This window comes from Pseudomonas sp. p21 (assembly GCF_001642705.1).
Classification (GTDB): domain Bacteria; phylum Pseudomonadota; class Gammaproteobacteria; order Pseudomonadales; family Pseudomonadaceae; genus Aquipseudomonas.
Map to the genome: position 1 here is coordinate 107,489 of NZ_LWBV01000003.1, position 787,927 is coordinate 895,415.

Annotated in this window: 720 protein-coding genes, 11 tRNA genes, 1 other RNA gene and 7 pseudogenes (1 of these 739 only partly in view); 315 read left to right on the forward strand and 424 right to left on the reverse strand. The window is 63.3% G+C overall.

The window, feature by feature from the left end; translation table 11 throughout:
* From A4C63_RS09835 to A4C63_RS09860, 7 genes are all read right to left on the reverse strand, one after another.
* Positions 1–176: the 5' portion of a terminase large subunit domain-containing protein gene (locus A4C63_RS09835; protein ID WP_063912506.1), read on the reverse strand. 1,126 nt of this gene lie to the left of the window's left edge; 176 of the gene's 1,302 nt are visible here — the first part of the coding sequence; it begins with the start codon at positions 174–176; the stop codon falls past the left edge of the window.
* On the reverse strand, positions 163–624 hold the full coding sequence (locus A4C63_RS09840) for a DUF2280 domain-containing protein (RefSeq protein ID WP_063912507.1): 462 nt from the start codon (positions 622–624) through the stop codon (positions 163–165). Before A4C63_RS09840 ends, A4C63_RS09835 begins: the two co-directional genes overlap by 14 nt.
* Before the next feature lie 31 nt (positions 625–655).
* Positions 656–1,264 (reverse strand): putative metallopeptidase, encoded by a 609-nt coding sequence (locus A4C63_RS09845; RefSeq protein ID WP_172827504.1) that lies wholly within the window; start codon positions 1,262–1,264, stop codon positions 656–658.
* 308 nt (positions 1,265–1,572) lie between these two features.
* Positions 1,573–1,764 carry a hypothetical protein gene (locus A4C63_RS09850; protein ID WP_063912508.1) on the reverse strand — a complete coding sequence of 64 codons (192 nt, stop codon included), beginning with the start codon at positions 1,762–1,764 and terminating at the stop codon, positions 1,573–1,575.
* Positions 1,761–1,886: a hypothetical protein gene (locus tag A4C63_RS26735; RefSeq protein WP_256202918.1), complete on the reverse strand. Its 126-nt coding sequence runs from the start codon at positions 1,884–1,886 to the stop codon at positions 1,761–1,763. Before A4C63_RS26735 ends, A4C63_RS09850 begins: the two co-directional genes overlap by 4 nt.
* Positions 1,887–1,941: 55 nt before the next feature.
* Entirely contained in the window at positions 1,942–2,253 is a 312-nt protein-coding gene (locus tag A4C63_RS09855; protein WP_063912509.1) for a hypothetical protein, read from the reverse strand.
* On the reverse strand, positions 2,250–2,576 hold the full coding sequence (locus tag A4C63_RS09860; protein ID WP_063912510.1) for a hypothetical protein: 327 nt from the start codon (positions 2,574–2,576) through the stop codon (positions 2,250–2,252). The genes A4C63_RS09855 and A4C63_RS09860 overlap by 4 nt, the downstream gene beginning before the upstream one ends.
* A 98-nt stretch (positions 2,577–2,674) precedes the next feature.
* Between A4C63_RS09860 and A4C63_RS09865 the strand changes: the two genes are divergently transcribed.
* On the forward strand, positions 2,675–2,857 hold the full coding sequence (locus A4C63_RS09865) for a type II toxin-antitoxin system HicA family toxin (RefSeq protein ID WP_063912511.1): 183 nt from the start codon (positions 2,675–2,677) through the stop codon (positions 2,855–2,857).
* 79 nt (positions 2,858–2,936) lie between these two features.
* Complete coding sequence (locus A4C63_RS09870; protein ID WP_063912512.1) at positions 2,937–3,362, forward strand: type II toxin-antitoxin system HicB family antitoxin; 426 nt, start codon at positions 2,937–2,939, stop codon at positions 3,360–3,362.
* Between the two features lie 628 nt (positions 3,363–3,990).
* On the opposite strand, the gene A4C63_RS09880 is transcribed toward A4C63_RS09870, so the two are convergent.
* From A4C63_RS09880 to A4C63_RS09970, 21 genes and pseudogenes are all read right to left on the reverse strand, one after another.
* On the reverse strand, positions 3,991–4,212 hold the full coding sequence (locus A4C63_RS09880) for a hypothetical protein (protein WP_063912514.1): 222 nt from the start codon (positions 4,210–4,212) through the stop codon (positions 3,991–3,993).
* A gap of 390 nt (positions 4,213–4,602) precedes the next feature.
* Positions 4,603–5,151, reverse strand: coding sequence for a hypothetical protein (locus A4C63_RS09885; protein WP_063912515.1), 549 nt, complete (start codon positions 5,149–5,151; stop codon positions 4,603–4,605).
* A gap of 8 nt (positions 5,152–5,159) precedes the next feature.
* Positions 5,160–5,861 (reverse strand): hypothetical protein, encoded by a 702-nt coding sequence (locus tag A4C63_RS09890; RefSeq protein WP_063912516.1) that lies wholly within the window; start codon positions 5,859–5,861, stop codon positions 5,160–5,162.
* Positions 5,858–6,004, reverse strand: coding sequence for a hypothetical protein (locus A4C63_RS26535; protein WP_172827505.1), 147 nt, complete (start codon positions 6,002–6,004; stop codon positions 5,858–5,860). The genes A4C63_RS09890 and A4C63_RS26535 overlap by 4 nt, the downstream gene beginning before the upstream one ends.
* A pseudogene (locus A4C63_RS26740) lies at positions 6,001–6,081 on the reverse strand (ninG protein); the annotation flags it as partial. The gene A4C63_RS26535 and the pseudogene A4C63_RS26740, both read right to left, overlap by 4 nt.
* Before the next feature lie 16 nt (positions 6,082–6,097).
* Positions 6,098–6,730, reverse strand: coding sequence for a hypothetical protein (locus A4C63_RS09895; RefSeq protein WP_063912517.1), 633 nt, complete (start codon positions 6,728–6,730; stop codon positions 6,098–6,100).
* On the reverse strand, positions 6,723–7,328 hold the full coding sequence (locus A4C63_RS09900; RefSeq protein ID WP_063912518.1) for a recombination protein NinG: 606 nt from the start codon (positions 7,326–7,328) through the stop codon (positions 6,723–6,725). The genes A4C63_RS09895 and A4C63_RS09900 overlap by 8 nt, the downstream gene beginning before the upstream one ends.
* Positions 7,328–7,576 (reverse strand): hypothetical protein, encoded by a 249-nt coding sequence (locus A4C63_RS09905; RefSeq protein WP_039615284.1) that lies wholly within the window; start codon positions 7,574–7,576, stop codon positions 7,328–7,330. Before A4C63_RS09905 ends, A4C63_RS09900 begins: the two co-directional genes overlap by 1 nt.
* Positions 7,573–8,043 (reverse strand): hypothetical protein, encoded by a 471-nt coding sequence (locus A4C63_RS09910; protein ID WP_063912519.1) that lies wholly within the window; start codon positions 8,041–8,043, stop codon positions 7,573–7,575. The genes A4C63_RS09905 and A4C63_RS09910 overlap by 4 nt, the downstream gene beginning before the upstream one ends.
* The gene (locus tag A4C63_RS09915; protein ID WP_063912520.1) at positions 8,036–8,245 is read right to left on the reverse strand and encodes a hypothetical protein; all 210 of its coding nucleotides are present in this window, start codon (positions 8,243–8,245) and stop codon (positions 8,036–8,038) included. Before A4C63_RS09915 ends, A4C63_RS09910 begins: the two co-directional genes overlap by 8 nt.
* Positions 8,242–8,562, reverse strand: coding sequence for a hypothetical protein (locus A4C63_RS09920; RefSeq protein WP_156510869.1), 321 nt, complete (start codon positions 8,560–8,562; stop codon positions 8,242–8,244). Before A4C63_RS09920 ends, A4C63_RS09915 begins: the two co-directional genes overlap by 4 nt.
* Positions 8,562–8,771, reverse strand: a complete 210-nt coding sequence (locus A4C63_RS09925; protein ID WP_156510870.1) for a hypothetical protein — start codon at positions 8,769–8,771, stop codon at positions 8,562–8,564. Before A4C63_RS09925 ends, A4C63_RS09920 begins: the two co-directional genes overlap by 1 nt.
* Positions 8,771–9,532 (reverse strand): replication protein P, encoded by a 762-nt coding sequence (locus A4C63_RS09930; RefSeq protein WP_063912522.1) that lies wholly within the window; start codon positions 9,530–9,532, stop codon positions 8,771–8,773. The genes A4C63_RS09925 and A4C63_RS09930 overlap by 1 nt, the downstream gene beginning before the upstream one ends.
* Positions 9,529–10,272 (reverse strand): helix-turn-helix domain-containing protein, encoded by a 744-nt coding sequence (locus A4C63_RS26650; RefSeq protein ID WP_218186506.1) that lies wholly within the window; start codon positions 10,270–10,272, stop codon positions 9,529–9,531. The genes A4C63_RS09930 and A4C63_RS26650 overlap by 4 nt, the downstream gene beginning before the upstream one ends.
* Positions 10,269–10,724 carry a hypothetical protein gene (locus tag A4C63_RS09940; protein ID WP_063912523.1) on the reverse strand — a complete coding sequence of 152 codons (456 nt, stop codon included), beginning with the start codon at positions 10,722–10,724 and terminating at the stop codon, positions 10,269–10,271. Before A4C63_RS09940 ends, A4C63_RS26650 begins: the two co-directional genes overlap by 4 nt.
* Positions 10,721–11,449 carry a Rha family transcriptional regulator gene (locus A4C63_RS09945; RefSeq protein ID WP_082888329.1) on the reverse strand — a complete coding sequence of 243 codons (729 nt, stop codon included), beginning with the start codon at positions 11,447–11,449 and terminating at the stop codon, positions 10,721–10,723. Before A4C63_RS09945 ends, A4C63_RS09940 begins: the two co-directional genes overlap by 4 nt.
* Positions 11,450–11,652: 203 nt before the next feature.
* The gene (locus A4C63_RS09950; protein ID WP_027907142.1) at positions 11,653–11,865 is read right to left on the reverse strand and encodes a hypothetical protein; all 213 of its coding nucleotides are present in this window, start codon (positions 11,863–11,865) and stop codon (positions 11,653–11,655) included.
* Between the two features lie 19 nt (positions 11,866–11,884).
* The gene (locus A4C63_RS09955) at positions 11,885–12,091 is read right to left on the reverse strand and encodes a hypothetical protein (protein WP_027907143.1); all 207 of its coding nucleotides are present in this window, start codon (positions 12,089–12,091) and stop codon (positions 11,885–11,887) included.
* Positions 12,092–12,160: 69 nt separating this feature from the next.
* Positions 12,161–12,340, reverse strand: a complete 180-nt coding sequence (locus A4C63_RS09960; RefSeq protein WP_039615331.1) for a hypothetical protein — start codon at positions 12,338–12,340, stop codon at positions 12,161–12,163.
* Positions 12,341–12,358: 18 nt separating this feature from the next.
* Positions 12,359–12,547: a hypothetical protein gene (locus tag A4C63_RS09965; RefSeq protein WP_039615332.1), complete on the reverse strand. Its 189-nt coding sequence runs from the start codon at positions 12,545–12,547 to the stop codon at positions 12,359–12,361.
* A gap of 30 nt (positions 12,548–12,577) precedes the next feature.
* Positions 12,578–12,793: a helix-turn-helix transcriptional regulator gene (locus tag A4C63_RS09970; protein ID WP_009397152.1), complete on the reverse strand. Its 216-nt coding sequence runs from the start codon at positions 12,791–12,793 to the stop codon at positions 12,578–12,580.
* A 103-nt stretch (positions 12,794–12,896) separates the two neighbouring features.
* On the opposite strand from A4C63_RS09970, the gene A4C63_RS09975 reads away from it, so the two are divergent.
* Positions 12,897–13,703 carry a LexA family transcriptional regulator gene (locus tag A4C63_RS09975; protein WP_063912525.1) on the forward strand — a complete coding sequence of 269 codons (807 nt, stop codon included), beginning with the start codon at positions 12,897–12,899 and terminating at the stop codon, positions 13,701–13,703.
* A 109-nt stretch (positions 13,704–13,812) separates the two neighbouring features.
* A complete protein-coding gene (locus A4C63_RS09980; protein ID WP_063912526.1) occupies positions 13,813–15,105 on the forward strand; it encodes an STAS-like domain-containing protein in 1,293 nt (430 codons plus the stop codon).
* 122 nt (positions 15,106–15,227) lie between these two features.
* On the opposite strand, the gene A4C63_RS09985 is transcribed toward A4C63_RS09980, so the two are convergent.
* Complete coding sequence (locus A4C63_RS09985; protein WP_063913063.1) at positions 15,228–15,554, reverse strand: DUF1654 domain-containing protein; 327 nt, start codon at positions 15,552–15,554, stop codon at positions 15,228–15,230.
* A 649-nt stretch (positions 15,555–16,203) separates the two neighbouring features.
* Between A4C63_RS09985 and A4C63_RS26745 the strand changes: the two genes are divergently transcribed.
* From A4C63_RS26745 to A4C63_RS26540, 3 genes are all read left to right on the forward strand, one after another.
* Positions 16,204–16,506 (forward strand): hypothetical protein, encoded by a 303-nt coding sequence (locus A4C63_RS26745; RefSeq protein WP_256202919.1) that lies wholly within the window; start codon positions 16,204–16,206, stop codon positions 16,504–16,506.
* Between the two features lie 167 nt (positions 16,507–16,673).
* Positions 16,674–16,898 carry a hypothetical protein gene (locus A4C63_RS09995; protein WP_063912528.1) on the forward strand — a complete coding sequence of 75 codons (225 nt, stop codon included), beginning with the start codon at positions 16,674–16,676 and terminating at the stop codon, positions 16,896–16,898.
* 92 nt (positions 16,899–16,990) lie between these two features.
* Complete coding sequence (locus tag A4C63_RS26540) at positions 16,991–17,287, forward strand: hypothetical protein (protein WP_172827502.1); 297 nt, start codon at positions 16,991–16,993, stop codon at positions 17,285–17,287.
* Here the strand turns inward: A4C63_RS26540 and A4C63_RS27020 are convergent.
* Complete coding sequence (locus A4C63_RS27020) at positions 17,229–17,405, reverse strand: hypothetical protein (RefSeq protein ID WP_082888295.1); 177 nt, start codon at positions 17,403–17,405, stop codon at positions 17,229–17,231. The genes A4C63_RS26540 and A4C63_RS27020 overlap by 59 nt on opposite strands.
* Here A4C63_RS27020 and A4C63_RS26750 point away from each other — a divergent pair.
* From A4C63_RS26750 to A4C63_RS10045, 10 genes are all read left to right on the forward strand, one after another.
* The gene (locus tag A4C63_RS26750) at positions 17,338–17,589 is read left to right on the forward strand and encodes a hypothetical protein (protein ID WP_371106065.1); all 252 of its coding nucleotides are present in this window, start codon (positions 17,338–17,340) and stop codon (positions 17,587–17,589) included. The two genes, A4C63_RS27020 and A4C63_RS26750, sit on opposite strands and share 68 nt — an antisense overlap.
* Positions 17,586–18,020, forward strand: coding sequence for a hypothetical protein (locus A4C63_RS10010; protein WP_063912531.1), 435 nt, complete (start codon positions 17,586–17,588; stop codon positions 18,018–18,020). Before A4C63_RS26750 ends, A4C63_RS10010 begins: the two co-directional genes overlap by 4 nt.
* 21 nt (positions 18,021–18,041) lie before the next feature.
* Positions 18,042–18,461: a hypothetical protein gene (locus tag A4C63_RS10015; protein ID WP_063912532.1), complete on the forward strand. Its 420-nt coding sequence runs from the start codon at positions 18,042–18,044 to the stop codon at positions 18,459–18,461.
* Entirely contained in the window at positions 18,458–18,661 is a 204-nt protein-coding gene (locus tag A4C63_RS10020; RefSeq protein ID WP_063912533.1) for a hypothetical protein, read from the forward strand. The genes A4C63_RS10015 and A4C63_RS10020 overlap by 4 nt, the downstream gene beginning before the upstream one ends.
* Positions 18,658–18,828: a hypothetical protein gene (locus A4C63_RS26545; RefSeq protein ID WP_172827507.1), complete on the forward strand. Its 171-nt coding sequence runs from the start codon at positions 18,658–18,660 to the stop codon at positions 18,826–18,828. The genes A4C63_RS10020 and A4C63_RS26545 overlap by 4 nt, the downstream gene beginning before the upstream one ends.
* Positions 18,829–19,114: 286 nt before the next feature.
* Complete coding sequence (locus tag A4C63_RS10025; RefSeq protein ID WP_038409484.1) at positions 19,115–19,846, forward strand: hypothetical protein; 732 nt, start codon at positions 19,115–19,117, stop codon at positions 19,844–19,846.
* Positions 19,843–20,406: a siphovirus Gp157 family protein gene (locus tag A4C63_RS10030; RefSeq protein WP_063912534.1), complete on the forward strand. Its 564-nt coding sequence runs from the start codon at positions 19,843–19,845 to the stop codon at positions 20,404–20,406. The genes A4C63_RS10025 and A4C63_RS10030 overlap by 4 nt, the downstream gene beginning before the upstream one ends.
* Positions 20,407–20,413: 7 nt before the next feature.
* On the forward strand, positions 20,414–20,926 hold the full coding sequence (locus tag A4C63_RS10035; protein ID WP_063912535.1) for a hypothetical protein: 513 nt from the start codon (positions 20,414–20,416) through the stop codon (positions 20,924–20,926).
* Between the two features lie 3 nt (positions 20,927–20,929).
* Positions 20,930–21,124, forward strand: a complete 195-nt coding sequence (locus A4C63_RS10040) for a hypothetical protein (protein ID WP_063912536.1) — start codon at positions 20,930–20,932, stop codon at positions 21,122–21,124.
* A gap of 41 nt (positions 21,125–21,165) precedes the next feature.
* Entirely contained in the window at positions 21,166–21,696 is a 531-nt protein-coding gene (locus A4C63_RS10045) for a hypothetical protein (RefSeq protein ID WP_063912537.1), read from the forward strand.
* On the opposite strand, the gene A4C63_RS10050 is transcribed toward A4C63_RS10045, so the two are convergent.
* The gene (locus A4C63_RS10050) at positions 21,685–22,131 is read right to left on the reverse strand and encodes a hypothetical protein (RefSeq protein ID WP_063912538.1); all 447 of its coding nucleotides are present in this window, start codon (positions 22,129–22,131) and stop codon (positions 21,685–21,687) included. The genes A4C63_RS10045 and A4C63_RS10050 overlap by 12 nt on opposite strands.
* A 112-nt stretch (positions 22,132–22,243) precedes the next feature.
* On the opposite strand from A4C63_RS10050, the gene A4C63_RS10055 reads away from it, so the two are divergent.
* Both A4C63_RS10055 and A4C63_RS10060 read left to right on the forward strand, forming a co-directional pair.
* Entirely contained in the window at positions 22,244–22,984 is a 741-nt protein-coding gene (locus tag A4C63_RS10055; protein ID WP_063912539.1) for a class I SAM-dependent methyltransferase, read from the forward strand.
* 380 nt (positions 22,985–23,364) lie between these two features.
* On the forward strand, positions 23,365–24,288 hold the full coding sequence (locus tag A4C63_RS10060) for a DNA cytosine methyltransferase (protein WP_063912540.1): 924 nt from the start codon (positions 23,365–23,367) through the stop codon (positions 24,286–24,288).
* Between the two features lie 7 nt (positions 24,289–24,295).
* Here A4C63_RS10060 and A4C63_RS10065 read toward each other — a convergent pair whose 3' ends face one another.
* Positions 24,296–24,544 (reverse strand): hypothetical protein, encoded by a 249-nt coding sequence (locus tag A4C63_RS10065; protein WP_063912541.1) that lies wholly within the window; start codon positions 24,542–24,544, stop codon positions 24,296–24,298.
* A 55-nt stretch (positions 24,545–24,599) separates the two neighbouring features.
* Between A4C63_RS10065 and A4C63_RS26305 the strand changes: the two genes are divergently transcribed.
* From A4C63_RS26305 to A4C63_RS10120, 11 genes are all read left to right on the forward strand, one after another.
* A complete protein-coding gene (locus A4C63_RS26305; RefSeq protein WP_063912542.1) occupies positions 24,600–25,154 on the forward strand; it encodes a hypothetical protein in 555 nt (184 codons plus the stop codon).
* The gene (locus A4C63_RS10075; protein ID WP_063912543.1) at positions 25,151–25,348 is read left to right on the forward strand and encodes a hypothetical protein; all 198 of its coding nucleotides are present in this window, start codon (positions 25,151–25,153) and stop codon (positions 25,346–25,348) included. The genes A4C63_RS26305 and A4C63_RS10075 overlap by 4 nt, the downstream gene beginning before the upstream one ends.
* Positions 25,349–25,418: 70 nt before the next feature.
* Positions 25,419–25,772, forward strand: a complete 354-nt coding sequence (locus A4C63_RS10080; RefSeq protein WP_063913064.1) for a hypothetical protein — start codon at positions 25,419–25,421, stop codon at positions 25,770–25,772.
* Entirely contained in the window at positions 25,772–26,041 is a 270-nt protein-coding gene (locus A4C63_RS10085) for a hypothetical protein (protein ID WP_063912544.1), read from the forward strand. Before A4C63_RS10080 ends, A4C63_RS10085 begins: the two co-directional genes overlap by 1 nt.
* On the forward strand, positions 26,038–26,283 hold the full coding sequence (locus A4C63_RS10090; RefSeq protein ID WP_063912545.1) for a DUF551 domain-containing protein: 246 nt from the start codon (positions 26,038–26,040) through the stop codon (positions 26,281–26,283). The genes A4C63_RS10085 and A4C63_RS10090 overlap by 4 nt, the downstream gene beginning before the upstream one ends.
* Positions 26,280–26,744 (forward strand): phage protein NinX family protein, encoded by a 465-nt coding sequence (locus tag A4C63_RS10095; RefSeq protein ID WP_063912546.1) that lies wholly within the window; start codon positions 26,280–26,282, stop codon positions 26,742–26,744. Before A4C63_RS10090 ends, A4C63_RS10095 begins: the two co-directional genes overlap by 4 nt.
* Positions 26,732–27,064, forward strand: a complete 333-nt coding sequence (locus A4C63_RS10100) for a hypothetical protein (protein WP_063912547.1) — start codon at positions 26,732–26,734, stop codon at positions 27,062–27,064. Before A4C63_RS10095 ends, A4C63_RS10100 begins: the two co-directional genes overlap by 13 nt.
* A gap of 46 nt (positions 27,065–27,110) precedes the next feature.
* On the forward strand, positions 27,111–27,329 hold the full coding sequence (locus tag A4C63_RS10105; RefSeq protein WP_063912548.1) for a hypothetical protein: 219 nt from the start codon (positions 27,111–27,113) through the stop codon (positions 27,327–27,329).
* A 56-nt stretch (positions 27,330–27,385) separates the two neighbouring features.
* Positions 27,386–27,763 (forward strand): hypothetical protein, encoded by a 378-nt coding sequence (locus tag A4C63_RS10110; RefSeq protein WP_063912549.1) that lies wholly within the window; start codon positions 27,386–27,388, stop codon positions 27,761–27,763.
* A 37-nt stretch (positions 27,764–27,800) separates the two neighbouring features.
* Positions 27,801–28,043, forward strand: a complete 243-nt coding sequence (locus A4C63_RS10115; RefSeq protein ID WP_063912550.1) for a hypothetical protein — start codon at positions 27,801–27,803, stop codon at positions 28,041–28,043.
* A gap of 27 nt (positions 28,044–28,070) precedes the next feature.
* A complete protein-coding gene (locus tag A4C63_RS10120; protein ID WP_063912551.1) occupies positions 28,071–28,316 on the forward strand; it encodes an AlpA family transcriptional regulator in 246 nt (81 codons plus the stop codon).
* On the opposite strand, the gene A4C63_RS10125 is transcribed toward A4C63_RS10120, so the two are convergent.
* The 11 genes from A4C63_RS10125 to A4C63_RS10175 form a co-directional block, all read right to left on the reverse strand.
* Positions 28,313–29,290 carry a site-specific integrase gene (locus A4C63_RS10125; RefSeq protein WP_063912552.1) on the reverse strand — a complete coding sequence of 326 codons (978 nt, stop codon included), beginning with the start codon at positions 29,288–29,290 and terminating at the stop codon, positions 28,313–28,315. The genes A4C63_RS10120 and A4C63_RS10125 overlap by 4 nt on opposite strands.
* Positions 29,291–29,429: 139 nt before the next feature.
* A tRNA-Cys gene (locus A4C63_RS10130) sits at positions 29,430–29,503 on the reverse strand.
* Positions 29,504–29,658: 155 nt separating this feature from the next.
* Positions 29,659–30,678, reverse strand: coding sequence for a protease SohB (gene sohB / locus A4C63_RS10135; RefSeq protein WP_063912553.1), 1,020 nt, complete (start codon positions 30,676–30,678; stop codon positions 29,659–29,661).
* A 384-nt stretch (positions 30,679–31,062) separates the two neighbouring features.
* Entirely contained in the window at positions 31,063–31,794 is a 732-nt protein-coding gene (locus tag A4C63_RS10140; RefSeq protein ID WP_063912554.1) for a Rha family transcriptional regulator, read from the reverse strand.
* A gap of 246 nt (positions 31,795–32,040) precedes the next feature.
* On the reverse strand, positions 32,041–33,054 hold the full coding sequence (locus A4C63_RS10145) for a hypothetical protein (RefSeq protein WP_063912555.1): 1,014 nt from the start codon (positions 33,052–33,054) through the stop codon (positions 32,041–32,043).
* Positions 33,055–33,106: 52 nt separating this feature from the next.
* Positions 33,107–33,508: a hypothetical protein gene (locus A4C63_RS10150; RefSeq protein WP_063912556.1), complete on the reverse strand. Its 402-nt coding sequence runs from the start codon at positions 33,506–33,508 to the stop codon at positions 33,107–33,109.
* Between the two features lie 216 nt (positions 33,509–33,724).
* A complete protein-coding gene (locus tag A4C63_RS10155) occupies positions 33,725–34,015 on the reverse strand; it encodes a hypothetical protein (protein WP_063912557.1) in 291 nt (96 codons plus the stop codon).
* A gap of 505 nt (positions 34,016–34,520) precedes the next feature.
* Positions 34,521–35,027, reverse strand: coding sequence for an HNH endonuclease (locus A4C63_RS10160; protein WP_063912558.1), 507 nt, complete (start codon positions 35,025–35,027; stop codon positions 34,521–34,523).
* Positions 35,028–35,094: 67 nt separating this feature from the next.
* A complete protein-coding gene (locus A4C63_RS10165) occupies positions 35,095–35,457 on the reverse strand; it encodes a BRO family protein (RefSeq protein ID WP_172827508.1) in 363 nt (120 codons plus the stop codon).
* Positions 35,458–35,481: 24 nt separating this feature from the next.
* Positions 35,482–35,832 carry a hypothetical protein gene (locus A4C63_RS10170; RefSeq protein ID WP_063912560.1) on the reverse strand — a complete coding sequence of 117 codons (351 nt, stop codon included), beginning with the start codon at positions 35,830–35,832 and terminating at the stop codon, positions 35,482–35,484.
* Between the two features lie 54 nt (positions 35,833–35,886).
* Entirely contained in the window at positions 35,887–37,170 is a 1,284-nt protein-coding gene (locus tag A4C63_RS10175; RefSeq protein WP_082888298.1) for a tyrosine-type recombinase/integrase, read from the reverse strand.
* A gap of 434 nt (positions 37,171–37,604) precedes the next feature.
* Between A4C63_RS10175 and A4C63_RS10180 the strand changes: the two genes are divergently transcribed.
* The 4 genes from A4C63_RS10180 to A4C63_RS10195 all read left to right on the forward strand — a co-directional run bounded on the left by A4C63_RS10180 (position 37,605) and on the right by A4C63_RS10195 (position 40,773).
* Positions 37,605–38,315 carry a histidine phosphatase family protein gene (locus A4C63_RS10180; protein ID WP_063912561.1) on the forward strand — a complete coding sequence of 237 codons (711 nt, stop codon included), beginning with the start codon at positions 37,605–37,607 and terminating at the stop codon, positions 38,313–38,315.
* A gap of 56 nt (positions 38,316–38,371) precedes the next feature.
* Complete coding sequence (locus A4C63_RS10185; RefSeq protein WP_046614879.1) at positions 38,372–38,689, forward strand: SCP2 sterol-binding domain-containing protein; 318 nt, start codon at positions 38,372–38,374, stop codon at positions 38,687–38,689.
* A gap of 212 nt (positions 38,690–38,901) precedes the next feature.
* Positions 38,902–39,969 carry a phosphotransferase family protein gene (locus A4C63_RS10190; RefSeq protein ID WP_063912562.1) on the forward strand — a complete coding sequence of 356 codons (1,068 nt, stop codon included), beginning with the start codon at positions 38,902–38,904 and terminating at the stop codon, positions 39,967–39,969.
* A 36-nt stretch (positions 39,970–40,005) separates the two neighbouring features.
* On the forward strand, positions 40,006–40,773 hold the full coding sequence (locus tag A4C63_RS10195; protein ID WP_063912563.1) for an SDR family oxidoreductase: 768 nt from the start codon (positions 40,006–40,008) through the stop codon (positions 40,771–40,773).
* Here the strand turns inward: A4C63_RS10195 and A4C63_RS10200 are convergent, their stop codons facing one another.
* Entirely contained in the window at positions 40,774–41,595 is an 822-nt protein-coding gene (locus A4C63_RS10200; protein ID WP_063912564.1) for a bifunctional 2-polyprenyl-6-hydroxyphenol methylase/3-demethylubiquinol 3-O-methyltransferase UbiG, read from the reverse strand.
* Positions 41,596–41,825: 230 nt separating this feature from the next.
* Entirely contained in the window at positions 41,826–42,176 is a 351-nt protein-coding gene (locus A4C63_RS10205; protein ID WP_016498900.1) for a hypothetical protein, read from the reverse strand.
* Positions 42,177–42,382: 206 nt separating this feature from the next.
* On the opposite strand from A4C63_RS10205, the gene A4C63_RS25530 reads away from it, so the two are divergent.
* The 4 genes from A4C63_RS25530 (at position 42,383) to A4C63_RS10220 (ending at position 46,575) form a co-directional block, all read left to right on the forward strand.
* The gene (locus A4C63_RS25530; protein WP_082888299.1) at positions 42,383–42,586 is read left to right on the forward strand and encodes a hypothetical protein; all 204 of its coding nucleotides are present in this window, start codon (positions 42,383–42,385) and stop codon (positions 42,584–42,586) included.
* 73 nt (positions 42,587–42,659) lie between these two features.
* Positions 42,660–43,043 (forward strand): glycine zipper domain-containing protein, encoded by a 384-nt coding sequence (locus tag A4C63_RS10210; protein WP_025339704.1) that lies wholly within the window; start codon positions 42,660–42,662, stop codon positions 43,041–43,043.
* Positions 43,044–43,181: 138 nt separating this feature from the next.
* Positions 43,182–45,011, forward strand: a complete 1,830-nt coding sequence (locus A4C63_RS10215) for an SLC13 family permease (protein ID WP_063912565.1) — start codon at positions 43,182–43,184, stop codon at positions 45,009–45,011.
* Between the two features lie 139 nt (positions 45,012–45,150).
* The gene (locus tag A4C63_RS10220) at positions 45,151–46,575 is read left to right on the forward strand and encodes a GGDEF domain-containing protein (protein WP_063912566.1); all 1,425 of its coding nucleotides are present in this window, start codon (positions 45,151–45,153) and stop codon (positions 46,573–46,575) included.
* A 1-nt stretch (position 46,576) separates the two neighbouring features.
* Here A4C63_RS10220 and A4C63_RS10225 read toward each other — a convergent pair whose 3' ends face one another.
* Entirely contained in the window at positions 46,577–47,338 is a 762-nt protein-coding gene (locus tag A4C63_RS10225) for a TSUP family transporter (protein ID WP_063912567.1), read from the reverse strand.
* Positions 47,339–47,436: 98 nt separating this feature from the next.
* Between A4C63_RS10225 and A4C63_RS10230 the strand changes: the two genes are divergently transcribed.
* Both A4C63_RS10230 and A4C63_RS10235 read left to right on the forward strand, forming a co-directional pair.
* On the forward strand, positions 47,437–48,342 hold the full coding sequence (locus tag A4C63_RS10230) for a LysR family transcriptional regulator (RefSeq protein ID WP_063912568.1): 906 nt from the start codon (positions 47,437–47,439) through the stop codon (positions 48,340–48,342).
* Between the two features lie 700 nt (positions 48,343–49,042).
* Positions 49,043–49,621 carry a cysteine hydrolase family protein gene (locus tag A4C63_RS10235; RefSeq protein ID WP_063912569.1) on the forward strand — a complete coding sequence of 193 codons (579 nt, stop codon included), beginning with the start codon at positions 49,043–49,045 and terminating at the stop codon, positions 49,619–49,621.
* On the opposite strand, the gene A4C63_RS10240 is transcribed toward A4C63_RS10235, so the two are convergent.
* Positions 49,606–49,959: an SH3 domain-containing protein gene (locus A4C63_RS10240; RefSeq protein WP_063912570.1), complete on the reverse strand. Its 354-nt coding sequence runs from the start codon at positions 49,957–49,959 to the stop codon at positions 49,606–49,608. The two genes, A4C63_RS10235 and A4C63_RS10240, sit on opposite strands and share 16 nt — an antisense overlap.
* A 207-nt stretch (positions 49,960–50,166) precedes the next feature.
* On the opposite strand from A4C63_RS10240, the gene A4C63_RS10245 reads away from it, so the two are divergent.
* From A4C63_RS10245 to A4C63_RS10255, 3 genes are all read left to right on the forward strand, one after another.
* Positions 50,167–51,210, forward strand: coding sequence for an alpha/beta fold hydrolase (locus tag A4C63_RS10245; protein WP_063912571.1), 1,044 nt, complete (start codon positions 50,167–50,169; stop codon positions 51,208–51,210).
* Between the two features lie 293 nt (positions 51,211–51,503).
* A complete protein-coding gene (locus tag A4C63_RS10250; RefSeq protein ID WP_063912572.1) occupies positions 51,504–51,689 on the forward strand; it encodes a hypothetical protein in 186 nt (61 codons plus the stop codon).
* Positions 51,690–52,025: 336 nt separating this feature from the next.
* Positions 52,026–52,409 carry a hypothetical protein gene (locus A4C63_RS10255; protein WP_063912573.1) on the forward strand — a complete coding sequence of 128 codons (384 nt, stop codon included), beginning with the start codon at positions 52,026–52,028 and terminating at the stop codon, positions 52,407–52,409.
* 213 nt (positions 52,410–52,622) lie between these two features.
* Here the strand turns inward: A4C63_RS10255 and A4C63_RS10260 are convergent.
* Positions 52,623–52,710, reverse strand: a tRNA-Ser gene (locus A4C63_RS10260).
* Positions 52,711–52,844: 134 nt separating this feature from the next.
* Between A4C63_RS10260 and A4C63_RS10265 the strand changes: the two genes are divergently transcribed.
* The 8 genes from A4C63_RS10265 (at position 52,845) to A4C63_RS10300 (ending at position 58,740) form a co-directional block, all read left to right on the forward strand.
* Positions 52,845–53,516, forward strand: coding sequence for a Bax inhibitor-1/YccA family protein (locus A4C63_RS10265; protein ID WP_003251184.1), 672 nt, complete (start codon positions 52,845–52,847; stop codon positions 53,514–53,516).
* Between the two features lie 225 nt (positions 53,517–53,741).
* Entirely contained in the window at positions 53,742–55,121 is a 1,380-nt protein-coding gene (locus A4C63_RS10270; protein WP_063912574.1) for a nucleobase:cation symporter-2 family protein, read from the forward strand.
* Between the two features lie 184 nt (positions 55,122–55,305).
* Positions 55,306–55,698 (forward strand): sulfurtransferase complex subunit TusD, encoded by a 393-nt coding sequence (tusD, locus tag A4C63_RS10275; protein WP_063912575.1) that lies wholly within the window; start codon positions 55,306–55,308, stop codon positions 55,696–55,698.
* 1 nt (position 55,699) lies between these two features.
* Positions 55,700–56,059 carry a sulfurtransferase complex subunit TusC gene (gene tusC, locus A4C63_RS10280; RefSeq protein ID WP_063912576.1) on the forward strand — a complete coding sequence of 120 codons (360 nt, stop codon included), beginning with the start codon at positions 55,700–55,702 and terminating at the stop codon, positions 56,057–56,059.
* Entirely contained in the window at positions 56,059–56,355 is a 297-nt protein-coding gene (gene tusB, locus A4C63_RS10285; protein ID WP_063912577.1) for a sulfurtransferase complex subunit TusB, read from the forward strand. The genes tusC and tusB overlap by 1 nt, the downstream gene beginning before the upstream one ends.
* Positions 56,352–56,687 (forward strand): TusE/DsrC/DsvC family sulfur relay protein, encoded by a 336-nt coding sequence (locus tag A4C63_RS10290; RefSeq protein WP_025339766.1) that lies wholly within the window; start codon positions 56,352–56,354, stop codon positions 56,685–56,687. The genes tusB and A4C63_RS10290 overlap by 4 nt, the downstream gene beginning before the upstream one ends.
* A complete protein-coding gene (locus A4C63_RS10295; protein ID WP_063912578.1) occupies positions 56,684–57,688 on the forward strand; it encodes a glycosyl transferase family protein in 1,005 nt (334 codons plus the stop codon). Before A4C63_RS10290 ends, A4C63_RS10295 begins: the two co-directional genes overlap by 4 nt.
* 92 nt (positions 57,689–57,780) lie before the next feature.
* Positions 57,781–58,740: a glutathione S-transferase family protein gene (locus tag A4C63_RS10300; protein ID WP_063912579.1), complete on the forward strand. Its 960-nt coding sequence runs from the start codon at positions 57,781–57,783 to the stop codon at positions 58,738–58,740.
* Positions 58,741–58,858: 118 nt separating this feature from the next.
* On the opposite strand, the gene cysG is transcribed toward A4C63_RS10300, so the two are convergent.
* The 6 genes from cysG to A4C63_RS10330 form a co-directional block, all read right to left on the reverse strand.
* Entirely contained in the window at positions 58,859–60,250 is a 1,392-nt protein-coding gene (cysG, locus tag A4C63_RS10305; protein ID WP_063912580.1) for a siroheme synthase CysG, read from the reverse strand.
* Positions 60,251–61,531, reverse strand: a complete 1,281-nt coding sequence (gene serS, locus A4C63_RS10310; RefSeq protein WP_025339770.1) for a serine--tRNA ligase — start codon at positions 61,529–61,531, stop codon at positions 60,251–60,253.
* Between the two features lie 30 nt (positions 61,532–61,561).
* Positions 61,562–61,936, reverse strand: coding sequence for a fluoride efflux transporter CrcB (gene crcB, locus A4C63_RS10315; RefSeq protein WP_063912581.1), 375 nt, complete (start codon positions 61,934–61,936; stop codon positions 61,562–61,564).
* Positions 61,933–63,258 carry a replication-associated recombination protein A gene (locus A4C63_RS10320; protein WP_013973284.1) on the reverse strand — a complete coding sequence of 442 codons (1,326 nt, stop codon included), beginning with the start codon at positions 63,256–63,258 and terminating at the stop codon, positions 61,933–61,935. The genes crcB and A4C63_RS10320 overlap by 4 nt, the downstream gene beginning before the upstream one ends.
* 12 nt (positions 63,259–63,270) lie before the next feature.
* Entirely contained in the window at positions 63,271–63,906 is a 636-nt protein-coding gene (gene lolA / locus A4C63_RS10325) for an outer membrane lipoprotein chaperone LolA (RefSeq protein WP_063912582.1), read from the reverse strand.
* 62 nt (positions 63,907–63,968) lie between these two features.
* A complete protein-coding gene (locus A4C63_RS10330; protein WP_370464222.1) occupies positions 63,969–66,521 on the reverse strand; it encodes a DNA translocase FtsK in 2,553 nt (850 codons plus the stop codon).
* Positions 66,522–66,905: 384 nt separating this feature from the next.
* Between A4C63_RS10330 and aat the strand changes: the two genes are divergently transcribed.
* From aat to infA, 3 genes are all read left to right on the forward strand, one after another.
* Positions 66,906–67,586: a leucyl/phenylalanyl-tRNA--protein transferase gene (gene aat, locus A4C63_RS10335; protein WP_063912584.1), complete on the forward strand. Its 681-nt coding sequence runs from the start codon at positions 66,906–66,908 to the stop codon at positions 67,584–67,586.
* Between the two features lie 58 nt (positions 67,587–67,644).
* A complete protein-coding gene (locus A4C63_RS10340; RefSeq protein WP_063913066.1) occupies positions 67,645–68,352 on the forward strand; it encodes an arginyltransferase in 708 nt (235 codons plus the stop codon).
* Positions 68,353–68,454: 102 nt separating this feature from the next.
* The gene (gene infA / locus A4C63_RS10345) at positions 68,455–68,673 is read left to right on the forward strand and encodes a translation initiation factor IF-1 (protein ID WP_002553999.1); all 219 of its coding nucleotides are present in this window, start codon (positions 68,455–68,457) and stop codon (positions 68,671–68,673) included.
* 171 nt (positions 68,674–68,844) lie between these two features.
* On the opposite strand, the gene clpA is transcribed toward infA, so the two are convergent.
* Positions 68,845–71,115, reverse strand: coding sequence for an ATP-dependent Clp protease ATP-binding subunit ClpA (gene clpA, locus A4C63_RS10350; protein ID WP_013973289.1), 2,271 nt, complete (start codon positions 71,113–71,115; stop codon positions 68,845–68,847).
* 30 nt (positions 71,116–71,145) lie between these two features.
* Positions 71,146–71,508 (reverse strand): ATP-dependent Clp protease adapter ClpS, encoded by a 363-nt coding sequence (clpS, locus tag A4C63_RS10355; RefSeq protein ID WP_013973290.1) that lies wholly within the window; start codon positions 71,506–71,508, stop codon positions 71,146–71,148.
* A 230-nt stretch (positions 71,509–71,738) separates the two neighbouring features.
* Between clpS and cspD the strand changes: the two genes are divergently transcribed.
* Complete coding sequence (gene cspD, locus A4C63_RS10360) at positions 71,739–71,993, forward strand: cold shock domain-containing protein CspD (protein ID WP_063912585.1); 255 nt, start codon at positions 71,739–71,741, stop codon at positions 71,991–71,993.
* Positions 71,994–72,066: 73 nt separating this feature from the next.
* Here the strand turns inward: cspD and icd are convergent, their stop codons facing one another.
* Positions 72,067–73,323: an NADP-dependent isocitrate dehydrogenase gene (icd, locus tag A4C63_RS10365; RefSeq protein ID WP_063912586.1), complete on the reverse strand. Its 1,257-nt coding sequence runs from the start codon at positions 73,321–73,323 to the stop codon at positions 72,067–72,069.
* A gap of 505 nt (positions 73,324–73,828) precedes the next feature.
* On the opposite strand from icd, the gene A4C63_RS10370 reads away from it, so the two are divergent.
* From A4C63_RS10370 to A4C63_RS10420, 11 genes are all read left to right on the forward strand, one after another.
* Positions 73,829–76,054, forward strand: coding sequence for an NADP-dependent isocitrate dehydrogenase (locus A4C63_RS10370; RefSeq protein WP_063912587.1), 2,226 nt, complete (start codon positions 73,829–73,831; stop codon positions 76,052–76,054).
* 191 nt (positions 76,055–76,245) lie between these two features.
* Positions 76,246–76,686: an NUDIX hydrolase gene (locus A4C63_RS10375; protein WP_063912588.1), complete on the forward strand. Its 441-nt coding sequence runs from the start codon at positions 76,246–76,248 to the stop codon at positions 76,684–76,686.
* 59 nt (positions 76,687–76,745) lie between these two features.
* On the forward strand, positions 76,746–77,870 hold the full coding sequence (gene mnmA, locus A4C63_RS10380) for a tRNA 2-thiouridine(34) synthase MnmA (RefSeq protein ID WP_063912589.1): 1,125 nt from the start codon (positions 76,746–76,748) through the stop codon (positions 77,868–77,870).
* Positions 77,867–78,493, forward strand: coding sequence for a high frequency lysogenization protein HflD (gene hflD / locus A4C63_RS10385; RefSeq protein WP_015270973.1), 627 nt, complete (start codon positions 77,867–77,869; stop codon positions 78,491–78,493). The genes mnmA and hflD overlap by 4 nt, the downstream gene beginning before the upstream one ends.
* A gap of 249 nt (positions 78,494–78,742) precedes the next feature.
* A complete protein-coding gene (gene purB, locus A4C63_RS10390; protein WP_063912590.1) occupies positions 78,743–80,113 on the forward strand; it encodes an adenylosuccinate lyase in 1,371 nt (456 codons plus the stop codon).
* Positions 80,114–80,194: 81 nt separating this feature from the next.
* Complete coding sequence (locus tag A4C63_RS10395) at positions 80,195–81,361, forward strand: cupin domain-containing protein (protein WP_063912591.1); 1,167 nt, start codon at positions 80,195–80,197, stop codon at positions 81,359–81,361.
* On the forward strand, positions 81,354–81,782 hold the full coding sequence (locus A4C63_RS10400) for a GNAT family N-acetyltransferase (protein ID WP_003258855.1): 429 nt from the start codon (positions 81,354–81,356) through the stop codon (positions 81,780–81,782). The genes A4C63_RS10395 and A4C63_RS10400 overlap by 8 nt, the downstream gene beginning before the upstream one ends.
* A 223-nt stretch (positions 81,783–82,005) precedes the next feature.
* A complete protein-coding gene (locus tag A4C63_RS10405; protein ID WP_063912592.1) occupies positions 82,006–83,949 on the forward strand; it encodes a DNA topoisomerase III in 1,944 nt (647 codons plus the stop codon).
* A gap of 234 nt (positions 83,950–84,183) precedes the next feature.
* Positions 84,184–85,473, forward strand: coding sequence for an FAD-binding oxidoreductase (locus A4C63_RS10410; RefSeq protein ID WP_063912593.1), 1,290 nt, complete (start codon positions 84,184–84,186; stop codon positions 85,471–85,473).
* Between the two features lie 173 nt (positions 85,474–85,646).
* Positions 85,647–86,477: an alpha/beta fold hydrolase gene (locus A4C63_RS10415; RefSeq protein WP_063912594.1), complete on the forward strand. Its 831-nt coding sequence runs from the start codon at positions 85,647–85,649 to the stop codon at positions 86,475–86,477.
* A gap of 203 nt (positions 86,478–86,680) precedes the next feature.
* Positions 86,681–87,460 (forward strand): TSUP family transporter, encoded by a 780-nt coding sequence (locus tag A4C63_RS10420; protein ID WP_063912595.1) that lies wholly within the window; start codon positions 86,681–86,683, stop codon positions 87,458–87,460.
* Here A4C63_RS10420 and nudC read toward each other — a convergent pair.
* Entirely contained in the window at positions 87,428–88,258 is an 831-nt protein-coding gene (nudC, locus tag A4C63_RS10425) for an NAD(+) diphosphatase (protein ID WP_063912596.1), read from the reverse strand. The genes A4C63_RS10420 and nudC overlap by 33 nt on opposite strands.
* 36 nt (positions 88,259–88,294) lie before the next feature.
* Positions 88,295–89,107: a crotonase/enoyl-CoA hydratase family protein gene (locus A4C63_RS10430; RefSeq protein WP_063912597.1), complete on the reverse strand. Its 813-nt coding sequence runs from the start codon at positions 89,105–89,107 to the stop codon at positions 88,295–88,297.
* 150 nt (positions 89,108–89,257) lie between these two features.
* Between A4C63_RS10430 and nhaB the strand changes: the two genes are divergently transcribed.
* From nhaB to A4C63_RS10460, 6 genes are all read left to right on the forward strand, one after another.
* Complete coding sequence (gene nhaB, locus A4C63_RS10435; protein ID WP_063912598.1) at positions 89,258–90,760, forward strand: sodium/proton antiporter NhaB; 1,503 nt, start codon at positions 89,258–89,260, stop codon at positions 90,758–90,760.
* Positions 90,761–90,955: 195 nt separating this feature from the next.
* A complete protein-coding gene (locus tag A4C63_RS10440) occupies positions 90,956–91,570 on the forward strand; it encodes a dihydrofolate reductase family protein (RefSeq protein WP_063912599.1) in 615 nt (204 codons plus the stop codon).
* Positions 91,571–91,650: 80 nt separating this feature from the next.
* Complete coding sequence (locus tag A4C63_RS10445; protein WP_063912600.1) at positions 91,651–92,196, forward strand: lipocalin family protein; 546 nt, start codon at positions 91,651–91,653, stop codon at positions 92,194–92,196.
* 80 nt (positions 92,197–92,276) lie between these two features.
* Complete coding sequence (locus A4C63_RS10450) at positions 92,277–92,738, forward strand: NUDIX hydrolase (protein ID WP_063912601.1); 462 nt, start codon at positions 92,277–92,279, stop codon at positions 92,736–92,738.
* Between the two features lie 16 nt (positions 92,739–92,754).
* Positions 92,755–93,714, forward strand: coding sequence for a ribonuclease Z (locus tag A4C63_RS10455; protein WP_063912602.1), 960 nt, complete (start codon positions 92,755–92,757; stop codon positions 93,712–93,714).
* Between the two features lie 35 nt (positions 93,715–93,749).
* Positions 93,750–94,277 (forward strand): hypothetical protein, encoded by a 528-nt coding sequence (locus A4C63_RS10460; protein WP_063912603.1) that lies wholly within the window; start codon positions 93,750–93,752, stop codon positions 94,275–94,277.
* Here A4C63_RS10460 and A4C63_RS10465 read toward each other — a convergent pair.
* Both A4C63_RS10465 and A4C63_RS10470 read right to left on the reverse strand, forming a co-directional pair.
* Positions 94,257–95,549: a Zn-dependent hydrolase gene (locus A4C63_RS10465; RefSeq protein WP_063912604.1), complete on the reverse strand. Its 1,293-nt coding sequence runs from the start codon at positions 95,547–95,549 to the stop codon at positions 94,257–94,259. The genes A4C63_RS10460 and A4C63_RS10465 overlap by 21 nt on opposite strands.
* Positions 95,550–95,687: 138 nt before the next feature.
* Entirely contained in the window at positions 95,688–97,178 is a 1,491-nt protein-coding gene (locus A4C63_RS10470) for an NCS1 family nucleobase:cation symporter-1 (protein ID WP_063912605.1), read from the reverse strand.
* Positions 97,179–97,519: 341 nt separating this feature from the next.
* Between A4C63_RS10470 and hydA the strand changes: the two genes are divergently transcribed.
* From hydA to preA, 3 genes are all read left to right on the forward strand, one after another.
* Complete coding sequence (gene hydA / locus A4C63_RS10475) at positions 97,520–98,959, forward strand: dihydropyrimidinase (protein WP_063912606.1); 1,440 nt, start codon at positions 97,520–97,522, stop codon at positions 98,957–98,959.
* A 97-nt stretch (positions 98,960–99,056) separates the two neighbouring features.
* A complete protein-coding gene (locus tag A4C63_RS10480; RefSeq protein ID WP_063912607.1) occupies positions 99,057–100,424 on the forward strand; it encodes an NAD(P)-dependent oxidoreductase in 1,368 nt (455 codons plus the stop codon).
* Positions 100,425–101,699, forward strand: a complete 1,275-nt coding sequence (preA, locus tag A4C63_RS10485) for an NAD-dependent dihydropyrimidine dehydrogenase subunit PreA (RefSeq protein ID WP_063912608.1) — start codon at positions 100,425–100,427, stop codon at positions 101,697–101,699.
* A gap of 130 nt (positions 101,700–101,829) precedes the next feature.
* Here the strand turns inward: preA and A4C63_RS10490 are convergent, their stop codons facing one another.
* From A4C63_RS10490 to gnd, 4 genes are all read right to left on the reverse strand, one after another.
* Positions 101,830–102,450, reverse strand: a complete 621-nt coding sequence (locus A4C63_RS10490) for a TetR/AcrR family transcriptional regulator (protein WP_063913067.1) — start codon at positions 102,448–102,450, stop codon at positions 101,830–101,832.
* The gene (locus tag A4C63_RS10495) at positions 102,450–102,806 is read right to left on the reverse strand and encodes a VOC family protein (protein ID WP_063912609.1); all 357 of its coding nucleotides are present in this window, start codon (positions 102,804–102,806) and stop codon (positions 102,450–102,452) included. Before A4C63_RS10495 ends, A4C63_RS10490 begins: the two co-directional genes overlap by 1 nt.
* A gap of 260 nt (positions 102,807–103,066) precedes the next feature.
* Positions 103,067–104,572, reverse strand: a complete 1,506-nt coding sequence (zwf, locus tag A4C63_RS10500; RefSeq protein WP_063912610.1) for a glucose-6-phosphate dehydrogenase — start codon at positions 104,570–104,572, stop codon at positions 103,067–103,069.
* Positions 104,569–105,738: a phosphogluconate dehydrogenase (NAD(+)-dependent, decarboxylating) gene (gnd, locus tag A4C63_RS10505; protein ID WP_256202921.1), complete on the reverse strand. Its 1,170-nt coding sequence runs from the start codon at positions 105,736–105,738 to the stop codon at positions 104,569–104,571. The genes zwf and gnd overlap by 4 nt, the downstream gene beginning before the upstream one ends.
* A 17-nt stretch (positions 105,739–105,755) precedes the next feature.
* On the opposite strand from gnd, the gene A4C63_RS26550 reads away from it, so the two are divergent.
* Positions 105,756–105,923, forward strand: a complete 168-nt coding sequence (locus A4C63_RS26550) for a DUF6026 family protein (RefSeq protein ID WP_016488155.1) — start codon at positions 105,756–105,758, stop codon at positions 105,921–105,923.
* A gap of 9 nt (positions 105,924–105,932) precedes the next feature.
* Here the strand turns inward: A4C63_RS26550 and A4C63_RS26755 are convergent, their stop codons facing one another.
* Positions 105,933–106,682, reverse strand: coding sequence for an RHS repeat-associated core domain-containing protein (locus tag A4C63_RS26755; RefSeq protein WP_082888302.1), 750 nt, complete (start codon positions 106,680–106,682; stop codon positions 105,933–105,935).
* Positions 106,683–107,303: 621 nt separating this feature from the next.
* On the opposite strand from A4C63_RS26755, the gene glgA reads away from it, so the two are divergent.
* The 6 genes from glgA to A4C63_RS10535 all read left to right on the forward strand — a co-directional run bounded on the left by glgA (position 107,304) and on the right by A4C63_RS10535 (position 118,810).
* Positions 107,304–108,863, forward strand: a complete 1,560-nt coding sequence (gene glgA, locus A4C63_RS10510; RefSeq protein WP_063912612.1) for a glycogen synthase GlgA — start codon at positions 107,304–107,306, stop codon at positions 108,861–108,863.
* Between the two features lie 14 nt (positions 108,864–108,877).
* Positions 108,878–110,620 carry a malto-oligosyltrehalose trehalohydrolase gene (treZ, locus tag A4C63_RS10515; RefSeq protein ID WP_063912613.1) on the forward strand — a complete coding sequence of 581 codons (1,743 nt, stop codon included), beginning with the start codon at positions 108,878–108,880 and terminating at the stop codon, positions 110,618–110,620.
* Positions 110,617–112,686, forward strand: coding sequence for a 4-alpha-glucanotransferase (malQ, locus tag A4C63_RS10520; protein ID WP_063912614.1), 2,070 nt, complete (start codon positions 110,617–110,619; stop codon positions 112,684–112,686). Before treZ ends, malQ begins: the two co-directional genes overlap by 4 nt.
* A complete protein-coding gene (locus A4C63_RS10525; protein WP_063912615.1) occupies positions 112,683–115,457 on the forward strand; it encodes a malto-oligosyltrehalose synthase in 2,775 nt (924 codons plus the stop codon). Before malQ ends, A4C63_RS10525 begins: the two co-directional genes overlap by 4 nt.
* Before the next feature lie 17 nt (positions 115,458–115,474).
* The gene (gene glgX, locus A4C63_RS10530; RefSeq protein WP_177340737.1) at positions 115,475–117,862 is read left to right on the forward strand and encodes a glycogen debranching protein GlgX; all 2,388 of its coding nucleotides are present in this window, start codon (positions 115,475–115,477) and stop codon (positions 117,860–117,862) included.
* Positions 117,863–118,015: 153 nt separating this feature from the next.
* Positions 118,016–118,810 carry an endonuclease/exonuclease/phosphatase family protein gene (locus tag A4C63_RS10535; RefSeq protein WP_063912616.1) on the forward strand — a complete coding sequence of 265 codons (795 nt, stop codon included), beginning with the start codon at positions 118,016–118,018 and terminating at the stop codon, positions 118,808–118,810.
* A gap of 3 nt (positions 118,811–118,813) precedes the next feature.
* Here the strand turns inward: A4C63_RS10535 and A4C63_RS26760 are convergent, their stop codons facing one another.
* Positions 118,814–118,939: a hypothetical protein gene (locus A4C63_RS26760; RefSeq protein ID WP_256202922.1), complete on the reverse strand. Its 126-nt coding sequence runs from the start codon at positions 118,937–118,939 to the stop codon at positions 118,814–118,816.
* A 187-nt stretch (positions 118,940–119,126) separates the two neighbouring features.
* Here A4C63_RS26760 and A4C63_RS10540 point away from each other — a divergent pair, with 187 nt between their 5' ends.
* Positions 119,127–120,203, forward strand: coding sequence for an autotransporter outer membrane beta-barrel domain-containing protein (locus A4C63_RS10540; RefSeq protein WP_063912617.1), 1,077 nt, complete (start codon positions 119,127–119,129; stop codon positions 120,201–120,203).
* A gap of 117 nt (positions 120,204–120,320) precedes the next feature.
* On the opposite strand, the gene glgB is transcribed toward A4C63_RS10540, so the two are convergent.
* From glgB to A4C63_RS10555, 3 genes are all read right to left on the reverse strand, one after another.
* Positions 120,321–122,531, reverse strand: coding sequence for a 1,4-alpha-glucan branching protein GlgB (glgB, locus tag A4C63_RS10545; RefSeq protein ID WP_063912618.1), 2,211 nt, complete (start codon positions 122,529–122,531; stop codon positions 120,321–120,323).
* The gene (gene treS, locus A4C63_RS10550; protein WP_063912619.1) at positions 122,532–125,849 is read right to left on the reverse strand and encodes a maltose alpha-D-glucosyltransferase; all 3,318 of its coding nucleotides are present in this window, start codon (positions 125,847–125,849) and stop codon (positions 122,532–122,534) included.
* 171 nt (positions 125,850–126,020) lie between these two features.
* On the reverse strand, positions 126,021–128,039 hold the full coding sequence (locus A4C63_RS10555) for an alpha-1,4-glucan--maltose-1-phosphate maltosyltransferase (protein WP_063912620.1): 2,019 nt from the start codon (positions 128,037–128,039) through the stop codon (positions 126,021–126,023).
* A 140-nt stretch (positions 128,040–128,179) separates the two neighbouring features.
* On the opposite strand from A4C63_RS10555, the gene A4C63_RS26560 reads away from it, so the two are divergent.
* A complete protein-coding gene (locus tag A4C63_RS26560) occupies positions 128,180–128,341 on the forward strand; it encodes a hypothetical protein (protein ID WP_172827510.1) in 162 nt (53 codons plus the stop codon).
* 140 nt (positions 128,342–128,481) lie between these two features.
* Here the strand turns inward: A4C63_RS26560 and A4C63_RS10560 are convergent, their stop codons facing one another.
* Complete coding sequence (locus tag A4C63_RS10560) at positions 128,482–130,164, reverse strand: AMP-binding protein (RefSeq protein ID WP_063912621.1); 1,683 nt, start codon at positions 130,162–130,164, stop codon at positions 128,482–128,484.
* A 323-nt stretch (positions 130,165–130,487) separates the two neighbouring features.
* Between A4C63_RS10560 and A4C63_RS10565 the strand changes: the two genes are divergently transcribed.
* Genes A4C63_RS10565 through A4C63_RS10580 form a run of 4 tightly spaced genes read left to right on the forward strand, consistent with a single transcriptional unit; the run spans position 130,488 to position 136,045 of the window.
* A complete protein-coding gene (locus A4C63_RS10565; RefSeq protein ID WP_025339821.1) occupies positions 130,488–131,651 on the forward strand; it encodes an isovaleryl-CoA dehydrogenase in 1,164 nt (387 codons plus the stop codon).
* Between the two features lie 19 nt (positions 131,652–131,670).
* Positions 131,671–133,278, forward strand: a complete 1,608-nt coding sequence (locus A4C63_RS10570) for a carboxyl transferase domain-containing protein (RefSeq protein ID WP_013973340.1) — start codon at positions 131,671–131,673, stop codon at positions 133,276–133,278.
* Positions 133,279–133,280: 2 nt separating this feature from the next.
* Positions 133,281–134,096, forward strand: coding sequence for a gamma-carboxygeranoyl-CoA hydratase (locus A4C63_RS10575; RefSeq protein ID WP_063912622.1), 816 nt, complete (start codon positions 133,281–133,283; stop codon positions 134,094–134,096).
* Positions 134,093–136,045: an acetyl/propionyl/methylcrotonyl-CoA carboxylase subunit alpha gene (locus A4C63_RS10580; protein WP_063912623.1), complete on the forward strand. Its 1,953-nt coding sequence runs from the start codon at positions 134,093–134,095 to the stop codon at positions 136,043–136,045. The genes A4C63_RS10575 and A4C63_RS10580 overlap by 4 nt, the downstream gene beginning before the upstream one ends.
* A 136-nt stretch (positions 136,046–136,181) precedes the next feature.
* Here A4C63_RS10580 and A4C63_RS10585 read toward each other — a convergent pair whose 3' ends face one another.
* Together A4C63_RS10585 and A4C63_RS10590 are read right to left on the reverse strand one after the other, a co-directional pair.
* Entirely contained in the window at positions 136,182–136,844 is a 663-nt protein-coding gene (locus tag A4C63_RS10585; RefSeq protein WP_172827520.1) for a S24 family peptidase, read from the reverse strand.
* Between the two features lie 107 nt (positions 136,845–136,951).
* Complete coding sequence (locus A4C63_RS10590; protein WP_063912625.1) at positions 136,952–137,605, reverse strand: LexA family transcriptional regulator; 654 nt, start codon at positions 137,603–137,605, stop codon at positions 136,952–136,954.
* 130 nt (positions 137,606–137,735) lie between these two features.
* Between A4C63_RS10590 and A4C63_RS10595 the strand changes: the two genes are divergently transcribed.
* Together A4C63_RS10595 and A4C63_RS10600 are read left to right on the forward strand one after the other, a co-directional pair.
* Positions 137,736–138,047 (forward strand): DUF6124 family protein, encoded by a 312-nt coding sequence (locus A4C63_RS10595; RefSeq protein ID WP_063912626.1) that lies wholly within the window; start codon positions 137,736–137,738, stop codon positions 138,045–138,047.
* A 439-nt stretch (positions 138,048–138,486) separates the two neighbouring features.
* Entirely contained in the window at positions 138,487–139,002 is a 516-nt protein-coding gene (locus A4C63_RS10600; protein WP_063912627.1) for a DUF4880 domain-containing protein, read from the forward strand.
* Positions 139,003–139,055: 53 nt separating this feature from the next.
* Here the strand turns inward: A4C63_RS10600 and A4C63_RS10605 are convergent, their stop codons facing one another.
* The 4 genes from A4C63_RS10605 to A4C63_RS10620 form a co-directional block, all read right to left on the reverse strand.
* Entirely contained in the window at positions 139,056–140,246 is a 1,191-nt protein-coding gene (locus tag A4C63_RS10605; RefSeq protein ID WP_063912628.1) for a Bcr/CflA family efflux MFS transporter, read from the reverse strand.
* Between the two features lie 272 nt (positions 140,247–140,518).
* Positions 140,519–140,929, reverse strand: a complete 411-nt coding sequence (locus tag A4C63_RS10610) for an SRPBCC family protein (protein WP_063912629.1) — start codon at positions 140,927–140,929, stop codon at positions 140,519–140,521.
* A gap of 73 nt (positions 140,930–141,002) precedes the next feature.
* Entirely contained in the window at positions 141,003–142,013 is a 1,011-nt protein-coding gene (locus tag A4C63_RS10615) for an aldo/keto reductase (protein ID WP_063912630.1), read from the reverse strand.
* Between the two features lie 215 nt (positions 142,014–142,228).
* On the reverse strand, positions 142,229–143,149 hold the full coding sequence (locus tag A4C63_RS10620; RefSeq protein WP_063912631.1) for a LysR substrate-binding domain-containing protein: 921 nt from the start codon (positions 143,147–143,149) through the stop codon (positions 142,229–142,231).
* Between the two features lie 196 nt (positions 143,150–143,345).
* On the opposite strand from A4C63_RS10620, the gene A4C63_RS10625 reads away from it, so the two are divergent.
* The 4 genes from A4C63_RS10625 (at position 143,346) to A4C63_RS10640 (ending at position 147,333) form a co-directional block, all read left to right on the forward strand.
* Positions 143,346–144,095 (forward strand): SDR family NAD(P)-dependent oxidoreductase, encoded by a 750-nt coding sequence (locus A4C63_RS10625; protein WP_063912632.1) that lies wholly within the window; start codon positions 143,346–143,348, stop codon positions 144,093–144,095.
* 74 nt (positions 144,096–144,169) lie between these two features.
* Positions 144,170–145,468: an MFS transporter gene (locus A4C63_RS10630; protein ID WP_063912633.1), complete on the forward strand. Its 1,299-nt coding sequence runs from the start codon at positions 144,170–144,172 to the stop codon at positions 145,466–145,468.
* A 21-nt stretch (positions 145,469–145,489) separates the two neighbouring features.
* Positions 145,490–146,338 carry a transketolase gene (locus tag A4C63_RS10635; protein ID WP_063912634.1) on the forward strand — a complete coding sequence of 283 codons (849 nt, stop codon included), beginning with the start codon at positions 145,490–145,492 and terminating at the stop codon, positions 146,336–146,338.
* Complete coding sequence (locus tag A4C63_RS10640) at positions 146,335–147,333, forward strand: transketolase family protein (protein WP_063912635.1); 999 nt, start codon at positions 146,335–146,337, stop codon at positions 147,331–147,333. Before A4C63_RS10635 ends, A4C63_RS10640 begins: the two co-directional genes overlap by 4 nt.
* Positions 147,334–147,542: 209 nt before the next feature.
* On the opposite strand, the gene mdeB is transcribed toward A4C63_RS10640, so the two are convergent.
* Positions 147,543–150,203 (reverse strand): alpha-ketoglutarate dehydrogenase, encoded by a 2,661-nt coding sequence (gene mdeB / locus A4C63_RS10645; protein WP_063912636.1) that lies wholly within the window; start codon positions 150,201–150,203, stop codon positions 147,543–147,545.
* A 103-nt stretch (positions 150,204–150,306) separates the two neighbouring features.
* On the reverse strand, positions 150,307–151,338 hold the full coding sequence (locus tag A4C63_RS10650) for a D-cysteine desulfhydrase family protein (RefSeq protein WP_156510872.1): 1,032 nt from the start codon (positions 151,336–151,338) through the stop codon (positions 150,307–150,309).
* Between the two features lie 102 nt (positions 151,339–151,440).
* Between A4C63_RS10650 and A4C63_RS10655 the strand changes: the two genes are divergently transcribed.
* A complete protein-coding gene (locus A4C63_RS10655; protein WP_063912637.1) occupies positions 151,441–152,322 on the forward strand; it encodes a LysR substrate-binding domain-containing protein in 882 nt (293 codons plus the stop codon).
* Positions 152,323–152,373: 51 nt separating this feature from the next.
* Here the strand turns inward: A4C63_RS10655 and A4C63_RS10660 are convergent, their stop codons facing one another.
* From A4C63_RS10660 to A4C63_RS10675, 4 genes are read right to left on the reverse strand one after another with little or no spacing between them, the layout of a single operon-like run.
* Positions 152,374–153,108: an amino acid ABC transporter ATP-binding protein gene (locus tag A4C63_RS10660; RefSeq protein WP_046615618.1), complete on the reverse strand. Its 735-nt coding sequence runs from the start codon at positions 153,106–153,108 to the stop codon at positions 152,374–152,376.
* Positions 153,095–153,742 (reverse strand): amino acid ABC transporter permease, encoded by a 648-nt coding sequence (locus A4C63_RS10665; RefSeq protein WP_063912638.1) that lies wholly within the window; start codon positions 153,740–153,742, stop codon positions 153,095–153,097. Before A4C63_RS10665 ends, A4C63_RS10660 begins: the two co-directional genes overlap by 14 nt.
* Positions 153,743–154,408, reverse strand: coding sequence for an amino acid ABC transporter permease (locus A4C63_RS10670; RefSeq protein WP_063912639.1), 666 nt, complete (start codon positions 154,406–154,408; stop codon positions 153,743–153,745).
* A 22-nt stretch (positions 154,409–154,430) separates the two neighbouring features.
* A complete protein-coding gene (locus tag A4C63_RS10675) occupies positions 154,431–155,216 on the reverse strand; it encodes a transporter substrate-binding domain-containing protein (RefSeq protein WP_063912640.1) in 786 nt (261 codons plus the stop codon).
* A 262-nt stretch (positions 155,217–155,478) separates the two neighbouring features.
* Here A4C63_RS10675 and A4C63_RS10680 point away from each other — a divergent pair, with 262 nt between their 5' ends.
* The gene (locus A4C63_RS10680) at positions 155,479–156,165 is read left to right on the forward strand and encodes a FadR/GntR family transcriptional regulator (protein ID WP_063912641.1); all 687 of its coding nucleotides are present in this window, start codon (positions 155,479–155,481) and stop codon (positions 156,163–156,165) included.
* Here A4C63_RS10680 and A4C63_RS10685 read toward each other — a convergent pair whose 3' ends face one another.
* The 13 genes from A4C63_RS10685 to A4C63_RS10745 all read right to left on the reverse strand — a co-directional run bounded on the left by A4C63_RS10685 (position 156,166) and on the right by A4C63_RS10745 (position 173,368).
* Complete coding sequence (locus tag A4C63_RS10685) at positions 156,166–157,548, reverse strand: MFS transporter (protein ID WP_063912642.1); 1,383 nt, start codon at positions 157,546–157,548, stop codon at positions 156,166–156,168.
* A complete protein-coding gene (locus tag A4C63_RS10690; protein ID WP_063912643.1) occupies positions 157,545–158,756 on the reverse strand; it encodes an acyl-CoA dehydrogenase family protein in 1,212 nt (403 codons plus the stop codon). The genes A4C63_RS10685 and A4C63_RS10690 overlap by 4 nt, the downstream gene beginning before the upstream one ends.
* Before the next feature lie 129 nt (positions 158,757–158,885).
* Positions 158,886–160,598: an ABC transporter ATP-binding protein gene (locus A4C63_RS10695; RefSeq protein WP_063912644.1), complete on the reverse strand. Its 1,713-nt coding sequence runs from the start codon at positions 160,596–160,598 to the stop codon at positions 158,886–158,888.
* The gene (locus A4C63_RS10700; protein ID WP_063912645.1) at positions 160,595–161,458 is read right to left on the reverse strand and encodes an ABC transporter permease; all 864 of its coding nucleotides are present in this window, start codon (positions 161,456–161,458) and stop codon (positions 160,595–160,597) included. Before A4C63_RS10700 ends, A4C63_RS10695 begins: the two co-directional genes overlap by 4 nt.
* Positions 161,455–162,441 (reverse strand): ABC transporter permease, encoded by a 987-nt coding sequence (locus A4C63_RS10705; protein WP_063913070.1) that lies wholly within the window; start codon positions 162,439–162,441, stop codon positions 161,455–161,457. The genes A4C63_RS10700 and A4C63_RS10705 overlap by 4 nt, the downstream gene beginning before the upstream one ends.
* On the reverse strand, positions 162,438–164,033 hold the full coding sequence (locus tag A4C63_RS10710; RefSeq protein WP_370464227.1) for an ABC transporter substrate-binding protein: 1,596 nt from the start codon (positions 164,031–164,033) through the stop codon (positions 162,438–162,440). Before A4C63_RS10710 ends, A4C63_RS10705 begins: the two co-directional genes overlap by 4 nt.
* 456 nt (positions 164,034–164,489) lie before the next feature.
* Positions 164,490–166,139, reverse strand: coding sequence for an ABC transporter ATP-binding protein (locus A4C63_RS10715; RefSeq protein WP_063912647.1), 1,650 nt, complete (start codon positions 166,137–166,139; stop codon positions 164,490–164,492).
* A complete protein-coding gene (locus A4C63_RS10720; RefSeq protein ID WP_063912648.1) occupies positions 166,136–166,984 on the reverse strand; it encodes an ABC transporter permease in 849 nt (282 codons plus the stop codon). Before A4C63_RS10720 ends, A4C63_RS10715 begins: the two co-directional genes overlap by 4 nt.
* Before the next feature lie 140 nt (positions 166,985–167,124).
* A complete protein-coding gene (locus tag A4C63_RS10725) occupies positions 167,125–168,180 on the reverse strand; it encodes an NADP(H)-dependent aldo-keto reductase (RefSeq protein WP_063912649.1) in 1,056 nt (351 codons plus the stop codon).
* A 45-nt stretch (positions 168,181–168,225) separates the two neighbouring features.
* On the reverse strand, positions 168,226–169,575 hold the full coding sequence (locus tag A4C63_RS10730) for an LLM class flavin-dependent oxidoreductase (RefSeq protein WP_063912650.1): 1,350 nt from the start codon (positions 169,573–169,575) through the stop codon (positions 168,226–168,228).
* Between the two features lie 14 nt (positions 169,576–169,589).
* Positions 169,590–170,834 carry an acyl-CoA dehydrogenase family protein gene (locus A4C63_RS10735; protein ID WP_063912651.1) on the reverse strand — a complete coding sequence of 415 codons (1,245 nt, stop codon included), beginning with the start codon at positions 170,832–170,834 and terminating at the stop codon, positions 169,590–169,592.
* A 21-nt stretch (positions 170,835–170,855) separates the two neighbouring features.
* Entirely contained in the window at positions 170,856–171,788 is a 933-nt protein-coding gene (locus tag A4C63_RS10740; protein ID WP_063912652.1) for an ABC transporter permease, read from the reverse strand.
* On the reverse strand, positions 171,785–173,368 hold the full coding sequence (locus A4C63_RS10745; protein WP_156510877.1) for an ABC transporter substrate-binding protein: 1,584 nt from the start codon (positions 173,366–173,368) through the stop codon (positions 171,785–171,787). Before A4C63_RS10745 ends, A4C63_RS10740 begins: the two co-directional genes overlap by 4 nt.
* Before the next feature lie 617 nt (positions 173,369–173,985).
* Here A4C63_RS10745 and A4C63_RS10750 point away from each other — a divergent pair.
* A complete protein-coding gene (locus A4C63_RS10750) occupies positions 173,986–176,097 on the forward strand; it encodes a TonB-dependent receptor domain-containing protein (protein ID WP_063912653.1) in 2,112 nt (703 codons plus the stop codon).
* 146 nt (positions 176,098–176,243) lie between these two features.
* Here A4C63_RS10750 and A4C63_RS10755 read toward each other — a convergent pair whose 3' ends face one another.
* The 8 genes from A4C63_RS10755 to A4C63_RS10790 form a co-directional block, all read right to left on the reverse strand.
* Complete coding sequence (locus tag A4C63_RS10755; protein ID WP_063912654.1) at positions 176,244–176,729, reverse strand: adenosine-specific kinase; 486 nt, start codon at positions 176,727–176,729, stop codon at positions 176,244–176,246.
* Positions 176,730–176,975: 246 nt separating this feature from the next.
* Positions 176,976–177,051 (reverse strand) — tRNA-Gly (locus tag A4C63_RS10760).
* Positions 177,052–177,115: 64 nt separating this feature from the next.
* Positions 177,116–177,676, reverse strand: coding sequence for a CDP-diacylglycerol--glycerol-3-phosphate 3-phosphatidyltransferase (gene pgsA / locus A4C63_RS10765; protein ID WP_025339908.1), 561 nt, complete (start codon positions 177,674–177,676; stop codon positions 177,116–177,118).
* 32 nt (positions 177,677–177,708) lie between these two features.
* Positions 177,709–179,532 (reverse strand): excinuclease ABC subunit UvrC, encoded by a 1,824-nt coding sequence (uvrC, locus tag A4C63_RS10770; protein ID WP_063912655.1) that lies wholly within the window; start codon positions 179,530–179,532, stop codon positions 177,709–177,711.
* A 6-nt stretch (positions 179,533–179,538) separates the two neighbouring features.
* Positions 179,539–180,177: a UvrY/SirA/GacA family response regulator transcription factor gene (gene uvrY / locus A4C63_RS10775; RefSeq protein ID WP_003251380.1), complete on the reverse strand. Its 639-nt coding sequence runs from the start codon at positions 180,175–180,177 to the stop codon at positions 179,539–179,541.
* A gap of 63 nt (positions 180,178–180,240) precedes the next feature.
* On the reverse strand, positions 180,241–180,630 hold the full coding sequence (locus A4C63_RS10780) for a helix-turn-helix domain-containing protein (RefSeq protein WP_063912656.1): 390 nt from the start codon (positions 180,628–180,630) through the stop codon (positions 180,241–180,243).
* 117 nt (positions 180,631–180,747) lie between these two features.
* Entirely contained in the window at positions 180,748–181,179 is a 432-nt protein-coding gene (locus A4C63_RS10785; protein WP_063912657.1) for a GNAT family N-acetyltransferase, read from the reverse strand.
* Positions 181,180–181,233: 54 nt separating this feature from the next.
* Positions 181,234–181,620, reverse strand: a complete 387-nt coding sequence (locus tag A4C63_RS10790) for a DUF488 domain-containing protein (protein ID WP_063912658.1) — start codon at positions 181,618–181,620, stop codon at positions 181,234–181,236.
* Between the two features lie 128 nt (positions 181,621–181,748).
* Between A4C63_RS10790 and A4C63_RS10795 the strand changes: the two genes are divergently transcribed.
* The gene (locus A4C63_RS10795; protein ID WP_063912659.1) at positions 181,749–183,365 is read left to right on the forward strand and encodes an inorganic phosphate transporter; all 1,617 of its coding nucleotides are present in this window, start codon (positions 181,749–181,751) and stop codon (positions 183,363–183,365) included.
* A 133-nt stretch (positions 183,366–183,498) separates the two neighbouring features.
* Here the strand turns inward: A4C63_RS10795 and A4C63_RS10800 are convergent, their stop codons facing one another.
* The 3 genes from A4C63_RS10800 to A4C63_RS10810 form a co-directional block, all read right to left on the reverse strand.
* Positions 183,499–184,194, reverse strand: a complete 696-nt coding sequence (locus tag A4C63_RS10800; RefSeq protein WP_063912660.1) for a glutathione S-transferase N-terminal domain-containing protein — start codon at positions 184,192–184,194, stop codon at positions 183,499–183,501.
* 87 nt (positions 184,195–184,281) lie between these two features.
* Positions 184,282–184,779 (reverse strand): PaaI family thioesterase, encoded by a 498-nt coding sequence (locus A4C63_RS10805; RefSeq protein ID WP_063912661.1) that lies wholly within the window; start codon positions 184,777–184,779, stop codon positions 184,282–184,284.
* A 57-nt stretch (positions 184,780–184,836) separates the two neighbouring features.
* Entirely contained in the window at positions 184,837–186,219 is a 1,383-nt protein-coding gene (locus A4C63_RS10810; RefSeq protein ID WP_063912662.1) for an amino acid permease, read from the reverse strand.
* 255 nt (positions 186,220–186,474) lie between these two features.
* Here A4C63_RS10810 and gcvA point away from each other — a divergent pair, with 255 nt between their 5' ends.
* The gene (gene gcvA / locus A4C63_RS10815; protein WP_015271044.1) at positions 186,475–187,371 is read left to right on the forward strand and encodes a transcriptional regulator GcvA; all 897 of its coding nucleotides are present in this window, start codon (positions 186,475–186,477) and stop codon (positions 187,369–187,371) included.
* 232 nt (positions 187,372–187,603) lie between these two features.
* Entirely contained in the window at positions 187,604–188,854 is a 1,251-nt protein-coding gene (locus A4C63_RS10820) for an aspartate aminotransferase family protein (protein ID WP_063912663.1), read from the forward strand.
* Positions 188,855–188,857: 3 nt separating this feature from the next.
* Here A4C63_RS10820 and A4C63_RS10825 read toward each other — a convergent pair whose 3' ends face one another.
* Positions 188,858–189,160, reverse strand: a complete 303-nt coding sequence (locus tag A4C63_RS10825) for a hypothetical protein (RefSeq protein WP_063912664.1) — start codon at positions 189,158–189,160, stop codon at positions 188,858–188,860.
* A gap of 246 nt (positions 189,161–189,406) precedes the next feature.
* On the opposite strand from A4C63_RS10825, the gene A4C63_RS10830 reads away from it, so the two are divergent.
* Positions 189,407–189,832: a hypothetical protein gene (locus A4C63_RS10830; protein ID WP_063912665.1), complete on the forward strand. Its 426-nt coding sequence runs from the start codon at positions 189,407–189,409 to the stop codon at positions 189,830–189,832.
* 73 nt (positions 189,833–189,905) lie between these two features.
* Positions 189,906–192,017, forward strand: a complete 2,112-nt coding sequence (gene fusA, locus A4C63_RS10835) for an elongation factor G (protein ID WP_063912666.1) — start codon at positions 189,906–189,908, stop codon at positions 192,015–192,017.
* A gap of 112 nt (positions 192,018–192,129) precedes the next feature.
* On the opposite strand, the gene A4C63_RS10840 is transcribed toward fusA, so the two are convergent.
* The gene (locus A4C63_RS10840) at positions 192,130–193,572 is read right to left on the reverse strand and encodes a SulP family inorganic anion transporter (RefSeq protein WP_063912667.1); all 1,443 of its coding nucleotides are present in this window, start codon (positions 193,570–193,572) and stop codon (positions 192,130–192,132) included.
* Positions 193,573–193,706: 134 nt separating this feature from the next.
* Between A4C63_RS10840 and A4C63_RS10845 the strand changes: the two genes are divergently transcribed.
* Both A4C63_RS10845 and aceA read left to right on the forward strand, forming a co-directional pair.
* Complete coding sequence (locus A4C63_RS10845) at positions 193,707–194,471, forward strand: secretin N-terminal domain-containing protein (protein ID WP_172827511.1); 765 nt, start codon at positions 193,707–193,709, stop codon at positions 194,469–194,471.
* Positions 194,472–194,959: 488 nt separating this feature from the next.
* Positions 194,960–196,285, forward strand: a complete 1,326-nt coding sequence (gene aceA / locus A4C63_RS10850; RefSeq protein WP_013973380.1) for an isocitrate lyase — start codon at positions 194,960–194,962, stop codon at positions 196,283–196,285.
* Positions 196,286–196,377: 92 nt separating this feature from the next.
* Here the strand turns inward: aceA and A4C63_RS10855 are convergent, their stop codons facing one another.
* Positions 196,378–196,641: a DUF3077 domain-containing protein gene (locus tag A4C63_RS10855; RefSeq protein ID WP_023660664.1), complete on the reverse strand. Its 264-nt coding sequence runs from the start codon at positions 196,639–196,641 to the stop codon at positions 196,378–196,380.
* Positions 196,642–197,422: 781 nt separating this feature from the next.
* Here A4C63_RS10855 and A4C63_RS10860 point away from each other — a divergent pair.
* From A4C63_RS10860 to nuoN, 14 genes are all read left to right on the forward strand, one after another.
* Positions 197,423–198,085, forward strand: coding sequence for a lysoplasmalogenase (locus A4C63_RS10860; protein ID WP_063912668.1), 663 nt, complete (start codon positions 197,423–197,425; stop codon positions 198,083–198,085).
* Between the two features lie 383 nt (positions 198,086–198,468).
* Positions 198,469–198,882, forward strand: a complete 414-nt coding sequence (locus tag A4C63_RS10865; protein ID WP_003251427.1) for an NADH-quinone oxidoreductase subunit A — start codon at positions 198,469–198,471, stop codon at positions 198,880–198,882.
* 9 nt (positions 198,883–198,891) lie between these two features.
* Positions 198,892–199,569, forward strand: coding sequence for an NADH-quinone oxidoreductase subunit B family protein (locus A4C63_RS10870; RefSeq protein WP_003251429.1), 678 nt, complete (start codon positions 198,892–198,894; stop codon positions 199,567–199,569).
* A gap of 78 nt (positions 199,570–199,647) precedes the next feature.
* Positions 199,648–201,429 carry an NADH-quinone oxidoreductase subunit C/D gene (nuoC, locus tag A4C63_RS10875; protein WP_013973384.1) on the forward strand — a complete coding sequence of 594 codons (1,782 nt, stop codon included), beginning with the start codon at positions 199,648–199,650 and terminating at the stop codon, positions 201,427–201,429.
* A gap of 2 nt (positions 201,430–201,431) precedes the next feature.
* Positions 201,432–201,929 carry an NADH-quinone oxidoreductase subunit NuoE gene (nuoE, locus tag A4C63_RS10880; RefSeq protein WP_003251433.1) on the forward strand — a complete coding sequence of 166 codons (498 nt, stop codon included), beginning with the start codon at positions 201,432–201,434 and terminating at the stop codon, positions 201,927–201,929.
* Positions 201,926–203,290 carry an NADH-quinone oxidoreductase subunit NuoF gene (gene nuoF / locus A4C63_RS10885; protein WP_063912669.1) on the forward strand — a complete coding sequence of 455 codons (1,365 nt, stop codon included), beginning with the start codon at positions 201,926–201,928 and terminating at the stop codon, positions 203,288–203,290. Before nuoE ends, nuoF begins: the two co-directional genes overlap by 4 nt.
* A gap of 133 nt (positions 203,291–203,423) precedes the next feature.
* A complete protein-coding gene (nuoG, locus tag A4C63_RS10890; protein ID WP_063912670.1) occupies positions 203,424–206,138 on the forward strand; it encodes an NADH-quinone oxidoreductase subunit NuoG in 2,715 nt (904 codons plus the stop codon).
* A complete protein-coding gene (nuoH, locus tag A4C63_RS10895) occupies positions 206,135–207,142 on the forward strand; it encodes an NADH-quinone oxidoreductase subunit NuoH (protein WP_063912671.1) in 1,008 nt (335 codons plus the stop codon). The genes nuoG and nuoH overlap by 4 nt, the downstream gene beginning before the upstream one ends.
* 11 nt (positions 207,143–207,153) lie before the next feature.
* Complete coding sequence (nuoI, locus tag A4C63_RS10900; RefSeq protein ID WP_003251442.1) at positions 207,154–207,702, forward strand: NADH-quinone oxidoreductase subunit NuoI; 549 nt, start codon at positions 207,154–207,156, stop codon at positions 207,700–207,702.
* Positions 207,703–207,712: 10 nt separating this feature from the next.
* On the forward strand, positions 207,713–208,213 hold the full coding sequence (gene nuoJ, locus A4C63_RS10905) for an NADH-quinone oxidoreductase subunit J (RefSeq protein WP_063912672.1): 501 nt from the start codon (positions 207,713–207,715) through the stop codon (positions 208,211–208,213).
* A gap of 3 nt (positions 208,214–208,216) precedes the next feature.
* Positions 208,217–208,525, forward strand: coding sequence for an NADH-quinone oxidoreductase subunit NuoK (gene nuoK / locus A4C63_RS10910; protein ID WP_003251446.1), 309 nt, complete (start codon positions 208,217–208,219; stop codon positions 208,523–208,525).
* Positions 208,522–210,375 (forward strand): NADH-quinone oxidoreductase subunit L, encoded by a 1,854-nt coding sequence (nuoL, locus tag A4C63_RS10915; RefSeq protein WP_063912673.1) that lies wholly within the window; start codon positions 208,522–208,524, stop codon positions 210,373–210,375. Before nuoK ends, nuoL begins: the two co-directional genes overlap by 4 nt.
* A gap of 49 nt (positions 210,376–210,424) precedes the next feature.
* Positions 210,425–211,957 (forward strand): NADH-quinone oxidoreductase subunit M, encoded by a 1,533-nt coding sequence (gene nuoM / locus A4C63_RS10920; RefSeq protein ID WP_063912674.1) that lies wholly within the window; start codon positions 210,425–210,427, stop codon positions 211,955–211,957.
* Positions 211,958–211,964: 7 nt separating this feature from the next.
* Entirely contained in the window at positions 211,965–213,434 is a 1,470-nt protein-coding gene (gene nuoN, locus A4C63_RS10925; protein WP_025339926.1) for an NADH-quinone oxidoreductase subunit NuoN, read from the forward strand.
* 79 nt (positions 213,435–213,513) lie between these two features.
* Here the strand turns inward: nuoN and A4C63_RS10930 are convergent, their stop codons facing one another.
* Positions 213,514–213,777, reverse strand: coding sequence for an ogr/Delta-like zinc finger family protein (locus A4C63_RS10930; RefSeq protein WP_063912675.1), 264 nt, complete (start codon positions 213,775–213,777; stop codon positions 213,514–213,516).
* A gap of 200 nt (positions 213,778–213,977) precedes the next feature.
* On the opposite strand from A4C63_RS10930, the gene A4C63_RS10935 reads away from it, so the two are divergent.
* Entirely contained in the window at positions 213,978–214,370 is a 393-nt protein-coding gene (locus A4C63_RS10935) for a helix-turn-helix domain-containing protein (protein WP_063912676.1), read from the forward strand.
* Here A4C63_RS10935 and A4C63_RS10940 read toward each other — a convergent pair.
* Genes A4C63_RS10940 through A4C63_RS10950 form a run of 3 tightly spaced genes read right to left on the reverse strand, consistent with a single transcriptional unit; the run spans position 214,367 to position 215,329 of the window.
* Complete coding sequence (locus A4C63_RS10940) at positions 214,367–214,729, reverse strand: hypothetical protein (RefSeq protein WP_063912677.1); 363 nt, start codon at positions 214,727–214,729, stop codon at positions 214,367–214,369. The two genes, A4C63_RS10935 and A4C63_RS10940, sit on opposite strands and share 4 nt — an antisense overlap.
* Complete coding sequence (locus A4C63_RS10945) at positions 214,722–215,069, reverse strand: head completion/stabilization protein (protein WP_063912678.1); 348 nt, start codon at positions 215,067–215,069, stop codon at positions 214,722–214,724. Before A4C63_RS10945 ends, A4C63_RS10940 begins: the two co-directional genes overlap by 8 nt.
* Positions 215,070–215,080: 11 nt before the next feature.
* Entirely contained in the window at positions 215,081–215,329 is a 249-nt protein-coding gene (locus A4C63_RS10950; protein ID WP_063912679.1) for a response regulator transcription factor, read from the reverse strand.
* 220 nt (positions 215,330–215,549) lie between these two features.
* Here A4C63_RS10950 and A4C63_RS10955 point away from each other — a divergent pair, with 220 nt between their 5' ends.
* Complete coding sequence (locus tag A4C63_RS10955; RefSeq protein WP_063912680.1) at positions 215,550–217,616, forward strand: TonB-dependent receptor domain-containing protein; 2,067 nt, start codon at positions 215,550–215,552, stop codon at positions 217,614–217,616.
* A gap of 56 nt (positions 217,617–217,672) precedes the next feature.
* Here A4C63_RS10955 and chrR read toward each other — a convergent pair whose 3' ends face one another.
* Positions 217,673–218,230 carry a class I chromate reductase ChrR gene (chrR, locus tag A4C63_RS10960; protein ID WP_063912681.1) on the reverse strand — a complete coding sequence of 186 codons (558 nt, stop codon included), beginning with the start codon at positions 218,228–218,230 and terminating at the stop codon, positions 217,673–217,675.
* A 157-nt stretch (positions 218,231–218,387) separates the two neighbouring features.
* On the opposite strand from chrR, the gene A4C63_RS10965 reads away from it, so the two are divergent.
* Positions 218,388–218,606, forward strand: coding sequence for a hypothetical protein (locus A4C63_RS10965; RefSeq protein ID WP_063912682.1), 219 nt, complete (start codon positions 218,388–218,390; stop codon positions 218,604–218,606).
* Here A4C63_RS10965 and A4C63_RS10970 read toward each other — a convergent pair.
* From A4C63_RS10970 to A4C63_RS10985, 4 genes are all read right to left on the reverse strand, one after another.
* Positions 218,590–220,839, reverse strand: a complete 2,250-nt coding sequence (locus A4C63_RS10970) for an Orn/Lys/Arg decarboxylase N-terminal domain-containing protein (protein WP_063913073.1) — start codon at positions 220,837–220,839, stop codon at positions 218,590–218,592. The two genes, A4C63_RS10965 and A4C63_RS10970, sit on opposite strands and share 17 nt — an antisense overlap.
* 160 nt (positions 220,840–220,999) lie before the next feature.
* On the reverse strand, positions 221,000–221,758 hold the full coding sequence (dnaQ, locus tag A4C63_RS10975) for a DNA polymerase III subunit epsilon (protein WP_063912683.1): 759 nt from the start codon (positions 221,756–221,758) through the stop codon (positions 221,000–221,002).
* 51 nt (positions 221,759–221,809) lie between these two features.
* Complete coding sequence (rnhA, locus tag A4C63_RS10980) at positions 221,810–222,256, reverse strand: ribonuclease HI (protein WP_016711609.1); 447 nt, start codon at positions 222,254–222,256, stop codon at positions 221,810–221,812.
* Between the two features lie 13 nt (positions 222,257–222,269).
* Complete coding sequence (locus A4C63_RS10985) at positions 222,270–223,043, reverse strand: class I SAM-dependent methyltransferase (protein ID WP_063912684.1); 774 nt, start codon at positions 223,041–223,043, stop codon at positions 222,270–222,272.
* 85 nt (positions 223,044–223,128) lie between these two features.
* Between A4C63_RS10985 and gloB the strand changes: the two genes are divergently transcribed.
* From gloB to A4C63_RS11030, 10 genes are all read left to right on the forward strand, one after another.
* The gene (gloB, locus tag A4C63_RS10990; protein WP_063912685.1) at positions 223,129–223,908 is read left to right on the forward strand and encodes a hydroxyacylglutathione hydrolase; all 780 of its coding nucleotides are present in this window, start codon (positions 223,129–223,131) and stop codon (positions 223,906–223,908) included.
* 100 nt (positions 223,909–224,008) lie between these two features.
* On the forward strand, positions 224,009–225,439 hold the full coding sequence (locus A4C63_RS10995) for a lytic transglycosylase domain-containing protein (RefSeq protein ID WP_063912686.1): 1,431 nt from the start codon (positions 224,009–224,011) through the stop codon (positions 225,437–225,439).
* 137 nt (positions 225,440–225,576) lie between these two features.
* Positions 225,577–226,113: a hypothetical protein gene (locus A4C63_RS26315; RefSeq protein ID WP_156510873.1), complete on the forward strand. Its 537-nt coding sequence runs from the start codon at positions 225,577–225,579 to the stop codon at positions 226,111–226,113.
* A gap of 98 nt (positions 226,114–226,211) precedes the next feature.
* On the forward strand, positions 226,212–228,041 hold the full coding sequence (locus tag A4C63_RS11000; protein WP_218186507.1) for an extracellular solute-binding protein: 1,830 nt from the start codon (positions 226,212–226,214) through the stop codon (positions 228,039–228,041).
* Complete coding sequence (locus A4C63_RS11005; RefSeq protein ID WP_063912688.1) at positions 228,038–229,873, forward strand: extracellular solute-binding protein; 1,836 nt, start codon at positions 228,038–228,040, stop codon at positions 229,871–229,873. Before A4C63_RS11000 ends, A4C63_RS11005 begins: the two co-directional genes overlap by 4 nt.
* 1 nt (position 229,874) lies before the next feature.
* Complete coding sequence (locus A4C63_RS11010) at positions 229,875–230,948, forward strand: microcin C ABC transporter permease YejB (RefSeq protein WP_009686399.1); 1,074 nt, start codon at positions 229,875–229,877, stop codon at positions 230,946–230,948.
* A 1-nt stretch (position 230,949) separates the two neighbouring features.
* Positions 230,950–231,969 carry an ABC transporter permease gene (locus A4C63_RS11015; RefSeq protein ID WP_063912689.1) on the forward strand — a complete coding sequence of 340 codons (1,020 nt, stop codon included), beginning with the start codon at positions 230,950–230,952 and terminating at the stop codon, positions 231,967–231,969.
* Between the two features lies 1 nt (position 231,970).
* The gene (locus A4C63_RS11020; protein ID WP_063912690.1) at positions 231,971–233,581 is read left to right on the forward strand and encodes an ABC transporter ATP-binding protein; all 1,611 of its coding nucleotides are present in this window, start codon (positions 231,971–231,973) and stop codon (positions 233,579–233,581) included.
* Positions 233,582–233,807: 226 nt separating this feature from the next.
* Entirely contained in the window at positions 233,808–234,377 is a 570-nt protein-coding gene (locus A4C63_RS11025) for a helix-turn-helix transcriptional regulator (RefSeq protein ID WP_063912691.1), read from the forward strand.
* 28 nt (positions 234,378–234,405) lie between these two features.
* Entirely contained in the window at positions 234,406–235,008 is a 603-nt protein-coding gene (locus tag A4C63_RS11030) for an HD domain-containing protein (RefSeq protein WP_063912692.1), read from the forward strand.
* On the opposite strand, the gene A4C63_RS11035 is transcribed toward A4C63_RS11030, so the two are convergent.
* Positions 235,005–235,463 carry a hypothetical protein gene (locus A4C63_RS11035; RefSeq protein WP_063913074.1) on the reverse strand — a complete coding sequence of 153 codons (459 nt, stop codon included), beginning with the start codon at positions 235,461–235,463 and terminating at the stop codon, positions 235,005–235,007. The genes A4C63_RS11030 and A4C63_RS11035 overlap by 4 nt on opposite strands.
* 208 nt (positions 235,464–235,671) lie before the next feature.
* On the opposite strand from A4C63_RS11035, the gene A4C63_RS11040 reads away from it, so the two are divergent.
* Together A4C63_RS11040 and A4C63_RS11045 are read left to right on the forward strand one after the other, a co-directional pair.
* Positions 235,672–238,602 carry an aminotransferase gene (locus tag A4C63_RS11040; RefSeq protein ID WP_063912693.1) on the forward strand — a complete coding sequence of 977 codons (2,931 nt, stop codon included), beginning with the start codon at positions 235,672–235,674 and terminating at the stop codon, positions 238,600–238,602.
* 74 nt (positions 238,603–238,676) lie between these two features.
* Positions 238,677–239,582, forward strand: a complete 906-nt coding sequence (locus A4C63_RS11045; RefSeq protein ID WP_063912694.1) for a LysR family transcriptional regulator — start codon at positions 238,677–238,679, stop codon at positions 239,580–239,582.
* A 75-nt stretch (positions 239,583–239,657) separates the two neighbouring features.
* On the opposite strand, the gene A4C63_RS11050 is transcribed toward A4C63_RS11045, so the two are convergent.
* The 13 genes from A4C63_RS11050 to A4C63_RS11110 all read right to left on the reverse strand — a co-directional run bounded on the left by A4C63_RS11050 (position 239,658) and on the right by A4C63_RS11110 (position 253,463).
* A complete protein-coding gene (locus A4C63_RS11050; RefSeq protein WP_063912695.1) occupies positions 239,658–240,353 on the reverse strand; it encodes a response regulator in 696 nt (231 codons plus the stop codon).
* Positions 240,350–243,004, reverse strand: a complete 2,655-nt coding sequence (locus tag A4C63_RS11055) for a sensor histidine kinase KdpD (RefSeq protein ID WP_063912696.1) — start codon at positions 243,002–243,004, stop codon at positions 240,350–240,352. Before A4C63_RS11055 ends, A4C63_RS11050 begins: the two co-directional genes overlap by 4 nt.
* An 85-nt stretch (positions 243,005–243,089) precedes the next feature.
* Positions 243,090–243,641, reverse strand: a complete 552-nt coding sequence (gene kdpC, locus A4C63_RS11060) for a potassium-transporting ATPase subunit KdpC (protein ID WP_063912697.1) — start codon at positions 243,639–243,641, stop codon at positions 243,090–243,092.
* Between the two features lie 10 nt (positions 243,642–243,651).
* On the reverse strand, positions 243,652–245,706 hold the full coding sequence (gene kdpB / locus A4C63_RS11065; RefSeq protein ID WP_063912698.1) for a potassium-transporting ATPase subunit KdpB: 2,055 nt from the start codon (positions 245,704–245,706) through the stop codon (positions 243,652–243,654).
* A gap of 9 nt (positions 245,707–245,715) precedes the next feature.
* Positions 245,716–247,410, reverse strand: coding sequence for a potassium-transporting ATPase subunit KdpA (gene kdpA / locus A4C63_RS11070; protein WP_063912699.1), 1,695 nt, complete (start codon positions 247,408–247,410; stop codon positions 245,716–245,718).
* A gap of 9 nt (positions 247,411–247,419) precedes the next feature.
* Positions 247,420–247,509, reverse strand: a complete 90-nt coding sequence (kdpF, locus tag A4C63_RS11075; RefSeq protein ID WP_003251485.1) for a K(+)-transporting ATPase subunit F — start codon at positions 247,507–247,509, stop codon at positions 247,420–247,422.
* Between the two features lie 179 nt (positions 247,510–247,688).
* Complete coding sequence (locus tag A4C63_RS11080) at positions 247,689–248,741, reverse strand: AI-2E family transporter (RefSeq protein WP_063912700.1); 1,053 nt, start codon at positions 248,739–248,741, stop codon at positions 247,689–247,691.
* 12 nt (positions 248,742–248,753) lie between these two features.
* Positions 248,754–249,548 (reverse strand): DUF4892 domain-containing protein, encoded by a 795-nt coding sequence (locus tag A4C63_RS11085; protein ID WP_063912701.1) that lies wholly within the window; start codon positions 249,546–249,548, stop codon positions 248,754–248,756.
* Between the two features lie 109 nt (positions 249,549–249,657).
* Positions 249,658–250,512 carry an alpha/beta hydrolase gene (locus A4C63_RS11090; RefSeq protein ID WP_063912702.1) on the reverse strand — a complete coding sequence of 285 codons (855 nt, stop codon included), beginning with the start codon at positions 250,510–250,512 and terminating at the stop codon, positions 249,658–249,660.
* Complete coding sequence (locus A4C63_RS11095; protein WP_063912703.1) at positions 250,509–251,297, reverse strand: alpha/beta fold hydrolase; 789 nt, start codon at positions 251,295–251,297, stop codon at positions 250,509–250,511. The genes A4C63_RS11090 and A4C63_RS11095 overlap by 4 nt, the downstream gene beginning before the upstream one ends.
* Positions 251,298–251,598: 301 nt before the next feature.
* Positions 251,599–252,057, reverse strand: a complete 459-nt coding sequence (gene sixA, locus A4C63_RS11100; protein WP_063912704.1) for a phosphohistidine phosphatase SixA — start codon at positions 252,055–252,057, stop codon at positions 251,599–251,601.
* The gene (locus A4C63_RS11105; protein WP_027592856.1) at positions 252,054–252,401 is read right to left on the reverse strand and encodes a DUF4389 domain-containing protein; all 348 of its coding nucleotides are present in this window, start codon (positions 252,399–252,401) and stop codon (positions 252,054–252,056) included. Before A4C63_RS11105 ends, sixA begins: the two co-directional genes overlap by 4 nt.
* A gap of 36 nt (positions 252,402–252,437) precedes the next feature.
* Positions 252,438–253,463 carry an NAD(P)H-dependent glycerol-3-phosphate dehydrogenase gene (locus A4C63_RS11110; protein WP_063912705.1) on the reverse strand — a complete coding sequence of 342 codons (1,026 nt, stop codon included), beginning with the start codon at positions 253,461–253,463 and terminating at the stop codon, positions 252,438–252,440.
* 221 nt (positions 253,464–253,684) lie between these two features.
* Between A4C63_RS11110 and A4C63_RS11115 the strand changes: the two genes are divergently transcribed.
* The 5 genes from A4C63_RS11115 (at position 253,685) to fabB (ending at position 260,605) form a co-directional block, all read left to right on the forward strand.
* Positions 253,685–255,832, forward strand: coding sequence for a TonB-dependent siderophore receptor (locus tag A4C63_RS11115; protein ID WP_172827512.1), 2,148 nt, complete (start codon positions 253,685–253,687; stop codon positions 255,830–255,832).
* Entirely contained in the window at positions 255,832–256,722 is an 891-nt protein-coding gene (locus tag A4C63_RS11120; RefSeq protein ID WP_063912707.1) for an ABC transporter substrate-binding protein, read from the forward strand. Before A4C63_RS11115 ends, A4C63_RS11120 begins: the two co-directional genes overlap by 1 nt.
* Complete coding sequence (locus tag A4C63_RS11125) at positions 256,719–258,650, forward strand: ATP-binding protein (RefSeq protein WP_063912708.1); 1,932 nt, start codon at positions 256,719–256,721, stop codon at positions 258,648–258,650. Before A4C63_RS11120 ends, A4C63_RS11125 begins: the two co-directional genes overlap by 4 nt.
* 207 nt (positions 258,651–258,857) lie before the next feature.
* Positions 258,858–259,373, forward strand: a complete 516-nt coding sequence (fabA, locus tag A4C63_RS11130; RefSeq protein WP_003251509.1) for a 3-hydroxyacyl-[acyl-carrier-protein] dehydratase FabA — start codon at positions 258,858–258,860, stop codon at positions 259,371–259,373.
* 11 nt (positions 259,374–259,384) lie between these two features.
* Positions 259,385–260,605, forward strand: a complete 1,221-nt coding sequence (gene fabB, locus A4C63_RS11135; RefSeq protein WP_013973429.1) for a beta-ketoacyl-ACP synthase I — start codon at positions 259,385–259,387, stop codon at positions 260,603–260,605.
* A 176-nt stretch (positions 260,606–260,781) separates the two neighbouring features.
* On the opposite strand, the gene A4C63_RS11140 is transcribed toward fabB, so the two are convergent.
* Positions 260,782–261,780: an amidohydrolase family protein gene (locus tag A4C63_RS11140; RefSeq protein WP_063912709.1), complete on the reverse strand. Its 999-nt coding sequence runs from the start codon at positions 261,778–261,780 to the stop codon at positions 260,782–260,784.
* 117 nt (positions 261,781–261,897) lie between these two features.
* Between A4C63_RS11140 and A4C63_RS11145 the strand changes: the two genes are divergently transcribed.
* Positions 261,898–262,761 carry a pirin family protein gene (locus tag A4C63_RS11145; RefSeq protein ID WP_063912710.1) on the forward strand — a complete coding sequence of 288 codons (864 nt, stop codon included), beginning with the start codon at positions 261,898–261,900 and terminating at the stop codon, positions 262,759–262,761.
* Between the two features lie 119 nt (positions 262,762–262,880).
* Here the strand turns inward: A4C63_RS11145 and A4C63_RS11150 are convergent, their stop codons facing one another.
* The 4 genes from A4C63_RS11150 to A4C63_RS11165 form a co-directional block, all read right to left on the reverse strand.
* Entirely contained in the window at positions 262,881–263,606 is a 726-nt protein-coding gene (locus A4C63_RS11150; RefSeq protein ID WP_063912711.1) for a dienelactone hydrolase family protein, read from the reverse strand.
* Positions 263,607–263,684: 78 nt separating this feature from the next.
* Positions 263,685–265,589 (reverse strand): molecular chaperone HtpG, encoded by a 1,905-nt coding sequence (gene htpG / locus A4C63_RS11155; RefSeq protein ID WP_025339964.1) that lies wholly within the window; start codon positions 265,587–265,589, stop codon positions 263,685–263,687.
* A gap of 70 nt (positions 265,590–265,659) precedes the next feature.
* A complete protein-coding gene (locus tag A4C63_RS11160) occupies positions 265,660–266,142 on the reverse strand; it encodes a PaaI family thioesterase (RefSeq protein ID WP_063912712.1) in 483 nt (160 codons plus the stop codon).
* Positions 266,139–266,615 carry a PaaI family thioesterase gene (locus A4C63_RS11165; protein WP_063912713.1) on the reverse strand — a complete coding sequence of 159 codons (477 nt, stop codon included), beginning with the start codon at positions 266,613–266,615 and terminating at the stop codon, positions 266,139–266,141. The genes A4C63_RS11160 and A4C63_RS11165 overlap by 4 nt, the downstream gene beginning before the upstream one ends.
* Positions 266,616–266,768: 153 nt before the next feature.
* On the opposite strand from A4C63_RS11165, the gene A4C63_RS11170 reads away from it, so the two are divergent.
* Positions 266,769–267,080 carry a hypothetical protein gene (locus A4C63_RS11170; RefSeq protein WP_063912714.1) on the forward strand — a complete coding sequence of 104 codons (312 nt, stop codon included), beginning with the start codon at positions 266,769–266,771 and terminating at the stop codon, positions 267,078–267,080.
* Positions 267,081–267,148: 68 nt separating this feature from the next.
* On the opposite strand, the gene A4C63_RS11175 is transcribed toward A4C63_RS11170, so the two are convergent.
* From A4C63_RS11175 to sdhC, 11 genes are all read right to left on the reverse strand, one after another.
* Complete coding sequence (locus A4C63_RS11175) at positions 267,149–267,898, reverse strand: DUF599 domain-containing protein (protein ID WP_063912715.1); 750 nt, start codon at positions 267,896–267,898, stop codon at positions 267,149–267,151.
* Between the two features lie 311 nt (positions 267,899–268,209).
* Positions 268,210–269,523, reverse strand: coding sequence for a branched-chain amino acid transport system II carrier protein (gene brnQ / locus A4C63_RS11180; RefSeq protein ID WP_015271095.1), 1,314 nt, complete (start codon positions 269,521–269,523; stop codon positions 268,210–268,212).
* 387 nt (positions 269,524–269,910) lie between these two features.
* Positions 269,911–270,795: a succinate--CoA ligase subunit alpha gene (gene sucD / locus A4C63_RS11185; protein ID WP_004376004.1), complete on the reverse strand. Its 885-nt coding sequence runs from the start codon at positions 270,793–270,795 to the stop codon at positions 269,911–269,913.
* Positions 270,795–271,961, reverse strand: a complete 1,167-nt coding sequence (sucC, locus tag A4C63_RS11190; RefSeq protein ID WP_003254205.1) for an ADP-forming succinate--CoA ligase subunit beta — start codon at positions 271,959–271,961, stop codon at positions 270,795–270,797. Before sucC ends, sucD begins: the two co-directional genes overlap by 1 nt.
* Positions 271,962–272,133: 172 nt before the next feature.
* Positions 272,134–273,570, reverse strand: a complete 1,437-nt coding sequence (gene lpdA / locus A4C63_RS11195; protein ID WP_013973439.1) for a dihydrolipoyl dehydrogenase — start codon at positions 273,568–273,570, stop codon at positions 272,134–272,136.
* 93 nt (positions 273,571–273,663) lie between these two features.
* Positions 273,664–274,884 carry a 2-oxoglutarate dehydrogenase complex dihydrolipoyllysine-residue succinyltransferase gene (odhB, locus tag A4C63_RS11200; RefSeq protein WP_063912716.1) on the reverse strand — a complete coding sequence of 407 codons (1,221 nt, stop codon included), beginning with the start codon at positions 274,882–274,884 and terminating at the stop codon, positions 273,664–273,666.
* A gap of 42 nt (positions 274,885–274,926) precedes the next feature.
* The gene (locus tag A4C63_RS11205) at positions 274,927–277,758 is read right to left on the reverse strand and encodes a 2-oxoglutarate dehydrogenase E1 component (protein WP_063912717.1); all 2,832 of its coding nucleotides are present in this window, start codon (positions 277,756–277,758) and stop codon (positions 274,927–274,929) included.
* Between the two features lie 245 nt (positions 277,759–278,003).
* The gene (locus A4C63_RS11210; RefSeq protein WP_063912718.1) at positions 278,004–278,708 is read right to left on the reverse strand and encodes a succinate dehydrogenase iron-sulfur subunit; all 705 of its coding nucleotides are present in this window, start codon (positions 278,706–278,708) and stop codon (positions 278,004–278,006) included.
* 11 nt (positions 278,709–278,719) lie between these two features.
* A complete protein-coding gene (gene sdhA, locus A4C63_RS11215; protein WP_063912719.1) occupies positions 278,720–280,492 on the reverse strand; it encodes a succinate dehydrogenase flavoprotein subunit in 1,773 nt (590 codons plus the stop codon).
* Positions 280,493–280,495: 3 nt separating this feature from the next.
* Complete coding sequence (sdhD, locus tag A4C63_RS11220; RefSeq protein WP_003254214.1) at positions 280,496–280,864, reverse strand: succinate dehydrogenase, hydrophobic membrane anchor protein; 369 nt, start codon at positions 280,862–280,864, stop codon at positions 280,496–280,498.
* Positions 280,858–281,244 (reverse strand): succinate dehydrogenase, cytochrome b556 subunit, encoded by a 387-nt coding sequence (sdhC, locus tag A4C63_RS11225; protein WP_012315350.1) that lies wholly within the window; start codon positions 281,242–281,244, stop codon positions 280,858–280,860. The genes sdhD and sdhC overlap by 7 nt, the downstream gene beginning before the upstream one ends.
* A 352-nt stretch (positions 281,245–281,596) precedes the next feature.
* Here sdhC and gltA point away from each other — a divergent pair, with 352 nt between their 5' ends.
* Entirely contained in the window at positions 281,597–282,886 is a 1,290-nt protein-coding gene (gene gltA / locus A4C63_RS11230) for a citrate synthase (RefSeq protein WP_013973445.1), read from the forward strand.
* Positions 282,887–283,000: 114 nt separating this feature from the next.
* On the opposite strand, the gene A4C63_RS11235 is transcribed toward gltA, so the two are convergent.
* From A4C63_RS11235 to A4C63_RS11275, 9 genes are all read right to left on the reverse strand, one after another.
* On the reverse strand, positions 283,001–283,606 hold the full coding sequence (locus A4C63_RS11235) for an START domain-containing protein (protein WP_063912720.1): 606 nt from the start codon (positions 283,604–283,606) through the stop codon (positions 283,001–283,003).
* Positions 283,607–283,639: 33 nt separating this feature from the next.
* Positions 283,640–283,894 (reverse strand): YkgJ family cysteine cluster protein, encoded by a 255-nt coding sequence (locus tag A4C63_RS11240; RefSeq protein ID WP_046615097.1) that lies wholly within the window; start codon positions 283,892–283,894, stop codon positions 283,640–283,642.
* A gap of 130 nt (positions 283,895–284,024) precedes the next feature.
* Positions 284,025–284,516 (reverse strand): hypothetical protein, encoded by a 492-nt coding sequence (locus A4C63_RS11245; protein ID WP_063912721.1) that lies wholly within the window; start codon positions 284,514–284,516, stop codon positions 284,025–284,027.
* Positions 284,517–284,579: 63 nt separating this feature from the next.
* The gene (locus tag A4C63_RS11250) at positions 284,580–286,022 is read right to left on the reverse strand and encodes a PLP-dependent aminotransferase family protein (RefSeq protein WP_063912722.1); all 1,443 of its coding nucleotides are present in this window, start codon (positions 286,020–286,022) and stop codon (positions 284,580–284,582) included.
* Positions 286,023–286,225: 203 nt separating this feature from the next.
* Positions 286,226–287,038, reverse strand: a complete 813-nt coding sequence (locus tag A4C63_RS11255; RefSeq protein WP_063912723.1) for an OmpA family protein — start codon at positions 287,036–287,038, stop codon at positions 286,226–286,228.
* Positions 287,035–287,388, reverse strand: coding sequence for a DUF4398 domain-containing protein (locus A4C63_RS11260; protein WP_063912724.1), 354 nt, complete (start codon positions 287,386–287,388; stop codon positions 287,035–287,037). The genes A4C63_RS11255 and A4C63_RS11260 overlap by 4 nt, the downstream gene beginning before the upstream one ends.
* 9 nt (positions 287,389–287,397) lie before the next feature.
* On the reverse strand, positions 287,398–288,219 hold the full coding sequence (locus A4C63_RS11265) for an ABC transporter substrate-binding protein (protein WP_063912725.1): 822 nt from the start codon (positions 288,217–288,219) through the stop codon (positions 287,398–287,400).
* Between the two features lie 188 nt (positions 288,220–288,407).
* Positions 288,408–289,337 carry an electron transfer flavoprotein subunit alpha/FixB family protein gene (locus A4C63_RS11270; protein ID WP_013973453.1) on the reverse strand — a complete coding sequence of 310 codons (930 nt, stop codon included), beginning with the start codon at positions 289,335–289,337 and terminating at the stop codon, positions 288,408–288,410.
* A complete protein-coding gene (locus tag A4C63_RS11275; protein WP_063912726.1) occupies positions 289,338–290,087 on the reverse strand; it encodes an electron transfer flavoprotein subunit beta/FixA family protein in 750 nt (249 codons plus the stop codon).
* A 537-nt stretch (positions 290,088–290,624) separates the two neighbouring features.
* On the opposite strand from A4C63_RS11275, the gene A4C63_RS11280 reads away from it, so the two are divergent.
* Positions 290,625–292,307, forward strand: coding sequence for an electron transfer flavoprotein-ubiquinone oxidoreductase (locus A4C63_RS11280; RefSeq protein WP_082888305.1), 1,683 nt, complete (start codon positions 290,625–290,627; stop codon positions 292,305–292,307).
* Positions 292,308–292,378: 71 nt separating this feature from the next.
* Here A4C63_RS11280 and A4C63_RS11285 read toward each other — a convergent pair whose 3' ends face one another.
* The 5 genes from A4C63_RS11285 to A4C63_RS11305 all read right to left on the reverse strand — a co-directional run bounded on the left by A4C63_RS11285 (position 292,379) and on the right by A4C63_RS11305 (position 295,695).
* Positions 292,379–292,780, reverse strand: a complete 402-nt coding sequence (locus A4C63_RS11285) for a type II TA system antitoxin MqsA family protein (protein WP_063912728.1) — start codon at positions 292,778–292,780, stop codon at positions 292,379–292,381.
* Between the two features lies 1 nt (position 292,781).
* On the reverse strand, positions 292,782–293,078 hold the full coding sequence (locus tag A4C63_RS11290) for a type II toxin-antitoxin system MqsR family toxin (RefSeq protein ID WP_063912729.1): 297 nt from the start codon (positions 293,076–293,078) through the stop codon (positions 292,782–292,784).
* 94 nt (positions 293,079–293,172) lie between these two features.
* Entirely contained in the window at positions 293,173–294,498 is a 1,326-nt protein-coding gene (locus A4C63_RS11295) for an MFS transporter (RefSeq protein WP_063912730.1), read from the reverse strand.
* A gap of 72 nt (positions 294,499–294,570) precedes the next feature.
* Positions 294,571–295,050, reverse strand: coding sequence for a response regulator (locus A4C63_RS11300; protein WP_063912731.1), 480 nt, complete (start codon positions 295,048–295,050; stop codon positions 294,571–294,573).
* Positions 295,051–295,218: 168 nt separating this feature from the next.
* Positions 295,219–295,695 carry a sigma-70 family RNA polymerase sigma factor gene (locus A4C63_RS11305; protein ID WP_063912732.1) on the reverse strand — a complete coding sequence of 159 codons (477 nt, stop codon included), beginning with the start codon at positions 295,693–295,695 and terminating at the stop codon, positions 295,219–295,221.
* 289 nt (positions 295,696–295,984) lie between these two features.
* On the opposite strand from A4C63_RS11305, the gene A4C63_RS11310 reads away from it, so the two are divergent.
* The 3 genes from A4C63_RS11310 to A4C63_RS11320 are packed head-to-tail and all read left to right on the forward strand — an operon-like array spanning position 295,985 to position 300,529.
* Positions 295,985–297,157 (forward strand): efflux RND transporter periplasmic adaptor subunit, encoded by a 1,173-nt coding sequence (locus tag A4C63_RS11310; RefSeq protein ID WP_063912733.1) that lies wholly within the window; start codon positions 295,985–295,987, stop codon positions 297,155–297,157.
* Positions 297,158–299,122 (forward strand): MacB family efflux pump subunit, encoded by a 1,965-nt coding sequence (locus tag A4C63_RS11315; protein ID WP_063912734.1) that lies wholly within the window; start codon positions 297,158–297,160, stop codon positions 299,120–299,122.
* A 3-nt stretch (positions 299,123–299,125) separates the two neighbouring features.
* Entirely contained in the window at positions 299,126–300,529 is a 1,404-nt protein-coding gene (locus tag A4C63_RS11320; protein WP_063912735.1) for an efflux transporter outer membrane subunit, read from the forward strand.
* Positions 300,530–300,653: 124 nt separating this feature from the next.
* Here A4C63_RS11320 and A4C63_RS11325 read toward each other — a convergent pair whose 3' ends face one another.
* Entirely contained in the window at positions 300,654–302,273 is a 1,620-nt protein-coding gene (locus tag A4C63_RS11325; protein WP_063912736.1) for a hypothetical protein, read from the reverse strand.
* Positions 302,274–302,484: 211 nt separating this feature from the next.
* Here A4C63_RS11325 and pvdM point away from each other — a divergent pair, with 211 nt between their 5' ends.
* On the forward strand, positions 302,485–303,831 hold the full coding sequence (pvdM, locus tag A4C63_RS11330; protein WP_063912737.1) for a pyoverdine-tailoring dipeptidase-like protein PvdM: 1,347 nt from the start codon (positions 302,485–302,487) through the stop codon (positions 303,829–303,831).
* A gap of 17 nt (positions 303,832–303,848) precedes the next feature.
* Complete coding sequence (locus tag A4C63_RS11335) at positions 303,849–305,135, forward strand: aminotransferase class V-fold PLP-dependent enzyme (protein ID WP_063912738.1); 1,287 nt, start codon at positions 303,849–303,851, stop codon at positions 305,133–305,135.
* 37 nt (positions 305,136–305,172) lie between these two features.
* Here the strand turns inward: A4C63_RS11335 and A4C63_RS11340 are convergent, their stop codons facing one another.
* Positions 305,173–306,141 (reverse strand): alpha/beta hydrolase, encoded by a 969-nt coding sequence (locus tag A4C63_RS11340; RefSeq protein ID WP_063912739.1) that lies wholly within the window; start codon positions 306,139–306,141, stop codon positions 305,173–305,175.
* A 142-nt stretch (positions 306,142–306,283) separates the two neighbouring features.
* Between A4C63_RS11340 and A4C63_RS11345 the strand changes: the two genes are divergently transcribed.
* Positions 306,284–307,405 carry a cupin-like domain-containing protein gene (locus A4C63_RS11345; protein ID WP_063912740.1) on the forward strand — a complete coding sequence of 374 codons (1,122 nt, stop codon included), beginning with the start codon at positions 306,284–306,286 and terminating at the stop codon, positions 307,403–307,405.
* A gap of 255 nt (positions 307,406–307,660) precedes the next feature.
* Here A4C63_RS11345 and A4C63_RS11350 read toward each other — a convergent pair whose 3' ends face one another.
* The 8 genes from A4C63_RS11350 to A4C63_RS11385 form a co-directional block, all read right to left on the reverse strand.
* Positions 307,661–309,052: an aspartate aminotransferase family protein gene (locus A4C63_RS11350; RefSeq protein ID WP_063912741.1), complete on the reverse strand. Its 1,392-nt coding sequence runs from the start codon at positions 309,050–309,052 to the stop codon at positions 307,661–307,663.
* Positions 309,053–309,269: 217 nt separating this feature from the next.
* The gene (locus A4C63_RS11355) at positions 309,270–310,592 is read right to left on the reverse strand and encodes an ATP-binding protein (RefSeq protein ID WP_063912742.1); all 1,323 of its coding nucleotides are present in this window, start codon (positions 310,590–310,592) and stop codon (positions 309,270–309,272) included.
* Complete coding sequence (locus tag A4C63_RS11360) at positions 310,589–311,272, reverse strand: response regulator transcription factor (RefSeq protein WP_063912743.1); 684 nt, start codon at positions 311,270–311,272, stop codon at positions 310,589–310,591. The genes A4C63_RS11355 and A4C63_RS11360 overlap by 4 nt, the downstream gene beginning before the upstream one ends.
* A gap of 120 nt (positions 311,273–311,392) precedes the next feature.
* Positions 311,393–311,956, reverse strand: a complete 564-nt coding sequence (locus A4C63_RS11365) for an NTP transferase domain-containing protein (RefSeq protein ID WP_063912744.1) — start codon at positions 311,954–311,956, stop codon at positions 311,393–311,395.
* Complete coding sequence (locus A4C63_RS11370) at positions 311,953–312,924, reverse strand: XdhC family protein (RefSeq protein WP_063912745.1); 972 nt, start codon at positions 312,922–312,924, stop codon at positions 311,953–311,955. Before A4C63_RS11370 ends, A4C63_RS11365 begins: the two co-directional genes overlap by 4 nt.
* Before the next feature lie 3 nt (positions 312,925–312,927).
* On the reverse strand, positions 312,928–314,139 hold the full coding sequence (locus tag A4C63_RS11375) for a cytochrome c (RefSeq protein WP_063912746.1): 1,212 nt from the start codon (positions 314,137–314,139) through the stop codon (positions 312,928–312,930).
* A 2-nt stretch (positions 314,140–314,141) separates the two neighbouring features.
* The gene (locus A4C63_RS11380; protein WP_063912747.1) at positions 314,142–314,678 is read right to left on the reverse strand and encodes a (2Fe-2S)-binding protein; all 537 of its coding nucleotides are present in this window, start codon (positions 314,676–314,678) and stop codon (positions 314,142–314,144) included.
* Positions 314,671–317,502, reverse strand: a complete 2,832-nt coding sequence (locus tag A4C63_RS11385) for a xanthine dehydrogenase family protein molybdopterin-binding subunit (RefSeq protein ID WP_063912748.1) — start codon at positions 317,500–317,502, stop codon at positions 314,671–314,673. Before A4C63_RS11385 ends, A4C63_RS11380 begins: the two co-directional genes overlap by 8 nt.
* A 368-nt stretch (positions 317,503–317,870) precedes the next feature.
* On the opposite strand from A4C63_RS11385, the gene dsbD reads away from it, so the two are divergent.
* The 3 genes from dsbD to dsbG are packed head-to-tail and all read left to right on the forward strand — an operon-like array spanning position 317,871 to position 321,182.
* Positions 317,871–319,586, forward strand: a complete 1,716-nt coding sequence (gene dsbD / locus A4C63_RS11390; RefSeq protein WP_063913075.1) for a protein-disulfide reductase DsbD — start codon at positions 317,871–317,873, stop codon at positions 319,584–319,586.
* Positions 319,586–320,422, forward strand: a complete 837-nt coding sequence (locus tag A4C63_RS11395; RefSeq protein WP_063912749.1) for a TlpA disulfide reductase family protein — start codon at positions 319,586–319,588, stop codon at positions 320,420–320,422. Before dsbD ends, A4C63_RS11395 begins: the two co-directional genes overlap by 1 nt.
* Before the next feature lies 1 nt (position 320,423).
* On the forward strand, positions 320,424–321,182 hold the full coding sequence (dsbG, locus tag A4C63_RS11400) for a thiol:disulfide interchange protein DsbG (protein WP_063912750.1): 759 nt from the start codon (positions 320,424–320,426) through the stop codon (positions 321,180–321,182).
* 286 nt (positions 321,183–321,468) lie between these two features.
* Here the strand turns inward: dsbG and A4C63_RS11405 are convergent, their stop codons facing one another.
* Positions 321,469–334,422: a non-ribosomal peptide synthetase gene (locus tag A4C63_RS11405; RefSeq protein ID WP_063912751.1), complete on the reverse strand. Its 12,954-nt coding sequence runs from the start codon at positions 334,420–334,422 to the stop codon at positions 321,469–321,471.
* Positions 334,423–334,778: 356 nt separating this feature from the next.
* Here A4C63_RS11405 and A4C63_RS11410 point away from each other — a divergent pair, with 356 nt between their 5' ends.
* On the forward strand, positions 334,779–335,309 hold the full coding sequence (locus A4C63_RS11410; protein WP_015271130.1) for an RNA polymerase factor sigma-70: 531 nt from the start codon (positions 334,779–334,781) through the stop codon (positions 335,307–335,309).
* A 53-nt stretch (positions 335,310–335,362) separates the two neighbouring features.
* Here the strand turns inward: A4C63_RS11410 and A4C63_RS11415 are convergent, their stop codons facing one another.
* Together A4C63_RS11415 and A4C63_RS11420 are read right to left on the reverse strand one after the other, a co-directional pair.
* Entirely contained in the window at positions 335,363–336,388 is a 1,026-nt protein-coding gene (locus tag A4C63_RS11415) for a GNAT family N-acetyltransferase (protein WP_063912752.1), read from the reverse strand.
* A 63-nt stretch (positions 336,389–336,451) separates the two neighbouring features.
* The gene (locus A4C63_RS11420; protein ID WP_063912753.1) at positions 336,452–337,252 is read right to left on the reverse strand and encodes an ABC transporter substrate-binding protein; all 801 of its coding nucleotides are present in this window, start codon (positions 337,250–337,252) and stop codon (positions 336,452–336,454) included.
* Between the two features lie 173 nt (positions 337,253–337,425).
* Here A4C63_RS11420 and A4C63_RS11425 point away from each other — a divergent pair, with 173 nt between their 5' ends.
* Positions 337,426–337,977, forward strand: coding sequence for an exonuclease domain-containing protein (locus A4C63_RS11425; protein ID WP_063912754.1), 552 nt, complete (start codon positions 337,426–337,428; stop codon positions 337,975–337,977).
* Positions 337,978–338,053: 76 nt separating this feature from the next.
* Positions 338,054–338,338: a pyrimidine/purine nucleoside phosphorylase gene (locus A4C63_RS11430; RefSeq protein ID WP_003259920.1), complete on the forward strand. Its 285-nt coding sequence runs from the start codon at positions 338,054–338,056 to the stop codon at positions 338,336–338,338.
* Positions 338,339–338,451: 113 nt separating this feature from the next.
* Here the strand turns inward: A4C63_RS11430 and A4C63_RS11435 are convergent, their stop codons facing one another.
* Positions 338,452–339,144 (reverse strand): alpha/beta family hydrolase, encoded by a 693-nt coding sequence (locus A4C63_RS11435; protein WP_063912755.1) that lies wholly within the window; start codon positions 339,142–339,144, stop codon positions 338,452–338,454.
* Positions 339,145–339,194: 50 nt separating this feature from the next.
* Between A4C63_RS11435 and ccoN (A4C63_RS11440) the strand changes: the two genes are divergently transcribed.
* The 16 genes from ccoN (A4C63_RS11440) (at position 339,195) to A4C63_RS11515 (ending at position 354,842) form a co-directional block, all read left to right on the forward strand.
* Positions 339,195–340,619, forward strand: coding sequence for a cytochrome-c oxidase, cbb3-type subunit I (gene ccoN, locus A4C63_RS11440; RefSeq protein ID WP_013973491.1), 1,425 nt, complete (start codon positions 339,195–339,197; stop codon positions 340,617–340,619).
* Between the two features lie 13 nt (positions 340,620–340,632).
* On the forward strand, positions 340,633–341,241 hold the full coding sequence (ccoO, locus tag A4C63_RS11445; RefSeq protein WP_013973492.1) for a cytochrome-c oxidase, cbb3-type subunit II: 609 nt from the start codon (positions 340,633–340,635) through the stop codon (positions 341,239–341,241).
* A 5-nt stretch (positions 341,242–341,246) separates the two neighbouring features.
* Positions 341,247–341,441, forward strand: a complete 195-nt coding sequence (locus tag A4C63_RS11450) for a CcoQ/FixQ family Cbb3-type cytochrome c oxidase assembly chaperone (RefSeq protein ID WP_063912756.1) — start codon at positions 341,247–341,249, stop codon at positions 341,439–341,441.
* On the forward strand, positions 341,438–342,379 hold the full coding sequence (gene ccoP, locus A4C63_RS11455; protein ID WP_063912757.1) for a cytochrome-c oxidase, cbb3-type subunit III: 942 nt from the start codon (positions 341,438–341,440) through the stop codon (positions 342,377–342,379). Before A4C63_RS11450 ends, ccoP (A4C63_RS11455) begins: the two co-directional genes overlap by 4 nt.
* A 458-nt stretch (positions 342,380–342,837) precedes the next feature.
* Positions 342,838–344,280: a cytochrome-c oxidase, cbb3-type subunit I gene (ccoN, locus tag A4C63_RS11460; RefSeq protein ID WP_063912758.1), complete on the forward strand. Its 1,443-nt coding sequence runs from the start codon at positions 342,838–342,840 to the stop codon at positions 344,278–344,280.
* The gene (gene ccoO / locus A4C63_RS11465) at positions 344,280–344,888 is read left to right on the forward strand and encodes a cytochrome-c oxidase, cbb3-type subunit II (RefSeq protein WP_013973496.1); all 609 of its coding nucleotides are present in this window, start codon (positions 344,280–344,282) and stop codon (positions 344,886–344,888) included. Before ccoN (A4C63_RS11460) ends, ccoO (A4C63_RS11465) begins: the two co-directional genes overlap by 1 nt.
* A gap of 5 nt (positions 344,889–344,893) precedes the next feature.
* A complete protein-coding gene (locus A4C63_RS11470) occupies positions 344,894–345,085 on the forward strand; it encodes a CcoQ/FixQ family Cbb3-type cytochrome c oxidase assembly chaperone (protein ID WP_003259925.1) in 192 nt (63 codons plus the stop codon).
* Positions 345,082–346,059 carry a cytochrome-c oxidase, cbb3-type subunit III gene (ccoP, locus tag A4C63_RS11475; protein ID WP_063912759.1) on the forward strand — a complete coding sequence of 326 codons (978 nt, stop codon included), beginning with the start codon at positions 345,082–345,084 and terminating at the stop codon, positions 346,057–346,059. Before A4C63_RS11470 ends, ccoP (A4C63_RS11475) begins: the two co-directional genes overlap by 4 nt.
* A gap of 320 nt (positions 346,060–346,379) precedes the next feature.
* A complete protein-coding gene (ccoG, locus tag A4C63_RS11480; RefSeq protein WP_063912760.1) occupies positions 346,380–347,795 on the forward strand; it encodes a cytochrome c oxidase accessory protein CcoG in 1,416 nt (471 codons plus the stop codon).
* A gap of 15 nt (positions 347,796–347,810) precedes the next feature.
* Positions 347,811–348,335, forward strand: coding sequence for a FixH family protein (locus A4C63_RS11485; RefSeq protein WP_063912761.1), 525 nt, complete (start codon positions 347,811–347,813; stop codon positions 348,333–348,335).
* A gap of 150 nt (positions 348,336–348,485) precedes the next feature.
* A complete protein-coding gene (locus A4C63_RS11490; RefSeq protein ID WP_063912762.1) occupies positions 348,486–350,960 on the forward strand; it encodes a heavy metal translocating P-type ATPase in 2,475 nt (824 codons plus the stop codon).
* Positions 350,939–351,154 carry a cbb3-type cytochrome oxidase assembly protein CcoS gene (gene ccoS / locus A4C63_RS11495; RefSeq protein ID WP_063912763.1) on the forward strand — a complete coding sequence of 72 codons (216 nt, stop codon included), beginning with the start codon at positions 350,939–350,941 and terminating at the stop codon, positions 351,152–351,154. Before A4C63_RS11490 ends, ccoS begins: the two co-directional genes overlap by 22 nt.
* Positions 351,147–351,830, forward strand: coding sequence for a sulfite exporter TauE/SafE family protein (locus tag A4C63_RS11500; RefSeq protein ID WP_063912764.1), 684 nt, complete (start codon positions 351,147–351,149; stop codon positions 351,828–351,830). The genes ccoS and A4C63_RS11500 overlap by 8 nt, the downstream gene beginning before the upstream one ends.
* A 105-nt stretch (positions 351,831–351,935) precedes the next feature.
* Positions 351,936–353,318: an oxygen-independent coproporphyrinogen III oxidase gene (gene hemN / locus A4C63_RS11505; RefSeq protein ID WP_063912765.1), complete on the forward strand. Its 1,383-nt coding sequence runs from the start codon at positions 351,936–351,938 to the stop codon at positions 353,316–353,318.
* A gap of 185 nt (positions 353,319–353,503) precedes the next feature.
* Complete coding sequence (fnrA, locus tag A4C63_RS11510) at positions 353,504–354,238, forward strand: Crp/Fnr family transcriptional regulator FnrA (RefSeq protein ID WP_016711709.1); 735 nt, start codon at positions 353,504–353,506, stop codon at positions 354,236–354,238.
* A 55-nt stretch (positions 354,239–354,293) separates the two neighbouring features.
* Positions 354,294–354,842, forward strand: a complete 549-nt coding sequence (locus A4C63_RS11515) for an adenine phosphoribosyltransferase (RefSeq protein ID WP_009683910.1) — start codon at positions 354,294–354,296, stop codon at positions 354,840–354,842.
* Positions 354,843–354,986: 144 nt separating this feature from the next.
* Here the strand turns inward: A4C63_RS11515 and recR are convergent, their stop codons facing one another.
* The 3 genes from recR to dnaX form a co-directional block, all read right to left on the reverse strand.
* Positions 354,987–355,589 (reverse strand): recombination mediator RecR, encoded by a 603-nt coding sequence (recR, locus tag A4C63_RS11520; protein WP_003259670.1) that lies wholly within the window; start codon positions 355,587–355,589, stop codon positions 354,987–354,989.
* A gap of 297 nt (positions 355,590–355,886) precedes the next feature.
* Entirely contained in the window at positions 355,887–356,222 is a 336-nt protein-coding gene (locus A4C63_RS11525) for a YbaB/EbfC family nucleoid-associated protein (protein ID WP_003259671.1), read from the reverse strand.
* A 64-nt stretch (positions 356,223–356,286) separates the two neighbouring features.
* Complete coding sequence (gene dnaX / locus A4C63_RS11530) at positions 356,287–358,356, reverse strand: DNA polymerase III subunit gamma/tau (protein WP_063912766.1); 2,070 nt, start codon at positions 358,354–358,356, stop codon at positions 356,287–356,289.
* Between the two features lie 123 nt (positions 358,357–358,479).
* On the opposite strand from dnaX, the pseudogene A4C63_RS11535 reads away from it, so the two are divergent.
* Positions 358,480–359,246, forward strand: a pseudogene (locus A4C63_RS11535) (substrate-binding periplasmic protein).
* 170 nt (positions 359,247–359,416) lie between these two features.
* Here the strand turns inward: A4C63_RS11535 and A4C63_RS11540 are convergent.
* A complete protein-coding gene (locus A4C63_RS11540; RefSeq protein WP_013973508.1) occupies positions 359,417–359,692 on the reverse strand; it encodes a hypothetical protein in 276 nt (91 codons plus the stop codon).
* A 388-nt stretch (positions 359,693–360,080) separates the two neighbouring features.
* Entirely contained in the window at positions 360,081–360,569 is a 489-nt protein-coding gene (locus tag A4C63_RS11545; protein WP_063912767.1) for a DUF2938 domain-containing protein, read from the reverse strand.
* 82 nt (positions 360,570–360,651) lie between these two features.
* Here A4C63_RS11545 and A4C63_RS11550 point away from each other — a divergent pair, with 82 nt between their 5' ends.
* The 3 genes from A4C63_RS11550 to A4C63_RS11560 all read left to right on the forward strand — a co-directional run bounded on the left by A4C63_RS11550 (position 360,652) and on the right by A4C63_RS11560 (position 362,340).
* On the forward strand, positions 360,652–361,074 hold the full coding sequence (locus tag A4C63_RS11550; protein WP_063912768.1) for a helix-turn-helix domain-containing protein: 423 nt from the start codon (positions 360,652–360,654) through the stop codon (positions 361,072–361,074).
* 137 nt (positions 361,075–361,211) lie between these two features.
* Positions 361,212–361,637: a hypothetical protein gene (locus A4C63_RS11555; protein WP_063912769.1), complete on the forward strand. Its 426-nt coding sequence runs from the start codon at positions 361,212–361,214 to the stop codon at positions 361,635–361,637.
* Positions 361,638–361,782: 145 nt separating this feature from the next.
* A complete protein-coding gene (locus A4C63_RS11560) occupies positions 361,783–362,340 on the forward strand; it encodes a hypothetical protein (RefSeq protein WP_256202933.1) in 558 nt (185 codons plus the stop codon).
* Positions 362,341–362,734: 394 nt separating this feature from the next.
* Here the strand turns inward: A4C63_RS11560 and A4C63_RS11565 are convergent, their stop codons facing one another.
* Positions 362,735–363,130: a hypothetical protein gene (locus tag A4C63_RS11565; protein WP_063912771.1), complete on the reverse strand. Its 396-nt coding sequence runs from the start codon at positions 363,128–363,130 to the stop codon at positions 362,735–362,737.
* A gap of 72 nt (positions 363,131–363,202) precedes the next feature.
* Here A4C63_RS11565 and A4C63_RS11570 point away from each other — a divergent pair, with 72 nt between their 5' ends.
* Positions 363,203–363,571: a Rap1a/Tai family immunity protein gene (locus A4C63_RS11570; RefSeq protein ID WP_063912772.1), complete on the forward strand. Its 369-nt coding sequence runs from the start codon at positions 363,203–363,205 to the stop codon at positions 363,569–363,571.
* A gap of 749 nt (positions 363,572–364,320) precedes the next feature.
* Here the strand turns inward: A4C63_RS11570 and A4C63_RS11575 are convergent.
* From A4C63_RS11575 to A4C63_RS11600, 6 genes are all read right to left on the reverse strand, one after another.
* Positions 364,321–364,797, reverse strand: coding sequence for a hypothetical protein (locus A4C63_RS11575; RefSeq protein ID WP_063912773.1), 477 nt, complete (start codon positions 364,795–364,797; stop codon positions 364,321–364,323).
* Between the two features lie 218 nt (positions 364,798–365,015).
* Positions 365,016–365,112, reverse strand: an RNA gene (ffs, locus tag A4C63_RS11580) — signal recognition particle sRNA small type.
* A gap of 279 nt (positions 365,113–365,391) precedes the next feature.
* Entirely contained in the window at positions 365,392–367,722 is a 2,331-nt protein-coding gene (ligA, locus tag A4C63_RS11585) for an NAD-dependent DNA ligase LigA (protein ID WP_063912774.1), read from the reverse strand.
* A gap of 238 nt (positions 367,723–367,960) precedes the next feature.
* Entirely contained in the window at positions 367,961–368,851 is an 891-nt protein-coding gene (gene zipA / locus A4C63_RS11590) for a cell division protein ZipA (protein WP_063912775.1), read from the reverse strand.
* 206 nt (positions 368,852–369,057) lie between these two features.
* Complete coding sequence (gene smc, locus A4C63_RS11595; protein WP_063912776.1) at positions 369,058–372,546, reverse strand: chromosome segregation protein SMC; 3,489 nt, start codon at positions 372,544–372,546, stop codon at positions 369,058–369,060.
* A 3-nt stretch (positions 372,547–372,549) separates the two neighbouring features.
* Positions 372,550–373,209: a GntR family transcriptional regulator gene (locus A4C63_RS11600; RefSeq protein WP_063912777.1), complete on the reverse strand. Its 660-nt coding sequence runs from the start codon at positions 373,207–373,209 to the stop codon at positions 372,550–372,552.
* Between the two features lie 267 nt (positions 373,210–373,476).
* Here A4C63_RS11600 and xdhA point away from each other — a divergent pair, with 267 nt between their 5' ends.
* From xdhA to guaD, 4 genes are all read left to right on the forward strand, one after another.
* The gene (gene xdhA / locus A4C63_RS11605) at positions 373,477–374,931 is read left to right on the forward strand and encodes a xanthine dehydrogenase small subunit (protein ID WP_063912778.1); all 1,455 of its coding nucleotides are present in this window, start codon (positions 373,477–373,479) and stop codon (positions 374,929–374,931) included.
* Positions 374,924–377,323 (forward strand): xanthine dehydrogenase molybdopterin binding subunit, encoded by a 2,400-nt coding sequence (gene xdhB / locus A4C63_RS11610; protein ID WP_063912779.1) that lies wholly within the window; start codon positions 374,924–374,926, stop codon positions 377,321–377,323. Before xdhA ends, xdhB begins: the two co-directional genes overlap by 8 nt.
* Positions 377,324–377,441: 118 nt before the next feature.
* Positions 377,442–378,287: a xanthine dehydrogenase accessory protein XdhC gene (xdhC, locus tag A4C63_RS11615; RefSeq protein ID WP_063912780.1), complete on the forward strand. Its 846-nt coding sequence runs from the start codon at positions 377,442–377,444 to the stop codon at positions 378,285–378,287.
* 10 nt (positions 378,288–378,297) lie between these two features.
* Positions 378,298–379,602, forward strand: a complete 1,305-nt coding sequence (guaD, locus tag A4C63_RS11620) for a guanine deaminase (RefSeq protein WP_063912781.1) — start codon at positions 378,298–378,300, stop codon at positions 379,600–379,602.
* Here the strand turns inward: guaD and aqpZ are convergent.
* Positions 379,599–380,297, reverse strand: coding sequence for an aquaporin Z (aqpZ, locus tag A4C63_RS11625; RefSeq protein WP_063912782.1), 699 nt, complete (start codon positions 380,295–380,297; stop codon positions 379,599–379,601). The two genes, guaD and aqpZ, sit on opposite strands and share 4 nt — an antisense overlap.
* 236 nt (positions 380,298–380,533) lie before the next feature.
* Positions 380,534–381,289: a GntR family transcriptional regulator gene (locus A4C63_RS11630; protein ID WP_063912783.1), complete on the reverse strand. Its 756-nt coding sequence runs from the start codon at positions 381,287–381,289 to the stop codon at positions 380,534–380,536.
* A gap of 282 nt (positions 381,290–381,571) precedes the next feature.
* Between A4C63_RS11630 and A4C63_RS11635 the strand changes: the two genes are divergently transcribed.
* Both A4C63_RS11635 and A4C63_RS11640 read left to right on the forward strand, forming a co-directional pair.
* Positions 381,572–382,921 (forward strand): NCS2 family permease, encoded by a 1,350-nt coding sequence (locus tag A4C63_RS11635; protein ID WP_063912784.1) that lies wholly within the window; start codon positions 381,572–381,574, stop codon positions 382,919–382,921.
* A gap of 199 nt (positions 382,922–383,120) precedes the next feature.
* Positions 383,121–383,888, forward strand: coding sequence for an RHS repeat-associated core domain-containing protein (locus tag A4C63_RS11640; protein ID WP_063912785.1), 768 nt, complete (start codon positions 383,121–383,123; stop codon positions 383,886–383,888).
* 60 nt (positions 383,889–383,948) lie between these two features.
* Here A4C63_RS11640 and uraH read toward each other — a convergent pair whose 3' ends face one another.
* Positions 383,949–384,302, reverse strand: coding sequence for a hydroxyisourate hydrolase (gene uraH, locus A4C63_RS11645; RefSeq protein ID WP_003259496.1), 354 nt, complete (start codon positions 384,300–384,302; stop codon positions 383,949–383,951).
* Positions 384,303–384,699: 397 nt separating this feature from the next.
* On the opposite strand from uraH, the gene puuE reads away from it, so the two are divergent.
* The 7 genes from puuE (at position 384,700) to A4C63_RS11680 (ending at position 391,708) form a co-directional block, all read left to right on the forward strand.
* Positions 384,700–385,626 (forward strand): allantoinase PuuE, encoded by a 927-nt coding sequence (puuE, locus tag A4C63_RS11650; RefSeq protein WP_063912786.1) that lies wholly within the window; start codon positions 384,700–384,702, stop codon positions 385,624–385,626.
* Positions 385,626–386,141 (forward strand): 2-oxo-4-hydroxy-4-carboxy-5-ureidoimidazoline decarboxylase, encoded by a 516-nt coding sequence (gene uraD / locus A4C63_RS11655; protein ID WP_025340030.1) that lies wholly within the window; start codon positions 385,626–385,628, stop codon positions 386,139–386,141. The genes puuE and uraD overlap by 1 nt, the downstream gene beginning before the upstream one ends.
* A gap of 52 nt (positions 386,142–386,193) precedes the next feature.
* A complete protein-coding gene (locus A4C63_RS11660) occupies positions 386,194–386,697 on the forward strand; it encodes an ureidoglycolate lyase (protein ID WP_027921248.1) in 504 nt (167 codons plus the stop codon).
* Between the two features lie 59 nt (positions 386,698–386,756).
* Positions 386,757–388,085, forward strand: coding sequence for a urate hydroxylase PuuD (locus A4C63_RS11665; protein ID WP_063912787.1), 1,329 nt, complete (start codon positions 386,757–386,759; stop codon positions 388,083–388,085).
* A gap of 210 nt (positions 388,086–388,295) precedes the next feature.
* Positions 388,296–389,651, forward strand: a complete 1,356-nt coding sequence (locus A4C63_RS11670) for a nucleobase:cation symporter-2 family protein (RefSeq protein WP_063912788.1) — start codon at positions 388,296–388,298, stop codon at positions 389,649–389,651.
* 137 nt (positions 389,652–389,788) lie between these two features.
* The gene (locus A4C63_RS11675) at positions 389,789–390,574 is read left to right on the forward strand and encodes an outer membrane protein OmpK (protein ID WP_063912789.1); all 786 of its coding nucleotides are present in this window, start codon (positions 389,789–389,791) and stop codon (positions 390,572–390,574) included.
* A 351-nt stretch (positions 390,575–390,925) separates the two neighbouring features.
* Positions 390,926–391,708 carry an outer membrane protein OmpK gene (locus tag A4C63_RS11680; RefSeq protein ID WP_063912790.1) on the forward strand — a complete coding sequence of 261 codons (783 nt, stop codon included), beginning with the start codon at positions 390,926–390,928 and terminating at the stop codon, positions 391,706–391,708.
* A 67-nt stretch (positions 391,709–391,775) separates the two neighbouring features.
* Here the strand turns inward: A4C63_RS11680 and A4C63_RS11685 are convergent, their stop codons facing one another.
* Entirely contained in the window at positions 391,776–392,090 is a 315-nt protein-coding gene (locus A4C63_RS11685) for a hypothetical protein (RefSeq protein ID WP_063912791.1), read from the reverse strand.
* A gap of 152 nt (positions 392,091–392,242) precedes the next feature.
* Between A4C63_RS11685 and A4C63_RS11690 the strand changes: the two genes are divergently transcribed.
* Positions 392,243–394,186 (forward strand): LTA synthase family protein, encoded by a 1,944-nt coding sequence (locus A4C63_RS11690; RefSeq protein ID WP_063912792.1) that lies wholly within the window; start codon positions 392,243–392,245, stop codon positions 394,184–394,186.
* 156 nt (positions 394,187–394,342) lie between these two features.
* Here A4C63_RS11690 and A4C63_RS11695 read toward each other — a convergent pair whose 3' ends face one another.
* Entirely contained in the window at positions 394,343–395,257 is a 915-nt protein-coding gene (locus tag A4C63_RS11695) for a DUF808 domain-containing protein (RefSeq protein WP_063912793.1), read from the reverse strand.
* Between the two features lie 132 nt (positions 395,258–395,389).
* Here A4C63_RS11695 and A4C63_RS11700 point away from each other — a divergent pair, with 132 nt between their 5' ends.
* Positions 395,390–396,001, forward strand: a complete 612-nt coding sequence (locus A4C63_RS11700) for a TetR/AcrR family transcriptional regulator (RefSeq protein ID WP_063912794.1) — start codon at positions 395,390–395,392, stop codon at positions 395,999–396,001.
* Between the two features lie 122 nt (positions 396,002–396,123).
* Here the strand turns inward: A4C63_RS11700 and A4C63_RS11705 are convergent, their stop codons facing one another.
* Positions 396,124–396,564 (reverse strand): heme-binding protein, encoded by a 441-nt coding sequence (locus A4C63_RS11705; RefSeq protein WP_013973539.1) that lies wholly within the window; start codon positions 396,562–396,564, stop codon positions 396,124–396,126.
* A 257-nt stretch (positions 396,565–396,821) separates the two neighbouring features.
* On the opposite strand from A4C63_RS11705, the gene gcl reads away from it, so the two are divergent.
* From gcl to A4C63_RS11745, 8 genes and pseudogenes are all read left to right on the forward strand, one after another.
* Complete coding sequence (gene gcl, locus A4C63_RS11710) at positions 396,822–398,597, forward strand: glyoxylate carboligase (protein ID WP_063912795.1); 1,776 nt, start codon at positions 396,822–396,824, stop codon at positions 398,595–398,597.
* A gap of 54 nt (positions 398,598–398,651) precedes the next feature.
* On the forward strand, positions 398,652–399,434 hold the full coding sequence (gene hyi / locus A4C63_RS11715; RefSeq protein WP_063912796.1) for a hydroxypyruvate isomerase: 783 nt from the start codon (positions 398,652–398,654) through the stop codon (positions 399,432–399,434).
* Between the two features lie 177 nt (positions 399,435–399,611).
* Positions 399,612–400,502 (forward strand): 2-hydroxy-3-oxopropionate reductase, encoded by an 891-nt coding sequence (locus A4C63_RS11720; protein WP_063912797.1) that lies wholly within the window; start codon positions 399,612–399,614, stop codon positions 400,500–400,502.
* A 154-nt stretch (positions 400,503–400,656) separates the two neighbouring features.
* Positions 400,657–401,931 carry a glycerate kinase gene (locus A4C63_RS11725; RefSeq protein ID WP_063912798.1) on the forward strand — a complete coding sequence of 425 codons (1,275 nt, stop codon included), beginning with the start codon at positions 400,657–400,659 and terminating at the stop codon, positions 401,929–401,931.
* On the forward strand, positions 401,928–403,343 hold the full coding sequence (pyk, locus tag A4C63_RS11730) for a pyruvate kinase (RefSeq protein ID WP_063912799.1): 1,416 nt from the start codon (positions 401,928–401,930) through the stop codon (positions 403,341–403,343). The genes A4C63_RS11725 and pyk overlap by 4 nt, the downstream gene beginning before the upstream one ends.
* Before the next feature lie 187 nt (positions 403,344–403,530).
* Positions 403,531–404,403 (forward strand): urea transporter, encoded by an 873-nt coding sequence (locus A4C63_RS11735; RefSeq protein ID WP_063912800.1) that lies wholly within the window; start codon positions 403,531–403,533, stop codon positions 404,401–404,403.
* Between the two features lie 45 nt (positions 404,404–404,448).
* Positions 404,449–405,271: pseudogene (locus tag A4C63_RS11740) on the forward strand (ion transporter).
* Between the two features lie 155 nt (positions 405,272–405,426).
* Positions 405,427–406,425, forward strand: a complete 999-nt coding sequence (locus A4C63_RS11745) for a sulfate ABC transporter substrate-binding protein (RefSeq protein WP_063912801.1) — start codon at positions 405,427–405,429, stop codon at positions 406,423–406,425.
* A gap of 123 nt (positions 406,426–406,548) precedes the next feature.
* On the opposite strand, the gene A4C63_RS11750 is transcribed toward A4C63_RS11745, so the two are convergent.
* Together A4C63_RS11750 and A4C63_RS11755 are read right to left on the reverse strand one after the other, a co-directional pair.
* Complete coding sequence (locus A4C63_RS11750; protein WP_063913076.1) at positions 406,549–407,475, reverse strand: class I SAM-dependent methyltransferase; 927 nt, start codon at positions 407,473–407,475, stop codon at positions 406,549–406,551.
* A gap of 145 nt (positions 407,476–407,620) precedes the next feature.
* On the reverse strand, positions 407,621–408,517 hold the full coding sequence (locus A4C63_RS11755; protein ID WP_063912802.1) for a DMT family transporter: 897 nt from the start codon (positions 408,515–408,517) through the stop codon (positions 407,621–407,623).
* 134 nt (positions 408,518–408,651) lie between these two features.
* On the opposite strand from A4C63_RS11755, the gene A4C63_RS11760 reads away from it, so the two are divergent.
* The 3 genes from A4C63_RS11760 to A4C63_RS11770 all read left to right on the forward strand — a co-directional run bounded on the left by A4C63_RS11760 (position 408,652) and on the right by A4C63_RS11770 (position 411,925).
* On the forward strand, positions 408,652–409,089 hold the full coding sequence (locus tag A4C63_RS11760; protein ID WP_063913077.1) for an Lrp/AsnC family transcriptional regulator: 438 nt from the start codon (positions 408,652–408,654) through the stop codon (positions 409,087–409,089).
* A gap of 558 nt (positions 409,090–409,647) precedes the next feature.
* The gene (locus A4C63_RS11765; RefSeq protein WP_063912803.1) at positions 409,648–411,180 is read left to right on the forward strand and encodes an NCS1 family nucleobase:cation symporter-1; all 1,533 of its coding nucleotides are present in this window, start codon (positions 409,648–409,650) and stop codon (positions 411,178–411,180) included.
* 16 nt (positions 411,181–411,196) lie between these two features.
* Positions 411,197–411,925: an aspartate/glutamate racemase family protein gene (locus A4C63_RS11770; protein ID WP_063912804.1), complete on the forward strand. Its 729-nt coding sequence runs from the start codon at positions 411,197–411,199 to the stop codon at positions 411,923–411,925.
* Between the two features lie 165 nt (positions 411,926–412,090).
* Here the strand turns inward: A4C63_RS11770 and A4C63_RS11775 are convergent, their stop codons facing one another.
* From A4C63_RS11775 to ccmA, 16 genes are all read right to left on the reverse strand, one after another.
* Positions 412,091–412,753, reverse strand: a complete 663-nt coding sequence (locus A4C63_RS11775; RefSeq protein ID WP_063913078.1) for a hypothetical protein — start codon at positions 412,751–412,753, stop codon at positions 412,091–412,093.
* 237 nt (positions 412,754–412,990) lie between these two features.
* Complete coding sequence (locus A4C63_RS11780; RefSeq protein ID WP_003254365.1) at positions 412,991–413,329, reverse strand: FKBP-type peptidyl-prolyl cis-trans isomerase; 339 nt, start codon at positions 413,327–413,329, stop codon at positions 412,991–412,993.
* 75 nt (positions 413,330–413,404) lie between these two features.
* Positions 413,405–413,812 (reverse strand): GFA family protein, encoded by a 408-nt coding sequence (locus tag A4C63_RS11785; protein WP_063912805.1) that lies wholly within the window; start codon positions 413,810–413,812, stop codon positions 413,405–413,407.
* 93 nt (positions 413,813–413,905) lie between these two features.
* Positions 413,906–414,694: a PhzF family phenazine biosynthesis protein gene (locus A4C63_RS11790; RefSeq protein WP_063912806.1), complete on the reverse strand. Its 789-nt coding sequence runs from the start codon at positions 414,692–414,694 to the stop codon at positions 413,906–413,908.
* 51 nt (positions 414,695–414,745) lie between these two features.
* Positions 414,746–415,684 carry a 2-hydroxyacid dehydrogenase gene (locus A4C63_RS11795; protein ID WP_063912807.1) on the reverse strand — a complete coding sequence of 313 codons (939 nt, stop codon included), beginning with the start codon at positions 415,682–415,684 and terminating at the stop codon, positions 414,746–414,748.
* A gap of 51 nt (positions 415,685–415,735) precedes the next feature.
* Positions 415,736–415,921, reverse strand: coding sequence for a hypothetical protein (locus A4C63_RS11800; RefSeq protein ID WP_063912808.1), 186 nt, complete (start codon positions 415,919–415,921; stop codon positions 415,736–415,738).
* A gap of 597 nt (positions 415,922–416,518) precedes the next feature.
* Positions 416,519–416,932 carry a hypothetical protein gene (locus tag A4C63_RS11805; protein WP_063912809.1) on the reverse strand — a complete coding sequence of 138 codons (414 nt, stop codon included), beginning with the start codon at positions 416,930–416,932 and terminating at the stop codon, positions 416,519–416,521.
* Positions 416,933–416,944: 12 nt separating this feature from the next.
* On the reverse strand, positions 416,945–418,135 hold the full coding sequence (gene ccmI / locus A4C63_RS11810; protein WP_063912810.1) for a c-type cytochrome biogenesis protein CcmI: 1,191 nt from the start codon (positions 418,133–418,135) through the stop codon (positions 416,945–416,947).
* The gene (locus tag A4C63_RS11815) at positions 418,128–418,616 is read right to left on the reverse strand and encodes a cytochrome c-type biogenesis protein (RefSeq protein WP_063912811.1); all 489 of its coding nucleotides are present in this window, start codon (positions 418,614–418,616) and stop codon (positions 418,128–418,130) included. The genes ccmI and A4C63_RS11815 overlap by 8 nt, the downstream gene beginning before the upstream one ends.
* Positions 418,613–419,149, reverse strand: a complete 537-nt coding sequence (locus A4C63_RS11820; protein ID WP_063912812.1) for a DsbE family thiol:disulfide interchange protein — start codon at positions 419,147–419,149, stop codon at positions 418,613–418,615. The genes A4C63_RS11815 and A4C63_RS11820 overlap by 4 nt, the downstream gene beginning before the upstream one ends.
* The gene (locus tag A4C63_RS11825; RefSeq protein ID WP_015271186.1) at positions 419,146–421,119 is read right to left on the reverse strand and encodes a heme lyase CcmF/NrfE family subunit; all 1,974 of its coding nucleotides are present in this window, start codon (positions 421,117–421,119) and stop codon (positions 419,146–419,148) included. The genes A4C63_RS11820 and A4C63_RS11825 overlap by 4 nt, the downstream gene beginning before the upstream one ends.
* Before the next feature lie 11 nt (positions 421,120–421,130).
* On the reverse strand, positions 421,131–421,586 hold the full coding sequence (ccmE, locus tag A4C63_RS11830) for a cytochrome c maturation protein CcmE (protein ID WP_019096399.1): 456 nt from the start codon (positions 421,584–421,586) through the stop codon (positions 421,131–421,133).
* On the reverse strand, positions 421,583–421,759 hold the full coding sequence (gene ccmD, locus A4C63_RS11835; protein WP_003257324.1) for a heme exporter protein CcmD: 177 nt from the start codon (positions 421,757–421,759) through the stop codon (positions 421,583–421,585). Before ccmD ends, ccmE begins: the two co-directional genes overlap by 4 nt.
* Positions 421,756–422,523: a heme ABC transporter permease gene (locus tag A4C63_RS11840; RefSeq protein WP_063912813.1), complete on the reverse strand. Its 768-nt coding sequence runs from the start codon at positions 422,521–422,523 to the stop codon at positions 421,756–421,758. Before A4C63_RS11840 ends, ccmD begins: the two co-directional genes overlap by 4 nt.
* A gap of 46 nt (positions 422,524–422,569) precedes the next feature.
* Positions 422,570–423,247, reverse strand: coding sequence for a heme exporter protein CcmB (gene ccmB, locus A4C63_RS11845; RefSeq protein WP_013973563.1), 678 nt, complete (start codon positions 423,245–423,247; stop codon positions 422,570–422,572).
* Positions 423,235–423,867 carry a cytochrome c biogenesis heme-transporting ATPase CcmA gene (gene ccmA, locus A4C63_RS11850; protein ID WP_063912814.1) on the reverse strand — a complete coding sequence of 211 codons (633 nt, stop codon included), beginning with the start codon at positions 423,865–423,867 and terminating at the stop codon, positions 423,235–423,237. Before ccmA ends, ccmB begins: the two co-directional genes overlap by 13 nt.
* Positions 423,868–424,134: 267 nt before the next feature.
* Between ccmA and A4C63_RS11855 the strand changes: the two genes are divergently transcribed.
* The 3 genes from A4C63_RS11855 (at position 424,135) to A4C63_RS11865 (ending at position 428,849) form a co-directional block, all read left to right on the forward strand.
* A complete protein-coding gene (locus tag A4C63_RS11855) occupies positions 424,135–425,691 on the forward strand; it encodes a flagellar hook-length control protein FliK (protein WP_063912815.1) in 1,557 nt (518 codons plus the stop codon).
* Positions 425,688–426,026, forward strand: coding sequence for an EscU/YscU/HrcU family type III secretion system export apparatus switch protein (locus A4C63_RS11860; protein ID WP_063912816.1), 339 nt, complete (start codon positions 425,688–425,690; stop codon positions 426,024–426,026). The genes A4C63_RS11855 and A4C63_RS11860 overlap by 4 nt, the downstream gene beginning before the upstream one ends.
* Positions 426,027–426,095: 69 nt before the next feature.
* The gene (locus tag A4C63_RS11865) at positions 426,096–428,849 is read left to right on the forward strand and encodes a dermonecrotic toxin domain-containing protein (protein WP_063912817.1); all 2,754 of its coding nucleotides are present in this window, start codon (positions 426,096–426,098) and stop codon (positions 428,847–428,849) included.
* 93 nt (positions 428,850–428,942) lie between these two features.
* Here the strand turns inward: A4C63_RS11865 and A4C63_RS11870 are convergent, their stop codons facing one another.
* From A4C63_RS11870 to A4C63_RS12145, 56 genes are all read right to left on the reverse strand, one after another.
* Positions 428,943–429,338, reverse strand: coding sequence for a DUF2802 domain-containing protein (locus tag A4C63_RS11870; protein WP_063912818.1), 396 nt, complete (start codon positions 429,336–429,338; stop codon positions 428,943–428,945).
* 1 nt (position 429,339) lies between these two features.
* Positions 429,340–429,819, reverse strand: coding sequence for a chemotaxis protein CheW (locus A4C63_RS11875; RefSeq protein ID WP_003254393.1), 480 nt, complete (start codon positions 429,817–429,819; stop codon positions 429,340–429,342).
* Positions 429,820–429,860: 41 nt separating this feature from the next.
* Positions 429,861–430,754, reverse strand: coding sequence for a CheW domain-containing protein (locus tag A4C63_RS11880; RefSeq protein WP_063912819.1), 894 nt, complete (start codon positions 430,752–430,754; stop codon positions 429,861–429,863).
* The gene (locus tag A4C63_RS11885) at positions 430,754–431,542 is read right to left on the reverse strand and encodes a ParA family protein (protein WP_063912820.1); all 789 of its coding nucleotides are present in this window, start codon (positions 431,540–431,542) and stop codon (positions 430,754–430,756) included. The genes A4C63_RS11880 and A4C63_RS11885 overlap by 1 nt, the downstream gene beginning before the upstream one ends.
* Positions 431,543–431,752: 210 nt before the next feature.
* The gene (gene motD / locus A4C63_RS11890) at positions 431,753–432,610 is read right to left on the reverse strand and encodes a flagellar motor protein MotD (protein WP_063912821.1); all 858 of its coding nucleotides are present in this window, start codon (positions 432,608–432,610) and stop codon (positions 431,753–431,755) included.
* Between the two features lie 3 nt (positions 432,611–432,613).
* The gene (locus A4C63_RS11895) at positions 432,614–433,354 is read right to left on the reverse strand and encodes a flagellar motor protein (RefSeq protein WP_063912822.1); all 741 of its coding nucleotides are present in this window, start codon (positions 433,352–433,354) and stop codon (positions 432,614–432,616) included.
* Positions 433,354–434,487 carry a chemotaxis response regulator protein-glutamate methylesterase gene (locus A4C63_RS11900; RefSeq protein ID WP_063912823.1) on the reverse strand — a complete coding sequence of 378 codons (1,134 nt, stop codon included), beginning with the start codon at positions 434,485–434,487 and terminating at the stop codon, positions 433,354–433,356. The genes A4C63_RS11895 and A4C63_RS11900 overlap by 1 nt, the downstream gene beginning before the upstream one ends.
* Positions 434,488–434,533: 46 nt before the next feature.
* Entirely contained in the window at positions 434,534–436,762 is a 2,229-nt protein-coding gene (locus tag A4C63_RS11905; RefSeq protein ID WP_063912824.1) for a chemotaxis protein CheA, read from the reverse strand.
* Positions 436,763–436,774: 12 nt separating this feature from the next.
* The gene (locus A4C63_RS11910) at positions 436,775–437,563 is read right to left on the reverse strand and encodes a protein phosphatase CheZ (RefSeq protein ID WP_063912825.1); all 789 of its coding nucleotides are present in this window, start codon (positions 437,561–437,563) and stop codon (positions 436,775–436,777) included.
* 20 nt (positions 437,564–437,583) lie between these two features.
* Entirely contained in the window at positions 437,584–437,958 is a 375-nt protein-coding gene (locus A4C63_RS11915) for a chemotaxis response regulator CheY (protein WP_172827513.1), read from the reverse strand.
* A 118-nt stretch (positions 437,959–438,076) separates the two neighbouring features.
* Positions 438,077–438,817 carry an RNA polymerase sigma factor FliA gene (gene fliA, locus A4C63_RS11920; RefSeq protein WP_063912826.1) on the reverse strand — a complete coding sequence of 247 codons (741 nt, stop codon included), beginning with the start codon at positions 438,815–438,817 and terminating at the stop codon, positions 438,077–438,079.
* Positions 438,814–439,656, reverse strand: coding sequence for a flagellar synthesis regulator FleN (gene fleN / locus A4C63_RS11925; RefSeq protein WP_172827521.1), 843 nt, complete (start codon positions 439,654–439,656; stop codon positions 438,814–438,816). The genes fliA and fleN overlap by 4 nt, the downstream gene beginning before the upstream one ends.
* Before the next feature lie 84 nt (positions 439,657–439,740).
* Complete coding sequence (gene flhF, locus A4C63_RS11930; RefSeq protein WP_063912828.1) at positions 439,741–441,051, reverse strand: flagellar biosynthesis protein FlhF; 1,311 nt, start codon at positions 441,049–441,051, stop codon at positions 439,741–439,743.
* Between the two features lie 11 nt (positions 441,052–441,062).
* On the reverse strand, positions 441,063–443,192 hold the full coding sequence (flhA, locus tag A4C63_RS11935) for a flagellar biosynthesis protein FlhA (RefSeq protein WP_063912829.1): 2,130 nt from the start codon (positions 443,190–443,192) through the stop codon (positions 441,063–441,065).
* Positions 443,193–443,492: 300 nt separating this feature from the next.
* Positions 443,493–444,437 carry an RHS repeat-associated core domain-containing protein gene (locus A4C63_RS25585; protein WP_082888308.1) on the reverse strand — a complete coding sequence of 315 codons (945 nt, stop codon included), beginning with the start codon at positions 444,435–444,437 and terminating at the stop codon, positions 443,493–443,495.
* A gap of 183 nt (positions 444,438–444,620) precedes the next feature.
* Positions 444,621–445,763, reverse strand: coding sequence for a flagellar biosynthesis protein FlhB (gene flhB, locus A4C63_RS11945; protein ID WP_063912831.1), 1,143 nt, complete (start codon positions 445,761–445,763; stop codon positions 444,621–444,623).
* Positions 445,764–445,765: 2 nt separating this feature from the next.
* The gene (fliR, locus tag A4C63_RS11950) at positions 445,766–446,542 is read right to left on the reverse strand and encodes a flagellar biosynthetic protein FliR (protein ID WP_063912832.1); all 777 of its coding nucleotides are present in this window, start codon (positions 446,540–446,542) and stop codon (positions 445,766–445,768) included.
* 7 nt (positions 446,543–446,549) lie between these two features.
* Entirely contained in the window at positions 446,550–446,819 is a 270-nt protein-coding gene (gene fliQ / locus A4C63_RS11955; RefSeq protein ID WP_063912833.1) for a flagellar biosynthesis protein FliQ, read from the reverse strand.
* Positions 446,820–446,840: 21 nt separating this feature from the next.
* The gene (gene fliP / locus A4C63_RS11960) at positions 446,841–447,596 is read right to left on the reverse strand and encodes a flagellar type III secretion system pore protein FliP (protein WP_063912834.1); all 756 of its coding nucleotides are present in this window, start codon (positions 447,594–447,596) and stop codon (positions 446,841–446,843) included.
* Positions 447,596–448,030 carry a flagellar biosynthetic protein FliO gene (gene fliO / locus A4C63_RS11965; protein WP_063913080.1) on the reverse strand — a complete coding sequence of 145 codons (435 nt, stop codon included), beginning with the start codon at positions 448,028–448,030 and terminating at the stop codon, positions 447,596–447,598. The genes fliP and fliO overlap by 1 nt, the downstream gene beginning before the upstream one ends.
* A 12-nt stretch (positions 448,031–448,042) precedes the next feature.
* Entirely contained in the window at positions 448,043–448,513 is a 471-nt protein-coding gene (fliN, locus tag A4C63_RS11970) for a flagellar motor switch protein FliN (RefSeq protein WP_063913081.1), read from the reverse strand.
* Between the two features lie 47 nt (positions 448,514–448,560).
* A complete protein-coding gene (fliM, locus tag A4C63_RS11975; RefSeq protein WP_063912835.1) occupies positions 448,561–449,529 on the reverse strand; it encodes a flagellar motor switch protein FliM in 969 nt (322 codons plus the stop codon).
* 9 nt (positions 449,530–449,538) lie between these two features.
* Positions 449,539–450,036: a flagellar basal body-associated protein FliL gene (gene fliL, locus A4C63_RS11980; RefSeq protein WP_063912836.1), complete on the reverse strand. Its 498-nt coding sequence runs from the start codon at positions 450,034–450,036 to the stop codon at positions 449,539–449,541.
* Positions 450,037–450,456: 420 nt separating this feature from the next.
* Positions 450,457–451,728 carry a flagellar hook-length control protein FliK gene (locus A4C63_RS11985; RefSeq protein ID WP_063912837.1) on the reverse strand — a complete coding sequence of 424 codons (1,272 nt, stop codon included), beginning with the start codon at positions 451,726–451,728 and terminating at the stop codon, positions 450,457–450,459.
* A 72-nt stretch (positions 451,729–451,800) separates the two neighbouring features.
* Positions 451,801–452,148, reverse strand: coding sequence for an Hpt domain-containing protein (locus A4C63_RS11990; protein WP_063912838.1), 348 nt, complete (start codon positions 452,146–452,148; stop codon positions 451,801–451,803).
* Positions 452,149–452,196: 48 nt separating this feature from the next.
* Positions 452,197–453,888, reverse strand: coding sequence for a fused response regulator/phosphatase (locus A4C63_RS11995; protein ID WP_063912839.1), 1,692 nt, complete (start codon positions 453,886–453,888; stop codon positions 452,197–452,199).
* Positions 453,889–453,896: 8 nt separating this feature from the next.
* A complete protein-coding gene (locus A4C63_RS12000; protein WP_013973600.1) occupies positions 453,897–454,202 on the reverse strand; it encodes an STAS domain-containing protein in 306 nt (101 codons plus the stop codon).
* A gap of 106 nt (positions 454,203–454,308) precedes the next feature.
* Positions 454,309–454,761, reverse strand: coding sequence for a flagellar export protein FliJ (fliJ, locus tag A4C63_RS12005; RefSeq protein WP_063912840.1), 453 nt, complete (start codon positions 454,759–454,761; stop codon positions 454,309–454,311).
* 6 nt (positions 454,762–454,767) lie between these two features.
* Entirely contained in the window at positions 454,768–456,123 is a 1,356-nt protein-coding gene (gene fliI / locus A4C63_RS12010; protein ID WP_063912841.1) for a flagellar protein export ATPase FliI, read from the reverse strand.
* Entirely contained in the window at positions 456,113–456,913 is an 801-nt protein-coding gene (gene fliH / locus A4C63_RS12015) for a flagellar assembly protein FliH (protein WP_063912842.1), read from the reverse strand. Before fliH ends, fliI begins: the two co-directional genes overlap by 11 nt.
* 153 nt (positions 456,914–457,066) lie before the next feature.
* On the reverse strand, positions 457,067–458,086 hold the full coding sequence (gene fliG / locus A4C63_RS12020) for a flagellar motor switch protein FliG (RefSeq protein WP_003257289.1): 1,020 nt from the start codon (positions 458,084–458,086) through the stop codon (positions 457,067–457,069).
* Complete coding sequence (gene fliF, locus A4C63_RS12025) at positions 458,079–459,857, reverse strand: flagellar basal-body MS-ring/collar protein FliF (protein ID WP_063912843.1); 1,779 nt, start codon at positions 459,855–459,857, stop codon at positions 458,079–458,081. Before fliF ends, fliG begins: the two co-directional genes overlap by 8 nt.
* A 15-nt stretch (positions 459,858–459,872) precedes the next feature.
* Positions 459,873–460,205 carry a flagellar hook-basal body complex protein FliE gene (gene fliE / locus A4C63_RS12030; RefSeq protein ID WP_013973606.1) on the reverse strand — a complete coding sequence of 111 codons (333 nt, stop codon included), beginning with the start codon at positions 460,203–460,205 and terminating at the stop codon, positions 459,873–459,875.
* 221 nt (positions 460,206–460,426) lie between these two features.
* A complete protein-coding gene (locus tag A4C63_RS12035) occupies positions 460,427–461,782 on the reverse strand; it encodes a sigma-54 dependent transcriptional regulator (RefSeq protein ID WP_063912844.1) in 1,356 nt (451 codons plus the stop codon).
* On the reverse strand, positions 461,782–462,999 hold the full coding sequence (locus A4C63_RS12040) for a PAS domain-containing sensor histidine kinase (RefSeq protein WP_063912845.1): 1,218 nt from the start codon (positions 462,997–462,999) through the stop codon (positions 461,782–461,784). Before A4C63_RS12040 ends, A4C63_RS12035 begins: the two co-directional genes overlap by 1 nt.
* A 298-nt stretch (positions 463,000–463,297) precedes the next feature.
* Positions 463,298–464,773, reverse strand: a complete 1,476-nt coding sequence (fleQ, locus tag A4C63_RS12045; RefSeq protein WP_063912846.1) for a transcriptional regulator FleQ — start codon at positions 464,771–464,773, stop codon at positions 463,298–463,300.
* Between the two features lie 165 nt (positions 464,774–464,938).
* The gene (locus A4C63_RS12050; protein WP_063912847.1) at positions 464,939–465,232 is read right to left on the reverse strand and encodes a hypothetical protein; all 294 of its coding nucleotides are present in this window, start codon (positions 465,230–465,232) and stop codon (positions 464,939–464,941) included.
* A gap of 16 nt (positions 465,233–465,248) precedes the next feature.
* Entirely contained in the window at positions 465,249–465,650 is a 402-nt protein-coding gene (gene fliS, locus A4C63_RS12055; protein WP_063912848.1) for a flagellar export chaperone FliS, read from the reverse strand.
* Between the two features lie 127 nt (positions 465,651–465,777).
* A complete protein-coding gene (gene fliD, locus A4C63_RS12060) occupies positions 465,778–467,166 on the reverse strand; it encodes a flagellar filament capping protein FliD (RefSeq protein ID WP_063912849.1) in 1,389 nt (462 codons plus the stop codon).
* An 83-nt stretch (positions 467,167–467,249) separates the two neighbouring features.
* On the reverse strand, positions 467,250–467,603 hold the full coding sequence (locus A4C63_RS12065) for a flagellar protein FlaG (RefSeq protein ID WP_063912850.1): 354 nt from the start codon (positions 467,601–467,603) through the stop codon (positions 467,250–467,252).
* A gap of 76 nt (positions 467,604–467,679) precedes the next feature.
* Entirely contained in the window at positions 467,680–469,104 is a 1,425-nt protein-coding gene (locus tag A4C63_RS12070; RefSeq protein WP_063912851.1) for a flagellin, read from the reverse strand.
* A gap of 405 nt (positions 469,105–469,509) precedes the next feature.
* Positions 469,510–470,439, reverse strand: coding sequence for a ketoacyl-ACP synthase III (locus A4C63_RS12075; RefSeq protein WP_025340093.1), 930 nt, complete (start codon positions 470,437–470,439; stop codon positions 469,510–469,512).
* Positions 470,440–470,816: 377 nt separating this feature from the next.
* A complete protein-coding gene (locus A4C63_RS12080) occupies positions 470,817–472,379 on the reverse strand; it encodes a flagellar hook-associated protein 3 (protein ID WP_063912852.1) in 1,563 nt (520 codons plus the stop codon).
* Between the two features lie 13 nt (positions 472,380–472,392).
* Entirely contained in the window at positions 472,393–474,435 is a 2,043-nt protein-coding gene (flgK, locus tag A4C63_RS12085; protein ID WP_063912853.1) for a flagellar hook-associated protein FlgK, read from the reverse strand.
* Between the two features lie 12 nt (positions 474,436–474,447).
* Positions 474,448–475,602 (reverse strand): flagellar assembly peptidoglycan hydrolase FlgJ, encoded by a 1,155-nt coding sequence (gene flgJ / locus A4C63_RS12090; protein WP_063912854.1) that lies wholly within the window; start codon positions 475,600–475,602, stop codon positions 474,448–474,450.
* Between the two features lie 11 nt (positions 475,603–475,613).
* Positions 475,614–476,723 carry a flagellar basal body P-ring protein FlgI gene (locus A4C63_RS12095; protein WP_063913082.1) on the reverse strand — a complete coding sequence of 370 codons (1,110 nt, stop codon included), beginning with the start codon at positions 476,721–476,723 and terminating at the stop codon, positions 475,614–475,616.
* A 12-nt stretch (positions 476,724–476,735) separates the two neighbouring features.
* Positions 476,736–477,431 (reverse strand): flagellar basal body L-ring protein FlgH, encoded by a 696-nt coding sequence (flgH, locus tag A4C63_RS12100; RefSeq protein WP_013973620.1) that lies wholly within the window; start codon positions 477,429–477,431, stop codon positions 476,736–476,738.
* Between the two features lie 35 nt (positions 477,432–477,466).
* Positions 477,467–478,252 (reverse strand): flagellar basal-body rod protein FlgG, encoded by a 786-nt coding sequence (gene flgG / locus A4C63_RS12105; protein WP_013973621.1) that lies wholly within the window; start codon positions 478,250–478,252, stop codon positions 477,467–477,469.
* Positions 478,253–478,299: 47 nt separating this feature from the next.
* A complete protein-coding gene (gene flgF / locus A4C63_RS12110) occupies positions 478,300–479,040 on the reverse strand; it encodes a flagellar basal-body rod protein FlgF (protein ID WP_063912855.1) in 741 nt (246 codons plus the stop codon).
* 160 nt (positions 479,041–479,200) lie between these two features.
* A complete protein-coding gene (locus tag A4C63_RS12115; RefSeq protein WP_371106056.1) occupies positions 479,201–479,371 on the reverse strand; it encodes a hypothetical protein in 171 nt (56 codons plus the stop codon).
* A 142-nt stretch (positions 479,372–479,513) separates the two neighbouring features.
* The gene (flgE, locus tag A4C63_RS12120) at positions 479,514–480,836 is read right to left on the reverse strand and encodes a flagellar hook protein FlgE (RefSeq protein ID WP_063912856.1); all 1,323 of its coding nucleotides are present in this window, start codon (positions 480,834–480,836) and stop codon (positions 479,514–479,516) included.
* Positions 480,837–480,864: 28 nt separating this feature from the next.
* Positions 480,865–481,566, reverse strand: a complete 702-nt coding sequence (gene flgD / locus A4C63_RS12125) for a flagellar hook assembly protein FlgD (RefSeq protein ID WP_063912857.1) — start codon at positions 481,564–481,566, stop codon at positions 480,865–480,867.
* A 12-nt stretch (positions 481,567–481,578) separates the two neighbouring features.
* Positions 481,579–482,022 (reverse strand): flagellar basal body rod protein FlgC, encoded by a 444-nt coding sequence (flgC, locus tag A4C63_RS12130; protein WP_063912858.1) that lies wholly within the window; start codon positions 482,020–482,022, stop codon positions 481,579–481,581.
* Between the two features lie 2 nt (positions 482,023–482,024).
* On the reverse strand, positions 482,025–482,435 hold the full coding sequence (gene flgB, locus A4C63_RS12135) for a flagellar basal body rod protein FlgB (RefSeq protein ID WP_063912859.1): 411 nt from the start codon (positions 482,433–482,435) through the stop codon (positions 482,025–482,027).
* Positions 482,436–482,801: 366 nt separating this feature from the next.
* Positions 482,802–483,629: a protein-glutamate O-methyltransferase CheR gene (gene cheR, locus A4C63_RS12140; RefSeq protein ID WP_063912860.1), complete on the reverse strand. Its 828-nt coding sequence runs from the start codon at positions 483,627–483,629 to the stop codon at positions 482,802–482,804.
* A gap of 51 nt (positions 483,630–483,680) precedes the next feature.
* Positions 483,681–484,610, reverse strand: coding sequence for a chemotaxis protein CheV (locus A4C63_RS12145; protein ID WP_063912861.1), 930 nt, complete (start codon positions 484,608–484,610; stop codon positions 483,681–483,683).
* A gap of 77 nt (positions 484,611–484,687) precedes the next feature.
* Here A4C63_RS12145 and flgA point away from each other — a divergent pair, with 77 nt between their 5' ends.
* From flgA to A4C63_RS12175, 6 genes are all read left to right on the forward strand, one after another.
* On the forward strand, positions 484,688–485,440 hold the full coding sequence (gene flgA, locus A4C63_RS12150; RefSeq protein ID WP_063912862.1) for a flagellar basal body P-ring formation chaperone FlgA: 753 nt from the start codon (positions 484,688–484,690) through the stop codon (positions 485,438–485,440).
* Positions 485,441–485,604: 164 nt separating this feature from the next.
* Positions 485,605–485,919 carry a flagellar biosynthesis anti-sigma factor FlgM gene (gene flgM / locus A4C63_RS12155; protein ID WP_063912863.1) on the forward strand — a complete coding sequence of 105 codons (315 nt, stop codon included), beginning with the start codon at positions 485,605–485,607 and terminating at the stop codon, positions 485,917–485,919.
* 49 nt (positions 485,920–485,968) lie between these two features.
* Positions 485,969–486,436: a flagella synthesis protein FlgN gene (locus A4C63_RS12160; protein WP_061304389.1), complete on the forward strand. Its 468-nt coding sequence runs from the start codon at positions 485,969–485,971 to the stop codon at positions 486,434–486,436.
* Positions 486,437–486,516: 80 nt separating this feature from the next.
* A complete protein-coding gene (locus A4C63_RS12165; protein WP_063912864.1) occupies positions 486,517–487,260 on the forward strand; it encodes a flagellar brake protein in 744 nt (247 codons plus the stop codon).
* Positions 487,261–487,409: 149 nt separating this feature from the next.
* On the forward strand, positions 487,410–487,979 hold the full coding sequence (locus tag A4C63_RS12170) for a hypothetical protein (RefSeq protein ID WP_063912865.1): 570 nt from the start codon (positions 487,410–487,412) through the stop codon (positions 487,977–487,979).
* A gap of 88 nt (positions 487,980–488,067) precedes the next feature.
* Positions 488,068–488,640: a hypothetical protein gene (locus tag A4C63_RS12175; protein ID WP_063912866.1), complete on the forward strand. Its 573-nt coding sequence runs from the start codon at positions 488,068–488,070 to the stop codon at positions 488,638–488,640.
* A 226-nt stretch (positions 488,641–488,866) separates the two neighbouring features.
* On the opposite strand, the gene A4C63_RS12180 is transcribed toward A4C63_RS12175, so the two are convergent.
* The 3 genes from A4C63_RS12180 to bkdR all read right to left on the reverse strand — a co-directional run bounded on the left by A4C63_RS12180 (position 488,867) and on the right by bkdR (position 492,334).
* Positions 488,867–490,207: an MFS transporter gene (locus A4C63_RS12180; protein ID WP_063912867.1), complete on the reverse strand. Its 1,341-nt coding sequence runs from the start codon at positions 490,205–490,207 to the stop codon at positions 488,867–488,869.
* A gap of 126 nt (positions 490,208–490,333) precedes the next feature.
* Positions 490,334–491,575 (reverse strand): glutamine synthetase family protein, encoded by a 1,242-nt coding sequence (locus tag A4C63_RS12185; protein WP_172827522.1) that lies wholly within the window; start codon positions 491,573–491,575, stop codon positions 490,334–490,336.
* A gap of 273 nt (positions 491,576–491,848) precedes the next feature.
* On the reverse strand, positions 491,849–492,334 hold the full coding sequence (bkdR, locus tag A4C63_RS12190; RefSeq protein WP_063912869.1) for a Bkd operon transcriptional regulator BkdR: 486 nt from the start codon (positions 492,332–492,334) through the stop codon (positions 491,849–491,851).
* A gap of 198 nt (positions 492,335–492,532) precedes the next feature.
* Between bkdR and A4C63_RS12195 the strand changes: the two genes are divergently transcribed.
* From A4C63_RS12195 to lpdA (A4C63_RS12210), 4 genes are read left to right on the forward strand one after another with little or no spacing between them, the layout of a single operon-like run.
* Positions 492,533–493,765 (forward strand): 3-methyl-2-oxobutanoate dehydrogenase (2-methylpropanoyl-transferring) subunit alpha, encoded by a 1,233-nt coding sequence (locus tag A4C63_RS12195; RefSeq protein WP_063912870.1) that lies wholly within the window; start codon positions 492,533–492,535, stop codon positions 493,763–493,765.
* Position 493,766: 1 nt separating this feature from the next.
* On the forward strand, positions 493,767–494,825 hold the full coding sequence (locus tag A4C63_RS12200; protein WP_063912871.1) for an alpha-ketoacid dehydrogenase subunit beta: 1,059 nt from the start codon (positions 493,767–493,769) through the stop codon (positions 494,823–494,825).
* Positions 494,826–496,097 carry a dihydrolipoamide acetyltransferase family protein gene (locus A4C63_RS12205; protein WP_063912872.1) on the forward strand — a complete coding sequence of 424 codons (1,272 nt, stop codon included), beginning with the start codon at positions 494,826–494,828 and terminating at the stop codon, positions 496,095–496,097.
* A 2-nt stretch (positions 496,098–496,099) separates the two neighbouring features.
* Positions 496,100–497,479, forward strand: a complete 1,380-nt coding sequence (gene lpdA / locus A4C63_RS12210; protein ID WP_063912873.1) for a dihydrolipoyl dehydrogenase — start codon at positions 496,100–496,102, stop codon at positions 497,477–497,479.
* Between the two features lie 200 nt (positions 497,480–497,679).
* Here lpdA (A4C63_RS12210) and A4C63_RS12215 read toward each other — a convergent pair whose 3' ends face one another.
* Positions 497,680–498,678, reverse strand: coding sequence for a diguanylate cyclase (locus tag A4C63_RS12215; RefSeq protein ID WP_063912874.1), 999 nt, complete (start codon positions 498,676–498,678; stop codon positions 497,680–497,682).
* A gap of 215 nt (positions 498,679–498,893) precedes the next feature.
* Between A4C63_RS12215 and A4C63_RS12220 the strand changes: the two genes are divergently transcribed.
* The 3 genes from A4C63_RS12220 to A4C63_RS12230 all read left to right on the forward strand — a co-directional run bounded on the left by A4C63_RS12220 (position 498,894) and on the right by A4C63_RS12230 (position 500,878).
* On the forward strand, positions 498,894–499,427 hold the full coding sequence (locus A4C63_RS12220) for a hypothetical protein (protein WP_063912875.1): 534 nt from the start codon (positions 498,894–498,896) through the stop codon (positions 499,425–499,427).
* A 393-nt stretch (positions 499,428–499,820) separates the two neighbouring features.
* Entirely contained in the window at positions 499,821–500,555 is a 735-nt protein-coding gene (locus A4C63_RS12225) for an AzlC family ABC transporter permease (protein ID WP_063912876.1), read from the forward strand.
* Positions 500,552–500,878 (forward strand): AzlD domain-containing protein, encoded by a 327-nt coding sequence (locus A4C63_RS12230; RefSeq protein ID WP_063912877.1) that lies wholly within the window; start codon positions 500,552–500,554, stop codon positions 500,876–500,878. Before A4C63_RS12225 ends, A4C63_RS12230 begins: the two co-directional genes overlap by 4 nt.
* A gap of 17 nt (positions 500,879–500,895) precedes the next feature.
* Here the strand turns inward: A4C63_RS12230 and A4C63_RS12235 are convergent.
* Both A4C63_RS12235 and phnN read right to left on the reverse strand, forming a co-directional pair.
* A tRNA-Arg gene (locus tag A4C63_RS12235) sits at positions 500,896–500,972 on the reverse strand.
* A 111-nt stretch (positions 500,973–501,083) separates the two neighbouring features.
* Entirely contained in the window at positions 501,084–501,677 is a 594-nt protein-coding gene (phnN, locus tag A4C63_RS12240) for a phosphonate metabolism protein/1,5-bisphosphokinase (PRPP-forming) PhnN (protein ID WP_063912878.1), read from the reverse strand.
* Positions 501,678–502,023: 346 nt separating this feature from the next.
* Between phnN and A4C63_RS12245 the strand changes: the two genes are divergently transcribed.
* On the forward strand, positions 502,024–502,350 hold the full coding sequence (locus A4C63_RS12245) for an Arc family DNA-binding protein (protein WP_012273554.1): 327 nt from the start codon (positions 502,024–502,026) through the stop codon (positions 502,348–502,350).
* 207 nt (positions 502,351–502,557) lie between these two features.
* On the opposite strand, the gene mgtE is transcribed toward A4C63_RS12245, so the two are convergent.
* From mgtE to alaS, 7 genes are all read right to left on the reverse strand, one after another.
* On the reverse strand, positions 502,558–504,000 hold the full coding sequence (mgtE, locus tag A4C63_RS12250) for a magnesium transporter (RefSeq protein WP_025340118.1): 1,443 nt from the start codon (positions 503,998–504,000) through the stop codon (positions 502,558–502,560).
* A gap of 516 nt (positions 504,001–504,516) precedes the next feature.
* Positions 504,517–504,593: transfer RNA gene (locus tag A4C63_RS12255), tRNA-Arg, on the reverse strand.
* Positions 504,594–504,666: 73 nt separating this feature from the next.
* Positions 504,667–504,743 (reverse strand) — tRNA-Arg (locus A4C63_RS12260).
* Between the two features lie 106 nt (positions 504,744–504,849).
* Positions 504,850–504,940: transfer RNA gene (locus A4C63_RS12265), tRNA-Ser, on the reverse strand.
* 72 nt (positions 504,941–505,012) lie between these two features.
* Positions 505,013–505,201 (reverse strand): carbon storage regulator CsrA, encoded by a 189-nt coding sequence (gene csrA, locus A4C63_RS12270; RefSeq protein ID WP_003254503.1) that lies wholly within the window; start codon positions 505,199–505,201, stop codon positions 505,013–505,015.
* A gap of 165 nt (positions 505,202–505,366) precedes the next feature.
* Positions 505,367–506,602, reverse strand: a complete 1,236-nt coding sequence (locus A4C63_RS12275; RefSeq protein WP_013973645.1) for an aspartate kinase — start codon at positions 506,600–506,602, stop codon at positions 505,367–505,369.
* 147 nt (positions 506,603–506,749) lie between these two features.
* Positions 506,750–509,374, reverse strand: coding sequence for an alanine--tRNA ligase (gene alaS / locus A4C63_RS12280; RefSeq protein WP_063912879.1), 2,625 nt, complete (start codon positions 509,372–509,374; stop codon positions 506,750–506,752).
* A 323-nt stretch (positions 509,375–509,697) separates the two neighbouring features.
* On the opposite strand from alaS, the gene A4C63_RS12285 reads away from it, so the two are divergent.
* The gene (locus A4C63_RS12285) at positions 509,698–510,870 is read left to right on the forward strand and encodes a M91 family zinc metallopeptidase (RefSeq protein WP_063912880.1); all 1,173 of its coding nucleotides are present in this window, start codon (positions 509,698–509,700) and stop codon (positions 510,868–510,870) included.
* Positions 510,871–510,918: 48 nt separating this feature from the next.
* Here the strand turns inward: A4C63_RS12285 and astE are convergent, their stop codons facing one another.
* From astE to acs, 13 genes are all read right to left on the reverse strand, one after another.
* The gene (astE, locus tag A4C63_RS12290; protein WP_063912881.1) at positions 510,919–511,926 is read right to left on the reverse strand and encodes a succinylglutamate desuccinylase; all 1,008 of its coding nucleotides are present in this window, start codon (positions 511,924–511,926) and stop codon (positions 510,919–510,921) included.
* Positions 511,927–511,936: 10 nt separating this feature from the next.
* A complete protein-coding gene (locus A4C63_RS12295; protein WP_063912882.1) occupies positions 511,937–512,227 on the reverse strand; it encodes a hypothetical protein in 291 nt (96 codons plus the stop codon).
* Between the two features lie 14 nt (positions 512,228–512,241).
* The gene (gene astB, locus A4C63_RS12300) at positions 512,242–513,591 is read right to left on the reverse strand and encodes an N-succinylarginine dihydrolase (RefSeq protein ID WP_063912883.1); all 1,350 of its coding nucleotides are present in this window, start codon (positions 513,589–513,591) and stop codon (positions 512,242–512,244) included.
* Positions 513,592–513,614: 23 nt separating this feature from the next.
* A complete protein-coding gene (astD, locus tag A4C63_RS12305) occupies positions 513,615–515,078 on the reverse strand; it encodes a succinylglutamate-semialdehyde dehydrogenase (RefSeq protein WP_063912884.1) in 1,464 nt (487 codons plus the stop codon).
* Complete coding sequence (gene astA / locus A4C63_RS12310) at positions 515,079–516,107, reverse strand: arginine N-succinyltransferase (RefSeq protein ID WP_063912885.1); 1,029 nt, start codon at positions 516,105–516,107, stop codon at positions 515,079–515,081.
* Between the two features lie 78 nt (positions 516,108–516,185).
* The gene (gene aruF / locus A4C63_RS12315; protein ID WP_063912886.1) at positions 516,186–517,205 is read right to left on the reverse strand and encodes an arginine/ornithine succinyltransferase subunit alpha; all 1,020 of its coding nucleotides are present in this window, start codon (positions 517,203–517,205) and stop codon (positions 516,186–516,188) included.
* 142 nt (positions 517,206–517,347) lie between these two features.
* The gene (locus A4C63_RS12320) at positions 517,348–518,568 is read right to left on the reverse strand and encodes an aspartate aminotransferase family protein (protein WP_063912887.1); all 1,221 of its coding nucleotides are present in this window, start codon (positions 518,566–518,568) and stop codon (positions 517,348–517,350) included.
* A 548-nt stretch (positions 518,569–519,116) separates the two neighbouring features.
* Positions 519,117–520,097 carry a transcriptional regulator ArgR gene (gene argR, locus A4C63_RS12325; RefSeq protein WP_063912888.1) on the reverse strand — a complete coding sequence of 327 codons (981 nt, stop codon included), beginning with the start codon at positions 520,095–520,097 and terminating at the stop codon, positions 519,117–519,119.
* 98 nt (positions 520,098–520,195) lie between these two features.
* A complete protein-coding gene (locus tag A4C63_RS12330) occupies positions 520,196–520,960 on the reverse strand; it encodes an ABC transporter ATP-binding protein (protein ID WP_025340127.1) in 765 nt (254 codons plus the stop codon).
* A 22-nt stretch (positions 520,961–520,982) separates the two neighbouring features.
* A complete protein-coding gene (locus tag A4C63_RS12335; protein WP_063912889.1) occupies positions 520,983–521,681 on the reverse strand; it encodes an ABC transporter permease in 699 nt (232 codons plus the stop codon).
* Positions 521,678–522,367, reverse strand: a complete 690-nt coding sequence (locus A4C63_RS12340) for an ABC transporter permease (protein ID WP_003260113.1) — start codon at positions 522,365–522,367, stop codon at positions 521,678–521,680. Before A4C63_RS12340 ends, A4C63_RS12335 begins: the two co-directional genes overlap by 4 nt.
* An 88-nt stretch (positions 522,368–522,455) precedes the next feature.
* The gene (locus A4C63_RS12345) at positions 522,456–523,241 is read right to left on the reverse strand and encodes an ABC transporter substrate-binding protein (RefSeq protein WP_046614631.1); all 786 of its coding nucleotides are present in this window, start codon (positions 523,239–523,241) and stop codon (positions 522,456–522,458) included.
* A 629-nt stretch (positions 523,242–523,870) separates the two neighbouring features.
* The gene (gene acs, locus A4C63_RS12350; protein WP_063912890.1) at positions 523,871–525,832 is read right to left on the reverse strand and encodes an acetate--CoA ligase; all 1,962 of its coding nucleotides are present in this window, start codon (positions 525,830–525,832) and stop codon (positions 523,871–523,873) included.
* Between the two features lie 397 nt (positions 525,833–526,229).
* Between acs and A4C63_RS12355 the strand changes: the two genes are divergently transcribed.
* A complete protein-coding gene (locus tag A4C63_RS12355; RefSeq protein ID WP_003260110.1) occupies positions 526,230–526,484 on the forward strand; it encodes a DUF2790 domain-containing protein in 255 nt (84 codons plus the stop codon).
* A gap of 90 nt (positions 526,485–526,574) precedes the next feature.
* Here A4C63_RS12355 and A4C63_RS12360 read toward each other — a convergent pair whose 3' ends face one another.
* Positions 526,575–528,134, reverse strand: a complete 1,560-nt coding sequence (locus A4C63_RS12360) for a sigma-54-dependent transcriptional regulator (RefSeq protein ID WP_063912891.1) — start codon at positions 528,132–528,134, stop codon at positions 526,575–526,577.
* A gap of 256 nt (positions 528,135–528,390) precedes the next feature.
* Between A4C63_RS12360 and phhA the strand changes: the two genes are divergently transcribed.
* The 4 genes from phhA (at position 528,391) to A4C63_RS12380 (ending at position 531,182) form a co-directional block, all read left to right on the forward strand.
* Complete coding sequence (gene phhA / locus A4C63_RS12365; protein ID WP_003260109.1) at positions 528,391–529,179, forward strand: phenylalanine 4-monooxygenase; 789 nt, start codon at positions 528,391–528,393, stop codon at positions 529,177–529,179.
* A 39-nt stretch (positions 529,180–529,218) separates the two neighbouring features.
* Entirely contained in the window at positions 529,219–529,575 is a 357-nt protein-coding gene (locus A4C63_RS12370; RefSeq protein WP_003254532.1) for a 4a-hydroxytetrahydrobiopterin dehydratase, read from the forward strand.
* 190 nt (positions 529,576–529,765) lie between these two features.
* Positions 529,766–529,894: a hypothetical protein gene (locus tag A4C63_RS26765; RefSeq protein ID WP_256202935.1), complete on the forward strand. Its 129-nt coding sequence runs from the start codon at positions 529,766–529,768 to the stop codon at positions 529,892–529,894.
* A gap of 91 nt (positions 529,895–529,985) precedes the next feature.
* The gene (locus tag A4C63_RS12380; RefSeq protein ID WP_063912892.1) at positions 529,986–531,182 is read left to right on the forward strand and encodes an MFS transporter; all 1,197 of its coding nucleotides are present in this window, start codon (positions 529,986–529,988) and stop codon (positions 531,180–531,182) included.
* A 140-nt stretch (positions 531,183–531,322) separates the two neighbouring features.
* Here A4C63_RS12380 and A4C63_RS12385 read toward each other — a convergent pair whose 3' ends face one another.
* Entirely contained in the window at positions 531,323–534,343 is a 3,021-nt protein-coding gene (locus A4C63_RS12385) for an FAD-binding and (Fe-S)-binding domain-containing protein (RefSeq protein ID WP_063912893.1), read from the reverse strand.
* A gap of 152 nt (positions 534,344–534,495) precedes the next feature.
* Here A4C63_RS12385 and A4C63_RS12390 point away from each other — a divergent pair, with 152 nt between their 5' ends.
* Positions 534,496–535,380 carry a LysR substrate-binding domain-containing protein gene (locus tag A4C63_RS12390; RefSeq protein ID WP_063912894.1) on the forward strand — a complete coding sequence of 295 codons (885 nt, stop codon included), beginning with the start codon at positions 534,496–534,498 and terminating at the stop codon, positions 535,378–535,380.
* 181 nt (positions 535,381–535,561) lie between these two features.
* Here A4C63_RS12390 and A4C63_RS12395 read toward each other — a convergent pair whose 3' ends face one another.
* The 6 genes from A4C63_RS12395 to A4C63_RS12420 form a co-directional block, all read right to left on the reverse strand.
* Entirely contained in the window at positions 535,562–536,980 is a 1,419-nt protein-coding gene (locus A4C63_RS12395) for an amino acid permease (protein WP_172827514.1), read from the reverse strand.
* 643 nt (positions 536,981–537,623) lie between these two features.
* Complete coding sequence (rluB, locus tag A4C63_RS12400; RefSeq protein ID WP_063912896.1) at positions 537,624–538,691, reverse strand: 23S rRNA pseudouridine(2605) synthase RluB; 1,068 nt, start codon at positions 538,689–538,691, stop codon at positions 537,624–537,626.
* Between the two features lie 274 nt (positions 538,692–538,965).
* Positions 538,966–539,736 carry an SMC-Scp complex subunit ScpB gene (gene scpB / locus A4C63_RS12405; protein ID WP_063912897.1) on the reverse strand — a complete coding sequence of 257 codons (771 nt, stop codon included), beginning with the start codon at positions 539,734–539,736 and terminating at the stop codon, positions 538,966–538,968.
* The gene (locus tag A4C63_RS12410; RefSeq protein WP_162276787.1) at positions 539,723–540,448 is read right to left on the reverse strand and encodes a ScpA family protein; all 726 of its coding nucleotides are present in this window, start codon (positions 540,446–540,448) and stop codon (positions 539,723–539,725) included. Before A4C63_RS12410 ends, scpB begins: the two co-directional genes overlap by 14 nt.
* 125 nt (positions 540,449–540,573) lie before the next feature.
* Positions 540,574–541,203: an L-threonylcarbamoyladenylate synthase gene (locus A4C63_RS12415; RefSeq protein WP_063913083.1), complete on the reverse strand. Its 630-nt coding sequence runs from the start codon at positions 541,201–541,203 to the stop codon at positions 540,574–540,576.
* A gap of 13 nt (positions 541,204–541,216) precedes the next feature.
* On the reverse strand, positions 541,217–542,077 hold the full coding sequence (locus A4C63_RS12420) for a PHP domain-containing protein (RefSeq protein ID WP_063912899.1): 861 nt from the start codon (positions 542,075–542,077) through the stop codon (positions 541,217–541,219).
* A 67-nt stretch (positions 542,078–542,144) separates the two neighbouring features.
* Between A4C63_RS12420 and A4C63_RS12425 the strand changes: the two genes are divergently transcribed.
* The 5 genes from A4C63_RS12425 to A4C63_RS12445 all read left to right on the forward strand — a co-directional run bounded on the left by A4C63_RS12425 (position 542,145) and on the right by A4C63_RS12445 (position 545,840).
* A complete protein-coding gene (locus A4C63_RS12425; RefSeq protein WP_063912900.1) occupies positions 542,145–542,738 on the forward strand; it encodes a septation protein A in 594 nt (197 codons plus the stop codon).
* 1 nt (position 542,739) lies between these two features.
* Positions 542,740–543,039: a YciI family protein gene (locus A4C63_RS12430; RefSeq protein WP_012273585.1), complete on the forward strand. Its 300-nt coding sequence runs from the start codon at positions 542,740–542,742 to the stop codon at positions 543,037–543,039.
* A gap of 204 nt (positions 543,040–543,243) precedes the next feature.
* A complete protein-coding gene (locus A4C63_RS12435) occupies positions 543,244–543,921 on the forward strand; it encodes a response regulator transcription factor (protein ID WP_025340136.1) in 678 nt (225 codons plus the stop codon).
* A gap of 101 nt (positions 543,922–544,022) precedes the next feature.
* A complete protein-coding gene (locus A4C63_RS12440; RefSeq protein WP_025340137.1) occupies positions 544,023–544,439 on the forward strand; it encodes a Spy/CpxP family protein refolding chaperone in 417 nt (138 codons plus the stop codon).
* Between the two features lie 60 nt (positions 544,440–544,499).
* Positions 544,500–545,840 carry a HAMP domain-containing sensor histidine kinase gene (locus A4C63_RS12445; RefSeq protein ID WP_063912901.1) on the forward strand — a complete coding sequence of 447 codons (1,341 nt, stop codon included), beginning with the start codon at positions 544,500–544,502 and terminating at the stop codon, positions 545,838–545,840.
* A 145-nt stretch (positions 545,841–545,985) separates the two neighbouring features.
* Here A4C63_RS12445 and A4C63_RS12450 read toward each other — a convergent pair whose 3' ends face one another.
* Positions 545,986–546,543 (reverse strand): nitroreductase family protein, encoded by a 558-nt coding sequence (locus tag A4C63_RS12450; protein WP_063912902.1) that lies wholly within the window; start codon positions 546,541–546,543, stop codon positions 545,986–545,988.
* Positions 546,544–546,645: 102 nt separating this feature from the next.
* On the opposite strand from A4C63_RS12450, the gene A4C63_RS12455 reads away from it, so the two are divergent.
* Positions 546,646–548,100, forward strand: coding sequence for a TrkH family potassium uptake protein (locus tag A4C63_RS12455; RefSeq protein WP_063912903.1), 1,455 nt, complete (start codon positions 546,646–546,648; stop codon positions 548,098–548,100).
* Here the strand turns inward: A4C63_RS12455 and A4C63_RS12460 are convergent.
* Positions 548,057–549,118, reverse strand: coding sequence for an AraC family transcriptional regulator (locus tag A4C63_RS12460; RefSeq protein ID WP_063912904.1), 1,062 nt, complete (start codon positions 549,116–549,118; stop codon positions 548,057–548,059). The two genes, A4C63_RS12455 and A4C63_RS12460, sit on opposite strands and share 44 nt — an antisense overlap.
* 153 nt (positions 549,119–549,271) lie before the next feature.
* On the opposite strand from A4C63_RS12460, the gene A4C63_RS12465 reads away from it, so the two are divergent.
* On the forward strand, positions 549,272–549,583 hold the full coding sequence (locus A4C63_RS12465; protein ID WP_015271286.1) for a DUF962 domain-containing protein: 312 nt from the start codon (positions 549,272–549,274) through the stop codon (positions 549,581–549,583).
* Positions 549,584–549,624: 41 nt separating this feature from the next.
* On the opposite strand, the gene A4C63_RS12470 is transcribed toward A4C63_RS12465, so the two are convergent.
* Positions 549,625–550,422, reverse strand: coding sequence for a UDP-2,3-diacylglucosamine diphosphatase (locus A4C63_RS12470; protein WP_063912905.1), 798 nt, complete (start codon positions 550,420–550,422; stop codon positions 549,625–549,627).
* 131 nt (positions 550,423–550,553) lie between these two features.
* On the opposite strand from A4C63_RS12470, the gene A4C63_RS12475 reads away from it, so the two are divergent.
* Positions 550,554–551,321 carry an AraC family transcriptional regulator gene (locus A4C63_RS12475; RefSeq protein ID WP_063912906.1) on the forward strand — a complete coding sequence of 256 codons (768 nt, stop codon included), beginning with the start codon at positions 550,554–550,556 and terminating at the stop codon, positions 551,319–551,321.
* Positions 551,322–551,505: 184 nt separating this feature from the next.
* Positions 551,506–552,396: a DMT family transporter gene (locus A4C63_RS12480; protein WP_063912907.1), complete on the forward strand. Its 891-nt coding sequence runs from the start codon at positions 551,506–551,508 to the stop codon at positions 552,394–552,396.
* Between the two features lies 1 nt (position 552,397).
* Here A4C63_RS12480 and A4C63_RS12485 read toward each other — a convergent pair whose 3' ends face one another.
* Complete coding sequence (locus tag A4C63_RS12485; RefSeq protein ID WP_003259082.1) at positions 552,398–552,679, reverse strand: SelT/SelW/SelH family protein; 282 nt, start codon at positions 552,677–552,679, stop codon at positions 552,398–552,400.
* Between the two features lie 67 nt (positions 552,680–552,746).
* Here A4C63_RS12485 and A4C63_RS12490 point away from each other — a divergent pair, with 67 nt between their 5' ends.
* On the forward strand, positions 552,747–554,933 hold the full coding sequence (locus tag A4C63_RS12490) for a patatin-like phospholipase family protein (protein ID WP_063912908.1): 2,187 nt from the start codon (positions 552,747–552,749) through the stop codon (positions 554,931–554,933).
* Positions 554,934–555,062: 129 nt separating this feature from the next.
* Here the strand turns inward: A4C63_RS12490 and A4C63_RS12495 are convergent, their stop codons facing one another.
* Positions 555,063–555,500, reverse strand: coding sequence for a MarR family transcriptional regulator (locus tag A4C63_RS12495; protein ID WP_046614656.1), 438 nt, complete (start codon positions 555,498–555,500; stop codon positions 555,063–555,065).
* Positions 555,501–555,650: 150 nt separating this feature from the next.
* Positions 555,651–557,798 carry a DNA helicase RecQ gene (gene recQ / locus A4C63_RS12500; RefSeq protein ID WP_063912909.1) on the reverse strand — a complete coding sequence of 716 codons (2,148 nt, stop codon included), beginning with the start codon at positions 557,796–557,798 and terminating at the stop codon, positions 555,651–555,653.
* A 246-nt stretch (positions 557,799–558,044) separates the two neighbouring features.
* Here recQ and A4C63_RS12505 point away from each other — a divergent pair, with 246 nt between their 5' ends.
* The 3 genes from A4C63_RS12505 to A4C63_RS12515 all read left to right on the forward strand — a co-directional run bounded on the left by A4C63_RS12505 (position 558,045) and on the right by A4C63_RS12515 (position 560,676).
* The gene (locus A4C63_RS12505; protein WP_025340148.1) at positions 558,045–558,632 is read left to right on the forward strand and encodes a YecA family protein; all 588 of its coding nucleotides are present in this window, start codon (positions 558,045–558,047) and stop codon (positions 558,630–558,632) included.
* 7 nt (positions 558,633–558,639) lie between these two features.
* On the forward strand, positions 558,640–559,005 hold the full coding sequence (locus A4C63_RS12510; protein WP_063913084.1) for a YbaN family protein: 366 nt from the start codon (positions 558,640–558,642) through the stop codon (positions 559,003–559,005).
* Between the two features lie 312 nt (positions 559,006–559,317).
* The gene (locus tag A4C63_RS12515) at positions 559,318–560,676 is read left to right on the forward strand and encodes a TolC family outer membrane protein (RefSeq protein WP_063912910.1); all 1,359 of its coding nucleotides are present in this window, start codon (positions 559,318–559,320) and stop codon (positions 560,674–560,676) included.
* 128 nt (positions 560,677–560,804) lie between these two features.
* Here the strand turns inward: A4C63_RS12515 and A4C63_RS12520 are convergent, their stop codons facing one another.
* From A4C63_RS12520 to A4C63_RS12530, 3 genes are all read right to left on the reverse strand, one after another.
* On the reverse strand, positions 560,805–561,404 hold the full coding sequence (locus tag A4C63_RS12520; protein WP_063912911.1) for a tRNA-uridine aminocarboxypropyltransferase: 600 nt from the start codon (positions 561,402–561,404) through the stop codon (positions 560,805–560,807).
* Between the two features lie 170 nt (positions 561,405–561,574).
* Positions 561,575–563,140: a PAS domain-containing methyl-accepting chemotaxis protein gene (locus tag A4C63_RS12525; RefSeq protein WP_063912912.1), complete on the reverse strand. Its 1,566-nt coding sequence runs from the start codon at positions 563,138–563,140 to the stop codon at positions 561,575–561,577.
* Positions 563,141–563,281: 141 nt separating this feature from the next.
* Positions 563,282–564,175, reverse strand: a complete 894-nt coding sequence (locus A4C63_RS12530; protein ID WP_063912913.1) for a LysR family transcriptional regulator — start codon at positions 564,173–564,175, stop codon at positions 563,282–563,284.
* Between the two features lie 224 nt (positions 564,176–564,399).
* Between A4C63_RS12530 and speB the strand changes: the two genes are divergently transcribed.
* Both speB and A4C63_RS12540 read left to right on the forward strand, forming a co-directional pair.
* Positions 564,400–565,350 carry an agmatinase gene (gene speB / locus A4C63_RS12535; protein WP_063912914.1) on the forward strand — a complete coding sequence of 317 codons (951 nt, stop codon included), beginning with the start codon at positions 564,400–564,402 and terminating at the stop codon, positions 565,348–565,350.
* A gap of 265 nt (positions 565,351–565,615) precedes the next feature.
* Complete coding sequence (locus A4C63_RS12540) at positions 565,616–566,995, forward strand: sodium:solute symporter (protein ID WP_063912915.1); 1,380 nt, start codon at positions 565,616–565,618, stop codon at positions 566,993–566,995.
* A gap of 183 nt (positions 566,996–567,178) precedes the next feature.
* On the opposite strand, the gene A4C63_RS26770 is transcribed toward A4C63_RS12540, so the two are convergent.
* On the reverse strand, positions 567,179–567,307 hold the full coding sequence (locus A4C63_RS26770; RefSeq protein ID WP_009683677.1) for a PA1414 family protein: 129 nt from the start codon (positions 567,305–567,307) through the stop codon (positions 567,179–567,181).
* 124 nt (positions 567,308–567,431) lie between these two features.
* Positions 567,432–568,325, reverse strand: a complete 894-nt coding sequence (locus A4C63_RS12545) for a LysR family transcriptional regulator (protein WP_063912916.1) — start codon at positions 568,323–568,325, stop codon at positions 567,432–567,434.
* 106 nt (positions 568,326–568,431) lie between these two features.
* On the opposite strand from A4C63_RS12545, the gene A4C63_RS12550 reads away from it, so the two are divergent.
* Positions 568,432–569,604, forward strand: a complete 1,173-nt coding sequence (locus A4C63_RS12550; protein ID WP_063912917.1) for an MFS transporter — start codon at positions 568,432–568,434, stop codon at positions 569,602–569,604.
* Between the two features lie 127 nt (positions 569,605–569,731).
* Here the strand turns inward: A4C63_RS12550 and A4C63_RS12555 are convergent, their stop codons facing one another.
* The 4 genes from A4C63_RS12555 to A4C63_RS12570 all read right to left on the reverse strand — a co-directional run bounded on the left by A4C63_RS12555 (position 569,732) and on the right by A4C63_RS12570 (position 571,748).
* Positions 569,732–570,658, reverse strand: coding sequence for a DMT family transporter (locus A4C63_RS12555; protein ID WP_063912918.1), 927 nt, complete (start codon positions 570,656–570,658; stop codon positions 569,732–569,734).
* Positions 570,659–570,764: 106 nt separating this feature from the next.
* Positions 570,765–571,160, reverse strand: coding sequence for a hypothetical protein (locus A4C63_RS12560; protein ID WP_063912919.1), 396 nt, complete (start codon positions 571,158–571,160; stop codon positions 570,765–570,767).
* Positions 571,161–571,237: 77 nt separating this feature from the next.
* Positions 571,238–571,492 carry a BrnA antitoxin family protein gene (locus A4C63_RS12565; protein WP_063912920.1) on the reverse strand — a complete coding sequence of 85 codons (255 nt, stop codon included), beginning with the start codon at positions 571,490–571,492 and terminating at the stop codon, positions 571,238–571,240.
* Positions 571,470–571,748 (reverse strand): BrnT family toxin, encoded by a 279-nt coding sequence (locus A4C63_RS12570; protein WP_063912921.1) that lies wholly within the window; start codon positions 571,746–571,748, stop codon positions 571,470–571,472. The genes A4C63_RS12565 and A4C63_RS12570 overlap by 23 nt, the downstream gene beginning before the upstream one ends.
* Positions 571,749–572,016: 268 nt before the next feature.
* Between A4C63_RS12570 and A4C63_RS12575 the strand changes: the two genes are divergently transcribed.
* Positions 572,017–572,289, forward strand: a complete 273-nt coding sequence (locus A4C63_RS12575; RefSeq protein ID WP_025340165.1) for a hypothetical protein — start codon at positions 572,017–572,019, stop codon at positions 572,287–572,289.
* Positions 572,290–572,414: 125 nt separating this feature from the next.
* On the opposite strand, the gene A4C63_RS12580 is transcribed toward A4C63_RS12575, so the two are convergent.
* Complete coding sequence (locus tag A4C63_RS12580; protein WP_063912922.1) at positions 572,415–573,776, reverse strand: DEAD/DEAH box helicase; 1,362 nt, start codon at positions 573,774–573,776, stop codon at positions 572,415–572,417.
* 103 nt (positions 573,777–573,879) lie between these two features.
* Here A4C63_RS12580 and A4C63_RS12585 point away from each other — a divergent pair, with 103 nt between their 5' ends.
* Complete coding sequence (locus tag A4C63_RS12585; RefSeq protein ID WP_063912923.1) at positions 573,880–575,181, forward strand: mechanosensitive ion channel family protein; 1,302 nt, start codon at positions 573,880–573,882, stop codon at positions 575,179–575,181.
* 400 nt (positions 575,182–575,581) lie between these two features.
* Here the strand turns inward: A4C63_RS12585 and A4C63_RS12590 are convergent, their stop codons facing one another.
* From A4C63_RS12590 to A4C63_RS12605, 4 genes are all read right to left on the reverse strand, one after another.
* Positions 575,582–575,851 carry a DUF3077 domain-containing protein gene (locus A4C63_RS12590; protein ID WP_019471426.1) on the reverse strand — a complete coding sequence of 90 codons (270 nt, stop codon included), beginning with the start codon at positions 575,849–575,851 and terminating at the stop codon, positions 575,582–575,584.
* 97 nt (positions 575,852–575,948) lie between these two features.
* Entirely contained in the window at positions 575,949–576,191 is a 243-nt protein-coding gene (locus tag A4C63_RS26775; protein ID WP_063912924.1) for a hypothetical protein, read from the reverse strand.
* Positions 576,192–576,541: 350 nt separating this feature from the next.
* Positions 576,542–579,874 carry a UvrD-helicase domain-containing protein gene (locus A4C63_RS12600; RefSeq protein WP_063912925.1) on the reverse strand — a complete coding sequence of 1,111 codons (3,333 nt, stop codon included), beginning with the start codon at positions 579,872–579,874 and terminating at the stop codon, positions 576,542–576,544.
* A gap of 1 nt (position 579,875) precedes the next feature.
* Positions 579,876–581,030, reverse strand: a complete 1,155-nt coding sequence (locus A4C63_RS12605; protein ID WP_156510875.1) for a hypothetical protein — start codon at positions 581,028–581,030, stop codon at positions 579,876–579,878.
* A 141-nt stretch (positions 581,031–581,171) separates the two neighbouring features.
* Between A4C63_RS12605 and A4C63_RS12610 the strand changes: the two genes are divergently transcribed.
* Both A4C63_RS12610 and A4C63_RS12615 read left to right on the forward strand, forming a co-directional pair.
* Positions 581,172–582,161 carry a TauD/TfdA family dioxygenase gene (locus A4C63_RS12610; RefSeq protein ID WP_082888315.1) on the forward strand — a complete coding sequence of 330 codons (990 nt, stop codon included), beginning with the start codon at positions 581,172–581,174 and terminating at the stop codon, positions 582,159–582,161.
* Positions 582,162–582,187: 26 nt separating this feature from the next.
* A pseudogene (locus A4C63_RS12615) lies at positions 582,188–582,454 on the forward strand (mechanosensitive ion channel family protein); the annotation flags it as partial.
* A 325-nt stretch (positions 582,455–582,779) separates the two neighbouring features.
* Here the strand turns inward: A4C63_RS12615 and A4C63_RS12620 are convergent.
* The 4 genes from A4C63_RS12620 to A4C63_RS12635 form a co-directional block, all read right to left on the reverse strand.
* A complete protein-coding gene (locus tag A4C63_RS12620; RefSeq protein ID WP_063912928.1) occupies positions 582,780–584,156 on the reverse strand; it encodes a cytosine permease in 1,377 nt (458 codons plus the stop codon).
* A gap of 72 nt (positions 584,157–584,228) precedes the next feature.
* Positions 584,229–585,110, reverse strand: coding sequence for a carboxylate/amino acid/amine transporter (locus A4C63_RS12625; RefSeq protein ID WP_063912929.1), 882 nt, complete (start codon positions 585,108–585,110; stop codon positions 584,229–584,231).
* A 285-nt stretch (positions 585,111–585,395) separates the two neighbouring features.
* A complete protein-coding gene (locus A4C63_RS12630) occupies positions 585,396–585,995 on the reverse strand; it encodes an FMN-dependent NADH-azoreductase (protein WP_063912930.1) in 600 nt (199 codons plus the stop codon).
* Positions 585,996–586,104: 109 nt separating this feature from the next.
* Positions 586,105–586,419 (reverse strand): hypothetical protein, encoded by a 315-nt coding sequence (locus A4C63_RS12635; protein WP_063912931.1) that lies wholly within the window; start codon positions 586,417–586,419, stop codon positions 586,105–586,107.
* A 48-nt stretch (positions 586,420–586,467) separates the two neighbouring features.
* Here A4C63_RS12635 and A4C63_RS12640 point away from each other — a divergent pair, with 48 nt between their 5' ends.
* The 4 genes from A4C63_RS12640 (at position 586,468) to A4C63_RS12655 (ending at position 590,664) form a co-directional block, all read left to right on the forward strand.
* On the forward strand, positions 586,468–587,391 hold the full coding sequence (locus tag A4C63_RS12640) for a LysR family transcriptional regulator (protein ID WP_012273620.1): 924 nt from the start codon (positions 586,468–586,470) through the stop codon (positions 587,389–587,391).
* Positions 587,392–587,404: 13 nt separating this feature from the next.
* Positions 587,405–588,217 carry an alpha/beta fold hydrolase gene (locus tag A4C63_RS12645; protein ID WP_063912932.1) on the forward strand — a complete coding sequence of 271 codons (813 nt, stop codon included), beginning with the start codon at positions 587,405–587,407 and terminating at the stop codon, positions 588,215–588,217.
* The gene (locus A4C63_RS12650) at positions 588,211–588,768 is read left to right on the forward strand and encodes a peptidylprolyl isomerase (RefSeq protein ID WP_063912933.1); all 558 of its coding nucleotides are present in this window, start codon (positions 588,211–588,213) and stop codon (positions 588,766–588,768) included. Before A4C63_RS12645 ends, A4C63_RS12650 begins: the two co-directional genes overlap by 7 nt.
* A 63-nt stretch (positions 588,769–588,831) precedes the next feature.
* Positions 588,832–590,664 (forward strand): ABC transporter ATP-binding protein, encoded by a 1,833-nt coding sequence (locus tag A4C63_RS12655; protein WP_063912934.1) that lies wholly within the window; start codon positions 588,832–588,834, stop codon positions 590,662–590,664.
* 63 nt (positions 590,665–590,727) lie between these two features.
* Here A4C63_RS12655 and A4C63_RS12660 read toward each other — a convergent pair whose 3' ends face one another.
* A complete protein-coding gene (locus A4C63_RS12660; RefSeq protein ID WP_063912935.1) occupies positions 590,728–591,855 on the reverse strand; it encodes a GNAT family N-acetyltransferase in 1,128 nt (375 codons plus the stop codon).
* A 262-nt stretch (positions 591,856–592,117) separates the two neighbouring features.
* On the opposite strand from A4C63_RS12660, the gene A4C63_RS12665 reads away from it, so the two are divergent.
* A complete protein-coding gene (locus tag A4C63_RS12665) occupies positions 592,118–593,362 on the forward strand; it encodes a putative porin (protein ID WP_025340175.1) in 1,245 nt (414 codons plus the stop codon).
* A gap of 223 nt (positions 593,363–593,585) precedes the next feature.
* Here the strand turns inward: A4C63_RS12665 and A4C63_RS12670 are convergent, their stop codons facing one another.
* Both A4C63_RS12670 and hrpA read right to left on the reverse strand, forming a co-directional pair.
* Positions 593,586–594,707 (reverse strand): beta-ketoacyl-ACP synthase III, encoded by a 1,122-nt coding sequence (locus A4C63_RS12670; RefSeq protein WP_063912936.1) that lies wholly within the window; start codon positions 594,705–594,707, stop codon positions 593,586–593,588.
* 237 nt (positions 594,708–594,944) lie between these two features.
* Positions 594,945–598,850 (reverse strand): ATP-dependent RNA helicase HrpA, encoded by a 3,906-nt coding sequence (hrpA, locus tag A4C63_RS12675; protein WP_063912937.1) that lies wholly within the window; start codon positions 598,848–598,850, stop codon positions 594,945–594,947.
* 534 nt (positions 598,851–599,384) lie between these two features.
* Here hrpA and A4C63_RS12680 point away from each other — a divergent pair.
* The gene (locus A4C63_RS12680) at positions 599,385–600,749 is read left to right on the forward strand and encodes a glutamine synthetase family protein (protein ID WP_063912938.1); all 1,365 of its coding nucleotides are present in this window, start codon (positions 599,385–599,387) and stop codon (positions 600,747–600,749) included.
* A gap of 24 nt (positions 600,750–600,773) precedes the next feature.
* Positions 600,774–602,081 (forward strand): FAD-binding oxidoreductase, encoded by a 1,308-nt coding sequence (locus A4C63_RS12685; protein WP_063912939.1) that lies wholly within the window; start codon positions 600,774–600,776, stop codon positions 602,079–602,081.
* A gap of 103 nt (positions 602,082–602,184) precedes the next feature.
* On the opposite strand, the gene fadD1 is transcribed toward A4C63_RS12685, so the two are convergent.
* Together fadD1 and fadD2 are read right to left on the reverse strand one after the other, a co-directional pair.
* Positions 602,185–603,882: a long-chain-fatty-acid--CoA ligase FadD1 gene (fadD1, locus tag A4C63_RS12690; RefSeq protein WP_063912940.1), complete on the reverse strand. Its 1,698-nt coding sequence runs from the start codon at positions 603,880–603,882 to the stop codon at positions 602,185–602,187.
* A gap of 358 nt (positions 603,883–604,240) precedes the next feature.
* Positions 604,241–605,929, reverse strand: coding sequence for a long-chain-fatty-acid--CoA ligase FadD2 (gene fadD2 / locus A4C63_RS12695; protein ID WP_063912941.1), 1,689 nt, complete (start codon positions 605,927–605,929; stop codon positions 604,241–604,243).
* Positions 605,930–606,148: 219 nt separating this feature from the next.
* On the opposite strand from fadD2, the gene A4C63_RS12700 reads away from it, so the two are divergent.
* Positions 606,149–607,093 (forward strand): alpha/beta hydrolase, encoded by a 945-nt coding sequence (locus A4C63_RS12700; protein ID WP_063912942.1) that lies wholly within the window; start codon positions 606,149–606,151, stop codon positions 607,091–607,093.
* A 34-nt stretch (positions 607,094–607,127) separates the two neighbouring features.
* Positions 607,128–607,598 carry a MaoC family dehydratase gene (locus A4C63_RS12705; RefSeq protein WP_012273633.1) on the forward strand — a complete coding sequence of 157 codons (471 nt, stop codon included), beginning with the start codon at positions 607,128–607,130 and terminating at the stop codon, positions 607,596–607,598.
* 126 nt (positions 607,599–607,724) lie between these two features.
* Here the strand turns inward: A4C63_RS12705 and A4C63_RS12710 are convergent, their stop codons facing one another.
* From A4C63_RS12710 to A4C63_RS12730, 5 genes are all read right to left on the reverse strand, one after another.
* Positions 607,725–608,963, reverse strand: coding sequence for an RNA polymerase sigma factor (locus A4C63_RS12710; RefSeq protein ID WP_063912943.1), 1,239 nt, complete (start codon positions 608,961–608,963; stop codon positions 607,725–607,727).
* Positions 608,963–609,448 carry an SRPBCC family protein gene (locus A4C63_RS12715; RefSeq protein ID WP_063912944.1) on the reverse strand — a complete coding sequence of 162 codons (486 nt, stop codon included), beginning with the start codon at positions 609,446–609,448 and terminating at the stop codon, positions 608,963–608,965. The genes A4C63_RS12710 and A4C63_RS12715 overlap by 1 nt, the downstream gene beginning before the upstream one ends.
* Before the next feature lie 21 nt (positions 609,449–609,469).
* Positions 609,470–609,814 carry a YciI family protein gene (locus A4C63_RS12720; RefSeq protein ID WP_013973721.1) on the reverse strand — a complete coding sequence of 115 codons (345 nt, stop codon included), beginning with the start codon at positions 609,812–609,814 and terminating at the stop codon, positions 609,470–609,472.
* A gap of 44 nt (positions 609,815–609,858) precedes the next feature.
* Positions 609,859–610,284, reverse strand: a complete 426-nt coding sequence (locus A4C63_RS12725; RefSeq protein WP_063912945.1) for a nuclear transport factor 2 family protein — start codon at positions 610,282–610,284, stop codon at positions 609,859–609,861.
* 452 nt (positions 610,285–610,736) lie between these two features.
* On the reverse strand, positions 610,737–610,994 hold the full coding sequence (locus tag A4C63_RS12730) for a DUF2790 domain-containing protein (RefSeq protein ID WP_003254632.1): 258 nt from the start codon (positions 610,992–610,994) through the stop codon (positions 610,737–610,739).
* A 354-nt stretch (positions 610,995–611,348) separates the two neighbouring features.
* Between A4C63_RS12730 and A4C63_RS12735 the strand changes: the two genes are divergently transcribed.
* Entirely contained in the window at positions 611,349–611,717 is a 369-nt protein-coding gene (locus A4C63_RS12735) for a GNAT family N-acetyltransferase (protein ID WP_063912946.1), read from the forward strand.
* Here the strand turns inward: A4C63_RS12735 and def are convergent.
* The gene (gene def, locus A4C63_RS12740; RefSeq protein WP_063912947.1) at positions 611,672–612,208 is read right to left on the reverse strand and encodes a peptide deformylase; all 537 of its coding nucleotides are present in this window, start codon (positions 612,206–612,208) and stop codon (positions 611,672–611,674) included. The genes A4C63_RS12735 and def overlap by 46 nt on opposite strands.
* The gene (locus tag A4C63_RS12745) at positions 612,205–613,164 is read right to left on the reverse strand and encodes a YihY/virulence factor BrkB family protein (RefSeq protein WP_063912948.1); all 960 of its coding nucleotides are present in this window, start codon (positions 613,162–613,164) and stop codon (positions 612,205–612,207) included. Before A4C63_RS12745 ends, def begins: the two co-directional genes overlap by 4 nt.
* Positions 613,165–613,458: 294 nt before the next feature.
* On the opposite strand from A4C63_RS12745, the gene A4C63_RS12750 reads away from it, so the two are divergent.
* Positions 613,459–613,839: a hypothetical protein gene (locus A4C63_RS12750; protein WP_013973727.1), complete on the forward strand. Its 381-nt coding sequence runs from the start codon at positions 613,459–613,461 to the stop codon at positions 613,837–613,839.
* Here A4C63_RS12750 and A4C63_RS12755 read toward each other — a convergent pair whose 3' ends face one another.
* Positions 613,840–614,676, reverse strand: a complete 837-nt coding sequence (locus A4C63_RS12755; RefSeq protein WP_013973728.1) for a S1 RNA-binding domain-containing protein — start codon at positions 614,674–614,676, stop codon at positions 613,840–613,842. It lies immediately after the preceding gene.
* A gap of 131 nt (positions 614,677–614,807) precedes the next feature.
* Here A4C63_RS12755 and A4C63_RS12760 point away from each other — a divergent pair, with 131 nt between their 5' ends.
* A complete protein-coding gene (locus A4C63_RS12760; protein ID WP_063912949.1) occupies positions 614,808–615,668 on the forward strand; it encodes a DUF6279 family lipoprotein in 861 nt (286 codons plus the stop codon).
* 129 nt (positions 615,669–615,797) lie between these two features.
* Here A4C63_RS12760 and aceK read toward each other — a convergent pair whose 3' ends face one another.
* A complete protein-coding gene (gene aceK, locus A4C63_RS12765) occupies positions 615,798–617,513 on the reverse strand; it encodes a bifunctional isocitrate dehydrogenase kinase/phosphatase (protein ID WP_063912950.1) in 1,716 nt (571 codons plus the stop codon).
* 248 nt (positions 617,514–617,761) lie between these two features.
* Here aceK and A4C63_RS12770 point away from each other — a divergent pair, with 248 nt between their 5' ends.
* Positions 617,762–618,637: a DMT family transporter gene (locus tag A4C63_RS12770; protein ID WP_063912951.1), complete on the forward strand. Its 876-nt coding sequence runs from the start codon at positions 617,762–617,764 to the stop codon at positions 618,635–618,637.
* A gap of 14 nt (positions 618,638–618,651) precedes the next feature.
* Positions 618,652–619,110, forward strand: a complete 459-nt coding sequence (locus A4C63_RS12775; RefSeq protein ID WP_063912952.1) for a DUF4265 domain-containing protein — start codon at positions 618,652–618,654, stop codon at positions 619,108–619,110.
* 3 nt (positions 619,111–619,113) lie between these two features.
* On the opposite strand, the gene A4C63_RS12780 is transcribed toward A4C63_RS12775, so the two are convergent.
* Complete coding sequence (locus A4C63_RS12780; protein WP_063912953.1) at positions 619,114–619,995, reverse strand: DMT family transporter; 882 nt, start codon at positions 619,993–619,995, stop codon at positions 619,114–619,116.
* Positions 619,996–620,641: 646 nt separating this feature from the next.
* Here A4C63_RS12780 and A4C63_RS12785 point away from each other — a divergent pair.
* Together A4C63_RS12785 and A4C63_RS12790 are read left to right on the forward strand one after the other, a co-directional pair.
* Positions 620,642–621,502, forward strand: a complete 861-nt coding sequence (locus A4C63_RS12785) for a formylglycine-generating enzyme family protein (protein WP_172827518.1) — start codon at positions 620,642–620,644, stop codon at positions 621,500–621,502.
* A 127-nt stretch (positions 621,503–621,629) separates the two neighbouring features.
* Positions 621,630–624,083 carry a TonB-dependent siderophore receptor gene (locus A4C63_RS12790; protein WP_063912954.1) on the forward strand — a complete coding sequence of 818 codons (2,454 nt, stop codon included), beginning with the start codon at positions 621,630–621,632 and terminating at the stop codon, positions 624,081–624,083.
* A gap of 268 nt (positions 624,084–624,351) precedes the next feature.
* On the opposite strand, the gene A4C63_RS12795 is transcribed toward A4C63_RS12790, so the two are convergent.
* The 4 genes from A4C63_RS12795 to A4C63_RS12810 are packed head-to-tail and all read right to left on the reverse strand — an operon-like array spanning position 624,352 to position 653,834.
* Positions 624,352–636,183, reverse strand: a complete 11,832-nt coding sequence (locus A4C63_RS12795; RefSeq protein WP_063912955.1) for an amino acid adenylation domain-containing protein — start codon at positions 636,181–636,183, stop codon at positions 624,352–624,354.
* Positions 636,184–636,195: 12 nt separating this feature from the next.
* The gene (locus tag A4C63_RS12800; protein WP_063912956.1) at positions 636,196–639,540 is read right to left on the reverse strand and encodes a non-ribosomal peptide synthetase; all 3,345 of its coding nucleotides are present in this window, start codon (positions 639,538–639,540) and stop codon (positions 636,196–636,198) included.
* Between the two features lies 1 nt (position 639,541).
* The gene (locus A4C63_RS12805) at positions 639,542–647,365 is read right to left on the reverse strand and encodes a non-ribosomal peptide synthetase (protein WP_063912957.1); all 7,824 of its coding nucleotides are present in this window, start codon (positions 647,363–647,365) and stop codon (positions 639,542–639,544) included.
* A 1-nt stretch (position 647,366) separates the two neighbouring features.
* Complete coding sequence (locus tag A4C63_RS12810) at positions 647,367–653,834, reverse strand: non-ribosomal peptide synthetase (RefSeq protein WP_063912958.1); 6,468 nt, start codon at positions 653,832–653,834, stop codon at positions 647,367–647,369.
* Between the two features lie 321 nt (positions 653,835–654,155).
* On the opposite strand from A4C63_RS12810, the gene A4C63_RS12815 reads away from it, so the two are divergent.
* The 3 genes from A4C63_RS12815 (at position 654,156) to A4C63_RS12820 (ending at position 656,958) form a co-directional block, all read left to right on the forward strand.
* Complete coding sequence (locus A4C63_RS12815; protein WP_082888318.1) at positions 654,156–655,562, forward strand: PAAR domain-containing protein; 1,407 nt, start codon at positions 654,156–654,158, stop codon at positions 655,560–655,562.
* Positions 655,563–655,959: 397 nt separating this feature from the next.
* Positions 655,960–656,346, forward strand: coding sequence for a hypothetical protein (locus tag A4C63_RS25645; RefSeq protein WP_082888320.1), 387 nt, complete (start codon positions 655,960–655,962; stop codon positions 656,344–656,346).
* Between the two features lie 243 nt (positions 656,347–656,589).
* Entirely contained in the window at positions 656,590–656,958 is a 369-nt protein-coding gene (locus tag A4C63_RS12820) for a hypothetical protein (RefSeq protein WP_015271331.1), read from the forward strand.
* Between the two features lie 178 nt (positions 656,959–657,136).
* On the opposite strand, the gene A4C63_RS12825 is transcribed toward A4C63_RS12820, so the two are convergent.
* Entirely contained in the window at positions 657,137–657,397 is a 261-nt protein-coding gene (locus A4C63_RS12825; protein ID WP_015271332.1) for a DUF3077 domain-containing protein, read from the reverse strand.
* 644 nt (positions 657,398–658,041) lie between these two features.
* On the reverse strand, positions 658,042–659,025 hold the full coding sequence (locus A4C63_RS12830; RefSeq protein ID WP_015271333.1) for a TauD/TfdA family dioxygenase: 984 nt from the start codon (positions 659,023–659,025) through the stop codon (positions 658,042–658,044).
* 181 nt (positions 659,026–659,206) lie between these two features.
* Here A4C63_RS12830 and azu point away from each other — a divergent pair, with 181 nt between their 5' ends.
* Both azu and A4C63_RS12840 read left to right on the forward strand, forming a co-directional pair.
* Complete coding sequence (gene azu, locus A4C63_RS12835; protein ID WP_063912959.1) at positions 659,207–659,656, forward strand: azurin; 450 nt, start codon at positions 659,207–659,209, stop codon at positions 659,654–659,656.
* A gap of 32 nt (positions 659,657–659,688) precedes the next feature.
* Positions 659,689–661,341, forward strand: a complete 1,653-nt coding sequence (locus A4C63_RS12840; RefSeq protein WP_063912960.1) for a cyclic peptide export ABC transporter — start codon at positions 659,689–659,691, stop codon at positions 661,339–661,341.
* A 246-nt stretch (positions 661,342–661,587) separates the two neighbouring features.
* Here A4C63_RS12840 and A4C63_RS12845 read toward each other — a convergent pair whose 3' ends face one another.
* Both A4C63_RS12845 and cysK read right to left on the reverse strand, forming a co-directional pair.
* On the reverse strand, positions 661,588–662,523 hold the full coding sequence (locus A4C63_RS12845; RefSeq protein WP_063912961.1) for an aspartyl/asparaginyl beta-hydroxylase domain-containing protein: 936 nt from the start codon (positions 662,521–662,523) through the stop codon (positions 661,588–661,590).
* A gap of 173 nt (positions 662,524–662,696) precedes the next feature.
* Positions 662,697–663,671 (reverse strand): cysteine synthase A, encoded by a 975-nt coding sequence (gene cysK / locus A4C63_RS12850; RefSeq protein ID WP_063912962.1) that lies wholly within the window; start codon positions 663,669–663,671, stop codon positions 662,697–662,699.
* A 134-nt stretch (positions 663,672–663,805) separates the two neighbouring features.
* Between cysK and A4C63_RS12855 the strand changes: the two genes are divergently transcribed.
* From A4C63_RS12855 to A4C63_RS12865, 3 genes are all read left to right on the forward strand, one after another.
* Positions 663,806–664,879, forward strand: coding sequence for a DUF748 domain-containing protein (locus A4C63_RS12855; RefSeq protein ID WP_063912963.1), 1,074 nt, complete (start codon positions 663,806–663,808; stop codon positions 664,877–664,879).
* Between the two features lie 228 nt (positions 664,880–665,107).
* Positions 665,108–665,953 carry a MoxR family ATPase gene (locus tag A4C63_RS12860; RefSeq protein ID WP_013973748.1) on the forward strand — a complete coding sequence of 282 codons (846 nt, stop codon included), beginning with the start codon at positions 665,108–665,110 and terminating at the stop codon, positions 665,951–665,953.
* Between the two features lie 13 nt (positions 665,954–665,966).
* On the forward strand, positions 665,967–667,145 hold the full coding sequence (locus A4C63_RS12865) for a VWA domain-containing protein (RefSeq protein ID WP_063912964.1): 1,179 nt from the start codon (positions 665,967–665,969) through the stop codon (positions 667,143–667,145).
* Positions 667,146–667,259: 114 nt separating this feature from the next.
* On the opposite strand, the gene A4C63_RS12870 is transcribed toward A4C63_RS12865, so the two are convergent.
* The 4 genes from A4C63_RS12870 to A4C63_RS12885 are packed head-to-tail and all read right to left on the reverse strand — an operon-like array spanning position 667,260 to position 670,932.
* Positions 667,260–668,177, reverse strand: coding sequence for a biotin-dependent carboxyltransferase family protein (locus A4C63_RS12870; RefSeq protein ID WP_063912965.1), 918 nt, complete (start codon positions 668,175–668,177; stop codon positions 667,260–667,262).
* Entirely contained in the window at positions 668,174–668,860 is a 687-nt protein-coding gene (gene pxpB, locus A4C63_RS12875; protein WP_063912966.1) for a 5-oxoprolinase subunit PxpB, read from the reverse strand. The genes A4C63_RS12870 and pxpB overlap by 4 nt, the downstream gene beginning before the upstream one ends.
* Positions 668,857–669,636, reverse strand: a complete 780-nt coding sequence (locus A4C63_RS12880; RefSeq protein WP_063912967.1) for a 5-oxoprolinase subunit PxpA — start codon at positions 669,634–669,636, stop codon at positions 668,857–668,859. Before A4C63_RS12880 ends, pxpB begins: the two co-directional genes overlap by 4 nt.
* 9 nt (positions 669,637–669,645) lie before the next feature.
* The gene (locus tag A4C63_RS12885) at positions 669,646–670,932 is read right to left on the reverse strand and encodes an MFS transporter (protein ID WP_063912968.1); all 1,287 of its coding nucleotides are present in this window, start codon (positions 670,930–670,932) and stop codon (positions 669,646–669,648) included.
* Between the two features lie 128 nt (positions 670,933–671,060).
* Between A4C63_RS12885 and A4C63_RS12890 the strand changes: the two genes are divergently transcribed.
* Positions 671,061–671,972 carry a LysR family transcriptional regulator gene (locus A4C63_RS12890; RefSeq protein ID WP_063912969.1) on the forward strand — a complete coding sequence of 304 codons (912 nt, stop codon included), beginning with the start codon at positions 671,061–671,063 and terminating at the stop codon, positions 671,970–671,972.
* A gap of 134 nt (positions 671,973–672,106) precedes the next feature.
* Here the strand turns inward: A4C63_RS12890 and A4C63_RS12895 are convergent, their stop codons facing one another.
* The 3 genes from A4C63_RS12895 to A4C63_RS12905 are packed head-to-tail and all read right to left on the reverse strand — an operon-like array spanning position 672,107 to position 673,932.
* Complete coding sequence (locus tag A4C63_RS12895; protein WP_063912970.1) at positions 672,107–672,628, reverse strand: DUF2937 family protein; 522 nt, start codon at positions 672,626–672,628, stop codon at positions 672,107–672,109.
* A 9-nt stretch (positions 672,629–672,637) separates the two neighbouring features.
* Positions 672,638–673,411: a class II glutamine amidotransferase gene (locus A4C63_RS12900; protein ID WP_063912971.1), complete on the reverse strand. Its 774-nt coding sequence runs from the start codon at positions 673,409–673,411 to the stop codon at positions 672,638–672,640.
* Between the two features lie 14 nt (positions 673,412–673,425).
* Positions 673,426–673,932: a hypothetical protein gene (locus A4C63_RS12905; protein ID WP_063912972.1), complete on the reverse strand. Its 507-nt coding sequence runs from the start codon at positions 673,930–673,932 to the stop codon at positions 673,426–673,428.
* 200 nt (positions 673,933–674,132) lie between these two features.
* On the opposite strand from A4C63_RS12905, the gene A4C63_RS12910 reads away from it, so the two are divergent.
* The gene (locus tag A4C63_RS12910; protein WP_063912973.1) at positions 674,133–676,175 is read left to right on the forward strand and encodes a S9 family peptidase; all 2,043 of its coding nucleotides are present in this window, start codon (positions 674,133–674,135) and stop codon (positions 676,173–676,175) included.
* Positions 676,176–676,333: 158 nt separating this feature from the next.
* Here A4C63_RS12910 and A4C63_RS12915 read toward each other — a convergent pair whose 3' ends face one another.
* Positions 676,334–676,612: a hypothetical protein gene (locus A4C63_RS12915; RefSeq protein WP_063912974.1), complete on the reverse strand. Its 279-nt coding sequence runs from the start codon at positions 676,610–676,612 to the stop codon at positions 676,334–676,336.
* A 132-nt stretch (positions 676,613–676,744) separates the two neighbouring features.
* On the opposite strand from A4C63_RS12915, the gene A4C63_RS12920 reads away from it, so the two are divergent.
* From A4C63_RS12920 to A4C63_RS12930, 3 genes are all read left to right on the forward strand, one after another.
* On the forward strand, positions 676,745–677,116 hold the full coding sequence (locus A4C63_RS12920) for a YajD family HNH nuclease (RefSeq protein WP_003259546.1): 372 nt from the start codon (positions 676,745–676,747) through the stop codon (positions 677,114–677,116).
* Between the two features lie 71 nt (positions 677,117–677,187).
* Complete coding sequence (locus A4C63_RS12925; protein WP_015271348.1) at positions 677,188–677,658, forward strand: RNA methyltransferase; 471 nt, start codon at positions 677,188–677,190, stop codon at positions 677,656–677,658.
* 62 nt (positions 677,659–677,720) lie between these two features.
* Positions 677,721–678,059, forward strand: coding sequence for a DUF2892 domain-containing protein (locus A4C63_RS12930; RefSeq protein ID WP_063912975.1), 339 nt, complete (start codon positions 677,721–677,723; stop codon positions 678,057–678,059).
* A 131-nt stretch (positions 678,060–678,190) separates the two neighbouring features.
* On the opposite strand, the gene A4C63_RS12935 is transcribed toward A4C63_RS12930, so the two are convergent.
* Together A4C63_RS12935 and A4C63_RS12940 are read right to left on the reverse strand one after the other, a co-directional pair.
* A complete protein-coding gene (locus A4C63_RS12935) occupies positions 678,191–679,399 on the reverse strand; it encodes a hypothetical protein (RefSeq protein ID WP_063912976.1) in 1,209 nt (402 codons plus the stop codon).
* A 41-nt stretch (positions 679,400–679,440) separates the two neighbouring features.
* Positions 679,441–679,890, reverse strand: a complete 450-nt coding sequence (locus tag A4C63_RS12940) for a YcgN family cysteine cluster protein (RefSeq protein WP_063912977.1) — start codon at positions 679,888–679,890, stop codon at positions 679,441–679,443.
* A gap of 144 nt (positions 679,891–680,034) precedes the next feature.
* On the opposite strand from A4C63_RS12940, the gene A4C63_RS12945 reads away from it, so the two are divergent.
* Complete coding sequence (locus A4C63_RS12945; RefSeq protein WP_063912978.1) at positions 680,035–680,628, forward strand: nitroreductase family protein; 594 nt, start codon at positions 680,035–680,037, stop codon at positions 680,626–680,628.
* 114 nt (positions 680,629–680,742) lie between these two features.
* On the opposite strand, the gene A4C63_RS12950 is transcribed toward A4C63_RS12945, so the two are convergent.
* The 5 genes from A4C63_RS12950 to A4C63_RS12970 all read right to left on the reverse strand — a co-directional run bounded on the left by A4C63_RS12950 (position 680,743) and on the right by A4C63_RS12970 (position 685,469).
* On the reverse strand, positions 680,743–681,675 hold the full coding sequence (locus A4C63_RS12950) for a D-2-hydroxyacid dehydrogenase (protein WP_063912979.1): 933 nt from the start codon (positions 681,673–681,675) through the stop codon (positions 680,743–680,745).
* 2 nt (positions 681,676–681,677) lie between these two features.
* Positions 681,678–681,971, reverse strand: coding sequence for a YcgL domain-containing protein (locus A4C63_RS12955; protein WP_063912980.1), 294 nt, complete (start codon positions 681,969–681,971; stop codon positions 681,678–681,680).
* On the reverse strand, positions 681,968–683,101 hold the full coding sequence (gene rnd / locus A4C63_RS12960; protein ID WP_063912981.1) for a ribonuclease D: 1,134 nt from the start codon (positions 683,099–683,101) through the stop codon (positions 681,968–681,970). Before rnd ends, A4C63_RS12955 begins: the two co-directional genes overlap by 4 nt.
* A gap of 200 nt (positions 683,102–683,301) precedes the next feature.
* Positions 683,302–684,939: a phosphoethanolamine transferase gene (locus A4C63_RS12965; protein WP_063912982.1), complete on the reverse strand. Its 1,638-nt coding sequence runs from the start codon at positions 684,937–684,939 to the stop codon at positions 683,302–683,304.
* A 164-nt stretch (positions 684,940–685,103) separates the two neighbouring features.
* Positions 685,104–685,469 carry a 5-carboxymethyl-2-hydroxymuconate Delta-isomerase gene (locus A4C63_RS12970; protein WP_063912983.1) on the reverse strand — a complete coding sequence of 122 codons (366 nt, stop codon included), beginning with the start codon at positions 685,467–685,469 and terminating at the stop codon, positions 685,104–685,106.
* A gap of 117 nt (positions 685,470–685,586) precedes the next feature.
* Between A4C63_RS12970 and A4C63_RS12975 the strand changes: the two genes are divergently transcribed.
* Complete coding sequence (locus A4C63_RS12975; RefSeq protein ID WP_063912984.1) at positions 685,587–685,823, forward strand: YdcH family protein; 237 nt, start codon at positions 685,587–685,589, stop codon at positions 685,821–685,823.
* Between the two features lie 123 nt (positions 685,824–685,946).
* Here the strand turns inward: A4C63_RS12975 and A4C63_RS12980 are convergent, their stop codons facing one another.
* Positions 685,947–687,128: a PLP-dependent aspartate aminotransferase family protein gene (locus tag A4C63_RS12980; protein ID WP_063912985.1), complete on the reverse strand. Its 1,182-nt coding sequence runs from the start codon at positions 687,126–687,128 to the stop codon at positions 685,947–685,949.
* 92 nt (positions 687,129–687,220) lie between these two features.
* Between A4C63_RS12980 and A4C63_RS12985 the strand changes: the two genes are divergently transcribed.
* The gene (locus A4C63_RS12985; protein WP_063912986.1) at positions 687,221–687,682 is read left to right on the forward strand and encodes an Lrp/AsnC family transcriptional regulator; all 462 of its coding nucleotides are present in this window, start codon (positions 687,221–687,223) and stop codon (positions 687,680–687,682) included.
* 115 nt (positions 687,683–687,797) lie between these two features.
* Here the strand turns inward: A4C63_RS12985 and A4C63_RS12990 are convergent, their stop codons facing one another.
* Positions 687,798–690,128: an FdhF/YdeP family oxidoreductase gene (locus tag A4C63_RS12990; protein ID WP_063912987.1), complete on the reverse strand. Its 2,331-nt coding sequence runs from the start codon at positions 690,126–690,128 to the stop codon at positions 687,798–687,800.
* Between the two features lie 340 nt (positions 690,129–690,468).
* Between A4C63_RS12990 and moaA the strand changes: the two genes are divergently transcribed.
* Both moaA and A4C63_RS13000 read left to right on the forward strand, forming a co-directional pair.
* Positions 690,469–691,473, forward strand: a complete 1,005-nt coding sequence (moaA, locus tag A4C63_RS12995; RefSeq protein WP_082888321.1) for a GTP 3',8-cyclase MoaA — start codon at positions 690,469–690,471, stop codon at positions 691,471–691,473.
* A gap of 20 nt (positions 691,474–691,493) precedes the next feature.
* Positions 691,494–692,393: a bestrophin family protein gene (locus tag A4C63_RS13000; protein WP_063912988.1), complete on the forward strand. Its 900-nt coding sequence runs from the start codon at positions 691,494–691,496 to the stop codon at positions 692,391–692,393.
* 130 nt (positions 692,394–692,523) lie between these two features.
* On the opposite strand, the gene moaB is transcribed toward A4C63_RS13000, so the two are convergent.
* A complete protein-coding gene (gene moaB, locus A4C63_RS13005; RefSeq protein ID WP_003259533.1) occupies positions 692,524–693,063 on the reverse strand; it encodes a molybdenum cofactor biosynthesis protein B in 540 nt (179 codons plus the stop codon).
* A 140-nt stretch (positions 693,064–693,203) separates the two neighbouring features.
* Here moaB and A4C63_RS13010 point away from each other — a divergent pair, with 140 nt between their 5' ends.
* Entirely contained in the window at positions 693,204–694,091 is an 888-nt protein-coding gene (locus A4C63_RS13010) for a LysR family transcriptional regulator (RefSeq protein ID WP_063912989.1), read from the forward strand.
* Here the strand turns inward: A4C63_RS13010 and A4C63_RS13015 are convergent.
* On the reverse strand, positions 694,079–694,861 hold the full coding sequence (locus A4C63_RS13015) for an AraC family transcriptional regulator (RefSeq protein WP_063912990.1): 783 nt from the start codon (positions 694,859–694,861) through the stop codon (positions 694,079–694,081). The genes A4C63_RS13010 and A4C63_RS13015 overlap by 13 nt on opposite strands.
* 380 nt (positions 694,862–695,241) lie before the next feature.
* On the opposite strand from A4C63_RS13015, the gene A4C63_RS13020 reads away from it, so the two are divergent.
* From A4C63_RS13020 to A4C63_RS13040, 5 genes are all read left to right on the forward strand, one after another.
* The gene (locus A4C63_RS13020) at positions 695,242–696,858 is read left to right on the forward strand and encodes an APC family permease (protein ID WP_063912991.1); all 1,617 of its coding nucleotides are present in this window, start codon (positions 695,242–695,244) and stop codon (positions 696,856–696,858) included.
* 23 nt (positions 696,859–696,881) lie between these two features.
* Positions 696,882–697,808: a 4-hydroxyproline epimerase gene (locus A4C63_RS13025; protein WP_063912992.1), complete on the forward strand. Its 927-nt coding sequence runs from the start codon at positions 696,882–696,884 to the stop codon at positions 697,806–697,808.
* A 45-nt stretch (positions 697,809–697,853) separates the two neighbouring features.
* A complete protein-coding gene (locus tag A4C63_RS13030) occupies positions 697,854–698,801 on the forward strand; it encodes a dihydrodipicolinate synthase family protein (RefSeq protein WP_063912993.1) in 948 nt (315 codons plus the stop codon).
* Between the two features lie 156 nt (positions 698,802–698,957).
* Complete coding sequence (locus tag A4C63_RS13035) at positions 698,958–700,535, forward strand: aldehyde dehydrogenase (NADP(+)) (protein ID WP_063912994.1); 1,578 nt, start codon at positions 698,958–698,960, stop codon at positions 700,533–700,535.
* Positions 700,536–700,537: 2 nt separating this feature from the next.
* A complete protein-coding gene (locus A4C63_RS13040) occupies positions 700,538–701,785 on the forward strand; it encodes an FAD-binding oxidoreductase (protein WP_063912995.1) in 1,248 nt (415 codons plus the stop codon).
* 123 nt (positions 701,786–701,908) lie between these two features.
* Here the strand turns inward: A4C63_RS13040 and xenA are convergent, their stop codons facing one another.
* The gene (xenA, locus tag A4C63_RS13045) at positions 701,909–703,000 is read right to left on the reverse strand and encodes a xenobiotic reductase XenA (RefSeq protein WP_063912996.1); all 1,092 of its coding nucleotides are present in this window, start codon (positions 702,998–703,000) and stop codon (positions 701,909–701,911) included.
* A 50-nt stretch (positions 703,001–703,050) separates the two neighbouring features.
* On the opposite strand from xenA, the gene A4C63_RS13050 reads away from it, so the two are divergent.
* Positions 703,051–703,386 (forward strand): helix-turn-helix transcriptional regulator, encoded by a 336-nt coding sequence (locus A4C63_RS13050; RefSeq protein WP_063912997.1) that lies wholly within the window; start codon positions 703,051–703,053, stop codon positions 703,384–703,386.
* A gap of 117 nt (positions 703,387–703,503) precedes the next feature.
* Here the strand turns inward: A4C63_RS13050 and A4C63_RS13055 are convergent, their stop codons facing one another.
* The 4 genes from A4C63_RS13055 to A4C63_RS13070 all read right to left on the reverse strand — a co-directional run bounded on the left by A4C63_RS13055 (position 703,504) and on the right by A4C63_RS13070 (position 707,174).
* Positions 703,504–704,121 carry a metalloregulator ArsR/SmtB family transcription factor gene (locus A4C63_RS13055; RefSeq protein WP_063912998.1) on the reverse strand — a complete coding sequence of 206 codons (618 nt, stop codon included), beginning with the start codon at positions 704,119–704,121 and terminating at the stop codon, positions 703,504–703,506.
* Complete coding sequence (locus A4C63_RS13060) at positions 704,121–704,765, reverse strand: hypothetical protein (RefSeq protein WP_063912999.1); 645 nt, start codon at positions 704,763–704,765, stop codon at positions 704,121–704,123. Before A4C63_RS13060 ends, A4C63_RS13055 begins: the two co-directional genes overlap by 1 nt.
* 249 nt (positions 704,766–705,014) lie before the next feature.
* Positions 705,015–706,652, reverse strand: a complete 1,638-nt coding sequence (gene mqo / locus A4C63_RS13065; protein WP_063913000.1) for a malate dehydrogenase (quinone) — start codon at positions 706,650–706,652, stop codon at positions 705,015–705,017.
* Positions 706,653–706,982: 330 nt separating this feature from the next.
* A complete protein-coding gene (locus tag A4C63_RS13070; protein ID WP_003254720.1) occupies positions 706,983–707,174 on the reverse strand; it encodes a YhfL family protein in 192 nt (63 codons plus the stop codon).
* Positions 707,175–707,428: 254 nt separating this feature from the next.
* On the opposite strand from A4C63_RS13070, the gene A4C63_RS13075 reads away from it, so the two are divergent.
* The 4 genes and pseudogenes from A4C63_RS13075 to A4C63_RS26780 form a co-directional block, all read left to right on the forward strand.
* Positions 707,429–708,046, forward strand: a complete 618-nt coding sequence (locus A4C63_RS13075) for a LysE family transporter (protein WP_063913001.1) — start codon at positions 707,429–707,431, stop codon at positions 708,044–708,046.
* Positions 708,047–708,473: 427 nt separating this feature from the next.
* A complete protein-coding gene (locus A4C63_RS13080; RefSeq protein WP_063913002.1) occupies positions 708,474–708,737 on the forward strand; it encodes a hypothetical protein in 264 nt (87 codons plus the stop codon).
* 138 nt (positions 708,738–708,875) lie between these two features.
* Entirely contained in the window at positions 708,876–709,148 is a 273-nt protein-coding gene (locus tag A4C63_RS13085) for a DUF3077 domain-containing protein (RefSeq protein WP_025340252.1), read from the forward strand.
* A pseudogene (locus A4C63_RS26780) lies at positions 709,145–709,321 on the forward strand (putative addiction module antidote protein); the annotation flags it as partial. The gene A4C63_RS13085 and the pseudogene A4C63_RS26780, both read left to right, overlap by 4 nt.
* Positions 709,322–709,670: 349 nt before the next feature.
* On the opposite strand, the gene A4C63_RS13095 reads toward A4C63_RS26780, so the two are convergent.
* The 7 genes from A4C63_RS13095 to dapA all read right to left on the reverse strand — a co-directional run bounded on the left by A4C63_RS13095 (position 709,671) and on the right by dapA (position 715,371).
* Positions 709,671–710,741: a macro domain-containing protein gene (locus A4C63_RS13095; protein ID WP_063913003.1), complete on the reverse strand. Its 1,071-nt coding sequence runs from the start codon at positions 710,739–710,741 to the stop codon at positions 709,671–709,673.
* Between the two features lies 1 nt (position 710,742).
* On the reverse strand, positions 710,743–711,540 hold the full coding sequence (locus tag A4C63_RS13100) for a DUF4433 domain-containing protein (RefSeq protein WP_082888325.1): 798 nt from the start codon (positions 711,538–711,540) through the stop codon (positions 710,743–710,745).
* A 125-nt stretch (positions 711,541–711,665) separates the two neighbouring features.
* A tRNA-Ser gene (locus A4C63_RS13105) sits at positions 711,666–711,755 on the reverse strand.
* A gap of 91 nt (positions 711,756–711,846) precedes the next feature.
* Complete coding sequence (gene purC, locus A4C63_RS13110; RefSeq protein ID WP_004375217.1) at positions 711,847–712,557, reverse strand: phosphoribosylaminoimidazolesuccinocarboxamide synthase; 711 nt, start codon at positions 712,555–712,557, stop codon at positions 711,847–711,849.
* A gap of 30 nt (positions 712,558–712,587) precedes the next feature.
* Complete coding sequence (locus tag A4C63_RS13115; protein ID WP_063913004.1) at positions 712,588–713,346, reverse strand: MBL fold metallo-hydrolase; 759 nt, start codon at positions 713,344–713,346, stop codon at positions 712,588–712,590.
* Positions 713,347–714,468: an outer membrane protein assembly factor BamC gene (bamC, locus tag A4C63_RS13120; RefSeq protein WP_063913005.1), complete on the reverse strand. Its 1,122-nt coding sequence runs from the start codon at positions 714,466–714,468 to the stop codon at positions 713,347–713,349.
* 15 nt (positions 714,469–714,483) lie between these two features.
* Positions 714,484–715,371 (reverse strand): 4-hydroxy-tetrahydrodipicolinate synthase, encoded by an 888-nt coding sequence (gene dapA / locus A4C63_RS13125; protein WP_063913006.1) that lies wholly within the window; start codon positions 715,369–715,371, stop codon positions 714,484–714,486.
* A 259-nt stretch (positions 715,372–715,630) separates the two neighbouring features.
* Between dapA and A4C63_RS13130 the strand changes: the two genes are divergently transcribed.
* Together A4C63_RS13130 and A4C63_RS13135 are read left to right on the forward strand one after the other, a co-directional pair.
* Positions 715,631–716,191 (forward strand): glycine cleavage system protein R, encoded by a 561-nt coding sequence (locus A4C63_RS13130; protein ID WP_013973793.1) that lies wholly within the window; start codon positions 715,631–715,633, stop codon positions 716,189–716,191.
* 11 nt (positions 716,192–716,202) lie between these two features.
* Entirely contained in the window at positions 716,203–716,676 is a 474-nt protein-coding gene (locus A4C63_RS13135) for a peroxiredoxin (RefSeq protein WP_063913007.1), read from the forward strand.
* A gap of 120 nt (positions 716,677–716,796) precedes the next feature.
* Here the strand turns inward: A4C63_RS13135 and A4C63_RS13140 are convergent, their stop codons facing one another.
* Complete coding sequence (locus A4C63_RS13140) at positions 716,797–717,867, reverse strand: AI-2E family transporter (protein WP_063913008.1); 1,071 nt, start codon at positions 717,865–717,867, stop codon at positions 716,797–716,799.
* A gap of 19 nt (positions 717,868–717,886) precedes the next feature.
* Positions 717,887–718,126, reverse strand: coding sequence for a sulfurtransferase TusA family protein (locus A4C63_RS13145; protein ID WP_008097503.1), 240 nt, complete (start codon positions 718,124–718,126; stop codon positions 717,887–717,889).
* 122 nt (positions 718,127–718,248) lie between these two features.
* Here A4C63_RS13145 and A4C63_RS13150 point away from each other — a divergent pair, with 122 nt between their 5' ends.
* Positions 718,249–719,685, forward strand: a complete 1,437-nt coding sequence (locus A4C63_RS13150; protein ID WP_063913009.1) for a M48 family metalloprotease — start codon at positions 718,249–718,251, stop codon at positions 719,683–719,685.
* Between the two features lie 118 nt (positions 719,686–719,803).
* Here A4C63_RS13150 and nadA read toward each other — a convergent pair whose 3' ends face one another.
* Together nadA and A4C63_RS13160 are read right to left on the reverse strand one after the other, a co-directional pair.
* Positions 719,804–720,862, reverse strand: coding sequence for a quinolinate synthase NadA (gene nadA / locus A4C63_RS13155; RefSeq protein ID WP_019472564.1), 1,059 nt, complete (start codon positions 720,860–720,862; stop codon positions 719,804–719,806).
* Between the two features lie 277 nt (positions 720,863–721,139).
* Positions 721,140–722,648, reverse strand: coding sequence for a YdgA family protein (locus A4C63_RS13160; RefSeq protein ID WP_063913010.1), 1,509 nt, complete (start codon positions 722,646–722,648; stop codon positions 721,140–721,142).
* Positions 722,649–723,093: 445 nt separating this feature from the next.
* Between A4C63_RS13160 and A4C63_RS13165 the strand changes: the two genes are divergently transcribed.
* From A4C63_RS13165 to A4C63_RS13175, 4 genes and pseudogenes are all read left to right on the forward strand, one after another.
* Positions 723,094–724,446 carry an APC family permease gene (locus A4C63_RS13165; RefSeq protein ID WP_063913011.1) on the forward strand — a complete coding sequence of 451 codons (1,353 nt, stop codon included), beginning with the start codon at positions 723,094–723,096 and terminating at the stop codon, positions 724,444–724,446.
* A 285-nt stretch (positions 724,447–724,731) separates the two neighbouring features.
* A pseudogene (locus tag A4C63_RS27025) lies at positions 724,732–725,718 on the forward strand (HAMP domain-containing protein); the annotation flags it as partial.
* 102 nt (positions 725,719–725,820) lie between these two features.
* Positions 725,821–726,576, forward strand: a complete 756-nt coding sequence (locus A4C63_RS27030; protein ID WP_371106068.1) for a methyl-accepting chemotaxis protein — start codon at positions 725,821–725,823, stop codon at positions 726,574–726,576.
* Between the two features lie 135 nt (positions 726,577–726,711).
* Complete coding sequence (locus tag A4C63_RS13175) at positions 726,712–727,671, forward strand: cation diffusion facilitator family transporter (protein WP_063913013.1); 960 nt, start codon at positions 726,712–726,714, stop codon at positions 727,669–727,671.
* 386 nt (positions 727,672–728,057) lie between these two features.
* Here the strand turns inward: A4C63_RS13175 and A4C63_RS13180 are convergent.
* The 17 genes from A4C63_RS13180 to A4C63_RS13260 form a co-directional block, all read right to left on the reverse strand.
* Positions 728,058–728,133: transfer RNA gene (locus tag A4C63_RS13180), tRNA-Lys, on the reverse strand.
* A gap of 60 nt (positions 728,134–728,193) precedes the next feature.
* The gene (gene queC, locus A4C63_RS13185) at positions 728,194–728,868 is read right to left on the reverse strand and encodes a 7-cyano-7-deazaguanine synthase QueC (protein ID WP_063913014.1); all 675 of its coding nucleotides are present in this window, start codon (positions 728,866–728,868) and stop codon (positions 728,194–728,196) included.
* 17 nt (positions 728,869–728,885) lie between these two features.
* Positions 728,886–729,533, reverse strand: a complete 648-nt coding sequence (queE, locus tag A4C63_RS13190; RefSeq protein ID WP_063913015.1) for a 7-carboxy-7-deazaguanine synthase QueE — start codon at positions 729,531–729,533, stop codon at positions 728,886–728,888.
* A 160-nt stretch (positions 729,534–729,693) separates the two neighbouring features.
* Positions 729,694–730,500 (reverse strand): tol-pal system protein YbgF, encoded by an 807-nt coding sequence (ybgF, locus tag A4C63_RS13195; RefSeq protein WP_063913016.1) that lies wholly within the window; start codon positions 730,498–730,500, stop codon positions 729,694–729,696.
* A 6-nt stretch (positions 730,501–730,506) separates the two neighbouring features.
* The gene (gene pal, locus A4C63_RS13200; protein ID WP_015271469.1) at positions 730,507–731,007 is read right to left on the reverse strand and encodes a peptidoglycan-associated lipoprotein Pal; all 501 of its coding nucleotides are present in this window, start codon (positions 731,005–731,007) and stop codon (positions 730,507–730,509) included.
* Between the two features lie 54 nt (positions 731,008–731,061).
* Positions 731,062–732,333, reverse strand: a complete 1,272-nt coding sequence (gene tolB / locus A4C63_RS13205) for a Tol-Pal system beta propeller repeat protein TolB (RefSeq protein WP_063913017.1) — start codon at positions 732,331–732,333, stop codon at positions 731,062–731,064.
* A gap of 26 nt (positions 732,334–732,359) precedes the next feature.
* Entirely contained in the window at positions 732,360–733,469 is a 1,110-nt protein-coding gene (gene tolA, locus A4C63_RS13210) for a cell envelope integrity protein TolA (protein WP_063913018.1), read from the reverse strand.
* Entirely contained in the window at positions 733,469–733,921 is a 453-nt protein-coding gene (gene tolR, locus A4C63_RS13215; RefSeq protein WP_003254760.1) for a protein TolR, read from the reverse strand. Before tolR ends, tolA begins: the two co-directional genes overlap by 1 nt.
* Positions 733,922–733,935: 14 nt before the next feature.
* Positions 733,936–734,631 carry a protein TolQ gene (gene tolQ / locus A4C63_RS13220; protein ID WP_063913019.1) on the reverse strand — a complete coding sequence of 232 codons (696 nt, stop codon included), beginning with the start codon at positions 734,629–734,631 and terminating at the stop codon, positions 733,936–733,938.
* Between the two features lie 2 nt (positions 734,632–734,633).
* Positions 734,634–735,086, reverse strand: coding sequence for a tol-pal system-associated acyl-CoA thioesterase (gene ybgC / locus A4C63_RS13225; RefSeq protein ID WP_015271472.1), 453 nt, complete (start codon positions 735,084–735,086; stop codon positions 734,634–734,636).
* 125 nt (positions 735,087–735,211) lie between these two features.
* The gene (gene ruvB / locus A4C63_RS13230) at positions 735,212–736,258 is read right to left on the reverse strand and encodes a Holliday junction branch migration DNA helicase RuvB (protein WP_063913020.1); all 1,047 of its coding nucleotides are present in this window, start codon (positions 736,256–736,258) and stop codon (positions 735,212–735,214) included.
* Positions 736,255–736,872 (reverse strand): Holliday junction branch migration protein RuvA, encoded by a 618-nt coding sequence (gene ruvA, locus A4C63_RS13235; protein WP_015271473.1) that lies wholly within the window; start codon positions 736,870–736,872, stop codon positions 736,255–736,257. The genes ruvB and ruvA overlap by 4 nt, the downstream gene beginning before the upstream one ends.
* A gap of 109 nt (positions 736,873–736,981) precedes the next feature.
* Entirely contained in the window at positions 736,982–737,506 is a 525-nt protein-coding gene (ruvC, locus tag A4C63_RS13240; RefSeq protein WP_004375291.1) for a crossover junction endodeoxyribonuclease RuvC, read from the reverse strand.
* Between the two features lie 185 nt (positions 737,507–737,691).
* Complete coding sequence (locus tag A4C63_RS13245; RefSeq protein ID WP_013973810.1) at positions 737,692–738,438, reverse strand: YebC/PmpR family DNA-binding transcriptional regulator; 747 nt, start codon at positions 738,436–738,438, stop codon at positions 737,692–737,694.
* 114 nt (positions 738,439–738,552) lie between these two features.
* Positions 738,553–740,328 (reverse strand): aspartate--tRNA ligase, encoded by a 1,776-nt coding sequence (gene aspS / locus A4C63_RS13250; RefSeq protein ID WP_063913021.1) that lies wholly within the window; start codon positions 740,326–740,328, stop codon positions 738,553–738,555.
* A 93-nt stretch (positions 740,329–740,421) separates the two neighbouring features.
* The gene (locus A4C63_RS13255; protein ID WP_003254776.1) at positions 740,422–740,643 is read right to left on the reverse strand and encodes an FmdB family zinc ribbon protein; all 222 of its coding nucleotides are present in this window, start codon (positions 740,641–740,643) and stop codon (positions 740,422–740,424) included.
* A gap of 92 nt (positions 740,644–740,735) precedes the next feature.
* Positions 740,736–741,065 carry a ribbon-helix-helix domain-containing protein gene (locus A4C63_RS13260; RefSeq protein ID WP_063913022.1) on the reverse strand — a complete coding sequence of 110 codons (330 nt, stop codon included), beginning with the start codon at positions 741,063–741,065 and terminating at the stop codon, positions 740,736–740,738.
* A 281-nt stretch (positions 741,066–741,346) separates the two neighbouring features.
* Between A4C63_RS13260 and A4C63_RS26925 the strand changes: the two genes are divergently transcribed.
* A complete protein-coding gene (locus tag A4C63_RS26925) occupies positions 741,347–741,940 on the forward strand; it encodes a cold shock domain-containing protein (protein WP_063913023.1) in 594 nt (197 codons plus the stop codon).
* A 211-nt stretch (positions 741,941–742,151) separates the two neighbouring features.
* Here the strand turns inward: A4C63_RS26925 and A4C63_RS13270 are convergent, their stop codons facing one another.
* Positions 742,152–742,358 (reverse strand): SlyX family protein, encoded by a 207-nt coding sequence (locus A4C63_RS13270; protein ID WP_063913024.1) that lies wholly within the window; start codon positions 742,356–742,358, stop codon positions 742,152–742,154.
* Between the two features lies 1 nt (position 742,359).
* Positions 742,360–742,779 carry an HIT domain-containing protein gene (locus A4C63_RS13275; RefSeq protein WP_063913025.1) on the reverse strand — a complete coding sequence of 140 codons (420 nt, stop codon included), beginning with the start codon at positions 742,777–742,779 and terminating at the stop codon, positions 742,360–742,362.
* Between the two features lie 691 nt (positions 742,780–743,470).
* Here A4C63_RS13275 and A4C63_RS13280 point away from each other — a divergent pair.
* The 3 genes from A4C63_RS13280 to A4C63_RS13290 all read left to right on the forward strand — a co-directional run bounded on the left by A4C63_RS13280 (position 743,471) and on the right by A4C63_RS13290 (position 747,586).
* Entirely contained in the window at positions 743,471–744,736 is a 1,266-nt protein-coding gene (locus A4C63_RS13280; protein WP_063913026.1) for an OprD family porin, read from the forward strand.
* Between the two features lie 160 nt (positions 744,737–744,896).
* Complete coding sequence (locus A4C63_RS13285) at positions 744,897–746,612, forward strand: proline--tRNA ligase (protein ID WP_063913027.1); 1,716 nt, start codon at positions 744,897–744,899, stop codon at positions 746,610–746,612.
* Between the two features lie 20 nt (positions 746,613–746,632).
* Positions 746,633–747,586, forward strand: a complete 954-nt coding sequence (locus A4C63_RS13290) for a hypothetical protein (protein ID WP_063913028.1) — start codon at positions 746,633–746,635, stop codon at positions 747,584–747,586.
* Positions 747,587–747,756: 170 nt separating this feature from the next.
* Here A4C63_RS13290 and dinB read toward each other — a convergent pair whose 3' ends face one another.
* Positions 747,757–748,815 carry a DNA polymerase IV gene (gene dinB, locus A4C63_RS13295; protein WP_172827523.1) on the reverse strand — a complete coding sequence of 353 codons (1,059 nt, stop codon included), beginning with the start codon at positions 748,813–748,815 and terminating at the stop codon, positions 747,757–747,759.
* 220 nt (positions 748,816–749,035) lie between these two features.
* Between dinB and A4C63_RS13300 the strand changes: the two genes are divergently transcribed.
* From A4C63_RS13300 to A4C63_RS13315, 4 genes are all read left to right on the forward strand, one after another.
* Positions 749,036–749,112, forward strand: a tRNA-Met gene (locus A4C63_RS13300).
* 134 nt (positions 749,113–749,246) lie between these two features.
* Positions 749,247–749,323 (forward strand) — tRNA-Met (locus tag A4C63_RS13305).
* Positions 749,324–749,582: 259 nt separating this feature from the next.
* Positions 749,583–752,225: a bifunctional lysylphosphatidylglycerol flippase/synthetase MprF gene (mprF, locus tag A4C63_RS13310; RefSeq protein ID WP_063913030.1), complete on the forward strand. Its 2,643-nt coding sequence runs from the start codon at positions 749,583–749,585 to the stop codon at positions 752,223–752,225.
* The gene (locus A4C63_RS13315; protein WP_063913031.1) at positions 752,225–753,517 is read left to right on the forward strand and encodes a virulence factor family protein; all 1,293 of its coding nucleotides are present in this window, start codon (positions 752,225–752,227) and stop codon (positions 753,515–753,517) included. Before mprF ends, A4C63_RS13315 begins: the two co-directional genes overlap by 1 nt.
* 369 nt (positions 753,518–753,886) lie before the next feature.
* On the opposite strand, the gene A4C63_RS13320 is transcribed toward A4C63_RS13315, so the two are convergent.
* Positions 753,887–755,797, reverse strand: coding sequence for a potassium transporter Kup (locus A4C63_RS13320; RefSeq protein ID WP_063913032.1), 1,911 nt, complete (start codon positions 755,795–755,797; stop codon positions 753,887–753,889).
* 236 nt (positions 755,798–756,033) lie between these two features.
* Here A4C63_RS13320 and rimO point away from each other — a divergent pair, with 236 nt between their 5' ends.
* Positions 756,034–757,365, forward strand: coding sequence for a 30S ribosomal protein S12 methylthiotransferase RimO (gene rimO, locus A4C63_RS13325; RefSeq protein WP_063913033.1), 1,332 nt, complete (start codon positions 756,034–756,036; stop codon positions 757,363–757,365).
* Between the two features lie 71 nt (positions 757,366–757,436).
* Here the strand turns inward: rimO and A4C63_RS13330 are convergent, their stop codons facing one another.
* The 4 genes from A4C63_RS13330 to A4C63_RS26790 all read right to left on the reverse strand — a co-directional run bounded on the left by A4C63_RS13330 (position 757,437) and on the right by A4C63_RS26790 (position 761,676).
* Positions 757,437–758,186, reverse strand: a complete 750-nt coding sequence (locus A4C63_RS13330) for a hypothetical protein (RefSeq protein WP_063913034.1) — start codon at positions 758,184–758,186, stop codon at positions 757,437–757,439.
* Positions 758,187–758,240: 54 nt separating this feature from the next.
* Entirely contained in the window at positions 758,241–759,896 is a 1,656-nt protein-coding gene (locus A4C63_RS13335) for a DUF5666 domain-containing protein (RefSeq protein ID WP_063913035.1), read from the reverse strand.
* The gene (locus A4C63_RS13340; RefSeq protein WP_063913036.1) at positions 759,893–760,738 is read right to left on the reverse strand and encodes a DUF6502 family protein; all 846 of its coding nucleotides are present in this window, start codon (positions 760,736–760,738) and stop codon (positions 759,893–759,895) included. Before A4C63_RS13340 ends, A4C63_RS13335 begins: the two co-directional genes overlap by 4 nt.
* A gap of 197 nt (positions 760,739–760,935) precedes the next feature.
* Positions 760,936–761,676: a hypothetical protein gene (locus A4C63_RS26790; RefSeq protein WP_082888328.1), complete on the reverse strand. Its 741-nt coding sequence runs from the start codon at positions 761,674–761,676 to the stop codon at positions 760,936–760,938.
* 202 nt (positions 761,677–761,878) lie between these two features.
* Here A4C63_RS26790 and A4C63_RS13355 point away from each other — a divergent pair, with 202 nt between their 5' ends.
* The 4 genes from A4C63_RS13355 (at position 761,879) to tsaA (ending at position 764,329) form a co-directional block, all read left to right on the forward strand.
* A complete protein-coding gene (locus tag A4C63_RS13355) occupies positions 761,879–762,331 on the forward strand; it encodes a GNAT family N-acetyltransferase (protein ID WP_063913038.1) in 453 nt (150 codons plus the stop codon).
* Between the two features lie 77 nt (positions 762,332–762,408).
* Positions 762,409–763,119, forward strand: a complete 711-nt coding sequence (locus A4C63_RS13360; RefSeq protein ID WP_063913039.1) for an rRNA pseudouridine synthase — start codon at positions 762,409–762,411, stop codon at positions 763,117–763,119.
* 49 nt (positions 763,120–763,168) lie between these two features.
* The gene (locus tag A4C63_RS13365) at positions 763,169–763,630 is read left to right on the forward strand and encodes a DUF1456 family protein (RefSeq protein WP_013973832.1); all 462 of its coding nucleotides are present in this window, start codon (positions 763,169–763,171) and stop codon (positions 763,628–763,630) included.
* A gap of 6 nt (positions 763,631–763,636) precedes the next feature.
* Entirely contained in the window at positions 763,637–764,329 is a 693-nt protein-coding gene (gene tsaA, locus A4C63_RS13370; protein WP_063913040.1) for a tRNA (N6-threonylcarbamoyladenosine(37)-N6)-methyltransferase TrmO, read from the forward strand.
* A 204-nt stretch (positions 764,330–764,533) separates the two neighbouring features.
* Here the strand turns inward: tsaA and A4C63_RS13375 are convergent, their stop codons facing one another.
* The 4 genes from A4C63_RS13375 to A4C63_RS13390 all read right to left on the reverse strand — a co-directional run bounded on the left by A4C63_RS13375 (position 764,534) and on the right by A4C63_RS13390 (position 769,044).
* A complete protein-coding gene (locus A4C63_RS13375; protein WP_025340279.1) occupies positions 764,534–765,856 on the reverse strand; it encodes a dicarboxylate/amino acid:cation symporter in 1,323 nt (440 codons plus the stop codon).
* Between the two features lie 411 nt (positions 765,857–766,267).
* Positions 766,268–767,614, reverse strand: coding sequence for an ATP-binding protein (locus A4C63_RS13380; RefSeq protein ID WP_063913041.1), 1,347 nt, complete (start codon positions 767,612–767,614; stop codon positions 766,268–766,270).
* A complete protein-coding gene (locus A4C63_RS13385; protein WP_063913042.1) occupies positions 767,611–768,288 on the reverse strand; it encodes a response regulator in 678 nt (225 codons plus the stop codon). Before A4C63_RS13385 ends, A4C63_RS13380 begins: the two co-directional genes overlap by 4 nt.
* Before the next feature lie 150 nt (positions 768,289–768,438).
* On the reverse strand, positions 768,439–769,044 hold the full coding sequence (locus A4C63_RS13390; protein ID WP_013973837.1) for an outer membrane beta-barrel protein: 606 nt from the start codon (positions 769,042–769,044) through the stop codon (positions 768,439–768,441).
* A gap of 129 nt (positions 769,045–769,173) precedes the next feature.
* On the opposite strand from A4C63_RS13390, the gene A4C63_RS13395 reads away from it, so the two are divergent.
* Both A4C63_RS13395 and A4C63_RS13400 read left to right on the forward strand, forming a co-directional pair.
* Entirely contained in the window at positions 769,174–769,965 is a 792-nt protein-coding gene (locus tag A4C63_RS13395; protein ID WP_063913043.1) for a dienelactone hydrolase family protein, read from the forward strand.
* Positions 769,966–770,040: 75 nt separating this feature from the next.
* Positions 770,041–770,742: a 4'-phosphopantetheinyl transferase gene (locus A4C63_RS13400; RefSeq protein WP_063913044.1), complete on the forward strand. Its 702-nt coding sequence runs from the start codon at positions 770,041–770,043 to the stop codon at positions 770,740–770,742.
* A gap of 3 nt (positions 770,743–770,745) precedes the next feature.
* Here the strand turns inward: A4C63_RS13400 and A4C63_RS13405 are convergent, their stop codons facing one another.
* Positions 770,746–772,353 carry an ATP-binding protein gene (locus A4C63_RS13405; RefSeq protein ID WP_063913045.1) on the reverse strand — a complete coding sequence of 536 codons (1,608 nt, stop codon included), beginning with the start codon at positions 772,351–772,353 and terminating at the stop codon, positions 770,746–770,748.
* Positions 772,350–773,048 (reverse strand): response regulator transcription factor, encoded by a 699-nt coding sequence (locus A4C63_RS13410; RefSeq protein ID WP_063913046.1) that lies wholly within the window; start codon positions 773,046–773,048, stop codon positions 772,350–772,352. Before A4C63_RS13410 ends, A4C63_RS13405 begins: the two co-directional genes overlap by 4 nt.
* A 766-nt stretch (positions 773,049–773,814) precedes the next feature.
* Between A4C63_RS13410 and A4C63_RS13415 the strand changes: the two genes are divergently transcribed.
* From A4C63_RS13415 to A4C63_RS13425, 3 genes are all read left to right on the forward strand, one after another.
* On the forward strand, positions 773,815–776,694 hold the full coding sequence (locus A4C63_RS13415) for a ribonucleoside-diphosphate reductase subunit alpha (protein WP_063913047.1): 2,880 nt from the start codon (positions 773,815–773,817) through the stop codon (positions 776,692–776,694).
* A 262-nt stretch (positions 776,695–776,956) separates the two neighbouring features.
* Positions 776,957–778,207: a ribonucleotide-diphosphate reductase subunit beta gene (locus A4C63_RS13420; protein ID WP_063913048.1), complete on the forward strand. Its 1,251-nt coding sequence runs from the start codon at positions 776,957–776,959 to the stop codon at positions 778,205–778,207.
* Positions 778,208–778,252: 45 nt separating this feature from the next.
* Positions 778,253–778,816 (forward strand): Bro-N domain-containing protein, encoded by a 564-nt coding sequence (locus tag A4C63_RS13425; protein WP_256202936.1) that lies wholly within the window; start codon positions 778,253–778,255, stop codon positions 778,814–778,816.
* Between the two features lie 299 nt (positions 778,817–779,115).
* Here the strand turns inward: A4C63_RS13425 and A4C63_RS13430 are convergent.
* The 8 genes and pseudogenes from A4C63_RS13430 to A4C63_RS13470 all read right to left on the reverse strand — a co-directional run bounded on the left by A4C63_RS13430 (position 779,116) and on the right by A4C63_RS13470 (position 787,619).
* Positions 779,116–779,402: pseudogene (locus A4C63_RS13430) on the reverse strand (type II toxin-antitoxin system RelE/ParE family toxin).
* Between the two features lie 518 nt (positions 779,403–779,920).
* Positions 779,921–780,817 (reverse strand): LysR family transcriptional regulator, encoded by an 897-nt coding sequence (locus A4C63_RS13440; protein WP_063913050.1) that lies wholly within the window; start codon positions 780,815–780,817, stop codon positions 779,921–779,923.
* A 173-nt stretch (positions 780,818–780,990) separates the two neighbouring features.
* On the reverse strand, positions 780,991–783,027 hold the full coding sequence (locus A4C63_RS13445; RefSeq protein ID WP_063913051.1) for a pyridoxamine 5'-phosphate oxidase family protein: 2,037 nt from the start codon (positions 783,025–783,027) through the stop codon (positions 780,991–780,993).
* Between the two features lie 27 nt (positions 783,028–783,054).
* On the reverse strand, positions 783,055–783,684 hold the full coding sequence (locus tag A4C63_RS13450) for a glutathione S-transferase family protein (protein ID WP_063913052.1): 630 nt from the start codon (positions 783,682–783,684) through the stop codon (positions 783,055–783,057).
* 245 nt (positions 783,685–783,929) lie between these two features.
* The gene (locus A4C63_RS13455) at positions 783,930–784,481 is read right to left on the reverse strand and encodes a UPF0149 family protein (RefSeq protein ID WP_063913053.1); all 552 of its coding nucleotides are present in this window, start codon (positions 784,479–784,481) and stop codon (positions 783,930–783,932) included.
* Positions 784,482–784,571: 90 nt separating this feature from the next.
* Positions 784,572–785,561 carry an asparaginase gene (locus tag A4C63_RS13460; RefSeq protein ID WP_063913054.1) on the reverse strand — a complete coding sequence of 330 codons (990 nt, stop codon included), beginning with the start codon at positions 785,559–785,561 and terminating at the stop codon, positions 784,572–784,574.
* Positions 785,558–786,712 carry a hypothetical protein gene (locus A4C63_RS13465; RefSeq protein WP_063913055.1) on the reverse strand — a complete coding sequence of 385 codons (1,155 nt, stop codon included), beginning with the start codon at positions 786,710–786,712 and terminating at the stop codon, positions 785,558–785,560. Before A4C63_RS13465 ends, A4C63_RS13460 begins: the two co-directional genes overlap by 4 nt.
* Positions 786,713–786,722: 10 nt before the next feature.
* Positions 786,723–787,619, reverse strand: a complete 897-nt coding sequence (locus tag A4C63_RS13470; RefSeq protein WP_063913056.1) for a nitrilase family protein — start codon at positions 787,617–787,619, stop codon at positions 786,723–786,725.
* Positions 787,620–787,927: the final 308 nt, after the last annotated feature.

Below are 787,927 nucleotides of genomic sequence, written 5' to 3' on the forward strand. Positions count from 1 at the left end.
ATCTGCGGGTAGGTCGGGGCGAAGTAGCCGGAGTCGATTCGGGGCCACTCCCACACGTGCTTGCACAGCGCCGCGCAGCCTACCCAGGTCTTGCCCGAGCCGAACCCGGCGACGAAGCCGCGGAACTTGTTCTCCATCCGAAGGAAGCTGGCCTGGGGCACGTTAAGTGACGGCATCAGGCTTCCTCGCATCCACCACATCAACCTGCACCCGGGTGGGCGGCACGTTGTCGTGGGGATTCTCGTTCTTGGTCTGGCGGTTCACGTAGACATCGCCGACCTCTTTGGCCGCCTGCTCCAGCAGCTGAGCCGTCAGGGCCATGTTCTTCATGTTCTCGGCCTTCTCAGCCATCCGCCCCAGCACACGAAGCCGAAACGCTCGGTTGGCGATCGGTATCTCAGCCGTCTCCTCGCGGAAGCGCTTACGAGTGTCTTCGAACAGAGTTACCCAGCGCTTGGCCAGGTCACGCCCAGCACGCTTGGTCGGGTCGTGCGCCTCACACTTCTGCCGGGTAACCTCAAGGCCGAATTCTTCTCGGACGGCTGCCGCGACTTGCGAGGGGGTATCGAAACAGGCCAGGGCCTGAACGATGAAGGCTTTCACCTCGTTGCTCAGGGCCGCCATAGGTTTTCATCCGTCGTGGGTCTGTCAGGGGTCAGGCAGACTTGAGCAGACAGGTTCCGCAGGCCCTCGAAATGTTGATCTTGGCCACCTCTGGCGGCCGGCTTGCAGCGTCGATCAGCTGCTGTACGTCATGCCCGGCACCGTAGCGGCGAACCACGCCGACGAACTCTTCGACGTCATGGCCGCGCAGGTACAGCTTGGGTAGCCCGTCCTGTGTGAACTTGGGTGCGCCGTACTCATCAGTCGCCTGGGCGATGTGGTACAGCTCGTGTTCTATCAAAGCGCAGAACTCGGCGTCGGTGCACTGGGCACAGTAGTCGGCAGCCAGGGTGATGAGGTAGTCCGGCTCCTCACCGAACCATTCCCGCATCTGCTGCTCTTGCCGAGCTTTCTGCCATCCACCGGCGCGGAACACCAGCTGCTCGGCTTGGCCAAGGACGACCCGGCCCTGCTTGGCGAATCCGCTGGACGCCCAGAGCACGCCGATGTTGGCGTCCATCAGGTGGGCATGCTCTGGGTTATGGATGCTGCCGGTGTCGGCGAGGAATTCGCTCTGTACCCAGTCCCACACACCGATGGCCGGGCGCAGGGTCAACCAGAGCGATTCGAGTAGGTCGGCTGGTGGGATTGGTCTGCTCATGAACCCTCACCTGAACCATCCGGTCGCTTCTACACCACAGTTACGGCAGTGAACCGCGCCACTGGCTTGGCCTGTCTTGCGCATGATGAAGAATGTTTCGCTACCGCAGTTGCAGTGGAATGCCTCGTCACCTGGTTGCGGGCCGAATGGATACTTGAACGCGCCACAATGGGTGCCGCACTTCGGACACTCCAGCTGAGTGACTCCTACCGGGGCAGCCGCCACCCATTCATGCCGACAGTTCGCGCAGATGCATTCGCCGGAGGCGTGCGGCTCTTCGCAACCTCGCGGCTTCAGCTCAATCACGTTCATTCGGCCACCATCTTGTGGGTTTCGGCATGCGCGTGACCATGCAGCAAGCCGACCAGCAGCCCCTGAGGAAGGCCGGCTGCCTTGGCGAAATCAATCGCCTTCACCAGGGCAGCATCGAACTCGGCCACCGCGTGGACGATATCCATGCTGACCGGAAGCTCATGGCGTATGCGGGTGACCTTGCTCATGCAAGCACCACGCGGAAGTGCGAGAAGACCCAGATCAGGCCCTCAATGAATGCCCATCCTGCAACGGCACACATCAGGCCCAGCATGATGAACGCACCGGTCATGTCAGGAAGCTGGCCCATCTGGAAATCTCCATAGTCGCGCCACGAAACGGCGCATCTCTGTTTTGTGGCGCGGTCAACTAGACCGCTTGCACATGTCGCAATCCAGTCGCTGGCAGATCCAGCGCTTTACCTTGGGCCAGTAGGTGACCACGAACATGTGGCGCAGGCCTGCCATGGCCAGGGCGACGTGCATCGTTACCCCAGCTGTGTTTGGGTTGAAGAACATGCGGTCCGACCTGGCCAGGATGGCGTAGCCGCTCAGCGCGATGATCGAGTACAGGATCTTGCCAATCACACCGTCTCGAACCTTGCCACTCAGCACGGCCCAGGATGCCCACAGGGCGATCACCCCAGCCGCCAGAGCGTTGATGTATTCGAAAATCATCCGTTAGGCCCTCCGAACTTGGACCTGATGACAGACCAGAGATCAGCGGCCTTGATAGCGCGGGTGACTGCGGCGATGAGCGACCCGCCGAACGTTCCAAGCAGAAACCCTACCCCCGCCACGCTGCGAGGCTCCACGATGCCGAAGTAGGCGCTGACCATTCCGGTCAGGTAGTGGGCGCAGGCCATGCCGGTCAGCAGGAAGAGGATCCAAGCCTTGCGGTCCGTCAGGTCGTCCTTGTGCCACCGGGTGGCAACCAAGGCCCCCAATAGGCCCGCTATAGCCCAGTCGAGCTTTTCGAGCAGGCGGTGAAAAAGCTCCATGCGCTCGGCTCCCGCTGGAATGAAAATAATAACTCAAATTTGCTGTACGCAAAGCAAATTTGCTGTATACTGAGCTCACACAACAACGAGGCGAGGTGATGAGTTACAACGAGTTCAAACGGTGGCTGAAAGCCAGAGGAGTAAGGTTCGAATCGTTAAACGGAACGAGCCATTTCAAACTCTACTTCGAAGGCAAACAAACGATCTTTCCGGATCACGGTGCAAAAGAAATGAAAGAAGGAACCCGGAAAGGAATCATCAAGCAACTGGGGCTCAAATGAGCCCCTACCACCGTTTGAGTCGAATCATCACCTCGCCTCGCGAACATCACTCAGAGAGCCGCCCAAGGGAGGGCTAGAAATGTTTGACTACCCGGTAACTGTGCATACCGAAGACAGCCCAGGTGTTGCGCTCACCTGCGACACCATTCCCGAGTTCAACGCCGCCGGGGATGACTTGGAGGAAGCCTTGGCCGAAGCCAGCATCCTGATGCCTGCCGCACTTTCGATTTACGTTGACCAACGTCGAGCGATCCCCAAAGCACCGGCACCTGAAGAGGGCCAGCCCGTAGTAACGCTGACCGCACTCACCGTGGCGAAGATCGAATTGTGGAACTCGATGGTTGAAAAAGGCATGCGCAAAGCTGATCTGTGCCGCCTGCTCGGCGTAAGTCAGAGCCAGGGCGACCGGCTAGTGGACTTCATGCACGGCACGAAGCTGGAGGCTCTCGAGAATGCACTGGCCGCGCTCGGTAAGCGCCTGGTGGTATCTGTCGAGCCGGCCTGAATCTGTGTGGGTCTCTCCCCACCTGTCCGCCGAAGACCATTGCAGCGCTGGCACCCCAATGCACCAGTCTCGCCGATCCGGTCACGCGCCACCCTGAAAGCATGTGAGGTCAGAGTGCGCGGGCTGCCGGTGTTTTTTCCGTACACCACACTACCGGCTAGCAGTGTCCAGGCTGTCCCGTTAGGGCCTGCCCTGGCTGCAGTTGCGTTTCTTGCTGGAACAAAAATCCCGGCGCTTGGCCGGGACTCTTGAGGCCCTATGGGGGCTTGGACAAGGCCGAGGAGAAGAGAAAGCATGGCCCCATGCTATCGTCGCAATCCCTACAACCGCGACACAGGATGGAACTATGGCAAGCTTTATCGTCACCTTTAAATTCAAGTCTGATGACACTCGCAGCGAGCGGTATGACTCGTTCGTAAGGAAAATCAACGAGCTAACTAGCTATAGGCACTGGGACGAAACGACATCGTTTTACTGCTTCGAGCTTGACATGACTGCAGATGCACTTTGTTCAGCCCTGTATGTCGGCACCGACTTCAATTCAACCAAAGACATCATGGTTGTAATCGATATCACTAACAAACAGAAGGCTACAAAGGGCGCCTTAGAATGGCCTTCGGTGCTCGACTCATACCTTGGGTTCTGACTGCTGGGCCGGTGGTTGCAATATCTGCGATTCCAGCTCGGTCACGCGCGCCTCGTAGCGCTCAAGCGTCTCTTGGTTGGATCGCAGCGCAGCCGCGAGCTGCTTCTCTCGGTCAACTGCTTCGGCATGCAGCCTGACCACCTCCGCCAGCTTTGCCTCTTGAGCAATAACTGACTCAACAGCTTGGCGGTATGAGCTCTTCATGCTGATCTCCAAAAACGAAAAAGCCCAGCAAATGCTGGGCTATCGGCGACTATTCTGCAATCTGCAAGTCTGCGCGCCTCTCCTGCATGGTCAGGCATCCCAGTCTGCGTGGATTGCCACACATCCAGCAGGAGCAGACTTTCCCGTGATTGGCGAACAGGCCGGCGTTGCGAGCATCAGTAGCCCAGCATTCCTGGGCTCGTTGCTTGAGGTAAAAGCGGGCCTTGATTCGGCGTGTATCGTGTCGGCGTTTTGCTCTGGACATTTGATTCTCCTAAGCCAAAGCCGACAAAGCCCCGGCAGATTTCTCTGGCGGGGCTTTTGTGGTCACTCCTCAACATGCGCAGGAATGACAGGATGGAGAAATAATGCGACACAGCGACAACTAAGTCAATCGTCCAAATGCGCGAGCTCCGATTTTTCGTAAGCTCTCAAAACCTCTCCTAGTCGTTCATTCACGTTATGGAAGAAATATCCTGATTCCATCCATTCAAGCTCTGATTCCTGTTCTGATTTAGCCCTCGTCACTTTTGAGCAGAGAGAGGTCAGATCAGAGATCTGCTGCCTCAGATTGTCGTCGAGCACCCTCACGCGCAAAAGATTGGCCTGGCGAAACGCCTCCATGGTTGCGGCGCTCACTTCTTCAGAAAGCTTCTCCTTCGCCCACTCGCCAGAAGCCCGGTAATTGCTAACGTCTTCCAGATGTTGGCGAGAGACGGACCTCATGAGCTTGGCCAGCACCTCCTGAATCTCAATCAAAAGCTTTCGCTGATTTTCTAATCGCTGCTGCTGAATAAGCTCTTTCCGCTTCTCGACCCTTATTTTTCTCTCTTTTTCTTCCACTCGCCTTTCAGTTAGAAGATCAAAAGCCGCTTTCAAGACTAGCCCCAGAACGAGGGTGACCACAGGAAACCAAACAACAGGGGTTAACGCTTCCATACAATTCCTTAAGCAGCACCAGCCATTTCGGTTGCGACCAACACACCCTCGCTCGCGAGAATTGTCTCGGCTGATTCAAGTGCCTCGTCAACCATTTCCGTTAGTGTATCGAAAATTTTTTTTCGCCACCGCTGCCTCGTCCGTTCGCTATTCGCATTAAGGTCCCAGGTGTTTATGTCGTAGAACTCGGCCGGGAGCACGATCATGTCGGTGGAGCGCTTCACATACTGCTCGCGGCGCGCCTGCCCGGCGTCCTCTGGCATCTCTCCGCCAGCCAGATGCTTGCCCACGCCAGCGGTGAGGGAATCGAACTCTGCGCGCTCTCGGGCCGACCGGCTGGCCACCTCATGCCCCGAGTGCGCCTGCACGCCCTTCACCGGTGGAATTGCCCAGGCGGTGACCGCCTTGTACCGAAACAGGTTCGGCGCCTGCGTGGCGATCAGCGGTACCAGCTTGCCGATCGCATCCACCTTCTTGGCCTTGTGGGTCGAGAACCTGGCCGTCAGCGCATTCCAGTGCCGCGGGATCAGCTTGCTGTGCAGGCGGGCGTGCACCCAGCAGTCGACCAGCATCGCCGCATCCTTCCCGGAGATCTCCCCCTTCAGCTTCGAGGCCTGGACCTTCGGCTCGAAGTCGCCGCCGCCCACCCCGCTCATGGTTTCTGCCGCGAGGGCACGCACTACTGCCGCCAAAACGCTCTGATACTTCATTGCTTGCCCCCTGCCTGCTTGGCCTTGCTCAAGATGAATTCTTCGTAGCTGCGCTTGCGGCGCACGGCGCCTGCCCATGACAGCGCCACACCGGCCACCACCATGAGGGCAGCCATAATCAAAAACCCCCACGCTGGCGTCATGCCGCTGCCCTCCTCAGGTCTTTTAGTTTTTGCCGGTACAGAGCCTTGATGGCCTGCAGGTCTTCGATGGTTGCTCGGCTTATCCTCATCGCTTCAGGACCTCTTGTGGGGCAGAGCATGAAGATCCAGGTATTCGTTCCTGGTTTTGATCGCTTGATCGATATCGTCAAACCTGCCGAGACGAATCTGTCTACGCTGCCACTGGACTTTCGCCACCCACTTACCCCTGTCCCACGAGACTCCGACATGACCACTGGTGTTCTTGTCCGTGATCCTCCGATTCGCCGCCTGGACGTTGTAATCGACGTATCTGCAGTTCTCAGGGCAATACCCTTTGCTCGACTCAATACGGTCCAAGGTCAGTTGGTCGGTGTAGCCATTCGCCAGGGACCACTCCATGAACGGCTCGAAGTTCATCCACTCATCACAGAGGGTGACGCCGGCGTACTTTTCCACCTCCGAACCCCGAGGATTGAGGCAGCGGCGCTTCATGTTTGCCCAGGTGACGTGGAGTCGACTGTTGGCGTTGTTGAGGCCGTGCGTGGAGCGCGTGCGCCCTCCCCGCTTGTTGGCGCAGGGCGGACAGCACCCAGTCATGGACTTCAAGCGATCCATGCGCGACGAGAACTCGACGCTGCATGTGCAGCACTGGAATACACCCATCGACCGGTTTGTCCCTGAGCGTTGCTCCACAAAGGTCCTGAGCGGAATTACCTCGCTACCCATAGCAAACCTCCTCCTGCCGTTTTTCGAGGCGCCGCGCTTTCTTGCTGAACACCGCCTTGACCCGCCTCAGATATGGGATGTCGTGACGAGCGACGTCGCTGTTGCACTCCAGCCAATCAACCTTGGCCTGGCCGATCTTCTCGATGAGCGCCGGCCTGTAAGCCATGATGTTTCCGCTCAGGAAGTTGTTGCAGGCGCTGCAGGACTTGTTCATGTTCCAGAGGTTGAAGCGCAGGTGCGGGGCGGCGCCGACGCTACGGAAGTGGGAGCAGTGCCATTGCCCCTGCCATGAGGCCGGCTTGCTGCAACTGATGCAGCCAAGGTGAGCGTCCCGCAAGCGAACGTAGCGATTAATCGCTGCCTGGGCTTCCTTGGCGTACTCGGCCCGGCTCTTCAGCTTCTCCCGGCGTGCCTTGAGGTCTTCCCGGGCCTGCCGGGTGATGGCCTTGGCTGCCACCTTCTGCACCTTCGAATCCTTCGACATGGCCAGCGCACAGGCGATGCTGCACACCTTCTGTGTGGTCATGGTCGGCTTGAAGGGCTTGCCGCAACCTGGTGCCTTGCACTTCTTGAGCTTGATCTCCTTGATCGCAGTCATCAGCGATCCTCCCGTTTCTGCCGCTGGTAGAAGCTCGTGACTACCTCGGCCAGGAACCGGCAGCCCATCTCACTTAGCCCGCTGGCGAAGTCCGCCGCGGCACCGGCGCGCCCGGCGTACTCTTGATCCAGTCGCTGAGCCACTGCGGAACAGAAGGAGCCAATATCCTCGGCGTCCATCTCTTTCACGACCTTCTCGGCCGAGAGGAACACAGTGGTTTGCGTTGTGATTCCAAGTCCGTCGCTCATGCCGCCTCCTCGCTGAGCAAGTCGCTGAACACCACGCCCTGCGGCGCGAACTCGGCCACGATGCGGTCGGTGTACTGGCAGCCCTGGGCCCGATCGAACAGTCGGGTAACCGGGAAGCCATCCGGCCCGAACATCGCGCACGGCCCCATCAGGCGAAGCTTCACCTCATACGGCAGGTGGATGAACGACTCGGCCCAGCCGGTGCGGAACTCTGCGCAGCCGGCCCGCATGATCGGCACGCCGAAATGCAGCTTGCAGTACCGGCGCACATCCTCGATGTCGCCCATCTCGGTGCTCTTGGCGATTCGGTCGTACATGGCGAACCACAGCGCGTTCTGGTCCAGTGTGCGGTCCTTACCCGGGCGCATGCTGACCACGACGAACTTCTTGTCGCGGAACATGCGGGTGAGCATGGTCACGGCCTCGGAGAGCTTGGACTGACTGTTCACGCTGATCTTTTCAGCCATGGGCGCGGCCCTCCAGTTCAGCCATCGACCGGATAAGCTCGCGGTCATGTTCGACCAGGCCCTTGGCTTTGTCGTGCAGCCCTCTTCCGCGCACGCCTGGAAACGGCATGGCCCTGTACAGGTCCCAACCGAGGTACCACCTCGACAGGGTCATCTGCGCGTCCATTACTCGCATCCGGATCAATAGGCTTCTCATGCTCATGGCGCCACCTTCAGGCCCTGGACCTCGATCGCAGAACGCAGCGACTCACGCATGTCACGCTCAATGCTGGCCGGGTAGTCGTCGAACTTCGGCAACTCCACCACCACAGCCTCGCGCGAGGCCTGCCAGGCCCACCATGCCGCAGCAACCCCAGCCTGCGAATACGAGTCGCCCACTCGAGCTTCCTGGATGGCCTGCAGAAGCTCGTCACGCATGAACTCTTTCATTCGCTCAGAGGCGCCATTCTTTTCGCCCTGAAGGGCAGTTGCTTGAGCGAACGCAACTTCGAACTGCTCGCGCATCTTGTTGGTGTCCATCAGTGCTTCTCCTCAAGCTTGTTCAGCAGCCAGGCGGTAGGAATGGCAGCCAGCAGGATCGCCGGGCCTGCCATGAGGACCAGCTTCGCGGGCAACCAAAGATCCAGCCCTACGGCGAACTTGACCCACAGGGTGAAGGCAGCAGATGCCGCGATGATCACGGTCGGAGCCAGGACGATCATCAGGACTGCCTTGAGGTAATTTCGCATCACACCCCTTCCCCGGCCGGCTGCCCGGCGCGCTTGATGTTCAACTTGGCCAGCAGGTGTGCACGGCACGCGGCGGCGCTGGTTGGGATCTGCTGAATCTCCAGCAGGCGGACCTGCTTCTGGCTGGCGTACTCGTCGGCCAGCTCGACCATGCTCTTCTGGCTGTCGTGACCGATGCCGGTGGCGATGTCGCCCAGTGGCTCGCCGGCGACCAGCATGCGGATGGTGATGTCGTAGGCCCGGGCGAACACCTTCTCGGCGCGCTCCACCTCCATCGAACCCAGGTTGTGCGCCTCGCACTGCAGGGCCGCGTGGCGCACCGCTGCATGCGACCAAACACGGGAACCTGCCCTGCTGGGGTGGAAGTTCTCCAGCGCCTCTGCCAGGGCCCGCGCAAGCGGCGGAATACCCATCTCTTCCGGGGTCGGCTGGCACAGCTTGATGAACTTGCCGCTGCTCGGGGCGAAGTCGGTACCCAGCACCCGGCACTTCTGGATGCCGAAGCGGATCTGCTCGAGCGTGTTGATGCCCGCGGCTACGAAGGACTTGATCCAGCTGCGCTTGGCAGCTTTCAGGGCCTCGTCATCCGGCCAGGCCTGCTTCCACGCCGGGAAGATGGCCTGCAGTTCCTTGAACAGGGCGTTGACCACTTCGGTGGTGCCTGGGTCCAGTTGCTTCGCCGGGGCCTGCACCTCGGCTGGCAGGTTGCGGGCCGTGGCCATGATCTGCGTCACGCTGCGCAGTTTCGGTTGTGCGGTCATAAGCCCCCCAGGTCATCAGCCCAGCTGATGTCGTTGAAGTCGGGACCGCTGCGGCGCTGGCCCTGCTGGGCACCTGGCAGCACCCTCTCCGGGAACAGGCCGGTCCAGCCGTTGCTGATCGACTGGTTGATCACCGCGTCGGGTGCGTGGTGGCCGGCCAGGGTCTTGGCCTGCTTCGCGCAGGTGGTGGCGGTCAGCGGCTTGCGGATCTCTTTACGGTGCTGACACCAGTCGGCCCATACGGCGGTGTTGACGTTGGACGGGCAGGCGGTCAGAGGGTCAAACTTCGAGGCCTTGCGCGAAGCGGTCGGGGACGCCTTGGCGGCCGCGCGCTCACCCTCAGTTGTACTGTTGCTCTTTGTATTACTCTCCTCCGCCTTTTCCGAAGAGGGGTCACCGTGTTTTCCGAATAGGGTCGTCGTGTTTTCCGAATAGGTATTCGACTTTCCGAATAGGTTCGTGAGACGCACACGACGCTCTACGACCTGCCGACCATCACGGATCAGTTCGACCCGCAAAAGACCCTTGGCCGACAAAGCACTGATGATCTCGGACACGCGAGAGCTCGACAGGCCAAAGAACCTGGCGAAATGGCTGTTGCTGGCGTAGCAGCCGCGGACAGGGTCTTGCAGGCTACCAATCTCCACCATCATCACCTTCTCGGTGATCGACAGGGAGTGGTCGAGCCAGACCTCGGCAGGGATCCATACGCCCTTGAATTGACGCGGGATGTCGGTCATTGGCCGTGCTCCTTGGCCATGCAGGCAAGAAGCTCCGCGTCATCGGCCATCGCCTTATCGATGGCCTGGTCGGCAGCTTCGGACTCAAGCCAGAAATGGCGCCCATCGGTAATCCCTACCGCCCGGGCGCAGTTGTTGTAGGGGAAGTCGCGCATGTAGCGATACCGCTTAGCGTCTTCTCGCAGTGCGTCGTTCTCGGAATGGATCTGATCGCCCTCATCATCGAGGCTGGTGATCAGATCGCGGACAGCCTTCGCAGCAACCTCGAGCGACTCGTGACGCGGATGAACGCCGTTCTCGATCAGCAAAACGAGTTCCTTGGCTGCCTCCATGAGCTCGCAATACAACGAGTAGTCACCGATTCCGGCAGCGGTGACACGTCCGCCCGCCAGCTGCATGCCCAGGTGAATCGGCTCGACAGGGGCTTCAACAACAAGAGTCACGACTTTCATGGGCGACCCTTCCCTGCCAGTTCAACCAGTTCAGGGAAGCGATCCACGTACCAGTGGGGCTGCGTTTCGCGTGGGCATTGAGGGCTGGTCAAGTTCTTGCCATAGCGAAGCCCTTTGTCGGTGATTGCCCAGAACGTGACCGTCTCCTGCTTGGAGTTCTTGCGCTGCATGACCTTGAGCAGGCCGGCCTGCTGCAGCGCCTTGTTGAACGAAGCTGGCGACATGCGAATGCCGTTGTCCTTGAGCAAGGCGGTCAGGGCCTTGGTCGGCAACGAACTGCCGCCAGCTGCGTCAGCCGGCGCATCCACGGCATAGCTGGGCAGGAACTTAGGATCGAGGCCGTTGTTCTCGGCGATCTTGGTCAGCATCTGCATCTGGCAAGACGCGGCTGGCTTCAGGAGGCGCGTGAAGCACTCCATGATGGCGATCTCGCCTATCACCTTGGTGCCGTTGGCCATGACCGCCTGGCGTGCTTCGGACTGGCCTTCCAGTTCACGCCAGCGGCGAATCACCTTCATGCGCAGCCCAGCGCTATAGCCGGTCAGCAAGCAGTCGGTGTGCTCGCGATCAAGCAGATACTCGACCTGCTCGCGGTTCTGCCCGTCCAAGTAGATGTGCTCAAAACTGAGTACATCTGCTTTCAGTTCGGCCAGCATGGCCACAATGTCACGCTTAACGTTGGCGTGACGCTTGCCAGTCAAGCTGGCGATCTCTCGCGACGACATCGTGCGCGCCACGAAATCGTGGTTCGCATTTTGTGGCGCGGGCCTGGACAGGGCCTGTACACTTTGGGTCTGCATAGGTAAAATTCCTGAACAGAGTTTTTGTTATGCAGAGAGCCGGGCCGCAATCCCGGCTTTTTTGTCTCTGCGTTTTGGCGTCCCTTATCAGGGACTGGCGCCCGGGTCCCTAATTAGGGATCGGACGGTTACCTCGGCGCCGCGAACGGCACCACGTTGTTGCTCTTGGGCTTCCCCCGCTGCGCGAGGAAGTGCGTGGCCTTCTTCAGGATCTGCGCGGCAAGCTCGTCGGTGCTGACACCAACCTCCTCCGCCCAGGCCTCCAGGTCCGCGAAGTCATTCCGGCGGAACCGGGCGACCTCTACGTCGTGCTGCTGTACCGCTTCGTTTGCAGGCGACATTCGTCCTCCCTTGACCTATTCAGGCCCTGGCCTTCTTCTCGTTGATCAGCGGCAGGTGGCCGTGCTCTTTCTTGAACGCCAGCGCGGCCAGGATGATTTCCCGGGCCAACACGCTGTGCTGAGCCTTGAGCTCCAGGGCGTATCCCTTCAGCTCGTTGAAGTCCTCGTCATCCAAGCGGACCTTGACCTGGTGGTCGTGTCGGTGTGCTTTGTCGTCGTAGGCCATCAAGTGATCCCCTGCTCGCTGCTGCTTCAGTAGGTCGGTCGGGCTTATCAGTTACGCGTCAGGGCCTATTCAGGCCTTTCGGTGGAACGGCATTACTGCCCCCCGCGGACTGCGGGGCTTGGTTCGGTTGGCCAGTTCTCGACGGATCAGGTCGGCTGCGAGCGCTTCAGGGCTGATGCCCCGTCTCGTCGCCTCTCGCTCCAGTTGCTCCATCAGTCCCTGGTCCAATCCGATGTCTTCAATCGGCATGGGGCCTCCTACGGGCCTTCAGGCCACGTTCTGATCGCCGGTATTCTCCGAAGCCAGGGCGGCCAATTGAGCTTCGAGCAGCTCACGACAGAGCACGGCGCGCTGGGTGCGGTGAAACTTGGCCAGCGCCTGAATCAGTTCGAACGTGTCCTCATCGACCCGGACCTTGATCTCGCGGTCATGCAGGTGATTGCGGTTGGCGTACATGCGGGAGTAGCTCCTTGCAGTTGGAATTGGTTAGGCGGCGACTTGTGCCGGCGGGAAGGCATCATCAAGGGCGCAACTGGCGCCCAGGACGTTCAGCGCTTCCACGATTTGGCGCGCCTCTTGAAGGCCCGGATTCCTGAGGCCTGATTCGTAATTCGCCAGGCGGGACTGATTCCAGCCGAGCTGACGGCGCAGCGCTGCCTGGGTAACGCCAGCCCTTTCGCGGATCGTTCGGACTTGGTTCATACGGTCTTCCTCCATTGATGACCGAAGGATAAACACGCATCGTGTTAATTGCAATCACAATAAGTGAAAGCCGGGTATTTCGTTTCGTGATGAAATTCCGCGCATGAACGAATCATTGAGCCAGCGCATCAAGCGCCTGAGAAAAGCCAAAGGGATGTCCCAGGCCCAACTTGCTGAGGCCTGCGGCTGGAAATCGCAATCCCGGGTTGGTAACTATGAGGTCGGCACTCGCGAGCCTACCTTGGCGGATATCGCCTCGATGGCAGCAGCCTTGGGCGTGGACCAGTCCGAGCTGCTCCTGAATTCGCCGGCGCCTGAACCAACTGCCGCGCCTGAGCGGAGCATGGCCGATCTTGTGAAGCAGATGCTCGCAAAGAGCGGAAAAGGCTTTTCCGAAGAGGCGCGCCGCCGGCTTCTCGCAGCAGCTGAGGAGCCGCAACCGTCAAACGTGATTGAGGCTGACTTCTCCCGCCCAGGCCTGGTAGGTGATGAGGTGTGGATTGCCCACTACGATGTCCGGGCATCGATGGGCGGAGGTCAGAGCGCGCACGACTTTCCAGAGCTGCTCAAGGACATCCGCGTCAGCCCGAGCCATCTCCGTGAGCTGGGCGTCGAGTTCGAAGAGCACTTCCACCTGAAGGTGGTCACCGGATGGGGCCAGTCGATGGAGCCCACCATCAAGCACCGCGACCCGCTGATCGTGAACATCAACGTCCGCGAGTTCGTGGGCGACGGGATCTACCTCTTCGTCTGGGATGACCTGCTCTACATCAAGCGCCTGCAGGTGGCTGATGAGGAGCACTTCGAGATGATTTCGGACAACCCGAGGCACAAGGATCGGCTGATCCGCCGGGATATGACCTACATCCAGGCCAGGGTGCTGCTGGTGTGGAATGCTCATCTAGTGTGAAATTACTCGCAGCCGGACAGGCCCAAACCCGGTTTCTTTTAGCAACGCGCGTGACTGTAATTCCATTAGCTACGCCTATCTCGCTGAACATACTCAGAAGGAAGGAATGATGTACCACGAAGGATTTGAAGAGCTTAAAAGAGCGCTTGAGAAGCAAAGAGCCGAGCGGCTAACTTTGCCCCCGAGATTCTCTTTTAAAGAACATGATGTCTATAACTTTGACAGACTCATGGACTTCTTCAATTGGGACATTCATAACACCCCGGTAGAGATTGATCTAACCCAATGCCACACAGCCAATTACCAAGCTTTATCTCTGTTAGCTATTTATGGATGGCAGCTTAAGGCTCAAGGGTGCAGAGTCACATTCATTGAAAATGACAGGGGCACTGGAGCAAGCGAAATGTGGCGAAGCATGGGTGCTCGCGGCCTATTTCCTGTTCTGTTCAATGACGAGCAACAATTCAAAGGCCACCAGTTCAAACCGCTATTTGCCCTCCGAAATGCGGCCGATTTCGGTTCAATCATCCAATCTGCGGAGAGTTACACAAAGGGGTTCAACGTTGAGTATGAAAGCACTCTACGATATGTACTCAGCGAACTCCTATACAACACCATGGAGCATGGAACGTGTTACCAAGGCAACACTCGAATACCCTCCCTTGTCCAGTTTACGTGGTACAAGAGCAGGAATGAGATCCAATTCATTATCGCAGACCTCGGAATCGGGATCAAAAAACACATAGAACAGGCTTTCCCTCCCCTAGAGAGTGACGAGGAGGCTATTGAGTTTGCCCTCCGTCCTAAAGTTTCCGGTACGTTTGGACGATCCGACCCATACAGAACGAAAAATAATGCCGGCATGGGCCTATACATTTCGTCAAACATCATTCGCCGCCTGAATGCCGATATGCACGTTTTGTCTCGCAACGGCCTCGTACATATTTCACCCAGAGATGTAACCCAGAGAAAATTAATCAACCCATGGCCGGGAACTCTTGTACTCGTCTCCCTACGACTTGAGCAAAATACCACTTTCCTTCTGCATAAGATGATGCAGGAATTTCGTGATGCAGCAGATAAAGAACAGAAGCTAGGCGATAGTAATGAGGAAAATTCACGGTTCGTGATTGGAATCTTTAATTTCTTTGGTAAATATGCAGAAGACAAAGAGGCTGCCATACGATTCCGCGACAAGCGAGTATTCCCAGCAATTGAAGAAGGGAAGTCCATTGTTATAGATTTTGACAATGTCGTTAGCTCTCCACATAGTTTTCTGAGCGCCCTACTCGCCTCACCAATAAAGATTCTAGGGATGAGTGCTTATAAGAAAATTAAAGTCGTGAACGCCGCCCCCGAAATCAGGGAAACCATCGACTTCATCCTTGACGACAACACTTGACAAAATCCATCCCCCCGGCCATAAAGAGATTGTCGATGCGAAAGGAGTCGCGCTTCCATCGATCTCCGGCGTAATGCCTACCCGAAAAGCCCTTCCTTCCAGGAAGGGCTTTTCTTTTCTCTTCAGATAGTTAGCTGTTCCTCCACCCTCTCCTCCTGCCAATCCCTCTCCGCGACCAGGTCGTCTCGATCGTCTGCGCTCTGCGGCTCCCACCGAACCGTCACGCTCTCGTCGTCATTGAACGTCAGGTCCAGCTCCGGCGTTTCGGCCAGCAGCCCCATCACCTCCTCCCACTCCCTGTCTCCATCCGTGTCCAGGCGATGGATCGTCACCCAGCGCTGAGTCTGCGCGATCGGGTGATTGATCATCGATGAAACCCGCAGGCCAAGGCGTTCCAGCCCGGTCATTTCCTGGCGCGCCTGCGGCGCCGACTTCTTCTGCGTGGCCATTCCTTCCTCCGCTAACTGTACATCCATCCAGTATTGAGCAGAGCATACATCACGCCTTGTGAAAGGTGAACACGCTTCGCTTGGAAGAATTTCAAAACGGCCTCGAAAAAATAAATCACATTTCGTGTTGACATAAAAAACACATTGCGTGATATTTGCCTCAACACAGCAGTCACTCACGAGGGACTGCAGAGGCCCTCAAGCCTCACCGCTCTTTAACAACCTGCGCCATGCCCGACTACCCGGCCCAGCCGGTTAGGTCACTCCCGGCTCCATCGGTGGGAGGTCAGTAAACCGATGAACAAAACCGCACTTGCCTCTACCGGCGACCGGCGATCCGACAGGCCCGAAAGCCTGCCCACGCGCAGCCCACTGCGACGGCGGACGAGGTGTTGACCGAACTGAGTGGATGACCTGGTAAGCGGGTGCGGAGAAACACCACGAGATTCACTGAAGCACCTGGGCGACCGGGTGCTTTGGGAATCCACTGGAGGAACGCCGATATGAGTTCGTGGCGAGGCTGGGAACGAAACAATGGGAGGCCGCGCCATGCAAGCGGTCGTGTTGATGTTCGATATGCCGACGGCAAGGAGTTCCATGACCGTCGCGCAGAGGACTGCTACTGGGGCAAGGACAGTCTGATCGAGTCATGGCGGCCGACCCCGACCAACCAAATCAAATGAGCGACAGGCAATTTCACTGGCTGGCCTTGGCGACAGGGCCAGACGGGAAATCAACCGCCCTGGAGGGCAAGACGATGAACCTGAATGACAGAAAGCAGGACGACCGAATCCGATCGGCCCTGCGCAATGCGGATCGTCGCGGTCAGCTGCAAGTGGTTGCAGCGGTAACCGGCATTGCCGGTGGCGTCGATAAGCTGCGCGAGATCATGAACAGCACCGACGAGTTGCACATCATGGACCGCGGCATGCTAGCCCTGCACCTGGGCTGAATACCTTGACGGCCGGAAAGACTGGCCCGATGCCCTGCTCCCCATCGCAGGCTGCATCGGTGGACCAATTGGTGAAGGACAACCCAGCCTCTCACACCCCGGGCGAAGCTGGTCGAGCTATGAAGCCAGTTGCTCCACCGATGCATCCCGCATCCGTAGGAGACGAAATGAAAAGAACCCATCTCATCGATTCCGTGTCGGTTACCGATCCGTCGGGCTACAGCCATACAGTGAACGTATACGAGGATGAAATCCTCACCCAAACCCTGCAGGGAACTCGCAGCACCAAGGGCCTGAAGTCATACGCCCTGGCCAACGGAAACCCTGTCAACTTCATCTCAGAAGGCAAGTTTTACGACGTTTTCGGCGAGCGCACCCTGACCGCCGCGTAATCCCCTCAAGCGATAGCGGGCCGCGTTGTAGCCCGCACTACCCCTCTCACTTCACATCGACCGCATTGGCAGGCGCCAGGCCACCTTTCACGGTGGGTTTGGTCACCCGCGCCTGGCTCCTGGCCAATGCGGTCCAGAGGATTTTCCATATGTGCGATTGCAGGCAGAAATTCGAAAAGGCTGCAGCAGAGCGGCACCCTGAAATCATCGGTGCCGAGGCTACCTTGCAGGGTTACATGCTCATTCCAGCCGGCCGCCAGTACGCGAAATGCGAGGTCGTCGGAACCCGCACCACAGCCAAAGGCAAAGAAGTTAAGGCCAAGGCAACCATCAACGTGCTTGGCAACTACTGCATGTTCTGCGGTGAGAAGCACCCGGAGGCAGCATGAGCAAAGTAACAGGCGGCCCTGCCTTCCCAACGCAGATCAACAACAGCGGAATCACGCCGATCAAGGGTTTCAATGGCGAAGAAATCAAGCCGCAAACCTTCAGCGCATACCCGGGCATGAACCTGCGTGATTACTTCGCCGCCAAGTTCGCAGCTGCTCAGGCAACTGCGACCAGTGCAGACAGCAATTTCATAAACCCTGGCTACGTTGATCCGCGCGATGGTAGGCCGGTCGCACAGAAGATTGCGGAAACCTCCTACGAACTAGCCGACGCCATGCTCGCCGCCCGGTTGAAGCCATGAGCAAGCTCGGTTACTGCGAGGGTGAAACCTGCGCCCGCGATGGCTGCGAGGGCTCCATCGAAATAGAGTCAGTAAAGGATTGCAGCTGCCACATCGCTGCGCCCTGCTGGAATCACGAGAACGCCGACATGCACTGCCCCGATTGCGGGTGGCGCGCAGCCGATGACCCTCTCTGCGTTCGTGAGATCGAATCCATCAGCTTGGGCGCCCCTCTTCCCTTCATCCAGACAAAACCGCGCGTGCTCGACCCTACCAAGATCGACTGGGTGGCAAAGCTTCACACAGCCAGCTCGATGATCAAGGAAGGCGTTTTCCCTGTTGGCACCACCGCCAAGGAAGTTGAGGAAAAGGTGCGCGGCACCTTTGGCGGCCGCTTCGAGCGATTCGACGCGGAAAAAGGCCTCTTCAAGTACATCGCATACCCCGACTGAACCCACCACCTGGAGGCGACCATGGGCGCACTTCGAGCAGCACAATGGCAGTACGACAACCAGTTGCCTCCGGCGGTGAGCGAAAGCGCGGCTGAGCAGGCGGAGGCACGCTGGATCGACGACGGTATCGCAGAGCTGATGGCGCGCCGTGACGTAGTGTTCCAGCGCAACTTCCGCCAGCGTGGCGTGACCTACGAACGCTTCGCTCAGGCGGTGGATGAGTTCGTGATGGGCCAGCTTGGGCTGTCTGGCATCAGCAATTCGGTGCTTGGCCGTCTGGTCCTGTCTGCGCGCTGCAAGGTCACCAGCGATGCCGCGGCAGCTGCCGACGAAATCATGAGCATGGCGAGCCCTGAGGCAGCACTACAGGAGATCGCCCGCCAGCTGCTCACGCCCTTCGCCAAGGAAGCAGTGCTGGCCCAGGCCGAGGACGCGGAATGAATCCTCACAGCGTGGCGGTTCGCGCCATCGAGGCCGCAATCGAGACGATGCTTCTGCCGGGCTCAGGCCCGGTGGAGGATGCGAAGGCCGAATCCATGGTGGTCGCATGCTTCTCTCTTCTGGCCATCGACTCCAACGAGTTTAAACACTACTGCGAGCGCATTCGGCGTATTGCCGTTCGGCGCAAGGAGGCTGCATGAGCACCGCACCTGTCAAATCCCTGATTGACGAACAGCTTGAGCAGATCGAACGCAGCCTGGCGATCATCGGCGTGGGTCTTCCCCGCGAACTCCCGGTGCAGAAGCTGCCGCCGGAGATCGTCGCGGCGCTCAAGGCCGGCCAGATCGCTGTGAGGCCCCGGCCATGACCAGCTACCAGCGCGCCCGGCGCCTGGTCATCTGGCGCGGCTCCTTCTCCATGCTCTTCGCCTGCACCTTCTTCATGCTCGCCAGTGCACTGGCCGGCAGCATCACTTCCTGAACACACACCCGGCGCACGGCGGGCCTTCGGGATAACCGTACCCCTTCGGGAGCGTAAGCGGCGAGAGCGCGCAACCATCCACCGCAGCCAGGGCCTGGAGCGTACCTCCGTGCCTGGGTGACCTGGCATTTCCCCTTTCAACTGACGGCGCCGGCCTGGCGCGAGGTTTTCCAATGTCCACTACCAACATGCGCATCTGGGAGAAGGTCCAGACGACCGACACCCGATTTACCAAGGACGCCAAGGTCGGCGGCCAGCAGATCACCAGCCTGAACGGCACCGCCATGATCATGAAGGCCACTGAGGTCTTCGGGCCGGCCGGCATCGGCTTCGGCTGGAACGTGGTTGAGGAGCGCTTCGACAAGGGCGCCGAGATGTTCAGCGGCGAAGGCGACAAGCGCGTCAGCCTGGGCTTCGAGCTAAACCACACAATCAAAATCACCTTCTGGTTTGTGCTCGACGGCCAGCGCGGCGAGATCGAGCAATACGGGTGCACCCAGTACCTCTACAAGTCGAAGTACGGCACCACCACCGATGGCGAGGCACCGAAAAAGTCGCTGACCGACGCCATCAAGAAGGCTCTTTCCATGCTGGGCTTCAGCGCCGATGTGTTCCTGGGCATGTTCGACGATGTGAATTACGTGCAGCAGCTGCAGGCCGAGCAGGCCATCGAGCAGGCCGAAGACCGCCAGGCCGAGATAGAGCGCCAACAGCAGGAGCGCCTGGACTTTATCAAGGACACGATCGAGACCATGCAGAAGGCGGTGACGCCGCATGAGCGCAAGAAGATCCACGACCACGCAGTACGCAAGCTCATCGGCCGCAAAGATGAGAAAGGAGCTGCGCGAATCTCGCTCGAACTGAAGAACCTTGAGGCCGGGAAACCACAGGAGGCTGCAGCATGACCCAGCTCTACGCACTCACCGGCCAGATGGCCGAACTGGCCGCCATGTGTGACACCGACGACGAAGGCCTCAAGCAGGCCATTCAGGACACCATGGCCGGCATCCAGGGCGAGTTCGAGGTGAAGGCCGACAACATCGTCATGCTGCGCCGGAACATCGAGGGCGACATCAGCGCGATCGACGCGGAAATCGACCGCCTCAACGAACTCAAGCGCATCAAGACCAACAGCGTGACGGCCATTACCGACTACCTGCGCCGCAACATGGACGCAGCGAATATCAAGTCGATCAAGCGCCCGCTGTTCACCATCAGCCTGGTCATCGGCAAGGAGAAGGTGATTGTCGACAACGAGGACGCGGTACCAGACGACCTCACTTCGGTGGCTACCAAAATCACGCCGGACAAGAACGCCATCGCCGCCAAGCTCAAGGAGTACCGCGAGCACAACGAGTCGGTACGCAAGCGAATGGCCGCCGGCGAAGACTGCGAAGACGAACTCATCCCCGAGCCAAGCTGGGCGCATCTGGAGCGCGGCGAGAGCTCGATCCGAATCAAGTGAGGTTGGCATGAACCAATCAATCGACCTGGAGGCCGCAAAAGCGGCCTTCTTCGCGTCTGGCGGCCAGCTCGTCGTGCTGGAGGGCTTCACCTACCGGCCGCTGCCGCAGCGCAAGCACCCTGAGCCCAAGCCGAAGCGGGCCAAGCCTGCTGCGCATAAGTCGGAACACCCGCAACAAAGCCGGGCCAGGACTCGCGCCGCACAGATCGCCGAGCTTGCCAAGACCATGACCTGTGGCGAGGTCGCGAAGCTCCTGGGCGAGACCAAGGGAGCGCTTTGGGGCGTAGCCGCTCGCGAAGGATTTAGGTTCTGCAAGCCGCCGCGCCAGGCGCAGCCAGTGAGAGACGCGGCCGCTCAAGAGGCTGCCGATCGGGAATTGGCAGACCGGATCATTGCCTTGCGCGATGAGGGTATGTCCCGCTGCCGGGCAACTGCAGCACTCGGAATCGGCAATCGCAAGCTGGAGCGGATCTTGGCTGCATACAAGATCAACTTCCCGCTTCAGCGGCATAGGGGATAGGCCATGAGCGACCACGGCGAGCACCCCAGCGTCTACTACCTTGGCCGGGAATGCCGCCGCAACGGTGGCGGCAAGATGGCCAACCCATTCGCCTCTCACACGTTCCACGGCTCCTGGTTTTTGGCGGGCTGGAACGACATGGATCTTGAGATTGGACAGAAAAATCCGAAGCGCGCTGCAAAGAACAAGGCGGCGTGAGCAGTTCAACCTACCGCCCAGCGGATTGAAGGAGGTGCCGTATGGCGATGTCTCAGCAGGCCCGCGACGAGAAGCGCCGCGCCAAGGCCGCCAAGTTGCAGGAAGAAGACCTGCGCTTGAAGGTTCGACCAGGGACTAAACAGGCCCTGCTGGAGCTGATGGAGTGGGCCGGGATCGAGGAACAGGGCGAGGCGATGACGCTGATGATTCATCACATCGAAGCGCTCGGGCATCACGCACTGCTCAGGATCTCGCGCCACGAAATCGATGCCTACCGAACTGTGGCGCGGACTGAGCCGCTGCGGTTGTCAGCCAGGAAGCGAACCGGCCAACACCTGCGAGCGATCTGCGGCTGGGCTGATGCCACCTACAGCCAGATGATCGAAGCGCTGATTCACGGAATCCACGCACTGGGCAGGCTGCACGCGGTGAAGTTTCTCACCCCGCCGCGGCATGAGATCAGCATCTCGCCCCGCCTGGCCATGGCCTTCGACCGGAAGAGCATGCTGATGATTCAGCAGGATCCAGGGGATGAGGTGATCACTCCCGTCGGCCTAGTATCAGGATACTGATCTGGCGTTGAGCACTCGTCTAACAATCGCAACTAGGGTTCTATAACTCCATTCTGGGTGCTCGCGCGCCATCAATACGTCGCCGGCTGCAGACAAGATGGAACCATCGGATTTCATCAAGAACCTGCTTACCTCCATGGGTTCGCCCGATACCAGGTCGTTGATGACGACCACAGCCTCGATAACGCCGTTACCTTCATAGCCCAAAGGCTCATATCGGATGACGAACTTTTTACCAACAATTTCGCCATTGATGCAGCCATTCACGGGATCAGCCGAAACTACAAGCGATCGCCCCCAGTGGTGGCTTCCTACCTCGCTCCAATGCTCAACCATACCTAACAGCTTTTCAGCGGCGCCTTTGACGGCGAACTTGGTAACGCCCAATTGCTTCTGAAACAGGTCTACATCGTAATCGAAATCGGTGTTGTCCATAGCAACCGCTCCTTGGGCCGGCCCCATGCCGGCCACCCGTAATACCCCATCCCAAACCAAATTGCCACTATGCCGCGACCCAGGAAGGGCCTCGCGCACCCAGGAGAAACACATGAAGGTCGACACCGAAGTCATGTCGCTGCTCAGCGCTGCACGAACCGAAGGCAACAAACTGTTCATCACAGGCGGCCAGCTGGAGCGCGGCCTGTATGCCCGCTTGGACAAGACGCTGAAGGCTGCCGGAGGCAAGTGGAACACCAAGGCCAAGGCCCACCTGTTCGCCGATGACGCTGCCGAAGCGATCGAGAACATCATCCTCACTGGGGAGGTCGCGGTACCGCAGGACTTCGGTTTCTTCCCAACCCCTGGCCCTGTTGTTGATAGGCTGCTGGAGTTCGCTCAGCTGGACAAGGGTATGTCAGCCCTGGAGCCTTCGGCGGGACGAGGCGCCATTGCCAGCGCCTTGGCCATTGCTGGCTTGGAGGTGGATTGCGTCGAGCTGTTGCCGGACAACGCCAAGCACCTAGAGCAACTGCCTTTCCGCTCCGTGCGCTGTGCTGACTTCCTCAGCATCGAGCCTGAGCCGATCTATGACCGCGTCGTGATGAATCCGCCATTCGACAAGAAACGCAGCGACATTCACCACGTGCTGCACGCGCTGAAATTCCTTAAGCCGCGCGGCCTGCTGGTGGCGATCATGCCGACCGGGGTGATCTTCCGCGAAGACGCCTTGTCCCGTGACTTCCGCGGCATCGTATCAGCACGCAGCGGCAGCATCGTCAACCTGCCGGAAGCCTCGTTCAAGACCTCAGGCACCATGGTCAACACCTGCATCGCGATCATCCCCGCCTGACGGCACTGACCGCCAGGACTGCTATCTGGTTGATGGCCAAAAGGCCGGATTTACTTCCGGTGAGTAGCCTGGCACAAACCCCTCGCAATACTTGCGTATCAACCCCAGGGCCTGCTGCGTGGTCTTGGCTCCTGAATTCTCCGGTTTGATCGCTTTCCCTCTTCGCTCGCACCGGCAGAAATGGCTTATCTCCCAGTGGAGATCGTCGTCATCAGTAAGCCCTTTGGTAATCCTAGCTTGGACCGGGTAGCCGAAAACAACGATCGAGTACGTCGCAACAACCTCTCTAATAACCAGCTGCATATTCCCCCCATAGATGTCAACAGTTTTCCAATTCTACCTCATTTTCTAGATGCCGTTTTTAGGGGGCAGGAACCACCATGACCACAGCAATCGACCTTTTCGCCGGCCTCGGCGGATGGAGCACCGGCGCGCGCGCCGCAGGCGTCCAGGTTCTCTGGGCGGCGAACCACTGGCCGGTGGCCATTGAATGGCACAGCGCCAATCACCCCGACACGCAGCATGTTTGCCAGGACCTGCACCAGGCACGCTGGGAGCAGGTGCCGGCACACGACATCCTGCTGGCCTCGCCCTGCTGCCAAGGGCACGCAAAGGCCCGCGGGAAGAAGTCAGGCAACCCAGAGCACGACGCATCGCGTTCGACGGCATGGGCGCCAGTATCGGCCCTTGAGTTCCACCGGCCGCAGGCGGCGGTGATCGAGAACGTTCCGGAGTTCACCGACTGGCTGCTCTACCCGGCTTGGCTGCAGGCCATCCAAGCGATGGGCTACCAGTGTGCGCCGCACATCGTGGACTGCGCCGACCTCGGCGTGCCACAGCACCGCGTGCGGCTATTCATGGTGCTGACGCGCAGCAAGGCGCCGCTGATGCTGCATTTACCGCAGGAGCGGCATGTACCGGCGGCCAGTTTCCTCGACTTCGACGGCGGGCGGTGGTCGCCCATCGAGAAGCCAGGCCGTGCCCAGGCCACACTCGACCGGGTGCGAAACGGCCGCCAGCGCTTCGGCGATCGGTTCATCATGCCCTACTACGGCAAAGGATCCGGTACCACGGGCCGCGACATCAATCGGCCGATCGGCACCATCACCACCCTGGACCGCTGGGCACTGGTCGACGGTGACCGCATGAGGATGCTCAGCGCCAGCGAGGCCCTGGCCGCGATGTCGTTCCCCGCTGACACCCTGCGCCCTGACAACCACCGGCTGACCATGCATATGGCCGGCAACGCGGTACCGCCTTTGGCCGGTCAGCGTGTGATCGAAGCGTTGCTGAAAGCCGCCTAGACAGACGTCAATTAGCCCAGATCGCTGTCGTCATGTTGATCTCTGGGTACGGATTGGCGTCCCAGTCGTACACCGAAGCGATCCACTTCTTCATCATCGGGCCATGTAGGCGACGCCCCTGATCCATGAGCCGAAGAACCTGCTTATCGATCCGGTACGGACCGCAATCAGCGCACACCGCTTTGTAGGAATCAGTGCGCGGGTCCAGCACCTGGAAGGTATCGACCCTGCACACCACACAAGTCATATGGTCCATGGCGCCTGCTCCTGAAAACCAAATTTGAAATGTAGCCTAGTGCGAAGGTATCCCCATGCCCACAGAAAACCGATCCAGCAACACTGAGATGGTCAGCGTGCCGCGCCAGACGCTCGAGAACGTCCTGCGAGATGGCAGCTCCACGCGCGAGGTTCATGCAGCTTTCCTCCAGGCTCAGCAAAGCATCCGGACATTGCTGGACCAACCAGCCCCGCAGCCCCACCCCGAGCCTATAGCCTGGATGGTTGGTACTGCCTTCTGGTGGACCAAAGAAGAGGCAGAGAGGGACGCGGCGGCGACTGGACTTCCTATTGTCCCCATTGGGCCGTTGGTATCCATCCCCGACGAGTACTGCCTGATGCCCAAGCGGCTCACGGCCGAGAACGGCGCCAAGGCACTGCTGCTCGGTGAGTTCAAGCTGGAGTTCACCCAGGAATGCCCGGAATGCCGCGAACTGGATGAGCCGGTAGAAGGCTGCGAGATATGCGATGGCGAGGGTGAGTACGGACAGCGCCACACGCTCCCATGGGACATGATCAAGTTCATCTACAGCACGGCCGTGAAGGGCCTTACGTCCAAGCCGAGCGCAGCCCTGGAGCGCCAGCCATGAAAATCCACTGGGCAGCCCACATCGACTACGACCACGACGGCAACGACGACGAGCACTTCTCAGCCTGCGGCGTTGGCCGTGGCCACCGTGACGGCGAAGAGTGGGAGTCGGCCAGGTTCAAGTCCGAAGTCACCTGCAAGACCTGCCTGAAGGTCATAGCCAAGCAAGAGAACATCTGTACTCCACCGCTGTAACCCCTCTCCCCTCTATTCACTGCCGCGATATGGCGGCCAAGGAAGCGCTATGCCCAAGAAAAGGGTGGCCATGAAAGCCCGCATCGAAAAGAAGCTCAGCAAGCGCCTGGTCGAGCTTTTGCCCTCGCTCTATCGCAAGGCCTGGCGTGATCAGGAGCCGTCAGACCTGGCGTATGACCAGGGCTCCAGTGTTCGTCACGTTCTGAGCGTGGGCGGCGGACTGGATTATTGGGGTGAAGGTCAGGATGCCTACACCGTCTGGGAGGACTGGCAGATGAACTGGTGCTGGCACGGTCCGTTCGAGGCCTATCCGAACGGACACCGCCTGGAGGGGTACCCCGACATTGATGGATTCCGCCCAACAACAATCAACCTGCTGAAGCTGGCCGCCCAATGCGAGCGGACCAGTAAGGAGTGGCCATGATGACCCGCCTCGCCCTCTGCCTCCTGCTGCTGGCCACCGGCGCCATCGCATCCGAACTGCCATCGGGCGTCTGGTCCTTCGAGGACAAGCCCCGCGGCGTCGTCTGCTACGTCATGAACTCGCTGGGCAACAACGCCATCAGCTGCGTGAAGGTCTCGCTGCCGCAAGTCGCAGGCAACGAGCGCCAGCTCTCCCCGCACGAAACCCAACCCGAACCTACACCCGCACTGGCGCCTGGACGCTGGATTGATGAGAGGTATGAGCTGTGAGCGAATGGATCAAATGCAGCGACAAGCTGCCAGAACTGGATACGCCCGTCTGGCTGCGCATGGATGGGGACCTGATGATCATAGGGGAGCGTGCTTCGAGCACTGATGGCTGGATGTGGTCCGCGTGCTATGGGCACTACTTCGACAAGGGCAAGTGGGAGGTAGTGGAAAGCGACGCCAGCGACGAGCACGAGCCTACCCACTGGCAGCCCCTCCCTTCTCCGCCGAGTGCTCAGCCATGACCGGCCTGATCGAAGTGAAGACGGCCAATCTGGCCGGCGAGGCCTTGGGCTGGGCGGTAGGCAAGGCGGAAGGCCTGGACCTGCAGCTGGCCCCGCCCAGCTATAACGGCGTGCCGTGGCGTGTGTTCGCGCGGTACCAGGGCCAGGCGATCGAGCACACCAAGCGCTACAACCCTTGGGAGGACTGGGCGCTGGGCGGGCCGCTGGTCGACAAGTACAAAGTCTCGCTCTCTCCGCCGACAAGCGCTGTGCACCGCAATTTCGGCTACATGGACAAGCGCAACGGCTACTACGAGGCCGGCGTCTGGAGTAGCACCATATTCGGCAAAGAGCGCAAGCACCGCCGCACGGCATTCCACCACCCCGACAACCCTTTGACTGTCGCCATGCAGGCGATCGCCCAGTTTGAGCTCGGCGATACCATCCAGGTGCCCAAGGAGTTGGTGCAATGCAAGACCTGATCAAGGTGCAAACCTGCGACCTAGCCGGCAAGGCGCTGCTCTGGGCCGTCGAGAGCGTGGACGGACCGATGCCGGCGGCAGCCGGACAACTGCAGCTGCCACTGGGCGGCCAGGCCCTCGACGACGCGACCGGCGAGTATCTGATCCAGAAGCACAGCATCTGGATCGATCGCGGCTACAGCTGGCCATGGTTGGCCTGTGTGTCAGGTCACCCGCTGGACCGCCAGCCCGGCGACACCCGGGCAGAAGCTGCAGCCCGCGCTGTAGTGCACCACGCCCGCGGCGAAACCATCAACGTGCCGAAGGAGCTCTTCCAGTGATCCTGCCCCTGATGTTCGTGGCCCTCCACCTCTACCGGTGGCCGCGATGACCTGCATCCGCATCGAGCACGGCTTTGTCTGCCTGTCGCCTTTCTACCGCCTGCCGCTTGCGGACGGCACCCGGGTGTTCATGGCCTGGCACAACTACCTCGGCCCCACCTTCTTCCGCGACCGCAATGAGCAACGCGAGATGGAGACCTGGTACGAAAGCCCGCTGATCTGCGACGCGCTCGACTGGTTTTGCAAGCGCGGCCACCGCGCCTAATCCCTCCTCCTACTACTAAAGCCCGCCGACATGCGCGGGCATGGAGAGCTATTGCCATGACGAAATACAAACACACCCCCGGCCCCTGGGAAGTCCTGAACGAAACAGAGGTTTTCACCGGCCTCGGTGCGGACAGCGGCGATGGCGTGAAAGCGCTGCCCTCCGATGGCTGGATGATCGCGGATTGCGGCGGCTGCGTGACCTTCAGCGAGGTCGGGCCGGCAGAGCTCAGCCTAGGCCTGCGCCGGGCGAACGCCAAGTTGATTGCCGCAACACCGGCGATGCTGGCCGATCTGGTAGACGCCGCCGCCCAGCTGCGCAAGTACGAAACCCTGCACCGGGCCAAGGGCACCGCTGACAGCCTGGCCAAGGCCGAAGCCAACGCCGAACTCGCCTCACGCTTCGAGCGGACGATCGCAGCGGCCACGACCTGACCACCAACCTGCCGCCACAGGCGGCGTGGAGACCTGCATGACCACCCCATTCAAGGCCTACACCCTGGGCGAGGACTTCGCCGTCAGGGAGGTCACCATCGTGCGCAAAGGCCTGTTCTGCGTGGACAGCAAAGGCGTGAAGCACCCGAGGCCGAAGCTGTTCACCAGCGCCAAGGCCGCGCAGGACAAAGCCAGGAAGTGGCTGGCCGACCGTGAGGCTCAGCTGGCCAGAGAGAACGAGCTGCATGAGCAGCGCAAAAAGATAGTCGCATCCTACTGATGCCGCCGGGTGCGGCAGGAGCCCTACATGGAACCAGAAATCATCCACATCCCCGAACTGGCCAAGCTCCTTGGCCGATCCGAATCCGCCATCCGCAGCGCCCGGCAGGCCGGGGCATCCTGGCTGCCGCCGTTCTTCAAGCAAGGCGCCAGGATCTGCTGGCGGGTCAGCACGGTGCGTCAGTTTTTGCAGGAGTGCGAGAGCGGACTGCACACGCCGGCGAAGCCAGGTCGGAAGCGCCAGGCGCCCCCGACGCTCGCCAGCGTGCGTTAACCGAGCTTGTCAGCCAGGGTGTCGGGGCACAGATGCGTATAGCGCTTGAGCATGCTCAATGACTTGTGCCCCGTGATTGTGCTGACTTCCATCATGGACAGACCTTTTTCGAACAGCCTCGACGTACCTTCATGGCGAAGGTCGTGGAAGTGCAGGTCTTCAACGTTGGCCGCCCGGCAGGCCCGGGTGAAGTACTGGCTAACGGAGTGCGGAACCAGTGAAAAGACTTTGCCATCCAGGCGCGCCGGCAGCGACTCGAGCAGGTTGCGCGCGCGAACAGACAGCGGGACCAGTCGGCGGGTACCGTTCTTTGTGTCTTCCAGAATCACGTGCTTCGCTTTGACGTTCTCGCGACGGAGCGTCAGCAGTTCGCTACGGCGCATCGCCGTCTCTACCGCAATACCGATGATCGCCGGCATCTCAGCGTGGATATCGCCAGCCGCCTTGATCACATCCTTCAGTTCCTGGGCAGTCGGCCGCCGATCGCGCGACTTCGCCCCCTTCGGCATCCTCAGCCGAGCCACCGGGTTGCTCAGCCCCTCAATCCCCCAGTCCTTGATGGCCACTGTATAAAGGTGGCTGATCACCGCTAGGTCGAGCTTGACCGTCGCGGTGGACTTCCCTTCCTTGAGCTCATCATCCCTGTATGCAGCCATATCGCTTGACCGGATCGCGGCCAGGCCCTTCTTCGCCAGCTTGTGCTTCTTCCACTTGGCGATGCGGGTCATTTCCTGCTTTGCCCCTTTCTTCGCCGCGGTGACTTCGCGGGAGTAGCGATCGAGGGCCTCTTCCAGGGTGGTGCTCTCAGCCTCGCGCATGTCGACGAACCTGGCGCGCGACATGTCGCCTTCGATTTCGGCAGCCCAGCGCTGGGCCTCGGCCTTGGTGTCGAAGGTCGCGGAGAGGGTCGGATATCCTTTTCGGCGGATCTTGGTCCGCCATGCCCCGTTGGGGCGCTGCTCGATAGTGGCCATGCACCGGATTTTGCCGGGGACACGTGGGACATGCAATTTCTTCGAGTGTCCCAGGATTGTCCCAAATGGCCGGGGCCAGCAAAATCCGCAGGCATGAAAAAAGCCCCGCAACCTCAATGGCTGCGGGGCTTTCGAATGGTGGAGGCCGAGGTCGGAATCGAACCGGCGTAGACGGATTTGCAATCCGGAGCATAACCACTTTGCTACTCGGCCTCAAAGGTCGGATCTAGCAGCTTGCGCTTCGCTATCTCCTTGAAACGCTGAACCTTTTTTCAAAGTTTGCTGCGTTTCGATGGGCGCCATTATGTCTTCATTCCTTTAACCTTGCAACCCCCTGAACGAAAAAAAATTTCAACGGGTTCAAGGTGTTAGCGCAGGCGGCCGAGTTTACTCCACAAGCCCACCACGGTGTTCTCCACCGTGCCACTGGCAGCCATGCCGATTCGCTCCTGCAGGCTCTTGCGTTCGGCGTAGTGCAGGTGGAACAGGTTGGCGTTGCGCGCGCGCTCGCTGAGGTACTCGTCACTGGTCTGCAGCTGGTCCACCAGCTTGCGGTTGAGTGCCGCGACGCCCAGCCAGACTTCGCCAGTGGCCACTTCGTCGATGTGCAGCTGTGGACGATAGCGGGCAACGAAGTCCTTGAACAGCTGGTGGGTGATGTCCAGGTCTTCCTGGAACTTCTCCCGGCCCTTCTCGGTGTTCTCGCCGAACACGGTCAGGGTGCGCTTGTACTCACCGGCGGTCAGCACTTCGAAATCGATGTCGTGCTTCTTCAACAGGCGGTTGACGTTGGGCAACTGCGCCACCACGCCGATGGAACCCAGCACGGCGAACGGTGCGCTGACGATCTTCTCGCCGATGCAGGCCATCATGTAACCACCGCTGGCGGCCACCTTGTCGATGCACACGGTCAACGGGATGCCGGCCTGGCGAATGCGCGCCAGTTGCGATGCGGCCAGGCCGTAGCTGTGCACCAGGCCACCACCGCTTTCAAGGCGCAGCACCACTTCGTCACGCGGGGTGGCGAGGGTCAGCAGCGCGGTGATTTCGTTGCGCAGGCTTTCGGTGGCAGAGGCTTTGATGTCACCATCGAAGTCCAGCACGAAGACCCGGTCCTTTTCCTCGGCCTTGCCCTTCTTCTGCTGTTTTTCCGCCTTGGCCTGCTGCTTGCGCAAGGCCTTGAGCTGGGCCTTGTCGAGCAGGCCGGACTCCAGGCGCTCGCGCAGGTCCTTGTAGAACTCGTTCAGGCGGGTGACCTGCAATTGCCCACCCGATTTGCGCCGCCCCTTGCCGCGCAGCCCGGCGATGGCCGACAGCACTATCAGGATGGCGATGACCAGGGTGGCGGTTTTGGCGAGAAAGCTTGCGTATTCAGCAAGAAACTCCACAGTAGTCCTCAATGCCCGGAATTAAAGGGCTACGCTACCATGGCTTGTGACAGTTTGGTACGGTCTTGTGACATTCCGAAGCACTTGAGGCAGGCTCAGCGGCGCACCTTTCGGGCTTCCTTCTGGGTCCTTATCGCCTGCCCGTGAGGGTCCCTATCGCGCTCACAGGCACCCACGCGAGGGCCTACGGGGGAACCTGCGCGGGATGTCTTGTAATGGTGACCTTTCAGATTTTTCTGTCAGATTCTCGAAGGGCCTGCTGTGAGCTGACGAGCAGCGAACTACCGGCGACTACGCGACCATAGCCAGAGGGCTACACGGACGACCAGACAGGCCCAGAGGATGGCCTGTAAGTAGTCCATGGGGTTCTCCTTAGGTTGATGGTTATTTGATGGCCCTGCCCCACTGGTCGATGCCCACAAAGGCAGCTTCACGATTCATGGCATCAGCATTAGCTTTGAGCCATTCATTGAGGCCCTTGAGGGTGATCTTGAACAGGTGCCCACCATTTTTCGCTGTGACCAGATTGGAAGGCTTGAGGGCCGTGATGTAGCCCTCGCGCAGATAGTCCGGGTGTAGCTCGGTGAAAACCTGTGAGGGCGTCTCAAGGCTGACCTTACCGGAACTGATAGAGCGCTTACGGGCACGCCCACGGGAGACCAATAAGGCCAGTAGTTTGTCAGGATGGTTGATACCAGCGAGACGGCAGGCTTCACGCCAGCTATAGCCTACTGAGCGCCCCTTACGGACGTGCTCATTGAAAGCAGGTGCCATTGCATTGACCCGTGCCTGGAGGTCGTTGAGAGTGGCGCTGATGGCCTGAGCGGCAAAGGCCGGGTCAGCGGCTTGCTCCAGTTCGATCCAACGACCTACCACGTTGTGGCGAAGACCCGTGTCATAGCCAGTGATGAGGGTGAAGGTAAGGTGCTTATCGAGGACCAGCATCGGCTTTTCACGGCCACGGCCATCGGTGTAGACCGCTTCAATGGCCTCAGATTTGAGGGCATTAACTTGAGAGAGAACCGCTCGGGCATCTCGGAGAACGTTGTCGTGGCGCTTGCCAGTCAGCTCAGCGATCTCAACGGAGGTCATGGTCACGTTGTTATTCATGTTCATTGTCGATTTCCTTTTGTTCGCCCTCTGAGTCGCACCCACGGACCAGCCCACAGACCCCGACAAGGGTGCTGGCGTGGCCTCAAAGGGCGAACAGAAGAACTGTGGATTGAATGCCCGTGCGTGGGCAGAAATGGTTTGCACATCCAGAAAATGGACGCACAAAGGGGAAGCTATGCAGAATTTGCACAGGTGACGCGGTGCCCCTGCCGGTCCCTCATTAGGTCCGGCCTTACGGGTTCTCTACGATCAGCTCAGGACAATGCGAGTGACCAGCGGGAACGGTACTTGAACAGTCTGTAGACCATCGGTAGTCAGTTTCACCTTGACCATGCCGTTGGCGATGATGTCCACCATAGCCATGATCTCAAGGTCCCAGCCTTGGGCGTTCGGGTTGCGGGTCGCTTCGATGCGCCAGATGTTGCCGTCTTGGCGCTCACGGTAGCTCAGCGAGGTGAACAGCTTGGGCAACATGAAAATGCCACGGTCGGTGCCGGTGTAGGGCTGAACGCCAGCGCCTATGAGGTCCTCGATAGAGTCCTGACCAGCACGTTGAGCAGCACGCTCAAGGACAGCCACCAGTGACACTGGCAGCAGGATCACGAAGTCACTCAGCGAGGTGCCCACAGTCTGGTTAACGTGGGTTGTCATAAGATCAATGAGTTCCTCAGCGATCTCGGTAGGCTTACCCGTAGGCATGGCCACGGAGCGACTCTCGGTGCTTGGGGCAGTCGCCAAGATGGTAGCGACCTTACCGGCTGCGCTGTACTCGATGTCCCGCATCATCTTGTCAGCGGTCTGTTCCATGGACTGGACAGTGAAGCCCGCTTGAATATTGTGGTCGAGAATGGTGACACGATGGCTGATGACCAATGCTGTGTCGGTGGCCTCGGTGAAGATCACGGAACCAGCCAGGACTTCACCCTTCTCGACGGTCTGGTTATCCCAGTTCTTGCGAGGGTCAAAGGTGACGGAGCGGTCGGCCATGGTGATGATCTGTTGCCCAGTGGCCTCAGAGCCAGCCGGACGGAACTCGCAAGGAGTCGCCTCCATGGCAGCCTTTCGCCACTCATCGCCGTTCAAGTACTCCTCAGCGGCCTCCACAAGGGCCTCCACATAGACGGACACATCGGTGGCCGCTTGGGTCTCGGGGCGGACATCAGCAGTGTTGAATCGAATCGACCCGCTTAGGTGGCCGTTACCATCGTGGTAGGTGGCAGTGGTGTAGGTCGAAGGCTTGGTGTACTGGAATGGCTTAGTCATGATTATTGTCTCCTGAAGTGATTGAATGAAGTACGTGTCGAGGGCGGTGCTGTTACCAGCCACCACTATTGGCACGAGAGGCTGCTCGGATGCGTTCACTCTGCTCACGAATGGCAGCGGCTCGGGCCTCCCGATCAGCCTTCGCTTGGGCGATCTCTCGGGGCGACCATTCACGGCACCGCTCAGCATGGGCATTGGCCTCAGCCTGCAAGCGAGCACGCTGCTGAGCCTTCTGGTACTGGTCTTGGCGGTAATCTCGGGCGACATCGGGAATCGCTTGGAGCGACAGACCGGCCTCATCGAAGGTCTTAACGATTTCGAATTGACGGCCCTTCAGGGTGCCGCACTGGGCGACCAGCATCGGCAGCATGATGTTCTCGGCGTACTCTCGGTTCAGGGTTTGGCCGCAGATGGTGACTTCGTTCTTCAGGACCTTAGTGATAGTGATTTTCATGGGTTGGGTTCTCCTATTGGGGACCCTTTGATTCGTCCTTGCGCCATAGACGCGCACGACCAGACGGCCAAGGAGAAAGCCTTCGCGGGCATCTTCAAGGACGATCAAAAGGTTCTGGGTTTCAAGTGGTGCCAGTTGGCTGGCGGTGTTGATGACGCTGATTCAGGACATGGCAAGCCTGAAGGGCATCGAAGGGATCAACCGTGGCGACGGTCGTCAGGGGCGAGCGGTGAGGACCACAGGTACTGCATTGACAGCATGGTAGAAACGAATCAAATCGAGGCCGGTGGCCTTTAAGGTTTCCTCAAGGGGAACCAAGAGGAACGCGCCCAGTTTGCCTGACACATACTCAAGGCATCGCTCAGGGCCATTGCTGGTCCGAAGGTTTAGGATCTTGAAGTTAAAGACAGCCAGACGATGGCGACCGGTGGGCATGGCTGCCTCAATAGACAACAGGGTCTCTTGGCGTCCTTGTGGAATGCCGTCAAGTACAAAGTGGTAATTCATTGAGACCTCCTTGAAGGCGACTGATCGAATAGGGGGATTATGGTCGCAAGACCGACCCCTAACTTAGAGGGGTCAGTTAGATTATCTTTTAGATCTTATTTTCAGGTTGATATAAAGATAATAATGATGGAGTTGCTCAAGGGGAATCTTTAAGTTAAGGCCCCCGAACAACTTGAGCGATACACGGTGGCCCCAATCCCGTGCATGGTCTACCCAACGGTGCCCTTCGTGGGCATCGGTTCATGGATCAAGACAATATCAAGCTGTGCTCCTTCCTACTGGAGCCAGACACTGAGGTCTGCTTATCGGGGACTGTTGGCGCTGGCTCGCATCATCGTAATGGTGGCTGGTCTCTTATCGCTTGGTCGTCGCTGATCGGGAATCGCATGGATGCCCGGTAGGATTGCCCAGGATATCCTGTGGCCATAGTGAGTGGATCTGGACGCCTTGAATTACGGGACCTCCAGAGGCTCCCCCCATAGGGGTTCACCTCACTAATAGCCCATCATGCCCGTGCAAACTCCTTGTGGTTCCGCTCACGGATCGCCCGTATACAGTTGGTCGCCGCCTTGAAGTTCTTCAGGTCCGACTCAAAGAGGCGTCCGCCTGCCATGACCGTGACTCGATAATCGCCATTCTTTAACTTTGTGATTCCTTTTGGAAGCCCAGAGCGCTTCGATTTTCCTTTGGCATTCCAAGTATTCTCCTGAACGGTGCAGGCGCGTAGGTTCTCAACCTTGTTATTCAACTGGTCGCCGTCGATGTGGTCGACAACAAGTTCGGCAGGGTCGATACCGGTGTGCATAAAGAAGATGACTCGATGGGTCCGGTAGAATTGGCCGTCAAACTTCATTCGATAGTAGCCGTCGCTGCCCATGCTCACGACTGGGCCGACTCGACCGTTTCGACCACGGGTGGCTTTGATGCGGGAGAGGCCCGAGGGGCTCGCCGGGTCGATCTTGTAGATTTCTTGAAGGGATTCGAGGGATGGCATTGGGGTAAAGCTGGACATGGTTGTGGTCCTCCTATGGTTGGTTGTGGTGTCCTGGCCATAGTGAGGGGAACTGGGTAGTGACGTGCTACAAAACACCCACGGCAATCGGGTCGCTCGACTCAGCAGCGTTGTATTGGCCGGTCTTGCGGATGGTCGGAAGGACTTCCTCGGTGACCCAGCGGCGGAATGGTTCGGACTGAGGCGCCCGTCCACTGAGCAACATGGTGTAAACCTCGGACTCACTAAACATGACCGTGGTGTTACGCATCCGCCTGCCCTTGGAGTCAAGTGGGAGACTGGTATCGGTTTCCTGTACCAGTGCCATTACTTGGCAACCAGCTTTGCGCCACTGGCGATTGTTATGGACCGCCGCCTTTGGGTTACCCAGACCTGCTGCCGCTGCTACCTGAGTCGCCACGAACAGCAGGTCATGCTCAGGGTGGCCCACGAGGACATCCAACTCGATACCGAATCAGATCAAGTTCGGCTTACTATCTTTCTCTTTCATGAAATGGAGGTAAATATCCGTTCTTATCAAGCTCTGCCTGTACCATTGATAGAAAGTGTGCTCGACATTAGCTCGATGAGCTTCATCGCTAATCAAGCCCACAAAGCCGATAACCATCATCGCCGCGCACTCATGTTCATTAAGGCTCATAGCGCGCGCCATCTGACGAAAGTTTTGTCTCCACTCTCTGGCCATGTCTGTCGGCATCTGACTCACAAGAGCTTTAGGGTTCATTGCGAACGCTTCTTGAGCGAGAGAGAATGATTTCTCGATTTGAAAATTCCCTTTAAATATAGCTGCAATGCCCTTAAACATTTATGAATTCCTTAGCATGAAATTTCAGCACTGCTAAAATCGTATCAGATATAGCTAACAGCTCAAGCGCACCAACCTCAGCGCCTCGACCATAAGGCCCCTCGAAGCAGCCGCATTGCCGCCGTAGAGATCGAACGCAAGCGACCCGGAGCTGTGCCCCAAGATGGCCTGGGCGATCCCCACAGACACGCCAGCGGCCTTTAGATCGGACGAGAGCGAATGCCTCAGTGAGTGGAACGACAGCCCTTCCCCGGTCTTAGTGCCCAGCAGGTCTCGGATCATCTGATTGGTGAGTTGATCGAAGCCACTCTTGGACTGTGTGAACAACTGCCCTTGGGTCTGCGAGAGCTTCTCAAGGTGGTCCTCAGGGATGCCCAGCAAGGGCACCACGCGACGACTGAATTTGTTCTTCAAGGTCTTGCCGTCCCGGTCATTGATGTCCACGACCCATTGACCCTCGACCTTGTAGATATCGCTGCCAGTGAGCTGGTGAACCTCCCCAATGCGTGCCCCAGTGGCGACCCCAAGGGCAATGACAGAGGCTCGCCAGTCTTCCCCGAAGTTGCTCACGGCCCAGCCCTGTAGAACCTTGAGGTGATCCTGAGAGAACGCTATGCGGTCGCTCTCGGCACCTTTGGTGATGGTCAGCTTCTTGGAAAAGTCCCGTTCAATGAGACCCGTGGCCACAGCCCAGCCGATGACAGAGGAAGCGTGGGTCATGACCTTTTTGGCCGACGATGGCTTACGGCCTTTCAGGAGAGCATCACGAAGGCCCACGAAGGTTGCCCGAGAGTGCTTCGCCATATCGGCGTCCTTGAGGTGCGCAACGATGGTGCTGGTGCTGCTATTCCAGTTCTTCAGCGTAGCGGCTGACTTGTCCCCGCCCCGTTCGGCCTTGAAGGCGTCGTAGAGGGCCTGGAAGGTGGTGTTACTGGAGGTGGTCGTTGAGGACGAATTACAGATAGAAGCAGGCACAGGCTCACGACTATCGGAGTCGACATCCTGATTAGCATTACCTATCGAAGCCTTCAGGTCCCCATTGAGCAGCTCGACCAGCCCTCTCAGGTCCCCGCTGTGCCGCCCTTGAGCAGCCGTCAGAACCCTCTGAGCCATCAAAACGGCCTGCGCTTGAGGCAAGCTCATGGGCATCGTTTCGGCGATCTCAGCGAGGTTCTCGGAGACATCCGACAGTACCAGCCCATAGGCTTCCCCTTGTGGGTTGCCCAAGGCTTCCTCAGCGATGCCCCGAAGGTTATCCCGTAGTTCCTCCCAAGATGCCTCTGGGTTGTCGAGGTGGAACGCTTTGAGGGTCTGAAGCAGGTGCTTAGCGGTGGTCATGGCAGCAGGTCGATTGGCGGTCTTGAGCGAAAGCGTACACGAGGTGTGGCAGCCCTTGAGGCGGACTCGAAGGTGATACCGACCCGAGGCTCTACGGTAGACGTAGGGCACAGCGATTTGTGACACGTTGGGACGATTTGTGACACTGGATTCAGGGGTGAGGATGGTCATTTTGGGTGTAAGCCCCATGCTGCTTGGCTTTACCCGAGATCAAGGACAGTTAGCAAGAAACTCCACGTTGACTCCTTAAAGACCTGCGCCACGACGGCGCGTAACTGTAGCAAGCATACCGTTGCGCCTGAGGTGCTGCCAGCCGCTGTAAACGCCGGCAACACCTTTCAAACAACCTTTTCAAACGCTTGTATGTTTTTTCGTTGACAGCCCGTGTGCCGCATCCTAACCTCGCAGCAACCTCCAACAGGCCGGAACCTTTCGTGGGCAACCTCTACCTGATCCGACATGGCCAAGCCTCCTTCGGCGCCGATGACTACGATGTCCTCTCGCCCGTGGGCGAGCGCCAGAGCCAGGCCCTGGGTGAGCACCTGGCCCAGCTCGGGGTACGGTTGGACCGCTGCGTGGCAGGCGACCTGCGCCGCCAGCAGGATACCGCGCGGCTGGCCCTGGCAGCATTGCACGCCAATGGCAGCCCGGTGCCGGCTGTCGAGACCGATGCTGCGTTCAATGAGTTCGATGCCGATGGTGTGATCCGTGCGCTGTTGCCCGGGCTGCTGCCGCAAGAGCCCGACGCCCTGCACATCCTGCGCAACGGCGCGCAGCACCGCAGCGAGTTCCAGCGTCTGTTCGCACTGATGGTGCAGCGCTGGCACGATGGCGAACATGCCGACGATGGCCTGGAGACCTGGCAGGCGTTCACCGCCCGCGTGCAAGGCGGCCTGCAGCGCGTACTTGATGCCGCCGGTAGCGGTGACAATATTGCCATCTTCACCTCGGGCGGCACCATTGCCGCCCTGCTCCACCTGGTTACCCGTATTACCCCCAGCCAGGCGTTCGCGCTGAACTGGCAGATCATCAACACGTCGCTCAGCCAGCTGAAGTTCCGCGGCCGCGACGTGGCACTGGCTTCCTTCAACAGCCAGGCCCATGTGCAACTGTTGAGGGCGCCGGAGCTTGTCACCTATCGATGAGCCCGGCTTGTTGTGTCCCTGCGGGGACGTGTAAATCAATCTATAAGGAATGCGCCATGACCTCCGTAGCTGATGCCGTTAAAAAGATGCAAGAGAAGTTCAACCCATCCGCTGCCGCCGGCCTGGACCTGGTGTTCGGCTTCAACATCACCGACGAAGGCAAGCACTACGCACTGATCGTCAAGGACGGCACCTGCGACCTGCAGGAAGGCGAAAACCCGGATGCCAACTGCACCCTGGTAATGGACAGCGAAACCCTGAAGGGTATCGTCAGCGGCGAAACTGACGGCATGCAAGCGTTCATGGGCGGCAAGCTGCGCGTTGAAGGCGACATGATGCTGTCGATGAAGCTCAGCGAGCTGTTCCCGTCCTGAGGGCTGGAGATCGCGGATGATCGAAAAACCGAAGCCTGACCGGCTTCGGTTTTTTTTTGCCCGCCTGTTCGGGCCCTATCGCCAGTCGCTTCATCAAGGCAGTTGATCAGGCAGCAACACCCTTACCTATATGGCACCTGGCACGCTTGTCCCAACCCCGATGCACCATTAGATTAGCCAATAGTCCTTGCGATCGAGAATAAGGAAAACGCATGACGCTCACCGACCAGTCCACCCAGGTACGCCCCGGCGAAGAACTCGACGCGGCTGTCATCGACCCTTACCTCAAGGCCAACATCCCCGGCCTGGTTGGCCTGCCGAGCATCAGCCAGTTCCCTGGCGGTGCCTCCAACCTTACCTACCTGGTCAGCTACCCGGACCGTGACTTCGTGCTGCGCCGCCCGCCGTTCGGGCAGAAGGCCAAATCGGCCCACGACATGGGCCGCGAGTTTCGCATCCTCAACCAGCTGAACAGCGGCTTCCCCTACTGCCCCAAGGCCTACGTGCACTGCACCGACAACAGCCTGATCGGCGGCGAGTTCTACGTGATGGAGCGGGTCAAGGGCATCATCCTGCGCTCGGACATCCCGGCCGAACTGGACCTCGACGCCAGCCGCACCGAGGCCCTGTGCAAGAGCTTCATCGACCGCCTGGTGGAGCTGCACCAGGTGGACTACAACGCCTGCGGCCTGGCCGACCTGGGCAAACCGGAAGGCTATGTGCAGCGCCAGATCGAGGGCTGGACCAGCCGCTATGAAAAGGCCCTGACCCCGGACGCCCCGCGCTGGGAACAGGTGACCGCCTGGCTGCACGAGAAAATGCCCGCCGACTACCCGCGGCCCGGCATCGTGCACAACGACTACCGTTTCGACAACGTGATCCTCGATGCCGACAACCCCATGCGCATCATCGGTGTGCTGGACTGGGAAATGGCCACCCTCGGCGACCCGCTGATGGACCTGGGCAACAGCCTGGCCTACTGGATCCAGGCCGACGACCCGGCACCGGTGCAGTTGATGCGCCGCCAGCCGAGCAACGCCCCGGGCATGCTCAGTCGCCGCCAGTTCGTCGATTACTACGCCGAGCGCGCCGGCATCCGCCTGGACAACTTCGATTACTACTATTGCTATGGCCTGTTCCGCCTGGCCGGCATCGTCCAGCAGATTTACTACCGCTATTACCACGGCCAGACCCAGGACAAGCGCTTTGCCCAGTTCATCCACATGAACCGCTTGCTGGAGCAGATGACCTTGCAGGTCATCGCCAAGTCCAGCCTCTGAGCCCCGACCTCGACGACGGATAACAAGGAAAACAGCATGTCCAAGACCCACCTGTTCGACCTCGACGGCAAGATTGCCTTCGTTTCCGGCGCCAGCCGTGGCATCGGCGAGGCCATCGCCCACCTGTTGGCCCAGCAAGGTGCCCATGTGATCGTGTCCAGCCGCAAGCTCGACGGTTGCCAGCAGGTGGCCGACGCCATCATCGCCGCCGGCGGCAAGGCAACGGCGGTAGCCTGCCACATCGGTGAACTGGAGCAGATCCAGCAGGTGTTCGCCGGCATCCGCGAGCAATTCGGGCGGCTGGACATCCTGGTCAACAACGCCGCCACCAACCCGCAGTTCTGCAACGTGCTGGATACCGACCCGGGTGCTTTCCAGAAGACCGTGGACGTGAACATCCGTGGCTACTTCTTCATGTCGGTAGAGGCCGGCAAGCTGATGCGTGAACAGGGTGGCGGCAGCATCATCAACGTGGCGTCGATCAACGGGGTTTCGCCCGGCCTGTTCCAGGGTATCTATTCGGTGACCAAGGCGGCGGTCATCAACATGACCAAGGTCTTCGCCAAGGAATGCGCGCCGTTCGGGATCCGCTGCAATGCCCTGCTGCCGGGCCTGACCGATACCAAGTTCGCCTCGGCACTGGTGAAGAACGACGCCATCCTCAACGCCGCGCTGCAGCATATCCCGCTCAAGCGCGTGGCCGACCCCAAGGAAATGGCCGGCGCCGTGTTGTACCTGGCCAGCGATGCCTCCAGCTACACCACCGGTACCGCGCTCAATGTCGATGGCGGCTACCTGTCCTGATCAGGCTTTTACTGCCACCAGGGTGTAACTCAGGGGCAGGCGTGCGGGCTGCTCGCGCAGGCGATATTCACCGTCGTCGCCCTTGACCATCTGCCCCGGCAGCGCCTCCCAGGGGATGCTCTGGTGCTCGACCAGCACGGTCAACTGCAGGCCGTGGGCCAGCAAGGCACTGATCACCTCGCCCAGGCCGTGGTTCCACTCGTGGGTTTCGGTGTGGGAAAGGCGCTGCTCGGTTTCGACGTAGGTCTGGTCGTTGTGCCACACCGTCGGCTCTTCGTGCTCGAAATACGGGTATTCGAGTTGCAGGCGGTCCTGGTGGTCTTCGTTGACCGCCATCAGCATCGGGTGCCCGTCACGCAGGAACAACCGCCCGCCCGGCTTCAGCAGGGCTGCGACAGTACGCGCCCACGGCTCGATGCGGGGCAGCCAGCAGAGCGCGCCGATGCCGGTGTAGACCAGGTCGAACGTGCCGGCCGGCAGCACCTTGTCAGCGGCGTAGACGTCGGCCTCGACATACGCGATGGGTGCCGTACAGCGCTCGGCCAGCATCCGCGCCTCGGCCAGCGAGGCCGCGGAATAGTCCAGGCCACAGACCTTGGCGCCAAGGCGCGCCAGCGAGAGGGTATCAGTGCCGATGTGGCACTGCAGGTGGACAGCGTTGAGCCCGTCGATATTGCCGAGCAATGGCAGGTCGAAGCGTACGGTTTCGGAAAGGTGTTCAGGATGTCGGACGAACCTTTCGACTTCGTAGTCTTTGGAAGCAGCGTGCAGCGGGGCACGTTCATCCCAGCTGGCGCGGTTGAGTTGCAGTGAGCGGTCCATGGTGTCTTCCTTGATTCAGTAGGGCTCATGCTAGCCCCCACCCATCTTCCCGCGACAGAACTGCCTTGCTAAAAATTGTAAAGCTTGCACCCCCTGTGGGAGCGGGCGTGCCCGCGAAGAATCAACGCGGTGGCTGGCACCGGCTACGCCGGTGTTCGCGGGCGCGCCCGCTTCCACCCGATCCCCCAGCGCCCCTGCCAAGTCAACCAGCCATGTGCAGTCGCCAGCCGTTACAGGCAAGTCGCCGCCGCCGCCCGGCGCTGCAGGGCCACGCCGTCGTTCTTCTGCGCGTAGTAATCCACCCGCGCCCCACCAGCCTGCGGGTACACGTCCACGAACGCCTCGGCCTCACGGGTATACACCGTGAACCCACCCTGTTTGCGTGGTTCCAGGTAGCCACTGGCATCGTCGCCGAACACCTTCTCTTCCTGCCAGCTGAACTGGATGCACTGGGCCACCAGCTCCGGCGCCTTGTGCGAGTCGAGCTGCGCAGTCGGCTTGCCGCCGCGGGCCGTTTCCATGGTCGCAGAAGCACAACCGACCAGCATCAGCGCCGCGGCCATCGGCAGAATCGCACGCATGTTCCATCCTCAGGGTAAAAAAGAACGCGACTCTAGCACTGGCAAGCCTCGCGAGTGAATTGCCGCGCGCAGGTGGCAGTCGCAGACAAGGCATGCCGCTCATCGCTGGTCCGACAAATTTTTTGCCTGACAGCGAAACCAAATGGATCCTTCCCAGTCTCAGAAGGTGTGCCGTAAACCTTTGCGGATCAAGGACCTATATCGTGATGACCCGTCTTGCAAGCCTTTCGCTAATTGCCGTTGTCCTGCTGACCGCAGGGTGCCATAGCCATCGCTACCATGACGACGACGATGGCTGGCGTGACCGTGATCGTGATCGTGATCGTGACCATCGCCACCACCATCGGCATGACCGTGACGACGACGATGATGACTATCGTCGATACCGTGGTGACCGCTACTACCGCTGAAGCGTCTTTTCAACCCTGACCCGTCGCCCGTTGCGCGGCAACTTAACCTGATGATTCCTTTGAGGTTCGTATCATGCGTCTGACTCTGCCTTCCCTTGCCCTCGGCCTGCTGCTGTGCCAGGGCGCTTTCGCCGGTGACGGTACCGCCGCCATTGGCGGTGGCCTGGGTGGTGTTCTGGGTAACGTTGTCGGTCAACAGATCGGCGGCAAAACGGGGGCGGCCATCGGTGCCGGCCTCGGCGGCGCAGCCGGCAGTGCGGTAGGTGCACGCAAGGGCAACCGTACCGAAGCCGCCATCGGCGGTGGCCTGGGTTCGGCCGGCGGCTCGCTGCTGGGCGGCGCAGTGGGCGGCAAGACCGGCTCCACCGTAGGTGCCGGCCTGGGTGGCGCGGCCGGTGGTGCCATCGGCAACCACCTGGGCGACAACAACGGCAAGCACCGTCGTCACCGTCACTGATCCCGGTGACCAAGGGGCCGCAATGCGGCCCCTTTTGTTTTGCAAACCCTGCAGTACATCAACACCCCCTTCACCACGTTCCGGCACACTGGCTGCTACTGTCTATCGTGCCCCCGTGTGAAGGAACACCCCCTCCCCATGAACCAAGAGCTGCTCTGGGTCCTCGGCCTGCTGGCCATCGTCATCGTCCTGTTCGTCATCAACCGCCCACGCATGGACGTGGTCGCGCTGCTGGTGATCCTCGCCCTGCCGCTGTCGGGTATCCTCACCGTGGAGCAGGCGCTGGCCGGCTTCAGCGACCCCAACGTGGTGCTGATCGCCGCCCTGTTCGTGATCGGTGAAGGCCTGGTGCGCACCGGCATTGCCTACCGCATCGGCGAATGGATGAGCGAGCGGGCCGGCAACAGCGAGGCCCGCCTGCTGGTGCTGCTGATGGTGGCCGTGGCGGGGCTGGGTTCGATGATGAGCTCCACCGGTGTGGTGGCCATTTTCATTCCGGTGGTGCTGAGCATCGCCGCGCGCCTGCAGATTTCGCCCAGCCGCCTGATGATGCCACTGGCTTTCGCCGGCCTGATCAGCGGTATGCTAAGCCTGGTGGCCACACCACCCAACGTGGTGGTGCACAGCGAACTGGTGCGCCATGGCGAAGCGGGCTTCAGCTTCTTCAGCTTCACCCCGTTTGGCCTGGTGGTGCTGGTGCTGGGCATCGGCTACATGCTGCTGACCCGGCACTGGTTGAACGGCGAAGTGCGCAAGGACGGCCGCGTGGAAAGCCGCCGCACCCTGCTGGACCTGGTGCTGGACTACAAGCTCAATGGCCGTGAGCGGCGCCTGCGCATCCGCCCCCACTCCCCGCTGATCGGCCACACCCTGGGCGAGCTGGAGCTACGCACCCGCCATGGCGCCAACGTGATCGGCATCGAGCGCCAGCACAAGTTCACCACGCGGGTGATCGCCGCCGACTCCAGCACCGTGCTGCACCAGGGCGACGTGCTGCTGCTCGACCTGTTCGCCAACCACGACGACCTGCGCAGCCTGTGTCAGACCATGCAGCTGGAGCCTCTGCACTTCAAGGCCGCCTACTTCATCGACCAGTCCCAGGAACTGGGCATGGCCGAGGTCTCGCTGCCACCTGGCTCGAAACTGATCGGCAAGAGCATCCTCGAACTGGCCTTCCGCACTCGCTTCGACCTCAACGTGGTCGGCTTGCGCCGCGAGCAGGCAGCGATCGAAGAACAACTGGTGGAAGAAAAGCTGCGCCTGGGCGACACCCTGCTGGTAGTCGGCCCATGGAAAGCCGTGCGCCAGTTGCAAAGCAAGCCCAAGGACTTCCTGGTACTGAGCCTGCCCGCGGAAATCGACCTGGTCGCGCCCGCCCGCACCCGCGCACCACAGGCGTTGCTGAGCCTGGCGGTGATGGTCGGGCTGATGGTCAGCGGCGTGGTACCCAACGTCATTGCCGCACTGATCGGCTGCCTGCTGATGGGCGCAGGCCGCTGCATCGACATGAACAGCGCCTACCGGGCCATCCACTGGCAAAGCCTGGTGCTGATCGTCGGCATGCTGCCCTTTGCCCAGGCACTGCAGAAAACCGGTGGCATCGACCTGGCAGTGGGCGGCCTGGTCAGCGTGCTGGGCGGTGCCGGCCCAAGTGCCATTCTTGCCTGCCTGTTCGCGGTCACGGCAGTGATCGGCCTGTTCATCTCCAACACGGCCACCGCGGTACTGATGGCACCCGTGGCCGTCAGCACCGCCACGCAGCTGGGCATGTCGCCCTACCCGTTCGCCATGACCGTGGCGCTGGCTGCCTCGGCGGCGTTCATGACGCCGGTGTCATCGCCGGTCAACACGCTGGTACTGGGCCCGGGGCAGTACCGCTTCGCCGACTTCGTCAAAGTCGGCGTGCCGTTTACCGTGCTGGTGATGCTGGTGACCGTGTTGATGGTGCCGTGGTTCTTCGGGCTGTGAGGTGATTGGCAGCAGATGGAGGCAATTTGGCATTATCTCGACCAATCGCGGCAGATTGACATCAAGTCCTCTGACGAAACAAACTTGTGCGCAATTGCCCCAGGTGCTTCAAGCCGTTGTCCTGGATTTCGTTTCCGCTTTGCCGGTCGAGCCCATGGTTTTTCCAGCCCAATCGCGCGTGCTGCACTACGTCGTTCTGCTCGGCCTGACCTTTGCCCTCACCCTGGGCGGCATCCTGGCCCGTCCGATCGAATCCCTGTCGCTATTCTGGCCGGTCAATGCGGTACTGGCCGGCGTGCTGCTGCGTTATCCCCGGCAGGCCACGCTGACGGGCTTTACCCTGGTCTGGCTGGCCATGGTCGGCGCCGACCTGCTGTGCGGCAGCGCCTGGGTACCGGCCCTGTGGTTCAACCTGTGCAACCTGGGCGTGGTGGCCACCCTCTGGCTGCTGCTCTCGCGCTTGCCGCGCCTGCACCGGCGCATGCGCACCCCCCACGGCGTGCTCAGCGTGTTTGGCGCCTCTGCCGCCGCGGCGATAGTGGCGGCCAGCATGGCGGCGGTAATGGCCGCGCCGTGGTTCGAACAGTCCTTGCGCGCCACCTGGCTGGCCTGGTTCAGTGAACAGTTCTCCACCAGCGTACTGGTGCTGCCAGTGCTGCTGACGGCGCCCTCGGCGAAAGCCCTGGTACGCGGCGGCGCCCAGGCCATCCGCCTGGCGCCGTTGCTGGTGCTGCTGGCCTCGCTGGCGTTCAGCATTGCCTTCGGCGGCCCCGGGGCCATTGCCTTCCCGATTGCCGCGCTGCTGTGGTGTGCCTGGACCTACTCACCGTTCCTGGTTTCACTGCTGACACTCACCGCCGGCAGCACGCTGATCGTGGCGGTGGCACAAAACCTCATGCACTTCAGCCTGCCGCAGAGCGAGCCCGGGGTGACCACGCTGATGTCGGCGCGCCTGGGCATCGCGATGCTGGTGCTCGGGCCGCTGGTGGTGGCCTGCGTCAGCCAGGCCAACCGCAGCCTGATGGCCCGCCTGGCGCATCAGGCCACCATCGACCACCTCACCGGCGTGCTCACCCGCAGCGCCTTCACCCGCCGCGCCAACGCGCTGCTGGACAGCCGCCAGCAACACGCCCAGGCGCTGCCGCTGACCCTGATGATGCTGGACATCGACCACTTCAAGTCAATCAATGACGCCCACGGCCATGCGGTAGGTGACCAGGTGCTGCGCCAGTTCGCCGGCACCCTGCAGGACCAGTTGCACGATGGCGAACTGTTCGCCCGCCTGGGCGGTGAGGAATTCGTCGTGGTCCTCCCGGGCCTGGCGCCAGACCGGGCCAAGTTCACGGCAGAACGCCTGCGCCGTGCCGTGCAGGACCTGCATGTGGTGCAGGCCGAGCAGCCCCTGCAGATTACCGTCAGTATCGGCCTGGCCGGTTGCGCCGCGGACATGCCGGCCCCTACCCTCGACGAACTGCTGGCGCGCGCCGACCAGGCGCTGTACCGGGCCAAGGCCCATGGCCGCAACCGCGTCGAGCAGGCCGAACCGCAACGCCAGGTGATGTGAACTAGCCGGCCAGCAAGTCCCACGTCAACTTGGCGATCAGCACGCACAGCAGCACCAGGAACAACCCGCGGACAAAGCTCGCACCCTTGCGCACCGCCAGCCAGGCACCGGTCAGCGCGCCGAGGATGTTGCACACCGCCATGGGCAAGGCGATGGCGTACAGCACGTTGCCCGATGGCACGAAGAACACCAGCGCCGCCAGGTTGGTGGCGATGTTGACCACCTTGGCCGATGCCGAGGCGTGCAGGAAGTCCAGGGCAAAGAAGCGGATGAACAGGAAGATCAGGAAGCTGCCGGTACCCGGCCCGAACAGGCCATCGTAAAAGCCGATCGCACCACCGATCAGCACCGCCAGGCACTGCTCCTTGCGGCCGATCCTTGCGGGTTTGTGCAGCGTGCCAAAGTCCTTCTTGCAGAAGGTGTAGATGGCCATCAACACGATCAGCACCAGCACCGCCGGGCGCATCACGCTGGGCGGCACCAGCGACACCGTGGCGGCGCCGGCGAACGACATGACGAAGGCACTGAGCGCCGCCGGCACGATCAACCCCCAGTCCAGCGTCACCCTGCGGATGAACGAGCGCGCAGCGAAGGCTGTGCCGCACACCGACGCCAACTTGTTGCTACCAAGCAATGCCGCCGGTTGCGCGGCGGGCAGCACGTTGAACAAGGCAGGGATCTGGATCAGCCCGCCGCCACCCACGGCGGCGTCGATCAGCCCAGCGGCGAAGGCGAACACGGAAAGCACAGCGATATCCATCATGACGCGGTTCCAGGCAGTGGAGACGCCTGCAAGGCTAATCAAAGTGCCGCGCTTGTGTTGAAATGCCATATTGCGAAAACTGCAACGAGGAGCAGGCAATGGCATTGGACATGCTGCGGGAAATCCAGGCGTTCGTCAGCGTGGCGCACAAGCGCAGCTTCGTTGCCGCCGCCCGCGCCCTGGGGCGCTCCCCCAGCGCAGTAACCCGCGCGGTACAAACCCTGGAAGACAACGCCGGGAGCAAACTGCTCAACCGCAACGCCAACGCCGTGACCCTGACCGAAGCCGGCGAGCGCCTGCTGCCCCATGCCGAACGCTTGCTGGATGTGCAACGTGATGCCGCCGACGAACTGGCCGCGCTCAGCGGCAGTGCACAAGGCTGGATCCGCTTCGCCGTACCGCAGGTGCTGGGTGAGCATGTGCTGCCCCAGGTGCTTGCCGAGTTTTCCCGCTGCCACCCCCAGGTAACCCTGGACGTGCAATACAGCGACGGGGCCCTGGACCCGTTGCAGGGCAAGTTCGATTTCGTGGTGCGCGGCGCCTTTCCGCAGTCGAGCGAGCTGATCGGCTACCCGCTGTGGGATTACCGGCGCCACCTGTATGCGAGCCCTGAATACCTGGCCCTGGCCGGCACGCCACAACAACCGGAGGACCTCGAAGGCCACGCGCTGATCCTGCACACCGCCCCGCGCATCCTCAAGGCCTGGCATTTCTGCCGCGACGGCCAGATCACCAGCCTGCGCCCCAGGCCCAGGCTGCGCCTGGACTCAGGCGACGCGGTGTACCACAGCACCCTGGCCGGTGCCGGCATCGCCCGCCTGGCCGCCTGGGTTGGCGAAGCGCAGGTCAAGGCCGGGCGGCTGGTGCGGGTTTGCCCGCAATACCGCCTGACCTCCAGCAACGGCCAGGACCCGCAGATGCATGCCGTGTACCCCGCCGGCGAGCTGCCGGCGCGGGTGCGCGACCTGCTGGCGGCCCTACGCCGCGCCGGCCTGGCCTACTGAAACAACCCCCTGAAACGGCTGTTCAAATTCTGCTCAATTTAACAGAGCCCGCCGTGGGCCTGGCTTGCAGCACTTTATCCACAGACCTACCCACGTTTTTTGTGGACAGATTTCCCAGTGCAAAGAATGACTTATCGTACAAATCGGTAGGGTGAATCGGCCAACAATGAAGAGGAATGGGCCCGCCCGCAGGACAGGCAGGCCGCGGGGAATTTGGATGATGAACGTCAGCTTGGCGGAATGGTGCCAAGAATACCAATCAGAATGGTCAGCAGCAGAAAACCACCCAGGAATAGCGCAAGCTTGCCCATTGGAACCTCTACAAGTGTGATGCGGGAATGGACATATTGTCGGGCGTGGGCTGATACGGTTACAGATTCAGGTTTGTGGAAAAAAAGCGGATCAGATGCAGCGGCGCCGATTTTTTGTGGGAGCGGGCGTGTCGAGGCGTCGAACCGCCGCGAACACCGGCGGAGCCGGTGCCAGGCACCGCGTTGGATGCTTCGCGGGCACGCCCGCTCCCACACGGCACGCGGACCGCTTGCGCACTGAGTTCTCTGCGCGACAGCGCGGCCCAAAGGGCTGGGCCATCTCCCACAAGAGCAACGCACCAGCCCCTTACGCGTGACAGTAATTTTTGCAGTCATCCACGCTGTGCTAGGGTCAAGCGCCCGAACCTGCCAAGGAGTGCCATCCCGTCATGACCGCGTTCACGACCAACGCTGCCCTGTTGTTGATTGACCTTCAGGTTGGCATCCACCACCCGCGTCTAGGCCGGCGCAACAACCCCGAGGCCGAACTGCGTATAGCCGAGCTGCTGGCTGCGTGGCGTCAGTCAGGGCGCCCGGTGATCCATGTGCGCCACCTGTCCCGCTCGGTGGACTCGGTGTTCTGGCCGGGCCAGTCCGGTTGCGAATTCCAGCCCGCATTCACCCCGCTGGCCAGCGAAACCGTGTTCGACAAACATGTGCCCGATGCCTTCGCCAACTCCGGCCTGGAGCGCTGGTTGCACGCGCGCAGCATCAACGAGCTGGTCATCACCGGAGTAATTACCAACAATTCCGTGGAATCCAGCGCACGCTCGGCGGGCAATCTCGGTTTCGATGTGGTGGTAGTAGAGGATGCCTGCTTCACCTTTGACCAGCACGACCTGCAAGGCCGGCTTTGGCCCGCGGAGGATGTACATGCGCTGTCATTGAGCAACCTGGCTCTGGATTACGCGCGCATCCTGCGCACGGAGCAGGTACTGGCCGGAGGCGCGCTTCAGGACAGCCGCTGAAGCTTCTGCGCAGGCAACCAGCCAAACTCGTCATCGCCATGGCGCCGACACCAGACCCAGCCATTGAGCGGGCGCACCATCTGCACCAACTGCCCTGGGTCGGCATCCAGTTCATGCGCCGAATAGTGGTCCAGCGCCCTGCCCTTGCACACGCTGAGGCGCTCGATCAATTGGGCCGGCACCCAGCCCGGCTCCTGGCCGGCGCAGGTGCACAGGTACCAGTCCTGCCAGCCTGGCTCGCCCTCGTAGCGCGGGCCGATGTCCAGCAGAGTGCCCTTGGCGAAGCGGATGGGCCGCGGGTACTCACTGCGATGAGGTGCTATCACGACGTAATGCATGGGCCTCTCCCTGCCCAGGAAACCTATCGATCGTAGCAGAAGCGGCAAAACCCGCTGCCACCCGGTATTTGTATCTTCATGTGTACAAATTGAGACCTGATACACAACAACGTTTCCTGCAGGCTGCGCGGACACATCCTCGATACAGCCGTCATCTTTACTGGCCCCCATCAACCCGTACCGATGGCCTCGCCAAGGAGATGCCCGATGTCTGCCCGCCACTCGACCACCACCCTGCCACACCGCTTCAGCCGTACACTGCTCGTCTGTGCCCTGCTGCCACTTGGCCTGCTGGCGGCGAACATCGCCACGGCTGCACCACAGCAGCTCCAGCCAGCCGCCACAGCGGCAGATGACTTCGGCCCGCTGAAACACGTCAACGCTGGCGTGCTCGATGTGGCCTACGTAGAGCAAGGCCCGGCCGACGGCCCGGTGGTGATCCTGCTGCATGGCTGGCCGTACGACATTCACAGTTTCGAACAAGTTGCACCCGCCCTGGCAGCAAAAGGCTACCGGGTGCTAGTGCCCTACGTACGTGGTTACGGCCAAACCCGCTTCCTGTCTGCAGCAACCCCACGCAACGCCCAGCCCGCGGCGCTGGCCAGCGATGTGATCGCCTTCATGGACGCGCTGCATATCCAGCGCGCCGTGCTCGCCGGCTTCGACTGGGGCGCACGCACCGCCGACATCGTCTCGGCACTGTGGCCGGAGCGGGTGAAGGCACTGGTGTCGGTCAGCGGCTACCTGATCAGCAGCCAGGAAGCCGCCAAGGCCCCCCTGCCCCCCAGCGCCGAGTTGCAGTGGTGGTACCAGTACTACTTCGCCACCGCGCGCGGCCAGGCCGGCTATGACAAGAACCGCCATGCCTTCGCCAAGCTGATCTGGCAAACCGCCTCGCCCAAGTGGGCCTTCGACGACGCCACCTTCGAGCGTAGCGCCAAGGCCCTGGACAACCCCGACCAGGTGGCGATTACCGTGCACAACTACCGCTGGCGGCTGGGCCTGGCCCAGGGCGAAACACGCTACGACCCGCTCGAGGCCAAGCTGGCCAGTTTCCCCAGCATCGGCGTACCGACCATCACCCTGGAAGGCGACGCCAACGGCGCCCCGCACCCGCCGGCCGAAGCCTATGCGCAGCGCTTTACCGGCAAGTACGAGTACCGGCTGATCAGCGGCGGCGTCGGCCACAACCTGCCGCAGGAAGCGCCGCAAGCGTTCACCCAGGCAGTGGTGGATGCGGATCACCTTTAGTTTTCGGGGCAGCAATTGCTACATAAGATTTCGAAAAGCACGACACGCCTTCGATTGAGCCGCGTTGAAGGTGGGCATTGCCGAAACTGCTTGTTCCCAGCTACTACGCGGTGTTGAGCCCGGTTTGAAAGACATGTCTTGAAACGTAGCTTGTAGGATCTTTTACCGCGCAATGTAGGAAGAATCGATGCAGTGGGCTTTGCCTGTATGAAACATCAGTTTCTCCAGCAAATTCCAGCTGCTACGGTCCAGTTTTCCTACAACGGCACGGAGGCCTACAGCATGAGAAAAGCATGGACCCGTTCAATGCCTCGGCCCTGAAACTGCAGAAAAATTTGCTTAACCTGCGCCTTGAGCGCGATCGCCTGAGAAGGGAGGGCAAGGACAAGGAAGCGGACGAACTCGCGGCACCGATCGAGCGGATAGAGGCGGCTATTCGGCAATTACCGGATGACATGAAGCCAGTGACCCTGCAATAGAACCTGTGGGAGCGGGCATGCCCGCGAAGAATGCAACACGGTGCATGACACCGGCTGCGCCGGTGTTCGCGGCTGAAGCCGCTCCCACAGGTACAGGGCAGACCTCAAGCTTTACGCAGCTCCTGCAGAACATTACCCACCTCCGCGCTGGGTCACTGATCGTGAACATCAACGTCCGCGGTTTTGTGGGTGACGGGATCTACCTCTTCTACTAGGATGCCCACGTCTGCATCATCCCGGAGAACACCAGGCACAAGGATCGGCTCATCCGCCTGGACGTAACCTGTATCCAGGCCCTGCAGCAGTATTCACCCATTACATCTATCGGGATCACCAGTGTCACGTATCAAAAAGCTTGGTGTTTTTATCATTCTGCTCGTTGGTTTCGGCTATGCAGCTGTCGAATGGAAGAGGCACGCAGACTTTGAAAAGACCGGGGAGGACCTGGTCCGCCAGCTGGGCTCACAAATCGTTACCAATCTTGGGCAGATGAACGCCACTTGCAGGTCCGTGGCCAGGATTGGCTCGGTCGCCCTTGATTCTGAAGGGCTGCTTGGCATGAAGGGATCGGCCGTTCTGTACATTACCGGGAAGAACGACAGCGCTATTTCCATTAACTACCGCATGGAAACGGTGGGAGACAAGGTTTGGGTCCGGCCTACGGATCAGATTTCCGCGCAGTTGTCAGTGATGCAATTTGGCTTGAGAGGCTGCGGCTAGCGCTCAGTAGCAAGCGAGGAGCCCGCTTCGGCGGGCTTTTTCGTGCCTGTCAGAATGGGATGACGCCAAGGAGGAAGTTGGAGCCTTGGCGAAACCGACCAAGCAAGAAGTATCGGAAGCGCTTGCGAAACAATCCATTCCCACGGACGTTCCCAAGGATGGTTTCTATGCCCCAAAAACGCAAAAAGCCCTGAATAATCAGGGCTTTGAATATGGCGGAAGCGTAGAGATTCGAACTCTAGGATAGTTGCCCATCGACGGTTTTCAAGACCGTTGCCTTAAACCACTCGGCCACGCTTCCAGCTCGTTTTGCGGCCGCCATCATACCGTAATGAAACAAGCTGTCAAACTCTCTGTGTCGCGGGTTGTGGGAGCTCTGATAGACTCCTAGCATCTGAACGTTTTAAAACCACAGGTTTACCAAGGAGTGTCGCCATGCGCGAACAGGATTACGCCGTACACCACGGCCAGCAGGTCGAGCAGCAGGAGATCAGCAAGGTCCTGCGCAACACGTACAGCCTGCTGGCACTTACCCTTGCCTTCAGCGGTGTCATGGCCTTCGTGGCCCAGCAGATGCGCGTCGGCTACCCGAACGTGTTCGTGGTGCTGATCGGCTTCTACGGGCTGTTCTTCCTTACCAACAAACTGCGTGACTCGGCCTGGGGCCTGGTCTCTACCTTCGCCCTAACCGGCTTCATGGGCTTCATCCTCGGCCCTATCCTCAACCGTTACCTGGGCATGGCCGGTGGCGCCGAGGTGGTCAGCTCGGCGTTTGCCATGACTGCGCTGGTGTTCGGTGGTCTGTCGGCCTATGTGCTGATCACCCGCAAGGACATGAGCTTCCTCAGCGGCTTCATCACTGCGGGCTTCTTTGTCCTGCTGGGTGCTGTCGTGGCCAGCTTCTTCTTCCAGATTAGCGGCCTGCAACTGGCGATCAGCGCTGGCTTCGTACTGTTCTCGTCGGTCTGCATCCTGTTCCAGACCAGCGCGATCATTCATGGTGGCGAGCGTAACTACATCATGGCGACCATCAGCCTGTATGTGTCGATCTACAACCTGTTTGTCAGCCTGCTGCAACTGTTTGGCATCATGGGTCGTGATGACTGATTGATTGCTGCGTGAGAAAGCCCGCTTCGGCGGGCTTTTTTGTGGGAGCGGGCATGCCCGCTCCCACAGGTGGGTTTCTTGGCAGGCAGCACTCAATAACTGACCATAAGGTCAGATAACAAGGCGAATGGTCGTCGATCATGCCGCCATCGTGCTTTGCTCTACCCCAATCCGCCATCACCCCGTAGAATGCGCTCCTTTTTTCTTCCGGGGCAGCTTTCTGCAATGAGCTCACATGAACACAGCCCAGGCGCGGCGGCGCCTGCCAATGAACTGGTGCTGGGTCTGGAGGACAAGCCAAGGCTGTTGATCGGCCTGCTGGCTGCCCTGCAGCACCTGCTGGCGATCATCGTGCCGATCGTCACCCCTGGACTGCTGATTTGCCAGGCGCTAGGTGTTTCCGCACGTGATACCAACCTGATCGTTTCCATGTCGCTGGTCATCTCGGGGATCGCCACCTTCGTCCAGTGCAAACGCTTCGGGCCGTTCGGCGCCGGGCTGCTGATCGTCCAGGGCACCAGCTTCAACTTCGTCGGCCCGCTGATTGCCGGCGGGGCGCTGATGGTCAAGCAAGGTACGCCGGTAGAGGGCGTGATGGCAGCCATCTTTGGTGTGGTAATCGCCGGCTCGTTCGTCGAAATGGGCGTGTCGCGCATCCTGCCCTTCGTCAAACGCCTGATTACCCCGCTGGTAACCGGCATCGTGGTGCTGATGATCGGCCTGACCCTGATCAAGGTCGGCCTGATCAGCATGGGTGGTGGCTTCGGCGCCATGGCCAATGGCACCTTCGCCAATGGCGAGAACCTGCTGCTGTCGGGCGTGGTGCTGGCGATCATCGTCATCCTCAACCGCATCCCGGTGGTGTGGATGCGCAGCTGCGCCATCGTTATCGCCCTGGCAGTCGGCTATGCGCTGGCCGGCTACCTGGGCCGCCTGGACTTTACCGGCATGCACGAAGCCGCGCTGTTCCAGGTGCCGACGCCGCTGCACTTTGGTCTGGGCTTCTCCTGGGCGCTGTTCATTCCGATGCTGGTGATCTACCTGGTGACTTCGCTGGAAGCCATTGGTGACGTTACCGCCACCAGCAAGGTGTCGCGCCAGCCGGTCGAAGGACCGGTGTGGATGCAGCGGATCAAGGGCGGTGTGCTGGTCAACGGGGCCAACTCGCTGTTGGCCGGTTTGTTCAACACCTTCCCGAGCTCGATCTTTGCCCAGAACAACGGGGTGATTCAGTTGACCGGGATCGCCAGCCGCCATATCGGCCTGTGGATAGCCTTGATGCTGGTGCTGCTGGGCCTGTTCCCGAGCGTTGCCGGGGTGATCCAGGCAGTGCCGGAACCCGTGCTGGGTGGTGCGGCCATGGTCATGTTCGGTGCAGTTGCGGCGTCAGGGATCAATATCCTGGCCAGCACGCGGCTGGACCGTCGCGCCCTACTGATTATCGCTGTGTCCCTGGCCTTGGGCCTGGGTGTGGCGCAGGTGCCGGAGTTCCTGGCGCACATGCCGGCGGCGATTCGCAATGTGCTGGAGTCGGGCGTGGCTACCGGGGGTATCTGTGCCCTGGTGTTGAACTGGTTCTTGCCGGAGGGCAAGGAACAGGCTTGAGCCTGGAGTCCTTCTGTCAGGGCCATGGGGCTGCTTTGCAGCCCGTCGCGACACAAGGCCGCACCTACACGAGGCCGCGTAGACCTGAAGATTGGTGCAAGACAGAAAGCCCGCCCCGCCATGCACAAGCGGGCGCGGGCTTTTTTGCTTTATCATGGCACCATTCCTTTTGCATGAGTTATCCATGAAATTCGCTATCGCGGTGTTCTCCCCGGCCCATGCGCCCTCCTCGCGGCGCGCCTTGCGCTACGCCGAGGCGGTGCTGGCTGGCGGGCATGAGATTGCCCGACTGTTCTTCTATCAGGACGGGGTACACAGTGCCTCGGCCAACGTGGTCGCCCCCCAGGATGAGCTGGATGTGGCCGGACAATGGCGCGCCTTCATCGAGACCAACCAGCTGGACGCAGTGGTATGCATCGCCGCCGCCCTGCGCCGTGGCGTGCTCGACGAGGCCGAGGCCAATCGCTACCAGCGCCCGGCCGTGAACCTGCCCAAGCCTTGGGAGCTGTCGGGGCTTGGCCAGTTGCATGAGGCAGCGCAGGTTGCCGATCGCCTTGTCTGCTTTGGAGGCGACTGAAATGGCCAAATCCTTGTTAATCATCAGCCGCCAGGCACCCTGGAACGGCCCATCGGCCCGTGAGGCGCTGGACATCGCCCTGGCTGGCGGCGCGTTCGATTTGCCGCTGGGCATGCTGTTCCTCGATGACGGCGTATTCCAGCTCGCTGCGGACCAGCAGCCCACCGCCGTGCAACAGAAGAACCTGGCCGCCAACCTGCAAGCGCTGCCAATGTTCGGCGTCGAAGACCTGTTCGCTTGCAGCCACAGCCTCGCACGGCGCGGCCTGGCAGCCGACACCCTGGCGCTGCCGGTGCAAGTGCTGGACGACGCGGCCCTGGCCGCACTGATCGCCCGTTTCGACCAGGTGGTAACGCTCTGATGACGACCCTGCATGTAATTGCCCATTCCCCGTTTGGCGACGAGCGCCTGGCCAGCTGCCTGCGCCTGCTCGGTACCGACGACGCCCTGCTGCTGTGCGGCGATGCGGTGTATGCCCTGCGCAGCGGCAGCGAGCCGCACCGCCAGTTGCAAGCCGCCGGCCTGGCTCAGCGCCTGTTCGCCCTGGAAGAAGACGTGCAGGCCCGCGCGGTCGGCAACGAACTGGCCAAGGCCTTGGACTACGCCGGGTTCGTCGAACTGTCGCTGCATTACGACAAGGTCAACAGCTGGCTATGAATACCCTCAACGTTGGCGATCAGGCGATCGCCCTGGACAAGGACGGCTTCCTGGTCGACCTGCAAGACTGGTCCCATGCCGCCGCCGAGGCCTTGGCCGCACGCGAGGGCATCCCGCTGACGGCGGACCACTGGGAAATCCTTGAACTGCTGCGCCAGTTCTACCAGGAATACCAGCTGTCCCCGGCCACGCGCCCGCTGATCAAGTACACGGCCCTCAAGCTGGGCCCGGACAAGGGCAACAGCCCGCACCTTAACCGCCTGTTCAACGGCACTCCCGCCAAACTGGCCGCCAAGCTGGCGGGCCTGCCCAAGCCGACCAACTGCATATGACAGCACCTCGCCCGCTTACCCTGGAAACCCCCGCCGAACATCCGTTCGCCGAATTTGTGCGCATTCTCGGCAAAGGCAAGCGCGGCGCGCGCGGCCTGACCCGTGAAGAAGCCCGCGTGGCCATGACCCTGCTGCTGGAAGACAAGGTCGAAGACACCCAACTCGGTGCCTTCCTCATGCTGCTGCGGCACAAGGAAGAAAGCGCCGAAGAACTGGCCGGCTTCACCGAAGCCCTGCGCGCGCATCTGCAGGCACCGCGCATCGCCGTGGACCTGGACTGGCCCACTTACGCCGGCAAGAAGCGCCACCTGCCCTGGTACCTGCTGGCTGCCAAATGCCTGGCCAACAATGGCGTGCGCATCCTGATGCACGGTGGCGGTGCACACACCGCCGGGCGCCTGTACACCGAGCAGTTGCTGTCCTTGCTGGACATCCCGCTGTGCCGTGACTGGGCTGCCGTCAGCCAGGCCCTGGACCAGCAGCGCCTGGCCTTCTTCCCGCTGCAGGACTGGGCGCCGCAGTTGCAGCGCATGATCGACCTGCGCAACACCCTGGGCCTGCGGTCGCCCATCCATTCGCTGGCCCGGGTGCTCAACCCGCTGGCTGCGCGCTGTGGCCTGCAGAGCATCTTCCACCCCGGTTACCAGGCGGTGCACCGTGAGGCCAGCCGCCTGCTGGGCGACCATGCCGTGGTGATCAAGGGTGATGGCGGCGAGATCGAGGTCAACCCCGATGTCATCAGCCACCTGTACGGCACCACTGCCGGCGAAGCCTGGGACGAGGAATGGCCAGCACTGAGCGAACGCCGCCACGTGAAGCCGCCAAGCCTGCAGCCCGAGCAATTGCTGGCGGCCTGGCGCGGCGAGGCCGAGGACAGCTACGGTGAAATGGCCGTGGTCGCGACCATGGCGTTGGCCCTGCGCGGGCTGGGCCAGGACCGTGAGCAGGCTTTCGCCACGGCGCGTGGTTACTGGAGCGCACGGAACCAATCGAATAACTAGATACTAAGGGGGCATTCTTTGCGCTAGTTATTCGAACGATTTCCCCTAGACTGGGCTCCAACGACAAACAACTTTGTTCCGAGGAGCTCACCATGGGCCTTTTGATCGACGGCCGCTGGCATGACCAGTGGTATGAAAACGGCAAGGACGGCACGTTCAAGCGCGAAAATGCCCAACGCCGCAATCAGCTGCCCGCTCCCGAAGCCGGCCGTTACCATCTGTACGTCTCGCTGGCTTGCCCATGGGCGCACCGCACCCTGATCTTCCGTGCCCTCAAGGGCCTGGAGCCCCTGATCGACGTATCTGTGGTCAGCTGGCTGATGCAGGACCATGGCTGGACTTTCGACCAGCAGCAAGGCTCCAGCGGCGACCACCTCGATGCACTGCAGTACCTGCACCAGCGCTATACCCAGGATGACCCGCACTACACCGGCCGCGTGACTGTACCCGTGCTGTGGGACAAGAAAGAGAAACGCATCGTCAACAACGAGTCGTCGGAGATCATCCGCATCTTCAACAGCGCGTTCAATGAACTGACCGGCAATACGCTGGACCTGTACCCAGAGCCGCTGCGCCCGACCATCGATGCGCTGAACGAGCGCATCTACCCGGCGGTGAACAACGGTGTGTATCGCGCAGGCTTTGCCACTACGCAGGAAGCCTACGAGGCTGCCTTTGATGAAGTGTTCAACGAACTGGACTACCTGGAAGACTTGCTCAGCCGCAATCGCTACCTGGCCGGGGAATACCTGACCGAGGCCGATGTGCGCCTGTTCACCACCTTGGTGCGCTTCGATGCGGTGTACCATGGGCACTTCAAGTGCAACCTGCGCCGCCTGAGCGATTATCACAACCTGTCGAACTGGCTGCGCGAGCTGTACCAGTGGCCGGGGGTGGCGGGTACGGTGGACATGGAGCATATCCAGAAGCACTACTACATGAGCCACAAGACCATCAACCCGAACGGGATCGTGCCCAAGGGGCCGCTGCAGGACTTCAACCTGGCGCATGATCGGGAGCGGTTGGCAGGCAAGGGAATCTGGCAGGCTTGAGATTGTCGGGGCTGCTTTGCAGCCCATTCGCAGCACAAGGCTGCTCCTACAGGAAACAGCGATCTCCTGTAGGAGCAGCCTTGTGCTGCGAATGGGTCGCAAAGCGGCCCTAATGATTTCAGCTGTTCTGCGAGCCTTCGAACCACGCCAGCTTGTCACGCAACTGCACCACTTCCCCAACAATCACCAGGGTCGGCGCATGCACTTCATGCTGGGCCACCAGGTCCGGCAAATCCGCCAGGGTGCCGGTGAACACCCGCTGATTACGCGTAGTCCCCTGCTGCACCAGCGCCGCCGGGGTACTGGCCGCACGGCCGTGGCGAATCAGCTCGGCACAGATGGTCGGCAAACCCACCAAGCCCATGTAGAACACCAGGGTCTGCGCTGGCGCCACCAGATCATTCCAAGGCAGGTTGCTGGTGCCATCCTTCAGGTGCCCGGTCACGAAACGCACCGACTGGGCATAGTCGCGGTGAGTCAGCGGAATGCCACCATAGGCGGAGCACCCACTGGCCGCGGTAATGCCCGGTACCACCTGGAACGGGATGCCATGCTCGGCCAGCTCTTCGATCTCTTCGCCACCCCGGCCGAAGATGAACGGGTCGCCGCCCTTCAGGCGCAGCACACGCTTGCCCTGCCGGGCCAGATCGACCAGCAGGCGGTTGATCTGGTCCTGCGGCACGGCATGGTCGGCACGGCGCTTGCCCACGTAGATACGCTCGGCATCGCGCCGGCACATCTCGATGATCGCCGGTGCCACCAAACGGTCGTACAGCACCACATCGGCCTGCTGCATCAGGCGCAAGGCGCGGAAGGTCAGCAAGTCCGGATCGCCCGGGCCCGCACCCACCAGGTACACCTCACCCCCCTGCTGCACCGGTGCACCGTCGACCATCGCCTGCAACAGGCGCTCGGCCTCGGCGCCCTGCCCGGCCAGCTGGCGCTCGGCAATCGGCCCCTGGAACACGGTTTCCCAGAAGCCGCGGCGCTGGTTGACGTCCGGGTACAAGGCCTTGACCTTGTCGCGGAAGCGCGCGGCCAGGCCGGCCAGTTCGCCGTAAGCGGACGGGATCCAGGCCTCCAGCTTGGCGCGAATCAAGCGCGCCAGCACCGGGGCATCGCCGCCACTGGACACCGCCACCACCAACGGTGAACGGTCGACGATCGCCGGGAAGATCACCGTGCACAGGGCCGGCGCATCCACCACATTGACCGGCAGGCTCAGCGCCTGCGCATCCGCCGACACCTGGGCATTGAGCCCAGGGTCGTCGGTGGCCGCGATCACCAGCCGGCAACCGACCAGGTCGGCCGCCTGATAACCACGCACCAGCACCTCGCCGCCACCTTCCCGGGCAAGCGTTGCCAATTGGCCGTCGACATCCGGTGCCACCACCCGCAGCGCGGCGCCGGCATCGGCCAGCAGGCGCGCCTTGCGCAAGGCGATCTCACCGCCGCCAACGACCAGCACGCGGCCGCCCTGCAGCTTGTGGAACAGCGGCAGGTAATCCATTTAGCGGATGACCTCGACGCCGCCCATGTATGGTTTGAGCACTTCCGGCACACGGATCGAACCGTCGGCCTGCTGGTAGTTTTCCAGCACGGCTACCAGGGTACGGCCTACGGCCAGGCCGGAGCCGTTGAGGGTGTGCACCAGCTCTGGCTTGCCGGTTTCCGGGTTACGCCAGCGGGCCTGCATGCGGCGCGCCTGGAAGTCGCCGCAGTTGGAGCACGAGCTGATTTCGCGGTACTTGTCCTGGCTGGGTACCCATACTTCCAGGTCGTAGGTCTTCACCGCGCCAAAGCCCATGTCGCCGGTGCACAGGGCCAGCACGCGGTACGGCAGCTCCAGCAGCTGCAGCACGCGCTCGGCGTTGGCGGTCAGGCCTTCCAGCGCTTCCATCGACTTGGACGGCTCGACGACCTGCACCATCTCGACCTTGTCGAACTGGTGCTGGCGGATCATGCCGCGGGTGTCTCGGCCCGAAGCACCGGCTTCACTGCGGAAGCACGGGGTGTGGGCGACCAGCTTCAGTGGCAGCTGCTTGGCGTCGAGGATTTCACCGGCCACCAGGTTGGTCAGCGACACTTCGGCGGTCGGGATCAGGTAGAAGTCGGCCTCGCCTTCGCGGCTGATCTTGAACAGGTCTTCCTCGAACTTCGGCAGCTGGCCGGTACCCTGCAGGGCCGGAGCCTGCACCAGGTACGGGGTGTAGTGCTCCTCGTAGCCGTGCTCGCCGGTGTGCAGGTTGATCATGAACTGCGCCAGGGCGCGGTGCAGGCGGGCGATCGGGCCACGCAGTACGGCAAAGCGCGCACCAGACAGCTTGGCGGCGGCTTCGAAGTCCAGGCCACCGCTGACTTCGCCGAGGGCGACGTGGTCCTTGATTTCGAAGTCGAAGGCCTTCGGTGTGCCCCAACGGCGCACTTCGACGTTGTCGTCTTCACTGGCACCGACCGGTACGCTGGCGTCCGGCAGGTTGGGGATGGTCAGCAGGATGCCGTCCAGTTCGGCCTGGATGCCGTCCAGTTCGGTCTTGCCGGCAGCCAGTTCATTGGCCATGCGCTCGACGTCGGCCATCAGCGGCGCAATGTCTTCGCCCTTGGCCTTGGCCTGGCCGATGGACTTGGAACGGGCGTTACGCTCGGCCTGCAGCTGCTCGGTGCGGGTCTGCACCGCCTTGCGGCGCTCTTCCAGTGATTCGATGCGCGCGACATCCAGGCTGAAGCCACGGGAGGCCAGGCGATCCGCCACTTCCTGAAGTTGGCCGCGTAACAGTTTGGAATCGAGCATATCGTTCTCTCGTTATGTGTAGGTGTTGGTTCAGAATCGGGTCAGGGACAGGCCGGCCCAGGTCGCGAGCAGCCCGCCCACCACGCTGATACCGGTATAACCCAAAGCCAGGGGCACTTGCCCGCTTTCCAGCAGGCGTACGGTATCCAGCGAAAAGGAGGAAAAAGTCGTCAGGCCGCCGAGGAAGCCGACGATCAGCCCGGCGCGCAGCTCGACCGGCACGATCGGCTTGTGCAGGAACAGGCCATAGAGCAGGCCGATCAGCAGGCAGCCAACCAGGTTGACCACCAGCGTACCGAGATAGAAGTGCCGTGGCCAGTGGGCAGCCACCCAGTTGGTGGTAGCAAAGCGCAACAAAGTACCGGCAATACCGCCCGCACTGACGGCGGCAATCAGTGCAATCACGGTTTTCTCCGCTGGCGGGGGCTGTTGCGGTCAAGGTCGGCCAGGTGGCGCAGCTTCTCGCCAATCTTCAGTTCCAGGCCACGGGGCACCGGCTGGTAGTACTGGCGCGGCTCGAGCTCCTCGGGGAAGTAATCTTCACCAGCGGCATAGGCGTCGGGCTCGTCGTGGGCATAGCGGTATTCGTCGCCATAGCCCAGCTGCTTCATCAGCTTGGTCGGGGCGTTGCGCAGGTGCAGCGGCACCTCCAGCGAGCCATGCTCGGCGGCCTCGCGCAGGGCGGTCTTGAAGCCCATGTACACCGCGTTGCTCTTCGGTGCACAAGCGAGGTAGGTGATGGCCTGGGCCACCGCCAGCTCACCCTCGGGGCTGCCCAGACGCTCTTGCACATCCCAGGCCGCCAGGCACAGGCTGAGCGCGCGCGGGTCGGCATTGCCGATGTCTTCGCTGGCCATGCGCACCACGCGGCGGGCGATGTACAGCGGGTCGCAGCCGCCGTCGAGCATGCGCGCGAACCAGTACAGGGCGCCATCGGGGTTGGAGCCGCGCACCGACTTGTGCAGCGCGGAAATCTGGTCGTAGAACGCCTCGCCGCCCTTGTCGAAGCGGCGGCGGCTGTCACCGAGCAGGCTCTGCAGCATCTCGACGTCGATCTCGCTGCCGTCTTCAGCCAGGTCCGAGGCGTTCTCGAGGAAGTTGAGCATGCGCCGGCCATCGCCATCGGCGGCAGCCATCAGCATCTTGAAAGCGTCATCGCCGACCCGCAGGTTGCGCTTGCCCAGGCCGCGCTCTTCAGTCAGCGCGCGGTTGACCAGCTTGCGCAACGCCGCCTCGTCCAGGCTCTTGAGCACATACACTCGCGCCCGCGACAGCAGTGCATTGTTCAGCTCGAACGACGGGTTTTCGGTGGTGGCGCCAATGAACAGCAGGGTGCCGTCTTCCACATAGGGCAGGAAGGCATCCTGCTGCGACTTGTTGAAGCGGTGCACTTCGTCGACGAACAGGATGGTACGCCGGCCGTACTGGCCAGCCTGCTGCTTGGCCACCTCGACCGCCTGGCGAATTTCCTTCACCCCGGCCAGCACCGCCGACACCGTTTCGAAGTGCGCATCGCAGAACTGCGCCAGCAACCGCGCAAGGGTGGTCTTGCCCACCCCCGGCGGCCCCCAGAAGATCATCGAGTGCAGCGCACCCTGCTCCAGCGCCTCGCGCAGCGGTTTGCCGCGCGCCAGCAGGTGCTCCTGGCCAACGTACTCGTCCAGGTTGGACGGGCGCAGACGGGCGGCCAGGGGCTGGGCGACGGGTTCGCTTCGAAACAGGTCCATGGCGAGCTCTGGTTACTCCTTGATGACGTCCGCGCCTTTGGGGATGTCGAACTTGAACTTGCTGTCCGGCACCGCCTGGTTGGCCTTCACGCCATTGAACAGGATGTTGGTGCGCTGGCCGACGCTGTCGATCAGTTGCATGTCGTTGATCAGGCCCTTGCGGAACGACACGCGCAGCGAATCGAACAGGGTGTCCTTGGTTTTCGGCTTGAGGGTGAAGTCCATCACTTCGCCCTGCTCCTTCGAGCTGATGTCGAAGCTCTGGCTGATCTTCGACACGTCACCGGACAGCAGCAGCGCCGGGGTCTGGTTCAGGCGCACGTCGAGCTTCTTGATGGTGGCCTGCTCCAGGTCCGGATCCCACAGGGTGACGTTCTTGCCGTCGGACACCACCACCTGCTCCTGCGGCGCATCGGTGTGCCAGTAGAACAGGCCCGGGCGCTTGACGGTCATCTTGCCGGAAGTTTCCTGCAGGCTGGTGCCGCCGGCGTCCAGGGTCAGCTGGGAGAAGTTCGCCTCGATGGTCTGCGACTTTTCCAGCAATTGGGTCAGGCGTTGTACGTCTTGCTCACCGGCATAAGCCGATACGGTGGCCGACACAGAAGCCGCGGCCAGGGCAGAAACCAACAGCATGCGAATCGCGCGCATGGGAATCCTCATCGAGCATTGAAAAGGCCGGACGCCACCGTTGGCGCCCGGCAAGGTGTTCATCAGTCGCGCGGGCCACCCGGGGCAATCACTTCCCGCGAGCCGTTGCTGTTCATGGGGGTGACCACGCCGGCCATTTCCATGGCTTCGATCATGCGGGCGGCGCGGTTGTAGCCGATCTTCAGTTTGCGCTGCACGGCCGAAATGGACGCGCGGCGGCTTTCCAGCACGAACTGCACGGCCTCATCATACAGGGCGTCGCTTTCCGAATCTTCGCCATCGCCACCGCCGCCGCCGCCTTCGAAGCCGCTGCCGGCCTCTTCGACGCCGTTGAGGATGTCGTCGTTGTAGTCCGGGGCGCCGCGCAGCTTCCACGCTTCCACCACGCGGTGTACCTCGTCGTCGGAGACGAACGCGCCGTGCACACGAATCGGCAGGCTGGTGCCCGGCGGCATGTACAGCATGTCACCGTGGCCCAGCAGCTGCTCGGCACCACCCTGGTCGATGATGGTCCGCGAGTCGATCTTGCTCGACACCTGGAACGCCATGCGGGTCGGGATGTTGGCCTTGATCAGGCCGGTAATCACGTCCACCGACGGGCGCTGGGTGGCGAGGATCAGGTGGATACCGGCCGCCCGTGCCTTCTGGGCGATACGGGCGATCAGCTCTTCGACCTTCTTGCCGACGATCATCATCATGTCGGCAAATTCGTCGACCACCACCACGATGGTCGGCAGGGTTTTCAGCGCAGGCGGCTCGTCGTCCATGCTCTCGCGGCGGTACAGCGGGTCATGGATGATCTCGCCGGCTTCCTGGGCGTCCTTGATCTTGCGGTTGAAGCCGGCCAGGTTACGCACGCCCATGGCCGCCATCAGCTTGTAGCGCCGCTCCATTTCGGCCACGCTCCAGCGCAGGGCGTTGGCGGCGTCCTTCATGTCGGTGACCACCGGGCACAGCAAGTGCGGGATGCCTTCGTAGATCGACAGTTCGAGCATTTTCGGGTCGATCATGATCAGCCGCGCGTCTTCCGGGCTGGACTTGAACAGGATCGACAGGATCATCGCGTTCACACCCACCGACTTACCGGAACCGGTGGTACCGGCCACCAGCAGGTGCGGCATCTTGGCCAGGTCGGTGATCACCGGCTTGCCGCCGATGTCGTGGCCCAGGGCCAGGGTGACCGGCGACTTCTGCTCGTCGTACTGCGGCGTGGCCAGCACTTCGGAGAAGCGCACCATCTGCCGGTTTTCGTTGGGGATCTCGATACCCACGGTGGTTTTGCCGGGGATGACCTCGACCACACGCACACTGGTCACTGCCAGCGAACGCGCCAGGTCCTTGGCCAGGTTGGCGATGCGGCTGACCTTCACGCCGGCGGCCGGCTGGATTTCGTAACGGGTAATCACCGGGCCCGGGTGGATCGAGTCCACCGCCACTTCAACGCCAAATTCCTTGAGCTTGATTTCCAGCAGTTGGCCGACACCGGCCAGGGACTCTGGCGAGTACTCGATTTTTTTCTGTTCGGCCGGGTCGAGGATGGAGATCGACGGCAAGGTGCCTTCCACCGCACTGTCGACGAACAGCGGCGCCTGCTTCTCCTTCATTACCCGCTTGCTTGGCTCCGGCGCCTTGGCGGGTGCAGGCGGCACGATCATCGGGGCCGCGGCAGGTTGTTCGCGGGAGATTATCGGCTCACGTGGTGCCAGCGACTCGCGTGGTACCACAGGCTCGCGTGACAGGGTGGGCTCACGTGGCTCGGCTGGCTGGACCGGTGCCTCTTCGCGCTTGAAGATGCGCTCGCGCAGCGCCGGTTTGGCCGGTTCACGCTTGTCGGCAGCCATCGGCGCGGCCTTGACCACCACCGGTTCATCCTCGCGCAGCTGCGCCTCCAGGCGCTTGCGCTCGTTGCGTGCTTCCCACCAACGGTTGGCGGCACCCTGCACCAGCTCGAACAGGTCGAGGGTGATCTTGCCGGTCAGGTCCATCACCTTGAACCACGACAGGTCGGTGAATACGGTCAGGCCGAACAGGAACAAGGCAATGAACATCAGCGTGCTGCCCTGCACGTTCAGCAGGTTGCGCGCCAGGTCACCCAGGCTTTCGCCCAGTGCGCCCCCGGCGGAGAACGGCATGCTCGCCGGCGGGTGGAAATGGATATGCGCCAGCGCAGCACCAGACAGCACCAGGAACACCAGGCCGATCAGCCGCCAGGAGAACAGCCAGCCGCTCCAGTCCCAGGGCTGGTGGCGTTCGCGGAAGATCTGCCAGGTCTTTATCGCCAGCAGCAGCGGGAAGATGTAGGCGAAGTAACCCAGCACCATGAACAGAATGTCGGCGAAGTAGGCACCGGCACGCCCGGCAGCGTTCTGCACCTGGTCGACGTTGCTGGTGTGGCTGAAGCCCGGGTCCGACGTGTCGTAGGTCAGCAGCGCCATCCACAGGTACAGGCACAGGGCGCCGACAGCGATCAACGCACCTTCCTTGAGGCGATAATGCAGCTGCTGCCGCCACAGGGGGACGGGCAAGGGAGCTGGAGTTGCGGTGGATTTCTTCAAAACGCGTCTATTCCTGCGCGTGCTGCGCGTCCAATAGTGATCGGCCGACGGTGCGGCCAATGAACCACTACTTTTAACATTACTGCCCGCCCACTGCCATGACGGCGCGCCGTAAGGCGCTTGAGTGGGGGCGACTTTCGTATGACTGCAATTTGAGCACGCATTGTCTTCTGTGACAAAGGCTTATGCTGTGTTTTTGCACAGGTGTGACAGCAAATGTAGCGGATGGTGCCTGCGGTTTCATGAATGTGTAGGAAATTGCCTATTTTCATCGCCTGTGCTGGCCTCTTCGCCGGCGCACCCGCGCCCACAGGTCATGTGCACACCCTGAAGCCTGCGGGGAACCTGTGGGAGCGGGCATGCCCGCGAAGCAGCCAAAGAGATTGACCCTGCTTTTCACCCGCGCCATGCTGCCCTCTCCCCTCCCCCACCGCACGATAGACCATGCTCACCTGGCTGACCCGCGACTCGCTTGCCTTCCCGCCCCTGGAAAAGGCCCTGCACGACCCCAACGGCCTGCTCGCCGCCGGCGGCGACCTGAGCCCCGAGCGCCTGGTTCAGGCCTATCGCCACGGCTGCTTCCCGTGGTATCAGGACGGCCAGCCGATCCTCTGGTGGTCACCCGACCCGCGCACGGTTCTGCTCCCGGACCAACTGCACGTGTCTCGCTCGTTGGCCAAGCTGATGCGCCAGGGCCGTTACCAGGTCAGCTTCGACACCGACTTCGCCGCCGTCATCGCCGCCTGCGCCGCGCCACGCGACTACGCCGACGGCACCTGGATCACCGACACCATGCGCGCTGCCTATTGCGAGCTGCACCGGCGCGGCATCGCCCATTCGGTGGAGGTACGCCAGGACGACGAGCTGGTCGGCGGCCTGTACGGCCTGGCCATGGGCCAACTGTTCTTCGGCGAATCGATGTTCAGCCGCGCCGACAACGCCTCCAAGGTCGGCTTCGTGACCCTGGTCAACCACCTGCGCCAGGCCGGTTTCGTCCTCATCGACTGCCAGATGCCGACCAACCACCTGCACAGCCTGGGTGCCCACGCCATCAGCCGCGCCGAGTTCGCCGGCTACCTGGCTCGCCACCTCGACCAGCCCAACAGCGCCACATGGGTTCCCTAGGCGAGTTCCCATAGCTGGCTTACACTTAAAGCAAAGTCTCACCGAGGGGGGGTTGATCATGACAGAGTTGGCGCGGTTGAAGTTCTATGCCACTCAGCCCCACTCCTGCAGCTACCTGCCCGACGAACAGGCAACCACGCTGTTCCTCGACCCCAGCCAGCCGATGGACGTGCACGTGTACGCCGACTTGTCGGAAATGGGCTTTCGCCGCAGTGGCGACCACCTGTACCGCCCGCACTGCCAGAACTGCAATGCCTGCGTGCCGGCGCGCATCCCGGCGGCGCGCTTCATCCCCAACCGCCAGCAGCGGCGCATCCTCAAGCGCAACGCCGACCTGACCGTGACCGCGGCACGCCCGGCGTTCAAGGAAGAATACTTCGAGCTGTACCGGCGCTATATCGAAACGCGCCACGCCGACGGTGACATGTACCCGCCCAGCCGCGACCAGTTTTCCACCTTCCTGGTGCGCGACCTGCCGTTCTGCTGGTTCTACGAGTTCCGCCTGGAAGGCCGCTTGATGGCGGTAGCGGTGTGCGACCTGCTGCCCAACGGCCTGTCGGCTGTGTACACCTTCTACGAGCCGGACGAAGAACGCCGCAGCCTGGGCCGCTTCGCCATCCTCTGGCAGATCACCGAAGCCCTGCGCCAGAACCTGGAGGCGGTTTACCTGGGTTACTGGATCAAGAACTGCAAGAAAATGAACTACAAGACGCAGTATCGGCCCATCGAACTGTTGATAAATCAGCGCTGGGTCACCCTCAACTGAAAGGCATTGGCTTGACACACAGTTTTCGGGCATAATCCACGCCACTTTTTTGCCCGGTGCGGTTATGCGTCGGGCCAACACTGGATCCGAGGGCTCTACTGCATGTCGAAAGAAGACAGCTTCGAAATGGAAGGTACTGTCGTCGACACCCTGCCCAACACCATGTTCCGCGTGGAGTTGGAAAACGGGCACGTCGTAACCGCGCACATCTCCGGAAAGATGCGCAAGAACTACATCCGTATTCTCACTGGCGACAAGGTCCGCGTCGAGCTGACGCCCTACGACCTGAGCAAGGGCCGCATCACCTACCGTGCGCGCTAAGCTCAAGCCATGAAAAAGCCCGGCCATGTGCCGGGCTTTTTTGTGCCTGTCAGATTGCAGGGGGCTGCTTTGCAGCACATTCGCAGCACAAGGCTGCTCCTACAAGGGCAACGCGCATTCCCTGTAGGAGCAGCCTTGTGCTGCGAATGGGCCGCAACGCGGCCCCCGCTGTCACGCAACCTCAGCCGTGGTCTCGAAGTCGAACACCAGCTCGCCATCGCGCAGGTCGACGTGCACCACGCCACCATGCTCGGCCAGCTCGCCAAACAAGATCTCCTCGGCCAGTGGCCGCTTGATCTTGTCCTGGATCAGCCGCGCCATCGGCCGTGCACCCATCTGCACGTCGTAGCCCGAGGCCGCCAGCCAGCCGCGTGCATCATCGCTGACTTCCAGCAGCACACGTTTGTCTTCCAGCTGCGCCTGCAGTTCGATAAGGAACTTGTCGACGATGCTCTTGATCGTCTCGTGGCTCAGGCGGCCGAACTGGATGATGGTATCCAGGCGGTTGCGGAACTCCGGCGTGAAGCTCTTGCGGATGACTTCCATCGCATCGGACGCATGGTCCTGATGGGTGAAGCCGATCGAGGCCCGCGCGGCGGTTTCTGCGCCAGCGTTGGTGGTCATGATCAGGATCACGTTACGGAAGTCGGCCTTGCGCCCGTTGTTGTCGGTCAGGGTGCCGTGGTCCATCACCTGCAGCAGCAGGTTGAAGACTTCCGGGTGAGCCTTCTCGATTTCGTCGAGCAGCAGTACGCAATGCGGTTGCTTGGTAATCGCCTCGGTCAGCAAACCACCCTGGTCGAAACCAACATAACCAGGAGGCGCACCGATCAGGCGCGACACGGTGTGGCGCTCCATGTACTCGGACATGTCGAAGCGCACCAGCTCCACACCCAGCGCCTTGGCCAGCTGCCGTGCCGCTTCGGTCTTGCCGACGCCGGTCGGGCCGGCAAACAGGAACGAACCGACCGGTTTGTCTGGCGACTTGAGGCCGGCACGGGACAGCTTGATGGCAGTGGCCAGCGAATCGATCGCCTGGTCCTGACCAAATACGGTCAGCTTCAGGTCACGCTCGAGGTTACGCAGCAGTTCCTTGTCGGAGCTGGTGACGTGCTTCGGCGGAATCCGCGCGATTTTGGCGACGATGTCTTCGACCTGCGGCACGTCGATGCGCTTGACGCGGTTGGCCTCCGGCTGCAGGCGCTGGTAGGCACCGGCTTCGTCAATCACGTCAATGGCCTTGTCCGGCATGTGCCGGTCGTTGATGTAGCGCGAGGCCAATTCAGCGGCGGCGCGCAAGGCTTCGTCGCTGTACTCGATGTTGTGGTGGCTTTCGAAGCGCCCTTTCAGGCCACGCAGGATGCCCACGGTATCTTCGACCGACGGCTCGCTGACATCGACCTTCTGGAAGCGCCGTGCCAGGGCACGGTCCTTCTCGAAGATGCCGCGGAACTCCTGGAAGGTGGTCGAGCCGATGCAACGGATTTCACCGGACGACAGCAGTGGCTTGAGCAGGTTGGACGCATCCATCACCCCGCCCGACGCCGCACCGGCACCGATGATGGTGTGGATTTCGTCGATGAACAGGATTGCCTGCGGGCGCTTGCGCAGCTCGCCCAGCAGCGCCTTGAAGCGCTTCTCGAAGTCACCACGGTATTTGGTACCGGCCAGCAGGGCGCCAAGGTCAAGGGAATACACCACGCTCTGCGCCAGCAGGTCGGGCACCTGGCCATCGACGATGCGTTTGGCCAGGCCTTCGGCGATGGCGGTCTTGCCCACGCCAGCCTCGCCCACCAGCAATGGGTTGTTCTTGCGCCGACGGGCAAGGATTTGCGCCACGCGCTCCACTTCCTGCTCGCGGCCTACCAGCGGGTCGATACGGCCGGCACGGGCCAGCTCGTTCAGGTTGCTGGCATAGGCATCCAGCGGGTTGCTCGAAGAGGCGGTATCGCCGCCCTCTTCGTCCTGCATTTCCTGGTCGCTTTCGGAATGCGAACCATGGCCCGGCACCTTGGAGATGCCATGGGCGATGTAGTTGACCACGTCGATGCGGGCCACGCTCTGCTGCTTGAGCAGGAACACGGCCTGGCTTTCCTGTTCGCTGAAGATCGCCACCAGCACATTGGCGCCGGTGACTTCACGCTTGCCGGAGCTTTGCACGTGGAACACGGCACGCTGCAGTACACGCTGGAAACCCAGGGTCGGCTGGGTTTCGCGATCTTCGTCGTTGACCGGGATCAGGGGTGTGGTGGAATCGATGAACTCTTGCAGGTCGTGCTTGAGTTTGTCGAGATTGGCGCCACAGGCGCGCAGAACGGTCGCGGCAGCCTCATTGTCAAGGAGTGCCAGCAGCAGATGTTCGACGGTCATGAACTCATGACGCTTCGAACGGGCCTCCTTGAAGGCAAGATTGAGGGTGACTTCGAGCTCGCGGTTTAACATAGCTTCACCTCATACCCAAGTGGTCGGCGATTAACCGTCCTTCTCGATTTCACAGAGTAGCGGATGCTGGCTTTCCCTGGCGTATTGGTTGACCTGCATAGCCTTTGTTTCGGCGATGTCACGGGTAAACAATCCGCACACTGCCCGCCCTTCGGTATGGACGGTCAGCATGATCTTGGTCGCCAGCTCGCGGTTCAGATTGAAGAACGTCTCGAGCACTTCGACGACGAAATCCATCGGCGTGTAGTCATCGTTGAACAAAACCACCTTGTACATCGGTGGTGCCTGCAGGATCGGCTTGGCTTCCTGAACTGCAAGACCTGAGCCGTCGTCCTCATTCGATTGCGGGCGATCCTGATTGAATGTTAGTCGAATCTCACTAGGTGCATGCATGGAAAGAATTTCATCATGAGCGACAGGTTAAGGTTGTGGGTTGACTGCGAAGGCAGCCACGGGCGCAGGCGCCGGGCGACCTTGACTATCGGCAAAACGGTGTTACAACCAATAAGAACCCACCGTGGTCGATAAAGATCCGCGCAGTCAACCAGATTTTTCGCATGGTTCGTATGCGGATGAAGTGGATGATACTCCAGTGATGGAGTCCTTTGCAGAGGGACATAGGGATGGCAAGCGGTAAAGTCAAGTGGTTCAACAATGCCAAGGGCTATGGATTCATCAATGAAGAGGGCAAGGACGAAGACTTGTTCGCTCATTATTCAGCCATCCAGATGGACGGGTACAAGACGCTCAAGGCCGGCCAGGCCGTGAGCTTCGAAATCGTCCAGGGCCCCAAAGGCCTGCACGCGGTGAATATCAGCAGCGCCACTGCCGCCACTGCCGCCAGCGCACAGCAAACCGGCAGCACTGCCGACGCCTGACTTGCCGCGCCGTCTGCCGGTATACGAAAAAACCGGCCGCTTCTTTACTGGAAGCGGCCGGTTTTCCATTGCCTTACATGTGCTTGATCATTTCATCGCCAAAGCCTGAACTGCTCACCAGCCTGGCGCCATCCATCAGGCGCTCGAAGTCATAGGTCACGGTCTTGGCGGCAATCGCGCCGTTGGTGCCCTTGATGATCAGGTCGGCCGCTTCGGTCCAGCCCATGTGCCGCAGCATCATCTCCGCCGACAGGATCACCGAGCCCGGGTTGACCTTGTCCTGCCCGGCATATTTGGGTGCGGTGCCGTGGGTGGCCTCGAACATGGCCACGGTGTCGGACAGGTTGGCACCCGGCGCGATGCCGATGCCGCCCACTTCCGCCGCCAGGGCATCGGACAGGTAGTCACCGTTGAGGTTGAGGGTGGCGATCACGTCGTACTCGGCCGGACGTAGCAGGATCTGCTGCAGCATGGCGTCGGCGATAGCGTCCTTGACGATGACCTCGCGGCCGCTCTTGGGGTTCTTGAACTTCATCCACGGGCCACCGTCGAGCAGCTCGGCACCGAACTCGTCACGCGCCACTTCATAGCCCCAATCCTTGAAGGCACCCTCGGTAAATTTCATGATGTTACCCTTGTGCACCAGGGTCAGCGACTCGCGGTCGTTGTCCACCACGTATTGCAGGGCCTTGCGTACCAGGCGCTTGGTGCCCTCGCGGGACACCGGCTTGACGCCAATGCCGCAGTCCTGGTCGAAGCGGATCTTGGTGACGCCCATTTCCTCCTTGAGGAACTTGATCACTTTGTTCGCCTCGGGCGAGCCGGCCTTCCACTCGATGCCGGCATAGATGTCCTCGGAGTTCTCGCGGAAAATCACCATGTCCACATCGCCAGGCTTTTTCACCGGGCTCGGCACGCCCTGGAACCACAGTACCGGGCGCAGGCACACGTACAGGTCGAGTTGCTGGCGCAAGGCCACGTTGAGCGAACGGATGCCACCGCCCACCGGGGTGGTCAGCGGCCCCTTGATCGACACCACGTAATCACGCACGGCATCGAGGGTTTCCTGGGGTAGCCAGGTGTCCTGGTCGTACACCTGGGTGGCTTTTTCGCCGGCGTACACCTCCATCCAGGCGATCTTGCGCTTGCCGCCGTAGGCCTTCTGCACGGCGGCGTCGACCACCTTGATCATTACCGGCGAGACATCGACGCCAATCCCGTCGCCTTCGATATAAGGAATGATCGGGTTGTCTGGAACGTTGAGCGAATGGTCGGCATTGACGGTGATCTTGGTGCCGTCAGTCGGAACCTTGATTTTCTGGTATCCCATGCTTGCACTACTCCGCTGTCGGGTGTGATTGGACATCATGCGATCCACTGAGCCTAAACCACATCTGCCGACGCGCAAGCATGGGAGTTTTGCATTGACTTCACCGGCCCTATCGCCGGCAAGCCAGCTCCTGCAAAAGCAGCTCACCCGCCCCCAGGCCTGCGACAACCCGCCACATTGCCGCTTAGTCTTTGGTCTTATAAATGGGCCGATATCACTTGGCCTTGCTGATTAGCCCGAATGGTTTGGTATACTGCGCCGCGACCGAAGGGTCATCGGGGCGATCCCTAGGAAAAATGCGGACCGCCCTTGGCCATGAATGGACACAAAGCCTGGCCACGAAGCCTGGGTTGTTACCGCAGCTCAGCACTTGACGCTCGACTGATGCATCCACCATCACCGCTCGCAGCCTCTCGACTTTCCGCTCATGGTGCTGCCAGGGCGATGCGCCTATCCTGCGCACCACGAGACTCGAGCACGCTCAGCACACAGAGAGTTAACCCGCATGCCCACCCGTTCCAAGATCATCTATACCTTCACCGACGAAGCCCCCGCACTCGCCACTTACTCGCTGCTGCCGATCATCGAAGCCTTCACCGCTTCGGCTGACATCGCCGTCGAAACCCGCGACATCTCCCTGGCTGGCCGCATCCTCGCCGCCTTCCCGGAGCAACTGGGCGCAGAGAAGCAAGTAGGCGATCACCTGGCGGAACTGGGCCAGCTGGCTACCACCCCTGAAGCCAACATCATCAAGCTGCCGAACATCAGCGCCTCGGTACCGCAGCTGAAAGCCGCGATCAAGGAACTGCAAGGCAAGGGCTTCAACATCCCTGACTACGCCGACGAGCCGGCCACCGCGCAAGAGAAAGAATCCCGCGCCCGCTACGACCGCATCAAGGGTTCCGCCGTGAACCCGGTGCTGCGCGAAGGCAACTCTGACCGCCGCGCGCCGCTGTCGGTCAAGAACTACGCCCGCAAGCACCCGCACAAGATGGGCGCCTGGGCTGCCGACTCCAAGTCGCACGTTGCCCACATGACCCAGGGCGACTTCTACGGCAGCGAGAAAGCCGCACTGATCGAAGCTGACGACAGCCTGCGCATCGAACTGGTCGGCAAAGACGGCAGCACCACCGTGCTGAAAGAAAAGACCGCAGTAAAAGCCGCCGAAGTCATCGACTGCGCCACCATGAGCCGCAAGGCCCTGAAAGCCTTCATCGCCGGGCAGATCGCCGATGCCAAGGCCTCCGGCGTGCTGCTGTCGGTGCACCTGAAAGCCACCATGATGAAGGTCTCCGACCCGATCATGTTCGGCGTCATCGTCGAAGAGTTCTACAACGACGTGCTGGCCAAGCACGCCGCCGCCCTGGCTGAAGTAGGCTTCAACGCCAACAACGGTATCGGCGACCTGTACGCCCGCATCAAGGACCTGCCAGCCGAGAAGCAGGCCGAGATCGAAGCCGACATCCAGGCCCTGTACGCCCAGCGCCCGGCCCTGGCCATGGTCAACTCCGACAAAGGCATCACCAACCTGCACGTGCCGAGCGACGTCATCGTCGACGCCTCGATGCCGGCCATGATCCGTGACTCGGGCAAGATGTGGAACGCCGCGGGCGAACTGCAAGATGCCAAGGCGATCATCCCGGACCGCTGCTACGCCGGCATCTACCAGGCCACCATCGAAGACTGCAAGGCCAACGGTGCCTTCGACCCGACCACCATGGGCAGCGTGCCGAACGTTGGCCTGATGGCACAGAAGGCCGAAGAATACGGCTCCCACGACAAGACCTTCCAGATCAAGGCCGACGGCGTCGTGCGCGTGGTCGACAGCAAAGGCAAGGTCGTTCTCGAGCAGAACGTCGAAGCCGGTGACATCTTCCGCATGTGCCAGGTCAAGGACGCGCCGATCCAGGACTGGGTCAAGCTGGCCGTCAACCGTGCCCGCCTGAGCAACACGCCGGCAGTGTTCTGGCTGGACCCGGCCCGCGCCCACGACGGCGTGATGATCGAGAAGGTGCAGAAGTACCTGAAGGATCACGACACCAGTGGCCTGGACATCCGCATCCTGGCACCGGTCGACGCCATCAAGTTCTCCCTGGCCCGCATCCGCGAAGGCAAGGACACCATCTCGGTGACCGGCAACGTGCTGCGTGACTACCTGACCGACCTGTTCCCGATCATGGAGCTGGGCACCAGCGCCAAGATGCTGTCGATCGTACCGCTGATGAGCGGCGGCGGCCTGTTCGAAACCGGCGCCGGCGGTTCGGCACCGAAGCACGTGCAGCAGCTGGTGGAAGAGAACTTCCTGCGTTGGGACTCGCTGGGTGAATTCCTGGCCCTGGCCGCCTCCCTGGAGCACCTGGGCAACACCTACGACAACCCGCGCGCCAAAGTGCTGGCCAACACCCTGGACCAGGCCACTGGCAAGTTCCTCGACACCAACAAGTCGCCGTCGCGCAAAGTCGGTGGTATCGACAACCGTGGCAGCCACTTCTACCTGACCCTGTACTGGGCCCAGGCCCTGGCTGCGCAAAACGACGACGCTGCCCTGCAGGCACGCTTCGCGCCACTGGCCAAGACCCTGACCGAGAACGAGGAGACCATCGTCGCCGAGCTCAACGCCGTCCAGGGCAAGCCGGCCGACATCGGTGGCTACTACGCCCCGGATGCCGAGCTGACCGCCAAGGTGATGCGCCCAAGCCAGACCCTGAACAGCGCCATTGCCGCCCTGTAAGGTTCGCTTGAAGTAACAGCACAAACCCCGGCCACGCACCGGGGTTTGTGCTTTCTGGATAAACGATTTCTGGCCGCCAGCGCGGACCCTGTGGGAGCGGGTTTACCCGCGAATGCGATGGCGAATCCACTGACGCATTCGCGGGCAAACCCGCTCCCACAAGGGCTGTGCAGGCCTCTAAGGAGCTGTTCATGACCTGGCAACCGCACATCACCGTCGCCACCATCGTCGAACACGAAGGCAAGTTCCTCTTCGTCGAAGAATTCAAGGCAGGCCAACACGTCTTCAACCAACCCGCCGGCCACCTCGAACCCAACGAGACCCTGCCCCAGGCCGCCCTGCGCGAAACCCTCGAAGAAACCGCCTGGGAAGTCCAACTCACCGGCGTGGTCGGCATCTACCTGTACACCGCCCCAAGCAACGGCGTGACCTACCAGCGCATCTGCTTCGCCGCCCGCCCTGTACGCCATCATGCCGACCTGGCGTTGGACAGCGATATTGTCCGCGCCGTGTGGCTGACCCGCGACGAACTGCTGGCCGACCCCGCCCGCTGGCGCAGCGAGCTGGTGCCACGCTGCCTCGACGACTACCTCAAAGGCCCCTTGCACAGCCTCGACCTGCTGCGCGACTGACGCGCCGCTACAGGTTTGATAGAATCGGCGTTTTTCCCCCTTGATACACACCGGTAACCATGACCAGCCCAGCACTCAAAGACCCCGCCAAGACCCGCGTCATCGTCGGCATGTCCGGCGGCGTGGACTCTTCCGTCTCCGCCCTTCTGCTCATGGAGCAGGGCTACCAGGTGGAAGGGCTGTTCATGAAGAACTGGGAAGAAGACGACGGCACCGAATACTGCACCGCCCGTGAAGACCTGGCCGACGCCCAGGCCGTGTGCGACCGCATCGGTATCAAGCTGCACACCGCCAACTTCGCCGCCGAATACTGGGACAACGTGTTCGAGCATTTCCTCGAAGAGTACAAGGCCGGCCGTACGCCCAACCCGGACATCCTCTGCAACCGCGAAATCAAGTTCAAGGCGTTCCTCGACTACGCCCTGTCACTGGGTGCCGACCTGATCGCCACCGGCCACTACGTACGCCGCCGCGACACCGGTGAACTCACCGAACTGCTCAAGGGTCTGGACCCGAACAAGGACCAGAGCTACTTCCTGCACGCCGTCGGCGGCAAGGAAATTGCCCGCACCCTGTTCCCGGTCGGCGAGCTGGAAAAGCCCGAAGTCCGCGCCATTGCCGAAAAGCACGGCCTGGCCACCGCCAAGAAGAAGGACTCCACCGGCATCTGCTTCATCGGCGAGCGCCGCTTCAGCGACTTCCTCAAGCAGTACCTGCCGGCACAGCCTGGCGACATCGAAACCACCGACGGTGAAGTGATCGGCCGCCACCACGGCCTGATGTACCACACCATCGGCCAGCGCCAGGGCCTGGGCATTGGCGGCCTGAAGGACGCCGGCGACGAGCCGTGGTACGTGCTGCACAAGGACCTGACCCGCAACGTGCTGGTGGTCGGCCAGGGCAACGAACACCCATGGTTGTTCTCCCGCGCCCTGCTGGCTTCGGAAATTTTCTGGGTCAACCCCGTCGACCTCAGCAGCCCGCGCCAGCTGACCGCCAAGGTACGCTACCGCCAGAGCGACCAACAGTGCACCCTGGCGCTGACCGAAAGCGGTTACCGCGCGGTCTTCGACGAGCCACAGCGCGCCGTTACCCCGGGCCAATCGGTGGTGTTCTACGACGGCGAAGTGTGCCTGGGTGGCGGCGTGATCGAAGCCGCCGAGCCCTGGAGCCCGCGCGCATGAGCAACCTGCAGGAGCAGCTGATTGCATTGGGCGGGGTGTTCCAGGCCGCGGTATTGGTCGACCGCATCGCCCGCACCGGCCAGGCCAGCGAGGCCAACATCGGCTGCATGCTGGGTAGCCTGCTGGTTCGTGACCCCAAGGACACCCTGGAGGTGTTTGGCGGTGACGACCTGAACCTGCGCGACGGCTACCGCGCGCTGGTCGGCGCGCTGGAGCGCGACCCCAGCAGCCTGCAGCGCGAGCCGCTGCGCTACGCCCTTTCGATGCTGGGTCTGGAGCGCCAGCTGAACAAGCGCGGCGACCTGCTCGACACCATCGGCAATCGCCTGCCGCAAATCCAGTCCCAGGCCGAGCATTTCGGCCTGGTTCACGAAAACGTCATCGCTTCCAGTGGAGCCTTGTACCAGGACACCCTGAGCACCTTGCGCCAGCGCATCCAGGTGCATGGCGACATGCGCTTCCTGCAGCAGGCCAGCAACGCCTCGAAGATCCGCGCCCTGCTGTTGGCCGGCATCCGCGCCGCGCGCCTGTGGCGGCAGCTGGGCGGGCACCGCTGGCAGCTGGTGTTCAGCCGGCGCAAGCTGCTGAACGAACTGTACGACATGATGCGTTCGCCTTCCTGAAAAAGCGACGCCGAACCCAATGTAGGAGCAGCCTTGTGCTGCGAATGGGCTGCGCAGCAGCCCCTGGATTTGGGCTCTTGCACAGATTGCCAGGGCTGCTGCGCAGCCCATTCGCAGCACAAGGCTGCTCCTACACAGAGCCTGTGACATATTTTTATAGGCCCGACCTTTGGTCAGCCACCCGACCTGAGCGCATTTTTCATGTATGATATGCGCCCTTCCAAAAGCCTGACTGTCCGAGAACACCCCATGCAGCTCTCTTCGCTCACTGCGGTTTCCCCTGTAGACGGCCGTTATGCCGGCAAAACCCAGGCCTTGCGCCCTATTTTCAGCGAATTCGGCCTGATCCGTTTCCGCGCCCTGGTCGAAGTGCGCTGGCTGCAGCGCCTGGCCGCCCACCCGCAGATCGGCGAAGTGCCGGCATTCTCCGCCGAAGCCAACGCCCTGCTGGACAGCCTGGCCACCGACTTCAAGCTCGAGCACGCCGAACGCGTCAAGGAAATCGAGCGCACCACCAACCACGACGTCAAGGCGATCGAATACCTCCTGAAGGAGCAGGCTGCCAAGCTGCCTGAGCTGGCCAAGGTCAGCGAGTTCATCCACTTCGCCTGCACCAGCGAGGACATCAACAACCTGTCCCACGCCCTGATGCTGCGCGCCGGCCGTGACGAAGTGCTGCTGCCGCTGATGCGCCAGATCGCCGATGCCATCCGCGCCCTGGCCCACGCCCACGCCGACGTGCCGATGCTGTCGCGCACCCACGGCCAGCCGGCTTCGCCGACTACCCTGGGTAAAGAGTTGGCCAACGTCGTGTACCGCCTGGAGCGCCAGATCGCCCAGGTTGCCGCCGTGCCGCTGCTGGGCAAGATCAACGGCGCCGTGGGCAACTACAACGCCCACCTGTCGGCCTACTCGCAGATCGACTGGGAGCAGAACGCCCGCGCCTTCATCGAAGACGAGCTGGGCCTGCAGTTCAACCCCTACACCACCCAGATCGAGCCGCACGACTACATCGCCGAGCTGTTCGACGCCATCGCCCGCTTCAACACCATCCTGATCGACTTTGATCGCGATGTATGGGGCTACATCTCGCTGGGCTACTTCAAGCAGAAGACCGTTGCCGGCGAAATCGGTTCGTCGACCATGCCGCACAAGGTCAACCCGATCGACTTCGAAAACTCCGAAGGCAACCTGGGTATCGCCAACGCGCTGTTCCAGCACCTGGCCAGCAAGCTGCCGATCTCGCGCTGGCAGCGTGACCTGACCGACTCCACCGTGCTGCGCAACCTGGGCGTGGGCTTTGCCCACAGCGTCATCGCCTACGAAGCCAGCCTGAAAGGCATCGGCAAGCTGGAAGTCAACGAAGCCCGCATCGCCGCCGACCTGGACGCCTGCTGGGAAGTGCTGGCCGAGCCGATCCAGACCGTGATGCGCCGCTTCAACATCGAAAACCCCTACGAGAAGCTCAAAGAGCTGACCCGTGGCAAGGGCATTACTCCGGAAGCGCTGCTGACCTTCATCGACGGCCTGGACATGCCAGCCGACGCCAAGGCCGAGCTCAAGCAGCTGACCCCTGCTACCTACATCGGCAACGCGGCAGCACAGGCCAAACGCATCTAAGCTGACCGTCGCGTTCAACGCCCGGCCTGGCCGGGCGTTTTTATTCCCGGACGAAAATTACATTTTTTCAATAGGTTGAACATGAATCCTGATACTCCACTGCAGCTGCTCGGCGGCATCTCGGCCCGCGAATTCATGCGCGACTACTGGCAGAAGAAGCCGCTGCTGGTGCGCCAGGCCTTCCCGGACTTCATCAGCCCGATCGACCCCGACGAGCTGGCCGGCCTGGCTCTGGAAGAGGAAGTAGAGTCGCGTATCGTGCTCGAGCACGGCGCGCACCCGTGGGAGCTTCGTCGCGGCCCGTTCACCGAAGAGACCTTCGCCGAGTTGCCGGAAAAGGACTGGACCCTGCTGGTGCAGGCCGTCGACCAGTTCGTCCCGGAAGTGGCCGAACTGCTGGAAAACTTCCGTTTCCTGCCTAGCTGGCGCATCGATGACGTGATGATCAGCTTCGCCGCCCCCGGTGGCAGCGTTGGCCCGCACTTCGACAACTACGACGTGTTCCTGCTGCAGGGCCACGGCCAGCGCAACTGGAAAATCGGCCAGATGTGCAGTAGCGACAGCTCGCTGCTGGAGCACGCCGACCTGCGCATCCTCGCCGAATTCGAGCAGAGCGATGAGTGGACCCTGGAGCCGGGCGACATGCTCTACCTGCCACCGCGCCTGGCCCACTACGGCGTGGCCGTGGACGACTGCCTGACCTACTCGGTCGGCTTCCGCGCGCCAAGCGCCGCCGAAGTGCTGACCCACTTCACCGATTTCCTCGGCCAGTTCCTGCCCGACGAAGAACGCTACAGCGACGCCGACGCCCAGCCGGTCAGCGACCCGCACCAGATCCAGCACGACGCCCTCGACCGCCTGAAGGCGCTGCTCGACAAGCACATGGGCGACAAGGACCTGCTGCTGACCTGGTTCGGCCAGTTCATGACCGAGCCGCGCTACCCCGAGCAGATCGTCGGTGAGGAGCTGTCCGAGGAAGAGCTGATCGACGCCCTGGAACAGGGCGCCATCCTGATCCGCAACCCGAGCGCGCGCCTGGCCTGGTCGGAATTCGAAGAAGACCTGCTGCTGTTCGCCAGCGGCCGCAGCTGCCCGCTGCCGGGCAAACTGCGCGAGCTGCTGAAGCTGGTTTGCGCGGCCGACGCCCTGCACATCGATAACCTGGGCGAATGGCTGCAGGATGAAGATGGCCTTATGCTGGTACAGCAGCTGGTCAAACAAGGAAGCCTGGGATTCGCCAATGAATAAGATTCGTGTGCGCCTTGCCGACTGGCACAAGGACAACGCCGACATCCGCCGCATCCGCGAAGCGGTGTTCATTGCCGAACAGCACGTGCCGCCGGAGCTGGAGTGGGACTCGGACGACCCGACCGCCGCGCACTTCCTGGCCCTGGAAGGCGACTACCCGATCGGCACCGCCCGCCTGCTGCCTGACGGCACCATCGGCCGGGTCTCGGTGCTGAAGGACTGGCGCGGGCTTAAGGTGGGTGACGCGCTGATGAACGCGGTGATTGTCGAAGCACAGAACCGCGACCTGAAGCAGCAGATGCTCAGCGCCCAGGTGCACGCCACGCCGTTCTACGAGCGGCTGGGCTTTCGCGTAGTCAGCGAGGAGTTCCTCGAAGCCGGCATCCCGCACGTGGACATGGTGCGCGACTCGCGCGCCTGATCCCTGTACCGGCCTCTTCGCGGGCTTGCCCGCTCCCACAAGGACCCCACAGATATTGAATGCTGTGCAATACCTGTGGGAGCGGGCAAGCCCGCGAAGAGGCCGGCACAGCAAAATACATCTTCCCTGACAAAAACCTGTACATCCATCCAGATAAAACTTGCCTCCGCGCCCTCGCTTGCGCATCCTATCGCCTATCACCCCCGATGAAGCGTCCCCGGCCATGCGCCTGTTCCTCTGCGAAAAACCCTCCCAGGCAAAAGACATCGCCAAAGTGCTCGGCGCCAACCGCAAGGGCGATGGCTGCTGGCAAGGCACCGACGTCTGCGTGACCTGGTGCATCGGCCACCTGCTGGAAACCGCCCCGCCCGACAGCTACGACGAACGCTACAAGCGCTGGAACCTGGCCGACCTGCCGATCATCCCGGAAAAGTGGAAGATGCTGGTCAAGCCCAAGACCGCCAGCCAGTTCAAGGCGGTCAAGCGCCTGCTCGGCGAAGCGCGCGAATTGGTGATCGCCACCGACGCCGACCGCGAAGGCGAAATGATCGCCCGCGAACTGGTCGAGCATTGTCGCTACCGTGGCCCGGTGCAGCGCCTGTGGCTGTCGGCACTGGACGACGCCTCCATCCGCAAGGCCCTGGCACGCCTGCTGCCGGGCCACGAAACCTTCAACCTGTACCACTCGGCGCTGGGCCGCTCCCGCGCCGACTGGCTGATCGGCATGAACATGAGCCGGCTGTTCACCCTGCTGGGCCGGCAGTCCGGCTACCAGGGCGTGCTGCCGGTGGGCCGGGTGCAAACGCCCACCTTGCGCCTGGTGGTCGACCGCGACCGCAGCATCGCCGACTTCGTGCCGGTGCCGTTCTGGGCCCTTGACGTGCAACTCGAACACGCAGGCTTTGCCTTCAACGCCCAGTGGCGCGCCCCCGAGGGCGCCTGCGATGACCAGGGCCGCTGCCTGAACCAGGCCCTGGCGCAGCGGGCGGCCGCCGACATCGGCAATGCGGGTATTGCCCGGGCCATCAAGGTGACCACCGAGCGCGTGCGTGAGGCGGCCCCCCTGCCCTTCGATCTGGGCACGCTGCAGGAGCTGTGCTCGAAAAAGTTCGGCCTCGGCGCCCAGGAAACCCTCGACATCGCCCAGGCCCTGTACGAAACCCACAAGCTGATCACCTACCCGCGCAGCGACTGCGGCTACCTGCCGCAAAGCCAGCACGCCGAAGCGCCCGCCATCCTCGCTGCCTTGCAACGTGCCGATGCCAGCCTGGCGCCGCTGCAGCCCTACCTGGAGCCGCAGCGCCGTTCACGGGCGTGGAACGACGCCAAGGTCAGTGCCCACCACGGCATCATCCCCACTGCCGCCGCCAGCGACCCGTCGCGCCTGCCGGCCAAGCACAAGGCGGTGTACACCCTGATCCGCGCCCGCTACCTGGCGCAGTTCCTGCCCAACCACGAGTACGACCGCACCCAGGCCGACTTCGACTGCGCCGGGCATGCCTTGCGTGCGGTGGGCAAGCAGATCGTCGAGCCGGGCTGGCGCCGTGCGCTGCCCGAAGCGCTGACCCCGGCCAAGGGCCGCGAGGCACCACCGGCCCAGGTACTGCCCGCGCTGCACGAAGGCCAGGACTGCAGCGTGCAGGGCCTGCAACTGAAAGACCTGTGGACTCAGCCACCCAAGCCGTTTACCGAAGGCGACCTGATCAAGGCGATGAAGAACGTCGCCAAGCTGGTGGATGACCCACGACTGAAGCAGAAGCTCAAGGAAACCACCGGCATCGGCACCGAAGCCACCCGCGCCAGCATCATCCAGGGCCTGCTTGACCGTGGTTACCTGGTCAAGAACGGCAAGGCCCTGTCCGCCACACCTGCGGCCTTCAGCCTGATCGATGCCGTACCGCGCGCCATTGCCGACCCGGGCACCACGGCAATCTGGGAGCAGGCGCTGGACATGGTGCAGAGTGGCGAGATGACGCTGGAAGAGTTCGTCGCCCGGCAGTCGGCGTGGATGGGCAAGCTGGTGGAGCGGTGCAGCGGTATGCGCATGACCATCAGCGGGCCGGCGGCCGGGGCGGCGCCGCCGTGGAAGAAGAAGCGCAGGGGCGGCGGGAAAGGAAAAGCGGCCGCAGGCAAACCAAGGCAGCCTCGAAAAAAGGCGACAACCTGAAGATTTTGCCCTCCCAGGTCAGGCCCCTTCGCGGGTAAACCCGCTCCCACAGGAACAGCGCCGACCTCAAGACCTGTGATGACTCTGTGGGAGCGGGTTTACCCGCGAAAGGGCCAGGACAGGCAACACAACAACCCCAGGTAAACCACAAAGGCGGCCAATGCATTGGCGCCATGAAATTTACCTGCTAAATTTTCATGAAAATAATCAAAATAAATTTCATGAGACCCCTGCATGTTCAAACAATCCGCCCAGCACGTCGCCAGCTACTACGCCCAGACCTACCCCACCAGCATTCCCCTGCGCCCCACCCTGCAAGGCAACCACGACACCGATGTGCTGATCATTGGTGCCGGTTTCAGCGGCCTGCACACCGCCCTGCGCCTGACCCAGGCCGGCAAACGCGTAACGCTGCTGGAAGCCAGCCGCGTGGCCTGGGCCGCGTCCGGTCGCAACGGCGGCCAGGCACTGCTCGGCTGGTCGTGCGACATGCCGCCGCTGGAAAAGGCCCTGGGGGGCGAACGCACCCGACGCCTGTGGGCCAGCATGTGCTGGGCCGCCGACGAAATGCGCGAACTCCCCATGCGCCATGGCTTCGACATTGACTACCGGCTGGGCAGCCTGTGGACTGCCGTGCTGCCGCGCCGGGTGAAGCTGCTGGAAGAAGCCCTGCGCGAGGCCGAACACAAATGGGGCTACGACGCCCTGCGCCTGATAGGCCGTGACGAGCTGCCCCAATGGATCGACAGCCCGCGCTACCAGGCTGCGCTATATGACGCCAAAGGCGCCCACCTCAATCCGCTGAAGCTGGCCCAGGGCCTGGCCAATACCATCGAAGCTGCCGGCGGGCGTATCTTCGAACAAAGCCAGGTGCTCGACTATCAACAGACCGGCAGCGGCTACATCGCCCGCACCGAGCGTGGCGAAGTGCGCAGCGACGTGTTGGTACTGGCCTGCAACGCCTACATCGACCGCCTCGACCGCAGCCTGTCACGCCGCCTGCTGCCCGTCGGCTCCTACCAGGTGGCCACCGCGCCACTGGACGCCGACTTTGCCCGCTCGCTGCTGCCGCGCAATAGCTGCGTGATCGATAACCAGTTCGTGCCCGACTACTTCCGCCTCACCCCGGACCATCGCCTGTTGTTCGGCGGCGGCTGCACCTACCTGGGTGGCATTCCCAAGGACGTTGCCAGCGCCACCCGCCCCTACCTGGAGCGGGTTTTCCCGCAGCTGGCCGGGGTAGCCATCGACTACGCCTGGGGCGGCCATATCGATTGCAGCATCCAACGTACCCCGGACGTCGGCCGCGAGGGCCAGCGCTACTGGCTGCAGGGCTTCTCCGGCCATGGCGTACTGCCGACCCTGGCCGCAGCCAGGGCCGTGAGCGATGCCATTCTTGGCGACGATGACCTGCTGGCGCTGTACCAAGGCATCGACAACGGGCACTTCCCCGGCGGCGACCTGCTGGCGGCACCGCTGGAAGCCGCCGCCAAGGCCTGGTACCGCATGCGCGACCGCGTCTGATTGCTTGGCACCTCCCTGTAGGAGCGGCCTTGTGTCGCGCCTACAGGGGGCCGGGCAGGCCGGAAGCATGGTGCAAGCCCGCTACAGTGCAGTCACCACAAATTCCAGCGCCAAGCAAAATCCCTCCTATTCTCAATAGCTCACTTCGCTTCCTGCACACAGGAGACCCGACCATGAGTCATGTAACCACGAAGGACGGCGTACAGATCTTCTATAAGGACTGGGGCCCGCGCGATGCGCCGGTCATCCACTTCCACCACGGCTGGCCGCTCAGTGCCGACGACTGGGACGCCCAGATGCTGTTCTTCCTCGCCCACGGTTACCGCGTGGTCGCCCACGACCGCCGCGGCCATGGCCGCTCCAGCCAGGTATGGGACGGCCACGACATGGACCACTACGCCGACGATGTGGCCGCCGTGGTGGCCCACCTGGGGATCCAGGGCGCCGTGCATGTCGGCCATTCGACCGGCGGAGGCGAAGTGGTGCGCTACATGGCCCGCCATCCCGGGGACAAGGTAGCCAAGGCAGTGCTCATCGCCGCCGTGCCCCCTCTGATGGTGCAGACCCCCGGCAACCCGGGCGGCCTGCCCAAATCGGTGTTCGATGGCTTCCAGGCCCAGGTCGCCAGCAACCGCGCGCAGTTCTACCGGGATGTGCCGGCAGGGCCGTTCTACGGCTACAACCGCCCCGGTGTCGAAGCCAGCGAAGGCATCATCGGCAACTGGTGGCGCCAGGGCATGATCGGCAGCGCCAAGGCCCATTACGACGGCATCGTGGCGTTTTCCCAGACTGACTTTACCGAGGACCTGAAGGGCATCCAGCAGCCGGTGCTGGTGATGCATGGCGACGACGACCAGATCGTGCCGTATGAGAACTCCGGGGTGCTGTCGGCCAAGCTGCTGCCCAATGGCACGCTGAAGACCTACAAGGGCTACCCGCATGGCATGCCGACTACCCATGCCGATGTGATCAACGCGGATTTGCTGGCGTTTATCCGTAGCTGATGTGATCAGCCTGTACCGGCCTCTTCGCGGGCACGCCCGCTCCTACAGGTACTGCACAGGTCTTGAATTGTGTAGGTAACCTGTGGGAGCGGGCGTGCCCGCGAAGGGGCCAGCACTGGCAACACACCTCCCCCAGGATTACCATGTCACGCTTCTAGTGCGGCCCTTTGCCGCCCCTTGCCTCCCCTGCCTGCCAAAACCCCATGCCCTTCGAACTCACCGTAGAACCCCTCACCCTGCTGATCCTGGCCCTGGTCGCCTTCGTAGCCGGCTTCATCGATGCCATCGCCGGCGGTGGCGGCCTGCTCACCACCCCGGCGCTACTCACCGCCGGCATGCCACCGCACCTGGTACTGGGCACCAACAAGCTCAGCTCCACCTTCGGCTCGGCCACCGCCGGTTTCACCTACTACAGGCGCAAGCTGTTCCACCCGGCACAATGGCGCCCCGCCTTGTTCGCCACCTTGACCGGGGCGTTGCTCGGCGCGGTCATCGCCCACTACATGCCAGCCGAATGGCTGAACAAGATGCTGCCGGTGATCGTCTTCGCCTGTGGCGTCTACCTGCTGTTCGGCGGCACGCCCAAGGCGCCGCTGGATGCCGATGCGCCGATCAGGAAAAAGTGGCAAGTACCGCAAGGCTTCACCCTGGGCTTCTATGACGGCGTGGCCGGCCCGGGTACCGGGGCGTTCTGGACGGTCAGCACCCTGCTGCTCTACCCCATCGACCTGGTCCGTGCCAGCGGCGTAGCGCGCAGCATGAACTTCGTCAGCAACATCGCAGCGCTGACGGTGTTCATCATTTCCGGGCAGGTGGACTACATCGTCGGCCTCTGCATGGGCCTGTCGGTGATGGTCGGCGCGTTCTTCGGCGCACGCACGGCGATCAGTGGCGGCAGCAAGTTCATCCGCCCGGTGTTCATCACCGTGGTGCTGGCATTGACCGTGCGCCTAGCGTGGCAGCACTGGTTCGGGCAAGCCTAAGCGTCTGGCTACATAAAGGTCGATCAGGTACCGGGCAATCGAACGCCCGGCCGGCAGCGGCGGCAGGTCGTGGACGCTGAACCACTTGGCGTCCTCGATCTCGTCCGGCTGCATGACGATATCGCCGCCGGCATACTCGGCATGGAAGCCCAGCATCATCGAATGCGGGAACGGCCAGCACTGGCTGCCGACGTACTGGATGTTCTGCACCTCCACCGCCACTTCTTCACGCACTTCGCGCACCAGGCAGTCCTCGGCCGACTCGCCCGGTTCGGCGAAGCCTGCCAAAGTGCTGTACACCCCGGTGACGAAACGCGGCGAGCGCGCCAGCAGGATTTCGTCGCCACGGGTCACCAGCACGATCATGCTGGGTGAAATACGCGGGTAGCTGCGCAGGTCGCAGGGCTGGCAGTACATCGCCCGCTCCCAGCGAATCTGCGTCATCGCCTGGCCGCAGCTGCCGCAGAAACGGTGCTCGCGAGCCCAGGTACCGATCTGCGCGGCATAGCCCAGCACTTTGTAGGTGTCGAAGTCACCTTCGAGCATGAACGCGCGCAACCCTCGCCAGGCACAGCCGGGCACGTCGGTGGCGCTGCGCAGCTCCAGCAGGAACACCGGCTGGCCGTCGAAGTGGCCAATGCCGTGCTCGCACAACACATCGAGGTCCTGGCGCTTGAGCCAGTCGCGGGGGAACAGCGCGCCGTTGTCGTCCACCAGGAACCCTTCCGGGCTGCGGGCCACGGCCAGCCCCCCGGTGATCTGCGGGTCGAGTACTGCGGTAGTCCAGCGTGCTGACATGTCGGGGGTTCCTTTACTGCGCGTCCCCCGGCCTGATCAGTCGGCGAACGTCGGTTTCTGTTTGCTCATGTGCGCCGCCACTGCCACGCGCAGGTCTTCGGACTGCAGCATCGCGGCGTTCCAGGTGGCGATGTACTCCAGGCCATCGTCAATGCGATGGTCACGCATGTAGCTGAGCATTTCCTTGGTGCCGGCCACGGCGATCGGCGATTTTGCGGCAATCTCGCGGGCGATGGCAAAGACCCCGTCCATCAGCGCGGCCTGATCATCATAGACCCGGTTGACCAGGCCAATGCGCAGCGCCTCTTCGGCCTCGACATTGCGCCCGGTGAAGGCCAGCTCACGCATCATGCCGTCACCGATGATACGAGGCAAACGTTGCAGTGTGCCGACATCGGCGGCCATGCCCATGTCGATTTCCTTGATTGAGAACTGCGCGTCGCTGCTGCAGTAGCGCATGTCGCAGGCCGAGATGAGGTCGATGGCACCGCCAATGCAGTAACCCTGCACCGCGGCCAGTACTGGCTTGCGGCACTTGTCCACGGCATTGAAGGACGCCTGCAGGCGCAGGATGGTGCTGCGCAGGAAGCGCGCATTACGGCCCACGTCCTTGCCCATCTGCCCGGCCAGCGAAGCCAGCATCATCAGGTCGATACCGGCGGAAAAATGCTTGCCGGCACCGCTGATCACCACCGCCCGCACCGCGTCGGTGTCGTCGACCCACTGGAAGATGTCGATGATCTCCTCCCAGAAGGCCGCGTTCATCGCGTTGACCTTTTCCGGGCGATTGATCTGAACGTGGGCAATGCTGTCGGTCAGTTCGACCTTGAATGCGCTGTACTCGGTCACGGGCGGCACTCCTGCGGGTGAAGGGTTCATGGCACGGATGGTAACCCAGCCCGATGACCGCACTTGTGCCAAAAACGGGACTGTACGCCTTGCCTAAGACGCGCTGATCCGGCACCGTGCGCCATCGCCGAATCATAAGGATACAAATTCATGTCGCGCTCCCTGACCGGCGCCCTGGCCCACAGCTTTCTGGGCCAGTCGCCGCTTTGGTACAAGGCAGTCATTTGCCTGTTCCTGGTGCTCAACCCGCTGCTGCTGATGACCGTCGGCCCGGTCGCGGCCGGCTGGGCACTGGTGCTCGAATTCATCTTCACCCTGGGCATGGCCCTGAAGTGCTACCCGCTGATGCCCGGTGGCCTGCTGTTGGTCGAAGCCCTGCTGTTGCAGATGACCACCCCGCAAGCCCTGTACGAAGAGTTGCAGCACAATTTCCCGGTGATCCTGCTGCTGATGTTCATGGTGGCGGGCATCCACTTCATGAAGGAACTGCTGTTGTTCCTGTTCTCGCGCATTTTGCTGGGGGTGCGTTCGAAGGCGACCCTGGCGTTGCTGTTCTGCGTGCTGTCAGCGTTCCTCTCGGCGTTTCTCGATGCGCTGACCGTCACCGCCGTGATCATCAGCGCCGCGGTCGGCTTCTATGCGGTCTACCACCGCGTCGCCTCCGGGGCCAACCCGCGCGAAGACAGTGCGCTGGACAGCGACCAGCAGATCGCACAGTTGCACCGTGAAGACCTCGACCAGTTCCGCGCCTTCCTGCGTAGCCTGCTGATGCATGGTGCGGTAGGTACCGCCCTGGGGGGCGTGTGCACGCTGGTGGGCGAACCACAGAACCTGCTGATCGGCCATGAGATGGGCTGGCACTTTGCCGATTTCTTCCTGAAGGTGGCGCCGGTGTCACTGCCGGTGCTGGGCGCCGGCCTGCTGACCTGCGTGCTGCTGGAGAAGCTGCGCCTGTTCGGTTACGGCACGCTGATGCCCGAACCGGTGCGCCAGGTGCTGTCCGCCTATGCCGCCGAGGACGATGCTGCGCGTACCCCGGCCCAGCGCATCGCGCTGTGGGTGCAAGGGTTCGCTGCACTGATCCTGATCGTCTGCCTGGGGCTGCACGTTGCCGAGGTCGGCCTGATCGGCCTGATGGTAATCGTGCTGATCACGGCCTTTACCGGCATCACTGACGAACACCGCCTGGGCCGTGCCTTCCAGGACGCCATGCCGTTCACCGCGTTGCTGGTGGTGTTCTTCGCCGTGGTGGCGGTGATTCATCAGCAGCAGCTGTTCAGCCCGCTGATTGCCTGGGTACTGGCGCTGCCGGCCGAGCAGCAGCCGGGCATGCTGTACCTGGCCAACGGCCTGCTGTCGGCGATCAGCGACAACGTATTCGTCGCCACTATCTACATCACCGAGGTGAAGCAGGCGTTCCTCAATGGCGGCATGAGCCGTGAGCATTTCGAGACGCTGGCGGTGGCGATCAACACCGGTACCAACCTGCCCAGTGTGGCGACACCGAATGGGCAGGCGGCGTTCCTGTTCCTGCTGACTTCGGCGATTGCACCGCTGATCCGGCTGTCGTATGGGCGGATGGTGTGGATGGCCTTGCCCTATACCGTAGTGATGGGTGGGCTGGGGTGGTGGGCGGTGACCTACTGGCTTTGAGGTAGCCTGCACCGGCCTCTTCGCAGCTCAAGGCTGCTCCTACAGGCACAGCACCGCTTTCTGGAGCTGTGGTGAGCCTGTGGGAGCGGGCATGCCCGCGAAAGCGCCGGCACAGGTTTACACTATCGATTCTGCTGCCTGCCATTCGACTATCCCATGCCCACAGTCACCCCGGCTGCCAACAGGAGAGTCCCCATGCGCAAACTCATCGTAGCCGCCTTCATCAGCCTCGACGGTGTCATGCAGGCCCCCGGCGGCCCGCAGGAAGACACCAGCGGCGGCTTCTCCTACGGCGGCTGGATCGTGCCCTATGCCGAGGAAGTCTTCGGCCAGGCCATGCAGGCCCTGTTCAGCGAGCCCTTCGAACTGCTACTGGGCCGGCGCACCTACGACATCTTCGCCGGCTACTGGCCTGACATCAAAGACAGCTCGGAAGACTTCTCCATCGCCAACCTGTTCAACAGCGTGCCCAAGCACGTGGCCACCCACACCCCCACAACCCTCGACTGGCACAACAGCCATGCCCTGGGCGCGGACATCACCGCAGCGGTTCGCACACTGAAACAACAGGACGGCGCCAACCTGCTTACCCAGGGCAGCAGCGAACTGGTACAGCAACTGCTGGCGGCAGGCCTGGTCGATGAACTGCAACTGCTGATCCACCCGCTGCTGCTCGGCCACGGCAAACGCCTGTTCGGCGACGATGCGGCAGCGGCGGCCTTCACCCTGCAGCACTCGCAGGTTTCGCCCAAGGGCGTGGTCATCGCTCGCTACGTGCGCGCAGGCGAAGTGCAGACCGGTTCGTTCTGAAAGCTACAATCCCGTACAACTTTTGCCTCTCGCCCGCATCGAAACACAGGTAAGCCCCGTCCGTATCAAGGAGGTTCACCATGGCGCTACGCACCACGTTGCTGCTTTCCTGCATGACCCTGGCCCTGCTCGGCTGCGCCGGCAACGACCACCCGGCGCCGCCGCGTACCCAGCAGGTCGACCTGCAACGTTACCAGGGCACCTGGTACGAACTCGCGCGGCTGCCGATGTTCTTCCAGCGCAACTGCGTGCAGTCCGAGGCGCACTATGGCCTGCGAGTGGACGGCCGTCTCGACGTGACCAACCGCTGCCAGGAAAAGGACGGCCAGTGGAACCAGGCCAAGGGCATCGCCGAAGCCCAGCAACCGGGTAGCACCGACAAGCTCTGGGTGCGCTTCGACAACTGGTTCAGCCGCCTTGCGCCCGGCCTGGCCAAGGGCGAGTACTGGGTGCTGTACCACGATCAGGACTACCGCGTAGCCCTGGTCGGCCACCCGAACCGCGAATACCTGTGGCTGCTTTCGCGCACGCCCGCGGTCACCGACCAACTGCGCGAGCAACTGCTGATGATCGCCCGTGAGCAAGGCTATGACACCAGCAAGCTCATCTGGCGACAGGCCGAGTAGGCAAACCTGGCGGGCCATCGACGACATGCGGCAATCCGGCTAAGGTGTGCGCCCCGTATCACCTCGAAGGAACGAGCCCGTTGAGTACCAAGCCGCAACCAGCACCCCGTATCCGTTTTCTCGCCCTGTGCGTGTTCCACCACCAGGGCAGGATCCTGGTCAACGTGTTCGACGACCCGGCTACCGGCCAGACCCTGTGCCGGCCGCTGGGTGGCGGCATCGAGTTCGGTGAACTGGGCCGCGATGCCATCGCCCGGGAAATCGACGAAGAACTGCGCCAGCCGATCAGCGACGTGCGCCTGCTCGGCACCCTGGAGAGCCTGTTCACCTATGCCGGCAAGCCAGGGCATGAGATTGTGCAGGTGTACGATGCGCGCTTCGACGACGCCAACCTGTACCAGCAAGCCTGGCTGGACGGCCAAGAGTCCGACAGCAGCCCGTTCCGCGCCCGCTGGTGCGACAGCGCCGACCTGGCGCGCATCGGCCCACTGGTACCACAAGGGCTGCAGGCGTTGCTGCGCGACCTGTCGCTGCTGGGCTGAAACAAGGAGCCAGACCATGGATTTGCTGTTCCTGGGCACCTCCGCCGGCGTGCCGACCAAGGCACGCAACGTCAGCGCCACCGCTGTGATCGAAGCCAGTGGCAGCCACTGGTACCTGGTCGACTGTGGCGAAGGCACCCAGCACCGGCTGTTGCACACGCCGCTGTCGATCCGCGACCTGCGCGCCATCTTCATCACCCACGTGCACGGCGACCATTGCTTCGGCCTGCCGGGCCTGCTGGCCAGTGCCGGCATGAGCGGGCGCACCCAGCCGCTGGACCTTGTCCTGCCCGCCGCCCTGCACGACTGGGTACGCCAGGGGCTGGTGGCCAGCGATACCTTCCTGCCGTTCGAACTGCGCCTGCTGGCCGTGGAAGACCTGGTGGAGTGGCGCAGTGACGCCGTGCAGGTGTCCAGCGTGCAACTGTCGCACCGGGTGCCAAGCGTGGGCTTCGTGTTCACCGAACTCAACCCCGAACCGCGCCTGGACATCCCACGCCTGGAAGCCGAAGGCATACCCCGCGGCCCGCTGTGGGGCGACCTGGCCAAGGGTCTGACGGTGCAGCATGGCGGGCAGCTGCTGCACGGCAGTGATTACTTGCGCCCTTCGCGCCCGCCACGGCGGGTGATCGTGTGCGGCGACAACGACACCCCCGCGCTATTGGCCGACGCCGCCAGGGGTGCTGACGTGCTGGTACACGAAGCCACGTTCACCCAGGCGGTGGTCGAACGCACGGGGGTCACCTTCGGCCACAGCACCGCGGCTGCGGTGGCGCACTTTGCCGAAGCTGCAGGCGTGCGCAACCTGGTACTGACGCACTTCAGCGCCCGCTACCAGAACGACCCACGGCGCAGCCCGAGCATCGACAACCTGCGCGACGAAGCCCTCGCCCACTACAGCGGGCAGTTGACCCTGGCGCAGGACCTGCAGCGCTACCATATCGGGCGCGATGGCTGTCTCGAACCGGCCGGATGATTTAGCATTGCCGGTTTTTCCAAAAGGACTTGGCCATGCAACGCATCGTGATTCTGGGCAACTCCGGCAGTGGTAAATCGACCCTGGCCCGGCAGATTGGCATACGTTTGGGCGTGCCGGTGGTCCACCTCGACACGTTGTTCTGGGAGACCGGCTGGGTTGAGCCGGACGCCGAGACCTTCCGCACCCGCGTGCGCGATGCGGTGGCTGGGGAGGCCTGGGTGTGTGAGGGCAACTATGCCCGCCGCACGTTCGACCTTCGCCTGCCGCGGGCCGACCTGGTCATCTGGCTGGATACGCCGAGGCTTACCTGCCTGAAGCGGGTAATCCTGCGCAGTGTGCTGAACAAACCCCGGCCGGACCTGCCGGCGGGATGTACAGAGCGGCTGGACCGGGAGTTTCTGACTTTCCTGAAGTTCGTGTGGACGTTCGACGGGGGGTATCGACCGGGGATCGAAGCGAACCGCCAGGCCATAGGGCCGCAGGTGCCGGTGGTGCATTTGCGGGGTGGGCGGCAGATTGCGGCGTATCTGGCGAGCCTCTCATTGCCTGTTCCGGCCTAATCGCCCGCTGGCAATCGCCTCCGACGCCGCCAGCATCGCGCGCAGCAACACCGCGCAGCCCGCCGCCAGGTCCTCGGGCGTGGCGTTCTCGATCTCGTTATGGCTGATACCGTTCTCGCACGGCACGAAAATCATCCCCGCCGGCCCCAGCTCGGCCAGGAAGATCGCGTCGTGCCCCGCCCCGCTGACGATGTCCATGTGCGGCAGTCCCAGCGCCTGCGCCGACTCGCGCACGGCATCGACACACCCTTGGTCGAAGTACAGCGCCGGGAAATCGGCCGTGGGTACCAGTTCGTAGCTCAGGCCATGCCTGGCACAGGTCGCCTCGATCACCGCGCGCACATCGGCAATCATCGCATCCAGTTGCTCACCCTCCAGATGACGGAAGTCCAGGGTCATGCGCACTTCGCCCGGGATCACGTTGCGCGAGCCCGGGTAGGCCTGCAGGCAACCCACCGTGCCACAGGCATGGGGCTGGTGACCGAGGGCAGTGTGGTTGACTGCCTCCACCACCGCCGCCGCACCGACCAAGGCGTCCTTGCGCAGGTGCATCGGCGTCGGGCCGGCATGGGCCTCGACACCGCGCAGGGTCAGGTCGAACCACTTCTGGCCCAATGCGCCCAGCACCACGCCGATGGTCCTGGCCTGGTCTTCGAGGATCGGGCCCTGCTCGATGTGCGCTTCGAAATAGGCCCCCACCGGGTGGCCTGATACAGCGCGCGGGCCGGCGTAGCCGATGGCGTTCAACGCCTCGCCAACGCTGACACCCTGGGCGTCACGCTTGGCCAGGGTTTCCTCCAGGGTGAACTTGCCGGCGAACACCCCCGAACCCATCATGCACGGTGCAAAGCGCGAACCTTCCTCGTTGGTCCACACCACCACTTCCAGCGGCGCTTCGGTTTCCACGCCCAGGTCGTTGAGGGTGCGGATCACCTCCAGCCCGGCCATCACCCCGAAGCAGCCGTCGAACTTGCCACCGGTGGGTTGGGTGTCGATATGGCTGCCGGTCATCACCGGGGGCAGCTTGGGGTTACGCCCCGGGCGACGGGCGAAGATGTTGCCGACGGCGTCGATGCTGACCGTGCAACCGGCGGCCTCGCACCACTGCACGAACAGGTCGCGGGCCTGGCGGTCGAGGTCGGTCAGGGCCAGGCGGCATACGCCGCCCTTGGCGGTGGCACCGAGTCGGGCCAGGTCCATCAGGGATTGCCACAGGCGGGTGCTGTCGATGTGGTGGGCGGTGGTCTTCAGGATCTCTTTGACTGGGGTCACGGGTTTCTCCTTCAGGCTTTTTTGTTGTCTGTTATGGCTTCTTCGCGGGCATGCCCGCTCCCACAGGATCACCACAGGTCTGGAAAACCGTGCAGTACCTGTGGGAGCGGGCGAGCCCGCGAAGAAGCCAGCTCGGTCTCACGGCAAAGGCTTGGCCACCCGCGCCGGGCTGCGCGCCAGCACGCCGGCAAAGAGGTAATACAGCGCCCCGCCCAGCAGCGAACCGGTGAACCAGCCGTAGTCGTAGAACCAGCTGAAACTGCTGTTGCCAATGGCCATCATGGTCAACGCCACCGGCAGCGCAAAGGCGGCAAACCCGGCCCAGTTCCACGCCGGGTACACGTCGTCGCGGTACAACCCGGCCAGGTCCAGCTTCTGCTGGCGGATCAGGAAGTAGTCCACCACCATGATCCCGGCGATCGGCCCCAGCAGGCTGGAATAGCCCAACAGCCAGTTGGAGTACACGCTCTCCAGGCTCAGGTCGGAGACGATCCAGCCCAGCTTCTTCAGCAACTCATGGCCCATCAGCGCCAGGCCGATGAAGCCGGTCAGCCACACCGCGCGGCTGCGCCCGATCAGGCGTGGGGCGATGTTCTGGAAGTCGTTGGTCGGCGACACGATGTTCGCCGCGGTGTTGGTCGACAGCGTGGCGATCACGATCAGCGCCATGGCCAAAGCCACCCAGAACGGGCTGTGGATCTTGCCGATCAGGCTGACCGGGTCGGACACGGTCTCGCCTACCAACGACGCCGAGGCTGCGGTCAGCACCACGCCCAGCGCGGCGAACAGGAACATGGTCAGCGGCAAGCCGAAGATCTGCCCGAGAATCTGGTCCTTCTGGCTGCGGGCGTAGCGGCTGAAGTCGGGGATGTTCAGCGATAGCGTGGCCCAGAAACCGACCATGGCGGTAAGCCCGGCGCAGAAGTAGCCGAGCATGCTCGCCCCTTCCGGGCGCTTGGGCGGTTGGGCCAGCAGTTCGGTCATCGACATGTGCGGCAAGGCCCAGAACAGCAGGCCGACGCCCACGGCCACCAGCAGCGGCGCCGACAGCGTTTCGAGCCACTTGATCGACTCGGCGCCGCGCAGCACCACCCACAGGTTCAGGCACCAGAAGATCATGAAGCCGATCACCTCGCCGGTGCCGCCCAAGGCCTTCCAACCGTCGAACACCGAGCCGAGGAACAGGTGGATGGCCAGGCCGCCGAACATGGTCTGGATGCCGAACCAGCCACAGGCAACCACCGCGCGGATCAGGCATGGCACGTTGGAGCCGATAATGCCGAACGACGATCGCAGCAGCACCGGGAACGGGATGCCGTACTTGGTACCGGGGAAGGCGTTGAGGGTGAGCGGGATCAGCACGATCAGGTTGGCCAGCAGAATCGCCAGCAAGGCCTCGCCCACGCTGAGGCCGAAGTAGGCGGTGAGCACGCCGCCGAGAGTGTAGGTGGGCACACAGATGGACATGCCCACCCACAGGGCGGTGATGTGCCATTTGTTCCAGGTGCGCTGGTGCACCTTGGTCGGGGCGATGTCGTGGTTGTAGCGCGGGCTGTCGAGGACATCGCTGCCCTCGGACAGCTCGAACAGGCCATCCTGCTCGACCACTTCCGATCTGCTCTGCTGCATGGGGCTTTCTCCAGATTTTCTTGTAGTTGTTTGCCCATCGGGCGATTGCGATGGCCGGAGTACACACGCTTTATGTGCTTGAAAATCTTGACCAGATTTTCATCTTGTCAAGTCAGTCAAAGTTTGCAAAAGCCCCATAGCCAGCGCTATCAAATAAATTAACCCTTTGATTTCAAATACTTAAAAACCACAAAATTAATGGGAAAATTTTCTTGATGAATCCATGATCAGCATCTAGCCTCCAATCTTGTCAGGCCTGACAGGATTAACCGCCCTGCCCGCCCTGTACCAAGACAATTCCAAGAACCGGCCCAGACCGGTCAGCCTGCGAGGAAAACGGCATGTCCCTGTTGATCCGTGGCGCCACCGTGGTCACCCACGAAGAGAGTTACCCCGCCGATGTCCTGTGTGCCGATGGCCTGATCCGCGCCATCGGGCAAAACCTCGAACCACCCACCGACTGCGAGATCCTCGACGGCAGCGGCCAGTACCTGATGCCCGGGGGCATCGACCCGCACACCCATATGCAACTGCCGTTCATGGGCACGGTGGCCAGCGAGGACTTCTTCAGCGGCACCGCCGCGGGCCTGGCCGGTGGCACCACCTCGATCATCGACTTCGTCATCCCCAACCCGCAGCAGTCGTTGCTGGAGGCGTTCCACACCTGGCGCGGCTGGGCGCAGAAAAGCGCCAGCGACTATGGCTTCCATGTCGCCATCACCTGGTGGAGCGAGCAGGTGGCCGAAGAAATGGGCGAACTGGTGGCCAAGCATGGGGTGAACAGCTTCAAGCACTTCATGGCCTACAAGAATGCGATCATGGCCGCCGACGACACCCTGGTGGCCAGTTTCGAGCGCTGCCTGCAACTGGGTGCGGTGCCCACCGTGCATGCCGAGAACGGCGAACTGGTGTACCACCTGCAGAAAAAATTGCTGGCCCAGGGCCTGACCGGGCCGGAAGCACACCCGCTGTCACGCCCATCCCAAGTCGAGGGCGAGGCGGCCAGCCGCGCCATCCGCATTGCCGAAACGCTGGGCACGCCGCTGTACCTGGTGCACGTTTCCAGCCGCGAAGCGCTGGATGAAATCGCCTATGCCAGGGGCAAGGGTCAGCCGGTGTACGGCGAGGTCCTGCCCGGCCATCTGCTGCTGGATGACAGCGTCTACCGTGACCCGGACTGGGCCACCGCCGCAGGCTACGTGATGAGCCCACCGTTCCGCCCGCGCGAACACCAGGAGGCGCTGTGGCGCGGGCTACAGTCGGGCAACCTGCACACCACCGCCACTGACCATTGCTGCTTCTGCGCCGAGCAGAAAGCCATGGGCCGCGACGACTTCAGCCGTATCCCCAACGGCACTGCCGGCATCGAGGACCGCATGGCGGTGCTGTGGGATGCCGGGGTGAACAGCGGGCGCCTGTCGATGCATGAGTTCGTCGCGCTGACCTCCACCAACACCGCGAAAATCTTCAACCTGTTCCCGCGCAAGGGTGCCATTCGCGTTGGTGCCGACGCCGACCTGGTGCTGTGGGACCCGCAAGGCACCCGCACCATCTCGGCCAAGACCCACCACCAGCAGGTGGACTTCAACATCTTCGAAGGCCGTACCGTGCGCGGCATCCCCAGCCACACCATCAGCCAGGGCAAGGTGCTCTGGGCCGACGGCGATCTGCGCGCGGAAAAGGGCGCGGGGCGGTATGTGGAGCGGCCGGCGTACCCGTCGGTGTATGAGGTGCTGGGGCGCAGGGCCGAAGTGCAGCGGCCGACGCCCGTGCAGCGCTGAAGCCATTGGGGCTGCTGCGCAGCCCATCGCGCAGCGGCCCCAGAAACCACCGCAATGCTTGTCGCCTGCATCCATAAAAAATAGAGAGGCTACAACCGTGATCGACGCCCTGAACCACTTGCCGCGCCCCCGGGCCGGCGCCGACCAGTTGGCCGAGCGCTTCAGCGACCTGGCCCCACCCCTCACCGCCCGCCAGGCCGCCGTCGAAAGCGCACGCTGCCTGTATTGCTATGACGCCCCCTGCGTCAACGCCTGCCCCAGCGACATCGACATCCCATCGTTCATCCACCGTATCAGCGACGAAAACCTGCAAGGCGCCGCCGAACGCATCCTCTCGGCCAACATTCTCGGCGGCAGTTGCGCCCGCGTCTGCCCCACCGAAATCCTGTGCCAGCAAGCCTGCGTGCGCAACAACGCGCAGGAATGCGCACCGGTGCTGATCGGCCAGCTGCAGCGCTATGCCCTGGACAACGCCCACTTCACCGAGCACCCGTTCCAGCGCTCGCCGGCCACTGGCAAGCGCGTCGCCGTGGTCGGTGCCGGCCCTGCCGGGCTGTCCTGCGCCCATCGCCTGGCCATGCACGGGCATGATGTGGTGGTGTTCGAGGCCTGCGACAAGGCCGGTGGCCTCAACGAGTACGGCATCGCCCGCTACAAGCTGGTGGACGACTATGCCCAGCGTGAAGTGGAGTTCCTGCTCGGTATCGGTGGCATCGAGATCCGCCCTGGCCAACGCCTGGGTGGCAACCTCAGCCTGGGCGAGCTGCGCGACCAGTACGCTGCGGTGTTCCTCGGCCTCGGCCTGAATGCCGTGCGCCAGCTGGGCCTGCCGGATGAAGAAGCCCCCGGCCTGCTCGCCGCCACCAAATACATCCGCGAGCTGCGTCAGGCCGACGACCTCAGCCAGCTGCCCCTGGCCGACCGCTGCCTGGTAATCGGCGCCGGCAACACCGCCATCGACATGGCCGTGCAGATGAGCCGCCTGGGTGCCCGCGACGTCAACCTGGTGTACCGCCGTGGCCATGCCGACATGGGTGCCACCGGCCACGAGCAGGACATCGCCAAGGCCAACCAGGTGCGCCTGCACACCTGGGCCCGCCCCGATGCCGTGCTGCTGGACGACACCGGCAAGGTGCGCGGCATGCGCTTTGCCCGCACCGAGCTGGCAGACGGCCACCTGCGCGACACCGGCGAAACCTTCGAGCTGGCCGCCGATGCCATCTTCAAGGCCATCGGCCAACGCTTCGACGACGCCAGCCTCGGCGACCCGGTGGCCGCACAACTGGCGCGCGACGGCGAGCGCATCCGCGTCGACGAAACGATGCAAACCAGCCTGCCGGGGGTATATGCCGGCGGCGACTGCACCGCCCTGGGCCAGGACCTTACCGTCCAGGCCGTGCAACACGGCAAGCTGGCCGCCGAAGCCATCCATGCCCAACTCATGCTCAACGTGGAGGCTGCGTAAATGGCCGACCTGTCCATCGAATTTGCCGGCATCAAGGCACCCAACCCCTTCTGGCTGGCCTCCGCACCGCCAACCGACAAGGCCTACAACGTGGTCCGCGCCTTCGAGGCCGGCTGGGGTGGCGTGGTGTGGAAGACCCTGGGCGAAGACCCGGCGGCGGTCAACGTGTCGTCGCGCTATTCGGCGCACTACGGCCCCAACCGCCAGGTGCAGGGCATCAACAACATCGAGCTCATCACCGACCGCTCCCTGGACATCAACCTGCGCGAAATCACCCAGGTGAAGAAGGACTGGCCCGACCGCGCACTGATCGTGTCACTGATGGTGCCGTGCGAGGAGCAGTCCTGGAAGTTCATCCTGCCGCTGGTGGAAGCCACCGGGGCCGATGGCATCGAACTGAACTTCGGCTGCCCGCACGGCATGCCGGAGCGCGGCATGGGTGCGGCAGTCGGCCAGGTGCCGGAGTACGTGGAAATGGTCACCCGCTGGTGCAAGACGTACTGCTCGCTCCCGGTGATCGTCAAGCTCACGCCGAACATCACCGACATCCGCCAGTCGGCCCGCGCCGCGCACCGTGGCGGGGCCGATGCGGTGTCGTTGATCAATACCATCAACTCGATCACCAGCGTCGACCTCGATCGCATGGTCGCCCACCCCATCGTCGGCGACCAGAGCACCCATGGCGGCTACTGCGGTTCGGCGGTAAAGCCCATTGCCCTGAACATGGTGGCGGAAATCGCCCGCGACCCGCAAACGCGCGGCTTGCCGATCTGCGGCATTGGCGGCATCGGCAGTTGGCGTGACGCAGCCGAGTTCATGGCCCTGGGCAGTGGTGCCGTGCAGGTGTGCACGGCGGCCATGCTGCATGGCTTCCGCATTGTCGAGGACATGAAGGACGGCCTGGCGCGCTGGATGGATCAGCACGGGCACCGCAATATCGAGGCGTTCCGCGGCCAGGCGGTGGGGCATACCACCGACTGGAAGTACCTGGACATGAACTACAAGTCGGTGGCGCACATCGACCAGCAGGCATGCATTGGCTGCGGGCGCTGCCACATTGCCTGTGAGGATACCTCGCACCAGGCGATTGCCAGCACGCTGAAGGCGGATGGCACGCATGCCTACAGCGTGATCGAGGAGGAATGCGTGGGCTGCAACCTGTGCCAGATTACCTGCCCGGTGGAGAGCTGCATCGAGATGGTGGCACAGGATACCGGCAAGCCGTACCTGAACTGGACGCAGGACCCGCGTAACCCCTACCGCGAGGCCAGTTGAGACAATTGGGGCTGCCTTGCAGCCCTTCGCGGGCGCGCCCGCTCCCACAGGTGTTTCGCTGCCCTCTGTGGGAGCGGGCGTGCCCGCGAAGGGCCGCAAAGCGGCCCCAATCGCTCAGCGCTTACCGCCCTCAAGGCTCCAGCCCGATCCCCCGCAAGATCACACTGGTCACCGTCTGCACGGCATTTTCAAAGGCCATGTCCGACAACGCCTCCCCGCCATTGAGCAATGCCACCTGGTAACCAAAGTCGGCATAGTGCTGGGTCGAAGCCCAGATCATGTACAACAGCGCCGACGGCTCCACCGGCAGGATGCGCCCCTCCTCCACCCAGCGGCGGATCTTGGCTTCCTTCAGCTTGGCCCAGGGCACCAGGCTTTCATCCAGGCTCACCCCCAGTACCGGCGCCCCGTGCAGCATCTCTTCGGCCCAAATCTTCGAACCCAGCGGCCGCGAGCGCGAATGGCCCATCTTCGCCCGAATGTAACTGGTCAGCACCACACGCGGGTCGTCGAAGTTCTCGAAGCACAGCGCGTCCTGCTTCCATACATCAAGCAAATCCTGCAGCACCGCGCGGAACAGGTCGTCCTTGGTGCTGAAGTAATAATGCAGGTTGGAACGCGGCAACTCGGCCTGCTCGGCGATATCACCCATCGAGGTGGCGCCGTAGCCTTTCTCGGCAAACACCTTTTCCGCCGCCTGCAGGATCTTTTCGATATTGCGCCGGCGGATTTCGATCTTGTGATTGGCCATCAGGCTTGGGCCGTCCACACCGCCAGCTCATAACCATCCGGGTCGATGAAGTGGAAGCGCCGCCCGCCAGGGAAAGCAAAGGTGGCCCGGCTGATTTTCGCCCCGGCTGCTTCGATCCGCTGCTGCGTAGCCTCCAGATCGTCGGCGTACAAGATGACCAGCGGCCCGCCCGGGCGCACCGGCTCCCCCGTGGTGAAACCACCGGTCAGCCGGCCATCACTGAACTCGGTGTAGGAAGGCCCATAGTCGGTGAACGCCCAGCCGAACACACTGCCATAGAAGGCCTTGCTCCGTGCGATGTCGCTGACATTGAACTCGATGTTGTCAATCTGCCGGTCAGTACCGCGAATGCCCATGTGTGCTCCGTGCCGAAGGGGTTTACCCTAGTCTACTCCGGTCGTTTCACACTTTTATATCAGGCAGCCTGAAACAACCGGGTAATCAGGGCATAGTCTTCGATGTGGGCGGACATTGAGACGTCTTTGTGTGGTTGCCTGTGCTGGCCTCTTCGCGGGTAAACCCGCTCCCCCAGGTACATCACAGGCCTTGAAACCATCGATATCCCTGTGGGAGCGGGCTTGCCCGCGAAAGGGTCGGCACAGGCTTTACAAAAACCTCACCCCAACCGATGCCACTCGCGCTTGTCCCGCGCCAGCAATTCATTGCCGGCCTCGGGCCCGTCTTCACCGGCCGGGTATTCATGCACCTCGCCGCCCTGGGCCCAGGCATCGAGGAACGGCTGCACCGCGCGCCAGCCGTTCTCGATGTTGTCAGCCCGCTGGAACAGGGTCTGGTCACCGGTCAGGCAGTCGTAGATCAGCGTCTCGTAGCCGGTCGCCGGGGTCATCTTGAAGAAGTCCTTGTAGGCAAAGCCCAGTTCGACATTCTCCATTACCAGCTCCGGCCCGGGGCGCTTGGCCTGCAGGTCGAACCACATGCCTTCGTTGGGCTGGATCTGGATTTTCAGGTAGTTGGGCTTGGGCCGTTCCAGCTCCGACTTACGGAACTGCGCATAGGGCGCGGGCTTGAAGCAGATGGCGATTTCGGTGTCACGCACGCTCATGCGCTTGCCGGTACGCAGGTAGAACGGCACCCCGGCCCAGCGCCAGTTGTCGATCATCACCTTCAGCGCCACATAGGTCTCGGTCTGGCTATCGGCCGCAACGTTGGCCTCGTGACGGTAGCCGGGCAACTGCTTGCGCCCCTGCTTGCCGGCGCTGTACTGGCCGCGCACGGAGTTTTTCAGGGCCATCTTCGCCGACCATGGGCGGATGGCACCGATCACCTTGGCCTTTTCGCTGCGCACGGCATCAGCGGCGAACGCGGCCGGGGGCTCCATGGCCACCATCGCCAGCAACTGGAACAAGTGGTTGGGCACCATATCGCGCAGCGCCCCGGTGCTGTCATAGAACGCACCACGGGTCTCGACACCGACGGTTTCCGCGGCGGTGATCTGCACATGGTCGATGTAGTGGTTGTTCCAGAACGATTCGAACAAACCGTTGGAGAAGCGGCTGACCAGGATGTTTTGCACCGTTTCCTTGCCCAGGTAATGGTCGATGCGGTAGATCTGCCGCTCGCCCATCACCTTCAGCAGGCAGGCGTTGAGCGCTTCGGCGCTGGCCAGGTCGGTGCCGAAGGGCTTTTCGACCACGACGCGACGAAAGCCGCCGGCCGATTCGTCGAGCAGCCCGGCCTGCCCCAGGCGCTGCGCCACCTCGGGGAAGAAGCGCGGCGAGGTCGCCAGGTAGAAGATGGCGTTGCCATGGCGGGTTGTGTCGATGCGCCTGGCAAGGGCCTGGTAGGTGGCCGGGTCGAGGAAATCGCCGGTCTGGTAATCCAGGCACTTGGCCAGGCGTGCCCAGAGTTTCTCGTCCAGGCACTTGGCCGTGCCCTCGCCACCTTTGTCACGCTCGACCATGAAGGCATGCAGGCGCCCGGCGAACTCCTCGGCAGTGGCCGGGTTGTGGTCGACCCCGACGATGCGCAGGTTGCGGTCCAGCAAGCCGTCACGGCTGAGGTTGTACAGCGCCGGCATCAGCAGGCGCTTGACCAGGTCGCCATTGGCGCCGAACAGGAACAGGGTGCATGGCGGTGCGGCCGGAATGCGCTGTTTGGTCATTCGCCTTTCTTCTCGACATGGCCGCCGAAGCCAAGACGCATGGCCGAGAGAATCTTGTCGCCATAGGTGCCCTGCTGCTGACGCGAACGGAAGCGGGCGAACAATGCGCTGGACAGCACCGGTACCGGCACCGCCTGCTCGACGGCGGCGTCGATGGTCCAGCGGCCTTCGCCACTGTCAGACACCGAGCCACTGAACTGCGACAGCTGCGGGTCGGCCACCAGTGCATCGGCGGTGAGGTCGAGCAGCCACGAGGTGACCACGCTGCCACGCCGCCACACTTCGGCAATTTCGGCCACATTCAGGTCGAAACGCTGGTCTTCCGGCAGTTCGTTGCCGCCCTTGCTGCGCAGCAGGTCGAAACCTTCGGCATAGGCCTGCATCAGGCCGTATTCGATGCCGTTGTGCACCATTTTCACGTAGTGCCCGGCACCGGGTGGGCCGGCGTGGATGTAGCCGTGTTCGGCACGCTGGTGCTCACCGCTGCGGCCATGGGTACGCGGGATGTCACCCACCCCCGGCGCCAGCGCCTTGAACAGCGGCTCCAGGCGCTCGAACACATCCTTTTCGCCACCGATCATCATGCAGTAACCACGGTCCAGGCCCCACACGCCACCGGAGGTGCCGACGTCCAGGTAATGCAGCCCGCGCTTGGCCAGCTCGGCGGCGCGGCGCACGTCGTCCTTGTAGAAGGTGTTACCGCCATCGATGATCGCATCGCCCGGTTCCAGCAGTTCGGCCAGTTGGGCGATGGTCTGCTCGGTGGGCTCGCCGGCCGGCAGCATTACCCACACCGCACGCGGTGCTTTCAGCTTCTGTACCAGCGCACCGAGGTCGTGCGCGCCCTGGGCGCCTTCGCTCTCCAGGCCGTCGATGGCCTCACGGTTGCGGTCATGCACCACAGTACGGTGGCCGGCGCGCATCAGGCGCCTTGCGATATTGCCGCCCATGCGGCCCAGCCCGATGATTCCCAGTTGCATGAGCCGATGCTCCCCTTTCGAAATAAATGACAACACAATCCAGTTTTTCAGATTAGTCCAGCGAACCGCTCGAGGGTTCAGCGACGAACGGCGAGACCACGATAAACAAAAAAGTTCCCAAGGCCTGAGAAAGAATTCAGAATGCGCCCGCGTGAAGCGTCTACGCTTTGACTTGTCACTAGCCAAAACCGCGAGGTGTGCTCATGGGTACCTTGATGCCTGCAACCCCAACCCAGACCCTCTATGTCTCCGTGCGCCGTGATGAGCTGCGTAAATTGAAAGACGAACGTGACCAGTTGCGCCAACAGGTCGCCCAGTTGAACCTGCTGCTGGCGCAACAACGTGATGGCGAAAAGGCTGTAAGCCTCTGATCGATTTCTTCAAATCAGGCTTCTGGTAATGCGGAATCGCAACTCACTGTGGCTGTGCCTGCTGGCTGAATCTGAGACGGATAATCCGTGATTTTTTGTTTCACGAATCCTTTCCCCTAGCTGCAAGGCTAGCCATACCTGATCGTTCGGTTCAATCCGCTTGTGGGCATCAGCAAGTCGATGCTGCAAAACAGATAGGGTTTCGAGCTGAGCATTGACCTCACGAGGATTTTGCGGCGAAAAATCCCTCACACCCATAATGTCGCGTTCAAGACGCTGAATTTCCTCGAACGTTGTTTGAACGTGACTCGCACCGCTACCTCCCGAAGGCGCCCCAAAAGAGAGATCTGAACTCCGCTCAACTGAACCGGGTTCGCTTAGGGTAGTAGCGGTGATTGAATCTGTTCGTCGTCCTGGCGACCTGCCGGAGTTGCCAAAAATGCTGGCTACACCCCGTTTCAACCATTTGAAGAAATGGCCTGATGGGTCCAGGCGATTCACCGGGTCGTTAGCGCAGTAGGCGTATGCGTTCGCCCCCCCTTTGCCGAACGGACTGAGCGTATCTGGTGAGTTAAACCGCATAAGTTCGGGCTTATATCCCCGATACCCGTTACCGAGCAGGTAAAATTTTGAGTGCAAATCCCTGTGTTGAGCGTTGAAGCTCAGAGATGAGTCGAGCCATACAGAGTATCCGTAAGGTGCATAAGGGATGCCTGAAGAGTGCTTATGCACTGAGGTCAGCTGATCAATTTTTTCCATGACCTTCGTCCTAGGGGAGATCCGGCACAATGGTGGTGCCCTAGCCCTGAATGACACAACTGTCAGAAATGCCAGCCAAGGGATTCACTGCGCGTTGAGAATCCAATGCCATGATGACCGGGTTGTCCACGATGAAGAAGTGACTTGCTGCTAGCACCATCATGGTGCGTTACCCCACCCTAGCCACAATTTGGCGCATCCTCCAAACACCCCGCACTGCCTTCGCCCACCCCTTTTCACATCCGGTCACATACGCCAACGTTTGCGTCTATTCCGCGCATGGCAATAGTGACCAGTGGGTCACCTTTTTATCTTTTTCTCTCCTACACTCGGGTTTCGGCCCGCCATTTGCTCAACGGAAGAGCGACGAAAAAAAGTCGAACTTTCGGAAACACCGGCAGGTCAGGAACTAAGTAGGCCAAACGCAAGGGACATTCCCTGGCTCGGCCCGCCCATCCCAACCAGTCCAATCGCCTTCGGCCGGAGTGCTGATCGCGTTGTGCCTGCGCGCACGAACCTGGGGCATGGAACGCACTACGCAGAATCCAGAAACAGAGAGAACCAACACGAAACATCGCCACGGGTGCCAGCACCCGGCCAAGCATAGGGACGGAGAGAAGTATGATCAGTGCCGCTGTCGAGCCTCACGTAGATTCATTCAACCCGGACAACCGCGAACCGCTCACCCCGGACTTCGCCGCGACAGGCAAGGCACCCGGCGCCCAGCGCCAGCACAACCGCAACAAGCGCAAGATATTGTTCGTGACCTCGGAAATCGCCGACCTGGTGAAGACCGGCGGCCTGGGCGACGTGTCTGCCGCCCTGCCCCGCGCCCTGGCGCACCTGCACGATGTGCGGGTGCTGATCCCCGGCTACCGCCAGGTGATGGAAAGCGACAACCCCATCCATATCGTCGGTGAACTGGGCGGCCACGCCGCCCTGCCGCCGTGCAAGATCGGGCGCATGGACATGGCCGACGGCCTGGTCATCTATGTGCTCATCTGCCCCGAACTGTATCAGCGCGACGGCACCCCCTATGGCGCCAACAACGGCCGCGACTGGCCCGACAACCACATCCGCTTCGCCCGCCTGGGCCTGGCCGCCGCCGAAATCGCCGCCGGCGAAGGCAGGATCCACTGGAAGCCCGAAGTGGTGCACGCCCACGACTGGCCCGCCGGCCTGGCGCCGGCCTACATGCACTGGCGCGGGCTGAGCACGCCCACCCTGTTCACCATCCACAACCTGGCCTACCAGGGGGTGTACAGCCGCGGCTGCAGCCCGGAGCTGGCAATCCCCGAACATGCCATGCAGCAGGAAGGCATGGAGTTCTACGGCAAGCTGTCGTTCCTCAAGGCCGGCCTGGCCTATTCCAGCCACATCACCACGGTCAGCGCCACCTATGCCCGGGAAATCACCACCCCGGAATTCGGCTGCGGCCTGGACGGCTTCCTCGCCAGCAAGGCGCAGCAAGGCCTGCTCGGCGGCATTCCCAACGGCATCGACGAAAGCTGGGACTCGGCTACCGACAAGCACCTGCAGCACAACTTCAGCATCAATGACTGGGAGGGCAAGGCGCGCAATGCCCAGGCAGTGCGCGAGCTGTTCAAACTGCAGCCCTCCGCAGGCCCACTGTTCGCCGTGGTTTCGCGCCTGGTCTACCAGAAAGGCCTGGACCTTACCCTCGGTGTCGCCGACTACATCGTCGAGCAAGGCGGGCAGATCGCGATCATCGGCCGTGGCGAGCCCGAAGAAGAACAGGCCATGCGCGAGCTGGCGCTACGCCACCCGGGCCGCATCGGCGTGCGCATCGGCTTCAACGAAACCGACGCCCGGCGCATGTTCGCCGGCAGCGACTTCCTGCTGATGCCGTCACGCTACGAGCCGTGCGGCCTCAGCCAGATGTACGCGCAGCGCTTCGGTTCGTTGCCGGTGGCGCGCAACACCGGCGGCCTGGCCGACACCATCGAGTCCGGGGTCACCGGTTTCCTGTTCAATGAGTCCACTGTCGAGAGCTATCGCCAGGCCCTCAGCCGCGCCTTCTATGTCTATGGCAAGAAGGACCTGCTGAATGCCATGCGCTGCCTGTCGATGACCCAACCGTTCAACTGGTGCCAGGCCGTGGAGCCCTACGCACGCCTGTACGAAGACCTGGTCAAGCAGGCGCAGCACAGCCACTACTGAGCGGGGAGCAGAAGATGCACAGGCATGGCGCACACCTGCTGGACGCCACGTCGGCGCGCTTCGCCCTCTGGGCCCCGGATGCGCGCAGCGTGAGCGTGGAACTGGAGCAACAGCCGGCCATCGAGCTGTTGCCCGATGATGATGGCTGGTACACCGGCGTGGCCCCGTGCCAGGCCGGCGACCGTTACCACTACCGTATCGACGGTGCACTGCAGGTGCCCGACCCGGCCTCGCGCTACCAGCCTGAGGGCGTACAGGGCCCAAGCCAGGTGGTGGATGTGGCCGGCTATGCCTGGCAACACCCCTGGCAAGGCCGGCCCTGGCACGAGGCGGTCATCCAGGAGCTGCATGTCGGCCTGCTCGATGGCTACGCCGGGGTCGCCCGGCAACTGCCGCGCCTGGCCGAGCTGGGCATCAGCGCCATCGAACTGATGCCGCTGGGGCAGTTCCCCGGCGAGCGCAACTGGGGCTACGACGGCGTGCTGCCCTATGCGCCGCAAAATACCTACGGCAGCCCCGAGCAGTTGTGTGCGCTGGTCGACCAGGCCCACGGCCAGGGGCTGATGGTGCTGGTCGACGTGGTGTACAACCACTTCGGCCCCGACGGCAATTACCTGCACCGGTACGCCAGCCCGTTCTTCCGCGACGACCGGCAGACGCCTTGGGGCGCAGCCATCGACTTCCGTCGCCCGCAGGTGCGCGAGTACTTCATCCAGAACGCCCTGATGTGGCTGTGCGACTACCGCTTCGATGGCCTGCGCCTGGATGCCGTGCACGCCATCGACCAGCCCGACTTCCTGGTCGAGCTGGCGCAAAGGGTACGCGCTGCAGTGGAGCCGGGCCGCCAGGTGTGGCTGGTACTGGAGAACGAGCACAACCAGACCTTCCTGCTGGAACAAGGCTTCGACGCCCAGTGGAACGACGACGGCCACAATGCCCTGCACGTGCTGCTGACCGGCGAAACCGAAGGCTACTACGCCGACTACCAGCATCGCCCCATCGACCAGTTGGCCCGCTGCCTTGGCGAAGGCTTCGTGTTCCAGGGCCAGGCCAACCGCCATGGTACGCCCCGCGGCGAGCCCAGCGGGCACCTGCCGCCCAGCGCCTTCGTGCTGTTCCTGCAGAACCACGACCAGGTCGGCAACCGCGCCCTCGGCGAGCGCCTGACCCGCCTGTGCCCGCCGCCGGCGCTGCGGGCGGCCACCGGCCTGTTGCTGCTGGCGCCGATGATCCCGCTGCTGTTCATGGGCGACGAAGACGGCAGCTGCCGGCCGTTCCTGTTCTTCACTGACTTCCATGACCAGCTGGCTGATGCCGTGCGTGAAGGCCGGCGCGGCGAGTTCGCCCATTTCGCCGCTTTCGCCGACGCCGAGCAGCGCCAACGCATCCCCGACCCCAACGCCGAACAGACCTTCGAGGCCTCCCGCCCCCGGGCCGGGGAAGTGGTCGCCGGCTGGCACGGCCTGTACCAGCACCTGCTCGACCTGCGCCGCCGCCATGTGATCCCGCACCTGCCTGGCAGCCGCGCGCTGGGTGCCGAGGTGCTCGGCGACAAGGCACTGACCGCACGCTGGCGCCTGGGCGATGGCCACACCCTGCGCATCGACCTGAACCTGGCCGCCACCCCACAGGCGGTCGAACTGCCCGCGCCAGCCACCCGGCTGTTCGACAGCAGCAACACCCGGCATCCCGATACCCATCTGGCCGCGTACAGCTGCGTGGTCAGCCTGCTTCCACCTGCCCAGGAGCGCCCATGAGCGAAACCGCCCTGCACCGCCTGGCAACCCGCGTCGGTCTGTGCCGCGACTGGATCGACGCCAATGCCCGGCCCCAGCGTGTCAGCGACGAGGTGCTGCGCAACATCCTTGAAGGCCTTGGCCACCCGGCCGCCGATGACGCCGCCATTGCTGCCAGCCTGCGCGCCATGGACGCTGCCCAAGACAGCGAGCACCTGCCGCCGCTGCTGACCGCCGACCTCGGCCAGCCACTGGCACTGGCGCGCTACTTCAGCGCCGCCAGCGTCGCGCACTGCACCCTGGAGGACCACACTTCCCTCACCCTCAGCCTCGACGACCAGGCCCGCCTGCCCGGTGCGCTGCCCATCGGCTACCACCAGGTGGAGATCGACAACCGCCGCTTCACCGTGGCCGTGGCCCCGCCACGCTGCCACAGCCTTGAAGACCGGGTGCAGCAGCCGCCCCCGCGCTGCTGGGGTCTGGCGGTGCAGCTGTACAGCCTGCGCCGCCCCGGCGATGGCGGCTACGGCGACTGCCTGGCCCTGGAACAACTGGCCCGCGCGGCCGCCGAGCGCGGTGCCGATGCCCTGGCGATCAGCCCGATTCACGCCCTGTCGGCGATCGACCAGACGCACTACAGTCCCTACTCGCCCTCCAGCCGCCTGCTGCTCAATACCCTGTACGCCAGCCCGGCCGCGCTGCTGGGCGAGCGGGAGGTGCGCGTGGCCATCGAAGCCTGCGGCCTGGAGCAACAGCTGGAAGACCTGGAGCAATGCCCGCTGGTCGACTGGCCGCGTGCCGCCAGCGCCCGCCAGCGCCTGCTCGAAGCCCTGTATCAGGGCTTCAGCCAGGGCGACCACCCGCTGCGCAAGGATTTCGACAGCTTCCGCGAAGCCGGCGGCCAGGCCCTGGAGCACCACTGCCGCTTCGAGGTGCTGCAGGCCCAAGCCGTGGAGCACGGCCTGGGTGCCGACTGGCGCCACTGGCCCAAGGCCTGGCACGACCCGTACCACCCGGAAGTGGAGGCCTTCGCCAACGCCTACCCGGCCAAGGTCGAGTTCCATGCCTTCTGCCAATGGCTGACCGAACGGGGCCTGCAACGCGCCCAGGAAGCGGCACGCGGCAACGGCATGGCGGTTGGCCTGATCGCTGACCTGGCGGTGGGCGCCGACGGTGCCGGCAGCCAGGCCTGGAGCCGCCAGGACGAGCTGCTGGCGGCCCTGAAGGTGGGCGCACCACCCGACATCCTCAACCGTGCCGGCCAGGACTGGGGCATCTGCGCCTTCTCGCCCGAAGGCCTCAAGCGCAACGGCTACCGCGCCTTCATCGAAATGCTGCGGGCCAACCTCGCCCATGCTGGCGGCCTGCGCATCGACCATGTGATGGGCCTGCGCCGGTTGTGGCTGATCCCGCAGGGAGCCAAACCCAGCGAAGGCGCCTACCTCAACTACCCGCTGGACGACCTGCTGCGCCTGCTGGCGCTGGAGTCGGTGCGCCACCAGGCAATCATCCTCGGCGAAGACCTGGGCACCGTACCCGACGGCCTGCGCGAGCAACTGGCGGCCAAGGCTGTGCTGGGCATGCGCGTGCTGCCCTTCGAGCAGACCCAGCCCGGCCATTTCAAGCCGATTCTCGACTGGCCGGACAACGCCCTGGCCACCACCGGCACCCATGACCTGGCGCCGCTCGCCGGCTGGCTGGAAAACCGCGACATCGACTGGAACCACCGCCTGCAACTGATCGACGCCGCCACCGAACTGCACTGGCGCCACGAACGGCAGAAGGAGCACGACGGCCTGCGCCGTACCCTGGAGGCCAACTACGGCTCGCTGCCGGACAACGACGCGCTGATCGACGCGGCCATCCGCTACGTCGGCCACACCCGCGCACCGTTGGTACTGGTGCCGCTGGAAGACCTGCTAGGCTGCGACGAGCAACCCAACCTGCCGGGCACCACCGCTGGCCACCCCAACTGGCGCCGACGCTTTGCCCGGCCGGTACGTGAGTTGCTCGACGACGAAGATGCCGCACGGCGCCTGGAACTGCTGGCCCAGGCCCGCGAACAGGCCTGGGAGCGTGACCGATGAAACCGCTGACCGCGACCCTGCGCCTGCAGTTTCACAGTGACTTCACCCTCGATCACGCCGTGCCGCTGGTGCCGTACTTTGCCCAGCTGGGCATCAGTCATCTGTATGCCTCGCCTATCCTCAAGGCCCGTGCCGGCTCGCGCCACGGCTACGATGTGGTCGACCCGACCTGCGTCAACCCCGAACTGGGCGGCGAGGCGGCGCTGGAAAGGCTGGTTACCGCCCTGCGCCAGCACGGCATGGGGCTGATCCTCGATACGGTGTCCAATCACATGGCCGTGGGCGGTGCCGACAACCCCTGGTGGCAGAGCCTGCTGGCCTGGGGCCGACGCAGCCCGTATGCGGAATTCTTCGACATCCAGTGGCACTCCAGCGACCCGCTGCTGGCCGGCCAGCTGCTGCTGCCGTTCCTCGCCAGCGACTATGGCGTGGCGCTGAAAAATGGCGAGATACCGCTTGAGTTCGACAAGCACCATGGGCGGCTGCAAATCGCCCATTACCAACACCGCTTCCCGATCTGCCCGGTCGACTATGGCTGGATTCTCGCCCTCAGCCCGGAGCCGGCGCTCAAGGCCCTGGCCGAACGCTTCACCGCGTTGAACGCATCTGCCACGCCGCTGGCCGATGCCCTGCCCCTGCAAGCCGAGCTGGCGCACCTGGTATGCGAAGGCGCCGACCTCGAATCGGCGCTGGCGGCGTTCGACAGCCGCAGCGAGAACGGTTTCAAGCGCCTGCACCTGCTGCTGGAGCGCCAGACCTACCGCCTGGCCAGCTGGCGCACCGCTGCCGACGACATCAACTGGCGGCGCTTCTTCGACATCAACGAACTGGGCGGCCTGCGGGTTGAACGCGCGGTGGTGTTCGAGGCTACCCACGCCAAGCTGTTCGAACTGATCGAGCGTGGCCTGGTGGACGGCCTGCGCATCGACCATATCGACGGCCTGGCCGACCCGCGCGGTTATTGCCGCAAACTGCGCCGACGGGTCGATGGCCTGCTGGCGCAGCGGCCGTTGCATGCCGCCCTGGAGCATTTCCCGATCTACGTGGAGAAGATCCTCGGTGCCAACGAGCACCTGCACCGCGACTGGCTTACCGATGGCACTACCGGCTATGAGTTCATGAACCAGGTCTCGCTGTTACAGCACGACCCGGCGGGTGAAGCAGCGCTGACCGAGCTGTGGGCCAATGTAAGCGAACGCCCGGACTTCCCCGAGGAGGTGCGCCAGGCCCGCCACTTGGTGCTCAATGCCAGCCTGGCCGGCGACTGTGAGTCGGTGGCCCAGGCGCTGTTGCAGGTAGCGCGCAACGACCTGATGACCCGCGACCTGACCTTGGGCGCGATCCGCCGCGCCTTGCAGGCGCTGGTAGCGCATTACCCGGTGTACCGCACCTACTTCAATGCCTGCGGGCGCCCGGCAGAAGACGAAGGGTTTTTCCAGCAGGCCCTGGCCAATGCCCGCCAGGACCTCGGCGAAGCCGACTGGCCGCTGCTCGAGCAGCTTGAACAATGGCTGGGGGGGCAAGCCTGGCGCAACCTGCCAGCGGGCCGGGCGCGCAAGCAGCTGCGCCACGCCTGCGTACGCTTCCAGCAACTGACCGCACCCAGCGCCGCCAAAGCCGTGGAAGACACCGCGTTCTACCGCAGCGCGCGGCTGCTGTCGCGCAACGATGTAGGCTTCGAGGCCGCGTGTTTCAGCGCCCCGCTCGAGCACTTCCACAACGAGGCCCAGCGGCGCCTGCGCGACTTCCCCGACAACCTGCTGGCCAGCGCCACCCATGACCACAAGCGCGGCGAAGACACCCGCGCGCGCCTGGCCGTGCTCAGTGAGCGCGGCCCGTGGCTGGCCAGCCGAATGGAACACTGGCGCGAACTGGCGACACCGTTGCGCACGCAACTGGACGACGGCCTGGCGCCCAGCCCCGGCGATGAGCTGATGCTGCTGCAGACCTTGCTGGGCAGCTGGCCACTGGACCTCGACCTGCACGAGGACAACGCCCTGCGCCAGTACGCCGAACGCATTCGCCACTGGCAGCAGAAGGCCCTGCGCGAGGCCAAGCTGCGCAGTAGCTGGAGCGCACCGAACGAGGCATACGAAAGCGCCTGCGCCCGCTACCTCGACGGGCTGCTGCTGGACAGCGAGAACCAGCAGTTGCGCAAATCCGTGGCGGATGCCGCGCAACTGCTCGCTTGCCCCGGCGCCCTCAATGGCCTTGTACAGGCCCTGTTGCGCATGACCACGCCGGGTGTGCCTGACCTGTACCAGGGCACCGAGTACTGGGACTTCAGCCTGGTCGACCCGGACAACCGCCGCGCCGTGGACTACGCTTGCCGGCGTCGCACCCTGGACGATGCAACGCCGGTAGCCGATCTGCTGGCGCACTGGCGCGACGGCCGCCTCAAGCAGGCGCTGATCGCCCGGGTGCTGGACTGCCGCCAGGCCCACGCCGAGTTGTTCCGCCGTGGTGCCTACCTGCCGCTGAGCGTGCACGGCCGGCATGCCGACAAGGTGGTGGCCTTTGCCCGCCTGGGCGAAGGCGAGCGGGCCGTCATCATCGCGCCACGCCTGGCCAGTACCCTGCTGGCGGGTGCACCGATACCCCTGATCCCGGCACAGAACTGGGACGACACCCGAGTAAGCCTGCCGTTTGCCTTGTCGCCTGCCAACTCGACGGGACTTTTCCCCAGTGCTGCGGTCAGCTCTTCCAGGGAGCTGCTGTTGAGCGCCGTGCTGGCGGAGTTTCCGGTCAACCTGCTGATACAACAATCTTGAGCATCAGGAGCGTCATGATGAGTGTTGATGAAAAACGTATCCGCGAATTTGCCTACCAGATCTGGGAATCCGAGGGTAAGCCCGTCGGCCAGGAAGACCGCCATTGGGACATGGCCCGCAAGCTGGCCGAAGCCGAGGCCCTGGCTCCCAAGGCGGCGCCGCGCAAGCGGGCGCCGGCCAAGCCCAAGGTAGCGGCTGAGCCGGTTGAGAAAGCCGTAGCGGTGAAGAAGCCCCGGGCGGTGAGGACCGCCATGAGCCCCCGCCCCCCGAAGAAAACCCGCTCGGTCGCCCCATCGCGCATCCGTGAAGGCCTGCCCTTCCCCCTCGGTGCCACCTGGGATGGCCTAGGGGTCAACTTTGCCCTGTTCTCGGCCAACGCCACCAAGGTCGAGCTGTGCCTGTTCGACTCCACTGGCGAACACGAAATCGAGCGCATCGAGCTGCCCGAATACACCGACGAGATCTACCACGGCTACCTGCCCGACGCGCACCCCGGGCTGATCTATGGCTACCGCGTGCACGGCCCCTACGAGCCAGAGAACGGCCACCGCTTCAACCCCAACAAACTGCTGATCGACCCGTATGCCAAGCAACTGGTCGGCAGCCTGCAATGGTCCGAAGCACTGTTCGGCTACACCATCGGCCACCCCGACGGCGACCTGTCGTTCGACGAACGCGACAGCGCGCCCTTCGTACCTAAGTGCAAGGTGATCGACCCTGCCTTCACCTGGGGCCGCGACCAGCGTGTGCTGATACCCTGGGAACGCACGATCGTCTACGAGGCGCACACCCGTGGCATCAGCATGTGCCACCCGGCAGTACCGGAGAACCTGCGCGGCACCTTCGCCGGCCTGGCCAATGACGAGCTGCTCAAGCACATCAAGGAGCTGGGCGTTTCCAGCATCGAGCTGCTGCCGGTTCACGCCTTCGTCAACGACCAGCACCTGCTGGACAAGGGCCTGAACAACTACTGGGGCTACAACAGCATCGCCTTCTTCGCCCCACACCCGCGCTACCTGGCCAGCGGCAAGATCGCCGAATTCAAGGAAATGGTCGCGCACCTGCACGACGCCGGTCTGGAGGTAATCCTCGACGTGGTCTACAACCACACCGCCGAAGGCAACGAGCGCGGGCCAACGCTGTCGATGCGCGGCATCGACAACGCCTCGTACTACCGCCTGATGCCGGACGACAAGCGCTATTACATCAACGATTCCGGCACCGGCAACACCCTGGACCTGAGCCACCCCTGCGTGCTGCAGCTGGTCACCGACTCGCTGCGCTATTGGGCCGGCGAAATGCACGTGGACGGCTTCCGCTTCGACCTGGCGACCATTCTTGGCCGCTACCACGACGGCTACAGCGAACGCCACGGTTTCCTCGTCGCCTGCCGCCAGGACCCGATGCTGAGCCAGGTGAAGCTGATTGCCGAGCCCTGGGACTGCGGCCCGGGCGGCTACCAGGTGGGCAACTTTGCCCCGGGCTGGGCAGAGTGGAACGACCGCTTCCGTGACACCGTGCGCGCCTTCTGGAAAGGTGACGAAGGCCAACTGGCCGACTTTGCCTCGCGCATGACCGCCTCGGGGGACATGTTCAACAACCGTGGCCGGCGCCCTTATGCCTCGGTCAATTTCGTCACCGCCCACGACGGTTTCACCTTGCGCGACCTGGTGTCCTATAACCACAAGCACAACGAAGACAACGACGAGAACAACCAGGACGGCACCGACAACAACCTGTCGTGGAACTGCGGTGTCGAGGGACCAACCGACGACCCGGGCGTGAATGCCCTGCGCATGCGCCAGATGCGCAACTTCTTCGCTACCCTGCTGCTGGCCCAGGGCACACCGATGATCGTCGCCGGTGACGAGTTCAGCCGTACCCAGCACGGCAACAACAATGCCTATTGCCAGGACAGCGAGATCGGCTGGGTGAACTGGGACCTGGACCAGGAGGGTGAAGAGCTGCTGGCCTTCGTCAAACGCCTGACCCGCCTGCGCCTGGCCTACCCGATACTGCGCCGCTCGCGCTTTCTGGTGGGCGACTACAATGAGGCAATCGGGGTCAAGGACGTGACCTGGCTGGCACCGGATGGCAACGAGATGAGCGTGGAGCAATGGGAAGACCCGCACGGGCGATGCCTGGGCATGCTGATCGATGGCCGCGCGCAAGTCAGCGGAATTGCCCGGCCAGGCGCTGAGGCCACCGTGCTGCTGATCGTCAATGCCCACCATGACATCGTACCGTTCGAGTTGCCGACGGTGCCCGATGGGGATTACTGGAGCTGCCTGGTCGACACCGACCGGCCGGAGCTGCGCAAGGGGCAGCATCTGCAGTTCGACAGCACCTTCGAGGTCAAGGGGCGGTCGTTGCTGCTGATGGTGTTGCAGCGTGATGAGGAGTGAACCTGACAGTCTGGTACCTGTCCCTTGTAGGAGCAGCCTTGTGCTGCGAAGAGGCCTTTACCGGCACAGCAAATGGTTTGCCTTATCGGCCCTTTCGCAGCACAAGGCTGCTCCTACAAGGAGCGGCGCAAACCCGTTGACCGAGGAGTAACCGTGAACCCCGAAGCCGGCAGTAAAGGTTTCGCCAGCGACAACCAGGCCCCGGCCGTGAAGCGGCTGCGGGTGCTGACGGTGAATACTCACAAGGGCTTCACCGCCTTCAACCGGCGCTTCATCCTGCCGGAACTGCGCGAGGCGGTGCGCAGCACCCAGGCCGACATCGTCTTCCTCCAGGAGGTGCTCGGCAGCCACGACCGCCACGCCGCGCGCTACCCCGGCTGGCCGCAGACCTCGCAGTACGAGTTCCTCGCCGACAGCATGTGGAGCGACTTCGCCTACGGCCGCAACGCGGTCTACCCCGACGGCCACCACGGCAACGCGCTGCTGTCCAGATACCCGATCATCGAACACCGCAACCTCGACGTGTCGATCACCGGCCCCGAACGTCGTGGCCTGCTGCACTGCATCCTCGACGTCCCCGGCCAGCGCCAGGTACATGCCATCTGCGTGCACCTGTCGTTACTGGAAAGCCACCGCCAGAAGCAGCTGCAACTGCTGCGCAAGCTGCTCGAGTCCTTGCCCGCCGATGCCCCGGTGATCATCGCCGGCGATTTCAACGACTGGAAATCCCACGGCAACCGCACCCTGGGCCTGCAGCAAGACCTGCACGAGGCCTTCGAGCGCCACCACGGCCACCTGGCCCGCACCTACCCTGCGCGCCTGCCGCTGCTGCGCCTGGACCGCGTCTACCTGCGCAACGCCGAAAGCCATGGGCCGCGGATTCTGGGGCACAAACCTTGGTCGCACCTGTCGGACCACCTTCCGTTGGCGGTCGAGGTCAGGCTCTAGCAATCATTTTTCATAGACACCACACGGCAAATAGCGAACCCCGCTATAGCCCTCTGTTTTACCCGTAAAATCAATTGGTTGAGCCACGCCACGGAACATGAACACTTCCTTCACGCTTTCTTGACGCAAGCGGCGCCCTCTCCTTAGCTGAACATATCAAGCAGTAATGATCTCGCGCCGGGCCTCTAGCTCGCGCCTTCGTGCGCGCTGGCGAAAGCCGGGCGTGCTGGTTTGGGTCGCCCACTGTTTTTGCCGTACAGCTCGTGACAACAGGCCAGGTCCTAGGGCTGTAACACAAAAACAAAGGAGATCCGCCATGAAAAGCACCTCGAATCCCTTGCGCTTCGACAGCATTTTCTACGCGGTTTCCACGTCGCTGCTTCTGGCAACCCCGGTGGAAACTATCGCGTATGAACTGCAGGACGACCCGGCCTCGCCCGGCTTTCTGCAACAACCGGCAGTACCACAGCTGTCGCTCGACCCGGTCAACGCCAGTGGCTTGAGTATCGGTACCTTGAATGCATTTTCGCAGAAGATGAGCGAGCGCCACGGGCAGGCTGCACCGGACCTGGTCGCCAGCCAGTGGGCGCAGTTCTTTCCGACCGCCCCGCGCAAGGGCGCGCAGCCGCCGGACCAGCTTGAAGCCCCCAGCCAGCAACTGATGATCGGCCCGGACCTGTTCGTGCGTGAAACTGCAGCGGGCAATGTGCACCGCGCGGGAATTTTCGTGGGGCACAACAACCTGCAAAGCAGCTTCAACGGCATGCGCCCACTGTTGGGCGACAAGCAGCGCAGCGCGGTGAACCTGAGCGGGGAAAGCCTGGGGGTATACTGGAGCATGACCCATGAGCAGGGCTGGCACCTGGATGCCGTGGCCATGGGTTCGCGCATCGACGTCAATGGTCGTGGCGAGAACGGCCAGCGGCTGGACGACAGCGGCCACGCGATGACCTTCTCGTTGGAGGGGGGCATCCCCATCGGCCTGGGTGGCGGCTGGGTAATCGAGCCGCAGGCGCAATTGATCAACCAGCAGTTCTTCCCCGGCAGCCGGGTGCAGGAAGAGACCTTGCAGGCCTTCGACAGCCAGCCGAGCTGGAGCGGCCGGGTGGGTGCCAGGCTGTCCGGACGCTATGAGGTACGCGGCATGCCGATCGAGCCCTATGTGCGGACCAACGTGTGGTATGACTTCAGCAATGCCGAGGAAGTGAAGCTGGACCAGGTCGACAAGATCTCCAGCTCGCGCTACTCGACCACGGTGGAACTGGGGTTGGGGCTGGTGGCGCGGGTGACGCCCACGGTGGCGCTGTTTGTCAGTGCCGATTACAGCAGTGACGTGGACGACAATGACCTGAACGGGTTGATTGGCAGCCTTGGGGTGCGGATGCGGTGGTAGGCAGGTTCGGCCCTTTCGCGGGTGAACCCGCTCCCACAAGGACCGCACAGGGTCTGAAGCTTGTGCAATTCCTGTGGGAGCGGGTTTACCCGCGAAGAGGCCAGTACTGGCAACACATCAGGCTGGCTTCATTATCAGAACCCCAAGCGGCGGCAGGTTCAGGGCCAGCGACTGTGGCTGGCCATGGCTGGCTATCTCGTCACTCTCCACCACCCCCAGGTTGCCGACATTGGACCCGGCATACAGCTCGGCATCGCTGTTCAACAGCTCCTGCCAGCGCTCGCCGAACGGCACGCCAATGCGATAGCCCTCGCGCGGCACCGGCGTGAAGTTGGCCACCACCAGCACCGGCTCGCCACTGCTGCTCCAGCGCAACCAGGCATACACGCTGTTCTGCGCATCGTCACCAATCAACCACTGGAAACCCTGCGGTTGGCAATCCTGCTCGTGCAGCGCCGGCACTTCTCGGTACAGGCGGTTGAGGTCGCCCACCAGGCGCTGTACCCCCTGGTGCTCAGGGTACTGCAGCAAGTACCAGTCCAGCTCGCCATCGTGGTCCCACTCACGCCATTGGCCGAACTCGCAGCCCATGAACAGCAGCTTCTTGCCCGGATGCGCCCACATGAAGGTGAGGTAGGCACGCAGGTTGGCGAACTTCTGCCAGCGGTCGCCGGGCATCTTGTCGATCAGCGAGTGCTTGCCGTGCACCACTTCGTCGTGGGAGATGGGCAGGATGAAGTGCTCGGAATAGGCATAGATCAGTCCGAAGCTCATCTCGTTGTGGTGGTAGGTGCGGTGCACCGGGTCGTTCTGGATGTAATGCAAGGTGTCGTGCATCCAGCCCATGTTCCACTTGTAGGCAAAGCCCAGGCCGCCCTGCTGGGTCGGCTGGCTGACGCCAGGCCAGGCGGTGGACTCCTCGGCGATGATCAGCGCGCCCGGGGCCTCGTGGGCCGCCACGCCGTTGAGGTGGCGGATGAAGTCGATGGCCTCCAGGTTCTCGCGCCCGCCGTGGCGGTTGGGCACCCATTCGCCGGCCTTGCGTGAATAGTCGCGGTACAGCATCGAGGCCACCGCATCGACGCGCAGGCCATCGATGTGGAAATGCTTCAGCCAGTGCAGCGCCGAGGCCATCATGAAGCCGCGCACTTCGTTGCGGCCAAGGTTGTAGATCAGCGTGTTCCAATCCTGGTGGTAGCCCTCCAGGGGGTTGTCGTATTCGTACAGGGCGGTGCCGTCGAAACGCGCCAGGCCGTGTTCGTCAGTGGGGAAATGCGCCGGCACCCAGTCGAGCAGCACGCCAATGCCGCCCTGGTGGCAGGCGTCGACAAAGGCGGCAAAGTCCTCGGCGCTGCCGTAGCGCGAGGTGGGCGCGAACAGCGACAGTGGCTGGTAACCCCAGGAGCCGCCGAACGGGTGCTCCATGATCGGCAGCAGTTCGATGTGGGTGAAGCCCAGCTCCTGAACGTACGGCACCAGGCGCTCGGCCAGCTCGCGCCAGTTGTAATAGCGCCCGACTTCGCCCGCCTCATCCAGCTCGCAGCGCCAGGAACCGGGGTGCAGCTCGTAGATCGACAGCGGCGCGTTGTAGGCATGGAGCTGCGCGCGTTGCGCCATCCAGGCGTGGTCTTGCCAACCGTGGCTGAGCGCCCCGGCAACCTTGGAGGCGGTGCTCGGCGGCAGTTCGGTGGCGCGCGCCAACGGGTCGGCCTTCAGGGGCAGTATGCCGTCCTTGCCCAGCACTTCGAACTTGTAGGTTTCGCCCACGCCCAGGCGCGGCACGAACAACTCCCACACCCCGGCGCTATGGCGCAGGCGCATGGGGTGGCGGCGGCCGTCCCAGTTGTTGAAATCGCCCACCACCGACACCCGACGCGCGTTCGGCGCCCACACCGAAAAGCACACGCCGTCGATACCATCGACCTGGATCGGCTGGGCACCAAAGCGCCCCGACAGGTCGCGGTGGTTGCCTTCGGCGAACAGGTACAGGTCCATGTCGCCCAGTTGCGGGCCGAAGCTGTAGGGGTCTTCGGTGACCTGCTCGCCGCCGGCCCAGCCGATCTGCAGCAGGTACGGGTGTGCCTCGTCGAGGTGCGCGGTGAACAACCCGGGCAGGCTGCCCTGCTCCATTTCGGTGAGGATGCGCCCGTCATGCCGGGCCAGCATGCGCACATTCAGGGCATTGGGCAGGAAGACGCGGACCACCTGCCCGCCCGCACCGTCGCCGTGGGGGCCTAGTACCGCAAATGGATCGGCGTGCTCGGCGCGGGCCAGGGCGTCCAGGTCCCGTTGCCGAAGGCCGCCGTTTTCACGCGTGGTTGCATTCATCTATGACTCTCCCCAGGTACTGATCAGTCCATGCAGGCCATGCAAGGGCACGGCCAACCAACTCGGACGGTTCTCGGCTTCGTATGTGATTTCGTAGGCGGCTTTCTCCAGGCAGAACAGCTCCAGTGCGACACGCTCGCCCTCGGCCTGCTGCCAGGCGTGGGGCATGGCTGCGGTGGCCAGGCCATAGGCTTCGACAAAGGCATGCCGCGACTGGTGCAGGTACTGCCGGGCAACACGTTGCCGGGCCTGGCGGGCTGGGCCGGAAAGGTCGACCGCAGACGCATTGCGCAAGATCATGGCAGCAGCATAGTCGAAGGATCGCAGCACGCCGCTGACATCCTTGTACGGGCTGTGTTTTGCCCGGCGCTCTTGCAGCGGTCGGGCCGGCTCACCTTCGAAATCGATGAGGTAGGCATCGCCCTGCACCACCAGCACCTGGCCCAGGTGCAGGTCGCCGTGCACGCGCATCAGCAGGCCGCCCTGGGCCTGGCGGGCCAGGTTGGCAATGTGCTGGGCCAGGCCGTCGCGCTGTTGCTGCAAGTCGTCGACCAGCGCCTGGCTGTCGCTGTCGAGGCTGTCGCGGTGCTGGGCCAGCAGGTCGAGGGCATGGGTAAGCTCGGCACTGATCTGCGTACTCCAGCGTTCGCTGTCGTCGGCATCGCTTGGGCGCGGCTGGAAGGCCTCGTCATTGGTCGGTGCGGCCAGCAACAGGTGCATCTCGCCCAGGCGTTGGCCGAGCAAGGCGGCAAAGCCGGTGAGTTCGGCCAATGCGTCGGTGTGTGCCTCGGCGTCGAGGCTGGAGGGCTCCATCTGGTCGCGGATGGCCCGCTCCAGGGTGTTCTGGGTCCAGGCCCAGGCATCACCCTGGTTGCTCAGGTAGCCCTGGGCGATCATCAGCAGGTGTGGCGCGCCCTGCTCGTCCACCCGGCTGACCCAGGCCAGCAACGGCGAAATATTGGCAAAGCCTGCGGCGGTCAGGTAGGCACTCATTTCCAGCTCCGGGTGCACGCCCGGGCTGACCCGGCGGATCAGCTTGAGCACCACATGGTCGCCAACCACCACCGAGCTGTTGGACTGCTCGGCGCTGAGGTAGCGCACGCTGCTTTCGTCGTTCAACGCCAGGTCCGCCAACTGCAGCGTGCTTTCGAAACACAGCTCGCCCTCGCCGTTGCCACAAGGCAGATGCATGCCCTCCTCACAGGCACGCAGCACTGCGCGGATGAACGGCTCGAGAACAAAGGCGTCGGTGATCAGGCCAACCTGATGGGTACGGCGTACCCGCGCCAGGGCGAGCTGTTGCGGCAGCGCGGTGTTGATCTGTTCCTCGGGCAGCAACCCGAACGGCAGTTGGTAGCGGTTGGCCACACCGTCGCTGAGCACTTCGATTTCACCGAGCAACACCGGCGTGGTGGCCGTGCCGAAGCGCACGCCGTAGCACAGGCGCACGGCGTCGATCGGCCCTTCCTTGCCGGCGAACCAGCGCCGCTTGGGCAGGTACTGCGGCAGGATGGCGCTTTGCAGGGTATCGCTGGCGGGGGCTTCCAGCAGTTCTTCCATGCGTTTGCGCAGTACCAATGTGGTCAATTCGGGTAACCCCTCGGTGGCCTGGATGTGCCAGCTGGGCATGCGGTCGTGGGACGCCAGCAGGAACCAGTAGAAGGCGTAGGGTGGCAAGGTCAGCAGGAACGGCAGTTGGCCGATCGGCGGGAAGGCGCTGCCGCCGAGCATCTCCACCGGTACTTTGTCGGCGTATTGTGACAATTCCAGTTCAGCCGCCTGGGCGGCGCGGGAAACGTTGGCCACGCACAGGATGACCTCGGTGTTGCCCGCGGCGTCGGTGTACTCGCGCAGGTAGGCGAGGATGCGCCGGTTGTTCGGCGTGAGGGTGCGCAGGCTGCCGCGGCCAAAGGCCTTTTGCTGCTTGCGCACCGCCAGCATGCGCCGGGTCCAGTTCAGCAATGAGTGCGGGTCGTTGGCCTGGGCCTCGACATTGACGGTCTGATAGCCGTACAACGGGTCCATGATCGGCGGCAGCACCAGCCGCTGCGGGTCGGCACGGGAGAAACCGCCGTTGCGGTCCGGTGACCACTGCATGGGTGTGCGCACGCCGTCGCGGTCGCCCAGGTAGATGTTGTCGCCCATGCCCAATTCGTCGCCGTAGTAGAGGGTGGGCGTGCCGGGCATCGACAGCAGCAGGCTGGTGAGCAGTTCGATGCGCCGGCGGTCACGCTGCAGCAACGGCGCCAGGCGACGGCGGATGCCCAGGTTGATGCGCGCGCGGCGGTCTTCGGCGTAATAGTTCCACAGGTAATCGCGCTCGCGGTCGGTGACCATTTCCAGGGTCAGCTCATCGTGGTTGCGCAGGAAGATCGCCCATTGGCAGTTGGCGGGGATTTCCGGGGTCTGGCGCAGGATGTCGGTGATCGGAAAGCGGTCTTCCATGGCCAGGGCCATGTACATGCGCGGCATCAACGGGAAGTGGAAGGCCATGTGGCATTCGTCGCCCTCGCCCTCGCCGAAGTACGGGCGGGTGTCCTCGGGCCACTGGTTGGCCTCGGCCAGCAGCATGCGGTCGGGGTAGTTGGCATCGATTTCGGCGCGTATCGCCTTGAGCACGTCGTGGGTTTCGGCGAGGTTCTCGTTGTTGGTGCCGTCGCGCTCGATCAGGTAGGGGATGGCATCCAGTCGCAGGCCATCGACACCCAGGTCGAGCCAGAAGCGCATCACCCCGATCACGGCCTTGAGCACTTGCGGGTTGTCGAAGTTGAGGTCGGGCTGGTGCGAGTAGAAGCGGTGCCAGAAGTATTGGCCGGCGACCGGGTCCCAGGTCCAGTTGGACTTCTCGGTGTCGAGGAAGATGATACGCGTGCCGTCGTACTTCTGGTCGTCATCCGACCACACGTAGAAGTCCCGCGCCTTGCTGCCGCGCTTGGCATGCCGGGCGCGCTGGAACCAGGGGTGCTGGTCGCTGGTGTGGTTGATGACCAGCTCGGTGATTACCCGCAGGCCGCGTTTGTGCGCCTCGGCGATGAAGCGGCGGGCATCGGCGAGGTTGCCGTAGTCGGGGTGCACGGCCTTGTATTCGGCGATGTCGTAGCCGTCGTCGCGGCGTGGCGAGGGATAGAACGGCAGCAGCCACAGGGTGTTGACGCCCAGCTCGGCGATGTAGTCGAGCTTGCTGATCAGGCCGGCGAAATCGCCGATGCCATCGTTGTTCGAATCGAAGAACGACTTGATGTGCAGCTGGTAGATGACGGCGTCCTTGTACCACAGCGGGTCGTCGATGAAGGCTGCCGGGCGGGAACGCTTGGCCATATGCGACTCCTTTCAATTCCAGGTTGCTCTGGCCCCAATGCACAAGCAACTGACTTGACACGATCCCTGTGGGAGCGGGTTTACCCGCGAACACCGGCGAAGCCGGTGCCATGCTCCGCGGCGCCTGCTTCGCGGGTAAACCCGCTCCCACAGCGGATGGCGTGTACCTTGTTAACGGGCCTTTTCGATGCGCCAGATGCCGAACGGCAAATGCCAAGGCTCGATGCGCATCCATTGGGTCTTGCCGTACCACGACCAACGGTGGCCGTTCATCAGGTCCTCGCCATGGGTTTCGGCGTTGTCGTCCAGCCCCAGCTCCCAAAGCGGCAATTCGAAATGCGCCTCCTGGGCGTTGTGCGGATCGAGGCTCACCGCGATCAGGATGTAGTTGTCGCGCTCCGGTGTGCGCTTGGCGAAGTACAGGATGCTGTCGTTCCAGCAGTTGAAGAACGCCACGCCCAGGTGAGTCTGCAAGGCGCGGTTCTGCCGGCGGATGCGGTTGAGCTGGGCGATTTCGGCAATGATGTTGCCGGGCTGGCTGAAATCGCGCGGGCGAATTTCGTACTTCTCCGAATCCAGGTACTCCTCCTTGCCCGGCAGTGGCGTGCCTTCGCACAGCTCGAAGCCCGAGTACATGCCCCACAGCCCCGACCCCATGGTGGCCAGCGCCGCACGAATGAGGAAACCGGCACGGCCGGAGGTGTGCAGGAAGTACGGGTTTATATCCGGCGTGTTGACGAAGAAGTTGGGCCGGTAGCACTGGCTCCACGGCGGCTGGTTAAGCTGCTCGAAGTACTCGCGCAGCTCCTGTTTGTGATTGCGCCAGGTGAAGTAGGTGTAGCTTTGCGCATAACCGACCTTGCCCAGGCGCGCCATCATCGCCGGCCGGGTAAAAGCCTCGGCAAGGAAAATCACCTCGGGGTGTTGGCTACGCACATTGGCGATCAGCCATTGCCAGAACGGCAGTGGCTTGGTGTGCGGGTTGTCGACGCGGAAGGTTTTCACCCCCTCCTCGACCCAGCCGACCACCACGTCACGCAAGGCCAGCCATAGCGAGGGCACGGCGTCGGGTGCGTAGAAATCGACGTTGACGATGTCCTGGTACTTCTTCGGCGGGTTCTCGGCATAGCGGATGGTGCCGTCCGGGCGCCAGCTGAACCAGCCGGGGTGTTCCTTGAGCCAAGGGTGGTCCTGGGAGCACTGGATGGCGAAGTCGAGGGCGATTTCCAGGCCGTGTTCGGCCGCCGCGGCCACCAGGCGGCGGAAGTCGTCGCGGCTGCCCAGTTGCGGGTGGATTGCCTCGTGGCCGCCTTCCGGGCTGCCGATGGCATACGGACTGCCCGGGTCGCCGGGCTCGGCTTTCAGGGCATTGTTACGGCCCTTGCGGTGTTGCATGCCAATGGGATGAATGGGCGGGAAGTACAGCACGTCGAAGCCCATGTCGCGGATCATCGGCAGGCGCTCGTGCACATCATTGAAGGTGCCGTGGCGCTCGGGGCTGTCGGTGATCGAGCGCGGGAACAGCTCGTACCAGCTGGCGAATTGCGCCGCCGGGCGGTCGACATCGACGGGGAATTCGCGGCTGCGGGCCAGGTAGCTGCGGTGCTCGGCGTCGCTCATCAGGCGGGCGGTGGCCGGGTCGAGAAACAGCGCCACCTGGTCGTCGGCATCTAGCGTGGAAAGGCGCTGCTGTATGGCCTGGAGTTCCTCGCGCAGGGCACCGTTGCACAGCTCGATGCCCTTGCCCAGCATCAACCGGCCTTCCTCCAGCTCCAGCCTGACCTCGACACCGGCGTGGTACTTCTTCTCCAGGTCGTGACAATAGGTGGCGAACGGGTCGATCCAGGCCTCGATGCTGAACAGGTGCGGGCCCAGTTCGGTGGGGGTGAACTCGGCCAGCCACAGGTCGTTGCCCGGCGAATGCATGGGCACGCAATGCCAGCGCCGGCTGTGGGCCTGGCGCCAGTTGAGCATCACCGCCAGGCGGTCGTGGCCGTCGCTGTAGACCTTGCTGCTGACCGACACTGGTTGGCCACTGATGGCCTTGGTGGCGAAGGTACCGGCTTCGAGCACGGGTTGGGTGTCTTCGATCACGATGCGCGGCGCCAGCAGCGCCTGGGACAGGCTGATGGCCTGGTCCGGGTGATCGTTGGCCATGGGCACGCTTTCGAAGGGCTCGTTTCGTGACATCGGACCTTGCTCCCTCAGGCTGGTAGCGGTAAGGGTTCAGAGCCGGGCACAGGCGTGGGGTTCAATAAAATTGAGCGAACGGCAGCTGCCAGGAGTCGAAGCCTGCAGCACCTCTTCAATTACCCATGCGAGGTCAGGCCATGAACATTCCCATTCCACCGGAGACACCCGACCCCAACATCGACGACCCGAGCCTGCCGCCGCCCGTGCCGGAAGAAGCCCCGGACGAGCTGCCGATCAAGCCGACCGTGCCGCCGACGGTGGGCGACCCGCCCAACCAGGAGCCGCCGGTAGAGGCTTAAGGGTAGACCAGGATTCTGTGCTGGCAGCGCCGGCCTCTTCGCGGGCACGCCCGCTCCCACAAGTACTTCACACAGCCCGAGGGCAATGAAATACCTGTGGGAGCGGGCGTGCCCGCGAAAGGGCCGGCAGCATCAGTACATCAACCAGCAGTCAGCGCCGAAATCTCCGCCACACTGATCTCCCGCATGCGGAACTTCTGCACCTTGCCGGTCACCGTCATCGGGTACTCGTCGACGAAGCGGATATGCCGCGGCACCTTGAAGTGTGCAATACGCGCCTTGCACCAGCCCTGCAGTTCCTCGACCGTGGCACTGTGCCCCGGGTGCAGCTTGATCCAGGCGACGATCTCCTCGCCATAACGGCTGCACGGAATGCCGATCACCTGCGCATCGGCCACCGCCGGGTGGGTGTAGAAGAACTCTTCCAGCTCACGCGGGTAGATGTTCTCGCCGCCGCGAATGATCATGTCCTTGTTGCGCCCGACGATGCGTACGTAGCCGTGCTCGTCCATCACCGCCAGGTCGCCCGAGTGCATCCAGCCGGCCGGGTCGATGGCATCCGCCGTGGCCTGGGGGTTGTCCCAGTAGCCGAGCATCACGCTGTAGCCACGGGTGCACAGTTCGCCGATCTCGCCGCGCGGGACGATGCAGCCGTCGGCGTCCACCAGCTTGTTCTCCAGCTGCGGCTGGGTGCGCCCCACGGTGGTCACGCGCAGTTCCAGGCCGTCGTCCGGGCCGGTCTGCAGCGACACCGGGCTGGTTTCGGTCATGCCGTAGGCGATCTGCACTTCGGCCATGTGCATCTGGTCGATGACCCGGCGCATCACCTCGATCGGGCAGGTGGCGCCGGCCATGATGCCGCTGCGCAGGGTCGACAGGTCCATTTGCGCACGCGCGGGGTGGTCGAGCATGGCGATGAACATGGTCGGCACGCCATAGAGAATGCTGGCGCGCTCTTCGGCCACGGCGCGCAGGGTGAGCTCGGCGTCGAAGGCGTCGTTGGGGTAAATCATGGTGCTGCCATGGGTGATACAGCCGAGGTTGGCCATGACCATGCCAAAGCAGTGGTACAGCGGTACCGGGATCACCATGCGGTCACGTGCGGTCAGGCCCAGGCTTTCACCGACCATGAAGCCATTGTTGAGGATGTTGTAGTGGCTGAGCGTAGCGCCCTTCGGCGCGCCGGTGGTGCCGGAGGTGTACTGGATATTCACCGGCTGGTCGAACTGCAGGCTTTGCTGGCGCGCCGCGTAGGCCTCGACGGAGGTCTGCCCTGCCCGCTCGGCCAGCGCTTGCCAAGGCAGGAAGCCTGCCGGCGGATTGGCGGCCAGGCTGACCACACCGCGCAGGTCGGGCAGGCGTGCACTGGCCATTTCACCCGGGGTGGCGCTGGCCAGCTCTGGTGCCAGTTCCTGGACCATGGCGTGGTAGTCGGACGTCTTGAAGGCATCGGCACACACCAGCCAGCGGCAGCCGGACTGGCGCAGCACGTATTCCAGCTCGCCCACGCGGTAGGCCGGGTTGATGTTGACCAGGATGGCACCGACCTTGGCGCTGGCCAGCTGCAGGATGCACCACTGGGCGCAGTTGGGCGACCAGATGCCGACCCGGTCGCCGGTGTTCACGCCCAAGGCCATCAAGGCACGGGCATGCACCTCGACCTGCCCGGCCAGCTGCCGCCAGCTGTAGCGCAAGCCCTGATGGCGCGACACCAGGGCCTCGCCGTCGGCGCAACGGGCCACGGTGGCATCGAAGGCTTGGCCGATGGTCTGGGTCAGCAAGGCTTGGTCCTGGCGACCGCGGGTATAGCTTGGTTGACTCATGGGTGTCCCTTCTTGTGGTTGTTCTGGGCACGACTGAAGCAAGCGGGAATACTCTGGCGCAGATTTACGTTTACGTAAAGGTGATGAGTCGATTGACAGTGACCGCCCACAGGTTTACGTTAACGTAAAGGTGATGAACGACACCGTCCCTCAGGCTTGACGCCGAACCCTGTGGGAGCGGGCGTGCCCGCGAATGCGATCACTCAGGCAATGACGGTGGTCCTGCTGACGCATTCGCGGGCACGCCCGCTCCCACAGGGTCCGGCGCCAGATCCTTGGGCCAGGGTGTTTCCCATATTTCAAGAACAACAAGGTGCCCCAGCATGCATTACCCCACCCTGAACTTCGCCCTGGGCGAAACCATCGACATGCTCCGCGACCAGGTGCGCACCTTCGTCGCCGCCGAACTGGCCCCGCGCGCCGCGCAAATCGACCACGACAACCTGTTCCCGGCCGACATGTGGCGCAAGTTCGGCGACATGGGGCTGCTGGGCATCACCGTGCCGGAAGAATACGGCGGTGCCGGCCTGGGCTACCTGGCCCACGTGGTGTCGATGGAAGAAATCAGCCGTGGCTCGGCCTCGGTGGCCCTGTCCTACGGCGCCCACTCCAACCTCTGCGTCAACCAGATCAACCGCAACGGCAGCCACGAGCAGAAGCTCAAGTACCTGCCCAAGCTGATCAGCGGCGAGCACATCGGCGCCCTGGCCATGAGCGAGCCCAACGCCGGTTCCGACGTGGTATCGATGAAGCTGCGCGCGGAAAAGCGCGGCGACCACTACGTGCTCAACGGCAGCAAGACCTGGATCACCAACGGCCCCGACGCCAACACCTACGTGATCTACGCCAAGACCGACCTGGACAAGGGCGCGCATGGCATCACCGCGTTCATCGTCGAGCGTGACTGGAAAGGCTTCAGCCGCAGCAACAAGTTCGACAAGCTGGGCATGCGCGGCTCCAACACCTGCGAGCTGTTCTTCGACGGCGTCGAAGTACCGGAAGAAAACATCCTCGGCCAGCTCAACGGTGGCGTGCGCGTGCTGATGAGCGGCCTGGACTACGAGCGCGTGGTGCTGTCCGGCGGCCCGACCGGCATCATGCAAAGCTGCATGGACCTGGTGGTGCCCTACATCCACGACCGCAAGCAGTTCGGCCAGAGCATCGGCGAGTTCCAGCTGATCCAGGGCAAGATCGCCGACATGTACACCCAGCTCAACGCCAGCCGCGCCTACCTGTATGCCGTGGCCCAGGCCTGCGACCGTGGCGAGACCACCCGCAAGGATGCCGCCGGGGTGATCCTGTACACCGCCGAACGCGCCACGCAAATGGCCCTGGAGGCGATCCAGATTCTGGGTGGCAACGGCTATATCAACGAATTCCCGGCAGGCCGCCTGCTGCGCGACGCCAAGCTGTACGAGATCGGTGCCGGCACCAGCGAAATCCGCCGGATGCTGATCGGCCGCGAACTGTTCAACGAAACCCGCTGAGCACAGGGGACGCGCGCACATGGCTACCTTGCACACCCAGATCAACCCGCGTTCGGCGGAGTTCGCCGGCAACAGCGCGGCCATGCTCGAACAGGTCCAGGCCCTGCGCGGCCTGCTCGCCCAGGTGGCCCAGGGCGGCGGGCCCAAGGCCCAGGAGCGGCACACCTCGCGTGGCAAGCTGCTGCCACGCGAGCGCATCGACCGCCTGCTGGACCCGGGCTCGCCGTTCCTCGAAATCGGCCAACTGGCCGCCCATGAGGTATATGGCGAAGACGTGCCTGCTGCGGGCGTAATCGCCGGCATCGGCCGCGTCGAAGGCGTGGAATGCATGATCGTGGCCAACGACGCCACGGTCAAAGGCGGTTCCTACTACCCGCTGACGGTGAAGAAGCACCTGCGTGCGCAGACCATCGCCCTGCAGAACCGCCTGCCGTGCATCTATCTGGTGGACTCCGGCGGCGCCAACCTGCCACGCCAGGATGAAGTGTTCCCCGACCGCGAGCACTTCGGGCGGATCTTCTTCAACCAGGCCAACATGAGCGCATTGGGCATTCCGCAGATTGCCGTGGTGATGGGCTCGTGCACCGCCGGCGGTGCCTACGTGCCAGCGATGGCCGACGAAGCGATCATGGTGCGCCAGCAAGCGACCATCTTCCTCGCCGGCCCACCCTTGGTAAAGGCCGCCACCGGTGAAGTGGTGAGTGCCGAAGACCTTGGCGGCGCCGATGTGCACTGCCGCACCAGCGGCGTGGCCGACCACTACGCCGACAACGACGAACACGCCCTGGCGCTGGCCCGACGCAGCGTGGCCAACCTCAACTGGCACAAGCTGGGCAAGCTGCAACGCCTGGCCCCGGTGGCCCCCCTGTACGCCGCCGACGAGCTGTACGGCGTGGTGCCGGCCGATGCCAAGCAACCATTCGACGTACGCGAGGTGATCGCGCGCCTGGTCGACGGCTCGGTGTTCGATGAATTCAAGGCGCTGTTCGGTACCACCTTGGTGTGCGGCTTCGCCCACCTGCACGGCTACCCGGTGGCGATCCTGGCCAACAACGGCATCCTGTTCGCCGAGGCCGCGCAAAAAGGCGCGCACTTCATCGAGCTGGCCTGCCAACGCGGCATCCCGCTGCTGTTCCTGCAGAACATCACCGGTTTCATGGTCGGTAAAAAGTACGAGGAAGGCGGCATCGCCAAGCACGGCGCCAAGCTGGTCACCGCCGTGGCCTGCGCCCAGGTGCCGAAGTTCACGGTGATCATCGGTGGCAGCTTCGGTGCCGGCAACTACGGCATGTGCGGCCGGGCGTACGACCCGCGCTTCCTGTGGATGTGGCCCAACGCGCGGATTGGCGTGATGGGGGCCGAACAGGCCGCCGGCGTGCTGGCCCAGGTCAAACGCGAACAGAGTGAGCGCAGTGGCCACCCGTTCAGCGCCGAGGACGAAGCCCGGCTCAAGCAGCCGATCCTTGACCAGTACGAGCATCAGGGCCACCCCTACTATTCCAGCGCCCGCCTGTGGGACGACGGTGTCATCGACCCGGCACAGACCCGCGACGTGCTCGGCCTGGCGTTGTCCGCCGCGCTGAACGCACCGATCGAACAGAGCCGCTTCGGCATTTTCCGGATGTGACCATGAGCGATTTCAGCACCCTCGAAGTGATCCGCGACCCGCGCGGCTTCGCCACCCTGTGGCTGAGCCGCGAGGACAAGAACAACGCCTTCAACGCGCAGATGATCCGCGAACTGATCGTCGCCCTCGACCAGCTGGCCGAGGACGCCAGCCTGCGCTTCGTGCTGTTGCGCGGCCGTGGCCGACACTTCAGCGCCGGCGCCGACCTGGCCTGGATGCAGCAGTCGGCGCAGCTGGACTTCAACACCAACCTGGATGATGCCCGCGAGCTGGGCGAGCTGATGTACGCCCTGCACCGCCTCAAGGCGCCGACCCTGGCCGTGGTGCAAGGCGCGGCCTTTGGCGGCGCACTGGGCCTGATCAGCTGCTGCGACATGGCCATCGGTGCCGAAGATGCCCAGCTGTGCCTGTCGGAAGTGCGCATCGGCCTGGCACCGGCAGTGATCAGCCCGTTCGTGGTCAAGGCCATCGGTGAGCGTGCTGCACGCCGCTATGCCCTTACCGCCGAGCGTTTCAGCGGCCTGCGGGCCCGCGAACTGGGCCTGCTGGCCGAGGTGTACCCGGCCAGCGAACTGGACGCCCAGGTTGAAGCCTGGGTGGCCAACCTGCTGCAGAACAGCCCGCAAGCACTGCGTGCCACCAAGGACCTGCTGCGCGAAGTGGACGACGGCGAACTCAGCCCGGCCCTGCGCCGCTACTGCGAAAACACCATCGCCCGCATCCGCGTCAGCGCCGAAGGCCAGGAGGGCCTGCGCGCCTTCCTGGAAAAACGCCGCCCCGCCTGGCAAACCGATGACAAGAAGGAGCCGCGCCCATGAGCCGCCCCGCTTTGACCACCCTGCTGGTCGCCAACCGCGGCGAAATCGCCTGCCGGGTGATGCGCACCGCCAAGGCCATGGGCCTGACCACTGTCGCCGTGCACAGCGCCACCGACCGTGATGCCCGGCACAGCCGCGAAGCCGATATCCGCGTCGACCTCGGCGGCACCAAGGCTGCCGAAAGCTACCTGCTGGTCGACAAGCTGCTGGCCGCCGCCAAGGCCAGCGGCGCCCAGGCCATCCACCCGGGCTATGGCTTCCTGTCCGAGAACGCGGGCTTTGCCCGCGCCATCGAAGAGGCCGGGCTGATCTTCCTCGGCCCACCGGCCAGCGCCATCGACGCCATGGGCAGCAAGTCGGCGGCCAAGGCGCTGATGGAAGCCGCTGGCGTGCCGCTGGTGCCGGGCTACCACGGCGAAGCCCAGGACCTGGACACCTTCCGCGCCGCCGCCGAACGCATCGGCTACCCGGTGCTGCTCAAGGCCAGTGCCGGCGGCGGTGGCAAGGGCATGAAAGTGGTCGAGGAGGAAAGCCAGCTGGCCGACGCCCTGGCCTCGGCACAGCGTGAGGCGCAGTCATCGTTCGGCGATGCGCGCATGCTGGTGGAAAAATACGTGCTCAAGCCTCGTCACGTGGAAATCCAGGTATTCGCCGACCAGCACGGCAACTGCCTGTACCTCAACGAGCGTGATTGTTCGATCCAGCGTCGTCACCAGAAAGTGGTGGAAGAAGCCCCAGCACCAGGCCTGTCACCCGAATTGCGCCGGGCCATGGGTGAGGCGGCGGTACGCGCAGCCCAGGCCATCGGCTACGTGGGCGCCGGTACCGTGGAGTTTCTGCTCGATGCCCGCGGCGAGTTCTTCTTCATGGAGATGAACACCCGCCTGCAGGTGGAGCACCCGGTCACCGAAGCCATTACCGGCTTGGACCTGGTGGCCTGGCAGATTCGCGTGGCCTGCGGCGAGGCCCTGCCGATTACCCAGGACCAGGTGCCGCTGATCGGCCATGCCATCGAAGTGCGCCTGTACGCCGAAGACCCGGCCAACGAATTCCTGCCCGCCACCGGCAAGCTGGCGCTGTACCGCGAGTCGGCAGCCGGCGAAGGGCGACGGGTGGACAGCGGGGTCAGCGAAGGCGATGTGGTGTCGCCGTTCTACGACCCGATGCTGGGCAAGCTGATCGCCTGGGGCGAAGACCGCGAACAGGCACGCCTGCGCTTGCTGGCCATGCTCGACGAGTTTGCCATTGGCGGGTTGAAGACCAACATCGCCTTCCTGCGGCGCATTCTCGCCCACCCGGCGTTTGCGGCAGCGGAGCTGGATACCGGCTTCATTCCGCGTCACCAGGCGGTTTTGCTGCCCGCGCCGCAAGCGCTGCCGGCAGGCTTCTGGGAAGCGGCGGCCGAGGCCTGGCTGCAGGGTCAGGCCGCACATCAGCGGGAGGACGACCGCAGTTCGCCATGGGCCGAGCGCAACGGCCTGCGCCTTGGCTTGCCGGCGCGCAGCAGCCTGCATCTGGTGAGTGGCGGGCAGGACCAGGCAGTTGCCTTGGAGCGCAGCGCTGCGTCTACCTGGCAGCTGGTGGGCGAGCAGTTGGTGCATGACCAGGCGGGCGTGCGTCGCCAGCATCTGGCGATCCGCCGCGGTGGCACGCTGTACCTGCACTGGGAGGGTGAGATGCATGCCATCGAGGCCTTCGACCCGATTGCCGAGGCCGAGGCCAGCCATAGCCACCAGGGTGGCCTGGGTGCGCCCATGAACGGCAGCATCGTGCGGGTACTGGTAGCGCCTGGGCAGGTGGTGGAAGCGGGTACGGCGCTGGTGGTGCTGGAAGCCATGAAGATGGAGCACAGCATTCGCGCGCCGCATGGCGGCACGGTGAAGGCGTTGTTCTGCCAGGAAGGGGATATGGTCAGCGAAGGGACGGTGCTGGTCGATTTGGCAGAGTAAGCGTCCTGGGTGCCGCTTTGCGGCCCTTTCGCGACACAAGGCCGCTCCCACAAGTACCGCGCCAACCCCAAGGCATGCACCGTACCTGTGGGAGCGGCCTTGTGTCGCGAAAGGGCTGCGCAGCAGCCCCGGCAATCTAGAAGGAGCCATGCACTCGCACGACCACCCCCAGAAACTCGCAGCCATCCTCACACAACAGCGCCGGGTAGTTGCTGTTAAGTGCCTTCAGGTACCGTTGCCCACCTTCCTCCGCCAACTCACGGAAGATCGCCGGTTTGCCCGGCTGACGAGCAATAACCAAACTCCCTGGCTCGGCATCTACCCCAGGGTCCACCAACATCCGCATGCCCTGCGGCACACTGCGCCCACTGACAGCACTCATCGCATCATTCTCGACGGTCAGCCAGAACGCCTTGCCCTGGGCCAGGTAGTCCGTCTGCTCGAAAACACCAGGCTCCGCCCCCTCTGCAACACCTAGCTCATCCCAACCCAGCACCGGGTAGCGGAAGCACACGATGTATTGCATGAGGTCCACGTCGTCATCGGCCCCATCCATCTCGTAAACGCTCCGCTCCCCGTCCTGCCCCTGAATGCGCAGCTGCAAGCTGACGCTGTAATGGGGCATGCCAATCTCGACGAGCGTGCGATTCATCGACTCGATCTTCGGCTGACGCCGCTTGTTCACCCAATGCCCCACGCTGCCTTGAGACACGCCAACGCGCTCGGCCAGCTGTTCCTGAGTGAGCCCTAGCTCTTCCATCCGGTTACGGACCAGGGCGATCCATTTATCCATATTCATCGCTGCCATGAGCCTCCTGCAAAGGCGTGCGTCACGATCAAACCCGACGCGACCGCTGTAGGAGCGGCCTTGTGTCGCGACAGGGCTGCACAGCAGCCCCCGGCAAGCTAGAAAACCTCGTGCCCCCGCACGACCACGCCCAGAAACTCGCAGCCTTCTTCACACAGGACTGTCGGATAGCGCGTATTCAGCGGCTTGAGCATCTTGTCTCCGCCCTCCTCGACCAACTGCCGCAATACTGCCGGCCGCCCGGGCTGCCGCGCGATTACCAACCTCCCTGGTTCTGCGGGCAGGCCGGTATCCACCAGCACACGCATGCCCTCAGGCACGCTCTTGCCGCTGGCGGCATTCATCGAGTCGTTTTCCACCACCAACCAGAATGCATTGCCTGCGGGCATATAGTCCGTCTGTTCGTGGGCCTTGCTTGTCTCTGGCAAAGGCCCCTGCAAGTCAGCCCAACTCAGCACCGGGAAGCGAAAGCTCGCATACAGCAGCGCTTCGGCCGAAACCGGCTGTTCAGCCGCATAGTGACCAGGCGATTCGCGCACGATATCGCGCTCCACCACCATGACTTGGGCTTCCAGAAACACCAGCCCAAGTTTTTCGAGCTTTTCGTTGATGGTTTCCAGCGTCGGCCGCCGCGTGCCACGCAGCCAATGCCCCACGCCCCCCTGAGTCATGCCCAGGCGTTCGGCCAGCTTCAGTTGGCTGAGATTGTGTTCGCGCTTGTAGCGCTTGAGAAATGCGTTCCAGTTTTCCATGAGCGGCAACAATACGGACTGTATTACTCGCAGCAATACACAATCTGAATTATTTATTTTTAGATAGATAGTACAGACTGACCTATCCTGTGATTCCCGCGTGTTTGAAGGGAAATCAGAAGGTATCGCGATGAAACATCCGAAAAACGACGAAACAGATCTCGACAGCGAAGCCGCCCGCCGCGCTCTCGACTACTACCTCAACCCCAACCCGCCGCGTCCCACTCTGGACAACAAGATCTGGACCCTGCACCAGGGCGTAACCACCGACCAGGCGCAGGAGCACGCCATCGCCCTGCTGCGCTGCGCCGCCGCCACCGCACAGGAGACCGCCACCCACCAGCAGGGCAGCCAGCGCGAGCTGACCTTCGCCCTGATGCACATGATGGACATGGCCCGCGCACTGCTGGAGCACAAACGCACCGGGGAACCGGGTTTGTAGAGACGAAAAGAAGGGAGAGAACGTGATGGCCGGGTAACGGCAAAGCCCCGATTGCCGGGACAAGGAAGCGCACCGGTAAAACTTTTTTACCGGATTAGCGAAAATTCATTTGACTGGCAAATGATAACGATTATTATTGCACTCAGCTGATCGCAAGATCTGCTGGATAACCTGGAGCTTAGGTCGCTCTCAGATTATCTCCTCATCAGGCTAATCACGGTTTTTGACCCGGCTTTTTGCTGGGTCTTTTTTTTGGCTCTTCAGGCTAATGAAGATCGTGATGGCGCGCATGATAGCAAAGGTGTTTCAGGGCGTGAACGCTCATTACAAAACTTTGCGGAATCAGCACTTGAGAATCAATCTCGTTTCACCTACGCTGATCACGCATCACGGAAGATGCCCCCACCCCTCTCCCCCTTACCAGAGCAAGGAGCTGTCCATGACCCGTCTGCTGCTGCCCCTTGAGCACCCAGGCCCTGCTGCCGAACATCATGTCGACGACGCCCTGCTGTACGCCCTGAAGCGCCTGCCACGGCGTGTGCAACAGGTGTTCCTGCTCAACCGCCTCGACCAACTGGATTTCGCCAGCATCGCCGCCCGCCTCGACCTGCCATTGGCGAGCATCGAGCGGCACATGGACCAGGCACTGCAGGCCGGCCGCTCGCGCCGGGATGTGCTGGCGAGTGTTGCCGGGCAATGGTACGTGCGCTTGCAGAGCCCACAGGTGACGGCGTGCGAGCGGATTGATTTTCGCCGTTGGCTGGATGCGGACATGGCGAATCTGCAGGCGTTCCATGACACGGAACTGCACTGGCGCAGCCTGTTGGCACCGGCACGGCAACTGGGCCAGGACGGCTGGTACCGGCAAGGTCGGGCGGCACTGTCGTTGGGCGGCTGTTCGGTTGCGGTCGGACTTGGCGTGGCGGCGTTGGTGCTGTTCGGTATCTGGGCCTGATCAACACCTCAGCTACGCCGTAATCGCTTTCACTGAGGATGGCTCGCTTGCTATCAAGTTCGAGTGCTCGATAGCGTTTCCGTCAGGCATGCAAGCAGTAGCCATCCGCACAAACTTACACCCAGGAACAAAAGCCCCAGGCTCATCGGCAGTTCGCTTTCGACGCCAGCAACAAGACTGCCAGCCAAACCACCACCTACGAACAACAACGTCGTATTGAGCGACGCTGCCGCACCGGCCTGATGCGGGTAGCGCGCCAACGCTTGGGTCGTTGCAGCAGGACGCACCAGCGTTGTCCCGGTCGTGCAGATGATCATCGACAGCAGCAGCCCCGCCACCGTCAATCCCGCTAGCTGCTCCCAGATCAACAGTGTGATGCCCCCGGCAGCTATAAGCAGGAATCCTGTCTTGATCTGAACCTGCGGGCTTACACGATTGTTCAAGTAGGTCGCAGCTGCTCCGCCAGCGATATACGCAAGCCCATAGGCGATAAATACCACCGAGAATTGATATGGCGTCAGCCCCAGGCGGTCCATCAACGCCAATGGCGCGACCACGATGAAGGAAAAATGGCAGGCAAACGCGAGGCTGGACAGCAGGGAGTGCGCAAGATAGGTCGTATCACGCAGCATGACCCAATAGCTGCGCATGCCCGAACTACGGCCTCGCGATGCAGGCGTGTCCTGCAGCAATGCATATGACAGGCATGAAACGATCACGGCTATGAAAGCGAATACCGTAAAGCTGCCTTTCCAGCCAAAGGATTGTTGGAGAAAAGCGCCTGCGACCGGTGACAACGAGATGAACAGCCCACTTGCGCTGGTCAGCAGGATACGCATGGCATTGCGCTGTCTACCACTGTACAGATCCTGCACGAGCGCCTGGCCTAGCACGAAACTCCCGCAACCCAGGGCCTGCAGCAAACGGAACGCCATGAACGTCTCATAGCGGGTTGAAAGTACACAACCCACTGCCCCTGCAATGGACACTCCCAACCCAGCGAGCAACAACCGCTTGCGCCCCATGCCATCCGACAATGGCCCGATCACGATTTGCGCCAAGGCAACACCAAACGCAAAGAAGCTCACCGAGTAGGCTATCTGCTGTGACTCGACGTGAAACTCGTCTGCGAGCGCCGGGAATGATGGCAGGATTACATCCAGCGGGAATACACCCAATAGACACAACAGAATCAACAAGGCCGAGCACAGAAAGCTCCTGGGTGAACACAAGGGCCGGTTCACGCTACTAACCCCGGTTTTCTTGTATTGCCGGAAAAGGTCACTGGAATCTCCCTGGAAGCGCCGAACCCTGATGGTAGCGACACCCTAAAGGTGTACAAACAGGACTGGGCAGTGAAACTTCCGATAGAGCCGTAGGACCTCTCCCTTGTCACTGATTGCCGATGAGTTCTGGTGCTACCTGGAAACTCTGCTGACGTGTTAGCCGGCCCCCAGCGACGTCCCAGGGTTCGAATCCTGACACTGTCGCCGGGCAAGCCCTTCCAGAAAACCGCTTAGCCTTCCAGCCCTTTCTTCAGCGCCGCCAGGCCATCTTCGTAGATGCCGGCGAACAGCGCAGTCGCTTCAGCATCGTTGACACCCACCGGCTCGAACGAACCGAACCATTCCACACGAGAGCCGCTACCTTCAGCCACCACGCGCAGGGTCGACTGGTAGTCACGTACTGGCGCTGGGCCGCTGAGGATGGTGTAGCTGTAGCTGCGGCCGGCCTCGTTGAAGTCCAGCAGGCGCTCGATGATGGTGTCGCCAGCCACGCTCTTCAGGGTGCGGACGCGGCCGCCTTCGCTCAGGGTGCTTTCGGGAATGAACGGCAGCCAGTCGGGCAGCGCGTCGAAACCGCCAATCAGTTGCCAGACGCGATTGGCATCGGTTGCCAGGGTGATGGAAGCTTGTGCAGTTGCCATGGTGATTCTCCTCGGGGCGTGGCCCCATTGATTCGGGGTAGACAGGGCCGCCATGCGGCCCTGCAAGATCGGTTTAAACAGCAGGCACCGGAGCCTGGGCGTTGATCAGCCCTTGCTGGCGCAGGTCGTTCCAGAAGGCCATCGGAATCACCTTGCTCAGGGCGGCGAGGTCTTCGTTGGCGTGTGCAGGGCGGGTGGAGCCCGGGATCACCGAGACCACGGCCGGGTGGGCCAGGGCGAACTGCAGGGCCGCCGCCTTCACGTCCACGCCATGGGCACGGGCCACGGCACGGATGCGCTCGAGCTTGGCCAGCACCGGCTGGGTGGCTTTCTGGTACTCGAAGTGCTCGCCGCCGGCGGTAACACCCGAGCTGTACGGGCCACCCACGACAATGCCGACACCCTGCTCCACCGCTTGCGGCATGACGCGTTGCAGTGCGCGGTCGTGGTCCAGCAGCGAGTAGCGGCCGGCCAGCAGGAAGCCGTCCGGACGGGCTTCTTCCAGGTCGAGGGTCAGCTCGATCGGCTCAACGCGGTTCACACCCAGGCCCCAGGCCTTGATCACACCTTCTTCACGCAGACGGGTCAGTACGCGGAAGGCACCGGTACGGGCGACTTCGAACTGGCTCAGCCATTCGTCACCGTAGAAGTCCTGGGCGATGTCGTGGATCCAGACGATGTCCAGGCGGTCGGTCTTCAGGCGGCGCAGGCTGTCTTCGATCGAGCGTAGGGTGGCGTCGGCACTGTAGTCGTTGACGATGCGGTTGCGGTTGCCGTGCTCGAACAGGCCGCTTTTTTCGCCCAGTTCACGGGCAGCCGGGTCTTCCAGTTCGTCGAGGATGATGCGGCCGACCTTGGTGCTGAGCACGTACTCGTCACGTGGGCGACCGGCCAGGGCATTGCCCAGGCGGCTTTCGGAGAGGCCGGCACCGTAAAACGGCGCGCTGTCGAAGTAGCGCACGCCGTTGTTCCAGGCGGCATCGACGGTAGCCTGTACTTCGTCTTCAGGCACGTTGCGGAACATGTTGCCCAGTGGGGCGGTACCGAAGCCCAGCGGGTTGGTGATAAGGGATTTGAGGTTCATGTGCATTTTCCTGATGAGGGAGTCGGTTGTGAACTCCAGTGGCTGCAATCCTATGCGCCACCCACCAAGACCGTCCAAGTCATATTTCGAACGACTTTAGACCTTTTATGCAACACCACTCAATCGTGCTTCACTATGCCTGTATCCCACCATGGCATCGATGCGATAGCGATCAGCCCCTTGTTGCCCCCAACAGTCTGTCGTGCGGACTGCTCTCAGTAATTGAAATCATGACCTAGCTGGCCCTGCACCCATTCAAGGAATTGTCGAACCCTGCGGGTTTCAGCATGGCCTCGAGGAAAGACCAGGTGGTGGGCACTGACGGGCGTCGCCAGATCTTCTGCAAATACCGGTACCAACTCGCCGCGGGCGATATAGTCCTGCGCCAGCAGGGAACTCTCCAAGGCCAGCCCATACCCATGGCTGGCGGCCTCCAGGCTCATGTAGGAGCGATCGAAGCTCAGTGCGTAGGGGGACTGAGGCAACGCCACACCTTGCTGGGCGAACCATTGGGGCCATTGCACCAACGCGGCTTCCGACAGGATCAGGTTCTGCCCCAGCAGATCGCTGGGCTGCTCGATAGACGTACGCTCGAGAAGCCGTGGCGAGGCCAGCACAGTTGCACGTTCATGTCGGATGGTGCGCACTTCCAGGCTGGGCCAGTTGGGGTAGCCATGACGAATATCCAGGTCGATCTGATGACGGCCGAAGTGCAGCGACTCGTAGGAGCACGACAGGTTGATCTGGATTTGCGGGTGACTGTTACGAAAATGGTCCAGGCGCGGTAGCAACCAGAGCAGGCCGAAGCTAGGCGCGGAATGAAGCCGCAGGCAATCGAAGCCCACCGAGTTGCCAGCGCGCTCGGTGGCAGTAGCCAGGCTCTGCAATATGCCTGACACCTCGCGCAGGTACTGCTCGCCTGCCGGGGTCAGCGCAACACCGCGTGCCTCGCGAATGAACAATGGGCGACCGATCAAGGCTTCCAGATTGGCAATCTGGTGGCTCACCGCAGAGGGCGTGAGGTTCAACTGCTCTGCGGCACGTGCGACGTTGGCGAAACGAGCAACTTGCTCGAAGGCCTGAATTGCTTTCAGGGAAGGGATCTGAGGAAGTTTTCGAAGGTTGTCCAGGCTCATGACCATTCCTGAAGGATTCACAGCGGTACCAAGGCTTTTACCTTTCTGTAAGCCCCAGGCACAAGTCGAGGGCTGAATTTTTTTCAGCACCGGGTGAAAGAGGCAGCGTTGCTCGGGGTGCTGTCCGGGACGAAGCTGTGCCTATCGGCTCTGCCGGAACCGTCGCTCACAACAATAATCATCTGGAGCAACCTCGATGCTGTTAACAGGAAAATTTGCCGTGATCACCGGCGCGGCCTCTGCCCGAGGTATTGGCCGGGCAACAGCCCAGGCGTTTGCCGACCAAGGCGCCAGAGTCGCCATCCTGGACCTGGACGCTACTGCCGCAGCCGAAGCTGCCGCTTCACTTGGCGAAGGCCACCTTGGCCTGGCTGCCAACGTTGCCGATGAAGCACAGGTACGTGATGCCATCGCCCAGGTACTCGCGCAATTCGGTCGGATCGACGTGCTGGTAAACAACGCCGGTATCACTCAACCGGTGAAAACCCTGGAAATCACCGGGGCTGACTATGACCGGATTCTCAACGTGAACCTGCGTGGCACATTGTTGATGTCCCAGGCGGTGATCCCAGCCATGCGTGCGCAACGCGCCGGCAGCATCATCTGCATGTCGTCGGTGTCTGCCCAACGTGGTGGCGGCATCTTCGGTGGCCCCCACTACAGCGCAGCGAAGGCTGGCGTGCTCGGTCTGGGCAAGGCGATGGCCCGTGAACTGGGACCGGACAATATTCGCGTCAACTCGATCACGCCAGGCCTGATTCACACTGACATCACCGGTGGCCTCATGCAGGATGAGCGCCGTCACGCCATCATCGAAGGCATCCCGCTGGGCCGCCTGGGTGAGGCGCGCGATGTCGCCAATGCGGCATTGTTCCTGGCCAGTGACCTGTCCAGCTACCTGACGGGCATTACCCTGGATGTCAACGGCGGGATGCTGATCCACTGAGCATCCGGTGCATCGTGACCTGCACCTGACCCGGCGCAGGTCACGCGTTCGATAACAACAAGAGATCAGAACGAATGACCACAATAGCGCTCGATGCGGCATCCGTCGCACGCAGCAGCGCCTACCGTAAAACGGCCTGGCGACTGATGCCTTTTCTCATGCTCTGCTACCTGTGCGCCTATCTGGACAGGGTCAATGTCGGCTTTGCGAAGCTGCAGATGATGGACGACCTTGCCCTTTCCGAAGCGGTCTACGGACTGGGCGCTGGCATGTTCTTCATTGGCTACTTTCTCTGCGAGGTGCCCAGCAACATCATTCTGCACAAAGTGGGCGCTCGACGCTGGATCGCTCGCATCATGATCACCTGGGGCATCATCTCGGCGATGTTCGCCCTGGTAGAGACAGCCTGGCAATTCTATACCCTGCGCTTTTTGCTGGGGATCGCCGAAGCAGGCCTGGCACCGGGGCTTCTGCTGTACCTGACCTATTGGTTCCCGTCTTACCGCCGGGCGAAGATGACCGCGCTGTGGTTCATCGCGATTCCGCTCTCGGGCATGATCGGTGGCCCCTTGTCGGGCTGGATCATGGAGCGCTTTGCCGGCGTACACGGCTGGGCGGGCTGGCAGTGGATGTTCCTGCTCGAAGCCATCCCCACCGTGCTGGTGGGCATCCTGGTGCTGAGCTACCTGAAGGATGGCGTCGATCAGGCCCACTGGTTGAGCGACGAAGAAAAAGCCCTGGTGCGCAAGGAACTGGCTGAAGACGAGCAACACAAGGTGAACCACGGCTCGGTGGCCGAATTCATCCGCGACCGTCGGCTCTGGTTGCTGGCGGGTATCTACTTCTGCGTGGTGATGGGCCAGTACGCAATCACGTTCTGGCTACCTACGCTGGTACGCAATGCCGGCGTCCACGAACCTTTGCACATCGGCCTGCTGACCAGCCTGCCGTACCTGTGTGCCATCGTCGCGATGCTGTTGGCCGGGCGCAGTGGCGACCGTCACCGTGAACGCCGCTGGCACCTGGCGATCCCCATGCTGATCGGCGCACTTGGCCTGAGCCTCGCCGCAGCACTGGGCAGCAGCCTGACGCTGTCGATCCTCAGTCTGTGCCTGGCTGCGGCAGGGGTGCTGTCCGCCTCCTCGCTGTTCTGGATGCTGCCCACCACGTTGCTGGGAGGTGTCTCGGCGGCAGCAGGCATCGCGGCGGTGAACAGTTTTGCCAACCTCGCCGGTTTCTGCTCGCCGTACCTGATCGGCTGGGTCACTACCACCTTGGGCAGCAATGCCATCGGCATGTATCTCATCACGGCCGTACTCATGTTTGGCGCCTTCCTGGTGTCGCGAGTACCGGCCCATCTGGTCAATCGTTGATTCGATAAAGGAGTCACCTCAATGACTGCTGTGCCTACCTACACTGAGGCGCTGCCGCTGGCTGTGCGCGCCCGAAATATCCGCCACCACGCATTGCGCATGGGGCAAGTCCAGGGCCAGGGCTATGTCGGCCAGGCTCTGGGCGCCGCCGACTTGCTGGCAGTAGCGTATTTCCATGCGCTGCGCATCGACCCCGGCAACCCCGAATGGGAGCAACGCGACCGCTTCTACCTGTCCATCGGGCACTACGCGATCGCCCTCTATGCCGCACTGATCGAGGCCGGCGTAATCCCCGAGGAGGAGCTTGAAACCTACGGTAGCGACGACAGCCGCTTGCCCATGTCCGGTATGGCTGCCTACACCCCAGGCATGGAGATCACCGGTGGCTCGCTCGGCCACGGCTTGGGCATCGCCGTCGGCGCTTGTCTCGGGCTCAAACGCAAGGGGTCGGACAGCTGGGTGTACAACCTGCTGTCCGATGGCGAGCTCAACGAGGGCTCGACCTGGGAGGCTGCCATGTCGGCCAGCCATTGGCGGCTGGACAACCTGATCGCCATCATCGATGTGAACAACCAGCAGGCGGATGGTCATTCCAGTGAGGTACTGGCCTTCGAGCCAATCGTCGACCGCTGGCAAAGCTTTGGCTGGTTCGTCCAGCGAGTGGACGGCAATGACCTGGATGCGCTGGTCGGCGCCTTCGACCAGGCCCGCGCCCACACCGGGGCACAACCGCGCGTCATCATCTGCGATACCCGCATGGGCAAAGGCGTGCCTTTCCTGGAAAACCGCGACAAGACGCACTTCATTCGCGTCGATGAAAACGAATGGGACCTCGCCCTCAAAGCGCTGGACGCCGGGAGCCAAGCATGAGCACTGTGAACTCACCCAAGAAACGCCTGACCACCTCGGCCATGATCGCCTCGATTGCCGCCGACGGTCAGCCGACCCGCCCTGCCCCGTTCGGCCATGCCTTGGCAAGCCTGGCCGAGCACCGTCAGGATATAGTTGGACTGAGTGCCGACCTGTCCAAGTACACCGACTTGCACATCTTCGCCAAAGCCCACCCCGAGCGCTTCTATCAAATGGGCATGGCCGAACAATTGCTGATGAGCGCCGCCGCCGGCATGGCACGGGAAGGCATGACCCCCTTTGCCACCACTTATGCGGTGTTCGCTTCCCGTCGGGCTTATGACTTCATCTGCATGGCAATCGCAGAAGAGAACCTCAACGTCAAGATCGTCTGTGGGCTACCTGGCCTGACCACCGGTTATGGCCCTAGCCACCAGGCCACGGATGACTTGGCCATCTTCCGGGCGATGCCCAACCTGATGATCGTCGACCCCTGCGATGCGCTGGAGATCGAACAGGCTGTGCCAGCGATCGCCGCCCATCAGGGTCCGGTCTACATGCGGCTGCTGCGCGGCAACGTACCCTTGGTGCTCGATCGCTACGACTACCAGTTCCAGCTGGGCAAGGCACAGGTGCTGCGCGGTGGCCGAGACGTGCTGTTGATTGCCAGTGGCCTCATGACCATGCGCGCCCTGGAGGCTGCGGAGCAGTTGCAAAAGGACGGCGTGGATGTGTCGGTGCTGCACGTGCCTACCATCAAACCGCTCGATGAACAGACCATCCTCGCCGAGGCACGCAAGCCTGGCCGCCTGGTGGTCACGGCGGAAAACCATTCGATCATAGGGGGCCTGGGGGAAGCAGTGGCGGGCGTACTGCTGCGCAATGGGGTCACACCCACCTTCCGCCAGATCGCGCTACCGGATGCGTTTCTCGATGCGGGTGCACTGCCGACTTTGCATGACCGATACGGGATCTCCACTGACGCTGTGTCGAGGCAGATCAAGGCGTGGCTTTAACCGTAACGACGGATAGAACCTGAGGCGGCGGATGGCACCGGCTTTGCCGGTGCTCGCGGGTGAATCGGGCTCCCACAAATTACGCGCAAGGTTCAAGGGCTGCGCAAATCTTGTGGGAGACTCCATGGAATCTTTAGCACGCCAAATGCTGGGGCAACCGGCTGGCCCCGCGGGTTGCCGGCCAAGCACGCTGGCCGGCTTGCAGATACTCAGCGGTTCCAGGGTGCCTCGGCGTGTGCGTCGATGCCATAACGCAGCCGCGCTGCGGCGTGCTTGCCAGGATCGATGCCTGCCAATGCCGCCAGGGCAATGTGCTGACGATCAACCTCGAAGAAGCGACGCAGTGCCGAGCGCGTGTCACTCCGGCCAAAGCCATCGGTACCCAGGGCGGTGAACGGCGCGCTGACATGGGCAGCGATCAACTGGGCATAGGCGCGCACGTAGTCACTGGCCGCCACCACCGGCACAGGGCCGGGCAGGCAGCGCTGCAAGTGGCTCTGCCCTTCGCACTGGCTGCCGAAAAGGCGCTGGCGCTCTACCTCGCGAGCATCGCGTGCCAGCTCCGAGAAACTGGTGACACTCCAGATCTGGCTGCTGATACCCCAGTCCTGCAGCAGCTCGGCGGCGGCGATCACCTCCCGCATGATGGCGCCGGAACCCAGCAGGCGTACCGCAGGCTCCGCCGTTCCGCGCGTGCCGTACAGGCGCATGCCACGGATCACATCGAAGTGTTCGCTGTCCTGCAGCGGGGCCTGGGTGTAGTTCTCGTTGGTCACCGTCAGGTAGTAGAACTCATCGCACTGCTGCTCGAGCATGCGTCGGCTGCCATGGTCGATGATCACGGCCGCTTCGCTGGCGAACGCCGGGTCGTAGGCGCGGCAGTTAGGCACCGTCGAGGCGATGAGCTGGCTGGTACCGTCCTGGTGTTGCAGGCCCTCGCCCGCCAGGGTAGTGCGGCCAGCGGTGGCACCGATCAGGAAACCACGGGCGCGCTGGTCGGCAGCCGCCCAGATCAGGTCGCCGATGCGCTGGAAACCGAACATCGAATAGTAGATATAGAACGGCAGCATCGGCTCGCCGTTGACGCTGTAGGAGGTCGCTGCGGCGACCCACGAAGAGACAGCACCGGCTTCGGTAATGCCCTCCTCCAGCAACTGGCCGTCGGTGGATTCCTTGTAGTACAGCAATGCACCGGCGTCTTCCGGTTCGTAGAGCTGGCCAACAGGTGAATAGATGCCAACCTGGCGGAACAGATTGGCCATGCCAAAGGTACGCGCCTCGTCGGCCACGATGGGCACGATGCGTGGGCCGAGCTGCTTGTCCTTGAGCAGGTTGGTGAAGAGCCGGACCACGGCCATCGTGGTGGAGATTTCCCGATCGTCAGGGGCCAGGGCGAACCGCGCATAGTCGGCAAGCGGCGGTACCGCGATGCTGGGGGCCAGGCTGGTGCGTCGAGGCAGGTAACCACCCAGCGACTGCCGACGGGCATGCAAGTAGCGCAGTTCTGGGCTGTCATCGTGCGGTCGATAAAAGCGCATCTCCTCCACTGCCTGGTCATCCAGCGGTAGCGCAAAACGGTCCCGAAACGCCTTGAGCGCCTCGACGTCCAGTTTCTTCTGTTGGTGCGCGGTGTTGCGCGATTCGCCGGCCTGGCCCATGCCAAAGCCTTTCTTGGTCTTCGCCAGGATGACCGTCGGGTGCCCCTTGTGGCGCTTCGCTGCGTCGAATGCAGCGTGCAACTTGCGAAAATCGTGGCCGCCGCGACGCAGGCCATCGATTTCGGCCGGGCTCATATGAGCGACCAGCGCGTGCAGCTCCGGGTCGAGGTCGAAGAAATGCGCAAGGTTGTAGGCTGCATCGTTGGCACCCAGGGCCTGGTACTGGCCATCGACGGTGCTGGCCAGGCGGCGCAGCAGAACGTGGTGGTGATCCCGGGCGAACAGGGCATCCCAGCCCGAGCCCCAGACCACTTTGATAACGTTCCAGCCAGCACCCTTGAACAGCGATTCCAGCTCCTGGATGATTTGCCCGTTACCGCGCACAGGCCCGTCAAGCCGCTGCAGGTTGCAGTTGATCACGAAGGTGACATTGTCCAGCTTCTCCCGTGCGGCAAGCGACAGTGCTGCGACCGATTCCGGCTCGTCCATCTCGCCATCGCCGAATACCCCCCAGACATGACGCCCTTCGGTCGAGGCGATACCACGGTGTTGCAGGTAGCGCAGGAAGCGGGCCTGATAGATCGAGCTGATCGGGCCGATGCCCATGGAGCCGGTCGGAAACTGCCAGAAGTCCGGCATGAGCCAAGGGTGGGGATAGGAGCACAGCCCGCCGCCATCCACCTCCTGCCGATAACGCTCGAGTTGCTGTTGCTCCAGCCGGCCCTCCAGGAAAGCGCGGGCATAGACACCTGGCGCGGAATGCGGCTGGAAATACACCAGGTCGCCTTTGCCTTGTGCAGTATCGGCACGGAAGAAATGGTTGAAGCCCACTTCGAAGATTTCCGCGGCAGAGGCGTAACTGGCGATATGGCCGCCCAGCTCGCCATAGGCCTTGTTCGCCTTGGCCACCATGGCCAGCGCGTTCCAGCGAATGATCGAGGTAATGCGCTCTTCCATCGCCAGATCACCGGGGTACTCCGGTTGCTGTCCCACGGCGATGGTGTTCTGGTAAAGCGAGTATGGGTTGGCAGCGATTCGAGCCCCCAGGTGGCCGGCATGCTCGGCCAGGCGTTGCAGCAGGAATTCCACCCTCCCACTGCCCTCGGTGCGAGCGACGCCCTCCAGGGCATCCAGCCACTCGCTCGTCTCGACGGTATCAACATCTTCAGTACCTTGATCGGCGATCCTGGGCACTTGAATCGGGTTACTCATTTCACACGACCTCAGGTAATTGAAACGACAGCCGCGGGTGCGCCTACTTAGGGTAGACCCCACATTCATCATGCGCAGGCATAAGCACCCGGCGCACTCGTACCTATGCGCCCTGCAGGGCCGACCGATAAGCGAAGATCCCCGGTGCACCGCCGGTCATCAACAGCAAGATGTTGTCACCCTGTGCGTACAAGCCGCTTTCCAGGTCGGCGACCAGGCCGGCGAACGCTTTTCCGGAGTAGACCGGATCAAGCAACAGCCCCTCGGAACGGGCCATGAGTTGCAACGCCGACAACATGGCCTTCGTCGGAACACCATAGCCCGCGCCGCGATGTGCACCATCGACGGCAATCATTGGCGGCTCGATAACCTGCTCGCTGCCAAGCAGTTCCAAGGTCTGCCGGGTAAGTTCAAGCGTGCGACGGTGCGATTCAGACGCTTCGGCAAGTACCGCAAAGGACTTGATGAAGCCCGGCGCCCGCCCCATTGCAGCAAACCCGGCGGCCATGCCCGCATGGGTGCCGGAACTGCCATTGGCCATGACCATGTGCGTGAACTTCAGGCCCATGCTGGCTTCCTGCCGGGCGATTTCCAGCGCGGCCTTGGCATAGCCCAGGCCCCCCACGGCTGTCGAGCCGCCGGTAGGAATAACCTTGACCTTGCAGCCCTGCATTTGCAGTTCCTGTGCACGGGTGTCGGCCCAACTCGCCGTGGTAAAGCCTTCAGGCACGATATGCACGACGGCCCCGAACAGCTCATCCAGAAGCATATTGCCGTTGTGCTCGTACTCTTCATCGTCCCGGGGTACGGCACGGCTCAGCACAAGTTCGCAACGCATGCCCAGCTTCGCACAGGCTGCCGCAGTCAAACGTGCATGATTGGATTGCAGCCCGCCCATTGTCACGACCACATCCACCTTGTCTCGAAGGGCCTCGCCAAGATGAAACTCAAGCTTTCGCAGCTTGTTGCCACCGCCGCCCAAGGCCATGTAATCGTCACGCTTGGCGAACAGCTTGATGCCGCGCTTCAGCAGCCCGAGCGAACGCTCAAGGCCTTCAAGGCGCTGAATGGGTGTTGGCCGGTCGACGAGGCTGACTTGTGGAAAATGTTCGAGCAGCGAATGCAAGGGCGCCACGGGGCATACCTCATTGATGACTTGACAGTCTTCACGGTAAGCAAAAACAATTTGTTAATAAATACAGGTATTGTTCAATCATATTTAACCAGGAGTTAAAATATGGACCGCCTGCGCGCCATGGAGGTATTTGTCAGCGTCGCCGAACAGGGCAGCTTCAGCCAGGCCGCCGAGCACCTGGACCTGTCAGTGGTAATGGTGAGCAGGTATATCCGCCAACTTGAAGATGCAATGCAGGTCGAACTGATCCAGCGCAGTACCCGGCGCATGCACGTCACCGAAGCAGGCCGCGTGTTCTACGAAGAGTCCAGGCAGGCACTGGACCAGGTTCGCAAGGCCTATGAGCGCGTTGAAAGCTTGCAACAGGCACCCAGCGGACTATTACGTATCAGCGCCCCCATGACCCTGGGCTCGTCGCTGCTCGCGCCGCTGGTTGCCGGCTTTCTCACCGAACACCCGGACGTGCGCGTTGATCTGGTGCTCAGCAACAGTGTCGTCGACCTGATGGCCGAGGGGTTCGATGCTGCTTTGCGCATTGGCAACCTGGGTGATGCAGATCTGGTGGCCAAAGCACTGCGCCCCTATCGCATGGTGATCTGCGCCGCCCCCGGCTACCTGGACAGGCACGGGCGCCCAGCCGTTCCGGCAGACCTGGCCGGGCATAGGTTACTGGCGCACTCCACATGGACCAACCGTTTCACCTGGCCCTTGCTGGACGCTGGCAAGGAATACCCCTGGCCAGAACACTGGGTGCTGAAAAGCAACGATGGCCAGGCACTGCGGCTGGCCGCCCTGGCAGGCAACGGGATCCTGCTGCAACCCGAATTCCTGGTGGCCGAGGACCTTCGCGCAGGGCGTCTGGTCACGCTGCTTGACGACTTCCTGCCCGCTACCCGCCCGGTCAACCTGGTCTATCTGCGCCAGCGCAGCGCGCTACCCAAACTGGATGCCTTCATTCGCTACATCCTGAGGCATGCGGGGTAAGGGGCCGCGCCGAATCGGCATTGGCGCCTTCGCAGGGCAACACGATGGCCCCTAACCCCCTGCCACGCTACCGATGAAGTTCGCCAGCTCTGCTGTCCGGGGGGCCGCGAAAACCTCGCGCGGATGGCCCGTCTCGTGGACCTTGCCCTGATGCATGAAGACCAGCTTGTCACCGACTTCCCGGGCAAAACGCATTTCGTGGGTGACCATGATCAGGGTCATGCCTTCACTGGCCAGCTGGCGCACCACACCGAGCACCTCATTGACCAGCTCGGGGTCGAGCGCTGAGGTGATCTCGTCGCACAGCAACACCTTGGGCGACATGGCAAGCGCCCGGGCAATCGCCACCCGCTGCTGCTGGCCGCCGGAAAGGCGGTCCGGGTAGGCGTCGAACTTGTCGCCCAGTCCAACCCTGGCGAGCATCTGTTCGGCCAACTGGCGGGCCTCGGCCTTGCCGGCCTTCTTCACCACCTGGGGCGCAAGCATGACGTTCTGGCCCACGGTCAGGTGAGGGAAGAGGTTGAACTGCTGGAACACCATGCCAACCTTCTGCCGCAGCGAGCGCAAGTCGGCGCGGCTGGCATCCAGGTATTCGCCATCCACCTCGATCACCCCGTCGCTGATCGACTCCAGGCCGTTGAGGGTTCGCAGGAAGGTACTCTTGCCGGAACCGCTACGGCCGATGATGGCGACCACCTCGCCCTCCTCGATCGCCAGGTCGACCCCCTTGAGCACATGGTTGTCGCCGTAGTACTTGTGCAATGCGGACACTCTAAGCAGGGGCATGCAGCCTCCTCTCCAGGTAACGGGCGCTCAGCGAGAGCGGGTAGCAAAGGACGAAGTAACCCACGGCCACCAGACCGTAGATCAGGAACGGTTCAAAGGTGGCGTTGGCCAACATGCCGCCAGTCTTGGTCAGCTCGGTGAAACCGATGATCGAGGTCACCGCCGTGCCCTTGACCACCTGCACCGAGAACCCGACTGTCGGTGCGACGGCAATGCGCAGGGCCTGGGGCAGGATCACATGGCGCAACTGCTCCAGACGGCTCATGGCCAAGCTGCCGGAAGCCTCCCACTGGCCATGTGGTATGGACTCGACGCAGCCCCGCCAGATCTCGGCGAGAAAGGCACTGGTGAACAGCGTCAAGGCGATGGCCGCCGCCATCCAGGCCGACACATCGATGCCGAACAGGGCGATGCCGAAAAACACCATGAACAGCTGCATCAGCAGCGGCGTCCCCTGGAACAGCTCGATGTAGCTCCTCGCCGCGCCACGCAGCAACCGGCTATCGGAGATGCGCGCCAACAGCAGCAACAGCCCGGCAATACCACCGCAGACGAATGCCACCAGCGACAGCAGCAAGGTCCATTGCAAGCCTGCGAGCAGGTTGCGCACGATATCCCACAAGGTGAAATCCATTCAGCGTCTCCCCATCAACGCGCGTCGACCGAGCCATGCCAGCAGTTGGCGCACCAGGATGGCCATGACCAGATACAAGGCCGTGGTCAGCAGGTATGTCTCGAAAGCCCGGAAGTTGCGCGACTGGATGAAGTTGGCAGCGAACGACAGTTCCTCTGTGGCGATCTGCGAGCACACCGCCGACCCGAGCATGACGATCACGATCTGGCTCGACAGGGCCGGCCAGACCTTGGCCAGTGCCGGTTGCAGCACCACATGGCGAAAAGCCTCGAAACGGCTCATGGCCAATGCCGCCGCAGCCTCCAGTTGCCCTCTGGGGATGGCCTGGATACCCGCCCGAATGATCTCGGTGGAATAGGCGCCAAGGTTGATCACCATGGCCAGTACCGCCGCCTGCCATTCCGTCAACCGAACGCCAAGCGCGGGCAGGCCGAAGAAGATGAAGAACAACTGGACGATGAAGGGCGTGTTGCGGATCAGCTCCACGTAAAGGCCGAACAGGGCATCGAACGGCCGTAGTCGCCAGGCGCGCACCAGCGCGCCAAGCACACCGATGGCCACCCCGAACAGGGTGCCGATCAACGTCAGCTCAAGCGTGAACACAGCCCCTTCGAGCAGCAGGCCGCCCTGGGCCAGCACCGGGGAAAAGTCAAATTGATAGGCCATGGGTCAGCGACTCCAGGGCCGTTCAAAGGTCGGCCGGCAATGGCTGCTTCAGCCATTTTTCGGCATTGCGGTTGAGGCTGCCGTCGGCCTTGGCCGCATCCAGGGTGGCGTTGACCTTCTCGAGCAAGGCCGGCTCCTGCTTGGCCAGGCCCACGTACACGGGCGAGTCCTTGAGCTTGACCTTCATCACCGGCACCTTGCCCGGGTTCTTGTCGGCAATGACAGCCATCACCACGCTGCCGCTGGCGATCAGCTCGACCTGGCCCGACAGGTAGGCGGCGATGGTCGAGTTGTTGTCCTCGAAGCGCTTGATGATCGTACCCTGTGGGGCGACCGCGGATAACGCCATGTCCTCGATCGAGCCACGCGTGACACTGATGGTCTTGCCGGCAACGGCACCGATATCGTCGACCGACGTCTCGGCCGGCCCGAACACTGCCAGGTAGAACGGTGCGTAGGGGCGGGAAAAATCGATCACCGCTTCTCGCTCGGCATTCTTGCCCAGGCTGGAAATCACCAGGTCGACCTTGCCGGTCGTGAGGAACGGAATGCGGTTGGTGCTGTTGACTGGGGTCAGCGCCAGCTTGACGCCGAGCCTGTCAGCCAGCAGTTGCGCGGTGTCGATGTCCAGGCCGCGGGGTTTGAGGTCCGGCCCTACCGAGCCGAAGGGAGGGAAGTCCTGGGGTACGGCGACCTTGAGCACGCCCCGGGCAGTGATGTCGGCCAGCGCATCGGCCTGGGCCTGGGAAACGCTCATGACGCCGCCGCAAAGCAGGGTGGCCAGAAACAGGGTACGGATGTTTTTCATGGAAAATGCCTCGGGTGCATGCGAAGAAGTTGCCTAGCCCGAAAAGCACAGGCCGTGCCAGTGTTGCCCGGCAGCCCCGCAATAGCCTTTCGCCCCTCGGCAGCACGCGGTCTTACTGGTCTGAACAGTTAGCGCCTGGCCGCTGCCTTCGCCCCCCTTTCGTGCAGCCACCTGCCCGATTGCGTCAGCGTGGGGCGAGACTTGCCAGGCAACCGCTAAAGCCTTTAAAAAGCGCAGACCCCTTGCCAGCTGGTCTGAACAGATGCTCGACACACTCCCCCGTGCAGTTCCGGAAATCGCTTTGCAGGCTATCCGCAGGCTGATCCAGGACGGCGACTACCAGCCTGGTGATGCCCTGCCCTCCCAACGTGACCTGGCAGAGCAGTTGGGTGTAAGCCGCGCCTCCCTGCGCGAAGCGCTGTCCTCCTTGAGCGCCTTGGGGCTGGTGAGCGTACAGCCGGGCAAGGGGGTATTCGTCCAGGCGCCGCCACCCGCTACCGGTTTCTCCTGGCCCTATGCCGAACAGGTATCCGCCGTCGATACCTTCCAACTGCGCTATGCACTCGAAGGGTTTGCCGCCGGCTTGGCGGCGCTGTACCTGACGGCAGCGGACATCGATGCGCTCGAAGCCAATGTCGAGTCGATGCGCCAGGAGCTGCGTGCTGGCCATTTCGAGGCCGCCGCGCGCCTGGACTTCGCCTTTCACCGTCGCCTGCTGGAAGCCAGCGGCAACCACGCCATGCTGCAGGTGATCACCACCAACCAGGACATTTTCCTGGAGAGCCAGAAGCTGCCGTTCATTCGTCCGGAACGCGCCATGGAGACTTGGCAGGAACACCGCAAGATCCTGCGCCAGCTTGCCCGTGGCAACCAGGCCGGGGCGCAGCGTGCGATGCAAGAGCATATCCGCAACGCGGCATCGCGCACGAACGTGGTGTTCGCGTGCTGACTAGTCCGCCAAACGCCGGAACACCAGGCCAGCGCCCCCGCACATGACAGCGCACAGCAACATCACCGTGGCGATATCTGCCACCGAAGTTTCGCTACGCCCGCCCAACCCGGCCAGCATCCCTAACAGCCCCCCTGCCAGGCTCACCGACATGGCCATGGTCAGCTGCACGGACATCGCCGACAACGAACTGGCCGCCGCCGAACGCTCACCGGGCACGTCCTGATAGCTGGCAGCCCCCAACGTCGAGAACTGCAGTGAACGCACCAGGCCTGCGGCGAACAGCACCGTAGCCATCAGCCACACAGCAGTATCACCATCGAAACTGGCGCACAGGGCAATCCCCACACCACTGAGCACGGCATTGCAACTGAGCACCCGTCGATAGCCGTAGCGCCGCACCAATGGCACTGCCAGTACCTTCATCAGCAGCGCGCCGACGCCGCCGCTGACCACCAGCCATCCCGCCGCCAACGGGCTCAAGCCCAGGCAGTTCTGCAGCAGTAGCACGATCAGGAACGGCTGGGCTGCCGACCCCAGGCGGAACAGCCCGCCACCCGCCTGGGCCACGCCAAAGCTGCGCAGGCGCAACAGCGACAGGTCCACCAATGGATTGGGATGTCGCCGCGCGTGCAGCAGATAGCCCAACGCACAGGCTACCCCACCGGCCACCAGCACCATCGCCCAGGCCTGCGGCAACTGCCCCAGCCCCAGCGATTCCAGGCCGAACACCAACATGGCCAGGGTCCCGCCGCTGAGCAGCAAGCCACGCACGTCCAACGGTGGCACCGGCCGTGCCGGATAGTCCGGTACATGACGCAGGATCAGCCAGCAACCGAGCATGCAGATAGGCAGGTTGATCAGGAAGATCCAGTGCCAGGACAGCACCGTCACCAGCAAACCGCCGAGCAACGGACCGACCAGCGGCCCCACCAGTGCCGGCAGGGCCAACCACGACATGGCCTGCAGCAGCTGCTCACGGCTCGACCAGCGCAGGATGATCACCTGCCCCACCGGTGTCATCAGTGCCCCGGCTGCCCCCTGCAGCATGCGCCCCAGGCACAGCTGCCAGAGCGTATCGGCCAGGGCGCAGGCCAGCGAGGCGCAGGTGAACAAGCCCATCGCCGACAACATGACCTGGCGCGGGCGAAAGCGCTCGGCGGCCCAACCGCTGACCGGCACGCACAGGGCCAGGGCAAGCATGTATAACGACACCACCAGATTCATGCGCAGCCCTGGCTCGCCGAAATCGGCGGCCATCCGCGGCAGGGCGGTCATCACCGCAGTGCTGTCGAGCAGTTCCATGAACAATGCGGCACCGATGATCACCGGCACCTTGGGGCTTTGCACATGGCCGGCCAGCAAGGCCGGCTGGGCAGTCAAAACAGCCCCGAGACAGGTGGGCGAGTGCCCTTGAGCTGCCAGGCACCGACCACCGCCGCCTTCCACTGGCGAGGGTTATGATTGGCTACGGTGCGGGCGTTGCGCCAGTGGCGGTCGAGGTTGTGCTGGCGGCCGGTGGTGGAGGCACCACCAACGTCGAACAGCGTTTGCGCAGCCTTGAGCGCCAGCTCGGCGACCAGGTACTGGGTTTGCGCCACCTCGATCGCGGCCTGCTCCACGGCGGCCTCATCCAGTTGCGCGGCCCAGGCCTTGTCGATGGTTGCAGCGGCCTTCAGGACCATGGCCTCGGCGCCATAGGCACGGGCAGCGATATCGCCTACCGACAGCTCTACATAGGGGTCATCCACCGAGCGGTTGGCCGTGCTGTGCTTGATCGGGCGGGCATGCTCGCGGGTGAAGCGGGTGGCATCGTCCAGCGCATTGCGGGCGATACCGGCCAGCACGGTGGCAAGGAACAGCTGCAGGAACGGCGTGACGATGGTGCGCTTGCCCTCCTCCACGGTGCGCGTGCGGATATCGCTGGCCTCGACGCGCACATTGCGCAAGTGGGTGGTGCCGCTGGCGGTCAGGCGCTGGCCCATGGCATCAAAGTCGTCGACCAGCTCCAGGCCCTCGCGGTCGCGCGGCAGGATGAACGACACCGGCTGCTCGTCCTCGTCCAGGGCAACGGCGCTGACGTAATCGGCGAACAGCGCCCCCGTGCTGTAGAACTTGCTGCCATTGGCGCGAAAGTGCTTGCCCTCGCGCACCAGGCGTGCGGCGATGGCGCCGTTGGCACCGCCCAGTTCCCAGCCGGCATTGCCAATCACCGCACCCTGGAGATAGCGTGCGAACCAGCGCTCGCGCTCCTGCTCGGCGCCGTCGGCCTGAGCGGCCAGCAGGCCTTCGACGAAGGCAAAACCTGGGCGCAGGGCCTGGGCCACGTTGGAATCGACCGAGGCGACTTGCAGCAGCAGTTCGATCACATCGCTGACAGTGCCGCCGGGGCCGCCGTACTGCTCAGGGATACGCACGGTGTAAAGCCCGGCTGCCGCAAGCTGGGCAATGGCCGCATGGGGCAGCTGGCGTTCGCGCTCGCGCTGCGCGGCACCTTCGCCGATTGCGGGCAACAAGGCCACGATGCGGGCCTTCAGCTCCGCGACGCTGGTGGCCGGAGCCAGGGTTGGGAAACGTTGAAATGTGGTCATGGTTCAGTCCTTTAAGTGCATCTTTCGTTTAAGCGACCCGAGCCTTGTGGGAGCAGCTGTCTTGCCAATGTCTTGAGGCTCGCGCGATCCCTGTGGGAGCCGCGCAGGGCTTGACGTCTCAGTTCACCTTCAAATCGCGATCTTCCACAGGCGGGTTTCGTCGAACAGGTCGAAGGCCTCGTGCACCAGGTCCAGCGGCGGCACCACCAGTTCGGCGCCGCTGCAGGGCAGGCGCGGCACCGCGCCGAGCAATCGCCGGGTGTATGCGTGGGCCGGGTTATCGAACAACTGCTCGACCGGTGCCTGCTCAACCACCTGACCGTGGCGCATCACCAGCACGTCGTCGCTGACATGGCGGATCACCCCCAGATCATGGGAGATGAACAGGTAGGCCAGGCCCAGTTCGTCCTGCAGGTCGGCCAGCAGGTCGAGCACCTGGGCTTGCACCGACACGTCCAGGGCCGAGACCGGCTCGTCGCAGATGATCACCTTGGGGTCGCTGGCAATCGCCCGGGCGATTGCCACCCGCTGGCGCTGGCCACCCGACAGTTGCAACGGTCGGCGCTGGGCGAGCGCTGCCGGCAGGCGCACCTGGTTGAGCAGCACCGCGATGCGTGCGGGCCTGGCGGGTGCCTCGATGCCGGCTACCTGCAAGGCGTCATCAAGAATCTGCGCCACGCTCCAACGCGGGTCGAACGAGCCCAGCGGGTCCTGATAGATCACGCTGATCTCGCCACGCAACGGCCTGCGCACGGCCTCGCTCACAGCGTTGGCCGGGCGGTTCCAGGGTTGCCCGCGATAAAGCACCTCACCCTCGTCGGGCTGCAGCAGGCCGAGGGCGATGCGTGCCACGGTGGTCTTGCCCGAGCCGGACTCACCGACAATGCCCAGGGTGCGTCCGGCACGCAGGGTGAAATCGACACCCTGCACCACCTGCCGCACCAGCCCGTCCGGGCCGAGGTAGCGCTTGCCCAGGCCACGGCCTTCGAGCAGCACGTCGCTGTGCGAACGTGCCCACGGTTGGCTGCGCACGCCAACCCGCTCGGGTGACAGCCGGCTACCGCGCGGGTGCTCGGCCGGTACTGCCGCCAGCAAGGCCCGGGTGTAGGGGTGACGCGGCTGGCTCAGCACCTGCTGCATCGGCCCCTGCTCCACCACTTCGCCATGGCGCAGCACCACCACCTCATCGGCCAATTGTGCGACCACTGCCAGGTCGTGGCTGATGATCAGCAGCGAGGCGCCACGGGCCTTGATCTGCTGGAACACCTCGAGAATCTGCGCCTGCACGGTGGCGTCCAGTGCCGTGGTCGGCTCGTCGGCGATCACCAGCGCAGGGTCCAGGGCCAGGGCACTGGCGATCAGTGCACGCTGGCGCAGGCCGCCAGACAACTGCCCCGGACGCTGGCGAGCACGCAGCTCGACATCCGGCACGCCTACTCGCTCGAGCAACTCATGCACACGTGCAGTACGGGTGTGGCGGTCACCGTATCCGTGGGTCTGCAGCACTTCGAGAATTTCCTTGCCCACAGGTCGCAACGGGTCCAGCGACACCAGCGCATCCTGCAGCACGAAGCCGATGTCCTTGCCACGCACCGCCCGCCACTGCCGCTCGCTGAGGTCGAGCAGGTCATGGCCGGCGAAACTCAGGCGACGGGCGCTCACTTTCGCTCGCGCGCCGGCCAGGCCGACCAGGCAGCGGGCACTGACGCTCTTGCCCGAGCCGGACTCACCAACCAAGGCCACGCATCGGCCCGGCGGCAAGGTGAAAGACAAATCACGGACCACGCTGCCGTCATCAAAGGCCACGTTCAGTCCTTCGACGGTCAAGGTCTTGTCGCTCATGGCAGGCGCCCCTCCAGACGTTGTTGGATGTAGCGGCCGGTCACGGTGGTCGCCAGGGTTGTGAGGACGATGAACAGGCCAGGGAAGAAGGTGAGCCACCAGGCATTGGCGATGAAGTCACGCCCCATGGACAACATGGTCCCCCACTCCGGCGCCGGTGGCCGCGCGCCCAGGCCGAGGAAGCTCAGCGCCGAGGCCCAGACGATGGCCTGGCCAACGCCCATGGTCAGCGTCACCACCAATGGCCGCATGGCATTGGGCAACAATTGGCGCAGCACGATGCGCGAAGTTGGGTGGCCCAGCGCCCGCGCCGCTTCGATGTAGCCGGCGTTGCGTACCGCCAGCACCTGGCCACGGACCATGCGCGCGTACCCCGGCGCACCGCCCAGCCCGGTGGCGACGATCAACGGGCCGACGCCGCTGCCGAACACCGCCACGAACAGCAACGCCAGCACCAGGCTGGGGAAGGCGAACAGCACTTCCAGCAACCAGCCCACCGCTCGGTCCAAGCGTGCGCCGCCAAGGCCACCGAGCAAGCCGAGGGCGATGGCGATGACCATGGAAATGGCCGTAGCCGCCAGGCCGATCAGCAGGCTCTGCCGGGCGCCGTGGATGATCCGCGCAAAGATGTCGCGGCCTGACTGGTCAGTGCCCAGCCAGTGCGCCCAGCTGGGCGGCTGGAAAGCCTCGCGCGGCACAATGGCCAACGGGTCGATGCGGGTGAACAGGCCCGGCGCCAACGCAGCCAGAAGCAATGCGAACAGGAACAGGATCGCCAGGCTTGCGCCCAGCGGCGGCAGTTTCAGATGACGCTGCCGGCGCAACGGCGCGAGGGCTTGATCATGGGTCAGGTCTGTCATGCTGCAGCCTCCTGCTGCCGAGGGTCGATCCACTGGTACAGCAGGTCGACCAGAATGTTCGCCAGCACATAGCCAGCCGCAACAACCAGGCTTATACCGATCACCAAGGGCAGGTCCTGGGCCTGCACTGCCTGGTACAGCTGGCGGCCCACCCCCTTGCGGGAAAAGATCACCTCGCACACCACCGCACCACTGATCAGTGCGCCGATGGCCCAGCCCGACAGCGACACACCTGGCAGCAAGGCATGGCGCAAGGCGTGCCGAAAGCGCACGGCCAGGTCACTGAGGCCGCGTGTACGGGCGGTCAGGATGAAGGGTTGATCGAGGGTGAGTTCCAGCGACTCGCGGGTAACCTGGGCGATGAAGCCGGCCAGCGGAATCGCCAGGGATAACGCCGGGAGTATCAGGCTGGCGAAACTGTCACTACCGGCCGGCGGGAACCAGCGCAGGCCGAAGGCGAATACCGCCAGCAGCACCACGCCGAGCCAGAAGTGCGGCAGTGCCGCGCTGAGGGTTTCTGCCAGCGAGGCGATGCCGCCGACCAGCCTGCCGCGCCCGGCGGTGACCACTGTCAGCAGCAGCACCAGCACCCAGGCCAGCAGCAGGGCGGCGATGGTCAGTTCCAAGGTCGCCCCGCCCTGCTCGGCCAGCACCCGGGTCACCGGCAGGTGCTGCGAGTAGGACACCCCCAGGTCACCTTGCAGCAGGCGCCCGAGGTAAAACACGTACTGCACGGCCAACGGCTTGTCGAGGCCGTACTCCACCCGTGCGGCTTCAATCGCTTCGGGCGTCGGGTTGCCGCTGGGGCCGCCGAGAATCGCCAGCACCGGGTCACCCGGCATCAGCCGTAGTGCGAAGAAGGTCAGGGTCGCCACCGCCCACAGCACCAGCACGCCGCCGGCCAGGCGGATGGCGGCGCGCCGGCCCAGGGCGGCCAGGCGTTCGCGGCGCGGGTCGGTCACTGCGAGTGTCGTCGTAGTCATTTGTTCACCCATGCGTCATAGAGGTAGGTCACCGCCAGCGAAGGCTCCAGTCGCACGCCATGGGCGGTCTTGTAGATACCCAGCCGCGTGCTTTGCGGGTACGTGGTGAGTTGCAGGTACTGCGCGGCAGCCTGTTGCTGCGCCTGGAAGTAGCGCTGGCGGCGCAGGTCCGCGTCCTGGGTGGCCAGCGCACTGTCGAGCAGCGCGTCAAAACCGGGGTCGGCATAGCCGGAGGAGTTCTGGTGGTAACCGCCAACCCCGGCCGGCTGCACGAAGGCGGTGGTGAAGATGATGCGTAGCACATCGGGGGTGTTGGTGTTCCAGTAGCCGATGCGGATGTCATAGTCCCAGGCGGCCTGGCGCGCGGTGACCTGGGCATCGCTCATCTGGTCCAGCACCAGCTCAAGGCCTGCCTGGCGGGTAGTTGCCTGCACCTGTTCCCACAGGGTCAGCTCCGACGGCGGTGTGCGCGCACCGATCAGCACGACGGCGCGCAGCCGCTGGCCGTTCCTGGTGCGGTAGCCTTCGCTGTCGCGGCCGGTCCAGCCAGCCTCGTCGAGCAGCCTGGCAGCGCGGGCCGGGTCATAGTCCTGGCCGCGCTCGAAGTCACCGCTGTAGAACGGCGTGGCCAAGCTCAACGGGCCACCGGCGCGGGGGAACTCGCCGAAGTACACACTCTTCAGCGCACCCTCGACATCGGCGCTGCGAACGAAGGCCTCGCGCACACGGATGTCGTCGAACGGTGCGCGGCGCAGGTTGAAGGTGCCGTTGGTGGGGTTCCCCGGGCGCTGGGCAATGATCAGTTCCACGTCCGGGTTGCGCCGTGCAGCTTCGTGCGATTCTGGTGGCAACGCTTCGATCACATCGACCTCACCGGCCTGCAGCGAGGCGAAGCGCACCGACGGCTCCTGGATGAACTTCCAGACGATGCGATCAAGGTACGCAGGGCCCTGGTGCCGAGCGGTCGGTGGCGCCCAGTTGTAGGCCGGGTTGCGCACCAGTTCCACCTGGTTCTGCCGGTCCCAGCGCACCACCTTGAACGGCCCGCTGCCGACCGGGCTTTCGCAGTTCTGGTCACGGCTGCGTTGCAGTGCGGTGGGCGACTGGATGCCGAGAAAGCCCTGGGCCAACACTTCGAGGAAGGCCGCATAGGGCGTCGCCAGGGTGACTTCGGCAGTGTAGGTGTCGAGCACCTTGGTGCCGCGGTATTGGCGGATATAGCCACCAGCGGTACTGGACTGGGTCTTGGGGTTGGCCATGTGGTCGAGGTTGGCCTTGACCGCTTCGGCATTGAACGGTGTGCCGTCGGTGAATTGCACGTCGCGGCGCAGGTGGAAGGTGTAGCGCAGGCCATCTGGCGAGACCTGCCAGCTTGTCGCCAGCCAGGGACCGATCTGGCCGTTGCTGTCCATCGACACCAGCGAATCGAGGTACTGCTGGGCAACGAACACCTGCGGCATGTCGCCAGCCACATGCGGGTCGAGGCAGGTGGGCTCGCGGTCGGTGGCGTAGACCAGGGTGCCGCCCTGCTGTGGCGTGGTGCTTTGCGCGGCGGCGTGCTGTTCGGTTTTTTCGCAGCCGAGCAAGGCCAGTGCGGTGCAGAGCGGGATCAGGGGGAGGATGGGTGTGTTCAAGGGCGCTCCTGCGGGGACTGGGCTTCGATAGGCCTGTTGCAGGAGTTGTGCCGGGTTCAAGGGATTGATTTTGCTGGGGTTTGCCGAGGGTGAGGTGCTGTTGCGGGGGCAAAGTGTCCGGGGGGTGTTGGTGGGGCGACAGTGAACTGTGTTTTGTTTGTGATCGTCGATGCCTCTCCTGAGATTTCCCGATTGGCTGTTCCTGCCACTTCGCGGGCAAGCCCGCTCCCACAGCCTTGAAGCCTGTAGTGATCCTGTGGGAGCGGCTTTAGCCGCGAAGAATCCAACACGGTGCATGGCACCGGCTGCGCCGGTGTTCGCGGCTAAAGCCGCTCCCACAGTGTCCCTGCACATTTAATGAGTCATGTGCAGTTCTACAAGAGCGGCCTTGCCCGCGTCAGGGCTGGCACGGGTTTACACCGCAATCCGCGTAAACCAGCTTGGCCGCGCCGCCGGAAGATGAGGCACGGCATCGAGCAAGGCACGGGTATAGGCATGACGCGGCTGGCCAAGCACCCGGGCTGCCGCCCCTTGTTCCACCACCCTTCCCCCTTGCATCACCAACACCTGGTCACTGACCTGCTCCACCACCCCAAGGTCGTGGGAGATGAACAGGCAAGCCAGGTTCAACTCCGCCTTGAGCTCGGCCAGCAATGCGAGGATGCGCGCCTGCACCGACACATCCAGTGCCGATACCGGTTCATCCAGCACCAGCACCCTGGGCATCATGGCCAGCGCCCGGGCAATCGCGATGCGCTGCCGCTGCCCGCCCGACAACTCCAGCGGGCGACGATCGAGCAACCCCACCGGCAACTGCACCCGCTCCAGCAACCCCGCCGCCTCGGTGCGCTGCAGCGCACGCGGTACACCTGCATGCGCCAGCGCCTCGGCCAATACCCGCAACACGGTGTAGCGTGGGTCGAACGAAGCCAGCGGGTCCTGAAACACCATCTGGATCCCCTGCCGTGCCTGGCGCCGCTGCGCGGCAGACAACGCAAGCCAGTCCTGCCCGGCCAGTTGCAGGCTGCCTTGCTCCGGCCGCTCCAGCCCCAGCAGGATGCGCCCCAGCGTGCTCTTGCCGGAGCCGGACTCGCCCACCACGCCAAGGGTTTGCCCGGCACGCAACTGCAGGGACACATCGCTCAGCACCTGGCGCCCCCGCCCGTCCGGCCCGACAAAGGCCTTGCTCAGGCCGCGTGCCTCCAGCACCACGGGTTGCTTGTCCACGGCATCCTCCACCAGCGCCAGGCCCGGCGCCGCCGGACGTTTGAAATGCACCGCCCGAGCCGCGCTCAGCAGGCGTTGGGTATAGGGGTCCTGCGGGTCCTGCAGGATCTGTTCGACACTGCCCTGCTCCACCACCAGCCCATGACGCATCACCGCCACCCAGTCGGCCAGGCGCGCGACCACGGCCAGGTCATGGCTGACCATCAACAGGCTGTTGTCGCGCTCGCGCAGTTGCTCCAGCAGGTCGAGAATCTGCGCCTGCACCGTGGCATCCAGCGCCGTGGTGGGCTCGTCAGCGATCAACAGGCGCGGCTGACAGGCGATAGCCGAGGCGATCAGGGCGCGCTGCCGCAGGCCGCCGGACAGTTGCCACGGGTATTGTCGGGCGCGGACTTCGGGTTCAGGTACGCCGACTTGGCGCAGCAGTTCGAGCACCCGCAAGCGTCGCTGTTCAGCAGACAGGTCAGTGTGCAACAGCAGCGGCTCTTCGATCTCGGCGCCGACGCGCCGCAGCGGATCGAGCGAACCCAGTGCATCCTGCATGACAAAGCCGATACGCCCACCGCGCAAGCGCTGCCAACCCGCTTCGTCGACCTGGCGCAAGTCCTGCCCGGCAAAGGCCAGGCGCTGGGCCTGCACGTGGGCACCCACCCCGGTGAGGCCAACCAGGGTACGCGCCGTCACGCTCTTGCCCGAGCCCGACTCGCCTACCAGCGCCAGGCACTGTCCGGCGTGCAGTTGCAAGTCGACGCCGTGCACCACCGGCACACCGTTGAAGCTCACGCGCAAGTCGCGGATATCCACCAAGGGTGCCGGGTGCTTTTCGAAGATGCTCATGGGTTTCTGCCCTCGCTACGGCGCAGCCAGTCGCGGCCGATGACGGTGATGGAAATGACAGTCAGGGTGATCGCCAGCGCAGGCCAGGCCATCAGCCAGGGCGCGTTGGCCATGAAGTTGCGCGCCACTGCCATCATCGCGCCCCACTCCGGCGCGGGAGGTGGTGCGCCGAAGCCGAGGAAGCTCAGTGCGGCGGCGGCGGTGATGGCGCTACCCAGGCCGATGCAGGCCAGGATCAGCACGGGTTGCACGGCGTTGGGCAGCACATGCCAGAACACCACTGCCAAAGGCCTGCGGCCCAGCGTGACCGCTGCCTCGACGAAGCTGGCACGCCGGATGGTCAGGGCCTGGGCACGCACCAGGCGGGCATAGCGCGGCACCGAGGCGATGCCGACGGCGAGGATCAGGTTGCTGGTGCCTTGGCCGAACAGGGTGATGATGACCAGCGCCAGTAACAGGTCCGGGAAGGCCAGCAGCACATCGACGGCGCGCATCAGCAGGTTGTCCAGCCAGGCTGGAGCGAGGCCGGCGAGCAAGCCGAGCAGCGTGCCCAGGCCGAGCCCGACCAGGGTGGCGGCCAGGCCGATGTAGAGCGATGGGCGGGCGCCATGGATAAGGCGGCTGAGGACGTCGCGGCCGTTCTCGTCGCTGCCCAGCCAGAAGGCGGGGCCTGGCGGGTGGTAAGCCAGGAGGGCGTCGGCGGCCAACGGGTCGGTTGGCGAGAGCCAGTCGGGGAAGGTTACTGCCAGCAGTATCAGGCCCAATATGATCCAGGCCAGCGTCAGGCCTGGGCGAATCTGCCACCTGCTGGTCACTGTGTCTGGTATGGATACGATTGCGTTCATGTCTGTCCTTCTTGTGTCGCCTGTACCGGCCCATTCGCGGCTGAAGCCGCTCCCACAGGATCACCGCAAAGGCTGAATCCGTGCGGTCCCTGTGGGAGCGGCTTCAGCCGCGAACAAGGGCGAAGCCCTTGCCATGTGGGCTACGGGGCCGGGTTGGGAATACGGCGGTGCACGGCCTGGATCTCGGCCAGCACTTCATCGCTCAATTGCACATCCAGTGCGCTCAGGTTCTCCTGCAACTGCAACAAGGTGGTCTGCCCGGTGATCGCACTGGCCACGAACGGCTGGCGTATGACGAACGCCAGGGCCAGTTGCGCCGGTGTCAGCCCATGCTCCCGTGCAATCAGCACATAACTGGCAATCGCGCTGTTGGCCTCCTCGCTGCCATAGCGATTGAACGTGCGATACACCGACGACAATCGCGAACCCTCCGGCCTTGCCCCGTTCAGGTACTTGCCGGTCAACGCCCCGAACGCCAGCGGCGAATAGGCCAGCAGGCTGACCCCTTCGCGATGGCTGAACTCCGACAGGCCGTTCTCGTACAAGCGATTGAGCAGGCTGTACGGGTTCTGGATGCTGGCGATCCGCGCCAGGCCCTTGTCCTCGCTGTGCCGCAGAAACTGCGCCACACCCCACGGTGTTTCGTTGGAGACACCGATATGGCGCACCTTGCCGGCCTTGACCTGCTCGTCCAGCACGGCAAGGGTTTCTTCGATGGCTGCCGTTTGCGGATGGTCGTCGACGTAGGGGTATTCACGGATACCGAAGAAGTTGCTGGTGCGGTCGGGCCAGTGCAGTTGGTAGAGGTCCAGGTAGTCGGTCCGCAGGCGGCGCAGGCTGCCCTCCAGGGCCGCGACGATGGTCTTGCGGTCGTGATGCGACAAGCCATCGCGGATGTGCGCCTGGCCACCGGGATCGCGGGCCGGGCCGGCGATCTTGCTGGCCAGCAGGACTTTGTCGCGGTTGCCGCGGGCAGCGAGCCAGGTGCCGATGTAGCGCTCGGTAGTGGTCCAGGTTTCAGCACGGGTGGGCGTGGGGTACATCTCGGCGGTGTCGATGAAGTTGATGCCTGCAGCAAGGGCAGCGTCCAGTTGCTGGTGAGCATCCTGTTCGCTGTTCTGGTGCCCCCAGGTCATGGTGCCGAGGCTGAGCAGGCTGACTTGCAGGTTGGTGTGGCCGAGTGGGCGGTAGCGCATGGTATCGAGTCCTTGGATGATGCGTTGATATCTGGGCGGCAGCCCTCAGACAGCCCGTGCGGTCTCGCGCCGGGCTTGTGCAAACTGGTTCGCTGCTTTCGGCAATCCCAGGTGATCGCGCAGGGTGGTGCCGGTGTATTCGGTGCGGAACAAACCGCGTTTCTGCAGCAGCGGTACCACCTCTTCGACGAACACCCGAGCACCTGACGGGAACATGTCGGGCATGATGTTGAAACCATCCCCCGCCCCTGCCAGAAACCACTCGGCCAAGGTATCGGCAACCTGTTCCGGGGTACCGACGGCCAACCGGTGCCCGACCAGAATCCGCCGCGACAGCTGGCGAATGGTCAGGTTCTCACTGCGCGCCAGGTTCAACTGAGCCTCCAGAAAACCATGCGACCCGCGCTCGAAATCCGCCACCGCGCCAATCCGTTCCCATGGCAATGGCGCATCCGGGTCCAGCTCGCTGACATCGATGCCGATACGCCCCGCCACCTGCTGCAACAGGCCGTGCTCGCCATGCCAGGCATTGAGTTCGTCGAAGCGTGCATGGGCCTCGGCCTCGGTGCTGCCGATCACGGTCGACAGGCCGGGCATGATCTTCAGGTGCTGCGGGTCACGGCCCCAGGCTTTGGTCCGCGCCTTCATTTCCCGATAGAACGCCTGCCCGTCAGCCAGGGTGGTCTGAGTGGTGAAGATCGCATCGGCATAGCGTGAACCGAGCGCCTTGCCACCTTCGGAAGAGCCGGCCTGCACCAGTACCGGCCTGCCCTGCGGCGAACGCGGCAGGTTCAGCGGCCCCTTGACCTGAAAGTGCTTGCCCTTGAAATCCAGGGTGTGGACCTTGGCCGGGTCGGCAAAACGGCCGGTGCTGCGGTCACCGATGATCGCGTCCTCCTCCCAGCTGTCCCAAAGTTTCAGGGTCACGTCGACGAATTCCTCGGCCCGCCCGTAACGGTCCACATGCAGCGGCGCACCCGCCAGGCCGAAGTTCTGTGCTGCCGCATCACCGGCATTGGTCACCACATTCCAGGCCGCACGGCCGCCGCTGATATGGTCCAGCGAGGCGATTCGCCGGGCCAGGTTGAAGGGTTCGTTGTAGGTGCTGGAGCAGGTCGCGATCACGCCGATGCGCTCGGTGGCGGCCGCCACTGCGGTGAGCAGCACGGTCGGCTCCAGGCGCCCGCCCGGCTGGGCGGACACATCCGGCGGCAACGCCGGGCCATCGGCTAGGAAGATCGCATCCAGGCAGCCGCGCTCGGAAATACGCGCGATATCGCGGTAATAGTTGACGTCGATATAGGCGTCGATTGCCGCCTCACCCTGGCGCCAGGCGCCGGAATGCGAACCGAAGCCGAGGATGTTCATGCCCAGGCTCATCTGTTTCGTGGTCATGCCGGTTCTCCTGATCAGACTGCGCTGGCTTCGTCGCCGCTGCCCTGCCCTTCGCTGGCGGTAGCGTGAAGGGCGCGCCAGGCCTGAGCCGGGCTGATGCCATTGAGGTAGTAGTTGCCCAACGCCTGCTCGCGGTAGATCGCCGGGTTGTGCGAAGCCAGGGTCCGGGCATTGCGCCAATGGCGGTCGAGGCGCCGGGCATTGCTGGTGGCCGATGCGCCGCCGACTTCGAACAGCAAGGTGCTCGCTTCCAGCACTTGCGGCAGGACGATCTGCTGCGCCTGAAAGGCGTGGATCTCGGCGTCGGTGTAAAGCTGCTCGGCCACCTCACCCTGCTGCCCGGCTTCGTACACCGCCTGCAGGCTCTGGCCCACGGCGGTGACTTGCGCATCAGCGGCGAAGGCCAGGCTCGACAGCCGGCCGATCACCGCTTGCACCCGCGGGTCTGCGGCCGGCTGCGACTGCCCCGGCACACCAAAGGCACGGGTGCGGCCCTGGACGAACGCTACGGCATCGGCCAGCACTGCACGGCCGATGCCCGCCAGGGTGGCCAGGTGCACCGCCTGGTAGAACGCGGTGAGGTAGGATTCGGCGCGCAACTCGCCCTTGGCAAAACGGCGCAGCAGGTGCTGCGGCTGCACGCTGACCCGGGTGAAACGGGTGGTGCCACTGCCGGTCAGGCGCTGGCCGAAGCCGTCCCAGTCATCGACCCGCTCCACGCCCGGCGCACCGGTCGGCACCACGAGGCTGACAAAGTCGTCGCCATGGTTGGCCACTGCCGCCACCCAATCGGCGTACAACGTGCCCGTGCAGTAGTACTTTTCGCCGTCCAGGCGGTAACCGCCCTCGTCTTCGCTCAACTGCACGGAATTGCCGGTACTGTCGGTGCGTTCGGCCATGGCCGCGCCCCACAGTTCACCGGCGACCACGCGGGCGAACCAGTAGTCCTGGGAGGCGGCGTCGCCGGACGACAGCCGCCCTTCGACGAAGCCGAAGTGGGCGCGGAAAATCTGCGGCAGGTTGGAGTCGGCCTGCCCCAGACGCACCAGTTGGCGCAGCAACTGCGGCAAGGTTGCGCCTGAGCCACCGTGGCTGCGCGGCACGCGCAGGGCACCGAAACGGGCTTCGCGTAGCCAGGCCACCGGCTCATGGGCCAGGGTGCGCTGCTGCTCGCGGGCCACCGCGCCTTCGGCGATACGCGCGTAGATCGGCGCAAAACGCGCGTCCAGCTCGGCATCGGTAATCGTGGTTTGACTCATGATGGTTCCTTTCAGGTGAATTCAGGAGCGTGCGGTGCGCGGGTCGATGGCCTGGGTCGCCAGGTCCACCAGCAGGTTGACCAGCACGTAGATCGCTGCCGCCAGCAGGGTGACGCCGAGCACCAGTGGCACGTCCTTGGTGGCGGTAGCGTCGAGCATCAAACGGCCAATGCCTTGGCGGCCGAACAGCAGTTCCAGCACCACGGCACCGCCGAGCAGGCTGGCGAACACGTAGCCGGCCAGGGTCACCAGCGGCACCAGGGCATGACGCAGGGCATGGCGCAGACGCACAGCGATATCGCCCATGCCACGGGCACGGGCCTGGGTGATGAAGGGTTGTTCCAGCACCTGCTCCAGCGCCTGGCGCAACACCTGGGCAAGCACCGCCGCGATCGGCAGCGCCAGGGCCAGGCTCGGGAGTACCAGCGAGCGCCAACCGCTGGACCCGGACGGCGGCAACCAATGGAAGTAGAACGCAAAGGCCAACAGCAGCAGCGTGCCGATCACGAAGTTGGGCGCCGATGACAGCAACAGCTCGATGCCCGACACCACCGCCCGCAAGCGCCGCCCACGGTTGGCGGTGAGCAGCGCCGAGGCTACCGCCAGCAGCACTGCCAGCACCGCCGCGCTGCTGGCCAAAGCCAGGGTCGCGGCGGCCTGCTCGCCAATCGCCTGGCTGACCGGTATGCGCAACCGGTACGACTCGCCCAGGTCGCCCTTGGCCAGGCGCGCCAGGTAGTGGCCGTACTGCACCCACAGCGGTTGATCGAGGCCGTACTCGGCACGCACCTGGGCCAGCAGCGCTTCGCTCGGCATGGCATCCGGGCCGCCGAGGATCGCCAGGGCGGTGTCGCCACCACTGTGCTGCATTCCGAGGAAAGTCAGGCTGGCCGCCGCCCAGAGCACTATCACACCGTCACGCAGGCGGCGCAGCAAGATCGACAGCAGCTTCATGGTTGCTCCTTTGCCAGCCATACGCTGGTGAACAGGGGAACATTGTGCGAACCATCGAACAGCACGCCGCCGATTGCGTTGCGGTAGGCCAGCAGCATCTGGCTTTCCACCGAAGGCACGGCCGGCACGGTCTCGCCCAGGCGTTGCTGGGCCTGGCGATACAGCTCGCGGCGTTGTGTCGGGTCGGTGCTGCGCCGGGCATCGCCAAGCAACCGGTCGAGGGTGGCGTCACGGAAGTGGCCGACGTTCTGGCCGATCATTCGTGCGCTGGGGATGGATTGACTGTGGTAGAGGATGAACAAGCCATCGGCCGTGTTGGTGTGCCAATAGCCGCCGCCGATGGCGTCGAAGTCGCCGCGGTAACGCAGCTCCATGACCTTGCTGAGCGGCAGCAACTCGATGCGCAGGTCGAAGCCGACCTTGCGCAGGTCCGCCTGGGCTGCCACCGAGACATTGGCCGGGAACGCCGGGTTGTCATAGGTCAGCAAGGTCGCCCCGAGGCGCTGGCCACCACGGGTGCGATAGCCTTCGGTGTCACGGCCGGTCCAGCCGGCAGCGTCGAGCAGGCGCCCGGCTTCGGCCGGGTCGAAGGCCAAGGCATCGCGGGCCACCGGGTCATAGCCGGGCGTATTCACGGCCAGGAAATCCCCCTTGGCCAGGTACTCGCCGAAGCCGGAGATCCACGCCAGGCCATCACGGTCGATGGCCTTGGCCACGGCCTGGCGCACCCGCACGTCATCGAACGGCACACGCTCGACATTGAAGGTAATGCTGCGCGACGGGTTGCCCTTGCGAATGCGGTTGCGCAGGGTCAGCTGCGGGTTGGCGCGGATCGCTGCGGCATTCTGCGCCGGTGCGTCCAGGGCCATGTCGTTGTCGGCGGCTTCCAGCGAGGTGTAGCGGATCATCGCTTCAGGCACGTAGCTCAACTCGATGCCGTCCAGATACGCCTCGCCCTGGTGGTTGATCGCTGGCGGCGCCCAGTCGTATCCCGGGCGACGGACAAAGCTGGCACGCTGGTCGCGCACCCAGCCGGTCAGCACGAAAGGCCCGGTGCCGATGGGCTGACTGGCGATGGTCTTCGGCGCTTCGAGGATCTGCCGCGGCGAGATCATCCCCAGCCAGGCCTGCGACAGCACATCCAGAAACGGCGCATAGGGCGCACGCAGGGTCGCCTCGAAGGTGTATTCGTCCACCACCCGTCCCTGCAGGTACGGCGCGATATAGGCGGCGGCCAGTGGCGACTTGGTCGTCGGGTCACGCATGTGTTCGAGGTTGACCCGCACGGCCTCGGCGTTGAAGTGCTCGCCATCGCTGAACGTGACGTCGTCACGCAGGTGGAAGGTGTAGGTCAGGCCGTCGGCGCTGATGTCCCAGCTTTTCGCCAGCCACGGCGTGAGGGTGCCGTCCTCGGCCTGGTACACCAGGCAATCGAACAGGATGCGGCCCATCCACTGCATGTTGCCATTGGACAGCGCGTGGATATCGAAGCTGCCGGCGTCGCTCGCCGCCGACACGCGCAGGGTGCCACCACGCTTGCCGGGCTGCTGCTCGACGAAATCGCTGACCGGGTAGCGCATCACGCCGTTCACTTCGCTGAGCGCTTCGCCCTTGAGCAGCGCCTGGCTCTGCGCGGACGTGGCGGGTGGGCAGGCTACAACTAACAGCGCAGTGGCCACCAGGCATGTATTGAATAATCGGCAATTCAGCTGCACAACGGGCCCTTTATATAGACGGCTACATAAAGGGCTATTGCAGTTGTCGTGCCAGCGCTAACACTGCGCATTCATTGAGGTTAGTTCAAACCGCCTGACGCATTAACCATACAAACTGTTTCATCCCTGTTGCGCTGACAACATCCAACCCTGTGGCAGCGGGCGTGTCGAGGCGTCGAACCGCCGCGAACACCGGCGCAGCCGGTGCCAGCCACCGCGCTTGATGCTTCGCGGGCACGCCCGCTCCTACAGGTTGCGCCATAGCATTCGGATATTTGGATATAACCTGCACTGTTCCGCAAACAACAGGGGCGCAACAAAATTTGCTGTTTTATTCAGCACTTCACACTAATACATTGGCCCCACCCCCAAACTTCCGGCCTTTCGCCAGCTGGCACAGAAACTGCTCTTACACATTTCGACAGGCCTGACTATTCCCATAGAACGCCGAGGACTTACGATGACTTTCAAGGAATTCAACGATGCGTGCGATTCAACCCCATCCACTGCGCCTGGCCATCCGCCACGCCGCCCTGGCCACCGCGGCCACGGCCCTGCTGGCCCCGGTCACGGTACTGGCCGCTGACCAGACCCTCGGCACGGTGACCGTGCAGGCCGCCAAGCAATCCGAAGTGCAACAGGCCGCCAGCGCCCTGGCCGAGGTGCCCGGCGGCACCAGCGTGGTCGACAGTGAAGAGGTCGCCAAAGGCCGCACTGCCACACTGCAGGACACCCTTGGCTACCAGCCCGGCGTATTCGTGCAGTCCACCGGCGGCAACGACGCGGCGAAGATCTCGATCCGCGGCTCCGGTGCCAATACCTCGCCCGGCTACTTCCGTGAAGGCATCAAGTTCCTGTTCGACGGCCTGCCGCTGACCGGCCCTGGCGGCACACCCTACGAATTCCTCAACGCCAGCGGCGTGAACTACACCGAGATCCTGCGCGGCGCCAACGCCTTCCAGTATGGCGCGCTGACCCTCGGTGGCGCGGTCAACTTCGTCAACCACAGCGGCTACAGCGCCCCTGGCCTGCGCGTGCGCGCCGAAGCCGGCAGCTACCACTACCAGAAACAGAGCATCAGCTACGGTGGGGTCGAGGGCGACCTGGACTACTACCTGCAAGCCGACAACTACCGCAACGAGGGTTATCGCGACTACAGCCTGTCGAAGAGCTCGGGCATCGTTGCCAATGCCGGCTACCGCTTCAGCCCCAAGCTGGAAACCCGCCTGCTGCTGCGCTACCGCGATGAAACCCACAACGACCCCAGCGCCACCACCCTCAACGCCGCACTGCACCACCCGCGCCGCGCCAGCGCTACCGCCGAGAGCAGCGGTGCCGGTGCGCGCCGCCCGGGCAGCATCTGGGTGGGCAGCAAGACCACTTATACCTTTGACGACGATGCCCGGCTGACCTTCGGCCTGTCGTATCACGACTATCGCCATACCAACAGCCCGCGCAGCCCGAGCAATCCCAGTTACTGGGACTGGCACGACCTCGGCCTGCTGTTGGGCTACGACCGGGTCGACTACCTGTTCGGCCACGAAAGCCGCAGCAACATCGCCGTCACCTCCACCCAGCACCTGCGTGGCGGGGTGAACTCGGCCAACGACGACAAGGTGTCGCTCAAGCAGGTCAACTACAAGGACTCGTTCGACCGGGTGATCGCCCTGGGCAACGACCTCAACCTGGTCGACAACCTCTGGCTCACCAGCGGCGTGTCGTTCATCAACGTGCGGCGCAAGATCAACATCGACCACGCGGTGAACCCCAACACCACCACCTTCCCGCAGCACGTGGACTACGACAACTGGAGCGTCGCCCCGCGCATCGGCCTGCGCTACGAGTTCAGCCCGAACCTGCAGGTATTCACCAACTTCAGCCGCAGCATCGACCCGCCTGCTTCCTGGGAATACTCGGGCTCCGGCCCGACCCTGCCTTACATCCGCCCGTTGGTGGAGCAGAAGGCCAACACCTTCGAGGTCGGTATCAAGGGCTCGCACGGCATCTTCGATGGCAGCCTGGCACTGTACCGCTCGTGGATCCACGACGAACTGCTGAATGTGCAGATCATCCCCGCCACGTCATCGTCGGCAGCGGTCACCGGCGCCTTCAACGCCTCACCGACCATCCATCAGGGTGTCGAAGCCGGCCTCAACACCCGCCTTTGGGAAAACCCTCAGGGCGACCTGGTACGCTGGCGCCAGGTGTACACCTACAACGACTTTTACTACCGGCATGACGACACCTTCGGCGACAACCAGTTGCCGGGCGTGCCCAAGCACATCTACCAGGGTGAACTGCAGTACCAGGACCACAGCGGCTGGTACACCGGCGTCAACGTACAGTCAGCCTCGCGCACGGCAGTGGACTATGCCAATACCCTGTATGCGCCGTCGTACACCATCTGGGGGGCGAACCTGGGGTATGAGGCGCCGAAGGGCAACTGGAAGGTGTCGCTGGACCTGAAGAACCTGGCGAACAAGGCGTACGTGACGGCGGTGACGCCGGTGTACAACGCGCGCGGGCAGGATACTGCGTCGTTCTGGCCGGGGGACGGGATTGGCGCGTACGTGGGGGTCGAGTTCAGGTACTGAGCCGTTGATGCGGCCTGGTGTTTGACGACACGTCCAATCAAAGGGGCAACATCTGAAAGGCGATGCTCTCGGTGTACACCTGCCGACAGCATCGTCCTGATGCTGTTACCCCTGCAGGCACCGCTCACGCGTACCCGCTCGCCAACTCACAATTTGTAGCCGATCTGTCGTAACAAGCCCTTGCGCCACACAATGCCTTCATCATCTTCAATGTCAGTGGCACGAACCCCGTCCACCACCCCCAGGACTGCTCGCCCCTGCTCCGTCTCGGCGAGAATCACTTCAACCGGATTGGCTGTCGCACAATAAATGCAGCACACCTCTGGAACCAGCTTGACGGTGTTCAGCACATTCAGTGGATAGAATCCATCACCAAGAAAAATGATGAAACTATGGCCAGCCGCAATGTTTTGTGCATTTTTCTGGGCAAGCTCGATCATTGCGGTATCGGTGCCAGACCAGCGCACCAGGTGTTCGCCGGACGCTTCACAGAAGGCCAGGCCAAACTGGATACCTGGCACCGCATTTACCAGCGCTTCGTGGATGTCCTCGACGGACTTGATGAAGTGCGTCTGGCCAAAAATGAAGTTCGTCGCTTCTGGCTTGTCGATTTTCTGAGCGATGAGTTGCATCAAACACCTCCTTTCACGCTATGGGCAGAAGGTTCTGGCGATAGATCAAGCTTAGCCACTCAGGGGCGACTGTGGCCTGGCTGCGGGACTCTCCCTGGATGCAGCCCATAACGAAAAATGCCCCGTATCTTTCGATACGGGGCATTCTCTTGACGGGCTCTGGCAGATTGCCAGACTTTACGCAGCGTGCGCATACCCTTTTTTCACAATTTGCAGACAAAAAAGAAAATCTGCAGATCTTTAATCTGGAGCGGGAAACGAGACTCGAACTCGCGACCCCGACCTTGGCAAGGTCGTGCTCTACCAACTGAGCTATTCCCGCGTCGTGATGGGTGCCATTCTAGCGATTTCTAAAACAGCGTCAACCCCTTGATTCAAAAAAACTTTTATTTCTGCTCCGAGCCTTCGCGCAAGTGCGGCCAGGCGGCCAGCAGGTAGTGCACCATCGACCACAGGGTCAGCCCCGCCGCCACCAGCAGCAGCGCGTAACCGAGGATTACCCAGAAGGTCACCGCCGGCGGGTTGCCCAGCAGAATCACCAGCGCCAGCATCTGCGCCGCGGTTTTCCACTTGCCAAGGTTGGACACCGCCACATGCGCCCGGGCGCCCAGTTCGGCCATCCACTCGCGCAGCGCCGACACCACGATCTCGCGGCCAATGATTACCGCGGCCGGCAGGGTCAGCCAGAAGTTGGCGTGGGTCTGCACCAGCAGCACCAGGGCCACCGCCACCATCAGCTTGTCAGCCACAGGGTCGAGGAAGGCACCGAACGGCGTGCTCTGCTGCAGGCGACGCGCCAGGTAGCCGTCCAGCCAGTCGGTGGCGGCGGCAACGGCGAACACGCTGCTGGCGGCCATGTAGCTCCAGTGGTAGGGCACATAGAACAGCAGGATGAAGATCGGGATGAGCAGGACGCGTAGAACGGTGAGCAGGTTTGGAATATTCATCGGTACGACTGGCCGCAAGTTGAGCCCGCATTCTACTCGCTATGCAGGCTGGCATAAATCGACTCGGCAAGCTTTTTACTGATGCCGGGTGCTTTGGCGATTTCATCGACACTGGCGCGGTTGAGCTCCTGCAGGCCGCCGAAATGTTTCAGCAGGTCGCGCCGGCGCTTGGGCCCTACCCCGGCCACATCCTCCAGGCTGGACACCCGGCGGGCCTTGCCACGGCGGGCGCGGTGGCCGGTGATGGCGAAACGGTGGGCTTCGTCGCGGATCTGCTGGATCAGGTGCAGGGCCGGTGAGTCGCCCTTGAGGGTGAACTCGTGGTGCACGTCATTCAGGTACAGGGTTTCGAAACCGGCCTTGCGCGTCACGCCCTTGGCCACGCCAAGCAGGGTCAGGTCGCTGAAGCCCAGCTCCTGCATCACGTCACGAGCCATGTTCAACTGGCCTTTGCCGCCGTCCACCAGCAGCACATCTGGCAACTTGCCCTCGCCGTCCTTGATGCGCCCGTAACGGCGGGTCAGGGCCTGGTGCATGGCGGCATAGTCGTCACCAGCGGTGACGCCTTCGATGTTGAAGCGGCGGTAGTCAGACTTGAGCGGGCCTTCGGGGCCGAACACCACGCAGCTGGCCACCGTGGCCTCGCCGCTGGAATGGCTGATGTCGTAGCACTCCAGGCGCTGCGGCACCTCGTCCAGCTTGAGCACCTCGGCCAGGGCCTCGAAACGTGCGGCCATGTGCTGGCGGTTGGCCAGGCGGGCATTGAGCGCCTGCTCGGCGTTGGTTACCGCCAGTTGCTGCCAGCGGGCGCGGGTACCGCGTACCCGGTGGCTGATGGTCAGCTCGCGGCCGCGCAGCGTGTGCAGCGCTTCCGTGATGGCTTCGAAGTCTTCGTGCACCACGTTGACGATCAGCTCGCCCGGCAGTTCGCGCTCGGCATTGCCCAGGTAGTACTGGGAGAGGAACGCGGCCATCACTTCGGCCACCTCCTCCTCGATGCCCACCTGGGGGAAGAAGTTCTTGCTGCCCAGCACCCGCCCGCCGCGCACGCTGATCAGGTGCACACAGGCGCCACCGGGGTTGACGAAGGCGGCGATGACATCTACGTCGCCGCTGCCGCCTTCGATGTACTGCTGGTCCTGGACCCGGCGCAGCAAAGCGATCTGGTCGCGCAACTCGGCGGCCCTCTCGAAATTGAGGGCCATGGCGGCCTTCTCCATCTCGGCATTGAGCTCGTTGCCCAGTTGCTGGCTACGCCCTTCGAGGAACATCACCGAGTGGCGCACGTCCTCGGCATATTCCTCGGCGGTCACCAGGCCCGTGCAGGGCCCTTTGCAGCGCTTGATCTGATACTGCAGGCACGGCCGGGTGCGGTTGGCGTAGTAGCTGTCTTCGCACTGGCGCACCGAAAAGGCCTTTTGCAGCAGGCTGAGACTTTCGCGAATGGCCCCGGCACTGGGGTACGGGCCAAAGTAGCGGCCCTTGGCCTTCTTCGCCCCACGGTGAATACCCAGCCGCGGGAACTCGCCGTCGGAAAGGAACACGTAGGGGTAGGATTTGTCGTCGCGCAGCAGGATGTTGTACGGCGGCCGCCATTCCTTGATCAGGTTCTGCTCCAGCAGCAGCGCCTCGGTTTCGTTGGCGGTGATGGTGGTTTCGACCTGGGCGATGCGCGCCACCAGCGCGGCGGTCTTGGGCGCCAGGCCGGTCTTGCGGAAATAGCTGGCCAGGCGCTTCTTGAGGTTCTTGGCCTTGCCCACGTAAAGCAGCCGGGCTTCGGCGTCGAACATCCGGTAGACGCCCGGGCGACCACTGCAGGTCGCCAGGAATGCGCTGGCATCGAAAACTTGGGACATGAGGTTTTACAGGCTTGCGTCGACCATACCGTGGCGAACGGCCAGCAAGGTCAGTTCGACATCGCTGGTGACCGAGAGTTTTTCAAAGATCCGATAACGGTAAGTATTGACGGTCTTGGGCGAGAGGCACAACTTGTCGGAGATGATCTGCACTTTCTGGCAGCCGACGATCATCAGGGCAATCTGGATTTCCCGCTCCGACAAGGCATCGAACGGCGAGCCCTGTGGCTGGAACGGTTTCAGCGCCAGCTGCTGGGCGATCTGCGGGCTGATGTAGCGCTGGCCGGCAAAGGCCAGGCGGATGGCCTGGACCATTTCGTCAAGGCCGGCGCCCTTGGTCAGGTAGCCAGCAGCACCGGCTTGCAGCAGGCGCGTGGGGAATGGGTCTTCCTCGCACACGGTCACGGCAACCACCTTGATGTCCGGGTGGCTGCGCAGCAGCTTGCGGGTGGCCTCCAGGCCACCGATGCCGGGCATTTTCACATCCATCAGCACCACATCCGGCTTCAGCTCACGGGCCAGCTTGAGTGCCGATTCGCCCGAATCCCCCTCACCCACCACCTGCAGGCCATCGATGTCGGCCAGCATGCGGGTAATACCGGTTCGTACCAGATCGTGATCATCGACCACTAAGACCCTAATCAAGCACACACCTCGTCAGCAGGGCGATTGGATCCCGCCACCTTAACAAAATTTTTCACGGCGGGCCTAACGCATTCCTTCCGTAAGAAACGCCTGACGTTCAACCGAGAGCGGCCTCACTGTCTGCCGGGATTTGTCGTTGTTGGTCAAACGCCGCAGCAGGTGCCAGAGTGCCGCCTGATCGTCGCACGACAACTGCCGGAAAGCCCTCAGCAAACCGGACTCATCGGCGTTAAGCCCCTCAAGCGGTAGCGGGGTGCGGATACCGCTGAGCACATATTGCGCATCCACCCCCCTGGCCGCCAATGCCGCCAGGTAATCGACCCGCGGCGAGCGTTCACCACTCTCGTACTTGCCCTGGGCATTGGGTTCGACCCCGCCGATATCTCCAAACACGCGCTGGGTCATCCCCAGACGCTCACGCTCTTCCCGCAGCCGCGGACCGATTCCATTCATGGGAGGCTCCTTGTCCCTGTTCACACTCATGTACGGCCTACCCGCCTGCAGGCAGCCGTAAACGCCTGAGTTCACTATGCCCATGCTCACCAGTCGCGACAAGCCATCATTGCGCTATTAGTCGATCGTACGCTGCATGCGCACAAAGCATTCGTCCTCTCCCATTTCGACGAAGCCATGGCGCTGGTACAGCACACGCGCCGGGTTGCTGCGAAACACCATCAGCCGTAGCAGCGGCAGATGCCGCTGGCGGGCCCACAGCGCCAACTGCTCCAGCACCCAGCTGCCGACACCACGCCCACGGTGCTCGGGTAGCAGGTGCAACTCGCGGATGAACAGCGCCTGGCGGTCCTGGCTGAGGCTGCAGAAGCCGAGCACGGTTTCACCTTCAGTCACCAGCCACTGCTCGCGCCAGCCCCAGGCTTCGTCGAAGGCTTGCTCGATCCACAACAGGTCATATTCACGGTAGTACGGCAGCATGGCGCGGCGCGTGAGGTCGCGTGCGAAGGTGCAGTGGGTGTCGTCGGCGGGGGTCAGGTTCAGGGGCATCACATATCGAACTCTTGGGTTTGCCGGCGACAGGGCCGGTAAAACGAATATCAATCATTGGGCGTAGCACACGGGCGAACTGCCAGGCCCACGCCGGTCCAGTTCGTCCTCCAGCCATTGCGCCAGCACCCGGGCATTGTTGTGTTCAGTGTCCTTGCCCGCATAAAGCAATGTCAAAGTGCCCTTCCCCGCCAAGTCCAACAGCGGGTACCAGTGCTCGGGGTGGGCCGCCAGCTCTTGCTGGTAGCGCTGGGTGAACCCGGCGAAATCCACTTCACCCTGGTGAAACGCCTTGCGCAATTCATCCGAGGGTGCAACTTCGCGCAACCACTGTCCGCGCAGGTCTTCCTTGCGCTTGTTACGCGGCCACAGGCGATCGACCAGCACGCGCTGGCCGTCGTCCTGCTCAACCGCATCGTAGACACGCTTGCAGCGAATCATCGGTTTCTCCTGCCATTACCGTCCGTCTTGAGCCTAGATAAATCATTGATCGAGGTCACGGCCGGGTTACGAATTGTTTCTATGCTCAAGGCCTTCGGCACCTTCGCCCCACGCCAACCGGAGCCCCCATGGCAACCCCGTCACTGGCCAGCCAGCCGCAACTGGCCCAACGCGACTCCCGCCCGCAGCTTGCCCACAAGCCGGGGCGTGCCACCCTGGTGTTGTTCTTCGGCCTGCTGCTGGCCGGCATTGCCTACACCGCCTGGAGCCTGAAGCAGGATGTGACGGCCAGCGGCACGGTAATCACCACGGTCACGCCATTCCTGCTGCTGGGCCTGGCATTGCTGATTGCCCTGGGCTTCGAGTTCGTCAATGGCTTCCATGACACTGCCAACGCAGTGGCCACCGTGATCTACACCCACTCGTTGCCGGCACCGGTCGCCGTGGTGTGGTCCGGGCTGTGCAACTTCCTCGGCGTGCTGCTTTCCAGCGGCGCGGTAGCGTTCGGCATCATCGCCCTGCTGCCGGTGGAGCTGATTCTGCAGGTCGGCTCCTCGGCCGGCTTCGCCATGGTCTTCGCCCTGCTGCTGGCGGCGATCATCTGGAACCTAGGCACCTGGTGGCTGGGCCTGCCGGCATCCTCCTCGCACACCCTGATCGGTTCGATCATCGGTGTGGGCGTGGCCAACGCGCTGATGCACGGACGCGACGGTACCAGTGGCGTGGACTGGGCCCAGGCCAGCAAGGTCGGTTATGCCCTGCTGTTCTCGCCACTGATCGGCTTTGCCTGCGCTGCCCTGTTGCTGCTGGCCCTGCGCGCGCTGGTCAAGCGCAAGGCGCTGTACCAGGCGCCGGAAGGCCAGACACCACCACCGTGGTGGATCCGCGGCGTGCTGATCCTGACCTGCACCGGAGTGTCCTTTGCCCACGGTTCCAACGACGGCCAGAAAGGCATGGGCCTGATCATGCTGATTCTGGTCGGCACCCTGCCGATGGCTTACGCACTGAACAAGACCATGCCCAATGAGCAGGCCCTGCAGTTTTCCGCCGTCGCCGAGGTAACCCGCCAGGCACTGGTGCGCAACGACCCGCAAGCGGCGCCGGCCGACCCGCGCCAGGTGCTGACCACGTTCATTGCCGAACCCAAGGCGAGCCCGCAACTGGTACCGGCGCTGGCGGCGCTGACCGGCATGATCGGCGAAGAGGTCAAAGGTTATGGCTCGCTCAAGCGCGTACCGGCCGAGGCCATGGCCAACGTGCGCAACGACATGTACCTGACCAGCGAAGCCATCCGCCTGATCGAGAAGAACCAGCTGGTGGTGTTCGATGCCGACACACGCAGCCATGTGCTGCTGCTCAAGACCCAGCTGGACGACGCCACCCGCTACATCCCGCTGTGGGTGAAAGTGGCCGTGGCCATCGCACTGGGGCTGGGGACCATGGTCGGCTGGCGGCGCATCGTGGTGACGGTAGGCGAGAAGATCGGCAAGACCCATCTCAGCTATGCCCAGGGTGCGTCGGCCGAGGTGGTGGCAATGTGCACCATTGGTGCGGCGGACATGTTCGGGTTGCCGGTGTCGACCACTCACGTGTTGAGCTCCGGGGTGGCCGGGACCATGGTGGCCAACGGGTCGGGGATTCAGAAGCGCACGCTGATCAACCTGCTGATGGCCTGGGTGCTGACCTTGCCGGCAGCGATGCTGTTGGCCGGCAGCCTGTACTGGCTACTGCACCACATTTTCTGAATCTGTACTCCATCCCTGTGGGAGCGGGCATGCCCGCGAACACCGGCAAAGCCGGTGCCATGCACCGCGGTGCCGGCTTCGCTGCGGTTCGACGCCTCGACACGCCCGCCCCCCCAGGATAAGTGCCAACTGTTCAAGCCGGGATTTTCAGACCACGCTGCACCGCCGGCCGCTCGAGAAACGCCGCCAGCACCCGCTGCACTTCCTTGAACTGATCGAAGCCGACCAAGTCTCGGGCGTTGTAACGCTCCACCAGGTTACGCACCCACGGGAAGATCGCGATATCGGCAATGCTGTACTCGTCAACCATCCATTCCCGGCCTTTCAGATGCCGGTCCAGCACACCGAGCAGGCGCTTGGACTCGTTGGCATAACGGTCCCGCGGGCGTTTGTCCTCGTATTCCTTGCCAGCAAAGAAATGGAAGAAGCCCACCTGGCCGAACATCGGCCCGATGCCGCCCATCTGGAACATCAGCCACTGCAGAGTCTGGTAACGCTGGGGCGGATCCTGGCTCAGCAACTGGCCGCTCTTCTCCGCCAGGTACTGCAGGATGGCCCCAGACTCGAACAGCGGCAGCGGCTGGCCGCCCGGGCCATTGGGGTCGAGGATGGCGGGGATCTTGTTGTTGGCGCTGAGCGAGATGAATTCGGGGCTCAGCTGGTCATCGTTGTCGAAGCTGACCTTGTGCGGCTCATAGGCCAGGCCGATCTCTTCGAGCATGATCGACACCTTGACGCCATTGGGCGTCGGCAGTGAATACAGCTGCAGGCGCTCGGGGTGCCTGGCGGGCCACTTGCGGGTAATAGGGAACGCACTGAGATCGGTCATGATCAACCTTGCCTGGGGGAGTGAACCTCTCACTCTAGAGACATCCCCGGCCGCTGACCATCACCGACCACTTGTCAGCACGGGCAGTCAGGCTTGGCCATGAGCCTTGAGCTTGAGCTTTTCGGTATCGACACGGACGAACACCGAGTCGGCGGTCACGGTCAGCACATCATCGGCCCAGACTTCGCAGATCACCCGGCTCTTGCGCCCTACTTCGCCTTCCACACGCGCCTTGAGCAACAGCTCGACGCCCATCGGCGTGGGTTTCAGGTAGGTCAGGTTGAGCGTGCCGGTAACGCAGTCGATACGCGGCAGGCTACCCGGCTCGCGGCCTTCGTTACGGTAGTGGTAGGCCATCGCCGTCCAGTTGGAGTGGCAGTCGACCAGCATCGCCAGCAGGCCGCCGTAAACCAGGCCGGGCCAGCCGGTGAAGGTGCTGTCGGGCACGTGCCGGCACAACAGGTGGATGCCGTCGGCGTCCCAGTGGCTTTGCAGGTGCAGGCCGCTGGGGTGGGAGCAACCGCAGCCGTAGCAAGTGCCGTCGGGTGCAGCGAGTGCCTGTAGAGAAAGTGAGTGGTCGTTCATACGCTTCCTGTGCTTGTTCGAATGGGGGCGCGCAACGCCCCCATTAAAGCAGAATCATCAGGCCGTCTGGGCAACCACCTTGGCGCCCCGCTGGGTCAGCGATACCAGCAGGATGAATGCAGTCACCCCGGCAGTCATCAGCGTCTCGTAGCGGTAGGCATCGCTGAACAGCATGTAGCCCAGCACCATGACGATGGTGCCGATCACCAGCCAGGTCAGCCACGGGAACAGCCACATCTTCAACTCCAGCGGCCGCCCTTCACGCTCGGCACGGGCCCGCATGCGCAGCTGCGACACGGCAATCACCAGGTACACCAGCAAGGCGATGGCGCCCGTAGTGGACAGCAGGAAGCCGAACACCTTGCCCGGGAACACATAGTTGACGAAGCACCCGGCAAAGCCGGCCAAGGTCGAGAAGATGACCGCCACAGTCGGTACGCCAGAACCGGAAATGCGCTTGGTCACGCTCAGCGCCTGGCCACGGGCGCCCAGCGAATAGAGCATGCGCGACGCGGTGTACAGCCCCGAGTTCATGCAGCTGGTCACGGCCACCAGCACCACGATATCCACCAGCAGCTTGGCACCCGGCACGTTCAGCACTTCCAGTACGCGCTGGAACGAACCCACCGCCTTAAGCTCCGGGTCGTTCCAGGCCACCAGCGACACCACCAGGAAGATCGACGCCAGGTAGAAGATGGCGATGCGGTACACCACCAGGTTGGTGGCGCGGCGGATCTTGTCTTTCGGGTTGGCGGTTTCGTCAGCGGCAATGGTGACGATTTCGGCACCAAAGAACGAGAAGATGGTGATCAGCACGCCACCGAGCACGGTGCCGAAACCGTTGGGCATGAAGCCGCCGTTGTCCCACAGACGGCTCACCCCGGACACCTCGGCCAGCGGCCAGACGCCGAACACCGCCAGGCTGCAGACCACGATGAAGGCGATGATCGCCACCACCTTGACCAGCGCGAACCAGTACTCGAAGGCCCCGAAGTTCTTCACGCTGATCAGGTTGGTAGCCGACAGCACCAGCATGATCAGGAAGGCGAACAGCCACGACGGCACACCGGGGAAGTAGGCATGCAGGATATCGGCGCCGGCAATGGCCTCGACCGGAATGATCAGTACCCAGAACCACCAGTACAGCCAGCCGATGGTAAAGCCCGCCCAAGGGCCGATGGCTTCGGAGGCATAGGTGGAAAACGAGCCGCTGTTGGGGTTGGCGATGGCCATTTCGCCTAGCATGCGCATCACCAGCAAGACCAGCAGGCCGGTCATGGCGTAGGAGATGAGGATGGCCGGGCCGGCGGTGGCAATGGCGTTGGAGGAACCGATGAACAGGCCGGCGCCGATGATGCCGGCGATGGAGATCATGGAGACCTGACGGGACGTCAGGCCGTGCTGCAGGGAGCGCTGTTTGTTGTTGTGTAGCGAAGCCATGAAGAACCCTCGAATGGGTCGGCCGCAGCGGAGCGGCTGAAGACTGGAGCAGAATTCTTATAAATTTCTGATGTTCATTTTTGTTGTTTTGCAGATGCCGGAAGCGGGTACTGACCTCCTCTTCGCACGACCGGTTGTAATCATTGATCCAGGTCAGTATTAATCTATAGGCCGGGGTCAACAAACGACCTTTTCGAAACACATGATTCCGTTACGGAATGAACTCCTTCCTTTTTTGCTCGGTATTTGCCCGTCATGTCCAAACGCCTGATGCCTTCGACCACCGCCCTTCAGTGCTTCGAAGCGGCCGCCCGCCACCTCAGCTTCACCCGCGCGGCCCAGGAACTGCACCTGACCCAGAGCGCCGTCAGCAAGCAGGTGGCGCAGCTCGAGGACATGCTGTCGCACTCGCTGTTCCAGCGCATTCGTCGGCGCCTGCACCTGACACCGGCCGGCGCGCTGTACCTCACCGAAGTGAACAAGATCCTCACCCAGATCGACATTTCCAGCCGCTACATCCTCAGCTACGGCGACGAGACCGAAGTGCTGCGCATCGCCACCCAGCCCACCTTCGGCGCGCGCTGGCTGGTGCCCCGACTGAAGGGTTTTGGCGACCGCTACCCGCGCATTCACCTGGATATCCGCAACGAACTGGAGCCGTTCGACCTGGTGCAGGCCAAGGCCGACATTGCGTTTTTCTTCGGCCAGGGCACCTGGCCCGGGGCAACCTGCATCGAGTTGTTCAGCGAAGAAGTGGTGCCGGTGTGCAGCCCGCAGCTGCTGGCCAACCACCGTTTCGACAGCGCCCAGGCGCTGACCGAACACCGTCTGTTGCAGTGCGTGTCACGCCCGGAGGCTTGGCACGAATGGTTCCTGGGGCTGGGGTTGCATAGCCAGAACAGCTACCACGGGCCACGCTTCGACACGTTCTACCTGTGCATCCGCGCGGCCATTGCCGGCTGCGGCATCGCCCTGATTCCGCGCTACCTGGTGGCCGAAGAACTGAGCGAGGGCAAGCTGGTGGTGGCCTGGGACCACCCGGTGGCGAGCAATGGCCGGCACTTCATCGCCCATGCCGAGCATGCGGCCGAAGTGCCCAAGGTCAGGGCCTTCGTGCAGTGGATTCGGGAGCGGGTGGCCGAGGGGGATTGATGCTGCCTGCACCGGCCTCTTCGCGGGCTTGCCCGCTCCCACAGGATCGCTGCAGGTTCGACCACTGTGCAGTACCTGTGGGAGCGGGCAAGCCCGCGAAGAGGCCGGCACAGGCAACAAAAAATGGCGAGATCACGAATCCAGGGAATGACCGCAATCGAATAATTCGTTTGCGGAATAACCCGCCAACACGCTTGGATAATAAGAAATTCGAACAAAGGTCCGCGTGCCCATGAACCAGGAAAGTATCAGCCAATCCATTGCCATCGTTCACCCGATCACACTTTCCCATGGCCGTAATGCCGAAGTCTGGGATACCGACGGCAAACGTTACATCGACTTCGTCGGCGGTATCGGCGTACTCAACCTGGGCCACTGCAACCCGGCCGTGGTCGAGGCGATCCAGGCCCAGGCCACTCGCCTGACCCACTACGCCTTCAACGCAGCCCCCCACGGGCCATACCTGGCGCTGATGGAGCAACTGAGCCAATTCGTGCCGGTGAGCTACCCCTTGGCCGGCATGCTCACCAACAGCGGCGCGGAAGCCGCGGAAAACGCCCTGAAAGTGGCCCGCGCTGCCACCGGCAAACGCGCCATCATCGCCTTCGACGGCGGCTTCCACGGTCGCACCCTGGCCACCCTGAACCTCAACGGCAAGGTCGCCCCGTACAAGCAGCGGGTCGGTGAACTGCCGGGGCCGGTGTACCACCTGCCCTACCCCAGCGCCGACACCGGGGTTACCTGCGAACAGGCCCTCAAGGCCATGGACCGCCTGTTCAGCGTCGAGCTGGCAGTGGAGGACGTGGCGGCGTTCATCTTCGAGCCGGTGCAGGGCGAAGGCGGCTTCCTCGCCCTTGACCCAGGCTTCGCCCAGGCCTTGCGCCGCTTCTGCGACGAGCGCGGCATCCTGATCATCATCGACGAAATCCAGTCCGGCTTCGGTCGCACCGGCCAGCGCTTCGCCTTCCCGCGCTTAGGGCTTGAGCCCGACCTGCTGCTGTTGGCCAAGAGTATTGCTGGCGGCATGCCGCTGGGTGCGGTGGTCGGGCGCAAGGAACTGATGGCAGCGCTGCCCAAAGGCGGCCTGGGTGGCACCTATTCGGGCAACCCGATCGCCTGCGCGGCGGCCCTGGCCAGCCTGGCGCAGATGACCGACGAAAACGTCGCTACCTGGGGTGAGCGCCAGGAGCAGGCAATCGTGCGCCGCGTCGAGCGTTGGAAGGCTTCGGGGCTGAGCCCGTTCATCGGCCGCCTGACCGGCGTCGGCGCCATGCGCGGAATCGAGTTCGTCAATGCCGACGGCAGCCCTGCACCGGCGCAACTGGCCAAGGTGATGGATGCGGCACGAACCAAGGGCCTGTTGCTGATGCCCAGCGGCAAGGCACGGCACATCATCCGCCTGCTGGCACCGCTGACCATCGAGGCCGAAGTGCTCGAAGAAGGTCTGGATATCCTCGAGCAGTGCCTGGCCGAGCTGAACTGATACTTACAAGCCCAGTTCTGCGGGAGTGAGCATGTCGGACTCGAAGGCAATCCAGCCGCCTTCGAGTTCAGCGTGGCCGTTGACGATCGGGCCGTAGTAGGTCAGGCCGTTTTCCAGGGTCACGCAGATGTGCGTGGCGTTCTTTTCAGGGGCCGCGAGCGTACCGACGAAATGCACCTTTTTCAGGGTTTCGGTCACCGCCTCCAGGCCAACGCGCATGTTGGGGTTTTCCGAGGCCTCGGTGTCGCCGCCACGGTCTTCGGCGCTGACGGTGATGGTGGCGATGTACGGGTACTTGGTGCTCAAGCGGGGTTACCTCTGTGGGTGTGTAGGCATATGGGCGCGTAGAGTACGGCAGGTGATCTCTATTGTCTCTACCGGCCTCTTCGCGGGCACGCCCGCTCCCACAGGGATCGCATGTTGCTCAGGTTGTACACAGCACCTGTGGGAGCGGGCAAGCCCGCGAAGAGGCCGGGCCTGCAAAAGGTGATCTGAAAGTCCCGATCTGTTAGGGTGCCCGCCGATGCAAGCCACACCACACGAGGATCCCGAGTGAGCGCCGAAGAACCCCTGATCGCCGACCTGTTCGAAGTCGACAAACGCCTGTCCCTCAAGCCCGTGGTGGACTTCAACAGCTACCTGCGCAACGCCTTCGGCGAAGGCCCGTGCCGTTGCCACCGCTGCACCGAAGGTGGCGACCAAGGCACCTACAGCCACGCCCACACCTTCACCTTCGACGGCCGCCAATGGCACCGCCGCTTCGCCAGCACCTCCGGCAGCGACGTCGCCCAGGCCCTGAAAAAAGCCTGGCTGTCGTACACCAAGGCCGATCTCAACCTGGTGGGTGCACTGGACCTGACCACCCTCAAGACCTTCACCGAAGCCGCCCTGCACACGCGCCTGCTGGCCCTGCTGCCCGCCAGCGGCCTGGCCCGCGAAGTGGACGGCCAGTGGATGCTGCAAGCCCAGGCCGACTGACGGCCCGGCGGCAGGGCAGGATTCTCCCGGTCTGCTACCGTGGGAGAATCCGCTCATCCACAGGTAGTCCGCCATGGCCCGTACAACGCCCATCGAGCTGTACCGCAATATCGGCATCGTCGCCCACGTGGACGCCGGCAAGACCACGACCACCGAGCGGATCCTGTTCTACACCGGGGTCAACCACAAGATGGGCGAAGTGCACGATGGTGCCGCGACCATGGACTGGATGGCCCAGGAGCAGGAACGCGGCATCACCATCACCTCGGCGGCGACCACCGCTTTCTGGCAGGGCTCGACCAAGCAGTTCGCCCACAAGTATCGCTTCAACATCATCGACACCCCCGGCCACGTCGACTTCACCATCGAGGTGGAGCGCTCGCTGCGCGTGCTCGATGGCGCGGTGGTGGTGTTCAGTGGCGCGGACGGGGTCGAACCACAGTCCGAGACCGTTTGGCGCCAGGCCAACAAGTACCATGTGCCACGCCTGGCCTACATCAACAAGATGGACCGCCAGGGCGCCGATTTCCTGCGCGTGGTCAGGCAGATTGACCAACGCCTGGGCCACCACCCGGTACCCATCCAGCTGGCCATCGGCAGCGAAGAAAACTTCGTCGGCCAGATCGACCTGGTGAAGATGAAGGCCATCTACTGGAACGACGCGGATCAGGGCACCAGCTACCGCGAAGAAGACATCCCCGCCGAGCTGCAGGCGCTGGCCGACGAATGGCGCGCGCACATGGTCGAGGCAGCAGCCGAGGCCGATGACGAACTGCTCACCAAGTTTCTCGAAGGCGAAGCGTTAAGCACCGAAGAGATCAAGGCCGGCCTGCGCAAACGCACCCTGAACAACGAGATCGTGCCGACCATCCTCGGCTCGTCGTTCAAGAACAAGGGCGTGCCGCTGATGCTCGACGCGGTCATCGACTACCTGCCCGCGCCTTCGGAAATCCCGGCCATCAAGGGCACCGACCCGGATGACGAAGAGAAGCACCTGGAGCGCCACGCCGACGACAGCGAGCCGTTCTCGGCCCTGGCGTTCAAGATCGCCACCGACCCGTTCGTCGGCACCCTGACCTTCGCCCGGGTCTATTCCGGCGTGCTCAGCTCCGGCAACGCGGTGCTCAACTCGGTCAAGGGCAAGAAGGAACGTATCGGCCGCATGGTGCAGATGCACGCCAACCAGCGCGCCGAAATCAAGGACGTGTGTGCCGGCGACATCGCCGCGCTGATCGGCATGAAGGACGTGACCACCGGCGACACCCTGTGCGACATGGACAAGCCGATCATCCTCGAACGCATGGACTTCCCCGACCCGGTCATTTCCGTGGCAGTGGAGCCAAAGACCAAGGCCGACCAGGAAAAGATGGGCATCGCCCTGGGCAAGCTGGCCCAGGAAGACCCGTCATTCCGTGTGCGCACCGACGAAGAGACTGGCCAGACCATCATCTCGGGCATGGGCGAGTTGCACCTGGACATCATCGTCGACCGCATGCGCCGCGAGTTCAACGTCGAGGCCAACATCGGCAAGCCACAGGTGGCCTACCGCGAGAAAATCCGCAACACCTGCGAAATCGAGGGCCGCTTCGTCCGCCAGTCCGGCGGCCGAGGCCAGTACGGCCACTGCTGGATCCGCTTCGCCCCCGGCGACGAGGGCAAGGAAGGCCTGGAGTTCATCAACGAAATCGTCGGCGGCGTGGTACCGCGCGAGTACATCCCGGCGATCCAGAAGGGCATCGAGGAGCAGATGAAGAACGGCGTGCTCGCCGGCTACCCACTGATCAACCTGAAGGCGGCGGTGTACGACGGCTCGTACCACGATGTCGACTCCAATGAAATGGCCTACAAGATCGCCGCCTCGATGGCCACCAAGCAGCTATCGCAGAAAGGTGGAGCGGTGTTGCTGGAGCCGGTGATGAAGGTGGAAGTGGTGACCCCGGAGGAGTACCAGGGTGACATCCTCGGTGACCTGAGCCGGCGCCGCGGGATGATCCAGGATGGCGACGAAACGCCGGCCGGCAAGGTGATCCGTGCCGAGGTGCCGCTGGGCGAGATGTTCGGCTACGCCACCTCGATGCGCTCGATGACCCAGGGCCGGGCCAGCTTCTCGATGGAGTTCACCCGCTATGCCGAGGCGCCGGCGAGTATTGCCGACGCCATCGTCAAGAAGAACCGCGGGGAATAGTTCATTCGCCTGTACCGGCCTCTTCGCGGCTAAAGCCGCTCCCACAGGGAATGCATAACCCCTGTGGGAGCGGCTTTAGCCGCGAAGAAGCCGGTACAGGCAACAACCACTCTCAGTGCTGCTCACCAGCCCGCTTCAGCAATTTCTTGCAGCGCTCCGACAGATGCACCACCCGCAACTGCTTGCCCGCCCTGGCATACCGCTCCCGCAAGGTCTTCAACGCGGCAATCGCCGAATAATCGACAAAGCTCAAATGCTGGCAATCCAGGGTCACCTTGGCCGGGTCGTTAGCCGGGTCGAACTGATTCAGGAACGGCGTGGTCGAGGCAAAGAACAGCGTGCCATGCACCTGATAACGCTTGCCCCCTTCCCCGTCCTCATGGCTGTCGGCATACAGCTCGCGCGCATGCTGCCAGGCAAAGTTCACCGCCGCGATGACGACACCGAACAACACCGCCACTGCCAAGTCGGTAAGCACCGTTACCACGGTCACGGCAATGATCGCCAGCACATCGCTCAGCGGCACCTTGTGCAGCACACGCAACGACGCCCAGGCAAAGGTCTGCTGCGCCACCACGAACATCACCCCGACCAGTGCCGCGAGCGGAATACGCTCGATCAGCGGCGAAAGGAACAACACGAACAGCAGGACCATCACTCCGGCCACCACGCCCGACAGCCGGCCACGGCCATTGGAACTGAGGTTGATCACCGTCTGGCCGATCATCGCGCAACCACCCATGCCACCGCACAGGCCGGAAACCATATTGGCCGCGCCCAGTGCTACGGACTCGCGGTCCGGGTAGCCACGGCTTTCGGTGATTTCATCGGTCAGGTTGAGCGTAAGCAGGGTTTCCAGCAGGCCGACCATGGCCATCAGCACCGCGTAAGGGACGATGATCTTCAGGGTTTCAAGATTCCACGGAACGTCCGGCAGCGCCAGGTGTGGCAGGCCACCGGCGATGTTCGCCATATCGCCCAGGGTGCGAGTGGGCAGGCCCAGCAGGTACACCAGCACACCAACGCTGAGGATCGCCACCAACGCCGGCGGCACCGCACGGGTCAGTTTCGGCAACACATAAACCACCAGCATGGTCAGCGCCACCAGGCCAACCATCAGGTACAGCGGCGCACCGCTGAGCCAGTGCTCACCCTGCTTGAAATGCTCCAGCTGGGCCAGGGCGATAACGATTGCCAGGCCGTTGACGAAGCCGAGCATTACCGGGTACGGCACCAACCGCACCAGCTTGCCCAGGCGCAGCAAGCCGAACAGGATCATCACCATGCCGCCCAGCAGCACCGTCGCCAGCAGGTACTGCACACCGTGCTGCACCACCAGCGCGACGATCACCACCGCCATCGAGCCGGCAGCGCCGGAAATCATCCCCGGCCGGCCACCGAACAGCGCCGTCAGGGTGCAGATGATGAAGGCGCCATACAGACCCATCAGCGGGTTCAGGTGAGCCACCAACGCAAAGGCGATGCACTCGGGCACCAGGGCGAACGAGGTGGTCAGGCCGGCGAGCAGGTCGGCGCGGAGTCGGGCGGGTTTCATGAGCATCCTGTGAGGCGGTCCGGGCGGACGGTACAAAAACAAGGGGCGCGATGTTACGGAATTTGTCTGACAGCGGCCACCGCTCAAGGGGTTCTATAACGTGAAACCAGCAGAAGCCAGGCAAATTTGCCATCATGAACATTCCACCTGCGGAGATCATGGACATGCCGCTACGCCCCCTTCTCGCCTCCCTGCTGCTGGTCGCCAGCCTTACCGCCCAGGCCGCCACCGAGGTCGTACCGCTACAACACCGCAGCAGCGCCGAACTGCTGCCCGCCGCCCAGGCGTTCATCGGCAAGGACGGCACGGTCAGCGCCTTCGAGAACAAGCTGATCGTCAACGCCAGCGCCGAGCGCATCGAAGACCTGCGCACCTTGCTGCAACAGCTGGACACCGCACCCAAGCGCCTGCTGATCAGCGTCGACAACAACGACAGCAACTTCCAGGACAACCGTGGCAACGCACGTGTCATCCACTACGGCACCAGCAACCGTGACGGCGGCATGCAGCAGATCCAGGCCAGCGAAGGCCAGCCGGCGCTGATCCAGGTTGGCCAGAGCATCCCGATCACCAGCACCAGCACCGACGGCTACGGGCGCATCCAGAGCAACACCGAATACCGCAACGTGACCCAGGGTTTCTACGTCACTCCAAGCCTGAGTGGCGATACGGTTCGTCTGCAAATAAGCACTAATAATGACCGCATCAGCCATGAACGTGCAGATGTAGTGAATGTGCAAAGTACCGACACGACGGTCACCGGCAAGCTCGGCGAATGGATCACACTGGCCGGGCACAATCAGCAGAGCCAAGCCGATCGCAGCACATCAAGCCTCAGTTACAGCACCCAGCGCGGTGAAAACATGACTTTACGTGTCAAAGTCGACCTTCTCGACTGATCCCAGGCAATTCAAGGCCTCGACCAAAGGCCTTGAAACTGACTGCCAAGTCGCATTAGACCAAAGATGTAGTAAGTGAAAAAACCACTACAAAACATTTGACAGGGTCTTTTTCCCAAGGGCATGATGGCCTCGCTCCCGCTAATCAGGGGCCCTGGCAAGGGCCTTCGAGGCGTGCTCCTCCCACCCCTGGAGGCGTCTCGTGTCTATACGGCCCACAAGGCGGTTCGACGGGATTGCGACTGCAACGAAGAAGTTGTCCCGAGGGACGGAAGCGCATCACCGCAGTACTGGCAATCGCGTAGCACCGCAGCAAGGCAACCACGAGCCGACCTGCCGGAGCACCCTTTCGCCTGGCCTGCCAACCCTTCCCCTTCGAGCCTTCGCGTTCGCCGCCGCACTCCTGCGAACAGGACAGCCGCCAGCTCCTGATCTGCTCCGAGCATCAGCACAATTACCCCAAGATCGATGCGACGAGGTTTATTTCCATGGCACTGACACGCGAACAGCAAATTGCAGCCCTCGAGAAAGACTGGGCCGAGAACCCGCGCTGGAAAGGCGTGACCCGTACCTACACCGCCGCTGATGTCGTTCGCCTGCGTGGCTCCCTGCAGCCGGAGCACACTCTGGCGCGCCTGGGTGCAGAAAAACTGTGGAAGCTGGTCACCGAAGGTGCCCACCCGTCCTTCCGCCCAGAAAAAGATTTCGTCAACTGCATGGGCGCCCTGACCGGCGGCCAGGCAGTGCAGCAGGTCAAGGCCGGCATCCAGGCCATCTACCTGTCCGGCTGGCAGGTTGCCGCCGACAACAACTCGGCCGAGTCCATGTACCCTGACCAGTCGCTGTACCCGGTCGACTCGGTACCGACCGTGGTCAAGCGCATCAACAACGCCTTCCGCCGCGCCGACCAGATCCAGTGGAAAGCCGGCAAGAACCCGGGCGACGACGGCTACATCGACTACTTCGCGCCAATCGTGGCCGACGCCGAAGCCGGTTTCGGCGGCGTACTGAACGCCTACGAGCTGATGAAGAACATGATCGAAGCAGGCGCCGCCGGCGTGCACTTCGAAGACCAGCTGGCCTCGGTCAAGAAATGCGGCCACATGGGTGGCAAGGTACTGGTACCGACCCAGGAAGCTGTACAGAAGCTGGTGGCCGCACGCCTGGCCGCTGACGTTTCGGGCGTTCCGACCATCATCCTGGCCCGCACCGACGCCAACGCCGCCGACCTGCTGACCAGCGACTGCGACCCGTACGACCAGCCGTTCGTGATCGGCGAGCGTACCCGTGAAGGCTTCTACAAGGTACGCGCCGGCCTCGACCAGGCCATCGCCCGCGGCCTGGCCTATGCGCCATACGCCGACCTGATCTGGTGCGAAACCGCCAAGCCGGACCTGGACGAAGCCCGCCGCTTCGCCGAAGCGATCAAGAAGGAGTACCCGGACCAGATCCTGTCGTACAACTGCTCGCCGTCCTTCAACTGGAAGAAGAACCTGGACGACGCCACCATCGCCAAGTTCCAGCGCGAGCTGTCGGCCATGGGCTACAAGCACCAGTTCATCACCCTGGCCGGCATCCACAACATGTGGCACGGCATGTTCAACCTGGCGCACGACTACGCCCGCAACGACATGACCGCCTATGTGAAGCTGCAGGAGCAGGAATTCGCTGACGCCAACAAAGGCTACACCTTCGTGGCGCACCAGCAGGAAGTGGGCACTGGCTACTTCGACGACATGACCACTGTTATTCAGGGTGGGGCTTCGTCGGTGACTGCACTGACTGGTTCGACTGAGGAAGAGCAGTTCCACTGATAGCGGATTGCTGCTGAAGAAAGGCCCGAGGCTTGCGAAAGCCCCGGGCCTTTTTGCATGGGTTCAAATAGCAGCCTGTGACTGGAACAACCTCAATGCTTCATGCCCAGCTCTGCGTCATCCATCAGCGCCTTGGCCATGGCGCTGAGGTAATGGGCAGCCCAGATCATCATCGGTTTCTCATCCATCAGGCCGGTGATGGTCAGTTCGCGCACATAGCCCATCAGCTCCGAGGACTGCTCGCGGGCATCCCGACAAGGAATGCCGGGCTCGATGCGGAACAGTGGGTGGGTGCCGTTTTCACCTTGGTAGAAGGTGGTTTTGCCGACGGTGAACTGGGTGTCTTCTGTTGTCATTGTTCATTCCCCTGAAAATTCTCTACTGCCTGGGCCGGCCCTTTCGCGGGTAAACCCGCTCCCACAGGTGCTGTGCAAGTCTTGGCGCTTGTGATGAACCTGTGGGAGCGGGTTTACCCGCGAAGAGGCACACCCAGACAACACATCAATCAAGCCTTAGTGCAAAGTCCGAGGCCTGTGTGCATCTGCGCCTGAACCAATGCCGAAGGCCTGATGCACCACGGTGGCCTGGATCAGGGTGTCTTCGAGGGAATGGGGGTTGTGGGGTGGATCGGGGACAACTTTTAGCATGACTCGCTCCTTTCTTTCCTGTTTGGCTGCCATCCGCCCGCTGTCAAACGGTTAGGTGGCAGCTATGCGCGGGTTGACAGACCGGTGGAAAGAAAGACCGGCGCACGCGAACGTGCCCACACGCACAGCTGCCATTGAGGCAAAGCGAGTGCACCTTCTTTCAATTCCGGCCTGTCAAAGCCGTGTCGTTGATGTGCAACGACTCGCCGAGACTAGAGCGCTGCCACAGCAGCCGCAACGGAAAAAAGGCGGCAAGAGTATGTTTGGGAAATGGCCTACATGGAAGGGGACAAATCTGTTTTATGCCGCACTTCGGCAGCACCCGCACCGACCTATTCGCGGGTAAACCCGCTCCCACAGGGCCTGTGTAAGTCTTGATGACTGTGGTGATCCTGTGGGAGCGGGTTTACCCGCGAAAGGGCCGGTACAGAAGGAAGCAAAACCCTGGATCAGGTCTATGCTTGAGGCAGCACAGCCGCAAGGACTGCCCATGCTTCGTCCAAGCCACCTGATGATTCTCGCCCTGGCCGCCGCTGCCCTCTATATATATGCACTGACCAGCGACCACACCCTGCTCGCCCTGTTGGCCAAGCCGATCCCGGTGCTGGCCCTGATCGCCTGGCTGCGCAGCGCTCCTGCCACACCTTATCGCCGCTGGATCACCCTCGGCCTGGCATTCTCGGTACTCGGCGACATTCTGCTGGCCATCCCCGCCGACCTGTTCGTGTTCGGCCTGGCCGCATTCCTTTGTGCCCACCTGGCCTACCTGCGCGCCTATTGCAGCAAGACACTGCGCCCAGCCCGGCCCGCACTGCTGCTGAGCGCCACCACAGGCATCACTTTGCTCGGCATACTGGCCAGCCACGACCTCGGCCCACTACTGATCCCGGTCGCGCTCTATGCCCTGGCCATCAGTGCCATGCTCTGGCGCGCCCTGGCCTGTGGCGGGCTCGCCGCGCTCGGTGCCTGCCTGTTCGTGCTCTCCGACAGCCTGATCGGCATCGACCGCTTCGTCAGCCCGTTCGCCGCCGCGCCGTACCTGATCATCCTCACCTACTGGCTCGGCCAGTGGGCGATCACTTCATCTGCCAGTCATCGCTCAATCGATAAAGTATTGACCCAGAGCGGGGCGAGCGGTGTCGGGAGGTGCTAGAACAGGCGTTTTTCGCATTTGCAAGTAGAGGGAATCGCCAGATGAACTTTACAAGGCGCAGAACGGGGGAAATATCAGGCATCAGGACAAATGATATCAATTATCATTACGAAACTTGCAATTCGTTACCCGTCGCAAGAAACATAATTAACAAAAACGCACGCAATGCCCGAAACTCAAGGCTTTCAGCCAGTTACACGCAGGTTTTGTACTTAATCCTACGAATAAATTTGCGACAGAAATTTTACTTGCACCGGGTTTACCCATAAAATCAGCGCGATTGATTCAGCTGCGACATTTGGTCACTGCACGTGCGACACCAAGTCGCCGCTCTACACTTATTTCAGACTGCAGAGCTGGGTCTCTGTATAAGGATCTCTAGCATGTCCGATTCGGCAGGACTCATCGCCCACAACTGGGGCTTTGCCATCTTCCTCCTGGGTGTCGTCGGCCTGTGCGCCTTCATGCTCGGCCTGTCCAGCCTGCTCGGTAGCAAGGCTTGGGGCCGCGCCAAGAACGAACCCTTCGAATCCGGCATGCTGCCCGTCGGCAGCGCCCGCCTGCGCCTGTCCGCCAAATTCTATCTGGTCGCGATGCTGTTCGTGATCTTCGATATCGAAGCCCTCTTTCTCTTTGCATGGTCTGTGTCCGTCCGCGAAAGCGGCTGGACCGGATTCGTCGAAGCACTCGTTTTCATAGCAATTCTGTTGGCTGGTCTTGTCTACCTATGGCGCGTCGGGGCACTTGATTGGGCTCCCGAAGGTCGCCGCAAGCGGCAAGCGAAGCTGAAACAATGAGGCTTTGGCATGCAATACAATCTCACCAGAATCGATCCGGATGCGCCCAACGAGCAGTACCCGGTCGGTGAACGGGAAACCGTCACCGATCAACTGCTAGAGGACCAGGTCCACAAGAACATCTTCATGGGCAAGCTTGAAGATGTGCTGCGTGGCGCGGTCAACTGGGGTCGCAAGAACTCCCTCTGGCCGTACAACTTCGGCCTGTCCTGCTGCTACGTGGAAATGACCACGGCCTTCACGGCACCCCACGACATCGCCCGCTTCGGCGCCGAAGTCATCCGGGCCTCGCCGCGTCAGGCCGACTTCATGGTCATCGCCGGTACCTGCTTCGTCAAAATGGCGCCGATCATTCAGCGCCTGTACGAGCAGATGCTCGAACCGAAATGGGTCATTTCCATGGGTTCGTGCGCCAACTCCGGCGGCATGTACGACATCTACTCGGTCGTTCAGGGGGTCGACAAGTTCCTCCCCGTGGACGTCTATGTGCCTGGCTGCCCGCCACGCCCTGAGGCTTTCCTGCAAGGCTTGATGCTGCTGCAGGAGTCGATCGGCCAAGAACGACGCCCGCTTTCCTGGGTTGTTGGTGATCAAGGTATTTACCGTGCCGAGATGCCAGCCCAGAAAGACCTGCGTCGTGAGCAGCGCATTGCAGTAACCAACCTGCGCAGCCCCGACGAAGTCTGATCCAGCGACCTGCCGCCCGCTCCCCTGGAGCCGGCGGCCTGGCTTCATTCTTAACGTTGACCCAAAGCGACCGAGACCATGACAGCGGACAACGCTATTTTCATTCCGCCCTACAAGGCTGACGACCAGGATGTGGTCGTCGAACTGCACAACCGTTTTGGCGCCGAAGCATTCGTCGCCCAGGAAACCCGCACCGGCATGCCCGTGCTGTGGGTCAAGCGCGAGCAACTCAAGGAAGTGCTCAGCTTCCTGCGCGGCGTGGCCAAACCGTACAGCATGCTGTACGACCTGCACGGCGTCGACGAACGCCTGCGCACCCAGCGCCGCGGCCTGCCCGCCGCCGACTTCAGCGTGTTCTACCACCTGCTGTCGATCGAGCGTAACAGCGATGTGATGATCAAGGTGTCGCTCAGCGAAGGCGACCTGAACCTGCCGACCGTGACCGGTATCTGGCCGAACGCCAACTGGTACGAGCGCGAAGTCTGGGACATGTTCGGCATCGACTTTGCCGGCCACCCGCACCTCAGCCGCATCATGATGCCGCCCACCTGGGAAGGCCACCCGCTGCGCAAGGACTACCCGGCCCGCGCCACCGAGTTCGACCCCTACAGCCTGACCCTGGCCAAGCAGCAGCTTGAAGAGGAATCGGCACGCTTCAACCCGGAAGCCTGGGGCATGAAGCGTCAGGGCGCCAACGAGGACTACATGTTCCTCAACCTCGGCCCCAACCACCCTTCCGCGCACGGTGCCTTCCGTATCGTCCTGCAGCTGGACGGTGAAGAAATCGTCGACTGCGTACCGGACATTGGCTACCACCACCGTGGCGCCGAGAAGATGGCCGAGCGCCAGTCCTGGCACAGCTTCATCCCCTACACCGACCGTATCGACTACCTCGGCGGGGTAATGAACAACCTGCCGTACGTGCTCGCGGTCGAGAAGCTGGCCGGCATCAAGGTGCCACAGAAGGTCGACACCATCCGCGTGATGCTGGCCGAGTTCTTCCGTATCACCAGCCACCTGCTGTTCCTGGGTACCTACATCCAGGACGTCGGCGCCATGACCCCGGTGTTCTTCACCTTCACCGACCGCCAGCGCGCCTACACCGTGATCGAAGCGATCACCGGTTTCCGCCTGCACCCGGCCTGGTACCGCATCGGTGGCGTCGCCCACGACCTGCCGCGCGGCTGGGACAAGCTGGTCAAGGACTTCGTCGAATGGCTGCCCAAGCGCCTCGACGAGTACGAAAAGGCTGCCCTGCAGAACAGCATCCTCAAGGGCCGTACCATCGGCGTTGCCGCGTACAACACCAAGGAAGCCCTGGCCTGGGGCACCACCGGTGCCGGCCTGCGTGCTACCGGTTGCGACTTCGACCTGCGTAAAGCCCGCCCCTACTCCGGCTACGAGAACTTCGAGTTCGAAGTACCGCTGGCCCACAACGGCGATGCCTACGATCGCTGCATGGTCCGTGTCGAGGAGATGCGCCAGAGTATCCGCATCATCGACCAGTGCCTGCGCAACATGCCGGAAGGCCCGTACAAGGCGGATCACCCGCTGACCACGCCGCCGCCGAAAGAGCGCACCCTGCAGCACATCGAGACCCTGATCACGCACTTCCTGCAAGTCTCGTGGGGCCCGGTCATGCCGGCCAACGAGTCGTTCCAGATGATCGAGGCGACCAAGGGCATCAACAGTTACTACCTGACGAGCGATGGCGGCACCATGAGCTACCGCACCCGGATCCGTACCCCGAGCTACCCGCACCTGCAGCAGATCCCTTCGGTGATCAAAGGCAGCATGGTCGCCGACCTCATTGCGTACCTGGGCAGTATCGACTTCGTTATGGCTGACGTGGACCGCTAAGCATGAACAGCACGCTTATCCAGACAGACCGTTTCGCCCTGAGCGAAACCGAGCGCTCGGCCATCGAGCACGAAATGCATCACTACGAGGACCCGCGCGCGGCGTCCATCGAAGCCCTGAAGATCGTCCAGAAGGAACGTGGCTGGGTGCCGGACGGCGCCATCCACGCCATCGGTGAAGTGCTGGGCATCCCGGCCAGCGACGTCGAAGGTGTCGCCACTTTCTACAGCCAGATCTTCCGTCAGCCGGTCGGCCGCCACATCATCCGTGTGTGCGACAGCATGGTCTGCTACATCGGCGGCCATGAATCGGTGGTCAGCCAGATCCAGAGCGAGCTGGGCATCGGCCTCGGCCAGACCACCGCGGACGGCCGTTTCACCCTGCTGCCGGTGTGCTGCCTGGGCAACTGCGACAAGGCCCCGGCGCTGATGATCGACGACGACACCTTCGGTGACGTGCAGCCGGCTGGCGTTTCCAAACTGCTGGAGGGTTACGTATGACCATTACTTCCTTCGGCCCGGCCAACCGCATCGCGCGCACGGCCGAAACCCACCCGCTGACCTGGCGCCTGCGTGACGACGGCGAGCCGGTATGGCTTGCCGAGTACGAATCGAAGAACGGCTACGCTGCCGCGCGCAAGGCACTGGCGCAGATGTCGGCCGACGACATCGTGCAAAGCGTCAAGGACTCCGGCCTCAAGGGCCGCGGTGGCGCAGGCTTCCCCACTGGCGTGAAGTGGGGCCTGATGCCCAAAGACGAATCCATGAACATCCGCTACCTGCTGTGCAACGCGGACGAAATGGAGCCGAACACCTGGAAGGACCGCATGCTGATGGAGCAACAGCCCCATCTGCTGGTCGAGGGCATGCTGATCAGCGCCCGCGCCCTGAAGGCCTACCGTGGCTACATCTTCCTGCGTGGCGAATACACCACCGCAGCGAAGAACCTCAACCGCGCCATCGATGAAGCCAAGGCCGCCGGCCTGCTGGGCAAGAACATCCTCGGCAGCGGTTTCGATTTCGAGCTGTTCGTGCACACCGGTGCCGGCCGCTACATCTGCGGTGAAGAAACCGCACTGATCAACTCGCTGGAAGGCCGCCGCGCCAACCCGCGCTCCAAGCCGCCCTTCCCTGCTGCCGTTGGTGTGTGGGGCAAGCCGACTTGCGTGAACAACGTCGAAACCCTGTGCAACGTCCCGGCCATCGTCGCCAACGGCAACGACTGGTACAAGTCGCTGGCCCGCGAAGGCAGCGAAGACCACGGCACCAAGCTGATGGGCTTCTCCGGCAAGGTGAAGAACCCTGGCCTGTGGGAACTGCCATTCGGCGTCACCGCCCGTGAACTGTTCGAAGACTACGCCGGCGGCATGCGCGACGGCTTCAAGCTCAAGTGCTGGCAGCCAGGCGGCGCCGGTACCGGTTTCCTGCTGCCCGAGCACCTCGACGCGCAGATGTACGCCGGTGGCATCGCCAAGGTCGGCACCCGTATGGGTACTGGTCTGGCCATGGCGGTGGACGACAGCATCAACATGGTTTCGCTGCTGCGCAACATGGAAGAGTTCTTCGCCCGCGAGTCGTGCGGCTGGTGCACTCCATGCCGTGACGGCTTGCCGTGGAGCGTGAAGATGCTGCGCGCACTGGAGAAAGGCCAGGGTCGCGCCGAAGACATCGAGACGCTGCTGGGCCTGGTCAACTTCCTCGGCCCTGGCCGTACCTTCTGTGCTCACGCACCGGGTGCCGTCGAGCCGCTGGGCAGTGCCATCAAATACTTCCGGTCCGAGTTCGAGGCCGGTGTAGCTCCAGCTGCGGCTGGCGATGCCTTGCGCCCCAACCTGGCCAAGCCGATCGTGGTCGGCGCATAACAAGATGATTAAGGCGGGTGGTCCGTGCCACTCGCCAGCTTGCCGGCAGGCCCGAGAAATCGTGGCGTGCCGCAAGCTCACCGATTTCCATTAGCCACGCCCGCTCACGCGGGCCAACGAAGAACTTTGAACAATGGCCACTATCCACGTAGACGGCAAAGCGCTCGAAGTCAACGGTGCAGACAACCTGTTACAGGCCTGTCTGTCGCTCGGCCTCGACATCCCTTATTTCTGCTGGCACCCGGCGCTTGGTAGCGTTGGCGCCTGCCGGCAGTGCGCGGTCAAGCAGTACACCGACGAGAACGACACCCGTGGTCGTATCGTCATGTCCTGCATGACCCCTGCCTCCGACGGCACCTGGATCTCCATCGACGATGAAGAGTCCAAGGCGTTCCGCGCCAGCGTCGTCGAATGGCTGATGACCAACCACCCGCACGACTGCCCGGTGTGCGAGGAAGGCGGTCACTGCCACTTGCAGGACATGACGGTAATGACCGGCCACAACGAGCGCCGCTACCGTTTCACCAAGCGTACCCACCAGAACCAGGACCTCGGCCCGTTCATCGCCCATGAGATGAACCGCTGCATCGCCTGCTACCGCTGTGTGCGCTACTACAAGGACTATGCCGGTGGTACCGACCTGGGCGTGTATGGCGCCCACGACAACGTGTACTTCGGCCGCGTCGAAGACGGCGTGCTGGAAAGCGAATTCTCCGGCAACCTGACCGAGGTCTGCCCAACCGGCGTGTTCACCGACAAAACCCACTCCGAGCGCTACAACCGCAAGTGGGACATGCAGTTCGCCCCGAGCATCTGCCACGGCTGCTCCAGCGGTTGCAACATCAGCCCGGGCGAGCGCTACGGCGAACTGCGCCGGGTGGAAAACCGCTTCAACGGCTCGGTCAACCAGTACTTCCTGTGCGACCGCGGCCGCTTCGGCTATGGCTACGTCAACCGCAAGGATCGCCCGCGCCAGCCACACCTGGCCGACGGCACCAAGCTGGGCCTGGACGCCGCCCTGGACAAGGCCGCCGACCTGCTGCGCGGCCGCACCATCGTTGGTATCGGTTCGCCACGCGCCAGCCTGGAAAGCAACTACGGCCTGCGTGAGCTGGTCGGTGCCGAGTACTTCTACTCGGGCATGGAAGCCGGCGAACTGGCCCGCGTACGCCTGGCCCTGAACGTGCTGAACAACAGCCCGCTGCCGGTTCCGACCCTGCGCGACATCGAAGACCACGACGCCGTCTTCGTGCTCGGTGAAGACCTGACCCAGACCGCTGCCCGCGTCGCCCTGGCCGTGCGCCAGGCCACCAAGGGCAAGGCCGAGGCCATGGCCGAAGCGATGAAAGTGCAGCCGTGGCTCGACGCCGCCGTGAAGAACATCGGCCAGCACGCGCTGTACCCGCTGTTCATCGCTTCGCTGGCTGAAACCAAGCTGGACGACGTCGCCGAAGAATGCGTGCACGCCGCCCCGGCCGACCTGGCCCGCATCGGTTTCGCCGTGGCCCACGCCATCGACCCGAGCGCCCCAGCCGTCGAAGGCCTGGACGCCGAAGCGAAAGCCCTGGCCCAGCGCATCGCCGACGCCCTGGTCGCCGCCAAGCGCCCACTGATTGTAGCCGGTACCTCGCTGGCCGACCCGGCGCTGATCGAAGCCGCCGCAAACATCGCCAAGGCGCTGAAGCTGCGCGAGAAGAACGGCTCGCTGAGCCTGGTGGTGCCTGAAGCCAACAGCCTCGGCCTGGCCATGCTCGGTGGCGAGTCGGTCGACGCAGCACTGGACGCAGTCATCAGCGGCAAGGCCGATGCTATCGTCGTTCTGGAAAACGACCTGTACACCCGCGTACCGGCTGCCAAGGTCGACGCTGCCCTGGCTGCGGCCAAGGTAGTGATCGTTGCCGACCACTCCAAAACCCCGACTGTCGACCGCGCCCACCTGGTGCTGCCGGCTGCTTCGTTCGCCGAAGGCGACGGCACCCTGGTCAGCCAGGAAGGCCGTGCCCAGCGTTTCTTCCAGGTATTCGACCCGCAGTACCTGGACAGCAGCATCCAGATCCACGAAGGCTGGCGCTGGATGCACGCCCTGCGTGCCACCCTGCTGAACAAGCCGGTCGACTGGACCCAGCTGGACCACGTCACCAGCGCCTGCGCCGAAGCCGCCCCGCAACTGGCCGGCATCGTCAACGCTGCGCCAAGCGCCGCGTTCCGCATCAAGGGCATGAAACTGGCCCGTGAGCCGCTGCGCTACTCCGGCCGTACCGCCATGCGCGCCAACATCAGCGTGCACGAGCCGCGCACCCCGCAAGACAAGGACACCGCGTTCGCCTTCTCCATGGAAGGCTACTCGGGTTCGGCCGAACCGCGCCAGCAAGTGCCGTTCGCCTGGTCGCCGGGCTGGAACTCGCCGCAAGCCTGGAACAAGTTCCAGGACGAGGTCGGTGGCCACCTGCGTGCCGGTGACCCGGGCGTACGTCTGATCGAATCGCAAGGCGACCGCCTGCACTGGTTCAACGCCATTCCGGGCGCCTTCAACCCGGCCCGTGGCACCTGGACTGCCGTGCCGTTCTTCCACCTGTTCGGCAGCGAAGAAAGCTCCTCGCGCGCCGCCCCGGTGCAAGAGCGCATCCCGGCAGCCTATGTGGCCCTGGCCAAGTCCGAAGCCGACCGACTGGGTGTCAACGACGGTGCCCTGCTGAGCCTGAACGTGGCCGGTGTGGCCCTGCGCCTGCCGCTGCGTATCAATGAAGAGCTGGGCGCTGGCCTGGTCGCGCTGCCGAAAGGCCTGGCTGGCATTCCGCCTGCCATCTTCGGTGCATCCGTCGAAGGTCTGCAGGAGGCAGCACAATGAGCTGGTTCACCCCCGAAGTGATCGATGTGATCCTCACCGTGCTGCGGGCCATCGTGGTCCTGCTGGCGGTAGTGGTCTGCGGCGCGCTGCTCAGCTTCGTCGAGCGTCGCCTGCTGGGCTGGTGGCAGGACCGTTACGGTCCGAACCGCGTCGGCCCGTACGGCATGTTCCAGATCGCTGCCGACATGCTGAAGATGTTCTTCAAGGAAGACTGGAACCCACCCTTCGTCGACCGTGTGATCTTCACCCTGGCACCGGTAGTGGCCATGAGCGCCCTGCTGATCGCCTTCGTGGTCATCCCGATCACCCCGACCTGGGGCGTTGCCGACCTGAACATCGGCCTGCTGTTCTTCTTCGCCATGGCCGGCCTGTCGGTCTACGCGGTGCTGTTCGCCGGCTGGTCGTCGAACAACAAGTACGCCCTGCTGGGCAGCTTGCGTGCCTCGGCACAGACCGTGTCGTACGAAGTGTTCCTGGGCCTGGCGCTGATGGGCGTGGTGGTACAGGTGGGCTCGTTCAACATGCGCGACATCGTTGAATACCAGGCGCAGAACCTGTGGTTCATCATTCCGCAGTTCTTCGGCTTCTGCACCTTCTTCATCGCTGGCGTCGCCGTGACTCACCGTCACCCGTTCGACCAGCCAGAGGCGGAACAGGAACTGGCCGACGGCTACCACATCGAGTATGCCGGCATGAAATGGGGCATGTTCTTCGTCGGTGAGTACATCGGCATCATCCTCATCTCGGCGCTGCTGGTAACCCTGTTCTTCGGCGGCTGGCACGGCCCGTTCGGCATCCTGCCGCAACTGTCGTTCCTGTGGTTCGCACTGAAGACCGCGTTCTTCATCATGCTGTTCATCCTGCTGCGCGCCTCGATCCCGCGCCCACGCTATGACCAGGTGATGGACTTCAGCTGGAAGTTCTGCCTGCCGCTGACCCTGATCAATTTGCTGGTGACCGCTGCGATCGTGCTCTACAACACGCCAGCCGTCGCGGCCCAGTGAGGATTTGACCCATGTTCAAGTATATCGGCGACATCGTTAAGGGCACCGGCACCCAGCTGCGCAGCCTGGCAATGGTGTTCTCCCACGGGTTCCGCAAGCGCGACACCCTGCAGTACCCCGAAGAGCCCGTGTACCTGCCGCCGCGCTACCGCGGCCGCATCGTCCTCACCCGTGACCCCGATGGCGAGGAGCGCTGCGTAGCGTGCAACCTCTGCGCGGTGGCCTGCCCGGTCGGCTGCATCTCGCTGCAGAAGGCCGAGACCGAGGACGGCCGCTGGTACCCGGAGTTCTTCCGCATCAACTTCTCGCGCTGCATCTTCTGCGGCCTGTGTGAAGAAGCGTGCCCGACCACCGCGATCCAGCTGACTCCGGATTTCGAAATGGCCGAGTTCAAGCGTCAGGACCTGGTTTACGAGAAAGAAGATCTGCTGATCTCCGGCCCCGGAAAGAACCCTGACTACAACTTCTACCGTGTTGCGGGTATGGCGATCGCTGGCAAGCCGAAGGGCTCTGCACAGAACGAAGCCGAGCCGATCAACGTGAAGAGCTTGCTCCCATAAGGACAGAAAGATGGAATTCGCTTTCTACTTCGCATCCGGGATCGCCGTGGTCTCCACCCTTCGGGTGGTGACCGGCACCAACCCCGTGCACGCCTTGCTTTACCTGATCATTTCGCTGATTTCCGTGGCCATGATCTTCTTCGCCCTGGGTGCGCCGTTCGCCGGCGCCCTGGAAGTGATCGCCTACGCCGGCGCCATCATGGTGCTGTTCGTGTTCGTGGTGATGATGCTCAACCTCGGGCCGGCTTCGGTCGCCCAGGAACGGGGCTGGCTCAAGCCCGGTATCTGGGCCGGGCCTGTGATCCTCGCCGCCCTGCTGCTGCTGGAGCTGCTGTACGTGCTGTTCGTCGCCCCGAGCGGCGCCGCCATCAGCGGTACCACCGTGGGCCCGAAAGCAGTCGGCATCAGCCTGTTCGGCCCTTACCTGCTGGTGGTCGAACTGGCTTCGATGCTGCTGCTGGCCGCGGCCGTCACCGCCTTCCACCTGGGCCGCAACGAGGCGAAGGAGTAAATCATGGGTGCTATCCCTCTCGAGCATGGTCTGGCGGTCGCCGGCATCCTGTTCTGCTTAGGTCTGGTTGGCCTGATGGTCCGCCGCAACATCCTCTTCGTGCTCATGAGCCTGGAAGTCATGATGAACGCCTCTGCCCTGGCGTTCGTCGTCGCCGGTGCCCGTTGGGTCCAGCCCGACGGCCAGGTGATGTTCATTCTGGTGATCAGCCTGGCAGCCGCCGAGGCCAGTATTGGCTTGGCCATCCTGCTGCAGCTGTATCGCCGCTTCCACACTCTCGACATCGATGCTGCCAGTGAGATGCGCGGATGAACCTTCTCTTCCTGACTTTCGTCTTCCCCCTCGTCGGCTTCCTGCTGCTGTCGTTCTCGCGCGGGCGGTTCTCGGAGAACCTGTCGGCCCTGATCGGCGTTGGCTCGGTAGGCCTTTCGGCCGCCGTCGCCGCCTACGTCATCTGGCAATTCAACGTCGCCCCGCCTGAAGGCGGCGCGTACAGCCAGCTGCTGTGGCAGTGGATGTCGGTGGACGGCTTCGCGCCGAACTTCACCCTGTACCTGGACGGCCTGTCGGTCACCATGCTCGGCGTGGTCACCGGTGTCGGCTTCCTGATCCACCTGTTCGCCTCCTGGTACATGCGTGGCGAAGCGGGATACTCGCGCTTCTTCGCGTACACCAACCTGTTCATCGCCAGCATGCTGTTCCTGGTGCTGGGCGACAACCTGCTGTTCATCTACTTCGGCTGGGAAGGCGTGGGCCTGTGCTCGTACCTGTTGATCGGTTTCTACTACAGCAACCGCAACAACGGTAACGCGGCACTCAAGGCGTTCATCGTCACCCGTATCGGCGACGTGTTCATGGCCATCGGCCTGTTCATCCTGTTCGTCCAGCTGGGTACCCTGAACGTGCAGGAACTGCTGGTGCTGGCACCGCAGAAGTTCCAGGCTGGCGACACCTGGATGGTGCTGGCAACGCTGATGCTGCTGGGTGGTGCGGTCGGTAAATCGGCCCAGCTGCCACTGCAGACCTGGCTGGCCGACGCGATGGCCGGCCCGACTCCGGTCTCTGCGCTGATCCACGCGGCAACCATGGTGACCGCGGGCGTGTACCTGATCGCCCGTACCAACGGCCTGTTCCTGCTGGCGCCGGACATCCTGCACCTGGTAGGCGTGGTCGGTGGCGTGACCCTGGTACTGGCCGGCTTCGCCGCGCTGGTGCAGACCGACATCAAGCGTATCCTCGCCTACTCGACCATGAGCCAGATCGGCTACATGTTCCTGGCCCTGGGCGTTGGCGCCTGGGACGCGGCGATCTTCCACCTGATGACCCACGCCTTCTTCAAGGCCCTGCTGTTCCTTGCCTCCGGTGCGGTGATCGTTGCCTGCCACCACGAGCAGGACATCTTCAAGATGGGTGGCCTGTGGAAGAAACTGCCGTTGGCCTACGCCAGCTTCGTGGTTGGTGGTGCTGCCCTGGCTGCCCTGCCGATCGTGACCGTGGGCTTCTACTCCAAGGACGAGATCCTCTGGGAAGCCTTCGCCAGCGGCAACACCGGCCTGCTGTACGCCGGCCTGGTCGGTGCATTCATGACCTCGCTGTACACCTTCCGCCTGATCTTCATCGCCTTCCACGGCGAAGCCAAGACCGAAGCCCACGCTGGCCACGGCATCAGCCACTGGCTGCCGCTGGGCGTGCTGATCGTGCTGTCGACCTTCGTCGGCGCCTGGATCACCCCGCCGCTGGCCGGTGTACTGCCTGAAAGCGCCGGCCACGCCGGTGGCGAAGCCAAGCACGCGCTGGAGCTCACTTCGGGCGCCATCGCCATCGCCGGTATCCTGCTGTCGGCCCTGCTGTTCCTGGGCAAGCGCCGTTTCGTCAGCGCCGTCGCCAACAGCGGTATCGGTCGTGTCCTGTCGGCCTGGTGGTTCGCCGCCTGGGGCTTCGACTGGATCTACGACAAGCTGTTCGTCAAACCTTACCTGCTGATCAGCCACATCCTGCGCAAGGATCCGGTTGACCGCAGCATCGGCCTGATCCCTCGCCTGGCTCGCGGCGGCCACGTCGCCATGAGCAAGACCGAGACTGGCCAGCTGCGCTGGTACACCGCTTCGATCGCCGTTGGCGCAGTGCTGGTACTCGGCGCTGTGGTAGTGGCCGCGGTATGACCATGAACTTTGCGAACCTTGCGACCCTGCAAAAGGAAACGAACCCGTCATGATTTTGCCTTGGCTGATCCTGATCCCCTTCATCGGCGGCTTCCTGTGCTGGCTGGGTGAGCGCTTCGGCGCCACCCTGCCGCGCTGGATCGCGCTGCTGACCATGTCCCTGCTGCTCGGCATCGGCCTGTGGCTGTGGGGTAACGGCGACTACACCCTGGCCCCCGCTCCGGGCGGCGAGCCTGCCTGGGCCCTGGAATACAAAGTCCAGTGGATCCAGCGTTTCGGCATCAGCATCCACCTGGCCCTCGACGGCCTGTCGCTGCTGATGATCCTGCTCACCGGCCTGCTCGGTGTGCTGTCGGTACTGTGCTCCTGGAAAGAGATCCAGCGTCACGTCGGCTTCTTCCACCTCAACCTGATGTGGATCCTCGGCGGCGTGGTCGGTGTGTTCCTGGCCCTGGACCTGTTCCTGTTCTTCTTCTTCTGGGAAATGATGCTGGTGCCGATGTATTTCCTCATCGCGCTCTGGGGTCACAGTTCCTCGGACGGCAAGAAGACCCGGATCTACGCCGCTACCAAGTTCTTCATCTTCACCCAGGCCAGCGGCCTGATCATGCTGGTGGCGATCCTCGGCCTGGTGCTGGTCAACTACACCAACACCGGCGTGATCACCTTCAACTACAGCGACCTGCTCAAGGCCGAACTGCCAGCTGGTACCGAGTACCTGCTGATGCTGGGCTTCTTCATCGCCTTCGCGGTGAAGCTGCCGGTAGTGCCGTTCCACTCCTGGCTGCCTGACGCCCACGCCCAGGCACCGACCGCAGGTTCCGTGGACCTGGCCGGTATCTTGCTGAAGACTGCGGCCTACGGCCTGCTGCGCTTCGCCCTTCCGCTGTTCCCGAACGCCTCGGCCGAGTTCGCGCCAATCGCCATGACCCTGGGCCTGATCGGTATCTTCTACGGTGCCTTCCTGGCCTTTGCGCAAACCGACATCAAGCGCCTGGTCGCCTTCTCCAGCGTCTCGCACATGGGCTTCGTGCTGATCGGTATCTACTCCGGTAGCCAGCAAGCCCTGCAAGGCGCGGTAATCCAGATGCTGGCACACGGCCTGTCGGCTGCCGCGCTGTTCATCCTGGCCGGCCAGCTGTACGAGCGCCTGCACACCCGTGACATGCGCCAGATGGGTGGCCTGTGGCACCGCATCGCCTACCTGCCGGCCATCAGCCTGTTCTTCGCCGCCGCCTCCCTGGGCCTGCCCGGTACCGGCAACTTCGTCGGCGAGTTCCTGATCCTGATCGGCAGCTTCGCCAGCGTGCCGTGGATCACCGTGATCGCCACCACTGGCCTGGTGTTCGGCTCGGTGTACTCGCTGATCATGATCCACCGCGCCTACTTCGGCCCGGCCAAGACCGACTCCGTGCTGGCCGGCATGGACGGTCGCGAGCTGATCATGGTCCTGGGTCTGGCGGTACTGCTGATCCTGCTGGGCGTGTATCCGCAGCCGTTCCTCGACACCTCTGCCGCCACCATGAGTGGTGTGCAGCAGTGGCTCGGTTCCGCTTTCACTCAACTCGCTTCGGCCCGGTAAGAGCGCTATGGAATTCACCACTCAACACTTCATCGCATTGGCGCCGATGCTGATCACCACCATCACCACGGTGGTGGTGATGCTGGCGATCGCCTGGAAGCGCAACCACTCGCAGACCTTCCTGCTGTCCACCGTGGGCCTCAACCTGGCCCTGCTATCGATCCTGCCGGCGCTGAAGGTTGCGCCGCTGGCGGTCACCCCGCTGATCACCATCGACAAGTTCGCCTGCCTGTACATGGCGATCATCCTGGTGGCGACGCTGGCCTGCGTCACCCTCGCCCACGCCTACCTCGGCGAAGGCTCCAAGGGCTTCCCGGGCAACCGTGAAGAACTGTACCTGCTGCTGCTGATGTCGGCCCTCGGTGGCCTGGTGCTGGTCAGCGCCAACCACCTGGCCGGCCTGTTCATCGGCCTGGAGCTGCTGTCGGTACCGGTCTACGGCCTGGTGGCGTATGCCTTCTTCAACAAGCGCTCGCTGGAAGCCGGCATCAAGTACATGGTGCTGTCGGCCGCAGGCTCGGCCTTCCTGCTGTTCGGCATGGCCCTGCTGTACGCCGACGCTGGCAGCCTGAGCTTCGACCAGATCGGCAAGGCCCTGGCCGCCACCAGCATGCCAAGCCTGGTGGCCCAGTTGGGCCTGGGCATGATGCTGGTCGGCCTGGCCTTCAAGCTGTCGCTGGTACCGTTCCACCTGTGGACCCCGGACGTATACGAAGGCGCCCCGGCACCGGTCGCAGCGTTCCTGGCCACCGCCAGCAAGGTTGCGGTGTTCGCCGTGGTCGTGCGCCTGTTCATGCTCTCCCCTGCTGCCAGCAGCGGCGTGCTGAGCACCGTACTGGCGGTGATTGCCGTGGCCTCGATCCTGATCGGTAACCTGCTGGCACTGACCCAGAGCAACCTCAAGCGCCTGCTCGGTTACTCGTCCATCGCCCACTTCGGCTACCTGGTGATCGCCCTGGTCGCCAGCAAGGGCCTGGCCCTGGAAGCCATGGGCGTGTACCTGGTCACCTACGTGATCACCAGCCTGGGCGCCTTCGGTGTCATCACCCTGATGTCCTCGCCTTACGGCGGCCGTGACGCCGATGCGCTGTACGAGTACCGCGGCCTGTTCTGGCGCCGTCCGTACCTGACTGCGGTACTGACCGTGATGATGCTGTCGCTGGCGGGTATCCCGCTGACCGCCGGCTTCATCGGCAAGTTCTACATCATCGCCACCGGCGTCGAGTCGCACCTGTGGTGGCTGGTCGGTGCCCTGGTGATCGGTAGCGCCATCGGCGTTTACTACTACCTGCGCGTCATGGTCACCCTGTACCTGGTCGAGCCGAACCTGCGTCGCCACGACGCCCCGCTGAAGTGGGAGCAACGCACCGGCGGTGTCATGCTGCTGGCTATCGCCATTCTCGCCTTCGTGCTGGGTGTGTACCCGCAACCGCTGCTGGAAATGGTCCAGCAAGCGGGCCTGCAACTGATCGGCTGATCGCCCCGGCAAAACAAGACACCCCGCTTATGCGGGGTGTTTTTTTATCTGCACGCTTTTTATCCGTGAGCATGTAGGCTCATTCACCGGTGCTGTCCTGGGCGGCACCCGGCAGCGCTGCCTTGCGTAAATCACCATTGGCCGAAGGCAGGTACACTTCCGGGTTGGGCATGCCGCTGGGCGAGAGTTCATGGGTCATTTCGAACTCGGCACGCACTGACCAGCCACATGCCTCGGTGGTGCATTGCAAATAGGCGATCCGCAGGAAAATATGACGCCCTTCACTGGTGCGTATACGCATCCGGCTGTGGCAATGCGGGCAAACCAGCTTGTATGTACTCACGGCAAGTACCTGCAAGCATTGTTAAGGCTTACCTTCTGTGAGAATAGTCGTCCAGTTTTGTCAGTATTAGCTGCATATGTAGGTGTATTCTTCAGTCTGATGCTTCTCATTGCAGAAATGCTCCTTAAAACGCAGGGCTGTATTCATAACGAGTAGTTTAAGCCCATGGAATATCATTAAACCAGTCATGGATATTTGTTATGAGTACCAATGTACTTGCTTCGGTACTGGCCAGGCTGAAGCTTCTGACCGCTACGGAATCCGATGCCGAGCTGTCCAGAGCGCTTTCCATCAGCCCGCAAACATTGAGCAGCTGGAAGGTGCGTGACAGCGTTCCGTATTCACTTTGCATAGATGTCGCCAGGCAGTATGCATGCTCACTGGACTGGCTTCTGCTGGGTGAACCCGAACGACATCGCACAGGCCAGTGCGAAGAAGGCTGGGAATGCGACCTGCTTGCGCGGCTGCGCACCTTGTCGCTCGCTGACCGCCAAGCTGTTCTCCTGCTGGTCGAGGACAAGCAACGCATCCAGCAGCTGGAACAGCAATTGAACGCGCTGACCAGGCGCTTGCCCAATGCCGCCAGCGGCTAGCCCCGGCGGCGCCAGCGCTGGATGAGTTCGCGCGGGTCCAGCGTGTCGAGCCATACCATCACCTTGAGGCTGATGGGGATCACCACCACGGCAGCGACGAACGCCGCCATGCCACGGGTCAGCAACGGTGCCAGCGACGAAACCAGCGGCTCGAACAGGTGGCCCACCCCCACGGTCACGAACACCAGCAACAGTTTCTTGCCCAGTGTCAGGCGCCTCGCCGTATTGGTAATCAACCGGTCGCGCGCCGCACTCACCAGCAACGCCCCCAGCAGCGCGGCGAACAGTACATTGCCATCCACGCCCAGCAACTCCACCAGCGCCGGGGCCAGGCTATCGAAAACAGATTCCTCAGCCATGGGCAGCCCCTCGGCGCACAGTAGGCAGGTAGCCTGTCGAGCCCAGGTTGTACATGACCGCAGCTTCGACAAAGCGGATGTAGCACACCCGCAATGCACGGCCCTGGTCATGCCCGGCCACATCCTCGAGGCGCTTGTAGCCCCGTTCTCGCAACACCGCGCGCCAGCGCGCGAATTCGCGTGCCGCGTCGATGGCGGCGCAGCGTGCGGCCACTTCCAGCGCGGCCTCACTGACAGGCTGCTGCAGGTTCAGTCGCTCACGCAGCCTGCCCAGGTCCACCCGTGGCCAGAACGGATCATGGCAATCGGCAAAGCGCGGTAACCGAGGATCGTTGCCCATGCTTCACCCCCTCACTGCTCGGCCAGCATGCCGTAGCGAATGGCCTTGATCACCGCCGCCACCCGGGTGGGTACATCGAACTTGCGCAGGATGTTCGACACATGGAAGTTCACCGTCGATTCCTTGCACGCCAGGATCTGGCCAATCTCCCACGAGCTCTTGCCGTAGGCACACCACAACAGCACTTGCCGTTCACGTGGCGTCAGGCGAACCGGGGCGTCCGCCAGGGGTTGCTGCGAGTGTCGTGCGTTGTCAGTCATGTTTGAACTCCACGGGTGATTGAGCGAGGCATCGCTGCCGATCTGCAGTCACCTTACGAAGCGCGGGCCGCCCTACTCCACCGCTGCGGCTTGTAAAGAACTTTCATACAGAACCGTCTGACGAAGGTTGCACGAGATTTGCCGACTTTCTTCGTGCTCCAAGCGGCATTTCGCTCGTCTCAACGCCGTTGTCCATTCGCCTTTCGCCTGGAGTCGTACAATGCGTTGCGTTTTGCCCCTACCATCCTGCCTCGGCCTGCTGGCTGCTTTCGCGGCCACCCAGCCCGCCCTGGCGGCACCTTCGGTCGAGCTGGGCCAGGTGCTGATTACCGATGAGGAGCAGAACGACCTGACCGCAGCCAGCGAACGCCTGCGCGAAGTGCCAGGTGCCAGCAACCTGGTGGACATGCAGCGCGTGGGGCAAGGCCGGGTGGCCAGCAACCAGGACGTACTGGCCTACCAGCCCGGGGTGTTCGCCCAATCGGCGGGCAACGATGGCATCAAGCTGTCGATCCGCGGTTCGGGCATCAACCGCGCACCGGGGGCCCACGGTTCCGGGGTGTACACGATGTTCGACGGCCTGCCCCTGACCGGCCCAGGCGGTACGCCCTACGAACTGTTCGAGCCGCTGTGGCTGAGCCGTGCCGAAGTGCTGCGCGGCGCCAATGGATTCGACCAGGGCGCCCTCGCCCTTGGTGGTGCGATCAACTACGTCACCCACACCGGCTACGACGCCGCACCGCTGCAGGTGCGCTATGAAATCGGCAGCCGCGGCTACCAGCACCGGCAAATCAGCTCGGGGCAGGTGCTGGGTAACCTCGACTACTACCTGGCCCTGACCGATTCGGAATATGACGGCTACCAGGCGCACAGCAGCGGCAGCGCCAAAGGCGTTGCCGCCAACGTCGGATACCGCTTCAACCCGAACCTGGAAACCCGCTTCTACCTGCGCTACCGGGAAACCGAGAACGAGCTGGCCGGGCGCCTGACCAAGGAGCAGATCAAGCACCACCCGCGCGCGGCCAACCCGGCCTACCTGGCCCGCGACGACAGCCGGCCGCAACCGGGCAGTACCTGGGTAGGCAACAAGACCACCTTCTACCTCGACGACGATGCGCGCCTGGAAGCCGGCCTGGTCTACCACGACTACCCGATGGACCTGCGCGAAGGCCCGATGCGCCTGAAGGTGGCCTACACCGATGTCAGCGGCACCTTGAACTACTTCCGCCGCGACACCTTGTTCGGCCACGAGAGCAAGACCACCGTCGGCTGGCGCACCACCAAGCACCTGCCCAACAGCGGTGCATCGCAGTTTGAACGCACGGGCGACGTGTTCGGCAAGCGTACCCGTGACTTCACCTACCAGGGGTCGGACACGGTGCTGCATGTGGGCAACGACCTGGAACTGGTCCCCGACCTGTGGCTGACTACCGGCCTGGCGATGATCTACACTCGCCGTGAAAGCGACGTCACCTACCACCCTTCCGGAGGCGGCAAGGTGAGTATGCATGACTGGGACTACGCGCCACGCCTGGGACTGCGCTACGACATCCGCCCGGGCCTGCAGGTGTACGGCAACCTGAGCCGCTCGGTCGAACCTCCACATCCGTGGTCCCTGATCTGGAGTTCGCCAACAACCAACCAACCGATCGAAATGCAAAACCAGACGGCCACCACGCTGGAATTGGGCACACGCGGCGAATCGGCATTGGGGCATTGGGACCTGGCGTGGTACTACTCGCAGGTTCGCCATGAATTGCTGGCGGTGGAAATCGTGCAAGGCGCCCCGGCCAAGGAATTCAACGCCAGCGCCACCGTGCACCAGGGCGTGGAAGCCGGCCTCGACAGCACCCTGTGGGAGCGCACCGGCACTGGCAAGCTGAGCCTGCGCCAGGCTTATACCTTCAGTGACTTCCACTATCGCGACGACGACACGTTTGGCGACAATCGCCTGCCCGGTATCCCCATGCACTACTATCAGGCCGAGCTGCGCTACGACTGGCCAAACGGGTTCTACGCGGGGGTGAATACGCAGATGGCGTCGAAGGTGCAGGTTGACTACGCCAACAGTTACCATGCCGATGAATATGCCTTGCTCGGCGCCCGCCTGGGCTGGGATTCACCGAAGCAGGACTGGCAGACCTGGCTGGACCTGCGCAACCTGACCAACAAGCGTTATGCGGCCACAGTGACGCCTGCCTACAACGATGCCGGCAAAGACAACGCCCGCTCGACGCCGGGCGAAGGCTTTGCCGTGTATGCCGGGGTTTCCTACAGCTTCCGCTAGTCTGCTGGGGGCCGCTGCGCGGCCCCTTTGATGACCGGCGCCTGAACGAACAGGCCTCAAACCGCCCTGTTCAACTTCACCCAGGAAGCGAACTTGTCAATGAACGCCTGCAAGAACGGCCGGGTCTTGTCGTTGAGCTTGCCCGAATCCTCGAACAGGCTCGCCGCACCGCCAATGTAGGCCTCGGGCATCTGCATGCACGGCATGTCCAGAAACACCAGCGACTGGCGCACGGCATGATTGGCGCCAAAGCCACCAATGGCCCCCGGCGACACACTGACCACCGCCGCCGGCTTGCCACTCCAGGCGCTTTGCCCGTAGGGCCGCGAACCCACATCGATGGCATTCTTCAGGCCGCCAGGTACCGAGCGGTTGTACTCCGGGGTAACGAACAGCACCGCATCACTGCGGCGGATCTCGTCGCGAAAACGCTTCCACGCGTCCGGCGCTTCGGCCTCGATATCCTCGTTGTACAACGGCAAATCGCCAATCTCGACGATTTTCAGGGCAAGGCTGGACGGCGCCAGCTCCGAGAGTGCGCGGGCGATCTTGCGGTTGTAAGAGTCCTTGCGCAAGCTACCGACGACCACCGCTACCGAATACACCTGGCTCATGGCAATTTCCAACCTCTGCTGGGTAAAGGGACGTTGTAGTTATAGATGACCGTTCCTCGGCGCTTTGGTTTTTTTTCCGCGGGGCGAAAACTTCCGACGCTGTTCCACGGTCTATGCCTGCAGACATTTCCCACGCAATTCAGAGGTTTCCACCCAAATGGCAGCAGTAATGGTCGGCCAATTCCACGCCCGTGACGCCGAAGGCCGCATCTATCCCGTGCACGAGTTCCAGGAGCCGACCCTGCAAACCGACGGCAGCACGCTGGGCGTTCCCATCACCACCTACCGCCTGGCCATCGGCGACAAGGTCAACCACCTGGGTGAAAACCGCTTCGAACTGGCGCGCAGCGGCGTCGAGATCATTCGCATTCCTTGATGCAGTCCACCGTGTAGCGGCCACTTTCGTTCTGCAGGCCATGCACGTCGGCGACAAACCCAGGGAAGCCCTGGTTGAACGCCCGGGCGAATGCCAGGTAATCGAGTATCGAGCGGGTCGCCTCGGTGAACCGCTCTCCCGGCATGATCAACGGAATACCCGGCGGGTAAGGCACCAGCATTACCGCCGCCACCCGTCCCGACAGCGCCTCGATCGGCACCGCCTCCACCTCACCGCGCACCATCTGGTCATAGGCACGTGCCGGGCTCACGGCCACCTCCGGCAAGCGCGTGAACAGCCGCTTCAGCTGCTTGGCCGTGGCATTGGTGCGGTAGCAGCCATGCAGCTGGTCGCACAGGTCGCGCAGGCCCATGCCCTGGTAGCGTGAGGCATCGGCAGCCACCACACTCGGCAGGCAGTTGCTCAGGGCGATATTGCCGTCATAGTGGCGTTTGAACTCCAGCAACTCGGTAAGCAAGGTGCTCCACTTGCCCTTGGTGATGCCCATGGAGAACAGCACCAGGAAGCTGTACAGACCGGTTTTCTCCACCACCAGCCCCCGCTCCCAGAGGAACTTGCTGACAACCGCCGCCGGGATGCCATGCTCGCCCAGCGCACCGCCCGCGCTCAGGCCCGGCATTACCAGGGTCACCTTCAGCGGGTCGAGCAGCACATAGTCGTCTACCACCTCGCCAAAGCCATGCCACTCCGCCCCAGGCTGTAGCAGCCAGTCCTGCGCGGCCAGGCGGTGGATGCCCTCGGCGTTCGGCGGCTGCCAGATGCTGAACCACCAGTCGTCGGCGGCGATGTGCTCGCGCAGGTTAGCCAAGGCACGGCGAAAGCTCAGCGCCTCGTCGAACATTTCTTGCAGCAGCGAACGCCCGGCCGGCCCTTCCATCATGGCCGAGGCCACGTCCAGCGAGGCGAGGATGCTGTACTGCGGCGATGTCGAGATGTGCATCATGAACGCTTCGTTGAAGCGGTCACGGTCCAGCTGACGCCTGGCCCCGTCCTGCACATGAATCATCGAGGCCTGGCTGAACGCGGCCAGCAACTTGTGGGTGGAATGGGTGCTGAATACCAGCGGGCTGTCTGCCGCGCAGGCCGTGCCCATGGCATAGCGCCCGGTGAAGAACTCGTGGAACGCCGCATAGGCGAACCAGGCCTCGTCGAAGTGCAGCACCTCGACACTCGCGCCCAGGGTCTGCTTGATCAGCCCTGCGTGGTAACACAGGCCGTCATAGGTGGAGTTGGTCACCACCGCCAGCTTGATACGCTGCCCGCGATCACGGGCAAGAGGGTTGGCCTGGATCTTCGCCTGGATCGCCTCGGGGCTGAACTCGCTGAGCGGGATCGGGCCGATAATGCCCAGCTCGTTGCGCTCGGGGCACAGGTACAGCGGAATGGCACCGGTCATGATGATCGCGTGCACCACCGATTTGTGGCAGTTGCGATCCACCAGCACCAGGTCGTCACGGCCGACCATGGCGTGCCAGACGATCTTGTTGGCCGTGGAGGTGCCATTGATGACGAAGAAGGTGTGATCGGCGCCAAAGTTGCGCGCGGCCCTGGCCTCGGCTTCGGCCAAGGGGCCGGTGTGATCGAGCAGCGAGCCCAGCTCTGGCACGGAAACGGACAGGTCCGAGCGCAGGGTGTTTTCCCCGAAGAACTGGTGAAAGGCCTGGCCCACCGGGCTTTTGTGGTAGGCCACGCCGCCGCCGTGGCCCGGGGTGTGCCAGGAATAGTTGGACTGCGCGGTGTGCTGCACCAGGGCCTTGAAGAACGGTGGCAGCAGGCCGTCCAGGTAGGTGTGTGCGGCACGCGCCACCTGGCGGGCGAGAAACGGCACGGTGTCTTCGAACAGGTAGAGGATGCCGCGCAGCTGGTTGAGCTCGCTCATGGCTTCGGCGGGGGCGTTTTCCAGGGTCACCTGTTCGCCCAGGGCAAAAATCGGCAGGTTGGGCGCGCGCAGGCGGGCCAGGCGGATCAGCTCGGCCATGCTCTGCAGCAGGTGGGTATTCTCACCGACACCCTCGGCGGCGATCAGCATGCAGGCCAGGCCGTGGTGGGTGGCAGCGACCAGGCATGCCTCGGCATGGTCGGCGGCGGCGAGGATGGCAAAGCCGTCCTGGCGCAGTTCCTCGGCGATGCCCCGCACGCGCTCGCCAGCGACGCTGTCGGCCTTGATGGCGCGATGGACGATGAGGATGGGGAACTTGAGGTCCTTGTACATCAGGTGGCTACCTCCGAAGGACATGTCGTCCATTTCAGGGTAGTAGAACCTGTGTTGTCAGGACCGGCCTCTTCGCGGGCACGCCCGCTCCTACACTGGAGCCTTTCACAGTACCTGTGGAAGCGGGCGCGCCCGCGAAGAAGCCGGTACAGGCGAAAGATCAGCCAGCAGGTGTCTCGGTCAGAGCCTGCCACATGGATGGCCCACCCGCCGACTTGGCAATGGCCGCCAGGCGCTCGGCATGCGCCTCCAGCTCCTCGGCACTTGCCATGATCACCCGCCCGGGCGCCCGCCCGGTAATACGGCGAATCTCGCTACCACCAGCACCCGACCCTTCACTCTCGGCTTCTGCCCCATGCCCAGCCAGCGACAGGCTGGTCTGGCCACCGGTCATCGCCAGGTAGACGTCAGCCAGCAATTCCGAGTCGAGCAATGCGCCGTGCAGTTCACGGCCCGAGTTGTCGATGTCGTAGCGTTTGCACAGCGCGTCCAGGCTGTTGCGCTGCCCCGGGTGGCGCGAGCGCGCCAGCAGCAGGGTGTCGAGGATGGTGCAGTGCTGCGAAATGTCCGCGCGGTCCTGCTGGCCCAGCAAGGCAAATTCGTTGTTGATGAAACCAACGTCGAACGTCGCGTTGTGGATGACCAGGGTGGCGCCCTGGATGAATTCGAAGAACTCCTCGGCGACATCGCCAAAGCGTGGCTTGCCGACCAGGAAGGCATCGGTGATGCCGTGGACGTTGATCGCGCCCTCGTCACTCTCGCGGTCCGGCTGCAGGTAGACGTGGAAGTGCCGCCCGGTCAGGCGCCGGCCGATTACCTCGACACAGCCGATCTCGATGATCCGGTGGCCTTCGCTGACCGGCATACCCGTGGTTTCGGTATCGAGAATGACGAACCGTTTATCTTGCTGCTGCTCCACGCGGGGCGCTCCAACTTGCATCAGTTACAAAGGCCGGAATTGTACCCCAGCTCAACGCTGCGCGCGCACCTCATCGACCCCACGGTTGGCCAGCTGGTCGGCGCGCTCGTTGCCGGGGTGGCCGATATGGCCACGCACCCACTTCCAGGTCACCTTGTGGCGGTTGACCTGCTCATCCAGCTGCTGCCACAGGTCGGCGTTCTTCACCGGTTCCTTGGCCGCGGTTTTCCAACCACGCTTCTTCCAGTTGACCATCCATTCGTTGATGCCTTTCATCACGTACTGCGAGTCGGTAGTCAGCACCACCTCGCATTCGCGCTTCAGCGCCATCAGCCCCTGGATCGCGGCCATCAGTTCCATGCGGTTGTTGGTGGTTTCGCGTTCGCCGCCCCACAGTTCCTTCTCGACGCCCTTGTAGATCATAAGGACGCCCCAGCCGCCAGGGCCAGGGTTGCCCTTGCAGGCACCATCGGTAAACATCTCGACGCTTTCGCTCATGTACCACTCATGTTCAGTGCTTTTCGGTATCCGGGTTGGCCGCCGTGCGGTTGACCTTGGCCAGTGGCAGGGGCAGCAACTTGCCCATCGGCTCGCGACGCTCCGGGCGCAACGGCCGCAGGCCCACCACCATCTTGCGCGCCACCAGCAGGTATACCCCGCCGCCGGAACTCTGCCAGCCGCCGGCCAACCGCTCCCAGCCCGCCAGGCGTTGCTGCCAGGCCGGGGAGGCAAGCGGCGGACGATAGCACCCAAAGCGGCGTTTCTCCAGCGCGAAGCCCAGCAGGTTGAGCCAGTCGCCCACCCGCGACGGCGAGATGCAACGGGCCTTGCGCAAGGCGTCGTGGCTGAAGAAATGGCGCATGCCCCAACTGCTCCACGGGTTGATCCCGACGATCAGCAGGTGCCCGCCAGGGCGCACGGCGCTGGCCGCCTCGCGCAGCAGGCCATGGGGCGACAGGCAGAAATCCAGGCCATGCTGCAGCACCACCACGTCGGCGGCATGCTCGCTCAGCGGCCAGGCCTGCTCCTCGCAGACAATCTCCACCCCCGGCAGCGGCGCACCGAGGCGCACGTTGCGCTGCACCTGGGGCGCGCTGGGCGGCGGCTCGGCGCAGGGCCCGTAGTGCACAAGGTACCCCCCGAAGAAGCGTCCAAGCTCTTCTTCCAGCAGTTTTTCCTCCTCCTTGAGCATCAGTTGGCCGAGTGGGCCATTGAACCACTCACGGGCCAGGCTGATCAGCTCGACCCAGTCCGGGTCGGCCTGGGCAAAGGCTTGGTCGGTCATTGCGCTCTCCCTCGAAGGTTCTCGCACCGCGCCATCGCGGCTAAGATGCCCTCATGTGCCACGCTAGGCGAATCGGATCCGCACCATGATACAGATCGATGCTCTCCCCGCTTTCTCCGACAACTACATCTGGTTGTTACAGGATACTGCCAAACGCCGCTGCGCGGTGGTCGATCCGGGTGACGCCGGCCCAGTGGAACGCTGGCTGTCAGCCAACCCCGAGTGGGTACTGAGCGACATCCTGGTCACCCACCACCACAACGACCACGTTGGCGGGGTGGAACGCCTCAAGCAACTGACCGGCGCGCGGGTCTGCGGCCCGGCCCAAGAACGCATTCCCTGCCGTGACCTGGCACTGGACGAAGGCGACCAGGTGACCGTGCTGGGCGTGACCTTCCAGGTGCTGGCCGTGCCCGGCCATACCCTGGGGCATATCGCCTTGTTCAGCGACCAGCCGGCAACGCCGCTGCTGTTCAGCGGCGATACCCTGTTCGCCGCCGGTTGCGGGCGCATGTTCGAGGGCACCCCCGAACAGATGCAGCCCGCCCTCGCCCGCCTGGCGGCCCTGCCAGAGCAGACCGAGGTGTACTGCGCCCACGAATACACCTTGAACAACCTGCGATTCGCCAAGGCGGTGGAACCCGGCAATCCGCACGTTCAGCAGCGGTTCGAAGACGTTACCCGTTTGCGTGCCGACAATCGCATCACCTTGCCATCAACGATTGGCCTGGAACGCCTGACCAACCCCTTCCTGCGTACCTCTGAAACATTAGTTAAACAAAAAGCAGACGAATGGAAGGGGCATTCAAACCCCACGCATGTCGCTGTTTTTGCTGCCTTGAGGTCTTGGAAGGACACCTTCTGATAACCTCAAGATATATCGCAAGCGATGGTCAAAGGTTGACCAGGCCCGGAGCGGTTTCTAGAATCGCCGAAATTTTTCGCCCGGAAACCTGTGTCAGCCGATGTCTTCCCGTAGCCGCAGAACCTCTCATTCCGTCGCCCTGACGCGCCTGGCCCAAATCAGTGCGCTGGCCCTGGCCGCCACCCTGGTGGGCTGCCAGAGCACCCGTCAGCTCGACGAATCCGATAGCGTTCGCGCGCACAACTACCAGGCGCGGATCAAGCACAAGCCTTCACCGCTGCTGGCCAAGCCGGCCGAGCAGGCACCACAGGACGTGTGGGAACGCATGCGCCAGGGCTTTGCCCTGCAGGACAACATCGACGTCAACCCGCGCATCGAGCAGCAACGCCTGTGGTTCGCCAGCAACCCAAGCTACATCGAAAGTGCTGGCGAGCGTGGCAGCCTCTACCTGCACTACATCGTCGAACGCCTCGAAGAGCGCGACATGCCGCTGGAGCTGGCCCTGCTGCCAGCCATCGAAAGTGCCTACAACCCGATGGCCTACTCGCGCGCCCATGCCGCGGGCATGTGGCAGTTCATTCCGTCCACCGGCCGCCACTTCAACCTGCGCCAGACCAACTTCTACGATGGCCGTCGCGACGTGACCGCTTCGACCAACGCCGCGCTGGACTACCTCAGCCGCCTGCACGACATGTTCAACGGTGACTGGCTGCTGGCCCTGGCTGCCTACAACGCCGGCGAAGGCACCGTCAGCCGCGCCATCGAGCGCAACGAACGGCTCGGCCTGCCCACCGATTACTGGAACCTGCCGCTGCCGCAGGAAACCCGCGACTATGTGCCCAAGCTGCTGGCCCTGTCGCAGGTGGTGCTCACGCCGGAGGCCTATGGCGTGAACCTGAGCCCGATCGCCAACGAACCCTACTTCGAGGCGGTGGCCATCAACGACCGCCTCGATCTGTCGCGGGTAGCGGCCTTCGCCAATATCGACGAAGACGAGCTGATCCAGCTCAACCCGGCATTCAAGAAGCGCATGACCGTGGACGGCCCGCAACAGCTGCTGGTACCGACCGCCAAGGCGCAGCTGCTGAGCGACAGCCTGTCCAACCTAAAGCCCGAGCAACTGGTCAGCCTTCAGCCGAACAAGGCCGTGTTCGCCCGCGCCGTGGCCGAAGCCAAGGCACCGGTGGCGGCGCGCAGCTACCGGGTCAAGCGCGGCGACAACCTGGGCACCATCGCCAAGGCCAACCGCGTTTCGGTCAAGGACATCAAACGCTGGAACCGCCTCTCCGGCAACAGCGTACGCGCCGGCGAGGTCCTGGCCCTGCGTGGTGGCGACGCACCGAGCGCTGCTGGCAATCGGGTGGCCGCCTCCGGGCAGCGCTCCACGCAGTACAAGGTACGCAAAGGCGATTCGCTGTACCTGGTGGCCAAGCGCTTCAACGTGGAAATGAAGCACCTCAAGCGCTGGAACCCACGCAGCGGCCATGCCCTGAAGCCAGGCCAGACCCTGACCGTCTACCTGTCCCATTAAAACTGACACAGGCTGCACACCAGGCATGCACCAAAACGACCTGTAACCGTTGGCCGTAGGCCCGGGTGCAAGCAATATTTAGTGCATTCACAACCCAATCTTTTTTGACAATGGGTCTCCTAACTTGAGGATATCCCATGACAAAAATATTTGAGATCTCTCGCCGCGACGGTAATCGTAACCCGCTCGACGATCATGATATCTACACCGTACGCTTCAAAGATCCTTCACTGCGCATTGAAAAGTCAGTGTGCTATTACTATGGTGAAATCTATCAACGTGCAGCCCTCTACTACGTGCGAGTCGCGTTCGGAGAATTCGCACCCGGCCAGCTAACACGTAACAATACCGCTTACTTACATTACGCGTTTGCGGTTGGCCCCCCACGAGCGTTCACTATAGGACGTGAAGTCGGTGAGACAACCAGAGTACCCATCAATCAAACACCCGGCCAGATGAACGCAATCCGGCTCAGGTACGGCATGCGTCGTTTTTCGGAGAATGATAGTTTTCATGATCCGTATCAATGGCAATTAACTGACCAGCACGGCAAAACATACGTGATCGAGTTTGTGCCTCTGGAGGGTGGAAATCGAATAGGCATTGTGGAGCGGGACTCACTTACCCGGCCCCTCGATAAACCCACCCCAATAAACAGCTTCCCGACCAGATGACATAGCAAAGAGCACTGCGCGCGGTGCTCTTTCTCCACTCTGGCCAAACTGTTACTGTACCCCGATCAAAGCCCAACGCCTCTGGATCGGATGCCGACTTGATACGTCCCCTCCTGCTGTCTCTCAGCCTGGCCTTGAGCTTTCCCGCAGCCGCGATGGTGAGCGAAAGCCACGGATACGCGCAGTTCGGCACGCTCAAGTACCCAGCCACATTCACCCATTTCGACTGGGTCAACCCGCAAGCGCCCAAGGGCGGCACCTTGCGGGCCATGGCTTTCGGTACCTTCGACACCCTCAACCCCTACACCTTCAAGGGGTCGAGCCCGATTACCACGCCCAATTTCCAGCAATACGGCATCAGCGAGCTGAACGAGCCGCTGATGGTCGGCACCGGCCAGTACGACCCGTCCGGCGACGAACCGACCTCCAGCTACGGCCTGATCGCCCGCTCGGTGGAGTACAGCGAGGACCGCAGCTGGGTGGTGTTCAACCTGCGCCCGGAAGCCCACTGGCATGACGGCAAGCCGATCACCTCGGCAGACGTGGCCTTCTCCTACCGCACGCTGCTCAAGGACGGCCACCCGATCTACCGCACCAACCTGCAGGAAGTGCAGCGGGTGGACATCCTCGGCCCACTGCGCATTCGCTTCGTGTTCAAGCGCGCCGGTAACCCGCTGCTGATCCTGCGCCTGGGCGAAATGCCGGTGCTACCCAAGCACTACTGGCAAAAGCGCGACTTCAAGGCCACCACCTTCGAGCCCCCGCTAGGCAGCGGCCCCTACCGCATCACTCAGGTCCAGCCTGGGCGCCGGCTGGTGTTCGAGCGGGTGAAGAACTACTGGGGCAAGGACCTGGCGGTGAACCGTGGCAAGTACAACTTCAACCGCGTGGAATACGAGTTCTACCGCGACGCCACGGTGGCCTTCGAAGCATTCAAGGCCGGCGAGTTCGACATCTACATAGAGCACCAGGCGAAGAACTGGGCCAACGGTTACAACTTCCCGGCCGTGCGCCGGGGCGAGGTAATCAAGGCGCAGATCCCGCACCGCATCCCCACGCAAACCCAGGGCCTGTTCATGAACAGCCGCCGGGCGACCTTCAGCGACCCACGGGTACGCCAGGCGCTGGGGCTGATGCTCGACTTCGAGTGGACCAACCGCGCGCTGTTCAGCAGCGCCTACCGCCGCTCGACCAGCTACTACCCCAACAGCGAATTCGCCGCCACCGGCCTGCCCACCGGCAAGGAGTGGCTGCTGCTGGCGCCGTTCCGTGACCAGTTGCCGGCCAGGCTGTTCAGCGAGCCTTACACGGTCAGCCAGACCGATGGCCGTGGCATCAGCCGTCAGACCCTGCGCCAGGCCCTCGGCCTGCTCGCCGAGGCCGGCTGGAAGCTGAACGGCCAGCGCCTGGTCGACAGCAAGGGCCAGCAGCTGCACATGGAGCTGCTGCTGGTAAACCCCAACCTTGAACGCATCCTGCAACCTTATGTCGAAAATCTGGCCAGCATCGGCATCGATGCGCGCTTGCGCACCGTGGACCGCGCCCAGTACAAACAACGTCTGGACCAGTTCGATTTCGACATGATTCTGATGACCCTGAACCAGACCCTGAGCCCTGGCCTCGAACAATGGCTGTACTTCCATTCCAGCCAGGCCGCGACCAAGGGCAGCAAGAACTATGCTGGGGTGAAGGACCCGGTGGTCGACCATCTGCTCGACACCCTGCTCGCCGCCCGCACCCGCGATGATCAGGTCGCCGCCGCCCGCGCCCTGGACCGCGTGCTCTCATGGCAGTACTACATGATCCCCAACTGGTACCTCGACAATCATCGCCTGGCCTACCGCAACCGGTTCGCCTTCGTCACCACGCCGCCCTACACCCTCGGGCTGAACAGCTGGTGGATCAAGACTTCGGAGAAAGCCCAATGACGCCAACGCACCGACTGCGCCGGCTGGCTGGCAGCCTGTTGCTCGCCTGCCTGAGCCTTCCCGCCCTGGCCGCACCACAACACGCGCTCACCCTGTACGACGAGCCCCCCAAGTACCCGGCCGACTTCAAGCACTTCGACTACGTCAACCCTGATGCGCCCAAGGGCGGCACCTTCCGCCAGTCCAGTTTCGGCGGCTTCGACAGCCTCAACCCGTTCATCAACAAGGGCGTGCCGGCCGAGAATATCGGCATCATCTACGACACCCTGATGCGTCAGAGCCAGGACGAGCCATTCACCGAATACGGCCTGGTTGCCGGCAAGATCGAGAAAGCACCCGACAATAGCTGGGTACGCTTCTACCTGCGCCCGGAAGCCCGCTTCCATGACGGCCACCCGATGCGTGCCGACGACGTGGTGTTCACCTTCAATGCCCTGATCAAGGACGGTGCGCCGCTGTACCGCCAGTATTATGCCGACGTCGCCGAAGTGGTCGCCGAAGACCCGCTGAAGGTGCTGTTCAAGTTCAAGCACAAGAACAACCGCGAGCTACCGCTGATTCTCGGCCAGTTGCCGGTACTGCCCAAGCACTGGTACGAAAACCGCGATTTCAACCGCGGCAACCTGGAAATCCCGCTGGGCAGCGGCCCATACAAGGTCGCCGAGGTCAAGGCCGGGCGCTCGGTGCGCTACGAACGGGTCAAGGACTACTGGGCCAAGGACCTGCCGATCAACCGCGGCTTCTACAACTTCGACGTCATGACGTTCGACTCCTACCGTGACACCACCGTCGCCCTCGAGGCCCTCAAGGCCGGGGCCTTCGACTATGGCCTGGAAGTCAGCGCAAAAAACTGGGCCACCGCCTACAACGTGCCCGCCGTGCGCGACGGCCGGCTGATCAAGGAAGAGCTGCCCAACGGCAACCCCACCGGCATGCAGGGTTTCATCTTCAACATCCGCCGCCCGGTGTTCCAGGACGTGCGTGTGCGCCAGGCGTTGAGCCTTCTGCTGGACTACGAGTGGACCAACAAGCAGCTGTTCAACGGCGCCTATACCCGTACCGGCAGCTACTTCGACAACTCGGAAATGGCCGCCCGCGGCCTGCCCGGCCCCAGCGAGCTGAAAATCCTCGAACCGCTGCGTGGCAAAGTCCCCGAGCAGGTGTTCAGCGAAGCCTTCCACAACCCGGTCAGCGACGGCAGCGGCATGATCCGCGAGCAACAGCGCCAGGCCTACAAGCTGCTGCAGGAAGCCGGCTGGAAAATTGTCGACGACAAGATGGTCGACGCCCAGGGCAAGCCGGTGAGCATCGAGTTCCTGCTGGCACAGACCGAGTTCGAACGCATCCTGCTGCCGTTCAAGCGCAACCTCGCCGACCTTGGCATCGACCTGAACATCCGCCGGGTGGACGTTTCCCAGTACATCACCCGCCTGCGCTCGCGTGACTACGACATGATCGTCGGTGGCTACCCGCAGTCCAACTCCCCGGGCAACGAGCAGCGCGAGTTCTGGTCCAGTGCCGCCGCCGACAACCCCGGCAGCCGCAACTTCATCGGTCTGCGCGACCCGGCCATCGACCAGCTGGTGGAACAGCTGATCAATGCCGATTCGCGGCAGAGCCTGATCGACCACTGCCGGGCCCTCGACCGTGTGCTGCTATGGGGCTACTACGTGATCCCCAACTGGCACATCAAGACCTGGCGCGTGGCCTACTGGAACCACATCGGCCACCCGGACGTCTCGCCCAAGTACGACATCGGCATCGACACCTGGTGGATCAAACCCGGCGTAACCCCGGCCGTCAGCGCAGCCCCTGCAGACGAGGCCGAATGACATGCTGGCCTACATCCTGCGCCGTCTGCTGCTGATCATCCCGACCCTGTTCGGCATCCTGATCATCAACTTCATCATCGTCCAGGCCGCCCCCGGCGGCCCGGTCGAGCAGATGATCGCCAAGCTCGAAGGTTTCGAAGGTGCCACCAGCCGCATTGCCGGGGGTGGTGCCGAAGTGTCCGTGGCTGGCTCCAACTACCGTGGAGCCCAGGGCCTGGACCCGGCGCTGATCGCCGAAATCGAGCGCATGTACGGCTTCGACAAGTCGCCGCCCGAGCGCCTGTGGATCATGATCAAGAACTACGCCCGGCTGGACTTCGGCGACAGCTTCTTCCGCGATGCCAAGGTCATCGACCTGATCATCGAGAAGATGCCGGTGTCGATTTCGCTGGGGCTGTGGAGCACCTTGATCATGTACCTGGTGTCGATCCCGCTGGGCATCGCCAAGGCCGTGCGCCACGGCAGCCATTTCGACGTGTGGACCAGCTCGGCGATCATCGTCGGCTACGCCATCCCGGCGTTCCTGTTCGCCATCTTGCTGATCGTGCTGTTCGCCGGCGGCAGCTACTTTGACTGGTTCCCGCTGCGTGGCCTCACCTCCAACAATTTCGACGAACTGAGCACCACCGGCAAGGTGCTGGACTACTTCTGGCACCTGGTGCTGCCGATCACCGCGCTGGTCATCGGCAACTTCGCCACCATGACCTTGCTGACCAAGAACAGCTTCCTCGACGAGATCAACAAGCAGTACGTGGTCACCGCCAAGGCCAAGGGCCTGAGCCGGCCACGGGTGCTGTACGGCCATGTGTTCCGCAACGCCATGCTGCTGGTGATTGCCGGTTTCCCTTCGGCGTTCATCGGCATTTTCTTCACCGGCTCCTTGCTGATCGAGGTGATCTTCAGCCTCGACGGCCTCGGCCTGATGAGTTTCGAGGCGGCCATCAACCGCGACTACCCGGTGGTCTTCGGCACCCTGTTCATCTTCACCCTGCTGGGGCTGGTGGTGAAACTGATCGGCGACCTGACCTACACCCTGGTCGATCCACGCATCGACTTCGCCAGCCGGGAGCACTGACATGGCCTTGTCCCCCCTCAACCGCCGGCGCTTCGAGCGCTTCAAGGCCAACCGCCGTGGCTGGTGGTCGCTGTGGCTGTTCCTGATCCTGTTCGGTCTGAGCCTGGGCGCCGAGCTGATCGCCAACGACAAGCCGATTGCCGTGCGCTACGACGGCGCATGGTACTTCCCGGCGTTCAAGCGCTACCCGGAAACCACCTTCGGCGGCGAATTCCCACTGGAAGCCAACTACAAGAGCCCGTACATCCGCGAACTGCTTGAGAAGAAAGACAGCTTCGTGCTGTGGGCGCCGATCCCGTTCAGTTACCAGAGCATCAACTACGACCTGCGCGTACCCGCCCCGGCCCCGCCCTCGGCGGACAACTGGCTGGGCACCGACGACCAGGGCCGCGACGTGCTGGCACGGGTGATCTACGGCTTCCGCATTTCGGTGCTGTTCGCCCTGACGCTGACCCTGCTCAGCTCCATCGTCGGCGTGATCGCCGGCGCCCTGCAGGGCTTCTATGGCGGCTGGGTCGACCTGGCCGGGCAGCGCTTCCTGGAAGTCTGGTCAGGCCTGCCGGTGCTGTACCTGCTGATCATCCTGGCCAGCTTCGTGCAGCCCAACTTCTGGTGGTTGCTGGGCATCATGCTGCTGTTCTCGTGGATGAGCCTGGTGGACGTGGTGCGCGCCGAGTTCCTGCGCGGGCGCAACCTGGAATACGTGCGCGCCGCCCGCGCGTTAGGGATGCGCAACGGCGCGATCATGTACCGGCACATCCTGCCCAACGCCATGATCTCGACCATGACCTTCATGCCGTTCATTCTCACCGGCGCCATCGGCACCCTCACCGCCCTGGACTTCCTCGGCTTCGGCCTGCCGCCGGGCGCGCCGTCGCTGGGCGAGCTGGTGGCCCAGGGCAAGTCCAACCTGCAGGCCCCGTGGCTGGGCATCAGCGCCTTCGCCGTGCTGGCGCTGATGCTGAGCCTGCTGGTGTTCATCGGCGAATCCGCCCGCGATGCCTTCGACCCGAGGAAGTGACATGAGTGAACAGAACCTGATCGAAGTGCGCGACCTGTCGGTGGAGTTCGTCACCGGTGACCAGGCCCACCGCGTGGTGGACGGCATCAGCTTCGATATCCGCAAGGGTGAAACGCTGGCACTGGTGGGCGAGAGTGGCTCGGGCAAATCGGTCACCGCGCACTCGCTTCTGCGCCTGCTGCCCTACCCTTTGGCCCGCCACCCCAGCGGCAGCATCCGCTACGAAGGCAAGGACCTGCTGCAGCAGAACGAGAAGACCATGCAGCGCATTCGCGGCAACCGCATTGCGATGATCTTCCAGGAACCGATGACCTCGCTGAACCCGTTGCACTGCATCGAGAAGCAGATCAACGAGATCCTCCTGCTGCACAAAGGCCTGACCGGCAAGGAAGCAACCGCGCGCACCCTGGAACTGCTGGAGATGGTCGGCATTCCCGAGCCACGCAAGCGCCTGAAGGCCCTGCCCCACGAATTGTCCGGCGGCCAGCGCCAGCGGGTGATGATCGCCATGGCACTGGCCAACGAGCCGGAGCTGCTGATTGCGGATGAGCCGACCACGGCGCTGGATGTGACCGTGCAGTTGAAGATTCTCGACCTGCTCAAGGAACTGCAGGCGCGTTTGGGCATGGCCCTGCTGCTGATCAGCCATGACCTGAACCTGGTGCGGCGCATCGCCCACCGCGTGTGCGTGATGCAGCGCGGGCAGATTGTCGAGCAGGCCGAATGCGCCAGGCTGTTCAGCGCACCGCAGCACCACTACACGCAAATGCTGATCAATGCCGAGCCCAGCGGGCTGCCGGCGCACAACCCGGTGGGCGCACCGTTGCTGGAGGTGGATGACCTCAAGGTGTGGTTCCCGATCAAGAAGGGCTTGCTGCGGCGCACGGTCGACCATGTGAAGGCGGTGGACGGGGTCAACTTCAGCTTGCCACAGGGGCAGACACTGGGGATTGTCGGCGAGTCCGGGTCGGGCAAGTCGACTTTGGGTTTGGCGATCTTGCGGCTGATCTCCAGCCAGGGCGGCATTCGCTTCCATGGGCAGAACCTGGAAGGGCTGAACCAGAAGGCCGTGCGCCCGTTGCGCCGGGAAATGCAGGTGGTGTTTCAGGACCCGTTTGGCAGCCTGAGCCCACGCATGTGCGTGGAGGACATCGTCGGTGAAGGGTTGCGCATTCACCGCATCGGCACGGCGCAGGAACAGGAAGCTGCGATTATTGCGGCCCTGGAGGAAGTGGGGCTGGACCCGCGCACGCGGCATCGCTACCCACATGAGTTTTCCGGTGGGCAGCGCCAGCGCATTGCGATTGCCCGGGCGTTGGTGTTGAAGCCGGCGCTGATCCTGCTGGACGAGCCTACGTCAGCGCTGGACCGCACGGTGCAACGGCAGGTGGTGGAACTGCTGCGTAATCTGCAGCAGAAATACAACCTGACCTACCTGTTTATCAGCCATGACCTGGCGGTGGTCAAGGCGTTGAGCCACCAGTTGATGGTGATCAAGCACGGGCATGTGGTGGAACAAGGGGATGCCCAGGCGATCTTCCATGCGCCGCAGCACCCGTATACCCGGCAGTTGCTGGAGGCGGCGTTTCTGGAGGTGGATGCGGCCAGTTAGCTTTTGTGCGGCAAGCCAGCGCCCACAAGGTCACCACAGACTTCAAGACTTGCACAGTACCTGTGGGAGCGGGCGTGCCCGCGAAGAGGCCCGCGAGCAATCTTCGGATCTGATGGATGAGCCGAGCTGGGCATGATGCGCTGAGAATGGCCGCCTACACGCTCGAAGTACCGCGCCACATCATCTATATGCATATAGGCCTTTGGCGCAAGCATGGAAGACAGATATGAACATCTCACCTTCACTTCGCAACACACCCATCGGCCCGATGCTAAAACACTGGCGCGTGCTGAACCGGGTCAAACAGCTGCATGCCGCGCAGATGTTCGGGGTGTGCCAGTCGACCATTTCTCGCTGGGAGTCGGGCGTGCAGGACGCCGAGCCCGAGCAGCGGGCGCGTATCGAAGCCTTGCTCAAAGCCAGGCTCAGCAGTGCCGCGGACCACGCACTGGCGCGCCTTGTGTCGGGCAGTTCGCAACCTGTGCACCTGGTGTGCGACCTCACCCACCGCCTGCTGGCCTGCTCATCTTCCCGCGAGGCTGAGTTCAGTGTGCCCGTCAGTGACTTGCTGGGTGTCTCGCTGTGGCCATTCGCAACAGAGGAAATCGCCAGCCAGGAACAGCGCTTGGCAGGCATCGGCTGGCGCGACAACCTGGCCTCCCCGGCGCTGGAGTTCTCCACCGGCACAAATGACTCGGCAGTGGTGCCCATCCAGCACAGCCTGTGCCGTTGGACCCGATTCACACTGTCGGATGGGTCGACTGCCAGGCTGGTCGAAACCCTGGCGCATATTTAATGCGTGGACGCAGGCAAACGGCGAGCCGATGATTTACCTCTGCAACAGCAAGAGGTCACCCGTCGTGCCAAATCACAACCTTCATGGAAAACTCGAATTCCTGCGCCAAGCCGAAAAGCTCAAGAGCGTGACACGCAGTGCCCACACGTCGACAGGCCGGCGTGAAAGCACGGCCGAGCACAGTTGGCGGCTGGCGTTGCTGGCGCTGGTGTTCGAGGAAGAACTGGGTGATGTCGATATCTGCAAGGTGCTCAAGCTGTGCCTGGTTCATGACCTTGGGGAAGCGTTGAGTGGCGATGTTCCTGCGCCTGAAGCGCAGGCAACGCCAAACAAGAGCATGAGTGAACGACAGGACCTCATCTCCATGACCTCGATGCTCGAACCCTCGATGCAGGACAACATCGTTGCCCTGTTCGACGAGTATGAAGCGGCGGACTCGCCAGAAGCCAAAGTGGTCAAGGCACTGGACAAGATCGAAACCATCCTGCAGCACACCCAAGGCGATAACCCGCCTGGCTTCGACTACGCGTTCAACCTGGAATATGGCCGCCGCTATACCGATGCCTTACCGTTTCTGGCCTCCTTGAGGCGCACACTCGATGAAGAAACACGCAAACGCATGACCCGCTAGCGCGGTCTTTGTGGGAGCGGCCTTGTGTCGCGAAAGGCCCCTCCCACTGGGATAGCGTGCGTTCGTGAGACCGGTGCCAACTGGGCAATAGCCCACAGCACTTCCAGCACCAGGACACCCCAGATCAGCGCTGAGGCGCCATTGACCAGCGCATACACCTGCCACGCCGAAAACAGCACCCTCCCCGCTGCATCGTAACGACCAAACCGATACTCAGGGTGGCGAACCCGCAACCACGCCCACACGCACACAATCGACCCCATCAGGTTGGCCATCATGACGTGCATCGCTCCAAACAGCGGAATTTCACCCGCCAGCCCAAACGTGTCATGCAGCCCACTCAACCACCCATGCAACAGGGCAAAACTCCAGGGTGTCGCAAAGCCGATGGTAACCACCAGATCATAGATACCGCTGGCCCGCACCAGCTTGCGATACTGCGTGTTACTCCACATGTCCACTGCCCTCTCAATCAACGAAGGCTGCAGCCTAAAGCCTGGAGTACGCTCCAAGGTCAAGCCCGAGGAAGAGCATCAACGCAAGTATCGGATTTTCTATAACTCAGCCTTGTTATCAGTTTTTTTGACAACAATCGTCTTCCATCATCAGCCGGATCGGGCATAAATTCTCAACCGTCAACTCCCAGCACCAACGGTAGAGCCCATGTCCAGCCCACAGAACCAGCCCGCCTCCCCTGCCTTGGCCACTCTGATCCAGCGCTCCGGCCTGCCCAGCCCAACGCTGAGCGAAGCGCAGGCACACACCGTGCTGCAGGCCCACTACGGCCTTGCCGGTAACCTTTCGGTACTGGGCAGCCAGCAAGACCTGAACTTCCACGTGAGCACACCGCAGGGTGGCTATGTGCTGAAGGCCTGCCACGGCAGCTATGCCCAGCTGGAACTGGAAGCGCAACACGCCGCCCTGGCCTTCCTGCGCGATCAAGGTTTGCCGGTACCTGCCGTGCGCGCAGCCCACAACGGCGCGGGATTGCTGGATCTGGACATCGACGCGCAACCACTGCGCCTGCGCCTGCTCGATTACATCGAAGGCCAACCGTTGACCCGCCTCAAGCACATGGAGCCACGCCTGATGGCTGAACTGGGCGGGCTCTGTGCGAAGCTGGACAAGGCGCTTGCCGATTTCGATCACGCAGGCCTGGCGCGCACCCTGCAATGGGACCCGCAGCATGCCCAGGCACTGATCGATCACCTGCTGCCGGTGCTGCAGGACAGCGGGCAGCGCGCCCGCATCGAACACGCCACCCGCCAGGCCAGCGAGCGTCTGATACCGCTGGTCGATCAACTGCCAAGCCAGGCCGTGCATCTGGACATCACCGACGACAACACCGTGTGGGCCCGTGATGCCCAGCGCCAGTGGCAACTGCAAGGGGTGATCGATTTCGGCGACCTGTTGCGCACCTGGCGCATCGCCGACCTGTCGGTGACCTGCGCTGCGCTGTTGCACCACGCCGAGGGTGACCCACTGCGCATCCTGCCTGCAGTGCAGGCCTACCAGGCGCTCAACCCGCTGACCGAGCCCGAACTACGCGCCCTGTGGCCGTTGGTGCTGAACCGCGCTGCCGTACTGGTGCTGAGCAGCGAACAGCAGCTCGCCGTCGACCCCGGCAACCAGTACACCCGCGACAACATCGCCCATGAATGGGAAATCTTCGACACGGCCACCGCGGTACCTTTCGCGTTGATGGAAGCTGCCATCCTGCAAGCTGCGGGCCTGCAACCCGCCACGCCGGACCTGAGCAGCTGCGCCCCCCTGCTCCCTGAACTGAAAGGGCAGCCAGTGACGCGGGTCGACCTGGGCGTGCTCAGCGTGCATTGCGAGGCGGGCAACTGGGAGCAACCGGGCTTCGACCAGCACCTGCTGACCACGCAACCGGCCCCAGCCTGCAGCCTGCACGGGCAATATCGCCTGTCGCAAACCCACATCGACCGCCCTGAAGAACCCGCCACCTGCGCCCTGGGCGTCGAGCTGCATGTGCCCAACGGCAGCCTGGTGCAAGCGCCCGATACCGGCACCTGGCAGCGCCATGGCGACGGCCGTGGCTGCCTGCGCAGCGCGCACTGGGCCCTGTGGCTGCAAGGCCTGGAAGACGCGCCTGCAAATGGCCAGGCCGTGGAAAAAGGCCAGTCGCTGGGCAGCAGTTGTGGCTTCCTCAGTGTGCAGCTGTGCCTGGATAACAGCATCCAGCCACCGTTCTTCGCCACCCCGTCCCAGGCGACCGCCTGGCTGGCCCTGTGCCCGTCGCCAGCTGCGCTGCTGGGCTTCGACTGCAACGCCGAGCCGCTCCCTGACCCGCAGGCCCTGCTGGCCCGCCGCGACGCCAGCTTCGCCCGCTCACAGAAGCACTACTACGCCCAACCGCCACACATCGAACGCGGCTGGCGCAACTACCTGATCGACATGCAGGGCCGCTCCTACCTGGACATGCTCAACAACGTCGCGGTACTGGGCCACGGCCACCCGCGCATGGTCGCCGAGTCGGCGCGGCAATGGTCGCTGCTGAACACCAACTCGCGCTTCCATTACGCGGCCATCAGCGAGTTCTCCGAACGCCTGCTGGCGTTGGCGCCCGAAGGTTTCGACCGGGTGTTCATGGTCAACAGCGGTACCGAAGCCAACGACCTTGCGATTCGCCTGGCCTGGGCCTACAGCGGCGGACGCGACCTGCTCAGCGTGCTGGAGGCCTACCACGGCTGGTCGGTGGCCACCGATGCCATTTCCACCTCCATCGCCGACAACCCGCAGGCCCTGGAAACCCGCCCGGACTGGGTGCACCCGGTCGAGGCGCCGAACACCTTCCGTGGCCGCTTCCGTGGCGCCGACAGCGCCACCGACTACCTGCGCGACGTCGACGCCAAGCTGGCCGACCTCGACGCCCGTGGCCGCCAGTTGGCGGGCATCATCTGCGAGCCGGTGTACGGCAATGCCGGTGGTATTTCGTTGCCGGCCGGTTACCTGCGCGAAGCCTATGCCAAAGTCCGTGCGCGGGGCGGCGTGTGCATCGCCGACGAGGTACAGGTCGGTTATGGCCGCCTGGGCGAGTACTTCTGGGGCTTCGAGGAACAGGGTGTGGTGCCCGATATCATCACCATGGCCAAGGGCATGGGCAACGGCCAACCGCTGGGCGTAGTCATCACCCGCCGCGAGATCGCCGAAGCACTGGAAGCCGAGGGCTACTTCTTCTCCTCGGCCGGTGGCAGCCCGGTCAGTTGCCGTATCGGCATGGCGGTGCTGGACGTGATGCAGGAAGAAGGCCTGTGGGACAACGCCCGTGACACCGGGCGCTACTTCAAGGCACGCCTGCAGGCACTGGTCGACAAGCACCCGCTGGCCGGCGCGGCGCATGGTTCGGGCTTTTACCTGGGGCTGGAACTGGTGCGCGACCGCACAACCCTGGAGCCGGCCACCGAGGAAACCATGGCCCTGTGCAACCGCCTGCGTGACCTGGGCATCTTCATGCAGCCGACCGGCGACTACCTGAACATCCTCAAGATCAAGCCTCCGATGTGCACCAGCCGGGCGAGCGTGGACTACTTTGTCGACAGCATCGACCGGGTGCTCTCCGAGGGCCTGTAAGGAATTGCGCAGCTGGCCGAGGAGTGTTCATACTTTTCGGCCACAACGCTTCCTCGTCATCAGGTTTTCTGACAATGGCCTTTACCAGCGACTCCCTGGCAATCTTCCTCGCGGTGCTGGAGGCAGGCTCGTTCTCCGCTGCCGCCCGCAAGCTGGGCCGTGTACCTTCGGCCGTGAGCATGGCCATCGCCCAACTGGAAGCGGAGCTGGACCTACCGCTGTTCGACCGGGCCACGCGCAAAGCCTTGCCCACCAGTGCCGCCCTGGCGCTGGAGCCCCAGGCCAGGCAGGTGATCTGCCAGCTCAACCTGCTCGACGCCCAGGCCCTGCAACTGCACAAGGGCCTGGAAAAGCGCCTGACCATCGCCATGGCGCCCGAGCTGCAGACCGGCCCCTGGAACCAGCCACTGGAAACCCTCGCCCAGGAATTTCCCAGCCTGGAAATCGAGGTGCGCTCGGCCACCCAGGCCGAAGCCATCCGCCTGCTGCATGACGGCAGCGTGCAATTGGCGCTGGTCTTCGAACGGCCCGGTATCGACGAGCGCGAGTCATTCCTGGAGGCCGGCAGCCAGTTGCTGGTGGCCGTTGCCTCGCCCCGCCACCCGGCCGGGCAGAACAGCGGCACGCCGTTGCCGGAAGAGGCTTTCGCCGAACAGCGGCAGATCATCGTGGCGTCCGGCAAGGCCACCGGGTCGGACCCGCGCATGGTACTGTCGCGGCGCATCTGGCTGACCGACAGCTACCTGGCCACGCTGGACCTGGTGCAATCGGGCCTCGGTTGGGCCTATCTGCCGCAACCGTTGGTTGAACCGTTGATTGCTTCGGGCGCGCTGGCGGAGGTGCGCTTCGACAACATGGCCAGCCGGTTGCGCTTGTGGGTCGACATCATCTGGGTCAAGCCGCGCCCGCTGGGGCTGGGTGCACGGCGTTACCTGGAAGTCATGCGGCAGCTGTTCGAGAAGGAACCACCGAGGGCCTGATGCCCCCTTGCGAGAGTAACTGTACTGCTCAGGCTTCCTGGGTTTGCACCCTCCCTGTGGGAGCGTGAACCCGGACTATGCAGCAGGCGCCACCAGCCTGTACCCCACCCCTGCCTCGGTGATGATGAACCGCGGCGCCGTCGGGTCATCCCCCAGCTTCTGCCGCAAATGCCCGACCACAATCCGCAGGTAATGGGTGTCATCCACATGGGTAGGCCCCCAGATATCCTTGAGCAACTGCTGCTGGGTAATCACCCGCCCCGGGTGCCCGGCCAGTTGCGCCAGCAGCGCATACTCCTTGCGCGTCAGCGCCACTTCCACGCCATCCAGGGTCACCCGGCGAAAGGCAAAGTCCACCATCAGCGGCCCAAAGCTGGCCGCCACTTCCGAGCCACCAGCCTGCGGCACCTGGCGCAGCAAGGCACGTACCCGCGCCAGAAACTCCTGGATGCCGAACGGCTTGGTCACATAGTCATTGGCCCCGCCATCCAGCGCATCGACCTTCTGCACTTCACTGGCGCGTACCGACAACACCATCACCGGCACCGCGCTCCATTCGCGCAGGTCACGCAGCACCTGCTGGCCGTCCATGTCCGGCAGGCCCAGGTCGAGCACCACCAGGTCCGGTTTGCCCAAAGCGGCCTGGGCCAGTCCCTCCGCGCCGGTGCCGGCCTCGAGCACCTTGTAGCCCTGCGAGGCCAGGCTGATGCGCAGGAATTTGCGGATCTGCGGTTCATCGTCGATGACCAGGAGGGTAGCGGACTGACTCATGGGGTATCACTTTCGGCTTCAGGTTGAGGGGGCAGCGGCAAGCATAAAGTGATGCTGGTGCCCTGGCCATCGATGCCTTCGCCCACCAGGATCTGCCCGCCATGGGCGCCGATCATGCCCTGGCAGATCGCCAGACCCAGGCCGGTGCCCTGCCCACCGCGGTCGCCGCGGGCGGCGGTGTAGAACATGTCGAAGATCTTTTCGCGGTCGGCCACGGGAATGCCGGGGCCCTGGTCGCTGACGGCGAAGCGCAACTGGGTGTCGTGCACCGACACCTGCAGCTCCAGCCGGCCATTGCCTGGCGAAAAGCGCGCGGCATTTTCCAGCACGTTGACCAGCGCCTGCTCGATCAACGCCGCATGCACGAACAGCAACGGTAGCTCGGCCGGCACATCGGTATGCACGCGCAGCGGTGCCAGCACCACGCGCAGGCGGTTGAGCGCGCTGCCGACAATGTCCGCCGGGGCCACCCAGTCGCGGGCCAGCTTGAGGCCGCCGTGGCCAAGGCGGGTCATGTCGAGCAGGTTCTGGATGTAGCGGTCGAGGCGTTCGGCCTCGTTGCGGGTGCCCTCCAGCAGTTCGCGTCGGTCTGCAGCGGGAATCGCCTCGCCCAACGCCAACAGGCTGTCGATGCTGCCGCGCATGGCGGTCAGCGGGGTACGCAAGTCGTGGGAAACGGAGGCGAGCAAAGCGCTGCGCAGTTGCTCGGTTTCGCCATGCAGGCGCGCGGCCTCCAGCTGTTCGGCCAGGCGGGCGCGGGCCAGGGCCTGGGCCAGTGGCTGACCGAGGGCGGTGAGCAGGCGCCGGCGCGGGTCACTGAGCGGCTGGTCGGAGCGTGGGCGCACACCGAGCAATGCCAGGGGCTGTTCATCCACCGCCAGCGGCCACCACCACCAGCGGCCATTGGGCAGGGTGTCGCTGCCATGCCCGGCGGCCTGGACGTGCTGCCAGGCCCACTCTGCGGCCGCGCGCTCATTATCGCTAAAGGCATGGGCTTCGCCGCTGACCACCTGCAACTGGCCTTCGACATTGCGCTCCAGCAGGCACACCTGCATGTCCTGCCAGCCGTCCAGGTGCTGGCCGGCGGCGTTGAACACCGCCTGGCGGTCGGTGGCCACGGTCAGCCGGCGCGAAAGGTCGAGCAGCTGGCTGGTCTGCGCCTGGGTCTCGCGCAGTGCCTGCAACTGGCGGCGCTGGCGGGCGGCCAGGTTGCCGGTGAGCGCGGCCATCAACAGGAAGAACACCAGGGTCAGCACGTCTTCTTCGCGCTGGATCCTGAACGACAGGTTGGGCGGGATGAACAGGAAGTCGTAGGCCAGGAACGACAGCACCGCACAAGCCAGCGCAGGCCCCAGGCTGCTGCGCACCGCCACCAGCAACACCGCGGCCAGGAACACCAGCGAGATGTTGGGCAGGGCCAGCACACTCGACACCGCCCAGGCCAGGCCTGCAGCCATGACCGTGGCCAGCAGTGCCAGCAGGTAATGGCGCCAGACCCACACCCGCCGCACCGCCGAACGCGGCGCTTGCGGCTGCACGTCGCGGTCCAGCACGTTGATTTCCAGGCCGTGGCTTTCACGCAGCAGCCGCGTGGCCACGCCGGCACCAAACAGGCGCCGGCGCAGACGGTCGCGAGACTGCCCGACCAGCACCAGACTGGCCCGCCGCTCGGCGGCGTGCTGGATCAGCGTGCGTACCACTTCGCCGGCGCGCAGCACCACCACCTCCCCGCCCAGGCGTTCGGCCAGTTGCTGGGCAGCTTGCAGGCGCTGGCGCGCAGTTTCGTCGCGCAGGCGGCCGTTGTCTACATGCACCAGGCTCCAAGGCAGGTGGCGGCGCTGGGCCACACGGCTGGCATGACGCACCAGGCGCTCCGCCTGATCGTCGCCATCCACGCCCACCAGCAAGCGCCCACGCAGGGCGGGCGCTTCCTGGCCGCGTTGGCGATAGCCGTGTGCCAGGTCGGCATCCACCTGCGCGGCGGCGGTCTGCATGGCCAGCTCGCGCAGGGCGGTGAGGTTGGTTTGCGAGAAGAACGCATCGATGGCGGCCCGCGCCTGCTCGGGCACGTACACCTTGCCTTCGCGCAGGCGTTCGAGCAGCTCACGGGGTGGCAGGTCGATCAGCACAAGCTCGAAGGCTTCCTGCAGCACCCAGTCCGGCAGGGTTTCGCGCACTTGCACGCCGGTAATGTCGCGGACCTTGTCGTTGAGGCTTTCCAGGTGCTGGACGTTGACCGTGGTGTACACATCGATGCCGGCGGCCAGCAGTTCCTGTACGTCTTGCCAGCGTTTGGCGTGGCGGCTGCCGGGCGCATTGGTGTGGGCCAGTTCGTCGACCAGCACCAGGGCCGGGGCGGCCTTGAGCAGGCCGTCAAGGTCCATTTCCTCGAGGGTAACGCCGCGGTACTGGCTGCGCAGCAGGGGCTGCTGGTGAAGGCCGCCGAGCAGGGCTTCGGTTTCGGCGCGGCCATGGGTTTCCACCACCCCGGCCAGCACCTGCACACCCTGGCGTTGCTGAGCGTGGGCGGCCTGGAGCATGGCGAAGGTCTTGCCGACGCCGGGGGCGGCGCCAAGGAACACCTTCAACCGGCCCCGACCGGATCGCGGGAGGGTAGCCAACAGCGCGTCTGCGCGGGCGGAGTCACTCATCTTTCATCCTTTGATGTGGCGGCGTCCTGCAGCCTCGCTGGGCCTGCTTTGCAAGCCCGCGAAGGGCCGCGAAGCGGCCCCGATATCAGTGGCCCAGATGCTCAAGTGCCTGGTTCAAGGCCAGCACATTGACCACCGGCGGGCCGACCAATGGGTGGAGGGTGGCCTCTTCCAGCAAGCCTTGCAAGCGCTCTACCGGCAGTTGCCGTGCCGCCGCCACCCGCGGGATCTGGTAGGCCACGGCCTCCGGCGGCAGGTGCGGGTCGAGGCCGCTGCCCGAGGTGGTCAGCAGCGCCTGGGGCACCGCCCCCTGCTGCGCCTGGTACAACGCAGCCGCATCGCCCTTGACCCGCTCGGCCAGCGCCGGGTTGCTCGGCGACAGGTTGCTGGCGCTGCTGGCCACGGTGGCGTAGGCGCCCGCCGATGGCCGTGCGTGGAACCAGCCATCACCCTGGAAGTCCTGGGCGATCAGCGCCGAACCGCGCACCTGGCCATGGTCATCGCGCACCAGGCTGCCGTTGGCCTGGCTCGGGAAAGCGACCTGGGCAATACCGGTCACTGCCAGCGGATACAGCACGCCAGTCACCAGGGTCATCAACAGGGCCAGGCTCAACGCCGGGCGTACATAAGCATTCATGATGGCCTCCTCAGACCAGGTGCAGGGCATTGAGCAGCAGATCGATCAGCTTGATCCCGGCAAACGGCACGACAATTCCGCCCAGCCCGTAGATCAACAGGTTGCGCCGCAGCAGGTGCGCCGCACTGGCCGCCTGCACCCGCACACCGCGCAGCGCCAGCGGGATCAGCACGATGATGATCAGCGCGTTGAACACGATGGCCGACAAAATCGCACTCTGCGGGCTGGCCAGGTGCATCAGGTTGAGCACGCCCAACTGCGGGTAGATGGCAGCGAACAGCGCCGGCAGGATGGCGAAGTACTTGGCCACATCGTTGGCGATGGAGAAGGTGGTCAGCGCACCGCGGGTCACCAGCAGCTCCTTGCCGACCTGCACCACGTCCAGCAGCTTGGTCGGGTCGCTGTCCAGGTCGACCATGTTGGCCGCCTCGCGCGCAGCCTGGGTGCCATCGTTCATGGCCATGCCCACGTCAGCCTGGGCCAGAGCCGGGGCGTCATTGGCACCGTCGCCGCACATGGCCACCAGGCGGCCTTCATTCTGCTCCTGGCGGATGCGTGCCAGCTTCTTCTCTGGCGTGGCCTCGGCCAACACGTCATCCACGCCGGCCTCGGCGGCGATGGCGGCAGCGGTCAGCGGGTTGTCGCCGGTCACCATCACCGTGCGGATGCCCAGCTTGCGCAGTTCGGCGAAGCGCTCGCGGATGCCGGGCTTGACCACGTCCTTGAGGTGGATCACGCCGAGCAGGCGCTTGTCGAGGCACACCAGCAATGGTGTACCGCCGCTCTGGGCGATGCGCTCCACTTCACGGGCCAGTGCCTGTGGCATTTCCAGGCGTTGCATGCCGACAAACGCCAGTACGGCATCAACGGCGCCCTTGCGGTAGCGGTGCTGCTGCAAGTCGATGCCCGACAGGCGCGTCTCGGCACTAAAGGCCACGGCCTCGAACTGCCCGGCGGACGGTTCGACGAAGTCGTGAAGCTGACGCAGGTACTCGACGATCGACTTGCCCTCGGCGGTGTCGTCAGCCAGCGAGGCCAGCAAGGCGCCCTCCCCCAGCTCGCGGGGGGTGATGCCCGGTGCGGCGTGTAGCGCGCTGCAACGGCGGTTGCCGAAGGTGATGGTGCCGGTCTTGTCGAGCATCAGCGTATGCACGTCACCGGCCGCTTCCACCGCGCGGCCCGAGCGGGCGATAACGTTCAACCGCACCAGCCGGTCCATGCCGGCGATACCGATGGCCGACAGCAGGCCGCCGATGGTGGTGGGGATCAGCGTCACCAGCAGCGCAGCGAGAAAGATCAGCGGCAAGCTGCCACCCACGAAGTGGGCGAACGGCTGCAAGGTTACCACCACGATCAGGAAGATCAGGGTCAGGCCGATCAGCAGGATGTCGAGGGCGATCTCGTTCGGGGTCTTCTGCCGCTTGGCGCCTTCGACCAGGGCAATCATGCGGTCGAGGGTCGATTCGCCCGGGTTGCTGGTGATGCGGATCAACAGCCAGTCGGAAACCAGCCGGGTGTTGCCGGTCACTGCCGAGCGGTCGCCGCCGGATTCGCGGATCACCGGCGCGGACTCGCCGGTAATGGCGGCCTCGTTGACCGCAGCGATGCCCTCAAGCACCTCGCCATCACCGGGGATCATTTCGCCGGCCACCACGCGCACCACATCGTCCTTGCGCAGCGCGCTGGCCGCGACTGTCTCGTAGCTGCCATCGCGCTTGCGACGCTGGGCGGTCAGGCCCTGGCTGCCGGCCTTGAGGCTGTCGGCGCGGGCCTTGCCACGGCCTTCGGCCAGGGCCTCGGCGAAGTTGGCGAACAGCACGGTGAACCACAGCCACAGCGCGATCTGCACGGCAACGCCGGTGCTCACACCGCTGCCAGGGGAAAAGCACAGGACAGTGGTCAGCACAGCAGTCAGGGCGACTACCAGCATCACCGGCGAGCGCTTGAGCTGGCGCGGGTCAAGCTTGACGAATGCCTGCACCAGCGCCGGGCGCCACAACGCGGCGAAGCGGGTCTGGTCCTTGGCACTGTGCCGGGCTTGTACTTCAGGAATGGGCATGTTCATGGTCGGTCCTCAAAAACCCAGACTCAAGTGTTCGGCGATCGGCCCAAGGGCCAGGGTTGGCAGGAAAGTCAGGCCACCGACCAGCAGGATGGTGACCAGCAGCAGGCCGGTGAACAGTGGGCCATGGGTGGGGAAGCTGTTCAGGCCCTGGGGCGCGCTTTTCTTCGCCGCCAGGCTGCCGGCCAAGGCCAGCACCGGCAGGATGTAGCCGAAGCGGCCGACAAGCATGGCCAGGCCGATCATCAGGTTGTGGAACACCGTGTTGGCACCGAAGCCGGCGAAGGCCGAGCCGTTGTTGGCCGTACCGGAGGTGTAGGCGTACAGCAGCTGGCTGAAGCCATGCGCACCCGGGTTGCTGACCGCACCCGCCGGGCCTGGCAGGCTGGCGGCGATGGCGCCGAGCACCAACACGCCGACCGGCATCACCAGCAGGGTCGCCACCAGTAACTGCACCTCGCGTGCCTGCAGTTTCTTGCCCAGGTATTCCGGGGTGCGGCCGATCATCAGCCCTGCCAGGAACACTGCGATCAGCACGAACAGCAGCATGCCGTACAGCCCGGCGCCAACGCCGCCGAAGATCACCTCACCGACCATCATGTTGACCATTGCCACCATGCCGGTCAGCGGGTTGAGGCTGTCGTGCATGGCATTGACTGAACCGTTGGAGGCAGACGTGGTAGTCACCGTCCACAGCACCGAACCGGTGGTACCGAAGCGGCTTTCCTTGCCCTCCATGGGGGCGCTTTGCTGTACCTGCGCGCTCTCGAGGGCCGGGTTGGGCTGGTGCTCGGACCACAACGCCGTGCTGCCGCCGATCAGGAACAGGGCAAGCATGCAGGCGAGGATGGCGCGGCTCTGGCGCAGGTCCTTCACGTAGTGGCCAAAGGTGAACACCAGCGCCACCGGTATGAGGATGATCGAAGCCACCTCGAACAGGTTGCTCCAGGCCGTGGGGTTTTCGAACGGGTGCGCCGAGTTGACGCCGAAGAAGCCACCGCCATTGGTGCCCAGTTGCTTGATGGCGATCTGGCTGGCGGCCGGGCCCAGCGGGATGGTCTGTTCGGTGCCTTGCAGAGTGACCGCGTGGGCGTAGTCGGCCAGGGTTTGCGGCACACCTTGCCACACCAGCAACAATGCCAGCAGCAGGCACAGCGGCAGCAGGCCGTAGAGGGTGGCGCGGGTCATGTCGACCCAGAAGTTGCCCAGTGTCGTCGCGCTGCGCCGGGCAATGCCACGGCACAGCGCGACCAGCACGGCCAGGCCGGTGGCAGCGCTGACGAAGTTCTGCACGGTCAGGCCGAGCATCTGGCTCAGGTAGCTGACCGACGCCTCACCGCTGTAGGCCTGCCAGTTGGTGTTGGTGACGAAGCTGACCGCGGTGTTGAACGCCAGCGACCATTCCTGGCCGGGCAGATGCTGCGGGTTGAATGGCAGGTAGCCCTGTAACAGCAGCACCGTGAACAGCAGCAGTAACCCGGCCAGGTTGAAGGCCAGCAGGGCCAGGGTGTACTGCTGCCAGTTCTGTTCCTGGCCGGCACGCACGCCTGCCAGCCGGTAGCAGGCCTGCTCGACCGGGCCCAGCACGGGCGACAGCCAGGTGCGCTGGCCTTCCATGACCTTGAAGTAGAACCGCCCGAGCCAGGGTGCCGGTAGCAGCACGATGGCGAAAAATGCCAGGAGCAAGGCGAAGTCGTAACTGTGCATGGCCGCTCCCTAGCTGCGATCGGCGCGCAGCAGCGCCACCAGCAGATAAAACGCCAATGCCACTGCCAGCAGCAGTGACAGCCCGTCAAGCATGTTCATGTGTGGTTCTCCCCGTGGTGCGGCTTGGGCCGCTTTGGGGAAATTGTCCGAGGGAGGGGCGTAAAGGGGCGAGATCGGGGGGTGGGGATGGGAATAAAGAAGGTGTAAAGATCAGGCTTTTCGGTTGTCGGTACCGGCCTCTTCGAGGCATCGAACCGCCGCGAAGAGGCCAGTACAGGTTACCGCTGGGGCGGCTGCTGCGCCGCGTTGCGGCTCCAGTCCAACAGCAGGCTGTAACCGACAGCCAGCAAGGTCGGCCCGATGAACAGGCCAATGAAGCCAAAGGCAATCAAACCGCCGAACACGCCCAGCAGCACGATCACCAACGGCAGGTTGCCGCCACGGCTGATCAGGTACGGTTTGAGCACGTTGTCCACGCCACTGATGATGAAGGTGCCCCAAACCCCCAGGAACACCGCCATGCCGTACTCGCCCTTCCATACCAGCCAGCCGGTGGCCGGGATCCAGGCCAGTGGCGGGCCCATGGGGATCAGGCTGAGCATGAAGGTGACCAGGCCCAGCACGATGGCCCCGGGCACACCGGCGATCAGGAAGCCGATCAACGCCAGCACGCCCTGCGCGGCGGCCGTACCGATCACCCCGTTGACCACTCGCTGCACCGTACCGGCCACCAGTTCCAGGTAGTACTCGCCGCGGTCGCCCATCAAGCGGTGCAACAAGCGCAGGACGAATGCCGACAGGCGTGGGCCGTCGCGGTAGAAGAAGAACACGAACACCAGGCTCAGGGTCAGCTCCAGCACGCCGCTGCCGATCTGCGCACTGCGCGCCAGCAACCAGTTGCCCACCTGCCCCAGGTGCGGTTTGACCGACGCCAGCAAGGCTGCGCCCTGCTGGTCCAGCGATTGCCACCAGCTGACCAGGCGCTCGCCAACGAACGGGATGCCGCCCAGCCAGGCCGGTGCATCGGGCAGGCCGTCCACCTGCACGTCACGCACGAATGCCGTCGCATCGCGAATGTGATCGGCCAGGTTGAACCCCAGCCACACCAGCGGCAGCGCCACGATCAGGATCCAGGCGCTGGTCAGCAGGCTTGCCGCCAGGGTTTCTCGCCCGCCCAGCACACGCGTCAGCAAGCGCATCAACGGCCAGCTGGCAAAGGCCAGGATGGCCCCCCACAACAGCGCTGAAATGAAAGGTGCCATTACCCACAGGCCGGCCCCCAGCAGCGCCAGCAGCAGAATCTGGACCAGCATGCGGTCATTGTTAGCCATGGTGGTGCTCGTTCAACGGATCAGTTCAAGGTGCAGGCCGTCGGTAGGCGCGCTACCGACTTCCAGGCGGCCATTGCGTACCCCCGCCTTGACCAGCGCTTCGCGCCAGGCTTCTGCCTGGGCGCCACTGAGGCTGGCACGCAGGGTGCTGTCGAGGTTCAGGCTGCGGGCCAGCAGGTTCGCCCAGGTGTCTTGCGGCGCGGCCAGGTCAGGGTAGTCGAGCTTGCCGGTATCGCGCATTTCCCGCAGCACCGTGGCGGCGGTCGGCAGCAGTTCGCCCAGCGGGCTGCCGGCGACGAACTCTTCCACGTGCAGGTAGGCGCGGCGGTTGCCGCGGGTGACGCTGTACAGCGCGACCAGGGTGTCGGCCTGCTCCGCCGAGCGGCGCAGCAGGATGAACGCCTGCTGCTCGTCGCCGCCGTTGAGGCGGGCATTGCCGAACACATCATTGGCCCACAGGCTGGCCTCGCCGCAATCGCGGCCCTGGCACCAGAACAGCGGGTAGCCGCCGTCGCGCTGCAGTGCTTCGCGAGCGCTGGTGAAGGATTCGCGGGCGGTACGTTCCACCGGCAGTTCATAGGTGACCGAGCTGACCTGGCCGCGGCTTTCGACCTTGTCCTCGACCCGCAGTCGGCCGCTGATCTTGCGCAGCGGGCCCATGGGGTAGACACGCTCCTGCTCGACGGCCGGGCGCTGGTCGACCACCTTGGCGTCCACCGGTACCGGCAGGCTACCGGCCCACAGCACGGGGCTGGCGAACACCAGGCAGGCAGCGAAGGCATTACGGATGGCTACAGGCGCGCTCATTGGCGACCCAGGCGGCGCTCAGCGCCGAGGTGAAGCTCCAGGATGTCTGGCAGTTGCATGGTTGTCTCCCTGTTCAACCCGCCAAGCCTCGACACTTGTCCGGTGCAAGTCAAGCAAAGCCAAAGAAGCGATTGAAACAGTCTGCGACAAGGGCCGCGCCCTGCTCATCGTTCAGGTGCAGGTGATGGCCACCGGGCAGCGTCACCTGCTCAAAGGGTAGCTGCTCCAGCAACCCGGTGTGGCGCGCCAGCATGCCATCGGCGGCCACTACCAGGCGCGCCGGGCAACTGACCCGGCGCACATAGGCCATGGCCTGGGCCTCGCTCAGGCGCACTGGCGAAGGCAGGGTCAGGCGGCTGTCGCTGCGCCAACTGTAGCCACCAGGCACCGGCATCAGGCCACGCTGGGCCAGCAGCTCGGCTGCCTCGCGGCTGACCGCGACCATGCCTTTCATGCGCGCCTGCACGCCCTGCTCCAGTGTCGTGTACACCGACTTGCGCTTGCCATCCAGGCGCAACTGGGCCTGCAGGGCCATGCCCAGCCGCTCACCGGCGTCCTGCTCGGCGCCAGTCGGCGGGATGACGCCGTCGATCAGGGCCAGATGGCTGACCCGCTCCGGCAACGCACCAGCCAGTTGCACCGAAATGATTGCCCCCAGCGAATGGCCCAGCAGGGCGAAACGTTGCCAGCCCAACTGCTCGGCCACCCGCAGCACGTCATGGGCGTAATCGGCCAAGGCATAGCCGGCGCCGAGCGGCCGGTGCTCCGAGTAACCATGCCCGGCCAGGTCCAGGGCGACGATGCGCAGGCCTTTGAGCTGCGGCGCCAGGCGGGCGAAGCTGTTGGCGTTGTCCAGCCAGCCATGCAGGGCGATCACCGGCAACCCGTCCTCAGGGCCGAACAGGTGCGCCGCCAGTTCGATATGGCCCAGGCTCAGGCGGACTTCCTCGACCTGCGTGCTCATGCCTGGCTCCAGCGGTCAAACAGGCCCTTGATCAGGCTGGCGGTGTCGGTTGGCCGCTCCAGCGGGAACATGTGCCCACCCGGTACGCTGTGGTATTCGCCCTTGGGCATACCGCGCACGGCCAGGGTATGGTGGTGGCGAATGACGTTGCTGCGCTCGCCGCGAACCATGGCCAGTGGCACCTGCAACTGCCGCGCAGGTGCAGGGCTGGTATGCGGGATGCTGCGGTAGATGCTGATTTCCGTGGCCGGGTCGAAGCGCAACTGCAGCCCCTGCTCCTTCGCCTGCAGGCCGTGCTCTATATAGGCATCGAGGCAGTCGGGGTCAAAATGGCGGAACAGTGACTTGCCGGCAAAATAGTCCCGGGCGCTGTCGCGGTCATTGAAGGTTTCGCGGCGCCCCAGGGTGCGGCCAGCCGGGGTGATGCGGTCGATGAAGCCGAAGCGCTTGGCGGTGCGCAGCAGCCACTGGTCGGCGCGGGTGAGCACCGGCGAGTCGAGCATCACCACGCCGCGGTAGTACTCGGGGCAGCGCAAGGCGGCATGCAGGTGCAACACCCCGCCCAGCGAATGGCCGACACCCCATACCGGCTGGTCCTGCCGGGCCAGGTGGTGCAACAGTTCGTCGACCAGGCTCTGCCAGTTGTCGTCCACCGGAAAGCGCGGATCGTGCCCGTGCTGGGCCAGGTGCTGCACCTGATAGTCCGGTGCCAGGGCAGCGAACAGCTTGCCGTAGGTGGCCGAGGGGAAACCGTTGGCATGGGCGAAGAAGATCTGCTGCGACATGGCACCGGGTCCGGATCGGGGATGATGGCCCATTGTCGGTATCCCGGGGCGGTTCGGCAACGTCCGGAAAGGTCATCGGCGAGGGCTATCAGGTCAGGCTTGTGGGAGATCGCAGCCCTTTGGGCTGCGCTGTCGCGTAGATAACTGAGTTCGCAAGCAATCCGCGAACCCTGTGGGAGCGCCCTTAGCCGCGAAGAATCCAACACGGTGCATGGCACCGGCTGCGCCGGTGTTCGCGGCTAAAGCCGCTCCCACCGTTCAGGGCGTGGGCGGTACCTGTCCGCGCAGCGGCCCCGTGGGTTCACGCCGGCGAGTTGATCGCCCGAAGGGTCATCAGCCCAGCCAACGGCCAGTCCCCGTCCAGCTCCGCCAGGCTTGCCGTGCTCATGCCCGCCGGGTGTTGCTGGTGGCCATGCTCCAGCACCCCGACCAGGGTACCCACCAGCGGCTGATGGCTGACCAGCAGCACATGCTCCAGGCCCAGGCGCTCGATTTCGCCGATGACCTGCTGCACATCCGTGTCGGGCGTCAGCCAGGGCACGGTGCGCACCGGCTCGGCGAAGCCCAGGGTGTCATGCACCAGGGCGGCCGTTTGCTGGGCACGTACGTAAGGGCTAGCGATGATCGCCTGCAACGGTTGCCCCAGCAGGCGGGCGGCGCTGTGCAGCACCTGCTCGCGGCCGTGGGCGGTCAGCCGGCGCTCGGCATCGCTGTTGGCCCGCGGCTCCGCTTCGCCGTGGCGCAGCACCCATAGTTTCACAGCTTGGGCTCCTCATCACGCACCGGGTGCGGGGCCGGGGCCACGGCGTGCGGGGCCTCGCCTTCCGGGGCACGCGGTGCCGGCCAGTCGGCGAACGGCCACGGTTTCTGGTCGCTGTGGAAGCTGCCAAAGCGGCCGATCTGCGCCAGGTACTGGCTGAGGCTGTCGCCGAAGTTCATCAGGCTGGCGCTTGGGGCGCCGTACACCAGACGGTAGATCAGTTGTACCAGTACCAGGCCACCGAGCAGCAGCTCGGCCAACTGCCAGACCACCAGGAACACCAGCATCCACAGGACCCGCAGGATGATCGACTCGCGCTGGGCGCGCTCGGGCGTATCGTTCATGTGTTGCTCCTTGCTGTTGTCAGAGCCGCTCAAGGCTCAGTTGAAACCGCTGATGGAAATGAAATCGACATCGGTCTTCGGCTCGGCACGCATCAGGTGCTCGATCACCTGGTTCAGCGTGCGGCCTTCGAACAGGATGGCATGCAGGCCCGCCACCAGCGGCATGTACACCTGCACTTCCTGCGCCTTGGCCTTGAGCACCTTGAGGGTGTTGACGCCTTCGGCCACTTCGCCCAGGCGGTTGACCGCCTGCTCCAGGCTCAGGCCCTGGCCCAGCGCGTGGCCGACCTGGTAGTTGCGGCTCTTGGGCGAGGAGCAGGTGACGATCAGGTCACCGACACCGGCCAGGCCGAGGAAGGTCATGGGGTTGGCGCCCTGGCTTACGGCAAAGCGGGTCATCTCGGCCAGGGCGCGGGTAATCAGCATGCTCTTGGTGTTCTCGCCCATGCCCAGGGCCACTGCCATGCCGGCGATGATGGCATAGACGTTCTTCAGCGCCCCGCCCAGTTCGACGCCAAAGCGGTCGGCACTGGCGTAGACGCGGAAGGTACGCCCATGCAGCACGGCCTGCACCTGCTGGCAGAGTTTTTCGTCCTCGCTGGCGACCACCGTGGCGGTCAGCGCATGTTCGGCGATTTCACGGGCCAGGTTGGGGCCGGACAGCACGCCGATGCGCGCCTCGGGGGCGATTTCCTCGAGGATCTGGCTCATCAGCTTGAAGCTTTGCGCTTCGATGCCCTTGGTCAGGCTGACCAGGCCCTTGCCACGCAGCAGCTCGGCATGCGGGGCCAGCACGCTGCGCAAGGCGCTCGATGGCAGGGCGACGAAAACCAGGTCGCTGGCCTGCAGGGTGGCCAGCAGGTCGCTGACCGGCTCGACGCCGTCGTGCAGGCGGATGCCCTTGAGGTAGCGCGGATTCTCGCGATTGACGCGCATGGCCTCGGCCTGATCCGGGTCGCGCATCCATTGGCGCACCGGCACACCGTTTTCCGCCAGCAGGTTCGCCACGGCGGTGCCGAAGCTGCCGCCTCCCAGAACTGCAACAGGTTGCTGTTCAGTCATATCCAATCCGTTAAAGCCAAAAGTTAAGTGGCGACCCAGCCATTATACGGCTCGCCTGCTACAGAACCAGTGTCAGTACTGGCCTCTTCGCGGGTAAACCCGCTCCCACAGGTACAACGAAGCCTTCAGTAGCGGTGCGGTCCTTGTGGGAGCGGGTTTACCCGCGAAAGGGCCATCACGGGTACTGCAGATCACTGGCAAATACGCCACGGTCAGTTACCATGCCTGTTTCAATCCTGATACAAGGCCGCTTTGTGTTCCCTGGCACGCCCCCGTACCCGCGCCTGCTCATACTGACCGCCCTGCTCGGTGGCCCGGCCATGGCCGATGATCTGTTCATCGACAACACGGACCTGCCGCAGGTTCTGACCGCCACGCGCCTGAAACAGTCCCCGGCCGCAGTGCCAGGCAGCATGACCGTGCTCGACAGCGAGCTGATTCGCGCCAGCGGTGCCCGTGACATCCCCGAACTGCTGCGCCTGGTGCCGGGCATGATGGTGGGTTACAACGCCGGCAACCAACCCACGGTCAACTACCATGGCAGCAACGTCAACGACGCCCGGCGCATGCAGGTGCTGATCGATGGCCGCTCGGTATACCGCGCCGGCCTGGCCACGGTGGACTGGAGCGACATCCCCCTGGCCATGGAGGACATCGAGCGCATCGAGGTGTTCCGCGGCCCCAACACCGTCAGCTACGGCGCCAACGCGCTGATGGCGGTGGTCAACATCCTTACCCGCAACCCCGCCGACAGCCATGGCACGCGGCTGAAGATGACTCGCGGCCAGGATGGCATCAACGACTTCTACGCCAGCCACGGCTTCGGCTGGGAGGGCGGCGACATGCGCCTGTCGCTGTCCGGCCAGCAGGACGATGGCTTCGACGAAAACCAGTTCGGCCAGGACTACCGTGACAGCCGCCGGCTGACGCGCTTCACCCTCAATGCCAGCCACAACCTGACGCACGACCAGACACTGGAATGGCAACTGGCGGCGAAGGAAGGCAGTAACCAGCGGCCGTATACCTATCAGCCGGTGTTCGCCAGATACGAAGCCGGTAACAATGCTGACGTCAATGCCAAGGACTACGCCGGCTCGTTGCGCTGGACAAAGGACTTCAGTTCCGAGCACAGCCTCTATATCCAGGGCTCGGCCCAGCATTTCGACCGCCAGCAGGTGTGGCGTGCCTGTGACGCCTTGCAGTCGTTCAGCCCGGAATTGACCCAGCTCTGGCAAATGAACCCTGACTTCGCCGAAAAGGTGGCGCGCGGCATTGCTACCGGCGCCCCCCTTTCAACCAACGATCCCGTCATGAGCGGGCTTCTGGAGAAGGTCCAGCAGCAATGGGCAAACGGTGGCAAGCAGCAAGTTTGCGGCGACGTCGACCAGAGCACCCGCGAAACCCGCTACGACCTGGAAATCCAGGACACCCTGAGCCTGACCGACAGCCTGCGCCTGCTCAGCGGCATGAACTACCGCTATGATCGAGCCGACTCGCAGACCTACTTCAACGGCAGCATCGACGACCAGACCTGGCGCCTGTTCGGCCAGCTGGAGTGGCGCGCCGACGAGCACTGGATCCTGCAGGGCGGCGCCATGTTCGAGGACTCGCGCCTGTCCGGCAGCTCGCTGACCCCGCGGGTGGCGGTCAACTACCTGATCACCCCGCGCCATGGCCTGCGAGCGGTGTATTCCGAGGCGGTACGCTCGCCCGACATGTTCGAGAACAACATCAACTGGAGCTACACGGTCAAGAACCTGACCCCCAACGCATTCGGCCTGCAAAACGGCGAGTACTTCGTCAAGACCCGCGGCCCGGGCGACCTCGACCAGGAACGCATGCGCTCGCGCGAACTGGGCTACAACGGCTACTTCAGCGACATCGACCTGAACATGGATGTGAAGCTGTTCTATGACGAGATCACCGGAATGATCAGCGAGCCCCTGAAGAACAACCAGTACATCGCCAGCAACGCCAACAAGGCCCGCTTCAGCGGCAGCGAGGCGCAACTGGACTGGCGCCCGACCCTGCGCGACCGCCTGCGCCTGACCTACGCCTATGTCGATGCCTGGGCCAGCAACCCCAACGACCGCCGCCTCAGCGCCCGCAACAGCGGCTCGGCCGGGTGGATGCGCGAATGGGGCGACGGCTGGTCCAGCGCACTGTTCTATTACGGCGACGATGCGCTCAACCAGTACCGCTACGAGCGCCTGGACCTGCGCCTGGCCAAGCGTTTCCGGGTGCATGGCAGCAACCTGGAACTGGCGGCGCTGTGGCAACAGCGCCTGGACGATGAGCCGACCACGGCAATCCAGAACCGCTTCGACAGCCGCCACCGCCTGAGCGTCAGCGCGGAGCTGGAGTTCTGATGGCCCTGCTGCTGCGCCTGTTGCTGCTGTGTCTGTGGCCATTGGGGCCGCTGTCCGCCAGCGAAATCGTGTTGGTAGGCGCGGAAGACCAGCCCGGCATTCGCAGTTTCGTCGCTGCGCTGGAAAGCCGCCGGCCCCAGGATCATGTGCATTTCCAGACCACCACCGACCTGCCACGCCCGGGCAAGCTCAGGACTGACCTGCGCCTGATCCTGCTGGACAACGCCGCACTGGAATGGCGCCTTGGGGAAACCGCCGGCCCGCCGGCCCTGGCCATGCGGGTCAGCCGGGTACAGGCTGAACAACGCCTGGGAAAGTCGCGTCCCGCGTTCCTCACCCTGCTGTGGAGCGACCCGCCGCTGGGCCGGCAGCTGCGCCTGGCGCGCTACCTGCTGCCACAGGCCCAGCGCATTGGTGTGCTGTACGGTGAGCACAGTAGTTTTCTGCTCGAAGAGTTGCGCCATGCCGCCCACCAGCTGGGCCTGGAGATCATTGCCCAGGACTGGCCCGACCCGCGCGACAGCCGTCCTCTGCAACATTTGCTGGCCAACAGTGACGTGCTGCTGGGCCTGGACGACACCAACCTGTACAACTCCAAGACCGCGAAGAACGTGCTGTTGAGCAGCTATGGCCGACAGATGGCGCTGATCGGCCCGAACGCCGGGTTCGTCCGCGCCGGCGCCCTGGCCAGCACCTTCAGCGACCAGGACGACTGGCTGGCGGTGCTCGACCAGTTGCTCGACCAGCCACCGGCACGCTGGCCGCGTAGCCTGTACCCGGCACGCTTCGGCGTCAGTGGCAACCAGCAGGTGGCACGTGCCCTGGGCCTTGAACCGATCGATCCGAACGCCGCCGCCAAGGCCCTGGCCGAAGGAGAACCCACCCCATGAGCAAGCGCCTGAGCTGGGACATCCACACCCGCACCCAGATCATCAGCCTCGGCCCTGCCCTGCTGCTGACCTTGCTGCTGATCAGCTTCTTCACCTTCGTACGTATCCAGGACCTGCGCCAGGAACTGAACCACACCGGGCAACTGATCGCCAACCAGCTGGCGCCAGCCTCGGAGTACGGGGTGATCTCGGGCAACAACGAAGTGCTCGAGGGCCTGATGCGTGCCACGCTCAGCATCCCCCACGTGCGCTTCCTCGAGGTGCAGGACAGTCGCAACCACATCCTGGTGTACGTCGAGCAGTCCGACGAAAGCGCCAACCGCGCGCAACGTGTCGAAGTGTTCCAGGCGCCCATCCGCCTGCAGCAAATCCGCCTGGACAGCGACTTCCTGCAACAGGGCAAGGCCACCACCCCGGCCATCGGCGACGACTACCTGGGCCGGGTGATCGTCGGCATGTCCGATGACGCCTTCAGCCAGCGACAGCAGGAAATCGTGATCAAGGCCGGCATCCTCGCGCTGTTCGCCCTGCTGTTCACCTTCTTGCTGGCGCGGCGCCTGGCCCTGAGCCTGGCCAAGCCGATCAGCGACATGGGCCATGCGGTCAAGGCCATCCAGCAAGGCGAGTACAACACCCTGTTGCCGGTGGTCGATGACAGCGAGCTGGGCCACCTGGCGCGCCACATCAATAACCTGGCCCACGCCCTGGAGCAGGCCAGCGATGAACAGAAGCAGGCCATTGCCGAGCTGATCCAGGCCCGCGAAGAGGCCGAACAGGCCAACCGCGCCAAATCGGACTTCCTGGCGATGATGAGCCACGAGCTGCGCACACCGATGAATGGCGTGCTGGGCATGCTGCAGTTGCTGGAAACCACGCCGCTGAGCAACGAACAGGCCGAGTACACCGCGGTAGCCAGCGAGTCCACCGGGCACCTGCTCAAGGTCATCAACGACATCCTCGACTTCTCGCGCATCGAGCGCGCCGCGCTGCAACTGGAACACATCGACTTCAACCTGGGTGAGCTGATCACCAGCAGCGTCCAGTCGTTCCAGCACAGCGCCCAGCAGCGCGGCCTTGCCCTGCACCTGCAACTGCCGGCCGGTATCGAGCAATTGCAGGTGAATGGCGACCCCACGCGCATCCGCCAGATACTGCTGAACCTGGTCGGCAACGCGCTGAAATTCACCGAACGCGGCCAGGTACAGGTCGAGGCGCGCTGGCAGGTGCTCGACCGGCAACTGATCTGGCTGACCTGCAGCGTGCGCGACACCGGCATCGGCATCGACAACGACCGCCTGGAAATGATGTTCGTCGCCTTCCAGCAGGCAGACAGCTCGATTTCCCGCCGCTATGGCGGCACCGGGCTGGGGCTGTCGATCGCCCGCACCTTGGCCGAACGCATGGGTGGCAAGCTGCGCGGCGAAAGCCGTGAGGGTCTGGGCTCCACGTTTACCCTGGAGATGCCTTTGGCCCTGGCCAGCCCTGCCCCGGTCTCGCTGACGCTGCCAAGCGCTGTGCCACCGGCGATGGCCGACAACGATCAGGTGCTGCTGGTAGAGGACAATCCGGTCAACCAAAGTGTCATCGAGGCCATGCTGCGTAGCCTGGGGCTGGCGGTGTGCACCGCCGAGGACGGCCTGGAGGCTGTCGAACGGGTCGGCCGGCAGCGTTTTGCCGCCGTGCTGATGGACTGCCGCCTGCCGCACCTGGACGGCTATGAAGCCACCCGGCGTATCCGCCAACTGCCCAACGGCGCCGGGCTACCGATCATCGCCCTGACCGCCAACGCCTTGCAGGGCGACCGCGAGCGTTGCATGGCCGCCGGCATGGACGATTACCTGAGCAAACCCTTGCGCCGCACCGAGCTGCAGCGGGTACTGCAGCGCTGGCTACCCGGTCAGACAACCGCGACTGGCGATAAATGCTAAAGTGCGGCAGTCTTAAACACTGGACAGGACCTTCATCGGCCCTGAAAATAGACGTTTCAGTGCACACCTGTACTTCTTTCACCAGGCGCACTGTGACTTTCACCACAACGCAATAGTCTACCTGTAGGCTGCCGCCCCGGACGCGATGCGTTTCGGGCCGGTCGGGAAGATTCATCCCCTGCCGCAGGGGGTTATTGAGGAGCTCGCATGACCAAACAACACGCCTTTACTCGGGAAGACCTGCTGCGCTGCAGTCGCGGTGAGCTGTTCGGCCCAGGTAATGCGCAACTGCCCGCGCCGAACATGCTGATGGTCGATCGCATCACCCATATCAGCGAAGAAGGCGGCAAGTACGGCAAAGGTGAATTGGTCGCCGAGCTGGATATCAATCCGGACCTGTGGTTCTTCGCCTGTCACTTCGAAGGCGACCCGGTAATGCCGGGCTGCCTGGGCCTCGACGCCATGTGGCAGCTGGTAGGCTTCTTCCTCGGCTGGCAGGGCCTGCCAGGCCGCGGTCGCGCCCTGGGGTCGGGCGAGGTGAAGTTCTTCGGCCAGGTACTGCCCGAAGCCAAGAAAGTCACTTACAACATTCACATCAAGCGCGTCCTGAAGGGCAAGCTGAACATGGCCATCGCCGATGGTTCGGTCAGCGTCGACGGCCGCGAGATCTACACTGCCGAAGGCCTGCGGGTCGGCGTGTTCACCTCCACTGACAATTTCTAAGGGTTATTCGCATGCGCCGCGTCGTTATCACTGGTCTGGGCATCGTATCGTGCCTGGGCAATGACAAAGCTACCGTCACCGAAAACCTGCGCAACAGCCGTCCGGGTATCCGTTACAACCCGGAATACAAGGAAATGGGGCTGCGTAGCCAGGTTTCCGGGTCCATCGACCTCAACCTCGAAGAACTGATCGACCGCAAGGTCTACCGCTTCGTCGGCCACGCTGCCGCCTACGCCTACCTGGCGATGCAGGACGCGATCAAGGACGCCGGCCTGACCGAAGAGCAGGTTTCCAACCCGCGTACCGGCCTGGTGGCGGGCTCCGGCGGCGCCTCGACCCTGAACCAGATGGAAGCGCTGGACACCCTGCGCGAGAAAGGCGTCAAGCGCGTCGGCCCGTACCGCGTTACCCGCACCATGGGCAGCACCGTTTCGGCGTGCCTGGCCACCCCGTTCAAGATCAAGGGCATCAACTACTCGATCTCGTCGGCCTGCGCCACTTCGGCACACTGCATCGGCACCGCCCTGGAGCAGATCCAGTGGGGCAAGCAGGACATCGTCTTCGCCGGTGGCGGTGAAGAAGAGCACTGGAGCCAGTCGTTCCTGTTCGATGCCATGGGCGCCCTGTCGACCAAGCGCAACGAAACCCCGGAACAGGCCTCGCGCGCCTACGACGCCGACCGTGATGGCTTCGTCATCGCTGGTGGCGGCGGCATGGTGGTGGTCGAGGAGCTGGAACACGCCCTGGCCCGTGGTGCCAAGATCTATGCCGAAATCGTCGGCTACGGTGCCACTTCCGACGGCTACGACATGGTTGCCCCGAGCGGCGAAGGTGCCATCCGCTGCATGCAGCAGGCGCTGTCGACCGTCGACACCCCGATCGACTACCTGAACACCCACGGCACCTCGACCCCGGTCGGTGACGTTGCCGAGATCAAGGGCGTTCGCGCCGTGTTCGGCGACAAGGCACCGAAGATCAGCTCGACCAAGAGCCTGTCGGGCCACTCGCTGGGCGCTGCTGGCGTACACGAGGCGATCTACTGCCTGCTGATGATGGAAAACAACTTCATCGCCGGCTCCGCCAACATCGACGAGCTGGACCCGGAGGTCGCCGACCTGCCGATCCTGCGCAAGACCGAAGAAAACGCCAAGATCGACACGGTCATGAGCAACAGCTTCGGCTTCGGCGGCACCAACGCCACCCTGGTGCTCAAGCGCTGGGAAGGCAAGTAAGACGCTGCTGCGGTAGACGAAAACGCCCCGACTGGTTCGGGGCGTTTTCATTTGTATCGCCTGTGCCGGCCCTTTCGCGGGTAAACCCGCTCCCACAGGGAGCGCGCTGCTCTTGAAACTGGCGCTGTACCTGTGGGAGCGGGTTTACCCGCGAAAGGGCCGGCACAGGCGAAATACTATTGCTTAGGCAACACAGCCAGAAAATTCTCCCTGGCCACTTTGTTGGCAACTTGTTCCGGCAATGCATCCAGAAACGGCCTGAACCCGTACATCTGCTCCCCAAGGCTGTCAAACCGCCCCACCACATCCGAACCCAGCATGAAACGCTCCGGATATTTCTCGACCAGTGCCAGCCACTCCTTGCGCGGCACCCCCTGGTCATCCAGCAGATAAGGCTCCAGCACACTCCACGACAAATCGACATACAGGTTCGGGTAGTCCTCCAGCAACCGCGTCAGCACCGGCAGCAGAAAGTCCATCTGCGTCTGGTGCCGGTGAATCTCCATGCTGCTGCCAGCGTGCGCCCAGATGAACCGCGTGTGTGGGTGATTGCGCAGCGGCTCTTCGATCTCCGCCAGGTACAAGGGGTTGCGCTCGCGCTTGGAGGTGATGTTGGAATGCAGCAGCACCGGCAAGTCGCGCTCGGCTGCCAGGTGGTAGATACGCGTCATGGCTTCATTGTTGGCGCGAGGCGTGTCACCGCTGGTCAGTGCCGTCAGGTCATCGTGGCGGGTAAACACCTCGCCAATGCCCTGCCACAGCCCCGGGTACAGTTCGAGCATGCGCTCGATATGGCTTGCAGCGTTCTTGTCCACCGGGTTGAAGCCGGCCAGGAATGGATGAAAGCGCCGGCGCTGCTCGTCAGGCAACTTCTGCAGCGCCGCGGCCACGTAGGTGTCTGTGGCGCTGTACCAGTAGGCCTCGGCATCATCCCCAGCGTAATAGCGCGGGCGCTTGGGCTCGTCCTCGTGCCATTTCTTGGCCACCGGGATGCCGGAGATCATCGACTGCTCGATGCCCGCAGCATCCATGGCCTTGATCAACGCCGGCATGCCCTCGCTTTCCTGGAAAAAGTCGACATAGTGCAGGTGGGCATCACTGTAGCGGTAGTCGCGTGCCTGGGCCTGGCACATACAACCGGACAACAGCAGGCAGGCCAGCGCTCTGGCAAACATCGGCAGCTTCCTTCTTCGAGTACGAAAAGAGTAGACCGGCAGGCCAACGAGACGGTTCAGCCACAACAGGCAAACCGTTATGCTTGAAGCACTTCCACCTCGTCTGGAGCCGCACCCATGAGCAGCCCCCTGGTCATCCGCCCACGCGCCGAATCGGTCGAGGGCCAGCCGATCCTGCGCCCGCTGCCATCGGCCCAGTGCCGCAGCGTCGGCCCGTTCGTGTTTTTCGACCATATGCTCGAAACCGACTATGCCCCGGGGCATGGCATGGACATCCGCCAGCATCCGCATATCGGCCTGTCGACCCTGACCTACCTGTTCGAAGGGGCAATCCTGCACAAGGACAGCCTTGGCTCGAACCAGCGGGTGCTACCAGGTGATGTCAGCTGGATGACGGCTGGCAGCGGCGTGGCCCACGTTGAACGCACGCCTGAAGATGCCCTGGCCCATGGTTCACGCCTGCACGGGTTGCAGGTATGGCTGGCGTCGCCGCGCGCACATGAGCAAGACGCACCCAGCTACAGCCATCACCCGGCGGCGAGCCTGCCGGTCAGTGACAGCCTGGGGGTGCGCATCTGCATGATTGCCGGTAACGGGTTTTGCCTGGAATCGCCGGTGTCGGTGCTCTCCCCTACCCTTTACGCGCATGTGCGGATGCAGCCGGCAACTACCTTGCTGGTGCCGAATGAGCATGCGCAGCGGGCGCTGTATCTGCTCGATGGTGAGCTGATAATGAATGATGAAGACGTGGAGCCGTGCAGCCTGGTGGTGCTACCGGAGGGTGAAGAGGTGACGCTGTACGCGGAAAGTGAGTGCCAGTTGGTGCTGATTGGTGGCGCGCCGCTGGATGGGCCGCGGCGGATGAACTGGAATTTCGTGGCCAGTGACCCGGAGTTGATCGAGCGGGCCAGGGCGCGATGGGCAGCTGGGGATTGGCCAGTGGTGCCCGGGGAGACCTCCAGAATCGAGTTGCCACGGTAATTGGGGCCGCTTTGCGGCCCTTCGCGGGTTTGCCCGCTCCCACTGGGACGGCGTTGCATTTACGGGCATGTGGGAGCGGGCGAGCCCGCGAAGGGCTGCGCAGCAGCCCCAATGCGCCATCAGCGCTGGAACACCTCGGTCAGCAGGTTATGCATCGAGCGGAACGCCCGCTCCGAGGTACGCCGGTCATACTGCATCTTGCCCGGCACGTTGGCGCTCGGGTCGGTAAACGAGTGCACCGCGCCGCCATAGCTCAGCAATTGCCAGTCAACCTTGGCCGCATTCATCTCCTCCTCGAACGCCGGCAACTGCTCCTTCGGCACCAGCGGATCGGAAGCGCCATGCAGCACCAGCACCGAGCCCTTGATGCGCTTGGCATCCTCAGGGTTCGGCGTGTCCAGCGTGCCATGGAACGACACTGCCGCACGCAGATCGGCACCGCTACGGGCCAACTCCAGGGCGCAGCAGCCACCAAAGCAGAAACCAAACGTGCCCACCTTGCCCGGCTCCAGCAGCGCCTTCGACTGCCCCAACAGTTGCGCCAGGGCTTCCTGCATACGCTTGCGCAGTTCGCCCCGGTCGTTCTTCAATGGCATCATCGCCGCGCCAGCCTCGTCGGCATTGGACGGGCGCACCGATTGCCCATACAGGTCGGCAATCAGCACCACATAACCCTTCTCGGCCACTTCCTTGGCAATGCGCTCTGCCCCTTCACCAATACCCATCCAGTTCGGCGCCATCACCAGACCTGGGCGGCCCAGCGCCCCTGGCTCATGGACCAGACGGCTTTCATAGGTCTTGCCGGACAGGTGATAAACCAGCGATTCGACGATTACTTTGCTCATCAAGCACTCCTTTGGCACTCGTCATGAAAAAGGCAGTCATGAAAAAGCCCGCCGAAGCGGGCTTTCCTATCCATCAACTCAAGCAGACAGCTCGACCAGTAGCTTGTTCAGGCGACGAACGTAAGCCGCCGGGTCCTTCAGGCTGTCACCGGCCGCCAGGGCCGCCTGATCGAACAGGATGTGCGACAGCTCGGCGAAGCGGTCTTCGCTCTGCTCGTTGTCCAGCTTCTCGATCAGCGGGTGGGTCGGGTTGAACTCGAAGATCGGCTTGGACTCCGGCACCTTCTGCCCGCTGGCTTCGAGGATCTGGCGCATCTGCAGGCCCAGGTCCTGCTCACCGATGGCCAGGATCGCCGGCGAGTCGGTCAGGCGGTGCGACACGCGCACTTCGGCCACGCTGTCACCCAGCGCGCCTTTCAGGCGCTCGACCAGGCCTTCCTTGTCTTTGGCGACTTCTTCCTGGGCCTTCTTGTCCTCTTCCGAATCCAGCTTGCCCAGGTCCAGGTCGCCACGGGCGACGTCGACGAAGGCCTTGCCGTCAAACTCGTTGAGGTAGCTCATCAGCCACTCGTCGATACGGTCGGTCAGCAGCAGCACTTCGATGCCTTTCTTGCGGAAGACTTCCAGGTGCGGGCTGTTCTTGACCTGCGCGTACGACTCGCCGGTGAGGTAGTAGATCTTGTCCTGACCTTCCTTGGCGCGAGCCAGGTAGTCGGCCAGCGCGACGCTCTGCTCGCCGCTGTCGTCCTGGGTGGAGGCGAAGCGCAGCAGGCCGGCGATCTTTTCCTTGTTGGCGAAGTCCTCGGCCGGGCCTTCCTTCAGCACCTGGCCGAAGTTCTTCCAGAAGCCCTTGTACTGCTCGGGCTCGTTCTTCGCCAGTTTCTCCAGCATGTCCAGCACGCGCTTGGTCAGCGCGGTCTTCATCGAATCGATGATCGGGTCTTTCTGCAGGATTTCACGCGAGACGTTCAGCGACAGGTCGTTGGAATCGACCACACCCTTGATGAAGCGCAGGTACAGGGGCAGGAACGACTCGGCCTGGTCCATGATGAACACGCGCTGCACGTAAAGCTTCAGGCCACGTGGCGCTTCGCGCTGGTACAGGTCGAACGGCGCGCGGGCCGGCACGTACAGCAGCGAGTTGTATTCGAGCTTGCCTTCGACCTTGTTGTGGCTCCAGGCCAGCGGGTTTTCGAAATCATGGCCGATGTGCTTGTAGAACTCCTGGTACTCCTCGTCCTTGATCTCGGTACGCGGACGGGTCCACAAGGCGCTGGCACGGTTGACGGTTTCCCACTCTTCGGCCGGCTGTTCTTCGCCTTCGGCGGCTGCTTGCTCTTTCGGCAGCTGGATCGGCATGGCGATGTGGTCGGAATACTTCTTGACCACGTTGCGCAGGCGCCAGCCATCGGCGAACTCCTGTTCGTCCTTCTTCAGGTGCAGGACGATGCGGGTACCGCGCTGTGGCTTGTCGATGGTGGCGACTTCGAACTCGCCCTCACCTTTCGACGACCAGTGCACGCCTTCAGCGGCCGGCTGGCCAGCGCGGCGGCTGTAGACATCGACCTTGTCGGCCACGATGAACGCGGAGTAGAAGCCCACGCCGAACTGACCGATCAGGTGCGAGTCCTTCTTCTGGTCACCGGTGAGGTTCTTCATGAAGTCGGCAGTGCCGGACTTGGCGATGGTGCCCAGGTGGGCAATGACGTCTTCGCGGCTCATGCCGATGCCGTTGTCCTCGAGGGTCACGGTACCGGCGTCCTTGTCGAAGCTCAGGCGAATCTTCAGGTCGGCGTCACCTTCGAACAGTTCTGGCTTGGCCAGCGCCTCGAAACGCAGCTTGTCGGCGGCGTCGGAGGCGTTGGAGATCAATTCACGCAGGAAGATCTCCTTGTTCGAATACAGGGAATGGATCATGAGGTGCAGCAGCTGCTTTACCTCGGTCTGGAAGCCCAGCGTTTCTTTTTGAGTCTCCACACTCATGGTCTTCAAAACTCCGATCTGATGGCAGTTGACGCCTGGCGGCCGGACTGGCCTGCATTAGCGGCGGATGTCATGCAGATGGGGGCTGCCCGGATGATTTCAAGGGCTTTTCCGGTTCGATCTTGAAATGTGCGCGAGCCGTGGCGATCGGTGACTGCCTGTCACCCTGCCAGGCGGTGATGGCCACATTGGTCACCCGCCGCCCCTGGCGCCATAGCTGGCACTGGGCGTAGGTATCGCGAAAGTGCCCGGCGCGCAGGTAGTCGATGGAGAAGTCGATGATCTTCGGAATGCTCGCGCTCTCGCTGTAGATCAGCAGGTAAAGCGCTGCCGACAGCTCCATGAAGCCCGCGATCACCCCGCCGTGGATGGCCGGCAGCAGCGGGTTGCCTATGTTGTCCTGGCTGGCTGGCAGTCGGAACAGCAGGTCATCGCCTTCGCGCTCGCATTCGATGCCGATCAGGCCGGCGTAAGGGATCAGCGCCAGTAATGGCCGATAGTCGCCCACCGCGTGGGCGGCGTTGAGCTGTTGGCGAACCGCGCGTGGGATCATGCCCCACCCTCCTTCAGGCTGTTGCCGAAGCGGATGCCACCCTTGATCTCCTGGCCCAGGCGCATGAACGTGCCCACCACCTGGCAGATCGGCTGGGCGGGGTCGTCCTGATAGGCCGTGCCACGGGTGAAGATGACATCGCGAGTGACCCGGTAGCACTGGGCATGACCATAGATGTCCTTGCCGGGCTCGGCCGGGTGCATGTAGTCGATGCGCAGGTCCAGTGTCGGGCATACCTCGAAGCGCGGCAGCACGCACAGCGTGGCCATGCCGCAGGTTGTGTCCATCAGCGTGGTCAGCGCGCCGCCATGCACGGCGCCGGTCTGCGGGTTGCCGACGATGGCCGGCGACCAGGGCAGGACCAGGGTCATGCCATCGGCATTGGTTTGCGCCACGCGCATTTGCAACAACTGACAATGTTTCAGGGCCGAGAGAAAACGCTCGGCCATGGCCATCAAGGTTGATTCGCTCATAGGCTGTTTCCACGCGCACTGCCGCAGCGCATAAAATCGTTAAAAAGTCCATATAGAACGGGGCGTTATATATGTGTAATCTTCGCGGAACTTATTCCGCGTAGTTGCACTCGAAGGAACAAGTCACTTATTCCACCAAGGAGAAACACCCCCATGCGTAAACCTTTTGCTTTTGCTCTGATGCTGGCCGCAGCCATGGGCCTGGCCGCTTGCGATAAAGCGAGCGAAGACAAAGCCCAGGACGCACAGCAACACGCCGAACAAGCCCAGGAAAAAGCGGGCGAAGCTCAGGATAAGATGAACGAGGCTGCCAAGGAAAACGCCGAAGCCGCCAAAGATCAGGCCGAAGCTGAGCAGAAGGCCGCCGAAGAAGCCGCTCCGGCTACTCCGGCTCCAGAAGCCGCGCCAGCCGCCCCGGCAACAGAAGCTGCCCCAGCTGCACCGGCCGAACCTGCCAAGCAGTAATCGGCTAAAACAAGAAAACCCGACAATTGTCGGGTTTTTTTGTGCCTGAAACTTATGGATTAAACGTTTCAGGTGCCCGGTGCGGTGGTTTCCTTGGCAGGTTCGATCGAGACACTTTCAGTCGGTGTGAACACCATCACATCCAGCACATCCGAATGGAACTCGCGGCGATACAGAATCAGCACTACCCCGACACTCATGACCATGAACAACCAAGGGCTGATGAACCAGCTCAACATGGCCATGCCGAAGTAATAGGAACGCAGGCCCAAGTTGAACTGGTTGGCGGCAAGTGACAGCACCCGCGCCGCCCGCGAGGCGAATGCCTTACGCTCCAGTTCATTGACCAGCCGTTCGCCGATCATCGGCGCCGAGCCCACCAGTACTGCGGCGAAGTTGTATTGGCGCATGCACCAGCTGAAGGTGAAAAAGGCGTAGACGAACACCATGGCCAGGCACAGCAGCTTGATCTCCGACATGCCCTGGGAGGTCTGCTGCACCAGCGGCAGGTCGGCCAGCAGCGACAGGGCCCGGTCGGAGGCCCCGAGCACGGTGAGGATGCCTGCGAGGATGATCAGGGTGCTGGAGGCGAAGAACGAGGCGTTGCGCTCGAGGTTGCCGATCACGCTGGCATCGGCGATGCGGTTGTCGCGCAGCAGCATGCGGCGCATCCAGTCTTCGCGGTACAGGTGCAGCACGCTGGCCAGGCACGCGGTGTCGCGGCCCTTCCAGATGGCATAGCGGGTGTAACCGCCCCAGCACAGGGCGAACCAGGCGATGGCCAACAGGTTGTTGAAGTTGCTTTGGATGAAGTTCATGCAGGGTTCCCGAGAGGGCCAGATACCTGAAGGATAGGGACCGGATTTCGACGCTGGCAAGCGGCAAAAGGCACACATCCATCCTGATATTTGCACTGCCCATCCCGGCCTCTTCGCGGGCACGCCCGCTCCCACAGGTACAGCGCCAATTCTGAGGTTTGCACTTAACCTGTGGGAGCGGGCATGCCCGCGAAGAGGCCGGTACAGGCAAAGAAAAAGCCCCGTATCCTCTCGGATACGGGGCTTTGAAGTTTCCACCCTTGGCGAGCACCCTTCGGCTTGTGGCCGGTGCCGCCCTCAGGCTTCGACTATCAGGCCAGCGCCTCGCGCGGCTTGCCGAGCATGCGGTCGCAGGCCACGGCGCCAACCAGGGTCACCACCGAAGGCACCAACCAGGCCAGGCCCTGGTCGCTCAGCGGCAGGTGTGCCATGAAGTCCGGCAGCACGTGGGCAATGCTGCTGCCCTTGATCGCATCGACCATGCCGAACAGCAGCGACACCAGCATCACTGGCGCCAGGATGCGGGTTGGCGAGTTCCACAGGTCCTTCACGAAGCTCAGCCCGACCACCACGATGCACGGCGGGTAGATCGCGGTGAGCACCGGGATCGAGAACATGATCAGCTTGGTCAGGCCGAGGTTGGAGATCAGCAGCGAGAAGCCCGCCAGGATCACCACCAGTGCGCGGTACGACAGCGGCAGGATCTGGCTGAAGTACTCGGCGCAGGCGCAGGTCAGGCCAACTGCGGTCACCAGGCAGGCCAGCGCGATCAGCACGGCGAGGAAGCCGCTGCCCAACGAGCCGAAGGTGTGCTGCACGTAGGCATGCAGTACCGCCGCACCGTTGGTGGCGTCAGCCGCGATTTCGTGGCTGGTGGCGCCCAGGCGGAACAGGCTGATGTACACCAGGGCCAGGCCGACACCGGCGATCAGGCCGGCAATGATGGCATAGCGGGTGATCAGCTTCGGCGACTCGACACCGCGCGAGCGGATGGCGTTGACGATGACGATACCGAACACCAGGGCCCCCAGGGTGTCCATGGTCAGGTAACCATCGGAGAAGCCCTTGGAGAACGCCGCGGCAGCATAGGCCGGCTGCGCTTCACCAATGGTGCCGGCAGGCAGCGCGAAGGCGGCGATGCCCAGCACCGCCAGGGCGATGATCTTCAACGGCGCCAGGAAGCGGCCCACGGTGTCGAGCAGCTTGCCCGGGTACATGGACACGGCCAGTACCACGAGGAAGTACACCAGGCTGTAGATGAACAGCGCCAGCGGGCTTTCGCCGGTCAGCGGTGCAACACCCACTTCGAACGATACCGTCGCGGTGCGCGGGGTGGCGAACAGCGGGCCGACCGACAGGTAGCACACGGCCGCCAGCAGGCCACCGAAGAACTTGCCGATCGGGCTGCTCAAGGCATCCATGCCGCCGCCGACCTTGGCCAGGGCGACCACGGTGATGACCGGCAGGCCCACGGCAGTGACCAGGAAGCCCAGGGCGGCCATCCACACGTGCGGACCGGACTGCAAGCCGACGATAGGCGGGAAGATGATGTTGCCCGCGCCTACGAAAAGCGCAAACGTCATAAAGCCAAGTGCCAGAATGTCCTGGCCTTTTAAAACTTTCATTTAAGGTAGTACCACACTGCTGAAATCGGGATTCGAGAAGGGATTTCCCCATGGGTTGGGGGAAATGCTGCCCGGCTTGATAAGCCAGACCCGTTTAGCGTGTCGTTCCCTTTTGGGGGACGGGCACAGAGTGAGCGCGTAGGGTAACTGTTTTGTCACTTAAACGCACTGGCACAGTGCTGCTTGTCCGATGTGCGTATCTGTTTGTCGTCTGTGCAACCGGGACAGGGGGATTATCCTCGCATTGAAACTTTCGTCTGCGTGAAAACCCCTATCAAACCCATCGAAAAATCCTTGCTGACTGTACTGGCCTCTTCGCGGGTAAACCCCGGAAACGACAAAGGCCACCCGAAGGTGGCCTCTGTGCGCGTGGGGGGTGTAGCAGTATTACTTCTTGACTTCCCAGCCAGTCAGCTCGGCCAGGGCCTTGCCGATGTCAGCCAGGGAACGCACGGTCTTCACACCAGCGTCCTGCAGGGCGGCGAACTTCTCGTCCGCAGTGCCCTTGCCGCCGGAGATGATGGCGCCAGCGTGGCCCATGCGCTTGCCCGCAGGTGCGGTAACACCAGCGATGTAGGAAACGACAGGCTTGGTGACGTTGGCCTTGATGTAGGCCGCGGCTTCTTCTTCAGCCGAACCGCCGATCTCACCGATCATGACGATCGCTTCGGTCTTCGGGTCTTCCTGGAACAGCTTCAGGATGTCGATGAAGTTGGAGCCCGGGATCGGGTCACCGCCGATGCCGACGCAGGTCGACTGGCCGAAGCCGGCGTCGGTAGTCTGCTTCACAGCTTCGTAGGTCAGGGTGCCGGAACGCGAAACGATACCGACTTTGCCTGGCAGGTGGATATGGCCTGGCATGATGCCGATCTTGCACTCGCCCGGGGTGATGACACCTGGGCAGTTAGGGCCGATCAGGGTCACGCCCAGCTCGTCGCACTTGACCTTGGCATCCAGCATGTCCAGGGTAGGAATGCCTTCGGTGATGCACACGATCAGCTTGATGCCGCCGAAGGCAGCTTCCAGGATCGAGTCCTTGCAGAAAGGAGCCGGAACGTAGATGACCGAAGCGTCAGCGCCGGTAGCTTCTACAGCTTCTTTCACAGTGTTGAACACTGGCAGGCCCAGGTGGGTGGTGCCACCCTTGCCTGGGGTTACACCGCCGACCATCTTGGTGCCGTAGGCGATGGCCTGTTCGGAGTGGAAAGTACCCTGCGAGCCGGTGAAGCCCTGGCAGATGACTTTGGTGTCTTTATTGATCAGGACGCTCATTACTTGCCCTCCGCAGCTTTGACAACTTGTTGAGCAGCGTCGGTCAGGCTGGTTGCCGCAATGATGTTCAAACCGCTTTCTGCCAGTACTTTAGCGCCCAGTTCGGCGTTGTTGCCTTCAAGGCGAACGACGACCGGAACTTTGACGCCGACTTCTTTCACTGCACCGATGATGCCTTCGGCAATCATGTCGCAGCGAACGATGCCGCCGAAGATGTTGACCAGTACGGCCGCGACATTGCTGTCGGACAGAATGATCTTGAACGCTTCGGTAACGCGCTCTTTGGTAGCACCACCGCCAACGTCGAGGAAGTTGGCCGGCTTGCCGCCGTGCAGGTTGACGATGTCCATGGTACCCATGGCCAGGCCGGCACCGTTGACCATGCAGCCGATGTTGCCTTCGAGGGCAACGTAGTTCAGTTCGAACTTGGCAGCGTGGGCTTCACGGGCGTCGTCCTGCGACGGGTCGTGGAAGGTTTTCAGCTTCGGCTGACGGTACATGGCGTTGGCGTCGATGTTGATCTTGGCATCGAGGCAGTGCAGGTCGCCGTCGGCCTTGATCACCAGCGGGTTCACTTCCAGCAGGGCCAGATCGTGATCCTTGAACAGCTTGGCCAGACCCACGAAGATCTTGGCGAACTGTTGAACTTGCTTGCCTTCCAGGCCCAGCTGGAATGCCAGCTCGCGACCCTGGAACGGCTGAGCGCCGACCAGCGGGTCGATGGTGGCCTTGAGGATCTTCTCAGGCGTTTCGTGAGCGACTTTCTCGATGTCCACGCCACCTTCGGTGGAGGCCATGAACACGATACGGCGGCTCGAACGATCGACTACAGCGCCCAGGTACAGCTCTTTGGCGATGTCAGTGCAGGATTCGACCAGAATCTTGGAGACGGGTTGACCGTTGGCATCGGTCTGGTAGGTAACCAGATTCTTGCCCAACCACTGTGCAGCGAACGCCTTGGCGTCTTCTTTGCTGCGAACCAGCTTGACGCCGCCCGCTTTACCGCGACCACCCGCGTGAACCTGGGCTTTTACCACCCACTCGTTCCCGCCGATCTTGTCGCAGGCTTCTGCAGCTTGCTCAGGGGTATCGACAGCGAAACCCTTGGAAACTGGCAGGCCGTACTCAGCGAACAGCTGCTTACCCTGATACTCGTGAAGATTCATGCTTTTTACCGTCTTCGTTAGGTACTGCGCTTCGGCGCTGCGCCATCACTGGCGCCGCACCACCTGTGACCGTTGACCCCGGGTTTTCCCGTGTGATCCGGTCCGGCGGACTTTCCGCGGTGAGTCATGCACGCAAGACTCACGACGGGCAGCCCGCCGTGGTTTCTTATAATTAACGCTTCTTACGGTTGGCCACGTGAATGGCGCCGCCATTCACTGCCAGCGCTGCTTCATGCAACGCTTCGGACAGGGTCGGATGGCTGAAGACCATCATGCCCAGATCCTCGGCACTGGTGCCGAATTCCATTGCGATTGCGCCCTGCTGCACCAGTTCGGCAGCCGATGGGCCAATCACGTGTACACCCAGGACGCGGTCGGTCTTGGCATCGGCGATGACCTTGACGAAACCACCGGTGTCGTTGGCAGCCATCGCACGGCCGCTGGCCGCGAACGGGAAGGTGCCCACGTTAACCTCAACGCCCTCGGCCTTCAAGGCCTGTTCGGTCTTGCCGACCCACGCGATTTCCGGGTGGGTGTAGATGACCGACGGGATCAGGTCGTAGTTCATCTGGGCCTTGTGGCCCTTGATGCGCTCGACCACCATGATGCCCTCTTCCGAAGCCTTGTGGGCCAGCATCATGCCGCGCACCACGTCACCGATGGCGTAGACGCCCGGCACGCTGGTAGCGCAGTAGTCGTCGACGAAGATGTAGCCACGCTCGTCGATGGTCACGCCGCTGTCGGCAGCCAGCAGGTCAGTGGTCACCGGGCGACGGCCGACCGCGACGATCAGCTTGTCGAAGGTGATCTTCTGCTCGCCGTTGGCGTCGGTGTAGGTCACTTCGACTTCGTTGCCGTTGACTTTCGAGCCGGTAACGCGCGCGCCCAGCTTGATGTCCAGGCCTTGTTTGGTCAGGGTCTTCTGGGCTTCTTTCGACACTGCGGTGTCGGCAGCCATCAGGAAGGTGTCCAGGGCTTCCAGAACGGTGACTTCAGCACCCAGGCGAGCCCATACCGAGCCCAGCTCCAGGCCGATCACGCCAGCACCGATAACACCCAGGCGCTTCGGCACGGCCTGGAATTCCAGGGCGCCGGTGGAGTCGACGATGACGTTCTGGTCGACCGGAGCCGGCGGAATGTCGATCGGGCGCGAGCCGGAAGCCAGAATCACGTTCTCGGCTTCGATGACTTCGGTGGTGCCGTCAGCCTTGGTGACTTCGACTTTCTTGCCAGCCAGCAGCTTGCCGTGGCCCTGGATCGAAGTAACGCCGTTGGCCTTGAACAGGGTGGCAACGCCACCGGTCAGGTTCTTGACGATGCCAGCCTTGCGGCCAACCATCGCGGCGACGTCCATCTTCACTTCGCCAGTGGAGATACCGTGGACGTTGAAGCTCTCTTTGGCTTCCTTGTACTTCCAGGAGCTGTCCAGCAGCGCCTTGGAAGGAATGCAACCTACGTTCAGGCAGGTGCCGCCCAGGGCCAGTTTGCCCTCGGCGTCGGTGTACTTCTCGATACAGGCAGTCTTCAGACCAAGTTGTGCGGCCTTGATGGCAGCCACATAGCCGCCAGGACCTGCACCAATCACCACTACGTCGAATTTCTGGGTCATAAAAGATTCCTTATCAGCTACAAGCTACAAGCCGCGGACCGCGCGGCATGGCTTCCTGCGAAGCCAGGGCCGGCACGGTACGCAGCCAGAGGGTTAGATGTCCAGCAGCAGGCGAGACGGATCTTCCAGCAGGTTCTTGATGGTGACCAGGAAGGTTACCGCTTCCTTGCCGTCGATCAGGCGGTGATCGTACGACAGCGCCAGGTACATCATCGGGCGAATCACTACCTGGCCGTTGATGGCCATCGGGCGCTGGATGATGTTGTGCATGCCGAGAATAGCGGCCTGCGGCGGGTTGACGATCGGGGTCGACATCATCGAACCGAAGGTACCACCGTTGGTGATGGTGAAGGTGCCGCCGGTCATTTCTTCGATGGCCAGCTTGCCGTCACGGGCCTTCTTGCCGAAGGTGGCGATGCCGTTCTCGATTTCCGCCAGGCTCATCGACTCGGCGTTACGCAGTACCGGTACCACCAGGCCACGGTCGCTGGACACGGCAACGCCGACGTCGGCGTAGCCGTGGTAGACGATGTCGTTGCCGTCGATCGAGGCGTTGACAGCCGGGAAGCGCTTCAGGGCTTCGGTGGCAGCCTTGACGAAGAACGACATGAAGCCCAGGCGTACGCCGTTGTGGGTCTTCTCGAACAGGTCTTTGTACTTCGAACGCAGGGCCATGACTTCGGTCATGTCGACTTCGTTGAAGGTGGTCAGCATGGCCATGCTCGACTGGGCTTCGACCAGACGTTCGGCGATCTTGGCACGCAGGCGGGTCATCGGCACACGCTTCTCGGTGCGGTCGCCAGCGGCAACCACAACCGGGGCAGCAGCGGCAGCGGCGGCAGGTTTGGCAGCCGCAGCAGGCGCCGACTTCTTGTTGGCGACGGCAGCGACGACGTCTTCCTTGGTGATGCGACCACCTTTGCCAGTGCCGGCAACGGTAGCCAGGTCGATGCCGTTCTCTTCAGCCAGCTTGCGCGCGGCCGGGGCGGCAACCGGGTCGTCTTCGCCAGCGTCGGCAGCAGCGGCAGCCGGGGCAGCAGCGGCCGGGGCGGCAGCTGGTGCAGCGGCGGCAGCACCGCCTTCAACGATCGAACCCAGCACTTCGTCGGACAGGACGGTGTCGCCCTCGCCCTTGACGATGGCGCCCAGCACGCCATCGGCGGTGGCCAGCACTTCCAGGACGACCTTGTCGGTCTCGATGTCGACGATCAGCTCGTCACGCTTGACGGCATCGCCCGGCTGTTTGTGCCAGGTGGCAACGGTGCCATCGGCAACCGATTCCGGGAAGGTTGGGGCTTTGATCTCGATAGCCATTATCTGTGTTTCCTTAAATTCGGTTTCAGGTGCGCGAAGGCATTAAACAGTGAAGGCATCTTGCAGCAGTTTTTCCTGCTGCTCGGCGTGCTTCGATGCGTAACCACAGGCTGGCGCGGCGGAAGCGTCGCGGCCGGCGTACTCCAGGACCAGTGCCTTGTTGAGGCGGCCCAGGATACGGCGCATGTGGTGCTGGCTGCTGTACCAGGCGCCCTGGTTCATCGGCTCTTCCTGACACCAGACCGCATGCTTGAGGTTGGTGTAAGGCGCCAGGATTTCGACCAGGTCGTCCTCAGGGAACGGATACAGCTGCTCGATACGCACGATGGCGATGTCTTCGCGGCCTTCGGCACGGCGTTTTTCCAGCAGGTCGTAGTAAACCTTGCCGCCGCACAGGACCAGGCGCTCGACCTTGGCCGGATCGAGGCTGTCGATTTCCGGGATGACGGTCTGGAACGAACCTTCTGCCAGGTCTTCCAGGGTCGAGATGGCCAGCTTGTGGCGCAGCAGCGACTTCGGCGTCAGGACGATCAGCGGCTTGCGCAGCGGACGGATGACCTGGCGACGCAGCAGGTGGTAGATCTGGGCCGGGGTGGTCGGTACGCAGACCTGGATGTTGTGCTCGGCGCACAGCTGCAGGTAACGCTCCAGGCGCGCGGAGGAGTGCTCCGGGCCCTGCCCTTCATAACCGTGTGGCAGCAGCATGGTCAGACCGCACAGGCGGCCCCACTTGTGCTCGCCGCTGGTGATGAACTGGTCGATCACCACTTGCGCACCGTTGGCGAAGTCACCGAACTGGGCTTCCCAGATCACCAGCGCGTTCGGCGTGGTGGTCGAGTAGCCGTATTCGAAGGCCAGTACCGCTTCTTCCGACAGGAAGGAGTCGTACAGTTCGAATTGCGGCTGGCCCGGGAACAGGTTCTTCAGCGGTACGTAGGTGCTGGCATCCTTCTGGTTGTGCAGCACCGCGTGACGGTGCGAGAAGGTGCCACGGCCGATGTCCTGGCCGGTCATGCGGATCGGGTGACCTTCGAACTGCAGGGTGGCGTAGGCCATGGTCTCTGCATAACCCCAGTTGATCGGCAAGCCACCGGCCTGCATCTTCTGGCGATCTTCGTAGATCTTGGCGACCTGGCGCTGGACGACGAAGCCTTCCGGGATCTCCAGCAGCTTGGCCGACAGTTCCTGCAGGGTCTTGAGGTCGAAGCGGGTGTCGTGACGCGCGGTCCAGGCATGGCCCAGGTACGGACGCCAGTCGACGAACAGCTCGCGGTTCGGCTCCTTGACCAGGCTCTTCACCACATGCAGGCCGTTGTCCAGCGCGCTGCGGTATTCGTCGATCTTGGCCTGGGCGCGCTCGGCATCGATGCGGCCGGCCTGGATCAGTGCCTCAGCGTACAATTCACGCGTCGTGCGCTGCTTGCTGATCTGCTGGTACATCAAAGGCTGGGTGCCGTTCGGCTCGTCGGCCTCGTTGTGGCCGCGGCGGCGGTAGCAGACCAGGTCGATGACCACGTCACGCTTGAACTGCATGCGGTAGTCGATGGCCAGCTGGGTCACGAACAGCACGGCTTCCGGGTCGTCGCCGTTCACGTGCAGGATCGGCGCCTGGATCATCTTGGCAACGTCGGTGGCGTACTCGGTGGAGCGCGCGTCCAGCGGGTTGCTGATGGTGAAACCAACCTGGTTGTTGATCACGATGTGCACGGTGCCGCCGGTCTTGAAACCGCGGGTCTGCGACATCTGGAAGGTTTCCATGACCACGCCCTGGCCGGCGAATGCTGCGTCGCCGTGGATCGAGATCGGCAGTACTTTGTCGCCAACGGTGTCGTTGCGGCGGTCCTGACGGGCGCGCACCGAACCCTCGACCACTGGCGAGACGATTTCCAGGTGGGACGGGTTGAACGCCATGGCCAGGTGCACTTCGCCACCCGGGGTCATCACGTTCGAGGAGAAGCCCTGGTGATACTTCACGTCACCGGAGCCCAGCTCGTTCATCTTCTTGCCTTCGAACTCGTCGAACAGCTCGCGCGGGTTCTTGCCGAAGGTGTTGACCAGAACGTTCAGACGGCCACGGTGGGCCATGCCGATCACGACTTCCTTGGTGCCGTAGGAACCGGAACGCTGGATCATCTCGTCCAGCATCGGGATCAGGCTTTCGCCGCCCTCGAGGCCGAAACGCTTGGTGCCCGGGTACTTGGTGCCCAGGTATTTCTCAAGGCCTTCACCGGCGGTCACGCGCTCGAGCAGGTGGGCCTGCACGTCAGCGGAAAACTCCGGACGGCCGCGCACGCTTTCCAGGCGCTGCTGGAACCAGCTGCGCTGCTCGGAATCGACGATGTGGGTGAACTCGGCGCCAATGGTGCGACAATATGTCTTCTGGAGCGCCTCGAAGATCTCGCGTAGGCTCGCCTCCTCTTTGCCGATGAACAGGTCGCCGGCACGGAAGGTCGTATCAAGATCGGCATTGGTCAAGCCGTAGTGATTGATCGACAGGTCTACGGGCGCAGGACGCTGCCACAACCCCAACGGGTCGAGCTTGGCAGCCTGATGGCCGCGCATACGATAGGCCTGGATCAGTCGCAGAACTTCAACCTGCTTCTTCTCGTGTTCACTGCTCACGCTCCCGGCGGATACCGGTTGGGCGCGGCGCTGGTTCTTTGCCAGCAGTACGAAATGGTCGCGGATTGTCGAGTGCGATACATCGGTAGCGGTGCTGCCGTCGGCGGGCAACTTCTGGAAGTAGGTGCGCCACTCTTCTGGCACAGCGTTAGGGTCGTGCAGGTAGAGCTCATAAAGCTCTTCCACATATGCAGCGTTACCACCTGAAAGGTGGGCGCTTTCCCACATGCGCTGCATCACGCTTTCTTGCATGCTTGGTCACCCTCGGTTAGGGGACTGATCGGCGAGAGCCACAGCAAACCTGGAAAAGTCCGAATACAGCGACTGAACCACGCCACTTGGATCCTGCTGATTTTCCGGGTACCAGCCCGGAAGCCCCTGCTGGTCTCATATCTTCATAGGTAATGAACGCAGGCTTTGTGGGCCCTTGTTCGGGTTTTACCTCAGTGCGGGCTCACCACCCGCACCTCGGCTTACTGCAGGTACAACACTTTGTATCAGGTGCCGCTTTGCAGCAGCATGTTACGTACGTGGCCGATTGCCTTGGTCGGGTTCAGACCTTTCGGGCAAACGTTGACGCAGTTCATGATCCCGCGGCAGCGGAATACGCTGAACGGGTCATCCAGGGACGCCAGGCGCTCCTGGGTCTTGGTGTCACGGCTGTCGGCCAGGAAGCGATAGGCCTGCAGCAGTGCGGCGGGGCCCAGGAACTTGTCCGGGTTCCACCAGAACGACGGGCAGGAAGTCGAGCAGCAAGCGCACAGGATGCACTCGTACAGGCCGTCCAGCTTGTCGCGGTCTTCTGGCGACTGCAGGCGCTCGATGGCCGGCGCCGGGGTGTCGTTCTGCAGGTACGGCTTCACCTTCTCGTACTGCTTGTAGAAGATGCTCATGTCGACGACCAGGTCACGAATGACCGGCAGGCCCGGCAGCGGGCGCAGAACCAGCTTGTTGCCCTTCACCACCGCCGACAGCGGGGTGATGCAGGCCAGACCGTTCTTGCCGTTCATGTTCATGCCGTCGGAACCGCAAACGCCTTCACGGCAGGAGCGACGGTACGAGAAACCTTCGTCCTTTTCCTTGATCAGCGCCAATACATCGAGAACCATCAGGTCCTTGCCGCCGGTATCGACGTCGAACGACTCCATTTTTGGCGCCGAGTCGGTGTCCGGGTTGTAACGATAAACTTCGACTTTCAACATAGCAGCCACCCTTAGTAAGTCCGGACTTTTGGTTCGAAGGCTGGAACAGTCTTCGGCGCAAAGTTGACGCCGCGCTTGGCAACGCGCTTCTCACCCGGGTAGTACAGGGTGTGGCACAGCCAGTTTTCGTCGTCACGGTCTTCGAAGTCTTCACGGGCGTGAGCGCCGCGGGACTCTTTACGGGCTTCGGCCGCGATGGCAGTAGCTTCGGCGACTTCCAGCAGGTTCTGCAGCTCCAGCGCTTCGATACGCGCAGTGTTGAAGGCCTGGGACTTGTCGTTGATCTTGACGTTGGCAATACGGTCACGCAGGCCGGCCAGCTGTTCGATACCCTTCTGCATGTATTCGCCAGTACGGAATACACCGAAGTAGTTCTGCATGCAGCTCTGCAGCTCGCGCTTGAGGCTGGCAACGTCTTCGCCAGTGGTACGCTCGTTGAGCTTGTTCAGGCGGTTCAGGGCAACATCGATATCGGTGTCGCTGGCGTCGCGGTATTCCACGCCGTCGGACAGCGATTTTTCCAGGTGCAGGCCAGCGGCACGACCGAATACCACCAGGTCGAGCAGCGAGTTGCCGCCCAGGCGGTTGGCACCGTGGACCGATACGCACGCCACCTCACCCACGGCGAACAGACCCGGGATGATGTGGTCCTTGCCTTCGGCGTCCATGGTGATGGCCTGGCCATGAATGTTGGTGGCAACGCCGCCCATCATGTAGTGGCAGGTCGGTACGACCGGAACCGGCGCGACCACCGGGTCGACGTGGGCGAAGGTCTTGGACAGTTCGCAGATACCTGGCAGGCGGCTGTGCAGCACTTCCTCGCCCAGGTGGTCCAGCTTCAGCAGTACGTGGTCCTTGTTCGGGCCCACGCCGTTGCCGGCGATGATTTCCTTGACCATGGAACGGGCAACCACGTCGCGGCCGGCCAGGTCTTTCGCGTTCGGCGCGTAACGCTCCATGAAGCGCTCGCCGTGGGCGTTGATCAGGTAGCCACCTTCACCGCGGCAACCTTCGGTAACCAGTACACCGGCGCCGGCGATGCCGGTCGGGTGGAACTGCCACATCTCGATGTCCTGCACCGGCACGCCTGCACGCAGCGCCATGCCGATACCGTCACCGGTGTTGATCAGGGCGTTGGTGGTGGAGGCGTAGATACGACCGGCACCGCCAGTGGCCAGAACGGTGGCCTTGGACTTGATGTACATGGTTTCGCCGGTTTCGATGCAGATCGCGATCACACCGACGAACGCGCCGTCCTGGTTCTTCACCAGGTCAACAGCGTAGTACTCGTTGAGGAAGGTAGTGCCGGCCTTCAGGTTGCCCTGGTACAGGGTGTGCAGCAGCGCGTGACCGGTACGGTCGGAAGCAGCACAGGTACGGGCGGCCTGGCCACCTTTACCGAAGTCCTTGGACTGGCCACCGAACGGACGCTGGTAGATGCGGCCGGTTTCGGTACGCGAGAACGGCAGGCCCATGTGGTCCAGCTCGAAGACCGCAGCCGGGCCTTCCTGACACATGTATTCGATAGCGTCCTGGTCACCGATATAGTCGGAACCCTTGACGGTATCGTACATGTGCCAACGCCAGTCGTCGTTCGGGTCGGCCGAAGCGATGGCGCAGGTGATGCCGCCCTGGGCGGATACAGTGTGCGAACGGGTCGGGAAGACCTTGGTGACCACGGCAGTCTTGTGACCGCCTTGAGCCAGCTGCAGCGCAGCGCGCATGCCGGCACCGCCGCCACCGATGATGATGGCGTCGAAGGAAATGGTTGGAATGCTAGCCATGGATCAGATACCCCAGAGAATCTGCACACCCCAGACGAAGTAAGCGAACATCGCAACGCCGCATACCGCCTGGAACAGGAAACGAATCGCAGTTGCCGACTTGCCGAACGACATTGGCGTCAGGTAGTCGGTTGCAATGGTCCACATGCCGACCCAGGCGTGAGCGCCCAGGGCAACGAGGGCCAGCAGACTGAAGATCCGCATCGCGTTGTTGGAGAACAGACCATGCCACTGGGTGTAGTCGATGCCTGGGTGGGCGACCACGTAGCCGATCAGGAAGAGGAAGTAAGCCGCGAGAACGACCGCAGAAACGCGCTGCGCCATCCAGTCATAGAGGCCCGAACGCGACAGGTTCGTGACATTGGTTACCATACCCAAACTCCCACCAGAACGATCAGCACCACGGAGATGACGATCACGATTTTCGAGCCCAGCTTGCCGCCTTCCAGCGTCTCACCGATGCCCATGTCCATGATCAGGTGACGTACACCTGCCACGAGGTGATAAAGCAGGGCGGATAGCAGGCCCCAGGTCACGAATTTGGCCAGCGGGCTGGTCAGACACGCCTTCACCTCACCAAAGCCTTCCTCGGAACCCAGCGACTTGCCCAGTGCATAAAGCATGATGGCAAGGCCGAGGAACAGGATGACGCCGGAGATACGGTGCAGGATGGACGTGTACGCAGTGACGGGGAGCTTGATGGTCCTTAGGTCTAGGTTTACAGGTCGTTGGCTTTTCACGGCTTTTTTCACACTGAAGAGCCCCTAGCGAATCAGGGCAAAGTTGTTGGTAAGTGTACTGGTCAGGTACCCACCACCCAGGGAACGGCGACCCCCAGCAGTTCGGGCTTGCAAGCCCCTGGCGGTCGGGTTGCGAGTATAGACAGTTAGGCTGCTTATGACAACGTGAGGGGGTAGCCCAAATAGCGCATTGCCTTTAACGGACAAAAGGCGTAAATGGGCGAGAATTTCGCGAAAAATCAGGCCTCAATGCCTGTTTCAACAAGCCTTTAGGCAAATTGACATCTGAATTTATCCCTCTATAGTGGTGCGGGCCCTGCGTGGGGGGTCTGTCTGATGATTTCAAGCATTAATAGGAGGCCACATGGCTGACAAAAAAGCGCAGTTGGTCATCGAGGGCGCTGCCCCCGTCGAGCTGCCCATTTTAACCGGCACCGTTGGTCCTGATGTAATCGACGTCCGCGGGTTGGGGGCCACTGGTCACTTCACCTTCGACCCTGGTTTCATGGCGACTGCCTCGTGCGAGTCGAAGATCACCTACATTGACGGCGACAAAGGTATCCTGCTGCACCGCGGCTACCCGATCGAGCAGCTCGCTGAAAAATCCGACTACCTCGAAACCTGCTACCTGCTGCTCAACGGCGAACTGCCGAATGCCGAGCAGAAGGCCCAGTTCGTCAGCACCGTGAAGAACCACACCATGGTTCACGAGCAGCTGAAGTCCTTCTTCAACGGCTTCCGCCGCGACGCTCACCCGATGGCGGTGATGTGCGGCGTGGTCGGCGCCCTGTCGGCGTTCTATCACGACTCCCTGGACATCAATAACCCGCAACACCGCGAAATTTCCGCGGTGCGCCTGGTCGCCAAGATGCCGACCCTGGCCGCGATGGTTTACAAGTACTCCATGGGCCAGCCGATGATGTACCCGCGCAACGACCTGTCGTACGCGGAAAACTTCCTGCACATGATGTTCAACACCCCGTGCGAGATCAAACCGATCAGCCCGGTGCTGGCCAAGGCGATGGACCGGATCTTCATCCTCCACGCCGACCACGAGCAGAACGCCTCCACCTCCACCGTTCGTCTGGCCGGCTCGTCGGGTGCCAACCCGTTCGCCTGTATCGCCGCCGGTATCGCCGCACTGTGGGGCCCGGCCCACGGCGGCGCGAACGAAGCGGTCCTGACCATGCTCGATGAAATCGGCGATGTCTCGAACATCGACAAGTTCATCGCCAAGGCCAAGGACAAGAACGACCCGTTCAAGCTCATGGGCTTCGGTCACCGCGTGTACAAGAACCGCGACCCGCGCGCCACCGTGATGAAGCAGACCTGCGACGAAGTGCTGCGCGAGCTGGGCATCAAGAACGACCCGCAGCTGGAACTGGCCATGCGCCTGGAAGAGATCGCCCTGACCGATCCGTACTTCATCGAGCGCTCGCTGTACCCGAACGTCGACTTCTACTCGGGGATCATCCTCAAGGCAATCGGCATTCCGACCAGCATGTTCACCGTGATCTTCGCCCTGGCACGTACCGTGGGCTGGATCTCGCACTGGAAAGAAATGCTCTCCAGCCCGTACAAGATCGGCCGCCCGCGCCAGCTGTACACCGGCGAGCAGAAGCGCGACATCGTGGCACTGCAGGACCGCAAGTAAGCTTTACTGGCCGAACGCAAAAAGGCTGCCCTCGGGCAGCCTTTTTTATTCCTCCTGTGCCGACCTCTTCGCGGGCTTGCCCGCGAAGAGGCCGGGACAGGCAACCCAAAAGCCTCAGTTTTTCTCAGCCCGCTCCCGCAACCCTTTCAGGGTATTGAACGGCGCATCCACCACAAACTTGTTGGCCACCATCGCCGGCACGCTACCACCTGGCTCGGTGTGTACCTGATAGGTCACCTCCGTGCTGTCACCCTTGGGCACCAGCTTCCAGAAGCCTTCGACCTTCGCCACCCGCACGAAGCCTTTCTCTTCCGGGATGTAGGTCGGCTCTTCCTTAAGGTTGCGTACCAGGCTGCCATCAGCCTGCTTCACCGTGGTCACATGCAATACCGAGTCCCGCGGCGTCACCGGCCAGGGCGTATTGAACTGGGTGTAGGTCCAGCTCTGGTCACCTTCATGCTTGAGCAGCTTCTGCGACTTGCACTCATGAATCCATTCGCAGGCACCTACCACGTCTTCCTGCAACGCCTGCACCTTGGCCAGCGGCGCCTTGATCACGGTGACGCCTTGATAGGCCTTGTACTTGGAGCCGGCCACTTCACTGAGGGAAACCTTGATCCCCTCCTCGTCCTTGGCCACCTGCCAGTTTTCGGCCCAGGCCGCAGGCGACAGCAGAACACCCATGCCACACAGCAGAGCAATACGCTTGAACGATCTCATCATGTTTATCCTTGTTGTCGAAGATCCAGCCTGTCACGCCGCCGTCATCTGCTCCCACCAACCGAGAATCCTGATGGCCTCGTCACGGTCATTGCCGCACACCTCGACATCCGCCTTGAAACCGCCACACACCGCCGGCCGCTCGGGCTTGCCGAACAGGTCGCAGAGGTTGTCTACGGTCAGGTGCAGGCAGCGCTCGCCTGCCGGCTTGCCATTGGGCATGCGCGGCATCGCAGAGGTGATGGACGGGGCAATGCAGCAGGCACCACAGCCCTCACGACAATTCATGGCTATTCACCAAAATCAGGACTCCCTGGAACAAAACGGGACGAACGTCCCTGGATAGTAACCGCTCAAACAGGCGTTTGAAATTGCTGGCACGATGAAATCTGCCATGACCCGGCAGTCAGTTCGCTGACTACTGGCGGTACTCGAAATCGATGGCCGCCCCTTCCACGTCGTGACGGCTGTCATTGCGCAGTTGCAGCTGCATTTCGTTGCTGATCAGCCGACCATTGAGCTGGAACGGGCTGTCATCGGCCTCTGGCTTTTCAGTGAACATGGGCGGCAGCAAAGGTTTACGTCGCTGGATCGGCGCAAGGCTGCCCACATTCGGCTCCAGGCTATTGACCATATCGGCAGGCAGGCTGAGGTCGAGCTTTGCCTTGGGCAACGGCTTGGCAACCTCTTTGCTCACGGGTTTGCGTGCCGGCCTGGCCTTGCTGTTGCCGGCTTTCCTGGCCGCCTGCTTGTGCGCCGGCTTGGCTGCGGCCTTCTGCACCGGCTTGGCTTTCTGCACCGGTTTGACCGCCTGCGCCTGGCCTGCCGGCTGCGCAGCCTGGGCAGCACCAGCCAGACTGCAGAGCGGTACAAGGCACAAGATCAGGGCAAAACGGCGCAAAGCATTCATGGCAAATGGACAAGCTGGCAGGAAAAGTGCGTATGCTCCCTGTTCCGCAGGCGCGTGGCAAGCCTACAAAAGTGCGGCCGCTGGCTCCCGGCACAATTGCTGGGCCAGCAGACCGAGAGTGATCACCGCGCGCTCGGCTTCCTTGTTCCAAGGTATACCGCAATTCAGGCGGATGCAGTGGTTGAATTGCTCGGTGTTACTGAAGATCAGCCCAGGCGCAATACTGATGCCCTGCTCCAGCGCGCGCACATGCAGCTCCTGGGTATTGACCCGCCCGGGCAGGCTCACCCACAGGATGAAACCGCCCGTCGGCCGGGTCATCTGGGTACCCTCGGGGAAGTGCTGCTGCACCGCCAGCTGGTAGGCACTGAGGTTCTTGCGGTACTCCTGGCGGATGTAACGCAGGTGCCGGTCGTAGCCGCCATTCTCCAGGTAGGCCGCCACACCCATCTGCGTCACGCTGCAGGCCGAGTGAGTGGTAAAGGTTTGCAGGCGCTGGATTTCGTCCCGATAGCGCCCGGCAATCATCCAGCCTACGCGCACACCGGGGGACAGAGTCTTGGAAAAACTCGAGCAATAGATCACCCGGTCCAGCCGGTCGAATGCCTTCAGCGCCTTGGTCTTGCCCTGCTCGAACATCAGCTCGCCATAGATGTCATCCTCGACGATCTGGATATCGAAGTCCGACGCCAGGCGCAGCAACTGCTTCTGTCGCTCCTCCGGGACGGTGCCGCCCAGAGGGTTGCTAAGACGCGCAGTCAGCACCAGGGCCTTGATCGACCACTGATTGGCCGCCAGTTGCAAGGCTTCGAGGCTGATGCCGGTGGACGGGTCGCTAGGGATCTCGATCACCTTCAGGCCCAGCAGGTCGGCCAGCTGCAACAGCCCGTAATAGGTGGGTGATTCGGCGGCAATCAAGTCGCCGGGGCGGGTCAGCACGCGCAGCGACATCTGCAGCGCATCGACGCAGCCATGGGTCACGATCACTTCACGCGGGTCGACCAGCACGCCGGCATCACGCATGCGAATGGCGATCTGCCGGCGCAGCGGCTCGAAACCGGGGCTGAACATGTAGCTGAAGGCACGTGGGCTGTGAAAGCGCGTCACCTTGGCAATCTGCTGGTGCAGGGCCCGCACCGGCAAGTAGTCGACGTGCGGCACCGCGGCGCCGAACGGGAACACGCCATCGCGGCGAGCTTCGGTCAGTACCTGCTGGATGATACTGGCACGGGTGACCAGGCCGGGGCGCTCCACCCGGGCGATGTCCGGGGTCTGCGCAGTCAGGGCCGGGGTCTGGTGCACGTAGTAGCCGGATTGCGGCCGCGCACGGATCAGCCCCTGATCCTCGAGATTGGCATAGGCCTGCAGCACCGTGGCATGGCTGACATTGAGCTGGGCGCTCATCTTGCGCACGGAGGGTACCCGCTCGCCTGGCTGGTAGACACCGCGACGGATGTCATCGGCCAGTTGCTGGGCGATACGCTGGTACAGCAGCAGGTTGGTCATGGCTTGATCTCGACGCGCGGACTGGCTCGTTATTCTTGTGTAGCTCACTGACAGTAGAGAATACCGTAACAGTTGCAAAGTGTACTGGGACAGATCGCAGGATAGTCAACAATACAGTTGCGTGACAGCTATAGAAACGATCAAGCCTGGCTAGCCCGACGAAAAGCCAGGGCTGCTTCGCAGCCCCCCCCTTTTCACATGATTCAGCGCGCTGGCGCCAGCTTGCCCTTGTCATCGGAGAACACGATCTCGACGCGGCGGTTCTGCGCCCTGCCCCGCTCCGAGGCATTGGCCTCGATCGGGTACTGGTCGCCATACCCCTCGACCTGCAGGCGCTTTTCGTCGATCCCCAGGTCCACCAGCATGTCGGCCACAGCCTGCGCCCGGTCACGGGACAGCTTCAGGTTGTCCTCCGCCGGGCCGGTGCTGTCGGTATAACCCTCGATCCGCACCACCCGGCGCGGGTTGAGCTGAAGGAACTGCACCAGCTTGAGCACGGTACGGCTGGCCGAGTTCTTCAGGTCGGCACGGCCGGTGTCGAACAGCACGTCACCCAGGGTCATCACCAGGCCACGGTCGGTCTGCTCCGAGGCCAGCGCGGCAATCTGCGACTCGATCCACTTGCCCTGCTGCTGCACACTGGCCAGCTTGGCCTCGCGCAGGGCCAACTGCAGGCGCTGGCGCTCCAGGTCGAGCTTGGCCTGGCGTTCCTGGTTCAGCGCCAACTTGGCATGCTCGCTGGCAATCTCGCTATAACGCTGGCTCAGGTAGGCGTAATGGCGCACGTCGGCACCGGTGCCGATGTAGCTGGACAGGCGCTCGGCGCGCGCCAGCGACTCGCCTGCGCGAATCACGTCACGCGGCGCGCTGCGCAGCACATCGGAATCATCCTTGACCTTCTGGAAGGCTGTGGTGGCTTCATCCAGCGCTGCGCTGCTGCGCTGGCTGGCGCAACCTTGAAGACCTGCCGCCAGCGCCAGCACTGCCAGCGCAGCCAAAGGCATGCGACGGATCATGGCTGCACCTCCAACTGCTTGCGCAGGCGTTTGACCCGCGACTGCAGCAGTTGCAGCTGCTCTTCGCTCTTCTGGTTCAGCACCTGGGCCTCGGCCAGGCGCGCATCCAGTTCGGCCTGCTCGGCACGCATGCGCGCATCGCGGTAGTCTTCGGTGAGCATGTTGGTCTTGGCCCGGGCCAGCTTGTCTTCGGCCAGCTTGAGCGCTTCGACCTGTTCGGTGGCACCGACGGCCCTGGCCTGCTCCAGTGCCTGTTCGGAAATGCGCATCTGCTCGTTAGGGGCCGGATCGTTGGCGCAGCCAGCCAGGCCGAGCACGGCCAGGGCAAGGATTAGTGGTTGGGTTCTCACGCAATCTTCCTAGTGTTTGGGGGCGTCCGACGGCACCTGCAGCTGTGCTTTCCAGCGCTCGACATTACGTTGCAGCACGGCCTCGGACGCACCGGAGATCGGCAATTCTGTCAGTTTTTTCGCCAATTGCCCACGCAACCAGCTGTCATTGCAGGCCGAATTGTGCGACAGGGCCAGGTACAGGCCCGGCCGATCCACCGGCAGGCCGCGGGCGATCAGGTCATTGCTCATGCCCAGGCTCTGGGCCATGGCCATGCCTGAATAGCGGCCAGCGAGCACATAATCCACCTGGCCGAGCACCAGCTTCTGGAACGCCTGGGTCAGGTTCTGTGCCGGCACCAGCTTCAGCTGGGCCTTGGCGAAAGCGGTAAAGGCCGGGGTCAGCCGTGCGCGCTCGGACAAGCTGCCCTGGTACTGGGCCAGGTCCGCCGGGCCTTCGAAGACCAGTGTGGCGTCGTGGCGCGTCCACACCAGGTATTCGTTGAGCTGCAGGGGTGGGTGGATGTAGTCCAACGCGGTCAGTTGCTCCACCTGCATGGGGGTGTCGAGCAGCAGGTCCATGCGCCCGCTACGCACTTCTTCCAGCGCCTGGTCACGACGGCCAGCGTTCAGCACCTCCACTTTCACGCCCAGCTCGCCAGCCACCTGGCGCAGCAGGTCGACGTTGGCGCCGATCAGGTGTTTCGGGTCGCTCGGGTCTTGCCATGAATAGGGCGGCGCATCGGGGCTACCGGTTGCCACCAGGCGTTCGCACTTGCCTGCCGCCATGACCAGCGGCGACACCAACAACGCCGTGCATGCCAGCACCCTGCCTGCTTTACGCAGCACCATTGCTCACTCCTTGTATTGCTTGGCCTGGCCCAATCGCCGGCAAGCCAGCTCCCACAGGCACAGCGCCGCCCTTGAGAACTGTACTGTACCTGTGGGAGCTGGCTTGCCGGCGATTGGGCCGGAACAGACCACAAAAAAACCCGGCCCCCTGTGCGAGGGCCGGGTTCTTTATAAGTGAAGCAGGCGGATCAGACCAGCTTTTCCAGCTCCGGAACCGCTTCGAACAGGTCAGCGACCAGGCCGTAGTCGGCTACCTGGAAGATCGGTGCTTCTTCGTCCTTGTTGATCGCCACGATCACCTTGGAGTCTTTCATGCCGGCCAGGTGCTGGATCGCGCCGGAGATACCGACGGCGATGTACAGCTGTGGCGCAACGATCTTGCCGGTCTGGCCGACCTGCATGTCATTCGGCACGAAGCCGGCATCGACCGCGGCGCGCGAGGCACCGACAGCAGCGCCAAGCTTGTCGGCCAGGCTGTACAGGTGCTTGAAGTTGTCACCATTGCCCATGCCACGGCCGCCGGAAACGACGATCTTGGCAGCGGTCAGTTCTGGGCGGTCGGACTTGGCCAGCTCTTCGCCAACGAAGGCCGAGATGCCGGCGTTGTGCGCAGCGCCGACGGCTTCGATGGCAGCCGAACCACCTTCGGCGGCAACGGCGTCGAAGCCGGTGGTACGCACGGTGATGACCTTGATGGCCGCGCTCGATTGCACGGTGGCAATGGCGTTACCGGCATAGATCGGGCGCTTGAAGGTGTCGGCGGACTCGACCGAGATGATCTCGGAAATCTGGTCCACATCCAGCAGCGCAGCAACGCGCGGCAGGATGTTCTTGCCATTGGTGGTGGCCGGGGCCAGCACGTGGCTGTAGCCCTTGGCCAGCTCGACGATCAGCGGCGCAACGTTTTCCGGCAGGACATGGGCGTAGGCAGCATTATCGGCAACCAGCACCTTGGCCACGCCAGCGATCTTGGCAGCGGATTCGGCGACGCCACCGACGTTCTGGCCAGCGACCAGCACGTGCACATCACCACCGATCTTGGCGGCAGCGGCAACAGTGTTCAGGGTGGCCGGGGCTACGGCACCGTTTTCGTATTCAGCGACAACCAGGATAGTCATTTAGATTACCTTCGCTTCGTTCTTCAGCTTCTCGACCAGTTCGGCCACCGATTTGACCTTGATGCCAGCGCTGCGGGCAGCCGGGGCTTCAACCTTCAGGGTCTTGTTGGTGGAGGCGAGGGAAACGCCCAGCGCGTCTGGAGTAACGGTCTCCAGCGGCTTCTTCTTGGCCTTCATGATGTTCGGCAGCGACGCGTAGCGCGGCTCGTTCAGGCGCAGGTCGGTGGTGACGATGGCTGGCAGGTTCAGCGCAACGGTCTGCAGGCCGCCATCGATTTCACGGGTGACGTTCAGCTTGTCGCCCGCCACTTCCACCTTGGAGGCGAAGGTGCCTTGTGCGTAGCCGGTCAGCGCAGCCAGCATCTGGCCGGTCTGGTTGTTGTCGCTGTCGATGGCCTGCTTGCCGAGAATGACCAGCTGCGGCTGCTCTTTGTCGACAACGGCTTTCAGCGCCTTGGCCACGGCCAGGGAATTCAGTTCGTCAGCGGCTTCGACCAGGATGGCACGGTCGGCACCCAGGGCCAGGGCGGTACGCAGCTGCTCCTGGGCAGTGGCCGGGCCGACGGAAACGACGACGATCTCGGTCGCAACGCCCTTTTCCTTCAGGCGTACGGCTTCTTCCACGGCGATTTCGCAGAAGGGGTTCATGGACATCTTGACGTTAGCAAGGTCGACGCCGGAGTTGTCCGCTTTGACGCGAACCTTGACGTTGTAGTCGACCACTCGTTTGACAGCTACAAGAACCTTCATGGATTCCTCGTTACTCTCCGGTGAATAGATAGTCGCCTGGGGCTGAGCCCTGCGATGCGCGTGGGTACAAGGGCACCTCTAAAAACGTACCGGGAGGCGGTAACTTCACAGTGACCGAACAGTCTTGTCCGGACTCTTGCGACGAATACTCACGGGTCATTTTCTGTCGTGGCGTGTAAACTCCACTACAAACCGGCCCAAGGCCGCAAAACCCTGCTCCACACCTGGTCTTTAGAGGTGTACCTGCGCCCGACTGCAAGCCTACGGCGAACGCAAAACCGCTCGTATCTTGACCGTAACACCCAATCCGGTCAATACGGCAAATCGGTCACCCTCCAGCCGCGCTCCAGTGATTTTACTGGCCTGTGGCAAATTCAAACAAACGTTTGTATTGGACCCGCCAAGTGGTGTAGATATAATGCGCGGCCAAGACAAAACGGTGTAGTCCGTCATTTGCCCAGCTACAGTTCCGCCGTTGCGTAGAACCGCTGCGAATGCCCCGCGCACCCATAAGACAAAGCAACAGCACGAGCCTTGATGAGTAGGAGAGAACCAGTGGAACGCGAATACATGGAATTCGACGTGGTCATCGTCGGCGCCGGCCCGGCGGGCCTGTCCGCCGCCTGCCGCCTGAAGCAGAAGGCCGCCGAAGCCGGTAGCGAAATCAGCGTCTGCGTGGTGGAAAAAGGCTCTGAAGTCGGCGCCCACATCCTCTCCGGCGCGGTGTTCGAACCCCGCGCCCTGAACGAGCTGTTCCCAGACTGGAAAGCGCTCGGCGCGCCGCTGAACACCGAAGTGAAGCGCGACGACATCTACGTGCTCAAGGATGCCGGCAGCTCGACCAAGGTGCCTGACCTGTTCGTGCCCAAGACCATGCACAACCAGGGCAACTACATCATCTCGCTGGGCAACCTGTGCCGCTGGCTGGCCCAGCAGGCCGAGAACCTGGGCGTGGAAATCTACCCGGGCTTTGCCGCCCAGGAAGCGCTGTTCGACGACAACGGCGTGGTCCGCGGCATCGTCACCGGTGACCTGGGCGTCGACCGTGAAGGCAACCCGAAGGACGGCCTGTACACCCCAGGCATGGAACTGCGCGCCAAGTACACCCTGTTCGCCGAAGGCTGCCGCGGCCATATCGGCAAGCAACTGATCAAGCGCTTCAACCTTGACAGCGAGGCCGACGTCCAGCACTACGGCATCGGCCTGAAGGAAATCTGGGAAATCGACCCGGCCAAGCACGAGCAGGGCCTGGTGGTACACACCGCTGGCTGGCCGCTGGACGTGATGGCCAAGGACAACACCGGTGGTTCGTTCCTCTATCACCTGGAAAACAACCAGGTAGTGGTCGGCCTGATCGTCGACCTGTCCTACGCCAACCCGTACCTGTCGCCGTTCGACGAGTTCCAGCGCCTGAAGCATCACCCGGTGATCAGCCAGTACCTCGAAGGTGGCAAGCGTATCAGCTATGGAGCCCGCGCCCTGGCCAAAGGCGGCATCAACTCGCTGCCGAAAATGGTATTCAATGGCGGCGCGCTGATCGGTTGCGATCTTGGCACCATGAACGTAGCCAAGATCAAGGGCAGCCACACTGCGATGAAGTCCGGCATGCTGGCCGCCGAAGCAGTGGCTGACGCACTGATCGCCGGCAGCGAAGGCGGTGACCAGCTGAACGGCTACGTCAATGCCTTCAAGGCCAGCTGGCTGTACGAAGAACTGTTCGCCAGCCGTAACTTCGGCCCGGCCATGCACAAGTTCGGCCCGCTGCTGGGCGCGGCGTTCAACTATGTGGACCAGAACTGGTTCGGCGGCAAGCTGCCGTTCACCCTGCACGACACCAAGCCGGACTACGCCTGCCTGAAGCTGGCGGCCGAGTCGCAGAAGATCGACTACCCGAAACCGGACGGCAAGCTCAGTTTCGACAAGCTCAGCTCGGTATTCCTCTCCAGCACCAACCACGAAGAGGAACAACCCTGCCACCTGAAGCTGACCGACCCGAACGTGCCGATCGCCAGCAACCTGCCGCTGTACGACGAGCCGGCCCAGCGCTACTGCCCGGCGGGCGTGTACGAAGTGGTCACCCAGGAAGACGGCAGCAAGCGCTTCCAGATCAACGCGCAGAACTGCGTGCACTGCAAGACCTGCGACATCAAGGACCCGGCCCAGAACATCACCTGGGTCACCCCTGAAGGCGCTGGCGGGCCGAACTACCCGAACATGTAAGGCCGCTGCTCTTGCGCTAACGAAAAGCCCCCGGTTCTCACGAGCCGGGGGCTTTTTATTGCCTGCCAATATCAGGCAGTTCGCACTTCCTCGAAGAGCTCTGGGTGGCGGTCCAGCAGCTTGAGCAGTTTCACCAGCGCCACTGGCGGCGTGGTCTTGCCGTTTTCATAACGAGAGAACGCATTGACCCCACCACCGAAAATTTCCCCCGCTTCACGCTGGTCGAGGTCGAACTTCCGGCGCATGGCTGCAATGAAAGCAGGGTCAACAACGGCTCCATTGACTTGTCTCTCAAAGGCCGACATCAGGTCACTCATGCGCTGCGCCTCTCCCATGCCCAGTATCACCTCACCACAAGCAGGGCAGTAGTCGCCATAAACATCGGGAATAACGGTAGCTTCACCCTTGTAGCGATAAGGCATGTCCTTGGATTGCGCGACCAATTCCGCTCCTCCACACAGTGGGCATTTCATTTCATAGCTCCTTGAAAGACACGATGAGCAGGTCGTCAACCACCATCAACTTGAGGTAAACCCTTCCTACAGCGGTCTGGGGACGATAGACGTCCTGCCAGACTCGATGATTGTTGTAGGTCGTCATGCTCTTATGAAAGTCGCCTGGCGTTAGCTCGCGAACAATGTTCAGCATGGCGAAAGGCTCAATGCCAAGTGCCCGCGCACCCTGCGTGGCTACCCCGGTAGTACGCACTTTGCCTAGACTCAACAGCGCCTTCACCCGCTGCAGCGGGCAGTGAGGCATTCTCTTTTCCATGAGAAATTAACCTTCCAGGTTAAATTTGGCTAATAGGTTATTCCAATAACCCCGGCCCGGAAGTCTGCCTCAATGCCCTGCAGCCGTTACCGGCTCATTTGTCACCGCACATGATCGGCATCGGCTCCGCCGCAAACGCCAATGGCTCACGACGCCCGAAATACAGGGCTGTCAGCAGCCCGACCGTACCCATGACCAGACAAAAGCCGACACACACCCACGGGCTCCACGGCATCAGTGCAATCAACGCCAACGGTGTGGTGCTGGCCCACAGCGCGTAAGCCACGTTGTAGGTGAAGGAAATGCCCGACACGCGGATCTCGGCCGGGAACAGCCCGACCATCACCGACGGCACCACACCTACCACGCCGCAGGACAAACCTGCCAGCGCATAGGCCAGCCAGGTCATGCCCCACTGCCCCACCAGGCTGGCGTACAACGCACCGATGCCCACCGGCAGCAACAGGCTATAGAGCATCAGCGCGCGCCAGGCGCCTACACGGTCGACCAGCAGCCCGGCCAGCACGCAGCCAATGTTGAGGAAGACGATGCCCACGCTGCTCAGGGCAAAGGTGTGCCCGGCACTCATGCCGAAGCGCTGCTGCATCACTGTCGGGGTAATCACCACCAGCACCACCACGGCGGATGTCAGCACACAAGTCAGCAGTGCCGCCGGGATCAACGCCCGGCGGTGTTCGCCCAGCACCCGCCGTAGCGGGAAGCTCACCGGCTGCTCCTGGCGTGCGCGCAGGGCGAGGAACACCGGTGTTTCGCTGAGCCAACGGCGCAACCACACGCCGATCACGCCGAATACCCCGCCGAGCAGGAACGGGTAGCGCCAGGCGTAGTCGAGGATTTCCTGCGCTGTGAACAGCTGTGCCAGCAGGGTCGCGGTCAGCGCCCCCAGCAGGTAGCCGAAGGTCAGCCCGGCCTGCAGGAAGCCCAGGGCGTAACCGCGGCGCCCGTCTGGTGCGTGCTCGGCGACGAAGGTCCAGGCACTCGGCACCTCGCCGCCCACCGCCGCGCCCTGCAGGATGCGCAGGGCCAGCAGGATCAGCGGCGCCGCATAGCCGATGTCGGCGTAGGTCGGCATCACCCCGATCAACAGGCACGGCAGGGCCATCATCAGGATGCTCAGGCTGAAGACCCGCTTGCGTCCCAGGTGGTCGGCGAAGTGTGCCATCAGGATGCCGCCCAGCGGCCGCGCCAGGTAGCCAGTGACGAAGATCCCGAAACTTTGCAGCAGGCGCAGCCATTCGGGCATCTCGGGCGGGAAGAACAGTTGGCTGAGGGTCAGCGCAAAGAACACGAAAATGATGAAATCGTAGATTTCCAGCGCGCCGCCCAACGCCGCCAGGCCCAGGGTCCGGTGGTCACCGCGGCTGAACCGGGGCGGGCGAGCGGTATCGATGGCAGTCATGGCAGGGTCCGCAAATCGGCAAAGGGCAAGAGGATAGCAAATAGCGCCCCCCTTGCCCCGCCCGCTGCGGCTTTAGCGGTTGAACATGGTATTGACGAAATTGGCCCGCGGCCGTGGCCGTGCCGTAGCAGTCGGCATGGCGCCTGACAGCGGCAGCTTGCCGACCAGCAGCGGCGTATCGATGATCGCCATGAACGTCTCCAGCGCCTCGTTATCGGGCACCTGGGGCAGGCTCAGGCTGACGGCCTGGCGCTCGGTCTGCGGCACCGAGGGCACTACCAACTGGGTAGAGTGATAAAGCAGGGCATGCTGGATCTGCGTACTGACGCGGCAGAAGCGCACCAGGTCGACCCCGGCATGGCTGGCCAGCTCGATATTGCCCAACAGCAGGTGGAAAGGCTGCAAGGCACACAGCACCAGACGCTGCAGCTCCTCGAAGCTGTCCACTGGCGCAATCCGGTAGTAGCCCAGGCCATTGAGCAGCCGCTCCAGCTGCAGGCGCTGGCACGGGTGTGCGTCGGCAATGAGGATGCGCAGGGTCTTGTTGGCCATGGTCGGACCTGGGCAGTTGGGTAATGGGTACGCTCCATGACCATACTGCGCCAGTAACGGCTGCTGCCAAGGTTATGCCTGGCAGGGGTCTTCTTTGATAGAAGTCGGGAAAACCGCGGAAATCAAGTGATTGACTGACGGAATTTGCATTTGCCTTTAACCCGGCAATCAGGATTCCCACTCGCGCATGCGCACCCGGCAGTGCTTCATGGCATTGACGATGTGCTTTTCCACCAGGCTGCGGGAAATACCCAGGCGCTCGGCAATCTGCTGGTGTGACAGGCCATCGAGCTTGCGCAGCAGGAAACAGTCGCGGCAGACCTTGCTCAGCTCATCCAGGGCGCGCTGCATCAGCGCCAGACGCTGGTCGAGCTGCATGCCGTGGCTCGGTGCCGGGGTGTGCCAGCGCTCGTCGCTGTCCAGCACCTCCAGCGGCTCGGCCTGGCGCACCTGGTGCCGCCGGTGCCGGTCGACCACCAGGTTGAGCGCGGTGCGGTAAAGGAAGGCACGCGGGTGCTCGATGCGCTCGCCGTCGGTGCGCTCCAGCACCCGCAGGTAGGCATCGTGCGCCACGTCTTCGGCGGCCTGACGATTGCCCAGGCGCGCGGAAAGGAAGCCCACCAGTTCGCGATAGTAATGTTCCACGACGTTACCTGAGATCGTCCTGCCAGCCTATGCCAGAAAGCCCTTTCAGGCAGCAACGCGGGACCGAGTGATGTCAACGTGCGATCTTACAAATTATAATTATTCTCAGCAACAAGAGGGGAATGGCTGGAGGGCTTTAGCGCCTGGGAGACCGAGCGCCGCGCGGGCGGCGCTCGATCTCGCAGGCGCCACAACCCTGTCGCCATACACCTGTCAGCCCCACCCAATATTCGCTAAATCCCCTCCTGCCGCTTTCGTCTATCTGGCACCCCCTCGGCTGGAAGTCTGCATGAGACCTTTAACCAACACCCGTCGCCGGGTCCTGCTCACTGGCCTGGGCCTGCTCGGCCTGAGCAGCCTGCTGGCCTGGAAGGCCCTGCCCTACGGCGCGCAGCCGCTCAGTACGGTCGCCGTGACCCGTGCCGACATCGAAAGCAGCGTCACCGCACTGGGCACCCTGCAACCACGGCGCTACGTGGACGTTGGTGCCCAGGCGTCCGGGCAGATCCACACCCTGCACGTCGAGGTCGGCGACACGGTGCGCAAAGGCCAGCTGCTGGTCGAGATCGACCCGTCGACCCAGCAGGCACGGCTGGATGCCGGCCGCTATTCGATCGACAACCTCAAGGCCCAGTTGGCCGAACAACGCGCGCAGTTCCAACTGGCCCGGCAACAGCTCAAACGGCAACGCGACCTGGCCGCCGCCGGTGCCACCCGCGACGAGGACGTACAAACGGCCGCAGCACAGCTGAAGGTCACCCAGGCGCGCATCGACATGTTTCAGGCGCAGATCCGCCAGGCCCAGGCCAGCCTGCGCAGCGACGAGGCCGAGCTTGGCTACACGCGCATCTACGCGCCGATGGACGGCACGGTAGTGGCGGTGGATGCCCGTGAAGGGCAAACCCTCAATGCCCAGCAGCAAACCCCGTTGATCCTGCGCATCGCCAAGCTCTCGCCGATGACCGTGTGGGCCCAGGTGTCGGAGGCCGACATCGGCAAGGTCACCCCGGGTATGACCGCCTACTTCACCACCCTGGCCGGCGGCAAGCGCCGCTGGACCAGCACCGTGCGGCAGGTGCTGCCGATCCCGCCCAAGCCGCTGGAGCAGGCCAGCCAGGGCGGCGGCAGCCCGGCCAGCGTCAGCAATGGCAGTGCCGGCAGCCAGGTGGTGCAGTACAGCGTGCTGCTGGATGTCGACAACCCGGACGGTGCGCTGATGGCCGAGATGACCACCCAGGTGTTCTTCGTCGCTGGCAAGGCCAGCCAGGTGCTGACCGTACCACTGGCCGCGTTGGACGACGGCGATGGCCTGCGCCTGGCGCATGTGCTGACCGGCGATGGCAAAGTCGAACAGCGCCAGGTGCGCACCGGCCTCAGCGACCGTCTGCGGGTGCAGGTGCTGGACGGCCTCAACGAAGGCGAACGCCTGGTGATCGGCGCCCCTGGCGTCAGCGGAGGTTGAATGAGCACACCCCTGATCGAGCTGGTCGACATCCGTAAATCCTACGGCGGCGTCGAAACGCCCAAGGTCGATATCCTCCATGGCATCAACCTGCGCATCCATCCCGGCGAGTTCGTCGCCATCGTCGGCGCCTCCGGCTCCGGCAAGTCGACCTTGATGAATATCCTCGGCTGCCTTGACCGCCCCACTTCCGGCAGCTACCGCTTCGCCGGCAAGGATGTGGCCGAGCTGGGCAGCGACGAACTGGCCTGGTTACGCCGCGAGGCGTTCGGCTTCGTGTTCCAGGGCTACCACCTGATCCCCTCGGGCTCGGCCCAGGAAAACGTCGAAATGCCGGCGATCTATGCCGGCATCGCCGCCAGCGAACGCCACGCCCGCGCCAGCGCCCTGCTCGGCCGCCTGGGCCTGGCCAGCCGCACCGGCAACCGCCCGCACCAGTTGTCCGGCGGCCAGCAGCAACGGGTGTCGATTGCCCGGGCCTTGATGAACGGTGGCCATATCATCCTCGCCGACGAACCCACCGGTGCCCTCGACAGCCACAGCGGCACCGAAGTGATGGCGTTGCTCGACGAGCTGGCCAGCCAGGGCCACGTGATCATCCTGATCACCCACGACCGCAACGTGGCGGCGCGGGCGCAGCGGGTGATCGAAATTCGTGACGGCCTGATCATCAGCGACTCGGCCGCAGAAAAGCCCACGTTCGACAACGGTCGAGGGCTGCAGGCCGACCAGTTACGCCAGCGCCTGGACCGTGGCGCAACCTTGCACGGAGCGTGGAAAGGCGAATTGCTCGAAGCCCTGCAGGCGGCCTGGCGGGTGATGTGGGTCAACCGCTTCCGCACCGCCCTGACCCTGCTGGGCATCGTCATTGGCGTAGCCTCGGTGGTGGTGATGCTGGCCGTGGGCGAAGGCAGCAAGCGCCAGGTCATGGCGCAGATGGCCGCCTTCGGCTCGAACATCCTCTACCTCAACGGCAAGCCGGCGAGCCTGGGCGAACAGGCTGGCACCATTACCCTCGACGATGTCGCCGCCATCGGCCAACTGCCGCAGGTCAAGCACGTGATGCCGGTGATCGGCGAAAAGATGATGGTGCGCCACGGCAACAGCAGCCAGCGGTTCTATGTGGGCGGCAACAACACCGGGTTCCCGGAGATTTTCAACTGGCCGGCGGTGGAAGGCAGCTTCTACACCGATGCCGATGAAGCCAACGCTGCGGCGGTGGCGGTGATCGGCCAGAAAGTGCGGGAAAAGATGCTCGACCCCGGGCGCGATCCGCTGGGGCAGTACGTGCTGATTGGCAATGTGCCGTTCCAGGTGGTCGGTATCCTGGCCGGCAAGGGCGCCAGCTCTGGCGACCAGGACAGCGACGGGCGCATCGTGGTGCCCTACTCCGCCGCAGCCATCCGCCTGTTCGGCCAGCGCGACCCGGACTACATCGCCGTTGCCGCCCTCGACTCCACGCGGGTCAACGAAGCCGAAGCGGCCATCGACAAGCTGCTGCGCCAGCGCCACAACGGCCGCCAGGACTTCGAGCTGACCAATGACGCGGCGCTGATCCAGGCCGAAGCGCGCACGCAGAACAGCCTGTCGCTGATGCTGGGGGCGATCGCCGCGATCTCGCTGCTGGTGGGCGGTATCGGCGTGATGAACATCATGTTGATGACCGTGCGCGAGCGTACCCGTGAAATCGGCATCCGCATGGCCACCGGCGCGCGCCAGCGCGACATCCTGCGGCAGTTTCTCAGCGAGGCAGTGATGCTGTCGATGGTCGGCGGCCTGGCCGGTATCGCCCTGGCCCTGGCCATCGGTGGCGGCCTGATGCTGGCCGAAGTGGCGGTGGCCTTTGCCCTGCCCGCCATGCTCGGCGCCTTCGCCTGCGCCGTCGTCACCGGCATCGTGTTCGGCTTCATGCCAGCGCGCAAGGCCGCCCGCCTCGACCCGGTCAAAGCCCTTACCAGCGAATAACCCATGACTCTGCCTAGCCGCATCAGCCTGTTGACCTTATGCGTATGCCTCGCCGCCTGCAGCACACCGCCCACACCTGCCAGTGGTATCGCCACGCCACCCGCCTGGCAAGGCGAGGCCGCATCACCCTCGGCACAACTGCCAACGGCACAGTGGTGGCAAGCCTTCGCCAGCCGCGAGCTCGACCGCCTGGTACAGCACGCCTTGCACAATGCCCATGACCTGGCTGCCGCCACGGCGCGGGTGCGCCAGGCCCGGGCCCGCGCGGTCATCGCTGGCGCGCCGCTGCTGCCGGAGCTGAAGCTGGGCCTGGACGGCAGCCGCCAACGCCTGCTGCACGGTAACGGCAACGACCAGCTGGATGTCAGCCGCAACGAACCCACCAGTACCTCGTTCGACATGCAGCTCAGCGCCAGCTACGAAATCGACTTCTGGGGCGGCCTGCGGGCGACCCGCAACAGCGCCCTGCGCAACCTGGATGCCAGCCGCTTCGACCGCCAGACGGTGGAGCTGACCCTGGTCAGCGCGGTAGCCGACAGTTACCTGCAGGGCCTGGCCCTGCAAGAACAGCTGCGCATTGCCCGCCTCAACCTGCGCAATGCCCAGGACGTGCAGGGCCTGGTCGAGGCACGTCAGCGCAGCGGTTCCGCCACGCGCCTGGAAGTGGCCCAGCAGCGCAGCCTGGTGGCCGCGCAGCAACGCCAGCTGCCGTTACTGGAGCAGAAGTGGCAGGACAGTCGGGTCACCCTGGCGACCCTGCTCGGCGCCCCGGTGCAGTCGCTACCGGCCAGCCATGAAGCGATCATCACCCTGCAATGGCCCGCCATTGGCAGCGGCGTACCCAGCGAACTGCTCACCCGCCGCCCGGACATTGCCGCGGCAGAAGCACGGCTGGCCGCCGCCAGCGCCAACGTGCAGGTCGCCCGCGCCGCCATGCTGCCCAAGCTCACCCTCGGGGCCAACCTGGGGGCTGGCGCCAACACCTTTGCCCATTTGTTCGACAGCTCCTACTACACCCTCACCAGCGGCCTGGTCGCACCGATCTTCAACAACGGCCGGCTGCGCGCCGCGCGTGAACTGGCCGAGGCTGAACAGGCAGAGTTGCTGGAGACCTACCGCAGCAGCATCCTGGCCGGTTTTGCCGATGTCGAGAAAGCGCTCAATGCGATCCAGGGCGTGGACCGCCAGCGGCAGTGGCAGGACGAAGAGGTGGAGCAGGCGCGGCTGGCGTTCGACCTGGCGCAGCAGCGTTATGGCGCGGGAGCGGAGACGCTGTTGAGCGTGCTGGAGACCCAGCGCACCTTGTATGTGGCGCAGGACCAGCAGGCGCAACTGCGCCTGGCCCGGTTGCAGGGTAGCGTGGCGTTGTACAAGGCATTGGGGGGTGGGTGGCAGGTCGGGCAGTAAACCGCATTGCTTTCCGGGGCTGCTGCGCAGACCATCGCGACGCAAGGCCGCTCCCACAGGTTCAAGCATGCACCGTCATGTGGGAGCGGCCTTGTGTCGCGAAAGGGGCGCAGAGCGCCCCCAATCAACCCGAGCGCTGCGCCACCTTCAGGTTGCGCGCATACCACGGCCGTTGCGGTACCTTGGGCCGCAGCTTGTCGAGCAGGTCGTCATCGCTGTAGATGATGCGCAACGCCAGCTTCATGGTCTCCGGGTCCATCTCGACACTGCGCCCGGGCCGCAAACCCGGCACCGTCGAGCAGCCGTGGGTATCCGGCCCCAGCCACGGGTCGGCCACCTCCACCCAGCGCCCTGGCGCAAACCATGGCACACCATTGACCTCCAGGCGCCGCACCTCGCCCGGATGCAGCCGCTCATGGGCATGGAACCAGTCCTCGATGCGGTCGTCGATCCAGCCGTGAAATTGCCAGAACACCGGGTTCACATGGGATGAAAACGGGTCACCAAGAAAATCGTTCTGCTCGGCGAACCAGCGTTCGGCAAAATCATCCGGCGTACGCGCCGTCGGCACCGGCATACCGTTGGACGGGTCGCGCGGCACCGATGCCCAGCGCATGTGCAGCCAGTCGTGCAGGCCCAGCTCCACTTCCGAACCAAACTGGCCCAGGGTCAAGGTGCTCAGGTACTCCGGGTCGGTATAGCGTGACTCCCAGACCTGGAAGTTGCCATGGAAGGTATCCGGCGTCTTGATGTCGCGCACCCACTGGGTGTATTCCGCATCACCGCTGGCCAGCCAGGTGGGCGGCAGGGCATTGCCGTCATGGTTGTCGAAATAGCGGGCGAACCCGGCGCGGTCGCGCTCCAGTTCCGGCTGCGGCAGCGGGAAGCGCGGCCATGACGGCAAGTCCTGCATGGCACGGGCATTGCCAAGCATGTGCCGGTGCATGAAGAAAAAGTCCTCGCCCGAGCCGTTGCGGTCTTTGTGCCGGCCCCGTGCGTCACGCTCGCGGTCACGTGGCCCAGGCTGCCAGCCCAGGCCACGCAGGGCGCCCTGCTTGTCCTTGTCCAGTTTGTGCCATTTGTCCCGCGAGGCGTGCCACAGTTGGTGGAACAGGCGATGCTCCGGGGCGATCAGCCAGGCCAGCAGTTGCGGGTTCAGCGGGGTACGCTCGCGCGCCTCGGGGAAGGTGCGCTTCAAGGCCAGGAAGTGGTTGTCCTCCACGGGCAATGTCAGTGCGCGGTCCAGGCGCGCAATACGCCCGTTCAGGGTTGCCGGCCCGGCGTTGCCGAACCGGCCCCAGACCTCGTCGAGCACGATATGGCATTCATAGCGGGCCTGGGCCGAACACAGACGCCAGCGCAAGGTGCCCGGTTTGTCGGCCAGAAGGTCGCCTACCACGCGGTAGCGCGGCTCTTCCTGCCCACGCAGGCGCTCGGGGGTATCCAGGTAGCCGCGCAGGGCTCGCCCGCTGGTTGCCACATCCAGGAACAGCTCCAGCTCACCGGTGGGTAGACCGTCCAGCCCCGCATCCTGGCCCTGCAGGGTCCAGCGCCAGATGCCGCGCAAAGTATCGCCCAACTGCTGCAGGCGAGTATCGGCCATCTCGACGACGGCCTCGCCAGGGGTTGCCGGGAATTCCTCGTCGGCACGCTGGCGCTGCACATACAGCGCCCCCAGCGCACCGGGCACCACCACACCCGTCAATGCCACACCGGCGATGAAACCGCGTCGGGAAATCGTCATTGCATACCTGTGCATTCATTGCGGCCATGGAGCACGGCCCGTCCAAGGCTAGAACGTTGCACGGCAGGCGAAATTTAGCGGCGCTCCGGCTGCATCTGCGGCTGCCATGCGGCCCCCGACAGGCACTAAATTTCCCGGGTGCGTGCTCGTTCACTGCAGGTAGCGGCGGCCTCTGTGCCCATCCCTCGACGGTGAACCTACTGAGACCAAGATGACGACTCCACGCTGGAAGAAAGCCCTGTTTATCAGCCTGGCCGCGGCGGTTGCCGCTGGCGCCGGGCTTGCCGCCTGGCACTACTTCGCCACACCTGCCGGCTATTCCAGGGAGGTGACCCGCCAGGCCGACGACCTGCAGGAACGCATCATCTCGTTTGACAGCCACGTCACCCTGCCGCTGACTTTCGGCACCGAGGGCAGCGAGGCCGACAAGGACGGCAATGGCCGCTTCGACCTGGCCAAGGCCGCACGCGGGCGATTGTCCGGCGCGGCCCTGACCATCTTCGCCTGGCCAGAATCCTGGACTGGTGACGGTGGCCCGCACCGCCCCACCCCAGGCTTCGTCGAAGCCGCCCGCCACACCCAGGAAGTGCGCTACAACGCCATCACCGCCATGGTCCGCGACTTCCCGCAGCAGGTGGGTATTGCCTACACCCCGCAAGACATGCGGCGCTTGCACGGCGAAGGCAAGTTCGCGGTGTTCCTCAGCATGCTCAACGCCTATGCGCTGGGCGACGACATCGACCAGCTCGACCGCTGGGCCGCGCGCGGCGTGCGCATGTTCGGCTTCAGCTACGTGGGCAACAACAGCTGGGCCGACTCCTCGCGCCCGCTGCCGTTCTTCAATGACACCGCCGATGCCCTGGACGGCCTGTCGCCGATTGGCAAGCGCGCCGTGCAGCGGCTGAACGACCTGGGCGTGATCATCGATGTGTCGCAAATGTCCAGCAAGGCGCTGGCCCAGGCCGTCGCCCTCAGCCGGGCGCCGGTGGTGGCCTCGCACTCGGCGCCACGGGCGATGGTCGACATCGACCGCAACCTCTCCGACAAGGAGCTGCAACTGATCAAGGACAGCGGCGGCGTGGTCCAGTTGGTGGCCTTCTCCACCTACCTCAAGCCCCTGAGCAGCAAGACCCGGGACAAACTCGACGCCCTGCGCGCCGGCTACGACCTGCCGCCGCTGGCCAACCTGAACTACGCACTGATGCCCGGCGACCCGGTGATCGCCGGCTGGCCCGAGCAGAAGGTCGGCCAATACGCCAACGCGCTGTACGGTATTCTCGAGGAAGAACCGCCGGCCACGCTCAAGGACTATGGCGACGCCATCGACTACACCGTGCGCAAGATCGGCATCGACCATGTCGGCCTGAGCTCGGACTTCAACGAAGGCGGCGGCATCGACGGCTGGCAGAACGCCAGTGAAGCACGCAACGTCACCGCCGAACTGATCAGCCGCGGCTACTCCGAAGCCGATATTGCCAAGCTCTGGGGCGGTAACTTCCTGCGGGTGTGGGAGCAGGTGCAGCGCACCGCGCAACCCGTCGCCACCTCATCCCCCTGACTCTTGCGAGCAACTTGATGAACGATCGTCGCACCTTTCTCAAGCAGGCCGGCCTGCTGGCGGCCGCCCTGCCCCTCACAGGCCCGCTGCTGCCTGCCGCCCATGCGGCACCTGCGCAGCCTGCCACTGCCAACGGCTGGGCCGCGTTTCGCAGCCTGTTCGAGCTGGACCCGGCCTACGCACACTTTGCCAACTTCCTGATCACCTCGCACCCAAGGCCCGTGCGCGAAGCCATCGAGGCGCTGCGCGCCCGCTTCGACCGCCACCCGGCCCGCATGGTCGACTGGGACAGCCAATCGGAGTGGAAGCACGAAGCCGCCGTGCGTGAATGGGCAGCCCGCTACCTCGAAGTGACGCCCCGGCAAATCGCCCTGACCGGTAGCACCACCGAAGGCCTGGGCCTGATCTATGGCGGGCTGAAGATTGCCCCGGGGCAGGAAATTCTCACCACCGTGCACGAGCATTCGGCCGCCCGTCACACCATGGGCTTTCGCACCACGCGCGATGGCACGCCAGTGCACCGGTTGCGCCTGTTCGAAGACCCCGCCAAGGTCAACAGCGACCAGGTACTGGCCACCATTGCGGCTGCCATCGGGCCGAAAACCCGGGTGCTGGGCATGACCTGGGTGCATTCAGGCAGTGGCGTGAAACTGCCCGTGGGCGAGATCGGCGCGCTGGTGCGCGAGGTCAATCGCCAGCGTGACGAGCAGGACCAGATCATCTACGTGATCGACGGCGTGCACGGCTTTGGTGTCGAAGACATGCGCTTTGCCGACCTCAACTGCGATTACTTCATCGCCGGCACGCACAAGTGGATGTTCGGGCCGCGGGGTACCGGGATCATCTGCGCGGCGTCCACCGAACTGAAACAGCTGAACCCGACCATTGCCACGTTTTCCGAGAATGAAGACTTTGCCACGGTGATGTCGCCCGGCGGTTACCACGCGTTCGAGCATCGCTGGGCGTTGGGCAAGGCGTTCGAGTTGCACCTGCAGCTGGGCAAGGCGGCGGTGCAGGCACGAATTCATGGACTTAATGACTACCTCAGGCAGCGGCTTGAAGCGCTGCCGGGGATCGAGCTGGTAACACCGCGCAGTGCGCAGTATTCGGCGGGGTTCACCTTCTTCCGGGTCACGGGGCAGGATGCTGACGAGGTTGCCCGGTATCTCAACAGCCAGCGCATTGTGGTCGATGCGGTGTCGCGGGATGTCGGGCCGGTGGTGCGGACAGCGCCTGGGTTGTTGAATACCGAGGCGGAGATCGAGCGATTGCTCGATGTATTGAAGAAGCACGTTCGCGTGTGAGGCCCTGGGGGCGCAACGCGCCCCCGGCGAGCTCAAGTCAGGACTGGCCGCCGACCCGCTTCAACCATTCCCCGACATCCCGGTAAATCCCCTCTACCTGCCCAACGATCCCCGACATGCGCAAGAAGTCATGGGTCAACCCCTCCACCCGGGCAAAGGTCACCGCCGTCCCACCCGCCATCAGCCAGTCACGATAGGCCGTGCCCTCATCGTGCAACGGGTCATACTCGGCCACGAACAGGTACGCCGGCGCCAATGGCTCGCGCAGCGTCGACAGCAACGGCGACACCCGCCAGTCCAGGCGCTGCTCGTGCTGCGGCGCATAGTGCTGGTAGAACCACTCCAGGGTAGGTGTCTCCAGCAGGTAACCCTCGGCATGCTCGCGATGGGACTCACGCTGGCAGGAGATATCGGTCACCGGGTAGAACAGCAACTGCGCCAGCGGCTTGAACGCCAGCGCCTCGGGCTGCTCCACCGCCGTAATGGCCAGCACCGCCGCCAGGCTGGCGCCCACACTGTCCCCTGCCAGCACCACCCGGCGGTTGTCCAGGCCCAGCGAGGCCGCCTGCTCAGCCAGCCAGTTGGCGGCGTCCAGCGCATCGTGCAGGGCTACCGGGAACTGCTGCTCCGGTGCCAACCGGTAGTCTGCCGCCAGCACCGCGAACTCGCCCAGGGCCGCCAGGCGGCGGCACACCGAGTCATGCGAATCGAGGCTGCCGACCACGTAGCCGCCGCCGTGCAGGTACAGGATCACCGGCTGCAAGGCAGCACCAGCATCGCCCTGGCGGTACAGACGAGCAGCCAGGCAGGCACCGTCGCGCGCGGTAATCTGCAGCTCGCTGGCCGTGACGTTGCCAGGCGGGCTCGGGTCGAGTACCTGCGAGCTGCCTTCGAACTCGGCGCGGGCCTGGACCACGTCCATCGCGTGCATGGGCAGGCTTCTGCCCGTCAGCCGGCCAAATTCGACCAGTTCCAGAAATGCCGCCAGATCAGGGTGCAGTGCCATGTGGGTTCCTTGGGTGAACAATGTGACTCGAGCCTTCCTACGGGACGTAGCAGCACACCGAAAAATTACCCGTCCACACGGCTAAATCGTTGGTGCAGGCACTCGTTATCCCTGCACAACGAAAGACCGCCAGAGGCATACCGTGGACCTTCAGAGCATCCTCAGCAAACTGTTCGCCAACGCTCATGCCGTCGGCATCGAAGGCGTTTTCCAGTTCATCTTCAGCCAGGACCGGGCCTTCTGGTCGGAGGTGCGCGACAGCAGCCGTACCGGTGCCGGCCGGCACAGCGCCCCGGACGTCACCATCGAGGTGGCCGAGCATGACTTCATGGGCATCATGGGCGGCACCGCCAACGTCGAAGAGCTGTTCGCCAGCGCCCGTCTGAAGATCAGCGGCAACATGGGCCTGGCCACCCTGCTGCCGCAGATCATCAGCAACGCCCGGCGCGGCGCGCCGGCGACCAAGGTGTCGATGAACCAACGCTACCCGACACCGGCACGCCTCAGCGAACGGGTGTCGGCCGCGCAACCGGTGCAGCGCGAGGTGGCACGCATTGCCCGCGCCGACATGCCGCTGGCGCGCTTCCAGGGAGAGTACCTGGAGCACGGCACGCCGGTGGTCATCAGCGATGCCCTGCAGGACTGGCCGCTGTTCAGCATGGGGCGCGAAGCTTCGCTGGCGCATTTCGCCGAACTGCAGGGCATCACCCGGCACGGCGACTATGTGAAGAAGACCTTCTCCACCGACCGCGACTTCCGTTCCACGTCCATGGCCGACTTCATCGCCTCGCTGGACACCCCTGCCAAACCCGGCGAAACCCCGGCCTACATGGGCAACAACATCGTGCCGGAAAAGCTGCTGGCGCTGATTCGCTACCCGCAGTACTTCGCCCGCGAGCAGTTCATTGCGCCGCGTATCTGGATCGGCCCCAAGGGCACCCTGACGCCACTGCACCGCGACGACACCGACAACCTGTTCGCGCAGGTATGGGGGCAGAAGTCGTTCATCCTTGCCGCACCGCACCATCGCCCAGCCCTGGGCACCTGGTCGACCAGCCCCAAGGGCGGCCTGGACGGCTGCGACTTCAACCCCGACGCCCCGGACTACCAGCGTTTCCCGGCGGCGCGCGAAGTGCCGTTCCTGCGCGTGGTGCTGCAGGCTGGTGACCTGCTGTTCCTGCCCGAAGGGTGGTTCCACCAGGTGGAGTCGGTGACCACCTCGCTGTCGGTGAACTTCTGGGTGAACTCCGGGCGCGGCTGGTAGCCGGGATTGCCAGGGGGACTGCGCCGACCGGAAGGCTTGCGCTGTCGCACAGATAACTGAATTCGCAAGCGATCCTCGTACCCTGTGGGAGCGGCTTTAGCCGCGAAGAATCCAACGCAGTGCATGGCACCGGCTGCGCCGGTGTTCGCGGCTGAAGCCGCTCCCACAGGGTCCCTGCTAATTCAATGAGTTATGTGCAGTTCTATGAGAGCCGGCTTGCCGGCGACAGGGCCGCGCAGCGGCCCCGGCAATCGATCAGACCGCCGCGATCAACGCCTCGGCAAAGCGCTGTGCGACCTCATCGATCTGCTCGCCACTGATGATCAACGGCGGCAGGAAGCGCACCACCGCCCCATGCCGCCCACCCAACTCCAGGATCAGCCCACGCTTGAGGCACTCGCGCTGCACCTTCGCCGCCAGTTCGCGGTTCGCCGCCGGATGCCCGAGCGCATCCCGCTGCCCTTGCGGATCCACCAGCTCCACCCCAAGCATCAGGCCACGCCCGCGAATGTCACCCAACTGCGGATAATCCCGCTGCAACTGCCGCAGGTGCTGGCGCAGGCGCTGCCCCATGGCCTCGGCATGCTCGGCCAGGCGATGCTCGACCAGGTAATCGATCACCGCCGAACCCGCCGCCATGGCCATCTGGTTACCACGGAAAGTGCCGGCGTGGGCGCCCGGTTTCCAGGTGTCCAGCCAGTCACGGTACACCACCACCGCCAGCGGCAGGCTGCCGCCAATGGCTTTGGAGAGGGTAACCACGTCCGGGACGATGCCAGCATGCTCGAAGGCGAACATGCGCCCGGTGCGGGCAAAACCGCTCTGGATCTCATCGACGATCAATGCCACGCCGGCCTGCTCGGTGATGCGGCGTACACCCTTGAGCCACTCGATATCGGCCGGGATCACCCCGCCCTCACCCTGCACCACTTCCAGAATGACCGCCGCCGGCAGCGGCACGCCGCTTTCCGGGTCGAGCAACAGGTTTTCCAGATAATGCAGGTTGGCCTTTACCCCGGCTTCGCCGCCCAGGCCGAACGGGCAACGGTAGTCGTAGGGGTACGGCATGAACTGCACACCGTTGCCGAGCAAGGCCCCCAGCGGCTGCTTCGGCCCATGGCTACCCATCAGGCTCAGCGCACCCTGGCTCATGCCATGGTAGGCGCCGTGGAAGGCCAGCACGGTGCTGCGGCCGGTGGCGCTGCGCACCAGCTTCAGCGCTGCTTCCACCGCATCGGTACCGGTCGGGCCGCAGAACTGCACCTTGGCCTCAAGGCGCAACGCCTCGGGCAGAACGCCGAACAGGTCCTGGACGAAGCGATCCTTGACTGGCGTGGTCAGGTCCAGGGTGTGCAGGGGCAGTTCATCGGCCAGTACCCGCTGGATCGCCTCGACCACCACCGGGTGGTTGTGGCCCAGCGCCAGGGTGCCGGCGCCGGCCAGGCAGTCGATGAACTGGCGGCCTTCGACATCTTCCACATGAATGCCACTGGCGCGCTTGAGCGCCAGCGGGATGCGGCGCGGGTAGCTGCGGGCGTTGGACTCCTGTTGCTGCTGGCGTTGCAGCAAGGGTGAATCGGTGAACTCGTACAAGGCACGCGGCGCGCTGGCCGGCGGGACCTGGGCAAGGCAGGAAGCAGTGGACATGGGAGATTCCTCGCAAACAAGCGAAAGTGCGGGTGTTCGTCGCTTGGGAAACGCTTGAGTGCGGGGAGGATTTAGCGGTTGCTGCGGGATTTTTGCAAGCAGGCCCGGCCCCTTCGCGGGTAAACCCGCTCCCACAGGATTTGCACGGACCTCAGGGTTGATGCTGCCCCTGTGGGAGCGGGTTTACCCGCGAAGAGGCCGGCACAGGCAATAAAAATTAATGCCCCGAGCGCGCCGGCACTTGCAAAAGTACCCGCAACCCATCACTGCGGCTGTCGAACTTCAGGCTACCGGCACAACGCTGCACGATCGCCTGCACGATCGCCAGCCCCAACCCGCAGCCACCACTCTGCCCGTTACGCCAGAAACGCTCGGTCAGGTGCTCCAGGTCCGCCTCGGCAATCCCCGGCCCATGGTCACGCACCATGAAGCCCACCTGGCCGTCAGCCATCTGCACTTCAAGCTCCACCACCTCGTCACCGCCATGGCGCAAGGCGTTGTCCAGCAGGTTGCGCAGCGCTGCCACCGCCAATGGTGCCGGCATGCCCAGGTAAATCTGCGTAGCTGCTTCAGGCAAGTGCAGCACGATACGCCGGTTGTCGCCGCCGCCGGCATCCTGCACCGCCTGCCGGGCCACCTGCTCGGCGCTGCACTGCACGCCATCCTCGAACGACAGGCTGCCTTCCACACGCGCCAGCATCAACAATTGCTCCAGCGTGCGGTGCATGCGGTCGGCGCCCTGCTCGGCATGCTCCAGCGCCTGCTCGCGCACGGCGCCGTCGGTCATCCGCGCTACCTGCAAGTGGGTCTTGATCGCCGTCAGGGGGCTGCGCAGTTCATGCGCGGCATCGTCGGTCAGGCGCCGCTCACGCTCGATGGTCTGGGCAATGCGCAAAAACAGCTGGTTCTGGGTTTCCAGCAATGGTTGCAGTTCGCTGGGCATGCCCGCCACCTGCAGTGGCTCGACGCTGTCCGCGCGCCGGCGGCGCAGGGCATCGCGCATGCGGTTGAGCGGCTCCAGGCCCTTGCCCAGGCCGATCCACAACAGCCCCAGGCTGCCAAGCAGGGCCATCAGAACAGGCGCCGAGGCCGCCAGCAGGATCGACTGGTTCAGCGCCTCGCGCTCCATGTGCCGGTCAGCGGTGGTGATACGCACATCGCCATGGTTGTAGGTAAAGGTGCGCCACAACGCGTCATCGATGGTCTGGTCACGGAAACCGCTGCGCTCATCGTCCATGGCGCCATCATGCTTGTGGTTGCTGGCAAGGATCTCGCCACGCAGCGAGCTGACCTGGCAGGCCATGCCGTCCGGCACGCTGAACTGGTCGGCGGAAAAGTGCGCCTCCCCGCCCTTGGCAGTCAACGGCTGCGGCAGCTGGTCGATCAGCCCGGCGACCATGCGCGCAGAAGCCACCAGGCGCTGGTCGAGAGAGAACATCATCTGCTGGCGCAGGTCGCGCAGCATCCACGCGGCAGCCAGCACCCAGATGATCACGAAGGCACTGCCCAGGATCAGGCTCAGGCGTACCCGCAGGCTCATGATGCGGCCTCCTCCGGCGCCTGCGCCGGGCCCAGGCGGTAGCCCAGGCCACGCACGGTCTCGACGATGCCGTTGCCCAGCTTGCGCCGCAGATGGTGGATATGAACGTTCAGGGCATTGCTCTCGACTTCGTCGCTGAAGCCGTACACGCAGTCTTTGAGCTGCTCGCTGGACAGCACCCGCCCGGGGTTCTGCAGCAGCGCCTGGAGCAGTGCCTGTTCACGGCGCGACAGGTCGACCGCCTGCCCTGCCAGTGTTGCCTCGCAGGTGCTCGGGTCGTAACGCAACGGGCCGTGCTCGATCACGTTCACAGCCCGCCCGGCCACCCGCCGCAACAGGGTGTGCAGGCGTGCGGCCAACTCGCGCAGGTCGAAGGGTTTGAGCAGGTAGTCGTCGGCACCCGCCTGCAGGCCATCGACCCGGTCGGTGACTGCATCACGGGCGGTGAGCACCAGCACTGGCAGTGTTTCGCCCTGCTGGCGCAGGCGGCGCAACAGCTTCAGACCGTCTTCGTCGGGCAAGCCAAGGTCAAGGATCATCACGTCGAACTGCGCGGCCTGCAGCATAGCCCGCGCGTCAGCGGCGTTGCCCACACGGTCCACGGTCAGGCCCTGGGCGGTAAGGCCGGCGCAGATGCCGGCGGCGATCAGGTCGTCGTCCTCACAGAGCAGAACGTGCATGGTGGGGCTCCCGGAGTGGTGTAGCTGGCATTGCACTATGGGGGGATTAAGGGGGGATTATGGACCTTTTGTGGGGTGGATTGGGGTGTTGGTCTTGGGTGCGGTGGCGAACACCAGGGTCTAAAGCAACCCCTGCGGCGTATCTACATCCAGCAGAACCCCCGCATCCTCCACTTCAACCACCACGCAACAATCCCGCTGCGCCCGTACCACCGCCCGCGCCCCTTCATCCCCGGCCAGTTGCCCCAGCGCCGGCCAGAAGTCGCGCCCGAAGACCACCGGATGCCCCTGCTGCCCAGCATGGCGCGGCAACACGATGGTCGAGGCGGTGGCCGCCTCGGCCAACCGACGCAGGGTTGCCGATTCGATCCATGGCATATCACCCAGCAAGATCGCCACCGCCTGCGCCTGGCTGTCACCTAACGACCTGGCCCCGGCAGCCAGACTATGCCCCATCCCCGACGCCGCATCCGGGCTGACGATCACCCGGCAATCGGCAGGCAAGCCAAAATCCTCGCCCCACTCGCCCGCGCGCAACACCACGCGCACGTCATCGAACACCGCACGCGCCCGCTCCACGCTATGCGCCAGCAGGCAGCGGCCTTCGGCCAAGGTTGCCCGGCGCTTGTCGGAACCGAAACGCGTGCCGCGGCCTGCCGCCAGCACCAGCGCGACCACACTCACAGCGCCACCCGCTCGATGCCGTTACGCACCCGCAGAATGTCGGCCAGCACCGCCAAAGCGATCTCGGCCGGGGTCTTGCTGCCCAGGTTGAGGCCGATCGGGGCATGGATGCGGCCAAGTTCGAGGTCACCCAGGCCACCGATCCGCCGCAGGCGTTCACGGCGCTTGTCGGAGGTTACCCGGGAGCCCATCACACCGATATAGAACGCCTCGGTGCGCACCGCTTCGAGCATCGCCAGGTCGTCGATCTTCGGGTCGTGGGTCAGCGCCACCACCGCGGTGTCGGCATGGCAACCACCATGGACGATGAACTCCGACGGCAACTCACGTCGCAGTTCGATGCCATCCAGCCGCACGCCGTCGAGCACTTCGTCACGCGGCTCGCAGAGGATGACTTCGAAGCCCATGCCCTTGCCGAACTCGGCACAGAAATGCGCGACGCTGGAATACCCGGCCAGCAGCAGGCGCTGGGCAGCGCCGACGCGCAGCCGTACACGGGCGCTATCACGCGCTACACGTGGCCCCTGGCTGTGGTCATCGACAAGCAGGCGCGTACCCTCGGGCAGGCTCACTTCACGCAGCACACGGCGCTGGCCCAGCAATGCGCTTTCCAGCTCCCGCAGGTGCGCCTGCACCTCGCATTCGGCCGGCAGGTTCTCCACCAGCACTTCCAGCACGCCGCCACACGGCAGGCGAATGCTTGAACGCGAGTCGCTGCCATCGCCGTAACGCACGATGGCCACCGGCTCAGGAAACTCCCCCCGCCCCACGCGCTCAAGGAAGTCGTCCTCGACACAGCCACCGGACAGCGAACCCAGCCACTGCCCGCTGGCGTTCACCACCAACAGCGAGCCCGGCGCACGGGGCGCCGAGCCGTAGGTGGCGAGCACCGTGCACAACCACACCCGCTGGCCGTCACACGACCACTGCAATGCCCGGCGGACCACCTGTAGATCGAGATGCTGCACGCTTTACTCCGCCTTCAGCTCGGCGAGCTGCTGTACGCTCAGGTCACCGGGCAATCCACCCCAGGCCTGGCGCAGATAGTTGACCATATCCACCACCTGCTGGTCATCGAGCTTGTCGGCAAACCCTGGCATCGGCTGCATGCGCTCGAAGCCGGTGAACTGCTGTTCACGGATGCCTTCGAGGATCACCTTGACCAGGTTGCGCGAGTCGGCCTGGCGCAGCACCGTGTTGCCGCGCATGGCCACGGCGATGTGCGGCTTGCCCTCGCCGTCCACCCCATGGCAGCCGGCGCAGACGTTCAGGTACTGCTGGCGGCCGCGTTTGGCGCTGTCGCTCATCTGCTCCAGCGCCACCGCCTGGATGGCCTTGGCCGGCGGTGGCTGATCGCCCAGCAGGTAGGTGGCCATGGCCGCCAGGTCGGCATCTTCCAGGTGCTGGGTGCTGTGGTGCACCACCGGGAACATTTCGTTGAACATGCTGCCCTGGGCACTGATGCCGTGCTTGAGGAAGGTGGTCAGGTCCGGCTGGGTCCAGCCGCGCTCGGCCAGGTCCGGGGCCAGCAAGCTCGGGGCCAGGTAGCCACCCAGCAGGCCGCCGCTCAGGCGCTGATCCTGCTGCAGCGCGCCGATCGGGTTGCGCGGGGTATGGCACTCGCCGCAATGGCCCATGACTTCGACCATGTACTGCCCACGCTGCCAGGCCGGGCTTTTGCCCTCGGTCGGCTGCAGCTGCACGCTTTTGCCATAGAGCATGTTCCAGCCGCTCAGCCCCTGGCGCACGTTGAACGGAAAGCGCAACGCAGTCTGCGGTGCCGGGCGGTTGATTGGCGGTACGGTCATCAGGTAGGCGAGGATCGCGTCCGAATCTTCGCGCTTGATCAGGTGGTACGAGGTGTACGGCATCGCCGGATAGAGGTTGGCGCCGTCCTTGCGCTTGCCCTCGGTAACCGCGGCGAAGAATTCGTCGGCGCTGTAGTTGCCGATGCCGTACTGCTTGTCCGGAGTAATGTTGCTGCCATAAATGGTGCCGAACGGCGAATGAATCGGCAGGCCGCCGGCGTACGGCGCGCCGCCTTCGGCGGTGTGGCAGGCCATGCAGTCGGCGGCACGGGCCAGGTATTCACCGCGTTTGACCTGTGCCTGGTCGGCCGCCTGGGCAAGCGAGGTAACGGCAAGACCGAGCGCCAGCGTCAGTGCGCTACGAACAAAACCCATGCTCAACCCTCCTTGACCAGGCCAAGGTCGTTGAGCACCCTGCGGGTGGCGTCGTAGTAGCGCACGTAGCCGGTGCAACGGCAGATGTGGTGGCCCAGGCTGGCCTCGATGCGGCCTTCCACCTCGCTCTTTTTCAACGGCTGGCGCTGGGCGGTTTCCACCAGCACCGTGGCGGCATTGACGAAGCCTGGCGCGCAGTAACTGCACTGGAAGGCGAACAGGTCGACGAACTTCTGCTGGATCGGGTTCAGCGTGAGGTTGCCGGCCTCGTCCTGTTTGGCATGGCCCTCGATGGTGCGGACTTTCTTGCCCTCGAAGTAATGCGCGCCAGTGATGCAGGTGCGCACCTCCTCGCTGGTGCCGTCGGGGTTGTCGACGATCACCACGCAGGCGTGGCAGATGCCCTGGCCGCAACCCAGGCGCGAGCCGGTGAGGTTCTGGTGTTCGTGCAGGTAGTCGATCATCGCCAGGTCGTCGGGGACCTCGACCGGGCCGACCGGTTGACCGTTGAGGGTCAGTTGCAGTGGACGGTTAGCCATTGAGGGCCTCCTTGATACGGGCTGGGGTGATAGGTAGATCGCGCACGCGCTTGCCGATGGCATGCGCGACGGCATTGCCAATGGCACCGACGACCGGGATCATCACCACTTCGGCGATACCTTTGGACGGGTCGGTCGGTGACAGCGGCGGGAGGATTTCGCTGGTCTGCTGCCACACCGCCACGTCGCGCGCATGCGGCAGGCGGTAGCGGTTGAAGTTCCAGTCGCCCTCCCCGGGCCCGCCCTCATACAACGGCATTTCTTCGGTCAAGGCATGACCGATGCCCATGGCGATACCGCCTTCGAGCTGGCCCTTGACCAGTTCCGGCACCAGCACCCGGCCGCACTCGACCCAGCTGTGGTGGTTGAGCACCTGCACTTCGTGCGTGCCCTTGTTCACCTTGACTTCGACAATGGTCGCCACCGGGCTGTAGTAGGTGACCATGGCGTTGTTCAACTGGGTGTCGGGGTAGGCGGCGTTCTGCCTGTCGAGCAGGTGGTAGCCGTGGCTGCTCATCTGCGCCTTCTTGGCGTTCACCGCGCCATCGCCGTATTTCACCGCCACCGCGTCGAGGGGGAAGCGTTCGCGCACGCCGTCGATGACGAAGTCGGCCTCGGCCCAGCTCCAGCGGTTGAAACCGTGCACGCTGACGCCGGTGACCAGACCCATGTCATGGGCCTTTTGTGCCAGCTGGGCGAACGGGATCGGCGAAAGGCCGTTGCCGGTCAGCTCGCCGTTGACCCATACCGCGTTCTCGCGGCGCACCACCAGCGGGTTGGCCTGGCCGCCATGCGGGCCCTGGCTCCAGATGGCCATGGCCGCCGGCCACAAACCGTGGTTGAACAGCACGCGGGCCGCTTCGCGGGTGGCATGGCTGAAGTAGAAGGCCGAGTTGGTCGCCGACGACGGCGAAGCCAGCTTGCCGACCCAGCGCGGGTTGCGCAGTGCAGCGTCCTGCTCGGGCTGGCTGATCAGGTAAGGGTTGCCGCTGGTTGTCAGCTGCAGCTCGGGCCATTCGGTGACCGCAGTCTTCACCTCGTCGGCCGAGCGGCCGAGGAAATCGCTGACCACCAAGGCCTGGGAGGTGGACATGCCGGTACCCAGCTCGGTGCCGATGTGACGCAGGCTGATGCGCCCGTCGCGGCTGAACTCGATGCTGGCCATGGGTGCTTCGGAACCGGTACCGAAGTCCTTCTGGCAGATGGCGAAGCCCACGCCGTACCAGTGGTCCGGGTCCTTGGCGTCCATCTGCTGCTTGCGCGCCTCACGGTTGCGCCACCAGTCGTGCACGGCGGCCTTGTCGAGGATCTCGTACAGGCGCAGGGCGCCGGCCGGGACAGCGCCCTGGGTGTTCTTCATGCCCGACTTCAGCGCGTTGGCGCGGCGCAGGTCGATGGCATCGACGCCCAGACGCCCGGCGATTTCATCCACCATCATTTCGGTGGCGGCCATGGTCTGCAAGGTGCCGTAGCCGCGCATGGACCCGGCCTCGACGCCACGCGAATGATAGGCGGTAACCGACAGGTCGTTCTGCGGCATGTAGTAGATCGACTGCGCCGCCGTGGCCCCCACCGCTGCCACCGAGGGGCTGTAGTTGATACGCCCGCCGCCGTCGCAGCTCATGTCGGCGCGGAAGATCTTGAAGCTGTTGTCCTTCTTGTCCACCGCCAACTGGTAGCGGATATCGAAGGCATGGCGCTTGATGCCACTCTGGAACTGCTCGTAGCGGTCGTTGGCCAGGCGAATCGGCACACCGGCGCCATACAGCGCGGCCACGGCGGCGTAGAAGACGAAGATGTTGTTGTCTTTCGAGCCGTAGCCCACGGTGTAGCCCGGGTGCATGTTGAGCGTGTTCAGGGCGAAGCGCGACGGCTTGATCATGTGCACGCATTCCTGCGCCACTTCGAACGGGCACTGGGTCGCGACCACGAAGTGCAGCGTGCCGCTGGCCGGGTCGTACCAGCCGTTGCCGTTGTCCGGCTCCAGTGCGGCCGGTTCGATGGACGGCGTCTTGTAGCGCTCGTCGAACACCAACCAGCCCTCGGGTGGGTTGTCCAGCTGCTCGGCCATGCGCTTGGCATGGAACAGGCCCTGCTCGGTCAGGTCACCATGCTGGTTGGGCTCTTTCGACCACACCGGTTTGCGGTTGAGGATGGTGGGGAACAGCATGGAATTCTTCAGGCTGGAGAATTCATCGTCGTCGAACGGCGTGGCACCGCCCACGCGCACGAAGCGGAAGCTGCCATAGGGGTCGCGCTGGTACAGCGGCGCCTGGGCGCCGTAGCGGATCGCCTGGTCGTTGAACTGCAGCTTGCGTTTGGCCTGGCGGAAGCGCTCGAAGTCGTGCCAGATCAGGATCGCCACCGGGTGGCCGATGAACATCGGCACCTTGCCGGGCGGCAGCAGCGGGTCGGGCGAGTGGGCCTCGGGCCAGGCGATGCCGTCCTTTTCCAGGTCGGCGGCAGTGACGATGCGGTCCGGTTGCAGATCGGCGCCAAGCAGGCTGAGGTCATGGCCAGCATAGACGCGGTCGGCCTTGGTCGCCTTGAGCAGCAGTGCATGGCCCTGCTGCGCGGGCCAGCCGGGCATGTCCTTGGCACGGATGTCGCGAGCGAACACCTTGTCGCCACAGACCTTGGACAAGGCGTCGTTACGGAAACGCGCCTTGCCGTCATGGTTCATCCACTTCTGCGGCGAGGTGGTGACGCGTTCCTCCATCAGCGCGGCGAACGCCTGGCTGCCGAGCGGCGCCATGGTCACGCCGACACCAGCGATCAGGCCGCCTTGCAGGAAGGCGCGCCGGGAAATATCACGGTTGGACATGCTTGATCCTCTGGGCAGCAGGGGGTCTGCCCTTTTTTGATTCTGGTACTGGGCCGCTAAAAACTGACTCTTGCGTCAACTTTACAACAACTGAGTTGGCACAGGCAAAGTCAAGCCGACAATATGTCGCGGCATGTCTGGGATATGGGGCGGAATTTGCGCTGTGGCCGGTAGGTGATCGTCTTGAGATTTTCAGCGCCTGGGAGATCGAGCGCCGCGCGGGCGGCGCTCGATCTCCCGGGCGCAGACAATCCCACGGCAAACACCTGCAAGCCCTGATGCGCCCCCTGAGCAAAAACCAGAGTTAACCTTGGGTTAATCAACCCAAGCCAGCATGACCTCCTTCAATGTACTGCCAAGGCGAAGACATGCGCGTCCTCCTGCTCTTCCTGACACTGCTGCTGGCCGGCCCGCTGCAGGCCAACCCGTTCGATGTCAAACCGGCATTCCTGCCGGTCAACCAGGCCTTCGTGCTGACCCACGACCGCCAGGCTGATGGCCAGATGCGCCTGTTCTTCCAGATTCAGCCAGGCTACTACCTGTATCAGAAGCGCCTGAAGTTCGACGGCCTGGCTGCCGAACAGCACCCGCAACTGCCAGCCGCCCTCAACCACCACGACGAATTCTTCGGTGACAGTGCGGTGTACCGCGACCAGCTCGAACTGCTGCTCCCGGCCAATGCCCAGGGTCAGCTGCGCCTGGGCTGGCAGGGCTGTGCCGACGCCGGCCTGTGCTACCCGCCGCAAACCACGCTGATCGACCTGGGCGGCAGTGTGGCGCCAGCGGCCGAACAAGCCTCTGACCAGGCCCTGGCCAGCGACCTGCAACAAGGCCACCTGGCCTGGAGCCTGCTGGCGTTCTTCGGCCTGGGCCTGTTGCTGGCCTTTACCCCCTGCACGCTGCCGATGCTGCCGATCCTCGCCGGGCTGGTACTGGGCAATGGCGCCAGTGCCCGGCGCGGCTGGGTACTGGCTGGGGTCTATGTACTGAGCATGGCCCTGGTGTATGCCGCCCTGGGCGTGGTTGCCGCGCTGCTGGGCGCCAGCCTGCAGGCCTGGCTGCAGCAACCCTGGCTGCTGGGCAGCCTGGCGGGGCTGTTCGTGCTGCTGGCCCTGCCGATGTTCGGCGCCTTCGAACTGCAACTGCCCGCCGCTGTGCGTGACCGCCTCGACCGCGCCGGGCAAGGCACCCGTGGCGGCAACCTGTATGGCGCGGCGCTGCTGGGCGCGCTGTCCGGCCTGCTCATGGGCCCCTGCATGACCGCGCCGTTGGCCGGCGCGTTGCTGTACATCGCCCAGAGCGGCGACGTGCTGCAGGGGGCGCTGGTGCTGTTCAGCCTCGGCCTGGGCATGGGCGTGCCGCTGCTGTTGCTGGTGACCCTGGGCAACCGCTACCTGCCACGCCCGGGCGCCTGGATGAACCGGGTCAAGGGCGTGTTCGGCTTCGTGTTCCTGGGCATGGCGCTGTACACCGTGCGCGGCCTGCTGCCCGCGGCCTTGCTGCTGGCCCTGAGCGGCGCCTTGCTGATCGCCCTGGCCTGGGCTGCCTGGCCGGCCCTGCAGCGGTTGCCGGCGTTGCGCGCAGTGCCGCTGCTGGGTGCCCTGTGGGGTGGCCTGCTGCTGGTGGGTGCTGCGGCCGGTGGCGACGACCTCTGGCAGCCGCTGCGCCCGTTCGCCGGTGGCGCTGCTGCGCCGGCCGCCGGCCAGCACGCCGAGGACGCCTTCGTCACCGTCAGCCGCCCCGAAGACCTGCAACGCGAACTGGATGCGGCCAAGGCCCGTGGCCAGTGGGTGATGCTCGACTACTATGCCGATTGGTGCGTGTCGTGCAAGGTCATGGAAAAACAGGTGTTCGCCCGCAGCGACGTGCAGGCCGGCCTGGCCGGCGTGCACCTGCTGCGCCTGGACGTGACCGCCGACACCCCGGCCAGCCAGGCCCTGCTGCAGCGTTACCAGGTACCCGGCCCGCCCAGCATCATCTGGGTCGGCCCGGAAGGCGACGAACGCCGTGCGCGGCGCATCACCGGTGAAGTGGATGCGGCCGCCTTCCTGCAACACTGGACCCAGACCAGGAGCCAAGGCTGATGCTGACCGTAACCCTCGGGCCACTGACCATGGCCCTCAACCACCTGCTGATGCTCACCGCCCTGGTGATCGCCAGCGTGGTCGGCTGGTGGGTCGCCCGGCGTGGCGGCGAGAGCCCGGAATCGGCACTGTTCAACCTGTTCCTGGTCGGCCTGCTGTGCGCACGTGCCGGCTTCGTGCTGGCCTACTGGCCGATGTACCAGGACGACCCGCTGCAGATCATCGATATCCGTGATGGCGGCTTCCTGTTCTGGTCGGGCCTTGCTGGCATCGTGCTCGGCGCACTGTGGCAGGGCTGGCGCCACCCGGGCCTGCGCCGCCCGCTGGGCTGGGCGCTGTTCAGCGGGGCGTTGTTCTGGGGCCTGGCCAGCCTCGGCGGCCATTTGTACAGCAAGGGCACCGAACTGCCAGAACTGAGCCTGCGCAACGCCAGCGGCCAATCCATAGCGTTGCACAGCTACCGCGGCAAGCCGCTGGTCATCAACATCTGGGCCACCTGGTGCCCACCCTGCCGACGCGAAATGCCGGTGCTGCAACAGGCGCAAAGCGCTTACCCGCACGTGACCTTCCTGTTCGTCAACCAGGGCGAAACCCCGGAAAACGTCAGCACCTTCCTCGCCACCACCGGCCTGAGCCTGACCCACGTGCTGTTCGACGGTACCGGCCTGCTGGCCCAGCGCGTCGGCTCCATGGCCCTGCCCACCACCCTGTTCTACGACGCCGACGGGCGGCTGATCGGCAGCCACCTAGGCGAGCTGTCCCGGGCCAGCCTGCGCCACGCCCTGGAGCCTTTCGACCGGGCCACCGTGCCCGCCCCTGCCGCACAAGGAAACTGACATGCGATTGACTGCACTGCTGCCCCTGTCCCTGGCCCTGCTGGCTGCCCCCACCCTGCAGGCCGAAGAGTTGCCCAAGGCGATTCAACAACTGCAAGCCAAGGGCGCCGTGATCAAAGGCAGCTTCGACGCCCCCAACGGCCTGCGCGGGTATGCCGCCGAGTACCAGAATAACGGCCTGGCCCTGTACCTCACCCCTGACGGCAAGCATGTACTGGTCGGCAGCCTGTTCGACGAACAGGGCAAGGACCTCAGTGCCGAGCCGCTGAAAAAGCTGGTGTATGCGCCGATGAGCAAGGAAATCTGGGCGAAGATGGAGAAAACCGCCTGGATCGCCGACGGCAAGGACGATGCACCGCGCAAGGTGTACCTGTTCAGCGACCCCAACTGCCCGTACTGCAACATGTTCTGGGAACAGGCGCGGCCGTGGGTGGAGTCGGGCAAGGTGCAGTTGCGCCATATCATGGTCGGCATCATCCGCGAGGACAGCCCGGGCAAGTCGGCGGCGCTGCTGGCGGCGAAAGACCCGGCCCAGGCACTGCACGAGCATGAAAAAGCAGGCAAGGCCAGCAAGTTGAAGGCACTGGAGCAGGTGCCGGAGGCGGTGCAGCAGAAGCTGGCGGCGAACATGGCGCTGATGGAAGAAATGGGCTTGCAGGCGACCCCGGCGATTTTCTATCAGGATGACCAGGGCAACCTGCAGAGCCAGCAAGGCGCACCACGGCCGGAGTTGCTTGGGAAGATTCTCGGCAAGCGGTAGCGCATGTCGGGGGTTTTGCGGTGAGGCGTAGATCGAGCGCCGCCCGCGCGGCGCATCGCGAGCAAGCTCGCTCCTACATTTGTTTCGGGCCAATAATTCCTGAGGCAGAGGCGCGCGGCCCCTTGGCGTCCATCACGCTATTGTGCCGAACAAACAAGGCGGTCGCGCGCGTTGGCACAGGCGTTACTGGCCCGAAACAAATGTAGGAGCGAGCTTGCTCGCGATGCGCCGCGCGGGCGGCGCTCGATTTCCGCCGCCCCGCAAAACTCAAGGCGAAACCCTAACCCTACAACCCCTCCAGCTCCGCCATCAGGTCACTGAGCCGGTCTACCTTGTCGTCATCCAGCGCACTGCCCTGCAACCCCTGCACATACTCGGCCAGCTCCTCTACCGTGCTGCACTCGAACATCGCCCGTAGCGGCACGTTCAGTTGTAATTCCTTCTGCACCCGCGAGGCGATCTGCGTGGCCAGCAGCGAATGCCCACCCAACTCGAAGAAGTTGTCGTGCACCCCTACCCGCTCGGCCTTGAGCACATCGGCCCAGACACCGGCCAGTACCTCCTCCAGCTCGTTGCGCGGCGCCTGGTAGGCCTGGCTGTGCTGGCCACCGATGTCGATGGCCGGCAGGGCCTTGCGGTCGAGCTTGCCGTTGGCGTTGTGCGGCAGGCTGTCGAACCAGCCCCAGTGCAGCGGCACCATGTACTCCGGCAACTCGGCACGCAGGCGCTGCTTGAGCTGCTCCAGCAACACAGCGTCGGCTGCAATGCCCTGATGCGCCACCAGGTAGCCCACCAAGTGCTTGCCATTGGCGCCCTCCTGCACGCCAACGGCAGCGTCGCGGATCTCCGCCTGCTCGTGCAGACGGGCTTCGATCTCGCCCAGTTCGATGCGGTAGCCGCGAATCTTTACCTGGTGGTCGATGCGCCCGACATACTCCAGCACCCCGTCCGGGCGCTGCCGCGCCAGGTCACCGGTGCGGTACAGGCGTTCGCCCGGCGCACCATGAGGATGGGGGATGAACGCCAGCGCCGTGCGCACCGGGTCGCCGACATAACCACGGCCCACGCCGGTGCCAGCCACGCACAGCTCGCCCACCGCCCCCAGTGGCACCAGCGCCTGGTCCTCGCCGAACAGGTACAGGCGGTTGTTGTCGGTCGGCGTGCCGATCGGCAGGTAGCTGCCACGGGTCGAGGCGGCATCGACGCGGAAGAACGCCACATCATCGGAGCACTCCGCCGGGCCATAGGCGTTGACCAGGCCGATCTGCGGGTAACGCTGCAGCCACTGCGCTGCCAGCTCCGGTGGCATGGCTTCGCCGGTCGGCAGCATCCAGCGCAACCCGTCGAGCGCCTGATGGTCGTTGGCCAGCATGCCCTGGATCAACGACGGCACACTTTCCAGTACGGTGATGCCGGTAGCCTGCACATGCGTCAGCAGGCCCTGCGGGTCATGGGCGATGGCGTTCGGCACAATCTCCACTTTGGCGCCGAACAACGGCGCGGCAAGGAACTGCCACACGGAAATGTCGAAGCTCTGCGAGGCCGTCTGGGCGACCACGTCCTGCTCGCTGAGCGCCAGGTACGGCACCTTGCTCAACTGGTTGTTGAGCATGCCGCGCTGCTCGACCATCACCCCCTTCGGCAGGCCGGTGGAGCCTGAGGTGTAGATCACATAGGCGAGGTTATCCGGCCCGCTGTGGATGCCTGGGTTGTGGCTGGCAACGGCACTGGCCTGGATGTCTTCCCAAACCAGCAGCTGCGGCCGTGTCGCCAGCTCCAGCTCATCCAGCAACAGCTGCCCTTGCTCAGCACAGGCTGCACTGCACACCAGCACCGGCGTGCCGCTGAGCTGGATGATGCTTTGCAGGCGCGCTGCCGGCAGGCCAGGGTCCAGCGGCAGGTAGCCAGCGCCAGCCTTGAAGCTGCCGACGATCATGCCCAGCAACGGCAACCCGCGTTCGGCCAGCAATGCCACCGGCTGATCCACGCGGACCCCGGAAGCCACCAGAGCATGGCCCAGGCGGTTGGCCGCCAGGTTCAGCCCGGCGTAGTCATAGGAGGCTTCCAGGCAACGGGCCACAGTACGCTGCGGATGCGCGGCCACTTGTGCTTCGAACTGCGCGATGTAGCTCTGCTCCAGCGGATAAGACCGTTCGGTACGGTTGCAGTCTTCCAGCAGGAAGCGCTGTTCTTCGGTGCCAAGCAACGGCAGTTCACCCACCTCCCCTTCAAAGCCCTGCACCAGCGCCAGCAGCAGGCGCTTGAACTCGGCCAGCAGGCGCTCGACGGTTGGGTAGTCGAAGTAGCGCTGGTCGAACGACAGGTGCAGGCCGAGGTCATCGCCCGGGTAGCACACCGCCGTGAGCGGGAAGTTGGTGTGGGTACGGCCCGAGTCGGAACTGGCATTCAGGTGCTGGGCGTGGTCGAGCACGGCGGTTTCCACCGGCGCGTTCTCGAACACGAACAGGCTGTCGAACAGCGGCTGACCCTTGGGCAGTTCGCTGCATTCCTGGATCGCCACCAGCGGCAGGTATTCGTACTCGCGCAGCTCCATGTTGCGCTCCAGCAGGCCTTGCAACCACTGGCGCACACTGCAGCGCTCACCGGCAACCGGCAACTGCACGCGCAAGGCGACGCTGTTGATGAACAGGCCGACGGTACGCTGCATCTGCGGCATGCTCACCGGGCGCCCGGCCACGGTCACGCCAAAGGCCACGTCGCGGTCGCCGCTGTAGCGCGCCAGTACCAGGGCCCAGGCCGCCTGGGCAAAGGTGTTGACGGTGAGCTGGTGGGCCTGGGCCAGTTCGCGCAGGCGCACGCCGTCGCTTACTGCCAGGCGGGTGTAGCAGTCACCGACGATCATGCCGCTACCGGCATGGTCGTGGCGCAGCGGGCGGTCGCTGGGGATGGAGGTGGCGCGCTCGAAGCCAGCCAGGTTGGCCTGCCACCAGGCGCGCGCGTCGTCCAGGCCCTGGCGTTGCAGCCAGCCGATATAGTCGCGGTAGCGCGGCGGCACCGGCAGTTGGGCCTGACGGCCTTCGCCAAGGGCCTGGTAGACCTCGAAGAAGTCGTTCATCAACAACGAGCGGCACCAGGCATCGATGAGGATGTGGTGGTTGCTCATCATGAACCAGTAGCGCTCGTCGGCCACACGCACCAGGCGCAGGTGGAACGGCGCCTCGCTGAGCAGGGCGAAACCCGCCTCGCGTTCCTGCTTGTGCAGGGCCTGCAGGCGCTGCTCCTGGGCGTCGTCATCGAGGCCACGCCAGTCCTGGTAGTCCACCGGTGTGTTGCCCGGCTTGTGGATGATCTGCAGCATCGCCTCGCCGGTATTCCAACTGAACGATGCGCGTAGCGCTTCGTGGCGCGCCACTACCGCCTGCCAGGCCTGGGCGAAGCGCTCGGGGTCGAGCGCGCTGTTGATGCGGTAGCGGTCCTGCATGTAATAGAGGCCGGTGCCCGGCTCCAGCAGGGTGTGCAACAGCATGCCCTCCTGCATCGGCGTCAGCGGGTAGACGTCCTCGATCTGCGCAGCCGGTACCGGCAGCGCGTCGATCTGCGCCTGGGTCAGGTGCGCCAGCGGGAAGTCCGACGGCGTGAAGCTGCCGTTGCCATCAGCCAGGCAATGCTCGACCAGTGCCAGCAGCTCCTGGCGATAAGCCTCGGCCAGGCGGGCGATGGTCCGCTCGTCATAGCGCTCGGTGCTGAAGGTCCAACGCAGTTGCAAGGCACCGCCATACACCTGGCCATCGACACTCAGCCAGTTGGGCAGCGGTGCATCGAGGTCGTGGGCCAGGCCGGCCGGGGCGTCCATTGGCTGGAACAGGGCAGAGCTGTCGAACTGCTGGTCGAACTGGCCCAGGTAGTTGAAGGTGATACGCGCCTGCGGCAAGGCCGCCATCTGCTCGCGCCCGGCCTCATCCGCCAGGTAGCGCAACACACCGTAACCCAGCCCTTTGTGCGGCACCTGGCGCAGCTGCTCCTTGATGCGCTTGATCGAACCGGCCCGCGCCGCGTCGTCCTCGCCAGGCAGCGGGCGCAGGCTCAGTGGATAAGCGTTGGTGAACCAACCGACGCTGCGGGTCAGGTCCATGTCTTCGAACAGCCCGTCGCGGCCATGGCCTTCAAGCTGTACCAGCACTTCTTCGTCACCGCTCCAGCGGCACAGGGCACGTGCCAGCGCGGTCAGCAGCAGGTCATTGACCTGGGTGTGATAGGCCGCCGGGGCCTGTTGCAGCAACTGCCGGGTCTGCACCACATCCAGGCCGATGGCCAGGGTACGGGCGTGACGGTGCAGGTTGCCGCCCTGCGGGTGATCGCATGGCAGTTCGCGGCGCACACCACCCAACTGGCCTTGCCACCAGCCCAGCTCGTCGCGCAGCGAATCGCTGCCGGCGTAGCTGGCCAGGCGTGCGGCCCAGTCGCCCATGGCATGGGTCTTGGCCGCCAGCGGCTGGCCACGGTACAGCGCCTGCAGGTCTTCCAGCAGCACGCGCCACGACACGCCATCGACCACCAGGTGATGGATCGCCAGCAACAGGCGCTGGCTGCCTTGCCCGTCCTTTACCAGCAAGGCGCGTAACAGCGGGCCCTGCTGCAGGTCGAGGCTGCGTTGCAGGTCGGTGTACAGCGGTTGGCAATCGGCGAAGTCGGCAACCGTGGCTGTCCATAGCAATTGCCCGGTGCCAGGCTGGGCATATTCGGCCTGCCAACGGCCCTGGGCCTGGCTGAAGCGCAGGCGCAGGCTGTCGTGGTGCTGCACCAGGGCGGCCAAGGCGTGCTCCAGTACCCCTTCATCCAGCGGCTTGCGCACCTCCAGCAGAACGGCCTGGTTCCAGTGCTGCGGCTGTGGCACTTCACTGTCGAAGAACCAGTGCTGGATCGGCGTGAGGCCGGTCTGGCCCTGGCGCTGGCCCTGTTCGATGCTGCTGGCGGCTTCGCTGTGCCGAACGACGGCCGCCAGGGTCTGGATGGTCTGATGCTGGAACAGGTCGCGCGGGGTGAACTGCAAACCGGCCTGACGGGCCCGGCTGACCACCTGGATGGACAGGATCGAGTCGCCGCCCAGCTCGAAGAAGTTGTCCTGCACGCCGACCCGGGCAACGTTGAGCACGTCGCACCAGATCTGCGCCAGTTGCGCTTCAACCGGGTTGCCGGGCGCCTGGTACTGCTGGCGAGCCTGCTCCAGGTCCGGCAGCGGCAGCGCACGACGGTCGAGCTTGCCGTTGCCCATCAGCGGCAGGCTGTCGAGCAGCACAAGGTGCGCCGGCACCATGTAGTCCGGCAGGTGCTGGCGGGCATCGGCCTTCACCGCGTCGCGCAGCAGGCCCTGGGCCTCGCTGTCGGCAGCGGCCTGCTTGCACACCAGGTAAGCCACCAGCTGCTTGCCGCCCGGCAAGTCGAGGGCCAGCACCACGGCTTCATCGACATCGGCATGCGCCTGCAGGCGGCTTTCGATTTCGCCCAGTTCGATGCGGAAACCGCGAATCTTCACCTGCTGGTCGGCGCGGCCGACGTACTCGACCAGGCCATCGCTGCCCAGGCGCACCAGGTCACCGGTGCGGTACAGGCGCCCGCCTTCGCTGCTGAACGGGTCGGCGACGAAGCGCTCGGCGCTGAGGCCCGGGCGGTCGTGGTACCCCTGGGCCAGGCCGGCACCGCCGACATACAGCTCGCCAATACCGCCTTGTGGCAACAGGGCAAGGTCCTCGTCAAGGATGTAGGCCGTGCGGCTACCGATGACGCGGCCGATCGGTACGCTGCCAAGCTCCGCTGGCAGTGTCTGTGGTGCCAGGCAGGCCAGCGGCATGACCACGGTTTCGGTCGGCCCGTAGGCGTTGAAGAACTGCTGCGGCGCGAAGGCCTGGCGGATGCGCTGCAGGTGTTCGCCGGTCAGCGCTTCACCACCGGTAATGACCAGGCGCACGGGCAACTGCTCGCCCTGCCCGGCCAGGTACTGCGCCAACTGGCTACCGTAGCTAGGCGTGAAGCCGAGGATGCTCACCTGCTGCTCGCGCACCAGCTGACAGATGTCTTCGGCACCCCACTGCCCCTGGGCACGCAACACCACGCGGGCGCCACACAGCAGCGGCACCCACAGGCGTTCGCTGGCGGCATCGAAATTGATCGAATAGAAGTGCAGCTCGCAGTCATCGCTGCGCATGCCGAACGCGGCGATCACCGCCTGGCAATGCATGGCGAACTCGCCGTGGCTGACTACCACGCCCTTGGGCTTGCCGGTGGAGCCGGAGGTGTAGATCAGGTAGGCCTGGTGCTGCGGCAGGTTGAGGTTGTCCAGCGGCGCATCGCTGTAGGCCGACAGGCTGGCGCTGTCGTCCTCCAGGCTCCAGCGCGCCACGCCTTCGGGCAGCTCGCCCAGGGTTTGCAGCAGCGCGCGCTGGCTGAGCAGCAGGCCGATGCGGCTGTCTTCGATCATGTAGCGCAGGCGGTCGAGCGGATATTCGGGGTCGAGCGGCACGTAGGCGCCGCCCGCCTTGAGGATGGCCAGCAGGCCGACGACCATTTCCAGCGAACGCTCCAGCGCCAGGCCCACGCGCACCTGCGGGCCGACGCCACGCTCGCGCAGGGCGCGGGCCAGGCGATTGGCCTGCTGGTCGAGTTCGGCATAGGTCATGTGCTGGCCGGCGAAGGTCAACGCACCTGCACGCGGCGTGCGCGCAGCCTGGGCGGCGAACAGGCCGTGCAGGGTCTGGCCGAGGTCGAGGTCTTGCTCGCCCTGCAACTGGCCCGCCAGCACCTGCTGCTCGGCGCTACTCAGCATCGGCAGCTCGCACAGGCGCTGCTGCGGGTTGTCGAGCAGGCCGGCCAGCAGTTGCTGCCAGTGCTCGGCCATGCGTGCGATGCGTGGTTCGTCGAACAGGTCACGGCTGTAGGTCAGGCAACAACCCAGGCGGCCGTCGAGGTCGGTCACCTCCAGGTACAGGTCGAACTTGGTGGCGCTGGCGTCGTTGACCAGGTAGTCCACCTGCATGCCGGCCAGCAGGCGGCTTTGCTGGAAGGCCCAGCGCTGCACGTTGCACATCACCTGGAACAGCGGGTTGTAGGCGCTGCTGCGCGGTGGCTGCAGGGCTTCCACCAACTGGTCGAACGGCAGGTCCTGGTGCGACTGGCCTTCGATGGCAACCTGGCGCATCTGCTCCAGCAACTGTGCGGCGCTCATCTGGCCGTCCAGCTCGCAACGCAGCACCTGGGTGTTGAGGAACGCGCCGATCAGCCCTTCGCTTTCCGGGCGGATGCGGTTGGCCACCGGCGCGCCAATGCGCAGGTCACGCTGGCCGCTGTAGCGGTGCAACAAGGCGGCCAGGGTGGCTGTCATGGTCATGAACAGGGTCAGGCCGCGCTGGCTGTTGAAGGCATGTACGCGGGCGACCAGCGCCGGGTCGAGCTCGAAACGGTACAGCTCGCCACGGTGGCTCTGCACTGCCGGGCGCGGGCGGTCGGCAGGCAACGCCAGCACCGGGTGTTCGTCGCCCAGGCGATCCTTCCAGTAGGCCAGCTGGCGGGCGCCCTCGCCGCTCTCCAGCCATTGCCGTTGCCACACGCTGTAGTCCAGGTACTGCACCGGCAGCGGCGCCAGCGGCGATTCGCGGTCATCGACGAAGGCCTCGTACAGCTCGCCCAGTTCGCGGGCGAAGATGTCCATGGCCCAGCCTTCGGTGACGATGTGGTGCAGGGTCAGTACGAAGAAGTGCTCACGCTCCTCGGCTTTGACCAGGCAAGCGCGCAGCAGCGGGCCGCGCTCCAGATCGAACGGCTGGTGCGCCTGGTCGTCGGCCAGTTGTTGCAGGCGTAGTTGGCGGGCATCGGCGGGCAAGGCGCTGAAGTCCTGCCAGTCGAGGTGCAGGCTGCTGTCTTCGGCCACGCACTGGTACGGCACGCCATCGATGCTGGGGAAGGTGGTGCGCAGGGTTTCGTGGCGCACCACCAGCGCCTGCAGCGCACGCTCGAAGGCATCCACATGCAGGGTGCCGCGCAGGCGTGCCATGCCGCCGACGTTGTACGCCGGGCTGTCCGGCTCCATTTGCCAGAGGAACCACATGCGCTGCTGCGAGTACGACAGCGGCACCGCCTGACGGCGGTCGACACGGGCGATTGCGCCTTGCAGGTTGTGCCCACCGGCAGCGCGGATACGCGCGATCTCGGCACAGAAGGCGCCCAGCTCGCTGGCTTCGAACAGGGCCTTGAGCGGTAGCTCGACATCGCAGGCCTGACGCGTGCGCGAAACAATTTGAGTGGCCAGCAGCGAATGGCCGCCGAGGGCGAAGAAGTCATCCTGCAGGCCGATGCGCGGCAGGTTCAGCACCTCGCGCCAGATGGCGGCAACCTGCTGCTGCAGCTCGGTTTGTGGCTCGACGTGCTCACGCTGCTGCCACACCGGGGCCGGCAATGCCTTGCGATCGACCTTGCCGCTGGGGCCCAGCGGCATCTGCGCCAGCGGGATGAGTTGTGCCGGCACCATGTAGGCCGGTAGTTGTTCAGCCAGCACCGTCAGCAATGCATCAGGCTGGGCGCTGCCACTGTAGTAACCGACCAGTTGCGCGCCGACGGCATCCTTGTGGATCAGCACCAGTGCCTGTTCGACCCCCACTTGCGCCAGCAGGCAGGCCTGGACTTCCTCGGGCTCGACCCGGAAGCCGCGCACCTTGACCTGCTGGTCGAGGCGGCCAAGGTACTCCAGCGCCTCGGTCTGCACCTGCCAGCGGGCGCGGTCGCCACTGCGGTACAGGCGTTCGCCATTGCCGTCGGCCCGGGGCACGAAGCGCTCGGCAGTGAGGCCCGGGCGGCCCAGGTAGCCACGGGCCAGGCCTGCACCGCCGAGGTACAGTTCGCCCGGTACGCCAGGGGCCGTCAGTTCCAGCTCGTCGTCCAGCACGCGGCACAGCACATTGCCCAACGGGCGGCCGATCGGCGAGCGCTCGCCATCGGTAGCCTGGCAGTGCCAGTGGGTGACGTTGATGGCGGTTTCGGTCGGGCCATAGCGGTTGTGCAATTGCACCTGTGGCAGCACCTGCAGCACGCGGTCACGCAGCGCGGCAGACAGCGCTTCGCCACCGGAGAACAGCCGGCGCAGGCTGCTGCAGGCACCCGCCTGCGGCTCCTGGATGAACACCTGCAACAGCGGCGGCACGAAGTGCAGCGTGGTCACGCCATGGGCCTGCACCAGCGCGGCGATGCGCTGCGGGTCGCGGTGCTCGCCGGGGCCGGCGAGCACCAGCTTGCAACCGGTCAGCAGCGGCCAGAAGCATTCCCACACCGATACGTCGAAACTGATCGGCGCCTTCTGCATCAGCACGTCGCTGTCATTCAGCGCATAAGTGGCCTGCATCCACTGCAGGCGTTCGGCCAGTGCTGCATGGGTATTGCCCACGCCTTTTGGCTGGCCGGTGGTGCCGGAGGTATAGATCACGTAAGCCAGGTTGTCGCCATGCAGGTGCAGGCCTGGCGCGTGGGCGGGCCAGCTGTCCAGGTGCAACTGGTCGAGGGCGATGGCGCTGACGCCCTCGACCTGTGGCAGCCTGCCCAGCAGGTTGCTGTGGCTCAGCAGCAGGCCAGCGTTGCAATCGGCGAGCATGTAGGCCAGGCGCTCGGCCGGGTAATCGACGTCCAGTGGCACATAGGCGCCACCGGCCTTGAGGATGGCCAGCAAGCCGACCAGCAGCTGCGGCGAACGCTCGACGGCGATGGCCACGCAGGTGTCGGGGCCGACGCCTTTGTCACGCAGGTAGTGGGCCAGACGGTTGGCTTGCTGGTGCAGCTCGGCGTAGTCCAGGCTGCCACCGTCCCACACCAGGGCGGTGCGCTGCGGGGTCAGGCGTGCCTGTTCATTGAGCTGCTCGACCAGCAGACGCTGTGGCGCCGCTACCGGTGCCTGGCCCCAGCTCAGCAGTTGCGCGCGGCCAGGCTCGTCGAGCAATTGCACCTCGCCCAGCGCCCGCTGCGGCTCGGCGCACACCTGCTCCAGCAGGGCCAGCAGGTGCTGGGCCAGGCGCTTGACGGTGCTGGCGTCGAACAGTTCTGCGGCATAGTCGAAGGCCAGGCTCAGGCGGCCCTGGTGGTCTTCCTCACTGTGCAACTGCAAGTCGAACTTGGCTTCGCGACTGTGCCACGGCAGTTCTTCGGCCAGCAGGCCCGGCAGGCGGCGCAGGGCAGACAGGTCACGTTGCTGGTGGTTGAACATGACCTGGAACAGGCCTTGCTCGCGAGCCTCGGGCAAGGCTTCGACCAGTTGCTCGAACGGCAGGTCCTGGTTGGCTTGGGCGTCCAGGGTGGCCTGGCGCACCTGGGCCAACAGCTGATCGAACGGCAGGCGGCCATCAAGTTGCGCACGCAGTACCTGGGTATTGATGAAGAAGCCGACCATACCTTGGGTTTCCAGGCGCGGGCGGTTGGCGTTGGGCACGCCGACACGGATATCGGCCTGGCCGCTGTAGCGGTGCAGCAGCGCCTGCCAGCCGGCCAGCAGGACCATGAACAGGCTGGCCTGCTGTTCGCGGGCCAGGCCCTTGAGCGCCTCGGTGAGCCTGGCCGGTACCTTGAGGCTGAAGCGGGCGGCACGGTGGTCGCGCTGGCTGGCGCGCGGGTGGTCGGTGCACAGGTCGAGCACCGGTAATTCGTCCCCCAGGCGCACCTGCCAGTACTGCAACTGACGCTCGGCTTCGCCTGCGCCCAGCCACTGTCGCTGCCAGGTGCCGTAGTCGGCGTAACCCAGGGTCAGCGCTGCCAGGCTGGCCTCAAGGCCTTGGCAACGGGCGGCGTACAGTTTGGCGAATTCGTCGAGCAGGATGTTCAGCGACCAGCCATCGGCGACGATATGGTGCAGGGTCACCCATAGCTGATGGTGTTCATCGTCAAGGCGCGCCAGGGTTACCCGCAGCAATGGCCCACGGGTCAGGTCGAACGGCTGGCGGGCCTCGGTTTCACGCTGGGCGGCGACCTGTTCGGCGGCCTGGCCTTCGAGGTCCAGACGGTGAAGGTTGAACGCCTGTTGCGGCAGGATGCGCTGCAGGGCCTGGCCGTTCTCTTCGGCAAACAGGGTACGCAGCGATTCGTGGCGCGCCACCAGCGCCTGGAAGGCTGCTTCCAGGGCGCTTTCGTCCAGCTCACCACGCAGTTGCAGGCCGGCTGGAATGTTGTAGGCCGCCGACTGCGGGTCCAACTGCCATAGCAGCCACAAGCGGTTTTGCGCCAGCGACTGGGGCAGCGCCTGGGCGCGCTCCAGGGTGGCGATGGCGACGACCTGGCCACCGCCTTCGGTGATGATCGCGGCCACGGCCTTGGCGTAATCAGCCAGTACCGGTGCCTCGAACAAGGTGCGCAGGCCCAGGTTGATGCCCAGTTCATCGGCCAGGCGTGCGGTGGCGTGGGTGGCGGCGATGGAATTGCCGCCCAGCAGCAGGAAGTGGTCGTCTGCCGCCACCGCCTCGACCTTGAGGATGTCGCGCCACACACCGGCGATGCGTGCCTGTAGTTCATCGCTGGCTGCCCCCGTGGCAACGGGCTCGCCCACCTCAGGGAAGCGGGCATAGCAGTCCAGGCTGCCATCGTCCATGCGCAGGCGGCAGGCCGAACGCTGCAGCTTGCCGCTGGAGGTCTTGGGCAGCGCGCCCGGGTTCAGCAGCAGGACCACCGCCGGGGCCTGGCGGCAGGCGTCGGCGATCACCTGGCGCAGGGTCTTGATCAGGTCCTGGGGTTTGATCGCCTTCTGCACGTTGCGGCTGACTTCCACCGCCACGCCGATGCCCTCCTCGCCTTGCTGCTCAACGGCGAACACCGCCACCCGGCCTTTGCGCAGCACATCCACTTCGCGCTCGAGGGTTTTTTCCAGGTCCTGCGGGTACAGGTTCTGCCCACGCACGATCAGCATGTCTTTCAGGCGCCCGGTGACAAACACTTCGCCTTCGCGCATGAAGCCCAGGTCGCCGGTACGCAGCCAGGTCTGGCCGTCCATCTCGACGAAGGTGCGGGCACTGGCCTCGGGGTTGCGCCAGTAACCCAGGGCGATGCTCGGGCCGCCGGCCCAGATCTCGCCCACCTGGTTGTCGCCCAGCACCTGCTGGCGTTGTGGTTCGACAATGCGCACGGCATGCCCGGGCTGCGGGTAGCCACAGCTAATCAGCACACTGCCCTTGCCAGGTTCCGCACGGTTGGCGGCGAAGGCTTCGGCGTCCAGCTCCAATGCGGCGATGCCCTGGCCACGGCGGCTGCCGCTGACGAACAGGGTCGCCTCGGCCAGGCCGTAGCTGGCGAAGAAGCTCTGTGGGTCGAAGCCGCAGGCCTGGAACTTGTCGGCGAAGGTCGCCAGGCTGTCCTGGCGGATCGGCTCGGAGCCGGAATAGGCCACCCGCCAACGGCTGAGGTCGAGCCCGGCCAGCGAGGCTTCGCTGACCCGTTCGCTGCACAGCCGGTAGGCGAAGTCGGGGCCGCCGCTGATGGTACCGCCGTATTCACTGATGGCCTGCAACCAGCGCAGCGGCCGAGCCAGGAAGTAGCCCGGCGACATCAGTACGCAGGGCACGCCACTGAAGATCGGCTGCAGCAGGCCGCCAATCAGGCCCATGTCGTGGTAAAGCGGCAGCCAGCTGACGATCACGTCGTCGGGGTTGAGGTCGATGCCAAAGCCTTGGCGGATCAGTTGTTCGTTGGCCACCAGGTTGCCATGGCTGACCTGCACACCCTTGGGCAATGCGGTGGAGCCGGAGGTGTACTGCAGGAAGGCGATGTCATCACCCTTGAGCGCGGGCTCGCGCCAGTTCGCAGCCAGCGCCGGGTCCAGGCCATCCACCGCCAGCAACTCGGGTGCGTTGGCCGCCGCCAGGGCCTCCAGGCCCTGCAGGCTGCCGTGCAGTGCCGCAACGGTCAGCAGCAGGCGCGGCTCGGCGTCGTCGATGATCGACAGCAAGCGCTGCTGGTGGTGCTGGCGCGCGGACTCCGGCGGGTAGGCCGGCACTGCAATCACACCGGCATACAGGCAGCCGAAGAACGCCGCCACGTAGTCTGGCCCGCTGGGGAACAGCAGCACTGCACGGTCGCCCAAGCCGGCTCGGGCCTGCAAGGCAGCGGCGATGGTGCGCGCACGCTGGTCGAGGTCCCGATAGCTGAGCACGGCCTGCTCGCCGGGCGCGTCGGCCAGAAAGCGCAAGGCGACTTTGTCCGGGGTCTGCGCGGCGCGTTGCGCCAAGGCCTGGACCAGCGAGAGCGGGAGTTCGAAGGCGTCCGTCATGGGGTGTTCCTGCCAGTGTCTGGTTGGGTCGGGCCGGCTGCTGCGCGAACGTGGCGCGGCGGCGTGTGGCGGCCTGGGGTGTACACAGGGGAACGGATGGGCGGGGGGAGAAATTAGCGGCGGTGAGGCTTTGGGGCGCGTGAGGGTTGCCGGGTGTTTGCCTTGAGAGATCTCACAGGCGCCGAAAGTGCCCCGACATGCACCCAACCACCCCCTCCATCTTAGAACTGAAACTGCATGAAACTAATTACATTTCGCATTTGACAATTATTATCATTCTGAATAGCTTGTCGCCCGTCGTAGGAAGCTTCCCAACTTTGGGAGCGTCCTTTCCCCTCTGTGACAAGGTGATTTCCATGGCGGAACAACTATCCACAAGTAAGTGCGATTCACCATTACTGCAGGCCTTCGTCGACAACCGCAGCATCCTGGTCAAGATCGCTGCCCGCATCACCGGCTGCCGGTCGCGCGCCGAAGATGTGGTGCAGGACGCCTTTTTCCGGCTCAGCGCCGCCCCGCAGATCACCTCGTCATTCAAGGCACAGCTGAGCTACCTGTTCCAGATCGTGCGCAACCTGGCCATCGACCACTACCGCAAGCAGGCCATGGAGTTGAAGTACTCCGGCAGCGAGGAGGAAGGCCTGAACGTGGTCGTGCAAAATGCCTCCCCCGAAGCCACCCATATCAACCTTGCCGCGCTGGATGACATTGCCGAAGCGCTGAACGAACTGCCCCAGCGCACCCGCTATGCCTTCGAGATGTACCGCCTGCATGGCGTGCCGCAGAAGGACATTGCCAAGGAGCTGGGAGTGTCGCCGACGCTGGTCAACTTCATGATCCGCGATGCGCTGGTACATTGCCGCAAGACGGCCAGTCGCCAGGCCTGATCAAGCAGAGTTCGCTTCTTCGCGAGCACGCCCGCGAAGAAGCCACCTCGATATCAAGCCAGTTTGCAGCGGTCGAAAAACCGTTCCCGCCCCAGAATCATCAACGCCGCACGCTTGTGCGGGAAGTCGAACTCCTTGTCGCAATGGAAGCACTGGTCGTGCATGTAGCCGATCATCTTGCCGTTGTCGGCACGCGGCTCGGCCACCACCCGCTGGGTGCGCGGGTCATCCAGGAACAGGTAGTGCACCAGCGCCGATAGCCAGCTGGCCACCTTGTGCGGCCCGCGGTGGCTCTCCTCCCCTACCAGCATGTGGATGCCACGGTCATAGTCATCGGCCGGGTAGAACGGCGCGATGCGGTCTTCCTTGGCCCAGTACGCCTCAAAGTAGGCAAACGGCTGGTCATCGAAGCAGCCGATCAGCGTCAGGGTATGCGGGTCGGCCTCGAGCTTGCCCAGGTACTCGCGATGCTGCGCAAGGGTGCCACCCTCCTGCCAGAACGCCTCCACCCGTGGGTTGTTCTGCCAGCGATTGAAGCGCTCCAGGTCATGCTCGATTTCCAAGGTACGCAGCGACACCCAACTGCCCAGGCGTGCATCGAAGCGCCGGTACACCTCGCCACGGGGCTTGGGCGCACGGCGCGGGTGGCGCTTGCCGTTGCTGATCTGCATCTGCTGCGGGTATGCCTCGTTGGCCGACTCGCCCAGCCACGGCTGCGGTAGCTGCCAGAACAGTGCCCGCTCGCACAGGTATTGGCCAGGCTGCTGGTCGGCCAGGAGCAGGCCACTGGTCAATGCCCGAGACAACGCCTGGGGCAACGCCTCGGGCAGGTGCCAGGCAAGGCGCTGGCAGGCCGTATCACGGGCCAGCAGCCAGTAACAGGCGGCCCACAAGGCCTGATAGGGGCGCTCGGGGCACAGGCGCTCAAGGTGAACATGCAGGGTAGCACCCACCTCCAGGCGCAACTGGATCAGCGGGCGGCCTTCGAGGGACAGGCTCAGCCAGCTGTCGCCCTCCTCGGCACTGAGGCTGCGCCAGCGTGGCACTGACTGGGGCTGCGAAGCGGCATCGAACGGCATGGGCTTGACTCACGGCAATGAAGAAAAGGCTCACTGCTGAGAACGTTGCCGCAACGCGCGAATTTAGTCGTGTGGTGCGGCCACCGTGATGCGGTAGGGCTCGAAGATGCGCGTCAGCTCGCCACTGTCGCGCAGGGCGCGCAGCAGCGCCGCGAACGACTGCTCGCCGATGGGGGCCCCCGGGCGCAGCAAGGCGTAGTGGTGGTAGACCTGGTCAATGCGCTGCGAGGGCACCAATTGCTCCCGGCTGGCCGGGTTGCGCGCCAGGAAATCGCTGAGGTAGGAGCGCGTGACCAGGGCAATGTCGGCGCGACCGGCCTGCACCATCCGCAGGTTGCTGTCGTGGGAATAGGTCAGGGTCGCGCTGTAGGTCGTGCGCAGGTATTCCGGGTCGGCGTTGAAACCGGCAAACGCATAGTGATAGCCGTTGAACAGCGCCAGGCGCTTGCCACGCAGGTCGTCGAAGTAGTGCGGGTCACGGCCGTTGACCTGGCGTGCGACGAATACTTCGGCATCTTCCAGGCCCATGTCCACGGTCTGGTGGGCAATCTGTTGCCAGCCCCACTCCGGGTTCTCGAAAATGGCCATGTCGGTGCGGCCTTGCTGGAAGTCACCGAAACGCCGCTGGATGGACGTGGGTACCAGAACGAAGCGGTAGTGCTGCTGCGCACGGTTGAGCGCGTCGACCAGTTGCGGTAGCAGGCCGGTGTCGGCGCCCTGCTCCGGGCGCACGGTGTAGGGCGGGAAATGCGCCGCGCCAATCTTCACTTCTACGGTACCAGCCGCCCATGACGGCACCGCCAGCCAGAACACAGCCAGCAGCATCAGGGAAGACAGGGCCTTGAGGCCGGGCGCTGGAGTCAAGACGGACACTCATCACGGTTCATGCCTGGGTCCGCCTAAGCTAGGCGTTTTCCGGGCCGGATACAACTGCCGGTTATGTGGCCCTTTGTGCCAAAGCCGCGGGCAAACTGCCAGGGGGTGCCGGATGCCCGGAGTTTGGCTACGCTCTAGCAGGATCTGCAAGGGAGCCTGGTATGGGCCATTGGTTGGTGATCGACCTGGAAGCCACCACCGACGATGGTGGGTGGCCGGTCACAGAGATGGAAGTCATTGAAATCGGCGCAAGCCTGGTTACCCGCGAAGGCCGCGAGGTCGACCACTTCCAGCGCTTCGTGAAGCCCCGCCGGCGGCCACAGCTGACCCCGTTCTGCCGCGAGCTGACCCACATCAGCCAGGCCAGCGTGGACAGTGCCGCATCGTTCCGCGAGGTGTGGGCAAGTTTCGAGCGCTGGCTCGGGCACCACCGCGGGCAGCTTCAGGCATGGGTCAGCTGGGGCGACTACGACCGCCAGCAGTTGCACCAGGAATGGCAGCAGCATGGGCTGGACAGCCTGCTACGGACCCTGCCGCACATCAACCTCAAGCAGCGCTTCGCCAAGGCTCGCCACCTGCAGCGTCCCGCCGGCCTGAACGGTGCCCTGCAGCTGGCCGGCATGCACTTTTGCGGGCAGCAGCACCGGGCCCTGGAAGATGCACGCAATACCGCGCGACTGCTGCCGTTGAGCCTGCCTGCGGGGGCTACCTGAAAGCAGATGACGGGGCCCGTGGGCTTGGGCATACTGGCCAGCCCTTTTTCATCCCCCCCCTTTTCAGGAGTCGCCCATGTTCCAGGTCAACGAGTACTTCAACGGCACCGTCAAGTCGATCGCATTCGCGGGCGAAGAAGGCCCGGCCACCGTCGGTGTGATGGCCCCGGGCGAATACGAGTTCGGCACTGCCAAGCGCGAGATCATGCACGTGGTTTCGGGTGCGCTGACCGTGAAACTGCCAGGTAGCGACAACTGGGAAACCTTCAAGGCGGGCGACAAGTTCAACGTACCGGCGGACAGCAAGTTCCAGTTGCAGGTGAAGGTGGATACCGCTTACCTGTGCGAGTACCGCGACTAAGCGGTAGCCTGTTCCGGCCTATTCGCGGGCATGCCCGCTCCCACAGGTTCACTACAAGCTTGCGGGCCTGCGTAGTACCTGTGGGAGCGGGTTCACCCGCGAAGAACCCGGCACTAATCCTTCAGGAGTGCTGCAACCTTCTCAGCCGCCGCCTGCAAATGCTGCTCATGGCTGAACCCCGAGGCCTTCAGCGGCTTCAGGTCATGGTCCCCCGCCACTAGCCAGCTCACTTCGATCGCCGGCGACAACGCATACCCTGCCACCGCCTCGCGGTTACCCAGCGCATCCCGCTCGCCCTGCACGATCAACGTCGGCGTCTTCAATTCGGCCAGGTGCTCGACCCGTGGTTTCTCCGGTTTGCCCACCGCATAGAACGGATAGCCCAGGCACACCAGTGCATCAGCCCCCAACTCATCGGCCAGCAGGCTGGCCATGCGCCCGCCCATGGACTTGCCACCCACCGCCAGCTTGCCCGTGACCAAAGGTCGCACCTGCCGGTACACCTCGCGCCAGCACTCCAGCAGCACCTTCTGCGGGTTCGGCGGCCGCTTGCCGCCGGTAACCCGGCGCTCGGCCATGTACGGGAACTCGAAGCGCACTACCGCCACCCCAAGCGCCGCAAGCCTTTGCGCCATTTCGTCCATGAACCCGCTGTCCATCGGCGCACCTGCGCCATGGGCCAGGATCAGGCAGCCCTTGTAGCCGCCCTGGCCCTGAACGTGCGGAGGATCGCAGCGCAAGCCTGGGACATTTCCGACCTTCGCCCATTGATCCCCGTCAATACCGGCACTTTGCCCATTAATCATGCTTGCCTCGCTGTAAAGCCTGCCAAATAACCGTGGATGGGAACCCATACATGAACACAACCAGCAGTACCGCCTATAACTACAAGGTGGTCCGCCAATTCGCCATCATGACGGTGGTGTGGGGAATCGTCGGGATGGGGCTCGGCGTCTTCATCGCCGCCCAGCTCGCCTGGCCTTCCCTCAACTTCGACCTCCCCTGGACCAGCTTCGGCCGCCTGCGCCCCCTGCATACCAATGCGGTGATCTTCGCCTTTGGCGGCTGTGCGCTGTTCGCCACCTCCTATTATTCGGTGCAACGCACCTGCCAGACCACCCTGTTCGCACCGGGCCTGGCCGCGTTCACCTTCTGGGGCTGGCAACTGGTGATCCTGCTGGCGGCCATCAGCCTGCCGCTGGGCTACACCAGCTCCAAGGAATACGCCGAACTGGAATGGCCGATCGACATCCTGATCACCATCGTCTGGGTGAGCTACGCCATCGTGTTCTTCGGCACGCTGATGAAGCGCAACACCAAGCACATCTATGTCGGTAACTGGTTCTTCGGCGGCTTCATCCTCACCGTGGCGATGCTGCACGTCGTCAACAACCTGGAACTGCCGGTCAGCCTGACCAAGTCCTACTCGGTCTATGCCGGCGCCACCGATGCCATGGTGCAGTGGTGGTATGGCCACAACGCCGTGGGCTTCTTCCTGACCGCGGGCTTCCTGGGGATGATGTACTACTACGTGCCCAAGCAGGCCGAACGCCCGGTGTATTCCTATCGCCTGTCGATCGTGCACTTCTGGGCGCTGATCACCCTGTACATCTGGGCCGGTCCGCACCACCTGCACTACACCGCGCTGCCTGACTGGGCACAGTCGCTGGGCATGGTGATGTCGCTGATCCTGCTGGCACCAAGCTGGGGCGGCATGATCAACGGCATGATGACCCTGTCCGGCGCCTGGCACAAACTGCGCAGCGACCCGATCCTGCGTTTCCTGGTGGTGTCGCTGGCGTTCTACGGCATGTCCACCTTCGAAGGCCCGATGATGGCCATCAAGACGGTCAACGCCCTCTCCCACTACACCGACTGGACCATCGGCCACGTGCACGCCGGCGCCCTCGGCTGGGTGGCGATGATCTCGATCGGCGCGCTGTACCACACCATCCCGAAAGTGTTCGGCAAAGAGCGCATGTACAGCATCGGCCTGATCAACGCGCACTTCTGGCTGGCCACCATCGGCACCGTGCTGTACATCGCCTCGATGTGGGTCAACGGTATCGCCCAGGGCCTGATGTGGCGCGCGGTCAACAGTGACGGCACGCTCACCTACTCGTTCGTGGAAACCCTGGTGGCCAGCCACCCAGGCTTCATCGTGCGCTTCGTCGGTGGTGCGATCTTCCTCAGCGGCATGTTCCTGATGGCCTGGAACACTTGGCGCACCGTGCGTTCGCCGGCGCTCGATGTCGCCCCTGCGAACGCCCAGCTGGCTTGAGGAGACCTGCCTGATGAAACATGAAGTCATCGAGAAAAACGTCGGCCTGCTGGCCCTGCTGATGGTGTTCGCCGTCAGTATCGGCGGCCTGACCCAGATCGTCCCGCTGTTCTTCCAGGACGTCACCAACAAACCGGTGGAAGGCATGAAGCCCTACACCGCACTGCAACTGGAAGGCCGCGACATCTACATCCGCGAAGGCTGCGTAGGCTGCCACTCGCAGATGATCCGCCCGTTCCGCGCCGAAACCGAGCGCTATGGCCACTACTCGGTGGCCGGTGAAAGCGTATGGGATCACCCGTTCCTGTGGGGTTCCAAGCGCACCGGGCCGGACCTGGCCCGGGTCGGTGGCCGCTACTCCGACGACTGGCACCGTGCGCACCTGTACAACCCGCGCAACGTGGTCCCGGAGTCGAAGATGCCGTCGTACCCGTGGCTGGTCGCCCAGCAGGTCGACAACAGCCACACCGACACCAAGATGCGCACCCTGCGCACCCTGGGCGTGCCCTACACCGACGACGACATCGCCGGGGCCCGCGACGCGGTCAAGGGCAAGACCGAGATGGACGCCCTGGTCGCCTACCTGCAGGTGCTCGGCACCGCGATCAAGAACAAGAGGTGAGTGCGATGGAAATGGACATCGGCATGATCCGCGGCCTGGGTACCCTGGTGGTGATGATCGCCTTCATCGGCCTCACCCTGTGGGTATTCAACCGCCGCCGCGACCATGATTTCGCCGAAGCGCGCCTGCTGCCCTTCGTCGACGACCGCCTGCCCTCTGCCGGACAGGAACCTGCTGCAAAAAGGAGTAACGGGCAATGACCACCTTCTGGAGTACGTACATCTGCGTACTGACCATCGGTAGCCTGATTGGCCTGACCTGGCTGTTGCTCGCCACCCGCAAGGGCCAGAGCAACAACACCACCGACCAGACCATGGGCCACAGCTTCGACGGCATCGAGGAATACGACAACCCGCTGCCCAAGTGGTGGTTCTGGCTGTTCGTCGGCACCCTGGTGTTCTCGGTCGGCTACCTGATCCTCTACCCGGGCCTGGGCAACTGGAAGGGCATCCTGCCAGGCTATGAAAACGGCTGGACCGGCGCCAACGAATGGCAGAAGGAAATGGACAAGGCCGACGCAAAATTCGGCCCGATCTTCGCCAAGTATGCTGCCATGCCCGTGGAAGAAGTGGCCAAGGACCCTCAGGCGCTGAAAATGGGCAGCCGCCTGTTCGCCTCCAACTGCTCGGTATGCCACGGCTCGGACGCCAAGGGTGCCTACGGCTTCCCCAACCTCACCGACAATGACTGGCGCTGGGGCGGCGAGGCGGAAACCATCAAGGCTTCGATCATGAACGGCCGCCACGGCGTGATGCCGGCCTGGGCCGAAGTGATCGGCGAGCAGGGCGTGGCGGATGTGGCCGCGTTCGTGCTCACCGACCTCGCTGGCCGCACCCTGCCGGAAGGGGTCAAGGCCGCCCCGGCCAAAGGCAAGGAGATCTTCGCCGGCAACTGCGTGGCCTGCCACGGGCCTGAAGGCAAGGGCACTCCGGCCATGGGTGCGCCAGACCTGACCCACCCGCAGGCGTTCATCTACGGTTCGAGCTTTGCCCAGTTGCAGCAGACCATTCGCTATGGTCGCCAGGGGCAGATGCCGGCGCAGGCCGAGATCCAGGGCAACGACAAGGTGCACCTGCTGGCGGCGTATGTGTATAGCCTGTCGCAGGATCAAGCTTCGCCAGACCTGACAGCCAAGTAACACCCCTTCGCGGCGGTTCGGCGTCCCGACTCGCCCGCTCCCACAGGTCAACCACAGATTTCAAGTATTGTGGTGAACCTGTGGGAGCGGGCAAGCCCGCGAAGGGCTGCAAAGCAGCCCCTCCCCCTGCTCTACCCCTCCTTGCACCCCCTCCGAACAGAACTAAGCTTGTTGCCTCAGTGGGCCTCGCTCCGAAAGGACCGAAGCAGACGCGGCGCGTAGCCTGTTGCCGTCCCGATAAAAAGCTTGACCGATCGATCAGAAAAAGACGAAAAACGGTACACATTACAAATATTTATTTGTGTACAATCGTCCAGACCCGATCGCTGCGGGACATCAGTGAACGGGCTCGGGCACGGGTCGGCGTACCAAAGTTGCGTTGCGGTAACCCCAGTGGTTATCAATACTGGCGCCGATTTTTCGACCAACAAGAACATCAAAACCGTGGAACCTTAGCAATGAGCACAGCAATCAGTCCGACTGCTTATAACTATAAGGTCGTCCGCCAGTTCGCCATCATGACGGTGGTCTGGGGGATCCTTGGCATGGGCCTCGGCGTCTTCATCGCCTCGCAGCTAGTATGGCCGCAACTGAACCTGGACCTGCCCTGGACCAGCTTCGGCCGCCTGCGCCCGCTGCACACCAACCTGGTGATCTTCGCCTTCGGGGGCTGTGCGCTGTTCGGCACCAGCTACTACGTGGTGCAGCGCACCTGCCAGACCCGGCTGATCTCCGACAGCATGGCCGCCTTCACCTTCTGGGGTTGGCAGGCGGTGATCGTCGGCGCGCTGATCACCCTGCCGATGGGCTACACCACCACCAAGGAATACGCCGAGCTCGAGTGGCCGCTGGCGATCCTGCTGGCCATCGTCTGGGTCACCTACGGGCTGGTGTTCTTCGGCACCATCGTCAAGCGCAAGACCAAGCACATCTATGTCGGCAACTGGTTCTACGGCGCCTTCATCGTGGTTACCGCGATGCTGCACATCGTCAACCACATCTCGCTGCCGGTAAGCCTGTTCAAGTCGTACTCGGCCTACTCCGGCGCCACCGACGCGATGATCCAGTGGTGGTACGGCCACAACGCCGTGGGCTTCTTCCTCACCACCGGCTTCCTGGGGATGATGTACTACTTCGTACCCAAGCAGGCCGAACGCCCGATCTACTCGTATCGCCTGTCGATCGTGCACTTCTGGGCACTGATCACCCTGTACATCTGGGCCGGCCCGCACCACCTGCACTACACCGCCCTGCCTGACTGGGCACAGTCGCTGGGCATGGTGATGTCGATCATCCTGCTGGCACCAAGCTGGGGGGGCATGATCAACGGCATGATGACCCTGTCCGGTGCCTGGCACAAACTGCGCACCGACCCGATCCTGCGCTTCCTGGTGGTGTCGCTGGCGTTCTACGGCATGTCCACCTTCGAAGGCCCGATGATGGCCATCAAGACCGTGAACTCGCTGTCGCACTACACCGACTGGACCATCGGCCACGTCCACGCCGGCGCCCTCGGCTGGGTGGCGATGATCTCGATCGGCGCCGTGTACCACATGATCCCGAAACTCTACGGTCGCGAGCAGATGCACAGCATCGGCCTGATCAACGCGCACTTCTGGCTGGCCACCATCGGTACTGTGCTGTACATCGCCTCGATGTGGGTAAACGGCATCACCCAGGGCCTGATGTGGCGCGCCATCAACGATGACGGCACCCTCACCTACTCCTTCGTCGAAGCCCTGCAGGCAAGCCACCCTGGCTATATCGTCCGCGCCCTGGGCGGTGCGTTCTTCGCCACCGGCATGCTGCTGATGGCCTACAACGTGTTCCGTACCGTACGTGCCGCCAACCCGGCACAGGCTGAGGAAGCCGCCAAGATCGTCGTCGTGGGAGCGCACTGATGAAGCATGAAGCCGTCGAGAAGAACATAGGCCTGCTGGCCTTCTTCATGGTCATCGCCGTGAGCGTCGGTGGCCTGACCCAGATCGTCCCGCTGTTTTTCCAGGACGTCACCAACAAACCCGTGGAAGGCATGAAGCCGCGCACCGCGCTGGAACTGGAAGGCCGCGATATCTACATCCGCGAAGGCTGCGTGGGCTGCCACTCGCAGATGATCCGCCCGTTCCGCGCCGAAACCGAGCGCTATGGCCACTACTCGGTGGCCGGTGAAAGCGTGTGGGACCACCCGTTCCTGTGGGGTTCCAAGCGTACCGGGCCGGACCTGGCCCGGGTCGGTGGCCGCTACTCCGATGACTGGCACCGTGCGCACCTGTACAACCCGCGCAACGTGGTACCGGAATCGAAGATGCCGTCGTACCCATGGCTGGTCGAGCACAAGCTCGACGGCAAGGACACCGCGAAGAAGATGGAAGTACTGCGCACCCTCGGCGTGCCGTACACCGACGCCGACATCGCCGGGGCCCGCGACGCGGTCAAGGGCAAGACCGAAATGGACGCCATCGTCGCGTACCTGCAGGGTCTTGGCACCATCATCAAGAGCAAACGGTGACGCTGATGGATATCGGGATGATTCGCGGCCTGGGCACCGTCGTGGTGATGGTGGCCTTCGTGGGCCTGGCGCTGTGGGTGTTCAACCCACGGCGTAAAAAGGACTTCGACGAAGCGACCCAACTGCCCTTCGCGGATGACCCCGAAGCCAGCCGGCACGTCGAGCAAGCAAAAGCTTCTGGGAGCAAAAAACAATGACAACCTTCTGGAGTCTGTACGTTACCGTCCTGACCCTGGGCACCATCTTCTCGTTGACCTGGCTGCTGCTGTCGACCCGCAAGGGCCAGCGCGAAGAGGTCACCGACGAAACCGTCGGGCATGCCTTCGATGGCATCGAGGAGTACGACAACCCGCTGCCGAAATGGTGGTTCTGGCTGTTCGTCGGCACCATCGTCTTCGCCCTCGGCTACCTGGTGCTGTACCCGGGCCTGGGCAACTGGAAAGGCATCCTGCCGGGCTACGCGTACCTGGACAACGACAAGCAGACCGAGTTCTCCAACGGCCAGCCGGGCTGGACCGGCGTGCACGAGTGGGAAAAGGAAATGGCCAAGGCCGACGCCCGCTTCGGGCCGATCTTCGCCAAGTTCGCCGCCATGCCCATCACTGAGGTGGCCAAGGACCCGCAGGCACTGAAGATGGGCGCACGGCTGTTCGCTTCCAACTGCTCGGTGTGCCACGGCTCCGACGCCAAGGGTGCCTTCGGCTTCCCTAACCTCACCGACAACGACTGGCGCTGGGGCGGCGAGCCGGACACCATCAAGACCACCATCATGGGCGGCCGCCACGGCGTGATGCCGGCCTGGGCCGAGGTGATCGGTGACCAGGGCGTGGCCGACGTGGCCGCGTTCGTGGTCAGCAAGCTCGATGGCCGTACCCTGCCAGAGGGCGTGAAGGCCGATGCCGAGAACGGGCAGAAGATCTTCGCCGCCAACTGCGTGGCCTGCCACGGGCCTGAGGGCAAGGGTACGCCGGCCATGGGCGCGCCGAACCTGACCCACCCGCAGGCGTTCATCTACGGTTCGAGCTTTGCACAACTGCAGCAGACCATCCGCTATGGCCGCCAGGGGCAGATGCCGGCCCAGGAGCAGTTGCAGGGCAATGACAAGGTGCACTTGCTGGCGGCTTATGTGTACAGCCTGTCGCATCAGGCGGAGCCGGCCAAGGCTGAGTAAGCAGGCCCGGCCTCTTCGCGGGCGCGCCCGCTCCCACAGGGATTACACCAACTTCAAGACTGGTGAAGAACCTGTGGGAGCGGGCAAGCCCGCGAAGAGGCCGGCAAAGGCACAGCATTTCTCGCAGGCTGATGACCTGGATCAATTGACACCCGCCATAACACGATTCATACCACGACCCCAACGCGACTAAAGGTCGCAGCGCGACCCCATACTGCCATCAGCGGCGTATCATGGGCCGCAGAGCGCTAGCAGATTGCGCGAGACTGCGGCCGGCACGCACTGGCTGCGGCGTTTCTCCACTGCCGTGGGACTTGATGATGAGCAAGCAAATTCCGGTACATGACGTCACCCCGCCTGCCAACAAAGGGAAGGATTCCGTCGACCTCTACGCCTCCCGGGAAAAAATCTACACCCGCGCCTTCACCGGCCTGTTCCGACGCCTGCGCATGGTCGGCGGGGCAGTGCTGTTCCTGCTGTACTTCGGCACCGTGTGGCTGAACTGGGGCGGCCACCAGGCCGTGTGGTGGAACCTGCCCGAGCGCAAGTTCTACATCTTCGGCGCCACCATCTGGCCGCAAGACTTCATTCTGCTTTCGGGCATCCTCATCGTTGCCGCCTTCGGCCTGTTCTTCATCACCGTGTTCGCCGGCCGGGTGTGGTGCGGCTACACCTGCCCGCAAAGCGTGTGGACATGGATTTTCATGTGGTGCGAAAAGGTCACCGAGGGCGACCGCAACCAGCGCATGAAGCTCGACAAAGCCCCCATGAGCGGCAACAAGTTCCTGCGCAAGTTCGCCAAGCACAGCCTGTGGCTGCTGATCGGTTTCGTCACCGGCATGACCTTTGTCGGCTATTTCTCGCCGATCCGTGAACTGGCCACCGAATTCTTTACCGGTCAGGCTGACGGCTGGGCCTACTTCTGGGTCGGCTTCTTCACCCTCGCCACCTACGGCAACGCCGGCTGGCTGCGCGAGCAGGTGTGCGTGTACATGTGCCCCTACGCGCGCTTCCAGAGCGTGATGTTCGACAAGGACACGCTGATCGTTTCCTACGACCCGCGCCGTGGCGAAACCCGCGGCCCGCGCAAAAAGGACCTGGACTACAAGGCTGCGGGCCTGGGCGACTGCATCGATTGCACCATGTGCGTGCAGGTCTGCCCCACCGGCATCGACATCCGTGACGGCCTGCAGATCGAGTGCATCGGCTGCGCCGCGTGCATCGACGCCTGTGACAACATCATGGACAAGATGAACTACCCAAAAGGGCTGATCAGCTACACCACCGAACACAACCTGTCCGGGCAGAAGACCCACCTGCTGCGCCCGCGGCTGATCGGTTACGCCGTGGTACTGCTGGTGATGATGGTCGGCCTGGCCACCGCCTTCGCCACCCGTTCGCTGGTCGGTTTCGACGTCAGCAAGGACCGCGTGCTTTACCGCGAGAACGCCCAGGGGCGGATCGAGAACGTGTACAGCCTGAAGGTGATGAACAAGGACCAGCGTGACCATGTCTACGTGCTGGACGCCACCGGCCTGCCGGACCTGAAGCTTGAAGGCCAGCGCGAGATCCGCGTGGACGCTGGTGATATCGTCAGCCTGCCGGTGCAACTGTCGATCGCGCCCGAGAAACTGCCGTCGACCACCAACGAAATCACCTTCATCCTCAAGAGCGCCGATGACAGCGACGCACAGCTTGAAGCCAAGAGCCGTTTCATCGGCCCACAGATCCGCTAAGAGAGATAACCACCAATGCCTGCCACCGCCACCAGCCCCTGGTACAAGCACCTCTGGCCCTGGATCATCATCGGCATCCTCGCCACCTCGGTGTGCCTGAGCCTGACCATGGTCAGCATCGCCGTGCACAACCCGGACAACCTGGTGAACGACAATTACTACGAGGCCGGCAAGGGCATCAACCGCTCGCTGGACCGAGAACTGCTGGCACAGAACCTGGGCCTGAAGGCCGGCGTGCACCTGGACGAGCTGACCGGCGAAGTGGACGTGCGCCTGGCCGGCAACAGCGACCCGCAGAGCCTGGAGCTGAACCTGATTTCGCCGACCCAGCCGGAGAAAGACCGTAAGGTGCTGCTGAGCAGGGTCGAGGCCGGGCGCTATGTGGGGCAGCTGGAAGACAAGGTCGACGGGCGGCGCTTCGTCGAACTGCTGGGGAGCGAAGGTGGCCAGGTTTGGCGCTTGTTCGAGGAAGAAAAGGTGGAGCATGGTGTGACCTTGCAGCTGGGTGATGAAGCGCTCCAGGGGGCCGAGCACCGATAAACGCACCTCCGCCGCTCCTTGTGGGAGCGGGTTTACCCGCGAAGGCGTCAGACCTTAAAGCATCATCGCCGGATCTGACGCTTTCGCGGGTGAACCCGCTCCCACAGGCACCGTGCCCAACCAGCCGATTTGTGTAAGGCAAATGATGTGATGACCCAACCCACCCCCTGCTACCACTGCGCCCTGCCCGTCCCCGCTGGCAGCCGCTTCACCGCTGTGGTCCTCGGTGAGCCCCGGCAGTTCTGCTGCCCCGGCTGCCAGGCGGTGGCCGAGTCGATCGTTGCCGGTGGCCTGGAGCACTACTACCAGCACCGCAGCGACAACAGCGCCAACCCCGAGGCCCTGCCCAATCAGCTACAGGACGAACTGGCCCTCTACGACCGCAGCGACGTACAGCAAACCTTCGTTCGCCATGCCGGCGATCTGGCCGAAGCTACCCTGCTGGTCGAAGGCATCAGCTGCGCCGCCTGCGGCTGGCTGATCGAAAAGCACCTGCGCAACCTGCCCGGTGTTGCCGAAGCACGCCTGAACCTGTCCAACCACCGCCTGCTGCTGAACTGGGACGACAAGCAACTGCCACTCTCGCGCCTGCTCGCCGAGCTGCGCCAGATCGGCTACGCCGCCCACCCCTACCAGCCCGACCAGGCCACCGAGCAACTGGCCCGCGAGAACCGCAGCGCCCTGCGCCGCCTGGGCGTGGCCGGGCTGCTGTGGTTTCAGGCGATGATGGCAACCATGGCCACCTGGCCGGAATTCAACATCGACCTGTCGCCCGAACTGCACACCATCCTGCGCTGGGTGGCGCTGTTCCTCACCATCCCCATCGTGTTCTACAGCTGCGCACCATTCTTCAAGGGCGCGGCACGCGACCTGCGCACCCGCCACCTGACCATGGACGTTTCGGTGTCGCTGGCCATTGGCCTGGCCTTCGGCGCCGGCATCTGGACCGCCATCACCGGCAGCGGCGAGCTGTATTTCGACACCGTGGGCATGTTTGCGCTGTTCCTGCTCACTGGCCGCTACCTGGAGCGCCGCGCCCGCGAACGCACCGCCGCGGCCACTGCGCAGCTGGTCAACCTGCTGCCGGCCTCGTGCCTGCGCCTGGACACCCACGGCCGCAGCGAGCGCATCCTGCTCAGCGAACTGCAGTGCGGTGACACGGTACAGGTGCTGCCAGGCGCAGTAATCCCCGCCGACGGGCGCATCGTCGAAGGCCGCTCCAGCGTCGATGAATCGCTGCTGACCGGTGAATACCTGCCGCAACCACGCCGAGTCGGCGAGCGGGTTACCGGCGGCACCCTGAATGTCGAAAGCACCCTGAACGTGGAAGTGGAAGCCCTCGGCCACGACTCGCGGTTGTCGGCCATTGTCCGCCTGCTGGAACGCGCCCAGACCGAGAAACCACGCCTGGCCGAAATCGCCGACCGGGCCTCGCAGTGGTTCCTGCTGTTCTCGCTGCTGGCCGCCGCAGCCATCGGCCTGTGGTGGTGGCACCAGGACCCGGCGCGGGCGTTCTGGATCGTACTGGCCATGCTGGTAGCGACCTGCCCTTGCGCGCTGTCCCTGGCCACGCCAACGGCGCTTACTGCGGCCACCGGCACCTTGCACAAGCTCGGCCTGCTGGTGACCCGCGGCCATGTGCTGGAAGGCCTGAACCAGATCGACACGGTGATTTTCGACAAGACCGGCACCCTGACCGAAGGCCGCCTGACCTTGCGCAGCATCCGCCCGCTCGGCAGCCTGCCCGCCGACCGCTGCCTGGCCTTGGCCGCGGCGCTGGAAAACCGCTCCGAACACCCCATCGCCCGTGCCTTCGGCCGCACCGCCATGCCTGCTGACGATGTGCAGACCGTACCTGGCCTGGGCCTGGAAGGGCTGGTCGAAGGCCAGCAACTGCGCATTGGCCAGGCCACCTTCGTCTGTGCCCTGAGCGGCGCGGAAATCCCCGCTGTGCCGGAGCCACGCGGCCAGTGGCTGCTGCTGGGCGACCGCCAGGGCCCGCTGGCCTGGTTCGGCCTGGACGACCGCCTGCGCGACGATGCCCCTGCCCTGTTGGCAGCCTGCAAGGCCCGTGGCTGGCGCACGCTGCTGCTGTCCGGCGACAGCTCGCCGATGGTTGCCGAAGTGGCCGCACAGCTGGGCATCGACCAGGCCATCGGCGGCCTGCGCCCGGACGACAAACTGGACCGGCTGAAGGCGTTGCAGGCAGCCGGGCGCAAGGTGCTGATGCTGGGCGACGGGGTCAACGACGTGCCGGTGCTGGCCGCCGCCGACATCAGCATCGCCATGGGCAGCGCCACCGACCTGGCCAAGACCAGCGCCGACGCCGTGCTGCTGTCCAACCGCCTGCAGGCGCTGGTACAGGCCTTCGAACTGGCCCGCCGCACCCGCCGCAACATCCTCGAGAACCTGCTGTGGGCGACCCTGTATAATGGCCTGATGTTGCCGTTTGCCGCGCTCGGCTGGATCACCCCGGTATGGGCAGCCATCGGCATGTCGGTCAGTTCACTGATCGTGGTGCTCAACGCCCTGCGCCTGACCCGCCTGCCCTTGGCATCGGGCTTGCCAACGAATGAAGCGCCCCTGCCTGGGAGGAAGTCACCATGCCCGCCCTCTACATCATGATCCCCGCGGCCCTGCTGCTGGTCGGCGTGGCCGTGTACATCTTCTTCTGGGCGGTGGACAGTGGCCAGTACGACGACCTGGAAAGCCCGGCCCACAGCATCCTGTTCGACGACCAGGACCCGCGCCACCAGGCGGCGGTGAAGCCTGACGACAGCCAGGCCGACACCGACAAGGAACCCCCACCCCGTGCCTGACCTGCTGCCCCTGCTGGGCTCGGCGATGATCCTCGGCCTGCTCGGCGGCGGCCACTGCCTGGGCATGTGCGGCGGCCTGATGGGCGCGCTGACCCTTGCCATCCCGCCCGAACAACGTGGCCGGCGCTTGCGCCTGCTGCTGGCTTACAACCTTGGGCGCATTCTCAGTTATGCCTGTGCCGGCCTGCTGCTGGGCCTGGCCGGCTGGGCCGTGGCCAGCAGCCCGGCGGCGCTGGCACTGCGGGTGGTGGCGGCGCTGCTGTTGATCGCCATGGGGCTGTACCTGGCCGGCTGGTGGAGCGGGCTGACCCGCATCGAGGCACTGGGCCGGGGGCTGTGGCGGCATATCCAGCCAGTGGCGTCGCGCTTGCTGCCAGTGTCCAGCCTGCCCCGCGCGTTGCTGCTGGGGGCGCTGTGGGGCTGGCTGCCATGCGGCCTGGTGTACAGCACCTTGCTGTGGGCAGCCAGCCAAGGCAATGCCGGGTACAGCGCGACGCTGATGCTGGCGTTCGGCGTGGGGACCTGGCCGGTGCTGCTGGCTACCGGATTAGCCGCGGAGCGGGTAAACATTTTGTTGAAAAGACGCAGTGTGCGGGTGGCTGGCGGGGTGCTGGTGATGCTGTTTGGTATCTGGACCATGCCTGGACCGCACCAGCATTGGTTGATGGGGCATTGATGGGGGCTGCTCTGCAGCCCTAATGCCCTTGATACAAATCAACACAGATTCCTACAGACGGCCATAGACTCCGGGGCACTGCTGCTCTTTCCGGGGACCGCCCTCATGCTCGACGACCTACGTTGGGATACCGACCTGATCCGCCGCTACGACCTGGCCGGACCACGCTACACCTCTTACCCGACCGCCGTGCAACTGCACAGCGAAGTGGGCTCGTTCGACCTGCTCCACGCCCTGCGCGAGAGCCGTCGGGCCGTGCGCCCGCTGTCGCTGTACGTGCACGTGCCGTTCTGCGCCAACATCTGCTACTACTGCGCCTGCAACAAGGTCATCACCAAGGACCGCGGCCGCGCCGCGCCCTACCTGCAGCGCCTGGAGCAGGAAATCCAGCTGATCGCCTGCCACCTCGCCCCTAAACAACGTGTTGAACAGCTGCATTTCGGCGGCGGCACACCGACCTTCCTCAGCCATGTGGAACTGCGCCAGCTGATGGCCACCCTGCGCCAGCACTTCCATCTGCTGGACGACGATTCCGGCGACTACGGTATCGAGATCGACCCGCGCGAGGCCGACTGGTCGACCATGGGCCTGCTCCGCGAGCTGGGCTTCAACCGCGTCAGCCTGGGCGTGCAGGACCTCGACCCGGCCGTGCAGCGCGCGGTCAACCGCCTGCAGAGCCTGGAACAGACCCGCACCCTGATCGAAGCCGCGCGCACCCTGCAGTTCCGCTCGATCAACCTCGACCTGATCTACGGCCTGCCCAAGCAAACCCCGGAAGGCTTTGCCCGCACCGTCGAAGAAGTGATCCGCCTGCAACCCGACCGTCTGTCGGTGTTCAACTACGCCCACCTGCCCGAGCGCTTCATGCCGCAACGGCGCATCGACAGCAATGACCTGCCCAGCGCGGCCGCCAAGCTGGAGATGCTGCACGCCACCATCGACCAGCTGACCGCAGCCGGCTACCGCTACATCGGCATGGACCACTTCGCGCTGCCCGACGACGAGCTGGCCATCGCCCAGGAGGAAGGCACCCTGCAGCGTAACTTCCAGGGCTACACCACCCATGGGCACTGCGACCTAATCGGCCTGGGCGTGTCGGCCATCAGCCAGATCGGCGACTTGTACTGCCAGAACAGCAGCGACCTCAACACCTACCAGGACAGCCTGTCCAACGCCCAGCTGGCCACCCAGCGCGGCCTGCTGTGCAACCACGACGACCGCATACGCCGGGCGGTGATCCAGCAGCTGATCTGCCATTTCGAGCTGGATTTCGAGCCGATCGAACAGGCCTTCACCATCGATTTTCGCGGCTACTTCAACGACCTCTGGCCGGAACTGCTGACCTTGCAGCGCGACGGCCTGATCCGCCTGGACGACAAGGGCATCCGCATCCTGCCGGCCGGCCGCCTGCTGGCGCGCTCGGTGTGCATGGTGTTCGACGCCTACCTGGCAATGCACAACCGCCAGCGCTTTTCGCGGGTGATCTGAAACCGAGTCGTTCAACCGCATGGACAAGTTTCCTTGCCAGGCACACCATGGGCACAGCGAAGGCCCCGGCGCGCACCCGCCGGGGCCAGTCCAGCTCGCACCACAACAGCGCACGCTGGCCTACAACCTACGCCGTGAGTTACCCTTACGTCTTATGTGTGCTTTCCCACAAGGATCGAATGAAAATGTCCGAGCCAGTCAAACTGCGCCCACACAACCAGGCCCATTGCAAGGACTGCAGCCTGGCCCCCCTGTGCCTGCCTCTGTCACTGAACCTGGAAGACATGGATGCACTGGACGAAATCGTCAAGCGTGGGCGGCCGCTGAAAAAAGGCGAGTTCCTGTTCCGCCAGGGTGACAATTTCGGCTCGGTCTACGCGGTACGTTCCGGCGCCCTGAAAACCTTCAGCCTCAGCGACAGCGGCGAAGAACAGATTACCGGCTTCCACCTGCCCAGCGAGCTGGTCGGCCTGTCGGGCATGGACACCGAGGCTTATCCGGTATCGGCCCAGGCCCAGGAAACCACCTCGGTGTGCGAAATTCCGTTCGAGCGCCTCGACGAGCTGTCGGTGCAACTGCCGCAGCTTCGCCGCCAGCTGATGCGGGTAATGAGCCGGGAAATCCGCGACGACCAGCAAATGATGCTGCTGCTGTCGAAAAAGACCGCCGACGAGCGTATTGCCACCTTCCTGGTCAACCTGTCGGCGCGCTTCCGCGCCCGCGGCTATTCGGCCAACCAGTTCCGCCTGAGCATGTCGCGCAACGAAATCGGCAACTACCTGGGCCTGGCGGTGGAAACCGTGTCGCGGGTGTTCACCCGCTTCCAGCAGAACGGCCTGATCCGTGCCGAAGGCAAGGAAGTGCACATCCTCGACCCGATCCAGCTATGCGCGCTGGCCGGTGGTGCAATCGAGGCCTGAAGCCGGCGTTTAGCGGGTATACTTGGGCATTCGTTTTTCCAGGATACCCGCAACAATGCACAGCGACGCCTTCGACCTCAAAGCCTTGATCCGCCCGGTAGTGGACTTCCCCAAACCCGGCGTGATCTTCCGCGACATCACCCCGCTGTTCCAGTCGCCGCGCGGGTTGCGCTATGTGGCCGACCAGTTCATCGAGCGCTATGTCGAGGCCGAGTTCAGCCACATCGGTGCCATGGATGCGCGAGGCTTTCTGATCGGCTCGATCATCGCCCACCAGCTGAACAAGCCACTGATCCTGTTCCGCAAGCAGGGCAAGCTGCCGGCTGACGTGCTGAGCGAGGGTTACCAGACCGAGTACGGCGAAGCCTTCCTGGAAGTGCATGCCGACAGCCTGTGCGAAGGGGATTCGGTGTTGATCTTCGATGATTTGATTGCTACTGGCGGTACGCTGCTGGCAGCGGCCAACCTGGTGCGTCGGACCGGGGCGCAGGTGTTCGAGGCGGCGGCGATCATTGATTTGCCGGAGCTGGATGGGTCACGCCGGCTGCAGGCGGCCGGGGTACCGACCTTCTGCCTGACCGAGTTTTCCCTCAGCGAGTACTGAGTTGGATTTGGGGCTGCTTTGCAGCCCATTCGCGGCACAAGGCCGCTCCTACAGGGATCGCGAAATATCCGAAAATTAACGCGGTCCCTGTAGGAGCGGCCTTGTGCCGCGAATGGGCCGCAAAGCGGCCCCAACAATTCTCGATCAGAGCGAAATCGGCCGACGCCCCGCAAACGCATGGGCCAAGGTCCCACCATCCACCAGCTCCAGCTCGCCGCCCAGCGGTACGCCATGGGCAATCCGCGACGCCACCAGGCCCTTCTCGCTCAGCAACTGGGCAATGTAATGCGCCGTCGCCTCCCCTTCCACCGTCGGGTTGGTCGCCAGGATCACCTCGGTGAAGGTGCCCTGTTCCTCAATCCGCGCCATCAGCTGCGGAATCCCGATCGCCTCCGGCCCCAGGCCATCCAGCGGTGACAAATGGCCCTTGAGCACGAAGTAACGGCCACGGTAGCCGGTCTGCTCCACCGCATACACGTCGGTCGGCCCTTCGACCACACACAACTGGGTATCGTCACGGCGCGTGTCAGCGCATTGCGGGCACAGCTCCTGCTCGGTCAGGGTGCGGCACTGACGGCAATGCCCAACTCCTTCCATGGCCTGGGTCAAGGCCTGGGCCAGGCGCAGGCCGCCACTGCGGTCACGCTCGAGCAGTTGCAGGGCCATGCGCTGGGCGGTTTTCTGGCCGACACCCGGGAGAATACGCAGGGCATCGATCAGTTGGCGGATGAGAGGGCTGAAGCTCATGGGAAAGGCCTGACAAACAAATAAGAGGCGGTTTATACCCAGCGGGGGGCAATGGCGTCAAATCCGCCCCACGACCTGTGCGGTCCGCCTTGTTTGTGGGAGCGGCCTTGTGTCGCGAAAGGGTCGCGCAGCGGCCCCGGGATTTCAGCTACGCAGCGTGAATTGCCGGGGCTGCTGCGCAGCCCTTTCGCGACACAAGGCCGCTCCCACAAAAAACACACCGCACCAGGGTTGAAATCTCACCAACAAAAAAACCGCCGCTGTTGTCAGCGGCGGTTTTCGGTAACGCAAATGCCCTTAGAACGGCATCTTGAAGCCCGGCGGCAGCTGCATGCCAGCGGTCATGCTGCCCATCTTGTCCTGGCTGTTCTGCTCGACCTTGCGCACAGCGTCGTTCAGCGCGGCGGCGATCAGGTCTTCCAGCACTTCCTTGTCGTCTTCATCGGTCGACATCAGGCTCTGGTCGATGCTGACACGCTTGACGTCGTGACGACCGGTCATCACTACGCTCACCAGGCCGCCACCGGACTGGCCGGTGACTTCGGCGTTGGCCAGCTCTTCCTGCATCTTCTGCATCTTTTCCTGCATCTGCTGGGCCTGCTTCATCAGGCCGGCCATGCCACCTTTCATCATGGGGGTATACCTCGATTGGGTCATGTGATGCGACCCGGCACCGGGCCGGCCGCATGGTTATCCGTTACTGGCCCTGATTCACCAGGGCTTCTACAGGCTCAATAGTATCCTGCCGCACCTTGGCGCCGAACAACTTGATCATCTGCTGGATCAACGGATCCTGTTCGATCGAGTTGACTGCGTCCTGCTGGCGCTCGGCACGCTTGCGCGCCGCTGCCTGGGCCGGGGTTTCCTGCTCGGGCAGGATCAGTTCGATACGCAGGTTCAGCGTGCGCCCCAGGTGCTGGTTGAGCGCTTCGTTCAGGCGCCGCTGCTGGGTGGCGTTGAACAGCGCACCCTGGCCAGGGTCCAGGTGCAGTAACCAGTCGTCGCCATCAGCGGCGATCAACGTACAGTTTGCCGCGATGTTGCCTGTCATCCCGGACACAGGCAACTGTGGGAATAATTCCAGCCATTGCAGGGCCAGGCCGGTGGCTGGCTTGGCTGCTGGCAGCGGCTCGGCTGCCGGCTTGGGTGCTTCTTCCTGGACGTGCTCGGCCAGTTCGTCCAGGTAGCTGAAGCCCACCGGGTCGCTCTCGCCGCCGTAATAGTCTTCGTCCAGTGGCGGCTCATCGTCGCGGTCCATGCCCACGGCGGCATAGGCGGACGGGTCGAAGGGCGGCTCGTCGTGTGCCGGGGCGACAGGCGCCGGCGCAGGGGGCGGTGCAGGAGCCGGCGCAGGCTCGGCCACTACCGGCGCGGGCGCTGGTGCGGGCTCTTCCCATGGCAGGTCAACCACCTCTGCCACGGGCTCTGGTTCGGGTTCTGGCTCAGGTTCACAAACCGGGGCAGGCTCAGCCGCCACCACAGGCTCGACAACCGGCTGTGGCGCTGGCTCGACCGGTGCGGGTGCCTGCACTTGTGGCGCGGCAGCCGGTGCAACAGGCTCCACGACAGTAGCAGCCGGCGGCGCCACGGCAACCGCCGGCGCTGCCACCGGTGTTGCAGGATCAGCTGTGGCCTGGCTGATCCCCGCTGGCTTTAGTACCGGCTTCGGCGCATCGTCGGTGTCGGCCGGGCGGAACGCCAGCATGCGCAGCAGGACCATTTCGAAACCGCCACGCGGGTCCGGCGCCAGGGGAAGGTCACGGCGGCCGATCAGGCCCATCTGGTAATAGAACTGCACATCCTCGGCCGGCAGTGCCGAGGCCAGCGCCAGCACTCGCTCACGGTCGCCCTGGCCGTTGTCCACCGCTTCCGGCAGCGCCTGGGCAATCGCCACGCGGTGCAGCACATTGAGCATCTCGGCCAGCACGCCAGCCCAGTCCGGCCCCTGCTCGGCCAGGTTGCGCACGGCCTCCAGCAAGGCGCGGGCATCGCCTTCGAGCAGCGCCTGCAGCACACCGTAGACCTGGCCATGGTCGAGGCTGCCAAGCATGGCCCGCACATCGGCGGCCAGCACCTTGCCTTCGCCAAAGGCGATGGCCTGGTCGGTCAGGCTCATCGCGTCACGCATCGAGCCATCGGCCGCGCGGCCCAGCAGCCACAGGGCGTCCGGCTCGAACGGCACATTTTCGGCGGCCAGCACATGGCTGAGGTGCTCGACCACCCGCTCCGGGCTCATGTTCTTCAGCGAGAACTGCAAGCAACGCGACAGGATGGTGGCCGGCAGTTTTTGCGGGTCGGTGGTGGCGAGGATGAACTTGACGTAGGGCGGCGGCTCTTCCAGCGTCTTGAGCAAGGCGTTGAACGAGTGGGTCGAGAGCATGTGCACTTCGTCGATCAGGTAGACCTTGAAGCGCCCACGGCTCGGGGCGTACTGCACGTTATCGAGCAGTTCGCGGGTGTCCTCGACCTTGGTGCGGCTGGCGGCGTCGATCTCGATCAGGTCGACGAAACGGCCTTCGTCGATCTCCCGGCACACCGAGCAGGTGCCACAGGGCGTGGAGGTGATACCGGTTTCGCAGTTCAGGCACTTGGCGATGATACGCGCAATGGTGGTCTTGCCCACGCCCCGGGTACCGGTGAACAGGTAGGCATGGTGCAGGCGCTGGTTGTCCAAGGCGTTGATCAAGGCCTTGAGCACATGGGCCTGGCCGACCATTTCGCGGAACGAGCGCGGACGCCATTTACGTGCAAGAACCTGATAACTCATCGAAAAACCATCGTAGCCTGATCGAGCGGAAGATCGCTAATGCTAGCGGAGCGGGGGCAAAATTGCACCCTGCGCAAGTCGTCTAAGCTTTGAAACTGGCGCGCCATCCAGGGAGGATTGCCTTTGCGAAGACTGCTGGCCCTGTTGCTGCTGTGGAGCACCTACAGCCAGGCTGAACAGCCCGTGTTGCGTTTTTCTGTCGCCGAGAGCTGGAGCATGCCGCTGGTACGCATCGAAAGCGACCAGCCGGTGGAAGGTTTGCTGTACGACCTGATGCAGGCCTTGGCCAAGGAGGTGGGCGTACGCCCCGAATACCACGTCATGGCCCGCCTGCGCCTGCAGGAGGCGATGAACAGCGGTGATATAGATGTGCGCTGCTATGTCAGCACCCAGTGGTTCAATGATCGGCCGGGGGATTTTGTCTGGAGCATCCCGCTGCTGCATCAGCGAGACCTGCTGGTAGGCCGCGCTGGCGACAGTATTCCGCTGCCCCCAGAGCAACTGCCTGCCCAGGCCATCGGCACAGTGCTTGGCTACACCTATTCGACCTTGCAACCGCTGCTCGACCAGGGCCGCCTGCACCGCGAGGACAGCCGCAGCCAGTTGCTGGTGCTGCAGAAGCTGCAAGCCGGGCGCTATCGGCATGCGGTAAGCAACCAGCTGTCGTTGCAGTGGTTCAACCAGGGTCTACCCGCCGAGCAGCAATTGCAGGCGCTGGCGGTGCTGGAGGACCAGGACCTGGGGTGCATGGTACGCAATGACCCGGCGATACCGACCCAAGGGCTGCTGCGGGCACTGGTGCGGATGAAGCAGTCGGGGGAGATCGAGCGGATTGTGCAGCGGTATGGGGGATGGCCAACCAAGAACCCATGTCTGTGGCTCGCCCCTGAGCCACGCATACCTGATGAAAGGCTAACCCGCCCGAAGCTTGCACGCCCGCTGTGGGAGCGGGTTCACCCGCGAACACCGGCAAAGCCGGTGCCATCCATCGCGTCGCGTTCTTCGCGGGTCAACCCGCTCCCACAGGGTTAATTGATATCCCTGCTATCTCTACCCGACTTCACTGGCTTCTACGCTCAACTGCCAGTGCCACAGCATCCGCCTGCCCCCAGGCAATCTGCATGGCCCGCAACCCGTGCTCCAGCAACTGCCGCGTCTCCTCGTCCTGGATACGCTCCAGCGCCCGCCGGCTGTCGCTATAGGCAAACATCAGATAGTGGGTGACATTCATCAACGCGAACTCCATCGGCACGATGCCTTCGCTGATGGCGCGGGAAAGGGATTTACCTTGGGGAAGCTCGAAAACGTGGGGTGGATCGGGGACTAGTTTTTTCATGGGTTCACCATACCGGGCTGAGAACACCCTTTCGCTTCCACACGTAGGGCGACAGTTGTACGCGGGGTGGAAGACCAGGGGTATGGTGAGCCCGGCAGGCCGGAGGCCTCCCACGTACAACTGTCATGACGACAGCCACCACACCCCAGGCTTCCACACCCGATCGCTGAACCGACAGCGACCGCAAAAGCCTAGTGGGCGGTGATTCCCGGGACAATCAGACGGGAGTCGACGGAGTGCGTAGGATATTTCGACACCTCCTACAGCAAAAGCGGGAAATTGCCCTGACCGTTGTAGGAAGCATCCTGAAAGCAGATCGCATTGTTGCTACCGGTTGCTCGCCTTGAGGAATGTGTCGCCCCCCCTCAAGCCCTGCACCTCGCAGCTCTCACACAGCCGCAACCAAACCCGCACTCAAGAACATCCCCACGCCAAACACAAAATGCGTGGCCAGGCTCTTCAAGCAGTTGCGCGCAGGCGTCGGCGTCCTCGACGCAAAGAACCCCGCCCCCATTGCCGGCTGCATGAAGCACAACGGCGCCACGACGGTCCCCACACCAACAACCAGCGCAGGCACCACTGTAGGCGCCAGTAGCCAACCCTCGCCCACGATCACAACCAGCAGCATCGCGAACAGCACGCCGATGGCGTAATGAATCCCCCACCCCAACGCCAGCTCATGCCGGACCGGCTCGGCCTTGGCAATCGCCTGGTGCCGCACACGCCCGTGCAGCAGATGCCCCGCCCAACGCCCAACCATGGCGAAGTTCAGCGTGGCGACACCCAGCCGCCTCAGCAGCAGCCCCCACAGGTCCATCATCACCGTGGCGCCAATGCCAATCGGCAAGGCAGCGGAAAACATCGCAGCAAACGTCATTGAACAAGCCCTCGAAGATTGACGGTCATCACTCTGCCGCGCAGCATAGAAGTTGAAGTCAACTTCAAGTCAAGGGCCCGAAATGGACATTGCCGACGTCGCCAAACGCACAGGCGTACCCGCCTCGACGCTGCGCTACTACGAGAAGAAAGGCCTGCTCAAATCACTCGCCGGACCTGGCCAGCGGCGGCAGTTCGCAGCCGATGTGGCAGACAGGCTGGCGCTGATCGCCCTGGGCCAGGCTGCGGGGTTTTCGCTGGATGAAGTGGGGGCGATGCTGGTGGACCTGCAGGTCGACCGGCAGATGCTGATCGCCAAGGCCGACGAACTGGATGCGCGGATCAGGCGCTTGCAGGCGATGAGCAAGGGCTTGCGGCATGCGGCGCAGTGCCCTGAGGAAGATCACCTGGCATGCCCGAAATTCCAGCGGCTGATGAAGCTGTCGGCGGCGGGGCATGGAAAGAAACAGGGCGGCTCAACAGTTGTCTTGAAGCGGGTAGGTTAAAACCACCAGTTGAATGCATCATCATCTGAACAGAGTGATGGCCATACAATATCAATACGCCACTACTCAGTGTAGAGTTACGCGCCTCCGCGCCCAGCCGCGCGCCGAGAACAGTACTCACACTCAGGAAATGTTGCATGTCCACAATTCGAAATCTGACCGCTGCCGCACTGATAGCACTGACCACTGGTTGTGCTACCGGTCTCAATTCGGCCCAAGAGTCGGAACTTGCCAGCTTTCGCGCCAGAAACCTCGCGGTTGAAGAAAAAAGCCCAGGGCTTGCTGCCGGCCTTGGCCTGCTTCCAGGTGGCGGTTCGTTCTATGGTCGCGCGTACGGCTTTGGCGTGGTGAACCTGCTGTTCTGGCCGCTTTCCATGCTTTGGGACCCGGTGAGTGGGCATGACGCTGCAGAGATGATCAACTACCAAGCCACCAAAGCCCACGTTGCAACGCTGAAAAAGCACGACATGGACGAGCTGGATGCCAAGCTGGAGTCCGATTCGATCGACCTCAAGCGCTACACGCTCGATAAACGCAGAATCGATGAGAAGTACAACCTGTAAAGGCCTCTGCCGAACAGCGCAACGCTCGGCCTGAGGCTTGTACGCTCCCAGCAATGCCGCGGCGCAGCCTTTTCAATCGTTGAAGCCATACATGATGTATGGCTTTCGTCTTGCACTACCGGCATATCACTCAAGGATTATTCAAGTGACCTACTTCCGTGTGTTTCTAGTCTCGGTATTTATCGCCCTTTGCACAGGGTGCGCTTCGCCTGCTCAAATCTCCGGAATGTCCGTGGCATCCGACCAGACCGATGCGCAGTTTTATGACCAACGCCTGCATCGCAACATTCAGGTGACCGAAGTAAATGGCGGAGACGCCACCAACCCGCTCTGGACTTCGGAAATCGACGGCCCGGACTTCGGTGCTGCACTCAAACAATCACTTGCCAGTGCTGATCTGCTTGGCGAAGCACCCGCTGCCTACACCCTGCGTGCCAACCTGCTACGCGTCGACCAACCCATTTTTGGCCTGGATTTCGAAGTCACCTGCGAGGCTGAGTACACACTGACCGAGTCAGCTTCAAACACCGTTATCTTTCGAGAGATCATTCGAACGCCCTTTACCGCTGGCGTGGGCGACTCCGTTATCGCGATCAAGCGCCTGCGCCTGGCCAACGAAGGCTCGGCACGCACGAATATCAGCACACTGCTGAAGCGCCTCAAGGAACTGAAGCTTGAGGCCAATCAGGTTTCTTTAAAGTAATGAGTACCGGCTGATACCAGGCTTTCGATGCGGGTAGGACGATAGCGCCTACTCCGCTGCATCAGGAGACACGGCAGTGCTATGCAGCTGTCGCCAGTAGAGCATGAGAAACGATATTTTCTGAGCTTGGAGAGTGTCTAGGAAACTAGGGGCGATTCAATGGTGTGTTCCGAGTCGAGAATCCCCGCCTGCTAGCAGAGAATTCCCCTCAACTCCGGTATAGGGGTGTTGGAAGCACCGTCTGTGCACTTCAAGTGCTCCGCCATTGGTGGGGCTTTGTCGTATCTGGGGCAGAGATATTCCCACCAAAATTCGCTGCCGATATTCGGCTGGGGGCGAAGGTCCGATTAGAAAATTTGGAGTAGCGTATGGTTTGAAAATTGCCGCTGAGCCGTCAGAAGTGCTCGCACCACCCAAGGTACACATCATCGTCGCTCAGAAAGACGAACGGCTTACGTGTTTCGTCTTTGTACTCGTTGATCGTGAGAGCGAACAGGCTCGACCCCGCCCCGACGCCCTGGTCCTTTCGCATAGTCGTCACGACCTTGTAGCTATTCTCGCTAGAGCCATAGTCGATAACCTGCGGTTCAGTGAAGTACGAGTTCTTCAGAGCACCAGCCATCAGGCCAGTCTTACGCTCGACCGTGAACTGTTTACCGAGGTACATATGGCCTAGCGAGCTTTCGGATGCAGATACTGCCCGCTGTACAGTGCAGCGGTAGTCTGGTAACGCCCAAGCGCTAACGGCTCCGGTCAGACCTAGAAAAGCAACCGCCGCTGCAAACTTCATTATTCACACCTACCTTATATGCAGACAAGGAAACAGACGTTAGCATGCCGCATAAACAACAGGGACTGAATAATGAAATCAATAGCAGTAGTGCTATCCGCTGCCTTGGGACTAATGAGCAATGCAGCCCTGGGTAACGGCAACGAGTTGATAGGGCAGTGTCAAGCGGCGGTTAAAGCCATCGACGGCTCACAAACGAACGCATCCGCCTTCGGTGCAGGCTTCTGCATGGGCAAGGTCACCGGGGTTATGGACATGATCTCCATATTCTCGGATCGCTTCGAGAAACAGTATCAAATTTGCATGCCAACACCCGGTATTCAATATGGACAAGGGGTTAGGATTGTCACTAAGTATCTACAAGATAACCCGACGCTACTTCACCTAGAGGACACCTTTCTGATTCACATGGCACTTCGAAGGGCTTTCCCCTGCAAGTAGGTCGCCCCACCCGCTGTGGCAGCAGAGTTTGCTGGCCCTCATTAATGGACTGGCAAGGTTGCCTGACGAGTCGCACCAATCGCAGGCACCATGAGTAAACAGCTAAACTAAGTCCTTCGACACCTCACGAGCGGACGATACGACTGAAGGGTACCCAGTTAGTCAAGCACCGCTGGGGCACCAGCTTGCAGAGGCAGGCCCACCCGCTCGTCAACGGGCCAGTTACCTTTCGCTAATGCTGTCTGCACCATCTTCGTCGTCTGGTTCGGACTCCCTCAACCACGAATAAAAGCGAACAGTGCCAGCTACAGCCGCTGCCGCTACAGCCACACCACCAATAATGGGGGCTGCCGTGACAATCAGCGGTGCACTGGTGATACCTAGGGCCACCGAGACGGCTGACAGACCAGTTGGGGCTGCTGCCGATGCTGCAACTCCCACCACCGTAGAAGCAGCACTCGTAACGCCAGCCACTGCAACTGTCGATTTCGCTAGACGGTCGTGTCGAAACTTGCGTTTGATCTTGTCCTTAATGCCCACTTTTACCCCCTAGTCTTCCAGGCCACCACTTTAACTAAAGCTCTAATCGTGGAAAATCACCTCTTACCCTGATAGGCGAATACCTCTGATTATTGCTAGTAGACCCATGCTAGAGGCGGACTTACCAAGTGAGCGGTAGTGGCCTCATCTTAGGCTTAATGCTGATTGAGCTGATCTTCTAAGCTGCCAGCTACCGCGAGCATTTTATCTCAGTCGTTCCAATGCTGGGCTACAGGTTGTACGCTGAAGGCCTCTCTTTGAGGCTTTATGGGGAACTCTGCTGTGCACCCAGTGCAACGGAACTTGCCTCGGGCAGTCCGGTTGTCTTGGAGCGGGTGGATTTCCTTCCTGTTGAAGCAGCTTGGGCAGACGTAATGAGGCGTTTCGTCACTCGAAATGTATACAACTGCACCGCCTGCTGTTTGCGTAAGTTTGTAAGCGGCTGCTCGTTGTAGCCACGAGTCTGCGGCATCAAGCTGCTTCTTCAGGTCGTCTCGCTCTAGCTGGAGCCTATATAGGTCTTCCCGCAGGCTGAACATCCCATCTTGGACGTCCCCCAGTTTTTCAAGGACTTCACCGATTTTCGCTTTAGCCTCAGCATCCACCTTCCCATCAAACGCAGCTTTGGCGAGTTGTTTGGTTAGGTTGATCACCTGTACCACGCCGTTGAGTGCTGCAATGTCCATGCGAGTGCCCTGTAGTGAATTGGGGCCCCCAACATTAGAGGAATCTAGCGAACGCGACCAGTACCGAGACAGCACGGGCAGGAGTATGGATCGGAGAATTACAGTCGACTAGAATGCCCAGCATGATGTACCTCTCAGGTGTACCTAAACGCTGTCACACTTCGAGATTTTTGAGCGAAAAATCCTTGTAGAATCAAGGATTTAAAGAATGGGGGCGGCCCCACCAGCCACACCCCGGCACTCGATGTTCCCGCTATGGCTGCTCCCTTCCGGGCCTGACCAGGTTAACGGGTAATCAATGCGGGGGGACCGATGGGGCCACCACTACAAGGCTCGCTGAGCAGCGAGTGGCGCCATTGTACCGGTCTTGGGGGCAGATACAACCTCTGGAGGAGAAAAAGTCATCATTTCTCAATGACTTGTCCCGGTCAGGGTGGCTTGGAACTGCCAATTCGCGGGTGAACCCGCTCCTACAGGGGTAGCGCTGACAGCACGACCAGCACAGGACCTGTGGGAGCGGGCGTGCCCGCGAAGCAGGCGCCGCGGCGGATGGCACGGGCTTCGCCCGCTCCCACATGGACCGTGCAAGGACTTCTAGACAGCGATGCCCTGCTCGCCCAGGAAGGCGACAAAGGCATCTTCATCGAGCACCTTCACCCCCAACTCACTGGCCTTGGCCAGCTTGGAGCCCGCCCCCGGCCCCGCCACCACACAGTGGGTCTTGCCGGAAACCGAACCCGCTACCTTGGCCCCCAGACTTTCCAGTTTCTCCTTGGCAATATCGCGGCTCATGCGCTCCAGGGTACCGGTCAGCACCCAGGTCTGGCCGGCCAGCGGCAAGCCTTCGGCCACTTTCTTCTCGCTGCTCCAGTGCATGCCGAACGCCAGTAACTGTGCCTCGATGTCCCGGGCCAGCTTCTGGTTGGCTTCATCCTTGAAGAACTCGCGCACGGCTTCGGCCTGCTTGGCCGCCAGGGCCTGGCGCAGGTCGATACCGTCGGCGGCGATGATCTTGTCCAGGCTGTCGAGCTTGGCCACCAGCTTTTCGGCACCGGTCGGGCCAACCGAGGCGATGTCGAGCTTGGCGATCATCCCGGCCAAGGTGGTGCTGGCGGCGAATTCGGCAGCCAACTCGCCTTCGTCCTGCAGTTGCATGCCGCTGTCGAGCAACTGTTTGATGACCTTGCGGTTGTGCTCGTCCTGGAAGAAGTTGTGGATCTCGTAGGCCACCTCCAGGCCGATGTCCGGCAGGTAGGTGAGCACCTGCGGCAGCGCCTGCTGCACCCGCGCCAAGCTGCCCAGCGAGCGGGCCAGTACCTTGGCGGTCTCCTCGCCTACGTCCGGGATGCCCAGGGCGTAGATGAAGCGCGCCAGGCCTGGGCGCTTGCTGGCTTCGATGGCATCCAGCAGCTTCTTGCTGGACACTTCGGCAAAGCCTTCCAGGCCGACGATCTGGTCGAACTCCAGCTTGTACAGGTCGGCCGGCGAGCCGATCAGGCCTTCGTCCACCAACTGCTCGACGCTCTTCTCGCCCAGGCCGTCGATGTCCATGGCGCGGCGCGACACGTAGTGGATGATCGCCTGCTTGAGCTGGGCGCCACAGGCCAGGCGACCGACGCAGCGGTACACCGCGCCCTCGCTGGTGGTTTCCTTGCCCTTGCTACGCTTGACCAGCTGGGTACGCTCGACCTGCGAGCCGCACACCGGGCACTCGCTCGGCACCTGCACCGGGCGGGCATCCTCCGGGCGGCGCTCCAGCACCACCTGCATCACCTGCGGGATCACGTCACCGGCGCGGCGGATGATCACCGTGTCGCCAATGCGCAGGCCCAGGCGGGCGATTTCGTCCATGTTGTGCAGGGTGGCGTTGGACACGGTCACACCGGCGACCTTGACTGGCTTCAGGCGTGCCACGGGCGTTACCGCGCCGGTGCGGCCGACCTGGAACTCGACATCCAGCACCTCGGTCAGCTCTTCCATGGCCGGGAACTTGTGGGCAATCGCCCAGCGGGGCTCACGGGCGCGGAAGCCCAGTTCGCGCTGGGCGGCCAGGCTATTGACCTTGAACACCACACCGTCGATTTCGTAGGGCAGGCTGTTACGCCGCTCGCCGATGTCGCGGTAGTAGGCCAGGCATTCTTCGATGCCGGCGGCATGCTTGAGCTCGCGGCTGATCGGCAGGCCCCAGGCCTTGAGCTGTTCGAGGATGCCGATGTGGCTGTCGCCGATGCTCGCGGACACCTGGCCGATGCCATAGCAGCAGAACTCCAGCGGGCGGCTGGCGGTAATTTTCGAATCCAGCTGACGCAGGCTGCCGGCGGCGGCGTTGCGCGGGTTGGCGAAGGTCTTGCCGCCGGCTTCGGCCTGGGCGGCGTTGAGCCGGTCGAAACCGGCCTTGCTCATGTACACCTCACCGCGCACCTCCAGCACCGCCGGCCACCCCTCGCCTTGCAGCTTGAGCGGGATGTTGCGCACGGTGCGCACGTTGGCACTGATATCCTCACCGGTGGTGCCGTCGCCACGGGTGGCGCCCTGTACCAGCTGGCCGTCGCGGTACAGCAAGCTTACGGCCAGGCCGTCGAGCTTGGGCTCGCAGCTGTAGTCGACCGCCCCGGGCTGATCGAGGCCGTCTACCACACGACGGCCGAACTCACGCAGGTCGGCTTCTTCGAAGGCGTTGCCCAGGCTGAGCATCGGCACTTCGTGGCGCACCTGGCTGAACGCGGCCAAGGCTGCACCGCCGACACGCTGGGTGGGCGAGTCGGGGGTTACCAGGTGCGGGTATTCGGCTTCAAGCGCCTTGAGCTCGTTGAACAGGCGGTCGTATTCGGCATCGGGCACGCTGGGCTCGTCGAGCACGTAGTAGCGGTAGTTGTGCTGGTCGAGCTGGGTACGCAGTTCGTGGATGCGGGTTTCGGCGGTCATGGGATTTGTCTTCTCTTGCAAAGCAAAAGAGCAGCCTGGGGGTGGTGCCGGGGGCTTGAGGTATTTATTGCCTGTGCCGGCCCCTTCGCGGGTAAACCCGCTCCTACAGGGACACCACAAACCTCAAGGGCTGTGGTGTCCCTGTAGGAGCGGGTTTACCCGCGAAGGGGCCGGAACAGGCGATAACAACACCCGAACCGACCAGCACGCCCTGAGGCTGCTCTTTCGTCTGGATCTGTCAGCGCTTCTGGGTCAGCGCACGGCGCTCGAACTCGACGATGCGCTGGCGGTAGTGCTCGATGGTCTGGGCGGTCAGCACGCTGCGCTGGTCGTCCTTGAGCTCACCGTTCAGTTCATGGGCCAGCTTGCGCGCCGCAGCCACCATCACGTCGAAGGCCTGCTTCGGATGACGCGGGCCCGGCAGGCCGAGGAAGAAGCTCACCGCACGGGTGCTGAAGTGGTCGATGTCGTCCAGGTCGAACACGCCAGGCTTGACGGCGTTGGCCATGGAGAACAGCACTTCGCCGTGACCGGCCATGCTCTCGTGACGGTGGAAGATGTCCATTTCGCCGAAACGCAGGCCGCTTTCCAGAATGTTCTGCAGCAACGCCGGGCCCTTGAAGCCGCCCTCGTCGCGGGAGATCACGCTGATCACCAGCACTTCCTCGGCCGGCGGCAGCTCCTTGACGCTGCTGCTGGCAGGCGCGGCACCATTGCTGCGGGTATTTTCCGCGGCAAAGTCGTCATCGCTTTCGGCAAACAGGTCGGGTTCGCGTGGCTCGGCGCTCAGGTTCAGGTCACCCTGCTGCGCATCCGCAGCAGCGGTGGCGCGCTTGCCGCGCTTGTTGGCCTTGGCCGGCTTGGGCTCGCGCTCGCGGTCACGCGCAGAAGCGCTGAGCGACGGCAGGTCGCTTTCGTCCAGCTCAGGCTCCTTGTGGGTATCCAGCACCCGCGACGGGCCAAGCACTTCGGCATTGCCCTCTTCGTCCGGCAGGTTGGAATAACTGCGATCCAGACGGAATTTCAACTTGCCTTTTCCGCCGCGCATGCGGCGCCAGCCGTCGAAAAGAATCCCGGCAATGACAATGATGCCGATGACGATCAGCCACTCGCGCAGACCGATTTCCATGTAATCCCGTGCCTCTATAAAAATATGCTTGAAAACAAAGGGTTCAAAGCCCTTTAACACGTGGCGCCAACTCTATGTTCTGACAGGCGTTTTTACCCACGCAAAAAACGAGTGACATTAAGCTAGCACGACCAAAGACAACTTTACACCGTCTGTCGCACATGGCGGGGGCATTTCACTACAGAATGTGCCCTTATCGTCGAGCATCAGGCGTCGACCATGGCCATAGCCTCCTCCACGTCGACGGCAACCAGCCGTGAACAGCCCGGTTCATGCATGGTCACCCCCATCAATTGATCCGCCATCTCCATGGCAATCTTGTTATGGGTGATGTAGATGAACTGCACGCTTTCACTCATTTCCTTGACCAGGCGGGCATAACGCCCGACGTTGGCATCGTCCAGCGGCGCGTCGACCTCGTCGAGCATGCAGAACGGTGCGGGGTTCAACTTGAAGATGGCAAACACCAGCGCCAATGCGGTCAGTGCCTTCTCGCCGCCGGACAGCAGATGGATGGTGCTGTTCTTCTTGCCCGGTGGTCGCGCCATGATCGTCACCCCTGTATCGAGTAGATCTTCGCCCGTCAGTTCCAGATAAGCGCTGCCACCACCGAAAACTTTTGGGAAAAGTGCCTGTAATCCGGCATTTATCTGATCAAAGGTATCCTTGAAGCGGTTGCGGGTTTCCTTGTCGATCTTGCGAATGACGTTTTCCAGGGTCTCCAGCGCTTCGACCAGGTCGGCGTCCTGGGCGTCCAGGTAACGCTTGCGCTCGGACTGCTGCTCGTACTCTTCGATGGCCGCCAGGTTGATCGCCCCCAGGCGCTGGATACGCGCCTCGAGCTGCTCAAGCTCCTGTTCGGTGCCTTGCTCGCTGGCCTCGGTCTCAAGGGTGGCGAGCACGCCTTGCAGGTCGTAGCCATCGGCCAGCAACTGCTCCTGCAAGGTCTTGCGCCGTACATCCAGGCCTTGGCACTCCAGGCGCAGCTGCTCCAACTGGCCGCGCAGCAGTTGGGCCTGCTGCTCGGCCTGAGTGCGGCGCTTCTCGGCGTCACGCAGTTCGCGGTCGGCTTCATCCATGTGCAGGCGGGCCTGGCGCATTTCCTCGTCGACGCTCATGCGCCGCTCCAACAGCTCTTCCAGCTTCAGGCGCAGCTCTTCCTGCGGGGCCTCGCCCTCTTCCAGGTTCAGGCTCAGTTGCTCCTGGCGCTCGGTCAGGCGCGCAGCCTGCTGCTCCAGGCGCTCCAGGGCCTGCCGGGTGGAGTCGTGCTGGGCACGCAGCGAGCCCAGCCGCACAGCCAGCTGGTGGGCGTGATCCTTGTGCTGGCGGGCCTCCTGGCGCACGCGATCGAGGCTTTCGCGCAGGGTGTCGCGGCGGGCCATCAACTGCTCGCGCTGCTCGGTGTCCTGGGCCATCAGCTCCAGGGCCTCCTGCAGCAGCAAGCGGGCTTCGCCCAGTTGCTCATGCTCCAGGGCACGCTGCTCTTCCAGTTCGGCCAGCTCTTCCTGCAGGCGCAGGCGGCGCAACTCGACCTGCTCGGCGCGCGCACGGCTGGCCGACAGGCTGGCCTTCAGCTCGCCGTGCAGGCGGTTTTCTTCCTGGGTACGACGGCGCAGCTGTTCACGCTGCTCTTCCAGGTCCAGCTGCTGCTCGCGCAGGGCCTGCAGTTGCTGCTCCAACTGCTCCAGCGCCGCGTCCTGCTCCAGTTGCTCCTGGCCCAGGCGCTCGATTTCCTGGCCGCGTGCCAGCACGCCGCCTTCGGCTTCGCCGCCACGGCGCACCCGCAGGAAATGTCGGCCAACCCAGTAGCCATCGCGGCTGACCAGGCTCTGGCCTTCGCCGAGCGACGCGCGCTGTGCCAGCGCCTGGGCCAGGCCTTCCACGGGCTTGACCTGGCCCAGCCAGGGCGCCAGGTCGACGCGGCCTTCGACCTTTTCCAGCAAGCTGCCGGGCAGCGACGAGCCGGTACCACTCGCCACCAGCAAGCGCAACTCGCCCTGCTCCAGCCCGGCAAAATCGAGGTTATTGAAGTCGTCCACCAGCACAGCCTGCAGATCGGCACCGAGCACAGTTTCTACCGCAAGCTCCCAGCCCGGCTCTACCCGCAACCCTTCAGCCAGCCGCGGCTGTTGCTCCAGGCCCTGGCCCTGCAGCCAGTCCGCAGCACCTGCACCCGGCTCCAGCGCAGCCTGCTGCAAGGCTTCAAGCGAGGCCAGGCGGCCGCCCAGGCGTTGCAGGTCGCCCTGCGCCTGCTGTTGGGCCTGGGTGGCCTGTTGCAATTGCTCACGCGCGCCTTCCAGGCGCTCGACCACCTGCTCTTCGGACAGCTGCAACTCTTCCAGCAACATTTCGCTGCTGGCCAGCTGCTCGGCCAGTTCGAGCATGGCCGCATCCTGCGGGTCGCTGCCCAGCAGCTCACGCTCTTCTCCCAGCTTGCGCTGGCGCTCGGCCTGGCGCTCCAGGCTGGCTTCCAGCTGCTGCAGGCGCGCCTGCTGCACTTCTGCCTGGCGGCGCGGCTCGGCGGAACGGCTGTTGAAGCTGTCCCACTGCTCCTGCCAGCCGTGCATGCCCAGCTCGGCCTCTTCAAGGGCGGCGGCAGCTTCTTCGGCAGCGGCCAGGGTCATTTCCTGCTCGGGCTCGAGCATGGCCAGCTCTTCGCCCAAGGTAGCCAGCAGGGTACGGTCGTGGCCCAGGTGCGATTCGGTCTCCAGACGCGTGCGCTCGGCTTCCTTGAAGTCATCCTGCAACTGGCGCAGGCGCTGCTGGCCGTGCTGGATGCTCTGCTCGACCCGGGCGATATCACCGGCCACCGAGTAGAAACGGCCCTGCACCTGGTTGAAGCGTTCGGACAATTCGTGATGGCCATCGCGCAGGCGCTCGATGCTGGCATCGGCATTGCGCTGCTCGGCCACCAGCGCCTCATGGGACACATCCTGGTCGCCGATCACCGACTCGCGCTGGCGCACCCGCTCGTCCAGGTCGCGCCAGCGCAAGGCCGACAGGCGTGCCTTCAGCTGGCGTTCCTGGGCCTTGTATTCGCGGTACTTCTCGGCCGCCTGAGCCTGGCGGTGCAGGCGCTCCAGCTGGCGCTCCAGCTCTTCGCGCAAGTCGGTCAGACGTGCCAGGTTTTCCTGGGTGCGGCGGATGCGGTTCTCGGTTTCACGGCGGCGTTCCTTGTACTTGGAAATGCCGGCGGCTTCCTCGATGAAGTTGCGCAGCTCCTCGGGCTTGGCCTCGATCAGCTTGGAGATCATGCCCTGTTCGATGATCGAGTAGCTGCGCGGCCCCAGGCCGGTACCGAGGAAAATGTCGGTGATATCGCGCCGGCGGCACTTGGTACCGTTGAGGTAGTAGCTGTTCTGCCCGTCGCGGGTGACCTTGCGACGGATCGAGATCTCGGCGTAGGCGGCATATTCGCCGACCAGGGTGGTTTCGCTGTTGTCGAACACCAGCTCGATGCTGGCCTGGCTGACCGGCTTGCGGCCACTGGAGCCGTTGAAGATGACATCGGTCATCGACTCGCCGCGCAGGTTCTTCGCCGAACTCTCGCCCATCACCCAGCGCACGGCATCGATGATGTTGGACTTGCCACAGCCGTTGGGGCCGACCACGGCCGCCATGTTGCTGGGGAAGTTGACTGTGGTCGGGTCGACGAACGACTTGAACCCGGCCAGGCGAATGCACTTCAGGCGCATCGGTCAGCCTCGGGCCAACGCCGCCAGCACCAGTTCGCAGCTGCGCTGGCCATAGGCGGTGAGCACCTCGCGAATGCGCGGCAGGTCACGGGCCACCACTGCGTCGAGCAGGCGGGCGAACAGGTCCAGGTAGTCGATCATGTTGGCCTGGCGCTGGTCCAGCGACAGGTAGTAGGCACGGCTCATGGCCGGCTGCAGGTTTTCCACGGTTTCCTGCAGGAACGGGTTGTCGGCGAACGGATAGGCCGCCCGCATGACCGCGAAGCTGTCGGCGACGAAGGCCTTGATGTCCAGCTGGTCATGGGCCCGCTGCAGGCGCTGCTGGATCTCCAGGAACGGGCGCAGGTCGGCATCGGTGCGCCATTTTTGCGCAACCGCGTTACCCAGCAGGATGTAGAACTCACCCATCAGTGCGCACAGGCTGCGCACACTGCGCTCGTCGAGCACGGTCACGTGGGCACCACGGCGCGGCAGGATCGCCACCAGGTGGCGGCGTTCGAGGATCAGCAGCGCTTCGCGCACCGAGCCGCGGCTGACGTTGAGTGCCTGGGTGACCTTCTGCTCCTGGATACGCTCGCCTGGCGCCAGCTCGCCACGGATGATGCGTTCGGCCAGGTAATCGGCAATCTGCTCGGAGAGGCTGTCCGGGGCCTTGAACGTCATGGTTTTCCTTCAAAATCATTGAACTGGGCACAAGTGGCGGATTGTAGCGTACTTGGCCGGTAATCGCGCAGAGGGGCCTGGCGGTTTATTTGACCGGCAAGGCAGCCACGCGCCCGGCGCGATCTATGCTTGGCATATGGCAATGTGAGCCGTTGGGCAGCGGCACGAGCAATTTCCTGACCTTTGAGTCAGAAAATTATTGACCAGCAGGACAGGTCTTGCTTAGAGTCCGCCCAACAACAATAAAACCATTGCGAGGCCATCCCCGTGATCCAGTTTCTCGTCAACCAGGAGCTGCGTAGTGAGCATGCCCTGGACCCGAACATGACGGTGCTGCAGTACCTGCGCGAGCACCTGGGCAAACCTGGCACCAAGGAGGGCTGCGCCAGTGGTGACTGCGGCGCCTGCACCGTGGTGGTCGGCGAGCTGACCCAGGACGACCAGGGCAACGACAGCCTGCGCTACCGTAGCCTCAACTCGTGCCTGACCTTCGTTTCGTCGCTGCACGGCAAGCAACTGATCAGCGTCGAGGGCCTCAAGCACCAGGGCCAGCTGCACAGCGTGCAACAGGCCATGGCCGATTGCCATGGCTCGCAGTGCGGCTTCTGCACCCCCGGCTTCGTCATGTCGCTGTTCGCCCTGCAGAAGAACAGCAACGGCCCCGACCTGCACCAGGCCCAGGAAGCCCTGGCCGGCAACCTGTGCCGCTGCACCGGCTACCGGCCGATCCTCGATGCCGCCGAACAGAGCTGCCGCCAGCCCTGCCGCGACCAGTTCGACGCCCAGCAGGCGCAGACCATCAGCCGCCTCAAGGCCATTGCGCCAACCCAGACCGGCGAGCTGAACAGCGGCGACAAGCGCTGCCTGGTGCCACTGACCGTGGCCGACCTGGCCGACCTGTACAGCTCGCACCCCGAAGCGCGGCTGCTGGCCGGCGGCACCGACCTGGCCCTGGAAGTCACCCAGTTCCACAAGACCTTGCCGGTGATGATCTACGTCGGCCATGTGGCCGAACTCAAGCGCATCGAGAAAACCGCCAGCCACCTGGAAATCGGCGCCGCCACCCCGCTCACCGACTGCTACGGCGCGCTGAACGAGGAATACCCCGACTTCGGCGCCCTGCTGCACCGTTTCGCCTCGCTGCAGATCCGCAACCAGGGCACCCTGGGCGGCAATATCGGCAACGCCTCGCCGATTGGCGACTCGCCACCCCTGCTGATTGCCCTGGATGCGCAGATCGTCCTGCGTCAGGGCGAGCGTCAGCGGGTGATGCCACTGGAAGACTACTTCATCGACTACCGCATCACTGCCCGCCAGGACAGCGAGTTCATCGAGAAGATCATCGTGCCGCGCGCCACCAGCGACTGGGCGTTCCGCGCCTATAAGGTGTCCAAGCGCCTGGACGATGACATTTCCGCCGTGTGCGGTGCCTTCAACCTCAGCATCGAAGACGGCGTGGTCAGCGGTGTGCGCATTGCCTTCGGCGGCATGGCGGCGATCCCCAAACGGGCCCGTGCCTGCGAAGCGGCGCTGCGCGGCAAGCCATGGAGCCAGGCGGCCATCGAGCGCGCCTGCCAGGCCCTGGCCGAAGACTTCACCCCGCTCAGCGACTTCCGCGCCAGCAAGGAATACCGCCTGCTGACCGCGCAGAACCTGCTGCGCAAGTACTTCATCGAACAGCAAACGCCGCACATCGAAACCCGGGTGACCGCTTATGTCTAACCATCACGTAGCCAAGAGCCAGGCCGAGATGGCCGAACTGTTCAGCCAGGACCTGACCACCGGGGTCGGCCGCAGCGTCAAGCACGACAGCGCCGACAAGCATGTGTCCGGCGAGGCGGTGTACATCGACGACCGCCTGGAATTCCCCAACCAGCTGCACGTCTATGCGCGCACCGCCGACCGCGCCCATGCGCGCATCCTGCGCATCGACACCACGCCGTGCTATGCCTTCGAGGGGGTGCGCATCGCCATCACCCACGAAGACATTCCCGGCCTCAAGGACATCGGCCCGGTGGTGGCCGGCGACCCGCTGCTGGCCATCGACAAGGTCGAGTTCTTCGGCCAGCCGGTGCTCGCCGTGGCCGCCCGCGACCTCGACACCGCACGCCGCGCGGCCATGGCCGCCATCGTCGAGTATGAAGACCTGGAGCCGGTTCTGGATGTGGTCGAAGCGTTTCGTAAGAAGCACTTCGTGCTAGACAGCCACACCCACCAGCGCGGCGATTCCGCTGCTGCCCTGGCCAGTGCCCCGCACCGCATCCAGGGCACCCTGCACATCGGTGGCCAGGAGCACTTCTACCTGGAGACGCAGATTTCCTCGGTGATGCCCACCGAAGACGGCGGCATGATCGTCTACTGCTCCACGCAGAACCCCACCGAAGTGCAGAAGCTGGTCGCCGAAGTACTCGACGTGCCAATGAACAAGGTGGTGCTGGACATGCGCCGCATGGGTGGCGGCTTTGGCGGCAAGGAAACCCAGGCAGCCAGCCCGGCGTGCCTGTGCGCCGTGGTGGCGCGCCTGACCGGCCAGCCAACCAAGATGCGCCTGCCGCGGGTCGAAGACATGACCATGACCGGCAAGCGCCACCCGTTCTACGTCGAATACGACGTGGGCTTCGACGATGACGGGCGCCTGCACGGCATCAACTTCGACCTGGCCGGCAATTGCGGCTACTCGCCCGACCTGTCCGGTTCGATCGTCGACCGCGCCATGTTCCACTCCGACAACGCCTACTACCTGGGCGATGCCACCGTGCACGGCCACCGCTGCAAGACCAACACCGCCTCCAACACCGCCTACCGCGGCTTCGGCGGGCCACAGGGGATGGTCGCCATCGAGCAGGTGATGGACCACATCGCCCGCCACCTGGGCCGCGACCCACTGGCGGTGCGCAAGGCCAACTATTACGGCAAGACCGAGCGCAACGTCACCCACTACTACCAGACCGTCGAGCACAACATGCTCGAGGAAATGACCGCAGAGCTCGAAGCCAGCAGCGACTATGCCGAGCGCCGCGAGTCGATCCGCCGCTTCAACGCCAACAGCCCGATCCTGAAGAAGGGCCTGGCGCTGACCCCGGTCAAGTTCGGCATTTCGTTCACCGCCACCTTCCTCAACCAGGCCGGTGCGCTGATCCATATCTACACCGACGGCAGCATCCACCTGAACCATGGCGGCACCGAGATGGGCCAGGGCCTGAACACCAAGGTGGCGCAGGTGGTGGCGCAGATCTTCCAGGTCGACTTCAGCCGCATCCAGATCACCGCCACCAATACCGACAAGGTGCCCAACACCTCGCCGACCGCCGCCTCCAGCGGTGCCGACCTGAACGGCAAGGCGGCGCAGAACGCGGCCGAAATCCTCAAGAAGCGCCTGACCGAGTTCGCTGCGCGGCACTACCAGGTAACCGAGGAAGACGTCGAGTTCCGCAACGGCCATGTGCGCGTGCGCGACCAGATCGTCAGCTTCGAGCAGCTTGTGCAGCAGGCCTACTTCGCCCAGGTATCGCTGTCCAGCACCGGTTTCTACCGCACGCCGAAGATCTACTACGACCGCAGCCAGGCGCGCGGCCGGCCGTTCTACTACTTCGCCTTCGGCGCTGCCTGCGTGGAAGTGGTGGTCGACACCCTGACCGGCGAATACAAGATGCTGCGCGCCGACATCCTGCACGATGTGGGTGATTCGCTGAACCCGGCCATCGACATCGGCCAGGTGGAAGGCGGCTTCATCCAGGGCATGGGCTGGCTGACCACCGAAGAGCTGGTGTGGAACGCCAAGGGCAAGCTGATGACCAACGGCCCGGCAAGCTACAAGATCCCGGCAGTGGCCGACATGCCGCTGGATTTGCGGGTAAAGCTGGTGGAGAACCGCAAGAACCCCGAAGACACCGTGTTCCATTCCAAGGCCGTGGGCGAGCCGCCATTCATGCTCGGTATCGCCGCCTGGTGCGCGATCAAGGACGCCGTGGCCAGCATCGCCGATTACCGCGTACAGCCACAGGTGGATGCGCCGGCGACGCCGGAGCGGGTGTTGTGGGGGTGCGAGCAGATGCGCAAGGCGGTGGCTGCAGCGCAACCTGCCGAGCCGGAACTGGAAACCGTGTCTCACTGACAATGCAGGGCCCTGTGGGAGCGGGTTTAGCCGCGAATGCGATAGTGGCTTCACCGCCGCATTCGCGGGTGAACCCGCTCCCACAGGGATCGCGACGCAACTATAGAGAGGTTGCATCATGCACCAATGGATCAACGCCCTCGCCGATCACCAGTCCCGTGGCGAAGCCTGCGTGCTCGTTACCATCATCGAGGAGCGCGGCTCGACCCCGCGCAATGCCGGCTCGAAAATGGTCGTCAGCGCCAGCGGCCTGTTCGACACCATCGGCGGCGGCCACCTGGAATACAAGGCCCTGCACATCGCCCGGCAAATGCTCGAAGAGCACCGTACCACCCCGCACCTGGAGCGCTTCAGCCTGGGTGCCAGTCTTGGCCAGTGCTGCGGTGGCGTCACAGTGCTGCTGTTCGAACCCATGGCCGCGGTGCAGGCGCAGATCGCCGTGTTCGGTGCGGGCCATGTCGGCCGGGCTTTGGTACCCTTGCTCGCTGCGCTGCCCTGCCGGGTGCGCTGGATCGATTCGCGCGAGCAGGAGTTCCCTGCCCTGATCCCCGACGGGGTGACCAAGGTGGTCAGCGAGGAGCCGGTCGACGAAGTGGCCGAGCTGCCGCCAGGCTGCTATTGCATCGTCATGACCCACAACCACCAGCTCGACCTGGAACTGACCGCCGCCATTCTCAAGCGCAACGACTTCACCTGGTTCGGCCTGATCGGCTCGAAGACCAAACGGGTCAAGTTCGAGCACCGCCTGCGCGAGCGCGGCTACGACGATGCGGTGATGGCGCGCATGCGCTGCCCGATGGGCCTGGCCGAGGTCAAGGGCAAGCTGCCCATCGAGATCGCCGTATCCATCGCCGGTGAAATCATCGCCACCTACAACGCCTGCTTCGGCCAGCACGACGCTGCCGCCAATGCCGGCCCCATTGCCCAGTTGCTGCCGCCCTCCCGGCGCAGCCAAGCCATTTGACGAGTGTGTTATGACCGTTACCCGCAAAGCCTACCGTGCCGCCATCCTGCACAGCATCGCCGACCCGGCCGAGGTGGGCCTGGAGGCTTCCCATGAATACTTCGAGGACGGCCTGCTGGTGGTCGACGATGGCCGCATCCGCGCCGTTGGCCACGCCGCCGAACTGCTGCCGACCCTGGACGCCGATATCCCGGTCGAGCACTACCAGGACGCGCTGATCACCCCGGGCTTCATCGACACTCACATCCATTTCCCGCAGACCGGCATGATCGGCTCCTACGGCGAACAGCTGCTGGACTGGCTGAACACCTACACCTTCCCTTGCGAAAAGCAGTTCGCCGACAAGGATCACGCCGACCAGGTGGCGAAGATCTTCCTCAAGGAACTGCTGCGCAATGGCACCACCACCGCCCTGGTGTTCGGCAGCGTGCACCCGGAATCGGTCAATGCCCTGTTCGAAGAGGCCGAGCGCCTGGACCTGCGCCTGATCGCCGGCAAGGTAATGATGGACCGCAACGCTCCGGACTACCTGACCGACACCGCCGAGTCCGGCTATACCGAAAGCAAGGCACTGATCGAACGCTGGCATGGCAAGGGCCGCCTGCACTATGCAGTCACCCCGCGCTTCGCCCCGACCAGTACGCCTGAACAGCTGGCGCTGGCGGGCCAACTGCTCAAGGAGCACCCGGGCGTGTACATGCACACGCACCTGTCGGAAAACCTCAAGGAAATCGACTGGGTCAAGTCGCTGTTCCCCGAGCAGAAGGGTTACCTCGACGTATACGACCACTTCGAGCTGCTGGGCGAGCGCTCGGTGTTCGCCCATGGCGTGCACCTGTGCGATGACGAATGCCAGCGTCTGGCCGAAACCGGCTCGGCCGTGGCCTTCTGCCCCACCTCCAACCTGTTCCTCGGCAGCGGCCTGTTCAACCTGCCCCAGGCCGAGCGCTTCAAGGTCAACGTGGGCCTGGGCACCGACGTTGGCGCCGGCACCAGCTTCTCGCTGCTCAACACCCTGAACGAAGCGTACAAGGTGATGCAGTTGCAAGGCGCGCGCCTGCACCCTTACAAGTCACTGTACCTGGCCACCCTCGGCGGCGCCCGCGCGCTGCGCCTGGACGACCGCATCGGCAGCCTGCGCCCGGGTAACGATGCCGACTTCGTGGTGCTGGACTACAAGGCTACGCCACTGCTGGACTACCGCATCCAGCAGTCCAACAGCATCGAAGAAACCCTGTTCGTGCTGACCACCCTCGGCGACGACCGCATCGTGCGCGAAACCTACGCCGCAGGGCGTTGCGTGCATCAGCGCTAAGGTTCCTTTGCCAGGCCCCGGTACAGTGCGCCGCCGATCGCAGCACCAATCAGCGGCGCCACCCAGAACAGCCACAGCTGTTGCAGGGCCCAGCCACCGACGAACAAGGCCGGCCCCGTGCTACGTGCGGGGTTGACCGAGGTGTTGGTCACCGGGATCGAGATCAGGTGGATCAGGGTCAGGGCCAGGCCGATGGCGATCGGCGCAAAACCCGCCGGCGCCCGGGCGTCGGTGGCGCCCATGATCACCACCAGGAACATCGCCGTCATCACCACTTCACTGACAAAACCTGCCCCGAGCGTGTAGCCGCCAGGCGAGTGGTCGGCGTAGCCGTTCGAGGCCAATCCCGAAGACAGCTCGAAACCTGCCTTGCCGCTGGCGATGAGGTAGATCACACCCGCCGCCAGGATGGCGCCGATCACCTGGGCGATCACGTAGGGCAGCAGCTCTTTGGCCGGGAAGCGGCCGCCCACCACCAGCCCGAACGACACGGCGGGGTTGAGGTGACAACCGGAAATATGGCCGATGGCGAAGGCCATGGTCAGCACGGTGAGGCCGAAGGCGAAGGCGACACCGAGCACACCGATGCCGACGGGGGAACTGGCGGCGAGTACCGCACTGCCACAGCCACCAAGTACCAGCCAGAAGGTGCCGACCAGTTCGGCCCCCATGCGTTTACCGAGGGACATGCTCATGAATCCTTTCCTCAAGAAGTTGAACGCAACGGACGCGCAAGCCCAACTGCTTGATGAAGGTTTGCTCACAAGAATTTAGCAGACACCAGGCTAATGGCCAGAAATGGCTGGGGGCCGCTTCGCGCCCCATTCGCAGCACAAGGCTGCTCCTACAGAGGTTATGCGATCCCTGTAGGAGCAGCCTTGTGCTGCGAATGGGCTGCAAAGCAGCCCCCTTCAGTCAACCAGGCAAACGATCAACCCTTGGCAGAAACCTTGGGCTTTTTCAGCAGATGCGAGAACACCGCATGCAGATCGTCCGAGGCACTCTCCTCGTCCAGGTTCAGCTTGCTGTCGATGTGGTCCATGTGGTGCATCATCAGGCTCACCGCCTGCTCGGCATCACGCGCCTCGATGGCATCGATCAGCTGCATGTGCTCGTCATACGAGCAATGCGAGCGGTTGCCGCTTTCGTACTGGGCAATGATCAGCGAGGTCTGCGACACCAGGCTGCGCTGGAAGCTGACCAGCGGCGCATTACCCGCGGCCTCGGCCAGCTTGAGGTGGAATTCGCCGGAAAGACGAATGCCGGCACCGCGGTCACCACGGGAGAAGCTGTCGCGTTCCTCACGCACCATCTGCCGCAGCTCGTTGAGCTGCTCGACGGTAGCGTGCTGCACGGCCAGTTCGGTAATGGCCCGTTCGACCATGCGCCGCGAGAAGAACACCTGGCGAGCCTCTTCCACCGTCGGGCTGGCCACCACCGCGCCACGGTTCGGCCGCAACAGCACCACGCTTTCGTGGGCCAGGCGCGACAAGGCGCGGCGGATGATGGTGCGGCTGACGCCGAAGATCTCGCCCAGCGCTTCCTCGCTCAACTTGGTGCCCGGTGCCAGACGCTGCTCGAGGATCGCCTCGAAAATATGCGCGTAGACGATGTCGTCCTGGGTACCACTGCGGCCAGCCTTGCCGGCACGCGCAGGTTTCTTCAGAGGTTGCAGCTGTTCGTTCATGGGCTCTCGAGGCACGAAGGAAAGTATGGCGCCATTGTACACAGGCTGAGCCGTTTCTGCAGGTGGCCTTTTACCTATATAGCCGTTGTACGACGCATTGCGCACACAAAAGATAAAACATTATTTGCATTATTTGTACACAAAAGCATAATCCACCGAGCAACTTCTTGACCCACAAGTCAACAAACCGGTCAGACGTCTGCCTTCCCTCGCGGAGCCGCCAAGTGCATTGCGCAGGCCCATGGCTCCAGAACAACAAGAAAGACTTGAGGAGTACTCGCTGTGGAAAGCCGCAAATCCGAAGCCCCTACGCTGGATCTTGCCCCACCGCTCGAAACGAGCTGGCTGGAGCGGATTTTCAAACTCAAGCAACACGGCAGCACAGTCAAAACCGAAATGATCGCCGGGGTGACCACCTTCATCACCATGGCCTACATCATCTTCGTCAACCCTAACATCATGGCCGACGCCGGCATCGACCACGGTGCCGCCTTTGTCGCTACCTGCATCGCCGCCGCGCTGGGCTGCCTGCTGATGGGCCTGTACGCCAACTGGCCGGTGGGCCTGGCACCAGGCATGGGGCTTAACGCCTTCTTCACCTACACCGTGGTCGGCACCATGGGCTACAACTGGGAAACGGCACTGGGGGCGGTATTCGTCTCGGGCGTGCTGTTCATGTTCCTGACCTTGTCGAAAGTGCGCGAATGGTTGCTCAACAGCATCCCGGTCAGCCTGCGCCATGCCATGGGGGCCGGCGTCGGATTGTTTCTCGGGCTGATCGGCCTGAAGACGGCAGGCATCATCGTCGACAGCCCGGCCACCCTGATCAAGCTGGGCTCGCTGCATGAGCCGGGGCCGCTGCTGGCGGCCGTGTGCTTCCTGCTGATCGCCATCCTCAGCTACAAGCGGGTATTCGGCGCCATCCTGATCAGCATCATTGGCGTTACCCTGGCCGGGTGGGGCCTGGGCCTGGTGAAATTCGGCGGGGTGATGTCGATGCCGCCGAGCCTGGCACCGACCTGGATGGCCATGGATGTGGCCGGCGTGTTCAACGTCAGCATGATCAGCGTGGTGCTGGCGTTCCTGTTCGTGCACATGTTCGACACCGCCGGCACCCTGATGGGCGTGGCCCAGCGGGCCAACCTGGTGGCGCCGGATGGGCGGATTGAAAACCTGTCGCGGGCGTTGAAGGCGGACAGTGCTTCGAGCGTGTTCGGTGCCGTGGTGGGCGTGCCGCCGGTGACCAGCTATGTGGAAAGTGCTGCGGGTGTAGCGGCGGGCGGTCGTACTGGCCTGACTGCAGTGGTGGTCGGCCTGCTGTTCATCGCCGCGATGTTCTTCGCCCCGCTGGCCGGGATGATTCCAGCCTACGCGACGGCCGGCGCGCTTATTTACGTGGCAATGCTGATGATGGGCAGCATGGCGCACATCCACTGGGACGAAGCCACCGACAGCATTCCGGCGATCGTCACGGTGATCATGATGCCGCTGACCTTCTCGGTCGCCGATGGTATTGCCCTGGGCTTCATCAGCTATGTGGCGTTGAAGGCAGGTACCGGCAAGTACAAGGAAATCTCCGCCAGCCTGTGGGTGCTGTGCGCGATCTTCATTGCCAAGTTCGTGTTCCTCTGAACCTCACTGCACCAGACAAGGGCGCTTCGGCGCCCTTTTGTCCTCCCCGGCGCGGCCCCCTGTGGGAGCGGCCTTGCGCAGCCCTTTCGCGACGCAAGGCCGCTCTCACATTGACCGCGTCAGGCTGATATTTCTGTCAGGTGCAAGGTGCGCAGGGGCTTGATACAAATGCTACCGAATACGAGTGGAGGCTGGCCCAATGCGAGATTCGACAAAGTCCGCCCGCGCCTATGCACCTTTTGGTCACGCTACGCCCGCCAACAACCTGCTGGGTTTCAATGGCGAAATTCAACACGTCATTAGCGGTCTTTACCCGCTGGGTAACGGCCATCGCATGTACAGCCCGACGCTGCAGAGGTTCCACAGCCCTGACACCCAGGCCCCCTTCAACCGAGGCGGGATAAACCACTATGCCTACTGTGGCAACGACCCGGTCAACTGGCGGGACCCAAGCGGGAAATGGCGACAGCTCGTGAAAACTGCGCTGAAGATTGCAGTGGGTGGCGGCGCTGCGGCAGCAGGCAAGATGAGCGCAGAGTTTGTCGGCGATGTGTACACGACAGGCAAGCATGCACTGACGCGAGGGCCAGTACCGCAGCACGAGTTCCCCCTGGAACGAACCACCCTCATGCAAAACGCCAATCAGGCTAGACGACCGTTCAACGACTCGGTAAACGGCGTCAACTTCAATCTGGCGACCTGGGGTGATGCCTCGCTGACCGAGCGCCAGGCCCGGTACTACATTGACGGGACCTGGTCGGACCAGAGCAATACCACCCTTTACGGTTACAGCGCTGCAGGCTGGCTCATTGGCTTCGCCAAAACCCGTCAACCCGGCACCTTGACCGGGGCCCTGTTCAATGCTGCGGGCGCGGCCGGCGCAGGCGTCCTGGACCATGTGAGCTACAAGACCGGAAGCATGCTGACACAAGACTTCACGCGACAAACCGCGTCAATCCGACAATAAAAAAAGCCCGCCAGTGTGAGAGCGGGCCAAAGGACCTACGAAGATTCTTCTAGCGACCAACTAGCTTCCACGATAGGTCGAATAGCTGTACGGCGAGATCAGCAGCGGCACGTGGTAGTGCTCCTGCTGCTCGTCGATGCCAAAGCGCAGCACGACAACATCCAGAAACGCCTGGGCCGGCAGTTGCACGCCACGGGCGCGATAGTAGTCGCCAGCACTGAACTGCAGTTGATAAACACCCGTGCGGTAGTCGTCCCCCTGCAGCAGCGGCGCGTCGACGCGGCCATCGCTGTTGGTCAGGGCGGTGTTCACCAGCTCCAGCTGCTGGCCTTCGACACGGTACAGCTCGACCTTGATCGAGCTGCCCGGGCAGCCATGCGCGGCATCCAGTACGTGTGTGGTCAAACGTCCCATTGCTTGTCGCCTCTTGTTCAATCTGTGGGCAAAAAATACACGGCCATCATCACGCCAAAGGGCCTGCGATGTGCGGGAATGCCCCATTAAGACATTCCATCGCAAAATTGTACACAATTTTTTGATCCCTTCTGTCACGACCCAGGTTTCATGCCCATAAACGACCCATCGGTCGCAAATGCAGGCACCTGGGCGATCCCGATGTCATTTGCTGACCAATCAGGCAGGTTTCTTGCACTGTTTTTCCAGGTCGCTGCAAGGCGACAAAAGGGAAGAAATGCGGAAAAACAGGCTTACAAAAGATTTCAGAAGTTGTATACAATCAGCCCATCCGGTGGTGCGACATCCCGACGCGGCCCGCCCACCCCCGCACAAACGCACAAGAAGGAAGACTGCAGTGAGCGCTGACTACCCTCGCGACCTGATCGGTTACGGCAACAACCCTCCTCACCCGCAATGGCCGGGCAACGCTCGCATCGCGCTGTCTTTCGTCCTCAACTACGAGGAAGGTGGCGAACGCAACATCCTGCACGGAGACAAGGAGTCCGAAGCATTCCTCTCTGAAATGGTCGCCGCCCAGCCATTGCAGGGCGTGCGCAACATGAGCATGGAATCGCTGTACGAGTACGGCAGCCGCGCCGGTGTGTGGCGCCTGCTGAAGCTGTTCAAGGACAGCGGCGTGCCGCTGACCATCTTCGCCGTGGCCATGGCCGCCCAGCGCCACCCCGACGTGATCCGCGCCATGGCCCAGGCCGGCCATGAAATCTGCAGCCACGGCTACCGCTGGATCGACTACCAGTACATGGACGAGGCCCAGGAGCGCGAGCACATGCTCGAAGCCATCCGCATCCTCACCGAAATCACCGGCGAGCGCCCGCTGGGCTGGTACACCGGCCGCACCGGCCCGAACACCCGTCGCCTGGTGATGGAGGAAGGCGGCTTCCTGTACGACAGCGACACCTATGACGACGACCTGCCCTACTGGGAGCCGAACAACCCTACCGGCAAGCCGCACCTGGTGATCCCTTACACCCTGGACACCAACGACATGCGCTTCACCCAGGTACAGGGTTTCAACTGCGGCGAGCAGTTCTTCCAGTACCTGAAGGACGCCTTCGATGTGCTGTACGCCGAAGGTGCCGAGGCACCGAAGATGCTGTCCATCGGCCTGCACTGCCGCCTGGTCGGCCGCCCGGCGCGCCTGGCCGCACTGAAGCGTTTCGTCGACTACGCCAAGAGCCATGAGCAGGTCTGGTTCGCCCGTCGCGTGGACATCGCCCGCCACTGGCACACCACCCACCCGTACAAGAAAGAGAATGCCTGATGACCGCCTTCAACACCCTCAAGCCATCCGCCCTGGGCCGTGACGCCTTCGTCAAGGCCTTCGCCGACATCTACGAGCACTCGCCGTGGGTAGCCGAAAAAGCCTATGACCTGGGCCAACTGGGCGAATTGGACGAGATCGAGGCGCTGCACCAGCGCATGAGCGACATCCTGCTCAGTGCCAACCACGCCGACCAGCTGGCGCTGATCAACGCTCACCCGGACCTGGCCGGCAAGGCCGCCATCCAGGGCGAGCTGACCGAATCGAGCACCAATGAGCAGGCCGGCGCCGGTATTCACCAGTGCACTGCCGAGGAATTCGCCCGTTTCACCGAGCTGAACGACGCCTACAAGGCCAAGTTCCAGTTCCCGTTCATCATGGCGGTAAAAGGCAGCAACCGGCACCAGATCCTCGCCTCCTTCGAAAAACGCATCCACAACGATGCCGATGCCGAATTCAAGGAAGCCCTGGCGCAAATCAACCTGATCGCCCTGTTCCGCCTGCTGCAGCTGTAAGCAACAGCCGAACCCTATTTTCAGAAAAACGAACAACAGAAGAGATAACCGCATGCGCACCCTGATGATCGAGCCCCTGACCAAAGAAGCCTTCGCCCCCTTCGGAGACGTGATCGAAACCGATGGCAGCGACCACTTCATGATCAACAACGGCTCGACCATGCGCTTCCACAAGCTCGCCACGGTCGAAACCGCCGAGCCTGAAGACAAGGCGATCATCAGCATCTTCCGCGCCGACGCGCAGGACATGCCGCTGACCGTGCGCATGCTTGAACGCCATCCGCTGGGCAGCCAGGCTTTCATCCCGCTGCTCGGCAACCCCTTTCTGATCGTGGTCGCGCCAGTTGGCGATGCACCTGTATCAGGCTTGGTCCGCGCCTTCCGCAGCAACGGCAGGCAGGGCGTTAATTACCATCGCGGCGTCTGGCACCACCCGGTGCTGACGATCGAAAAGCGGGATGACTTCCTGGTGGTTGATCGCAGTGGTTCCGGCAACAACTGCGACGAGCATTACTTCACCGAGGAACAGATGCTGATCCTCAATCCCCACCAATAAGAAAAGGTCGGTCATTCAAGGGCATCGCCCGAGCGGGTGACCGGCAAGAGGTACATACTGTGGAAGCACACCTTCACGAATGGCTGAACCTGAGCATTCGCTGGGTTCACATGATCACCGGCGTAGCCTGGATCGGTGCATCGTTCTACTTCGTCTGGCTGGAGAACCACCTGAACCGAAGCAACCCGCGCGATGGGTTGTCGGGTGATCTCTGGGCAATTCACGGCGGTGGTATCTACCACCTGGAGAAATACAAGCTCGCCCCCCCGAAAATGCCCGAGAACCTGCACTGGTTCAAATGGGAAGCCTACTTCACCTGGATGTCCGGTATCGCCCTGCTGTGCGTGGTGTTCTACTGGAACCCGGCCCTGTACCTGCTGGCCCCTGGCAGCACCCTTAGCGGTGCCGAAGGCGTGGCCATCGGTATCGGCTCGCTGATCGCCGGCTGGTTCATCTACGACTTCCTGTGCGACTCGCCCTTGGGCAAGAAGCCAGCGCTGCTCGGTGCCGTACTGTTCGTGCTGATCATCGCCGCATGCTGGGGCTTCAGCCTGGTGTTCAGCGGCCGTGGTGCATACCTGCACACCGGCGCGATCATCGGCACCATCATGGTCGGTAACGTGTTCCGCATCATCATGCCGGCCCAGCGCCAGCTGGTGGCGGCGATCGAGAACAACCAGACGCCCGACCCGGTACTGCCGGCCAAGGGCCTGCTGCGCTCGCGCCACAACAACTACTTCACCCTGCCGGTGCTGTTCATCATGATCAGCAACCACTTCCCGAGCACCTACGGTAGCCAGTACAACTGGCTGATCCTGGCCGGTATCGCTGTAGCCGCGGTCCTGATCCGCCACTACTTCAACACCCGCCACGACAGCAACAAGTACGCCTGGACCCTGCCGGTCGGCGCCCTGGCGATGATCTGCCTGGCCTACGTCACCGGTCCAAAACCGATGGCCGTGAGCCCTGAGCAAGCCGCAGCGAAGATCGAGTACCAGCCACTGCCCGCGACCGCAGTAGGTGGCAAGACCGCTGCCGAGCAACGCGCCGAGGACGCCGCCAAGGCTGCCGCAGCGCCTGCCGCGCCGGCTGAAGCCCCTGCCCAGGCCACGGCCCAGGCTGGCGGCGAGAGCTTCGACAAGATCCACAATGTCATCCAGGAACGCTGCACCGTGTGCCACTCGTCCAAGCCGACCAGCCCACTGTTCAGCGCCGCCCCTGCCGGCGTGATGTTCGACACCCCGCAGCAGATCCAGGCCCAGGCCGCGCGCATCCAGGCGCAAGCGGTCGCCAGCCAGATCATGCCGCTGGGCAACATCACCCAGATGACCACCGAAGAGCGCAAGCTCGTCGGCGACTGGATCGCCAAAGGCGCCCCGGTCAACTGAAACACAATGGTCGGGATAACACCGCTCCCTGTGGGAGCGGGTTCACCCGCGAAGAGGCCGGCAATCCCGGCCTCGAACTTGAAGATTCACGCAACAAGCAAGCATCGAGCGTTCAGCGTCAGGCGGGAACCCCAGGCTCTCTTCACCGGGAGCCTGCCGCCTGGCGCTGCCGCTTGGATCCGAGAATAAAAACAAAACTCGAGGTGCTGCATGTCCGAGTCACGCAAGGCGTACATCCCAGTTGCGCCGCCGCGCGAGCCCTTGCCCCTGTTCCAACTGATCCTGGTTGGCCTGCAACACGTTCTGCTGATGTACGGCGGCGCGATCGCCGTGCCGTTGATCATCGGCCAGGCCGCCGGGTTGTCCCGTGAAGAAGTCGCTTTCCTGATCAACGCCGACCTGCTGGTCGCCGGCGTCGCTACCATCATCCAGTCATTCGGCATCGGCCCGGTGGGCATCCGCATGCCGGTGATGATGGGTGCCAGTTTCGCTGCCGTCGGCAGCATGGTAGCCATGGCCGGCATGCCCGGCGTGGGCCTGCAGGGAATCTTCGGCGCGACCATCGCCGCCGGGTTCTTCGGCATGCTGATCGCGCCGTTCATGTCCAAGGTCGTACGCTTCTTCCCGCCACTGGTCACCGGCACGGTGATCACCTCGATTGGCCTGTCGCTGTTCCCGGTGGCAGTCAACTGGGCCGGTGGCGGCCACCAGGCAGACACCTTCGGCTCGCCGATCTACCTGCTGGTGGCCGGCCTGGTGCTGGCGGTAATCCTGCTGATCAACCGTTTCATGCGCGGCTTCTGGGTCAACGTGTCGGTGCTGGTGGGCATGGGCCTGGGCTACATCCTGGCCGGTTCCATCGGCATGGTCGACCTGTCGGGCCTGAACGACGCACCGTGGCTGCAAGTGGTGACCCCACTGCACTTCGGCATGCCGACCTTCAGCCTGGCGCCGATCCTGTCCATGTGCCTGGTGGTGGTGATCATCTTCGTCGAGTCCACCGGCATGTTCCTGGCCCTGGGCAAGGTGACCGATCGTGAAGTGACCCCTGGGATGCTGCGTCGCGGCCTGCTGTGCGATGCCGGTGCGTCGTTCATCGCCGGCTTCTTCAACACCTTCACCCACTCCTCGTTCGCCCAGAACATCGGCCTGGTGCAGATGACCGGGGTGCGCTGCCGCTATGTCACCATCGTGGCCGGTGCGCTGCTGATCCTGCTCAGCCTGTTGCCCAAGGCGGCCTTCCTGATTGCCTCGATCCCGCCTGCGGTACTGGGCGGCGCGTCCATCGCCATGTTCGGCATGGTCACCGCCACCGGGATCAAGATTCTCCAGGAGGCGGACATCGGCGACCGTCGCAACCAGCTGCTGGTTGCGGTGAGCGTCGGTTTCGGGTTGATCCCCGTGGTGCGACCGGAGTTCTTCGCCCAGATGCCGCAGTGGATGGAACCCATCACCCACAGTGGCATCGCCATGGCCACGGTCAGTGCCCTGGTGTTGAACGTACTGTTCAACATCCTGGGTGGCGCCGACCGCGCGGCGCATAACGAAGTCTGTCACCAGCATTGAGCAAAGGGGGCGGCGCACTGTCGCCCCCGCCTCGACCTCGCCGTAAACGCTGCACCGTCGGCCCGCCGGAATGGGCCGTCCGGGGCGCCTGCGCGCCAAAAAAATCCAACAAAAACAATAAGTCCGGGAACCACAACATGAAACGCATCACCTCGTCCCTCTTGCTGGGCAGCAGCCTGCTGGCCACCCTCCCCGCCCACGCTGGCGAATGGTTGCAGTGGCATGGCGAAAGCCTGACCTACCTGTACGGCAAGGACTTCAAGGTCAACCCTCGCATCCAGCAGACGGTAACCTTCGAGCACGCCAACAAATGGAAGTACGGCGACACCTTCATGTTCGTCGACAAGGTCTTCTACAACGGCAAGCCCGACCCGGGCAAAGGCGTGACCAGCTACTACGGCGAGTTCAGCCCACGCCTGTCGTTCGGCAAGATCTTCGACCAGAAGCTGGCATTCGGCCCGATCAAGGATGTGCTGCTGGCCATGACCTACGAGCGTGGCGAGGGCGACAACGAGGCCTACCTGATCGGCCCCGGCTTCGACCTGGACATCCCCGGTTTCAACTACTTCACCCTCAATTTCTACCTGCGCAACACCGAAGGCAGCCGCCCCGGTGACAACGTCTGGCAGATCACCCCGGCCTTCTCATACACCATCCCGGTGGGCAAGTCCGACATTCTGATCGACGGTTACATGGATTGGGTGGTCGACAACGACCAGACCCGACGTGGCACCTACCATGCCAACCTGCAGTTCAACCCACAGGTCAAGTACGACCTGGGCAAAGCCCTGAACCTGGGCGCCAAGCAGCTGTACGTGGGCATCGAGTACAGCTACTGGAAGGACAAGTACGGCATCGACAGCCAAGGCAAGATCGACAGTAACCAGAGCGTCACCAGCGCCCTGATCAAGGTACACTTCTAGAAAACTGACCAAACGCACAAGTTTGATCCACCCCGCTCCAGGACGGAGCACTTGAGGCAAGGCGCGCAAGCCAGTAATCTGCGCGCCCCCTCGATCAGGGCAGAAGGGATTCTGCCTGCGTTTACTGACCGCTCAGTCAATGAATACGGGCGGTTGGCCAACGTGTTGCCAGCCTGAAATACCCTTTTCATCCGTTCAGAACGAAGTCGAGCAGGAAGGTTTTGCCAGCCCAGGAAAGTTGGCTCAACCCTTGCCAAACAGCTGTGGCCTATCGAAAAAAGCTGACTCGAAAGACAAAAAGCGCCAACAACAAGCGCTGACAATAGATCAATCAAGGGAGCGACACTCGCAATGCGTACCATCAACAGCCTGATCCTCGCCGGCGGCCTGCTGGCCTGTGGCACCACCTTCGGCGGCGACCTGCTGCAATGGCAGAACAACAGCCTGACCTACCTGTGGGGCAAGAACTTCAAGGTCAACCCGTCGATCCAGCAAACCGTAACCTTCGAGCACGCCGATGGCTGGAAGTACGGCGATAACTTCATCTTTGTCGACAAGATCTTCTACCAAGGCCAGAAAGATGCAGGCAATGGCCCGAACACCTATTACGGCGAAATCAGCCCGCGCCTGTCGTTCGGCAAGATCTTCGACCAGAAGCTGGCGTTCGGCCCGGTCAAGGACGTGCTGCTGGCGATGACCTACGAGTTCGGCGAAGGTGATACCGAGTCGTACCTGATCGGCCCTGGCTTCGACCTGGACATCCCTGGCTTCGACTACTTCCAGCTGAACTTCTACAACCGCACCACCGACGGCAGCCGCGCCGGCGACAACGTGTGGCAGATCACCCCGGTGTGGTCGTACACCATTCCGGTCGGTTCGTCCGACGTGCTGATCGACGGTTTCATGGACTGGGTGGTGGACAACGACGAGAACCGCCACGGCACCTACCAGGCCAACCTGCACTTCAACCCGCAGATCAAGTATGACCTGGGCAAGGCCTTGCACCTGGGCGAGAAGCAGTTGTATGTGGGTGTGGAGTACGACTACTGGAAGAACAAGTACGGAATCAAGGACAGCGATGCCTTCACGACGGACCAGAACACCATGAGTTTCCTGGTAAAAGTGCACTTCTGATGCGCTGAATCGTGACAGCGCGCGGGTTTGTCCACGCGCTGTCACGCCCATTCTTGTAAGAACTTTCCTATAACTTAGTAAGATTAATCTTACTTGCGCCAAAACTTGTCTTAAAAGTCAACGCAAGCACGCACGGCACCAGCACGCCAAACAGCAACAGCCCCAGTTCCACCTGCCAGTGTTCAAGCACGCGCAAGATATCCAGCACCAGCATGATGCTGCTGATCGCCAACACCAGGCCGAACATCGCGCAGCACTTGTACAGAGCCTCCACCCCCGCCCCGCGCAACAGCAACCACAGACCTACGGTAGCCCAGGCCAGGGCCGTGCATAGGTAAAGCGCCAGGTGGTAGACATCATAAGTCAACACTTTTCCAAACATGACTTCGCCTCCCGACCTGCAGAAAAAACCAGAGCACTTACTATAAGGCTTAAATTCCGTTCAGCAGCTGCGAGTTTTTGACGTTTTTTTTTGCACTTTGCCAATTAACATGCTTGTCTTCTGCACTCAAAAAAAGAAAACAGGCCCACTTAATGCGTACCTCCCTCGCTGCCCCTTGGCGGTATCTTCTATTAGTTTGCTCACTATGGTTTGGCATCTTCGTGCTGACCCGCCTGGTATTGCTGGTCACCCACCTGAATGAAGTACACGGCGACTACTTCTTGTTATTCATCAGTGGTGCCGTGTACGACCTGAGCTTCCTCACCTACGCCGCCCTGCCTTTGGGGCTGTACCTGGCACTTTGCCCGGCCGCGCTGTGGCGCACGGGCCTGCATCGCCGGCTGATGGGCGGCGTGCTGATCGTCAGCCTGTTCGTGATGCTGTTCGTCGCCGTGGCCGAGTGGCTGTTCTGGGACGAGTTCGGGGTACGCTTCAATTTCATCGCCGTCGACTACCTGGTGTATTCCAAGGAAGTGCTGGACAACATCCGCGAGTCCTACCCGCTGCCTACCCTGCTGGGCAGCATCGCCGCGGTTGCCGTGCTGCTCGCGCTGATCCTGCGCAAACCGCTGGCCCAGGCCCTCGCCGCGCCCGGCGCCAACCTGCGCCAGCGCCTGGGCGGTATTGCGCTACTGGCAGTGCTGGGCGGGCTGAGCATGCTGCTGGTCGACCAGCAGTTCCCCCGCGGCCAAGGCGGCAACGCCTACCAGCGCGAACTGGCGAGCAACGGCCCGTACCAGTTCTTTGCCGCGTTCCGTAACAACGAACTCGACTACACCCAGTTCTACGCCAGCCTCGACGCCAGCGAAGTCGGCGCGCACATGCACCAGGAACTGGCCGAGCCCAACGCACAGTTCAAGGCCAGCGAGCCCGAGGACATTCGCCGCCACATCAGTGCCAGCGGCGAGCCACGCAAGCCGAACATCATCCTGGTCACCATCGAGAGCTTCAGCGCCAAGTACATGGGCAGCAACGGCGACCCGCGCAACCTCACGCCCAACCTGGACGTGCTACGCCAGCAGAGCCTGTACTTCAACAACTTCTACGCCACCGGCACCCGTACCGACCGTGGCCTGGAAGCCATTACCCTGTCGATCCCGCCCACCCCGGGCCGCTCGATCGTCAAGCGTATCGGCCGTGAAAGCGGCTATGGCAGCCTCGGTCAGCAGTTGAAGGCTGTCGGTTATGACGCCGTATTCGTCTATGGCGGGCGCGGCTACTTCGACAACATGAACGCCTTCTTCAGCGGCAACGGTTATCGCATCGTCGACCAGAGCAGCGTCGACGAGAGCGAGATCAGCTTCAAGAACGCCTGGGGCATGGCCGACGAAGACCTGTACCGGCAGACGCTGAAGCTGGCCGATGCCGACCATGCCAAGCAGCAGCCGTTCTTCCTGCAGCTGATGACCACCTCCAACCACCGTCCTTACACCTACCCGGACGGCCGCATCGACATTCCCTCGGGTGATGGCCGCGAAGGTGCGGTGAAATACACCGACCATGCCATTGCGCAGTTCCTGCAGGAAGCCAAGGGCAAGCCATGGTTCGACAACACCCTGTTCGTGTTCGTCGCCGACCACACCGCCGGCAGCGCCGGCGTGGAAGACCTGCCGGTCAGCAATTACCAGATCCCGTTGTGGATTTACGCACCCAAGCTGATCACCCCGCGCGAAGACGCACAGCTGGCCAGCCAGATCGACCTGGCACCGACCCTGCTCGGCCTGCTCAACCTGAGCTACACCTCGACCTTCTTCGGCCGTGACCTGCTGCGCGAAGAGCAACTGCCGCCACGCGTGCTGATCGGCAACTACCAGCACCTGGGGCTGTTCGACGGCAAGGACCTGGCAATCCTCAGCCCACGCGGCGGAATGCGTGTGCACCAGGATGCCTTGGGCAACAGCCGGGAAACGACTGTGGACAGTGACAACCCGCTGGTACGCCGGGCAATTGCCTACTACCAGAGTGCTGCCAACGACTTCAGCAAGGGCCTGCTGGCGTGGAAGCCGCAGGAGCAAGGTGCGGTGGCCGGACAGTAAACCAACTCGGTGGATGGCACCGGCTTCGCCGGTGTTCGCGGCGGTTCGACGCATCGACTTGCCCGCTCTCACAGGCTTGGCGCCGACCTCAAGAAATGCGCCCCCCTGTGGGAGCGGGTTTACCCGCGAACCGGGGCAATGCCCCGGCCATGCAACTCAGCTGGCCGGCCGAACCGACCGCCACAGCTTCCCGACCACCGCCACCACCGCCAGCACCACGGCACCGGCCACAACCCCGACACCACCGTTGAGCAGCGCCACGGTCAATGCCCCGCCACGCCCTTCACTGAACGCCTCGATGGCATGATGCAGCGGCCCGATGCCATGCACCAGGATCCCGCCACCGACCAGAAACATGGCCGCCGTGCCGATAACCGACAGGCTCTTCATCATATACGGCGCGGTCCGCAGGATGCCGTTACCGACTACCTGGGCCAGGCGTGATGCCTTCCGGGTCAGCCACAGCCCAAGGTCATCGAGCTTCACGATACCGCCCACCAGCCCGTACACCCCGATGGTCATGACCACCGCGATGCCCGACAGCACGATGATCTGCTGGCTCAACGGCGAGTCTGCGACAATGCCCAGGGTAATGGCGATGATTTCCGCCGACAGGATGAAGTCAGTACGCACCGCGCCCTTGATCTTGGTTTTCTCGAACGCCACCAGGTCGACATTCGCATCGGCCACCGCCTCCTTGCGCGCTTCATGCTCGGCGTCATCCTCGGCCTTGCTGTGCAGGAACTTGTGCGCCAGCTTCTCGAAGCCCTCGAAGCACAGGTAGGCACCGCCCAGCATCAGCAACGGTGTCACCGCCCAGGGGATGAACGCACTGATCAGCAGCGCCGCCGGCACCAGGATGGCCTTGTTCACCATCGAGCCCTTGGCTACCGCCCACACCACCGGGATCTCGCGTTCGGCACGTACCCCGGTGACCTGCTGGGCGTTCAGCGCCAGGTCATCGCCGAGCACGCCGGCGGTCTTTTTCGCCGCCACCTTGGTCATCACCGAGACGTCATCGAGCACCGTGGCAATGTCGTCGATCAGTACCAGTAGACTGCTTCCTGCCATGTTTGCCTGCATCCAGAAGAATAAGTGTCCAGGATTCTAGCCCAAAGCCGCTGCCTTGAGCGCCCGTCAAGCCCGGTGCTACCATGCCCGATCCCTCCTAGAGGTGGCCAGACACGAGGAAGATCCCTGACCATGAGCACCATTCGCGAGCGCAACAAGGAACTGATCCTGCGCGCGGCCAGCGAGGAATTCGCCGACAAGGGCTTCGCCGCCACCAAGACCAGCGATATCGCGGCCAAGGCCGGCCTGCCCAAGCCGAACGTGTATTACTACTTCAAATCCAAGGACAACCTCTACCGCGAAGTCCTGGAAAGTATCATCGCGCCGATCATGCAGGCGTCGACCCCGTTCAATGCCGATGGTGACCCGAAGGAAGTGCTGAGTGCGTACATTCGCTCGAAGATCCGCATTTCCCGCGATCTGCCCCATGCGTCCAAGGTGTTCGCCAGCGAGATCATGCACGGCGCCCCGCACCTGTCGCCGAACCAGGTGGCGCAACTGAACGAGCAGGCGCGGCATAACATCGAGTGCATCCAGCGCTGGATCGACCGCGGGCAGATCGCCCATGTGGACGCGCATCACCTGATGTTCAGCATCTGGGCAGCGACCCAGACCTATGCCGATTTCGACTGGCAGATTTCCGCGGTGACCGGCAAGACCAAGCTGGCCGACAGCGATTATGACGCGGCAGCCGAGACCATCATCCGCATGGTGCTCAAGGGTTGTGAGCCCGAGGTAGCCTGACCCCCGGCGCTGGCTTCTTCGCGGGTGAACCCGCTCCCACAGGGACACCACGAGCTTCAAGCCTGTGATGATCCTGTGGGAGCGGGTTCACCCGCGAATAGGCCGGAACAGGCAATAGAGACTTAGGCTGCTACACCCGCATCCGCCTTCAACCCCACCTCCTCGATCGCACTGATCGCGCACTGCTCGTCGATATCCGACGTATCGCCGCTGATCCCCACCGCACCCAGCACTTTGCCATCCTGATCACGCACCAGCACGCCACCCGGTGCCGGCACCACCGGCCGCTCGCCCAGCCCGTTCAGCGCGGCAAAAAACGCCGGCCGTTGCTGCGCATCCAGCGCCAGCAAGCGCGAGCCCTTGCCCAGGGCAATCGCCCCCCAGGCCTTGCCGGTGGCTACCTCGGGCCGGATCAGGCTGGCGCCATCCTCGCGTTGCAGCGCCAGCAAGTGGCCGCCGGCATCCAGCACCGCCACGGTCAGTGGCGCGGCGTTGATCTTGCGGCCCGCCGCCAGCGCGGCATTCACCAGGCTGACCGCGACTTTCAGGTTCAAAGCGTTCATGGAAAGGTCCTCTTCTTGTTGTGAGAAGCCCTGAGGGCAGTTGAAAACCGACAGAGCAAATAGAACACAACGAAATGTATTTTTGTATACAATATTTTGAAACGATCGTATGCGATGACGCAAACCTCCGTTTTCATGGGCGCTCGGACGAAAGCGACATCCGCCGACGAAAACCCGTTGACCTGAGCGGCCAGCCGTGAATACACTCTGGCACAAAGCAAGTTGTATACAATTACAAAATCGATGAGGCACAAACCATGAGCAAAATGAGAGCAATCGATGCAGCCGTTCTGGTCATGCGCCGTGAAGGTGTAGATACCGCGTTCGGCATCCCGGGGGCTGCCATCAACCCGTTGTACTCGGCCCTGAAGAAAGTCGGTGGCATCGATCACGTCCTCGCTCGTCACGTCGAAGGCGCCTCGCACATGGCTGAGGGTTACACCCGTGCCAACCCGGGCAACATCGGCGTGTGCATCGGCACCTCCGGCCCAGCCGGCACCGACATGGTCACCGGCCTGTACAGTGCCTCCGCCGACTCCATCCCGATTCTCTGCATCACCGGCCAGGCTCCACGTGCCCGCCTGCACAAGGAAGACTTCCAGGCCGTCGACATCACCAACATCGTCAAACCGGTCACCAAGTGGGCCACCACCGTTCTGGAGCCAGGCCAGGTGCCTTACGCCTTCCAGAAGGCCTTCTATGAAATGCGCACCGGCCGCCCAGGCCCGGTACTGATCGACCTGCCGTTCGATGTGCAGATGGCCGAAATCGAATTCGACATCGACGCGTACGAACCGCTGCCAGTGCACAAGCCGTCCGCCACCCGCGTACAGGCCGAGAAAGCCCTGACCCTGCTCAATGACGCCGAGCGCCCACTGCTGGTTGCCGGTGGCGGCATCATCAACGCCGACGCCAGCGACAAGCTGGTCGAGTTCGCCGAACTGACCGGCGTACCGGTAATCCCGACCCTGATGGGCTGGGGCACCATCCCGGACGACCACGCACAGATGGTCGGCATGGTTGGCCTGCAGACTTCGCACCGCTACGGCAACGCCACCCTGCTGAAATCCGACCTGGTGTTCGGTATCGGCAACCGCTGGGCCAACCGCCACACCGGCTCGGTCGACGTCTACACCGAAGGCCGCAAGTTCGTGCACGTGGACATTGAACCGACCCAGATCGGCCGTGTGTTCACCCCGGACCTGGGTATCGTTTCCGACGCCGGCAAGGCACTGGACGTGTTCCTCGAAGTGGCCCGCGAGTGGAAAGCCGCCGGCAAGCTGAAGTGCCGTAAGGCCTGGCTGGAGGACTGCCAGCAGCGCAAGGCCAGCCTGCAGCGCAAGACCCACTTCGACAACGTGCCGGTCAAGCCGCAGCGCGTGTACGAAGAGATGAACCAGGTATTCGGCAAGGACACCTGCTACGTCAGCACCATCGGCCTGTCGCAGATCGCCGGCGCGCAGTTCCTGCACGTGTACAAGCCACGCCACTGGATCAACTGCGGCCAGGCCGGCCCGCTGGGCTGGACCATCCCTGCCGCCCTGGGCGTGGTGAAAGCCGATCCGAAGCGCAAGGTGGTCGCGCTGTCGGGTGACTACGACTTCCAGTTCATGATCGAGGAGCTGGCGGTGGGTGCGCAGTTCAACCTGCCTTACGTGCACGTACTGGTGAACAACGCCTACCTGGGCCTGATCCGCCAGGCGCAACGTGGCTTCGACATGGATTACTGTGTACAACTGGCGTTCGAGAACATCAACTCGACCGACGCCGCCACCTACGGTGTCGACCACGTTGCCGTGGTCGAAGGCCTGGGCTGCAAGGCCATCCGCGTGTTCGAGCCAGCCGAGATCGCCCCTGCCCTGCTCAAGGCCCAGAAGATGGCCGAAGAGTTCCGCGTGCCGGTGGTGGTCGAAGTGATTCTCGAACGTGTGACCAACATTTCCATGGGCACCGAGATCAACGCGGTCAACGAGTTCGAAGACCTGGCCCTGGTCGGCAACGACGCGCCAACCGCCATCTCGCTGCTGGACTGATCGCCTGACGCCCCCAGGCACGTCCTGGGGGCCTTCATCGCAAGGAGACAACTCATGCCTCGCTTCGCTGCCAACCTGTCCATGCTGTTCACCGAACAGGACTTCCTGGCCCGCTTCAAGGCTGCCGCCGATGCTGGTTTCAGCGGCGTCGAATACCTCTTCCCGTACGATTTCAGCGCAGCCGAAATCAAGCAGCAGCTGGACGCCAACGGCCTGACCCAAGTGCTGTTCAACCTGCCGGCGGGCGATTGGTCGAAGGGTGAGCGCGGTATCACCTGCCACCCTGACCGCGTCGAAGAATTCCGCGCCGGGGTCGACAAGGCCATCGAATACGCCAAGGTACTGGGCAACACCCAGGTCAACGCCCTGGCCGGCATTCGCCCACAAGGCCCGGACTGCGCCACCGTGCGCAAGACCTTCGTGGAAAACCTGCGCTACGCCGCCGACAAGCTGAAAGCCGCCGGGATCCGCCTGGTCATGGAAATGATCAATACCCGCGACATCCCCGGCTTCTACCTGAACACCACCAAACAGGCCCTGGAAATCCAGGCTGAAGTAGGCAGCGACAACCTGTTCCTGCAGTACGACATCTACCACATGCAGATCATGGAAGGTGACCTGGCTCGTACCATGGAAGCCAACCTGAAACTCATTAATCACATCCAGCTGGCCGACAACCCCGGCCGCAACGAGCCAGGCACCGGCGAGATCAACTACCGCTTCCTGTTCGAGCACCTGGACCGCATTGGCTACCAGGGGTGGGTGGGCGCGGAGTACAAGCCGCTGAACACCACCGAAGCGGGCCTGGGCTGGCTGAAGACGCACAATGCAATCTGAAGGCTAAGCACAGCCCTCTGCGAGACGCAGGACACTGTGGGAGCGGGTTCACCCGCGAACACCGGCGAAGCCGGTGCCATCCACCGCGGTGCCTGCTTCGCGGGTGAACCCGCTCCCACAGGGGGCCCGTGCAGCCTGCCCCATCGAGATTCAACAAATACAACGAGGTAATCTCTCATGGCTAAAATCGGTTTCATCGGCACCGGCATCATGGGCAAGCCCATGGCTCAGAACCTGCAGAAAGCAGGTCACAGCATCTTCGTTTCCACTCACCACGACGCTGCCCCGGCCGACCTGATCGCCGCCGGTGCCGTGGCCCTGGCCAACCCGAAAGAAGTTGCCCAGGAAGCCGAGTTCATCATCGTCATGGTCCCCGACACCCCACAGGTCGAAAGCGTCCTGTTCGGTGACAACGGCGTGGCCGAAGGCGTGGGCCCGAACAAGGTGGTGATCGACATGAGCTCGATCTCCCCTACCGCTACCAAAGCCTTCGCCGAGAAAATCAAGGCTACCGGCGCTGCCTACCTGGACGCCCCGGTGTCCGGCGGCGAAGTCGGCGCCAAGGCTGCGACCCTGAGCATCATGGTCGGTGGCTGCCCGAAAGCCTTCGAGCGCACCCTGCCGCTGTTCGAAGCCATGGGCAAGAACATCACCCGCGTCGGTGGCAATGGCGACGGCCAGACCGCCAAGGTGGCCAACCAGATCATCGTTGCCCTGAACATCCAGGCCGTTGCCGAAGCCCTGCTGTTCGCCGCCAAGAACGGCGCCGACCCGGCCAAGGTACGTGAAGCACTGATGGGCGGCTTCGCCTCGTCGAAAATCCTCGAAGTGCACGCCGAGCGCATGATCAAGGGCACCTTCGACCCAGGCTTCCGCATCAACCTGCACCAGAAGGACCTGAACCTGGCCCTGCAAGGTGCCAAGGAACTGGGCATCAACCTGCCCAACACCTCCAATGCCCAGCAAGTGTTCAACACCTGCCAGGCCCTGGGCGGCGGCAACTGGGACCACTCGGCGCTGATCAAAGGCCTGGAGCACATGGCCAACTTCTCGATCCGCGACCTGTAGGAGCGGGCTTGCCCGCGATGAAGCATACGCTGTCTGACCTGCGACCACAGGTCAGGTAGTGACCAGCGCAACACCCGCCCCTGGTTCGGCCTGCACGGAGGCAGTTCCAGGGGCGTTTTTGATTCTGTAGAACAACAATAATTGGGAGCCTGCCATGTCGGTCGATCCGCAAAAAATTCTCCGCGAGCTGTTCGACACAGCCATCGCCGCCGCCCACCCCCGTCAAGTCCTCGAACCCTACCTGCCCGCCGACCGCAGCGGCCGGGTCATCGTCATCGGCGCCGGCAAGGCCGCAGCCGCCATGGCCGAAGTGGTCGAGAAAAGCTGGCAGGGCGAAGTCTCTGGCCTGGTCGTAACCCGTTACGGCCATGGCGCCAACTGCCAGAAGATCGAGGTGGTCGAAGCCGCCCACCCGGTCCCCGACGCCGCCGGCCTGGCCGTGGCCAAGCGCGTGCTGGAACTGGTCAGCAACCTCAGTGAAGACGACCGCGTCATCTTCCTGCTGTCCGGCGGTGGCTCGGCGCTGCTGGCCCTGCCCGCCGAAGGCCTGACCCTGGCCGACAAGCAGCAGATCAACAAGGCGCTGCTGAAATCCGGCGCCACCATCGGCGAGATGAACTGCGTGCGCAAGCACCTCTCGGCGATCAAGGGCGGCCGCCTGGCCAAGGCCTGCTGGCCGGCCACGGTGTACACCTATGCCATTTCCGATGTGCCGGGCGACCTCGCCACGGTGATCGCATCCGGCCCTACCGTGGCCGACCCGAGCACCTCGGCCGATGCCCTGGCCATCCTCAAGCGCTACAACATCGAAGCGCCCAAGGCCGTTATCGACTGGCTCAACAACCCAGCCTCGGAAACCGTCAAGGCCGACGACCCGGCACTGGCCCGCAGCCACTTCCAGCTGATCGCCAAACCTCAGCAATCGCTTGAAGCCGCCGCGGTCAAAGCCCGCCAGGCCGGGTTCAGCCCACTGATCCTCGGCGACCTGGAAGGCGAATCGCGCGAAGTGGCCAAAGTGCACGCCGGTATCGCCCGGCAGATCGTCCAGCACGGCCAGCCGCTGAAAGCGCCCTGCGTGATCCTGTCTGGCGGCGAAACCACCGTGACGGTACGCGGCAACGGCCGTGGCGGGCGCAACGCCGAGTTCCTGCTCAGCCTCACCGAAAGCCTCAAGGGCCTGCCGGGCGTGTACGCCCTGGCCGGTGACACCGACGGTATCGATGGTTCGGAAGAAAACGCCGGCGCCTTCATGACCCCGGCCAGCTACGCCCGTGCCGAAGCCCTGGGCCTGTCGGCCAACGACGAGCTGGACAACAACAACGGCTACGGCTACTTCGCCGCGCTGGATGCGCTGATCGTCACCGAGCCGACCCGCACCAACGTCAACGACTTCCGCGCCATCCTGATCCTCGAGACTGCCCAATCATGACGCCTGATAAAAAAGTCAAAATCCTCGCCACCCTTGGCCCTGCGATCAAAGGCATCGACGACATCCGCCAACTGGTCGAAGCCGGAGTGAACATCTTCCGCCTCAACTTCAGCCATGGCGAGCATGCCGACCATGCCCTGCGCTACCAGTGGATCCGCGAAGTCGAGCAGCAGCTGAACTACCCGCTGGGCATCCTCATGGACCTGCAGGGGCCGAAGCTGCGCGTCGGCCGCTTTGCCGACGGCAAGGTGCAGCTGCAACGCGGCCAGGCCCTGCGCCTGGACCTGGACAAGACCCCGGGCGACAGCCGCCGGGTCAACCTACCGCACCCTGAGATCATCGCCGCCCTCGAGCCGGGCATGGACCTGCTGCTGGACGACGGCAAGCTGCGCCTGCGCGTCACCGCCAAGCACAGCGACGCGATCGACACCGAAGTACTCAACGGTGGCGAGCTGTCCGACCGCAAGGGCGTCAACGTACCGCAAGCGGTGCTCGACCTCTCCCCGCTCACCGAAAAGGACCGCCGCGACCTGGCCTTCGGCCTGGAGCTGGGCGTGGACTGGGTGGCCCTGTCGTTCGTGCAGCGCCCTGAAGACATTGTTGAAGCACGCCAGCTGATCGGTGACCGTGCCTACCTGATGGCCAAGATCGAGAAGCCATCGGCGGTGGAGCAACTGCAAGCCATCGCGGAACTTGCGGATGCGATCATGGTGGCCCGTGGCGACCTGGGCGTGGAAGTGCCGGCCGAAAGCGTGCCGCAGATCCAGAAGCGCATCATCGGCACCTGCCGCCAACTGGGCAAACCGGTGGTGGTGGCTACGCAAATGCTCGAATCCATGCGCTTCTCGCCGGCGCCGACCCGCGCCGAAGTCACCGACGTGGCCAACGCCGTGGCCGAAGGTGCCGATGCGGTGATGCTGTCGGCCGAGACCGCCTCGGGTGACTACCCGCTGGAAGCCGTGCAGATGATGAGCAAGATCATCCTCCAGGTGGAGAACGGCCCGGACTACCAGGCCCAGCTCGACGTTGGCCGGCCGAAGGCCGAGGCCACCGTGTCGGACGCCATCAGCTGCGCCATCCGCCGTATCAGCGGCATCCTGCCAGTGGCGGTGCTGGTCAACTACAGCGAGTCGGGCGCCTCGACCCTGCGCGCGGCACGCGAGCGGCCACGGGCACCGATCCTCAACCTGACGCCGAACCTGGCCACCGCGCGCCGCCTGAGCGTAGCGTGGGGCGTGCACTCGGTGGTCAATGACCGCCTGCGCCAGGTGGACGAGGTGGTTTCCACCGCGCTGGAGATTGCCCAGGCACAAGGTATGGCCAGCCGCGGCGACACCCTGCTGATCACCGCCGGTGTGCCTTTCGGCAAGCCAGGTTCGACTAACACGCTGCGGATCGAGACCTTGATCTAAATCACCGCATCTCTCCTGTGGGAGCGGGCGTACCCGCGAAGAGGCCAGCAGGGACAACGATGTTGCCTGAGCTGACGCATTCGCGGGCACGCCCGCTCCCACAGGGTAGGTGGTGTTGCACCCAACTGCGGAAAACCCGAGGCCCAAAGAGGCCCACCGCGCCCCATCAACCTCACTGACTGCCCCGATGTACACCAAAAATTTCGTCAACCCGTGCCCCGACTGGGCCACGGCGTTACTCAACGGCTTCAGCCAGGTGCTGCTGCTGCGTAATCCCCTGTGCGGCCTGTGCTGCCTGCTGGCCATCCTGCTGACCGCGCCCAACCTGGTCGGCGGCGCCCTGCTAGGCGCCCTGGCCGGCCTGCTCACCGCCCAGGCACGCAGCTACGACCGTGCCGACCGCCAGGCCGGGCTGTACTGCTACAACGGCGTGCTGATCGGTATCCTGATCAGCGCCGTGCTGCCCTGGTCGGCCATCCTGCCGCCACTGATCATCGCCGCCGGCGGCCTGTCCAGCATCATCACCCACCAATGGCGCAAGCACGGCGGCAAGCTGCTGGTCGCCTACACCGCACCCTTCGTGCTGCTGGGCTGGGCCACCCTGCTGATCGCCAGCCCCTCGCCCAGCGGCTTCGTCGAAGCCGACCCGCTGTATGCCCTGGCGCGTGGCGTGGGCCAGATCTTCCTGCTCGACCAGCCCCTGGCCGGTTTGCTGATCATCGGCGGCATGTTCATCGCCAACCCTTATGCCGCAATGTGGGCAGTGATCGGTTCGGCCATCGGCGGCGGCGTGGCACTGCTTGCCGACCAGGCGCAAGCTGCCTGGCTGGGCCTGTATGGCTTCAACGCAGCACTGGCGGCGCTGGCGTTCAGCAGGCAAGGTGAAAAGCCGAGGCTGACGCTGCTGGCCATCGCCCTGGCCCTGCTGCTGCAACCACTGTTCAAGCTGCTACCGGTGCCCGGCCTGACCGCGCCCTTCGTCGCCGCCTGCTGGCTGATGCACCTGGGCAACCACCTGGCCCAACCCAGGCAGCGCGACGCCAGCCGCTTGCACAGCTGAAATACAGCCCCTAGGCTCAGCCCATCGCTTTTGTGGAACGAGCCAATGAACAACCCTGCGAGCCTGCGCGAGCAGCTCTACATCATCGTCTTCCAGACCGATACCGTGGCTGGAAGACGCTTCGACAAGATCCTCCTGCTGATCATCCTGGCCAGCCTGGTCACCGTCATCCTCGACAGCATCGACGAAGTGCATCAGGGCTATGCCGGCCTGCTGGCCGGCATCGAGTGTAGGCTTTACCGCGATCTTCCTGGCCGAGTACCTCACCCGCCTGTACTGCTCGCCCAAGCCGCTGCGCTACGCCTTCAGCTTCTATGGCCTGGTGGATTTGCTGGCTATCGTGCCGGGAATCATCGCGCTGTACTACAGCGACGCCCAGTACCTGCTGATCATCCGCGTGATACGGATGCTGCGGATTTTCCGTGTGCTCAAGCTCAGCCCATACCTCAAACAGGCCCATTACCTGATGGAGGCGCTGCGCGGCAGCAAACAGAAGATCATCGTGTTCCTGGTGACGGTATCGACCCTGGTGACGGTGTTCGGCACCTTGATGTATGTGATCGAGGGGCCTGAGCATGGCTTTACCAGCATCCCCAAGGGCATCTACTGGGCCATCGTTACCCTCACCACCGTGGGCTTTGGCGACATCGTGCCGAAGACACCGCTGGGGCAGGTGCTGTCATCGCTGGTGATGATTACCGGTTATTCGATCATTGCCGTGCCAACCGGGATCTTTACCGCCGAGCTGGCCAACGCCATGCGCGGGGAACAGCTGCAGCATGATTGCCCGACCTGCAGCAAGAAGAGCCATGAGCATGGCGCGGCGTTCTGTTCCCGATGTGGGAATGTGCTGTTTCCCAAGCAATGATGTTGCCCGGACCGGCCCTTTCGCGGGTAAACCCGCGAAGAGGCCGGCACTGGCAGTGGCATAACCAAAGTGTTTTTTGTTCTTTAACCCCTACAAACCCACCCGCTATAGTCGCAGGCAAACTGCCAACACCTTCTCGATAACAAGGAAGCAACGTGAAAAAACTCTTCACCGCCTCGCTGCTCGCAGCAGGCCTTGCCCTGGGCAATTTCGCCCAGGCTGCCCCCACCCTGCTGAACGTGTCCTACGACGTGATGCGCGACTTCTACAAGGACTACAACCCGGCCTTCCAGAAGCACTGGGAAGCCGAGCACAACGAGAAGGTCAACGTGCAGATGTCCTTCGGCGGTTCGAGCAAGCAGGCGCGAGCGGTGATCGATGGCCTGCCGGCAGATGTCATCACCATGAACATGGCCACCGACATCAACGCCCTGGCCGACAACGGCAAGCTGGTGCCGGACAACTGGGTAAGCCGCCTGCCGAACAACAGCGCGCCGTTCACCTCGGCCACTGTGTTCATCGTGCGCAAGGGTAACCCCAAGGCGCTGAAAGACTGGCCCGACCTGCTCAAGGACGGCGTACAGGTAATCGTGCCCAACCCCAAGACCTCGGGTAACGGTCGCTACACCTACCTGTCGGCCTGGGGCTATGTGCTCAAGCAAGGCGGTGATGAAAACAAAGCCAAGGACTTCGTCGGCAAGCTGTTCAAGCAGGCGCCGGTGCTGGACACCGGTGGCCGTGCCGCCACCACTACGTTCATGACCAACCAGATCGGCGACGTGCTGGTGACCTTCGAGAACGAAGCCGAGATGATCGCCCGCGAGTTCGGCCGCGACCAGTTCGAAGTGGTCTACCCGAGCGTGTCGGCCGAAGCCGAGCCGCCGGTCAGCGTGGTCGACAAGGTGGTGGCGAAGAAAGGCACCCAGGCCGCGGCCGAAGAATACCTTAAGTACCTGTGGTCGCCAGCCGCCCAGGAAATCGCCGCACAGAACTACCTGCGCCCGCGCGATGCGACAGTACTGGCCAAGTACACCGACCGTTTCCCGAAAGTGGACTTCCTGTCGGTGGAGAAGACCTTTGGTGACTGGCGCACCGTGCAGAAGACCCACTTCAATGATGGTGGGGTGTTTGACCAGATCTATACCGGTCAGTAATTGATGTAAGCAGGTCCGGCCCCTTGGCGGGCACGCCCGCTCCCACAGGATTACCACAGGCCTGAACTGTGCATGATTCCTGTGGGAGCGGGTTTACCCGCGAAGAGGCCGGCAAGGGCAACTTCAAACCTGGCGGAATACCAGGGCCTTCAATCCCCCCGCCAGGTCCACGTCAGGAAACTCCGGCGGGTTCTCCAGCCGCTCGACAAACGCCAGCGCCGGCGCCTGCTCCGCCATCCCCTCGATCAGGAACTCCGGCCCGATGCCCGGGTCGTTCACGCACGCCAGCACCGTCCCACCCTCACTCAACAGCTCCGGCAAGCGCCGCAGGATCTTCGCGTAATCCTGGGTCAGCACAAAGCTACCGCGCTGGAAGGTCGGCGGGTCGATGATGATCAGGTCGTAAGGCCCGTACTTGCGCACCTTGCCCCACGACTTGAACAGCTCGTGCCCCAGGTACGCCACCCGCGACGCATCGTGGCCATTCAGGCGGTGGTTGTCGCGGCCCCGGGACAACGCCGACTTGGCCATGTCCAGATTCACCACCTGCTCGGCGCCACCGGCAATCGCCGCCACCGAGAAACCGCAGGTGTAGGCGAACAGGTTCAGCACGCGCTTGCCTGCCGCCTGCTCGCGCACCCAGCGCCGGCCATAGCGCATGTCGAGGAACAGGCCATTGTTCTGCCGCACACCCAGGTCCAGCAGGTAGGTAAGGCCATCCTCGACCACCTCGCGCTGCTGGCACGGCTCGCCCAGCAGCCACCGGCCCGGGCTGTCGGGCAGGTAGCGATGCTGGACAAGGATGGCCTGGCCAGCCCACTGCGGGCGCTCGGCGAGCGTGCGCAGCATGGCTTCCAGTTCGGCCAGCTGGCCTTCAGGCGGCTCGCGGAACAAGGCGACCGACAGCACCCCTTGCAACCAGTCGACAGTGACCTGCTCCAGGCCCGCCCAGCAGCGACCACGGCCGTGGAACAGGCGGCGGGTTTCCTGCGGGGCAGGGTCGAGGGCGGCGAGCAGGTGTTGCTCCAGAGTCTGGATCGGCGAAGTCATCATGGGTCGCAGGCAGGCAAAAGCGGCATTCTACCTTGCGAGCCCTTTCGCGGGTAAACCCGCTCCCACAGGATCACCACAGGCCCGAAGCATGTGCAGCACCTGTGGGAGCGGGTTTACCCGCGAAAAGGCCGGCAAGACCACCTCATTCCTCGGCCACAACCCGCGCTGGCCGGAACCACCACCCCTGCTGCATCCCCGCTGCCGCCAACAGGATCAACGCCACCCCCAGCCACTGCAGCGGCGCCAGCCGATGCCCGAACGCCACCCAGTCCACCAGAATCGCCGCAATCGGGTAGATGAACGACAGCGCCCCGGTCAACGCTGTGGGCAAACGCTGAATGGCGCTGTACAGCAACACATACATCAAGCCGGTGTGCACCATGCCCAAGGTCACCAGGCTGGCCAGCGCCGGCACTTCACCCGGCAACCCGCCCAGCTTCACCCAAGGCGCCAGCAACAGCACACCCGTGGCCACCTGGATCAGCGCGATCAGGTGCGGCGGCGTGCCACTCAGGCGCTTGATGATCAACGCCGCAATGGCGTACAGGAAGGCCGCCCCCAGCGCCAGCGCAATGCCCATCAGATAGTCCTCACCGCCAGCCTGCCCCGCGCCATGGGCACTGACGATGGCCAGCATGCCGAGGAACGCCACGCTCAGCCAGGTGACTTTGGCCAGGGTGATCTTCTCGCCCAGGAACACTGCCGCCAGCCCCACCAGCATGAACGGCTGCACGTTGTACACCGCAGTGCCGATGGCAATCGACGCCCGCGAGTAGGAGGCGAACAGCAGCACCCAATTGCCGACGATGGCTACACCACTGACGATCGCCAGCAGAAACGCCGTGCGGCTGATTACGCCCGACCGCAGGAAGCCGAACCCTGCGCAGATCGCCAGCAAGGTCACGGCGCCGAACACGCAGCGCCAGAACACCACCTCGAGCACCGGCTGGCCGGACACCAGCACGAACCAGCCGATGGTCCCGGAAATCAGCATGGCGGCAACCATTTCCACCGAGCCACGACGCAATGAACTGTCCATCTCACACCTCCTGTTGACGATGGACACAGTATGCAAAGGTTGCTGGTCGGCCTTCCAGCGGATAACGAAGGAAGATCGGCATGCTTGCCTTTACTATCAAGGTAAATCCCGCGAATAACCTTATCGAGGTGACCATGACCGATGCCATCGACCAACTGCTGATCAACGCGCTGATGGAAGACTCGCGCCGCTCGCTCAAGGCCCTGGCGCAAATCAGCGGGCTGTCGGCGCCCAGCGTCAGCGAACGCCTGCGCCGCCTGGAGGAGCGCGGCGTGTTGCGCGGTTACACCGTAGAGATCGACCCGCGAGCCTTTGGCTACCAACTGCAGGCCATCGTGCGCATCCGCCCGCTACCCGGGCAGTTGCAGGAAGTGGAGCGGCAGATCATCGCCATTCCCGAGTTCACCGAGTGCGACAAGGTTATTGGCGAAGACTGCTTCATTGCCCGCCTGCATGTACGCTCGATGGAGCAACTGGACACCCTGCTCGACCGCCTCTATACGGTGGCCGAGACCAATACCGCCATCATCAAGAAGACCCCGGTGAAGCGGCGGTTGCCGCCGATGGACTGATTTCCTCCTGTTCTGGCCTCTTCGCGGGCACGCCCGCTCCCACAGGATCTCCACAGTCCAGGATGCTGTGCGGTCCCTGTGGGTGCGGGCGCGCCCGCGAAGAGGCCGCCACAGGGAAAAGCTGACTAATTTTTGTACACAAGAATGTCACCATAGGTGCCATTTTTGTGTGCACTTTTCAAAATAGCGCCCCAATACGTTACACACTTCCCGCAACTAATTTTGACCAATCGATCAACTAATAAGCCCGCGAAGAATTTAAATCTGTTCACTTGGTCAACTTATATTCCATTTATTTCATTAACTTATATTTCAAATAGATAGATTAGAAATTATGACCAGCTGAAAGTTGCTTTTCCCTTGGCATGGAACTCGCTTTTGTGTGTTCGTGTTTTGTATACAAACCAATCAAAACATAAGTACACAAGAACCCGCGACGCCGACCCAACATCGGCCGCCGCGCCCAGAACCCTGAGATGCCAACGCTGCACCGACGAGATGGCGAGCCCGTGCGCATGCCCGCTCATCGCAGTCCACGTGCATCAGGAGCCCGCCGGAATGAGTACCAGCCTCAACCTTGCCCCTGAACTATCCGTCGCAAGCACCCACCCCGCCTCCCCTCTTGCCGGCAGCCAGCCAGAACTTGCCCTGAGCCCGCGCCTGCATAACCGCGACCTTGCCCCGACGCGCGTCGAAGGCCGTCGCTGGGGTGGCTACAGCATCTTCGCGCTGTGGACCAACGATGTGCACAACATCGCCAACTACTCGTTCGCCATGGGCTTGTTCGCCCTCGGCCTGGGTGGCTGGCAGATTCTGCTGTCGCTGGCCATCGGCGCGGCGCTGGTGTACTTCTTCATGAACCTGTCCGGCTACATGGGCCAGAAGACCGGCGTGCCGTTCCCGGTCATCAGCCGCATCGCCTTCGGTATCCACGGCGCGCAGATCCCGGCGCTGATCCGCGCGGTCATCGCCATCGCCTGGTTCGGCATCCAGACTTACCTGGCTTCGGTGGTGCTGCGTGTCCTGCTCACTGCCGTATGGCCGCAAATGGCAGCCTACGACCATGACAGCATCCTCGGCCTGTCGAGCCTGGGCTGGGTGTGCTTCGTGTCGATCTGGCTGGTGCAACTGGTGATCCTGGCCTACGGCATGGAGATGGTGCGCCGCTACGAGGCCTTCGCCGGCCCGGTGATTTTGCTGACCGTCGCCGCCCTGGCGGTGTTCATGTACTTCAAGGCCGACGCCCGCATCGCCTGGTCGGTGGCCGAACCGCTGACCGGCTCCGAGATGTGGCGCAACATCTTTGCCGGCGGCGCACTGTGGCTGGCGATCTACGGCACCCTGGTGCTGAACTTCTGTGACTTCGCCCGCTCCTCGCCATGCCGCAAGACCATCCGCGTCGGCAACTTCTGGGGCCTGCCGGTGAACATCCTGGTGTTCGCCATGATCACCGTGGTGCTGTGCGGCGCGCAGTTCCGGATCAACGGCCAGATCATCGACAGCCCGACCCAGATCGTCGCCGCCATCCCCAGCACAGCGTTCCTGGTCCTTGGCTGCCTGGCCTTCCTGATCGTCACCGTGGCGGTGAACATCATGGCCAACTTCGTCGCACCGGCCTTCGTCCTCAGCAACCTGGCACCACGCCACCTGAACTTCCGCCGCGCCGGGCTGATCAGCGCCACCCTGGCGGTGCTGATCCTGCCGTGGAACCTGTACAACAGCCCGCTGGTGATCGTGTATTTCCTGTCCGGCCTGGGTGCCCTGCTCGGCCCGCTGTACGGGGTGATCATGTCCGACTACTGGTTGCTGCGCAAAGGCTGCATCAACGTGCCGCAGCTGTACAGCGAAGACCCGGCCGGCGCCTACCACTACACCAAGGGCATCAACCTGCGCGCCGTGGCCGCCTTCGTGCCGGCCGCGCTGCTGGCCATCGTCCTGGCTCTGGTACCCAACTTCCACAGCGTGGCGCCATTCTCCTGGCTGATCGGTGCCGGCATCGCCGCCGCCCTGTACCTGCTGATCGCGCCACGCAAACGCCAATACCACGACGTCAGCGGCGAATGCATCGCCGTTGATCACAGCAGCCATTAATCAGGGAGGACCGCCCATGCGTATTCTGATCGCTAACGTCAACACCACCGAAGCCATCACCGAAGCCATTGCCGAACAGGCCCGTACGGTGGCCGCGCCCAGTACCGAAATCATCGGCCTCACCCCGTGGTTCGGTGCCGAGTCGGTGGAAGGCAACTTCGAAAGTTACCTGGCCGCCATCGCCGTGATGGACCGGGTGCTGGCCTACGAAGGCCCTTACGACGCCGTGATACAGGCGGGTTACGGCGAACACGGCCGCGAAGGCCTGCAGGAACTGCTGAACGTGCCAGTGGTGGACATTACCGATGCCGCCGCCAGCACGGCGATGTACCTGGGCCATGCCTACTCGGTGGTGACCACCCTGGACCGCACCGTGCCGCTGATCGAAGACCGCCTGAAGCTCTCCGGCCTGTATGAGCGCTGCGCATCGGTACGGGCCAGCGGGCTGGCGGTGCTGGAGCTGGAGGCCGACCCGCAGCGCGCCGTGGAGGCGATTGTCGAGCAGGCGGAACGCGCCGTGCGTGAGGACAAGGCCGAGGTGATCTGCCTGGGTTGCGGCGGCATGGCCGGGCTGGACGAGCAGATCCGCCAACGCACAGGCGTGCCGGTGGTGGATGGTGTGAGCGCGGCGGTGACCATTGCCGAATCGCTGGTGCGCATGGGCTTGAGTACCTCCAAGGTACGTACCTATGCCACGCCACGGGCGAAGAAAGTGCTGGGTTGGCCGATGCGGTTCGGGCGTTAGGCATCTTTCGCCTGACCTGGCCTCTTCGCGGGTAAACCCGCTCCCACAGGGACCGCATTGCTCTCAGGGCCTGTGCAGTACTTGTGGGAGCGGGTTTACCCGCGAAGAGGCCGGCCCTGCCGAAGCATCATTATTCAGGCTTCCTGGCAGAGCAGTACCAGCGGATCAGGTCGGGCAGCTATGCGCACCATCATTCAGGCCCTGACGCACGTTGCGGCTGAGCAGGCTGGCCTTGCCGTCGTGCCAGGTCAGGGTCAGCACGTAGAGGGTATCGAAGTCGTCGCCGCTCCAGTCCTGGGTGATCACCCGCTCTTCCCCCAGGGCCTTGCCAGCCACGGCATTGATCAGGTCGGGGAGGTAGCCGTGCGACCACGCGGTGTACACGGTCGCATTACGGTACTTGTCGCGCAGCAACTCTTCGGCCAGTTCGTCAGTGTCGTTGGCGCCGTAGTCAATGTTTACCGGCAAGCCCAGGCGAATGGCGCTGGGGCTGATGGTCATCAGCGGGCGAATATAGCTGTAGCTTTCGTCCTTGCTGCCTTCCTCGACATGCCGTGAGGGGTTGGCAGCGAACACGTAGTCGGCCTTGCCGAAGCGCTCGGGCAGAACGGTAGCCAGGTCCAGCGCACGGTTGAGGCCCTGGCAGTTCAACTGCCCCAACCCTTCGCCCGGCTTCTCGGCGTGGCGCAGGAACACCAGGGTCTGGGTGCCATCCACCGGTTGCGCCCGGCTTTCGACAGCCTCCAGCGCCAGCGGTACGGCGAGGGCAGTCAGTACCAGGCTCAGCAACCAGTGACGACGACGGCGGAAGAATGTTGGCAACTTCATCAAGACAGGCTCGTGTGGCAGAAAAATCGGGGTGACCCGCCACATCACCCCGCCAACAGCACTGCGGGGCATCCTTGTAGTGAATGCCGTCCTTGGCAACGAGTGAGGGTGAGAGTGCCCTGAACCCGTTTGGTTCCTCCCTGGAGGTGGATGCCGTTCCCTAGGCAAGGCTTACGTTAGAGGATGGGTGTTGCTGAATTGTGTAGGGCGCAAGAACATCGGGTTGCAATAGGCCACTCAATCGTCCCGCGTCAGCACTTCCAGCAATTCGATCTCGAAGGTCAAATCCGAATTCGGCGGAATCGCCCCGACGCTGCGTTCGCCATAGCCCAGATGCGCAGGTACCAGCAGCTTGCGCTTGCCGCCCACGCGCATGCCCATCAAGCCCTGGTCCCAGCCCTTGATCACCCGGCCAGTGCCGATCACGCACTGGAACGGCTTGCCACGTGACCAGGACGAGTCGAACTCGCTGCCGTCGGCCAGCCAGCCGGTGTACTGGGTGGTGATCAGGGCGCCTTTCACGGCGGCTTTGCCATCCCCCTCCACAAGGTCGATGATCTGCAGTTCTTGGCTCACGGGGCATACTCCAACACTGGAAACAAAGCCGCCCTTTTCTCAGGAATGCACCGATTTGGCAAGTTCGTGTGCACGTCAGCCGAGTTGCTCGAAGGCTTCCTGGCCGGTCAGTTCCTTGGTCTGGTTGGCGAAACAGTACCAGGCCGGTTTCTGCTCGACGAAAATCTGCAGGTCGAAGTCCCACTCCTGGTCGCCGTCGAGCAGGCCGACCGGCACGGCATGGAAGTCATTGGCCTTGAGCCGGTAATACAGGTGCGTACCGCACTGGCCGCAGAAGCCGCGCTGAGCCCACTCGGAGGAGTCGTACACGCTGGGGGCCCGCCCTTCTATCACGGGTGGCTTGCTGCAGTGCACCACCAGCAAAGGGCCGCCGGTCCATTTGCGGCACATGCTGCAATGGCAGGCGCTGATATGGGTGTTGTCGACGGTGACCTTGAGCCGGGTGGCGCCACACAGGCAGGTGCCTTGTTTTTCCAGGGCCATGGCTGGCTCCTTGAGCGGTAGATGGGCCAGCAAGTATAGATGCCTGTACCGGCTTCATCGCCGGCACAGGCAGCACAAGACAGTTACCCGGGGTCAGATGTACACCGTACCGCGCAGGTACAACGCCGCCCGCCCGCTGATGATCACCCGGCCATTACCCGGCACTTCGCACTGCAACTGCCCTTTGCGCGCCCCACCCTGCTCGCAGCGCAGCGCGTTTTTACCCAGGCGCTCGGCCCATACCGGCGCCAGCGAGGTGTGCGCCGAGCCGGTCACCGGGTCTTCGTTCACGCCAACCCGCGGGCCGAACCAGCGGGTGACGAAATCAAAGCCACCGCCTGCCGCCGTCACGGCGATACCGCGCACGTCGAAGGCCGACAGCGCAATGAAGTCCGGTTTCAGGGTGTCGAGCAACAGGGCGTCATCGATCACTACCACATAGTCGTCACTGCGGTACAGCGCCTGTGCCTGGCCAAGGCCCAGCGCCTGCAACAGGCCCGGCGGGATGTCCACGGCGACCGGCTGCTTGGCCGGGAAGTCCATGGCCAGCAGCCCGTCGGCATTGCGGCTGACACGCAGCTCGCCACTGCGGGTATTGAAGCGCAGTACCTGCGCCTGCTCGCCCAGTTGTTCGAACAGCACATAGGCCGAGGCCAGGGTGGCATGGCCGCACAGGTCGACTTCCACGGTCGGGGTGAACCAGCGCAGGTCGAAGGTTTCGCCGTTGCGCACGAAGTAGGCGGTTTCCGACAGGTTGTTCTCTTCGGCGATGCGCTGCAGCACATCGTCCGGCAGCCAGCTTTGCAGCGGGATCACTGCCGCCGGGTTGCCCCCGAACGGTTCGGTGGAAAACGCATCGACCTGGAAGATATCGAGTTGCATGCACACACTCCTTGTTGCCCGGTCGCGGCCAGGCAAATGTATGAAAAAGGGTTATTGGCGTACCGGGGTCAACACGGCTTCACCGGCAAAGAACGCCTGCAGGTTGCGCAGCACCAGGGCCACCGTGTCGCGCGCTGCCTCCGGCGACTGGCCGGCCGCATGGGGCGTGAGGACGGTGTTGCCGAGCGCCTTGAGGGCATCGGGCACAGCCGGCTCGTCATCGAACACATCCAGTGCCGCACCCGCCAGCCGGCCGTGCTGCAGCGCGGTCACCAGGGCCTGGGTGTCGACCACGCTGGCACGGGCGATATTCACCAGGTAGCCCTCGGCCCCCAGTGCCTCGAGCACTTGGGTATCGACCAGGTGGCGAGTGTTGGCACCGCCGGGGGTGGCCACCACCAGGATGTCAACGGCATCGGCCAGGTGCAGCGGGCTGTCGTACCAGGTGTAGGGCACATCCTGGCGCGGTGTGCGGCTGTGGTAGCTGACGGGCATCGCGAAGCCCAGATGGGCGCGCCTGGCGATTGCCAGCCCCACCGCACCAAGGCCGAGAATGCCCAGGCGCTTGCCACTCACCGAGGGGCTGATCACCCGGTTCCATTCGCCCCGGCGGGTACTGGCATCGGCGCGGGGAATGTCGCGCAACAGCGCCAGCAGCAGGGCAAGGGTGTGGTCGGCGACCGCGTCGGCATTGGCCCCGGCGCCGTTGGTGACGGTGATGCCGCGCGCAGCGGCGGCGGCCAGGTCGACCTGCTCGTAGCCGGCACCGATCACGCAGATGATCTGCAGTTTGGGCAGAGCGTCGATTTCGCCGCCAGTCAGGCCCAGCGGGCCGCGGGTGAGCACGGCCTCGATTTCATGGGCATGGCGCTGGATGGCCTCGGCCCGCAGTTGCGGCGAGGGGGCACGGATCAAGCGGTAGCCGGCCTGCTCCAGCAGGGGCAGGTAATCGTCGACGGTTTCCACCAGCACCAGGACAGTCTTGTGCATGCCACCTCCTTTTCTTGAAGGGGCATTATGCGGAGTCACTGGCCAGTACAGTCAACCGAAATAACGAGGTGAAACTGCACTGTTCTGCTTAGCTCCGCGCATGCTCTTGATCTTGATCTTGATCTTGATCTTGATCTTGATCTTGATCTTGATCTTGATCTTGATCTTGATCTTGATCTTGATCTTCGCGACTTCAGGAGGCCGAGCAGAGGTCTTGCGGAGGGAGGTGACGGGCATGGATGCCCGTCAAGCGCTGAGGCCCCATGGATGGGGCCTGCAGCGCGTACTCCCGGGAGCAAGACCGGCGCGAGGGGACCCCGGAGCGCAGCGTAGGGGCCGGATGATGGGAGCGCAGCGTTTTTTGGTTACTTTTTGCCGCGTTTGGCAAAAAGTGACTCGCCGTAAGGGCGAAAAGGTGAGTAAGCGTCGCCATCGTAAATGGACTGTTCGCTATATCAAAACCGTCGCTTAAGCTTTTTGGCTTTTTGGATGTGGGCATTCACATCGAGTAGACATTCATTCAAGCGGGTGGCGCCAAGTCACCTTTCCGCCCTTACGGCGGGTCACTTTTTGTCAAACGCGACAAAAAGTAACCAAAAAACGCTGGCTCCTATCATCCGGCCCCTCCGCTGCGCTACGGGGTCCCCTCGCTACGGGCTTGCTCCCGGGAGTACGCGCTGCAGGCCCCATCCATGGGGCCTCAGCGCTTGACGGGCATCCATGCCCGTCACCTCCCTCCGCAAGCCCTTCGCTCGGCCTCCTGAAGTCGCAATCGGCGGCGCCTGAACTATCGCGCGCTTAGAAGCAAAAGCTAAAGCAAAAGCACCGTTGCAGTTATTGGGCGAACGCACGCCCCAGGCCACCGGGTACACCGCTACTGTCAGTTTCCTGCCACGGCCCATCCGGGCTCAGCGACCAGCTCCAGCCGTTGTCGAAGCGGTAGTAGGTCCGCTGGCGGTAGAAGGTATTGGGCTTCTTCTCCAGCACATACACGCCCAGCTTCGGGTCCCAATGGCTCGCCCCGCCCGGTGGCGGCGCAAAGCTGGCCGAGGTGCGTGGCATCGGCTTGGGGGTAGCCGCAGGCTTGCTCGGGGCCGGCTGCCTGCCAGGCAAGGGCTTGACCGCCGGTTCCTGTTGCGGTGGCAGGCGTTCGATCGGTGGTTCGGGCTGCTCGTACGGCTCATGCACCGTACACGCAGACAAACCCAGGGCCAGGGTGATCAGGGTCAGGCGGACGATGCTGTGCATGGTATTGCTCTCTTACGGGTCGGGGCTGTCGATGGTCAGGTGCTGAATGGCCTGGGTGGCGCTGGGCAGTGGTGTGCCCTGGCCAATCCACTCGCCATGGGTTGGCTGGCCAGCGCGTGATACACGTGCAACGAGTTGGACTTCGGCAAAGTCCGACAGTTTCATCTGCGGCATCATGGCGTCAGCGTCGGACAATTCCACCTCGATCGGCAACTGCGCCACGGTCACCCGTTTGGCCGCCAGTGGCATGGGCGGGCCATTGCTGGCGCGGGCGAAAATGAACACCGTGTCGTCCGGCTTGACCTTGTCCTTCAGCGCCGCCGCCAGCGCCACGCGCACCTTCAAGCGAGCCGCCACCGGCGCCGTAGCCTGCCCTGGCGAACCACCCAGGCGCTCGGCAGCACGGTCGATGCCGCCCTGCAACGCCGCACGCGACGCATCGCCTTCCGGCAACTGCGCCAGCAGGCGCTTCCAGTAATCGATGGCTTCCTGGTAACGCTCGCCCTCGAAGGCGGCGATACCACGCAGGCCGAGGCTGGTCACTTCGTTGGGGTCGGCTTTCAGCGCCTCGTCAGTCAGCGCCTGCAACTGCGGGCTCCACTGCTTGTCAGCGGCGAAGTACAGCGCCTGTGCCCACTGCCCAAGCAATTCGGGCTGACGACCGGCCAGGGCTACGGCGCGCTCGAAGGTACGCGCAGCATCGGCGGGGCGCTGCTCGGCCATATAGGCGCGGCCCAAGAAGTACACGGCCTCGGCCGAATCCGGCTGGGCCTGCACTACCCGTTCAAGGCGAGCAGTCATTTCTTCCATCGACTTGGGCGCCTCGGCAAACTCCTGGGTCAGTTCCACCTTGTCGGCCGCGCCAAAATGCAGGTAAAGCCCCAATGCCAGCAGCGGCACCAGCAGCGCCGCCAGCAACGGCAGGGCCTTGCCCAGGTGGCCCTGGCGCGGGGGCTCGGCACCTTCGGTATCAGCCAGCAGCTCACGGGCGGCCTCGTCACGGCCCTTGGCCATCTGCGCCTCGTCGAGCACGCCAGCGGCCTGCTGGGCAGCCAGTTCGGCGACGCGTTCCTGGTACAGGGCCACGTTCAGGGCGGTGCGGTCTTCTTCCAGCTGGCGGCTACGGCCACGCAGGATCGGGATCAGCAGGAAGCTGAGGGCAGCGAGCAGCAGCAGGCCCGCGCTAAGCCAGAATTCAATCATGGGTCTGTTCTTTTTCCAGCAGATTGGCGAGACGCTCGCGTTCTTCGGCGGACAACTCATTGGCGCCCTGCACGGCCGCACTGCGGCGCCGGCGCACGATCAGCGCCAGCACCACGAAACCTCCGGCCAGCAAAATCCCCGGGCCGAACCACAGCAGCCAGGTGCGCCCGCTGAGCGCCGGCTTGTAGCGCACGAAGTCGCCATAGCGGTCAACCATGAAGTCGACGATCTGCTGGTTGCTCTTGCCCTCGCCGAGCATGCGGAAGATTTCCCGACGCAGGTCGGCGGCAATCGGCGCGTTGGAGTCGGCGATATCCTGATTCTGGCACTTGGGGCAACGCAGTTCCTTGGTCAGTTGCTGGTAGCGCTCACGCTCGGCATCGTCGCGGAACTGGTAGGTGTCGATGGCCGCCTTGGCCACGCCAGCCAGGCTCAACCCCATGAAGAGCCCCAGTACGGCAGCTGCCAACCCCCGCTTCATGGCTTGGCCTCGTCGACCAGCCCCTGGTACAGCGGCGCCAACTGCTCACGCCAGACTGTGGCATCGACCACGCCCACGTGCTTGTAGCGGATGATGCCCTTGGCATCGATCAGGAAGGTTTCCGGCGCGCCATAAACGCCCAGGTCCAGGCCCAGGCTGCCCTGCTCGTCACGAATGTCCAGCTGGTAGGGGTTGTGGAACTCTGCCAGCCACTTCAGGGCCGCTGCATTGTCGTCCTTGTAGTTGACGCCGTGGATCACCACGCCTTGCTGGGCCAGCTGGTTCAGGTACGGGTGCTCGACCTTGCACGACGGGCACCAGGTGGCCCACACGTTGACCAGCGCCGGGCGGCCCTGCAGGTCGGCCTCGGTCAGGGTACGGTCGCCCTGGGTCGAGGCCAGGGAAAACGCCGGGAAAGGCTTGCCGATCATTGCCGAGGGCAGCTCGTCGGGCTTGAGGAACAGCCCCTTGTAGAGGAACACCGCCACCAGCAGGAATACCGCCAGGGGGACTACCATGATCCAACGCTTCATGCAGCTGCTCCAGACACGCCCAGGGCATCACGCACCCGGGTCTTGACCTTGACGCGATAACGCCGGTCGAGGGCCGCCAGCAACCCGCCCAGGCCGGTCAGCAGACCACCCAGCCAGATCCAGCGGACGTAAGGCTTGATATGCACGCGCACCGCCCAGGCACCGTTCTCCAGCGGTTCGCCGAGGGCGACGTAGAGGTCGCGGGTAAAGCCGGCGTCAATGCCGGCTTCGGTCATCATCGACTGCTGCACGGTGTACAGGCGCTTCTCCGGGTGCAGGGTGGTCACTTCACGGCCATCGCGGCTGACCACCACGGTGCCCTTGTCGGAAATGAAGTTCGGCCCTTCGAAGTGCCTCGCCCCCTGGAACAGGAAGTGGTAGCCGCCCAGCTCCACGCTCTCGCCCGGTGCCATGCGCAGGTCGCGTTCGGCACTGTTGTTGCTCGACAACACCACGCCCAGCGCGCACACCGCCAGGCCCAGGTGCGCCAGCTGCATGCCCCAGTAGCTGCGGCCAAGGCCGGGCAGGCCCTTGAGCAGGCCTTTGTGGCGGGTCTTGTCGAGAATGTCGCGCAACCCGCCAAGCACCACCCAGGCGGCCAGGGCGAAGGCGGTCAGGGTCGGCCAGTCGAAGTCGTCGACGATAAAGCCCGCCACCGGCGCAAGGATGGCACTGCCAAGCAGCACCGGGGTCATCATGCTGGCCAGCCATTTGCCGGGGGTGTCTTTCCAGCGCACCACCACGCCCACGCCCAGCACCACCATCAGCAGCGCCATCAGCGGCAGGAACAAGGCATCGAAATACGGTGGGCCGACCGACAGCTTGGCCCCGGTCAGTGCATCGAGCACCAGCGGGTACAGGGTGCCGAGCAGAATCATCGAGGCCGCCACTACCAGCACCAGGTTGTTGGCCAGCAGCAGTGTCTCGCGCGACCACAGGGCAAAGCCGACCTGGCTCTTGACCACCGGTGCGCGCAGGGCGAACAGGGTGAGCGAACCACCGACTACAAAAAGCAGGAAGATCAGGATGAAAATACCGCGCGACGGGTCGGCGGCAAACGCGTGCACCGAGGTCAGCACACCGGAACGCACCAGGAAGGTACCCAGCAGGCTCAGCGAGAACGCGGCAATTGCCAGCAGCACGGTCCAGCTCTTGAACACCCCGCGCTTCTCGGTCACCGCAAGCGAGTGGATCAGCGCCGTGCCCACCAGCCAAGGCATGAACGAGGCGTTTTCCACCGGGTCCCAGAACCACCAGCCGCCCCAGCCCAGTTCATAGTAGGCCCACCACGAGCCCAAGGTAATGCCGACGCCGAGGAAGGCCCAGGCAACGATGGTCCAGGGCCGCGACCAGCGCGCCCAGGCGGCGTCCAGGCGGCCGCCGAGCAAGGCGGCGATGGCGAAGGCGAAGGCCACCGAGAAACCGACGTAACCCATGTACAGCATCGGCGGGTGGACGATCAGGCCAAAGTCCTGCAGCAGCGGGTTGAGGTCACGGCCATCGGTCGGCACCTGCGGCAGCAAGCGCTGGAACGGGTTGGAGGTGATGATCAGGAAGCTCAGGAAGCCCACGCTGATCATGCCCATTACCGCCAGCACGCGGGCCAGCATCACCTGCGGCAACTGCCGCGAGAACACCGACACGGCGAAGGTCCAGCCGCCGAGGATCAGCGCCCACAGCAACAGCGAACCTTCGTGGGCGCCCCACACGGCGCTGAACTTGTAGTACCAGGGCAAGGCGCTGTTGGAGTTGCTGGCCACATAGGCAACCGAGAAGTTGTCGGTCATGAAGGCATGGGTGAGGCAGGCGAAGGCAAAGGCCAGGAAGGCGAACTGCCCCCATGCCGCCGGCCGTGCCAGGCTCATCCACAGGCTGTCGCCACGCCAGGCACCGAGCAGCGGCACGCTGGCCTGCACGGCGGCAAAGCAGATGGCCAGGATCATCGCCAGCTGGCCGAGTTCGGGGATCACCAGTGCCGCGTTCATGGTTTGGCCTCCCCGCCGGTGGCGGCCTGGCCGCTTTCCTTCAGGGCCTTGGTGACCTCGGGCGGCATGTATTTCTCGTCGTGCTTGGCCAGTACTTCATCGGCCACCACCACACCGTCGGCGTTGAGCTTGCCAAGGGCGACGATGCCCTGCCCTTCGCGGAACAGGTCGGGGAGGATGCCACGGTAGGTAATCGGTACCGACTTGTTGAAGTCGGTGACCACGAAGCGCACGTCCAGCGAATCGGACGAACGCTGCACCGAGCCTTTCTCGACCATGCCGCCGGCGCGGATGCGGGTGTCCAGCGGCGCCTCGCCGTTGGCGATCTGGGTCGGGGTGTAGAACAGGTTGATGTTCTGCTGCAATGCGCTCAAGGCAAAGCCGACGGCAACCCCGACGCCGACCAGCAGGCCGACGATGAGCAACAGGCGTTTCTTGCGCTGCGGATTCACTGGTTGTTCTCCCGGCGCAAACGGCGCGCCTCATCTTGCAGGTAGCGACGGCGGGCCAGCACGGGCGTGGCGACGTTCAGCGCCAGCACCGCCAGGCAGATGCCATAGGCCGTCCACACGTACAGGCCATGGTGGCCCATGGCGAGAAAGTCACCGAAGGTGGCAAAACTCATTGTGCACCCCTCCGCCCCAGGCTGTTCAATACTTCGTCCTTGACCCAGCTGGCACGCGCCTCGCGCTTGAGCACTTCAAGGCGCATGCGCAGCAACAGCACCGCGCCAAAGAAGCAGTAGAAGCCCAGCGCCGTGCACAGCAGCGGCAGCCACATTTCTGCGGGCATCGCCGGTTTTTCCGTGAGGGTGAAGGTGGCCCCCTGGTGCAGGGTGTTCCACCACTCCACCGAGTACTTGATGATCGGGATGTTCACCACGCCGACAATCGCCAGTACCGCGCAGGCCTTGGCTGCACTGTCACGATTACTGATTGCCTGGCCCAGCGCAATGATGCCGAAGTACAGGAACAGCAGGATGAGCATGGACGTAAGGCGAGCATCCCAGACCCACCAGCTACCCCAGGTCGGCTTGCCCCAGATGGCCCCGGTGACCAGCGCCACGGCGGTCATCCAGGCACCGATCGGTGCGGCGCATTGCAAGGCGACGTCGGCCAGTTTCATCTTCCACACCAGCCCCACCACCCCGGCCACTGCCAGCAGCACATAGCAGGATTGCGCCAGCATCGCCGCCGGCACGTGGATGTAGATGATGCGGAAGCTGTTGCCTTGCTGGTAGTCCTGGGGGGCGAAGGCCAGGCCCCAGGTGATGCCGACCAGCAGCAGGAGCGCGGCAGCGCCGGCAAGCCACGGCAGCATGCGGCCGCTGATGGCATAGAACCATTTGGGGGAGCCCAGCTTGTGGAACCACGTCCAGCTTATTTTCATCAGGGTACATCCAGGGTATTGGCCGGGCTTGAAAGCCCGGGACTCGTTATTCGCCGACGCTGATCTTCAGGCCGGCCGCTATCGCAAAGGGTGCCAGGGTCACGGCCAGGGCCGTCAGGCTGGCGAGCCAGAGCAGGTGGCCGGTTGCCGGCATATTCTGCAACGCCGCTTGCAACGCACCACTGCCCAGGATCAATACAGGGATATACAACGGCAGAATCAGCAATGCCAGCAGCAAACCGCCGCGCTTCAGACCTACTGTCAGCGCCGCGCCCACCGCGCCCAGCAGGCTCAACACCGGTGTGCCCAGCAGCAGCGAGCCAAGCAGCACCGGCAGGCAATGGCTCGGCAGCCCCAGCATCAGCGCCAGCAGCGGCGCCAACAATACCAGCGCCAGCCCGGAAAAGATCCAGTGCGCCAGCACCTTGGCCAGCACCAGCAACGCCAACGGATGCGGCGACAGCACCCACTGTTCCAGCGAGCCGTCCTCGAAGTCGCTGCGGAACAGGCCGTCCAGCGACAGCAGCACCGCCAACAGTGCCGCCACCCAGACCAGGCCCGGCGACAAGGTTTGCAACAATTGGCTTTCCGGGCCGACCGCCAGCGGGAACAAGGCAACCACGATGGCGAAGAACACCAACGGGTTGGCCAGCTCGGCCGGGCGGCGGAACAACAGGCGCGCTTCGCGGCGCAACAACAGGATGAATACGCTCATGCCGCCCATTGCCCCAGGTTCAGTTCACGGTAACCGGAGGGTTTGCGTTCCAGCGTGTGGTGGGTGGTCAGCACCACCGTGCCGCCCTGCTCGCAGTGGGCCGCCAGGTGCGCTTCAAGCTGCGCCACGCCTTGCCTGTCGAGGGCGGTGAACGGTTCGTCGAGGATCCACAGCGGCGGGCTGGCCAGATACAGCCGGGCCAGGGCCACGCGGCGCTGCTGGCCGGCGGACAGGGTGTGGCAGGGCACATCTTCGAAACCACGCAGGCCGACGGCCGCCAGTGCCGCCCAGATGGCCTCACGGCTGGCCGGCTGGTGCAGGGCGCACAGCCAGGTGAGGTTCTCTTCAGCGGTGAGCAGGTCCTTGATGCCGGCGGCGTGGCCGATCCACAGCAGGATGCTGGCCAAGGCGTGGCGCTGCTCGGCCAGTGGCCTGCCGCCCAGCAGGATCTGCCCGGCCGTCGGCTGCATCAAGCCGGCCAGCAGGCGCAGCAGGCTGGTCTTGCCGCTGCCGTTGGGGCCGCTGATCTGCAGCATGTCGCCCGGCCGCAGCTCGAAAGCGAGATGCTCGAACAGCAGGCGCCAGTCGCGCTCGCAGGCCAGGCCCGCGGCTTGGAGGTGAAGGGTCACGGTTTCGCCTTATCTTTGTAGGGTTCCAGAGCGGTGTCGCCTGCTTCGCGGGTAAACCCGCTCCCACAAGGTTTTACGCAGTGCTCGATAGGTGCGCAAAACCCTGTGGGAGCGGGCGTGCCCGCGAAGCAGACGACACCGCTCCAGAACCCTTGTGTCTCAAGTCGCCCCCCTCGCTGCCGTTATACTGGCAACGACGGACGGTCGGCATTATTACACGCACCGCCGCGCTGCCAAGAGGGCGGGTTCGACAGGTTGTATACAATCATGACTGAAATCAATAGTCTCGGCGCACAAACCGCGATCAGCCCCCAGGCTCTCAAGGCGGGCATGACCGGCGAACTGCTACGCCTGACGCAACCGCAGCCCGGATTGATGGCCCCCGGCGAGACCGCGCAGGCCGAGGTCATGTCGTTACGCCAGGTGGGCCAGGACTTCCAGCTGGTACTGCGACTGATTCAGGCCAACGGCACTCAGACCCAGCTGCAAGCCAGCGCCAGCCAGCCCCTGCCCCAAGGTAGCCAGGTCACGGTCAGCCAGACCGAAAGCAACCGCCTGGCGATCATGCTGCAGCAGGCCAGCGCCAGCCAGGTCGCCACCCTCACCCGCCTGGACACCAGCAAGGTGCCGGTCGGCACCCTGCTGCAGGGCAAGGTCCTGACCAACCAGGCGCTGGCCCAAACACCCGGCCAGCCCGCCGTCTACCGGGCGCTGGTCAGCCTGCTGAACAGTGCCCAGGCGGGCGCAACCCTGAGCGTGGACAGCCCGCGACCGCTGGCCGTCGGCAGCCTGCTCAGCGCGCTGGTGCAGGGCGACCAGTCGTTGCGTTTCGTACCGCTCAGCGGCCGCCAGGACCAGCTCAGCATTGCCCAGCAGCTGCTGACCCAGCAAAACCGCCAGGCTTCGCTGCCCGGCCTGCTCAATGCCCTGCAACAGGTGGCCCGCGACCCGGGCGCCGATGGCGAATTGCGAGCCAGCGCCGAACGCCTGCTGGCGAGCCTGCCAGAAGCCCGGCAACTGGGTGATGCCAAGGCAGTGGCGCAGGCCCTGAACAACAGCGGTGCCTTTCTCGAAGCCAAACTGCTGGGCGGTTTCCCGGCCAGCGTCGCCACCGACCTCAAGGCCCACTTGCTGCGGCTGATCACCATCACGCCGGCAAGCGTACCCGGGGCGCCCAACCTGGCGCCCGCCAGCCTGGCCGTTACCATGCCGGCCCTGGCCCGCAGCGCGCTGGGCATGCTCGAACGGGTCAGCCCCAAGCCGCAGCCGGGCGCATTCCCGCTGCCGTCGCGCCTGCTCAAGGCCATGGAGGACGAAGGCGACCTGCAACAATTGCTACGCCTGGCCGCCGCGGCTGTATCGCGCCTGCAAAGCCATGCCATGAGCAGCCTGCAACAAACCGGTACCCTGGAAAACGGCAACCTGCAGACCACCTGGCAAACCGAAGTGCCGATCCGTCACGGCCAGGAGTTCATCCCGTTGCAGGTCAAGCTGCAGCGCGAGGAAACGCCACAACAGCAGGCCGACCGCCAGCACGACGTGCAAGACCCGCTGCAAGCCTTGTGGCGTATCGAACTGGCCTTCGACCTGTCGCCCCTTGGCCCGTTGCAGGTGCAGGCACAACTGAGCCAGGGCCGCCTGAGCGGGCAACTGTGGGCAGAACGCGAACAAACCGCCCGGCTCATCGACACCCAGCTCGGTGCCCTGCGTGAACGCCTGCTGGCCCGCGGCCTGGACGTTGGCGACCTGGAATGCCACCCCGGCACACCGCCACAAGGCCCGCGCACACGGGTAGAACAACGCTGGGTGGATGAAAACGCATGACTCAGAAGCACACACGCCAGGCCATCGCCCTGACCTATGATGGCCAACAGGCCCCGACCCTCAGCGCCAAGGGCGACGACGCGCTGGCCGAAGCCATCCTGGCCCTGGCCCGCGAACACGAGGTGCCGATCTACGAAAACGCCGAGCTGGTGCGCCTGCTGGCGCGCCTGGAGCTGGGCGAGCACATCCCGGAAGCCCTGTACCTGACCATTGCCGAAATCATCGCCTTTGCCTGGCAGTTGCGCGGCAAGGTGCCCGCCGGCTTCAGCGACGAACCCGCTGCGCCGCAGGACATCACCCCCGTTACCGCCCTGCTGCCACCAGCCGACCGGTAGTTATCTACCACCTTCGCCAGCGCCAGCCGTTCAGCCTTGCCATTTTCTCCGATGAGCAAGGTAAACAGCATGTCTCCAAGCCACATCAACGCCGCCGGCGTGAGCTACGTCCGCGAGCACTTGAGCCATGTGCCGCGCCCGGACCGCGAAGCCAACCGGGCGATCCGGCAATGGCTGGCGCAGCAGGGCTTTGATCTCGACCCCGACCAGATCGACGTCGTGACCCTGCACTACCGCCCCGATGGCCCGGCCCGCTACCTGGCGGCGGTCAGCCAATGCGTCAGCCTGACCCAGGCATTGCTGGGCAACTGGCAGGGAGAGTCCAACAACGACCTGTTCGGCGCCTTGTTCCATGCCCCCTGGGCCGGCACCCTGCCCGACCGGCCGCTGCACCTGGTCGATACCCTGCCAGCGTCAGGTTTCAACGCTTACGGCGCCGCATTCGAGGTATTCAATGGGCTGTTCCGTCGCACCACGCCGCAGCGCTATGACGCCTCGACCCACCTGCCAATCGCCGCTGAAGCCTTCCAGCGCTTCATCGAGGTACTGGACTTCCACATGCCATTCAAAGCCCAGCTGGACCGCTACTGGGGCGAACACCTGCAAGACCACCGGCTGGCCTGCAAACTCAATTTCATCGCGGCCTGCAACAAGCAGGTCAGCGAAGGCAGCCTTGGTGAAGCGGCCAGAAGACTCGTCTGGCAAGCCGCAGGGCTGATGCCAGCTGGCACAAAGCTGCGCAAGAGCACGTTGAACATCTATGGCTACGCCGCCACCGACATCCTCTACCTGAACGACGCCGCCAGCGACCTGACCGTGCTGTACGTGCCCGGCAACAGCTCACCCCTGCTGGAGTTCGCCAGCGAAAACCACCTGAAGGACTGGGTCGGCCAGCAGTGCAAAGACCCCGCCAGGCGCCAGGCGCTGAAGCAGCACTTCCGCCTCGCCGACCTTCCGCAAGGCATCGACTTCAGCGGCCTGGACACCGCCCTGGAGGGTTTGGGCGCCTACCCGAGCCATCACTCGCTCCCACCCGAACACGGCTTCTTCAACGACGACGGTACCTGGCCACCCCGCACCTACGTCAATTACCGGCCCGGCAAGTACAACCCCAGGATCGAGGGTGACCTGTTCCAGGCGCTAGCCGAACGCCAGCGCCAACGCAGCTACGATGATGCGGACTTCCTGATTACCCGCGATAGCCAGGTCAGCAAGGCCCGCTGGCTCGGCTACCTGACCACCACGCTCAACCTGCTGGCGCCCCTGTGCCTGGTCGTGCCGGGGCTGGCGCCTCTGCTGGCGGTGGGCGGCATCGCGCAGCTCGGCCTGGGGCTTGACCAGGCCATCAACGGCAAGACGCTGCAGCAAAGGCAGGACGGGGTTGGCAATATAGCCTGGGGCCTGTTCAACGCCCTGCCGCTGGCAATGGCAGGTGCCAACCAGGCAAAGGCCTTGTTCGTGTTCAAAAGCGATGTATTCGTACCCCCCACACGGTTGAACGAACAGATCGGCTACCCGTTGAGCCCTATCTCGCCACCGCGCATACCGTCGCCGGAAGGTGCCCGCTACTTCCACGTCCCGGACTCGATCATGCCATTGCCCGAAGGTGACCAGGCCATTGCCGACTCGGTCATACGGGTACCTCGCTATGACAGCGGCTTCGACATCCTGGAAGCGCAAATCGATGGCTACAGCGATCGAGTGGTCTATGACGTGGAACGGGACGCTTTCATCCGCGAGGAAGACCTCAATGAGGTCGATCCGGTCGGCTACATTGCCACGGCTGGCAGCAGGGACCTGATCCCTGCCCCCGCTTCCCGCACCATCACCAACGCCATGCGCACCCGCAGCCTGCGGGCGCTGGGCATCGACCTTCCGCTGCCGGTGCACGTCCCGACGCTGGCTGACAACAGCTACCCGATCCCGAAAACGATTACTTGCCTGTGGGTCGGCGACAAGCTCCTCAGCCCCAAGTTGCTGGCCAACCTGGGCCAGAATGCTGCGCGGCTCAAGGGCAGCGAATATACCCTGCGGCTGTTCCTTTCCAACGCCGCGCCCGAAGCCTATGCCGAGAACCTGCGCCTGCTGGCCCGGCAGGCCCCCGGCCTGCAGGTTTTGCCACTGGAGGAGCAAGCGTTTTTCAGAGCCTTTCGGCAGAGCAGGTACTACGCGCAGTACGATGCCGCGCTGGACGGCAATGGCGGGATCGCCACCAACTATGCCTCGGCATCCGATGTGCTGCGCTACCCGATGTTGCACCACGAAGGGGGGGTGTACATGGATGTGGACGATACCCTGCTCGCCCCCGGGGAGTACCCGCAGGTCATCGACGGGCATCCCGCGGGCAGCCCTGGCGAAGCCATCGATCAGGTCGAGTTGAGCACAACGCCCGACGGCCTGTTGCTGGCACCGCCCATGTCCAACGAAAAGATGGGCATGAACTGCCTGTACAACACCAGCCTGATCGGTAGCCACCCTGGCAACCCGACGCTGGCAGCCATATCCGAAGAGATGCACGCGCGCTTCCAGACCAACCCGGACTTCTACGACAGCAAACCCAGCCTGGCCGATGACCCGGCAAACTTCTACCGTTACGCCAACCGCCTCAGCCGCCTCACGGGCCCGGCCATGCTCAGCGATGTGATCGACCGCCACTTGCCAGGGTTACGTACCCTGCGACAGGTCATAAGCCTCTATGGCATGCCGCGGATCAACGAGCACCCGTTCATCGACCTGCCTGGCAGCCAGCAGGCCATGCATGGACTGCTGCCACTCAACCGCTTTGCCAAGGTAGGCGGTAACCATTCCTGGAGCACGACATAAGCCGCACAGCGTACGGGTTCCCTGTAGGAGCGGCCTTGTGTCGCGAAAGGGCCGCAGAGCGGCCCCGGCAATCTTTGCTGGGTTTTCAGGCCATCAGCCGCTGCGGTGCAGCTTGCTCATCAGCTCCGCTTCGGCCTGGGTCAGGCCGCAGCTTTCGGTCAGCTCGGCCACGCTGGCACCCATACCCACCAGCTTGGCCGCCTGGGTGAAGGTGACATTGTGCGGGTCGCGTTGCTCCAACTGCTGGATCTTGTCGGGCAGCGGGGCAACCGCCACGCGCAGGTCGTGCAGCGCTTCGCCCATGCGCACGGTACCGTTCTGGTAGTCGTCCAGGCGCTTGGCCAGGTCCTTGATGCGCTGGTCTCGCAGGGCATCACCCTCAGCCTGCTGCGCAGCCAGCTCGCGCTGGCGCTTGCTGTAATTGAGGAAAAACCACAGGCTCAACGCCCAGACCAGCGCCAGGAAGATGACAGCAACCTGTAGGATCAACTCAGATATTCTCCAGCTCGGACCACTCTTCCTCGGTCATCATCTTGTCCAGCTCGACCAGGATCAGCAGCTCGCCATTCTTGTTGCACACGCCCTGGATGAACTTGGCCGACTCTTCGTTACCCACGTTCGGCGCGGTCTCGATCTCGGACTGGCGCAGGTACACCACCTCGGCCACGCTGTCGACCAGGATACCGACCACTTGCTTGTCGGCCTCGATGATGACGATACGGGTGTTGTCGGTGACTTCGGTCGGCATCAGGCCAAAGCGCTGGCGGGTGTCGATCACGGTCACCACATTGCCGCGCAGGTTGATGATGCCCAGCACGTAGCTTGGCGCACCCGGCACCGGAGCGATTTCGGTGTAGCGCAACACTTCCTGCACCTGCATCACATTGATGCCGTAGGACTCATTGTCCAGACGGAAGGTAACCCACTGCAGGATCGGATCTTCGGAACCTTGTGCAGACGACTTTTTCATTCCCCTACCCTCAAAATCCGCCATCGGCGGTGTGTTCGGTGTCATTTCTGTTTGGCGTGCATCTGCTTGACCGCGCCACTGGCGATCAGCTCGGCCAGTGCGGCGACGTCGAGCAGTGCACACATGTGTTCAATCACCGTGCCGGCCAGCCACGGACGCTGGCCACGCTGGCTGCGCCACTTGATCTCGGACGGGTCCAGGCGCAGCGAGCGGCTGACCTGGTGCACGGCCAGCCCCCATTCGTAGCCCTGCACGGAAATCACGTACTGCAGGCCCTGGCGAAAGTCATCGCGGTAGCGGTCGGGCATCACCCAACGCGCGGTGTCCAGCACCTTCAGGTTGCCGGCCTGGCAGGTCAGGATGCCCAGGAACCAGTCGGGCTGGCCGAACAGCGGCGTCAGTTCCTGGCCGGCCAGGGTGTAGATCGAGCCCAGGCACACCAGCGGCACCGCCAGGGTCAAGCCGGCCACGTCGAACAGCAGGCATTCGAACGGCTCGGCGGCCCAGGCCGGGCGGCCATCGACGGTCGCCGGAGGCACTGGCAGGTTGGGTGCCGGCAGGTGCACATCCACCAGCGGCACTGCCGGTTCCACGGTTTGCTCTTCGACCTGCACCGGGATGCTGGCTTCGGCCACCACCTCGCGCTCGACCACCGCCACCACCGGTGCTTCCACCGGCATCACGCTGGGCAGCACCGCCAACCTGGGCTCGGCGAAGGGCCGCGGTGCAGGGCTGACGGTTGCTTCGGCTGGCACCGGCCTGGCCTGCTGCAAGGCATCACGCGCCTGCTCTTCGCGCACGGCTTCGGCGAACTTGTCCGCCGCCTCCGGCGCCTCGAACAGGTCTTCGGCTTCGGTGGCCTCCTGCAGCAGGCCGTCGAGGTACGATTGCAGGGCCATCTGTGGCCGGGTGCTGGTTTGCCGGGTCTGGGTCATCAGGCCACCTGCGCTGCAGTCTTGTAGGTGAGCAGGTGCTTGAGCAGCGCCCGATAGGCAATCAGCCCGCGGCTCTTGCTGTCGAATTGCGAGGGCGTAACGCCCTTGCGGCTGGCATCGCGCAGGCGCGTATCCACCGGGATGTAGCCCTGCCACACATGCTGGCCGTAGGTGTCACGCAGCAGCTTGAGCGTGCCCAGCGAGGCCTGTGTACGGCGGTCGAACAGGGTCGGCACGATCTGGTACGGCAGCGCCTGCTTGCGCGAGCGGTTGACCATGGCCAGGGTACCGACCATGCGCTCCAGGCCCTTGACCGCGAGAAATTCGGTTTGCACCGGGATCACCAGCTGCTGACTGGCTGCCAGCGCATTGACCATCAGCACACCGAGCAAGGGTGGGCTGTCGATCAGGGCATAGTCGAAATCCTGCCACAGCTGCGCCAGACTCTTGGCGATCACCAGGCCCAGGCCGTTCTGCCCCGGTGACTGGCGCTCCAGCACCGCCAGCGCGGTGCTCGATGGCAACAGCGAGATGCGTTCGTCACTGGTGGGCAGCAGCAATTGCCCGGGCAGCCCCTCGGGCACCGCTCCCTTGTGCAGGAACAGGTCGTAGCAGCTGTGCTCCAGGGCATCGGGGTTGTGCCCGAAATAGCTGGTCATCGAGCCGTGCGGGTCGAGGTCGACGACGACCACGCGCTTGCCGGCCTCGGCCAGCAGGCCGGCCAGGGCGATGGTAGTGGTGGTCTTGCCGACGCCACCTTTTTGATTGGCTACTGCCCAGACTCTCATCAAGCAAACTCTATCTATTGATTTGGCAGGGACACTGTAGAAACAACTATTTAAAAGCCTGCACGATCCCTGTGGGAGCGGGCGAGCCCGCGAACACCGGTGCAGCCGGTGCCATTCACCGCGTCGTCTGCTTCGCGGGCATGCCCGCTCCCACAGGGGACAGCGCCATCTTCAACATCGTGTTCATAGCAACGTCGGGGAATTGACGGTTCACTGCCCCGCCACCGTTGCTGGCGTTGCCGGTGCACTTTGTGTGCCAGCCCGGCGCAATGCAGCATCCGGCTTGGCATTGGCACTGCCCGAGCCAGTCAGGCTGCGGCGCACTTCGAGGTTGCGCGAAATCACCAGCACCACGCGGCGGTTGCGCGCACGGCCTTCGGCAGTGTCGTTGCTTGCCACCGGCTGGTACTCGCCGTAGCCGACCGAGGCCATGCGCGCCGGGTTGACGCCTTCCATGGCCAGCAGGCGCACGATGCTCGCCGCCCGCGCCGACGACAGCTCCCAGTTGGTCGGGTACTGCGCGGTGCGGATCGGCAGGTTGTCGGTAAAGCCTTCGACATGCACCGGGTTGGCGAACGGTTTGAGAATGCCGGCCACCTTCTCGATGATGGCAAATGCCTTGTCGCTGGGCATGGCATCGCCACTGCCGAACAGCAACGATGAGTTGAGTTCGATCTCGATCCACAGCTCATTACCGCGCACGGTCATCTGGTCGCTGTTGATCAGGTCGCCAAAGGCGTCGCGCACGTCATCGCTGATGGTTTTCAGCGGGTCGACACTGGTCGCCCCCAGGCCCGCCTCGGTCTGCTCGCTGTCCTTCACCAACGGCTCGGCCGGGCGCACGCTCAGCGGCCGCTCTTCGCCGATAGGGATCGGCTTCATGCTGCGCTCGGGGTCGTTGAACACGCCGAGCAAGGCCTGGGAAATGACCTTGTACTTGCCCTCGTTGATCGAGGAAATCGAGTACATCACCACGAAAAAAGCGAACAGCAAGGTGATGAAGTCGGCGTACGACACCAGCCAGCGTTCGTGGTTTTCGTGTTCCTCGGTATGACGACGGCGACGCATGGGTTACTCCATGAAGCCTTGCAGCTTCAGCTCGATCGAGCGCGGGTTCTCACCCTCGGCAATCGACAGCAGGCCCTCGAGCAGCATCTCGCGGTAACGCGACTGGCGCATGACGACGGCCTTGAGCTTGTTGGCGATCGGCAGCAGCACCAGGTTGGCGCTGGCCACACCGTAGATGGTCGCGACAAAGGCCACGGCAATGCCGTTGCCCAGCTGCGACGGGTCGGCCAGGTTGCCCATCACGTGGATAAGGCCCATCACCGCACCGATGATGCCAATGGTCGGCGCGTAGCCCCCCATGCTCTCGAACACCTTGGCGGCCTGGATATCACGGCTTTCCTGGGTCAGGAAATCGACTTCAAGGATGCTGCGGATGGCCTCTGGCTCGGCGCCATCCACCAGCAGCTGCAGGCCCTTGCGCGCATACGGGTCAGGCTCGCTGTCGGCCACCCCTTCCAGGCCCAGCAGGCCTTCCTTGCGCGCGGTCAGGCTCCAGTTGACGACGCGGTCGACCCCGCCCGCCAGGTCGACCCGTGGCGGAAACAGGATCCAGCGCAGAATCTGCAAGGCACGCTTGAACGACGACAGTGGCGACTGCAGCAAGGCCGCAGCCAGGGTGCCGCCCAGCACGATCAGCGCCGCCGGACCATTGATCAGGGCACCGACATGGCCGCCTTCGAGGAAGTTGCCACCGACGATGGCGACAAAGGCGAGGATCAGGCCGATCAGGCTGAGCACGTCCATCAGACGCACGCCTCCACCAGGTGCTTGCCAATTTCGTCCAGACTGTACACCGCGTCGGCCAGGTTGGCCTTGACGATGGCCATGGGCATGCCATAGATCACGCAGCTGGCTTCATCCTGGGCCCACACCGTGCTACCGCCCTGCTTGAGCAGGCGCGCACCTTCGCGGCCATCGGCGCCCATACCGGTAAGCACCACCGACAGCACCTTGTCGCCATACGACTTGGCCGCCGAGGCGAAGGTGATGTCCACGCATGGTTTGTAGTTCAGGCGCTCGTCACCGGGCAGGATCTTCACCGCGCCACGGCCGTCGATCATCATCTGCTTGCCGCCAGGGGCCAGCAGAGCCAGGCCAGGGCGCAGGATGTCGCCATCCTCGGCTTCCTTGACGCTGATGCGGCACAGCTTGTCCAGGCGTTCGGCAAAGGCCTTGGTGAAGGCCGCTGGCATGTGCTGGATCAGCACGATCGGCGCCGGGAAATTGGCCGGCAGCTGGGTCAGCACCCGCTGTAGGGCGACCGGGCCGCCTGTGGAAGTGCCGATGGCCACCAGTTTGTAAGGTTTGCGCTTGGGTGCCGGCGAGTGCACTGGCGCCGCTGCCGGGGCCGCCGCACGGGCAGGCGCAGGCGTGCGCGCCACTGCCGGGCTGGCGAAACTGCTGGCGGGTGCGTGGCTGCTGCTTGCTGGCGCAGGTGCTGCGACCGGCGCATGGCTTGCGTAGCTGCCGAAACGGCGGTTGCTGCGAGAAATGGTATGCACCTTCTCGCACAGCAGCTGCTTGACCTTTTCAGGATTGCGCGAAATGTCCTCGAAGTTCTTCGGCAGGTAATCCACTGCTCCGGCATCCAGCGCATCGAGGGTGACACGGGCGCCTTCGTGGGTCAGCGACGAGAACATCAACACCGGCGTCGGGCATCGCTGCATGATGTGCCGCACCGCGGTGATGCCGTCCATCATGGGCATTTCGTAGTCCATGGTGATGACATCGGGCTTGAGCGCCAGCGCCTGGTCGATTGCTTCCTTGCCGTTGGTCGCGGTACCCACTACCTGGATCGTCGGATCTGCCGAGAGGATTTCCGAGACGCGGCGGCGGAAGAAACCGGAATCATCCACCACCAGGACCTTGACTGCCATAAACACTCCATTAGGCGGCGCAACCCGCCAGGGTGCGCCACCGAAATCAAATACGCCGCGCGGCGTAACGCTTGAGCATGCTCGGGACGTCGAGAATCAACGCGATGCGACCGTCGCCGGTGATGGTGGCCCCGGACATGCCCGGGGTGCCCTGCAGCATCTTGCCCAGCGGCTTGATTACCACTTCCTCCTGGCCAACCAGTTGATCGACGACAAAGCCGATGCGCTGGGTGCCGACCGACAGGATCACCACGTGGCCCTCGTGCTGCTCTTCGTGCACCTGGCCCTGAACCAGCCAGCGCTTGAGGTAGAACAGCGGCAGCGCCTTGTCGCGCACGATCACCACTTCCTGGCCGTCGACCACGTTGGTACGCGACAGGTCGAGGTGGAAGATCTCGTTGACGTTGACCAGCGGGAAGGCGAACGCCTGGTTGCCCAGCATCACCATCAGGGTGGGCATGATCGCCAAGGTCAGCGGCACCTTGATGACGATCTTCGAGCCCTGGCCCTTGGCCGAGAAGATGTTGATCGAGCCGTTGAGCTGGGAGATCTTGGTCTTCACCACATCCATGCCCACGCCACGGCCGGATACGTCGGAAATCTCGGTCTTGGTCGAGAAGCCCGGGGCGAAGATCAGGTTGTAGCAGTCCGACTCGCTCAGGCGATCGGCGGCGTCCTTGTCCATCAGGCCCTTTTCCACGGCCTTGGCGCGCAGGATGCTGGGGTCCATGCCCTTGCCGTCGTCAGAGATCGACAGCAGGATGTGGTCGCCTTCCTGTTCGGCCGAAAGCACCACGCGGCCGGTGCGCGCCTTGCCGGAAGCTTCACGCTCATCGGGCATTTCCACGCCATGGTCGACGGCGTTGCGCACCAAGTGCACCAACGGGTCGGCCAGAGCCTCGACGAGGTTCTTGTCGAGGTCGGTCTCTTCGCCGACCAGCTCCAGGTTGATCTCTTTCTTCAGCTGGCGGGCCAGGTCGCGAACCAGACGCGGGAAGCGGCCGAAGACTTTCTTGATCGGCTGCATGCGGGTTTTCATCACCGCGGTCTGCAGGTCAGCGGTAACCACGTCGAGGTTGGACACGGCCTTGGACATGGCCTCGTCGCCGCTGTTCAGGCCCAGGCGCACCAGGCGGTTACGCACCAGCACCAGTTCGCCGACCATGTTCATGATCTCGTCCAGGCGCGCGGTATCGACCCGCACGGTGGTCTCCGCTTCGCTGGCACCATGCTTGTCGGCGGCAGGGGCCGGGGCACGCGGTGCCGAGGCAGGCTTGCTGGCTGCCGCCGGTGCCGGCGCAGCAGCTGGCTTGGCCACGGGCTGGCTGTCGGCCTTGGCCGCGGCCGGCGCTTGCACCTTGGCCGCAGCCGGGGCGTCGACGGCGGCAACATCGCCGCCAAACTTGCCCTTGCCGTGCAACTGGTCCAGCAGCGCCTCGAACTCGTGTTCGCTGATTTCGTCGCCGGCTGCACTGGTGTCAGCTGCGGCAGGCGCCGGCGCCTTGGCGGCGGGCAAGGCATCGGCCTGGAAAGTGCCCTTGCCATGCAACTGGTCCAGCAGCGATTCGAACTCGGCGTCGGTAATTTCGTCGCTGGCTGCTTCTGGCGTGCTGGCGACCGGCTGCGCGGCAACCTCGGCGCTGAACTGGCCTTTGCCGTGCAACTGGTCGAGCAGCGACTCGAACTCGGCATCGGTGATTTCGTCACCTTCGCCGCTGACGGTTTCGCCCTGCATCTGCTCCTCGGCCGCAGCTTGTGCCTTGACCGCATCGAGCGAATCGAGCAGCTGCTCGAACTCGCTGTCGGTGATGTCCTGCTCCTCGGCCGGCGCCTCGGCAACCGGCTCCGGCGCCGCAGCGGCAGGCGCTTCAACGGCTTCGGCCCCCCCCGGCTCAGCCAGGCGCGACAGTGCCGCCAGCAGCTCGGGGGTGGCAGCGGTCACTTCGGCACGCTCGCGCACCTGGCCAAACATGCTGTTGACCGTATCCAGTGCCTCGAGCACCACATCCATCAGTTCCGCGTCGACCCGGCGCTCACCTTTGCGCAGGACGTCGAACACGTTCTCGGCGATATGGCAGCACTCCACCAGCTCGTTCAGCTGAAGGAAGCCGGCGCCCCCTTTTACAGTGTGGAAACCGCGAAAGATCGCATTGAGCAGGTCGGCATCATCGGGCCGGCTTTCCAGCTCGACCAGTTGCTCGGACAGTTGCTCAAGAATTTCGCCGGCTTCTACCAGGAAATCCTGGAGGATTTCTTCATCGGCGCCGAAGCTCATCAAACGTGCTCCTTAAAAACCCAGGCTGGACAGCAGATCATCGACATCATCCTGACCGGACACGACGTCTTCACGCTTATCGGCATGAATCTGCGGACCTTCACCCCGAGTCGGATGTTTTTCTCGATCTTTTTCTGCGCGCAGTTGATCGTGGTCATGCTGGATACCGGCAAAACGGTCGACCTGACTGGCCATCAGCACCAGTTTGAGCAGGTTGCTTTCCACCTCGGTGACCAGGTTGGTGACGCGCTTGATCACCTGGCCGGTCAGGTCCTGATAGTCCTGGGCCAGCAGAATGTCGTTCAGGTGGCCGGCGACCTTGCGGTTACCTTCGGCGCTGTGCGTCAGGAAACTGTCGACGCGCTTGACCAACTCACGGAACTCCGGCGCGGCCACTTCGCGGCGCATGAAGCGCTGCCAGTCGGTGCTCAGGGCCGTGGCCTCGCTGGCCAGGTCGTTGAGCACCGGGGTGCTTTCCTCGACCAGGTCCATGGTGCGGTTGGCCGCGCCCTCGGTGAGCCTGACCACGTACGACAGGCGCTCGGTGGCGTCGGTTATCTGCGACACCTCCTCGGCCTGCGGCATGGTCGGGTCGATCTGGAAACTGACGATGGCACTGTGCAGCTCGCGGGTCAGCTTGCCGACTTCCTGGTACAGGCCGCGGTCGCGGGTCTGGTTCAGCTCGTGAATCAGCTGCACCGCCTCGCCGAAACGGCCCCGCTCCAGGCTTTCGACCAGCTCCTGGGCATGTTTCTTCAGGGTCGATTCGAACTCGCCCAAAGACGTTTGTGATGAATCCATGGCGCGCCCCCTGACGTGACTCAGCCGTTGACGCGTTCGAAGATCTTCTCGATCTTTTCTTTAAGCACCTGGGCGGTGAACGGCTTGACCACGTAGCCATTTACGCCGGCCTGGGCCGCTTCGATGATCTGGTCGCGCTTGGCCTCGGCTGTCACCATCAGTACCGGCATGCCTTTCAGCTTGTCGCTGGCTCGCACCTTACGCAGCAGGTCGATGCCGGACATGCCGGGCATGTTCCAGTCGGTCACCAGGAAATCGTAGTGGCCGTTTTCCAGCATCGGCAGCGCCGTGATGCCGTCATCGGCTTCTTCGGTGTTGGTGAAGCCCAGGTCACGCAACAGGTTCTTGATGATCCGCCGCATCGTCGAAAAGTCGTCAACGATGAGGATTTTCATGTCTTTGTTCAAGTAGACCTCCAAGCAGTCTCAAACGCGCTCGGCTGCGAGCGCGCATTCAATCAAATCGGTGCAACATGGAAAACGCACGTGGAAAACGACTGCAACGACACCGGGCTCAACGTGCCCGCCATTCCCCCAGGCGGCTGCGCAGGCGCGCGGCACACTGGCTGTGCAACTGGCTGACCCGCGACTCGCTGACCCCAAGCACCTCACCGATTTCCTTGAGGTTCAGCTCTTCGTCGTAGTACAGCGCCAGTACCAGGCGTTCACGCTCCGGCAGGTTGGCGATGGCCTCGGCAAGGGCAACCTGGAAGCGCTCGTCCTCCAGGCCACGCGCAGGCTCGACGTGGCCACTGGCGCCATCCTCATGCAGCCCTTCGTGCTCGCCGTCCTGCAACAGGTCGTCGAAGCTGAACAGGCGGCTGCCCAGGGTATCGTTCAAGATCCCGTAGTAATCATCGAGACTCAATTGGAGTTCGGCAGCAACTTCATGATCTTTAGCGTCACGGCCGGTTCTGGCTTCAACGGCACGCATCGCGTCACTGACCATGCGTGTGTTGCGGTGCACCGAACGCGGTGCCCAGTCGCCCTTGCGTACTTCATCGAGCATGGCCCCGCGGATGCGGATGCCGGCGTAGGTTTCAAAGCTGGCGCCCTTGCTGGCGTCGTATTTGTTGGCCACTTCCAGCAGGCCGATCATGCCGGCCTGGATCAGGTCCTCGACCTGCACGTTGGCCGGCAACCGCGCCAGCAGGTGGTAGGCGATGCGCTTGACCAGCGGGGCATAGCGTTCGATCAGTTCGTACTGGGCGTCTTTCGACGCCCGGCTGTACATCTTGAAGCCGCTGGCATTCATAGCACAGGTCCCGCGCTGGTGGGCCGCACCAGGCGCTCGACAAAGAACTCCAGGTGGCCACGCGGGTTGGCCGGCAGCGGCCAGCTGTCGACCTTCTGGGCAATCGCCTTGAAGGCCAGTGCGCACTTGGAGCGCGGGAAGGCTTCGTAGACCGCGCGCTGCTTCTGCACCGCCTTGCGCACGCACTCGTCATACGGCACGGCGCCTACGTACTGCAGGGCAACGTCGAGGAAGCGGTCGGTGACCTTGGTCAGCTTGGCGAACAGGTTGCGCCCTTCCTGCGGGCTCTGCGCCATGTTGGCCAGCACACGGAAACGGTTCATGCCGTAGTCGCGGTTGAGCAACTTGATCAGGGCGTAGGCATCGGTGATCGAGGTGGGTTCGTCGCATACCACCAGCAGCACTTCCTGGGCGGCACGGACGAAGCTGACCACCGAGTCACCGATACCGGCTGCGGTGTCGATTACCAGCACGTCAAGGTTGTCGCCGATTTCGCTGAACGCCTGGATCAACCCGGCATGCTGGGCCGGGGCCAGGTGCACCATGCTCTGCGTGCCCGATGCCGCCGGCACGATGCGCACACCACCGGGGCCCTGCAGCATCACGTCGCGCAGCTCGCAGCGCCCTTCGACGACATCGGCCAGGGTCCGCTTGGGGGTAAGGCCCAGCAGCACGTCGACATTGGCCAGGCCCAGGTCGGCGTCGAGCAGCATGACCCTACGGCCAAGCTCGGCCAGCGCCAGGGACAGGTTCACTGAAACGTTAGTCTTGCCGACGCCACCTTTGCCACCGGTCACGGCGATCACCTGTACGGGATGCATGCTACCCATGTCTGTTATTTACCTTGTCTCGCTGGGACTCAGGCCACACGTAGGGCAATTCTGCGTACCCTTTGGCATAGCTACCTTGCACACGCTTCATCATCAACCCGCTCGCCGTGGGTTGTGATAGAGATCAGCGAACATGTCGGCCATGGCCTCTTCGCTGGGCTCGTCCTGCTGCTGCACATTGACCGCGCGGGTGACCAACTGGTGCCCCCGAGGCAGGTGCAGGTCGTCAGGAATGCGCGGCCCATCGGTCAGGTAGGCCACTGGCAGTTCATGACTGATGGCAAGGCTCAGCACGTCGCCAAGGCTCGCCGTTTCATCGAGTTTGGTCAGGATGCAACCGGCCAGGCCGCAGCGCTTGTAGCTGTGGTAGGCGGCGGTCAGCACCTGCTTCTGGCTGGTGGTGGCCAGCACCAGGTAGTTCTTGGCGGCAATGCCACGCCCGGCCAGGGTCTCCAGTTGCATGCGCAGGGCCGGGTCGCTGGCCTGCAGGCCGGCGGTATCGATCAGCACCACGCGCTTGCGCAGCAGCGGCTCCAGCGCCGCGGCCAACGACTGGCCCGGGTCGACATAGGTCACCGGCACGTTGAGGATTCGGCCCAGGGTCTTTAACTGCTCCTGGGCGCCGATGCGGAAGCTGTCCATGCTCACCAGCGCCAGGTTCTGCGCGCCGTACTTGAGCACGTAGCGGGCGGCCAGCTTGGCCAAGGTGGTGGTCTTGCCCATGCCGGCCGGGCCGACCATGGCGATCACCCCGCCCTCTTCGATCGGCTCGACCTCGGGGATCTCGATCATCCGCGCAAGGTGCGCCAGCAGCATGCGCCAGGCGTGGCGTGGTTCATCGATCTCGGCGGTCAGGTCCAGCAACTCGCGGGCGATCGGCCCGGACAGGCCGATGCGCTGCAGGCGACGCCAGACGGTGGCCTGCTGCGGCTTGCTGCCCTGCAGCTGATTCCAGGCCAGCGAACCGAGCTGCACTTCCAGCAGCTCGCGCAGGCCCGACAGCTCGGAGCGCATGGCATCGAACAGGCGCGGGTCTACCGGTGCCGACGCAGGGGCGGCAGCAATGGCCTCGGGAGCATCGACATGGGGCTCGATCAACGGCTCGGCGGCGGTCAGCGACTGCCCGGCGAACAATTGGCGGTTGTTGTCGCTGCTGTCCGGGCGGTGGTCCAGCTCGGCCTGGGCAGTGGCGATGCGCGTATGGGTCTTGCGCAGCTCTTCTTCCAGCTCGGCGTTGGGCACACGCGGGGCCAGGGCGGACAGCTTGTAGTCCAGCGCAGCCGTCAGTTCGACACCGCCAGCGATGCGGCGGTTGCCAATGATCGCGGCATCGGCGCCCAGCTCATCGCGGACCAGCTTCATGGCCTGACGCATATCGGCGGCGAAAAATCGCTTAACTTGCATTATCCCCTACCTCAGCCGTTAGGGCCCACGGTGGCAACGATGGTGACTTGCTTGTTGTCAGGTATTTCCTGATACGCCAGAACATGCAAATTCGGTACAGCCAGACGACCGAAACGCGACAGCATGGCACGGATCGGGCCGGCGACCAGAAGGATGGCCGGCTGGCCCTGCATTTCCTGGCGCTGGGCCGCCTCGATCAACGAACGCTGCAGCTTCTCGGCCATGCTCGGTTCCAGAAGAACACCATCTTCCTGACCTTGCCCGGCCCTTTGCAGACTATTCAGCAAAATCTGTTCCAACCTTGGCTCCAGGGTAATCACTGGCAGCTCCGACTCAACGCCGACAATGCTTTGCACGATGGCGCGACACAATCCGACGCGCACCGCCGCCACCAGCGCGGCGGTATCTTGACTCTTGCCGGCGTTGTTCGCGATCGCCTCGGCGATACTGCGAATATCGCGCACTGGCACCTGTTCCGACAACAGCGCTTGCAGCACCTTGAGCAGGCCTGACAAGGAAATGACACCAGGCACCAGTTCTTCTGCAAGTTTAGGCGATGCCTTGGCCAGCACTTGCAGCAGCTGCTGGACCTCTTCGTGGCCGATCAGCTCGTGGCAGTGCTTCTGCAGGATCTGGTTGAGGTGGGTGGCCACCACGGTACTGGCGTCGACCACGGTGTAGCCCAGCGACTGCGCCTGGGAGCGTTGGCCAACGTCGATCCACACGGCCTCCAGACCAAACGCCGGGTCACGTGCGGCAATACCGTTGAGGGTACCGAACACCTGCCCCGGGTTGATTGCCAGCTCGCGGTCCGGGTAGATCTCGGCCTCGGCCAGGATCACCCCCATCAGGGTCAGGCGATAGGCACTGGGCTGCAGGTCGAGGTTGTCGCGGATGTGCACGGTGGGCATGAGGAAGCCCAGGTCTTGCGACAGCTTCTTGCGCACGCCCTTGATCCGCGCCAGCAGCTGGCCACCCTGGTTGCGATCGACCAGCGGGATCAGCCGGTAGCCAACCTCCAGGCCGATCATGTCGATGGGCGTGACGTCGTCCCAGCCCAGTTCCTTGGTCTCCAGTGCGCGCTGCGGCGAGGGCAGCAGGTCCTGCTGGCGCTGCGCCTCTTGCTGCGCCTGCAGCCTGGCTTTCTGCTGTTTCTTCCACACCAGGTAGGCACCGCCACCGGCCAGCAGGCCGAGGCTGAGGAAGGCCACGTGCGGCATGCCCGGCACCAGGCCCATGACGATCATCAGCGCGCCGGACACCGCCAGGGCCTTGGGCGAATCGAACATCTGCCGGTTGATCAGCTTGCCCATGTCCTCGGAGCCCGAGGCCCGGGTAACCATGATCGCGGCAGCGGTGGACAGCAGCAGTGATGGCAATTGCGCCACCAAACCGTCACCGATGGTCAGCAAGGCGTACACCTTGCCGGCGTCGCCGAAGCTCATGCCGTGCTGCAGCATGCCGATCAGCATGCCGCCGATCAGGTTGATGAACAGGATCAGCAGGCCGGCGATGGCGTCACCGCGGACGAACTTGCTGGCACCGTCCATCGAACCGTAGAACTCGGCTTCCTGCGCCACTTCGGCACGACGGTGCTTGGCCTGGGCCTGGTCGATCAGGCCGGCATTGAGGTCGGCGTCGATGGCCATCTGCTTGCCGGGCATGGCGTCGAGGGTGAAACGCGCGCTCACTTCCGAGATACGCCCGGCGCCCTTGGTCACCACCACGAAGTTGATGATCATGAGGATGGCGAACACCACGCCACCGACCACATAGTTACCGCCGATCACCACCTCGCCGAAGGCCTGGATCACCTTGCCGGCAGCACCGTGGCCCTCCTGGCCATGCAGCATGACCACCCGGGTGGAGGCCACGTTCAGGGCCAGGCGCAACAGCGTGGCCACCAGCAGGATAGTGGGGAACGCGGCGAAGTCGAGCGGGCGCAGGGCATACACGCAGACCAGCAGTACCACGATCGACAGGGCGATGTTGAAGGTGAAGAACACGTCGAGCAGGAACGGCGGTATCGGCAACATCATCATTGCCAACATCACCAGCAGCAACAGCGGCACACCCAGGTTGCCCCGGCCGAGCCCGGCCAGGTTGTTACGGGCGTTGCTGATTAACTGAGTGCGATCCACCGCGAGTCCTCTTGATGCAAAACTTTGACGCACAGGGGGCGCCTGGCGCTGGCTTTGCAAGAAGCTTTCCAACTTTGCTCGACGGGGGATTTATGTTGCCTGTACCGGCCCTTTCGCGGGCATGCCCACAGGTGCGGCGTCGCCCCAAGGGCAGTGAGATTGCTGTGAGAGCGGGCGCGCCCGCGAAAGGGCCAGAAGCCCTGACACAAGGTTAACTGTCGCGGCGCAGGTCAGGCGAACCGGCAACTCGTCTTTCAGTCGCTCTGGCCGCTGTCCATGCCAGGCAAACCATTGGTAGCGTCATACTTCAATGGACCTCAGTGGCTGAACGACCCTGCCACGCACCTCTTCCACTCGGAGCGATACGCGCGATATCACCCTTGGCAACAATGCGAATTGATAGAAGAACGGCGTTTCGGGATACGGAGGTTTTGCATCGTGTTTCAGCAGCCCTGCATGATAGTGCAAGCCGGGTTGCATACCCTGGGCATTGTCCACATAGACACTAAACACCGTGGTGGAGGCCTGACTCTGAGCACCCCGCTTTGCTGCATAAAACTCAGCAACTGCCAACTCACCAGCGTAAAGACCCGATCCAAACTCGTTATCAGGCCTGAAGTAGTGCTGATCTACGCCGAATCTTTTATGCTGACCAAGTGGAGTCCTCAATACGTCTTTACGGCCTTGTAAAGTTCCAGTCAGCGCTTCCGCATATTGGGTTTTCGAAGCATGAAATCCAACGAGCGTTTTCGATTCCGGCCGATCAAACCCATTGAACGAATGACGGCGCTGCCCCACATGATAGGGCCGGGCTTCTGGCCTGCCCCTATTTTGAAGCCCGCCCTCTACGAAACGTGGACTCATCCACCGCCCACGTGAAGGCACCGTAGGGATCGAGCCCCGATTAAGCCCGGAGTTATCGCTATAGTTAACCGGGTCGCCTTCACAATATGCGAAGGCATTGATGCCTCCCACACCAAACGGGCTAGTCGGATCGGCACTGATGAACCTCATCAGAACCGGGCTATAAGCCCGGCGACCCGCACCCAATAAATATAAACCCGTTCGTGCATCTGCCAGTTGACCATTGAATGCCAACAATGAAAAACCAGCGGGCACGCACCACCCAAAACCATACGGCGTGAATGCCAAGTGTTGCCGGCCACCAGCACGGCCAGCATAGTAGACCGAATTTGATGGACCAACTGCCAAAAACTTCGTCGAGTCATTTCGAGATCTGTTCATGGAGAAACCACCCTATTGAAGAGCGATCATCCTCACAACCTTTCGAATTTTCATCAACTGACAAAAATATCAGTCGCACCTATTGAAGAGTTAGTTAAATGGCAGCAGCCTTGCCGACGCTCGAGGGCGGCGCCATGCCTGTGGCGGGTTACCCGCGAAAGGGCCAGGAGCCCTGACACAAGGTCAACTGTCGCGGCGCAGGTCCGGCGGGATCGGCAGGTCGTCTTTCAGCGGCTCTGGCCGCTTGCCCTTGCCCGCCCGGTACTGGCGGATCTGGAACACATAGGCCAGCACCTGCGCCACAGCCAGGTACAGCCCGGCAGGGATTTCCTGCTCAAGCTCGGTGGAGTAATAGATCGCCCGCGCCAGCGCCGGCGATTCGAGGATCTGGATCTTGTGCTCCACACCGATTTCGCGAATCTTCAAGGCCAAGAAGTCGGTACCCTTGGCCAGCAGCAACGGCGCCGCCCCGCCCTTCTCCGGGTCGTACTGCAGGGCCACCGCATAGTGCGTCGGGTTGGTGATGATCACATCGGCCTGCGGCACCGCCGCCATCATGCGCCGCTGCGACACCTCGCGCTGCAACTGGCGAATACGCTGCTTGACCTCGGGCTTGCCCTCGCTGTCCTTGTACTCGTCGCGCACTTCCTGCTTGGTCATCTTCATTTTCTTGTGCGTCTGCCACAGCTGGAACGGCACGTCCGCAGCGGCAATCAGCAGCAGCCCGGCCGACATCCACAACGCACTCCAGCCCACCACCTGCAGGCTGTGGATGATCGCCTGCTCCAGCGGCTCGTTGGCGATCGACAGCAAGGCCTGGCGATCGTTGACCAGCACCACCACCGCCACAACCAGGATCACGAAGAACTTGGCCAGCGCCTTGAGCAGCTCGGTCAGGGCATGCATCGAGAACATGCGCTTGATCCCCGACAACGGGTTCATGCGGCTGAACTTGGGCTGCAACAGGCTGCCGGAGAACAGGAAACCGCTCAGGGCGATAGGCGCCACGAAGGAGATCACGAACAGCAGGATCAGCACCGGCTGCGTCGCCCATATCGCCATCTTGCCCGAGGCCAGCAGGAATGCGCCCATGGCCCGGTCGTCGACGATGATGTCGCGGGTCAGGCTGAAGTTCATGCGCATCATCTCCAGCAGCGTCTCGGCCAGGTGGCCGCCGAACGCCAGCAGGCCACCGGCGCCGGCCAGGGTCACCGCCACCGTGTTCAGCTCCTTGGAGCGCGCGATCTCGCCTTTCTCGCGGGCATCGCGCTTGCGTTTCTCGGTGGGGTCTTCTGTCTTGTCCTGACCGCTCTCGCTTTCCGCCATGCTCAGCGCGCCCTCGCCAGTTCACGAAGCCATTGCAGCGCGTCGCTGGCCAATGCCTGGTAGTGGGACAGCACATCGGCCAGGCCGACCCAGAAAATGAACATGCCCATGACTAGGGTCAGCGGGAAACCGATGGAGAAGATGTTCAGCTGCGGTGCGGCGCGAGTCATCACACCGAAGGCAATGTTCACCACCAGCAGCGCGGCGATCACCGGAAGAATCAGCAGCAGGCCGGCGGCGAACACCCATCCCAGGCGCCCGGCCAGCTCCCAGAAATGGTTGACCACCAGCGCGTTGCCCACCGGCAAGGTGGTGAAGCTTTCGGTCAGCACCTCGAACACCACCAGGTGGCCGTTCATCAGCAGGAACAACACGCTCACCAGCATGGTCATGAACTGGCTGATCACCGTGACGTTGACACCATTGGCGGGGTCGACCATCGAAGCGAAGGCCATGCCCATCTGCACCGCGACGATCTGCCCGGCTATCACGAAAACCTGGAACAGCAGCTGCAAGGCCAGGCCGAACAGCGCGCCGACGATGATCTGTTCGGCGCACAGCAGCAAACCGCGCAGGCTCAGCGGGTCGAATTCTGGCAGGGGCGGCAGCGCTGGCACGATCACCACGGTAATCGCCACCGCCACGTACAGGCGCACTCGCGCCGGCAACATGCGAGTGCCGAAGATCGGCATGGTCATCAGCACCGCGGTCACCCTGAACAACGGCAGGATGAAAGTGGCGACCCAGGTGCCGATCTGCGTGTCGGTCAGCTCCAGCATCGCCGCGTCAACCGATCAGCTGCGGGATGTTGGTATAGAGGCTGGTGATGTACTCCATGAACTTCTGCACCAGCCACGGCCCGGCGATGATCAGCGTGATCAGCATCACCAGCAGGCGCGGCAGGAAACTCAAGGTCTGTTCGTTGATCTGCGTGGCAGCCTGGAACATCGCCACCACCAGGCCCACCAGCAGGCTCGGCACCACCAGCACGGCGACCATCAGGGTGGTCAGCCACAGGGCATCACGGAACAGGTCGACAGCAACTTCAGGTGTCATCGGCGGCTCTCCTTGACGGCGTCAGACGCCGCCGAAACTACTGGCCAGGGTCCCCATGATCAGCGCCCAGCCATCGACCAGCACGAACAGCATGATCTTGAACGGCAGCGAGATGATCAGCGGCGACAGCATCATCATACCCATGGCCATCAGCACACTGGCCACCACCATGTCGATGATCAGGAACGGAATGAAGATCATGAAACCGATCTGGAACGCAGTCTTCAGCTCGGACGTGACGAACGCAGGCACCAGAATCGTCAGCGGCACCTGGTCCGGGCCGGCGATATCGGTGCGCTTGGACAGGCGCATGAACAGGTCGAGGTCGCTTTGCCGGGTTTGCGCCAGCATGAAGTCCTTGAGCGGCCCCTGGGCCTTGTCGATGGCCTGCTGGGCGGTCATCTGCTCCTTCAGGTACGGCTGCAGCGCGTCCTGGTTCACCCGGTCGAATACCGGGGCCATGATGAACATGGTCAGGAACAGCGCCATGCCGGTGAGCAACTGGTTCGACGGCGTCTGCTGCAAGCCCAGCGCCTGGCGCAGGATCGAGAACACGATGATGATACGGGTGAAGCTGGTCATCAGGATGACGAACGCCGGGATGAAACTGAGCGCCGTCATGATCAGCAGGATCTGCAGGCTGACCGAATATTCCTGCTGCCCGTCCGGGGTATTGGACAGGGTAATGGCCGGGATCGACAGCGGGTCGGCGGCCAAGGCCTGCGGCGCAACCAGCAGCAGCGCCAAAATCAACAACATACGCAGCGCGCCGCTCATCACTTTTTGTCCTTAGGGTCCTTGCCCATCAGCTCCATCAGCCGCTGGGCAAACTCCGGCGTCGCCTGGCGGGCGCTTTCCGGCACTTCCACGGGTTCGGCCAGCACATGCAAGGCCTCGATGCTGCCGGGGGTATGACCGATCAGGATCTGTTCCTTGCCCACCTGCACCAGCAGCAGGCGGTCACGCGGGCCGATGGCCCGGCTGCCGACGATCTCGATCACCTGCCCGCCCTTCACCGCCGTGCTCTGCAGACGCCGCAGCAACCAGGCCAGGAAGAAGATCAGGCCAACCACCAGCAGCAGGCCGAAGACCATCTGCGCCAGTTGCCCGCCGAGGCTGCCAGGCGCAGCTACCGGGGTAGCCGCCGGCGTGGCCGCAGCCAGGCAGGCCTGGCTGGCGAGCAGCGCGGCGAACGCCGCGATGGCGCGCATCGTACCCTTCACTCAGCGCAGCTTCTTGATACGTTCGCTGGGGCTGATCACGTCGGTCAGGCGGATGCCGAACTTTTCGTTGACCACCACCACTTCGCCATGGGCGATCAGCGTGCCGTTGACCAGCACGTCGAGCGGCTCGCCGGCCAGGCGATCGAGCTCGATCACCGAGCCCTGGTTGAGCTGCAGCAAGTTGCGAATGTTGATTTCGGTGCTGCCCACTTCCATGGAAATACTCACCGGGATGTCCAGGATCACGTCCAGGTTAGGGCCTTCGAGGCTGACGTTTTCGTTCGGCTTCGGCGAGCTGGCAAACTCCTCCATCGGCAGGCGGCCCGCGCCGCTGGTGCTGCTACCGGTGTCACCACCCAGCAGTGCATCGATGTCAGCCTGGCCGGCTGCACCGGTTTCTTCCAGTGCCGCAGCCCACTCATCGGCCAGCGCCTGGTCCTCTGGGGAGGTGATCTCGTTTTCGTTAGCCATGGTTTCCTCGACAGGCATTCAATTCGTTATGAGCGACCGGCACGCCGTCAGCGGCGTTCGATCGGGTCGATGATCTGCAGCGCCAGGTTGCCCTTGTGCGAACCCAGGCGCGCCTTGAACGACGGCACGCCGTTGGCGCGCAGCACCAGGTGCTCGGGCAGCTCCACCGGGATCACGTCGCCAGGCTGCATGTGCAGAATGTCGCGCAGCTTCAGCTGGCGTCGAGCGACCGTGGCGGTCAGCGGCACGGCCACGTCCAGCACGTCCTCGCGCAAGGCCTTGATCCAGCGCTCGTCCTGGTCGTCCAGGTCGGACTGGAAACCGGCATCGAGCATTTCCCGCACCGGCTCGATCATCGAGTACGGCATGGTCACGTGCAGGTCGCCGCCACCGCCGTCCAGCTCGATGTGGAAGGTGGACACCACCACCGCCTCGCTGGGGCCGACAATGTTGGCCATGGCCGGGTTGACCTCGGAGTTCATGTACTCGAAGGTGACCGGCATGATGGCCTGCCAGGCTTCCTTGAGGTCGACGAAGCACTGGTCCAGCACCATGCGCACCACCCGCAATTCGGTGGGGGTGAACTCGCGGCCTTCGATCTTGGCGTGGCGGCCGTCGCCACCGAAGAAATTGTCCACCAGCTTGAACACCAGCTTGGCGTCGAGGATGAACAGCGAGGTGCCACGCAGCGGCTTGATCTTGACCAGGTTGAGGCTGGTCGGCACATACAGCGAGTGTACGTATTCGCCAAACTTCATCACCTGCACGCCACCCACCGCCACGTCGGCGGAGCGGCGCAGCAGGTTGAACATGCTGATACGGGTGTAACGGGCGAAGCGCTCGTTGATCATTTCCAGGGTCGGCATGCGACCCCGCACGATTCGGTCCTGACTGGTCAGGTCGTAGCTTTTGATGCTGCCAGGCTCGGATGCACTCTCGGTCTGCACCAGCCCGTCGTCGACGCCATGCAATAGGGCATCGATTTCATCCTGGGACAGCAGGTCCTGTACGGCCATTGCGGACTCCTACTGCAATACGAAATTGGTGAACAGCAACTGGTCGACGACCGGCCTGCCGACTTCCTTCTGCGCCACTTCCTGGACCACCGCGGTGGCCTTCTGGCGCAGCATTTCCTGCCCCACCGGGCTGCCGGCCAGGGTGTCGAAGCCTTGCCCTGAGAACATCATCACCAGGTTGTTGCGGATCACCGGCATGTGCACCTTGAGGGCATCCAGGTCGGCCTGGTTGCGCGCTTGCAGGGTGATGCTCACCTGCATGTAGCGCTGGCGACCGTTCTGGTTGAAGTTGACCACGAAGGCCGGGGCCAGCGCTTCGTAGATGGCCGCAGGCTTGACGTTGCTGGCTGCAGGTTCGGCGGCCGGGGCCGGCTCGCTCTTGTGCATGATGAACCAGGTAGCGCCCACCGAAAGGCCGATCGCCAGCAACAGGCCCACTACGGCCAGCAGGATCAGCTTGAGTTTGCCTTTAGTGGCGGGGTCTTTGACTGTTTCGCTCTTCGCCATGCCAATAATCCGTCGTCCATCGGGGGTTCAAGGGAGGATGGCTTGGCTTGAGCAAGTGTTATGCCAGTTTTTGGCTGGAGGGATGGGATGGGGCTTAGAGGGGTTCGACGGTAGATGTGTTGCGCTTGTGAGATCGAGCGCCGCCCGCGCGGCGCTTCGCAGCACAAGGCTGCTCCCACATCTGTTTCGGGCCAGTCACTCCTGTGAGTTCACCTCTGTCCGCCTTGTTTGTTCCATTCAATATCGAGGGAGGGCGCGGCTGCTTTTCATCAATCCTCAGCCATGCACCAAGGCTGCAACCCACCTGGCACAGGAGATATTGGCCCGAAACAGACGTAGGAGCAGCCTTGTGCTGCGAAGCGCCGCGCGGGCGGCGCTCGATCTCACAGGCGCAAAAAACCTTAAGGCATGCACCCCGCATCACGCGTAATAATCGACCGCACTGTCACCCACTACCACCTGCTGCTCCACAGGCCGGGCGCTATCGACCGTCTCGGTGCCCCCCTGCTCGGCCCGGCGCGCCGCCACCCCGGACAGGTTGCTGCCTTGCGCCTGCCCCTGCTGCTGTTGCTGCCCGCGCGACTGGTCGGCCACGTTGACATCCGGCTGCGCCAGCCCTTGCTGGGCGAACAGCTCACGCAGGCGGTGCACCTGACTGTCGAGGGCGTCACGTACGCCGGCGTGGCCGCTGATGAAGGTGACCTGGGTCGACTGGTCCGTCGCAACATTGACGCGAATGTCCAGGCGGCCCAGTTCCGCCGGCTCCAGCTGGATATCCGCCGACTTGAGGTTCTGGCTGGACAGGTACATGACCCGGTTGACCAGGCCCTCGGCCCAGGCGTTCTGGTTCATCGGCAACGGTTGGTGCAACGGGCCGGGATTGGCCGGCACGGCATTGGCGGTCTTGGCCGTGGCGGCCTGGGTCAGGTTGGCCAGGCGGTTGGCAAAATCGTCGACGCGCGTATCGCTGCCGGCGCTCTTGCTGTCCTTCAGGCCATCTTCGAGCAAGGCACCAAAGGCCTTGTCACCAGGCTCACCCTTTTCACCCTCGGCATTCTCGACCAGATTCGCCAAGGTATTGACGGCCACCTGCCCCTCCTCGCCCTGAGCCTGCGCAGGGTCCAGGGCATGCGCCGAGGTCGCCCCCTTGGCCTGGGCGCTGTGCTCCAGCGCCAGACGCAAGGTCGGCAGGTTGGCCAAAGGGTCGGCGTCAGGGTCGAAGGCTTCCTCGGCGGCCGGCTCCTCGGGCAGCGCGGCCGTGACCGACGTCTGCACCTGCGCCGCGGCGGCTTGAAGCACCGGTGCCACCGCCTCGGCCTGGGCCTGGATCAGTTGTGCGCCTGGCTGGGCATCGGTGACCTGGCCGGCCACCAGGCTGGCATCGCGCAAGCCGGTGTCGGCCTGGACCTGGTCATCGGCTGGCAATTGTTTGCCGTCATCGGCAACCGCGGGCTTGTCGGCAGGATCTTTCTTGCCGGCCTGTGCCGCCTCGGGTTTGTCCTTGGGCTTGGCCTGGGCAACCTTGTCTTCCTGCCCGGCAGCCTTGTCGCGCCCCTGCCTGGCCATCACCTGGCCGAAGCCGTCGCCCTTGTCGCCCGGCACCTGCTGCGGCTTGTCGGCCTGTGCGGTGGCCGAACGCGAGGTCTTGGCAATGGCGTTGGCTTGCAACAATGGGTTGGGTGCGACAGGCATCGAGCGGTCTCCGCGCCAGAAACAAAAAAATCATCCAGCCAGAGACAGGCAAGACTCGCGCCAAGTTACGCCTCAGCCCGCCGAAATGCGCTGCTGCTCCCCCCGGTAGAAGCGCTGCACCTCGAGGAACTCCTGGTCGATACGGTTGATCAGGTCCTCGATGCCATACAGCGGGGGCCGCCGTGCGCGCTCTTCCAGCTGCTGGCACAGGCTGGCCAACGCAACCGCGCCCATGTTGCTGCTGCTGCCCTTGAAGCTGTGGGCGGCCGAACCGAGCTCTTCGGCACTTTTGGCCGCGTGCAGCTGGCCCAGGCGCCGCTCGGAGTCGTCGAGAAAGGTCTGCACCAACTGCAAGTAGCCATCTTCCATGACCTCACGCAGGTCACTGAGTACCTTGGGGTCAATATGCATGTCAGTCACTTGTTCACTCCTTGATCAAGCCAGATTATGCCCGAGCCAGCCAGTGGCTCACCAGACGAACTCCACATGCGCGCAGCGCCCGCCCTCACTCCAGCGCGCGCTGCTGGCCAGCCGCCGCACCAGGTTCAAACCTCGCCCGCTCAGCCCCTGCTCCAGCGAGGGCCGCGACAGCACCCGCTGCACATCGAACCCGGCACCACTGTCACGGACCTCTATGTTCAGACGCCCGCCCTCGGCATACGGTTCAACCTTGAATTCGATGCGCACATAACCGTCGGTCAGCCCCCCCAGGCGCCGGGCGCGCTCCTGATAATAGTCGGCAAAGCCCTGCACATCGCACTTGAGCTGCGAGTCCAGGCCCAGCACACCATGCTCCAGGGCATTGGAATACAACTCGCTGAGCACACTGTGCAGGTTGCCGGTACGTGCGCGCAGGCCGTGAATCTCTTGCAACAACTGCACCAGGTACGGTACCGGGTTGAAGCGTTTGAGGCTCTCGCCACGCACCTCAAACCCCAGCGACCAGTCCAGCGGGCTGGAGCGGCCGCTATCAGAGTAGATCATCGGCGCCGGTACCCGCTCCTCGGCGCTGAACATCCGGATGTCGCACAGGCTGATGTCATCGCGCGGTCGCCCGCCAAAGCGCTCCAGGGCCTGCATCACTTCGTCGAACAGCCGTGCCGGGTCACGGTTGTCGGCCAGCACCCTGCGCAGGCGCTGCACGCCGAACAGGCGTTCCTGGTCGTCGGCGGTGTCGAGCACGCCGTCCGACAGCAACAGCAGGCGCTCGCCGGGCGCCAACGGCAACACCTCGGTGCTGTCATCGAAACGCTCGGCGTCCAGAATGCCCAGCGGTAGGTGTCGTGAACTCAGCGCCGACAGCACCTGGCCATCTACCGCCAGGCGATAGCCGTCAGGCATGCCACCGTTCCACACTTCTACCGTACCGCGCTGCATGCTGAGGTTGAGCAGCAGCGCACAACAGAACATGTCCACCGGCAGGATGCGTTTGAGCTTGGCGTTCATCTCGCGCAGGACCTGCGCCACGCCGTAGCCCTTGGCGGTCATGCCGTAGAACACGTCGGCCAGTGGCATGGCCCCTACCGCCGCCGGCAAGCCGTGGCCGGTGAAATCCCCGAGCATCACGCGCATGTCGCCGGACGGGGTGAACGCGGCCAGCATCAGGTCGCCATTGAACAGCGCGTAGGGCGATTGCAGGTAGCGGATGTTGGGCGCGGCCAGGCACCCGGAGTGGGCCACCTTGTCGAACACTGCCTTGGCCACCCGCTGCTCGTTGAGCAGGTGGTGGTGGTGCCGGGCAATCTGGTCACGCTGCTCCAGCACAGTGGCCTGCAGCCGGCGCAGGCGGTCCATGGCGCGGATCTTGGCGCCGAGAATTACTGCACTGTACGGCTTGGCCATGAAGTCATCGCCACCGGCCTCCAAACAGCGCACCAGGCCCTCTTCCTCGTTCAGCGAGGTCAGAAAAATGATCGGCACCAGCGCCTCGCCGGCTAGAGCCTTGATCTGCCGCGCCGCCTCGAAGCCATCCATCACCGGCATCAGCGCATCCAGCAGCACCAGCTGCGGGCGCCGCTCGATGAACAGCGCCACCGCCTGCTCGCCGTTTTCCGCGGTGAATACCTGATGGCCCTGTCGGCGGACGATCTGCGCCAACAACAAGCGGTCGGCGGCACCGTCTTCGGCGACCAGCACGGTCAACGCCTGTTCGGCCGGCATGTCGGCGCTCAACTGATATCGAAGAGTTTTTCGAAATTGGAGATGGCGAGGATCTTGCGCACGTCGGAGCTGGCATGCACCACGCGCACATCCGACTCATCACCGCCCGCGTGGTCGCGCAGCAACAGCAGCATGCCGAGCGCGGAACTGTCGAGGTAGGTGGTGTCCTTCAGGTCGACGACCACCGAATCGGGCCGGCTGGGCTGGCGTTCGTAGGCGTCACGAAATTCCTGGTGTTTGCCGAAATCGAAACGCCCCTTGATCTTGATCGTCAGCTTTTTCCCGTCCTGCGAAAAGTCAGTCTCGACTGCCATGCTAGCGATTCCTTCGATGATGGCGGATGCAACTCCTTAAAGGTTTAGCAGGCGATAGCGAGGGTGGCAAGTGCTCGCCACAGGCGCTGCAAGGCCCGTGACAAACCTATAGGTGAGCTTGCCGCGGCAGGCGCTGCGACAGCTCGTCGAGCAGCCGCTGTTCGCGCTTGTCTTCGGCACGTCGGGCTTCGTCCAGGTAGCGCTGCACCAGCTTGCGCAAGCCTTCCACCCGAGCATAGGCCAGCTGCCAGGTGCCGCGCGCGTTATCGAGGTTGTTCTGGTGCCAGACCAGGCTCTGGCGCTGCTGGGTCATGGCCGTTTCCAGCTGCCCGAGGAAGCGCTGGTAATTGACCAGCCAGCTGCCATTGACCCCCTGCCCGCCACGGTTGATCCACTGCAGCTGGTAATCCTCACGAAACCGCTCGAGCTCGGCCAGCTTGGCCTGGGCTGTGGCCACCTGTTGCTGGAAATGCCCAAGGCGCTGGGCTGCCTTGCGCTCGGCCTCCTCGGCCATGTCCACCACCGGCGCCAGGCGCGCGGCGCGTCCAGGCAGCGCCATGGCCTATCAGCCTGCCGGGGGCGTGAAGATCGCCCCCAACTGTTCGCGGCTTTGCGCCATGCCCACGTTTTCGCGCAGGCCCTGGCGCAAAAAATCCACCAGCTTCGATTGCAGGGCAATGGCCAGGTCGGTTTCCGGGTCGCCACCGGCCACATAGGCGCCCACGCTGATCAGGTCGCGGCTTTGCGACAGGCGCGACCACAACTGCTTGAACTTTTGCGCCTGACGCAGATGGTCGGCATCGACCACCTGGGGCATGACCCGGCTGATCGAGGCTTCGATGTCGATGGCCGGGTAATGGCCTTCCTCGGCCAGCCGACGCGACAGCACGAAGTGGCCATCGAGTACGCCGCGCGCCGAGTCGGCAATCGGGTCCTGCTGGTCATCGCCCTCGGACAAGACGGTGTAGAACGCGGTGATCGAACCACCACCCGGCTCGCCATTGCCCGCCCGCTCCACCAGCTTGGGCAACTTGGCGAACACCGACGGCGGGTAACCCCGGGTGGCCGGCGGTTCGCCGATGGCCAGGGCGATTTCCCGCTGGGCCTGGGCGAAACGGGTCAGCGAGTCCATCAGCAACAACACGTTCTTGCCCTTGTCGCGGAAGTACTCGGCAATACGCGTGCAGTACATGGCGGCGCGCAGGCGCATCAGTGGCGCATCGTCGGCAGGCGAAGCAACCACCACCGAGCGTTTGAGGCCTTCTTCACCCAGGATATGCTCGATGAATTCCTTGACCTCACGACCCCGTTCACCGATCAGGCCGACGACGATGATCTCGGCTTCGGTGAAGCGGGTCATCATGCCCAGCAACACCGACTTACCCACGCCAGTACCAGCGAACAGGCCCAGGCGCTGGCCGCGACCGACGGTGAGCAGGCCATTGATGCTGCGAATACCCACGTCCAGCGGCTTGCTGATGGGGTCGCGGTTCAGCGGGTTGATCACCGGGCCATCCATCGGCACCCAATCCTCAGCCTTCATCCCGCCCTTGCCATCCAGCGCGCGGCCAGCGCCGTCGAGCACCCGGCCGAGCATGCTCATGCCCATGGGCAGGCGGCCACCGTCATCCAGCGGCACCACACGGGCGCCGGGGGCGATGCCGACGATGCTGCCGACAGGCATGAGGAATACCTTGGGCCCGGCAAAACCCATGACTTCGGCTTCGACCTGCACCGGGTGGTAGCTGTCGTCGTTGATCACCAGGCAACGGCTGCCGACTGCGGCGCGCAAGCCTTCGGCTTCCAGGGTGAGGCCGACCATGCGCAGCAGGCGGCCTTCGACGATGGGCTGGGCCGGCAGTTCGATGGCCTCGGCATAACTGCCCAGGCGCTTGCCGAAACTGGTACGTTCAAGGTGCATCTGGGTTGTCCACGCTGCGCTCTGGCGGGCTGCCCAGGTCTACCGACATGTCCGGTGCAGCCGGGTGCAGCGAATGGTCGTGCAACTGGTCGAACAGTTGCGCCACGGCTTTCTCGATGCGGGTTTCCATGGTCGCGTCGATGCGACTGTGGGCAGTCTCGATGCGGCAGCCGCCTGGTAGCAGCGCGCTGTCTTCAAGCAGCCGCCAGCTTTCCTCATGGCGTTCGCGCAGGGCCTTGGCCAGCTCGAAATCCTGCGGATTGAGGTGGATGCGGATATTGTCCGCCCCCATGGGCAGCAGCTTGAGCGCTTCGCGCAGTACCTGGGTGATCTGGCTGGAATCGCCCCGCAGTTCGCGACCGATCACCTGGCGGGTCATGTGCGCCACCAGGTGGACCAGGGCTTTCTCGATCTGCGTGTCTTGTTCGGCGATCGGCTCCATCAGGTTGGCCATCAGCCGCTCGAGGCTTTCCAGCTTGGTTTTCAAAGCCTCTTCGGCTTCCTGGCGAACCTTGAGCTGGGTGCTGTGGAAGCCCTCGCGCTCACCGGTGGCGAAGCCTTCGTTGTAGGCTTCCTGACGGATGGCCTCGAGTTCTTCCAGAGTCAGCGGCTGGACTTCTTCCAGCGGCACTTCCTCGACTTCTTCCTCGATTACCTCGGGCTCCGGCTCCGGCTCTGGTTCGGGTTCAGGCTCCGGTTCCGGGTCGAAGCTGGGCAGCGCCCACACGTCCACGCCCTCGAGGTCGCGGGCGCGGATCAGGTCGCTGGGGTGATGTTCTTTGGTGGGCATGTTTTCAGGTACTCAACGCATCTTCGACCCACACGGGTCTCTGTGGGAGCGGGCGCGCCCGCGAACACGGGCATCGCCCGTGCCATCCACCGCAGCGCCTGCTTCGCGGGCACGCCCGCTCCCACAGGATCAACGGTGGGTTCACCACCAGTATCAGATCATTTCCTCGGCACCCTTGCCGCCGAGCACGATCTCGCCGGCCTCGGCCATGCGGCGGGCGATGGTGAGGATTTCCTTCTGCGCCGTTTCCACATCGCTGACCCGTACCGGCCCCTTGGCCTCCAGGTCGTCGCGCAACAGCTCCGAGGCACGTTTGGACATGTTCTTGAAGATCTTGTCCTTGACCCGCTCGTCGGCGCCCTTGAGCGACACCACCAGCACGTCGGACGACACTTCGCGCAGCAGCGCCTGGATGCCACGGTCGTCGACGTCGGCCAGGTTGTTGAAGACGAACATCAGGTCTTCGATCTGCTCCGACAGGTCGCTGTCGATCTCGCGGATCGCGTCCATCAGTGCACCTTCCACCGAGCTGTCGAGGAAGTTCATGATGTCGGCGGCACGCTTGATGCCGCCCAGGGTGGTACGCGCCGCGTTGGAGTTGCCCGAGAACTGCTTCTCGAGGATCTGGTTCAGCTCCTTCAACGCCGCCGGTTGCACGGTGTTCAGCGACGACACGCGCAAGACGATGTCCAGGCGCACCTTGTGGTCGAAGTTGCTCAGAACTTCGCCGGCCTGGTCGGGGTCGAGGTAGGCGACCACGATGGCCTGGATCTGCGGGTGCTCGTAGCGGATCACGTCGGCCACGGCGCGCGGCTCCATCCACTTGAGGCTGTCCAGGCCGCTGGTGTTGCCACCGAGCAGGATGCGGTCGACCAGGCCGTTGGCCTTGTCCTCGCCCAGGGCTTGGTTGAGCATCTTGCGGATGTAGGCATCGGAGCCCACGCCCAGGCTGGTCTGGTCGCCGACGATTTCGACGAACTCGCTCATCACCTGCTCGACCTGTTCACGGTGCACATTGCCCATCTGCGCCATGGCCACACCCACCCGCTGCACTTCCTTGGGCCCCATGTGCCGCAGCACCTGGGCCGCATCGGTCTCGCCCAGCGAAAGCAGGAGGATCGCCGCCTTGTCGACGCGGCTCAGCTTGGCGGTAACGGCTCGGTTATCACTCATCGGCGTTGATCCACTCTTTCACGACCTGGGCAACGCGGCCCGGGTCTTCGGCCACCAGGCCTTTGATTGCGTTGAGCTGTGCCTCGTAACCCTCGTTCGGGCTAGGCAGCAGAATGCTTGTCGGGCCACCCAGACTGACGCGGTCGTTGGCCAGTTCGCCATCCAGACCCATCATGCCGCCCAGCTCCATGTCGCTGTCCGGGGCCGCCTGCTTGCCGCCCCCTGTAATGTTGTTCAGCACCGGCCGCAGCACACCGAACACCAGCACCAGGATGAACACCACGCCCAGCACCTGCTTGACGATGTCCCAGAACCACGGCTGCTGGTAGAAGGCGATGTCGGCGATCTCTTCGCCACGGTCGGCGGCGAACGGCACGTTGATCACCGTCACGCTGTCGCCACGGCTGGCATCGAAGCCGACTGCATCCTGCACCAGGCGAGTGAAGCGTGCCAGGTCTTCGGCGCCCCACGGCGCACGGGTGGTGTCGCCGCTGGCCGGGTCGATCTTGACCTGGTCGTCCACCACCACCGCCACCGACAGGCGAGTCATGCGCCCCTGCTGCTGGCGGGTATGGCTGATGGAGCGGTCCAGCTCAAAGTTCTTGGTGCTTTGCTGGCGCTTGTCCGACGGGTACGGCGCGAGCATTGGCTGACCGGTGGCCGGGTCCATGATCTGCTGGCCGTTGGCATCCACCAGCGGCTGGCCAGGCTGGATGGCCGCGGCCGGGGTAGCGGCACCACCGGTGGTCTGCGGTGCCGAGGCAGGGCCTGGCGGCTGGTTGCTCAGCGCGCCGGGCACACCTTGCGGGCCCTGGCTGCTGGCGCGCTGTTCGTCGACCGACTGCTCGCTGCGCAGCGCCGGCTGGTCGGGGTTGAACTGCTCGGAGGTGGACTCGACCGCGCTGAAGTCGAGGTCGGCGGACACTTCGGCCTTGTAGCGGTCATTGCCCAGCACCGGCTGCAGGATGTTGTGCACCCGCTGGGTGAGCATGCTTTCCACCCGGCGGCTGTAGTCGAACTGCTTGCCTGCCTGGGTCAGGGCAGTGTCCTGGATCTGCTCGGACAGCAGGTTACCCTTCTGGTCGACCACGGTGACCTGGGACTTGTCCAGTTCCGGCACGCTGGTGGCGACCAGGTTGACGATAGCCATCACCTGCCCGGCTTCCAGGGCACGGCCCGGGTACAGCTCGACCAGTACCGAGGCGCTGGGCTTGCGTTCGTCACGCACGAACACCGAACTTTTCGGAATGGCCAGGTGCACGCGCGCGCCCTTGACGTTGTTCAGGCTGGACACGGTACGCGCCAGTTCGCCTTCCAGGCTGCGACGGTAACGGGTGGCTTCCATGAACTGGCTGGTGCCCAGGCCCTGCTCCTTGTCGAGCAGCTCGAAGCCGACATTGCCATCGCTCGGCGCCACACCGGCAGCCGCCAGCTTCAGGCGCGCACGGGAGAGGTCGTCGGCCTTGACCAGCAGAGCGCCGGAATTGGGCTCAACGTTGTAGGGGATGTCGGCAGCGGCCAGGGTGTCCATGACCTGCTTGGTGTCCATGCCCGCCAGGCTGCCGTACAGCGGACGGTAATCGGGTTGTTGCGACCACAGCACCACGGCAAAGCCGATCGCCACGCTGGCGGCCAGGCCGACCATGAGGCCGATCTGACGCAGCATGGGCATCTGCGCGATGTTTTCCAGAAACGCCATGCCGAACAGCGGTGGTTTGGCCGCTGGCGGGCCGCTTTTGGCGGGGGCGTTGTCGACGACTGCTTCAGCCATGGTTTACATCCGTCCTCAAACTGGCATCTGCATGATGTCCTGGTACGCCTGGACCAGCTTGTTGCGTACCTGGGTCAGGGCCTGCATCGACACGCTGGCCTTTTGCGAAGCGATCATCACGTCGGTCAGGTCGACGCCACTCTTGCCGATCTCGAAGGCGTTGGCCAGCTGAGTCGAAGCCTGCTGCGTCTCATGCACCTTGCCGATGGCCTGGCCGAGCATGTCGGCAAAGGTACTCTGCCCCGGTGCCAGCTCGGGGGCTGCGGCCACCTTGGGCAGCGACATGGCATCGGCCTGCATGGCCCGCATGTCCAACATCAGACGATTGAATTCAACACCTTGGCTCATGACCCTTCTCTCTCCTGCGGCCGCATTTTTTTGACAGTCATGCGGCGAATAGCCAACCTAAAGCAACAAAGGTGCCAGCCTACAGGGCTCAGGCAACATAGCCCTGTGGGAGCGGGTTCACCCGCGAAGAATGCGACACGGTGTATGGCACCGGCTTCGCCGGTGTTCGCGGGTAAACCCGCTCCCACAAGGGCCGCACGCGCAGCAGGATGCGGTGTCAATCAGCCGAACAGACTGGCCTCGACGTCGAATCCGGCATCACGCATCTGCGCCAGCTTGTAGCGCAAGGTGCGCGGGCTTATCCCCAGGCGTTCGGCCGCCTCTTTGCGGCGACCGCGCTCGGCGCGCAGGGTGTCGATGATCATCTGGTACTCATGACGACGCATGTCATCGCCCAGCCCGCCAGCCTCGACCACCACTTCAGGGGATGGCTCGATGCTAGCCGACAATGGAATGGCGCCTGCCAGACAAAAATCCGCCGCCTCGATCACCCCGCCCTGCTGCAGGATCAGCGCCCGTTGCAAAGCGTTGTCCAGTTCGCGCACGTTGCCCGGCCAGGCATACGTCTGCAGGCAGGCCCGGGCCTGGGGCGACAGGCGAACCGGGGCATGCTTCATCTTCGCCACATGACGCGCCAACAGGCGCTCGGCCAGTTGCAGGATGTCCCCTGGGCGTTCGCGCAGCGGGCGCCAGGCCAGAGGGAACACCGACAGGCGGTAGTACAGGTCTTCACGGAAACGCCCGGCAGCCACTTCGCCAGCCAGGTCACGGTTGGTGGTGGCCAGCACGCGGATATCCAGGCTGATCGGCTTGCGCCCGCCTACCCGCTCCACCTCGCGCTCCTGCAGCACGCGCAGCAGCTTGGCCTGCAAGGCCATTGGCATTTCCGAGATTTCATCTAGCAGCAGAGTGCCGCCTTCGGCCTGCTCGAACTTGCCGGCCTGGGCAGCAATGGCGCCGGTAAAGGCACCCTTCTCGTGGCCGAACAGGGTAGCCTCGAGCATGTTGTCAGGGATGGCCGCGCAGTTGATTGCCACGAAGGGCTGCGCCGCCCGCGGCGACTGCTGGTGAATGTAACGCGCCAGCACTTCCTTGCCGGTGCCGGACTCGCCGGAAATCAGCACGGTCGAGTCACTGCGCGCCACGCGCGCGGCCAGCTCCAGCAGCTGACGACTGGCCGGCTCGCACGCCACCGGGCCTTCTTCTTCAACCACCCGCCCGGCGGCATGCCGCTCGACCAGGCTGAGCAACGCCTTGGGCTCGAACGGCTTGACCAGATAGTCGGCGGCCCCCTGGCGCATCGCCTCGACGGCACGCTCCACCGCGGCATGCGCGGTCATCAGCAACACGGGCAATTGCGGGTGCTGGCGGCGCAGCTGGGCCAGCAGTTGGTGCCCATCCATGCCAGGCATGTTCACATCACTGACCACCAGGCTGAAAGCCTCTTCCAGCACCGCCTCCAGCGCCTCCTCGGCACTGCCCACCGCCAGGTAGTCGAAACCGCCGATTTCCAGGGTATCGCCCAATGCCTGGCGCAATACGCGGTCGTCCTCGACCAGCAGTACCTTGATCGCCACTACATGCCCTCCGCCAGTTGCCCGTCGATCAACGGCAGTTCCACCCGCACGCAGGTGCCACGACCGACCTTCGAACGCAGGCCGATCTTGCCCTGGTGCGCGCGCACCACCGCCTTGACCACCGCCAGGCCCAGGCCAGTGCCAGTGGCCTTGGTGGTCAGGAACGGCTCACCCAGGCGGCCGAGCAGGTCTGCGTCGATGCCACTGCCGGCGTCGCTGATGCACAACTGCAGGCTACGCTCGCGGCGGAACAGGTGCACTTTCAGTCGCGCCGGGCCGTCGCTGGCTTGCAGCGCATTTTCGATCAGGTTGAGCAGGGCACCGACCAGGGTGTCGCGGTTGCACAGCAGTTCACCCAGGTGGCTGTTGCACTGCCAGCGCACCGCGTGCCCTTGCACATGCGCTTGAGCCGCTTGCTGCAAGGCCTGGAACAGGGCTTTTGGCGTGACCCGATCACCCAGCGGCAGCTCGCCACGGGCGAACACCAGCATGTCGCGCACCTGGTGCTCCAGTTCGTGCAGGCGCTCTTTCAGGGTACCGGCAAAGCGCTGGCGGGTTTCCGCACCCAGGTCTTGTTCAGGGTCAGCCAGGTGGCTGGCGTAGAGCATGGCCGCCGACAGTGGCGTGCGGATCTGGTGCGCCAGCGAGGCGACCATGCGCCCCAGCGACGACAGGCGCTCGTGGCGGGCCAGCTGGTCTTGCAGGCGACGGGTTTCGGTCAGGTCGTTGAGCAGCACCAACTGGCCGGGCTCGGCATCCAGCGAGCGGGTGGCGATGGACAGACGGCGACCGTCGCGCAGCGAGACTTCGTGACCGTCATCCTTGCGCGGGGCAAAGCTGCGGGCGATCACCTGGCGCCACAGCTGGCCGACCAGCGGCCCGCCAAGCAGTTCGCAGGCGGCCGGGTTGGCTTCGCGTACCAAGCCCTGGCCATCGATCACGATCACCCCGCCGGGCAGCAGGTCCAGCAGGTTCTGCAGGCGGTTGGCCAAGCGCTCCTTTTCGCCAAGTTCGTCGATGCGCTGGGCGCTGACCACTGCCAGCTCCCCCTTGAGCTCGCTGACCCGAGCTTCGAGCAGGCTGTAGGACTGGCTCAGCTGGCTGGATACCTGATTGAACAAGGCGAAGGCCTGCTCGACACCCTGACGGCTTTCCTGCTCGACCGGGGTTTGCCCCTGCGGAACGGGGGCTCGGGATACGTGGGCGGCCTGGGGCATCGTGCTCTCTCGCGTGGCTGACCGTCATAAAAACGGTGTGGTGCCAGCGGTGTAGCAATAGCCGTGCCGGAGATGGGGATTTGGGCTGGCCGTGCCGGCCTCTTCGCGGGTGAGCCCGCTCGCACAGGGACCGCACAGACTTCAAGCCTTGCGCAGTGCCTGTGGATTTTGGCCCCCTGTACTGGTCTCTTCGCGGGCACACCTGCTCCCACAGGATTGATGCACAACTTTAACTCGGTGATATTCCTGTGGGAGCGGGCGCGCCCGCGAAGAGGCCGGTACAGGCGCCCACCAGGCGTCAATCCTCCGCCTGTTCCTCGCCACCCTGGCGGCTCATGCCGTACTTGCGCATCTTCTCGACCAGGGTGGTACGACGAATGCGCAAACGTTCAGCCGCGCGCGCAACGATACCGTTGGCATCGTCCAGCGCCTGCTGGATCAGGCCCTGCTCCAGGCTACCCAGGTAGTCCTTCAGGTCCAGGCCTTCAGGCGGCAGCATGGCGTGGCCGCTGAAGTTCGGCGTATGGCCGTTGATCGCCACACGCTCTTCCAGGTCGCTACGCAGGCTGTCGACCATCTGCTCGTCTTCGTCATCGACGTAACGGAATTTCTTCGGCAGCTCGGACACGCCAATCACCCCGTACGGGTGCATGATCGCCATGCGCTCGACCAGGTTGGCCAGCTCGCGCACGTTGCCCGGCCAGCCATGGCGGCACAGCGACATGATCGATGCCGAGTTGAAGCGGATGGAGCCGCGCTTCTCGTGCTCCATGCGCGAAATCAGCTCGTTCATCAGCAGCGGGATGTCTTCCACCCGCTCGCGCAGCGGCGCCATCTCGATGGGGAACACGTTGAGGCGGTAGTACAGGTCTTCGCGGAACGTACCCTCCTCGATCATGGTCTCGAGGTTCTTGTGGGTCGCGGCGATGATGCGCACGTCGATGCTCTGGGTCTTGTTGCTGCCCACGCGCTCGAAGGTACGCTCCTGCAGCACGCGCAGCAGCTTGACCTGCATCGGCAACGGCATGTCGCCGATTTCGTCGAGGAACAGGGTACCGCCGTTGGCCAGTTCGAAACGCCCGGCACGGCTGGTGATCGCCCCGGTGAAGGCGCCCTTCTCGTGGCCGAACAGCTCGCTTTCCAGCAGTTCAGCCGGAATCGCGCCGCAGTTAACCGGCACGAACGGCGCTTCGCGGCGCTTGGAATGGTAGTGCAGGTTACGCGCCACCACTTCCTTGCCGGTGCCGGACTCACCCAGGATCAGCACGCTGGCATCGGTATCGGCCACCTGCTGCATCATCTGCCGCACGTGCTGGATGGCACGACTGGTGCCAACCAGGCTGCGGAACAGGTTGGGTTCGCGCTGGCGGCCACGCTCGCGCGCCTGGTCGTACATCTCGCGATAGACCTGAGCACGGTGCAGCGAATCCAGCAACTGGCTGTAGCTTGGCGGCATTTCCAGGTTGGAAAGTACCCGGCGGCGAAGGTCTTCCGGGAACTCCGCAGAAGAAATTTCACCTAAAAGCAGAACTGGAAGGAACTCATCCCACCCAGCCACTGTCTTAACGAGCCCAAGGAGATTGCCCGGGGCGTTTACAGTGCCGATGAGCACGCACAGCACTTCGCGACTCGAAGACAACGGCTCGACCACTTGCTGCCAGTCCTGGCTGGAGCAAGCGAGGTTTTCTTCGCCGAGAAAGTTCAGCACCACCGCCAGGTCACGGCGGCGTGCGCTGTCGTCGTCGATCAGCAGAATCTTGGTTTCACGCCACATGCAATAGCAACTTCCCTAGTCATATCGGCGCCCGAGGGCGTGCTCGACATCATTCCGACTGAATGGTCAGTGTTCGGACGTCTGAAATTCGAAAACAGCCACTAGTAAAGTCAAAAAGGCCCGCACAGTCAAATTTATGGCGCCTTTCATTCAGTTGTGCGCATCTTAACTGAACAGATGGTAAACCTTCGAAGCATTTTTCGCCTGATTGATCTGCATCATCTCTTCGGCAATAGCCTGGCGTTCACCGGTTGTCACATCGATCAGACTGCGGTAGACCTGCAGCACCCCTTCCAGCTTCTCGCGCAGCAACGCCTGGTCCATCGCATGGGTTTTCAGCACCTCGTCGATGCACGCACGGCAGGCCACATCCAGCTTGGCAATGGCATCCCAGTCACGCTCACCCAAGGCGCCGACCAGGGCATCGCAGGTGTCATCGAGGCGTTGCAGTGCGTTCACGGTATTCTCCTTGCCGTCAGCTGGCGGGCTGGGCGTCGGCGATCCCGTCCCAACCGCTTTTTACGGTAATCAGCAACTGGGCAACTTCGTCGATGATGCTGGCATCGTTATCGACGTTGGCCTGCATCAGACGATTGGTCATGTAGACATACAAGGCGTCGAGCTGCTCGACATACTCCGGGTTTTCGCTTTTTTCAGGCGACAAACCATCGCGCAGGCCGATGATGATATCGATCGCCTTGCCGAGCATCAGGCCCTTCTCCGCGATGTCGCCGCGCGCCATGGCGCCTTTGGCCTGGGCCATGCGATCGAGGCCGCCCTCCATCAGCATCTGCACCAGGCGATGGGGCGTGGCTTCGGAAATCTGGGCATGGGAATTGACCTTCTGGTACTGACGAAGGGCTCTCATGGGATTCATCTTGCGACCTCGTGACGAGCAGACTTAAAGGGGTGATATTCCCTGTATCGGGCAGGCGGTGCAAAACTTTACCGGCCGATGACATGAAGCCGGGCATCATGCCCGGACTTCATGCAATGTTCACGGATTAATCGTCGCTATTGGCTTTGTTCAGCGCGTTGAGGGTACTCAGCACCGAGTTCTGCTGCTGGCGCAACTGGGTAACCAGGGTATCCATGTTGTTGTACTTGTCCTGCAAGCTCTTTTGCAGGGCTTCCATACGCGCATCCAGGGTGTCCTGTTCGGTCTTGAGCTTGGTCAGGCTCTCGCTCAGGGTCTTGGAGCGCTCGGCAAGGGTACCGGTGCTGGCCTTGGCAAACGGCTCGGTCACCTTCTGCAAACGCGCCAACAGGCCGTCCTTGCCATTGAAGATACTGGTCAGGTCGGCCGCATTGCTGGTAGCCGCCTTGTCCCACTTCTTGTCGTCCAGGCTCAGCAGGCCGCCGTCCTGGGACGAAGTGACGCCGAACGCGGCAAGGGACTTCAACGTGCCATTGCCGGATACGGCATTGAGCTCTTCACGAATGGACGTCATCAGTGCACGCATCGACGCATCACCCGTCAGCGCTGCTGCGGTCATGGAACCATCGGCGTTCTTGGTGACTTTGGTTTCCGTGTTGAGCACCGTCAGCAAAGCATTGTAGGTATCGATGAAGCCTTTGAGGCCAGACTTCAGCGCGGTGCTGCTGGTACTCAGCGAGAGCACGGTGGGCGTCAGCTCCCCGCTCGTGGCGTTTTTCGGAGACGTGCCGACCAGCTTGATGTTCAGGCCGCTGACCGCATCAGTGATGTCATTGGTCTTGGACTTCATGGCAATGCCATCAAGCGTGTACTCTGCATCCGTTGGCGGATCGATGACGGTGTAACCGGTATCGATACCGGAGGTTCCCGAAAGCGTGATATCAGAACCTACACCCATCTTGGTCGAGGTGATGATCAAACGCGAACCCGAGGCATCCGTCAGCACGTTGGCACTCAGGCCCGCCACGCCGAACTGGCTGTTGATGCTGTCCCGCACCTGCTGCAGTGTCGCGCCCGGGGGAACGCTGAGGTCGTAATCCTTGCCACTCTGGCTGATCTTCAAGGTGGTCGGAGTGGAGCCGGAATTGACTACCGAGCCAGCGCCGCCAGCATAAACCTTGGTCGACACTTTCGAGGCAGTCGCAAGCTTGCTGACCACCAACGAGAATGAACCGTTGGCCGCACCCGTGCCCATGGTCACGGTCGCAACCTTCTCATCCGAGGACTTCAAGCTCAGACCACCAAAGCTATTGCTATCGGTCATGTTGGTCAAAGCGCCACGGAAGGCATCCAGGGCCGACTGAATCTTGCCGATCGAGGACAACGTGGTGGTTGCCTTCAGCGTTTGGGTATTGATCTGCGCCTGCTTCGGCGCCTTCTGCGCGGCCACCAGGGATTCCACGATCGCCTGGGTATCGATGCCCGAGCCAATACCGCTGACTGTTGTACCTGCCATCATTGCTCTCCTTGTTCAGTAGCTGCCGGATCCTTGGCGAATGAATCCATCAAAAAATCGACAGCAACAAAAATCATGCCAGCCTATACCTGATCATCGAACAGCAGGCTGCCGGCTTCACTCAGGCTCTGGGCGAGCTTCAGTGCCGTTTCCGACGGAAGTTGTCGGATCACTTCTCCCGACTGGGTGGCAATCACCTTGACCACGACCCGACCGGTGGAATCATCAATGGAAAAATCCAGCTGACGCTGGCTCGACTGGACGAAATCCCGGATCTCGTCAACTGCCTTTTCCAGGTCTTCACGCGAGTGTGGCTGTTTTTTTTCGGTGGCCGCAGCTTCCTGCACCTTGGCAGGTACCAGCGGATCCCGATCAGCGACAGGCACCGGGGGCAACGTAGAGGGATACACCTGACCCAGCTTGACACTCATGTCCATGTTTCGAACTCCTCATGTCAAAAAGGGTGAAAGGGCACGTAAACGCACCCTTTCACCCTTTACTCAGGCGCCTGAATTACTGGAGCAGTTTCAGGACCGAGGAAGGCAGCTGGTTAGCCTGCGACAGGATTGCAGTCGAAGCCTGTTGCAGAGTCTGCTGCTTGGTCAGCTCGGCAGTTTCCGAAGCGAAGTCCACGTCCTGCACGGTGGAGCGGGCAGCAGTGGAGTTCTTCTGGATGTTCTGCAGGTTGTCAACGGTGGTTTGCAGACGGTTCTGGGTAGCACCCAGGCCCGAACGGACGCTGTCGATCGAACCGATGGCCTTGTCGATAACGGCCAGGGCGTTCTGGGCATTGGTGGCATCGGTAACGTCGGTTTGAGCGATAGTGGTCTTGGCCGACGAAACAGTGGCGCTACCGAACAGGGCGGATACACCGGTACCAGCGTCGCTCAGCGAGTAGCCTTTAGCCGAGTCCAGGGAGATCTGGCCGTTGACTACGATGGCCGCAGCGCCCAGGGCAGCAGGGGTAGCGAAGTTGCCAGAGCCGTCTTTGGCTCCGATCAGGATATTCGCTTGGGCGTTGGCATCAGCACCGGAGAAGCTCAGGTTCTCGCCGGTGTCCGACTTGACGCTCAGGCTCTTGTTCACTTCATCATAGTTGACGCTGATCCCCAGCTTGGCAGCGTTGGATTTCAACTGGTCGGCCAGGCTTGCCAGATCGGTTACACCAACGAAGTCGACAGTACCGCTGCTGCCGACAGCCAGCTTGAAGTTGGAAGGCGTCGCAGCACCAACATCGAGCTTGACTTCAGTGCTTGCACTTGCAGTCAAACCACCAATCGAACCATTCAGATCGGCTGCGATGGTCTTGGCCGAAGCACCTGCGGCGTAAGTAACAGTCTTGGTCTGGCCGTTACCAGTAACAGTCATGCTGCCAGCAGTCAGGCCGGTCGCGCTTGGGGCGATCGCAGTGCTCTTGATCTGCTGAGAACCAATGTTGCTAGCGGCAACGTTGTCCAGCGACAGGTTGATGGTTTCGTTGGCGTTGGCGCCGACCTGGATGGCCTTGGTGCCGTACGAGCCGTCCAGCAGCTTCTGGCCACCGAAGGTGGTGGTGGTGGAAATACGGTTCAGTTCGGCAGTCAGAGCCTGGTATTCGTCGTTGTTCGACTTGCGGTCGTCGGCGCTCAGGGAGCCAGTAGCCGAGGACAGGGCCAGGGTACGCATTTTCTGCAGGATGTCGGTCGAAGCCTGCATTGCACCTTCAGCGGTCTGGGCAATGGAGATACCGTCGTTGGCGTTCTTCACTGCCTGGCCCAGGCCGTTGATCTGGCTGGTCAGACGGTTGGCGATCTGCAGGCCGGCGGCGTCGTCTTTAGCGCTGTTGATGCGCAGACCCGAGGACAGACGCTGCATCGAAGTGGTCTGAGCGTTGCTAGCCTTGGTCAGGTTGCCCTGAGTAGTGATCGACGCAATGTTGGTGTTTACAGTTAAAGCCATGACGAAATCCTCGTTGGATGGGTACTGCGGCTTCCGGCCTTGGCAACCGCCGGATTGGCCTAGAGAACCTTCGTAATAGTTATCGTCGGGTGCGCGGGTTGCTTGAGGGCCTTTTTGAAAAAAAAATGCTGGCATGGGGCCAGCCCTGAGAAATCAAGGGGTTAAGGGCGGTTTATTGGCGTCAAAAACCGTTCGAGAGCAGGCTAAATGCCATATCAGTTGCACCCTCCCCTGTGGGAGCGGACGCGCCCGCGAAGAAAGCAACTCGGTGCTGGGCACCGGCTTCGCCGGTGTTCGCGGGCATGCCCGCTCCCACAGAAATCGTGTGACGACCACGATTTTCTTTCGAGCATTAAAAAAGCGCCGGGCGGTGGCCGCCGGGCGCTTTTTTGGACTGCTGGGGGATCAGTCGCGGTACAGGATGGCCGAGCCCCACGACAGGCCCACGCCAAAGCCGCTGATCGCCACTCGCTTCCAGCTGCCGTCGAGCATGTGCTTCTGCAGCAGCAGCGGCACGCTGGAGGAAACGGTGTTGCCGGTTTCCAGCATGTCTTTCACGAACTTCTCCGGATGATCCTCTTCGAAACGCCGGGCCACGGCATCGACAATCGCCGCACTGCCCTGGTGGATGCAGAAGGCATCGATATCCGACGATTTCAGGCCACTGGCATCCAGCAGTTCGTGCAGGTGCGCCGGCACCTTGACCAGGGCAAAGTTGAACACCTGGCGGCCGTTCATGAAGAACTTGCCATCGCTGACCTTCAGGTGCTCGGCGCCGGAACCGTCGGTGCCGAAGCGCGCCTGGCCCAGGTTCCATACCGCGTTTTCACCCATCCAGGTGGCCGTCGCGGCATCACCGAACAACATGGTGGTGTTGCGGTCTTCCGGGTCGACGATCTTCGAATACGGGTCGGCGGTGATCAGCAGGCCGTTCTTCAGCCCTGCCGCTTCCATGAAGCCCTTGATGGCGTACAAGCCGTACACATAGCCGGAGCAGCCCAGCGACACGTCGAACGCCGCCACGCGGGTGGACAGGCCGAGCTTGCTCTGGACGATGGCGGCAGTGTGCGGCAGGCCTTCTTCGTCACCGTTCTGGGTGACCACGATCAGCGCATCGATCGATTGCGGGTCGAGGTCGGGGTTGCTGGCGAACAGCGCCTGGGCGGCTTCCACGCACAGGTCGGAGGTTTCCTGTTCAGCGGCCTTGCGCGGCAGGAACGACGCGCCGATCTTGCCGAACATGAACTCTTCGTCCTTGCCGAACTTCGCACCCTGGACGTAGTTGTCCAGGCCAGCGGTGGGCACGTAACTCGCAATGCTTTTGATGCCAATCATTCTGGCTTCCCAATGAAAACAGCCAAAGACCACCACTCGATGAATTGAGGGCGCCAAATACCGGAACGTCACCGCTGGGGGTTGAAGGCAGTGCTCGCCTGCGCACCGGTAACAAAATGCTGCAACAGCTGCTGCATAGAATACAGGGAAGATGACCGTTTTGACTCATTGGTCACATTGAAATGCTACGAAAGCCGTGGCGAGGGTGTGCAGACTGGGGGTTTCGCAGGCAGGAAAAAGGCGGGGCCGCTTTGCGCCCCTTCGCGGGCACGCCCGCTCCCACAGGTTTGGCATGAGCTTGAGGCCCATGCAGTTCCTGTGGGAGCGGGCGCGCCCGCGAAGGGCTGCAAAGCAGCCCCATCTATTTAAACGGCCGATCAGAGCTTGTTGAACAGGCTCAGCTGGGAAATGCGCGAGAAGGCCAGTTGCGAGGCCTCGAGCATGGCCTGCTGCAAGGTCAGGGTGATGGCCGCCTGGGACATGTCGGTGTTGCCAATGGCGTTCTGGGTGGTCTTGTTGGCCAGGCCCAGACTGGTGTTCTCCTGGCGCTGGATCTCCAGCGAGTTGCCACGGGCACCGATCGAACCGCGAGTAATGTCAATCTGCTCACGAGCGCTGGCCAGGTTAGCGATTGCCGAAGCCACCGAATCCTTCAAGGCATTGGCCTGGCCAGTACCGGTCACCGGCGTGTCCAGCGCCGCGCGCAGCTGACTGAGGGTTTCCAGCACGTTCTGGTTCTGGTGGGTGTTGGCTGTGACCGCGAACTGGTCACCCGCCTGCGGCGAACCGGAGACCTGGTAGGTCACACCGGCCACCGTCAAGGCCGGCGCAGTGAAGGTGCCCGTGGCCACCGGCTTGCTGTCGGCTGTCATCGGCTGGGCGTAGAACTCGTAGCTGCCCGGCCCGGTGAACTTGATCACCGCACCATTGCTGGGGAAGGTACTGCGATAGGCGGCCTGGTCGGTCACGGTGCTGCTGGTGACCTGGGCGCTGGAGGTGTTGCCAGCACTGCGGGTGGTGTTGAACGAATCCGGACGCGCCGCCAGGGAAAATTCACGCCCCGCCACGGCGGCATCGGCATCGGCGCCCTCGTCCAGGGTGACGGTGATTTCGAACTCCACGCCACGCAAGGCAATGCGGTTGGCACCTTCGGTCTTGCTGTCGAAGGTACCGTTGGTGGCGGTTTCAGCGGTGACGTCGTTGCCATTGGCGTCGGTGATGACGTACTGGGTCGCGCTGGTGAAGGTCAGCTTGTACGGCTGACCCGCAGTGAAGCTGTTGTTATAGCTGCTGCTCGAGGTCATCAGGCCTGGCGATACCCCGACCACGCCATCGTCGGTGGCCGGCACCAGCAGGGTCGACTGGGTGCGGCTCTTGTTGCTGGCCGAATCGAAGATGCTGAAGCCGGTGTCGTTGGTCGCCAGGTTCAGGGTGTCGGACACCTGCAGGCTCAACTGGGTCTGGTCACCGTGGTAGCTGTAGGTGCCGTCGGAGTTGCGCACATAGGGCGGCGAGGTGCTCTTGGAGCCGCCGAACATGTAGTCGCCATTGGCATCGCGCGAGTTGAGCAGGCCGAAAATGTTCGCCTCGATCTCTTTCAGCTCGGTGCTGATGGCCACGCGGTCGGAATCGGTAACCCCGGCACCACCGGCGCGGATTGCCAGTTCACTGGCACGCTGCATGGCATCGTTGATGGTGGAGAGCACGCTCTCCTCCTGCAGCAGGGCATTGCTCACCGTATTGATGTTGCCGCTGTACTGGTCCAGCAGCGACTGCTGCTGTTGCAGCAGCAACAGGCGCGCAGCGCCGACCGGGTCATCGGCCGCAGTCTGGATGCGGATACCCGACGTCACCTGATCGTTGGTCTTGTTCATGCTGGAGAAGTTCTTGGAGTAGCTGCTGGCGCTGGACTCATAGAACTGAGCGGTGGAAATACGCACGGGAGTCTACTCCTTACAAGGCATTGATCAGGGTGCTGAAGGTTTCTTGCGCCGCCTTGATGATCTGCGACGACGCTGTGTAGTAATGCTGGAACTTCACCAGGCTGGCCGCCTCGTCATCCAGGTTCACCCCGGACACCGCGCTGCGGCTTTCGGTGGCGGACTTGAGCACCGCCTGGGTCGCCGTGGTGTCGATGGAAGCCTGGCTGGCCTTGGCCCCCACACGCTCGACCAGCGAGGCATAGGCCGAGGTGAAGCTGGTACCGCCACCAGAGCCGGTGTTCACCGTCGATTTGGTCTGCAGGCCCAGCAGCGCCGTGGCGTTGCGGTTGTCGGCCTTGCCGTCGGCATTGAACGACAGGGTGAAGCTGTCGTTGGTCGCCGGGCTGCCACCGATGGTGGTCTCGACCGCAAAGGTGCGCGGGTTGCCACTGCCATCGAGAATCGGGTTACCACTGGCATCGCGCATCGGCACGGCCACCGACAGTTTGTTGTCGGTACCAGGCACCACGCTGCCGGTGCCTATCTGGGTGCCTTTGGCATCGTACAGCTTGTAGCCCTGGGAACCACCGCTGGCGGCGTCGAACACCACGCGCACCGGCATCGAATCGCGAATCGCCTGCTGCACCAGCGCGGTATCGGCACCGCCATAGATGTCCAGCGATTCGCCCAGCGTCGGCTGGGTGATGGTGCCGGTGCCGCTATTGCCACTGCCCGCCGTGGCACTGATCGGCCCGGCGAAAGCCAACTTGTTGGCATCGGTGAGGGTGGTGGTGATGCTGCCGGCTGCCGCACGGGTGGGGATCACCTTGAAGCTGTCCCCTGCCGCCAGGCCGCCGCCATTGAGCGACAGGCTAAAGCCGTCGATCACCGGCGCCGGGTCGGCGCTGAGGTCGAAGGTGCCCATGTCGGTGCCGTCGGAGCGGCGCACACTGTACTGGTTGGCGCTGGTGAACTTCACCTCATAGTCGTAGGTGGTCAGCTTGCCACTGTCGGCAATGGTCACGTCGAGGTTGCCAGAGCCGGAGCTGTTGTTCGACGAGGCCAGGCTGCGCTGGGCAATGGCGGTGGCGCTGTTGATGCTGGAGAACAGCGAGCTGCCGAACTGGCCATTGGCATCCAGGCCCTGGCCCAACTGGCTGTTGATGCTGTCGGCCACCACCAGGGCGACACGGCCGAGCTCGTTCATCGACGGCGTCAGCACATCCTGGCGATAGCGCAACAGGCCGCCGATGGTGCCGCCGGTAATCACCGAGGTCACGTCGGAGCTGAACGACTCGTAGTTGACGCGCAGGCTGGCCTGGCTCTTGTCGGCAGCACCCGGCTGTACCGACAGGGTATTGGCCTTGTTGCCGGTAACCAGCGACTGGCCACTGCCCAGGTATACGTCGTAGTTGCCATCACGCTCCTGCACCGTCACACCCACCAGCTCGTTGAGCTGACGCACGGCTTCGCTGCGCGCATCCAGCAGGCTGTTGGGGGTATTGCCGGTGCCACTGGCCGCGGCGATCTGCTTGTTGTACTCGGCGATGCTGCCGGTGAGCTTGTTGACTTGCCCCGCCAGCGTATCGAGCTGGGAGTTGATCACATCGTTCTGCTGGCTCAGCTGGGTGGACACCGCATTGAAGCGGTTGCTCAAGGTCTGCGCCTGGGTCAGCAGCAGCTGCCGCGAGGCGACGTCACCGGGCTTGGCCGCTGCGGTCTGCAGGGCCGAGAAGAATGCGGTAAGGACCGAGCTGATACCGGTATCACGGTCGGCCAGCAGCTTGTCGACGCTGGTGATCTGGTCCTGGAAGGCGACCGAGTCGGCCTGCAGCGAGGTGGCGGTCTGCAGCTGGTTGTCCAGGTAGGCACTGTAGATGCGGCGCACATCCGACAGCGTGGTACCGGTACCCAGGAAGCCCGCGCCGATGTTGTGCGAAGGGCCCGCTGCCTGAATTGTCTGCTGGCGCGAATAGCCACTGGTTGCGGCGTTGGCGATGTTGTTACTGGTTACCGACAATGCCGCCTGGCTGGCACTCAGGCCACTCAGGCCGATAGAAATCAGGCTCGACATGATTTAGTCCTTTTATAGATTCGTGGTTCTGCCAGCCATGGCGTATTGCGGGGTTGCTTGCATTTGCCGGGCGATGCTGATGATTTTCTTCGCATAGCCCGGGTCGGTCGCATAACCTGCCTTTTGCAGCTCTCTTGCAAACTGCTCAGGGTTATCGGCCGAATCCAGTGCATCTTGATAGCGGGAATTGCTCTGCAACAGGCTTACCAGGTCGTGGAAGCTGTCCTGGTACGAGTCGTAGCTACGGAACGCCGCCGTTTCCTTGACGAACTGGCCGTCACGGAACTCGCTGGTGATCGCCCGCGCCTGCTCACCCTGCCAGTTACCGGTGGCCTTGATGCCGAACAGGTTGTGGCTGCTGCTGCCATCGGTGTTGCGCATCACCGACTTGCCCCAACCGGTTTCCAGGGCGGCCTGGGCCACCAGGTAGCGCGGGTCGATACCAATGCGCTTGGCGGCCTGTTCGGCCATCGGCAGCATGGTGGCGACGAATTCGTCGCTGTCGGCAAAGGCCTTGTTCGGCGCCAGCGGTGGCTGGGCCACGGCACGGCCGACAATACGCAGGCCGTTGTCCGGCACGGCAAAAGCCTTGGCTACTTGCTGGCCGTCACGGGCCGGCACGGTAGCGTTGTTGGTGGTGGCCGCCGACGGCACGATGCCGGCCAGCAAGCGGTCGGTGAGTTTGCTCGGCAACGCCAGGCGCCGCGAGTTGAGCGCGGCAACGTCGTTGCGGGTAGATGCCGAATCAGCGGCATGCACCGGCTCCGCCACCTTGTTACCCCACAACGCCGGGCCACCGCCCTCGGCGCGCGGGAACGGGCTGGTGTTGATGGATGTGCTGCGACCTTTGGTCAGCTGGCGCACCAGCACGTCCTGCAGGCCGATACCGCCACCTTCGCGGGACATGCTCACGGCCAGCTGCTGGTCGTACATGTCACGGTACTGCTTCACCGTTTCAGTGTTCATCGGATTGTCGTCGGCCAGCACGTCGCTGGCCTTGCGCGAGGCCTTGAGCATTTCGCTGATGAACAGCGATTCGAACTCCTGGGCCACCTTGCGCACGTTGGCTTCGCTGTCGCGGTCACCCACCTTCAGCGAGCTGAGGCGGTTGAGGTCGGTGTAGGCACCGCTGTCGACGCTACCGGAAACCAGGCTTTTGCTGTTCATCCGCGCCGTCCTCAGATCACGATCAGGTCGGCCTGCAAGGCGCCGGCCTGTTTCAGGGCTTCGAGGATGGCCATCAGGTCGCTGGGCGCTGCGCCCACCTGGTTCACCGCGCGGACGATTTCATCCAGCGTGGTGCCCGGGCCGAACTTGAACATCGGCTTGGCCTCCTGCTCGGCGTTGACCCGCGAGCGCGGCACCACGGCGGTCTGGCCGTTGGAGAACGGCCCCGGCTGGCTGACGATCGGGTCTTCGGTAATGGTCACGGTCAGGCTGCCGTGGGTCACCGCGGCCGGCGACACCTTGACGTTCTGGCCAATGACGATGGTGCCGGTACGCGAGTTGATGATGACCTTGGCCACTGCCTGGCCCGGGTCGATCTCGAGGTTCTCGAGAATCGACAGGTAGTCCACGCGCTGGCTCGGGTCCATCGGCGCAGTGACCCGCACCGAACCGCCGTCCACGGCCTGGGCCACGCCTGGGCCGAGCAGGTCGTTGACCTTGTCGACGATGCGCTTGGCGGTGGTGAAGTCGGGGCGATTGAGGTTCAGGGTCAGGCTGTTGCCCTGGTTGAAGCCGCTCGGCACTGCACGCTCGACGGTAGCACCGCCAGGAATACGACCAGCCGACGGAACGTTGACGGTGATTTTCGAACCATCACGGCCCTCGGCATCGAAGCCGCCCACCACCAGGTTGCCCTGGGCCACGGCATAGACGTTGCCGTCGATACCTTTGAGCGGTGTCATCAGCAGGCTGCCGCCGCGCAGGCTCTTGGAGTTACCGATCGAGGACACGGTAATGTCCACCACCTGGCCTGGCTTGGCGAACGCCGGCAGGTCGGCATGCACCGACACTGCCGCGACGTTTTTCAGCTGCACGTTGCCGGAGCCGGCCGGCACCTTGATGCCGAACTGCGACAACATGTTGTTGAAGGTCTGCAGGGTGAACGGCGTCTGGGTGGTCTGGTCACCCGTACCATTGAGCCCCACCACCAGGCCGTAACCGATCAGCTGGTTGGAGCGCACGCCAGAAATGCTGGCAATGTCCTTCAGGCGCTCGGCCTGGGCGCCAAAGGCACAGGACAGAAGCAGGGTTGCGGCAATCAGCTGCCTCAGGTTGAACATGGTCATCCGTACTCAGAAAGGCCAAAGCGGGCTGATGAAGAAGCGGTCCAGCCACCCGGGCTGGCTGGCATCGGCGAACGAGCCGGTACCGGAATAGGTGATGCGCGCGTCGGCCACACGGGTGGACGGCACGGTGTTGTCGGTGGCGATGTCGTCGGCTCGAATCATGCCGGCAATGCGCACCAGCTCTTCGCCGGTGTTCAGGGTCAGCCACTTCTCGCCGCGCACGGCGATGATGCCGTTGGGCAGCACTTCGGCCACGGTCACGGTAATGGAACCGGTCAGGGTGTTGCCCTGGGTGGCCTTGCTGTCGCCCTTGGTGGCGCGCTCGCCGCTGTAGCCGGCTTCCAGCGACAGGTCACCACTGCCGAACGGGTTGTTGGTGCTAGGCGTACTGCCAAACAACGAGGTCAGGCCGATATTGGCGTTGCTGTTCTTCTGGATCTGCGAGCCGGCGTTCTTGCTGGCCGATGTGCGCTCGTTGAGGGTGATGGTGATGATATCACCCACCCGGAACGCCTTGCGGTCGCTGTACAGGTTCTGCTCGAAACCGGCCTGGTAGATCGAACCGTTGTTGGCCGCTGCCGGCAACGGGGTGCGCGGCAGTACCGGCGCGTAGTACGGGTCGTTGGGCTTGGGCGTCGGCGCGACGCAACCTGCCAGCAACACCGCCCCCCCCAGGGCGAAAACGGACAACAGACGATTCATGACGCTTACCTCACGGGTGCAACAGAGTGACTGGGTTAGAGCTGTTGAGTAACGAACGACAGCATCTGGTCAGCGGTGGAAATGACCTTGGAGTTCATCTCGTAGGCTCGCTGGGTGGTGATCATGTTCACCAACTCTTCCACGGTGCTGACGTTGGAGTTTTCCAGGGTCTGCTGCAGGGTGGTGCCGAAACCGTTCAGGCCCGGGGTGCCGACTTGCGGCGCGCCACTGGCGGCGGTCTCGAGGAACAGGTTGTCGCCGATTGCCTGCAGACCGGCCGGGTTGATGAAGTCGGCGGTCTGGATGTTGCCGATCACCTGCGCTGCCGGGTTGCCGGCGGTGGTGATCGACACGGTGCCGTCCTGGCCCACGGTGAAGGTCTGCGCGTCGTTCGGCACGACGATGGCAGGCTCCAGGGCGTAACCGTTGGCGGTGACGATCTGGCCGTCGGAGTTCAGGTGGAAGGTACCGTCACGGGTGTACGAAACCGTGCCATCCGGTTGCAGGATCTGGAAGAAGCCACGACCGTTGACCGCCATGTCCAGCGGGTTTTCGGTGGTCTGCAGGCTACCGGCGACAAAGCTTTTCTGGGTGCCAACGATGCGCACACCGGTACCGACCTGCAGGCCCGAGGGCAGCTCGCTGTCCTGGGTCGACTGGGCGCCGGGCTGACGACGGATCTGATACAGCAGGTCCTGGAACTCGGCACGGTCACGTTTGAAGCCGGTGGTCGAGACGTTGGCCAGGTTGTTGGAAATGACCGTCAGGTTGGTGTCCTGGGCGGACAGGCCGGTTTTAGCGACCCAAAGAGCCGGAAGCATGTTGATTCTCCTCGTGCGCCTGTTTTACGGCACCCGTTCAAAAGTGATTAGCCGATTTGCAAAACCCGAGCCATGGCTTCGTCGCCTTCCTTGGCCGTGTTCATCATCTTGACGTGCAGTTCGAACTGGCGGGACAGCGCCAGCACCGAGGTCATTTCCTCGACGGCATTGACGTTGCTGCCTTCAAGGAAGCCCGACACCACCCGCACATTGACGTCGGCGGCGGCCGGCTGGCCGTCGCGGGTATGGATCAGGCCATCCAGGCCCTTGGTCAGGCCTTTGGTGTCCGGATTGACCAGCTTGATGCGGTCGACCTCAGCCATTACCCGCGGGTCTTCACCCATGGAGCGAATGCTGATGGTGCCGTCGGCACCCACTTCCACCTTCTGCTCCGGCGGAATGGCGATCGGGCCACCGTTGCCGATCACCGGCATGCCGTTGCCGGCGCGCAGCACGCCAAGGGCGTCGATGTTCAGGCTGCCGGTACGCACGTAGGCCTCGCTGCCATCGGGCGCCTGCACGGCAATGAAGCCCTTGCCGGTCACCGCGACGTCCAGGTCGCGACCGGTCTCGACCATCGGGCCTTCGCTGAAGTCGGTGGCCGGGCGCTCGGTCATGGCAAAGGCGCGCGACGGAAAGCTGTCGCCGAACACCGGCATCGAGCGCGCCTGCTCCAGGTCACGCTGGAAACCATTGGTGGAAATGTTCGCCAGGTTGTTGGCGTGGGCCTTCTGCGCCAGCGCGTTCTGGCTGGCGCCGGTCATGGCCACATAAAGCAACTTGTCCACAGTATCTCCTCTGCGCGTAGCTGCCGCGCTGTCACTGCGCAGGTTAAAAGCAATAATCGAACCAAGTCTGAAAGCCCTTGTTTACGGGGGTTTCAGCGTGGTGAGGGGCAATAAACGTCAGTTTGTCGGCGGATGTTTGCCGCCTGCGGCAAGGGTTTGCTCAGAAGGTGCGGCAAGCGGCGTTGTTGTAGGGGCCGGAATGGCGCACCCAGCCTTCGCCCGGGCTGCTGGCCGAGCACATGTAGCGACCGGTAGCCAGGCTTTGCCATTGGTAGAACGGGGCGGGAGCGGCCGCGAGTGGCAGGGCCATGGCCAGCAGGGCTGTGAGCATTAGCCGTTTCATGCGTTGAGACCTCGAGAATTTGGGGCCGCTTTGCGACCCATCGCGACACAAGGCCGCCCCTACAGGTACCGCGTGAGCATGTAGGAGCGGCCTTGTGTCGCGACGGGCTGCACAGCAGCCCCAATAACCATCAGGTCATCTGGATGATGGTCTGCATGATGGTGCTTTCGGTGGAGATGGTCTTGGCGTTGGCCTGGTAGTTGCTCTGCGCCTTGATCAGGTTGACCAGCTCGCCGGTCAGGTCGACGTTGGAATCTTCCAGCGCACCGCCAGTGATCTGACCCAGAGTGCCGGTGTCCGGGGCGCCGATCACCGGTACGCCCGAGGCGTAGGACTCTTTCCAGCTGGTACCGCCAACCGGGGTCAGGCCCTGCAGGTTGGCGAAGTTGGCGATGGCCACCTGGCCGATGACCTTGTCCTGGCCGTTGGTGAAGTTGGCGAACATGTTGCCGCTTTGATCGATGGTCAGACCCGACAACTCACCGGTAGCGAAGCCGTCCTGGCTCTTGGCGGTGGTAGCGCTCGCTGCGTTGTACTGAGCGGTGCCGAGCATGTCCAGGTTCACCCCGGCCAGGTTGGCAGTGGCGCCGTTCGCGCTCCATACGCCGGCAGCGTTCTTGTGCGCCGGGATCCAGTTGCCCAGGGTGAAGGTCTTGTCGGCGGCGATGGTCATGCCACCGGCTACCGGGCCTGCAGTCATGGCGGCAGTATCCAGGGTGCCGTCGGACTTGAACGGCAGCTTGTTGGCCAGCGGCGTGGTCAAAGTCGGGTCGGCAGGGTTGCGACCGTCGATGGTGGTGTACATGGTCCACGAATTGCTGGCGGCATCCTTGACGAAGTACTGGTTCAACTGGTGCGCGTTACCCTGGCTGTCGTACACATCGGTGTTGAACGTGTAGTTGTAGCTGCCGGTATTGGTGGGATCGAACGGCGTCACGGCCGGTGCGGTAGCACTGGAGTTCAGGTTGACATTCTCGGAGATTTTTCCGGTCGGGTTCGGCGTCAGGTTCGAGGTATCGATCTGCAGGTTGGTCAGCACGCCCTGGACGATCTTGCCGTTGGCATCCACGGCATAACCTTGCAGGTTGGCGCCCGACGAGCTGACCACGTAACCGTCCTTGTCGCTGTAGAACGCACCAGCACGGGTATAGATCTTCGAGCCGTTGTCGTTCATCACGAAGAAACCGTTACCATCGATGGCCATGTCCAGCGCCTGGCCGGTGCCATTGATGTTGCCCGGGGTGAACATCTGCGACACAGCAGCAGTCTTCACGCCAGTCCCCACCACGTTCTTGCCGGCACTGGTGCCGCGAACGGAGTTGGAGTACTGGTCGGCGAACTCGGCACGCGACGACTTGAAGCCGGTGGTGGCAACGTTGGCAATGTTGTTGCCAGTAACGTTCAGGGCCTTGTTTGCTGCATAGAGGCCGCTAAGGCCGATATTGAAAGACATGTGTAACTCCTGTCGTTTTGCTCAGGCCCTAGATGCCGATGCTTTGGATTTTGGAAAGCGCAACACTGCCCAGCCCAGCCAGGTTGAGCGTCATCTCCGAACCGTTGGTACCCATGGTCACGCTGGTGACCGAGGCCGGCAGGTTGGTGGTCATGGTGGTGGCCTTGCCGTCGATCGAAGCGGTGGCCTTGAAGGTATAGGTCCCTGCTGCCACGGCTTCGCCGTCGTCGTTCAGGCCATTCCAGGTAAAGTCGATCTTGCCGGCTTTCTGCGTACCCAGGTCGATGGTACGCACCAGCTTGTCATCCTTGTCGTAGATGCCAACCGAGGTGGCAGTGCTGGACGACGTCAGGTTGACCGTGCCTTTCATTTCCTTGCTGGTGTCGACCACAGCCTTGTTGGTCTCGACAATCACATTGCGCCCGACCAGTGACGACGCCTGCAGGGCCTGGGATGACTGCAGCCCCGCCGCGATATAGGTCACCGAATCATTCAGCGACTGCATGCTTTCGAGGCTGCTGAACTGCGCCAGCTGTGCCACGAACTCGCCGTTTTCCTGCGGATCGAGCGGGTTCTGGTTCTTCATCTGGGTAACCAGCAGTTGCAGGAATGCATCCTTGCCCAGGGCGCTGCCGGCAGCACCGGTGCTACTGTCGGTCTTCGACGTCTGCTTCTGCAGCGAGGTCAGGTACGCGCTGCCGACCTCGGTGGTGGAATTGGTGGTGGTCATGTCGGCTTCCTATCACTGCCCCAGGGTCAGAACTTTCTGCATCATGCTCTTGGCCGTATTCATCAGTTCGGCGTTGGTCTGGAACGCGCGGCTGGCAGAGATCATGTCAGCCATCTCCTCGACCACGTTGACGTTCGGGTAGTAGACGTAGCCGTCCTTGTTCGCCGCCGGGTGGTTGGGCTCGTAACGGGCCTCCAGGGTGCTCTGGTCCTCGACGATGCCTTTTACCTGCACGCCCTGCCCTGCTTCGCCCTGGTCTTCGAACAGCGACTGGCTGCTGCCGGCCTGCGCGCCCTGAAAGGTAGTGGCGAACACCGGGTGGCGAGCGCGATAGGTCTGGTCGATGCTCGAGGACACGGTCTCGGCGTTGGCGATGTTCGAAGCAACGGTGTTCAGGCGCGTGTTCTGCGCACTCATGCCGCTACCGGCAATGTTGAAGACACTGGAAAGGGACATGGTCATTCTCCCCGCAGGGCCGAAACCAGCCCTTTGAATTTACTGTTGAGCAAGGTGAAGCTGGCCTGGAAGCCGACGGCGTTTTCGGTGTAGTTCGATTGCTCGATCTGCGCGTCCACCGTGTTCTGGTCGATCGACGGCTGCGTTGGCGTGCGGTACTTGAGGGTATCGTCGGCCATGGCCAGGCCCTCGGCCTCGATATGACGGCTGTTGGTACGTTCGAGGCTGAAGCGGCCACCGCTCTGCTGCTTGTCGCTTTCGGCGGCGAGCACCGAGGCGAAGTCCATGTCACGCGCCTTGTAGTTGGGCGTGTCGGCGTTGGCGATGTTGTTGGCCAGCACTTCGGCGCGCTGGGCGCGGAAGCCCAGGGCCTTTTCGTGGATACCAAGCGCCTTGTCGAAGCTGATGCTCATGTCGGGGAAACCTTCGGAGGTTGACCGGAATATCGTTGGGCAAGGTGTAGCAAGGGCTATGCCAACCAACGAAAAGCCCGGAAATACGGGCTTGCAGAGCGCAGTGCTGTCATAGTGATGCCAGAAAAGCGGCAAAGGCCTTCCGCCTTGGGCGGCGAAAGCGGCAATTGCCGGGCGGCAAAAGCGGCAAAACAAAAAATTGACGTCAGCATTTTGCCTGAGCCGGCCTCTTCGCGGGCGCGCCCGCTCCCACAGGTAGAGTGCGCCCCTGAGGTTTGCATGGTTCCTGTGGGAGCGGGCATGCCCGCGAAGAGGCCGGCACAGACAAACAAAAAGGCCGGCAACTTTCGCTGCCGGCCCTCTTGGTTACTTGGCCTGGTAGATGATCCCCGGGCTGCACTGCACCATCTGGTAATGGTCCGGCAGCCCGTTCAGCGCCTCGGAAGCCCCGAGGAACAGATACCCACCCGGCTTCAAGGTACTGTGAATGCGCAACAGGATGTCCTTCTTAACCTGCGCCGAGAAGTAGATCAGCACGTTGCGGCAGAACACCACATCGAACTTGCCCAGGCTGGCGTAGCTGTCGAGCAGGTTGAAAGCGCGGAACTCGACGCGACCGCGAATCGCCGGCTTGACTGCCCAGCGCCCCGGTCCCTTGGTGTCGAAGTAGCGCTGCAGGCGCTCCTGGGACAAGCCGCGGGCAATCGCCAGGCTGTCGTATTCGCCGGCCTTGCAGTTGGTCAGCATGGTGCCGGACAGGTCGGTGGCAACGATCTGCGCCCCCATCTTCAACTGACCGAGGTTGCTGCGCTCGAACTCGTCGATGGCCATCGAAATGGAATACGGCTCCTGCCCCGACGAACAGGCCGCCGACCACATGCGCAGGCGCTGGCCGGGGTTGTTGCGAATGAACTCGGGGATGACCTTGTTCTTCAGCACCTCGAACGGGTAGGTATCGCGAAACCACAGGGTCTCGTTGGTGGTCATGGCATCGACCACCTGCTCACGCAAGCCGCCACGCGGCTGGGCCTGGATGCGCTGCACCAGCTCGCCCAGGCTCTTGATGCCCTGTTGCTCCATCAGCTTGTTGAGACGGCTGGAAACCAGGTACTGCTTATTCTCGCCCAGCAGGATGCCACAGGCTTTCTCCAGGAATACCCGGAACTGTTCGAAATCCAAATTACCCGTAGACACTACTGCCGCCTCTTTTCAATCACTGGTGCCGGGGGCTTGCCCCCGGCGGCTTCAATGCGTTGCCTTGATCCGGTCGACCACCCGCTGGGCCAGGTCGTCCGGCTTGAACTTGGCCAGGAAGTCATCGGCACCGACCTTCTTGACCATTGCCTGGTTGAACACCCCGGAAAGCGAAGTATGCAGGCAGATGTGCAATTTTTGCATGCGTGGATCGCTGCGGATCTCTGCCGTTAGCGTATAGCCGTCCATTTCCGGCATTTCAATGTCCGAGATCATCATCAGGAACTCTTCTTCCGGCTTCTTGCCCTCGTCCACCAGCTGGCGCAGGTAGCTCAGGGCCTGACGGCCGTCGTTGAGCGCCACCACCTCGACCCCCACGGTCTGCAGGCAGCGACTGACCTGCTTGCGCGCCACCGACGAATCGTCGACGGTGAGTACCCGCAGCAGCACGGCCTTGTCCTGCACCTCGGCATCGATCACCCCGTCCGACACCGACTCGGACGACGGCGCAACCTCGGCCAGCACCTTCTCCACATCGATGATCTCGACCATGCGGTTATCCACCCGAGTGACCGCGGTCAGGTAGTGGTCGCGGCCGGTGCCCTTGGGTGGCGGATGGATCTCTTCCCAGTTCATGTTGACGATGCGCTCTACCGAGTGCACCAGGAAGCCCTGGGTCTTGGTGTTGTACTCGGTGATGATCACGAAGCTGTTGCGCGTGTCTTCCTGCAGTGGCCGCAACCCGGTGGCCATCGACAAGTCGAGGATCGGGATGGTCGCCCCGCGAATATTGGCAACACCGCGCACCACCGGGTGCGCCTTGGGCAGCAGGGTCAGCGCAGGGCATTGCAGCACTTCCCTGACCTTGAATACGTTAATGCCGTAAAGCTGTTCACCATTGAGGCGGAACAGCAGCAATTCCAGGCGATTCTGCCCCACCAGCTGCGTGCGCTGGTTGACCGAATCCATCACTCCTGCCATGCCAGACTCCTTTATGTTTCAGCCTTTCGTTGCAACTCAGGTAGAGAGTCGGCACGGGCTTTGCTTTTTTGAGCGCCATGTACACGAAAACGACATTTTCCCGACGATTGACGCGCCTGCTGACTGGCTCGCTGGCCATGCTGTGCCTGTTGGTGCCTGGCGTTCGCACGGTAGCGGACGCGTTTACCTTGCCTGAACAGCTTATCGGTGTCACCCAAGGGTTTCTTGAATTCAGCATTGAAGATTATCTGGCCACCACCCAGACCGCCGGCCGCTACGAAATCCAGGTCAACCCGCTGGACCCGCGCCTGCGCATGCCGCTGTGCAGCCAGCAGCTGGACGCCTCGCTGGAAAGCCCGGCCCAGCCGCTGGGCCGTGTCACGGTAAAGGTGCGCTGCGAAGGCTCGGCACCGTGGACCGTGTTCGTGCCGGCCACCGTGCGGCTGTTCCGCGACGTGGTGGTGGTGACCCGCCCACTCAGGCGCGACAACGTGGTGGGCGAAGGCGACGTGGCCCTGCGCGAGCGCGATGTCGGCACCCTGGGCCAAGGTTTCCTGACCGAACTGGATCAGGCGGTGGGCATGAAGATGCTGCGCCCCACGGTGATCGACCAGGTCCTCACCCCGCAACACCTGGAACAGGCCGAGGTGGTACGCAAGGGCGATCACGTGGTGATCATCGCCCGCAGTGGCAGCCTGAGCGTGCGCATGCCAGGCGAAGCCCTGAGCAAGGGTGGCCTGAGCGAGCAGATCCGGGTGCGCAACCTCAATTCCAAACGGGTGGTCAAGGCCAGGGTGACCGGCCCCGGCCAGGTCGAGGTCAGTATGTAGCCAGCCCACGGATTTGCGCTGGCGGTAAGGAACCGCTTTTCCTAAACTGTGTCAGAAAACGGGTTCGCGAGCTTGCTGACAGGCGGCTATGCATTTGTGCCTAAAGTTTCTTTCGGGTTGGCCGAAAACAAGGCAAGCGTCCAAATACCCAGAGGTTTCTGATCATGGTCATCGACTTCAGTCGTTTGAATAACTCTCCGTCCGTCACGGGCGGCGTGCGCGGCAACACCGCGCCCGGCAGCGCCGAAAAACCGGCAGCCAGCCAGGAAGCGGCAACCGCCACCAGCGCCAGCGGAGAAGCGGTACACCTCAGCCAAGAGGCCCAGCAGTTGCAGAAGATCAGCGACAAGCTGCGCGACGAGCCGGTGGTCAACAGTGCCCGTGTGGCCCAGTTGAAACAGGCAATCGCCGACGGCAGCTACCAGGTCGATGCCGGCCGGGTCGCCAGCAAACTGCTCGATTTCGAAGCCCAGCGCTGACCGTTCGGCGCGCTGACTTCACGGACGCCAGAAAAGCCAAGAGTTAGCCATGCACGACACCACCTTGCTGCAACTGATCGAAGATGACATTGCCCCGATGCAGGAACTGCTGGACCTTCTGCAAAAGGAAGCGATCGCCCTGCATGGCCGCGACATGCCGCTGCTGGAGCAGATCCTGGCGCGCAAGCAGTCGTTGATCATCTTGCTCGAGCAGCACGGCCAGCGCCGCAGCCAGTTGCTCGGCAGCCTGGGCCTGAGTGCAGATCGGGCCGGTGTGCAGGCGGTGGCCGCACAATCGCCCCATGGCGAAGCGATGCTGCAGCGGCTCGACATGCTGTCGCAGCTGATGGACAACTGCCAGCAGGTCAACCAGACCAATGGCCGGATCATCCAGGTGCAGCAACACGTCACCAACAACCAGATCCGGATTCTCATGGGCGGCGATTCTCCGTCGCTCTACGACAGCCGCGGCAGCACCTCGCCGCTGGCCAAGCCACGGGCCCTCAGCCAAGTGTGATTTTTTCTATCAAGGCACGGAACATACTGGCAAAATGCCGTTAATTGCGTGTGTCGCTTTTGCCTGGAGAACGATAAGCCGTGTTCAATGAATCCGATGCCCCGCAGCCGCCAAAGGTGCTGAACACCCCTTTGGAGATTGCGGCCAACTTGCGGCAGCTGCAGGAAAGCCACGACCCCCTGATCATCACCTTCCATGACCGCAGCCAGCGCTTCCAGAGCTACGTGGTGCACGTGGACCGTGAAAGCAACACCCTGGCGCTGGACGAGATGATCCCGCGCGACGGTGAGAAATTCATCGAGAACGGCGAACACTTCCGCGTCGAAGGCTTCCACGATGGCGTACGCATCGCCTGGGACTGCAACCACGAGTTGAAGATCAGTGAAGTCGACGGCCACCGCTGCTACCGCGGCGCCATGCCCCAGGAGATGACCTACCACCAGCGCCGCAACGCCTTCCGCGCCGCGCTGAAGCTGTCACAGCTGGTCGATATCATCCTCGATGGCGCCCACCTCAAGGGCAACGGCGCCCTGCGTGGCAAGCTGCTGGACATCTCCGCCACCGGCTGCAAACTGCGCTTCGAAGGCAATGTCGAAGATCGCCTGCAACTGGGCCAGGTGTACGAGCGTTTCAAGGCGGGCAACCCGCTGGGCCTGGTCGACACCATGGTCGAGCTGCGCCACCTGCACTATGAAGAGCGAATCAATACCACCTTTGCCGGCGTGCGCTTCCATAACCTCACCGGGCAGGCGCAACGCAAGGTCGAGAGCTTTGTGTACCAGTTGCAGCGTGAAGCGCGGCGGTTCGACAAAGACGACTATTGATCCCGCCGTGGATGGGCGTCATTGCAACGCCCATCCCCTTTGACCGTAATACCCTCACGCTGCAAACCTTCCTGCTGCCTTGAGCACAGCCCTGCCCCGATCGTACCTGCTCGCACTCACTACCGGGTGCCCTTTGAGCAGGAGGTTTCATGACCACTTCCAATTTCACCGCGCAACTGCACTATTACAATGGGCAGATTGGCGTAGTCGATAGCCTGGACCCAAGCCAAGACGGCTGGTTATGCAATCGGTTGCATGACAAGTTCAGGGGTGTGAGGTTCGCCTTCACCTTCATCGGTGCGGATGACAGAGGCAGGAGCTATCGCATCAGCGCTGCCGAGGGCTGGGCCTATGAAGGCGCACTGGTCCAATCGAATGGCAATGGCTGGGTTGGCCTTTATGGATTAGGGGTCGTCGGCAGGATCATGGAAGCGTTAGCGGCTGCCCGCAACCTTGGTGAGGCGGCAGACTGGCGCATGGAAACATTGACCGAATGGGACGGTGATATGAAGACTGCAGAAAATGTGGAATTTCATTTACTGGACAAGCATGGCCAGGCGATGGCGATACGGAAGTACTCGCACGACTTTCTCCAGCCGTCCGGCGAACTTGGGAAAAGGCCGCAGGTTAAACAGAAAACCTTCGACTACCTGAGTGTGGACAAGGAAGCCCAGCACAAAAAGGTACGTTTCACGCTGCGCGACATCCGCCCAGCCTGAAGAGCGTAGCACTTCGCAGCCAATCACCATTGCCATCTTGCTGCGAAAGCCATACGCACCTAAGAGTGCCCTTTGAGCAGGAGGTTTCATGAACGCTACCAGATTCACCGCTGAACTGGATTCCGATCGAGGAACTATCGGGGTGGTTGACTCCACCCTGAATCCACGCCTGGACGGCTGGCTATGCCCCCAGAATCATGACCAGTTCTCGTCCATGAGGTTTACATTCACCTTGCAAGGTGAACATAACGGGGATAGGTCCTACCACATCAGCGCTGCAGAGGGCTGGGCCTATACCGGCGCATTGGTCCAGACAAGTACGACCGGGTGGGTGGGCCTGTACGGGTTGGGTGTCGTCGGCAGGCTTGTGGATTTTGTGACAGCGGCCAACTCCCGTGGCCCGGATCCACGCTGGCGAATACGGACACTGACCGAATGGGACGGCGATTTGAAAACCTTGGAGAATGTGGAGTTTCATTTACTGGACAGGCATGGCCAGGCGATGTCGATAGAATCTTACAGGCACGAATCCGTCTCGCCGTCTGGCGAAATCGGCAAGAGAGCGACTGTCAGTTCTTCAATCGCCAACTATGTGAGCGTGAACAAGGAAGCTCAGGACAAGAAGATACGTTTCAAACTGCGCGATATCCGCGCTGCTTGACCGCTGCATGATTGGCCGCAGCGTGAGGCGCTGCGGTTCCACAGCGACGACTATTGATCGTCGGCCCGCAAGAGAGAAACGCCACCTGCCTAGCGCGTACTTGTTTGTGTTTCTCCTGTACTGGCCTCTTCGCGGTGTACGACCGCTCCCACAGGGACCGCGCCGGGTTCAAGGCATGTGCTTTACCTGTGGGAGCGGGCATGCCCGCGAAGAGGCCGGTACAGGCTTACACCGATTTGCTTACCTCACCCTCCGGCTCAGGCGCCTTATCAGCCCCCTTCTCTTCCGCCTCGGTATCTTCGGCCGCCACCGGAGCCTGCATCATGTCCTGCACCGTCTGCTCATCCACCCGTGGGTCCAGCGCCGCCGACAACGGCGAACCGGCCGCCGGCATCGCCACGTGGCCCAACGGCGCGTCCTGCACCTGGTGCAGCCCGGTGACCGCCTTCGGACGAATGCGCCACACCAGCACCAGGGCGAAGAACACGAAGAAGGCATACAGCATCTGCGGGCCCAGCACCTTCATCAGCACGCCTGCGGCCAGCGGCCCGATGCACGCGCCCACGCCGTAGGTCACCAGCAGCATCGCGGTCAGCGACACCCGTCGCTCGCTTTCCACATGGTCGTTGGAAAACGCCACCGCCAGCGGGTACAGGCAGAACTGCAGCAACGAAATCACAAAGCCTATGCCGAACAGCAACTCCAGCGGCACGCTGGGCAGTATCGCCAGCGGTGCCGAAGCCAGCGCCAGGCCTACCGCCACGCTGCGGATCAGCACTGCCCGGTCGTAGCGGTCGGACAACCAGCCCAGCGGCCACTGCACCAGCAGGCCGGCAAAAATACAGCTACCCATGAACAGGCCGACCTGCTCGGTAGTCATGCCCTGGCCGGCAGCATACAACGGCGCCAGGCCATAGAACGAGCCGACGATCAGCCCCGAGCCCAGCACCGTGCTGAGCGACTGCGGCACGCGCTTGATGAAGAACTTCGGCTCCATCGGTGCCGGGCGCAACGGCGCCGGGTGAATGCGCCGGGTCATGGCGACCGGTACCAGGCACAGGGTGAAACACATGGCCACCAGCATCAGCAGCTCCAGGCCAAGCTGAGGGTGCACCACCAGAATCAGCTGGCCGAGCACCAAGCCCAGGTACGAGGCGATCATGTAGCCGCTGAACACCGCGCCGCGGTGCTTCACATCGGCCTGCTCGTTGAGCCAGCTCTCGATGACCATGTACTGGCACATCATCCCCAGGCCGACGATCATCCGCAGCCCGACCCAGGCCGGCAACCAGCTGGTCAGGCCATGGCCGAGCACCGCCGCACCGACGATACCGGCGCAGGTGGCATAGGCGCGTATGTGCCCGACCCGGCCAATCAACCGGTGACCTACCTTGCCGCCGACCGCCAGGCCAAAGTAGTTGGCTGCCATCAACGCACCTACCCACAGGCTGTCGACATGGTCGGCAGCCAGGCGCAGGGCCAGGTAGGTACTGAGCAGGCCCGAGCCGATCAACATCATCAGCGCGGCGAAATACAACGACTGAAACGGCTTCCATATATTTCGCATAGGTCCCGTAAAGCTCCCTGTTCAGGTGGCGGGGTGCTAGAAGCATAAGGGGAAAAAACGCCCGGCGCAGGCCCCCGCTTGCGATTTGGTGCAGCGGGGGCGTATCCGGTGTCGGTCGTGTCGCGATCAGGCCTGTGCCGCCAGTACCCGACGCTCCCACGGCGTGATCTCGTCGAAGAAATCACTCAGCTCCAGGGTCTTGCTGGCGACATAGCCGTCGATGAACTCGCTGCCGAACAGCTCCCGCGCCAGCGCGCTACGCTTTAACCGCTCCAGTGCGGCATGCAGGGTGCAGGGCAGGCTCAGGTGCTCCGGCACTTCGAACTCACCCTGGATGGCCGGCGACGGCTGCAGGCACTGCTCGATGCCGTGCAGCCCGGCGGCCAGGCTGGCCGCGATGGCCAGGTACGGGTTGGCGTCGGCGCCGGGCAGGCGGTTCTCGACCCGCCGCGCCACCGGTGCGCTGGCCGGAATGCGCAGGCCTGCGGCCCGGTTGTCCTCGGACCAGCAGGCATTGTTCGGCGAGGCATAGGGGTGGCACAGCCGCTGGTAGGAGTTGACGTTGGGCGCGAACAGCGCGGTGAAGTCGGCCATGCACGCCTGCAGGCCGCCAATGAAATGGTGGAAGGTCTCGGTCGGCAGGCCTTGCTCATCGCTGAACACATTACGCCCGCTGCCCACCTCCACCAGGCTCTGGTGAATGTGCATGGAGCTGCCAGGCGTGCGTGCCAGCGGTTTGGCCATGCACACCACGGTCAGGCCGTGCTTGAGCGCCACTTCCTTGAGCAGGTGCTTGAACAGCAAGGTCTGGTCGGCCAGCAGCAACGGGTCGCCGTGCAGCAGATTGATCTCGAACTGGCTGATGCCCATTTCATGCATGAAGGTGTCGCGCGGCAAGCCGAGCGCGGCCATGCACTGGTACACCTCCTTGAAGAACGGACGCAGGCCGTTGTTGGAACTGACACTGAACGCCGAATGGCCCAGCTCGCGGCGGCCGTCGATGCCCACGGGCGGCTGGAACGGCTGTTGCGGGTCGGTATTCGGAGCAAAGACAAAGAACTCCAACTCGGTCGCCACCACTGGCGCCAGGCCCAGCGCCGCATAGCGGGCGATCACGGCTTTGAGCTGCCCTCGGGTGGACAATGCCGAAGGCCGGCCATCCAGTTCGTTGGCATCGCAGATCGCCAGGGCACGTCCGTCGTCGCTCCAGGGCAGGCGGTGGACCTGGCCGGAGTCAGGCACCAGCGCCAGGTCGCCGTCGTCGCTGCCGTAGAACTTAGCCGGCGGGTAGCCGCCCATGATGCATTGCAGCAGCACACCCCGGGCCATCTGCAGGCGGCGGCCTTCGCGGAAGCCTTCGGCGGTCATCACCTTGCCGCGCGGGACGCCGTTGAGGTCGGGAGTGACGCATTCGATTTCATCGATGCCCTGCAGGTGCCCGGTGTTCATGACGCTTGTCCTTGTTGTTGTAGGCTGACAACAACATAGGCTGGGGGTGTTTAAAATATCAAGCAGCACTCTCGATACCGCGTGGCTCTCTTCGCGGGCATGCCCGCTCCTACAGGGACCGCGCTGGCCTTGAGGGCAGTGGTATCGCTGTGGGAGCGGGCGAGCCCGCGAAGAGGCCGGCACAGGAGACAGCTATTCCCGCAAGGTCATGCCATTGGCCGGCAGTGGCAAGGCGGTCTTGTAGCGCACCTGCTTGAGGGCAAAACTCGAGCGTATGTTGGCCACCCCCGGCAAGCGCGTCAGGTAATCGAGAAAGCGCTCCAGCGCCTGGATGCTCGGCAACAACACCCGCAGCAGGTAATCCGGGTCGCCGGTCATCAAATAGCACTCCATCACCTCGGGCCGTTCGGCAATTTCTTCCTCGAAGCGGTGTAACGCCTGCTCCACCTGTTTTTCCAGGCTTACATGGATGAACACGTTCACATCCAGCCCCAACGCCTCGGGCGACAGCAAGGTCACCTGCTGGCGGATCACCCCCAGCTCTTCCATGGCCCGCACCCGGTTGAAACAGGGCGTGGGTGACAGGTTCACCGAGCGGGCCAGCTCGGCGTTGGTGATGCGGGCATTTTCCTGCAGGCTGTTGAGAATGCCGATATCGGTACGATCGAGTTTGCGCATGAGACAAAATCACCGGTTTTTTGTGTTTATGCGGAATGTTTATCTGCCTCGCTCGGCAAAGGCAATCAACTTGAGAGAAAAATTCTCCTGCCGGGCCACTAAGATGTAGGGGACGCTGACCTACCAGTCACAAGCCGGTACTCAGCGGCGGCCGCTTCAGAGCTCACAAAAACAAATACCCGAGCGAGCGTAAAAAGCATGAACGAGTACGCCCCCCTGCGTTTGCATGTGCCCGAGCCTACCGGCCGGCCAGGCTGCCAGACCGATTTCTCCTACCTGCGCCTGAACGATGCAGGTCAAACCCGTAAACCCCCTGTCGATGTCGATGCTGCCGACACCGCCGACCTGGCCTACAGCCTGGTCCGCGTGCTCGACGAGCAAGGCAACGCGCAAGGCCCATGGGCCGATGACATCGACCCGCAAATCCTCCGCCAGGGCATGCGCGCCATGCTCAAGACGCGGATTTTCGACAGCCGCATGGTGGTCGCCCAGCGCCAGAAGAAGATGTCCTTCTACATGCAGAGCCTGGGTGAAGAAGCCATCGGCAGCGGCCAGGCCCTGGCGCTGAACCGCACCGACATGTGCTTCCCCACCTACCGCCAGCAAAGCATCCTGATGGCCCGCGACGTGTCGCTGGTCGAGATGATCTGCCAGCTGCTGTCCAACGAGCGCGACCCGCTCAAGGGCCGTCAGCTGCCGATCATGTATTCGGTACGCGAGGCCGGCTTCTTCACCATCAGCGGCAACCTGGCGACCCAGTTCGTGCAGGCGGTCGGCTGGGCAATGGCCTCGGCGATCAAGGGCGATACCAAGATCGCCTCGGCGTGGATCGGCGACGGCGCCACTGCCGAGTCGGACTTCCACACCGCCCTCACCTTCGCCCACGTGTACCGCGCTCCGGTGATCCTCAACGTGGTCAACAACCAGTGGGCAATCTCCACCTTCCAGGCCATCGCCGGTGGCGAGTCGACCACCTTCGCCGGCCGTGGCGTGGGTTGCGGCATCGCCTCGCTGCGGGTTGACGGCAACGACTTCGTCGCTGTCTACGCGGCCTCGCGCTGGGCCGCCGAACGCGCCCGTCGCGGCCTGGGCCCATGCCTGATCGAGTGGGTCACCTACCGTGCCGGCCCGCACTCGACCTCGGACGACCCGTCCAAGTACCGCCCGGCCGATGACTGGAGCCACTTCCCGCTGGGCGACCCGATCGCCCGCCTGAAGCAGCACCTGATCAAGATCGGCCACTGGTCCGAAGAAGAACACCAGGCCACTACTGCCGAGCTCGAAGCCGCGGTGATCGCCGCGCAGAAAGAAGCCGAGCAGTACGGCACCCTGGCCAACGGTCACATCCCGAGTGCCGCCTCGATGTTCGAGGACGTGTACAAGGAAATGCCTGACCACCTGCGCCGTCAACGCCAGGAACTGGGGGTTTGAGATGAACGACCACAACAACAGCATCAACCCGGAAACCGCCATGGCCACCACTACCATGACCATGATCCAGGCCCTGCGCTCGGCCATGGATGTCATGCTCGAGCGCGACGACAATGTGGTGATCTACGGCCAGGACGTCGGTTACTTTGGCGGCGTGTTCCGCTGCACCGAAGGCCTGCAGAACAAGTACGGCAAGTCTCGCGTGTTCGACGCGCCGATCTCCGAGAGCGGCATCGTCGGCACAGCCGTGGGCATGGGGGCCTACGGCCTGCGCCCAGTGGTGGAAATCCAGTTCGCCGACTACTTCTACCCGGCCTCCGACCAGATCGTTTCCGAGATGGCGCGCCTGCGTTACCGTTCGGCCGGCGAATTCATCTCCCCGCTGACCCTGCGCATGCCCTGCGGTGGCGGGATCTATGGCGGCCAGACCCACAGCCAGAGCCCGGAAGCGATGTTCACCCAGGTGTGCGGCCTGCGTACTGTCATGCCGTCCAACCCGTATGACGCCAAGGGCCTGCTGATCGCCTCGATCGAATGCGATGACCCGGTGATCTTCCTCGAACCCAAGCGCCTGTACAACGGCCCGTTCGACGGCCACCACGACCGCCCTGTCACCCCCTGGTCGAAGCACCCGCAAAGCGCCGTGCCCGATGGCTACTACAGCGTGCCGCTGGACAAGGCAGCCATTACCCGCCCCGGCAATGACGTGACCGTGCTGACCTACGGCACCACGGTGTACGTGGCCCAGGTGGCTGCCGAAGAAACCGGTGTCGACGCCGAAGTGATCGACCTGCGCAGCCTATGGCCGCTAGACCTGGACACCATCGTCGAGTCGGTGAAAAAGACCGGCCGCTGCGTGGTGGTACACGAAGCCACCCGTACCTGCGGCTTTGGCGCCGAACTGGTGTCACTGGTGCAGGAACACTGCTTCCACCACCTGGAGGCGCCGATCGAGCGCGTCACCGGCTGGGACACCCCCTACCCTCACGCACAGGAATGGGCTTACTTCCCAGGGCCTTCGCGGGTAGGTGCGGCATTGAAAAAGGTCATGGAGGTCTGAATGGGCACGCACGTCATCAAGATGCCGGACATTGGCGAAGGCATCGCGCAGGTCGAGTTGGTCGAGTGGTTCGTCAAGGTCGGCGACATGATCGCCGAAGACCAGGTGGTGGCCGATGTCATGACCGACAAGGCCACCGTGGAAATCCCTTCGCCGGTCAGCGGCAAGGTGCTGGCCCTGGGTGGCCAGCCGGGTGAAGTGATGGCGGTCGGCAGCGAGCTGATCCGTATCGAAGTGGAAGGCAGCGGCAACCACGTGGATGTGCCGCAAGCCAAGCAGGTGGAAGCCCCTGCCGCCCCGGCGGCCACCAAGCCAGAGCCGCAGAAGGAAGCCAGACCGGCTGCGTGCCAGGCGCCTGTCAATCACGAGGCAGCCCCGATCGTGCCGCGCCAGCCGGGCGACAAACCGCTGGCCTCGCCGGCGGTTCGCAAACGCGCCCTGGATGCCGGTATCGAACTGCGTTACGTGCATGGTAGCGGCCCGGCCGGGCGTATCCTCCACGAAGACCTCGACGCCTTCATGAGCAAGCCGCAGAGCGCTGGCGGGCAAGCATCGAGTGGCTATGCCAAGCGCACCGACAGCGAGCAGGTGCCGGTGATCGGCCTGCGCCGTAAGATCGCCCAGCGCATGCAGGACGCCAAGCGCCGGGTCGCGCACTTCAGCTATGTGGAAGAAATCGACGTCACCGCGCTGGAGGCCCTGCGCCAGCAACTCAACAGCAAGCACGGCGACAGCCGCGGCAAGCTGACCCTGCTGCCGTTCCTGGTGCGCGCCCTGGTCGTGGCGCTGCGCGACTTCCCGCAGATCAACGCCACCTATGACGACGAAGCCCAGGTCATCACCCGCCATGGCGCGGTGCATGTGGGCATCGCCACCCAAGGTGACAACGGCCTGATGGTGCCGGTGCTGCGCCATGCCGAAGCAGGCAGCCTGTGGAGCAATGCTGGCGAAATCGCCCGCCTGGCCAACGCTGCCCGCAACAACAAGGCCAGCCGCGATGAGCTGTCCGGTTCGACCATCACCCTGACCAGCCTGGGTGCCCTGGGCGGTATCGTCAGCACGCCGGTGGTCAACACCCCGGAAGTGGCGATCGTCGGCGTCAACCGCATGGTCGAGCGGCCTGTGGTGATCGACGGCCAGATCGTGGTGCGCAAGATGATGAACCTGTCCAGCTCGTTCGACCACCGCGTGGTCGATGGCATGGACGCCGCGCTGTTCATCCAGGCCGTGCGTGGCCTGCTCGAACAACCCGCCTGCCTGTTCGTGGAGTGAGCATGCAACAGACTATCCAGACTACCCTGTTGATCATCGGCGGCGGCCCTGGCGGCTACGTGGCTGCCATCCGCGCCGGGCAACTGGGCATCCCCACCGTGCTGGTGGAAGGCCAGGCACTGGGCGGTACCTGCCTGAACATCGGCTGCATCCCGTCCAAGGCGCTGATCCACGTGGCCGAGCAGTTTCACCAGACCTCGCGCTTTGCCGGGCCGTCGGAGCTGGGCATCAGCGTCGCTTCGCCGCGCCTGGACATCGGCCAGAGCGTGGCCTGGAAGGACGGCATCGTCGACCGCCTGACCACTGGCGTTGCCGCCCTGCTGAAAAAGCACGGGGTCAAGGTGATCCATGGCTGGGCGAAGGTGCTCGACGGCAAGCAGGTCGAGGTCGATGGCCAGCGTATCCAGTGCGAGCACCTGTTGCTGGCCACTGGCTCCAGCAGTGTCGAACTGCCGATGCTGCCCCTGGGCGGGCCGATCATTTCCTCGACCGAAGCCCTGGCGCCGAAAGCCCTGCCGCAGCACCTGGTGGTGGTGGGCGGCGGCTATATCGGCCTGGAGCTGGGCATCGCCTACCGCAAGCTGGGTGCGCGGGTCAGCGTGGTGGAAGCGCGCGAGCGCATCCTGCCGACCTACGACAGCGAGCTGACCGCCCCGGTGGCCGAATCGCTGAAGAAGCTGGGTATCGCCCTGCACCTGGGCCATAGCGTCGAGGGTTACGAAGGCGGCTACCTGCTGGCCCGTGATGGCCAGGGCGGGCAACTGCGCCTGGAAGCCGACCAGGTACTGGTGGCCGTTGGCCGCCGGCCGCGCACACAAGGTTTCAACCTGGAGTGCCTGGACCTGAAGATGAACGGCGCTGCCGTCGCCATCGACGAGCGCTGCCAGACCAGCATGCGCAACGTCTGGGCCATCGGCGACGTGGCCGGTGAACCGATGCTGGCGCACCGGGCCATGGCCCAGGGCGAAATGGTCGCGGAGATCATCGCCGGCAAGGCACGCCGTTTCGAACCCAGCGCAATTGCCGCGGTGTGTTTCACCGACCCGGAAGTGGTAGTGGTCGGCAAGACCCCGGAGCAAGCCAGCCAGCAAGGGCTGGACTGCATCGTCGCGCAGTTCCCGTTCGCCGCCAATGGCCGGGCCATGAGCCTGGAATCGAAAAGCGGTTTCGTGCGAGTGGTGGCGCGCCGTGACAACCACCTGATCCTGGGTTGGCAGGCGGTTGGCGTAGCGGTTTCCGAGTTGTCGACGGCGTTTGCCCAGTCGCTGGAGATGGGCGCCTGCCTGGAGGATGTGGCCGGCACCATCCATGCCCACCCGACACTGGGTGAAGCGGTACAGGAAGCAGCACTGCGCGCCCTTGGGCACGCCCTGCATATCTGACACTGAAGCGGCCGAGGCCGATTTGGCCCGCTGCGCCCAAGGCGCCGCGGGTCTTTTTTCATTCAGCCCTTACGGCGGTCCAACACAAAACCTGAAACCACCTCTGTGGGAGCGGGCATGCCCGCGAAGCCCCCAACACGGTGTTTGGCACCGGCTCCGCCGGTGTTCGCGGGCGCGCCCGCTCCCACAATGATCGCGATCTATTGGGCTATCGCGTTCTTGCCGTTCCCCTTGGCCCGGTACAGCACCTTGTCGGCACGCGCCAGCAGCGCATGCCGGTCCTCCCCTTCCTCCCATTGCACCACGCCATAGCTCATGGTCAACCGGCAGTCGCCCACCGGCTCCACCTGCGCCATCGCCTGGCGCAAGCGCGCTGCCACCTCCAGCGCCTCACCCAGCGAGGTCTGCGGCAGTACGATGATGAACTCGTCACCACCCCAGCGCGCCAGCAGGTCCAGCTCACGCAGGCAGGTATGCAGGTTGTCGACCACCCGTACCAGCGCCGCATCGCCACGGGCATGCCCATAGCGGTCATTGATCGGTTTGAAGTCGTCCAGGTCCATGGCTATCAGCGACAACGGCTGACGGAAGCGCTGGGCACGCTCGCACTCCAGCTGCAGCGCCTTCTCCAGCCGATAACGGTTGGCAATGCGGGTCAACGCATCGCGCTCGGCCAGCTCGCGGTTTTCGTCCAGTTGCCGCTGCAACTGCTGGTTCACCCAGGACAGCTCGCGGGTGCGCTCGGCCACCTGGCTTTCCAGCGACTGGTTTCTCTGTTCCAGCTGCGCCACCAGGCGCTTGTTGGCGTCGATATTGCGGTGGGCACCGAGCATGCGCGCCACCGAGCCGTCCTCGTTCTGGGCGATGATGTAGCCGCTGTCCTCGATCCACAGGTAGCTGCCATCGTGGCAACGACAGCGGTATTCGATCAGGTAGTGCGCGTTGCGCTGATTGATGTACGCCTCGAAATGCGCCATCACCCGCGGGTAGTCCTCCGGATGGATCACGCTTTCCCAGGTGAGCACCGAGTTGGCCATGGAGTGGCTGGGGTAGCCGAGCATGGCGTACCAGCCCGGGTTGCGATAGACGTAGCCGGTATTGGCATTCCAGTCCCAGATACCATCGCTGATCAAATCGAACAACGTATGCAACTGCTGCTCACTGAAGCCGGCGGGTACCGGCCGGGTTTCCTGACTCATGGATGCTCTCCCTGATGCCCAGCAACTGCGCTCCGATCAAGGGGCTGCCGACAGTGGTGGTCATTGCCGCAGGCGGCAAGGTCATGCCTCTGACGGGCAAGCATATGCCCAGCGTGGTGCCATCGGAATACCCCACCGCCCTGTTTTCGCGGTGTTGACGACTGGCATGGCATTTGCCACGCCACCCTGCCAATCACCTTTCCAAGGAGGACCCCATGACGATTGCCATCACCGGCCTCGGCTGGCAGGCCACAGTGCATCAGCAACAACGCACCAGCAACGAGCAAACCCTGGCCGATGTACCGCAGTTCCGCCCGCCGGTGGCCGCCGGCAATGCCACGGCGCAACAGAACAGCCAGGGCAATACTGCGCAGCAGGATGCCGAGGACGCCCGCGAGGAAGCCTTTGCCAAGCTCAAGGTACAGCTGCAGAACCCCGAGGCAGCCGCCAGCCAGCAGGGTAACGTGGCGACCACAGAAACCAGCAGCGCCCGCCAGGCCTTTCACGACTACATGGAAAAGACGCCGGGCGAGTTGATCAAGGAGAAGCTGTTGCGTGAGTTGGGCCTGACCGAGGACGAGTACAACGCCTTGCCGCCCGAACAGAGGAAAAAGATCGACCAGCAGCTTGCCCAACGCATGCAGGAAGACGTGGAGATAAAGACTCAGGCGAAGATCAACGCCCAGGCCGCCCCGCGGGAAACCGCTGAGGATGAACAGGACCTGGCAGCGCGCACAGTTCAAGCATAACGCCGCGATGAATGGCACCGGCTTCGCCGGTGTTCGCGGGCACGCCCGCTCATTGAACTGCACATGACTCATTGAATTGGCAGGGGCCTTGTGGGAGCGGCTTTAGCCGCGAACACCGGCGCAGCCGGTGCCATGCACCGCGTTGGATTCTTCGCGGCTAAAGCCGCTCCCACAGGGTACGCGGATTGCCTGCAATTTCAGTTATCTACGCGACAGCGCAGCCCAAAGGGCTGGGCCATCTCCCACAGATACTGCACAGGGCTTGAGGGCGCTCAAGCCAACTGCAACGACGCCTCTTCCACAGCGGCCACCCCGCAGCGTTGTGTCCAACTTTCACACGCATTAACGTGGGGGGTACCGCCGTTGCACCGTCTGTACATTCAAGGAACTCAAATGCCGTATCCAAGCGGGACCCAAGCGTTCAGGCAGGGTGTGCACAGCGCCCTGCCGTTGACCTCCGGCATCGTGCCCTTCGGCCTGATCACCGGAGTCACGGCGATCGGCATGGGCCTGTCGCCGGCCGATGCCATCGGCATGACCCTGCTGTTCTACTCCGGTTCGGCGCAGATGGTGGTGATGCAGTTGATGCAAAGCGCCGCCCTGCCGGTGACCATGGTGGTCACCGCGCTGGTGATCAACCTGCGCTTTCTGATGTACAGCGCCAGCCTTGCGCCGCACCTGGGCCAGCTGCCACGTCACCGCAAATGGCCCATGGCGTACATGCTGTCAGACCAGTCTTTTGCCCTGTGCACACTGAAGATGGGCTCGGGTGGGCTGGGGCAGTATGCCTACCCCTACTATGCCGGTACGGCAATCACCATGTTCTTCGGCTGGAACCTCTCGGTGCTGGCGGGCATGTACCTGGGCGCGAGCATTCCTGAAGACTGGTCGCTGGGCTTCGCCATCCCGTTGTCGTTCCTGGCATTGCTGATACCTGGTATTCGTAATGCTGCCACCCTCGGTGCGGCGCTTACCGGGGGCGTGCTGGCGGTACTGGCAGCCAATCTGCCCTACAACCTGGGCCTGCTGACCGGCGCGCTGGGCGGCATCATTGCCGGGCTGGCCATCGAAAGCTGGCAAAAACAGCAAACCGCGCCTGAAGCCAACACCGAGCAGGAAGCATCATGAGCGAAACGACCCAGTGGATAACCTTCATGCTGATCGGCCTGGGCACCTTCGCCATCCGCCTGTCGTTCATCGAGCTGCATACGGTGCTGCGCATCCCCCCACTGTTTCGCCGTGCTCTGGCGTATGTGCCGGCCAGCGTACTGGCGGCATTGGTACTGCCGGCCGTGGTGTTCCCTGACCGGCTGGCGGGGTTCGACTGGATGAACCCGCAGATACCCGCAGCGATACTGGCCGCGCTGGTGGCGTGGCGTACGCGCAGCACGATGCTGACGCTGATCGTGGGCATGGGAGCGCTGTGGGCTTTGAAGCACTTGGGGATGTAGGAATACGCGAGGAGAAATGGCGTCCCAGGCAGGAATTGAACCTGCAACCTTCCCCTTAGGAGGGGGATGCTCTATCCAATTGAGCTACTGAGACGCAAGTGCCGACAGCGAGCGCTGCACAGCGGGACGGCCAGCATGTTAACCAGCATGCTGGCATTTGTCATGCCTCAACCGGGCTTTTTCGCGTAATCCTTTTCTGCCAATGCTACACCTGCGGCAACACACCTTCATCACGCAGCAGCGCGAACAATGCCGCGACCGCGGCTTCCAGGGTGGTGGAGTTGTCCAGCACCTGCACCGACGGATCAGCCAGCGCCTGCAAGCGGGCATTACGTGCCAGGCGCTGCTCGACTTCCTCAGCGCTTTCCCGGCCGCGGGCCAGCAAGCGCTCGCGCAGCACCTCGGTCCTGACCTGGACCAGCACTGCCAACAGGTTCGGGTAGCGCTGGCGCGCCTCGGCCAGATAAGCCCGCGAACCATTCACCAGCACCGCCCTGCCCGCCGCCAGCCACTGGTCCACCTGTTGTGGAATGCCATAATCCAGGCCATTGGCACGCCAATGCATGGCGAACGCCCCCTGCGCGCGCAGTGTTTCGAACTGCTCGGGCGTGACCCCATGGGCGGCTTCGCCCTTGGCTTCGGCCGAACGGGTAATGACGCGACGGGCGATTTCCACCCCGGCGGAGGCCAACCGCTCACGTGAAGCGTCGATCAGGGAATCTTTCCCTGAACCAGACGGTCCTATAAGAAATATCAACCGGCCTGTCCCTGTTTGGCGGTCGCTTGCGTCATGTTGCATAGCCACTATGCTCTATGAAAGGGAAACCGGCGCATTCTAGGGGTTTTCCAGGCCTTTTGCTGCGTTTTACCAGTTTTTGACGGCAAAAGTCTGACAGTTAGGCAAGCCGGCGCATGTAAAACTTTTCAAACCAGTGCTCATTTCTGATAATTGGTACTGGCATAAAGCCTTTATCCGGCTCACTATTTGTCACAGAATTGACGCCAAGGAAACGGCGACCATGAGGCAAGATGAGCATCCATTTTTCACCGACGGTTGAACATTTTGTCGTCGTCACGGTCGTACTACCACCCCGTGCGGCCAATTTGAGAACCGCTTCCCCTGAACCAAAATCCGGTCAATTTATATGCGCCCAATGAAACAGGCTATTTATTCGAGCCGCACCGCTGACAAGTTCGTCGTCCGCCTGCCAGACGGAATGCGTGAGCGCATTGCCGAGGTAGCGCGCAACCATCACCGCAGCATGAACTCCGAGATCATTGCGCGCCTGGAACAGAGCCTTATCCAGGAAGGTGCGCTGGGTGACGAGCTGAGCATGCGCCTGGACAGCCCCGAATTGTCCCTGCATGAACGCGAGTTGCTGCAACGCTTCCGCCAACTGTCCCACCGCCAGCAGAACGCGCTGGTCGCCCTCATCGCTCACGATGTGGAAATGGCCACCGACGCCTCCTGAGGTTTGCAGCGAACATGAAAAAGCCAGCGTAAGCTGGCTTTTTTGTGGGCTCACCACGGCTGTGGGATCACTATTTCCGTGGGAGCGGCCTTGTGTCGCGAAAGGGCCGCAGAGCGGCCCCACGATGTCTGCAGCGCCGCACAAATTTCCGGGGCTGCTTCGCAGCCCTTTCGCGACACAAGGCCGCTCCCACAGAGACCTAATCGGTTACAGCAGGAACAGTGTGGCCAGGCCGAGGAAGATGAAGAAGCCACCGCTGTCGGTAACGGCAGTAATCATCACGCTCGACCCCATCGCCGGGTCACGCCCCAGACGAGTCAGGGTCATCGGGATCAACACCCCCATCAAGGCTGCCAACAGCAGGTTCAAGGTCATCGCCGCGGTCATCACCAGGCCCAACGACCAGCTGCCATACAGCCAGAATGCCACCGCACCGATCACCCCACCCCAGATCAGGCCGTTGAGCAGCGATACCGCCAGCTCCTTGCGCATCAGGCGGCTGGTGTTGCCCGGCGACACCTGGTCCAGCGCCATGGCGCGCACGATCATGGTGATGGTCTGGTTGCCAGAGTTGCCACCAATACCCGCCACGATCGGCATCAGCGCAGCCAGGGCCACCAGCTTCTCGATCGAACCTTCGAACAGGCCGATCACTCGCGACGCAACGAAAGCGGTAATCAGGTTGATGGCCAGCCAGGCCCAGCGGTTACGCAGCGAACGCCAGACCGAGGCGAAGATATCTTCCTCCTCGCGCAAACCGGCCATGTTCAGCACTTCGCTTTCGCTTTCTTCACGAATCAGGTCGACCATTTCGTCGATGGTCAAGCGGCCGATCAGGCGTTCGTTCTTGTCCACAACCGGCGCTGATACCAGGTCATAACGCTCGAAGGCCTGCGCCGCATCATAGGCATCTTCCTCGGGGTGGAAGGAGACCGGGTCGGTCGCCATGACCTCCGCCACCTTCTTCTCCGGGTCGTTGACCAGCAGGCGCTTGATCGGCAATACGCCCTTGAGAATGCCGTCATAGTCGACCACGAACAGTTTGTCGGTGTGGTTCGGCAGCTCTTTCAGGCGGCGCAGGTAGCGCAACACCACTTCCAGGCTGACGTCTTCGCGGATGGTAACCATCTCGAAGTCCATCAGCGCACCGACCTGCTCCTCGTCGTAGCTCAGCGCCGAACGCACGCGCTCGCGTTGCTGGGCATCGAGGGTTTCCATCAGCTCGTGAACAACGTCACGCGGCAGCTCAGGCGCCAGGTCGGCCAGCTCGTCGGCGTCCATTTCCTTGGCGGCGGCGAGCAGCTCGTGATCGTCCATGTCGGCGATCAGCGATTGCCGCACGGCGTCGGACACTTCCAGCAGGATGTCGCCATCGCGATCCGAGCGCACCAGCTGCCAGACCGTCAAGCGGTCTTCCAGGGGCAAGGCTTCGAGGATGTAGGCGATGTCGGCGGGGTGCAGGTCATCGAGTTTGCGCTGCAGCTCGACGAGGTTCTGGCGGTGGACCAGGTTTTCCACCAGGTCGTTGTGGGCGCCTTCCTGACGGTGGGTCAGGTCCTCGACCACGCGCTGGCGTTGCAGCAGTTCGACCACCTGAGCCAGGCGGTCCTGCAGGCTTTCCTGCGCTTTTTTTACTTCTACTTCAGTCATAGGCGAACTCCACTCCCAGCAGCGGAGCACGCCGGGAGAATCAATCGGTCAGATCTTTCTGTATGAATCTTGTTAGCGAGTAACTACTGGGTAAGTCCATGGTGGTTTTCCACAAGCCCCGGCGGGGCTGACGGGCGCAATCATACACTGCTAAAGCTGTCAGATCGCTTAAAATTTTGGCCAGAACAATCGTTTGCGTGATAAAGCTGGGACAACGCTCGAAGCTATCAGTGCGACGGTGGGTCTGGCGGTTAAAGCACATTTGTTGTGTGCCTGGATGTGTATGCGGTGCCTAATCGATCTTGGGGCTGCTTTGCAGCCCATCGCGACACAAGGCCGCTCCTACAAGGGATCGCGTACTTCTGTAGGAGCGGCCTTGTGTCGCGAAAGGGTCGCGCAGCGGCCCCCAAAGGCACATGCTCAATCTACAGAAGAGCGTAGATCGACATCAGCAACAATTCATTGGTGCAGAAAAACAAAAAGCCCGCTCAATTGAGCGGGCTTCTTGATTGGGTGTGGCGGACTCAGGAGGATTCGAACCTCCGACCGCTCGGTTCGTAGCCGAGTACTCTATCCAGCTGAGCTATGAGTCCGTGGTGGTATTTTTAGACCAGGTTACCACTGGTTGTTTGAAGCAGCCTTTGCAAGCAAAGCCACTTCAAAAAGTGGCGGACTCAGGAGGATTCGAACCTCCGACCGCTCGGTTCGTAGCCGAGTACTCTATCCAGCTGAGCTATGAGTCCGTGTCTTGCCGCGCATTATAGGTCGCTGAAACATTTTTGCAAGAACTTTTTCGTTTAAAATCAACTACTTAGCGTTCTTACTTTTTACAGCGGCCTAAGCGAATAATGGCGGTGAAGGGGGGATTCGAACCCCCGATACCCTTATGAGGTATACTCCCTTAGCAGGGGAGCGCCTTCGGCCACTCGGCCACCTCACCGCAACACGAGGCGAATATTAAACAGGCTCTTCCTCGTTTGCAACCCTTTTTTTGAAAAAAACTTCAAAAAAATTAAAGGCTTGGCTCCTCGTCCTTCTCTTTCTTGATCCGCAGGTAGATTTCTTCGCGGTGCACAGCCACTTCTTTCGGGGCGCTGACGCCAATACGCACCTGGTTGCCTTTGACGCCGAGCACCGTCACGGTGATCTCGCCGTCTCCAATGATCAGGCTCTCGGCGCACCGACGAGTCAGAATCAACATAGCTTTCTCCTTACGCAAAACATTCAGGGGTAACAGTCTTGGGTGTCGCGGCCTGGTCGTGGACGACGACCAGGGCCCGGTTGATCGCCACACAGGGCAGGACAGGCCTGCGTGGCGAGCAGAAACGCGAAGGGCGCGGCAAGCCGCGCCCTTCCAGGCAGCGTATTACTCGCTCTGTCGTGCCGGAGCGTCGAGCTCGAACGCGGTGTGCAGCGCGCGTACGGCCAGCTCCAGGTACTTCTCTTCGATCACGACCGAAACCTTGATCTCGGAGGTGGAGATCATCTGGATGTTGATGCTCTCCTTGGCCAGGGCTTCGAACATGCGGCTGGCAACACCGGCGTGCGAACGCATGCCGACGCCGACGATCGAAACCTTGGCGATCTTGGTGTCGCCGATCACTTCACGGGCACCGATTTCGCGGGCAGTGTTTTCCAGCACGCTCTGCGCCTTCTCGTACTCGTTGCGGTGTACGGTGAAGGTGAAGTCGGTGGTGTTATCGTGGGCAACGTTCTGCACGATCATGTCGACCTCGATGTTCGAGGCGCTGATCGGGCCGAGGATCTTGAAGGCCACGCCCGGGGTGTCCGGCACGCCGCGAATGGTCAGCTTGGCTTCATCACGGTTGAAGGCGATACCGGAAATGATCGGCTGTTCCATGGATTCCTCTTCATCAATGGTAATGAGGGTACCCGGACCCTCCTTGAAGCTGTGCAGCACGCGCAGCGGAACGTTGTACTTGCCGGCGAACTCCACCGAACGGATCTGCAGCACCTTGGAACCGAGGCTGGCCATTTCCAGCATCTCTTCGAAGGTGATCTTCTCCAGGCGCTGGGCCTGTGGCACAACGCGCGGGTCGGTGGTGTAGACGCCATCGACGTCGGTGTAGATCTGGCACTCGTCAGCCTTCAGCGCAGCCGCCAGGGCCACGCCCGTGGTGTCGGAGCCGCCACGGCCCAGGGTGGTGATGCTGCCGTGCTCGTCGACGCCCTGGAAGCCCGCCACCACGACCACGCGGCCTTCCTTGAGGTCGGCACGAATCTTCTGGTCGTCGATCTGCAGGATGCGCGCCTTGTTGTGCGCGCTGTCGGTGAGAATGCGCACCTGGTTGCCGGTGTAGGACACCGCTGGCACACCACGCTTGATCAAGGCCATGGTCAGCAAGGCAATGGTGACCTGCTCACCGGTCGACACGATCACGTCCAGTTCACGCGGAACCGGCTGATCGGTGATCTGCTTGGCCAGGTCGATCAGGCGATTGGTTTCACCGCTCATGGCCGACAACACAACCACCAGGTCGTCGCCCGCCTCACGGTGTTTCTTGACCTTATCGGCTACCTGCTCGATCCGCTCGATGGAACCGACAGAGGTGCCGCCAAATTTCTGTACGATCAACGCCATTTCAATGGTGCCTCAGCCCATACAGGGCCCCAAAAAACAATCCAACATGAAGAGGCCGGCAGGAGTGGCCTGTGTGGCTAATTCTTGCACCCAAATTCGAGTGCAAGAATTAGCCGTACAGGCCACTAGACCGCCGGCCCCCTCATCTCAAAGTCCCTGCTCTGCGAATGGCACGGCCAGCGCCAGGGCCTGGTCCAGTGCAGCGACGTCGACGCCACCACCCTGGGCCATGTCCGGACGGCCACCGCCCTTGCCACCCACCGCCGCAGCGGCTTGTTTCATCAGATCGCCAGCCTTGAGTTGGCTGGAGAGGTCCTTGGTCACGCCGGCCACCAGCACGACCTTGCCCTCATGCTCGCTGCCCAGCAGGATCACTGCGTGGCCGAGCTTGTTCTTCAGCTGATCGACCAGCGCCAGCAGGGCCTTGCCGTCCTGCCCATCCAGGCGGGCGGCGAGCACCTTGGCGCCTTTGACCTCAACGGCCGCATTGGAGAGATCGTCCCCGGCGGCGCTGGCGGCCTTGGCCTGCAGCTGCTCCAGCTGCTTCTCCAGCTGGCGGTTGCGCTCGAGCACAGCCGACAGCTTGTCGATCAGGTTGTCACGGTTACCCTTCACCAGTTGCGCGGCTTCCTTGACCTGCTCTTCGGCAGCGTTCAGGTAGGCCAGCGCAGCAGCGCCGGTGACCGCTTCGATACGGCGTACGCCAGAGGCCACGCCGCCTTCGCTGATGATCTTGAACAGGCTGATGTCACCGGTACGCTTGGCGTGGATACCGCCGCACAGCTCCACCGAGAAATCGCCGCCCATGCTCAGCACACGCACGGTGTCGCCGTACTTCTCGCCGAACAGCGCCATGGCACCCTTGGCCTTGGCGGTTTCGATGTCGGTCAGTTCGGTTTCCACCGCAGTGTTCTTGCGCACTTCGCGGTTGACGATGTCTTCCAGGGCCTTGATCTGCTCCGGTTTCACCGCCTCGAAGTGGCTGAAGTCGAAACGCAGGCGCTGGCTGTCGACCAGCGAGCCTTTCTGCTGTACGTGCTCGCCCAGTACCTGGCGCAGCGCTTCGTGCAACAGGTGGGTGGCGGAGTGGTTCAGCGAGGTGGCGTGCTGCACGTCGGCATCGACCTTGGCCACGACTGGCGAACCGATCACCAGCGCACCGCTGGCAACCACGCCGTGGTGCAGGAAGGCACCGCCGGTCTTGGTGGTGTCGCGCACGTCGAAGCGCGCAGCACCGGCCTGCAGGAAGCCGGTGTCACCCACCTGGCCACCGGATTCGGCGTAGAACGGCGTGCGGTCGAGCACGACCACGCCTTGCTCGCCTTCGCCCAGCTGGTCGACGGCCTGGCCGTCCTTGTACAGGGCGATGATCTTGCCCTGGCCTTCAGTGGCATCGTAGCCGAGGAACTCGGTGGCGCTGTCGACCTTGACCAGGCTGTTGTAGTCCATACCGAAGGCGCTGGCAGAACGGGCACGCTCACGCTGGGCGTCCATCTCGCGTTCGAAGCCGGCCTCGTCGATGGTCAGCTCGCGCTCGCGGGCGATGTCGGCGGTCAGGTCCATCGGGAAACCGTAGGTGTCGTACAGCTTGAACACCACGTCGCCCGGCACTACCTCGCCCTTGAGCTGGGCCAGGTCCTGCTCGAGGATGCGCAGGCCCTGCTCCAGGGTCTTGGCGAACTGTTCTTCTTCAGCCTTGAGCACGCGCTCGATGTGCGCCTGCTGGCTGTTCAGCTCCGGGAAGGCCTCGCCCATTTCGGCGACCAGCGCGGCAACGATCTGGTAGAAGAAGCTGCCTTTGGCGCCCAGCTTGTTACCGTGGCGGCAGGCGCGGCGAATGATGCGGCGCAGCACATAGCCACGGCCTTCGTTGGACGGCAGCACGCCGTCGGCGATCAGGAAGCCGCACGAACGGATGTGGTCGGCGACCACTTTCAGCGAGGCCTGGCCGTCATTGCTGCAACCGATGGCCTTGGCCGCGGCCGACAGCAGGTTCTGGAACAGGTCGATCTCGTAGTTCGAGTGCACGTGCTGCAGCACGGCGCTGACGCGCTCCAGGCCCATGCCGGTGTCCACCGACGGCGCTGGCAGCGGGTGCAGCACGCCGTCGGCGGTGCGGTTGAACTGCATGAAGACGTTGTTCCAGATCTCGATGTAGCGATCGCCGTCTTCTTCCGGCGAGCCGGGTGGGCCGCCCCAGATGTCCGGGCCGTGGTCGTAGAAGATCTCGGTGCATGGGCCGCACGGGCCGGTGTCGCCCATGGTCCAGAAGTTGTCGGAGGCGTACGGGGCGCCCTTGTTGTCGCCGATTCGCACCATGCGCTCGGCCGGCACGCCGACTTCCTTGGTCCAGATATCGTAGGCTTCGTCGTCAGTGGCGTAGACGGTGACCCAGAGCTTTTCCTTGGGCAGGTTCAGCCATTTTTCCGAAGTCAGGAAGGTCCAGGCGAAGGTAATGGCATCGCGCTTGAAATAGTCGCCGAAGCTGAAGTTGCCCAGCATTTCGAAGAAGGTGTGGTGACGCGCGGTGTAACCGACGTTTTCCAGGTCGTTGTGCTTGCCACCTGCGCGCACGCACTTCTGGCTGCTGACGGCACGGGTGTAGGCACGCTTCTCCGCACCGAGGAAGCAGTCCTTGAACTGGTTCATGCCGGCGTTGGTGAACAGCAGGGTCGGGTCGTTGTTCGGGATCAGCGAACTGGAGGCGACTCGGGTATGTCCCTGCTCTTCGAAGAAGCGAAGGAAGGCTTCACGGATTTCTGCGCTTTTCATAGGTTCTTCCACGGAAACGGCGGCCGTTTGGGCTAATACGTCGAATCGACGAAACGACGGCAAAGGGCGCCATTATATCCAGCCTCAACGGCGGATGCAGTGTGTTTATACGCCCGAAATGGCCATTCGGCATGAAATCGTCATTTCGAACATCAAAGTGGAGGCTATACGGTTCAACGCCTCGTCACAACGCCCTGCCCGCACCACATTCGCCATGCGCGCCTTGAGCCAGATAAGTACCACACCCCCGTCTGCCCGGCCTCTTAGCCTTGGCCAATGCGGCGCCTGTCGCATAACCCAACCCACTGCAAGCGAGGTCGCTCATGCACCCCAACCCGATCTACTTCATTTCTGGAAGAACCAGCGGTTTTCAACAATGGGTCGACACATCCACGGATGGCAGAGCCGTTCATCGATTCTTCGAGTACCGAGACGACAAGGTAGATGTCCTTCTGGAGCAAGTGTGGTTCGAGCAGGGCCAGATCCCCGGCAAACATCACATGGTGATCCAGAGCCATGCCGCCGAGGTGGATATCGACATCTCCACTTACGATTGTCACCTGATGGCCACGGTCGGCAACAAGAGATTCATCCTCGCACCGACCCGCAGGCATACCCTCATTATCAAGACGGCAGACGGCGAGGCCAACGTTCGCGTGGCAAGCGATGTGAGGACACCCATCATCATCCAGGCGGCAAATGGCAATGCGCGCATTACTACCGGCGGCGGCATCACCGAAGTGTTCACGGGCACCGGGGACGCGCAAATCAACGTGGGCGAGGGGCTGACGTTCATCAAGAGCGCTGCAGCAAGCAGCCGCATCAGCGGCCACACCCTGGTCGCAGACCCACATGATTCGGTCATCTATGCCCGCAACCAGCCGGGTGACGCCCGTTTCCAGCTGCCTCTCGCCGCGCCGCTCGACCAACTCGCCAGCAACACCTTCGACATACAAGGCAGCGATACCTTCAAACGGTCAGTGAGCAACCACCTGGCCTTCCTCCGCCACACGCACTGCGGCCAGCGACTCCTGACCGAACTGGCAAAGCATTCGTGGATAAGGATTACCGAAACACAAGGGGCCACTGATTTCGAGGTGTACGTTACAGACCCCACCGAAAGTGATCATCACCTGCGGCAAAACAGCCGACTGGAATGGGTACCAGGCTGGCCTGCGGAGGGTGGTGTTCTGGCATTCAACCTGATGCGCTCGGACAGCGACAATTTGCCACTGTTCGATCTTTACCGTTGCCTATGCGAGGCATACAACGCATTCGATGGCACGACGATACCTGGCAGTACCCCGATCAAGAGCATTGATCGTCGGCAGATCCAGGTAAAGAAGGCGCGTCTGCAAGCCATTGGCCTGCCAAGCGGTCTCGCATTCGATTTTGACGACGACCCGGAAACACCGCCTACCGACACCAACCCCTCGCCGTTCAACGAGAATGCATTACGACTGGAGCTAGGGCTGCCAGCGCGCACGTATTATTGAACCCTGCATACGGTACGCCTTGCGCGAGCCATATGCCCAAGCCGCAATTCAACCCAGGCGCTGCCCGGAATCCGGCACGATCAGGATCCCGGCGCGCAAGCCGTTCTTGACCTTGGGGTTGGGGAAGATGATGCGTGCGCCCTCCTCCTCGACCACCCAGCGCGTCTCGGCCAGGTCTTCGGCCAGCAGGTAGCCCTTGCTCAGCTCGGAGAAATTCTCGATGTCCGCCGGCAAGTGCAAGAGGAAGCTGTCGCTGTGCTTGATGATCTCGCGGGATACGCTGAACAGCTGCAGGCCATCCAGCGAGCTTGGGCCCCGTGGCTCGGTATCTTCGATGATGTGGATCAGCCGCGCTTCCAGCTTGTCGAGGTTGACCAGCTCGTTCTGGCCGAACGGGCGGGCCTTGCCCAGCTCCAGGGTGAAGGCTTCGGCCTCCAGCTGCTCGTAGGTGAAGGCGCTGAAGGTAATGGAAGACTTGCTTTGCAACAACACCGCCTCCATGCCCGCCGCCGCCAGGCGTGCCAGCTCGCGACGGGAATGCTTGCGCCCCTCTTTATAGGGGTACAAGGCGAACTGCTCGATCTTCGAGCCTCGGATGGCAGTATGCAGGTCGTAATGCAGGCGGCTGCGCCCCGGCTTGCTGAAGAACACCCGGGCGAACTGTTCCAGCTCGGCGGCACGCAATGCTTCGAAGCCACTGGACAGTTCGTGGCGTCCGTTGAACAGGCGGTTGATGTCCTGCTCGATGAAGCGCTCGCCCTTACGGATCGCTGCCGGGTTGCCGAACAGGAACAGTACCCGCGCCTTGGGTTTGATCTTGCCGTTGGCCACACCATGCAACAGCCGCTCGAGCAACTCGATCGGTGCCGTTTCGTTGCCGTGGATGCCGGCGGACAACAGCAAGTCCAGCCCGCAATCCTCGTTTTCGGCCGGGCGCACTTCGAGCGCGCCCTCCCCCAGCCAGCGCAAACGCGCGCCCTTGGGTGTCACTTGGGTCTTCTCGGCCGGTTCGTGATCGGTGAGGGTCAGCTCAAGCAATTTGCCAAGGGCGAGCATAGGGACTTCCTTAGTGGTGGTGGCCGCAGTCAGGGCCATGGACGTGATCGTCGTCTTCAGCGACTTCAGCCGGCTCCATTTCCAGCTGCAGGCTGACCAGGTTGGTGGCCATCGGACGCAACAGCAGGTTGGCGTACTCGGTGTCGTCTTCCTCGACATCCACGCCGATCAGCAGCTGGCCACGGCCATCCTGCTGAATCCACACTTCCTTGCCCTGCCAGACCACGGCAAAGCGGGTGCAGGAAGTTTCCAGCTGGGTGCCGTCTTCATCTTCGAGGATCAGGCGCAGGGCGTCGGTCATTGCAAAGTCTCTCTTCAAGGTTGGCGTTGGAACGGATACACCGAGCCCAACTTCAGGATCTGGGTCAATTCGTCCAGTGCCGTACGGCATTCCACCAGTAGCTGCGGGTCGGCCAGGTCCGCTTCGCCAAGGCGATCGCGGTAGTGCTTGTCGACCCACTGCACCAGAGTGTCGTACAGCGAGGCGGTCATGATAACGCCTTGGTTGACCGCTGCCAGTTCCGTTTCCTTCAACGCCACGCGCAAACGCAGGCAAGCCGGCCCACCGCCGTTCTGCATGCTCTGCTTGAGGTCGAACACCTTGACCTCCTTCACCGCGCCGCCCTGGGCGGTCAGCTGGCCGAGGTAGGCCCAGACCCGCTCGTTGTTGCGGCACTCTTCCGGCACCACCAGCAGCATGGAGCCGTCGTCGCGGCTGAGCAGCTGGCTGTTGAACAGGTAGGAACGCACCGCGTCCTCCACCGTCACCGCTGCCCGCGGCACGCAGATGGCCTGGAAGTTGCCACCCTTGCTGGCCAGTTTAGCCCGCAGCTGGCCAAGTACCGCGTCGGTCTCGAGGAACGCGTCCTCGTGGTAGAACAGCACCTCGCCGTTGCCCACCGAAATCACATCGTTGTGGAATACGCCCTGGTCGATCACGGCCGGGTTCTGTTGAGCGTAGACCACGCCGTCATCGCTCAGGCCATGCAGCCGAGCCACGGCCTGGGAGGCTTCCAGGGTTTGCCGGGCCGGGTACTTCTGCGGTGCCGGGAAGCGGCTGTCGAAGGCACTGCGGCCGTAGACGAAGAACTCCACGCCGGCCTCGCCGTACGCACGGCAGAAGCGCGTGTGGTTGGCTGCGCCCTCGTCACCGAACTGCGCCACGGCAGGCAACGCTGCGTGGTGGGCAAAGTGTTTGTCGTTGCTGAACATGGCACCCAGCACGCGGCTGGTGGTCGGGTGCTCGATGCTGCGGTGGTACTTGCAGTTGAGGTTGGCAGCAGTGAAGTGCACGCGGCCGTCGGCGGTGTCGGCACTGGGGCTGACCGTGGCGGCGTTGGCCACCCACATGCTCGAGGCCGAGCAGCTGGCCACCAGCAATGGCATGGCCTCCCTGGCGGCGCGCTGGATCACTTCGGCATCGCTGCCGCTGAAGCCCAGGCGGCGCAGTGCGGCCACGTCCGGGCGCTCCTGCGGCGCCAGCACGCCCTGCTTGAAGCCCATGTCGGCCAGCGCTTTCATCTTCGCCAGGCCCTGGCGCGCAGCTTCGCGCGGGTTGGAAGCCTGTTGGCTGTTGCTCTGCGAAGCCACGTTGCCGTAGGACAGGCCGCCATAGTTGTGGGTAGGCCCCACCAGGCCATCAAAATTCACTTCGTAGGATTTCATCGGCTAGGCTCCGTGACCTGTTGTTATAGGGTGACGCCCGGCGTCAGGGTTGCCGGCAAGGCAAGGCTGGCGGTCTCCAGCGAAGCCACGGGGTAAGCGCAGTAGTCCGCCGCGTAATAGGCGCTGGCGCGATGGTTGCCACTGGCACCCACGCCGCCGAACGGCGCACTGCTGGCGGCACCGGTCAGTTGCTTGTTCCAGTTGACGATGCCAGCGCGGCTGCGCAGCCAGAAGTACTGGTAACGGGCGTGGGAGTCGGACAGCAAGCCGGCGGCCAGGCCGTACTGGGTGTTATTGGCTTCATTGATGGCAGCATCGAAGTCGGTGTAGCGGATCACCTGCAACAGCGGGCCGAAGAACTCTTCGTCCGGGCGCTCGGCCACAGCGGTGACATCGACAATACCCGGGGTCAGCAGTGCGGCATCGGCCTGCGGCTGGGTCATTTCCAGCAGTTTCACGGCGCCCTTGGCGACCAGTTCGGCCTGGGCCGCAATCAGCGCCCGCGCCGCCTGCAGCGAAATCACCGAGCCCATAAACGGCGCCGGCTGCTGGTCGAACGCGCCGACCGTGATGGATCTGCTCACCTCGACCAGCCGCGCGATCAGCGCATCGCCCCAGGCGCCTTGCGGCACCAGCAGACGACGGGCGCAGGTGCAGCGCTGGCCGGCGGAAATGAATGCCGACTGGATAATGGTGTACACCGCCGCATCGAGGTCCTTGACCTCATCCACCACCAGCGGGTTGTTGCCACCCATTTCCAGGGCCAGGATCTTGTCCGGCCGGCCGGCGAACTGCTGGTGCAGCAGGTTGCCGGTGCGGCTGGAGCCGGTGAAGAACAGGCCATCGATGCCCGGGTTGGCGGCCAGCGCCACACCGGTTTCACGTGCACCCTGCACCAGGTTGAGCACACCCGCCGGCAGCCCGGCGGCAATCCAGCAATTGACAGTCAGTTCGGCGACCTTGGGCGTCAGCTCACTGGGCTTGAACACCACGCAGTTGCCCGCCAGCAGTGCCGGCACGATATGACCGTTGGGCAGGTGGCCGGGGAAGTTGTACGGGCCGAACACCGCCACTACACCGTGGGGCTTGTGCCGCAGCACGGCCGTGGCATCGGCCAGCGGGCCGCTCTTTTCGCCGGTACGCTCGCGGTAGCTCTGCACCGAGATCGCTACCTTGTTGATCATGCTGGTGACTTCGGTCGCCGATTCCCACAGGGGCTTGCCGGTTTCCTCGCCAATGCACTGGGCCATCGCTTCGGCATGCGCCTTCAGCTGCGAGGCGAACTTCTCCAGCACATCGATGCGCGCTTCCAGGCTCAGTTGCGCCCAGGCCGGGAAGGCATGGCGCGCAGCCTGCACGGCAGCCTCCACCTGGCTGGCGTCGGCGCCCTGCCCCTCCCAGACGACAGCTTGCGTCACCGGGTTGAGCGACTGCAGGGTTTCGCCCCGGCCGGCCTGCCAGTTGCCTGCGATGTAATGCGTGGTCATTTATTTGGCCTCCCGGCTTGCCGACAGCGGCACCGCGCGCACGTTGTCGCCGGCACCCATGCGCAGGCGCTTGGCCGTCAAGGGGTCGACCACCAGGGTACCGGCGGCCAGCCGCGCAGGTGCAGCCGTGATGCGGCAGTCGTCGCGCTTGCGGTTGTGAATGATGTAAGGAGTGGCGTCATCGCCCGGTGTGCCCACGGCCAGCACCAGGGTCTGGCTTTCGCGTACGGCGCGGATCTTGTCGGTGTCGCACTCGATGGCGGGGCCGGCGTCAAAAATGTCGACGTAGCCCTGGTAGTTGAAGCCTTCCTGCTTGAGCATCGCCAGCGCCGGCTCGGTGTCTTTGTGCACGCGGCCGATCACGTTGCGCGCCGCCTCGGACAGGAAGCAGGTGTACAGCGGGAACTTCGGCATCAGCTCGGCAATGAACGACTTGTTGCCCACGCCGGTGAGGTAGTCGGCCTGGCTGAACTCCATCTTGAAGAAGTGCCGGCCCAGGCTTTCCCAGAACGGCGAGCGGCCCTGCTCGTCGGACATGCCGCGCATTTCGGCAATGATCTTCTTGCCGAACAGCTCGGGGAACTCGGCCATGAACAGCATGCGCGCCCGCGACAACAGGCGGCCATTGAGGCCCGAGCGGTAGTCGCTGCGCAGGAACAGCGAGCACAGCTCGGAGTTGCCAGTCAGGTCGTTGGCCAGGAACAGGGTGGGGATTTCGCGGTAGATCTTCAGCTCCTGCGAGGCGCTGACGGTCAGGCCGACCCGGTAGTTGTACCAGGGCTCGCGCAGGCCGACGGCACCGGCGATGGCACTGATGCCAACCACCAGGCCTTCGTCGTTTTCCAGCACGAACAGGTAGTCGGTGTCGGCGCGCTCGGCTTCGCCACGGAAGCTTTTTTCCGCCCAGCCAACGCGATGCCCCAGGCGCTCTTCGTTGGCCGGCAGCGTGGTCAGCCCGGTGGTCCCGGTGCTGCGTGCCAATTCGATCAACGCAGGCAAATCGCTGCTGCGTACAGGACGAACGATCATGCTATCTCCTTGTGCGACGGCGGCAGCCGGCGCGAAACTCTGCTAACGCATCAATCCGCAAACGTCTGTTGCCAGACCTCAGACCGCGACCAGGCGCACGCTGGCACCCTCGCCCACCCCCAGCGCCTCGGCGGCAGCCAGGTTCAGGCTGACCGGCTTGCCAGGCACCCAGTCCAGGTCCAGCAGCACTGCGCGGTAGTCCTGCAGCTGGCCGTTGCACACCAGGTATGGGCGCCCGCCCTTGACCGGCGCGTCCTCGATCTTCACCGGCACCACCCGGCTCTGGGCGATCGAGCGGATACCCGAGGTACGCGCATGCAGGGTCGGGCCACCGTCGAAGATGTCGATGTAGTGCTCGGTCTCGAAGCCTTCGCGCATGAGGATGTCGAAGGTAATCTGCGCACGCGGGTGCACCTGGCCCATGGCCTCTTGCGCCAGGTCCGGCAGCAGCGGTACGTAGATCGGGTAGTGCGGCATCAGCTCGGCGAGGAAGGTGCGGCTCTTCAGGCCGCACAGGCGCTCGGCGTCGGCGTAGTTGAGGTCGAAGAAGTTGCGGCCGATGGCATCCCAGAACGGCGATTCACCCTGTTCGTCGCTGTAGCCGACGATCTCGGTCACCACCGAGTCGGCGAAACGCTCCGGGTGCGCGGCCATGAACAGCAGGCGGCCACGCGAATTGAGCTCGGCCCAGGCACTGTTCACCAGTTCCGGCAGCACATAGAAGCTGGTCAGCAGGCTATTGCCGGTCAGGTCGTGACACAGCGACAGCACGTGGATCTTGTTGTGGATCTTCAGCTCGCGCGAGGCATGCACGAAGGTCTCGTTACGAAAGCTGTAGAACGGCTCGGAATAGCCGGCCGAAGCGACGATGGCCGAGCAGCCGGCCAGCTTGCCGGTTTCGCTGTCTTCGAGCACGAAGAAGTAGCTTTCTTCACCGTTGAAGCTGACCTCGGCGGCGAAGGAAGTCTCGGAAGCGGCGATCTTGTCGCCCAGGCGAGCAGCGTCGTCCGGCAACGAGGTGACACCAATGGGGCTGTCTGCAGCCATGCGCTGCACTTCGTTCAGATCAGCCATTTGCGCGGGGCGCATCACCAGCATGGTGTCACTCCTTTGGAATACGGGCCGCTCACGGCGGCACGGAAAAACGGCAAGTGCATTGGCACCTGCACTGGAATCGGGTATCACCGGCCCAGGCACGGGCTGAGCCTGCGCCGTGGCCGGTGAGGGGACAGCAGGCGGATCAGCCCTGGGTCAGGGTAGCCACGGCGCGCTCGAAGCGGTCCAGGCCTTCATCGATGTCGGCGTCTTCAACCACCAGGCTTGGCGCGAAGCGGACCACGTCCGGGCCGGCCTGCAGCACCATCACGCCTTCTTTCTCGGCAGCGTTGAGCACGTCCTTGGCCTTGCCTTTCCAGGCCTCGGTCAGCACGCAGCCCAGCAGCAGGCCAACGCCACGTACCTGGCTGAACAGGTTGTACTTCTGACCGATCTGCTCCAGGCGGACCTTGAAGCGCTCATGTTTGGTCTTGATGCCGCCCAGGGTTTCCGGAGTGTTGACCACGTCCAGCACCGCGCAGGCAACGGCGCAGCCCAGCGGGTTACCGCCGTAGGTGGTGCCGTGGGTGCCGACGGCCAGGTGCTTGGCCAGCTCGGTGGTGGTTAGCATGGCGCCGATCGGGAAGCCGCCGCCCAGGCTCTTGGCGCTGGTCAGGATGTCCGGGGTCACGCCGTAGTGCTGGTAGGCATACAGCGAACCGGTACGGCCCACGCCGGTCTGCACTTCGTCGAAGATCAGCAGGGCGTTGTGTTCGTCACACAGTTTGCGCGCGCCTTCCAGGTAGGCCTTGTCGGCCGGCACCACGCCGCTCTCGCCCTGGATCGGCTCGATCACCACGGCGCAGGTCTTGTCGGAAATCTGTGCCTTCAGCGCTTCCAGGTCGTTGTACGGCACATGGCTGATACCGGTGATCTTCGGGCCGAAGCCGTCGGAGTACTTCGGCTGGCCACCGACGCTGACGGTGAACAGGGTACGGCCGTGGAAGCTGTTCACGGTGGCGATGATTTCGTGCTTTTCCGGGCCGAAGCGGTCATGGGCAACGCGACGGGCCAGCTTGAAGGCGGCCTCGTTGGATTCGGCGCCGGAGTTGCAGAAGAACGCACGGTCGGCAAAGGTAGCGTCCACCAGCTTGTGGGCCAGGCGCAGGGCCGGCTCGTTGGTGAACACGTTGGATACGTGCCAGAGGGTGTTGGCCTGCTCGGTCAGGGCCTTGACCAGTGCCGGGTGGCAGTGGCCCAGGGCGTTGACCGCGATGCCACCGGCAAAGTCGATCAGCTCGCGACCTGACTGGTCCCAAACACGGGAACCCTCGCCTCGCACAGGAATGAAGGCCGCCGGAGAATAGTTGGGGACCATGACCTGGTCGAAATCGGCACGTTGCACCGGGGCTTGCTCAACGGACATCTGAGTCTCCTGAAGAGGAACGCTGGCCTGGAAGTGGCGAGCGATGGGGGGGATTGTAAGGACTGATCCGCGCCTGTCCTTGCGGCCAAGCGACAACTTGTTACAGCGCAAAACCCAGTTTTGACAAGGCTTTCGGCAATGCGACAAACACTGTCGCAATCGCGCAGTGTACGGGAGAGAGGGGGCTGGGTGAACGGGTGTTCACGAAGGTTTGTGAGGGGCTGGTTGCCTGGTGAATCGTGCAGGATGTCCGGCGAGGTTCGTGTGGCGCCTGAGAGATCGAGCGCCGCCCGCGCGGCGCTTCGCAGCACAAGGCTGCTCCTACATCTGTTTCGGGCCAGTCACGCCTGCACCATCACACGCGACCGCCTTGTTTGTCCGACGCAATATCGAGGTGAACACCAAGGGGCCGCGCGCCCTCGCCTCAGGAATAACTGGCCCGAAACAGATGTAGGAGCAGCCTTGTGCTGCGAAGCGCCGCGCGGGCGGCGCTCGATTTCCGCCGCACCATCAAACCCAAGGCATACGCCCCGAACCCACCCGAAATATCAGCCTTTTTCGGCAGGCGCCGAGCTCAGCTCGAACGGGCTGCTGCTGCGCCGCTGGTTGCGGTCTTCGCGCGGCGTTGCGCCAAAGAAGTTGCGGTAGGCACTGGAAAAATGCGGCCCCGACGAGAAGCCGCAGGACAGCCCGATCTGGATGATCGACTTGCTGGTCTGCATCAGCATCTGGCGCGCCTTGTTCAGCCGCAGCTCCAGGTAATACTGGCTCGGCACGCGGTTCAGGTACTGCTTGAAGATGCGCTCCAGCTGCCGGCGCGACACACACACATGCTGGGCAATTTCGTCGGTGGTCAGCGGCTCTTCGATGTTGGCCTCCATCAGCAGCACCGCCTGGGTCAGCTTGGGATGGCTCGAGCCCAGGCGGTTCTGCAGCGGAATGCGCTGGCGCTCGCCACCCTCGCGGATGCGTTCGACCACCAGCTCCTCCGACACCGCCCCGGCCAGCTCCGCCCCATGGTCACGGGCCAGCACCGCCAGCAGCAGGTCGGTCACGGCCATGCCGCCACAGGCAGTCAGGCGATCACGGTCCCAGTCGAACAGGTGGCTGGTGGCGATGACCTTGGGGAAGCGCTCGGCAAAATCATCCTGCCAACGCCAGTGCACCGCAGCGCGGTAACCGTCGAGCATGCCCAGCATCGCCAGGGGGTAAACCCCGGCCGACAGGCCGCCGATCATGCAGCCACTGCGCGCCAGCTGCTTGAGCGCCGCCGACAACGCTGCCCCCACCGCCGACGGCTGCTCGTCGGCCACCAGAAACAGCTTGTGACACCCATCCAGGCGACCATTCCACGCCTCGCCCGGCAGACGCCAGCTGCCCTCCTGCGCCGGCTCCGCCTGCAAGAAGACCAGTTCGTAGGCCACTTCCGGGTGCACCCGCTGCGCCACCAGCAACACTTCCTCGGCCAGCGCCAGGGTCAGGGGCCTGGTGCTGGGCCAGATGAGAAAACCGATTCGCTGGGTGGTCATAGGGTGCGGTCCGAAACCTGAGGTCGTTCGAGTCTGTGCGCCGGGTCAGGCTGCGCTCGCCGCGCAGCATGCCCTATTCTGGTGCAAAAATGCAGTTTTTACTTCAGGCTGCCGGAGAGGAACTGCTTCAGGCGCTCCGACTGCGGGTTGGCCAGCACTTCGCGCGGGCAACCGGTTTCTTCCACCAGGCCCTTGTGCAGGAACACCAGCTGGTTGGACACCTCGCGGGCAAAGCCCATTTCGTGGGTCACCACCACCATGGTGCGGCCTTCCTGGGCCAGCGCCTGCATCACCTTGAGCACATCGCCCACCAGCTCCGGGTCCAGCGCCGAGGTCGGCTCGTCGAACAGCATGACCTCCGGCTCCATGGCCAGCGCCCGGGCAATGGCCACCCGTTGCTGCTCACCGCCGGACATATGCCCAGGGAAGGCGTCCTTGCGGTGCGCGACACCAACCTTGGCCAGGTAGTGCTCGGCCTTTTCCAGGGCCTCCTTGCGGTTCACGCCCAGCACATGGACCGGCGCTTCGATGATGTTTTCCAGCGCAGTCATGTGCGACCACAGGTTGAAGTGCTGGAAAACCATCGACAGGCGCGAGCGCATGCGCTGCAGCTGACGCGGGTCGGCAGCCTTGAGCGCGCCGTCCTTGCCCGGCACCAGCTTCAACTCTTCATTGTTGAGCAGGATCTTGCCGGCGTGCGGCTGCTCCAGCAGGTTGATGCAGCGCAGGAAGGTCGACTTGCCCGAACCGCTGGAGCCGATGATGCTGATGACATCGCCTGCCTTGGCCGACAGGGACACGCCCTTGAGCACTTCATGGCTGCCGTAGCGCTTGTGCAGGTCTTGGACTTCGAGTTTGTACATGCTGTCGATTCTCACAAAGCGGTCAGTGCTTGCGCGGCGCCAGGTAGCCGAGCCAGCGGCGTTCGGCCATCTTGAACAGGCGCACCAGGATGAAGGTCAGGCACAGGTAGAACACGCCCGCCGTGATGTAGGCCTCGAAAGGCAGGTAGTACTGGGCATTGACCGTGCGCGCAGCGCCAGTGATGTCGATCAGGGTGACGATCGACGCCAGGCTGGTGGTCTGCAGCATCATGATCACTTCGTTGCTGTACTGCGGCAGCGCCCGGCGCAGGGCCGACGGCAGCAGGATGCGCCGGTACATCTTCATGCGCGACATGCCCATGGCCTTGGCCGCCTCGATTTCGCCATGGGGCGTGGCCTTGAGGCTGCCGGCGATGATTTCGGCGGTGTAGGCGCTGGTGTTGATGCCGAATGCCAGGCAGGCGCAGAAGGTAGCGCTGGACAGCAGCGGCCAGAGGAAGCTTTCGCGCACTGCCTCGAACTGCGCCAGACCGTAGTAGATCAGGAACAGCTGCACCAGCATTGGCGTGCCGCGGATCACGTAGGTGTACAGCCACGCCACGAAATTGACCGCTGGCTGCCTGGACACCCGCATCAGGCCCAGCGGAATGGCCGCCAGCAGGCCGAAGAACAGCGAAATCGCCAGCAGCTTGAGGGTGGTCAGCAGGCCGCCGAAGTACATCGGCAATGCCTCCCAGACGACGTTGTAGTCGAAGATCATAGTTCAGCCACCTTGACGCCCACCGAGTAGCGGCGCTCGAGATACTTCAGGGCCAGCAGCGAGATGCTGGTCAGCACCAGGTACAGAGCCGCCACCGCCAGGAAGAAGGTGAAAGGCTCGCGGGTGGCGTCAGCCGCCTGCTTGGCCTTGAACATCATGTCCTGCAGGCCCACCACCGAGATCAGCGCGGTGGCCTTGGTCAGCACCAGCCAGTTGTTGGTGAAGCCCGGGATCGCCAGGCGAATCATTTGCGGCACCTGGATGCGGAAGAACACCTGGCGGTTGCTCATGCCGTACGCCACGCCCGCTTCGGCCTGGCCTTTCGGAATACCGAGGAACGCACCGCGGAAGGTTTCCGACAGGTAGGCGCCAAAAATGAAGCCCAGGGTACCGATACCCGCGATCAGCGGGTTCAGGTCGATGTAGTCTTCATAGCCGAGCAGCGGCGCCACCCGGTTGATGATGTCCTGACCGCCGTAGAAGATCAGCAGGATCAGGACCAGGTCCGGAATGCCACGAATCACCGTGGAATACAGATCGCCCAGCCAGGCCAGCCAGCGCACCGGCGACAAGCGCAGCGCCACACCGATCAGGCCGAGCACGATGGCCAGGGCCATCGACGACAGGGCGAGCTGAAGCGTCAGCCACGCCCCGTCGAGGATGACTGCCCCGTAGCCTTTCAACATGATGAGGTCCTCGACCTAGAGAATGAAAAATGGTGCAAACCTCAGAGCCTCTGCTGTTTGCACCATTGCACAGGTGAAACCCGACGTCTTAATTCGAGTCTGGACCGTAGATATCGAAGTTGAAGTACTTTTTCTCGATTTCTTTGTACTTGCCGTTGGCACGGATGGCATCGATGGCCGCGTTGATGCGATCAACGTTGGCCTTGTCACCCTTGCGCACGGCAATGCCGATACCGTCACCGAAGTACTTGGCGTCGGTGAAGGACGGGCCTACGAAGGCGAAGCCCTTGCCGGCGTCGGTCTTGAGGAAACCGTCTTCCAGCAGGGTGGCGTCAGCCACGGTGCCGTCCAGGCGGCCAGCAGCCACGTCCAGGTAGATTTCGTTCTGGGTGCCGTAAGGAACCACGGTGGCACCTTTGGCGCCCAGCACTTCCTTGGCGAAGCGGTCATGGATCGAGCCGCGCTGCACACCAATCTTCTTGCCCTTGAGTTCATCCAGGCTGTCGCTGACGGCAGTGCCTTCCTTCATCACCAGGCGCGCCGGGGTGAGGTAGTAGCGCTTGGTGAAGTCGACCGATTTCTTGCGGTCGTCGGTGATCGACATGGACGACAGGATGGCGTCGATCTTGCGCACTTTCAGCGCCGGGATCAGGCCGTCGAACTCCTGCTCCACCCAGGTACACTTGGCTTTCATCTCTTCGCACAGAGCGTTGCCGATGTCGTAGTCAAAACCGGCGATGCTGCCGTCTGGCTGCTTGAAGGCAAAGGGTGGGTAGGCGGCTTCGATGCCGATTTTCAGCGGTTTTTCATCGGCCTGCGACACCAGGGAAAACACGGACAGCGCCAGGGCGCCAAGCAGTGCGAGCTTCTTCATCAGGTAACTCCATCGGTACGGGGCAATACAAGGCAGGTAACGGCTGCCCGATATGCGAATGGGTACAACGCGAGCCGCGCAGGGTTCGACCAAGGCCGCAGACCACGAGCGAGTGAGTGGCATTTTAACGACAGCCCGGTAGTCGATATTTCTTCAAAGCGACAACTACTTACAGAAGCGCCTGAAACCGCAGCGGGCAATGTTGACAGCCATTGCAAAATATGCAAAAGCGCAAGAAATAGAACCTATAGACCTAGCAATTCCCGGGCCTATTATTGGCAAAGCCTTGTAGTACGGCAAGTGTAGCGTGCTGTGTTGCAAAAAATGGCTGCGGGAACGCACCGAAACGGGCCGGAATTGTTTCCTGGCGCCCCGATAGTGTGCGGGGCCGGTGACAGAACAGTTACCGATGAATGTCGGGTAACAGTAAAGCAAAAAACCCCGCCGGTTGCCCGGACGGGGTTCTTATTGGCTGATCTCACAGGTACAGCACACGCCTTACCCTGTGGGAGCGGCTTCAGCCGCGAACACCGGCAACGCCGGTGCCATCTACCGCGCTGGGTTCTTCGCGGCTAAAGCCGCTCCCACAGGGATCGCACAAAGCCTTCAGCGTGCGCCCTGCTTCGCTATCAGGCCGAAGCCAGGCTCATGGCCTTGTGGGTATCGATCAGGTGCTGCACCACACCCGGGTCGGCCAGGGTCGAGATATCGCCCAGGGCATCGTACTCACCCGTGGCAATCTTGCGCAGGATACGGCGCATGATCTTGCCCGAACGGGTCTTCGGCAGCCCCGGCGCCCACTGGATCACGTCCGGCGAGGCGATCGGGCCGATTTCCTTGCGCACCCAGTTCTTCAGCTCCAGGCGCAGCTGCTCGCTGGCCTCGATACCGGCATTGAGGGTGACATACACATAGATGCCCTGCCCCTTGATGTCGTGCGGCACACCCACCACCGCCGCCTCGGCCACTTTCGCATGCGCCACCATGGCGCTTTCGATCTCGGCAGTACCCATGCGGTGACCGGACACGTTCAGCACGTCATCCACGCGGCCGGTGATCCAGTAGTAGCCATCCTCGTCACGGCGCGCACCGTCGCCGGTGAAGTACATGCCACGGAAGGTCTTGAAGTAGGTATCGACGAAACGGTCGTGGTCGCCGTATAGCGAACGCGACTGGCCCGGCCAGGAATCGAGGATCACCAGGTTGCCTTCGGCAGCGCCCTCGATCAGGTTGCCCAGGTTGTCCACCAGCGCCGGCACCACGCCGAAGAACGGACGGGTTGCCGAACCCGGCTTGAGGCCGGTAGCGCCCGGCAGCGGGCTGATCAGGATGCCGCCGGTCTCGGTCTGCCACCAGGTGTCGACGATCGGGCAACGCTCCTTGCCCACGGTCTTGTAGTACCAGTTCCAGGCTTCGGGGTTGATCGGCTCACCCACCGAACCAAGCAGACGCAGGCTGGAGCCATCGGCACCGGCAACCGCGGCCTCGCCTTCGGCCATCATCGCGCGGATGGCGGTTGGCGCGGTGTACAGGATGTTGACCTTGTGCTTGTCGACGATCTTCGACACACGGGTGATGTCCGGGTAGTTCGGCACACCCTCGAACAGCAGGGTGGTGGCGCCGTTGGCCAGCGGGCCGTAGACGATGTAGCTGTGGCCGGTGACCCAACCCACGTCAGCGGTGCACCAGTACACCTCGCCCGGGCGATAGTCGAACACGCGCTCATGGGTCAGCGCGGCATATACCAGATAGCCACCGGTGGTGTGCAGCACGCCCTTCGGCTTGCCAGTGGAACCGGAGGTATAAAGGATGAACAGCGCTTCCTCGGCACCCATCTCTTTCGGCGCGCAGTGGCTGGAGGCCACTTTCATCAGGTCTTCGTACCAGATGTCGCGGTGCTGGTGCCAGGCAATGTCGCCACCGGTGCGCTTGCACACGATGATTTTCTGCACGCTGTTGGTTTCAGGGTTGGTCAGCGCCAGGTCGACGTTGGCCTTGAGCGGGGTACGTCGGCCGCCGCGCACGCCTTCGTCGGCGGTGATCACGATCTTGGACTTGCAGTCGATGATACGGCCGGCCAGCGCCTCGGGCGAGAAGCCGCCGAACACCACCGAATGGATCGCACCGATACGGGCACAGGCCAGCATGGCGACCACGGCCTCGGGGATCATCGGCATATAAATGGTGACCACGTCACCCCGGTGCACATCCTGGCCACGCAGGGCGTTGGCGAACTTGCAGACCTGCTCGTGCAGTTCGCGGTAGGTGATGTTGCGGTGCTCGGAAGGGTCGTCGCCTTCCCAGATGATGGCCAGCTGGTCGCCGCGCTCTTCGAGGTGGCGGTCCAGGCAGTTGGAGGAAACGTTCAGAGTGCCGTCGGCGAACCATTTGATATCGACATGATGGTCATCGAAGGAGGTCTGCTTGACCTTGGTGAACGGCTTGATCCAGTCGATGCGCTGGGCCTGCTCGCGCCAGAAGCCGTCCGGGTTGATCACCGATTTCTGGTACATGGCCTTGTAGGTGGCCTCGTCGGTCAGGGTGGTGGCCGCAACCTCGGGACGAACGGGATACAGTGGAGCCGCACTCATCTGTGTTACCTCGGTGTAATAGTTGTTTTTGTATGGAACCGTTTGTAACTGTACCAGAGCGACAAAAGCCATTCGACGTTGGTAGTAATTTGGTACGCCCGTTCTGACAGAGCGCTCTGGCACGCACCTTACAGCCCTGGTGAGGAAAAAGTGGGGCCGTTTGCCCGAGGATTGTTACAGATTCTGTCAAAACACTTTATCAAAAGAGCCACTGTTTCGGCCTTGGCCCCAGCCATAAAATTCACCTCGCCAGCAACGGCAAGGCGATTAACAACTGGTAACAGCCCCCACGAAGGCAACGTTAATCCCCATCCAAACCCGATAGTTAAAACTAGCAATACTCGCGGCGCCATAAGCGCCGCGTGCCCCCTCACGACCTTAGACAGGTAAATAGAAAATGAAAGCTTTACTGGTATTGGTACTTGGCAGTCTTTGCGGCGCGGCGATGGCCGGCGAAGCCAAAGATGCCGAGCAGATTCCGGTTGAACAGTACAGTTACTCGCAGCACCTGGACATTGCCCGCGTCATTTCCATGAGCGAAGTGCCCAATGTGTGCGAAGTCGTGCCAGCCCGCATGACCTACGAGGACTCCAAGGGCCAGAAGCACATTCTCGAATACCGCGTGATGGGGAACGGCTGCTCCAACGGCTAATCCTTGAGATTGGGGCCCCTCCGGGGCCCTTCGCGGGCTTGCCCGCGAAGAATATTGCACCTGATTAACAGGTTATTGACCAACCGCTTATTAATCTACCGACTTGCCCAACGAATAATCTCTCAACTTGTTGGCAATCGTGGTATGCGAAACACCCAGTCTTTTGCCTAAAGCCCGGCTACTGGGAAACTCCCCCATCAAACTTTCCAGCACCGCTTTTTCAAAGCGCCCGACAATCTGCGAAAGATCCCCATCCAGCGAAAACTCACCCAGCGGTTGGCGTACGCCATAATCCGGCAAACGTATATGTTCACTTTTAACCACACCGCCTTCGCATAACGAAACTGCCTGGAACAACACGTTTTCCAACTGCCTGACATTACCCGGCCAATGGTACTGGCTGAGTTTGTCCATCGCTGCCGGCGCCAGGCGCGGCATGGCGCAGCCGATCTGCCGGCTGGCCTGGTCAAGGAAGTGCTGCACCAGCCCCTCCAGGCCATCCATACATTCGCGCAAGGGTGGAATGTGCAGCGACAGCACATTGAGCCGGTGATACAGGTCCTGGCGAAACTCGCCACGGGCACACAATTCGGACAAATCCACCTGGGTCGCGCAGATCACCCGCACATCCAGGTACACCTCTTCATCGCTGCCTACGCGGCGGAAGCAACCATCCTGCAGAAAACGCAGCAGCTTCACCTGCAGGCGCGGGCTCATCTCCCCTACCCCGTCAAGGAACAGCGTGCCACCGGCGGTCAGTTCCAGCAGCCCCAGCTTGCCCTCGGCACGCGCGCCTTCGAACGCCCCCGGGCCGTAACCGAACAGCTCGGTTTCGGCCATCGACTCGGGCAACCCGGCGCAGTTGAGCGCCATCAGCGGCGACTGGCCGCGCGGGCTGGCCAAGTGGCAGGCACGCGCCAGCAACTCCTTGCCGGTGCCGGTCTCACCCTCGATCAGCAATGGCGCATCCAGCGGCGCCATGCGCCGCGCCTCGCGCACCACCGCCGCCATCACCCGCGAGCTCTGGAAGATACTGTCAAAACCGCGCAGCTCCTGCTTGCGCACGTTATAGATGCGCTCACCGATACGGTCGGCGCGGTGCAGGGTCAACACTGCACCGGCCAGTGCCTCGCTGTCGTCGTGCTCGGACTGCAGCGGCGCGATATCGGCCAGGAACACATCACCCTTGACCTTGATGCGCAGGCCGTTGATGCGCGACTTGTTGGCCCGCACCAGTTCTGGCAGGTCGAAGTCCTCCACATAACGCGCCAGCGGCATGCCTGGCACCTCGTCCACTCGCACCCCCAGCAGCTGCGCAGCGGCACGGTTGGCGGCGACGATGCTGCCACCCATGTCGATCGACAGCACCGGAAAGTCCAGCGCCCCCAGCAGCGCATTCAGCTCCATGTGCCGACGTTCGCTGGGCATCAGCCCCACACGCTTGACGCCGAACACTCCGGCGATGGCCTCGAACTTCGGCCGCAGCGCCTGGAACTGCAAATTGATCAGGTTCGGGCAATGCAGGTAGATGGCGTTGCCATGGTCACCACCCACCTCGCCGCGCAGCACGTTGATGCCGTATTCCACCAGCAGGTTGAGGATGTCGCGCAGGATGCCAATGCGGTTCTGGCAATGCACTTTGATACGCATGAGGGCTCTCGAAGCGCCAATGTTTTTCAACATCGCGCGGAAAAGTCGTAAAGATAAGCTGACAAAAACAGCCGAAGCATCAGCCAGATGCCTCGGATTTTCCGACACCTGCGCCTTTTTGTAAAATTATCGTTACGAAATCACCGCCAGAAGCCGACCCCGCCAGTGGCCCACCCCCGTGCAAAGCGGCCAGCGAAGGGATATTCCTTAGGCATGTCCTGCACATAACAAGAAAAGCCCTCACCAGGAGAGCCACATGAAACAGACGCAATACGTGGCACGCGAGCCCGATGCGCATGGTTTTATCGATTACCCGCAGCAAGAGCATGCGGTATGGAACACCCTGATCACCCGTCAGCTGAAAGTGATCGAAGGCCGCGCGTGCCAGGAATACCTGGACGGCATCGACCAGCTCAAGCTGCCCCATGACCGTATTCCGCAACTGGGCGAGATCAACAAGGTGCTGGGCGCCACCACCGGTTGGCAGGTTGCCCGGGTACCGGCACTGATCCCCTTCCAGACCTTCTTCGAACTGCTGGCCAGCAAGCGCTTCCCGGTGGCCACCTTCATCCGCACCCCGGAAGAACTGGACTACCTGCAAGAGCCCGATATCTTCCACGAGATCTTCGGCCACTGCCCGCTGCTGACCAACCCCTGGTTCGCCGAATTCACCCACACCTATGGCAAGCTCGGCCTGGCCGCGACCAAGGAACAACGCGTGTACCTGGCGCGCCTGTACTGGATGACCATCGAGTTCGGCCTGATGGAAACTGCGCAGGGCCGCAAGATCTATGGCGGCGGCATCCTCTCGTCGCCAAAAGAGACCGTCTACAGCCTGTCTGGCGAGCCTGAGCACCAGGCCTTCGACCCGATCGAGGCCATGCGCACACCGTACCGCATCGATATCCTGCAGCCGCTGTATTTCGTACTGCCGAATATGAAGCGCCTGTTCGACCTGGCCCACGAAGACATCATGGGCATGGTTCACAAAGCCATGCAACTGGGCCTGCACGCACCGAAGTTTCCACCCAAGGTCGCTGCCTGAGCGACCTTGCCGATAACAACTCGAACCGGAAAACACCACATGAATGCCTTGAACCAAGCCCATTGCGAAGCCTGCCGCGCCGACGCACCAAAGGTCACCGACGAAGAACTGGCCGAGCTGATTCGCGAAATCCCGGACTGGAACATCGAAGTACGTGACGGCCACATGGAGCTGGAGCGCGTGTTCCTGTTCAAGAACTTCAAGCACGCCCTGGCGTTCACCAATGCCGTGGGCGAGATCGCCGAGGCCGAAGGCCATCACCCGGGCCTGCTGACCGAGTGGGGCAAGGTCACCGTGACCTGGTGGAGCCACTCGATCAAAGGCCTGCACCGCAATGATTTCATCATGTGCGCGCGCACCGACAAGGTGGCGGAGACGGCTGAAGGCCGCAAGTAAGCACTGAGAAAATGGGGCCCGGTGGCCCCATTTTTTATGGGAAAAATGTCCGCTGTTCGCCCGCAAAACCGACAAACGATCGGCAAAAAAACCAAACTGTCATCCAGACTTGTGTATCCTGCCCCAGCTTTGCGAAGCTTCAAACGCGCCTGGCGCAGACTTTTCACTCACACTTGCGAGGAACGACGAGATGCATGAAATCCCGAATCTTCCCTTCCCAAGCCTGAACCCAGAAGAGCCAACCGTGACCGTTCACGCCGAACCGGCAACTGCCGTCGAGCAGGATGGTGACGATCAATCCAGCGCTGACCAGGAATAACCGCGCATCCCCCGACTGTGTGAAAACGGCTGACCTGCGGGCCACCCCCGTCATCACGTTTTCACACCGTCCAGAATCCACGTAGGCCCTCATGCCCCACTCACCGCGCCCCCTTGCGGTCACCCTGCAAGTCGTCTCCATCGTCCTCTTCACCTTCATCGGCTACCTGAACATCGGCATCCCGCTGGCCGTACTGCCCGGCTATGTGCACAACGATCTGGGCTTCAGTGCCGTGGTCGCGGGCCTGGTAATCAGCGTGCAATACCTTGCCACCCTGCTCAGCCGCCCCACCGCCAGCCGCATCATCGACAACCACGGCAGCAAGAAGGCGGTCATGTATGGCCTGGCCGGCTGCGGCATCAGCGGGGTATTCATGCTGGCCTGCGCCTTCCTCACCCACCTGCCATGGCTGAGCCTGGCCTGCCTGCTGCTAGGACGCCTGGTGCTCGGCAGTGCCGAAAGCCTGGTGGGCTCGGGTGCGATTGGCTGGGGCATTGGCCGGGTGGGCGCTGAAAACACGGCCAAGGTCATCTCCTGGAACGGCATCGCCAGCTATGGCGCACTGGCCATCGGCGCCCCACTGGGCGTGCTGATGGTCAAGGGCCTGGGGCTGTGGAGCATGGGTGTGAGCATCATCCTGCTGTGCGCGCTCGGGTTGCTGCTGGCCTGGCCCAAGCAAGCCGCGCCGATCGTCAGTGGCGTGCGCCTGCCGTTCCTGCGGGTGCTGGGCAAGGTGTTCCCGCACGGCTCGGGGCTGGCCCTGGGCTCGATCGGCTTTGGCACCATCGCCACCTTCATCACCTTGTATTACGCCAGCCACGGCTGGGCCAATGCGGCGCTGACCCTGAGCCTGTTCGGCGCCAGCTTCATCAGTGCACGACTGCTGTTCGGCAACCTGATCAACCGGATTGGCGGGTTCCGGGTGGCGATCGCCTGCCTGTCGGTGGAAACGCTTGGGCTGCTGATGTTGTGGTTGGCGCCCAGCGCCGAAATGGCCTTGGCGGGGGCCGCGCTGAGCGGGTTCGGCTTCTCGCTGGTGTTCCCGGCACTGGGGGTGGAGGCGGTGAACCAGGTGTCGGCGGCCAACCGCGGGGCAGCGGTGGGGGCGTATTCGCTGTTCATCGATTTGTCGCTGGGGGTGACCGGGCCGCTGGTGGGCGCGGTGGCGGCGGGGTTCGGTTTTGCTTCGATGTTTCTGTTTGCCGCGGCGGCAGCGGCTTGTGGGTTGGTGTTGAGTCTGTATCTGTATCGGCAGGCATCATCTTCAAGGCATGCACGGGACTTGTAGGAGCAGCCTTGTGCTGCGAAGAGGCCATTACTGCCGAAGAAAACCTATTGGCTCTACCGGCCTCTTCGCAGCGCAAGGCTGCTCCTACAGGGACGGCGTAAACCAGGAGGGCTGCAAGGCAGCCCCCGAGGCCCTGAAGGTCAGCGCCGGGCGTACTGGAGCACCACTTCCAGCGGGTGGCGCATCTGCCGTTCGGTCATGCGCTTGACCTGGCTACGGCACGAGTAGCCCGTGGCCAGCGGCTCACCGTCCTTGTCCAGCTTGGTCGCCCACGACTGCTCGAAGATGGTCCGCGAGGTGTCCTGGTTGCGCGCCTCGTGCCCATAGGTACCGGACATGCCGCAGCAGCCAGTCGCCTCGGTCACCAGCTTCAGGCCCAGGCGAGCGAACACCTGCTCCCACTGCCTGGTGCTGGCCGGTACGTTGGTCTTCTCGGTGCAATGCGCCATCAGGCGGAAATTACCCGGCGCGGTCGCTGCTTGCTCCGGCAGCACATCCATCAACCACTCCTGCGGCAACAGCACCTGCGGGCAACCGTCCAGACCCGGTACTTTCTGGTACTCCTGGCGATACACCAGGGTCATCGCCGGGTCCAGGCCCACCAGCGGCACGCCGCAGTCGGCCAGGGCCTTGAGCTGGGTGGCGTTGCGGATTGCCGCCTTGGCGAACGCACCGAGGAAGCCCTGCACGTGCAGCGGCTTGCCGTTGGCGCTGTAAGGCGCCAGGAACACCCGGTGGCCCAGGCGGTGCGCCAGGTCGATGAAGGCCGACAACAGCGGCGTCTCGAAGTAACGGGTAAAGGCATCCTGCACCAGTACGATGCTACGCTCGCGCTGGGCCGGGGTCAGTTCACGCAGGGCCGGCACGCTGGCCACGCCGACGCGGCAGCGGGTCAGGGTAGCCTGGAAGTTGAAGCGGCTGATCAGCGGGCTGTCGACCATGCCGACCTTGTCGGCCAGCAGCTTGCTCACCCACTTCGAGCCCATCACCGCGTTGTACAGCCCGGGCGCATGGGCCAGGTACGGGATGGTGAACTCCAGCGAGCCGATCAGGTAGTCACGCAACGGGCGCTGGTAGCGGCCGTGGTACAGCTCGAGGAAGCGCGAGCGGAAGTCCGGCACGTTGACCTTGATCGGGCACTGCCCGGCGCACGACTTGCACGCCAGGCAGCCAGCCATGGCGTCGTACACCTCATGGGAGAAGTCTTCCTGGCCCTGGCTGCGCGCGCGGTTGTTGCGCAGCCGCGCCGGCAGGCCCTTGAGCCAGGACACCTTGTTGCGCGCTGCCGCCAGCACGTCGATGTTCGCCTCGCCCTGCAGGCGCAGCCATTCGCGCATCAGCGAGGCGCGGCCCTTGGGCGAGTGCTGGCGTTCACGGGTGGCCTTCCACGACGGGCACATGGCGTCGTTGGGGTCGTAGTTGTAGCAGGCGCCGTTGCCGTTACAGTGCACGGCGCTGCCGAAGTCCTGCCACACGCGCTCGTCGATGGTACGGTCGAGGTCGCCGCGCAGGGTCACGCCATCGACCGGGGTCAGGCCCTCGGCACTGCCCAACGGGGTGCAGATCTTGCCTGGGTTGAGCTGGTTGTGCGGGTCGAAAGCGCCCTTCAGGCGCTGCAGCGCCGGGTACAGCTCGCCGAAGTACTCCGGCACGTATTCCGAGCGCAGGCCCTTGCCGTGCTCGCCCCACAGCAAGCCTCCGTAGCTTTTGGTCAGTGCCGCCACGGCGTCGGAAATCGGCTTGACCAGTGCGGCCTGGGCAGGGTCCTTCATGTCCAGCGCCGGGCGCACGTGCAGCACGCCGGCATCGACGTGGCCGAACATGCCGTAGGCCAGGCCGTAGCCATCCAGCAGCGCACGGAAGTCGGCAATGTAGTCGGCCAGTTGCTCCGGCGGTACCGCGGTGTCTTCCACGAACGGTTGCGGGCGTACTTCGCCCTCGACGTTGCCCAGCAGGCCCACCGAACGTTTCCGCATGGTATAGACGCGGGTCACCGCCTCGGCCCCCTCGGCCAGGGTGTGGCCCAGGCGCTCGACGCTGGTATCGCTTTGCAGGTGCTGGATGAACGCCTGCACCTTGGCATTGACCTCGGCCGGCTCGTCGCCGCAGAACTCCACCAGGTTGATGCCCAGGGTCGGGCGCTCGGGGTCGGCCGGGAAATATTCGGCGACGCTGTGCCATACGATGTCCTTCATCGCCAGCATCAGCACCTTGGAGTCGACAGTCTCGATCGACAGCGGCTTGTGCGCCATCAACGCGTTGGCGTCACGCAGGGCATCCATGAAGCTGGTGTAGCGCACGTTGACCAGCACGGCGTATTTGGGGATCGGCAGCACATTGAGCTTGGCTTCGACCACATAGCCCAGCGAGCCCTCGGCACCGCACAGCACGCTGTTGAGGTTGAAGCGACCCTGCTCGTCGCGCAGGTGCGCCAGGTCGTAGCCGGTCAGGCAACGGTTGAGCTTGGGGAAGGTGGTTTCGATGAGATCCGCCTGGGTTTCCTGGATCTGGCGCGCCATGCGGTACACCTCGCCGACCCGGCCGGGCGCGGCACAGGCCTGCTCCAGCGCGGCATCGTCGATCGGCAGGCTATGCAGGCGCTCGCCACCGAGCAGCACGCTGTGCAGCTCCAGTACGTGGTCACGGGTCTTGCCATAGGTGCAGCTGCCCTGGCCGCTGGCATCGGTGTTGATCATGCCGCCGACAGTGGCGCGGTTGGAGGTGGACAACTCGGGGGCGAAGAACAGCCCGTGCGGCTTGAGCGCGGCGTTGAGTTGGTCCTTGACCGTACCGGCCTGCACCCGTACCCAGCGTTCCTCGACGTTGATTTCGAGGATCTTGTTCATGTGCCGCGACAGGTCGACGACGATACCGTCGGTCAGCGACTGGCCGTTGGTGCCGGTGCCACCGCCGCGCGGGGTCAGCTTGACCTGCTGGAAGCGCGCCTCGGCCATCAGCGTGGCGACCCGCGCCACATCGTCGGCGTCCAGCGGGAACACCGCCGCCTGCGGCAAGCGCTGGTAGATCGAGTTGTCGGTGGCCAGCACCGTGCGGGTGCCGTAGTCGGCACTGATCTGGCCACGGAAGCCGCTGTTGCGCAGGGCTTCGAGGAATTCGGGGTAATTGGCGCCAGGGGCAACGGTCGGCAGCTGGGCGATCATCGAAGGATGGCCTCTTGATATTGGCTAATTCACGGGATTCCTGTCGTTCCGGCATGGGTGATGGCATGCGGGGATGACGTATAGGCCAATGTTCCTGTAGTTTCGCTTCAGGGGCAAACGGATAATCCTGCCGCTATCAATGACTTTTATGAATGAATTACCGCCACCTGACCCCGTCCATGTCGCTGCTACTGGCTTTCGAGGCCGCCGCCCGGCATGAAAGCTACACCCGCGCCGCCGCCGAGCTGTCGCTGACCCAGAGCGCGGTCAGCCGCCAGGTGCAGGCACTGGAGCAGCAGCTGGGCCTGACCCTGTTCCGCCGCGAAGGGCGCCAGGTGCAGCTGACCGATGTCGGTCGACTGTACCAGCGCGAGCTCAGCGAGGCACTGGGGCGCATCCGCAGCGCCACCCTGCAGGCACTGGCCTACCAGTCGGGGGTGGGCACCTTGCGCCTGGCCACCCTGCCCACCTTCGGCTCGAAATGGCTGCTGCCGCGGCTGCATGCGTTCTACAGCGCCCACCCGGGCATGCTGGTGCACATTCATTCACGTATCGAAGCCATCAACTTCGACACCAGCGAAATCGACGCCGCCATCGGCGTGGCCAGCCACGACCTGCCGGGGCTGATCTGCCACCGCCTGCATGCCGAGGAACTGGTGGTGATATTGCCGCCGGAGGCTGGCATGGACAGCCAGGGCTGGAGCCCGGTACGCATCAGTGAAGAGGTGCTGCTGAATGTGGCCAACAACCCGCATGCCTGGGGCGAGTGGTTCTCGCACCATGGCCTGGCGCACCGGGCAATGCGCCTGGGGCCGAGCTTCGAGCTGACCTCGCACCTGATCCAGGCAGTTCGGGCCGGGATTGGCATCGGCCTGGTGCCGCGCATACTGGTGGAGGAGGAACTGGCCAAGGGTGAGCTGTACAGCCCCGGGGGGGCATTTGCCAGCCAGCGCAGTTATTACCTGATCTACCCGCCGAGGAATGAGGCGTTGCCGTCGCTGCGGGCGTTTCGTAGCTGGTTGCTCGAACAGATCTGAAGTCTGGGCTGCCTGTACCGACCCTTTCGCGGGCACGCCCGCTCCCACACAGGTGTAGCGCTGCCCTCGGCTCAGGTGATATCCCTGTGGGAGCGGGCTCGCCCGCGAAAGGGCCGGCACAAGCAACAAAAAACCCGAAGCCAGTCACCTGGCATCGGGTTTTTCTACCACCTGTAGCGCCTTATCGGGCCACGCTACCAGCAGCCCCAACAGCCTGCGCCTTGCGACGCGGCTTGATCATGTAGGCCACGAACATGGCGAACAGCCACACCGGGATTGCATACACGGAAACCTGGATACCCGGGATCATCAGCATGATGCCCAGGATCAGCACCACGAACGCCAGGCAGATGTAGTTGCCATAGGGGTACCACAGCGCCTTGAACAGCGGCTTCTGGCCGGTGCGGTCCAGGTGCTGGCGGAACTTCAGGTGCGAGTAGCTGATCATCGCCCAGTTGATCACCAGGGTGGCCACCACCAGCGACATCAGCAGTTCCAGCGCGTTCGACGGCATCAGGTAGTTGAGCAGCACCGCGATCAGGGTCACGGCTGCCGACACCAGAATCGAGCGCACTGGTACACCGCGGCTGTCGACCTTGGCCAGCGCCGCCGGGGCGTCGCCTTGTTCGGCCATGCCCAGCAGCATGCGGGCGTTGCAGTAGGTGCCGCTGTTGTACACCGACAGTGCCGCAGTCAGGACCACGAAGTTCAACAGGTGGGCGGCCACGTCACTGCCCAGCAGCGAGAACACCTGCACGAACGGGCTGCTGCCATAGCTGCCACCGGACGCATCGATGCTGGCGACCAGGTTGTCCCACGGGGTCAGCGACAGCAGCACCACCAGGGCACCGACATAGAAGATCAGGATACGGTAGATGACCTGGTTGATCGCCTTGGGGATCACGGTCTTCGGCTTGTCGGCCTCGGCGGCGGTGAAACCGAGCATTTCCAGGCCACCGAAGGAGAACATGATGAAGGCCAGGGCCATCACCAGCCCGCTGACACCGTTGGGGAAGAAGCCGCCATGCGACCACAGGTTGGCCACGGTGGCTTCAGGGCCGCCGCTGCCGCTGGTCAGCAGGTAGGCACCCAGGCCGATCATGCTGACGATGGCCACCACCTTGATGATGGCAAACCAGAACTCGGCCTCACCGAAGAACTTCACGTTCATCAGGTTGATGGCGTTGATCAGCACGAAGAACGCTGCCGCCGTGACCCAGGTAGGGATCTCCGGCCACCAGTAGTGAACATACTTGCCGACCGCCGAAAGCTCCGACATGCCCACCAGGATGTACAGCACCCAGCAGTTCCAGCCTGACAGGAAGCCGGCGAAACCACCCCAGTAGGTGTGGGCGAAATGGCTGAACGAGCCGGCCACCGGCTCTTCGACGATCATTTCGCCGAGCTGGCGCATGATCATGAAGGCGATGAAGCCGCAGATGGCGTAGCCAAGGATCATCGACGGGCCAGCGGATTTCATCACGCCTGCCGAGCCGAGGAACAGGCCGGTACCAATCGCACCACCGAGGGCGATCAACTGGATATGGCGGTTCTTCAGGCCCCGCTTGAGCTCGCCTGAATGCATGTTTTGTCCACTCATGAACGAAGTCACCTGCATTGTTTTTATCTGTGACGGAATCGGACCCACCGCGCTCGTGGCGCAGCGGAATGGGCAAGGTGATTACCTTGGGTTTCTTGACCTCAGGTGCCGCCGGGGCGGGTCAACCAGGCGTGATCAAGAGTGCGCGGTACGCAAAGGAGTCACAGGTAAAACGCGGCGCACTGTATACCCCTGCAAACGCGCAGGCGTCAACGCGTTGCATCGTTTCCTTGGGAAAAAACGCAGCGATCCTGTGGTGTGGGCCTTGAAAGGCGGAGTGATCGGCGTACATGGCGCCTCCATTTGTTGTTTTGTCAGCCTGGCTCTGTGGACAGGCTTTTGCACACGGCAATGGCGGCTATAACACCGTGGGGCGGGGGTTTGGGCAAGGGTAGGCGGGGGCAGGACGGCGGCTTTTGCGCATTGGCGGCGGCAAGGTTTGTTTACACAGCCGGGATTAATCTGAAATCAGGGCTGAATTCGGCCATAAATGTACAAATTTCTTTACAAGGTGGTTCGAGAACTTGCCAGTCGTCCGAAAAATTCTTTTTGTTCAATATCTTGGGGCTGCTTTGCAGCCCCAAAATCTCACAGCCATAAAAAAACCAGCCCGAAGGCTGGTTCTCTTTAAAGCAAAGGCCAATCAGCCACGCGGCTTGCCGCGACCACGGCCTGCCGGCTTGTCGCCTTCAGGCTTGCCCGGACGCTTGCGCATTTCGCTCGGGCGCTCGGCCACGGTGCTGCCACGGCCGGTCTTGCGCGGGGCCTCCTCACGCGGCTGGCGTGCCGGGCGTGCGTCGGCAGCAGCACCTTCATGAGCCGGGCGCAGGCTGCGCACGCGCTCGCCACGGCCCAGCGGGCGACTGGACTTGCGCTGCAGGCGCTCCATCTTGTCCTTGGCCTTGAGCTTCATGGCTGGCAGCGCCACCGGCTGCAGACCCACTTCAGCGGCGAGGATGTCGATTTCGCCCTGGGTCATTTCACGCCAGCGGCCCATCGGCAGGTCGGAGTTGAGGAACACCGGGCCGAAACGCACGCGCTTCAGGCGGCTGACCACCATGCCCTGGGACTCCCACAGGCGACGCACTTCACGGTTACGGCCTTCCATCACCACGCAGTGGTACCAGTGGTTGAAGCCTTCGCCACCGGGAGCTTTCTGGATGTCGGTAAACTTGGCCGGGCCATCTTCCAGCATCACGCCGGCCTTCAGGCGCTCGATCATCTCGTCGTCGACCTCACCACGCACACGTACCGCGTATTCACGGTCCATCTCGTAGGACGGGTGCATCAGGCGGTTGGCCAGTTCACCGTCGGTGGTGAACAGCAGCAAGCCGGTGGTGTTGATGTCGAGGCGGCCGATGTTGATCCAGCGGCCTTCTTTCGGCCGTGGCAGGCGGTCGAACACGGTCGGGCGGCCTTCCGGGTCGTCACGGGTGCAGATTTCGCCATCGGGCTTGTTGTACATGATCACCCGGCGGGTGGCCTCGGCGGCCTCTTCGCGCTTGATCAGCTTGCCATCCACGGCAATGGCGTCGTGCAGGTCGACGCGCTGGCCGAGGGTGGCCTCGACGCCGTTGACCTTGATGCGGCCCTGGCTGATCCAGGCTTCGACGTCACGGCGCGAGCCAACGCCGATGCGCGCCAGCACTTTCTGCAGCTTTTCGCCGGATGGAGGGGTGATTTCGGTATCTTGCAGGTCTTGCTCACTCATCTGGGCACCTCCCGGTGTAGGAATGAAATAAGGGTTCTGGCGACGAATGCGCCAAAAGGCAGCGCATCATACGCGGTTCGGCGGGGGAACGCACTGGAGGGTAGAGGGTTTTGTGGGCTTTGCGAGGGGTTTCTGCCTAATGGTGATGTGGTGCCGGTTCCGGCCCTTTCGCGGGCTCGCCCGCTCCCACAGGTACCGCGCAGCCCTCAGGACCTGTGATATCCCTGTGGGAGCGGGCGTGCCCGCGAAGAGGCCAGCACAGACAACAAAGGAATCAGGGCAGTGACTTGCCCTCTTCCTCCACCGAGTCCTCGGGCTCTTCCTCACGCAAATCATCAAAATCGGTCTTCAGCCCTTCTTCCATGGCATCCAGTTCCACCAGCAGGCTGCGGAAGCTGGTCTCCTCCTTCGGCTCGGCAACCTCTTCTTCTTCCCCAAGGCTGGCATCCGCCAACGCCTGCAAGTGGGCCGGCACCGGCGCATCGTCCGGGTCAAGCAGCGGCTCGGGCTCCATCTCCCGCAGCTCGGCCAAGGCCGGCAGCTCATCCAGGCTCTTGAGGTTGAAGTGGTCAAGAAACGCCTTGGTGGTGGCAAACATCGCTGGCCGCCCGGGCACTTCGCGGTAGCCGACCACACGGATCCACTCGCGCTCCATCAGGGTCTTGATGATGTTGCTGTTCACCGCCACGCCACGCACATCCTCGATTTCGCCCCGGGTGATGGGCTGGCGATAGGCGATCAGGGCCAGCGTCTCGAGCAGCGCACGTGAATAACGTTGCGGGCGCTCTTCCCACAGGCGCCCGACCCAAGGGGCATAGTCCTCGCGAATTTGCAGGCGGTAGCCGCTGGCCACCTCCTTCAACTCGAAAGCGCGGCCATTACACGACTTGCCCAGCACCTCCAGGGCCTGCTTGAACACCTTGGGCTCGGGGCGCTCGGCCTCTTCGAACAATTCGTACAGGCGCTCCAGGGATTGCGGCTTGCCCGAAGCCAGCAGAAAGGCTTCGATCAGCGACGCCAGGTCGCGGGGTTCATTCAGGTTCATCAGGTTCTTCAACAAGCGCCGGGCGGAGCCGCACGTGAATGGCGGCGAAAGGTTCATTCTGCACCAGTTCGATCAGCGATTCCTTCACCAGCTCGAGAATCGCCATGAAGGTCACCACCACACCCAACTTGCCCTCCTCGGCGGCGAACAGCTCGACGAACGGCACGAAACCGCCGCCTTTCAGGCGTTCCAGCACCTGGCTCATGCGCTCGCGGGTGGACAAGGTCTCGCGGGTGATCTGGTGGCTTTCGAACAGGTCGTTGCGGCGCATCACCTCGGCCATCGACACCAGCAGCTCTTCCAGGCTGACCTGGGGCAACAGCTTGCGCACCTTGGCCTGCGGCGCCTCCAAGCGCGGTACCACCACCTCGCGACCGACCCGTGGCAACTCATCGATACCTTCGGCGGCCGCCTTGAAGCGCTCGTATTCCTGCAGGCGGCGGATCAGTTCGGCGCGCGGGTCACCCTCCTCCTCCTCGACGTCGGCCGAGCGCGGCAGCAACATGCGCGACTTGATCTCGGCCAGCATGGCAGCCATCACCAGGTACTCGGCGGCCAGCTCCAGACGCACGCTCTTCATCAGCTCCACGTAGCCCATGTACTGGCGGGTGATTTCCGCTACCGGGATGTCGAGGATGTCGATGTTCTGCTTGCGGATCAGGTACAGCAACAGGTCCAGCGGGCCTTCGAAGGCTTCGAGGATGACTTCCAGGGCGTCCGGCGGGATGTACAGGTCCAGCGGCAGCTCGGTCAGGGCTTCGCCATAGACCAGGGCCAGTTGCAGCTGCCGAGGCGCCTCGGCCTGTTCGGCCGGTGCCTCGGGCGTTTCCACCTGGCTCACGCGTTGACCAGGAACGGAGTGGGGTCGCCGCAGCCTTCACGGACCAGCGCAGGCTCATCGCCAGTCAGATCGATGATGGTCGAAGCCTTGAGGTCGCCGTAGCCGCCATCGATGATCAGGTCGACATGGTGTTCCAGACGCTGACGTATCTCATAGGGGTCGGTCATCGGTTCTTCTTCGGGCGGCAAGATCAGGCTCACGCTCATGAGCGGCTCGCCCAACTCTTCCAGTAACGCCAGAACAATGGGGTTGGACGGTACGCGCAACCCGATGGTACGGCGCTTTTCATGCATCAAAAGCCGTGGCACTTCACGGGTGGCATTGAGGATGAACGTATAAGGCCCGGGAATATGCGCTTTGAGCAGGCGGAAGATGGACGTATCGATCTTGGCGAACAACCCCATTTGCGAAAGGTCGCAGCATAGCAAGGTGAAGTTGTGCTGCTTGTCCAGCTGGCGCAAGCGCCGGACCCTCTCGATGGCGCCCTTGTCGCCGATCTGGCAGCCGAGCGCGTATGCCGAGTCGGTCGGATACACCACCACGCCGCCCTTGCGGATAATCTCGACGGCCTGTTTGATCAGGCGCAACTGCGGATTCTCCGCATGAATCTGGAAAAATTGGCTCACGTAGTCGTCCTGTTCATACCGCCAAAGGCTGTTCATGGCTGAATCGGCGCCACAGAGGTGGCAGGTCCTCGGGCAAAGGCCGGTAGGCACCGATCTCGCCCCAGGTGCCGGGGCCGTGGAAGTCACTGCCGGCACTTGCCAGCAGGCCGAACTCACGGGTGAGGATGGACATCGTGCCCACCTGCTCGGCCGGCATCATTCCGTTGACCACTTCAAGTGCCTGCCCGCCTGCCTGAATATAGTCGGCAATCAGCCTTCTGCGCTTGCTGCGAGTCAGATCGTAGTGCATGGGGTGCGCCAGGCTCACCCAGGCATTGGACTGGCGCAGGGTGGCGACGGTTTCATCGAGGGTCGGCCAGTGCTGCTTGACGTCCCCCAGCTTGCCGGCACCCAGCCATTTGCGAAACGCCTCGCCGCGGTCCTTGACGTGCCCGGCACGTACCAGGTACTCGGCAAAATGCGGGCGCGCCGGGGCGTTGCCGCTATCGCCCAGCTCGTGCTGCACGGCGCGGGCGCCTTCGAGGGTACCGGGCATGCCCTTGGCCGCCAGCCGTTTGTCGATTTCTTCGGCGCGCAACCAGCGGCCACGGTGCAGCGCTTCGATCGCCGCCAGCAGGGGCGGTGCGTCGAGCGGGAAGTCGTAGCCCAGCACATGGATGGTCGCGCCACCCCACGTGCACGACAGCTCCACCCCGCTGACCCAGTGCATGCCCTTGTCGCGGCACGCCTGGCGCGCCTCGGGCAGGCCTTCGATGGTGTCATGGTCAGTCAGTGCCAGCGTTTGCACCCCATGCTCATGGGCCCGGGCGACCAGTGTCGAGGGCGACAAGGCGCCATCGGAGGCCGTGCTGTGACAGTGCAGATCAACATTCATGGAGGAGCGCTTTCGCTGGAATCGATGTTTGTTATTATGCCGTCACATCCCGATTCTGGCTGCCATTGTGAAACAATTCATCGATTTCATCCCGCTGCTGCTGTTCTTCATCGTCTACAAGCTCGACCCGCGCCCTATGGAAGTCGCCGGCCACAGCTTCGAATTCGGCGGTATCTACAGCGCCACGGCCATGCTGATCATCAGCTCGCTGGTAGTCTACGGCGCGCTGTTCCTGCGCCAGCGCAAGCTGGAAAAAGGCCAGTGGCTGACCCTGGTGGCCTGCCTGGTGTTCGGCGGCCTGACCCTGACCTTCCACAGCGAAACCTTCCTCAAGTGGAAGGCGCCGGTGGTGAACTGGCTGTTCGCCCTGGGCTTCGCCGGCAGCCACTTCGTCGGCGACCGGGTGCTGATCAAGCGCATCATGGGCCACGCCCTGAGCCTGCCCGATGCCATCTGGGCCCGCCTGAACCTGGCGTGGATCGGCTTCTTCCTGTTCTGCGGTGCGGCCAACCTGTTCGTCGCCTTCACCTTTCAGGACTTCTGGGTCGACTTCAAGGTGTTCGGCAGCCTGGGCATGACCGTGATATTCCTGGTGGCGCAGGGCGTGTACCTGTCGCGCCACCTGCACGACGACCCTTCTACCTCCAAACCCAAGGATTGACATGCTCTACGCCATCATCGCCAGCGACGTCGCAAACTCCCTGGAAAAGCGCCTGGCTGCCCGCCCGGCGCACATCGAACGCCTGCAGCAGCTGAAGGCCGAGGGCCGCGTGGTGCTGGCCGGCCCGCACCCGGCCATCGACAGCAACGATCCGGGCGAAGCGGGTTTCAGCGGTAGCCTGATCGTTGCCGAGTTCGAATCGCTGGCTGCGGCGCAGGCCTGGGCCGATGCCGACCCTTACATTGCGGCCGGTGTGTACGACAAGGTGGTGGTCAAGCCGTTCAAGCAAGTACTGCCTTGATTGAAACCGCGTGGCCTGCTTCGCGGGCTTGCCCGCTCCCACAGGTAACCCACAAAGCTCAGGATCTGTGGTGTTCCTGTGGGAGCGGGCGAGCCCGCGAAGCAGGCCACGCGGTCCCAGCAGTTATACTCAGGCCATCAGTCTGCGGTATCTTTGCCACTGGCGGGCCGAATAGCCGCCGTCAATGGTTGAATTGAGTGAGTCATGAGCGAGCTGTTACTGATTGATGATGACCAGGAGCTGTGCGAGCTGCTCGGCAGCTGGCTGACCCAGGAAGGGTTTACCGTGCGCGCCTGCCACGATGGCCAGAGTGCACGCCAGGCCCTGGCCACGCACGCTCCGGCGGCCGTGGTGCTGGACGTGATGCTGCCCGACGGCAGTGGCCTGGAACTGCTCAAGCAGTTGCGCAGCGAGCATGCCGAACTGCCGGTGCTGATGCTCTCGGCCCGCGGTGAGCCGCTGGACCGCATCCTCGGCCTGGAACTGGGCGCCGACGACTACCTGGCCAAACCCTGCGACCCGCGTGAACTCACCGCTCGCCTGCGTGCCGTGCTGCGCCGCAGCCACCCCACCGCCACCACCAGCCAGGTGGAACTGGGCGACCTGGTCTACAGCCCTGCTCGTGGCGTGGCCAGCATCGATGGCCGCGAAATGACCCTGACCCTCTCCGAAAGCCGCATTCTCGAAGCCCTGCTGCGCCAACCCGGCGAGCCGCTGGACAAGCAGGAACTGGCGCAGATCGGCCTGGGCCGCAAGCTGACCCTGTACGACCGCAGCCTGGACATGCACGTCAGCAACCTGCGCAAGAAGATCGGCCCCCACGCCGATGGCCGGCCACGCATCGTGGCCCTGCGTAGCCGCGGCTATTACTACTGCCTCTGAACATCTTTACCGAGCCTTTACCATCCGCTGACCGCGCTTGACGGTGATCTCCCTAGACTGTGCTCATCCGGTAACCACCGGCCTATGAAAGGAGAGACACCATGCGCAAGACCCTTATCGCCCTGATGTTCGCCGCCGCCCTGCCGACCGTGGCCATGGCCATGCCTGAAGGCGGCCCGCGCCACGACGGCCCGCATCATCGCGGTGATGCGCCTTTCCACCAACTGGACCTGAGCCGTGACCAGCGCCAGCAGATCGGCAAGCTGATGGGCGAGCAGATGAAACAGCGCCGCGACATCACCGAGCGCTACCTGTCCAAGCTGCCGGCCGCCGACCAGAAGGCGATGAAGGATGAACTGCAGGCCAACCGCGACAAGACCGACAGCGCGGTCCGTGCCCTGCTCAAGCCTGAGCAGCAGAAGAAGTTCGACGAGCTGCAGAAGGAACGTGCCGCACAGAAAGCCGAGTGGCAGGAGTTCCAGGCCTGGAAAGCTGAAAAAGGCAACAAGGCCCAGTAAGCTGTCCGCCCGATGCCCGGCCCGCCTCAGTGCGAGCCGGGCGTTTCTCGTTTGCAGGAGGTGCACTTGCGTTCACTGTTCTGGCGCATCCTGGCCAGTTTCTGGCTGGCCATCACCCTGGTTGCGGGCCTGTCGATCCTGCTGGGCCATATGCTCAACCAGGACGCCTGGATCCTCAGCCGCCACCCGGGCCTGAATACCCTGGCCAGCAAGTGGGCCAAGCATTACGAGCAGGAAGGCCTGGCTTCGGCACAGCACTTCCTGGAACGGCGCAAGGACCGCTACAAGATCGACGTGCAGGTGCTCGATGACAGTGGCGAAGCCGTGGTACCCGGGACCTTCCCGCGCCGCGCGGCGGCCTTCGAGGCACGCCAGCACAATGACCAGCGTCGCCTGCCGTGGCGCCGGCTGACCGAGGAGTACACCAGCCCCGACACCGGCGAGACCTACCTGCTGATCTACCGCATCCCCCACCCGGCGCTGGATGCCTGGCACCGCGAAAGCCTGTTGTGGCCGCTCAGTGCGCTGGGCATTGCTTTGGTGGTGCTGACCCTGTTCAGCCTGCTGGTGACCCTGTCCATCACCCGCCCGCTCAGCCGCCTGCGCAGCGCCGTGCATGACCTGGGCCAGACCACCTACCAGCAGAACAGCCTGGCGCAGCTGGCGGCGCGGCGTGACGAGTTCGGCGTGCTGGCCAAGGACTTCAACAAGATGGGTGCGCGCCTGCAAAGCACCATCGGCAGCCAGCGCCAGTTGCTGCGCGATGTGTCCCATGAACTGCGCTCACCACTGGCCAGGCTGCGTATCGCCCTGGCCTTGGCCGAGCGCGCCGAACCTGAGCAGCGGGAGGCCCTGTGGCCACGCCTGACCCGCGAATGCGACCGACTGGAAGACCTGATCAGCGAAATCCTCGCCCTGGCGCGGGTCGATGCCGAACAGGCCCACGCCGAGCCGGTCGACCTCAATGCCCTGCTCGGCAGCGTGCGCAAGGACGCCCAGCTAAGCGCACCGGAGCAGGACGTACGCCTGGAGGCGCAGCCGGGGTTGACCCTGCAGGGTTGGCCAACGCTGATCGAACGTGCCGTGGACAACCTGCTGCGCAACGCCCTGCGCTTCAACCCGCAGGGCCAGCCGATCGAAATCAGCGCCGTGCGCGAGCAGGAGCGTATCGTGTTGAGCGTGCGCGACCATGGGCCTGGGGCAGCGGCAGAGCACCTGGCGCAGTTGGGCGAGCCGTTCTTCCGTGCGCCGGGGCAGGACGCGCCGGGGCATGGGCTGGGGCTGGCGATTACACGCAAGGCGGCCGAGCGGCATGGTGGCAGCCTGGTGCTGGAGAACCATCCGCAGGGTGGATTTGTAGCTCGGCTGGAGTTGCCTGTGACTGAGGCAACCGGCAGTTGATAATGTAAAGGCCTCTGGCCTCTTCGCGGGTAAACCCGCTCCCACAGGTACTGTGCAAGGCCTGAAATTTGTGCCACACCTGTGGGAGCGGGTTTACCCGCGAAAGGGCCAGCAGCCCTGATAAAGCAATCAGCCCAAGGCTGCGTTACTCGCCCCAGGCACTGACGAAATCAGCGGTTTCCAGAATGGGCGCCGTACGCGGCTCGGTCAGCGGCGTGCCAACATACAGGTAACCGATCAGCTCCTCGTTCCCGGCCAGCCCCAAGCCCTTGTGCACGTGGGCATCGAAGGCCATGTCCCCGGTACGCCACACCGCACCGATACCTTGCGCATGCGCCGCAATCAGGATGCCGTGCGCCGCACAGCCCGCCGCCAGCCGCTGCTCGGATTTGGGCACCTTGAAGTGGTCCTGCAGCTTGGCAATCACCACGATCAGCAACGGCGCCCGCAGGGGCATGGCGCGGGCCTTGTCCAGGGCAGCCTGGCTGGCATCGCCCTTGTGTTGCAACGCTTCGGCGAACAGCTCACCCAGCTTCTCGCGGCCCTGGCCTTCGATGGTGAGGAACCGCCACGGCCGCAGCTGGCCGTGGTCCGGGGCGCGCAGGGCGGCCTGGAACAGCGCCTCGCGCTGGGCGGCATTGGGCGCCGGGTCGGTCAGGCGTGGCACGGAAACACGGTTGAGCAATGCGTCGAGAGCCTCCATCGGCTACCCTCCTGGCAGGTAAATGTGCGGCCATTCTAGCGTTTACATCACCAGACCCATAGGTAGAATGGCGCCCTTCCGTTTCGAGTCAGAGCAGATCACATGGCGTTGCCGACCTTAAGGATCATTGGTTTCATCATCGGCATCTTCCTGATTACCCTCGCCGTCAGCATGGCAGTGCCCATGGCGACCCTGGTGATCTTCGAACGCACCCGTGACATGCCGTCGTTCCTCTGGTCGAGCCTGATCACCTTCATCGCCGGCCTGACCCTGGTGCTCCAGGGTCGCCCCGAGCATGTGCACCTGCGCCCGCGCGACATGTACCTGCTGACCGTCAGCAGCTGGCTGGTGGTGTGCGTGTTCGCCGCCCTGCCGTTCCTGCTGACCCAGCACATCAGCTACACCGACGCCTTCTTCGAAAGCATGTCGGGTATTACCGCCACCGGTGCCACCGTGCTCAGCGGGCTCGATAACATGTCTCCAGGCATCCTGATGTGGCGTTCTATGCTGCACTGGCTCGGCGGCATCGGCTTCATCGGCATGGCGGTAGCGATCCTGCCGCTGCTGCGCATCGGTGGCATGCGCCTGTTCCAGACCGAATCGTCCGACCGCTCGGAAAAGGTCATGCCGCGCTCGCACATGGTCGCCAAGTCGATCGTGGGGGTATACGTCGGCTTCTCGATACTGGGCGCGCTGGGCTTCTGGTGGGCCGGCATGAGCCCTTTCGATGCGATCAACCACGCCATGTCGGCGATTTCCACTGGCGGTTTTTCCACCTCCGACCAGTCGCTGGCCAAGTGGGATATCCCGGCCGTGCACTGGGTCGCGGTGGTGGTGATGATCCTCGGCAGCCTGCCCTTCACCCTTTACGTGGCGACCCTGCGCGGCAACCGCAAGGCACTGATCCGCGACCAGCAGGTGCAGGGTTTGCTGGGCATGCTGGTGGCCACCTGGCTGGTGCTTGGCACCTGGTACTGGGCCACCACCAACCTGCACTGGCTCGACGCCCTGCGTCACGTGGCGCTGAACGTGACCTCGGTGGTCACCACCACCGGTTTCGCCCTGGGTGACTACAGCCTGTGGGGCAACTTCTCGCTGATGCTGTTCTTCTACCTGGGCTTCGTCGGCGGCTGCTCCGGCTCGACTGCAGGTGGCATCAAGATCTTCCGCTTCCAGGTCGCCTACATCCTGCTCAAGGCCAGCCTCAACCAGCTGATCCACCCACGCGCGGTGATCAAGCAGAAGTACAACGGCCACCGCCTCGACGAAGAAATCGTGCGTTCGATCCTGACCTTCTCGTTCTTCTTCGCCATCACCATCTGCGTCATGGCACTGCTGCTGTCGTTACTTGGCGTAGACTGGATGACCGCCCTGACCGGCGCTGCCGGCACGGTCTCGGGTGTAGGCCCGGGCCTCGGTGAAGTGATCGGCCCGTCGGGCAACTACGCCACGCTGCCGGACGCTGCCAAGTGGATTCTCGCCAGCGGCATGCTGCTCGGCCGCCTGGAAATCATCACGGTGCTAGTGTTGTGCATGCCGGCGTTCTGGCGCCACTGACCACCTCGGGCTCCGCGCCCAGACGCGCGCGGTACTCACCAGGCGTGGCATCGTACCAGCGGCGGAACGCCCGGTAGAAGTTGCTGGGGTCGGCAAAGCCTAGCAGGTAGGCGGTCTCCATCAGGGTCATGCCTGGCTGTGCCAGGTACTGTTCGGCCAGTTCGCGGCGGGTGTCATCGAGCAGGGTCTGGAAGCTGGTGCCTTCTTCCTGCAACCGCCGCTGCAAAGTGCGCTGCGACAGGTGCAGGGCCTGGGCCAGGGTTTCGCGCTTGGGCTCGCCCTGCGGCAGGATACGGCACAGCACCTGGCGCACGCGGTGGGTGACCCGGCTTTCCGAGAACCGCGCCAGGTATTCGCCGGCAAAGCGGTCATGCAGGATGGCCATGGCTTCATTGGCGGTAGGCAGCGGCGCCTCCATGTCGGCGCGCTCGAACACCAGCGCATCGTGCGGCGCACCAAACACCAGCGGCGAATGGAACGCCACCTTGTACGGCTCGATATTCTTTGGTTGCGGCCCCTGCACCAGCACCCGACGTGGTTGCACCTGCCGACCGCTGAGCCAACTGCACAGCGCCAGCGCGCAAGCCAGCGACGCTTCGGCACTGTGCCGGGTCGGCGGCAGATGGTCGCCGTGCACGGTCAGGATCAGCGAATAGCCTTCGGGGCCGAGGACAAAGCTGAGGTCAGAGCTTTCGGCGATGATGCGCTGGTAACGCACCAGGCGCTCGAAACCTTCGGCCAGGGTGCGGCTGGACATCAACGCATAACCCACCACATGGAACGACGCCGGGCGCACCACCCGCGCCATGTTCAGGCCAATGGCCTCGTTGCCCGACAGTTCCACCGCCAGTTGCCACAGCCGGGTCATGGAGTCCTGGGGGAAGCGCGCGTCGGGGTCGTCGAGCGCAGCGAAATCCAGCCCCAGCTGCTTGAACATGGCCCGGCAGTCCAGCCCTTCCAGTTCGAGTGCCTTCACGATCCCTGACGCCCAGCTCGCTGACGTGGTTCTTTCGCTCATGACAGGCATTTTATGCTGACCGCTCCTGCGGTGAACCCCACGGATATTCAATTGGCGCCTATTGTCACTGATAGGCCTCGCCAGTCACTCTAGACTCGAATCAGGCTCCACGCCGTGCATATTGTCCAGAAGTATTAATACCGGAGCACTGCCATGAACCGCACAGCGCAGTTTCGCAGTTTTGCCGAGTTCTACCCTTATTACCTGGGGGAGCACAGCAACCCCACCTGTCGCCGCCTGCACTTTGTCGGCACCAGCCTGGTGATTGCCCTGCTGGCCTATACCATTGGCAGTGGCAAATGGTTGCTGCTACTGGCCTTGCCGGTGTTCGGCTACGGCTTTGCCTGGGTCGGGCATTTCTTTTTCGAAAAGAACCGGCCAGCGACCTTTACCCATCCGCTGTACAGCCTGATCGGGGATTTCGTGATGTTTCGGGATATCCTGCTGGGCAAGATCAGCCTGTAGATTTTTTGGGGCCGCTTTGCGGCCCCCAGGGCCCTCAAGCCCTACGCCGGTTCGCGCACCGCCACTGCTGACTGCGCCTGTGCCAGCCGATAAAGCTCGATCGTGCCATCCCAATGCTCGATCAGCGCCGTGCACGACTCCACCCAATCCCCGCAGTTGAGGTACTCCACCTCCCCCACCTGGCGAATCTCGGCATGATGGATATGCCCACACACCACGCCGTGAAAACCACGGCGGGTGCACTCATGGGCAATGGCATCCTCGAAGTCGCTGATGAAGTTCACCGCGCCTTTGACCTTGTGCTTCAGGTACGCCGACAGTGACCAATAGCCGTATCCATAGCGGGCACGCCAGTGGTTGAGCCAGCGGTTGAGCACCAGGGTGAACTCGTAGGCACGATCACCGAGAAACGCCAGCCAGCGGTGGTAACGGGTAATCACGTCGAACTGGTCGCCATGGATCACCAGCAGGCGGCGGCCATCGGCGGTGAGGTGCTCGGCCTCGTCCACCAGCTGGATGTTGCCGAGGATCAGCCTGGAGTAACGGCGCAGGAATTCGTCATGGTTGCCGGTGACGTAGATCACCTCGGTGCCCCGCTTGCTCATGGTCAGCAACCGGCGGATCACGTTGGTGTGGGCTTGTGGCCAGTAGATACCGCCGCGCAGCTTCCAGCCATCGATGATATCGCCCACCAGGTAGATGCGGTCGGCCTGGTAGCCCTTGAGGAACTGCGACAGGTGTTCGGCCTGGCAGTCGCGGGTACCCAGATGCACATCGGAAATCCACAGGGTACGCACGCGTTGCTTGCGCGAGGGACGGGACAGTTCGGCATGGGTCATGGGCAGGCTCCGGCGCAGTTTGCTGGAGACTGGCAGGCGCGGATGACAGCGCAGTGGCAAAACCGTTACGAGTGATGGGTTGCAGGGAATGAGGCACAATGCGCTTCTGCCCTGCGAGGACGACGCTACCCATGACCGCCGGCCCGATCCTCTCGCTGCGCCACTACCGCGACAGCCTGATCGCCCACCGCCACGAACACCCGCAACTGGTGTTCGGCCTGCGCGGCCGCCTGGAGTTCGAGGTGCAGGGGCATGGCGCCGAGATCGATCGGCAGGGGCTGATCGTGGTACCGGCGGGTGCCCATCACACCTGCGCCAGCGATGGCGGTAGCGATTGCCTGGTGCTGGATGTGCCCGGGGACCACTGGTTGCGCGAGCAACTGGGCGAACATGCCGATGCCAGCCGCCGCCTGCTCGACCGCCCCGGTGCCCTGGGCCTGGATGAGCACCAGCAGCAGCTGGTGGACTGGCTGGCAGCCAGTCCCATGCACGACCCACTGATTGCCCGGCAAGGGGCAGCGCTGCTGCTGGCCAGCCTCAACCCCACGGCGGCCGCCAGCGTCAGCGCCAGCCAGCGCCTGCCCTATGCCGCCTTCGATGCGCATATCGAGCAGCAGGCCGCCTACCCGCTGCAAGTGGCTGACCTGGCGCGCATCGCCGGGTTGTCCAGTGCCCGCCTGCATGCGCGCTTTACTGCGGAGTGCGGAATGACGCCGATGGACTACATTCGCCAGCGGCGCTTGCTCAAGGCGCGGCGCCTGGTGGTGCAGACCTTGCTGCCGATGGGCGAGATTGCGGCGCAGGTGGGGTACAGCTCGCAGAGTGCGTTTTCGGCGGCGATGTTGCGGGCGTTCGGGTGTACGCCGTTGGCATTGCGGCGAGAGTCTGGCGACAATTGACGCCAGTCTTGCGACAGAACGCGTTTGCCTGTGCCTGTACACTTTGCCTGTGCCGGCCCTTTCGCGGGTAAACCCGCTCCCACAGGTACTGCACCGCTTTCAAAGCCTGTGCAGTACCTGTGGGAGCGGGTTTACCCGCGAAAGGGCCGGCACAGCCAGTAGAGATCTTGAGCAAGGACCACCCATGAACCACCGCACCGCCCTCGGGGCCCTGCATATCGGCGCGCTGTTCTTCGGCCTCACCGGCGTCTTCGGCAAATTGGCTACCAGCGCCAGCCCGGCGATAATCGTCTTCGGCCGCGCCGCCTTTGCCGTGCTCGCCCTGGCCCTGTTCGCCAGCCTGACCGGGCCGGGCTGGCAACGCCTGAGCGGCCAGGACGCCCGCCGCCTGCTGCTCGGCGGAGTGCTGCTGGCCGGCCACTGGGTCAGCTTCTTCATCGCGGTAAAGGTTGCCGGCGTGGCCATCGCCACCCTCGGCTTCGCCAGCTTCCCGGCCTTTACCGTGATCCTCGAAGGCCTGCTGTTCCGCGAGCGCATCCGCCGCAACGAGGCTTTGCTGGTATTGCTGGTCAGCATTGGCCTGGTGCTGGTCACACCGGCATTCGACCTGGCCAGTGAAGCCACCGGCGGCCTGCTCTGGTCATTGCTGTCGGGGCTGCTGTTCTCCCTGTTGTCACTCACCAACCGCGCCGGCTCCGGCCGCCTGCCCGCAGTGCAGGCAGCGCTGTGGCAGAACCTGGTGGTGGGCTTGTGCCTGCTGCCGTTCGCAGCACCGGACCTGGCCGGCGTAGCCACCATGGACTGGCTGTGGATCGCCCTGCTCGGCATCTTCTGCACCGGCGTGGCACACAGCCTGTTCGTCGCCAGCCTGTCGGTGATCAAGGCGCGCACCGCCGCCGTGGTGTTCGCCATGGAACCGGTCTACGGCATAGCCGTGGCCTGGGTGGTGTTCGCCGAAACCCCGACCCTGCGCATGCTGCTGGGCGGCGCGCTGATCATCTTCGCCATCGTGCTGTCCAGCCGCCTGGCCGCCGAGCAACCGCCCAGGCAGCGGCCAGTGGCCGAGGGCGTCTGATTCAACGATCGTTGTGGCCCAGGTCACGTTGCGGGTCGATCTGGTCACGTACGCGCTGCTTCAGCACCTTGGCCTCGGGGAAGCCACCGTCGGCCTTGCGCTCCCAGATCTGCACGCCATTGCAGGTGATACGGAAGATACCGCCGGTGCCAGGCTCCAGGGCCACTCGGCCAAGGTCGTCGGCGAAGGTGCTGAGCAGTTCCTGGGCCAGCCAGGCGGCACGCAGCAGCCATTGGCACTGGGTGCAATATGTGATGACGATTTCCGGTTTGCTGTCGGCCATGGTGAGGCATCTCCAGGTGAGGGGCCGCTTATACTAGCGGTCTTTAGCCCACGGTTTGAGACTCACGATGCGCCGTTTGCTGTTCTGTTTCCTGCTCACCCTCACCTCCTTCACGGCATTCGCCGCCGAACCGGCCAGGCCCAAGGTTGGCCTGGTGCTGTCAGGTGGCGCAGCCCGTGGCCTGGCCCACATCGGTGTGCTCAAGGCCTTGGAGGAACAAGGTGTGCGCATCGACGCCATCGCCGGCACCAGCATGGGCGCGGTGGTCGGCGGCCTGTACGCCTCGGGCTACAGTGTCGAAGAGCTGGAAAAGCTCGCCACCACCCTCGACTGGCAACAGGCGCTGTCTGATGCCCCGCCGCGCAAGGATGTGCCGTTCCGGCGCAAGCAGGATGACCGCGACTTCCTGGTCAAGCAGAAGCTCAGCTTTCGCGACGACGGCAGCCTGGGCCTGCCACTGGGGGTGATCCAGGGCCAGAACCTGGCGCTGCTGCTGGAAAGCAAGCTGGCGCACACCGCCGACACCCGTGACTTCGACAAGCTGCCCATCCCCTTCCGTGCAGTGGCCACCGACATCGCCAGTGGCGAAAAGGTAGTGTTCCGCCGTGGCCACCTGCCCCAGGTGATCCGCGCCAGCATGTCGATCCCGGCGGTGTTCGCCCCGGTGGAACTGGACGGCCGGTTGCTGGTAGACGGCGGCATGGTCGACAACATCCCGGTGGACGTCGCCCGCGAAATGGGTGTGGACCTGGCCATCGTGGTCGACATCGGCACCCCGCTGCGTGACCGCAAGCAGCTGACCACGGTGGTGGATGTGCTCAACCAGTCGATCACCCTGATGACCCGGCGCAACTCGGAAGAACAACTGGCCAGCCTGCACCGCGATGACATCCTCATCCAGCCGCCGCTGACCGCCTTCGGCGTCACCGATTTTGGCCGCGCCCGGGAAATGATCGAGGCCGGCTACCGCGCCACCCGCCTGCTCGACCCACGCCTGCTCGCCCTGCGCCAGCCCGAAGGCGACAGCAGCCTGGCCGTGGCCCGTTCGCCACGCCAGCGCACGCCGACGATTACTGCGATCAGGATCGAGAACGACTCCAAGGTCAGCGACGACGTTATCCGCTCGTACATCCGCCAGCCCATCGATGCCCCGCTGGAACTGGACCGCCTGCAGACCGACATGGGCACGCTGTATGGCCTGGACTACTTCGACCGGGTGCAGTACCGCGTGGTGCACAAGGGTGACGACAACACCCTGGTGATCAACGCCCGTGGCCGCCGCGGTGGCACCGACTACCTGCGCCTGGGCTTGAACCTGTCGGATGACCTGCGCGGCGACAGCGCCTTCAACCTGGGCGCCAGCTACCGGGTCAACGGCATCAACAGCCTCGGCGCCGAATGGCTGACCCGTGGCCAGATCGGCGACCAGCAGGAGCTCTACAGCGAGTTCTACCAGCCGCTGGACGTGGGCTCACGCTATTTCATCGCGCCGTATCTGGCCTTCAGCTCGCAGAACATCGAAGCCACCCTGGACAACGACCCCGTCGCCGAGTACCGCCTGGAACGTTACGGCTTTGGCCTGAACGTGGGGCGGCAGATCGGCACCAACGGTGAAGTGCGCCTGGGCGTGGGCAAGGCCTGGGGCGAAGCCGAGGTGCGCATCGGCGACCAGGACCTGCCCAAGGTCAGTTTCAACGAAGGTTTCTACGAGCTGAAGTACTCGTTCGACACCCTCGACAATGTGTACTTCCCGCACCGCGGCGAGGATATCGGCCTGACCTTGCGCAAGTATGACCACTCGCTGGATTCCGACCAGGACTACCGGCAGTGGATGTTCAACCTGGACAAGGCCATCAGCAGCGGGCCGAACACCTTCGTACTGGGCGGGCGCTACGGGCGCACGCTGGATGAGACCGAAGTGGTGACATCGAGCTTCGTGCTAGGCGGGGCGCGGGAGCTGTCAGGCTTCCGCCAGGACTCGGTGTCGGGGCAGAACGTGAGTCTGATGCGCATGGTCTACTACCGCCGCCTGACGCCACGAGCCTACGTGCCGCTGGACTTCCCGCTGTACATCGGCGGGTCGCTGGAGCGTGGGCGGGCGTGGAACAACGATAACGAGTTCGACAGTGGCTACATCAATGCGGCGAGCATCTTCCTGGGGCTGGAGACGCCGCTGGGGCCATTGAACCTGAGTTACGGGGCCAACGGTGCGCATGAGCAGGCGGTGTACCTGAACCTGGGGCATACCTTCTAGGGCCTGCACTGAACCTGTAGGAGCAGCCTTGTGCTGCGAAGAGGCAGGTTTGACAGAAGATGTTCTGTGCCTGGAATGACCTCTTCGCAGCACAAGGCTGCTCCTACAATGATCGCGGGTGCAGGTTGATCAGGATTTCTCGAGGTTGGCCAGGATCTTGGCATGCACCCGCATGCACACCTGCAGTTCCGCCTCGTCCACCCCGGTGAACAGCTCCACCCGCAGTTGATTGGCAATGGTTTCGATCTGGTCGATCAGCGGCTTGGCCGGCGGGCACAGCACAATCTTCTTCGCCCGCCGGTCTTCCAGCACCGCCTGGCGGCGTACCAGCCCCTGCGCTTCCAGGCTGTCGAGCAGGCGCGCCAGGGTCGGGCCTTCGACACCCACGCTCTGGGCCAGCTCGCGCTGGGTCGGGGCATCTTCGAAACGGGCCAGGTGCAGCAACACCAGCCAGCGCGCCTGGGACAGGTTGAGCCCGGCCAGGCGGCGGTCCAGTTCGGCACGCCAACCCCGGGACATCTGGGCCAGCTGCATGCCGAAGCGGTGTTGGTTGTCGGTCAGGGGCATAAGCAACTCATTGAACAGATCTAATTATTAGGCAGCTAACCATGGCCCGTCCCACGAGGCAAGGCTCGGGCACCCTGGAATGTTCGATAATCGTCAAAAAACATGACGAAGGTCAGCAGATGGCAGTTCGGCCCTCGATCCTGTCGCCACTCACAGTTCGAACTCGGCCGCCAGCGCCGCACGCACGCAGTACAGCACGCCCTCCGGCACCCGGGCCCCGAACAGCGGCGCAATCGCCGACACCGGCGGCAGCTCGCCCTCGCCATCGAGGAAGGCATCCTGCACTTCCATCAACAGGTCTTCCGGCAGGTCCAGGGCCTGCTCCAGGCTCAGCTCCTGGCGGCCCAGCGCCTCGGCCAGCAAACTGTAGACGTTCTTCTCGCTGCAGTTGAGCTGCCCGGCGATCTGCGCCGGGGTCATGCCGGCGCGGGCCAGGCTGACCAGTTCGTGGCGCAGGTCCAGCACCACTTTCGGCGCCTCGTCGGTGCCGCCGCTGTTGTTAAGTACCTCGAGGAAGGCCTGGCCATAACGCTCCAGCTTGCGCGCGCCCACGCCGCTGACCTGGGCCATGTCGCTGAGGCTGACCGGCTGGCTGCGCAGCATTTCCAGCAGCGTCGAGTCGGGGAAGATGACATAGGGCGGCACACTGTGCTCTTCGGCCAATTTGCGCCGAAGGGTGCGCAGTGCTTCCCACAGCTCGCGCTCTTCGGCACGCACCAGCTGGCTGGCCGGGCTGCCGCCACTGGAGGACGAGGTCTTGGCGGTGGTCTGCGGCTTGAGGTCACGGCGCAACTGCAAGGTCACCTCGCCACGCAGCAGCGGCCGGCAACTGTCGGACAGGCGCAGGCCGCCATAGCCCTCCAGGTCGATGTCGACCAGGCCGCGCGCCACCAGCTGGCGGAACAGCGAACGCCACTCGACCTCGGCCAGGCCCTTGCCGACGCCAAACACCGAGAGCTTCTCGTGGCCGAAATTGCGCACCTTGTCGGTGTCCTTGCCCAGCAGCACATCGACCAGGTGACCGACGCCGTAGCGCTGGCCGGTGCGGAACACCGCCGACAGCGCCTGGCGGGCCGGCTCGGTGGCGTCCCAGGTCTGCACCTGGTCGACACAGTTGTCGCAGTGCCCGCACGGTTGCTCGAGGGTTTCGTCGAAATAGGCCAGCAGCGACTGGCGGCGGCAGCGGGTTTCTTCGCACAGGGCCAGCATGGCGTCGAGCTTGTGCTGCTCGATGCGCTTGTGGCGCTCGTCACCTTCAGAGTTCTGCAGCATCTGCTTGAGCATCACCATGTCCTGCAGCCCGTAGGCCATCCAGGCATCGGACGGCAGCCCGTCACGGCCGGCACGGCCGGTCTCCTGGTAGTACGCCTCGAGCGACTTGGGCAGGTCAAGGTGGGCGACGAAGCGCACGTTGGGCTTGTCGATACCCATGCCGAAGGCGATGGTGGCAACCATGATCAGCCCTTCCTCGTTGAGGAAGCGGTGCTGGTTGGCCGCACGTGTCTCGGCAGCCAGGCCGGCGTGATACGGCAGCGCCGGGAAGCCCTGGTCACAGAGGAAGGCGGCGGTTTCGTCGACCTTCTTGCGTGACAGGCAATAGACGATGCCGGCGTTGCCGCGGCGCTCGCCGAGGAAGGCCATCAGCTGCTTGCGCGGCGCCTCCTTGGGCACGATGCGGTAGAAGATGTTGGGCCGGTCGAAACTCGACAGGAAGCGCTCGGCGCCTTGCAGGTGCAGGCGCTGGACGATCTCTTCGCGGGTGCGCATGTCCGCGGTGGCGGTCAGCGCGATGCGCGGCACATGCGGGAACAGCTCGGCCAGCTGGCCCAGTTGCAGGTATTCGGGGCGGAAATCGTGGCCCCATTGCGACACGCAGTGGGCCTCGTCGATGGCGAACAGCGAAATATCCAGGTCGCGCAGGAAGTCGAGCATGCGCGGCTGCACCAGGCGCTCCGGCGCCAGGTACAGCATCTTCACTTCGCCACGGCGCAGGCGCCCGGCCAGGTCACGCTGCTGCTCCGGCGTCAGCGTGGAGTTCAGCGCGGCAGCCGGCACACCGAGTTCGTCGAGCGTGGCGACCTGGTCGTCCATCAACGCGATCAGTGGCGAAACCACCACCGTCAGGCCTGGGCGCAACAGCCCCGGCACCTGGAAACACAACGACTTGCCGCCGCCAGTGGGCATCAGCACCAGGGCATCGCCGCCATTGGCCACGCAGTCGATGATCGCTGCCTGGCGCCCGCGGAAACTGTCGTAGCCGAAGACGTCCTTGAGAACGCGCTGAGCCTGTTCGAGCATGTGCAACTCCACAAATCGCCGTACCATCCTGGATACAGGCTGGACGAAAAACCCGCCCCGCACACGCCAAATGCGTAAGCGGTTTTTGCCAGGCAGCCGGCAAAACCTGCCCCTGGATGAAAAATCGCGGAGTATACCGCAGCACCGCCCCGCGCAGGGCACCACGGCGATAGACGTTCCCTTTGCCCCGCCGCCGTCGCAAGGTGCTAGAATTCGGTATCGTTTATTCCCCAAGGTAGCCCTGTAATGTCCTTCGCCGAGCAACTGACCCGCCTGCAAGCCTTCCTCGACGCCGACGAGCTGCACGAAGAAGCGCTGGACTATGTCGCCGCCCACGGCTACCTCACTGCCCTGTCGATCAATGCCGAGGAAGTGCCCGAGCGCGAATGGATCGACGCCCTGTTCGCCGAAGAGCCGCACTACGCCAGCGACGCTCAGCGCACCGAGATCGAAGCCACCCTGGTGGCGCTCAAGGCGCACATCGCCCGCCAGCTGGCCAGCGACGACGAGTTCGAGCTGCCATGCGACCTGGACCTGACCGACGAGCCGGACGATTCCGACCTGCGCGGCTGGTGCATCGGCTTCATGGAGGGTGTATTCCTGCGTGAAGAGGCCTGGTTCGAGAACGCCGAGGAAGAAGTCAGCGAGATGCTGCTGCCGATCATGGTCGGCTCGGGCCTGTTCGACGAGCAGCCGGAGTTCGCCGACATCGCCAGCAACGCCAACCTGCAGGACGACATGATCGTACAGATCCCCGAAGCGCTGACTGCGCTGTTCCTGCTGCTGCACGCACCTGACGAAAAGCCGGCGCTGCTCAAGCCACGCCACCACTAAGTTGCCTGTGCGCTACCTGCTGCTGGCCACCGGCTGGCTCAGCGTCGCGTTGGGGGTGTTGGGGATTTTCCTGCCGGTATTGCCCACCACCCCTTTCCTGCTGTTGGCGGCAGCCTGCTTTGCCCGCAGCTCGCCGCGCTTTCACCATTGGCTGGTCCATCACCCGAAGCTCGGGCCGTGGATCCGCGACTACCTCAGTGGTGAAGGCATCCCCCTCAAGGGCAAGGTCTATGCCATCGGCCTGATGTGGGCCAGCATCGGCCTGTCGTGCTATCTGGTGCCCCTGTTCTGGGCACGCATCTTCATGTTGACCAGCGCCGTACTGGTAAGCCTGTATATCCTCAGCCAGAAAACCTTGCACAAGTCTAAGTGACAATATTTTGTCGCCAAATATCAATTTCGCCTAACTGATATTTCTCTTATCCGAAATAGTTCTGGAACCGCGCAAAATCCCTGTATCCATTGGCCTTCACGGCTTCTAACGGTGCCTCATCCTGTGTTTCATTCGCGAACTAATTAGACAATATATGTCTTATATGGCAATTTGATATGAAGAAATCTTCTTATCTATCGCGTTGAATGTACTTAGCTGTGTTGTTAAAAACCTGCAACACTATACGCGATAACTTTATCGTCATTTTTTTGGCGAGCAGCAGGATCAATTCCAGGATCAGGGAGATGTACCATGCGCGTTTTGAACCCCATCACCAGTGCATTACTGTTGGCCCTGGCAAGTGCCAACGTACAGGCGATGTCGATCACAGAGGCTGTCCAGAGCGCCGTGGACTACCATCCGCAAGTCAGCTCCAACCGCAACAGCAAGCTGTCGGCCGATGAGGATGTGAAGTTTGCGCGTGGTGGCTACTACCCTTCCGTGGATTTGGTCGCCGGCTATGGCCGCCAGCGTTCGGACAACACCACTACGCGCGCCGAGGGCAACCACAACAAGGAAACCCTCAACTACACCCAGTCCGAGCTGCGCCTGCGGCAGATGATCTTCGACGGCTTCAACACCTCGAACGAAGTGGGCCGCACCGAAGCGGTCTCCACCTCCCGCGCCTACTACACCCAGGCCGTCGCCCAGGATGTCGCCCTGCGTGCAGTCGAGGTGTACCTGGAAGTGCTCAAGCGCCGTGAACTGGTAGCCCTGGCCAGGAACAACCTGCAAGCCCACCTGCGAGTCAACGACCAGATCGGCCTGCGCAACGAGCGCGGCGTCGGCAGCACCGCCGACCTTGACCAGTCCCGCGCACGTCGCGCCCTGGCGGAAAACAACCTGGACACCGCCGAAGTCGACCTGGCCGACGCCGAAGCCAACTTCTTCAGCGTCGTCGGCCGCATGCCGGACGAGCTGGAAAGCCCGCAGACCATCAAGGGCGAGGTGCCTGGCACCCTCGATGAAGCCCGCGACGGCATGCGCCAGAACAACCCGTACATCAAGTCTGCCCAGGCTGACGTGAATGCTGCCGAGCAGCAATACGAAGTGGCCAAGTCGACTTTCTACCCACGCTTCGACGCCATTCTGGCCACCGGTGCCAACAACAACACCGGCGGTGAGAAAGGCCACAACAACAACGACTGGCAAGCTGGCGTTGAAATGAACTACAACCTGTTCCGCGGTGGCAGCGACAAGGCTCGCCTGCAGTCCGACGCGCACAAGATCAACCAGGCCCTGGACATTCGCAACAACGCCCTGCGTGAGCTGACCGAGAACCTGAGCCTGGCGTGGAACGCCATGAACAACGCCAGCAAGCAGCTGCCAACCGCGCGTGAATACGCCGAGACCACCAAGCGCGTGCGTGCCGCCTACCAGGACCAGTTCGGCCTGGGCCAGCGCACCCTGCTCGACCTGCTCGACAGTGAAAACGAGCTGTACAACGCCGACCGCCGCTACACCGAGGTGCGTTATACCGAGGAGTTCTCGCGCTACCGCGTACTGGCGACCATGGGTGAGCTGCTGAGCAAGCAGCGTATTTCGCTGCCGCCGGAAGCGCTGGCTACCACCGAAGTACGCACCGAGGCGCGTTTGCCTGAGATGCGTTGATCGGGTTCGAGATAGCCGGGGCCGCTGTGCGGCCCATTCGCAGCACAAGGCTGCTCCTACAAGAAAGCGCGCAACATCTGTAGGAGCAGCCTTGTGCTGCGAAAGGGCTGCAGAGCAGCCCCCTGCCCTCACTCGGTGCCATGGTTGCGCTGAAATGTCTCCTCGCCCATGGCCCTGATCTGCCCTTCGATCAACGCCTCGAACGGCGCCAGCAGCGCATCGAAACAGGCCGGTTGCTCCAGCGCATCGAGCGCCCCCACCACCGCCTCGATAGTCGACAACGCCCCCGCCTCCGGCGCCTTGCGCAGCCGGTAGCGTGAAGGCGCGACAGCCCCCAGCGTCACCCGCGGCAACGCCCCCAGCACCGGGTTCAGGTACAGCAGCTTGCGCGCCTTGCGCCAGGTACCGTCGGGCACGATCAACAGCAAGGGTTTGTCGTCCGTCTCGCCATAGGCCTCCAGCACCTGGGCGTCGTCACCCGGGAACAGCAGGGCCGGCCGGTAACCGGGGGTAGCCAGCAATTCGTTCAGGTCATCGAACACCTCGCCTACCCGCAACTCGGCATTGTTCAGGCCTAGGGCGGCCAGGCGGGCAGTGTTCAGGGCATGGGCGGTTTCACTGGGGTGCTGCAGCAGGATGACGCGGGTGCGGCTGTCGAGCGCGGGGATCAGTGGGCAGAGGCAATGGTCGAGCGGGCGCTGGCAGCGCTCGCAGCGGGGTCTGGGCATGGGGTTCTCCTTGGCGGGAACAGTTTGCCACAGAACCGGGGCCCGCTTTGCGGGCCTTTCGCCCTGTAGGAGCGGGCTTGCCCGCGATGCAGGCAATGCGGTGGCTGGCACGGGCTTCGCCCGTGATCGCGGGTAAACCCGCTCCTACAGGGCGAAAGGGCTTTGCGATTTCAGCGATTGAACCGCTCCGCCAGGCTATGCAGGTACTCTGCCATGCGCTCCAGATCCTGGCTGATTTCCGCGCCCTGCCTGGCCTGCCCGGCACTCTGGTCGCACAGCTGGGCAATCCTCACGATCTGCTGGTTGATGTCCTCGGCTACATGGCTCTGCTGCTCCGACGCCGTCGCCATCTGCTGGCTCATGCCGGTGATGCGGCTGACCGCCTGGGCAATCCCGCTCAACGCCGCCTGCACTGCCTCGACACTGTGCACGCTGTCCCGCGAGATCTGCTCACCACGGTTCGCCGTGCTGACCGCACGCTCTGCCCCGGCGCGCAACGACGCGATGATGTGATGGATTTCCTCGGTCGAGGCGCGAGTGCGCTGGGCCAACGAACGCACTTCATCCGCCACCACGGCAAACCCGCGCCCCTGTTCGCCTGCGCGTGCCGCTTCAATGGCGGCATTGAGCGCCAGCAGGTTGGTCTGCTCGGCAATCGAAGTGATCACATCGACCACGCTGCCGATCGACTGGGTCTGCTCGGCCAAGGCGTTCACCGCCTGGCCAATGTCATTGACGGCATCGCTCATGCTACCCATGGCTTTCAGGCTCTGCAGGGCCAGCTCGCTGCCCTGCTGCGCCAGCTGGTCGGCATCACCCGCCGCGTGCGCCGTGCTCTGCACGTTGTGGGTAACCTCCTGGATGGTCGCCGCCATCTGCGCAATGGCGGTGGCGGACTGGTCGGTCTCGTTGCGCTGGCGGTCGAGCATCTGGGCCTGGGCATCGGACAAGTCGGACGACTGCGCCGCCCGCGACTTCACCCCGACCCCGGCATCCACCAGGCGGGTCAAGGCCGTTTGCAGGCGTGCCTCCTCACTGATGATGGCCAGGTCGAGCTGGCCCTGCAGGCCCGGGTTATCGCTGTAGGTCAGCGCCACCAGTGGGCTGGTGAAGGCCTTGGGATGCTCGGCCAGCGTGTGGCGGATAGCCTGGTTCTGCCGGTGCTCGACCAGATACCAGGCCAGCAGCAGGCTGGCCATCAGCACCCCGAGCGCCGCATAAGTCGGCAGCCACAGGTAGCCTGCCGCCGACAGCAAGCCCGCACCGATCAAGGGCCACCCGTGGCCCAGGCCATGCCCCAGCCGGGCCGCCCACGGCACCGCCGCGCGGCCGGCCCGCAAGCGTGCGTACAACGCCTCGGCGCGGCGGATCTGCTCGCGGGTGGGCACCGAGCGCACCGACTCGTAGCCACTGATGCGGCCCTGTTCGTAGATGGCCGTGACATAGGCGCTGACCCAGTAGTAATCGCCGTTCTTCGCACGGTTCTTGACCACGCCCATCCAGGGTTTGCCCTGTTTGATGGTTTCCCACATATGGCCGAACACCGCCGGCGGCATGTCCGGGTGGCGCACCAGGTTGTGGGGTTGGCCGACCAGCTCGTCGTAGGTGAACCCGCTGATCGCCACGAAAGCGTCGTTGCAGTAGGTGATGCGGCTGTTGAGGTCTGTGGTGGAAATCAGGCGCTGATCGTTGGGAAAGGTTCTTTCGTGCTCAGTGACGGGCAAATTCATGCGCATCTTGGGCAATCCTTGCAAGGAGTAAAGGGGGAGGGTCAGCAACACACGCACATGTGATGTATAGCAGGACGCCATTATGTTGTCGGTCAGCGGCGCCAAGAATTTAGCGCACGCCGACAAACTACAGACAGGCGCCGCCCCTCAGCCGACGTTGAGCTGGCTTTTGAGCAGGTCGCGGAAAGTCTGGATCAACGGCTCGCGACTGCGCCCGCGGCGAATGATCAGCGAGAACGGTGCCTGGTAACCGAAAGTAGACGGCGACAGCACGCGCAAGTCGCCCTTGTCGACCCAGGCCTGGGCATAGTGCTCGGGCAGGTAGCCGATGTAGGCCCCGGAGAGAATCAGGATCAACTGCGCCTCCATGCTCTCCACCGTCGCTGCGCTGTGCTTGAAGCCATGCCGGGCCAGCTCGGCCTGGCTCCAGTAGCCCCGTCCGACCATGCGCTGCTGGGTCACCACCGGCTCGGGAATGCGCCGTTCGGCATACAACGGGTGGCGGCTGCTGCAGTACAGCCAGTGCTGCTCACGGTACAGCGGCTGGTAAAGCAGCCCGCTCATGCGCGAGGAAAACGCCCCGATGGCAAGGTCCAGGCGGTTGTCCTGCACGCCCAGCTGCAGCTCGTAAGGGCTGGACACCGACAGGTGCAGGTGCACCGCCGGGTGTTCCTGGCTGTAGGCGCCGATGGCTTCGGCCAGCGGCAAGGCCCGGTCACCGACGGTGGAGTCGATCACCCCCAGGTTGAGGGTGCCGCGCAACTCGCCCTTCAGGGCGGCGGCATACTGCTCGAACCCGTCCAGCTCGGCCAGCAGGCGCAGGGTTTCCTGGTGGAACAGCTCGCCCTTGCTGGTCAGGCTGAAACCGCCACGGCCGCGGTGGCACAGCACGATCCCCAGGGCGCCTTCCAGCTGGCTCATGTAGGTGCTGATGGCCGAGGTCGACAGGTTCAGCTCGCGCTGGGCGTTGGCGAAACCCTGGTGGCGCACCACGCTGACGAAGATGCGCAGCAGTTTCAGGTCGGGCAGGGTCGAGGCCATGGTGCAACGTTCCGCAAGGGTATTTGCGCGCAGTCTAACCGCTCTGCCGGCCTTTAGTTCAGAAATTCCTGAACTAAGTATTTGCCGGTAGCGATTTTTCCTCGGCACTACCTTCAGCAGACTTGGCCGAAATGTCCCTGCCCGCCGACAAGACCATTCCTGGAAGGCGCGCGGCGGCACAGGTTCGAACAAACAGAACAATCGACCGACTGATGAGGCCCACCGTGGACAAGATCCTCCACCAACCACTGGGCGGCAACGAAATGCCGCGTTTCGGCGGCATCGCCACCATGCTCCGCCTCCCCCACCTGCAAAGTGCCCAAGGCCTGGACGCCGCCTTCATCGGCGTGCCACTGGATATCGGCACCTCGCTGCGCTCCGGCACCCGCTTCGGCCCGCGGCAGATCCGCGCCGAATCGGTGATGATCCGCCCGTACAACATGGCCACCGGGGCTGCACCGTTCGACTCGTTGTCGGTGGCCGACATCGGTGACGTGGCAATCAACACTTTCAACCTGCTGGATGCAGTGCGCATCATCGAAGAAGCGTATGACGAGATCCTCGAGCACAACGTCATCCCGCTGACCCTGGGTGGCGACCACACCATCACCCTGCCGATCCTGCGCGCGCTGCACAAGAAGCACGGCAAGATCGGCCTGGTGCACATCGATGCCCATGCCGACGTCAACGACCACATGTTCGGCGAGAAGATCGCCCACGGCACCACCTTCCGCCGCGCCGTGGAAGAAGGCCTGCTCGATTGCGAGCGCGTGGTGCAGATCGGCCTACGCGCCCAAGGCTACACCGCCGATGACTTCAACTGGAGCCGCCGCCAGGGCTTCCGCGTGGTCCAGGCCGAAGAGTGCTGGCACAAGTCGCTGGCGCCACTGATGGCCGAAGTGCGGGAAAAGGTCGGCGGTGGCCCGGTGTACCTGTCATTCGACATCGACGGCATCGACCCGGCCTGGGCACCAGGCACCGGCACCCCGGAAATCGGTGGCTTGACCACCATCCAGGCGATGGAGATCATTCGCGGCTGCCACGGCCTGGACCTGATCGGCTGTGACCTTGTCGAAGTCTCCCCGCCTTACGACACCACCGGCAACACCTCGCTGCTCGGTGCCAACCTGTTGTTCGAAATGCTCTGCGTGCTTCCAGGCGTAGTACGCCGCTAAACGAGTGCAACACCGTTCCCGGTGGGAGCGGGCGAGCCCGCGAAGGGGCCGGCACTGCCCCCCCTGTGCATGGCAAGGGCTGTGCCCTTGTTCGCGGGCACGCCCGCTCCTACAGGGGACTGGTGCAAGCCTCTAGAAAGTACCCCGGCAGGAGCCATGTGGGAGGGCCATTGAGGCCCGCCAATAACACGACAAGACCGCCGGGCGCCGTGAACCCGCCTGTGTGGTCGATCTCGCCATAATAAAGATAATCGGGAGACCCCCAATGGCCTTGGACATCATTGTTGTAATGATCTATACCGTCGGCATGCTCGGGCTTGGCTGGTATGGCATGCGGCGCGCGAAAACCCATGAGGACTACCTGGTGGCCGGGCGCAACCTCGGCCCGGTCCTGTACATGGGCACCATGGCTACCACCGTGCTCGGTGGCGCATCCACCGTCGGCACCGTGCGCCTGGGCTACGTCCACGGCATCTCCGGCTTCTGGCTGTGCGCAGCCCTGGGCCTGGGCATCATCGCCCTCAACCTGTTCCTGGCCAAACCCTTGCTGCGCCTGCGCATCTTCACCGTGACCCAGGTGCTGGAGCAGCGCTACAACCCGACCGCACGCCAGGCCAGTGCCGTGATCATGCTGGCCTATGCACTGATGATCGGCGTCACCTCGACCCTGGCCATGGCCACCGTATTGCAGGTGCTGCTGGACCTGCCGTTCTGGGCCTCGCTGCTGCTGGGTGGTGGTGTGGTGGTGCTGTACTCGACCATTGGCGGCATGTGGTCGCTGACCCTGACCGACATCGTCCAGTTCGTGATCAAGACCGTCGGCCTGATGTTCATCCTCCTGCCAGTGTGCCTGTACAAGGCCGGTGGCTGGGACACCCTGGTGGCCAAGCTGCCGGCGGCCAGCTTCCAGCTGACCACCATTGGCTGGGACACCATCATCACCTACTTCCTGATCTACTTCTTCGGCATCCTCATCGGCCAGGACATCTGGCAGCGGGTGTTCACTGCCCGTGACGAGAAGGTCTGCCAGCGTGCCGGCACCACTGCCGGTGTGTACTGCGTACTGTACGGCCTGGCCTGCGCCACGATCGGCATGGCTGCGCACGTGCTGATGCCCGACCTGGCCAACCCGAACAACGCCTTTGCCGAGATGATCAAGACCACCCTGCCCGATGGCATCCGTGGCCTGCTGATGGCAGCGGCACTGGCTGCCATGATGTCCACCGCCAGCGCCGGCCTGCTGGCTGCGTCGACCACCCTGACCGAAGACCTGCTGCCCAAGCTGCGTGGCGGCAAGCAGTCGAGCCTGGGCGTAAGCCGCCTGTTTACCCTGCTCACCGGGCTGGTGGTGCTGGGCATCGCCCTGGTGGTGAACGATGTGATCAATGCCCTGACCCTGGCCTACAACCTGCTGGTCGGCGGCATGCTGATCCCGCTGATCGGGGCGATCTTCTGGAAACGCGCTACCACCGCCGGGGCTATCGCCAGCATGTCGCTGGGCTTTGCTACCGCGCTGCTGTTCATGTTCAAGGATGGGCTGGAGGCCAATACACCGATCTACTACAGCCTGGCGGTTGGTCTGGTGAGCTTTGTGGTCGTTAGCCTGATGTCGCGTAAATCGGTGGCGGCGGTGAAACTGGCCTGATCTACAGCCTGAACTGGCCTCTTCGCGGGCTCGCCCGCTCCCACAGGGATACCACAAGCCTTGAAATTTATGGGGTACCTGTGGGAGCGGGCAAGCCCGCGAAGAGGCCGGTACAGGCAGCATACAACTGGCAGACACAAAAAGGCCGCTGCACCCACCCAGGTGCAGCGGCCTTTGTATTTATCAGCGACGACGCGGTTGGCGTTTGCGCTGCTCTTCATCAGTCGGGATCGGCACCGGCTGCAAAGGTGGTGGAATCAGCCCCAAGGCGACAGCCAGGTCGTGGAGCCAGTTGGACAGTGGTTTATTCATAATGCCCCCTTGACGGGTCAGCCTCACGGCAATTCAATCCTGCGATGTTTCATACAGATCATAGCCCTATGTCCTGTATTACGCATGCCTCTACACCTACAGATACGGGCCATTTTGATACGGATCAAGCCGTAGCGGCGCATTCCGACGACTGGTTAATCGTTTCGCTTTGTTGCAAGTCGATCCAGGCCTGCAAATTCGCCCCGCGCATGCCCTGGCGCCACATCAACCAGGTGACCGCCTGATCGAACGGCGCCTGCATCTGGTGCACCCGCACCCGGTCGCGCCCGGGCAGGCTGTCGAGCATCGACCTGGCCATCATCGCCACGCCCGCGCCAGCGATCACACAGGCCAGCATGCTCTGGTACGACTCGATCTCCATCACTCGGCCCATGGGCGTATGGGCATGGGCATACCAGGCCTCCAGGCGCATGCGGTACGAGCAGCCCTGGCGGAAGGTGAACACCGCCTTGCCCGCCACATCCTTGGCAGTGTGCACCGCAGGGTGCTCGGGGCTGGTGATCAGCACCAGCTGCTCATCGCACAACGGCACACCATCCAGCCCGGCCAGGCTCGGCGGCCCGTCCACCAAGGCCGCGTCCAGGCTGTGGTTGAGCAGGCCTTCCAGCAGTTCGCCACTGGGCGCTGCGCGCACCTGCAGGTTCACCGCCGGGTAGGCCTGATGATAACGCGCCAGCAACGCCGGCAAATGGGTCGCTGCCGTGCTGTACATGGTCCCCAGCACGAAGTCCCCGGCCGGTTGGCCACCCCGCACGGCGGCCAGCGCCTCGTCGCGCAAGGCTGACATGCGGTTGGCGTAGTCCAGCAGCACCTTGCCCGCCGGCGACAGCTGCAGGCGCTGGCGTTCGCGCAGGAACAGCTCGACACCCAGTTGCTCCTCGAGCTGGCGCAAGCGCGTCGACAGGTTCGACGGCACTCGATGCAGGCGCTCTGCGGCACGGGTGACCGAACCCTCCTCGGCCACGGCCTGGAAGATACGCAGTTGGCTGAATTCCACGGCATTCTCCAAAACAGAACAACTTGATCATCATTATTCAATTTTATTGAAAAATAAACCGCCCTAACCTGCCAGCCATCGCTTACATCCGTGCAGGAGACTTGCCATGTCGCCACTCATTCAACTGCTGGCCAGCGCCGTGGCGCTGATGATGGCCATGGGCATCGGCCGCTTCGCCCTTACCCCACAACTGCCGCAACTGATCGCCGAAGGCCAGTTCGACCTGACGGTCGCCGGGCTGGTGGCGGCAGCCAACTACCTGGGTTACTTCATCGGCGCGGTCGACGCCATGTTCGCCCGCTCGCCGGGCCAGGTGCGTCTGCGCCTGCATGGCGGGCTGTGGCTGTGCGTGCTGCTGACCCTGGCCTCATGGGCCGCCGACGGGTTCTGGAGCCACCTGTTGCTGCGCTTCGGCACCGGTGTGGCCAGCGCCTGGGTGCTGGTGATGATCACCAGCCTCAGCCAGCAGGTAGCCAATGCCAACAACCGCCAGCGCCTGGGTGCCCTGGTGTTCGCCGGGCCCGGCCTGGGCATTGCGCTGACTGGTTTGCTGGCGCTGGTGGCGCATTTGTGGGGGCTGGGCTCGGCTGCACTGTGGCTGATCTATGCCGTGGCCGCGCTGGTGATGCTGCTGGCGCTCCGGCCTTGGCTGCCCCGGGCGCTGCAAGCGGCGCCGGTGCCGTCGACTGCAGGCCAGGGCCCGACGCGCAGTGTCGGCATAGGCCGCCTGGGGCTGGTGTATGCGCTGTATGGCGTGGGTTACATCCTGCCGGCCACCTTCCTGTCGCAGATGGCCAACCAACAGTTCCGCGGGCAGTGGCTGGCCGACCTGTTCTGGCCGGCGTTCGGCCTGGCGGCAGCGCTGGGGGTGCTGCTGGTGAGCCTGCGGCGTGGTGGCCGCACCTCGACCTGGTTGACCGCCACCCTGTGGTTGCAGGGGCTGGGCGTGCTGGCCTGCCTGATGGGCGGGGGTGTCGGGCTGGCGTTGGGTGTGGTGCTGTGTGGCGGGCCGTTCCTGGCCTGCATGCAGCTGGTGATGCAGCGCTCGCGGGAGCTGGCGCCGCATGCCACGCAGCGCAATGCCGGGCTGTTGACGGCGTGCTTTGCCCTGGGGCAGTTGAGCGGGCCGTTGCTGGCGGCGCTCAGCAGCCATTACAGCGGCGGGCTGCAGCCGGCGCTGATGGTGGCGGCGGGAGGGTTGGTGGTGGCTGGGGGGTTGGTGCTGTTTGCCGGCTCTGCACCGCAGGGCAGCGCCTGTCAGGCCAAGGCTGCATCCTGAATTGTGGTTGCCTGTGCCGGCCTCTTCGCGGGCTCGCCCGCTCCCACAGGGGCCGCACGATTTTCAAGACCTGTGCAGTACCTGTGGGAGCGGGCAAGCCCGCGAAGAGGCCGGTACTGGTTATTGATCATCCCACAATCCGCCGCAACTGCTGCTTCACCCAAGGCTCGGCACTCACCAGGATCACCCCCAGCAGCACCATCAACGCGCCAACCACAAAGTTCAGGCTCAGCGGCTCATCCAGCAGCAACACGCCAAAGGTCACCCCGAACAGCGGGGTGATGAACGAAAACACCGCCAGGTTCGACGCCAGGTATTTGCGCAGCAACCAGAACCAGGTCAGGTAGCTGATGAACGACACCACAATCCCCTGGAACAGCACGCTCCCCATCGCCAACGGCGTAAACGACACCGCGCCGATCTGCCCGCTGAGCAAGGCAATCAGCAGCAAGCCGGCAAAGCCCACCGCCAGTTGATAGAACAGGGTCAGGGTCGCCGGTGCTTCCGACAGCCGCGAGCAACGCACCACCACCGTGGTCGCGCCCCAGGCCAGCCCGGCAATCACGCCAAACGCATCCCCCAACAGGGTGCGGCCATCCATGTGCTCGAACGACATACCGCCGGCAAATGCCATGGCAATGCCGCCGAAGGCCAGCAGAATCCCCAGCCATTGCAGCAGCCGCAGGCGTTCGCTGGGCAACCTGAAATGCAGGCCCAACGCGGTGAACACCGGCGCGGTATAGAGGAACACCGACATATGCGCCGCCGAGGTCAGCTTCAACCCCTCGGCAATGAACAGGAATTCCAGGCCGAACAGCCCGCCCGCCACCACCCCGGCACGCCAGGTGCTGCCGACCTGCTCCCAGCCACCACGCCAGCACAGCATCAGGCCCACCAGCACGGCGGCGATGCCGTTGCGCAAGGCCGCCTGCATCACCGGCGCGATATCGACGGCGGCGGTCTTGATCAACACCTGCTGGCAGCCCCAGATCAGGCACAGCCCCAGCATCACCTGGAAGGCAAAGGCATCAGGGTTCTTGCGGACCGCGCTCATGGGCGGGCCTCTGCGGTGGTCATTGGCATGGGCAAGGGCTCGGCAATGTTCAGGAACTACCGATTATCGGGTGTCCATGGCCGCCCTTGCCAGCCTCAAAACGACCTCAGGCAATCTGCGCCTTCGCCGACACCTGCTCGAAAATGGTTTCGTCCAGCGCATCCTCCTGGTCGTCCAGCACCTGACGCGGGTGCTCGAAGCCGGGGATGCTGCTGTCGATCAGGCTCATCAGCCGCGAACCGCGCTCGGTCAGCGCGAAGTTCTCGCCATTGCCGCCGTCCTCTTCGGGCCGGGTTTCGATAAAGCCACGTTCGAACAGCAGCCTTTCGTACTCGCAGGCACGGGTTTTCAGGTGGTCCAGGTCACCCACCGGCTCCCCCTTGGCGGCCAGTGCCGCAGCGTGCTGCTCGGCATAGGGGCGTGGCGTGAAGCTGTGACCGGCGCCGTTCTGCACCTCGTGCAGCAAACGCTCGATCAGGTCCCAGTCGTAGGCGATGCTCATGGCTACGGGCTCCTGCTGTGGACGGAAGGGGTACACAGGTTGGGACCTGTGGAGGTTGCCCAGCGTTCCGAAATATCTCAGCGCTGGCGTTGTTGCGCTTGCATGTACTGGCGCAGCAACTGGTTGATCCGGGTCTGGTAGCCACTACCCTGCTCTTTGAACCAGGCGAGGACATCGGAATCGAGGCGAATGGTCACCGTCTGCTTGGCTGGAACTCGCAGCTCGGCCTCTCGGAAGAAATTTTCATTCAGCTCAGGAATATCCGAGGTATCAATAGCCTGGTCGTCCTGTCGAGCCAGGCGACTCCAGTCAGTTTTCGATGCTTTGGTCATAATGTTTGGCCTCCCATCTGGTGGCTTTGCGTGCAGAAATGATGCGAATGACATCACCCTGCCTTTCCGTGTACACGACCACGCCTATCAGACACTTCAGCCAGCCCAGGCAGACCCAGCGTTCCTCATCGTGGTCCGGATTGTCATCGCGGCGAATCAGCATCGGGTGATTGAACATATCCGGAACATCGCTGAAGTCGATGCCGTGCTTGCGGATGTTTATCTGGTTCTTGGCATCGTCCCATTCAAAGAACATGGGACGCTCCGTATTTACATCTGTACATACGATACCTCCTGATCCAGGCCAAGGCTAGGGAGCAATCGCCCACTCTTCAATAGCTTCAGGAGGTTTTGGGAAAGGGATTACAACCTGGAGGGAAGTGGCCTGGCCAAATGGCTCACAAGGCTAGGTCAGATGCCCGGCTGCGGACAGGCTGACCATGAAGTGCCACCGGTCGAAGGCGCTGAACTAACGGCCAGGCACATGCCTCCACCGGGCATTACCACCGCCGGAGGTAGGAAGGATGAAACTGCTGCTGCCCATTGCCTGCGCCACTGCCCTGTTCTGCGCCCTGCCCGCCTGGGCCTGCACACCGGAAGAAGCGACGCAGAAACGCGAAGAGCTGGCCGGGTTGGTCACCCAGTTGACCGAGCAGAACCCGCAGAAGGCCAAGGAGATCAATGACGAGCTTCAAGGGATGGAGCTTGGGACGGCGAGCAAGGATTTGCCCGACAAGTGTCAGCTGATCGACAAGCGGATCAAGGAGTTGAAAGAGGCGGAGAAAAAGGCTGAATAGTGGTCGCCTGTGCTGGCCTCTTCGCGGGTAAACCCGCTCCCACAGGGATCGCACAGGCCTGGAAGCCTGTAGGGTCGCTGTGGGAGCGGGTTCACCCGCGAAGAAGCTAACACCGTTACCGAGCGTTACTCAGCCGCAGGCTTGCGCTTCTTTAGCGGCGCCAGGCCGTCGGCGCTGGCCAGCGGTGCATTGGCCTTCGGCTTGGCGGTTGGCTTGCGCTTGGCGGCTGCCTTCTTGTCACCGGTCTTCTTCTCGACCTTTTTCTTCTTGCTGCCCGCCGCCTTGCCCGAGGCCTTGACCTTCTTCGGCCCGCTGTAGGTGCCCTTCACTTCCTTGATTACCCGGCGCTCGAACTGCTGCTTGAGGTAGCGCTCGATGCTCGACATCAGGTTCCAGTCGTTGTGGGTGATCAGCGAGATCGCCAAACCTTCGCCACCGGCGCGGCCGGTACGGCCCACACGGTGCACGTACTCGTCACCGCTGCGCGGCATGTCGAAGTTGATCACCAGGTCCAGGCCGTCGATGTCCAGGCCACGGGCCGCCACGTCGGTAGCCACCAGCACCTTGGAGCTGCCCTGCTTGAAGCGGTCCAGCGCCAGCTTGCGGTCCTTCTGGTCCTTTTCGCCATGCAGCACGAAGGCCTTCACGTCCTTGGCCACCAGGTGGCCGTAGATGCGGTCGGCCAGGGCACGGGTGTTGGTGAAGATGATCGCCTTGTCGAAGGTTTCATTGGCCAGCAGCCACTGCACGATCTGCTCTTTGTGCTGGTCGTGGTCGGCGGTGATGATCTGCTGGCGGGTGCCTTCGGCCAGCTGCGAGACGCTGTTGAGCATCAGGTGCTCAGGGTCTTTCAGCACCTTGCCGATCATGTCGCGCAGGGCCGCACCACCGGTGGTAGCGGAGAACAGCAGGGTCTGCTGGCGGTTCTCGCACTCCTTGCACAGGCGCTCCATGTCTTCGGCGAAGCCCATGTCGAGCATGCGGTCGGCTTCGTCGAGGATCAGCACCTGCACGTGGGACAGGTCGAGGTTGCCGGCGTTCAGCTGCTCCAGCAGGCGACCCGGGGTGCCGATCAGCACGTCCGGCACCTTGCGCAGCATGGCGGCCTGTTCCTTGAAGTCTTCACCGCCGGTGACCAGGCCCGACTTGATGTAGGTGAACTGCGAGAACAACTGCACCTGCTTGAGGGTCTGCTGGGCCAGTTCACGGGTCGGCAGCAGGATCAGCGCGCGGATCTCTACGCGGCGCTCGCGCAGGTCGACCAAGCGGTTGAGCAATGGCAGCACGAAGGCTGCGGTTTTGCCGCTGCCGGTCTGCGCGGTCACGCGCAGGTCACGCCCTTGCAGGGCCAGGGGGATGGCCGCGGCCTGCACCGGGGTTGGCTCGACAAAGTTAAGCTCGGCCACGGCTTTAAGCAGGCGTTCGTGCAGGGCGAATTGGGAGAACACGGAGGTAACCTCAGGCAAGTGCGGAAAATTCAGTTGCATAGGGTAACGTTTTCTGCCGCCTTAGCCGAATTTCTTTTGGCAACTTTGTCGCCATCCGCGCTCTAATGGCGCTTCGTTTGGCAACAAGACTGTACGCAAGCCCATGGATATCCAACGAATCTGGCGTGACTCCCTCGACCTGTGGGGCACCCTTGACCAACATCCGATGCTGCACGCGGCCATCGGCCTGGCGGTGCTGCTGCTGATTTCCCTGGTCATCGGCCGCCTGGCGCGCTTCCTGGTGCTGCATGGCGCCCGCCTGCTGGCCCGCCAGCCAGCGCTGAAGTGGCTGGATGACCTGCGCAACAACAAGGTGTTCCACCGCCTGGCGCAGACCACGCCGTCACTGGTGCTGCAGTTCGGCCTGAAACTGGTGCCCGAGCTGTCCGACAATGCCCAGCACTTCCTTGGCAATGTCGCCCTGGCCTTTACCCTGCTGTTCATGACCATGGCGCTGTCGTGCCTGCTGGATGCCCTGCTCGACATCTATGCCCGCACCGAACACGCCCGCACCCGCTCGATCAAGGGCTACGTGCAGTTGGCCAAGATGATGTTGTGGATCTTCGCCGCCATCGTCATCGTCGCCACCCTGATCGACCGCTCGCCACTGTTGCTGCTGTCGGGCCTGGGTGCCATGTCGGCGGTGCTGCTGTTGGTGTACAAGGACACCCTGCTGTCGTTCGTCGCCAGCGTGCAGCTGACCAGCAACGACATGCTGCACGTGGGCGACTGGATCGAAATGCCCCAGGTGGGCGCCGATGGCGACGTGGTGGACATCACCCTGCACACCGTGAAGGTGCAGAACTTCGACAAGACCATCGTCTCCATCCCCACCTGGCGCCTGATGAGCGAGTCGTTCCGCAACTACCGCGGCATGCAGCAGTCCGGTGGCCGGCGCATCAAGCGCAGCCTGTTCATCGATGCGGCCGGGGTGCGCTTTCTCACCCGCGAAGAGGAACATCGCCTGAGCCAGGTGCACCTGCTGGCCGACTACCTGGCCGCCAAGCGCCAGGAACTGCAGCGCTGGAACGAGGCCATGGGGCCGGTGGCCGAGCTGTCGGCCAACCGCCGCAAGCTGACCAACATAGGCACCTTCCGCGCGTTTGCCCTGGCCTACCTGAAGAACCACCCCAATGTTCACCCGAACATGACCTGCATGGTGCGGCAGATGCAGACCACCGCCGAGGGCGTACCGCTGGAGATCTACTGCTTTACCACCACCACCGTGTGGGCCGATTACGAGCGGATCCAGGGGGATATCTTCGACTACCTGCTAGCGGTGTTGCCGGAATTTGGCTTGAGCCTGTATCAGCAGCCGAGTGGCAACGACATGCGGGTGGGGTTGAGCGGGCGTGTATCGCAAGAGCCTGTGCCGCGACGGCTGGAAGAAATGAGCGAGGCTTGAGATTGCCGGGGCTGCTTCGCAGCCCATCGCCGGCAAGCCAGCTCCCACAGAGCTCACGCAGATCGTGGGATCTTCGTTGTACCTGCGGGAGATTGCCCAACCCTTTGGGCTGCGCTGGCGCGTAGATAACTGAAATTGCAAGCGATCCGCGTACCCTGTGGGAGCAACTGTCTTGCTCAATTTCTAAAAGCTGGCGCGCCCCCTGTGGGAGCGGGCGTGCCCGCGAACACGGGCGAAGCCCGTGCCATCCACCGCGGTGTCGTCTCGCGGGTAACCCGCTCCCACAGGGCCCTGCTAATTCAATGAGTTATGTGCAGTTCGATGAGAGCTGGCTTGCCGGCGATGGGCCGCAAAGCGGCCCAATATTGCTTGACTGACGGGCATTACGCTTGAGGGTGGTTCAAGGGGTTTTCATCATGCCTAGTTCAGCATCATCCATGAGCGCCTTGGCCAAGGCACAGAGGTAGTGCGAAGCCCAGATTAGTTGAGGCTTGTCTTCCATTAGGCCGTCCAGGGTCATGTCTCGCGCATAGCCCATCAGCTCCGAAGCTTGTTCCCGGGCGCTCTGGCAAGGGATGCCGGCTTCGATACGGAACAGCGGATGGGTCTGGTTTTCACCTTGGTAGAAAGTGGTTTTGCCGACGGTGAATTTGGTTTCTTCTGTAGACATCGTTCAATCTCCCCCGAAATCTCTAGTGCCTGGGCTGGCCCTATCGCCGGCAAGCCGGGCTCCCACAGGGGCAGCCTCAGGCGAATCATGATGCGGATTAATGCAACGTCTGCGGATATGCTGGTTTTTGGACTTGAGCCAGCGCTGATTCAAGCAACTTGCGGAGAGTCTCCAGCTCGTGCATTGACGCCATCATCAATACCGAGACGGGTGATCTCGGTTGCATCAAAACTGCTTGCTGAGCAACGGCTTCGGCGCATAGCGCGTAATCCGCGGCCATCAGCAGTGTGTCTTCCAGGGAGTGGAGGTTGCAGGGTGGATCGGGGACTATGTTCAGCATGGTGGAACCCTCAATTTGTGGTTGGGGACTACCGCCATTTGCTGTCAAACAAAGGGTGGCAGCTGTGCACGGGTTGACAGACCGGTCAAATTGAGAAACCCGGCGCACCCGAAGGCGCCCCACGCACAGCCGCCATTGAAGGCAAAGCTGAGGATTGTAATTTGAGTCGGCCTGTCAAAGCCGGTCGTTGGATCGCAACGACCAGCCGAGGTTAGTGGCCAACCGGGAACATCACAATGGCCCGCAGTATCTTTGGGAAATGCCCTACAAGAAAGGGGCAAAATCTGATTTTTTAGCCGTTAGGCGTAAAAACATGTGACGCCTGCAGGCAAGGCGCCACAACCAGACGATCAGTGCCTCTGAGCACAAATTGTCGAATAGGCGCATCGATTGCAGTGTTTGCCTCGGGTTGCTTTACGCTCACCGGCACGCAATGCGCCGATCGCCTTGAACACACTGGTACTGCTCGCTCTGGCAGATGGAACTGCGTCTTCGGAAAGACCAGTGACAAGTGAATGGATGGAAATTCGGTGGCAACGACTGCCTCCGAGGTTCTCTAGGATGGGCCGAACATTTCGTGCAACAGCACTCAGACCTACACCTGTGCGCAGCCAAACCAAATCACCACTGGCCTCACGAAGCATCCACGGCATCGTAATGGTCTGGCCGTTCACGCTGGCTGTGGTTTCTGGGACGTAGTGCGCACTACCGGGCAACCACGACGCACCACGTGTGAAGGCGATCCACGCATGCTCCAGTAGCGTCTTATCTTCTTCCCGCGTCGGCAACGGCTTTTCGTCCCAAGCTTTGAGGAAGGCTTCGTCTGTTTTCATGCTGTCCCGGTAGAAGTATTCAAGCCCTGCCAGCACTGCACGACGAGCCCGAATTGAGACATCCAATTCTTGTTCAATCGGAAGACTCAACTCGTGGGCATAGTGATATTGCAGAGAGCAAGCCATAAACCCATCAAGCGCAGCGAAGGTGATCGCCTCCGGTGGCGTCATGGGCACAGGTATGACTGTCGACGCCGCGACAGGTGCCGAGGGCCTCCCGACGCTAGCAGAAAGGATTGAAGAATCACGCAGGGGATCGGGAATCGTCGCTGCATCAGTACCGCAATAGACCTTCAAGCGATCTTTCGCTCTGGAGAGGCCAACGTACAACAGATTGTTACGCTCAATGGCCTCGCCTTGGAGCCGCAGGCTTTGCGTACTGTGCAGCGCTTCAGGGGGCAGCAGCAAAGCCTGACGCTCATCAAAACGTGGCGGTGCCTCCGCACCAAACTTGGCTTTTTCGACGTTGGCCATATGCACGACGTCAAACTCAAGCCCTTTGCTCCCATGGACTGTCATGAGCCTCACAGCGTCAATCGCAGCGGCCTCAGGTGGAAGCGCACGCTCCGCCGATCGTTGCCCGATATAGCGCCGAAAATCTTCTCTAACCAAAAACTTGGATAACGTCGCCTGGCTACCAACCCCATCACTGTTGCGAACCCCATAAAGGAATTGCCACAACGCCAAGCGGTTGATCTGCGCAGCAGCAGACTGGTCAGCCAGCGACTCCAGCCCAAAGCCTTTTTCGAACAGCAGATCACAGACGAACACCCAAGGGCGGGAGCTTCGCGTCGCCCCTTCCAGCAAGTCACTCAATGCCAGTACAACCTGCTGCCCTTGCGTTGACAGCCCTGGTATAGGGCGCCTCAGCCAACGACCACGCTGGTGGTTGAAACCTAGCTTGGACAGGTTGGTCAGCACCTCGATGTCTGCCGCCGGCATCCTCAAATTTGCACGTCTGAACAAGCCGAGCAGCGCCCCAGGCGACCGCTGCGTCAGCAGTTGCATCAGACACATGAACTCTTTGACTTCGGCCCTCTGGTTCAACTCACCAATGTGCAACACAGGAATCCCGGCCGCCTCGATGTCTTCGGCAAGCCTGTCCACTTGGGCATTGGTTGAGCTGATGATGCCCTGACTTCCGTATGAGTGCCCAGCCGCTCGACACTGAGAAATCTCGTTGACGATGACACTGCTCTGAGCATCCCTCTGAGTGTGGAGTAATGCCGGCATCACCCCGCTCGCCGAGCGAGATGGGGACACACGATCCAGAGGCACGAATGGCTGCAGCACATGGTCGGACCCAGCCAGTTCGACCAAAGTAAGAATCTCTGGAGAGCTGCGTCGATTGATGTCCAAGCTGTATCGCTTGATTGAAGCCGTCTGGCCTCTAGCGATGTACGCCTCATCAAACTTGAGCAGACTTTGGATCGACGCACCACGCCAGTGATGAATAGCCTGACGAATATCACCGACCACCCACAAGCATCGATGTAGCGAGCCGATCTTTTTGACGAACTCGATCATCACATGGTTCACGTCCTGGTACTCATCCACCAGGACGTGATCGTACTGCTCAAGGAAAGCAGCTATGGATGGACGATCGTCACGCGCTTGTACAGTGGGTCGAACCAAAAGATCTGGGTAATCAACCCAACCCTCTCGCCGTAGGACAGCTTCATAGGCCCTGTAAAGGGTCACGATGTCATTCCGCTCTCGCTGAACGTCGGGCTCGACCGGCGGCAATGTTCGAACGATCGCTGCGTACTCGTCCGGTGTGACCAGCTCTTCCTTCAGACGATGAATAATCTTCAAGACGTCAGGCAGCCAGTCATAAGGGTTGCTCAACCTGAAGAAATATTCGAGCTGCAGGGTTGGCAGTTCATCGATCATCATCCTGACTTGCTGCAGCGCGTCAGCGATCTTGATCTGAGGTGTCAGGTCGAAGAGAAGGTGGTGCTTTCGCAGGAGCTCCAGTCCAAATGAATGGAAGGTGCCAGCCCATACCTGTGAAGCGTTTGGAACATTGGCCGCCGTCAACCGCTCGACAAGCTCCTGGGCAGCTTTGTTGGTAAAAGTCATCACCAAGATTCTGTTGGCCGGAACCCCGCTCGCAATCAAGTGGGCCACTCGGTGCACCAACGTCGTTGTCTTACCTGTCCCGGGGCCCGCAACGACATTGACGAACCTCTCCGGTGCCTCAGCCGCAAGACGCTGAGCATCGCTTGGGGGGTGTGCGGGAGCTGGAGGAACTGGGGGGACATCCGGAAGCAGAAGCGCGTCAGCCAATTGCTGTCTCACGACTTCTAGCGGCAACTGAAAGTTCGTCGCTACCAATCGAGAACGCCATCCTGCTGACCACAATGCTCTTGCCACCGTTCTGGGTAGCAGCAGCTCTCGCGCAAAGACGTTTGCCAGCAGCTCATTGCGCTCCCATGCACCATAGCCCTCAACCACTGCACTTCCGGGGCTGGTGGTACTGGGGTTTCTAGTAGTACCGGTGGCACTGACATCACCGTCAGGATCAGCGATGAAGGACACTGTCGAGGTGCCAGGGGCGGGTTGGGGTGAGTCGAGATACCAATGGCCCAGTTCATGAGCCAACAGATAAGCCTTCGCCTCAGGTCGAACGTCATCACGAATCAGGATCGTCTGCATCGCCCGCTGTAGAAGCGCATCTGCCCCACCCAGCGCATAGTAATCGGGAGGCACCCACTCGATCGCAATACCCAACGTCGCTTCAGCAACGTCAAGCAGTTGCTCACTGGTCGGGTACTGGTTACCGCACGCAGCGATGAGTTTCGCCCGTGCATTGATGGCCTGGATTCGTGCACGGTCGAAAGGATTCATCTCAGTCCCCTAGAGCCAACAGCTTTGCCTCTTCGTCACGAGGCAAATTTAGTGCTTTCACTGCCTCTTCCCATGAAACGGGCTCTGTCAGCACCCTTGGCTGTCCGTTGGGCGCTTTAAACGAGGGTGCCGCTAGCTGACGAAAATTCAGACTCACGGCCTCATTCATCGCTTCTCTTGAAACCTGGAAGTACTCGGCAACATCATCCATAAGGACGCCTGGAGCGCGTACGATTCCAACAAGTATCTCGTTAACCAATCGGCGTTTGCCGGGAAGGCCCAAGTGATTCGCCAGTTCGTTGGCTTTGGGCCCCACAAGACCTGAAATTGCGGCTTGAGCACGTGCCACTTCAGCTGGATCAGTGATTGCTTGGGCAGCGGTGGCTGAGAGGGATGAAGCAACCGTCTGGACTAGTGGGCAATGGGAAAGCTCCTCAGCCAATAGCCCGCCAACGATTTGAGAAGCCGACCGCCCGTACTCCTTCGCGGTCAACTTGAGCTCCAGACTGAGCTTGCGATCAAGCCTGGCCATCCATTGTGCGGGCTCGCCATCATAGCTCGCCACCTTCTGCTCATAGCCGTCGAGCACCTTTTTCCCACTACGCTCTTCGATCGCATCTTCAAAACGGTCGTAGCCACTCTCGACCATCTCTCGAACAAGCACAGAGAATTTCTTGTTCTGCTTCTCCGCAACTGCCTTAAGCGCTTCATGCATAGCTACCGGCACATACACACCTACCGTCTGCAATGTGCCTTTGGTACTGGTCACGGGTGCAGATCGCGGCGCCTGCGATGCACGAGGCAAAGCGGGTTCGTAGTGACTGCGCATAGACACCTCCTGTGGCGACGCATTGCTTATGAGTCTCGGTTCATTGAGCTCTGGCTCACCCTGCTCCAGTACGACATGCTTTGGCAAATCCTGGTTAGGTGCAAGTACCACGTTGGCTGTCAGCTCGGCCATGACCTGCTTTGCAAGAAGCTCAGGGGTGGCCGCCTGCACCTTCAGAATCTGCCCCTTCGGCATAGCAACCGTGCACTGACAAGCGTCTCCTACCATTTGAAAATCCCCCGTCGCAGACACCCATTCCAGGTAATCCGACCACGCCCTGAGCGGAGCGCTAAGGTCTGGAGACGGCAAATTAACATTACGTTTCATGGTAGACTCTGGCCATCGTGACGGAAGCAGTGGTGCGCCAAACGGCGCTTGTATATCATCTTTATATCACTTGCGCTGGTAGGGACACAATTGATCGACGCTCATTTTTCCAAGGCTATCCGAGGCTCAGTGAGTCAATGGATGCACGATAACTCGCTCGAATGTTGCCTCGCAGCGCTCGACAATCCGGTGGAGCTTGGCGCCCAACTGCTGCCCGCTATCCTCGACGCACTCAGCGCGGCAGACGTCGACCTGCACAACCTGCAGCGCAGCGCCTGGGCAAACCCGCTGATTCATCTGCGTGCAACGTTCGACATCCACAATCTGCCGGAAACACCCACGGCTTTCATTCCTGTGCCTGACGTTGCTACCACGGTCGCAGCAAGGGCAAGTGCAGTGGCCTGCCTTGCCACGCTTAACTCGGACACCATTTCCTACGGTTCCGAGAATGACGGTCATCTGTTCGTGAATCTGGTGGTGCTGCCAGGCGATGACGACTTTGCAGAAAAATCCAAGAGCGATATGCGCGGCCATACGGACGGGGTTTCCTTCCCGGTTCGCGGACAGCCGCATGAGTTTGACGAGCGTGTAGCCCCTTCACCCGACTTCGTCTGCCTGAGTGGAATTCGGAACCCAGATGGCATCACCACCACGGTCATGCCCCTCTCTGCCATACTGCAGAGGTTGACGAACGAGGAGATCGAAGAGCTGACCAAGCCTCAGTACGTCATCCGCCCTCAGAAAACCTTCAAGCGTGGGTTGCGCAAACTACTTGGCAAAGAAAGCCCATTGCTGGAAGCGATGGCTGGAATCCAGTTGCTCTTCGAAACGGGGGATGGATACTGGATCCGATACAGCCACAGCGCGGCGGATACCGACTTTGACTCTGAGCTTGCGAGCCAAGCGATAACGCGCTTTGAACTGGCCTGCCAGGAATGCTCAACGTCGGTGGTTATCTCGCCTGGCGATATCCTGCTTGTGAACAACCGCGTGGGATTGCATGGGCGCGGCGTAGTGGGTGGCGAGGCAGGAGGCGACTCACGGTGGCTGCTGCGTACCTATGGACTAGATACCCGGGAACTACGGGCTGATCAGCGCTATCCCGACAGTGCGTTCAAGCTCTACCCGTGATTTGGGAGCGGGATATTCTGATTGAGCATCCCTACATGACCTGCATGGTGCGGCAGATGCAGAGCACCGCCGAGGGCGTGCCGCTGGAGATCTACTGCTTTACCACCACCATGGTGTGGGCCGATTACGAGCGGATCCAGGGGGATATCTTCGACTATCTGCTGGCGGTGTTGCCGGAGTTTGGTTTGAGCCTGTATCAGCAGCCGAGTGGCAATGACATGCGGGTGGGGTTGGCGGGGCGTATGGCACCGGAGCCAATGCCGCGTCGTCTTGAAGAAATGAACGAGGTTTGAGATTGCCGCCTATCGCCAGCGAGCCACACAGAGGTCACGCAGATCGTGAGATCTTCGTTGTACCTGTGGGAGCAACTGTCTTGCTCAAATTCTAAAAGTTGGCGCGATCCCCTGTGGGAGCGGCCTCGTGTCGCGAAAGGGCTGCAAAGCAGCCCCAGCAATTTCAACTATCGCGCATCAATCCTGGGGCCGCGTTGCGGCCCTTTCGCGACACAAGGCCGCTCCCACTTGTACAGCGACAACCTCGAAATCAACGCTGCACCCGTGGAAGCTGGCTTGCCGGCAATGGGCCGCAAAGCAGCCCCCTTTCCGTGTCAAGGCCGAGTCAAGGGTGCACATTCATGGTTGTCGAAAGCCGGTTGCTCTCGCGCCCATGGACCATGCAATACAGCGCACCCGCCAGGATCAACCCCATCGCCCAACTGATGTCCGCCCCCAGCCACTCGGCGATAAAGCCCGTGTAGAAAGACAGCTTCATGAACGGGATGGTACCGATGATCGACACTGCGTACACCGCCAGGCTTCGACGATTGAAGCAGCCGTAACGCCCCTTGGCGTCATACAGCGCCCCCACATCATAGTGGCCCCTGCACACCCAGTAGTAATCCACCAGGTTGATCGCGCTCCATGGAATCAGCAGGTACAGCTGGCCGATCAGGATGTCGGCAAAGAACGTATCGAAATTGTACTGGGTGGCGATGGCGATCACCGTTGCCGCTGCGGTCAAGCCAGCCATTACCAGGGCCTTGGCAGTGGCGGTTACGCGCCGGATGGTCTTGAAGGCGCCAAAGATCGTGACCGACGACATGTAGGCACTGTACAGGCACAGGACGTTGTACTGGATCACCCCCAGCGCAATCACTGCCAGCGCCAACGGCGCCCACGGGCCAAACAACGCGGCAATGGCTGTGGCTGGGTCATGCCCCAGTGCCGAGGGCAGTTCCACTGCCACCAGCGCGCCCAATGCCATCATGGCGAAGGAGCCCAGCGCACAACCGCAATAGGTGGCCCAGAACGTGGCGCGCGGGTTGACGTTGGCCGGGAGGTAGCGCGAGTAATCGGCCACATACGGGCCATACCCCAGCGTCCACGAGGCCGACTGGGCAACGATCAGGTTGAACGCGGTGAACGAAAAGCCGGTACTCACCGCCGTTGTGGTTGCCATGTCGCCGGGGTGCAGCAAGATCAGCACCAGGGCGCCAGCAAAAACCAAGGTGGACAACAGGCTCATCCACGCCCCGAGGCGGTGGATGAGTTCGTAGCCGACAAAGCCGATGACAAAGGTCAGCAAGCCAACCACCACGATGGCCTGGTCATTGCTCATAGGCACGAGGGCCTGCAGGGCATTGCGCATCAGCACGCCGCTGGCGGCGAGGAACAGGACTGCGGCCGTGACCATCACCAGCAGCGGGAGCGCCGCGCCATGGACACCGAACTGGGCCCGGCTCTGGATCATCTGTGGCACGCCCAGGTGTGGCCCCTGGGCAGAGTGCGCGGCCATGAACACGGTGCCGATCAGGTTGCCGACCAACAGGCCCAGCAAGGTCCAGCCCAGGCTCAGCCCCGAGGCCACGCCCAGGGTGCCGACCATCAGGGCGGTTATCTGGAAGTTGGAGCTGAACCAGATGGTGAACAATCGTTTAGGCGTGCCATAACGCTCAGCGTGTGGGACAAATTCGATACTTCGCGTTTCTAGCTTCACGCCGGTCTCCCGATTTTATTTTCATGATTATCGGGTAGGTATTGGCGGGACTTGAGTTCAGTAACGAACGCGTCATAGCTGACTGCGCCATGGCTTGCTCGATAACGTCAGGGTACCCAGGCGGCTCATCCACACCGACGCCAGGATCACCGCCCCGCCGATGAACAGCCTGCCCAGTGGCTCGTCCTGGTTCCAGATCAGCAAATTGAGCAGCAGCCCTACCGGCACATGCAGGTTGTTCATCACCGCCAGCGTCGCGCCCGAAACCAGGCAGGCGCCCTTGTTCCACCAGTACAGCCCCAGCGCCGTCGGGCACAGGCCCAGGAACAGCAACACCAGCCACTGCACGTTGCTGGTCGGCAAGTGCTGGGCATTGCCAAACAGCAGGAAAGCCGGCAACACCACGATCAACGCGCCCAGGTAGAAATAGCCAAAGCGTTTGTAGTGCGGCAGGTCGCTGGGATGGCGTGCGACCAGGTGGCGGTACAGCACCTGGCCGGCGGCGTAGGTGAAGTTGGCCAGTTGCAGCAGCAGGAAGCCGATGAAGAACTCACCGCTGATGGTGTCGAAGCGGATCACCGCAGCACCGGCCACCGCCACCAGCGCTGCCACCAGGGCCCACGGGTTGAAGCGCCGGTTCATGGCGTCTTCGATCAGCGTCACGTGCAACGGCGTGAGAATGGTGAACAGCAGCACCTCCGGCACGGTGAGCACGCGAAAGCTCAGGTACAGGCAGACGTAGGTGATGCCGTACTGCAGCGCGCCGATCAGCAGCATCGAGCGCATGAAGCGCGGCTCGACCTGGCGCCAGCGGGTCAGCGGCAGAAATACCAGGCCAGCCAGCACCACGCGCGCGAGCACGGCAAAGTAGCTGTCGACGTGCCCGGCCAGGTACTCGCCGATCAGGCTGAAGGAAAACGCCTGGATCAGCGCGACGATTATCAGGTAGCCCATGGTTGCCTCTCGTGGATCAAGGCCGCGACCTTAGCGGGTTGCGGTGAATGAGTTCAACCATGAGGAATGTGGGGCTGTGCCGGCCTCTTCGCGGGCTTGCCCGCTCCCACAAGTACGCCGCAGGTCTCAGGTACTGTGATATCCCTGTGGGAGCGGGCAAGCCCGCGAAGAGGCCGGCACAGGCACCCACAAAATTCACAGGCATAAAAAAGCCCGGCCATGCAGGCCGGGCAGGTACACCCAAAGGAGCAAAAACAGGTGTCAGGGTTGGGAATTCGCTAAGCCTCAGGCCACCGCCGCCAGCTTGGCCTTGGCCTGGTTGACGCCCTTCTCGTGGAAGTCAGGGCTCATGTTCAGGCCTTCGGCATGGATGAAGTCGACATCGTGAATGCCGATGAAGGCCATTACCTGGCGCAGGTACGGTTCCTGGTGGTCGCTGGTGGCACCGGCGTGGATGCCGCCACGGGCCGTCAGGACGATGGCGCGCTTGCCGGTCAGCAAGCCCTGCGGGCCGGTGGGGGTGTACTTGAAGGTGATGCCGGCACGCAGCACGTGGTCCAGCCAGGCCTTGAGGGTGCTGGGGATGGTGAAGTTGTACATCGGCGCAGCCATCACCAGCACATCGGCAGCAAGCAATTCATCGGTCAGTTGGTTGGATCGGGCCAGCGCTTCCAGTTCGGCAGCGCTGCGCTGTTCTTCAGGCTTCATCCAGCCACCCAGCAGGTCGGCGTCCAGGTGTGGCACCGGGTTCACCGCCAGGTCGCGCACGCTGATCTGATCGGCCGGGTGGGCGGCCTGCCACTGCTGGATGAGATCACGGGTCAGCTGACGGGAAACGGAATCCTGCTGGCGGGCGCTGCTTTCGATGATCAGAACGCGGGACATGGGGTGCCTCCATCGGCAAAAAGGGTTGCGATTCGATGGAGGTGAGATTACGGCTTGACCTATCGATAAAAAAGCGTAAAAAATGGGTTCAATCTATCGATTTATCAGCTTATTCTGCAGTGCAGTTCAAGGCGATCCGTAGTTTGATGATCTGCCGGTTGAACTTGGCGGTGACATCGACACTTTTCCCGGCCGGTACCATCACCCGGCGCACCCGTGGTGCTTCCGGGCCGTTGCGGAAGGTCACCTTGCACGCGGCCGGTACCTGCCCATAGTTGTTGAGGGTGATGGCGCCAATGTCATAGGCCGTGTCATAGGCGGTGTAATCGAGCTTGACCCCGGTCAGTTCCTTCTCCACGTCGATGGGATAAGCCATGGCCCCGAGGGGCAGGCACATCAGTATTGCCGCACAACATTTCTTCATGGGCCGCTCTCCTTGAAAGAGCGCAGCTTAGGACAACAGGAGCGAAAGATGAAAGCGCCGCGCGTAACCCTTGACCAGTGGCGAACCCTGCAAGCAGTGGTCGATCACGGCGGGTTTGCCCAGGCCGCCGAGGCACTGCACCGCTCGCAGTCATCGGTCAGCTACACCGTGGCCCGCATGCAGGAGCAACTGGGCGTGCCGCTGCTGCGCATCGACGGCCGCAAGGCGGTGCTCACCGAAGCCGGCAATGTCCTGCTGCGCCGCTCCCGCCACCTGGTCAAGCAGGCCAGCCAGCTCGAAGACCTCGCCCACCATATGGAACAGGGTTGGGAGGCCGAGGTACGCCTGGTGGTCGATGCCGCCTACCCCAGTGCCCGCCTGGTACGCGCCCTGGCCGCGTTCATGCCGCAGAGCCGCGGTTGCCGGGTGCGCCTGCGTGAAGAAGTGCTGTCTGGCGTCGAGGAAGTGATGCACGAAGGCATCGCCGACCTGGCCATCAGCAGCTACAGCATCGGCGGCTACCTGGGCGCCGAATTGAGTGCGGTGGAGTTCGTCGCCGTTGCCCACCCCGAACACAGCCTGCACCGCCTGGGCCGCGAGCTGACCTTCCAGGACCTGGAAAGCCAGTTGCAGGTGGTAATCCGCGACTCCGGCCGCGCTCAGCCGCGCGATGTCGGCTGGCTGGGTGCAGAGCAGCGCTGGACCGTCGGCAGCCTGGGCACCGCCGCTACCTTCGTCAGCAGCGGCCTGGGCTTTGCCTGGCTGCCCCGGCACATGATCGAGCGCGAGCTGCGCGAAGGCGTGCTCAAGCCGTTGCCACTGGATCAGGGTGGCAGCCGCCACCCACTGTTCTACCTTTATTCGAGCAAAGAGAAGACCTTGGGCCCGGCCACGCAGATTCTCATCGACCTGCTGCGCAATTTCGACACCGCCCCACTGGACGTGCCCTTCGCAGCCCCCCCACAAGCCTGAGAGGACCGCGCCCATGGCCTATTTCGAACACGAAGGATGCGCACTGCATTACGAGGAATATGGCCAGGGCGAACCCTTGGTATTGCTGCATGGCCTGGGCTCCAGCTGCCAGGACTGGGAGCTGCAGGTGCCGGTACTCAGCCGTCACTACCGGGTAATCCTCATGGACATTCGTGGCCACGGCCGCTCCGACAAGCCACGCGACGGTTACCAGATCGCCACCTTCAGTGCCGACCTGCTGGCCCTGCTCGAACACCTGCACACCGGCCCCGTGCACTTCGTCGGCCTGTCCATGGGCGGCATGGTCGGCTTCCAGTTTGCCGTCGACCACCCGCAATGGCTGCGCAGCCTGTGCATCGTCAACAGCGCCCCCGAGGTCAAGCGCCGCACCCGCAATGACTGGCTGTGGTGGCTCAAGCGCTGGGGCCTGGCGCGCCTGCTCAGTGTCGAAACCGTCGGCAAGGGTCTGGCCGAGCGGCTGTTTCCCAAACCGCAGCAGGCCGAACTGCGGCAGAAAATGGCCCAGCGCTGGGCACGCAACGACAAGCGCGCCTACCTCAAGAGCTTCGACGCCATCGTCGACTGGGGCGTGCAGGAACGCATCGGGCAGATCCACTGTCCTACCCTGGTGGTTGCCGCCGACCACGATTACACGCCGATACAACTGAAACAACGCTACGTCGCCCTGATGCCTCACGCCAGGCTGGTGGTCATCGACGATTCCCGGCACGCTACACCCCTCGATCAACCCGAGGTCTTCAACCAGACCCTGCTGCAGTTCCTTGCAGCCGCTTCCACCTCTCAAGGATCTTTGAGCCCATGCTGAAAAAACTCCTGCTCACCGCCTGCTCGGTCGCCTTCGCCACCAGCGTCATGGCCTCCGACAAGACCCCGCACGTATTGCTGGACACCAGCTTCGGCCAGGTCGAAATCGAGCTGAATGCCGAGAAGGCGCCGGTCAGTACCAAGAACTTCCTCGAGTACGTCGACAGCGGCTTCTACAACAACACCATCTTCCACCGTGTAATCCCGGGCTTCATGGTCCAGGGTGGTGGCTTTACCGACCAGATGGTGCAGAAGAACACCCGCGCCCCGATCACCAACGAAGCCGGCAACGGCCTGCAGAACACCCGTGGCACGCTGTCCATGGCCCGTACCCAGGACCCGAATTCGGCCACCAGCCAGTTCTTCATCAACGTGGCCGACAACGACTTCCTCAACCCTGGGCGTGACCGTGGCTATGCCGTGTTCGGCAAGGTGACCAAGGGCATGGAAGTGGTCGACCAGATCGTCAATTCGCCGACCACCATCAAGAAAGGCATGCGCGATGTACCGGCCGACCCGGTCTACATCAAGTCGGCCAAACGCATCGACTGACCGCAGGCTTCACAGGGACGTGAAACCGCCTGAGGGTCGGATGGAACAGGAGTGTCGTCATCCATGCTGTACCGCCGTTTCGAACAACTGATCGACATCTTCCGCGACGCGCCCAGCGAGTCGCCGCCCGGCCAGGTCTGGCCGTTCTACCTGTATTACCTGCGCCAGGTATGGCCGAGCTTTCTCGCCCTGCTGGTGGTCGGCCTGTTCGCCTCGCTGATCGAGGTGGCGATGTTCAGCTACCTGAGCCGCATCATCGACCTGGCCCAAGGCACACCCAATGCCAACTTCTTCAGTGAGCACAGTGGCGAGCTGATCTGGATGCTGGTGGTGATACTGCTGCTGCGGCCGGTGTTCTTCGGCCTGCACGACCTGCTGGTGCACCAGACCATCAACCCCGGCATGACCAGCCTGATCCGCTGGCAGAACCACACCTATGTGCTCAAGCAGAGCCTGAACTTCTTCCAGAGCGATTTCGCCGGGCGCATCGCCCAGCGCATCATGCAGACCGGCAACTCGCTGCGCGACTCCGCCGTGCAGGCGGTGGATGCGCTGTGGCATGTGCTGATCTACGCCATCACCTCGCTGGTGCTGTTCGCCGAGGCCGACTGGCGCCTGATGCTGCCGCTGCTGCTGTGGATCATCGGCTACATCGCCGCGCTGTACTACTTTGTGCCACGGGTGAAGGAACGTTCGGTTATTTCCTCCGATGCCCGCTCCAAGCTGATGGGGCGAATCGTCGATGGCTACACCAACATCGCCACCCTCAAGCTGTTCGCCCATACCGACTACGAACAGCAGTACGCCCGCGAAGCGATCAGCGAACAGACCGAGAAAACCCAGCTGGCAGCGCGCGTGGTCACCAGCATGGACGTGGTCATCACCACCCTCAACGGCTTGCTGGTGGTCGCCACCACCGGTCTGGCGCTGTGGCTGTGGAGCCAGTCGCTGATCACCGTCGGCGCCATCGCCCTGGCCACCGGCCTGGTGATCCGCATCGTCAACATGTCGGGCTGGATCATGTGGGTGGTCAACGGCATCTTCGAGAACATCGGCATGGTCCAGGACGGCCTGCAGACCATCGCCCAGCCGGTCACCGTTACCGACCGGCCCAACGCGCCAGCGCTCAAGGTCAGCCGCGGCGCAGTGCGTTTCGATGATGTGGACTTCCATTACGGCAAGGCCGCCAATGTGATCGAAGGGCTCGACCTGGACATCCGCCCGGGCGAGAAGATCGGCCTGATCGGCCCGTCCGGGGCGGGCAAGTCGACCCTGGTCAACCTGCTGCTACGGCTGTACGACGTGCAGGGCGGGCGAATCCTCATCGACGGCCAGGACATTGCCGAGGTAAGCCAGGCCAGCCTGCGCGCGCAGATCGGCATGATCACCCAGGACACCTCGCTGCTGCACCGCTCGATCCGCGACAACCTGCTGTATGGCCGCCCTGGCGCCAGCGAGGCGGAGCTGCGCGAGGCGGTACGCCGGGCCCGCGCCGACGAGTTCATCCCGCAGCTGTCGGACGCCCAGGGCCGCACCGGTTTCGATGCCCATGTGGGCGAACGTGGGGTCAAGCTGTCGGGCGGCCAGCGCCAGCGCATCGCCATTGCCCGGGTGCTGTTGAAGAATGCGCCGATCCTGATCATGGACGAGGCCACCTCGGCGCTGGACTCGGAGGTGGAGGCAGCGATCCAGGAAAGCCTGGAGACGCTGATGCAGGGCAAGACAGTGATCGCCATTGCCCACCGGCTGTCCACCATTGCGCGGATGGACCGGCTGGTGGTGCTGGACAAGGGGCGGATTGTCGAGAGTGGCAGCCACAGTGAACTGCTGGAGCAGCAAGGGTTGTATGCCCGGTTGTGGCATCACCAGACGGGGGGGTTTGTCGGGGTCGACTGATTCCTGTACTGGCCTCTTCGCGGGTGAACCCGCGAAAGGGCCGGCACAGCTAATAAAAATGGATCAGTCCCGGCGATAGGGCAACATCCCCCGGGCCTCCTCGGCATACGCCCGCACCCCTTCCCGCTCCTGCACCAGAAAATCCTCCACCGCCCGCCGCAACCCCGGGTGCAGCAGGTAGTGCCACGACCGCGTCAGCACCGGCTCGAACCCGCGAATCAGCTTGTGCTCCCCCTGCGCCCCGGCATCGAAGCGCTGCAAACCCTCGGCAATGGCAAAGTCCATGCCCTGATAGAAACACGTTTCGAAATGCAGCCGGTCGAATTCATCCAGGCATCCCCAGTAGCGGCCAAACAGGCTGTCGCCCCCCACCAGGCTCAGGGCCATGGCCACATCACGTCCCCCCTGCCGCGCCATCACCACGCGCAACGCCTCGGGCATGCGCTCGGCCAGCAAGCTGAAAAACTCGCGTGTCAGATAGGGCGCACGGCGGCGCACCGTATAGGTGTTGGCGTAGCAGCGGTAGACGAAATCCCACTGCACCTCATCCAGTTCACCCCCACGGTACCAGCGGAACTCAATGCCGTGCCCGGCCACCTGTTCACGTTCCTTGCGCATCTGCTTGCGCTTGCGCGAACTCAGGCTGTCGAGAAAATCCTGGAAGTCGCGGTAGCCGTGGTTGCGCCAATGGAACTGGCAACCCAGGCGCTCCATCCAGCCCGGCTGGCTGGCCAGTTGTTCGTCCAGCGCCGGCTCGGTGAAATTGATGTGCGCGCCAGACAGCCCACCCTTGCCCAGGTACTCCGGCAACGCCTGCAGCACCAGCAAGCCATCAGCTGGGTCGGCGGCGAGCAGGCGCGGGCCGCTGACCGGGCTGAACGGCACGGCACCCAGCAGCTTGGGGTAGTAGGCGATGCCGGCCCGTTCACAGGCATCGGCCCAGCCATGGTCGAACACGTACTCGCCAAACGAGTGCCATTTGCGGTACGCCGGCAGCAGTGCCCGCACCTGCCCATCACGCTCCAGCACCAGGTGCTCGGCTGCCCAGCCGGTGCTGCGTGCGACGCTGCCGCTGTCCTCCATGGCACTGAGAAACGCATGGCGCAGGAACGGTTGGCCGGCCGGCACCATGGCATCCCAGGTGGCCGCCGGAAGATCACGCAAATGGGCAAGGCTATACAGGCTGGTCACGGTTTTGGCTCGCTGTCTCAAGGTACCCAGTATCCCCAAGGAAGGCCCGCCACTCAAATCACCAACGCCGGGCCAGATCCTTTTATTCTCAATTACTTAACCGCAGTGCCACTAATTCGACATTAATCTGTCATTCGCCCCCGCAATACTTGCGCCTGTTTTCCGGAACCCCAGAACCTGTCTATTCAGGCCCTTTCCGAAGACATGCCAACACGGGGCGGGCGCTTGAGCCTCCCCCATCTTATTCAACAGGGAGAACCTTATGCGTCTTGTTTCTACACTTACCGGAGTGAGCCTCACCGGCATGATGCTGGCTCTGAGTACTCCGGCCAGTGCAGCTGTCGACGCCAAGCTGCTCGAAATGCTCCGCGCCAATGGCTCGATCAACCAGGCGCAGTACAACGAACTGCAGGCGGACCTGGCTCAAGAAACCAAGGAAAAGGCCGCTCAGAAAGCTCAGTCCGAACGGATGAGCTCCTTTGAACAGAAAGTGGCATGGGCCGCCAAGACCCAGATCAAGGGTGATGTGCGCCTGCGTTACGAAGACGTCAACGTCGACGACCCGATCGCTCGCAGCGGCAACCAGGACCGTGAACGTGTACGTGCCCGTGTCGGCTTCTACAGCGAGATCAACCCGCAGGTCGACGCCGGCGTGCGTGTGGCCACCGGCAGCAGCGCCGATGCCCGCTCGACCAACCAGAGCCTGGACAACTACTTCGAGAAGAAATCGCTGTGGGTTGACCTGGCCTACCTCGACTGGCACCCAACTGCCGTCCCGAACCTGCACCTGATCGGCGGCAAGATGCTGCAGCCATGGGTGAGCATGGGCGACATCATCTGGGACAGCGACATCAACCCGGAAGGCCTGGCCGCGACCTACAAGACCAACCTCGGCCCGGCCGAAGTGTTCGGCAGCATCGGCCACTACAACCTGAAGGACAACGTCGACGGCGACGGCGTGCAGTTCAAGCACGACGCACAGCTGTACGCGGCCCAGCTGGGTACCAAGTTCAACGCGGCAGACACCGTCAAGGTCACCGTCGGTGGCAGCATCTACGGCTACGACAACGACAAGGAATCTGCTGCCCTGCGTTCGCTGGGCAACACCACCAACGAGTTCCAGCTGGTGGAAGGTTTCGGCCAGGTCGACTTCACCGGCTTCGCCATCCCGCTGTCGGCCTACGGCCAGTTCGTCAAGAACACCGAAAGCACCGATGGCAAGGACAAGGCCTGGCTGGCTGGCCTGAAGAGCAAGATCGGTGCCTGGAGCCTGGACTACAACTACCGCGATGTGCAGCGTAACGGTGTAGTCAGCCTGTTCACCGACTCCGACTTCGGTAACGGCTTCACCGGTTCCCGTGGCCACAAGTTCAAGGTGGGTTACGAAATCGACAAGAACTTCGCCCTCGGCGCGGCCTACATGATGGCCAAGACCGACTTCTCCAACCTGCCTAACAGCGATGCTGACGTAGACACGCTGCAGGTAGACCTGGAAGCCAAGTTCTAAGCGACACCCTGCACTGCTTCAGCTGAAGCGGGAAATGCCGACCCCATCCGGCATTTCCCGCTTTTTTTTTGCCTGTGAAATTGCAGGGGGCTGCCTTGCAGCCCATTCGCAGCACAAGGCTGCTCCTACAGGAAAACGCGCCGGTTGCAGGGTTCGCATTCCCCTGTAGGAGCAGCCTTGTGCTGCGAATGGGCCGCAAAGCGGCCCCGAAATCTCGAATCAATCAGCGCTTGCGCAGGATCACGCTACCAATCGAGTACCCCGCACCAAACGAGCTCAACACCCCCAGCGAGCCCTTGGCCAGGTCGTCCTGGTACAGGTGGAAGGCAATCACCGACCCCGCCGAACTGGTATTGGCATAACGGTCGAGAATCACCGGTGCATCTTCCTCGGCCACTTCACGCCCCAGCAGTTTCTTGACGATCAGGTGGTTCATGCTGAGGTTGGCCTGGTGCAGCCAGAAGCGTTTCACATCGTTTGGTTGCAGCCCGTTTTCCTGCAGGTGCTCACCGATCAGCTCGGCCACCTTCGGGCACACCTCGCGGAACACCTTGCGGCCTTCCTGGATGAACAGCTTGTCCGCCGCGCCCTCGCCCTCTTCCGCCGCGCGGTTGAGGAAGCCGAAGTTGTTGCGGATGTTGTTGGAGAACTCGGTCCACAGCTTGCTGCTGACGATATCGAACTGGTGCGCCGAGGTGGCCTTGTCGGCACGCTCGAGCAACACCGCCGTGGCGGCATCACCAAAGATGAAGTGGCTGTCACGGTCACGGAAGTTCAGGTGGCCGGTGCACACCTCCGGGTTGACCATCAGCACCGCACGCGCCTGGCCCAGGGCCACGCTGTTGGCGGCGGTCTGGATGCCGAAAGTGGCCGACGAGCAGGCCACGTTCATGTCGAAGGCAAAGCCCTGGATGCCCAGCGCCTGCTGCACTTCGATGGCAATGGCCGGGTACGGGCGCTGCAGGTTGGAGCAGGCGACGATCACCCCATCGACATCGGCTGCCGTGCGACCGGCGCGCTCCAGGGCCTGGCGTGCAGCGGCCACGGCCATTTCGCAGAGCACCGACGGTTCGTCGTTGGAGCGCTCGGGCAGGCGCGGTTTCATGCGCTGAGGGTCGAGGATGCCGGCCTTGTCCATGACGAAGCGGCTCTTGATGCCCGAGGCCTTTTCGATGAACGCCGCGTCGGACAGCGGCGCCGCTTCGACTTCACCGCGCTCGATGGCAGCGGCGTTGTCCTGGTTGAACTGCTGCGACCAGGTGTTGAAGGAAGCCACCAGTTCTTCGTTGGAAATGCTCTGGGCCGGGGTGTACAGGCCGGTGCCGCTGATCACGACGTTATGCACGGTCGTTCCTCTGGTCAAAGGCCATCGCCACGGGGCGCTGGCTGGAAACATGACAGGTTAATGGCACTTTAGTGCCAATTTAAAGGCGAGGGCTGCGCCCTCGTTCGCGGGCACGCCCGCTCCCACAGGTACAGCACAGGCAGCGAACCTTGCACACCACCTGTGGGAGCGGGCGTGCCCGCGAAGGGGCCGCAAAGCGGCCCCAAATTGCATCAATATTGCCACATCTGCGGAAGTTTAGCCCTCCACCTGGCTCCATTGCTTGCTCAATCGCTTGTCGGAAATCGGCACCTTGGTCCCCAACTGCTGGGCGAACAGCGACACCCGATATTCCTCCAGCCACCAGCGGTACAGGGTCAACTGCTCATCGCGCTTGCCTTCCTGGGCATGCTTGTCGGCACGGGCCTTGTACTGCGCCCACAGGTTGGCCAGCTCGCCGCTCCACACCCGGTCCTTCTGCACCTGCGAACCCAGCTTCTCCAGGCGCAGTTCCACCGCCTTGAGGTAACGCGGCAGCTCCTTGAACCAGGCCCCGGGGGTTTCGCGCAAGAAGCCCGGGTACACCAGGTTGCCCAGCTGTTGCTTGATATCGTTCAACGCCACCGCCTGGCTCAGGTCGATCTTGCCCTTGAAGCGCTTCTGCAGCCCATGCCACAGCTTCAGCACTTCCAACGTCTGCCGTGCCAGGCGCTCGGCATGCTCGGCCCAGCTGCCGCGCTTGCGCTCGGCCAGGCCAGCCAGGGCCGCACCATCGCGTGGCAGCGGCTGTTCGCCTTCAAGGATGCAGCTGTCCAGGCTGGCCAGCAGAATATCCTCGACCAGCGCCTCGACCCGGCCCATTTCCCGGTACAGCAGGCCCAGCTCGGTCAGCCCCGGCAGCTTGCCGCGCAGGTACTTGGCCGGCTCGGCCAACTGCTGCAGCAACAGGCGCTGCAAGGCGCGGCGGTGCTGGAACTCGGCTTCGGCCTGAGTCGAGAAGCGCCCCTCGCGCACGGTGCCGCCCTCCTCCACCAGCGCCGGGTACACGGTCATCGACAGGCCGGCGATCTTCTGCTGCGCGGTCTGCTTCACCTCGCTGAAAGCCTTGGCCTGCACCGGTTGCTCGCTCTTGGCGTCACGCGGCACGGCCAGCGCTGCCTGGCTGGCAGCGGCAAAGCGCGCGGTCAGCTCGGCCAGGTCGCGGCCTTCACCCAGGAACTTGCCCTGGCCGTCGACCACTTCGATGTTCATGCGCAGGTGGCCTTCAACCAGGTTGACCGACTCGTCCCAGGCCTCGTCAGGCACACGGGCGCCGGTCATGCGCAGCAGCTCCTGGCCCAGGGCCTGCGGCAATGCGCCCTGGCCAAAGGTCATGCGCGCCAGCGAGGCCTTGACGAAGTCCGGCACCGGCACGAAGTTCTTGCGCAGGGCCTTGGGCAGGTTGCGCACCAGCGCCACGCACTTGGCTTCCAGCAGGCCCGGCACCAGCCATTCCAGGCGCTCGCCCGGCAGGCTCGGCAGCAGCGGTGCCGGCACCCGTACGGTCACGCCATCGCGGGGGTGGCCGGGCTCGAAGTGGTAACTCAGCGGCAGGCGCAGCTCGCCCACCTGCATACTGTCGGGGTACTGCGCGGCGGTGACTTCGCTGGCCTCGCGGGCCAGCACGTCTTCCTCGCGCATGATCAGCAGGTTGGCGTCCTTCTGGCTGCCCATGCGGTACCAGCTGTCGAAGGTCGCGGTCTGGTGGATTTCCGCCGGCAGGCGCGCTTCGTAGAAGGCGTACAGCGTCTCTTCGTCGGCGAGGATGTCACGGCGGCGGGCCTTGGCCTCCAGTTCGTCGAGCTCTTCCAGCAGGCGCTTGTTGGCCGCCAGGCACTTGGCCCGCGACTGGATTTCGCCACGCACCAGGCCTTCGCGGATGAACAGCTCGCGCGAGGTGACCGGGTCGATCGGGCCGAAATGCACCGGCCGACGGCCGACCAGGATCAGGCCGTACAGGGTGATCTGCTCGTAGGCCACCACCTGCCCGCGCTTCTTCTCCCAGTGTGGTTCGAAGTGGTTCTTCTTGACCAGGTGGCCGGCCAGCGGCTCGATCCAGTCTGGCTCGATCCTGGCCACCATGCGTGCGTACAGCTTGGTGGTTTCGACCAGTTCGGCAGCCATCACCCACTGCGGGCGCTTGCGCCCCAGGCCCGACGACGGGTGCACCCAGAAGCGCCGCTGGCGGGCGCCCTGGTAGTCGCCCTCTTCGGTCTTCTGGCCGATCTGGCTGAGCAGGCCGCTGAGAATGGCCTTGTGCATTTTCGGGTAGTCGGACGGGTCCTTGTTCACCGTCAGCTGCAGGTCACGGCAGATCAGCGCCAGCTGGCGATGGGCATCGCGCCATTCGCGCAGGCGCAGGTAATTCAGGAAGTTCTTGCGGCACCAGTTGCGCAGCGGGTTGGCGGTCAGCGCCTGGCGCTGTTCCTCGAAGCCACGCCACAGGTTGACCAGCGCGGCGAAGTCGGAATCCACGTCCTTCCATTGCGCGTGGGCCTGGTCGGCGGCCTGCTGACGCTCCGGCGGGCGTTCGCGCGGGTCTTGCACCGACAGCGCACTGGTGACGATCAGCACTTCCTGCAGGCTGCCCAGGCGGGCGCCTTCAAGCAGCATGCGGCCCAACCGCGGGTCGATCGGCAGGCGCGCCAGCTGGCGGCCGATCGGCGTCAGCTGGTTCTCGCGGTTGACCGCCGACAGCTCCTGCAGCAGGTTGAAACCGTCGCTGATGGCCTTGCCATCCGGCGGCTCGATGAACGGGAAGGCGTCGATCGCGCCCAGGCGCAGGTGCAGCATCTGCAGGATCACCGCCGCCAGGTTGGTGCGCAGGATCTCCGGGTCGGTGAACGCCGGCCGGCTGTTGAAATCCTCTTCGCTGTACAGGCGCACGCAGATGCCCGGCTCGACCCGGCCACAGCGGCCCTTGCGCTGGTTGGCACTGGCCTGCGACACGGCCTCGATGGGCAAGCGCTGGACCTTGGCGCGGTAGCTGTAGCGGCTGATGCGCGCGGTACCGGTGTCGATCACATAGCGGATGCCAGGCACGGTCAGCGAAGTTTCCGCGACGTTGGTGGCCAGCACCACGCGGCGCCCGGTGTGCGGCTGGAAGATGCGCTGCTGCTCGGCCGGCGACAGGCGCGCGTACAACGGCAGGATCTCGGTATGGCGCAGTTGCGCCTTGCGCAAGATCTCGGCGGCATCGCGGATCTCCCGCTCGCCCGGCAGGAAGATCAATACATCGCCGGGGCCCTTGCCCTCACTCCGCTCGTGGTGCGCCAGCTCATCCAGCGTGGCGAGGATGGCCTGGTCGACGGTGAGGTCGTCCTCGATCTGGTTGCCCTCCTCATCCTGCTCGCTGGTCAGCGGGCGGTACCAGGTTTCCACCGGGAAGGTGCGCCCGGACACCTCGATGATCGGTGCGCCGTCGAAGTGTTTGGAGAAGCGTTCCAGGTCGATGGTCGCCGAGGTGATGATCAGCTTCAGGTCCGGGCGACGGTGCAGCAGGGTCTTCAGGTAGCCGAGCAGGAAGTCGATGTTCAGGCTGCGTTCATGGGCTTCGTCGACGATGATCGTGTCGTAGCGTTCGAGGAAACGGTCGTGCTGGGTTTCGGCCAGCAGGATGCCGTCGGTCATCAGCTTGACCAAGGTGTTGGCGTCGCTCTGGTCCTCGAAGCGCACCTGGTAGCCGACCAGCCCGCCCAGGGGCGTGCCCAGTTCTTCGGCGACCCGCGCAGCAACGCTGCGGGCGGCGATCCGGCGTGGCTGGGTGTGGGCGATCAGGCCATGGCTGCCACGGCCCAGTTCCAGGCAGATCTTCGGCAACTGGGTGGTCTTGCCCGAACCGGTTTCGCCGGCGATCACCAGCACCTGGTGTTCGGCCAGGGCCTTCTTGATTTCGTCACGCTTGGCAGCGATGGGCAGGCTGTCGTCGTAGCGCACGGTCGGCACGCTCTGCTGGCGCGCGGTGACCTGGGCGCAGGACGCCTGGACCTTTTCCACCCACTGCGCCAGCTTTGCCTCGTCGGGGCGCTTGCGCAGTTCGTGCAATTGCCGGCGCAGGCGATGGCGGTCGGCGATCATGGCGTGGTCGAGGTTTTGCAGCAGTTTGTCGATGGCGTGGTCAGTCATGGGGCTTTTTAGTGATGCAGGTGGGCCTGCTTTTTCATGATCGGCATTCGAAGGATGCGCGATTGTCGCAGATTTGCCGGTTCTCTGCTGCCTGTGCCGGCCTCTTCGCGGGCTTGCCCGCTCCCACAGGGGTCACCACGTGCCTGAAGATAGTGGGGAACCTGTGGGAGCGGGCGAGCCCGCGAAGAGGCCGGCACAGGCAACCAAATGTTTAGCCAAATGCGATGTAAAGGTTGCCATTCACTGCTTTAATCAACCTTACGCCGCATGTGAGTATCGAAGGCATGACTCCCGTCCAGCCCATCGCCCCACCGTTGTCCCGCCCTTCGCTGCCGAAGGCCCGGCGCCGTGCCGGTGAAAATCCGCTGGTCCACATCATCCTCGCCTTCTGGGCCCTGTGGCACTGCCGTCACGCGCGCCCACCGGATTTCTCGCTCACGCCTTTGTGACCATACCCGGCCGTCGTCTGGCCGTTTGACTCAGCTGGGCCGCCTGCATGCGCGGTGGCCCTGTGCGCCCGTGAGCGAATCCATCATGCACTTTGCACCCGTAGAGCAGGCCAGCCGTTTTTTGGCCGACAACCCCGATATCGAGCTGTTCGAACTGTTCATCCTCGACGCCAACGGCGTACCGCGCGGCAAGCTGCTGCACCGCGAGGAACTGCTGGCCGTGTACCAGACCGGCCGGCCGCTGCCCAGCACCATCCTCGGCCTGACCCTGAACGGCGACGACGTGGAAAACTCCGGCCTGGTGTGGGACGTCGGCGATATCGACTGCCGCGCCTACCCGCTTGACGGCAGCCTGGTGCGCCTGCCCTGGCGCCGGGTGCCGACCGCCGCGGTGCAGGTGAGCATGCACCCGAACGAGGGCCTGCCGGCCAGCATCGCCGACCCGCGCCATGTGCTGTTGCGTACCATCGACGCGTTGAAGGCCGACGGCTACCATCCGGTGATGGCCTGCGAGCTGGAGTTCTACCTGCTCGACCAGCAACGTGATGCCCAGGGCCGCCCGCAACCGGCGCTGGACAACGATGGCGGTCGCCCACGCACCACCCAGGTGTATGGCCTGCGCGAACTGGAGCAGATCGAGCCGTTCCTCGCCGACCTCTATGCCGCCTGCAAAGCCCAGGGCATCCCGGCCCGCACGGCGATTTCGGAGTACGCCCCCGGCCAGGTGGAAATCACCCTCGAACACGGCGACGCCCTGCAGGCGATGGACCAGGCCGTACGCTACAAGCGCCTGGTCAAAGGCGTGGCCCATGCCCATGGCATGCAGGCCTGCTTCATGGCCAAGCCGTTCGCGCAACTGGCCGGCACTGGCATGCACATGCACCTGAGCCTGGCCGACAGCGCCGGCAACAACCTGTTTGCCAGTGAGGACAAGGCTGGCACCCCGCTGCTGCGCCAGGCCGTGGCCGGCATGCTGCGCCACCTGCGCGACTCGCTGCTGCTGTTCTGCCCCAACGCCAACTCGTTCCGCCGCTTCCAGGCCAACAGCTATGCGCCGCTGGCGCCGACCTGGGGTGTGGACAACCGTACCGTGAGCCTGCGCATACCGGGCGGCCCGGCCAACAGCCGGCATGTCGAGCACCGCATCTGCGGCGCCGACGCCAACCCCTACCTGGCCGCTGCGGCAATCCTTGCCGCCAGCCACCGGGGCATCCGTGAACAACTTGACCCGGGGGCACCGGTAGAAGGCAACGGCTATGCCCAGGCCACCGAACACCTGCCCACCGACTGGCTGACCGCTCTCGATGCCCTGCAGCATTCCAGCTGGGCTCGCGAAGCACTGGGCGAGGACTTCCTTGGCGTGTACCTGAAGGTCAAGCGCGCCGAGTACCGCCAGTTCATGGCCGAAGTCAGCGAGCAGGACTGGCGCTGGTACCTGCACCAGGCCTGAGCCCCCACCTAACAAGGAACACCCATGAACGCAGCATTGAACAAGGGCCCGGCGCAGCGCGCGCCGTCCTACTACAGCGCCACCCTCAACGACCACACCGAGTACCCGCAGCTCAAGGGCACGGTACAAGTGGATGTGGCGATCATCGGTGGCGGCTTTACCGGCGTGGCCACGGCGGTGGAACTGGCCGAGCGTGGCCTGAAAGTGGCCATCGTCGAAACCAACCGCATCGGCTGGGGTGCCAGCGGGCGCAACGGCGGCCAGGTCACCGGCAGCCTGTCGGGCGACGAAGCCATGCGCACGCAGATGCGCAACCGCCTGGGTGCCGAGGTCGATGACTTCATCTGGCACTTGCGCTGGCGCGGGCACCAGGTGATCGAGCAGCGCGTGGCGCGCTACGGCATCGACTGCGACCTCAAGCGCGGCCACCTGCATGCCGCGATGAAGCCCTCGCACATGGACGAGCTGCGCGCATTCGAAGCCGAGGCTCGGCGGCGCGGCATGGGCGAGCAGGTGCAACTGCTGGACCGCAACGGCATGGCCGAGCACCTGCAAAGCCCGCTGTACCTGGGCGCGCTGAAGAACCTGCGCAACCTGCACCTGCACCCGCTCAACCTGTGCCTGGGCGAGGCCCGTGCTGCCCATGGCCTGGGGGCGCTGATTTTCGAGAACTCCGAAGTGCTGGACATCGTCCACGGCCCGCGCCCGGCGGTGGTCACTGCTCACGGGCGGGTCGAGGCGCGCCAGGTGATGCTGGCTGGCGATGTGTACCACAAGCTGGAAAAGCGCCAGCTCAAGGGCAAGATCTTCCCGGCCATGGGCGGCATTGTCACCACCGCACCGCTGGGGGAACTGGCCGAGCAGATCAACCCGCAGGACCTGGCGGTGTACGACTGCCGCTTCGTGCTCGACTATTACCGCCTGACCGCCGACAAGCGCCTGCTGTTTGGCGGTGGCGCCAACTATTCCGGCCGTGATTCACGGGATATCGAAGGTGAACTGCGCCCGTGCATCGAGCGCACCTTCCCGGCATTGAAAGGCGTGCCGATCGAGTTCCAGTGGAGCTGCGCCATGGGCATCGTGGTCAACCGCATCCCGCAGCTGGGCAAGCTGTCGGACAACGTGTGGTATTGCCAGGGCTACTCGGGGCACGGGATTGCCACCAGCCACATCATGGGCGAGATCATGGCCGAGGCGCTGACCGGGACGCTGGAGAAGTTCGACACCTTTGCCCAGTGCAAGCATGTGCGGGTGCCGATGGGGGATTTGCTGGGCAACCCGCTGCTGGCGGCGGGGATGTGGTACTACCAGATGCTGGAAAAACTGCGCTGAAGCATTCGCGGGCGCGCCCGCTCCCACAGGTACAGCGCAGCCCTCTGGCTTGGCGCAATACCTGTGGGAGCGGGCGTGCCCGCGAAGAGGCCGGTGAGGTCGATCAGGCGATCTTCTTCAAGCCCTGCTTCTTCAGCTCTTCATCGCGCAGTTCGCGGCGCAGGATCTTGCCCACGTTGGTGGTCGGCAGCGCGTCGCGGAACTCGATCTGGCGTGGCACCTTGTAACCGGTGACGTTGGCGCGCATGTGCTCCATCACCTGTTCCTTGGTCACGGTCATGCCCGGCTTGACCACGATGAACACCTTGATCACTTCACCGGACTTCTCGTCCGGCACGCCGATGGCCGCGCACTGCAGCACGCCCGGCAGGGCCGCCAGCACATCTTCCAGCTCATTGGGGTACACGTTGAAGCCCGAGACCAGGATCATGTCCTTCTTGCGGTCGACAATGCGCATGTAGCCGTCCGGCTGGATCACGGCGATGTCACCGGTCTTCAGCCAGCCATTGCTGTCGAGGATCTCGGCAGTGGCCTCCTCGCGCTGCCAGTAGCCCTTCATCACCTGCGGGCCCTTGATGCACAACTCGCCCACCTCGCCCAGCGGCAGCTCGTTGCCGTTGTCGTCGATGACTTTGCACAGGGTGGACGGCACCGGAATGCCGATGGTGCCGACCTGGTTGGCTTCTGAGGGGTTCACCGCGGCCACCGGGCTGGTCTCGGTCATGCCATAGCCTTCGCAGATAGCGCAGCCGGTCACGGCCTTCCAGCGCTCGGCCACGCTCAACTGCAAGGCCATGCCACCAGACAGGGTGATCTTCAGCGCCGAGAAGTCCAGGGCGCGGAAGGCCTCGTTGTTGCACAGGGCAACGAACAGGGTGTTGAGGCCGACGAAGCCGCTGAACTTCCACTTGCCCAGCTCCTTGACCATGGCCGGCAGGTCACGCGGGTTGCTGATCAGCACGTTGTGGTTGCCGATCAGCATCATTGCCATGCAATGGAAGGTAAAGGCGTAGATGTGGTAAAGCGGCAGCGGGGTGATGAGGATTTCGCAGCCTTCGTGCAGGTTGGAGCCCATCAGTGCCCGGCACTGCAGCATGTTGGCCACCAGGTTGCGGTGGGTCAGCATTGCGCCCTTGGCCACGCCGGTGGTGCCACCGGTGTACTGCAGCACCGCCACGTCGTTGGCCTGCGGGTTGGCCTCGGTCACCGGCTGGCCCTTGCCCAGCGCCAGTGCGTCGTTGAAGCGTACGGCACGCGGCAGGTTGTAGGCCGGTACCATCTTCTTCACGTACTTGATCACGCTGTTGATCAGCAGGCGCTTGAGCGGCGGCAGCAGGTCGGCCACTTCGGTGACGATGACGTGCCTGACCTGGGTCTTGGGCACCACCTTCTCGGCCAGGTGGGCCATGTTGGCCAGGCACACCAGGGCCTTGGCGCCGGAGTCGTTGAACTGGTGTTCCATTTCCCGTGCGGTGTACAGCGGGTTGGTGTTGACCACGATCAACCCGGCACGCATGGCACCGAATACCGCCACCGGGTATTGCAGTACGTTAGGCAGCTGCACGGCAATGCGGTCACCCGGCTTGAGGTCGGTATGCTGCTGCAACCAGGCGGCAAACGCCCCCGACAGCGCATACAGCTCGCCATAAGTGATAGTCTTGCCCAGGTTGCTAAAGGCCGGTTTGTCGGCAAAGCGTTGGCAGGATTGCTTGAGTACCGCCTGGATATTGGGGAATTCGTCAGGATTGATTTCCGCCGTAATCCCGGCTGGGTACTTATCCTTCCAAAAATGTTCGATCATGGAAGCCCACTCCTTCAGCAACAGCGAAGTTCGATTCACGCGTCGATGCGCTTATTATTGATATGAGATGACGGCTCGTTGCAAACCGGATCATCTGAAAGCGGGCCGAGAGTAACAGCTTTGCCTGGGGTCGCCTAGAGGCCAAAACAGGCCTCACGGTCACAAAAATGACTCAATGAACAATACAGGTCATTTTTAGAGTAATTATCCAAAATGTCGCAGATCGGGCTATAAACAGCCTGTTAGAGCGGTTTCACGGCATTCGCGGGCTTGCCCGCTCCCACAGGGACCTCACAGTTCTCGAATGCTGTGCAGTACCTGTGGGAGCGGGCAAGCCCACGAAGAAGCCAACCCGGTATCAAGCTATGTCGCGCAGCTCCCGCCGCAGGATCTTGCCCACCGGTGTCATCGGCAACGACTCGCGCAGCACGATGTGCTTGGGCACCTTGTAGCCGGTAAAGTTGGCCTTGCAGTAGGCCTTCAGCTCATCCACGCTCAGCCCGCCTTCGCGCGGCACCACGAACAGCTTCACCGCCTCGCCGGAGCGCTCGTCCGGCACGCCGATGGCTGCGCAGTTGGCGACCTTGGGGTGGCCCATCACCACGTCCTCGATCTCGTTGGGGTACACGTTGAAACCCGAGACGATGATCATGTCCTTCTTGCGGTCGACGATGCGGGTGAAGCCGTCCGGGTCGATCACCGCGATGTCGCCAGTCTTGAACCAGCCTTGCGCATCCAGGGCCTGGGCCGTGGCCTCGGGCTGCTGCCAGTAACCTTTCATCACCTGCGGGCCCTTGATGCACAGCTCGCCCCGCTCGCCCAGCGGCAGCTCGTTGCCGTCATCGTCGATCACCTTGAAGGCAGTGCCCGCCACCGGGATGCCCACCGTGCCCAGGCGCGCCAACTGGCCGTAAGGGTTGGTGCTGGCCACTGGCGAGGTTTCGGTCAGGCCGTAGCCTTCGACAATGCGGCAACCGGTAAGCGCCTCCCAACGCTCGGCCGTGGCCTTGACCAGCGCGGTGCCGCCGGAATTGGTGACCTTCAGCGCCGAAAAGTCGAGCTGGCGGAAGCCCGGGTGGTCCATCAGCGCGACGAACAGGGTGTTCAGGCCCAGCAAGGCGGAAAAACGCCATTTGCCCAGCTCCTTGATGAAGCCGGGGATATCACGCGGGTTGGTGATCAGCACGTTGTGATTGCCGGTGACCATCATGCACATGCAGTTCGCGGTAAAGGCATAGATGTGGTACAGCGGCAGTGGTGCGATCATCACCTCCTGGCCGTCCTTGATCAGCTTCTGCCCGTCCGGCCCGTGCTGCGAGAAGCAGGCCAGCACCTGCAGCATGTTGGCCACCAGGTTGCCGTGGGTGAGCATGGCGCCCTTGGCCAGGCCGGTAGTGCCGCCGGTGTATTGCAGCACGGCGATGTCGGCCAGGCAGAGCGGCACCGGCTTGTGCGACAGCTCGCGGCCCTGGCGCAGCACCTGCTTGAACGGCACCGCCTGGGGCAGCTGGTAGGCCGGCACCATTTTCTTCAGCTTGTCGACCACGGTGTTGACCAGCCAGCCCTTGGCGGTAGGCAGCAAGTCGCCCATCTTCGCCTCGATCAGGTACTCGATGCCGGTATCGGGCAGCACCTCCTGCACGCGCTTGCCGAACATGTTCAGGTACACCAGCGCACGTGCGCCGCTGTCCTTGAACTGGTGACGCATCTCGCGCTCGGTGTACAGCGGGTTGGTGTTGACCACGATCAGGCCTGCGCGCAGGGCACCGAACACGGCGATGGGGTATTGCAGCACGTTGGGCATCTGCACCGCGATGCGGTCACCCGGCTTGAGGTCGGTGTGCTGCTGCAACCAGGCGGCGAAGGCCGCCGAATGGCGTTCCAGCTCCGCGTAGGTCAGGGTCACGCCCAGGTTGCTGAAGGCCGGGCGGTCGGCGAAGCGTTTGCACGAGCGCTCGAACACCTCGACGACCGAGGTGTAGGCATTGATGTCGATGGTCGAAGGCACGCCCGCCGGGCGCTTGTCATTCCAGAAGTCGGCTTGCATTTATTATTGTTCCTCTGCCTGGACCTGCTGTGAGTCCTGTAGTCCTTTCACCTGCCCGCCCGAAAGCGAAAAGGCGTTGATCCGACGTTAGCAGGTAAGCCCAAGGCGGCATATACGCCAAGTGCCGCCATTAACATTGTGAATCTTATTTGTGCCCTTCCTGCAATCCGGTCGGTTGTGCATACACTGTCCGGATACCTGTGCGCACAAGGATCCGCCATGCCTCACGACGCCTTCTGGCTGCCCGCCAGCGAGCACTGCAGCCTGTACGTGCACCAATGGCTACCGGCCACGCCGGTAAAAGCCGTGGTGCTGCTGGCCCACGGCATGGCCGAACATGCCGGGCGCTACCAGCACCTGGGCCATGCCCTGAGCGCGGCCGGCTTTGCCCTGTTCGCCGCCGACCAGCGCGGCCATGGGCGCACCGCCGAACTGGGCAGCCTCGGCCTGTTCGCCCGCCATCATGGCTGGAATGCCGTGGTCAACGACCTCGGGCTGCTGGCCCAGCACATCGGCCAGCAGTACCCGTGCACGCCGTTGTTCCTGTTCGGCCACAGCATGGGCAGCTACATCGCCCAGGCCTATCTGCTGCACCACAGCGCCAGCCTGCATGGGGCGATCCTCAGCGGTTCCAACTACCAACCGGCGGCGCTGTACCGCGCGGCGCGGCTGATTGCCCGGCTGGAGGCCTGGCGCCAGGGGCCGCTGGGCAAGAGCGCGCTGATCGAGTGGTTGTCGTTCGGCTCGTTCAACAAGGCCTTCAAGCCCAACCGCACCGCGTTCGACTGGCTCAGCCGCGACCCGGCGCAGGTCGATCTGTACGTCAACGACCCGCTGTGCGGCTTTCGCTGCAGCAACCAGTTGTGGCTCGACCTGCTGCAAGGCTTGGCGCAGATCAGCCAGCCGAGTAACCTCGCGCAGATCGATCCGAACCTGCCATTGCTGGTGATCGGGGGTGAATGTGATCCGGTCAGTGCCGGCAAGCGTCTCACCCACTTGGCCGACGCCCTGCGCGCGACCGGCAATCGACATGTACAGCTGCGCGTCTATCCTGAGGCGCGGCATGAAGTACTCAACGAAACCAACCGTGACGAGGTCACCGCCGATATTCTCGGCTGGCTTGAACAGGCGCTTGCCCTTGGCCGCCCTGTGCGCAGTGAATGATAGCCGCCCTCACCTACCGCTTAAGGAAGCCCCGATGTCCCAGGTCACCAACACGCCTTACGAAGCCCTCGAAGTCGGCCAGAAGGCCGAGTACAAGAAGTCCGTTGAAGAACGCGACATCCAGCTGTTCGCCGCGATGTCCGGTGACCACAACCCGGTGCACCTGGATGCCGAGTTCGCTGCCAAGAGCATGTTCCGCGAGCGCATCGCCCACGGCATGTTCAGCGGCGCGCTGATCAGTGCTGCAGTGGCCTGCACCCTGCCTGGCCCTGGCACCATCTACCTGGGTCAGCAAATGAGCTTCCAGAAGCCGGTGAAAATTGGCGATACCCTGACCGTACGCCTGGAAATCCTGGAGAAGCTGCCCAAGTTCAAGGTGCGCATCGCCACCAATGTGTACAACCAAAATGATGAGCTGGTGGTCCAGGGCGAGGCCGAGATCCTTGCGCCGCGCAAGCAGCAGACCGTCGAACTGGTTTCGCCGCCGAATTTTGTGGCTAGCTGAAGATTGATGCAGGCAGTACCGGCCCTTTCGCGGGTAAACCCGCTCCCACATGGACCTCACAGCATCAAGCCGTGACGCAATCCTGTGGGAGCGGGTTTACCCGCGAAGAGGCCGGCACAGCCAACATCATTCGATAGCCTGCAACCGCCGCTCTATATGCCTGCGCTCCGGCTCCTGGCGGGTCAGCGCCAGCGCCTGCCGCCAGGCCGCACGCGCCTGCTCCACATGCCCCAGCTGGTAATACAGTTCGGCCCGCGCCGCATGGGCCAGGTGATAGTCCAGCAGTTCACCCCGCGCCAGAATACCTTCGACCTCCCGCAGGCCAACTTCCGGCCCATCCCGCTTCGCCAGCGCCACGGCCCGGTTCAGCTCTACTACAGCTGACGGCCAATGCCGTTGCAGCACGTCATACAGCCCGACGATCTCCGCCCAGTCGGTCTCTTCGGCGGTCGCCGCTTCGGCATGCAGCGCTGCAATCGCTGCCTGCACGGTATAGGCGCCGAACGCCCGGCTTTGCAGGGCCTGGCGCACCAGTTCGCAGCCTTCGGCAATGCGTTGCCGGTCCCACAGGCTACGGTCCTGCTGCTCCAGCAATACCAGGTTGCCCTGGCCATCGGTACGCGCCCGCTGCCGGGACGCTTGCAGCAACATCAAGGCCAGCAGGCCGACCACCTCCGGGTCGGGCAGCAACTGCACCAGCAGCCGCGCCAGGCGAATGGCTTCATCGCTCAGCTCCTGCTGCAACAGTGCCTCGCCCGACGACGCCGAATAGCCCTCGTTGAACACCAGGTAGATCACTCGCAGCACGCTCTCCAGCCGCTCGGGCAGTTCGTTCAGCTCCGGCACCTGATAAGGGATGCCCGCATCGCGGATCTTGGCCTTGGCACGCACGATGCGCTGGGCGATGGTGGCCGGGCTTTGCAGGAAAGCCCGGGCGATTTGCTCGGTGGTCAGGTCGCACACTTCACGCAGGGTAAGCGGCACCTGGGCATCGGCGGACAAGGCCGGGTGGCAGCAGGTGAAGATCAGCCGCAGGCGGTCGTCGGCCAGCAGTTCTTCTTCGCTGGGGTCCTGCGCCTGGCCGTCAAGCAGCATGCTCAGGTCCACCTGGGAACGGTCGAAACGGGCGCGCCGGCGCAGCGCATCGATGGCCTTGAAGCGGCCGGTGGAGACCAGCCACGCCCGCGGGCTATCGGGGATACCGTCGCGCTGCCAGCGCTCGACGGCGATGAAGAAGGCATCGTGCATGGCCTCCTCGGCCAGGTCGAAATCCCCCAGCAGGCGGATCAGCGTCGCCAGGATGCGCCGCGACTCGCGCCGGTAGACCGCCTCGACCTCGGCACGTACCTGCGCCAGTGCCATCATCAGTCGGGCATCCGCTGGGTTACCACCTCCACCAGGCGGTCCAGGCTCTCTCCCCAGCCCTGGTGGAAGCCCATTTCCTCATGGGCGCGGCAGTCGGCGGCATTCCAGTGCCAGGCGCGGGCGGTGTAGCGGGTTTTGCCCTGTTCCTCGTCAAAACTGATCACGGCGGTCATGAAGGCCTTGTCCGAAGGCACCCAGCCCGGGCCAAAGGCATCGGTGAACACCAGCCGCCGCGGCGCGGCGATTTCCAGGAACACGCCCTGGTTCGGGTACTCGCTGCCATCCGGCGCCCGCATCAGGGTGCGGAACAGGCCACCGATCCACAGTTGCATCTCGCACTCCGGGGTGGTCATGCCATGCGGCCCCCACCACTGCATCAGCCACTGGGGGTCGGTCCAGGCGCGGAACACCTTGGCCGGTGGCGCGTCGATCAGGCGGCTGATGGACAACTCGTGTTGCGCTTGCGCGGGGTGTGCAAGGCTCATGCTGGTAGGTCTCCGTTGCTATCAGGGTTGCAGTTCGCGCACCGGCCGCACCTCGACACTGCCGACCCGCGCGGCGGGGATGCCCTTGGCGATGTTCAGTGCCTCGTTCAGGTCGCGGGCCTCCACCAGGTAGAAGCCCGCCAGTTGCTCCTTGGTCTCGGCGAACGGGCCGTCGGTCAGGCTCATGTGCCCGTTGCGCATGCGCACGGTGGTGGCGGTCTGCACCGGCTTCAGCGCCTCGGCCGCCAGCATTCGCCCGGAGCCTTGAATGGATTCGGCATACGCCATGCATTCGGCGTCTTCCGGGCTGTCGGGCAGGCTGTGCAGCAGCCCCTCGTCACAATAGACCAGGCACAGGTATTTCATGGTCACCTCCAGGGCATTGGCAAAGTGCGTTTGGCGATAACGGCTCAGGGCTTGAGATCGAACAGGGCTTTCTGGGTTTCCATGTCGAACGGCGCCGACCAGTGCTCGTGGATTACCAGCCACTGGCCACCTTGACGACGATAGCCCACGGTGGCGCGCATGAAGCCGCACTGGCTTTCGTTGTCCGCCGGGCCACAGCGGTTCAGCCAGTGGGCCAGGGCCAGGTCGCCAGCGGCATGCACGGTAAGCTCGGCAAAATCGAAAACCATGGGGCCGGGGCACATGCCCATGCACATTTCCCAGTGCGCCTGGTAGGTGGCCTTGCCTTTGAACTGCAGGGCCTGGATGGCATCGAAGGCGACGATGTCGTCGGCATAGGGAGCGACGATGTTGGGGATGTCGCGGTCGCGCACGGCCTGCATCCAGCGCTCGATCAACTGGCGGATCTCGGTTTCGACTGCGGTGCTCATCGGGGGTTCCTCCGACAGGTCATGGGTGATTGGGCACGGGGGGGCAACGTGCTCTCACCTATGGTCGAACGGGGGACGGAGGAATCGACAGGTCGAGGAAATTATTCTGGGTTGATTGTGGTTTGAAATGCATATCGGGGAATTGCGTAGGGGCGACAAGGTGTATGCCTTGGGTGATGTGGCGCCTGTGAGACCGAGCGACGCCCGCGCGGCGCTTCGCAGCACAAGGCTGCTCCTACATTTGTTTCGGGCCAATTAATCCTGAGGCAAAGGCGCGCGGTCCCTTGGCGCCCACCTCGATATCGTGTCGGACAAACAAGGCGTTCGCGTGCTCTGGCACAGGCGTTACTGGCCAGAAACAGATGTAGGAGCAGCCTTGTGCTGCGAAGCGCCGCGCGGGCGGCGCTCGATCTCACAGGCGCTGAAAATGCTGTGGCGGGCCCTTGGCGGGCTCAACCCTGCTGGCACCCCTCACCCATGGCCCGGTACTGGATGGTGTGCACCTGGCCTTGATGGTCTTCGTAGGTCATGGTTGCAGGTACCACTTCGCAGACGTTGGGGATGGTCGACAGGTTGATCACCCGCTTGATGTCCAGGTTCATGGAGTAGTCGTACTGCTGGGCCACGGGCTCGCTGGAGACGGGCTTGGCCTCATCGGCGAGGGCGAACGAGGACATACCGACCAATGCAAGAATCAGTAGTGGTTTCATGTGTGTTTGCCTTTTGAGCATTCAAGCTGATCGATTGACTTCTATTGCCGTAACCGGCGCGGAGAAGTTGCCATCTGCGATGGAGATGGCACGAAGTACCGATCCCGCTTCGTACTGCCAGGGGGGATGGATAAAAGTCTACTCCCGGCCTGGAATAGTTGAACCCCGAACTCGGACATTCACCCTTGCCGGATATGCAACAATCTGCGACAAGATGACCGCAACACATCAGGCCAGAGCCCCTGGCCGCCTTTCAGGGTAGGACGCGCAATTTCTGAAAATCTGTACTGTTCGAAACTTTCGGACCCGGAACGCCGGCTGCTGGACAACTTTTACCGCCAGCACGGCTCACGCATGCGTGCTGCGGGCGACGCTCAGCTGTGGGTAGCGCGGGGCCCCGGCATCATCGCGGGCTTGAGCCTGAGCGCGGTGGGCGATGGCTTCTGGCTGACCGGGTTGTTCGTCGACCCGCAGCGGCGTAGCCAAGGGGTGGCCGGGCGGTTGGTCGAGGCGGCGCTGGCACAGGCTGGCGGGCCCACCTGGCTGTTCTGCCACCCGGACCTTGCGCCCTTCTACCAGCGCCTGGCCTTCGACGTGGCCCGGCAGCTGCAGGCAGCCCTGGCTGGCCGCCTGCAGCGCTACCAGCGCAGCAAGCGCCTGGTGGCACTGCAGCGGGGTCAGTCGTCGCTGGCGTCGAGCCCGGGGAACAGCACCTCGGTGTAGCCGAACCGGGAAAAGTCCTGGATGCGTGACGGGTACAGCCGACCGATCAGGTGGTCGCATTCATGTTGCACCACCCGCGCATGGAAGCCGTCGGCAAAGCGGTTGATCGGGTTGCCCTGGGGATCGATGCCTTCATAGCAGATGTGCTTGAAACGCGGCACCACGCCGCGCAGGCCGGGCACCGACAGGCAACCTTCCCAACCGTCCTCGAGCTCACTGGACGTTGGCGTAATGACCGGGTTGAGCAGGATAGTCTGCGGCACCGGTTCGGCATCCGGGTAACGCTCGCTGCGCTCGAAGCCGAAGATCACCAGCTGCAGGTCGATGCCGATCTGGGGCGCCGCCAGGCCCACGCCACCCACATGGCGCATGGTTTCGAACATGTCGTCGATCAGTTGCTGCAGTTCGGCACTGCCGAGCATATGGTCGGGCACTGGCGGGGCGATGCGCAGCAGGCGTTCGTCGCCCATCTTGAGAATGTCACGGATCATCGGGGGTTAGGCTCGGAAGGTTGGTGCTCGCTTGGAATCGGGTGTTCATGGCCCAGCACGGTAATGGTCTCGCGGGGCTTGTGCTCACCGAAGTCCTTTTCGCCAGGGTTCTTGCCCTCGCTCGACATGTGCTCGATCACTGCGTTCATCTCCGCGCCCAGCAGCAACACGGCAGCGGAAATATAGAAATACAGCAATAGCACGATGATTGCACCGATACTGCCGTACATGGCGTTGTAATCGGCAAAGGTCTTCACGTAGTAGGCAAAGCCCAGCGACGCCACGATCCACACCACCACCGCCAGCACCGAGCCCGGGGTGATGAAGCGGAACTGCTGCTTCACATCGGGCATCACGTAATAGATCAGCGCAACCGCCACCATCATCAGGATGATGATCGCCGGCCAGCGCAGGATGGTCCACACCGTGACGATCACCTCCTGCATGCCGACCTGGGCGGCAATCCACTCCATCACCTGCGGCCCCAGCACCATCAGCGCCGCAGCCACCAGCAACATGCCGGCGATGCCCACGGTGTAGATGATCGACAACGGAATGCGCTTCCACACCGGGCGGCCCTCGGGCACATCGTAGGCGGCGTTCATCGCGCTCATCATCAGGCGCACACCGGCCGATGCGGTCCACAAGGCAATCACGATACCCACCGACAACAGCCCGCCCTTGGACTGCTGCAACTGGTCGATCACCGGGTTCACCTGCTCCAGCGCCTGGGGTGGCAGCACCAGTTCCGATTGCAGACGCAGCCAGGAGAAGAAGTCCGGCAGGTGCAGGAAACCGATCAGGGCAATCAGGAACAGCAGGAACGGGAACAGCGAGAACAGCATCTGGTAGGCCAGCGCGGAAGCGTAGGTCGACATCTCGTCGTCGAGGAACTCCTTGACGGTGCGTACCAGCACGCGGTGCAGGGGCAGGCCGCGCAGGTCGGGGAAAATCATAGCGTCTCCTTTCGCCGCTTGATTCGTGAGTACCACGGGTAAGTCTAATAGACCATGCCGTTGCTGTGCTGATCCCGGCCATGCTGCAAGAATTTGCTTACGCCAGTACCGGCCTCTTCGCGGGTAAATCCGCTCCCACAGGTCTTCCACTGCCCTTGAGACCTGTGGTGTACCTGTGGGAGCGGGTTTACCCGCGAAGAGGCCGCTACAGGCAGAACAGATGGCAAACCTTGCCCCACTACCCGCCACCCCTCACAATGCAGGCCTTCATAGCGTCAACCCGCAGGAACCTGCATGAAACTCGACAAACCCGCCGCCATCGCCCGGCGCAACGAAGCACTGGCCCGCCCGGTGCTGACCAGCAGCAACACCCTGTTCGCCATCCTCGACCGCAAGCGCAACCTGTGGTGGTTCGAGGTGCCGGTGGCGCTGCTGCGCAAGGGCCAGCCCGACTGGGTCAACCTGCTGCTGCACACCCCGGAAAGCGACGAGCTGCAACACCTGAAGGTGCCGACCAACTTCCTGCGCGCTCACCAGGAACAAATGGAAGTGCGCAACCCCGGCAAGCGCCGCTCGACCATCAGCCTGGCCCTCAGCGCCGACCGCGACTCGCTGCTGCGCGACACCCGCCCGGGTGGCGAGCAGCTGGACTTCCGAACCTTCGTGCAGGCCTGATCAGGCCTTCTCGATGCGATCGTCATGGATGACGATGCGGCCCTGCTTGAACAACCCGCCAATGGCCTTCTTGAAGTTGCCCTTGCTGACGTTGAACAGCTTGCTGATCAGCGCCGGGTCGCTCTTGTCGCACACCCCCAGCACCCCGCCTTCGGCCTCCAGGCGCGCCATGATCTGCTCCTGCAGGCTGTCGGCCAGGGCCGCGCCGACCGGTTGCAGGCTCAAGGCGATCTTGCCGTCCGCGCGCACTTCCTTGATGAAGCCCTTCTCGTGCATGCCCGAGCGCAGGAACTTGAACACCTCGTTCTTGTGGATCAGGCCCCAGTGGCGGTTGTTGATGATCGCCTTGAAGCCCATCGGCGTCTCGCCGGCCACCAGCAGCTCGACCGGCTGGCCCACCTGGTAGTCTGCCGGGGTGCGGTCCAGGTAGCGGTCCAGGCGTGAAGTGGCAGTGATGCGACGGGTGCGCTTGTCGAGGTACACGTGTACCACGCAGTAGTCGCCGATCTTCAGCGGCCGCGCCTCTTCCGAATACGGCATCAGCAGGTCCTTGGACAGGCCCCAGTCGAGGAAGATGCCGGCACCGTTGATGTCCTTGACCTTGAGGCTGGCGAACTCGCCAACCTGCACCTTGGGCTTCTCGGTGGTGGCGATCAGCTGGTCTTCGCTGTCCAGGTAGATGAACACGTTCAGCCAGTCATCCACTTCGGTTTCGGCGTTTTTCGGGATGTAGCGCCCGGGCAGCAGGATCTCGCCGTCGGCGCCGCCGTCCAGGTACAGGCCGAAGTCCACGTGTTTCACGATTTGCAAACTGTTGTAACGCCCAAGCAGAGCCATTTCCGATGTTCCTCAAGACAAGGCGGCTATTCTACACCTGAAGCCAGCGCGCCGCCCGACCGCTGATGCAGTGGAACCGTCAGCGTCCCCCTTGCGTCTACCGTCGGGCCAGCACCCGCAAGGAACAGCCCATGCCGCTACGCCTGTCCAAAGCCCTGCTCGTCGCCATCGGCTGCGCCCTGGCCCTGGCCGCCTGCAACCGTATCGACCTGGCCTACCGCAACCTCGACCGCCTGGTGCCTTGGTCGCTGGGCGACTACCTGGCCATGAACCGTGAGCAGAAGGCCATGCTTGACGATCGACTGCGGGAGCACCTGGCCTGGCATTGCAAGACCCAGCTGCCCGGCTACCTCGACTGGCTGGACCGGGTACGCGGCATGGTCGCCGACGACCAGGTGACCGACCAGGCCCTGCAGCAGCGCACCCGCGAAGCCCGCGAGGCGATTGGCCGAGTGGCCGAGGAAATCACCCCTTCGGCCACCGAGTTGTTGCGTGGCATGAGCGATAGCCAGGTAGCGGAGATGCGCGAGGCATTCCGCGAGGACATCAGCGAACGGCAGAAACAGTATGTGGATACGCCGTTGGCCAAGCAGATCGCCCGCCGTACCGAACGCATGGAGAAACGCCTGACGCCATGGTTTGGCGAGCTGACCGCGGTGCAGAAGCAGCGCGTGCAGGCCTGGTCCGCGTCGCTGGGCGACCAGAACCGCGAATGGATCGCCAACCGCGCACACTGGCAGCAGCAATTGCTGCTGGCGATGAACCAGCGCAACGACCCCAGCTTCGAGCCGCGCCTGGCGACCTTGTTGCAGCGCAAGGAGAGTTTGTGGACGCCGGAGTACCGGGCGGCCTATCAGCATACCGAGCAGCAGGCGCGCAGCTTGCTGGTGGATCTGGTGCACCAGAGTACCCCGCAGCAGCGGCGGTTTTTGCAGGAGCGGTTGGGCAAGGTGCGCACCGATTTCAGTGAATTGAAGTGTTTGAAAGGGTGAAGGTGGAAAGCAGGCACGGCCTCTTCGCGGGTAAACCCGCTCCCACAGGCACCCCACTGGTTTCAAATCCTGTGCCGTACCTGTGGGAGCGGGTTTACCCGCGAAGGGGCCAGGCCTGCTAAAGCAAAGTCACCGCCCCTTGCGCCGATACGGAAACACATCGATCACCTTCCCTCCACGAATCGCCGCCTGCAGCCCCTTCCAGTAATCCGCGTCGTACAACTCCCCATGCAACCGGCTGAACAAGCGCCGCTGGCCAATGTCGGCAAACAGGAACGGCGGAAACTCCTCGGGGAACACGTCATGCGGCCCGATCGAGTACCACGGCTCCCCCGACATCTCGTCTTCCGGGTAACGCGGCGGCGGGATATGGCGGAAGTTCACCTCGGTCAGGAAACTGATCTCGTCATAGTCATAGAACACCACCCGGCCATGGCGGGTAACGCCAAAATTCTTCAGCAGCATGTCGCCAGGGAAGATATTCGCCGCCGCCAGCTGCTTGATGGCCAGGCCGTAATCCTCCAGTGCCTCCAGCACCTGGCCCTCGCTGGCGTGCTCCAGGTACAGGTTCAGCGGTGTCATGCGCCGCTCGGTCCAGCAGTGACGGATCAGCACCGTGTCCCCCTCCAGCGCCACGGTCGATGGCGCCACCTCCAGCAGTTCGGCCAGGCACTCCGGCTCGAACTTGCTACGCGGGAAACGAAAATCGGCGAACTCCTGGGTATCGGCCATGCGCCCGACGCGGTCGACGCTTTTCACCAGCCGGTACTTGTCGATCACCGTGGCGCGATCGACTGTCTTGGACGGCGAAAAACGGTCCTTGATGATCTTGAACACCGTGTTGAAGCCCGGCAGGGTGAACACGCTCATGACCATGCCACGCACCCCGGGCGCCATGACGAAGCGATCGTCGCTGCTGGCCAGGTGGTTGATCAACGCCCGGTAGAACTCCGACTTGCCGTGCTTGTAGAAGCCGATGGAGGTGTACAGCTCGGCGATGTGCTTGCCCGGCAAGATGCGCTTGAGGAAGTTGACGAACTCCGCCGGCACCGGCACATCGACCATGAAGTACGAGCGGGTAAAGGAAAAGATGATCGACACCTCAGCCTCGTCGGTGATCAGCGCATCGGCCTCGATACCATGCCCTTCGCGGTGCAGCAGCGGGATGACCAGCGGCCACTGCTCATCGCTGTTGAACAGCCGGCCAACCAGATAGGCGCCCTTGTTGCGGTACAGCACCGGCGAAAACAGCTCTACCGCCAGGGTCGGGTCCTTGCATACCCAGTCCGGCAGGCAGTCGCGCAGTTGCTCTTCCAGGCGCACCAGGTCGCCTTCCAGGTTGCGGTACGGCACATCGAACGGGTAATCGGTGAACACCGCTCGCAGCAGGCCCTTGAGCCCAGCGTCTGGCCGATAGGTACGGGTTTGCGCGGCGCGCTCACGGCCGCGCATGGAGGGTCGGGTGGTGTGGATGAACATGCAGCCGTCGCTGATCAGGTCGTGGCTGAACAGGCTGCAGAACAGCGAGTTGTACCAGGTCTCGGACAGTTCGTCGTCCAGCCGTGGGTCGATCAGGTGGATGTAGGCGTTCTTCACCAGTGGCCATTGTTCCACATCCAGCAGCACGTCCTCGGCAAAGCCCTGGCGCAGCCTGCCGTTGACCTCGGCGACCTTCTCTTCATAGAGGTTGATGCGAGCGGCAGAGGCACGCTGGATATCCTGCCAGCGCGCCTGCTCGAAGCGCTGGCGGGCACCTAGGGTGATGCACTGGAAGTGGTCGCGGTAGTCGTCGAAGCCGGCGAGGATCATCCGGGCGATTTCGACAGCGGGCCAGGGCTGGGGCATGCGAAGACCTCGGTGCAGTGTTGAGTTACAGAGCTTAGTCGCCTCTTGGTTTTTGCGGAGCCTGTACCGGCCTCTTCGCGGGCTCGCCCGCTCCCACAGGATTACCACAGGGCGAGCATTGCAGAGAACCTGTGGGAGCGGGCGTGCCCGCGAAGAGGCCGGCACAGGTTTACACCGCAAGAAAGCACAAGAATCCCCTGCCCCCCCTGGCGTACACTCGCGCCCCTGCCCTGCCTCCGGAGACCGTCGTGAGCCCCATCGCCCTAGCCCGCCTGCTGACCCTTGCCGCCGTCTGGGGGGCGAGTTTCCTGTTCATGCGCATCATCGCCCCCGAGCTGGGCACGGTGCCGACGGCGTTCTTCCGTGTGTCCATCGCCTGCCTGGGCCTGGTCGCCCTGCTCGCCGCCGCCCGCGTGCGCTGGGACTTCCAGGGCAAGCTCGGTGCCTGCCTGGTGCTGGGCATGATCAACTCAGGTATCCCCGCCACCTTCTACTCCGTGGCCGCCCAGGTACTGCCAGCCGGTTACTCGGCAATCTTCAACGCCACCACACCGCTGATGGGCGTGCTGGTCGGCGCGCTGTTCTTCCGCGAACCGATGACCCTGGCCAAGCTCTGCGGCATCTTCCTGGGCCTGTTCGGCGTCGGCATCCTCAGCGGCGCCGGCCCAGTGGCTCTGGACCTGGCATTGCTGCAAGGCGCCCTCGCCTGCCTGGCGGCCACCACCTGCTACGGCTTTGCCGGCTTCCTCGCCCGCCGCTGGGTCAGCGGCCTGGACAGCCGCCTGTCGGCACTGGGCAGCATGCTCGGCGCCACCCTGATGCTGAGCCCGCTGTTTGCCTGGAGCGCGCTGAGCCAGCCACCGGCCAGCTGGGGCGGCTGGCAGGTGTGGCTGTCGCTGCTGGGCCTGGGCCTGCTGTGCACAGCGTTCGCCTACATCCTGTACTTCCGCCTGCTGGAGGAGATCGGCCCGGTCAAGGCCAGCACCGTGACCTTCCTGATCCCGGTATTCGGCGTATTGTGGGGGGCGTGGCTGCTGGACGAACCGTTGTCGATGGCGCACCTGTACGGCGGCCTGCTGATTGGCCTGGCATTGTGGCTGGTGCTGCGCCCGGCACGCAGCTGAAGCGGGGGTACAGGATGAACGACGCGTACAAGAAGGTCCTGTTCCGCCTGGAGCAGGACGAAAACGGCTACCCGCCCGCCTCGGTCGAGGGCCTGTGGGCCAAGGCCGTGGAAGGCGGCTATGCCGTCGACAACATTCCCTTCCATGTCTACGGCATCGCCCCGGGCGACCTGATCGGCACCCGTGAGGAAGCCGGCGAAACCTGGTTCGCCGAACTGCGCCGCAGCAGCGGCAGCTCGGTGTTCCGGGTTATCGTCAAGCCTCCGGAAACCCTGGACCAGGTACGCGCGGCCTTGCACGACTTCGGCTGCAACTGCGAAACCGAGCAGGCAGTGAAGATGCTGGCGGTCGAGGTCCCGCCGCAGCGCTCGCTCGACACCTTGCTCTACTACCTGCTCACCCAGCGCGAAGCCGGCGTACTGGACTTCGAGGAAGGCGTACTGCGCCACGCCATCCCCGAAGAATTCCGCTAGGGCCTACGCCTCGGCCAGGCGCGCGGCGGGCTTGCGGAACACGAACAGCAGGCCCACCACGATCAGCCCCATGCCCAGCAGGCTGAGCGGCGCCAGGCGGTTGCCGAAGATCAGCAAGTCCATCACCGCGGTCACTGCCGGCACCAGGTAGAACAGGCTGGTGACATTGACCAGGTTACCCTTGGCGATCAGCCGGTACAGCAGCAAGGTCGCCAGTAGCGAGACCACCAGCCCCATCCACAGCAGCGCGCCGACGAAACCGCCAGTCCACTCCACATGCAGCGGCTGCAGCGGTGCAAACAACGCGCACATGGCAAAGCCGGCCAGGTACTGCAGCGGCAACGTGCCCATGGGGTTGTCGGTGATGCGCTTCTGCAGGATCGAGCCAAGGGTCATGCTGGCCAGCGCCAGCAAGGCGAACAGCATCCCCGCCAGCGACACCCCACCCAGGTTGATGCCCTGGTAGACCACCATGATCAACCCGCCAAGCCCCAACCCCAGGCCGAACAGGCGGCTCCAGGAGCGCTGGCGCTCCATCAGTACCACGGTCAGGATCGGTTGTACCCCCATCACCGTGGCCATGATGCCGGGGGTGACATGGGTGTTGAGCGCCAGCAGGTAGAAGATCTGGTAGGCGCCGAGCAGCACACAGCCAGTGCCCAGGGCCCGCAGGATGGCCCCGCGACTGCGCGGCCAGCGTAGCCCCAGCAATGGGCCGATCAGCAGCAGGCCGGCCAGGGCCAGCGCCGAGCGCAACAGCAGGAAGGCAAACGGGCTGGCATGCGCCAGGCCCAGCTTGGAGACGATCGCCCCGCTGCTCCACAGCAGGACGAACAGGCTGGTAGTGGCCGCCGAGGCCACGGATGCTTTGCTAAAGACAGACATGTATTGCCACCTGATATAAGGCGAATAAGCCAGACGGACGGCGTGTGCTTCAGCGTGGGAAGTCGCCGACCGTGTTCAGTAGGTTGCGTGTGCGAAGGGATGCGGCCAGAAGCCGATCAGCCCAGCACGACCACGCAAGGAGGCGGAGCTACGCCGCCTACGACGCCACTGACAGGTGGTGGTGGATAGTGACTGATCATGACCGGCTGCTGGCAGCCACGCACGACCATGCCCGCGACTGGCGCGATGGCAAAGCTTGTGGTGGAAGGGCTGGCTGGCATGAACAGGTCTTCGGGAAAAGAACAATGGGCAGGACTATAGCCCGGTGCCAGGCAGCTGGCAACCTCCCCAAACTCACCCTCGCGCCAGTAGGGCAACTGCCTGCTCATTGTCTTGAAGCTGCCGCGATCCCTGTGGGAGCGGGTTCACCCGCGAACACCGGCGCAGCCGGTGCCATTCAATGCGTCGGACTGTTCGCGGCGGTTCGACGCCTCGATAAACCCGCACACAGGAGGTTCAGGCAACCCTCCAGTTTCTTCAAGCCAGCCGCGACCATGGGATCGCATCTCTATTGGTTAATTTTTCACCGCCCCGGCTCGTCTGAATGCGAAACGCAGCCCGCATTCACCCGTTTCGAGGACCACCGATGAACGTAACCGCCTGGCTCTACCGGCCAGCCCAGATCACCTGCCTGCTGCTGGTCAGCGCCTACGCCCACGCCGCCAAGCCCGGCGACGTGTTCAAAGACTGCAAGGACTGCCCCGAGATGGTCGTGCTGCCCGCCGGCAGCTACCTGATGGGTGCCCCCGACGACGAAGTCGGCCGCCAGCCCGACGAGGGCCCGCTGCACACCGTGACCTTCGCCAAGCCCTTCGCCATGAGCCGCTACCAGGTCACCGCCAGCGAACTGGACGCCTACATCAAGGCCACCGGCACCGTCATCAAGAGCGGCGACGACCGCCCCGGCCGCTGGTGCGAAGCCAGCAAGCCCACTTACAAGCAAGGCCCCCGCCAGCCAGCGGTGTGCGTCGACTACGACGAAGTGCAGGCCTACACCCGATGGCTGGCGAAAACCACTGGCAAACCGTACCGCATGGTCAGCGAAGCCGAACGCGAATATGCCGCCCGTGCCGGCTCCAGCGGCCCGTTCCCCTTCCCCTTCGACGAACCGGGCAAGTACGAGATCAGCAAGCACGCCAACACCTATGGCCCCAAGGACGGTCATACCTTCACCGCCCCGGTGGGCAGCTACCCGGCCAATGCCTTCGGCATGTACGACATGCACGGCAACGTCTACGAATGGGTCGCCGACTGCTACCACGACAGCTACGAAGGCGCCCCCACCGACGGCAGCGCCTGGATCCAGGACCCCACGTGCATCCGCGCGCACATGCGTGGCAACGACTGGGGGGAACCACCGATCTTCTCCCGCTCGGCCAACCGCAACGACCGACTCAAGACCACCCGCGGTGACTTCCTCGGCTTTCGCGTAGCACGCGAACTGTGAAGTTGTGACGCGGTTAACGCAGCATCGGCTAAAAAAATCGTCAATAAGAATCGTTCCGGTTTTTCACAGGTGCTGCGTCCTATAGCTGACATAGAAAAAAACCCCTCTGCCAACGAGACCGCAATAGATGTCCAAGTCCCTCCCCGGCCCGCTCAACCCGCTTGCCAAAGCATTACTGATCCGTCATTCCCTTCGTCCCCAGCGCGCGTTCACACGCATCGGTGTGGGCCTGGCGATATCCGCTGCGATGGTTGCCCAGGTGCAGGCGCAGGAGTGGACACTGGATATTCCCGCGCAGTCGATGAACTCGGCGTTACAGGCACTGGCCAGGCAGACCGATACCCAGTTGCTGTACAGCCCGGAGGACATCAGCGGGTTACGTTCCACGGCGCTCAAGGGCCGGCATGACCTGCAGTCTTCGCTGCAGACATTACTGCAAGGCACCGGGCTGCGTTACCAGATCGATGGCAACACCGTGACGGTGACGGCCAGTTCGGGCGCACAGGCCGGCCAGGTCGAGCTTTCGGCGACCAACGTCAATAGCGTGGGGCTTGGTGCCACTACCGAAGGCACGGGCTCCTACACCACCGGTGTGACCAACACCGCCACCAAGATGAACCTGTCGATCCGTGAGACGCCGCAAACCATCACGGTGGTGACCCGCCAACGCATGGATGACCAGCACCTGAGCAGCATGACCGACGTGCTGAGAGAGACACCTGGCATTACCATGTCCCAGGATGGGGGCGAGCGCTTCAACATCTATTCTCGCGGCAGCGCAATCAACACTTACCAGTTCGATGGCGTCACCACGTTTCAGGATAACCAGACCCGTAACATGCCCAGCACCTTGCTGGATGTGGCCCTGTATGACCGGGTGGAGATCGTCCGCGGTGCAACGGGCCTGATGACCGGGGCCGGCGACCCCAGTGCCGTGGTCAACCTGATCCGCAAACGCCCGACGCGGGAGTTCAAGTCCTATATCCAGGGCGGCGCTGGTTCCTGGGATTACTACCGCGCAGAAGCGGACGTTTCCGGCCCACTGACCGAAGAAGGCAACGTACGCGGACGCTTTGTCGCCGCACAGCAGAACAACCACACCTTCATGGACTGGTACACCCAGGACCGCAGCATCCTGTACGGCGTACTGGAAGCGGACCTTACCGACACCACCCTGGTTCGTTTCGGTATCGACCGACAGACCTACAAGGTCAATGGCGCCTCAGGCGTTCCGCTGATTTTCACCAACGGCCAGCCCACCAACTTTTCCCGCTCGAAAAGTTCCGATGCTCGCTGGGGTTACGATGACTACGAAACCACCAACTACACACTGACGCTTGAGCAGCAACTGGCCAACGATTGGCAACTGAAAGTTTCCACTCTGTACATGGACGTCGATCGCGACACGTTCTCTTCCTATATTTCTACAAGAACCAACAGGTCGTACCTGGAACCTGATGGCTCGACGACCATCAACGCTGGCGTTGCATCGGCGGACCAATACCAGAAGGCTGCTGACGTTTCCCTCCAAGGGCCTTTCCAGTTGTTTGGACAATCTCATGAACTCATTTTCGGCTACAACTACCTGGAGTATGAGAACAAGCACCGCGAATACGCCGGCCCTGACCAGAAAATCAATTACTTCACTTGGGAAAACGTGACGCCCAAGCCAGGCAAAGACGAGCTTTCGCCAAGCATCAAATTCGATATCTTCAACCGCCAGAGCGGCTACTACGTCGCCGGACGGTTCAACTTCACTGACGACCTGCACCTGATTCTGGGTGCGCGTGCTTCCGACTACCGCTTCGACTACAGCCTGGGCATCATCGGTAAACCAATCACGCCTGATACCCAGAAAGAGCATGGAGTAGTGACGCCGTATGCCGGTCTCGTCTACGACCTGACAGAAGAGCAATCGGTGTACGTCAGCTATACCGATATCTTCAAGCCACAGAGCAATATCGACGCCAGCGGCAAACCTCTTGACCCGGAGGTCGGCAAGAACTACGAAATGGGTTGGAAGGGTGAATTCCTGGATGGCCGTGTCAACGCCAACGTTGCCGTCTACTTGGTACAAAGGGACAACTTCGCCGAGGAGACCACCGAAAAGGCGCCGACCGGCGGCAATGCCTTCAAAGCGATTGACGGTGCAGAGACCAAAGGCGTGGACCTGGAACTCTCGGGCGAAGTACTGCCTGGCTGGAACGTCTATACCGGCTACAGTCATTCCCGCACCGAGGACGCAGATGGCGTTCGCCAGACCACCCAACTGCCGATGGACACATTCCGCTTCTGGAACACCTACCGCCTGCCAGGCGATTGGGACAAGCTGACCTTGGGCGGTGGCGTGAACTGGAACTCCAAGTCCACACTGCAGTATCCGCGCTACAACAGCCACGTCACCCAGGATGACTACTACGTCGCCAGCCTGATGGCTCGGTACCGTATCAACCAGAACCTGGCGGCCACGCTGAACGTCAACAACCTCTTCGACAAGAAGTACTACGCAGGCATGGCAGGCAGTTACGGCCACTACGGTGCGCCGCGCAACGCCACGGTGACTCTGCGCTACGACTTCTAAGCCGCACAGGCCAGACCCGGGACATGCACCGGGTCTGGCCACACTTCCCCCGCTTCGCCCTCCCTGCGCCCTCTGCTGTTTCCTCTCCCCTTGCTACCACACATTGCGTGCCGCCCTTGCAAGTCATTCCTGTCCGTGCAAGCGCAGCCCCGAGGGGTGCAAGGCTACGTCAACCCTGTGAGTAAACGACATCGCCCCGCATCAGCAGCTTCCGGGCTGCCAGTGCGGGGCGATGGGTGATGACATCAGGTCAGCCCGTCAGCGTCCTTCAATCAGCCATGGCGTCCTCCATCGTCCAGTGCATGGCCAAGCCTTCGATCACTTCAGGCTGCCTGAGAATGTCATAGTGCCCCGCCTCGACCGCATGGTTCCCCTCTGTTTCGAAAGTCCAGGCCGGGTCGCTATCCTGGCCAGCCCACCAGCAGGTTGCCAATGCCCGGGTCCGCGGCAGGCTGGTCAGGTTCGCCGACAAGGCTTTCAAGCGCATCGCCACCACAAATGTGTGGGCCAATTCGGCACTGTCGATATCGGCATAACGTGACTGGCCGGCCTGCGCGGCGCGTATCTGCCCAATAACGCCCTGCAGCGACTGAACATCAGTACCCACGGCCACGGCGGGCACTGCCAGCTGTTGCTTGGGTACGCCCAGCAACACGCTGAGGAAACCCTGCAAATCGTCCCTCCAGTCCTCGACCACCTCAGCATGTGACGCATTTGGCACAAAGCTGTCCACCAAACCAAGCAATGCCACTGCCTGCCCCTGTCGCTCCAGCTCCTGGGTTACCAGCACCGCCAAGGTGCCACCCAGCGACCAGCCAACCAGCCGATACGGCCCTTCAGGCTGCTTCTGGCGGATGTACTGCGCATAGTCGATAGCCATCGCCTGCAGCGACTCGTCCTGCCACGTGCGGTCCAGCAGCATGCGGCACTGCACGCCATAGACACTGCACACACCTTCCAGGCGACGCGCCAGAGGCTCGTAGTCGAACACCGTGCCGAAGCCTGCATGCAGGCAGAACAGCGGCGTGCCACTGGCGATACGGGTATTGAGCAACAGCACCGGGTCCAGGCTGGCTTCAGTAGCCGAGTAGCCCGACAGCTCACCAATGGTCGGTCTGGCCATTACGTCACGCAACTTCAGGTCCAACTGCAAGCCGCTGTGCCCACGCACTTTGGAAAGCATTTTCAGCACCCGTAGCGAATCGCCACCCAGCTCGAAGAAATTGTCGTCCATACCGACTTCCTCAATACTCAGCACCTCTTGCCAGATTTGCGCCAAGGCTTGCTCGACCTCGTTGCGCGGCGCAAGACGCAGGCGCTGCCCTACAAAATCAGGTGCCGGCAGCGCATTGCGGTCGATCTTGCCGTTGGGTGTCAGGGGCATCGCATCAAGCAGCACCAGTTGCGCTGGCACCATGTAATCCGGCAGCTCCGCACGCAGGGCTTCGCGCAATTGTGCCGGCGTGGTGACCACACTACTGCTGACCACATATCCAACCAGTTGCTTGCCGGTGGTACCTTCACGCGCCACTACCACTGCATCGCGCACCCCAGCCAGGTTGCGCAGGCGTGCTTCGATCTCGCCTGGCTCGATGCGAAACCCGCGAATCTTCAACTGGTTGTCGAGTCGGCCGATGAAGTCGACGGTGCCATCGGCACGGCGGCGTACGCGGTCGCCTGTACGGTAAAGGCGCGCACCGTCGGCGAACGGGTCGGCGACAAAGCGCTCGGCGGTAAGCGCCGCACGCTGGTGATAGCCCCGCGCAAGCCCTTCTCCACCGATGTACAACTCACCCGCCACGCCATCAGGCAGTGGATTGAGGTCTTGATCGAGCACATGCAGGGTACGCAGGCCGACCCGATCACCGATCGGCGCATACACTGCCTGGCAGGACTGCATGGCCGATACCTTCCACAGCAACGGCGTGACCACCGTCTCGGTAGGCCCGTAGCCGTTGGTCAGGTATTGCGGCCGTAGCGAACGCTTGACCAGTTCGAACAGGGCATCGGGCACCGCATCGCCACCAAAGCAGTAAATGCGCACAGGCGGCGCAGCCTGTTGCTGGCTCTCGCCGAACTCGGCCAACTGTTGCAGATAGGCCGGCGGGAAGCAGGCGATATCGATGCGCTGCTCATGGAGGACTTGCCAGGTTTCCTCCGCAGTCCACAAGCGATTGCCACGGACCACCAGGCAGCCACCTGACGACAGCGTCGACAGCCAGCGCTCCTGGGCACCATCGAAAGCGAACGACATGAACAGTAGCTCACGTGTGCTTTCGTCCATCTCATAAAGCTGAACAATGGCCTGGCAATGCATACGGATCTGCCCGTGGCTAACTGCTACCCCCTTGGGCTTGCCAGTCGAGCCAGAGGTGTAGATCAGATAGGCCAGGTTGTCGTCCAGCACCGGCACGTGCGGCACACTGGCAGGCAGGCCTGCCAGCTCCAGGCGGTCAAGCTCGACGCACTGCTCCACCTCGGTGAAACGCTCGCGCAAGGCACTGTTGGTCAGCAGCAAGTGCATGGCCGAGTCTTCGACGATCCACTGCAAACGCTCCTGAGGATAATCGATGTCCAGCGGTACGTAGGCAGCACCGGTCTTCATCACCGCGAGGAAGGCGACAATCACCTCTACCGAGCGTTCCAGGGCAATACCAACCGTGGTTTCCGGCCTGGCACCCAGGGCAAGCAGGTGGTGCGCCAGGCGGTTGGCACGCTGGTCAAGCTGCGCATAGCTCAACTGCTGACCAGCGCAGACCACTGCCGGGGCATCAGGCTGCAGTCGAGCGTGCTCGGCGATACGCTGGGCCAAACCCGGCACATCCGCTGTGCCTGGCACCATCAGGTTGCGCTCGTTGGCCTGCTGCACTTGCCCTGATGTCAGCATTTGCAGGCTGCCCAGGGCGGCATTCGGGTTGTCCAGCATACCTTCGAGCAGGCGCTCGAAGCTGCCACGGATAACCGCGGTAGCGGCCTCACTGAAGCTGCCACGCAGGTACATGAACTCCACCGAGAGAACATCGGTCAGGTGTACGGCAAGGTCCATTGCATAGTTGGTCACACCTCGCTCGGTCACGGCGCCAAACTGCAAGGCGTTATCGCTGCTGTCGTGCAGACGATCGTCCAGCGGGTAGTTCTCGAACACGATGATGCTATCGAACAACGGTTGCCCCGGGCGCCCGGCCCAGCGCTGAACATTCGACAACGCCGCATGTTCGTGGTCACGCAACTCAAGGTTGTAGTCCTGCAGTTGCCGCAGCCAGTCGCTGACGCGCCAATGTGCGGCAGGCGCCTGCACGACGGGGAGCGTATTGATGAACAAGCCGAGCATGTTGTCCACACCCGGCAGGTTCGCCGGCCGGCCGGCCACGGTAGCGCCGAAACAGACAGCCTGTTGCCCGCTGTAGCGCTGCAACAGCAGCAACCAGGCGGCCTGCACCAAGGTATTGGGTGTTACCCGCAGGCGCTGAGCCAGAGCACGCAGGCGCTGGGTACGCTGGGCATCCCAATGCAGGTAGAGCGCTGCATGCCCTGACAGGTTGGCATCCGGCCGTGGCAGCAACGCCTGCTCCAGCAGAGTTGGGCTTTCCAGCGCGGCAAGCTTGCGCGTCCAGAACGCCTCGAGCTCGGCCTGAGGTTGTGCCTCGAGCCAGCGGATGTAGTCGCCAAAGCGCGGTACAAGCGTGTCCAGCGCCTGTCCATGATAGGCCTGGAACACTTCACCCAGCAGGCGCGAGTTGCTCCAGCCATCCATCAGGATGTGATGACGGGTCCAGATCAGTTGCATGCGCTGGCCATCCAGACGCACCAGCGTTATCCGCATCAACGGGGCCTGCGACATGTCGAAGGCCTGCTCGGCGTCGCTGTCGACCAAGGCCTGCAAAGCCGCGGCCTCGACCTCACGGTCACGCCAGTCAAGCACCCGGATCGACAGTTCGGCATGGCGATGAACGATTTGCATCGGTTGTGTCAGTTGCGCGTCGGACCAGAACCCGGTGCGCAGGATGTCATGCCGCGCCACCACCTGTTTCCAGGCCTCTGCAAAACGCTCGATATCCAGGCCGTCAACCGCTACCGACGTCTGGTTGAGGTAGAGCGCCGCGTCCCCACCCTGGGCGCTATAGAACAGCATGCCTTGCTGCATCGGTGACAGAGGGTAGATATCGTCAATCTGCTCCACGGGTACCGGCAGCCGATCCAGCTGCGCCTGGGTCAGGCCAGCCAAGGATACCGGTTGGCTGCCTGTGACCTGATCATCGCTAACTTGCACGCCAACTTCTGCAACGCCAGCCAGCAGTTCCACCGTCTGGTGCTGGAACAGTTGCTTGGGCGTAAAGCGGATACCCGCCTGGCGCGCGCGGCTGACCAGCTGAATCGAAATGATCGAATCGCCACCTAGCTCGAAGAAGTTGTCGGTAATCCCGACTTGCGCCACTTTCAGCACGCCAGCCCAGATATCCGCCAGTTGCCGCTCAAGCGCATTACGCGGTGCCACATGCTCACTGTGCGCCTGCGCCTGATCGATACCCGGGAGCTGCTTGCGGTCAAGCTTGCCACTCGGGGTCATGGGCATACGCTCGAGCAGCATCAGGTAGGTCGGCACCATGTAGTCCGGCAGGCTGGCCTTCAGTGCCTGCTTCAGCGCCGCGCACAAATCCGCACTTTCAACGGTTTGGTCAACAGGCACCACATATCCGCACAGCTGCTTCACGCCTGCATGGTCGGCGGCGATAACCGCTGCCTGGCGGACCTGTGGATGCGCTTGCAAGTGTTGCTCGATCTCGCCCAGCTCGATGCGAAAGCCACGTACCTTCACCTGATGATCGGCCCGGCCACGGTAGGCGAGCTCACCCTGCTCGTCGAAGTATCCCAGGTCACCGGTACGGTACAGGCGCGCGCCCGGTGTTTCAGCCAGCGGGTCCGGAATGAAGCGCTCGGCGGTCAGCGACGGCCGCTGGTGGTAGCCACGAGCCAGGCAGCCGTCACCACCGATGTACAGTTCACCCGACACACCGATTGGCGTAGGCGACAGGCCATCATCCAGGGCACGCATGACGCGCCCGGCCAGCGCACGACCGATCGGCACGCCGTTCTGCGCGCCGGGCACCTGTGCCAGACGCGAGCAATCATAGGTGGTAGCGACCACGGTAGCTTCAGTGGGGCCGTAGGTATTGAGCAAGCGTACCTGCACCGGCCCATCCTCCAGCCATGCCTGCAGCCCGTCCAGGGCCACGGCCTCACCGCCGACGTGGATCTGTTTCAAACGGCCATAGGTGTGCGCAGCGCGGCGATCCAGCGCCAGCAAACGCCAGTAGGCCGCTGGCAGGTCAGCCACGGTGACGCCATGGCGAATGACCTGCTCGCTGAAGGTGTCGGTGTCCCACAGCTGCTGGTCGCGCATCACCACGCACGCACCACGCGACAACGGTGGGAAGAACTGCTCGATGAACCCGTCGAAACTGAATGTGGCGAACTGCAGTACCCGGTCTTGCGGGGTCAACTGCGAGTAGACACTGGCGACGTCACAAAACACCGACAGCGTTTGGTGAGCAATGGCCACGCCCTTCGGCATGCCGGTGGAACCTGAGGTGTAGATAACATAGGCCAGGCTGTCGAGCGAAACCTCGCAGGGCAGCGACTGCTCACTAAAAGCTTGCAGCCACTGCTCACCCGGCTGCAGGTCGATGCATGGCAGGCCTGCAGGCACCGGCATGCGCGCCATGGCCTCAGCGTCGCCCAGCAGCGCGCCAATGCCGCTGTCCTGGATCAGGTAGGCCAGGCGGTCCTGTGGGTAGTCCGGGTCCAGTGGCACGTAAGCCGCGCCGGCCTTGTGGATGGCAACCAACGCCACGGCCAGTGCCAGGCCGCGTTCGGCAGCAATGCCCACCAGGCTGTTGGCAGTAACACCGTGCGCAACCAGCAAGTGCGCAAGGCGATTGGTGCGCAGGTCCAGCTCGCGGTAGGTCAATTGCTCCTCACCGAACACCAGCGCCAACGCATCGGGTCGCTCACGGGCTTGCGCCTCGAACAACTGGTGAGCACACATGCCGGACGGGGTAATTGCCGCGCTAGGGTTCCAGTCATGCAGCACCCGTTGGCGCTCGGCCCCACCCAGCAACGACAGCTCACCAATAGCCGTCGTAGCATCATCGACCAGTGCCCGCAACAGATTGCCGAAATGCTCGGCCAAGCGCTGGATAGCCACATCGTCCCAGTTGGCGCGGTTGTGGCTGTACTGGATGGACAGGGTCTCACCCAAGGTGGCGGCCAGGGTCAGGGGGTAGTTGGTCTGCTCCAGGTTGGCCACCGGACCGAAGCGCAGCCCCTCTGGTGCACCCTCTTGCAGAGCCTGCGAAACCGGGTAGTTCTCGAACACCAGCAGGCTGTCGAACAGCGATTCGCCGCCCAGGCCGGCCCAGCGCTGCACCTCGTTCAACGGAGTATGCTCGAACTCGCGCATGGCCAGGTTGCAGGCCTGCACCTGGGCAACCCATTCGGCCACGGTCTGCTCGCTGCGCGGCGCACCGATGACCGGCAAGGTATTGATGAACAGGCCGATCTGCTCCTCCACCCCCGGCAGGTCCGCAGGGCGCCCCGCCACGGTGGCACCAAAGCATACGGCAGGCTGCCCGGTGTAGCGTTGCAACAACAGCAACCAGGCAGACTGCACCAGGGTATTGACGGTAACCCGGTTGGCACGCGCGAAGCCTTCGATTCGCTGGGTTATCTCGCGATCGAACAGTTGATAGTGCTCACCCTGGCCTTGCTGCGGTGGAGCGCCTCGGCGCACCGCCTGGGACAGCCGGGTCGGCTCCCCCAGCGGCGCCAACCGAGCCTTCCAGAACGCTTCGGCTGCCGCTGCGTCCTGGCGCTGCAGCCAAGCGATATAGTCGCGATATGGCGCCGTCTGTGCCGTGACCTGCCGCCCGGCATAACGCTGCAGCACCTCTCCCAGCAGGCGTGAAGTGCTCCAGCCATCCATCAGGATGTGATGGTTGGTGTAGATCAAATGGTGGCAGTCATCCGCCGTGCGCACCAGCGTCAGCCGTTGCAGTGGTGCCCGGTCTAGCGCGAAACCAGCTTGGCGGTCACCCTCGGCCAAGGTTTGCAGTGCCTGTTCCAATGCCGGCTGGCCGCGCCAGTCGTGCTCGACCAGCGCCTGCACAACTTCCTTGTGCACCACCTGCACGGCCTGCTCCAACTCGCCCTGCCAGATAAAACTGCTGCGCAGGATAGCGTGGTTATTCACCGCCGCCTGCCAGGCCTGGCGGAAGCGCTCCACGTCCAGCCCCTGGACATCCACGCGCATCTGGTTGATGTAGTCACCGGACTGCTGTTCGTACAGGGTATGGAACAGCATGCCCTGCTGCATCGGCGACAACGGATAGAGATCGGCGACCTGCTCGACCTGCACGGGCAGGTTGTCCAGCTGCGCCTGCGTCAGGAAGGCCAGCGGGAAGTCCGAGGGCGTGAAGCCACGGTGCTGCGGCTGGCTGCAATGGGCGATAAGCAGCGCCAGCTCTTGCGCATAATCGTCGGCCAGGTGCTGGACAGTAGCCTCGTCGAACACTTCGCGGCTGAAGCTCCAGCCCAGTTTCAGTTCACCTCCATACACCTGCCCGTTCAGTGCCAACAGGCTGCCCAGCGGCGCATCTTCGTCACAGGTGGAGCCAGGGTACTCCTTGGCTGGCTCGAACAACCCCGCTTGCTCGTCGAAGCTGGCGTCAAACTGGCCGAGATAGTTGAACACGATCTCGCCACGCGGCAAGGCCGCCAGGGTCGCCTGCGCCTCGGCGTCGCCCTGGTAGCGCAGCAGACCATACCCAAGCCCTTTGTTGGGCACCGCGCGCAGCTGCTCCTTGATGGCTTTGAGCGAATCGGCCAGTCCGCCCTGCGGGCTGAGCCTGACTGGATACATGCTGGTGAACCAACCCACGGTGCGGCTCAGGTCGACCCCCTGGAACAGGTCTTCACGCCCATGGCCCTCCAGGCGCACCAGCACATCGGCGTTACCCGTCCAACGGCTGATCACCCGGGCGAGTGCTGTCAGCAACAGATCGTTGACCTGTGTGCGGTAGGCTGCCGGTGCGTCCTGCAGCAGTTTCCGGGTCAGCTCGCGGTCAAGGCGAGTACTGACCGAGGTGGCATGCCGCCCCAGGTTGCTGCCTTGTGGGCGGTCGCACGGCAGGACATCGCTGGCGCCTTGCAGTTGCGCCTGCCAATAGCCGAGCTCCGCTTGCAGCGCTGCGCTAGTCGCATGGTCCCGTAACTGCTCGGCCCAGGCTTTGAATGACGTTGTCTTGGCCTGCAATTGCACCAGCTCGCCTCTGCGCAACGCCTGGTAGGCCAGTTGCAGATCTTCCAGCAGCACCCGCCAGGACACGCCGTCCACGACCAGGTGATGGATGACCAGCAACAGGCGTTGGCTGCCGTCCGGCAAGTCGGCCAAAACGGCACGCAGCAACGGGCCGTGCTCCAGGTTCAGGCTGCACTGGGCCTCGTTGGCCAACGATGTCAGCGCCCCAGCATCTGCCACCTCTCGACGCCACAACAGAGCCTGCCCGGCACCGCCGAAGCTGCCCTGCCAACGGCCATGCTCCTGGACGAACTGCAGGCGCAGTGCATCGTGGTGTTCGACCAGCGATTGCAACGCCGCTTGCAGGTGTTGTTCATCCAGTACCTCGCTGGCGCGCAGCATCACCGACTGGTTCCAGTGATGCCGCTCGACGATGTCCGATGCGAAGAACCAGTGCTGGATCGGAGTCAGCGGCATGCTGCCTTCCACCCGCCCTTGATCGATTGCAGTACCGGTGTTTTGCCGGGCAATCGCCGCCAGCCCCTGCACAGTCTGGTGCTGGAACAGCTCCTTGGGGGTGAACTGGATGTCCAGCTGACGAGCACGGCTGACCACCTGCAGCGACATGATCGAGTCGCCGCCCAACTCGAAGAAGTTATCGGCAAGGCCAACCTTCTCCAACTTCAGCACATCGGCCCAGATCGCCGCGATCTGCTGCTCCAGCTCGGTTTGCGGCGCGACATATTCACCCTGCAGCAAGCTGGCATCCGGCGCCGGCAAGGCCTTGCGGTCGAGCTTGCCGTTACCGGTCAGTGGTAGCTGCTCCAGGAACAGCAGATGCGCAGGTACCATGTGCTCAGGCAGGCTGGCCTTCAGTTCGGCGCGCAGGCTGTCACGCAACACGGCCTGCTGTTCAGCCCCCTGCAGCATGCCAGCGTCGACGGGTACCACGTAGCCCACCAGTTGCTTGCCGCTGGCGCCATCCACCGCCAGCACCGCTACCTGGCGCACCGCAGGTTGTTCGAGCAAGCGTGCTTCGACCTCACCCAGCTCAATACGGAAACCGCGAATCTTCACCTGATGGTCGATACGCCCGATGTATTCGATGACCCCGTCGGTACGGTAACGGGCCAGGTCGCCCGAACGGTACAGGCGGCCACCGTTGTCATCGAAGGGGTTTGGCACGAAGCGCTCGGCGGTCAACCCGGGGCGACCGTGGTAACCCCGCGCCAGGCCCGCCTGGCCAATCAGCATTTCACCTGTGCAGCCCGGCATGATCGGGTTCAATGCCGCATCGAGCAGGTACCACGACAGGTCGGGAATCACCTCGCCGATCGGGCTGCTGGCGCCCTTTTGCAAGTCTTCGAGGGTGATCGGCCGGTAGGTCACGTGCACGGTTGTTTCGGTAATGCCGTACATGTTGATCATGCGCGGCGTGCAGTCACCAAACACGTCGAACCAAGGCTTGAGGCTGCTCACCTCCAGGGCTTCGCCGCCAAACACCACGTACCGCAGGTTCAGGCCCTGGCCGGCCTTCGCCGCCTCGCAGGCAACCGGGACAAGCGGCTTGAAGGCTGATGGCGTCTGATTGAGTACGGTAACCTGCTCACGTACCAGCAAGGCATGGAAGTCTTCGCTGGAGCGTGCCACATCCTTGGGCACGATGACCGCTCGGCCGCCATACAGCAACGCGCCATACAGCTCCCATACCGAGAAGTCGAAGGCGTAGGAGTGGAACACCGTCCATACGTCACTGGCGTCGAAATGAAACCAGTGCCGAGTGGCTGCAAACAGGCGAACCACGTTCCGATGCGGCAGCAGCGTCCCTTTGGGCTTGCCGGTAGAGCCCGAGGTGTAGATCACATAAGCCAGGTTGTCCGCGTTCACCCGGCAGACGGGGTTGGCTTCGCTGTAGCCGGCCAGCTCGGTATCACCGTCCAGCACAAGCGTATGCACGCCTGCCGGCACTGGCAGCGCGTCACGCAGGTGCTGCTGGGTCAGCAACAGGCGTATGCCGCTGTCCTCGAACAGGTAGCTGAGGCGGTCCTGTGGATACTCCGGGTCGAGTGGCACGTAGGCAGCGCCCGCCTTGAGAATGCCCAGCAGGCCGATGACCATCTCAAGGCTGCGCTCAACGGCCAGGCCAACCAGCACATCCGGCCCGGCACCCAGCTCCAGCAGTTTGTGCGCCAACTGGTTTGCCCGTCGGTTGAGCTCGGCGTAACTCAGGGTCTGCTCGCGGCAGACCAGCGCCACCGCATTCGGAGCGGCTTGGACCTGGGCCTCGATCAGTTGATGAAGAGGCTGCTCGCCTGGGAAATGCGTCAAGGCCGGGTTCCAGGCCTGCACGGTCTGATCCTGCTGCGCCAGGCTGACCAGCGGCAGATCGACTACGCGCTGCCCGGGCTGGCGCACGATCGCCTCAAGCAGGTTCACCCAGTGTTGTGCCATCTGTTCGATGGTCGCGGCATCGAACAGGTCGGTCGCGTAACTCAGGGCAGCGCCGAGGCTGTGCTCGTATTCAAAGGTGTCCAGGGTCAGGTCGAACTTGGCCGTGTCGTGGTCCCAGGTCACCCCCTCCACCTGCAGCCCCGGCACGCTGCGCTGCTTGCCCTTGGCCTGCATCTGGTGGTTGTACATCACCTGGAACAATGGGCTGTGGCTCAGGCTCCGTTCGGGCTGAAGGGCATCCACCAACTGCTCGAATGGCAGATCCTGGTGGCTCTGCGCACCCAGCGCACGCTGTTTGACCTGCGCCAGCAGGTCACTGAAGGTCATCTGCAGATCGAACTCGGCGCGCAATACCTGGGTATTGACGAAAAAGCCGATCAGCCGTTCGGTTTCCACCCGGTTGCGGTTGGCAACCGGGACCCCGACACGGATGTCCGACTGCCCGGAATAGCGGTGCAACAGGGTCTGGAAACTGGCCAGCAGCAACATGAACAGTGTTGCGCCCTGACGCTGGGCCAACTGCCTGAGCGAATGCACCAGGGCCTCGGGCAGCCGAACCTCATACCGGGCGCCTCGGTGGCTACTGGACACAGCACGGGGGCGATCGGTCGGTAATTCGAGCACTGGCTGCTCATCGCCAAGTTGTGCCCTCCAGTACGCCAGTTGCCGTTCCTGCTCGCCCGCTTCCATCCACTGGCGTTGCCAGATCGCATAGTCGGCATACTGGACCGGCAGCGTCGGCAGCTGCACCTCCTGGCCTTGGCTGTAACCCGCATACAGCTGCATCAACTCATCGATCATCAGCGGCATCGACCAGCCATCGGACACGATGTGATGCATGGTCACGACCAGCACATGCTCGTTCTGGCCCAGGCGCAGCAACTTGCCCCGCAGCAATGGCCCCTGCTGCAGATCGAACGGGCGGCGTGCCTCGGCTTCCACCTGCTCACGCATCTTGGTTTCATCGGCGCATTGCAGCGTCTGGATATCCAGCGCCAGAGTGTGTTCGGGGTGAATGACCTGTACGGCGCCCTGCCCTTCTTCGCTGAAGGTGGTGCGCAGGGTTTCGTGGCGGGCAATCAGCGCATCGAAACTGCGCTGCAACGCCTCGACATCCAGATGACCTTGCAGGCGCAAGGCCGCTGGTAGGTTATAGATCGATGCGGCAGGCTCCAGTTGCCAGAGAAACCATTGCCGCTGCTGGGCATAGGAGAGGGGCGGCGACGCTTCAGGCTCACGCTTGAAGATCGGGGTGACGCCATACAGGTTCACCCCCTGTTGCTTGAGCAAGGCTGCCAGGGCCTGGCGCTCTTTGGTGGACAGTAGCTTTACAGACTCAAGCAGCTCTTGCACAGTCAAAATCTCCTAAGAAACCAGCTTTTCAATTTCCTCCGTAGTTAGACGTTTCAGGGCCTCCAGGGATTTAGCCAGTTCATTCTGAACGGGGTCTACCTGTGGCATGAGCTGCTCAAGCTGCGCGCAGTAGTCGCCCAGATCGGGGTATTCGAACAGCGCCTTCAGACTGACCGGCAGCCCGGCCTGTTCCTGGACCCGACTGGTTACCTGGGTTGCGATCAGCGAGTGCCCACCCAGCAGGAAGAAGTTGTCACCCAGGCCAACCCGTTCGACTTTCAGCACATCTGCCCAGATGGCGGCCACCTGCTGTTGCAAGGGTGTGCGCGGCGGCACATGGGCTTCTTCCGGCAGGGCAACGTCCGGGCGTGGCAGCGCCTTGCGGTCCAGCTTGCCGTTGGGTGTCAGTGGAAGCTTGTCGAGCAGCAACAGGTAGGAAGGCACCATGTATTCCGGCAGGTGTTTCCTCAATGCAGCGCGCAGGTGGTCACGCAGGAACGATTGCGCACCGGCATCGACCATCACGCCAGCATCGGCAGGCACCACGTAGGCCACCAGGTGCTGGCCAGCGGGCCCGTCAACGGCCATGACCACGGCTTCGCGCACAGCCTCCTGCTGCAGGCGCACCTCGATCTCGCCCAGTTCGATGCGGAAGCCGCGGACTTTCACCTGGTGGTCCACCCGGCCGACGTACTCCAGCACACCATCAGGCCGATAACGGGCCAGGTCACCGGTCCGGTAGATGCGCCCGCCCTGCGCATCGAAGGGGTTGGGAATGAAGCGCTCGGCGCTGAGCCCCGGGCGCCTCAGGTAACCACGGGCCAACCCGGCACCGGCCAGGTACAACTCACCGACGACGCCCACCGGCACCGGTTGCAGGGCACCGCTCAACACATAGGCAGCACTGTTGTGCAAAGGCCGGCCGATGTTGGCCTTACCACCGGCCGCCCTCAGCGTGCAGGTGGAATAGGTCGTGTCTTCGGACGGGCCATACAGGTCGTACACATCACGCACATGCTCCAGGTGATAGAGGTCGTCGACGATCGACTGCTTCAGCGCCTCGCCGCAGAGGTTGATGGTTTTGACCGACGGCGGAATGCTGCCGGTTTCGCACAACTGTTTGATCGCCGACGGCACAGTGTTCACCAGCCGCACCCGGTCCTTGGCCGCCAGGTTCGGCAGCGCCAGGGCATTGCCGGCCAGCACCGCATAGCCACCGGCCGACAGGGTGACGAACAGCTCCCAGACCGACAAGTCGAAGCAGATCGAGGTGGAGAACAGCACGCCACACAGGTCTGCCTGGCTGTAAACCGACAGCGACCAGCCGATCAGCGCCGCCACGCTGCGGTGCTCGACCTGCACGCCCTTGGGCTTGCCCGTCGAGCCTGATGTGTAGATGCAGTAGATAAGGTTGCGAGGGCTGGTCACACAGGTCAGGTCGGTGTCCGGGTAGCCTTCCAGCGACAGCTGGTCGAGCAGCAGCGTGCGCGACTGGAACTGCCCGGGCAATCGGGCAATCAGGCTGGTCTCCGACAGCAGCAGGATCGCCTGGCTGTCTTCGAGCATGTATTCCAGGCGGTCCTGCGGGTATTCCGGGTCCAGCGGCACGTAGGCGCCACCCGCCTTGAGAATAGCCAGCAGGCCGACGACCATTTCCAGGGTGCGCTGCATGGCGATGCCCACCAGCACATCCGGGCCAACCCCCTGTTCGCGTAGCTTGTGCGCCAACTGGTTGGCCCGGCGGTTGAGGGCGGCATAGCTCAGCGTCTGCTCGCCGAAGATCAGCGCCGGGGCATCCGGGGTTTTCGCCACTTGCGCCTCGAACAGCTGGTGGATGCAACTGGCATTCGGGTAGCTGGCCTGGGTAGCGTTCCAGTCTTCGATGATCTGCCGGTGCTCATTGGCGTCCAGCAGGGCCAGGTCTGCGATGCGCTGGGTGGGCTGCTCGACGATGGCCGTCAGCAGGTTCTGCCAGTGTCGGGCCAGGCTGCAGGCAGTCGAGGCATCGAACAGGTCGGTGGCGTAGACCAGTGCAGCGCCGATACCGCTTTCGTGTTCGAAGGTTTCCAGGGTCAGGTCGAACTTGGCCGTGTGGTTGTCCCACGCCACAGCTTCCAGTTCCAGCCCCGGCAGACTGCGGCGCTCGCCCCTGGCCTGGGTCTGATGGTTGAACATCACCTGGAACAGCGGGCTGTGGTTAAGGCTGCGCTCTGGTTGCAGGGCCTCCACCAGTCGCTCGAACGGCAGGTCTTGATGGGCCTGAGCCTCGACCACACGCTGTTTGACCTGGCCCAGGAAATCCGTGAAGGTCATCTGCACGTCGAACTCGGCCCGCAGTATCTGAGTGTTGACGAACAGGCCGATCAGGCGTTCTGTTTCCACCCGGTTACGGTTGGCTACCGGCACGCCGACGCGGATATCAGCCTGCCCCGAATAGCGGTGCAACAGGATCTGGAAGCTGGCCAACAGCAGCATGAACGGCGTTACGCCCTGTTGCTGGGCGAACTGCTTGAGCGCACGCGCCTGCTGTTCCTGCAGGTCAATAGCAAGCCGCCCTCCCTTGAGGCTGCTGACCGCTGGTCGCGGGCGGTCCATCGGCATTTCCAGTACCGTGTCCTCGCCACCCAGTCGCGCGGTCCAGTAGGCCAGTTGCCGTGCCTGCTCACCGGCCTCCATCCAGCTACGCTGCCAGATGGCGTAGTCGGTGTACTGGATGGGCAGCGCGGGCAGCTGCACATCACCGCCCTGGCTATAGGCCTCATACAGACGCATGAGCTCTTCCACCATCAACGACATGGACCAGCCATCGGCAATGATGTGATGGAGGGTCAGCACCAGCACGTGCTCGTGCGCATCGCGCGCCAGCAGTTTTACCCTCAGCAGCGGCCCATGCTCCAGGTCGAAGCCTTGACGTGCCTCGTGCTCCACTTGCTCGCGCAAGGCCTCCTCGCCTGCCCCATTCAGCTGTTCATAGGTCACCGTCAACGCAAGGTGTGGGTGAACCACCTGCTGCACCTGCCCGTCCTGTTGGTGGAAGGTGGTACGCAGCGCATCGTGCCTGGCCAGCAGGCTGTCGAAGGCTCGCTGCAGGGCTGCCCGGTCCAGGCTCCCCTTGAACCGCAAGGCCGAGGAAATGTTATACACCGCGCTCGCCGGGTCCAGCTTCCATAGGAACCACTGGCGTAGCTGGGCGTAGGAAAGCGGCAGCTGCTCGAAGTCTCCGCGCACCTGCGGAATGGGCAGTTGCGCCAGGCTGCCACCCTTGGATGCCAGCTTTTCCAGAAACAGCTTGCGCTGCTCGAGCGGCAGCCGAATGAAGCGGTGAACCAGATCGGTGTTGCGGTTATCGGTGCTCATCTCAAACTGCCTCAAGCTCATTCATGAAATCGTGGAACTCGTCCAGGTCTGCCGTGCATTCGGTAATAGCTGCGCTGACGGCGGCGGCGTAGTCACCAAGGTTGTCGGTCTGGAAAATCAGGGCCAGGGGTGTATCCGCACCCAGTTCCATCTGCAGGCGCGCCACCGCTTGCGTGGCGAGCAGGGAATGCCCGCCAAGCTGGAAGAAGTTGTCGCTCAGCCCAACCCGCTCCAGCTTCAGCACATCCGCCCAGATCGCCGCGATCTGCTGCTCCAGATCGCTCTGGGGCGCGATGTACTCACCCTGCAACTGACTGGCATCCGGCTGCGGCAAGGCCTTGCGGTCCAGCTTGCCGTTCGGCGTCACTGGCAGTTTGCCAAGCAGCAGCAGGTGCGCGGGCACCATGTAGTCCGGCAAACCGGCCTTCAGCGCCTCGCGCAGGCTGTCGCGCAATGCACCTTCGTCTTGCGAGCTGTCGGCAGGCACCACATAGCCCACCAGCTGCTTGCCGCTTGGCCCGTCCAAGGCCAACACCACGGCTTCCTGCACGCTCGGCAGTTCCAGCAGGCGCGCCTCGATCTCGCCCAGCTCGATGCGCAAGCCGCGGATCTTCACCTGGTGGTCGATGCGCCCGGCGTAGTCGATCACGCCATCGGCGCGGTAGCGCGCCAGGTCACCGGTGCGGTACAGGCGCCCGCCGTTGTCGCTGAATGGGTCCGGTACGAAGCGTTCGGCGGTCAGCGCCGGGCGCTGGTGGTAACCACGGGCAAGGCCCACGCCACCAAGGCACAGCTCGCCGGCGCTGCCGCGCACCGCCGGTTGCAGGCAGCCTTCGAGGATGTGGGTCTTGAGGTTGTCGATCGGCTGGCCGATCGGCACGCTGATGCGTTCGTCCGGCTGGCAGGTCCAGTGGGTGACGTCGATCGCCGCTTCGGTCGGGCCGTACAGGTTGTACAGGCCCGCCGCCGGCAGGCGCTGCAGGGTCTGGCGGGCCAGCTCGGCCGGCAGTGCTTCACCGCTACACACCACGCGCTTGAGGCTGACGCAGCTTTCGACCGCTTCGTGGGTCATGAACGCCTGCAGCATCGACGGCACGAAGTGCAGCGTGCTGATGCCATGGTGGTTGATGGTTTCCACCAGCAACTGTGGGGCGCGGTGCGCCCCGGGCTGGGCCACCACCAGGCGCGCCCCGGTCATCAGCGGCCAGAAGAACTCCCACACCGACACGTCGAAGCTGAACGGGGTTTTCTGCAGCACGCTGTCGCTGGCGTCCAGGCCGTAGGCCTTCTGCATCCACCACAGGCGGTTGACCAGCGCCTGATGGCTGTTGCCAGCGCCCTTCGGGCGACCGGTGGAACCGGAGGTATAGATCACGTAGGCGAGGTTCAGCGGGGCCACGTCGATGTTCAGGTTGGCATCGCTGTAGCCGTCGAGGCTCTCGGTATCCAGGTCCAGGCTGCGCAGGCCGGCCGGGATCGGCAGGGCTTCGTGCAGGTGCGATTGGGTCAGCAGCAAGGCGATGCCGCTGTCCTCGAACATATAGCTCAGGCGGTCCTGTGGATATTCCGGGTCCAGCGGCACATAGGCGCCACCGGCCTTCACGATGCCCAGCAGGCCGATGACCATCTCCAGGCTGCGCTCCATGGCGATGCCTACCAGCACATCCGGGCCCACGCCCTGCTCGCGCAGCTTGTGCGCCAGCTGATTGCTACGGCGGTTGAGCTCGGCATAGCTCAGGGTCTGTTCGCCAAACACCAGCGCCGGGGCGTCCGGGGTGGCGAACACCTGGGCTTCGATCAGCTGGTGGATGCTGCGCTCGTGCGGGTACGTCGCCTGGGTTTCGTTCCAGGCTTCGACCATTTGCTGCTGTTCTGGCAACCCCAGCATTGGCAGCTCGCCCACCACCGCGTCAGCATTCTCCACCAGCGCCTGCAGCAGGTTGGCAAAGTAGCCAGCCAGGCGGCCAATGCTCTCGTCGCTCCACAGCGCACGGTCGTGGCTGTACTGCATCGACAGCGTGGTGCCCAGTTCCACCACAAGGGTCAGCGGGTAGTTGGTCTGCTCCTGCACGGCCACGTCGCCGAAGCGCAGGCCACCGGGCGCGCCCTGTTGCAACGCCTCGGCCACCGGGTAGTTCTCGAACACCAGGATGCTGTCGAACAAGGCGTCACCGCCCTGCCCCGCCCAGCGCTGCACGTCGTACAGCGGGGTATGCTCGAACTCGCGCACGGCCAGGTTGCCGGCCTGCACCTGGCCGATCCACTGGGCCACGGTCTGCTCGGCACGCGGGGCGCCAATCACCGGCAAGGTGTTGATGAACAGGCCGATCTGCTCCTCTACGCCCGGCAGGTCTGCCGGGCGGCCGGCGACCGTGGCGCCGAAGCACACGCTGGCCTGGCCGGTGCAGCGCTGCAACAGCAGCAGCCAGGCCGATTGCACCAGGGTGTTGACCGTGACCCGGTTGGCCCGGGCGAAGGCTTCGATGCGCGCGGTCTGCTCAGGGTCGAAGGCCAGGCGGTGGTCGCCATGACCGCTACCGCTCGCGCCTGCGCTGCCGGCGATGGCCTGGGCCAGACGGGTCGGCTCGCCCAGGGCCGCAAGCTGAGCTTTCCAGAAGGCTTCGGCAACGGCCACGTCCTGGCCCTGCAGCCAGGCGATGTAGTCGCGGTAGTGCGTGGCCTGGGCCTGCGGCGCCAGGCCGGCATAGCGCTGCAGCACTTCACCCAACAGGCGCGAGGTGCTCCAGCCGTCCATGAGGATGTGATGGTTGGTATAGATCAGGTGGTGGCGGGTATCGCCCGTGCGCACCAGTACCAGGCGCAGCAGCGGCGCGGCAGACAGGTCGAAGGCGCGCTGGCGCTCACCCTCGGCCAGTGCCTGCAATGCCTGCTCCAGCGCCGGCTGGCCACGCCAGTCGTGCTCGCTGCACGGCAGTTCGACGGCCTTGCGTACCACCTGCACGGCTTGCTCCAGCTCGCCTTGCAGGATGAAACCGCTGCGCAGGATGTCGTGGGCATCGAGCGTGGCCTGCCAGGCCTGCTGGAAACGCTGCACATCCAGCCCGTCCACATCCACGCGCAGCTGGTTGATGTAGTTGCCGGCCTGCTGGTCGTAAAGGGTGTGGAACAGCATGCCCTGCTGCATGGGTGACAGCGGGTACAGGTCAGCGATCTGCCCGGGCTCCAGCGGCAGGCTGTCCAGTTGCGCCTGGGTCAGCGCGGCCAGCGGGAAGTCCGACGGTGTCACGCCATGGTGCCGGGTATCGCAGCAGTGCTCGACCAGCTCTGCCAAGGCCTGCCCGTAGGCCTGGGCCAGCTTCTCGATGGTGGCCGGGTGATGAACGTCGGCGCTGTAGGTCCACTCCAGGAACAGCTCGCCGCCGTACACCTGGCCGGTGATGCTCAGCCAGTTGCCCAGCTGTGCGCCGGCACATTGGGTACGGCCTGCACTTTCCCCGCTCGGGGTGAACAGGGTGCCGGCCTCGGCATCGAAGCTGGTATCGAACTGGCCCAGGTAGTTGAAGGTGACACGGGCCTGGGTGGCACGCTCGAGCCGGTCACGCACTTCAGCATCGCCGAAGTAGCGCAACAGGCCGTAGCCGAGGCCTCTGTCCGGCACGCCGCGCAGTTGCTCCTTGATCGCCTTGATCGACTGGCCAAGGTCCTGGGCGGGTGTGAGGCGCACCGGGAACAGGCTGGTGAACCAGCCCACGGTGCGGCTGAGGTCGAGGTCGTCGAACAGGTCTTCGCGGCCATGGCCTTCCAGCAGTACCTGCACGTTGTCCCGTGCGCTCCACTGGCACAGGGTGCGCGCCAGCGCGGTCAGCAGCAGGTCGTTGATCTGCGTGCGGTAGGCCGCCGGGGCCTGTTTCAGCAGCTTGGCGGTGCGCTCGGCATCCAGCCGCGTGGCGGCGGAGCGGACATGGGTGTTGGCCAGGCTGCCCTGCGGGTTGTCACGCGGCAGTTCGCCGTGGTCGCCGGCCAGGGCCTGCAGCCAGTAGTCGCGCTGTGCATGCAGCGCCGGGCTGCCGGCATGGCTGACCAGGCGCTCGGCCCAGGTTTTTACCGAGGTGGTCTTGGCGGGCAGGCTCACGGCCTGGCCGTTCAGCAGTTGCCGGTAGGCCGCTTGCAGGTCTTCCAGCAATACCCGCCACGACACGCCGTCGACCACCAGGTGATGGACTACCAGTAGCAGACGCTGTTGGCCATCGGCGAAGTCGAACAGTTCGGCACTCAGCAGCGGCCCGTGCTCCAGGTTCAGGCTGGCCTGCACCTGGTTGCCGGCGGCGTCCAGTTCATTCAGAGCGGCCAGGTTGCGCTGGCGCAGCAGTGGTGCATTGGCCAGCGGCTGGAAGCGCGCCTGCCACTGGCTTTCGCCACGGCTGAAACGCAGGCGCAGGGCATCGTGCTGCTCGACCACGGCGCGCAGGGCTGCCTCCAGGTGTTGCACCTGCACCGGGCTGGCCGGCTTGAGCAGCACCGACTGGTTCCAGTGCGCCGGCTGGGCGATCTCCATCTCGAAGAAGCGCGCCTGGGCCGGCAGCAATGCCACCTCACCGCTGGTGGCGGTGTCCACGGCTGCGGCCGCAACCGCTTGCTTGGGCTCGATGCGCTTGGCTACCTGGGCCAGCTGGGCGATGGTCTGTTGTTCGAACAGCTGCTTGGGGGTGATCCTGATGCCCTGGCGTTTGGCCCGGGCGATGATCTGCAGGCTGAGGATCGAGTCGCCGCCCAGTTCGAAGAAGTTGTCGGTGCTGCCGACCTGCTCCAGCTTGAGCACATCGGCCCACACTCCGGCAAGCTTTTCCTCGATATCGCCTTGCGGCGCCACATAGCCACGGCTGACCGCGCCCGGTGCCGGCAAGGCGCGCTTGTCGAGCTTGCCGTTGGCAGTCAGTGGCAGGCGCTCCAGCAACAGTATCTGCGCGGGCACCATGTAGTCCGGCAGGCGCGCCTGCAGTTGCGCCTGCAACTGCTGCACGGTCACGCCTGCGTTGGCTACCCCGTAGGCCACCAGTTGCAGGCGCTCGGCGTCGCCCTCCAGCGGCAAGGCCAGTACCACGGCCTCGCTGACACCGGGCAGGCCGGCCAGCACCCGGCCGACTTCACCCGGCTCCACACGATAACCACGGATCTTCACCTGGTCGTCGGCACGGCCAATGAACTCGACCAGGCCATCGGCAGTGAGCCGCGCGCGGTCGCCGGTGCGGTACAAGCGGGCACCACCCTCGGTCGGCACGAAGCGTTCGGCGGTCAACGCTGGCTGGCCCAGGTAGCCCTGGGCGACGCCTTGCCCGCCCAGGTAAAGCTCTCCGGGCACCTGCGCCGCCAACGGGTTGAGGTAGCTATCCAGCACCTGGGCGCAGGCGTTGCCCAGCGGGCGCCCGACCGGCACCGTGCGGCAACCTGGCAGCGGCTGACCCGGCTCGAAAGTGAGCGCGCCGACAGTGGTTTCGGTCGGGCCGTAGTGGTTGATGACCCGGCAGGCCGGGCGCAGCTCGCGGACCTTTTCCAACAAGCCCCAACTGCATGCCTCGCCCCCCAGGATCAGCGCTTCGGCGGGCAGCACATCGGCGGCGCGAGCCGCTTGCAGCAAGCCTTGCAGGTGGCTCGGCACCAGCTTGAGCACGCCGACCTGGTGCTGCGCCATGTAGCTGGCGAAGCCATCCGGGTCGAACGCCAGTTCCTGCGGTAGCAGATGCAGCAGGCGGCCCGAGGCCAGGGCACCGAACAGCACGGTGTGGCCCAGGTCGGCCGCGGTGGTGGAGACCATCGCCATGCTCGCTGCGGCCGGCAGTTGCAGGCGCTCCAGCACCGCCTGAATGTAGCTGGCAAGTGCGCCGTGGCTGACCACCACGCCTTTCGGCTGGCCGGTCGAACCCGAGGTGTAGATCAGATAGGCCGGTTGTTCGGCGGCGATGGCCACTTCGACCGGGCTGTCACTGCAGGTAGCCCAGGCGGTGTGATCGCAGGCAATCAGCTGCACGCCGTCCAGGCCAGCAAAGCGCAGGTCGCCCGGTTCGTGCATCAGCACGGCGGCGCCACTGTCGGCAACCAGTTGTTGCAGGCGCTCCTGCGGTTGCTGGGTGTCCAGCGGCAGGTAGGCGGCGCCGGTCTTGAGCACTGCGAGCAAGGCGCCAATCCACTCGATGGAGCGCGGCAGGCACAGGGCAACGATGCTGCCGGCACCGACACCGCGCTGGCGCAGGTAGTCGGCCAGGCGATTGGACGCTGCCTCCAGCCCGGCCTGGGTCAAGAACCGGTCACCGGCACGCACGCCGCCATGAGCCTGGCCTTGCGCCATGGCCTGGCGCCACAGCGTGAGGAAGTCGCCCTGCGGGTAGGCCTGGGTGGTCGCCGGCAGCAGCATCGCCATTTCCGGGCTGTCGACGATTGCCTGCTGCGGGTCGCGGATCAGCGCATCCAGCACCTGGCGCAGCGAAGCGGCCATGCGTTCGATGGTGGCCTGCTCGAACAGGTCGGTGGCATAGGTGAAGTAGCCTTCGATGCCATTGGCCTTGTCGGAGAAGTCGAACGCCAGGTCGAAGCGGGCATCGCCGCCATCACGGGCAAAACCTTCCACCTCCAGCGCACCCAGGCGCCTGCGCCCTGCATCACTGGCGGCCACGTGCTGGTTGATCTTGAACTGGAACAGCGGGTTGTGGGCCAGGTTGCGCTCAGGCAGCAAGGCATCGACCAGGTGCTCGAACGGCAGTTCCTGGTGCGACTGGGCGCCGCCGATCACGTCTTTGACCTGCTCCAGCAACGCGGCGAAGGTGGCGCGCTCGTCCACCTGCACACGCAACACCTGGGTGTTGATGAAGAAACCGATCAGGCCTTCCAGCTCCTTGCGGTTGCGCCCGGCGTTCGGGGCGCCGATGCGGATATCGGCCTGGCCGCTGTAACGCGACAACACCACCGCCATGGCCGCCAGTACCAGCACGAATAACGTGTGGCCCCCCTTGCGCGCCTGGCTGCGCAAGGCCTCGGCCTGCTCGGCACCGATATCCACGCGCACCACCGCGCCACGCTGGCTGGGCGTGGCCGGGCGCTCGAAGTCCAGCGGCAGGCTCAGCACCGGCTGCTCGTCGCCCAGCTGGGCCTGCCAGTAGGCCAGCTGGCGCTGCGCTTCACCGGCCTCAAGCCAGGCGCGCTGCCAGATGGCGTAGTCGGCGTACTGGATCGGCAGCGCCGGCAACTCGGCCTGCCGGCCTTCGGCCAGGGCGCTGTACAGCTGGATGAATTCCTGCACCAGCACATCGCTGGACCAGCCGTCGGAGATGATGTGGTGCATGCTCAGCGCCAGCACGTGGTGATCGGCGGCCACGCGCAGCAGGGTCACCCGCAGCAGCGGACCGGTCAGCAGGTCGAAGGGCTGCTTGAGGGCCGCGTCCACGGCCACGCTCAGCGCTGCCTCATCGGCGGCACCGTCGAACATCACCAGTTCCAGCGCCAGCGGGCAGTGCTCAAGGATTTCCTGGTGGAACTCGCCCTCCTCCGAGGCGAAGCGCGTGCGCAGCGACTCGTGGCGTTGCACCAGCGCATCCAGCGCCTGTTGCAACACCGCCTGGTCCAGGGCGCCCTTCAGGCGTACCGCCATCGGCACGTTGTAGGCCGGGCTGTCGGGCTCCAGCTGCCAGAGAAACAGCAGGCGCTGCTGGGCGTACGACAGCGGAATACGCGCCATGCCCTGGCGCGCAGGCACGATGGGCAACAGGCGGAAGCTCTGCCCGCTGGCCTGCATCTTTTCCAGGATCTGCTGGCGTTGTTCCACGGGGAGGCCAACGAAACGTTGGGCGATGCGTTGTGCGGCAGTGAGTTCCATGTCAGGCCTCTGTGAATGCATTCATCATTTGTTCGATATCGCTCAGGCCGTCGTCGGAGAGCGACAGGCCCTGTTCGCCCAGCGCCTGGGCGAACGCGCGCAATTCGGGGTGGCTGAAGATCAGCCGCAGGGGGATGTCGAGCCCCAGCTCGACGTTGATCCGCGACACGGCCTGGGCCGCCAGCAAGGAGTGGCCGCCCAGTTCGAAGAAGTTGTCGTTCAGGCCGACCCGGGCAACGTTGAGCAACTGCGCCCAGATGCTCGCCAGCTGCTGTTGCCGCTCGGTCTGCGGCGCCTGGTAGTCATGCTGTGGCTGGTTCGGGTCGGGTAGCGGCAGGGCCTTGCGGTCGAGTTTGCCGCTGGGGGTCAGCGGCATGCTCGGCAGGGTCACCAGGTAGGCCGGGATCATGTAGTCCGGCAGCCTGGCCTTGAGGTACTGCTTCAGGGCCAGGCGCAGATCGCCGCGGTAGCCTTCGGCCGGCACCGCGTAGGCGCACAGCTGCTTGCCACTGGGCAGGTCGATGGCCAGCACGGTGGCTTCGCGTACGTCCGGGTGCGCCCGCAGGTACTGCTCGATCTCGCCCAGCTCGATACGGAAGCCGCGCACCTTCACCTGGTGGTCGACCCGGCCGCGATAGGCCAGCTGACCGTTGTCGTCATAGCAGCCGAGGTCGCCGGTGCGGTACAGACGGCCACCGCCAACCGGGTCGAACGGGTCGGGGATGAAACGCTCGGCGGTGAGTGACGGCCGCTGGTGATAACCGCGCGCCAGACACCCTGCCCCGCCAATGAACAGCTCGCCGGGCACGCCTACCGGTGTCGGCGCCAGGCCGTCGTCCAGGGCATGCAAGGTACGCCCCGGCAAGGCACGGCCGATCGGCACGCCACCCTGGCTGACCTGCTCCACGGTCATCTGCGAGCAGTCGTAGGTGGTGGCGACCACGGTGGCTTCGGTCGGGCCGTAGGTGTTCAGCAGACGCACCGCTGGCGGGCCATCGGCCAGCCAGGCGCGCAGGGCATCTTCCGGCACCGCCTCCCCCCCCACGTGAATCTGTTTCAGCCGGCCATAGGCCTCGGGGGCTCGGCGCTCCAGCGCCAGCAGGCGCCAATAGGCCGCCGGCAGGTCGGCCACGGTCACGCCGTGGCGGTTGATCTCGTCCAGCAGGGTGGCGGTATCCCACAGCCGCAGGTCGCGCAGCACCACACAGGCGCCTTGGGCCAGCGGCGGGAAGAACTGCTCGATGAAGCCGTCGAAGCTGACGGTGGCGAACTGCAGCACTCGATCATCCGGGCTGAGGCGCGAATAGTCGCCGGCCACCTGGCAGAACAGCGACAGGGCCTGGTGGTCGATGGCCACGCCCTTGGGCATGCCGGTGGAGCCGGAGGTGTAGATGACATAGGCGAGGTTGTGCGGTGCAGCCAGGTTGGCCAGCGGCTCGGCGGGCCAGGCATGCAGCCACTCGGTGCCCGGTTCCAGTACCACGCAGGGCAGTTGCCTGCCCAGGTGCAGGCGCTCACGCGAGGGCGCGTCGGCCAGCAGCAGGCCGATCTTGCTGTCCTCGACCATGTAGGCCAGACGCTCTTGCGGGTAGTCCGGGTCCAGCGGCACGTAAGCGCCACCTGCCTTGTGAATGGCGACCAGCGCCAGGGCCATGCCCAGGCCGCGCTCGACGGCCACGCCGACCAGGCAATCCGGCCCCACGCCCAGCGCCCGCAGGCGGTGGGCCAGCTGGTTGCTGCTGCGGTCCAGTTCGGCATAGGTCATCTGCTGGTCGTCGAAGATCAGCGCCAGCGCATCCGGCCGCTCACGCGCCTGGCGCTCCAGCAACTGGTGCGCGCACAAGCCACTGCCAGCCTGGGGTGCCGGGTTCCAGCCGTAGGTCAGCTGCTGGCGTTCGGCACTGCCGAGGAAGTCCAGTTCGGCAATGCAGCGCTGCGGTTCGGCGCAGATGGCTTGCAGCAGTGCTTGCCAATGCCCGGCCATGCGCTCGATGCGTGCGGCATCGAACAGGTCGGTGGAATAGTTGAACGAAGCGGTTACGCCATCGGAGCGCTCCAGGGTGTTGAGCGAAATGTCGTACTGCGCGCCCGGCTCCTGCAGGTCCACTTCCTTGACCTGCAGGCCGTGCAAGGCATCGCTGGAAACCTGCTCGCCAAGGTCGCGCAGGTGGTTGTACAGCACCTGGAAGAACGGGTTCACGCCCTGGTCGCGCTCCGGGTACAGCGCTTCGGCTACCTCCAGGAACGGTACATCCTTGTTGGCCTGGGCCTGCAAGGTGGTTTCCTTGATCGCCGCCAGCAATTGCGGGAACGGCTGGCTGCCATCGACACTGATGCGGGCCACCACCACGTTGATGAAGAAGCCGATCAGCCCTTCCAGCTCCAGGCGATTGCGGTTGGTGACCGGCACGCCGATGTTGAGCGTGCCCTTGCGGCTGTAGCGCGACAGCACGATGGCATACGCCGCCAGGAACACATGGAACAGCGTGGTGTTGGATGCCACCGCCAGTGCCCGCAGGCGCTCGGTGAGGGCCTGCGGCAGGCGCACGTCGAAGCGGCTGCCCTGGTAGCTTTTGACCTGTGGGCGAATGCGATCGGCGGGCAGTTCCAGCACTTCGAAGTCGTCCTCCAGGCGGGCCTTCCAGTAGCCGATCTGCGCCTGCATCTGCCCCTCGGCCAGCCACTTGCGCTGCCAGGCGGCGAAATCGGCGTACTGCACCGGCAGCGGCTCGAGGTTTTGCGCCTGGCCCGTGGCGGCGGCGTTGTAGGCGGCGGCGAACTCGCGCACCAGCAGGCTCATCGACCAGCCATCGGAAACGATATGGTGCAAGGTCAGCGACAGCAGGTGCTCCTGTGCATGCACCTTGAACAGCCGGGCACGCAGCAGCGGACCGCGCTCCAGGTCGAACGGCACGAAGGCTTCGGCTTCCAGCTTGCGCATCTGCGCGGCGTGGTCCTGGCCGCTGAGGTCTTCGAAACCGATCGGGACCGTGGCCGCCGGCAAGATGCGCTGCCAGGGCAGGCCGTCGGCCTCGACGAACACCGTGCGCAACGATTCATGGCGGGCCACCAAGGCATCCAGTGCGGCCTGCACGGCGGCGCGGTCGAGGTGGCCCTGCATGCGCACGGCCATCGGCGTGTTGTAGGCCAGGCTTTCGGGGTTGAGCTTCCAGAACAGCCACTGGCGGTTTTGCGAACGGGACACCGGCAGGGGTTGCTGGCGGTCGAGGATTTCGATGTCCAGGCCCGCGCCCTGCTCGCCTTCGGCCACAGCCTGGGCAAAGGCCTGCAGGTCGACGGTGTCGAACAGGGTGCGCAGCGGGATATCCACGCCCAGTTGCTTGCGTATCCGCGATACCGCCTGGGTGGCCAGCAGCGAATGGCCGCCAAGGGCAAAGAAGTTGTCGCTCAGGCCTACCTGCGGTACTTGCAGGACTTGCGCCCAGATCTGCGCCAATTGCGTTTGCAGCGGGGTCTGCGGCGCCTGGTAGGCCACCTGGGTGGCGACGGGCTCCGGCAGCGCCTTGACATCGACCTTGCCGTTGACCGTGACCGGCAGGTGCTCCAGCACCATCAGGTGGGTCGGCACCATATGCTCGGGCAGCAGGCTTTTGAGGCTGGCGCGGATCGATTCCTGCCAGGCCAGGCTGTCGGCCGGCATCTGGCTGGGCACCAGCCAGGCAGCCAGTTGCAGTTGCGGCGCCTGGCCATGCACGCGAACCAGGGCATTGGCAACGCCATCCAGGGCACGCAGCCGGTTTTCGATTTCGGCCAGTTCCACGCGATAGCCACGGATCTTCACCTGGCCATCCATGCGCCCGGCAAACTGCAGGTCGCTGCCTTGGCGTACCCAGTCACCGCTGCGGTACAGGCGTTGGCCGTGGCTGCCGCTCGGGTCGGGGACGAAGCGCTCGGCGGTGAGTGCCGGGCGGTTCAGGTAGCCACGGGCCAGGCCGGCGCCGCCGATATACAGCTCACCCTTGGCCTTGGTCGGCAGGGGTTGCAGGCAGTGGTCGAGCACCGCGACGCGGGTGTTGGCCAGCGGCTGGCCGAGGCTGGCCTGCTCGTTCAGCTCGGCGACCAGCACACCGACGGTGGTCTCGGTCGGACCGTAATGGTTGAACACCTTGAGCGCCGGGGCCAGGTTGCGGACCTTGCCCAGCAGGCTCGGGCTGATGGCCTCGCCGCCGAGCACCAGGCACTGTGCCGGCAGCGCCGAGCGGCCTGCCACCAACATGGCCTCCAGGTGCGACGGTACGATCTTCAGCGCGTCTACCTGGTGCTCGGCCAGGTAGGCGGCGAAGCCTTCGGCATCCAGCACCTGCTCGCGTAGCAGCAAATGCAGGGTGTGGCCGCCGCACAGGGCGCCGAACAGCATGGTGTGGCCAAGGTCGGCTGCCGGGGTCGAGACCTGGGCCATGCTGCGGATACGCTCGACCGGCAGGCGCGCGGCGATGCCTTCGACGTAGTTGGCCAGGGCGCCGTGGCTGATCGCCACGCCCTTGGGCTGGCCGGTGGTGCCGGAGGTGTAGATCACGTAGGCCAGGTTGGCCGGCGCCGGGACGATGCGGGCGGCGCGGCCATTGCCGGTTTGTGCCCAGTCCAGACGCTGCACGCCCTCGGGCAGTTCGGCCTGCCAGTCATCGGGCGCCAGCAGCAGGCGCGCGCCGCTGTCGGCAAGCATGTAGGCCAGGCGTTCGGCCGGCTGCTCAGGCTCCAGAGGTAGGTAGGCGCCACCGGCCTTGAGCACGCCGAGGATACTGGCGAGCATGCCGACACTGCGGTCGGCCAGCACGCCGACCAGTGTGTCCGGCCCTGCTCCGGCTTCCACCAGCCGACCTGCAATGGCCTCGGCGCGGGCATCGAGCTCGGCGAAGCTGGCCTGCTCGCCCGCAGCCATCACCGCCGTGCGCTCGGGGTGGCGCCTGGCGGCGGCGGCAACGCGCTGGTGGACCAGCAGCGTTGCGTCAGCCTGCACAGGCGCGCCAATGGCAGGGGCCAGGCCTGGCAATGGCAACTCGCCGACTGCGCCACCCGCTTCGTCGGCCAATGCCTGTACCAGGGCCAGCCACTGCTCGCCAAGGGCTTCGACGGTGGCCGCATCGAACACGTCGGTCGCATAGGTGAACGCTGCGTGCAGCTGCCCCGCTCGCTCATGGGTATCCAGCGCGAGGTCGAAGCGGGCGCTGTGCTTTGCCAGCGCGACAGGCGCCAGGCTCAGGCCGGAGCGGGTCTCGATGGCCTGCACATCCGCCACCTGCGCCTGGTGGTTGAACAGCACGCGGAACAGCGGGCTTTCGCTGCTGCGCGGCAGGTCCAGGGCTTCGACCAGTTGTTCGAACGGCAGGTCCTGATGGCTTTGCGCGCCCACGGCGGTTTCGCGCACGCGCTGCAACAGACCGGCGATGTCCAGCAAAGGGTCGATTTCGGTGTGCAGTACCTGGGTATTGATGAAGCAGCCGATCAGCCCTTGGCTTTCGACGCGGTTACGGTTGGCGATAGGCACGCCGACGCGGATCGCCGACTGGCCACTGTAGCGCTGCAGCAACAGCTTGAAGGCGGCCAGCAGGACCATGAACAGGGTGACGTTATGCTTGCGTGCCAGGCCGCGCAGGCGTTCGGCGACATCGGCGGCGATGGGGAACTCGTAGCGCGCGCCGCGATAGCTGGGGCGGCCCTGGCGGGTGCGGTCCAGTGGCAGCGCCAGCGGTGAATGGTCGTCGCCCAGGCGCGCCTGCCAGTAGGCCAGCTGGCGCTCCTGCTCACCGGCCTGGAGCCAGCTGCGCTGCCACAGGGCGTAGTCGCGGTACTGGATCGGCAGCGGTTGCAGGCGGGCTTCGCTGCCGGCCACGGCGGCGTCGTACAGGTGCAGGAATTCGTCGATCAGCACGTTCATCGACCAGCCGTCGGCGACGATGTGGTGCAGGGTGAGCAGCAGGATGTGCTCCTGTGCGGCCAGTTGCAGCAGGCGTACACGCAGCAGCGGGCCGCAGGCCAGGTCGAAGGGGGCCAGGGCTTCGGCTTCGGCGATGGTTTCGATGGCGGCCTGACGGGCCACCTCGTCCAGGCCGGCCAGGGCATCCTGGTGCAGCTGCAACGGGGCGGCGCTGGCATCGACCTGCTGGCGCACGTCATCGCCGTCGGCGACAAAGCGGGTGCGCAGGGTTTCGTGGCGAGCCACCAGGGCATCGAAGGCATGCTGCAGGGCAGCCAGGTCCAGTGGGCCATTCAGGCGCACGGCCATGGGCAGGTTGTACGCCGCACCTTGTGGGTCGAGCTGCCAGAGGAACCACATGCGCCGCTGGGCGTACGACAGCTGGTCACGCTCGGCCACCTCCACCCCGGGCGCGATCGGCAGCACGGAAAAATCCATGCCCTCGCCCTGCAGCGCCTTGAGGAACAGGCGGCGCTTGTCGGGGCTGAGTTCGATGAAGCGGCGGGCGAGCTTGAGCGTTTGGTCGGCATTCATGTCGAGCGGTGTCCTGGCAGTCGAGCGGTAACTGTCAGACGAAGGTGTGGGGGGTTGATTTAGTGGCGGGACTGCAGGGCTGTGGCGGTGGCCTTGTCGGCCTCTTCGCGGGTAAAACCCACAGGTACACCACAGCTATCGAGGCTTGTGCACTACCTGTGGGAGCGGGCATGCCCGCGAAGAGGCCGGCATTGCCATCAATAAAATCACGTAGTCCAAATCTCTATTCCTTGTAGGACCCTTCCTAAACCCTCCCCACCCCGAAAATACACGCCCACAGCCTGCTAGGTTCCTGGCTTCCACCTGAAAAAGAGGCGAGCCATGAGCATGCGCATGAACATCTTCGGCCGATACCAAGGCCTGGACGGCGACGAAACCAGCACAGGCGCCATCTGCATTGCCAGCCAAGCCAGGGGCCGTGTGCATGGCCGCAACTGGCTACTTCAAGGCGACCCGACCACACCCTGCCCGCTATGTGGACAAGCGGGCACCATCGTCGAGGGCGAAGTCCGCTGGCGGCAGGATGGTATTCCCACGGCTCTGGACGGAGCACTGGTGCAATGCGGGTGCCCACAGGGCAGCAATCGCCTGGTTGCAAGTGGGTACGCACCTCCGGCTTCGCGCAGGGCACCCGCACCTGAGCCTGTTCGTGAGGCACCAGCACAGGCCCGGACGGGTAACCCGGCAAGAAGTACCTATCAGCCTGAGGTGGTTCAGCCCTCGCCCACTCCTCAAGGCATGGAGCCCGGCTTCTACATCGTTCCGCGCTGCATGACGTATCAGGAAATCCTGGCAGAACTGGGCGCGCCGCAGGCCAACCTGCCTCGGTCGATTCTGGAGCGGCTGAACCCGACGTATCAGCGTGGTTTCAAGGCAGGTGAGATCTTTGTCATTGGTGATGGCTTGAGGCGCCCGGTGTGCACTCGGGAAGAGCATTTTGCGATGAGTGCGGCGAAACAGGCGCGGGAGGACTTGGCAGATCTCACAGCGGAAGAAGCTGACTTCTTGGTGCGCCATCAGGCCGAAATTGCCGGATTACTCAGCGATGTGAGCTTGGCTATGGGGGTGACTGAGGCGATGGTTGCCAAATCGTTGGATGAAATCAGCGTCACATTGCAAAAAATTGAAGACCTGCATAGACAGCAATTCATCAAGCATGGGCATCTTCGCCATCCAGAGTTTTTTTCGGAACGTCAAAAACTGTTCAAAAAATTAAGCACAAACCTGAATGCGACTGTTCTGAACAAACACCTCAACCTTGGCAACTATGAAAGCCTACGACGAGACTTGGGAATCTCGTCGAGAAGCTTGGTGCACCATTGGAGCAAAGCTGGCGCCCCAGGACATATCCCTGGCTACTCGACACACTTAAACAAGCTGGCCAAAATGGCTAAATACTTGAAACACGGAGGGCGCATCGGTATTGCTGTTGGCGGAATTGGCTCAGCAATAAAAGTCTCCGAAGTATGCCAGGCTGGCAATACAAAGGCCTGTGAAAAAGTCCGAGTTACTGAAGCGGGAAATTTTTCTGGCGGCTTAGCCGGGGGATGGTTTGGCGCAAAGATGGGAGGAAAGGCCGCAACCCAAGTTTGTTGGAGAGCAGGTCCTGCGAGCTTGGTATGCGGAATAGTTATCACTGGCGGAGGAGCATTGGCGGGAAGCCTTGCAGGCATGAAAGGCGGTGAAAAAATCGGCGAAATAATTTTCGAGGCTTTTCAAGATGATTGATCATCTCGACATCAAGCTAAAACTATTTTTAGTCGCTTCCCCTTTCTGCCTCTGCCTAACCGCACTCGCGATGGATCTTCATATCGCATGCTCTCGTCAATATGAAGTAATGACCGCAGCACTCCACCGAAGCCCATGCCTCTCATATTCCGTCAGACTTTGGGGAGAGAAAAGTGTACGTTCAAGAATGCTGGTAACGTTCATGATAGCGGGTGCTATCACACTGCCAAACTCCAGCATTCGAAAAGGCTCGCTTGATGCCCGGGATTTTGAGCAGTTCCCTAAACATCTGAAAGCCAAAATCACTATCGCATCATGGCTTAACACCGCCGGTTTTAGCTGGCTAATCATAAACTATTTCATAACATAACCACAACAGAGCTTCGAGATTTTCAAAATGATTGAGCATCTTGATGTAAAACTAAGACTATTTCTGTTAGGCACTCCTATCTGCCTCGCCTTAATCGGGCTTGTATCTGACCTTCACATTGCGTGCTCTCGCCAATATAAAGAAATGACCTCAGCACTCCAACGGAGCGCGTGCCTTCCATTTGCGACCGGCATGTGGGGAGAGAAAAAAATAGGTTCCAGAATTCTAGTTATTTCTGTAATCGCTGGCGCCATTGGGTCCCCCGCCTCAAGCATTCGCAGCGGGCTATTGGATGAGCAAGACCATTTACAATTCCCTGAGAAGTTAAGAAGAAAAATTCTTATTGCATCATCACTAAACACCATCGGCATCGCTTGGATAGCCATCTATTACCTGATGAAACTGCTAGACTGAGAGACAAAACAGATGAACTCAAATCTTTCATATAACACCGAACCTCAAGCAAACCGGCGCATTCAAAAACACCGACTTCACGTAGTCTCTACATCGAAGCTGATCACCATGACCTGCTTAACCTGGGGCCTTTATATACCCTATTGGAGCTATTGCCACTGGAGACTTATCCGAGGACAAAGCGGGTTCGCTCTAATCCCGTTGCTCTGCGGCGTGTTTGGCTCTTTCTTGATTTACCCCCTAATGAAAAGAGCAATCACCTATAGCAAAGAATTGGATCTGACCGTCGAAGGTACAGCGCTTGGAGTGACATTGAGATATTGGGTACCTTACCTGCTCTTCGTGAGCTGGCAATTCTGGGCACCCGACCAGCCGGAGGAAAGCCAATCGCTCTATAACATGTTCATGCTGCCGCTCGCGCTTCTGGTCACGTCTGTGACTTTAACCTTGGTAGCGCTGGTGCAAATTCAGCAAGCAGCCAACGCTTATGAAGGTGACCCAACAGGTCTGCGGAACGCTCAAATTACTTGGGCAAACGGGCTATGGATAATTATCAGCTGGTCGCCCTCCGCCGCTCTACTTGCACTAATTTCTCATTATGCCAACCACTAAATGACGTAAAGGTCGGTTTGCCACTGATTGTATGGCACCGGCTGCGCCGGTGTTCGCGGGCACGCCCGCTCCCACAGGAGTTGTGCATACCCTGCGGCATTCTGCTTAACCTGAGGCATGCACAATCCCTGTAGGAGCGGCTTTAGCCGCGAAAGGGCCAGCCCAGCCAATACAAGGATCAGCGCAGCAAACCCAACTCGGCATCATCCAGCAGCGCCTTGGCCATGGCTGCGAAGTAATGCGATGCCCAGAGCATCTGCTGATCGCCGTCCATCAAACCGGTCAGTGACAAGTCGCGTGCATAGCCCATCAGTTCCGAGGCTTGCTCCCGGGCGCTGCGGCAGGGGATGCCCTCAGCGATACGGAACAGCGGATGGGTTTGGCCTTCGCCTTGGTAGAAGTAGGTGACACCGGGGGTGGTTTTGGTTTCGTCGGTCATGGAATGGTCATCATATGAGTTATGTGCCACCCGTCCGTTTCCACACATTGGGGTGACAGCTGCACACGGGGTGGAAAACCAGGCATATGATGAACCCGGTAGGCCCGAAAGCCTCCCGCGTACAGCTGTCGTGTCAACAATCATCATATGTCTTGCCAGGTTTCCACACCCGATCGCTGAACCGTCAGCGACAGGCAAAGCCTAGAGTGCGGGATTTGCAGGAACAATCAGACGCGTGTCGACAGAGGTTGTAGGGTATTTCGCAGGGGGTGGAGTTGCCAGTCCCGAGGCGTAGGAAGAGTCTGGGATTTTTGTAGGTTGCTGGGGGCATGTCTTGAGAATGCGTCAGGGCTGACAGGTGTTCGCCATGACAGGTTCAGCGCCTATGAGATCGAGCGCCGCCCGCGCGGCGCATCGCGAGCGAAGCTCGCTCCTACATCTGTTTCGGGCCAATTATTCCTGAGGCATTGGCGCGCGGCCCCTTGGCGTTCGACTGGATATCGTGTGGGACAAACAAGGCGGCCGCGCGCGCTGGCACAGGCAATACTGGCCCGAAACAGATGTAGGAGCGAGCTTCGCTCGCGATGCGCCGCGCGGGCGGCGCTCGATCTCACAGGCGCCACACCTGCCAAGGCGAACACCTGTCAGCCCAACACCTCCCTATGCCCCTGCGCCATCGCCACCACCACCTTGCGCTTGCCGGTAAACGGCGACCGCGCATGCGCCGCGAGCATGTTATCCAGCATCAGCACATCGTTCTCCAGCCAAGGGAAGCTGATGGTGCATTCATCCAGCACCCCACGCACTTCATCGAGCAGCGAATCCTCGATGGTCGTACCGTCGCCGTAATACACGTTACGCGGCAGGTCCTCTTCCTCGACGATGTCCATCAACGACTCGCGCACTTCTGGCTGCAGGTTCGACACATGGAACAGGTGCGCCTGGTTGAACCACACGTCCTCCCCGGTCACCGGGTGACGCGCCACCACCTGGCAGCGCTGACGGGTGCGCAATTCGCCGTCATCCTTCCAGATGCACTCAATGGCATGCGCCCGGCAATAGGCCTCGACCTGGCGCGGGTCTTCAGTGTTGAACACCTGCGACCATTCCACATCAAGGCCGTTGCCGTAGTTGCGCACGTACATCAGCCCCTTCTCCACCAGCCGCTCACGAATACGCACCGGCATGCGCCGGTAAACCTCGCGGCTGTCGGCAATCGGCGTCTGGCCACCGGTCTCGGCGGGGATCACGCTGTAGAACCAGATCTTCATCGGCCATTCCAGGGTGTAGGCCTGCTCGTTGTGCAGGGGGATGCTCTGGTGCGCCGGGTACTCGGTGGAGGTGTACACCCCCTTGGTCACGTTGCTGCGCGGGGTGGAGCCAAACTCATAGTTGAGCAGCGGGTGGCCGAAAGAAGCGGCGAACTGGCGGAACGCTTCGGCGCCACCCACCTCGAACCCGCGAAACAGGATGCCGCCAGCCTGCAGCAGGTGCCGGTCCACCAGCGGCTGCAACTCGGCAAAGGCTTCCAGCAGGTCGATACCCGGCTCCGGCGCGCGTACCAGCAGCGGCAGGTTGCCGCGCGCGGCGTCCAAGGGTTCGATCGCAAAGCTCAGCAGTTCACTCATGTCCGGTCACCTCAAGCCAGGGCCGCATAGGCGGCGAAATCGGGATGTGCGCCATGTCGGCGCCTGACTAGATGAACGAGCGGGGCATGGGGAAATTCACCAGGGACGCACACACAGGTAAAGCTGGCACGCGCCGGTTCGTCTGAACGATGTGCACCCGTTTATCGCCCAGGAACCGTACATGACTCGCCAGCTTCTGCTCCTCGCCCTGCTCGCCGCGGCCCCTGCCGCGTGGTCGGCAGAGCCATGCGCCGTGGAAATCCATGGCACCGACCAGATGACCTTCGACAAGGCCGCCATCAGCGTGCCCAAGGCCTGCACCGCGTTCACCGTCACCCTCACCCACCCCGGCGCCATGCCGAAGAACGTGATGGGCCACAACTGGGTGCTGAGCACCCAGGCCGACATGCAGGGCGTGCTCGACGACGGCCTGAAAGCCGGCGAAGCGCAGGACTACGTAAAGCCCGGCGACACCCGGGTCATCGCCCACACCCGCCTGATCGGCGGCGGTGAAACAGACAGCGTCACCCTCGACACCCGGTCGCTCAAGGCCGGTACCGCCTACAGCTTCTACTGCTCGTTCCCGTTCCACAGCACCTTGATGAAGGGCACCCTGACCCTCGGCAGCTGACCCCGCCCACTTCACCAGCGAGATCACGCTTCATGAAAACCTCCTCCCCCGGGGCCATCCGCGAATTGCTGGGCCTGCTGAAACCCTACCGCCCGGCGGTAATCGTCTCGGTGCTGCTGGGCATGCTCGGCGGCCTGGCCGTGACCGCCCTGCTGGCCACCGTCAACCAGGGCCTGCATGCGGCGGGCGGCATGAGCCAGGGCGTGATCCTGGCCTTCGCCGGCCTGTGCGTGCTGGCCCTGGTCAGCAGTGTGGCGGCCGACAGCGGCACCAACTACGTAGGGCAGAAAGTCATCGCCCGATTGCGCAAGGACCTCGGCGCCAAGGTGCTGTCGGCGCCGATCGAACAGATCGAGCGTTACCGCACCCACCGCCTGATCCCTGTGCTGACCCGCGACGTCGACACCATCAGCGACTTTGCCTTCGCCTTCGCCCCGCTGGCCATCTCGCTCACCACCGTGACCGGCTGCATGGCCTACCTGGCCTGGCTGTCGTGGCCGATTTTCCTCATCACCCTGGCAGCCATCGGCATCGGCAGCGGCGTGCAGTACATCGCCCGGCAAAAAGGCGTTGCCGGTTTCAACGCTGCCCGCGATGCCGAAGACAACCTGCAAAAGCACTACTCGGCCATCGCCGAGGGCGCCAAGGAGCTGCGCATCGACCGCCGCCGCCGCCACGCCATGCTGACCCGCAACATCCAGGGCACCGCCGACTTCATCGCCAACACCCATATCCGCGCCATCAACATCTTCGTCACGGCCAAGAGCCTGGGGTCGATGCTGTTCTTCGTGGTCATCGGCCTGACCCTGGCCCTGCAATCGCTATGGCCGAGCAACGACCCGGCGGTGATGAGCGGCTTCGTGCTGGTGCTGCTGTACATGAAAGGCCCGCTGGAAACACTGATCGGCAACCTGCCGATCCTCGGCCGCGCCCAGGTGGCGTTCCGCCGCATCGCCGACCTGTCCGAGCGCTTTTCCTCGCCCGAGCCGCACCTGCTGCTGGAGCCGCCGGTCAAGCGCGCCGCCCCGGCCAGCGCGCACCTGGAGCTGCATAACGTCGAGTATGCCTACCCGCCGGTGGACGGCAACGAGCCGTTCCGCGTCGGGCCGGTGAACCTGAGCATCGAGCCGGGCGAGATCCTGTTCATCGTCGGCGAGAACGGCTGCGGCAAGACCTCGCTGATCAAGCTGCTGCTGGGCCTGTACACCCCGCAACGCGGCGAAGTGCGCCTGAACGGCAAGGCCGTCGGCCCGGAGGGGCTGGATGACTATCGCCAGCTGTTCACCACGGTATTCGCCGACTATTACCTGTTCGACGACCTGCCCGAGCACGAGCACAGCCTGCCCAGCGATGCCACGCGCTACCTGGAACGGCTGGAGATTGCCCACAAAGTGAGCGTGCGCGATGGCGCCTTTACCACCACCGACCTGTCGACCGGGCAGCGCAAGCGCCTGGCGCTGGTCAATGCCTGGCTGGACGGGCGGCCGGTGCTGGTGTTCGACGAATGGGCGGCGGACCAGGACCCGACCTTCCGCCGGGTGTTCTACACCGAGCTGCTGCCGGACCTGAAGCGTTTGGGCAAGACCATCATCGTGATTTCGCATGATGACCGGTATTTCGATACGGCGGACAAGGTGGTGCACCTTAGCCGGGGGAAAGTGGTGGAGGCGTTGGAGCCGGCTTGAGACAGCAAAGGGGGGCTGCGCGCCCCCTCATCAACCACAATCTATAATCGCTCTATAGTCTGTCTATAATTCCCTATAAACACCGAACCAGAGTGGTTTCCTGAGAGGACGCCGGGGGTCGCTTTGCGCCCCTATCGCGACACAAGGCCGCTCCCACAGATGCTGCGCAATTCCAGGAAGTGGCGCGGTAGCTGTGGGAGCGGCCTTGTGTCGCGATGGGCTGCAAAGCAGCCCCAACAGGCAGAATCAGAACAACCAGCGATACAGCAGATACGCCACCACCGCCGCCAACACCGGCCGCAGCACGCGGTAGGCTTTGGGGTTGGCGCGCTTGAACTGCTTCACCTGGCCACTGATCCGGTTGCTGAAGCGCTTGCTCCAGGCATACGCCTGGTTGATCCCGCCAACACGCTCGTCATCGGTGTTCTGCGGCGCAGTAGCACGGCCGAGGAAGGCGCTGACCTGGCGGTTGATGCGGGTCATCAGCGGGCTGCTCAGCGGGCGTTCGATGTCGCAGAACAGGATCACCCGGGTGACGTCGGTCTCGTTCTTGACCCAATGCACGTAGGTTTCGTCGAACATCACATCCTCGCCATCACGCCAGGCATATTCCTCGCCATCGACGTAGATGCGGCAAGCATCGGAGTTGGGGGTGGACAGGCCAAGGTGGTAGCGCAGGGAACCGGCGAACGGGTCGCGGTGCGGGTTCAGGTGGCTGCCGCCGGGCAGCAGGGCGAACATCGCACCCTTGACGTTGGGGATGCTGCTGACCAGCTCGACGGTGCGCGGGCACAGGGTTTCGGCCGACGGCAACGGTTTGTCGTACCACTTCAGGTAAAAGCGCTTCCAGCCTTTCTTGAAGAACGAACCGAAGCCGGCGTCGTTATCCTTCTCGGCGGCGCGGATGTAGCCCTCGTCGAACAGGCGCATGGCCTCTTCGCGGATTTCCTGCCAGTTGTCCTTCAGCACGTCCAGCTCGGGGAAGCGCTGGCGGTCCAGGTAGGGCTTGGACGGTACGCCGGAGAACAGGTACATCAGGCTGTTATAAGGGGCGAACAGCGCCGAATGGTTGACGAACTGGCGCAACACCGGCAGGCGAGCCTTGCCGCGCAGGTGCACGAACAGCACGCTGCCGAAAAACACCAGCAAGACACCCGCCTTGGCTGCAAAGGAAAAGGTCATGCTTTCACTCCTTGAGGAAGCAACAGGGGTACGCACCCTGCTCTCCGATAAATCATCCTGCCATCATAAACTGATGCCGCCGAGGTAAAAACAACCTGGGCGGCAACTCAATCATGAAGATTTTGCAATGAACCAAGCCGCCGAACGTTGCGCCGGATCAGCGGCAAGGCCGATTACTGCTGGTTTTCCTGCTCGCTGAACATGTCGCTGAACAGCATGCTCGACAGGTAACGCTCGCCGGAGTCCGGCAAAATTACGACGATGGTCTTACCCTGCATTTCCGGCTTTTCGGCCAGGCGCACGGCTGCCGCCATCGCCGCACCACAGGAAATACCGCAGAGGATGCCCTCCTCCTGCATCAGGCGGATGGCCATGGCCTTGGACTCTTCATCGGTGACCGTCTCCACCTGGTCGACAATCGACAGGTCGAGGTTCTTCGGCACGAAGCCGGCGCCGATGCCCTGGATCTTGTGCGGGCTGGGCTTGAGTTCCTCGCCGGCCAGGGTCTGGCTGATCAGCGGCGATGCCGCTGGCTCCACTGCCACCGACAGGATCGCCTTGCCCTGCGTATGCTTGATGTAGCGCGACACACCGGTGATGGTGCCGCCGGTACCGACGCCCGCCACCAGCACGTCGACCGCGCCGTCGGTGTCGTTCCAGATTTCCGGGCCGGTGGTTTTCTCGTGGATCGCCGGGTTGGCCGGGTTTTCGAACTGGCCCGGCAGGAAGTACTGGGCCGGGTCGGAGGCGACGATTTCGTTGGCCTTCTCGATGGCGCCCTTCATGCCTTTGGCCGGGTCGGTCAGCACCAGGTCGGCGCCCAGCGCCTTCAGCACCTTGCGGCGCTCCAGGCTCATCGAGGCGGGCATGGTCAGCATCAGTTTGTAGCCACGGGCGGCGGCGACGAAGGCCAGGCCAATGCCGGTGTTGCCCGAGGTTGGTTCGACGATGGTCATGCCCGGCTTGAGCTTGCCGCTGCTTTCGGCGTCCCAGACCATGTTCGCGCCGATGCGGCATTTGACCGAATAACCCGGGTTACGCCCTTCGATCTTGGCCAGGATGGTCACGCCACGCGGGGCAATGCGGTTGATCTGCACCAGCGGCGTGTTACCGATGGACTGGGCGTTGTCTGCAAAGATACGGCTCATGGCAGGGGTCCTTGGCATGAATAAAAGCAGGGAAAGACCTCAAGGGTAAGCCCGGGCCGGTGGCCCGTAAAGCCTGTTCGAACTCAGCCAGACACGTTGCGGTCAACCGCACATCCTGCCTTGGAGACACTTCGATGAGAGCCCGTTATCGCTGGCCGTTGATCGGCCTGGCCAGCCTGATCGTGCTGTTGGTGGCGCTGCACCTGGCCCTGCCCTATCTGGTGCGCGACTACCTCAACGACAAACTGGCCGACATGGGCGACTACCGTGGCCAGGTGGCCGATGTGGACCTGGCCTGGTGGCGCGGCGCGTACCAGATCAACGGGCTGAAGATCGTCAAGACCACCGGCAAGGTGCCGGTGCCGTTTCTCGACGCTCCGCTGATCGACCTGTCGGTGAGCTGGCACGCCCTGTGGCACGACCGCGCAGTGGTTGCCGAAGTGGTGTTCGACCGGCCAGAACTCAACTTCGTCGATGGCGGCAACAAACAGAACTCGCAGACCGGTCAGGGCACCGACTGGCGCCAGCAACTGGAAAAACTGCTGCCGATCACCCTGAACGAGGTTCGCATCGACAAAGGCGTGCTGACGTTCCGCAACTTCAACTCCAGGCCACCGGTCAACCTCAAGGCCACCCAGCTCGATGCCAGTATTCGCAACCTCACCAACATTCGTGACGAAAAGGGCCGACGCGATGCCAGCTTTGATGGCACGGCGCTGATCGTCGGCGATGCCAAGGTGGAAAGTCGCGCCACGTTCGACCCCTTCAGTGATTTCGACGACTTCGAATTCCGCCTGCGCGCCACCGGTATCGAGCTGCGCAAGCTCAATGACTTCGCCAGCGCCTACGGCAAGTTCGACTTCAATGCCGGGCACGGCGATGTGGTGATAGAGGCCGAGGCGACCGACGGCCGATTGAACGGGTACATCAAGCCACTGTTGCGGGATGTGGATGTGTTCGACTGGCAGCAGGATGTACAGGAAAAGGACAAAGGCTTCTTCCGCTCAGTCTGGGAAGCGCTGGTGGGCGCGACCGAGACGGTATTGAAGAACCAGCCAAAGAACCAGTTCGCGACCCGTGTCGAGCTCAGCGGGAGCGTGCACAAGCAGGATATCAGCGCCTTCGAGGCGTTTTTGCAGATACTGCGCAACGGGTTCATTCAGGCGTTCAATGCGCGGTATGAGCGTGATGCGCCGGATTCCGACTAGGAGCGCGTGACGGGGCATTCAGGGACTGAATACCTGGTCTGCGTTTCCAGTCGGCGAACCCCGCGTTATAGTCGGTGACAAATCAAAATATGTACTGCTTGTGCTGGCCTCTTCGCGGGTAAACCCGCTCCCACAGGTACCCCACCTTTCTTGAGGTTTGTGGAATACCTGTGGGAGCGGGTTTACCCGCGAAAGGGCCGGTGCAGGCTTCCAGCAGAGGACAGACCCATGAAGTTCGAAGGCACCCGCGACTACGTCGCCACAGACGACCTGAAACTGGCGGTAAACGCGGCCATCACCCTCGAACGCCCCTTGCTGGTGAAGGGCGAACCCGGCACCGGCAAGACCATGCTCGCCGAGCAGCTCGCGGCCTCGTTCGGTGCGCGCCTGATCACCTGGCACATCAAGTCCACCACCAAGGCCCACCAGGGCCTCTACGAGTACGACGCGGTCAGCCGCCTGCGTGACTCGCAGCTGGGCGTGGACAAGGTCCACGACGTGCGCAACTACCTGAAAAAGGGCAAGCTGTGGGAAGCCTTCGAGGCCGAGGAACGGGTCATCCTGCTGATCGACGAAATCGACAAGGCCGACATCGAGTTCCCCAACGACCTGCTGCAAGAGCTCGACAAGATGGAGTTCTACGTCTACGAAATCGACGAGACCATCAAGGCCAGACAGCGCCCGATCATCATCATCACCTCCAACAACGAAAAGGAGCTGCCGGACGCCTTCCTGCGTCGCTGCTTCTTCCACTACATCGCCTTCCCTGACCGCACCACCCTGCAGCAGATCGTCGACGTGCATTACCCGAACATCAGCCAGTCGCTGGTCAGCGAGGCGCTGGACGTATTCTTCGACGTGCGCAAGGTACCGGGCCTGAAGAAAAAGCCCTCCACCTCCGAACTGGTCGACTGGCTCAAGCTGCTGATGGCCGACAACATCGGTGAAGCGGTGCTGCGCGAACGCGACCCGACCAAGGCCATTCCGCCGCTGGCCGGCGCGCTGGTGAAGAACGAGCAGGACGTGCAGCTGCTCGAACGCCTGGCCTTCATGAGCCGGCGCGGCAACCGCTGACAGGAGCCGGGCCATGCTGCTCAACCTGTTCAATGAAATGCGCGCGGCCAAGGTGCCGGTGTCGGTACGCGAACTGCTCGACCTGCACCAGGCCCTGCAAAAGCGCGTGGTGTTCGCCGACATGGACGAGTTCTACTACCTCGCCCGCGCCATCCTGGTGAAGGACGAGCGCCACTTCGACAAGTTCGACCGGGCCTTCGCCGCCTACTTCAAGGGCCTGGAGAACCTCGACCGGCACATCGAGGCGCTGATCCCCGAAGACTGGCTGCGCAAGGAATTCGAGCGTTCGCTGACCGACGAGGAGCGCGCGCAGATCCAGTCGCTGGGCGGCCTAGACAAGCTGATCGAGGAGTTCAAGAAGCGCCTCGAAGAGCAGAAGGAACGTCACGCCGGCGGCAACAAGTGGATCGGCACCGGCGGCACCAGCCCGTTCGGCTCGGGCGGTTTCAACCCCGAGGGCATCCGCGTGGGCGAGGCCGGCAAGCGCCAGGGCAAGGCGGTGAAAGTGTGGGACCAGCGCGAATACAAGAACCTGGACGACCAGGTGGAGCTGGGCACGCGCAACATCAAGCTGGCGTTGCGCCGGCTGCGCAAGTTCGCCCGTGAAGGCGCTGCCGAAGAGCTGGACATCGACGGCACCATCGACCACACCGCACGGGATGCCGGGCTGCTGAACATCCAGATGCGCCCCGAGCGGCGCAACACGGTGAAGCTGCTGTTGCTGTTCGACATCGGTGGCTCGATGGACGCCCACGTCAAGGTCTGCGAAGAGCTGTTCTCGGCGTGCAAGACCGAGTTCAAGCACCTGGAGTACTACTACTTCCACAACTTCGTGTACGAGTCGGTGTGGAAGAACAACCTGCGCCGCACCTCGGAGCGGTATTCCACCTTCGACTTGCTGCACAAGTACGGCGATGACTACAAGGTTGTGTTCGTCGGCGACGCGGCCATGGCGCCCTACGAGATTACCCAGCCGGGTGGCAGCGTGGAGCACTGGAACGAAGAAGCCGGGTATGTGTGGATGCAGCGCTTCATGGAGAAGTTCAGGAAGATCATCTGGATCAACCCGTATCCGAAGCAGGCCTGGGACTACACCGCATCGACCCATCTGGTGCGGGACTTGATCGAGGACAAGATGTACCCGCTGACCTTGCAGGGGTTGGAGGATGGGATGCGTTACCTGTCCAAGTGATGTTGCCGGTACCGGCCCTTTCGCGGGTGAACCCGCTCCCACAGGTATTGCGCAAGCCTTGAGGCCTGTGGGGTACCTGTGGGAGCGGGTTCACCCGCGAAGAGGCCGGCAGCCTTAACGCCAACGGTCCAGGTATACCTGCTGCTCCCGCCAGGCCTCGTCCTGCACCACCGCCCTGAACCGCACCACAGCCCCCGGCATGCACTGCGCCAGTTGCGCCAGCGCCAACGGCGTCAACGCCCCCAGCCGCGGATAGCCGCCAATGGTCTGCCGGTCATTGAGCAACACGATCGGCTGCCCATCCGGCGGCACCTGCACCGCCCCCAACGGAATCCCTTCGGAAATCATCGGCGCGCCCTGGTAGACCAACTGCGGCCCCAGCAGGCGGATGCCCATGCGGTCGGCCCGACTGTCCAACGTCCACTCACGATTGAACGCCTCGAACAGGCTGGTACCGCTGAAGTCACCGATCTGTGCGCCCATCACCAGGTCAAGCACAGGCTTTTGTGCGTACTGTGGCCGCAGCGCTTCCGGTACCTCACGCAGGGTCGCTGAAGTGCCTGAAAATGCCAGCGCCTGGCCTTTGCCGAGCGCAGAGCCCTGGCCATCGATACCGCCCAGCTCTTCCCGCACAACCGTGGCACAACTGCCCAGCACATCCTCGCCCAGGAACCCGCCAGGTGCTGCCAGATACGCCCGCACGCCCTGCTTCGGCTGTTTCAGGCTCAACCGCTGCCCCTTGGCCAAGGCAAAGCTGCGCCAGGGCGCCAGCGGCTGGTCATCGACCCGCGCATCCAGGTCGGCACCGGCCAGGGCCAGCACACAATCCTGTTCAGCGACCACACAGAAACCGCCCAGCGCCACCTCCACCACCGGCGCCGCCAACGGGTTGCCCAGCAGCCAGTTGGCCCAGTGCATCGCCACCCAGTCCAGCGCCCCGCCCTGGGTCACGCCCAGGTGGCGTACGCCAAAACGCCCGGCATCCTGCAACTGGCACAGCGGCGTGCTGGCCTCGATCTTCAACTGCTTCATCCTTGCGCCTCCACATCACCGCCCAACGCCAGGAACTCGCTGCGCGAAACCGGCACGAAGCGCACCCGGTCACCGGGTTGCAGCAGGCTGTAGCCCTCGCGTTCACGGTCGAACAGGCGCACCGGGGTACGCCCGATCAGGTTCCAGCCACCCGGCGATACCGCCGGATAAGCCGCCGTCTGGCGCTCGGCAATGCCGACGCTGCCGGCCGCCACGCGCTTGCGCGGGGTGCTCAGGCGCGGGCTGGCCAGGCGCTCGTCCACCAGGCCCATGAAGCCGAAACCGGGGGCGAAACCCAGGGCGAACACCGGGTACTCGCGCGCGCTGTGCAAGCGGATCACCTCTGCTTCACTCAAGCCACTACGGGCCGCCAACACCGGCAGTTCCGGGCCGACGCTGGCGTCGTACCACACCGGGATCTCATGGCGGCGGCCAGCGCTGCCCGTGTCGGGCTGCAAGCCTTCCAGCGCACGGATAATCAGCGCCCTCGCCTCACCCGGTGGCAGGTCGAACTGCACCATCAGCGTGGTGTAGGAAGGCACCAGGTCCAGCAAGTGCTCGCCGAACGCCGCGTGCAGGCGCTGGCTGGCGGCGAGCATCCACGGCATGTTGCCCTCGTCGATGCCATCGAACAGGCGCACCATCAGGCTGTCGATGGCCACGACTTCAATGCGCGGTTTCATCGCGACTCCAGGGCATCGAGGGCCTGGCGAATCTGCCGCACCGCCGCCACCGAACTGTCGTTGTCGCCGTGCACGCACAGCGTGCTGGCCACAAGCCTCAAGGCACTGCCATCATCCGCCACCAGCGTATCGCCACGGGCCAGGCGCACGGCCTGCTCGACCACCAGTGCCGGATCGTGGTGAACCGCGCCCGGCAGGCGCCGCGACACCAGATGGCCGCTGGCGGTGTAGGCGCGGTCGGCGAATGCTTCGAACCACAGCGGCACGCCAATTTCATCGCCCAGGGCCTGGGCGGCGCGGTTGTCGGCAGTGGCCATCAGCATCAGCGGCAGGTCGCCGCCGTAGGCCGCCACAGCCTCCAGTACGGTACGCAACTTGAGCGGGTCGGCCATCATGTCGTTGTACAGCGCACCATGGGGTTTCACATAGGCCACGCGGCCGCCCAGCACTTTGCAGATGCCGTCCAGCGCACCGATCTGGTAGTGCAGCAGGTCGCGGATTTCCTCCGGGCTGCAGGCCATGGAACGGCGGCCAAAGCCGACCAGGTCCGGGTAGGCCGGGTGCGCGCCGATGGTCACCCCGTGCTCCAGCGCCAGCGCCACGGTGCGGCGCATGATGCCGGGGTCCCCGGCGTGATAGCCGCAGGCGATGTTGGCGCAATCGATGTAGGGCATGACCTCGGCATCCAGGCCCATGCGCCAGCTGCCAAAACTCTCGCCCATGTCGCAATTGAGTAGCAGGCGTTCCACCGCACGGCCTCCATTGTCGTTGTTCATATGCCTACCTTACCGCGCCTGCAGCTGTTTGCCGCGGGTTTCCGGCAGGCTCAGCGCCGCCACGATCACTACGCCGTAGGACACGGCGGAGAACACGCCAATCCCCAAGCCCAGCGGCACTTTCTGGCCGAGCACGCCGATCAGCAGCGGGAACAGCGCCGCGATGACCTTGCCGATGTTGTAGCAGAAGCCCTGCCCCGAACCGCGGATACGCGTGGGGAACAGTTCGGTGAGGAACGCGCCCATGCCGCTGAAGATGCCCGAGGCGAAGAAGCCCAGCGGGAAGCCCAGCCACAGCATCACGCCGTCGCTGACTGGCATTTGCGTGTACAACAGCACGATGACGAACGAGCCCACGGCGAACAGGATGAAGTTCTTCTTGCGCCCCAGCAGGTCGGACAGGTACGCACTGACCACATAGCCGACGTAGGAGCCGACGATCACCATGGCCAGGTAGCCACCGGTGCCCAGCACGCTCAGGCCGCGCTCGTTCTTGAGGAAGGTCGGCAGCCACGAGGTGATGGCGTAGTAGCCACCCAGTGCGCCGGTGGTCAGCAGGGACGCACGCACAGTGGTCCAGAGCATGCCCGGGGCGAAGATTTCGTAGAACTGCGCAGGTGCCTCGGCGTTTTCCACCGCCTTGGCTTCGCGGTATACCTCGGGGTCCTTGACCAGGCGGCGGACGAAGATCACGAAGATCGCCGGTACCAGGCCCAGCAGGAACAGCGCGCGCCAGGCCTGCTCTGCCGGCAGCCAGGAGAACAGCAGCGCGTAGAGGATGGCGGTGAGGCCCCAGCCAAGGGCCCAGCCGGACTGCACCATGCCCACCGCCTTGCCACGGTCCTGGGCGCGGATCACCTCGCCGATCAGCACCGCGCCGGCAGTCCACTCACCGCCAAAGCCAAAGCCCATCAGGGTACGGGCGATCAGCAGCTGTTCGTAGTTCTGGGCGAAGCCGCAGAGGAAGGTGAAGAAGGCAAACCACAGCACCGTCAGTTGCAGTGTGCGCACGCGGCCAATACGGTCGGAGAGAATGCCGGCCACCCAGCCACCCACGGCCGAGGCGATCAACGTGCTGGTATGGATCAGCCCGGCTTCGGTGGTGGTGATGCCCCACAGCATGATCAGCGTGGGGATGACGAAGCTGAGCATCTGCGTGTCCATGCCGTCCAGGCCATAGCCGATCTTGCAGCTCCAGAATGTCCGGCGTTGCTGTGAGTCGATGTCGCGGTACCAGGCGAAAGGCCCGGACGAAGAGGGGGAACTGACCTGCTGCTGCACGCCGGTAGGGTTCATGCTTGCCTCGGCTTGTTGGTATTGTTTTATAGGCGACAAAGGGTCGCGGCCTGAGCGCCATTGTTCAGAGGCCGCGCCACCTGCGTCCAACGAGAAAAACCGCCGGTCTGGAACAAGAAAAACTGATCATGAACCTTCGCTTCCTCGAAACCTTCGTCTGGGTCGCCCGGCTCAAGAGCTTCCGCCTGACCGCGGAGAAGCTGTTCACCACCCAGGCCTCAGTGTCCAGCCGCATTGCCGCGCTGGAAGCCGACCTGGGCGTGAAGCTGCTGCTGCGCGACTCACGCGGCGTCAGCCTGACCCCGGAAGGCGGCAAGGTGCTGGAATATGCCGAGCGCATGCTGGAAACCGCCAAGGCCATGAAACAGTCGCTGGACAGCGACCGGGCCAAGGTCGGGCGCATCCGAATCGGGGTGATGGACACGGTGATCCACACCTGGATGAGCGCGCTGGTGGCGGAGCTGACCGAGCGTTACCCGCAGGTGGAGATCGAACTGGTGGCCGACACGGCGCTGAACCTTCGCGAGCAATTGCAGAAGGGCTTTCTCGACGTGATCCTGCAGACCGACCTGCTGCGCGAGCAGTCGATCCGCAGCCTCGACCTGGCGCGCTACCCGATGGGTTGGGTGGTGGCCGCCGGCTCGCACCAGCACCGCGACTACGCTTCACTGGCCGAGCTTGGGCGGGAACGCATCATCACCTTCTCGAAGAACTCGCGGCCGCACCAGGAAGTGCTGAGCCTGCTGCAGGGCGCGGGGGCCGAAGCGCCGCGGCTGAACTGCGTGAACTCGGTGGCGGCGATTACCCGGCTGTTGCGCGACGGGTTTGGCATTGGCGCACTACCCCCGGCGCTGGTGGATGCCGAGTTGAGCCGGGGTGAGCTGGTGTTGCTGCAAGGGTTGCAACCGCCGCCAAGCCTGGAGCTGGTGGTGGCCTGGCAGACCGGGGTGGCGTTGGTGGATGAAGTGGTCGGGGTGTGCCGGCAGGTGCTGGAGGGGTATGCGCGGGATGTGGGTGGGCAGCGGATTGTGTTGGTCTGACAGATTTGCAGTGCCTGTGCTGGCCTCTTCGCGGGTAAACCCGCTCCCACAGGATCACCACAGATCTTGAAGGCTGCGCTGTACCTGTGGGAGCGGGTTTACCCGCGAAGAGGCCAGCACAGGCACAGAATGCCTTAGCGCCAGCTCTCTTTCACCGCCCCACGCCGCCCGCCCAGGATCACCCAGCCAATCCCCAGCAACAGGCTCTCGACCACAAAGGCCAGCACAAACCCTGCACCAAGCCCCCAGCCAACCGCCTCGGGCACCAGCAGGATCTGGTAGCTGTAGCCATTGAGGGTTTCTTCGCGCAACTGCGGGTCGGCCTGCACCAGCACATGCCAGGTACGCTGCGCCCAAGGCCCTTGCAGCGCCTGCCATTCGTTTTCCAGCAGTTCGTTGCGGATCATCAGGCTTTCGATGCTGTTGGCATCACTGTTGAAGACCGGGTCGTCGCTACTGCGGTAATGCCGCAGCAGCGCCTGCAGGTCGCCATTGAAGAAGCGTTCGGCGGTCTGCCGGAAGCCGTCGAGCGCCTCGCGCGATTCGAACAGGTGCGCCTCGACCCGCTGGCTGTAGTCCTTGACCAGCCCCGGGACCTGGATACCGGCCAGCAAGCCGAAGGTGAACAGCAGCAACCGCAGGTAACTTCTGAACATGCCGCGTCCTTAGCTCTGGCCGTGTGCCACGCACTCGCCGTGCCGCCACAGGGCCCACTGACCCGGCTCGTAGCGCTGCCAGGTCTCGTTCTCGGTCAAGGCCTCGGTGGCGATTACCGTGACCACGTCGTTGGGGGTGGTTTCGGTGTGAAAATCGACGATCAGGTCGACATCCTTCAACCGCGCCGCACCAAAAGGTGCACGGCGGGTGATGTGCACCAGCTTGGTCGAACAGAAGCAGAACAGCCAGTCGCCGTCGCTGAGCATGCAGTTGAACACGCCCTGGCCACGGTAACCGGCACAGGCTTCGACCAGCACCGGCAACAGCTGCTTCACCGGCACGGGCTCGGGGAAGGCGCTGCGGATGCGGTTGAGCAGGTCGCAGAAGGCCGCCTCGCTGTCGGTGTCGCCCACCGGCCGATAGAAACTGGCCTGGCCCTTGAAGTCGCCCAACTGGCCGTTGTGCGCAAAGCACCAGTTGCGGCCCCACATTTCCCGCACGAAGGGGTGGGTGTTGGACAGGCACACCTTGCCGACGTTGGCCTGGCGGATATGGCCAATGACCACTTCACTCTTGATCGGGTAGCGCTGTACCAGGTTGGCCACCTCCGACTCGCTGCTGGCGGCCGGGTCCTGGAACAGGCGCAGGCCTCGGCCTTCGTAGAAGCCGATACCCCAGCCGTCACGGTGCGGGCCGGTACGGCCACCGCGCTGCATCAGGCCGGTGAAGCTGAAGACGATGTCGGTGGGGACGTTGGCACTCATGCCCAGCAGTTCGCACATAGGCGTGTCTCCGCTTACAGACGGGGCTCGACCCGGCCACCGCCACGAGTGGCGGCTGGGGCGGCAGGGGGTGGCGCGTCACGGTAACGGTCGCGGCGCTCGGCGGCCAGCGGGGCATGGGCACCGAGCTGTTCATCTTCGGCCGCCTGGCGCTGGGCAGCGGCCTCGGCCTGTGCACGGCGCTCGCGGGCGCGTTTTTCCAGCGGAAAGCGCAGCAGTACGAAGAGGAAATACAGGGAAAAGGCGCCCATGCCGTACATGGCGAAGTCGGACACCGCGCGCCAGGCGTTGTTGCCGACCTTGAAGGCGACATCCAGGGCGGTGATGGCGATGGCCGGGGCGAAACTGTCCTTGACCGGGTCGACGATGGTCGGGGTCAGCAGCAGCACCGCCAGCACCACCCGCAGCGGTTCGCGCAGCCAGCGCCACATCCAGCCGGTAAGCTTGAAGCCCACCAGCAGGCAGCCCAGGGCGGCAACCGCGTAAAGGCCCCAGGCGAGGGTGTAGTCGTTCTCGGTCATGGTGTTCGTGCAAGCCAGGCAAAGAGATGCCTATGATAAACACTTTTCCGGGCGCAGACAGTGTTTGCCTGTACCGGCCTCTTCGCGGGCTTGCCCGCTCCCACAGGGACCGCACAGCTTTCAAGATCTGTGGTGAACCTGTGGGAGCGGGCAAGCCCGCGAAGAGGCCGGTACAGGCACCCCCAATCAAGAGATCTTCAATGCCAACCAAGCCCCAACCCCCGATTGCCCACCAGGCCCAGACCGCCGACCCGTACGCCTGGCTGCAACAGCGCGACACCCCCGAGGTGCTTGCCTACCTGCAGGCCGAGAACGCCTATCAGGAAGCCTGCCTGGCCGACCAGGCGCCGCTGCGCGAGCAACTGTTCGAAGAGATCAAGGGCCGCATCCTGGAAACCGACCTGTCGCTGCCGGCGCCCTGGGGCCCCTACCTGTACTACACCCGTACCACCGCAGGCGACGAATACCCGCGCCACTACCGCTGCCCGCGCCCTGCCGATGACTCCAACACGGTCGATGAAAGCCAGGAGCAACTGCTGCTTGACCCCAACGCCCTGGCCAACGGCGGCTTCCTGTCCCTCGGCACGTTCAACGTCAGCCCCGACCACCGCCTGCTGGCCTACAGCCTCGACACCAGCGGCGACGAAATCTTCACCCTGTACGTCAAGGACCTGGCCAGTGGCAGCGTCACCACCCTGCCCTTCGACGACTGCGACGGCAGCCTGACCTGGGCCAACGACAGCCAGACGCTGTTCTTCGCCGAACTGGACGACACCCACCGCCCGTGGCGCCTGCGTCGCCACACCCTGGGCAACGAAGGCGCGCAGACCGTGTTCGAGGAGCCCGACGGGCGCTTCTTCCTGCATTGCTACCGCACCAGCTCCGAGCGCCAGCTGGTGCTGCTGCTGAACAGCAAGACCACCAGCGAAGCCTGGGTGCTGGACGCGCAAACCCCACAGGCGTCGTTCACCTGCCTGGCGCCCCGTGTCGAAGGTCACGAGTACTTCCCCGACCACGGCCAGCTCGACGGCCAGTGGCGCTGGTTCATCCGCACCAACCAGGACGGCATCAACTTCGCCCTGTACCACGCTCCGGTCGCACCGGTGCCCAGCCGTGAGCAATGGCAGGTGCTGGTAGCACACCGCGACACGATCATGCTCGAAGGCCTCAGCCTGAATGCCGGGGCGCTGACCCTGAGCCTGCGCGAAGGTGGCCTGCCGATCATCGAGGTACGCCCGCAGGGCCTGGCGGCTTACCGCGTCGAGCTGCCCGACGCGGCCTACAGCCTGTACGTGCAGGACAGCCTGGAGTTCGCCAGCCCACGCCTGCGCCTGCGCTACGAAGCACTCAACCGCCCCGCCCAGGTGCGTCAGCTGGAGCTGGCCAGCGGTGCCCAGGCGGTGCTCAAGCAAACTCCGGTGCTGGGGCCGTTCGATGCCGACGACTATGTCAGCGAGCGCCTGTGGGCCACCGCAGCGGACGGCACCCGGGTGCCGATCAGCCTGGTGCGCCGCCGCCAGGACCTGGGCCGGACCGTACCGCTGTACCTGTATGGCTACGGCGCCTATGGTGAAAGCCTCGACCCGTGGTTCTCGCATGCGCGCCTGAGCCTGCTGGAGCGCGGCGTGGCCTTTGCCATCGCCCATGTGCGTGGCGGCGGCGAACTGGGCGAAGCCTGGTACCGCGCCGGCAAGCAGGAGCACAAGCACAACACTTTCAGCGACTTCATCGCCTGTGCCGAGCACCTGATCGCCGAAGGCGTGACCGCTGCCGACCGCCTGGCCATCAGTGGCGGCAGTGCCGGTGGCCTGCTGATGGGCGCGGTACTCAACCTGCGCCCCGAGCTGTTCCGCTGTGCGATTGCCGAAGTGCCGTTCGTCGACGTGCTCAACACCATGCTCGACCCCGAGCTGCCGCTGACCGTGACCGAGTACGACGAATGGGGCAACCCTGAAGAGCCGCTGGTGTATGAGCGGATCAAGGCCTACGCGCCGTACGAGAACGTGAAGGCACAGGCCTACCCGGCGATGCTGGTGGTGGCGGGCTACAACGACAGCCGCGTGCAGTACTGGGAGGCGGCCAAGTGGGTGGCGCGGCTGCGCACGCGCAAGACCGACAGCAACCTGCTGCTGCTCAAGACCGAGATGGGGGCCGGGCATGGCGGGATGAGCGGGCGGTATCAAGGGCTGAAGGATGTAGCCCTTGAGTATGCGTTCGTATTCGGCGAGCTAGGTATCGTTTGATATGGCTGGGGGCGCCTTGCGCCCCTTTCGCGACACAAGGCCGCTCCCACAGGTACCGCGCATGCCCTGAATCCTGCGCGATCCCTGTGGGAGCGGCCTTGTGTCGCGATAGGCTGCAAGGCAGCCCCAAAATCCCACAGCCAACACAGCCCTCTCAGTCAATCATCCTGCACCGGCTGCTTCGGCGGATCCTGGCGCAACCCCGGCAATGGCTGGTCCTTCGGCGGCCCGGGCACCGGCATCGGTGGTAGCAACGGCGCCCCCGGCTGGTTGTCGTAGGCCTTGGGCGGTGTACTCGGGGTAATCTGCGGATAGGGCGTAGGCGTAGGCGTACCCGGTGCACCGGGCACCGGCGTGGTCAGCCGGGGTGGCGTGCTGGCAGCTTCGGCCATGGGCAGGCCGGCCAACAACAGCACAGCGAGGATCGCGCGAAACATCAGCAACCTCCTGTCGGGAACCTTCCTACAGGCTACGCCTAAATCGAAGCTTTCGCCTGTCCGCCTGCCCCGCAAGCGCGCTAGACTCAATGGCATAACCGTCATTTGCCTGATCAGAACAAAGGAAACACCATGAGCTCCACCTCTTCCGCCGCCGCCACCGCGCGCCTGGACCGCATCCTGGCCGATGCCAAGCGCGACAAGGAAATGGGCTACCGCGACAAGGCCCTGAAAATGTACCCGCACGTCTGCGGCCGCTGCGCCCGCGAGTTCTCCGGCAAGCGCCTGAGCGAGCTGACCGTGCACCACCGCGACCACAACCACGACAACAACCCGCAGGACGGCTCCAACTGGGAGTTGCTGTGCCTGTACTGCCACGACAACGAGCACTCGCGCTACACCGACCAGCAGTACTTCAGCGAAGGCTCCACCAGCACCCCGAGCATCGCCAAGGCCACCCACAACCCGTTCGCCGGGCTGGCGGGCATGCTGAAGAAAGACTGACCATCGATTCGCCCCCCGCTGCTACCGGGCAGCCCGTATAATCGCGCTTTTTTCGCGAAGGGCCCCGGTACGTGGCAAACAAACGATACAGCTGCATCGGTCTGTTCAACCCCAAGTCGGCAGAAAACGTCGGCTCGGTGATGCGCGCCGCGGGTTGCTACGGCGTCAACTCGGTGTTCTACACCGGCAAACGCTACGAGCGCGCCCGTGACTTCGTCACCGACACCAAGCGCGTGCACTACGACATCCCGCTGATCGGCATCGACGACCTGCAGCGCATCATCCCGCTGGGCTGCACGCCGGTGGCTGTAGAACTGGTTGAAGGTGCGCGGCCATTGCCGGAGTACACCCACCCGGACCGGGCCATCTACATCTTCGGGCCGGAAGACGGCAGCCTCAGTGCAGATGTACGGGCGTGGTGCGAAGAGACCATCTACATTCCGACCGAAGGCTGCATGAACCTGGCGGCGACGGTGAATGTGGTGCTGTATGACCGCATGGCCAAGGGGCTGAATACCCGTTCGGGGCCCAGGTTCAAATAGCCGACTGAACGATGACGGTGGCCGACAGGTCACCTGCATACACTTCAGACGGAGACCTTGCCATGCTTGATATCCATTCGGCAGCGACATCGCAGGACAACAACGTTCATGGCCTGGAGCGCGCCAGTTCGCTGGCTGGTGGCGCGTTGATGGTAAGCAAGGGGTTGCGCCACGGCGGCCTGGTCGGGTTGTTGCAGATCGCAGTTGGCGGCCTGGCACTGGCTCGGGGCTTCAGCGGGCATTGTGCGACCAAGGCCTGGTGGCAGCGGCATCGCCAGGAATATCAGCGGTTGCGTACGGATATCGAGCGCAGCGCGGCGGAGCTGGAGGCATTGAAGGCCAGTGCCGACGCAGCGACGCGGGGGGTGACGGTGACCGGGAAGGATCCCTTGGCCAATTGATTTTGCACTGCCTGTGCCGGCCCTTTCGCGGGTAAACCCGCTCCCACAGGATCACCAAGGCTTCGGCCTCTTCGCCGTACCTGTGGGAGCGGGCGCGCCCGCGAAAGGGCCGGCACAGCCAATAGAGAGGCCTAGCGCAACGCCTTGCTCTGCAACACCTCGGAGCGCCGCCCCAGCACGTTCTCGCTGATCTGCACGAAGTCTTCGGTGCTCACGCTTGGCAGGCGCATCAGCCCGCGTGCCACATCGTCCAGCGAGCGTTTGGCCTGGGTGTGGATGCGGATTTCCTTGTCCAGCGCCTGTAGCAAGATCACCCCGCGCGCCACCTGCGCCGGGGTTGCATGCTCGCCCTTGAGCCGGGTGACCTTGGCGCCCTGCTTGCTCAGGCGCGCCTGCCAGGCCTGGTAACGGTCATCACTCACCCCGCCCGAGCGACGCAGCAACTCGCTGGCGTAGTAGTCGGTCAGGCTTTCCACCAGCCAGTCACTGCCATCACGCCCACGGATCTGCGCAAACAGTTGCACCACTTCGCGCAGCAACGGGCTGCTGCCGTTCTCGCTGATCATCGGCCGGGCACTGTGCAGGTACAACGAGCCCTGCGCGGCCATGGCCCCGCGCCACATGCCGTCACGGGCACCGACCAACAGCAGCTTCGGCGGGTTGCGCGGGAACACCGCCTGCAATTGCGGCCAGACAAAAGTCAGCAAGGTCAGGTTGTCCATGCGCCGCATACCCTGCCCCACCGGTGCGGCCACGGTGACCTCGGTTTCGCCCAGGCGGGCGCGGCGGCTGCCCAGGTCGCCGGCAAGCATCCAGCCAGTGGGCCGGTCGAACAGCCGCGAAACGTTGTCGATGCGGAACTTGTCCTTGCCGATGCGCGGCCAGGAGGTCTCGATACTCTTCCAGCCCTCGGGCAGGTCGAACGCCAGACGCGCGACCAGCTCGGTGCCATCCTGCTGGTCGAGCCGTGCAGGCGGTACCAGCTGGTCGCCGAGGAACAGCGCCCAATGCGGGGTAATGCGCGACGAATAGGCGCCGCTGCCGCGCTTCTGGTCCAGTTGCACGCGGTAGCTGAGGCTGGTCTTGCCGACCGCCGGTTGCCAAACGCCGCGCTGGCCCTGCTGTTGCCATTGGCCATCAGCCTGGAAGCCGCTGTAGGCTCCGGCCTTGCCCAGGTCGAAGTCCAGGCTGCGCACGGCACTGCCTTCGGCCAAGGTGAGGCGGACTTCCGCCTGGCCACTGGCCGGTAACAGGCGCACCTGATAGTCGAGGTCGACCTTTTTCGCCCAGGCCGGCGAACTGGCCATCAGGCCCAACAGCAACAACAGCTGGCAACGCATACAGAAACTCCTTGTTTCCCCGTGGCTGCGGGCCGCGCCGGTCAGCTGGCGCGGAAGATCAGGTGGTCTTCCCAGTCGTCTTCGTGCACATCATGCTCACTGAGCATGCGCCCCGACTGGGAAATGCGCTGTTCATGGACCTGCTGGCGATCGCCGCAGACCAGGTGATGCCAGGCCGGCAGGTCCTTGCCCTCGCTGACCAGGCGGTAGCCACAGGTGCTCGGTAGCCACTTGAACTGGTCGGCCTTGCCCGGGGTGAGCTGGATGCAGTCAGGTACCTGGGCGAAGCGGTTGGGGTAATCGCTGCACTGGCAGGTATCCAGATCCAGCAGTTTGCAGGCGATGCGCGTGTAATAGACGCTGTTGTCGTCCTCGTCCTCGAGCTTTTGCAGGCAGCACAGGCCGCAGCCGTCACACAGCGACTCCCACTCTTGCGGGCTGAGTTGCTCGAGGGTCTTGCGCCGCCAGAACGGCGCGTTTTCAGCGATCATGACACGGGTTTCCTGCATTCATCTTGGGGCCACGGCGCGCGGCGGCGCCAGTCTAGAGCCTGGCCTGCGGCAAAGCCAGACCGCTTGTCAGTCACGACGCGACGCAGTAGCGTGCGCGTTTCCCGTCCTTTTGCAGGAGCCGCCATGAGCGCCAACCCCCGCATTGCCGATTACGCCATCAACGAGCAGTTCATCAACCGCTGGTCGCCACGCGCCTTCACCGCCGAGCCGATCAGCGAAGAAACCCTGCTGAGCTTCCTTGAAGCCGCACGCTGGGCACCGTCGGCGAACAACTCGCAACCTTGGCGCTTCCTCTATGCCCGCCGTGACACGCCGAACTGGGAGCGTTACCTGAACCTGCTGGTGCCGGCCAACCGCAGCTGGGCGCAACAGGCTTCGGCACTGGTGCTGGTGATTTCCAAGACCACCTACGCCGCCCCGGGCGCCACGGAAGAAAAACCGGCGCTGTGGCACACCTTCGATACCGGCTCCGCCTGGGGGCACCTGGCCCTGCAAGCCAGCCTCAGCGGCTGGCACACCCATGGCATGGCCGGTTTCGACCAGGCACTGGCGCGTCAGGAGTTGAAGGTTCCTGAAGGCTACGTGCTGCATGCCATGGTGGCGATCGGCAAGCTGGGTGACAAGGCCAGCCTGAACGAAGCCCTGCAGGCGCGTGAAGTGCCAAGCCCGCGCAAGCCACTGAGCGAGCTGGCGGCTGAGGGTGATTTCAGCCTGTAAGCCTTGCATTGGCTGTACCGGCCTTTTCGCAGCACAAGGCTGCTCCTACAGCACAGTGAAAAACCTGTAGGAGCAGCCTTGTGCTGCGAAGAGGCCGGCACAGGCATTACACAATCAGTAGCCCCGGGCGAAGTCCACTTCCCCACGCAATGCCTGCCCCGCCGCAAACGCCCGCACATTCTCGACAAACAACCGCACCATCGCCGCCGGCGAGGTGGGCGCCGAGCTGTGCCCGGTCAGCAGCAGGCCCCACGCCGTCCAGAACGGATGCTGCCTGGGCAGTGGCTCCTGCCGGCAGACATCGATCACCGCCCCCGCCAGGTGCCCTTCCTTCAGCGCCTCGACCAGGTCGGCGTCGACCACCGCCACCCCACGCCCGGCATTGATGAACAGCGCCGTGGGCTTGAAGCATTTGAACAGCGCCGCGTCATACAGGTCGTGGGTGGCCGGGGTATCGGGCAGCAGGTTGAGCACGTAGTCGGCCTGGCCAACCATACGCGGCAGGTCGGCCAGCGCCGCTACCTCGACGAACGGCGCCTGCTCGCGGGCGCTGCTGGCAACGCCATACAGCACCACGCCAAACGCCTGCAGGAACTCGGCCACCCGCTGACCAATGTCGCCAGTGCCGACGATCAGTACCTTGCGCCCTTCCAGGGTACGCCCCGGGCGATCATCCCACCGCCGCTCCACCTGGCTGACCAGGCGCGACAGCACCTCGCGCTCATGGCCGAGCATGTAGGTGAGCATGTACTCGGCCATCACCTGGCCAAAGATGCCCACGGCGCGGGTCAGGCGATAGTCTCGCGGCAGGCCCTCGGCCAGCAGCGGGGTGATACCGGCCCAGGTGGACTGCATCCAGCCCGGCTTGTGGCCTTGGCGCAGCAGGCTTGCCAGCAGGTCTGGCTGGCCCAGCCACACCGGGCACTGCGGCGCCTGGAGGGCCAGTTCGGCGGAGTCACCGCTGGTGAGGATTTCCAGTTCAGGCGCGGCTGCGCGCAAAATCTCGGCGTATCGAGCATGATCATGCTCAGCAATCAGTACTCGCATGATCAGGCCGGGTCGTTACGTCGCAGCAACTCTTCGGGCAGGTGCTCGATGTAGTCGTCTTCCGGCGGCGGCATCTGCAGGTGGTAACCCTGGTTGTCGAGGTTTTCCAGCACCTTGGCGATGTCCTCGCGGGCCAGCTTGCGCTCGGGGGTCAGCACCAGGTCAAAGGCATGCATGGGCGTGCCGAAAAACGGCAGCAGCCCTTCGGGCACGCGCTCCAGGCCGTCGGCCTTGAGCACGTAAAGGTACATTTCGTTCTTGCGGGGGCTCTTGTAGATAGAGCAAATGCGTTTCATCGGGTCTCTCCGGCGCCTGCCAGGCTGTCCAGCAGGGCCTGGCCCATACGCTCACGGCGCCAGCCGCGCAGCGAATCGGGCAATTGATAGGGGCCATTGGGGTAGCCGCTCTTGAGCAGCGCTTCCAGGGCTTTCTTGCGCAGCATCAGCTCGGGGGCAATGCCCAGCCGCTCGCCTTCGGCCTGGCCGATGGCACGCAGCTGCTTGAGGATACCGGCGGCCTCGATCGGCAAAGGCTCGGGCAAGGCCTGGGGCCATTGCTCGGCTGGCAGGCTGGCGGCACGCTTGATCAGCTGGATGAGGAACTCACCGTCCTGACGAATGGTGCGCGGATGCATCTCGTCGATCTTGGCCAGCGCCGACAGGTTGTTCGGCTGGCTCTTGGCCATGGGCCACAGCGAGTGTTCCTTGAGGATGCGGTTGCGCGGCACGTCGCGGTTGCGCGCTTCACGCTCGCGCCAGGCGCACAGCTCACGCAGCACTGCCAGTTGCTGGGGGGCCAGCTTCCAGGCCAGCTTGACGTCGCGGTACAGGCTCTCGGGCTCGACTTCGCGGCGCAATGCGGCCACCAGCTCGGCGCCGTCCTCCAGCACCCAGGCGTACTTGTCGTCACTCAGGCGCGGGCGCAACACAGTGAACAGCTCGGCCAGGTGCACGGCATCTTCGGCAGCATAGCTGACCTGGGTATCGGACAGTGGGCGCTGCAACCAGTCGGAGCGGGTTTCGCCCTTGGGCAGCTCGATGCCCAGCACTTCCTGCACCAGGCGCGAATAGCCCATGGAGAAGCCCAGGTTCAGGTAACCGGCGGCCAGCTGGGTGTCGAACAGCGGCTGTGGCAGCTTGCCGGTCAGGCGCAGCAGCACTTCGAGGTCTTCGCTGCAGGCGTGCAGCACTTTGACCACCCCGCTGTCATCCAGCAGTTCGGCCAAGGGTTGCCAGTTGCCGATCAGCAGCGGGTCGATCAGGAAGGCACGCTTGCCGTCGCCGATCTGGATCAGCCCGGCTTTGGGGTAGAAGGTGTCGACCCGCATGAATTCGGTGTCGACGGCGACAAAGGGCAGCTGGTGCCAGTCGCGGCAGTGTTCGGCCAGGCTCTGGTCGTCACGGATCCAGTGTATTTCGATGGCCACGAGGCTCTCCCACTAACATTGGCGCGCAGTATATACGGCGCGGGCACTGCTGGTGAAACCCGGGCCATCCTTGATATCGATCAGTGGTGCTGTTGTGCATGTTCAGTGCGCAATATCCGCAAGCTTCGCGATCCCTGTAGGAGCGGGCATGCCCGCTCCCACAAAGACCGCGCAAGCCCAAGTATGGAACGCGCTTCGACTCAGCGCTTGGCTGCCAGCCACGGCCGGCAGCTGGCGAACATGTCCAGCGACTGCTGGTAGACCTCGGTGTGCACCTGCAACAGGCCGAGCATCGAGTGGAACAGGTTGTCCTGCGACAGCGGCGCATCGCTGAGCTTGGCCAGGCAGTCGGTGTCGACGCCGAAGTCCTCCTTGTAGCTGTCGGAGAACCAGGTCAGCAGCGGCACGTGCTTCTGCTGCTCGGGGGCGATGGCGTAAGGCGTGCCGTGCAGGAACAGGTTGTACTCACCCAGCGATTCGCCATGGTCGGACAGGTAGATCATCGCCGTGTCGACCTTGTCCTGCTTGCTGCGCAGGGTGTCGATCAGCGAGGCCAGCACCTTGTCGGTATAGGCCAGGGTGTTGTCGTAGCCGTTGATGATTTCCTGCTCGCTGCACTGGTCCAGCGCGTTGCTCTGGCACACCGGGGCAAAGCGCTGGTCGGCGCCGGGGTAGCGCTTGAAGTATTCAGGCCCGTGGCTGCCCATCTGGTGCAGCACCAGCACGGTGTCCTTGTCGAGGTTGTCGATCAGCTCACCCAGGCCCTGCAGCAGGATCTGGTCATGGCATTCACCATCAGCACACAGCTGCGGGTCCTTGAGGTTGCTGACATCAATGAACTGCACACGGTCGCAGGTGCCCTTGCAGCCCGACTGGTTGTCACGCCACTGCACCGCCAGGCCGGAACGCTGGAGGATGTCCAGCAACCCTTCGCGGTTCTTCGCCACGCGGGCATCGTAGTCCTTGCGCTTCATGCCAGAGAACATGCACGGCACCGAGACGGCGGTTTCCGTGCCGCAGGAGTGCACATCGGAGAACGCCAGCAGGCCCTGCTCTTTGGCAAGGTTCGGCGTGGTATCGCGGTTGTAGCCGAGCACGCCGAAGTGGTCTGCCCGCGCACTTTCGCCCACTACCAGCACGGTCAGCGACTTGCGTTCATGTTTTTGCCAGGCGGCATCGCGCTTGGCATCTTCGCCATAATGCTGGAAGGGCCGCGATGCAGTACCGAGGCGCTCGCTGACATAACCGATGGAGGCACCCACGATATTGCTGGGGGTGAGCATCAGGCGCAGTTCGTGATGATTGCGAAACAGCGACGACAGGCCCTGGTAGTTGATCAGTGCCACCGAGCCTAGGGCCACCACGCAGACACCGCCAACCACCAGTTTGCCGAGCAGTTCACGGTGCCAGGCGCGGTAGGCGATCGGCGCCTTCCACAACAGCACCGAAGGCACTACACCGAGGCCCAGGATATACAAGGCAAACTTCAGCGAGAGCAAGTCACGCACTTCCGCCACGTTGGTTTCCGCCATATTGCGGAACATACCCGCGTCGATAAGTACACCGTATTGGTTCATGAAGTAAGCCACACCCGCACCACTCATGAACAACACGACAAGTATTGGTTTCAATACATAACGGAAGGCGAACAAGGTAAGGATCAGGTTGAATGCGAACAACATCAGCACGGCAAACGCCAGGCTCAGCCAAAGCCCCGGCAAACCGGACGGAACGATCTGTTCAAGGTGTTGCCAGAGGAAGACATTGAAGCCGATCAGCAGGTAAAGGCTGGCCAGCAGCGTGACCCATTCAGTCCGCAGGGATTTGAAGTTGAGCATTAGTGTTCGCAATCAAGAGTGATTATCAGCCCAAGGGCCTGCGCGGCACCGGGGAAATTTGGCTGAACTCTAGAAAGCGCACCATCAATTTTTTGTGAAAAAGACGCCAACAAATTCGTGAGCAGGCGCCTTTTCTACATTAAAAGAAGTTCATTCAGCACTGTTCAGCCTGGCAGGCGCGCCTTGGCGTATGGCTCGCGGTCGATGTCCAGCACTTCCACGCACAGCTGAATGTCCAGCCCGGGTTGCTCGGGAATGGCTTCACGCAGTACCTCCAACAGGCTGGCGGACAGTTGCGTCTTCACCTCGGGCGAGCGCCCGCTGAGGATGGCCAGGCGCACATGGGCAAAGGCGCGCTCGCCTGGCGCGGTGCCCACCCGATAGTGCTTGAAGGCTTCGGCGCGGCTTTTGATATCAGCCTCGTCGGCGAACTGGCCACTGCCGACCAGGGCGTGGTTCAGACGCAGCAGCAGGACGTCGACTTTGAGCTCGCGCAGGTTGTCGCTGTATTCCAGGTTCAGGTGGGGCATGGTGCAGGTTCCGGGTCACGGGAGAGATGCGACAGCCTAACCCAGACCCCTACCTGCGCAAAGGCGACTATCCTCAAAGGTCAGAACCATTCGCCAACCCCCGACAGAGGTGAAGAAATGCCAGTTCCGCATGATCTGCTCGCTGACCTGCACGTTACCGCTGATGCATTCCAGGCGCTCATCGACAAGGACCAGACGCTGCACTCACTGCACAAGGAATACAACGCCAAAGACAAGGAGGTAGTCGCCGCCGAAGGCAACGGTACCAACGACGAGGCCGTCAACCGCCTGCGCAAGGAGCGGTTGCTGATCAAGGACAAGATCGAACGGATCATTCATCCGCCCAAATCCTGACAGGAATTCATTGAATCCACCGACCTCTTCGCGGGTGAACCCGCTCCCACAGGTACAGCGCCAGCCCTGATGGCAGCCGAGTCCCTGTGGGAGCGGGTTTACCCGCGAAGAGGCCAGCAGCCCTTACACAGCAGCCGCAGCCTTCAACGCCCCATCCAGGTCTTCGACCAGGTCACGGTAATCCTCGATCCCCACCGACAACCGCAGCAGGTTCTCGCTGATCCCCATCACGCCCTTCTGCTCCGGGCTCAGCGAGCAGTGCGACATGCTCCAGGAGTGGTTGATCATGCTCTCCACCCCGCCCAGCGAGTCGGCCAGCACGAAAATCTGCAGCGCCTCGACCAGCCGGTTGAGCGCGGCCCGGTCGCCCTTGACCTTCATCGCCACCACCGCCCCGCCACTGCGCATCTGGCGTTTGCACAGCTCATGCTGCGGGTGGCTTTCCAGCCCCGGGTAATACACCTGCTCGATCTGCGCGTGGCTTTCGAGGAAGCGCGCTACCTGCAGGGCATTGGCACACTGGCGCTCCATGCGCACATCCAGGGTCTTCAGGCCGCGCAGGGCCAGATAGCAGTCGAACGGCCCCTGCACCGCGCCAATCGCCATGCTGATGCGGCGCAGGCGCGCCAACAGCGCATCATTGGCGGCTACCACCACGCCACCGGTGAGGTCGGAGTGGCCGCCGATGTATTTGCTGGCCGAGTGCATCACCAGGTCCACACCCAGGGTGATGGGGCGCTGGTTCCATGGCGAGCAGAAGGTGTTGTCGATGCAGGTAAGGATGCCCCGCGCCTTGGCCAGGTCGCACACAGCCTTGATATCGACCAGGTGCAACAAAGGGTTGGTCGGCGATTCGATCCAGATCAGCTGGGTTTCCGGCTTGATGGCGGCAGCCACCGCCTCGAGGTCGTTGAGGTCGACGTAGGTGGTGGTCAGGCCCGAGGTGCGGCTGCGGTAGTCTTCGAGGATGCGGAAGGTACCGCCGTACACACCGTTCATCACCACCACGTGGGCATCCTTGGGCAGCAGCTCCAGCACGGTGGCGGTGGCGTTCACACCCGAGGCGCAGGCAACCGCGCCCACCCCTTCTTCCAGGGCGGCGACACAGGTTTCGTAGGCATGCCGGGTGGGGTTGCCGACGCGGCTGTAGGAGTATTCCGGTTTGTCATCCAGGCTGCGCTTGGTGAACGAGCTGGCGGTGACGATCGCCGGAAAGATAGCGTTATCGGCGACGCTGAACTGCTCACCGGCGTGAATGGTACGGGTGGCGAAATTGCGCGGCTTGTCGGACATGGTCAGGCCCATTGGCAGAATGAAAGTTGCCACTATCGCACAACCCAAATCTTCTGGCCTTGGGGTAATCTGTGAAAAATTTTTCTCCACGGCCCACATGCAATATGGACAGCTTCGACCAGCACATTCTCACCCTGCTTCAGCGCGACGCCTCGATCTCGCTCAAGGACCTGGCAGAGGCCGTCAACCTGTCCACCACGCCGTGCTGGAAGCGGGTCAAGCGCCTGGAGGAGGACGGCTACATTGTCGGCCGCGTTGCCCTGCTCGACCCGCAACGGCTGGGGCTGGGGCTGACGGTGTTCGTCCAGCTCAAGACCCAGCGCCACGACAGCGCCTGGCTGGAGCAGTTTGCCGCGACCGTGACCGGGTTCGAGGAAGTGATGGAGTTCTACCGCATGTCGGGGGACTGGGATTACATGCTGCGGGTGGTGGTGGGGGATATTGCGGCGTATGACCGGTTCTACAAGAAGCTGATTACCAGTACTGATGGGCTGTCGAACATTACTTCCAGTTTTGCCATGGAGCAGATGAAGTACACCACGGCTTACCCGGTGCATCGTTCCTGATCGGTGCTGGATTCTTCGCGGGCTTGCCCGCTCCCACAGGAGTACCACAGTGCTGAAACTGTGGGGTCCCTGTGGGAGCGGGCAAGCCCGCGAAGAGGCCAACACAGGCTACCGGTCAATCCGCGGCCAACACCGCCGCGATCCGGTTCCCCGCCTTGGCTTTCTCCACCTTGATCGCCACGAACTTCGAGGTCGGGGTATAGGTCCCCTCGCCGTAGCTTTCCAGCGGCACCAGCGGGTTGGTCTCCGGGTAATAGGCCGCCGCCTGCCCCTCGGGCACGTCATACGCCACCAGGCGGAAGCCCGACACCCGCCGCTCCACGCCATCTTCCCACAGCGACACCAGGTCGACGTGCTCGCCTGGCTCGAAGCCCATCCGGCGGATGTCGACCTCGTTGACGAACACCACTTCCCGCAGGCCGAACACCCCGCGATAACGGTCGTCCAGGCCATACAGGGTGGTGTTGTACTGGTCGTGCGAACGCAGGGTCTGCAGGATCAGGTCGGGCTTGTCACCACGCGCCAGCACCTTGGCATTCACCAGTTGCTCCGGCAGCAGGTGCGGGCTGAAGCGCGCCTTGCCAGTGGCCGTGCGCCAGGTACGGTCGGCGGCGTTGTTGCCCAGGTGGAAGCCGCCCGGGTGTTGCAGGCGCTCGTTGAAATCGGTAAAGCCGGGGATCACATCGGCAATCATGCTGCGGATACGGCCGTAATCGGCAACAGCGTACTCCCAGTCGATCGGCTGCTTGCCCAGGGTCGCCTGGGCCATGCCGGCGATGATCCAAGGCTCCGAGCGCAGGTGCGGCGAGCGCGGGCGCAGTTGGCCGTGGGAGATGTGCACCATGCTGAAGGTGTCCTCCACGGTCACGCCTTGCGGCCCGCTGGCCTGCATGTCGATTTCGGTACGGCCCAGGCACGGCAGGATCAGCGCGTCGCGGCCGGTGACCAGGTGCGAGCGGTTGAGCTTGGTGGAAATCTGCACGGTCAGCGCGCAATTGCGCATGGCCGCATGGGTGCGCGGCGTATCCGGCGTAGCCTGGGCAAAGTTGCCACCCAGGCCGATGAACACCTTGGCCCGCCCCTCTTCCATGGCCTTGATCGCCAGCACCGCGTTGTGCCCGTGGGCGCGCGGCACGCGGAACCGGAAGCGTTTTTCAATGGCATCGAGCAGTGCCGCCCTGGGCTTCTCGTCGATGCCCATGGTGCGGTCGCCCTGCACGTTGCTGTGGCCACGCACCGGTGACAGGCCGGCGCCGGGCTTGCCGACGTTACCGCGCAGCAGCTGCAGGTTGACGATTTCCTGAACGGTAGGCACCGAGTGGCGGTGCTGGGTGACGCCCATGGCCCAGCACATGATCACCCGTTCGGCCTTGCGGTACATGCGCGCGGCCAGTTCGATCTCGGCCTGGGTCAGGCCCGATTGCTCGATGATGTGCGCCCAGGGCGTGGCATCCACGGTTTCCAGGTAAGCGTCGATGCCACTGGTGTGCTCGGCGATGAAGGCATGGTCGAACACCGCCGGCTCGCCATTGGCCTGGGCTTCACGCTCCCACTGCAGCAGGTACTTGGCAATGCCGCGCATCACTGCCATGTCGCCGCCCAGGGCCGGGCGGAAGTAGGCAGTGTTGGTTGGCTCGGAGCCATTGCTGAGCATCTCGAACGGGTGCTGCGGGTGCTGGAAGCGCTCCAGGCCGCGCTCTTTCAGCGGGTTGAAGCAGACCACCTGGGCACCGCGCTTCACCGCTTCACGCAGTGGTTCGAGCATGCGCGGGTGGTTGGTGCCGGGGTTCTGGCCGATGACGAAGATAGCGTCGGCCAGTTCCAGGTCGTGGAACACCACGGTGCCCTTGCCCACGCCCAGGGTTTCCGACATGCCCACGCCGCTGGCTTCATGGCACATGTTCGAGCAGTCGGGGAAGTTGTTGGTGCCGTAGGCGCGGACGAACAGCTGGTAGAGGAACGCCGCCTCGTTGCTGGCCCGGCCCGAGGTGTAGAACTCGGCCTGGTCGGGCGATTCGAGTGCGAGCAAATGTTGGGCAACCAGCGCGAAGGCTTCTTCCCAACTGGTTTCCACATAGTGGTCGGTGGCCGCGTCATAGCGCATCGGGTGGGTCAGGCGGCCCTGGTACTCCAGCCAGTAGTCGGTCTGCTCGGCCAGCGCACTGACGCTGTACCTGGCGAAGAACGCCGGGTCCACCGAGCGGCCGGTGGCCTCCCAGTTGACCGCCTTGGCGCCGTTTTCGCAGAACTTGACCATGTCGTTTTCCGGCGACTCGCCCCAGGCGCAGCCGGGGCAGTCGAAGCCGCCGTTCTGGTTGGTCTTGAGCATGGCCCGCAGGTTCTTGAAGGCATTGTCGCTGCCCAGCCAGCTCTTGGTCACGCTCTTGAGCGCACCCCAGCCGGCGGCGGCGCCCTTGTAGTCCCTGATATGTTGGTCCTGGCTCATGCGGTGAATCCTCACGCTTCGATGCTTTTTTTCAGCCTATGGAGCGTGGGGTAGAGCCGTCCAATCGAAAGATCTTACGGGGTGATAGGCGGTTTCGATCATGGGCTGGAACCGCGTCACGGCCTTCGCGGGTGAACCCGCTCCCACAGGGCCCCCACAGGTTTCGAGTCCTGCGCTTTACCTGTGGGAGCGGGTTTACCCGCGAATTGGGCGACGCGATGAAATACGTGGCCTGCAGCCATGATAGAGGCCATCGATCAATCGGTCGGACAAAGCAATTTGACGGCCCTGCGGCCAGGTTATAGCTTGGACTCAAGTCCCAAGCCATTCGAGCGCGAACGTGGAACAGAACAGCCGGGCCCTGATCGACGGCTTCAACCGGAAAATCGACTACCTGCGGATGTCGGTCACCGACCGCTGCGACTTCCGTTGCGTGTACTGCATGGCCGAAGACATGCAGTTCCTGCCACGCCAGCAAATCCTTAGCCTCGAGGAACTGTTCCAGGTGGCCGAGCGCTTCGTCGCCCTTGGCACCAGCAAAATTCGCCTGACCGGTGGCGAGCCTCTGGTGCGCCGGGGCATCGTCGACCTGTGCGGGCGCATCGCCGCCCTGCCCGGCCTGCGCGAGTTGTGCCTGACCAGCAACGGCTCGCAACTCGGGCGCCTGGCCCAGCCGCTGTTCGACGCTGGCGTGACGCGCCTGAACATCAGCCTCGACAGCCTGGACGCCGACCGTTTCAAGCAACTGACCCGCACCGGCGACCTGCACCAGGTGATCGCCGGCATCGACGCCGCCCGCCAGGCCGGCTTCAAGCGCACCAAGCTCAACTGCGTGGTCCTCAAGGGCCGCAACGACCATGAACTGGTCGACCTGGTGCGCTTTGCCATCGACCGCGAGCTGGACATCACCTTCATCGAAGAAATGCCCTTGGGCGTGATCAGCGAACATGAACGCGGCGAGTCGTTCTGCTCCAGCGATGAAGTACGCGCGCTGCTGGCCGAGCAGTTCACCCTGGTCGAGTCGACCGAGTCGTCCCAGGGCCCGGCCCGCTACTGGCGCCTGGCCGAAGCTGCCAATATTCGGGTCGGCTTCATTTCGCCACACAGCCACAACTTCTGCGCCACCTGCAACCGCGTGCGCCTCACCGTCGAAGGCCGCCTGCTGCTGTGCCTGGGCAATGAACACTCGGTGGACCTGAAACAGGTGCTGCGCGCCCACCCCGGCGACCCCGAACGCCTGGAAAAGGCCATTCGTGACTCGTTGCACCTCAAGCCCTACCGCCATCACTTCGAAGTCGGTGGCGACGTGCAGATCCTGCGTTTCATGAACATGACCGGCGGCTAGGCAGCCGTCCCTGGATTTCCATGATCGTCCATCCCACCCCCGATGTGCTGCGTGTGCTGTTCACCCTCAAGGGATCGATCGTCAAGCGCATTGCCCTGCGCTGCCTGACGGTCACCCTGCTGGCCGCGCTGATCGTGTTGGTCGAGCGGCATTTCCCGGCGTTTTTCTACCCGGTCAGCGCCACCCCGTTCACCTTGCTGGGCCTGTCACTGTCGATTTTCATGAGCTTTCGCAACAACGCCTGCTATGACCGCTGGTGGGAGGGGCGCAAGGCCTGGGGCAAGCTGATCATCGAAACCCGCTCGTTCGTGCGCGAAAGCCTGGTGATTACCGACGCCCCCCTGCGTGCCGAACTGTTGCGCAGCCTGTGCGGCTTTGCCCATGCGCTGAATGCTCGGCTGCGCAGCGAGGATGAACTGGCCGCCGCCCGGCCCTGGCTGGCCCACCCCGAGGTGATCAGCCCGCACAATGTATGCGACGCTATCCTTCGCGAAGTTGGCGGGCATTGCTCGCGGCTGGCTGAACGGCAGCAGATCAGTGACTGGCGCTACAGCCTGCTGGAGCAGCGGCTGGTGGGTCTGACCGAAGTGCAGGCCACCTGCGAGCGAATCAAGGGCACACCGTTGCCATTCCCCTACACGCTGTTGCTGCATCGCACCATCTATATCTTCTGCCTGCTGCTGCCGTTCGCCCTGGCCGAGCCTCTGGGCTGGCTGGCACCGCTGTTCACCACCATCGTGGGGTACACGTTCTTCGGGCTGGATGCGATTGGCAACGAACTGGAGGACCCGTTCGGGCGCGATGAGAACGACCTGCCGACCGATGCCATGGTACGGACCGTGGAGCGCGATGTGCTGGCGGGGTTGGGAGAACAACAGCTGCCGCCGGCGTTGTTGCCTGTAGACCATGTATTGAGCTGACCGAATGCAGTGGCCTGTGCCGGCCCTTTCGCGGGTAAACCCGCTCCCACAGGGCCCCCACAGGTTTCGAACCCTGCGCGTTACCTGTGGGAGCGGGTTTACCCGCGAAGAGGCCGGTACAGGAGAAAACTCAGCCCCGGCTTGCGCAGGCCTCGATCGGTTTCAGGTGCTTGACGAAGTTGCACGGCCGGTGCCGCGCATCCAGCTGCTCCGCCAGGATGCCCTCCCACGCCGTACGGCAGGCCCCGGTGGACCCCGGCAGGCAGCACACCAACGTGCGGTTGGACAGCCCGGCCAGCGCCCGGCTCTGCACGGTCGAGGTACCGATATCGAGAATCGACAGGGCCCGGAACAGTTCGCCAAAGCCATCGATACGCTTGTCCAGCAGGCACTCGACCGCTTCCGGCGTGCTGTCACGGCCGGTAAAACCGGTACCGCCCGTGATCAGCACCACCTGCACCTGCTCGTCGGCAATCCAGGTGGCGACCTGGGCGCGGATCTTGTAAAGGTCGTCCTTGAGCAACGCCCGCGCCACCAGGCGGTGACCAATCTCAACCGAGCGGCTGGCCAGCAGCTCACCGGAGGTGTCGTTGTCGTAGGTACGGGTGTCGCTGACAGTCAGCACGGCGATATTGAGCGGTACGAAGACCGCGTCGGGTTGGACACGCACGGGGAGGCTCCTTGAGTGGCATTGCCGCCACGCTAGAGGCATGGTCCAGGGGCGTCCAATCGATATGGCGTACCGACTGATCAATGACATCTATCGCAGACGTGGGTTAAGGTCTGCACAACCCGCTACCAGGCACTTCCATGGACATCAAGCAGCTCAAATTCCTCATCGCCCTCGACCAGACCCGCCACTTCGGCCAGGCGGCGGCGCTGTGCCATATCACCCAGCCGACGCTGTCCATGCGCCTGCGCAACCTGGAAGACGAACTGGACCTGGTGCTGGTCAAGCGCGGCCAGCGCTTCGAGGGTTTCACCGAGGCCGGCGAGCGCATCCTGGCCTGGGCCCGCACCCTGCTCGCCGCTCACGACGGCCTGCAGGCCGAAGCCGCCAGCTGCCGTGGCCAGGTGGTCGGCAGCCTGCGCCTGGGCACGGTGCCGCTGGCCAGTTTCAATCCCATGCACCTGCTGCTGCCGCTGCGTGAAAAATACCCCGAACTGCACTTCCAACTCAGCTCGCTCAGCTCGGAACAGATCATCGACGGGCTCAGCCGCAACCAGCTCGATCTGGGCATCTGCTACCTCGACCAAGTGAACACCAGCTTCTTCGAAGTGATCGAACTGGGCACCACCACCATGGGCCTGCTGCACGATACCCGGCACTTCCAGTTCACCAGCGAAACCCTGCGTTGGGACGAGCTGGGCGACATTCCGCTGGGCCTGCTGAGCAAGGGCATGCACTACCGCCAGTCGCTGGACCTGAGTTTCCGCAGCCGTGGCCTGGAGCCGAATGCGGTGCTGGAAAGCGACTCGAGCTTCCAGCTGATCCAGGCCATCAACACCGGCATGTGCTGCGCGGTCATGCCACTGGACTGCGGCCTGGAAGACCTGAGCGAGCACTTGCGTATCCTGCCGGTGGCCGACGCCGCGATCCACAGCCCGGTCGGCCTGCTGCTGCGCCGTAGCGAGCCGCGTTCGGCCATTGCCGAGCAGTGCTTCGATGAGGCGCGGGCGCTGTTTCAGGCCAGCTGAGCGCTGGTCGCCTGGCGGTACTGGCGCGGGGTGAAGCCGGTCAGTTGCTTGAACTGGCGGCTGAAGGCGCTGTGGTCGGTATAGCCGCAGCACATCGCCACTTCAGTGATCGGCAGTTCCGAGTGCAGCAGGCGGTGAGCGTGCTCCAGGCGCGCCTTGTGGATCATCTGCCTTGGCGTGAGGTGGAACACTCGCTTGCAGTAACGCTCCAGCTGGGCCACGGAGATGCCGGCGATACGGGTCAGCTCGCCCATGCTGATCGGCTGGTGGAAATGCCGGCGGATATGCTCGTCCACCGCGGCCAGGCGCTGGTACGCGGGGTGGCTGTCGGCGGCTGATTGCAAATCGACCGAGATGCCGACCAGGCCGATGATCTCGCCGGCCTGGTTGTACAGCGGGCGCTTGTGGGTCAGGCACCAGCCGGGTTCGCGGCTGCCGTACAGGTGCAGTTCCAGCTGGTCTGCCAATACCAACCCTTCCTTGAGTACACGACGATCCTGCTCGGTGTAGCCGGGGCCCAGCTGTGCCGGGAACACTTCGGCGCTGGTCTTGCCTAGTAGCGGTTGCAGGCGCTTGAGGCCGCAGCGCTGGACCAGGGTGTTGTTGGCCAGCACGTAGCGGGCGGCCGGGTCCTTGATGAAGATCGCGGCGTTGGGGATGGCGTTGAGGATCGGCAGCAGCAGGGACACACCGGCGAGCAGGGCTTCGAGGCTGGCGGGGCGGTGCTGGTCGAGGGACTGGTAAAGGTTGGCCAGGGGGGTGTCGGTCATCTGTCGGTTCTCTGTTGGCTGTGCCGGCCTCTTCGCAGCGCAAGGCTGCTCCTACAAGGGGTGCACTGCCTTCGAGACTGGTGCGGCCTCTGTAGGAGCAGCCTTGTGCTGCGAAGAGGCAGGCACCAGCACTGCATCTCTCAAACCCTTGCCCAGTATGGCTTACAGCCTATTCCACACCCCAGCACCTAGCCACTGCTTTTTTCCTACTGTGCCGATTTCGTCATCCCTCCTGCAGAAAACCATCAAGATCCGCCGCCCCGATCGGTCCACTCTATGCCCCACGCAAGCCGCCCCAAGTCCTACAAGAGCGCGGCCCAAAAAGCCGCATCTCGTGACATCAGACCTGCCTATCCAATAACCAACAAAAAGGCGAACCCATGTCAGGCAAATTCAAAAAACAGTTGTCATTGCTGGACCTCACCTTCATCGGCCTAGGCGCCATCTTCGGCTCCGGCTGGCTGTTCGCCGCCAGCCACGTCTCGGCCATCGCCGGCCCGGCCGGCATCCTGTCCTGGTTCCTTGGCGGCTTCGCCGTGCTGTTGCTGGGCATCGTCTATTGCGAACTGGGCGCTGCCCTGCCGCGTGCCGGGGGCGTGGTGCGCTACCCGGTTTACTCCCACGGCCCGCTGTTGGGCTACTTGATGGGCTTCATTACCCTGATCGCCTTTTCCAGCCTGATCGCCATCGAAGTGGTCGCCTCGCGCCAATACGCCGCCGCCTGGTTCCCCGGGCTGACCAAGGCCGGCTCCAGCGACCCGACCGTGCTCGGCTGGCTGGTGCAGTTCGCCCTGCTGGGGCTGTTCTTCTTCCTCAACTACCGCAGCGTGAAAACCTTCGCCAAGGCCAACAACCTGGTCAGTGTGTTCAAGTTCATCGTCCCGCTGCTGGTAATCGGCGTGCTGTTCACCTTCTTCAAGCCGGAAAACTTCGAGGTCCAGGGCTTTGCCCCGTTCGGTCTGTCCGGTGTTGAAATGGCGGTATCGGCCGGTGGCATCATCTTCGCCTACCTGGGCCTGACACCGATCATTTCGGTGGCCAGCGAGGTGAAGAACCCGCAACGCACCATCCCGATCGCGCTGATCCTCTCGGTACTGCTGTCCACCGCGATCTACGCCCTGCTGCAACTGGCCTTCCTTGGCAGCGTGCCAACCGAAATGCTAAGCAACGGCTGGGCCGCCGTGACCAAGGAACTGGCCCTGCCCTACCGTGACATCGCCCTGGCCCTGGGTGTGGGTTGGCTGGCCTACCTGGTGGTGGCCGACGCAGTGATCTCGCCCAGCGGCTGCGGCAACATCTACATGAACGCCACCCCGCGCGTGGTCTATGGCTGGGCGCAGACCGGCACCTTCTTCAAGTACTTCACCCGCATCGACGCCGAGTCCGGCATCCCGCGCCCGGCGCTGTGGCTGACCTTTGGCCTGTCGGTGTTCTGGACCCTGCCATTCCCGTCCTGGGAAGCACTGATCAACGTGGTTTCCGCCGCCCTGGTACTGAGCTACGCCGTGGCCCCGGTCACCGTCGCCGCCCTGCGCCGCAACGCCCCCGACATGCCGCGCCCGTTCCGGGTCAAGGGCATGGGCGTACTCGGCCCGCTGTCGTTCATCATCGCCGCGCTGATCGTGTACTGGTCGGGCTGGAAGACCGTGTCATGGCTGCTGGCCCTGCAGATCGTGATGTTCGTGCTGTACCTGCTGTGCGGCCGCTTCGTGCCGACCCAGCACCTGTCGCTGGCCCAGCAAGTGCGCTCGTCGGCGTGGCTGATCGGCTTCTACGCAGTGACCATCCTGCTGTCGTGGCTGGGCAGCTTCGGCGGCCTGGGAGTGCTCGGCCACCCGTTCGACACCGTGGTCGTGGCCGCTTGTGCGCTGGGCATCTACTACTGGGGCGCGGCCACCGGCGTGCCTGCCCACCTGGTACGCCTGGAGGGTGAGGATGAAAGCGAAGCCTCTGCCGAAAGCTACCCAGGCCAACGCCCTGCCGCCGTCGCCTCCTGACCCACTCCGGAATGGACAAGCTCATGAAACAGATTCACGTCATCGACTCCCACACCGGCGGCGAACCCACCCGCCTGGTGATGAAAGGCTTCCCGCAACTGCACGGCCGCAACATGGCCGAGCAACGCGACGAACTGCGCGAGCTGCACGACCAATGGCGTCGTGCCTGCTTGCTGGAACCACGTGGCAACGATGTGCTGGTCGGTGCGCTGTACTGCCCACCGGTGTCGGCCGACGCCACATGCGGGGTGATCTTCTTCAACAACGCTGGCTACCTGAACATGTGCGGCCACGGCACCATCGGCCTGGTCGCCTCGCTACAGCACCTGGGCCTGATCGCACCGGGCGTGCACAAGATCGACACCCCGGTCGGCCAGGTCAGCGCCACCCTGCATGAAGACGGCGCCATCACCGTCGGCAACGTGCCGTCCTATCGCTACCGCCAGCAGGTGCTGGTGGACGTGCCCGGCCATGGCCCGGTGCGCGGCGACATCGCCTGGGGTGGCAACTGGTTTTTCCTCGTCTCCGAACACGGCCAGCGCATCGAGCTGGACAACCGTGAGGCGCTGACCGAGTACACCTGGGCCATGCTCAAGGCCCTCGAAACCCAGGGCATCACCGGTGAAAACGGTGCCCCCATCGACCACGTCGAACTGTTCGCCGACGACGCCAACGCCGACAGCCGCAACTTCGTGATGTGCCCCGGCAAGGCCTACGACCGCTCGCCCTGCGGCACCGGCACCAGCGCCAAGCTGGCCTGCCTGGCCGCCGACGGCAAGCTCGACGAAGGCCAGACCTGGGTTCAGGCCAGCATCACCGGCAGCCAGTTCCAGGGCCGCTACGAGCGCGACGGCGAACGCATTCGCCCGTTCATCACCGGCCGCGCCTACATGACCGCCGACAGCACCCTGCTGATCGACGAACAGGACCCGTTCGCCTGGGGCATCTGACCCCGGCTTTTTCCAAAAAAACGAATAGTGCGAGGAGTAACAACAATGACCAACAATATCTTCACCGGCACCATGCCCGCCCTGATGACCCCCTGCACCGCCGAGCGCAAACCGGACTTCGACGCCCTGGTGCGCAAGGGCCGCGAGCTGATCGAGGCCGGCATGAGCGCCGTGGTGTACTGCGGCTCGATGGGCGACTGGCCGCTGCTGACCGAGGCCGAGCGCCAGGAAGGCGTGGCACGCCTGGTGGCCGCCGGCATCCCGACCATCGTCGGTACCGGCGCGGTGAACACCCGTGAGGCGGTATCTCACGCCGCCCACGCGGCCAAGGTCGGTGCCGCCGGCCTGATGGTCATCCCCCGCGTGCTCAGCCGCGGTGCCTCGCTGATTGCCCAGAAGCACCACTTCTCGGCCATCCTCGCCGCTGCGCCAAAACTGCCGGCGGTCATCTACAACAGCCCGTACTACGGCTTCGCCACCCGCGCCGACCTGTTCTTCGAACTGCGCCGCGAGTTCCCCAACCTGATTGGCTTCAAGGAGTTCGGCGGTGGCGCCGACCTGCGTTACGCCGCCGAACACATCACGTCCAAGGATGACGACGTGACCCTGATGGTCGGCGTCGACACCCAAGTGGTGCATGGCTTCGTCAACTGCAACGCCACCGGCGCCATCACCGGCATCGGCAACGCCCTGCCGCGTGAGGTGCTGCACCTGGTGAGCCTGAGCAAGCAGGCGGCCAAGGGTGACGCCAAGGCCCGTCGCCTGGCGCGTGAACTGGAAGCGGCGCTGGCGGTGCTGTCGTCGTTCGATGAAGGCTGCGACCTGGTGCTGTACTACAAGCACCTGATGGTGCTGAACGGCGACAGCGAATACAGCCTGCACTTCAACGAAACCGACCTGCTGACCGACGCCCAGCGCAATTATGCCGAGCAGCAGTACGCGCTGTTCCGCACCTGGTACGCCAGCTGGTCGGCCGAGCAGAACATCGCCTGATCGCCTGATTCAGGCCGAGCCGCAGCCCCTGTGGGAGCGGGTTCACCCGCGAACACCGGCGAAGCCGGTGCCAGGCACCGAGTCGCCTGCTTCGCGGGTAAACCCGCTCCCACAAGAGCTGCGGTCTCCCTTGATATTGATTCCAAAGGAGGCCCCATGACCCTCACAGGCAACCTGCTGATCGGCCAGACACCGGTAACCGGCAGCCGCGAAGCCATCCGTGCCATCGACCCGGCCACCGGCCAGGCGCTGGAACCGGCCTACCTCGGTGGCAGCAGCGAACACGTAACCCAGGCCTGCGCCTTGGCCTGGGCGGCGTTCGATAGCTACCGCGAAACCTCGCTCGAACAACGGGCACAATTCCTCGAAACCATCGCCGCGCAGATCGAAGCGCTGGGCGATGCCCTGATCGACCGCGCCGTGGCCGAAAGCGGCCTGCCCAAGGCGCGCATCCAGGGCGAACGTGGCCGCACCTGCACCCAGCTGCGCACCTTCGCCCGCGTGGTACGGGCCGGCGAATGGCTGGATGTGCGGGTCGACAACGCGCTGCCCGAGCGCCAGCCCCTGCCGCGTGCCGACCTGCGCCAGCGCCAGGTGGCCCTGGGGCCGGTGGCCGTATTCGGCGCCAGCAATTTCCCCTTGGCCTTCTCGGTGGCCGGTGGCGACACCGCCTCGGCCCTGGCCGCCGGTTGCCCGGTGGTGGTCAAGGCCCACGGCGCCCACCCGGGCACCAGCGAGCTGGTAGGCCAGGCAGTGGCACAAGCAGTGAAGCAATGCGGCTTGCCGGCCGGCGTGTTTTCGCTGTTGTACGGCTCCGGTCGTGAAGTGGGCATTGCGCTGGTCAGCGACCCGCGCATCAAGGCCGTTGGCTTTACCGGCTCGCGCAGCGGCGGCATTGCGCTGTGCCAGGCGGCCCAGGCCCGCCCGGAGCCAATCCCGGTGTACGCCGAAATGAGCTCGATCAACCCGGTGTTCCTGTTCGACGGTGCCCTGCAAACCCGCGCCGAGGCAATGGCGCAAGGCTTCGTCGCCTCGCTGACCCAGGGCGCCGGCCAGTTCTGCACCAACCCCGGCCTGGTGATAGCCCGCCAAGGGCCCGACTTGCAGCGTTTCATCAACACCGCCAGCGAACACGTGCGCCAGGCTGCTGCACAGACCATGCTCACCCCGGGCATCTTCAGTGCCTACCAGGCCGGTGTCGGCGCCCTGGCCGCAAACGCCAATGCCCAGGCCGCCGCCAGTGGCCAAGCCGGGCAAGGCCCCAACCAGTGCCAGGCGCAGCTGTTCGTGACCCAGGCCGAAGCGTTCCTTGCCGACCCGGCGTTGCAGGCCGAGGTCTTCGGCGCGGCGTCGCTGGTGGTGGCCTGCGCCAACGATGAGCAGGTCCGCCAGGTGGCCGAGCATCTGGAAGGCCAACTGACCGCCACCTTGCAACTGGACGATGCCGACATCGACAGCGCCCGCGCCCTGCTGCCGACCCTTGAGCGCAAGGCTGGCCGCATCCTGGTCAATGGCTGGCCGACCGGTGTAGAGGTATGCGACGCGATGGTCCACGGCGGGCCGTTCCCGGCCACCTCCGATGCCCGCACCACCTCGGTGGGCACGGCGGCGATCCTGCGCTTCCTGCGCCCGGTGTGCTACCAGGACTTCCCCGATGCCCTGCTGCCACAGGCGCTGAAACACGACAACCCGCTGCAACTGCGGCGCCTGCTCGACGGTAAACGGGAAGGCTGAGCATGCTCGAAACCGCTGAAACCGATATCGCCGTGGTCGGCGCCGGCATTGTCGGCGTCGCCTGTGCCCTGCAACTGGCTCGCCAGGGCCGCCGGGTAACCCTGGTCGACCGCCAGGCACCCGGCCAGGGCGCGTCCTACGGCAACGCCGGGCACCTGGCCACCGAGCAGGTATTCCCGATTGCCGACCTGTCGATCCTCAAACGCCTGCCGCGCATGCTGCTGGACCCGATGGGCCCGCTACGCCTGGACTGGAAGTACCTGCCCAGGGCCATGCCCTGGTTCACCCGCCTGCTGCTCAACCTGCGCCCGGGTCCGTTTCAGCGCAGCGTGGCCGGCATCCGCACGTTGAACGAAGGCAGCCTGGGTGCCTGGCAGCGGTTGCTGGGTTCGATCGGGCGCAGCGAGCTGTTTCAGGAAGATGGCTCGTTGCTGGTGTTCGAACGGCCTGAGTCGCGCCAGGCGCTGGAGGCCTTGCGCGCACGCATGCAACAGCAGGCGGTGCCGGTGGACTTCTGGTCGGCCGACACCGTGCGCGAGGCGGCGCCGCAACTGAGCCAGTCGTTGCAGGGTGGGCTGTTCTTCCCACGTACCGGGCACTTCATCGACCCCTACCGGGTGGTGTGCGAACTGTTCGAAGCGGCCAAGGCTAGTGGTGTGCGTTTTGTCCAGGCACAGGTCGATGGCGGGCGGCTGCACAGCGGCGGAGTCAGCCTGGCCAGCGACCAGGGCACCCTCGATGCCCGCCAGGTGCTGATCAGTTGTGGCGCGCACTCTGCGCGGTTGACCGGCGCGCTGACCGGCAAGCAGGTGCCACTGGATACCGAGCGCGGCTACCACCTGATGTTGCCTGGCGAGCATCAGCGCCTGCCGTTTGCAGTCACATCGCTGGAGCGCAAGTTCATCATGACGCCCATGGCCGAGGGTTTGCGCCTGGCCGGCACCGTGGAATTCGCCGGGCTGGACGCGCCGCCGAGCATGCAACGAGCGTGGCAGTTGCACCGGTTGAGCAAGGGCTTGTTCCAGCGGGACTTGAGTGTGGAGGGAGCGACGCCGTGGATGGGCTTCCGGCCTTCGTTACCGGATTCGTTGCCGGTGATCGACCGGGTGTGTGACGGGCGGGTGCTGTTGGCGTTCGGGCATCAGCACCTGGGGTTGACCCAGGCGGCGGTGACGGCGGAGTGGGTGGGGCGGTTGGCTGACAGGGACAGTGGGGCTGATATGGCGGCTTACCGGTTGGACCGGTTTTAGCCTGTACTGGCCTCTTCGCGGGTGAACCCGCTCCCACAGGGATCGCACAGGCCTTGAGGGCAGTGGAGATCCTGTGGGAGCGGGTTTACCCGCGAATGGGCTGCAAAGCAGCCCCTTCATGCCTCAGCGATAACGCTCCAGCCAGTGCGCATACGGTGCCGGCAAGGTCCAGGAGGCTTTCTCCACCCCCAGCTCCTTGGCCGCAAAATATGCCCAGTGCGGGTCAGCCAGGTGCGCACGCCCTACCGACACCAGGTCCAGTTGGTTGGCCTGCAGCGCCGCTTCCGCCAGTTGCGGCGTACCAAAACCCCACGCCGAGGTCACCGGCAGCTTCGCCTCACGGCGCACACGCTCGGCAATCGGCCCCATGAACGCCGGGCCCCACGGGATGTTGGTGTCGGGAATGGTGAAGCCGACACTCACGCTCAGCAGGTCAAGGCCACCGGCCTTGAAGCGGCGCGCCAGTTCGATCGACTCTTCCAGGGTCTGTTCATCGCGGCCATCGTATTCCAGCACACCAAAACGCGCGGTCAGTGGCAGGTTTTCTGGCCATACCTCACGCACCGCTGCCAGGGTTTCCAGCAAGAAGCGGCTACGGTTGTCGAAGCTGCCACCGTAGGCATCGGTACGCTTGTTGGAGTGTTCGGAGAAGAAGCTCTGGCCCAGGTAGCCATGGGCAAAGTGCAGTTCGATCCACTCGAAGCCGGCATCACGCGCCCGGCGGGCGGCATCGACGAAGTCCTGCTTGACCCGGGCAATGTCGTCCAGGGTCATCTCGCGCGGCACTTGCGGCAGGTGCGCGCCGAAGGCGATGGCAGATGGGGCGATGGTTTCCCAGCCACGGGCATCGTCGGCGGCAATGTGGTCGTCACCTTCCCAAGGGCGGTTGGCGCTGGCTTTGCGCCCGGCATGGGCAATCTGGATACCCGGCACGGAACCGGCGGCCTTGATTGCCTGCACCACTGGCACGAAAGCCTGGGCGTGGGCATCGCTCCAGATACCGGCGCAACCGGGGGTGATGCGCCCTTCCGGGGCCACTGCCGTGGCCTCGACCACCAGCAGGCCTGCACCGCCACGGGCCAGGCTGGCCAGGTGCACGTGGTGCCAGTCATTGATCATGCCGTCTTCGGCCATGTACTGGCACATCGGCGGGATGGCGATGCGATTGCGCAGGGTGACGTCCTTGAGGGTGTAGGGTTCGAACAAGGCGGACATGGGCAAGCTCCAAGGCTATTTGATTACGATAGTTCGATCATAATCGAACTATGGCAATTAATGATAGCCCCGTTATCATGACGACCATGCGAGCCTATCAACATCCCAATTCCGAAGACCTCACCCTGGAACGCCTGCTCTATGCCCTGAGCGACCCGGTGCGCCTGGGTATCGTGCGCCACCTGGCGGGCGTGGCCGAAGCCAGCTGCGGCGAGCTGGACGGCGGCCGGCCGAAGTCGAGCATGTCCCACCACTTTCGCGTGCTACGTGATGCGGGGTTGGTGCATACCCGCAATGTGGGGACTACGCATATGAATTCGTTGCGTAGCGAGATGCTGGGGGAGCGGTTTCCCGGGTTGCTGGACTGTATTCTGCAACAGCAGTGATGCTTTCACTGGCCTCTTCGCGGGCTCGCCCGCTCCCACAGGGATGGAGCCAGGCCTGAGGGCAGCGCCCTACCTGTGGGAGCGGGCAAGCCCGCGAAGAGGCCAGAACAGGCAAGATCAATGCTCTTTCTTGCCCAGGGCAAACCGGCACACCTGCCCGCCCCTGAGCATGCACTCCTCATGGCTGACCTCGGCCCCACCCAAGGCCCCGATCAGCGCCAGGTCCAGCTCGCACACCACCGGGTGCGCCTTGGCCAGGTGATGGAACACGCAATTGTGCGCAACGATCTGCGGCTCGCCCCCCGAGCGGAAGAACACCTGCGCCTCGTACCCGGCATTGTTCATGTGCTCGACAATGCGTGCTTCATCCACCACCTCGTGCTCCAGGTCTACCGCCAGCTTGCGCCCCAGCTGGCGCATCAGCGCCAGCAACGCCTCCTGCCCCAGCAAACCGGCCACTTCTGCAATCAGCAGGTTGGCCAGCAACGGGTACTGCCGCGGGAACAGTTCGCGGGCCTGGTCGGTCAGCTCGTGCAGCTGCTCCGGGCGTCGCCCGGTGGGCCGGGTAGCGCCACGCTTGACCAGGCCGTCGCGCTCCAGCGCGGCCAGGTGCTGGCGCACCGCCGTGCGGGTGATGGCCAGGGCCTGCGCCAGGTCGTCGATGCTCATGCCGGCCGGCTGGAGCAGCAACGCATGGAGCAGGTCCTGTTGGGTACGGCCCAGGCCTTCGAGCATCAGAATTTGTCCGGGAACTGTTTGACCAACGCCGCAGCCAGGGCGTCGGACAGGGTCAGTATATGCTCGCGCATCATCGCCCAGGTGCGCGCCTCGCCCACGTAGTCAGTGGCTGCCAACTGGTCGATCTGCGCCACGTGATGGCCGCCGTGGGCGCTGAGCAGCGTCAGCAGGGTCGGCTCGGGCAGGTTCGGGTTGGCCTTGGCCAGGAACGCGGCGATGGCCTTGGCATTGCTGGTCAGCTCACTGACCGCGGCTTGCTGGCCTTTGTTGTCCTTGGCCACGGTGGCATCGCTGTAGTGCTTGATGGCGCCCCAGTGGCCGGCCAGCAGTTTCAGCAACTGATCGGCGGCAGGCTGGCCGTAAAGCGGGGCAATGCTGTTGGCGATCCTGGTGGCGTCGGTGACCACTTCCTTGGCGGCGACTTCGGCCTGCCTGGCGTTACCGGCCTGGTTGGCGACGGCATAGCTGCGTACCCAGAAGATGTGCTCGACCCACAGGTCGCGCAGGGCCATGCGCGTGGTCATTGCAGCAGATTCGGCGGGTTTGGCGGCGGGGGTTTCGCTGGAGTAGGAGTAGCTTTGGCTCCATGCCGGCTGGGCGCACAGGGCCAGCAGCAGTAAGGCGGCAATCTTGATGTTCATGACGGCACCCTCCTGGAGGGGGATCGACTGACAAGATTAATTTAAGCATCAAAATATGTTTTTATTGGGACTGAGCTGGGTTTCCGATCAGTGGTTTCCTGTTCCGGCCCTTTCGCAGCACAAGGCTGCTCCTACAGGTACGGCACGGCGCCGTACCTGTAGGTGCAGCCTTGTGCTGCGAAAGGGCCGGAACAGGCAACAAAAAAGCCACGAGGTCTCCCCCATGGCTTCTTTCACAACAATGGCCGATTACAGCGCCATGTCATTCTCAGGCTTGCTCTCGACCGGCTGGCTCGGTGCAACCGTAGTGCCGACGCTTTCGTCGATCACCGGTGGCTTCTCCAGCTGCAGCACTTCAGCGGTGTAGTTCCACTCTTTCTGGGTGGCCGCCGCCGAGTCGTTCAGCTTGGTGCCATAGCTCGGCACGATCTGCTTGATCTTGGCCTGCCACTCAGGGGTAGCGACCTTCTCCTTGAACACGGTTTCCAGCACGTTCAGCATGATCGGCGCAGCAGTCGAAGCACCTGGCGATGCCCCCAGCAGGCCGGCAATGGTGCGGTCTTCGGAAGCAACCACTTCAGTGCCCAACTTCAGCACGCCGCCCTTCTCGGCATCACGCTTGATGATCTGCACGCGCTGGCCGGCCTGCCACAGGCGCCAGTCTTCCTTCTTGGCGTTCGGGAAGTAGGTGCGCAGGGCTTCGAAGCGGTCGTCGTCAGACAGCATCAGCTGGCCAGCGAGGTACTCCACCAACGGGTACTGGTCGATGCCGACCTTGGTCATCGGCCACACGTTGTGGGTGGTGGTGCTGCTCAGCAGGTCCAGGTACGAGCCGTTCTTCAGGAACTTGGTCGAGAAGGTGGCGAATGGGCCAAACAGGATCACGCGCTTGCCGTCCAGCACGCGGGTGTCCAGGTGCGGTACCGACATGGGTGGCGCACCGGTCGAGGCGATGCCGTAGGCCTTGGCCATGTGCTGCATGGCCACGGTCGGGTTCTCGGTCACCAGGAACGAGCCGCCCACCGGGAAGCCTGCGTATTCCTTGGCTTCAGGAATGCCCGACTTCTGCAGCAGCTTCAGCGCGCCGCCGCCGGCACCGATGAACAGGAACTTGGCGTCGGTGGCCGATTCGCTGCCGTCCTTCAGGTTCTTGTACTCGACGTGCCACGAGCCGTCCTTGTTGCGGGTGATGTCCTGCACTTCGCTGGACAGCTTCAGGTCGAAGTTTTCCTGGGTTTTCAGGTGGCCAACGAACTGGCGGGTGATCTCGCCGAAGTTGACGTCGGTGCCGATCGGCGTCCAGGTCACGGCCAGCTTCTGGTTCGGGTCGCGGCCTTCCATCATCAGCGGGACCCACTTGGCGATCTGCGCGTGGTCCTCGGAGTATTGCATCGGGCGGAACAGCGGGCTGGCCTGCAGCGCGTCGTAACGCTTCTTCAGGAACTTGATGTTGTCATCGCCCCACACGAAGCTCATGTGCGGCGTGGTGTTGATGAACGAGTGCGGGTTCTTCAGCACGCCCTGGCGGACCTGCCACGCCCAGAACTGGCGGGAGATCTGGAAGGCTTCGTTGATTTCGATGGCCTTGGTGATGTTGACGTTGCCGTCTTTGTCTTCCGGGGTGTAGTTCAGCTCGGCCAGTGCGGAGTGGCCGGTACCGGCGTTGTTCCAGCCGTTGGAGCTTTCTTCGGCCACACCATCCAGGCGCTCGACCATTTCCATCGACCAGCTTGGCTCCAGCTCGTGCAGCCACACGGCCAGTGTCGAGCTCATGATGCCGCCGCCGACCAGCAGCACATCTACTTTCTTGGTTTCTGCGGCGTGCGCTTGCATGACACTTGCAGCGACAGCCAGACCCAGCAAGGTCTTGCCAGCTTTCTTGAACATTGATCAATTCCAGTCAGGAGAACAGAGGGCGGGCCTGTGGCTGGCCCAAGTAAAGCGTGTTCTGCAGCGCAGGCTTGTTGTTGATCATTGTTCAGCAGCCAGAGAACCAGAAAAAACGACTCGGCCTTTTGTCGAATTGACCGACATGGCTGAATCGTTTTTCCGATTGTAGCTTAAATGCCAGCGCAAACAAATTACCGGTCGGAGCGTCAAGGCGACGGGTTGCCCCAGTGGCAGATTGTCACGCCGAAAAACAAAAACCCCCGATCATCTGCATGACCGGGGGCCTTGGATCACGTCGCAAGCGTCGCGATCTGGGTACCGCCAAGATTACTGCTGCTGAGGCAGTTTATCGATCGGGCCGCAGCCACCGATGATCTTGGAGATGGAAACCGAAGGGTGGAACAGGTAGTCGTAGGTGCAGTTTTTCGGCTGGTTGTAAACCTGGCCAGTGCAACCCGACAGCAGGGCAACACCCGAAACGACAGCAACGGCTACGGTGGCCTTGAACAGCTTTTTCATACTAAGTCCTTTAAATGAATCATCTTCGGCCATCGTCTGATGGCGGCGGGATGATACAGAACCTGGGCATTGGATCCAAGCAGCGCATGGCACTTGTTCGTTGCAGCAGCGCAACAATACGTTGCGGTTGCAAGCAATGTCTCACGTTCCTGAAACCAGATGTTATTTCCAATTCGCAATGCATGGTTGAAAAGTGAGCGGGTGGCGACGATAGTCTTGAACGCTGCTTTCTCACTGCCCTACAGGAGTTCCCCATGCTCGGTGTCACCGACTACGGCGCGTTCGTCATCGCCTTCATCATCGTCCTGGCCATCCCCGGCCCGGGCAACTTCGCCCTGATCACCGCCACGGGCAAGGGCGGGATCAAGGCCGGCATGGCTGCGACCTGTGGGGTAATCCTGGGTGACCAAGTGCTGCTGTGGCTGGCGGTGGCTGGCGTTGCCACCCTGCTGGCCGCCTACCCTGCCGCCTTCCATGTGGTGCAGTGGGCCGGTGCCGCGTACCTGGCGTACCTGGGCCTGCGCATGCTGCTGAGCAAACCCGGTGGCGCACCGCGGGCCAGCCGCATGGACAACGGCCAGTACCTGCGCCAGACCATGATGATCACCCTGCTCAACCCCAAGGCGATCATGTTCTACATGGCGTTCTTCCCGCTGTTCGTCGACCCGGTGAAGCACCAGGGGCTGGTGACCTTCGGCTTCCTCGCGGCGACGGTGGCGGTGGTGACCTTCCTGTACGGGTTGATTGCGGTGGTGCTGACGCACCAGTTGGCCGAACGCATGCGCGCCAATCCGCGGATATCCAATATGTTCGAGCGGTTGGCGGGGGCTTGCCTGGTGGGGTTTGGCATCAAGCTGGCGGCGATGCGCTGAAGGCCCTGGGGGGCGCTTTGCGCCCCTTTCGCGACGCAAGGCCGCTCCCATAAGGTGGCCTTACGCAAATCCCTTGTGGGAGCGGCCTTGTGTCGCGATGGGCCGCAAAGCGGCCCCCAGTCCTACAGCTGAAACTCAGAATAATCCCCTTCCCTGTAGGCCATTTCCCAAACATACTGCCAACCCGCTCAAACTGTTGCGACGGATTGGGTCGCGCTCTAGTCTCGGCTTGTCGTTTCAAAATCAACGACCGGCTTTGACAGGCCGACGATTTCCCGCACACGTGCACTGTTTATGGCGGCTGTACGTGGGGCACCTCGTGTGCGCCGAGTTACTCCGGGATCCTCGGTCTGTCAACCCATGTACAGCTGCCACCCTCTTGTTTGACAGCAAGCTTGCGGCAGCTCCAATGATCCTGGAGATGTGTATGCGCAAGATGGTCCCCGATCCACCCCACTCCCTCGATTCCACCCAGGCTCTGCAAGACACCCTGGTCCAGTCCTCAGAGTACGTACTCTGCGCCCTGTTCGTGGCCCGCCAATCCGTGCAACTCAAACCCACGGCCCCGAGTTCGATCGTGATGCAGGCCGTGATCCATGAAATGGAAGCGGTACAGGGCCTGGTCGAGTCGGCATTGATGCAATTGCAGATGCAGGCCCATTTACCGGTTGAGCCGCGCATCTTGCACTAAGCAGGTCTGGCCTCTTCGCGGGTAAACCCGCTCCCACAGGGGTAATCATTGCCCTCAAGTACTGCGCCGTACCTGTGGGAGCGGGTTCACCCGCGAAGAGGCCGGTACAGACACCCAAAATCCCAGGGAGATTCACCAATGCCCACCGACGACACAAAACAACCCACCACAGTCGGCAAGACCTGTTTCTATCAAGGCGAAAACAACACCCACCCACTGTTCCGCATCGAACCCGGCATCCCCTGCCAGGACGCCCGCGAACAGGCATCGGAACTGATGGGCTACGTCCGCGACCTGATCATCACCGGTTTGATGGATGGCGACCAGAAGCTGATCTGGGCCTCGCATTACCTAAGTGCGATGGCCAAGGCGCTGCTGGATGATGCTGAATTGGGGATGATGAAAAAATGATCCGCGATATGTCAATACTCAATTTGGATTTGAGCAACACCAAGCGTTTCGAGGCTTGCCGGTTTCTCGATAGCCCCGAAACGATCAATGTATTTCTGCAAGAAGCCATGAAGACCAATGATGTTTACGTTCTGAAGCAAGCGTTGAGAGAAGTCTCAAAGACAACACGCGTGCAGTAGCCGATTACTACCTGTCCCGCAACGAAACAGCCCCGCAGGCCTACAGCTGCGGGGTACCAAATCCCAAGCGCAGTACATGGAAAGACCACCTCTGCGGGAGCCCAGCAGTGCAAAATCCATTCCCCAGAAATAAGAAGGCCCGAACGTAATGCCGGACCAAGCCAGCACCAGAGGATCGGGCGCGATTGGAGATCAATACTGCCGGATACATCAGTAAGCGCCAAGTACAGCGCTTACGAAAATGTATCAAAATTAAATGCAGAAACGAAAAAACCCCACAGATTTGAAACTGAGAGGTTTTTCGATGTATGGCTGAGAGTTAGAGCCTCACCACAATAAAATTCTAGCAGGTGCTGCTTCGAGACTCTGCATCCCAATTCAACTTCTTCAGTCGATGCCAAGCTCTTTCTAGGTGAGAGGGCTTTAGATAAGCTTTCTTCCGCTCGCTCCAGCCATGTACCGCCTTGACTGCCTGTTCAGGATCATCTTTGGCTCCAGGGGCATTACACATAACCCAATGAACGGTGCTAAGTAGCTCCATTCCATACGGATCTTCAAACCCATCAATTAACTCGGCAACCCTTTCCATTCGATGCATAGTTTCGACATCTTCGCACAAAAACTGCTCCGCTTCTTCGATAGAGCCCGCCTTCAGCTCCAACGGTTTGGTGGGGTCGTCCTGACCGTCTCCGTAGCCATGGATAAAGTGACCGTCTAGTTTGATCAGTACTTGCCTGAGGTTCTTAGCATATGGGCCAAACTGCTTGGCCTCAAACTGCAGCCGAAGAGGCTTGCCACTTTCCTGCAAAAAATACATCAGCTTATGAACTTCTAACAAACTGACAAATGGATCCAGAAGCCCTTTGAGATAGCGGTCCATTAAAAGAATCAGTGCGGCACGACCGTCAGTCATTTTTGGACGTTCTGTTCTATTTGGCATTTCTTTTGCTGCAGGTGCACCAGACGGAGGGTACAGCAGCACCTCAACATCTGGCAAAACTGAAAATGCCTCTTCAATTGCGGGCTGAACCTCTTCCCATTTTAGGCCACCCAACCCGCAACCAAGTGGAGGAATTGCAATAGATTTGATATGCAATTCATTAACCTTACGAACTAAATCATCAAGGCCGCTTTGAATATTCTCAAGTTTGCTTTTTGACTTCCAATGCCCTTTGGTCGGAAAGTTTATAATCCAACGCGGACCTCCAACCAACCCGCCAAGATCAAAGATATGAACTTTACCCAGCCGAACGGCATCATTCTTGCAAGCATCCTGATAGCTTTTGAACATGCTAGGAAACGCCTGCTTGAATTGCAACGCGATACCTTTACCCATGACACCTTCCGTGTTCACGGTATTCACTAACGCTTCAGCAGGTGCTGTTAGAAGGTTGCCTTTGCTAAGCTTGATCATTTTAGAAGTACCAGTCATTTTTGACTCTCACCTCAGGCTGATGCGTCGAATTGCGCACGATCTCTTGCACTCTCTCAACCGCCGCCTGATTGTAGCAGCCAATGAAATGGATACCCTGCCAAGGGAACTGCTCCGCCACCAAGAACTCTGACTGTTTTTGGTGCCGTTTTTCTCCCCAATACTTGGCATTGATTGTGGACCAATCCAAGTCAGCTAGCTTACTAATATCGTTATAAAAATCCGTATGGTAAGCGCCAGCGTTGCCGTCGCTGAAGGCCCATTCTCGTTGAAGCCCTACACCAGTACCGACGGAGCTCACCAAATGCACGATGTCACTCTGACATCCTTCGGGCTTGCCGGTGTTACCTCTGTTGACGGTGTAGAGCATTGGAGTACGCGGACAAAAATAGAAGGGCACAAACTCCCCGACATACCGAGGCCCACAGCAGCCTACACCTATTTCTTGGAGCCTACGAAGCTTGATGTGATCGTAGCCAATAACTGAGTGCTGCCCTGATTGAACCATCACGGCATCTGACTGAAGGCCGGAAGCGATTATCCCAGGTAGATTGGCAATATCTGTGATGTGATAGATCAGTACGTCTTCAGGTCTGGATGTCATAGATCGCGCCCGGGTTGGCATTGAGTAGCCAGTCCGCTCGACGACCGTGACACCTGACACGAAGGCGCGAGCCCTGAACTGTCCTTGTTTAGGGCAAATAGTATGTGATTTCTGCTGAGTTTTCACCAGCTCACAACTGTCGATCAGCGTGACGCCAAGGACGGTGAGATCACTCAATCGCTTCCCACCATACGCACCAGCCGACCTGTCAGCGACGACAGTTCCAAAGTAGTACAAATGGGCAGTACGACCCAGAAAACGAAAAGCCCCGCAGAAGTTAACCTGCGGGGCTTTTCGATATATGGCGGAGAGATAGGGATTTGAACCCTAGGTACTGTTGCCAGTACAACGGATTTCGAATCCGTCCCGTTCGACCACTCCGGCATCTCTCCAATGCCGCGCATCATACCAGCGTTCTTTTAAAACGCAAACCTTTTTTTCAAAAAAATCGCGTGGTATCAGGCGCTTGCGTGAACGTGCCGCTTACAGCGGCACGCCCAGGCGCTTGGCAACTTCTTCGTAGGCTTCGATCACGTCGCCCAGGCCCTGGCGGAAGCGGTCCTTGTCCATCTTCTTGCGGGTCTCTTTGTCCCACAGGCGGCAGCCGTCCGGGCTGAACTCGTCGCCCAGCACGATCTGGCCGTGGAATACGCCGAATTCCAGCTTGAAGTCGACCAGCAGCAGGCCGGCGTCATCGAACAGCTTGCTCAGCACTTCGTTGACCTTCAGCGACAGCTTTTTCATTTCGGCCAGCTGCTCGGCGGTGCCCCAGCCGAACGCGACAACGTGGGATTCGTTGATGAAGGGGTCGCCCTTCTCGTCGTTCTTCAGGAACAGTTCGAAGGTGGACGGCTCCAGCTTGATGCCCTCCTCCACGCCCAGGCGCTTGACCAGGCTGCCGGCGGCGTAGTTGCGCACCACGCACTCGACCGGGATCATGTCCAGCTTCTTCACCAGGCACTCGTTGTCGCCCAGCAGCTTGTCGAACTGGGTCGGCACGCCGGCTTCTTCCAGTTTCTGCATGATGAAGGCGTTGAACTTGTTGTTCACCATGCCTTTGCGGTCGAGCTGTTCGATACGCTTGCCGTCGAACGCCGAGGTGTCGTTACGGAACAGCAGGATCAAGCGGTCGGCGTCGTCGGTCTTGTAAACCGATTTGGCCTTGCCGCGGTAAAGTTCGTCGCGTTTTTCCATGATTGGGCTCCGCTTGCTTGAGGTGTTGGGCTAGGCGATTTCGCGCCAGTCGAGCCCGTGTTCCTGATTCGCCACCTGGAGCCAGTCCGGGTCGCACCCAAGGGTGTCGACGAAGCACTGGCGAGCCAAGTGTGGCAGGTTGTTCTTGCTGCTGAGATGGGCCAGCACCAGGTGTTGCAGGTTGCTCCAGCCCAACTCGTGCACCAGGCGCGCGGCCTGGTGATTGTTCAAATGCCCTTGCATGCCACCCACCCGCTGCTTCAGGAAGGCCGGGTAGTGACCGCGTGCCAGCAGGTCGCGGCAGTGGTTGGCCTCGATCAGCAGTGCATCCAGGCCCTGGTAACGCTCCAGCAGCAGCGCGTCGTACGAGCCCAGGTCGGTCAGCATGCCGAAGCGCCGCTGGCCGTCACTGACCACGTACTGCAGCGGCTCGTAGGCGTCGTGCTCGACCCGCGCCGCGGTCACTTCCAGGCTGCCGATACGCAGGCTGTCGCCACAAGCGAGAAAACCGGCCACCTCCACCGGCTTGCGCATGCCGCGCAAGGTCCCTTGGCTGAGGTAGACCGGTACATTGTAGCGCCGTGACAGCAAGCCGACCCCATGCACGTGGTCGGCATGTTCGTGGGTGACCAGTACCGCACTGAGCTGGGCCGCCGACACGCCGAGCAGCGCCAGGCGCCGCTCGGTCTCGCGCAGGGAAAACCCGCAATCGACCAGGATGAACGTGTCACCACTGGCGATCAGCGTGCCGTTTCCCTGGCTGCCGCTTCCGAGTACCGCGAAGCGCACTTAGCCCAGGTGGTCCTGAATGGCGCTCAGCACGCGGCGGGCGACATCGGCCGGAGCCACGGTGTTGATGTTCTTCTCGACCGTGACCTGCACGCTCTCACCCACCTTGCTCAGGCGAACCTGGTAGCGCTCGGCACGGGCTTCACGCTCTTCCTTGGTCGGCTCGCTGCCGAACATGCGGCCAAAGAAGCCAGGCTGGTTCTGCTTGTCGTCAGGCTTTTCCGACAGGTTGATGTAGTACAGGCCCAGGCTGCGGTTGATGTCCTCGACACGCCACTGGCCACCCTGCTCCAGGGCACGGCCCACGCTGGACCAGGCGCGGTCCAGGTCGGCGCCCAGGTACAGCACCGGGTTGCCGCTGCCGTCTTCGCTCAGGCTCACGCGGCTTGGCGCGTCGAAATCGCGCGCGGCCAGCAGCGACACCGAACCGCCCTTCTCGGCGCTGCGGTTCATGCTGGCAAGCATTTCGTCGACCAGCAGGGCATCGGCACCGGTGTTGCTGGAGGTGGACGGGAAATCGGGCTCGGCAGTGCTGCCGGCCGGGCGCTCGACGCTGACCACATACACCTCGGAGGTGTTGCGCTGCACGCCAGGCTCCATGCGCACACGCACGCGCACTTCGCTGTCAGCGCTGCTGGCAGTGCTGGCCAGACGCTGGCCGAGCGATGCCGACAGTTCGTCGAAACGCTGCCAGGTCGTGTTGAATTCGCCGGTCTGCGGGCGCTCTTCGGCGATGCGGAAGCCGTTGTCCTCGAAGAACTGGCGGGCCACCGGCCATACTTCGGCCGGCGAATGCTGGGCCAGCACCCAACGGCTGCTGCCGCTGCGCTGCAGGCTGTAGTCGGTAATCTGGGCGGCGCCACCGGTCATCGGTTGCGGGCGCGGCACCTCGAACTCGCCGGTGGCGCTGTCGTCGGCGACGTTACGCGGGATCGGCAGCAGCGGGTCAAGGCGCTTGACGTTGCTGGCGTCCGGCGGCAGTTGCATAGGCGCGGTCGGGCGCGCCTGCAGGTAATCGCTGCCGCGGTCGCGGAAATAGCCATCCTCGCCCCACAGCCAGCCACACCCGCTGGTGCTGGAGATGATCAGGGCAAGGGCGGAAAGACCAGCCAGTCGCTTCATGCGGTGTACTTCCTCTTAAACCAGTACGCCGGACTGGCGCAAGGCAGTACGGACTTTTTCGTGGCAGCCTTCGCTCAACCAGGTCAGCGGCAGGCGAATGCCTTTGTGCATCAGGCCCATTTCGACGAGTGCCCATTTCACCGGGATAGGGTTGGACTCGCAGAACAGGTCTTTGTGCAGCGGCATGAGTTTTTCGTTGATTGCGCGGGCCTTCTCGGCATTGCCCTCAAGGGCGGCCTCGCACAGGTCGGCCATTTCGCGCGGGGCGACGTTGGCGGTGACGGAAATGTTGCCCTTGCCGCCCATCAGGATCAGCTCGACGGCGGTCGGGTCGTCGCCGGACAGGACGATGAAGTCGCTATCGACGCCATCGAGGATCGCCTTGGCGCGTACCAGGTCGCCGGTGGCTTCCTTGATACCGATGATGTTCTTGACCTTCGACAGGCGGATCACGGTATCGGCCTGCATGTCGCAGGAGGTGCGGCCGGGTACGTTGTAGAGGATCTGCGGGATGTCGACGGCTTCGGCAATGTGCTTGAAGTGCTGGTACAGGCCTTCTTGCGTCGGCTTGTTGTAGTACGGCACTACCAGCAGGCAGGCGTCGGCACCGGCGCTCTTGGCGTTCTGGGTCAGGTGCACGGCTTCGGCAGTGGAGTTGGCACCGGTACCGGCGATGACCGGGATGCGGCGGGTGCTGCGCTTGACGCGCTCGACCACGTGCTTGATGACCAGGATGTGTTCTTCGACATCCAGCGTGGCGGACTCACCGGTGGTGCCGACAGCGACGATCGCATGGGTGCCGTTTTCCAGGTGGAAGTCTACAAGTTTGTCGAGGCTGTCCCAGTCAAGACGCCCTTGTGCATCCATGGGAGTGACCAATGCCACCATACTGCCCGCAATCATGTAACTGCTCCTGCCGGAAAAAGAGAGCGGTAATGGTACTGGGGGCATCGGCCTTGCACAAGCGAAGCAGGCGGGTGGAGCATTCCCCTCGGCGCCTTATTTCGCTACCCTTGCTGCTTTGATCGGTGCAGCGCGGCCCGCCGGGCCGTCGACCTTGCTCCCCGCCAGCGTCCACGACCTCGCATGCGAGCCCCGGGCCCTGCCGACTGGAGGCTTTCGCCCGTCCTGTGCCGACCGCTCATCGCTTTAGGAATGCTGCATGTCCACCCCCACCGTCCGCGAACAATTCCTTGTCATCAGCGCCTTGGGCCCCAACCCTATGGAGCTGGCCAACGTCCTCAGCCGCGCTGCCTTCGAAAACCGCTGCGCGGTGGTCACCTCGCGCCTGAGCCGCCACGGCGAGACCAGCGCCCTGGTACTGCAGGTGGGCGGCAGCTGGGACGCCCTGGCACGCCTCGAAGCCATGCTGCCGGGCCTGGGCAAGAAGCACGGCCTGACCCTGGACGTGGTGCGCAGCGCCGACCAGGAAGTGCGCCCGCAGGCCCTGCCCTACGTGGCCTACGTCAGCGCCGCCTACCGCCCGGACATCATCAACGAGCTGTGCCAGTTCTTCCTCGACCACCGCGTCGAGCTGGAAGCCATGACCTGCGACACCTACCTGGCGCCGCAGACTGGCAGCAGCATGCTCAACGCCCAGTTCACCGTGATTCTGCCGGCCGGCACCCAGATCAGCTGGCTGCGTGACCAGTTCCTGGACTTTGCCGATGCCCTGAACCTCGATGCGCTGATCGAGCCATGGCGTCCACAGAACCCAATGTAAGGAAACCGACCATGGCTGTAGCACTCGACCACCCCGTTGCCGACTTCCAGGCCCAGGCCACCAGCGGGCAAACCGTCAGCCTGGCCGGGCTCAAGGGCCAGCAAGTGGTGGTGTACTTCTACCCGAAGGACAGCACCCCGGGCTGCACCACCGAGGGCCAGGGTTTCCGTGACCAGCACGATGCCTTTGCCGCAGCCAACACCGTGGTGTTCGGCGTGTCGCGCGATGGCATCAAGTCGCACGAGAACTTCAAGGCCAAGCAAGGCTTCCCGTTCGAGCTGATCAGCGACAAGGACGAAGCCCTGTGCCAGCTGTTCGACGTGATCAAGCTGAAGAAGCTGTATGGCAAGGAATACATGGGCGTTGACCGCAGCACCTTCCTGATCGACAAGGACGGTGTGCTGCGCCAGGAATGGCGCGGGGTGAAGGTGCCGGGGCATGTGGATGCAGTACTGGCTGCTGCCCAGGCCCTGAACAAGGCTTGAGATTGATGGGGCTGCTTTGCAGCCCATTCGCAGCACAAGGCTGCTCCTACAAGGGTTTGCGCGGTATCTGTAGGAGCAGCCTTGTGCTGCGAATGGGCCGCAAAGCGGCCCCAATTGCATTCAAAGCATCGGTGACACACTAGGCTCCTGCCGCGGCCAGGCATCCAGCACGGCCTTGATCAGCGTCGCCAGCGGGATGGCGAAGAAGATCCCCCAGAACCCCCACAACCCGCCAAACAGCAGCACCGCGCAGATGATCGCCACCGGGTGCAGGCTCACCGCCTCGGAGAACAGCAGCGGCACCAGCACGTTGCCGTCCAGCGCCTGGATGATCGCGTACACCGTCATCAGGTAGATGAACTGGTCACCCCAGCCCCACTGGAACAGTGCGATCAGCGTCACCGGCACGGTCACCACCACCGCGCCCACGTAAGGCACCACCACCGACAGCCCCACCAGCAGCGCCAGCAACGCGGCGTAGTTGAGCCCCAGGCTGATGAAGGCGATGTAGGTGGCAATGCCGCAGATCAGGATCTCGATGCCCTTGCCGCGGATGTAGTTGGCGATCTGCCGGTTCATCTCGCTGCCCACCCGGTTCAGCAGGCTGCGCTGGCGTGGCAGGTAGCCGCTGACCCAACGGCCGATCAGTTCGCGGTCCTTGAGAAAGAAAAATACCAGGATCGGCACCAGCACCAGGTAGATCATGGCGTTGACCAGCAACGGCAGGCTCGACAGCGAGAAGGTCAGTGCCCACTGGCCGAACTTGCCGATTTCCCCGCGCACCGACTCGATGGCATGCAGCACCTGCTCGTCCGACACCAGGTGCGGGTAACGCTCGGGCAACAGCAACAGCAGCGACTGCCACTTGCCGAGCATGCCCGGCAGTTCGTTGAACAGGGTGATCAACTGGTGCCACAGCAGCGGCACCAGCACCAGCATGAACACTGCCAGCGCGCCCATGAACAGGGCGAACACCAGCATCACCGCCAGCCGGGTCGGTACCCGCACGCGCTCCAGGGCATTGACCAGCCCCTGCATCAGAAACGCCAGCACCATGCCCGCCAACACCGGTGCAAGCATGCCACCCAGGGTGAGTACCGCGGTAAAAGCCAGGAACAACAGGACCGCCAGCACCACCGCTTCCTCATCGGAGAAGTAGCGCTGCATCCAGTCGCGAAGCACTTTGAACATTGACGATCCTTGGAAAGACTCAGGCCTTGCGCAGCCAGTAAGTGTAGGTACCGGCCTCGGCCGTTTCCCGCAGCAGGGTATGACCTGCCAACTGGGCGAAAGTGCGGAAGTCGCGTTGGGAGCCGGCGTCGGTGGCGATGACCTTGAGCACCGCGCCGCTGGCCAGGCGGTTGAGCTCCATCTTGGCCTTCAGCAGCGGCAAAGGGCAATTCAGCCCGCTGGCGTCCAGCTCGGCGTCACAGGTCAGGGTGTCACTCATCGTGGGGCTCTCCAAAGGCATTGCCAGGCTGTATCTGGATTTGGCCGGCTAGGATAGCGCCACTGGTCGCCAACGTGTGAGCCCGCTACAGTAGGTATCTTTGACCGACGCGAGCTTCATGCATGAATCTACTGCGCCCTACCCTGCTGACGCTGGCCTGCCTGTTGGCCCTCCCTGGCCACGCTGACGACCTGCCATCACTGGGCGACGCCAGTTCCGCGATCGTCTCGCCACAACAGGAGCACCAGCTCGGCCGTGCCTGGCTGAGCCTGCTGCGTGGCCAGGTCAACCAGCTCAACGACCCGCAGCTGAAGGACTACGTCGAAACCAGCGTGTACCGCCTGGCCGAAACCAGCCAACTGCAGGACCGACGCCTGGAATTCATCCTCATCGATAGCCGCGAGCTCAACGCCTTTGCCGCCCCGGGCGGCATCGTCGGGGTCAACGGCGGGCTGTTCCTCAACGCCCAGACCGAAGGCGAGTACGCCTCGGTACTGGCCCACGAACTGGCGCACTTGTCGCAACGCCACTTCGCCCGCGGCGTCGAGGCCCAGCAGCGCATGCAGTTGCCGATGATGGCGGCGTTGCTGGCCGGTATCGTGCTGGCCGCAGGTGGTGGCGGTGATGCCGGTATCGGCGTGATCGCCGGCACCCAGGCGGCGGCGATCCAGGAACAGCGGCGCTTCTCTCGGCAGAACGAACAGGAAGCCGACCGTATCGGCATCCAGAACCTGGAAAAGGCCGGCTACGACCCGCGCAACATGCCGACCATGTTCGAGCGCCTGGCCCGGCAGTACCGCTACGACGCCAAGCCACCGGAATTCTTGCTGACCCACCCGGTAACCGAGTCGCGTATCGCCGACACCCGCAACCGTGCCGAGCAGGCCCCCAAGGGCGGCGTCGAGGACAGCATGCGCTACCAGCTGATCCGTGCCCGGGTGGCGCTGACCTACGAAGGCACCCCGGGGCTGGCAGCCAAACGCTTCCGCGCCCAGCTGGACGAAGACCCCAAGCTGGACGCCGCGCGTTACGGTCTGGCCCTGGCGCAGATCAAGGGTGGCCAGCTGAACGAGGCGCGCGAACTGCTCAAGCCGCTGCTGGCCAAGGCGCCCAACGACATTACCTACAACCTGGCGCAGATCGACCTGGATATCACCAACAACCGCCTGGCCGACGCGCAGCAGCGTGCCGAACGCATGCAGGGCCTGTACCCGGGCAACTACCCGCTGAAACAGGTGCGTGCCGACCTGCTGGTGAAGCAGAACAAGCCCGCCGAGGCGGAGAAGGTGTTGAACGAGCTGGTGAAGAGCCGGCCGGATGACCCGGACGTGTGGTACGACATGGCCGAAGTGCGGGGCCTTTCGGGCAATACCATTGGTTTGCACCGGGCGCGTGCCGAGTACTTCACACTGGTGGGCGATTTTGACCAGGCCATCCAGCAGCTGGATTACGCCAAGCGCCGTGCGGGCGGGAACTTCCCGCTGGCAGCACAGATTGACCAGCGCCAGCGCGAGGTCATGGAGCAGCAGCGCATGGTTCAGGAAATGATGGGGCGTTGAATATTGAGGGAGCGCTTCGCGCTCCATTCGCAGCACAAGGCTGCTCCTACAGGGAAATGTGATCTCTTGTAGGAGCAGCCTTGTGCTGCGAATGGGCCGCAGAGCGGCCCCAGCAATTTCAGGCGTTCCCGGACAACTTCAGGCGCGCCGCCTGGGTAAAGTCCAGCATCCGGTTCAGCGGCTTGATCGCTTTCGGCACCAGCGCCGGGTCGACAAAAATCTCGTTAGACCCATTACGCAGGCAATCCAGCACACGCTCCAGGGTGTTCATCGCCATCCACGGGCAGTGCGCGCAGCTGCGGCATGCCGCGCCGTTACCGGCGGTAGGGGCTTCGACGAACTCCTTGTCCGGGCACAGTTGCTGCATCTTGTAGAAGATGCCGCGGTCGGTGGCGACGATGAAGGTCTTGTTCGGCAGGGTCTGGGCAGCCTTGATCAGCTGGCTGGTGGAACCCACCGCGTCGGCCAGTTCGATCACCGCTTCCGGCGACTCGGGGTGCACCAGAATCGCCGCATCCGGGTACAGCGCCTTCATGTCGGCCAACTGGCGCGACTTGAACTCTTCGTGAACGATGCAGGCACCGTCCCACAGCAGCATGTCGGCACCGGTTTGCTTCTGGATGTAACGCCCCAGGTGCTGGTCCGGGCCCCAGATGATGGTCTCGCCGTTGTCCATCAGGCTTTCGACGATTTCCAGCGCGCAGCTCGAGGTCACCACCCAGTCGGCACGGGCCTTCACGGCAGCGGAAGTGTTGGCATAGACCACCACGGTACGCTCCGGGTGCTGGTCGCAGAAGGCCGAGAACTCTTCCACCGGGCAGCCCAGGTCGAGCGAGCAGGTAGCCTCCAGGGTGGGCATCAGCACGCGCTTTTCCGGGGTGAGGATTTTCGCCGTCTCGCCCATGAAGCGCACACCGGCAACGATCACGGTTTCGGCCGGGTGGTTCTTGCCGAAGCGGGCCATTTCCAACGAGTCGGACACGCAGCCGCCGGTTTCTTCGGCCAGCGCCTGGATGACCGGGTCGCAGTAATAGTGGGCGACCAGCACGGCGTTCTGGGCCTTGAGCTCGGCAGCGATGGCCGCACGGTATTCGGCCTCCTGCTCGGCTGTCAGCGGGTTGGGCTGCTTGGCGTCGAGGTGGGCCTGAACCAACAGGCGTTCGGAAATCTGGGTCATGATCGCTGGACCTGCGGGCGCTTGTGCGCGTCAAATCGAGTGTATCACCCGGCCCTGACAGATCGGCTAGGGGCGCCGGACGGCACACAGGCCGCCACGGCCCTCTGCGGGCGCGGATTATTATCGGAGGCCGAAGGCTACAGACAATCCAGCGATTTCTAAAGCGGTTTTTGTGTTGCCTGTGCTGGCCCTTTCGCGGGTGAACCCGCTCCCACAGAATCTGCCAAACTCCTGTGGGAGCGGGTTTACCCGCGAAGAGGCCGGTACAGGCTTTCGATCAACCCTGCGGCGACAGGGCCGCCAGGTGCGAGGCCATGAGCATCGCGAACTCTTCCACGGTCATTTTCTGGCCGTTGAAATCGACCATGCCATCGGCATAGTGCAAGCTGCTTACCACATCATCGCCCTGCACCGTGGCCATGCCGCTCTGCAACGCCATCATGCCGACCATTTCCCCAGCCTGGCTCGACTGCATGGCAATGGCCTGGGCGTCGCTCTGGCCATCCAGCAGCGCCTGCAAGGTTGCCAGGTCACCGATCATCGGCTTGGACAACGACAGCTTGCCCTTAACCTCGGTGATCAGCTGCTTGCTCAACTGGTCAGGCGGCAGGTCGAAGCTGGCCGGGGCAGCGAAGCCCATCCAAAGGTCAAAGCGGCTTTCGCCATTGGCGGTCTTGAACGACAGGTTTTCCACCGCCACCCGGGGCTTGGCAGCCAGCAGTTTCTGCAGCTCGCCCTGGAACCTGGCCTTCTCCACATCGTCCATCTGGATTTCCGGCACCGGCTGGCCGGCTGCGGCTGCAGCTTCGAACTCCGGCAGGTGCGCCTGGTACCACGTCGACAGCGCCTGCAGCGCCGGGGCGTTGACCGACGTGATGCTCACCGCCATTTGCGCCTTGCCCACCGCACGGCCATCCCAGGTGATATCCCCAACCTTGTACTCCACGCGGCCACCCACGGTATCCGGGCCATCAAGGGTTTGCAGGGCGTTCTGCTCCAGGCCCTTGACCACCAGCACCTGCTGCTTGGGCCCCAGGGTGACCTTGGTTTCGGCCAGCGCCAGGTCGACGTTACCCACATAGATGGCCTCGTGCGCGGTGGCCGCCAGCTGGCCGCCGACCTTCAGGCCGTTGAGCTCGAAGGTGGCAGGCGGCTGGTCATCGCGCACCAGTTTCATCACGAAACGGTCGGCCTGGCCGTGGAAGCGCGAGGCCTTGCCTTCCTGATCACCGCTTACTTGCAACTGCATGCCCGAGAAGTCGAGGCTGTTGCCATCCGCTTCGTCAAGCTTGACCGGCGCCAGCTGGATCTGGCTGACCACATTGCCATCGTAACCCAGGCTGGTCTGCGCGCTGACCGGTGCCTGCTCGCCTGCGGCGGCGAACCACGGCGCAGTGGCGTCGTCCTTCTGCAGCGTGCTGTTGCTGACCGCCAGCACCGGCATCAGCTTCAACGCCTTTACCCGCGACCAGGGGAACGGGCCATGCTCGATCTGGTCGGTCACGCCCACGTCGAAATTCACCACTTCGCCTTCGCCCAGGTTGATATCGCGGGCCTTGAGCCGGTACTGGGCGGTACTGCTGAAGAAATGCTGCTCCAGCGATACCCGCTCGATACTCATGCTGCCACCGGTGCTCACCAGGGCCTTCTTGAGTTCGGCGTTGCTGCGGACAAGGGCGTTGTCCAGCTCCGCAGGCAGCTGCTTGCCGGTGTACCAGGCGCCAGCGGTGATTGCGACGGCGATGGCGATAGCCAGGCCGGAAAGGATGCCAACTGATTTCTTCATGAATAGAACCGATTGCTGTCCGTAAGGGCTTCGTAGGCGGCCAAGGGCCACACAGAACGCCAAGAGTACCACCGCAGCCCAGGCCTGGCGCTGGCCCGGCTCGAGAAATCCCGCTTTTGGGAAACGCCTGACAGCCTTTCCATGGGAGACCGGCATTCGTTAATTTTTTCGAACACTCAAATTGATCAAAACCGCAAAAAAACGCGCAATAACCGAACAAAACCCCACTTGAATCGATAAATATTTCAATTCAGCAACATCTTGTCATGTTTAACTTGACACCCAGCTACCCATCGTTTTTTATTTTAACCACTTTGCGCGCTCCCCCGCGCCCCCGCCGCTCCAACAATAAAGGTGAACAACATGGAGCCCACCCGCTCGCCCTTGCCGCATGCGCAGTACACCGTGCCCGCCGTTTACGCCCAGCCGCAGGAGCCATGCCAGCATGCAGCATGACCACAGCGCCTCCGGCAATGGCCAACTTCGCAAAACCCTGCGTCTCTGGCACGTGATCATCATCGGCCTGGCCTACCTGACCCCGATGACCGTGTTCGACACCTTCGGCATCGTATCCGGGATTACCGCCGGGCACGTACCCAGCGCCTACATCCTGGCGCTGGCCGGGATCCTGTTCACCGCCGTGAGCTACGGCACCCTGGTACGACGCTTCCCACAGTCGGGCTCGGCCTACACCTACACCCAGCGTGCGATCAACCCGCACGTGGGCTTCCTGGTAGGCTGGTCGTCATTGCTGGACTACCTGCTGCTGCCAATGGTCAACGCGTTGCTGGCCAAGCTGTACCTTTCGGCCATGTTCCCGGAAGTACCGGAGTGGATGTGGGTGGCGGGCTTCGTCACCCTGATCAGCCTGATCAACATGCGCAGCGTGAACCTGGTAGCGCACTTCAACCTGCTGTTCGTGGCCGTGCAGGTGGCGATCATCGCCGTGTTCATCTACCTGTGCGTGCGCGGCCTGGACCAAGGTGAAGGGCTGGGTACCGCCTGGAGCCTGCTGCCATTCGCCGACAACCAGACCCAGCTCAGCGCCCTGGCCGCCGGTGCGACCATCCTGTGCTTCTCGTTCCTGGGCTTCGACGCGGTCACCTGCCTGTCCGAAGAAACCCGCGACCCGGGCAAGACCATCCCCCGGGCGATCTTCCTCACCGCACTGATCGGCGGCATGGTGTTCATCACCGTGTCGTACTTCATCCAGGCCTACTTCCCGACCATGTCCCGCTTCCATGACCAGGAAGCGGCACTGCCGGAAATCGCCCTGTACGTCGGTGGCAAGCTGTTCCAGTCGATTTTCATCGCCTGCACCGTGATCAACACCATCGCCTCGGGCCTGGCCTCGCAGACCAGCGTGTCGCGCCTGCTGTACGTGATGGGCCGCGACAACGTGATCCCGGCCAGCCTGTTCGCCCGCCTGCATTCACGCTACAAGACGCCGGTGGTGAACATCGCGGTGGTGGGGCTGATTTCGCTGTCAGCGATCTTCTTCGACCTGGTCACCGCCACCTCGATCATCAACTTTGGCGCACTGGTCGCGTTCAGCTTCGTCAACCTGTCGGTGATCAACCACTGCTACCTGCGCGAAGGCAAGCGCCAAGGCCTGGCCAACCAGCTGACGTACCTGGTGGCGCCCACCATTGGCTTCTGCATCATCGTTTCGCTGTGGCTGGACCTGAACGCGCATTCGCTGCTGTTCGGTGGCGTCTGGGCACTGCTCGGCCTGCTGTACCTGGCCTGGCTGACCAAAGCCTTCAGGGACACCCCGCCCAACTACATCGCTGAATGACCCACGCTGCCGACAACGCCCGCGCCTGAACGCGGGCGTTGTACTTGATCGAAAAGGAAAGCCCTCATGCCGCTGCGCCGCCTCTCCATCCAGTGGAAGATCACCCTGCTCGCCGGCCTGTGCCTGCTGGCCATCGTCGCCTTGCTGGTGACTACGTCGCTGGCCCAGGCGCGGCGCAGCGCGGCACTGGTCAACCAGGCCAACACCGAAATGCTCGACAGCAGCGCACGCCTGCGCCTGCAGGCGCAGGCCGAAGCCCAGGCCCTGCGCATCCAGCGCTATTTCATGGACGCCTACCAGTACGGCAATGGCTTTGCCCGCCTGGTACAGGTGCTCAAGGCCCGTGGCGGCAGCGACCTGCGCGCCGAGCTGACGCGCCAGGCCCGCACCAGCCTGGCCGGCAACCCGGACGTGATCGGCCTGTACCTGGTTTTCCAGCCCGACGCCCTGGACCAGGACAGCCAGTACCTCGGCCAGAATGCCGTGGGCAGCAACGAAAGCGGGCGTTTCTCACTGTACTGGTCACAACCCCGCCCCGGCACCCTGGAGCTTGAAGCCATGCCGGAATCGATGCTCGGTGACGCCAGCATCGGCAGCAACGGCGTGGCAAAGAACCGCTGGCTGACCTGCCCGCAGGACACCGCCAGAACCTGCATGCTCGAGCCATACCTCGACGAGGTGAATGGCCGCCAGGTGCTGATGACCAGCATCGCCCTGCCGCTGCTGGAGCATGGCAAGGTGGTCGGTGTGGTCGGCCTGGACATCGGCCTGGCCAACCTGCAGCAGTTGAGCCTGGACGGCCGCCGGGAGCTGTTCGATGGCCAGGGCCAGGTCAGTATCGCCAGCGCAGCCGGCCTGCTGGCCGGCAACAGCCGCGACGACAGCAAACTCGGCGAGCCCATGGACAAGACGGTAGCCGATGGCCTGCTGCGTGTTGCCCACCCATTCACGCCAATCCCTGATGCCACCCCTTGGCAGGTACTGCTGGAACTACCGGAAAGCGTGCTGCAGGCGCCTGCCGTCGCCCTCAACCAGCGCCTGGACGCGCACAACCACAGCGCCAACCTCACCAGCCTGCTGGTCGGCCTGGGCGCTGCGGTAGTCGGCTTGCTGCTGGTGTGGCTGACCGCACGCGGCGTGACCCGGCCGATCCTGGCCGTGGCCGCACGCCTGGAAAACATCGCCAGCGGCGAAGGCGACCTCACCCGTCGCCTGGACTACGCCCGCCAGGACGAACTGGGCCAGCTCACCGGTTGGTTCAACCGTTTTCTCGACAAGCTGCAGCCGGTCATCGCCCAGGTCAAAGGCTCACTGCAGGAGGCCCGCGGTACTGCCGACCAGTCGGCCGCCATCGCCAGCCAGACCAGCAACGGCATGCAGCAACAGCACCGTGAAATCGAACAGGTGGCCACCGCTGCCAACGAGATGAGCGCCACCGCCCTGGATGTCGCCCATAACGCCTCGCAGGCGGCCCAGGCCGCACGCGCTGCCGACCAGGCCAGCCGCGAAGGCCTGCAACTGATCGACAGCACCCGCCAGGGCATCGACCGCCTGGCTGCCGGCATGAACACCGCCATGGACGAGGCGCGCGCGCTGGAAGGCCGCAGCGGGCAGATCGGTTCGGTGCTGGAAGTGATCCGTACCATTGCCGAGCAAACCAACCTGCTGGCGCTCAACGCCGCCATCGAAGCCGCCCGCGCGGGCGAAGCCGGGCGTGGTTTTGCCGTGGTAGCCGATGAAGTGCGTGGCCTGGCCCAGCGCACGCAGACATCGGTCGAGGAAATTCGCCAGGTCATCGAAGGCTTGCAGCAAGGCACTCAGGATGTGGTAGGCGCCATGCACGCAGGCCAGCGCCAGGCGCAGGACAGCGCCACGCGCATGGAGCAGGCGCTGCCGGCGCTACAGCGTATTGGCGAGGCAGTGGCGGTGATCAGCGACATGAACCTGCAGATTGCCTCGGCAGCCGAAGAGCAGAGCGCGGTAGCCGAAGAGGTGAACCGCAATGTGGCCGGCATTCGCGATGTGACCGAATCGCTGGCAGGCCAGGCCGATGAGTCGGCGCGCATCAGCCAGGCCTTGAACCGGCTGGCCAACCAGCAGCAGGCGCTGATGGAGCAATTCCGCGTCTAACCTGTCAGGGCCAATGCGCCTTCTTCGCGGGCATGCCCGCTCCCACAGGAAATGTACAGCCCTGTGGGAGCGGGCGAGCCCGCGAAGAGGCCCCAACAGGCAATACAGCATCATCGATTTTACCGAGCACAATTTATGCAAAACCCAACCAGATCCACCTTCTTCGACATCACCAGCGAACAGGGCCTGTTACGCACCTCGATCGCCGTCACCCTGTTCATCGCCACCATCGGCATCGCCTTCGGCCTGGCCTCCGGCTCGTTCTCCATCGTCTTCGACGGCGTCTATTCGCTGGTCGATGCCAGCATGAGCGGGCTGTCGCTGGTGGTGGTCAGGCTGATTACCGCGCACACCACCAGCGTGCAGATGTCGCGCAAGCTGCGCGAGCGCTTCACCATGGGCTTCTGGCACCTGGAGCCGATGGTGCTGGCGCTCAACGGCATCCTGCTCAGCGGCGTGGCCATCTATGCACTGATCAACGCCGTCAGCAGCTTGCTGCAAGGCGGGCGCCACCTGGAGTTCGGCATCGCCATGGTCTACGCGCTGCTGACCGTGATCGCCTGCGTGACCATCGCCATTGTCGAGGCCCGCGCCAACCGCAAGCTGGGCTCGGATTTCGTGCGCATGGACGTGAAAGGCTGGGTGATGTCGGCCAGCATTACCGCCGCGCTGCTGATCGCCTTCTGCTTTGGCTATGCGGTTCAAGGCACATCGCTGGAGTGGGTATCGCCGTACATTGACCCGGCAGTGCTGGCGCTGGTCTGCCTGGTGATCGTACCGTTGCCGATGTCTGTGGTGCGCCAGGCCCTTTCGGAAATTTTCCTGGTGACCCCTGGCGACCTCAAGCTGCATGTGGACGAAGTCGCCAAAGCCTTCGTCGCACGCCATGGGTTGCAGTCGTACCGGGCTTATGTGGCCAAGGTCGGGCGCTCGCGGGAAATCGAGCTGTATTTCATCGTACCGAAGGCCATGGCCGCGAAAACCATCGATGAATGGGATGCGTGGCGCAACGAGATCGGTGATGCGGTGGGTGGTGAAGGGCCGGACCGTTGGCTTACGGTGGTGTTTACCGGGGATCCGGAGTGGGCTGAATAACCTTGGGGCGCTTTGCGCCCCTTTCGCGACACAAGGCCGCTCCCACAACGTCCGCACAGCTCTCAAGGCCTGTGCTTTACCTGTGGGAGATTGCCCAGCCCTTTGGGCTGCGCTGTCGCACAGGGAACAATGTTCGAGAGCGCGTCACAATCCCTTGTGGGAGCGGGCACGTCGAGGCGTCGAACCGCCGCGAACACCGGCGCAGCCGGTGCCATACACCGCGTTGGCCGTTTCGCGGGCACGCCCGCTCCCACAGAGCCCTGCTAAATCAATAATTTATGTGTTGTTCCATGAGAGCTGGCTTGCCGGCGATGAGGCCAGTACAAGCAGCCGAAAACGAAAAAGCCCGCGACCGTTGCCGGTAGCGGGCTTTGACGTACTGAGTATGGTGGGTCGTGTAGGATTCGAACCTACGACCAATTGGTTAAAAGCCAACTGCTCTACCAACTGAGCTAACGACCCGTTGGATGGCGCGTATAATACTGATTTCTAACGGGAAATCAACACCCCATCAAAGTTTTTTCAAAAATATCGCGTCGGGTCTGCGACACCGGCTGCCTTGAAGCCGTCGGCACGCAGGCGGCAGCTGTCGCATTTGCCGCAGGCACGGCCGTCATCATCGGCCTGGTAGCAGGAAACGGTCAGGCTGTAGTCCACGCCGCGGGCCATGCCGGCCTGTACGATCTGCGCCTTGCTCATGTTCTGCAGCGGCGCCTGGATGCGGAAGCCCTGCCCTTCGACACCGGCTTTGGTTGCCAGGTTGGCCATGCGCTCGAAGGCTTCGACGAACTCTGGGCGGCAATCGGGGTAGCCGGAGTAATCCACGGCATTGACGCCAATGAAGATGTCACGGGCATCCAGTACTTCTGCCCAGCCCAGGGCCAAGGACAGGAACACGGTGTTGCGCGCCGGCACGTAGGTAACCGGGATGCCTTCACCCGGGGTTTCAGGCACGTCGATACTGCTGTCGGTCAATGCCGAGCCGCCGATACCGTTCAGGTTCAGGCCAATCACCTTGTGCTCGACCACGCCCAGGTCGCGGGCAACGCGGGCAGCGGCGTTCAGTTCGGCGCGGTGGCGCTGGCCGTAGTCGAAACTCATGGTGTAGCAGCTGTAGCCTTCGGCCTTGGCCATGGCGACCACGGTGGCCGAGTCCAGGCCGCCGGACAACAGGATTACTGCGCGTTTGTCGGTCATGTGTGCTTGCTCCTCAATCAACGTCCGGGTTCGTCGTTCCACAGCAGCTTGTGCAGCTGCAGCTGGAAGCGTACGGGCAGGTTGTCGGCGACGATCCAGTCCGCCAGGTCGCTGGCGTTCACCTGGTGGTGGCTGGGCGAGAACAACACCTCGCCGGCACGCTCGGCCAGGTTGTACTGGATCAGCTTGGAGACCGCCCAGTCGTAGTCCTCACGGGAACAGATGACGAACTTGACCTGATCGTTGCGGGTCAGCTGCTCGATGTTCTCGTAGCGGTTACGGTGCGACTCTTCGGAGCCTGGGGTCTTCAGGTCGACCACGCGGCTGACGCGGGTGTCGGTGCCGGCAATATCCAGCGCGCCGCTGGTCTCCAGCGACACCTCGTAACCGGCGTCACACAGGCGCTGCAACAGCGGCAAGGCATTAGGCTGTGCCAATGGCTCGCCACCGGTGACGCAGACGTAGCGCGGCTTGAAGCCGGCGACCTGCTCAAGGATCGAATCGAGGGTGCGAAGGGTACCGCCACTGAAGGCATAGGCACTGTCGCAGTACTGGCAGCGCAGGGGGCAACCGGTGAGGCGCACAAATACCGTGGGCAACCCGGCCGTTCGCGTTTCACCCTGCAAAGAGTAAAAGACTTCGGTGATGCGTAATGTGTCTTGCATGCTCGCCACGGGCGTGACAGCTAAACAGGCTGCCCGCCTCCGTCAGGCACTGTCGCGGACTCGACATAGCGTTATCCGCAGCAGCGTGTTTACGAAAAAAGGGCAGTGATTCTAACGAAAAAACCCGCGACAGGCGCGGGTTTCTTTCAAACGGTACTGCTTACAGCTTCTGCAGGTCACGCTGGGCCAGTTGCGCGGCCGAGGTGCCGGGATACTGGGTGATGACCTGCTGCAGGATACCCTTGACCTTGTCGGTGTGGCCCATGCGGCGCTCGACGTCGGCCAGCTTGTACAGCGAATCCGGCACCTTGCTGTGCTTCGGATACTTCTGGCTGACCTGGGCAAAGGCCTGGCTGGCGGCCGGCAGGTCGCCCTTGGCCAGGTTCACTTCACCCAGCCAATACTGGGCATTGCCGGCGTACTGGCTGTTGGGGTACTTGCGCAGGAAGGCGTTGAACGCCTGGCTGGCCTTGTCGAAGTCTTTCTGCTTGATCAGGTCGAAAGCGGCATCGTAATAGAGCTTTTCTTTCGCCGGATCACCGGGCTCGCTACTGGCGGCCGGTTGTTGCGCAGCAGCACCTGCTGCTGCATCGGGGGCGGCACTGGATGCACCACCACCGGAGGAATTGTCAGGGGTCGCGGCAGGCGCGGCGCCACTGTTGATGCGACGGTCCAGGTCCTGGTAACGCTCCAGGTTTTCCTGCTTCATGCGCGACACATCGTTCTGCAGCTCTTCGATGATGCCTTGCTGGCGGGAAAGCTGATCCTGCATCTGTTGCAGCTGCATGAACAGCTGGCCCTGTGCAGAGGCAGGGGCCGAAGCCCCCGACCCGGCATAGGCGCCGCTCGTGCCATAACCCGCAGGCGGATAACTGCCTGCGTTGTCATCAATTACAGGGACCTCAGCCCAGGCCGCGAGCGGCAGGCTGAGTGCGAGGACGGTTACTACACGGCGGCACATACGCATAAGAACTTACTTACGCAGTTCTACGCGACGGTTCTGAGCCCAGGACTGCTCGTCGTTGCCAGTAGCAACCGGACGCTCTTCACCGTAGGAGACCAGTTCCAGCTGAGCAGGGGAAACGCCCTGCAGAACCAGGTAGCGCTGAACGGCCTTGGCACGACGCTCACCCAGAGCCATGTTGTACTCGCGGGTGCCGCGCTCGTCGGTGTTGCCTTCCAGGACAACGCGGTTGCCGTTGGCTTTCAGGTCCTTGGCGTGAACGTCCAGAGCGCGCATGGCTTCTGGCTTCAGGTCCGAGCTGTCGTATTCGAAGTAGAAGGTGGTGATTGCGCGCAGGGCAGCTTCTTCGCTCAGGGAGCCGTCAACAGCGCCAGCGTTGGCACCGTAGCCAGCGTTCGGATCTACAGCAGCGCCTTCGCCTGCGTTGTCACCGCCCTTCGAGGAGCAACCTACAGCTACGGCCATGGCCAGAGCCAGCGCAGCAAATTTACCAAACTTCAGCATTTCCATCGTGAAACTCCTAATGAAACCCCAGTGTGTTAAGCAAAAATTATTACGCCGCAATCAGTTCAGGTAAGGGGACCAGGACGGTTCTCTGACTTCGCCTTGAGCGGTAGGAAGTGGGAGCCTCACGCGGCCATTAAGCGACACGAGCATCAAGACTCCCCGGCCCTGCTGGCGGGTGGCGTAGATTAGCATGGTGCCGTTTGGCGCAACAGTGGGAGACTCATCAAGACTCGTTTCCGAGAGAATCTTTACACTTCCGCGTTGCAAATCCTGGGCCGCAACTTTGAAGTTGGTGAAGCCCTGCTGGCGATGGATCATCACCAGAGTCTTTTCGTCCGCCGACAGTTTCGGGTTGGCGTTGTAGTTACCCACGAACGTTACACGCTCGGCGCCACCGCCACCGACCGACTGCTTGTAGATCTGCGGCTTGCCGCCACGGTCGGAGGTGAAGTACAGGGTGTTGCCATCCTTGCCCCAGAACGGCTCGGTGTTGATGCCCGGGCCGGCGGTGACACGGCTGATCTGGCGCGACGCCACGTTCATCACGTAGATGTCCGGGTTGCCGTCCTTCGACAGCACGAACGCCAGGCGCGAGCCGTCCGGCGACCAGGCTGGCGCGCCGTTCAGGCCTTCGAAGTTGGTGACCTGCTCGCGGCGACCGGTATCGATGTGCTGGACGAAGATGCGCGGACGCTTCTGCTCGAACGAGACATAGGCGATGCGCTTGCCATCCGGTGCAAAGCGTGGCGACAGGATCGGTTCACGCGATTGCAGCAGGGTGACCGCACGTGCACCGTCGTAGTCCGAACGCTGCAGGGTATAGCGGGTGTTGTTGGTGGAGAAACGCTCGGCCGTCACGTACAGCATGCGGGTGGAGAACGCACCCTTGATGCCGGTGAGCTTCTCGAACGACTGGTCGGAAATGTAGTGCGCCATGTCGCGCAGCTGGTCGACGCTGCCCGCCACGCTACCGGTCAGCACTTGCTGCTCGGTGGCGACGTTGAACAGCGCGTACTGCACCTGCAGGCGACCGCCCGACGGCACGATGCTGCCGACCATCACGTACTGCGCGCCCAGCGCTTTCCAGTCACGGAAGATCACTTCGCTGGCCTGCGACGGCTGGCTGATCATGTTCTGCCGCGGAATCGGCGAGTAGTAGCCGGAGTTGCGCAGGTCGTTGCCGATGATGTCGGCCATGTCTTCCGGCAGCACGCTGCCGCCCTGCAGACCAAACGGCACTACCGCGATGGGCGTGGCCCGGTCGCTGCCGCTGGTGACCAGGATGTTCTTTTCCTCTGCCACGGCCATGCCTGCCACGCAGCACAGCATGACCAGCAGTCCTCTCAGACGTTTAATCACAACGCTAGATCCTCAGGTGTAAATGTCATCTTGAACGAACGATATTGGTTGAAATCGCTCGGCTTCATACCCTGCATCTCGGTCAAACGACCAATGTTCTTCACCGCAGCCACCGCCGAACTGTCGTACGGGCCGTCACCACTGGACCGGGCCACGCTGACGTTGGTGATGGTACCGTCCGGCAACATGTTGATCTGCAGGACCACCGTCATGCCCTTGCGCGCGGAAGGCGGACGCGCCCAACCCTCGGCCGCGCGCAAGCGGATCAGGTCGTCGAAGTCGCCAGCCACCTGGTCACCCTGCTCGTCGGCCAGCGCCTGCTGCCGTTCGGTGGTGTCGGACAACAGCTCGGCCAGGGCCTGGGCTTTCTTGTCTTCCGCCGCCTTGCGGGCCGCTTCCTGTGCCTTTTTCTTCTGGGCGTCTGCAGCGGCCTTTTTCTTGGCCTCTTCAGCTGCCTTTTTCTTCGCTTCCTCGGCCGCCGCTTTCTTCTTGGCGTCCTCGGCAGCTTTCTTCTTGGCCTCTTCGGCTGCCTTTTTCTTGGCGTCCTCGGCGGCTTGTTTCTTCGCCTCTTCAGCGGCCTCTTTCTTGGCCTCTTCTTCGGCTTTTTTCTTGGCTTCTTCTTCGGCCTTCTTCTTGGCGATGTCGGCCTGCTGCTTCTCGGCAGCCTTCTTCGCCTCTTCGGCCTTCTTGGCTTCGGCGGCTTTCTTGGCCTCGGCAGCCTTGGCGGCTTCGGCCGCTGCCTCGGCTTTCTTGGCTTCGGCGGCCTCGCGGGCCTCTTCGGCCTTTTGAGCGGCGTCGGCTTTCTTTTGTTCCGCGGCCTTCACGGCCTCCTGCTCGACCTTCTTCTGTTCCAGCTGCTCGACCTCGGTCTGGCGCGAAGCGGTTTTCTTCGCTTCCCCGGCAATCTTCTGATTGGTCTGGGTGGTCGCCTGGCTCTTGGACTTGAGCTGGTACAGGGTAGCCTGGACGATCGGCTTGGATGGCGGCAGCTCAGGCGTCATGGCAAAACTGACGAACAGCAGGGCGAACACCAGCACATGCAGGCCGATGGCCCAGACACTGGGCCAGAAGTAGCTTTCCGAGGCGGATGGCTCTCGCTGTTGCATCAGGGCGCCTCGGTAATCAGGCCAACGTTACCGACACCGGCCTTCTGCAACCCGCCCATGGCACCCATGACCGCGCCATAGTCGACAGCCTTGTCGCCACGAATGAACACCTGGGTCTGCTTGCCCTGGTCACGGCCGGCGGCAATGATCTTGGTCACCGCGTCGGTCATGGCAGGCAAGGTCATGGCCTTGTCCATCTGCTTGTCGGTATCGACTTCGCTGCCGAGGTTCCAGTAGTAGGTCTTGTCAGCCTTGATGGAGATGGTGAGGATCTGGACGTTGTTGTCCTGCGGCAAGGCTTCACTGGAAACCTTGGGCAGGTCTACCTTCACGCCCTGGTTGAGCATGGGCGCCGTCACCATGAAAATGACCAGCAGTACCAGCATCACGTCGATGTAGGGCACCACGTTCATCTCGGCGACGGGCTTGCGTTTGTGGCGAACTCGGGCCATGGGCTTCTACCTGATTACTCTTCGCTGGTGTGCACTTTGCGGTGCAGGATCGCCTGGAACTCGTCGGCGAAGGTGTAGTAACGGCCGATCAGTACTTCGCTGCGGGCCGAGAAGCGGTTGTAGGCAATGACCGCCGGGATCGCCGCGAACAGGCCGATGGCGGTGGCGATCAGCGCTTCGGCGATACCCGGGGCAACCGTGGCCAGGGTGGCCTGCTGGGCGCTGGCCAGGCCGCGGAAGGAGTTCATGATGCCCCATACGGTACCGAACAGGCCGATGTACGGGCTGGTCGAACCGACGGTGGCCAGGAACGGCAGGCTCTGCTCGAGTTTTTCTTCCTCGCGCGAGATGGCTACGCGCATGGCACGGGCAACACCCTCCATGACCGCGTCCGGGTCAACGCCCGACTGCTGGCGCAGGCGCGAGAATTCCTTGAAGCCGGCACGGAAGACCTGCTCGACACCGGAATCCGGGTCCGGGTTGCTGCCTGCCTGGCGGTACAGCTTGGACAGGTCGATGCCCGACCAGAAGCGCTCCTCGAAGGCATCCAGCGCACGACGACCGGCGCGCAGCATGGTGCTGCGCTGAAAGATCATGATCCATGAGGTGACCGAGGCGGCCACCAGGATCAGCATTACCAGCTGTACCAACACGCTGGCATTGCTGACCAGACTCCACATGGAGGTATGGTCGACGACGTTAGCTTCCACGCTTATTCTCCTGCATTCGATTGAGTACCCGAGCCGTCCGCCGCAAAGGCGTCGCGCAGCTCCGGGGGTATGGCTCGGGGTTTGAAAGTGTCGGCGCGCACGGCGGCCACCAGGAACTGCCCTTCGCAGAGCAGCGTTTCATCCTTTTCCCGCCAGACCTGCTGCACGAAGCGCAGGCTGGCGCGATTGAGTTCAAGTACTTGCGCGGTGACCCGCAGCTCGTCGTCCAGCCGCGCCGGCGCGTGATAGCGCGCTTCGCTGGAGTGGACCACGAACAGCAGGTTGTCTTCGGCCAGTTGCGCCTGGGAAAAGCCCAGGTGCCGCAGCCGCTCGGTACGCGCGCGCTCCATGAATTTCAGGTAATTGACGTAATACACCACGCCACCGGCATCGGTATCCTCGTAATAGACACGACAACGGTGTGCGAACGGTTCCAGGCCATTTTGCGCGCGCATACTCTAGTGCTTACTCCTCAGCTTGCCAATCCGCTGTGGCAACTGTTTTTTCTTCATTAATGTCTTATTGCCAGCGCACCCTAGGCATGCCAGCGGTAGGACCACGAAAAGCCGTTTTCGATCTGTCACTCATCGCCTGCTTCGGAAAAATCCCCACCCTCCCCCAGGCGCCCGGGCACGTTCAGGCCAAAGTGCAGGTAGGCATGCCGGGTGACCACGCGGCCGCGCGGCGTGCGCATGATGTAGCCTTGCTGGATGAGGTACGGCTCGAGCACGTCCTCGATGGTGTGGCGCTCTTCGCTGATGGCTGCCGCCAGGTTGTCCACGCCGACCGGTCCACCGTCGAACTTCTCGATCATGGTCAGCAGCAGGCGGCGGTCGGAGTGATCGAAACCGCGCTCGTCGACATCCAGCAGGTTGAGCGCCATGTCGGCCACGGCCTTGGTGATCTGGCCCTTGCCGCGCACCTCGGCGTAGTCGCGCACGCGGCGCAGCAGGCGGTTGGCGATACGAGGCGTGCCGCGGGCCCGGCGAGCGATCTCGTAGGCCCCCTGGTCTTCGATGGCCAGGCCGAGGATGCCGGCCGAACGGCTGACGATGGTGGCCAGGTCCTTGTCGCTGTAGAACTCCAGGCGCTGGACGATACCAAAGCGGTCCCGCAGCGGGTTGGTGAGCATGCCGGCACGGGTGGTGGCGCCTACCAGGGTGAACGGTGGCAGGTCGAGCTTGATCGAACGGGCCGCTGGCCCTTCGCCGATCATGATGTCGAGCTGGAAGTCCTCCATCGCCGGGTACAGCACTTCTTCGACGACCGGTGACAGCCGGTGAATCTCGTCGATGAACAGCACGTCGTGCGGTTCGAGGTTGGTCAGCATGGCCGCGAGGTCGCCCGGGCGCTCAAGGATCGGCCCCGAGGTACTCTTGACCGACACGCCCATTTCATGGGCGATGATGTTGGCCAGGGTGGTCTTGCCAAGGCCGGGCGGCCCGAAGATCAGCGTATGGTCGAGCGATTCGCTGCGGCCACGGGCAGCCTGGATGAACAGTGCCATCTGCTCGCGCACCACCGGCTGGCCGATGTACTCGTCCAGCCGCAGCGGGCGGATCGCACGGTCCTGGACTTCTTCACGGTCGCGGCCACTGGCGGCGATCAGGCGGTCGGCTTCGATCACTTGGTAATCATCCCTTTCAGGCTGCGGCGGATCAGTTCTTCACTGCTCAAGCCGGCCTTGTCCTTGATCGCGGCGATCGCCTTGCTGGCTTCCTGCGGCTTGTAGCCGAGCGAAACCAGGGCGCTGACTGCATCGGCTTCGGCTGTGGATGCGCTGGCGACCGGCAGCGGCCCGTCGGAGACCAGGGTGAACATGGCCGGGGAGGTTTCCCAAGCCTTGAAGCGGTCCTTGAGCTCGACCAGCAGGCGTTCGGCGGTCTTCTTGCCGACACCGGGCACGCGCACCAGGGCCGAGGTGTCCTGGGCCTGCACGCAGCGCACCAGTTCGTCCACTTCCAGCCCGGACATCAGCGCCAGGGCCAGCTTCGGCCCTACGCCGTTCAGCCGGATGAGCTCGCGGAACAGCTCGCGCTCGCGCTTTTCGGCAAAACCGTAGAGCAGGTGAGCGTCCTCGCGCACCACCAGGTGGGTGTGCACGGTTACGGGTTCGCCCACCTTGGGCAGACGGTACAGCGTGGTCATGGGAACTTCCAGTTCGTAACCCACACCGTTGACGTCGATAATCAGGTGCGGCGGCTGTTTTTCCGCCAGGGTGCCGCGCAAACGTCCAATCACGTTCCGATCCTTCCTCTCGGGGAGCCGGTCAAAGACCGCTCAACCCTATCAGCAAATGCAGCGGGTGAACGCATCACCCGAACAAAATATGTATCAGCGCATGAAGCGCCTACAGACGCAAGCGCCCTCCACGTCGCCGCGCCGTCGCCAGGCCATGCGGCACCAGGCTGGAGCGGGTGTGGGCGTGGCACAGGGCGATGGCCAGGGCATCGGAGGCGTCGATCTGTGGCTTCTGCGTCAGTTTCAGCAGGTGCATGACCATCATCATCACCTGCTCCTTGTTGGCTCCGCCGGTACCGGCTACCGCCTGCTTGACCTGAGTGGCGCTGTATTCGGCGATTTCCAGGCCGGCTTCGGCGGCGGCGACGATGGCCGCGCCACGGGCCTGCCCGAGCTTGAGCGCCGAGTCAGCGTTGCGGGCCATGAACACCCGCTCGATGCCCATGGTTACCGGGCCGTGCTGGGCGATGATTTCACCCACGCCACGAAAGACGATCTGCAGCCGCTCGTGCAGCTCGCCGCTGCCGGTGCGAATGCAGCCCGACGCCACGTACTCGCAACCACGGGCGGTCTGGCGTACCACGCCATAGCCGGTGATGCGCGAACCGGGGTCGATACCAAGAATCAGAGTCATAGTGCCTGTCAATAAATTGATGCATCTGTGCAAACTGTACCGGCCCTTTCGCGAGTAAACCCGCTCCCACAGGTACTGCACCGACACTGAATGTGGTGCAGTACCTGTGGGAGCGGGTTTACCCGCGAAAGGGCCGGTACAGGCGCTGACAAACTTGAAGAACTGGCATGGATAGCCAGGACACCTTAGCCGAGGTTTTCCATGATCTCGTCGGAAATCTGGGCATTGGAGTAGACGTTCTGCACGTCATCCAGGTCTTCGAGCATGTCGATCAGTTTGAGCACCTTTTCGGCACCGTCCTGGTCGAGTTCGGCGCTGGTGGTCGGCTGCATGACGATTTCCGCGTCAGCGGCCTTGAAGCCCGCCTCTTCCAGGGCATTACGCACGGCATAGAAGCTGTTGAACGAGGTAAACACGTCGAACGAGCCGTCGTCGTTGGCCACCACGTCATCGGCATCGGCTTCCATCGCTGCCTCCATCAACGCGTCTTCCTCCACGCCCGGGGCAAAGCTGATCTGCCCCTTGCGCTCGAACAGGTAGGCCACCGAACCGTCGGTGCCCAGGTTGCCACCACACTTGGTGAAGGCATGACGCACGGCGGCGGCGGTACGGTTGCGGTTGTCGGTCATGGCCTCGACCATGATCGCCACGCCACCCGGGCCGTAACCTTCGTAGCTGAGCTCCTCGACGTTGTCACTTTCGTTGGTACCAGCACCACGGGCCACGGCGCGATCGATGATGTCGCGGCTCATGTTGGCGCCCAGGGCCTTGTCCAGCGCCAGGCGCAGGCGCGGGTTGGAGGCCGGGTCAGCACCGCCCTGCTTGGCGGCGACCGTCAGCTCGCGGATCCACTTGGTGAAGATCTTGCCTCTCTTGGCATCCTGGCGCTCTTTGCGGTGCTTGATGTTTGCCCACTTGGAATGACCAGCCATAACGACTCCGAATCCTTTGACTCACAAACAGCCCCGCCCCTGTACGGGGCGGGACGGGAAATTGCCTGCGCCGAAACGCAAAGGCGCATCCATGTGGATGCGCCCGGGGACTGCTTACTCGACCTTGGTCTGTTCGCGCAGCCGGATGTGCAGCTCGCGCAGGGCCTTGGCGTCGACCATGCCTGGGGCCTGGGTCATGACGCACGCGGCGCTCTGGGTTTTCGGGAAGGCGATCACTTCACGGATCGACTGGGCGCCGGTCATCAGCATGACCAGGCGGTCCAGGCCGAAGGCCAGGCCACCGTGAGGCGGTGCACCGAACTTCAGGGCGTCGAGCAGGAAGCCGAACTTCTCTTCCTGTTCTGCCGCTTCGATGCCCAGCAGGCGGAACACGGCCTGTTGCATCTCCTTGCGGTGGATACGGATCGAACCGCCACCCAGCTCGGTACCGTTCAGGACCATGTCGTAGGCACGCGACAGAGCGGTGGCCGGGCTGGCCTCGAGCTCTTCCGGGGTGCACTTCGGCGCGGTGAACGGGTGGTGCAGCGCGGTGAAGCTGCCGTCTTCGTTCTCTTCGAACATCGGGAAGTCGACCACCCACATCGGTGCCCACTCGCAGGTCAGCAGCTCGAAGTCGTGGCCCAGGCGGATACGCAGCGCGCCCAGGGCTTCGCTGACCACCTTGAACTTGTCGGCACCGAAGAACACGATGTCGCCGTCAACGGCGCCAACGCGGTCGAGGATGGTGTTGAGGTTGGCCTCGGGGATGTTCTTGACGATCGGCGACTGCAGGCCTTCGACGCCCTTGGCGCGCTCGTTGACCTTGATGTAGGCCAGGCCCTTGGCACCGTAGATGCCGACGAACTTGGTGTACTCGTCGATCTTGCTGCGCGGCATGCTGGCGCCGCCTGGCAGGCGCAGGGCGGTAACGCGGCATTTCGGATCGTTGGCCGGGCCGGCGAACACCTTGAAGTCGACGTCCTTGAGCTGGTCGGCAACGTCGACCAGTTCCAGCGGAATGCGCAGGTCCGGCTTGTCGGAGCCGTAGCGGCGCATGGCCTCTTCGAAGGTCATGTGCGGGAATTCGCCGAATTCCAGGTCCAGCACTTCCTTGAACAGCTTGCGGATCATGCTTTCGGTCAGGCCCATGATCTCGCTTTCATCGAGGAAGCTGGTCTCGATGTCGATCTGGGTGAATTCCGGCTGGCGGTCGGCACGCAGGTCTTCGTCACGGAAGCACTTGGCGATCTGGTAGTAGCGGTCGAAGCCGGCGACCATCAACAGCTGCTTGAACAGCTGTGGCGACTGCGGCAGGGCGAAGAAGCTACCGGCGTGGGTACGGCTAGGCACCAGGTAGTCACGCGCGCCTTCCGGGGTGGCACGGGTCAGGATCGGCGTCTCGACGTCGAGGAAGCCGTTTTCGTCGAGGAAGCGACGAATGCTGCTGGTGATGCGCGAACGCAGGCGCAGCTTGTCGGCCATTTCCGGGCGACGCAGGTCGATGAAGCGGTAGCGCAGGCGGGTTTCCTCGCCGACGTCGGAGTATTCGTTCAGCGGGAACGGCGGGGTTTCCGCTTCGTTGAGCACGTTCAGCTGGTAGCCGAGGATCTCGATGGCACCGGAAGCCATGTTGGCATTCACCGCACCTTCAGGGCGCTTGCGGACCTTGCCGGTGATCTGCACGACGTATTCGCTGCGCACGCGGTCGGCAGCGGCGAAGGTTTCGGCGCGATCCGGGTCGAACACGACCTGGGCCATGCCTTCGCGGTCACGGATGTCGAGGAAGATCACCCCGCCGTGGTCGCGGCGACGATGGACCCAGCCGCAAAGGGTGACTTCCTGGCCGTCCAGGCTCTCGTTCAGTTGGCCGCAATAATGGCTGCGCATCATGATGGTGGTTTCGCTTCTCGTGATTCGTGTATTCGGTGGAGGCCTTGGCCGCCCGGAGGGCTAATACTGCAAGACCCGGTCACAGCATTCAACTCAGTCGGCCTTGTCGCCGCCTGCCAGATTCTTTTTCGCCCCGGTCTTGAAGTCGGTTTCGTACCAACCGTTACCGCTCAGGCGGAAGCCTGGCACCGACAGCAGCTTCTTCAGCGCCGGCGCCTGGCAGGCCGGGCAATCGGTCAGCGGCGCGGCGCTGATCTTCTGCAGCACTTCCATGCGGTGCTCGCAGGATGCACATTGATAGTCATAAAGGGGCATGGGTGTCTCTCGTCAACCACAACGCTGGCTGCCGGGGCAGCAAAAAGCGGGATTATATATGGTTAGCAAGCACTGCGCAGCCCGCCAGGCGATCAGCGCGCACTTGGCGGGTCCTGAAGCCAGGCGACGCAGATCACCCGGATCAGCCCGCTGAAGTTGCGCACCCCACCCTGGCGCAGGTGCACTTCGCGGTCCACATAGGACAGCACCGCGCTGACCGAGCAACGGTTGGCCGCGGCGATGCGCTCCAGGATGCCCCAGTAGACGGCCTCCAGCCGCAGACAGGTGGAAAAGCCGTTGAGCCGCACCGAGCGTGACACGGGCTGTGTCTGCAACATGTCGAAATCCGCCTTGAACGGATCGATGCACTGTTTTCCCGGCCAGCGCCCCTGGCCAGCCACACGTTTGCTCGCTTGCATCATGCGCCACACTTCCTCGTCACAGGTACCAGGTGGCCTATGAAGCGCTGACGGGCGTGGTTAAAGCAGCGGCAAAATGTTCCTGCACAAGCTGCATTACCCACCGCGAAGCCTGCGGTTTGAGTAGCCTGCGGCTTTACTGTTAAATAGGCATGGTGCCACCCGTGCAGACTGTCATTGCCGGGTGCATAGGCTGGCCTGTCACGTGTTCGCGCTCTACACCTCATGCGCACCGTGCCGCCAGCTCTTCCTGTGATCGGCCTTATCAACTGTGAGCCAACCCCATGTTCAAGATCGTCCATCTGGTGACGGGCGTGGCAGCCTTGCTGCTATCGCTCATTCCCAGCCTGAAAACCGATGCAACACCCTTCCTTCAACAACCCGATGCGGTCTACCTGGCCCTGCTCGGCCTGCTCAACCTGGTACTGGCCCCAGTCGTGCCACTGTACTACCGCGGCGCGCGGCAGCAGCTACAGCACCTGGCCTGCGCCCTGCTGGTGGTGGCCGTTGTGTTGCAGACCCTGACGCTGCTGGCCCGCCCGGAAATGGGCAACCTGGCCGCCCTGGTCTGCGCGGCGCTAGCCGTGGCCGTGCACCTGGCCGTGGGCTTTGCCCGCAACCCGCGCAAGGCACGCGCCAGCCAGCACGCGGCGCAGGATGCCGGCAATCGGGATACCGGTACCGTGAAGTGGTTCAACACATCCAAAGGCTTCGGCTTCATCTCCCGCGACTCGGGCGATGATATCTTCGTGCACTTTCGCGCCATTCGCGGTGAAGGCCACCGCATCCTGGTCGAAGGCCAGCGCGTGGAGTTTTCCGTGATGCACCGCGACAAGGGCCTGCAGGCCGAGGATGTGGTTGCGGTAACCCGCCGCTGATTCCATTTGCAGAAACCACCTCTTGTGGGAGATAGCCCAGCCCTTTGGGCTGCGCTGTCGCGCAGACAACTGAAATTGCAAGTAATCCGCGTACCCTGTGGGAGCGGGCATGCCCGCGAAGAATCCAACGCGGTGCATGGCACCGGCTTTGCCGGTGTTCGCGGGCATGCCCGCTTCCACAAGGTTGTGTGCATTCAGCGGAATATGTGCATCAATAATGAGGCGGCGGCGCCTCGTCCCCTTCGCTGCCGTACTGGCCAACCATCTCTTCGTAACGCTTGATCAACTCGGCCATCTGCAACTGCAGCCGTTCGATCACCCGCCCCTGCTCGACCACCACGTCATTCAGCGCCTGGATGGTGTCATCCTGGAACGCCTGGCGGGTTTCCAGTTCGACCACTCGCAATTCAAGCGACATGTCAGGCCTCCTGGTAACCGGCGAGTTGCAGCCCGCGCAGGCGCTGGCGAATGGCTTGCACCTGCTGGTCGGTGTAGGCCACTGCCGGGCACTTGCCCCACACCGGTGCCGGCCAGGCGGCGTCGTCGCGCTGACGCACGATCACGTGCATGTGCAACTGGCTGACCACATTGCCCAAAGTGGCCACGTTCATCTTGTCGGCGCTGTAGCTGGCTTTCAGCGCTTCGGCCAGGCCGGTGGTTTCCTGCCACAACTGCTGCTGCTCCGCAGCATCGAGCTCGAACAGTTCGCTGATGCCGGCGCGTTTGGGCACCAGGATGAACCACGGATAGTTGGCATCCTTGCTCAGCAGCAACTGGCACAGCGCAAACTCCCCCAGCACCAGGGAATCCTGCTGCAAACGCGAATCGAGGACGAACACGGCATATCTCCTTCAGGCAGAACCAACCCGCTTCACGCGGAAAACAGGCCTGCAAGGATACCTTGCACGTTCCCGGTAACACAGCGCTACTTTTCGCACCAAAATGAGGCCGCCGGCACACCTCTCACCACACTTGCCCCCCACAGGTGACGCTGCATGAACAAGTTGCGGTAACACATTGACTTTCATGACAGCTTTTCAATTTTTAATGATTCTCGACATCAATACGCCATCAGACAGCTTCCGCCCCGTGTTTACGGCACTTTCCGACCCCCGGTAGCAGGTTTTGTGAAAATTTCATGAAGCGTTGCGAATTTTGAGCACGCTTGTTGCATTCCTTTCACGCCAAGTCGGCACGACATCTGCAATGGCAGCTGTACGCGACAAATAACAACAGCGGCATTGGTTACCAGGGAGTTTCCTCAACCGGAATCGGTAGTTACAGATTCATTACGGTGACAGGAACAGCGCTGGGGTTGTACGGCCCTTAAACCGGGGCGTGATTTGCGACATGGAAATACCTAGAAGCGACATGGTGAAAAAGTTCCGAAAAGGATGTTTATACCCATATCGCCAACAACAGTCTGCGTGCTATACATTTTCGCCGACATAACAAGAAAGAGCTGCCCCATATAACTAAAAGACTTGGACGCAGCGGTACTCTTCCTAAAAACCAAAGGAGCAAATCACGATGCGCGTGATGAAGTGGAGCATGATCGCCCTGGCCGTTGCGGCAGGGACCTCGCAGTTGGCATTGGCCTCTTCCCAGGACGAGTCCAAAGGTTTCATCGAAGACAGCAAGCTGAACGTCAAGACCCGCATGCTGTACTTCAGCCGTGACTTCCGTAACAACGAAGGCGGCCAGAGCCGTCGCGAAGAAACCGGCCTGGGCTTCCTCGGCACCTTCGAGTCCGGCTTCACCCAAGGCACCGTGGGTGTGGGTGTCGATGCCATCGGCATGCTCGGCCTGAAACTGGACAGCGGCAAGGGCCGCGCCGGTACCGGCCTGTTCCCGACCGGCTCCGACGGCCGTTCGCAGGATGACTACTCCAAGGGCGGCGGCGCGGTCAAGTTCCGCATCTCCGACACCGTGCTGAAAGTGGGTGACCAGTTCACCGCACTGCCGGTCTTCGCCACTGACGACAGCCGCCTGCTGCCGGAAATCGCCCAGGGCACCCTGATCACCAGCAACGAGATCGAGGGCCTGACCCTGCACGCTGGTCACTTCACCAGCCTGACCGCTCAGGAACAGACCAACCGCGACAGCTTCGGCCTGAAGGAAGCCAACGTGGTCGGTGGTACCTACGCCTTCACCGACAACCTCAGCACCAGCCTGTACTACTCGAAGGTTGAAGACTTCTGGCGCAAATACTACGCCAACGTCAACTGGGCACTGCCGATCTCCGACAAGCAAGGCCTGGTGTTCGACTTCAACATTTATGACACCAAGAGCGAAGGTTCGGCCGAGTACCGCGCGTTCGATGGCGACAAGCTGGACAACCGCGCATTCAGCCTGTCGGGCGCTTACAACATTGGCGCTCACACCTTCACCCTGGCCTACCAGAAAGTTACCGGCGACGGCGACTATGGCTATGGTATCGACGGTGGCGGCACCATCTTCCTGGCCAACTCCATTGCCCGTTCCGACTTCAACGCCGAAGACGAGAAATCCTGGCAGGCTCGCTACGACCTGAACTTCGCCGAATACGGCATTCCGGGCCTGACCTTCATGACCCGTTATGTACACGGTACCGACGCCAACGTCGCCAGCACCAGCAACGGCAAGGAATGGGAACGCGACGTAGATATCAAGTACGTACTGCAGAGCGGCCCGGCGAAAGACCTGAGCTTCCGCGTGCGTCAAGCTACCTACCGCTCTTCCGATGGCACCTACTACGATTCCCCGTCGATCGACGAACTGCGCCTGATCGTGGAGTACCCGCTGAGCATCCTGTAAGCCTGGCTTGCAGTGCCCCGCACCTGAAAGAGCCCGGCGATCACGCCGGGCTTTTTCTTGGCTGACAAGTGTCACGCCCTGGGGCATCCTGTACGCCTTCGTTTCGCCCCCGTACAATGCGGGGTCATTTCAATGTCTTAGGCAATCGACACGGCTCACCATGCGCACCAGTCAATATTTGCTCGCCACCCAGAAAGAAACCCCTGCCGACGCAGTGGTCATCAGCCATCAGCTCATGCTGCGTGCCGGCATGATCCGCAAACTGGCCTCCGGCCTGTACACCTGGCTGCCGATGGGCTTGCGGGTGATGCGCAAGGTCGAGGCCGTGGTGCGTGAGGAAATGAACGCCGCCGGCGCCCTGGAAGTGCTGATGCCCAGCATCCAGCCCGCCGAACTGTGGCAGGAATCCGGCCGCTGGGAACAGTACGGCCCCGAGCTGCTGCGCCTGAAAGACCGCCACCAGCGCGACTTCTGCGTCGGCCCGACCCACGAAGAAGTCATCACCGACCTGGCCCGCAACGAGCTGTCCAGCTATAAACAGCTGCCGCTCAACATGTACCAGATCCAGACCAAGTTCCGTGACGAGATCCGCCCGCGCTTCGGCCTGATGCGCGGCCGCGAGTTCATCATGAAGGACGCCTACTCGTTCCATGCCGACCAGGCTTCCCTGCAGGAAACCTACGACCGCATGCATCAGGCGTACAGCAACGTGTTCACCCGCCTGGGCCTGGACTTCCGCCCAGTACAGGCTGACACCGGCTCTATCGGTGGCAGCTACTCGCACGAGTTCCACGTACTGGCCGAGTCCGGCGAAGACGACGTGATCTTCAGCGACAGCTCCGACTACGCCGCCAACATCGAGAAGGCCGAGGCCATCCCGCGCGAAACCGTGCGCCCAGCCCCTACCGAGGAGCTGCGCCTGGTCGACACACCGAACGCCAAGACCATCGCCCAGCTGGTGGAAAACTTCGGCCTGCCGATCGAGAAAACCGTCAAGACCCTGATCGTGCGCGGCGCCGAGGAAGGCAAGCTGGTTGCCCTGGTGGTACGTGGCGACCACGAGCTGAACGAAATCAAGGCGGCCAAGCTGGAACAGGTTGCCGACCCGCTGGTCATGGCTACCGACGCCGAGCTGCGCGAGGCCATTGGTGCCGGCGCCGGCTCGCTCGGCCCGCTGAACCTGCCGCTGGAATGCGTGATCGACCGTTCGGTTGCCCTGATGAGCGACTTCGGCATTGGCGCCAACATCGACGACAAGCACTACTTCGGCGTGAACTGGGAGCGCGACCTGCCGGTTCCACAGGTCGCCGACCTGCGTAACGTGGTCGAAGGTGACCCAAGCCCGGACGGCCAGGGTACCCTGGTGATCAAGCGCGGCATCGAAGTGGGCCACATCTTCCAGCTCGGCACCAAGTACAGCGAGGCGCTGAAGTGCCAGGTGCTGGGCGAGAACGGCAAGCCGGTAACCCTGTCCATGGGCTGCTACGGCATCGGCGTGTCCCGCGTGGTCGCCGCTGCCATCGAGCAGAGCTACGACGACAAGGGCATCATCTGGAACGACGCCCTGGCCCCGTTCCAGATCGCCCTGGTACCGCTGCGCTACGAGACCGACGTGGTTCGCGAGGCGACCGACAAGCTGTACGCCGAGCTGACTGCTGCCGGCTACGAAGTGCTGCTGGACGACCGTGACAAGAAGACCAGCCCAGGCATCAAGTTTGCCGACATGGAGCTGATCGGTATCCCGCACCGCATCGTCGTCAGCGATCGCGGCCTGGCCGAAGGCAACCTGGAGTACAAGCACCGCACCGAGCAAGACGCCCAGCCATTGCCGCTCAATGAAGTGCTGACCTTCCTGCAGGCCCGCGTTCGCCGCTGATAACCAATGCACGAGTGATCATGTTCAAGCGAAGTACCTTTCCCCTGGGGGGCGCCGCACTGTGCGGCGCCCTGCTCGTCAGCGGCTGCGCCAACCAGATGTCCCAGCGCAGCGACCATGAGGAGCGCATCGAGCGCAAACTGCTCGAGCACACCCTGCAGATCGATGTCGGCGAGCCGAAGGTGATGGAGCTTCCGCAGCGACGTGTGCGGGTGCATGAGCAGAAGCGCTTCGAAGTCACCGAGTTCGAAGTCACCCGCAGCTATGACCGCTACACGCCTTACCAGCCCTGGCGGGAGATCTACGAGATCCCGCTGGGTGCGGTGGCGGTAGTAGCGGGCGTCGGTGCCAACGTGGTCAACGTCTTTGCCCTGGGCAACCTGCCGGAAAGCATCACCCACGACTGGCTCAGCTACGGCGTGGACGGGCTCAACCCGTTCATGAACGTGCCGTCCAACGGTCGTGCCCAGCAGAACCTGGCCGGGATCAGCGAAGTGCAGAAAGGCAAGCGCGAGGAATCTACCAGCGTGCCCTGGAGCGAGCGCCTGGTCGAGGTCAAGGCCGGCAAGATGACCCACGAGCTGACCACCGACAGGAACGGCGTGCTGCGCCTGAACCTGCTCGACAGCCCGTTCTCCGAGCAGAACCTCAACCACATCGGCACACTGCACCTGCAGGTGCTGGACGAGGACAACGCGGTACGTGGCGATGCCAGCCTGCTGGTCAGCGCCACCCTGCGCAACAAGCTGCTCGAAGCCCATGAACTGATCTTCGATGACCTGGAAGATGACGATGTCGGCCAATGGGTACACCGGGTCAAGCGCTTGTCCGAACTGGGCCTGGAAGAGGAAGCCAGTGAAATGGAACAGAGCCTGATCGAACTGACCCGCAACGACCCGGAGCTGCAACAGGAGTTTCTGCAGTCGCTGACCAAGGCCACTGGCCGGTTGGTGGCTGATCCGGGCGTGCAGTAACTGCTGCGGGGCAACGCATCCCCCCTGTGGGAGCGACCTTGTGTCGCGAAAGGGCTGCAAAGCAGCCCCGACAATTGATGCATCATTGCTGAAATCCTGGGGCCGCTACGCGGCCCTTTCGCGACACAAGGCCGCTCCCACAGGGGGCCGTGCAGCCAGGCCCAGGCCATTTATTGAGGCGGGAACAGCTCCAGCTGCTCATGCGCCCCGCGCAAGTCGCGCAACCTTACGCCTACCCCCAGCAAGCGCACCGGCTTGCCACCACGGGCAAACGCCTGCCCCAGCAACTGTCGATAACTCTCCAGGTCCCTGCCCGCCCCCGCCTGCTCCATGGTGGTCTGGCTAAAGTCATGGAACTTGACCTTGACGAAGGGTTTTTCCGGCCGGTAACTGCTGTCCATGCGGGCAATACGCTCGTTCAGGCTTTCCAGTAGCTCGGGTAGCCGTGCCAGGCAACTGGCCAGGTCCGGAAGGTCGGTGTCGTAGGTGTTTTCCACACTGACCGACTGCCGGCGGCTGTCATTGTGCACCGCACGCTCATCGATACCCCGCGCCAGCCCCCACAAACGCTCGCCAAAGCTGCCAAACTCGCGCACCAGCGCCAGACGCGACCATTCGCGCAGTTCCAGGCAGGTTTCGATACCCAGCCGTGCCAGCTTGTCTGCCGTTACCTTGCCCACCCCGTGCAACCTGGCCACCGGCAGGGCGGCGACGAACGCCTCCACTTCGCCCGGGGTAATCACGAACAGGCCATTGGGCTTGCGCCAGTCACTGGCGATCTTGGCCAGGAACTTGTTCGGCGCCACACCGGCCGAGACGGTTATATGCAGGGTGCGGGCGACGCGCCGGCGAATATCCTCGGCAATGCGCGTGGCGCTGCCGGAATACCACTGGCTGTCGCTCACATCCAGGTAGGCCTCGTCCAGCGACAGCGGCTCGATCAACTCGGTGTAGTCGCGGAAGATCGTGTGGATTTCCCGCGAGGCCTCACGGTAGGCCTCGAAGCGCGGCTTGACGATCAGCAAGTCCGGGCACAGCTTCAGCGCATGCCGCGACGACATGGCCGAACGCACGCCGTAGGCACGCGCTTCATAGTTGCAGGTAGCGATCACCCCACGGTGGTCCGGCGAGCCCCCCACCGCCATGGGCCGCCCGGCCAGGCGCGGGTCGTCACGCATTTCGATCGCGGCATAGAAGCAATCGCAGTCGACGTGGATGATCTTGCGCAAGGACATGGATGACCGTCAGCACTGTAAATTCATACAGATAGTATCGCATGCACCCTCGGGCTATGCAGCCTGTACGCGGCATTGCTCGATAATCGGCCTGAAAGCCCCGTCGCGCCTGAGCTGCGCGCCATATTCAAACGCTAAGAGTTTGAACAGGAAAGGTTTTTTCAGAAAAAAGCTTGACACCCACGGGTAAATCCGTAGAATTCGGTCTCACAGGCGCGGGATGGAGCAGCCTGGTAGCTCGTCGGGCTCATAACCCGAAGGTCGTCGGTTCAAATCCGGCTCCCGCAACCAGATTCGAGAAAAGGCCACTGTTAACGCAGTGGCCTTTTTCTTTTGCGTCAAATAAAGCATTCGTAGAAATATTAAAAAAATCAACGACTAGCGCTTGACACCCATTCTGGAAACTGTAGAATGCGCCCCACTGACGCGGGATGGAGCAGCCTGGTAGCTCGTCGGGCTCATAACCCGAAGGTCGTCGGTTCAAATCCGGCTCCCGCAACCATATTCGTCAGAACAAACCCCGCCTGTGTAACAGCAGCGCGGGGTTTGTTGTTTTACCCCCCTGCTTTTCGTCGCCCCCTACTCCCCCACCCTCCAGCCAACCCGCAGGCTTGAGAGGTCGTGCCCAGGATGAACTATCTTTAACCCTGCCAGGCCGCTGCAAGCGCCTGATGCCGGAGTAACATTGGATACGTTTTCCTAAGGGACTTTCACTTGGCCACACCTTCCCCTCACCTCGCGCTGCATGCCCGGGGCAATCCATGACTTCGCACAACCCTGAACCCCCGGTGCCGCTTGCCTCGGCGCTACCCGGTGCCGTGCAACGCCTGCCCTTGCTCGAACGCTTGAGCCGCTACCGCCAGCCCATCGGCCTGGTGGTGACCCTGGTGTTGTTCACCATGGCCTTGATTGCCTGTCGTCACCTGCTGAGCGAGCTGGACATCTACGCCTTGCATGATGCCATGCTCAGCGTACCGGCCCAGTCGCTACTCGGTGCCTTGCTGGCAACCGTGCTCGGTTTCGTGATCCTGTTGGGTTACGAGTGGTCGGCCAGCCGCTATGCCGGTGTGCAACTACCGACGCGCAGCCTGGTGCTGGGCGGCTTCAGCGCCTTTGCCATCGGCAACGCCATCGGCCTGTCGATGCTTTCGGGCGGTTCGGTGCGCTACCGCCTGTATGCACGCCAGGGGGTGGGCGCAGGTGAAGTTGCACGGATGACCGTTTTTGCCAGCCTGTCACTGGGCTGCGCGCTGCCGCCCCTGGCCGCCTTGGCGACCTTGAGCGACCTGCCGGCAGCCTCGGCCGCGCTGGGTTTGGCACCTGGCTTGCTGGCGGGTATCGCCACAGCCGTGCTGCTGGTGTGCAGCGTGTTGGTATTCGGCCTGTACCGCCGGCGCCTGGCTGAACAACCACTGGCCAATAACCTGCTGGTACAGCTGGGCCGCCGCACACTGCGCCTGCCGGGCGCACGCCTGGCCGCCCTGCAATTGCTGATCACCGCACTGGATGTCGCCGCTGCCGCCACGGTGCTGTACCTGCTGCTGCCCGAAGCACCGCCATTCGGTGCCTTTGTCCTGGTGTACCTGCTGGCCTTGGCTGCAGGTGTGCTCAGCCATGTACCGGGCGGCGTCGGGGTGTTCGAAGCGATCCTGCTGGCGGCTTTTGCCGACCAGCTCGGCGCGGCGCCGTTGGCAGCGGCCCTGCTACTTTATCGGCTGATCTACGTGGTGCTGCCGCTGCTGCTGGCCTGCGTGTTGCTGCTGGCTAACGAAGCCAGGCGCCTGCTGTTCGCGCAACAGGCTATCAAGGCCGCGTCCGGGCTGGCCGCGCCGATCCTGTCGATCCTGGTATTCCTGTCCGGGGTGGTGCTGCTGTTCTCCGGGGCCACGCCCGAGATCGACACACGCCTGGAGCACATGGGCTTTCTGGTGCCGCACCGCCTGATCGATGCCTCGCACTTCGGTGCCAGCCTGATCGGCGTGCTGTGCCTGCTGCTGGCCCAGGGCCTGCGCCGGCGCCTGTCCGCCGCCTGGCTGCTGACCACGGTACTGTTGCTGGTCGGCGCCTTGCTGTCGCTGCTCAAGGGCTTCGATTGGGAAGAAGCCTGCCTGCTGACCCTCACTGCCACCCTGCTCGCGCTGTTCCGCCGTTCCTTCTACCGCCCCAGCCGCTTGCTCGAGTTGCCATTCTCGCCGGTGTTTCTGGTTGCCAGCGCCTGTGTGGTCGGCGCATCGATATGGCTGTTGCTGTTCGCCTATCAGGATGTGCCCTACAGCCATCAGCTGTGGTGGCAGTTCACCCTCGATGCCGACGCCCCGCGTGGCCTGCGCGCCGCCATGGGCAGCGCCTTGCTGCTGGCGGCCGTGGCCCTGACCTGGCTATTGCGCACGGCACCGCCTGTGATCCACCTGCCCGACGAAGAGGAGCTGCGGCGTGCCAACCGCATTCTGCTGGCCTCCGACCAGCCCGATGGCGGCCTGGCCCTGACCGGCGACAAGGCGCTGCTGTTCCACCCTCGCGACAACGCCTTCCTCATGTACGCCCGTCGCGGCCGCAGCCTCGTGGCCCTGTACGACCCGATCGGCCCGGCCCAGGAGCGCGCCGAGATGATCTGGCAGTTCCGTGACCTGTGCGATCTGCACCATGCCCGCCCGGTGTTCTACCAGGTGCGCGCCGAGAACCTGCCGTTCTACATGGACATCGGCCTGACCGCGCTGAAGCTGGGCGAAGAAGCCCGGGTCGACCTGCGCCGCTTCGACCTCGAAGCCAAGGGCAAGGAGATGAAGGATCTGCGCTACACCTGGAACCGCGGTGGCCGTGACGGTTTGAGCCTGGAAATCCACGAACCCGGCCATGCCCCGCTGGCAGAGCTGAAGGAAATTTCCGATGCCTGGCTCGGCGGCAAGAACGTGCGCGAGAAAGGCTTCTCGCTGGGGCGCTTCAGCCCTGAATACCTGCAGCACTTCCGTATTGCCCTGATCCGCTTCCAGGGCCGCCCGGTGGCTTTCGCCAATCTGCTGGAAACCCATGGCAACGAACTGGCCAGCCTCGACCTGATGCGCGCGCACCCCGAGGCCCCGAAGCTGACCATGGAATTCATGATGATTGGCCTGATCCTGCATTACAAAAGCAATGGCTACGCCCGCTTCAGCCTGGGCATGGTGCCGCTATCCGGCCTGCAGCCGCGGCGTGGCGCGCCCTTGACCCAACGCCTGGGCTCGATGGTGTTCCGCCGTGGCGAGCAACTGTACAACTTCCAGGGGCTTCGACGCTTCAAGGACAAATTCCAACCGGACTGGGAACCCCGCTACATGGCCGTGCCGGCCGGGCTCGACCCGCTGGTGGCACTGGCCGACACCGCCGCCCTGATCGCAGGCGGCCTGACTGGATTGGTGAAACGTTGATGACCCGACGCTTTTGGCTGTACCTGCTGGTTCCCCTGCTGTTGGCCACCCTGGGAGGTGCGCTGGCATTCTGGCTGTGGACGCGCCCGGCTCCCGAGGCACGCCTGGAACAACTGAGCATCGATGACACCCGCATCACCCGCGTGACCCCAGGCGTGCACCCCAAGGCCCGGGTGGCCATCGGTGTACCCCAGGACCAGGCGCTGACCGACAGGCAGCTGCTGGACCTTGCCCAGGCCGGCGAAGCGCAGCTGGTGCAGGTGATCCTGCCGCCCAACGATTGCAGCAAGCAGCAACAGGCCCTGGACCAAGCCCTGGGCCAGCTGTCGGAGAAACCGACCTTGGTCGCTGGTATCGGCCCTGGCGCCGCCCAGGCCTGGCGCTGGCTGGCCAGCCAGAACAACGACAAGGCGCGGGCGATTTCCGTGGACTTCAGCCTGGAACAACCCGGCTGCCCGGCTCCGCTGCCGAAGTCGGCCGCCCATGGCCACTGGAACGTCGCCTGGAACGACAACCCGGATGACGCCAGCGCCGCCTTCGTGCGCGACCAGGCCAATGCCGAAACCAGCATCAGCGACTACGACATCCACCTGCCACAAGTGCTCAAGGCCCAGCTGACCCAGGCCCTGGTTGGCCACGACGGCAACGCCCTGGCCATCCCGGTGGTCGAAGTGCCAGCCGGGCAGACCACCGACACGGTTACCCTGTTCCTTTCTGGTGATGGCGGCTGGCGTGACCTGGACCGCGACGTGGCCGGGGAAATGGCCAAGCTGGGCTACCCGGTGGTGGGCATCGACACGCTGCGCTACTACTGGCAGCACAAGACCCCGGAACAAAGCGCCGCCGACCTGTCCGAGCTGATGCAGCACTACCGGCAGAAGTGGGGCACCAAGCGCTTCGTGCTGACCGGCTATTCGTTCGGTGCCGACGTGCTGCCGGCGATCTACAACCGCCTGCCGGCCGAGGACCAGCAACGGATCGACGCGGTGATGCTGCTGGCCTTTGCCCGCAGCGGCAGCTTCGAGATCGAAGTCGAGGGCTGGCTGGGCAAGGAAGGCCAGGAAGCCCCAACCGGGCCGGAAATGGCCAGGCTGCCGGCGTCCAAGGTGGTGTGCGTGTATGGTGTGGAAGAGGCCGACGAGAGCGGTTGCACCGACAAGACTGCGGTGGGTGAACGCCTTAAGCTGCCGGGTGGGCACCACTTCGACGAAAACTACCCGGCACTGGCCAAGCGCTTGATTGGCGAGATCGAGACGCGCCAGGGCAAGTCCAGCGTGGCTGAGCAGAACTGATAGGACCTTGCGACCCATTCGCGGGTAAACCCGCTCTCATAGAACTGCACATAACTCATTGAATTAGCGGGAACTCTGTGGGAGCGGCTTTAGCCGCGAACACCGGCGCAGCCGGTGCCATGCACCGCGTTGGATTCTTCGCGGCTAAAGCCGCTCCCACAGGGTACGAGGATCGCTTGCGAATTCAGTTATCTGCGCGACAGCGCAGCCCAAGGGGCTGGGCAATCTCCCACAGGTACAGCGCAAGCTTTGAAAGCTATGCGGTCCATGTGGGAGCAGGCATGCCTGCGAACACCGGCGAAGCCGGTGCCCTACACCGAGTTGCCGGCTTCGCGGGCACGCCCGCTCCCACCTGGGGCGAGTTGAGCCTCAGATCTCGACCTGGGTCCCCAGCTCGATCACCCGGTTCAGCGGCAGGTTGAAGAAGCGCAAGTTGCCGTTGGCATTCTTCAGCAGGAACGCAAACAGGTTGCCCCGCCAGCGCGACATCCCCTCCAGCCGTGAGGCGATCACGGTCTCGCGGCTGAGGAAGTAGGTGGTACGCATCGGGCTGAAGTCCAGGTCTTCCAGGTGGCACAGCTTCAACGCCGCCGGTACGTCCGGTTCATCCATGAAGCCGAAGTGCAGCAACACGCGGAAGAACCCGTCGCCATAGGCCTCCACTTCAAAGCGCTCCTGCTCCGGCACCCGTGGCCGGTCCTCACTGACCACCGTCAACAGCACCACCTGGCTGTGCAGCACCTGGTTATGCAGCATGTTGTGCAACAGCGCATGGGGCACCGCATCGGAGCGCGCCGTGAGGAACACCGCCGTGCCTTCGACCCGGTGCGGCGGCTGAATGCGTATGCTGCTGATGAACAGCTGCAGCGGCAGCGCGCCTTCGTCGATACGCTCCATCAGGATCTGCTTGCCGCGTTTCCAGGTGCTCATCAACAGGTACAGCACGCCACCAGCCAGCACCGGGAAGGCACCACCCTGGACGATCTTCGGCACGTTGGCGGCGAAGAACATTCCGTCAACGAACAGGAACCCCAGCAAAATCGGTACCGCCAGCACGGGTGGCCACTTCCACAGCAGCAGCATCACCGCCGAGACCAGGATGGTGGTCATCAGCATGGTACCGGTCACCGCCACACCATAGGCCGCAGCCAAGGCGCCGGACGACTCGAAACCGATCACCAGCAGCACCACGCCGGTCATCAGTGCCCAGTTCACCGCACCGATGTAGATCTGCCCCTGCTCGTCGCTGGACGTGTGCTGGATCTGCATGCGTGGAATGTAGCCCAGCTGGATAGCCTGGCGGGTCAGGGAGAAGGCGCCCGAGATCACCGCCTGCGAGGCGATCACCGTGGCCATGGTGGCCAACCCGACCAACGGCAGCAATGCCCAGCCCGGCGCCAGAAGGTAGAAGGGGTTACGTGCCGCCTCCGGATTCTGCAGCAGTATTGCACCCTGGCCAAAGTAGTTGAGCACCAGCGCCGGCAGCACCAGGGCGAACCAGGCCCGGGCGATCGGCTTGCGGCCAAAGTGGCCCATGTCGGCGTACAGCGCCTCGGCACCGGTCAGCGCCAGCACCACCGCGCCGAGGACGGCCACGCCGATGCCGGGGTGGACCACGAAGAAATTCACTGCCCAGACCGGGTTGAACGCCTTGAGCACTTCCGGGCTCTGCGAGATGCCATGCCCCCCCAGCGCGCCCAGCGCCACGAACCAGGTGACCATGATCGGGCCGAACAGCTTGCCGATCTTCTCGGTGCCGTGCTTCTGCACCAGGAACAGCGCCACCAGCACCACCAGCGAAATCGGCACCACCCAGTGGTCGATGCCCTCAAAGGCCAGGCCCATGCCCTCTACCGCCGACAACACCGAAACCGCCGGGGTGATCATACTGTCGCCATAGAACAGCGAAGCGCCGATCAACCCGCACACCACCATCAACGTGCGCAACCTCGGGTAGGCCGCCGTGGCCCGCCGCGCCAGCGCGGTCAACGCCATGGTGCCGCCCTCGCCCTGGTTGTCGGCGCGCAGGATGAACATCACGTACTTGAACGACACTACCCACAGCAGCGACCACAGGATCAGCGACAGGATCCCCAGCACGCCGTCATGGTTGACCGGTACTCCGTACCCGCCGCTGAAGACTTCCTTGAGGGTATACAACGGGCTGGTACCGATATCGCCATAAACTACCCCGACCGCCGCCACGAGCAGGCTCATCGACCGCATCGCCCCCTGCTTCCCCTCGTGCCCGCCCTCGGCGTGACTGCTTGCCTGAACCATCGACCACTCCCGCAGACGGCCTTGCAAGGCCAGTAGAATTTCCCATGCACCAGGTGGTACTGATACCCCCCAACGCAATGGCGCGAAGCATAGCGCAGCGTTCGTCGTATTTCTGCTGGTCAAGCGATCCTGCGCTCGCTAGAATTGCGCACTTTTTGATCAGAGGCGCCAAAAGCGCCCGTCAAGATCGCCCGCGATTCCGGTCGGGCGACCTGCATTCAATACCGAGGTTAGTCATGTCCACCACGCCCGCCACCCCCAAGGTAGGTTTCGTAAGCCTGGGTTGCCCAAAAGCCCTGGTCGATTCCGAGCGCATCCTGACCCAGCTGCGCATGGAAGGCTATGAAGTCGTGCCCACCTACGAGGACGCCGACGTGGTGGTGGTCAACACCTGCGGCTTCATCGACAGCGCCAAGGCCGAGTCGCTGGAAGTGATCGGCGAAGCGATCAAGGAAAACGGCAAGGTCATCGTCACCGGCTGCATGGGTGTCGAGGAAGGCAGCATCCGTGACGTGCACCCAAGCGTGCTGTCGGTCACCGGCCCGCAGCAGTACGAGCAGGTGGTCAGCGCCGTGCACGAAGTAGTGCCGCCACGCCAGGACCACAACCCGCTGATCGACCTGGTACCGCCGCAGGGCGTCAAGCTGACCCCGCGCCACTATGCGTACCTGAAGATTTCCGAAGGCTGCAACCACAGCTGCAGCTTCTGCATCATCCCGTCGATGCGCGGCAAGCTGGTCAGCCGCCCGGTCGGCGAAGTGCTGAGCGAGGCCGAGCGCCTGGTCAAGGCCGGGGTCAAGGAGATCCTGGTGATTTCCCAGGACACCAGCGCCTACGGCGTCGACGTCAAGTACAAGACCGATTTCTGGAACGGCCGCCCGGTCAAGACCCGCATGCTCGAGCTGTGTGAAGCCCTGAGCAGCCTGGGCGCCTGGGTCCGCCTGCACTACGTGTACCCGTACCCGAACGTCGACGACGTGATCCCGCTGATGGCCGCCGGCAAGATCCTGCCGTACCTGGACATCCCGTTCCAGCACGCCAGCCCGAAAGTGCTCAAGGCCATGAAGCGCCCGGCCTTCGAAGACCGCACCCTGGCGCGTATCAAGAACTGGCGCGAGCAGTGCCCGGAGCTGGTGATTCGCTCCACCTTCATCGTCGGCTTCCCGGGCGAGACCGAGGAAGACTTCCAGTACCTGCTGGACTGGCTGACCGAAGCCCAGCTGGACCGCGTTGGCTGCTTCCAGTACTCGCCGGTGGAGGGTGCCCCGGCCAACGACCTGGGCCTGGAAGAAGTACCGGACGACGTCAAGCAGGAGCGCTGGGACCGCTTCATGGCCCACCAGCAGGCCATCAGCGCCGCCCGCCTGCAACTGCGCATCGGCAAGGAAATCGACGTGCTGATCGATGAAGTGGAAGAGCAAGGCTCGGTTGGCCGCAGCTTCTTCGATGCCCCGGAGATCGACGGCAGCGTGTTCATCGATGGCGACCACGGCTTCAAGCCGGGTGACAAGGTACGTTGCCGCGTAGTGGATGCCGACGAATACGACATGTGGGCTGAACCCATCTGACGCAGCCGGAGCCTGAAAAGCCCCTGCCCCGGTATTCCCCGCAAGGAACTGCCGGTGCAGGGGCTTTTTCGTCAGAACGCATGAAATAGCATCAGGCCGCCCTCTGCATCCGGGCTGGCATCCGAGAAGCCCTTGACTGCGTAGAGTTGCACTTTCCACTGCTGGTTGAGCTTGTGGGTCAGGAACAGGGTAAGTTCCTTGATCTGTGCGCCCGTCGAGACGACTTTCTGCCGCCAGTCGTAGGAGGCACCCGCCGAAGTGCCTGCGGCCACAGGCATGGCGAAGCCGAGGCTGGCAAATACCGGGTCGTCGAAATCGCTGTCGGGCGGGTCGCCGAACTTCTTCCAGCCCAGGGTCGCAAAGCCGGTCACCGGGCCAAAGGCCTTGGCGATGTCGACCTGGCCGGTGTAGTCGTATTCACCGGTGCCCAGGCACTGGTCTTCATCGGCAGTGGGGAATTTGACCTTGCCGATCAGGTCCAGCATCAGGCCGCCGTCACTGCCATCGAGCAGGGCATAACCGGCGCTGGCAACCGTATCTCCCAGCCCGCTTTCCACATCCCGGCAGCCACCGGGCAAGGGGTCGCCATTCGGGCCCACTTCAGGGTTGGTAATGCGCAGCCAGGGCACAGTGACCTTGTAGGTCATGGGGCCGGTTTCATACTTGCCGACCACGGGGACGTACCAGATTTCCGAGGTAGTACCCGTGCCATAGTCGCCACTTGAATAGTCCATGCCGATGGCGGCGCTGAAGGTATCGCCCAGGACCGAGGCGCTGGTGCATGACAGCAAGCAGGCGAAAAGAGGGAGCGTGGGTCTCATCTGCACCTCGGTATTTCGTCGGGAAGTGTGATCGCACTTACCCAGCCTAGTTGCCTAATGCCCGGACCGCTCTGGATGCTCCACTTTTTCGATTTTCTCTACCGTCTCGGGCCGTTCGACCTTTTCGACTTTCTCAACCCTCTCGACTTTTTCTACCTTTTCTACTTTTTCTACCTTCTCGACTTTCTCAGGCTTTTCGATCTTCTCGACTTTTTCGGGCTTCTCCACCTTCTCGACTTTTTCGACTTTCTCTACCTTTTCAACCTTCTCTACTTTTTCCACCCTTTCAAGCTCGACCTTCTCTACCCGACCAGAGCTTCCACTATTGCTGCTCTCGGGCTGCTCCACGGTGTCGACATGCTCTGACCTCCCGGACTTGTCCAGGCTTTCAGTACTGTCACGACCACTGGAATCGTCAACGCCACCGTGCCCGCTGCGATCATCACTGCTTTCAATGCGAACGCTGGGCGCATCGCGCCCGCCATGCCCGCTATTGCTGGCGCCTTCAGAGGCACCAGAGCCGTGCTCGCGGCCCCGCCCCGAATGCCCTCTGTCCGGGTTGTCGGCACGGTCGTCATGGAACTCCACGCGGTTTGCCCGCAGCTCATGCTTGCCACTGAACACCCCGCTCACCCGCACACGTTGATCGAGCGCCAATGCCGCGGGCTGCTTGCCGACGATCACGGTACCCTGCCCCAGTGTCACCTTGATGCCAGCGACCACCAACTGTTGTGCGTGACTGCGCTGTACCAGCCCCTCGATCACCGCCGTCTGCACACGGCCAGCAAAAGGCAGGCTCGGGTCTGGGCGGGTTTGCGCCACTTCCAGCTGACGCCCAGTCCACTGCCCACGCACCAGCACTTCCCGCGCGGGTGCCACGCGGGTTCCCAGCTTCAGCCCCTGGAGGCTGCCGCTACTGTCAACCGCACCGATTGCACTGGCCTCCCTGAGCCCCGGCGCCCGTTCGATACGGCTGGCAACCACTTCGCCCCTGGCATCGCGCAGGCCACTGACCCTGACCGGCTCACCTGGACGCAGCCCTTCAGCCACCCGCGCCCCTGCAGCAAGCCGCACAGGTTGACCCATGACCCGCAGGGGTGCCGAAGCATTGGGCAGTGCCGTCAGCGGCCCTTCGTAAACGTTGAGGATCGAGATGCGCCCTGCTTGCAGGCCGCGTTTGCTGGCAAATGCCTCCACCGCGACAACCTGCCCGATTGCCAGGTGAGCGCTACTGGCAGGCGCACCGTTTTCACTCACCGGCACGTCTTTGCCAAAGTGCACTTCCAGGCCATTGACGCAAATCGAAGCGAACCCGGTGATGGTGCCGACGATGCCCGTGCCACCAGTGCCGCCCGGGCGCAGGATCGGCGCGCCGGTACCGCCGACACCGCCGTGATCGATAAAGGTGCCGTCCACACCGTCGGCCACCGCACCGGTCCCGCCTGTGCCGCCGGGACGCTGCGGCAGCGGCGCACCGGTGCCACCCACACCACCGTTTTCACTGCGTACTCCAGTACCGCCGACACCGCCCGTCCTGGCCCCGGTACCACCAATACCACCCGGAAACTGCAACCCCGCTGCCCCCGCCATACCCACTTCGTCACGGCTGACACACACCGGTGCTGCGGCCACCTCGGCAGGCGCCACCAGGTTCAGCCCGAAACCCAGGACCAGTGTGACGACACTGAGGCAGCGCGCGAGGAAAGTCATGGGTCTGGTGTCTTCGACAGATCGGGGTCGGTGGTTTCAGTGTAGAAATAAAGCCCGACAGTGATGCGCTGACGCTGCTCGGCGCTGGGCACATCGGCATCTTCCAGGCCCGATGCGAGCCGGCTGAAGGCAAGCAGCGTCTGCATGCCATCCTTGTCCACCGCTTCACGCAGATGGTCGACGCTGGCCGGGCTCAAGGCGTCGTAGTGCACACTGCGTTCAAAGAACGGCTGGCCCTCCCCAGTCAGGTTGTGCACTGCTGCGCAGGCATGGTCATGCAGGTTGTGGCCGAAGTACGCGGCCTTTTCATCAAAGCCCTTCTGCGGCACGAATGCCTGGGCTTCCAGGTGGACACAGTCCTGCTCGTCGAGCCGGACGATACCCAGGCGCAACCACTCATCAAGCACCACCCGGCCACGAATATCGGTACTGATCTTCGCCACCAGGGCATCGAAAGAGCAATCGCCGCCGACACTCGCCAGGCGCGGCAACGGCAGCGCCTGGCCAGGCTCCGAGCAGAACGGCTTGCCAGTGGTCCACATGTTGACCAACTGTGCACCTAACGTGATGTTTTCCGGCAGCGCAGCGAGCGACGTGCCACCCTCGCTGCGCAACCGCCGGACATCCTTGCGATGCACGCCTGTGAGCAGGCTGATACGGCTGTCGGTCGGCACCGTGCCATCCAGGCGAAACTCGCGATGGGCCACATCGACGAACACTTCCTTGAGCAAGTCGGCGAACATCGTATAGGTGACCCCTTTGCGCAGCATCAGGCGCACCAGAGGACGCATGACACGCCGCAGTGCGCTTAACATCGAAGGGGGGATGGTAGGCGATTGCATTGAGCGCATTCCTTGACAGATGAACCCAGTATACGACGCGGGAAAACATCCCACACCAACTGTGACCCTATCCCGGACGAGATGAGGGATGGTCGTCAGCGCTCATTGCATTCGCGTTGAGTGGGGCTGCCGTGTATCCGAACCTGGCCTCATGCAGGCCCGCCCCGAAGGCGCTGCATGAGACCGTTCAGAGCCAGTCAGCTCCTGCTGCTGTCATCACCCGGTTCGCCTGCGGCATGCTCACCGCGGTCATCGCCCGGTTCGCCACCCATATGGTCGCCACGATCATCACCAGGTTCACCACCAACGTGATTGCCGTGGTCATCGCCAGGCTCACCGCCAACATGATTGCCATGATCGTCCCCGGGCTCACCGCCAACGTGATTGCCATGATCGTCACCGGGTTCACCGCCAACGTGATTGCCGTGATCGTCCCCAGGCTCACCGCCAACGTGATTGCCATGATCGTCACCCGCTTCAGCGTGGTTGCCGCTGCGCCCAGAGTTTGAGGGACCGTCATGGCCGCGACCACTGTTACCAGCATGGCCATCGCCATCGCCGTGGCCGCCGTGGCCGCCGCCTTCACCACCATGGCCGCCACCACCGTGACCACCGCCGCCACCACCATGGCCGCCACCGCCGCCACCGTGACCACCACCGCCGCCACCATGGCCGCCACCGCCGCCGCCGTGACCACCGCCGCCGCCACCATGGCCGCCACCGCCACCACCGTGACCACCACCGCCGCCACCATGGCCGCCACCGCCACCACCGTGACCGCCGCCGCCACCACCATGGCCGCCACCACCGCCGCCATCCTTGGCGTAGGCACTGGAACCATTGGATATCGAGTCAGGGATCAGAACGATGGAAGTCGACAGCACGCCAGCAACGGCAGCCGCCAATAGCGCCTTTTTGAACAGCATATGGATGTGCATGTTTCGTCTCCAGGTCGTCGCCATGAGAAACGCCAAATCAAGCCGGAAATTCTGTGTTCAGTTGTTTGCTTCTTGATGCGTGGGATTTTTTCCCACGTAAAAAGTAATAGACCTCTACACCCCGAGGTTCAAGCACCGCACGGAAAAGCCGACCGGTGGTTGGCCTGCTATGTTTGCCTTATCGTCATGGAGGAACACCGGCATGCATTCGGTACTCACGCTGCAAACCCCGCGCTTGAGTGACTACGGCGAACTGGTACAGGTGTGGGAGGACTCGGTACGCGCGACCCACGACTTCCTGCCCGATGGCTACATCGTCTTGCTGCGCGAACAGGTGCTGCGTCGCTACCTCGACGCAGTGATGCTGATCTGCTGCAAGGACCGCCAACGCATCTGCGGCTTCGCCGGCGTCGCCAACGGGCGCGTGGACATGCTGTTCGTCGCACCTGCCTACCGGGGCAAAGGGGTTGGCAAGCGCCTGCTGCACTATGCAATCGACGAGCTGAATGCCGAGCGCCTGGACGTCAACGAACAGAACCCGCAAGCCTTGGGCTTCTACCTGCATGAAGGCTTCGAGGTGATCGGCCGTTCGGAAACCGACGGCCTGGGGCAGCCCTACCCGCTACTGCACATGCGCCTGCGCAAAACGGCGTAAATGACACAGATTCCCAGCCCCTCTGCCGCGCGGGCAGGTACAATGCAGGTCTTTCCCTGCCTTTGCGAATTGCCGTCATGTCCGAACCCGTCCGCCTGTCCAAACGCCTTATCGAGCAGCTTGGCTGCTCACGCCGGGAGGCCGAGCTGTATATCGAAGGCGGCTGGGTCACGGTCGATGGCGTGGTGGTCGAGCAACCGCAGTTCAAGGTCGGGCAGCAGCGCGTCGAACTGCTGCCGGGTGCTCGTGCCGAAACGCTGGAACCGGTAACCCTGCTGCTGAACCAGCCAGCCAACGTGGACAGCGAATCCGCCCGCGCCAGCATGAACATGGCCAGCCTCAGCGAGGCCCACCGCGAGGGTGTACGCGCCCTGCACGGGCATTTTGCCCGGCAGGCCTGCGTGGCACCGCTGGAGCGCGGCGCCAGCGGCCTGCAGGTCTTCACCCAGGACTGGCGGGTAACCCGCAAGATCGACGCCGACCTGCGCCGCCTGGAACAGGAATTCATCGTTGAAGTGCGCGGCGAGACCACGCCCCAGGCGCTGGAACGCCTGGCACGCGGAGCCACCCGCAATGACCGCGAGCTGCCCAGGACCAAGGCCAGCTGGCAGAACGAGACTCACCTGCGCATGGTCCTGAAAAACCCGCAGCCAGGGCAGATTGCCGAACTGTGCGCCTACCTGCGCCTGGAGCTGGTAGGCATGCGCCGCATTCGCCTGGGTGGCGTGTCGATGGGCAAGCTGCCCTTGGGCCAGTGGCGCTACCTGGCCACTACCGAACGTTTCTAAGCAATACGCCGCGCCCACAGGCGCGGCACCTGAACAGGATTCTGCAGCAATGAACCACAACGATGTCCTGCGCAGCCTGCGCTACATGCTCAAGGTGAATGACGCCAAGATGGCCGAGATCATCGGGCTATCCGGCCTCGACGTGCATCCCCTGGTGCTGGCCACCTACCTGAAGAAGGAAGACGAGGAAGGTTTCGTGCGTTGCCCGGAACGGGTCATGGCGCACTTTCTCGACGGCCTGGTGATCCACCGCCGCGGCAAGGATGACAGCCGCCCGCCGCAGCCGATCGAGCTGCCGGTGACCAACAACCTCATCCTCAAGAAACTGCGGGTGGCCTTCGAGCTCAAGGAAGACGACCTGCATGCGATCCTCAAGTCGGTCAACTTCCCGGTCAGCAAGCCCGAGCTCAGCGCGCTGTTCCGAAAGGCCGGCCACGACAACTACCGCCCGTGCGGCGACCAGTTGCTGCGCAACTTCCTCAAGGGCCTGACCCTGCGCGTGCGCGGCTGAGTGGCCATGCAGCATACGGTTACCCCGGTCGGCATCATCCGCTCCTGTTTCAAGGAGAAGTTCGCCATCCCGCGCCAGCCGCAACTGGCGCCCGCCGCACGCGGTGTGCTTGAACTGCTGCCTCCGTTCGACCAGGGTGATGCGGTCGAAGGCCTGGAGCAGGTCAGCCATGTCTGGCTGCTGTTCCTGTTCCACCAGGCGCTGGAAGACAAACCCCGCCTGAAGGTGCGGCCACCGCGCCTGGGCGGCAACAAGAGCATGGGCGTGTTCGCCACCCGCGCCACTCACCGGCCCAATGGTATCGGCCAGTCGGTGGTGCGTCTGGAAGGCGTGGAGCCAGGGCGCCTGCTGCTGTCCGGGATCGACCTGCTCGATGGCACACCAGTACTGGACATCAAGCCGTATGTGCCGTACGCCGACAGCATCGCTGGCGCCAGCAACCAGATGGCCAGCGAAGCACCTGCCGCGATCGCCGTGCAGTGGGGCGACAACGCCCTGCCCCAGGCCCGTGAACATGCACTGCGCCTGGGTGAACCGTTGGTGGAACTGATCGAGCAATGCCTGGCACAGGACCCACGGCCGGCCTACCAGGTGCCGCCGGCCGAGCGGGTGTATGGGGTGAAGTTCTGGGATGTGCAGGTAAGGTGGCATTACCCGCAGCCGGAGGTGATCCGGGTGTTGGAGGTGGTGCTGGCCTGAAGGGCGTATGCAGACCTTGTGGGAGCGGCCTTGTGTCGCGAAAGGGCTGCGCAGCAGCCCCGGCAATCTTGCAGGATGGCTGATATCCTGGGGCCGCTGCGCGCCCCTTTCGCGACACAAGGCCGCTCCCACAAGGAACCGCGCACCGCACAGACATGAAAAAGGCGACCCTGAGGTCGCCTTTTTCTTTTCACCATCCCGCGATCAGCGAGCCGGGCCTTCAGCCACGCCCAGGTCGTCGGTCGGACGGGTGTCGACTAGCGGCGCACCACCGGAGGCCAGCTCCGATGCCAGCTTGTCGTTGTCCATTTCCTTCACCCACTTGGCCACGACCACAGTGGCAACGGCGTTGCCCACCAGGTTGGTCAGGGCACGGGCTTCAGACATGAAGCGGTCGATGCCGAGGATCAGCGCCAGGCCGGCAACCGGCAGGTGGCCTACGGCCGACAGGGTGGCAGCCAGGACGATGAAGCCCGAGCCGGTAACGCCGGCAGCACCTTTGGAAGCCACCAGCAGCACCAGCAGCAGGGTGATCTGGTGAGTGATGTCCATGGTGGTGTCGGTGGCCTGGGCGATGAACACTGCCGCCATGGTCAGGTAGATCGAGGTGCCGTCGAGGTTGAACGAGTAACCGGTCGGGATGACCAGGCCAACCACCGACTTCTTCGCACCCAGACGCTCCATCTTGGCCAGCATGCGTGGCAGGGCCGATTCCGAGGAGGAAGTACCCAGCACAATCAGCAGTTCTTCACGGATGTAGCGGATCAGCTTGAGGACACTGAAACCGTGGGCGCGGCAGATACCACCCAGCACCACCAGTACGAACAGCAGACAGGTGATGTAGAAGCAGGCCATCAGGTAGCCCAGTTGCACCAGCGAGCCAACGCCGTACTGGCCGATGGTGAAGGCCATTGCACCAAAGGCACCGACTGGGGCGAGCTTCATGATCATGTTGATGATGTTGAACATGACATGGGCGAAGCGGTCGATCATGTCCAGCACCGGCTTGCCGTAGCTGCCCAGGCGGTGCAGGGCGAAGCCGAACAGCACGGAGAACATCAGCACTTGCAGGATGTCGCCGTTGGCGAAGGCGCCGACCACGGTGTTGGGGATGACGTTGAGCAGGAAGCCGACGGTGGTCTGCTGCGCGCCGGCGGCGGCGTAGGCAGCCACGCTGCTGGCGTTCAGGGTGCTGACGTCAATGTGCATGCCAGCGCCCGGCTTGACCACGTTGACGACGACGAGGCCGATGATCAGGGCGATGGTGGAGACGATTTCAAAGTACAGCAGCGCGTAGCCACCGGTCTTGCCAACCGACTTCATGCTCTGCATGCCGGCGATGCCGCTGACCACGGTGCAGAAGATGATCGGGGCGATGACCATCTTGATCAGTTTGACGAAGCCGTCTCCCAAGGGTTTGAGAGCGACGCCCGTCTCCGGGTAGTAGTGGCCGAGCAGGATACCGATGGTGATGGCGACCAACACCTGGACATACAGGGATTTGTACAGCGGCTGACGTGTCGTCATGGCTAATTTTCCTCAAGTGTGCCGGTTCACCCTTCCCAGGGCGATGGGGCACCTGAATCGCTAACCCTCCTGCACCCGGAGGGATTTGTCGTTGTGTTCGAGCTGCCTGGGCAGGCCTCTGCGAGGATCAATAGCAAGGGTGGTGCCAAAATGCCCACGAAGGGTGCAAGGGCCGAGTTTGCGGGGGATAAACGCCCAACGACGGGGCGATTCTGCGGAGAAAGGCTGGCGGATTTCCGCCCGGTGGCGGGATTTGTACAGGGGTGTTGGCGGGAATCCGCCCATTGTGGTTTGCCTGTGCCGGCCCTTTCGCGGGCTCGCCCGCTCCCACAGAGTGCCCGCAGGGCTCAGGACCTGTGCGGTACCTGTGGGAGCGGGTTCACCCGCGAAAGGGCCGGCACAGGCTACAAATCAATCCAGGTTGAAGGTGATTCTGAACGCCGCACCGCCCAAGGGCGAATCCCCCAGGCTCAGCTCGGCGTCATAGCTGTCGACGATATCCTTGACCACCGCCAAGCCGATCCCCTGCCCCGGGTGCTGGCTGTCCAGCCGTTCACCCCGTTCGAGAATGCGCTCACGCTGGTCGGCCGGCACCCCCGGCCCGTCGTCCTCGACGCACAAGGTCAACTGCCCAGGCGCCTGCTCCAGGCTCACACGCACCTGGCCCAGGCTCAGGCGGTAGGCGTTCTCCAGCAAGTTGCCCAGCAGCTCCAGCAACGCGCCCTGCTCCATCGGCACCTGCGCCGCCTCGGGCAGTTGCAGGGTCACGTTCACCCGCTTGTCCCGGTACACCTTGGCCAAGGTACTGCACAGGCTGTCGAGCAACGGTCGCAGCAACACGCTGTGGCGCACCAGGCCACTCTTGCGCAGGCTGGCGCGTTGCAGCTGGTAGTCGATCTGCTGGCTCATGCGCTCGATCTGGCTCTGCAGCACGCGCGCCTGCTCGCGCTCGCCGCTACGCTGCTGCAGGCTTTCGCCCACCCCCTGCAACACCGCCAGCGGCGTCTTCAGGCTGTGCGCCAGGTCATCGAGCGAATCGCGGTAGCGTTGGCGCTGCTCGCGCTCGCTGCGCAACAGGCGGTTCAGCGAGCCGGTCAGGCGCAGCAGCTCACGCGGGTGTTCGCGGCTCAGGCCATCCCGCGCCCCCGACTCCACGTCGTCCAGCTCAAGGCTGAGCCGGCGCAACGAACGCAGGCCCCAGGTCAGGCCGGCCCACAGCAGCACCAGCAACGCCAGCAGGGCCGCGCCAAAGCCGAGGTAGAGCTTTTCGCGCAGGCCGTCGAGGGTGTGCTGGTATTCACGCACCGGTTGCAGGGCGACAATGCTGTAGGCGGCGCTCTGGCCACCCAGCAGCTTGATCTCGACGTCATAGACGAAGAACTCTTCGCCATCGGCCTGGTGAATGCGGGCGAATTCGTTGCCGCGGCCGTCGTAGCGCGGGCGGTAGTTGATGTTCTGCGCGGCGGTGGCCCGCGACTGCCAGACCAGCTTGCCATCGCGGTCGAAGATATAGCCGAGCAGGCCGGTGTACGGCAGGTTGTAGCGCTCGTCCGGCAGCAGGGTCGGCATCTGCAACTGGCCGTGCTCGATGCGTGCAGCGGAAATCAGCGTGGTCACATCCGAGGCCAGGCGTTGTTCGATCGACTCCTGCAGGGCCAGGCTGAAGGCTTTCTGCAAGGCCGGTAGCAGCGCCAGCATGAACAGCAGCGCCAGCACCGCAGCCGCCAGCATCAGGCGCACCCGCAGCGAACGGATCATCGGCAGCGCTCGGTGAACAGGTAGCCCAGGCCGCGCACGGTGTCGATAGGTTTGAAGCCGCGCTCGCCCTCGAGCTTGCGCCGCAGGCGGCCAACCAGCACTTCGATGACATTCGGGTCACGCTCCTCGTCACCCGGGTACAGCTGCTCCATCAGGCGGTCCTTGGCCACCACCTGCTGGTGATGGCGCATGAGGTATTCGAGGATGCGGTATTCGTAGGCAGTCAGGGCCAGGGGCTGCTCATCCAGCGTCGCCTGCTTGCGGTTGAGGTCGAGCACCAGCGGGCCGGCGGCGATGGTCGACTGGGTGAAGCCGCTGGAGCGGCGCAGCAGGGCATTCAGGCGTGCTTCGAGTTCTTCGAACTGGAACGGCTTGACCAGGTAGTCGTCGGCACCGGCGGCCAGGCCCTCGACCTTGTCCTGCCAGTTGCCGCGGGCGGTGAGGATGAGAATGGGGAAGGTCTTGTCCTGGCTGCGCAGGCGCGTGATCAGTTCCAGGCCGTTGATGCCGGGCAGACCCAGGTCGATGACGGCCAGGTCGAAGTGGTATTGCCCGGCCTGGTACAGCGCCTCCTCGGCATCGGCGACGGCCTCGACCACATGGCCGCTTTCGCCCAGGCGGGTGTAGAGGTGATGGCGAAGCAAGGCTTCGTCCTCGACCACCAGCAGTTTCATGTGCAGCTCCTTGATATGTATTGCCTGTACCGGCCCTTTCGCGGCTAAAGCCGCTCCCACAGGTATTGCACAGGTTTTATGGACTGTGCGATCCCTGTGGGAGCGGCTTTAGCCGCGAAAGGGCCGGTACAGGATAACCCGGCTCGCCGGTCAGAACTTGTAGCTTGCAGCCAGGTAGGTCTGGGCGCTGCTGGTCAGGCGCAGGGTGCCGTCCTTCGGCCCGCCGTGCGCACCCACTTCGGTGGCGGCATTGGTGCGCAGGTAACGGTAGCCCAGTTCCACCGAAGCCTTGTCGGTGATGTCCTGGATCACGCCAGCCTGAAGGCCATAAGCGTAACCGTAGTCGGTATCCCGGCTGGCACCTGGTGAGTCCTGGGTCAGCTTGGTCACGCCCAGGCTGCCACCACCAAACAGCTTGGTGGTATCACCTACCGGCAGGAACAGGTCGTAGCTGCCCAGCAGGTTTTCCTGGCGCAACTTCAGGCCGCTGTGGTCGCCCGATACATTGTCGTAAGTCATGTAGTAGCGGCCCTGGTCATTGATCTTGCCCACGCGCACGCCCCAGGTGTCGTCCTTGCCGATGATGCCGTCGGCATTGAGGTGGTCGGTGTTGCGCTGCAGCAGGCCGGACTTGCGAACCTTGTCGCTGGTCTGGCCGTAGGTCAGGCTGGCGAAGTTGTCGTCAGCGGCCTGGGCGGTGGTGATGCCAGCGGCGCAGACGGCCATGGCGGCAAGCAGGGTATTGAAGGTTTTCATGGCTGGGTACTCCAGTTGGGTGCGCTGTTTCGGTCTGGAAGCTAGAGTAAGCAGGGCACCCTGAACCGCGACTGAACCCTGGCTGAACCCTGGCTGAACGAACCGTTTGCAAAACAAGGAGTAGTGACCATGCGCGCCCTGCTGGCCTTGACCCTGATGTGCAGCGTCGCCCTCGCCCAAGCGGCGGTACAAACCCGAGAAATCCCCTACCAGGACGCCGAGGGCAACCGCCTGGTCGGCTACTACGCCTATGACGACGCCATCGAAGGCAAGCGCCCCGGCATTGTCGTGGTGCATGAGTGGTGGGGGCTGAACGACTACGTCAAGCGCCGCGCCCGCGAGCTCGCGGCGCTGGGCTACAACGCACTGGCCATCGACATGTATGGCGACGGCAAGCACACCGACCACCCGGCCGACGCCAAGGCGTTCATGACAGCGGCGATGAAGGACCCCAAGGCTGCGGTACAGCGCTTCGACGCCGGCCTGGAGCTGCTGAAGCTGCAGCCCAATATCAACAAGCACCAGTTGGGGGCAGTGGGCTACTGCTTTGGTGGCAAGGTGGTGCTGGATGCCGCACGGCGGGGCGAGAAACTCGATGGTGTGGTCAGCTTCCACGCCCCGCTGGGTACACAGACGCCGGCCAGGCCGGGCGTGGTGCGTGCCGATATCCTGGTGGAGCATGGTGCGGCGGACACCCTGGTACCCGCGCAGCAGGTAGAAGCATTCAAGGCGGAAATGGATGCAGCCAAGGTCAACTACCAGTTCGTCAGTATTCCCGGGGCCAGGCACGGGTTCAGCAACCCGGATTCGGACCGCATGGGGCACGGCGAACATGGCGGGCCGGATATTGCCTATGACCAGGCGGCGGATGCCAGTTCCTGGGCGGACATGCAGGCGTTCTTCAAGAAAGTGTTCAAGTAAACAGCGCGAGGGGCCGCTTTGCGGCCCCTGCGATCCCATCTCCCACACCGTCGCCTCGGCTGGCACAATAGCCCCATGAACACACTCCCCGCCTGCTGCGCCCCGCTCCAGCACCACTGGCCCCTGCCCCGCCCACTAGCCGGCGCGGTGCTGGTCAGTTGCACCTTCGACCCCGCCCGCCTGGCACCCGACGACTTCCAGCGCGCCGGCGTCGTGCCAGGCGCCAGCCTGCAGCGCTCGGTGGCCAAGCGCCAGGCCGAGTACCTGGCCGGTCGGGTATGCGCCCGCGCCGCGCTGCAGCGCCTGGACGGCCGTGACTACGTGCCCGGCACCCACGAAGACCGCTCGCCCATCTGGCCCGCCGGTATCCACGGCTCGATCACCCACGGCAAAGGCTGGGCCGCTGCCGTGGTCGCCGCCGAGGGCAGTTGCCAGGGCCTGGGCCTGGATCAGGAAGCGCTGCTGGATGACCAGCGCGCCGAGCGGTTGATGGGCGAAATCCTCACCCCACCCGAAGTCGAACGCCTGGACCGCCGCCAGCTCGGCCTTGCAGTCACCCTGACTTTCTCGCTCAAGGAAAGCCTGTTCAAGACCCTCTACCCGCTGACCCGCCAGCGCTTCTACTTCGAGCACGCCGAAGTGCTGGACTGGTCCGCCGAAGGCCTGGCCCGCCTGCGCCTGCTCACCGACCTGTCGCCGCAGTGGCGGCATGGCACCGAACTGCAGGGCCAGTTCTGCCTGCAGGACGGCCACCTGCTCAGCCTGGTCAGCGTCTGACCGTCACAACGGTGCCTGCTGCCGTGGCCAGGTCAGGCTGAAGCAGGCCCCGCCCAGCGCGGCGCTGCGCCCCACCGTGGCCCGGCCCGCGTGCCAATAGATGATCCGCCGCACGATCGACAGACCCAGGCCATGCCCGCCCGAGGCGCGGGTGCGGCTGTCGTCGAGGCGGGTGAACGGTGTGAAGATACGGTCCCAGACGCCCTCGGGGATCCCCGGGCCATCATCCTCCACATCGATGCAGCAGCGTTGCTGCCCCAACTGGTAGCTCAGGCGCACCTCGGCCTCGGCATGGCGCATGGCGTTGCCCACCAGGTTCTGCAGGGCCCGATGCAGGTAGCGCGGCTCGGCCTCGACCCAGGCGCCTTCGGCATCGGCGCCCTGGCATTCACCCCGCACCACCCGTACTTCGGCACGCAACGGCGCCAGCTCTTCAATCACCCGGTCGAGCAAGGCATCCAGGTCGACCCGCTCGAACTTCAGCGCCGGTGCACCCTGCTCCAGGCGGGCGTAGGTGAGCATCTCGTCGACCAGCTTGTCGAGATCCTGGATATCGCCGTCCATGCCCGCCAGGTGTTTGGCCCGTGCCTGCTCGGTGGTGGCATTTTCGATCATTTCCAGACCAAAACGCAGGCGTGCCACCGGCGTGCGCAGCTCGTGGGAAACCGCCCGCACCAGCTCACGCTGCATGGTCAGCGAGCGCTGCAGGTGCTCGGCCATGCCGTTGAAGGCCGCGGCCAAGCGCCCTACCGAGTCGGCGTCGCCGGCCGGCACGCGGGTGTCCAGGCTGCCCTGGGCGATGCGCGTGGCGGCAATCTCCAGGCCCGACACGCGGCGCTCCAGCTGGCGCACCAGCAGGTAGACCACCAGGCCGATCAGGCACAGGCCGAGAAAGGCGATCAGGATCAGCAACTGCGGCGGATACGGGTTGAGCTGGTACAGCGGGCCGATTTCCAGCACCCAGGGCGAGCCAGCCAGCCCGGCGAACACGCGGATCGAGTCACCATCCTTGCCCAGGGCCATGACCGTGTCGCCCTCCTCGACCCGGCGCCGCTGGTCATCGTCCAGGCTCACCCGCTCGATGCGCTGCAGGGCCACGCCAAAGCCGAAGCCCTTTTCTTTGGTGATCTGTGCCAGGCGCTGCTGCTGTTCGGTTACCGGGTAGCGCACCAGTTCGTCGGCCAGCAGGTAGAGGGTGGCCCGCGCCAGTTGCTCGCTGATCTGTTTGATCTGCGCTACCAGCATCAGGTCTTCCTGGCCGACCTTGCGCAGCACCTGGGCCGCATGCGGGCCGGTCTTCTCGACCACCACCAGGCCGCGGTACAAGCGCGCCCGCTGGCCACCATCGAGGGTGCGCGCGGTCATTGGCTGCAGCGCCAACGGCACGCCAAGCAGGCGCTCCCAGATCAGCAGTGAACGCTTGCGCTCGGTGTCGTTCTGCAGCGCCAGGTTGTCGGCCATCAGGCTGAAAGTACCCTGGGCCAGGCCCTCGCGGTGCTGGGCGGCACGCACTTCGTTGACCAGGTGCAGGCTGAGCACCCCGAGCAGAGCCACCAGCACCAGCACGGCCAGCATGCCGCCATAGATGCGCAGGAAGATCGAGTTGTTCATGAGGCCTCGCCAACGAACAGGTAGCCTTTACTGCGCAGGGTCTTGATCAGCCTTGGCTGGAGCGGGTCGTCGCCGATCTTGGGGCGGATCCTGGAAATGCGTATGTCGATGGAACGGTCCTGGCCGTCGTAGCCGACGCCACGTAGCGCGGTGAAGATCTGCTCGCGCGTCAGCACCCGGCCGGCGTTGCTGGCCAGCAGCCAGAGCAGGTCGAATTCGGCGCCGGTCAGCTCGATCAGTTGTTCACCCAGACGCGCCTCGCGCAGGCGATTGTCGATGCGCAGCGCGCCGAAGGCCAGGTCCTGGCGCTTGCTGTCCGGTGCTTCGCTGCGGCGCAGCAGGGCCTGAACGCGCGCCAGCAGCAGGCGTGGGCGTACGGGTTTGCAGACGTAGTCGTCGGCCCCCAGGTCCAGGCCCTGGACCTGGTCGAGTTCATCGCTGCGTGCGGTCAGCATGAGGATCGGGCCGGGGTACTGGCTGCGCACCCGGCGGCAGATGCTCAGGCCGTCCTCGCCGGGCAGCATCAGGTCGAGAATGACCAGGTCGGGCTGGCTGTCGACGATGCGCCGCGCAGCGCGGGCGCCATCGCCCTCGACGCTGACTTCGAAGCCGTTGACCTGCAGGTACTCGGCGGTGAGCTCGGCCAGGCGCTGGTCGTCTTCGACGATGAGGATACGGGGTGCGGGGTGGTCCATGGCTTGTGCCTTTGCTTGTTGTTTTTCTGTGGCCTGTACCGGCCTATTCGCGGGCACGCCCGCTCCCACAGGGACCGCGCCGCTTTCAAGGCTTGCACAGTACCTGTGGGAGCGGGCGTGCCCGCGAAGGGGCCGGTGCAGGAAACATGACCTTTTAACCAAAAGGCAACATCTGCTTCGGATACTACGTCCCGCCCCCAGGCACTGCCAACCTGCCAGCAGCCCCTCGACTGAACCGTTTTTTGTGACAGGGTTCGCGCCCGAAAAATTCTGCCCAGAACCGGCAAGGCGCAGAAAAATACTGCAAACCACTTGGCACAAGGCCTACAGCGAATACCCACTAGTCACTCACAAAGTACACACAAGTTATCCACAGGCGCTCGCCTTGCAAAGCCCCCGATACCGCATTATCTTGTATCCCCAGCACAGCAAACCACTAGATGTTGGGTTTCAGTCACGAACGCCAAGCATGAGTCAGCAGAGAAATTCAAGCGATTTTTCTGGCAGGACTCGTTGTGGTTTTATCGATCCACCGCTCCTAGCGGATACTGAACAGCCTGCTTTGGCTTATCCCAAAGCATTTGACTTCGGCCAGGGAGCGGCAAGGTTCTTGCCCCCATTTCCTGATCTGTCCCGAAGTCGGTACGCCCGAGCGGGTGGATGCGCGTGCATGACGCATCCTCGTGAAGGCCATCGAGCAAGTGGACGGAACGGTGGGCGCCCAAAAGGCGCCTGAACAATATAGAAACTGTGGAGACACCCACCCATGCAAACCGACACAACTCGCGAGAACCCGCAGGCCAAGGTGCCGCAGGCCGCCGATTCCAACCAGGATCTGGCCGCCACCGCTCCCGGCCAACTGCGCGTGATCAAGCGTAACGGCACTGTCGTCCCCTACACCGACGACAAGATCACCGTTGCCATCACCAAGGCGTTCCTCGCAGTTGAAGGCGGCACCGCCGCCGCTTCGTCGCGCATCCACGACACCGTCGCGCGCCTGACCGAGCAGGTCACCGCCACGTTCAAGCGTCGCATGCCATCGGGTGGCACCATCCACATCGAAGAAATCCAGGACCAGGTCGAACTGGCCCTGATGCGCGCCGGCGAGCAGAAAGTCGCCCGTGACTACGTCATCTACCGCGAGCAGCGCGCCAAGGAGCGTGCCACCCGCGTGAACGCCGAGTCCGTGGTCGAGCCGCACCCGACCATCCGCATCACCCTGGCCGACGGCAGCCTGGCGCCGCTCGACATGGCCCGCCTGAACACCATCATCAGCGAAGCCTGCGAAGGCCTGGCCGAAGTCGATGGCGACCTGATCCAGCGCGACACCCTGAAGAACCTGTACGACGGCGTGGCCATCAAGGACGTCAACACCGCCCTGGTAATGACCGCCCGTACCCTGGTAGAGCGCGAGCCGAACTACTCGTTCGTGACCGCCCGCCTGCTGATGGACACCCTGCGCGCCGAAGGCCTGGGCTTCCTGAACGTGGCCGAGAGCGCCACCCACCACGAAATGGCCGACCTGTACGCCAAGGCCCTGCCGGCCTACATCGACAAAGGCGTCGAGTTCGAGCTGCTGGACCCGGCCCTGAAAGGCTACGACCTGGACCGCCTGGGCAAGGCCATCGACCACGAGCGTGACCAGCAATTCACCTACCTGGGCCTGCAGACCCTGTACGACCGCTACTTCATCCACAAGGATGGCGTGCGCTTCGAGCTGCCACAGGTATTCTTCATGCGTGTGGCCATGGGCCTGGCGCTGGAAGAGAAAGACAAAGAAGCCCGTGCGATCGAGTTCTACAACCTGTTGTCGTCGTTCGACTACATGGCCTCGACCCCGACCCTGTTCAACGCCGGCACCCTGCGCCCGCAGCTGTCCAGCTGCTACCTGACCACCGTGCCGGACGACCTGTCGGGCATCTACCACGCGATCCACGACAACGCCATGCTGTCGAAATTCGCCGGTGGCCTGGGCAACGACTGGACCCCTGTGCGTGCACTGGGCTCCTACATCAAAGGCACCAACGGCAAATCCCAGGGCGTGGTTCCGTTCCTGAAAGTGGTCAACGACACCGCCGTTGCCGTCAACCAGGGTGGCAAGCGCAAGGGCGCCGTGTGTGCCTACCTGGAAACCTGGCACCTGGACATCGAAGAGTTCATCGAGCTGCGCAAGAACACCGGTGATGACCGTCGTCGTACCCACGACATGAACACCGCCAACTGGATCCCCGACCTGTTCATGAAGCGTGTCTTCGATGACGGCAAGTGGACCCTGTTCTCGCCTTCGGAAGTGCCAGACCTGCACGACCTGACCGGCAAGGCCTTCGAAGAGCGCTACGAGTACTACGAAGCCCTGACCGAGTACAACAAGATCAAGGTGTTCAAGACCATCCAGGCCAAAGACCTGTGGCGCAAGATGCTGTCGATGCTGTTCGAGACCGGCCACCCGTGGCTGACCTTCAAGGACCCGTGCAACCTGCGTTCGCCGCAGCAGCACGTGGGCGTGGTCCACAGCTCGAACCTGTGCACCGAGATCACCCTGAACACCAACAAGGACGAGATCGCAGTCTGCAACCTGGGCTCGATCAACCTGCCGAACCACATCGTCGATGGCAAGCTGGACACCGCCAAGCTGCAACGCACCGTGAACACCGCCGTGCGCATGCTCGACAACGTGATCGACATCAACTACTACTCGGTGCCGCAAGCGCGTAACTCGAACTTCAAGCACCGCCCGGTCGGCCTGGGGATCATGGGCTTCCAGGATGCGCTGTACCTGCAGCACATTCCGTACGGTTCCGATGCCGCCGTCGAGTTCGCCGACAAGTCGATGGAAGCGGTCAGCTACTACGCCATCCAGGCGTCCTGCGACCTGGCCGACGAGCGCGGTGCGTACGAGACCTTCCAGGGTTCGCTGTGGTCCAAGGGCATCCTGCCGCTGGATTCGCAACAGATCCTGATCGAAGCCCGTGGTGCCAAGTACATCGACGTCAACCTGGAAGAGTCCCTGGACTGGGCCCCGGTGCGCGAGCGCGTCAAGAAAGGTATTCGTAACTCGAACATCATGGCCATCGCGCCGACCGCGACCATCGCCAACATCACCGGCGTGTCGCAGTCCATCGAGCCGACCTACCAGAACCTGTACGTGAAATCGAACCTGTCGGGCGAGTTCACCGTGATCAACCCATACCTGGTCCGCGACCTGAAGGCCCGTGGCCTGTGGGACTCGGTAATGATCAACGACCTGAAGTACTACGACGGTTCGGTGCAGCAGATCGAGCGTATCCCGCAAGAGCTGAAAGACCTGTACGCCACCGCGTTCGAAGTCGAGACCAAGTGGATCGTCGATGCCGCCTCGCGTCGCCAGAAGTGGATCGACCAGGCCCAGTCGCTGAACCTGTACATCGCCGGCGCCTCGGGCAAGAAGCTGGACGTGACCTACCGCATGGCCTGGTACCGTGGTCTGAAGACCACCTACTACCTCCGTGCCCTGGCCGCGACCAGCACCGAGAAGTCGACCATCAACACCGGCAAGCTCAACGCCGTTTCCAGCGGTGGCGACAGCGCCCCGGTCCAGGCAGCCGGCCCTGCGCCAGTGCCAAAGGCCTGCGCGATCGACGAGCCTGACTGCGAAGCCTGCCAGTAAGGCCTGAGTGCCGAGAGGGGTGCCCGCGGGTGCCCCTCGCGGCATTCTCCGCCTGTGGGAGCGGGTTTACCCGCGAAGAGGCCGGCTATGCCATCGCCTCTCCACAGCCAGACACAATAAGCCGCGGCCCCACCGCCCCGGCCAGCCCTTTGGGGCCAATCCAGATTTGCGTGCACCGCCGTACCCCATCCTGGGGACCAAGCCGCAACCAAGATCCACCGGCCATACTTATTAGATGGCCCTCAAGCAGGAGAATCTCACCATGCTGAGTTGGGACGAATTCGATAAAGAAGACGGCGAAGTAGCCGCCAAAGGCAACACCCCTGCGCAGGCCGCTGCCGCCGCCACCCTCGACAAGCTCGACAGCGCCGGTGGTGCCGCCGCCCTGGAAGCCCGTGTCGCCACCGCCGACGACTCCGACGCGGTCAAGCGTGCCAAGGCTGCCCTGAACGACCTCGACATCGCCGAAGGCCTGGCCGAGCTGGAAGGCTCCGGCGCCCGCGTGCGTGTTGACGAAAAGCGCATGATCAACTGCCGCGCCGACCTCAACCAGCTGGTACCGTTCAAGTACGACTGGGCCTGGCAGAAGTACCTGGATGGCTGCGCCAACCACTGGATGCCGCAAGAGGTCAACATGACCGCCGACATCGCCCTGTGGAAGAGCATGGACGGCCTGACCGAAGACGAGCGTCGCATCGTCATGCGCAACCTCGGCTTCTTCTCCACCGCCGACTCGCTGGTCGCCAACAACCTGGCCCTGGCCGTGTACCGCCTGATCACCAACCCGGAGTGCCGCCAGTACATCCTGCGCCAGGCCTTCGAAGAGGCGATCCACACCCACGCCTACCAGTACTGCATCGAGTCGCTGGGCATGGATGAAGGCGAGATCTTCAACATGTACCACGAGATCCCGTCGGTCGCGAAGAAAGCTGCCTGGGGCCTGAAGTACACCCGCGCCATCTCCGACCCGGAGTTCAACACCGGTACCGTCGAAACCGACAAAGAGCTGCTGCGCAACCTGATCGCCTATTACTGCGTACTGGAAGGCATCTTCTTCTACTGCGGCTTCACCCAGATCCTGTCCATGGGCCGCCGCAACAAGATGACCGGCGTGGCCGAGCAGTTCCAGTACATCCTGCGTGACGAGTCGATGCACCTGAACTTCGGTATCGACGTGATCAACCAGATCAAGATCGAGAACCCGCACCTGTGGGACGCGGCGATGAAGGAAGAAGCGACCCAGATGATCCTGCAAGGGACCCAGCTGGAGATCGAATACGCCCGTGACACCATGCCACGCGGCGTGCTGGGCATGAACGCAGCGATGATGGAGGACTACCTCAAGTTCATCGCCAACCGTCGCCTGACCCAGATTGGTCTGAAGGAAGAGTACCCAGGGACTACCAACCCGTTCCCTTGGATGAGCGAGATCATGGACTTGAAGAAAGAGAAGAACTTCTTCGAGACTCGTGTGATCGAGTATCAGACGGGTGGTGCACTGAGCTGGGACTGATCGTCCGGGCTGAGCATCGAGAAGGCTGCCAATTGGCAGCCTTTTTTGCTTGGAAAATGGCCGAACAGGAAGCTTCCTACAAGGTTTGGCATTGTTACTTTCACCCGTCACAACCGCCCACTCCACACCCTCTGGTTCGAATCCCAAGCCTGGTTCTGCGCCCACGAACTCGGCCGGCTGAGTGGGCACTTCTTCGACGAACACTGCATGCGCAAGCTCGACCCGGATCAGTACCGCACTGTGCAGCTGCTGCGCTATGGCAAGTACCAGGAGACCACCATGGTCAGCGAGTCCGGAGCCTATACCTTGCTGGCGCATCACCATGTGCCGGAGAACCGCCATTTGCGTTGGTGGCTGACGCATGAAGTGGTGGCAGTGCTGCGCGATGGGCAAGCTGACGGGGTAGAGGATGCGCCGCGACTGGGGCAGATGTGCTGGCCTGGAGGGCGGAGGGCGACGTTGTTGTATTGGCAGAGTGAGCCTTGGGTGAGGATGCGGGATATGCCGGTGGTGCTGGCTGGGGAAGTGGATCAGCCGGGGCCGGTGGAGAAGCGGAAGTTGAGTTGGCGGGAGTGTGCGCAGCGAGCGCTGCGGATGCATGGGGTTTAGCAGGCGGTTTTGCCTGTGCTGGCCTCTTCGCGGGTGAACCCGCTCCCACAGATGGCTCAGTTTGCCAGATGTTCTTGGTAAGCAGGCCAAGAACAGAGGTAAGTGCCGGAGTTGGCAATAGGCACTCTGGGCTGATGCAAAACCTGTGGGAGCGGGTTTACCCGCGAACACCGGCGCAGCCGGTGCCATGCACCGCGTCGTATTCTTCGCGGGCACGCCCGCTCCCACAGGTACAGCGCTAGCTTATGGGCTGCGCTGTACCCTGAGATTGCAGCCTTGGAACCGCCAGATCCTGAAGTCTATTCGAGCCGCTCGGCAGCCTTCTTGTATGCCTGGTCCCGTTCGCGACGATAAACAGCGACGACAAAAACCACGATCTCTTGGTCAATGACCTGATAAACCAGTCGATACCCGCTGCTGCGCAGCTTTATCTTGTGGCAGCCAGGCAGCGAGTGAAGGCGATTTGCCTCGATTCGAGGGTTCAGCAGAACTTCCGCCAGTTTCTTCTTGAACTGCTGACCACCGTATCGCCCAGCTTCTTCCACTCTTTCAATGCACGTGCATCGAAGTCGAGGCTATAGGTCATCCAACCGGCCTTACCCAGGATGTCTGCCTATCGTGGAGTACCCCACCGCAATGGCGGTCCTCAGTGTTAGGCAGAATGGCTCAATCAAATGGAAGAACAAGCTGCTGTTCATCAGCGAGGCCTTGTCTGGCGAGAGGATAGGCCTGAAGGAGGTGGAAGATGATGCTTGGGATGTGTTCTTGTGTGACCATCTCCTGGGGAGGCTTGAACGGGGTGCAAACCGCGTCCAAGCCTCAAATGTGTAAACCATGTCCCCGGTTTACGATGTAAAGGATGTCTCCGGTCGTACAGGCACAAGGCCGCTCCCACAGGGGATCGCGTAGCTCGGGAGATTTTGGAACGGCAGTGGTCGAGCAGGTTCGACCGCCTTGGGCGGCCAAATACGAATTGAGAGGCCTCGCCCACGCCGACAAGGGGGTGCGGCACCACAAGGTGCCGGGACTGGACATGCCAGTCTACGTGGTCGTGGGCGAGGCCAGTTCTGAAGATAGCTCAGGGTAGAGCTACCGTCCACGACTTCAATCCAGCTGCTGGGCCCGCAAATCCTGCGCCAGCATGTCAATGAAGGCCCTGACCTTGGACGAGCCGTACTTGCTCTCCCGGTGCAATACATGAATCGGCCACGGCGCCTCTTCGTACTCGGCCAGGATCACCTGCAACTGCCCGCAGGCCAGTTCATCCGCCACTTGGTACGACAGCAGACGGGCAATCCCCAGTCCGCCACTGGCAGCGGCGATTGCCCCGTCATTGCTGGTCACCATCAGCCGGGGCTTCATGCGCACCAGGGTCGGCTCATCGGTCACCCCAAAGCGCCAGCCGGCCCGCGGCGACAGATTGGTGGTGCCGATCACCACATGCCCCGCCAGGTCAGACGGGTGCTTCGGCACGCCATGGCGCGCCAGGTAGTCGGGGGATGCACACAACATGCGCCGCACCCTGCCCACCCGCAGCGCTTTCAGGCCGGAGTCTGGCAAGGGGCCGATGCGTACGGCCACATCCATACCCTCCTCGACCATGTTCACTATGCGGTCGAGGAAGTAGGCGGAAACGTCAACCTCGGGGTACTGCTGCAGGTAGCGGACGATGCACGGCATGACGTACTTCTTGCCGAACAGGATCGGCGCGGTGACGGCCAGGTCGCCTTTGGGGGTGGCGTTGATGCCGGCAGCCGCTTCGTTGGCCTCGTGGATGCTGGCGAGGATAAGCCGGGTGTCTTCCAGGTAGCGGCCACCCGCTTCGGTCAGGCGCACGCTGCGGGTGGTGCGCAGCACCAACTTGACCCCGAGCTGCTCTTCCAGAGCGCTGACGGCACGGGTGATTGCGGCTGGGGAAATGTCCAGGCGGCGTGCAGCGGCGGCGAAGCTTTCCAGTTCGCCTACGGCGACGAACACCTTCATCAGGTGGATCTGGTCCATGCGAGCTCCTGGGATTGTGAGGTGCCGGGATTATCTTTCATCTGGGCATTTTGTGTTGCCAATACCAGCCCTTTCGCGGGCTTGCCCGCTCCCACAGGTTATTCACTGCTCCTGAGGGCAGTGGAGTACCTGTGGGAACGGGCAAGCCCGCGAAAGGGCCGGGACGGGCTACCTTATAGATCCAGCACCAACGCCTGCGTCCCCTCCTCCGACCGGGCCGGCACGGCACAGCAGATCAATACCGAACCCGCCTCCGGCAGTTCGGCCGGCGGGTTCGGGTAATGCACCTGGCCACTGACCAAGCGGGTCTTGCAGGTACCGCACGACCCGCCCCGGCAACTGAACTCCGGCGCCAGCCCACGCGCCTCGGCCAACTCCAGCAGCGTCCCGCTACCGGGCGCCCAGCGCGCCTCCTTCGCCGAAGCCGCAAAGTACACCGGCACCGGCTCGCTGGCAGCGGGCGGCTGTTGCAGTGTGGGTTGATCATCGTCGGTGTGCCGCCGGAGCGTCGACGGGCCAAAGGCTTCGGCATGGATCCGCGCATCAGGCACATGCACCCCGCGCAGTCCTTCATACAGGTCCTGGGTAAAACTGCCCGGGCCGCACAGGTAGAAATCGTAGTCGTCCAGCGCCAGCGTCGCCTTGACCTGCTCGATACCCAGCCGACCGGCAAACTCGTAATCACGCCCCGCCAGCGCATGCGCTTCCGGCTGGCTAAGGGCGCGGTGCACCTGCAGCAGGCCACCGGCCTGTTGTCGCAAGCTCGCCAACTCCTCACGGAACGGCAGGTCGGCCAAGCTGCGCGCACCATGGAACAGATGAATGCGCCGTGCCCGCCCCTTGCTCAACTGCTCGCGCAGCATAGCCAGTAACGGCGTGATACCCACGCCCGCGCCGATCAGCACCAGCGGCCGTGTGCTCTGCTGGTCCAGCGTGAAGCTGCCCATCGGCGGGCGCACGTTCAGCACATCGCCTGCCACGACGTGCTCATGCAGGTGCCGCGAAGCCGGGCCCTGGGCTTTGACGCTGATGCGCAGGTAGCCATCGGAAGGCGCGCTGGACAGGCTGTAGGTGCGGATCAGTGCCGCCTCGCCGTCGAGCTGGATCTGCACCGGAACATGTTGCCCTGGCGCAAAGGCCGTCGCACTGCCAGCAGGTGGCTCAAGGTAGAACGAGCGGATGTCACGGCTCTCCTGCTCCACCCGCTGCACACGCCAGGCCTGCCATTGGCGCTGTCGCTGGCGTTGCTGCAGGCGCGCGTCGGCCTCGGCCCAGGTGCCGGTCATCAGGCTGGTCGGCGCGTACTCCTTGAAGGCCCAGCGCAGGGAAACGGCAGCCGGGCGCCACACCACCTGCTCGACCTCCAGCGTCCACAAGCGCTCAGCACCTTCGAACGCCTGAATGGCGGGGCTATCCAGCAGCACCTCGGCTTGCCCGTAAAGCTGCAGCACGTTGCCGTTGCTGAAATCGATGAACAGCAACCCTGCTTGCGGGTTCACCAACAAGTTGCCCAAGGTGTTGAAGTGCAGGTTGCCAGCATAGTCGGGAATGGTCAGTCGGTTACCTTCAACCTTGACGAACCCGGGCCGCCCACCACGGTGGGAGGCATCCACCGAGCGCTGGCCGTCGCTGTGCTCGACATAGCTGGCGACAAAGAAGGTGTCGGCTGCCTGGATCATGCGGGCAGCCGTGGCATCCAGCGTTGTCGCATCGACACGCCCTTGGGCGGGTTCTACAACGCGGGTGTAGTCACGCAACTGGATATACTGCGGGCAGTTGCCGAACGACTGTTCCACAGTCACCTGCAGTTGCCCATCGCCGGCCTTGCGGATCTGCCCGTTGAGGCGGTTGCGCCGGCGGGTGTGCAGTTCGATACCCAGCAGGCCGACCGCCTGCCCGTCTGCCAGCCCCGGGGTGGCAGGATCGTCCGCAGGCAGCTGAGTGTTGATCGTCAGTTGGCGCGGATCCGGCGAACTGACGAAGCCTTCCGGCCCTTCCAGCAGCGTTGCCCAAGGCCGGCCCAGATCGTCCACGCTGGCGGCGACCATGAACGGCAACTGGTGATAGAAAATACGATGCTGGTCGGGCATGTAGTCACGAATGACCTTCTGCCCGAACGCCTCCATGCGCTCCGCGACACCGGCCTTTTCCTGCAGGGTTTTCTCCCCCGCATGCCAGGGCGAGGGGCGGTGGTCCGGGTTCTGTTGCATGGCGGCGTTCCTCGCGGTGGCGGGATGTCAGGCGCTGGTCTGCAGCCCGATCACGGTGCGTGGCATGGGCACGAAGCCCGGCAGCGCCTCGATCCGCGCCAGCCAGCTGCGTACGTTGGCATAGGGCTCCAGCGACACATTGCCCTCCGGTGCGTGGGCGATGTACGAGTAGTTGGCGATATCGGCGATGGTGGGTGTGCTACCGACCAGGAAAGGCGTTTTGGCCAGCTCGGCGTCGATCACCTTGAGCAGGGTGTGGGCGCGGGCAATGACCTCGTCGGTGTTGAACGAGGCGCCGAATACAGTCACCAGGCGCGCGGCGGCAGGGCCGAAGGCCAGCGGGCCGGCAGCGACCGACAGCCAGCGCTGCACGCGGGCGGCGGCGGCGGGCTCCTCGGGGAGCCAGGTGCCGTTGTCGTACTTCTTGGCCAGGTACACCAGGATGGCGTTGGAATCGGCGATCACCGTACCGTTGTCATCGATGACCGGGACCTGGCCGAACGGGTTGAGGGCCAGGAAGTCCGGCTGCTTGTGCGCACCTTTGGCGAGGTCGACGAACACCAGCTCGGTGGGCAGGTTCAGCAGCGAGAGCATCAGCTCGATGCGGTGGGCATGGCCGGACTTGGGGAAGTTGTAAAGCTTGATCGGGTTCGACATGGGCTTGGCTCCTGGTCAGCGCCGGGGTGGGCTGATGGAGCACATGCTGCACCGGTTCGGCTGGCAGCAGAATCCGTGTGGCGGGGAAACCATAATTTCGCTTGGCGGAATAATCGCCGAGCCTGTCCGGGCCCCATCGCCGGCAAGCCAGCTCCCACAGGTACTGCAAAACCGTGAGGCCTTAGATTTCCGGTGAGAGCTGGCTTGCCGCCGATGGGGCCGGTAGCATCAATGCAGATGCAAGATCAGTGCAGTTTGTTGAAATACCGGAACAACCCACGCGCAGCCTCGACCACCTGCGGCACGCAAGCCTGGATATCCTCTTCGCTCATCTGATCCAGCAGCTCGAAGTTGTCCTCCAGCCCATGCAGCGAAATGGCCTTGAGCAGTTGATCCTGCTCTAGCGGCAGCTCGGCCCAACCTGCGACCTGGGTGCCGCGCATGTAGCCGAAGCACCATTCCTCCATCACGATCACCGTGCCTGCCTCGTCTTCGTTTTCCTCGAACAACGGCTCGAAGTGATCGACGTTGTCACCCAACTCCTCCGCCACCTGGCTGGCATAGCGCAGCATCAACGCCGTATAAGCCTCTTCATGCGCCGGCTTCTTGAACTTCGGCACCTTGCCACCGGCCACCGCGGGCAGCCACTGCTCCGGGGTGACGGTGGATGGCGAGCTGGCCAATGCAGTGAAAAAGCCATTGAGCTCGGCCAGGTTGAGTACCGAGTAGTCATTGCCGTAGGTGATCAGCAGGTCTTCAAGGCGGTCGAGTTCTTTTTCGCTGAGTGCGGGGAGCATGGGTGAAAGTCCTGGGAAGCAAAAGTGTGTGCACCCTAGCACAGAACAGCCCAAGGGCTGCCCGCGCTTACAGGTACGCGAGCAGATTGCTTAACGTGGCAACCAGCAATGCAGCTGCTGCTGCCTGCCCGTGCCGATCAACAGCCACAACAGGATGCGGCACTTGCGCGGACACAATTGCCCCGCCATGTGTACCCCTTTGCTCTGCAAATCGATCTCGGCACCGGCAAAACCGTAGGATGCCGAGGCTGTGGGACCACTGCCTGTGCGGGTGGCAACAATCACTGGGAAGGTGGGCGCGAGATAGCCCAGCACTTCGGACCAGCTACCGGAAACGTGACCAGCACCAAAGCCAGCGATGACCAGTCCCTCGTAGCCCAGTACCGCCATGGCATTGAGCAACGCCGTATCCGCATCCAGGCACGCTTCCAGCAGTGCAACCCGATGCTCGGTGCGATGCGGTAACGGCAGCACCTCTCGCGGGCCAGGCGGTTGACGATATGCCACAACACCCTCCACAACATCGCCCAGCGGTCCGCAGCCGGGCGATTCGAATGCAGCCATCGCCAGGCTGGCCGTCTTGCGAACCCTCGCGGCACAGTGGACCTGATCATTCATCAGCACCAGAACGCCGCGCCCACGGCTGCTCGGGGCCAGTGCAACCTGCGCCGCAGCCAGCAAATTGGCCGGGCCGTCGTTGCCCGGCTGGCTGGCCGCGCGCATGGCACCGGTCATCACCAATGGCGCATCGAACGGCCATAGCAGATCGAGGAAATACGCCGTTTCCTCAAGACTGTCGGTACCCTGGGTCAGTACCACCGCGTGCGCTCCGCGCTCCACCTCACCCCGAGCCCAGGCCAGCACCTCGAGCAGCGCAGCAAAGCCCAGCGAGGCACTGGGGAGCAGGCCCAGAGTGGCAGTTTCAAGATGGGCCATTTCGCGCAGTTGTGGCAACTTGGCCAGTTGTCCATTGCAGTCAAGCTTGGGCATCACCCCGCATCCGCTGGCACTTGCCTCCATGCTCACCGTGCCACCCAGGCCAGCGATCGACAGCTTGGGCAGGTTTGCATGCGCTTTCATACGCCACCTCCCGCAAGCACCCCGACCAGCGGCACGATCCCCAGTGTGCTGATGGCCATCGACACCACATTACCGATGTAGCCATGCATGTAAGCCGGCAAGCGCTGAGTGATGGCCACTGCCAAAGGTGGAGCTACCAGCGCGCCCAGCACTGCACTGGCTACGACCACTTGCCAGCCTCCACCGTGGGTAAGCACAGCGGCAGGGACGATCGAGACGATGGGAATGTAAGTGGGGTACCACCCTCGCGCCTGCCACTGGCGACGCCAGAACACGACCCCAACCAGTGACGCCAGCGCCTGCCCGGCAACCATCGGTATCAGCAGCAGCGAACCGTAGGCCGGTGCAGCGGGGGCCAGCATGTAAGCCAGGAACACCCCCAGCAGTAGCCCGAGGCTGGCCAGTTCATTACCGAAGAATGGCGCTTCGCTGAAATCGGCCAGCACACGCCGCAGGGTCCAGACCACGCCGTAATCGGGTTGGGCCGCAACGGGTTCGGGCGCGGCGGGCTTGTGGCTGGGCCGCACCCATGATGGAAAGCGCCAGCACAGCATGAACGCCACGACGCTCGCCAGCGCCATGCCACTTACGTTGCCGACTACCACCGGCAACTGCAACGGGTAGCACAGGTAGTTGACCATCAACAGGCTGGCTGGCGTTACCAGCAGTGCCCCCAGCAGTGCGCCGCTGATCGTCACCTGCCAACCCGCGCCAAATAGCAGCACCATGGCCGCTGGCAACGATACGAAAGCGACGAAAGTCGGTTGCCAGGTGCCACTGGCCAAGGTCCATCCCCACAACGCGTGACTGAGCAGCAAGCCCAGCAGCGAACTGGTGAATACCCATGGCCATAATCCGCTGCCGTAGCAGATGGCAAAGCCCTGCCAGCGATACCCATGCACATGGGCCCAGTGCGCCAGACAAGCCCCCAGTAGCAAGCCCAGCGCGGGCAACTCATGCTTGTAGAAGGCTACTTCGCTGATATCACCGACTATCCAGCGCAGGCGGCTTAACGGCTGATCGAGCGTCGCTGCCAGTTGCGTGTAGTCCGGCCATTGGCCCTGGACGAGGCTGGCAGCCAGCAGCACCAGCAGGCAGGCGAGGATCAACACCGACGAACGCTGCCGGTTGGGGAAGAGTAGGGTTTTCATGTGCGACTCCTCAGCGCGGCATCGGTGCATGCAGGCGATAGCCAAGGGTTGCATCATAGAGATCGGTACGCCGGTCTCGCGGCAGGTCGTTGAGGCTGTTCCAGATCGGTGCCGAGCGTGCGCTGCTGAGGTCGACATCGGCGTAGAGAATGCCCTCCTCCTCTGCACTGGCCACCTCGCCAATTGGCCAGCCATTGGTACCGGCAATCAGCGAACAGCCCAGGAAGCGCCCTCCCCGCTCGCTGCCTATGCGGTTGGCGGCAGCGATGTAGACGTTGTTGACGTGTGCCGCCGTCATGGTCAGGTAGGAAGCCATGCAGCGCCCGGCTTCATCGAACAGCGGCGGTGGTGTCCATACCCAGTTGTTCAGGCTGCAGATGATGTCGGCGCCTTGTGCGGTCATCAGCCGCGGCACCTCCGGGAACCAGATATCCCAGCAGATCAGCAGACCGATACGGCCGATCGGCGTCTCGAACACGGGGAAGCCTAGGTTGCCAGGGGTGAACCAGAGCTTTTCCTGGTTCCACAGGTGAGCCTTGCGGTAATGCCCGAGCAAGCCTTGCGGACCGAACAGTACGGCACTGTCGTAGAGTTTCAGCCCCTCGCGTTCGACAAAACCCGCAGCCAGATATACCTGGTACTCCCTGGCGAAATCCGCCCAGGCTTTCAGGCTGCGCCCCTCCTCCAGCGTTTCGGCGTGGGCATAGGCCTCCGCACGCGAGTGGAACGTGTAGCCGGTATTGGCCAACTCGGGTAGTACGATCAGGTTGGCGCCTTCACGCGCCGCGCACCGGGCCAATGCCAGGCCCTTGCTCAGGTTGCCATCGCAATGCTCGAGCCCGACCTGTGGGTCGTACTGGATGACGGCGATGCGTACGGGGCTGACGGGGGTGCAATGTTCGGACATGGCGACTTCCTTCTTATGGTTGTTTTGGAAGGGCGCCAGTAAAGCGGGGTTGGGCTGGGGAGTGGCAGTCGGGGTATTCCTGCAAGCTTGTAGGAATAGGGGATGGGTGTGACAGGAAGGGCCTTACACGCCGCAGAGGTCAATGCGATCAGGGTGGGAGCGGCCTTGTGTCGCGAAAGGGCCGCAGAGCGGCCCCCGGATTTCAGCGACATGGCAAAAATTGCCGGGGCTGCTTTGCAGCCCTCTCGCGACACAAGGCCGCTCCCACAGGCGCCATACCTGTAGGGGGCCTCAGGCCTTACACCGCC

Excerpts from the sequence above, each read along its gene's own strand:
- A4C63_RS09840 (WP_063912507.1), bottom strand. The coding sequence starts at position 624 with ATGGCGGCCCTGAGCAACGAGGTGAAAGCCTTCATCGTTCAGGCCCTG.
- A4C63_RS09845 (WP_172827504.1), bottom strand. The coding sequence starts at position 1,264 with ATGAGCAGACCAATCCCACCAGCCGACCTACTCGAATCGCTCTGGTTG.
- A4C63_RS09850 (WP_063912508.1), bottom strand. The coding sequence starts at position 1,764 with ATGAGCAAGGTCACCCGCATACGCCATGAGCTTCCGGTCAGCATGGAT.
- A4C63_RS26735 (WP_256202918.1), bottom strand. The coding sequence starts at position 1,886 with ATGGGCCAGCTTCCTGACATGACCGGTGCGTTCATCATGCTGGGCCTG.
- A4C63_RS09855 (WP_063912509.1), bottom strand. The coding sequence starts at position 2,253 with ATGATTTTCGAATACATCAACGCTCTGGCGGCTGGGGTGATCGCCCTG.
- A4C63_RS09860 (WP_063912510.1), bottom strand. The coding sequence starts at position 2,576 with ATGGAGCTTTTTCACCGCCTGCTCGAAAAGCTCGACTGGGCTATAGCG.
- A4C63_RS09865 (WP_063912511.1), top strand. The coding sequence starts at position 2,675 with ATGAGTTACAACGAGTTCAAACGGTGGCTGAAAGCCAGAGGAGTAAGG.
- A4C63_RS09870 (WP_063912512.1), top strand. The coding sequence starts at position 2,937 with ATGTTTGACTACCCGGTAACTGTGCATACCGAAGACAGCCCAGGTGTT.
- A4C63_RS09880 (WP_063912514.1), bottom strand. The coding sequence starts at position 4,212 with ATGAAGAGCTCATACCGCCAAGCTGTTGAGTCAGTTATTGCTCAAGAG.
- A4C63_RS09885 (WP_063912515.1), bottom strand. The coding sequence starts at position 5,151 with ATGGAAGCGTTAACCCCTGTTGTTTGGTTTCCTGTGGTCACCCTCGTT.
- A4C63_RS09890 (WP_063912516.1), bottom strand. The coding sequence starts at position 5,861 with ATGAAGTATCAGAGCGTTTTGGCGGCAGTAGTGCGTGCCCTCGCGGCA.
- A4C63_RS26535 (WP_172827505.1), bottom strand. The coding sequence starts at position 6,004 with ATGACGCCAGCGTGGGGGTTTTTGATTATGGCTGCCCTCATGGTGGTG.
- A4C63_RS09895 (WP_063912517.1), bottom strand. The coding sequence starts at position 6,730 with ATGGGTAGCGAGGTAATTCCGCTCAGGACCTTTGTGGAGCAACGCTCA.
- A4C63_RS09900 (WP_063912518.1), bottom strand. The coding sequence starts at position 7,328 with ATGACTGCGATCAAGGAGATCAAGCTCAAGAAGTGCAAGGCACCAGGT.
- A4C63_RS09905 (WP_039615284.1), bottom strand. The coding sequence starts at position 7,576 with ATGAGCGACGGACTTGGAATCACAACGCAAACCACTGTGTTCCTCTCG.
- A4C63_RS09910 (WP_063912519.1), bottom strand. The coding sequence starts at position 8,043 with ATGGCTGAAAAGATCAGCGTGAACAGTCAGTCCAAGCTCTCCGAGGCC.
- A4C63_RS09915 (WP_063912520.1), bottom strand. The coding sequence starts at position 8,245 with ATGAGCATGAGAAGCCTATTGATCCGGATGCGAGTAATGGACGCGCAG.
- A4C63_RS09920 (WP_156510869.1), bottom strand. The coding sequence starts at position 8,562 with ATGGACACCAACAAGATGCGCGAGCAGTTCGAAGTTGCGTTCGCTCAA.
- A4C63_RS09925 (WP_156510870.1), bottom strand. The coding sequence starts at position 8,771 with ATGCGAAATTACCTCAAGGCAGTCCTGATGATCGTCCTGGCTCCGACC.
- A4C63_RS09930 (WP_063912522.1), bottom strand. The coding sequence starts at position 9,532 with ATGACCGCACAACCGAAACTGCGCAGCGTGACGCAGATCATGGCCACG.
- A4C63_RS26650 (WP_218186506.1), bottom strand. The coding sequence starts at position 10,272 with ATGACCGACATCCCGCGTCAATTCAAGGGCGTATGGATCCCTGCCGAG.
- A4C63_RS09940 (WP_063912523.1), bottom strand. The coding sequence starts at position 10,724 with ATGAAAGTCGTGACTCTTGTTGTTGAAGCCCCTGTCGAGCCGATTCAC.
- A4C63_RS09945 (WP_082888329.1), bottom strand. The coding sequence starts at position 11,449 with ATGTCGTCGCGAGAGATCGCCAGCTTGACTGGCAAGCGTCACGCCAAC.
- A4C63_RS09950 (WP_027907142.1), bottom strand. The coding sequence starts at position 11,865 with ATGTCGCCTGCAAACGAAGCGGTACAGCAGCACGACGTAGAGGTCGCC.
- A4C63_RS09955 (WP_027907143.1), bottom strand. The coding sequence starts at position 12,091 with ATGGCCTACGACGACAAAGCACACCGACACGACCACCAGGTCAAGGTC.
- A4C63_RS09960 (WP_039615331.1), bottom strand. The coding sequence starts at position 12,340 with ATGCCGATTGAAGACATCGGATTGGACCAGGGACTGATGGAGCAACTG.
- A4C63_RS09965 (WP_039615332.1), bottom strand. The coding sequence starts at position 12,547 with ATGTACGCCAACCGCAATCACCTGCATGACCGCGAGATCAAGGTCCGG.
- A4C63_RS09970 (WP_009397152.1), bottom strand. The coding sequence starts at position 12,793 with ATGAACCAAGTCCGAACGATCCGCGAAAGGGCTGGCGTTACCCAGGCA.
- A4C63_RS09975 (WP_063912525.1), top strand. The coding sequence starts at position 12,897 with ATGAACGAATCATTGAGCCAGCGCATCAAGCGCCTGAGAAAAGCCAAA.
- A4C63_RS09980 (WP_063912526.1), top strand. The coding sequence starts at position 13,813 with ATGTACCACGAAGGATTTGAAGAGCTTAAAAGAGCGCTTGAGAAGCAA.
- A4C63_RS09985 (WP_063913063.1), bottom strand. The coding sequence starts at position 15,554 with ATGGCCACGCAGAAGAAGTCGGCGCCGCAGGCGCGCCAGGAAATGACC.
- A4C63_RS26745 (WP_256202919.1), top strand. The coding sequence starts at position 16,204 with ATGGCGGCCGACCCCGACCAACCAAATCAAATGAGCGACAGGCAATTT.
- A4C63_RS09995 (WP_063912528.1), top strand. The coding sequence starts at position 16,674 with ATGAAAAGAACCCATCTCATCGATTCCGTGTCGGTTACCGATCCGTCG.
- A4C63_RS27020 (WP_082888295.1), bottom strand. The coding sequence starts at position 17,405 with ATGCCCGGGTATGCGCTGAAGGTTTGCGGCTTGATTTCTTCGCCATTG.
- A4C63_RS10010 (WP_063912531.1), top strand. The coding sequence starts at position 17,586 with ATGAGCAAGCTCGGTTACTGCGAGGGTGAAACCTGCGCCCGCGATGGC.
- A4C63_RS10015 (WP_063912532.1), top strand. The coding sequence starts at position 18,042 with ATGGGCGCACTTCGAGCAGCACAATGGCAGTACGACAACCAGTTGCCT.
- A4C63_RS10020 (WP_063912533.1), top strand. The coding sequence starts at position 18,458 with ATGAATCCTCACAGCGTGGCGGTTCGCGCCATCGAGGCCGCAATCGAG.
- A4C63_RS26545 (WP_172827507.1), top strand. The coding sequence starts at position 18,658 with ATGAGCACCGCACCTGTCAAATCCCTGATTGACGAACAGCTTGAGCAG.
- A4C63_RS10025 (WP_038409484.1), top strand. The coding sequence starts at position 19,115 with ATGTCCACTACCAACATGCGCATCTGGGAGAAGGTCCAGACGACCGAC.
- A4C63_RS10030 (WP_063912534.1), top strand. The coding sequence starts at position 19,843 with ATGACCCAGCTCTACGCACTCACCGGCCAGATGGCCGAACTGGCCGCC.
- A4C63_RS10035 (WP_063912535.1), top strand. The coding sequence starts at position 20,414 with ATGAACCAATCAATCGACCTGGAGGCCGCAAAAGCGGCCTTCTTCGCG.
- A4C63_RS10040 (WP_063912536.1), top strand. The coding sequence starts at position 20,930 with ATGAGCGACCACGGCGAGCACCCCAGCGTCTACTACCTTGGCCGGGAA.
- A4C63_RS10045 (WP_063912537.1), top strand. The coding sequence starts at position 21,166 with ATGGCGATGTCTCAGCAGGCCCGCGACGAGAAGCGCCGCGCCAAGGCC.
- A4C63_RS10050 (WP_063912538.1), bottom strand. The coding sequence starts at position 22,131 with ATGGACAACACCGATTTCGATTACGATGTAGACCTGTTTCAGAAGCAA.
- A4C63_RS10055 (WP_063912539.1), top strand. The coding sequence starts at position 22,244 with ATGAAGGTCGACACCGAAGTCATGTCGCTGCTCAGCGCTGCACGAACC.
- A4C63_RS10060 (WP_063912540.1), top strand. The coding sequence starts at position 23,365 with ATGACCACAGCAATCGACCTTTTCGCCGGCCTCGGCGGATGGAGCACC.
- A4C63_RS10065 (WP_063912541.1), bottom strand. The coding sequence starts at position 24,544 with ATGGACCATATGACTTGTGTGGTGTGCAGGGTCGATACCTTCCAGGTG.
- A4C63_RS26305 (WP_063912542.1), top strand. The coding sequence starts at position 24,600 with ATGCCCACAGAAAACCGATCCAGCAACACTGAGATGGTCAGCGTGCCG.
- A4C63_RS10075 (WP_063912543.1), top strand. The coding sequence starts at position 25,151 with ATGAAAATCCACTGGGCAGCCCACATCGACTACGACCACGACGGCAAC.
- A4C63_RS10080 (WP_063913064.1), top strand. The coding sequence starts at position 25,419 with ATGAAAGCCCGCATCGAAAAGAAGCTCAGCAAGCGCCTGGTCGAGCTT.
- A4C63_RS10085 (WP_063912544.1), top strand. The coding sequence starts at position 25,772 with ATGACCCGCCTCGCCCTCTGCCTCCTGCTGCTGGCCACCGGCGCCATC.
- A4C63_RS10095 (WP_063912546.1), top strand. The coding sequence starts at position 26,280 with ATGACCGGCCTGATCGAAGTGAAGACGGCCAATCTGGCCGGCGAGGCC.
- A4C63_RS10100 (WP_063912547.1), top strand. The coding sequence starts at position 26,732 with ATGCAAGACCTGATCAAGGTGCAAACCTGCGACCTAGCCGGCAAGGCG.
- A4C63_RS10105 (WP_063912548.1), top strand. The coding sequence starts at position 27,111 with ATGACCTGCATCCGCATCGAGCACGGCTTTGTCTGCCTGTCGCCTTTC.
- A4C63_RS10110 (WP_063912549.1), top strand. The coding sequence starts at position 27,386 with ATGACGAAATACAAACACACCCCCGGCCCCTGGGAAGTCCTGAACGAA.
- A4C63_RS10115 (WP_063912550.1), top strand. The coding sequence starts at position 27,801 with ATGACCACCCCATTCAAGGCCTACACCCTGGGCGAGGACTTCGCCGTC.
- A4C63_RS10120 (WP_063912551.1), top strand. The coding sequence starts at position 28,071 with ATGGAACCAGAAATCATCCACATCCCCGAACTGGCCAAGCTCCTTGGC.
- A4C63_RS10125 (WP_063912552.1), bottom strand. The coding sequence starts at position 29,290 with ATGGCCACTATCGAGCAGCGCCCCAACGGGGCATGGCGGACCAAGATC.
- A4C63_RS10140 (WP_063912554.1), bottom strand. The coding sequence starts at position 31,794 with ATGAACATGAATAACAACGTGACCATGACCTCCGTTGAGATCGCTGAG.
- A4C63_RS10145 (WP_063912555.1), bottom strand. The coding sequence starts at position 33,054 with ATGACTAAGCCATTCCAGTACACCAAGCCTTCGACCTACACCACTGCC.
- A4C63_RS10150 (WP_063912556.1), bottom strand. The coding sequence starts at position 33,508 with ATGAAAATCACTATCACTAAGGTCCTGAAGAACGAAGTCACCATCTGC.
- A4C63_RS10155 (WP_063912557.1), bottom strand. The coding sequence starts at position 34,015 with ATGAATTACCACTTTGTACTTGACGGCATTCCACAAGGACGCCAAGAG.
- A4C63_RS10160 (WP_063912558.1), bottom strand. The coding sequence starts at position 35,027 with ATGTCCAGCTTTACCCCAATGCCATCCCTCGAATCCCTTCAAGAAATC.
- A4C63_RS10170 (WP_063912560.1), bottom strand. The coding sequence starts at position 35,832 with ATGTTTAAGGGCATTGCAGCTATATTTAAAGGGAATTTTCAAATCGAG.
- A4C63_RS10175 (WP_082888298.1), bottom strand. The coding sequence starts at position 37,170 with ATGACCACCGCTAAGCACCTGCTTCAGACCCTCAAAGCGTTCCACCTC.
- A4C63_RS10185 (WP_046614879.1), top strand. The coding sequence starts at position 38,372 with ATGACCTCCGTAGCTGATGCCGTTAAAAAGATGCAAGAGAAGTTCAAC.
- A4C63_RS10190 (WP_063912562.1), top strand. The coding sequence starts at position 38,902 with ATGACGCTCACCGACCAGTCCACCCAGGTACGCCCCGGCGAAGAACTC.
- A4C63_RS10195 (WP_063912563.1), top strand. The coding sequence starts at position 40,006 with ATGTCCAAGACCCACCTGTTCGACCTCGACGGCAAGATTGCCTTCGTT.
- A4C63_RS10200 (WP_063912564.1), bottom strand. The coding sequence starts at position 41,595 with ATGGACCGCTCACTGCAACTCAACCGCGCCAGCTGGGATGAACGTGCC.
- A4C63_RS10205 (WP_016498900.1), bottom strand. The coding sequence starts at position 42,176 with ATGCGTGCGATTCTGCCGATGGCCGCGGCGCTGATGCTGGTCGGTTGT.
- A4C63_RS25530 (WP_082888299.1), top strand. The coding sequence starts at position 42,383 with ATGACCCGTCTTGCAAGCCTTTCGCTAATTGCCGTTGTCCTGCTGACC.
- A4C63_RS10210 (WP_025339704.1), top strand. The coding sequence starts at position 42,660 with ATGCGTCTGACTCTGCCTTCCCTTGCCCTCGGCCTGCTGCTGTGCCAG.
- A4C63_RS10215 (WP_063912565.1), top strand. The coding sequence starts at position 43,182 with ATGAACCAAGAGCTGCTCTGGGTCCTCGGCCTGCTGGCCATCGTCATC.
- A4C63_RS10225 (WP_063912567.1), bottom strand. The coding sequence starts at position 47,338 with ATGATGGATATCGCTGTGCTTTCCGTGTTCGCCTTCGCCGCTGGGCTG.
- A4C63_RS10230 (WP_063912568.1), top strand. The coding sequence starts at position 47,437 with ATGGCATTGGACATGCTGCGGGAAATCCAGGCGTTCGTCAGCGTGGCG.
- A4C63_RS10235 (WP_063912569.1), top strand. The coding sequence starts at position 49,043 with ATGACCGCGTTCACGACCAACGCTGCCCTGTTGTTGATTGACCTTCAG.
- A4C63_RS10240 (WP_063912570.1), bottom strand. The coding sequence starts at position 49,959 with ATGCATTACGTCGTGATAGCACCTCATCGCAGTGAGTACCCGCGGCCC.
- A4C63_RS10245 (WP_063912571.1), top strand. The coding sequence starts at position 50,167 with ATGTCTGCCCGCCACTCGACCACCACCCTGCCACACCGCTTCAGCCGT.
- A4C63_RS10250 (WP_063912572.1), top strand. The coding sequence starts at position 51,504 with ATGGACCCGTTCAATGCCTCGGCCCTGAAACTGCAGAAAAATTTGCTT.
- A4C63_RS10265 (WP_003251184.1), top strand. The coding sequence starts at position 52,845 with ATGCGCGAACAGGATTACGCCGTACACCACGGCCAGCAGGTCGAGCAG.
- A4C63_RS10270 (WP_063912574.1), top strand. The coding sequence starts at position 53,742 with ATGAGCTCACATGAACACAGCCCAGGCGCGGCGGCGCCTGCCAATGAA.
- tusD (WP_063912575.1), top strand. The coding sequence starts at position 55,306 with ATGAAATTCGCTATCGCGGTGTTCTCCCCGGCCCATGCGCCCTCCTCG.
- tusC (WP_063912576.1), top strand. The coding sequence starts at position 55,700 with ATGGCCAAATCCTTGTTAATCATCAGCCGCCAGGCACCCTGGAACGGC.
- tusB (WP_063912577.1), top strand. The coding sequence starts at position 56,059 with ATGACGACCCTGCATGTAATTGCCCATTCCCCGTTTGGCGACGAGCGC.
- A4C63_RS10290 (WP_025339766.1), top strand. The coding sequence starts at position 56,352 with ATGAATACCCTCAACGTTGGCGATCAGGCGATCGCCCTGGACAAGGAC.
- A4C63_RS10295 (WP_063912578.1), top strand. The coding sequence starts at position 56,684 with ATGACAGCACCTCGCCCGCTTACCCTGGAAACCCCCGCCGAACATCCG.
- A4C63_RS10300 (WP_063912579.1), top strand. The coding sequence starts at position 57,781 with ATGGGCCTTTTGATCGACGGCCGCTGGCATGACCAGTGGTATGAAAAC.
- cysG (WP_063912580.1), bottom strand. The coding sequence starts at position 60,250 with ATGGATTACCTGCCGCTGTTCCACAAGCTGCAGGGCGGCCGCGTGCTG.
- serS (WP_025339770.1), bottom strand. The coding sequence starts at position 61,531 with ATGCTCGATTCCAAACTGTTACGCGGCCAACTTCAGGAAGTGGCGGAT.
- A4C63_RS10320 (WP_013973284.1), bottom strand. The coding sequence starts at position 63,258 with ATGGACCTGTTTCGAAGCGAACCCGTCGCCCAGCCCCTGGCCGCCCGT.
- lolA (WP_063912582.1), bottom strand. The coding sequence starts at position 63,906 with ATGCGCGCGATTCGCATGCTGTTGGTTTCTGCCCTGGCCGCGGCTTCT.
- aat (WP_063912584.1), top strand. The coding sequence starts at position 66,906 with ATGCTCACCTGGCTGACCCGCGACTCGCTTGCCTTCCCGCCCCTGGAA.
- A4C63_RS10340 (WP_063913066.1), top strand. The coding sequence starts at position 67,645 with ATGACAGAGTTGGCGCGGTTGAAGTTCTATGCCACTCAGCCCCACTCC.
- infA (WP_002553999.1), top strand. The coding sequence starts at position 68,455 with ATGTCGAAAGAAGACAGCTTCGAAATGGAAGGTACTGTCGTCGACACC.
- clpA (WP_013973289.1), bottom strand. The coding sequence starts at position 71,115 with ATGTTAAACCGCGAGCTCGAAGTCACCCTCAATCTTGCCTTCAAGGAG.
- clpS (WP_013973290.1), bottom strand. The coding sequence starts at position 71,508 with ATGCATGCACCTAGTGAGATTCGACTAACATTCAATCAGGATCGCCCG.
- cspD (WP_063912585.1), top strand. The coding sequence starts at position 71,739 with ATGGCAAGCGGTAAAGTCAAGTGGTTCAACAATGCCAAGGGCTATGGA.
- icd (WP_063912586.1), bottom strand. The coding sequence starts at position 73,323 with ATGGGATACCAGAAAATCAAGGTTCCGACTGACGGCACCAAGATCACC.
- A4C63_RS10370 (WP_063912587.1), top strand. The coding sequence starts at position 73,829 with ATGCCCACCCGTTCCAAGATCATCTATACCTTCACCGACGAAGCCCCC.
- A4C63_RS10375 (WP_063912588.1), top strand. The coding sequence starts at position 76,246 with ATGACCTGGCAACCGCACATCACCGTCGCCACCATCGTCGAACACGAA.
- mnmA (WP_063912589.1), top strand. The coding sequence starts at position 76,746 with ATGACCAGCCCAGCACTCAAAGACCCCGCCAAGACCCGCGTCATCGTC.
- hflD (WP_015270973.1), top strand. The coding sequence starts at position 77,867 with ATGAGCAACCTGCAGGAGCAGCTGATTGCATTGGGCGGGGTGTTCCAG.
- purB (WP_063912590.1), top strand. The coding sequence starts at position 78,743 with ATGCAGCTCTCTTCGCTCACTGCGGTTTCCCCTGTAGACGGCCGTTAT.
- A4C63_RS10395 (WP_063912591.1), top strand. The coding sequence starts at position 80,195 with ATGAATCCTGATACTCCACTGCAGCTGCTCGGCGGCATCTCGGCCCGC.
- A4C63_RS10400 (WP_003258855.1), top strand. The coding sequence starts at position 81,354 with ATGAATAAGATTCGTGTGCGCCTTGCCGACTGGCACAAGGACAACGCC.
- A4C63_RS10405 (WP_063912592.1), top strand. The coding sequence starts at position 82,006 with ATGCGCCTGTTCCTCTGCGAAAAACCCTCCCAGGCAAAAGACATCGCC.
- A4C63_RS10410 (WP_063912593.1), top strand. The coding sequence starts at position 84,184 with ATGTTCAAACAATCCGCCCAGCACGTCGCCAGCTACTACGCCCAGACC.
- A4C63_RS10415 (WP_063912594.1), top strand. The coding sequence starts at position 85,647 with ATGAGTCATGTAACCACGAAGGACGGCGTACAGATCTTCTATAAGGAC.
- A4C63_RS10420 (WP_063912595.1), top strand. The coding sequence starts at position 86,681 with ATGCCCTTCGAACTCACCGTAGAACCCCTCACCCTGCTGATCCTGGCC.
- nudC (WP_063912596.1), bottom strand. The coding sequence starts at position 88,258 with ATGTCAGCACGCTGGACTACCGCAGTACTCGACCCGCAGATCACCGGG.
- nhaB (WP_063912598.1), top strand. The coding sequence starts at position 89,258 with ATGTCGCGCTCCCTGACCGGCGCCCTGGCCCACAGCTTTCTGGGCCAG.
- A4C63_RS10440 (WP_063912599.1), top strand. The coding sequence starts at position 90,956 with ATGCGCAAACTCATCGTAGCCGCCTTCATCAGCCTCGACGGTGTCATG.
- A4C63_RS10445 (WP_063912600.1), top strand. The coding sequence starts at position 91,651 with ATGGCGCTACGCACCACGTTGCTGCTTTCCTGCATGACCCTGGCCCTG.
- A4C63_RS10455 (WP_063912602.1), top strand. The coding sequence starts at position 92,755 with ATGGATTTGCTGTTCCTGGGCACCTCCGCCGGCGTGCCGACCAAGGCA.
- A4C63_RS10460 (WP_063912603.1), top strand. The coding sequence starts at position 93,750 with ATGCAACGCATCGTGATTCTGGGCAACTCCGGCAGTGGTAAATCGACC.
- A4C63_RS10470 (WP_063912605.1), bottom strand. The coding sequence starts at position 97,178 with ATGCAGCAGAGCAGATCGGAAGTGGTCGAGCAGGATGGCCTGTTCGAG.
- hydA (WP_063912606.1), top strand. The coding sequence starts at position 97,520 with ATGTCCCTGTTGATCCGTGGCGCCACCGTGGTCACCCACGAAGAGAGT.
- preA (WP_063912608.1), top strand. The coding sequence starts at position 100,425 with ATGGCCGACCTGTCCATCGAATTTGCCGGCATCAAGGCACCCAACCCC.
- A4C63_RS10490 (WP_063913067.1), bottom strand. The coding sequence starts at position 102,450 with ATGGCCAATCACAAGATCGAAATCCGCCGGCGCAATATCGAAAAGATC.
- A4C63_RS10495 (WP_063912609.1), bottom strand. The coding sequence starts at position 102,806 with ATGGGCATTCGCGGTACTGACCGGCAGATTGACAACATCGAGTTCAAT.
- zwf (WP_063912610.1), bottom strand. The coding sequence starts at position 104,572 with ATGACCAAACAGCGCATTCCGGCCGCACCGCCATGCACCCTGTTCCTG.
- A4C63_RS26550 (WP_016488155.1), top strand. The coding sequence starts at position 105,756 with ATGGGTACCTTGATGCCTGCAACCCCAACCCAGACCCTCTATGTCTCC.
- A4C63_RS26755 (WP_082888302.1), bottom strand. The coding sequence starts at position 106,682 with ATGGAAAAAATTGATCAGCTGACCTCAGTGCATAAGCACTCTTCAGGC.
- glgA (WP_063912612.1), top strand. The coding sequence starts at position 107,304 with ATGATCAGTGCCGCTGTCGAGCCTCACGTAGATTCATTCAACCCGGAC.
- treZ (WP_063912613.1), top strand. The coding sequence starts at position 108,878 with ATGCACAGGCATGGCGCACACCTGCTGGACGCCACGTCGGCGCGCTTC.
- malQ (WP_063912614.1), top strand. The coding sequence starts at position 110,617 with ATGAGCGAAACCGCCCTGCACCGCCTGGCAACCCGCGTCGGTCTGTGC.
- A4C63_RS10525 (WP_063912615.1), top strand. The coding sequence starts at position 112,683 with ATGAAACCGCTGACCGCGACCCTGCGCCTGCAGTTTCACAGTGACTTC.
- glgX (WP_177340737.1), top strand. The coding sequence starts at position 115,475 with ATGAGTGTTGATGAAAAACGTATCCGCGAATTTGCCTACCAGATCTGG.
- A4C63_RS10540 (WP_063912617.1), top strand. The coding sequence starts at position 119,127 with ATGAAAAGCACCTCGAATCCCTTGCGCTTCGACAGCATTTTCTACGCG.
- glgB (WP_063912618.1), bottom strand. The coding sequence starts at position 122,531 with ATGAATGCAACCACGCGTGAAAACGGCGGCCTTCGGCAACGGGACCTG.
- treS (WP_063912619.1), bottom strand. The coding sequence starts at position 125,849 with ATGGCCAAGCGTTCCCGCCCGGCAGCCTTCATCGACGACCCGCTGTGG.
- A4C63_RS10555 (WP_063912620.1), bottom strand. The coding sequence starts at position 128,039 with ATGTCACGAAACGAGCCCTTCGAAAGCGTGCCCATGGCCAACGATCAC.
- A4C63_RS26560 (WP_172827510.1), top strand. The coding sequence starts at position 128,180 with ATGAACATTCCCATTCCACCGGAGACACCCGACCCCAACATCGACGAC.
- A4C63_RS10560 (WP_063912621.1), bottom strand. The coding sequence starts at position 130,164 with ATGAGTCAACCAAGCTATACCCGCGGTCGCCAGGACCAAGCCTTGCTG.
- A4C63_RS10565 (WP_025339821.1), top strand. The coding sequence starts at position 130,488 with ATGCATTACCCCACCCTGAACTTCGCCCTGGGCGAAACCATCGACATG.
- A4C63_RS10570 (WP_013973340.1), top strand. The coding sequence starts at position 131,671 with ATGGCTACCTTGCACACCCAGATCAACCCGCGTTCGGCGGAGTTCGCC.
- A4C63_RS10575 (WP_063912622.1), top strand. The coding sequence starts at position 133,281 with ATGAGCGATTTCAGCACCCTCGAAGTGATCCGCGACCCGCGCGGCTTC.
- A4C63_RS10580 (WP_063912623.1), top strand. The coding sequence starts at position 134,093 with ATGAGCCGCCCCGCTTTGACCACCCTGCTGGTCGCCAACCGCGGCGAA.
- A4C63_RS10585 (WP_172827520.1), bottom strand. The coding sequence starts at position 136,844 with ATGAATATGGATAAATGGATCGCCCTGGTCCGTAACCGGATGGAAGAG.
- A4C63_RS10590 (WP_063912625.1), bottom strand. The coding sequence starts at position 137,605 with ATGGAAAACTGGAACGCATTTCTCAAGCGCTACAAGCGCGAACACAAT.
- A4C63_RS10595 (WP_063912626.1), top strand. The coding sequence starts at position 137,736 with ATGAAACATCCGAAAAACGACGAAACAGATCTCGACAGCGAAGCCGCC.
- A4C63_RS10600 (WP_063912627.1), top strand. The coding sequence starts at position 138,487 with ATGACCCGTCTGCTGCTGCCCCTTGAGCACCCAGGCCCTGCTGCCGAA.
- A4C63_RS10610 (WP_063912629.1), bottom strand. The coding sequence starts at position 140,929 with ATGGCAACTGCACAAGCTTCCATCACCCTGGCAACCGATGCCAATCGC.
- A4C63_RS10615 (WP_063912630.1), bottom strand. The coding sequence starts at position 142,013 with ATGAACCTCAAATCCCTTATCACCAACCCGCTGGGCTTCGGTACCGCC.
- A4C63_RS10620 (WP_063912631.1), bottom strand. The coding sequence starts at position 143,149 with ATGAGCCTGGACAACCTTCGAAAACTTCCTCAGATCCCTTCCCTGAAA.
- A4C63_RS10625 (WP_063912632.1), top strand. The coding sequence starts at position 143,346 with ATGCTGTTAACAGGAAAATTTGCCGTGATCACCGGCGCGGCCTCTGCC.
- A4C63_RS10630 (WP_063912633.1), top strand. The coding sequence starts at position 144,170 with ATGACCACAATAGCGCTCGATGCGGCATCCGTCGCACGCAGCAGCGCC.
- A4C63_RS10635 (WP_063912634.1), top strand. The coding sequence starts at position 145,490 with ATGACTGCTGTGCCTACCTACACTGAGGCGCTGCCGCTGGCTGTGCGC.
- A4C63_RS10640 (WP_063912635.1), top strand. The coding sequence starts at position 146,335 with ATGAGCACTGTGAACTCACCCAAGAAACGCCTGACCACCTCGGCCATG.
- mdeB (WP_063912636.1), bottom strand. The coding sequence starts at position 150,203 with ATGAGTAACCCGATTCAAGTGCCCAGGATCGCCGATCAAGGTACTGAA.
- A4C63_RS10655 (WP_063912637.1), top strand. The coding sequence starts at position 151,441 with ATGGACCGCCTGCGCGCCATGGAGGTATTTGTCAGCGTCGCCGAACAG.
- A4C63_RS10660 (WP_046615618.1), bottom strand. The coding sequence starts at position 153,108 with ATGCCCCTGCTTAGAGTGTCCGCATTGCACAAGTACTACGGCGACAAC.
- A4C63_RS10665 (WP_063912638.1), bottom strand. The coding sequence starts at position 153,742 with ATGGATTTCACCTTGTGGGATATCGTGCGCAACCTGCTCGCAGGCTTG.
- A4C63_RS10670 (WP_063912639.1), bottom strand. The coding sequence starts at position 154,408 with ATGGCCTATCAATTTGACTTTTCCCCGGTGCTGGCCCAGGGCGGCCTG.
- A4C63_RS10675 (WP_063912640.1), bottom strand. The coding sequence starts at position 155,216 with ATGAAAAACATCCGTACCCTGTTTCTGGCCACCCTGCTTTGCGGCGGC.
- A4C63_RS10680 (WP_063912641.1), top strand. The coding sequence starts at position 155,479 with ATGCTCGACACACTCCCCCGTGCAGTTCCGGAAATCGCTTTGCAGGCT.
- A4C63_RS10690 (WP_063912643.1), bottom strand. The coding sequence starts at position 158,756 with ATGACCACATTTCAACGTTTCCCAACCCTGGCTCCGGCCACCAGCGTC.
- A4C63_RS10695 (WP_063912644.1), bottom strand. The coding sequence starts at position 160,598 with ATGAGCGACAAGACCTTGACCGTCGAAGGACTGAACGTGGCCTTTGAT.
- A4C63_RS10700 (WP_063912645.1), bottom strand. The coding sequence starts at position 161,458 with ATGACAGACCTGACCCATGATCAAGCCCTCGCGCCGTTGCGCCGGCAG.
- A4C63_RS10705 (WP_063913070.1), bottom strand. The coding sequence starts at position 162,441 with ATGACTACGACGACACTCGCAGTGACCGACCCGCGCCGCGAACGCCTG.
- A4C63_RS10715 (WP_063912647.1), bottom strand. The coding sequence starts at position 166,139 with ATGAGCATCTTCGAAAAGCACCCGGCACCCTTGGTGGATATCCGCGAC.
- A4C63_RS10720 (WP_063912648.1), bottom strand. The coding sequence starts at position 166,984 with ATGAACGCAATCGTATCCATACCAGACACAGTGACCAGCAGGTGGCAG.
- A4C63_RS10725 (WP_063912649.1), bottom strand. The coding sequence starts at position 168,180 with ATGCGCTACCGCCCACTCGGCCACACCAACCTGCAAGTCAGCCTGCTC.
- A4C63_RS10730 (WP_063912650.1), bottom strand. The coding sequence starts at position 169,575 with ATGACCACGAAACAGATGAGCCTGGGCATGAACATCCTCGGCTTCGGT.
- A4C63_RS10735 (WP_063912651.1), bottom strand. The coding sequence starts at position 170,834 with ATGAGTCAAACCACGATTACCGATGCCGAGCTGGACGCGCGTTTTGCG.
- A4C63_RS10740 (WP_063912652.1), bottom strand. The coding sequence starts at position 171,788 with ATGAAGCTGCTGTCGATCTTGCTGCGCCGCCTGCGTGACGGTGTGATA.
- A4C63_RS10745 (WP_156510877.1), bottom strand. The coding sequence starts at position 173,368 with ATGCGCTACCCGGTCAGCGATTTCGTCGAGCAGCAGCCCGGCAAGCGT.
- A4C63_RS10750 (WP_063912653.1), top strand. The coding sequence starts at position 173,986 with ATGCGTGCGATTCAACCCCATCCACTGCGCCTGGCCATCCGCCACGCC.
- A4C63_RS10755 (WP_063912654.1), bottom strand. The coding sequence starts at position 176,729 with ATGCAACTCATCGCTCAGAAAATCGACAAGCCAGAAGCGACGAACTTC.
- pgsA (WP_025339908.1), bottom strand. The coding sequence starts at position 177,676 with ATGAATATTCCAAACCTGCTCACCGTTCTACGCGTCCTGCTCATCCCG.
- uvrC (WP_063912655.1), bottom strand. The coding sequence starts at position 179,532 with ATGTCCCAAGTTTTCGATGCCAGCGCATTCCTGGCGACCTGCAGTGGT.
- A4C63_RS10780 (WP_063912656.1), bottom strand. The coding sequence starts at position 180,630 with ATGAATGGAATCGGTCCGCGGCTGCGGGAAGAGCGTGAGCGTCTGGGG.
- A4C63_RS10785 (WP_063912657.1), bottom strand. The coding sequence starts at position 181,179 with ATGCCCCTGAACCTGACCCCCGCCGACGACACCCACTGCACCTTCGCA.
- A4C63_RS10790 (WP_063912658.1), bottom strand. The coding sequence starts at position 181,620 with ATGATTCGCTGCAAGCGTGTCTACGATGCGGTTGAGCAGGACGACGGC.
- A4C63_RS10795 (WP_063912659.1), top strand. The coding sequence starts at position 181,749 with ATGGCAACCCCGTCACTGGCCAGCCAGCCGCAACTGGCCCAACGCGAC.
- A4C63_RS10800 (WP_063912660.1), bottom strand. The coding sequence starts at position 184,194 with ATGACCGATCTCAGTGCGTTCCCTATTACCCGCAAGTGGCCCGCCAGG.
- A4C63_RS10805 (WP_063912661.1), bottom strand. The coding sequence starts at position 184,779 with ATGAACGACCACTCACTTTCTCTACAGGCACTCGCTGCACCCGACGGC.
- A4C63_RS10810 (WP_063912662.1), bottom strand. The coding sequence starts at position 186,219 with ATGGCTTCGCTACACAACAACAAACAGCGCTCCCTGCAGCACGGCCTG.
- gcvA (WP_015271044.1), top strand. The coding sequence starts at position 186,475 with ATGTCCAAACGCCTGATGCCTTCGACCACCGCCCTTCAGTGCTTCGAA.
- A4C63_RS10820 (WP_063912663.1), top strand. The coding sequence starts at position 187,604 with ATGAACCAGGAAAGTATCAGCCAATCCATTGCCATCGTTCACCCGATC.
- fusA (WP_063912666.1), top strand. The coding sequence starts at position 189,906 with ATGGCCCGTACAACGCCCATCGAGCTGTACCGCAATATCGGCATCGTC.
- A4C63_RS10840 (WP_063912667.1), bottom strand. The coding sequence starts at position 193,572 with ATGAAACCCGCCCGACTCCGCGCCGACCTGCTCGCCGGCCTGACCACC.
- A4C63_RS10845 (WP_172827511.1), top strand. The coding sequence starts at position 193,707 with ATGAACATTCCACCTGCGGAGATCATGGACATGCCGCTACGCCCCCTT.
- aceA (WP_013973380.1), top strand. The coding sequence starts at position 194,960 with ATGGCACTGACACGCGAACAGCAAATTGCAGCCCTCGAGAAAGACTGG.
- A4C63_RS10855 (WP_023660664.1), bottom strand. The coding sequence starts at position 196,641 with ATGACAACAGAAGACACCCAGTTCACCGTCGGCAAAACCACCTTCTAC.
- A4C63_RS10860 (WP_063912668.1), top strand. The coding sequence starts at position 197,423 with ATGCTTCGTCCAAGCCACCTGATGATTCTCGCCCTGGCCGCCGCTGCC.
- A4C63_RS10865 (WP_003251427.1), top strand. The coding sequence starts at position 198,469 with ATGTCCGATTCGGCAGGACTCATCGCCCACAACTGGGGCTTTGCCATC.
- A4C63_RS10870 (WP_003251429.1), top strand. The coding sequence starts at position 198,892 with ATGCAATACAATCTCACCAGAATCGATCCGGATGCGCCCAACGAGCAG.
- nuoC (WP_013973384.1), top strand. The coding sequence starts at position 199,648 with ATGACAGCGGACAACGCTATTTTCATTCCGCCCTACAAGGCTGACGAC.
- nuoE (WP_003251433.1), top strand. The coding sequence starts at position 201,432 with ATGAACAGCACGCTTATCCAGACAGACCGTTTCGCCCTGAGCGAAACC.
- nuoF (WP_063912669.1), top strand. The coding sequence starts at position 201,926 with ATGACCATTACTTCCTTCGGCCCGGCCAACCGCATCGCGCGCACGGCC.
- nuoG (WP_063912670.1), top strand. The coding sequence starts at position 203,424 with ATGGCCACTATCCACGTAGACGGCAAAGCGCTCGAAGTCAACGGTGCA.
- nuoH (WP_063912671.1), top strand. The coding sequence starts at position 206,135 with ATGAGCTGGTTCACCCCCGAAGTGATCGATGTGATCCTCACCGTGCTG.
- nuoI (WP_003251442.1), top strand. The coding sequence starts at position 207,154 with ATGTTCAAGTATATCGGCGACATCGTTAAGGGCACCGGCACCCAGCTG.
- nuoJ (WP_063912672.1), top strand. The coding sequence starts at position 207,713 with ATGGAATTCGCTTTCTACTTCGCATCCGGGATCGCCGTGGTCTCCACC.
- nuoK (WP_003251446.1), top strand. The coding sequence starts at position 208,217 with ATGGGTGCTATCCCTCTCGAGCATGGTCTGGCGGTCGCCGGCATCCTG.
- nuoL (WP_063912673.1), top strand. The coding sequence starts at position 208,522 with ATGAACCTTCTCTTCCTGACTTTCGTCTTCCCCCTCGTCGGCTTCCTG.
- nuoM (WP_063912674.1), top strand. The coding sequence starts at position 210,425 with ATGATTTTGCCTTGGCTGATCCTGATCCCCTTCATCGGCGGCTTCCTG.
- nuoN (WP_025339926.1), top strand. The coding sequence starts at position 211,965 with ATGGAATTCACCACTCAACACTTCATCGCATTGGCGCCGATGCTGATC.
- A4C63_RS10935 (WP_063912676.1), top strand. The coding sequence starts at position 213,978 with ATGAGTACCAATGTACTTGCTTCGGTACTGGCCAGGCTGAAGCTTCTG.
- A4C63_RS10940 (WP_063912677.1), bottom strand. The coding sequence starts at position 214,729 with ATGGCTGAGGAATCTGTTTTCGATAGCCTGGCCCCGGCGCTGGTGGAG.
- A4C63_RS10945 (WP_063912678.1), bottom strand. The coding sequence starts at position 215,069 with ATGGGCAACGATCCTCGGTTACCGCGCTTTGCCGATTGCCATGATCCG.
- A4C63_RS10950 (WP_063912679.1), bottom strand. The coding sequence starts at position 215,329 with ATGACTGACAACGCACGACACTCGCAGCAACCCCTGGCGGACGCCCCG.
- A4C63_RS10955 (WP_063912680.1), top strand. The coding sequence starts at position 215,550 with ATGCGTTGCGTTTTGCCCCTACCATCCTGCCTCGGCCTGCTGGCTGCT.
- chrR (WP_063912681.1), bottom strand. The coding sequence starts at position 218,230 with ATGAGCCAGGTGTATTCGGTAGCGGTGGTCGTCGGTAGCTTGCGCAAG.
- A4C63_RS10965 (WP_063912682.1), top strand. The coding sequence starts at position 218,388 with ATGGCAGCAGTAATGGTCGGCCAATTCCACGCCCGTGACGCCGAAGGC.
- A4C63_RS10970 (WP_063913073.1), bottom strand. The coding sequence starts at position 220,839 with ATGTACAAGGACCTCAAGTTCCCCATCCTCATCGTCCATCGCGCCATC.
- rnhA (WP_016711609.1), bottom strand. The coding sequence starts at position 222,256 with ATGAGCGAAAGCGTCGAGATGTTTACCGATGGTGCCTGCAAGGGCAAC.
- A4C63_RS10985 (WP_063912684.1), bottom strand. The coding sequence starts at position 223,043 with ATGACCGACCAAGCCTTTGCCCAGGCCGACCCGGACTGGGTCGAGCTG.
- gloB (WP_063912685.1), top strand. The coding sequence starts at position 223,129 with ATGATACAGATCGATGCTCTCCCCGCTTTCTCCGACAACTACATCTGG.
- A4C63_RS10995 (WP_063912686.1), top strand. The coding sequence starts at position 224,009 with ATGTCTTCCCGTAGCCGCAGAACCTCTCATTCCGTCGCCCTGACGCGC.
- A4C63_RS26315 (WP_156510873.1), top strand. The coding sequence starts at position 225,577 with ATGACAAAAATATTTGAGATCTCTCGCCGCGACGGTAATCGTAACCCG.
- A4C63_RS11005 (WP_063912688.1), top strand. The coding sequence starts at position 228,038 with ATGACGCCAACGCACCGACTGCGCCGGCTGGCTGGCAGCCTGTTGCTC.
- A4C63_RS11010 (WP_009686399.1), top strand. The coding sequence starts at position 229,875 with ATGCTGGCCTACATCCTGCGCCGTCTGCTGCTGATCATCCCGACCCTG.
- A4C63_RS11015 (WP_063912689.1), top strand. The coding sequence starts at position 230,950 with ATGGCCTTGTCCCCCCTCAACCGCCGGCGCTTCGAGCGCTTCAAGGCC.
- A4C63_RS11020 (WP_063912690.1), top strand. The coding sequence starts at position 231,971 with ATGAGTGAACAGAACCTGATCGAAGTGCGCGACCTGTCGGTGGAGTTC.
- A4C63_RS11025 (WP_063912691.1), top strand. The coding sequence starts at position 233,808 with ATGAACATCTCACCTTCACTTCGCAACACACCCATCGGCCCGATGCTA.
- A4C63_RS11030 (WP_063912692.1), top strand. The coding sequence starts at position 234,406 with ATGATTTACCTCTGCAACAGCAAGAGGTCACCCGTCGTGCCAAATCAC.
- A4C63_RS11035 (WP_063913074.1), bottom strand. The coding sequence starts at position 235,463 with ATGTGGAGTAACACGCAGTATCGCAAGCTGGTGCGGGCCAGCGGTATC.
- A4C63_RS11040 (WP_063912693.1), top strand. The coding sequence starts at position 235,672 with ATGTCCAGCCCACAGAACCAGCCCGCCTCCCCTGCCTTGGCCACTCTG.
- A4C63_RS11045 (WP_063912694.1), top strand. The coding sequence starts at position 238,677 with ATGGCCTTTACCAGCGACTCCCTGGCAATCTTCCTCGCGGTGCTGGAG.
- A4C63_RS11050 (WP_063912695.1), bottom strand. The coding sequence starts at position 240,353 with ATGAGTCAGTCCGCTACCCTCCTGGTCATCGACGATGAACCGCAGATC.
- A4C63_RS11055 (WP_063912696.1), bottom strand. The coding sequence starts at position 243,004 with ATGAGTGACTCCGCCCGCGCAGACGCGCTGTTGGCTACCCTCCCGCGA.
- kdpC (WP_063912697.1), bottom strand. The coding sequence starts at position 243,641 with ATGAATGCTTATGTACGCCCGGCGTTGAGCCTGGCCCTGTTGATGACC.
- kdpB (WP_063912698.1), bottom strand. The coding sequence starts at position 245,706 with ATGAACATGCCCATTCCTGAAGTACAAGCCCGGCACAGTGCCAAGGAC.
- kdpA (WP_063912699.1), bottom strand. The coding sequence starts at position 247,410 with ATGCACAGTTACGACTTCGCCTTGCTCCTGGCATTTTTCGCCATCGTG.
- kdpF (WP_003251485.1), bottom strand. The coding sequence starts at position 247,509 with ATGAACATGCTTGACGGGCTGTCACTGCTGCTGGCAGTGGCATTGGCG.
- A4C63_RS11080 (WP_063912700.1), bottom strand. The coding sequence starts at position 248,741 with ATGGCTAACAATGACCGCATGCTGGTCCAGATTCTGCTGCTGGCGCTG.
- A4C63_RS11085 (WP_063912701.1), bottom strand. The coding sequence starts at position 249,548 with ATGAGCGCGCCTGTAGCCATCCGTAATGCCTTCGCTGCCTGCCTGGTG.
- A4C63_RS11090 (WP_063912702.1), bottom strand. The coding sequence starts at position 250,512 with ATGAGCACGCAGGTCGAGGAAGTCCGCCTGAGCCTGGGCCATATCGAA.
- A4C63_RS11095 (WP_063912703.1), bottom strand. The coding sequence starts at position 251,297 with ATGTCGCAGCAGATCTTCTTCGCCCATGCCAACGGTTTCCCCTCGGCC.
- A4C63_RS11105 (WP_027592856.1), bottom strand. The coding sequence starts at position 252,401 with ATGAACGATACGCCCGAGCGCGCCCAGCGCGAGTCGATCATCCTGCGG.
- A4C63_RS11110 (WP_063912705.1), bottom strand. The coding sequence starts at position 253,463 with ATGACTGAACAGCAACCTGTTGCAGTTCTGGGAGGCGGCAGCTTCGGC.
- A4C63_RS11115 (WP_172827512.1), top strand. The coding sequence starts at position 253,685 with ATGCCTGTTTCAATCCTGATACAAGGCCGCTTTGTGTTCCCTGGCACG.
- A4C63_RS11120 (WP_063912707.1), top strand. The coding sequence starts at position 255,832 with ATGGCCCTGCTGCTGCGCCTGTTGCTGCTGTGTCTGTGGCCATTGGGG.
- A4C63_RS11125 (WP_063912708.1), top strand. The coding sequence starts at position 256,719 with ATGAGCAAGCGCCTGAGCTGGGACATCCACACCCGCACCCAGATCATC.
- fabA (WP_003251509.1), top strand. The coding sequence starts at position 258,858 with ATGACCAAACAACACGCCTTTACTCGGGAAGACCTGCTGCGCTGCAGT.
- fabB (WP_013973429.1), top strand. The coding sequence starts at position 259,385 with ATGCGCCGCGTCGTTATCACTGGTCTGGGCATCGTATCGTGCCTGGGC.
- A4C63_RS11140 (WP_063912709.1), bottom strand. The coding sequence starts at position 261,780 with ATGTTTGCCAGAGCGCTGGCCTGCCTGCTGTTGTCCGGTTGTATGTGC.
- A4C63_RS11145 (WP_063912710.1), top strand. The coding sequence starts at position 261,898 with ATGAGCAGCCCCCTGGTCATCCGCCCACGCGCCGAATCGGTCGAGGGC.
- A4C63_RS11150 (WP_063912711.1), bottom strand. The coding sequence starts at position 263,606 with ATGAGCAAAGTAATCGTCGAATCGCTGGTTTATCACCTGTCCGGCAAG.
- htpG (WP_025339964.1), bottom strand. The coding sequence starts at position 265,589 with ATGAGTGTGGAGACTCAAAAAGAAACGCTGGGCTTCCAGACCGAGGTA.
- A4C63_RS11160 (WP_063912712.1), bottom strand. The coding sequence starts at position 266,142 with ATGATCCCACGCGCGGTTCGCCAACAGCTCAACGCCGCCCACGCGGTG.
- A4C63_RS11165 (WP_063912713.1), bottom strand. The coding sequence starts at position 266,615 with ATGAGCGAATCAACCTTGATGGCCATGGCCGAGCGTTTTCTCTCGGCC.
- A4C63_RS11170 (WP_063912714.1), top strand. The coding sequence starts at position 266,769 with ATGCGTAAACCTTTTGCTTTTGCTCTGATGCTGGCCGCAGCCATGGGC.
- A4C63_RS11175 (WP_063912715.1), bottom strand. The coding sequence starts at position 267,898 with ATGAACTTCATCCAAAGCAACTTCAACAACCTGTTGGCCATCGCCTGG.
- brnQ (WP_015271095.1), bottom strand. The coding sequence starts at position 269,523 with ATGAAAGTTTTAAAAGGCCAGGACATTCTGGCACTTGGCTTTATGACG.
- sucD (WP_004376004.1), bottom strand. The coding sequence starts at position 270,795 with ATGAGCGTCCTGATCAATAAAGACACCAAAGTCATCTGCCAGGGCTTC.
- sucC (WP_003254205.1), bottom strand. The coding sequence starts at position 271,961 with ATGAATCTTCACGAGTATCAGGGTAAGCAGCTGTTCGCTGAGTACGGC.
- lpdA (WP_013973439.1), bottom strand. The coding sequence starts at position 273,570 with ATGACCCAGAAATTCGACGTAGTGGTGATTGGTGCAGGTCCTGGCGGC.
- odhB (WP_063912716.1), bottom strand. The coding sequence starts at position 274,884 with ATGGCTATCGAGATCAAAGCCCCAACCTTCCCGGAATCGGTTGCCGAT.
- A4C63_RS11205 (WP_063912717.1), bottom strand. The coding sequence starts at position 277,758 with ATGCAAGAAAGCGTGATGCAGCGCATGTGGGAAAGCGCCCACCTTTCA.
- A4C63_RS11210 (WP_063912718.1), bottom strand. The coding sequence starts at position 278,708 with ATGTTGAAAGTCGAAGTTTATCGTTACAACCCGGACACCGACTCGGCG.
- sdhA (WP_063912719.1), bottom strand. The coding sequence starts at position 280,492 with ATGGCTAGCATTCCAACCATTTCCTTCGACGCCATCATCATCGGTGGC.
- sdhD (WP_003254214.1), bottom strand. The coding sequence starts at position 280,864 with ATGGTAACCAATGTCACGAACCTGTCGCGTTCGGGCCTCTATGACTGG.
- gltA (WP_013973445.1), top strand. The coding sequence starts at position 281,597 with ATGGCTGACAAAAAAGCGCAGTTGGTCATCGAGGGCGCTGCCCCCGTC.
- A4C63_RS11235 (WP_063912720.1), bottom strand. The coding sequence starts at position 283,606 with ATGAGATCGTTCAAGCGTATTGCTCTGCTGTGTGGCATGGGTGTTCTG.
- A4C63_RS11240 (WP_046615097.1), bottom strand. The coding sequence starts at position 283,894 with ATGAATTGTCGTGAGGGCTGTGGTGCCTGCTGCATTGCCCCGTCCATC.
- A4C63_RS11245 (WP_063912721.1), bottom strand. The coding sequence starts at position 284,516 with ATGAATGCTTTGCGCCGTTTTGCCCTGATCTTGTGCCTTGTACCGCTC.
- A4C63_RS11250 (WP_063912722.1), bottom strand. The coding sequence starts at position 286,022 with ATGACCAACCTGCTGCTGTACCAGCGTATCGCCCAGCAACTGGCCGAT.
- A4C63_RS11255 (WP_063912723.1), bottom strand. The coding sequence starts at position 287,038 with ATGATCCGTCGCATGCCTTTGGCTGCGCTGGCAGTGCTGGCGCTGGCG.
- A4C63_RS11265 (WP_063912725.1), bottom strand. The coding sequence starts at position 288,219 with ATGGTGCTGCGTAAAGCAGGCAGGGTGCTGGCATGCACGGCGTTGTTG.
- A4C63_RS11270 (WP_013973453.1), bottom strand. The coding sequence starts at position 289,337 with ATGACTATCCTGGTTGTCGCTGAATACGAAAACGGTGCCGTAGCCCCG.
- A4C63_RS11275 (WP_063912726.1), bottom strand. The coding sequence starts at position 290,087 with ATGAAGGTTCTTGTAGCTGTCAAACGAGTGGTCGACTACAACGTCAAG.
- A4C63_RS11280 (WP_082888305.1), top strand. The coding sequence starts at position 290,625 with ATGAGTAGGAGAGAACCAGTGGAACGCGAATACATGGAATTCGACGTG.
- A4C63_RS11285 (WP_063912728.1), bottom strand. The coding sequence starts at position 292,780 with ATGAAATGCCCACTGTGTGGAGGAGCGGAATTGGTCGCGCAATCCAAG.
- A4C63_RS11290 (WP_063912729.1), bottom strand. The coding sequence starts at position 293,078 with ATGGAAAAGAGAATGCCTCACTGCCCGCTGCAGCGGGTGAAGGCGCTG.
- A4C63_RS11295 (WP_063912730.1), bottom strand. The coding sequence starts at position 294,498 with ATGACTGCCATCGATACCGCTCGCCCGCCCCGGTTCAGCCGCGGTGAC.
- A4C63_RS11300 (WP_063912731.1), bottom strand. The coding sequence starts at position 295,050 with ATGGCCAACAAGACCCTGCGCATCCTCATTGCCGACGCACACCCGTGC.
- A4C63_RS11310 (WP_063912733.1), top strand. The coding sequence starts at position 295,985 with ATGAGACCTTTAACCAACACCCGTCGCCGGGTCCTGCTCACTGGCCTG.
- A4C63_RS11315 (WP_063912734.1), top strand. The coding sequence starts at position 297,158 with ATGAGCACACCCCTGATCGAGCTGGTCGACATCCGTAAATCCTACGGC.
- A4C63_RS11320 (WP_063912735.1), top strand. The coding sequence starts at position 299,126 with ATGACTCTGCCTAGCCGCATCAGCCTGTTGACCTTATGCGTATGCCTC.
- A4C63_RS11325 (WP_063912736.1), bottom strand. The coding sequence starts at position 302,273 with ATGACGATTTCCCGACGCGGTTTCATCGCCGGTGTGGCATTGACGGGT.
- pvdM (WP_063912737.1), top strand. The coding sequence starts at position 302,485 with ATGACGACTCCACGCTGGAAGAAAGCCCTGTTTATCAGCCTGGCCGCG.
- A4C63_RS11335 (WP_063912738.1), top strand. The coding sequence starts at position 303,849 with ATGAACGATCGTCGCACCTTTCTCAAGCAGGCCGGCCTGCTGGCGGCC.
- A4C63_RS11340 (WP_063912739.1), bottom strand. The coding sequence starts at position 306,141 with ATGGCACTGCACCCTGATCTGGCGGCATTTCTGGAACTGGTCGAATTT.
- A4C63_RS11350 (WP_063912741.1), bottom strand. The coding sequence starts at position 309,052 with ATGTCCACTGCTTCCTGCCTTGCCCAGGTCCCGCCGGCCAGCGCGCCG.
- A4C63_RS11355 (WP_063912742.1), bottom strand. The coding sequence starts at position 310,592 with ATGAGCCTGCGGGTACGCCTGAGCCTGATCCTGGGCAGTGCCTTCGTG.
- A4C63_RS11360 (WP_063912743.1), bottom strand. The coding sequence starts at position 311,272 with ATGCACGTTCTGCTCTGTGAGGACGACGACCTGATCGCCGCCGGCATC.
- A4C63_RS11375 (WP_063912746.1), bottom strand. The coding sequence starts at position 314,139 with ATGGGTTTTGTTCGTAGCGCACTGACGCTGGCGCTCGGTCTTGCCGTT.
- A4C63_RS11380 (WP_063912747.1), bottom strand. The coding sequence starts at position 314,678 with ATGGCTAACCGTCCACTGCAACTGACCCTCAACGGTCAACCGGTCGGC.
- A4C63_RS11385 (WP_063912748.1), bottom strand. The coding sequence starts at position 317,502 with ATGTCCAACCGTGATATTTCCCGGCGCGCCTTCCTGCAAGGCGGCCTG.
- dsbD (WP_063913075.1), top strand. The coding sequence starts at position 317,871 with ATGCGCGTCCTCCTGCTCTTCCTGACACTGCTGCTGGCCGGCCCGCTG.
- A4C63_RS11395 (WP_063912749.1), top strand. The coding sequence starts at position 319,586 with ATGCTGACCGTAACCCTCGGGCCACTGACCATGGCCCTCAACCACCTG.
- dsbG (WP_063912750.1), top strand. The coding sequence starts at position 320,424 with ATGCGATTGACTGCACTGCTGCCCCTGTCCCTGGCCCTGCTGGCTGCC.
- A4C63_RS11405 (WP_063912751.1), bottom strand. The coding sequence starts at position 334,422 with ATGACGGACGCCTTCGAACTCCCGCTCTCGCTGGTCCAGGCCTTGGCG.
- A4C63_RS11410 (WP_015271130.1), top strand. The coding sequence starts at position 334,779 with ATGGCGGAACAACTATCCACAAGTAAGTGCGATTCACCATTACTGCAG.
- A4C63_RS11415 (WP_063912752.1), bottom strand. The coding sequence starts at position 336,388 with ATGCCGTTCGATGCCGCTTCGCAGCCCCAGTCAGTGCCACGCTGGCGC.
- A4C63_RS11425 (WP_063912754.1), top strand. The coding sequence starts at position 337,426 with ATGGGCCATTGGTTGGTGATCGACCTGGAAGCCACCACCGACGATGGT.
- A4C63_RS11430 (WP_003259920.1), top strand. The coding sequence starts at position 338,054 with ATGTTCCAGGTCAACGAGTACTTCAACGGCACCGTCAAGTCGATCGCA.
- A4C63_RS11435 (WP_063912755.1), bottom strand. The coding sequence starts at position 339,144 with ATGATTAATGGGCAAAGTGCCGGTATTGACGGGGATCAATGGGCGAAG.
- ccoN (WP_013973491.1), top strand. The coding sequence starts at position 339,195 with ATGAACACAACCAGCAGTACCGCCTATAACTACAAGGTGGTCCGCCAA.
- ccoO (WP_013973492.1), top strand. The coding sequence starts at position 340,633 with ATGAAACATGAAGTCATCGAGAAAAACGTCGGCCTGCTGGCCCTGCTG.
- A4C63_RS11450 (WP_063912756.1), top strand. The coding sequence starts at position 341,247 with ATGGAAATGGACATCGGCATGATCCGCGGCCTGGGTACCCTGGTGGTG.
- ccoP (WP_063912757.1), top strand. The coding sequence starts at position 341,438 with ATGACCACCTTCTGGAGTACGTACATCTGCGTACTGACCATCGGTAGC.
- ccoN (WP_063912758.1), top strand. The coding sequence starts at position 342,838 with ATGAGCACAGCAATCAGTCCGACTGCTTATAACTATAAGGTCGTCCGC.
- ccoO (WP_013973496.1), top strand. The coding sequence starts at position 344,280 with ATGAAGCATGAAGCCGTCGAGAAGAACATAGGCCTGCTGGCCTTCTTC.
- A4C63_RS11470 (WP_003259925.1), top strand. The coding sequence starts at position 344,894 with ATGGATATCGGGATGATTCGCGGCCTGGGCACCGTCGTGGTGATGGTG.
- ccoP (WP_063912759.1), top strand. The coding sequence starts at position 345,082 with ATGACAACCTTCTGGAGTCTGTACGTTACCGTCCTGACCCTGGGCACC.
- ccoG (WP_063912760.1), top strand. The coding sequence starts at position 346,380 with ATGAGCAAGCAAATTCCGGTACATGACGTCACCCCGCCTGCCAACAAA.
- A4C63_RS11485 (WP_063912761.1), top strand. The coding sequence starts at position 347,811 with ATGCCTGCCACCGCCACCAGCCCCTGGTACAAGCACCTCTGGCCCTGG.
- A4C63_RS11490 (WP_063912762.1), top strand. The coding sequence starts at position 348,486 with ATGACCCAACCCACCCCCTGCTACCACTGCGCCCTGCCCGTCCCCGCT.
- ccoS (WP_063912763.1), top strand. The coding sequence starts at position 350,939 with ATGCCCGCCCTCTACATCATGATCCCCGCGGCCCTGCTGCTGGTCGGC.
- hemN (WP_063912765.1), top strand. The coding sequence starts at position 351,936 with ATGCTCGACGACCTACGTTGGGATACCGACCTGATCCGCCGCTACGAC.
- fnrA (WP_016711709.1), top strand. The coding sequence starts at position 353,504 with ATGTCCGAGCCAGTCAAACTGCGCCCACACAACCAGGCCCATTGCAAG.
- A4C63_RS11515 (WP_009683910.1), top strand. The coding sequence starts at position 354,294 with ATGCACAGCGACGCCTTCGACCTCAAAGCCTTGATCCGCCCGGTAGTG.
- recR (WP_003259670.1), bottom strand. The coding sequence starts at position 355,589 with ATGAGCTTCAGCCCTCTCATCCGCCAACTGATCGATGCCCTGCGTATT.
- A4C63_RS11525 (WP_003259671.1), bottom strand. The coding sequence starts at position 356,222 with ATGATGAAAGGTGGCATGGCCGGCCTGATGAAGCAGGCCCAGCAGATG.
- dnaX (WP_063912766.1), bottom strand. The coding sequence starts at position 358,356 with ATGAGTTATCAGGTTCTTGCACGTAAATGGCGTCCGCGCTCGTTCCGC.
- A4C63_RS11540 (WP_013973508.1), bottom strand. The coding sequence starts at position 359,692 with ATGAAAAAACTAGTCCCCGATCCACCCCACGTTTTCGAGCTTCCCCAA.
- A4C63_RS11545 (WP_063912767.1), bottom strand. The coding sequence starts at position 360,569 with ATGACGTTTGCTGCGATGTTTTCCGCTGCCTTGCCGATTGGCATTGGC.
- A4C63_RS11550 (WP_063912768.1), top strand. The coding sequence starts at position 360,652 with ATGGACATTGCCGACGTCGCCAAACGCACAGGCGTACCCGCCTCGACG.
- A4C63_RS11555 (WP_063912769.1), top strand. The coding sequence starts at position 361,212 with ATGTCCACAATTCGAAATCTGACCGCTGCCGCACTGATAGCACTGACC.
- A4C63_RS11565 (WP_063912771.1), bottom strand. The coding sequence starts at position 363,130 with ATGAAGTTTGCAGCGGCGGTTGCTTTTCTAGGTCTGACCGGAGCCGTT.
- A4C63_RS11570 (WP_063912772.1), top strand. The coding sequence starts at position 363,203 with ATGAAATCAATAGCAGTAGTGCTATCCGCTGCCTTGGGACTAATGAGC.
- A4C63_RS11575 (WP_063912773.1), bottom strand. The coding sequence starts at position 364,797 with ATGGACATTGCAGCACTCAACGGCGTGGTACAGGTGATCAACCTAACC.
- ligA (WP_063912774.1), bottom strand. The coding sequence starts at position 367,722 with ATGACCGCCGAAACCCGCATCCACGAACTGCGTACCCAGCTCGACCAG.
- zipA (WP_063912775.1), bottom strand. The coding sequence starts at position 368,851 with ATGGAAATCGGTCTGCGCGAGTGGCTGATCGTCATCGGCATCATTGTC.
- smc (WP_063912776.1), bottom strand. The coding sequence starts at position 372,546 with ATGCGCCTGAAGTGCATTCGCCTGGCCGGGTTCAAGTCGTTCGTCGAC.
- A4C63_RS11600 (WP_063912777.1), bottom strand. The coding sequence starts at position 373,209 with ATGACGTTCAAGGCCCCGGACAGCCTCTCCGAGCAGATTGCCGATTAC.
- xdhB (WP_063912779.1), top strand. The coding sequence starts at position 374,924 with ATGTCTAACCATCACGTAGCCAAGAGCCAGGCCGAGATGGCCGAACTG.
- xdhC (WP_063912780.1), top strand. The coding sequence starts at position 377,442 with ATGCACCAATGGATCAACGCCCTCGCCGATCACCAGTCCCGTGGCGAA.
- guaD (WP_063912781.1), top strand. The coding sequence starts at position 378,298 with ATGACCGTTACCCGCAAAGCCTACCGTGCCGCCATCCTGCACAGCATC.
- aqpZ (WP_063912782.1), bottom strand. The coding sequence starts at position 380,297 with ATGAGCATGTCCCTCGGTAAACGCATGGGGGCCGAACTGGTCGGCACC.
- A4C63_RS11630 (WP_063912783.1), bottom strand. The coding sequence starts at position 381,289 with ATGAACGAACAGCTGCAACCTCTGAAGAAACCTGCGCGTGCCGGCAAG.
- A4C63_RS11640 (WP_063912785.1), top strand. The coding sequence starts at position 383,121 with ATGCGAGATTCGACAAAGTCCGCCCGCGCCTATGCACCTTTTGGTCAC.
- uraH (WP_003259496.1), bottom strand. The coding sequence starts at position 384,302 with ATGGGACGTTTGACCACACACGTACTGGATGCCGCGCATGGCTGCCCG.
- uraD (WP_025340030.1), top strand. The coding sequence starts at position 385,626 with ATGACCGCCTTCAACACCCTCAAGCCATCCGCCCTGGGCCGTGACGCC.
- A4C63_RS11660 (WP_027921248.1), top strand. The coding sequence starts at position 386,194 with ATGCGCACCCTGATGATCGAGCCCCTGACCAAAGAAGCCTTCGCCCCC.
- A4C63_RS11670 (WP_063912788.1), top strand. The coding sequence starts at position 388,296 with ATGTCCGAGTCACGCAAGGCGTACATCCCAGTTGCGCCGCCGCGCGAG.
- A4C63_RS11675 (WP_063912789.1), top strand. The coding sequence starts at position 389,789 with ATGAAACGCATCACCTCGTCCCTCTTGCTGGGCAGCAGCCTGCTGGCC.
- A4C63_RS11680 (WP_063912790.1), top strand. The coding sequence starts at position 390,926 with ATGCGTACCATCAACAGCCTGATCCTCGCCGGCGGCCTGCTGGCCTGT.
- A4C63_RS11685 (WP_063912791.1), bottom strand. The coding sequence starts at position 392,090 with ATGTTTGGAAAAGTGTTGACTTATGATGTCTACCACCTGGCGCTTTAC.
- A4C63_RS11690 (WP_063912792.1), top strand. The coding sequence starts at position 392,243 with ATGCGTACCTCCCTCGCTGCCCCTTGGCGGTATCTTCTATTAGTTTGC.
- A4C63_RS11695 (WP_063912793.1), bottom strand. The coding sequence starts at position 395,257 with ATGGCAGGAAGCAGTCTACTGGTACTGATCGACGACATTGCCACGGTG.
- A4C63_RS11700 (WP_063912794.1), top strand. The coding sequence starts at position 395,390 with ATGAGCACCATTCGCGAGCGCAACAAGGAACTGATCCTGCGCGCGGCC.
- A4C63_RS11705 (WP_013973539.1), bottom strand. The coding sequence starts at position 396,564 with ATGAACGCTTTGAACCTGAAAGTCGCGGTCAGCCTGGTGAATGCCGCG.
- gcl (WP_063912795.1), top strand. The coding sequence starts at position 396,822 with ATGAGCAAAATGAGAGCAATCGATGCAGCCGTTCTGGTCATGCGCCGT.
- hyi (WP_063912796.1), top strand. The coding sequence starts at position 398,652 with ATGCCTCGCTTCGCTGCCAACCTGTCCATGCTGTTCACCGAACAGGAC.
- A4C63_RS11720 (WP_063912797.1), top strand. The coding sequence starts at position 399,612 with ATGGCTAAAATCGGTTTCATCGGCACCGGCATCATGGGCAAGCCCATG.
- A4C63_RS11725 (WP_063912798.1), top strand. The coding sequence starts at position 400,657 with ATGTCGGTCGATCCGCAAAAAATTCTCCGCGAGCTGTTCGACACAGCC.
- pyk (WP_063912799.1), top strand. The coding sequence starts at position 401,928 with ATGACGCCTGATAAAAAAGTCAAAATCCTCGCCACCCTTGGCCCTGCG.
- A4C63_RS11735 (WP_063912800.1), top strand. The coding sequence starts at position 403,531 with ATGTACACCAAAAATTTCGTCAACCCGTGCCCCGACTGGGCCACGGCG.
- A4C63_RS11750 (WP_063913076.1), bottom strand. The coding sequence starts at position 407,475 with ATGACTTCGCCGATCCAGACTCTGGAGCAACACCTGCTCGCCGCCCTC.
- A4C63_RS11755 (WP_063912802.1), bottom strand. The coding sequence starts at position 408,517 with ATGGACAGTTCATTGCGTCGTGGCTCGGTGGAAATGGTTGCCGCCATG.
- A4C63_RS11760 (WP_063913077.1), top strand. The coding sequence starts at position 408,652 with ATGACCGATGCCATCGACCAACTGCTGATCAACGCGCTGATGGAAGAC.
- A4C63_RS11765 (WP_063912803.1), top strand. The coding sequence starts at position 409,648 with ATGAGTACCAGCCTCAACCTTGCCCCTGAACTATCCGTCGCAAGCACC.
- A4C63_RS11770 (WP_063912804.1), top strand. The coding sequence starts at position 411,197 with ATGCGTATTCTGATCGCTAACGTCAACACCACCGAAGCCATCACCGAA.
- A4C63_RS11775 (WP_063913078.1), bottom strand. The coding sequence starts at position 412,753 with ATGAAGTTGCCAACATTCTTCCGCCGTCGTCGTCACTGGTTGCTGAGC.
- A4C63_RS11785 (WP_063912805.1), bottom strand. The coding sequence starts at position 413,812 with ATGGCCCTGGAAAAACAAGGCACCTGCCTGTGTGGCGCCACCCGGCTC.
- A4C63_RS11790 (WP_063912806.1), bottom strand. The coding sequence starts at position 414,694 with ATGCAACTCGATATCTTCCAGGTCGATGCGTTTTCCACCGAACCGTTC.
- A4C63_RS11795 (WP_063912807.1), bottom strand. The coding sequence starts at position 415,684 with ATGCACAAGACTGTCCTGGTGCTGGTGGAAACCGTCGACGATTACCTG.
- A4C63_RS11800 (WP_063912808.1), bottom strand. The coding sequence starts at position 415,921 with ATGCCCGTCACCTCCCTCCGCAAGACCTCTGCTCGGCCTCCTGAAGTC.
- A4C63_RS11805 (WP_063912809.1), bottom strand. The coding sequence starts at position 416,932 with ATGCACAGCATCGTCCGCCTGACCCTGATCACCCTGGCCCTGGGTTTG.
- ccmI (WP_063912810.1), bottom strand. The coding sequence starts at position 418,135 with ATGATTGAATTCTGGCTTAGCGCGGGCCTGCTGCTGCTCGCTGCCCTC.
- A4C63_RS11815 (WP_063912811.1), bottom strand. The coding sequence starts at position 418,616 with ATGAAGCGGGGGTTGGCAGCTGCCGTACTGGGGCTCTTCATGGGGTTG.
- A4C63_RS11820 (WP_063912812.1), bottom strand. The coding sequence starts at position 419,149 with ATGAAGCGTTGGATCATGGTAGTCCCCCTGGCGGTATTCCTGCTGGTG.
- ccmD (WP_003257324.1), bottom strand. The coding sequence starts at position 421,759 with ATGAGTTTTGCCACCTTCGGTGACTTTCTCGCCATGGGCCACCATGGC.
- A4C63_RS11840 (WP_063912813.1), bottom strand. The coding sequence starts at position 422,523 with ATGAAAATAAGCTGGACGTGGTTCCACAAGCTGGGCTCCCCCAAATGG.
- ccmB (WP_013973563.1), bottom strand. The coding sequence starts at position 423,247 with ATGGGCGGCATGAGCGTATTCATCCTGTTGTTGCGCCGCGAAGCGCGC.
- A4C63_RS11855 (WP_063912815.1), top strand. The coding sequence starts at position 424,135 with ATGACTGAAATCAATAGTCTCGGCGCACAAACCGCGATCAGCCCCCAG.
- A4C63_RS11860 (WP_063912816.1), top strand. The coding sequence starts at position 425,688 with ATGACTCAGAAGCACACACGCCAGGCCATCGCCCTGACCTATGATGGC.
- A4C63_RS11865 (WP_063912817.1), top strand. The coding sequence starts at position 426,096 with ATGTCTCCAAGCCACATCAACGCCGCCGGCGTGAGCTACGTCCGCGAG.
- A4C63_RS11875 (WP_003254393.1), bottom strand. The coding sequence starts at position 429,819 with ATGAAAAAGTCGTCTGCACAAGGTTCCGAAGATCCGATCCTGCAGTGG.
- A4C63_RS11880 (WP_063912819.1), bottom strand. The coding sequence starts at position 430,754 with ATGACCCAGACCCGGCAAACCAGCACCCGGCCACAGATGGCCCTGCAA.
- A4C63_RS11885 (WP_063912820.1), bottom strand. The coding sequence starts at position 431,542 with ATGAGAGTCTGGGCAGTAGCCAATCAAAAAGGTGGCGTCGGCAAGACC.
- motD (WP_063912821.1), bottom strand. The coding sequence starts at position 432,610 with ATGCGTCGCCGTCGTCATACCGAGGAACACGAAAACCACGAACGCTGG.
- A4C63_RS11895 (WP_063912822.1), bottom strand. The coding sequence starts at position 433,354 with ATGGACGTGCTCAGCCTGATCGGCCTGATCCTCGCCTTTGTCGCCATC.
- A4C63_RS11900 (WP_063912823.1), bottom strand. The coding sequence starts at position 434,487 with ATGGCAGTCAAGGTCCTGGTGGTGGATGATTCCGGTTTCTTCCGCCGC.
- A4C63_RS11905 (WP_063912824.1), bottom strand. The coding sequence starts at position 436,762 with ATGAGCTTCGGCGCCGATGAAGAAATCCTCCAGGATTTCCTGGTAGAA.
- A4C63_RS11910 (WP_063912825.1), bottom strand. The coding sequence starts at position 437,563 with ATGGATTCATCACAAACGTCTTTGGGCGAGTTCGAATCGACCCTGAAG.
- A4C63_RS11915 (WP_172827513.1), bottom strand. The coding sequence starts at position 437,958 with ATGAAAATCCTCATCGTTGACGACTTTTCGACGATGCGGCGGATCATC.
- fliA (WP_063912826.1), bottom strand. The coding sequence starts at position 438,817 with ATGAATGCCAGCGGCTTCAAGATGTACAGCCGGGCGTCGAAAGACGCC.
- flhF (WP_063912828.1), bottom strand. The coding sequence starts at position 441,051 with ATGCAAGTTAAGCGATTTTTCGCCGCCGATATGCGTCAGGCCATGAAG.
- A4C63_RS25585 (WP_082888308.1), bottom strand. The coding sequence starts at position 444,437 with ATGAACAGATCTCGAAATGACTCGACGAAGTTTTTGGCAGTTGGTCCA.
- flhB (WP_063912831.1), bottom strand. The coding sequence starts at position 445,763 with ATGGCGGAAAGCGAGAGCGGTCAGGACAAGACAGAAGACCCCACCGAG.
- fliR (WP_063912832.1), bottom strand. The coding sequence starts at position 446,542 with ATGCTGGAGCTGACCGACACGCAGATCGGCACCTGGGTCGCCACTTTC.
- fliQ (WP_063912833.1), bottom strand. The coding sequence starts at position 446,819 with ATGACACCTGAAGTTGCTGTCGACCTGTTCCGTGATGCCCTGTGGCTG.
- fliP (WP_063912834.1), bottom strand. The coding sequence starts at position 447,596 with ATGAGCGGCGCGCTGCGTATGTTGTTGATTTTGGCGCTGCTGCTGGTT.
- fliO (WP_063913080.1), bottom strand. The coding sequence starts at position 448,030 with ATGCGCGCCATCGCGGCGTTCGCCGCGCTGCTCGCCAGCCAGGCCTGC.
- fliN (WP_063913081.1), bottom strand. The coding sequence starts at position 448,513 with ATGGCTAACGAAAACGAGATCACCTCCCCAGAGGACCAGGCGCTGGCC.
- fliM (WP_063912835.1), bottom strand. The coding sequence starts at position 449,529 with ATGGCCGTACAGGACCTGCTGTCCCAGGATGAAATCGATGCCCTATTG.
- fliL (WP_063912836.1), bottom strand. The coding sequence starts at position 450,036 with ATGGCGAAGAGCGAAACAGTCAAAGACCCCGCCACTAAAGGCAAACTC.
- A4C63_RS11985 (WP_063912837.1), bottom strand. The coding sequence starts at position 451,728 with ATGCCTGTCGCACCCAACCCATTGTTGCAAGCCAACGCCATTGCCAAG.
- A4C63_RS11995 (WP_063912839.1), bottom strand. The coding sequence starts at position 453,888 with ATGCCGGCCGAACAGGCGTTGACCGTGCTGGTCGCCGAAGACGGTGCC.
- A4C63_RS12000 (WP_013973600.1), bottom strand. The coding sequence starts at position 454,202 with ATGGCAGTCGAGACTGACTTTTCGCAGGACGGGAAAAAGCTGACGATC.
- fliJ (WP_063912840.1), bottom strand. The coding sequence starts at position 454,761 with ATGGCGCTGCCTGGACGCGCCGCGCGCCTGGCGCCGGTGGTGGACATG.
- fliI (WP_063912841.1), bottom strand. The coding sequence starts at position 456,123 with ATGCACCTTGAACGTACCAGTTTCGGCAAGCGCCTGGGCAGTTATGCC.
- fliH (WP_063912842.1), bottom strand. The coding sequence starts at position 456,913 with ATGCCCACCAAAGAACATCACCCCAGCGACCTGATCCGCGCCCGCGAC.
- fliG (WP_003257289.1), bottom strand. The coding sequence starts at position 458,086 with ATGAGTGATAACCGAGCCGTTACCGCCAAGCTGAGCCGCGTCGACAAG.
- fliF (WP_063912843.1), bottom strand. The coding sequence starts at position 459,857 with ATGGCTGAAGCAGTCGTCGACAACGCCCCCGCCAAAAGCGGCCCGCCA.
- fliE (WP_013973606.1), bottom strand. The coding sequence starts at position 460,205 with ATGAGCCAAGGTGTTGAATTCAATCGTCTGATGTTGGACATGCGGGCC.
- A4C63_RS12040 (WP_063912845.1), bottom strand. The coding sequence starts at position 462,999 with ATGCCCCAGGCCGCCCACGTATCCCGAGCCCCCGTTCCGCAGGGGCAA.
- fleQ (WP_063912846.1), bottom strand. The coding sequence starts at position 464,773 with ATGTGGCGTGAAACCAAGATTCTGCTGATCGACGACGACAGCGCACGC.
- fliS (WP_063912848.1), bottom strand. The coding sequence starts at position 465,650 with ATGAATCCCATGAGAGCCCTTCGTCAGTACCAGAAGGTCAATTCCCAT.
- fliD (WP_063912849.1), bottom strand. The coding sequence starts at position 467,166 with ATGGCAGGTACAACAGTCAGCGGTATTGGCTCGGGCATCGATACCCAG.
- A4C63_RS12065 (WP_063912850.1), bottom strand. The coding sequence starts at position 467,603 with ATGGACATGAGTGTCAAGCTGGGTCAGGTGTATCCCTCTACGTTGCCC.
- A4C63_RS12070 (WP_063912851.1), bottom strand. The coding sequence starts at position 469,104 with ATGGCTTTAACTGTAAACACCAACATTGCGTCGATCACTACTCAGGGC.
- A4C63_RS12075 (WP_025340093.1), bottom strand. The coding sequence starts at position 470,439 with ATGATTGGCATCAAAAGCATTGCGAGTTACGTGCCCACCGCTGGCCTG.
- flgK (WP_063912853.1), bottom strand. The coding sequence starts at position 474,435 with ATGTCGAGCCTGATTTCTATCGGCCTGAGTGGCCTGAGTGCCAGCCAG.
- flgJ (WP_063912854.1), bottom strand. The coding sequence starts at position 475,602 with ATGAACAGCAAAAGCCTGGTTTCCGGTAGCGTCGACAGCGGTGCCTAC.
- A4C63_RS12095 (WP_063913082.1), bottom strand. The coding sequence starts at position 476,723 with ATGTTCAACCTGAGGCAGCTGATTGCCGCAACCCTGCTTCTGTCCTGT.
- flgH (WP_013973620.1), bottom strand. The coding sequence starts at position 477,431 with ATGAATCGTCTGTTGTCCGTTTTCGCCCTGGGGGGGGCGGTGTTGCTG.
- flgG (WP_013973621.1), bottom strand. The coding sequence starts at position 478,252 with ATGCTTCCGGCTCTTTGGGTCGCTAAAACCGGCCTGTCCGCCCAGGAC.
- A4C63_RS12115 (WP_371106056.1), bottom strand. The coding sequence starts at position 479,371 with ATGCTCACAGCCCTGCTGGCCATGGCCCTGCCACTCGCGGCCGCTCCC.
- flgE (WP_063912856.1), bottom strand. The coding sequence starts at position 480,836 with ATGTCTTTCAATATCGGCCTTAGCGGCCTCTATGCAGCAAACAAGGCC.
- flgD (WP_063912857.1), bottom strand. The coding sequence starts at position 481,566 with ATGACCACCACCAATTCCACCACCGAGGTCGGCAGCGCGTACCTGACC.
- flgC (WP_063912858.1), bottom strand. The coding sequence starts at position 482,022 with ATGTCCCTTTCCAGTGTCTTCAACATTGCCGGTAGCGGCATGAGTGCG.
- flgB (WP_063912859.1), bottom strand. The coding sequence starts at position 482,435 with ATGAGCATCAGCTTCGACAAGGCGCTTGGTATCCACGAAAAGGCCCTG.
- A4C63_RS12145 (WP_063912861.1), bottom strand. The coding sequence starts at position 484,610 with ATGGCAGGAGTGATGGATTCGGTCAACCAGCGCACGCAGCTGGTGGGG.
- flgA (WP_063912862.1), top strand. The coding sequence starts at position 484,688 with ATGTACACGAAAACGACATTTTCCCGACGATTGACGCGCCTGCTGACT.
- flgM (WP_063912863.1), top strand. The coding sequence starts at position 485,605 with ATGGTCATCGACTTCAGTCGTTTGAATAACTCTCCGTCCGTCACGGGC.
- A4C63_RS12160 (WP_061304389.1), top strand. The coding sequence starts at position 485,969 with ATGCACGACACCACCTTGCTGCAACTGATCGAAGATGACATTGCCCCG.
- A4C63_RS12170 (WP_063912865.1), top strand. The coding sequence starts at position 487,410 with ATGACCACTTCCAATTTCACCGCGCAACTGCACTATTACAATGGGCAG.
- A4C63_RS12175 (WP_063912866.1), top strand. The coding sequence starts at position 488,068 with ATGAACGCTACCAGATTCACCGCTGAACTGGATTCCGATCGAGGAACT.
- A4C63_RS12180 (WP_063912867.1), bottom strand. The coding sequence starts at position 490,207 with ATGCGAAATATATGGAAGCCGTTTCAGTCGTTGTATTTCGCCGCGCTG.
- A4C63_RS12185 (WP_172827522.1), bottom strand. The coding sequence starts at position 491,575 with ATGACCGCCGAAGGCTTCCGCGAAGGCCGCCGCCTGCAGATGGCCCGG.
- bkdR (WP_063912869.1), bottom strand. The coding sequence starts at position 492,334 with ATGCGCAAACTCGATCGTACCGATATCGGCATTCTCAACAGCCTGCAG.
- A4C63_RS12195 (WP_063912870.1), top strand. The coding sequence starts at position 492,533 with ATGAACGAGTACGCCCCCCTGCGTTTGCATGTGCCCGAGCCTACCGGC.
- A4C63_RS12200 (WP_063912871.1), top strand. The coding sequence starts at position 493,767 with ATGAACGACCACAACAACAGCATCAACCCGGAAACCGCCATGGCCACC.
- A4C63_RS12205 (WP_063912872.1), top strand. The coding sequence starts at position 494,826 with ATGGGCACGCACGTCATCAAGATGCCGGACATTGGCGAAGGCATCGCG.
- lpdA (WP_063912873.1), top strand. The coding sequence starts at position 496,100 with ATGCAACAGACTATCCAGACTACCCTGTTGATCATCGGCGGCGGCCCT.
- A4C63_RS12215 (WP_063912874.1), bottom strand. The coding sequence starts at position 498,678 with ATGAGTCAGGAAACCCGGCCGGTACCCGCCGGCTTCAGTGAGCAGCAG.
- A4C63_RS12220 (WP_063912875.1), top strand. The coding sequence starts at position 498,894 with ATGACGATTGCCATCACCGGCCTCGGCTGGCAGGCCACAGTGCATCAG.
- A4C63_RS12225 (WP_063912876.1), top strand. The coding sequence starts at position 499,821 with ATGCCGTATCCAAGCGGGACCCAAGCGTTCAGGCAGGGTGTGCACAGC.
- A4C63_RS12230 (WP_063912877.1), top strand. The coding sequence starts at position 500,552 with ATGAGCGAAACGACCCAGTGGATAACCTTCATGCTGATCGGCCTGGGC.
- phnN (WP_063912878.1), bottom strand. The coding sequence starts at position 501,677 with ATGCAACATGACGCAAGCGACCGCCAAACAGGGACAGGCCGGTTGATA.
- A4C63_RS12245 (WP_012273554.1), top strand. The coding sequence starts at position 502,024 with ATGCGCCCAATGAAACAGGCTATTTATTCGAGCCGCACCGCTGACAAG.
- mgtE (WP_025340118.1), bottom strand. The coding sequence starts at position 504,000 with ATGACTGAAGTAGAAGTAAAAAAAGCGCAGGAAAGCCTGCAGGACCGC.
- csrA (WP_003254503.1), bottom strand. The coding sequence starts at position 505,201 with ATGTTGATTCTGACTCGTCGGTGCGCCGAGAGCCTGATCATTGGAGAC.
- A4C63_RS12275 (WP_013973645.1), bottom strand. The coding sequence starts at position 506,602 with ATGGCGTTGATCGTACAGAAATTTGGCGGCACCTCTGTCGGTTCCATC.
- alaS (WP_063912879.1), bottom strand. The coding sequence starts at position 509,374 with ATGAAAAGCGCAGAAATCCGTGAAGCCTTCCTTCGCTTCTTCGAAGAG.
- A4C63_RS12285 (WP_063912880.1), top strand. The coding sequence starts at position 509,698 with ATGCACCCCAACCCGATCTACTTCATTTCTGGAAGAACCAGCGGTTTT.
- astE (WP_063912881.1), bottom strand. The coding sequence starts at position 511,926 with ATGCTCGCCCTTGGCAAATTGCTTGAGCTGACCCTCACCGATCACGAA.
- A4C63_RS12295 (WP_063912882.1), bottom strand. The coding sequence starts at position 512,227 with ATGACCGACGCCCTGCGCCTGATCCTCGAAGATGAAGACGGCACCCAG.
- astB (WP_063912883.1), bottom strand. The coding sequence starts at position 513,591 with ATGAAATCCTACGAAGTGAATTTTGATGGCCTGGTGGGGCCTACCCAC.
- astD (WP_063912884.1), bottom strand. The coding sequence starts at position 515,078 with ATGACCACGCATTACATCGCAGGCAACTGGCAGGCCGGCCGGGGCGAA.
- astA (WP_063912885.1), bottom strand. The coding sequence starts at position 516,107 with ATGATCGTTCGTCCTGTACGCAGCAGCGATTTGCCTGCGTTGATCGAA.
- aruF (WP_063912886.1), bottom strand. The coding sequence starts at position 517,205 with ATGCTGGTGATGCGCCCCGCGCAAATGGCTGATCTGAACGAAGTGCAG.
- A4C63_RS12320 (WP_063912887.1), bottom strand. The coding sequence starts at position 518,568 with ATGTCCGTTGAGCAAGCCCCGGTGCAACGTGCCGATTTCGACCAGGTC.
- argR (WP_063912888.1), bottom strand. The coding sequence starts at position 520,097 with ATGACCACCCAGCGAATCGGTTTTCTCATCTGGCCCAGCACCAGGCCC.
- A4C63_RS12330 (WP_025340127.1), bottom strand. The coding sequence starts at position 520,960 with ATGTACAAACTCGAAGTCCAAGACCTGCACAAGCGCTACGGCAGCCAT.
- A4C63_RS12335 (WP_063912889.1), bottom strand. The coding sequence starts at position 521,681 with ATGATCTTCGACTACAACGTCGTCTGGGAGGCATTGCCGATGTACTTC.
- A4C63_RS12340 (WP_003260113.1), bottom strand. The coding sequence starts at position 522,367 with ATGTTGAAAGGCTACGGGGCAGTCATCCTCGACGGGGCGTGGCTGACG.
- A4C63_RS12345 (WP_046614631.1), bottom strand. The coding sequence starts at position 523,241 with ATGAAGAAGCTCGCACTGCTTGGCGCCCTGGCGCTGTCCGTGTTTTCC.
- acs (WP_063912890.1), bottom strand. The coding sequence starts at position 525,832 with ATGAGTGCGGCTCCACTGTATCCCGTTCGTCCCGAGGTTGCGGCCACC.
- A4C63_RS12355 (WP_003260110.1), top strand. The coding sequence starts at position 526,230 with ATGAAAGCTTTACTGGTATTGGTACTTGGCAGTCTTTGCGGCGCGGCG.
- A4C63_RS12360 (WP_063912891.1), bottom strand. The coding sequence starts at position 528,134 with ATGCGTATCAAAGTGCATTGCCAGAACCGCATTGGCATCCTGCGCGAC.
- phhA (WP_003260109.1), top strand. The coding sequence starts at position 528,391 with ATGAAACAGACGCAATACGTGGCACGCGAGCCCGATGCGCATGGTTTT.
- A4C63_RS12370 (WP_003254532.1), top strand. The coding sequence starts at position 529,219 with ATGAATGCCTTGAACCAAGCCCATTGCGAAGCCTGCCGCGCCGACGCA.
- A4C63_RS26765 (WP_256202935.1), top strand. The coding sequence starts at position 529,766 with ATGCATGAAATCCCGAATCTTCCCTTCCCAAGCCTGAACCCAGAAGAG.
- A4C63_RS12380 (WP_063912892.1), top strand. The coding sequence starts at position 529,986 with ATGCCCCACTCACCGCGCCCCCTTGCGGTCACCCTGCAAGTCGTCTCC.
- A4C63_RS12385 (WP_063912893.1), bottom strand. The coding sequence starts at position 534,343 with ATGATCGCCCAGCTGCCGACCGTTGCCCCTGGCGCCAATTACCCCGAA.
- A4C63_RS12390 (WP_063912894.1), top strand. The coding sequence starts at position 534,496 with ATGAATTACCGCCACCTGACCCCGTCCATGTCGCTGCTACTGGCTTTC.
- A4C63_RS12395 (WP_172827514.1), bottom strand. The coding sequence starts at position 536,980 with ATGAGTGGACAAAACATGCATTCAGGCGAGCTCAAGCGGGGCCTGAAG.
- rluB (WP_063912896.1), bottom strand. The coding sequence starts at position 538,691 with ATGAGTGAGCAAGACCTGCAAGATACCGAAATCACCCCTCCATCCGGC.
- scpB (WP_063912897.1), bottom strand. The coding sequence starts at position 539,736 with ATGAACCTGAATGAACCCCGCGACCTGGCGTCGCTGATCGAAGCCTTT.
- A4C63_RS12420 (WP_063912899.1), bottom strand. The coding sequence starts at position 542,077 with ATGAATGTTGATCTGCACTGTCACAGCACGGCCTCCGATGGCGCCTTG.
- A4C63_RS12430 (WP_012273585.1), top strand. The coding sequence starts at position 542,740 with ATGCTCTACGCCATCATCGCCAGCGACGTCGCAAACTCCCTGGAAAAG.
- A4C63_RS12435 (WP_025340136.1), top strand. The coding sequence starts at position 543,244 with ATGAGCGAGCTGTTACTGATTGATGATGACCAGGAGCTGTGCGAGCTG.
- A4C63_RS12440 (WP_025340137.1), top strand. The coding sequence starts at position 544,023 with ATGCGCAAGACCCTTATCGCCCTGATGTTCGCCGCCGCCCTGCCGACC.
- A4C63_RS12450 (WP_063912902.1), bottom strand. The coding sequence starts at position 546,543 with ATGGAGGCTCTCGACGCATTGCTCAACCGTGTTTCCGTGCCACGCCTG.
- A4C63_RS12455 (WP_063912903.1), top strand. The coding sequence starts at position 546,646 with ATGGCGTTGCCGACCTTAAGGATCATTGGTTTCATCATCGGCATCTTC.
- A4C63_RS12460 (WP_063912904.1), bottom strand. The coding sequence starts at position 549,118 with ATGAGCGAAAGAACCACGTCAGCGAGCTGGGCGTCAGGGATCGTGAAG.
- A4C63_RS12465 (WP_015271286.1), top strand. The coding sequence starts at position 549,272 with ATGAACCGCACAGCGCAGTTTCGCAGTTTTGCCGAGTTCTACCCTTAT.
- A4C63_RS12470 (WP_063912905.1), bottom strand. The coding sequence starts at position 550,422 with ATGACCCATGCCGAACTGTCCCGTCCCTCGCGCAAGCAACGCGTGCGT.
- A4C63_RS12475 (WP_063912906.1), top strand. The coding sequence starts at position 550,554 with ATGACCGCCGGCCCGATCCTCTCGCTGCGCCACTACCGCGACAGCCTG.
- A4C63_RS12480 (WP_063912907.1), top strand. The coding sequence starts at position 551,506 with ATGAACCACCGCACCGCCCTCGGGGCCCTGCATATCGGCGCGCTGTTC.
- A4C63_RS12485 (WP_003259082.1), bottom strand. The coding sequence starts at position 552,679 with ATGGCCGACAGCAAACCGGAAATCGTCATCACATATTGCACCCAGTGC.
- A4C63_RS12490 (WP_063912908.1), top strand. The coding sequence starts at position 552,747 with ATGCGCCGTTTGCTGTTCTGTTTCCTGCTCACCCTCACCTCCTTCACG.
- A4C63_RS12495 (WP_046614656.1), bottom strand. The coding sequence starts at position 555,500 with ATGCCCCTGACCGACAACCAACACCGCTTCGGCATGCAGCTGGCCCAG.
- recQ (WP_063912909.1), bottom strand. The coding sequence starts at position 557,798 with ATGCTCGAACAGGCTCAGCGCGTTCTCAAGGACGTCTTCGGCTACGAC.
- A4C63_RS12505 (WP_025340148.1), top strand. The coding sequence starts at position 558,045 with ATGTCCTTCGCCGAGCAACTGACCCGCCTGCAAGCCTTCCTCGACGCC.
- A4C63_RS12515 (WP_063912910.1), top strand. The coding sequence starts at position 559,318 with ATGCGCGTTTTGAACCCCATCACCAGTGCATTACTGTTGGCCCTGGCA.
- A4C63_RS12520 (WP_063912911.1), bottom strand. The coding sequence starts at position 561,404 with ATGCCCAGACCCCGCTGCGAGCGCTGCCAGCGCCCGCTCGACCATTGC.
- A4C63_RS12525 (WP_063912912.1), bottom strand. The coding sequence starts at position 563,140 with ATGCGCATGAATTTGCCCGTCACTGAGCACGAAAGAACCTTTCCCAAC.
- A4C63_RS12530 (WP_063912913.1), bottom strand. The coding sequence starts at position 564,175 with ATGGCCTCGACCCTGCCCGACCTGAAACTGCTGCGCATCTTCGTCAGC.
- A4C63_RS12540 (WP_063912915.1), top strand. The coding sequence starts at position 565,616 with ATGGCCTTGGACATCATTGTTGTAATGATCTATACCGTCGGCATGCTC.
- A4C63_RS26770 (WP_009683677.1), bottom strand. The coding sequence starts at position 567,307 with ATGAATAAACCACTGTCCAACTGGCTCCACGACCTGGCTGTCGCCTTG.
- A4C63_RS12550 (WP_063912917.1), top strand. The coding sequence starts at position 568,432 with ATGTCGCCACTCATTCAACTGCTGGCCAGCGCCGTGGCGCTGATGATG.
- A4C63_RS12555 (WP_063912918.1), bottom strand. The coding sequence starts at position 570,658 with ATGAGCGCGGTCCGCAAGAACCCTGATGCCTTTGCCTTCCAGGTGATG.
- A4C63_RS12560 (WP_063912919.1), bottom strand. The coding sequence starts at position 571,160 with ATGAGCATCGCCTACGACTGGGACCTGATCGAGCGTTTGCTGCACGAG.
- A4C63_RS12565 (WP_063912920.1), bottom strand. The coding sequence starts at position 571,492 with ATGACCAAAGCATCGAAAACTGACTGGAGTCGCCTGGCTCGACAGGAC.
- A4C63_RS12570 (WP_063912921.1), bottom strand. The coding sequence starts at position 571,748 with ATGTTCTTTGAATGGGACGATGCCAAGAACCAGATAAACATCCGCAAG.
- A4C63_RS12575 (WP_025340165.1), top strand. The coding sequence starts at position 572,017 with ATGAAACTGCTGCTGCCCATTGCCTGCGCCACTGCCCTGTTCTGCGCC.
- A4C63_RS12580 (WP_063912922.1), bottom strand. The coding sequence starts at position 573,776 with ATGCAACTGAATTTTCCGCACTTGCCTGAGGTTACCTCCGTGTTCTCC.
- A4C63_RS12585 (WP_063912923.1), top strand. The coding sequence starts at position 573,880 with ATGGATATCCAACGAATCTGGCGTGACTCCCTCGACCTGTGGGGCACC.
- A4C63_RS12590 (WP_019471426.1), bottom strand. The coding sequence starts at position 575,851 with ATGTCTACAGAAGAAACCAAATTCACCGTCGGCAAAACCACTTTCTAC.
- A4C63_RS26775 (WP_063912924.1), bottom strand. The coding sequence starts at position 576,191 with ATGCTGAACATAGTCCCCGATCCACCCTGCAACCTCCACTCCCTGGAA.
- A4C63_RS12600 (WP_063912925.1), bottom strand. The coding sequence starts at position 579,874 with ATGAATCCTTTCGACCGTGCACGAATCCAGGCCATCAATGCACGGGCG.
- A4C63_RS12605 (WP_156510875.1), bottom strand. The coding sequence starts at position 581,030 with ATGAAACGTAATGTTAATTTGCCGTCTCCAGACCTTAGCGCTCCGCTC.
- A4C63_RS12610 (WP_082888315.1), top strand. The coding sequence starts at position 581,172 with ATGCACGATAACTCGCTCGAATGTTGCCTCGCAGCGCTCGACAATCCG.
- A4C63_RS12625 (WP_063912929.1), bottom strand. The coding sequence starts at position 585,110 with ATGGGCTACCTGATAATCGTCGCGCTGATCCAGGCGTTTTCCTTCAGC.
- A4C63_RS12630 (WP_063912930.1), bottom strand. The coding sequence starts at position 585,995 with ATGTCCCGCGTTCTGATCATCGAAAGCAGCGCCCGCCAGCAGGATTCC.
- A4C63_RS12635 (WP_063912931.1), bottom strand. The coding sequence starts at position 586,419 with ATGAAGAAATGTTGTGCGGCAATACTGATGTGCCTGCCCCTCGGGGCC.
- A4C63_RS12640 (WP_012273620.1), top strand. The coding sequence starts at position 586,468 with ATGAAAGCGCCGCGCGTAACCCTTGACCAGTGGCGAACCCTGCAAGCA.
- A4C63_RS12645 (WP_063912932.1), top strand. The coding sequence starts at position 587,405 with ATGGCCTATTTCGAACACGAAGGATGCGCACTGCATTACGAGGAATAT.
- A4C63_RS12650 (WP_063912933.1), top strand. The coding sequence starts at position 588,211 with ATGCTGAAAAAACTCCTGCTCACCGCCTGCTCGGTCGCCTTCGCCACC.
- A4C63_RS12655 (WP_063912934.1), top strand. The coding sequence starts at position 588,832 with ATGCTGTACCGCCGTTTCGAACAACTGATCGACATCTTCCGCGACGCG.
- A4C63_RS12665 (WP_025340175.1), top strand. The coding sequence starts at position 592,118 with ATGCGTCTTGTTTCTACACTTACCGGAGTGAGCCTCACCGGCATGATG.
- hrpA (WP_063912937.1), bottom strand. The coding sequence starts at position 598,850 with ATGACTGACCACGCCATCGACAAACTGCTGCAAAACCTCGACCACGCC.
- A4C63_RS12680 (WP_063912938.1), top strand. The coding sequence starts at position 599,385 with ATGCACTTTGCACCCGTAGAGCAGGCCAGCCGTTTTTTGGCCGACAAC.
- A4C63_RS12685 (WP_063912939.1), top strand. The coding sequence starts at position 600,774 with ATGAACGCAGCATTGAACAAGGGCCCGGCGCAGCGCGCGCCGTCCTAC.
- fadD1 (WP_063912940.1), bottom strand. The coding sequence starts at position 603,882 with ATGATCGAACATTTTTGGAAGGATAAGTACCCAGCCGGGATTACGGCG.
- fadD2 (WP_063912941.1), bottom strand. The coding sequence starts at position 605,929 with ATGCAAGCCGACTTCTGGAATGACAAGCGCCCGGCGGGCGTGCCTTCG.
- A4C63_RS12700 (WP_063912942.1), top strand. The coding sequence starts at position 606,149 with ATGCCTCACGACGCCTTCTGGCTGCCCGCCAGCGAGCACTGCAGCCTG.
- A4C63_RS12705 (WP_012273633.1), top strand. The coding sequence starts at position 607,128 with ATGTCCCAGGTCACCAACACGCCTTACGAAGCCCTCGAAGTCGGCCAG.
- A4C63_RS12710 (WP_063912943.1), bottom strand. The coding sequence starts at position 608,963 with ATGATGGCACTGGCGCAGGTACGTGCCGAGGTCGAGGCGGTCTACCGG.
- A4C63_RS12715 (WP_063912944.1), bottom strand. The coding sequence starts at position 609,448 with ATGAGCCTTGCACACCCCGCGCAAGCGCAACACGAGTTGTCCATCAGC.
- A4C63_RS12720 (WP_013973721.1), bottom strand. The coding sequence starts at position 609,814 with ATGAAATACCTGTGCCTGGTCTATTGTGACGAGGGGCTGCTGCACAGC.
- A4C63_RS12725 (WP_063912945.1), bottom strand. The coding sequence starts at position 610,284 with ATGAGCACCGCAGTCGAAACCGAGATCCGCCAGTTGATCGAGCGCTGG.
- A4C63_RS12730 (WP_003254632.1), bottom strand. The coding sequence starts at position 610,994 with ATGAAACCACTACTGATTCTTGCATTGGTCGGTATGTCCTCGTTCGCC.
- A4C63_RS12735 (WP_063912946.1), top strand. The coding sequence starts at position 611,349 with ATGCGTGCTGCGGGCGACGCTCAGCTGTGGGTAGCGCGGGGCCCCGGC.
- def (WP_063912947.1), bottom strand. The coding sequence starts at position 612,208 with ATGATCCGTGACATTCTCAAGATGGGCGACGAACGCCTGCTGCGCATC.
- A4C63_RS12745 (WP_063912948.1), bottom strand. The coding sequence starts at position 613,164 with ATGATTTTCCCCGACCTGCGCGGCCTGCCCCTGCACCGCGTGCTGGTA.
- A4C63_RS12750 (WP_013973727.1), top strand. The coding sequence starts at position 613,459 with ATGAAACTCGACAAACCCGCCGCCATCGCCCGGCGCAACGAAGCACTG.
- A4C63_RS12755 (WP_013973728.1), bottom strand. The coding sequence starts at position 614,676 with ATGGCTCTGCTTGGGCGTTACAACAGTTTGCAAATCGTGAAACACGTG.
- A4C63_RS12760 (WP_063912949.1), top strand. The coding sequence starts at position 614,808 with ATGCCGCTACGCCTGTCCAAAGCCCTGCTCGTCGCCATCGGCTGCGCC.
- aceK (WP_063912950.1), bottom strand. The coding sequence starts at position 617,513 with ATGCCCCAGCCCTGGCCCGCTGTCGAAATCGCCCGGATGATCCTCGCC.
- A4C63_RS12775 (WP_063912952.1), top strand. The coding sequence starts at position 618,652 with ATGAACGACGCGTACAAGAAGGTCCTGTTCCGCCTGGAGCAGGACGAA.
- A4C63_RS12780 (WP_063912953.1), bottom strand. The coding sequence starts at position 619,995 with ATGTCTGTCTTTAGCAAAGCATCCGTGGCCTCGGCGGCCACTACCAGC.
- A4C63_RS12785 (WP_172827518.1), top strand. The coding sequence starts at position 620,642 with ATGAACGTAACCGCCTGGCTCTACCGGCCAGCCCAGATCACCTGCCTG.
- A4C63_RS12790 (WP_063912954.1), top strand. The coding sequence starts at position 621,630 with ATGTCCAAGTCCCTCCCCGGCCCGCTCAACCCGCTTGCCAAAGCATTA.
- A4C63_RS12800 (WP_063912956.1), bottom strand. The coding sequence starts at position 639,540 with ATGAGCACCGATAACCGCAACACCGATCTGGTTCACCGCTTCATTCGG.
- A4C63_RS12805 (WP_063912957.1), bottom strand. The coding sequence starts at position 647,365 with ATGGAACTCACTGCCGCACAACGCATCGCCCAACGTTTCGTTGGCCTC.
- A4C63_RS12810 (WP_063912958.1), bottom strand. The coding sequence starts at position 653,834 with ATGAATGCCGACCAAACGCTCAAGCTCGCCCGCCGCTTCATCGAACTC.
- A4C63_RS12815 (WP_082888318.1), top strand. The coding sequence starts at position 654,156 with ATGAGCATGCGCATGAACATCTTCGGCCGATACCAAGGCCTGGACGGC.
- A4C63_RS25645 (WP_082888320.1), top strand. The coding sequence starts at position 655,960 with ATGATTGAGCATCTTGATGTAAAACTAAGACTATTTCTGTTAGGCACT.
- A4C63_RS12820 (WP_015271331.1), top strand. The coding sequence starts at position 656,590 with ATGAAAAGAGCAATCACCTATAGCAAAGAATTGGATCTGACCGTCGAA.
- A4C63_RS12825 (WP_015271332.1), bottom strand. The coding sequence starts at position 657,397 with ATGACCGACGAAACCAAAACCACCCCCGGTGTCACCTACTTCTACCAA.
- A4C63_RS12830 (WP_015271333.1), bottom strand. The coding sequence starts at position 659,025 with ATGAGTGAACTGCTGAGCTTTGCGATCGAACCCTTGGACGCCGCGCGC.
- azu (WP_063912959.1), top strand. The coding sequence starts at position 659,207 with ATGACTCGCCAGCTTCTGCTCCTCGCCCTGCTCGCCGCGGCCCCTGCC.
- A4C63_RS12840 (WP_063912960.1), top strand. The coding sequence starts at position 659,689 with ATGAAAACCTCCTCCCCCGGGGCCATCCGCGAATTGCTGGGCCTGCTG.
- A4C63_RS12845 (WP_063912961.1), bottom strand. The coding sequence starts at position 662,523 with ATGACCTTTTCCTTTGCAGCCAAGGCGGGTGTCTTGCTGGTGTTTTTC.
- cysK (WP_063912962.1), bottom strand. The coding sequence starts at position 663,671 with ATGAGCCGTATCTTTGCAGACAACGCCCAGTCCATCGGTAACACGCCG.
- A4C63_RS12855 (WP_063912963.1), top strand. The coding sequence starts at position 663,806 with ATGAGAGCCCGTTATCGCTGGCCGTTGATCGGCCTGGCCAGCCTGATC.
- A4C63_RS12860 (WP_013973748.1), top strand. The coding sequence starts at position 665,108 with ATGAAGTTCGAAGGCACCCGCGACTACGTCGCCACAGACGACCTGAAA.
- A4C63_RS12865 (WP_063912964.1), top strand. The coding sequence starts at position 665,967 with ATGCTGCTCAACCTGTTCAATGAAATGCGCGCGGCCAAGGTGCCGGTG.
- A4C63_RS12870 (WP_063912965.1), bottom strand. The coding sequence starts at position 668,177 with ATGAAGCAGTTGAAGATCGAGGCCAGCACGCCGCTGTGCCAGTTGCAG.
- pxpB (WP_063912966.1), bottom strand. The coding sequence starts at position 668,860 with ATGAAACCGCGCATTGAAGTCGTGGCCATCGACAGCCTGATGGTGCGC.
- A4C63_RS12880 (WP_063912967.1), bottom strand. The coding sequence starts at position 669,636 with ATGAACAACGACAATGGAGGCCGTGCGGTGGAACGCCTGCTACTCAAT.
- A4C63_RS12885 (WP_063912968.1), bottom strand. The coding sequence starts at position 670,932 with ATGAACCCTACCGGCGTGCAGCAGCAGGTCAGTTCCCCCTCTTCGTCC.
- A4C63_RS12890 (WP_063912969.1), top strand. The coding sequence starts at position 671,061 with ATGAACCTTCGCTTCCTCGAAACCTTCGTCTGGGTCGCCCGGCTCAAG.
- A4C63_RS12895 (WP_063912970.1), bottom strand. The coding sequence starts at position 672,628 with ATGTTCAGAAGTTACCTGCGGTTGCTGCTGTTCACCTTCGGCTTGCTG.
- A4C63_RS12900 (WP_063912971.1), bottom strand. The coding sequence starts at position 673,411 with ATGTGCGAACTGCTGGGCATGAGTGCCAACGTCCCCACCGACATCGTC.
- A4C63_RS12905 (WP_063912972.1), bottom strand. The coding sequence starts at position 673,932 with ATGACCGAGAACGACTACACCCTCGCCTGGGGCCTTTACGCGGTTGCC.
- A4C63_RS12910 (WP_063912973.1), top strand. The coding sequence starts at position 674,133 with ATGCCAACCAAGCCCCAACCCCCGATTGCCCACCAGGCCCAGACCGCC.
- A4C63_RS12915 (WP_063912974.1), bottom strand. The coding sequence starts at position 676,612 with ATGTTTCGCGCGATCCTCGCTGTGCTGTTGTTGGCCGGCCTGCCCATG.
- A4C63_RS12920 (WP_003259546.1), top strand. The coding sequence starts at position 676,745 with ATGAGCTCCACCTCTTCCGCCGCCGCCACCGCGCGCCTGGACCGCATC.
- A4C63_RS12930 (WP_063912975.1), top strand. The coding sequence starts at position 677,721 with ATGCTTGATATCCATTCGGCAGCGACATCGCAGGACAACAACGTTCAT.
- A4C63_RS12935 (WP_063912976.1), bottom strand. The coding sequence starts at position 679,399 with ATGCGTTGCCAGCTGTTGTTGCTGTTGGGCCTGATGGCCAGTTCGCCG.
- A4C63_RS12940 (WP_063912977.1), bottom strand. The coding sequence starts at position 679,890 with ATGATCGCTGAAAACGCGCCGTTCTGGCGGCGCAAGACCCTCGAGCAA.
- A4C63_RS12945 (WP_063912978.1), top strand. The coding sequence starts at position 680,035 with ATGAGCGCCAACCCCCGCATTGCCGATTACGCCATCAACGAGCAGTTC.
- A4C63_RS12950 (WP_063912979.1), bottom strand. The coding sequence starts at position 681,675 with ATGCGAGTACTGATTGCTGAGCATGATCATGCTCGATACGCCGAGATT.
- A4C63_RS12955 (WP_063912980.1), bottom strand. The coding sequence starts at position 681,971 with ATGAAACGCATTTGCTCTATCTACAAGAGCCCCCGCAAGAACGAAATG.
- A4C63_RS12965 (WP_063912982.1), bottom strand. The coding sequence starts at position 684,939 with ATGCTCAACTTCAAATCCCTGCGGACTGAATGGGTCACGCTGCTGGCC.
- A4C63_RS12970 (WP_063912983.1), bottom strand. The coding sequence starts at position 685,469 with ATGCCCCACCTGAACCTGGAATACAGCGACAACCTGCGCGAGCTCAAA.
- A4C63_RS12975 (WP_063912984.1), top strand. The coding sequence starts at position 685,587 with ATGCCAGTTCCGCATGATCTGCTCGCTGACCTGCACGTTACCGCTGAT.
- A4C63_RS12980 (WP_063912985.1), bottom strand. The coding sequence starts at position 687,128 with ATGGGCCTGACCATGTCCGACAAGCCGCGCAATTTCGCCACCCGTACC.
- A4C63_RS12985 (WP_063912986.1), top strand. The coding sequence starts at position 687,221 with ATGGACAGCTTCGACCAGCACATTCTCACCCTGCTTCAGCGCGACGCC.
- A4C63_RS12990 (WP_063912987.1), bottom strand. The coding sequence starts at position 690,128 with ATGAGCCAGGACCAACATATCAGGGACTACAAGGGCGCCGCCGCCGGC.
- A4C63_RS13000 (WP_063912988.1), top strand. The coding sequence starts at position 691,494 with ATGATCGTCCATCCCACCCCCGATGTGCTGCGTGTGCTGTTCACCCTC.
- A4C63_RS13010 (WP_063912989.1), top strand. The coding sequence starts at position 693,204 with ATGGACATCAAGCAGCTCAAATTCCTCATCGCCCTCGACCAGACCCGC.
- A4C63_RS13015 (WP_063912990.1), bottom strand. The coding sequence starts at position 694,861 with ATGACCGACACCCCCCTGGCCAACCTTTACCAGTCCCTCGACCAGCAC.
- A4C63_RS13020 (WP_063912991.1), top strand. The coding sequence starts at position 695,242 with ATGTCAGGCAAATTCAAAAAACAGTTGTCATTGCTGGACCTCACCTTC.
- A4C63_RS13025 (WP_063912992.1), top strand. The coding sequence starts at position 696,882 with ATGAAACAGATTCACGTCATCGACTCCCACACCGGCGGCGAACCCACC.
- A4C63_RS13030 (WP_063912993.1), top strand. The coding sequence starts at position 697,854 with ATGACCAACAATATCTTCACCGGCACCATGCCCGCCCTGATGACCCCC.
- A4C63_RS13035 (WP_063912994.1), top strand. The coding sequence starts at position 698,958 with ATGACCCTCACAGGCAACCTGCTGATCGGCCAGACACCGGTAACCGGC.
- A4C63_RS13040 (WP_063912995.1), top strand. The coding sequence starts at position 700,538 with ATGCTCGAAACCGCTGAAACCGATATCGCCGTGGTCGGCGCCGGCATT.
- xenA (WP_063912996.1), bottom strand. The coding sequence starts at position 703,000 with ATGTCCGCCTTGTTCGAACCCTACACCCTCAAGGACGTCACCCTGCGC.
- A4C63_RS13050 (WP_063912997.1), top strand. The coding sequence starts at position 703,051 with ATGGCAATTAATGATAGCCCCGTTATCATGACGACCATGCGAGCCTAT.
- A4C63_RS13055 (WP_063912998.1), bottom strand. The coding sequence starts at position 704,121 with ATGCTCGAAGGCCTGGGCCGTACCCAACAGGACCTGCTCCATGCGTTG.
- A4C63_RS13060 (WP_063912999.1), bottom strand. The coding sequence starts at position 704,765 with ATGAACATCAAGATTGCCGCCTTACTGCTGCTGGCCCTGTGCGCCCAG.
- mqo (WP_063913000.1), bottom strand. The coding sequence starts at position 706,652 with ATGTTCAAGAAAGCTGGCAAGACCTTGCTGGGTCTGGCTGTCGCTGCA.
- A4C63_RS13070 (WP_003254720.1), bottom strand. The coding sequence starts at position 707,174 with ATGAAAAAGCTGTTCAAGGCCACCGTAGCCGTTGCTGTCGTTTCGGGT.
- A4C63_RS13075 (WP_063913001.1), top strand. The coding sequence starts at position 707,429 with ATGCTCGGTGTCACCGACTACGGCGCGTTCGTCATCGCCTTCATCATC.
- A4C63_RS13080 (WP_063913002.1), top strand. The coding sequence starts at position 708,474 with ATGCGCAAGATGGTCCCCGATCCACCCCACTCCCTCGATTCCACCCAG.
- A4C63_RS13085 (WP_025340252.1), top strand. The coding sequence starts at position 708,876 with ATGCCCACCGACGACACAAAACAACCCACCACAGTCGGCAAGACCTGT.
- A4C63_RS13095 (WP_063913003.1), bottom strand. The coding sequence starts at position 710,741 with ATGATCAAGCTTAGCAAAGGCAACCTTCTAACAGCACCTGCTGAAGCG.
- purC (WP_004375217.1), bottom strand. The coding sequence starts at position 712,557 with ATGGAAAAACGCGACGAACTTTACCGCGGCAAGGCCAAATCGGTTTAC.
- bamC (WP_063913005.1), bottom strand. The coding sequence starts at position 714,468 with ATGAAGCGACTGGCTGGTCTTTCCGCCCTTGCCCTGATCATCTCCAGC.
- dapA (WP_063913006.1), bottom strand. The coding sequence starts at position 715,371 with ATGATTGCGGGCAGTATGGTGGCATTGGTCACTCCCATGGATGCACAA.
- A4C63_RS13130 (WP_013973793.1), top strand. The coding sequence starts at position 715,631 with ATGTCCACCCCCACCGTCCGCGAACAATTCCTTGTCATCAGCGCCTTG.
- A4C63_RS13135 (WP_063913007.1), top strand. The coding sequence starts at position 716,203 with ATGGCTGTAGCACTCGACCACCCCGTTGCCGACTTCCAGGCCCAGGCC.
- A4C63_RS13140 (WP_063913008.1), bottom strand. The coding sequence starts at position 717,867 with ATGTTCAAAGTGCTTCGCGACTGGATGCAGCGCTACTTCTCCGATGAG.
- A4C63_RS13145 (WP_008097503.1), bottom strand. The coding sequence starts at position 718,126 with ATGAGTGACACCCTGACCTGTGACGCCGAGCTGGACGCCAGCGGGCTG.
- A4C63_RS13150 (WP_063913009.1), top strand. The coding sequence starts at position 718,249 with ATGAATCTACTGCGCCCTACCCTGCTGACGCTGGCCTGCCTGTTGGCC.
- nadA (WP_019472564.1), bottom strand. The coding sequence starts at position 720,862 with ATGACCCAGATTTCCGAACGCCTGTTGGTTCAGGCCCACCTCGACGCC.
- A4C63_RS13160 (WP_063913010.1), bottom strand. The coding sequence starts at position 722,648 with ATGAAGAAATCAGTTGGCATCCTTTCCGGCCTGGCTATCGCCATCGCC.
- A4C63_RS13165 (WP_063913011.1), top strand. The coding sequence starts at position 723,094 with ATGCAGCATGACCACAGCGCCTCCGGCAATGGCCAACTTCGCAAAACC.
- A4C63_RS27030 (WP_371106068.1), top strand. The coding sequence starts at position 725,821 with ATGCAGCAACAGCACCGTGAAATCGAACAGGTGGCCACCGCTGCCAAC.
- A4C63_RS13175 (WP_063913013.1), top strand. The coding sequence starts at position 726,712 with ATGCAAAACCCAACCAGATCCACCTTCTTCGACATCACCAGCGAACAG.
- queC (WP_063913014.1), bottom strand. The coding sequence starts at position 728,868 with ATGACCGACAAACGCGCAGTAATCCTGTTGTCCGGCGGCCTGGACTCG.
- queE (WP_063913015.1), bottom strand. The coding sequence starts at position 729,533 with ATGCAAGACACATTACGCATCACCGAAGTCTTTTACTCTTTGCAGGGT.
- ybgF (WP_063913016.1), bottom strand. The coding sequence starts at position 730,500 with ATGCGTATGTGCCGCCGTGTAGTAACCGTCCTCGCACTCAGCCTGCCG.
- pal (WP_015271469.1), bottom strand. The coding sequence starts at position 731,007 with ATGGAAATGCTGAAGTTTGGTAAATTTGCTGCGCTGGCTCTGGCCATG.
- tolB (WP_063913017.1), bottom strand. The coding sequence starts at position 732,333 with ATGCTGTGCTGCGTGGCAGGCATGGCCGTGGCAGAGGAAAAGAACATC.
- tolA (WP_063913018.1), bottom strand. The coding sequence starts at position 733,469 with ATGCAACAGCGAGAGCCATCCGCCTCGGAAAGCTACTTCTGGCCCAGT.
- tolR (WP_003254760.1), bottom strand. The coding sequence starts at position 733,921 with ATGGCCCGAGTTCGCCACAAACGCAAGCCCGTCGCCGAGATGAACGTG.
- ybgC (WP_015271472.1), bottom strand. The coding sequence starts at position 735,086 with ATGCGCGCGCAAAATGGCCTGGAACCGTTCGCACACCGTTGTCGTGTC.
- ruvC (WP_004375291.1), bottom strand. The coding sequence starts at position 737,506 with ATGACTCTGATTCTTGGTATCGACCCCGGTTCGCGCATCACCGGCTAT.
- A4C63_RS13245 (WP_013973810.1), bottom strand. The coding sequence starts at position 738,438 with ATGGCTGGTCATTCCAAGTGGGCAAACATCAAGCACCGCAAAGAGCGC.
- aspS (WP_063913021.1), bottom strand. The coding sequence starts at position 740,328 with ATGATGCGCAGCCATTATTGCGGCCAACTGAACGAGAGCCTGGACGGC.
- A4C63_RS13255 (WP_003254776.1), bottom strand. The coding sequence starts at position 740,643 with ATGCCCCTTTATGACTATCAATGTGCATCCTGCGAGCACCGCATGGAA.
- A4C63_RS13260 (WP_063913022.1), bottom strand. The coding sequence starts at position 741,065 with ATGATGCAAGCGAGCAAACGTGTGGCTGGCCAGGGGCGCTGGCCGGGA.
- A4C63_RS26925 (WP_063913023.1), top strand. The coding sequence starts at position 741,347 with ATGTTCAAGATCGTCCATCTGGTGACGGGCGTGGCAGCCTTGCTGCTA.
- A4C63_RS13270 (WP_063913024.1), bottom strand. The coding sequence starts at position 742,358 with ATGTCGCTTGAATTGCGAGTGGTCGAACTGGAAACCCGCCAGGCGTTC.
- A4C63_RS13280 (WP_063913026.1), top strand. The coding sequence starts at position 743,471 with ATGCGCGTGATGAAGTGGAGCATGATCGCCCTGGCCGTTGCGGCAGGG.
- A4C63_RS13285 (WP_063913027.1), top strand. The coding sequence starts at position 744,897 with ATGCGCACCAGTCAATATTTGCTCGCCACCCAGAAAGAAACCCCTGCC.
- A4C63_RS13290 (WP_063913028.1), top strand. The coding sequence starts at position 746,633 with ATGTTCAAGCGAAGTACCTTTCCCCTGGGGGGCGCCGCACTGTGCGGC.
- mprF (WP_063913030.1), top strand. The coding sequence starts at position 749,583 with ATGACTTCGCACAACCCTGAACCCCCGGTGCCGCTTGCCTCGGCGCTA.
- A4C63_RS13315 (WP_063913031.1), top strand. The coding sequence starts at position 752,225 with ATGACCCGACGCTTTTGGCTGTACCTGCTGGTTCCCCTGCTGTTGGCC.
- A4C63_RS13320 (WP_063913032.1), bottom strand. The coding sequence starts at position 755,797 with ATGGTTCAGGCAAGCAGTCACGCCGAGGGCGGGCACGAGGGGAAGCAG.
- rimO (WP_063913033.1), top strand. The coding sequence starts at position 756,034 with ATGTCCACCACGCCCGCCACCCCCAAGGTAGGTTTCGTAAGCCTGGGT.
- A4C63_RS13330 (WP_063913034.1), bottom strand. The coding sequence starts at position 758,186 with ATGAGACCCACGCTCCCTCTTTTCGCCTGCTTGCTGTCATGCACCAGC.
- A4C63_RS13335 (WP_063913035.1), bottom strand. The coding sequence starts at position 759,896 with ATGACTTTCCTCGCGCGCTGCCTCAGTGTCGTCACACTGGTCCTGGGT.
- A4C63_RS13340 (WP_063913036.1), bottom strand. The coding sequence starts at position 760,738 with ATGCAATCGCCTACCATCCCCCCTTCGATGTTAAGCGCACTGCGGCGT.
- A4C63_RS26790 (WP_082888328.1), bottom strand. The coding sequence starts at position 761,676 with ATGCACATCCATATGCTGTTCAAAAAGGCGCTATTGGCGGCTGCCGTT.
- A4C63_RS13355 (WP_063913038.1), top strand. The coding sequence starts at position 761,879 with ATGCATTCGGTACTCACGCTGCAAACCCCGCGCTTGAGTGACTACGGC.
- A4C63_RS13360 (WP_063913039.1), top strand. The coding sequence starts at position 762,409 with ATGTCCGAACCCGTCCGCCTGTCCAAACGCCTTATCGAGCAGCTTGGC.
- A4C63_RS13365 (WP_013973832.1), top strand. The coding sequence starts at position 763,169 with ATGAACCACAACGATGTCCTGCGCAGCCTGCGCTACATGCTCAAGGTG.
- tsaA (WP_063913040.1), top strand. The coding sequence starts at position 763,637 with ATGCAGCATACGGTTACCCCGGTCGGCATCATCCGCTCCTGTTTCAAG.
- A4C63_RS13375 (WP_025340279.1), bottom strand. The coding sequence starts at position 765,856 with ATGACGACACGTCAGCCGCTGTACAAATCCCTGTATGTCCAGGTGTTG.
- A4C63_RS13380 (WP_063913041.1), bottom strand. The coding sequence starts at position 767,614 with ATGATCCGTTCGCTGCGGGTGCGCCTGATGCTGGCGGCTGCGGTGCTG.
- A4C63_RS13385 (WP_063913042.1), bottom strand. The coding sequence starts at position 768,288 with ATGAAACTGCTGGTGGTCGAGGACGAAGCCTTGCTTCGCCATCACCTC.
- A4C63_RS13390 (WP_013973837.1), bottom strand. The coding sequence starts at position 769,044 with ATGAAAACCTTCAATACCCTGCTTGCCGCCATGGCCGTCTGCGCCGCT.
- A4C63_RS13395 (WP_063913043.1), top strand. The coding sequence starts at position 769,174 with ATGCGCGCCCTGCTGGCCTTGACCCTGATGTGCAGCGTCGCCCTCGCC.
- A4C63_RS13400 (WP_063913044.1), top strand. The coding sequence starts at position 770,041 with ATGAACACACTCCCCGCCTGCTGCGCCCCGCTCCAGCACCACTGGCCC.
- A4C63_RS13405 (WP_063913045.1), bottom strand. The coding sequence starts at position 772,353 with ATGAACAACTCGATCTTCCTGCGCATCTATGGCGGCATGCTGGCCGTG.
- A4C63_RS13410 (WP_063913046.1), bottom strand. The coding sequence starts at position 773,048 with ATGGACCACCCCGCACCCCGTATCCTCATCGTCGAAGACGACCAGCGC.
- A4C63_RS13415 (WP_063913047.1), top strand. The coding sequence starts at position 773,815 with ATGCAAACCGACACAACTCGCGAGAACCCGCAGGCCAAGGTGCCGCAG.
- A4C63_RS13420 (WP_063913048.1), top strand. The coding sequence starts at position 776,957 with ATGCTGAGTTGGGACGAATTCGATAAAGAAGACGGCGAAGTAGCCGCC.
- A4C63_RS13440 (WP_063913050.1), bottom strand. The coding sequence starts at position 780,817 with ATGGACCAGATCCACCTGATGAAGGTGTTCGTCGCCGTAGGCGAACTG.
- A4C63_RS13445 (WP_063913051.1), bottom strand. The coding sequence starts at position 783,027 with ATGCAACAGAACCCGGACCACCGCCCCTCGCCCTGGCATGCGGGGGAG.
- A4C63_RS13450 (WP_063913052.1), bottom strand. The coding sequence starts at position 783,684 with ATGTCGAACCCGATCAAGCTTTACAACTTCCCCAAGTCCGGCCATGCC.
- A4C63_RS13455 (WP_063913053.1), bottom strand. The coding sequence starts at position 784,481 with ATGCTCCCCGCACTCAGCGAAAAAGAACTCGACCGCCTTGAAGACCTG.
- A4C63_RS13460 (WP_063913054.1), bottom strand. The coding sequence starts at position 785,561 with ATGAAAGCGCATGCAAACCTGCCCAAGCTGTCGATCGCTGGCCTGGGT.
- A4C63_RS13465 (WP_063913055.1), bottom strand. The coding sequence starts at position 786,712 with ATGAAAACCCTACTCTTCCCCAACCGGCAGCGTTCGTCGGTGTTGATC.
- A4C63_RS13470 (WP_063913056.1), bottom strand. The coding sequence starts at position 787,619 with ATGTCCGAACATTGCACCCCCGTCAGCCCCGTACGCATCGCCGTCATC.